Genomic DNA, 902,500 nt, shown 5'->3' on the forward strand with positions numbered 1-902,500 from the left:
GCTGGGATTTGCGCTGCCCTCCGCCGCGCATCCGATTGCAGGCCATCATGGCAGTGCCGCAGTTTCGCCTTCCGGGGAAAGCCATGCCGGTGCAGCCATGCCAGCCGCATCGCATCATGTTTCCTGGACCGGCGCGCACACTGGCCATGACGCCCCCCAGAATGCCGACACCGGCAATTGCTGCTCAGGCGCTTGCATGGCGGTTGCGGTTCTTTCCTTGCACACAGAAGAAATCTCCCTGACGCAGCCTGTGCGCTGGAAGCAAGTGAATTCGCAGCTGCCGTCACAGGAGCAGATCGCTCTGCTGCGTCCTCCAAGAGCCTGAGACATCTGAACCGTTTTTAACGGCCCGTTACTAACTCCTGCATCCGTAGGCAGGAGCCGTTCAGATATTTCTCAGGAAAATCACATGAAATCTCTCTTTCTGGCCGGGGCGGGCGCCCTGCTGCTGGGGGCGTGCGCCAAATCGCCAGCGGCGCTGCCCGATACCGCCGCCCTGCAGCATGCTGCGGCGCCTTCCGGCCCCTACCGGTCCCTGAATTACCAGTCTCCCTTCCGGGGATTTGAAAACCACACGCCCAGCGGCCCGGCGTCCTGGCGCGGTGTTAACAAGCCGCAGGAGACCCACTGATGACAGTGAAAACCCGGCGCGTCCTCTTGGCGTCTCCCCTGGTGCTGGCCGCCTGTTCGGCTGCGGTGCCGGAAAAATACACCAGCCCGCAGGCCGGGTTTCAGGAGGTCGCCAGCCAGACCTCGGCCGCGATAGGCAAACGCACGGCCTTTACCCAGACACAAGCCCAGAACGCAGCGCTGGCCAAGGAAGTCCGGCAGATGGTGCATGGCCAGACGATCTCTGCCGACACCGCGGTGCAGGCGGCGCTTCTGAACAACAAGGGATTGCAAGCATCTTACGCCGCGGTCGGCCTGTCGGCGGCGGAGGCCTGGCAGCAGATGACGCCGGAAAACCCGGTGGTCTCGATTGGCCTCTTGGGGATCGGGGCACCGGAACTGGGCCTGTACCGGGCGCTGGAATCCACTATCGCCGTGAACCTGCTGGACGTGAAGACCCGCAAGCAGCGCGTTGCCGTGGCTGAGACGCAGTTCCAGCAGGCGCAGCTGAACGCGGTGAACGATACGCTGGCGCTGGCTGGGCAGACCCGGCTGGCCTGGATCAATGCCGTAGCGGCGTTTGAGCGGCTGAGCTACCTGCGCCAGGCTAGCGGGACGGCTGCGGCGGGGGCCGAGCTGGCCAGCCAGCTGGGCAGGACCGGCGCGCTGAACAAGGCGGGCCAGGCGCGGGAGTTTGCGTTCAATGCGGAGCTTGCAGGCCAGGTCGCCCGCGCCCGGCTGGAGGCGCAGCTTGCGAAAGAAGAGCTGACACGGCTGATGGGCCTGTGGGGCAGCGACGCCAATTACTATGTGCCCGACGCGCTGCCGCCCCTGCCCAAGTCGCTGAGCAAAGTGCCGGCCATTGAAAAGGCGGCGCTGCAGAATTGGGTGGACCTGCAAGTGGCCAAGCTGGGGCTGGAAGCGCAGGCTCGGGCCTTTGGCCTGACCGACCGGACCCGGCTTGTCACCGATCTGGAGCTGATAGCCGGGGTCGAGTCCGAGCGTGAGCGGGAGGACGGGGAAACGGAAACCGAGACCCTGCCGCAGCTTGAGCTGGAATTCGTCATCCCGGTGTTCGACACCGGCAAGGCGCGGATGCGCAAGGCGGAGCTGTCTTACATGCAGGCCGCCAATGCGCTGGCGGAACGGGCGGTGAATGTCCGCTCCGAGGCCCGCAGCGCAGAGCTGGCCTACTACTCCTCATACGAAATCGCCCGCCACTACCGCGACGTGCTGGTGCCGCTGCGCCGGACGATCGAGGAGGAAGGGCTTCTCAGCTATAATGGCATGATCACCAGCACCTTCGAACTGCTGACCGATGTGCGCGAAAAACTGGCGGGCTCGCTGGAAGCGGCCAACGCCAAGCGCGACTTCTGGCTGGCTCAGGCAAATGTCAGCGCCGCGATTTACGGCGGCGGTTCCGGCTCAGCCCCGCAGGGCGGCAGCGCGGAAATCGCTGCTGGCGGCGGCGCAGGCCATTGAAAGGATCAAATGACATGATGAACAGACGTCAAATGCTTGGGGCCGGCGCCGCAGGTGCTGCACTGGTGTCCAGCCAGGCCTGGGGCAAGACCGCCAACATGGGCCTGCCCGAGGCCGCCAGCATGGATACCGCGGCAACCCAGCCGCCGCTGGCCCCCTCCACCGGCCCGGACTACAACCCGGTGGTCACCCTGAACGGCTGGACCCTGCCGTTCCGGATGAACAACGGCGTGAAGGAGTTCCACCTGGTCGCCGAACCGGTCGAGCGGGAGCTGGCCGACGGCATGATCGCCCACCTGTGGGGCTACAACGGCCAGTCCACCGGCCCCACCATCGAGGCGGTGGAGGGCGACCGGGTCCGCATCTTCGTGACCAACAAGCTGCCGGAGCATACTTCGGTGCATTGGCACGGGATGATCCTGCCTTCGGGCATGGACGGGGTCGGAGGGCTCAGCCATCCGGGCATCCCGCCGGGCAAGACCTTTGTCTATGAGTTCGACCTGATCAAATCCGGCACCTTCATGTACCACCCGCACGCGGATGAGATGGTGCAGATGGCGATGGGCATGATGGGCATGTTCATCGTGCATCCCAAGGATCCGGCCTTCATGCGCGTCGACCGGGACTTCCTGATCATGCTCAACGCCTTCGATATCGACCCCGGCTCCTATGTGCCGCGGGTGATGGAGATGACGGACTTCAACCTGTGGTGCTGGAACAGCCGGATCTTTCCGGACATCGACCCGCTGGTGGTGAACCAGGGCGACCGGGTGCGGGTCAGGACCGGCAACCTGACCATGACAAATCACCCGATCCACATGCACGGCTATGACTTCGAGGTCACATGCACCGATGGCGGCTGGGTGCCAGAGAGCGCCCGCTGGCCGGAGGTGTCGATCGACATTCCGGTTGGTGCCATGCGTGCCTACGAATTTGATGCGGTGCATCCGGGCGACTGGGCGATCCACTGCCACAAGTCGCACCACACGATGAATGCGATGGGCCACGACGTGCCGACGTTCATCGGCACCGACAAGCGCAAGCTGACCGGCCAGATCCGCAATCTGCAGCCGGAATACATGCCGATGGGCACCGCAGGCATGGCCGACATGGGCGAGATGTCGATGCCGCTGCCAGACAACACCGTGCCGATGATGGCCGGCTGGGGCCCGCACGGGCCGCTGGAAATGGGCGGCATGTTCTCGGTCGTGAAGGTGCGCGAAGGCATTGATGCAAACGACTACAGCGATCCCGGCTGGTACGAAAACCCGCCCGGCACCCAGGCCTATGAGTGGACCGGCGAACTGCCGGACTTGGCCCGCGCAGAAGACGCGCAAACCCGCATTACCCCGAAACCAACTGCCAAGGGCTGACCGGCCCCTGGCACCCAACCAAACCTGATGAGGAGACACACATGAACAAGATCCTATCGGCAGCCCTGATTGGAGCTCTATCCGCGTCGCCGGCTTTTGCAGGCGGCACCCACGGCGGCGGCCACCATGATGAAATGGAGGTCGGCAAACCGGGCGAGGCGGCCCACGCGGACCGGGAAATCGCCGTCACCATGAAGGAGACCGACGACGGCGGCATGATCTTCGAGCCGTCCAGCTTTTCTTTTGCCAAAGGCGAGACGGTCAAATTCATGATCACCAACGAAGGCGAACTGGAGCATGAGTTCGTGCTGGACACGCCTGAGCGCAATGTCCACCACAAGGAGCTGATGGCCAAGATGGACATGGAGCATGACGACCCCAATTCGGTGCGCCTGGATCCGGGTGCCAGCGGGGAAATCGTCTGGACCTTTACCAATCCCGGCACTTTTGAGTTCGCCTGCCTGATCCCCGGCCACTACGAATCCGGCATGTCCGGGCCGGTTGCGGTGCTCGAAGGCGGCGGCACCTTCACTGCGGGCACGGTCAAGAAGGTCGACGCCAAGTCCGGCAAAGTCACTATCAAGCACGAGGAGCTGGTCGATCTGGAAATGCCTGCGATGACCATGGTGTTCCGGGTTGCGGATGCAACAATGCTTGACCAGCTGGAGGCAGGCAAGAGCATCGAGTTCGTCGCCGAGCGGGTCAACGGCAAGCTGACCGTGACGGCGCTGAAATAACCGGCGGCGGAGGCCGGAATGCCGGCCTCCGCCTTTGTCAAACCCCAGCGGTTCCTGCCAGACCCTAGAAGCAGAAGAACACTAACGTTCCGGCGCCGCTGGTGAACATCAGACAACAGGCAATCATTCCCGCGATGCTGGATCTGCATACTCTCACACACGACGCCGCGGGCGCTTTCGGGTTCTGGTATGATGATACCGCACCCGGATGGCTGCATCCGGTGATGCATCTGGTTCTGGTGCTGGCGCCCGCGCTGCTTGTGCTGACCTTGGCAGGCCAGGCCGCCTGGCTGCTGCGCCAGCGGTTTCTGCGGCGGGCGGCACCGTTTGTGCCGCCCCAGTTCCCGGCAGGCGGTCTGGAGCCGGGGCTGCCACGCCATATCCTGCGCACGACCGGGCGGCAGCAAACGGTCCTGGTTCTGCTCAGCCTGACCGCGATGCCGATCCTTTACCTGACCCTTGAGCTGCCCAAGCAGATCGTGAACCGGGTCTTCGAAGGCGCAGAAGCCGCGGTCCCGGTCCTGGGCTTCGAGGTTTCGCAGGTCTCGCTGCTGTTTCTGCTCTGCGGCGCCTATCTGGCGGCCATCACGCTCAACGGTCTCAACAAATACTGGCTGAACATCCGCAAGGGCCGGGTTGCCGAAAGTTTCGTGCGCCGGCTGCGGCTGGCCATCTACCGCCAGTGGCGGCGGGATCAGCCCGCGGAGCGCCAGCCGGCCATCATGCCGGTTCTTGGCCCCGAGGTTGAACCAGTCGGCGGCTTTGCCTCGGAACTGCTGACTGTCCCGCTGCTGCAGGGCGGGACGCTGGCGACGATCCTTCTGTTCATGTTTGTGCAGGACCCGATCCTGGCCGCCGCAGCCCTGACGGTGCTTCCGCTGCAGCTGATCATCGTGCCGCGGCTGCAGCGGCGTGTGAATGCAGTGTCCCGCAAACGGATCCGCGAGATGCGACTGCTTGGTGAGAACCTGGACAGGGACATGCGGGCTTCGGGGCGGGGCGCGCTGCCGGTTGCGCGCAGTTTCCGGCAACTGCAGGACCTGCGCCTGCAAATCCACCGGCTGAAGTTCCTGGCCAAGGCGATCAACAACTTCCTGACTGCCCTCACCCCGTTCCTTTTCTATTCCTTGGGCGGCTATTTCGTGCTGCAGGAACGGGTCTCGCTGGGCGCGCTGGTGGCGATGCTGTCAGCGCACAAGGAGTTCTCCTCTCCGCTGAAGGATCTGTTCCGCTTCTACCAGCAAAGCGAGGACGTGCGGATCCGCTACCAGGAAATACGCGCTTTCGCGTTCCGGTCAGGCGGGGCATCCGGTCCGGCAAACGGAGAAAGGCAGCAGAGTCCAGGCAGATTTTCGGCCGAAATCGGTATTTCATTCCCCCAGTAGGAGAAAAGAACCTCATGAGGAAAACCATTGCCATCGCAGTTGCAGCAGCCGTGTTAGCGGCAGCAGCCTTCTTTGTGTACAACAGCACCGGCAGAAACGATGCGACCGCGCAACGCTCTGTTCTGGAGCCCGGTGCGCCGCTCACCGCGGTTCAGTTGCCACCGGAGTTGAGCGAGGCCGCGACAATCGGCAAGCGCGCCTTTGACGCGGTCTGCGCCGATTGCCATGGAGAGAATGCTGCGGGGCGCAACGGCATGGGACCGCCGCTGGTCCACAAGATCTATGAGCCCTCGCACCATGGTGATGCCGCCTTTTTGCTCGCCGTCCGCAACGGCGTGCGCGCGCATCATTGGGATTTCGGAAGCATGCCCGCTCAGCAAGGGCTGACCGATGGCGACGTCAAAGGCATCACCCGCTACGTGCGGGAGCTGCAGCGGGCAAATGACATAGATTAACCCGGGCGCACAACAGTCTCGCGCAGGCAGAGCTTCGTGGGTGGACTTCTCCGGCTTTTGCGGAGGGTGTCTTTCCCTGCCGTGAGGAAAACAGCGTTCGGGCGGCTGACATGCGTGGCTGGCGGCAGGATACTTCGCGAACGCGTGCCGGGCATTCCCCAAGGAAGGCTGCCCGACAGCAGCTCCCGGAACGGCCCTCCGGGAACCAGCCTCCGCCACCCTCTTGAAGCAGCCACAAGCAGCAGTGCCGCAGAGATATTCCTAAGCGGTGAGTTCAGCCGAAGGGTCAGGAAGGGGGCATACCGCCCCCTCCCCTTGCCCCGGTCAGGCCGCCGGCATCCGCTGCTCAACAATCTCCGCCCACCAGCTGCAGCCCGCGGGAATGGCGTCGTCGTTGAAGTTATACTCCGGGTGATGGACCATCGCGGTATCGCCGTTGCCCATCAGGATATAGGCGCCGGGGCGCTCTTCCAGCATGAAGGCGAAATCCTCTCCACCCATCACCAGCGGCGCGTCCTCGCAAGAGCCGGAGACGCTGGCCGCCACCTTGGCGGCAAATTCGGTCTGCTCCTCATGGTTCACCATCACCGGATAGCCGCGGTGATAGGTGACATCGGCAGTGCCGCCAAAGGTCGCCGCGATCCCGGTGCAGACCTCGTTGATCCGCTTCTCGGCCAGGTCGCGCATCTCCTTGGACATGGTACGCACGGTGCCCTTGATCTGCACTTTCTGCGGGATCACGTTGAACGCCTTCGAGGATGTCTCGAAGGACGTGACGGAGACCACGATCTGATGCACCGGATCGGCGTTGCGCGAGGCGATGGTCTGCAGCGCCAGCACGGCTTGCGCGGCCAGAACGGTGGTGTCGACGGTCTCATGCGGCTTGGCAGCATGGCCGCCGCGGCCCTCAAAGGTGATGTCGAACTGGTCGGTTGCAGCAAAGAACGATCCCGGGCGGATGGCAAAGGAACCCAGCGGCTGGCCCGGCCAGTTGTGCAGGCCATAAACCTCCTGCACACCCCAGCGGTCCATCAGACCGTCGTCGCACATCACCTTGGCGCCGCCGCCGCCTTCCTCGGCGGGCTGGAAGATCACCACCACGGTGCCGTCGAAATTGCGGGTCTCCGACAGGTACTTGGCCGCGCCCAGCAGCATCGCGGTGTGGCCGTCATGGCCGCAGGCGTGCATCGCGCCGGGGGTCTTGGATGCATACTCCAGCCCGGTCTGCTCATGGATCGGCAGCGCGTCCATGTCGGCGCGCAGGCCGATCACCTTGCCGGAAGTGTCCGCCTTGCCCTTGATCACACCAACAACGCCGGTGCGGCCGATGCCGGTCACCACCTCGTCGCAGCCAAACTCCTGCAGCTTCTCCGCCACCAGCGCGCTGGTGCGATGGGTTTCGAACAGGATTTCAGGGTTTTCGTGGATGTCACGGCGCCAGGCGGTGATTTCATCCTGCAGTTCGGCAAAGCGGTTCTTGACCGGCATTTCTCACTCCTTTGGTTGTCTTTCCCCGCAGCCTCAGGCCGCGGGCATTCTTCGTTCCACCAGCTCGGCAAACCAGCTGCATCCCAGCGGGATCGCTTCGTCGTCAAAGATATAGGCCGGGTGGTGGCACATCTGGGTGTCGCCGTTGCCGAGGAAGATATAGGCGCCGGGGCGCTGCTCCAGCATGTAGGAGAAATCCTCGGACGGCATGATCGGCGGGGTTTCGGCATTAACCTTGGCAGAGACCGCCTGCGCCGCCTCCACCGCATGGGCGGTGCCGTTTTCATCATTGATTGTAACGGGATAACCCGGATCCCATTCGACCTCGGCCGTGGCGCCAAAGGCGGCTGCGGTGCTTTCGGCGACCCGGCGCACCCAGTCCTCGGCCTGGGCACGGTATTCCGGGTCCAGCGTGCGCACGGTGCCCTGCAGCTTGGCGGTGTGGGCAATCACGTTGGAGGCTGTGCTGTCGGTCTCAAAGGTGCCGACGGTCAGCACCACGCGTTTGACCGGGTCCACGTTACGCGACACGATCGAGTGCAGCGAGACCACGATCTGCGAGGCAACCAGCGTCGTATCGATCGCCTCATGCGGGGCGGCGGCGTGGCCGCCCTTGCCGGTAACGGTGATGGTGAATTCATCGGATGAGGCCATCAGCGGACCGGGGCGGATGGCGAACTCGCCTACCGGCAGGCCCGGCATATTGTGCAGCCCATAAACCTCCTGGATGCTCCAGCGGTCCATCAGGCCGTCGTCGCACATCGCCTTGCCGCCGGCGCCGCCTTCTTCGGCCGGCTGGAAGATCAGCACCGCCTTGCCGTCGAAATTCCGTGTCTCCGCAAGGTACTTGGCCGCCCCCAGCAGGATCGAGGTGTGGCCGTCATGGCCGCAAGCGTGCATTACGCCGGGCGTCTTGGAGGCATAGTCCACACCCGAGGCCTCGGGGATCGGCAGCGCGTCCATGTCGGCGCGCAAACCGATGGCACGGCCCGAGGTGTTGGTCTTGCCCTCGATCACCGCCACCACGCCGGTCTGGCCGACGCCGGTGGTGATGTCGGTGATGCCGAACTCCTTGAGCCGTTCCACCACAAAGGCGGCGGTCTGGTGCACCTCGTACATCAGTTCGGGGTTCTCGTGCAGGTGATGGCGCCAGGCCGTGATCTCCTGGTGCATCTCGGCAAAGCGGTTCTTGGCCGGCATTTTCCCCTCCCCTTTACTGTTACAGGTCACGTTGCGGCAGACTGTCCGCGAAAAAACTTAGCTTCGCAAGTATCCGGTCCTTCAGAACGCGGCGGAAGCCGTCGGAACGGGGGTGACGTGCGTGCACCCCCTGTGCACCTCCTGTACACCCCCTTGGCATCAATCTGCGCATCATGCGTCCGGTTTCAAGGTGTCGCAGCCTAGGCCCGCAGCTTCCCGACCAGCGCGCGCATGAACGCGTGGCCCGCGTTGAACTGGGCCACGGTGATGTACTCGTTGGGCTGATGCGCCTGGGCGATGTCACCGGGACCGCAGATCACCGCGGAGTAGCCGGCCTGCTGAAACTGACCCGCCTCGGTGCCGTAGCTGACCACATGGGAGCCGTTGTCGCCGGTCAGGGCGCGCACCAGCGCTTCGGCCTCGCCATCCTGTTCCGGCACCAGACCGGGGACGTCGAAATGCTTGGACACGTCAATCCGGGCGTCCGGGTGGACCGCCTGCATCTCTGCCTCGACCTCGCGCACCTTCTGCAGATAGGCGGCTTCCCAATCGGAGGCATTCTCTCCGGGGACCACCCGGAAATCCATCATAAAGCGGCAGTCCTTGGCGGTGATGTTATGAGCGGTTCCGCCCTCGATCATGCCGACGTGGCAAGTGGTCCAGGGCGGGGTGAACATTGCCTGCACCTCGCCCGGCTCCTTGACCATGTTCCGAGCGTTCTGCTGGTTGGCCCAGTCGATCAGTTTTGCGCCCTGCATGATGGCGCTGACGCCGGTGTGCATGAGCGAGGAATGCACCTCGAACCCGACCAGATGGGTGGCATAGCCGGTGCCACCCTTGTGGCCGGTCACCGCCTTCATCATCGAAGGTTCCCCGACAATCACGGCGGAGCCTTTGGGCAGCACGGGCTGCATGGCTTCGATCATCGGCGGCGCGCCGGTGCAGCCGATCTCCTCGTCAAAACTCAGCGCCAGCTGCAGCGGGCGTTTGACACCTTGCTCATGCGCCTCGACCAGCGCCCAGATGGCGAGCGCATCAAAGCCCTTCATGTCGCAGGTGCCGCGGCCGAAGTATTTGCCGTCCTTCTCCACCACCGTGAAGGGATCGGTGTCCCAAGGCTGTCCGTCCACTGGCACCACGTCGGTATGGCCCGACAGCACCACGGCGCCTTCTTCCACCGGTCCCACGTGGGCAAAGACGGCGGCTTTGTGCGGCTGCTCCGGGTCCACCCAGCGGTGGCTTTCGATGCCGTGTAAGGCCAGATATTCCTGCACCCAGTCCACCAGCGGCAAGTTGGTGTCCCGGCTCACCGTCGGGAAGGAGACCAGCTTTTGCATGATCTCCAGCGGCGTCAGCTTGGCATCCATGTATCAGTATCCGCTGTCAGTGGTCAGCACGAAATGGCCGGGCTCCAGCTCCAGGTATTCCGACGGTTCCGGCTCATAGCCCACTTCGTGGATCGGCGACGGGATCGGCTTGAAGTTCAGCTCCTTCTCCGACTTCCGCTGACGCGGGTCGGCGATCGGAACCGCCTTCATCAGCGCCTGGGTATAGGCGTGCAGCGGGTTCTCGAACACGCGGTCGCGCGGGCCGAGTTCGACGATGCGGCCCAGGTACATGACGCCGACCTGATGGCTGACGCGCTCGACCACCGCCATGTCGTGGCTGATGAACAGGAACGAGAGGCCCAGTTCCGCCTGCAGCTCCATCATCAGGTTCAGGACTTGCGCCTGCACCGACACGTCGAGCGCCGAGACGGCCTCGTCCGCGACAATCAGCTTGGGGTTCAGGGCGAGCGCGCGGGCAATGGCGATCCGCTGGCGCTGGCCGCCGGACATTTCGTGCGGGTAGCGGCGCATGAAGCTGCGCGGCAGGTGGACCCGGTCAAACAGGCTGGCGACGCGGTCGTGCAGTTCGGATCCGGAGGCCAGGCCGTAGTTGCGGAGCGGTTCTGCCACCTGGTCCATCAGCTGCATCTGCGGGTTCAGGGAGGCAAAAGGATCCTGGAAGATCATCTGCATGTCCTGGCGCGCCTTGTGCATTTCGGACGAGCTGAACTTAAGAACGTCGCGTCCCTCAAAATTCACCTTGCCTGACTGCGGCTCGACCAGCCGCAGGATCGAGCGGCCGGCCGAGGACTTGCCGCAGCCGGATTCGCCCACCAGCGACAGGGTCTGGCCCTTGAAGACCTTGAAGGAAACGTCTTCGACGGCGTGCACGTTGGAGATGGTGCGGCGCAGGAGGCCGCCCTTGACCGGGAAGCGGGTGGTCAGGTTCTGCACGTCCAGCAGCACCTCGTCGGTGCCCTTGATCGGCTCGATCTTCTGGTCCTCGACACCCATCAGCTTCATCGGCTCGGGGTACTGCTTGCCGCGCATCTCGCCCAGTTTCGGAACTGCCGCCAGCAATGCCTTGGTATAGTCGTGCTTGGGGTTCTCGAAGATCTCCTCGACCGGGCCTTCCTCAACCTTGTTGCCGCGGAACATGACCACGACGCGGTCGGCCATCTGGGCGACCACCGCCATGTCGTGGGTGATGAACATCACCGCAGTGCCGGTCTCGCGCTTCAAGCGGTCCATCAGCGCCAGGATCTCCGCCTGGATGGTGACGTCGAGCGCGGTTGTGGGTTCGTCAGCGATCAAGAGCCGCGGCTCGCAGGCCATCGCCATGGCGATCACCACCCGCTGGCGCATGCCGCCCGACAGTTCATGGGGGTACTGTTTCAGGCGGCGCTCTGGCTCGGGGATGCGGACCTGGCGCAGCAACTCCAGCGCGCGCCCCTCAGCCTGGGACTGGGACATGTTCTTGTGGATGCGCAGACCTTCGGTCAGCTGGCGGCCAACGGTGAACACCGGGTTCAGCGCCGTCATCGGTTCCTGGAAGATCATGCCGATCTCATTGCCGCGAATTTGCTTCATCATCTCCTGCTCGGAGGTGGCGAGGTTGGTCTCGCCGCCCTCGCGGCGGTTGAACAGCAACTCGCCGCCCGCGATTTCGCCGCCGCCGAACTCCACCAGACGCATCAGCGACAGCGAGGAGACCGATTTACCGGAACCGGATTCACCAACGATACAAACGGTTTCGCCCGGGCTTACATCAAAGGAGACATTCTCGACACCGACAACCGGACCGTCCTTGGTCTGGAACTCCACGCGCAGATTTCGAATGGACGCAATTGCGTTGTCGAGCATGACGGCTTCCCTATCTTTCATTCCCCGGGCCAGCCACAGATGGCGGCCTCAGCACCCGGAGTAAACTCCACTTTGCACAAAAATGCTCATGCAAATAATGCATAGGCTTTTCGAAATTGGAATTTGCAATTTCCCGGGAAGTGGTTTTCGATACCCCCGTGGTTGCCTGCAGGACGGTATGCACCGGCCTTTCCGGAAACTTGTTAAGAGTGCTTAATGTCTGCGCTTTTGGCCTGTGTGCAGGCGCGATTGCGACCCTTCCGCAGCGATGCGGCAAATCTCCGGGCCCGATGCGGTCCGGCCAACAAAAAGACACGAAACGTGTCCGACAAGGAGTGTGTGATGAAACTCAAATCCCTTTTGATGGGGGCCGTTGCCACGGCCGCGCTGGCGCCAGCGGCCTTTGCTGAGCGCGGGTCCGATGGCCAGGTCAACATCATCTACTGGCAGGCGCCGTCGATCCTGAACCCGTTCCTGTCCGGCGGCACCAAGGACATTCAGGCCGCTTCGCTGGTGATCGAGCCGCTGGCCCGCTATGACCCCGAAGGCAACATGATCCCCTATCTGGCCTCGGAAATCCCGACGGTTGAAAACGGCGGCGTCAGCGAGGATCTGACCTCGATCACCTGGAAGATCGCGCCGGGCATCAAATGGTCCGACGGCACCGACTTTACCGCCCACGACGTGAAATTCACCGCCGATTACTGCATGCATCCCGAAGGCGGCTGCGCCCAGCTGACCAAGTTCGAGGGCGTGAGCTCGGTCGAGCTGCTGGACGACATGACCGTCAAGGTTAACTTCGACAAACCGACCCCCTTCCCCTATGGCCCGTTCTCCGGCGGTGAAAGCCCGATCCTGCAGAAGGCGCAGTTCGAAAACTGCATGGGCGCCCGCGCACCGGAATGCACCGAGGCCAACTTTGGCCCGATCGGCACCGGCCCGTTTGTGGTGGATGAGTTCAAGCCGAACGACGTGATCACCATGTCGGCCAACCCCAACTACCGCGACCCGGCCAAGCCGGCGTTTGCCAAGGTGCTGTTCAAGGGCGGCGGTGACGCCACCGCTGCGGGCCGCGCGGTGATGGAAACCGGCGAGTTCGACTATGCCTGGAACCTGCAGCTGGCGCCGGAAGTGATCGCGCAGATGGAAGCAGGCGGCAAAGGCAAGCCGGTTGCGGGCTTTGGTTCGCTGGTGGAACGCATCATGCTGAACCAGACCGACCCGTCGCCGGACCTGCCGGAGGGCGAGCGCTCCACCGCCAAGCATCCGCATCCGTTCCTGAAGGACCCGGCCGTCTACAAGGCGATGTCGATGGCCATCGACCGTCCGCTGCTGGTCGAAATCGGCTATGGCAAGGCCGGCAAGGTCGGCTGCAACTGGGTGCCTGCACCTGCAGCCTTTGCCTCCGACACCTTTGACTGCTCCACCCAGGACATCGAAGGCGCCAAGGCGATGCTGGAGGAAGCCGGCTATAAGGACACCAATGGCGACGGCGTGCGGGAGACCCCGGACGGCAAGCCGATGAAGATCCTGTACCAGACCTCGACCAACGCCGTGCGCCAGGACTTCCAGGCGCTGATCAAGGAGTGGTGGGGCCAGATCGGCATCGAGTCCGAGCTGCGCAACATCAACGCCTCGGTGTTCTTCGGCGGTGACCCGGGTTCGCCCGACACCTTCCAGAAGTTCTATGCGGACGTGGAAATGTACGCCAACAACTTCGACGGCACCGACCCGCAGGCCTATCTGGCCAACGGCCTGTGCGACAAGGCGCCCAAGCCCGAGTCGCAGTGGCAGGGTGAGAACATCTCGCGCTTCTGCAACGAGGAGTTCGACCAGCTGCACGCCGAGCTGACCAAGACTGCCGGCCTTGAGGCCCGCGCCGAAATCGGCCGCCGCCTCAACGACATCATGGTCGAAAACGGCGGCATGATCCCGCTGGTGCACCGCGGCCGCCTGTCGGCGCATTCCAACACGCTGGGCGGCGTTGACCTGAACGTGTGGGACAGCGAGCTGTGGAACGCAGCAGACTGGTACCGCATCAAGTAAGCAGCGCTTGCCTCACTTGGGGCCCTGACGTTACATCGGGGCCCCTTGCCATTCTGCATTGGTTACGTTTAACCGCCTGCGCGTGACATGGATGTGAGGCCTTCCCCGCCTGCTCCGACCTTAATACAAGTTGCAAAGGCGCCTACCTGATGCTGACCTTTACAATCCGGCGGCTGATCCTGGCAGTTCCGACACTGCTGTTCATCAGCCTCGTGATCTTCCTGCTCCTGGAGCTCGCCCCCGGCGACCCGATGGCGCAGGTTCCCCTGACCGTCCCCCCCGAAGTCAAAGAAAAGATGCGCGAGGCGCTTGGCCTCGGCCAGCCGATGCATATCCGCTTCTGGAAGTGGCTGGTGCAGTTCTTCTGGATCGAGCCGCAGGTTCTGATCGACCATTACCTGGGCACGTCCTTTTCCGCAGGCGACCTGCGGGTGATCTCCTGGCAGACCCGTTCGCCGGTGATGGACATCGTGATCCAGCGCATCCCGCAGACCCTGTGGGTCGTCGGCACCGCCTATGTGGTCGCCATCCTGATCGCGCTGCCGATCGGTATCTATTCCGCCTACCGCCAGTACAGTTGGTTCGACCAGCTGGGCACTTTCGTGTCGATGGTGGGCTTCTCGGTGCCGCCGTTCTTCTCGGGCGTTCTGGTGATCGTGATCTTCTCGGTGCAGCTGGGCTGGTTCCCGTCGATCTATGACACCACCCATGTGGTCGACAGCTGGGACGCCTTTGTTTACCAGCTGAAGCAGATGATCATGCCGGTGATGGTGCTGGCGCTGCAGATCACCGCGCAGCTGAGCCGCTTCATGCGCGCCTCGATGCTGGACAACCTGAACCAGGATTACGTGCGTACCGCCCGCGCCAAGGGCCTGAGCGAGTATGTCGTGGTGATGGTCCACGTCCTGCGCAACTCGATGATCCCGGTGGTGACCGTGATCGCGCTGGGGATCCCGTCGATCTTTGGCGGCGCCATCATCACCGAGCAGGTGTTCAAGGTGAACGGCATCGGCCAGCTCTTGATCGGCGCCATCCAGGCCAACGACCTGCCGATGGTGCAGACGCTGACCTTCATCTTTGCGGTGCTGATCGTGCTGTTCAACCTGATCGCCGACGTTCTGTACGGCATTCTTGACCCGAGGATCCGCTATGACTGACAAGGAACGCTTTGTGCCCGACGAAGGCATGGCGCCCGCCTCGACCGCGGTCCCCGGTGCAGGCGCGCTGGAGGAGCTGCACAACCCGCCGCGCAGCCAGTGGCTGGATGTGTGGGACCAGTTCAAATCCCACCGCGGCGCGCTGATGGGCGGGGCCCTGTTCCTGTTCATCATCCTGGCGGTCTATGCCGGCCCCTACGTGTGGGACATCGACGCCACCAAGATCGATATCCGCGCCCGCAACCAAGGCCCCAGCTGGGCGCATCCCTTTGGCACTGACCAGCTGGGCCGCGACATGCTGGCCCGGATGATGGCGGGCGGCGCGACCTCGGTTTCCGTGGGTCTGACCGCGATGCTGCTGGCGCTGTTCCTGGGCTCCTTCATCGGGGTGCTGGCCGGCTTCTTCAAGAAGCTGGACGGCCCGCTGATGCGGATGACCGACCTGTTCCTGGCGCTGCCGCTGCTGCCGCTTCTGCTGGTGATGATGCTGTTGTTCCGCGAGCCGCTGAACGCGGCCTTCGGCCCGGAACAGGGGATTTTCATCCTGATCGTGGCCTCGATCGGGGTGACCAGCTGGATGCCCACCGCGCGGATCGTGCGCGGCGACGTGCTGGCGCTGAAGGAGCGCGAGTTCGTGATGGCGGCGCGCTCCATCGGCACCACCAACCAGAAGCTGATCACCCGGCACATCCTGCCCAACGTGCTGTCGCCGATCATGGTCTCGGCAACGCTGGGGATTGCCACCGCGATCATCACCGAGTCGTCCTTGTCCTTCCTCGGCCTCGGCTTCCCGCCGGATTTCCCGACCTGGGGGCGGCTGCTGTTTGATGCCACCGACTATCTGCAGCAGTACCCGGAGCGGGTGTTCTGGCCCGGCATGGCGATCTCACTGACGGTGCTGAGCGTGAACTACCTGGGCGACGGGCTGCGCGATGCGCTGGACCCGCGGATCCGGGGCCGCTGAGGCGGGACGCCTGCACACATTCAAATAAAAACATACCTTCTGGCCGCTTTCCTCAAAGCGGCCAGTTTGTTTTGCAGCACCCGTTTCCGGCAAAATCACTATTTCTGCCGGGCCGCCCAGGCCGGAACTTTGTTCCGCCTTTACCCAGCTCCGCAAACCGCCCGGCACTTGCGGCGGTGCTGCAAACCCGTCATTGCGGGAAAACGTTCCGAATCCGCAGCTGGAGAGTGCAATGTTCGAAACATTCGGTTTTGAGGATACCACGGCACGGGAGGTTTCCGTCCTCTTCGCCCTTGCCATCGGTGTCCTGTTCGGCGTGCTGGCGCAGCTGACCCGCTTCTGCTTCCGCCGCGCGCTGGCAGGCGAGGACCGCCGCCAGGCTGCCGGTGTCTGGGCGATGGCATTGGCGGTGGCGGTCGCTGGCACCCAGGCGGCGGTGGCGCAGGGCTGGATCGGTTTTGCGGAGCACCGGCTGATGGCGCAGGATCTGCCGCTGCTGGCCATCGCCGCCGGCGGGCTGATGTTCGGTGCCGGTATGATCCTGACCCGAGGCTGCGCCTCGCGCCTTCTGGTGCTGGCGGGCAGCGGCAACTTGCGGGCGCTCATGGTGATTGCCGTTTTTGCCGTCACCGCCCATGCCACGCTGAAGGGCCTGCTGGCGCCGGTGCGCACCGCGCTTGGATCGGTCACGGTCCTTGCGGGCGAGCAGATCTCCCTTGCAGCCCTGCCCGGCGGCGCACTGCTGTGGAGCGGCCTGATTGTCGCCGCAGCCCTGTTTACCGCGCTGCGCTCCGGCAACCGTGTACTAACGCTTGCGGGCGCAGCGGCGCTCGGCGTGCTGGTGCCCGCGGCCTGGGTTGGCACCGGCTTTGTGCTGTTCGACGAATTCGACCCCATCGCGATGGAAAGCCTTTCCTTCACCGCACCTGCTGCCGACACGCTGTTCTTCGTGATCGCCTCCAGCTCCATCCCTGCAGGGTTCGGTGCCGGGCTGGTCGGCGGGGTACTGGCCGGTGCGCTGGCCGCAGCTGTGCTCAGCGGCAGCTTCCAGTGGCAAAGCTTCGAAAGCCCGCGCCAAACCGGCCGTTACCTGGCTGGTGCGGTGCTGATGGGCATTGGCGGCGTGCTGGCGGGCGGCTGCACCGTGGGCGCCGGGCTGGCGGGCATTCCAACCCTCAGCCTCGCCGCCCTGCTGGCGCTGGCCTTTATCGCGCTTGGCGGCCTTGGCATGAACGCCGCGCTTAGTGCAGCTTCTTCCGGATCCGCTGGATCCCCAGCCACACCAAGGCAACAACCGGCAGGGTAACCGCTGCGATCAGGAGTTTCTTGCTGACCCCGTACCTCTCTGCAAACGGCAGGAAGAAGTCTGAGACCAGAGACACCGCGTAGTAACTGACGGCCACCACCGACAGCCCCTCCACCGTGTGCTGCAAGCGCAGGGCAATGTCCGAGCGGCGGTCCATGCTGGCCAGCAGCGCCTGGTTCTGGGCAGAGCGCTCCACATCAACCCGGGTCCGGAGCAGCTCGCCTGCCCGGCGCGCCCGGTTCGCCAGGGTCTCCAGCCGCTTTTCGGTGGATTTCACCGTGCGCATGGCAGGTTCGAACCGGCGCAGCATGAATTCCGCAAGCGTCTGGAATCCCTCGTGCCGGTCCTCGCGCAGCAGGCTGACCCGCTGATTGACCAGGGCGTCATAAGCCCCTGTTGCGCTGAAGCGAAAGGCAGAGCGTGCGGCCATCGCCTCCAGCTCAGCCGAGACGGTCAGCAGCTGCGACAGGGTCTGCTCGGCCGGAGTGGACCCGCCGGTCATCTCCACCATCATCTCGCTCAGATGAGTGTCCATCGCGCTGATCGAAGGAGTCAGGCCGCGGGCGCGGGAGAACCCCAGCATCGCCATCGCCCGGTAGGTCTCGATCTCGCACAGGCGCTGGACGATCCGCCCGATGCGCTGGCTGCCGGTCTCGGCATTCGGCAGCACCGCAAACCGCATATGACCAGCCGGATCGATGCGGAAATCCCCGGCCACCACGGCGCTGTCGTCCAGCACCCGGGAGACCGCAAGGCTTTCCGGCACAAACCAGTCATGCAGGGTTTCCTTCATCTCCGCCGCTTTGCTGCGCGGCACAACCCGGATCAGCGCGGAAGTGATCCGCTGGCCGGGGGCCTCTGCCAGCCAGTCCGCGGGAAAGACGTCAAAATCCGCCGGGTCGAAGGCCCGCGCGCTGACGCCGTCGCGGTAGACGGTGTAGCTGACAAATTCCGTGTGCTGCTCCCATTTGATCATGTGGCGGCCGATTTGCGCCGCGTGATGCGTCGCCCCCGGCTTGGGGTGCGGCGCCCCGTGGCGGTCCAGCAGGTCGGTCAGATGCTTCAGATCCTGCATCCGGTCGCGGTGTTCCGCCTCGTTCGGCTGCTTGACCGCCAGATACACAACCGTGCTGGGGCAAGACATGGCGGGGAACGGGCGGGCGTGCAGCTCATTGGTGAGCGTGTAGCGCAAGGGGTGATCCTGGATCGGGGGCATTCTGGTCTCCGGGGCAATGCCGCCGACCATAGAGAGCCCTTGCAAACATGTACAGAAATGTTTTATTTCAATGTGTTAGCAGGATGCAATGGTATACAATGCAGGTGTTGCAGGGGCTCTGCCCCCGGCCCGCGCGGGCCTTCCCCGGGATATTTTCAGCCAGATGAAGGATCCGGAAAGAAAAAGGCGCCCCGGTTGGAGCGCCTTTCGTTGTCATATGACCGTTGGCTTACTGGATCATGCCCAGCAGCGTATCGAGGCTCTGCTTTGCATCGCCGTAGAACATGCGCGTGTTTTCCTTGAAGAACAGCGGGTTCTCGATGCCGGAATAGCCGGTGCCCTGGCCGCGTTTGGAGACGAAGACCTGTTTCGCCTTCCAGCACTCCAGAACCGGCATGCCGGCGATCGGCGAGTTTGGGTCCTCCTGCGCCGCAGGGTTCACGATGTCGTTGGAGCCGATCACGATGGCCACGTCGGTGGACGGGAAATCGTCGTTGATCTCGTCCATCTCCAGCACGATGTCATAAGGCACCTTGGCCTCCGCCAAGAGCACGTTCATGTGGCCCGGCAGGCGGCCTGCGACCGGGTGGATGGCGAAGCGCACCTCCTTGCCCTTGGCCCGCAGGCGGCGGGTCAGTTCGGCGACGTTCTGCTGCGCCTGCGCCACCGCCATGCCGTAGCCGGGGATGATCACCACGCTGTCGGCCTCCTCCAGCGCCGCTGCCACGCCGTCGGCGTCGATGGCGATCTGCTCGCCGTCGATCTCCATCGCAGGACCCGCGGTGCCGCCGAAGCCGCCCAGGATCACCGAGATGAAGGAGCGGTTCATCGCCTTGCACATGATGTAGGAGAGGATCGCACCGGAAGAGCCGACCAGCGCGCCGACCACGATCAGCAGGTCATTGCCAAGCGAGAAGCCGATCGCCGCCGCGGCCCAGCCGGAGTAGCTGTTCAGCATCGAGACCACCACCGGCATGTCGGCGCCGCCGATGCCCATGATCAGGTGGTAGCCGATGAACAGCGCCGCCAGCGTCATCAGCAGCAGAGGCAGGAAGCCGCCGGAATTGAAGTACCAGATCAGGCAGATAAAGGAGAGGCCCGCGGCGCTGGCGTTCAGCATGTGGCCGCCCGGCAGCTTGGTGGCGGCCGAGGTGACCTTGCCCGCCAGCTTGCCGAAGGCAATCACCGAGCCGGTGAAGGTGATCGCGCCGATGAAGATGCCGAGGAAGAGTTCCACGCGCAGGAAAGCGATCTCTGCCGGGGTTTTCTTGGCGATCAGCTTGGCGAAGGTACCGAGCTCATCGGTGCTGGCAGCGGATGCCACATTGCCGATCTCGAAATGGGCGATGAAGCCCACGAAGACCGCGGCCAGACCGACCAGCGAGTGCATCGCGGCGACCAGCTGCGGCATCTCGGTCATCTGCACCCGCTTGGCGACATAGGTGCCGATGATGCCGCCGCCCGCGATCAGCAGGATCGACAAGAGCCACAGGCCCGAGCCGGGGCCGATGAGGGTGGCAAACACCGCCAGCCCCATGCCGGCAATGCCGTACCAGACCGCGCGCTTGGCGCTTTCCTGGTTGGAAAGCCCGCCCAGCGACAGGATGAAGAGAACAGCCGCAACGACATAGGCGGCGGTGGTGAAACCGTAATCCATGTGCCCGGCCTCCTTAAGATTTCTGGAACATGGCGAGCATGCGCCGGGTGACGAGGAAGCCGCCGAAGATGTTGATCCCGGCCATGAAAACGCTGAGCGCGGCGAGCAGGATCACCAGGAAGCTGCCCGATCCGATCTGCATCAAGGCGCCCAGGATGATGATCGAGGAGATCGCGTTGGTGACCGCCATCAGCGGCGTGTGCAAGCTGTGCGCGACGCCCCAGATCACCTGGAAGCCCACGAAACAGGCCAGCGCAAAGACGATGAAATGCTGCATGAAGCTGACCGGCGCGAACAGCCCGACCAGCAGCAAGAGCGCGCCGCCGCCCGCCAGCATCGTGACCTGGCTCTTGGTCTGCGCCTTGAAGGCCTCGATTTCCTTGGCGCGTTTTTCCTCCGGCGTCAGTTCCGGCACGGTTTCCTTGGGCTTGGCCGCAATTGCCTGAACCTTGGGCGGCGGCGGCGGGAAGGTGATCTCGCCCTGATACGCCACGGTGGCGCCGCGGATCACGTCGTCCTCCATGTTGTGGTTGACCTGGCCGTCTTTCTCCGGCGTCAGGTCAGCCATCATGTGGCGGATATTGGTGGCGTAAAGCGACGAGGACTGCGCCGCCATCCGGCTGGGGAAATCGGTGTAGCCGATGATGGTGACGCCGTTGTCGGTGACGACCTTCTCGTCCTTCACAGTGCCCTCGACGTTGCCGCCGCGCTCTGCCGCCAGGTCGACGATCACCGAGCCCGGCTTCATCGCCGCCACCATGTCGGCCAGCCACAGCTTGGGCGCGTCGCGGTTGGGGATCAGCGCGGTGGTGATGACGATGTCCACCTCCGGCGCCAGCTCGCGGAACTTGGCGAGCTGCGCTTCGCGGAATTCCGGAGAAGAAACAGCCGCATAGCCGCCGGTGGCGGCACCGTCCTGCTGCTCCTCCTCGAAGTCGAGATAGACGAACTCGGCGCCCATCAATTCAACCTGCTCGGCCACTTCCGGGCGCACGTCGAAGGCATAGGTGACGGCACCCAGCGAGGTCGAGGTGCCGATGGCGGCAAGCCCCGCAACACCGGCGCCGACCACCAGCACCTTGGCCGGGGGCACCTTGCCCGCGGCGGTGATCTGGCCGGTGAAGAAGCGGCCGAAGTTGTTGCCCGCCTCAATGACGGCGCGGTAGCCCGCGATATTGGCCATGGAGCTGAGCGCATCCATCTTCTGCGCGCGGGAGATCCGCGGCACCATTTCCATGGCGATCACATTGGCGCCCTTGGCCTTGGCGAGCTCCATGCCCTCTTCGTTTCCGGCCGGATTGAAGAAGGAAATCAGCGTCTTGCCCTTGGTCAGCCGCTTCAGCTCGGTGGCATCCGGCTGGCGCACCTTGGCGACGATATCGGCCGCTTTCCACAGCGCCGCCGGTGTCTTGATGATCTCGACGCCCGCGGCTTCATAGGCGGCATCGGAAAACCCCGCCGCCGCCCCGGCCCCGGCCTCGATCGCGCAATCATACCCCAGCTTCTGCAGCTGACGCGCAGAGTCCGGCGTCATCGCTACGCGGTTTTCACCCGCAAATGTTTCTTTTGGTGTTCCTATTTTCACCTTGTCGGTCCCCCTCGTCCTGCCCGTGCCAGCATCCTCTGGGTACGGATCACAATAATTTTCTCTACAATGCGCAAGATTGTTGCGCAAGGATTTTGCTGCGTTGCCGCAAAGTCATGCCGCAATGCCGCGTTCCGGTCAGATCCAGCGGCGCACTTTCCGTTCATAACGGGCCCAGTCGGCGCGGAACGTCCGGCGCATCCTATCTTCCTCGGGAATGACGAAACGCTTCTCCAGCACCCAGAGGAAAACCGGGATCAACGGCAGCGACAGCACCGCATCGAACCACAGGATAAGGCCCGCCAGGATCAGCACATCGCCCAGGTAGATCGGGTTGCGGCTGCGGCTGAAGATGCCCGACTGCACCAGGTGGCTGGGTGTCTGATGCGGCAGGACCGTGGTCTTCTGCCGTCGCATCTCGGTGATGGCGAGCAGCGCCAGCAGCAGTCCGCCGCCCAGGAGGATACCGCCCAGGAACTCCGCCCAGGCGCCTCCGAAGGAGAGCCCGACCGGAAAATGCCGCGATTGCAGCCATGCGGCCAGGACAAAGCCCGCGAGCCAGACCGGCGGCACATCGAACCACTTCATCAGGCCCTGCCCCCTTGCAGAATATGTCCTGAAATCATGCACATCGCGGGCAGTTTTCCCTTATCCGTCCTGGCCGTCCAGACCGGTTCGGCCGGGACTGAAAGAAAAGGACAAAATGCCCTTCGTGCCGCAGAAACGACGAATCTGTTCCGGCTTGCGGCATGATCCTGCACAAATTCACCGGTTTGCCTAAGTATATTTTTGTGTACCGCAGCGTGGCCGGCTCACTCCCACTCCATTTCCTCGAAAACCCGGCCCGCGTTCTTGGTCGCAAGCTCCTCGAAGGTATCGAGGGTCTTCCAGCGCTCCTGGTCAACATAGTAGGCGCTGGCGAGGTCTCCGCCCGCCTCGATATGGGCGCCGACCTTGGTCCGCAGATCGGTCAGGTAGTCGAGCGTGTAGCGGCGCACCTGCGGCAAATTGGTCGGGTGGCCGTGGCCGGGGATTACATAGGCGGGGTCAAGCGGTTCCAGCTTGTCCTGCCAGGTCTCAACCCAGCATTTGGTGCAGGTGTGCGGGAACACCGGCAGCATGCGTTCGTGAAATGCGATGTCGCCGGCAATCAGCAGGTCCCACTCCGGGATCCAGACCTGGATGTCACCCGGATCATGCGCCGGGCCGAGGTGCAGCACCTGCATTTCCACCCCGCCCAGGGAGAGATCGTAGCGGTCCTCGAAAGACAGGTTGGCGTGTTCGACGCGGGTCTGCCCCGCCCGGTCCTTGTTGTAGCCGCGCATCCGCTGCAGGATCAGGTCGCTGTTTTCCTGCGTCTCGGCAATCGCCTCGGCATGGGCCAGCACGTCCACGCCCTGGTCCCGCCAGTAGCCGTTGCCCAGCATCGCATGGCCCTGGCCGTTTTCGTTGACCACCAGCACTACCGGCTGGTCCGTCACCTGCTTGATTTCGTCGTGCAGCGCCTTGGCGAGGGCATCGGAGGCGCCGGAGTTCACCACCACCACGCCTTCGGAGGTCACGATGAAGGAGAGGTTGTTGTTGTGGCCCGCGTTTTCGTACGTGGGCGGCGCGGTGGCACCGATGGCGGAAAAGACATGTGGGATCACCTCCACCGGCTTGGAATACAGCTCAGACTGGGGGTACTGGTCAGCGATGTCTTCGCTGGCTTGGGCGGCTGAAGCGATACACAAGGCGGCGCAGGCGGCGGCAATAGCTTTCATCGGAAATCTCCCTGAAGGTTTGCAGCGACATTCACACATGCGAATGTGACTGTAAACGCCTGACCCATGCGGCGTGACGGCACGGCGGGGTTGCCAGATGCCGCGGCCCGGTTAGGTTGGCCCGCAAAACAGGGAGGTCCGGAGTATCATGACATTGCAAGGCAAACACGCGCTGGTCACCGGCGGCGGCACCGGGATCGGGCTGGCGATTGCCCAGGCTCTGACCGCTGAGGGCGCGCAGGTCACCATCACCGGGCGCAGGCAGGAGGTTTTGGAGCAGGTTGCCACGGACGGCCTGCATCCGCTGGCGATGGATGTGCGCAGCGAGGCGGACGTGGCCGCCAAGGTAGAGGCTGCGGTGGCGGCGCGCGGAGCGGTTCAGATCTGTGTTGCCAATGCCGGCGTTGCCGAGGGCGCGGCGCTGCACAAGACCTCGATGGAATTCTGGCGCAACATGATGGCAACCAACCTCGACGGGGCCTTTCTGACCATCCGGGAGTGTTTCAAGTCGATGCGGGAGACCGATTGGGGGCGGGTGATCACCGTGTCCTCCATCGCCGGGCTGCGGGGGCTGAAGGGGGCGGCCTGCTATTCTGCCACCAAACACGGGATGATCGGCCTGACCCGGGCGCTGAGCGAGGACTATCTTGGCACGCCGTTTACTTTCAACGCGCTGTGCCCGGGTTATGTCGACACGCCGATTGTGGAACGCAATGTCACAGCGATCTCGCAGCGGGCAGGCATGAGCGCGGTGGAGGCAATGGACGTGATGGTGAACGCCAACCGCCACAAGAGGCTGATCGAGCCCAGCGAGGTCGCCGCCGCGGCCCTGTGGCTGTGCGGGCCGGGATCCGGGTCGGTGAACGGCCAGTGCATTGAGATCGCGGGCGGGCAGACCTGATGGACCGGGACGGGTTCAACACGTTCTGCGGGACCTTTCCTGCGGCGGAGCATGTGGTGCAATGGGGCAACTCTGACGTCTGGAAGGCGGGCGGCAAGCTGTTTGCGGTCTGCGGCTGGGCTGACGGCAGAGATGCCTTCACCTTCAAGGCCGGCGACATTGCCTTTGAAGTGCTGCAGGAGCGCCCCGGCGTCCGCCCGGCGCCCTATCTGGCATCGCGCGGGATGAAGTGGCTGCAGCAATTTGACGACGACGGTCTTACGGACACGGAGCTGAAGGAACAGATCACCCTGTCCTATCAGATGGTCACTGCGAAGCTGTCCAAGAAGAAGCGTGCCGAGCTGGGCATCCCGGACCCGCAGCCCGCCGCGCGCTAGGCACTGGACAGAATGACGCGGATGCGGTAGCAACTCCGAAAAGCTTTAAGCTTGAAATACCTCAAGGCACGCGAGGCCCCTATGACCGATTTTGCTGCAACCAAGGCGATGTTCGACCTGCCGGAAGGCGTGATCTATCTGGATGGCAACTCGCTTGGCCCCCTGCCCCGGGCCGCCAAGGAGCGGGTCGGGTCAATGATGCAGGACGAATGGGGCCAGATGCTGATCACCGGCTGGAACAAGGCCGGTTGGATGGACAAGCCCAAGGCGCTGGGGGACCGGATCGGACGGCTGATCGGGGCGGAGCCCGGCCATGTGGTCATGGGCGACACGCTGTCGATCAAGGTCTATCAGGCGGTTGCCTCGGCGCTGGAGCTGAACCCGGGCCGCAAGGTGGTGCTGTCGGACAACGGCAACTTCCCCACCGACCTGTATATGGCAGACGGGCTGCTGAAGTCGCTGGGGCCGGACTATGAGCTGCGGGTGGTCGATCCGGAGGCGGTCGAGGACGCGATCACCGATGAGATCGCGGTGCTGATGATCACCGAGGTGGATTACCGCACCGGCCGCAAGCACGACATGAAGGCGCTGACCGAAAAGGCCCACGCGCTGGGTGTGCTGACGGTCTGGGATCTGGCCCACTCGGCCGGTGCCATTCCGGTGGATCTGGCCGGGAGCCATGCGGATTTCGCGGTGGGCTGCACCTACAAATACCTGAACGGCGGCCCCGGCGCGCCGGCCTTCATCTATGTCTCCCCCCGCCACGCAGAGACCGCCCGCCCCGCCCTGTCCGGCTGGCTGGGGCATGAGGCGCCCTTTGCCTTTGATCTCGACTACCGGCCCGGCAGCGGCATCGACCGGATGCGCGTCGGCACCCCGCCGATCCTGCAGCTGACCGCGCTGGAGTCGGCAATGGATATCTGGGACATGGCGGACATGAACTCCGTGCGCGCCAAGTCGATCGCGCTGTGCGACCTGTTCATCGCCGAGGTGGAAAAGACCTGCCCGCAGCTGGAGCTGGCCTCGCCGCGCGACCCTGCGTTCCGCGGCAGCCAGGTGTCATTCAAGTTCGACGAGGGCTATGCCGCGATGCAGGCGCTGATTGCCCGCGGCGTGATCGGCGACTTCCGGGCGCCGGATATCATGCGGTTCGGTTTCACCCCGCTGTACATCGACGAGGGCGACGTGCGCGCCGCGGCGGAGATCATCGCTGACGTCATGACAAACGCCCTGTGGGACCGGCCGGAATACATGGTCCGCCACGCGGTCACCTGATGCGGCAGCGCCGCGCATACCATCTGCCGCTCTGCCGCCCGGCGGGCTGGGTTGCGCTTTGGCGCCGCCTGGCCCAATGCGGCACCCTGAACCGGAGGACGCATTCCTTTCCTTGACATATACTGCACTTAGGAAAAGGAACGACTCCGATGACCCAACCCTACGATCCCGCTGACGACGGCGCCCAGATGTCCTTTGACGGGCGCATGTCCTATGGCGATTACCTGTCGCTCGACATGCTGCTGAACGCGCAGAAGACATGGACCAATACCCATGACGAGATGCTGTTCATCATCCAGCACCAGACCTCTGAGCTGTGGATGCGGCTGGCCATTCACGAGCTGAGCGCTGCCCGCGAACGGCTGCTGGGCGGCCAGGCACGGCAGGCGTTCAAGATGCTGGCGCGGGTGGCGCGCATCTTTGAGCAGCTCAATTCCGCCTGGGACGTGCTGCGCACCATGACGCCGTCGGACTACACCGCATTCCGCGATGAGCTGGGCCAAAGCTCAGGCTTTCAGTCGCACCAGTACCGGCAGATCGAATTCATGCTGGGCAACCGCAACAAGGCGATGCTGCGGCCGCACTCGCACCGGCCGGACATTCTGGCGCTGCTGGAGGCGGAACTGAAGCAGCCGTCGCTCTATGATGTGGCGCTGAAGGCGCTGGCGCAGCGCTTTGATCTGCCGGATGAAGTGCTGAACCGCGATGTGTCGGAGGCCTATCAGCCGCATGAGGCGGTGCAGGCCGCCTGGACAGAGGTCTACCGCGATACCGAGGCCCACTGGGAGCTGTACGAGCTGGCCGAGAAGCTGGTGGATTTCGAGGACTACTTCCGCCGCTGGCGCTTCAACCACGTGACCACGGTGGAGCGCGTGATCGGTTTCAAGCGCGGCACCGGCGGCACCGGCGGTGTCAGCTATCTGAAACGGATGCTGGAGGTGGAGCTGTTCCCCGAGCTCTGGCACCTGCGCACCGAGCTGTAAGACACGCGCGGGCCGGTGCGTCCGGCCCGCCGCTCAGCGCGGCGTCAGCCCGGCCCCGAACAGGGCTGCCAGCTGGCGCACCCCGCCCTGATAGGCGGAAAAATCCGCGGCGGTTTGCTTGATGCCCTTAAGGGACGCGCAAATCGTCTGCGCGATCACCACGGGATCCCCGATCAGCGCCGCCTGCCCGGCCTTTGCCTGCTGCTGCAGCCAGGTGGCGTAAAGCCCGCGCAGGGCCGCCTCGCCCGCCTCGATCTCCTCACCCGCCACATTCCTGGTGACCTCAAACAGCTCCATCCCGTGGGGCGAGGCCATCATAGACTCGATCGCTTCGCCGCCCTGCCCCCTGAACGCGGCCAGCAGGCGGTCTGACAAGGTGCCCTCAGAGGCCAGCCCGGCGCGGACTTTCTCTGCCGCATTGCCGTAATACGCGGCCACAAGCGCCCGGAAGATCGCCTCCTTGTTCTTGAAATGCAGATACAGCGCCGGGCGCGACATGCCTGCACCCTTGGCGATGTCGTCCATCGAGGTTTTGCGGAACCCATAAGTGGAGAACGCCGCCCAGGCGGCCTCAAGGATTGCCTGCTGCTTTGGGTCTATGCCTGCCATGTTCATGATTTTGCTTCTGACATTGTTTGTAAAAAATGTCAATTGACACACTGACACTTTCGGTTACATTTGTCAGCAACCCAGCAAAGGAAGACACGCCATGTCCACCACGCTTCGCATCAATGGAAAATCCCATCAGGTGGACCTGCCTGATGATGTGCCCCTGCTGTGGGTGCTGCGCGATGAGGTTGGCCTCACCGGCACCAAGTTCGGCTGCGGCGTGGCCGCCTGCGGCGCCTGCACCGTGCAGATTGACGGCGAGGCCGTGCGCTCCTGCCAGGTGGCGCTGTCGGATGTCTGGGGCGAGGTGACCACGATTGAGGGCCTCGGCACGCCGGAGGCGATGGCTGCGATCCAGCAGGCCTGGGTGGAGCATCAGGTGGCGCAGTGCGGCTATTGCCAGTCCGGCCAGATCATGCAGGCGGCGAGCCTGCTGGCAGAAAACCCGGCGCCCTCGGACGCGGAGATTGACGAGGCGATGCAGGGCAACCTGTGCCGCTGCGGCACCTACCCGCGGATCCGCGCCGCCATTCACACCGCCGCCCAAAAGATGCAGGAGGCGTAAATCATGGCCAGCTTCAAGAAAATCGCCCGCCGCTCCTTCCTGATCGGGTCCGCCGCCATCGTCGGCGGCGTGGCCTTTGGCGCCTATTACGTCAGCCGCCCTGCCCCGAACCCGCTGAAACCCGGCGACGGGGAAGTGGCGTTCAACCCCTTTGTGATGATCTCGGACCGGAAGATCACCCTGATCGCCCCGCGCGCCGAGATGGGCCAGGGCGTGCACACCACCTGGGCCGCGCTGATCGCCGAGGAACTGGACGTGACGCTGGAGCAGGTGGAGGTTTTGCACGGGCCCGCCGCCAAGGCCTATTACAACTCCGCCCTGATGAGCGAGGCGCTGCCCAGCACCGGCTATGACAAGTCCAGGTTCATGCACTCGCTGGGCGAACTGCTGGGCCAGGCGGGCAAGCTGCTGGATCTGCAGGTGACCGGCGGTTCGACCTCGATGAAGGACGGGTATGAGCGGATGCGGCTGGCCGGGGCCTCTGCCCGGGAGACACTCAAGGAAGCCGCGGCCCAGCGCCTTGGCATCAGCCGCGGCCAGCTCAGCACCAAGGACGGCAAGGTGATTGCGCCGGACGGCGCGGAGATCGCCTATACCGAGCTGGCAGCAGATGCGGCCCGGCTGGAGCCGGTCGACGGCCACTTGCGCCCGCGCAGCGAATGGCGGCTGCTGGGTAAGTCCCAGCCGCGGGTGGACATGGCGGACAAGGCCACAGGCACCGCGCAGTTCGGCATTGATGTGCGCCTTCCTGGCATGAAGTTCGCGGCACTGAAGGCAAACCCGCATCTGGGCGGCGCGATGAAGGGCTTTGACGCCGCGGCGGCGCTGCAGATGCCCGGCATCGAAACGGTTGCGGATCTTGGCGATGCGGTTGCCGCTGTCGGCAGCAACACCTGGCTGACGCTTCAGGCGCTGGAAGCCATCGAGTTCGACTGGGGCGCGGCCCCGGTCCCGGCCACGCAAGCAGAGATCTCCGGCGCGATCCGCGCGGCGTTTGACGCCGAGCCGAACTCCACCCTGCGCGATGACGGCGACGCCGCAACCCTTCCGGAGGGCGCGCAGGAGGTGACGGCGGAATACGAGGTGCCGTACTTGGCTCACGCCACGATGGAACCGCTCAACGCAACTGCGCTGTTTGATGGCGGCCGCCTGCAGATCTGGTGCGGCAACCAGGGGCCGATGCTGGTCCGCGACCACTGCGCCAAGGCGCTGGGGATCGAGCCGGAGCAGGTCGAAGTGAACACCACTCTGATGGGCGGCGGCTTCGGCCGGAGGGGCGAGGTCGACTTTGCCGTCTATGCCGCCCGCTTAGCCGGGCAGATGCCGGGCACTCCAGTGCAGCTCACCTGGAGCCGGGAGGAGGACATGACCCATGACTTCTACCGCCCGGCCTCGGCGGCACGGTTCCGCGGTGCGGTGAAGGATGGCAAGGCGCTGCTGCTGGACGGGCAGATTGCCGGCCAGTCCCCCACCGCGCAGGCGATGAACCGCTGGATTGGCTTGTCGCCCAGCGGCCCGGACACTGCCTTGACCGACGGTGCCTTTAACCAGCCCTATGGCATCCCCAACTACCGCATCCGCGGCTATGCCGCCGATCTGCAGATCCCTGTGGGCTTCTGGCGCTCTGTCGGCGCCTCGATCAACGGCTTTTTCATGGAGAGCTTTGTGGATGAGCTGGCCCACGCCGCGGGTGCCGACCCGATGGAGTTCCGTCTGGAGCTGGCGCGCGACGAATGGGGCCCTGCCGCCAAGGTGCTGGAGGCGGTCAAGGAGATGTCCGGCTGGACCGGCAAGACGCCCGAAGGCGTGGGCCGCGGTGTTGCCATGACCTACAGCTTTGGCACCCCGGTGGCGCAGGTTATTGAAGTTGCCGAGGAAGAGGGCGGCATCCGCCTTCGAAAGGCGTGGATCGCCGCTGACCTGGGCGTTGCGCTGGACCCGCGAAACCTGGAGGCGCAGATGTCCGGCGGCATGGCCTATGGGCTGTCGGCGGCGATGTTCGGCGAGATCACCTTTGCCGAAGGCGCCGCGGAGCAGATGAACTTCCCCGATTACGACGCCATCCGCATGCACACGATGCCGCAGGTGGAGGTGCGCATTCTGCAAGAACAAGCCCATATCGGCGGCGCGGGCGAACCCGGCACGCCGCCCGCGGCCCCGGCGCTGGCAAACGCGCTGTTCGACCTGACAGGAAAACGGGCGCGGCAGCTGCCGCTGATGCATGACTTCGATCTGCTGACTTGAGCGTAAAGCGGTCTGCCCCGCTGCGGGCTGGCCGCCACACCGGATCAGTCGAGGATCTTGACCATCCGGTAGTTGTGGATCTTCACGCCGCGGCGCTCAAAAACGCGCCGCCGGTCCACGGCAAAGCCCTGCCGCTCAAAGAAGCCGCGCGCTGCTTCGCTGGCCTCAACATACAGCAGCCCAAGCCCCTGGCGCAGTGCGGCTGTTTCCAGCCTGACGTACAACGCCGCCGCAACACCCTGCCCCGCGGCGCCGGGGTGGCAGAACAGCATGTCGATATGGCCGTCGGATTCAAGGTCGATAAAGGCCACCGGCGCATCGTCCTCTCCGATTGCAACCCAAACCGCCCGCCCGTCGGACAGCTTCTGCCCGATGGTTTCGGCGGGCGGCGCCACGGGGCACCAGGCGTTGATCTGCTCCGGCGAATAGTACCGGCTTGCGATGCCATGCACCGCCGACCGGAACACCTCCGCCAAGTCCGCCGCATCGCCTGCCTTGAATTGCCGGATCCTGTACGTGCCCGTCTGCCGGGGCGCGCCGTCTTCGAAATCACCTTTCATACCAAAACCTTTTAACCAAATACACCTACGCGGATTTCTGAAAACCAGACTGCGCGCTGCCATCCGCCCAGCCCCGCACCGCAGAGCCAAACGCCTCAAACAAGGGGCGCGACACCGGATCGCTGGCTGCATCCCATTCCGGATGCCACTGCACCGACAGCGTAAAGCCCGGCGCGTCCTTGATGAAGATCGCCTCCGGTGTGCCATCGGGCGCGTGCCCGTCCACCACCACCCGGGCGCCCGGACGCTTGATGCCCTGGCCGTGCAGGGTATTGGTCATCACTTCCTCAGCGCCGAACAGCCGGTGGAACACACCGCCGGCGCTGAAACGGACGCTGTGGCGCAGGGCAAACTTTTCTTCCAGCGTGCCGTCCGGCGGCATCCGGTGGTTCATCCGCCCCGGCAGATCGCGGATTTCGGGATAGAGCGTGCCGCCCATTGCCACGTTGACCTCCTGAAAGCCGCGGCAGATGCCCAGGAAAGGCTGGCCGCGCTCCACGCAGGCGCGGACCAGCGGCAGGGTGATGGCATCGCGCGCCCGGTCAAAGGCCCCATGCGCCTCGGTCTCCGCCTCGCCGTATTCATGCGGGTGCACGTTCGGCCGCCCGCCCGTCAGCAGGAAGCCGTCGAACGTCTGAAGCAGCTCTTCGACGGTGACAAAGCGCGGGTCGGAGGGGATCATCAGCGGCATACAGCCCGCGACCTCGGCAATTGCTTCGGAATTCATCGTGCCGCCCGCATGCACGGGGTACTGATCGTTAAGCAGATAGGAGTTGCCGATAATGCCAACCTTGGGTCGCGTCATGATCCACTCGTAATTTCATTTCCTGAAGAAAAACCTAGCCCTGACACTGCACAGGTTCAACAGGCGGCGCAGAGCAACACAGTGTTCACACCTGCACACCCCTGCGTCAGCAGGCGGCTTGCCGTCCCGGCTCAGCCCGACGGGCTGTCCGGGACACTGTCCCGCGAGACCACCACGAGCGCACGGCACCGCTGCCCCGGCACCGCCCGGTAGCTGTGGGCGAACCCAGCATCAAAATAGACCGAGTCGCCCCTGTCCAGAACCTCGGTCCGGCCGTGGATGCCCAGTTCCAGACCGCCCTCAATCACATAGATCATCTCCGCGCCCGGATGCGCGTGCGGCGCGCTTTCAGCGCCGTTGCCGGAAAACTCCGCCAGATAGGACTGGAACCGCCCCTTGGTCACGGGGAAATCCAGGCTCTCGAACAGATAAGACAGCGGCCCGTCGGTCTTGTCGCCCAGCTTCAGCCGGTCCCGCTCCCGCACCACCTCCAGCACCGGCGCATCCTCGCCCGGGCCGAAAAAATGATCAAGGCCGACGCCGAACACCATCGCGATGCGCAGCAGGGTCGCCAAAGTCGGGAACACCTGCCCCCGTTCGATGCGCGACAGCATCGCTGCTGACAGGCCGGTATGTTCACCCAGCTGCGCCAGCCCCATGTCCTTCCCTTGCCGCAGACTGCGCAGCTTGGGGCCGATTCTATAGGCCTCCAGGCCTTCCTGAAGCGTCTCGGACAGCATGGGCTTGCTCATGGTTTTTAACCTCCGGGGCAATCCTTTTTGGAAAATTTTACCTGAATGCAAAAAATATGCACCTCACACAAACGTGTATCTCATGCAAAATTTTTGCATGTCAAGCTAACTGTGCCAGACCTCTCTGCCCTCCTCCCGCTGGCGCCTGACAGAAAGGATGTCTCATGTTTTTCAACCGCCTCTCCGTGACTGCGTTTGCCATTGCCCTCGGCCTCTCAGTACCGTCGGCCGTGCCGGCCGGGTCCAAGGACATTGTCGAGACGGCCGCCGCAGCCGGCCAGTTCGAAACCCTGGCAGCCGCGCTGACCGCTGCTGATCTGGTGGGAACGCTGCAGGGCGATGGCCCGTTCACGGTGTTTGCGCCGACCGATGAAGCCTTTGCGGCCCTGCCGGAAGGCACGGTCGAAACCCTGCTGAAGCCTGAAAACCGCGCGCAGCTGACCGAAATCCTCACCTATCACGTGGTGCCGGGCAAGGTGATGTCGTCGGATCTGAGCGATGGCATGACCGCGGAAACCGTCATGGGAAAAGAGATCACCGTGTCGATGGGCGACGGGGTAAAAATCAATGATGCTGCGGTGACCGCTGCGGACATCGAAGCGTCAAACGGCGTCATCCACGTGATTGACGCCGTCATCCTGCCCTAAGCGCGCCCGCCGTCTGCTCTGAAGCAGAACCCCCCTTCCGCTTTATGAGCAGGGCCCTCTCCCGTCTTATTGAGCGGGCTTCCCTCAAGCCCCGGCGGGAGGGGGTTGTCGTCAGATTTCGCCGTGCAGGCCAGCAGCTTCTATTCCGGCCACCGCGGCGGCGGCGTCATTGTCCGAGGTGTCGCCGGTCACGCCTACGGCCCCGACCACATCACCAGAGCCGTTCCTGACCAGCACTCCGCCCGGCACAGGTACCACCTGGCCGCCGTAAACCCCGTTCACCGCAGCCATGAAATAGGCCTGGTTTTCTGCGCGGGCCATTTGCGCCGTGCCTGCCATGCCCAGCATAACCGCGCCATAGGCCTTGCCATGGGCGATGGCAAACCGGCCCGGCGCCGCGCCGTCCTCGCGCTCGAACGCCTGCACGTGACCGCCGGCATCCAGCACCACCACCGACAGCGGTTTCAAATCCATCCCGCGCCCGCATTCCAGCGCCGCCCGGATGATGGTGCGCGCCTGATCCAATGAAATCCCTGCCATGAGTGGCCTTCCTCCCGCTGACGTTACGTTACGAAAGGAAAAAGGAGGCCAAAAGGCCCCCTTTGACTACCCGTCAATTCCGGGAAACTGTTTTCCAGGGTCAGTTTGACGCAATCAGGCTGACGCTTCCTGGGCCTTCAGCTCCAGACGGCGGGCGTGCAGTACCGGCTCGGTATAGCCGGAGGGCTGCACCCGGCCCTTGAACACCAGATCGCAAGCCGCCTGGAAGGCAATGGTGTCAAAGCCCGGCGCCATCGGACGGTAGCTGTTGTCGCCGCGGTTCTGCTCGTCCACCACCTTGGCCATCTTGCGCAAGCTGCCCATCACTTCCTGCTCGGAAACAACGCCGTGATGCAGCCAGTTGGCGATGTGCTGAGCAGAGATCCGGCAGGTGGCGCGGTCCTCCATCAGGCCGACGTCGTTGATATCCGGCACCTTGGAGCAGCCGACACCCTGGTCAATCCAGCGTACCACGTAGCCCAGGATGCCTTGCGCGTTGTTGTCGACCTCGCGGGCTATCTGCTGCGGCGTCCATTTGCGGTAGGTCGCCAGCGGGATTTCGAGGATGCCATCGACATGGGCGCGGCGGCCGCCGGCCTTGAGCCGCTCCTGCACCGCAAACACATCGACCTTGTGGTAATGCAGCGCGTGCAGCGTCGCGGCGGTCGGGCTCGGCACCCAGGCGCAGTTGGCGCCGGATTTCGGATGCTCGATCTTCTGCTCCAGCATCGCCGCCATCATGTCGGGCATCGCCCACATGCCCTTGCCGATCTGCGCCTTGCCAGACAGGCCGCATTCCAGGCCGATGTCGACGTTCAGGTTCTCATAAGCGCCGATCCAGGCCTTGCGCTTGATGAAGTCCTTGCGCGAGAACGGCCCGGCCTCCATCGAGGTGTGGATTTCATCGCCGGTGCGGTCCAGGAAGCCGGTGTTGATGAAGGCCACCCGGTGCTTGGCGGCGCGGATGCATTCCTTGAGGTTGACCGAGGTGCGGCGTTCCTCATCCATGATGCCGATCTTCACGGTGTGTCGCGGCAGGCCCAGGATATCCTCGACCTTGTCGAAGATACGGTCGGTAAAGGCGACCTCTTCCGGCCCGTGCATCTTGGGCTTCACCACATAGACCGAGCCCAGGGCGGAGTTGCCGCCGTCGCGTTTTAGGTCGTGCTTGGCGATCAGCACGGTGATCAGCGCGTCCAGCAGCCCTTCGTAAGCCTCATTGCCGTCCTTATCCAGAACCGCCGGGTTGGTCATCAAGTGGCCCACGTTGCGCACCCACAAGAGGGCGCGGCCCTTCACGGTCTTGGCGGTGCCATCCGGCGCGGTGAAACCGAAATCGGGGTTCAGGCGGCGGGTGAGGGTCTTGCCGCCCTTCTCCAGGTTGGTCTCCAGATCGCCCTTCATCAGGCCCAGCCAGTTGGAATAGGCCAGAACCTTGTCCTCGGCATCGACGCAGGCGACCGAGTCCTCGCAATCCATGATCGCGGACATCGCGCTTTCCAGCCGCACATCTGCAAGGCCCGCCTGGTCGCGGGCGCCGATCGCGTGGGCGCGGTCAAAGACCAGCTCCACATGCAACCCGTTGTTGCGCAGCAGCACGGATTCCGGCGCCTTGGGGTTGCCGCGGTAGCCTGCAAATTTCTCCGGCTGCGCCAGCGGCAGGTCGTCGATCAGCAGCTGGCCGTCCTGCACATGGTAGCGGCGCGCATCCGCGTGGCTGGTGCCGTTGACCGGGAAGGCCTCGTCCAGGAACACCCGCGCCCGCGCCACAACCCGTGCGCCGCGGCCCTTGTCGTAACCGCCCGCGGGCGCTGGCGTGCCCATCGCGTCGGTGCCGTAGAAAGCGTCATACAGGCTGCCCCAGCGGGCGTTGGCCGCGTTCAGCGCATAGCGGGCGTTGGTGATCGGCACCACCAGCTGCGGGCCGGGCACCGATGCGATCTCGGGGTCAACTTTCTGAGTTTCGATTCCGAAATCGCCGCCCTCGGGCAGCAGGTAGCCGATATCGGCAAGGAACGCCTTGTAGGCTTCGTGGTCATGCGGTTTGTCGCGGTTGGCGATATGCCAGGCGTCGATCTTGGCCTGGATGTCCTCGCGCTTGGCCAGCAGCGCCCGGTTCTCCGGGCCGAACCCGTTCACCAATTCCGCCAGGCCCTTCCAGAACGCGTCGGCCTCGACACCGGTGCCGGGCAGCGCCTGCTTCTCAATAAAATCCGCCAGTTCCGGCGCCACCTGAATTCCCTGTTTCTCGACCCGGCTCATGTCTTGCTCCTTCCGGCGGTACACCACTGTATGCTGATACCTAGTTAGGGCAGAAGTTTCCGATCAGCAACAAAACAGCCCATCGGTGAAACCAAACGCAATTTCTTGTTTTTCAAGAAAGTGCCGAAAAGATTTCCGAATATGCTTCAGCTGCGGGCACCTGAAACGCATCAAGGGTGCACAGGCCGCCCTGCACACCCCGGAAAATCACACAGTCAGGCAGCCTGTCAGTCCGCAGTCCCGTCAATCACCGCCTGCACCTCGGCGGCGGTGGCAGGTGTTTCCACCTTGTCCTGTTCGCCGCCCCGGTCGAACACCATCAGCAGAAACAGCCCCAGCGCAATCACCGCAAAGACGACAACCGCGCCGATCCCCAGCAGCGAGGGTTTGTGCTTCTCCGTCTGACGGTCGACGTTGGTATCCGGCGCGGACATGGCTGAACTCCTTTTCCAAAACAAATTGAGGCGCAGGACGGCTTGCCGCTCCGCCCGGTGTTGCCTACGACTATGGTAACTACGTGCCGGACCCCGCTCCGGTTCCAAAAAAACGAGGTTCCGCCGTGAACGATGCAAGCCCCGCCACCGCCCCCAAGACCTTTTACCTGAAGGATTACACGCCCTTCGGATATGACGTCGAAAGCGTCCATCTGACGTTCCGCCTGGCACCGGAAACCACACGCGTTCTCAGCAAGATCCGCTTTGCGCCCAAGCCGGATGCAGCGGACAAGACCTTCTTTTTGCATGGCGAGGAGCTGCAGCTGATCTCTGCCAAGATCGACGGCCAAGAGGTGACACCGGAATTGGTGGAAGGCGGCCTCAAATGCGAGGTGCCCAGCGCCCCATTCACCTGGGAAGCCGAAGTGGAGATTAACCCGGCCGGCAATACCGCGCTGGAGGGGCTTTACATGTCCAACCGCATGTATTGCACCCAGTGCGAAGCCGAGGGCTTCCGCAAGATCACCTATTACCCCGACCGCCCTGACGTGATGTCCACCTTCACCGTGCGGATCGAAGGCGACGAGCCGGTGATGCTCTCCAATGGCAACCCGATCGGCCAGGGTGAGGGCTGGGCCGAGTGGCATGACCCTTGGCCGAAGCCGGCCTATCTGTTTGCGCTGGTGGCGGGCGATCTGGTGAACCATCCGGGCAGCTTCACCACCAAATCCGGCAAGGAGGTGGAACTGAACATCTGGGTCCGCCCCGGCGACGAGGGCAAATGCGCCTTTGGCATGGAGGCGCTGAAGAAGTCGATGAAGTGGGACGAGGACGTCTACGGGCTTGAGTACGACCTGGAGCTGTTCAACATCGTCGCCGTTGATGACTTCAACATGGGCGCGATGGAGAACAAGGGGTTGAACATTTTCAACTCTTCCTGCGTTCTGGCGTCGCCTGAGACATCCACAGATGCCAATTTCGAACGTATTGAGGCGATTATCGCCCATGAGTACTTTCACAACTGGACCGGCAACCGCATCACCTGCCGCGACTGGTTCCAGCTGTGTCTCAAGGAAGGGCTGACCGTTTTCCGCGACGCTCAGTTCACCGCCGACATGCGTTCTGAGCCGGTCAAGCGGATCGACGACGTGATCACCCTGCGCGCCCGTCAGTTCCCGGAGGACAACGGCCCCCTCGCCCATCCGCCGCGCCCCGAGCAGTTCCAGGAGATCAACAACTTTTACACCGCCACGGTCTATGAGAAAGGTGCCGAGGTGATCGGGATGCTGAAGCGCCTGGTCGGGGATAAGAACTACTACAAGGCGCTGAAGCTCTATTTCGAGCGCCACGACGGCCAGGCCTGCACCATCGAGGACTGGCTGAAAGTGTTCGAGGACGCGACCGGCCGCGACCTCAGCCAATTCAAGCTGTGGTACAGCCAGGCGGGCACCCCGCGGGTGAAGGTCTCCGAGGACTATGCAGACGGCTCCTATACCCTGACGTTCGAGCAATCGACGCCACCGACCCCCGGCCAGCCGGAGAAGGATCCGCGGGTGATCCCGGTGGCCGTGGGCCTGCTGTCGCCCAACGGCGACGAAGTAAGCGGCACGCAGGTGCTGGAGCTGACGGAAGCGAAGCAAAGCTTCACCTTCGAAGGCCTCGCCTCCAAACCGGTGCCCTCGATCCTGCGGGAGTTCTCTGCCCCGGTGATCCTGGAGCGCGAGACCACCAACGCCGAGCGGGCCTTTTTGCTGGCCCATGACACCGACCCGTTCAACCGCTGGGAGGCGGGCAACGCGCTGGCCAAGGAAAGCCGCGTGGCGATGGTGCTGGACGGGGCCGCACCCGATGCGGCCTATCTGGACGCGTTGGAGAAACTGGTGCGCGACGACGATCAGGACCCGGCCTTCCGCGCCCTGGTGCTGACGCCGCCCAGCCAGTCCGACATCGCCCAGACCCTGCATGAGCGCGGTTTCACCCCCGATCCGCAAAAGATCTATGATGCGGCAGAGACCTTTGCTCAGACCCTGGCGCAGCAGCTGGAAACCAGCCTGCCCCGGCTCTATGCCGCGACTACGGTTGATGGCCCCTATGTCCCGGACGCCGAGGGCGCCGGAAAACGTGCCCTCAACGGCCGCATCCTGTCGCTGCTGACCCGTCTCGACGGCGGCGAGCAGGCCGCGCGCCAGTATCAGGCAGCGGACAATATGACCCAGCAATACGCCGCACTTGGCGCGCTGATGAAGGCGGAAAAGGGCGAGTCGCAAAGCCAAGCGTTCTTTAATCAGTGGCAGGACGACCGGCTGGTGATGGACAAATGGTTTGCCCTGCAGATCGCCTGTGCCGCACCGGAGAAGACCGCCGCCACCGCCGCTGAGCTTACCCGCCATCCGCTGTTTGACATGAAGAACCCGAACCGCTTCCGCGCGGTAATGGGGGCGCTGGCGGGCAACCATGCGGGCTTCCACCATGCCAGTGGCGAAGGCTATCAGCTGCTCGCCGAAAACCTGATCGCGCTGGACAAGCTGAACCCGCAGACCACCGCCCGCATGTGCGCCGCCTTCCAGACCTGGAAGCGGTATAACGCCGGCCGCCAGTCGCTGATCCGCGCCCAGCTGACCCGCATTGCGCGTACAGAAGGCCTGAGCCGCGACACCACCGAAATGGTGACCCGGATCCTGGATGACTGACGCACCTGGAACACCTGCCCCGGCGGAGGACTACAGCTTCTCCCGCCGGGGCCGCTCCCCGGCTGCCATGCTGGCAGCGGGCGGCTGGCTGGCGGCGCTGCTGGTGCTGCGGCTGGTGCTGGATGCAGCCCTGTGGCTGGTGGTCCTGCTGGCCCTGCCGGTGCTGCCCGCCCTTTGGGACCTGATCCGCAACCCATTGGCAGGGCTTAAAATATCGCAAAGTCGGATCGAATGGTTCAGCGGCGGGCTGAGCGGTGAAGCCCATCTCAGCGAGATTGACCGGGTGCGCTTTGACACCCGCTGGGATTTCTCGGTGCGCGCCACGCTGATCCTGCGCAGCGGCAAGCGCATCCGCCTGCCGCAGGAGGCAACCCCGCCCCACGCCGAAGCGGACGCAGAATTCCAGAAGCGCGGGCTGCGCACGGAGCGGCACCATTTCACCGCGTTTTGAACGCCTTCCGTCAAAGCCCCGCCAAAACAACTTCGGATTGTTCAGATTGATGGGCATTTAACCGCCTGTGCGCGGGAACTTCCCTACTGCCGCCATCTTTGCGCCCCATTACCTGAGGAAACTGAGATCAACGATAAGCTGCCACTCTTCAGGAAGCAAAAATGCTCACACAGTCTCGACAGGCAAAAGAACTTCTTTCCCGGATTTCAGGTCTGGTGTCCCGCACCTCTTTGCCTGCCAGCCGCCCCGAACTAACGCCCTCTTCCGGCCCCGCCGGCACGCTTTTGAACCGGCCCCTTGAGGACAGCCTGTCGATCCCGGTCTGCAGCGCCCAAGGTGATCCCGATTGCCTGAAAGCCCAGGACCGCGGCCAGTTCCTGGCCCGCCAGGAACGCTGGGAAGACCTTTCCCGCGAGATCCGCGAGGCCGACCTGAGCCGCGCCACGGCCCGCTGCGGCCTGCCGCTGGCCGATCTCATCGCCTATGGCGCCCGCGCCGACGTGGTGAATGCCACCGAAAATGCTCTGGCCGAGCAGAAGGACGCGAGCAACCGCAGCCTGATCCGCGGCCTGATGGCGTTCGAGGCGCTGCGGGCAGAGCACCGCAACGACCCCTATCTGACCGCATTGGTGGCCTTGGCCCATATCGACATCGGCTGGGCCTGGCGCGGCCCCGGCAATGCGCCTGCGGCCCCAGCCTCCAGCCAGCGCCGCTGTGCCGCGCATTTCGACCGCGCCGCCGCCCTGCTGGAGCCGATCGCCCAGGACAGCGAGGACAGCCCCTTCCTCAAGGCGGCGCAATGCGCCCTCTTTGCCCGCAACAGCGGCGGCACCCTGCCGGTGGCGGATGCCTTTGCTGCCCTGATCGACCTGGCCCCCGCCAACCACCGCCACATGCGCACCCTTGGCACCCATATGCTGCCGCGCTGGTCCGGCTCCTATGCGGCGCTGGAGCTTGAGGCCCGCCGCACCGCCGCGCGCACCGCACAGACCTGGGGCGCTGGCGGCTACACCTGGGTCTATTTCGACGCCATCGCCATCGACGACCAGGCCTGCGCCCGGGTCGATACCCGGTTCTTCCTCGACGGCCTGAGGGACATCGTTCAGGCCAACCCGTCACAGGAGATGATCAACCTCTTGGCGGCCTATTGCAGCGTCGCCCTGCGCAGGGACCAGGGCCAGAACATTCAGGCCGACCTGCCGCGGCTCAAGATCGCCGCGGCCGCCGGCTGGCTGATCCGCGACCACCTGAAGGAGCTGCATCCGCTGGTCTGGGCCCATGCCGCTGAGGGGTTCGACAACAGCGCCCGCATCACTTCGCTCAGCCGGTTTGCCGCCCGCGGCCATGCCGGCGCGCTGCAGGCCATCGCCACACAGTTCCGCGAGGAGATCGAAGGCGGCCAGAAGGTTGCCTTTACTGAAGAAGGGCTGGAGTTCAGCCCCGCGTAACCGCCCTGCAAAAGACGGGGCCGAAGCCCCGTGTCGTCATTTCTTCTTGAAGGCGTCCATCAGCGCCGCGCCCAGCGCGCCTGTACTTTGGCTTGAGCCCTGATCCCTGCCCTGGCCGCCCTTGGGTCCAGCAGACATCCTGCCCTTACCGCCCTGAGGGCCGCCGGGCTTGCCGCCGCGGCGCGGGCCTGCTGCCTTGGCCGGGCCGCGCGCATTTCGCTCTTCCTTGGCGGACGCACCGCCGTCTTTCTTCATGGTCAGACCGATCCGCTTGCGCGGCACGTCCACCTCGGTGACGGTCACTTTCACCACCTGGCCGGTCTTCACCACCTCATGCGGGTCCTTCACGAAGCGGTCGGCCAGCTGGCTCACATGCACCAGCCCGTCCTGATGCACCCCGATGTCCACAAAAGCGCCAAAGGCCGCGACGTTGGTCACCGTGCCCTCCAGCACCATGCCGGGCTTCAGGTCGGTGATCTCCTCCACCCCGTCCTTGAAGGAGGCAGTCACAAAAGACGGGCGCGGGTCGCGGCCCGGCTTTTCCAGTTCCTGGAAAATGTCACGCACAGTCGGCAGGCCGACATCGCCGCCTACAAACTCCTCTGCCCGCAGGCCTTCCAGCGCCGCGGCGTCACCCATGATCTGGCGGATGTCGCGCCCGCAAGCGGCCACGATCTTGCGCGCCACATCATAGCTTTCGGGGTGCACCGAGGACGCATCCAGCGGCTCCTTCCCGTCGCGGATGCGCAGGAAGCCCGCGCATTGCTCAAACGCCTTGGGGCCAAGACGCGCGACCTTCAACAGCTCCTTGCGCGAGGCGAACGCGCCGTTCATGTCGCGGTGCGCCACAATCAACTCCGCCAGCCCGGGGCCAAGGCCGGAGACATGAGCAAGGAGCGGTGCTGAGGCCATGTTGAGGTCCACGCCCACCGCGTTCACCACATCCTCGATCACCGCCTCCAGCGATTTCGACAGTTTGTGCTGGTCTACGTCATGCTGGTACTGGCCGACACCGATGCTCTTGGGCTCGATCTTCACCAGCTCCGCCAGCGGGTCCTGCAGGCGGCGGGCAATCGACACTGCCCCGCGCAAGCTCACGTCCAGATCTGGAAACTCCCGCGCCGCCAGCTCGGAGGCGGAGTAGACCGAGGCGCCCGCCTCCGACACCACCACCTTGGTCGGCGCCTTGATCTTGGCAGGCAGGTGTTTCAGCACCTCCGTCACCATCCGCTCGGTCTCACGGCTGGCGGTGCCGTTGCCGATGGCAATCAGCTCGACGCCGTGTTCTGCGATCAGCTTGACGACAGAAACCTGCGCCCCGCGCAGATCGTTCTTCGGCTGGAACGGGTATAACGTTTCAGTCGCCACCAGTTTCCCGGTTGCATCCACCACTGCCGCCTTGACGCCGGTGCGAATGCCCGGGTCCAGCCCGAGGGTCGGCCGCGCACCGGCCGGAGCTGCGAACAGCAGGTCCTTGAGGTTGCGGGCAAAAACCTGAATGGCGTCTTCCTGTGCCCGCCCGCGCAGATCGCCCATCAGCTCCAGCATCATCGACAGGCTCAGCTTCACCCGCCAGGTCCAGCCCGCGACCTTGCGCAGCCATTTGTCGCCCGGGCCATTGCCGCCCGCGCCCAGTTCCGCCGCAACCATGGCCTCGGCCCGTGCCACGCCCTCTTCCGGCTCCGGCCCCACGTCCAGCGTCAGCACGCCCTCGTTGGAGCCGCGCAGCATCGCCAGCGCCCGGTGCGAGGGCACATCCGCCCAGCGCTCGGTGTGGGCGAAATAGTCGGAGAACTTGGCGCCCTCCTGCTCCTTGCCCTCGACCACCTTGGCAGTCAGCACAGCCTCCTTCTGCAGAAAGTCCCGCAGCCGGCCCAGCAGGGCGGCGTTTTCGGTCAGCCGCTCGGTCAGGATATCCCGCGCGCCATTCAAAGCGTCCTTCACCGTGGCCACCGCCTCGGTAATGTACCCTTCCGCCAGCTTCTCCGGGTCGGCGCTGCGGTCGGCCAGGATGGCATCGGCCAGCGGCTCCAGCCCGTTCTCCCGGGCGATCATCGCCTTGGTGCGCCGCTTGGGCTTGTAGGGCAGATAAATGTCCTCCAGCTGCGCCTTGGTCTCCGCCTTGGCGATGGAGGCGGCCAGATCGTCGGTCAGCTTGTCCTGCCCCTTGATCAACTCAAGGATTGCCGCCCGCCGCTTTTCCAGCTCGCGCAGATACTCCAGCCGCTCCGCCAGGGTGCGCAGCTGAGTGTCGTCCAACCCCCCGGTCGCCTCCTTGCGGTAGCGCGCGACAAACGGCACCGTGGCGCCTTCATCCAGCAGCGCGACGGCAGCGCTCACCTGCTTGGCGGCGGCGCCGATTTCCGTGGCAATGGTCTGGCTGATGCGGGCGGATGTGTCCAAGGCGGCCTCCTTAAATTCTGCTCGGGCTGCCAGTTCTAGCCCTCCTGATGCACCCCGCCAAGAGGCTGAATCGGGCTCAGGCGAACCATCGCGAAGGGCCGCGCCCGTCCGCGGGCGGAAGCGAAGCGCCCGCCCATGGGGGCGGACGGGCGCTGCCCGGGCTTACAGCCCGTGCAAATTAAGGAGGATCCGCACTGCGAAGAGTTTTCTCCGCCACCTGCCCCCTTGCCCCTGCCCGCCAGCGGGCCTAGAACGCTTGCCAACCAAGGACATTCGGATACGGCGGAAAACCATGCTCGACCTGACATATGAACTCCCCAAGCCCAAGGTGATCGCGGGCGCCAAGCATGACTGGGAACTGGTCATCGGCATGGAGGTGCATGCCCAGGTCAGCTCCAATGCCAAGCTGTTCTCCGGCGCCTCCACCAAGTTCGGCGCCGAGCCGAACTCCAACGTGGCCTTCGTGGACGCGGCGATGCCCGGCATGCTGCCGGTGATCAACGAATACTGCGTCGAACAGGCGGTGCGCACCGGCCTGGGCCTGAAGGCGGACATCAACCTGTGGTCGGCCTTTGACCGCAAGAACTATTTCTATCCTGACCTGCCGCAGGGCTACCAGATTTCCCAGCTTTATCATCCCATTGTGGGCGAAGGCGAAGTGCTGGTGGAGCTCGGCGACGGCACCGCGCGCACGGTGCGGATCGAGCGTATCCACATGGAGCAGGACGCGGGCAAGTCGATCCACGACATGGACCCGCATATGTCCTTTGTCGACCTCAACCGCACCGGCGTCTGCCTGATGGAAATTGTTTCCCGCCCCGACATCCGCGGGCCGGAGGAAGCCGCCGCTTATATCGCCAAGCTGCGCCAGATCATGCAGTATCTGGGCACCTGCGACGGCAACATGCAGAACGGCAACCTGCGCGCTGACGTCAACGTCTCTGTCTGCCTGCCGGGCGCCTATGAGAAGTACCAGGAGACCCAGGACTTCTCCCATCTCGGCACCCGCTGCGAGATCAAGAACATGAACTCGATGCGCTTCATCCAGCAGGCCATCGAGGTCGAGGCGCGCCGCCAGATCGCCATCCTCGAGAGCGGCGGCGAGATCGTGCAGGAAACCCGGCTCTATGACCCGGACAAGGGTGAAACCCGCTCCATGCGTTCCAAGGAAGAAGCGCATGACTACCGCTATTTCCCCGACCCCGACCTGCTGCCGCTGGAGATCGAACAGGAGTGGGTGGACGGGATCGCCGCCAATCTGCCGGAGCTGCCGGACGAAAAAAAGGCGCGTTTCATCAACGACTTCGGCCTCAGCGACTATGACGCCTCGGTGCTGACCGCAGATGTGGAATCGGCGGCCTTCTTTGAGGAAACCGCCAAGGGCCGCAGCGGCAAGCTGGCCGCAAACTGGGTGATCAACGAGCTGTTCGGCCGCCTCAAGAAAGAGGACCACGCGATCACCAAATCCCCGGTCTCCCCCGCGCAGCTGGGCGGGATCATCGACCTGATCTCCTCGGACGCGATTTCCGGCAAGATCGCCAAGGACCTGTTCGAGATCGTGTACACCGAAGGCGGCGACCCGGCGCAGATCGTCGAGGAGCGCGGCATGAAGCAGGTGACCGACACCGGCGCCATCGAGACCGCCCTGGACGAGATCATCGCCGCCAATCCGGCGCAGGTGGAGAAGGCCAAGGTGAACCCGAAGCTGGCGGGCTGGTTCGTCGGCCAGGTGATGAAAGCCACCGGCGGCAAGGCCAACCCCAAGGCGGTGAACGAGCTGGTTGCCAAGAAACTGGGCGGCTGATCCCAGCCGGAAAACGAAATTCAAAAGGGCGTCGTTCGCGGCGCCCTTTTTCGTGCCGGAACGGGGGTGACATGCGTGCACCCCCTGTACACCCCCTGTGCACCGGGTGGTGTCATTTCCAATCTTCCGTCCGGCGGCACGCCGGACAGCCCCCGACCGCCCCCATGGGCGGGGGCTTTGCCCCCACCCGCGGTCAGACGCTGCCCTTCGCGCTTACAAAAAACCCGCTCACTACCCCGTCATATTCGCCGCCGCTTGACCTTCCCCGCGCCAGCGGCTTTGCTCCGCCCAAAACCCCGGAGGCCTCATGACCCGCATTTTCGACCAGGAACTCGAGGACCGTCTGGTCCGCTACGCCGCCATCGACAGCCAGAGCGACGAGACCTCAGCGACGACACCCAGCACCGAAATCCAGTTCGATATGCTGAACCTGCTGGTGGCTGAGCTGAAGGAAATCGGCGCGCAGGATGTGGAACTGACGGATTATGGCGTGGTGCTGGCCACGGTTCCCGCCACCGCGCCGGGGCCGGCGATTGGCTTCCTCGCCCATGTCGACACTGCACCGCAGTTCAACGCAACCGGCGTCAAGCCGCGGGTGATCAAGGGATACGATGGCAGCGATATCCGCTTTCCCGACAACCCGGATCTGGTGCTGTCGCCGCAGAAATCCCCCTACCTCGCCTCCAAACAGGGCGATGACCTGATTACCGCCTCCGGCCTCACCCTATTGGGGGCTGACGACAAGGCGGGCGTTGCCATCGTGATGACCCTGGCGCGGCACTTGCTGGCAACCCCCGGGATCAAACACCCGAAGATCCGCCTCGCCTTCACCCCGGACGAGGAAATCGGCCGCGGCGTGGGCGCGCAGCTGCCCAAGGATCTGGGCGTGGACTTCGCCTATACGCTGGACGGCGGCGACGCGGGCGAGATCGTTTATGAGAGCTTCTCTGCCGACCGGGCGGTGGTGACCGTCAAGGGCGTGTCGATCCATCCCGGCTGGGCCAAGGAAAAGATGGTGAACGCCGCGCATCTGGCGGCCAAGATCGTGCAGACGCTGCCGCAGGCCACGATGACGCCGGAAACCACTGACGGCCGTGAGGGGTTCATTCATATCACCGATTTGAACGGAGGCTCGTCGGAGATGGAGATCAAGCTGATCCTACGCGACTTTGAACTGGACGGGCTGGCCGCCAAGGGCGACCTGCTGCGCAAGGTCTGCGGCGCGGTGCAGGCCTCGGAGCCGCGGGCGGAGATCACCTGCGAAATCTACCCGCAATACCGCAACATGCGCTACTGGCTGGAAAACGACATGACCCCGGTGGAGCTGGCGCTGGAAGCCTGCCGCGCGCATGGGATCGAGCCGGTATCGGCCCCGATCCGCGGCGGCACCGACGGCTCGCGGCTGACCGAGCTGGGGGTTCCTACGCCCAATATCTTCACCGGCATGCAGAATGTGCACGGGCCGCTGGAATGGATTTCGGTGCAGGACATGACCAAGGCCACGGAAGTCTGTCTGACGCTGGTGCAGATGGCCGCGGCGGAGGGCTGAACCGTTTGCGGGTCCCGGAATTTTGCGAAAATTCCGGCTCGTAAAGCACGTGTTTTCCGGGCCGTTTTCCGCGCCGGAAAACGGCGGGCCGCCGCACACCGGCTGCCCCTCCGGCCCCTTGACCGCTCCCCCCTTTCCGCTAAAGCTGCGGGCCGAAACAGGAGACGTTCATGCAAGCATTTGAGTACAAGGTTGTCCCCGCCCCCGCCAAGGGCACCAAGGCGAAGGGCGTGAAGACACCCGAGGCGCGCTTTGCCAATTCGATCGAAATCCTGCTGAACGAGATGGCCGCCGACGGCTGGGAGTTCCAGCGCGCGGAGCTGCTGCCGAGCGAGGAGCGCTCCGGGCTGACCGGCTCCAGCACGAACTGGCGCAACGTCATGGTGTTCCGCCGCGCCCTTGCCGCGGAAGCGGCGGACCGGGCGCCCGCTGCTGACGTGCTCTCCCGTCCCGGCGAGCCGCCGCTGACCGCCACTGCGGGCGATCCCGAGGCGCCTGCCGGCGCCACTCCTGTTCCCGGGCCCGGCGCCGCGAAGATGCAGGCGGACGACGGCGTGGAAGAACTCAGCCCAGTGTCCGGGATGACCGCCGCGCTGAAAAAGCGGGCCGGGCTGCAAGACGACGAGAAGTAGCGCGGGGAAACGGCGGGCGGATTGCCCGCCCTGCCGGTCCGCTGTTTGCTGGGCGGACGGTTCCGCCCGCCACCGCGCGGCCTTAGGCCCCGGTATCCAGCGCCAGCGCGTGGATCCGCGGCACGATATTCCCCAGCGCCTTGTGCACGGCGCGGTGCTGCGCCACCCGGCTCATGCCCTCGAAGGCCCCGGTGCGGATCCGTACCGCGAAATGGCTCTCGCCCGAGCCATCGTCGCCTGCGTGGCCCGCGTGTTTGTGGCTTTCGTTCACCACCTCCAGCGCGCTCGGCGCAAAGGCCGCCTGCAGCGCCGCTTCCATTTCCTGCTTCACGCTCATTTTCCGCTCATCCCCGTAAATTTTTCCGCGCGCCCCCTTCAATCTGGCGCCCCTTAGACTAAACTGCTGCCTCCGAGTCGAACAGATGCGTCTAGAAGGTGCGCCCATGACCAAATCCGATCCCTTTGGCTTCGATATGTCCGTCCGCTCCGCCAAGAAGAAGAACCCGCGCGGGCGGCGCGCAGCCACGGGTGCTTCCGAAACCTCTACCCGCGTCTGCGACAAGGAGGGCTGCGAGGAAGCAGGCAAGTTCCGCGCCCCCAAGGCGCCGGACGTGCTGGATGATTTTTACTGGTTCTGCCAGGAGCACGTGCGCGAGTACAACAACAAGTGGAACTTCTTCGAAGGCACCACCGAGGCGGAACTGAACGCACAGCGCTCCAAGGACAAGGTCTGGGAGCGCGAGACCAAGCCGATGGGCGACCCCGAGGCCCGTGCCTGGGCGCGGCTGGGCATCGAGGACCCGCATCAGGTGCTGGGCGCCAATGCCACCCAGAACCCGGGCCGCGCCGCCAAGACCGGCCGCCGCCTGCCCCCCACCGAGCGCCGGGCGATCGAGATCCTGGAAGCCAAGGACGACTGGTCCAAGGCCGACATCCGCAAGGCCTACAAGAAGCTGATCAAGGTGCTTCACCCCGACATGAACGGCGGCGACCGCAGCCAGGAAGAACAGCTGCAGGAGGTCATGTGGGCCTGGGATCAGATCAAGGACAGCCGCAGCTTCAAGTGAGCGCGGCAGATCACCGAATTGCGGAGGGCGGCCTGGGGCCGCTCTTTTTCTTTCCTGCGGGCCCGTGCCTGGAGCTGATTTCCCTGGCCTGGCTGCTGACCGGTTTGAACCGGCCTCATCAGCCGCTCACCGCCCGATCCCGTAATTATTGCTGCCGGCCGCGCTGTGCTGCGCTTTGAAGCTGGCGATGGGCGGTCTTTCGCCGAAAATTATAGATAGACTTTTTATTTCTTTGACCCGCCCTGCCGTGACCGGTTAGGCAAAGATGTGCCGGCCGCAGCCTACCCCCCCCAAAGCTTCGCGGGCGCCGGCAACAAAACGCGCCCCCTGCTGCCCGGCCGGGGGCGCAGTGCGTATCGCCTCCTCTGCCATCTGTCCGCAGTCCGCTCAGCGCCGTCTGTCCAGTTCCGGAACAATCGCGGCGTCAGCTGGTTTCCTGCCACACTTCCCCTTGCCCTCGCGCGCCAGATCGGGCACCAATCCCGCGGATTGGACCCTGATGGCAGGGAAGCGGTATAAGGATCGACTGGGATGACCGACGGCTTTGTGGATATGAATGCGAAACCGACCGAAGCAATTTCGGTGCGCGATGTGTTCGGGATCGACACGGATATGACGGTCAAGGGCTTTGCCGACGGCTCCGACCGGGTGCCGGCGCTGGACCCGACCTACAAGTTCGACCCGGAAACCACGCTGGCGATCCTGGCGGGCTTCAGCCACAACCGCCGTGTGATGATCCAGGGCTACCACGGTACCGGCAAGTCGACCCATATCGAACAGGTCGCCGCCCGCCTGAACTGGCCTTCCGTGCGTGTGAACCTTGACAGCCACATCTCCCGGATCGACCTGATCGGCAAGGACGCGATCAAGCTGCGCGACGGCAAGCAGGTGACTGAGTTCCACGAGGGCATCCTGCCCTGGGCGCTGCGCAACCCGGTTGCGATCGTGTTCGACGAATATGACGCGGGCCGCGCCGACGTGATGTTCGTGATCCAGCGGGTGCTGGAGCATGACGGCAAGCTGACGCTCTTGGACCAGAACGAGATCATCACCCCGAACCCGTTCTTCCGCCTGTTTGCCACCGCCAACACCGTTGGCCTCGGCGACACCACCGGTCTGTATCATGGCACCCAGCAGATCAACCAGGCGCAGATGGACCGCTGGTCGCTGGTCTCGACGCTCAACTACCTGAGCCACGACGCCGAAAGCGCCATCGTGCTGTCCAAGGCGCCGCATTACAACACCGAGAAGGGCCGCAAGACCATCAGCCAGATGGTGACCGTTGCCGACCTGACCCGGACCGCCTTTATGAACGGCGACCTGTCCACAGTGATGTCGCCGCGGACGGTGATCAACTGGGCCCAGAACGCCGAGATCTTCCGCGACGTGGGCTATGCCTTCCGCCTGTCGTTCCTGAACAAATGCGACGAGCTGGAGCGCCAGACCGTGGCCGAATTCTACCAGCGCTGCTTCGACGAAGAGCTGCCGGAAAGCGCCGCCAGCGTGAGCCTGGGCTAACAGCAAGGTGCCGCCCGGCGGCAACGCCGGGCAGTGCCCGACCGCCCCGTCGAACCCAAGGTTCGCCTTCGGCAAAACGGAGCGGGCACTTCGTTTCCTGCCCGCGGCCGGGCAATGCCCTTTGATACAATCAAAGAAGGCTGGACAACGGCTGCACTTGGCGGAATGCTTCGATCAAGGACACCTTGCGACCATGAAAAAGCCGAACGACAACCCCGCCGATCCGTTCAAGAAAGCCCTGGCCGAAGCCACAAAGGTGATGGCCGACGACCCGGAACTGTCGGTGAGCTATACCGTCGACCCCTCCGGGCTGTCGGGCGACTCGATGCGCCTGCCGCAGGTCTCCCGCCGGATGAGCCGCGAGGAGGTGCTGCTGGCCCGCGGCACCGCGGATGCGCTGGCGCTGCGCCACAAGTTCCACGACGACGCCACCCACGCGAAATACGTGCCGCAGGGCGAGATGGCCCGCGATCTTTATGAAGCGATGGAAACCGCCCGCTGCGAGGCGATGGGCGCGCGCCACATGCCCGGCACCGCGTCAAACATCGACGTGAAGATCCGCAACGAGTCGATCCGGCGCGGCTATGACCAGATGAAATCCTCCTCCGAGGCACCGCTGGCTGCCTCTGCGGGCTATCTGATCCGCCACCTCGCCACCGGCCGCGAGCTGCCGGAAGGCGCTGCCAACATCATGGAGCTGTGGCGCGGGTTCATCGAATCCCAGGCCGGCGGCACGCTGGAAAACCTGGACGAAACCATTGCCGACCAGGCCGCCTTCGCCAAACTGGCGCGGCAGGTGATCTCGGACCTCGGCTATGGCGACCAGCTGGGCGATGACCCGGATGATCTGGACGACGAGGCCAATGACGAGGCCGAGGACAACGCCGAGGAGCAGCAGGATCCGGACAGCACCGGCCAGGACGATTCCGACGAGGAACAGGCCGATGCGTCTCCCGAGCAGAGCCAGGAGCAGCAGCAGGACGAAAGCCAGGCCCAGGTCTCGATGGACGAGATGGCCGACGACGAGCTGGCCGAGGACACCGAGATGCCCGACGGCGAGGCGCCGCTGGAGCCGCCTGCCCCGCCGCCGGTCTCTGATGCGGACCCGGACTACAAGGTGTTCCTGGACAGCCATGACGAGGAAATCAACGCAGAAGAGCTGGCCGAGCCTGCCGAGCTGGAGCGTCTGCGCGCCTATCTCGACCAGCAGCTGGAGCCGCTGAAAGGCGCGGTGAGCCGCTTGGCGAACAAGCTGCAGCGCCGCCTGCAGGCGCAGCAGAACCGCAGCTGGGAGTTCGACCGCGAGGAAGGCATTCTGGATGCCGGCCGCCTGGCGCGGGTGGTTGCCAACCCGACCACGCCGCTCAGCTTCAAGGTCGAAAAGGACACTGAGTTCCGCGACACCGTGGTGACTCTCCTGCTGGACAACTCCGGCTCCATGCGCGGCCGCCCGATCTCCATCGCGGCGATATGCGCTGACGTGCTTGCCCGCACCCTGGAGCGCTGCAACGTGAAGGTCGAGATCCTCGGCTTCACCACCCGCGCCTGGAAGGGCGGCCTGGCGCGCGAGGCCTGGCTGAACGACGGCCGCCCGCAGCAGCCGGGGCGTCTGAACGACTTGCGCCACATCATCTACAAGGGCGCCGACGCCCCAATGCGCCGCACCCGCGCCAACCTGGGCCTGATGATGAAAGAGGGCCTCTTGAAGGAAAACATCGACGGCGAGGCGCTGGAATGGGCGCACCGCCGCATGGTGGCGCGGCGTGAGGCCCGCAAAATCCTGATGGTGATCTCCGACGGCGCGCCGGTGGATGACTCGACGCTGTCGGTGAACCCGGCGAACTACCTGGAGAAACACCTGCGCGACGTGATCGCCATGGTCGAAAAGCGCAAGCAGGTGGAACTGCTGGCAATCGGCATCGGCCACGACGTGACCCGCTATTACGAACGCGCGGTGACGATCACCGACGTGGAGCAGCTGGCCGGCGCAATGACCGAGCAGCTGGCCGCCCTGTTCGACAGCGACCCGCGCGCCCGCGCACGGGTGATGGGCATCAAACGCGCCAGCTGACGCCAGCTACCTCAGACGGCCAAGGGAGCCCTCCCGCGCCTTTGGCCTGCATCAAAGATGCCGCCCTCAGCCTTGGGCATGGCCGCGCGCTGACGCGCGCGGCGGCGCCGGGTGCCGAAGGCACCCGGCGCTTGGCCCAACGGGCCGGAGGGCATCTGTGATGCTCTCGCGGCCGGGCGGGAGCACTCCCGTTTGATTACCCCTTGCGTTGTGCCGTCAGGTCCCGGGAAATCTCTCTGCCGCCGCCCTTGCCAGCAGCAGGGCGATTTGGGACAAGAAGGGGCGCGCGCCCCGGCCCGCGCGTTTTCTTTACCGCGGCCCCGGAGTGCGCAAGCTTCCTGCCGCCCCGCCCCTTCAGCAGGAGACATGCCGATGTATCAGTCTTTCGACGTGACCGCCCGCCCGGAACAGGGCCCGCCCCGGCTGGCCGCTCTGCGCAAGGAGCTGGCGGCGGAAGGCCTGGACGGTTTCCTGGTGCCCCGCGCCGACGCGCATCAGGGCGAATATGTGGCCCCTCATGACGAGCGTCTCAGCTGGCTCACCGGTTTCACCGGCTCGGCGGGCTTCTGCGCGGTACTGCAGGGCATCGCCGGTGTGTTCATCGATGGCCGCTACCGCACCCAGGTGAAACGCCAGGTTGCCGAGGAGTTCACGCCCGTGCCCTGGCCCGAGGTACAGCTGGCGGACTGGCTGAAGGAGCAGCTGCCGCATGGGGGCAAGGTGGGGTTTGATCCCTGGCTGCACCCCGCAGGACAGATCACGTCGCTCACCAAGGAGCTGGCGGGCAGCGGCATCACCCTGGCGCAATCCGAGAACCTGGTGGACCGGATCTGGCAGGACCAGCCCGCACCGCCAATGAACCCCGTGGCCGCCCATCCGCTGGACTATGCGGGCGAAAGCGCCGCGGACAAATGCACGCGGCTGGCCAAGGGCCTCCAGGACGCAGGCCAGACGGCAGCCGTCATCACCCTGCCCGACAGCATCATGTGGCTGCTCAATATCCGCGGCAGCGACGTGGCGCGCAACCCGGTGGCGCATGGCTTTGCCATCCTGCACAGCGACGCGCGGGTGGACCTGTTCATGGCGGCAGAGAAACTCACGGGCCTGGAGGCGCATTTCGGCAGCACCGTCACCGTGCATCCGCCCCAAGACTTCCTCAAGGCCGCGGCAGCTCTCAACGGCTCTGTCGCAGCGGACTCCGGCACGGTCCCGCAGATCGTCGCTGACAAGCTGGGCGAGCGGCTGGTGCCCGCAAGCGACCCCTGCGCCCTGCCCAAGGCCCGCAAGAACGCCGCCGAGATCGCAGGCAGCGCAGCGGCCCACCTGCGCGACGCGGCGGCGATTGCGGAGATGCTGGCCTGGCTTGACGCGCAGGCGCCCGGCACCATCACCGAGATTGATGCGGTCAAAAAGCTGGAAAGCCTGCGCAGCGAAGACCCCAGCTTGCGCGACATCAGCTTTGAAACCATCGCAGGCACCGGCGAGAACGGTGCTGTCATGCATTACCGCGTGACCGAGGAAACCGACACGCGGCTGGAGGACGGCCACCTGCTGGTGCTGGACAGCGGCGGCCAGTATCTGGACGGCACCACCGACATCACCCGCACTATCGCCATCGGCACCCCCGGAGACGAGGAGCGCGCCGCCTATACCCGCGTGCTGCAGGGCATGATCGCCATGTCCCGTCTGCGCTGGCCCAAGGGGCTGGCGGGCCGCGATATCGAGGCCATCGGCAGGATGCCGCTGTGGCTGGCAGGGCAGGATTTCAATCACGGCCTTGGCCACGGCGTCGGCGCCTATCTCAGCGTGCACGAGGGCCCGCAGCGGCTGGCACGCACCAGCCATGTGCCGCTGGAGCCCGGCATGATCCTGTCGAATGAACCCGGATACTACCGCGAAGGCGCCTTTGGCATCCGGATCGAGAACCTTCTGGTTGTTGAAGAGGCCCCGGCCCTTGACACCAGCGACCCGGAGCGCGAAATGCTGTGCTGGCGCACGCTCACCTTTGCCCCGGCAGACCGGCGGCTGGTGGATGCCTCCATGCTGACAGCAGACGAGAAAGACTGGCTCGACAGCTACCACCGGGAGGTTGCAGCAAAGATCGGACCGCAGCTCAGCCCCGCCGCGCAGGCGTGGCTTGATGCCGCAACCGCGCCGTTGTGACCCGGGTCTGACACCCGGCTGTTACATGGACTGAACAAAAGATGACACGAACGAAGAAAATGGGAAATCACGCATGACAAATATCCGTATCCGCAAGGCCGAAGGCACCTGGGTCGTCCGTTCCGGCGGCGCCGTATTGGGCGAAACTTCCAATGCGCTGGAGCTGACGGAGGGCGATATGGATCCGGTCATCTATTTCCCGCGCGAAGACATTGCCATGGCGTTCCTGGACCGCACCAGCAAGACCACCCAGTGCGAGCACAAGGGCGAGGCCAGCTATTTCTCGATCGCCAACAAATCCTCGGTCACCGAAAACGCGGCCTGGAGCTATGAGGATCCGAAAGAGGCGGCGGCAGAGATCAAGGGCTGCCTGGCATTTGTGCTGAGCAACTCTGTCAAGGTTGAGCAGGTCTGAGCCCCACCTGTCTGCGGCGGCACCCCGCCGCCGCCCCGCGCGGGGGCAGCTATGAATTTCCGGAAGCCTAATCCGGACCGCACCGGTGCCAAGGCGCCGGTGTTTTTTTGGGGGTGCGCGGCAACAGGTACCGCACATCCGGCCTTGCGGGCCGGAAGCTGCAATTCCTTGTTCCGGAAGAAGGGGGCTAGGTCAGAATGGCCCGGCTGAGGTTCAGCCTGGCTTCCTCCAGCGCGTCGCCTGCGCCAAGGATATCCGTTTCCCGGGCGCATTGGATCGCGTAGTTGATCACTGCCTCCAGTGCCGCCCGTTCATTTTCCCGCTCGTCCGCCGTATTTTTCGCACCAGCCTCTTGCGGGCCGATTTCGAGGTTACGCATGAGTTTCCTACCGAAGTGAGTAAGTCTTGCTATGTCCTGGTTGTAGTGTTGTCGGAGGCTCAGCCGCAGGGCAACGCAAATCTTAACTTTCCATTTACCTGTAGCGGATTTCTCACAGATGCGGGGAAGATCCGGCCCGGTTTCCCCCTTGCGAAGCGCCTAAAGCCGGGCGGCAGCCGCAGAACCCGCACCTGTCCTGCCCGGGCAGCTGGTTTCTGGGGCTATCTGTGCTCCTCGGCGGCGGTGGCGGCCAGGGCGCGGTTATAGGCCTTCAGCGCATCCACATGGTAGAGGGCGCCGATGATCTCCTCCGTGCCGGCCTCCTCCATCATCACCGGGAGAAAGGCCGCGTCGGCGCGGTCGAACACCGGCATCGCCGCCTCCAGCGAGGCGGAGGCGCGGATGCAGAGCCCCTCCTCCACCAGCGCCTGGCATTCTTCCAGCGTGGCGCAGCGGCTGTCACCCATCGGCCGCATCACGGCGCCCGCGCGGATCAGCGCCAGCAAATAGGCCTGCGGCCCGGCTGCGCAGTGAATGTCGCGCTTTTCCAGCTGGGTGAGGAAGAAGGAGCGGTCCACCAGCCGTGACGCCAGCGCAGTGGACATGGAGACCGAAACCATCACCGCCAGGCCGATCTGCCAGTCGCCGGTCAGCTCGAACACGATGAGCGTGGTGGAGATCGGCGCCCCCAGCACGGCGGCAGCAACAGCTCCCATGCCGGCAAAGGCATAAAGCGTGTGGGTGCCCGACACGTCCGGCAGCACCGAGGTCGCGATCAGGCCAAAGGCCAGCCCGGTGAGCGCGCCGATCATCAGCGAGGGGGAGAACACCCCGCCGCCCATGCGCCCGCCCATGGTAATGGCAACGGCGGCGGTCTTGACCACGGTGAAAATCACCGCCTCCGCCAGCAGCAGCCCGCCGGTCAGCGCCAGCACGGTGGTTTCATAGCCGACGCCGATTATGTGCGGGTACCAGACCGCGATCACCCCCAGCATGGCGCCGGATACCGCCGGGCGCAGCCAGCGCGGCAGGCACAGCCGTTCCTGGACCTTGTTTCCGACCTTGTCGGCAAAAAAGATCGCCCGCATTTGGACCACCGCCACCAGGCCGCAGATCAGCCCCAGGATCAGGAACGCGGGCAGCTCCACATAGAATTGCAGCGCACCGGGCGTGACCAGGGTGAATTCGGTGACATCGCCGTATTCCAGCCGGTTGATGACGGTGCCCGCGACCGAGGCAATCACGATAGGCGCAAAGGCATTGACCGCGAAGTGGCGCAGCACCACCTCCAGCGCGAACAGGGCGCCGGCAATCGGCGCGTTGAAGCTGGCAGACACCGCCGCCGCCACCGCGCAGCCCAACAGGTCGCGCCCAGTGATGCCGTCGGCATTGATCCGGTTGCTGACCCAGGTGGAGATCACCCCGGCCATATGCACCACCGGCCCTTCACGCCCGGTTGAGCCGCCGGTGGACAGCGTGATGAAGGACGCCAGCGCCGAGGCAAGCCCCTCCCGCTGCTCGACGCGGCCGTCGTGCAGCGCCGCGCCCTCGATCACGTCGGCAACCGAGCGCACCCGCCCGTCCGGGGTGAACCGGTCGAGGATCAGGCCGACCACCAGACCGCCGCCCGCAGCAATGGAAACCAGAACGTACCACGGCAGCCCCTGCGCAAAGCTGTGCAGGTAATCCACATCCGGCGCACCATAGACCCAGGCCTGCAACGCCGCGATCCCCTTGCGGAAAAACAGCGCCGCAAAGCCCGCGGCGATGCCGATCAGCAGCGCGATCAGCCAGAACTGGAACTGGCTGGGGCCGCGGTGGCGCAGCACCCGCCAGATATCCTTAAGGCCGGCCAGCCATTGCAGGGAAATTGCGGAAAGGGACGAACGGATTTCTTGCACCATAACCTGTCAGCGGGTCTTTTTTGTTTTCAATGGCCTACAACTGCCATGAAGCCGGTTAAAGAACCCTCACCCCGCCAGGTGTTCCGGCAGGTTATCCGGCCAGCAACGCGCGGGCCGCGGCACGGGCCTCGTTGGTGATGGTATCACCGGACACCATACGGGCAAGCTCATCCACCCGTTCCGTTCCATCCAGCGGCACCACCTGTGACAATGTCATGCCGTCGATCACCTGCTTGCGCACCTGCCAATGATGGCCGCCAAGCGCCGCCACCTGCGGCGAGTGGGTCACCACCAGCACTTGGCCGCCGCTTGCAAGGTTGCGCAGCCTGCGGCCCACAGCATCCGCCGTTGCACCGCCGACCCCGCGGTCGATCTCGTCGAAAATCAGCGTCTTGCTGGCATCCTCGCCGCGCAGGCAGACCTTGAGCGCCAGCAGGAAGCGGCTGAGCTCCCCGCCCGAAGCGATCTTGTTCAGCGGCCCGGCAGGCGCGCCCGGATTGGTGGCGACGGTAAAGGCCACCGCGTCGGTTCCGTCCGGTCCCGGCTCTGCCGTGGTAATGCGGGTCTCAAATACCGCCCGCTCCATCTTGAGAGGCGCCAGCTCCGCCATCACCGCCTTGTCCAGCGATGCGGCGCCCTGGCGGCGCACAGCACCCAACTGCTTGGCGGCTTGCGTGTAAAAGTCTTCTGCCGCCTTCAGCGCGGCCTCCTGATCGGCCAGGTTCTGATCGCCCGCATCCAGCGCGGCAAGCTTCGCCCGCAAGGTTTCGGCATAGTCGCCCAGTTCATCCGCCTGCACGCCGTGCTTGCGCGCCAGCGCGCGGATCGCAAACAGACGCTCCTCGCAGTCTTCCAGCTCACCCGGGTTGAAGTCCAGGCTGCCAAGCACACGCTCCACACCGTCCTGAGCATCGCCCAGCTCTATCATCGCGCGGCTCAGCGCCGCCAGCGGCTCATCCAGGCCTGTTTCGTCCTCTTGGCCCGCAACGCCCTCCAGCCAGCGCTGCGCCTCTCCCATCGCGGACTCGGCGCCCTCGCTGAGCAGCGCATGGGCGCGGGCGATGTCGCCCCGGATGCGCTCGGCCGCCTGCATCTGGCGGCGGCGGGTGTCCAGCGCCTCATCCTCGCCCGGCTGCGGATCCAGCTTGTCCAGCTCAGCAACCGCATGGCGCAGGAACTCTTCCTCGGCCCGCACGGCCTCCAGCGCGGCACGGGTGGCCGCCACCGTCTTGCGCGCCTTGGCCGCTCCGGCCCAGGCCGCCCGGACTTTGGCCAGCAGCGGCTGGGTGCCGGCATACTGGTCCAGCAGCGCCATGTGGCCGCGCGGATTGAGCAGCCCGCGGTCGTCATGCTGGCCGTGCAGTTCCACCAGGGTTTCCGACAGCGCCCGCAGCACTTCGCCCGAGCAGCGCCGGTCATTGACCCAGGCTGTCTTGCGACCGTCGGCGGTGTTCACCCGGCGCAGGATCAGGCTGTCGCCGCCGGGCAGCCCGGCCTCTTCCAGGATCGCATGAGCCGGGTGATCTGCTGGCAGGTCGAATTCCGCCAGCACCTCGCCCTGCTTGGCGCCCTGGCGCACCAGTTCGGCGCGGCCGCGCCAGCCCAGCACAAAACCGAGACTGTCGAGGAGAATGGATTTGCCCGCCCCGGTCTCGCCGGTCAGCACATTCAGCCCGGGCTGAAAATTCAGCTCCAGGTGGTCAATGATCAGGATATCCCGGATATCAAGCGCGCGCAGCATTGCCCCGCCCCATTGCCGCAGCGGCCCTTACAGCCACTGCCCTTTCACCGTCTGCCGGTAGATCTGGCTCAGCCAGTTGTTGCCGCGGTCCTTGGGCTTGAGCCCTTGCGCGGTCAACAGCCTGTAGCTGTCCTCATACCAATCGGTGGACTGGAAGTTGTGGCCCAGAATGGCCGCCGCAGTCTGTGCTTCGGCAGTCAGGCCCAGCGACAGATAGCCCTCGACCAGGCGGTGCAGCGCCTCTGGCGTGTGGCTGGTGGTCTGGAAATCCTCCACCACCACCCGGAAGCGGTTGATTGCAGAGGTGTAATGGCCGCGGCGCAGGTAGTAGCGGCCGATCTCCATCTCCTTGCCCGCCAGGTGGTCAAAGGCCAGGTCGAATTTCAGGATAGCCGAGGTGGCATACTGGCTGTCCGGGTAAACCTCGATCACCGTGCGCAGCGCCTGCAGCGCCTGGAAGGTCAGCCCCTGGTCGCGGCCCACCTCGTCGATCTGGTCGTAATAGCTGAGTGCCAGCAGATACTGGGCATAAGCCGCATCCTCATCTGCCGGGTAAAAGTCGATGAACCGCTGCGCGGCGGCGCGGCTGTTCTCGTAATCCTTGGTCGAGTGATAGGCAAAGGCCTGCATGATCACCGCCTGTTTCGCCCATTCGGAATAAGGGTACAGGCGCTCGATCTCGGCAAAATAATAAACGGCATCCTTGGGACGCCGGTTGGCCAGCTCGAACTCGCCGCGCTCATAGATCTGATCGGGGGAATAGGCCTCGACCAACTCGCCGCGCTTGACTGCGCCGCCGTCACCGCCGCAGCCCGCAAGCACCGCCATCAGAACGACCGCGCCCAAGGTTCTGGCTCCTGCCCTGATGCCGTTCATAATGCCTAACCTCACCGTCATTGACTTACGGGTGTCCGCCCCGGTTATGCCGTCTCTAGCATATTCGAATGGCGCGCAAAATGCCTTTCGCCACTTCCGGGTTCACATGGCAGAGAAAGCCGCCCGCGGTCAAGGCTGCGCGGGAATTCCCTGCCGCAAGGGCTGCCATTGCGGCCACATGAAAAGACCCGGGACAAGGGGGTCCCGGGCCAGTTGTCCGCTCGTTCCTGGTTTTCTGCCTTATGCCACGCGGCGCTGTTCAGCCGGGATTTCCGACCAGATCAGCCCCTGCCCCGGAAGCCGTGCGGTCATCGCTGCATCGCAGACGACGGCCCGGACTGCACCCGGCTCCGCAAACAAGGCTCGCAGCAAGGTGTTGGTCAGCGCGTGCCCCGCGCGCTCGCCAACGTAGCGCCCCAAGATCGGCCCCCCGGCCAGTGCCAGATCGCCCAGGGCATCCAGCATCTTGTGGCGTACAGGCTCGTCCGAGTGGCGCAGGCCCGCGCCGCTCTCGACCCGGTCCCCGTCAAACACAACCGCGTTCTCGCCCGGCACACCGCCCAGGGCGAGGCCGTTGGCCTGCATGGATTCGACATCCGCCTGACGGCAGAAAGTGCGGCTGTCGCACAGCTCACGCGCAAAGCTGCCGTTGCGCATGTCCAGCACTTTGCTCTGGCGGCCGATCGCGGCTTCGGCAAAGTCGATGTGGAATTCGATGGTCAGGCGGTCCGATGGCAGCAGGGTGGCGCGGGCGCCGTCCTTTTCAACCGTCACCGGCTTCAGCACTTCATAGGCAGTCGCGGGCACGCCCTGGCGCTGCACGCCGTATTTCATGATGCCGCGCACAAACGGTGCCGAGGACCCATCCACAATCGGCACTTCCGGGCCGTCGATTTCGATCAGCGCATTGTGCACGCCGCAGCCAGCCAGCGCCGCCATGATGTGCTCGACTGTGGAAACACTCACACCGGAGGTGTTGACCAGCCGGGTGCACAGCGGGCTGCGCTCAACCAGGTCCCAGCGGGCCGGAACCATAGTGTTGCCCAATGCGATGTCGGTGCGCTTGAACACGATCCCATGCCCCGCCGGAGCCGGGATCAGGATCATGCGGGCGGGTTTGCCGGAATGCAGGCCGACCCCTTCAAATGCCACCGATGCCTTGAGCGTATTTTGCACGTTGTGCCTCATTTCACTATGTCCGGCCTCCCGGGCCGTGTTGCGAAAGAGAGTTAAGGTTTTGGAAAAAAACCTACAACTCAATCTTTGTAACGGTTTGAAACATGGCTGTAACAGATAGGCAAAACACCGCTTAGATCCACGCAAAGCACTGATCCAAAAAGAGAAAGCCGCCCAAAAGGCGGCTTTCGTCAGCGTCAGATGTGATGCGTCAGTTGGCCTGGCGGCGCAGAAACGCGGGGATTTCGATGCGTTCCTGGTCGGGATCAGGCTGCTGCGCCTGGGCCTGCTGCGGCTGTGCCGAGGGTGCCGGCGCCTGCATTGCGGGCTGCTGGCGCACCGCCTGCGGCTGCTGTTTGGCCGCCGGGGTCTCAGTTGTGCCGGTCATCCGGTGGATCAGCGAATTCAGGCCGAACCGGCGCTGGCCCTCGGGCTGCTGCTGTTGTTGCTGTTGCTGCTGCGGAGCCGGTGCAACCGGCGCCACCGGACGCGGCTGCTGCGCCTGCGGCTGCTGGACCCGCTGGGCCGCGGCCTGCAGACGCTCCAGCGCCTGCGGCGACGGGGTGCCCGGCGCGGGCGCCTTGGGTGCGACAAAGGCGTCTGCCTGCTGCCCGGCAGCATCCGCCTGCGGGCGGAACTCAGGCACCTGCGGCTGATAGGCCGGCGGCGGCAGGCCGTCATCGCCCATCTGCTCCGGCTCTTCAAAGACGTCGCCGGACTGGTCCTGCTCAGCGGCCTGCTGCACGTTCATCTCTTCGAACAGCGACGGCTCTTCCAGCGCGGCGGGGGCTTGAGCAGCTTCCGCAGCCGGGGCCGGGGCCGGGGCAGCTTCCACAGGCCGCGGCTGTTCAACCGGGGTTTCCAGTTCCAGCGGTGCGGCGCGGGTTTCCTCGACGGTGACAGTCTGGCGCAGCGGTGCCGACATCGGGCGGCGCGGCACCGGCATATCGGTGTTCACGTCGGTGGCGTCGATGCCGGTGGCCACGACGGAGACCCGCATCTTGCCTTCCATGCCGGTGTCCAGGGTGGAACCCACGATGATGTTGGCATCCGGGTCCACTTCCTCGCGGATGCGGTTGGCCGCCTCGTCCAGTTCGAACAGGGTCAGGTCGTGGCTGCCGGTGATGTTGATCAGCACGCCCTTGGCGCCCTTGAGGCTGATTTCGTCCAGAAGCGGGTTGGCAATCGCCTTCTCGGCGGCCTGCACGGCGCGGTCTTCGCCCTCGCCCTCGCCGGTGCCCATCATCGCCTTGCCCATCTCGTCCATCACCGCGCGGACGTCGGCAAAGTCGAGGTTGATCAGGCCCGGGCGCACCATCAGGTCGGTCACACCCTTGACGCCCTGATACAGCACGTCATCCGCCATCGAGAACGCCTCGGTGAAGGTGGTCTTCTCGTTGGCGAGGCGGAACAGGTTCTGGTTCGGGATGATGATCAGCGTGTCCACAACCTTTTGCAGGCTTTCGACACCGCTTTCGGCCTGGCGCATCCGCTTGAGGCCCTCGAACTGGAACGGCTTGGTCACGACACCAACGGTCAGCACGCCGAGTTCCCGCGCCGCCTGCGCGATGATCGGTGCCGCGCCGGTGCCAGTGCCGCCGCCCATGCCGGCAGTGATAAAGCACATATGCGCGCCCGCCAGATGGTCGACGATCTGCTCGATGCTTTCCTCAGCCGCGGCGGAGCCCACCTGCGGGCGGGCGCCTGCGCCCAGGCCCTCGGTCACTTTCACACCCAGCTGGATGCGGGCCTTGGCCGCGCTTTGCTGCAGGGCCTGCGCGTCGGTATTGGCCACGACGAATTCAACGCCGTCCAATTCCTTCTCGATCATGTTGTTGACGGCGTTGCCGCCGGCCCCGCCGACACCAAATACCGTGATCTTCGGCTTCAACTCTTCCTGCCCGGGCATCGAAAAATTCAACGTCATGCTCTTACCGCCTGTGTTACCCGCCCTCCCGCAAAGGGCTTGTTCCTGTCCTATTCACCATAATCTTACCGTGGAGGGGATGTTTCGTCATCCCAAAAAGCACAAAGTGCCACAAAATAAGGTCTCAATTCTAAGACCAAACCGCGGTATTTCGCCGTCCCTAGCAGATATTGCGGTTTACGCACAAGCCCAACACAACACAGAGGATCCATCCGCAAAATCCTTAGTGCGGAGGACGTTTCCCTGATCTGTGGCTGGCCACTGCCCGGCCTGCTGAATCGCCGCTTTTGCGCGGACGTTAAGAACAACCTAACGGGTCCTGCCGGCGCTGTCACGCCCTCTTTGCCCATCCAGGTTGAATTGATTTGCCGGTTACCAGTTGTCGCGGAACCAGCGCACGGCGCGGCCCAGGGTGCCCGCCGGATGGCGGCTGGCGGGCATGTCGAAATCCCACCACTCATCCTGCGGGTGCGCCGCAAACAGGCACAGCCCCACGGCAGAGGCAAAGCCCGGCCCGGTCGCCGATTGCGGCAGGCCATGCACCCGCAGCGGGCGGCCCAAGCGCACCTGCTGACCGAGGATCCGGCTCGCCAGCCCGTCCAGACCCATGATCTGGCTGGAGCCGCCGGTCAGCACGATCTGCTGGCTGGACAGGTATTCGAACCCGGCCGCATCGAGCCGTGCGCGCACTTCCTCAAGTATCTCCTCGACGCGCGGCCGCATGATGCCGATCAGCTCCGCCCGGCTGACGGTCCGGCGGTCATGCTCCCAGTCGCCGGTATCGCCGCCGATGTCGATCATGTCGCGGTCGTCGGCCCCGGTGGCATGGACGCCGCCGCAGAAGGTCTTGATCCGCTCCGCATTGGCCAGCGGCACCCCCAGCCCCATCGAGATGTCGCTGGTGATGTGATCGCCGCCCAGACGCACCGCGTCGGCATAGATCATGTGCTTCTTCATGAAGATCGAGATCGAGGTGGAGCCGCCGCCCATGTCGATGCAGGCCGCGCCCAGCTCCTGCTCATCCTCGACCAGCGCCGAGAAGCCGGAGACATAGGCCGACGACGCGATCCCCGCCAGCTCAAGGTCGCAGCGCTGGATGCAGCGCACCAGGTTCTGCACGGCGATGGCATCGACCGTCAGCATGTGCATGTCGACCGCCAGGGTCTGCCCCATCTGGCCGCGCGGATCGGCGAGGCCCGAGCGGTTGTCGAGCGCAAAGTTCACCGGCTGCGCGTGCAGCACCTCGCGCCCGGCGCCGTATTCCGGCACTTCGCAGGAGGCCAGCACCTGGGCGACCTCATTCTCCGAAACCACCTGGCCTTCCAGATCCAGCTTGGCGTCCAGCCCGTAGGAGCGCGGATTGGCGCCGGAGAAACAGGCGATCACGTGATCGACGCGCACCTCTGCCATCTTCTGCGCCGCCTGCACCGCGGTACGGATGGCGCGCTCGGTCTCCTGCATCGCGGTGATCTCACCGAACTGCACACCGCGCGAGCGGGTGGTGGCCGCACCAATCACCCTAAAGCCCGACTGCCCGGCCAGCGCACCGATGGAGCCATCCTCGCTCAGCTTGCCAGTGCCGTCAAAACGCAGCACCAGGCAGGCGATCTTGGAGCTGCCCACGTCCAAAATAGCCACCACGCCGCGCTGCATCGCCTGGCGCCGCATCTGCCGCATTGCCCGCTGCGACTGATAGAGATCTGTCATGTTACTGCCCGCCCCCATTCAACTGCCGGATGCGCCACCAGTTTTCCACTGCGTTTTCGGTCATGCGGATGGTCGGGCGCCCGGCCAGGCGCATATCCACCGCCGCCACATCGCGTTCCAGCAAATCCTGCACTTCGCTTACCGCCAGCACCCGCTCCAGGGCGCGCACCGGGTTTTCCGCCGGCAGCATGATGCGCTGCTTGCGGTCCAGCACCACGTCCCAGCGCCGCTCGCCCACCCGCACCAGGCCGCGCAGCCGCGGCCCCAGCGGTTTCGCTGCTGCAAACAGCCGCAGCGCCTGGCCTGCGTGCCTGGCCGCACCCTTGCCCGCAATCAGCGGCAGATCGGGATGCAGGCTGCGGCGGCCCAGCTCGGCCACGTGAATGCCGTTTTCGTCCAGCAGCGCCAGCCCTTCGCGGCTGCGCCAGATCAGCGCCGGCGCGCGTTCCTCGACATCCACTTGCAGAATGCCGCCCGCACGGATCCTGACGCTTGCGGATTTCACCGGGTCCAGCCCGGTGATCACATCGCGGATCTGCTCCAGATCCAGATCGAAGGAGCTGACCGGGAAATCCAGCGGCACCACTTCGCGAATGTCCTGCGCCACGCTGGTGCCGGCCCCGTCCACCGCCATCACCTTGACCATGAACTCAGGCCGTTCCTCGATCGCAGCGCGGGCATCGTTGATCAGCCCCTGCAGCGCATCGCGGCGGCCCTCATCCGCCAGGTAGGCGCTGCCGGCCGCCAGGACCAGGCACAAGGGTACCCCGAACCGCAAGCCGAACCGGATGCCCGGAGTCAGCATCCAGCGCTGCAGCCGGTATTTCAGCCGCGACGGCGCCGGATCCGCCCGCCCTTCGGCGCTGCGCCGGAAACGCCCCTTCAGCGGTTGCATGAAGCATCCTCCACCATCCAGGCGCACAGCTGGCCAAAGGTCATGCCGCAATGGGCCGCCTGCTCCGGCACCAGCGACGTCGGTGTCATGCCGGGCTGGGTGTTGGTCTCCAAGAGCACCAGCCCGCTGGCGCCGCGGGCCTCATCCCAGCGGAAATCGGTGCGGCTGACACCGCGGCAGCCCAAAGCCTCATGCGCCTTCAGCGCGTATTCCAGGCACAGGTCATGGATTTCCCGCGGCAGATCCGCAGGCAGCACATGGCGCGAGCCGCCGGGCTTGTACTTGGCGTCATAATCATACCAGCCGTCGGTCAGAATGTCGGTCACCGTCAGCGCCCGGTCCCCGATCACCGTGGTGGTCAGCTCGCGCCCCGGCGCGTAGGTCTCGACCATCACCTCTGCCGGCATCTCCTCAGACAGCTGCGGCGGGCCGTTGGCGGCCTCATGCACGATATAGATGCCGACGCTGGAGCCCTCGTTGTTGGGCTTCACCACATAGGGCGGCGCCATCACATGGCCGGCCGTGACGTCATCCTTGGCAAACAGGCCGCTGTCGACCACCGGCAGCCCGGCGGAGCGGTAGACCTCCTTGGAGCGCTGCTTGTCCATCGCCAGCGCCGAGGCCAGCACGCCGGAATGGGTATAGGGAATGCCCAGCCACTCCAGCAGGCCCTGGACGCAGCCGTCCTCGCCCCAGCGCCCATGCAGCGCGTTGAACACCACGTCCGGTTTGATCTCTGCCAGGCGCGCGTGCAGGTCCCGGCCTGCATCCACCTCTACAACCTCGAACCCCTCACCGCGCAAAGCGGCCGCGCATTCGCGGCCGCTGGACAGCGATACCTCGCGTTCGGCCGACGGTCCGCCCATCAGCACCGCGACTTTCGGGAGTGCCCTGCTCGACTTACTCACCACAAGCGCCTCAATATGCGGGGCTTTTCTGCCCCTGGTTCTTGGGACCCCGTCAGGGCCCGCCTCATGCCTTAGCGCCGGAATGCCTCCGGCTGTTTTTTGCGGGGCTCTTCGCCCCGGATCCTGCGGGGGCCGCGCCCCTGAAAACCGGCAAGCCATTGCCGCCTCTTCGGCACCCTAACGCCCAAATACTTACCGGGGTGTTAACACTGCCTTTACCACGTTTAACAATTGCCGCTGCCCGGGTCCCGCCGGGACCATATGGTGCCTCAAGCTGCGGCTGCAGAAGCCTTTGTCAGCGTTCAGGTTTTCCAGTTATTCGGGAAGCGGATCACCAATCCGCATGATTTCCCACTCTAACGTGATGCCGGAATTCTCGTAAACCTTTTTCCGCACGTCCTCGCCCAAGCCTTCCAGATCTGCGGCGGTTGCGCCACCGGTGTTGATCAGAAAGTTGGAATGCTTCTCGCTCATCTGGGCACCGCCGCGCCGGGCGCCGCGCATGCCGGCGTTGTCGATCACCTTCCAGGCCTTAAGGTCATGGACATCGTCCGCCCGCCCGGTCGAGGAGAAACCCGCCGGGTTGCGGAAGGTCGATCCGGCCGAGCGGTCCTTGACCGGCTGCGTCTCATCCCGCTTTTGCAGCTGAGCCTCCATCCTAGCGTGCAGCTCCGCCGGATCGCCCTTGGGGCCGCGCAGCGTGGCGGAAACCAGCACCGCGCCCTCGGGGAACGCGGTCTGGCGGTACTGGAAGCCCAGTTCGTCGGCGGTGATCTCGCGGATCTCTCCCTGACGGGTCACGATGGTGGCCGAAACAAACACATCGGCGGTGTAGCTGCCATAGCAGCCCGCATTCATCCGCACCGCTCCGCCGATCGAGCCGGGGATGGTGCGCAGGAAGGTGAGGTCGATACCCGCATCCGCCGCTTTCTTTGCCACATGCGCATCCAGCGCTGCCGCCCCTGCGGTGACGGTATCGCCATCCGTGTCAATGCTGTTGAAACCGCGGCCCAGCCGGATCACCACCGCGCGCAAGCCCCCGTCGCGCACGATCAGGTTGGATCCGACTCCCATCGGAAACACCTGCACCGCCGGGTCCAGCTGGCGCAGGAACGCGGCCAGATCCTCGGTATCCGCAGGCTGAAACAGGTGGTCCGCCGGACCGCCCACCCGCAGCCAGGTCAGCTCCGCCAGCAGCTTCTGCCGGGTCAGCCGCCCGCGAGCCGCCGGAAGTATGATTTCAGAACGCGCCGCCATCGTCTTTTCTGCCCCAGTTTCCAGCCTATGAACGCGCACAGTCCGTAAACAAGATGGCCATTGAAATAAAGGGACAACACGCTCTGGCGGAGATCGTGTTCATGATTTTGCTCAAACACGCTGACGGCCAGCCCCGCCAGAATACCAGCCCAGAGCACTGCCACCCCCTTGGCGAGCCGCAGCCTCCGGTAGCGGGCAAGACAATAGAAGCCAATCAGCCAAGCCGCGCCAAACGCGAGCCAGGCTGCAAACACAGCGGCCATGAGCAGCCTCCACCGGCGGCAAAAACATGCCGGAACGCAACAAGGAACAATCGCTCCTCGCGCATTGGTAGGCCACCACAGAAAATATTTCGTTAAGTCCGGCGCCTGGCTGCGGCGCGGCCGTCAGCGTCCCAGGGAGCGCCTGATATAGCGGCCCAGGTAAATCACCGGCCAGCGCAGCACCGACATCCCCGCCAGCAGCACGGCCAGCCCCCACCAGGGGCCGTTCTCCCAGGCGACATAGCCCAGCAGCGGAATGCCCAGCGCAATCAGCACATAGGCCCGGGTCCAATGGCCGTCGCGGCTGGGGATCATCCCCAGAATATTGGCGGCCAGCGCCCAGACAGCGGCAAGCGTCAAAGACAGCGTCATTTCCGCCTCCTCAATCCGGCAGCTTCATCTGGCCGGAAATATCCCGGGGGGAGCTGCCGCAGGCGGCGGGGGGCAGAGCCCCCTTTCTGCAATCGCGCCCTCAACGTTCCAGCCGGTCCGGCAGCCCGTTGGCCCAGGTGCTGATGGTGCCCGCGCCCAGGCAGACGACCATATCGCCGGGCCGCGCCTGCTCGCGCACCAGGCGCTCCAGGTCTTCCTCGTTCAGCAGTGCGCGGGCATGGCGGTGGCCGTGGCGGATCAGGCCCGCCACCAGGTCATCGCGGCTGGCGCCCTCGATCGGGTCTTCGCCGGCGGCAAACACCTCGGCAATTGCCACCACGTCCGCCTCGTTGAAGCAGGCGCAGAAGTCGTCAAACAGATTCGACAGGCGTGAATAGCGGTGCGGCTGATGCACAGCGATCACCCGGCCCTCGCAGGCCTGGCGCGCCGCCTTGAGCACCGCGGCAATCTCCACCGGGTGGTGGCCGTAATCGTCAATGATGGTGACGCCGTTCACTTCGCCCACCTTGGTGAAACGGCGGTTGACGCCGCCAAAGGCCGCAAGCGCGGTGCGGATTTCGGTGCTGTTCATGCCCAGGTGCCGCGCCACCGCGACGGCGGACAAGGCGTTGGAGACATTGTGGTCTCCCGGCATCGGCAGGGTGCAGCCCTCGATCACCCGGTCCTCGGCCTGCAGCACCACGTCGAAATGCGCCACGCCGCCCTTGTAGGTCAGGTTCACCGCCCGCACATCGGCCTGTGCGTTGAAGCCATAGGTCACCACCCGGCGGTCGGAGATCCGGCCCACCAGCGCCTGCACCTCGGCATGGTCGGTGCAGCAAACCGCGACGCCATAGAACGGAATGTTGGAAACAAACTCCAGAAACCCGTCGCGCAAGCGGTCGAAGTCGCCCCAATGCTCCATATGCTCGGGGTCGATGTTGGTCACCACGGCAATGGTCGCGGGCAGGCGGTTGAAAGAACCGTCGCTCTCATCCGCTTCGACCACCATCCATTCGCCCTGCCCCATCCGCGCGTTGGAGCCATAGGCGTGAATGATGCCGCCGTTGATGATCGTCGGGTCAAAGCCGCCGGCCACCATCAGCTCCGCCATCATCGTGGTGGTGGTGGTCTTGCCGTGAGTGCCGGCAATGGCGACGTTGGATTTCAGCCGCATCAGCTCCGCCAGCATATCGGCGCGGCGCACCACCGGCAGGCCGCGCAGGCGGGCCTCGTCCAGCTCCGGGTTGCCCGGCTTGATCGCCGAGGAGATCACCACAACCGCGGCCTCCTCCAGGTTCTCCGCCTTCTGGCCCACAAAGATGCGCGCCCCCAGCTCCTGCAGGCGGCTAGTGATCTTGGAGGATTTCAGGTCCGATCCCTGCACCATATAGCCGAGGTTCAACAGCACCTCGGCGATGCCCGACATGCCGATGCCTCCGATACCGACAAAGTGGATCGGGCCGACATCACCGGGCAGTTTGGTTGCTGGGTTCATACTCTCATCCTTCCTCGGCCAGTTGCTCCACCAATGCCGCCAACCGGTCGGTGGCATCAGGAACTCCGGCGCTCAAAGCGGCTGCCGCCATTTGCGTGGCAGCCTGCGGGTTACTCAGAATCGCGCCCATATGCTCTGCCAGCACCGGGATATCAAGGGCGCTTTCCGGGATCATAACAGCGGCATTGGCGTCAACCAGCCCGCGGGCGTTGGCGGTCTGGTGATCGCCTGCGGCGGCGGCAAAGGGGATCAGGATCGAGGGACGCCCGATGATCGAGATATCGGCCACCGAAGACGCGCCCGATCGCGAGACCACCAGCTGCGCCTCCGACATGCGCGCAGGCACGTCGGTAAAGAATGTCTGCACATCGGCATTGATGCCATTGCTGGCATAAAAGGCGCTGACCCGCTCCAGGTCTTCTTCGCGCGCCTGATGCGACACGCGCAGGTGCCGGCGGATATTGTCCGGCAGCGCCGCCACCGCGGCGGGCACCACGTCGGACAGGATGCGCGCGCCCTGGCTACCGCCCATCACCAATAGCGACATCGGGTAGTCGCCGGGCGGGATATAGCCGGCGCCCGCCCGCTCCATCACCGCGCTGCGCACCGGGTTGCCAACATGCTCATGCGGCACGCCGTCGGGCAGAGAGGTAGGCCAGGTGCCGCAGGCCACCCCGGCCACGCGGGTGGCAAAGATCTGGTTCACACGCCCCAGCACGCCGTTCTGCTCGTGGATCATCCGCGGCAGCTTCAACAGCGTTGCCGCGCCCAGCGCCGGGATCGACGGGTAACCGCCAAAGCCGATCACCGCATCGGGGCGGTCGCTTCGCATTTGCATCGCCATCGACAGAACACCGCCCGCAATCTTCGGCCCCACCAGCGCCTTGGCCAGCAGCCCGCCGCGGGCAAAGGTGGCCGAAGACACCTGCGATATCTCAACCGCGCTCGGAAACGCCGCGGTATAGCGTGCGCCGCGCGCGTCGGTCGACAGTTTCACGCGCCAGCCGCGCGCCAGCATTGCCTCGGCCAGCGCCTGTGCAGGAAACATATGGCCGCCGGTTCCGCCGGCAGCCATCAAAAGCAGTTTCTGTGCCATTCCCAGGTGGTCTCTTTTCCAAATCTCGTCAGCGGCCGCGGCCGTTCAGGTAGTCGGCAATCCCGCCTTGCGGGCGCGTCCGGGTAAAGGCCAGCAGCATACCCACTGCAATCCCGGTGGCAATCAGCGAGGATCCGCCGTAGCTGACAAACGGCAAAGTCATGCCTTTGGCGGGCAAGAGCCGCACCGCAACCCCCATGTTGATCATCGCCTGCACACCGAACATGCACACGAGGCCCGTGCCCGCGAGGCGGATAAAGGTATCGCGCTCGCGCATCAGCCGGAACAGCGACCGCACCACGATCAGCGCATAAAGCGCGATCAGCACCGCCACCAGCACCAGCCCGTATTCCTCGGCCGCAACCGCGACGATGAAATCGGTGTGCGCGTCCGGCAGCGACCATTTCACCTGGCCCTCGCCAACGCCGACGCCGAACAGTCCGCCCTCGCGGATCGCGTTGGTGGCATAGCCCAGCTGGGTGGTCGGATCGACATCGGGATTCAAAAAGCCGTCGATGCGGCGGGCAAAGTGTTCTGAGCTGTTATAGGCAAAGACACCGCCCAGCACGACAACGGCGGCCATGCAGACCAGAAGCAGCATCGGCGCGCCGGCGACGAAATACATCACTCCCCAGCCGAACAGGATCAGGCTGGCCTGGCCGAAATCCGGCTGCAAAACCAGCATCATCACCACCATCATGCACAGCGCAAAGGACATCAGCGTGCCCGGCGGGCCATTGATCTGCTGGCTGGCGGCAATCATCCAGGCGGCGACGACAATGAACCCGGGCTTCAGGAACTCAGACGGCTGCAGCGAGGCAAAGCCAAGCGAATACCAGCGCACCGCGCCCTTGCCGAAATCGGTGCCGAAGATGGGCAGGAACGCCAGCGCCACAAAGGCCACGGCAAAGCCGACCACCGCCAGCCGCCGCACCAGCGTCGGCGACATCACCGATGTGATCAGCATCGCGGCCAGCGCCGTCAGGCCAAAAACCGCCTGCCGCTGCACATAGTGGAAATTGCCGAACCCGTTCCGCTCCGCCAGCGGCACCGAGGCGGCAAGCCCCAGGAGCAGCCCGATCACGAACAGCATCAGGATGCAGGACATCGTCCATTTATCCAGCGTCCGCCACCATTTCGGAAGGATCGGCTCGCCTGCCCGCACAGGAACCGCGCCATAGACCATCTCAGTCATGGGAATACCGCCACTATTTGCCTCGCTCCGCCCCATTTTTCGGGGTCTCACCTAAACTGTAACAATTCGTGAGCCATGGCGCCAGAAAAAGAACACCCTTCGGCGGAATCCCACCACCCCGCCGCGGGCCCGTCTTGACAGGCAGGAAGTTGCCCGGCAGCCGGCAGCAATCCGCAAAAGCCCGCCGCCCGGCCTCCCCCTTGCGCCGGCGCCGGTTCCGTGGTCGATGCCCGCCATGCAGATGAACACTCTGATTCTCGGCGCCGGCGCGGCTGGCATGATGTGCGCGGCTCATGCCGGCGGCAGCAGCCTGGTGATCGACCACGCCAAAGCGCCGGGCGAGAAAATCCGCATTTCCGGCGGCGGCCGCTGCAACTTCACCAACATGTATGCAGAGGCGAAGAACTACCTTTCCGCCAATCCGCATTTCTGCAAATCCGCACTCGCCCGCTACACCCAGTGGGATTTCATCGAACTGGTCAGCCGCCACGGCATCGCCTGGCACGAGAAAACCCTGGGGCAGCTGTTCTGCGACGGCTCCTCCAAACAGATCATCACGATGCTGGTGGACGAGATGCGGCAGGCCGGCGCAGATCTTTGGCTGCACACGTCGGTAGAGAACGTGGAGCGGACCGCGGACGGCTACCGCGTCAAACTGCTGCGCGAGGGCAAGGCGCAGACCGTCACCTGCCGCAACCTGGTGCTGGCCACCGGCGGCAAGTCGATCCCCAAGATGGGCGCCACCGGGCTTGCCTACGACCTCGCCCGCCAGTTCGGGCTGGAGATCACAGACACCCGCCCCGCGCTGGTCCCCTTCACCTTCCCGGACGGGCGCTTCCAACCGCTGGCCGGCGTCTCCCTGCCCGCGCGGCTGTCGAACGAGCGCACGTCCTTCGACGAGGCGCTGCTGTTCACCCACCGCGGCCTCTCAGGACCCTCGGTGCTGCAGCTCTCCTCCTACTGGCGCGAAGGCGAGGAGATCACCGCGAACCTGATCCCGGAGACGCCGCTCTACGGCCTGTTGCGTGAACAGCGCCAGGCCGAGGGCCGCCGCGACCTGACCACCGAACTTTCCCGCCACCTGCCCGGCAAGCTGGTGGAATTCCTCGCGCCCCAGCTTGGCCTCAAGGGCCGCCTGGCGGATCAATCCGACGCTGCCCTGACCGCGCTGTGCGAGTCGCTGCAAAATTGGCGCCTGCTGCCTGCCGGCACCGAAGGCTACCGCACCGCCGAAGTCACCCTGGGCGGCATCTGCACCGAGGGCCTTTCCTCCAAAACCATGGAAGCCAAAGCCGCCCCCGGCCTCTATGCCATCGGCGAGGCGGTGGACGTGACCGGCTGGCTCGGCGGCTACAACTTCCAATGGGCCTGGTCGTCGGGCCACGCCGCAGGCACCGCCATCGCCGCCAAGAGCTGAGCCTTAAGGTTTTCCGCTTCGGAGCCGCCTTTGCTTGGGCCAAGGCGGCCAGGGATGACGGGCGGGGTCAAGGGAAATCGCGGAGGCTCCGCCGCAGGCGGATACCGCTATTTCGCTTGGCCGCGCGCGGCAGCTCTGGCAGTCACAGGACAAGTGAAGGCGGGTGCGAAGCGGATTTTCCGCTTAGGTGAGCCTGAAGCCCCTTCCCCCGCTCTCCTCACCCCAGCCGCGTCTTCACTTCCGCCGTGAAATCATCGCCGCGCTGCTCGAAGTTATCGTACTGATCGAAACTCGCCGCGGCCGGCGCCAGCAGCACGGTGTCGCCTTCCTGCGAGTTTTCCATGGCCCGCGCCACCGCCGCCGCCATGGTGGTGCAGACCTCCGCCTCCACATCCAGCTGCAGCGCAAAGCCCGCCGCCTCGCGCCCGATCACATAGGCCTTCACCACATTGCCGGTCTGCCCCTTCAGCGCGTCCAGCCCGCCGTCCTTCTCCAGCCCGCCGCAGATCCAGCGGATGTTCTTGAAGGCACTCAAGGCTTTGACCGCGCTGTCGAGGTTGGTGGCCTTGCTGTCATTCACATAGCGCACGCCTGCCGCTTCTGCGATGGTCTGGCTCCTGTGCGGCAGGCCCGGGAACGTTGCCATCGCATCGCCGATCAGCCGCGGCGCCAGCCCCAGGGTGCGCGCCGCCGCATAAGCCGCACAAGCGTTCTGATGGTTGTGCGCGCCCGGCAGGCCGGTCATTTCGCGCAAGTCGATGGAGGCCGCCTGCCGCCCCTTGCGGTACTCGCTCAGGAACCCTTTGCGGGCAAAGACCTGCCAGCCCGGCCCGGTCAGCTTGCGCGCCGCGGAAATGCGGATCACCCGGTCGTCGCTTGCCCCCTCGGACAGCTGACCGGCCAGAAACAGCCCCTCGTCCTCGTCGATGCCGACGACGGCCCGGTCCGGCCCGCCCTCGGCGAACAGGCGGCGCTTGGCGGCGAAATAGCCGCCCATGCCGCCGTGCCGGTCCAGGTGGTCGGGCGACAGGTTGGTGAAGACCGCCACATCCGGGGTCAGCGCGCGGGCAAGTTCGGTCTGATAGCTCGACAGCTCCAGCACCACCACGCCGCCCTCGCCCGGCGGGTCGATGTCCAGCACGCCGCGGCCGATGTTGCCCGCCAGCTGGCTCTCGCGGCCCGCCTCCTGCAGGATGTGGTGCAACAGCGCCACCGTGGTCGATTTGCCGTTGGAGCCGGTGACCGCCACCACCCGCGGCGGCTGGTCGTGCATCTGCCATTCCGCATCGGCAAAGGAGCGGAAGAATAACCCGATGTCATTGTCCACCGGCACCCCGGCCTCCATCGCCGCACGGGTCACCGGGTTCGGCTTGGGATACAGATGCGGAATGCCGGGTGAGGTGATCAGCGCCGCCACATCGTCAAAGGCGCCCGGTTTGTGCAGGTCGCGGCAGGTGAAGCCTTCCGCCTCCGCCGCCTCCCGCGCTGCCGGGTTGTCGTCCCAGCACAGGGCCTCTGCCCCGCCTGCCCGCAACGCCCGCGCAGTGGCCAGACCGGACCGGCCCAGCCCCAGAACCGCCAGTTTCGCGCCCTCATATCCTTTGACCGGGATCATCGCCTGCACTCCCTCGAAATTGGTGCTGAAACCGCTACCCGATCCATCCGGGCTTTGCCAGTGCTGTCAGATTGACAAGCCCCCGCCCATACCCGAAGTTCCCTCTCAGGACAGAGGAAGGAGTGACGCTTGGCACCGGAAATTCAAACCTTGCTCGACCGGATCAGCGCAGACATGCACGGCCGCGCCGACCGCGGCGAAGTCGCCAGCTACATCCCCGAACTCGGCCAGGTGGACCCGGACCAGTTCGCCATCGCGGTGGCCACCGCCGGCGGCAAGCTGTTTCACGCGGGCGATGCGCAAACCCGGTTTTCCGCGCAAAGCATCACCAAGGTGTTCACCCTCGCCATCGCGCTGGGGCGCGCAGGCGACCAGCTGTGGAACCGGGTCGGGCGCGAGCCCTCGGGCACCGCCTTCAACTCCATCGTCCAGCTGGAGCATGAGCGCGGCCGCCCCCGCAACCCATTCGTCAACGCCGGCGCCATCGTCACCACGGATGAGCTGCTGGCAGGCCGCGAGCCCCGGGAAGCGCTGGCGGAGATCCTCGGCTTCATCCGCGCTGCGGCAGGCGATGAGGACATCCACATCAACAAGGCGGTCGCCAGCTCGGAAACCCGCCACGGCCACCGCAACTTTGCCCATGCCAATTTCCTCGCCTCCTTCGGCAACCTCAAGAACACGCCGGAGAAGACGCTCGGCACCTATTTCCACCAATGCGCCACCGAGATGACGACGGTGCAGCTGGCCAAGGCCGGGCGCTTCCTGATCGGCGCCGACAAGGGGCCAAGCCTGGTGTCGCAGGGCCGGGTCCGGCGCCTGAATGCGCTGATGCTCACCTGCGGCCATTACGACGGGTCGGGCGAGTTTGCCTACCGCGTCGGCTTGCCCGCCAAAAGCGGTGTCGGCGGCGGCATCCTGGCGATTGTGCCGGGCAAGGCCAGCGTTGCGGTGTGGTCCCCGGGCCTGGACCACAACGGCAATTCCAAACTCGGCACCGAAGCGATGGAGCGGTTGGCGCGGGAGATGGACTGGTCGGTGTTCTGAACCGGTTGCACCGGGCACCCCGGCGCAGCCTGTACAGAGCGGCGGCGGGAATGCGCCAAAAACGCCCTTGACACCTTACATTTCAATCCGGCCTAAGGCCTCAATTGAACCGGGCGCAATCAAACCTCACAGAAATGAAAACCATGTGCTCGCCACCTAGGGCGGCGCCCGGGCCGAGGGGTGGGCGTGAAGCGCCCTCCCCGTGGGGTCGGTCCGGGCGCTGCCCGGCGTGCCGCCGGACGGGTGTCTTGCAGCAGGTGTTGCGCAGCCAGCGACCGGTGCCCTCACCGGACCTTCACTCGCCTGCGCTACGTTCGAACCGTTGCAACGAGAAGACCAGGAGACCGGCCCCCTCAGACCACCTCCTCATTGGGTGCAGGGCGGGTCCGCACAGGCCGATAGACGGACATGGCCCCGTGGCAAGGGCCATCCGATGCTCCGCCCCTCCGGCGGCGCCGCCTTCTTCTAAAAAGTTAAACCGCCCGCAGCCTCAGCCCTGAGCGGTTCCAGAGATCAGAGAGTTCAAACCGCCCCGCCAAAGAAACAGCGCGGCGGCCAAGAGCCGTAGGGTGGGCGATTCCGCCCACCACTGCGCGGCCTTAACGCACCTTCAGCGTCGCCAGCCCGATCATCGCCAGGATCAGCGAGATGATCCAGAAGCGGATCACGATGGTCGGCTCCGCCCAGCCCTTCTTCTCGTAGTGGTGATGGATCGGCGCCATCAGGAACACCCGCCGCCCGGTGCGCTTGAAGTAGAGCACCTGAATGATCACCGACAGCGCCTCAACCACGAACAGGCCCCCGACGATGGCCAGCACCAGCTCGTGCTTGGTGGCCACCGCGATGGCCCCCAGGGCACCGCCCAGGGCCAGCGATCCGGTGTCGCCCATGAACACCGCCGCAGGCGGCGCGTTGTACCACAGGAAGCCGAGGCCCGCGCCGAACAGCGCCGCGGTGAAGATCAGGATCTCACCGGTGCCCGGCACGTAATGCACGTCCAGATACTCGGTAAAGTCGACCCGCCCCACCGCATAGGCAATGACGCCCAGCGTGCCGGCCGCAATCATCGACGGCATGATCGCCAGCCCGTCCAGACCATCGGTCAGGTTCACCGCATTGGCGGCGCCGACAATGACGCAGATCGAAAACGGCACATAGAAGATCCCGAGATTGATCAGCGTGTCCTTGAACACCGGCAGCGCCAGCTGGTGCTGCAGCGGCTCCGGGTGATAGGCCGCAGCCCACAGCGAGGCTGTTACAGCGATCAGCACGCCCAGCAGCAGCCGCACCTTGCCCGGCACCCCCTTGGTGTTCTGCTTGGAGACCTTGGCGTAATCGTCGGCAAAGCCGATGAGGCCATAGGCCATGGTCACAAAAAGAACCAGCCAGACAAAGGGGTTATCCCACCGCGCCCACATCAGCGTCGCAGTCAGCAGCGCGCCAACGATCAACAGGCCGCCCATGGTCGGGGTGCCCGCCTTGGAGAAATGCCCCTCAGGCCCGTCGTCGCGGATCGGCTGGCCCTTGCCCTGGCGCTTGCGCAGCACGTTGATCAGCGGCTTGCCGAACAAGAAGCCGAAGATCAGCGCGGTCAGAAAGGCGCCGCCTGCGCGGAATGTGATATAGCGGAACAGGTTGTAGAAATCCCCCCCGTCCGACAAAGCGGTCAGCCAATAGAGCATCCTGGCCCTTCCCTCGTTCTTTTACGCGTTTTCTGAGTTGGGGCCGGAGTGACCCATTTCGCGGATGCCGTCAACGATCTTGGCCAATGCCATGCTCAAAGAGCCCTTGGCCAGCACGATATCGCCGCCTTGGATTTCGCCTGCCAGCCCGGGCACCGCCTCCGCACTGGTCCCATACCAGCCGCCGCGCTTGCCCTCTGGCAGTGCGCCGTGCAGAGCCTGCATCAGCGGGCCGATGCAGTGGATCTTGTCGATGCCCTGAACCGCGTCCAGATCCGCCAGCCCGGCGTGCAGTTCGGCCTCCTGCGGGCCAAGTTCCTTCATGTCGCCCACATAGGCGATCCTGCGCCCCTCGCCCGGTGTCGCCGCCAGCACCGCCAGCGCCGCCGCCATCGAGGTCGGGTTGGCGTTGTAGCTGTCGTCCAGGAGGGTGATGGTGCCGCTGTCCAGCCGGATCACCTCCCGCACGCCGCGGCCCTTGACCGGCGACCAAAGGGCGAGGCTTTCGACGGCTTTAACCGGGTCGGCCCCCAGCGCCTCAACACAAGCCAGCGCGCCCAGGGCGTTCATCGCGAAATGGGCGCCAAGCGATTGGATATGCAGCTCAACGTCGCGGCCATTGGCGGTGGCGCGGGCGACGGTCTCTTCGCCTTCGATCCCGGCGGAGTGAAGTTTGTAGTCTTCTGCGCGTTCCCCGAACCAGCGGGCAGTTGCTCCCAGCTCCGCCGCCACATCCCGCAGCACATGGGCCTCGGGAATATCGGCGTTCAGCACCGCCACGCCGCCGGGTTCCAGCCCCTCCATTATCGCGGCCTTCTCGCGGGCGATGCCTTCGACGTTTTCAAACGCCTCCAGATGCACAGCGGCCACGGTGGTCACCATCGCCACATGCGGGCGCGCCTGTTTCGCCAGGGGCGCAATTTCGCCGGGATGGTTCATGCCGATCTCGATCACCGCAAATTCGGTGTCGCGCGGCATCCGCGCCAGCGTCAGCGGCACGCCCCAATGGTTGTTGTAGCTGGCCACCGCGGCATGGGTGCGGCCCTGATCGGATAGCATCCGCGCCAGCATCTCCTTGGTCGAGGTCTTGCCGACCGAGCCGGTAACGGCAACGACCTTGGCCTGCGTCCGCGCGCGCGACGCCTTGCCCAAAGCCTCCAGCCCCGCCTGCACGTCGTCCACGATCAGCAGCGGCGCGTCTTCCGGCAGCCCGTCGGGCACGCGGGAGACCAGCGCCGCACCGGCGCCCTTCTCCAGCGCCTGCGCCACGAAGTCATGGCCGTCACGGGCGGCCTTCAGCGCCACGAACATATCGCCGGGTTGAATGGTGCGGGTATCGATCGACAGGCCGGAGACAGTCCAATCGCCCTGCGCCTGCCCGCCGGTGGCTGCGGCGGCCTCGGATGCGGTCCAAAGGGTCATGCGATCCTCCCGTCGAGGGCGGCCACGGCAATGCTGGCCTGCTCCACATCATCAAAGGGCAGCACCGTGTCGCCCACCGTCTGGCCGGTCTCATGCCCCTTGCCGCAGATGATCAGCGCGTCGCCCGCCTGCAGCATGTCCGCGCCGCGCAGGATCGCCTCGGCGCGGTCGCCGATCTCGATGCAATCGGGCGCGCCGCCCTTGACCGCAGCACGGATAACGGCCGGATCCTCGCTGCGCGGGTTGTCGTCGGTGACGATCACCACATCGGCGTTCTCATGCGCCGCCTGCCCCATAAGGGGCCGCTTGGTGGTGTCGCGGTCGCCGCCCGCGCCGACGATGGCAATCAGCCGGCCCAGCACATGCGGGCGCAGCGCCTTGATGGCGCTGGCCACCGCGTCCGGCGTATGGGCGTAATCGACAAACACCGCCGAGCCGTTGTCCCGCTCCGCCGCCAGCTGCATCCGGCCGCGCACGGTGGTGAGATGCGGCAGGGTCTCAAACACCCGCTCCGGATCCTCGCCGCCGGCGATCACCAGCCCGCAGGCCAGCAGCACGTTCTCCGCCTGGAAGCCGCCAATGAGGTTCAGCCGCACCTGATAGGGCTTGTCATGCCAGGCAAAGCGCATGTCCTGGCCGGTGCCGTCATAGCGCAGGCCCAACAGGCTGAGGTCGCCCAGGCCGCGCCCGACGCTGATCACCTCCTGCCCACGGGCGGCGGCGACCGCGCGCATCTCCGGCCCCCGGGGGTCGTTCATGTTGATGACGGCGACGCCCTCCTCCGGCAGGACCCGGCGGAACAGCCCGGCCTTGGCGGCAAAATAGGCCTCAAACGTCTCGTGATAGTCGAGGTGGTCCTGGGTGAAATTGGTGAAACCGGCGGCCGCCAGCTGCACACCGTCCAGGCGCCGCTGGTCGAGCCCGTGCGAGGAGGCCTCCATCGCCGCATGGGTGACGCCTGCCGCGGAAGCCTCAGCCAATGCACGGTGCAGGGTGATGGGTTCTGGCGTGGTATGGGCCAGCGGGTAGCTCCAGGCGCCCTCGATGCCAGTGGTGCCCATGTTGACGGCCTGATGGCCCAGTTCCATCCAGATCTGGCGCACGAAGGTCGCGACCGAGGTCTTGCCATTGGTGCCGGTCACCGCGACCACGGTCTGCGGCTGGCCGCCGAACCACAGCGCGGCGGCATAGGCCAGAGTTTGGCGCGGGTCCTCGACCACAACCAGCGCGGCGTGGCTTTCATCCAGCACCTTGGCGGCAATCTCTGCCCCGGCAGCATCGGTCAGGATGGCAGAGGCGCCCTTCTCCAGCGCGCCGGGGATGAATTTTGCGCCATGCACCTGGCTGCCCGGAAGTGCCGCGAAAAGATACCCCTCGCGCACCTCGCGGCTGTCCACCGCCAGGCCGCTGATCTGCGGGTCGGCGCCGCCGCGGGCGGTCAGCCCCAATTGGCTCAGGGGCTGGTCTGGTCTGCTGCTGCTCATGGCGGCCCTCACCTGGATTAGTTCGAGGTCAGGGTTATACCAGTCACCTCTGCGGGTTCAACTTGCGGACGCAGGCCCAAGAGCGGCGCGACACGGCCGATCATCTCAGCCGCCACCGGGGTGGCGGTCCAGCCTGCTGTGCGTCGCTCCTCGCCGTGGGCAATAATAGACGGTTCGTCCAGCGTCACGATCAGCACGTATTTCGGGTCATGTGCCGGGAAAATAGAGGCAAAAGTGGCAATCACCTTGTCATCATAATAGCCGCCGCGGGGCTTGGGCTTGTCGGCGGTGCCGGTCTTGCCGCCCACCTGATAGCCCTCGACCTCGGCAAAAGATGCGGTGCCTTCGCTGACCACCTTGCGCAGCATCTTGCGCGCGGCGGCGGCGGAGGCCTCGCTCATCACCCGTTCGCCCAGCTGCGGGCCGTTCTGCTTCAGAATCGTCGGCGCCACGTAGCGGCCGCCGTTGGCCACCGCGGCATAGCCCGCGGCCAGATGCATCGGCGTGGTGGAAATGCCGTGGCCGTAGGAAATGGTCATCGCCGACAGCTCCGACCAGTTGGCGGGCAAGAGCGGCTTGCCGCCAGCAGCCTCGGAGATTTCAAACGGCGTCGGCTCCAGCATCCCCAGCGTGTCGAGGAAGCTTTTCTGACGCTCCACCCCGATCTGCTGCGCCAGCCGTGCGGTGCCGATGTTGGAGGATTTGACGATGATCTTGGTCACCGACATCTCGTTGCCGTAGTTGCGGAAATCACGGATCGCAAAACGGCCCCAGCGCAGCGGCCCGCGGGTGTCGATCACGGTGTCGGCGCCGACCAGACCCAGATCCATCGCCTGCGCGGCGGTGAAAATCTTGAAGGTGGAGCCAAGCTCATACACGCCCTGGACCGCGCGGTTGAACAGCGGGCTGACCGAGGGGTCAAAGCCGGAGGCAGGCGGGCGCGGCCGGTCGTTCGGATCGAAGTCCGGGAAGGAAACCACAGAGATCACCTCGCCCGTTTGGGCGTCCATCAGGATCGAAGTGGCCCCCTTGGCGTTCATCAGCTTCATGCCGCCATAAAGCACCTGCTCAGCCGCCGCCTGCACCGTCAGGTCCAGCGACAGCTGCAGCGGCTTGCCGCCGTTGGCCGGGTCGCGCAGGTAGTCGTCGAACTGGCGCTCGACACCGGCCACGCCGATCACCTCAGCCGCGTTCACGCCTTCCTTGCCGAAACCTGCGCCGCCCAGCACGTGGGCGGCCAGGCTGCCGTTGGGATACAGCCGCATTTCGCGCGGGCCGAACATCAGGCCGGGATCGCCGATATCATGCACCGCCTGAAGCTGCTCAGGGCTGATTTTCTTCTTTACCCACAGGAACTTGCGCTTACCGGTGAAATCCTTGATCAGCCGCTCGCGGTCAAGGTCGGGGAAAATCTCCACCAGCTTTTCCGCCGCACCGATGGGGTCGATCATCTGCGGCGGCTGGGCATAAAGCGAATGGGTTTCAAAGTTGGTAGCCAGCAGGCGGCCCTTGCGGTCGACAATGTCGGCGCGCTGCATGGCGATGGCGCTGCCGGGAACGCTGGCGACGGGCTCTGCCGGTTCGGAGACCGCTGTCGTGGCCATGCGGGCAATGATCGCCCCGAAGGCGCAGACAAAGAACAGCCCAAGAACCAAAAGCCGCCCCTCGGCGCGCTGCCGGGACTGCACCTGCATTTCCTGATGGCGCAGGCTGAGGTTTTCGCGTTCGATCGCATCCGGGTTTTCACCGGTCGCGCGGGCATGAAGGATGCGGGCCAGCGGGCGGAGCGGTGTGCGGATCATGGCTGCGTCCTCAGGTTCAGGCCGGAGACTTCAACCTCGTTGGTGATCTCCAGCTCCGGCGGTGCCGGGTAGGAGACCTCATCCACCCGCCCGAACTGATCAGGGCGCAGCGGCAGAAGGCCGAGGCGGTCGAAGTTGATATCCGCCAGATCGCGCAGCCGCTGCGGGCGGTTGAGATAGGCCCATTCGGCGCGCAGCACGCTGAGCCGGACCTGCGCCGCGCCGATCTGCTGCTGCAGCGCCCGGGTTTCCTTCAGCACCTGCTGGGTGGCGTAGTTTTCGCGGTAGGCCCAAAAGGCAAGGCCAAAGACAGCCAGACAAGTTGCGGCATACAGCAGGGTCTTCATTTACGCGTCTCTTTCAGCTGCGGCATTCCAAGCTCCTTGGCCGAGATCGGCCCCGGCGCGGCCTCCGTCCGGCGCCCCACCCGCAGGCGGGCGGAACGGGCGCGCGGGTTTTCGGCCAGTTCCTGATCGTCCGGGCCCACGGCCTTGCGGGTGACCAGTTCGAACTGGGCGGGGGTTTCCTCCTGCTCCGGCGCATAGCGGTTGGCGCGGCCGGTCTTGCCGGCGCGGTGCTGGAAGAAACGTTTGACCATCCGGTCCTCGACCGAGTGGAAGGTGACGACCGCCAGCAGCCCGCCGGGTTTCAGCGCCCGCTCGGCGGCCAGGAGGCCCTCGAACAGCTCGTCATATTCGGCGTTCACCGCGATGCGCAGGCCCTGGAAGCTGCGGGTCGCAGGGTGCGACTGGCCGGGCTTGGGGCGCGGCAGGCAGCTCTCGATGATGCCCGCAAGGCGCAGGGTGGTGGTGATCGGTTCGATCTCCCGCTCGCGGACGATCGCCTTGGCGATGCGGCGGCTGGCGCGTTCCTCGCCGTAGTGGAACAGGATGTCGGCGATCTGCGCCTCGGTCAGTTCCGCGATCAGGTCGGCGGCGGAGGGGCCGGACTGCGACATCCGCATGTCCAGCGGGCCGTCCTTCATGAAGGAGAAGCCGCGTTCGGCCAGGTCCAGCTGCATGGAGGAGACGCCGAGGTCCAGCACAACGCCGTCGAGGTCCTGGGCATATTCATCCATGCGGGAAAACACGCCCTGCTGCAGGATGAGGCGGTCGCCGTACTCCCCGGCCCAGGGTTTTGCGAGCTCAAAGGCCAGCGGGTCGCGGTCAACGCCGATCACCTGCTCCGCCCCGGCTTCCAGCAGGCCCCGGGTATAGCCGCCGGCACCGAAGGTGCCATCCAGCCAGCGGCCGGTGACAGGGGCAACCGCCTGCAGGAGCGGCCGCAGAAGAACGGGGATGTGGGGACCATTGGCAGCGTTCTGGTCCTGGGTCATGTCTTAAGCGCTCCCGGCGCCATCTAGGAATTCCATCGGATCGAAGCCCTCGGGCAGGTCATCCATCCACTCTTCGGCCTGGGCCAGTTCCTCGGCCTCGTAGGTTTCCGGCTTCCAGATCTGGAAGGTGTCGCCCGCGGCGATGAAAAAGGCCTCGGCCTCCAGATCAATCTTCTGGCGCAGCTTGGCGGGCAGCACCAGGCGGCCGGTCTCGTCCACGTTGGTCGGGAAGGACTGGCCGTGGAACATCCGCTGCAGCATCTTGCGCTGCATCGAGCCGCGCGGCAGCTGGTCGATCTTGGCGTCGACCTCTTCGATCGCCTCGATAGTATAGCATTCCAGGAAATTGCGGCGATGGTCGCCGTAGACGATCACCAGTTCGGGGTTCTGGCCCGGCTGCCAGTTCGGATCGGCGGCCTCCAGAACACGGCGAAAGGAGGCGGGAATTGACACCCGCCCCTTGCTGTCCACCTTATGGTGGCTTTCGCCTCTGAACCTGCGGCCCAATTTACCGTCCTTTTCGCGCGTCCCTCGCGTTAATCCGTTCCCCAGAATGAAAAGGGGCGGGTTGATCTGCTGCCACTGATCAACCCGCCGCCTTGGCCCGCTTTGCGGGATGTCCGACTGCGCGCGCCACCTGGGGGGATGTCTGCTCGCTCGCGCGCCGGATCTCTTGGTTCGATGAAAGCGAAGGCCTGTATGAAACCTGCTTGTTTTGTTTTTTGGTCTGGGGTCGTTTGGCGCCCCGTCCCTCGTCTCATCTGATGAAACAGGGATACTATGGGAATTGATGGCCCTGCAACTGTTTTTTGCGGGAAATCGCTCAGGGGTTGGCGGCGAACGCAGAGATTCGCAAGAGATTCGTGACCATCTCAGGCCAAAATTACGAACTTGTTGTGAGCAAAGCGACCGCAAACACTAGATATAGGTGCGAGTTGCGGAGGTGATTTTTTTCCCATAGTTTCCCGCGATTCCGTCAGACGACTCGCTGAAACCGCGTATGTTCGCGCTACGTTCTCAAGCCGCCTGTCCTCAACAAGCCGGAAAGTTCCATTGCCTGCGTTTGAGCACGCGGTGATTCGCGCTGGCAAGAGGGAATAAGCGGAAATCCGGGCCATGATTTCCCATGCCGCCCATGATTTCCCGCCTGTCCCGCAAATTCCCAGCCGTCCCATGGTTTCCCAGCCGCCCCATGCGGTCCCATTCCGGGCGGCCCGTCCCATCCGGTCCCGGACCGGGCAGGCGTTCCCGTCTGCGCCCATTCGGCGACGCCGAACGGCAGAAGGCCCGCCAAAAGGGCGGGCCATCAGATGCAGGGTGCCAATACCTATATAGAGAGAGTTCGGCCCGCGGCGCGTCAGGCCATGCCGCCCCTGACCAGCCCTTCGGCGATCCGGGCATAGGCCTGGGCCATTGCGCCCTCGCCCGCAGCCACCGGCGTGCCGCTGTCGCCCGCGAGCCGGGTTTCCAGGTCGATCGGCAAAGCCCCCAGCAGCGGCAGCCCCAGCGTTTCAGCTTCGGCCGCGACACCGCCATTGCCGAAGATGTGATGCTCGCTGCCGCAATCCGGGCAGGCGAAGAAGGACATATTCTCGATCAGCCCCAGCACCGGGGTTTTCAGCGTGCCGAACATGTCCAGCGCCTTGCGTGCGTCCAGCAGCGCCACGTCCTGCGGGGTGGAGACGACGATGGCGCCCGTCAGCTCTGCCTTGGTGCAGAGCGTCAGCTGCACATCGCCGGTGCCGGGCGGCAGGTCGACGATCAGCACGTCCAGCTCGCCCCAGTTCACCTGCCCCAGCATCTGCTGCAGCGCGCCCATCAGCATGGGGCCGCGCCAGACCACTGCCTTGCCCTCCTCCAGCATGAAACCGATCGACATCAGGGTGACGCCATGAGCGTGCAGCGGCTCGATGGTCTTGCCGTCGGGGCTGGCGGGGCGGCCTTTGGCGCCCATCATCCGGGGCTGGGAGGGGCCGTATATATCGGCGTCCAGCAGCCCCACCTTGCGGCCCTGCCTGGCCAGTGCCACGGCGAGGTTGGAGGAAACGGTGGACTTCCCCACCCCGCCCTTGCCGGAGGCCACGGCCAGGATCCGCTTGACGCCCGCGGGTTTCAGCGGCTCCGCCTGCGGTTTCGGGTGGCCGCCCACCTTGAGACTGGGAGCGGGCTGCTGCGGCGCGTGGGCGGTCAGCGCCGCGGCCACGGCCTCCACCCCGTCCAGCGACAGCACGGCCGCCTCGGCCGCCTGGCGCAAAGGCTCCATCAGCTTGGCGATTTCCAGGCTGGGCGCTTCGATCACGAAGCTGACCTTGCCGCCCTCAATGCGCAGCGCCCGCAGCATGTCGCGCGACACCAGAGTGCCGCCATCCGGCAGGGCGAGCCGCTCCAATACTGCGTGAATCTGTTCCTGGGTGACCGGCATGTCTGCGCTCCTGCGTGTTTTCCGGCACATATATATGCCGCGGCAGCGGCGCTTGGAACCCGTCCGGCCCGAATGCCGCAGACGCGGCCTGGAACGGCAGCCTGCCCGCCTGTCAACAGCGGCAGCACCAGCCATGCACAGGCTGCCGCGCGGTGCCGGGAAATTATACAGTTGCGTAAGCGGCTGCTGAAAATATCGCCATATTCCAGCTACATACCCATACGTCACCCATGCAAATGCTGCATAGCAGCAATGACGAAGCACGGGATTGCGACTTCTGGCGAGATCCCTAAATTGTGGCTCAAGCGGCGCCGCTGAGGCGCAAGACGCAGATGACGAAACGGTTGGACGAAGGAACAGACCCATGGCTGCAGCACATCAAATCTCCGCGGTGAGCGTGGCATCCCCGGTTGGCGTTCTGAACACGCTTCTGGTCAAGTTCGTCCGCTACCGGCTGTACCGCCAGACCGTCAATGAGCTGTCGGCGCTGTCGGGCCGCGAGCTGGCGGACCTGGGCCTGAGCCGCAGCGAAATCAAGCGCGTCGCCTATCAGGCCGCATACGAGAACAACTAATAGAGATCAGGCTCTTCCTCCTCCTCCCTTTGAAGAGCCTGTGCTACGCGGCGGCATCCTCCTCCTCCCTGATGCCGCCGCACCCTATACCGGCCCAAGAGGCCGGGTTTGGATCACCGGGGTCTCCTCCTCCCTTTTCCCCGGTGTATGACAGAACGGCGGTGCCCCTCCTCCTCCCTGGGCGCCGCCGTTTCTTGTTTTTCCGGGACATCAGAACTTGGCCCTCCCGCTGACGCGCAGCTGCAGCCAGGCACACACCTGGCCAAAGCCGCGCTTGTTTCAGAGGAAAGGGGTGGCGCGGGCGCGGCGGGCAGCCATGCTGCCCGCCGCGCCCGCGCCCGGATCGGATCGCTGCGCGATCCGATCCGCCTGCCCTGCCGGCATAAATACTTCGTTTAAAACGGAACGTCGTCCGTGGCAGAAACAAAGCGGGCGACCACTTTCTTGGTGCCTGCCTTCTCAAAGTCCACTTCAAGCTTGTCGCCCTCGATGCCGGTGATGGCGCCGTAGCCGAACTTCTGGTGGAACACCCGCTCCCCCAAGGTGAAGCTGGAGGTCGCGGTCAGGTCGATCACCTGGTGCTTGCTCTCTTTTGGCTGCGACAGGCCGCGCTGGCCCGCACGGGCCTGCATCCGCTTCCAGCCGGGCGAGTTGTAGCCATCGGCCTGCGCCATTTTCTCTTCGATCGTTGAGCGCACCTGCCCGCCCGCCATCGCGCCGCCGGGTGCCGCAGCGCCGTAGCCGCCGCCATAAAGGCCCGGGGGCGTCAGCACCTCGACATGCTCCTCCGGCAGCTCGTCGATGAAGCGCGAGGGCAGCTGCGATTGCCATTGCCCGAACACCCGCCGGTTGCCGGCGAAAGATATGGTGCAAATCTGTTCGGCGCGGGTGATGCCGACATAGGCAAGGCGGCGCTCTTCCTCCAAGCCCTTCAGGCCGCTTTCGTCCATTGAGCGCTGCGAGGGGAACAGCCCGTCCTCCCAGCCTGGCAGGAAGACCGCAGGGAACTCCAGGCCCTTGGCGGCGTGCAGGGTCATGATCGAGACTTTCTCGTCCGCGTCCTGCTTGTCGTTGTCCATCACCAGGCTGACGTGCTCTAGGAAGCCCTGCAGGTTCTCGAAGAACTCCAGCGCCTTCACCAGTTCCTTGAGGTTTTCCAGGCGGCCCGGCGAGTCCGGGTTCTTGTCGTTCTGCCACATGGTTGTGTAGCCCGACTCATCCAGGATGATCTCTGCCAGCTCCATATGGGTCATGTCAGCGTCGCCCGCCATGCGGCCCCAGCGGGCGATGCCTTCGACCAGCTGGCGCAGGGCGCCGCCGCCCTTGCCCTTGATCTGGCCGCTCTCGACTGCAAGCCGCGCACCTTCCACCAGTGAAACGCCATTTTCGCGGGCGATGCTTTGGATGGTCTGCTGCGCCTTGTCGCCAAGGCCGCGTTTCGGGGTGTTGACGATGCGCTCAAATGCCAGGTCGTCGTCGGGGGAGACCACCACGCGGAAATAGGCCATCGCATCGCGGATCTCCATCCGCTCATAAAAGCGCGGGCCGCCGATCACGCGGTACGGCAGGCCGATGGTCAGGAAGCGGTCCTCGAACGCGCGCATCTGGTGGGAGGCGCGGACCAGAATGGCCATCTGGTCCAGCCCCAGCGGTGCCTGGCCGCGGGTGCCGCGCTGCATCGATTCAATCTCTTCGCCGATCCAGCGGGCCTCTTCCTCGCCGTCCCAATGGCCGATCAGGCGGACCTTTTCGCCGTCGCCGGCCTCGGTCCACAATTCTTTGCCGAGGCGGCCCTGGTTGCCGCGGATGACGCCCGCGGCGGCGGCGAGGATATGGCCGGTGGAGCGGTAGTTCTGCTCCAGCCGGACCACCATTGCGCCGGGAAAATCCTTCTCAAACCGCAGGATGTTGCCAACCTCGGCGCCGCGCCAGCCATAGATCGACTGATCGTCGTCGCCGACACAGCAGACGTTTTTATGCTTGCCCGCCAGCAGCCGCAGCCAGAGGTACTGGGCGACGTTGGTATCCTGGTATTCGTCCACCATGATGTAGCGGAACCAGCGCTGGTACTGCTCCAGCACGTCGGGGTGGTTCTGGAAAATCGTGACCATGTGCAAGAGCAGGTCGCCGAAATCCACCGCATTCAGCTCGCGCAGGCGGGTTTGGTACTGGGCGTAGAATTCGGTGCCGCGGCTGTTATAGGCGCTGGCGTCGCCTGCGGGCACCTTGTCCGGCGTCAGTGCGCGGTTTTTCCAGTCGTCGATGATGCCCGCCAGCATCCGCGCGGGCCAGCGCTTGTCGTCGATGCCCGCGGCCTGGATCAATTGCTTGAGCAGGCGGATCTGGTCGTCGGTGTCGAGAATGGTGAAGTTCGATTTCAGCCCCGCCAGTTCAGCGTGGCGGCGCAGCAGCTTGACGCAGATCGAATGGAAGGTGCCGAGCCACGGCATCCCTTCAACAGCCTGGCCCAGCATCGCCCCGACCCGCTCCTTCATCTCGCGGGCGGCCTTGTTGGTGAAGGTCACCGACAGGATCTCATTCGGGCGCGCGCGGCCGGTGCTGAGGAGATGCACGATGCGGGTGGTCAGCGCCTTGGTCTTGCCGGTGCCCGCGCCCGCCAGCATCAGCACCGGGCCGTCGAGGCATTCAACGGCCTCCCGCTGGGCGGGGTTGAGGCTGTCCAGATACGGCATCGGCCGCGCCTGCATGGCGCGGGCCGACAGCGAAGCGCCCTCAAAGGCGTCCATTTCGTCAAAACTGCTCATGGGCGCGATCTTAGCCTGATTCAAGCCTGGCGGAAAGAGGACGTTCACACTCTGTTCACCTGCCTTCCGCCACATCTTCGGGACCCATGGGCGGCGGCTGTAAAGTGCTCAGCGGAAAGAAAGATTTCAGGAATCTTACGGGAGATTAACGGGACCGAAAGCAATCCCGGCTAGGGTCGCGGTTGCATACCGTCCCTTAACTTTACAGCACTTCAGGCGCAGAAAAATGAAGAAAAACTTGAGATCCAGCCTTGCTGAAAAGATCCGCAGCTTATCGCTGATCCTGGTCCTTGTCGCAGCCGCGGGCGCTTCGGCCTGGGCTGTGTTTGCGGTCCCCACGCCCATCGTGGACCGGATGATCGAAAACGATCTGCGCAAGCAGTCGCAGCATTGGCAGCGCAGGGTGGTGCTGCACATGACAGACGTCGGGGACTCCTTTGAAGAGGGGCGGATCCGGCCCGCGGACGCCCAGGATCTGCTGCTGCTGCCAGAGGAGACGGACGTATTCCGGTTCCGCCTGCTGACCAGCGACGGGGAAATTTTCTGGTCCACCCGCAGCGAAGAGATCGGCGAGTATGAGACCAACGCCTTTTTCAGCACACAGGTCGCGCGCGGTGAGGTCTATTACATGCACGAGCCGCTGCCAGCCTATGAGGTGGATGGGTTCCCGCTGCAGTCCAACGGCTTTGACAGCAGCATCACGCGGGAGGTTGCGCAGGTCTATGTGCCGCTGATTTACAATGGTCAATTCGACGGTGCGATTGATTTCTACACCGATATCACCGACCTGAGGACGACGTTTATCCGCCGCGCCCAGCTGTCGCTGATTGTGCTGACTTCCATTGCGCTCTTGGCCATGACCATCGCGGTCTATGTGGTGTTCAGGACCAACCGGTTCAGCATGAACCAGATGCAGCAGCAGAACAAGAAAGAGCGCGGCATCCTGGATGAACAGCTGCGGCTGGCGCGCGAGGTGCAGCTGCTGGGGGAGCTGAACGAATGGCTTCAGTCAAGCCGCTCCCTGGATGAGCTGTTCGACATGGTTGCCCGTTTCACGACCCACATCCTGCCCACCGCCGAGGGCAGCATCTATGTCTACTCCAACTCCCGCGATGTGCTGGACGGCTGTGCGAGCTGGAACGGCGGCAGCCACAAGGATCACATCCACCCTGAGGAATGCTGGGGCCTGCGCCGGGGCCGCACCTATGAGTTCGGCACCTCTGAGATTGATTTCGTCTGCGAGCATGCGGAGCCGCATGACGGCCGGAGCTATTACTGCTTTCCGATCCTGGCGCATGGTGAAACCGTTGGCCTGATGCATCTGCGGGCGATCAAGGACGAATGCCCGGAGTTTGTCGGCACCAAGAAACTGGCGCAGATGTGCGCGGAACAGATTTCAATGGCAATCGCAAACGTGCGGATGCGCGACCAGCTGCACGACCAGTCGGTGCGCGATCCGCTGACCGGACTGTTCAACCGCCGTCACATGACGGAAAGCCTGCGCAAGCTCATCGGCGCCAGCCAGAACAGCGGACGGCGGCTCAGCGTGGTGTCGATCGACGTCGACCACTTCAAGAAATTCAACGACAACCACGGCCATGATGCGGGCGATATGGTGCTGCGTGCGGTCGGCTCGGTGCTGGAACAGGCCTGCGACGGCGACGAGATCGCCTGCCGTCCCGGCGGCGAGGAGTTCACCCTGATTCTGCCTGGCCTGAGCCAGGAGGACGTGATGACCAAGGCTGAACTGCTGCGCCAAGGGGTTGAGGATGTGGTCGTCCGCTATGGTGAAAAGGCACTGCCGCGGATCACCATTTCGCTGGGCGTGGCGCATTACCCGGCGCATGGCACCATGCCGCAGGATCTGCTGCGCGCCTCTGACGATGCGCTTTATGATGCCAAGGCCAAGGGCCGCAATCAGGTCTGCGTTGCGGATGGCGCAATCCCCGCCCCGCGCAATCCGGCGGTGCAGGCCGCCGGCGCCCCGGAACCGCAGGACAAGGATGCCGCGGCCTAAGCCGCAGCCGGGCGCCCGGAAGCTGTGACAGGCGCCGGGCGCTTTTTCTTGCACTCTGCCGCCCGCCGCGTACCAATGCGTGCATGGATTTGCATCAAAGATACCCGGGCCTTAGCGATCTGAGAGACCGCGCCCGGGCCCGGCTGCCGCGCTTCGTCTGGGACTATCTGGACAGCGGCACCGGCGGCGAGGCCGCCAAGGCGCGCAACCGCACCGGGCTGGACCGGGTGCGGTTTCTCCCGTCCATCCTGCACGGACCGATGGAGCCGGACCTGAGGACTGAGTTCCTGGGCAAGCCGCAGGCCCTGCCGTTTGGCATCGCGCCCGTCGGCATGTCAGGACTGATCTGGCCGGATGCCGAGGCCATCCTGGCCCGCAGCGCCGCTGTGGCGGGCATTCCCTTTTGCCTGTCAACCGTGGCCAGCCGCTCGCCCGAGGATCTGGCGCCGCACCTGGGGGAGGACGCCTGGTTTCAGCTTTATCCGCCAAAGGATGAGGGCATCCGCACCGACCTGCTGGCGCGGGCCCGGGATGCGGGGTTCCGGACGCTGGTGCTGACGGTGGATGTGCCCGCCGCCTCACGCCGGGAGCGGCAGACGCGCTCCGGCCTGACCCAGCCGCCGCGGCTGACCCCGCGGCTTTTGGCGCAGATCGCGATGCGGCCCGCCTGGGCGCTGGGGATGGCACGGCATGGGATGCCGCATATGCGGACGCTGGACAAATACATCTCCGGCGCACAGGCAAACCTGCCGCCAACCGCCCATATCGGTTACCTGCTGCGCACCTCGCCCGATTGGAACTATGTGCAGTGGCTGCGGCGCAACTGGGACGGCCCGTTCATCATCAAGGGCGTGCAGCGGGCGCAGGATGCCAGACGGCTGGAAGAGGCCGGTGCCGATGCGGTCTGGGTCTCCAACCACGGCGGCCGCCAGTTCGACGGCTGCCCCGCCGCAATAGACCTGCTGCCGGAGATCCGCGAGGCAGTGCGGATTCCGCTGATCTTCGACAGCGGTATCGAGGGCGGGCTGGACATCATCAGGGCACTGGCGCTGGGGGCGGATTTTGTCATGCTGGGCCGCGCCTACCATTATGCGCTGGCAGCGCTTGGCGCTGACGGCCCGGCGCATCTGACCGATGTTCTGGCCAAGGACATGCAGGCCAATATGAGCCAGCTGGGAACGCCGGATCTGGCGGCCCTTCGATCCCTGGAACCGCGTCTTTTGACGGCGGGGTGAACCGCCGCCCGCGTCAGGCTGTCTTCTCCAGCCGCTCAAAGGCGGCGAGAAAGTCGCGCACGACCTGCCGCACGGCGGTTTCGCTGCCGCGGTCGGGGCTGTTGATCGGGATCAGGTTCTGCAGCGCAAAAACGTGCTTTTGCACGGCCCCCGGCAGCACGTGCGGTTCCGAGAAGGCCATCCGCCATTCGGGGAAGGCCCGGTATTCCGCCGGCTCGCTGACCAGAACCCGGATATTGCCGTGCCGCGGGTCGGAACTGATGCGGTGAAACAGCGCAGCCAGCGCTTGTGCCGGGCCTTCGATCACCTGCAGGAACCACCCCTTGTGGCCGACCAGCATGCCGGTCACTTCGGCGGCAGCGTTGGTTTTCTGCGCTTTCTCGACGATTACGGCCAGATCTGTGCTGGTCATGCCGCCCGCTGCCTGGCTGACGTAGATAATACGGTGCATGTTTACTCTCCTTTGCAGCAGCCGGCACCGGGCGCGGCTGGTTTGATGAGGGCAAGCAATTGAACCCAAGTCTGTTTTCAGTCTAACCGCGCAATCGCCCGCTGCCTCTGCACCGGAAGGTCAGGTCCTGGCTCTTTGGTTGCGCAAATCCCTGCATTTCTGACCCAAAGTTGAGCACGCCATCCTAAAGCGGTGCACCCCCGGCTGCCGCTTTCCGGCCCTGCCGCGCTCATCAGCCGGCGCGGGGCCCGTTACAAAGCGGAAAAAACCGGCATCCGGTATGTAACAAAAATCCAAAAACAGGCCGCTTGAGAGCGCAATCATGCCGGAAATACCCAGAACTACGGTTGTGCGGATCGCTAATATCCGCCTAACACTGCACCAACTTGCACGGACCCCGAGGGTGAAATGACCGACTTCAAAAAGATCCTGATTGCCAACCGTGGCGAGATCGCGATCCGCGTAATGCGCGCCGCCAACGAGATGGGCAAGCGCACCGTCGCCGTCTATGCCGAGGAAGACAAACTCGGCCTGCACCGGTTCAAGGCGGACGAAGCCTACCGGATCGGCGAAGGCATGGGGCCGGTTGCGGCCTATCTGTCGATCGACGAGATCATCCGCGTCGCCAAGGAAAGCGGCGCTGATGCGATCCACCCCGGCTACGGCCTGTTGTCCGAGAACCCAGAGTTCGTTGACGCCTGCGCCCGCAACGGCATCACCTTCATCGGCCCCAAGGCGGAAACCATGCGCGCGCTTGGCGACAAGGCATCGGCCCGCAAGGTGGCGATTGCAGCCGGCGTGCCGGTCATTCCGGCGACCGAAGTTCTGGGCGACGACATGGACGCGATCCGCAAGGAAGCGGCTGAGATCGGCTACCCCTTGATGCTGAAGGCCTCCTGGGGCGGCGGCGGCCGCGGCATGCGTCCGATCCACGCCGAAAAGGAGCTGGAAGAGAAGGTGCTGGAAGGCCGCCGCGAAGCGGAAGCCGCCTTTGGCAACGGCGAGGGCTATCTGGAAAAGATGATCACCCGCGCCCGCCACGTCGAGGTGCAGATCCTGGGCGACAAGGACGGCAACATCTATCACCTTTATGAGCGGGACTGTTCGGTCCAGCGCCGCAACCAGAAAGTGGTTGAGCGTGCCCCTGCCCCGTACCTGAGCGACACGCAGCGCGCCGAGCTGTGCGACCTGGGCCGCAAGATCTGCCAGCATGTGAACTATGAGTGCGCGGGCACCGTCGAATTCCTGATGGATATGGAATCCGGCAACTTCTACTTCATCGAAGTGAACCCGCGGGTGCAGGTGGAGCATACCGTGACCGAAGAGGTCACCGGCATCGACATCGTGCAGGCGCAGATCCTGATCGCCGAGGGCAAGACCATTGCCGAGGCCACCGGCAAGGCGAGCCAGGACGACATCCGCCTGAACGGCCACGCGCTGCAGACGCGCGTCACCACCGAGGATCCGCTGAACAACTTCATCCCGGATTATGGCCGCATCACCGCCTACCGTTCGGCCACCGGCATGGGCATCCGCCTGGACGGCGGCACCGCATATGCGGGCGGCGTGATCACCCGGTATTACGACTCGCTGCTGACCAAGGTCACCGCCTGGGCGCCGACGCCCGAGAAGGCGATTGCCCGCATGGACCGCGCGCTGCGCGAATTCCGGGTCCGCGGTGTCAGCACCAACATCGCGTTTGTCGAGAACCTGCTGAAGCACCCGACCTTCCTGTCGAATGAATACACTACCAAGTTCATCGACGAGACCCCGGACCTGTTCCAGTTCAAGAAGCGCCGCGACCGCGGCACCAAGGTGCTGACCTATATCGCGGACATCACCGTGAACGGCCACCCGGAGACCGAAGGCCGCCCGGCCCCCGCTGCCGACCTGAAAGAGCCGCGCGCGCCCAAGGCGGAGCCGGGCAACCTGCCCTATGGCACCCGCAACCTGCTGGAGCAGAAAGGCGCGCAAGCCGTTGCCGACTGGATGAAGGCGCAGCGCCAGCTTTTGCTGACCGACACCACCATGCGCGACGGCCACCAGTCGCTGCTGGCGACCCGGATGCGCTCGATCGACATGATCAAGGTGGCGCCGGCCTATGCGCAGAACCTCAGCCAGCTGTTCTCGGTCGAGTGCTGGGGCGGTGCGACCTTTGACGTGGCCTACCGCTTCTTGCAGGAATGCCCGTGGCAGCGCCTGCGCGACCTGCGTGAGCGGATGCCAAACCTGATGACCCAGATGCTGCTGCGCGCGTCCAACGGCGTCGGCTATACCAACTATCCGGACAATGTGGTGCGGGAGTTCGTGCGTCAGGCGGCGGAGACCGGTGTCGACGTGTTCCGCGTCTTCGACTCGCTGAACTGGGTCGAGAACATGCGCGTCGCGATGGACGCGGTGGTCGAGAGCGGCAAGGTCTGCGAAGGCACCATCTGCTATACCGGCGACATCCTGGACCCGAACCGCGCCAAGTACGACCTCAAGTACTATGTCGGCATGGCCAAGGAGCTGGAAGCCGCCGGTGCCCACATCCTGGGCCTGAAGGACATGGCAGGCCTCTTGAAGCCCGCCGCCGCGCGCCAACTGGTCAAGGCGCTGAAAGAAGAAGTCGGCCTGCCGGTCCACTTCCACACCCACGACACCTCCGGCGTGGCGGGTGCCACCATCCTGGCGGCGGCTGATGCCGGCGTCGATGCGGTGGATGCGGCGATGGACGCCTTCTCCGGCGGCACCTCGCAGCCCTGCCTGGGCTCCATCGTCGAGGCGCTGCGCAACACCGACCGCGACACCGGCATCGACATCGCCAAGGTGCGCGAGATCTCCGGCTACTGGGAACAGGTGCGGGCGCAGTACGTGGCGTTCGAAAGCGGCCTGCAGGCCCCGGCCTCCGAGGTCTACCTGCACGAGATGCCGGGCGGCCAGTTCACCAACCTGAAGGCGCAGGCGCGCTCTCTGGGGCTGGAAGAGAAATGGGCCGATGTGGCGCAGACCTATGCTGACGTGAACCAGATGTTCGGCGACATCGTCAAGGTGACCCCGTCCTCCAAGGTGGTTGGCGACATGGCGCTGATGATGGTCAGCCAGGGCCTGACCCGTGCGCAGGTCGAGGATCCCGCCACCGACGTGGCCTTCCCCGACTCGGTGGTCGACATGATGCGCGGCAACCTGGGCCAGCCCCCGGGCGGCTTCCCCGAGGGCATCGTAAGCAAGGTTCTGAAAGGCGAGGCACCGAACACCGAACGCCCCGGCGCGCATCTGGAGCCGGTCGACCTGGAAGCTGTTCGTGCCGATCTGTCCAAGCAGCTGGAAGGCTTCAAGGTCGATGACGAGGACCTGAACGGCTACCTGATGTATCCCAAGGTGTTCCTGGACTACATGGGCCGCCACCGCCAGTACGGCCCGGTGCGCACCCTGCCGACCCGGACCTTCTTCTACGGCATGGAGCCGGGCGAGGAGATCACTGCCGAGATCGACCCGGGCAAGACCCTGGAGATCCGCTTGCAGGCCATCTCCGAGACCGACGAGAAGGGCGAGGTGAAGGTCTTCTTTGAACTCAACGGCCAGCCCCGCGTGATCCGGGTGCCGAACCGTCTGGTCAAGGCTTCAACCCAGGCCAACCCCAAGGCGGAAGCGGGCAACCCCAACCACGTCGGCGCGCCGATGCCGGGTGTTGTCGCATCGGTTGCGGTGCAGGCAGGCCAGCAGGTGCATGAAGGCGACATGCTGCTGACCATCGAAGCGATGAAGATGGAAACCGGCATCCACGCCGAGCGCGACGCGGTTGTGAAAGCAGTGCATGTTCAGGCCGGCGGCCAGATCGACGCCAAGGACCTGCTGGTCGAGCTGGAATAAGCTGCTAGGCGGATCTGACACAAGGGCGTCCTGCCAGTGGCAGGGCGCCCTTTTCATTGCGCGGCGGAACCGGAATTCTGCGAGAATTCCGGCCAGTTTTCCGGCGCGGAAAACTGGGGGCTTCGCCCGCCTGCGAAGCCAGAAAATCCTCGCAGGATTTTTGGCCGTTTCCCGTGCCGGGAAACGGTCTGCCGCAAGGTTTCAGACACGCAGCGCCGCAGGCTCCGGCAGGGTCACGGTTTCGACCTGCACAGGCTTGATCACATTAATCCTTCCCGCCCAGCTGTCCGCCTGCGGTGGTTTGCTGTGCGCCAGCAGCCCAAGGCCAATCGCGGCACAGAGGCTGCCAATCCGCAGGAAATCCTTGCAAAGCATCCTATCAATCTCCCCTGACAATCCGGTCTTTGAGGATGAAACGCGCGTCTTGCGCCGTTCCGTCGCTGCCTGTGCAGATTTTTTTCTCCTGCTGCCGATTTTCCTCTTGCAGCCCAGCCCCCAAAACCCTATTTCACCGCTCACCGGATGGCAGCGCGGGCGTAGCTCAGGGGTAGAGCATTACCTTGCCAAGGTAAGGGTCGTGAGTTCGAATCTCATCGCCCGCTCCATCGGGAAACGGACAGGCCGCCCTTCGGGGCGGCCTTTCGCTTTTGCCGGTTTGCCCCTACTCTGGCCCGGTGCGGAATCCCTTGTGCGGAATCACCTTTCCGCCTAGGAACAGAGCAAGAACGCGAAAAAACACGGGCGGAGCAGAATGCTGACATCGGTAGAACTATGCGCAGGTGCGGGCGGCCAGGCCCTTGGGCTGGAAAAGGCAGGCTTTGACCACACGGCGCTGGTTGAGATCGACAAGCACTGCTGTGCCACCCTGCGCCACAACCGGCCGCAGTGGAACGTGCTGGAAGAGGACGTGCGCAAGTTCAAGGAGGTTGCGGGCGACTACAAGGGCATCGACCTTTTGGCCGGCGGTCTGCCCTGCCCGCCGTTTTCCGTCGCCGGCAAGCAGCTGGGCGAGAAGGACGAGCGCAACCTGTTCGATGACGCGATCGAGATTGTCGACGCCACCCGCCCCCGTGCGGTGATGATCGAGAATGTGCGCGGCTTTCTGGATGCGGTGTTCCATGACTACCGTGAGAAGCTGAAGAAGCAGCTGTCGAAACTGGGCTATGAGACCGATTGGCGGTTGCTGAATGCCTCGGACTTCGGGGTGCCACAGCTGCGGCCGCGGGTGGCGATTGTCGCCCTGCGCAAGGAATTCGCAGGTCAGTTCAACTGGCCCGAGCCGCTGCCGCACAACCCGCCGACCGTCGGTGCCACCCTGATCGACCTGATGAAGGAACGCGGCTGGCGCGGGGCCGATGACTGGGCCGCCAAAGCGGATGAGATCGCGCCAACCATCGTTGGCGGCTCCAAGAAACATGGCGGCCCCGACCTGGGCCCGACCCGCGCACGGCGCGCTTGGGCGGCTTTGGGCGTTGAGGGGCGCACGATTGCGAACGAGGCGCCGGATCCGTTCCACAACGACATGCCGCGGCTGACGGTGCGGATGGTCGCGCGCATTCAGGGCTTCCCGGATGCCTGGCATTTCACAGGTGCCAAGACCAATGCCTACCGCCAGGTCGGCAACGCCTTCCCGCCGCCGGTGGCCGAAGCCGTGGCGCGGGAACTGAAGGCGGCGATTGCCAAGCCGAAGCTGCATGCTGTGCGGGCGTAGCAACAGAGCGTTGAGGGCCGTGCCCGGCCGCGGGCGGAAACGAAGTGCCCGCCCATGGGGGCGGTCGGGCACTGCCCGGCGTGCCGCCGGGCGGGAGATCCTCATTTGAAACAGAAGCTCCCAGACAGCCTTGTCCTTCCCGGCCATCCGGATTTCGGCATCCTTTTCCCGCTGGCAGAAGAAATCACCACCCGTGCGGGCGGTGCCTTGGCGCTTGAATACGATGTGCCGCAAATGCTGCGCCAGTGCATTGATGATGTGATCATGACACCCAAGACCGGGCGGCGCGCCTATGAAGAGCTGGAGAAGACCGAAAAGACCTATATCGGCACCCGGGTCGAGATCGAGCTGCGGGCGCTGCTGCGCTTGCGCAAGGGGCGGCTGGATACCGAGATCCTGGGCCAGGATGTCGACATTAAGCACACCATGGGCGGCAACTGGATGATCCCGACCGAGGCGATTGATTGCGCCTGCCTGCTGGTCGCCGCGGATGAGGTGCGGGCGCGCTGCTATCTCGGGCTGATTGTGGCCCGGCCTGAGTATTTGACCGCGGGGCAAAACAAGGACGCCAAGCGCAGCATCTCAGCCGAGGGGTTCCGCCATATCCTGTGGCTGCTGAAGGACCAGCCCTACCCTGCCAATTTCTGGCGCACTGCGGATGAGGCGGCGGTGGAGCAGATCTTTGCAGGTGAGACTGGCAACGAGCGGATGGCGCGGCTGTTCCGGCTGATTCAGGGCCGCCCGGTGCCGCGCGACGTGGTGGAGGCGGTGGCGCAGCAGAAGGACTTCATGCGCCGCATCCGGGCCGATGGCGGCCACGGCACCCGCGATATGCTGGCGCGCGAGCAGATCGTGCTGCTGGAAGGCCAGAAGGATGCCCAGCTGATCAAGGCGCTGGGTCTGCCGCCCTGCCCGGCCAGCGCGTTTATTTCCTGCCGGATTGAAACAAGCTACCATGCCCGCATGGTGGAACAATCCAGGCACAAGGTGGAATGGCCGACAAGCTGACCCCGGAACGGCGCAGCGCCAATATGGCCAAGATCCGCGCCAAGCACACCAAGCCGGAAATGCTGGTGCGGCGGATGGTGCACGGGATGGGCTTCCGCTACCGGCTGCACCGCAAAGACCTGCCCGGCAAGCCGGACCTGGTGTTCGGGCCGCGCCGCAAGGTGATTTTTGTGCATGGCTGTTTCTGGCATCTGCATGAGTGCCGCGACGGGCGCATTCCGTCCAGCCGCCGCGATTACTGGGAGCCCAAGCTACGGCGCAATGCCGAACGCGACGCAGAGCAGCTGGCCGCGCTGCAGGGCGCGGGCTGGCAGGTGCTGACGGTCTGGGAATGCGAGACAAAGGACCTTGATGCCTTGGAAAACCGCCTCGCGGACTTTCTGAAATCCACAGAATAACGCTTATCCACAGATACTTGCGCGGTTCTGAAAATTTCCTCTTGCGGCGCGTTTGGGAAAACCCTAAACACCGCCTCACCGAATGGCAGCGCGGGCGTAGCTCAGGGGTAGAGCATTACCTTGCCAAGGTAAGGGTCGTGAGTTCGAATCTCATCGCCCGCTCCATTCGAAAGCCGAAAAGGCCGTCCCTCGGGGCGGCCTTTCGCTTTTCCGCCCCGCGGCACCAGCGGCATTTTCTTCATCAGACTGTCACTTTCCGCTTGCAGCCTCCTGCCGGATTTCCTATTCACCGCCTCACCGGATGGCAGCGCGGGCGTAGCTCAGGGGTAGAGCATTACCTTGCCAAGGTAAGGGTCGTGAGTTCGAATCTCATCGCCCGCTCCATCGGGAAACGAACAGGCCGCCCTTCGGGGCGGCCTTTCGCTTTTTCCGGCACCGGGTTTGGACGCACCCTGAAATTTGATCAAATTCCCTTTGACGCGCGCCGCAAAACACGCCAAAGCTACTGCAAAACAGCCCCTGCGGCAGGTCATTGTAGGAGTTTGGACATGGCCCCTGTCATCTATCCCACCACCAATTTCACCGCAACCGAGCAGCTGTGCCTGGACCGCGGCGAAGGCATCTATGTCTATGACACGGACGGCAACAAATACATCGAAGGCCTGGCGGGCCTGTGGTGCACCTCGCTGGGCTACAGCAACACCGAGGTGATGGATGCAATCACCGAGCAGCTTCACAAGCTGCCGTTCTCGCACACCTTCGGCGGCAAGACGCATGAGCCGATCATGAAGCTGGCGGAGAAGCTCAAGGCGATGGTGCCGGTGGAGGACGCCTATATCTTTTTCGGCAACTCCGGCTCGGACGCCAACGACACCCACTACAAGATGCTGCGCTATTACTTCAATGCCATCGGCAAGCCGGAGAAGCGCAAGATCATCACCCGCGAGCGCGGCTATCACGGGGTGACCGTGGCGGCCGGTTCGCTGACCTCCCTGCCCGCGAACCTGGCGCATTTCGACGCACCGCTGGAGGCGCTGCATATCCTGCGCTCCGACGCGCCGCATTATTACACCGGCCGCCAGGGCAACGAGACCGAAGAGCAGTTCGTCGACCGGATCATCAGCAATCTGGAAGAGCAGATTCTGGCCGAAGACCCCGACACCATCGCCGCGATGATCGTCGAGCCGATCACCGGCGCGTCGGGCGTGATCGTGCCGCCGGAAGGGTACTATGAGAAGCTGCAGGCGCTCTTGCGCAAGCATGGCATCCTGGTCTGGGCCGATGAGGTGATCTGCGGCTTCGGGCGCACCGGTGCTGACTTTGGCTGCACCACCATGGGCATCAAGCCGGACCTGATGACCTTTGCCAAGCAGCTGAGCTCGGCCTATTTCCCGATCTCGGCCTCTGTGATCCCCGGCTGGATGTATGAGGCGATGATCGCGCAGACCAATGAAGTCGGCGTGTTCGGCCACGGCTACACCTACTCCGGCCACCCGGCGGCCTGCGCCGCAGCGCTGAAGACGCTGGAGATCTACGAGCGCGACAACCTGTTCGAGCACGCCGCCGAAGTGGGGGCCTACATGCAGGCGCAGCTTCGTGAGGTGTTCAGCAGCCATCCGCTGGTGGGCGAGGTCCGCGGCAAGGGTCTTATCGCGGCGCTGGAGCTGGTGTCGAACAAGACCACCGGCGCGAGCTTTGACAAGGGGGCCGCAGGTGCTGCCGCGCAGAAGGCCTGCCAGGACAACGGCCTGATCCTGCGGGCAGTCGCCGGCAATGCGCTGGCGCTGTGCCCGCCGCTGATCATCACCAAGGCAGAAGTGGACGACATGCTGGCCCGGATGAAGACCGCGGTAGATACGGCTTATGCAGAATTGCAGGACAAGGGTCTGATTGCTGCCTGACCAGCCTGTACTGGGAAGGAAAAACGCCCCGCACTGCGGGGCGTTTTGCTGTCTGCCTCTTGGCTGCCAGTGGCCTCAGAACACCTTGTAGGTCATCGTGGTCAGCGACCGCTCAATCCCTTCGATCTGCAGCAGCTGGTCGTTGATGTATTTGCCCACATCCTCGCCGCTGGGGATGTAGAGCTTCATCAGCAGGTCGAAATTGCCGCTGGTGGAGTAGAGTTCGGAGTGGATTTCCCGCAGCGCAATCTCTTCGGCCACCTTGTAGGTGGTGCCGGGCTTGCAGCGGATCTGGACAAAGACGCAGGTAGACATGGGAGGCCCTCATGGCTGATCAGGAATTTGCGCCCAAGCTCGCACGCGCCGCATCCGGGCGCAAGAGACCGGGATGGGACCGGGACTGCTGCAACAGATTGCCCTGCTTGCACAATGCCGCACTTGAGCCAGCCCCCCTGCCCGCCCTATAAGCGCCGGGGCAGAACCAAAGTTCTTGCAGCATGACGAAGGAAAAGCCGCTGATGCGTACCGCCAAAGTGACCCGCAAGACCGCGGAAACCGATATCTCGGTCGAAATCAATCTCGACGGCACCGGGGTTTACGACAACCAGACCGGCGTCGGCTTTTTCGACCACATGCTGGACCAGCTGGCGCGCCATTCGCTGATCGACATGACCATCCGGGCCAAGGGCGATTACCACATCGACGACCACCACACGGTGGAGGACACCGGCATCGCGCTGGGTCAGGCGCTGGTGCAGGCGCTGGGGGACAAGAAGGGCATCCGCCGCTATGGCGAGTGCCACCTGCCGATGGATGACGCACAGGTGCGCTGCGCGCTGGACCTGTCGGCGCGCCCGTTCCTGATCTGGAACGTTGAGCTGCCCACCCAGAAGATCGGCGCGTTCGACACCGAGCTGGTGCGCGAGTTCTTCCAAGCCCTGAGCACCCACGGCGGCATCACCCTGCACATCGACCAGCTGCACGGGTTCAACAGCCACCACATTGCCGAGGCGGCGTTCAAGGCTGTCGCCCGCGCGCTGCGTCTGGCGGTGGAGACCGACCCGCGCAAGGCCGATGCAATTCCCTCCACCAAGGGTGCACTCTGACATGCTGACCGCGATCATCGATTACGAATCCGGAAACCTGCACTCCGCCGAGAAAGCCTTTCAGCGCATGGCGCGGGAGATGGATGCGGGCGAGGTCGTGGTGACCTCCGACGCCGATGTGGTTGCGCGGGCCGACCGGCTGGTGCTGCCCGGCGACGGCGCCTTCCCCGCCTGTGCGGCGGAACTGCGCGGCCACAAGGGCATCTATGACGCGATGGTTGAGGCGGTGGAGCAGAAAGGCCGTCCGTTCCTGGGCATCTGCGTCGGCATGCAGCTGATGGCGACCACCGGGCACGAGTATCAGGACACTCCGGGTTTGGGGTGGGTCGGCGGCGATGTCGTGAAGATCACGCCGGCAGACCCGGCGCTGAAGGTGCCGCACATGGGCTGGAACGATCTGGTGATCGACCACGCGCACCCGGTATTTGACGGCATTCAGAGCGGCGATCACGTGTATTTCGTGCACTCCTACCACTTCCGCGTGGCCAATCCGGCGGAACGGCTGGCGCATGTGGATTATGCCGGCGACGTGACCGCAGTCATTGGCCGGGACACGATGGTGGGCATGCAGTTTCATCCGGAGAAAAGCCAGGCCACCGGGCTGCGGATGATCGGAAACTTCCTGACCTGGAAACCATAAGGGGACGGCGCTGACGCGCCGTTGCCTCCGGCGGGAGTATTTGGGGAAAGATGAAAGCCGCGGCGCTCAGGCGGCAGCCGTCCTCAGCGAAACCGGCGCCACGCCGTAGGCCTTGCGGAAAGCACGCGTGAAGCCTTCGGGGCTGGTGTAGGCATAGCGGCGGGCCACCGCCTCCACCCTGTCGCCGCGCGCGAGATCCTGATGCGCCAGGATCAGCCGCCAGCGGCGCAGGTAGCCCATCGGGGTTTCGCCCACTTCTGCAGCGAACAGCTCGGCAAAGCGTGACAGCGACAATCCCGCCTCCTGCGCCAGATCGGCATTGGTCCAGAGCCTGCCGGGGTGATCATGCATCGCGACGATGGCCCGGCTGAGGCGCGGATCGGCGAGGCCCGCCAGAAGACCCGGCTCTGTCGCCCCCTTCTGGATCTGATTACGCAACAGGCGCACCATTAGCACCTCGCCCAGCCGGTTGATCACCGACTGCGCGCCGCAGTGCTGGCCCTCGGCTTCCTCCTGCATGAGCCGCACCAGCCCCTGGGCTTCGGCATTGCCGGCGATGCCGTAGTCCACCAGCTGCGGCAAGGCGGCCAGAAACGGGTTGCTCTGCCCCGACCACTCCACCCGCGCGGACCACATGACCGTGGCCGGATCCAGCCCCTGCATCGCCCCTTTGGTGCAGTAGAGAATGCGCACCGGCGCGCCGGTGCTGTCCGCCAGCGCTGCCAGATTGGCCTCCCCCGGTCCGGCCGCCTGCACGGCCAGCTGAAAGCGGTCCATCAATGTGGTCAGGCGATCCATAATTCCGGGGTTCCCGTCAGGTTTTTCGGATTTATGCGACAGTAAACTGCGCGATACCTTTGGGCAAGCACCACCACCACTCACATCACACAAATGGAGCGTCACTATGCTGATCCCCCGCCAGAAGACCCCGGACCTGACCCTGCCGACGCTGGACCACGGCCAGTTTGACCTTTCGGCGGAAAACGCCGAGCGCGGCACCGTGATTTGCTTTTACCGCGGCCTGCACTGCCCGATCTGCGCGACCTACCTGAAGGAATTCGAGAAAAAGGTTGCGGCCTTTGCAGAGCGCGGCGTCGAGTGCATCGCGATCAGCTCCGACGGCGAGGAGCGCACCCGCGCGATGGCGGACAAGATCGAGGCGAAGGAACTGCGGTTCGGCTATGATCTGCCGCTGTCCGTGGCCAAGGAGTGGGGGCTTTATATCTCCACCTCGCGCGGCAAGACCTCGATCGGGATCGAGGAGCCGGAGCTGTTCTCCGAGCCCGGCCTGTTCATGGTGACGCCGGAGCAGACGCTGTACTATGGCTCGGTCCAGACCATGCCGTTTGTGCGCCCGCATTTCGCGGAGCTGGTGGCGGCGCTGGATTTTGCGATCCCCAACAACTACCCGGCGCGCGGCGAATACACTGGTGAGGTCTAAGCGTCACAGCTGCCGCAGGGGCCGGTGCAATTCGCCGGATTGAACAATAGACAAGGGGTCCGCTTCGATGCATACGGGGCGGACCTTTTGTCACTGCGGCAGCCCCCATTGCACATCCGTTTCGAGAAATACGACCACGCCGACGGCAAGCACCGCTATTGCTTGCTGAGCCTGACGCCGACGCTGTTCGGCGACTGGTGTGTTGAGCGTGTCTCGGGGCCGCTGAACGCTCCGGGCGGTGCGCAGAAGCGGACCTATTTTGCAGGCCATGCCGAGGCGCTAGCGATTTTCGAAGGCTTCCGGGACCGGCAGCTGAAACGCGGTTATGCGCCGATCCCGGTGCAGCTGGGGCTGCTGTAAAGCCCCGCCGGACTTACTTGATCCGGGTCCAGGTCTGTTTCGAGCAGATCAGCCCGCCCGCCACGCAGCCGCGCAAGGCCAAGGAGCTGCCTGCCAGATCCATCTTGCCGATGTAGACCTTGTTGTTGGACGGCCGCCAGACCTTTCCCTCGTAGGAGCCGTCGCCGTTGGGCATCATGTCGATCACCAGCGTCTTGCCGAGGTTCGGGGACTTATACTCCCCCTCGCTGTTGAAGGTGCGGGCGATCTTGCCGCAGACGGCAGCACCGCATTTGGCCATCTGGACATGGGCATAGGAGCCGTCGTCGGGCTGGGTCTTCCAGACGCCCAGAACCGGATCCGCCGATGCGGCGCCTGCCAGCCCCAAGGCCAAAGCCATGCCTGCCAGTAGATGTTTCATTCCATTTCCTCCCTGTTTTCAGGCAGCCTGTCCCTGATGCGCCGCTTCTGGCAAGGTTGACTTCGGGTCGCGTTGCAATCTGCCCTCGCGTTGTGCAAAACACCGCCAGCTTGATTTCACGAAGGACCGCCCGGATGATCCTCTACCCCGCGATTGACCTCAAAGACGGCCAGGCCGTGCGCCTGCTGCATGGCGAGATGGACAAGACCACCGTGTTCAACGACAACCCCGCCGCCCAGGCGCTGGAGTTTGTCGAGGCGGGCTGCGAGTGGCTGCATCTGGTGGACCTCAATGGCGCCTTTGCCGGCGAGCCGGTGAACGCGGCTCCGGTCGAGGAAATTCTGAAGCAGACAAAGGTGCCCGCGCAGCTGGGCGGCGGCATCCGCGACATGGCGACAATCGAGCGCTGGATTGATAAGGGACTGGCGCGGGTCATCCTGGGCACCGTGGCGGTGGAAAACCCGGACCTTGTGCGCGAAGCGGCACGGGAATTCCCCGGCAAGGTGGCCGTCGGCATCGACGCCCGCAACGGCAAGGTTGCCACCAAGGGCTGGGCCGAGGAGACCGATGTCATGGTCACCGACCTCGCCAAGTCGTTTGAGGACGCGGGCGTTGCCGCGATCATCTATACCGACATCCTGCGCGACGGCGCAATGAAAGGCCCGAATGTCGAGGCGACTGCCGATCTGGCCAATGCGGTCAGCATCCCGGTGATCGCGTCCGGCGGCGTGTCCTCGCTGGAGGACCTGCGGGCGCTGAAATCCTGCGGTGCGCCGCTCAATGGTGCGATTTCGGGCCGGGCGCTCTATGATGGCGCCATCGACCTGAAAGAGGCGCTGGCGGTTCTGAAGGCCTGACGCCCCGCCCCGGTCTGATCCGGCGAAGGGAAACCTCATGCGCCTTGTCCGCCGAATCCTAGCGACGCTGACCATAGGGCCGATTGCCCTGTGGCTGCTGTGCATTGCCTTCGTGATGCTGCTGGGGTTCGGCTTTGATTGCGAAATCCACGAAGGCTTCGCCAACCCCTGCGTGGTGCTGGGCCATGACCTGAGCGAGACCGCCTATACTGCGGGTGTCCTGGCCGCCTGGGGGCCGCTGATCTTTGGCCCGGTCACGATGGGCGCAGGGCTGTTGTGGGCCATTGCGATCGTGATTGACCGCCACCGGTCCCGCCCGCGCCGCTAAGGCACGGGCAGCCCGCGGGCGGTTTCCGCGGTTATTGCGCTGCCTTGGACGTCAGCTTGTCCAAGGCTCCCTGCATCTTGCCAATGAACGCTGCATCTGCCGGGATTTCGAGGCCCGACAGCATCTCTGCCGGGTCCTCATAGGTAAGCCAGACCTGGCCGTCCGCGTCCTCAAAAGCCAGCACCTTGAGCGGCAGATAGAGCCCTGCCCGCATGTCGGCCTGCATCGCCGGAGTGCCCAGCTTGGGGTTGCCGAATATCAGGAGCTGGGACGGGCTCAGCTCCAGCGCTGCGTTCTGCGCGCCTGCCGCATGGTCCACCCGGGCAAAGACGGTGGCGCCCGCGCCCTCAACCGCGGCCTGCAGCGCGTCCATGGTTTCACCAACGGATTTCTGGCTCTGCACGGTCACCAGTTCCGCGGCCGCAGGCAGTGCGGCGGCGAGGGCGATGGCTCCGGCTAGGAAAAAGGTCTTGGTCATAACATCAGCTCCAAACTGTCAGACTATATGGCGATCTCAACCTAGCAGAGCACCACGATCAATTCACGTTTCCGGCACACATTTACTCTTTATCCGCCTGCTCCATAATAGGCCCAGGCACACAGTTGAGGTTTCAGTTCGACACTTGTTGGATTTCCTTTTCACATCACTTCCCTTTTCTGCGGCCGCTGCAGTCTTTTTTGCAGCACCAAGAAAAGCCAAAACCATCGCCCTTGCTCCGCTACTGATGGGGCTTCTGGTGCTGGTCAACAAGGCAGTTATCAATGGGTGCGGCGGCAACCACATAAAGGTTGGCTGGTCGAACTGCAGCCCTGAAGTTTTGGAACCCGTCGGCAATTTTCTGGCCTGGCCCTTTATCATGAACATGCTTCTACTGCCATTCGTCACGCCGGGCTTCCTGGGGCTGGCTTTGTTCCTGGCCATTCGTAAACACAGGGGATCGCAGCAACCGGATTAACGGCGGTTGCGAGCATGTCTTCGTGCAAGGGATAAAGTACTGTACGCCTGGACCAAAACGCGCAGCAGCCGCCATATCTGTTGCGCTTGCCGCGGGCATTGCGTACCCACGGGGCCAAGCAGTTTGAAAGGCACGGCAACATGCTGAAGACCCGCATCATTCCCTGTCTCGACGTCGCCGACGGGCGCGTGGTCAAGGGTGTCAACTTTGTCGGCCTGCGCGATGCGGGCGATCCGGTGGAATCGGCCAAGGCCTACGATGCGGCCGGCGCGGATGAGATCTGTTTCCTCGACATCCACGCGACCCATGAAAACCGCGGCACCATGTTCGACGTGGTGCAGCGCACAGCCGAGCAGTGCTTTGTGCCGCTGACCGTGGGCGGCGGGGTGCGGACCAAGGAAGATGTGCGGGCTCTGCTGCTGGCGGGTGCCGACAAGGTCTCCTTCAACTCGGCCGCGGTGGCCAACCCGGATGTGATCGCCGAGGCCGCGGATCAGTTCGGCAGCCAGTGCATCGTCTGCGCCATCGACGCCAAGACGGTGGAGCCGGGCCGCTGGGAGATCTTCACCCACGGCGGCCGCAAACCGACCGGCATCGACGCGGTGGAGTTTGCCAAGCTGGTGACAGCCAAGGGCGCGGGGGAAATCCTGCTCACCTCGATGGACCGCGACGGCACTAAATCGGGTTTCAACCTGCCGCTGACCAAGGCCATTTCGGACGCGGTGGACGTGCCGGTGATTGCCTCCGGCGGCGTCGGCAACCTCGATCACCTGGTGGAGGGCGTGACCAAGGGCGGCGCCAGCGCGGTGCTCGCGGCCTCGATCTTCCACTTCGGCGAATACACCATCCAGGAAGCCAAGGAACACATGGCCGCCGCCGGCATCCCGATGCGGCTGAACTAGTGGATTGGCAAAGTCTGGATATCTTAGAGCGTGATACAACACACACTCCTTGCGCTTGCTGTGGCGAGACGACAATCCAGATCAGCGGCGAAATCGAGGTGCAGGGCGAATATCTGTCCTGGTACTCCGCCCGCTGGTCCGAAGCACATTCAGATCAGCCGCTGCTTGTGACAATTTATGCTGGAGACTGGCGGGAAGGAGCCGCGCAAGAGACACGCTGGGCAACCCGTGTATCGGTTGTATATGAGCCCGAACCCGGGTGCTCTCTCCTCGATTGGGATCCAGAACACCGCGAGACGATTGATCGCTTTGTTCCCCTGGATCGTAACGACGTCCTGAACTCCTCATATGCGCCTGAACTCTGGGCCTGCGTCGACGCTGTGCTCATGAAAGACAAACGACTGGAGAAAGTTGTCAGATGAGCCTGCTGCACGATCTCGAAGCCACCATCCTGTCCCGCAAGGGCGCAGACCCGGACTCCAGCTGGACCGCCAAGCTGCTGGCCAAGGGGCCGGAGAAATGCGCCGAGAAATTCGGCGAGGAAGCCATTGAGGCCATCATCGAGGCGGTGAAGGACGACAAGGCCGGGCTCGCGTCCGAAGGGGCCGACGTGCTCTATCATTTCCTGGTGATGCTGGCCGCCCGCGATGTGGCGCTGGACGATGTGCTGCAGGTGCTGGCGGAACGCCAGGGCCTCAGCGGCATTGCCGAGAAGGCCAGCCGCCCCAAGGGCTGACACCCGGGCCGGGCGGCGGGTCAAGGGAGGCGCAGCCTCCGCGCGCCAGCGCGGCTCGCCCTTGACGCGCACTCTCAAACACACTCGGTAAGGCCCTTGAGGGCACTCCTGCCCCTCAAGGGCTTCTCAGCATAAAATCAGCGCCGCGCAGCGGCGCCGGGCCCAACCGTGGAGGCCGTCCGGCAGGACGGCGGGAACGGGCGGGAGCGCCCTGCCCGGCCGCAGACGTCACAGCTTCGAGGAAATGATCCCGGTGGCAAAGCCACCCATACGCAACTCGCCGAACAGCCGCTGGTATTCGATCTTGGGACAGCGGTTCTGGATTACGGTGACGCCGCGCGCCTCGGCCTTGGCAGCGGCCTCTGCGTGCTCGACCCCGATTTGCATCCACACGGTCTTCAGCCCGGGAAACGCCTCCAGCGCCTCGTCCACAATCGGCGGCACCGCCTCAGACCGGCGGAAGATGTCGACCATATCCACCGGCGCCTCAATATCCGAAAGGCTCGCCCGCACCGTTTCGCCAAACAGCGGCTTGCCGGCATGGCCCGGGTTCACCGGGATCACCCGGTAGCCCTTCAGGCCCAGGTAGCGTGCCACATAGTAACTCGGCCGCACCGGGTTCATCGAGACGCCGACCACCGCAACCACCTTGGTGCGCTGCAGAACCTTTTTCAGATGCTCATCACTGTAATCAGTCATGCCGCGCACCCTAGCCTTGCCGCACAGCGCCGCAAAGCCGGATTCGCCGTACGCGAACAAAAATGCGCCCGGACGAACCGGGCGCAAGGTATGGAACGAGGGACAGTGAAAAAGATCTGCGGTGGTTCCACTCCGCAGTCTGTATTGAATATGGGTCACAGTCTGTAAAATAAAAGCCCTCCTCGCGAAATCGTGAGGTGACGAGCTATTTGCGGAAAATCACCGGCCAGTGCAGCCGCGCCTGGGTGATCAGCTCGCCGCGGCGGGTAACCCAGACACCCTGTGCCTCCGGGTTGTTGAGCAGAAACAGCTCGCCATCCACGATCGCCCAAAGCTGCGGGTTGCCATCCGCAAGCACCCCCTGCGACATCGCAAAGGCGCAATAGCCGCCAAAGGCGGGCGCATAGGCGCGCGGGTTTGCCTCGAACCGGGCCTGGTTGCTGGCCGAGGCAAACCGCCAAACGACCCCCTTCCAGATCACCGCATGGCCGCGCCGTCCGCGTTCAGCGGCCCCATGCACAAAGAACGCCACCGGGTCATAGCCGCCGATAGCGACCCCCGAACGGGAGGAGAACATGGCCGCATCCGCCCGGGCCGGACCGGGCAGCGCCAGCAACAGAACCGCAACAGCCATCGAAATCAGGCGCAGGGCCACGTTATTCTCCATTCACGTTTTTGCAGCAGTTCACTGACTCTGCCGCAGCGCCCTGCCCTTGCAAAGGGAGCATACGCAGATGTGATTACCCCGTTACGGGTCGCCTCCGCCTAGCGTGCGATAGAGGCATATAGCGCAATTGCAGCCGCGTTGGAGACATTGAGAGAGCCGAAGCCGCCAGCAGCATCAATCCTGACCAGCTGGTCGACAGTCTCCTTGGTCTTTTGCCGCAGCCCGGGGCCTTCCGCCCCCAGCACCAGCGCCACCGGCTGATCCTTTTTCCCCTCCAGCGCGGCTTCTACGGTCTGCTCTGCCTCGCCGTCCAGGCCCAGCACGGTAAAGCCCATCTGCTGCAGCTCGGTGATGGTGTCGGCCAGGTTGCGCATCCGCAGGTACGGCTGGCGCTCAAGCGCGCCGCTCGCGGTCTTGGCCAGCGCCCCGGTTTCCGGGGCCGAATGGTGGCGGGTGCCGATCACCGCACTGGCGCCCAGCACCTCCGCCGAGCGCAGGATCGCGCCGACGTTATGCGGATCGGTGACCCGGTCCAGCAGCAGTACCCGCGGCGCCTCGCGGCCGATGCAGTTTTCGGCGAGCCCGCCCCAGTTCAGCGGCTTCACTTCCAGCGCCGCGCCCTGATGCACCGACTGCGGATCAATTGGCGGGTTGAACTTGCGCGGGTCAATGACCTCGGCCTCGACACCGGATTCTTCGATGGCATCCGCCAGCTTCGCCTGCGCATTCATCGTCACCATCAGGCGCAGTTTTTCGCGCTTGGGATTGAGCAGCGCATCGCGCACCGCATGCAGCCCGAACAGCCACACGGTTTCCGCTGCGGCCGCCCGCTTGGCCTGCTCTTTTTCGACGACCCACTTGGGTTTCTTGGACATTTTGCTCTCCGGCAGAAAGAATTTGCGGGGCGCGCGAAAAACTTGCGATTTTCCTGTTGACGCCCCTTTGGCCTGCTTGTAATCACGCCTCCACATCAGGTGCAACAAGCAACTGACAGTGGGCGACAGGCCGCAAGGTGTGGCAGGGGACTGTAACTCCCTCGCGGAGACGCACGCCTGGTTCAATTCCAGGGTCGCCCACCATTTTCCCTCTTAACAGGACGGACGATGGTGGTTCAGCAACAAGGCTGAACGGGCCGCACGCTGCCCTACGCAGCAAAAGCCCGCGTGAAGTTCGCGGGCCTTTCGATTGATTTCAAAAGAAAATCGCCGGGGTCAGGCAGTTTCGGCCACGGCCTGCTCCGCCCATTCGACCAACGCGTCCAGATCCGGGCCCGCCTCGACTGCCATGCCGCCGGCGAAGGCCTGGAACGGCTCTACGTTCATCTTGTTGACGCCGGAAATCACCGGGATGCCCAGCGCCAGCGCCTCGCCTATGATGGGGCGCATGCCGCGGCCGTCGGCCTCGTGCTTGCCGAATTTGTTGACGATCATCAGCTGCGGCGCCTCGCCGGATTGCAGCGATGCAGAGACCTGCCCCACCGCCTGTTCCAGCGCCTCGGGGTTCAGGCGGCAGCCGCGGGCGCCCGCGCCCAGGGACTGCGAAATGCGGATGGTTTCACCCGCGGGCAGCACCCGCACATCCATGTCGCAGAGCTCTTTGTCGTAGCATTCCACATTGGTCTGCACGATCCCCGCCAGGCGGAGGCCCTTGGCCTGCAGCCGTTCGGCCAGTTCGCTCAGCAGGCGGTCGGTGGCGCCGCGCTCTTCGGTCATCACATAGGCCAGGTGCATGTGTCGGTCTCTCCAGTGTCGTCTGATTTCATAGGTGGTCATGCGGCGTCCGAGGTCAACCCCTACCAGGGCAGCGGGCTGTAGCCGATGACCGGCGCGTGCAGGATCAAGAGCGCCAGGAACACCGCCGCCGCCAGCCCGGCCTCACTAGCAGTGGGGCGCAGACGGGCAAGGTTCAGCCGCGCGGTATTGCGGCTGAGGCGGCGCCATTCGCCCTGCCCCATCTGGCGCTGCTTACGCTTGTCGATCAGCGCCATGCCCATCCAGGCGAAGCCTGCGAACAGGCCGAACAGGATCACATGCGCCAGGTCGCCATTGGCCAGCAGATGCGCCCCAGCCCAGAGCGCCATCGCCGCCAGCAGCGGGTGGCGGCTGACGGCCAGAATGCCGGGGTCTGCCGGGTCAAAGGGCTTGATGCCAAGCCCGCCAAAGCTGAACGGATTCTCCCGCATCATCCCCGCAACCGCCAGTAGGCAGGCCAGCGGCATCACCAGAAGCGGCACCCAGCGGAAACCCTCCCAGTAGGGCAGCACGCCCACGTAGGGCGCGCGGGCGGAAGCCACCACCAGCCACGCCAGGATTGCCAGCGACAGCACACTGTAGGCAATGATGTATCCGCGCAGACCCAAACGGCTGACCAGCCATGGCCGCACCGGCGGGCGCACGGGGATCGCGTGGCTGGCCAGAAACAAGAGCAGCGCGGCGGTGAATTCAAGCCAGCCCATCGGGGTCTCTCCGGATATAGATCAGTCTTGTGTGCAGCTATAGGCGGGCTGGCAGTCTATAACGTTGCCCCAGATCAAAAAAGGGCGCCGCTAGGGCGCCCTTTCTCTTTGTTGTTGCGGCGGTCAAAGCCCCAAGGCTTTGCGCCGCTCCTCGGCAAAGCCCTGCACCATGCGGTCGGCGATCAGGGCGAGGATCGCCATCGCCGCACCGGCGGAAATGCCCAGCCCCACATCCGCCTGCCCCAGCGCCAGGTAGATCGACTGGCCGAGGCCGGTGGTGCCGATCAGCGCCGCAATGACCAGCATCGCAAAGGCATAGAGAATGGTCTGGTTTAGCCCCAACAGGATCGACGGTGCCGCATAGGGCGCGCGGATGTCCTTGAGCATCTGCCATTTTGTGGCACCGGACGCTGTGGCCGCTTCGATCATCTCGTCAGGCGTGGAGACCAGCCCGTGCCTTGTGTAACGGATCATCGGCACGATGGCATAGGCGATGATCGCCAGGAAGGCGGAGAACTCGCCGATCTGGAACACCATCAGCACCGGGATCAGGAACACGAACAGCGGAATCGTCTGCAGCATGTCGCAGACCGGTCGCACCACCCGCCAGACACCGGGCGACACCGCCGACGCCAGACCGATAGCGCCGCCCACCACTGCGCAGGCAAAGACCGCAGCCCCGGAGAGGTAGAGGGACAGCAGCGCGCGCTCCCACAGTCCGGAGACCAGGATAGTACACAGCAGCACCACCGTCAGGATTGCCAGCCCGCGCCCGCCGGCAACCCATGCCAGCGCGCCTGCCCCCGCCAGAACAAACGGCCAGGGCAGCTGCGAGATGCCGGTCTCCAGCATCCCGGCCGCGATCAGCAGCATCACGCCCAGCGCCAGCTGGCCGCGCAGGGCAAACACGACGGCAGCGGCGGCACCGGCTGCAAACAGCGCCAGGCTCATCGCCGGGGTCCAGGCAAAGCCCCAGGTGAAGGGCAGCACCGCCTGGTCCAATCCGATCCGCAATGGCAAAAGCACGTAAAACAGCACATTGTTCTTGAGCGCCGTAAGGAATTCCGCATTGGCGCTGGTAAAGGCCGACAGCCCGCGGTCGACGCTGTCCGCCACCGGATTGAACAGCGCATAGGTGCCGGGCTGCTGAACGCTGCCCCAGAACGCCGCGCTCACCACCACGCCCAGCGCCAGGATGCCCCAGGCAACGCGCGGATCGTGTTGCGCACGCCGGTCCTGGGTCAGGGTGCCGCTCATCCGGTCGATCAGGATCGCAAAGATCACGATCACCAGGCCCGCCAAGAGGCTCTGGCCGAACTGCGCCTTGCGCATGGTCAGCAGCACCTCCCAGCCGATGTCGTCAAAGCCGCCGATCACGGCCGCGATGATCACCATCGACAGCGCCGCCATCAGGCATTGGTTGACACCCACCATGATTTGCTGCCCGGCAGAGGGGATCTCGCACTGGAACAGCTGCTGTAGGCGGGTGCCGCCGGACATGATGGCGGCTTCCTTGATCTCCGGCTCCACACGTTCGAGGCCCAGCAGCATGTTGCGCGCCATCGGCGGCGCTGCGTAGATGGCAGAGGCGATGAGGCCCACCACGGGGCCAAAGCCGAACAGCACGAGCAAGGGGGTCAGATAGGCAAAAGTCGGCACCGTCTGCATGATGTCCAGCACCGCCTGCACCGGCTGGCGGATCTTGGGGTATTCATTGGCAAGGATACCGATTCCGCCGCCGATGATCAGCGCCAAAGGCACCGAGACAGCGACCAGCGCCAGAGTGTTCATGCTTTCGGGCCAGTAGCCTGAGGCCAGCACAAAGCCGAGGCCCACAACTGCCATCAGCGCCATCCGCACCCCGCCCAGAATCCAGGCCAGCGCCGTGGTGGCACAGATGACCAGCGGCCAGGGCGTGTGGCTCAGCACGTAGTTGGCGGCTTCCATAGGATAGAACATCAGCGCCGAGAAGCTGCGGGCCGCGGGTTTGATCAGCGCCAGGAACCACTCCATGGCGGCCCCCACCCAGTCGGTTGCGGGCAGCACCCAGCCGGCGGGGAATTTCACCAGCCACGGCAGGCTGCTTTCCAGCAGCAGGCACAGCGCCCCCACCGCCGCCGCAATCAGCGCCGCAATAGAGCCTTTCGAAAGACCAGCCATCACCCCTGCTCCACCTGCAGCGCTGCGGCCAGATCCGCCGGGTTCACCACGCCGACCAGCTTGCCCTCGGGCGTGCGCACCGGCACGGGCTCGTACAGCTCCATGCAGCGCGCCAGCGCCGCGTCCAGCGTCATGTCCTGGCGCAGGCCGGGATCGTCGGCACCATAGACGTGATGCTCGCCCGGCTGCATGACCGAGGCGACACGGGCATGGCGGCCCTTGGCGACGTCTTTGGAAAACTCGCGCACGTAATCATCGGCCGGGCGCAGCACGATATCGGCAGGCGTGCCGATCTGCACAACCTTGCCGTCGCGCATGATGGCGATGCGGTCGGCGAGCTTGAGCGCCTCGTTGATGTCGTGGGTGATGAAAACAATGGTGGTCTTCAGCTTGGCCTGAATCTCCAGAAACTCATCCTGCAGCTGCCGCCGGATCAGCGGGTCCAGCGCCGAGAACGGCTCATCCAGGAACCAGACCGAGCAATCGGCCACCAGCGAGCGGGCAATGCCGACGCGCTGGCGCTGGCCGCCGGACAACTCGCGCGGATAGTTCTTTTCCCGCCCGCCGAGGCCGACGAGTTCGATCACTTCCTGCGCCTTGGCCAGCCGCTTTTTCTTCTTCACCCCCTGCACCCGCAGCGGGTAGGCGACGTTCTCCGCCACGGTCATATGCGGGAACAGGCCGAAGTGCTGGAACACCATGCCCAGCTTCTTGCGCCGCAGCTCGATCAGCCGCTTGGGGCTGGCTTCGACGATGTTCTCGCCGTCGATGCGGATCTCGCCGCCGGTGGCGTGCAAAAGGTGCGAGATGCAGCGGATCAGGGTGGACTTGCCGGACCCCGACAGCCCCATGATCACAAAAAGCTCCCCCTCCTTCACGTCAAAGGAGGCGTCCTGCACCGCCGGGATCAGTCCCTTGCCGCGCAGTTCCTGTGCCGCCGCTTCGGGTGTTTCGTTCCGCGACAGCGCCTCCTTCAAGGCGCTGTCTGCGTTGTTGCCAAACACCTGCCAGACATTCCGGCAGGTGATGGCGGGCGTTTCAGAGCCGCTCACTGGGTTTGGCTCAATTGATGGCAGCGTCGACAACCGGGCGCCACTTGTCCTCATTGGCGGCCATCCATTCGGCGACCACCTCTTCGACCTTGCCGCCGTCCACATCGACCGCGCCCATCATCGGCTGCTGGTCTTCCACGGCCAGGGTGTAGTTCGACAGGATTTCAAAGGCCGCGGGCCAGGTTTCTTCGGTGCCGGACCAGGCGGCCTTGAAGATCCGCGAGGGTGAGAAGTCGCAGTCGTTCACCGCATCCGGGTTCGGACCCCAGGCCGGATCGCTGAAGCAGGCGTCCTCACCCGGCGGCAGGTCGACGAATTTCACGTCATAGGCCGACATCGCCCAATGCGGCTGCCAGAAGGTGATAAGCAGTGGTGTCTTGCGCTCGGTCGCGGCGCGCAGCTCGACGATCAGTGCGGCCTCGGAGCCTGCGGGCACCGCCTTGAACGGCAGCCCCAGACCGGTCATCCGGTCCGCACCCGGCGTGCCCCAGTCGGCGGGGTAGTCGACCAGACGGCCTTCGGGCAGGGTTTCGGCGGTGGCAAACTGCATTGCGCAGTCCTTCAGCGCTTCCCATGCGGGCAGACCGGGGCAGATATCTGCCACATGCGCCGGGTAGGCGATGCCTTCGCGGGCGTTCAGCTCCAGGTCGCCCAGTTCGACGACGGTGCCCTCTTCGATCTTCTTGGCGTATTCGTCGGAGACGTTGGAGGACCAGATTTCCAGCGTTGCGTGGATGTCGCCGTCGGCAATCGCCTGGAACTGGTTCATCATGCCGGCCGAGACATACTCCACATCATAGCCCGCCGCCTTGAGCATCTCACCGGCGATATGGGTGGTCACATGCTGGCCGGTCCATTCATTCACCGCCAGCTTGATCGGCTTGCTGGTGTCGCCCAGCTCCGCCGCCGAGGCGATACCGGCAGCCACGGTCATCGAGGCTGCGCCCAGTGCCAGCGCATATCCTTTGAAATTCATCTCAATACTCCCTGTCATTATCCTTTTGCGCCGCCGTTTTCCGGCTGTGGCGCATCTTTTGGAACCCGGCGGTTCGCGGCACCTGCCTGGCCTTACGGCCGGTCTTGTTGCTGTCAGCGTGTGCCCATGACCCAAGTGTGGCCGGGGATAATGCAAGTATTGGAACATATTGCGGCACTTTGTCGAGCAAATGCGGCGCAAAACGTAAAAAATTCTGATTGACGGTTCAAGTTTTTGTGCAAACGGACAAGATCCGGAATCACCCCGGGCCGCCGCCTCCGCTGTGCCAAAGCTGCTTACCGCAGGCCCGGCTCCGCCATCAAGCCGTCTGCAGACAGCAAAAAGCGCCCCCGCACCGGCGGGAGCGCTGAAAACGATCCTAAAAGCGCAAAGCTCAGGAGCGGCCCTTGCCGGTGGCCTCCTCAACAACCGGCATCCACTTGGCGCGGTTCACCGCCAGCCAGCCCCGGGCGGCCCCCGCCACGGTTTCACCGCGCACGTCCACCAGCCCGATCAGCGGCTGCTGGTCCCAGATGCTCAGCTCATAGTTCTTGAGGATCTCATGGGCTGCGGGCCAGCGTTCCTTGAAGCCGGACCAGCTCGCCTTGACCACGCCGCCGCGGTAGAAATCGCAATCACCGGTGGCCTTGGGGTTCGGCCCCCAGGACGGATCAGTGTAGCAGGCCGGTTCAGGCTTGGGCAGGCGCACGAATTGCAGCGCGTAAGAAGACATCGCCCAATGCGGCGCCCAGAAAGTAGCGATCACCGGACGCTTTTCTTTGTAGGCCTGCTGGAATTCCTCGATCATCGCGGCCTCGGACTCGGCCGCGACCACATCAAACGGCAGGTCCAGCGCCCGGATCCGGTCCGCCCCGGGGGAGCCCCAGGATTCCGGATAGGCCAGATAGATACCGCGGTTGCCCTTGCCATCCTTGGAGAAGATCCCCGCACAGTCGCGCAGCGCCTCCCAGTTGGGCAAGCCCGGGCACATCTGCGCCACATAGGGCGGGAAGACCACGCCATTGCGCGCATCCAGCCCCAGATCGCCCAATTCTTCCAACCGGCCCGCGTCCCGCGCGGCGGTGTATTCGTCAGGGTCGCTGCTGGTCCAGATCTCCACCATGGCATGAAGTTCGCCAGTGGCAATCTGCTCGTACAAGGCGCTCTGATCCGCCTCGACATACTCGACGGTATAACCCGCCTCTTGCAGCATGCCGCCCGCAACATAGGTCGACAGGCGCTGGCCGGTCCAGTTGTTCAGCGACAGGCGGATCGGCGTCTCCGCATCCCCCATATCGGCTGCTTCGACGGCCCCCGAAACCGCCAGCGCCGCCAGCGCTGCCGCAAACGCTTTGACTTTCATTGGCATCACTCCCGTACTGCCGGTCTACCCACGTGCCGCGCTCTCAGGCGCAGCTCCGGAACCGGCATAGCAGCGGGACATTGACAAAGATTAACGCCACGCGGAAACGGCGGCGCCAAAGAATAGAAAAAAGCCTAAAACTTGCTTCAAGCGCGCGTTGCACCGCCGCAACAACGCAACCGGATCAGGCCGTGCGCCGGGCCACCAGCAGCACCGGATCATAGGTCAGAGGAAGCTTGCCGCCCTGGCCGAACTGCGCCCGGTAGGCGTCCTCGAAATCCCGCAGACGCCGGCGGCTCCAGCTTTGCTGGGCGTGACCGTTGACGCCGGTCTGGCGCAGATGCCTTAGCAGCGCCAGCGCGCTATCGAACTCCAGCACCACAGGTGCTTGGGCGGCCGCCACGAGGTCCAGGCTGCCGGGCAATACCGCCCGCCACTCCCCGGCATCCAGGTAGCTGGGCGCGGCGGCGGCTGAGCCCAGAGCGGCCAGCTCGCGGAACTGGCTGCGGCCAAAGCCCGACAGCGCCAGCCAGCCCCCGGGTTTCAGACGCGCTGCCAGCCGCGCTGTCAGCGCAGGCAGGTCCGGGATCCACTGCACGGTGGAGGCTGAGGCGATCAGATCCAGCTCCTGCGGCAGCGGCAGGCTTTCCACCGGCCCGGCCTCGAACCGGGTTTGCGCAGGCGCAGCGTCACCCAGTTCCTGCAATACAGAAGCCGCCTCCGGCACCAAGTCGTTCAGCAACAGGCTGCCGATTTCGAAACGCTGCACCAGCTGCCGGGTCAGATGACCGGTACCGCAGCCAAATTCCAGCGCCGCCCCGAATTGCCCTGGCGCACCCTCAGCCTGCAGCATCTGTGCCAGCTGAGCAGCGATATCCGCCTGCACCGAGGCGTTGCGGTGATAGCTCTCCAGCCCGCGGCGGAAGCTTTGCCGCACCCGCGACCGGTCAACCTGAGGAGGCATCATGTCTTTCATTGCAAAAGCGCCTCCCAGGTCTCGAACTGGCTAAAAGGCGCGTGTGGCGCGTCGATCTGGCTGACCGCCTGCCCCGCCCAGGCCCGCGCCAGGTTGGCGGGCGGAAAGATCTTGTCGCCGGAGCTGATCCAGATCCGGTCAAACCGCGTTTGCGGTGCATCGCCGCGGCGCTCCACTGCCAGCAGCTCCGCCCGGAGCGCGTCCACATCCACCGGCTCGGGCGGCTGCGGCTGCCCGAAAACGCGGGTCAGAAAGCCCTGAAAGCTTTCCAGGCTCAGCGTCTCGGCTGTCTTTCGGAAGACCGCGGGCGGAATACCTGCACTGCGGTTCACCGGTTTCAGGCTGCCGTTCACCGCCACCTTGCGCTGGAACGGATCGGACCGCCCCTGCTGCCAATGGCCATAGGCCGCGACGCCAAAGGACCAGGCCAGCAGGCTTACATGGTCATAGGCAGACAGATCCGGCAGCTCCGCGTTCAGATCGCTGTAGCCGCTGGCAAACAGAATATCCTGCGGGCCGTCGAGGTGCCAGAACACCTCCGGCCCGACAGCCCAGCCGCCAAAGACCACGATGGCCTCGGCTGCCTGGTTCTGTTTGATCCAGCGGAACTCCATTCCCTACAGCTCCCGCGCCAGCCGAAGCATGCCGGCGGTGATTTCGCTCAGCTGATCCGGCGTCGTGATGAACGGGGGCATGGTATAGATGTTGGTGCCAAAGGGGCGCAGGAACACACCCATCTCATGCGCGCGGGCGTGGGCCTCATCCGCCGAGACGCGGTGCTTCATCTCGATCACGCCAATGGCCCCCAGCACCCGCACGTCCGCCACGTTGGGAAGATCGCGCGCCGGGGCCAGTTCCGCCTCCATCTGCTCGCCGAGTGCGGCCACGGTGCCGCGCCAGTCCTGGCCCGTGAGCAGGTCAAGCGACGCCTTGGCCGCAGCACAGGCCAGCGGGTTGCCCATATAGGTCGGCCCGTGCATGAACAGGCCGGGATTGCCGCCGCCGATACCCTCCGCCACGCGGTCATTGGTCATGGTGCAGGCGAAAGAGATATGCCCGCCCGTCAGCCCCTTGCCAAGGCAGATGATATCCGGCTCGACGGTGCAGAAATTGGTGGCAAACAGCTCCCCCGTGCGGCCAAAACCGGTGGCGATCTCGTCAAAGATCAAGAGGATACCCAGTTCATCACACAAGGCACGCGCCTGGTTCAGGTATTCCGGATGATAGAAATACATGCCGCCTGTGCCCTGAACGACGGGCTCCAGGATAAACGCTGCGATCTTCTGCGCATTGGCCTCTAAGACGGCGCGCAGTTCTCCCAAACCGTTCCGTGCCGGATCGTCGACCCACTCCTCATGGATGCGGACCGGCGGGCGGGAGACGAAGTGCTGCACGCTCAGCGCGCCCTGGAACAGGTGGTGCATACCGGTGTCCGGGTCGCAGACGCTCATCGCCTTCCAGGTGTCGCCGTGATAGCCGGAGCGGATGGTGGCAAACTCCTTGCGATCCGCCTGGCCGATGGCGTGCTGGTACTGCACTGCCATTTTCATCGCCACCTCGACCGAGACCGAGCCAGAGTCGCAGTAGAAGATACGGGTGAGGCTTTCGGGCGTGATCTCCAGCAGCTTGCGGCCAAGGTCGATGGCCGGGTCATGGGTCAGCCCGCCGAACATCACATGCGGCAGGGTGTCGAGCTGGTCGTGAATCGCCTTGGTGATCGCCGGGTTCTTGTGGCCGTGCATCATGCACCACCAGGACGACATGGCGTCGATCAGCCGGGTGCCGTCATCCAGTGTGATATGCACACCCTCGCTTTCCTTCACCACGAAGGTCGGTCCGGGTTTGGCAACATTGGTGTAAGGATGCCAGAGGTGCTGCTGGTCGAATTCCAGCTGGCTGAGGTCAGCGGCGCTCATGCCAGGGCCTCCTTGATCAGGTCCATGCGGATGCTGGCCTGAAAGGCCACGGCCAGCGCGTCGGAGGTCAGCTCGCCCAGGACAGGCAGCCGCCCCAGATGTGCCACCTGGCCGAACTGGCAGATGGTTTCCTCCACCGCCGGCTCCGCGTCGCCGATGAAAGCAACGCCCACAACGGTACAGCCCGCATCCCGAAGCGCTTTCAGCGACAGCAGCGTGTGGTTGATCGTTCCCAGCTGCGTCCGTGCGCACAGGATTACCGGGGCTCGCCAGCGCGCGAAGAGGTCAAGATACAGGACCTCCCGGTTCAGCGGCACCATCAGCCCGCCCGCGCCTTCGGCGACCAGCACGCCCTCGGTCTCTGGCAAGGGCAACGCGTCCGGGTCGATCTCAACACCCTCGGCCTCCGCCGACAGGTGCGGCGAGGCGGGCAGTTGCAGCAGGTAGCCCTCGGGCAGCGCCGGGCGGCCCGACAGGCGGGAGACGATCTGGCTGTCGGTCTCTTCCTCCAGCCCCGATTGCACCGGCTTCCAATAAGTGGCGCCCAGTGCCTGCACCAGGCCGGCCGAGAAAATAGTCTTGCCGATGCCGGTGTCGGTTCCAGTCACGATCAGCGCGCTCATGCTGCACTCTCCATTTCCCGGGCGAGGTCCTCGAACATCCGGGTGATGACCTCTGCCCCCGTGTTCAACGTGATCGACAGCCGCAGCCGAGAGGTGCCGCGCGGCACTGTCGGCGGGCGGATGCCGCGAATGTCATAGCCGCGGCCCTGCAGGGCGGAGGCCAGCGCCATGGTGCGTTTGTCATCGCCAATCACCACCGGCAGGATCTGGCTCTGGAACCCGTCCAGCCCGCACAGGCGCTTGGCTTCGCCTTGCGCATGGGTGATCCCCTGCCACGCCTGTTCGCGGCGGCCCGGGTTCTGTTGCAGCTCCTGCAACGCCGCCCGCACCAGTGCCGCGTTCAGCGGCGACGGGGCCGTGGCAAAGATGAACCCGCGCGCCTTGTTGATCAGCGTCTCGATCAGCACCCGCTGGCCGCAAATCAGAGCGCCAGAGGCACCCAAAGCCTTGCCGCAGGTGTGCAGGGACAGGACATTCGGAAGGTGGGCAACTTCATGCGCCAGCCCGCGGCCCAGATCGCCAAACACGCCGGAGGAATGCGCTTCATCCACCACCAGCACGGCGCCTTCGGCATCGGCCAGGGCCATCAGCGCCTCCAGCGGAGCGAGGTCTCCGTCCATGGAATAGACCGCCTCAACCGCGATCCAGACCTGGCCTCCGCCGCCTTCCGCGCGCCAGGCTTTCAGTACCCGCGCAGCGTCCTCCGCGTCGCTGTGGGCAAAGTTGCGCGTCTCGGCCCGGCCCAGCCGCATCCCGTCATGGGTGCTGGCATGGATCAGCGCGTCATACAGCACCAGATCGCCCTGCTGCGGCAGGGTGGAGAAAATCGCCTGATTGGCGTTGAACCCGCCGCCCATGAACAACGCGGCCTCGGTGCCGAAAAACTCCGCAGCCTCGGCTTCCAGAAGCTGATGTTCTGCATCATTGCCGCGCAGCAGGCGCGAGCCGCCTGCCCCCACCGGCACCCCGCGCGCCAGCGCATCTGCGGCAGCGGCGCGCAGCACTTCACTGCCCGCCAGCCCAAGGTAGTCGTTGGAGGCAAAGTCATGCCCGTCCCGCGGCATCAATTGCCGGTAGCGCCCGCGCGTGCGCAGCGCTTCCAGCGATTTCTCATGCCTCGGGAAGGCGCCCGCCATCAGCGGCTGCCGTCGCAGCCCGCGGCCATGGCGGTGATGCCCAGACGGTCAAACAGCTGCTGGTCCTTGTCCTCTTCGGGGTTGTCCGCGGTCAGCAGCGTGTCGCCCACAAAGATCGAGTTGGCACCGGCAAAGAAACACATTGCCTGCATCTCGTCCGACATATCGGTGCGGCCTGCGGACAGGCGCACGTGGGATTTCGGCATCAGGATGCGGGCCAGCGCCACGGAGCGGACGAATTCGATCGGGTCCAGCTTCTCGACATTGGCCAGCGGCGTGTCGGCGATCGGGATCAGCATGTTGACCGGCACCGAATCCGGGTGCACCTCCAGCGTTGCCAGTGCCAGCATCATGTCGATGCGGTCCAGCTGCTGCTCGCCCATGCCGACAATGCCGCCGGAGCAGACCTTGATGCCCGCCTCGCGCACCCGGTTCAGGGTGTCGATCCGGTCGGCGAAGGTGCGAGTTGTGATGATCTCGGAGTAGTAGCGCTCGGAGGTGTCGATGTTGTGGTTGTAGTAGTCCAGACCAGCATCGCGCAGGCGGAACACCTGTTCCTCGTCCAGCATGCCCAGGGTCATGCAGGTTTCCATGCCCAGGTCCTTGACGCCCTGCACCATCGCTTCCAGCGCCGCCATGTCGCGGTCCTTGGGCGAGCGCCAGGCGGCCCCCATGCAATAGCGCGTCGCGCCGCCTTCCTTGGCTTTCTTGGCCTCGGCAATCACCCGCTGCACCTCGATCAGCTTGGACGCCGACAGCTGCGCGCCGTTGCGCGCCGACTGGGAGCAATAGGCGCAATCCTCGGCGCAGCCGCCGGTCTTGATGCTGAGAAGCTTGGATTTCTGCACCTGGTTGGGGTCGAAATACTGCCGGTGCACGGTGTGCGCCTGAAACAGCAAGTCCATAAAAGGCTTGTTGTAAATCGCTTCCGCTTCCTCGCGGGTCCAGTCGGTGCGGATGGGTGCAGCGTCCAGCATGCTGTCTCCTGTTCTCTATACCTGTTGGCCATGCGCGGATGGCGTTTCCGGTTTTTATAGATAATTTTGAGGGCGCCGATCAAGCACCAAAGCTGCGCTGCAGCGATTTGCCTCGTAGATGCCTCCTTAAGACCAGTATCGCACTGAAGATAATGCCAAAAAATAATCTATGAAAATAGCGGTTGACGCGAACCCCGCCCCTCCCCTAGCCCTATAGGCACGCAGGGGAGTCCCGCCCAAGGGACTGAGAGGCGTCATGGTGCGGGGCAGCCCGGACCGGCGGCGCGACCCTTTGAACCTGACCCAGTTGACACTGGCGTAGGAAGCTAGGACGCGCCTTTTGGCCCCTTGTCCCCGCGGGGACAGCCGTTTGAAACGGGCGCATTCCGGTCAAGCAGGCCCCATGCCTGCCGGTTTCCCGAGCCAAAACTCACCTGGTGTCTTTTCTGAGTTTAGGCTTCGAGGAGCACCAAAAATGAACGTCCCCAACCCCAAGATTACGACGGGCGCATTGCCCGCGTCGCGCAAGATCTACGTCAGCGGCGAGGTCCATCAGGACATCCGCGTGCCGATGCGCGAAATCTCCACCCACCCCACCGCGGGCGAAGCGCCGCTGCCGGTCTATGACAGCTCCGGGCCCTACACCGACCCGGATGTGCTGACCGACATCCGCGAAGGCCTTCCAGCGCTGCGCCGCCAGTGGATTGAGGCACGCGGCGACGTCGAAAGCTACCAGGGCCGCGATGTTAAGCCGGAGGACAACGGCTTTGTCGAGGGCGACCGGCTGACGCCGGAGTTCCCGGTGAAACCCGCCCCCCTGCGCGGCAAGGATGGCAAAGCGCCGACCCAGCTGGCCTATGCCCGTGCAGGGCTAATCACGCCGGAAATGGAATTCGTGGCGATCCGCGAAAATCAGCTGCGCGAGCTGTCCCCCTGCCACGCCAAACGCGACGGCAATGATTTCGGCGCCAACATCCCCGACTACGTGACACCGGAATTCGTGCGCCAGGAAATTGCCGCCGGCCGCGCCATCATCCCCGCCAACATCAACCACCCGGAAATCGAGCCGATGATCATCGGCCGCAATTTCAAGGTGAAGATCAACGCCAATATGGGCACCTCGGCCGTCACCTCCTCGATGGAGGAAGAGGTGGACAAGCTGGTCTGGGCGATCCGCTGGGGTGCCGACACGGTGATGGACCTGTCGACGGGCCGCAACATTCACAACACCCGCGAATGGATCGTGCGCAACTCGCCGGTCCCGATCGGCACCGTGCCGATCTACCAGGCGCTGGAGAAGGTCAATGGCATCGCCGAGGACCTGACCTGGGAAGTTTTCCGCGACACGCTGATCGAGCAGGCGGAACAGGGCGTCGACTACTTCACCATCCACGCGGGCGTGCGGCTGCACATGGTGCCGATGACGGTGAACCGGGTGACGGGCATCGTCTCGCGCGGCGGCTCGATCATGGCCAAGTGGTGCCTGCATCACCACAAGGAGAGCTTCCTGTACGAGCATTTCGAGGAAATCTGCGACATCTGCCGCCAGTATGACGTGAGCTTCAGCTTGGGTGATGGCTTGCGCCCGGGCTCCATCGCGGACGCCAATGACGAGGCGCAGTTTGCCGAGCTGGAGACCCTCGGTGAACTGACCAAGATTGCCTGGGCCAAGGACTGCCAGGTGATGATCGAGGGGCCGGGCCATGTCGCCATGCACAAGATCAAGGAGAACATGGACAAGCAGCTGGAGTGCTGCCACGAGGCGCCCTTCTATACGCTTGGGCCGCTGACCACCGACATCGCGCCGGGCTATGACCATATCACCTCTGGCATCGGAGCCGCCATGATCGGCTGGTTCGGCTGCGCCATGCTGTGCTACGTGACACCCAAGGAGCACCTGGGCCTGCCCGACCGTGACGACGTCAAGACAGGCGTGATCACCTATAAGATCGCCGCCCATGCCGCCGATCTGGCCAAGGGCCTGCCGGGCGCCCAGCGCCGCGACGATGCACTGAGCCGGGCGCGGTTCGAGTTCCGCTGGGAGGATCAGTTCAACCTGTCGCTGGACCCGGATACCGCGCGTGAGTTCCACGACCAGACCCTGCCGAAACAGGCCCATAAGGTGGCGCATTTCTGCTCCATGTGCGGGCCGAAATTCTGCTCGATGCGGATCAGCCACGACATCCGCTCGGAAGCGCAGAAAGAGGGCATGGAGGCGATGGCCGCCAAGTTCCGCGAGGGCGGTGAGCTGTACGTGCCTGCCGCTGAAGCAGCGGAACCGGCGGAATGATCACCATCGCAGGCGCAGGCCTTGCCGGCCTCGCCTGCGCCTATGAGCTGGCGCAGCGCGGGGCGGCAGTCACCCTCTATGAGCGGGGCGAGACGCCCGGGGCCAGCAGCGTCGCGCGCTTTGCGGGCGGCATGCTGGCCCCCTGGTGCGAACGCGAAAGCGCCGAGGATGACGTCATAACCCTCGGCAGCCGCGCCTTCGATTGGTGGGCCAAGGTCACGACCGTCCACAGGCGCGGCACGCTGGTGGTGGCGCCTGCCCGCGACCGGGCGGAGCTTACCCGCTTTGCCCGCCGCACCACCGGTCACCGGGGTGTGGACGGGGCGGAGATTGGCGAGCTGGAGCCGGCACTGGCGGGGCGGTTTGCGCAAGGGCTGTTCTTTGAGAAGGAAGCCCATCTAGACCCGCGGCGGGCTTTGCGGGACCTGACTGCGACGGTGCAGGAAATAGGGGTAGAGATCCGTTATGGCTCCCCTGCCCCGGCCCGCGTCACGCTGGACTGCACCGGCATGGCGGCGCCGTTGCCTTCCTTGCGCCCGGTGCGCGGCGAGATGGCCATCCTGCACTGCCCGGAGGTGGAGATCAGCCGCACCCTGCGCCTGCTGCATCCGCGGATGCCGCTGTATCTCGTTCCCCGCGGGGACGGGTATTTCATGATCGGCGGCACCATGATCGAGAGCAGCTCGGACCGTGCCATCACCCTGCGCTCGCTCAGCGAGCTGCTGAGTGCCGCCTTTGCCCTGCACCCGGCCTTTGCGGAGGCCAGCGTCGTGGAGACCGGCGCGGGGCTGCGCCCGGCCTTCCCGGACAACCTGCCGCGGCTGACCGCACAGGACGGGACGCTTTACCTCAATGGCCTGTACCGGCACGGCTTCCTGCTTGCCCCCGCAATGGCACGGCAGGCCGCTGACCGCTTGATACCGGAGATATCAGATGAAGATCATCGTGAACGCCGAACCGCGTGACGTGTCCGCAACCGACCTTCAGACGGTCCTGGATGAGCTGGGCTTTGCCTGCTCCGCCGTTGCGACCGCGCTGAACGGCACATTCATTGCCCGCGGCAAGCGGGAGGGGGTGCTTCTGGCCGAAGGCGACCGGCTGGAGGTTCTGGCCCCGATGCAGGGAGGCTGAGATGAAAGTTTACGGAACAGAGATTGCCTCGCGGCTGCTGTTGGGCACTGCACAATATCCCTCGCCTGCGGTGCTGGCTGAGGCGGTGGCATCCAGTGGCACGGAGATCATTACTGTCTCCTTGCGCCGCGAGACCGCCGACGGCTCCGGCGCCGGGTTCTGGGAGGGGCTGAGGGAGACTGGCTGCCGCATCCTTCCCAACACCGCCGGCTGCCATTCGGTGCAGGAGGCGGTGACCACCGCCCGTATGGCGCGGGAGCTGTTTGAAACAGATTGGATCAAGCTGGAGGTGATCGGCCATTCCGACACGCTGCAGCCGGATGTGTTCGGGCTGGTGGAAGCGGCGCGGATGCTGAGCAGCGAGGGGTTCCAAGTCTTTCCCTATACCACCGACGATCTGGTGGTTGGGGAGAAGCTGCTGGACGCAGGCTGCGAAGTCCTGATGCCCTGGGGGGCGCCGATCGGCTCCGGCCAGGGGTTGCGCAACCCGGATGGCTTGCGGGCGATGCGGGCGCATTTCCCGGATGTGCCGCTGATCGTGGATGCCGGCATCGGGCGGCCCTCGGACGCGGCACAGGCGATGGAGCTGGGCATGGACGCGGTGCTGCTGAACACCGCCGTGGCCAAGGCCGGTAATCCGGCAGGGATGGCCCGCGCGATGGCTCTGGCGGTTGAAGCAGGGCGTCTGGGGTATCAGGCCGACCCGATGGAGCGGCGCGATATGGCGGTGCCCTCCACCCCGGTTCTGGGCTTGGCGGAGTTTGCATGATGGACCGTTTCTATTTGATCGTGAGCCATGTCGGCAGGCTGGAGCTGCTGGTGCCGCAGGGGGCCAGGCTGGTGCAGCTGCGCATCAAAGATGAGCCGGATGCCGAAGTACGCCGCCAGATTGCCCGCGCGCGGGATTTCTGCGCGGTGCATGGCGCGCAGCTGGTGGTGAATGATTACTGGCAGGCGGCGTTGGACCTGAACTGCAACTTCGTGCATCTGGGGCAGGAGGACATGGACACCGCGGATTTCGCCGCGCTGCGCCGCAAGGGGGTGCGCTTTGGACTGTCGACCCATGATAAAGACGAACTGGAGCGGGCGTTGTCCTTTGATCCCGCTTACGTGGCACTGGGGCCGGTCTATCCGACGCTCTTGAAGAAGATGAAATGGGGGCCGCAGGGGCTGGAGCGGGTCACCCGCTGGAAGCAGATGGCGGGCAAGACGCCTCTGGTCGCGATTGGCGGGCTGACGCCGGAGCGGCTGCCCGGGGTCTTTGCCGCCGGGGCCGACAGCGCCGCGGTGGTAACTGATATCCAGCTGGCGGAGGACCCCGAGGCGCGCACCCGCGAATGGGTGGAGGCCTGCCGCGTCAAGGAGCCCGCATGAGCCGTTACGCGCGCCAGATGATCCTGTCGGAAGTCGGTGCGGAGGGTCAGGATCGGCTGGCCCGCGCCCATGTGCTGGTGGTCGGCGCCGGGGGATTGGGCTGCCCGGTGCTGCAGTATCTGGGCGGGGCCGGCGTGGGCCGGATCACGGTGATGGATGGCGACGTGGTGGAGGAGAGCAACCTGCACCGGCAGGTGCTGTACTCGATGGCCGACCTCGGCCGCCCCAAGGCTGAGGCGGCCCGGCTGCATCTGCTGGCGGCCAATCCGGAGCTGGAGGTGACGGCCCTTGTGGAACCGCTGGACGCCGCCAATGCCTCGAAAATGGTAGCCGGGGCTGATCTGGTGGTGGATGCAGCGGACAGTTTTGCGGTGTCCTATACCCTCTCGGATGAATGCCTGCGGCAAGGCAAGACACTGATCTCCGCCTCCGCGCTGGGGCAGTCGGGCTATGCCGGCGGGTTCTGCGGCGGTGCACCGTCCTTGCGCGCGGTGTTTCCGGACCTGCCCGCGCAGGCCGCGACCTGCGCGACCGCAGGCGTGATGGGGCCAGCCGTGGGCATGATCGGAGCATTGCAGGCACAGCTGGCGCTGAAAGCTCTGCTGGATCATCAGCCGTCCCCGCGGGGACAGCTGTTTATTTTCCGCATGCAGGACCTGCAGGTCAGCACATTCCGCTTTGACGGCGCCGAGGAGCCGGAGGACACCCTGCCCTTTATCGCCGCACCTCATATCACCCCGCAGGATACGGTGGTTGAACTGCGCGATGCCGCAGAAGCCCCGCGCCTGCCTGCACCGCAGACGCGCCGGATGGCCCGTGCCGATCTGCTGGCGGCGGACCTCCCGCGCGGGGGGCGGATCGTGCTGTGCTGCCGCACCGGGCTCCGGGCCTGGGGCGCGGCGCAGGATCTGCGGCAGGCCGGTTTCAACGATCTTGCGCTGCTGGCGGCGGGAGATGGTGCGTGACAATGATCCTGGCCATTGGCGGCACCGACAGCAGCGGCGGCGCGGGGCTCACCCGCGATACGGCTATGGCCGCCGAGCTGGGCGTCTCTGTCCGGCCGGTCGTGGCAGCCGTGACCGTGCAGACCAACGAGGCGGTTCTGGCCGTTCATCCCTGCCCTGTCCAAGGTGTTGCGGACCAGGCGCGCGCCGCCTTGGCAACACCGCCGCGGCCCGGGGCGGTGAAGATCGGCATGCTTGGCTCGGCTGCGGTGGCGGAAGCGGTAGAGGCCGCTTTGCCCGCGGGCCTGCCCATCGTGCTGGACCCGGTATTGAAGGCAAGTTCCGGCGGCACGCTGATGGCGGCGGATGGCTTTGGCGCGCTGCTGCGGCGGGCGGCGCTGGTAACGCCGAACCTGGCGGAGCTGGAGCTGCTGTCCGGCGTGCAGGGCAGCCTTGAGGCGCAAGCGGCCGCGCTGCTGGCGCAAGGAGTGCAAGCGGTGCTGGTCAAGGGCGGCCATGGCACCGGGGCGGAGAGCATTGACCTGCTGTTCACCGCAGATCACGCGCCCGTCCCCTTTGCCGCGCCGCGGCTGGCGGTATCGAGGCGCGGCACCGGGTGCAGCCTGGCAACGGCCATCGCTTGCCATCTGGCACAGGGGGAAAGCCTGGAGGCAGCCTGCCGCCACGGCAAGGACGCGGTGCACCGCTGGCTGCGCCGCTGAGGCGGGCAAGGTCGCTGGCAGACGGTTTTGAGGCCGGTTTCAGGACGGAGCCTGCGGGCACGTCTCCCTAGTGTCCCGGCAGCTTTTCACGCCAAGGCCCGGGAGACCTGCTGCATGACCGATATCACCGCGCTCAGCGCCGAACAGATGGCGGCCAAGCTGCGCGCCCGCGAGCTGAGCGCCCGCGAGGTGCTGGCGGCGCATAAGGCGCAGACAGAGGCGCGGGAGGGCGCGGTCAATGCCTTTGTCACCCTGGACTGGGACGCGGCAGAGGCGCGGGCGGCGGAACTGGATGCGATGGCCGCCGGCGGACGTTTTGCCGGGCCGTTGCACGGGCTTCCGCTGGCGGTCAAGGATTGCTTTGAAACCACGGGGTTGCGCACCACCTGGGGGTCGCGGAGCTTTGAAACCCATGTGCCGGACTATGACGCGCTGCACGTGGCGCGGCTGCGGGCGGCGGGCGCAGTGATCACCGGCAAAAGCAACACGCCGGAATTCACCTTTTCCGGCCAGACCAGCAACCTGGTGAGCGGCACCACCCGCAACCCGCTGAACCCGGAAAAGACTGTGGCCGGCAGTTCCGGCGGCGCGGCGGCGGCGCTGGCGGCGAACATGGTGGCATTGGCCGATGGCTCCGATCTGGGCGGCAGCACCCGCACGCCTGCGGCCTGGTGCGGAGTTGTGGGGATGCGCCCGACCTCCGGCCTGATCCCCTATGCGCCGAACCCCGCGCCCTTTGACGGGCTGTCGGTGCCGGGGCCGATGGCGCGGACGGTGCGGGATCTGGTGCTGATGCTGGAGGTGATGCAGGGCAATGCCGCCAGCCAGCCGCTGGGCTTCTGGCAGGACCTGCCGCGGCTGGCGGACTTGGATGAGCCCCCTGCCCGGCGCCCTGGCCGGGTTGCGCTGTCGCTGTCGCCCTTCGGGGCCACTGTGGAGCCGTCGGTGCAGGTGGCGATTGCGCCGGTGGAGGCTTTGTGCCGGGAGCTGGGATGGCAGGTGGCAGAAGACGCCCCCGAACTTGAGCCGCTGATGGCGCATGGCGGTATCACCCGCGGCCAATGCGCCCTGCAGGTCCGCGCCGCGCTGGAGCCGGACATGGCGCTGGCAGGAGAAAGCTTCCGTACTGCCTGTGCCCAGGCAGAGGGGCGCAGCCTGGCGGAGCTGGTGGCCTATCAGACCACCCGCGCCCGGGTCTGGGCGGATGTGGCTGCCTTCTTTGAGCGCTACGACTTTGCCTTGTGGCCCACGGCGACGGGGATGCCGTTCTCTGCGGATCTGCGCGACAGCGAGCTGCCCGAGGACTGGCGCACGGTGACGCTGACACCGCCGATGGAACTGCCCTCAGTCTCGATCCCCTTCGGTGCTTCTGCAGACGAAATGCCCGTGGGGCTGCATATCACCGGGCCGAAAGGGTCGGATAAACGGCTGCTGCAATTTGCCCGCAGCATCGAGCGGGCGCTGCGTTAGCACGGAAGCACCGCCCCACTGCCGCCCTCAGCGCATCCAGAAGCCTTCTTTCTTGATCCGGTTGCGGATCGCCTGCTCGCGCCGCGGCAGGTTTTCGCGGTCAAAAAGCGCCCGCACCTTTTCTCCGCGGCCCTGATAGACCATGCGCTTGATCGGCTCATAGGTCTTCAGCACCTTCTTGATCCGGTTCGGCGCGGCGATTTCGTGCAGCAGCTCCACCACCCGGTCGCTTTCGCGCGCATAGAGCAGCGGAAACAGCCGGTAGTGGCAGCTGGTCTCCCCGTCCAGATAGCCGGCAGGCAGCGCATCGCGGCCGCCGCCGAAGGAATGGATCACCAGCGGCAGCACGATCTGATCCAGCCATGGGTCCAATGACTGGCCCGTCAGCTCCGGCGGCGGATCATTCCTGACCGATTGCGCATAGACCAGGAAGCGCTTACCAAAGGCCCGCGGGCAGGCGCCGTAGAAAAAGCCCGCATTGAAATAGAGGTAGCGCTTCCAGAACCCGTCCGGCTGGCCGAGGTCGAGGCTGGACTGAAAATCGAGGCCGAAGCGGGCATAAAGCGACTGCCAGATGCCGGCATATCCCGGCCCGTAAAGAGTGGGCTTGGGCCAGGTCCCCTCCACCCGCAGCGACGCCGAGGGGCGGGAGAAGTCAAAGGGCACCTCCGCCAGCTCGCCGGTGATCAGCGTGTCGGTGTCGAAGAACACGAACGGCTCCCCTTCCGGCAGCACCTGCAGCGCCTCGATCTTGTTGCCATAGGGGTATACGGCGCCGAACACCTTGCTTTCGAACGGCAGGATCTCCGCGCCCAGATCCGCGAGCAACTGCAGCACCTCCCGGTTGCGGATGCTGGGGTCCTTGTCCCACAACGGCCCCGGCTGCGGCACCGCCACAAACAGGCGGCCGGAAAACCCGGGGGAACAGTGGCGCAGCGAGGCGGCAAACAGGACCGCCTCATACTGCAGCCGGCCCGCCTGGCCGATGATCATCACGTTGAAGGGGGCATTTGCCATTGTTTTCCCCGTTTTTTCGTCTCTGCCGGGCGGTTAGGACTGCCTGTTAAGGCCGCAGGCAGACCTGCCTGCTATGGTAGCTACTAGCCGGCAGGATGCCGTGCAACAGGCCGCCGGGAATTTCGGGCGGCCCTGTGACTCGAAAGGGCGTCCCAAGTGGAGAGAGAACATGATTGATGTGATCCTGGCGATAATCGCGGCCGCGGCGCAGCCGGGCTCGGAGGACGACACACAGGAGGCTGCGGCGGTCGCCGCGCCTGCTCCGGCTGGCAGCGCGCTGGCGGCGGAGCCGCAGGAGGCCACCGGCCGCTTTACCACCGCAACCGAGGTGAAGCCGATCCTGGCCGCGACTCTGGCCAATTGGATACATGTGCGCGAATTCAACGGCCAGGACCTGCTCTATGTCACCCACCTGTGGTCCTGGCGCTGCGGCCTGGCGCAGGTGAAACTGGGGGTGAACGGCAGCCCGCTGGAAGTCTGGCCGCTGCCAAAGTGCCATCTGGACGAGGGCTTTCCCAACATGATCAAGGAAGAAGACGGCATGCCCTACCGCAGCTACCCGCTGGGCTCGATCCAGCAGGTCGCGGTTGAAGTGACCTATGATGACCTCAGCACCGAGAGCTTTTCCTTCGGCCGCAACGGCCGCCCCCTGCGGTAAGCCTGACCCGCCGGCCGGATCTGGCCGGTTTTGGCTGAGCGGCCGCGTACCGGCCTTCCCGGCAAGGCATTGGCAGCAACCCCCGCGGCAGTCTCCCGCAGCGCCAGCAATGCGCGCGGCGGTCTGCAATTCTGCAAGCTTGTTCATTTGCTGAAAAGACCTCTTGCGAGGAACCTGCGAAGGATGCTAAGCGCGGTTTCACAGCTCGGCGCCCCTATAGCTCAGCTGGTAGAGCAACTGATTTGTAATCAGTAGGTCCGCGGTTCGAGTCCGTGTGGGGGCACCACTTCACCAAAAAATGTCCTTTAATATCAACGTCCTGACTGAAACGTCACCGCTTGAGCCCCACTAAGCGCCCCACTTTCGCATTTCGATACACCTGTACTTCGCAGCGGTTCGAAATGGCCTTGCATGGTGTGCCTTCGCCCCCGCATATAGGACCCACCACCCACTTTCAGCATCGCGACGAATTGAGTTATTCCCGGAAGGGTTGCGAGGTTCCACAGTTGACTTCTATGGTAAGCTAACCACGAACTGGAAGCCGGACCGAAAATTGGAATGTGAAGCAGTATCATTTGTTCGCCGCTCAACAAGTGGTCGCTCGAAGCCGCCTCTGGTTTTCGCCGAAATGCCGGATGGTGACCCACTTGAAGTCTGGCTCAAAGCGCCGCGTCTCCACCCAGGCATATCGGATGCTGCCCCTTCGCGAGAATGGATGGCTGCGCGTTTAGCCGACAACTTGGGCCTGCCTTGCCCTCAACCTGTCTTGGTCAGGCTAACAGATGATTTCATCGACAGTCTCGCCGATTCAGATCTAGCCACATCTCTGCGAGCGGGACCAAGCGTGGTTTTTGGCGCCATGCACTTAGGGCCGGGCTGGCGTAGGTGGTCAGAGGCCAGCAGCTTGCCCAGAACTCAACATCAAGTCCAAGGGGAAGCATATCTTTTCGACTCCATCATCCAGAACTGGGATAGGCGCGTCGCCAACCCCAACATTCTGAAAAAAGGTGATGATTTTCGGCTATTGGACCATGAGGAGTGCTTTGGGTCAGCAACGGCACCTGATGATGAGAAGCCTTACATTCACCTCCCGTGGAGCACAGGAGGTCTAACGAACTATATCGCCGGGGACTATCAACACCCATTCTGGCGGAAACTGAAGGCAAGCAACCACATCGATTTTCGCTCGGCGGCCAAGGCTTGGAAAAGTCTACCTGAGGACACATTTTCAATGTATGCCAACGATGCGCCCGCCGAATGGGGGGATGCATGTAAAGATATCGCATCTTACCTCGACCAAGCTGTGGAGCATATCGATGAGGTTGTTGCGGCAATCGAAGGAGCCCGGGAGCTATGAAGCGTAGCGCCTATACTTACACTGTTTTGCAGTATCGCCATGACGTTTGGTCTGGCGAATGCATGAACGTGGGCCTCCTTTTCTTCTGCCCCAAGGCACAATTCGTGGATTTCAAGTTTCGCAGCGGCGGTTCACGACTGAGTAGTGCGTACCCGGGGCTGAACAGAACTGCCTTGTCGCATGACTTGAAAGAAATAGACCGATGGTTTGATCGGAATGCGTCTCAACCATCCGATATGTGGATCTGGAAGTCGGCCATCGATTTGGGGCACTCGCTGCTTGGAAACGATGACAGCAGTTTTCGCTGGAAGCTGAACGGAAGTGGAACAACCAGCGATCCTGAGAAGACCTCGGAGCAACTATTCCAACGCTTCGTGATGCAGCATGACGCCAAACCAGGACGGACACAACGCTCTGATGAACAGGTCTTTGATACAGTCAAAGGCAAGCTCAAACGGGCCGAGTTATTGAGCCGAATGAAACCACACACCTTCAGAACCGAGTACACTGAAGTCACATTCGACCACTCGCTCAAAAATGGAAAGTGGCACTGCGTCCAAGCTATCTCCTTCGATTCCGCCGATGAGGAGCATATGCAGCGGAAAGCTGACCGTTGGGCTGGTAAGCTGGTTGGGCTGCTCGAAGCGAACGAAAGACCACAGGTCTACATGGTCACAGGAAGGCCAACCGACCAGCAACTGCAAAACAAATACTCGAAAATGTTAGAGTTCCTGCGCCACAACCCAGCTGCACCAGTTGTTGTTGACGAAGAGCAAAGTGAAACCGTTGTCCAACGCCTCTCAGCATTGAAAAACGAGTACTGACGCTGCAAATTTTGCATTGGGAACGTGCGACAACCTGTCAACGCTCTGCGTGCGCAATGCCCGCTCAGCATTTGAGGGAAGGCACTTCGGAATAATGCTACGGGTGGTAATTTCCGCAAATGACGCCCTGCCCAGCGCGGAGCTTTGCCGCTTCTATGAGGCCGTGTTTTCGCTTCGCGGAACCGGCAGAAATGCGAATTCGAGCGTGCTTTCTTTATTTTGGCTTTGGAGGCCGGCAAGACAGAATAGTTCGAGTTTGCCGCTGCATGTGGGATAGCTGGAAACTCACTCCCGCGGCGGTGAATTGCCGGAGCGATGGAGAGCCCAGCGCCTCCGTTGCGCATCCGCGATCTTGTCCCGGCCCGCTTGCGTTTTCGGGCCGGTCGAAAGCCCCCCATGAAGCCGACAACGCCTTTTACCAAGGCAAGGCTTTGAACGGCAGGCTGTGCCTCTGCGGGTGCGTGCGCCGCAATGCTTAGAAAAAGTTTGAGCGGCAGCGGAGCCTAAGACCCCATCCCGCGCGCGCGTAGATGGTGAAAAATTGTCCCATCCCTCTAGCGGTTTCTGGAAAGGCTTGGAGCACCATGGCGCCTCAAGCCCCATTGCCAAGAGCAACCGCGAAGGAGCATAGCCGCGAGTAAGCGGCTTTCCTTTCCGTTCCCAGTATTTGACTGATGACAGGTGCAACCCAGCCAAAGCCGCCAAGGTTGGTCGCGAAAGCCCCAGGCGCAGGCGGTGCTGTTTCAGTTCTTCACCAGTCATCTGCTTAGCTCCTGCCCCATGGCTAGATGTAGATATGTCCTGATTTCTGTGACACAGCATTTCGCAAACTCGCTCAGCCCGACACAATTTTCAGGACGGGAGAGCCTGCGGGCGCTCCAGTTTCGGCTTTCGCGTCAGTCATTCTGTGACGCCGATGCACTGTTTTTGTGCGGGGCTTCTGCGCCTCCTGCCAGCGCATGAATGCCTTTCGGGCCGGTTTCCCGTCTTGCGTCGGCAATTCATCAAGCGCCTGTCAATGAGCGTTCAAAACTGACCCGGTTTCAGCGTTTGAATTTGACCCACCCCTTGTGGCGCAAAGGCCCCAGGCGGGCCGCCCTCATATAGCGAGTCCGACTGGGGGCTTTGCTTGCGCGACGTTTATGTTTTTCTGCGTCGCTTGCTCTGTGCGAACCGGTATGACGTGTTGCCTGTCTCGATGATTGCGCAGTGATGGGTTACGCGATCCAGAAGCGCGGTTGTCATCTTGGCGTCACCGAAGACCGAGACCCATTCGCCGAACTCCAGGTTCGTCGTGATGATGACACTGGTCTTCTCATAGAGCTTGCTGATCAGATGGAACAGCAACGCGCCGCCGGACTTGGGGAACGGGATGTAGCCCAGCTCGTCGATGATGACGCAGTCCAGGGCCGAGAGCTGCCGGATGATCTTCCCGGCATTGCCCTCGGCCTGTTCCTTGATCAGGGCGTTGATCAGGTCGACGGCGTTGAAGAAGCGCGCCTTCTTGCCGTTGCTGATCAGGGTGGTTCCAAGCGCGATGGCGATGTGGGTTTTGCCGGTGCCGGTTCCGCCCACCAGGATGAGATTATGTGCCTCTTCTGTGAATTGGCCTGAGCAGAACGGCTCGATTTGGGGCTGGGTGACGGCGGCCGCGCTGTAATCGAAGGTGGCGAAGTCCTTGTGGTGGGGGAACTTCGCAATCCTCATTTGATACTGGATGGAGCGCACCCGCCGCTCTACAGTCTCAGCGTCGATCAGTTGCTTTATCGCTGTGGTCAGACTTGGTGGCTTGCGCGCGGACAGCAAATCATGGGCGCAAGCTGCCATCCCGTGCAGCCTCAGGGCGGTCAGTTGGTCGATGAGGGCGTTCATGCGGCAGCCTCCTCAGCCGAGCACAGCGTCTCATAGCGCTTGCAATCGGCCTCGGGCCGCAAGGTCAGCTGCGGATAGGTATAGGCGTCGCTGAGCGGCGTGATGACCGGCTCCACCAACTGGTTAATCAGGTTGATGATGGCGGGCAGGCGCAGGGTGTTTTGTTCCACCGCCAGTTCGCAAGCCGTCTCGACCACCTCGACCCCGTGATCCTGGGCCAGCAGAAGCAGATCGACGAACTCCCGATCCCCGCCTTTGCCGGCCATGTAGTGCTCCCTGATCTGATGCATGGCCTCAGGCAGTTGCCAGTCCACAAAGGGGGCGCCGTCGCGCAGGGCGCCGGGCTTGCGATCCAGCAGCGGCACGTAGTGCCAAGGTTCAAAATAGCTGACATTGCGGGTGAAGCGACGCTTGTGCTCGGCGATGACATCCTGGCCCGACACCAGCACGATCCGGCCTGCATAGGCGCGCAGCGACACATGTTGCCCCGCGAACCGGGACGGCACGCTGTAGCGATTGCTGGCATATTGAACCAGGCAGGTGGAGCGAACACGAACGGTCTTTTCCACGTATCCGTCAAATGCTCGCCCCAGAGGGCGCAGTTCGGCGCGTTCGTCTTCGAACAGCTCTGCAATCGTGCGATCCGATTGCTCGGGATGGGGCCGGTTTGCCAGCTCTTCACAGCGCAGGCGCAGCCAATCGTTCAGCGCATCGAGATCATCAAAGGCAGGTTTGGGCACAAACAACCGGCCGCGCAAAAACTGGACCTGGTTCTCGACCTGTCCCTTCTCCCAGCCCGCAGCCGGGGTGCAGGCCACCGGCTCCATAACGTAATGGTTCATCAAGGCAAGGAACCGGGGATGGAATATCCGGTCCTTGGAGCGGGAGACATAGGTCACCATGGTCTTGGGGTTGTCGATGATCACCCGGCGTGGAACCCCGCCATAGAAAGACAGCGCCTGCGCAAAGGCATCCAGCACCATCTCCTGGGCTTCGCCGGGATAGGCGACGACAAAGGGCTTGCGGCTGTGGCACAGGCGGAAATGGGCAACCTTCACCTTCTGCTCGATACCGCCCAGGACAACCCGTTCTTCGCTCCAGTCAAATTGCAGCGCATCGCCTGCCGCAAAATGCAGCGGGATAAAGGCCTCGCCCGAACCGGCACCGGCCCGCCTCAGATCGCGGACAAATCGCTGAACTGGCGAATAGGAACCGGTGTAGCCTTCCACCACGAGCTGCTCATAGAGCTTCTGGGCCGTCCGCCGCTCCCGGCGTGGTCGCTTCTGGTCCTGATCGAACAGCTCCTGAAGCCGAAGATCAAACCCGTTGCACAGTTTGTGCCGAACCGGCGGGGCCTGGCGCTGGTAGCTCGGCGGGCTCTCATCCTTCAGATACTTCTTGATCGTGTTCCGCGATAATCCCGTCGCCCGCGCAACAGACCGGATGCTGCGTCCCTCAACCAATACCCATCGTCGGATCTTCGACACGCTTTCCATCAGTAACACCTGCTCTTTCCTCCGCACTTTTTGTGCGGATGTTAACGAAAACAGGTGGGTCAATTTTACTCGCTCATAACCCACCCAAGTGGGTCAATTTTGCACGCCGATTCACAAGCGCCCAATGCGCAGCCTCTCCGATACCGGATGGACCAAGGCAATGACCGCGCGTGGCGTGGATGAATCCGCTTTCCGCGAGTGCGTCGAACCAGCCGCCAACGGTGTTGCGGTGCGCGTTCAGCGCTTTGGCCGCGTCCCGGTGGCTGAGAATGATTGAGCCGTTGTTGCTGCCGTTGTAGCGCCGCTTCAGTTCGATGTAGAGCGCGCGGGGCCCGGGTTTGAGGCTCCCCCACGCGGGGGAAGCCTGAAGCCATTCAGGGAGCTGCACATGACGCCCGGTGCCGCGCTTGTGCCTCTTGTAGGGTTTGCGGCTCATAGGGTCGTCTCCTGCCGTGCCAGGGCCTCTGCCACCCGGCCTGCAATCCGCAGGCTCTTGCAGGTTCCCAGGTGCAGCCACGCGTGCTGGGCGTCGGATGCCTGCTGCTGCACCCAGACGCTCCACAGGCCGCCGCAGGGGGTGAGTTTAGCCTTTGGCATGGGCTCCCTCTCCGAAATGAAGTTCAGCGTAGAGGGCAGCGCGTGCGCGGCTCAGGCCGAAGCGGGTTTGCAGGTGCCGGATCTGCGTTTCGCGCGGGGCGGGGCGATTGATGCGAGCGCCCTTCATGCCGCGTCCCCATCAAGAAGGTGCACTGCGCTGGGCGGGTAACGCAATTTTTTCGGGTCTGTGCCGGGGCGCAGCCAGTAGTGCTTGATGTTGTCCTTGCCGCGGTACTGGTCTTCGATGGGCCATGCATACTCGCTGCGCAGCTTGTGAATAACGGCGGCGAGCCGCCAGCCATTCACTTCGCGGATTTCGGTTTTATGGGTCAGGGTGCGCCCTGCCACGAGGTTCTTGCAGACCCAAAAGGTTTGGGTAGGGCTGCTGTAGAAACGGTTTCTGCTCATTCAGTTTCCTTTGCGCTGGCGGGGCAAAGGGCGTATGCTGACCGGGCCGCCAAGCCTTAATTTCAAGTCACATACAGCCCGCGCCCCGATGCCTTCGGGGGCGGGTTTCGTTATGCTGCCTCGCGGCTATTCAGCCATTCAGTGATTGCGCTTTCCGGCCAGGCCACGGCCTTGCGAGTAAGGCGTACTGGGCGGGGAAACTCTCCCCGGCCCATCATCGCGTAAATCGTGGTGCGGCTCAGACCGGTGAGTGCTTCTACTTCGGGGCGGCGGTAATGCTTTTCTGCCATTGCGGCATTCTCCTGCATCTGGTGGTCGATGCAGGAATGATGGAAGAACAGGCCGTGAGCGAATAGCTGGGCAAGTGGGCATAGGGTGGGCGTGCTTTCTGCCCTAGCTTTGCCCACCCCCATTGTTCCACTCAATCCAATGTCCGTTACTTTTCAGGACGCGAACTATGCTACGTCGCGAGTAACCCACCTCGCGCTCAACAGTCCCCCAGGTCGCTGTCCCCTTTCCTTGCGGAAATGCAGACAGCACGCATTCAAGAACATTGTTGCTAGGCTGCTTGCTGCCGGTGCCATTGGAGGCTTTGTGCTCGAACTGTTTCCAATCAATGTCCGAAAATCCGAGCGCCTGAAAGATTTCACCTAGAGAGCTTGGTATGTTTTGGGGGTTCCAGCAAACTGACCATCCAATAAAAGGGCGAACTTGTTCGTCAATGAATTTCTTTATTTCTTCGTCGCTAGGTCCATGCCCGTAAGAACTTGTCGAAAATAGCCGGACAGAGTTTGGTTTGAGCTTTATCAGACCGGTCAAGAAGTCGATTGCGCAAAACCGCGCTTGTGCGTCAGAAAGTCGGAAATTTCCATTACGAAAGTAGTCGAGGTAGCTACAAGATTTACTCGTGCCGAATTTTTCGAATGAAGTGGGGAAACGCCACCAATCGAAGGCGTCTCCATGGGCCGCAATCGGAGGCGGACAACGCATCGTCTTGCCGTTGGGGGAACACAACACTGCGTCAAATGTATCAAGAAAATTCGCCATAACCCAAAGTTCGGAAACACCTAGTGCGAATCCAAGTTCCTCGGAATTTTCAGCGTACCCGTCTTCAAGGAGGCGTTGCTGTAAAAATCGCTCTACTTGATAAGTGTTAAACCCAACTATTTGGTCAGCTGACGAAGGATACCTTGTTGCTATAATTAGATCCCGCGTCCAACCGCTTACTGTTTCAACGACCTCTGTCCAAGACCAATAGCCTTCAGGCGTAAACACTATCCAATCCTCACAATCTCTGCCTGTTTCTTGGTCACGAAATCCGCCCAGCGCGCCATGAGAACGCGGCGCTGTTCCAAGTGGTCCGTGCGGCGGTAGGCACGTTCAACGCTGCCGCCGACAGTGTGGCCCAGCGCGGTTTCCGAAACCTCAAAGGGCGTGTTGGTGGTCTCTGCCACCCAATCGCGGAAGCTGGACCGGAACCCGTGCGGTCGGGCCTCCATCTCTCTGCGCTCCATCAGCCGCGCCATCGTCGCATCGCTGATGACGCCTTTGCGCACGCTGGGGAAAAGAAACCCCTCGCGCTGGTGCTCTTTTGCGGCCTCAATGACCGCCAGCGCCTCCGGGCTGAGGGGCACGCGGAAATCCGATGTGGCATCCTTGCGGCCCTTCACGGTCTCCGCCGGGATGGTCCAAACATCGCCGTCAATCTGGTCAATGTGCAGGTGCCGCAGCGGGCCAGACCGCACCGCAGTCAAGATAAGCAGGCGCAGGGCAAGGTGGGTTACGGTGCCTTCGTCCAGGCTGGCATAGAAGGCCGGCACATCGGCCCAGGGCAGCGCCGGAATATGCTGTGCCTTGTGGCGCTGTTTGCCCAGCAGGGCGCGCGCTTTCTCTACCGCTTGCAAGTCCACATCCAAGCCCAGCGCGGCAGCGTGTTTCAGGCAGATACCCAGCCGGTTCATCGCCTTGCGGGCGGTTTCGGCCTTGTCGTGCCAGATGGGGGCCAGCGTGTCGCGAATGTCGATCTGGTCAATATCTGCCACAGGGACAGCGCCCAGGCGCGGCAGGACGTGGATTTCCAGGGGAGAGAACCAGCGGCCCGCCTTGCCGTCGCCTTTCAATTCCGCCTTGCGCGCTTCAAAGGCATCATGGGCAATGTCCCGCAGCAGATGCATGTTGCGCTCTGCTTGCCTGCGCTCCCGCTGGCGTTCCTTGATCGGGTCCAGCCCTTGCCGGGCCACGGCGCGCCATTTCGCGGCTTCCTCGCGGGCTTCTTTCAGCGATACTTCAGGATAAGGGCCAAGCCCCATTTCCCGGCGGCGGCCATGCACGGTGACAAACAGCAGCCACTTGCCGCGCTCCGGACTGCGCTTGTGAAGCCACAGATTTCCGCCATCGCCATGCTTCCCGGTGGCGGCAGCCTTGACCCTTGCGGCACTGAGTTTGTTCGTTTCCCTCATTGGGGCTGAACTGCTCCCGATTCCTGGCCCCACTTTTGGCCCCATCTCTATATGTTGTAGGTGGGGGAACTGGGCGGAACAAGCGGGAATGATGGAAAATCGTTAAGCTATTGAAAAAACGTGCATCGGCTGCGGTGCGGGAATGTCCGGGAATTGCTCAGAATGACTGTTAGATGCCGTGTGGGGGCACCACTTATTCAGCTAACATAGTGGTTTCTCTCCAGCTTTTTGCACTTGCAAGGAGCCGTGGATCCTGCCGGAGACCGTTTCGCCTACCGCTGCCTTTGCAGTTCCGGCGCTTTTGGTTCCGGCAGCTGATACGCGGGAAACTGGAAAACAATATCCTCTGGCCGTTCTGCGTGCTGCAGTCGGTGGGGCGCGGGTGATTTGCCCGCTTGCTTCCCTTGCCGGTGCTGCCGCATGCCGCCAGCGGAACGAACCTCCGCGCGGCCTGCTTGCGCTGCGGCATTGGCGCGATTGCCTTCTGCATCCAGCCATGCTGTTGTGCGCGCGAAAGAGTTTTCAGGGAGACCCACTCATGACCGATGCCCCGTCTTATGGCTTTGACACCTTGCAAATCCATGCCGGCGCCAAGCCGGATCCGGCGACCGGCGCGCGGCAGACGCCGATCTATCAGAGCACCGCTTATGTCTTCCGCGATGCCGAGCACGCGGCGGCCCTGTTCAACCTGCAGGAAGTCGGATTTATCTATTCCCGCCTGACCAACCCCACCGTTGCAGTGCTGCAAGAGCGGCTGGCGACGCTGGAGGGCGGCGTCGGCGCGGTCTGCTGCTCGTCCGGCCATGCGGCGCAGATCATGGCGCTGTTCCCGCTGATGGGACCGGGCTGCAATGTGGTCGCCTCGACCCGGCTGTATGGCGGCACCGTCACCCAGTTCAGCCAGACCATCAAGCGCTTCGGCTGGTCGGCGAAATTTGTCGACACCGACGATCTGGACGCAGTGAAGGATGCAATCGACGAAAACACCCGCGCGGTGTTCTGCGAGTCGATCGCCAACCCGGGCGGTTACGTGACCGACATCCGCGCGCTGGCGGACATTACCGATGGCGCCGGCATCCCGCTGATCGTCGACAATACCTCTGCCACCCCCTATCTGTGCCGCCCGATCGAGCAGGGCGCGACGCTGGTTGTGCACTCGACAACCAAGTACCTGACCGGCAACGGCACTGTGACCGGCGGCTGCGTGATCGACAGCGGCAAGTTCGACTGGTCGGGCAACGACAAGTTCCCCTCCCTGTCGGAGCCGGAACCCGCCTATCACGGCCTCAAGTTCCATGAAACATTCGGCCCCCTGGCCTATACCTTCCACGGGATCGCCATCGGCCTGCGCGATCTGGGGATGACGATGAACCCGCAGGCGGCGCATTACACGCTGATGGGTGTCGAGACCCTGTCCCTGCGGATGCAGCGCCATTGCGAGAACGCCCGCAAGGTGGCCGAATGGCTCGAGAACGATGACCGGATCGACTATGTGACCTATGCGGGCCTGCCGTCTTCCCCCTATTACGAGCGTGCCCAGCAGCACTACCCCAAGGGCACCGGCGGGCTGTTCACCTTTGCGGTCAAGGGCGGCTACGAGGCCTGCATCAAGCTGGTGGATTCGCTGGAGATCTTCAGCCACGTCGCCAACCTCGGCGACACCCGCTCGCTGATCATCCACTCGGCCTCCACCACCCACCGGCAGCTGACGCCGGAGCAGCAGGAAGCCGCGGGCGCCAGCCCGAATGTGGTGCGCGTGTCCATCGGCATCGAGGATGCGGACGACCTGATCCGCGACCTGGACCAGGCGCTGGCCAAAGCCTGCGGCTGAGGCACGGCTTATCCGAATGAGAAAGGCCGGGCGCCCTGCCCGGCCTTTCTTGTTATTCGCTGCCCTCGCCGCCCGGCACCGCCATGTCGAACACCACCGAGACGTTGTGCGTGAACGTCAGCTCCCCGGCTTCGACCGGCATCGACTCGCTGCGGGCCATGTCCATCGCCATCATCGGCCGGGGCCCGCCGCCGCTGCCGTGCTCGGTGATTGTGCGCACCGGGCCCAGCTCCATGCCGGCCGCCTCCGCCAGCTGCTGCGCCTTGCGCATCGCATCCTTGACCGCTTCGCCGCGGATCCGGTCGGTGACCGCGGCAGGGTCCTCCACGCCAAAGGTCAGGCCCTGGAACTGGTTGGCGCCGGCGGTCAGAACCGTGTCCAGCACCGGTCCCAAACGGTCCAGATCCCGCACCCGCACCATCAGCGTGTTCGAGGCCTGGAAGCCAGTGATCTCGCGCCGGCCGCCGCTGTCGTAGGACCGGTCCTGCGACCAGACCGGATGCATCGCGATCTGCCGGGTCTGCATGTCCGCGCCGGCGATGCCGCTTTCCTTGAGCCGTGCGATCACCCCGCCCATCGCCTCAGACACGGCCGCCATCGCAGCTGCGGCTTCTTCGGCCTCCTCCGTCACGCCCAGGGTGATGGTCGCCAGTTCCGGCGCCACCTGCAGCGTGCTTTCGCCATTGACCGTGATCTGCCGCGGCGCCGCGGCCTCGCTTGCGGCAGCAGCGCCTGCGCTCATCGACAGCATCAGGGCGGCGGCCAGAAGTTTCCTTGCTTTCATTCTCAAAAGCTCCTTTTTCGAATACCCCTTAGATGGGGACGGCAAACTGCCGCCCGCAAGCCCCGGCAGAAGTCTTTTCCTTTAACTCGGCAATCTCCTGCTTTAAGGTCCGCGGCAAAACACCGGGCGCGTCGGGCGGCCCCGGGCAGTATGGATTTGGATGGTTTGACCCAAGGCATGAAACCGGCTTTTGCTCTTTCGCTTTCCGCTGATGGTATTGCGCTTCTCTATCGCGCCGAAGACGGCTGGCGGCACGTGGGCAGCACTCCGTTTGACGCCGAGGATCTGCCCGCCGCACTGGCTAAGATGCGTGCTGACGCGCTGCGGCTGGCGCCGGAGGACGTGTTCAGCAAGCTGATCCTGCCCAATGACCAGATCCGGTATCTGACGGTTGAGACAGGTGAGCAGTCCGCGGAGGAGCGGATTGCAGCCGCCAGGGCTGCGCTGGAAGGGGCGACGCCTTATCCGGTGGACGAGCTGGCGTTTGACATCAGCGCTGACGGCAGCCTGACCCATGTTGCCGCCGTGGCGCTGGAAACGCTGGATGAGGCGGAAACCTTTGCGGTGGAGCATGGTTTTGGCCCGGTGAGCTTTGTCGCGGCACCCGAAGACAGCGGTTTTCAGGGCGAGCCCTTCTTTGGCACCACACGCGCGATCCGCGGCACCGAGGTGGAACCCGACGCCGAAGCGGTAAAGGTTGCCGGCCCGGCCAAACTGCCGGACCCGGTGACCGAGGACGGCAGCGACGACGGCAGCTCCGCGGCAGCGGCTGACGACCCGGCACCCGTCCAGGACCCTGCCGGCGATCAGAAGCGGCCCGCACCGCAGGCAGACAACTCTGAGCCGGCGAGCGGTGGAGACGCCGCCCTGCCCTCCGAAGAAACTGCGCAGAAACCGGAAGCGGACCCGGCGCAGGAGGATACGCCGGAAACCCCTCCGGTGAAAGCTACAAAGGCTGAGACGCCGGCCAGCCTCCCGCCTGCCCCGCCGCCTGCCGCGTCCGCGGCTGACGCGCAGGTGCAGAACGCCAGCGGGTTCTCGACCACCCGCAACAAAGCTGCCGCAGCCGCAAACTCTGCTGCTCCGCCAATCCCGGCTGCGGTCCCGGCGCCGCAGCCCCAAGAAAACACAGCACCGCTTGCGGCCGCACGGCAGCCGGGCCCCGTGCCGGAAGCGGCGAAACCGCTGGGAGCCGCAGTTGCGGCCAAGGGCGCAGACCAGGCTGACACCGCCGCGCCCGGCCCGAAAATTCCGCCCGCGCCCGCGGCGCTGCGCGAGTTTGCCCCGGCCCCTGCCGCACCGTCCAAACCCGCACCGCCCAAACCCTCCGCGGACAAGCCCGCCACCAAAGGCAAGCCTCGCTTTCTTGGCCTGATCCTGACCGCCATCCTGCTGCTGTTCATGGCCACTGTCGCGGTCTGGGCCGTGTTTGGCGGCGGCGGCATCCTGTCTGACGCAGCAGACGGCGGCCGCAGCCTCTCCCCCGCTTCCGGCGGCAGCCAGGCGGAGGAGACAGATGGCCAAACCGAACCGCCCGCCCTGGTGCCTCAGCCCGAAGCAGACCAGGACAGCTCCCCCATCGCTCCGCAGGTCAGCGTGCTGGCTGATCAGCCCGATCCCGGCATTCAGGAAACCGGGGCGGCAGCGGAGGAGGCTGCCGGCGACGCAGCGCTGGCGGACACTGGGCCGGACCCCACCGCCGAGGACGAAGCCGCCGCAGACGGTGCGGAGCTGCCTGAGGATGGCACGGACACCGCCCTTGTGGACACGGACGCGGCCGCGGAGGCCGTCCAGGATGAGCCGCTGGACGAACTGGCCCTGGCCGCGCGGTACGCTGCAACCGGGATCTGGCCAGTGGCGCCGGATCTGGGGACGTTCCCCGCTGCGCCGCGCCTCGATGAGCTGTATACCGCCTCTATCGACCGCACCGGCAGCGCGCCGGACGCTGTGGCGCTGCCGCAGCCGGAGACCTTTGCCCTGGATGAGGAACCGGGCGCCGTCGCCTCGCCCGCCGCGGCAGGCGCAGATTTCGACCTCGATGAGCGCGGCCTGGTCAAAGCGACGCCTGGCGGCACGCTGAACCCCGATGGGATTACGGTCTACCTGGGCCGCCCCAAGAAGGTGCCGCCGCCGGCACCCGAACGCAACGACCCGGCCGCTGAGGCCCTGGCCGAGGAAGTGGCCCGGAATCAAGTGCTGTCGCGCAAGCGGCCAAAGGCCCGGCCCGCGGATCTGCAGGAACAGACCGAGCGCGCCCAGCTGGGCGGTCTCAGCCGCGCTGAGCTCGCCTCGCTGCGCCCGCGTCAGCGGCCGGCCAGCCTGAAGCCGGCGGAGGAAGAGCAGCTGCCCGCAACAGCCTTGGCAATCGCCGCCTCGGCAGTTCCCCGCGAGCGGCCCGCGAATTTCGCAAATCTGGTCGACCGCGCCCGCCGCAACGCCCAGAACCAGGTGAAGACCGCCGCCGCAGTGCCGGCAGCCGCCGCCGCCGTCGCGCCGCGCATCCCGACCACGGCTTCGGTCGCCCGCCGGGCCACCGTCAGCAACGCTATCAACCTGCGCAAGCTGAACCTCATCGGCGTCTACGGCACCGCGTCCGACCGCCGCGCGCTGGTCCGGCTGCCTTCGGGCCGCTACAAGAAGGTGCAGGTCGGCGACCGCATCGACGGCGGCCGGGTGATCGCCATCGGCGAAAACCAGTTGCAGTATCAGAAAGGCGGCCGCAACCGCACTCTGAAGATGCCGAACGGCTAAGCGCCCGCTCCAAAGAGATTTCCCTTTCCTGCCCTCTCCCCTGGCCAGCAGACAGCTGCCGCCGCTGCAACGCAGGCGGCGGCTCCTCTTTTGCGCGGGCCGGGACAGGAAGGGTGCAGGCACAGAAAAGGCCGGGCCCGCGATGCGGACCCGGCCTGGGGCAATAGCCTGCTCGCGGTTATTCCGCGGCCTGAATCTCGCCGTTTTCGATCTGCTCGCGCTCGATCGATTCAAACAGCGCCTTGAAGTTGCCTTCGCCAAAGCCGTCGTCGCCCTTGCGCTGGATGAATTCAAAGAAGATCGGCCCGATCACGGTCTTGGAGAAGATCTGCAGCAGGATCTTGGTTTCGCCGCCATCGACCACGCCTTCGCCGTCGATCAGGATGCCGTGCTTCTTCATCCGGTCCAGCGGCTCTTCATGGCGCTGCACCCGGTCGTGGCTCAGGTCGTAATAGGTCTCCGGGGGCGCCGGCATGAACTTGATGCCGCGCTCCGAGATCTCATCGGTCGAGTCATAGATGTTCTCGGTGCCGACGGCGATGTGCTGGATGCCCTCACCCTTGTACTTCTTCAGGTAGGAGACGATCTGCCCGGTCTCGCCGCGGTCCTCGTTGATCGGGATCCGGATACGGCCGCAGGGCGAGGTCAGCGCACGGCTCAGCAAGCCGGTGTACTTGCCTTCAATGTCAAAGAAACGGATCTCCTTGAAGTTGAACAGCTCGCCGTAGAACTTGAACCACTTGTCCATGTTGCCCTTGTAGACATTGTGGGTCAGGTGATCGAGGTAGTAGAAGCCGACGCCGCGCGGCTTGGACTGCTTCAGCCACTCGAATTCCTCGTTGTAGGGCGAGGTGTCGTAATACTGGTCGATGAAGTAGATCAGCGAACCGCCGATGCCCTTGATCGCGGGCACATCCATGGTCTTGTCATCGCCGTCGTAGGCTTCGGCGCCCTTGGCGACGGCATGTTCGAACGCCTTCTGCGCGTCGGCCACGCGCCAGCCCATCGACGGGGCGCAGGGGCCGTGCTCTGCCACGAACTTTTCGGCAAAGCTGCCGGCCTCGGCGTTCAGGATGTAGGTGATGTCGCCCTGCTGCCACAGCTCGACGCCGGGCTTCTGCTTGTGGCGGCCGACCAGCTCATAGCCCATCTGAGTGAACAGGTCGCGCAGTTCCTGCGGCTCGGGGCTGGCAAATTCAACAAATTCAAAGCCATCGGTGCCAGCGGGGTTCTCCGGCGTGATCTCGGATTTCGGGGCGTTATGCGGGAACGGGCCCATTGCGCGTCTCCTTCATCTGGTGTGGGGCAGGATCAAATCTTGCCCTAAGAATACCGCTTTTCGGATACAGGTTTTCCGCATAGTTTCGCGCGCGCAGGTTGATATGCGCGGCATTTTCACGGAAAGTGCCGAAAACGCGGAGATTTTGCGCATGCTGGACCCAACGGATACGAAACTCCTCGCAGCGTTGCAGAAAGACGCGCATCTGACGGCGCAGCAACTGGGAGACCTGCTCAACCTGTCGCCCAGCCAGGCCGGGCGGCGGCGCCAGCGGCTGGAGGCGGAAGGGTATATCGAGGGCTATTCGGCGCGGCTCAATCCGGCCAAGCTGGGGCTGGCCGTTCAGGGATTTGTGCAGGTGCATCTGGGCAGCCACGGCCCTGAACAGTCCAAGGGGTTCGCCCGGCTGGTGGCCAGCCAGCCGCAGATCACCTCAGCCTGGACGATGACCGGAGAGGCCGATTACCTGCTGCGTGTCTACTGTGCCGACTTGCAGGCGCTGAACACGCTGATCCACGAGATTCTGCTGCCGCATCCCGGGGTGTCACGGGTCCAGAGCCAGATCGTAATGGCACAATTAAAACGCGATGCGCCGCTGCCGACTTAACCAACAAACAAGAATTTCTATGTAATCAGGCTGCAACAAATATCTCAATCTGAAGTGGAAACTGACGTGTCCTTTGTCGACCGGCGTGTTGAAACGCGGCCAAGCAGCGGCGAGGCTCCCTTTGGCCTCAATGAAGTGTTCTTTTCGAGGACTGACAGCCGCGGTGTTATCCAGGCGGGTAACTATGTGTTCCGGCGGGTGGGCGGCTACCCTTGGGAGGAACTGATTGGCGCTCCGCACAAGGTGATCCGCCACCCTGACATGCCAAAGGGCGTGTTTTCGCTGTTCTGGGACACCATCCAGCGCGGCGAGTTCATGGGCGCCTATGTCAAAAACAAAGCCAAGGACGGGTTGTATTACTGGGTCTTCGCCGTGGTGGTGCCGTGCCAGGACGGCTATCTGTCCGCGCGCATCAAGCCCAGCAGCAAGCTGTTCGAGGAGGTGCGCGGCCTGTATGCGCAGATGCTCAAGCGCGAAAAAGAGCATGGTGTAAAGCCAGAGGAAAGCGCCCGGCACCTGCTCGACTGGCTGGAAAGCCACGGCTACGAGAACTACCACCAGTTTGCCGCCCACGCGCTGAGCCAGGAGCTGATCGCGCGCGACACCGGCCTGGGCAACCAGCCGCATGCCCGCATCCAGGAGCTGACCGGCATGCTGCGCAATGCCGAAACCCTGGTGGAAGAGACCGAGGGGCTGATCGCCGATTTCGACGCCATGCACACGATCCCGCATAACCTGCGGGTGCTGGCCTCCCGGATTGAGCCTTCGGGCGGCCCGGTCACCGTGCTGTCGCAGAACTACGGATCCATGTCGCGTGAGATGTCGGATTGGTTCGCCGCGCATGTGATGGGCAAGAACAGCAACTTCGCCAAGATAAAATCCTCAGTGAATGACAGCCTGTTTGTCGAGGGCATGGCGCGAATCCTGATCGAGTGCGACCATCAGCTGCAAAGGGAGCGCCGCGAACTGGGCGAACTCGACATGGAGTTGGAGCGCAATATCCTCGGCGATCTGGTTCAGGAGCAGGTCAAGCGCGCGCAAGACGGGATGAAGGAGGTCCATCAGGAAGCCGATCGCATCACCAGCGCCTGCCAGATCATGCACCGGCACTTCCTTGGCCTCAGCTCGACCAGAGTGCTGCTCAAGATCGAAAGCGCCAGGCTGACCGATTCCGGCGAAACCCTGGCCGATATCATCGACCAGCTCGGCGGTTTCCAGGAGCGGATCTCGCGGCGGCTGGACCGGATCGGCAAGCTTAGTGAAGAAATCCGTCTCCTCGAACAATAATTCCGCAGCGCCTGCCCCCGGCAGGCGCTGAATTGCCTTATCAGCGCGCCACAGCTGCCAAAGCCATTGCCAAGGCACCGGCGCACTTGCGATACCTTCTGTATGGAAGAGTTTTTTTATCAGGCAACCGTTTATCTGGCAGCCGCCGTCATCGCGGTGCCGCTGGCCGCCCGTCTCGGCCTCGGCTCTGTGCTCGGCTACCTGGCGGCGGGCATCGCCATCGGCCCGGTGCTCGGCCTGACCGGCACCGAAACCGAGGATCTGCGCCATTTTGCCGAGTTCGGCGTGGTCATGATGCTGTTCCTGATCGGGCTGGAGCTGGAGCCGCGCGCGCTATGGGCGATGCGGCACAAGCTGCTGGGGCTTGGCGGCATGCAGGTGTCCCTGTCCACGCTCGCGCTGATGGGCGCGGCAATGGCGATGGGCCAGCCCTGGCACGTCAGCCTGGCCATCGGCCTCGCTTTGTCGCTCTCCTCCACCGCGATCGTTTTGCAGACCCTTTCGGAAAAGGGGCTGATGCGGACCGGCGGCGGCCGTTCGGCCTTTTCGGTGCTGCTGACCCAGGACATTGCGGTGATCCCGATCCTGGCCTTCCTGCCGCTGCTTGGCTCATACGCCATTCCGCAGTTTTCCAGCGATGGCTCCATCCGCCTCGAAGGCGATGACCACGGCGCGGGCCACGGTTCCCTGTCGCTGGTGGAAGGGCTGCCGGGCTGGGCGGTAACACTTGTCACCCTGGCAGCCATCGCCTTCATCATCCTGGCGGGCATCTACCTGACCCGGCCGCTGTTCCGCTTTATCCACGCCTCCAACCTGCGCGAGATGTATACCGCCTTGGCGCTGATGATCGTGGTCGGGATTTCCTTCCTGATGACGCTGGTCGGCTTGTCGCCGGCGCTTGGCGCGTTTTTGGCGGGGGTGGTTCTGGCCAACTCCGAATTCCGGCATGAGCTGGAAAGCGACCTCAACCCCTTCAAAGGCTTGCTGCTGGGGCTGTTCTTCATCACCGTCGGCGCGGGCATCGACTACCGCCAGTTCCTGGCGGATCCCGGCGACCTGATCGGCCTGGCCGCGCTGGTGATCCTGGCCAAGGGCATAGTGCTGTTTGCGGTCGGCCGCGCCTTTGGCCTTCGCCGCCGCGGGCTGTGGCTGTTTACCCTCAGCCTGGCGCAGGCCGGGGAATTCGGCTTTGTCCTGCTCGCCTTTTCGCGCCAGCTCAACGTCATTCCGGCGGCGCTGTCGGAAAAGCTGCTCTTGGTGATTGCGCTGTCGATGCTGATCACGCCGCTGCTGTTCATCCTCTATGACTTCCTGTCCAAGCGCATGGGGGACGCCCGCCAGGAGCACGAGCCGGACGAGATTGACGAGGAAGGCCCGGTCATCATCGCGGGCATCGGCCGCTTCGGGCAGATCGTTAACCGGCTGGTGCAGGCCAGCGGCTTCAAGACCGTGGTGCTGGACCACGATATGGAAGCGGTGCAGCTGATGCGCCGTTTCGGGGTCAAGAGCTTCCTGGGCGATCCGACCCGGCCGGAGCTGCTGAAGGCGGCCGGCATCGCCAAGGCCAAGGTTTTTGTGGTGGCGCTGGACGATCCCGAAGGGGTGGTCAAGATGGTGGCCTATGTGCGCCGCGCCTATCCGGACCTGCACATCATTGCCCGCGCCAAGGACCGCAACCACGTCTATGAGCTGTATCAGGCCGGTGCCGACGACATCGTGCGCGAACTGTTCGACAGCTCGGTGCGGGCGGGCCGCTATGTGCTGGAGAACGTCGGCCTCAGCGAATACGAGGCGGCGCAGGCAGCGCAGACCTTCTATGCCCACGACCGTCAGAACCTGCGCGATCTGGCTGAGCATTGGATCCCCGGCACCCCGGCCAGCCAGAACCCCGCCTATATTGAACGCGCGCGCGAGCTGGAAAAGGCACTGGAAAGCGCGATTTTCGAGATGGCGGAGCGCAAGCGCAAGAAATCCTCGGAAGCCGCAGAATGAAAAAGCCCCGGCACAGGCCGGGGCTTTTTGATGTTGGCATTCGGCCGGTCAGCCGTCTGAAACCCCCGCCTCGGCAAAGGTCGCCATGCCGCTGTGGCAGGCAATTGCGCCTTTCAGCACCTGGATCGCCAGCGCAGCGCCGGAGGCCTCGCCCAGCCGCAGGCCCAGTGACAGCAGCGGCTGCTTGCCCAGTTTCTCCAGCAGCACCGGATGCGCGCCCTCGGCGCTTTGATGGCCTGCCAGCGTGTGGTCCAGCGCCCCGTCCGCGGTCTGCAGCAGGCAGGCGGCAGCGGCGCAGCAGATGAAGCCGTCCAGGATCACCGGGATGCGCAGCACCCGGGCCGCGGCGATGGCCCCGGCCATGGCGGCAATCTCGCGCCCGCCAAGGCAGGCCAGCGCATCCAGCCCGTCGCGGATAGCGTCCTTGTGCAGTGCCACGCCTTCCGCCACCACCCGGGTTTTGTTAGCAAGGCCCGCGTCATCCACACCGGTGCCGCGCCCGGTCCAATCCGCCGCGTCCCCGCCGAACAGCGCGCAGGCCAGGGCTGCCGCCGGTGTGGTGTTGCCGATGCCCATTTCGCCAACCACCAGCAGGTCAGCGCTCGGGTCGACCGCCTCCCATCCCGCCTGCAGCGCTGCCAGCAGCTCGTCACCGCTCATCGCTGCGCCTTGGGTGAAATCGGCGGTCGGGTGGTCCAGCTCCAGTGCGAGCACATCCATGCGCGCGCCTGCCAGTTTGGCCAGCTGGTTGATCGCGGCGCCGCCGTGCTCGAAGTTGATCACCATCTGCGCGGTAACCTCCGGCGGAAAGGCCGAAACGCCTTGCGCCGTCACCCCGTGATTGCCGGCAAAGACGATCACCTGCGGCGCGGCGATTTCGGGCCGGTCGCTGCCGCGCCAGCCGCCGTACCAGATGGCCAGGTCCTCCAGCCGCCCCAGCGCGCCCGGCGGTTTGGTCAGCTGGGTATTGCGCGCGGCTGCCCCCTGCAGGGCGGCCTGATCCTGGGCCGGTGCGGCAGCCAGTGCGGCGCGGAAATCATCAAGGGAGGAAAGCTGTGGCAGCATGTGAAAGCCTCGTTGCATCTTAGCGGGTGACGCGGATAAAGCGGTTAGCAATCTGTTTAACCGCTGGCGGCAGTGCCGCAAGCCCCGCAATAGGCCCGTAAATGCGAAAAAACGACATCCAGGCAAAAGACGTGGCTTTGGCGCTGGTGCTGCTGACCCGGCTGCCGCTGCCGCATCTGCCGGCGGAGGCGTTCCAGCGCCAGGCCAAGGCTGTCTGGGCGTTTCCGCTGGCGGGTCTTGCTGTGGCCCTGCCCGCAGCACTGCTTGCCGCGCTGGCGCTGGCGGCGGGCTTGCCTGCCACGGTGGCCGCGGGGCTGGCGCTGGCGGTTCAGGTCATGCTGACCGGCGCCATGCATGAAGACGGGCTGGCCGACACCGCCGACGGGTTGTGGGGCGGCTTCGACCGCGCGCGGCGGCTGGAGATCATGAAAGACAGCCGCATCGGTGCCTATGGGGTGATCGCGCTGATCCTCGGGTTCGGCCTGCGCTGGAGCGCTTTGACGGCCTTGCTGCAAGTTGCGGGCCCCTGGCCGCTGCTCGCGCTGGCGATGATGAGCCGGGCGGTGATGCCCGCGCTGATGGCGGCGCTTCCCAATGCGCGTTCCGCCGGGCTGTCGCAGACTGTGGGCCGCCCCCGTGCCCTGCCCTGCGGGCTGGCAGCGTTTCTGGCGGTTCTCCTGTCCTTGCCGCTGATTGGTTCGGCAGCAATTGGTGTCGCGCTTGCAATGGGCGCAGCCGCCCTGGGCCTGGGCGCGCTGGCCAAGGCCAAGATCGGCGGCCAGACCGGCGACATCCTCGGCGCTTCGCAGCAAGTGGCGGAGATCGCTGGGCTTCTCGCCCTCCTCGCCATCTGCAGCTGAGCCGGTCCGGGCATGAAAAAGGGCCGCGCCCTCGCAGGCACGGCCCCTGATTTCCGTGATCCGCCGGATCAGGCAGCGCGGGAGGTCAGAACCTCATCCACCTGCTTGGCGGCGGCAATCTCATCATTGCCGGAGACGGCGGCCACTTCGCGGGTCAGGCGCTCCAGCGCAGCTTCGTACAGCTGGCGCTCGGAGTAGCTCTGCTCGCGCTGGTCGTCGGTGCGGTGCAGGTCGCGGACCACTTCAGCGATCGAGATCAGATCGCCGGAATTGATCTTCTGCTCATACTCCTGGGCGCGGCGCGACCACATGGCGCGCTTCACCTTGGCCTTGCCCTTGAGCGTCTTCATCGCCTGCTCAATCACATCCGGCGAGCTCAGCGAGCGCATGCCCACTTCGGTCGCCTTGTTGGTCGGGACCCGCAGGGTCATCTTGTCCTTTTCAAAGGTGATCACGAAAAGCTCCAGCGCAAAGCCGGCCACTTCCTGCTCCTCGATCGAGATGATCTGGCCAACGCCATGCGCCGGGTAGACCACGTAATCATTGGGGCGGAATTCGAGCTTCTTCGACTTGGTCATACAGGTTTTTCCTCACTCACAGCCGGGCGGCACCGGCATTAACGCGAAAAAGCACCCGGCTCCGGCCAGTTCATCTGGACCAGTCCCCGGGACATTTTCTCCGCAGAAATACCGCCCAAAGTGCGCACCGCTTGAGGCGTGCGCCGGGGGCGGACTCCGATTGTTTATGTCTATTGTGCTTGGAGTATATCATAAAAAAGGGCCGCCCGGAAGGCGGCCTGCTGGCAAGGAGCCGTAAAATCCCAATGCAATACGGCGAATTTCCGCACAAATGCGGCACCTCTGCGTGTGGCGGAGAATCAGCCGCCTTCGCCGGGTGCCTCGGAGAAATACTTCTCCATCTTGCCCTCTTCGCCGTCGCGTTCTTCGGCGTCGGGCAGCGGGTCCTTCTTGGACACGATCACCGGCCACATTTCGGAGTATTTGCGGTTGAATTCAACCCATTTGTCCATGTCCGGCTCAGTGTCCGGGCGGATGGCATCCGCCGGGCATTCCGGTTCGCAGACGCCGCAATCGATGCATTCGTCGGGGTGGATCACCAGGGTGTTCTCGCCCTCATAGAAGCAGTCCACCGGGCATACCTCGACACAGTCGGTGTATTTGCAGGCGATGCAGTTTTCCGTCACGACATAGGTCATAGTACCGAGTCCCGTTATCCGTTTGCGCCTAGCTAATCCAGACCGGCCAAGGCTTCAAGCCGTCAAAGGGTATCCTGCTTGCGAGTAAGATCAAGCGCCCTGCGGGCTTTTTTGTCCGGGCGGCCTTTTCCTTCGAACTTGGGGTTGGCCGGAACTTTTTCCTGCTTTTCCGTCATGTCGAAATACAGCGCCTGCGCTTCCGGTGCCGGGCCGCGGCGCTCGCCAATGGCCTCAATGCGGACCACGCGGATCATCTTGCCCTGGGCAAAGGTCAGAACGTCCCCGGGGGAGACGTTCTGAGCCGGTTTCAATGCCTTGGCGCCATTGACGCGCACATGGCCCGCACCGACCTGTTTGGCGGCGAGGCTGCGGGTTTTGAAGAACCGCGCATACCACAGCCACTTGTCGATGCGGATCTTGGGCGCGCCTTCGGCCATGGCCGGGTCAGTCGCCCTGTTTCAGCCCCATCAGCGCAGCGGCAAAGGGGTTGTCCGGGTCGATCTGCTTTTCCTTCTTGGCGGGACGCGAGGAATAAGTCTTGGCGCCCTTGTCCTGGCGCGGACCGCCCTTGCGGCCCGGCTTGCCGCGGCTTCCGCCTTCGCCGCCGCGCGGCTTGCCCTTGCCGCCAGGCTTGCCTTCGCCCTGCGGACGGCGGTTCCGCTGGCGCTGGCCGCCTTGTCGGCCGCCACGGTTGCCGCCCCAGGTGAAGGTATAGAAGACCTCCATTTCGGGTTCGTCCACCACTGCATCGGCAGCCTCGCCAACCGGGGTTTCATCCGCTGCGGTTTCCGCAACCGGCGTCTCTGCCACTGGCTCGGCAGGTTCCTCGGCGATCGGAGCAACGCCTGCATCCTCAATCGCTTCAGTGCCTGCGGGCACATCTGCGGGTGCGGTTTCACCTTCCTCGGCCGGTGCGGCGGCGGGCGTGTTCTCCACCTCAGCGGCGGCGTCCATCACCGGCTTGTCTTCGGACGGGGTTCCGGTTTCGGTTACCACGGCGTCCACCGGCTTCACCTTCTGGCGCTCGCCCTTCTCGGCCTTGTAGCCCAGGCCCTGCATCAGGTCGGCAAACTGCTCCAGCGTCATGCCGGTGATCGACAGCATGTCGGCTTTGGCTTCAAAGCCGCCGCGGCTGTCTTCGGCGCGCAGCATGTCGGCCAGGCGCTCCAGCATGTCGATGCGGATCATCCGCTCGCCTGCGGCACGGTAGCCGCACATGGTGTCGTAACCTTCCGGCGCGTCCTTGATCGACGGCACGGTGACCAGGCCCGGGGGCGGTGCTTCGGGGAAGTCCTGCAGGCCATTGGCCAGCGACCACAGCACCAGGCGCAGACGGGTCGGTGCGGGCTTCAGCAGCAGCGGCATGAAGATGGTGAACTGGCCGAAGCGGATGCCATGCTTGCGCAGCGCGCCGCGGGCGTCCTGATCCAGGTCCTTGACCTCTTGCGCAACGCCTGCACGCGGCAGCACGCCGAGGTTTTCGACCATCCGGAAGGCAAAACCGCGGGCCAGGCCCGACAGCTCTCCGTCCTTCTGCAGGTTCAAGAGCGGTTCGAACAGCGCGTTGATCTTGCGGGTGATGAAATGCAGCAGGCGGCGCTCCACCTTCTGGGCAACATCCGGCCCGGCGGCGTCATCGACGAACACCTCGATCTGCGGGCTCAGCGCGTCCGCGCCGGCCACCAGCTTGCCCACCGCATCGCCGCCCCACATCAGGCCGCCTTGCTCGGTAAAATCGATCTCGGTATCGGGCGCGTTGTAGAACCGGTCCGCACGCAGATGGAATTGCGGCGCCAAAGCCTGCAGCGAGGCCGCTTTCAAGGCTTTTGCCTCAGCACCCTGCGCACCTTTGTCCGGGCTGAACCGGAACCCTTCCAGACGGCCGACGAATTCGCCTTCGACCGTCACTTCACCCTTGTCATTCACTTCGGCCAAAAGGGCCTCCTTCTGTTTGAGCCGCCGCAGAAGCACGGATGTGCGCCGGTCCACAAATCGCTGAGTCAAGCGCTCGTGCAGCGCGTCTGACAACCTGTCTTCTACAGCGCGCGTCTCCCCGCGCCAATGGCTTTCGTCACGCAGCCAGCCATTCCGCTGCGCGACATATGTCCACGTCCGGATAAATGCCAGACGTTTGGACAGGGTATCGATGTTGCCGTCGGTCCGGTCAATCCGCTTGATCTGACGAGCCATCCAGTCGTCCGGCACCACGCCGCCGCCGTGCAGATGCTCAAATATAACGCCCAGAAGCGAGGAATGTTCCGCATGGCTGATGCCGCGGAAGTCGGGAATACGGCAAACATCCCACAACAGCTTCACCGATTGCGCATTGGTGGTGCGGGCGATGATGGCGGATTCCCGCGACAGCATTTTCAGCGCGCCCAGGTCGTCGGCCTCGCGCGCCTTGATCAGGTGCTCGTTCGAGGGGCTTGATTCGAGCGAGTTGATCAGCGCCTCGACGGTGCCGAACTGCAGGTCCGCAGAGCGCCAGTTGAGCTTTTTCAGCGGCGTGAACTGGTGGTTCATGATGGCCGAGGCGGTGCCCTCGTCCAGCGGCCGGGCATCGCCGGTGACGCCGAAGGTGCCGTGGCTCATCCCGCGGCCCGCGCGGCCCGCGATCTGCGCCAGCTCATTGGGGGCCAGCTCGCGCATCCGGCGGCCGTCGAACTTTGTGGTGGAGGAAAACGCCACGTGGTCGATGTCGAGGTTGAGCCCCATGCCGATGGCATCGGTGGCAACCAGATAGTCAACCTCGCCATTCTGGTAGAGTGCCACCTGCGCATTGCGCGTCCGCGGGGACAGCGCGCCCATCACCACTGCCGCGCCGCCCTTCTGGCGGCGGATCAGCTCGGCAATCGCATAGACATTATCAACCGAGAACCCGACGATGGCGGTGCGCGGCGGCATCCGGCTTATCTTTTTCGAACCTGCGTAGACCAGATCGGACATCCGCTCGCGGCGGTGGAATTCCACGCCCGGCACCAGGGCCGAAATCGGTCCGCGCATGGTATCGGCGCCCAGGAACAGCGTCTCGAGCGTGCCGCGGGCGCGCAGCAGCCGGTCGGTGAAGACATGGCCGCGCTCGGGGTCGGCGCAGAGCTGAATCTCGTCGATCGCCAGGAAGTCGCAGCCCATGCCCTCCGGCATCGCCTCCACCGTGCAGATCCAGTACTGCGCCCGCGGCGGCACGATCCGCTCCTCGCCTGTGACCAGCGCCACAACGGACGGCCCGCGGGCGGCGACCACCTTGTCGTAAACCTCGCGCGCCAGCAGACGCAGCGGGAATCCCATGATCCCGGTGCGGTAGCCGAGCATGCGTTCGATGGCGTAATGTGTTTTGCCGGTATTGGTCGGGCCCAGGACGGCCACGATCCGCGATGCGCTTGCCATTGCTTCAGCCCCCGCCCCCGAAAGGGCTTAGAGTTCCCTGCCCTCGACAGAGGGCTTCAGACGTTCGAGGGCGCTGCTTACTTCCTCGTGATGCGGATGTATAGCCTTGGCGCGCCGGTAGGCCTGATAGGCGCGCTCAGGCTCGCGGAACTGTTCAAAAAGCGCGCCCAGCGCATAGATGGCGTTGTAATCCTTGGGGTTCAAGGCCAGCGCCCGTTCCAGGTCGGCCACCGATGGCCCGTAGAGACCAAGCGCGAAATAGACCCGTGCACGCTCGTACCAGCCGCGGGCGAACCCCGGCGCGTGGTCGGTCAGCGCCGTCAGATGCCCTGCCGCCTGCTGCAAGTCTCCGCGCTCCATCGCATCGGTGCCGCGCCGCAGCAGCAGGTCCATCGACGGCGAGCCGCTCTTGGCCCACAGCGCTTGCAGCTCGCGGTCTATTGCCGCAGCCTCCGCTGCTTCGGCCATCGCGAGGTCCTGCAGCAGCACATCGGCCGACAGGCCCTGCGCAAGCCCCTGGCCAGGCAGGGACAGCGCGGCTGCGGCGGCCGTTGCCGCCACGATAGCTTTGAGCTTTGGGAAATTTCTCCGCATGATGCCTCCAGTGTAATCCCGCGCGCTGCATTTTCCAGTATTGGATGCACATGCTTCACAGGTTTGTGCTATAAGCGCGCCAAACAGATTGAGGACCGATATGAGCGTTACCCTTGAACAGGCGGCAGAAGCCCTGAACGGCAAGCTGGACGCAGGCGAATTCGATTCCACCGCCAAGTTCCAGATCGAAGACCTGGGCGCCATCATGCTGGACGGCGCAGGCGCGCGTGTCGGCGACGAGGAGGCGGATGTGACCATGACCGCAGATGCCGACACCTTCCAGTCGATCCTGGACGGCGAGCTGAACCCGACTGCCGCCTTCATGTCCGGCAAGCTGACCATCGACGGCGACATGGGCGCTGCGATGAAGCTGGCCTCGGCCCTCGCCTGATGGACGGCGCCCCGGTGGAGCTGCAGCCGGCGCCCTTGTACGCGGAGATCGCGCAGGGGCCTGCGGACGGCGCAGCCCATTGGGTCCAGACCTCAGATGGCCTGCGCATCCGTGCAGGCCACTGGCGTCCTGAAGGAGCGGCCAAGGGCACGGTACTGCTGTTCCCCGGGCGCACCGAGTATATCGAGAAATACGGGCTGGCCGCGGCGGAGTTTGCCGCTTGCGGCTATGCCACCCTCACCGTTGACTGGCGCGGCCAGGGGCTGGCCGGGCGGATGCTGGCGGAACGGCGGCTGGGTCATGTGGGCCATTTCACCGATTTCCAGAAAGACGTGCATGCGCTCGCAGCGCTGGCGGAGCAGCTGGACCTGCCCCGGCCGTGGTTCCTGGTTGGCCATTCCATGGGCGGCGCCATCGGCCTGCGGGCGCTGATCGAGGGCTTGGACGTCAATGCCTGCTGCTTCACCGGCCCGATGTGGGGCATCCAGATCCCGCCGCTGATGCGCCCGCTGGTTCGTGTGATAAGCGGCATCGCCCCCTATCTGCGCCTGCAGGAGCGGCTGCTGCCGACCACCGCGCTGGAGCAATACGTCCAGATCACCCCGTTTGAGGGCAACACGCTGACCACCGATCCAGAGATGTACCGGATGATGCACGCCCAGCTGGCGGCGCAGCCGGACCTGGCGCTTGGCGGCCCCACCATCCAATGGCTGCGCGTCAGCCTTGAGGAATGCGCCGAGCTGGCAGCAATGCCCTCCCCCGCGCTGCCCTGCATCACCTTCCTTGGCACCGACGAGCAGATCGTTAACGTGCAAGCCATCCATGACCGCATGGACCGCTGGCCCGGCGGCAAGCTGGACCTGATCAAGGGCGGCCAGCACGAGGTGATGATGGAGACCCCGGAAATCCGCACCCATGTCTTTACCAGCATGTGCCGCCTGTTTGAGCAGCACGACGGCTGACGGCGTGCCTTTGTCCGTTGCCTGTGCAGCGCACCCCTCTTTTACCCGGCCGTTACCCGCCTCTGCCATTCTCCTGTGCTGATCCGCCCCCGGCTGCTTGTGATCCCGCAAGCCGCCGCTTAGATGTTGGGGCAAAGCATTTCACATGACAGGAGCCCCCATGTTCCAGCTTCCCTTCCCCGTCCGCGACGCAAACGCCACAGCCGGTTCCGGCGGCCTTGGCAACCTGCCGGAATGGGACCTCAGCGACCTCTACACCTCCGAGGACGCCCCCGAACTGGCCCGCGATCTGGACTGGCTCCAGCAGGAATGCGCCGCCTTCGCCGCCGATTACGAGGGCAAGCTGGCGGATCTTGACGCGGATGGCCTGCTGGAGTGCGTGCAGCGCAACGAGAAGATCAACAACATCGCCGGCCGCATCATGTCCTTTGCGGGCCTGCGCTATTACCAGCTGACCACCGACGCGGACCGCGCGGCCTTCCTGTCGGACTGCCAGGAGAAGGTGACCATCGCCACCACCCCGCTGGTGTTCTTCACGCTGGAACTGAACCGGATCGAAGACAGCGTGATGGACGCGCATCTGGCCGCCAACGCGGAACTGGGGCGTTATGAGAGCGTCTTCCGCCGCATCCGCGCGATGAAGCCCTACCAGTTGTCCGATGAGCTGGAGAAATTCATGCACGACCTCGGCATCGTTGGCGACGCCTGGGAAAAGCTGTTTGACGAGACCATCGCCGGCCTCACCTTCACCGTGAACGGCGAAGAGCTGAACATCGAAGGCACCCTGAACCTGCTGACCGAGCAGGACCGCTCCAAACGCGAGGCTGCGGCCCGCGAACTGGCCCGCGTGTTCGGCGAGAACATCAAGACCTTTGCCCGCGTCCACAACACGCAAGCCAAGGAAAAGGAAATCATCGACCGCTGGCGCGGCATGCCCAGCGCCCAGATGGGGCGCCACCTCTCCAACGACGTGGAGCCTGAGGTGGTCGAGGCGCTGCGCGAGGCGGTGGTTGCCGCCTACCCTAAGCTGAGCCACCGCTATTACGAGCTGAAGCGCAAATGGCTCGGCCTCGACGTCATGCAGGTCTGGGACCGCAACGCGCCGCTGCCGCTGGAAGACACCCGCACCATCAGCTGGGACGAGGCTGAAAAGACGGTGATGGAGGCTTATAACGCCTTTGACCCCCGCATGGGCGAAATCGCCGCGCCGTTCTTCTCCGACGGCTGGATCGACGCCGGCGTGAAGCCCGGCAAGGCGCCCGGCGCCTTTGCCCATCCGACTGTCACCAACGTGCACCCCTATGTGATGCTCAACTACCTGGGCAAACCTCGCGATGTGATGACCCTGGCGCATGAGCTGGGCCACGGCGTGCACCAGGTGCTGGCGGCGGAACAAGGCGAGATGCTCTCCTCCACCCCGCTGACCCTGGCGGAGACCGCGTCCGTGTTCGGCGAGATGCTCACCTTCCGCAAGATGCTCGACAAGGCCGAAACCAAGGAGCAGCGCAAGGTGCTGCTGGCCGGCAAGGTCGAGGACATGATCAACACGGTTGTGCGCCAGATCGCCTTTTATGATTTTGAATGCAAACTGCACGCCGCCCGTACCGAGGGCGAGCTGACCCCGGACGACATCAACGCCATCTGGATGTCGGTGCAGGCCGAAAGCCTGGGCGAAGCGTTCGAGTACATGGACGGTTATGAGACCTTCTGGGCCTACATCCCGCACTTTGTGCATTCGCCCTTCTACGTTTACGCCTATGCCTTTGGCGACGGGCTGGTGAACGCGCTCTACTCGGTCTACGCCGAAGGCGGCGAAGGGTTCGAGGACAAGTATTTCGAGATGCTCAAGGCAGGCGGCTCCAAGCACCACAAGGAGCTGCTGGCGCCCTTCGGCCTCGATGCCACCGACCCCAAGTTCTGGGACAAGGGCCTCTCCATGATCTCCGGCTTCATTGATGAGCTGGAAGCGATGGAAGACTGATGCCGGTCGCCTTGCGCCCGGTGGCCCGAAGCGAATTTGATCTGGTTTCCCGCATCCAGGTGGAACCGGATCAGATCCGTTTTTCCGGCACTGTGGCGCAGGCGTTTGAAGAGAATGAGGAGGGTGTGGATTTTCACGCCATCCTCGACGATGCCCGCGCGGTCGGCTTCTTCAAGATCGACCGGCTGTATCATGAGACCTATGAGTTTGCCCAAGCGGATGAGCTGGGCCTGCGCGCCTTTATGATCGGCCGGGAGGATCAGGGCAACGGCTATGCCACCGCGGCCGTGGCAGCCCTGAAGCGCTATCTCCCCGCCCATTACCCGGACCGCCGCGCGGTGGTGCTGACGGTGAACCTGCAGAACCCTGGCGCCGTCCGCTGCTACCTGAAGGGCGGCTTTGCCGATACCGGCGGCATATACCCCCACGGCCTTGCCGGCCCGCAGCACATCCTTCGGATGGACCTGGCGGCAGGGCGCTGAGTGTCCGGGACAGGAAATCTCAGGGACCGCTTCCGCCCTTTCTTTGCCTGGGTCCGCGCGCATGTACCGCGCGGGCTGAGGCTGCTGCTGGGGCTTCTGCTTATTTTGGGCGGGATATTCGGGTTCCTGCCGGTGCTGGGTTTCTGGATGATCCCGCTTGGCGTGCTGGTGGCCGCCATGGACATAAAGCTGATCCGCCGCTGGCTGCGGCGCAGAAGGCGGTAACCCCCAAGACGGAACGCCGGGCCGCACCGGCTTTGCCGTATCAGGCGGAACTCTGCCAGCACGCACTTCACCTGGCTGCCCTGCGGCGCGCTATGGCAGGTTGTCCGCAGTAAAAAGGTGAAACCGCGCAGGCTTGGGCTAGCATCATGTGGCGAAGGCATGAGCATCCGGTTCGAGCAGAATGAGTGAACGCCCCAGATCAGACCCGCCAGCCTCAGCGACCAGTCAGGTCACCATGCTGCTTGGGCTTGCTGGCTACTTTACCGCCTTGTTGCTGTTGCGGGGCACTGGCACCGGGCGGGTTGAGGCCGGGATTATTGCGATGCTCGCCACCGCGCTGCCGATGATGGCGCATGAAATCCTGGTGCTGCGGGTGTACCGCCACAAGGCAGCCGGGTTTGGTCCGGTGACTGCGCTGCGCTGGCAGCACATCCACTGGCCGCGTGTGCTGGTGAAGCTGGTTGGCCTGTGCGGCACCCTCGCCGTGATCGCCGCGGCCTATTGGATGTTTCCGGAGTACCACCGTTCTTTCTACGCGCCGTTCTGGGAGGCTTGCCGCATCTGCATGCCGGTGCTTCTGGTCCTGGCGGTTCCCTACTTCATCCTCACCGATCTCCGGATGCGCAGACCAGAAGACGGCTATTTTCACGCGGGCAACCTGCTCCTTGGCCGCCTCGCCCCAGCGAACAGGGCAGCTTTGCTGGACTACGGCCTCGGCTGGCTGATCAAGGGGTTCTTCCTGCCGCTGATGTTTGTCTATTTCAGCGGCAATGCCGCCTATCTGCTGAAGACGCCGCTGACCGCGGCAGTGGAGAGCTTTCCCGCCTTTGTCAGCTACACCGGCAGGCTGGCGGTGGGGGTCGACCTGGCCTTTGTCAGCATCGGCTATGTGCTGACCCTGCGGCTCACCAATTCGCACATCCGCTCTTGCAATCCGCTGTTCTGGGGCTGGGTGGTGACGCTGGCGATGTATGTGCCGTTCTTCTCGGTCATCGGCCGCAAGTATCTGGAGTACAATGACGGTCTCGGCTGGCTGGACATGTTCGGGACCGGCTGGGGGCTTTGGGTGGCCCTTTGGGGCGCCGCCATCGTCACGGCCAAGGTGCTGTGGGCCTGGGCCAACGCCTCCTTTGGCATCCGGTTTTCCAACCTCACCCACCGCGGCATCATCACCAACGGCCCCTACCGCTGGACCCGCCATCCGTCGTATCTGTTCAAGAACATATCCTGGTGGCTGCTGTCAGTGCCCTTTTTCACCACCGAAGGCACCGCCGAGGCACTGCGCCACTGCTTGCTGCTGCTAGGCATCAACGGGGTCTATTTCCTGCGCGCCAAGGCGGAGGAAAAGCACCTGTCCGAGGACCCGACCTATGTCGCCTATGCGCTGTGGGTCGAACAGCACGGCAGGCTGCGCTGGCTGGGGCGTATGCTGCCGCTTCTGCGGTATCAGCCGCCTGCGGGCGAACCAAACGATATTGCTGACCGCCCGGCGCCCGAGCCGCAATCCCGGCTCTGATTACTTCAGCTGACTGTCCTTGGAGCCGCGCCGGTTGATGCCGCCGCGCGCCTGTTGCGCGCCATCGCGCTCCTGCTGGCAGTCGATGCAGAGCTTGACGCCGGGAATGGCCACGCGGCGCTTCTCCGGGATCGGCTCCTCGCATTCGGCGCAATGGGTGAGGCTTTCGCCCACCGGGCGTTTCTGCGCCTTCATCCGCGCAAGCTCGTCATTGATCGAGGCTTCGATCTGCTCATTCACCGCGCCGTCCTGCGCCCAGCCGCCTGCCATGGCTCCTCCTCCTGTGCCAGAGGATGTGAATGTAGGTGCGCACAGGCAGCCTGACCAGTGCCGTGCGCCGGCAATATCCGAGCAATTCTGTCAACTATTTGATTTTATTGCATTTTCCATTGACCGGCCGGCGGGCAGCCGGTACACAGAACACAGAGATTGCAAGCAAGCCAGAATCACCAGGCCGCAAGCAGCCAGCGCACCAGCCATCCTCCGGGACAGCCAGACCGCCAGCGATGCCCGCCACCAGAGTGATTTCAGCCAGCCACGCGCCAGACATGCAGCCAGCACTTCCGCCAGTCAGCCCCATCCAGCCTAAGCGCACCCAGCTCCGCAGCAGCCAGGCACGCGCCAGACAGGTTTCCTGCCAGCATCCGCCAGCCATTCAGGTCAGCCTGACTGACCCAATGTTTCGCGCGCGAAACATTGGGGAAACACTGCTGCCGTAAAGCCAGTGCAACCGCCAGCAGCCCGGGGCAAGAAAAAAGGCGGTGCCGGAGCACCGCCTTTATACGTTTCTTCGGGACACAGCGGTCAGACGCTGGACAGCATGCCCTTTTCGCTTGCCAGCTCGCGCATCTTCTTTTGCAGCTTCTCGAAAGCCCGCACCTCGATCTGGCGGATCCGTTCGCGGCTGACGTTATACTGCGAGCTCAAATCCTCAAGCGTCACCGCCTGATCCATCAGGCGGCGCTGGGTCAGGATGTCCTTCTCGCGGTCGTTGAGCACATCCAGCGCTTCGGCCAGCAGCTCGCGCCGCGCCTCAAGCTCATCACGAGCCTCGTAATCGCCGGCCTGGTCGGCATCTTCATCCTCCAGCCAGTCCTGCCACTGCATGGTGCCCTCGCCCTCGCTGCCGACAGTGGCATTCAGCGAGGCATCGCCGCCGGACATGCGGCGGTTCATCGAGATCACCTCGTCCTCGGTCACGCCGAGATCCGTGGCGATTTTCTTGACATTCTCGGGGCGCAGATCGCCGTCTTCCAGCGCGCCGATGCGGGCCTTGGCCTTGCGCAGGTTGAAGAACAGTTTCTTTTGCGCCGACGTGGTGCCCAGCTTCACCAGCGACCAGGAGCGCAGGATGTATTCCTGGATCGAGGCGCGGATCCACCACATGGCATAGGTCGCCAGGCGGAAGCCCTTTTCCGGGTCAAAGCGTTTCACCGCCTGCATCAGGCCGACATTCGCCTCGGAGATCACTTCGGCCTGCGGCAGGCCATAGCCGCGGTAGCCCATGGCGATCTTGGCCGCGAGCCGCAGATGGGAAGTTACCATCTTGTGGGCCGAGGCCGCATCCTGTTCCTCGACCCAGCGCTTCGCCAGCATGTATTCCTCTTCCGGTTCCAGCAGCGGAAATTTGCGGATTTCCTGGAGATACCGGTTCAGGCCGCCTTCGGGCGTCGGGGCAGGCAGGTTTGCATAATTCGCCATCTAAAGTGTCCCTCCCAAAATGTATAAGGACTTAACATTAGCGCATATGTGTTAGCGCTAAGCCCTTTTCAAGGACCGCTTGTGGAATTCTTCTATGTTAGCTCCGGCGTGGCGGTCTGTGAATTGCATCACAGGGAAGAACACAACTATTTGCTGGTAATTTACTGCCGCAAAGCCGCCAGCAAATCCGCCATATCCTGCGGCAGCGGCGCTTCGAACCTGAGCGGTTCGCCGGTGAGCGGATGCGCAAATCCCAGCACCGCAGCATGCAATGCCTGGCGCGGGAAAGCCTGCACCGCGGCCTGCGCAGCCTCGTTCAGAGCCTTGGCAGCCAGCTTGCGGCGGCCGCCATAGGTAGGGTCGCCCACCAGCCCGTGGCCGGCATGTGCCATATGCACCCGGATCTGGTGAGTACGGCCGGTTTCCAGCCAGCATTCGATCAGCGCGGCACAGGACGGATTGCCGAAACTCTCAACAATGCGGGCACGGGTCACCGCGTGGCGGCCGCCCTGGAACAGCACCGCCTGGCGCTGGCGGTCGGTCTTGTGGCGGGCCAGCTGGGTGGTGAGCTTGAGGATATTGCCGGGCTCAAAGCTCGCCCCCTTGACGCCGCGCAGACGCGGGTCGTTGCCGTCCGGAACCCCGTAGCAGACCGCCTGATAGTAGCGTTCCACCGTGTGTTTCTCAAATTGCGCGGCCAGCCCCTGATGCGCGGCATCGGATTTGGCCACCACCAGGAGGCCGCTGGTTTCCTTGTCAATGCGGTGGACGATACCAGGACGCTTGACCCCGCCGACACCCGACAGGTTGCCGCCAAAGTGATGCAGCAGCGCGTTCACCAGCGTGCCCGAGGGCGAACCCGGCGCCGGATGCACCACCATGCCCGCAGGCTTGTTGATGACGATCAGGTCGTCGTCCTCAAACATGATCTCCAGCGGGATATCCTCGGGGCCGATATGGCTGTCTTCGGCCTCTTCCACCTCGATCGCGATCTGCGCACCCTCGGCAATCTTGGCCTTGGGGTCCTGCACGACTGCGCCATCCACCGTCAGCGCGCCGTCCTCGATCAGCCGGGCCAGCCGGGTGCGCGACAGGGTCGCCTCCTCTGGCACATCGCGCGAAACCGCTTTATCAAGCCGCTTAGGCGGGTTTTCCGCGATGACAAACTCAATCCGGCGGCTGCCCATGACTGATCCTTCCGAGACCGAAATCCAAACGGAGCCGCCGCAGATCCGGTTCCTGCGGCGGCTGGTGACCACGCTGACCGTGGTGATGATTGGCGGGCTTGTAGTGATAATCTCGCTGCTTGTCATCCGCCTGCAGGCAAGTGACGCGCCGCTGCCTGCGGAAATTGCCCTGCCCGATGGCGCGGAGGCCGAGGCAGTGACCCTGGGCCGGGACTGGATTGCCGTTGTGAGCCACGACAACCGCATCCTTATTTACGACCGGGAAACCGGTGAACTGCGCCAAGAGGTGCAGATCACCGACTAAGCCGGCCCGATCAGGACCGGAGCAGTACCTTGTTCGAGTCGATTGCCGCGGCGATTTGGGCGTATTGCGTCTGCCGCTCCCGCGCGGTTTCCGCACTGCGCAGAAGGACTGTGGCAGCTTCCTCCAATATCCGGGTGGCCTCCAGGTTCACAGCGGCCTGTACAGAGGCGCGCACCGGCGTGAGCGGCCGGGCGGTGCGTTCTGCCGGGTCGGCGGCGCTGGACACGGTCACCCGGTTCCGTTCCGGATCGCGGTTCTGGCGGGCCAGTCGCTTGAGCCTGCCGGAGGTGTCCTTGAGCACGCTGCGCACTTCGTCGTAGTCGGTGTCTTCCGGGATGCCGTCTGCGGCGGCTTCAAGCCTTTCGGACAGACAATCGACCTGCAGAGCCGAATTGCCGGTGGCGCCGCAGAAGGCTTTGGCCGCAGCCAGGGTTGCCAGCAGTTCCGCCAGAAACGCCGCCGAGCCGAACTCTCCGCCCGGCACAACCACCGTGTAGACAAGCGGACCCGGGCTTTGCGCCAGGACAGGCGAGGCGGACAAGCCCAGGCAGGAAACCCCTGCTGTCAAACACTTGCAGATTGAATTGAACATCTCGTAACCCCAACTGTTGCATGAAACTGCCCGCCGGCGGCGGGCAGTCCGCGCAGCAGCGCTGCGCGGCTTCTTGCCGGAACGAATGGGCCGCGGCGCAGCAATGTTGCCCGGTGAACGGCCGTTAACTAATCTGAATTTGTCCCAATCATAAGGTTGTTTATACATGTATACCAGTATCTTGCGGGCGGCTTCGCTCATTATTCCGCTGGCCTTTGCCGGACAGGCGGCATTGGCCCAAGCGTCGGGCCCGGCCTTGGATGAGGCCAAGCGCCGCCTAGCCTGCGGTGCCGGTGTGCCCGTCTCCGCCAGCTATCTTCCGGACGGCTCGCTGCAGGTGACCTGCCAGGCCACAGGCGCCGAAACCGTGACCCAAGCTGATACCGGCCGCATGCCGGAGACCGGCCTGTCAGCCGGTGCCACCGCCGGGGTGGTCGCAGGAGCCCTGTTCCTGGTTGTGATCGCCGATGACGATGATGGCACCACCACTACGACGACAACAACCACCACAAGCACCGCCGATTAAGGCCGGGGCCGGCCGCTGGTTCAGGCAGCGGCCGGTCTGCATCCCCACGAGAGAAACAGCCCAGCCCCGGCCTTGCTTCCGCACAGGCTCAGCAAGGCCCGCCCTGCGCTGCCGCAAACGTCACAGGCAAATGCGCAAACTATAGAACCGCCAAGCAAATGCGCCCGGCACTTGCTGATTTCATATTTTACCAAGGGGAGATGGTACCGCCTCCCCGGCTTGAACGGGGGACCTCTGGATCCACAATCCAGCGCTCTAACCAACTGAGCTAAGGCGGCACTGAGGGGGCATTTATAGCACGTCCCAGAGGCACGCAAGAGGTTTTTTTGCCTTTCCGCCGCAGAAATCCCAGGCATCGCGGTTACAGGTTCAGCGGGCCGGACCAGCGGCAGGCGCGGCCGCGGAGTTATCCACAAGCGCTTGCTATTACAGGCGAATCCAATTCTGCCTGGAACCGCATTGGTTAAGCGCCCGAGGTCTCAAAAGTCAGCTTCCAAGTCTGTTCCACCAGATCTTGGCCATAGCTGTGGACCGGGCGGCTGCCGCGCAGCTGCCAGCCGAACGCGCGGTACAAGGCGCATGCGGTTCGGTGGCTTTCATGGGTTTTCAGCATCATGCCGCGGTAGCCTGCGGCGCGGGCAAACGCCATGCATTCCCGCAACAGCCGCTTGCCCAGCCCCTTGCCGCGCGCTTTGGGCGTCAGCAGGAACAGCCGCAGCTGCGCGGTCTGCTCGTCCTTCCTCATGCAAAAGACTGTGCCCAGCCGCTCGCCGCGGCTTTCCGCCATCCAGCCCCGTTCGCAGCCCGGGTCATGGCCCGCGCAGAAACTGTGCAGAATGTCGGCAACCAGCGGCCCGAAAGTTTCATCAAAGCCCGCCTCGCGGGCGTAGAGATCCTGATGGCGGGCTACCAGCCATTGCATGTCGGTCGGGGCGAATTGGCGCAGGGTCACATCCGTCATGGACCGAGTGTAGCGCAAACCCGGCTTGCCTTTCAGCGTGCGGCGGGCTAGCACCGGCTGCAATCCGCTGACCGGCTTAGGAGCGCAAGATGAGTATCAATACCGAACGCGACATCGAGGCAAACCTGCAAATCGGCCCCACCGATCAGGGCATGGTGCGGATCTTCATCGAGGCGGGCGGCACCGAGATCCCGATGGACTTTGATCCGGAAGAGGCCGAGGAAATTGCCGACGAGATCCGCGCGGCTGCCCAGGCGGCGCGCAGCATCAAGTGATCCTGGCTGCCTGACCCATTGCGCGCCCCTGCTGGCTGGCGCGCAAACTCTTGTCCCGGCCCTTTAATCGGGACGGTTGACCCGTCCCGCATCCCGGCGCGCTTGGGATTGCCGGACCGGGTGCTTCCCGACACTATCCGCAGCGCGCTTGCAAAGCGTGCTGCCGGGCCCAAGGCCGCCAAGGGGTTCCGGCGCAGCCGGGGCACCTGCAGGCGCGGGAGCGCCCCCTTTCGCAGTCACACGCCCGGCTCTTCGCCCCCTGCCCCGCCCAGCAGCAGCCCGTCCTTGCAAGGGTCCGGATCGCGCAGGATTTGCAGGCGGCGGGCGGCGTCCATGGCGAATTTCTGCACCAGCTTCTTGCGGCGCGCCGGCGCCACCTTATCCTCCGGCGCCATTCGGATGATCTCCGCATCATAGGGATCGGCTATGATCAGCCCGGAGCCATCCGGCAGCAGATCGGTTGGGAACTCCATGTCCACCGCCCAGAAATAGCGGTCGCACCACTCCAGATAGCCTTCCCACTTGCCATCCGCCTGGAAATCGGCACGGCTGGATTTGCACTCAACAACCCAAAGCTCCCCCTTGGGCCCCAGCGCCATCACGTCCACCCGCAAGCCGCGGGCGGGGACGAATTCCTCCAGCGGGGCGAAGCCAAGCGAGCGCAAATAGCGCGACACCCCGCGGGCCAGTCTTTGTCCGGGCTGCAGATCTTCAATCATGGACGCGAATGTGAACAATTAGAGAACAAATTGCAATCCCGCGGTTTTGCCCGGAAATGGCGAAGCCGCGCCGCGCTCCCCCTTGTAACGAAGGACCGGGCAGCTTACTTACGCCCTTGGCGGGTTCTGCCCTTCTCGTGACAGGCAGCATTCCGGTGGCCTTAAGCAATTCCGAGGGAGCTGGCTCTGTTCGGATCCTGGTCCGTTTACCTGGCGCCCACCTGTATATACAGGTCCTCGGGAATCAAAGCCGCACGGTTGATTGGTGGTCCCGCCGCTTCCACCACCCTGTCTGCAAAAGAAAACCGCGCCTTCCGGAGGGGAAAGCGCGGGCCGAACGCCTGTGCGCCGGTTTGCTTAGCGGCGCGTGCGCAGCTGTTGCTGGCGCTGGGACGGCTTTTCAGCGGTCACTTTCACCGGCTGGAAGTCATGCGCCACCGGAGTGCCGCGGCGGGGGCCGCTGTCTTTCTCAGCCATCGCCATCACTGCCCAGGCAAACTGCACGCCGGCAAAGACGATGCCATGCATGAACCAGAGCAGGAACACCGCCAGAACTCCTGCATCCGAGGCGGTGACCAGCGACCAGAGATTTATCACATTGAACCACAGAAGCACCGCCACAAAGGCCGCGGCGATTGCAAAGCCGATCACAACATTGCGGATATACATCTTCACCAGTTCAGGCATCTGAATCCTCCAGAATTGCAAAGCGAGGTTATCAGCCTTTGCGGCGCCGTCCAGCGGTTCCGGAGGAGATGAGCGGAATTTGTCGCACCCCTTGCACGGCGCCTGCCCCAAACGCAAAAAAGCGCGCCCATCGGCGCGCTTCATTTCTTTTCAGCTCCCTGACCGGCAGCCTCAGAACGCTTCGGGTTTGGCCTCACGCGCCATGTGGTCGAGCACGGCATTGACGAACTTCGGCTCCTTGCCTTCGGGAAAGAAGGCGCGGGCGATGTCGACAAACTCGTTGATCACGACCTTGGGCGGAGTATCGGACTGGGTCAGCTCGGCGCCTGCGGCGCGGAACAGCGCCCGCAGGGTCGGGTCGATGCGGGCAATCGGCCATTTCGCCACCAGGGCGCGGTCGGTCATCTGGTCGATCCGCGCCTGATGGTTCACCGCTTCGCGCACCAGATTGCGGAAGACTTTGGTATCGCCCTCCGCCATTTCGTCACCTTCATAGACAGCACCAAACCGGTGATCCTCGAACTCGACGATCACCTTGTCGAAGGTGAGGCCGCTGTGTTCCATCTGGAACAGCGCCTGCACGGCGTAAAGCCGCGCTGCCGATCTCATCTGATTCTTGCCGTTGCCCTTGGGGCGGCTGTCCTGGGTGCTCATGCGCTGGTGGATCCGTTGTCTGTACCGGCGACCTGATACGCCCCTGCGGGTGCCTTGAAGCCGATGCCTTTGGTCTGGGCGCCCCACTTACGCGTGAGCGCGATCAGATGCAAGGCCGCAGCCGCAGCGCCGCCGCCTTTGTTCTGATCGGCGGTATCGGCGCGCACCTCGGCTTGCTTGCGGTTTTCCACGGTCAGGATGCCGTTGCCAATGCACAGGCCCTGCAAGCCCATCAGCTGGATTGCGCGGGAGCTGTCGTTACAGACCGTCTCGTAATGGGTGGTCTCGCCGCGGATCACGCAGCCCAGCGCCACATAGCCGTCGAAGTTCGAGCTGCGGTCGGCAATCGCAATCGCAGTCGGCACTTCCAGCGCGCCGGGCACTTCCACGATTTCAAAGGTGCCGCCCGCGGCTTCGATTTCGGCCGCGGCGCCGGCGACCAGATTGTCGGCAATATCCTTGTAGTAAGGCGCGACAACAATCAGCAGCTTCACCGGCTTGTCGAACTCGGCGCGCGGCAGGGTGTAGTGGGTTTCATGTCCAGCCATATCAAGCGTCCTTCAGAATGGGGCGGCTGCCGGTGATGGACAGGCCATAGGCGTCCAGCCCGACGTATTTGGTCGAGGGCGAGTTGGTCAGCAGGACCAGCTCATGCAGGCCCAGGCTCGACAGGATCTGGGCGCCGATGCCGGTCTGCTTGATGGTCACCGTGCGCGGGCCCTCGTCCTCATTGGCGTAGAGCGCGTTGCGCGGCTGGCGGAACAGGGTCACCACACCGCGGCCCTCTTCGGCGATGATCTCCATCGCACGCGGCAGCTGGCGGGCAGACTTGGGGCCCAAGCCCAGAATGTCGGTCGCCTCATGCAGCGCATGGGTGCGCACCAGCACCGGCTCCGGCGTAGTGATGTCGCCCTTGATCATCACCACATGCTCGATCCCGTGGGTCTGATCGGTGAACAGCCGCATTTCCCACTCGCCGCCGATTTCGGAGGTCACGGTCTCGCGCGAGGTTTCCACCACCAGGTTGTCGTTGCGGGCGCGGTAGGTGATCAGGTCGGAGATGGTGCCGATTTTCAGCCCGTGCTTTTGCGCATACTCCACCAGGTCGGGCAGACGCGCCATGGTGCCGTCTTCCTTCATGATCTCGCAGATCACGGAGGACGGGTAGTGGCCTGCCAGGCGGGCGACGTCGCAGCCGGCCTCGGTGTGGCCTGCGCGGACCAAAACTCCGCCCCGGCGTGCGCGCAGCGGAAAGACATGGCCAGGCGTGGCGATATCGGCTGCGGTCTTGTCCGGGTCGATGGCGGTGGCCACGGTCAGGGCGCGGTCCGCGGCGGAGATGCCGGTGGACACGCCCTCGCGCGCCTCGATGGAGACCGTAAAGGCGGTTTCGTGGCGCGAGGAGTTGTGCAGCGCCATCATCGGCAGGCCCAGTTCCTCGATCCGCTCGGCCGGCATCGTCAGGCAGATCAGCCCGCGGCCGTGGGTGGCCATGAAGTTGATCGCGGCGGCATCGGCGTGCTGGGCCGGGATCACCAGGTCGCCTTCGTTCTCGCGGTCCTCGTGGTCGACCAGGATGAACATACGGCCCTGGCGGGCCTCTTCGATGATCTCTTCAATCGGGCTGATGGCATCGCGCAGTTGCGCCTCAACCGGCCCCGGTGTTTCAAAGCTCATATGGCAGCCTTTCGATGTGCGTGGGCAGCACGCCTGGCACTGCGGGTTCTTTCCCAGCCAGATAGCCCAGGCCGGCAGCAAATGCCAGTCCCGCAAACGGCAACAAGAGGTCTGGACGCGCCCTGTGCATCTGTGCACAAGTGGTTTTGGATCCAATCTCTGGATCAAGCATCAATGGGTTGGGAGGACCAGACATGCGCGCATCCCGCATATTGCAGGCGGTCGAGGCTCATGCAGAGGGCGAGCCAGGCCGGGTGATCACCGGCGGCATGCCCCTGCTGCGGGGCAATTCGGTGTTTGAGAAGATGCAGGACATGGCCGCGAACCATGACGGGATCCGCCTCTCGATGCTGCGCGAGCCGCGCGGCAATCCCGGCCTGTGCGGCAATGCCATCGTGCCGCCCTGCCACCCGGAGGCTGATGCGGGTTTCATCATCTTCGAGCAGACCGAATACCCGCCGATGTCCGGCTCCAACACCATTTGCGTGGTGACGGTTCTGCTGGAGACCGGCATCGTGCCGATGGTAGAGCCGGTGACGGAGCTGGTGCTGGAGGCGCCGGCCGGGCTGATCCGGGTGCGGGCCGAATGCCGGGACGGCAAGGTGACACGGGTGGCGTTCCGGAACGTGCCCGCCTTTGCAGTGCATCTGGATGCGCAGGTGGAGGTGGCGGGGCTCGGCACTGTCACCGTGGATGTGGCCTGGGGCGGCATGTTCTTTGTGCTGGCCGAGGCTGATCGGCTGGGCGTTTCGCTGGATGCGGACCACGGCGCGGAGATCGTGCGCGTATCCGAGGCGATCCGCCACGCTGCCGCCGAGCAGTTGCCGGTGGTGCATCCGGACAATCCTGAGATCACCGGCCCGACCATCACAAACCTCTGGGGCGCGCCGGTTGCCGAAGGAACCCACGGCCGCGGTGCGATCACCATTTCGACCGGCCCCTTCAACCCTGAACGCCCGCAGGACGCCAGCGGCATCCTCGACCGCTCGCCCTGCGGCACCGGCACCTGCGCCAAAATGGCGGTGCTGCACGCGCGCGGGCTGCTGGGCGTCGGTCAGGACTATGTGAATGCCGGTCCGCTGGGCACCACTTTCACCGGGCGGATTGCCGAAGAGACACAGGTGGGGCGATACAAGGCAATTGTCCCGACCCTGTCCGGCCAGGGATGGATCTATGGCCTCTCCAGCTACACGCTGGATCCCAGCGACCCGTTCCCTGCGGGATACACCGTCGGCGACATGTGGTGATGCGCGGCGCCTTGGCGGCGCGCCCGGCCCAACTCTTTTGACGGCATCTGTGATGCAGGCAGAAGGGGCGGGAGCGCTTCTTCGAGAGGGGGTTGAGGGGCGCTGCCCCTCGGCCTGGCGGCCTCACCCCGGAGTATTTCGGGAAAGATGAAAGGGCCGGCGCGCTTATCCGGCTTCCTGCAGGCGCGCGACGTAGCGGGCCAGGGTGTCGATTTCCAGGTTGATGCGGTCACCGGTCTTCACATCGCCCCAAGTAGTGACGTCCTTGGTGTGCGGGATGAAGTTGATGCCGAAGTCGCAGCCGTCCACATCGTTCACCGTCAGCGAGGTGCCGTTCAGCGCTACCGAGCCCTTGGGGGCGATGAAGCGCGCCAGCGCCTCCGGTGCCCGCAGGGTGACGCGGGTGCTGTCGCCCTCATCCGTCATGGCCACCACTTCGGCAACGCCGTCCACATGGCCGGACACAATATGGCCGCCCAGCTCGTCTCCGACTTTCAAGGCGCGTTCCAGGTTTACCCGCTTGCCCACGGTCCAGGCGCCGAGATTGGTCTTGGAGACGGTTTCGGCCGAGACCTGCACGTCGTACCAGTCATCGCCCAGCGCGATGACGGTCAGGCAGACACCATCGGACGCGATTGAAGCGCCGATGTCGATGGTGGCCGTGTCATAGGCTGTGCGGATCCGCGCGCGCAGGTCGCCCTGCTGCTCCAGTTCGGCGATGGTGCCGACGTCAGTGATGATGCCTGTGAACATGGGTGCGCTCCCCGCCGGTGCAATGTTTATCCTGCGGCAGAGGTAGCCAAGCCGCTCGGTCTTCACAAGCCCCGGCTTGCGTTCTCCCCTGCTGAGGCCATAGTTTCGCCGCACTCAAATGTTAGCCGGTCCTCATTCTTGTATTTCGAGTTCTGCACCCCGTGATGCCAAACCATCCTGCGACACACCGAAGCTTCCTGTTCCTGCAGGGCCCGCACGGGCCGTTTTTTGCCGCGCTTGGCAAGATGCTGCGGGCTGCAGGCTGCGAGGTGGCGCGGGTGGGATTTAATGCCGGCGACCAGGCCTTCTGGCGCGGCAGGGACAGCTACATTCCTTTCACCGGCAGCCAGCAGGAATGGCCGGAGGTGCTGGCCGGGCTGCTGGACAGCCGGTCCGTCACCGACATTGTGCTCTATGGCGACACCCGCCCCATTCACGCAGCAGCAGTGGCGGCGGCGCAGCAGCGCGGCCTTACGGTGCATGTGTTCGAAGAAGGCTATCTGCGCCCCTATTGGGTGACCTACGAGCGCGGCGGCGCCAATGGCCATTCGCGGCTGATGGATATGACGGTTCCCGGCATGCAGGAGGCACTGGCGCTGTCTGACATGGAAGCGCCGCTGCCGCCGGCGCATTGGGGCGATATGCGCCAGCATGTCTTTTACGGCGCGCTGTACCACTGGTTCGTGATGTTCTGGAACCGCAAGTACCGCAACTTCCGCCCGCACCGGGCGCTGCCGGTGACCAAAGAATTCCAGCTTTACCTCAAGCGCTTGCTGCTGATGCCCGCGCAGGCGCTGGAACGGCGGCTGGCGGAGCTGCGCATCCGCAACGGCGGCTTTCCCTACCATCTGGCGCTGCTGCAGCTGGAGCATGACAGCTCCTTCCAGATGCACTCCCCGTTCAGCAGCATGCGCGATTTCCTGGAGGAAGTGATCAGCGGCTTTGCCGAAGGCGCGCCGCGCCATCATCACCTGGTGATCAAGGCGCACCCGTTGGAGGATGGCCGCGCCCAGGTGCGCCGCACGCTGCGGCGGCTGGCGCGGGAGCATGGCATCGCCGGCCGGGTCCATTATGTGCGCGGCGGCAAGCTGGCGCAGCTGCTGAACGAGGCGCGCACCGCGGTGACCGTCAACTCTACCGCCGGCCAGCAGGTGCTGTGGCGCGGCATTCCGCTGCGGGTGTTCGGACGCGCGGTTTATGGCAAGCCGGAGTTTGTCTCGCAGCAGCCGCTGGCAGAATTCTTTGCCGCCGCCTGCCGCCCCGACAGCCGCGCCTACAAGGATTACCGCCGCTTTTTGCTGGAAACGTCGCAGGTGCCCGGCGGGTTTTATTCCCGCGAGGGGCGCCGCCAGCTGCTGCGCCAGGTGGCCGATATGATGCTGGCAGACGAAGATCCCTATGACGCGCTGCGCTTGGGCACAGCGGCACCGCGGCAACAGTTGCGCCTGGTGACCTGACGCAAAATTGCCCAAAGACTGGATTTTTCCCTGCTGCCCGGTTAGGTTGCCGGTAAAACTTGAGGCAAACAATAATTGGTCGAGGAGACCGAGCAGTGAAATCCGTTCCCCTTCGCTGGGCGCGTCCGGTGGCCATGCTGGCGGCCTTGACGCTGGCGGCCTCTTGCGGCCTGCCCAAAGTCGGCCCCAACAAGCGCCAGATCTTCGCCGGGTCCGTGCAGCGGGAAGGCGATGCCTTTATCGTGTCCGTCAACGACCGGGTTGCCCGTGCAACAGCCGTGGTGCCCGCCCTTGGCTTCTCTTCCGGCTTTACATCCGCGGGCAGGCTTACCTCCGACACCATCCGCCCCGGCGATGTGCTGGGTCTCACCGTCTGGGAAAACGTCGATGACGGGCTGCTGGCGGCAGAAGCCACCAACTCCACCGTGCTCGAAGAGGTGCAGGTGGACAGCGCGGGCTATATCTTTGTGCCGTACGCAGGCCGCCTGCGCGCCTCCGGCAACACGCCGGAGCAGCTGCGTGAGACCATCACCCGGAAGCTGGAAGACCAGACCCCTGACCCGCAGGTGCAGGTGCGCCGCCTGGCCGGTGATGGCGCCACCGTCAGCCTGACCGGCTCTGTCGGTGCTCAGGGCGTCTACCCGATCGAACGCCCGACCCGGACCCTGTCCGCCATGCTGGCCCAGGCCGGCGGCGTGACGATCCAGCCGGAGATCGCCCAGGTCACCGTGATCCGCGGCCAGGAGAAGGGCAAGATCTGGTTCCAGGACCTGTTCGACAATCCGCAACTGGATGTCGCCCTGCGCGGCGGCGACCGCATTCTGGTGGAGGAAGACACCCGCTCCTTCACCGCCCTTGGCGCAACCTCCGCCCAGGCGCGGGTGCCGTTTGAAAGCCAGGACTTGTCAGCGCTGGAAGCGATTGCTCAGGTCGGCGGGCTGATATCCAACGCCTCGGACCCCACCGGCGTGTTCGTGCTGCGCAATGAGCCGTCCGAGATTGCCAACCAGGTGCTGGGACGCGACGATCTGATCGGTGCTCAGCGCATGGTTTATGTGCTGGACCTGACCCAGCCGAACGGGCTGTTTGTCGCCCGCGACTTCGTGATCCGCGACGATGACACGCTTTATGTCACCGAAGCGCCCTACACGCAGTGGACCAAGACCATTTCGGTCCTGCTGACCCCGGTGGGCTCGCTGTCGAGCGTCTCCACTGCGCTGGATGGCTAAACCTCCATGCGCCTGAACACAGGCCAGCAAAAAGCCGGGAGCGATGCGTCCCGGCTTTTTGTTTTCAACGGCGGTTTTCTGACCCAGCGCCGGGTGCGGCGGATTTTGCAGCTGTCCGGGTATGATATCCGGCTGGGCCTGCCGCGGCCGGAGGATCTAATCGGCATCTGGGGCGCCTCCCCCACGGCGCACCGGGGCCTTGCAGTGGCCGAGCGCCGCGGCTGCGGGCTGCTGCGGGTGGAGGACGCCTTTCTGCGCTCGATCCACCCCGGCCGCGCGGGGGAGCCGCCGGCGGGGCTGCTGCTGGACCGGGCAGGAGTGCATTTCGATGCCGGCGTGCCATCGGATCTGGAGCAGCTCCTGGCCAGCCACCCCCTGGATGACGCCCATCTGATGCGCCGGGCGCGTGATGCGATTGCCCGTCTCAAGGCCGCCCACCTCAGCAAGTACAACGCCTTTGACCCCGAAGACCCGGTGCCGGAGCCCGGCTATGTGCTGGTGGCGGATCAGGCGCGGGATGATGCCTCGGTCAAAGCCTCGCGTGCGGACCGGGCCCGGTTCCTTGAAATGCTGGCCTTTGCCCAGGAGGAGCACCCCGGCGCGCGGGTGCTGATCAAGACCCACCCGGAGACGCTGCGCGGCTACCGGGCGGGCTATTACGATGCCGGGGATGCGCAGGGCCGGGTCGAGTTGTTTACCGGCAGCGTCTCTCCCTGGGCGCTGCTGGAAGGGGCTGTAGGGGTTTATACGGTCTCCTCCCAGATGGGGTTCGAGGCAATCCTGGCAGGCCACAAGCCGCGGGTCTTTGGCCAGCCGTTTTATGCGGGATGGGGGCTGAGCATAGACGACGCGCCGCCCGCACGGAGGCAGCGGCAGCTGACACGGGCGCAGCTGTTTGCTGCTGCAATGATCCTTTATCCGAAATGGTACGACCCGTTCCGGGATGAGCTGTGCCCGCTGGAGACGGTGCTGGACAATCTGGAGGCGCGTGTCCGCGCCTGGCGGCAGGACCGTAAGGGCTGGGCCGCCTGCGGTATGAGGATGTGGAAACGCAAACCGCTGCAAAAGTTCTTTGGCGCTGAAAAGAAAGTGCTGTTCACCGGGGACGCGGCCAAGGCGCAGGCCAGCGGCCGGAACTGGATGGTCTGGGCCGGAAAGGCCACAGACGCGCACAGCGGCGCGGTGCGCGTCGAGGACGGCTTCTTGCGCTCGCGCGGGCTAGGCGCCGAATTGGTGCCGCCCCTGTCACTGGTGACCGACCGGGGCGGGATATTCTACGATCCGCGCACCCCCTCCGATCTGGACGCGCTGATCGCCCGCCGGGTGGAAATGACCCAGGCGGAGGAGCTGCGGGCTGAGCGACTGGTGCAGTCGCTGATCCGCGACGGCGTGTCCAAGTACAACCTTGGCGGCGCCGCCCCTGCCCTGCCGGAGGGCCGCCGGATCCTGGTGCCGGGCCAGGTGGAGGATGACGCCTCGATCCTGTGCGGCGGCGGGCAGGTGCGGACCAACCTTGAGCTGCTGCGCGCCGCGCGCGAGGCCAACCCCGAAGCCGTCATCATCTACAAGCCGCACCCGGATGTGGAGGCCGGGCTGCGCAAAGGCGAGGTGGACGCAAAAGGCCTGGCGGACGTTGTTGCTGCGCAGGCCGACCCCATGGCCCTGCTAGGCCAAGTGCAGGAGGTATGGACAATGACTTCCCTCCTGGGTTTCGAGGCGCTGCTGCGCGGGGTGAAGGTCACGACGCTGGGGACACCTTTTTATGCTGGCTGGGGGCTAACCACGGACCTGGCCCCGGTGCCGTCCTGGCGCCAGGCGCAGGTGCCGCTCTTGGGTCTCGCCCATGCGGCGCTGATCGACTATCCGCGCTATTTCGACCCGGTGACAGGCCAGCCTTGCCCGCCGGAAGTTGCGGTAATGCGCCTGCGCGAAGGCCATCTGCCGCACCCGGGCCTCGGCAACCGGCTGCTGTCCAAGCTGCAAGGGCTTTTTGCGACTTACGCCCACCTCTGGCGCTGACCGCAGCAAAACTCCGCACAGGTGGAGCTCCCGCGCCCGCAGGACGCCCTGGCTGGCGCCAGCGCACCCTTGGCGGCCTTGGGCGTGGCCCGGCGCTATGCGCCGGGCCACGCCCAACGGGAGCGGAGCATGACCATGCTCCGGCGACGGGCGGGAGAACCCGGGTGCCAGGAGAGACAGCAGGAGGTCAGCGCAGCGCGCGGGTCCAACGGTGCAGGATGTCACGTCCGACCGGGCGGGTTTCCACCAGCTCGAACCGGGGGGCCTCGTCCAGGCGGCCGATACCCAAGGCGCCGATCGAGGGCAGCCCTTCGGCACCGATCCCCAGACCGGCAGTGAAACCGATCAGCTCGTCCACCAGGTCAAATGCCAAGAGCGAGGCTGCCAAAGCGCTGCCGCCCTCGCAGAACACGCGGGTCAGCCCCGCCTGCCCCAGCTGCTGCAGCACATCGCCCGCATCCAGCTGCACCCCGTGCGAGGCGCAGGGGATCAGCTTGGCGCCCAGTCCTTCCCAGGCCTGGATACGCTCATGGTCGGCGCCATGGCCGTGGCAAAGCCAAACCGGCACCTGTTTCGCGGTGCGTGCCAACTGGCCCATCAGCGGCAGGTCCAGGTGGCGCGAGATCACAACCCGCACAGGCTGCTGCTCGACCCCCAGATCACGCACCGTCAGCGAGGGATCATCCGCGCGCGCCGTACCGCCGCCGACCATCACCGCATCGTGGCGGGCGCGCATCGCATGCACAACGCGGCGTGCCTCCGGCCCGGTGATCCACTTGCTTTGCCCCGATCCGGTGGCAATGCGGCCGTCAAAGCTGCTGGCCAGTTTCAGCGTCACCAGCGGACGGCCCTGTTCGGTCTTCAAAAAGAACCCTGCATGGTCGCGCGCCGCCTGCGCGCCCCAAACGCCTGTATCCACTCTGATACCGGCATCCCGCAGCATCCGGATGCCCTGGCCGGAGACCCGCGGATCACTGTCCCCGATCGCAGCCACAACCCGTGCAACCCCGGCATTGATCAGCGCCTGGGCGCAAGGCGGGGTTTCGCCCTGATGGGCGCAAGGTTCAAGAGTGACATAGGCGGTGGCGCCGCGGGCGGCTTCACCAGCCTGCGCCAGCGCTTCGGTTTCCGCATGCGGGCGGCCGCCCGGCTTGGTCCAGCCGCGCCCGACCACGCGGTCGCCCTGCACGATGACACAGCCGACAGCCGGGTTTGGCCAGCAGTTGCCCTGGCCGCGCCGGCCCAGAGACAGCGCCAGCGCCATGAAACGGTGATCGGTGTCCATTATTCTTCCGGCGCCACCGGCGGGCGCAGCTCGTGGACAAAATCCTCGAAATCATCCGCTGCCTGGAAGTTCTTGTAAACACTGGCAAATCGCACGTAAGCCACGGTGTCGATCCGGGCCAGCGCCTCCATCACGATCTCGCCGATCTTCTTGGAGGGAATGTCGGTCTCCCCCATGCTTTCCAGCCGCCGCACAATGCCTGAGATCATCTGGTCGATACGTTCAGGCTCAATCGGGCGTTTCTGCATTGAGATGCGGATAGAGCGCTCCAGCTTGTCGCGGTCGAAATCCTCACGCTTGCCATTGGACTTGATCACCACCAGGTCGCGCAGCTGCACCCGCTCATAGGTCGTGAACCGGCCGCCGCAGGCCGGGCAGAACCGGCGCCTCCGGATCGAAACATGATCTTCGGCGGGGCGTGAATCCTTGACCTGAGTGTCGATATTTCCGCAAAATGGGCAGCGCATCCGCCTGCTTCCTCAATCCTGTCAGCCTGATTATTAGTGCCGGGATCGGCCCGGTTATCCACAACTATAGGCTACCCTCCAGAATTTGGGTAGAGCTGATTTCCCGCCGCTAGATAAAGAGGTTTACGCCAGGTGCGCCGACACCCTGCGCTGATGCGAAGCATCGCGGTGTTCAAACAGATAAATACCCTGCCAGGTGCCCAGCACAGGCGCTCCGTCCGCCACCGGGACCGACAGGCTTACCGGCATCATAGCCGCCTTGATATGGGCTGGCATATCGTCCGGGCCCTCATAGGTGTGGCGCAGATAGGACATCGAGGGATGGTTCGACGGCGGCACCAGCCTGGCGAAAAAGGCGCGCAGATCGGTCTGCACCTCCGGGTCGGCATTTTCCTGGATCAGCAGCGAGCAGGAGGTGTGGCGGACGAACAGGGTCAGCAGCCCGTCCCGCAGGCCGCTGGCGGCCACCCAGGACCGCACCCCATCGGTGAATTCATAAAGGCCCTGCCCGCGCGTCGGTATGGTGAATTCGTGATGCATGGGGCATTTTTGGCGGAAACCGGCCCGGCAGGCAACTGATGCGCCGCGCAAATTCCCCGGTCAGCGCAGCCAGGGCTCGCGGCCGGGCAGCCGGTCATAGCAGTAGTTCTGCGCAGAGGTCACCCGCAGGCTGTCGCCCGCTTCGCGCACATTCAGCGTCAGGCTGCCCGACCGGTCCGGCACACCCGGCGGCAGGCCAAAGGCGAATTGCACCGCCTTGCGTCCCGGGCGGTTGACCGAAGGCCCCTCCCCGCGCCAGACGTAAATCCGCTGGTTCGTCGGCGCCCGCAGCTGGCGGATGGCAAAGTCGGCGATGCTGCACCAGTAATCCTGTGCGCCCGACCGGCTGCGGGCCACCACCTCCCAAACCCCTTGGGAGACGGGCAAAACCTCATTGCGGTTGATTGCCCGCCAGGCGGATGCCGGCACCGGAATAGCAAGAACCAATGCCAGCAGCCCGGGCAACCACAGTTTTTTGCAGGTCATTTCAATCCCCTTCCCCGCCGCCGGAAAGGCCGCGGATCAATCTGGTTTCAGGGCCGGCCAAACGGAACGAAGCAATACTCGTGGGCCCTCTCCACGCTCATTGTATCACCAGGTTGCAGGCTGTTGACAGATTTGTAGCCGTCAGCCGGTGCAGCAGCCGCCAGATTGGCGTCCAGCGTGAACTGCACGGCGGAGCGGCGCCCGGTTGTTTCGCTGGGGCCCAGGCCGCGATAAACATGCAGCTTGCTGCTCCAAGGCCGCCCCAGCACACGCTGGACATGGTCCGCGGCACCGCACCAGAACAGGTAGCCGTTGCCGGTCCGGGCGATGACTTCGAACACGCCGTCGGACACCGGATTGACCCGGATGCTGTGGCGGCTGGCGTTGGCGGCGGAAACATCGGGGAGCGCCAGCACCAAGGACGCGGCAAGGGCTGTGGCGGCGGTTACTGGTTTCATGCTGTCTTCCCTTCGGTCTGAAAGTTGCCCGCCTGGCCGTGCGGCCGGGCGGTTCCCTCTCAAGGGTAAGAATATTCAGAACACAAGCCAGTCACACTGCCGTGCGGTGGCAGGCCTGCAGCCTGCGTTACAGGCCCGACGCCTGCACGCAATAGCCATAGCCCTGCTGCACGGACATGCTCTCACCCGGGCGGAAGCCAAGCGACAGCCAGCCGATCTTAGGAATGACGCCCGCACGCTCCGGGTACAGGGTGAACTGCACCGACGAGCGGCGGCCGGTGGTGACGCTCATGTCCCGTCCGCGCACAACGTAAAAACGGTCGGTCCAGTTTGCACCCAGTTCCCGGCGGGCGTATTGGGCGGCGGCGCACCAGTAATCCCAAGTGCCGCCGGATCTGCCCGGCACCACTTCGTAGACGATGCTGTCGACCGGCAGCACCCGCACGCCCCGGTTAGCAATGAAAGGTTCTGCAACAGCAGGAACTGCGCCGAGACAGGCCAGGCCAAGCGCGCAAATGAAGTTGTTCATCCGGAATTATCCCTTTGCTGCGGCCAACATAGGGACTGGCGGCTGGCACTCCAAGTGCCGGTTGCGGGCAACGCCGCCTGCTCTCGCAGATGTGTGAAGGCTGGCGTCAGGCCCGCACCGGGAACGGGATGATCTCTGCGCTTTGCGGCTGGCGGCCCAGCACCTCCTCCAGGATGGCCAGCACCGCCGCGTTGGGCGCAGTTCCGGTTTCCGGGTGGAACCTGGCCCGTGCCTGGCGGCGCAGCATGTCCTTGGAACCGCTGGCGTCCAAGTGCTGCAGCGTTTCCCCCTGCTGCGCCAGCGCCTCGACCATGAAATGATTGGCCGCCACCAGATCGTTGAGCGAGCTCAGCTTGTCCGTCAGCGCCGCAAGCGCCTCGTTCATATCGGTATGTGCAGACATCCCCTTCCCCCGGAAGACCATAGGCGACAGCTGCGATTTTAGGCGCCTGCCCTTGGCGGGACAATGCCAGGGTTAGCAAATGGTTAACGGCGCACGTCCAGCTCCGGCAACTCGAGATGGCCGCGGTAGCGCACCAGCAGGCCGATCCGCGGCAGGCTGGCGGAGATGTCGAAGCCCAGATGCCCCTCAGGCGTTTCAAACTCCATCGACGCACTTTGCGGGCACAGGGCCCGGGGCAGCGGCAGGCCAAATAGCCGTGCCTTCTCGACCGTTACCACCAGCGCGCCTTGCTGCACCGAGGCCACCAGCTCCAGCTCCACTGGCCCGAAGCGCTCCACGGCGCGCCCCTTTCGCGGATCATACCGCAGGCGCGAGCGGGTCTGGTGCTTGCCGAAGCTGCGCTGCCACACATGGCTCCTGCCCTGCGGCGCGACGTCCAGCCGGAATCGGGTCCGGGGCATCGGCGGCGGGAAGCCGGCCAGCCCGGCCAGCAGCCGCGCCCAGCGGTTGCCGCCCTCGACCGTGACAAGGCCCTGGCTGCGCTCCGGCGGCTGCGCATGGAACCGCAGCAGGGCTGGCGGCACCTCAAGCTTGTGCGCCGCGATGATCTCGCCGAAGGCGTCCCTCATGCCCCGAAGCCCCCGGCGGCAAAGCGGGCGCGGATCTTCGGGCTGGGGATCATGCAGCGGTCATAGCGGCCGAACAGCCGGTAGCGGTTGCGCGCGATGCTGAAATAGACGGGATCCTTCAGCCATCCAGGCAGGAACCGGCACAGCGACAGCACCGGCCACGGCCAGGGCAGCGCCCGCATCGCCGCGGCAAAGGCATCCAGGCGCTGATGAGTGCGGCCATCGACGATCACCAGGTTGGTTTCGAACTCATCCACGGGCAGCCCGTGTTCGCGGTACAGCTGCTGCCCCAGCGGCGATTGTGCTGTGGCAAAGGCGAACCGCCCTGCCCGGTCATGGCGCAGCATGAATCGGAAGAAGCCGGAACACAGCACGCATTCGCCGTCGAAGACGATGAGGTTTTGGCGCGGATCACCGGCGGGCATCAAACAGCCTTTCCAATTTTACTCCAGCTTTGATCAGCGCTCAGGATAGATGTCCGTATCTGGCCCAAACACCACTTCGCTACCGGAAGCGTACAAGAAGCACCGCCTCCTGTTACCATCATTTTCTTCACATTTTCTAAGCGCGGCCTGTTCTGCCTCACGCATTGTCAGCCGCCCGGACGCATACGCCCAAGCACCGTTCCGGCTCAATGCCAGAGCCTTGTTTCTCCGGGCTGCGGTGTAGCGGGCAACCACATCCCGGCTTCGCAGGTCTGCCACAAATGGGATGGTTTCAGGACTGACCGTGTCTGCATAAACCACGGAGGGCACGGCCCGCCATTCAGGCAGATTCCGCCCCTTTGCTATCGCCAGCCCGCAAGGCTGGCCGGCACTGTGCTCGCATTTTTGCAGCACGGCGCTGGTAATTGTGGAGGACAGCTTATTGCCGCTGCAACGGGACGCCCAATGGCCGTTTGGAGACACCGCGACCAAATAGGTCTGCTTGCAGCGAACCCGCTCATAGTCTCTTTGAATAGCAGCACTGGCGGGTTCCGAGAGAAATGGAATCTGCTGGAAATCGGGGGCTTCTGCCCGCGCGGAAACTGTGCTGGCCGCCAATACGGCACATACGAATCTGAACAACATGATCTGAAATTCCCAGGCTGAAATGCCACGCAGAATACAGGTCAATCCGGCAAGAAAAAGGCGCCCACTAGGGCGCCTCTCAACTTACTGATCCAGGAAGCTGCGCAGCTTGCGGCTGCGGCTGGGGTGCTTCAGTTTCCTGAGCGCCTTCGCCTCAATCTGGCGGATCCGTTCGCGGGTCACGCTGAACTGCTGGCCGACTTCCTCCAGCGTGTGGTCGGTGTTCATACCGATGCCGAAGCGCATCCGCAGGACCCGCTCCTCGCGCGGGGTGAGCGAGGCCAGCACCCGGGTGGTGGTTTCCTTGAGGTTTTCCTGAATGGCGCTGTCGAGCGGCAGCACGGCATTCTTGTCCTCGATGAAATCGCCCAGCTGCGAATCTTCCTCGTCCCCGATCGGGGTTTCGAGCGAGATCGGCTCCTTGGCGATCTTCATCACCTTGCGGACCTTCTCCAGCGGCATCTGCAGCTTGTCTGCCAGCTCCTCCGGAGTCGGCTCGCGGCCGATCTCGTGCAGCATCTGGCGGCCGGTGCGGACCAGCTTGTTGATGGTCTCGATCATGTGGACCGGGATCCGGATGGTGCGTGCCTGGTCCGCGATGCTCCGCGTGATGGCCTGGCGGATCCACCAGGTCGCATAGGTCGAGAACTTGTAGCCGCGGCGGTATTCGAACTTGTCGACCGCCTTCATCAGACCGATGTTGCCCTCCTGGATCAGGTCCAGGAACTGCAGGCCGCGGTTGGTGTATTTCTTGGCGATCGAGATCACCAGGCGGAGGTTGGCCTCGACCATTTCCTTCTTGGCCTGGCGGGCTTCTTTCTCACCCTTCTGCACCTGCTGCACGATGCGGCGGAATTCGGAGATGTCCAGACCGACATACTGGCCAACCTGAGCCATGTCAGCGCGCAGCTCTTCCACCTTGTCAGTGGAGCGTTCAATGAACATCTGCCAGCCGCGGCCGGGCTTTTCGCCCATTTCCGCCAGCCAGTTCGGATCCAGCTCGCGGCCCCGGTAGGCGTCGATGAACTCGCGGCGGTTGATGCGGGCCTGGTCGGCCAGTTTCACCATCGAGCTGTCGATCTGCATGACGCGGCGGTTGATGCCATAAAGCTGGTCGATCAGCGCCTCGATCCGGTTGTTGTGAAGGTGCAGCCCGTTCACCAGCTCGACGATCTCGGAGCGCAGCGACTGGTAGCGCGCCTCGTCTTCCGAGCTGAAGGAGCCGTCTTCGTTGAGGGTTGCGGAAATCCGGCTGTCCTGCATTTCGCTGAGTTCGGCGAAGTCGGTGGAAATCCGCTCCAGTGTGGTCAGCACCCGGTCCTTTAGCGCGGCCTCCATCGCGGCGAGCGACATGTTGGCCTGTTCGTCCTCGTCGTCGTCGTCGTCACTGGAAATCGGGTTGCCGTCGGCATCCAGCTCCGGGCCTTCCTCCTTGGCCGGCTTGGCGGCGGCCTGCACCGCGGAAGGATCGACCACCGGTGTCTCCTCCTCGCCGTCCTCGTCCAGCTGGTTGCCAAAGGTGGCCTCCAGGTCGATGACGTCGCGCAGGAGAATGTCCTCGGACAGAAGTTCGTCGTGCCAGATGGTGATCGCCTGGAAGGTCAACGGGCTTTCGCACAGGCCCGCGATCATCGTGTTGCGGCCAGCCTCGATGCGCTTGGCAATCGCGATCTCGCCTTCGCGGCTCAGCAGCTCGACCGAGCCCATCTCGCGCAGGTACATGCGCACCGGGTCGTCGGTGCGGTCCAGCTTTTCGGTCTGGGCGCCTGCCAGCGCAACCTCACGCGGGCCTTCGGTGGTCACAAGGTCGGTGGTGCCCTTGTTTTCTTCTTCCTCGGCCTCTTCGTCCTCGATGATGTTGATGCCCATCTCGCTGAGCATCGACATCACGTCTTCGATCTGTTCCGAGCTGACCTGATCCGGCGGCAGAACCTGATTGAGCTGATCGTAGGTGATGTAGCCTTTCTCGCGGGCTTCCGCGATCATCTTCTTGACCTGAGCCTGGCTCATATCAAGGGAGATTTCGGCGTCCTGATCGTCAGGTTTGCGGTCGTCGGTGTCTTTGGCGGCCATTCATTGCTCCTACTCAGGGGCTGCGGGGCGTTTCGAATCACGCGAATCATTAGCGCGATCATCCGATTCGTCACCCCGTTTACCCAATTTTCCTGTGCTCTTCCTTAGCAAAACGCAGAATCAGTCCGTCTGTTACTTCTCAGAAAAGCCGATCCGGTCCAAAAGGGCACCGAAGGCGTCGCGCTCATCCCGGTTGAGCCGCGCGCCATTCTTGCCCACGTCATATGTCGCCTTGTCCTCATTTTCGCTGCGCACGGCCTTGTTCCTGGCCTCTGCCGCCTGGCGCAACCGCCAGGTCAAAGCCTCATCCGCCAGACCGTCCAAATCCTCTTCGGCTTCTGCCAGTTCCGCATCCAATCCGCGCCGCGCTTCGAGTTTTGCGAGCTCCTCGGCCAGGGTCATGCCGGCCAGTTCGGTGTCGCCGGGTTTGCGCAGGCAGGGGATGATTGCAACGTGGCGAAGGCCAAACAGGTTTTCAAGGGCATGAGGCCCCAAAGCCCAGTCGATTTCCTCGCGCAGGCGGTCAGGCGCGTCGATGCCGTGGCGCAGCACCATATCGCGCAGCGCCGCCAAGTCCGGATCGGCGCATTGCAAACGCTCCAGACTGGTCTCAAATTCCGGGATCACCGCAGGCGTTGTGATGGCCGTGGCCAGGATCACTGCCTCCCGCATCGCCGCAAAGGATTCATCATCGGCGCCTGCCACCAGCGAGGCCCGGGTGGTTGCACGCGGCTGCGGGATCGGGCCAAAGCCCTTGCCGGGCTTCCAGGGCGCCCGGGAACCATCCCGGAAACCGCCGCCCTTGCCGCTGCGCTGCTGGAAACCTCCGCTGTCGCGTCCCCCGCGGAACAGCTGCCAGCGCATTTCCTTGACGTCTTCGCCGTAATGCTTGCGGATCGACGGGTCGCGGATCAGCTTGATCTTCTCGCGCAGGCTTTTGTCGAGCGCCGCCTTGCGCTCCGGGCTGTCGAAAACCTTGCCCTCGGTCTCGCGCTGCCACAGCAGCTTGACCATCGGCATGGCTTGATCCAGCACCGCCTGCACCGCCTCTGGTCCCTCACTGCGGATCATGTCGTCGGGGTCCTTACCCTCGGGCATGATAGCAAAGCGCAAGGACTTGCCGGCTTCCAAGAGCGGCAGCGCCAGGTCGATCAGCCGCATGGCGGCGCGGAGGCCCGCTGTATCGCCGTCCAGCGCGATGACCGGCTCATCCGACATCCGCCACAGCATCTGCAGCTGATTTTCGGTGATCGCAGTGCCCAGCGGCGCCACGGAGGATTGGAAGCCCCCCTCCGCCAGCGCGATCACATCCATATAGCCTTCGGCCACAACCAGTGTGGAGCCCCGTCCGGAAGCCGCCCGTGCGGGGCCGTGGTTGTAAAGGCTGCGGCCCTTGTCGAACAGTTCGGTCTCGGGCGAGTTCAGGTACTTGGCGTTGTCGTTCGGGTCCATCGCCCGGCCGCCAAAGGCAATCGCCCGGCCCCGCGCATCGCGGATCGGGAACATGATCCGGTTGCGGAAGGTGTCATACGGCTTGCCGCCCTTAGTCGAAGGCTTGGCCAGGCCTGCGCCGATGATCAGGTCTTCGGGAACGTTCTTGCCGCGCAGCGCGTCCCACAGGTTCTGCCAGCCATCGGGGGCAAAGCCGATTTCCCAGCGGTCCAGCGCCTGCGCTGTGAGTCCGCGGCGCTGCAGATAGGCGCGGGCATCCCGGGCGGTATTGGTTTTCAACTGCAAGCGGAAGAACTGCACCGCCTGCTCCATCACATCTGCGAGCAGAGCCCGGCGGTCCTGTTTTTCCTGAGCGCGCGGGTCGCGCTTGGGCATCTCCATACCCGCTTCGCCCGCCAGGATCTCCACCGCCTCCATGAAACCGACGTTCTCGGTTTCCTGAACAAACTTCAGCGCGTCGCCCTTGGCGTGGCAGCCGAAGCAGTAATAGAACCCTTTGCGGTCCTCCACGTGGAACGACGCAGTCTTCTCGTGGTGGAAGGGGCACGGCCCCCAATAGTCGCCTTTGCCAGGCTGCGACTTGCGCTGGTCCCACATGACTTTGCGCCCGACAACATCAGAAATACTGATGCGGGTACGCAGTTCATCCAGAAAGCCGGGCGGCAGGGACATATCAGTTCGACTTCAGCTGTTTCTGCATCGCCTGAATCTGATCCCAGTTCTGCAGGCACTGCTGTTCGAACAGCGCGCCGAGGTCGGTGCCTTTCAGGTCGCGCCGCTTCATCGCGTAGACATGGCTTGTCAGCTGCGGGATCGCTTTGGAATAGGCCTCAGGCCATTCCGGATTGCTGCCCAGAATCACCTGTTCCACTTCTTGCTGCTTCACCCGGTCCAGCCGCGCCTGCTGCACTGCGGCCATAACCTGGCCCTGGTATTTGCAGCTTTGTTCTTTGCTTTCAGAAGCATAGGCCGGAGCCGCCAGCAAGGCGGCTGCAAGGGCGATGCGGATCATAGATGCGCTCCGGGAATCAGTTGGTGATCCCCGAAGATTACCCCCGAGCCGCGACGGCTTCCATGGCTGTTTTCAAATCATGCACAAGCGTCTTCGCCATCGAGCGGAACACCATAATCTGAAACGCCTGCGGGCCGGTACGGGTCACCGAGGCCATCATGTGCTTGAGTTCCGTCCGAACGGTATGGCCGCGCTTGAAGACTGACCCGCGCAAGTCCACCGGAACCAGCCGCGCCAGCACATCCTCTGCGCCCGCGCCGTCCAGCTTGACCACGGCCCAGGCATCGCTTTGGTCCGTCAGGGCGGCGTGCTTTGCCAGCCCGGCGTCGGGCGCAAGCCCCATCAGCAGCGCCACGTCCCGGCCGAACCAGACAGCCCGCCTGCCTGCCTTGCCGGTGGCGCGGTTTGCTGCCGGAAACGCCATTCCATGGGCCGCCTCCAGCGCTTGGCTCAGCGCCTGCTTCTGGCCGTCGAAGGGCGCCACGGCCCACATCGCACCAGGCTGTTCCTCAGTCAGGCTCATACCGCCGATGGTTGCAGGCAGCAGCCCCTCACAGGGGCTTTTTGCAATCAAGTCAGCCACGGGCACGTTCTCCTTCCGGGTCAATGAACACAGGGGAAACGACCTCGCACAGGGTATCAACGCCGCGCATATGGTCGACCAGGCGCACGGTCTCGCCAATGCGGTCTGGCCCTTCCTTGAGGAAGGCCAGGCCTACCGGATGTCCCAGCGCCGGCGAATAACCGGCGGAAGTGACATAGCCCTGGTCGTAAATCCGCTCGACCGGATCGCCCGGCGTGAACAGATGCGCACCTGCGGTGATTTCCTTGGCCGCACCCACAGGCTTGAGGCCCACCAGACGCATCCGGTCCTCGGCCACCAGGCCTTCGCGGGCGGACATCGCTTTGCCCAGGAAATCCTTCTTCTTGGACATCATCCCCTGCAAGCCCAGGTCAAAGGCGGTCACGGTGCCGTTGATCTCGGCGTGGGTAATCAGGCCCTTCTCGATCCGCAAAACATTCAGCGCCTCCATGCCATAGGCGCCGCCGCCCAGCGCCTCGGCCCGCTTCAAGAGCTCACGGTACAGGCTCTCGCCATAGCGCGCAGGCACCGCCAACTCATAGGCATGCTCGCCCGAGAAAGAGATCCGGAACAGGCGCCCCTTGACGCCCAGAACGGTGGCCTCGCCGCAGCCCATGAAGGGCCAGGTTTCGCTGCTGACGTCCTCATCCACGAGGCCATTCAGCAGTTCCTGAGACTTCGGCCCGGCGACAGCAAACTGCGCCCACTGCTCGGTCACCGAGGTAAAGCGCACGTCCCATTCCGGGTGGAGAACCTGGGAAACGAACTCCATATGCGCCATCACCTGCCCTGCGGCAGCGGTGGTGGTGGTCATCACGAAATGGGTCTCGCCCAGCCGCGCGGTGGTGCCGTCGTCCATGACAAAGCCATCCTCGCGCAGCATCAGCCCATAGCGGACCTTGCCCACCTTCAGCGTGCTGAAGGTGTTGGTGTAGAGGAAATCCAGGAACTTGCCCGCATCCGCACCCTGAATGTCGATCTTGCCCAGGGTGGAGACATCGCAGATCCCCACCGCCTTGCGCACCAGGGTGACCTCGCGGTCGCAGGACTGGCGCCAATTGGTCTCGCCCTGCTTCGGGTAATAGGCCGCGCGGTACCACAGTCCGACCTCCAGCTGATGCGCGCCGCGCGCCTCGCTCTCGGCGTGCGAGGTCAGAAAGCGCTGCGGCTTGAACCCCTCGTCCGTGGCCCCTGCGCCCATCGCGCCGATGGACACCGGCACAAACGGCGGACGGAAGGTGGTGGTGCCGGTTTCCGGAATTGTCCGCCCGGTGGCATCCGCCAGCACCGCCAGCGCCGCTACGTTGGAGTTCTTGCCCTGATCAGTCGCCATGCCTTGGGTGGTGTAACGCTTCATGTGCTCGACAGAGCGGAAGTTCTCCACCGCCGCCTGCTTCACATCCTTCACGGTCACGTCGTTCTGGAAGTCGAGCCAGGCGCGGCCCCTGCCCGGCACCGCCCACAGCGCGGCGATACGATAGGGACCGTCCTCCGCCTGCGGCAGATCGGCGGCGGCGGACTTCAGGCCGAGCGCTTCCAGCACCTTGCCAGCAGCCTCCGCGCCTTCGCGCAATGCGCCTGCTGTGGAGAAGGTGCCGTTACAGGCCCCTGCGGCGACCATGCCCGGCACTGCGCCCTCGGCGGGCACAAAGGCCAGCGCCTCGCGGTTCCACGCAGGACGGCTGTTCAGATGGCAGGTCAGATGCACCGAAGGGTTCCAGCCGCCGGACATCGCCAGGCAGTCGGTCTGGATCTTCTCCTCGCCCTTAACCGAGCGTACGGTGATGCTTTCGATCCGCTGACGGCCTGCGCTGTCGCAAACCTGCGCGCCGCGGATCACCTGATAGGGACCGCTGTCGGGCGCGTCATGGCGGCTGTCGATCACCGCCGCGATGTGCACGCCCGCGTCATGCAGGTCGCGCGCGGTGCGGTGGGCCTGATCGTTGTTTGCAAAGACCGTCACCCGCTCCCCAGGCGCAACACCCCAGCGGTTCAGATAGGCGCGCACAGCGCCCGCCATCATGATGCCGGGCCGGTCGTTGTTGCGGAAGGCCACCGGACGTTCGATAGCGCCCGCCGCCAGCACCGCGTGCTTGGCCGCGATCCGCCAGAAACATTCGCGCGGCAGATGGCTGCCCTTCAGCGAATGGCGGCGCGGCAAGTGGTGCGAGACCCGCTCCAGCGCGCCGTAAGTGCCCTGGTCATAAGCGCCGGTGACGGCGGTGCGGATCATCAGCCGCACATTGTCCATCGACTCTAGCTCTGCCAGCACCTCTGCCGCCCACTCGTGGCCCGGTTTGCCGCCAATCTCCTCGCGCTCCGCCAGCAGGCGGCCGCCCATGCGGCTGTCTTCTTCGGCCAGGATCACATCCGCTCCGGCCCTGCCTGCCGTCAGCGCCGCCATCAGACCCGCAGGTCCGGATCCGATCACCAGCACGTCGCAGAAGGCAAAGGCCTTCTCATACCGGTCCTGATCCGCCTCGCCGGACAAGGCGCCCAGCCCCGCCGCATTGCGGATCAGCGGCTCATAGACCTTCTCCCAGAAAGCCGCGGGCCACATGAAGGTCTTGTAATAAAAGCCCGCGCCAAAGAACGGCGCCGCCAGATCGTTCAACGCCATCACGTCGCGCTCGACCGAGGGCCAGCAATTCTGGCTGCGCGCCTCCAGCCCCTCGAATACCTCCTGCTGGGTCGCGCGCACATTCGGGTCCTGCTGGCCGCCGGTGCCGATTGTTACCAGCGCGTTCGGCTCCTCGCTGCCCGCGGTCAGCACCCCGCGCGGGCGGTGGTACTTGAACGACCGCCCCACCAGGTGCACATCATTGGCCAGCAGCGCTGAGGCCAGCGTATCACCCTCCAGCCCCATCATGTGGCGCCCGTTGAAGGCAAAGGTGATCGGCTTCGCCCCTTGGTTCAGCCCTTTTCCGGGAAGTCTCATTTCTCACCTCCCAGCCCGGCCCCGGAGGCCAGTTCAACAGCCAAAATCTCGTGGGTCGCGGTATCGCGGGTCACCTTCAGCCAGGAATTGCAGCCCATCTCGTGATACCAAAGCTCGTCCAGCGGCCCGGCCGGGTTCTCCCGCAGGTTCACATATTCATGCCAGGCGTCCAGATCCGCGCCTTCGGCCGGGCGCACCAGCGCGGCACCTTTGTAATAGAATTCGCGGCGGTCCCTCTCACCGCAGAGCGGACAGGTAATTCTCATGACCGGCGCCCTTTCATCTTTCTGAAAATACTCCCGCCGGAGGCAAACCCGGCGCGCTCCAAACGCTTAGTGCAGGTTATGCTGCGCACCGGTCCCCTCCTCGTCCATCAGGCCAATGCCGCTGCGGAAGCGGTCGAGCTTGAATTTCGTGGCCGCCCCATGCGGGCGGTCCGTGGCGATCAGATGGGCGTAAACGCTGCCCGAGCCCGGCGTCGCCTTGAACCCGCCGTAACACCAGCCGCAGTTCAGATAGAGGCCGTCGATCGGCGAATGGTCGATGATCGGGGAGCCGTCCGGGGTCATGTCCATGATGCCGCCCCAGCTGCGCAGCAGCCGCGCCTTGCTGACCGCCGGCACCATCGCCACGAAGGTTTCCATCGTGTGCTCCACCATCGGCAGGTTCCCCCGTGCCGCATAGGAGCTGTAGAAATCCAGGTAGCTGCCGAACACCAGCCCGCCCTTGTCCGACTGGCTGATGTACAGATGCCCCTCGGCAAAGGTGATCACGTGGTCGACGATGGGCTTCAGCCCTTCGGAGACAAAGGCCTGCAGCACATGGCTTTCGATAGGCAGAGTAAGCCCCGCCATCGCCGCCACTTGGCCGGAACGGCCCGCCGCAGCCAGCGCCACTTTCTTGGCACGGATCGGGCCGCGCGCGGTCTGCACACCCACGACCTTGCCGTTTTCGACGTCAATGCCGGTCACTTCGCAGTTCTGGATCAGATCAACGCCGCGCATGTCAGCCCCGCGGGCATAACCCCAGGCCACCGCGTCATGCCGCGCGGTCCCGGCCCGGCGCTGCATCAGCCCGCCCATGATCGGAAAGCGGTTGTTGTCGAAGTTGAGGAAAGGCGCCAGATCGCGCACCTGCTCACGGCTCAGCAGTTCCGCATCATCGCCCTGGTTGACGATGGAATTGCCCCGGCGCACCGCCGCATCGCGCTGGCCGTCATTGTGGAACAGGTTGATGATGCCGCGCTGGGACATCATCGCGTTGTAGTTCAGATCCTGCTCCATGGTTTCCCACAGCTTCAGCGAATGGGAATAGAACTCGGAGTTGCCCGGCAGGTAATAATTGGCCCGCACGATGGTGGTGTTGCGGCCCACGTTGCCGCCGCCGAGGTAGCCCTTTTCCAGCACCGCGACATTGGTGATGCCGTGTTCCCTGGCCAGGTAATAGGCCGTTGCCAGCCCGTGGCCGCCGCCGCCAATGATTACCACGTCATATTCGGATTTGGGCTCAGGGTCCCGCCAATGGGGTGCCCACCCCTTGTTTCCGGTGAGCCCCTCCCGGAGCACACGCCAGCCCGAAAACCGCATGTCGTCTCTCCCCCCGTCAAATCACTTGTCCGCACCGGGAAAATTACCAGCCCGGGCCTTGCGGCATTGCTACCTGCTTTCGCTTGCTGCTCCTAGCCCAAACGCTCGATTTGCGGCACATCAGCACGGCTCTGCTGGAAATCACACGAACTGATCACTTGTGTCTAGTATTAATTGCGACCGTTGATGACGTATATGGTGCCGACGGCAAAAAGAACGGGGCGGAGAGTTTCCCCTCCGCCCCGGTGCTGTTTGTTGGCTCTGCGGTCCGCTCGTGCGGCCCGTCAAAGCCCCTTAGCGTGATAGCTCTTGGCGACTTTGTCGATCGACACCAGATAGGCGGCGGTGCGCAGGTCCGTCACATCATCGCGGCTGTGCCAGACTTCCCGCATCGACTGATAAGCCACCCGCATGGTGTCATCGAGGCCGGAACGCACCAGCTCCAGTTCGTCCGCGCCGCGCAGGTACTTGTCTTTGAAGTTCGGCGACATTGACCAGGTATCTCCCATCACGTCATCCAGCCGCTGCAGCTCGTCGATGACCAGCTGGTGGCGCGCTTCTTCCTGACGGCGCTGCATCCGCCCAAAGCGGATATGGCTGAGGTTCTTGACCCACTCGAAATAGGAAACCGTCACACCGCCTGCGTTGGCATACATATCCGGGATGATCACCGTGCCCTTCTTGCGCAGGACCTCATCCGCGCCGGCGGTCACCGGGCCATTCGCGGCCTCGATGATCAGCGGTGCCTTGACGCGCTCGGCGTTTTCCAGATTGATCACCCCTTCCAGCGCGGCCGGGATCAGAACGTCGCATTCTTCCTCCAGCAGCAGCGAGCCGTTTTCGACAAACTGGGCGTCGGGATAACCGGCCACACCATCATGCTTGACGATCCAGTTGCGCACCGCCTCCACGTCCAGGCCGTCGGCACTATAGAGCCCGCCATCGCGCTCGATGATGCCGGTGATCAGCGAGCCGTCTTCCTCGGCCAGGAACTTGGCCGCGTGAAAGCCCACGTTGCCGAGGCCCTGAACGATGATGCGCTTGCCTTCCAGCTTGCCGGACAGGCCGGCGGCAGCCTTGTCCTCTTCGTAGCGGAAGAACTCGCGCAGGGCATATTGCACCCCGCGCCCCGTGGCCTCGACCCGGCCGGAAATGCCGCCGGCATTCAGCGGCTTGCCGGTGACGCAGGCCTTGGCGTTGATGTCGGTGGTGTTCATCCGCGCGTACTGGTCTGCAATCCAGGCCATCTCGCGCTCGCCGGTGCCCATGTCGGGCGCAGGCACGTTCTGGGACGGGTTGATCAGGTCGCGCTTTGCCAGTTCATAGGCAAAACGGCGGGTGATCAGCTCCAGCTCATGCTCGTCATACTCGCGCGGGTCGATGCACAAGCCCCCCTTGGAGCCGCCGAACGGCGCCTCAACCAGGGCGCATTTGTAGGTCATCAGCGCCGCCAGCGCTTCGACCTCATCCTGGTTCACACCGGTGGCATAGCGGATGCCGCCCTTCACGGGTTCCATATGTTCTGAATGGACCGAACGGTAGCCGGTAAAGGTATGCATGGCGCCGCGCAGGCGCACCCCGAACCGCACCGTATAGGTCGCGTTGCAAACTCGTATCTTCTCCTCCAGCCCCGGCGGCAGATCCATCAGGGATACGGCCCGGTTAAACATCAGGTCCACGCTTTCGCGGAAGCTCGGCTCTGTGCGGCTGCTCATCTAAAAACTTCTCCGTGCTCAAACATCGACTCGCTGCCGATGGTGCCCTCACTCTATGCAGAGAAGATTAAGGAGTGCGACCTTTTTGACCATTCCCTGCCCAAAAGAATCGCATTTTAGCCAAAGGTTAACGATTCGCAGCTTGAAGCAGGGCCATTGTCCGCACCGCCGCGACAACGCGCCGAAACCGCGCAAGATTGAACCTCCAATCCATTACAATCTTTGCTATTTCGGCAAAATGGCGCCCCAATTCCGCCACCTTTACCAAGCATTAATAAGTGTAAATTCCGCTGCCAAAGCCGTGCTGACCTGTTCCAAAGCCGGCCGGGGTATCCTGGGGGTGTTTAGATGAGTATGCGTCACAAGAACTCAACAGCGCTGAGCAGTCCGCTCATGGTGCGCTGCCTGTCCAAGGTTCAAAGCTTCCTGCAAGAAGAGGACGGGGTGCTGGCAAAGCCAATGATCGGCACCTTCCTTGCCATGCTTGCGGTTGGCGGTATCGGGGTTGACCTGATGCGGATGGAGCGCGACCGCACCATTCTGCAATACACGCTGGACCGCGCCTCCCTCGCGGCCGCGGACCTGGACCAGACCAAGACGCCCGACGCGGTGGTCCTGGACTACCTCTCGAAATCCGGTCTGGAAGACTATTATCAGGCGCCCTGGTGGGAAGCCGGGATTGGCTTCAAGAAGGTGCAGGCAACGATCGACACCTCCTTCCCCACACATCTGCTGGGGTTTGCCGGAATCGATGAAATGCCGCTTTACGCGACCTCCCGCGCGGAGGAGAGCATTGACGGGGTTGAAATCTCGCTGGTGCTGGATGTTTCCGGTTCGATGAGATCCAACAGCCGCCTGACCAACCTCAAGATCGCCGCCAAGGATTTTGTCGACACCATGGTGGCCAATACCACTGACGGTAAAATGTCGATGTCGATCGTGCCTTACGCCACTCAGGTCTCGCTGCCTGAGGAGCTGTACGAGCAGTATAACATCTCGACTCCCGGCGACACGATCTACTCGCGCTGCGCCAATTTCTCGGCTTCGGACTTCCTAACGACCTCCCTGTCACCAGCGGCGGCTCTGGAAGGCACTATGCATTTCACCCCTTGGGACAGCAGGAGCAGGGACAACCGCACCTACTACAGCACGCCGCGGCTGGTCAGCACCCCGGTTTGCGAGGACGATCCGAGCCGGGAGATTCTTCCGTTTCAAAAAGACGCAACGGTCTTGAAGGGTTTCATCGACAACCTTTGGGGCGGCGGGAATACCTCCATTGATATCGGGATGAAATGGGGCACTACCCTGCTTGACCCCTCCGCACGCCCGGTGATCAATGCACTCACAACCGGCGCTGGCGCAACCGTCCCCAACGATTTCTCAGCGCGTCCGTCAGAGTATACCGATGCGGATACCGTCAAGGTCATCGTGCTGATGACTGACGGGCAGAATACCTCGCAGTATTATGTCGAGAACGATCACCGCGAAGGTTACTCGGGCACTTGGATTACCACCTTGCAAGGGAAAGGCGGCCGTGAGCTGGAAATCTACTCGACCCATGATGCGGCCAATGACCGCTACTACTGGCACTTGCCGCATGGAGCGAAATGGGCAAGCCATCCGTTGGGTGCGGGCGAAGGCGACAGCGCTGAATGGTTTTACGACTGTTACGGCGGCTGCGACTGGGTTGAAGAAAATGGAGTTCCCCAGCAACTCAGCTACAGCGATCTGTTTGCCTATACGTCGCTAAAGTACCTCTACTACAGCCTCTATGGCGATTGGATGGGCACCAGCTCCGCCAAGTCAGCTTGGTACTACGGTGTCTACGACTACTACGGCAACTCCACCAAGAATGCCCGCACGCGCAGCATTTGCCAGGCGGCCAAGGACCAGGGCATCATCGTCTATACCATCGGCTTTGAGGCGCCCTCCAACGGCGTGGCGGTGCTGCAGGACTGCGCCAGCTCCGACTCCCACTACTTCGACGTGGACGGGCTGGAAATCTCCGACGCCTTCGCCTCGATTGCAACCTCCATTCGCCAGCTGAGGCTGACCCAATGATCCGACGCACCGCACAAAGCCTGCGCCGCTTCCGGGCGCGCGAAGATGGCAACGCCACCGTGGAATTCGCCATCGTCATCCCGGCCTTCATCATGATCCTGATGTCAACGGTTGAGCTGGGCCTCATCAACCTGCGCCATTCGCAGCTGGAACGCGCGCTGGACCAGACGGTCCGCGACATCCGCCTGAACACCGGCGCCAACAAAAGCCACGCGCAGGTTCGCGACGAGATCTGCGATCTTTCGGGGTTCATCGAAAACTGCGCCACATCGCTCCGGCTGGAGATGGTGCAAGTGGACCCATTCAACTGGTCACCGGTCGACCCGGACCCGGACTGTGTGAACAGCATCGAAGATCCCAAACCTGTGCGCACATTTGAACACGGCAAATCGAACGAGCTGATGCTGGTCCGCGCCTGCATGAAATTCAACCCGGTCTTCCCGACCTGGGGTTTGGGCGAAAGCCTGTACAAGGACGGCGACGGCCGGATCAGCCTGATTGCAACCTCCGCATTTGTTCAGGAACCGAGGTAAGACGCTATGCTGACAGCCCTGACACGGAAAATACCCGGAACCGCCCTGCCCCGCCGCCTGCGCACTTTCCTGCGCAGCACGGAAGGCAATGTCTCGGTCGAATTTGTCTTTTACGCGCCCCTGCTTCTGGGCCTGTTCGCCGCCATCTACACTTTCTTTGACGCCTTCCGCCGCGACGGTGTCAACCTCAAGGCGGCCTACACCGTTTCCGACCTGATCTCGCGCGAGACCACCGCGATCAACGACGCCTACCTCGACAGCATGTACGAGATGACCAAGCTGCTGATCCGGCAGGATTCTCAGCTGGGCCTGCGTGTTTCCGTGGTGCGCTGGGACGATGGCGATGACAAGTATTATGTGGACTGGTCAGAGGTGCGCGGCACCGCCAACACCACCTGGACAGACGCCACCATCAACACGGTTTCTGCCAAGCTGCCGGACATGCCGGATCAGGAGCGGGTCATTCTGGTCGAGACTTTCAACGAGATGGACCCCGCTTTCAATATCGGCCTGCCGACGCTGAACCTGGACAACTTCATCTTTACCCGGCCGCGCTTCGCGCCCCTGGTTGCCTTCGAAGGCAGCGCAACAGGCACCGGCAGCCATGATGATGGCGGCGAAGGCACCGACTGAGCCAGCCTGCGTTTACTCGCCGCGCTGAACCAGCATCGCGGCCAGGATTTCCGACATCGCCTTGCCCTGCGATCCGGGCGTCACACCGCCAATGCCGATCCGGCGGCCGGACCGCCACCACAGCCCTGGCATCCAGGTTCTGTCTCCGGGCGTGCCGGTGCGGATCAGAAAGCCGTTTGACGGCTTGAAGGCAAAAAAACCGCGGTCGATGGCTTCGATATCCTCCACCCTGGCGATCACCTGCCCGTCAGAGCAGCGCAGCTCCTCGGCGGTCAGCTCGATCCGGTGCACCGTGGCCTGCCACATCCGCACCGCCAGCCACAGCGCCGCAGCCCCCACCGCAAGCAGGAACACCAGCCAGGCCGGCGACGGCGGCGCGTAAAAAGCCACATAGACCAGCAGAGCGCCGGTCAGGCCCAGCATCGCTGTTCCCATCACCCGGCGCGCTCCAGAAGCCTCGATTGTGGCCAGGATCTCGTTGCTCATCAGCTGCTCCCCTTACTGCTCCGCCGGGCATAAACCGGATTCGCAAAAGAAAACAGCCCCCGCCAAAACAGGGGCTGAATGCGTCGCGGCTGTTTGCCCTATTCCGCCGCGGCGCGGCGCACGGACACCTCATAGCCGGGCTCTTCCGGCTCGTCGTCGATCAGCTCCTGCGGAAAGCCCGGCGCAGTGACCGACAGGCCGGTGGCCTCTTCCAGCCGCTCGATCATCCGGTCGGACTGCGCCCGCTCGCCATAGCGGCGCTGGCCGTCCTTCATCATCTCGATCATCAGCGGCGACAGCTCCAACGGCACATTGTGGCGGTCGGCCAGGGTCTGGAACAACCCGATGTCCTTCATCACCAGATCCATGGTGAAGTTCACATCGCGAGAGCCGGACAGGATCAGCTGGCTTTCGGTCTCATGCGCAAAGGACGTGCCCGAGGACATCGAGATTGCCTCGAACGTCATGCCCAGGTCCATGCCGCAGGCCTTCATCACCGTCAGCGCTTCCATGACCGCGAGCAGGTTCAAGTTGGCCAGGTAGTTGGTCATCACCTTCAGGGTCGAGGAATTCCCGATCTCACCCACATGCAGGATGCGGCGGCCCATGGTGGTCAGGATCGGCAGGATCCGGTCGAAGGTCTCACGCTCGCAGCCCGCATAGATCGAGATGTTGCCGGTGTCGGCACGGTGGCAGCCGCCGGAGACCGGGCAGTCGACCGGCTCACCGCCGCGCTCAACGATCAGGGCGCCCAAGCGTTTCACCTCCTCCACGTCGGTGGTGGACATCTCCATCCAGATCTTGCCGGGCTGCACATGCGGCAGCATTTCGGTGACAACCGCATCCGAGGCCGCCGGGCTTGGAAGGCAGGTGATCACCGCATCGCAGTCCTGCATCATCTGCGCCGGGCTCCCGCCCGCCTTGGCGCCCCGCGCCACGAACGTCTCAACCAGCGCCGCATCCAGATCATGCACGGCCACGTCCAGTCCGTTGCGCACCAGGCTGCCGGCCAGCTTGCCGCCGACGTTGCCGAGGCCGATAAAGCCGATCTTCATTTCCGTTTTCATGTCCTGCTTCTCCTCCCCGGGGTATCACATGCGATATGGCTAGCTTGACCCCGACCAAAACAAAAACGAATAATAACGCGGCCTGACCCCAGGAATTTTTGCAACGCAAATGTCCGATCTGCCCAATCTCGTCTGGCTGCGCGCCTTTGAGGCCGCCGCCCGCCTGCAAAGCTTCACCGCCGCCGCCGAGGAGCTGGGCCTGACCCAGGCCGCGGTCAGCCACCAGGTGCGCAGCCTTGAGAAGAGCTTTGGCATCACCCTGTTCCTGCGCCGGTCGCGGCATCTGGAGCTGACACAGTTGGGCCACGCCTACTACCCCTCCGTCGCGCAGGCGCTGACCGATATCGCCTATTCCACCCGTGGTCTGCTGGGCCATGCCCAGACCCGGACCGTGACCCTGCGGGCGCCGGTTTCAACCGCGGTGCTGTGGGTGGCGCCGCGGCTGGGTGCGTTTCACAGCGCCCACCCGCATATCCGCATCCGGCTGATTTCCGCGGTCTGGGCTGACAGCACCCAGGACGAGGATGTGGATATTGACCTGCGGCTCGGCCCTTCCGGCTGGTTCGACCGGCGCGCGCATCTGCTCTCCACCGAAAGCGTGATTCCGGTCGCGCAGCCGCAGCTGGCAGAGCAGCTGCAGTCGGTGGATCAGCTTTTTGACCAGACCTTGATCCACATCCATGGCTACCAGGACCACTGGCTGCGGCTGTCGGAGCAGGACGGCGTGCCGCTCAAGGACCGCAGCGCGCCGCTCTATGTCGACACTTCGCTGGCGGCGATCGAACTGGCGGCATCCGGCGCCGGCGTCGCCATGCTGATGCGCCGCTACGCGGAGCTGCCGCTGTCGCAAGGCCGGCTGGCGCAGGTACTGGACGCCGAGATTCCAATGGGCCAGGGCCACTATCTGATGCCCGCCGCCGGGGAGGCCCCGAACAGCGCCGAGACCGCCTTGGTGCGCGACTGGATCGTGTCCCTGTTCGCCTGACGCACCAGGCGGCCCTTGCCGGGTCCGGGATTGGCGGCTAGCGTCCGTCCATGCCCTGGCCCCAGAACACCCCGCCCCAGCGCGACGGCGATGCCGCCGCAGGCATCGACGTCACCGATGAATTCGAGCGGTTCTCGCAGCGCAATGACATCTTCACGCGCGCCTTTTGGGATGAGCGGGTGAAATCCAAACACACCGCCAATTTCTTCGCCTCCTACCGGATGGAGGCTGCCCCGCGCCGCGGCGACGGCTTCACCCAGCGCGACTTTGCCCTGCGAAATGCAGCCTGGCTGATATCCGACGTGGTCTCCGGCCGCCGGGCAGATGAAGGCATCCGCGAGGGGTTCCAGGCCGCCATCCGCCCCGACACGCCAGTCGCCAAGGAGGCGCTGGAGATAAGCGACCCGGCCAAGATGTCCGCCGAGGTGAAACGCATCGCCAGGTTCTTTGGCGCCAATCTCTGCGGCATCACCGATCTGGACGAACGCTGGCTCTATACCGCGCGCGTCGATGCCCGCGACATGTCCGAGGCGCCGCACGATCTGCCCGAGGGGCTGACCAGCGTGATCGTGCTGGGCCACGAGATGGACAAGGACCTGGTGGCCACCTACCCCTCCGCGCTGGCAGGCGCCGCGACGGGGCGGGAATACAGCCACGAGGCCTCCATCGTGATGCAGCTGGCCGCCTATATCCGCAACCTGGGCTATGAGGCGGTGCCGTCGATGAACGACACCGGCCTGGTGATCCCCTATGCGGTCAAGGCGGGCTTGGGCGAATACGCCCGCAACCAGATGGTCATCACCCCGGAATTCGGGCCGCGCCTGAGGTTCTCCAAGATCTTCACCAATCTGCCGCTGGCCCATGACGTGCCGCAGCCGCTGGGGGTGAAGGCTTTTTGCGATATCTGCACCAAATGCGCCGATGCCTGCCCGGTGAAGGCGCTGCCCTACGGGCCGCCCTCAACCGAAACCGCCAATGTCTCGGCAATCAAGGGGGTCCGAAAATGGACCTCGGATGCCGAGAAATGCTTCTCCTTCTGGGCCAAGATGGCCTCTGACTGCGCCATTTGCATGCGGGTCTGCCCGTTCAACCGCGACTATTCCAAACGGCGCAACCGGCTGTGGCTGAAGCTGGCACTTGGCCCGCTGCGCAAACTGGCGCTGCGGCTGTCCGCCAAACATGGCGCGCGGCGCAAACCCGCTGATTGGTGGGCCGCGTCTTCTCCCGGTCAGCACTGACAAGCGCGAGGGCTCCCGCCCGTCCTTGCTGCCTGCGGCACCGCATCCCGTTGGGCCGGGCAGCCCTGCGGGCTGCGGGGAAGGCGATTGTTCACCTGCGCACAACCTCCGTGTCCGGCAACAGGTTTCAGGACGGCAGCGCACAGCCTATCTTAGCCTCAGTCAACGTTTACAGGAGGCATTGAGATGTCCCTCAGACCCATTCTCGAAACCCGCGCCGCCCAGCCCCACACCGAGGGCGCCGGCGTCAAGCTGCACCGCGCCTTCGGCTTTCAGGACCCGTCGGAGCTGGACCCGTTCCTGCTGTTCGACGACTTCCGCAACGAAAACCCGGAGGACTACCTGCGCGGCTTCCCCTGGCACCCGCACCGCGGCATCGAGACCATCACCTACGTGCTGGCAGGCACGGTCGAGCACGGCGACTCGCTGGGCAACGAGGGCACCCTTGGCGCGGGCGACGTGCAATGGATGACCGCAGGCTCGGGCATCCTGCACCAGGAGATGCCTTCGGGCAACGCCAGGGGCCAGATGCACGGGTTCCAGCTGTGGGGCAACCTGCCCGCCAGCCAGAAGATGACCGCGCCGCGCTATCAGGACGTGAAGGGGGCCGACATTCCCGAGATCATCGACGATGACGGCACCCGCGTGAAGGTGATCGCCGGCGATTTCTGGGGCAAGCGCGGCCTGGTGGACGGCATTGCCGCCGACCCGCAGTACCTGGATGTTTACGTCCCGGCGGGCGTCAAAAAGACCCTGCCAATCGACACCTACCGCCGGGCCTTTGCCTATGTGTTCGAAGGCGAGGCCGCCTTTGCCGATGCCTCAGCCCCGCAAGGGGTGCTGCTGGAGAAGGAGGTCGCAGGCCAGGAGGTCAACATCCGCGACCTGTCCGGCGACCGCACCCTGATCCGCTTTGGCACCGGCGACGAAATCACCGTGCAGGCAGGCCCCGAAGGCGTGCGCTTCCTGCTGATCTCCGGCGCGCCGATCAATGAGCCGGTCGCCTGGCACGGGCCGATCGTGATGAACACCCAGGCCGAACTGCACCAGGCCTTCCGCGACCTGCGCAACGGGACTTTCATAAAGCCCGCGCACTGACCGGCTGCGGCCCGCCAATGGGACCCCTGATGTGATATACTCCCCCCGTCCAACGACCAGATGGGGGGAGAGATGATTATCCGGGTGTTCCGTGCCACCGTCCGCGACGACAAGATCCTCGACTTCAAGGATTTCCTTACCAACACCGCCGTGCCGCACGTGCGCCGCCAGCCGGGGCTGGTTTCGGTCACGGCCGGCCTGCCGCGTCCGGATTCGCCATCCACATTCTGCGTGGTGATGGTGTGGGAGAGCATCGACGCGCTGCAGGCCTTTGCCGGCGAGGACTGGGAGCAGCCGCATGTGCTGCCGGAGGAGGACCCGATGGTGCTGAGCCGCCAGATCGATCATTACGACATGATCGGCCTGCTGAGCTGACAGGCTGCCCCCGCGGGCCTCAGCCGTCCGCGCACCAGCTGAAGACGGTCTCCCCGCCCGCAGGCTGGGGCGTGAAACCCGCCTTCTCCAGCACCCGGGCCGAGGCCGCGTTCTCCTGCATGACACCGCCGCTCAGGCAAATGCCGCTGCCGCTGAAATGCGCCTGCAAGCCGCTGATCAGCTCGCTCGCCAGCCCCTGGCCCCAGGCGGCTTCGGCCAACAGATAGCCAAGGTTGCGGGTTTTGCTGCCGTCCTCCGGATAAGACAGGATCAGCAGCCCGATGCCCTGACCCTCCGCCTTGCGCAAGCCAGCAACTTCAGCCTGCTGTGCGACCGCCGCCAGGAATTCCCGCCGGGCCTGATCGCTGTTCTGCGCCTGGAAGCCCTCCGGCAGCCATTGCACTACCTTCGGCGCAAACAGTTCAGCCAGTTCCGCCGCTGTCAGATCCTGCCAGCGCACCGCACGCAGGCGGCTGGTTTGCAGCTCCAGCAGGCTCATGCGCTGACCGCCTTTTGCACCATGTCCCAATAGACCCGCTCCACCTCATCCAGCGAGAGCCGCCCTTCGGACCGGTACCAGGTGTTGACGCCGTTCAGCATCGCAATCACCGCCAGCGTTGCGATCTTGGTGTCGGCGATGGAGAACACCCTCTGCTCCACACCTTCCTTCAGGATCCCCTCCACCCCGTTCTCATAGTCGCGGCGCAGCGATTCGATGACGGTGAAGTTTTCCTCTGTCAGGTTGCGCAGCTCCATGTAGGCGATGAACACCGCATCCGGGCGCTCCAGGTGAAAGCGGATGTGGAACCCGGTGAAAGCCCGGAGCCGGTCCATCGCCCCCGCCGCCCGCGGCACCGCGTCCCAGGCGGCCTGCAGCTCTTCCATGTGGCGGGACATCAGGCTGAACAGCAAGCTCTGCTTGTCCGGCGTGTAATTGTACAGCGCCCCGGCCTGTACCCCGACCTCCTTGGCGATCTGGCGCATCGACACGGCGGCATAGCCGTGCTGGGCAAACAGCCGCAAAGCCGCCTCGCGGATGCGGGGGCCGGTGATATCGGAATGGGAACCTTGGGTGCGTGCCATGCCGGAAACTGTAACTGAACAAGTGTTCATATAAAAGAGAGAATGCAGACGCCGCCCTCTGTAGCCTCACCCTCCGGCAAAGCCAACGCCCCCAGCGGCGGGAATTCAATTGTGCCGGCGCGCAGGAGCCCCTAGAACCGGCAGAGCGGAACAAGGGGTTTAGGCAATGCAGACTTGGGCGCGGATCACTTTCCTCCTGGCTTTGACGGGCGCTGCCGCCTGCACCCGGGTGCCCGAGCTGGAAGACCGGCTGACCCCGGACCTGCGCGGCGCCGGCTACCCCAAGCTTCTGCCGCTGGATAACGCGCTGGAGCCGCTGGACCCGCCGCAGCAGGCCGGCGAAGAACTGCAGCAGGAGCTCGACGCCCGCAGCGCCCGGCTGCAGCGCCGGGCTGAGGCCGTAAAAAACGCCGAATTCTGACCGCTTCCCGGCATTCCCCGCTGCTTCTGCCCGCCCCAAGCGGCAGCGGCGTTGCACGCTCGCGCCGAACCCGATAAGGCGGGGCTGAGCATTTCGGAATAAAGGACCTCCAGCTATGACAGAACCGCTTCGTCTTGGGATTGCAGGTTTGGGCACGGTTGGCATCGGCGTGGTGAAGATCATCCGCCGCCATGCTGCGCTGCTGGAGGCACGGACCGGGCGCCCGGTGGTGATTTCCGCGGTATCGGCCCGCGACGCCAGCAAAGACCGCGGTGTGTCGCTGAGCGACTACGCCTGGGAAACCGACCCGGTGGCGCTGGCGGTGCGCGACGACGTGGATGTGTTTGTCGAGCTGATGGGCGGCCACGAAGGCGCCGCCAAGGCTGCGACCGAGGCTGCACTGGCCGCGGGCAAGGATGTGGTCACCGCCAACAAAGCGCTGCTGGCGATTCACGGACAGGCGCTGGCCGAGCAGGCCGAAGCCGCAGGCCGGGTGATCCGTTTCGAGGCCGCCGTTGCCGGCGGCATCCCGGTGATCAAATCGCTGACCGAAGGCCTGGCCGGCAATGAGATCACCCGCATCATGGGTGTGATGAACGGCACCTGCAACTACATCCTGACCCAGATGCAGGCCACCGAACAGGGCTATAACGCGCTGTTCGAGGAATGCGGCCGCCTGGGATACCTGGAAGCCGACCCGAACCTTGACGTGGGCGGCATCGACGCAGGCCACAAGCTGGCGCTGCTGGCCTCCATCGCCTTTGGCACCAAACCCGACTTTGACAGCGTGCAGCTGGAAGGCATTCAGCGCATCCAGCTGGAAGACATCCACGCCGCCGCCGACATGGGCTACCGCATCAAGCTGCTGGGCGTTGCGCAGCGCTCCGCCCGCGGGCTGGAACAGCGCATGTCGCCCTGCCTGGTGCCTGCCGACTCGCCGCTGGGCCAGCTGGAAGGCGGCACCAACATGGTGGTGATCGAAGGCGACTCGATCGAGCAGGTGGTGCTGCGCGGCCCTGGCGCCGGCGAAGGCCCGACCGCCAGCGCGGTGATGGGCGATGTGCTGGACCTGGCCCGCGGCCTGCGGATTGCCACCTTCGGCCAGCCGGCAGAAACCCTGCAGGAGGCGCCTGCCGCCCAGACCGGCCTGCCCGCGCCCTTCTATCTGCGCATGGGGCTTCTGGATAAACCCGGCGCGCTGGCCAAGGTGGCGGCAATCCTGGGAGAGGCCGGCGTCTCCATCGACCGGATGCGCCAGTACGGCCACTCTGCGCCGGTTGCTCCCGTGCTGATCGTCACCCACAAATGCACCCGCGCTACCCTGGACGCGGCGCTGGACGGCCTCACCGCCACCGATGTGGTTGACGGCACCCCCGTCGCCCTGCGCATCGAAGAGGTCTGAACCGCGAAGCCCCGCAAAAAACGGCCGGTTTGCACGTCTCGGCGGGGTATTCCTGCCGGGGCGAACGCTATCGGCCCTTGCGACCCGGCCCCGCCCCGCGCTATTCGGCTTGAAACGCCCATTTACATCTGACCCGTTGAGACAGGATTTCCGGTATGACTTCGAACACCTCTGACGCGCCCTTTTATGACCGCATGCTGTCGCTGGGCCTCGCCCGCGTTGCTGAGCAGGCGGCCCTCGCCTCTGCCTCGCTGATCGGCCGCGGCGACGAAAAGGCTGCCGACCAGGCCGCCGTCAACGCCATGCGCGAGCAGCTGAACCTGCTGGACATCGCCGGCGTGGTGGTGATCGGCGAAGGCGAGCGCGACGAGGCGCCGATGCTGTACATCGGCGAGGAAGTCGGCACCGGCAACGGCCCCGGCGTCGACATCGCGCTGGACCCGCTGGAAGGCACCACCCTGACCGCCAAGGACATGCCCAACGCACTGACCGTGATCGCCATGGGCCCGCGCGGCTCGATGCTGCACGCGCCGGACACCTACATGGACAAGCTGGCCATCGGCCCGGGCTTTGCCGAAGGCGTGGTGTCGCTGGAAATGTCCCCGCGCGAGCGTGTCGAGGCGCTGGCCAAGGCCAAGGGCTGCGCGCCGTCCGACATCACCGTCTGCATCCTGGAGCGCCCCCGTCACGAGACGATGATCGCCGAAGTGCGCGAGACCGGCGCCTCGATCCGGCTGATCACCGACGGCGACGTGGCCGGCGTGATGCACTGCGCCGAAAGCGGCACCACTGGCATCGACATGTACATGGGCCAGGGCGGCGCCCCGGAAGGCGTGCTGGCAGCCGCAGCGCTGAAATGCATGGGCGGCCAGATCTTCGGCCGTCTGCTGTTCCGCAACGACGATGAAAAGGGCCGCGCTGCCAAGGCGGGCATCACCGATCTGGACCGCATCTATACCCGCGACGAAATGGTTACCCAGGACGTGATCTTTGCCGCCACCGGCGTGACCGGCGGCTCGCTGCTGCCGCGCATCAAGCGCCAGCCGGGCTGGGTCGAAACCACCACCCTGCTGATGCGCTCCAAGACCGGCTCGGTGCGCCGCATGTCCTACCGCACACCGCTGGCACCGCATCAGATGTAAGCCGGTCCTGCGCGGGCAGGAAGCGGCTTGCGCCGCTGCCTCCGGCGGGAGTATTTGAAGAAAGATGAAAGGGCCGGATCCGCATTGGGTCCGGCCTTTGCGCATGGGGGAGACGCATGAGCTTTTTGGGTGTTGAGCAGTCCTTGAGCGGGCGCCGCTGGGTCGGACCCGGCGTGGAGGTGGACCGGGCGTCGGAAATGATGGCGCAGCAGACCGGCCTGCCCCGTTCGGTGTGCCAGGTGCTGGCCCGCCGCGGCGTTCCGGCGATGGAAGCCAAGGGTTTCCTGGAGCCTCGGCTGAAGGAACTGCTGCCCGACCCGCGCGAGATGAAGGACATGGAGGCCGCCGCCGCCCGGTTCCTGGAGGCAGTGCGGCGCAAGCAGCGGATTGCGGTCTTTGCCGACTATGACGTCGACGGCGGCAGCTCCGCCGCGCTGCTGCTGGTCTGGCTGCGCCAGATGGGGCTGCAGGCGACCCTCTACATCCCCGACCGCATCGACGAGGGCTATGGCCCCAATGTGCCCGCCATGCAGGAACTGGCCGCCGCCCATGACCTGATCATCTGCGTCGACTGCGGCACCCTCAGCCATGAGCCGATCGCGGCTGCCAAGGGCGCCGATGTGATCGTCCTGGACCACCACCTGGGCGGCGAGACACTGCCGGAGTGCGTGGCGGTGGTGAACCCTAACCGGCAGGACGAAAGCGGCGACCTGGGCTATTTCTGTGCCGCTGGTGTGGTGTTCCTGATGCTGGTGGAGGCCGGGCGGCAGATGCGCGAGGCGGGTGCCAAGGGACCGGATCTGATGGCGCTGCTGGATCTTGTGGCGCTGGCGACCGTCGCCGACGTGGCGCCGCTGATCGGCGCCAACCGGGCGCTGGTGCGCCAGGGATTGAAAGTTATGGCGGCGCGCAAGCGCCCCGGGCTGGTGGCGCTGTCCGATGTCAGCCGCATGGATTCGGCGCCCTCCACCTATCACCTCGGCTTCCTGCTGGGGCCGCGGGTCAATGCCGGCGGCCGGATCGGCAAGGCCGATCTGGGCGCGCGGCTGCTGTCCACCGACAACCCGCATGAGGCCGCCGCCCTGGCCGAACGGCTGGACCAGCTGAACACCGAACGCCGCGATATTGAAAACGCGGTGCGTGCTGCCGCGCTTGATCAGGCCGAAGCACGCGGGCTGGAGGCGCCGCTGGTCTGGGCCGCTGGCGAAGGCTGGCATCCGGGCGTGGTGGGCATCGTCGCCTCGCGCCTCAAGGAGGCCGCCAACCGGCCCGCCATCGTCATCGGTTTCGACGGGGAAGAAGGGAAAGGCTCAGGGCGTTCGGTGTCCGGTGTCGATCTTGGCGCCTCGATCCAGCGGCTGGCCGCCGAAGGGCTGCTGGTCAAGGGCGGCGGCCACAAGATGGCCGCGGGCCTCACGGTGATGCGGGACAAGCTGGAATCGGCGATGGAGCGCCTCACTGAACTGCTGGCCAAACAGGGCGCAGGCCAGGGCGGCCCTGCCGACCTGAAGCTGGACGGCGCGCTGATGCCCGGCGCCGCCACGGTGGACCTGATCGGGCAGATCGAACAGGCCGGCCCCTTTGGTGCCGGCGCCCCTGCCCCGCGCTACGCCCTGCCGGACCTGCAGGTGCGCTTTGCCAAGAAGATCGGCGAAAGCCACCTGAAACTGTCGCTCAGCGACGGGATGGGCGGCGGCGTGGATGCGATCTGCTTTGGCGCTTTTGACACGGCCCTGGGTCCTCGGCTGCTGGAGCACGGCGGCGCCCGCTTCCATTTCGCCGGACGGCTGGAGATCAACACCTGGGGTGGCCGCCAAAGCCCGCAATTGCGCCTGGAAGACGCTGCCGAAGCGTGAGATTTCAAGGGCTTGCAGCCTGTGGATAAGAAAATGCGCGAATGCGTATTTTTTCTCTTGCGGGTTCCGGCGCTAATAACTAAATACCCGCTCACGCACTGAGTGGCCCGTTCGTCTATCGGTTAGGACGCCAGGTTTTCAACCTGGAAAGAGGGGTTCGATTCCCCTACGGGCTGCCACTTTTCCCACCCCGCACAGATCATTCAAACGCGCCTATGGTGCGGTTTTTTGCGTGTATTTTCAGCGAATTAAGCCAACAGAGCGGCGCGCAAAAAATCTTCGCATTTCTGCAAAAATCCTCTTGCGCCCGGCAGACGCAATCAGTAAACACCGCCTCACAGACAGAGTGGCCCGTTCGTCTATCGGTTAGGACGCCAGGTTTTCAACCTGGAAAGAGGGGTTCGATTCCCCTACGGGCTGCCACTTTATCCGGAAAACAGATACAACGGTTCGCTTGAGCAAAAGCGGTGTCTATCACTTGGCTTTCCGCTGTGAGCGGAATCCGCCGCCCAAGCCGCTTTCCGGTATCACCCTGAACCGCGGCCGGAATTCCGCCCACGGTTCAGTTCAGAGTGCTGAAGATATGCCGGTCAGGAAGCAGGACCGCCCGCCGCTTGCTGCGGGTCAGCCGCGCCGCTGTCACACGCGCCTGCGACCGTGTCGTCCTTCTCCATGCCTTCACGGTAGAAGCAGTGCTGCGCCCGCCCCGCCCGCTTGGCCGCATAGAGCGCCAGGTCCGCCTGGTTCAACAGCTGCTGCGCATCCGGGACTTTCTGCCAGGTCGACAAGGTGGTGCCGGCGCTGGCGGAGATCCGGCAGGTCTGGGCGCCAAAGGGAATCGGCTCCTCCAGCTGCTGGATCAGCCGCTTGGCAATCGCCGCCAGCCGCGCCGTGTCCAGCACGCCCTCGAGGATCATCACGAACTCATCCCCGCCGACCCGGACCACCGTGTCCGACTGACGGGTGCATTCCACCATAATCCGCGCCGCCTGCTGCAGCACCGCATCGCCGGCTGCATGGCCCAGCGTGTCATTCACCTGCTTAAAGAAGTCCAGGTCGAGGTGCATCAGCGCAAACTCGCGGCCGCTGGAAATCAGCCGTGCAAGCACGTGATCCATCGCGCGGCGGTTCTTGAGCCCGGTCAGCGTATCGGTAAAGGCCTGCTCCTCGGCAGCGATCTTGGCCCCCTGCAGACGCAGGTTGAGCTGGCGCGACGCCTCCATCGCGGCGGATTTCGCCTCCACCAGATAGAGCATCTCGATCGTCAGATCAGTGGGCGAGAAATCGGCGCTTGTCAGGTCGTAGTCGCGCACCGCTTCCAGAACGGAAATCCCGAAGGACAGGTTGATGAACGCGCCCTGCCCGTCCGGCAGCGGTGTGCAAACCCCCTTGAGCCCGGTCTGCGGCGCGTCGCGGAACTGCAGGTGCAATTTGCTGCCGGAGGTGCGCAGCAGGTCCTCCACCGATCGCACCGACCTCGGCCGGGACAGATCGAAGACGCGAAAAAACCGCCGCCCTTCCCAGCTCAGCTGCGGACGCAGCTTTCTCAAGGTCGGACCGGCAGAGACAATCCGCCCCTTGGCATCGACAATCGCGTACATCGGACAGACAACGCCCGCCATCTGCGTCAGCTGCTGCAGTGTCATCATAGCGAATGCGCCCCCAAATCGAATTCGCGCCCGGCGGCGAACTTTGTTTCCACCAGGGTGATGGAAATCACTTCGGCACCGCCCTGGGTACCGCTGTGATCAAGGAACACCAGATCGCCATAGTCGTCGGCCATTGCCCGCAAAACGCCCATCAGAACATAGGCATAGCCCGGCAGCCCCGGCTGGCAGACCAGCTCGAACTGCTGCGGCGCCTGCTCCACCAGTTCCAGACCGGGAAGATGCAGGTCCGACACGGCCAGCCGTGCCCGGTCGGGCAAGTCGTCCAGCGAATGCAGGAATTCCACGTAATTCACGCCGCCAAAACGCAAGAGCCGCCGCAGCGCTTCCACCTGCGGGTTGGACACCAGAAATGTGCCCATGTCCTCCAGCATTTCGGGCAGGGGGCGCGCCAGAACCTTTTCCATCGCCGCCAGCATCCGGCCCGATTGCTCATCGGTGTAAAACAGCATCGCCTCGAACTCGGTAAACCCGAGTCCGGCCTCCTCCATAACCTCTTCCCAGCGGTCCGCCCCGTAGGTACTGGTCACAAAAGCCTGAATCGCCCTGTTGATCAGACCGTGCATGCAATGGCCCCTCTTTTCCCATGCCATAGTCTTGACGCCTGCGGGTTAAGAAAGGCCCAACAAAGCAAATTTGGGTGATGGATCGCGCTCATTTCCACGTTTTTTTGTTCTGCACCAGCCCTGCCCGTCCCGCAAAGAACCCTGACCAGCGCGTAATGCGATCATAATCCGGCTGCCGGACCCTGGCCATTCGAATCCGGCAATGGACCCTGCTTGCCGCATCGGCCCCCGCGCGTCACTACTGGACCGGCTGACGCACCGAGGCAAGACCGCGGCGCGCCGGGCACGCCGGACCGGCGGGATCTGACCTGCCGACAGTTCTCCAAACAAAAAAGCGGAGGGTCACCCCTCCGCTTCTTGCCAGCCGCACACCGGTTTCAGAAGTCGGTGGGCGCCCCGCCCTCGGACTTGCGGCGGGCGACGAAGTCCGCCAGCTCGTCACGGATCGCGGGATCCATCGGCGGCTCCTCGAAATCGGCAATGATTTCCTTGAACAGCTTATGGGCGCGCTGCGCGGTCCAGGTGGCACCCGCCGCCTCCCAGGCCTCATAGTTGCGCCAATCGCTCAGGAACGGCTGGTAAAAGGCGTTGGCATAACGGTCCTGGGTGTGCTGGATGCCAAAGAAGTGGCCGTCGTTGCCAACCTCCTTGATTGCATCCAGCGCGATCTCCTCCGGGCCGGTGGCCGAGATCTGCGGCTGCATGTAGCGTTCGATCTGCTGCAGGATTTCGCAATCCATGATGAACTTCTCCGGGCTGGCAATCAGCCCGCCCTCCAGCCAGCCGGCCGCGTGGTAAACCATGTTGGTGCCCGACTGCACCGCTGCCCACAGCGAATTGGACGTCTCCCAGACCGCCTGCCCGTCCGGCACGTTCGCCGCGCAGACACCCGAGGAGCGCATCGGCAGGCCGTAGAACCGGGCCATCTGCCCGGTCATCTGGGTCGAGCGCATGTACTCCGGCGTACCGAACGCAGGCGCGCCCGATTTCATATCGACGTTCGACGTAAACGTGCCGATCACGCAGGGCGTGCCGGGGCGCACATACTGGAACAGGGCAATCGCACACAGGCTTTCGGCAATCGACTGCGCCACCGCGCCCGCCATCGTCACCGGCGCCATCGCGCCCGCCAGGGTAAAGGGCGAGACCACAATGGCCTGCCCGCGCCGCGCCAGCCGCAGGCAGCCGTCGATCATCGGAAAATCGTGTTTCAGCGGCGAGGTGGAGTTGATGTTGGTGTACATATGCGGCTTGGCGTCGAACTCCTCATGGCTGAGCCCGCCCGCAATCCTCACCATTTCCATCACATCCTCGACCCGCTCCTTGCCCAAGCTGTAGGCATGCATCGCCTTGTCGGTCAGGGTCAGCTTGTCATAAAGCACATCCAGGTGGCGGACCGAGGCATGGATGTCCACCGGCTCCACCGGGTAGCCGCCGGCAAAGTGGATACAGTTGAAATACTGGGTCAGCTTCAGCAGGTTGCGGCACTGCTCGCGGTTGCCCGCCACCTTCCTGTTCAGCTCCATATCCCAGTAGTTCGGCGGCGAGGACACGTTGCCGAACAGGATGTGGTTACCGCCCAGCGGGATCGTCCGGTCCGGGTTGCGCGGAGTGATCGAGAATTCGCGGGGTGCCTTGCCCACCATCTCCATCACGAAATCCCGGTCCATTTTGACCAGCTCGCCCTCGACCTTGACGCCGGCCTGTTTGAAGATCTCCAGCGCTTCCGGGTTCAGGAACACCACGCCGATTTCTTCCAGAATGCGCATCGCGCCCTCGTGGATTGCCTGAACGCCTTCCTCCGTCAAAGGTTCGGTCGGCCGGTCGATGTTGACTGGGACCTGCCAGGGCATCTGCTCCAATGCCGCGCTGCCGCGCCGGGCGGCTGCGCCTGCCCTGCCCCCGCCCCGCCTCTTGCGTGCGCCTGTGTCTGCCATGCCGGTCTCCCCTAGATCCGATTTTCGCAAATGCTGATAGCCATCCACTGTGCCAATCCCGGCTGCCATAGACTGTCCATTCCCGACCATGGCTGTCGTTTTTGTTTCGGAAACCGGCGGTATGGGATATTTATGTACACTTGTGCCCAGTAATGCGCGGTAAAAAACCGGCGCTCTACACTAAAGCGCCGGCGAGACCGCCGCTGCCCGTCTCAGGGCACCGGAGTCAGTGCGGGTTCAGCGGTCGATCCAGGCCGGGATATGGCCGATGTCGGGCAGCACGATATCGGCATGCGGCGCCAAGTCCTCGCGCAGCGCCATGCCGGTCAGCACGCCGATCCGCCGCATTCCCGCAGCGGCGCCCGCCTCCAGGTCGTGCAAGCTGTCGCCGACCATGGCGGTGCGCTCCGGCGGCACCCCCGCCGCCCTGCAAAACGCCAGCAGCGGATCCGGGTCCGGCTTGGCGCCATGGCCGCTGTCGCAGCCCGCGACAAAGGCGAAGCGGTCCAGCACGCCCGCCCGCTGCAGCTGGCTCCTGGCAGAAATCTCGGCGTCGTTGGTCATCACCCCCAGCACCTTGCCGCGCGCCAGCAGCCCGTCGAGGAACTCCGCCAGCGGCACCGCCGGCGCCAGCTCCGCCTCCGCAGCGCTGCGGGCCAGGAACACCGCCAGCTGCTCAACCTCCATCTCCGCCACAAACGGCGCCAGCACCTCCGCCACTTCATCGTTGGAGCCGGCGATCACCAGGCTGTCGGGGTTGAACGCCTGCCGCTCCAGATCATAGCTGATCACCTCAGCCATCGCCTCCAGCACCGCCCGGTCGCCTTTGGCCAGCGTCTCAAGCACCTGAGCCGCCCAGCCGTTCCAGGTGGCGGCAAAGTCGAACAGGGTTCCGTCCTTGTCGAACAGGAAGGCATCAACGGGCATGGCGGGTCCTCTCTCCGCGGGAATTTAGCGGAACCCTAGGCACAGCCCCCGCCGATCTCAAGTCCAGTTCACCTGCGCCCCGCCCGGAAGCGACATCCGCGCCTGCATCGGCATCTCATAAGCCAGGCCATGGGCATCACAGAACTGCATCACCCAATTGTCGTCCATCGTTAAGAAATCGAGCACTGAGCCCAGGAATTCCGGCTCTGCCGCCCGCGCGCGCAAATCCGCCTCGCTGGCGCCGGTTGCGCCCAGAAACACCGGCATAAGCTCATCATTCCCGGCCAGCCAGGCCAAGGCTTTCAACGCCAGAGTCTCTGCGCCATCGGCGGAAATCTGCATCTTCTCCACACTCCTGCCGCATTGCGGCCAATTTAGTAAAAATCCGAAAGAGTTTCTTAACCAGTCTCAGCAAAGCTGCAAGGCATAGGATTTGCAAGGGGCGAAAGGATACCGCGTGCAAGGCACTATCCTGGTCATCGACGGCGTCTCCACCAACCGCATCATGCTGAAGGTGCAACTGGCGGCTGCCTATTATGATGTGGTTCAGGCCAGCGGCGTGGCCGGGGTCCTGAAGACCGCCCGCGCCCACCGCCCTGATCTGGTTCTCACCGCCATGTCGCTGCCCGACGGCACCGCTGCCGATGTGAAACACGCGCTGGCGGCGGATGAGGCCCTGGCCGATCTGCCGGTAATCGCCGTCTCCGACTGGGAAGGTTCCAAGGCCCGCCTGCAGGCGCTGGCCGCAGGCATCGACGATGTGCTGCAGCAGCCGGTGGACGACGTGATCCTGCAGGCCCGTATCCGCAGCCTGCTGCGCGCCCGCAGCGCCGACGAGGAGCTGAACCTGCAGCGCGATGCCTCGCACGGGTTCATCCTGCCGCTCAGCGACCGCTGCTGCGCCGAGGATCTGCGCGATGCTTCCGTTGCTCTGGTGGCGCAGGATCCCCGAACCGCTATGGCCTGGCGCGACCACCTCTCTGCAAGCCTGCCGTACAGCTTGCGCACTCATACGATCAGCGACATCCAGGGGCTGATGCAGGCGCCGGTGGCCGATGCCATCATCATCGAGCTGAACGAGACCTCCGCCGGCTCCGGCCTGCGGCTGCTTGCGGATCTGCGCGCCCGCGCCGCCACCCGCCAGACGGTGGTAATCGCGGTGCCCAATCCAGCTGATCCGCAGATCGCTGCCGAGGCGCTGGACCGCGGCGCCCATGACGTGCTGCAATCCGGCTTCGATGTCGAGGAGCTGGAGCTGCGCCTCACCGCCCAGCTGCAGCACAAGGCCCGCAAGGACCGGCTGCGCGACAGCGTCCGCAACGGGTTGCGCGCCGCGGTGCTGGACCCGATGACCGGGCTCTACAACCGGCGCTACGCCAAGCCGTTCCTGGACCGTGCGGCGCATTCTGCCGCCGCCAACGGCGAGAAATTCGCCGTCATGCTGGCCGACCTCGACCACTTCAAGCGGATCAACGATGTCTATGGCCACCCGGCCGGCGACGCAGTGCTGATAGAGGCCGCCCGCCGGATGCAGCAGGTGCTGGGCCCGGCGGATCTGCTGGCCCGCGTCGGCGGCGAGGAGTTCATGGCTGTCCTGCCCGGCACCAGCGAGGCCGAGGCCAGCATCGCCGCCGTTGCCCTGTGCAACGCGATCAATGGCACCCCCTTCGAGGTCCCCGGCGCCGCCGAGCCGGTCAAGGTCACGATCAGCATCGGCGCGGCGATGGGCGGCGGCCAGGACGGCAGCACCGCGGCACTGGTCGAGAAGGCGGATCAGGCGCTCTACAACGCCAAGCACGCCGGCCGCAATCAGGTGACCTTGTCCAAGGCATGCACCGAAGCCGCGTGAGCACTGCGCACCCTTCCGGTTATTAAAAAGGCAGCCGCAACTGGCTGCCTTTTCTGGTGAAAGGAGTTCTCAAGTAATCGCCGCAGGCGGATCAGTCCCGCCTGTGCCCAGCTCCTTGCCAATGCGTGCCGCGCCATTGCATCCGTTCTTCCATACGGTCCGCAAATGCGGCGCGTTCTTCCGGTGTCATCGCCTCCATCTTACTCACCCAGGCGTCCTGCACTTTGGTGTGGAAGGCGTGACGCGCGTCCGACTGGCTGCGCAGCATGTCCCGCAGCGCGGCGGCGTCGAAACTGCCGCTCCGCAGCGCCGCGATCACCGCTTCGCCCTCGGCGTGGCGGCGCTTGAAATAGCTGCCGTGATCCCCGCCCGCCTGCTGCCGCAGCGCTTTGCGGGTGTCACGGTCCAGCTCGCGGAAGATCATTGCCCCCACCGACGGCGGCCGCTGCCAGTGCCTGTCCTTGCCGGAGAACCGCCAGGCCGCCCCGGCCGCGATGCCGATCACTGCAAGGTTCAGCGCCAGCGAGGCCGCCAGCAGCAGTTTCAGCCACAGCTTCATTCCGGGTTTGCCCTCCGCAGTCATTGCAGGTCCTCGCTCAGCATTACCGCCATGTCATAACTTTCATCAGCAAATACGGTGCTGCTGTCTTCATAACCGGCCAGCGCCACCGGATCCGGCACAAAGGAAGGCGGTGCCACCCCGATCCAAAGGCCCGCCGCGCTGGCCGCCGCCAGCCCGCCCAAAGCAGGCCAGCCGCCGATCGCTTCGATCAGTTGCCGCCACTTCGGAAGCCGGGCCGCCCGCGCTGACCGCGCAGGCTGAAAGCCCGCTTGCTCCCGTGCTGCGTCCGCCAGGATGGCGGCGCTCAGATGCTCCGGCACCGCGGGCCGGACACTGCGTGCCGCGGCAAACAGATCCTCCAGCTCCTGCTGTGCTTTATCCGTGTCAGCCATCGCTATACCCCAATTCTTCGCGCCGCCCGGCCAAAGCCGCGGCCAGCGCCCGCTTGCCCCGGGCGGTCAGACTTTCCACCGCCTCGACGCTGATGTCCATGATCCCGGCTATCTCCGGGTTCGAAAGCTCTTCCAGGTGCCGCAGCACGACCGCCTGCCGCTGCCGTTCCGGCAGTTGCATCAGCGCCGCCTGCAGCGCATCCTGCCGCGCGCCCTCTTGCATCTGCTCCGCCGCCGAGCGGCCCGGATCGGGCGGCTCCGGCACCGCGTCCAGATCCACATGGCCGCCGCGGGCGCGCCGCTTGCGGTCGATGCACAGGTTCATCGCCACCCGGTACAGCCAGGTCGACACCTGCGCCTCCCCCGGCCGCCACTCCGGCGCCATCTTCCACAGGCGCAGCATCGCCTCCTGGGTCACATCCTCGGCCTCCGCGCGGTTGCCCATCACCCGCATCGCGACGCCAAAGACCCGCGGGCTCAAGCGTGCAGTCAGCTCCGCCGCCGCACGCCCATCGCCATTCGCATAGAGCACCAGCAAGGCATCGTCGGAGACCTCCCCCGCCGCTGCGCTCATCGCAGCCGGACCCGCAGCAGGGGTCCGGCGCCGTGATATTTCCGCGTTATGCAGCACGCTTCAGAGATCAGTTCTGCTCCGTTCCGTTCTCTTGCCAATACCCGCGGCGGTGCATGCCGCCGTGCTTCATGCGGGCATCTTCGAACTCTTCTTTCGAAATCCCGCCGCTGCCATCAGCATCCATCCGGTCGAACATCTTGCCCGCCCGGCGCGGCTGCGGCAGCTCGTCCTTACTCAACGCGCCATCGGCGTCCTTGTCAAAGCGTTCCAGCATCCAGGCAGCCCGCTCATTCGCGTGCTCCCGCGCCCGCGCCTGCATTTCCTCCAGCGTCAGCTTGCCATCGCCATCAGCGTCCGCCTTGGTGAAATGCGCGTCCTTCATGGCTTCGATCTCGGCCTTGGTGACCTCGCCGTTGCCATCCGCGTCGATCTCCTCAAAGGACATCCGCGGCCCGTGGTGCCCGAAGCCCTGTGCCAGGGCAGCGCCGCCTGCAGTCACGGCAGCGGCAGCAACAATCGCAGTGATGAACTTGACGTGTTTCATATCGTCTTTCCTTTGTCATGCGGCAGCCTCTTGCTGCCCGATGCATAGGAAAAACGCACGCGCCCCGCAGATCCGTCGCGGTTTTCCGAACTTTTTTGCCTTCCCCCGCACGTTGCGGCAAACCGGCGCAGAAATCGGGCTTTCCCCTTTCGCGCGCCCGCCGTTGCGCGCAAATATAAGTGCAGCACACAGGATATTTTCATGACCGAGTCCCCCGCCGTTACGGCCCCCGAGGCAGAAAACGACCGCCCCACCATGCCCGCCCTGGCCAAGGGCTGGCGCTGCAAATGCCCCAATTGCGGGCAGGGCAGGCTCCTGCATTCCTATCTGAAGGTGAACGAAAGCTGCAGCCACTGCGGCCTCGACCTGACCCACGCGCGCGCCGATGACGGGCCCGCCTACCTCACGATCCTGATCGTCGGCCACATCATGGCGCCGCTGATGCATGTGGTCTATTTCTCCTGGCGGCCGGAGCCCTTGGTGATGTTCACCGTGTTCACGACTGGCTGCCTCGCGTCTTCCCTCTATCTTCTGCCTCGGATGAAGGGGATCGTCATCGCCTACCAATGGGCGCGGCGGATGCACGGCTTCGGCAAGGGTACCCCGGCAGCGAAAGGGCAATAAGGGCATGAGCGACACATTTCTGAGCGGCGAAACCACCACCGACAAGACCGCGATCCGCAATGCGGCCACGGTCATTGCCATGCGCGGCCGGATGTCGGAGGACCCGCAGGTGCTGATGGGCCAGCGCGGCGCCAAGGCTGCCTTCATGCCGAACAAATTCGTTTTCCCGGGCGGCGCGGTAGACCTCGCCGATGCCCAGGTTCCGCTTGCCTCCCCGATCTCCCCCGTCTGCCAGGAACGCCTGGCCGACAAGGCACCTGCTGACGTGCACCATGCCCTCAGCGTCGCAGCCGTGCGCGAACTGTGGGAGGAAACCGGCCTGATCCTGGGCGAGCCCGGCAGCTGGAGCGGCGAGGTGCCCGAAGACTGGCAGAGCTTTGCCGCCACCGGTCATGTGCCCTCTGCCCGCGCCATGCAGTTCGTGTTCCGCGCCCTGACCCCGCCGGGCCGCCCGCGCCGGTTTGATGCGCGCTTCTTCCTGGTCGATGCCGATCAGATCACCGGCGATCTGGATGACTTCTCCCGCGCCGCGGATGAGCTGTCGCATCTGCAATGGATCCCGCTCAGCCAGGTGCGCAGCTTCGACCTGCCCTTCATCACCGAAGTGGTGCTGGCCGAGGTCACCGCCCGCGTCCGCGACGCCGAACCGCCGCAAAGCGTTCCCTATTTCCACAACAACGACGAGGCCAGCCTGTTCCTGCACCTCAAGGGCTATCCGATGCCCGCCGACGGGTAACGTTTTCCGGCGCGGAAAACGTCCCGGAAAACACGTGTTTTCCGAGCCGGAATTATCGCATAATTCCGGCTGCCCTGCCGCAGCCGGTGCCGCTCAGATCGCCAGAACCAGCACCAGGATCGACACGATCAGCAACGCCATGCCTGCCAGCTCGCGCGCCGTGACTTTTTCTTTGAAGAACAGCACCGAGGCCAGCAGCGACAGCAGCAGCTCCACCTGCCCCACCGCCTTCACATAGGCGGCGTTTTGCAGCGTGAAGGCCCAGAACCAGCAGAATGAGCCGCCCATGCTGGTCAGCCCCACCCAGACCGCCACTTTCCGCGCCGCCCAGACCCGGGCAATCTCGCCCTTGTCGCGCAGGCCCAGCCAAACCGCCATAAACAACGTCTGCAAGCTGACCACCGCCGCCAGCGTCACCGCCGCGCGGAACGCAGGCTCAAGCTCTGCCAGCTGCAGCGACGCGCCTCGGTAGCTGACGGCGGAAAAGGCAAACAGCACCCCGGATCCCAGCCCCAGCTGCGCCGCGCGGTTGGTCAGATGCCGCCACCAGGCGCCCGTGGCATCCGGTGCCCGGGACAGCACCAGCACCGCCGCCAGCCCGATCAGGATCGCTACCCAGCCGCCAAAGCTGACCGGATCGCCCAGAACCGCCAGCCCGACGATGGCGGTCTGGATCACTTCGGTCTTCTTAAAGGTGATCCCCACCGCAAAGTTGCGCTGTTTAAACAGCGCAACCACACAGACCGTCGCCAGGATCTGCGCGGTGCCGCCGATGGCCGCATAGATCCAGAACGCAGGCGGCAGCGGCGGCAGAGACCGCCCGGAGACCGCCAGATACAGCGCCAGCCCCGTCAGGATGAACGGTGCGGAATAGAAAAACCGGGCGAAGGTGGCTCCGCCCGGCGTCAGCGTTACGCTACTGAGGACCTTCTGCAGCATGAAGCGCACGGTCTGAAAGGAGGCAGCGGCAATGGAAACGGGGATCCAGGCAAACATGCCCCCGCTTATGCGCCCTTATTCCCCTTGCTGCCAGAGCGGATGGGGCACCGGGTCCTTGGCGCGCAGCAGGTAGTTGCGGAAAATCTGCAGGTAGTTGCGGTAGAAATAGCCGTCATTGGCCGCCAGGAATTCCGCCCTGCGCGCCCTGTACAGCCGCGGCAGCGCATACCAGGGCACGCCGGGATGCATGTGATGCACGATGTGCAGGTTGTTGTTCAGAAACAGGAAGGCAAGCGGGCCCTTGTCCTCGATCACCACGGTGCGGCCCTGGGCGGTCTCATGCGCCCGGTGCTCCAGAAAGGTGCGGATCTTCAAAAGGCCAAGCCCCAGATAGGCCCCGGCAACCGCCGCCCACAGCGGCGCTGGCGCCTGCCACACCACCCAGATCACCACTGCGAGACCAGCAGCGTGCAGGATCCAGTCGCGGACAATCCCCGGCTCCCCCTGGCGCGCCAGCCGCCAGTCGCCGGCCATGAAGCAGACCTGCCCGACCAGCGGCCCCAGCACCACCCGCCCCAGCAGGGTGTTGTTCACCCGCAAGAGCGCCTTGCGCCAGCCGGGCAACCGCGCCCAAACCGCCGGGTCCTGGAAATTGCTCTCCGGATCGTCATAGGGGTCGGTCAGCGCCTCGTCCTCATGATGCGCCAGATGGGTGTCGCGGAACCGGCCATAGGGGACCGCCATGCTCAATGGAAAAAACATCAGCGCCTCATTGAGCCGGCGGCTGCGGAACGGGTGCCCGTGCAGCGCCTCATGGGTCAGCGAGGAATGCAGCGCCGCCATCACGCCCAGCGCCAGCACCGTCAGCCCAAGGCTGAAACCGGGCAGCAGCCACAGCGCCGCCAGCCAGCCGCCGTAGCAGGCCAGGATCAGCGCCAGGGTGCCCCATTCAACGCTGCGGGGCATATATCCGCGGCAGCGCTCAGACATGGCGCCGCCCCCAGCCGATCTGCGCCCAGACCCGCTCATAGACCAGGTAGACGGTAAAGCCGATGCCGGTATTGACCAGCGCCATCATCCCGCCTGCCTTTACTGAGCCGGTGGCCGCCAGCCCCACCAGCGTCATCGAGACCAGCCCGAGAACGTTCCAAATCACCGCCTTCACAATGGAGCGCTTGCGCGTTTCCATAATGCCTCCTGCTATTCTTGGGTAAGTGCTTGTTTTCAAAGTACCGCAGCAGGAGGATGTGCAGAATTCCGAATGCAGTTAACAAAATCCATCAGATGTGATAATTGGAAACGAATGATAGAAAATATCGACAAACGGGTACGGGCAGAGCAGTTCCGGCAAAGGCTGAACAGGGCGCTGCGCGACAGCGGCCTCAGCCAAAGCGCCCTGGCCCGTGCCGTGGGGGTTGATCGCTCCACCATCTCCCAGCTCCTGACGGATGAGGGCGCGCGGCTTCCCAATGCCCATGTGGTCGGCGCCTGCGCCGGTGCGCTGGGGGTGTCTGCCGACTGGCTGCTCAGCCTATCCGACCGCCCCGAAAGCGCGGCAGAGCTGCTGGCCTCCAGCCTCTCCCTGACCGAGGCCCCCCGCGCCCTGGTCGATGAGCGGATCTTTGAGTGGCATCAGGAGGCAGAGGGCTACAAGATTTGCCATGTGCCCGCTGCGCTCCCCGACATGCTGAAAACCCGGGCACTGCTGGAGTGGGAATATTCCCCCCACCTCGGCCGCACCGCCGGCCAGGCCATTGGCGCGTCTGAGGACCGTCTCACATGGATGCGCCAGTCGCCGTCTGATTATGAAATCGCCATGCCGCTCTATGAACTCGACAGCTTTGCGCACGCAGCGGGCTACTACGAGGGCCTGCCGCTGGAGGTCCGGCTGGAGCAGCTCATCCAGTTCGAACGCCTGTGCGAGCAGCTCTACCCGCGCCTGCGCATCTACCTGTTCGATGCCAAGCGGCTCTACTCCTCCCCGATCACCATCTTCGGCCCGCTTCTGTGCGTCTTCTACGCCGGCACCCACTACCTCGCCTTCCGCGACAAGGAGCGGATTGCCACTTTCACAAACCATTTCGACAATCTGGTGCGCGAGGCCGATATCACCGCGCGGCAACTTCCGGGGCGGTTGAGGGCACTGCGGGCCGCAATTTCCTGACCGCCCCGGCAGGAGCGCCGGAATTATGCGATAATTCCGGCTCGGAAAACACGTGTTTTCCGGGACGTTTCCCGCGCCGGGAAACGTTGCCCGTCCGGTCAGCCTGCCTTACACCTTCGGGTCCGGGTTCTCGGTATGACCGTCGACGGCAATCACCTGCCCCGACACCAGCCGTGCTGCGTCCGAGCCGAGGAAGACCGCCATATTGGCAATGTCGCTGGCTTCCACGAACCGCCCCATCGAGGTGCCCCCGGCATAGCCCGCATAGACCTCATCCCGGGTCATGCCCTTGGCCGCGGCCTCGCGTTCCAGCACGCCTTCCATCCGCGGGCCTTCCACCGCGCCGGGGCAAATCGCATTGGCGCGGATGCCAAAGGGGCCCAGCTCCATCGCCAGCGTCTTCATCAGCCCGATGACCGCCCATTTCGCCGAGGCATAGGGCGCCCGGTTCGGATAGCCATACTGCCCCGCCGTCGAAGACGTCACGATGATCGAGCCGCCCCTAGCCGCCTTCATCACCGGCGCCGCGTATTTGGCCGCCAGAAAGCAGCCCTCCAGATTGACGCTCACGCATTTGCGCCAGTCCTCCAGCGCAATGTCCTCGACCCGCGCGGTCGGCCCGGCAATGCCTGCATTGGCACAGAGCACATCCAACCCGCCCCAGACCTCCGCGATCTCGGCAAACAGCGCCTTGACCCCGGCCTCATCGGTGGCATCCACCGCCGTTGTCCGCCAGCCCTCCGGCGCGTCTGCCAGCGCCACCGCGCTGACATCCGTTACCCAGACCTGATGCCCGGCGGCGGCAAAGCCCTCCGCCATCGCCCGGCCGATGCCTGAGCCGCCGGCGGTGATCAGAACCCGGCTCAACGCGGAGCCCCGATTGCGCGGCCCAGCCCCTCAGGGGCAGGCAGCGCCGCATGGGCTTCGGCCAGCTTCACCAGGTTGGCCTCGATATGCGGCGCAGGCGGCGCCGAGCGGCGGGTCTTCAGGTCCACATGCAGCAGCATATGCTCACCCGTCGCCAGCAGACGCTCGCCCGAATACATCTCATGCCACAGATGCATCTTCTTGCCCGCGCCCATGATCACCCGGGTCCGCACCTGGATCGGGTCGCCCGCATGAACCTCGTCGATGTGGCGGATGTGGGTCTCGGCGGTGAAGTAGCTGCCGCCGTTGGCGATATACTCCGCATCGCAGCCGATGATCATCATCAGCCGGTCGGTGGACTGGGCAAAGGCATCCAGATAGCGGCTCTCGGTCATGTGGCCGTTGTAGTCGGTCCAATCCAGCGGCACCACGCGGCTCTGGGTCAGCACCGGCTGGCTCAGATCTTCCAGGTCATCCACCGAGCGCATCAGCCCGGCCTCGTCCTCGCGCCCCTTGTCATGGGCATTCTGAAGCGCACCCGCGCCCCAGTCGTTGCTGCCCAGCGCCCGCATCATGCCGACCAGATTGTCGTCGCGGATCCGCTCCATCTCGCGGATATCCAGATGGCCCGACTGCGCGTCGGACTGGCCCGCGATCAGATCGACCAGCTCGTCGGTGAATTCCGGCACATCCATCAGCTTGGTCCAGGGCCACGACAGGCACGGCCCGAACTGCGCCATGAAGTGGCGCATCCCCGCCTCGCCCCCCGCCACGCGGTAGGTGTCGAACAGCCCCATCTGCGCCCAGCGGATGCCAAAGCCATAGCGGATTGCGTTGTCGATCTCCTCGGTGGTGGCGATGCCGTCCTTGACCAGCCACAGCGCCTCGCGCCAGACCGCCTCCAGAAAACGGTCGGCCACATGGGCGTCGATCTCTTTCTTCAGGTGCAGGGGATACATGCCGATGGCACTGATGATTTCCTTGGCGCGGTCGATGACACCCGCCGGGTTGGCCTCCGTCGTGACCAGCTCCACCAGCGGCAGCAGATAGACCGGGTTGAATGGATGCGTCACCACGATCTGCCCGGGGTTCTCGCGCCCGTCCTGCAACTGCGACGGCTTGAAGCCCGAAGTGGACGAGCCGATCACCGCATCCGGCGCACAATGCGCCTGCAGCTCGGCATAAACCCTTTGCTTGAGGTCGAGCCGCTCCGGCACGCTTTCCTGAACCCACTCAGCGCCGTCCACGGCCTCCGCGATAGTCTCATGGAACGTGAGCTGCCCCTCCGCCGGCAGCGCCACGTTGCCCAGTCCCGGCAGCGAGCGGCGCGCATTGCCCAGCACCTCGCCGATCTTGCGCTCCGCGTCCGGGTCCGGGTCGAACACCCGCACGTTCCAGCCATTGAGCAGGAACCGCGCGGCCCAGCCGCCGCCGATAACCCCGCCGCCGATGATTGCTGCCGATTGCTTCACCATTGTCGTCCATCCTCCGAGGGACCCGGCCGCCGGGCCCGTGTGTTATTCCTTGGTCTGAGGCACCATCTCCAATGCCTCAGGATCATAGCCGTTGCGGCGCAGCACGGCCTTGGCCGCTTCCAGCTCCGCCGCGCCAAGTTCCGGGCTGCGCGCCAGGATCCAGCCCTGCTCGCCGCCCGGGGTGCCGACCACAGCGACCGAGTAATCCTCAGTCACGTCCAGCACCCAGTAATCGCCCCAGGTCAGGGGCAGCCAGCTCAGCCAGGAGACAAAGTTCACCTCCAGCTTGCCGGGCGCGCGGACACGGGCCACCCCTTCCGCCGAGTCGACCGGTCCATCAAGGCCCTCCCGGCGGCAGCGGTTGATGACATTGATCCGTGCATCCTCCCGTGCGCTATAGGTTGCCGTCACGCCTTCGCAGCCCTCTTCAAAGCTGTTGGGAAAGCGGGCGATCTCGTACCAGGTCCCCAGATAGCGGGTGAGATCCAGATCTTCCTGCACCGTCATCGGCACATTCGTGTCCCGGTAGCCCTCAGCCCGGGCAGTGGCCGCCGCGGCGGCGATGATAAGGGCTGAGGCAGCAACTGCCGGGATGAATTTGCGGAAGGTCATGGCCAGAATCTCCTGAGTCGGGGCGTTGGTTTTTCATCACACCCCAACGTCCCGCATCCTGGGCGGTTCCCTCAGCCGCCCGCCGGCGCGCGTTTGGTCAGACCCAGCTTCTCGCGCACCTCCTGCGGCCCGATCACCCGCGCGCCCATATTCGACACGATGGTGTTTGCCCGCTCGACCAGCTGCCAGTTCTCGGCCAAGACCCCCTTGTCGAGCCACAGGTTGTCCTCCAGGCCCACCCGCACATTGCCGCCCGCCAGAACCGACTGCGCCGCATAGGCCATCTGGTTGCGGCCCAGCGCAAAGGCAGAGAAGGTCCAGTCGCTGGGCACATTGTTGACCATCGCCATGAAGGTGTTCAGATCATCCGGCGCCCCCCACGGCACACCCATGCACAGCTGCACCAGCGCGTTCGGCTCCAGCACGCCTTCCTTCACCAGCTGTTTGGCAAACCACAGGTGGCCGGTGTCAAACGCCTCAATCTCCGGCTTCACACCCAGATCGGTCATCATCTGCCCCATCGCCCGCAGCATGCCGGGGGTGTTGGTCATGACGTAATCGGCCTCCGCAAAGTTCATGGTGCCGCAGTCCAGCGTGCAGATCTCCGGCAGGCATTCCGCCACATGGGCGACGCGCTCGGTGGCGCCGACCATATCGGTGCCGGCCTCTTTCAGCGGCAGCGGGTTCTCGGTGTCGCCAAATACCATGTCGCCGCCCATGCCTGCGGTCAGGTTCAGAACCACATCCACATCCGCATCGCGAATCCGGTCAGTCACCTCACGGTACAGATCCAGCCGGCGCGACGGCACCCCGGTCTCCGGATCGCGCACATGGCAGTGCACGACAGCCGCCCCGGCCTTGGCGGCGGCAATGGCCGACTCGGCGATCTGCTTGGGCGAGCGCGGCACATGCGGGCTGCGGTCCTGGGTGCCGCCAGAGCCGGTCACGGCACAGGTGATGAAGACCTCGCGGTTCATTTCCAGAGGCATTTTGCTTTTCCCTTCGATGTACAGGGTTTTGCCACGGGTTATCCCCAGGCTCCTCCCCAGATTCTGATTTGCGCTGCCTGCAACTCTGCCGCAGCCTTTTGCAGCACAGTTTACACCAGGCGAATCGAAGTTGATGAAATCCGCAAAAAACATCCTGCAGCCCGAGAACCGGCCGCTGAAAACCGCGCTGCTGGTGCTGGACGAATGCAACACGCTGTCCTTTGCGGCCGCGGTGGACCCTATGCGCGCGGCCAACCGGCTTGCGGGCCGCGCCGCCTTTGACTGGGACTACATCAGCGCCACCGCTGAGCCGCCGATGCTGACCAGCGGCCTCACCGTGCCCAGCATCCCCCTGGCCCGGCTTGAGGGCTGCGAGCTGCTGATCGTCGTGGCCGGCTTCCAGCTCGCCCGTCACGCCACCCCCAGCCTGCTGGCAGGCCTGCGCCGCATCGCCGCCACCGGCGCCACCATTGCGGGCATCGACGGCGGCCCCTGGCTGATGGCCGAGGCCGGGCTGCTGGACGGCCACCCTGCCACCACCCACTGGGAAGACCTGGAGAATTTCGCCGCCCGTTTCCCGGAGGTGGACGCCCGCAGCGACCGCTTCACGGTATCTGATGCCCGCCTGACCTCTGGCGGCGCTACCCCTGCGATCGAGATGATGCTGCACATCATCGGCGCCCGCCACGGCGCAGGCTTCGCCGCCCGGGTGGCCGGGCTGTTCCTCTATGATGGTCCTGCCGCCGCGTCCCGCCCGCAAAGCCGTTTGGGCGGCCACAAGCACAATGCGCTGACCGCCAAGGCCAACGCGCTGATGGAAGCCGCGCTGGACGAGCCGCTGCCGCTCAGTGCCATTGCCGAGACGCTTGGCACCAGCCCGCGCAGCCTTCAGCAGCAGTTCCGCCTGCGCCTGAACACCACGCCGCAGGACCATTACCTGCAGCTGCGCCTGGCCGAGGCCCGCCGCCTGGTCACCGACACCAGCATGCCGCTGATGGAGGTGGCGATGGCCACCGGCTTCACCTCGCAATCAAGCTTCGCCCGCGCCTTCCGCACCGCCCACGGCACCTCCGCCCGCGACCTGCGCCAGGAACAGGCGCGCCCGACCGCGCATTGATGCCGGCAGGATCCCTTTCATCTGGCTGTAAATATCCCGGGGGTGAATTGCGCCAGAAGCGCAAGAGGGGGCAGCGCCCCCTCCTCCGCCGGCGTCAATAGGGCATCGGATGCGCCCGGTGCGCTGCGTTGATCTCGTCCAGAACCTCCTGGCTCAGCTCCACTTCCACCGACTTCAGCAGATGCTCCAGCTGCGGCAGGCGGGTGGCGCCAAAGATCGCCGACGCCATGAACGGCCGCGTCCGGCACCAGGCCAGCGCCATATGCACCGGATCCAGCCCGTGCCGCTTGGCAATCTCCAGGTAGGCCGCCACCGCATCATAGACCCGCGGCGAGTGGCGCCCGCCCAGCTCAGGGTTGATCGACTTGCGCGACCCTTCCGGCACCGCCCCGTCCTGATACTTGCCGGTCAAGAGCCCGGTGCCCAGCGGCGAAAACGCCATCAGGCCCACGTCCTCATTGACGCTCAGCTCCGCCAGGTCGGTGTCGTACATCCGGCACAGCAGCGAATATTCGTTTTGGATCGAGGCCACCCGCGGCCCGCCGCGCGCCTCTGCAATCCTCAGCCATTGCGCAGTGCCCCAGGCGCTCTCGTTCGACAGGCCAAAGGCCCGGATGGTGCCGCGCTCCACTTCACGCTGCAAAGCCTCCAGGCAGTCCTCCATGTTGGCCAGCACCTCCTCGCGGTTCTGCCCGGAGGGATCATAGGTCCAGTTCTGCCGGAACATGTAGCTGCCCCGGTTCGGCCAGTGGAACTGGTAGAGGTCGATATAGTCGGTCTTGAGCCGCTTCAGCGACGCCTCCACCGCGGACGCGATGGTCTTCGAAGAGATCGGCGCCCCGTCCCGCGCATGCTTCATACCCTCGCCGGAATGCTTGGTCGCCAGGATATAATCGCCGCGCCGTCCGGTCTTTTCGTTCCAGTTGCCGATGATGCGCTCACTGTCGCCCAGGGTCTCTGCGCTGACCGGATTGACCGGGTACATTTCGGCCGTGTCGACAAAGTTCACCCCTGCCGCAAGCGCCATATCAATCTGCGCATGGGCCTCATCCTCAGGTGTCTGGGTGCCAAAGGTCATCGTGCCCAGGCACAGTTCGGAGACCTCGATGCCGGTGCGTCCCAACGGGTTCATTTTCATATCACGCGCTCCCCTGTTCCGGATTTGCCCGCGACCCTAACCGGCAGGGCGGCAAGTGCAAGCCGCTTGCACCCGCGCGGCAAACCCGCCAGCCTGCGCGCAAGCCGAGCAAAGGAGATCCCATGCCGCAAACCATCACCAAAGGCGTCAAGGCGCTGCTGACCGAGGCCAACAGCCTTGTCGAAACCATGAGCGTGGAGGAGGCCAAGCAGAAGGTCCTCGACGAGAATTATGTTTTTATCGACCTGCGCGACATCCGCGAGCTGCAGCGCAGCGGCATGATCCCCGGCGCATTTTCCTGCCCCCGCGGGATGCTGGAGTTCTGGATCGACCCGGACAGCCCCTATCACAAGCCGGTGTTCAACCAGGACAAAACCTATGTGTTCTACTGCGCCAGCGCCTGGCGCTCGGCGCTCAGCGCCAAGGCGGCGATGGAGATGGGCCTGAAACCGGTGGTGCATCTGGAGGGCGGCTTCACCGAATGGGCCAAGCAGGGCGGCCCGGTGGTGCCGCGCGAGGGCTGAACCCTCTGCATGATGCAGCCCGCAGCCCCATTCACCCGGCGGCACGGCACCCCGCCCTTCACAGCAGCCGTGCTGCACGGCGGCCCGGGCGCCGCCGGCGAAGCGGCCCCGGTGGCACAGGAACTGGCCGCGCGCGGGTTTGGGGTGCTGGAGCCCTGGCAGTCCGAGGCCTCCGTGGCCGGCCAGGTCCGCGAACTTCGGGCGCAGCTGGAGGCAGGCTGCGACGGGCCCGCGGTCCTGATCGGCTTTTCCTGGGGCGCCTGGCTGGCCTGCCTGCTGGCGGCCCGGCACCCGGATCTGGTCTCCAGGCTGGTGCTGGCAGGCTGCCCGCCGTTCGAGCCCCGGTTTGCCGCGCAGATCAATGCCGCCCGGCAGGCCCGCCTGCCGCCTGCGGAGTGGCAGGAGCTGACAGCCCTGCTTGACGGTGCCGGGATGGAGACAACAGCCGGGCTGGCCCGCGCAGTGCAGCTGCTCGACAAGGCGGAGGCCTATGCGCCGCTGCCGGATCTTCCGCCTCCGTCCCTGTCCTTTGACCGCAGGGTGTTCGCAAGCGTCTGGGCCGAGGCCGAGGCGTTGCGCCGCTCCGGCGCGCTGCTGCGGGAAGCGGCCGGGATCCGCTGCCCGGTGATTGCCCTCCACGGCGACCACGACCCGCACCCGGCCGTCGGTGTTGAACAGCCTCTGAGGACGGTGCTGCCGGAATTCCGCTTCCAACTGCTGCGGCGCTGCGGCCACAAACCCTGGATCGAGACCCATGCCAGGGCGGCGTTCTTCCAGGCGCTGGAGGGCGCGCTCAGCCCGGCCTGAAGTGTTTCGAACCGGCCTGCCGCATGCGCCGCCGCGCCGCGCCTTGCGCGGCGCCCGGCCCAACCGGAATGGCGCCTCCCGCAGGGGCGCGGGCCCGGGCGGGAGAGCCTCTTTCCGGCAGGCTCGCCAATTGAGAACAAAAAGCGAACATGCTACAGTTCCCCCATGCCGACTCACCTGCTCAACCGCCGCCGCCACAGCCCCCGCCCGGCGCTGTCCCTGATGGAGGGGATCGCGTTGGAACACGGCCGCACGCATGAGGCCTGCGGCCCCGCCCGCCACCGCTTTGCGCTCTGGCTCGCCGCCGCCGCCCCGGGGCCGGTCCTGTGGCTGTCCCCGCCGCGGGGCGGCCGCCAGCTGAACCCGGACGGGCTGGCCGCCTGCGCCAGCCCCGCCCGTTTCCTGTTCGTGCAGGCGGCCCGGGCAGAGGATCAGCTCTGGACCATGGAGGAAGCCCTGCGCAGCGGCGCGGCAGCGCTGGTGGTGGCCGAACTGCCCGAGCCGCCCGCCATGACCCCGGTGCGGCGGCTGCACCTGGCGGCGGAGGCCGGCGGGCGCTTCGGCCCGGCGCCGCTGGGCCTGCTGCTGACCCCCGGCCAGGGCGGCGCCCAGGGCATCGAAAGCCGCTGGCACCTGGCCCCCGCCCACCACCGCGCGACCCGCAACCGCTCGCGCCATGACATGCCCGCGTGCGGCTTGCCCCCCGGCCAGGACGCCCCCGCCCCGCAAAGCTGCTGGAGCCTGCAGCGCCTGCGCGCCCGCACCCTGCCGCCCTGCAGCTGGCAGGTCCTCCAAGCCGCCCGCGGCGGCGCGCTGCGGGCTGTTCCGGCGCCCCCGGTAGCCACAGATCCCGCCCCGGCCGCCCGCGGCCTGCCGCACGCGCTGCCCCAATGCCTCCCCCATGGCCAAACCGGGGCTCTCCCGCACCCGCAGGAGGCCCTGGCTGCGCCAGCGCCGCCTTAGCGGCTTTGGGCCCGGCACCGGGCAAAGCCCGGTGCCGGGCCCAACAGGCAATGGCTTTTGACAAAAAGCCGGCGCCTGGCGGGAGCCCGCCGCGGCTTCACGGGGCCGCGCGGGAAAGTGACCAGCCCCGCCGGAAAACCCGGATAAGGTCAGACGGCAGCCCGCGAAAACGGATTGGGAGACCCAATGCACAGACCCCGGATACCGCCTGCGCGGATACAGCGCCGCCGCCTGCTGGCCATCCTCAGCGCCGCGCTGCTGGCGCCGCAGGCGCTGATGGCGGCGCCGCTGCCGTACCGCCTGGTCCCGGAGGCCACGGACGTCCGCTTTACCTTCCTGCTCAACGGCCAGCCCCAGCAGGGCCGCCTTCCGGTCCGCGCCGCCCGTATCCGCATCGACCCGCAGAACCTGGCCCGCAGCCAGGCCGACATCACCCTAGACGCGCGGCGCGCCCGGACCGGGCTGATCTTTGCCACCGAAGCGCTGAAAAGCCCGGGCGTTCTGGACACCAATCGGTTTCCGGAGATCCGCTTCCGCTCCACCCGCATCCGCCTCGGGCCGGACGGGCGGCTGTCCGGCGGCGCGCAGATCACCGGCGACCTCACCCTGCGGGGCACCACACGGCCGATCACGCTGCAAGCCGCGCTCTACCGCCGCCCCGGCACCGCGCCCGGCGACCTGCGGGAACTGGACGTGCATCTGACCGGTGCGCTCAGCCGCGCGGCCTTTGGCGCCACCGGATACACCAATCTGGTCGCCGACCGGGTGAGCCTGGCCATTCGGGCCCGCATCCGGCAGGCCCGCTGACCCCGCCGCCGCTGTGCCGAAAAGCACCGGCGCGCAAAAATACGACACGGGTTTGGCGGAAACCGGCTGGCAATGCCGTCCCAGCCTGTCATGGTCGCACCGTTATGCGCCTGATCGTCTCATTTGCCGCCCTGTTCCTTTCCGTCATCCTGCTGCAGCTTTCAACCGGAGGCGTCGGCCCGCTCGATGCCATCTCGGGCCTGACGCTGAATTTCACCAAGGAGCAGATCGGCCTCCTCGGTTCCGGCCACTTCTTCGGCTTCTTCATCGGCTGCTGGTGGGCACCGCGGCTGATGGGCAGCGTCGGCCACTCCCGCGCCTTCGCAGCCTTTACCGCGCTTGGCGCAATCGGGCTGCTGGGCCACACGCTGACCGAAAACCCCTATGCCTGGGCGGCGATGCGGATGGCCTCCGGCCTGTGCGTCGCCGGCTGCTACACGGTGATCGAAGCCTGGCTCAACGCCAAGGTCACCAACGAGAACCGCGGCCGCGCCATGGGAACCTACCGGCTCGCCGACCTCAGCGCCTCGCTGGCAGCGCAGCTGATCATCGCTGTGCTGCCGCCCGCCGCCTATATCTCTTACAACCTGCTGGCGGTGCTGTGCTGCGCGGCGCTGCTGCCGCTGACCCTGACCCGGGCCAGCCAGCCGGAAACCCCCGACGCCCCGCGCCTGCGCCCCAAACTGGCTTGGCGCTGCTCGCCGCTGGCCGTGGCGGGCGTGATTGTCGCCGCGCTCAGCTCCGCCTCCTTCAGGATGGTCGGCCCGGTTTACGGCCAGGAAGTCGGCCTGGAGATCGGCCAAATCGCCTTTTTCCTTGCCTCCTTCGTGCTGGGAGGCGCGCTGGCGCAATACCCGATGGGCTGGCTGGCCGACAAATACGACCGCCGCTGGGTGCTGATCTGGCTGTCCGGCGCCGCCATTCTCAGCTGCGGCGTCACCATGGCGGCCAGCGGCACCGGCACCCTGGGCGTTTTGCTGACAGCAGGCTTTTTCGGTTTCACGACCTTCCCGATTTTCTCGGTTTCTGCTGCACACGCCAACGACTTCGCCACCTCCGCGGAACGGGTCGAGCTGTCGGCGGCGCTGATGTTCTGGTACGCGCTTGGCGCCATCGCCTCGCCCTATGTCTCCTCGGCGCTGATTGATGCCTACGGGCCGCCGGCGCTGTTTGCCTATGTCGCCGCCGGGCATCTGCTGCTGATCGTCTTCGGCCTCAGCCGGATGCGCGCGCGCCCGGTGCCGGAGGAACGCACCAGCTATGTCTATGCGCCGCGCACCTCCTTCACCATCGGCCGCCTGCTGAAGCGGGCGCGCGAGCGGCGGGAATAAAGGTCAGCAATGCTGTCCGAATGTTTCGCGCGCGAAACATTCGGACAGGACCTTTGACCCTTTAAGGCTTTGTTTACACTTGCGGATTGCGCCCATGCAAAGCCGGCTCAGGGGCGGCGGGAAAATTGCCCGCCCTCCAAAGAGCGGGCAATTCCACCCGCCACCTCCCGTGCGGCGCACACCAGGGGTTTCCGCCGCGCGTGGCATGCGTTAGACGGGCCTCTGACGCATTACCTGGATGGATGGCATGGCACGCATTCTGATCACTTCGGCGATCCCTTACATCAACGGGATCAAGCATCTGGGCAACCTGGTGGGCTCGCAGCTGCCTGCCGACCTGTACGCCCGGTTCCAGCGCGGACGCGGCAATGAGGTGATGTTCCTCTGCGCCACCGACGAGCACGGCACACCGGCTGAGCTGGCCGCCGCCAAGGCGGACAAGCCGGTCGCGGAATACTGCGCCGAGATGCACGCCATCCAGTCGGAAATCGCCAAGGGCTTTGCCCTGTCGTTCGACCATTTCGGCCGCTCCTCCAGCCCGCAGAACCACGCGCTGACCCAGCATTTCGCAGGCAAGCTGGCCGAGGCCGGGCTGATCCGCGAAGTGACCGAGAAACAGGTCTATTCCAACGCCGACGGCCGCTTCCTGCCCGACCGCTATATCGAGGGCACCTGCCCCAACTGCGGCTATGAGCGCGCCCGCGGCGACCAGTGCGAGGAATGCACCAAGCAGCTGGACCCGACCGACCTGATCAACCCGCGCTCTGCCGTGTCCGGCTCGACCGACCTGGAAGTGCGCGAGACCAAGCACCTCTATTTGTGCCAGTCGCAGCTGAAGGACCAGCTGGACGCCTGGATCGACTCCAAGAAGGACTGGCCGGTCCTGACCACCTCGATTGCCAAGAAGTGGCTGCATGACGGCGACGGGCTGCAGGACCGCGGCATCACCCGAGACCTGGACTGGGGCGTTCCGGTCAAGAAAGGCGACGAGGACTGGCCGGGCATGGAAGGCAAGGTCTTCTACGTGTGGTTCGACGCGCCGATCGAATACATCGCCTGCGCCGCCGAATGGGCCGAGGCCAACGGCAAAACGGATGCTGATTGGCAGCGCTGGTGGCGCACCGACAAGGGTGCGGAGGATGTCAAATACGTCCAGTTCATGGGCAAGGACAACGTCCCCTTCCACACCCTGTCGTTCCCGGCCACCATCCTGGGCTCGGGCGAGCCGTGGAAGATGGTCGACCACCTGAAATCCTTCAACTACCTGAACTATGACGGCGGCCAGTTCTCCACCTCGCAGGGGCGCGGCGTGTTCATGGACCAGGCACTGGAGATCCTGCCGGCCGACTACTGGCGCTGGTGGCTGCTGAGCCACGCGCCGGAAAGCTCTGACTCCGAATTCACCTGGGAGAACTTCCAGCAGTCGGTGAACAAGGACCTGGCGGACGTGCTGGGCAACTTCGTCAGCCGCATCACCAAGTTCTGCCGCTCCAAGTTCGGTGAGGAAGTTCCGGCAGGCGGCGAATACGGCGAGCAGGAGCAGGCGCTGATCGGCGAGCTGACCACCCGCATCCGCGCCTATGAGGGCCACATGGAGGCGATGGAGGTCCGCAAGTCGGCGCAGGAGCTGCGGGCGATCTGGGTTGCCGGCAATGAATACCTGCAGTCCGCCGCGCCTTGGTCGGTGTTCAAGGAAGACCCCGAGCGTGCCGCTGCGCAGGTGCGCCTGGGCCTGAACCTGATCCGCCTTTACGCGGTGCTGTCTGCCCCCTTCATCCCGCGCGCCACCGACACGCTGATGGCGGCGCTGAATTCGGACGACCGCAGCTGGCCCGAGGATGTGGCGGCAGCGCTCTCTGCCCTGCCCGCAGGCCACGGCTTCACCGTGCCGGAGGTGCTGTTCGCCAAGATCACCGACGAGCAGCGCGAAGAGTGGCAGGGGCGCTTCTCCGGCACCCGCGACTGAGGATTGCAGCACAAACTTTGCCAAAGGCCGCCCATCGGGCGGCCTTTTCTGTTGGGTCATCCCTTTGTGCCTGCACAAAAATTAATTCTTACTAAAAAACTCGGATTGACATACCTGAGCAATTAATTCAGGAATACAGGCATTCCAGCCAGCCTGACTCGGATCGGGCGAGCCCGAGTGACGTGTAATCAACCGAGATCGCCCCCATGCCGAACGGAGACAGCCGCCCCCGCGGCCCTCAAGTCAAGGAGCTGGAACCGGAAGAAATGCGCCTGTTGTGGCCGCAGGTCTTTGCGTCGTCCGGCGCTCTGTCCGGCTTTTGTCTGGAATGGCTTCTGGACAGGGCGGAATTCAGCAATGGGCGAAAGACATGAACCAGATTGCCTCCAAGCCGGTGCCGACCACCGCAACCACCGAAGTTTTCCCCACCTACCACGCCGAGGACCTGACCCGCGGCGGCGTGCAGGCCCGTATCCTGCTGAACGGCCAGATCTATTCGCTGCGCATCACCCGCGCGGGCAAGCTGATCCTGACCAAGTGAGCGGACGGCGATGAGCCCTGAGCACGCAACGCCCCGCGGCGGCGTCACCGTCGGCACCCTGTCCGATCTTCCGCCGCTGGAAGCCGGCGCGGTGATTTACCTGCGCCATTGGTTTTCCGGCGCTGAGACCCGCGAGCAGATGCGCCGCGACTTCGAGGTGAACTTTGGCCCGGAAATGGCCGAAACCGCATTTGAGGCCTTTGGCTATCTCTGCAATTTCTGCGCCGCCCATGGCCGCCGCCCGCTGGTGCGCCACGGCATGACCTGCAAATGCCTGGGCGCGGACGAGAACTGCTTTGCCAACCTGCTGGCCTCCGCCGCCGAGGGCCAGCAGGACGACGCGCATATCCTCGCCTCGCTGATCGTCACCCCGCGCAAGGCGCAGGAGCTGACCCGGCTTGCCTCTGACTGCGGCCTGCTGATGCAGCAGATCATGGGCGTTCAGCCGCCGCCGCAACCGGCCCGGCCGGCCGCCGCGACCCTTCATTGAATTCACAAAACCCAAGGACGCATATCATGAAATCCCTGTTTCTCGCAGGCACGGCTCTGGCCGGTCTGACCCTTGGCGCCTCCGCCGCGCTGGCCGCTGACAAGTCCGCGGTGCTGACCAACTACGCCAACATCGCCGAGGCCAAATACCAGGACAGCCTCGCCACCGCGCAGGCGCTGAAGGCCGCCGTGGACGCGCTGGTCGCACACCCGTCCGCCGAACACCTGGAGGCCGCCCGCGCCGCCTGGATCGCCGCCCGCGTCCCCTACCAGCAGTCCGAGGTGTTCCGCTTTGGCAATGCCATCGTCGACGACTGGGAAGGCAAGGTGAACGCCTGGCCGCTGGACGAGGGCCTGATCGACTATGTGGACGCCTCCTATGGCGGGCCGACCGAGGAAAACACCCTGGCGGCGCTAAACGTGATCGCCAACCCCAGCTTTGAGCTGTCTGGCAGGTCCATCGACGCCGCCAAGATCACCCCGGAGCTGCTGGAAGGCGCCCTGCACGAGGCCGACGGGATCGAGGCCAATGTGGCCACCGGCTATCACGCCATCGAGTTCCTGCTCTGGGGCCAGGATCTGAAGGGCACCGAAAATGGCGCGGGCGACCGTCCCTGGACAGACTACGCGCAAGGCGACGCCTGCACCGGCGGCAACTGCGGCCGCCGCGGCGAATACCTGCAGGCCGCCACCGACCTGCTGATCTCCGACCTGGAATGGATGGCGGCCCAATGGGGCGCTGAAGGCGAGGCCCGCACCGCCCTTCTGGCCGATGAAAATGCCGGCATCACCGCGATGCTGACCGGCATGGGCTCGCTGTCTTATGGCGAGCAGGCCGGCGAACGGATGCGCCTGGGCCTGATGCTGAACGATCCGGAGGAAGAGCACGACTGCTTCTCCGACAACACCCACAACAGCCACTACTATGACGGGCTGGGCGTGCAGAATGTCTATCTGGGCGAATACGTGCGGGTGAACGGCGAGCTGGTCTCCGGCCCCTCGCTGTCGGATCTGGTCACCGCCAAGGACGCCGGTCTGGACGCCGAGATGCGCGGCAAGCTGTCTGACACCATGCTGGCGCTTGGCCGCATCAAGACCGCGGCTGAGGCTGGTTTCTCCTATGACCAGATGCTCGCCCAGGGCAACGAAGCCGGCGTAGCGCTGGTGATGGGCGGTGTGAACGGGCTGATCGGCCAGACCCGCTCGATCGAGCGCATCGTGACCACTCTGGATCTGGGCGGCGTTGCCATCGAAGGCTCCGACAGCCTCGACAACCCCTCTGCGGTCTTCAACTAAGCCCCCAGCCGAACAATCAGACGATCTGAAAACCGGGGGAGCCAGCCAGCAGACTGCAGCGAGGCTCCCCCCTGCAAAAAAGAAAACCCCATGAAAATCAAATCCTCCGCGGCGCTGGCCCTCAGCGCCCCCGCTCTGCTGTGCGCAAACGCGGCCCTGGCCCAGGGCTTCAGCTGGGAAGGTGAAATCGAGATCGCCAATGAAAGCGTCCTGTCTTCCGATGATACCGCCAGCGAGATCCGCGACACCTTTGCCGTGATCACAGCCTCCGGCGCCTATGCCTATGGCAACGGCGTGGAAATCTTTGCAACCGTGACCGCCGAGTTGCTGACGGATGCAACTGATGACCGCACCTTTGACGATATGGGCGTCTACATCGAAGAGCTCGGCGTCTCCTTCGGCATCGGCGAAGCGACCACTGTGTCTGCGGGTAAGCTGCACCCGGTGTTCGGCACCGCCTGGGACGACGCAGCGGGCTATTTCGGCAGCTCAATTGCCGAGGATTACGAGCTGGTTGAGCAGATCGGCATCCTGGCGGACGTTGAGCTGAACAGTGCGGGCACCCTGTCCTTTGGCGTGTTCTACGCGGATGACTCCGGCCTCAGCCGTTCTGTCGGCTATGACCGCGGCCGCACCACCACCGCCGACGGCGGCGCGGGCAACACCGGGGAGCTCGACAACTTTGCCATCCAATGGGCGCAAGAGACCGGCAGCACCCGCTACCACATCGGCGCCCGCCACCTGAGCGCAGGCACCGGCGACGTCGATGACGAGCAGGGCGTGGTCGCAGGCCTTGCGCATTCCTTTGACGGCGGTTTCGACCTGTACGGCGAGGTGGCTTCCTTCTCCAACGCGGGCGGCTCTGCGGATGACGCGCTTTATGCAACCCTGACCGGCGCCTACACCATCGGCAGCGTGACCCTGTCCGGCGGCCTGGTGCACCGCGATCTCGACACCTCCGGCGAAACCGACCTGATCACCATCGGCGCCGATTATGAGTTCAGCAGCGGCGCCACTGTCAGCGGCGGACTTGCCCGGGTTGACGAGGCCGGCACCAAAAGCACCGTTCTGGGCGTGAACCTGGTCATCCCGCTGGGCGCCTGACGTTTCCCTCGGTGAGCTCGGGCATCCCCTGAACAGCACCACACTCGGGGCCGCAGCTTGCGGCCCCCTTTTTTCGGCGGGCCGCCGCCGCAGGCTGAAATCCCAAGCGTTTTACTCTGGATAAGCCTTGAATCCCCAGCAAATCTGTCGGATATATTTTCCAACGGAATCACTTGGCCTTTTGCGCCACCGGGCAAGGACGCAAGCAGCATGATCGTTTGCCACTGCACGAACATATCGGACCACGACATCCGCGCCGCCATCGACTGGATGCGAAATGCCGACCCCGAAACGATAATCACCCCTGGCAAGATTTATCACGCCCTGGGGAAAACCGCTGATTGCGGCGGCTGCATGCCGCTTTTCCTCGACACGATGCGTTCCAGCAGTAAGCTGGAAGTACCTGCGCAGCTTACGAATTTACGCGCAGCATCAATTCGGGAGAAAAGTAATGAAGGGCGACGCCAAGGTCATCGACTATCTCAACAAAGCGCTGCGCCATGAGCTGACGGCGGTCAGCCAGTATTGGCTGCACTACCGGATGCAGGAAGATTGGGGCCTGGGCAGCATGGCCAAGAAAAGCCGCGAGGAATCCATCGAAGAGATGGAGCACGCGGATAAATTGATTGAAAGGATTTTGTTCCTCGGCGGCCACCCGAACCTGCAGAAACTGGACCCGCTGCGGATCGGCCAGACCCCGAAAGAAACCCTCGAATGCGACCTTGCCGCCGAAGTGGACGCCCGCGCGCTCTACAAGGAAGCCCGCGACGCCTGCAACAAGGCGGGCGACTACGTCACTCAGAAACTGTTTGAAGACCTGATGGCGGATGAAGAAGGCCATATCGATTTCCTCGAAACGCAGCTTGAACTGCACGACCGGATCGGTGCCGAAAACTATGCCCAGCTCAACGCCACCAAAATGGCAGATGTTGAAGACTAACATTGCTTTGGCTGCCGCGCTTGCGGCGGCCACTCCCCTTGCGGCACTGAACCTGGCAAGCCGCTACCAGGCAGACCCGCACCTCTCCCCCCTTCCCCGCACCGACGCCGAACGCGCCCGGATCGAGGCCGTCACATCTCCCGCCACGGATTTCTCCGCGCCAGAACCTTACGAGGATCTGCCCGCAGGCGCCGCCACCGTGCGCGCCCGGACGGATGACGAGGCGTTTTCCCAGCACTCCGCCAACCTCTCCTTTGAGCAGGAGCTGGAATTCAAGCTCGGCAACGGGCTGTTCAAGAAGATCTGGGTGTTTTCCCCCGCCTCCACCAAGGCCTCCGATGGCTTGGGCCCGCTCTACAACGCGCGCTCCTGCCAGCGCTGCCACTTGAAGGACGGCCGCGGCCATGTGCCGGAGCAGCCCGATTACAGTTCAACAACCATGTTCCTGCGCGTCTCTGTGCCGGGCCCGGTGCCGCCAGGGCTGGAAGCGGTCAGCGACTATATCGGCACCGCGCCCGATCCGAACTACGGCAGCCAGCTGCAGGATTTCTCCGCCCCCGGCATCGCCCCGGAATACAAGCTGCAGGTCGAATACGAGGAATTTGAGATCGCCCTTAACGGCGGCGAAACCGCCACCCTGCGCCGCCCCGGCTACACCGCCGCAAACCTCGGCTACGGCCCGCTGGCCGATGGTGCCATGCTCAGCCCGCGGGTTGCCCCGCCAATGATCGGGCTCGGCCTTTTGGAAGCGATCCCCGCCGCTGACATCCTCGCCCATGCCGATGAGGACGACGCCGACGGCGATGGCATCTCCGGCCGCGCCAATCTGGTCTGGTCGCAGGAGTTCAACCGGATCCTGCTGGGCCGCTTCGGTCTCAAGGCCGGCGCCCCGACGGTCCACCACCAGTCTGCCGCCGCATTCTCGGGCGATATCGGCATTTCCACCCCCCTGTTCCCGGCCCATGCCGGCGAATGCACGGATCTGCAAACCGCATGCCACAGCGCGCCGCATGGCGGAGATGATTCCCGTGAAACCGAGATCGACCAGCCCAACATGGATCTGGTCACCTTCTACAGCCGCAACCTGGGCGTGCCCGCCCGCCGCAATGCGGATAATCCGAAGGTGCTGCGCGGCAAGCAGGTGTTCTACGACAGCGGCTGCGCCTCCTGCCACGTGCCGAAATTCGTAACCCACCGGCTGCAGGACCGCCCGGAACAGAGCTTCCAGCTGATCTGGCCCTACTCCGACTTGTTGCTGCACGACATGGGCGAGGGCCTGGCCGACAACCGGCCCGAGGGCCGCGCGACGGGCCGCGAATGGCGCACCGCGCCGCTCTGGGGCATTGGCCTGACCCAGCAGGTTTCGCCGCGCGCCACCTTCCTGCACGACGGCCGCGCCCGCACCCTGCTGGAGGCCATCCTGTGGCACGGCGGCGAGGCGGAAGCCGCCAAAACCCGCGTCGTGGAGCTGCCGCCCCAGGACCGCGCCGCCCTGATTGCCTTCCTGGAGAGCCTCTGATGCGCGCCCTTGCCCTGACACTCGCCCTGGCCGCCGCCCCCGCCGCGGCGTCCGAGCTGTCCAGCAGCATCACCGATCAGCTGATCCTCCCCGCGTTTGAGGAGCTGGCAACAGATGCAGCCATGCTGGCCGATGCGGCCCAAGCTGATTGCGCCCCGCAGTCCCCGGCGCTGCGGGCGGCCTATAGCGACGCCTTCGATGCCTGGATTGCCGCCAGCCACTACCGCTTCGGCCCGACTGAAACGGACAGCCGCGCCTTCGCACTGGCCTTCTGGCCCGACAGCCGCGGCAAAATCCCCAAGGCACTCGGCAATCTGATCCGCAGCGAAGACGCAGGCATAAAGGAACCCGCCGGTTTCGCCAGCTACTCCATCGCCGCCCGCGGCTTCTACGCGCTGGAATACCTGCTCTATGACCCGCAGCTGTCCACCGCCGGCAGCGCAGAATACCGCTGCGCCCTGACCCGCGCGATCAGCACGGACATCGCGGCCACCACGCAGGCCATCAGCGCCGACTGGAACCAAGGCTATGCCGCCGAGCTGCGCGCGCCGGGAACCCGCTACCAGACCGAAGACGAGATCACCCAGGAACTGCTCAAGGCTCTCAATACCGGCCTGCAAGTGCTGGACGACATGCGCCTGGGCCGCCCGCTGGGCACGTTTGACAAGCCCCGCCCCAACCGCGCCGAGGCCCGCCGTTCCGGGCGCAGCCTGCGTCACGTGCTGCTGTCGCTGAACGCGCTGGAGCCGCTGGCATTGGCACTGGCGGAGGGTCACGGCGGTTTGCAGGCAGAAATCACCGGACACTTCTCTACAGCCCGCAAAAAGGCAGAGGCGCTGGACGACCCGGTCTTTGCCGGTGCCGCAGACCCCGCCAGCCGTATCCGCATCGAGGCACTGCAACAGGAGATCAAGGACCTGCGCACGCTGATGAGCGAAGAGCTTGGCCCCGCCCTTGGCGTCGCGGCCGGCTTCAATGCGCTGGACGGCGACTAAGGAAAAGGGAAAACGGCATGACCTCCCGCCGCGGATTTCTGGCCGGGCTGCTGGCCGCAGGCCTCGCCCCCCGGGCCACCTGGGCTAGCGCAGGCAGCCCCGCCTTCCTGTCGGCCGGCAGGGACGCCAGCGGCGCCTTCCTGCTGGCGGGCCTCACCCGCGACGGTGAAATCCTGTTCCGCCATCCCCTGCCCGGCCGCGGTCATGCTGCCGCCGCACACCCGGTCCGGCCTGAGGCCGTCGCCTTTGCCCGCCGCCCGGGCCGCTTCGCCGACGTGATCGATTGCCGCTCAGGCGCCGCCATCGCCCGGCTGCAGCCGCCCGCAAGCCATCACTTCTATGGCCACGGCGCGTTCTCCCCGGACGGCAGCCGCCTGTTCACCACCGAAAACGATTATGAGAACGCCCGCGGCGTGATTGGCGTCTGGGACACTACCAGCGGCTACCGCCGCATCGCCGCCTTCCCCTCCGGCGGCATCGGGCCGCACGATATGCTGCTGCGCCGGGACGCGCCGGGGCTGGCTGTGGCCAACGGCGGGATTGAGACCCACCCCGACAGCGGCCGCGCCAAGCTGAACCTGCCGGACATGCGTCCGAACCTCAGCTACCTGAGCCTGGACGGCGCCCTGCAGGACCGGATGGAACTGCCGCAGGAGCTGCATCTGAACTCGATCCGCCACCTCGCCATGCGGGCGGACGGCACGGTGGGGTTTGCCATGCAGTGGCAGGGGGACGCGGGGGAGCTGGTTCCAATCGTTGGCCTCCACACGCCAGGAAGCCCCCCAAGGCTGATGGCAGACGGCGACCCGCGGGTTCTGAACCTCAACGGCTACGGCGGATCCATCGCGTTTTCGCCGGACGGTGCCTTGGTCGGCGTCACCTCCCCGCGCGGCGGCGTGCTGCAGCTGATGGACACCGCCAGCGGGGACCTCGTTCAGGAACACAGGATGGCGGATGTCTGCGGCCTCGCCCCGGCGCCCGGCGGCTTTGCTGCCAGCACCGGCACCGGCCAGTTATTTGCGGTCGCAGCCTCCGGCAAACAGCCGATGCACCGTGCCGGCCTTGCTTGGGACAACCACCTGATCCCGCTCGCCTGAACCTGTCCCTTCCCGGCTGCGAAGGCGCGTCCGCAACGGCGCGCCCTTTTCGTGTTGGCGCTCAGCGAAATCAAAACGAAAACACATCGTGACTCTCCGCGCGCAATACGCTAGAGAATCGCAACGAAAGGAAAGCAAATGGATGCCTCCGGCCGTCAGAACGAAATCATCGCCCTGCTGAACCAGCAGGACCGGGTCGAGGTCGAGGACCTCTCCCAGCGCTTTGGCGTCTCGTTGCAGACGGTGCGGGCAGACCTGCGCGACCTTTCGGCCCGGGGCGCGCTGTCGCGCGTGCATGGCGGTGCGGTGCGGCTCAGCTCCGCTGCAAGCCAGGATTACGCCGACCGGCGCAAGCTGAACGCAAGCGGCAAGCAATTGATGGCTGCCGCCGCGGCCGAACTGATCCCCGACAATTGCTCTCTCACCCTCAACATCGGCACCTCCACCGAACAGGTGGCCCGCGCTCTGTCGGGCCATCGCGGGCTGACGGTGATATCCAACAATATCAACATTATCAGCATGATGATGGGCGGACAGGCCAAGGAGCTGATCCTGGCCGGCGGCACCGTCCGGCAAAGCGACGGCGCCATCGTCGGCGAGGACGCGGTCGAATTCATCTCCCGCTACAAGGTGGATTTTGCCGTCATCGGCGCCTCGGCGCTGGATGCCGACGGTGCGGTGATGGACCACGACGCCCGCGAAGTCTCTGTCGCCCGCGCCATCCTCAAGAACGCACGGCAAAAGGTGCTGGTCTGCGACGGCAGCAAGTTCGACCGCTCCGCCCCGGTGCGGATCTGCGACGTGGCCGATCTGGATGTGGTGATCACCGACCGGCCCGTGCCCGTAGAATTTGCCGAGGCCGCCCGCGCCGCCGGAACCCGCATCCTGACCGCAGGACAAAACGAAAGCAGCGAAAATGACTGACACCCCTGTAACGGACCTTTTCATCATCGGCGGCGGCATCAATGGCTGCGGCATCGCCCGCGATGCGGCAGGCCGCGGCCTGTCGGTGACGCTGGCAGAGATGAACGATCTTGCCTCCGCCACCTCCTCCGCCTCGACCAAATTGTTCCACGGCGGCCTGCGTTATCTGGAATACTTTGAGTTCCGGCTGGTCCGCGAGGCGCTGATCGAACGCGAGGTGCTGCTGAAAGCCATGCCGCACATTTCCTGGCCGATGCGCTTTGTGCTGCCCTTTCACAAGGACATGCGGTTTGACAGCGAGACACCCACATCCAAGCTGCTGACCACCTTCATGCCGTGGATGAAGGGCCGCCGCCCGGCCTGGCTGATCCGGCTGGGCCTCTTCATGTACGACAGCCTTGGCAAACGCGGCATCCTGCCCGGCACCGCCAAGCTGGACCTGACAAGCGACCCGGCGGGCCGCCCCCTGAAAGGCAAATTCAAAACCGCGTTCGAGTACTCCGACTGCTGGATTGAGGACGCCCGCCTGGTGATGCTGAACGCGCGCGACGCCATGGCCCGCGGCGCCAGCATCCTGACCCGGACCGAAGTGCTGTCCGCGGACCGCAAGGCCGATCACTGGCTGATCCGCACCAAGGACCACGCCACCGGCGCGGAGCAGGAGCACCGCGCCAGGATGCTGGTCAACGCAGGCGGCCCTTGGGTCGCTGACGTGCTGCACCAGAAGCTGGGCCAGAACAGCCGCGAGAACATCCGCCTGGTGCGCGGCAGCCATATCGTGGTGCCGAAACTGTTCGACCACGGCCGCTGCTATTTCTTCCAGGGCACCGACGGGCGGATCATCTTTGCCATTCCTTACGAGCAGGATTTCACCCTGATCGGCACCACCGACGCCGACCACCCGGACCCGGACACCGCACCGGTCTGCACCGAAGCCGAGCAGGATTATCTGGCGGCCTTTGCCTCCGAATACTTCGAGAAGCCGGTGACGCGCGACGATATCGTCTGGACCTACTCCGGCGTGCGCCCGCTTTATGACGACGGCGCCAGCTCAGCCACCGCGGCCACCCGCGAATACGTGCTGACGCTGGACCAGGCGCAGGCGCCGCTGCTCAACGTCTTCGGCGGCAAGATCACCACCTACCGCAAACTGGCCGAGGCGGCTCTGGCCAAGATCGGCGAGGTGTTCCCGCAGCTGCCCGCCGACTGGACCGCAGGCGTGGCCCTGCCCGGCGGCGATTTCCCGGTGGCGGATGTGGCAAAGCTGACATCCAAACTGGCCGCGGACTATCCGTTCCTGACACCCTACTGGGCGGGCCGGATGATCCGCGCCTATGGCACCGAGGCCTGGGAGGTGCTGGGCGACGCCAAAACTGCCGGTGATCTGGGCCAGGACTTTGGCGCCACCATCACCGCGCGGGAGCTCGACTGGGCGATTGCCCGCGAATGGGTGCGCGCGGGCGACGATTACCTGTGGCGGCGCACCAAGCTGGGCCTGCGGCTGGATGAAACCCAGCGCGCGGCGGTGGATACCTACATCCAAGGCAAGGCTGCACAGCTCGCCGCATAAAAGTGTTTTGCCCGGCGGCACCGCCGGGCTGCGCCTGCCTGCCCCCCGGCAGGCGCATTCGCGCCTACCCAGGCAGGCTACGCCCTCAGCTTAAAACTCGACGCCCTTTTGCGCCTTCACCCCGGCGCGGAACGGGTGCTTGATCTGGCCCATCTCGGTCACCAGATCGGCGATCTCGATCAGCTCTTCCTTGGCGTTGCGCCCCGTCAGCACCACATGCGTCATCGGCGGCTTGTGCTCCACCAGGAACTCCAGCACCTCCTCCAGGTCCAGATACTCATAGCGCAGCGCGATGTTGATCTCGTCGAGCAGCACCATGGTGTTGCGCTCATCCAGGATCATCTCCTTGGCCTTCTCCCAGCCCTTCTGCGCGGCGGCGATGTCGCGCGCCTTGTCCTGGGTCTCCCAGGTGAACCCCTCGCCCATCGCATAGAACTGGCACAGGTCGCTGAAGTTCTCCTCGATCAGCGTCCGCTCGCCGGTCTGCCAGGCGCCCTTGATGAACTGCACCACGGCGCAGGGCATCTTATGGGCGATGCAGCGCATGATCATGCCGAACCCCGACGAGGATTTTCCCTTGCCCGGCCCGGTGTGAACGATGATCAGGCCCTTCTCGCCGTCCTTGGTCTTCATCATCCGGTCGCGCGCGGCCTTCTTCTTGGCCATTTTCGACGCGTGACGGGCGGCTTCTTCCTCTGAGATGCCGGTTTCAGACTTTTCGCTCATGGGGGCTCTCCAGCTGTTTGACCCCATGTCTTGACAAAGAAGGGCGCGATAGCGCAAGGGGGTTTCGCTGGTTCCTGCGAAAGCAGGCGAAGAGGGAATGTGAAGGCCGCCAAATTTCTTTGGATTGCCGAAGCACAGCCGCCCCCGCGACCGTGACCGGATGAGGCCGCCATGCCACTGGGAGAGACCCCCGGGAAGGCAGGATGGCCGGCAAGGCAAAACGCCTTGGCATCCGCAAGCCGGGAGACCTGCCAGCGAGAGAGATAACAACGGGCGGGCGGGGTGTTCCGCGACCGGTTGAGGGGCTGGCACGCTGCAGCCCCCTTTCGGCCTTCCCGCACGCCTGCCGCGACAGGAGACGCGCCGATGGCTGACGATATGGCAGGCAAGACTGCCAGCACCCCAAAACCGGTCACGCTGACCGTTTGCCTCACCTGCCGCCGCGAGGGCGCCGACCCCGAGGCCGCCCGCCCCGGCGCCATCCTGCACGCCGCATTGGAAGAGGCCGGAATGCCCGAAGGCGTCCGCCTGCGCGGTGTTGAATGCCTGTCCTCCTGCAAGCGCGGCTGCGCCGTTGCACTGGTCGGCGGCACAGAGCGCTGGACCTATGTCTACGGCGACCTCGACCCGGACCAGCACGTCCCCGAAATCCTGGAAGGCGCTGCAGCCTACGCCGCAACAGCCGACGGCGTCGTGCCCTGGCGCGAACGCCCGCAGACCTTCCGCAAGCAATCCGTTGCCCGCATCCCGCCGGCCAAGTTCTTCTCCGAGGAGTAATCATGAGCGACCTCAACAAGATCCCCGTCACCGTCATCACCGGCTTCCTGGGCGCGGGGAAAACCACCCTGATCCGCCACCTGATGCAGAACCCGCAGGGCAAGCGCCTGGCCGTGGTGGTGAACGAGTTCGGCACCGCCGGCGTGGACGGCGACATCCTGAAGTCCTGCGCCGATGAGAACTGCCCGGCGGAAAACATCATGGAGCTGGCCAATGGCTGCATCTGCTGCACCGTCGCGGATGACTTCATTCCCACCATCGAACAGCTGATGGACCTGCCGGAAAAGCCGGATCACATCGTGATCGAAACCTCCGGCCTGGCCCTGCCGAAACCGCTCCTGAAGGCTTTCGACTGGCCCGCGATCCGCTCCCGCATCACCGTTGACGGCGTGATTGCGCTGGCCGATGCCGAGGCGGTTGCCAAGGGCCAGTTCGCCCCCGACCTGGACGCGGTTCAGGCCCAGCGCGAGGCCGATGACAGCATCGACCACGAAACCCCGCTGTCCGAGGTGTTCGAGGACCAGATTTCCTGCGCCGACATCGTTCTCTTGTCCAAGGCTGACCTGGCCGGCGACGAGGGTGTCGAGAAGGCCCGCGCCGTGATCGAGGCCGAAGCGCCCCGCAAGCTGCCGATCCTGCCGATGAGCGAAGGCGTCATCGACCCGCGCATCATCCTGGGCCTGGGCGCCGCTGCCGAGGACGATCTGGAGGCCCGCCCCAGCCACCACGACGGCCACCACGACCACGAGCATGACGATTTTGAAAGCATCGTTGTCGAAATGGGCGAAGTCTCCGACCCGGAAGCGCTGCAGAATGCCATCGTGAAACTCGCCCGCGAGCGCAACATCCTGCGCGTCAAAGGCTATGTCGCGGTGGAGGGGAAACCGATGCGGATGCTGGTTCAGGCCGTGGGCGAGCGCCTGCGTGCGCAGTACGACCAACCCTGGGGCGCGCAGCCGCGCAAGACCGCCCTGGTGGTCATTGCCGAGCACGACGACATCGACGAACAGGCCATCCGCGCCGAGCTGGGAGCGTAAGCAATGCCGGTCTGGCGCTTCATTTCAAATGACATTGCCCGGCCGCAGGCCGGGCTGCGCCCGACCCTCCCGTCAAACCAAAGGTTTGCCTCCGGCAAAATGGGAGGGCGCATTCGCACCCTCCCAGGCTCGGGCGCAGCCCTCAGAGCGCCCATTGCTTACCAGAATACAAAGGCCTGACCCATGCACGTCGTCTTCCGCGAAAGCCACGGCCTTGACGAGACCGATACCCCGCAGGACCTCGGGCAGACGCCTGCGGACCTTGTGGTGCTGTCCTTCTCCGACAGCGACCTCGGCGCCTTTGCGGCAGGCTGGCACCGGGCGGACGGCAAACTGCCCAGCTTGCGCCTCGCCAACCTGGTGGCGCTCAAGCACCCGCTGTCGGTCGACGTCTACGCGGAACAGACGCTGGAGGGCGCCAAAGGTGTCCTCGTCCGCCTTATCGGCGGCGAAAGCTACTGGTCCTATGGCCTTGCCACCCTGCAGGACCTCGCCCGCCGCAAGGGCATTGCGCTGGCAATCCTGCCTGCCGACGGGCGCGAGGATGCGCGGCTCGACGAGCTGTCCACCCTGCCCGTCTCCACCCTGCGCCGCCTGCAATCCCTGTGCGACGCCGGCGGTGCGGTCGCGGCTCAGGCCGCGCTGGCCCAGCTGTCGCTGGCGGCAGGCCTTTACGCCGGGCCGGTGATCGGCCTCAAAACCACCCCCGAGCATGGCTTCTATGACCCGGCCAAGGGCGTGCTGGCCGACCTGCCGCCGCAGGACAAACCGCTGGTGCTGGTGAGCTTCTACCGCTCCTACCTCACCGCCGCCGACACCGCCCCGGTGGATGCGCTGATCGAAGAGCTGCGCGCGCGCGGCTACGCCGCTTATGGCGCCTTTGCCGCCAGCCTCAAGGCCCCCACCGCCGCCGATTGGCTGCGCGAAAAGCTGCCCGGGCTGAACCCGGCTGCCGTCATCAACGCCACCGCCTTTTCCGCTCAAGGCACCGACGGCAGCGCCTCACCGCTCAGCACGACCGGCTGCCCGGTATTCCAGGTCGCCCTCTCCACCGCCCGCAAGAAAGACTGGGCCGAGGCCGACCGCGGCCTGTCGCCCGCCGACCTCGCCATGCATGTGGTGCTGCCGGAGGTGGACGGCCGCATCTTCGCAGGCGTCGTCAGCTTCAAATCGCCGGGCAAGAAAGACCCGGACCTGCAGTACTCCCGCTTCGCCCACCGCGCCGACGCAGACCGGATCAAGGCCGCCATCGACCGCGTGGAGGGCTGGCTGCGCCTCGCCAAGCTGCCGAACACTGACAAGCGCCTCGCCCTGATCCTCTCCACCTACCCCGGGAGAGACCACAACCTCGCCCATGCCGTCGGCCTCGACGCGCTGGCCTCCTGCGACGAGATCCTGCGTGAGCTGGCCGCCCAGGGCTACGCCGCCGAAACGCTGGAAAACACCGGCCTGCGGCTGATGGAAGAGACCCTGAGCGTCCCGCTCGCAGAGTACAAGACCGCCCTCGCCACCCTGCCGCAGGAGTTGCAAGAGCGGCTGACGGAGGCCTGGGGCAACCCGGAAGAAGACGCTGACTGCCGCGACGGCGCCTTTCATTTCAAGGCTTTGCGTGCTGGCAACGCCCTGGTCGCGCTGCAGCCCGAACGCGGCGAGGTGAAAACCCGCGTCGACGACTACCACGACCTCGACCGCACCCCGCGCCACGCCTATGTGGCCTTCTACCTGTGGCTGCGCACCCAGACCGACGCCCTCATCCACATTGGCGCCCACGGCACCCTGGAGTGGCTGCCGGGCAAGGCGGTTGCGCTCTCCGGCGCCTGCTGGCCCGAGGTGCTGACCGGCCCGCTGCCCGTCGCCTACCCGTTCATCGTGAATGACCCCGGCGAGGCCGCCCAGGCCAAGCGCCGCATCGGTGCTGTCACCATCGGCCACCTGCCGCCGCCTCTGGCGCAGACCACCCTGCCGGAGGGCATGTCCCGCCTTGAAAGCCTCTTGGACGAATATTCCACCGCCGACGGTCTGGACCCGGCCCGCCGCGACCGGCTGATCGGCGACATCCGGGCAGAGGCGCAGGGCACCGGCGTCGAGGCTGATCTGGGCCTCACTGCGGACACCTCGCCTGCCGAGGCGATCACCCGCATCGACGCCTTCGTCTGCGACATCAAGGAAAGCCAGTACGGCGAGGGCCTGCATATCTTCGGCACCGGCCAATGCGGGCCTGAGGAACGCGCCGGCCTCATCGCCGCGCTGGACGGGAAAATCGTCACCCCCGGCCCCTCCGGCTCGCCGTTCCGGGGCCGCGCCGATGTGATCCCCACCGGGCGCAACCTCTTTACCACCGACCCGCGGGCGGTGCCGTCGCGGGCGGCGCATGCGCAAGGGGTCAAGCTGGCGGAAGAGCTGCTGCGCCGCCACCTTCAGGACCACGGCGACTGGCCCAAGGGGCTGGTGATCGACCTCTGGGGCTCCGCCACCATGCGCACCGCGGGCGAAGAATTCGCGATGGCCCTGCACCTCGCAGGCCTCGCGCCCAAGTGGGACGAAGGCTCCGAGCGCGTCTCCGGGTTTGAGGTGCTGCCGCTCTCAATGCTGAACCGCCCCCGGATCGATGTCACCCTGCGCGTCTCCGGCCTGTTCCGCGATGTGTTCCCCGGCCTTGCCCAGATGTTTGAAACCGCCGCCGCCGCGCTGGCCGCACGCGAGGAAACCCAGGCCGACAACCCCTATCTCGCCGAGACCCCGCGCGTCTTCGGCCCCAAGCCGGGCCAATACGGCCTCTCGATGAATCCGCATCTGGACGACTACAGCGACGAGGCCCGCGCCGCGGCGGGCGAGGCCTGGCTCAACGCTTCCTCCCACGCCATCGACGCCAAGGGCACGATTACCGACGCCCGCGAGGCGCTGGAAACCCGGCTGCAGGGCGCCGACAGTTTTGTGCACCTGCAGGACCTGCCGGAAACCGACTTGCTGGTCGCCTCCGACTACGCCGCGCATGAGGCGGGATTTGCCGCTGCCATGGCGCGCATCGGCCAGGCGGCACCGGCGCTCTACCACATGGACGCCACCCGCCCCGACAAGCCGCAGGCGCGCAGCTTGGGCGAGGAAATCGCCCGCGTCACCCGCGCCCGTGCCGCCAACCCGGACTGGGCCACCTCGATGATGAACCACGGCTTCCGCGGCGCGGCGGAGATCGCTGCTACCCTCGACCACATGGCAGCCTTTGCGCATCTGGCGCAGGTGGTGCAACCGCATCTGTTCGACCTCTATTTTGAGGCCACCTTGGGCCGCGATGACCTGGTGGAGTTCATGGAGCGCGAAAACCCCGAGGCGCTCGCCGCCATGCGCGACCGCTTCCGGGCGCTGTTCGACGCCGGTCTCTGGAGCACCCGGCGCAACTCGATCATGGCAGAGCTGGAGGGCGCCGCATGAGTGCCGCCGCTGAGCCCAAGGTCTACGGCTGGTGCCCCGGCGCGCTGAGGCCGATGATGTCCGGCGACGGGCTGGTGGTGCGCGTGCGCGCACCGCTGGGTAAACTGTCCGTTAACCAGGCGCGCGGTGTCGCAAGACTTTCCCAGGAGTTCGGCAACGGCCTCCTCGACATCTCCGCCCGCGCCAACCTGCAAATGCGCGGCATCCGCGAAGACGCGCATGCAGAGCTGATCGAATCCTTGCGCGACCTACGGCTGATCGACATAGACGCCGGCGCCGAAGCACGCCGCAATGTTTTGCTCGCTCCGTTTTGGGCCGGTGGCGACGACACGCATGCCGTCGCCACCGGCCTCAGCGCTGCACTGACTGCCGCAACAGACCTGTCCCTGCCGGGCAAATTCGGCTTTGCCGTCGACTGCGGCGCGGACCCCGTGCTGCAAGACATTGCCGCCGATATCCGCGTCGAGCGCACAAAAGATGGTCTGATCCTGCGCGCAGACGGTGCAGAAACCGGCCTGCCCGTCACACGTGAATCCGCCGTTCCCGAAGCCCTCACCCTGGCCCGCTGGTTCCTCGACCAGGGCGGCGCGCCGGAAGGGCGCGGCAGGATGCACCGCCTCATCGCGCGCCGCGGGCCGCCGGCGGCGCACACGGCACCGATGGCAAAGGCCAGCTTCAGCGCAAAACCGGGCGCTGTCCCCGCGGGGACACTCGCTGCTTTGGAGTTCGGCCAGATGCCCGCCGCAACGCTGGCGCAGCTTGCTGACCACGGCGAAATCCGCCTCACCCCCTGGCGCGCGTTGCTGGTGGAGGGTGCCGCCAGCCTGCCGCCCCTGCCCGGCCTGATCCTGGATGCAACCGATCCGCGCCTGCAAGTGGTCGCGTGCACCGGCGCGCCCGGCTGCCTGCAGGCGCTTTCGGCCACACGCGATCTGGCGCGGGACTTGGCGGCCCATGTCCCCGCAGGGACAAAGCTGCATGTTTCCGGCTGCGCCAAGGGCTGCGCCTGCCCCGGCCCCGCGCCGCTCACCCTGACCGCCACCGGCCAGGACGAATTCTCCCTGATCCGCAATGGCACTGCCGCGGATCAGCCGTTAAAGACCCGCCTGAGCGCCGACGCATTGCGCGCCGCTCCCGAACTTCTGAAAGAGGGCAGCTGACATGCTCCACACCTATGAGACCAACGGCGCCGCGATCTACGCCGAAAGCTTTGCCACCATCCGCCGCGAAGCCGATCTGGCGCGCTTCAACAAGGACGAGGAGAGCGTCGTCGTGCGCATGATCCACGCCGCCGGCATGGTGGGTTTGGAAGAGCATGTGCGCTTTTCCGAAGGCATGGCCGAGACCGCCCGCGCCGCGCTGGCCAAGGGCGCGCCGATCCTGTGCGACGCCTATATGGTCTCCGAAGGCATCACCCGCCCGCGCCTGCCTGCCGACAACGAGGTGATCTGCACCCTGCGCGATCCCAAAGTGCCAGAGCTGGCCAAGGAAATGTCCAACACCCGCTCCGCCGCCGCGCTGGAGCTGTGGCGCCCGAAACTGGAAGGCGCCGTGGTCGCCATCGGCAATGCTCCCACCGCGCTGTTCCACCTGCTGAACATGCTGAAGGACCCGTCCTGCCCCCGCCCTGCCGCCATCATCGGCTGCCCGGTGGGTTTTGTCGGCGCGATGGAATCCAAGGACGCACTGATGGAAGACCTGCCGGTTCCGTCGATGATCGTGAAGGGCCGTCTGGGCGGTTCCGCCATCACTGTCGCTGCGGTGAACGCGCTGGCGAGCTGGAAAGAGTAACCGATGGGCAAAGTCATCTGCGCAGGGCTTGGCCCCGGTGATCCCGACCTGATGAGCGTCCGCTCGCACCGGCTGATTTCCTCCGCGCGCCACATCGCCTATTTCCGCAAGGCAGGCCGCCAGGGCCAGGCCCGTGCGATTGTCGAGGGGATGCTGGGTGAGGGCGTCACCGAGCACGCGATGGAATACCCGGTGACGACCGAGATCCATTTCTCGGATCCCGAATACAATCGGGTGCTGGCGGAATTCTACGACCAGTGGGCCGACACGCTTGCCGAGATTGCCAAGGGTGAGGACGTGGTCGTGCTCTGCGAGGGTGACCCGTTCCTTTATGGCTCCTACATGCACCTCTACACCCGCCTGCAGGGCCGCGCCGAGCAGGAGATCGTGCCCGGCATCACCGGCATGTCCGGCTGCTGGACCGCCTCCGGCCAGCCGATTACCTGGGGGGACGATGTGCTGACTGTGGCGATGGCCACCCTCAGCGAGGATGAGCTGGCCAAACGTGCCGCCGAGACCGACGCGCTGGTGGTCATGAAGATCGGCCGCAACCTGCCCAAGCTGCGCCGCGCGCTGGAACGTGCGGGCCGCGCGGAGGACGCTTGGCTGGTCGAGCGCGGCACCATGCCGGGGCAGACCGTGCAGAAGCTCTCGGAGATTGACGGCGAGGTGCCTTACTTCTCCATCGTACTGGTTCACGGACAGGGGCGCCGGCCATGAAACTATCGCAAAACGGTTGGGTGGTGATTGCCGGGCTTGGCCCGGGCAATGAGGCGCTGGTGACGCAGGAAGTGCGTGACGCCATCGGGGAAGCCACTGATATTGTTGGCTACATCCCCTACGTAAAACGCATCGAGCCGCGCGAGGGGCTGACCCTGCACGCCACCGACAACCGCGTCGAGGTCGACCGCGCCACCCATGCGCTGGAGATGGCCGCCGAGGGGAAACGCGTGGTCGTGGTTTCCTCCGGCGATCCGGGTGTGTTCGCCATGGCCTCCGCCGTGTTCGAGGCGCTGGAGAATAACACCGAAGCCCACCCGGAATGGCTGGATCTGGACATCAAAGTGCTGCCCGGCATAACCGCCATGCTGGCCGCTGCCGCCGCCATCGGCGCGCCGCTGGGGCATGACTTTGCCGCCATCAACCTCAGCGACAACCTGAAGCCATGGAGCCTGATCGAAAAGCGCCTGCAGCTGGTCGGTGAGGCCGGGCTGGCGATGGCGTTCTACAACCCGCGCTCCAAATCGCGGCCGCATCAGTTTGCCCGTGCGCTGGAGATCCTGCGGGAGGCTTGCGGTCAGGACACGCTGATCACCTTTGCCCGCGACGTGACCAAGCCTGGGCAGGAACTGCTGACGGTGCCGCTGAAAGACGCGACGCCCGAGATGGCCGACATGCGCACCGTGGTGATTGTCGGCAACCGCGATACCCGCCGGGTCGGCAACTACGTCTATACCCCCCGCTACGCGGCTGAGGGTTAATCTGCGGGATGCGACAGCCAGGCCAAAACCTCTGCCACGCTGCCCAGGACAGGGCGCTCGGGCACTTGCGGTCTGCCGATCATGATGACCGGCAGGTTCAGGCTGCGCGCGGCGGTGAGTTTGGCCGCGGCGCCCGCGCCGCCTGCGTTCTTGGCGATCACATGGGTGATGCCATGGCGCTGCATCAGTTCGGTATCCCCCGCGACGTCAAACGGCCCGCGGGCGATCTCGACCGTGGTTTGCGGCAGCGGCAAATCCGCTTCCGGCGCGTCCACCAGACGCAGCAGGTAGTGGTGCTGGGGTTTGGCGGCGAATTGGCTGAGGTTCTGTTTGCCGATCGCCAGGAACACTCGCGCCGGGGTGTCGGGCAGCGCAGTGACGGCCGCCTCTATGGTGTCCGCGTGAACCCAGTGGTCGCCTTCTCCCGCCTGCCAGGCGGGGCGCTCAAAGGCGCAGAGCGGCACGCCCGCCGCTTCGCAGGCAAGGACCGCGTTGGTGCTCATCTGCGCGGCAAACGGGTGGGTTGCGTCGATCACATGGGTGATGCTTTCCGTGCGCAGGTATTCTGCCAGCCCCTCGACGCCGCCAAAGCCGCCGACGCGTGTAGGCAGCGGCTGGCTGACGGGTTTGGCGGTGCGGCCCGCGTAGGAGAACACCGCGTCCGCGCCGGTTTCGGCAAGCGTCTTGGCGAGCGCCGAGGCTTCGGTGGTGCCGCCCAGCAGGAGGATGCGTGTCATGTCTGATCCGTGGCTCACAATCATTGGTCTGGGCGAAAATGGACTGGAAGGCTTGGGCGATGCAAGCCGGAAGGCACTGGCGGAGGCCGAAGTAATCTTTGGCGGTCCGCGCCACCTGGAACTGGCAGCGGCAGGCAGCAAAAGCCAGCCCTGGCCGGTGCCGTTTTCCATTGCGCCGGTGCTGGAGATGCGCGGGCGAAAGGTGGCTGTTTTGGCTTCGGGCGATCCGTTCTGGCATGGCGCAGGCGGCTCGCTGGCGCGGCATCTGGAGGCGGGTGAGTGGGTCTCTTACCCGGTGCCGTCGACCTTTGCGCTGGCGGCCAACCATCTGGCGTGGAAGCTGGAAGAGGTTCTGTGCCTCGGCCTGCACGCGGCCCCTTACGCGCGGTTGCGCCCTTTGCTTGGAAACGGGACGCGGGTTATCTGCACCATGCGGGATGGGGCTGCGCCCGTGGAGTTGGCGGAATGGCTGACTACTGCGGGCTTTGGTGCCTCCAAGCTAACCATGATGGAATTTTTGGGCGGGCCGCGGCAGCGGGTGCGTTCTGCTACTGCCGAAGCGTTTGATCTGCAAGACATTCAGGCCCCTGTTGCCGTGGCCGTTGAGGCCGCGGGCCATAAGGGTCTGCCGCAGGCGTCCGGGCTCGCCGATGGTTTCTTTGCCAGCGACGGGCAGATCACCAAACGCCCGATCCGGGCGCTGACGCTGTCGGCGCTGGCGCCGCGGGCGGGGGAACTGCTGTGGGATATCGGCGGCGGCTCCGGCTCAGTCTCGGTGGAGTGGTGCCTGGCGGCTTCCGGCGCGCGGGCCATCACCTTTGAGCCGCGCGAGAGCAGGCTGGAGAACATCCGCGCCAATGCGGCCGCCTTCGGGCTGGATTACCGGATGACACCGGTTCTGGGCAAGGCCCCGCACGTGCTGGAGGGCCAGCCCCTGCCCGATTGCGTGTTCATTGGCGGCGGCGGCTCGCAGGAACTGCTGGACCATCTGTGGGACATCCTGCCGGAAGGCACCCGGCTGGTCGCCAATGGCGTCACGCTGGAAACCGAGACGCTCTTGATGCGCGCCCATGCCGCGCGCGGCGGGCATCTTTTGAAGGCGGAAATCGCCGAAGCAGGCCCCTTGGGCACCATGCGCGGCTGGGAGCGGGCGCGGCCGGTCATTCAATGGAGCGTCACGCGATGAAGGTGGCGGGCATCGGATTTCGCAGTTCTGCCACGGCGGCGGATTTACAGGCGGCGCTGGCGCTGACCGGCGAACATGTGGATGCCGTCGCCTCCATCGCAGAGAAAGCCGAAGCGCCAGCGATGCAGGCGTTCGCCCGCGCCGCCGGCCTGCCGGTGATTGCGCTGCAGGAACAGGATATTGCCGGGGAGCGGACCTTCACCTGCTCGCCCCGGATCAAGGCGCGGTTTGGCACCGGGTCGCTGGCGGAAGCCGCGGCGCTGGCCGGGGCGCGCAAAGGGGCACCGGGCGCCAGCGCGCGCCTGCTGGCCCCCAGAGTTGTCACCGCGGATGGGCTTGCCACCGCGGCCATAGCAGAAAGACTTGAGCCATGACCGTTCACTTCATTGGCGCCGGACCGGGCGCTGCCGATCTTCTAACACTGCGCGGGCGCGACATCATCGCATCCTGCCCGGTGTGCCTGTACGCCGGTTCGCTGGTGCCGGAGGAAATCCTGAGCCACTGCCCGGCGGACGCGAAGATCGTGAACACCGCGGCGATGGATCTGGATGCCATCGTGGGTGAGATCAAGGCCGCGCATGCGGCAGGCCAGGACGTGGCGCGGCTGCATTCGGGCGACCTGTCGGTGTGGTCGGCGATGGGCGAGCAGATCCGCCGCCTGAAGGCCGAGGGAATCCCGGTGAGCGTCACCCCCGGCGTGCCGTCCTTTGCCGCCGCGGCTGCGGCGCTGGGGACTGAGCTGACCCTGCCGGGCCTCGGCCAGTCGGTGGTGCTGACCCGCACCCCGGGCCGCGCGTCCTCGATGCCCGCGGGCGAGTCGCTGGAGAACTTTGCCAAAACCGGTACCACGCTGGCGATCCACCTGTCGATTGGCAACCTGGACCATGTGGTCGACAGCCTGACGCCGCACTATGGCGCGGATTGCCCGGTCGCGGTGGTCTACCGTGCCAGCTGGCCGGACCAGCAGATCATCCGCGCCACGCTGGACACCCTGAAGGAGTTGCTGGACGAGAAGATCTCCCGCACCGCGCTGATCCTGGTGGGGCCGGTGCTGAAGGGAGAAGGCTTTGACGAGAGCTGCCTTTATTCCACCGATTACGACCGCCGCTACCGGCCGCAAAGCGCCGACAGCCCGTGGTCGAGCTGGAGCCATGGGGATGACTGAATTCCATCCAACACGAGGGCAGCGCCTGACCCGGGGTGGGCGTGAAGCGCCCGCCCATGGGGCGGGTCGGGCGCTGCCCGTGCCGCAAGCGGCACAGGCGGAACTTGAGGAGAACGCACAATGACACCTCCTGGCCTGATGATTTCGGCCCCTTCCTCGGGCACCGGCAAGACAACTGTGATGCTGGGCCTCTTGCGAGCACTGGCCGAGGACGGGCTGACCGTGCAGCCCTACAAGAGCGGCCCCGATTATATCGACCCCGCCTTCCATCTGGCAGCCGCCAAGCGGCCCAGTTTCAACCTGGACACATGGGCGATGGATGGCGGGCTGCTGGATGCGGTCGCCGGCCAGTCGGCGGGCGCGGAAATCTGCGTCGGCGAGGGCTCGATGGGGCTTTACGACGGCGTGGCAACGCGCGGGCAGTCGGGCTTCGGCTCCTCTGCCGAGACCGCCAAGCGGATGGGCTGGCCGGTGGTGCTGGTCGTCGATGTAGGCGGTCAGGCGCAGTCGGCCGCGGCTACCGCGCTGGGGTTCAAGAACTACGACCCGGAACTGCCCTTTGCGGGCGTCATCCTGAACCGCGTCGCCAGCCCGCGCCATGAGCGGCTGACGCGCCTCGGCATGGAGAAGGCAGGCATCAAGGTGCTGGGCTCCCTGCCGCGGCGCGGCGATCTGACCTTGCCCGAACGCCACCTGGGCCTCATTCAGGCGGTGGAGCACCCGGATCTGGAAGCCGCCATCGCAGGTTACGCCGCGTTCCTGCGCGAGCATGTGGATCTGGAGGCGATCAAGGCCGCCGCTCTGGCGGGCCAGACTCCTGCCCCGGCAAACCTGCCCGGGCCGCCCGCGCAGCGGATTGCACTGGCCCGCGATGCGGCGTTCTCCTTCACCTATCCGCATCTGCTGGAAGGCTGGCGCGCGGCGGGGGCTGAGATCCTGCCGTTCTCGCCGCTGGCCGATGAGGCCCCGGTGGCGGATGCCGATCTGGTCTGGCTGCCCGGCGGCTATCCTGAACTGCATGGCGGCACGCTGGCCACGGCGGAGACCTTCCGCGCGGGCGTGCGCAAGCACGCCGAAACCAAGCCGGTTCATGGCGAATGCGGCGGCTACATGGCCCTGGGCGAGGCGCTGATCGACAAGGAAGGCAACCGGCATGCGATGCTGGGGCTGCTGGGACTTGTGACCTCCTACGAAAAGCGCAAGTTCCACCTCGGGTACCGCCGCGCCATCCTGCAGGCGGGAATGCCTGGATTTGGCGCAGGCAACGCCCTGCGCGGGCATGAATTCCACTATTCCACCATCCTGGAAGAGCCCGACGCGCCGCTGGCCAATGTCATGGACGCCGACGGCAACCCGGTGCCTGAGACCGGCTCCATCAAGGGCAACGTCACGGGCACCTTCTTCCACCTCATCACGGGAGAGCAGGCATGAGCGGTTTTGTGAGCTTTGTCTCCTCCGGACCGGGCGATCCGGAACTGCTGACCGTCAAAGCGGTCAAGCGGCTGGAGACGGCGGATGCGATCCTGTTCGATGACCTCTCGTCCGGGCCGATCCTGAGCCATGCGCGTGCGGACGCTGACCTGGTGGGTGTCGGCAAACGGGCTGGCCGCCCCTCGCCCAAGCAGGACCATGTAAGCCAGCTGCTGGTCGACTACGCGTCCTCCGGCCTCAATGTGGTGCGGTTGAAGTCCGGCGATTCCGGCGTCTTCGGGCGGCTGGAGGAAGAGATGACTGCGCTGCGCGAGGCGGGCATCGGATTCGAGATCGTGCCCGGCGTCACCGCAGCCTCGGCGGCGGCGGCGGCAGCGAACATTCCGCTGACCCGGCGGCTGACCGCCCGGCGGCTGCAGTTCATCACCGGCCATGACGTGACCGGCGGGCTGCCGGACGATTTGAACATGGCGGCGCTGGCCGACCCGCATGCCACCACCGTGGTCTATATGGGCAAGAGCACCTTTGCCGCGCTGGCAGAGAAGCTGATGGAGGCCGGACTGCCCGAAGAAACTCACGCGCTGGTGGCGCTGGGGGTCTCCACCCCGCAGCAGCAACTCTTCTGCCACACAGTGGGCGAGCTGCCGGCGGTGCTGCGCGCGATGGAAACCAAGGCGCCGGTGCTGATCCTGTACGGGCCGCTGGCGGATCAGGACCTGCCGGGCGCATAAGCCTGCAATTCAGAAAGACCCCCTTATGATTGAGCTTTCCCTGATCGGCATCGGCACCGGTAACCCGCAGCACATGACGCTGCAGGCGATTGAGGCGCTGAACGCGCAGGACCTGATCCTGATCCCCAACAAGGGTGCAGGCAAGGACGATCTGGCGGGCCTGCGGCGCGAGATCTGCAACCGGGCGATCAGGGGCAATGGCCCCAAGATCGTCGAGTTTTCCCTGCCGGTGCGGGACGAGGCCACCAGGAACTACCGCAAGCGGGTGGATGACTGGCACGACGCGATCGCGGACATCTGGTGGCAGACTATCTCCGCCAACCTGCCCGCGGGCGGCAAAGCCGGGTTCCTGGTCTGGGGCGACCCGTCGCTTTATGACAGCACCATGCGGATTGCCGACCGGCTGCAGAAGCTGGCCGAAATCAAGCTGACGGTCATTCCCGGCATCACCTCGATCCAGGCGCTGACTGCGGCCCACGCCATCCCGGTCAACGAAATCGGCGCGCCGTTCACCATCACCACCGGCCGCCAGCTGCGTGAAAACGGCTGGCCGGACAGTGCGGATACGCTGGTGATCATGCTGGACGGGGAATGCTCCTTTCAGTCCATCGACCCGCAGGGGGTGGAGATCTTCTGGACCGCCTATGCCGGGATGGAGAACCAGATTTCCGTCGCAGGCCCTCTGGGAGAGGTGTCGGAAAAGATCATCGCAACCCGCGCCGGGGCCCGGGCTGAACATGGGTGGATTATGGATATCTACCTGCTGCGGCGGAAATAAGCCGCAGCCTCAGCCGCGGAACAAGGCCCGGAACCGTCTTTGCGTCCCTGGGCTGTTGAAGGCTTGGAATTTCTGCTCGACCTGAGCGCGCGCGTCCAGCTGGTTCTGGTGCAGCACCGCAATCAGCGCGCCGGCGCTCAGCGCGATGTCCCGTGTGGCCGCGGGGCTGCCTGCGAATGCCAGAAGCGCCGCCTGCTGGACGGAGCAATCGTTGAAATCCCCGAGCGTATTCTGAAGTTTTTTCAGCGGCTTCAACAGCACCTTCAGGTCTTCGCTCTCAAACAGCGGCTCAAACAGCTCCATAAGGTAGCGCAGCTTCTTGCAGTTGATGCGCAGTTCATGCACTTCGCTGTCCGGCGTCTCTGCGGTGATGCGCTCCGCAATGGCGCAGACCTTGACGTAGCGCTTCCAGATCAGCCTTTGCGCCAGCTTCAGGGCCGGGCGCCCGGCCTTGGGGCCTGGCACAATCACAGCTTCATCAGCGAATTCTGATTGCAGCGCGGCGATTTGCCGGTTGTACCGGGCTCCGGTCAGGCGGCGGGCAAGCTGCTTGCGGCAATGCTGCCGCTCCGCTTCGAAGGCTGCAAACATCGCATCCAGCCCCGGATGCAGCGGCTCCGGGACCTGCGCGTAATACTGTTCGCGCTGCAGCAGGCAAACATCCAGATCCCGCAGCCGCCCGGTGGTGTCCATCAGGCCGGAGAACACCTGTTTCAACCGCGCGGTGTCCCGGGCGGTGAATACGCCCTTGAACAGGCTCAGCACCGACCGGATCCGGCGCAGAGAGATCCGGTAGTCGTGCAGGAATTCGGTGTCGAGGTCCGAGATGATGCCCGGCTCGTTCTGCCGCGCAACGCTAAGGCACGAACGGATGATAGCGGCTGCCGCGTCCAGGGACCGCTGACCCGGGGCCAGCGGCACCGGCGGTTTCAGGCTGTAAGCAGGCCGGTCCGGCGCCAGCAGCGCGTAGAGATCAGCCGGAGCGGCAGGCACGGCCCCTTGGCTGGTCAGGAATTGCAATGCTGCATCCCGCGGCTTCCCCGGGCCGGCCTGCACGCTGAACAGCGAAACGGAGCCGAAGGCGCCAGTGAATTGCCAGCGGACCAAGGCACCGCTGGCCGCCCGTTTCCAGGTGATCCCGTACCGCTTGCGCGCCAGCCGGCCCGAGGCCACAGGCAGCAGCCGGCGCAGCGGGAACAGACCGCGCAGGGCCTCCTTCACCGGCCCGGCGGGCAGGTCGTGCAGGAAATCCCCTGAACGCTTGGCAGATTGGGTCAGCACATCGCCGTGCCCCAGCAGGTGCAGTTTCCTGCCGCGCTCAACCAGCAGGCAGCCGCTGGACCGGATGGAGCCGTCAAAGCAATCCAAGACGGTGAAATCTGCAGGTTTCGCCGTCTTCTTCTTGCGGAACTGCAGTTTGCCCCGGCGCCCGCCCAGCTTGGGCGTGCCTTTCACAGAAGGCTTCAGCAGGTAAAGCTGTCCGGCTTTGGCCATGTGATCAGGGTCCGGTTGGGCTTCTGAAAGCGGATCGGGCGCACATGCTGCGCCCACCATCAACCTAGGCCGAAGACGTGCCGTTTGCAGGGGAAACCGGAGCGGCCAAAGCGGTGGCAGTCTGCGGAGTGGCGGGGAGACAGGGATTCGAACCCTGGGAACGCTCTCACGTTCAACGGTTTTCAAGACCGCCGCATTCGACCACTCTGCCACCTCCCCGGTCCGTCAGCGGTTTAGGATGCAACGCAGGGCGAGGCAAGGGGAAATCCTGGCCCGGCGGACAGCGCGCAAGGGAAATTTCCGCAGCACGCCCGGACGCGCGGATTCATGCCGCCGCCCCGGCTTTCCCCTGTGCCGCGCCCCGTCAGGGTTTTCATGGCTGAAAGTGCAGGCTATCATGCCGCCAAACCAAGAAGACCGGCAATTCCGGCGGGGGCGCAGAAGCGCCGCGGGCACAGGCAAGGATGAAAGCATGAAAGACACCATGTCGAAAGCAAGGACGGCCCCGCGTGCCGCCGCGGCGGCCTTGGGCCTGCTGGTTCTGGCAGGCTGCGAGGACGGGCCGAAACTGGGCTTTCTGCAACCCAAACCCAAGGCGGAGGGGGCCGTTGAGGCCTCCAGCAGCACCAAGCTGGTGGAGCGCGACGTGGAAGCGCCGGATGTGTTCCAGGTGACCGAGGCGGGCCTGTGGGACGGCCGTCCGTCGATCGGCGGCGTCTGGGTGGCGCATCCCGACACCAAGGACCCGGAACGGGTGATCATCCGCAACAATGCCAATGGCCAGTTCGTGATCGGCGCGCTGTTCCGCCGCGAGCGGGAGATCCCGGGACCGCGGCTGCAGGTCTCGTCTGATGCGGCGGCGGCCCTGGGCATGCTGGCCGGTGCGCCGTCGGAACTGAACGTGACCGCCCTGCGGCGCGAGGAAGCCGGGCCGGAACCGCAGCCGGAAGACCAGCCTGGCGCTGATGCTGCCCTGCCGGAAGCCGCAGACGTGAGCGAGGCCGCGCTGGCGGGCAGCGGCGAGATTACCGAAACCGCGCTGGACCCGATTGCCGGTGCGGCTGCTGCAATTGACGCTTCCGCCCCGGCACAGGCCGTGCCTGCCAAGGCAGAGCCCGCCGCGGCCCCTGCCCCCGCACCGCAGAAATCCGCGCTGAGCAAGCCCTTCATCCAGATCGGCATCTTCAGCGTCGAGGCGAACGCCAAGCGGACCGCCAACATGATGCGCAGCGCGGGCATGGTGCCGGTGGTGCGGGAACAGTCCTCCAGCGGCAAGACGTTCTGGCGGGTGCTGGTCGGCCCGGCACAGAACAAGACCGAACGCAGCCAGCTGTTGAAAAGCGTGAAGGAAACCGGATTTGCGGATGCCTATGCTGTCACCAATTAAGCGAAACACCATGCACCTGGGCCAAGCCCTGAAATCCTCCCTGCGGCTGGCGCTGGCGGCGGGCCTGGCGGTCAGCCTGCCGGCGCTGCCGGCTGCGGCCTTTGATACCAGCGCGCGCGCGGCCTATGTGCTGGATGCGGGCACCGACACGGTGCTTTTGTCCAAGAACTCGGATGTGCCGCTGCCGCCGGCCTCCATGTCCAAGCTGATGACGCTGTATGTGGCGTTTGAAGCCCTGCGCGACGGGCGGCTGACGCTGGATGAGCGGCTGCCGGTGAGCGAGCACGCGATGAGCTATGGCGGCTCCACCATGTTCCTGGACACCACCGACCGGGTGCGGGTCGAGGACCTGCTGCGCGGCATCATCGTGCTGTCGGGCAATGACGCCTGCGTGGTGATTGCCGAAGCACTGAGCCCCGATGGCACCGAGGCCGGCTTTGCCCGCTACATGACCAAGCGGGCCGAGGATCTGGGCATGACCGCCTCGACCTTCGCCAACTCGAACGGCTGGCCTGCCGCCGGTCACCGGATGTCGGTGCATGACCTGGCGGTCCTGGCCGAGCGGCTGATCGAGGACTTCCCGGAATACTACCCGCTGTTTGCCGAGACCACGTTCGAATTCGATGGCCGCGCGCCCTCCAACATCCGCAACCGCAACCCGCTGCTGAAGCTGGGGATCGGTGCCGACGGGCTGAAGACGGGCCACACCGAGGAAGCGGGCTATGGCCTGGTCGGCTCTGCCAAGCAGGGCGACCGGCGGGTGATCTTTGTGGTTTCCGGGCTCGACACCGAGCGCGGTCGCGCAGAGGAGGCGGAAGCCATTGTTAACTGGTCGTTTCGCCAATTTGCCAAGAAAACCGTCGCCAAAGAGGGTATCGCCATCGCCGAAGCCGAGATTTGGCGGGGGGCCGAGCAATCGGTAGGGCTGGTGCCGGCCAAGGACCTGGAAATCCTGCTGCCGTCGCTGGCAGCCAACACCATCCAGGGCGAAGTCGTCTATAACGGTCCGATTGAGGCGCCGGTGGCGAAAGGCCAGCGGCTGGCGGAGCTGGTGCTGCAGCCCGAGGAGCTGCCGGAGGTGCGGCTGCCGCTGGTGGCGGAAAGCGACGTGCCCGCGGGCGGCTTTGTGGTGCGGGTCAAGACCGCCGCACAGGTGCTGATCAAGCAATTCCTGACCGGTCCCGAGGGGGCACTGTGACGGCGGGCGGCAAGCGCGGGTTGTTCATCACCTTTGAAGGCATCGACGGCTCCGGGAAATCGACGCAGTGCCAGCTGCTGGCAGAAGCCCTGCGCGCGGCGGGCCGCGATGTGGTGCTGACGCGGGAGCCCGGCGGCTCCCCCGGGGCCGAGGAGATCCGCCGGCTGGTGCTGGAGGGCGACCCCGACCGCTGGTCGGCGGAGACCGAGCTTTTACTGTTCATGGCGGCGCGGCGCGATCACTTGGAGCGCACCATCGAGCCCGCTCTGGCCGCGGGCAAGGTGGTGATCTGCGACCGCTTTGCAGACAGCACGCGGATGTATCAGGGCCTGTCGCGCGGCGATCTGCGCGCGGCTGTCGACCAGATGCACAAGCTGATGATCGGGCGCGAGCCGGACCTGACCCTGCTGATTGACATGGACCCGGCCGAGGGCCTGGCCCGCGCTAAGGGGCGGCAGGGCAAGGAGGAACGCTTCGAGGATTTCGGGGTCGGGCTGCAGGAGAAGATGCGCGCCGGGTTTCTGGCGCTGGCGCAGGAATTCGCGGACCGCTTCCGGGTGGTCGATGGCGCCCGCCCTGTCGAAGAGGTGGCCGCTGATGTGCGCAGGCTGGCGGAAGATGCGCTGGAAGGAAGCGGGGCATGAGCGCTGACGACGACCTGCCGCGCGCCGACCAGGCCGAGGGCGCGCCGCATCCGCGCGAAACCCTGCGGCTGATCGGCCAGGAGGCAGCGGAGCAGGACTTCCTGACCGCCTACAATTCCGACCGGCTGCACCACGGCTGGCTGCTGACCGGCCCGCAAGGGGTGGGCAAGGCCACTCTGGCATGGCGGATCGCGCGGTTTCTGCTGGCCACGCCGCCGGCGGAAGAGGGCCTGTTCGGCGCCCCGCCCCCGCCGCAGACCTTGGACGTTGACCCGGACCATCCGGTCTCGCACCGCATTCTGGCGCTGGCGGAACCGGGGCTGGCACCAATCACCCGCTCTTATGACGACAAGGGCAAGCTGCGCAGCCAGATCGTCGTGGACGATATCCGCAAGCTCAACCGCTTCTTTGGCCTGTCCGCCACCGACGGCGGGCGGCGGGTTGTGATTGTGGACGCCGCTGACGACATGAACGTGAGCGCCGCCAACGCACTGTTGAAGATGCTGGAGGAGCCGCCTGCACGGACCACGATCCTGCTGATCTCTCATCAGCCCTCGCGCCTCTTGCCGACGATCCGCTCCCGCTGCCGCACCCTGCGGCTGGGGCCGCTGTCTGCACCGGACATGGAAGCCGCGCTGGCGCAATCAGGAGTCGAGCTGCCCCAGAACATGGACAATCTCGCGGCCCTGGCAGGTGGCTCCGTCGGCGCCGCTTTGCGGCTGATCAACCTGGGCGGGCTCAAGATCTATGCCGAGCTGGTGCAGATCCTCGATTCTATGCCGCGGCTGGACCGGCAGCGCGCGATGGCGCTGGCTGAGGCCGCCGCACAGCGGGGCGCGGCGGAACGTTTCGAGCTGCTGCTGTCACTGACGGAGATGGCGCTGGCCCGGCTGGCGCGCACCGGCGCGACGGGGACTCCGCCAGCGCCGGAAGCGGCACCGCAGGAAGCAGCGATGCTGTCGCGGCTGTCGCCTGATCCCCGCAAAGCGCGCGCCTGGGCCGACCTTGCAGCAGAAGTGACCGCCCGTGCCCGCCACGGCCAGGCGGTGAACCTTGACCCCGCGGCGCTTGTCCTAGATACGGTTTTCAAGATGCAGGAAACCGCGTCGCGCTAGGCTTCCGGCCCGGCGCAAGCGGCACCAGAGGATCCATGACCGAGACGCCCCCCCAGATTACCGACAGCCACTGCCATCTGGACTTCCCGGACTTTGAGGGCCGCCTGGATGAGGTGATTGCCAGCGCCGCTGAGGCTGGCGTGACCCGGATGGTGACGATCTGCACCAAGATGAAAAACGAGCCGGCTGTGCGCGCGATTGCCGAAGCGCATGCGCCGGTCTTCTACGCCGCGGGCACCCACCCGATGAGCGCGGCGGATGAGCCGCTGGTCTCGGTGGATGAGCTGGTGGCGCTGGCCAAACACCCGAAGTTCGTCGGCATCGGCGAGACCGGGCTGGACTACCACTACACCGCCGACAGCGCTGCCGTGCAGCAGGAGTCGCTGCGCATCCATATCGCCGCCGCACGCGAGACCGGCCTGCCGCTGATCATCCACGCCCGGGCGGCCGATGACGACATGGCGCGTATCCTGAGCGAAGAGATGAACAACGGCGCATACTCCTGCGTGATGCACTGTTTCTCCTCCTCCGCAGAGCTGGCCAAGGCGGCGCTGGACCTCGGGTTCTACCTGTCGATGTCCGGCATCGCCGCCTTCCCCAAGAGCCAGGAGCTGCGCGACATCTTTGCCGCCGCGCCGGTGGAGCGCATCCTGGTGGAGACCGACGCCCCCTACCTGGCGCCGCCGCCCTACCGCGGCAAGCGCAACGAGCCTGCCTATACCGCCTTTACCGCCAAGGTGGGCGCAGAAGTGTTCGGCATGGACTACGCCGGTTTTGCCGCGCAGACGCAGGCGAATTTCGACCGGCTGTTCTGGAAAGCCGCCCAGTATGAGGCCGCCGCCTGATGGCAGAGATGCGTTTTACCATCCTCGGCTCGGGCTCGTCGGGCGGGGTGCCGCGGATTGGCGGCCACTGGGGCGATTGCGACCCCAAGAACCCGAAGAACCGGCGCCGCCGCTGCTCGATGCTGGTGGAGCGCGACGGGCCTGACGGCACCACGTCGGTGCTGATCGACACCACGCCGGACATGCGCAGCCAGCTGCTGGATGCAGAGGTGAGCCGCCTGGACGCGGTGGTCTACACCCATTCCCATGCCGACCATCTGCACGGGATCGACGATCTGCGCATGGTCTATTTCAACATGCGCCAGCGCATCCCGGTCTATGCCGACGGGGCGACCCAGAACGACCTTCTGAACCGCTTTGGCTACGCCTTTGCGCAGCCCGACAACTCCCCCTATCCGCCGATCCTGGACCTGCAGACCATCGGCGGCCCGTTCACCATCAGCGGGCCCGGCGGCGGGATCACCTTCCGGCCGTTCGAGGTCAGCCACGGTTCCATTGACTCGCTGGGCTTCCGCATCGGCGGGCTGGCCTATCTGCCGGATGTGTCGACGATCCCCGACAGCGCGCTGCCGGAACTGGAAGGGCTGGATGTGTGGATCCTGGACGGGCTGCGCCGCACCCCGCACCCGACCCATTTCAGCTACCAGGAGGCGCTGGAGTGGTTCGAAAAGATGGCCCCCAAACGCGGCGTCATCACCAACATGCATATCGACATGGATTACGACACGGTCGAGGCTGAGACCCCTGACCATATCACCCCCGCCTTTGATGGGATGGTGATCCGGATGGAGGTCTGAAGGGGCGCAACGCAGCGCCCCTTTTCTTTTGAGGAATTTGAGGAAGCACCGTGTTTCAGAGCCTGATTGACGTCATTCTGCCGGTGTTTCTGGTTGTCGGCGCAGGCTACGCCGCCACCGCCAGGCGCGTGCTGAGCCAGGATCACATCGAAGGGGTGATGAAGTTCGCCCAGGGCTTTGCCATTCCATGCCTGCTGTTCAAGGCGATGGCAGAGCTGGATCTTTCCGCCAGTTTCGATCCGCGGCTGCTGGCGAGCTTCTATACCGGCGCATTCACCTGCTTTCTGATTGGCGTCTTCGGTGCCCGGACCTTGTTCAAGCGGGACTGGGAGGACTGTATCGCCATCGGGTTCTGCTGCCTGTTCTCGAACTCTGTCCTGCTGGGGCTGCCGATCACCGAGCGCGCGTTCGGACCTGAGAACCTGACCGGCAACTACGCGATCATCGCGTTTCATTCGCCGTTCTGCTACGGCGTGGGCATTACCGCGATGGAGTTTGTGCGCAACCGCGGGGCGGGCGGCATCAAGACTGTCACATCCGTGCTGAACGCGATGTTCCGCAACGTGCTGATCCTCGGCATCGCGCTGGGGTTTGCTGTGAACCTCTCCGGGTTTGCCATTCCGCTGGTATTGGATGAGGCGCTGTCGCTGATTATCCGCGCCGCCCTGCCCTGCGCGCTGTTTGCCTTGGGCGGGGTGCTGGTCAAATACCGGCCAGAGGGCGACATGCGGGCGATCCTGTTTGTCTGTTTCACCTCGCTGATGATCCACCCGGCGATTGTCTGGACGCTGGGCTCGGCCTTGGCGCTGCCGCTGGACTTGTTCCGCTCCGCCGTGCTGAATGCGGCGATGGCGACCGGGTTCAATGGCTATATCTTTGCCAATATGTACGGGCGGGCCAAGCGGGTGGCGGCGTCCTCGGTGCTGATTGCCACCGGCGCCAGCATCCTGACAGTGTGGTTCTGGCTGCTGGTTTTGAGCTGATAGTTGGCGGCGGGCGGTGGGCGGAATCGCCCACCCTACGGGCCATTCAGCGTAGGGTGGGCGATTCCGCCCACCGTCCAGCCTCACCAGCGAGGATCGTCCAGTTCCAGAGGAAAACCTTTGGGCAGCAGACCGGCCTGAAACCAGCTGATGAAGGAATGGATCGAAAACACCGGCAGCCCGGTCGCTTTGCGCACATCACGGGCGTAGGGCACCATATTTGTGCATTCCAGCACGATAGCGCCCAGGTCCGGTATCTCCGCCACCATTCCACGGGCAGCGTCGATCATGTCCAGGCGGCAGGCCTCGAAGTCGATTGAGGCCTCGTCGCCCAGGATGTCGCGGGTAAAGGCGCGGAGGCCGTCTGTGCCGGCAATGGGCGTATCCGGCGCAACACCTGCGGCAACAAGGTGGGCAGGTGTCAGCGTGGCCTTGGAGATCGTCAGGATGCCGCAGCGCTTGCCCGCAGGCAGCAGATTCTGTACCATCGGCACCTGCATCAGCGAGGATGTCGCCACCGGCACGCCCAGCGCCTGTTTCACCTCGTCCTGGATCAGTGCCAGGAAACCGCAGTTGGTGGTGATGCCATCGGCCCCCATTGCCACCAGGTCGCGCCCGGCCTCGACAAACAGGTCCGCCAGCTCTTTGGGATTGCCGCGCACGACGTTCTCAGGGTTGGCACCGCGCACCACCTTGTAGTGCACCGGGAAGTCCCAGGTCATCGCGTTGCCCATGTCGCCATGGATGCGGGGAAAGCGGGTTTCCAGCATCAGGATGCCAACCGCCGCGCCGTAAACTGTCTTGCCGCCGTGTTCCATGTGGCTCCCCTACTCGTCCGGCACGTAAAGCTGGGAGAAGGCGATGCGGACAGCCTCCGTCGCCTCCTCCCGGCGTTTCTCGATATGGCTGCGCATGGCTGCTGTCGCGGCCTGCGCATCGCGGGCGGCGATCCCCTCGACAATCTGGCGGTGGGCCGAGATGTCGCCCGGAGCCTTGCCCCCGGCCCGGTCGCGAAGGCGTTTGAGGTCGATCAGCCGGATATAGCGGATGCGGCCATTCAGGTTGTTCAGGATGCGCTGCAGCTCGCTGTTGCCGGAGAGCTGCGCCAAGCGGGCGTGGAAGCTTTCGTCCATTGCCAGCAGCGCCTCCGGATCGGTGGCGCTTTCGTATTCCGGCTCCATCCGGTTCAGGTAGTCCGCCAGCGCCGCGATATCCTCATCCGAGGCACGGGTGCAGGCCAGCCGCACAGCTTCGCATTCCACTGCCACCCTAGCCTCGTACAAATCCATGATGTAGCTGGGCGTCAGCGGGCGGCAAAAGAAGCCGCGGTTGTTCTGGAAGGTCAGGAAGCCCTCGGCCACCAGCCGGTTCAGCGCCTCGCGCAGCGGCGTGCGGCTGGCGCCCAGCACCTCGGACAGCGCGCTTTCGTTGATCCGCTGGTCGGGCTTGAAGGCAAAATCCGCCGCCATCCGGCGCAGCGCCTCATAGACCCGGTCCACATTGCTTTCGCGTTTGGCCATGTTCCCGCCGTTCGTTCAATCCGAGGTGCAGATTAGGGAAGCGCCCGGCCCTGCGCAAGATTGAATTCTGCACTGCATACAATTCCGGGAGAAGGTCAGGTTTCTGCCACGCAGTACGTCGCCAGCTCCTGCTTCAACAGCGCCAGGAACTCCTGCCCTACCACTGACAGCGGGCGCGACTTGGAGGTGATCACCGCCATTTCCATCATGATCCTGGGCCGGAACGGACGGGAGACGAACCCGCCGCCGGTCTCGAAGCTCAGCACAAAGGGGTCGAGGATCGAGACCCCCATTCCCTCCTGCACAAAACTCAGGAGGTTCTTGAACATATGCGAATGCACGCGGGTTTTCAGCGGGATTCCAGCCTGCTGAAAGACTTCCCGGGTGCGGCGGTGGGTCATGTGCTCCGGCCCCATGACAATGAAGGGCACACCCTCCAGCAGCTCCGGTGTCAGCACCTCATGATCTGCCAGCGGACTGTCCGCAGGCATCGCCAGCCGGGTTTCGACGCTCACCGGATGCACTTCCAGCCCGTCGTGGATCAGCGGCATCTCGCAGACGCCGATCTCAAACAGGCCTGCGATCACCCATTCCTGGATCTTCAGCGAATACTGTGCCTGAAACGATATCGACATGTCCGGGCGTGTGCGGGCGAAGCGGGCGATCAGCGCGGGCATGAAGCCGAAGGACAGCGAGTGCTGAGAAGCAACCTGCAACTGGCCTGCCTGCTTGTTTTGAAGGTCGGTGACCGCCTGCGCCACGTGGTCCAGCCCGCGCACCACGGTATCGACCTCCTGAAACAGCACGCCTGCCTCCGGCGTCGGGATCAGCCGGCCCTTGCTGCGCTCGAACAGCTTGAGGCGGGTCTGGCGTTCCAGCTGGTAGAGCAGATTGGAGATGCCAGGCTGGGAAATGCCCAGCTGCTCGGCCGCGCCGGTAACGGTGCCGGTTTCGACAATGGCGTGGAAAGCCTGCAGCTGGCGGAAGCGGAGAGACATCGGCAGGTTATCACTTTTCATGATACTCTTTCGAATTATTTGTATTGGTAATGATAATCAAGTCAAGGCAGGCTTCCGCTCGCACCTGGGAGGAAGATCGAAGTGCTGGAACAAAAGATTGCCGGGATGGACCTTTGGCATCTCGCGCTGCCCGTCTTGTCGCGCCGCGACCACGGGATCGGGTCTGTTGAGGGCTCCTGCGAAGTTGTGATTGTCCGGCTGCGCAGCGAAGGCGGCGCCGAGGGGTTTGGCGAGGCCTCGACCTGGTCAGTGTTCACCGGCACGCCGGAGGCCAGTCTGGCGGCACTGGACCGCTACATCCGGCCGCTGGTGGAGGGCCGCCGGGTGGCGGATCGCGCGGCGATCATGGAGGATGCAGCCAAGGCGGTGGCCCATTGCACAGAGGCCAAGGCGGCGCTGGAAAGCGCTTTGCTGGACCTGACCGGGCGGATCACCGGCGCGCCGGTCTGGGCGCTGATCGGCGGCAAGTGCCGCGATACCATCCCGCTCAGCTGTTCGATTGCTGACCCGGATTTTGGCAAGGATATCGACCTGCTGCATAGGCTGCGCGCCAACAAGGTGGGGCTGATCAAACTGAAGACCGGCTTCAAGGATCACGCATTTGACATCATGCGGCTGGAACGGATTGCCAAAGACTTCCCCGAGTTCCGGGTGCGGGTGGACTACAACCAGGGGCTCAGTATCGAGGATGCGCCCGCGCAGGTGCGCGATGCGGCGGAATTCAAGCCGGATTTCATCGAGCAGCCGGTGCGGTTCCATCACTTCGGCATGATGGCCAGGCTGCGGGAGATGATTGATGTGCCGCTGCTGGCGGACGAAAGCGTCTTTGGCCCGGAGGACATGGTGCGCGCCGCGCGCGAGGGCATCTGCGATGGTGTCTCGGTCAAGATCATGAAATCGGGCGGGCTGACCCGCGGGCAGACGGTGGCGCGGATTGCGGCGGCCAACGGACTGTCTGCCTATGGGGGCGACATGTTCGAGGCTGGGCTGGCGCATCTGGCGGGCACCCACATGATTGCGGCCACACCCGAGATCCGGCTGGGCTGCGAGTTCTACCAGGCGAGCTATTTCCTGAAAGAGGACATTCTGGAGACGCCTTTCCAGGTCAAGGACGGCCAAGTAGTGGTGCCGGATGGGCCCGGGCTGGGCATCAGGCCGGATGTTGAAAAGCTGAGCCGTTTCGCGGTCGCCAAGAAGGTTGCGGCATGAGCCAGCCAAAGAAAACCGTTGCCATCATCGGCGCCGGCATTGTCGGCGTCTCCGCCGCGATTGAGCTGCAGCGCGACGGGCATCAGGTGATCCTGATCGACGGCAAGGGGCCGGGTGAAGGCACCAGCCACGGCAACGGCGGCATTCTGGCCTCCTGCTCTATCGTGCCGGTGACAGGTCCGGGGTTGTGGAAGAAGGCACCGAAGATGCTGCTGGACCCCAGCCAGCCGCTGTTCATGCGCTGGGGGTACCTGCCGAAACTGGCGCCCTGGCTGATGAAGTACATGAGCCATGCAAATGCAGAGGACACCGCTCGCATCGCGGCTGCACTGGCGCCCATTGTCGGGGACTCGCTGGCGGATCATCAGGCGCTTGCGGCGGGCACCGGGGCGGAGCGGCACCTGAAACCATCGGACTACCTGTTCCTCTACAATGACCGGGCGCATTTCGGCGAGGACGCATTCGGCTGGGGCCTGCGCAAGACGCATGGGTTCCGCTGGGATGAGCTGGAGGGCGCGGATGTCCGGGCCTATGACGGTATCTATGCCGAGGAGTTCGGCTTTGCCGCGCGGCTGAAGGATCACGGGCTTATCCTGGACCCGGGCCGCTATGTGAAGGACCTGGCCGCCCATGTGACGGCCAATGGCGGCCGGCTGATCCAGGCCTTTGCCGAGGATGTGGCCCGCGAAAACGGCAAGGTAACCGGCGTGCGTGCCGGCGGCGAGACCATCCCCTGCGATGCCGTGGTTGTGGCCACGGGTGTCTGGTCCAAACCGCTGGCAGAGAAGCTGGGAATTTCCGTACCACTGGAGGCAGAACGCGGCTATCATCTTGAATTATGGGAGCCTTCGGCGATGCCGAAAGCGCCAGTCATGGTGGCAGCGGCCAAATGCGTGGTGACCCCGATGGAGGGACGGATCCGGATTGCGGGCATTGTGGAGTTCGGCGGGCTGGAGGCCGGGCCGTCGAAAGGCCCGCTTGAGCTGTTGCGCAAGAACGCCCGGCGCATTCTGCCCGGTGTCACCTGGAAACACGAAGAGGAATGGCTGGGCTACCGCCCGGCACCGGCGGATTCGATCCCGGTCATCGGCGAGCTGCCGGGCCTGTCCGGTGCCTTTGCCGGCTTTGGCCACCATCACGTCGGCCTGACCGGCGGGCCGAAGACCGGGCGTCTCTTGGCGCAGATGATTTCGGGGCGCGCCCCGAACATCGACATGAGCGCCTATGATCCGGCACGTTACGCGATTTGAAACCAACCAGTGCCCCTCAAGGGGCCGCAAGCAAACAGGGAGAACACAATGAAGAAACTGACCAAATTGCTGGCCGCCACCGCGCTGACCGCGGCTGCCGCCCTGCCCGCCGCCGCGGAAGTCTGGGATATGCCGATGGCCTATTCGGCCTCCAACTTCCACTCCGCCACCGGTGCTGAGTTCGCCGAATGCGTGACCACCGGCACCGGCGGCGAGATAGAGATCAAAACCCACCCGTCCGGCTCGCTGTTCAAGGGAGCCGATATCAAGCGCGCGGTGCAGACCGGCCAGGCGCCGATTGGAGAGCGCTTGCTCTCCGGCCACCAGAACGAAAACGCGCTGTTCGGCTTTGACTCGATCCCGTTCCTGGCGACGTCCTTTGATGACAGCGACAAGCTGTGGAAGGCCGCCAAGCCCACCATCGAAAACCTGCTGGCCGAGCAGAACCTGACCCTGCTTTACGCTGTGCCGTGGCCGCCGCAGGGGCTTTATTTCAAGAACGAGGTGAACTCGGTCGCCGACATGAAGGGCATCAAGTTCCGTTCCTACAACAATGCCACCTCGCGCCTGGCAGAGCTGACCGGCATGCTGCCGGTGACCATTGAGGCGGCCGAGATCAGCCAGGCCTTTGCCACCGGCGTAGCGGACTCGATGGTCTCCTCCGGCTCCACCGGCTATGACCGCAAGGTCTGGGAGAGCCTGAATTATTTCTACGAAGTGGATGCCTGGCTGCCGCGCAACTACGTGTTCGTGAACTCCGATATCTGGAGCGGCACCTCCGAAGCCAATCAGAACGTGATCAAGGGCTGCGCCAAGCTGGCCGAATACGCGGGCAACTGGCGCGCCAAGGAGTACACCGGCTTTACCCTGCAAGGTCTGCGCGACGGCGGCATGACCGTGGGTCCGGCCTCTGACCAGATGGTGGGTGAGCTGAAGGAAATCGGCGTCACCATGACCAACGAATGGCTGGAAGCGGCCGGTGAAGAAGGCAAGGCCATCGTCGACGCCTTCAACGCCGAGTAATCACTCAGCATGATACGGGCGGCGCTCAAGTGCCGCCCGTTCTTTCATAAAATAAAGCCGATGGGGATGCTATGACTGTGCTCAGGGGGCTGCGCTCCGGTCTCGATTTTCTGTATCTGGCGGCGGGGGTGCTGGCCGCCCTCTGCCTGATTGCCATCCTGGGGCTGATCGTTGTCCAGATGCTGGCCCGCTGGACCGGTGAAGTCTTCCCCGGCGCGCCGGATTACGCTGGCTATGCAATGGCGGCGGCGTCCTTCCTGGCCTTTGCCAATGCGCTGAACCGCGGCAGCCATATCCGGGTGTCAATCCTGCTCAACGCCGTGCCCGAAGGCTTCCGCCGGGTGCTTGAAATCTGGTGCTTTGGCATCGGCACCGCGGTGATGTGGTACTTCTGCTTCTACGCCTACCGGTTCGTCTACTGGAGCTGGAAGTTCAACGATGTGAGCCAGGGCCAGGACCGCACGCCGCTGTGGATGCCGCAAAGCGCCATGCTGATCGGCGCGGTCATTCTGGCCATCGCCCTCACCGACCATTTGTTCCACGTGATTTTCCGCGGCGATCACCGCATCACCCGGGATCTCGAAGATCAGAGCCACGCGGAGTAAGGGAACATGGAAAATATCTCAGTCATCATTCTGTTCCTCTTCGTGCTGTTCACCCTCTTGGGCACCGGCGTCTGGGTTGGTTTGGCGCTGATGGGCGTGGCCTGGGTCGGCATGGAGCTGTTCACCACGAGACCCGTCGGCGACGTGATGCTGACCACGGTCTGGTCGGCCTCCTCCAGCTGGACCCTGACGGCGCTGCCGATGTTCATCTGGATGGGGGAGATCCTTTATCGGACCCGGTTATCGGAGGACATGTTCAAGGGCCTGTCGCCCTGGATGGCGCCCCTGCCCGGCGGGCTGGTGCACACCAACATTGTCGGCTGCACGGTGTTTGCCGCGGTCTCCGGCTCCTCCGCTGCGACACTGACCACGGTGGGCAAGATGTCGATCCCTGAGCTGCGCAAGCGCAACTATCCGGAGCGCATGGTGATCGGCACCCTGACCGGCGCGGCCACCCTGGGCCTGATGATCCCGCCGTCGCTGACGCTGATCGTCTATGGCGTCACCATCAATAAATCGATCACCAAGCTGTTTTTTGCGGGCATCCTGCCGGGTCTGGTGCTGGCGGCGATGTTCATGGGGTACGTGGCGATATACTCCAAGGTCGGCAAGGACTGGAACCCGGACCAGGAAAGCAAGCTGAGCTTTGCTGAGAAGGTGAAGAACTCCCGTTTCCTGGCGCCGGTGATTGCGCTGATCGTCGTGGTGATCGGCTCGATGTACCTGGGCTTTGCCACCGCAACCGAGGCGGCGGCGTTCGGGGTCATCGGTTCGCTGCTGCTGGCACTGGGTCAGGGCTCGCTGAATTGGAAGACCTTCTCTGAGAGCCTGATGGGTGCTACCCGCACCAGCGCGATGATTGCGCTGATCCTGGCCGGCGCGGCGTTTCTGTCCTTGTCGATGGGCTTTACCGGGCTGCCGCGCGGGCTGGCGGATCTGATCGCTGGCTGGGAGCTGACGCGGTTTGAGCTCTTGATGGTGCTGCTGGTGTTCTACATCGTGCTCGGCTGTTTCCTTGACGGTATCTCCTCGGTGGTGCTGACGATGGCGGTGGTGGAGCCGATGATCCGGCAGGCGGGCATTGACCTGATTTGGTTCGGCATCTTCATCGTGGTGGTGGTCGAGATGGCGCAGATCACCCCGCCGATCGGCTTCAACCTGTTTGTGATGCAGGGCATGACCCACCACGAGATGAGCTATATCGCCCGGGCCGCGATCCCGATGTTCCTGATCATGGTGCTGATGGTGTTTGTGCTGATCGCCTTCCCGGAGCTGGCGACCTACCTGCCCAACAACCTCAGGCCGGGACCGGTCTAGGCACATGCTGCGCGCGCTCGCCTTTGCCGCCCGGCACGGGCGGGCCGCCTTGGTCCTGGGGCTCATGGCCGGGCTGCTGCTGCCCGGCCTGGCCGCAGCCCTCCAGCCCTGGCTGCCGGAAATGGTGGCCGGGCTGTTGTTTTTGAACGCCTACCGCATCGGGTTGCGCAAGGCAGCAGGCGGTCTGGCGGACGGCATTGGCACGCTCAAGGCGATTGCCCTGCTGCAGATGGGCCTGCCGCTCCTGGCGCTGGGAGCAGCGTCACTGTTCGGCGTCGCGCACACCCCTGCCGCGGTGGCGCTGATCCTGATGCTGAGCGCACCATCCGTAACTGGCAGCCCCAACATCACCGCGCTGATGGGTCACGCGCCGGAACCTGCCTTCCGCCTGCTGATCACCGGCACTGCGCTGATGCCCCTGACGGTGATCCCGGTGTTTCTGCTGGCCCCCAGCCTGGGCGGTCTGAGTGAGGTGCTGCGTGCCGCCGGGAGGCTGATCGGGGCCATTGGCCTCACCGTGACCGCAGCCTTCCTGCTGCGCCGCATGACACTGCCGGACCTGCGCCCGGATCAGGCAAGGGCAATCGACGGCCTGACCATGATAGCGCTGGCAGTGATAGTGGTCGGGCTGATGGCCGCGCTGGGGCCGGCACTGCGCACGAACCCGCTGCTGGTTCTGCAATGGCTGGGTTTTGCCCTGGCGGCCAACCTGGGCCTGCAAATGCTTGTGTTTGCCGTATTGCGCCGCCGCGCGGGCAGTGGCGCGGTGCCAGTCTCCGTTGTCGCCGGCAACCGGAACTTCGCCCTCTTCCTGATCGCCCTGCCCGCAGCCACGACAGACCCGCTGCTGATCTTCCTCGGCTGCTATCAGATTCCGATGTATCTGACCGCAATCCTGATGAAGCCGCTTTACGGCCGCCAGGATCTCAGGACAGAAACGTGACCCCGGGCATCCGGCGGATCAGCTCGGTATCGGCCAGGTAGGTTTCACCCATCGCATCCACCAGCGGCTGCGACCAGCCCGGCAGGTCGATTTCCTCCTCCACCGCCGCCTCGGAATGGAAATAGGTCAGGAACAGTTCATGCACCCGTTCGCGCTGGTCCTCCGACAAGCCGGGGCGGCTGGACAGATAGGCCTCCAGCCGCTCATATCCCTGCTCGGAGATGATGCCGCGGGTGATGTCAAACTCACCGCTGAAGCGGAAGCTGCTGCCCAGACCGGTCACATGCCCCAGGATACCGGGCCAGATGACCGGCGTCTCCTCATTGCACCAGACGGTCAGGCGGCAGCCCGGGTTGTGCTCCTGAATGTCCGCAACAACATCGGACCAGCGCAGGTTCAAAAAATCCGTGCGTCCGGCGAATTGCTCCCATGTTCTGCCTGACTGCGACCGGAACACCGGTCCGATCAGGGCTGCCGGATCGCGCAGGCCGAGGAAAAATTCGCAAGGATTGCCTGGAAACACACGCCGCAGAGCCGCGGCGTTGCTGCCTGCGTTGCGGAACAGCCGTCCGCCGCTGAGCATCCACCCGGGCACCCCCAGAAAGCCCGAATTGGTCAGAATGAGACGCGACACGTCTTGGTCTTTGACGATGGAAGCCAGAAGCGCTTCGCGTTCCTGATCCGTCAACAGTCCCTTGTGCTGCTTGCGCATCAGGCTGGTAACCGCGGGCATATAGGTCCCGGGACGGCGGATCATGACACCGCGCTCCAGCAGCGGCTGCGCATCCTTGCGCAGCGACCAGGTCAGCTGGCCGTTGTCGGTATTGGGGGCCCCGATGTGAAAGGCGAGGGTTATGTCCCGCATGGTGCTGTCTGCCTGGTTCATTGTCGTGTCCGGCCGCTGCCCGGTATTCTGTCCGCGGTGCCGCTGCCAGCGCGGGCTACAGCCGCGCCTTCATCCGGCGGAAGAACCGGTCGTCCCGCTGACGCAGAATATAGTCGCAGACCCGCTGCGCAAGCCGGGGATGACCGCGGTCCAAGGCCAGACTGGCCAGCTCCCGCTGAAAGCGCGGGAAGCCATGCCGCTTACGCAACAGGCGGTGGAACTGGTGCGGGGTCAGCTCGCCGGAAATGGCACCGCGCGCAACGTCCTGCAAAACACCCATCTGCTGCAGCGAGGATCCGAGCCGGTGCCCCAGCAGCGGGCAGCGCCAGAAGGTGACATTTGCGCCGGTGAACCGGGCGGCATGGGCGGCATCCGGCGCCACATAAGGGTCGAACATGATATGCACATCCCCCGCAGCCCGGCTGGCCAGCGCGGCATCGCCGAAGGGACCGGAAAAGTCCCTGTCCCAGACCTTCTTGTAGCGCATTTCCCAGGGCACAATTTTCTTGTCGAGGGTGGATTGCGGGCTGATCGCAAACACCGTGGACCCCGGCGCCGCTGCGGCATAGGCCGCCGCCGCATACCCGCCCATCGAGGCGCCATAGAACACCACCCGGGAAAACTGCTTGAAAAAACCGCTGTCGCGCAGCGCCTCAAACTTCCGGCTGACTTCCTGGTGGCGGAACCAGGTCCAGCCATTGGCCATCACCCCCAGCATCGACCAGCCCTGCGCCTCTATGAAGCCGAAGCCCCACGGCCGCCGGTCCGCCCGCTTGGTCATTGCGATATCGAGGTTGTCGAAGGTGACCACCAGCGTCTTGCCGCGGGGAACGAACAGAAACGAATGCTCCTCCAGCTCGTCAAAGAAACCTTCCTTGCCGGCCAGCGCCTGCGCGGTCTGCGCCCAGCCTTCGACCGGCTCTGCATCGTCCTGCGGCTCAACAGAGAGCACCGCAAGCCCGTTGGAACCGTCCTGCGGCAGCTTCAGCGTATTACAGCCGCCATAGGAGTTTAAGAACGGGTAGCTGCCCGAGCCCTTGCGGATTTCAAAGACTGCGCGGCTGAGCGGATGCAGCGCCCGGTCCAGCACGTATTTCAGCCTCCGGGGCGCGTGCACAGCGCCAAAGCCATTCAGCGAAATCAGGACATCGTACTGCTTCAGGCTGTGCGGCTGATCGGCCACCCGGACGGCCTCGCGGTCGACCCCGCCCTGTTCCAGCCGGGAGAGATAGTCAGCCAGCTGCTCCTTAGGAAGGGGAACAAAGGTGCCGCTGCTGTCGAGGCTGACAAGATCAATACTGCAGCCATAGCGCTGGTGCAGCAAGACGGCCAAACCGGGGGCCTGGCCATTCACATCCGCAATGCTTTCGACGTCATCCGCATCCAGTGCGGGCAGAACCGTTTGGAAGTCGAAACCGTTATCCAGCATATTTTTTCAGCTGCCATCTTGGGATGCGCCGGAACAGGACCGATCCGCCACGGCTGACCTGCTGATCGTAGCAAAAGCCGCTCTGCGACAGCGCGTCAAAGCAATGCTTTATCCCAATTCTCTTAATTTTTCGCGTATGGATCTCCAGGAATATCTTGTCGATCCCGCTCAGATCCGCCGGCGCGAACAAATCCCGCTCGCCGCCTTCGATATCCACAATCAGCGTGTTGGCCTTGAAGTCCCGGATCAGTTTCGACAGGCGGATGCCCGGAACTTCGATTGCCTTCTGGTAAGGCTCCTCCCCGTCCAGCGAAGACGACCAGAATTGTTCGCGGACATAGAAGGGAACCGGGGCTTCGGCTGCCGCATCGTTCAGGGCAACGCAGTTACGCACCTGCGCTGCCTGCAGGCCGTTCAGTTCGTGGACGCTGCGGATGAAGGCGCAAAGCGTCGGATCAGCCTCGACGCAGAGCACGTTTTCGACGCCGAGACGGACGCCCAGGAAAGAAGAAATAAATCCGATCCCGGCTCCCAGCTCAATCACCCGATCGTCCTTCTCCAGAAACTTCGGGGTGCCGGAGACCTCGTCGAGCTCATAGCGGTCCTTGCGGATTGCGCGTTCGATCTTTGAGGTGATGACGTTCGGGTCCAGCGGGATTTTCACCCCGTGTGTTTCAAGAATTTCCGTCATTTCTGCTGGGCCTCGCGGGTCAGAACGGTGGAGTATTTGCCGTGCTTGGCCAGCACATCGACAGCGCCGAAGCTTTTCATCGCGCCGATACCGCCGGACCCCTTGCGGATGTCCAGCACGATACCGCCGCCCTTGTTGATCTGATTACGGAACAGATCCTCGTAAGTGCCCACAGGATAATGAAACCCGCAGGAAGCCAGGCTGATGACCAGGTCAAAGCCGCCTAGCGCCGCGGTGTCTTCGGCATTGGGGTTGATGGTTGTGATCTTCTCAGCCGGAACGCCGTTCTTCTCAAGGAACGCGCGGGCAGTCTGCAGACTGGTGTAGCCTGCCCCTTCGCCCTGGAAGCCGAAATGGCGGCCATTGCCCTCTTCGATGTCGATCAGCACAATGCCGCATCCATAGCGGCGGTACAGCAACAGGCTGGCAAAGGCATAGCCGCAGCCGATGTCGGCGGCCCGCTTGGGCGCGATGGCATCGGTGGAGCCAAAGAAGAAATTGCATTCCCGTTCCGCAATCCGGATCAACTCCTGCAGGATATGGTCCCGCTGCGCCCGGGCTTCCGCCAGCAGGAGCGCCTCGTCGCCCGCCATCCAATCCCTGATGGTCTGACCGGAGCGAGCCAGCTCTGAGCGCTGCAAAAGAATATTGGCCACGTCCCGGTCGCTGAACATCGAAAAATCCAACGCGGACGGGTCCATCATTTCCGAAGCGGCCTCTTCCGGTCCGGGAGCGGGCTGCAGCAGATGGCGGGTTTTCTCCGCGTTGATCCCGTGCTTGGCCAGCAGTTCGTGCACATAACATCCTTCGGCCGGCACGCCGCCGTATTTGGCCGCGATATTTCGGAAGCGGCGGCCCCAGAAGTGAATCGACAGGGTATCGCTGCGGATATGGCCGCGCGCCTGGCTCGGGCGGTTCGGGTTCAGCACCACCCCTGCCCGCTTGAACGGCACGGGATAGATCACATGGCCCGGACGGGAGTGCGAAACCTCACCGGTTTCCTGCAAAAACCAGGTCAGCGCATCAGGCCCCCAGACGCCCCAGGGCAGCAACGAGACGTGAACCCCCTGCCCGGCCTCCTTGAGCGCCCGCAGCTCCGCCTGTTTCTGCGCGCTGTACCAGGGCGGGATGGGATATTCATCGCTGGTGAACCGCAGCATCGCCTTGAGCGTCTTGGAGGTCTTGGGCAGCCGCAGCACGCCGTTGTTGACCATCGGCTTGTCGTCCGAAATCCACCCGTGGAAGTGCTTGCCCCTGATGTCCCATGGCTGGCAGCAGTAGGCATCGGTATCGGCCCAGATATAGTCAGTCTGGCGCAGCATATGCAGCCGGAAGATATCGGCGTGATACGCCGGGCTGCCGGTTTTCGCGTGGCGGATGATGCGCTCAGCAGGCAGGATTTCATTGGCATCGGCCACGTGCACGCCATCGGGCACGCCCTTGACCTCGTCATAGGTGAACAGGATCACTTCATGGCCATTGTCCAAAAAGGACTGCAGGCAAAGCTGCTCCAGCCAGCTGAGCTCAGCGCCCACCCATAGCGACGCAATCGCCGGAAGTGCCATGATACCTGCCCCTTATCAAACCCAACGCACTGGCCGTCTAACCGCGCCTTATTGTTACCGAAAATTACTCCGGCGCCGGAAGCCCTGTCAATCTGGCGGGCTTTGGAAGGTTCAATGTGTGGTTTCCCCGCGCGCCACCGTGAACCAGAAGTCGCTGTCCGGGTCCTTTTCGGCAATCCCGTCCGGGATCACACCGGGGCCGCTGAGGAAGACATTGGCACCGAAATGCGCGTGCATCCGCGACAGCTTGCGCAGCTTGTCCCCGGTGAGTTCGCGGAACAGTTCCAGCATATCGTCGCGGGTCTTCAGCTCCTTGATCTTCTCGCGGTGCTTGCGGCAGGAGTATTCATGCGCAGCGGCGATATCCGGATCCGCCAGCAGCCGCACCATCTCCGCCTCCAGCGCCGGGATCATCCGCTGGATCGACCGTTCCTCCTCGGCGTTGTTGTTCATGCGGAACCAGTAGGACAGACCCTGGTCCCGGTCCACGTGGTTCACCCGGCCGCGGTCGCGCTTGACCAGGAAGCTTTCGGCGCTGCGCACCGCATAGTGGTTCAGCTGCACCAGGTCATAGCCATAGGTGCTCATCGACGAGCGCCAGCCGTTGCGGAACATCTCCCGCGGCATATCCCGGCCTGAGCCGTTGACCCAGCGGATGTCCTGCCACAGCTGCGGCTTCAGCCCCTTGGGGCGGTGGACCCCGAGTTTCTTGAAAATGCCCGTGTTGCGGAACAGCGTTTTGAAGCCCCAGGCCTGATGCGGCTTGCGGGTCACCTCAAAGGCACAGCGGGTGAATTCCCGGGTGATCAGACCGCCAGTGAAATCGCGCACGTCGTTGTTGCCGAACAGCCGCCAGGTCATCGAGATCATGTTGGCTTCGCCCACCGCCTCAAACAGGTCCGACAGCCGCCCTTCCCCGCATTTGATGTTGATGAACTCATCCACATCCATGCAGACCAGCCACTCAGCATCCCGGATGACCGGCTCTTCCTCCGCCGCCTGCAGGGCTGCGTGCTGCGGTTTCAAATCAGTTCCCCGGAACGGGTTTTCGCGGTGCTGCACAAGGCCCTTTTCCTGCAGCATTTGCAGCATGGTGTCGGTTCCATCGGTGCAATCATTGGTGTAGACGAGGAAATCGTCGACCCCAATGACCCGGTGATAGGCCAGCCATTCCAGGATGAACGGCCCTTCGTTCTTCATCGTCGTGACAATGGCGGTTCTGGGCGTGCCTCCACTGCGCCGGATGGTCTGTTCCCCGGGAATGCGCACGGGGTTGGCGCCGAAATACCCGGTGGCCAGGTCCAGCAGCGCCGGGGTCTCCACGAGGCTGGTTTTCGGCACGATTTTTGAAACGGTGTCAGTTGGATGGCGCAGGGCCATGCAACGGTAAAAACGCAGATCATCCGCCGGATCAGGTTCTGCCCCCACCACGCGGATCAGGCGCCAGATACAGTTCTCTCCGGCCCTGGCCGGTGCAAGGCACCAGCGCGGACGCAAACCGGTGGCGTCGAACTGGGTGCAGATGTGATCGGCAAAGGAAGCCTCGTTCTCCTTGCGCACCCGCCAGGGGTAGGCCTGCACCCCGCCCAGCCGCACACAGCCCGAGGCCGCCGCCGCAGCCCGGTCAAAGGCACCCGGGCCATCGCCGGGCGCCAGCAGATCGAACAGGTCGATGTTGGCAACCGCCCTCGCCCGCGCAAGGAAGCGCGCGCGCAGAATCTCGTAGATCAGAAACTCGCCCAGCGGCGCGCGCCACGGGTCGGCAGGCGGGATCTCCATACGGTCCTTGCCCGGAGCGCCCGGCACGTTGAAGGGATGCGCCTCCTCCGGCAGGCCATCCTTGCCCAGAGGCAGTTTGGAATGCACCACCACAACCTGCCGCAGCCCCTCGATGCTTTCCGCCTGCTCTTGCAGCTCTTTGATGAAGCGGCGGCTTTCCTGCGGCGGAGCCCGGTCCAGGATAACTGCCCCTTGCAGTCCATGCTGTTCGGCATGAAACCGCAGCCATTCGGCTGCGGTCTGGGCTGTTTCGCCATTGCGCACCGCCGCCAGAACATTGAGGCCTGCGAACAGTTCCGTCTCGTCCGGGTGGAGGCTGATGTCGAACTGCGAGCCATCAACGCGGACCGCAACCGTGCGGTGCCCGCCGTCGATTTCTGCGTCCAGGACAGGCGCGCCGCCATAGTTGTGCAATACCGTCTTGCCGGACTGCGAAACTGTATCAAGCCCCTCCCGCCGGGTGCCGGATTTGAAGAACAGGCGGACCAAGCGGCCCGTGCCGCTTGGTATTTCCACCGCGTCCAGCAGGACGGACTGCCCCAAGGACAGTGCAGAAAGCTCGCGTTCAAGGATCTTGCTGTCGCGTTTCCCGTTTGTTGGGCTGGGCATACTGCTGCTTTACGTTATGGCGCTCTTGGCCCCGGCAGACGCGCCTGGAGCATCTGCGCTTATAACCGCCCCGCCGACCTGCCGGAACCGGGAAACACCGCACCCCGCCCGCAATACAGCTCGCAGCTGATATTCCCGCAACACGCCGCCAAGGCCCGCTGCAGCAAGCGGCTGCTTGTTCAGGCTTAATTTTCGGGAAAGTTGGTGCGGTCGAGAAGACTCGAACTTCCACTCCGGTTAAGGAACAGCGACCTCAACGCTGCGCGTCTACCAATTCCGCCACGACCGCACTGTCTTAGGCTTGGTGTAGGGGCGTATAGACCAGCGCGGAAGCGATGTGAAGACGAAAATCGCCTTTTTTAGGCAGAATGTTCCCTACCACCGCCGCCACCGTCTAAGCCGCTGAGAACAGGCGGATAAACCGGTTGCCGCCTTGGCACACAGAGGTTTTGCCTTGCGCCCGGCTGATGCGGTTTCTGAGCGTTTCTTACGCAGAAAGCGCCCGGGCCACTTCCCCGGAATAATCAGATTCCTTCACCAGCCTCTGCAAGCCCCGCCGGGGCAGCCGCACCCCGTCAGAGCTTTCTATAGTCATCAGGCACGATCACATGGCCGGCAGCGATGCCGGCCATGCCTTTGCAAAGCTCCCCTCAATCAGATGAGAAGGACGGCAGCGCCGATGCGCCGCCGGAGGCCTGCACCGGCTGCACCCGGCCGCCCGCCAGCTTGGCCGAGGCTGCGCTGATCAGCTCAGGACGTCCCGGCTGTCCGGGGGCAAACACCGGCGCGGTGCCGCTCTCCAGTGAGATCACCGCCATGCTGTACCACTCCTGCGCTTTTTCGGCCGCGTTCGGGGCACCGAAGCCCAGCGCCAGGTGGTGGCCGATCAGCTCCGCATAGGGCCGTTTGCCGATGCCGGTCAGGATCAGCGCAGCGCCCAGCGCCACATCCATGTCATCGCGGCGGTAGCCGGAGAACAGGCAGATCCCGGCGGTGTTGGCCAGCTGCTCAAGCGACATGCCGGATTGCAGCACGAATTTCTGCACATCGCCCATCACCTCGCCGCTGCCAGCAGTGCCGAGCTTGGCCAGGAAGGGCTGCACCGCAGGGCCGAAGGCATCGCACTGGCTGTCGATCTGCGCCTGGGTGGCCCCTTTGACCTTGCCGGCCTGGGTCTCGCCTGCGTTGATGGCATATGTCCGGGCCAGGCAGAACTGCTCGCCCAGCGCCAGTTCCGGGTCGGTCATGCTGTCGGCCGTCATGAAGCCGCCGTTGGAGCTGGTCAGCAGGCTCACCTTGCTGCAATAGCTGGTCAGCGACGCGCTTTCCTTGGGCTGGTCAAACAGGGTGATGCCGCCCAGCGAAGCGCTTGGCTGTGCGGCAGCGGCGGTCACTGTGCTTCGGGTCTCCTGCGCAGCCTGCACCGGGGCTTCGGCGCCGGCATCCGTCATCCGGCAAGTGCCCTGATGACAGGCAAAGCTGGCGGGCGTCACGCCGCGCGCCAGAAAGTCGTTGCGCTGGTAGCCCTGCGGGGTGGAGGCAAAAACCATCACCGAACAGTTGGAGGCCCCACACCAGAACGAGCTGCCGGAAACCGAGGTGTCCAGCACATAGTCATTGCGGCCGTCGCCATTGAGGTCGGCCAGCTGCATGAAGCCGGTGCGCTGCAAAAGCTGTTCACCGGAAGGCTCGGAGCTGGCGGCGACCTCATCCACCGCGTGGCTGACTTCGGGCGGCAGCCCGCCATAGGTATTGCCGCCATAGCTGCTGCCGGCAGTGCGCAGGCCCGCGGCCTCATCGCGCCAGCTGTGCAGCAGGCCGCGCACGCCCTGCGGGCCCTGCATGGCCTTGATGACCTGCGGGCCGCCGATCTGCGCGCGGTTATAGGAGCTGACAAGGAAGTTGCGCTCATACGGAGCCAGATGGCCGGTCGCCGGATAGCCCATGTGGATCTGATACTGGGTGATGGCCGCGCGTGAGCGCCGGCCCAGAACCCCGTCGGCGGAGCCTGCATTGAAGCCGAAATAGTTTAGCGCGGTCTGGGTTTCTCGGTTTTCAGCCCGGGCCGCGGAATATGCCGGCGCCCGGCGGTAGGTCCGGGTGGTGCTGCGCTGGCGCTGCTTGTTTTTATGAATTTCATTGACGATCACGCCGCCAATGACGCCCCCGACAATTGCAGCGCCCAGATCGTCCGCGGCTGCAGGGCCCGCGGCCGAGGTTGCCAGAAACGCGGCAGCCAAGGCCGGCTTGAGCGGCTTGGTAAACATGATACTTGCCCCCTATGGATACTCGTTACGGAATCAGGATACTCCACAGGCAGCGCTTGCACCTAGGGGTTTTACGGCCGTTTAACCGGCTCACCCCTTGCGCAAGGATGGAAAAGGACAGCTTCGGCCATGGTTGAGTGGATCACATCGGACAGTCTTGTCGAGTACGATCAAGCAGTTGCCTTTATGGAAGAGCGCGCCGCGGCAATCGCTGCGGGCTCTGCGGAAGAGTGCATCTGGCTGGTCGAACATCCGCCGCTTTATACTGCCGGCACCTCGGCCAAGCGCGAGGACCTGACCGACCCGGACCGTTTCCCGGTCTATGAGAGCAAGCGCGGCGGCCAGTACACTTATCACGGGCCGGGCCAGCGGGTGGTCTATGTGATGCTGAACGTCGGCCAGCGCGGCCACGATGTGCGCCGGTTCGTGGAGCAGCTGGAAAGCTGGGTGATCGCCGCACTCGACGAATTCAACATCAAGGGCCACATCCGCGAGGGCCGGGTTGGCGTCTGGGTGGAACGCCCTGACAAGCCGCGCACCGTCTCGGGCGGTATGGCAGAAGACAAGATCGCGGCCATCGGCATCCGCCTGCGCAAATGGGTGAGCTTTCACGGCATCTCGATCAACGTTGAGCCGGAACTGGAGCATTTCACCGGCATCGTGCCCTGCGGCATTACCGAACACGGGGTCACCAGCCTGGTGGACCTCGGGCTGCCAGTCACCATGGCGGATGTGGATGTCGCCCTCAAACGCAGCTTCGGGCAGGTGTTCGGCAGCTAGGCCACTTCCCGCGCTGCGGCAGCGCAATCCTGCAACGCGGTCAGGACCAGTTCCGGGAAGGTGTAAAACAGCAAGGCCCCCGCCTCCTGGCTGACGCACAGCCGGGCGCTTCCCAGGCCGGTCAAAGTTTCCCGCACCGCCTGCAGCGGCGCGACATGATCCTCGCCGCCGTGCAGGAATACCGCACGCGAATTGCGGGCCAACGGCGGTTTGGGCGCACCCTGCCGCATCATCCGCACATCCGTCAGGAACCCGGCCCCGCCCTGCTGCAGGAACAGCGACTGGCTCTGCTGCAGCAACGGCAAAAGCTCCATCTGTGCCAGCATGTCCCTCTCCCGGCTGCCGCGGGCGGTCTGGATCCGCAGCAGGGCCTTGTGGCCGTACCAATGCAGGGCGCCGGGCCAGCCCTTCATCAGCAGCGGCAGCAGCCAGCCGGCCCGCGCGGCGCAGAAAGCTACCAGCCAGGCAAAGCCGCCGAGGCCGGAGAACTGCCGCGGGGACGTGAGCACGCAATTCGAGGCCACCGCCACCAAGCCGCTGATCCGGCTGTGAAGGCGGCTGGCAGCGCTGCAGCCGTAGAGCGCGCCGGCGCGGTGGCTGAGCAGCACGGGGCGCTGCAGCTTCTCGCGGCTGATCAGCGCCTCAAGCTGGCGCACAAAGGCGTCCGCCGGATCCTGCCCGCGCGGCAGCGGGGCTGAGCCGCCATAGCCGGCCCGCATCGGCGCGTAGACCCGGAATCCCAGCGTCCGCAGCTGCGGCTGCAACCGCTGCAGCGGCGCAATGCCGTCCAGCACCCCATGCACATAGATCACCGGCTGGCCGGTCTCTGCACCCAGGCGAAAATACTGAACGCGCTGCCCGCTGCTGTCCTGGAATTCGTCCGCAGGCGGCAGCAGCTCTCCACGGGCGATTTTCAGGTCGCGGGCATGCTCGTTCATCAGGAAGGCCGTCAGCCGGATCAGTTCCGCCGTGCCTGGCGCCCCGGTCCTCACGGCCAGTTGACCCAGCCCATCTGCCACCCTGCCGCCCGGCCCGCCCGCTGCCGCCTTCAGCGGCGCAAGATCGGAGCCGCGCAGGCCGAAAGCGGCGGCGACCGGCCCCGCCGCCTCGCCGGCCCACTCCCAGTCCAGAAGTTCTGCCATCACTGCCGCAGGCCCGCTGCCGTCGCTGTCCGGCCGGACCGGGCGGCACAGGAACCGCTCACCGGGCCGGCGGGCGCCCAGCACCAGCACGTCCTGCCATGAGAATGCCCCCTGACGCACCTGTTCCAAAAAGCTGTACCACCGGTCCGCTGCCGCCGGGGTCAGCCCCATCGCCGCCGGAAGGTCGCTGCATCCCATCATTTGCCGGGCCGCGCGCTGCGAGGCATTGAGCAGCCTGCCGCCGGACCCGGTCCCGGCCAGCAGCCAGAACCGGCTGCAGGGGCCTGAATACCTGCTGGGGTGCGGGCGTCCGGCCTGCGCCCACTGCTGTTCCTGGATATCCGCCGCGCGGGCGAAATGCGCTTGCAGCACGGGCGCCCTGCGCAGACGCTGCAGCGCCCCCTCCGCCGCAGGCAGCCCTTCCGCCCCCTGCGTTACAGAGAAAAACCGGTCAAATTGTTCCGGCCGGAGCATCGTTTCGTAAATTGCGGCCACAACCTGATCCTGCGACAAGGCCTGCGCGCGGTACAAGAGCGTCACTGCGCCCCTCCAATACTACTATTCAGGCCAAAGAGGCAGCGCGCCCCGCAAGCATACGCCCAGAGGCCGGCGTAAAGGCCAGCCTCAATCAGGCAGTCAGCCTGTCAAATGAAAAAAACCCGGCGTTTGCCGCCCCATCCGTTCGGGCAATTGGTGCCGGACCACCCCAATTCTTGGGACCCTATACGCTTGGGCGCGTGCGCCCTCTTTGACATTCAACCAATTTGAGAAACAGCTATGATCAAATCGGACCAAAATTCAATATTTAATTCAAATGTACACGATCCACTGAAAAAACCGGTGTGACGCCGCCGCTGCAACCGGCGGCGTCCCTGGCTCAGGCGCTACCCGCGCGCTCAGGCTTCGGACAATGCCGCGCGGATCTTTTCCGCCTGGTCCTGGATCTGATCCATGTCGCCCATCTGCCCCGGCGGCCGCAGACGGTCGCCCTCCTTGCGCGGCAGCACATGCATGTGCAGGTGAAAGACCTCCTGACCGCCGGCCGCCTCATTGAATTGCTGCACCGTGACGCCATCCGCGCCAAAGGCCTTGATCACCGCATGGGACAGTTTCTGCACCGTCTGCATCACCGCCGCCATCTGCGCCGGGCTGGCATCCAGCAGGTTGCGGCAGGGCGTTTTCGGAATCACTAGCAGATGCCCGTCCGCACGCGGCATGATATCCATGAAGGCCAGCGTATCATTGTCCTCGTAAACGCGGGTCGAGGGGATCTCGCCGCGCAGGAGCTTGGCAAAAATGTTGTCGGGATCATATGCGGGCATGCGCCTGTCCTCCAATATAGCTTTTCCCGGTTGTGCGCGCGCCCGGACGCGAGGTCAAGCGCTGCCGGCACCGGGCACAGCCTGCGGTTTCAAGGCCCTGCGGCAATAAATCTTGATCCAGATCAAACTCCGCCATTGAAGGCCCCGTCGGGCCACACTAAAACTCGCAAGGAATCCAGGCCGCCCGGAGTCCGTCTCCGGGGGCCTTTCGTTATGCAACAGGAGGCACCTTAAATGGCAGACGCAGCCATTCATGGTCACGGCCACGAGGACGAGCGGAGCTTTTTCACCCGCTGGTTCATGAGCACGAACCATAAGGATATCGGCATTCTCTACCTGATCGTCTCGGCGATCGCAGGTCTCATCTCCGTCATCTTCACCGTCTACATGCGGCTTGAGCTGATGGATCCCGGCGTTCAGTACATGTGCCTGGAGGGTGCGCGCATGTTCGCAGACGCCTCCGCGGAATGTACTCCGAACGGCCACCTCTGGAACGTGATGATCACCGCTCACGGCATCCTGATGATGTTCTTCGTGGTGATCCCGGCGCTGTTCGGCGGTTTCGGCAACTATTTCATGCCGCTGCAGATCGGCGCGCCGGACATGGCCTTCCCGCGCATGAACAACCTGTCGTTCTGGATGTATGTCGCAGGCACCTCGCTGGCGGTCCTCTCGGTTGTCTCCCCGGGCGGCAATGACCAGCTGGGCTCCGGCGTGGGCTGGGTTCTGTACCCGCCGCTGTCCGTGAACGAAGGCGGCTACTCGATGGACCTGGCAATCTTTGCCGTGCACGTCTCCGGCGCGTCGTCCATTCTGGGTGCGATCAACATGATCACCACCTTCCTGAACATGCGCGCCCCGGGCATGACCCTGTTCAAGGTGCCGCTGTTCTCCTGGTCGATCTTCGTCACCTCCTGGCTGATCCTGCTGTCGCTGCCGGTTCTGGCTGGCGCCATCACCATGCTGCTGATGGACCGCAACTTCGGCTTCACCTTCTTTGACGCGGCAGGCGGCGGCGACCCAATCCTGTATCAGCACATCCTGTGGTTCTTCGGCCACCCGGAAGTGTACATCGTGATCCTGCCGGGCTTCGGCATCATCTCCCACGTCATCGCCACCTTCGCGCGCAAGCCCGTGTTCGGCTACCTGCCGATGGTCTGGGCGATCATCGCGATCGGCGTGCTGGGCTTTGTCGTGTGGGCGCACCACATGTACACCGTCGGCATGTCGCTGAACCAGCAGGCCTACTTCATGCTGGCCACCATGGTGATTGCGGTTCCGACCGGGGTTAAGGTGTTCTCCTGGATCGCCACCATGTGGGGCGGCTCCATCGAGTTCAAGGCACCGATGATGTTCGCCTTCGGCTTCCTGTTCCTGTTCACCGTCGGCGGTGTGACCGGCGTGGTGCTGTCGCAGGCTTCCGTCGACCGCGCCTATCACGACACCTACTACGTGGTTGCGCACTTCCACTACGTGATGTCGCTGGGCGCCGTGTTTGCGATCTTCGCAGGCGTCTACTTCTACTTTGGCAAGATGACCGGCCGCCAGTACAACGAACTGGGCGCCCAGATCCACTTCTGGATGTTCTTCATCGGCGCCAACCTGACCTTCTTCCCCCAGCACTTCCTGGGCCGTCAGGGCATGCCGCGCCGTTACATCGACTACCCGGAAGGTTTCGCCTACTGGAACAAGATCTCCTCCTACGGCGCGTTCCTGTCCTTTGCCTCGTTCCTGCTGTTCTTCGGCGTGGTGATCTATTCGCTGCTGCGCGGCGCCCGCGTCACCCAGAACAACTACTGGAACGAATACGCGGACACCCTGGAGTGGACCCTGCCCTCCCCGCCGCCGGAGCACACCTTCGAAATCCTGCCCAAGCAGGAAGAGTGGGACCGCTCGCATTCGCACTAAGCGGCTGAGACCCTGATTTTCAAAAGGCCCCGGAGCAGACTGCTTCGGGGCCTTTTTCATGACGCCCGCCTGGGGTATCAACACGGTGGAAATCCGGACTTTCCGCTACATCATTAAGAGAGACACGCAGTTTTCAGCAGGCGCAATCCGATGCCCTACAACTGGACCCGACCGCAAACCGGTGCCGAGCGCGAGCTGCACCTTTGGCCGCATCAGTCGCTGCCGCCGCGCGGCTATGCGCGCTTCCTTGGCCTCACAGCGGTGCTGATCTGCGTGCCGCTGATCCCGGTGCTGGGCTCCGTCCTGCTGTGGGGGCTGCTGCCGTTCCTGCTGCTTGCATTGTTCGGCATGAAATGGGCGCTGGACCGCAGCCGCCGCGACCATCAGATCCTCGAAGTGCTGACCATCGGCCCCCAGGACGCCCGCCTGGAGCGTATCAACCCGGACGGCAAACGGCAAAGCTGGCACTGCAACCGCTACTGGGCCCGGGTCGAGATGCACGACCACGACGGCCCGGTGCCGCATTACGTCACCCTGCACGGCTGCGGCCGCGAGGTGGAGATCGGCGCCTTCCTGTCAGAGGAGGAGCGGGTCGCGCTTTACGGCGACCTCAAGTCCGCCTTCACCCGCTGAGCCGCACAAGAAAAGGCCCGCTGAAACGGGCCTGCTCTTTTCATCTTTCCCGGAAATACTCCCGCCGGAGGCAGCGCGCGCAAGCGCGCACGGCTGATCAGCAGCCGCCTTTGCTGCAGAGCTGGTCCTTGACCAGGGGCCCGGCTTTGCCGAAATCCATCTGGCCGGTGTATTTCGCCTTCAGCGCAGCCATCACCTTGCCCATGTCGCGAATCAATTCGGCACCGGTCTCAGCCACTGCGGCGGTGATTGCGTCGGCGGCCTCCTCGTCGCTCAGCTGCTGCGGCAGGAATTCCTCGATGATGGCGATTTCGCCCAGCTCCCGCTCCGCCAGGTCCAGCCGCCCGCCTTCCTCATAGGCGCGGGCGCTTTCCTTGCGCTGCTTGGTCATCTTGCCCAGAATGCCCAGGATTTCCTCTTCTCCGATGCCACCCTCCTCGCCATCGGCGCGGGCGGCGATTTCCCGGTCCTTGATCGCAGCATTGATCAGCCGCAGCGTACACAGCCGCTCCGCCGCCTTGTCTTTCATCGCTTGCTTCAGGGCCTGATTGACCCGGGTGTGCGTATCCATACTCAAAAGCATCCCCATGGTTGCCGGACACTGATGGTTATCCATTCTGTCTCTGCTGTGCAAGTTTACAGTAAATTTTCAGAGCCGGACCCCGCGTCAGCCTGCCCGGCCCTTGCAGGCTTGACCCGCTGCCGCGCCCCCCTTACAAGCCCATGAATTTCACCCGCATGGAGACTCGCGCAATGGCCGCTTCCGCCCCGACCAAGCCCACCGCATGCCTGGCGCTCGCTGATGGCACCGTCTTTTACGGCACCGGTTTCGGCGCCACCGGCGAAACCGTGGCCGAGCTCTGCTTCAACACCGCGATGACCGGCTATCAGGAGATCATGACCGATCCCTCCTATGCCGGCCAGATCGTCACCTTCACCTTCCCCCATATCGGCAACACCGGCGTCACGCCGGAAGATGACGAGACCGCCGATCCGGTGGCCGCCGGCATGGTGGTGAAATGGGACCCGACGCTGGCGTCCAACTGGCGCGCCACCGAAGAGCTGAAGGAGTGGCTCACCCGCACCGGCCGCATTGCCATCGGCGGCGTCGACACCCGCCGCCTGACCCGCGCAATCCGCCAGCAGGGCGCGCCGCATGTGGCGCTGGCGCATGACCCCGAGGGCAACTTCGACATTGAGGCGCTTGTCGCCAAGGCGCGCGGCTGGTCCGGCCTGGTCGGTCTCGACCTGGCCAAGGACGTGACCTGCGCGCAAAGCTACCGCTGGGACGAAATGCGCTGGGCCTGGCCCGACGGCTATGCCCGTCAGGAAGCCCCCAAGCACAAGGTTGTCGCCATCGACTATGGCGCCAAGCGCAACATCCTGCGCTGCCTGGCCAGCGCGGGCTGTGACGTGACCGTTCTGCCCGCCACTGCGACCGCGGAAGAGGTGCTGGCCCACAGCCCCGACGGCGTGTTCCTGTCCAACGGACCGGGCGACCCGGCGGCCACCGGTGAATACGCCGTGCCGATGATCCAGGAAGTGCTGAAGGCGGATCTGCCGGTCTTCGGCATCTGCCTGGGCCACCAGATGCTGGCGCTGGCACTGGGCGCCAAGACCGTCAAGATGAACCACGGCCACCACGGCGCCAACCACCCGGTCAAGGAGCATGCCACCGGCAAGGTGGAGATCACCTCGATGAACCACGGCTTTGCAGTGGATGCGCAGACCCTGCCCGAGGGCGTCGAAGAATCGCATGTCTCGCTGTTCGACGGCTCCAACTGCGGCATCCGTATTGCCGGCAAGCCGGTCTTCTCGGTGCAGCATCACCCCGAAGCCAGCCCCGGCCCGCAGGACAGCTTCTACCTGTTCGAGCGCTTTGCCGAGGCGATGGCCGAGCGCAAATCTGCATAAAAAAGCTGTTAACCATGCCGCCCGGCAGCATGGTTAACGCCGCATTTACCAATTCTTAAATCCCCGCCGCCAGCCTGACAGCCTCGGGTATCAGTGTTGCGGGCAGGCGATGAGGTTCTTGTCAAAGCCGCTGCCGCCGCCCCGGCCGCCGCAGCCCGTTGGGGAGCCCTCCCCGCAGCCGCGGCCCCCGGAGGACAGCGGCAGCATGATGAAGGCGCTGGTTCTGCGCCGGCACCAAAAGGCGGCGCTGGGGCGGGCGCTGGTGGCGGAGGAGCGCGCCAGCGAAGACCAGGTGCAGGACGCGCTGGCCAGCCAGTACGGAATGCCGCGCGCCGATCTGACCGGCCAGGTCGCCAGCCCTCGGCTGCTGGCCCGCAAGCCCGCCGGCTTCTGGCTGCGCAATTGCCTCCTGCCCTGGCTGCAGCTCGGCCAGACCCTCACCGTCGCTGTCGCCCATCCGGACCTGTTCGAGGCGGTCCGGCAGGACCTGGAAGACAGTTTCGGATCTGTCACCCCGGTGCTGGCAGGCGAAGCGCAAATCACAGCGCTGCTCGCCAGCCATTTCAGCCCCGCCCTGGTGCGCGAAGCCAGCAGCAGTGTTGCGCTCCGGCTCAGCTGCCGCAGCCTCAATCCCGCCAGGGGCCGCGCCCTCGCCGCTGGCTGCGCCCTGCCCGCTTTGTACTTCTGCTGCATAGCTCCCGCAGCAGTATTTACCGCTCTCAGCCTGCTGGCCCTCTTCTCGGTCCTGCTGTTCTCGAGCCTGAGGCTCTGCGGGCTGGCGGCTCATTGGTCCGCGCGCGCTCGCTGCCGCCTCACTCCGCTCCCGACGCCTGCCGCCCGCCGGGCGGGCAGTGCGGAGCGGCCTGTCATTTCGGTCATGGTTCCCCTCTACAAGGAGGCCGAGATCAGCCGCGCCCTGCTGTCGCGCCTCAGCAAACTCAGCTACCCCCGGGCCTTGACCGACGTGATCCTGGTGCTGGAGGCGCATGACAGCGTCACCCGGACAGCGCTGGAAAACACCCGCCTGCCGCCCTGGATCCGGGTGGTTGAGGTTCCGGCCTTCGGCGGGCTTACCACCAAGCCGCGGGCAATGAACTATGCACTGAACTTCTGCCGCGGCCAGATCATCGGTGTCTGGGACGCCGAAGACGCGCCCGAGGCGGACCAGCTTGATAAAGTGGCAGAGGCCTTTGCCCGGGCGGACAGCAAGACCGCCTGCGTTCAGGGCGTGCTCGACTATTACAACCCGCATGCCAACTGGATCTCGCGCTGCTTCACGCTGGAATACGGCAGCTGGTTCCGCATCGTTTTGCAGGGCATCGCCCGGCTGGGCCTGGTGGTGCCGCTGGGCGGCACCACGATGTTCGTGCGCCGCCAGGTGCTGGAGAAGCTGGGCGGCTGGGACGCCCACAACGTGACTGAGGATGCCGACCTGGGTGTCCGCCTGTACCGTGCGGGCTACCGCACCGAGATGCTGCCCAGCACCACCTACGAGGAGGCCAACTGCCGCCCCTGGCCCTGGGTCAAGCAGCGTTCGCGCTGGCTGAAGGGGTTCATGGTCACGTATCTGGTGCATATGCGCCAGCCGCTGCGGCTGCTGGCCGACCTTGGCTGGAAACGTTTCCTGGGATTTCAGGCGTTCTTCCTGGGCACGCTTGGGCAGTTCCTGTTTGCGCCGCTCCTGTGGTCGTTCTGGCTGATCGCACTGGGGCTGCCGCACCCCAGCGAAGGCGCCGCACCGCCGCTGCTGCTGAGCCTGGCGGCGGCGGCGCTGGTGCTTTTCGAACTCCTGGGCTTACTCATCTGCGTCACCGCCGCCCGGGCGATGGGCCGCCCCTGGCTGGCCATCTGGGCACCTGCAATGATCTTCTACTTCCCGATGGGCGCCCTCGCCGCCGCCAAGGCGGCTTATGAGCTGCTGGCCCGGCCCTTTTTCTGGGACAAGACGGCGCATGGGGTCAAACGGGCCGCCAAACCCCGCCACGGACGCCGGTTCAACAGGCTTATCCCCGCCCGCTGGCGTCCTGCTTCAGCCGGGTCATGAAGGCAATCGAGATGTGATCCTTCAGCGCCTGCCCCGCAGCTTCCTCGTCTCGGCGGCTGATCGCCTCGACAATGCCCTTGTGTTCGGACTGGGCAATTTCGCTGCGCCCCTCGGCTGCCAGCGATGTGGTCGCCATCAGCGCCATGGTCCGGTGCACCAGATCCAGCTGCTGCACCAGATAGCGGTTGTGCGAGGCCAGATGGATCTGCTCATGGAAACGGCGGTTGGCCTTGGACAGTTCCGCCGGATTGCCGATCAGCGCGTCGTCCGCCTCGACCATCTCCTTCAGCACCTTGATCTCTTCCTCGGTGGCATGGCGCGCCGCCAGCCGCGCCGCGAGCCCCTCCAGCTCGCGCCGCACCACATAAAGCTCCGCCATCTGGTTGTGATCCAGCGAGGCCACGATCAGCGACCGCCCGTCACGCTCCAGCAGCGATTGCGTCTCCAGCCGCTGCAGCGCCTCGCGGATCGGGGTACGCGACACGCCAAACCGCTCGGCCAGGTCGCTTTCCACCAGCCGGTCGCCCGGTTTGTAGATCCCCGAGTCGATCGCCTCGAGGATCAGCGCATAGGCATCTTTCTGGTTGCTGCGGCTCTGGCTCATTGTCTTTCCCGTCTGTTCCGATCCGCCAATCTCTACAGCCCAAGGGGCAGCAATCAACCCTGATGGCGCTAATGTGCTGAAAACCCGCAGGCAAAATGCGCTTTTGATTGCAATCCCGGCGTTGCAGCCCTAACTCCCGCGGTATGCCAAAGCACGCTTTATCCCATGTCACTCAATGGGTGTTCGACCTGGACAACACCCTGTACCATCCGTCCGCACGGCTGTTCGACCAGATCGAGGTCAAGATGACCGCCTATGTGATGGACGCCCTCAAGGTGGACAGGGCCGAGGCCGACCGCCTGCGCAGCCACTACTGGCGCGAGCACGGCACCACACTGGCAGGCCTGATGCGTGAGCACGATCTGGACCCGGAGCCCTATCTGGTCGCGGTCCACGACATCTCGATGGACCATCTGGAAGAGGACGCAGCCCTGGCGGCAGGCATCCGTAATCTGCCGGGCAAGAAGATCGTCTACACCAACGGCTCCGCCCCCTATGCCGAGCGGGTTCTGGCCGCGCGGGGGCTGTCGGGGCTGTTCGACGGGATCTTTGGCGTCGAGCACGCCGATTACCACCCGAAGCCGGAACGGCGCGCCTTTGACAAGGTTTTTGCCCGCGCAGGCGTGGCCCCGCAGAATGCCGCGATGTTCGAGGATGACGAACGCAATCTGGCTGCCCCGCATGAGATGGGCATGCGCACGGTGCATGTGGCGCCAGAGCCCGTGGCCGCCGCGCATATCCATCATCATTCGGACGATCTGGCCGGTTTCCTGGCAAAGCTGATCTGATTTTCCGGCTTAGCGGGCGGCGGGTTCCGGAGCCAATTGCCGCATTTCTGCAAGTGCACAATCGCATACCGGCAAATCTTCGCACCTGCGGCAAAATATACCTGTTTGCCGCATGTTTTCCTCCCTATATGCGCCGCGTAACGAAACGTAGGAGCCCGACCGATGAGCGCATATGCCCTTCCCGCACAACTGACCCTGTGGCAGCGAATTCTGTTTGCCGTGCCGCTGTTGGGCCGGATGATCAAGGAGGTCGCCTATGGCCCGGAAGAGAACCTCTATTACGCCATCGCCACCTTCGTCAGCCTGTGGGGCTGCTCGATCCTTCTGTTCGGCATTCCCGGGCTGTACCTCCCGGCGCTGGCGATGGTGCCGGTGATGTTCACCCTGCTGATCACCATCACCCGCGGCTAAGCGCCCTATCTGCCGGTATCGGCTTGTCATTCCCCTTTGTCCGGGCCTATTTCTGGCCCCAGAACGGAGGGCTGACGAGATGGCCGATACCTGCGACATCCTGATTTCCGGCGGCGGCATTGCGGGACTGACCGCAGCCGCCGCTTTTGCTTCCCAAGGCTTCAGCGTGATCTGCGCCGACCCGGCACCGCCGGTGACAGAACGCGACGCCGAAGGCTCCGACCTGCGCACCACCGCGTTTCTGCAGCCTGCCCAAGCGCTGCTGGACCGCTGCGGGATCTGGGCGCGGCTGGAAGAGCACGCCGCACCGCTGCAGATCATGCGCATCGTGGATGCCGGCGGCGCCCGGCCCGAGCCGAGGGTGGTCAAGGATTTCAATGCCGCCGATATCTCCGACCAGCCGTTCGGGTGGAACCTGCCGAACTGGCTCCTGCGGCGCGAAATGATTGCCCGGCTGGCGGAGCTGCCCAACGCGGACCTGCGCTTTGGCACCGGCACCACGGCCCTATTCACCCGCACCGATGAAGCGCGCGTCAGCCTCAGCGATGGCAGCCAGGTGACGGCCAAGCTGGTAGTCGCCTGCGACAGCCGAAACTCCCCGATGCGCGAGGCGGCGGGCATTGCGGTGAAAACCACCCGCTACGGGCAAAAGGCGCTGGCCTTTGCCGTCACCCACCCGGTGCCGCACGAGAATGTCTCAACCGAGATCCACCGCTCCGGCGGCCCTTTCACCCTGGTGCCGCTGCCCGACTACCAGGGCCAGCCGTCCTCCGCCATTGTCTGGATGGAACGCGGCCCGCGCGCGCAGGAGCTCTTGAAACTGGAGCCGGCCGCCTTTGAGGCCGCCATGACGGAGCGCAGCTGCGGCCTGTTCGGCGATCTGAAACTGGCGTCGCGCCGCACCATCTGGCCGATCATCAGCCAATCGGCGGAGCGGCTGAACGGCGAACGGCTGGCACTGATGGCCGAGGCCGCCCATGTGGTGCCTCCGATCGGCGCGCAGGGCCTCAACATGTCCTTGGGCGACCTGCGCAGCCTTTTGGAACTGGCTCAGGCCCGCCCCGAAGGCCTGGGCGACGCGCAGATGCTGGCGGCCTACCACAAGGCGCGGCACAACGAGATCCTGCTGCGGGTGAAGGGCATCGACCTGTTGAACCGCACCTCGATGCTGGCCCCGCGTCCCTTGCGCGACCTGCGCGCCTTTGGCCTCAATGCGCTCTATTCTCTGGCGCCGGTGCGCAAGACGCTGATGCAAATGGGGCTGGGTGTGAAGTAAAGAAAAGCGGCTTTCCTGATGGAAAGCCGCTGCCTCCGGCGGGAGTATTTCCGGAAAGATGAAGCGCCGGTGCGTTTACAGCACCTGATCCACCACGGTCTTCAGCCGCGCCAGGGTGGCGTCCACATCATAAAGCTTATCGAGGCCGAACAGGCCGAGGCGGAAGGTGCGGAAATCGGCGGGCTCGTCGCACTGCAGCGGCACGCCCGCGGCAATCTGGGTGCCCAGCGCCAGGAACTTCTTGCCGTTCTGAACATCCGGATCGCTGGTGTAGCTCACCACCACGCCCGGCGCGCCAAAGCCATCCGCGGCAACCGAGGTGATGCCCTTTTCCTTCAGCATCGCGCGCACGCCGTTGCCCAGCTTCCACTGCGCCTCGCGCAGGCGCTCAAAGCCGTATTTCTTGGTCTCCAGCATGGTGTCGCGGAAGGCGCGCAGCGCATCCGTCGGCATGGTGGCGTGATAGGCGTGGCCGCCGTCCTCATAGGCCTTCATGATGGTGCGCCACTGTTTCAGGTTGATGGCAAAGCTGTCCGACGTGGTTTCCTCCAGACGCGCCAGCGCCTTCTCCGAGAACATCACCAGACCGGCCGAAGGCGAGGCGCTCCAGCCCTTCTGCGGCGCGGAGATCAGCACATCAACGCCGGTCGCCTTCATATCGACCCAGGCGCAGCCCGACGCGATGCAGTCCAGCACCATCAGCGCGCCCACCTCATGCGCGGCTGCGGCCATGGCGGTCACATAGTCATCGGGCAGGATCACACCGGCAGCGGTTTCCACATGCGGGGCAAAGACGATGTCCGGCTTCTGTTCCTTGATCGCGGCAACCACATCGGCAATCGGCGCGGGCTCAAAGGGAGAGGCGCTTTCATTGCCGGTGCGGCGCGCCTTCATCACGGTCGAGGACGCGGTGAACCCGCCGGCCTCAAAGATCTGGCTCCAGCGGTAGGAGAACCAGCCGTTGCGCACCACCAGCGCATTGGCGCCGCGGGCGAACTGGCGGGCCACCGCCTCCATCGCATAGGTGCCGCCGCCCGGCACCAGCGCCACGGCCTCAGCGTTATAGACCTCTTTGAGCATTGCGTTGATGTCCAGCATCACGGCTTGGAAAGCCTTGGACATGTGATTGAGCGAACGGTCGGTGAAAACCACCGAGAATTCATCCAGACCCTGCGGGTCGACGGTATCGAGCAATGCCATTGCGGCCTCCCTGAAATGTCTCATGAAACGGCTAGCGGGTGCTGCGGGCTTTGGCAAACCCTGACTTGGCATACATCGGAACTGCCGTTCTCCGAAGGCCGATATTGACGCCGGCCCGGCAAAAAGACAGCCCAGTCCCGACAGGAATCCCCCGCATTTGCGCCAAGCGGGTTTCTGATCGGCAACAAAAGGGGCGGTGTCAGCCCAGCGGCCCCGGCCGCCGCTCCTCACTCAAGAGCACATTAGCCTCCACATTGCCGACGCCCGGCAGGGTCATCACCCGGCGGCGCAGCACGCGTTCAAAGTCGGAGATGTCCCGCGCCGTCACCCGCAGGCGGTAGTCATACATGCCCAGCACATGCTCCACCGTCTGCACCTCGGGAATGGCGGAGACCGCGCGTTCGAAATCCTCCAAGGAAACCCTCCCCTTGGTCGCGAGCTTCACCCCCAGAAAGACAGTCACGCCAAACCCAAGCTTCTCCTTGTCGAGTTCCAGCTTGCGCCCAGCGATGATCCCCGCCTCCTGCAACCGCTTGATCCGCCGCCAGGTGGCAGGCTGGCTAAGGCCCAGCTGCCGCCCCAGCGCGCCCGCCGATTGCGTCGCATCCTCCGACAAGGCCCGCAGAAGGGCAAAATCGAGATCGTCCAGCGCTGTCATACCGGCAGCACCTCATCCGACTTGATCCGCGCTACATGCATCAGCGCCTCGATATCGGCGATATGCGGCAGCGTGAGAATGCGCGTTCGGTAGATCTGCTGGTAATGCGGCATGTCGCGCGCAATCACCGAAAGCCGCACGTCGACCTGGCCCAGGAAGGTCTGGATCTCCAGCACCTCCGGGATCTCGCGGGCAGCGGCAATGAACTCGTCAAAGGCACGCGGATTGGTCTTGTCCAGCGTCACCCGCAAGGAGACCTCGACCGCGTAGCCCAGGCTGCGCCAGTTGATCACCGCCCGCTGGCCCAGGATCACGCCGCCGTCGCGCAGCTTCTCCAGCCGCCGCGACAGCCGCGAGGCCGTCATACCCAGCCGGTCGGCCAGATCCGGAATCGATTGCTCCGGGTCGATTTGCATGTGGCGGAGAATGCGCCGGTCGAGATCATCAAGCATGATTTCGTCATTATCAGGCAAAATGACGAATGACTAGCGTAAAGAAACTGCGAAATTCATACGCAACAGCAATCGCCTTCACCGCCCACATGCCTATGATGCCTTCAAACACCAAACGAAAGGACGTGGATCATGCGCGTTTATTACGACCGCGATTGCGATGTGAACCTGATCAAGGACAAGAAAGTGGCCATCCTGGGCTATGGCTCCCAGGGCCACGCCCACGCGCTGAACCTGCGCGACTCCGGCGCCAAGAACCTTGTCGTTGCCCTGCGCGAAGGCTCCCCCTCGGCCAAGAAAGCCGAAGGCGAAGGCCTGCAGGTCATGGGCATCGCAGAAGCGGCCGCCTGGTGCGACGTGATCATGTTCACCATGCCCGACGAACTGCAGGCAGAGACCTACAAGAAATACGTCCACGACAACATCAAGCCGGGCGCAGCCATCGCGTTTGCCCACGGCCTGAACGTTCACTTCGGCTTGATTGAGCCGAAAGAAGGCGTCGACGTCATCATGATGGCGCCCAAGGGTCCGGGCCACACCGTGCGCGGCGAATACACCAAAGGCGGCGGCGTGCCCTGCCTGGTTGCGGTTCACACCGACGCCACCGGCAAAGCGCTGGAAACCGGCCTGTCCTACTGCTCCGCCATCGGCGGCGGCCGCTCCGGCATCATCGAAACCAACTTCCGCGAAGAATGCGAAACCGACCTGTTCGGCGAGCAGGCAGTTCTCTGCGGCGGCCTGGTTGAGCTGATCCGCTGCGGTTTCGAGACCCTGGTCGAAGCCGGCTACGCACCGGAAATGGCCTACTTCGAATGCCTGCACGAAGTGAAGCTGATCGTTGACCTGATCTATGAAGGCGGCATCGCCAACATGGACTACTCGATCTCCAACACCGCCGAGTACGGCCAGTACGTCACCGGCCCGCGCATCCTGAAGTACGACGAAACCAAAGCCCGCATGAAGGCGGTTCTGGAAGACATCCAGCAGGGCAAGTTTGTCCGCGACTTCATGCTGGAGAACCAGGTTGGCCAGCCGACCCTGAAGGCCTCGCGCCGTGCCAACGACGAACACCTGATCGAGGAAACCGGCGCCAAGCTGCGCGGCATGATGCCCTGGATCTCGGCCGGCAAGATGGTCGACAAAGAGAAGAACTAAGGCGCCCGCGGAAACCTCCGCTGACCTTACCTCTGCAGGGCGCTCCCACTTGGGGCGCCCTTTTTCTTCAGAAAGCCACTTTCCAAACCTGTCGCCCGGCCGATAGGCCGGGCAACGCCCGACCCTCCCCACGGGAGGGCGCTTCGCACCCTCCCAGGGTCAGGCGCCGCCCTCCCCGATTTGTCAGCAGCAGCGCAGTTTTCCGGCAAACCGGCAAGCTGCCAGTGATTGAGGTATTGTAATGAGCGACTCCCCCGGTGCCGCCAATTGGGCCAAGCTTCTGTTCCTCGGCGTGATCTGGGGCGCCTCTTTCATGGCGGTGTCGCTGGCGCTGCGGGGCTTCCCGCCGATGACAATCGCTGCGCTGCGGATCTCAATCGGCGCAATTTGCCTCTTGGCCGTCGTCTATGCGATGGGCATCGGCCTGCCCTCCCTCCGCGAGCGTCAGGGCCGGATCATCTGGACCTGCGCCATTGGCATGGGGTTCTTCACCAACGCCCTGCCCTTTACCCTGCTCAGCTGGGGGCAGACTTACGTGGCCAGCGGCTTTGCCGGGGTCTGCATGGCGGTGGTGCCGCTGTTTGTGCTGCCGCTGGCGCATGTGCTGGTGCCGGGCGAGCATATGACCCTGCGCCGCACCATAAGCTTCCTGATCGGCTTTGCCGGCGTTGTCGTGCTGATCGGGCTCGACGCCTTCCGCTCCGCCGGGACCGACTTCGAATCGCTCGCCCGCCTCGCCTGCCTCGGCGCCTCGCTCTGCTATGCCATCGGCTCGATCATCACCCGGCTCTGCCCGCAGGTGAACATGCTGTCGCTCTCCGCCGCGGCGCTGCTTTGCGGAGCCTGCATGATGACCCCCGCCGCGCTCTGGGCCGAGGGCGTGCCGGAACTGCCCGCCGCCCTGCCGCTCGGCGCCGTGATCTACCTCGGACTGCTGCCCACGGCGCTGGCTCAGGTACTGCTGGTCCAAGTCGCCCGCAGCGCCGGGCCTGCCTTCCTGTCCACCGTGAACTACCAAGTGCCGGTCTGGTCGGTGATCTTTGGCGCAGCGCTTCTTGGAGAAACCCTGCCGCCGCAACTGTTTGCCGCGCTGGCGCTGATCCTCGGAGGCCTCCTCCTCAGCCGCAGCCGCCGCCCGCGCGCGGCGTGAAGCGCAAACCGTTCGATAGATAACAAAGCAATTGCCATTGACCCCGCCCGCCCGGCGGGGTCTTGTCGCGCGGTGAACGGCAAGAGGACCCCATGCCCGATATCGCACCGCGCTACTGGCTGATGATCGCCACCCTGGGCTTTGTCTGGGGCGGGACCTTTCTGCTGATCAAGCTGGCGCTAGACGGTATCACCCCCTTCTGGCTGGCCGCCGGACGGATCGGCTTTGCCGCGCTGCTGCTCTGTGCGGTGTGGGGCTGGCGCGGGTTCAAGCTGTTCCGGGGCGAGGCCAACTGGCCCTCGCTGGTGATCATCGGGATCCTCAGCACCGCCCTGCCCTTCATGCTGATCTCCTGGGGGCAGCAGCATGTGTCCTCCGGCTTTACCGGAGTCAGCATGGCGGCCATCCCGCTGATGGTGCTGCCGCTGGCGCATTTCTTTGTGCCGGGCGAGCAGATGACCCTGCGCCGCCTGATCGGCTTTGCCATCGGCTTTGCAGGTGTCGCGGTGCTCATTGGCGGCAAGGCGTTTGAGACCAGCGGGGCCGAGCTGGAGGCCTATGGCCGCGCCGCCTGCCTGTCAGCGGCGGCCTGTTATTCGGTCAGCTCAATCCTGACCCGCCGCCTGCCGCCGGTGGATCCCGCGGGGCTGGCGGCCGTCCTGCTGGTGATCGGCTGCTTCATCATCTTTCCAGCCGCCTGGGCCGCCGAAGGGCCGCCGGTGATGCCGGACGGGCGCACCCTGCTAATCGCCGCCGTCCTGGGCCTGATCCCCACCGCCGCCGCCAACCTCCTGCGTGTCATCGTGGTGCGGGAGGCTGGGCCGACCTTCATGACCCTCACCAACTACCAGGTGCCGGTCTGGGCCGTGGTGCTTGGGGCGGTATTCCTAGGCGAGGAGCTGCCGCCCTCGATGCTGCTGGCAATGGTGATGATCCTGGGCGGCCTCGGCCTCAGCCAGTTCGGCAGGCTAAGCCGCCTGTTCGGCAAAGGGGACTGAGCGCCCCGTCCGCTTTACTCCGCGACGGCAGCCTCGACCGCGGCGACAACGCTGTCGACCGCCAGCGTCATCAGCTCGGCGTCCTCGCTTTCCGCCATCACCCGCACCAGCGGCTCTGTGCCGGACTTGCGGATCAGCAGCCGCCCCTGCCCGTCCAGCATTTTCTCAGCGGCGGCAATCGCATCCTGCACGTGCTCATCTTCCAGCGGAGCCTGACCGGCCTCGAACCGCACATTGCGCAGCCGCTGCGGAACGGTTTCGAACTGGTGCGCCAGGGCGGACGCCTTCTTGCCCGTTTGCACCATCTCTGCCAGGAAATGCAGCCCCGCCATCAGCCCGTCGCCGGTGGTGGCATAATCGCTCATCACGATGTGGCCGGACTGCTCGCCCCCCAGGTTGAAACCGCCCTCGCGCATCCGCTCCACCACATAACGGTCGCCCACGGCGGTGCGCTCCAGCCCCAGCCCCTTACTCTCCAAATGCCGCTCCAGGCCGAGGTTCGACATCACCGTCGCCACCAGCGCGCCGCCCGCCAGCTGGTCCTGCTCGGCCCAGCGGGTCGCCAGCAGCGCCATCAGCTGGTCACCGTCGGCCACGGTGCCGGTCTCGTCGATCACGATCACCCGGTCCGCGTCGCCGTCCAGGCAGATACCTGCATGGGCACCATGCGCCACAACCGCCTCAGCTGCCGTTTGCGGCTGGGTCGAGCCGCAGCCGCGGTTGATGTTCAAGCCATCCGGCGCCACCCCAACCGGGATCACCTCGGCGCCCAGCTCCCACAGCACCTCAGGTGCTGTCCGGTGCGCCGCGCCATTGGCGCAGTCGATCACCACCTTCAGCCCGTTAAGGCCCAGGTTGCGCGGCAAGGAGCTCTTGACCCGCTCGCCATAGCGGAAACGGGCATCGTCGATCCGCTTGGCGCGGCCGATGTTGGCGGCCTGAGCAGGCTCGACACCGGCGTCGATCAGCGCTTCGATCTCCAGCTCCGCACTGTCCGACAATTTGAAACCGTCGGGGCCGAAGAACTTGATGCCGTTGTCCTCGGACGGGTTGTGGCTGGCAGAGATCATCACCCCCAGGTCCGCCCGCATCGAGCGCGTCATCAGCCCCACCGCGGGCGTCGGCACCGGCCCCAGCAGCAGAACGTTCATACCGGTGGAGGTCAGCCCCGCCGTCAGTGCATTCTCGAACATGTAGCCGGACAGCCGCGTGTCCTTACCGATCACCACCCGGTGCACCCCGGTACCATCGCGCCGGAAATAGCGCCCCACGGCGGCGCCGATACGCAGCGCCATCTCGGCGGTCATAGGGTGGATATTGGCAGTGCCGCGCACGCCATCAGTGCCAAAGAGCTTTCGCATTATTTTTTCCTGCCCAAAAAGGCCTTAGCGGACGGCCTGCCAGAGGCGCAGGGCCTGAACCGTCTCAGCCACATCATGCACCCGCAGAAATTGCACGCCTTGCGCCAAGGCCGCAAGCCCCACTGCTATCGACCCCGCCGCCCGGGCCTCAGCGCGCGGCTCCTCGCCGATCTTGCCGATGAACCCCTTGCGGGACACCCCCAGCAGGATCGGGCAGCCGAGCCCGTGAAACAGGCTGAGATTACGTAGAAGCGTCAGATTGTGCTCCTGCGTCTTGCCGAAGCCGATGCCCGGGTCGATCACGATTTGCTCGCGGATCACCCCGGTGGCTTCCAGCCGGTCAATCTGCTGCTCCAGAAAATCATAGACGTCCAGCAGCACATTCGCATACTGCGGATCGTCCTGCATGGTGGCCGGATCGCCCTGGGCATGCATGATGCAGACCGGCACGCTGGCCTGCGCCGCCAGCGGCGCCAGCGCGGGATCAAAAGTGAAACCGGACACGTCATTCAGCAGGTCCGCCCCCGCCTCCAGCGCCTCCAGCCCGACAGTGGCCTTGCGGGTGTCGATGGAGACCGGCACGGAGCTATCAGCCCGGATTGCCGCGATCACCGGCGCGGTGCGGGCGATCTCGTCGGCTTCGGTCACTTCTGCGGCGCCAGGACGGGTGGACTCACCGCCCACATCAATGATTGTCGCGCCGTCGGCCACCATCTTCAGCGCCGCGGCCTTCCCGGCCTCGACGTCCGCATGTTTACCGCCGTCGGAAAAACTGTCGGGGGTCACATTGAGGATGCCCATGATCTGCGGCTGGGTCATGTCCAGCCCGGCGATCGAAGCCCGCCGCGCGCTCAGACGGCGGCGCTCCAGTTCCGGCACAAGACCGGCCGGCACGATCCGCGGCGGCGCATCGCGGCTCAGGATCTCAACCTCGGTGAACCACAGGGCACTGCCCGCCAGCGGAACCGCGCCCTCTGGGCGCGCCTCGCCATGTCGAACCAACGGCCGGTAATATGTCACAGTTGTGCTTGCTCCACGCTGACGGCCCGCAAGGGGACGCCGGGATTATCAGGCAAATCCCCGCCAAGCACAATCATTTCACCTGCCTCGAATGTGGCGGCGAACCAGGCCGCCAGCGCCACCGAGTTCGAGGGCGGTGCCGAGGGCCCGTCCACCGCGTCCAGCACGATCTTGGAAGGCGCCCAGACGCAGATCTGGCCGTTCTTCATCGCCCAGTCCAGCTCAGTCCGGGTGGAGACGACCACACAGCGGTCGTCCTTGGCCGCCAGCCGCCAGGCATTCTGTTCGATCGCCAATAGGTCAATGCGCCGCTGGGTCCACTTGTGCCCTGTTGCGGGCACCTGCAGCGGATGGGTGCCCACGCACAGGATCAGGGGCCGCTTGCGGCATTCCATCTGGTCAATCCAGCCCGTCAGGTTTTCGCTGTCGATGGCCGCGTTGGAAAGATACATCAGCCGCGGATGCGGACGTTCTTCCTCATCCACCAGATGACTGATCTGATCCTTGGAGCGCACGACCTCGACACCCAGCGCACCTGGGCCGCGGTCCAGCTTCTCAATCCGCACAAAGGCGCGCACCGCCTGATGCTCCAGCAGGATCCGCTCAGCCACGCGTTCGGCCAGGGTTTCCAGCAGGTTCAGCCGCTCTGCCGCCAGCTCATGCGCAATCGCCTCTGTCACCTTGTCATAGGACAGGATGCGGTCGACATCGTCATCCAGATCCTTGGGCAGCGGCGCCACTTCGACCACCACGTTGAAGCAGATCCGCTGGGTGGTGCCCCGCTCGGCCTGAAACGCACCGATCTCAACCTCGACAGTGTGATCGCGCAGCGAAATGCGGTCCAGCGGACCCGGCGCGGCCGTTGCCACGGAACGCTCGGACGGATGCGCAAAGGCGAGGCGGATTTCAGAGGGCATGGGAAAACGGGCCTTTGGCTGGCTGTGTCGGGTGTGGGTCCCAACAATAGACTTTCGGCGCCTTCATAACAGTCCCGCAAACGCCATGCCAGTAGCTGAAAGCGGCACGGATATGCCGCCTTCAGGCACTCAGTTGCTCAGCGCGGTCCGGTAGCGATCGTCGCGGTAGAAGACATGCACACCGATGCGCGTGGTGTTTGTGAACACCCGGCTCCAGCGCGGCCGCACCGCAGTGGTGTGATAGTAGGTCGCGCCTTCCGTCAGCTCGGACTTCAGCCCGTCCATTGCCGCACGCGCCACCTTGGCCACCCGCTGATAGGCCCGCTTTTCGTTGATCACTTCCTTGTAGCCGTCGCAGGTGTAGGTGAACTGGCACTGGTACTTGCGCCCGGTCCCCTGGTTGATCACCCCGCACAGCGTATTCGGAAACTGGGCGCTCTTGACCCGGTTCAGGATCACCTCCGCCACAGCGAACTGGCCCTTAACGGTCTCGCCCCGGGCCTCGAAGTACAGCGCCTCAGCGAGACAGGCAAACTGCTCGCCGCCTGTCGCTTTCGGACGCGAATCCAGCCACGCCTTGCTGTATTCGATTTTTGCCTGAGGTTTGCGGGCCTTCAGCGTACTCGAGCGGAATCCAAACAATCCGCTGAACTTTCGCGCTGGTACTGCGTTGAGACTGGCCTGTTCGCGTTCGATCAGCGTATCCAGGCCGGTTTCGGCAGCAACACTTTTACCCATCGTGATGGTGGCAGCCATCACGGCAATCATAGTCAACAATTTCATTCAGGGTTCCCCCGTCCTAACAGCCTGCACCCGTGTTTCCCCGGCACATGCGGTCGCATCCCTTAATGGAAATGGGCCGCAACGTCCAGCTTGCGGCCCAAAGCCACGGCGGCATGGTTAACGCCTGCGTTGCGCACCGCCCGCCGCCGCCGGCTGAATGCCCTGAATTTTCCTAATATTTAGTGTAAGTTGGCGCCATCTGCCCGGTTTTGCTTCCTATCGCCAGCTGGGCGGCGGCTAACCGCGCAACCGGCACACGGAATGGCGAGCAGGATACATAGTCAAAACCCGCGTCACGGCAAAATGCAATCGATTCGGGGTTGCCGCCATGCTCTCCGCAGATCGACAAGGTGATGTCCGCGTTCTCCGCACGGCCGCGCTGGACCCCCAGTTTCAGCAGCTCTCCCACCCCGTCCGTGTCCAGAACATGGAACGGATCTTCCGGAAAAACGCCCTGATTGACGTAGTCCGACATGAACCGCCCCGCGTCGTCGCGCGACAGCCCATAGGTCATCTGGGTCAGGTCGTTGGTGCCGAAGCTCAGGAAGGCTGTATGCGGTGAAATCTCGCCCGCACGCAGGGCTGCACGCGGTGTTTCCACCATCACGCCCAGGCGGTAGGTGAAATCCTCGCCGCGCTCTGATTTGACCGCCGCGGCCACCGCGTCGATGCGGGTCTTGACCAGCTCCACCTCGCGTTTGGCCGACACCAGCGGGATCATGATCTCCGGCACCACCGGATCCCCCCACTTGGAGGCCTCCAGCGTGGCTTCAAAGATCGCGCGCGCCTGCATGTCGTAGATTTCAGGCACCGTGACCCCCAGCCGCACGCCGCGCAGGCCCAGCATCGGGTTGTATTCGCCCATCTCCTCAACCCGGCGCGTCACATCGCTGACCGGGATGCCCAGCGCCTCGGACAGCTCACGCTGGCCGGTCTTGGTGGCGGGCAGGAACTCATGCAGCGGCGGGTCGAACAGGCGGATGCAGACCGGCATCCCCTCCATGATCCGGAACAGCTCGCGGAAGTCGTCGCGCTGCATAGGCAGCAGCCGCTCCAGCACCGCAGCCCGGCCGGAAGGAGTCTCGGCAAAGATCATCTCCCGCATCACCGTCAGGCGGCCCGGGTCAAAGAACATATGCTCCGTGCGGCACAGCCCGATGCCCTGCGCGTTGAATCTCCGTGCAGTTTCAGCATCTTCCGGCGTATCTGCATTGGCCCGTATGCCGATGTCGCGGGCATCGTCCGCCCAGGCCAGCAGGGTCAGCAGCGCACCATCCTGGGCCGCTTCCAGCATCTCCGGCTGGCCCGCCAGAACCTGGCCGCTGCTGCCGTCGATGGTGATAATGTCTCCAGCTTTGAACACCCGGCCGTCCGCCGCCTCCAGTGTCTTGCGCTTGGTGTGAAACTTCATGTTTGCCGCCCCGACGATACAGGGCAGCCCCAGCCCGCGGCCAATCACCGCGGCGTGGCTGGTCATGCCGCCCTTCTCGGTCAGTACCCCGGCGGCGGCGTGCATGCCGCGCACATCCTCCGGCGAGGTTTCCCGGCGCACCAGGATGCAAGGCTCGCCGCGGGCGGCACTTGCCTGTGCCCCGGCGGCGGTAAAGACCAGCTTGCCGGTGGCCGCGCCGGGGCTCGCGGCAATCCCGCGGCCGATCACGTCGCGCTTGGCATAAGGTGCCACCTGCCGGTGCAAGAGCTCGTTCAGGATATGCGCATCAACCCGCATCAGCGCCTCTTCCTGCGGGATGATGCCGTCCTCCGCCAGAGCCACCGCAATCCGCACCGCCGCCTGCGCCGAGCGCACCACCCGAACCCCGTCCAGGATATGCACCCGGCCGTTGTCGACGACAAACTCCAGCTGCATCTCCTCGCGCAGCTTGCGGCGCATCAGCGCGGCATGGGCCTGCAGATCCTTAAAGGCCTCCGGCGCCAGTTCTTCCAGCGACAGCCCGCGGGCGTCCTTAGCCAGGTACAGCGCGCCCGCTCCGGCCCCCAGCGCATCACGGCCCTGGCTCTGGCTCAGGTAGCGCCCGGTCAGCTGCGGTTTGCCGGTGGTGGAATTCACCAGCTGCAGCACGCCGGAGCCGCATTCGCCCTGCCCCACACCGGGGATCATTTCCTGCACCACCAGCCCGAGACCGGCATCGGCCGGCGCGCCCTTGGCCTGGCGCAGGATCCGCGCCGAGGTGCCCTCCCACGCCCGCGCCATCGAGCGCAGCACCGCCGCCAGCTGCTCGCCCGGGTCCTGCGGGAACGGCTCATCGGTTTCCGCCTCATAGGCGTGCAGGATCTCGCTCAGCGCATCCGGGCCGCCGTCCTCGACATCGTCGAACACATCCGGGTCCAGCCGCGCCACATGCACCGCGTAGGACTGCACGAACCGCAAATACAGCGCCGCTGCCGCTTCCCGGCCCAGGGTGTCGCACAGGTCGACGTAGCGCGCATCATTCATGCCGATGTTCAGGATCGCGCCGGGACCGCCCCAGTCCGGGTCCTCGGACGAGGGGCGCACGCACAGCAGCGCCTCCGGGTCGAATTCGCTCAGAACAGCCGACAGGTCGGGCATCTGGCCCTCGGCAATCGCATGCACCGCATCAAAGGACAGCGCCACCGTGCGCGGCACCGGCAGGTCCAGACGCACCAGCCGCTGCAGGCATTTCGCCCGCCCGCCATGGGTGGCGGTGGCAATCGGTGCGGTGGCGGTTATGAGGCTGGCCGGCGGGGTCTGTTCGAAATCTTTCTGCACTGCAGCACGTCTCCTTTGCCTGTCACCATAAGGGGATGCAGCGATGGCGCAAGAGCCTTGTAACGGCCTGCGGAGGCGGAAAGCGGTCTGGAAACGAAAATCCGGCCTTGCCTTGCGGAATGAGGCCCGTCCAGGAAACCGTCCGGGGGACGGTTTCAGAGCTGAACGGGCGGAGCCCGAAACCGGAGCCTCCGGCGGGAGTATTTTTGGAAAGATGAAAGCGCGGCCGCGCCCTCTCAGCCCTCGACCTTGGTAAGGTCAGCCACTTGGCCGCAGACCTGGCGGATCTGGCTCAGGAGGTTGAGGCGGTTGCGGCGCAGCACCTCGTTCTCCGCGTTCACCTGCACCGCTTCAAAGAACGCATCGACCGGCGCGCGCAGGGCGGCCATGCCCCGCATGGCTGCCGCGAAATCTTCGGCCTCGATGGCCGGAGAGATCGCCGCCCCGCCTGCCTCAAGCGCGTCAAACAGCGCTTTCTCCGCCGGGTCCTCGGCAAACTTGCGGTCGGCACCGAAGGAGTATTCGACCCCGTCCTTCTCCTCTGCCTGGCTGAGGATGTTGTTGGCGCGCTTGAAGCCCTGCAAGAGGTTCTCGCCGTCCTCGGTCTTCAGGAAATCCTCCAGCGCCCGGGCGCGTTTCACCAGCAGGGTCAGGTCGTCATTGCCGTCCATCGCGATGCAGGCGTCGATCACGTCGTGGCGGATGCCCTGATCGCGCAGGAAGACCTTGAGGCGGTCATGGAAGAAGGAGAGCAGATTGTCCGAGGCATCCGGCACCTTGCGCCCCAGCGTCAGAAAGGCCTCTGCCGCGGTGTCGCCGATGCTGGCTTTCACGGCCTCGAAAGCCGAACCGAACACTCCGTGCTCGGCAATCTCTTTCAGCAAGTCATTCACGTTCTCTTCCGGAAGCGCATCGTTGGCCGCGCTTTCAGCCCGCAGAAGCTGGCTGTCGAAGAACCGGTCCAGCCGGATCCGCACATCATTCTCCAGCACCAGCCGGATCACCCCCAGCGCGGCACGGCGCAGAGCAAAGGGGTCTTTTGAGCCGGTAGGCTTTTCGTCAATTGCCCAAAAGCCGGTCAGCGTGTCCAGCTTGTCGGCCAGCGCCACGGCGACAGAGACCGGCTCCGAGGGCACATCGTCACCCGGACCCAGCGGCGAGTAATGCAGTTCGCAGGCGTTTGCCACTTCTTGCGGCAGCCCTGCAGCCTCGGCGTAGTAGCGGCCCATCAGGCCCTGAAGCTCGGGGAACTCATAGACCATCTCAGACGATAGGTCCGCCTTGGCCACACGTGCCGCCTGCTCTGCCAGATCCGCATCCGCGCCGACAACCGGCGCAATCTCCCGCGCCAGCGCGGCGATGCGGTCAATGCGCGCCGCCTGGGTGCCCAGCTTGTTGTGGAAAGTCACATTGCCGAGGTTCTCCACCCAGGCGCTCATGCCTGCCTCGGACTTTGCCGTGCGCAAGTCATTCTCCCAGAAGAACTTGGCATCGGCCAGACGCGCGCTCAGCACCTTCTGGTTGCCCGCCAGAATGGTGGCGCCGTTGTCGGCGGTCTCGCGGTTGGCCACGGTGATGAACTTCTCGATCCGCCCGGTCTTGGGGTTCTTCACCGAGAAGAACTTCTGGTGCTCCTTCATCGAGGTCTGCAGCACCTCCGGCGGCAGCTCCAGGAACTCCGCGTCAATCGCCCCCATCAGCACCACCGGCCATTCAACCAGACCGGCGACCTCAGCCAGCAGGCTCTTGTCCTCGACCACGTCCAGGCCGTTGGCAAAGGCCTGATTGGTGGCCTCCTGCCAGATCGCCTTCGCCCGCTCGCGGGCGTCCAGCACAACATAGGCGCGCTTCAGCTTGGCAGCGTAGTCGTCAAAGCCGCTTACAGTGATCTCCTCCGGCGCCATGAAGCGGTGGCCGCGGGTGGTGTTGCCTGACTTGATGCCGTCGATATCCAGATCGACCACGGAGGTGCCGTTTTCGTCCGACAAGATGCACAGGATCGAATGCAGCGGGCGTACCCAGCGCAACGAGCCTGCGCCCCAGCGCATCGACTTGGGCCAGGGGAAGTTGCGGATGGTGTCTTCCAGCACTTCGGCGATGATCTCCGCCGCCGGGCGGCCCGGCTTTTCGATCATCGCGAAATAGACCGCGCCCTTGGGCGTCTCACGCTCCTCTAGCTGGTCGCGGGTCAGGCCCGCGCCGCGCAGGAAGCCCTCGATTGCCTTGTCCGGTGCGCCAACCTTGGGGCCCTTGCGCTCTTCGCGGACGGTGGGGCTATCGGCCAGCAGGCCGTCCACCGCCAGGGTCAGGCGGCGCGGCGTCGACAGCGCCGCGGCACCAGCATAGGTGAGACCCGCCTCGACCAGGCCATCGGTCACGCGCTTTTTCAGGTCCTCGGCGGCACGCGCCTGCATGCGGGCCGGGATTTCCTCGGAAAAGAGTTCAATGAGCAGGTCGGGCATCTGGATGTCCTCAGAAGTTCACAATCGCCTGGATGACGATCGCATTGGCGATATCAACAAAGAAGGCGGATACAAGGGGGAGCACGACAAAGGCAATAGGCGACGGCCCATACCGTTTCGTGACAGCGGTCATATTGGCAATGGCGGTCGGGGTGGCGCCCAGCGCAAAGCCGCCAAATCCGGCAGCCAGCACCGCGGCGCGGTAGTTGCGTCCCATGACCGGGAACAGGACCCAGATCACAAAGGCTACCGTCAGCAGGGTTTGCGCGGCCATGATCACGGCAATCACAAGCCCCAGTTCGGCAATCGTCCAAAGCTGCAGGCTCATGAGGGACATTGCCAGGAAGGCGCCCAGGGCGAATTCCGAAATCAGCGCCAGCGTCGGCGTGCGCGAGACCGGAGCGGCGGCGGGCACCAAAGCGCTGCGCAGGTTCGAAATCACGATGCCCATGATCAGGCAAGGCACGAACAAGGGCAGTTTCAACCCCGCAGCGGCAATTGCGCCATGCAGGATAAAGCCCGAGATGATTGCCAGGTTCAGATACAGCAGCACCCGCATCACAGTCAGGTGGTCGATCCTGGACACCGCCGGGCGGGCCTCATCCGGCAGCCCGACCGTGTGCTGCTCATACGGGCGGTCCGGGGCCAGGCTGCGGCCTTCGACCAGCAGCCGCGCGATGGGCCCGCCGACCAGGGCAGCCAGCACCAGCCCCAGGGTGGCAACGGCCACGCCCAGCTCGGCAGCCCCTTCAATTCCGGCAGCTTGCGCGACTTCCGGGGCCCAGGCGATGGCGGTTCCATGCCCGCCGATCAGCGCCGCTGAGCCGAACAGCACACCGGTCTGCAACGGGTAGCCGAACAGCATTGCCCCGGCAACACCAACCACATTCTGCAAAACGATGGCCAGCAAAGTCAGCACGAGCAGCAGCAGCAGCGGCCGCCCGCCTGCAATCAGATCCGAAAGCCGTGCATTGAGGCCGATACAGGCGAAAAACAGAACCAGCAGAAAGTCCCGCGGCGCCAGGTCAAAGGACAGCTCTAAATCAAGCAGCGCGTACATGCCCAGCACTGCCAGCGACCCCAGCAGCCCGCCCGTCACCGGCTCAGGAATATTGAAACGCCGCAGAGCGTCCACGCGCGCGTTGATCTCCGCCCCCAGAAGATAGATGGCAAATCCCAGCGTCAGCGTCAGAAAACCGGGTATCTGGTAGGCTTCACCCACAGAACGGCCTGTCAGTTCCCGGGCCGGGGCGGGCATTCCTCGCCCACCACGGTGCCGTCATAGGCTTTCTGGCCGCAGTCATTCAGCTCATGCCAGACATAGCCGCGGCCCTCATTGGTGACGGCGACGATGCGGTCAACGCCATAGGAGATGTTCTTGACCGACAGGAACGACTTGGCCGAGCCATCGGCCAGCTTGGCGCCGATGGCCGCAGCTTCGAAGCACTCAAACCACTCCGGCGCATTGCGCGGCTCAGTCTTGTCCGACAGGGTAAAGACCTGCGCCAGCTCGTCCGGAGAAACCTTGGTGGTGAAACAGGCCCGGTAGCGGATCGGAGAGCTGTCAGCATCAATTGCCTCAAAGTCCGAATAGGCAATCGGCTGCCCCTCGCCGCCGTCCAGCGGCACCAATACCACGTCGCGGCCCGGCTGCAGCGCAACCTCGTCATAGAAGCCATAGACCTGCAGGTAGTACATCGCCCCCCCGGCCGCGAGGCCGGAAACGATCAGGGTCAGGGCAAGGAATTTCCCCATAACGTGCTGTCCCCTGCTTAGGCCGCGGTTTCAGCCGGATGGCCGCCGGCCTCGGTCTGCACAAAGGCGTCGGCGCATTGCTTGGCCAGCGCACGGACGCGGCCGATATAGGCCTGGCGCTCGGTGACCGAGATCACCCCGCGGGCATCCAGCAGGTTGAAGATATGCGAGGCCTTGATGCACTGGTCATACGCCGGATGCGCCATCACGATCCGCTTGCCGGTCTTGGGGTCCTGATGCTCCTGCGCCAGGATCGTGGCGCATTCGGCCTCGGCCTCCTCGAACTGGCGCAGCAGCACCTCGGTGTTGGCCACGTCAAAATTCCAGCGCGCGTATTCTTCCTCGGTCTGCTTGAACACATCGCCATAGGTCAGCGGGATCGGCGCGTCCGGATCGTTGAAGGGCATGTCCATCACGTGATCGACGCCCAGAACATACATCGCCAGACGCTCCAGACCATAGGTCAGCTCGCCCGAGACCGGATGGCAGTCATGGCCGCCGACCTGCTGGAAATAGGTGAACTGGCTGACTTCCATGCCGTCGCACCAGACTTCCCAGCCCAGCCCCCAGGCACCCAGCGTGGGGCTTTCCCAGTCATCCTCGACAAAGCGGATGTCATGCAGCGACATGTCGATGCCGATCGCCTCCAGCGAACCCAGGTACAGCGCCTGCAGATCCGGCGGGCTCGGTTTGATCAGCACCTGGTACTGGTAATAGTGCTGCAGACGGTTCGGGTTCTCGCCATAGCGCCCGTCGGTCGGGCGGCGCGAGGGTTGCACATATGCCGCGGCCCAGGCCTTGGACCCCAGCGAGCGCAGCGTGGTCGCCGGGTGGAAGGTCCCGGCGCCGACTTCCATGTCATAGGGCTGCATCACCGCGCAGCCTTTGGCGGCCCAGTAGCTCTGAAGCCTCAGGATAATCTCTTGGAAGGAGCGCGGCGCGCCGTTGGTCTGGGTCATCTCTCATCCCTTTTGGGGCAGCGGGCCTTCAGGGCCGGCCGGGGCAGCAATTGCGGGGATCTTCCTATGCAAGCCTATGGTCAGGGTCAACGCCCTGCGGGCGCTGGCACCGCCGCTGCGGCGCGCCGCACGCAGCGGATCGGCAACAAAAGTGCGGGAATGCGGCAACGGGCCGGGAATTCCCCCTGCCAAGAGGAGTTCCCTTCGGCCGCTCAAAATGCTTTACCTCCGCGCTAAAGAATAAGAGTTCTTCCGGGATACGAGGCCCACACATGAAAAAACTGTTTGCCGCTCTGGCCCTGCCGCTGATCGCGCTGGCCATTGCGTTCTCTGCGCCGGTATCGGCGCAAAGCAGCCGGGATGCGGTCTGGATCCAGATCGCCGCCCGCTCCTCTCTGCGCGAGGCCGAAACCGAGGCCCGCCGCTATGCCGCGCGCCTGCCGGATGTCTCCGGCTATGCGCTTGGCGGCGGCTGGTACGGCGTTGTCCTGGGCCCCTATGCGCGCGATGACGCCGAACGGGTGCTGCAGGTCTACCGCGCCGAGGGCCAGATCCCGCGCGACAGCTTCATCGCCTTCCGCCGCAACCTGGGCAGCCAGTTCTACCCGGTGGCCGCGGATGCCACCCAGCCCGCAGAACCGGCCCCTGCCCCGGAAGCCCCGGCGACGGCAGAGCCGGAACCGCAGCAGCAGGCGGCCATCCAGACCACTTTGCCCGATGAGTCTCCCGCCGAGGCCCGGCGCAGCGAGCGCGCGCTGAGCCGCGAGCAGCGGATGGAGCTGCAGGTGGCGCTGAAGGCCGCAGGCTATTACGACGCCGGCATCGACGGCGCCTTCGGCCGCGGCACCCGCGCTTCGATGAGCAACTGGCAGGCCGCCCGCGGCTTTGAGCCGACCGGCGTGCTGACCACTGCGCAGCGCCAGGTGCTGATGGACGAATACAACGCGCCGCTGCTCTCCGTCGGCATGGCCCGAGTTGAGGACGCCAAGGCCGGCATCGCTCTGCAGATGCCCGCGGATGAGGTAGCTTTCGACCGCTATAAATCGCCCTTCGCTCATTACACCAGCAAGGGGGATCTCGGCGCGCAGGTGCTGCTGATCAGCCAGCCCGGCGACAAGCGCACCCTGTTCGGCCTGTACGACATCCTGCAAACGCTGGAAATCGTGCCGCTGGAAGGCCCGCGCCAGCGCGGCAGCGACAGCTTCACCATCGAAGGCCGCAACGACCGGATCGTCTCCTTCACCCAGGCCAGCCTGAAGAACGGCGAAGTGAAGGGGTTCACCCTGATCTGGCCCGCCGGTGACGAAGACCGCCGCGCCCGGGTTCTGGCCGCGATGCAGGCCAGCTTTACCCGCCTCGGCGGCGTGCTGGACCCGGCCGCAGGCGGCGACGCGGTACAGGACATCGACCTGGTCGCCGGCCTGGAGATCCGCAAACCGAAACTGTCTCGCTCGGGCTTCTTCGTGGACGGCAACGGCAGCGTCCTGACCACCTCGGACGTGGTGGCGGGCTGCTCCCGGATCACCCTGGACCACGGCTATCAGGCCGAGGTTGCGGCCAATGACGCCGCCGGCGGCATCGCAATCCTGCGCCCGGCAGAACCGCTGGCCCCGGCCGCAGTGGCCGAGCTCAGCACCTCCTCGCCACGGCTGCAGTCCGAAGTCGCGGTCTCCGGCTTCTCCTACGAGGGCGTTTTGGGCGCACCGAGCCTCACCTGGGGCAAGATCGCCGACGTCAAAAGCCTCGATGGCAACACCGCCGTGGCGCGCCTCGACCTGGCCGCCCAGCCCGGCGACGCCGGCGGCCCGGTGCTCGACAGCACCGGCGCGGTGCACGGCATGCTGCTGCCGCGGCAGCCCGACGGCAAGCAGCTGCCCGAGGGTGTGAGCTTTGCGGTCAACGCCGAAGCCCTCCGCGGCGCGCTGAGCGCGGCCGGGGTGACCGCGGCCAGCAAGTCCCCCGCTGCAGGCAGCCTGCCCAGCGCAGCAATCGCCCGGCTCGCCTCCGGCATGACCGTCCTGGTCAGCTGCTGGGAGTAAGCACCCGGCCCGGATACGGGCGCTGAGGTTCAGAAAACATCAGTCGGCGCGCACACCGCGCCGGCTTTTTTTGCGGCGGGTGCCGCACCTGATTGAGAACTTTGCGCTTGTGGCGCAAGGGACAGCTCCCGCCCGGCTTCGGGCCTTTTCAGGCCCTCAGCCCGTTGGGCATGGCACCGCACCTGCGTGCGGTGCCGCGCCGCGCGCAGGCGCGGCGCCCGGCCCAAGTCCGCCAAGGGGGCATCAGCACGGCTGATGGCACCTGAGGGCGCGGGAGCCCGCTGCTGCCTGCCGGGCGCGTCTTTCGATTAGTACGGGTGGATGCGGCCGTCCCAGGTGTGGAAGCAGCCGGTGGTTTCCAGCGACAGCACCTCGAACTCGTTGATCAGCCCGGCGACCAATTCCGCCACCGTGATGTCGCCCTCATCGCCGCCCATGTCGGTGCGCACCCAGCCCGGGTGATAGATGCCGACGGCAATGCCCTCGGGCTGCAGGTCGGTGGCCAGGTTGCGGCCGATGTTGAGCGCCGCCGCCTTGGACGCGCGGTAGGCATAGCTGCCGCCCGGCGCCCGCGCCTGGCTTGCCATCTGCGACGACATAATGGCGATCTTCGGCTCTTCCGCCAGCCGCAGATTGGGCAGCATCGCCTGCACCGTCAGGAACACTCCGGTCACATTGGCTGCCAGCGTCTTGGCCCAGACCTCGGCGGAGTAATCCTCCAGCCCCATCGCCTTGTCGATATAAACACCTGCATTGCAGATCAGCAGATCCACTGGCCGGTTCCGGATCTGGGCCGCAAAACGCGCCTGCTGGCCGGGGTCGGAGACATCCAGCTTCACTCCCGAGGAATGATCCCGCGAGGTGCCGGTCACCTCGTGGCCCGCTTCCCGCAGCTGCTTCACCAGCTCCTTGCCGATGCCGCGGCTGGTTCCCGTCACAACTGCATGCATATTGCCCTGTCCCTCAATTCGATTTTCGCCCGGGGCGGAACGGCAGCGGCATCACCGGCACGCCTTCCTCGATCAGCGCCCGCGCGTCTTCCAGATTGGCCTCGCCATGAATGGCCCGTTCCGGCGCTTCGCCCAAATGCATCGCCCGCGCCTCCCGGACGAAACTGCTGCCGACGTAGTCGGAATTTTCCTCAACCTTGCGGCGCAGTTCGGCGATTGCCTTTTCAACCTCGCCCGACGGGCGGCTCAACAGCCCCGGCCCGGACTGCGCTGCTTCGGACGCCGCTGCCGGCACCTGTGCGGCAGATGCAGGCGGAGCTGCGGGTTCGGCAGACTTCGGTTCAGGCTCGCCAACACCGGACACTGCCTTGCGCCCCGGGCGCACCCGCGGCGCCATGATCGCCTTTGTCACCCCGGTGCGGCCGCAAACCGCACAGGACACCATGCCGGCCGCCGCCAGCTTGTCAAACGCCGCCGCAGACTGGAACCAGCTGTCAAAGCTGTGGCCCTCTGCGCATTTGAGGCTGTATTGAATCATGTTTTCCCTCATAGCAGGAAGGGGCGATTAAATCTCCCTTTCCAGCAAGTGCAAGAGCGCAGTGCGCCTAAACCGCCGCACCGGGGCGTTGCAGCCGCTGCCGCAGCCGCGCCGCCAGCTCCTCCTGCGGTGTTCCGGCCTCCACCGCCAGCCGCCGCAGGCCGAAATGCACATGCGCCATCTCCCGGTAATAGCCCGAAAAGACATAGTTCACCGCAGCCCCTGCAACCGCCCCGGCAACCGGCACCGCCTGCGCCGCCAGCTTCTGCCCCAGCACGGCCCCCAGTTTGGGCGCCACCTGGGCAATCAGCTTGTGCACCCCGCCGGGAAGCCCCAGCCGCAATGAGACAAAGCCCAGGTCCGCGCCGTCATCCTCTGCCAGCGGGCCCGCCGCCGCAAACACCTGGATGCAGTCGAAGGTCACGCTCTCGGCCTCCGGGTCAAAGCCCTCGGCGGCGGCAGCGCTTTGAATGGTGCGCAGCAGAAAGGCAGTGGTTGCAGGCAGCTCCACCAGCGCCCCGGGCAGACCCGCCGCGCCGCCCGCCGCGCCCATGGCGGCGCTCACCACCCGGTCGACGCCAGGCTTCTGGTCAGGCACCAGGCGGCGCGAGGTGGTGGCGCTTTTCATCGCCAGCCGCAACGCGGTTTCCGTGGCGCCGGTCAGCCCGGCCCGTACCGGCGCGGGCAGGCGCTCCAGCAGGCTCTCGCCGCTGCCGCCCAGCCGGGTCATCAGCTCCACGCCGAACCCGCCCGCCGCGTGATAGCGTTCGGCCAGCGCATCCAGCTCCAACTCGATCTCCTGCGGGCTAAGCTCCCGCGCTTTGCTCAAAATATCCGCCACATCCGCCTCCTGTACCTGCCTAAGAGATCGGCGGAACCGGCGGTGATTTCAACCCTGCCAGCGGGTGACCTGGCCCCGGATGCCGTCCCAGGCGCCATCTTGCAAGGCAAGCCCCAGAACCCGGTCCGGGTTGGTTGGGGGCGGCATTTCCACCCCCTCCAAGCGGGTGAACCCAAAGCGCAGGTAATAGGGCGCATCGCCCACCAGCATCACCCGCGCCCAGCCGGTTTCCTCCGCCTTGGCCAGGCTGTCACGAATCAGCGACCCGCCCAACCCCTCGCCCTGGCGCGTCGGGTGCACCGCCACCGGCCCCAGCAGCAGCGCTGGCGCCTCCCCGATCAGCACCGGCCAGAACCGGATCGCCGCGGCCAGGATACCGTCGCTGTCGCGCGCCACTTGGCTGAGGCCAGCCACCGGCGGCACCCCGTCGCGCAGCCGGTACGAGGACAGCGCCTCGCGGCCCGGCGCAAAGCACAGGTCATACAGCGCCTCGACTTCCCACCGGTCGTCCGCCTGTTCCGCTTGCAATTCGATCACGCTGCCCTGCCTCCGCCAATATCCCCTGCGGGCTGGCATTTGGCCTAACACGGGCGTAAGGCTTGGGCAAACACCTAAGCCACAGAACAGGAAGCCAGAATGTTCTACCGCCCCGAGGATGGCCACGGCCTGCCCCACAACCCGTTCAACGCCATTGTCACGCCCCGCCCGATCGGCTGGATCTCCTCCCGCTCTGCGGACGGGATCAACAACCTGGCGCCCTATTCCTTTTTCAACGCGGTGGCCTATACGCCGCCGCAGGTGATGTTTGCCTCCACCAGCGCCAAGCCGGACCAGGACGGTACCAAGGACAGTGTCGCCAATATCGAGGCCACCGGCGTCTTTTGCGTCAACGTGGTGTCCTACGCGCTGCGCGACGCGATGAACGCCAGCTCCGGCGCGCTGCCCAAGGACGAGGACGAGTTCGCCCATGCCGGCCTGACCGCCGTGGAGTGCGAAACCATCGCCTGCGCCCGCGTCGCCGAAGCCCCGGCAGCGCTGGAATGCAAGCTCACCCGGATCGTGACCCTGCCGGGCGAGGCCAACAAGGTGGTGTTCGGCGAGGTGACCGGCGTGCACATGCGCGACGAATGCCTCAAGGACGGCGCCTTCGACGTCACCACCTTCCAGCCGCTGGCCCGCCTCGGCTACCGCGACTATTCGGTGGTGCGTGACCTGTTCCCGCTTACCCGCCCCGATGATTGAGGCCCGCGATGCCGCTGCCTGACCCCCGCAAGCGCAACCCGATCATCCTGCCCGACGGCACGCCGCACGCGGGCACCGTAATGCTCGCCCGGGTGCTGGACCATCCCAATATCCAGGCAGGGGACTACAGCTACGCCTCCGATTTCGACCCGCCGGAGAACTGGGGGCAGCACCTTGCCCCCTACCTGTTCCCCGGCGCCCGCGAACGGCTGGTGATCGGCCGTTTCTGCCAGATCGCCCACGGCGCCCGCTTCATCACCGCCTCAGCCAACCACGCGCAGGAAGGCCTCAGCTGCTACCCCTTCCCGGTGTTCGACCCCAGCCAGATGGCGGGTTTCCAGCCCGATACCCGCGACACGGTGATCGGCAACGATGTCTGGATCGGCTACGGCGCCCTGATCCTGCCCGGCGCCCGCGTCAGTGACGGCGCCATCATCGGCGCAGGCGCCGTGGTGCGCGGCACGGTGCCGCCTTATGCCATCGTCACCGGCAACCCCGGCACTGTGCAGGCGCACCGCTTCCCCAAACCGCAGATTGCCCGGCTGCTGGCGCTGAAATGGTGGGACTGGCCCGCAGAGCTGATCACCCGCGCCGAACCCGCGCTCTTGTCCGGCGACCTCGACATGCTCGAAACCCTCGCCCCCGACTAAGCCTCTGCTGGTATGGTGAGCCAGAAGCACCATTTCAAACAAAAAACCCGCGGTTCGCCAGACCCGCGGGTTTCTCTTTCACTCCACCCGGCCTCAGTGGCCGCCCAGGATCCCGGTCCTGACCGAATAATCCACCGCGACCTCGTATTCCGGGTCATCGTCGCTATCGACCATCAGGTGGCCCGCCTTGGTCAGCAGCTGGTGGCAATCGCGGCTCAGATGCCGCAGCACCAGCTTCTTGCCCTCAGCCTCATACTTCCCGGCCACCGCCTCGATCGCCTGCAGCGCCGACTGGTCCACCACCCGGCTGCGGGCAAAGTCCACGATCACCCGCTCCGGATCGCCCGCCACATCAAACAGCTCGATGAACCCGTCGGTGGAGCCAAAGAACAGCGGTCCCTCGATTTCATAGACCTTGGCGCCCTTGTCGCTTGCGGACTCGCGGGTATAGGCGTGGATGCGGCGCGCGTTGTTCCAGGCATAGGCCAGCGCCGAGACGATGACGCCAACAACAACCGCAATCGCCAGGTCGGTCATCACCGTCACCACGGTCACCAGAACGATCACAAAGGCGTCCATCGGCGGCACCTTGGTCATGATCTTGAGGCTGTTCCAGGCAAAGGTGCCGATCACCACCATGAACATCACGCCCACCAGCGCGGCCAGCGGGATCTGCTCGATCAACGGCGAGGCCACCACGATAAAGGCCAGCAGGAACAGCGCCGCGGCAATGCCCGCGATCCGCGTGCGCCCGCCCGATTTCACGTTGATCATCGACTGGCCGATCATCGCACACCCGCCCATGCCGCCAAAGAAGCCGGTCACCACATTGGACGCCCCCTGCGCGATGCACTCCTGCGAGGCACCGCCGCGTTTGCCGGTGATCTCGCCCACCAGGTTCAAGGTCAGCAGGCTCTCGATCAGGCCGATGGCGGCCAGGATCACCGCATAGGGCAGGATGATCTCAAAGGTTTCCCAGTTCAGCGGCACCATCGGAATGTGGAAGGCCGGCAGGCCGCCCTCGATCGAGGCCATGTCGCCCACCCGCGGCACATCCAGCCCCATGGCGATCACCAGCACCGCCACAATGCCGATCCCCGCCAGCGGCGCCGGGATCACCGATGTAATCTTGGGCATCCCCCAGATGATCACCATGGTCAGCGCCACCAGCCCCAGCATCAAGAGCAGTGAGCCGCCCTGCAGCCACTCCGCGCCGCCGGTTGCCGGATCCTTGAACTGGGTCAGCTGCGCCAGGAAGATCACGATCGCCAGACCGTTCACAAAGCCCAGCATCACCGGATGCGGCACCAGGCGGATGAACTTGCCCCAATGCATGACGCCCGCAAAGATCTGCAAAATCCCCATCAGCACCACGGTGGCAAACAGGTATTCCACCCCGTGCTCGGCCACCAGCGCCACCATCACCACCGCCAGCGCGCCGGTCGCGCCGGAGATCATTCCTGGCCGGCCGCCAAACACCGCGGTGATCAGCCCCACCATAAAGGCCGCGTAAAGCCCGACCAGCGGATGCACTCCGGCAACAAAGGCAAAGGCCACCGCCTCCGGCACCAGCGCCAGCGCCACGGTGAGGCCGGACAGCAGTTCGGTGCGCACTCGGGCCACGGTAAAGCCCTCGTCCTGCATGATGGAGAGGTTGGGCGGTGATATCTGCTTGGCCAGCAAAGCCATGGCTGCGCGTCTCATGTCTGGTACCTGTGCTCGGGAGGGGAGTGTTCGCTGCCCGCCCCTAGCGGAAATACGCCAACGGGGCAAGGGTGCGGGGTGTGTGCGGCCCGTCGCGCGAACGTGAATTGCAACAACAGCCTGCCATACACAGGTTCAACCGCAGTGAGTTCCTTTGGGGAATATTGATGCGGATCCTGCTTGCCTGCCTTGCCCTCGCCGCCGCCCCTGCCGTTGCGCAGGACCGGGCCGGAAATGACACCGCCAGCGACTGGCGGGTCAAACACTATGAGAGCTTTGGCATCTGGACCTCCGTCTGTGATGAGCGCGAGGAAGCTGGCGCGCTGATGCAGCGCTGTTACATCCGCTGGGTGGATGTGTTTTCACCGCGCCCCAAGTTCGCCGGCCAGTTCCTGTTTCTCACCCCAGACGAGGACGGCTGGAAAGTGGAGTTCGGCATCGAACCCGGAACCCTGTTCAGCCCCGGCGGGTTCCGTATCGAACAGGAGGGAGAGGTCACTTGGCGCAGCCTGCACCCCGGCTGCCTGACCGGCCTCAGCTGCAGCTTCACCGGCGCGGGCGCGGACAGGCTGATCGCGCAGATGAAGGGCGGTGGCGCCTTCCGCTTCACCTTCCGCGACCGGCACGGTCAAGCGCAGGATCTCACCTGGCCGCTCGAAGGGTTCAATTCAGCCTTTGCCGATTTTCAGGCTGCTGCCAAGGCCCGCAGTCTTGTGGAATAACCGCCGGGAAAGGTCAGCAATGCTGCCATGCCAAGCTTTTGGCCGCATGGCAGCAAACCCGCCCGCCCGGCACTCGCCTGCCTAACGGCAGGTGGCCCCCGCCTTTTCCTCTTGCCAAAAGTATCCCGCCGGAGGCATCCCAGCCTCTGCGGCAGCCGCCCGGTGTACAGGGGGTGCACAGGGGGTGCACGCATGTCACCCCCTGTTTATCTCCACGGGCTTGCCAAATCCCGCCCCGCTTGCGCATAACCCGAACAACAGCATCAGGAGGGCAGCACGTGACCGCTACAGACACCCGTGAAACCATGATTGCCGTGATCGGCGGCTCGGGCATTTATGAGATCGACGGGCTAGAAGGCGCCGAGTGGGTCTCGGTCGACACCCCTTGGGGGGCGCCGTCGGATCACATTCTGACCGGCTCTCTGGGCGGCGTGAAGATGGCCTTCCTGCCCCGCCACGGCCGCGGCCATGTGCATTCCCCGACCGAGGTCCCCTACCGCGCCAATATCGACGCGCTGAAGCGGCTGGGCGTGACTGACGTGTTCTCTGTCTCCGCCTGCGGCTCGTTCCGCGAGGAAATGGCGCCGGGCGATTTTGTTGTTGTCGATCAATTCATTGACCGGACCTTTGCGCGCGAGAAGAGCTTCTTCGGCACCGGTTGCGTCGCCCATGTGAGCGTCGCGCACCCAACCTGCGAGCGGCTGTCGGACGCGGCAGAGGCGGCAGGCAGGGATGCCGGCATCAACATCCATCGCGGCGGCACCTACCTGTGCATGGAAGGGCCGCAGTTCTCCTCGATGGCGGAAAGCAAGATGTACCGCGAGCAATGGGGTTGCGACGTGATCGGCATGACCAACATGCCCGAAGCCAAGCTCGCCCGCGAGGCTGAGCTGTGTTACGCCTCCATCGCTATGGTCACCGATTACGACAGCTGGCACCCGGAGCATGGCGCGGTGGAAATAACTGATATCATTGCGACTTTGCAGGGCAACTCCGCCAACGCCCGCGAACTGGTGCGCCGCCTGCCCGACCTTCTGGGACAGCAGCGCGCGGACTGCCCGCACGGCTGCGACAAGGCGCTAGAGTACGCCATCATGACCGCGCCGGAGCGGCGGGATCCGGCGCTGCAGGCCAAACTCGACGCGGTGGCGGGCCGGGTGCTGGGCTGATCCCCAGCGGCAACAGGTTGAAAGTTCCGGGGCGGGCCGCAAGGTGCCGCCCCTTTTCTTTTGCCAACCGGGTACCTTTATCGGACGGTAGGATTTGCCTCAGGATTTCAGGACCATTTCATGCGCCTCCACGGATTGGACATCGCCCGTTTCCTCGCCTTCTGCGGCATGGTATTGGTCAACTTCCGGATCGCGGCGCAGGTAACCCCGGGCACGGATGCCATCTCGCTGTTCACCAACAGTCTGGAGGGAAGGGCTGCGGCGCTGTTCGTCGTCCTCGCGGGGGTTGGCCTGTCGCTCGGCAGGCCGGACCGCGCAACCCTGTTCCGCCGCGCGGTATTCCTGTTCCTGATCGGCCTGTTGAACCTGACCATCTTCGACGCCGACATCCTGCATTTCTACGCGCTCTACTTCCTGGTGGCGCTGCCCTTCCTGACAGCCTCCGGCCGGGTGCTGATATGGGCTGCCGGCGGCACGGTGCTGATCGGCCTGATCAGCCTTCTGGCACTGGACTACGAGGCGCATTGGAACTGGGAGACGCTGACCTACGCGGAGTTCTGGACGCTGGAAGGCTTCCTGCGGCATTCCTTCTTCAACGGCTGGCACCCCGTGTTTCCCTGGGCGGCCTTCCTCTTCCTGGGCATGTGGATCGGTCGCCTGAACCTGGCGAGCCGGGCCGTGCAGGCGCGCCTGGTGCTGTTGGGCGCAGCGGCCGCTTTGCTGGCGGCCCTGCCCGGGCTTCTGTTGCAGGATCCGGAGCTGGCCGAGCTTCTGGGCACTAGCGCCATTCCTCCCGGACCGCTCTACATCCTTGCGGCCTCCGGCAGCGCGCTGGCGGTCATCGGGCTGACGATCGCCATCACCCCGGCGCTGGACAAGGCAGGACTTGCCGAATGGCTGGCCGCCCCGGGTCAGCAGGCACTCAGCCTCTATGCAGCGCACATCCTGCTCGGCATGGGGACCTTGGAGGCGATGGGGCAGCTTGACGGCTCACTGACGGCTGAGCAGATCTTTGGCTACTCGCTGGGCTTCTGCGCCCTGTGCATGGTGGCGGCCTGGGTCTGGAAACTCTTTGCCAAACGCGGGCCGCTGGAGGCGCTGATGCGCTGGAGCACCAGCTTTCCCCGATGACGTCCGCTGGCAAGCTTGCCGCTGCTCCACTAGCGTTTGCTGTTTTCCTTCAGGAACTTGCGGATGAAGTGCCGGATCTCCCGCGCCGCCGAGGTGTCCAGGTCCTTGCACAACTCGACAAAAGCGTCCCGGTCCTCCTTGTTCAGGCGCAGGATCAGCTGGCTGTCTTTCTTGCCGGCCTTCTTATCCTTCTTGGCCACCCGTCTGCTCCCCTCTGTGCCGCGACGTTGATTTGCGGCGCATTTGTATATACATTTAATATACCCCCGCAGCCGCCTGAAGCTGCGCAAAACCAGTGTAATGTTAAACAGTCGAGGCAGATCTACCATGAACATCAATGCCGCCCAAAGTCTTCTTGTCCTGCGCCGCCGCGACTGGCGCCGCGCGCATCTGGCCTGGATTCCGGAAAGCCTCTACCGCAGCTACCTCTCGCGGCGGAAAATCCGGCACGCAAAGTAACGTCACCGGCTTGGCGGCCGGTTCCCCCTTGCATGATGGCGCGGCTTCGGCCAAACCCCCTGTGCCCGGCAGCGCTGCCGGGCCGCCGGAACCGATGCGCCAAGGGGAGCCAAGCCGATGCCCAAGAAGACCGCCGTCAAGGATTACATCCGCACCATCGTCGACTTCCCGCATGAAGGGATCATGTTCCGCGATGTGACCACCCTTTTTGCCGACCCGCGTGGGTTCCGCATGGCGATCGACCAGATGCTGCACCCCTACGCAGGCGAGCAGATCGACAAGGTTGTGGGGCTTGAGGCGCGCGGCTTTATCCTGGGCGGCGCAATTGCGCATCAGCTGAGCGTCGGTTTCGTGCCGATCCGCAAGAAGGGCAAGCTGCCCGGCACCACCATCAGCCAAGAATACAAGCTGGAATACGGCGAGGCGATCGTGGAAATCCACGATGACGCGATCAAGCCGGGCGAGAAGATTCTGGTGGTTGACGACCTGCTGGCCACCGGCGGCACCGCAGGCGCAGGCATCAAGCTGATCGAGCGGCTGGGCGGCGAGATCGTGTCCTGCTCCTTCATCGTCGACCTGCCGGAGCTGGGCGGCCGCAAACTGCTGGAGAGCATGGGCATGGACGTGCACGTCCTCTGCGAGTTCGAAGGCCTCTGAGCCGGACCTGTCAAACGGCCCCGTGCGTTAAGCGCTGACGGCGCGGCTCTCCCGCCCGCCCTGCGCCATTTTCTTTGAAAACGGCTTTGCCGGTTAGGCATGGCCTTTCAGGAGCCCCGGAAGGGCACCTGAAAGGCGCGCCGCGCATCTGCGCGGCGCCGGGCCCAAATCCGCCAGGCGGTCCGGCGCAGCCGGGCAGCCGAGGGTGCGGGAGCCTTTCCTGCTACAGAGAAATCAGACGGCCCGCAGCACCGCGCCCGGGTTCATGATCCCGTTCGGGTCAAGCGCCTGCTTGATGGCCCGCATGGCCGCCAGCTTGACCGGATCGCCGTAACGCTCCAAATCGCCGGTCTTCATTCGCCCTACGCCGTGCTCAGCGCTGAACGAACCGCCAAAGCTGTGGACCAGATCATGCACAGCCTCCTTAACGGCGCCGCGCAGGTGGTCGTAGTCGTCCCGCTTGCGGCCTTTGGGCGGGAACACATTGTAGTGCAAGTTGCCGTCGCCCAAGTGGCCGAAACAATTGATGCGGAATGCGCCCAAGGCCGCCACAGCTTCACGGCCGCGCTCGATGAACGCCGGGATTTCCGAGATCGGTACGGAGATGTCATGGCTGGAAACCGCACCGATCGCCTTGTTGGCGACCGGGATATGCTCGCGCAGCGACCACAGCGCCTGCCGCTGCGCTTCGGACTGGGCAATGACGCCATCCTCGGCGAGTCCGGCCTGTTCCGCCGCCGCGAACAGCTCTGCCAGGGCAGTTTCCGGGTCCAGACCGCGCGGCAGGCCGAGTTCGATCAGCACCGACCACTCCGGCGCCCGGGCAAACGGCTGGCGCACCTGCGGCTGGGTTTCGGCAAGAAACTCCAGCCCTTGCCGGTGGATCAGTTCAAAGGCACTGACGGCCTCCCCTGCCTGATCCCGGGCCAGTGCCAGCAGCGCGATGGCCGCTTCCGGGTCTGTCACGGTGAAAATCGCCGTGCCCTGCCCCGCCGGGACCGGCGACAGTTTCAGGGCCGCAGCGGTGATCACCCCCAAGGTGCCTTCCGCGCCGATCAGCAGGTTCTTGAGGTCGTAGCCGGTGTTGTCCTTCCTCAGCCGCGACAGCCCGTGCCAGATCTCACCCGTCGGCAGCACCGCTTCCAGCCCCAGGCAGAGGTCCCGGGCATTGCCGTAGCGCAGCACGTTGACGCCGCCCGCATTGGTCGAGAGGTTGCCGCCGATCCGGGCCGAGCCTTCCGCTGCCAGCGACAGGGGGAACAGCCGTCCGGCATCCCGCGCCGCGGCCTGAACGTCCGCCAGTATGGCGCCGGCCTCGGCGATGATCACGTTTTCCTGCGGGTGGACTGCGCGGATCGCGGTCATCCGCTCTAGCGACAGCAGCAGCGGCGCGGGGCCCTCCGGCATCACCTGGCCGCCGACCAGCCCGGTGCCGCCGCCGTAGGGGACCACCGGCACCCGGGCGGCATTGGCCTCGCGAACCAAAACTGAGACCTGCTCCACGTTTTGCGGCAGCGCCAGCATGCCGGCCTGCCCCTGATAGCGCCCGCGCGGCTCCTCCAGGTGGCGCGGCTCCGGCTGGCGCAGCATGCCTTCGGGCAGCAGGGCGGAGAGACGGGCGGCAAAGGCGGGGTCGGCGGGGGTCAGGCTCATGCCTTATCCATGCCGCAAGGCCCGGCGGCTGGCAAGCAGGCTCATTCCCCGTCCTGCAGGTACCTGGGACGCAGCACATAAATGGTCGGGCGGCTGGGCAGGCTGCGCAGCGAGACGGTGAGCGTGCTGCTGCCGTCATCGACCACATCGAACTCCGGTCCAATGCGGGCCAGAAAGCGGTCCAGAGAATAGTCGCTGAACCAATGCATCGGGATGATGACAGAGGACCGCAGCCGCCCGAGCACCTCCAGCATCTGATCCAGCGGCAGGGTGATGCCGCCGTCCACCGCCGCCATCACCACATCCAGCCGCCCCAGCGCGGCGTATTGTTCCGGCGTCGGCACATGGTGCAGGTGGCCCAGGTGGCCGATGCAAAGGCCCGCGGCCTCGAACACAAAGATCGAGTTGCCCCGCAGCTCCACCCCGCCGAACATGTTGCGGATATCGGTCGGGACATTGCGGATCAGCATCTCGCCCAGGTCGAGGTGATGGTCGATTCCCGCGCCGAACGGCCCCCAGCCCTCCAGCACATGCGGGATCGCCGGGTCGGGGTGCGCGGTCCAATGGGTTTCATGCGCGTGGTTCATGGTGACCACATCGGGGATCAGCGGTGCAGACCCGGTGAAACCGGTGAAATCGGTGACCACGTTCAGCCCGCCTTCTGTGCGCAGCAGAAAGGAGGCATGGGCGATATACCGGATCAGCACGCTGTCCTTGGTCACTGGGTCCTGCCAGCTGGCCCTGTGCAGGTAGCTCAGGCCGGGCGTTTCCTGTGCCAGCGCGATGCAGTGGCTGGGCCGCCGCTCCTGAGCGTGGAGGGCACTGGCACAGAGGATCAGCCAAAGGAGACAGCAGAGCGCGCGCATGAAGCAGGTTCTAGGGCGCAATCCACCGCTGTCAGCCCCCAAGCTCGAAAAACCTGCCAGGGCACTCCCGCCCGCTCCGGCTGAATTGGAAATTCCGCCTTGCTGTTGGGCGTGGCGCCGGGCCTGCGGCCCGGCGAGGCCGCAGCCGGCGGAAAACCAAGACGCCCGGTCGCGAGGCCGGAAGGCCGGGAGGCGCCGCACCGCAGGTGCGGCGCCAGGCCCAACGGGAGCGGTGAACGTTCAATGCACCAGCGACGGGCGAGAGCCTTTGCGCTTTACGGGGCGACCCCTGCTTAAGCCTGGCCGGCCAAAGTCTTGCCACGGCGGTCGTGGCGCAGCGCGGCGTAAAGCACATGGGTGCGCCAACGGCCGTTGATCTGCAGGTAAGACTGGGCAACGCCCTCATACTTGAAGCCGGATTTCTCCAGCAGCCCGCGGGAGGCCTGGTTTTCCGGCAGGCAAGCGGCCTCGATCCGGGACAGGTCCAGCTTGGTGAACGCGTGATGCACCACTGCGCCGATCGCCTCTCGCATGTAGCCCTGGCGGGCAAACGGCTGGCCCGTCCAATAACCCAGCGTGCCAGGCCTGGGCCGGGCCGCGGCGGATGTTGTCGAGCGTGATCGCCCCCACCAGAACCTGGTCCGACCGGCGGATCAGGAACAGCGGCATGGCTGAGCCGGAGGATACCGAGCGGCGCGCCCAATAGACCCGGTTAGTAAAGCTCTTGCGGCTGAGGTGATCCGCCGCCCAGCTCGGCTCCCACGGGGTGAGATAGGCCTGGCTTTGCAGCCTGAGCGCCGCCCAGCCGTGAAAATCCGCATGCACCGGCGGCCTGAGGGTCAGGCGCTCGGTTTCGATGCGGACCTTGCGGCGGGTGAGCAGCATCAGGCGGCGCGCCTCTCCTGCAGCCTCTCCAGCGCAGGCGCACCGTCCACTGGGCCATAAAGCGCCAGCGCCGCAGGCGCCGTCACCGCCATGGTTTCGGCCAGTTCGCGCACGTCCTTGGTCGTTACCGCGTCAATCCGCTCCACCGTGCGTTCCAGCGACGGCACCTTGCCCCAGATCTGCACCAGCCGCGCCAGCCGCTCGGCGCGGTTGGAGGGGCTTTCCAGCCCCATCAGCATCCCGGCCTTCATCTGGGCGCGGGCGCGCTCGACCTCAGCGTCGCTCATATCATCCGCGGCGCGCTTCATCTCGTCGATGGTGATGCCCGCCAGCTCTGCCAGCTGCTCACCGGAGGTGCCCGCATAGACGGTCATCGAGCCAGTATCGGCATAAGAGCCGGCCTGAGAGAAAATCGTATAGCAGAGGCCGCGCTTCTCGCGCACCTCCTGGAACAGCCGCGAGGACATGCCGCCGCCAAGCGCACTGGCATAGATCTGCGCGGTGTACATCGACTGATCGCGGTAGCCGGGGCCCTCAAAAGCCAGCGCGAAATGCGCCTGCTCCAGATCCTTTACCTGCCGCGCCTCGCCGCCGGTGAACTGTGCGCCTTCTGCGGTGAAATCCGGCTTGGCCTCCATATGGCCGAACATCTGCTCCGCCAGCTTGACCAGCGTGTCATGGTCCACACCACCAGCAGCGGCTAGTATCATATGCCCAGGGCCGTAATGCTCCGAAACGAACCCCTGCAGGTCTTCGCGGGAGAAGCTGCGGACCCGCTCCGCCGGACCGAGGATGGTCCGGCCCAGCGGCTGGCCGCGGTAGCTTTCCTCCTGCAGCCAGTCAAAGATCACGTCGTCGGGCGTGTCCAGCGATTGGCCGATCTCCTGCAGGATCACCCCGCGCTCAACCTCGATCTCACGCTGGTCGAACACCGGATTCAGCAGGATGTCCCCGATCACATCCACGGCCAGCGGCACGTCATCCTTGAGCACACGGGCGTAATACGCTGTCACTTCGCGCGAGGTGTATGCGTTGATGTAGCCGCCCACATCCTCGATTTCCTCGGCGATCTGCAGGGCCGAGCGCCGCTTGGTGCCCTTAAAGGCCATGTGCTCCAGGAAATGGGCAATGCCGTTCTGTTCCAGCCGCTCGTGGCGGCCGCCGGCAGTGACCCAGATCCCGACCGCCGCGGATTCCAGTCCCGGCATATGCTCGGAGACGATGCGGAACCCGTTGGCGAGTGTGTGCTGCTGAACTGTCAATTCGCGATGTTCTTTCTGATGTGATCCTCAAGGGCAGCCAGATCATTGGCGATCCGGGTGACCCGTTCCGGCCTGTCATACAGGTCCGCCATGCGCGGGGGAAGAGGCGGATGAATGCCGCTGGCGTCTTCGACCGCTGCCGGGAATTTCGCCGGGTGCGCGGTGGCCAGCGTGATCATCGGAACGTCGGCCTTGCGGTGCTCATTCGCCACTTTCACGGCAACGGCGCCATGCGGGCAGATCAGCTCACCCGAAGACGCCAGCTCGGATTTGATGGTGGCCAGGGTTTCCTCTTCGGAGGTACGGCCGGATTCGTAATTCTCCGCAAGCGCCTGCATCGCCCCCTGCGACACGTCAAAGCCGCCGTTCTTCAGCTCGTCCATCAGCAGTGCCACTGCCTTGCTGTCCTCGCCGTAGGCGTAGAACAGGGCGCGCTCGAAGTTCGAGGAGACCTGAATATCCATCGACGGCGAGATCGAGGGCTGGGTGTCGCCTTTGTAATACCCCTGCCCCGACAGGCAGCGGTGCAGGATGTCGTTCTGGTTGGTGGCGACCACCAACTGGTCGATCGGCAGGCCCATCTGCTTGGCGATGAAGCCTGCGAAGATGTCGCCAAAGTTGCCGGTGGGCACGGTGAAGCTCACCTTGCGGTGCGGTGCCCCCAGCGAAACGGCGGAGGAGAAGTAATAGACCACCTGCGCTAGTACGCGCGCGATGTTGATCGAATTGACGCCCGCCAGTTTCACCCCATCGCGGAAGTCGAAATCGTTGAACATGTCCTTCACACGGGCCTGGCAGTCGTCGAAGTCGCCATCGACGGCCAGCGCGTGTACGTTCTTGTCCTGCGGCGTGGTCATCTGGCGGCGCTGCACTTCCGACACACGGCCATGCGGGTAGAGGATGAAGACATCCACGTTGCTCAGGCCCCGAAAGGCTTCCATGGCGGCAGAGCCAGTATCGCCGGAGGTGGCACCGGCGATGGTCACCCGGTCGCCGCGGCGTTCCAGGGCGGTCTGGAACAGCTGGCCGATCAGCTGCATCGCAAAGTCCTTGAACGCCAGCGTCGGGCCGTGGAACAGCTCCAGCAGGAAGTGGTTGGGCGCCAGCTGCTTCAGCGGCGCGCGGGCGGCATGGCCGAAGCCCTCATAGGCGCGGGCGATGATGCCGCGGAACTCGTCATCAGTGAAGCAGTCGCCGAGGAAGGGGCGCATGACGCGGAAGGCGGTTTCCTCATAGGACAGGCCAGCCAGCGCCGCGATCTCGTCCTGGGACATCTGCGGAATTTCCGCCGGCACATACAGGCCGCCATCGCGGGCGAGGCCCGTCAGCATCGCGTCTTCAAAGGTCAGCTCGGGCGCTTGGCCCCGGGTCGAGATATATTTCATCGCCTTAGCTCTTTGGTTCAGGGGCGGCTGCGCCGCAGGAAATAGATGGTCATCGCCGCCCAGATAAAGGCCAGCGAAAACCAGGTGATCGCATATTGCAAGTGGTTGTTCGGGATGCCCGCAGTTGTCACGGCTTGCGGAGTGACCGCGGCCTCAGGCGTTGCGCTGCGGGCGACAATCAATACGGGTTCGGTGTTCAGGCGCTCTGCCATGTAGGCAACGTCCCGGGCATAGAGGATATTAGTGTCCACTTCCGGCGCGGGGGTGGTCCAGTCGCCCTCATCCGGCCAGAGAAGATTGCCGGTGACTGTAGCCTGCCCGATGGTGAGAGATGTGCCCTTTTCAGCGGCAGGGATGAAGCCCCGATCCAACAGGACACGCCGACCATCGGTGGTCACGAAAGGGGCAATGATCCGGTACCCCGTCTCGGCGTCTTTGGTGACCCAGAACACATGCAGCGCATTGCCTTCAATCTCACCTTCAACAGTGACGGCCCGGTAACGGTCTCGTTCCTTCGCCGGGACCTGCGGCAAAGCCGCCGGTGCAGCCGCGATGTTGGCCTCAATCGTCTGAAGCAGGTCTTCCTTCCAGGCCTTGCGCTGCAACTGCCAGGTGCCGAGGCCGATCAGAATAGCCAGGCCCGCGCCGCTGATGATCAACAGGAAGATGACACGCCGCATCGACGCTGCTCCGCTTCAAAACTTAGGGCGCGCAAGGTAACTCCTTGCGCGCCCCGTGTGTGACTTCAAGCTTGCGGATAATCAACCGCAAACATGTAACCGTTACAAACCGCCTATTACAGGCCGGAAGTGCCCCAGATGTAGACGGCCACGAACAGGAACAGCCAGACGACGTCCACGAAGTGCCAGTACCAGGCGGCGGCCTCGAAGCCGACGTGCTGCTCCGGGGTGAAGTCGCCCTTCATCGCGCGGATCAGGCAGACGGTCAGGAAGATGGTGCCGATGACCACGTGGAAGCCGTGGAAACCGGTGGCCATGAAGAAGTTCGAGTAGAACTCGTCTTCGCCGAACTTCCAGCCCTCGTGCAGCAGGTGCGCGTATTCATAGCCCTGAAGGAAGGTGAAGGCGATGCCGAACGCGATACCGATGGCCAGGCCCTGGATCAGCGCCTTGCGGTCGTTGTTGTGAACCAGCGCGTGGTGCGCCCAGGTCACTGCACAGCCGGACAGCAGCAGGATCAGGGTGTTGATCAGCGGCAGGTGGAAGGGGTCGACCGCGTAGATTTCCGGCGCCACGTATTCGGTGCCGACGTAGGTCTCCATCGGGTACATGGCGTGTTTGAAGAACGACCAGAACCAGGCGAAGAAGAACATCACCTCGGACATCACAAACAGGATGAAGCCGTAGCGCAGGCCGATGCGCACCACCGGCGTGTGGTCGCCCTGGCGGCTTTCGGCCACCACTTCGGACCACCAGGCAAAGGCGGAGTACAGAACCGCAACAAAGCCGATCCAGAACGGCCAGGCGGTGATGCCCTTCATCCAGAACACTGCGCCAACCAGCATGACGAAAGTGCCCACCGAAGCGGCCAGCGGCCAGATCGACGGCGGCAGAATGTGATAATCGTGATTTTTAGCGTGCGCCATTTAAGTGTCCCTCACCTAGCGGCCTAGTTCGTTGTTGTGCCTGCCCCGGTGCCATCCCCGGTGTCGAGGGCGGCATAGCCCTCGGGCAGATCGATTTCATGGAACGTGTACGACAGCGTGATCGTATGCACGTATTTTGCGTCCCGGTCGTCAATGATTTCGGGATCCACATAGAAGGTCACGGGCATCTGAACCCGCTCCCCCGGCTGAAGCACCTGCTCGGTAAAGCAGAAGCAGTCGATTTTCGAAAAGAACCCGCCGGCCTGATAAGGCGCCACGTTATACGACGCCTGCCCCGCCACCGGGCGGTCGGTCGGGTTGTAGGCCTCGTAAAAGGCCAGGCCGGTTTCGCCCAGCCGGACTTCCATCTCGCGCTGGACCGGCTTGAACTCCCACGGCATGCCGCGCTGCTTGGAGCCGTCGAAGCGCACCGTGATGGTTTCGTCCAGAATGGTGTCGGAGCCGGTGCTGGCCACGCCGGTCACGCCGCCAAAACCGGTGACCCGGCAGAACCAGTCGTAAAACGGCACCGAGGCCCAGGACAGGCCGCCCATCAGGACGACAACGCCGACCAGCTGGAGAACGGTTTTCTGGGGACCTTTCATCGCCATCAGTTCTGCTCCGCCTGAGTGTCGGGGAAAGAGAAGCCGTTGGAGGTGACCTTGACCATGGTCAGGGCCAGGATCAGCACCACGAAGGCGGCCAGCAGGACGCCCACGCCGATGTTGCGGCCCGACCGGCGCTTGTGGATTTCATGTTCCTTGCGCAGTGCCATGTTACCAGCCTCCCAGCCCGTAGGGCTTCAGCAGCGCTTCGGCCAGGATCGCGCCGAAGTGCAGGAACAGATAGAGCAGCGACAGTTTGAAGAAGCTGCGCTCGACCTTGAAGTTATCGGCCTCGGAATCGTCCTCGTCGCGGCGGGTGATCTTCCAGGCGCCGTGCAGGAACAGCGCGTTCATCACCAGCGCCGCGGCCAGGTAAAGCGGGCCGCCAATGCCGGAAAACGCGGTGCCGACGGCCAGCAGCGCCAGCAGCACGGTGTAGACCAGGATATGGACACGGGTGGCGCGGCGGCCATGGGTCACGGTCAGCATCGGCACGCCCGCGTCGTCATAGTCAGACCGCATGAACAGCGCCAGCGCCCAGAAATGCGGCGGCGTCCACATAAAGGTCAGCAGGAACATCAGCCAGGGCTCAACCGACATGGTGCCGGTGGCGGCAATCCAGCCGATCACCGGCGGGAAGGCCCCCGCGGCACCGCCGATGACGATATTCTGCGGCGTCGCCCGCTTGAGCCACATGGTGTAGACCACCACGTAGAAAAAGATGGTGAAGGCCAGGAACGCGCCGGCAAAGACATTAGCGGCCAGCGCCAGCATGATCACCGACAGGCCTGACAGCGCCAAGCCCAGTGCAAGCGCCTCGCCCGGCTCCACCTTGCCGGCGGGGATCGGGCGGCCCTTGGTGCGCTTCATCACCTTGTCGATATCGGCGTCCCACCACATGTTCAGCGCACCGGAGGCGCCGCCGCCGATGGCGATGAAAAGGATGGCGCAGAAACCGACGACGGGATGCACGGAGACGGGTGCGGCCAGCAGCCCGACCAAAGCGGTGAACACCACCAGCGACATGACACGGGGTTTCAGCAGGGCGAAGTAATCGCCAAAGCTGGCCTCGTCCTCATATGCCCGGCTTGCGTTGATGCTTGCGTCGCTCATCTTGGGTCCTTTGGCGGCAACAGGTGCGCATCGCTGCGCACCCTGGTCTTGTCATTGCGGCAGATGGGGCGGCTCGCGCCCCGCTTGCCAGCTATCAGTTGGAAGCGACCTGGTAGGCCTGCGGAATGCCCGCGTACTCTTCCTTGGCGCCTTCCAGCCAGGCGTCATACTCTTCCTGGGTCACGACCTTGACGGTGATCGGCATGTAGGCGTGGTCCTTGCCGCACAGCTCGGAGCACTGACCGAAGTAGATGCCTTCTTTGCCTTCATCGACCTTGAACCACAGCTGAGCCAGACGGCCCGGAACGCCGTCCTGCTTCACGCCGAAGGCCGGGATGGTCCAGGAGTGGATCACGTCCGCCGCGGTCACGTTCATCACGATGGTCTTGCCCGACGGCACGACAACGGCGGTATCGGTGGCCAGCAGGTACTCGTCTTCGGCATAGCCGTTTGCGGCCAGCTGGTCCTTGGGCAGCAGGAAGCTTTCGAACCCGAACTCGTGGTCGGTGTACTCATAGCCCCAGTACCACTGATAGCCGGTCACCTTGATGTTGATGTCGCCTTCGGGAATCTCCTGCTGGGCAAACAGCTGCGGCAGCGAGAAGGAGCCGATGAAGACCAGGATCAGGATCGGGATCACGGTCCAGGCAATCTCGATCGGGGTGTGGTGGGTGAACTTGGCCGGGGTCGGGTTGGCGCGGCGGTTGAACCGCAGGATCGCCCACAGCAGCAGGCCCGCAACAAACACGCAGATCACGGTGATGATCACCAGGATCATGTAGTCCAGGCGCTGCAGGCCTTCCGCCAGCGAGGTCGCCGCCGGCTGGAAGTTCAGTCCGCCGTCAACCGGCTTACCAATGGTTTCCAGACCTTCTTGCGCCATTGCTGGAAGGCTCGAAAGGCCGGCAAAAAGGCCCGAAAGCATCAAAGCGTTTTTCATGTTCTGTCCTGATCGGTTGATCGCATTTTTCTGCGGCAGCACGAATGGGGGGAATCAATGATTCCACAAAACGCACCAGCCCCGTTGTCTTTGACGCCGCTTAAAATCATATTCGGGCGTACAGATAAAGAGGCAGCCAAGCGTCAAACCGTCGCTTTCTTGATTTAGATCAAAAAAATCTGAGGACCGTGCCATGGAAAACCCAGCCTTCCGACCCTTTGAAACCGCGCTTCCGGAGGATGAGGCGCTGGCCGCCCTGCGGGACGCGCTGAATGGTGCGGAGGATGGCGAGATCTTTGCCGAGCGCCGCAAGTCGGAGGCCCTGTCCTTTGATGACGGGCGGCTGCGCAGCGCCAGTTATGATGCGTCCGAGGGCTTTGGTTTGCGGGCGGTTAACGGCGATGTGGCCGGATATGCGCATTCCACCGATGTCTCGATCGCGTCGCTGAAGCGGGCGGCGGAGACGGCCAAGCTGGCCGTTGGCGAGGGCGGCGGCACCTACTCGGACGCGCCGCAGGCGACCAACAAGAAGCTCTATACCGATGCCGATCCGATCAGCGCCATGCCGTTTCCGGTGAAGGTGGAGACATTGCGCGAAATTGATGCCTATGCTCGTGATCTGGATCAACGCGTGGTTCAGGTTTCCGCGTCACTGGCCGCCTCACTGCAAGAAGTGGAGATCCTGCGCGCTGACGGGGTGCGGGTGCGCGACACCCGCCCGATGGCGCGGCTCAACGTGTCGGTGATCGTCGAAAAGGACGGCCGCCGCGAGAGCGGCTCGGCGGGCGGCGGAGGGCGGCTGGGCCTGGATGGGCTGGTCGACCCCAAGCATTGGCAGGCCCAGGTGAAGGAGGCGCTGCGCATTGCGCTGGTCAACCTGGACGCGGTCCCCGCCCCGGCGGGCGAAATGGACGTGGTGCTTGGACCGGGCTGGCCCGGCATCCTGCTGCACGAGGCGATCGGCCACGGTTTGGAGGGCGATTTCAACCGCAAGGGTTCGTCGGCCTTTGCCGGGCTAATGGGCCAGCAGATCGCGGCCAAGGGCGTGACCGTGCTGGATGACGGCACAATCCCGGACCGGCGCGGCTCGATCACCGTCGATGACGAGGGCACGCCGAGCCAGAAAACCACCCTGATCGAGGACGGCATTCTGGTCGGCTTCATGCAGGACCGCCAGAACGCGCGGCTGATGGGGGTTTCCCCCACCGGCAACGGGCGGCGCCAAAGCTATGCCCATGCGCCGATGCCGCGGATGACCAACACCTACATGCTGGGCGGCAGCGCCGACCCCGGTGATCTGGTGGCCGGGATCAAGGACGGCATCTGGGCGGTGGGCTTTGGCGGCGGCCAGGTGGATATCACCAATGGCAAGTTCGTGTTCTCCTGCACCGAGGCCTACCGGGTGAAGGACGGCAAAGTCGGCGCACCGGTTAAGGGAGCCACGCTGATCGGCGACGGGGCCACTGCGCTCAAGCAGATTCGCGGCCTTGGCAATGACATGGCGCTGGACCCCGGCATGGGCAATTGCGGCAAGGCCGGGCAATGGGTTCCAGTGGGTGTCGGCCAGCCCTCGGTGCTGATGGGCGGGCTGACCGTGGGCGGATCGGCCGCCTGAATCAGTCCGCAAAAACTCGGCAAAATCATGATTTTGCCGCAAATTTCCGGGCCGGAAGCCAGTGTTTCCGGCCTTTTCTACCGGAACAAGAAGTCTTCGAACTCAGGCCGGATTGCAATTCTCCATTTGTTTTCGACACTTAGGAAAATTTTCAGGGTATTGGCCGAAAACTCTCTGCCGTTCACCAACTGTTAACCGGCAAAGGGTTAATTCTAATCCTGCAAACAGGCGGAGCTGCGGATGACTGAAGAAGCACATTCTTCCACTCACCCCCCACTCCCACCCACCACGGAAGACACTCAGTTTTCATGGCTTCGCCTGTTGCGCTCCAAGCGGGTCGGCCCGGTGACGTTTCACCGGCTGCTCGCTGAATACGGTTCAGCGCAGAACGCGCTGGATGCGCTGCCCGAAGTGGCACGCTCCGCAGGCATAAAAGGGTATGAAACATGCCCTGCCAAAGCGGTGGACGCCGAAATTAAGGCCGCAAAAGCCGCCAAAGCGCGGCTTTTGTGCTTTTCGGACCCTGACTATCCCAAACTCCTGGCCGGGCTGAAGAATGCCCCGCCCCTGCTGTGGGCCATCGGCGACCTGTCTGTGCTGAGGCGCCCGATGGTTGCCATGGTCGGGGCGCGCAACGCGTCTTCCCTGGGGCTGCGGATGGCCCGGTCGCTGGCGCAGAACCTGGGGGAGGCAGGCTGCACCGTGGTTTCCGGCATGGCCCGCGGTGTCGATACCGCGGCGCATCAGGCGGCGCTGAAAACCGGCACCATTGCAGTGCTGGCAGGTGGCGTTGACGTCATCTACCCCGCAGAAAACGCCAAGCTGGCCGAAGATATCTGCGAAACCGGCCTCCGGCTGTCGGAACAGCCCATGGGCCTGACACCGCAGGCGCGCGATTTTCCGAAACGCAACCGCATCATCGCCGGCATGTCCCGCGCCGTCGTGGTGGTGGAGGCAGCGGCGAAGTCCGGCAGCCTGATCACCGCCCAGGATGCGCTGGATTACGGGCGCGAGGTGCTGGCGGTGCCCGGCCATCCATTCGATGCCCGCAGCTCCGGCTGCAACCGGCTGATCCGGGACGGTGCCATGCTTGTGCGCGACGCCGCCGACGTTCTGGAGGCGCTGCCGCAGCAGGATCCGCTGCCGGCGCCTGCTGCGGCGGACAGCCTGCAAGAAGCCTTGGCGAGTTTGCCCCCGCCACCGCCCCAGCGGCGCAGCCTGGCGCAGACCAACGCCCTGCATCAGCAGATCCTGGGCCGGCTGGGCCCCTCCCCCACCTCCGAGACCGAGCTGCTGCGCGACCTGTCCCTGCCGCCGCATGAGCTGGCGCCGGCGCTGACGGATCTGGAGCTGGAAGGCACAATCCACCGCCACCCTGGGGGGCTGCTTTCCAAGGCTTTTCCGGACGGCGAAGAATGACCACACGCAGCCTTTCCTGCCCAGGCCCATCCGCTGGAACGGGCGGCAGAAGGCTGGCGCAGACGGCCGTTCTGCAGCCGCGTCCAATGCACCCGGATTGACAATCGCCTCTTGCGCCCCACATGTTGCCCCGCCATAGAACCCGCAGAAGTGGTCCGAAGAGGTATCAGAATTTATGCCAGTAGTTGTTGTCGAATCCCCGGCCAAAGCAAAAACAATCAATAAATATCTTGGCTCCGACTATACGGTTCTGGCGTCTTACGGACACGTGCGCGACCTGCCGGCAAAAGATGGCTCGGTCGATCCGGACGCGGATTTCGGTATGACCTGGGAAGTCGCCAACGATTCCCGCAAGCACGTGAAAGCGATCGCCGATGCGCTGAAAGACGATAATGCGCTGATTCTCGCGACCGACCCCGACCGCGAGGGCGAGGCGATCAGCTGGCATTTGCAGGAAGCGCTCACCAAGCGGCGTTCGATCAAGAAGGACACCGCCGTGAGCCGGGTGACCTTCAACGCGATCACCAAGGAAGCGGTGACCGAGGCGATGCGCAACCCGCGCCAGGTCGACATGCCGCTGGTCGAGGCGTATCTGGCACGCCGGGCGCTGGATTATCTGGTGGGCTTCAACCTGTCGCCGGTGCTGTGGCGCAAACTGCCTGGCGCGCGTTCAGCGGGCCGGGTGCAATCGGTCTGCCTGCGCCTGATCGTCGAACGCGAGATGGAGATCGAGGCCTTCAACCCGCAGGAATACTGGTCCGTGCGCGCTCAGCTGGCGACCCCGCGCGGCCAGGAGTTCGAGGCGCGCTTGACCGTGCTGGGCGGCGAAAAGCTCGACAAATACAGCCTCAAGAATTCTACCGCAGCCGAGCTGGCGGTTCAGGCCGTAGCCTCGCGCAGCCTCAAGGTACTGTCGGTCGAGGCCAAGCCTGCGGCCCGCAACCCCTCCGCCCCCTTCATGACCTCCACCCTGCAGCAGGAGGCCAGCCGCAAATTCGGCATGGGCGCGCGCCAGACCATGAACGCAGCGCAGCGGCTCTATGAGGCGGGCTACATCACCTATATGCGGACCGACGGCATCGACATGGCGCCGGAAGCCGTACAGGAGGCCCGCGCCGAGATCGAGAAGCGCTACGGCGCCGAATATGTCCCCTCCTCGCCGCGGATCTATAAGAACAAGGCCAAGAACGCCCAGGAAGCGCACGAATGTATCCGCCCGACGGACATGAGCCGCGATGCCAAGGCGCTGAAGGTCACGGATGACGATCAGCGCAAGCTTTATGACCTGATCTGGAAGCGGACGCTCTCGTGCCAGATGGAAGGCGCGCGGCTGGAGCGCACCACCGTCGATATCGGCTCGGACGACCAGCAGGTCGTGCTGCGCGCAACCGGCCAGGTGGTGCTGTTTGACGGCTTCATGCGGGTCTATGAGGAAGGCCGCGATGACGTCGCGGATGAGGACGACAAGCGCCTGCCGCAGATCATGGAAGGCGAGGCGATGAAGTTCGCCTCCTCGCTGGCGGCGCAGGCCGAAAAGGCCGGCAAGGACGCCTCTGTCCTGTCTGATGACGGCGCGGTGCTGGCGCTGCAGCACCACACCCAGCCGCCGCCGCGCTATACCGAGGCGACGCTGGTCAAACGCATGGAAGAGTTGGGCATCGGCCGCCCCTCGACCTATGCGTCCGTGATCACCACAATCCAGGACCGCGAATACGTCCGCAAGGAAAAGAACCGCCTGTTCCCCGAGGACAAGGGCCGGATCGTCACGATCTTCCTCCTGAATTTCTTCCGCAAATACGTGGGCTACGAGTTCACCGCAAACCTGGAAGAAGAGTTGGACGACGTGAGTGCCGGCGACCGGGATTACAAGGATCTCCTGGGCAAGTTCTGGCGCGATTTCTCCGCCGCTATTGCCGAGACATCCGAGCTGCGCATCACCGAAGTGCTGGATGTTCTGGATGACGCGCTGGCGCCCCAGCTGTACCCGCCGCGCGAGGATGGAACCGATCCGCGCATCTGCCCGAAATGCGGCCAGGGCCAGTTGCACCTGAAGACCTCGCGCACCGGCGGCTTTGTCGGTTGCGGCAACTACCCTGAGTGCAACTACACCCGCCCGATTTCCGGCGAAGGCGCCGAAGGCTATGAGCGCGTCCTGGGAGAGGATGACGGCGATGAAATTCATCTGAAATCCGGCCGCTTCGGGCCTTATGTCCAGCGCGGCGAAGCAACGCCCGAGAACAAGAAGCCGCCGCGCTCCTCTCTGCCAAAGCAGGGCAAGGATTTCCTGCCGGGCTGGGGCCCGAATGAGATCACTCTGGAGCAGGCCCTGACCCTTCTGACTCTGCCGCGCGAAATCGGGCAGCATCCGGACGGCGGTGCAATTCAGTCCAACCTGGGACGGTTCGGCCCCTACATCGCGCACCAGCTGCCCGATGAGGAAAAGCCGGTTTATGTGAACCTCAAGGAGACGCTGGACGTTTTTGAGATCGGCATGAACCGGGCGGTTGAGATGCTGGCGGAGAAGCGCGCCAACCCCGGCCGCCGCGGCAGCCGCGCGGCTGCCAAGCCGCTGAAGGAGCTGGGCGAGCACCCCGAAAGCGGCGGCGCGGTGAACATCATGGACGGCCGCTATGGGCCCTACGTCAAATGGGAGAAGGTGAACGCCACCCTGCCCAAGGACGTGGAGCCAAAGGACGTGACCATGGAAATGGCGGTTGAGCTGATTTCCGAGAAAGCGTCCAAGGGCGGCAAGAAGAAAGCCGCCGCCAAAAAAACCGCGGCCAAGAAGAAAGCCGCCCCGAAGAAGGCCGCCGCCAAGGAGTGACCGGACCGGCGCGCTCCCGCCGGCTCCGGGCGCATCGGCATGCGCCCTCCCCGTTGGGCCCAGCGCCGCTAACGCGGCGCGGGCTGCCCTTCAATCCCCTTTTGTTCTGCACTGGCAGATGCCGTTTAAGGGCAAACCTGTCCTGAAACGGCATCTCAGCCAATCCCCCTTGCGCCGCGCAGCGGCGCCACGCCCAAGGCTGACGGCGTCTCGCCGCAGGCAGAGGTGCTGGGAAGGCGCGGGAGCGCACCCCTCCGTAGAAATACGCACACTTCTCCGTATCGTTGACTTGTGCCCGCCCCGGCGTCAGAACCACTGTCAAACGGTAGTTGTTGGGAGAACTCCATGAAAAAGGTTTACGCCAACGCCGCCGAAGCGCTCGACGGGCTGCTTCACGACGGCATGCTTATCGCCGCGGGGGGCTTTGGCCTCTGCGGCATCCCCGAACTTCTTTTGCAAGCGATCAAGGACGCAGGCACCAAGGACCTGACCTTTGCCTCCAACAATGCCGGCGTTGACGATTTCGGCATCGGCATCCTGCTGCAGACCAAGCAGGTGAAGAAGATGATCTCTTCCTATGTGGGCGAGAACGCGGAATTCATGCGCCAGTACCTGTCGGGTGAGCTGGAGCTGGAATTCAACCCCCAAGGCACCCTGGCCGAGCGTATGCGCGCCGGCGGCTGCGGCATTCCGGGCTTCTACACCAAAACCGGTGTCGGCACCGTGATCGCCGAGGGCAAGGAGCACAAGGACTTCAACGGCGAGACTTACATCCTGGAGGAAGGCATCTTTGCCGATCTCTCCATCGTCAAGGCCTGGAAGGCGGATGACACCGGCAACCTGATCTTCCGCAAGACCGCCCGCAACTTCAATCCGCCTGCTGCCATGTGCGGCAAGATCTGCGTGGCAGAAGTGGAAGAAATCGTGCCGCGCGGCGAGCTTGACCCCGACCAGATCCACCTGCCGGGCATCTACGTGCACCGCATCATCCAGGGCGCGCACGAGAAGCGCATTGAGCAGCGCACCACCCGCAAGCGTGAGGAGGCTTAAACCATGGCTTGGGACCGCAACCAAATGGCCGAGCGCGCCGCGCAGGAACTGGACGACGGCATGTATGTGAACCTCGGCATCGGCATTCCGACGCTGGTGGCGAACTATGTGGGCGACAAGGACATCACCCTGCAGTCGGAGAACGGCATGCTGGGCATGGGCCCCTTCCCCTATGAGGGCGAGGAGGATCCGGACCTGATCAACGCGGGCAAGCAGACCATCACCGAGCTGGCGCGCACCTCCTATTTCGACAGCGCCACGTCCTTCGGTATGATCCGCGGCGGCAAGATCGCGGCCGCGATCCTGGGCGCAATGGAAGTCGATGAGAAAGGCGACCTGGCGAACTGGATGATCCCGGGCAAGCTGGTCAAGGGCATGGGCGGCGCCATGGATCTGGTCGCAGGCGTCGGCCGCGTGATCGTGGTGATGGACCACACCAACAAGCATGGCGACAGCAAGGTGCTGAAGGAATGCACCCTGCCGCTCACCGGCAAGGGCGTGGTCGACCAAATCATCACCAACCTGGGCGTTCTGGATGTCGTTGATGGCGGGCTGAAGATCGTCGAACTGGCCGAGGGTGTCAGCGAAGAGGAACTGCGCAGCTCCACTGAGGCCACAATCGTCGGCTGATCTTGGAATAGAGCTGACTGGCAAAAAAGGCCCGCCGGATACCGGCGGGTCTTTTCTTGTCGCGGGTCGTCATAGCTGTCACGCCCCGGCGGCTGCTCCTGGACGCGGACGCGGCCGCAGCGTGTGCCAGACGGCGCCTTCCTGCGGGTTCACGATCTCCCACATGTAGACGCGCTTATCGTGCCAATTGACAATCTTTTCCTGCCCGTCTTCGAACACTACCACGCAATAGCTGCCATCGGCCGGGTCGCAACTGTCACGTCCCAGCAAGGTGACGATGACCGGGTCCACCAGATTGCTCTTGAACAGAACCATTGCCTTGGTCTGCTTGCCGGAGACGTAGAGGGCCCCTGCAAACAGCGCCGCCGCCAGCAGGATGAACCCCACACCAGAGAAGTTCCGGAACGGATTGAACTCCGCCAACTGCGGCCCGAAGGCGGTAAAGACCATGCGCCCGAAAAAACCGATGAAAGCCAGCAGGGCGAATAACAGAAGCTTCCCATTAAGACTTTGCGCGCCCACGGCAATTTCCGATGGGTTAAATCCCAAATCCAAATCATTTTCTCCAAAAATTTGAGCTAAAAAATATGCTTCAGGCCACCATACCGGCGGCCCGGGGCAGATGGCAGGCTTTTTGCAAAAAAACTCCGTTAATCGGGCCGCTGCGAACCTCTGTACGGCAGATTATCCACTGCACCGGTTCGCTTCAGAGGCTCCGTTAGCTTGAGCAACTGCTCAGCTTCAGCCGCCGCTCGGGACTTGGATAGCGTCCGCCCCAGCGGGCGCGCGCGGCAGTGTCACCGGCAGCAGAACGCCGCCGGCAAGAACAGCGGCCAGTGCCGCCATGAGAATATCCCGTTTCATGGGTGAGCCCCCGCGCAACGGCGCGCGCAATTCATCGCCGGCTGTCTGATCATGCCTTGGTCCCTCCTGCACTGAATTGCACGCCGGTGCCGGAGGCCTCATTCGGTCGTGTCCCCGCGTCCGGTGCCGTCAGCGCAGCAGCAATGCAGGCAGCCAGTATCACCGGCCCGAACGGTGAAGCCATCGGTTTGAAAAGACGTCTCATTCCAGTTCCCCTAACAAAGTGTACCGATCTGTAAACTCACCTCAGTAAAGTGTACCGATCGGTACTTATAATCAAGGGAATTTTCACCCGCCCAAGGCTGAAGAGCGGCGTCTGGCCCTAACGCCCTTGTGTTACGGCAAAAATTATTTTGATTTGCCGCGCAATCCCGACGTCAATATGTACCGAACGGTACACCTGAGGACGAATTATGCGCCCCAACAAGCGAGACGAACTGGTCAGCAATGCCCTGGAGGTCTTTTACCGAAACGGGTTCCACGCAACGGGCATGGACATGCTGGTCGAGGAAACCGGCATCTCCAAGACCTCGATCTACAAGCACTTCCGCACCAAGGACGACCTGATTATTGCCGTGCTGCGCCTGCGGGACGATAATTTCCGCAGTTGGCTGTTCAGCCGGATGGAGGCTTTATCTAACACTCCGGCCGGGCAGCTGCTTGCGGTTTTCACCGCTCTTGGCGAATGGTTCGGGAAGCCGGAATTTGCAGGCTGCATGTTCATAAAAGCCAGCGCCGAGTTCCAGAGCCGGACTCATCCGGTGTATCTGCAGTCTACGGAGCACAAGCAACTGCTGCTGGAGCATTTAACCGGCTTGGCCAAAGCAGCCGGTGCGCCCGCCCCCGCAGGACTGGCCCGTCAGCTTTTAACATTGAAGGAAGGCGCAATCGTTCTGGCGGCCATGTCGGTGACCCCGGATCCGGCTGGGGACGCGCGGGACACCGCCCGGATGCTGCTGCAGCCCTATCTGGCGGAGGGCTGAACCGGGCTGGCTTAGTTCATCACCCGGAACACGCAGCCGTCCGAAATCAGCTGCGGCGGGGTCAGGCAAAGGCCGCGGGCCACCTGATAGGCGGCCAGGACCTTTGGCACGTAATCACGGGTTTCGGCAAAGGGAGGCACGCCCTGGTGGCTGCGCACCGCGCCCTCGCCTGCATTGTATCCGGCCAGCACCAGTATCGGGTCGCCGCCGAACTCCCCCATCAGCCAGTCGAGATAGCGGATGCCGCCCGAAATGTTCTGATGCGCTTCCAGAGCGTCCGTCACGCCAAATCGCGCCGCGGTGTCCGGCATCAGCTGCATCAGCCCCTGGGCGCCGGCGGAGCTGACGGCATCTGCCTTGCCCGCGGATTCGACAGCGATCACTGCCAGCACCAAAGCAGGCGAGACCTGGGTGCTGGCGCTTTCGGTCAGGATCTGGATTCCGCGGGTCTGGGCGATTTCCTGCATCAGCTGCAGCCGCGGCGCCGCAAGCCCCTTGGCCCCTGCCAGCGCCTGCAGGGCATCGTCCAGACGGCCCGGCCCGCTCTGCTCCAAACCGGGGGAAATCTTGTTCCAGAACCATCCGTAGCGTCCGGCGGGCTGCGCGGCATCGTCTACCAGGTCCGGCAACGGAGCGGCGGCTTCCGTTTGCGGTTCCGGCTCGATTTGCACTGTAATACGCTTGCTGGCGCCGGGTGCGGGCGGTTTGACCCGCTTTGCCTCAAACTGGGGGAACGGTTCTTGCGGCGCGTCCTGCCCCCAGGCCGCCATGGGCACGGCATAGGCTGCCAGTGCCAATATCGCGTTACGGAATGCCAATGTTCTGCCTGCCAGAGGTTTTTTTGTCCGCTCAGACTCGGAAAATTACTGCTGAAAACCAGGCTTGGCCCCCAGAATCTGGCGCAATCGCCATATTTCCCTGCGCCTGGCGCGGAAATGCCACGCGGCCCAACGCGGTAACAAAAAATTAATCCAGCAAAATCAAGCAGGTGCCGAAATTCTTGCTGAAAAGTAAAATTGGGGCGGCAATTTCCGGCTTTCAGCCCAAATCCTGCCACGCTGGGCTGGCTATATAAGCTCATCCAAGCCGGACAGAGGTCAAGCAGGTGAGAGAGCGGACCCTGGCGAGAAGGCGGGATAAAGCAAATTCTGAGATCCTTTGGAGGGACCAAGCCATGATCAAATTCTTCAAAAACTTCCGCAAAGACGAATCCGGCGCCGTGACCGTTGACTGGGTTGTGCTGACCGCAGCCGTTGCTGCTCTGGGCGGCGTTGTCTACACGGCCATCCAGGACGGTGCATCCGACCTGGCCAGCAACACCAACACCTTCATGGACGGCAAAAACCCGAACGGCAGCGGCACCTAAGCTACGCTGCACAGCATTTGCCTGAGCATTGGCCGCCCTGTTCGCAGGGCGGCCGTTTTGCTGTTTGCGGGTATTCGCCGCCCCCGCCAGAACGGACAGCCGCAACGCAGGACTGGCTTGGAAAACTCTTTTCCCGGTTTCCGCACTATTGGGCGAAAAGCACAGTATTACGCCCAATTAACGCCCCATTCATAAAGCTTAATGGACTCATCAACCGGCGGGCAGGCCAGAAGGAGAGAGCTGGCCAGACTGCCCGGCGGACCAGATACAGTATTTAAGTTTCCTTGGAGGGACCAAGCCATGATCAAATTCTTCAAAAACTTCCGCAAAGACGAATCCGGTGCCGTGACCGTTGACTGGGTTGTGCTGACCGCAGCCGTTGCTGCTTTGGGCGGCGTTGTCTACACCGCCATCCAGGACGGTGCATCCGACCTGGCCAGCAACACCAACACCTTCATGGACGGCAAAAACCCGAACGGCAGCGGCACCTAACAGGCTGGCCTGAGAATGCTGTGCCTTGGTCCTGCCAGGGCACAGCTGCATCCCAAGTTTCCGTTTCTTAGTGAGGCGCAGGTCATGAAAAAACTAAGCTCCTACCTTACAGACGAAGACGGTGCGATAACTGTCGATTGGGTGATTTTGAGCGCAGCGGCTGTTGCTATGGCAGCGCTGATTGCAGGCTCCGTCGGGGACGGCGGATTGAGCCTGGCAAACGGGATCGCTTCGTTCATGCGAAACTGGTCGTTCAGCTGAGGCGCGTGATTGGCGGGCCCTGTCAGGCCGCGCCAAGGCGCCGTCACAGAACCGGCAGAAGTCGGCAGTTTTCAGGCAAATTGAGATATCCAGCAGCCGGTTCCGATCACGGAACACCGGCTCAAGTTGATGAGAGGTAACACAATGCGGGCAGTTTTCGGACTTGTGCTGATTGTCGGTGTAGCCCTCGCCGGCGGTGCCGTGATGATGGCCAAGAACTACATCTCGGCCTATCAAAATGAACTTGCGCGCGAGCGCGCAGCCCGCGCTGAGGCGGTGCCGACGGTGGATGTGTTTGTCGCCACCAAACCGCTGAAATACGGCGAGCGCCTGTCCAAGGACGCAGTGCGCGCCGTGCGCTGGCCGCAGAACGCTATCCCCGAGGGCGCCTTTACCACCCTCGACGCATTGTTCCCGCCCCAGAACGGCGAGAAGCTGCGGGTGGTGCTGCGCGCCATGGAGAAGGATGAGGCGGTGATGGCCATCAAGGTCACCGCCCCCGGCGAAGATGCCGGCATCACCTCGCGGCTGCAGCGCGGCATGCGGGCCTTTGCGATCAAGGTGGACGTGTCCTCCGGCGTCTCGGGCTTTCTGCGTCCCGGTGACAAGGTGGACGTCTATTGGACCGGCATGATGCCCGGCGCCAGCGGCTCACGCGGGGAAGTCACACGGCTGATCCAGACCAATGTGGAACTGGTGGCAGTCGACCAAAGCGCTGGCGGCGACATAAACGAGGCTATCATTGCCCGCACCGTCACCGTTGCTGTCCGGCCTGAACAGGTGGCGGCCCTGGCTCAAGCCCAGACCACCGGACGGCTGTCCCTGGCCCTGGTGGGTGCAGGCGATGACACCATCGCTTCGGTGGTGGAAGTTGACCAGCGAACGCTGCTGGGTTTGGGGGCTTTGGAAGCTCCGCAAGAGGTGGAAAAGGAAAAGGTTTGCACCATCCGGACCCGCCGCGGTGCTGAGGTTGTGGAAATTCCGATCCCTTGCACCAACTGAAAAACACCTGTTCGCACAGACCCTTAACAGGTTCAGCCGCCTCTTCCATGCGAAGGGCGGCTGTTCTGTCTGTTGCGCAAGCTCCACATCGGCGCCCCCTCAGGAAAGGCCCCGAAGCCTTTGATTCTTGCAATATTTCGGGATCTGCACCACAGTGCCCGAAAGAGCGGGCGAAAAGACCCGGATTTTGAGGCGTGATCGGAAAGGCAGGTCACATGGCAATTCGACGGTTCGTGGCGGCGGCCCTGATGGGGCTATCGCTTATTGGCATGCCGCAGGCAGATGGGGCCTGGGCGCAGTCCTTGCGCGTGGTGAAAAAGGGCACGGCGGCGACGCTCGACGTGCCGATGAACCGTGCAGTGGTTGTGGAAAGCGAAATCCCCTTTGCCGAGCTGAGCATCGCCAATCCCAGCATTGCCGACATCTCGTCTTTGTCCGATCGCACCATTTACGTTCTGGGCAAGTCCCCGGGCCTGACGACGCTGACGCTGCTCGACGGCTCCGGCCGACTGATCACCAACGTTGACGTGCGGGTGGCCGCCGATGTCACCGAATTCAAGCAGCGCCTGCGCCAGATTCTGCCGAATGAAAAGATCGAAGTGCGGACCGCCAATGATGGCATCGTCCTTTCCGGCACCGTGTCCAGTTCGGCACGGCTGCAGCGGGCGCTGGATCTGGCTGAGCGCTATGCCCCGGAGCGGGTCAGCAACCTGATGTCGGTGGGCGGCGTGCAGCAAGTGATGCTCAAAGTCCGCTTTGCCGAAATGCAGCGCTCAGTGTCTAAATCGCTGAGCGCCTCGCTGGGCTTCAACGGCGGCACCGGCAACGGCCGCACCGGCGGCGTCAACACGCTGAACACCTCTGGCGCCCTGGCCAACTCTCTGGCCGGCAACATCCCTGCGGCCAACGAAAACACCGGCGCCTTCCTGTTCGGCTTCAACGCAGGTTCCGTCCAGGTCAGCCTGCTGCTGGAAGCGCTGGAACAAAAGGGCGTTGTCCGCACCTTGGCCGAACCCAACCTCTCCGCCCTCTCGGGGCAGGAAGCGAAATTCCTGGCCGGCGGCGAATACCCGGTCCCGGTCGCCCAGGAAGGCGGCGTGATCACCATCGAATTCAAACCCTTCGGGATCGAGCTGAACTTCATCCCGCGTGTGGTTGACGGCGATCTGATCAATCTGGAACTGAACGCCGCAGTCTCTGCGATCGACCCGACCAATTCGCTGGAACTCAGCGGTCTGACCATCGACGCTTTCTCCCGCCGCGAGACCTCCACCACGGTGGAAATGCGCGACGGCGAAAGCTTTGCCATTGCCGGGCTGATCCGCGACGAATTCCTCGACAACTCCTCGCAGCTGCCTTGGCTGGGTGACGTGCCGGTGCTGGGCGCGCTGTTCCGAAGCGCCGACTACCAGCGCGAGCAGACCGAACTGGTGATCATCGTCAGCGCCCATCTGGTGACCCCCACCCGCGGCGAGGCGCTGACCCTGCCGACCGACCGTGTGGCCCCGCCCAGCGAGAAGGATCTGTTCCTGTTCGGGCGCACGTCACGTAACCGGGCCGGGCCTGCCGCCGAGGTCGCCAAGCAGGATTTCAACGGCTCTTACGGCTACGTGCTGGACTGATAGGGAGTGGCACAGATGATCAGAACCGCTGCAATTCTCGGCCTCCTCCTGACCACCGCCGCCTGCGAGCGGGAAGCCGGGCGCGAGTTGAACCGCAAGGGAACCTTTGGCGAAGCCACCCTCAACAACGCGGCGGTGATGAGCGGCGAGCGCAGCTTTGCCATCCAGCTGGCCGGCCGGTTCGCCCAGGAAGTGCCCACCACCATCACCTTTGACTTTGACAGCGCCCGGCTTGACCAGACCGCACGAACGGTGCTGGACCAGCAGGCGCATTGGATCCGGCAGTTCCCCGAGGTGCGGTTCCGCGTCTTCGGCCACACCGATGCGGTGGGCAGCAACGCCTACAACCGCGCGCTTGGCTTGCGCCGGGCCCGGGCGGCAGTGAATTACCTGGTCTCCCGCGGCATCAGCCGCAGCCGTCTGGAAGCGGTGATCTCGCACGGGGAAACCCAGCCGCTGATCCCGACGCCTGAACGCGAACGCCGCAACCGCCGCACCGTGACTGAGGTCAGCGGCTTCCTCAAGCGCCACCCGTCGGTGCTGGACGGCAAATATGCCCAGATCATCTACCGCGAGTATCTGGAAAGCGCGATTCCTGGCACCACCCTGACCCAGCAGAAGTCGCTGGAGCGCACTCTGCAATAAGCCCGCCACGCTGGCGGGCGGTTACGAAGTAGTAACAATTCCCCATATTTGGGGATTTTTGGCCCCAATATCGCCTAGATTGCCACCGACATTGTTTCCAAGAGGCGGACTGTGCCCATGGCCCGGTTCCGCCCATGTGAACAAGGATGATGGCGATGAGCAGCGGTATGCCGCAAACAGAGACACCTGCAATTGTTGCCTGCACGATCAGCCGCGATGTGCAGAACTTCGACCTCCTGATCGAAGACATGGAAGCCGCATTGGGAGAAGCCTGGGGCGATCTGGGCTTTACCGAGGCGCTGGCTTTCTTCGGCCAGACCGAGGCGGAGCCGCTGCAGTTCGTCGCTCTGGCCATCGACAGCGCCGACGAGGGCGACCTCCCGCTGATGGGCGAGATCATCACTCAGGCCAAGTCCCGCGGTATCAAGGTGATCCTGATTGCCGAGGATGTGACCCCGGCCGCGCTGCACACGCTGCTGCGCCAGGGCGCAGATGAGTTTGTCCCCTACCCTCTGCCCGAGCAGGAATTGCAAGCGGCCATCGAACGGCTGCAGGCGCCGCCCCCGGCAGTGGAGCAGAACCCGCACCAGCTGCAATCCGGCAGCCAGCGCGAAGGCGCGGTGATCGTTTGCCACGGGCTCGCAGGCGGCACCGGTTCAACCACCATGGCCGTCAACCTGGCCTGGGAGCTTGCCGCGCTCAGCGAGCGGGAGGAGCCCAGCGTCTGCCTGCTGGATCTGGACCTCCAGCATGGCTCGGTCTCGACCTACCTGGACCTGCCCCGCCGCGAGGTGGTGATGGAAATGCTCAGCGAGTCCGAAAGCATGGACGAGGATCTGTTCGGCCAGGCGCTGCTGCCGTTCCAGGAGAAGCTGCAGGTTCTGACCGCACCCTCGGAAATGGTGCCGCTTGACCTGTTGTCGCCCGAAGACATCGCCCGGGTTATCGAAATGGCGCGCAGCCATTTCGACTTTGTCGTCATCGACATGCCGCACACGCTGGTGCAGTGGACCGAAACAGTGCTCAATACGGCGCACGTATATTTCGCCTTGATCGAACTGGATATGCGGTCAGCCCAGAACGCTCTGCGGATGAAACGGGCCCTGCAGTCGGAGGACCTGCCCTTCGAAAAGCTGCGCTTTGCCCTGAACCGGGCGCCGAAATTCACAGATCTTGCCGGCAAAAGCCGGGTCAAACGGATGGCAGAATCCCTCAGCATCTCCATCGACCTGCAGCTGCCCGACGGCGGCAAGCAGGTTCTGCAGAGCTGCGACCACGGGCTGCCGCTGGCCGTTTCGGCAGCGAAAAATCCCTTGCGCAAGGAAATCGCCAAGCTCGCGGCCTCGCTTCATGCGCTGGGCCGAAGCGAAGCAGAAGCCGCCTGAGCGGCCTGAACTGGGGGTGAGTTGATGTTTTCCAAGTACAAGAAGCAAGCGGCGAAGCCTGCCGCTCCGGCACCTGAACCGGTTGCCGCTCAGGCAGCCGCTGCAGCGCCTGCTGCCTCGCTGCGCCGGCCGGTCCAGCGCAAGGCGGCTGAAGCGCAGCCGATGGACAAGGAGCGCAAGCGCAAGGAGCGTTTGGGCGAGATCAAGATCCAGCTGCACCGGGAGCTGCTGGAAAACCTTAACCTGGCCGCCTTGGAGCGCGCGGGCGAAGCGGAGCTGCGTTCTGAGATCGCCACCATCGCCACCGAGATCCTGGCCGAGAAAAGCATTGTCCTGAACCGCGAGGACCGGCAGCAACTGAACAAGGAGCTGTATGACGAAGTCACCGGCCTTGGCCCCCTGGAGGCGCTGCTGCAGGACGACACGGTCAGCGATATCCTGGTGAACGGCCCGCAGCAGATCTTCGTTGAGCGCAACGGCAAGCTGCAGCTGTCCGACATCACCTTCAAGGATGAAAAGCACCTGATGCGGATCATCGACAAGATCGTCTCTGCCGTGGGACGCCGGGTCGATGAATCCAACCCTTATGTGGACGCCCGCCTGGCCGACGGCTCGCGCTTCAACGCGATGGTGCCGCCGATCGCGGTGGACGGCTCTCTGGTGTCGATCCGGAAATTCAAAAAAGACAAGCTCGGGATCGACGACCTGGTTCAGTTCGGCGCCTTCACCGAGGAAATGGCGGCCTATCTGCAAGCCGCGGTATCCACCCGCCTGAACGTGATCGTCTCGGGCGGTACCGGTTCCGGTAAAACCACCACGCTGAACGCGCTGTCGTCTTTCATCGACAACGCCGAGCGCATCCTGACCATCGAGGACACCGCGGAACTGCAGCTGCAGCAGACCCACGTGGGCCGGATGGAAAGCCGCCCGCCGAACGTCGAAGGCAAGGGCGAGGTCTCCCCCCGCGACTGTCTGAAAAACGCGCTGCGGATGCGCCCAGACCGCATCATCGTCGGCGAAACCCGCGGCGAGGAAGTGATCGACATGCTGCAGGCGATGAACACCGGCCACGACGGCTCGATGACGACGATCCACGCCAACTCCGCCCGCGACGGCATCTCCCGCTTGGAAAACATGATCGCCATGGCCGGGATTGAGATGCCGATCAAGGCAGTGCGCAGCCAGATCGCGTCAGCTGTGAACCTGATCGTGCAAGCCTCGCGCCTGCAGGATGGTTCACGCCGGATGACCTCAATCACCGAAATCACCGGCATGGAGGGCGACGTGATCTCGATGCAGGAAATCTTCCGCTTCCAGCGCGTCGGCCTGACCCCGGACAACAAGATCATCGGCCACTTCACCGCCACCGGCGTGCGCAGCCACTATTCTGAGCGCTTCCGCCTGTGGGGCTTCGATCTGCCGCCCTCGATCTATGAACCCACCGTGATGGAGAAGCGCTGATGCAACTGAGTGCGGAACCGCTTATCTACGGCCTGATCTTCTTTGGGGTGCTTGCCCTGGTCGAAGGCCTGTATCTGTTCACCTTCGGCAAATCCATCAGTCTCAACAGCCGGGTCAACCGCCGCCTGGAGATGATGGAGAAGGGCAGCAACCGCGAGCAGGTGCTGGAGCAGCTGCGCAAGGAGCTGGGCCAGCACGCAAGATCGCAGTCGATCCCGCTGTATTCCCTGCTGTCGGAACGGGCGCAAAAGGCCGCCATTGCCTTTTCCCCCAAGCAGCTGATCCTGATCATGGCCGGCTTGGCGGCCGTCGCCTTTGTCGGCCTCAGCATCGGCACCTCCGCCCCCCTGCCCGTCCGGGTTCTGGGCTCTGTCGTCATCGGCGTCGGCGCGGTGTTCTTCTGGGTCAACAAGAAAGCCGCCAAGCGGATGGCAATGATCGAAGAGCAGCTGCCGGACGCGGTGGAACTGATGGTGCGCTCCTTGCGCGTCGGCCACCCCTTTACCTCTGCGGTGCAGATCGTCGCCAATGAGGTCGAAGACCCGCTGGCCACTGAATTCGGCATCATTTCCGACGAATGCGCCTATGGCCGCGATGTGGGCGAAGCGCTCAAGGAAATGGCGGAGCGGCTGGATATGCAGGACATGCGCTTCCTGGCCGTCGCCGTGACAATCCAGCAGCAGTCAGGCGGCAACCTGGCCGAAGTTCTGGCAGGCCTTGCCAAGGTGATCCGGGCCCGCTTCCGCCTGTTCCGCCGGGTAAAGGCAATCACTGCCGAGGCGCAATGGTCGGGCAAGTTCCTGTCGGGTTTCCCGCTGTTCTGCCTGGTCGGCATCCTCGTTAAAGATCCCAACTATTACGACAACGTGCTGGACCATCCCTGGTTCATCCCCGCCTGTTTCGCCGTAGGCGTGATGCTGACAGCCAACCTGTTTGTCATGCGCATGCTGACCAACATCAAAGTCTGAGGAGGCGGCCGTGGATTTTCTGACCGGAATTAACGACTACCTGACATCGCAGTTCGGCGAGTTCGGCCCGCTCCTGGCGCTTGGCATTGCCGGTTTGTTCATGATCCTTCTGGCGGTTCCGCTGCTGCTGAACCAGCCGGAGGATCCGCTGAAGAAGCTGCAGAAAAACATCAAGCCGGAAACCCGGACCGACTCGAAGAAGGAGCGTCTGCGCCAGGCCAACCGCAACGAGCAGCTGCAAAAGTTCGCGGGCTTCCTGGAGCCGCAGAACGCCGATGAGCTGTCGGCGATGGAGCTGAAGCTTCGCCAGGCAGGCTATCATTCCAAGGACTCGGTCCGTCTGTTCCACTTTGCCCAGTTTGCCCTCGGGCTGCTGGGGCTGATGGGAGGCCTGTTCTTTGTCTATGTGCTGAAAGCTGACATCGACTATGACAGCCAGCAGATGGCAATCCGCATCATCGGCCCGGGCGCGGCCGGCTACATGCTGCCGAAATACTGGATCACCCGCCGCATCGAAGAGCGCAAGCAGAAGATCACCGAAGGGTTCCCCGATGCACTGGACATGATGCTGGTCTGCGTCGAGGCCGGCCAGTCGCTGGACCAGGCGATTGTCCGCGTTGCCAAGGAGCTGCACGCCTCCTACCCGGACCTGGCCGAAGAATTCGAGGTCGTCGCCTATGAGATGAAGGCGGGCAAGGAAAAGGACAAGGTCCTGCGCGACATGGGCACCCGCTGCGGGGTGCTGGACGTCTCCTCCTTTGTGACGGTGATGATCCAGTCCGCCAGCTTCGGCACCTCGATCGCTGATGCGCTGCGGGTTTATGCCGGGGAAATGCGTGACAAACGCGTCATGCGCGCAGAAGAGGCCGCAAACAAGTTGCCCGTGAAGATGACCCTTGCCACAATGGGCCTGACGGTGCCCCCGCTGCTGATCATTCTGGTCGGCCCGTCGATACAGGGCATCATGAATATGGGCAACGCAGGCAACTGAACATGACATCAAAAGGACGGGCTGCGCCTGTCCGCCTCAGCCGTGCTCTTGCCGCCGCCAGCGTTCTTGCGCTGGCGGCGGCCTGTGCGCCGGGCGGTCTGAAACAGGACAAGGGCAGCCCCTGGGCGCCGGGCGCCGATCACCGCAAGTCCGCTGAGGACGGCTTGCAGGTCGGCCACCGGCTGATGGCCGCAGGCGAGCACGAGCTGGCACTGGAGGCCTTTACCCGCGCCGCGCTCGACCAGGGTCTGACCGCTGAGGTGCTGTCCGGCATGGGCTCGGCCAAGCTGGGCCTCAGGCGGCTGGGCCAGGCAGAGGAGCTGCTGCGCCAGGCGGTCGACGCCGACCCGGCCTGGCCGGAGCCGATGAACAACCTGGGCGTCGTGCTGATGGAACAGGGCAAAACCGCCGAAGCCGTGCAGGTGTTCCAGCGCGCTTATGCGCTGGACAATGGCGAAAGTGACGCAATCCGCGATAATTTGCGCCTGGCCCTCGCAAAACTTGATAATCCCACGCATACTGAGCCGCAAAACCAAGATTATAAATTGGTGCGGCAGGGCGGCGGCAGCTACCTGATTCGCCAAGCACCATGACCGAGGCAGAGCAGTAAAAAGGACGCACAAATGCGCCAGCAGTTTTTCCTATCCGCTTCTCTGGCAGGGGCGCTGGTCTTATCGGCCTGCGCTGAGAAAGCCGATGAAACCGTCGAACGGGCCTTTCAGGAAGTGAATGTCATCGACGAGAGCAATCTCAACGATGTCATGCTGACCGTGGCCGACCCGAATGAGGCGGTGGTGCATTTCCAGCGCACCCTCAAGAACAACCCGGACCGGATTGAGCTGCAGCGCGGCCTGGCCTACTCGCTGATCCGCGCCAAGCGCACCACCGAGGGCACCACCGCCTGGAAAAAGGTTGTGTCGATGAAGGGCGCCACCAGCGAGGACAACGTGCAACTCGCAGGCGCGCTGGTGCGCAGCGGCGAATGGGACGCAGCCAAGGCCATTCTGGACAAAGTGCCGCCGACCCATGAAACCTATGAGCGCTACCGGCTTGAGGCCGTCGTGGCGGATGCAAGTAAGGACTGGAAGCGCGCCGACAGCTTTTATGAGATTGCCACCGGTCTGACCACCAAGCCGGCCAAGGTGATGAACAACTGGGGTTACTCCAAGCTGACCCGCGGTGACTTCGCCGGTGCCGAGCGTCTGTTCGGCGAAGCGATCCGCCAGGACCAGGCCCTGTTCACCGCCAAGAATAACCTGGTGCTCGCCCGTGGCGCTCAGCGCAACTACACCCTGCCGGTGATCCCGCTGGACCAGACCGAACGGGCGCTGCTGCTGCACACGCTGGCGCTGTCGGCGGTCAAGCAAGGCGACGTCAAGGTCGGGGAGAACCTGCTGCGCGAGGCGATCGACACCCACCCGCAGCACTTCGAGGAAGCCTCACGCTCGCTGGCGGCGCTGGAAAACGGCTGACCCATGCAATTCCCGGCCCATGCCGCCCTGTGGTTCCTGCCTTTCGTGCTGCCGCTGTGCTACACGGTGGCGCTGACCGACCTGCGCGGCATGCGCATTCCCAATTGGGCGGTTGATGTGCTGGCGGTGATCTATGTGGCCGTGGGGGCATTTGCGATGCCCTCCTGGGCGGATTACGGCTGGCACCTGCTGCATCTGCCGGTCGGGGTCGGCCTGGGTTTCCTGTTCTATTCCGCTGGCGCCGTTGGCGCCGGCGATGCCAAGTTTGCCGGTGTTGCCGCGCCTTTCTTTGCGCTTGGCGACCTCCGGCTGTTGATGATCACTTTCGCAGCCACCCTGCTGGCAGGCTTCACCGCCCACCGGATCGCCAAATACACGCCCCTGCGCCAGCTGGCACCGCATTGGCAAAGCTGGGAAACCGGCAAGAGCTTTCCCATGGGGCTCTGCCTCGGCGGCACCCTCGCAATCTACCTGACCCTGGCCGCCCTGTTCGGCAGCTGAGCCGGGCTAGTCCCTCAAATTCATCCGGATTTACTGCCGCCTCCGCGGAATTGCTGCACCCCCGCCCCGCTGTTGCCACAGTCCTGAATAGTCTGTTTCCAAGACCGCCTCCTGCTGGGGGCAGATTTCCGGATTTCAGGGACAGGCACCGCCATGAACATGCAGAACCTCGCCGTGATGGCCCCTCCCGCCCCCAAGGGCCTGGAGCAGATGCAGCTGCCGCTGGTGATGATGCGGGACATCCTGCTCAAGACCATCTTCCGCAAGAACGTGGAAACGGTGACCGAGATTGCCGAGGCGATCTGCCTGCCCGGCGCCGTCACCCAGGAGCTGGTGGACCTCGCCCGCGAACAGAAACTGCTGGAGGCCACCGGCACGCTCAACGCCAACAGCGGCAACGAGATGGGCTACCAGCTGACCGATGCGGGAAAGGCCCGTGCGCTGGATGCGCTCAGCCAGTCCGAATACTTCGGTGCCATGCCGGTGCCGCTGGCGGTCTACCGCGAGCAGGTCAAGCGGCAGTCGATCCGCAACATCCAGGTAACACGCGACCAGCTGACCAATGCGATGGGCCACCTGATCCTGCCGAACAGCCTGCTGGACCACCTGGGCCCGGCCGTCAGCGCAGGCCGCTCGATCCTGATGTACGGCCCTCCGGGCAACGGTAAATCCTCAATCTCCAACGGCATCCGCGACGCCCTTGGCGATCATGTCTACGTGCCGCGCGCCATCGAATACGCGGGCCAGGTGATCACCGTTTACGACCCGATCGTGCACACCATGGTCGAGCAGGAGCCGGATGATCCCAATGCCCTGCGCCGCCGCCGCCGCTTCGACGAGCGCTACGTTATGTGCGAGCGACCCACAGTGATCACCGGCGGCGAGCTGTCGCTGGACATGCTGGACCTGGTCTACAACCCCACTGCCCGCACCTATCAGGCGCCGCTGCAGCTGAAGTCCACCGGCGGCATCTTCATCGTCGACGACCTCGGCCGCCAGGCAGAGCCGCCGCAGGCGCTGGTCAACCGCTGGATCGTGCCGCTGGAGGAAAGCAAGGACATCCTGGCGCTGCAGTCGGGCGAGAAGTTCGAGGTGCCCTTCGACACCCTGGTGATCTTCTCCACCAACTTCCACCCGAACGAGATCTTCGACCAGGCCGCCCTGCGCCGGATCTTCTTCAAGATCAAGATCGACGGTCCGGACCAGGAAAACTACCTCAAGATTTTTGCCATGGTCGCCCGCAAGAAGGGTATGCCCTTGGACGAAAGCACCCTAGTGCACCTTCTCCGGAACAAATACCCGACGATCCGCAACATCTATGCCAACTATCAGCCAGGATTCCTGGTCGACCAGATGATCGCGATCTGCGAGTTCGAAGGCATCCCCTATCAAATGTCGCCGGAATTGATCGACCGCGCCTGGGCCAACATGTTCGTCAAGGATGAGACCATCGTGAAATGACCCGGCCCCAAAGTTTTTTGAAAACTTTGGGCAGAACTCTTTAGAAAAGTTTTGCGGCAGCCCCTACATGGGACGGATGAGCAATCTGCCACCCGTCATTGAAAACTGGTTTGCCTCCAAAGGCTGGTCGATCCACCCGCACCAGCACGCCATGCTGGAGCGGGCGTCCCAGCCCTGCACACTGCTGATCGCCCCCACCGGCGGCGGCAAAACCATGGCCGGTTTCCTGCCGACCCTGGCAGAGCTGGCAGACGGCAGCCATGAAGGGCTGCACACGCTCTACATCTCCCCGCTCAAGGCGCTGGCGGCCGATATCAAGCGTAACCTGCGCACGCCGGTAGAGGAGATGGGCCTGCCCATCCGCATCGACGACCGCACCGGCGACACCCCCTCCAGCCGCAAGAAACGCCAGCGAGCCGATCCGCCGCATATCCTGCTGACCACGCCCGAGAGCCTCGCCCTGCTCACATCCTACGAGGACGCTGCCCGCACCTTCAAAGGGCTTAAGCGGGTGGTGGTTGACGAAATCCACGCTCTGGCAGAAAGCAAGCGCGGCGATCAGCTGATGCTGGCGCTGGCCCGGCTCCAAACCCTCTGCCCGGACCTGCGCCGGGTGGGGCTGTCGGCCACTGTGGACGATCCGCAGGCGATTGCCAGCTACCTGGCCCGCCATCCGGACCCCTGCGAGATCGTGCTGGCCGACCCTGGCCCGGCACCGGATATCCGGATGCTGGAAACCACTGAACCGCCCCCTTGGGCGGGCGGCGGCGCGGCCTATACGATCCCGGCAGTGATGGAGCAGATCAAGGCGCATAACACCACGCTGATCTTCCACAACACCCGCGCCCAGGCAGAGATTTTCTTTCACAACCTCTGGCTCGCCAACGACGACGCCCTGCCGATCGGCATCCACCACGGCTCGCTCGACCGGGTGCAGCGCGAGCGGGTCGAGGCGGCAATGGTCCGGGGCGACCTTCGCGCCATCGTCTGCACCGGCTCCCTGGATCTCGGCATCGACTGGGGCGACGTGGACCTGGTGATCCAGATCGGCGCCCCCAAGAACGTGAAACGTCTGGTGCAGCGCATCGGCCGGGCCAACCACCGTTACAATGCTCCCTCCAAAGCGCTGCTGGTTCCCGCCAACCGGTTTGAGGTGGTGGAATGCCGCGCCGCGCTGGAAGCCGTGCGCGAAGGCGACCTGGACGGCGAGCCGCGCGGCGCAGGCCCCCGCGACGTCCTGTGCCAGCACATCCTGATCGCCGCCTGCGCAGGCCCTTTCAACGCTGACAGCCTGTATGCCGAGATGACCCAGGCCGGTGCCTATGCCGGCCTCACGCGCGCGGAATTCGAAGCCTGTCTCGATTTCTGCGCCACCGGCGGCTACGCGCTGAAAGCTTACGACCAGTGGCAGCGCCTGCTGCAACGCCCGGACGGCAGATGGCAGCTGCGCGACCCCCGCGCAGCGGCCCGTATCCGTATGAACCTCGGCACAATCCAGGACACGGACCTGGTGAAGGTCCGCCTGAAACGCAGCCGCGGCGGCAAGCCGCTGGGCGAGATCGAGGAGGCCTTTGCCGCCACCCTCACCCCTGGCGACACCTTCCTGATCGGCGGCCAGACGGTGCGCTACGAAGGCCTGCGGGAGATGACGGTGGAGGTCAGCCGCAACCCCGGCAAGAAACCCAAGATCGCCGTGTTCTCCGGCACCAAATTCGCCACCTCCACCCAGCTCAGCGCCCGTATCCTGGAGATGTTTAAGCAGGACAGCTGGCCCAGCCTGCCGCGCCACACCGCCGATTGGCTGGCGCTTCAGCGCGAGGTGTCCGAGCTGCCCCGCGCAGGCTCCCTCCTGATCGAAAGCTTCCCGCATGACGGACGCGAACACGCTTGCGTCTATGGCTTCGCGGGCCGCAATGCCCAGCAGACGCTGGGACTTCTCCTGACCAAGCGGATGGAGGAACTGGGCCTTGATCCCCTCGGCTTCGTGTCCACCGATTACGCGACGCTGATCTGGGGGCTGGAGGAACTCACCGATCCGGCGCCGCTGTTCGACATTCACGCCCTGCGCGATGGACTGGAGGGCTGGCTGGCCGGCAATGCGGTGATGAAACGCGCCTTCCGCGGGGCCGCCACCATCGCCGGGCTGATCGAGCGCAACACGCCAGGCCAGCGCAAGAACGGGCGGCAGGCGACGTTTTCCTCCGACATCCTCTATGACACGCTGCGCAAATACGACCCGGGCCACTTGCTGCTGGACATCACCCGCGAGGAAGCGCTGCGCGGGCTCGTCGACTTCGGCCGCATCGAGGAGATGCTGGCCCGGATCGACGGCCGCACTACTCTGAAACGGCTGGAGCGCATCTCCCCGCTGGCCGCCCCGCTGCTGCTGGAGGCCGGCAAAGTCCCGGTCAAAGGCGCCGCAGAGGAGAAACTGCTGCTGCGGGAAACCGAAGCGCTGATGCAGCAGTCTGGTCTCAGCGCCCTGCCGCAATAACCCTTGCCAGTGCCGCTGGCACCATTAAGAACGCATCATGAACGGCTTTGACTTCACTCTGGCGGGCGTCCGCCTAACCGCCCTCGGCAGCGGCGCTCTCTGGTGGGCGCAGCAGCGCACCCTCTGCGTCTCCGACCTGCATCTGGGCAAATCCGAACGCCACGCGCGGCTCGGCGGCAGCGCTCTGCCCCCCTATGAAACCCGCGAGACGCTTGACCGGCTCGAAGCTGTTCTCAATGAAACCCGCGCGGAAACGCTCATCTGCCTCGGCGACAGTTTCGACGATGACGCAGCCGGGCGCGCGCTGCCGCAGGAAGACCTGAAGAGCATCACCCGCCTGATGCAGGACCGCCGCTGGATCTGGATCGAGGGCAACCACGACCCTGCCCCCCCGGGACTGGGCGGAGAGCACGCCGCCGCCCTGACGCTGGGCCCGCTCACCTTCCGCCACATTGCCGACCCGCAAGCGAGCGCGGAAATCTCCGGCCATTACCACCCCAAGGCACGGTTGCGCAGCACTTCGCGGCCCGCCTTTCTGGTGGATGCCGCCCGCGTTATCCTGCCTGCCTTCGGCACCTATACCGGGGGCCTGCGCAGCAGCGATCCTGCGTTTACACCGCTGATGGCGCCCGATGCTCTCGCCATCCTGACCGGCCCGCGGCCGCTGCCGGTGCCAATGCCGCGCTGACCGGGCAAATGGCGCAGCGTCACCTGCGCAAGGCGCCGGCGCTCCTCTATGCTGCAGGCAAACCAGCAGAAGGACACCGAAATGGAAGACCGCATCCGCAGCAGCTTCGCCAAGCAGAGCATGATGCAAACTCTGGGTGCAGAGGTTGAAAGCGTCACAGCAGGTGAAGTGGTGATCACCGCCCCCATCCTGCCTGGCAGCCGCCAGCAGCATGACGTGGCCCATGCCGCGCTCAGCTTTGCGATCGGCGACACGGCCGCAGGCTATGCGGCGCTGACAATGATGCCCGAGGACAGCGAAGTCATGACGGCGGAGATGAAGATCAACCTGCTGGCTCCCGGCGCCGGAGAACACCTGCGCGCGACCGGCAAAGTCATCAAACCAGGCCGCCGCCTGGTCATCGTCACCGCGGAGGTTCACGCAGTAACAGGACATGAGCAAAAGCCGGTCGCAATCCTGCAAGGCACCATGGTGCCGGTCACTGCCTGACCCCCGCCTTTCACCTTTCAAAAAATACTCCCGCCGGAGGCGTCCGGCGGGAGCATCACTTTCAGTGCTGTTCTGCGCTTCAGGCGGTCAGGCCTTCCGGCTCGGCCAGGTTGTTGGCGCGGCAGGCGGCGGTCACGGTGTTCGCCAGCAAACACGCGATGGTCATCGGGCCGACGCCGCCCGGCACCGGCGTGATCGCGCCTGCGCGCTCAGCCGCCGAGGCGTAGTCCACATCGCCCACCAGACGGGTCTTACCCTCGCCCTTCTCCGGCGCGTCGATGCGGTTGATGCCGACGTCGATCACCGTGGCGCCTTCCTTGATCCAGTCGCCCGGCACCATCTCCGGACGGCCCACCGCCGCCACCACGATGTCGGCGCGGCGCACCACGTCAGGCAGATCCTTGGTGCGCGAATGCGCGATGGTCACGGTGCAGCTGTCGCCCAGCAGCAATTGCGCCATCGGCTTGCCGACGATGTTGGAGCGGCCGATCACCACCGCGTCCAGGCCCGAGAGGCTCCCATGGTGCTCGCGCAGCATCATCAGGCAGCCCAGCGGCGTGCAGGGCACCATCGACTTCTGGCCGGTGCCCAGCAGGCCGACGTTGGAGATGTGGAAGCCGTCCACGTCCTTCTCCGGCGCGATCGAGTTGATCACCAGATCCTCGTCCAGATGCCCCGGCAGCGGCAGCTGCACCAGGATGCCATGCACGGACGCGTCGTTGTTCAGCTGATCGATCAGCGCCAGCAGATCAGCCTCGGAGGTGCCCGCGTCCAGCTTGTGCTCGAACGAGTTCATGCCCACCTCGACGGTGCTCTTGCCCTTGGAGCGGACATAGACCTGGGAGGCCGGGTCCTCGCCCACCAGCACCACCGCCAGGCCGGGGGTGATGCCATGCTCCTCTTTCAGCCGCGCCACGTGCTCCGCCACCTGGCCGCGCACCTTGGCCGCAAAGGCCTTGCCGTCAATCACTGTTGCTGCCATTGCTCTCTTCCTTTCCGCCGGGGGCGCCGCCCCGGATCCGGTCCCGTCATCTCAAAGCTTCAGCGGCCCGGGGACACCCGGGCCGCTGCATTCCGTTTGCGGTGCCTTAGAACAGGCCTTCGATCTGGCCGTCCGCATTCAGGCAGATGGTTTCCGCCGCCGGTTTGCGCGGCAGGCCCGGCATCGTCATGATCTCGCCGCAGACCACCACGATGAAGCCGGCACCGGCGCTGAGGCGCACTTCGCGCACCGGCACCGAGTGGCCCACCGGCGCCCCGCGCAGGGACGGGTCGGTGGAGAAGGAGTACTGGGTCTTGGCCATGCAGACCGGCAGGTTGCCGTAGCCCGCGTCTTCCCATTCCTTCAGCTGGTTGCGGATCTTGTTGTCCGCCAGCACCTCGTCGGCGCGGTAGATGCGCTTGGCGATGGTCTCGATCTTCTCGAACAGCGGCATCTCGTCCGGGTAGATCGGCGAGAAGTTGGCGGAGCCTGCGTCGACGATCTCGACAACCTTCTCGGCCAGCGGCGCGGAGCCTTCCGAGCCCAGCTCCCAGTGGCGCGACAGCACCGCTTCGACGCCGTGGGAGGCGCAGTAGGCTTTGACGGCGTCCACTTCCGCATCGGTGTCGGTCACGAAGTGGTTGATCGCAACCACAACCGGCACGCCGAAGGATTTGACGTTCTCGATGTGGCGGCCGAGGTTGGCGCAGCCGGAGTTCACCGCCTCGACGTTCTCGGCGCCCAGATCCGCCTTGGCAACGCCGCCGTTCATCTTCATCGCGCGCACGGTGGCGACCAGCACAACCGCGGACGGCGCGATGCCTGCCTTGCGGCACTTGATGTTCATGAACTTCTCGGCGCCCAGGTCCGCGCCAAAGCCCGCCTCGGTCACCACGTAGTCAGCGACTTTCAGCGCGGTCTTGGTGGCAATGACCGAGTTGCAGCCGTGCGCGATGTTGGCGAAGGGGCCGCCGTGCACGAAGGCCGGGTTGTTTTCCAGGGTCTGCACCAGGTTGGGCTGCATCGCGTCCTTCAGCAGAACGGTCATCGCGCCTTCGGCCTTGATGTCGCGGCAGTAGACCGGGGTCTTGTCGCGGCGGTAGGCCACGATGATGTCGCCCAGGCGCTTTTCCAGGTCCTTGAGGTCGGTCGCAAGGCACAGGATCGCCATCACTTCCGAGGCCACGGTGATGTCAAAGCCGGTTTCGCGCGGGAAGCCGTTGGACACGCCGCCCAGGGACGCGGTGATCTGGCGCAGGGCGCGGTCGTTCATGTCGACCACACGGCGCCAGGCGACGCGGCGCACGTCGATCTCGCACTCGTTGCCCCAGTAGATGTGGTTGTCGATCATCGCGCTGAGCAGCGAGTGGGCCGAGGTGATGGCGTGGAAGTCGCCGGTGAAATGGAGGTTCATCTCCTCCATCGGCACCACTTGCGCGTAACCGCCGCCTGCAGCGCCGCCCTTCATGCCGAAGTTCGGGCCGAGCGAGGCTTCACGGATACAGATCATCGCGTTTTTGCCGATCCGGTTCAGCCCGTCGCCCAGGCCCACGGTGGTGGTGGTCTTGCCTTCGCCCGCCGGGGTCGGGTTGATCGCGGTCACCAGGATCAGCTTGCCGTCTTCCTTGGACTGCACCGAGTTGATGAACGCCTGGCTCACCTTCGCCTTGTCGTGGCCGTAGGGGAGCAGATCATCGCTGGAAATCCCGATCTTAGCACCAATCTCCTGGATCGGCTTCTTCTGCGCCTCACGCGCGATCTCAATGTCACTCTTGTAGCTCATGGCAAGGTTCCTGCTGAGTTTGCATACGATCGCCGGCACAAGGATGCCGGTTTCGCGATAGACTTAGCCAATATGCGGCAAAACGCGCGCGTGATTTCCGACATTATCCTGCCTTGAAGCGGCGTGGGCTCTTTCCCTGCGCCGCTCCGGGTTCCTTAAAGGAAACGCATTCCCCTAAAAGAAGGAACTCACGGGGCCCAGGCGCGCTGGTCCGGCACAAAGAGGGTGAGACTGGCGCCCAGGGACAGGGTTCCGGGGCGCTCCACCCAGGCGGTGATTCCCCGGCGATTCTGTGCTGCGGGTTTGAACCGGGCGCCAAAGCCCGCATGGTCCTTTTCGATCTCCCGGCCCGGCAGCACGCAGGGGCGGTTTTCCATGTCCACGGTCAAGGTCATCCCGTCCGGCCCCTGCAGGCGCGAGGACGGCGGCACAAAAGTGAAATCCGGGATCCCGCGCAGCACCACGGTCGCGCCCAGATGTGCAGGGTCGATCCGGTCCATTTCCATATCCGCTGCGATCAGCGCCAGTTCTTCCTCCGACAGAATGGTCAGCTGGCGCACGTTGCGGATTTCGGTGCCTTCCGGGTAAAGATTGCGGACCCGCACGCAGGAGGCGCGGTTTTCGCCCTCGTGGCGCTCGCCAGTAATTCCGCCGAACCCCAGCGCCAGCCTGTCCGAGGGAACCGCTTGCAGCCCCGCACCTGCCGGGACGCTGCCCAGCCAAGTGATTTCGCCGCTGAACCCGCTGTCGCGCAATACCGGCATTCCGGTTCTCCTCAAATGAATTTTGCCTGTGCAGCGGACCTTACAAGCTTTTCCCGCAGCCGCCACCCGGTAACGGCACAGCAGGCGACTTTCCCGGGCCCGGACGGGACGCAGCACTTTGGGTTCAATGCAGGCGCAGAGCGACTGTGGATCGGATCGCATAGGCGATCCGATCCGGGCGGGGGCCGCGGCGGGCAGCACAGCTGCCCGCCGCGGCCCCCGCCACCCCTCAAAAGCAAACGTCCCGGAAACCGCTGCAGGTCTCCGGGACGATATTTCATTTTCCGGCTAAGTGATTAGGCAGTCGGCTCAGGCTCCATACCGCCTTCAGGCGGGGTTTTCTTGGGCTTGGCCTTGGGGATCGCGGTCACGGACGCATTGCCCTCATCCTCACCGCCATCCTCATCATCGCCGGCCTGCGGCGGCTCGCCGTTCATGACCCGCTTGATTTCGTCGCCCGTGAGGGTTTCGTATTCCAGCAGGCCCTGCGCCAGGCGTTCCCACTCTTCCTTATGCTCGGTGAGGATCTGGAACGCGCGGTCATAGCCTTCCTGGATGAAGGTTTTGACCTCTTCCTCGATCAGCTCCTTGGTGTGGGCCGAAACCGAGAAGCCGGCGGTGTTGCCCGAATAACCCTCATGCGCCTCGGCATAGTCGATGTTGCCGACCTTGTCGGACATGCCCCAGCGCATCACCATGGCACGCGCCAGCTGGCTCGCCTGCTGGATATCGCCGGCAGGACCGTTGGAGACATGGCCTTCGCCGTATTTGATGATCTCGGCTGCCTTGCCGGCCATGGTCATCGCCAGCTTCTGCTCGCACTCGTCCTTGTGCCAGTTCAGCCGGTCCATTTCCGGCAGGCTGACCACCATCCCCAGCGCGCCCCCGCGCGGGATGATCGTCGCCTTGTAGACCGGGTCGCATTCCGGCAGCACCAGACCGACAACCGCGTGGCCTGCCTCGTGATAGGCGGTCTTTTCCTTCTGGTCCTGAGTCAGCACCATCGAGCGGCGCTCAGCCCCCATCATCACCTTGTCCTTGGCGGATTCGAAATCCTCCATGGTGACGAACCGGCGCCCGACACGGGCGGCCATCAGCGCGGCCTCGTTCACCAGGTTGGCCAGGTCCGCGCCCGAGAATCCGGGGGTGCCGCGGGCGATGATGCGCAGGTCCACATCCGGGCCCAGCGGGGTCTTGCGGGCATGGACACCCAGAATCTTCTCGCGGCCCTTGATGTCGGGGTTGCCGACGGTGACCTGGCGGTCGAAGCGGCCAGGGCGCAGCAGCGCCGGGTCCAGCACGTCCTTGCGGTTGGTGGCGGCCAGGATGATGACACCCTCATTGGCCTCAAAGCCGTCCATTTCCACCAGCAGCTGGTTCAGGGTCTGCTCGCGCTCGTCATTGCCGCCGCCATAACCGGCGCCACGGTGGCGGCCGACGGCGTCGATTTCGTCGATGAAGACGATGCAGGGCGCGTTCTTCTTGGCCTGTTCGAACATGTCGCGCACGCGGCTTGCACCAACACCCACGAACATCTCAACGAAATCGGAGCCGGAGATGGTGAAGAAGGGCACGCCCGCTTCCCCCGCGATGGCGCGGGCCAGCAGCGTCTTACCGGTGCCCGGAGGGCCGACCAGCAGCGCGCCCTTGGGGATCTTGCCGCCAAGGCGCGAGAATTTCTGCGGATTGCGCAGGAATTCAACGATCTCTTCCAGCTCTTCCTTGGCCTCGTCGATGCCCGCCACGTCGTCAAAGGTCACGCGGCCATGCTTTTCGGTCAGCATCTTGGCCTTGGATTTGCCGAATCCCATGGCACCGCCTTTGCCGCCGCCCTGCATGCGGTTCATGAAGTAGATCCAGACACCGATCAGCAGCAGGAACGGAAGCAGGGTGATCAGGAACGACTGAAAGCCCGACTGCTGCTGCTTTTCAGCGCGCACCGGGATGTCATTTGCGATCAGCAGCGAGGTGACCTCGGCATCGCCCGGTTTGATGGTGACGTAGTTCTGCCCGTCGGTGGTGGTATAGCGCACCTGTTCCCCGTCCAGAGTGACGGTGCTGACCTTGCCGGTTTCAACCGAGCTGACAAAGTCAGAGAAAGTGCGTTCACGGCTCTGCATCGTGCTGCCGGAACCACTGAACAAATTGAACAGCGCCAGAATCAGCAGAAACAGAACAACCCAAAAGGCGATATTGCGAGCGTTGCCCAAGGAAAGTTCTCCCAATCAGATAGGCGCACCGCACGGGCCGCCTGCGTTGTGCTTAAAATAAGGATCATTCAGGCAGGTTCAATGAGATAAAAGGGATGCAAAGAACTCTTCTTCGCTTCCTGCCGTTTCAGCCGACCAGCCATTGGCCAGTCCGGCCGCGGGCGCAGCGGCCAGCCGGGCACCGTGCCACACCGCCGGTGTGGCCTCCAGCACCGCGCCCGGCACGCCCGCGGCGCGCCAGTCGGGGCATTGCGCCAGCCCCTGCCGCCCCAGGGCCCGCACTTCGCAACCCTTTGCATCACCGCCGAAAATCTTCCACCTGCCATCCCATCGCTGCCCCGGCAGGGCAGTTTCCCCTTTCACGGCATTGTATTCCCGGCAGATCCAGACCTGCTTGGCCGTGCTGACCAGGCGGCAGCCTGCCAGGGTGACGGAACTGCCGTTGCGCGCAGCCAGGACCGCCTTTTCCATCGGCACCCGGCGCGGCGGATAGGCGGCGCCCGAAATCCATTGAAAGGCGCGCACCAGCAGCCGGTGGCTAATTTCGCCGGGCAAAGTGCGGAACTTGCGCTGGCACAGAACAACGGCGCCGGTCTGGACATGGACCAGATCGCGGGCGGCCAGAAAGACATACCAGTCAAGCGCTTCGCGGGCCTTGCCCATATTCCGGGCGACCTTGGCAATCACGCCGGGCGTCAGCCCCAGCGGTGCCAGCTGCTCCAGCGCCTGGCGCACCCGCACCCGTTCGAACCGGGTATCCTCGTTGCTAGGATCCTCTGCCCAATCAATGCCACGGGCCTCCAGATAGCGGCGCAGCTCGCTGCGGGTCACATCCAGGAGCGGCCGCAGCAAGGTCACCCCATCGCGGGTGCGCCGCTCTGCCATGCCCGACAGCCCGGTCACCCCAGAGGCCCGGGCCATGCGCATCAGTACCGTCTCCGCCTGATCATCCGCTGTATGTCCAAGCGCCAGCACCGGAATGCCGTGCCGCCGCGCCCAGCTGCACAGGAGATCATACCGTGCCGCGCGGGCCTGCGCCTGCAGGTTGCCTTCCTGCGGCCTGTTCTCCCAGTGCAACACCTCATGGGGGATGCCAAGGCGGCCTGCCGCCGCCCCGGCTGCCGCCGCCTCATCCGCCGAGTCCGGGCGCAGCCCGTGATCGACAGTCGCCGCGAACAGCTCAACTTCTCCGCCGCCGAAACAGTCATGCAGCAGATGCATCAGGGCCATCGAATCACCGCCGCCGGACAGCGCGATTCCCAGCCTGGCAGGCAGAGCAGAACGGAACTGACTGCGCACCAGAGCAGGGATATCCCGCCCGGCCGGGGTCAAGAACAGCCCAGCTTGGCCATTTCGGCCTTGGCTTCTTCTTCGGGCCCCGTCCCCGGGAACCGCACACCGACCTCGGACAGTGTCACGCAGGCCTGATCGGTCTGGCCAAGGCGCCCCAATGCGGCGCCGAGCTCAAACAGCGCCTTGGGCGCCACCGGGCCGGAGGAATTGCCGGTAAAGGCCGCCAGATAGGCCCGGGCCGCCTCGCGGGTGTCGCCCAGCCCGTCCAGCGCCTTGCCGCGGCTGAACTCTGCCGCCGCCGCCAGCGGGCTGCCCGGATAGGCCTGGTTGAATGCCGCAAGCTTCTCTGCCGCTTCCTGATACTGCCCCTCGGCCAGAAGCTTCTCGGCGGCATCGAAATCCGCCTGCTCACCGATCGCCAGCTCGCCGCCCGTTGTGCCGCTATCCTCTGCCTGCGGGGCGGCAACCACCGCCGCTGGCAGCTCGCCGCCGCCCAGTGTCGTGGTCTCGCCCAAAGCGCCGACATCGCCGCCTTCCAGCTCAACCAGGCGGAATTCCAGGTCGCCGATCCGGTTGGTGCCATCAGCCACAATCCGGTCGATCCGGTGGCCCAGCTCTTCGGTTTGCAGGGTCAGCCGCTGCAGCTCGCTTTCAATCGCAGCGACGCGGTCCAGCACCGTATTGCCCGAAACATCCGCGGAAGGAGACCCGGTGGTCGACAGCTCGCGCTTCAGCCGCTGGATCTCCACGTGCAATACGGTCAGCTCCTGGCGGATATCCGCCAGGGTCTGCGAATCCTGCGCCGCCAGCGGCAGCGGCAGCAGCATCACAGTGGCCAGAAGCGCGGTGCGCAGAGATTTCATGCCGTTACCCCGTCAGGCCGCCAGCCAGCACGGTGACAGCGCGGCGGTTCTTAGAATAGCAGGTTTCGTCCGAACAGATTTCCAGCGGGCGTTCCTTGCCGTAGCTCACCACCTTGATGCGGCTGCCGGCAATACCCTGCGAAATCAGGTATTCGCGGGCGGCGTTGGCGCGCTTGGCACCCAGGCCGAGGTTGTATTCGCGGGTGCCCTGCTCATCCGCGTGGCCCTCGATGGTGACCGCATAGTCGGCGTTCTGCGCCAGCCAGCGCGCCTGCCCCTGCAAAGTGGCCTGCGCGGCGGGCGACAGCGTGTGCTGGTCGATCGCGAACAGAACCCGGTCGCCAACAGTCTGCTGGAAATAGGCCGGGCTGGCCGGATCCAATGCACCGGCGCCCGCGCCCGCTCCTGCGCCGCCAGGGCCGCCGGCGCCGTTCAGATCGTCGTTCCAGGGGTTATTGCTGCAGGCTGCCAGCCCCAGCACGGCCACTGCCGCCATTGCCAATTTCAAGCCGCTCATGATGTCTGCCTATTCCTTTGCGTTTCTTGCCCCGACGTTATCATAAGCCCGGGTCTGGTTCTATGCGGGTATCCCCGCCTAAACGGCCCTGTTTCCGCAGCGTTTACTTCTGCAGCGGCGACCACGAGGGGTCCGACGCCCCGTCCGGTGTCCTGACCGGCTTGAGGTTGCGGCCGGTGATATCCACCGAATACAGCAGCGCCCGCCCGGTGCTGCCCTGGCTTTCGCGGGTGAACATGATCACCCGGCCATTGGGCGCCCAGGTCGGCCCCTCGTCCAGGAAGGACGCGGTCAGCAGCCGTTCCTCGCTGCCGTCGGTGCGCATCACGCCGATATGGAACCGGCCCTTGTTCTGTTTGGTAAAGGCGATCATGTCGCCGCGCGGCGACCAGACCGGGGTGCCATAGCGGCCCTGCCCGAAGCTGATCCGCCGCGCCTCGCCGCCGCCTGCGGGCATGACGTACAGCTGCTGGCTGCCGGAGCGGTCGCTTTCGAACACGATCTGCGAACCGTCGGGCGAGAACGACGGCGCGGTCTCGATCGAGGGCGCCGAGGTCAGCCGCGTCTTGGCGCCGGTCTCGATATCCATTGAGTAGAGGTCGGTATTGCCGCCCTGCGTCTGGGAATAGACGATGGTGCGCCCGTCAGGTGCAAACCGCGGCGCAAAGCTCATGGTGCCGTCGCCGCTGGACAGCACCTTGCGCTGCACCTGGCCCACATCCAGCACGTGGATCTGCGGAAAGCCGCTTTCGTAGCTGGTATAAAGCACCCGGTCGCCGGTGGGAGAGAACCGCGGCGCCAGCACGATGGAGGCGCTGTTGGTCAGATACTGAACATTGGCACCATCGTAATCCATCACCGCCAGCCGCTTGCGGCGGTCGTTCTTGGGCCCGCTTTCAGAGACATAGACCACCCGGCTGTCGAAATAACCGCTCTCGCCGGTAATCTCGCTATAGATCGCATCCGCCACCTTATGCGCCATCCGCCGCCAGCCGTCGGTGGTGCCGGTGAACTGCAACGCGGTTTCCAGCTCCTTTTCCGCGAACACGTCATAGCCGCGGAACCGCACCGTCAGCCGGTTGCCGGTGACGCTGACCGCGCCGGTGATCAGCGCTTGCGCATTCACTGCTTTCCAGTCGGCAAATTTGACCGGGCCGTCGAACGCCGCCACCTTGGAGATGTGGGCGCTGGCGGGCACTTCCCGGAACAGCCCGGTGCCGCTGAGGTCGGACGCGATGACGCGCGCGATTTCGGTGGCATATTCCGCTGCCGCCGGGGTTTCCGGCACGAAATCCGGCACCGCATAGGGTAACGGCTCGATCACGCCCTGGTCGATTTCGATGCGGAGCGGGCCGGTTTGAGCCGCGGCTGCACCTGCCCCGGCCAGTACCGAGGCGCCAATCAGGAGTGCCGCCAGAATATTCCTCATTTGATCCGCATCCTTTCAGGATTGAATGTCATCTCAATATCGCGCCATTGCGCGTACTTTTCAGCCGGAAGCTGAAATCCCCTGGCGCCGCAGCGGATAATCGCCCGCCGCGCTGCGTCAAAGGCCTGCTGCGCCGCCGATGATGCGCCGCCGGTGCTGGACAGCATCCGGATCGAGCCCGTGTCGGGCCGGCCGTCCTGCGCCAGCGACACCGCAACAACCACTGTGGTTTTCAGCGCATCGGTCGACAGGGAGCCCACGTTCCAGCACTGCGATACCGCCACCCGCAGCGCATCCTTTTCCCCCAGCGTCAGCGGCGGGCCAGAGGGTTCCGGCGCTTCCACATCGGCGCCGCCCGCCAGCGCTTCGGCCAGGGCATCCGCCACGGCTGACGACGTGCTGGACTGCTCCGGCTCTGCCGGCTGCGCCGCTTCGGTCACCTGCGGTTCAGGTTCCGGCTGCGGCCTTGCCGGCCGGGTTACCGGGCGTTTGGAGACGGCAGGCGCGGCAGAGGCGGCGACGTCTTCGCCCTCGTTCTCCTCGGTGACGATCCGGTCGCTGGCAGCCTCGCGCGCAGTGGCTTCCTGCACCTCCTGCTCGGTCTCGGCGCCCTGTTCCGGCGCGACCTCGGGCTGCACGATATCGTCGATCCGCGTGTCCGGCTCCGGCGGCGCCACAGGCTCCGGCGCCACCCGGTCCACCGGGCGCGGAGCGGCCTCCGGCCTGACCTGCGGCACCAGCGCAGCGATTTCAGGCTCCTCCGACGCCGCCGGAGGCGTGTCCGGCACATCTGGTTCGGGCTGCGCATCGGGCAGCTCCGCCACCTGCGGGTCGGGCTCCACCGGTGTGACCGGCTCCGGCTGAGTGATTTCCGGCTCCGGATCCGGCTGCGGCGCAGGCTCCGGCGCGGGCTGCACCTCGGCAGGCTCATTCAGCGGCGCGGGCTCCGGCGCGACCTGCGGCGCCTGGCGCTGCTGGCTCAGTTTCTCAAACTCCTCAGAGGAGATCAGCGCCACCTGCTGCACGTTGGACGGCAAGGGTTCGGACGGGAACCAGGCGCCAAAGACAACCCATCCCATCAGCAATCCGTGCCCGGCAAGAGAGATCTTGGTTCCGGTCTGCACCGTCCGCGTCCCCGCTTACTGTCCCGCGCCCTGTGCCCGCTGCCCGTCCAAAGCCGGGCCGCCGGTATCGGTGACCAGCCCCACGTTGGAAAAGCCGCCCGCATTGAGCGCGCCCATCACCTGCATCACATCGGCATAGGCAATCTTGCCGTCCGCGCGCAGGAACACCCGGTCCGAGGACCGCTCTGCCGCAATTGCCCGCAGCTTGGGCACCAGTTCATCACGCGCTACCGGGGTGGTCTGGATTTCCACCCCGCCCTCGGCTGTCATGGTCACCGTCAGCGGTTCTTCCTCATCGCCCGGCAGCGCGCCTGCTGCGGTCTTGGGCAGTTCCACCGGCACGCCGACGGTCATCAAAGGCGCGGCCACCATGAAAATGATCAGCAGCACCAGCATCACGTCGACAAACGGCGTGACGTTGATTTCCGACATCGGCTGGCCGCGGCGGCGGCGGCGGCCCCGGCGGCGGTCGCCGCCTCCCTGCGGCTGCTGGACTGCGGCACCCATGGCCTTAGGAGTCCAGCTGGCGGCTGAGGATGGTGGCAAACTCATCGGCAAAGGCCTCATAGCCGCCGATGATGCGATCGCTGTCTGCGCTCAGCTTGTTGTAGAATACCACTGCCGGGATTGCGGCCAGCAGGCCCAGGCCGGTCGCCATCAGCGCCTCGGCAATACCCGGCGCCACAACAGCCAGGTTGGTGTTCTGCTGCTCTGCAATCTCGATAAAGGCGGTCATAATGCCCCAAACAGTGCCGAACAGGCCCACAAAAGGCGCGGTGGAGCCGACGGTCGCCAGCACCGACAGGCCGCTTTGCAGCCCCTCGGTCTCCTTGGCGATGGCCACATCCATCGACCGGTCGATGCGCGCCTGCGCGCCGGGGATCATCCCGCCGTCGCTGCGATGGCTGCGGCGCCATTCGCTCATGCCGGCAGAGAAGATCCGCGCTGCCTGGCCAGCAGGGTCCGCGCCCAGCCTGTCAAACAGCTCGTCCAGCGGGTGACCCGACCAGAATGCCCGGTCAAACGCGTCCGCTTCGCTGCGGGCCTTGCGGTAATTGATCATCTTCTGAATGATGATGCCCCAGGACCAGATCGAGGCCCCCACCAGCATCAGCATCACCAGTTTCACGGTCACGGTGGCCCGCGCGAAAAGGCCCCACATGGAGAAATCAATCTCCTGCGCCAGCGCCAGAGTTTCTGCTTCCATTAGCCTGCTCTATAGATGTTCCGGCCGTTTATCCGGCCTTATTTGGCAAGACGCTAGCGCAGTTCAATGGCAAAGGCCATTAAAACAGGCGGGCGGGCGCCAATTGTTACCGCAATGCGCGAATCTCTGCCGGCAGCCGGGCCGGTTTGCCGCCGGTGGTTATACAGACGATTGTCACCTGGGCCCTGAACAGCGGCTGTCCGTCCCGCGTGACCTCCTGAGCCAGCACCATCCGGGCGGGGGTCACATTCTGCATGGAGGTCATGACCAGCAGCTCCTCATCGAACTTCGCGGGCGCCAGGTAATCCGCCTCGATCCGGCGCACCACATAGATCAGCCCGGCCTCGCGCATGGCGTTCTGATCCACCCCGATACCGCGCACCCAGTCGCTGCGGGCGCGCTCGATAAAGCGCAGGTAGTTGGCGTGATATACAATCCCGCCCATATCGGTGTCCTCGTAATAGACCCGGACGGGGAATTGGTGGTTCATTGCCTGCTCTCCTGCGTTTGCCAGCGCACCCTATGGGTGGCGCCAGACCGCTGCAAGCGGCTCAACCCTCCAGCGGATACTCCGCCAGCATGTCATACCGCGCGCCTTCCGGTGCCAGGGTCGACTGAAACAGCGCGCAACTGTCCGCCTCGCAGTCCAGCCGGAACCCCGCCGCTCCCGCAAGAAATTGCGCGATTTTTTCAACCTGTCCCGTCTCCAGATGCCGGGGGAAACGCGCCAGCGTCACATGCGGGCGGAAGCGTTCGCGCGGCAGGTCTATGCCCGCTTCCCGGCAGGCGCTGCGGACACGGCCGCGCAGCCCGGTCAGTTCCGGCGTTTTCAGCACCTCCGCCGCCAGCACCCGCGGCAGCTTGCCGCCAAAGGTATCCAGTCCGTTGAACGTGAGCGTCAACGGCGGGGCGCTGATCTCCGCCAGCATCTGGTGCAGGGCCTGCAGCGATGCTTCGGTCTGGTCATCCAGGAAAGCCAGCGTCAGGTGCATGTTTTCTGACGGGACATGCCGCCCGACGGTCAGCCCCTCCTGCACCCGCTCCAGCGCATCCAGGGCTGCATCCGGCAGCGGCAAGCCCACGAAAGCGCGCATCAGGGCTGCGGCGGTTCCGCCGGCGCCTGAAGGCGTGCGAACAGGCGCAGTGCGTGGGATTTGTCCTCTGCCGCCACCGGCATCATCCGGTCATAAGCCGCGGCAATCACGCCGGCGATCTCGGGGCGAAGGATTGTGGCGCCGGTCTCCGGCAGCACAGCCAGCGGCGAGGTACCGGCAAAAGCCGCGTCGCCCCACATCAGCGCCACCTGCACCGCCTGGGTCAGCGCCAGGGTCTCGGCCGGCATCTGCGCCATCGCGCCCTTCATCCGCAGGAACACAAACGCCGCCTTGATGCCGCCCTGATCGTCAAACCGGAAGGCGCGGTACTGGCTGGCGTCCGCCTCCTTCAGCCGGGCCACCAGCGGCTGCAGGCCCGGGATCAGCCGGTCCAGATCCGGAACCGCCAGCAGCTCTTCCCAATCGCGGAAGAAGAAGAACATGAGGTTCGAGCCCAGCTCCGGGTCGGTCTCTGCCATCTGGTGGCCCGCCAGCGTCATCACCGCCTCAAGCGCACCCTTGACGGTCTTGAGGGTCTCGTCCTGGACTCCGAACACGATCGGCGCCACGGGCCGGCCCCAGCGGGCAAAGGCATAAGAGCCGTCATTGCGTGTGAACAGGGCTTCGATCTGCTCCGGCGTCAGGTCTGGCAGCTGGGCGGTCATGGGCGTCTCCTTGGTCCTGCCCCGTCTATGCCGTCTGCGCCGCGCGGCGGCAAGAGGAAGGGGGGCTGCTCCCGCGCCTGCCCGGCCTCCTGGCTGCGCCAGACCTCCGGCAGCAGCCTTGGGCCCGGCGCCGCTGACGCGGCGCGGGCCTGGATTGAGCGCAGCTGCGCCGCGCGTCAGCGCGGCGCCACGCCCAACGGGCGCAGGCCCATCTTTTATGGGCCGGCGGCGGACGGGAACACCTGCCTGAAAGAGAAATCGGAACCTCGCAAATAGGTCAGCCATGCTGCCGCAATGTTTCGCGCGCGAAACATTTGGACAGCATCGCTGACACAACTTATGGTAGCGCAGCTTGCTTTTACCCGAACAGGTCGTTCTGGCTGCGCGGCGGCGGCATTCCCAGGTGGGTCCAAGCCTTTTGCGCCAGCATCCGCCCGCGCGGCGTGCGCTGGATCAGCCCCTGCTGCAAGAGGTACGGCTCGATCACCTCCTCCAGCGCGTCGCGGCTCTCGCTGAGGGCGGCCGAAATCGTCTCGATCCCCACCGGCCCGCCGCCGTAGTTTTCAGCGATCAGCTTCAGATAGCGCCGGTCCGCCCCGTCGAGCCCCAGCTGGTCCACCCCCAGCCGCGTCAATGCGCCATCGGCCAGCTCCCGGGTGATGGTGCCATCGCCCTCGACCACCGCGAAGTCCACCACGCGGCGCAGGAGCCGCCCGGCGATCCTGGGGGTGCCCCTGGCGCGCCGCGCGATCTCGCGGGCGCCGGCGTCATCGGCCGGCGCGCCCAGCTTGCGGGCGTTGCGGCTGACGATCTCGAACAGCTCGTCGATGGTGTAGAACTGCAGCCGGGTCGGGATGCCGAAGCGGTCGCGCAAGGGCGTGGTCAAAAGGCCCATTCGGGTGGTGGCCCCCACTAGGGTAAAGGGCTGCAGCTCAATCCGCACGGTGCGCGCTGCCGGCCCCTCGCCGATCACCAAGTCGAGCTCGAAATCCTCCATCGCCGGGTAGAGCACCTCCTCCACCGCCGGGTTCAGCCTGTGGATCTCGTCGATGAACAGCACGTCGCGGGCCTCAAGGTTGGTGAGGATCGCCGCCAGATCGCCGGCTTTGGCCAGGACGGGTCCGGAGGTCATGCGGAAGTTCACCCCCAGCTCGCGCGCGACGATCTGGGCCAGCGTGGTCTTGCCGAGGCCCGGGGGACCGTGGAACAGCGTGTGGTCCATCGCTTCGCCGCGGCGGCGGGCGGATTCGATAAAGACGCGCAGGTTGGCGCGGGCTTCGGCCTGACCGATGAATTCACCAAGGCCCTGCGGGCGCAGGGCGCGGTCATTGTCCTCAGGCAGAGGTTCGGGGCGCAGGGCGGGGTCGGCGTCAATCATCAGCGTCACTCCGCCTCAAGCTATCATTCAGATGAACCGCCTGGCCGATAGGCCGGGCAGCGCCCGTCCGCCCCCCCGGGCGGGCGCTTCGCTTTCCGCCCGCGGCCGGGCACTGCCCTTTGTGCTTCAATGCCATTGTCTGATCACCCCTTCGGCGCCAGCAGACGCAGCGCGGCACGGATCAGCTCCGGCTCATCCGCATCCGGATAGGTGGCCGCCGCCTCTGCAACCGCTGCAGCGGCATCCGAGGGACCATAGCCCAGATTGCCCAAGGCCGACAGCGCACCGGCAGAGGCCGCCGCCGCACCGCTGGGTTTCTTGGGCGGCGCCTTGCGAGCGGGTTTGGCGGCCGGTGCAGGGTCTGCGTCCTCGATCACCTCCAGCCCCGGGCCGTCCATCGCGTCTACCACAGTGCCGCCCATCGCCATCACGCCGGGCGCCTTGTCCTTGAGGTCCAGCACGATGCGCTGCGCCGTCTTGGGGCCGACGCCCTTGGCGGCCTTGACCGACGCCCAGTCGCCCAGCGCAATTGCCCGGCTCACGCCGTCCGGCCCCAAGGCGCCTAGGATGGCCAGAGAGACCTTGGCCCCAACCCCCTGCACTGAGGTGAGCAGCCGGTGCCATTCTTTCTCCACCAGCGAGGTGAAGCCATAGAGCTGCATCAGGTCCTCACGCACCACCATGTCGGTATATAGCGCGATGGCCTCCCCCACGCCCGGAAGTGCCGCCATGGTGCGGTCGGAGCAATAGACGATGTAGCCGACGCCGCGCACGTCGATCAGCACGTGATCCTGCGCCCGGTAGTCAAGACGGCCTGTCAGCTTGCCGATCATGCGCGTTTCTCCCTCAGCTGCCGCTGCTGTGTGCGCCCGTAATAGGCGTGACAGATGGCAATCGCCAGCGCATCCGCGGCATCGGCGTTTTTCGGCAGGCAGCCCGGCAGCTGCAGCTTGACCATATGCATGACCTGCTCCTTCTCGGCATGGCCGACGCCGACCACCGTCTTCTTGACCCGGTTGGGCGCGTATTCCCCCACCGGCAGGCCTGCCTTGGCTAGCGTCAGCAGCGCCACTCCCCGGGCCTGGCCCAGTTTCAGCGTGCCCGCGCCGTCCTTGTTCACGAAGGTCTGCTCGATCGCCGCCTGATCCGGGGCAAAGGCCTCGATGATCTCGGAAACCTGATTGTGCAGCGATAGAAGACGCTCGCCCAGATCATCCCCGTCAGAGGTGCAGACACCGTTGGCTACATGGCTGAGCCGGGTGCCGCGCGATTCGATCACGCCCCATCCGAGGTTCCGCAACCCCGGATCAATTCCCAAAATCCGCATGATGTGACCGGTCCCTGCCCGCTTGCCCGAGAATTATTTTTCCAACGGTTAGCACAAAACGCGAACATGTCCAATTGCTTTCCCGCACCCGAAAGCTGCAAAGCAGCGCCGCCGAGGTCTGAAACCGACCCTCTGCAGAGGCGGAAACGACATTTTTCGCCGGTTTCCTCAACCGGGAGGAAAGCCCTTGTTTATAAGGCTTTAAGCTATGCACAAACTGCATATGACACATGCAAATTCGGCCCTTGCCGCCCTGATTGTTCCCCACTAGATGCCCGCCATCGCAACAACGCGACGACAGCCAACACCAGATCAGAGGACAAGGATATGGCCGCTTTTGACACCACCCGCACCACCTATGGTTCCACCGGCCTGTTTGGCCGCATCGGCGATCTGGTCGCCAGCGCTGCCGGCGCATTCGCCGCCTGGAACGACGCCCGCGCAACCCGCAACGCGCTGTCCGGCCTGTCCGACCGCGAACTGGCCGACATCGGCATGTGCCGCGGTGACATCGAAAACGTCGCCACCGGCAAAACCGTCTTCTAAGACCCCCTTTTTCCGCCCTGCCTCCTCCCTCGGGGCGAATAGGGAAACGCCGCGGACCTGAACAGGCCGCGGCGTTTTTTGTTGCCAGCAAAGCTCAGCGCGGTCCCGGCACGGAAAAGGCCGCCAGCTCCCCCGGGCCGGCGGCCTTTCTGCACCCTTTCCGCGGACATAGCCGTCAGCGCAGAACGGGTCCGATCTTCTGGGCAACAAGGACGGAGAGCGGATCGGCCTGCATGATGAAGGCCCCGGCACGCTCAATGCCGCTGCCCCCGGCAAGGGCCTGCACCCGCTCGTCGTAGCTGCCAAAACCAAGGGCCGCCATTAGGAACCCCTTGAACAGCAGAAAGGCCGCCACGAAGAAAACCGCCGTGCGCGCCGATATCCGGGACTGCACCCGGCGCGGCTTCACCACCAGCAGCCCGTCCGGCCGCAGGTTTGCCGAGTAGCCTCCAGACATGGCTTCGTGTTTGCGGTTGATCTGCTTCAAACGCGCCTGGAACTGATCACGATGTTCGCCCATTACGAGCCTCCGAACTGGCCCCCACCAGCGGATGGCCAATCTTTGGCTCGAAATGCGGCGAAAATGCGGCGAACCCCTAAAATTCGCCGCAAATTTAAATCAATCAGTCCGCTTTACGCAGAAGTAACGTTGTCCATTCACCAATTTCGTCGCGGCGCTCAAGATTGATGCCCTGCTGTGCATAAACACCGGCCACATCATCGGCCTGTTCGTTCAGGATTCCAGAGAGAATCGCATAGCCGCCGGGGCGCAGATTCGCGGCCAGATCGGGGGCCAGGGCGACCAGCGGCCCCTTCAGAATATTGGCAAAGATGAGGTCATAGGGCGCCTGCGCCTGCAGATCCGGGTGATCGAAACCCGCCGCTTCCAGACAGGTGACCTGGCCTTCCATACCGTTGGCCTTGAGGTTGGCCTCAGCGACTTCGACCGCGACCTCGTCAATGTCGCTGGCCAGGATGGCGCCGTCCCAGACCCGCGCGGCGGCCATCGCCAGCACCGCGGTTCCGCAGCCGATATCGGCCACTTTCTCGCCACAAAAACCCTGAGTCAGCAGGTGATCCAGCGCCTTGAGGCAACCGAGCGTGGTGCCGTGGTGGCCGGTGCCGAAGGCCATCGCCGCCTCGATCAGCAGCGGAATGCGGTCTGCGGGCAGTTTATCCGCGTCGTGGCTGCCGTAGACAAAAAAGCGGCCTGCCTCCACCGGTGCCAGCTCGCGGCGCACATGGGCGACCCAATCGGTTTCGGGCACCTCGGAGACAACAAATGGCTTGGCCTCGTGCATGGCGGCCAGCAGGGCAAGTCCCGCCTCGTCCGGGCTTTCGGTGAAATAGCCGCCGACCTCCCACAGGCCGGAGCCGTCTTCCATCTCAAAGACGCCCACACCGGTGGGTTCCGGGTTCAGCCGCTCCATGGCGTCGCCCAGCGCTTCGGCCTGGGCTTTTCCGGGGAGCGTGGTGAGGGCGGTGAAGGTGGTCATGGCGTCTCTCCTGAAACTGTTGGCAAGCGCCTAGGCTGCCGCGCGCCCCGCGTCAAGCGTCCCCCGCCTGGCTGAAAGCCAGGCAGCGCCCGCGCTCACCCTGTGCGCGGGCGCTCGCCCTGCGGCTGGCGCCACGGGGCTGATGCGTCACTCGGCCGGCGCCGGGCGGGCGTATTTGCTGAAGATCGTCTCGTTGCCGGGCTCAGGATGGCGCGGGATCAAGAGCGACAGCGACAGCGACACCAGCGCCATGCCCGCCGCCAGCGCAAACACCATGCCCGGCGAATAGACCCACAAAAGCCCCAGCAGCACCGGCAGGAACACTGCCGCGATGTGGTTGATGGTAAAGGCCACGGCGGCGGTCGGTGCGATATCCCCCGGGTCGGCGATCTTCTGGAAATAGGTCTTGAGCGCCAGCGCCAGCGCGAACAGCACATGGTCCACCACATAGAGCACCGCAGCCACCACCACGCCCCAGCCGAACCAGTAGATCCCGCCGTAGGCCGCAAAGACAGTGGCCAGCCCGGCGTATTCAAAGATCAGCGTGCGCCGCTCGCCAAACACGGCCACAGCCTTGCCCAGCATCGGCGCCGCAGTCATGTTGATCACCAGGTTGATCAGGTAGAGCCCGGTCAGCTCATGCACCTCGAACCCGAATTTCTCCACCATCATGAAACCGGCAAAGACCACAAAGATCTGCCGCCGGGCGCCGGCCATGAACTGCAGCGCGTAATAGAGCCAATAGCGCTTGCGCAGGATCAGCTTCTTGGTCTGCGGGTGCGGTGCGTCGAACTGCGGATAGGCAAACAGCGCAATCAGCGCAATCAGCGCGGTTGCCCCGCCCGCCGCCAGGAACACGGTGTTATAGGCCAGATCGAACCGGTCCCAGGTCAGCACGATCAGCCCGTAGACCACCAGCGTCGCCGCTGATCCGGCAGCCACCAGCCAGCCCAGCGTCTGCGGCGCTTTCTCCTTGGGCAGCCATTGCAGCTGCAGCGACTGGTTCACCGTCTCGTAATAATGAAAGCCGATCGAGCTCAGCAGCGTCACCATCAAAAGGCCGCCCAGCGACGGGAACCAGGCGGTAACAGCCGTCGCCACGCCGAGCAGCACTAGGGAAATCAGCCCCAGCACCTGCTCGCGGACGAACAGGATCACTGCAATCACCCCCACCGCCAGAAAGCCGGGAATTTCCCGCACCGTGTGCAACAGGCCAATGTCGGCACCGTCGAAGTTCGCCGCCTCGATCACAAAGTTGTTGAGCAGCGCGCTCCAGGCGTTGAAGGCAATCGGCATCGCCAGCGCCATCAGGAACAGAAGCGTCACGGGGCGGCGCCAGAACGGGAGGCCTTGCGCCTCATGCAGGGGCATCGGTTTGAACATGCTCCGGGTGTACGCCTCTGCGCCCGCTTTGGCGAGAGCCAACAAGCGGTTGCACATCCACCTTCGCATCAGCGCGCAGAAGCGCCTTGAGGTGCCTCATCTGATCTGTATCAAGGCATGCTCTCACCGCCCCTCATATGCACACATGTGAATTTGGAGGTGTGTGATGGATCTGGTTCCCCTGGTTGAGCGTATCGGCGAAGCGCCCGCGGCGGCGCTGCTGGGCCTGTTGACGGGCATTGTCTTTGGCGTCGCGGCCCAACGGTCGCGGTTCTGCCTGCGCGCGGCCACGGTGGAGTTTGCCGGCGGGCGGCTTGGTGACAAGGTCTCGGTCTGGCTGCTGACCTTTTCCACTGCCGTGGTCTGGGTCCAGGCGGCGCAGCTCTTGGGGCTGATGGAAAGCGCCGACGCCCGGATGATGGCGGTGCCGGGCAGCTGGTCCGGCGCCATCCTTGGCGGGCTGATGTTCGGCTGCGGCATGGTGCTGGCGCGGGGCTGCTCGGGACGGCTCCTGGTGCTGGCAGCGACCGGCAACCTGCGGTCGGTGGTGTCCGGCCTGATCTTTGCGGTGGTGGCGCAGATGAGCCTGTCCGGCCTGCTGTCGCCTGCGCGCGACTGGCTCGCCCGGCTGTGGATCACCGACGGCGGGCGCAATCTGGACCTGCTGGCCGCTCTTGGCCTGCCGCAAGCTGGCGGGCTGCTGCTTGGTCTGGCCACGGCAGCGCTGGCCCTGGTGCTGGCGCGCCGCAACCGGATTGGCGCCGCGCGGCTGGTCTTTGCCTCCGGGGTGGGATTTGCCGTCGCGCTTGGATGGGTGCTGACCTATGCGCTGAGCCAGGTGGCGTTTGACCCGGTGCAGATCGAAAGCGCGACCTTCACGGGACCATCCGCCCACACCCTGATGTTCTTCCTGGACCGGGAGGCGGTGCTGGAGTTCGACATCGGCCTGGTGCCCGGCGTATTCATCGGCGCCATGCTGGCCGCGGCGCTGGCGGGCGAGATGAAATTGCAGGCCTTTGATGACGCCGCCACCATGCGCAAGGCAATGACCGGTGCCGCGCTGATGGGGTTCGGCGGCATGCTGGCCGGCGGCTGCGCCATCGGTGCCGGGGTCACCGGCGGGTCAATCTTCGTCGGCACGGCCTGGACGGCACTGTTTTTCATGTGGATTGGCGCTATCGCCACCAGCATCCTGACCCGCGCCCCGGCCGAAGCCGCCGCGGCTTGAAATGCATTTCATGCGAGGCTCTGCCTCGCGCTCCGGGATATTTCCAGCCAGAAGAATAAAGGATCCGCACTTCATCTGGCCCCAAATATCCCGGGGGAGGCCCGCGAGGGCCGGGGGCAGAGCCCCTTGCCTGCTGGCCTCAGAAGAAGCTTTGCGGGTCGATGTCGACGCTCAGCCGCAAATCCCCTTTGAGCCGGAGTGGTGCAATCCAGCGGGCGATAGCCTCTTGCAGCGGTGCGCCCTTGGCGGCCTTGACCAGCAGCCGCACCCGGTGGCGGCCGCGGACGCGGGCGATTGGGGCCGGGGCGGGTCCAAACAGCTGCGCACCGATCTGGCGCAGCGCGCCGTCGTTGCGGGCCATCGCATTGCCAAGGTCGAAGACCGCCGCCAGATCCGGACCCGATAGGATAATCCCGGCCATCCGGCCATAAGGCGGCACGCCTGCCGCCTGGCGTTCGGCGGCTTCCGCCTTCCAGAAGCTTTCCTCATCGCCCGACAGGATCGCGCGGATCACCGGATGCTCCGGCTGGAAGGTCTGCATCAAGGCTTCGCCCGGGCGTTCGGCACGCCCCGCGCGGCCCGCGACCTGGCGCATCAGCTGAAACGTTCGCTCCGCCGCGCGCAGGTCGGAGCCCTGCAGGCCAAGGTCAGCGTCGATCACCCCGACCAGAGTCAGCAGCGGAAAATTGTGGCCCTTGGCCACCAGCTGGGTGCCCAGGATGATGTCGGCCTCGCCCGCGGCAATCTCCTCGATCCGCTGTTTCAAGGCCCGGGCGGAGCCGAACAGGTCGGAGCTCAGCACCGCAATACGGGCCTCCGGGAACAGCCCCGTGGCTTCCTCGGCCAGGCGTTCGATGCCGGGGCCGACCGGGGCCATCTTGCCCTCCACCTCGCAGGAGGGGCAGGCCTCCGGCACCGGTTTGGTTTCGCCGCACTGGTGACACATCAGCCGCTTCATAAACCGGTGCTCCACCATCCGCGCGTCGCAATGGTCGCAGGCCACCTGCGCCCCGCAAGCGCGGCAGATGGTGACCGGGGCAAAGCCGCGGCGGTTCAGGAACAGGAGCGACTGCTCGCCGCGTTCCATGCGCAAATTCATCGCCTGCTTCAGGGTCGGAGAAATCCAGGTGGAGGGCAGCAGGTCCTCGGACCGCATATCCACGGCGCGCATGTCCGGCAGCACCGAGGCGCCGAAGCGGGAGGTGAGGTTCAGGCGCTTGTACTTTCCCGCCTCCGCATTGGCCCAGGTCTCCAAGCTGGGGGTGGCCGACGCCAGCACCACCTGCGCAGAGCACATCGCCGCGCGCAGCACCGCCATGTCGCGGGCGTTGTACAGCACCCCGTCCTCCTGCTTGTAGGAGGTGTCGTGCTCCTCATCGACGATGATCAGGCCGAGATCGCGGAACGGCAAGAACAGCGCGGAACGCGCGCCGATCACCAGCTGCGCCGCCCCCTGCCCGACCATTTTCCAGACCCGGCGGCGTTCGGTCATTGTCGCGCCGGAGTGCCACTCAGCCGGTTTGGCGCCAAACCGCGCCTCGACGCGGGTCAGGAACTCGGCCGTCAGCGCAATCTCCGGCAGCAGCACCAGTGCCTGCCGTCCGGCACGCAGGGCGGCAGCGACAGCTTCCAAGTAGACCTCAGTCTTGCCGGAGCCGGTGACGCCCTTGAGGAGCGTGGTGCCATAGCGCCCGCTATGGACGCCTCCCGCCAGCGCGGCGGCAGCCTTAGCCTGATCCTCAGTCAGCTGCTTGGAGGGCAGCTCCGGGTCCAGATGCGGATAAGGCGTGTCGCGGGGGGCTTCCTCCTCGCGCAGGGCACCCTGCTTCACCAGCCCCTTGACCACGGAAGGCGTCACATCGGCCATGTCCGCCAGCTCGCGCGGGGTGAAGGCAAGGCCGCCGAAATCCTCCAGCACCTCCAGCACCCGGGTGCGGGCCTCGGTCATCCGGTCCGGCACGCCCTCGCCCCGGCGCAGGATCTTGCGCATCGAGGGCGGATCGGAAAGCCCCGGCGCGCGGGTCGCCAGCCGCAGCATCGCTGGCATCGGGGTCAGGGTATAATCGGCCGCCTTGCCCAGAAACTGGCGCATCTCTGTCCGCATCGGCGCCACGTCCAGCACCCGGATCACCGAGCGCAACTTGGCCGAATCGAAATCCCCGGCCCCCGGCCCCCAAACCACACCCAGCACCTTGCGCGGCCCCAAGGGCACCTCGACATAGGCGCCAAGGAAACAGCCGCCTTCAGGAGCGCGGTAATCCAGAAGCCGGTCAAGGGGTTGCGTGGTCAGAACCCCAACCCGTTCACCTGCCTGAAAGAACTCCTGCCCGCTCATGCTGCTGCCCATGTTGCCGCCCGTAATCCCATGAGGTAAAGGCAGAAGCGACCGAGGCCAACCCATCCAAAGGACTGCCCCATGAAATTCTTCGTAGATACTGCCGAGATCGACGCCATTGCCGAGCTGAACGATCTGGGCATGGTGGACGGTGTCACCACCAACCCGTCGCTGATCAAGAAATCCGGCCGCGACATCATCGAAGTGACCAAGGAAATCTGCAACCTGGTCGACGGCCCGGTGTCGGCGGAAGTGACCGCAACCGATGCGGAAACCATGATCGCCGAAGGCCGCAAGCTGGTGGAGATCGCCGAGAACATCGCGGTGAAGGTGCCGCTGACCTGGGACGGCCTGAAGGCGTGCAAAACCCTGACCGACGACGGCCACATGGTGAACGTGACCCTGTGCTTCTCCGCCAACCAGGCGCTGCTGGCGGCCAAGGCGGGCGCGACCTTCATCTCTCCGTTCATCGGGCGTCTGGACGATATCAACCTGGACGGCATGGAGCTGATCGAGGACATCCGCACCATCTATGACAACTACGGCTTCGAGACCCAGATCCTGGCGGCCTCGATCCGCTCGGTGAACCACGTGCTGGACTCGGCCCGCATCGGCGCCGATGTGATCACCGCGCCGCCGGCCGTGATCAAGGCGATGGTGAACCACCCGCTGACCGACAAGGGCCTGGATGCCTTCCTGGCCGACATCAAGGCGGCTGAGATCAAGATCCTCTGATCGGTCCGGCACACGGTAAACCAGGAAAGGCGCCCGCTCCGGGCGCCTTTTCTTTTGCGGGGGTGCATTAATGGTCCGTGCTCTCCCGCGCCGCCATGCCCCCCGGCTGCCGCCGGGCCGCACCGAGCGGCTTGGGCCCGGCAGCGCGCCTGCCGGCGCGCTGCGGCGGCGCATCAGCGCCGCGGCGCCGGGCCTCTGCCCGGCGCCCGGCCCAACGGGAGCGGAGCATTTCAATGCACCGGCGACGGGCGGGAGCCCGCCTGCGCGCGGCAATTTCTGCCAGTCCGGAAATTTTCCGCAGCATTGCGCAAATCCCGTGTTATACACGGAACCAAACCCGTCAGAGGTCCGGAGCCGTAAGAGTTTCACGCATGAGCAGTACAAGCCCTTCAATCAGCCTGGAAGACCAGCTGCGCGAGGCTATCCTCGCCAAACCCGATGCCGTGCTGGAGGACCAGCACCTGATGAACGCCCTCGTCGCCGCCAATGAGCGCGCCATGGGCTCCAACGTTGTCGACTTGCGCGGCATCGCGATGGAGCGGATGGCGGCCCGGCTCGACCGGCTGGAGGACACTCACCGATCGGTGATTGCCGCGGCCTATGACAATCTGGCCGGCACCAACCTCATTCACCGCGCCGTTCTGCGCCTGCTGGAGCCGCAGGATTTCACCGCCTTCCTCGCCTGCCTGGAACAGGACATGCCGGAAATCCTGCGCGTCGATGCCCTGGCACTGGTGCTGGAAACCGCCCAGCCCGGCGGCGCCGCGGTGGAGCGCAAGTCCGATGCGCTGAAACTGGCAGGCCCGGGATTCGCCGAAAGCTATGCAGGCCAGCCCGGCAGCCAGCGCACTGTGACCCTGCGCCAGACCCAAAGCGGCAGCCCGAGGGTTTATGGGCTGAAGGCGGAATGGATCCGCTCCGAGGCCTGCCTTATGCTTGATCTTGGTGAGGGCCGCCTGCCAGGGATGCTGGTGATGGGCTCGGAAGATCCGCATCAGTTCTCGCCGATGCAAGGCACCGATCTGCTGGCCTTCTTCGGCGGCGTCTTTGAACGCGCGATGCGCAGCTGGCTGTCATGACGATGATCTCCCCGGCCTGCCGTGATGCGCTGCAGCTTTGGCTGGAGCGTCTGGGCGGGCTGGAGGATGCGTCTGCCAACACGCTGACCGCCTACCGCGGCGATGTTTCGGCCTTCCTCACCTTCATGACCGCACATTCCGGCGGCCCGCAGGGGCTGGGTGCGCTGGCGCGGATCACTACCTCCGACATGCGCGCCTGGATGGCGTCAGAGCGCAACACCGGAACCGGTGCGCGCTCGCTGGCGCGCAAGCTGTCGGCGGTCAAGAATTTCTACCGCTGGCTGGCGGAACGCGAAGGGTTCGAACCCGCCGCGGTGCTCCTGGCCCGTGCCCCGAAGTTCCAGAAGAAACTGCCGCGCCCGCTGGCGCCGGACGCCGCCAAGGCGGTACTGGAGACGGTGGAGCTGCAATCGCAGCAGGACTGGGTGGCGGCCCGCGATGCGGCGGTGGTCACGCTGCTTTACGGCTGCGGCCTGCGGATTTCCGAGGCGCTGGGGCTGAAGGGCTCCGACGCGCCGCTGCCGCCGGTGCTGCGCATCCTTGGCAAGGGCAAAAAGGAGCGGGTGGTGCCGGTGCTGCCCGCCGCCTGCGACGCGGTGAACCGTTACCTGGAGCTGTGCCCGCATCCGCAGGAGGCCGCAGCGCCGCTGTTCCGCGGCGTGCGCGGCGGCGCGCTGAACCCGCGCCAGATCCAAGGCGTAATGGCCCGGACCCGCGCCCAGCTGGGCCTGCCCGCCACCGCGACCCCGCACGCGCTGCGCCACAGCTTCGCCACCCACCTGCTGGAAGCCGGCGGCGATCTGCGCGCCATTCAGGAACTGCTGGGCCATGCGTCGCTGTCGACCACCCAGGCCTATACGGCGGTGGACACCACTCATCTGATGGATGTCTACATGCGCGCCCACCCCAAGGCATGACTTGACGCGGCGCGCTATCCGGCCTCTGCTCAAGGAGGGGAGGCCTGCCCATGACTGACAAAATACCTGTTCTGACCAGTGTTCTGACCTGCCCCGCATGCGGGCACGAGGCTGCGCAGGAAATGCCGCAGGATGCCTGCCAATGGTTTCACGAATGCCCGGGCTGCCGCACCCTGTTGCGGCCCAAGCCCGGAGACTGCTGCGTGTTCTGCTCCTACGGCACTGTCCCCTGCCCGCCGGTGCAGATGGGAAGCCGCTGCTGCGGCTGATACCGCCTGCGCGGACCGGGGCCGCGGACCCGGTTAGTTAAAATGCGCGCTATTTTTCCGGGCTGACTCCGCCTCCTGGCAAGCCCGTGTTAAGGCTGCCCCGGCTTGATGGCGGAAACCGATCCAGAAAGGATTCTGCTATGACAATTCCCGGTTCTGCCGCCCTCTATGCTGATGGCGCCCCTGCTGCCCCTGCCCCGCCGCCCGGCGGCCAGCCGTGGGAGCGGATGGGCGATCTGCCGTCCAGGGCGCCGTTCTCCTCCCCCGGCATCACCGACCCCGCTCCCCTGGGCCGCCGCATGGCGCGCATTCAGTTTACTGCGGGCACGGAATTCCGCTCAAAGCTGCATTGAACGCTTGCGGCCTGTGGGCAAAACCGCCATCAGGGACCAATGACACCTCAACTGCGCGCCCTTTCCGTTCACCTGCTCACCGCAACCGGCGCCGTGTTCGCCATGCTGGCGATGCTGGCGGCGGCGGACGGCAAGTGGAGCCTGATGTTCGTCTGGCTGGTGGTGGCTTTTGCCGTGGACGGCATCGACGGCCCGCTGGCCCGTCATTATCACGTCAAGCGCTATTCGCCTGAGTTCGACGGCGTGCTGCTGGACCTGATCATCGACTATCTGACCTATGTGTTCATCCCGGCCTTTGCCCTGTTCCAATCGGGGCTGATGGCCGGCTGGACCGGCTGGTTCGCGATCATCGTGATCACCTTCGGCAGCGCAATGTATTACGCCGACACGCGGATGAAGACGAAGGACAATTCCTTCTCCGGCTATCCCGGCGTGTGGAACATGCCGGTTCTGGTGATCTTTGCGCTGGAGCCCAGCCATTGGACTATTCTTGTGCTGGTGACGCTGTTGTCCATTGCCATGTTCCTGCCGCTGAAATTCATTCATCCGGTGCGCACGGCCCGCTGGCGCAAGGTCTCGCTGCCGGTGGCGCTGGCCTGGACGTTCTTTGCCGGCTGGGCCGCCTGGGTCGATTTCCACCCGGCCAGCTGGGCCCATTGGGGACTGGTGGTCACCTCGGTCTACCTGCTGTTCGTCGGCATCGCCCAGCAGATCATTCCCGAACGCCGCCGCGCGCCTTCGCACCCCTGAGGCAGCGGCGATCCGCGGGTGCCGCCCTGCTCCGGCCGCGTTTTTTGTATGCCCTGGCAAGCTTTAACAAATGGCCGATAGTTTGAACGGAGTTTGCGTTAGAAAGAAGTCCGGCCACTAAGCCGGATTTAACGGGCCAATGCGGACACTGATGCGGAACCTGCCGTCGCGGCAGCGTCCACAGGAGAACGCCATGCATTCCGTATCCGCCCCCTCCCTCCGGCCTAACGGGCTGAGCCACGCGTTGAACGCAGTGACCGGGAGCAAGCAGCCCGGGCCGCCCGAGCATGCCAAGGCCTGGGGCTGGCGCGCCCAGCAGGCCGAAGCTGCCGAAACCGCGCAGCCGCCTGCCGGCAGCACTTTGGGCACGGCCGAAACCAGCGGCTCAGTGCCGGCGGGCAGCCCGGACACAACCGCAGAAACCGCCGCGGCACCCGCCCAGGAACAACCGTCCGAAGCAGATATGGAATCGGTGATCCTGGCGCTGATCAGCGACTTCTCCGAAACCTCCGGCGCGGATACCGCACCGCTTTATGAGCAGGTGAAGGCCCTGTTTGCCTGATCCCTTCCGGGCCGCCCCGCAGCGCGGCCTGTTACCCGGGGGACGGCGCACCCGCCTCCCCCCGGGGCGCACTCACCCTGTGCGCCTTCCGCCAGAAAGAAGCAAATGCGGACCCTGGCGCCTGCCGCCAGGTTTAGATCAGAAGGCTGGCGGCGCCCTCGTGTTTTAGCAGCGCGACCTTTGTCTCTACCCCGCCCTGGCCGGAAAAGCCCCCCAGACCCGTTGCGCTCAGCACCCGGTGGCAGGGGATGATCACAGGGATCGGGTTGCCGCCGCACGCATTGCCCACCGGCTGGGGCGGGGCGCCAAGGTCCCTGGCAATATCGCCATAGGTGCGCGTCTCGCCAAAAGGGATCGCCAGCATCGCTGCGCAAACCGCTTTCTGAAACTCCGATCCCTCCACCTGCAACGGCAGATCGAATTCCGTCATCTCACCGGCGAAATACGCACGCAATTGCTCCAGCGCCCGGTCCAGCAAGGCTGATTGACCTGTAGCCTCTGCAGACCAGGCCAGCCGCACGACAGCACCGTCCCGTTCTGACACGCTGAGCACGCCGACAGGCGTATCAAGGCTGGCTGCAATCATCACGTTTCCCCGGCTGTGCCATTGGCTGCATCATCCTCGGGAAAGGCATGGCTGGCAAGGCGGCCCGCGCCCGGCACCGGCCGTACACTTAACACGCCGTTAACCAGTCCTAAGGATTCCTCACCGGTTTACTTCAAATTATCATAAAGTGAGTTTCAAGAGCGTAGTGAAAGGTATTCAAATGCTGTCTGCAGTTTCCAGCCCCACCAGCCTGTACAACGGTATGAAGCAGATGCAGGCCGCGTACCGCAAGCAGCCCGCAATCGGAGAAGCAGGCGGCCAGCCGGTGGATGCTCCGCTGATCAACGGCACCAGCCAGGGCATGGCCCGCAGCCTGCAGCGTGAACAGGCGCTGAGCGGCGAACGCCCCGACGCTCTGACCCCTCAGTATGTCGGCCCGGCCCGGGCCGCAGCCCGCGCCGAAGCGCTGAACCTGAAGCAGGTGAACGGCGTGGACATGGACGCGTACTATCAGGACCTGATGAACGGCTGCCAGGCAGGCCCCAAACCGGTCAGCGCCCTCCAGGCGGAAGCCAACTATGCCAAGGCCCGGCTCATCACCGGCTGATCGGGCTGGTTTTCAGCCCGGTTTTCGCGCGGGCAATCCGCGGCGGCGGCCCGCCAACGGCCAGGGAACATGCATTAACCTGCTGTTAAGCGTCTTATGTTAACCTTCGCTTAAGACCGGTTCAAAGCCACCGCGAAGGACCCGCTCTATGTTTTTGCCAGTTACAGGAAGTGTCGATCCAGCCAAACCGAACCGCGGCCATCTGACCGCCCGTCCGGTTGTCCGCTCTGATGATCCGGACCGCAGCGAGTCCGCAAACACCAGCCCGCGCGAGCAGGAGCCGGACAGTCATCCGCAGAACCCGTCCGATCCGGATGACCGCTATAGGCAGCCGGCCCGTACTGGCCATAACGCTGCCGAAGCCGCAACCGGCCTGCTTCCTGAAAACCCAGTGCTGGCAGAGCACCTGCTGCTGCAGCGTGCAGAACATCAGGATCCGGACAGCGAGACGGAATGCGAAGCTGCCTGCCACGGATATGAGGCGGCAAAAACCCTGTCAGCCTGACCCGGTTCCGCCTTACTGCAGCTGCGCCCAGAACAGCTCCAGGTGGCGCGACATGATCTCCTCGAACCGTCCGCTGCCGCGCAGTTTCTGCAGGCCCGCATTGATCCGGTAAAGGTGAGTGGTGCCGCGCCAGTGGCGCTTGGAAATCACCACATGCAGGCCTTCTTCCGACAGCGGCTTCTCCAGCGGCACAACAGTGTCGCGCAGACCTTCCTTGACGATTGTGCTGGCGCCCAGGAACAGGTTGACCGCCGCCGCATCCACCTTGCCCTCTGCCACCATGCGGAAACAATCGGCGGGCGTCTGCGGCTGCACCAGCGTGATCTTGTCTTCGTCCAGCCAGCGGCGTCCGGCGCGGTTCAGGTCATGGGTGAAATAACCGGCCGGGCGGCACAGGGTCTTGCCCTCGGCGTCCGCGTCCTCCCGGAACTCAAAGCCGCTGTCCGCGCGCGCAAACAGCATGATCGGCATGGTCATCACCGGTTCGGAGAAGTGGAAATTGGCGCAGCGCTCGTTGTCCGGCTCAGCCGCGCAGTCGGGCTTGAGCCAGGGAAAGCCCATGTCGAACTCCTTTTTGTCCAGCATCGGGAACAGGTGCTTGGACCAGTCGTCCTCCCAGCTGACCGAATAGCTGACCGGCGCGGGCGCCAGCTCCAGCGCCGCATTGACCAGCTCGGTTACCATCCCCTGCCCCGGCAGGCTGCGGTCGGTGAAGGGCGCATAGCCGCCACCGGTGAGCAGCGTCAGGTCCGCCTCCTGCTGGCGCAACGGCGTGGCGTCCGGGGCGGTGGCCTCCTTGATGCAGGGGATGTGCAGCTTGCGCCCCGGAACCACCGAGGAGCCGACCAGCACCTCCTGGTTGCGGTAATAGATCATGGTCCAGCGCTCGCGGTCGCCGTAATGCGTCTCCGCGATCGAAAACAGGTTGTCGCCCGGCTGCGCAACGTAGTCCACATTGCAAATTGCGTGTGCGGCCTGGGGCAGCCCAAGAAGCAAACCCAGGCCCAGCAGATGGCGGCAGAAGCGGTTCAGCATGCCTTTCCCCCTCAATATCCGGCCCAGACCCTGGCCATGTGGTCTTCGATGATCGTCTGATAGGTTCCGTTCTCACGGATGCCGCGCAGCGCAGAATTGACCATTTCCATCAGCTGGTCCGCCTCCGGGTGGGTCTTGTGCACGATCACGTGCAGCGCCTGGATCGAGATCGGCTCCGGCACCACGTCGAAACGGTTGGAAAGGCCCAGCTCCTTGATCTGCGCGCGGCCGGTGAATTCGTTCATCACCACGGCGTCGGCCTTGCCTGCCAGAACCATCTCATAGCATTCGGCGGTGGTCAGCGGCTGCACCACCTTGACCTTGCCATCACGCAGCCAGTGGCGCCCCTGCTGCTCAAAGAGATAGGTCTCATAGCCCTGCGGGCGGCAGAAGGTCTTGCCAAACAGGTCCTCGTCCTTGGTGAACGTCAGCGGCCGCGCCTTATCGGTGAACATCAGAACCAGCACCTCGAACATCGGCTCGGAAAACAGGAAGTTCGCGCAGCGCGGTTCGGCCGGGTTGTTCTCGCAGTCGGGCTTGTACCAAGGGAAGCCCGCATCCAGCAGCGCGTTCGACAGCAGCGGTTCCTCATGCGAGGTCCACAGGTCGACCCAGTGAACGGCATAGCCTTGCGCAGGGCTGGCATGACGCATCGCAGCGTTCAGCACGTCGGTCATCATGCCGCCGTTGTGCAGTTCCTTGCCCGTGAAGGGCGCAAAGTCGTCGGCGGTCAGCAGGTTGATCTTCTTGCGCACAGCGGCATTGCCGGGCGCAACATTGACCGGCACGGCGGCGGCGGGAACGGCGGCAGCGATTTCCTTGCCGCCCGGCAGCCCCAGCGGCAGCCCTTCCAGGCAGGCCAGCGACAGTTTCATGCCGACCCGGATCGCATTCGGCTTGGGGCCGATCTTGTCGATGTTGCGGTTGTGGATGGCGCTCCACTTGCCGGCGTCTTTGTACATCTTATCTGCGATCACCGACAGGCTGTCGCCGGACTGTACCGTATACACCCCGCCGCAAGTCTCGGCAGCTGCGGAATTGGCAGCAAGGGCAAACAGCCCCATGGCTGCGGCAGCAAAAAACGTCTTCATGGTCCCCCCGGAAGGATAATTCACCGCGGCCCGTTGCGGCCTGCGGCGCGTCTTGGTTTTGTTTTGTTGTGTAATCCTCTGCCCGGCAGCGCAGATAGCTGCGCCTGCTTGCCTAAGGGCAGCTCCGGCGCAGCCGCCGGAGCAAAGATCAATTGCCGACGAACAGCGCCATAAGCGTCGCCGTGTCGACCCGCCCGTCTGCGCCAATCAGACTGGCCGGAACGGTGATCTCCTGGCGCGCATATGCGCCGTTCACCATCTGGTCGATATAGGCCTCTGATTGGCCCTGAGCGGCGGCAGTCATTACCATCTTGAACAAAGCGGTGCCTTCGGCCGGCGCGGCTACGGCGGCGGCAGGCGCCGTCGTGCCAGACTCAGCCTGCTTGCTGCGCAGCGCCGCCAGCGTGCCTGCGGTGATGCGGGCAACCAGGGCGTCTTCGCCGCTGCCTGCCCCCTCTGCCAGGCCCGCAGCCGAGGCCGCGCCGGCAGGCAGAACGACCTCCGTCTGCAGGCTGGCCTGCTCTGCGGTTGCAGCCTCAGGCCCGGCGCCGAACTGGAAATAGAGCAGCATGGCGGAAGCCACCGCCAGCCCTGCCGCAGCCAAGCCCAGTTTCGGCAAGGTGCTGCCGGTTTCCGCCGCCGCCAAGGGCTGCTGCGCCGCGAGGGTTTTGAGGGCGGCCGGGGCCGTCTTGATTGCCTTTGCCGCCTTTGCCGCACTCTTTACAGCGGGTTCAGGTGCCTTTGCCGGTTCCGCAGCACTGCTTGCCTTCTGGCCTGTGCCGCCAGCCACCAGCCCGATTTTCATATTTTTCGGCGCAGACACCCCGTCGATCCGGACTGCCATTCTGCGCGGCTTGCCAAGCTCGTCCGCCGGTTGCGCGTCCGCTTTCAGCTTCAGCATCGAAAACTGCCCCCCTGCCCATGCCATGTTTTGAATATACGGCTGAAATTCTTCATGGAATTAACGAATTCTTAACCAGTTGTGGAAAACCGGTCAACATCTAGCGGAATCCAATTTCCAGGGACACAAGGCAGCACACGCAAAAAGTGCAGGGAAAACCGTGACTGTATCGTAAAAAAGACAACGCCCGGCCATAGGCCGGGCGCTGAACACATCTAATGGGTGAAATTCGGGTCAGCCGAGCGCGCTGTCGCAGCGGCCGCAGACGCCCGCATGGCTGTGGTCGCCCACATCCGGCAGGATCTTCCAGCAGCGCTGGCACTTGCCGCCTTCAGCCTTCTCGAACACCACCGAGACACCATCGACTTCCGGCATCCGGAAGGCTTCGGCCGGGGCCGGATCATTGGTCAGCGCGATGTCCGAGGTGATGCAGATATCGGCGAAGTTGACCGACTTCAGCGCCTCCAGCGCCTCCGTGTCGCGCACATGAACCACCGGAGCGGCCTCCAGCGAGGCCCCGATCACCTTGTCGGTGCGCTGCACCTCCAGCGCCGCGGTCACAACCCGGCGGGCCTGGCGGATCTTGGACCATTTGGCGGCCAGATCGGGGTTCAGCCACTCGGCGGGCGTCTCCGGGATGTCCTGCAGATGCACGGAGCTGCCCTCGCCCGGGTATTTCTCCAGCCAGACCTCTTCCATGGTGAACACCAGGATCGGCGCCAGCCAGGTGGTCAGGCGATGGAACAGGATGTCCAGCACGGTGCGCGCGGCACGGGCGTTCAGGGTCTCGCCGTCGCAGTACAGCGCATCCTTGCGGATGTCGAAGTAGAAGGCCGACAGATCCACGGTGGCAAAGTTGAACACCGCCGAGAACACGCCCTGGAAGTCGAAGGTCTGGTAGCCGCTGCGTACCTTCTGGTCGAGTTCTGCCAGACGGTGCAGCACCCAGCGCTCCAGCTCCGGCATGTCTTCCGGCGCCACGCGCTGATCCTCGCGGAAGTCGCCCAGGCTGCCCAGCAGGAAGCGCATGGTGTTGCGCAGACGGCGGTAGCTGTCGGCGGTGCCTTTCAGGATTTCCGGCCCGATCCGCTGGTCAGCGGTGTAATCGGTCTGGGCCACCCACAGGCGCAGGATGTCGGCGCCGTACTGCTTGACGACCTCCTCCGGCACGATGGTGTTGCCCAGCGACTTGGACATCTTCATGCCCTTCTCGTCCAGCGTGAAGCCATGGGTCACCACGTTGCGATAAGGCGCGCGGCCCTTGGTGCCGCAGGCCTGCAGCAGCGAAGAATGGAACCAGCCTCGGTGCTGGTCGGTGCCTTCCATGTAGACGTCGGCGATGCCGTCCTCAGTGCCGTCCTCGCGGTCGCGCAGCACAAAGGCATGGGTCGAGCCGGAGTCGAACCACACGTCCAGAACGTCGAACACCTGGTCGTAGTCGTCCGGGTCCACGCTGTTGCCCAAAACCCGCGCCTTGAAGCCGTCCTCGTACCAGACATCGGCGCCGTGTTCCTCGAACTCGGCCACGATGCGCTTGTTCACGTCTTCATTGCGCAGCAGGAAATCCGCGTCGGTCGGCAGCGCACCTTTCTTGGTGAAGCAAGTCAGCGGCACGCCCCAGGCGCGCTGGCGGCTCAGCACCCAGTCGGGGCGGCTCTCGATCATCGAATGCAGGCGGTTGCGCCCGGTCTGCGGCCACCATTTCACCAGCTCGTCGATGGAGCGCAGCGCGCGTTCGCGGATGCTGTCGCCCATCTCGCCCATGCCGTCGTCCAGCTTGCGGTCGACGGAGGCGAACCATTGCGGCGTGTTGCGGTAGATGATCGGCGCCTTGGAGCGCCAGGAATGCGGGTAGCTGTGCTTGATCTTGCCGCGCGCCAGCAGGCCGCCGACTTCCACCAGCTTGTCGATGATCTTTTTGTTGGCATCGCCTTCGCCGCCCTTGCGGTTGAGGATATAGGTGCCGCCAAAGAAGGGCAGATCGGCGCGGAAGCCGCCGTCGTCCATCACGTTATAAGTGATCATCTGCTCCAGCATGTTCAGATCACGGTAGAGCTCGAACTCCTCCATCCCGTGGCTCGGCGCGCAATGGACAAAGCCGGTGCCTTCGGTGTCGGTCACGAAAGGCGCCGCGCGGAAGTCGCGGATACCGTCCCATTCACCGTTTGCGCCCTCGGCGCCCGCGAGGGGGTGCTTCAGCGACAGGCTGGACAGTTCCTCGGCGGAGACACCGCGCAAGCGCTTGAACTGATCTTCACCCAGGCGGGCGCGCTTGAACACATCCGCGGCCAGGTTATCGGCCAGCAGGAAACGGTCGCCAACAGCGGCCCAGCATTCCTCGGGCGTGCCGGTCACTTCATAGAGGCCATAGGCAATCTCTGCCCCGTAAACCACTGCCTTGTTCGACGGGATGGTCCAGGGGGTGGTGGTCCAGATCACCACATGGGCGCCTTCCAGATCCTGCGCCACGATCGCAGAGTCAGCGCCTGCGAAATCCGCGTCCTCGCCGTCCGCGGCCACAAAGCCGCCCGCCTCGGCCACCTTGAACTTCACCCAGATGGTGAAGCTTTCCTTGTCGTGGTATTCGACCTCGGCCTCGGCCAGCGCGGTCTTTTCGACCGGCGACCACATCACCGGCTTGGAGCCCTGATAGAGGGTGCCGTTCATCAGGAATTTCATGAACTCATCCGCGATCACCGCCTCGGCGTGATAGTTCATGGTCAGATACGGATCATCCCAGTTGCCGGTGATGCCCAGACGCTTGAACTCCTCGCGCTGGATATCGACCCAGCTGTCGGCAAAGGCGCGGCATTCCTGGCGGAACTCAACGACCGGCACCGCGTCCTTGTTCTTGCCCTTCTTGCGGTACTGCTCTTCGATCTTCCATTCGATCGGCAGGCCGTGGCAGTCCCAGCCCGGCACATAACGCGCATCAAAGCCCATCATCTGGTGCGAGCGCACAATCATGTCTTTGATGGTCTTGTTCAGCGCGTGGCCGATGTGCAGGTGGCCGTTGGCATAGGGGGGGCCGTCGTGCAGGGTGAAGGGCTTGCGTTCCGCGTCGCCGCCCTTGGCCGCGGCGGCCTTCTCGCGAAGTTTGTCATAGACGCCGATCTGCGCCCAGCGCTCCAGCCAGGCAGGCTCGCGCTTGGGCAGGCCCGCGCGCATCGGAAAACCGGTTTTCGGCAGGTTCAGGGTGTCTTTATAGTCAGGCGTCTGGGGCGTGTCGGCGCACATCGGGGGCGTCCTTTGGATGATCAAGGTCGGAAATTGGGATATTCGGTTCGGCGCGATGGCTCAAGCGCCTTTGCCCGGCGGCTCAATGGTTTCAGAGCGCCGGGGATATAATTCGAATAATGATGGCCGCGAATAGGGACATGAACCGCCTTATAGGCCGGTGCAGCGGAGGCGTAAAGCGGCAGATGCGCCGCATCCTGTTGAGTGCTGCGCCTGCCGGGGGGCGGGCAGACGCAGCCATGCGGTGCCGCCGGGCGAAAACTCCGTTTTAGCGTATCAGCCACACCCCAAGATCAGGCCGCACCAGCATCAGCCAGAGGATCATCAGCACGGCGGCGAAGGCTGGAAAGCCGCAGGCAAACCAGATCGCAAACAGGCGGTGGTAGCGGGCAGGCAGCGCGCCTCCTGCCTCAGCCGCCGCCCGCGCCAGATTGCGCAGCCGCAGCTGGATCCAGACCACCGGCAGCCAGAAAGCCCCGGTCAGCAGATACAGTCCCAGCGACAGCGCCAGCCACCCCTCGCTCAGCGGCCAGCCCAGCCGCCAGGCCAGCAGCCCGCCGGTGACAGGCTGCACAATCACTGCCGTCGTGGTGAACAGCAGATCTGCCAGCACCACCACGCCCGCGGTATGGGCGATCAGACGGGCGTCGCGCGTGCGGTGCGCCATCAGCATGAAAAAGGCGATGCCCGCCCCGGTGCCCAGCAGCACGCAGGCGCCGATCACATGCAGCCAGCGCAGGATCAGGTCCAGATCCATCTCAGCGCTCCTGCAGCAACTGATGCGTGATCAGCGCCAGCAGCGCGCCAGGCAGAACCTTGACCAGCGGCCCCAGCGGGTCTGCCCACACCTGCGGCGTCACCACCGAGGCTGCCAGCAGATAGATCAGCGACACCGCCGCCATCCCCAGACAGGCCCGCGCCGCCCAAGGCCGCCAAACGACCGCCGCCCCCAGGGAGATATCAACCAGAGACCAGAACACAACGCTGGATTTGGCCAGGACCATGCTCCAGCCTGCTTCCAGCAGCACCGTCGCCGCCGCTTCCAGCTGCCACAGGCCGATCAGCCCGGAGGCCAGCCAGAACAGGCTCAGCACCACAACCGCGGCAGGCATCAGCAGCGCCATCCGGGCATCCAGCCGCTGCGCGCGGCCCGCAGGCAGCGATTGATAGATCGCTTTCAGCGGCGCAATCCCCTGCCCCATCGCCGCGCGGTGCGGTTCCGGATCTCCGCGCACTCCACCGCGGATTTCGGCAATTGCGGTGCTGCGCAAGGGGGAACGCCAGCCAAGACGGCTCAGCGCGTCTGCGCTGGCCGCGACCGGAGGCAGCAGCCAGTCCGGGAACCGCAGCACCCGCCGCGCAGGTGCGAACCCCAGCCAGGAGCGGGTCTCTGACAGCACATCCTCCAGCCTGTGCGGATGGTCTTCCACCAGATCATAGGTTCCCTGCGGCAGCTCCCCCCTCAGCGCGGCAACCGCCGCCGCTGCCAGATCCGCCATCCCGGCGCACTGCACCGGCGCATCTGCCAGTGCCACCGGCTGCACCAGCGGCACCGCTGCCAGCATCCGCAGCAGCCTTGTGCCGCCATAGGCCCCCTGCCCGATCACCAGCCCGGGCCTCAGGATCCAGGCCGCGGCACCGGAGGCGCGCAAAGCGTCATCCCCCCGACCCTTGCTGCGCATGAACTCTGTCCCGGCCTGCGGCCCGGCCCCGGCGGCAGAGACCTGCACCACTTTGATGCCGCGCTCCGCACAGGCTGCCGCCAGGGCCGCTATGGCGGTGTGATGCACCGCCTCCAGCTCTCCCGGCGCCATGTCCTGCAGCACACCCGCACAGTTCACCACCGCATCCACGCCCCGCAGCAGTTCGGCCCAGTCTTCGGGCTCCAATAGCTGGCGCAGATCCCCCTCGGCAAAGGGCACCCCCGGCAGCGCCCGCGCCGCCTGCTCAGCGCTGCGGCCGAAGCCGGTCACGGAGTATCCTTCGGCCCGCAGGGCCCGGACAACCTCAGCGCCGATAAACCCGTAAGCGCCCGGAACCAGTATCCGCTTTGTGGTCTCCGCCATAAATCAATACCTTTGACCAATTCCCCGCCCACCATAGCGGCAGGGACGCCGGGCGCCAGTGATGCCGCACCACCACGCCGCGGCAGATGCGCCTGCCCCCTTCCGCCGGACCCGCGTTCGCCTTATCTAGCGGTCGAAAGCAGACCGGAGCGTCCGATGAGCGATACAGATACCGCAAACCCGCTGGCGCGGTTCGAGATCACAGCAGAGGAGATTTCCCGCGTGATCTCCGTATTCTATGCCCGCGTGCGCGCGCATCACGTCTTGGGGCCGGTGTTTGCCGCCCATGTCACCGACTGGCCGGAGCATGAAGAGAAGATCGCGGGCTTCTGGCGCAATGCGATCCTGCGGGAGCGCAGCTACAGCGGCAATCCGATGCGCGTGCATGTCTCGCGGCCTGATGTGAAGGCAGAGCATTTCCCCCAGTGGCTGGGCTTGTTCCACGAGGTGCTGCGGGCTGAGCTGCCGGAGCGCACCGCGCTGCAATGGGGCGCGCTGGCCGACCGGATCGGTGAAGGCTTCCGCACCGGCATTGTGGCGATGCGCCAGCCCAAGGACCAGCCGCCGAAACTGTTCTGAAACCCGTCCGCCGGGGGCTCCCGCGCCTGCCGGCGGCCTGTCTGCGCCAGTCCGCCTCAGCAGACTTGGGCCCGGCTCATGCTGCGCATGAGCCTGGGCGCGCGCTTTATTTTTCCTTGGAGAACAGGCCCGTCAGCGCCCGCTGCACCACTTTGCGGGTGCTGGGCCGGTGCCGCGGGGAAAACGGCATCGGGCGGCAGACTTCCATGGCGGCGATACCGACGCGGGCGGACAGAGCGCCGTTGACCAGGCCTTCGCCAAACCGTCGGGAGAGCTTGGAGAGGACCGAGCCGCCCAGCACCGGCTCCAGCAGGTCATCGCCTGCGGCCACCGCGCCGGTGGCGGCGAGATGCGCCAGCACCGCGCGGGTCAGCCGCCAGGAGCTGAAGAAGCCGGGCCGCCCGCCATAGATCCCGGCCACCCGGCGGATCATCCGCAAGGACGAGATCAGCGCTGTCAGAATATCCGCCAGCGCCATCGGCACGATCGCCGTCACAGTGGCCACCTGCCGGGCGGCGGCCTCCACCTCCCGCAGCGCCAGCGCATCGAGCGGCACCAGCAGCTCTTCCTCCGCCAGCAGCAAGAGCGCATCGCCGTCCAGGACCTCCGCCTGGCGCTCCGCCAGCCGGGCCTGGTGCCAGGTGAGATCCTCGCGCCCCTTGTAGAAGCCCTCAAGCCGGCTGGTGAAGGCGCGGGCGGCGGCCAAGTCCGCGGCCTCCGCCGCCTGGTGCCGCAGGGTATCGACACGCCGCAGCCGCGACAGCGCCGCCAGCTCGCGTAAGCCCATCGCCAGCGCCAGCAGCAGCAGCAAGGCCAGCCCGGCACTGACGGCCCAGCCCAGCACCGGCACCCGGGCAATCAGCCCGGTGGCAAAGTCCCAGGCCGCGACCGAGGCCATGGCCCCAACGACCGCGACCAGCAGCGCCCAGAACCAGCGCGCCAGGCGCGACGGCCTGCGGGCCGCAATCCGGGCCGCCTGCTCCATTGCGGAGGGCGGCAAGGCCTCCGGCACCGCCGGTTCGGGCACCGGCGGTGCCTCCGCGACCGGGGGCGCTTCGGCCTCTTCCTCGAGGTCAAACAGGACCGGCTTTTTGCTCATGCCGCAGCCTCCCGCTTGGCCTGCCATTCATAGGCGATGTCGGGCAGGCCTTCCTCGTTGCCCGAACCATCGCCGCGGCCAGTCTCGGCAAAGCCCTCGCGCAGGTAGAACTTCTGCGCCCGGGTGTTGGCGGCAAAGGTGCGCAAGGTGAGACGCGGTGCGGACGATTTGGCAGCGTCCAGCAGCGCCTTGCCAGCCCCCTGCCCGCAGGCGCCGGGGGCGAGGTAGAGGGAGCAGACCTCATGGCCGTCCTGGGCCAGGAACCCCGCGACGCAGCCCTCCAGCTCCGCCACGGTGACCCAGCCGCGGTCGATCATCATGCCGCAGAAGGAGATCACCTCCGCCCAAGTGTAGAGCTTGGGCATCCACTCCGTGTCCTGCTGGAAGCGGTAGAGGATATCCCCAACGGCACCGGCATCCAGGGGGGCGGCGGGGCGCAGGGCGAGGGTCACAGGGCATCTCCTATCAGGAATTCGGCGGCGCGGTCGAGGCGGATATGCGGCGGGCCGCTGCCGTGTTTGAGGGTCAGCGGCGCCGGCGCAAAGGCCATCGCCTGATAGTCTCCCTCCAGCCAGCGCTCCGCGCCCTGGCGGGCGGGTGTGAGCAGCTGGGACGGGTCCTCAGGCAGCGCGCCGGGGTAAAAGGCCGCCTGCTTGCCGGTCTCCAGCAGGGTACCGCGGACGCAGGGCAGTTCGGCGCCGTTGTGCGGGCGCATCTCCTCGGTTGTGGTGCGCAGGGAGGCCATCGCCAGCGCCGCGGTCTCGGCCCCGGCAAAACGGGCGCGGTCCTGCGCCTCGCGGGTCAGCGCCTCGATGATGGCGGTCATCCGGCCGTGCTGGGCGTGGTGCAGATGGTCGGCCTTGGTGGCGGCGAACAGGATCTTCTCCACCCGCTTGCCGCCCAGGAGCCGGGTCAGGAAGCGGTTGCGGCCCGGTTTGAAGGCACCGAGGATATCGGCCATGGCGTGGCGCAGATCCTCCACCGCCTGCGGGCCGGAGTGGATCGCCGACAGCGCATCCACCAGCACCACCTGGCGGTCAATGCGGGCGAAGTGATCACGGAAGAAGGGTTTGACGACCTTGGATTTATAAGCCTCGTAACGTCGCTCCATCTCGCGCCACAGGCTGCCGCGGGGCGGGCTGGCCTCCGGCGGCAGCGGCGCAAAGGTCAGCACCGGCGAGCCCTCCAGGTCGCCCGGCAGCAGGAAGCGGCCCGGGGTGCAGTCATAGAAACCGGCGGCGCGGGCGGCCTTGAGGTAGCCTGTGAAGGCGGCGGCGAGCGCCTGGGCCTGCGGCTCGTCATGTGTCCCCGCGGGGACAGCCTTGGATTTCTCTGCCAGGAAGTGTTCCGCCTGCGGGCGTGCGGCGATGCGGGAGAGGACGTCCGAGGACCATTCGGCATAGCTCTTGTCCAGCAGCGCCAGGTCCAGCAGCCACTCGCCCGGGTAGTCGACGATATCCAGATGCAGCGTGCGCAGCCCCTGCAGCCCGGACAGAAGGCCGGCGGGCCGCACCTTCAGGCTGAGTCGCAGCTCTGAGACCGCCCGGGTGCTGTCCGGCCAATGGGGGGACGGCCCGGTCAGCGCCGCGAGGTGGCTCTCATAGTCAAACCGCGGCACGGTGTCGTCGGGCTGGGGCTGCAGGAAGGCGGCCTCGATCCGCCCTTCGCGGGCGGCATTCAGCTGAAGCATCCGGCCCCGGTCCATCAGGTTCGCGACCAGCGAGGTGATGAACACCGTCTTGCCGGATCGCGCTAGCCCGGTGACGCCCAGCCGCAAGGGCCGGTCGAAAAGCGCCGAGGAGAGGCCGCTGGTGACGCTCTCCACCCCGCTCATTACCCCGTCTGCTAGGGACGTTATCACCAAGGCCCTGATCCTGCTCTGTTCTTGCCCGCATCAAGATAGGCAGCCGGCTGGCGGCTTACCAGAGTGCAGACGGGACTTGCCCCGGCCCTGTTGCATTGCTACTTGCCCGCCCATGCCGCGTTTTGCTTTGAAAGTCGAATATCACGGGAAGCCTTTTGCCGGCTGGCAAAGGCAGAAGGAATTGCCGTCCGTTCAGGGGGCGATCGAGGCTGCGCTGGCGCGGCTGGAGCCGGGGGAGCACACCATCGCCGCCGCCGGGCGGACCGACACAGGCGTGCATGCGCTGGGACAGGTGGCGCATTGCGATCTGGCCAAGGAGTGGGACCCGTTCCGTCTGTCGGAGGCGCTGAACTACCACCTGAAACCCGATCCGGTTGCCATCGTCGACTGCGCCCGGGTCGAGGGCGACTGGCACGCGCGGTTCTCAGCCGTGGAGCGGCAGTATCTGTTCCGTATCCTGATCCGCCGCGCGCCGGCCACTCATGACGCAGGCCAGGTCTGGCAGCTGAGCCACGACCTCGACGCGGATGCGATGCAGGAAGCGGCCAGCTATCTGATCGGAAACCATGATTTCACCACCTTCCGCTCCTCGATCTGCCAGGCGCAAAGCCCGGTCAAGACGCTGGATGAGCTGACGGTGGAGCGGGTGCAGGGCTTTTCCGGGCCGGAAATCCATTTCCATGTGCGCGCCCGCAGCTTCCTGCACAACCAGGTCCGCAGCTTTGTCGGCACCCTGGAGCGCGTCGGCGCCTGCGCCTGGGACCCGGCGGATGTGAAGGCCGCGCTGGAGGCCCGCGACCGGGCTGCCTGCGGTCCGGTCTGCCCTGGCCATGGGCTTTATCTGGCGCGGGTGGGTTATCCGGAGGACCCCTTCGCCTGAGGCGCTGCCGGCCCGGAAAACCGGCCGCACCTCCTGTGCACCCCCCGTACACCCCCTGTGCACCGCCCGGCGGCCGCTGCCGGGGTCCGGCGTCCCGCCCCTTGCATCCTGGCGGGCGCCCCCCATACTCAGCCCGGACAGTCCGGCAGCAGGCAATGGCAGGCAAGCACGCCGCTGCCCTGCCCCAACAGATTTGCAAAAGGTATAATCCGCAATGGCCGACACCACCAAACCGCCGCTCCTGGCCGTCCTGATCGACGCCGACAACATCTCTGCCAAATTCGCGGAGGCGATGTTCGAGGAGATCGCCTCCTTCGGCGAGGCCAGCATCCGGCGCATCTATGGCGACTTCGCGGGCGGCGGGCCGCAGGGCTGGAACAAGGACAAGCTGGCCTCGCTCGCCATCGTGCCGCACCAGCAGTTTGCCCATACCACCGGCAAGAATGCCTCTGACATCGCGCTGGTGATCGATGCGATGGACATCCTGCACTCGGGCCGGTTTGACGGCTTCGTGCTGATTTCATCGGACAGCGATTTCACCCGGCTGGCCAGCCGCATCCGCGAACAGGGGCTGGACGTCTATGGCATGGGGATGCGCAAGACCCCTGCCGCCTTTGTCAAAGCCTGCAAGCGGTTCATCTATGTCGAGAACCTGCTGGAGGACACGGGCAAGGCCAAGCCCAAACCCAAAAAACCGGAGGAGGGCAACGGCAACGCGCCTGCGGAACTCGCGGACCCGACCAAGCTGGTGATCCGGGCGATGGATGCGATCGACCAGGACGACGAGTGGTTCACGCTGGGCCAGATCGGCCAGTACATCACCGCCGCCTCGCCGGATTTTGACACCCGCAGCTATGGCAAGCGCAAGCTGAGCGACCTGATTGCCTCGCTCAAGCTGTTCGAGACCAAGCGCGGCGAGGGCAACCAGATCCTGGTGCGGCGGCTGGACTGACGCGGCGGCCCGCGCGGGCGCTGCAAAAAAGCGGCTTCCGCTTTGCCCCGGGCCGTGGCTTAGTCCGGCATGAGGACACAGGCAGCGGGGAGGAGGAGACCCATGGCAGTGCTGATCAGCATCGGCCACGACGGCTGGTACACGGAGGAACAGCTGGCGGAAGAGCTGCGGGCAGCAGACCCTGGCGCCGATATCCGCCCCATCTCAGCCCCCGGCAATCTGGAGGAGATCACGATGCTGGCGGTCTCGTCGCTGAAGGGCGACCTGCCGGAGCGGCTGCCGAACCTGCAGCTGGTGCAGAAGCTGGGGGCCGGAGTGGATAGCATCGTCGCGCATCCCTGCCTGGCGCCGCATGTGCGGGTCACCCGGCTGAAGCCGCAGGAGCCCGCGCATGAGATTGCCGAATATTGCCTGGCCTATGTGCTGCGCGGCCAGCGCAACATGGCGGCGCATGCGGCCTCGCAATCCCGCAGCGCCTGGGAGCCGCGGGCGCCGGGGCGGCCGCAGGAAACCACCGTGGGTGTTCTGGGCCTGGGCCATATCGGCGGCATGACGGCACGGCTGATGCGGGACATGCGGTTCCGGGTGCTGGGCTGGAGCCGCTCGCCCAAGGAGATCGAAGGCGTCGGCTGCCGCCACGGCGAGGCCGCGCTGCCGCAGATGCTGGGCGAATGCGATTACGTCTGCGCGATCCTGCCCTCCACCCCCGCCACCCGCGGGCTGATGAACGCAGAGACGCTGGCGGCGATGAAGCCCGGCGCCACGCTGATCAATGCGGGCCGCGGCGATCTGGTGGATGAGCCCGCGCTGCTGGCGGCGCTGGACAAAGGCACGCCCGGCCATGCGGTGCTGGATGTGGTGAGCCGGGAGCCGCTGCCCGCGGACAGCCCGCTGTGGACGCACCCGCAGGTGACCATCACCCCGCATGTGTCGGGCTGGCACCTGGGTGATGCGCTCAAGGACGTAGTGGAGAATTACCGGCGGCTGGAGGCCGGGGAAGACCTGCTGCACGAGGTGGACCGGCAGCGCGGTTATTGAGCTGGAAAAGCCCCCTGCTTCCTCTTGCCTGGGGCTCCGCCCGTTCTGCGCTGAAACCGTCCCCCCGGACGGTTTCCGGGACGCGCATCACTCCCCGCCGGAGGCAGCGCCTTGTTTCCCCAGGAAACAAGGCGGTTTCCCGAGCCAGCGCCTGACACACTCCTAGACCTAGGAGCGATAATCCGGGTTTTCATAGTCGAACCGGCAGCCCGCGGACCACGCGTTGCGGTCGTTGCCCTCGTTCGGGTAGCCGCCGGCATCGCGCAGCATGGCGGCCAGATGCATCAGGTTCCACGTCATGATGGTGGTGTTGCGCTGGGTGAATTCGTTGTCGAAACCCGCAGGCTTGCCCTGCACCTCATCGCCATAGGACGGCCCCGGCCCGGCCTCGCCGATCCAGCCGCAGTCGGCCTGCGGCGGGATGGTGAAGCCCAGGTGGCTGAGCGCGTAGCAGATTGTCATCGCGGTGTGTTTGATGCCGTCCTCGTTGCCGGTGATGACGGTGCCGCCGGCCTTGCCGTAAAAGATCGACTGGCCCTTGTCGTTAAGTTCGCCGCTCATGCCATAGAGCCGCTCGATCAGGATGCGGCAGACGGAGCTTTCCTCGCCCAGCCAGAGCGGGGTGCCGATCACCAGGATCTGTGCCGCCTTCACCTTCTCCCAGATCTTTGGCCAGTCGTCGCGGTCCCAGCCCTGTTCGGTCATATCCGGGTAGACGCCGGGCGGCACCTGGTGGTCGAGCATGTGCAGGTGTTCCACCGCGACACCGTTCTTTTCCATGATGGCAGAGGATGCCTCCATCAGCAGGCGGGTGTGGCTTTTGCTGCCGTCCTTTTTCAGGGATGTGTTGATGAAAAGGGCCTTGAGCCCTGCAAATCTGGTCATAGGCACCTCCTGCTGATCGCGGGTGTTCTGGCGATGACCGGATAGTAGCCCGCAACCGGCGGGTGCATAGGGCGCTGGCGGGATCGTGATCGCCGCCGCGCCGGGCCTGCCGCAAGGGGCGCGGCAGGCGGGATTTATCAGGAGATGAAGTCCTTGTAGCCGGCTTCATCCATATAGTCGTCCATCGGCGACAGGTCCGAAGGCTTGATCTTGAAGAACCAGGCGCCGCCTTCCGGGTCCTCGTTCACCTTGCCGGGGTCATCGGCCAGCGCCTCGTTCACCTCGACGATCTCGCCATCGAGCGGGGCGAGAATGTCGGAGGCGGCCTTGACCAATTCAATCACCACGATCTCGTCATCCTTGGAGACCTCGGTGCCCGGCTCCGGCAGTTCGACATAGACCACTTCGCCCAGCTGTTCGGCGGCGTGGGCGGTGATGCCGACGGTGATCAGGTCGTCCTCGGGCAGCAGCCACTCGTGTTCCTCGGTGTATTTCATGGGGGTTTTGTCCTTCGAAGAGGCGTGGGTTTTGAATGGGTTGAGGCCGCCGGAAAGGGCGCCGCATATGGCGGGAGGGCGGCCCCCGCATACGCGGGTATACGGTATCAACGGGCGGGGCCAGCGATCAAGACGGCAATCCCGGAATGGATAGATTTTTTGCGCATCCCCAAGCAGCGGTGCGGGCGCTTAAAACAGGTTGAAATATTCCGCCTGCTCCCATTCGCTGACGGTATCCAGATAGCGCTCCCATTCGAATTGCTTGAGCTGCAGGAGGTAATCTGCGGTGTCCGCGCCCAGCGCCTCGCGGCACAGGGTCGAGCCTGCGAACCCCTCCAGCGCCTGCCCCAGCGAGCGCGGCAGGCGCTCGGCGTCTTCGCTGTAGGGGGACAGGGTGGGTTTCGGCGGCTCCAGCCCCTCGGTGATCCCGGCGGCGCCTGCGATGATCTGGGCGGCGAGCGCGTAATAGGGGTTGGCGGAGCTGTCGGGGGCGCGGTTTTCGATCCGGCTGGCGGGGTCATGGGGCTGCATCAGCGCGCGCAGCATGGCGCCGCGGTTGTCCTCGCCCCAGCCGATCCGGTTGGGGGCCAGCTGGAACGGCAGGTAGCGTTTGTAGCTGTTCACCGTGGGCGCGGTCAGCAGCGAGGTCTCAGCGGCGTACTTCAAGAGGCCGGCCATCCAGGCGCTGGCGGGCGGGGTCAGCATCCCGGCGGTTTCCGGCATGAACAGGTTGCGGCCCGTCGCCAGGTCCTGCAGCGACTGGTGCACGTGCCAGCCGTTGGCCATGGCGTTGTCCAGCCGCGGCTTGGCCATGAAACTGGCGTGCAGGCCGTTCCTGGCGCAGACCTCCTTGACCATGGTGCGGAACATCACCATCGCGTCGGCCTGGGCCATGGCGCTGTCGGGGGCAAAGGTGAACTCCACCTGGCTGGGGCCCATTTCGATCTCGACCGAGCGCACCGGCAGGCCCAGTTTCTGGGCATTGCGGCGCAACAGGTCCAGCACGCCCTCCACCTCGCCATAGCGGGTTTCGGTGAGGTACTGATAGCCCTGCGTCAGGTTGCGGGTCTGGACCGGTGCGCCGGGGCGGCCTGCCTGGTCATGGGCGCCGGATTTGTCCGTCAGCTCGAAGATGTGGAATTCCACCTCCAGCCCGAAGGTGGCGGCCATCCCCTGCCCCGCCAGCTGGTCCACCGCCCGCTGCAGCACACCGCTGGAGGCAAAGGGGATCCGCTGGCCGTCGGGGTAGACCGGCTCGCAGAAGATCCAGGCGGAATGGCCGGACCATGGCAGCGCGCGCCAGGTGTCCGGGCGCGGCACCAGCAGAACGTCGCCCGCCCCCTGCATCGGCCCGGCCAGGCCGGTGCCGCCCTCCCACACCGGAAAAGCGTTGCGGTGGGAGGTGTCCTTGAGCAGCAGGGTTGCGGGCACGTTGAGGCCGCGCTCGAAAACGGCGGCAAAACCCTCCGCCATCACCGTCTTGCCGCGCAAGAGGCCGTGCTGGTCCGGGAACAGCACCCGCACCGTCTCGATCCCGTCGAACTGCGCGCGGGAGGTGATCTCTGCCGCCTTGCGGCAGTCCTCTGCGCTGAGCAGCCCCAGGCGGGCCAGTTTGCCGGATGTGAAATCTTGTGCCATGGGCGGCCTCTTGGCGAGTGAGCTGATTGAAATTGCACCGGATTTGCCCCCAGCGTCCAGTCTGCCGCCGGGTTTCCCGGTAACCCGTTGCGTAATCCGGATATTACGGAGGTTTTGCGGCTTGACAGAGTTCATCAGGCGAACATTGTGTGCAGCATTCGCACAGACCCGCCGGAACCGGCGGCAGCATTTCAAGAACAGGTTAGGCGGCGCAGATGACAGCGGTGGAACAGGACAGGAATATTTCGTCGAGCTTTGCCAAGGGGCTGGCGGTTCTGGCGGTGTTTGATGCGGCCTCCCCCAGCATGACCCTGGCTGAGATCGCGCGGCGCACCGGTCAGGACCGGGCCACCGCCCGGCGCGGGGCGCTGACGCTGGTGCAGGCGGGTTATCTGCGCCAGGACGGGCGGATGCTGTCGCTGACCCCGCGGGTGCTGGCGCTGGCGGGCGGCTTCCTGCAGGCCAACCAATTCGGCCGCCGGGTGCAGCCGGTGCTGAACCGGCACGCTCGCCAGATGGAGATCGAAGTGACGCTGGCGATGCTGGACCAGGGCCGGGTGCTGCTGCTGGCGCAATCGACGGTGGATCATGGCCATATCACATATGGCTTCACGGCCGGCTCGCACATTCCGCTGGCCCATACCAGCCTGGGGCGGATGCTGCTGGCCGGGCTGCCGGAGGACGAGGCCGCGGCGGTGCTGGCAGAAACAGAGATCCCGCACCACACCAGCCAGTCGCTGACCGATCCCGCCGCCATTCTGGAGCGTATCGCCCAGGCGCGCGAGCAGGGCTATTGCCTGACCGACAGCGAGTTCGAGGCCGGGATCACCGGCTATGCGGTGCCGGTGTCGCGGCCCGGCCAGACGCCGATCGTGGCAGGCTGCTCCGCCCCGCGCGGGCGGCAGCCGCAGGCCGATGCCGAGCGGCTCTTGCGCGGGCTGCAGCTGTGCGCGGCGGAATTGCGCCAGGCTGAGGCGGTGGACCACCTGTAAGGCGCGTCTTGCTTTGTGCCGGGGCTGCGCTAGGCTGAGCGCAGGCACTTCCCGCAGGAGCATTTCGATGATGAAACAGACTGCATTGGCCGCCGCCCTGTGCGCGGCGCTTGCGCCCGCCGCATCCGCAAAAGGCGTGGAAGGCACCAAGGTTTCCGTTCTGGGCCGCGACTGGCTGGTAGTGCCGGTCGAGGGCTCCGCAGGCCGTTACAGCGCCACGCGGATGAACCTGGAGCACCTGGGCTTCCGCCCGCCCGCGGTGCTGACCGCCCGCCAGGCGGTGCGGGCCATGCGGGCGGCCACCGGCTGCAGCGTGAACCTCGACACGATGGTGCGCAGCATCACCGGCACCTATTACGCTCAGGTCATTTGCCGCAAATAGCGGCGCGCCTGACGGTTGCGGGGTTTTGCCGTCTTTTTCTGAAACATCCTCTTGGGAAATGTGATCATTTTCCCGGGGCATACGGATTGAGCGGTCCCAGCGCGCCTGCCATAGATTGCGCATGAAACTTGCTATCAACGGATTCGGCCGCATCGGCCGCGCCATCCTGCGCCAGATTCTGACCACGCCGCGCGGCGACGGCATCGAGGTGGTGCGGATCAATGATATCGCGCCCTTGGACATGTGCGCCTATCTGTTCCAGTACGACAGCACCTTCGGCCCCTTTGCCCATCCGGTGGAGCACGGCGGCGGCGCGCTGCAGGTGATGGGCCGCAGCATCCCGGTCAGCCATGAGCCCGATCTGACCAAGGTCGATCTGAGCGGCGTCGATCTGGTGCTGGAATGCACCGGCATCGCCCGGACTTCCGACGTGGCGGAGCGCGGGCTGAAGGCAGGGGCTGGCAAGGTGCTGATCTCCGGCCCCTCCCCGGCGGCTGAGCTGACCATGGTGCTGGGCGCCAACGAGGAGGCATTGGGGGATACCCGCATCGTCTCCAACGCCTCCTGCACCACCAATGCGCTGACGCCGCTGGTCAAGCTGCTGGACCAGATCGCAGGCATCGACACCGCGCATATGACCACGATCCATTGCTACACCAACTCGCAGCCGATGGTGGACGCGCCGCGCGGCGATTTTGCCCGCTCGCGCGGCGGCGCGCAGTCGATGGTGCCGACGACGACTTCAGCCATGCATCTGATCGACGAGGTGCTGCCGCATCTGAAGGGCCGGGTCAGCGGCGCCGCGGTGCGGGTGCCGACCGCCAGCGTGTCGGCGGTGGATCTGGTGGCGCAGCTCAAAACCCCGATGAGCGAGGCGGATTTCACCGCCGCCCTGCGTGAAGGGATCGCCGCCTCCAAGGTGATGGGCTGGACGGATATGCCGCTGGTCTCCTCGGACTTGCGCGCACGGACGGAATCGCTGGTGATTGCCAGGCCGGAAACCCGCATGGCGGGGCATTCCCAGGCGCGGGTGTTTGGCTGGTATGATAACGAATGGGGATTTTCCGCCCGGATGCTGGATGTGGCCCGGCTGATGGCGGGCTGAGAACCGCCCGGGCCGCAAGTGCCCGCCGCAGGCCCGCCTGTGGCGGGCCCGGCTGTTACTGCGGGCTGTGCCGCTGCCCAGCCAGCCGGAACCAGCGGAAGATCAGCATCAGTACAAACATGCAGGCCGCGAGCCCGATCAGGTCGCCGGCGGCATAAACCGCCATCACCGGAAGCTGGTCGTCCGCGAATATCAGGCCTGAGAACACCACCGTCTGCCCCAGCGAGTTGATGACCGACGCCAGTGCGCCGATGGCCAGCAGACCGGTCCAGGCGATCCGGCGCGACTCCCCGGCATAAAGGCTCCAGCCGAACAGCCAGGCGATTTCAAAGGCCGCAAAGGCGGAGAAGGCTCCGACGCCGATGGATTGGAGCAGCACCGGCTCCATCAGCGTCCGCACGCTGGCCTCGGTGAACAGCACTTCCGACAAAAGCGCGCCTGCCGCGAGGGGTGGGATGGCTTTCCAGCCGAACAGCCAGACGCACAGCACGCGCACACCGTGCGGCAGGTAGGCCAGGCTGGCAAAGACAGTGATGTCCGGCAGGAACAGATTCTGCACCGGAGTGACCACCCATGCGGTCAATCCGTGGCAGACGACGTAGACGGCGGCGATCACCGCAAAACCCTGAAACCGGGATAGCAACTTGTAATATCAACTCATGCCGCCCGTTTAGACACAGGCCGCGGAAGCTGCAATCCGATGTTTTACCGCAAGCGGCCTGCCGTCATTGGAGAGCAGGATCGAAGCGGACCACGTAATGCTTGGCCCGGCTGCCGCCCGCCCGCTCCAGCAGGCCCATGCCCAGCAGCGATTTCAATGTGCGGTGGTAGGTTGCCTGGGCAATTCCCTGCACCAGCCGGTGGCTGCGGATCTGGTCCGACTGTACCGGCGCCCCCGGCGCGCTGGTCAAAGCGTGGGCCGCCAGCAGCACATCCCGCTCCGCCGGGCTAAGCCGGTCGAGCCCCATATCGCGTTCCATCTGGTACAGCATGTCCCGCAGCTCGAAAATTGATCTTAGACTATTCAAAACTCTTACCCCTTGAAATCTCTACCTTCTGTTTCAGGCGAAGCCGTGCAAAGTGATACCACGTGAAATTATCAAACTGACAATTATATGGACAGCAATAATCCACGTGGTATCATTCTGCCAGGCCTAGCTGCATGTGAGTGGTGGCTGCGCCTGACGTTACCTGATGTAGTGTTTGTTAATCAGTGACAGCTCCGGCAGTTCTACCTGCCGGAGCTGAACTGAATAGTACAGTTTAATAATCACATTCCAATCACCTTTACGGTCAATTATTCGGCGCACGCGCCAAAGTGGCAAAATAGCGCCGCCGCATCCGGCGTAATCCGTGCTTGCCGCAGCCGTTGCCCATAAGGCGAAGCCGATGCGCGGCAATCCGCCGCCGCCGGGGACAGGCGGAATGCCGCCGCTTTGCTGGTTCCATCCCGCAATTTCCCCGTGCTAGGCTCAGCCCTGACGCCTGCTGCCCTGCCGGGCCGCAAGGCTGATTTTTTTACGCCCGCCGCCGGGAGCAGACATGAATTTTCCATTCCGCCCGCGTTTGACCGCGCGTGCCCTTGCCTTCAGCTTTCTGATCCTTGTGCCGCCTGCCGCCTTTGGCGCGGACGCCACGCTGCAAGCCCCCGGAGCCGATGCCGCGCTGGCGGACCGGCTGCGCGGTGCCTCGGCCTCGGTTGCGGCCAGCGGCGAGACCAATGTGCAGGAGATCCTGGCGGCAGCACTGTCCGATTACCGGACGCTGGTGCAGGTTCTGTACGACGCAGGCCATTTCGCGCCGGTGGTGAATATCCGCCTGGACGGGCGCGAGGCTGCGCTGATCGAGCCGCTGAACCCGCCGCAGAGCGTCGGCAAGGTAGAGATTTCCGTCCAGCCCGGCCCCCGGTTTGCCTTTGGCAAGGCGGAGCTGTCGCCGCTGCCCCGGCAAAGCGATGTTGAGTTCCCCGACGAATTCGCCCCCGGCCAGCCCGCCAGCACCGGCGCAATCCGCGATGCGGCAGCGGCCGGCGTGCGGGCCTGGCGGCGCAGCGGCTATGCCAAGGCCACGGTGTCGGACCAGAAGATCACCGCCAATCACCTGCAGGCCCGCCTGGATGCCCAGCTGCGGCTGGCCCCTGGCCCGCGCCTGCGCTTTGGCCGGATGGCCGTGACCGGCGACACCCGGGTCCGCGAGGAGGCCATCCGCCGGATCGCGGGCTTCCCGGCGGGGGAGGAATTCCACCCCGATCTGATCGCCAAATCCGCCACCCGCCTGCGCCGCACAGGCACCTTCTCCAGTGTGGTGCTGCGCGAGGCGGAGCAGCCGAACCCGGACGGCACCCTGGATTACACCGCGGTGGTCGAGGACCTGCCGCCGCGCCGCCTGACCTTCGGCGCCGAGATCAGCTCTTCGGACGGGGTGGAGCTGTCGGGCAGCTGGATGCACCGCAACCTGTTCGGGGCTGCCGAGAAGCTGCGGATCGAGGCGCGGCTCAGCGGCATCGGCAGCAGCAATGACATCGACGGGCGCGTGGCCGTGCGGCTGGACCGGCCCGCTGCGCTGGGGCCGGATGACCTGATCTTCTACCTGGCCGAGGCCGAAAAGCTGGACGAGGAGCACTATAAGGCCACCCAAGTGTTTGGTGCAGCGGGCGTGCGGCGGACCTTCTCCGACACATTCTTTGCCGAAGCCGCGCTGGGGGTGTCCTCGATCCTGGCAGAGGACGTGTTCGGCCAGCGCCGGTTCAAATACATCGCAGGCCGCCTGCGCGCCGAATACGACGGGCGCGACAGCCGGGTGAACCCTGCCAGCGGCTATTACCTGCAGGGCGATGCCACACCCTTTATCGGTGTCGGCGGCAGCAAATCCGGATTGCAGATCCAGGCGGACGGGCGCGCTTATTGGGGCTTGGGTGCGGACGACCGGATCGTGCTGGCCGGGCGGCTGCAGCTGGGCTCGGTCGTCGGGCCGTCGCTGCGTGAAATCTCCCCCACCCTGCTGTTCTTCTCCGGCGGCGCCGGAACGGTGCGCGGGCATGAATTCCAGTCGCTGGGCGTCCCGGTTGCGGGCGGCATCGCAGGCGGGCGCAGCTTTGCGGCGCTGTCGGGCGAGGTGCGGGGCAAGGTCACCGATACGATTTCACTGGTCGGTTTTTACGACATTGGATTTGTAGACGCAGACAGCTTTGTTTCGGGATCATCCGCCCGCCATGCAGGCGCCGGCATCGGGCTGCGCTATGATGTGGCGGGGATCGGGCCGATCCGGCTCGACCTCGCCTATCCGGTCGACGGGGGAACTGAGGACGGGCTGCAATTCTACATCGGGATAGGACAGGCGTTTTGAGACAGTTTCTTGCCTATAGCCTGGCCCTGGGCCTGGCGGCCGCGCCGCTGGCGGCGCAGGACACCACCAAGGAGGACGCCGGCGGGCTGCTGGTCGATTTCCTGGAAGACACGCTGTCCGGCGACAGCCGTTATATCAGCGTCAGCGGGCTGGAGGGCGCGTTTTCCTCTGAGGCCAAGATCCAGAAGATCACGGTGGCCGACGAGGACGGCATCTGGCTGACCATCGAGGGCGCGGCGCTGGACTGGAACCGGCTGGAGCTGTTGCGCGGGCGGTTCTCTGTCAATGAGCTGTCGGCGGAGCGCATCGCCGTGGACCGCGCGCCCAAGCCGCTGCCGCCCGATCCGGAACTGCCGGAGGCGGCGGCGACGCCCTTCGCCTTGCCGGAGCTGCCGGTGGCGATCGAGCTGGGCCTGATCAAGGCAGCGCGGATCGAATTGGGCGAGGCACTGGCGGGAACCGCCGCCAGCCTCAGGGTCGAGGGCTCGCTGCGGCTGGCGGACGGCGCGCTTGACACCAAGCTGGAGGCGGTGCGGCTGGACAAGCCCGGCGACCACCTGCGGCTGGAGGCGGGCTATGCCAATGAAACCCAGCAAATCACTCTGGACCTGACCGCGGATGAGGCCGCAGGCGGGCTGATCTCGCGCAGCCTGGATCTGCCGGGCAACCCCGACCTGCAGCTGACCGCCAAGGGCAGCGGGCCGGTCACGGACTTCACCGCCGATATCAGCTTCAGCTCCAACGGGACGGAGCGGCTGGCGGGCCAGGTGGTGCTGGCGGCCCAGCCTTTGCCCGCAGACGCGGCGCCGGAGAGCCCGCGCGATATCCGCTTTTCCGCCAATTTGGGCGGCAATATCGACGTGCTGCTGCCGCCGGTGCACCGGCCCTTCTTCGGTCCCGGCCTGCGGCTGAACGTCAAGGGCACGCGCGAAGGCAGCGGCGCTGTGGCACTGGACACGCTGGCTCTGCGCACCCGGGCGCTGCAGGTGAGCGGCGCCGCGGCGCTGGCGGCGGGCGGCAGGCTGGACACCGCCAACCTCAAGGCCGCCATCACTCCGCCCCCGGGCCAGGCCGCGGTGGCCCTGCCGGTGGGCGGCGGCCAGACCACGCTGGCAGCAGCGGATTTGCAGCTGCGCAAGCGGACGGACGGCAACTGGAGCCTGGACGGGGTGTTGAACCAGCTGAGCCACCCGGGCGCGCTGGTCGATCAGGCAGAGGTCACCGGCCGCGGCACGCTCGACCAAACCAGCGGCTTTGCGCTGGAGGGGCGGCTGTCGGCGGCGCTCAGCGGCTTCCAGCCGCGCGACCCGGCGCTGGCCAAGGCCACCGGCAACGACATCCGCTTTGACGGCACCCTCAGCACTGACGGGCCCGGCGCGCTGCGGATCACGGATATGGAACTGCGCGGAACCGATTACCAGGCAGCGGGCGATGTCACCCTGGACGGTCTGGAGGAGGGTCTGAAGATCACCGCGGATCTGACCGCGGAGGCGTCGGAGCTGGCGCGCTTCTCGGACCTCGCCGGGCGACCCCTGGGCGGCGCCGTGCGGGCGGACGTGCAAGGCTCCTTCACACCGCTGTCCGGTGCGTTTGACACCGATCTGGACCTCATCGCCGAAAACCTCTCTGCCGGGATTGCCAAGGCGGATGAGTTGCTGGCGGGCACCACCACGCTGGCTCTCAAGGCGTCGCGGGACGAGATCGGCATTACCGTCGACACTTTCGAGCTGGCGGGCAGCGCGCTGGAGGCCTCTGCCGCGGGCACGCTGAACGACCAATCCGGCCAGATGGAGATCACAGCCCGTCTGACCAAGGTGGAGGTGCTGCTGCCGCAGGCCCCCGGCACGCTGGAGCTGGCCACCACCCTCACCCGCACCGGCAGGCGGTTTGATGGCGTGGCCGAGCTGACCGGGCCGCATTCCTCCAGCGCCAAGCTGGACGGGTCGGTGACGCTGGAAGGGGATGCCGATTTCGACTTTGCCGCCGCCTTCAACGAGCTGGAGCGGTTCGTGCCGGAACTGGCAGGCCGGCTGACCGCCGAAGGCACCGCGGAGCGGCGCAACGGCGAATGGCAGATCGCCGCCAAGGCCGACGGCCCGGCGGACCTTGGCGTCAAAGCCGAGGGCCGCTTTGCCGAGAGCAACGGCGACACCGATCTGAAGTTTGAGGGCGCCATCGGCCGGCTGCAGCAGCTGGTGCCTGACCTGGCCGGGCGGCTGGCCGCCAAAGGCACCGCCACACGCCGCGATGGCACCTGGACGGTGGACAGCACCGCCAGCGGCCCTGCAGGCATCGACAGCCGTATCGCGGGCAGCTGGAACGAGGCCGAAGGCACCGCTGATGTGAACGCCAGGGGCACCCTCCGGCTGGAGGGGATGAACCCGTTCATCTCTCCCAACCTGTTGCAGGGGCCTGCGAATTTCGATTTGGCCTTGCGCGGGGAGCCGGCGCTGGACTCCTTGAGCGGCACTGTGTCGGTTCCCGGCGCCTCGCTGGTGATCCCGGCGGCGGCGCAGCGGCTGGACGATATCAATGCCACCGTCTCCTTTGCCCGCTCCAGCGCCCAGGTTCAGGTCTCAGCCCGCGGCCGCGACGGCGGCACCCTGCGGATCAACGGCCCGGTGGCGATGCGCCCGCCCTTCAGCAGCAATCTTCAGATTGCCATCGGCGATCTGGTGGTGACCGACAACCTGTCTTACGAGACGCTGTTGAACGGCAGCCTGACCCTGTCCGGAGCGATGGCGGGCGACAAGCGGATCGACGGGCAGATCAATGTGGGTGAGACCAATATCAACCTCAATACCGCAGGCGGCTCGGTCTCGTCGGCACCGATCCCGCCGATCCGCCATGTGAACGCGCCGCGCGATGTGCGCCAGACCCTGGCGCGAGCCGGGCTGACCGGCAACAACGGCGGCGGCGGGGGCGGCTCGGCCAGAACCGAACTGGATATCCTGATCAGCGCGCCATCGCGGATCTTTGCGCGCGGCCGCGGCCTGCGCGCGGAACTGGGGGGCGACATCCGCCTGCGCGGCACCACCGCGCGGCTGTCGCCCTCGGGCCAGATCAGCCTGATCCGCGGCACCTTTGACATCCTGGGCCGGCGGCTGGAGCTGGACGAGGGGCGGATCACCCTGCTGGGCGATCTGAAACCCTATCTGGAGTTCAGATCCTCCGCCGCCACCGAGGAGGGCACCGCCACGCTGGAAATCTCCGGCCGGGTCGATGCGCCGGAGATCAAGGTGACGGCCGACCCGCCGCGCCCCTCCGAGGAGGCGCTGGCGCTGTTGCTGTTCGGCGACAATATCGAGGACATCTCGCCGCTGGCGCTGGCCCGGCTGGCGGGCTCGGCGCTGACCCTCAGCGGGCGCGGCGGCGGCGCCCAGAGCAGGGTGCGCGAGGCCACCGGCGCGGATTCGGTCGATATTGGCGCCGACAACCTGGGGGCAGGCCAGCTGGGGCTGGGCGGTTACGTGGCGGAGAACGTCTATACCGATTTCAACGTCAACACCCGCGGCGACAGCGAGCTGAGCATCAACCTGGATGTGACCAAGAGCCTGACGGTGCAGGGCACGGTCGACAGCGAGGGTGAAACCGGCTTCGGGCTGTTCTTCAAGCGCGACTACTGACGGCCTGCGGCGGCTCTTGGGCGGCCAGCCGCGGGCCGCCGTTTTCCGGCGCGGAAAACGGCCCGGAAATCAGGTGATTTCCGGACCGGAATCCGTGCCGGATTCCGCCTCCCCCGCAGCAGCCAGCGCCACCTCGGCGGCGCCGCTGACACCAGCAGCGTCATCGGTGATCAGCCATAGCGGTATGTCCGCGCAGATCCCGCCCAGCCGCCCGCCGGGGGCGGTATAGCTTTCCAGGAAATGCCCCCGCGCGGGCGTGCTCAGGATGCCGCGGGCCACGCTGCCCGCAAAGAACAGCCCCTGCCGCGGCAGATAGGCCGCCGTCAGTTCCCGCGCCAGCAGGCCCAGAAGATACGCCCATTCGCAGACAGTCCGGGCCTCGGGCGCGGCTGGATCCGCCAGATAGGCCGCCTCGATCCCTTCCGCGCTGCCAGCCGCGGCGCCGGTCAGCGCCTGATGAAAGCGCACCAGTCCTGGCCCGGAAAACAGTGCCCCGATGCAATCGAACGCCTCAGGCGCATGGCCCAGCAGGCCATCAAGCCGGCGGCACAGCGCCTGCGGCAGGCCGGTATGGCCAAGTTCGGCCTCCAGCGCCTCCCTTTCCACCATAGCGGCGGCATTGAACCCCGTGCCGATCCCCGCGACCAGCGTCTGGCTCCCAGTCTGCCGTCCGGGGCGCAGGCAAGACAGCTGCCCCGGGATCAGCACCGGCAGCGCATGGCCCAGCGCCGCCAGATCGTTGATGACCGTCACATGCGCGCTGCCGGGCAGGCCCAGTGCCGCGGCAATCTCAGCTGCCGAGCCGCTCCAGTTGCGGTTGCTGAGCTGGAAGCGCCCGTCCCTGACCGGACCGGCCACCGCCAGGCAGGCGCCCCGCAGCGGCGGCAAGCCGGGCTGCGCGCAATAGGCCTGCAGCACATCCTGCAGGCTGGCGAAACTGTCGTTGGAAAAACTCTGCAGCGCGGTTACCCCGATCCCGGACGCCGCCAGGGCCAGCCGGGTCCTGCTGCTGCCGGCAACTCCTGCCAGAACGGTCAGCTCAGCCGCCATCTGCCGCGGTCCTTTCCGATCGTTTCCCCGGTCTAGAGCCTGCAGCAATCCCGCCGCAATTGCAATTGAGCGGGCAGGCAGCGCTTGCAGCCGCCGGCGGAACCTTGCAGGCTGGCAGCGACAATCCCGGCAGGCGTAAGACGGAGCCCCGCGTGCACAGATCAATCGGCCACAGACTGGCGGCCCGCGCCGGGCGGATGGCGCAAGACGCCCTGCACCGCGCACGGCTGCACAGGTCGCTGCGCCATCTGCACGGGCCCGCCCGGCGCTTTGCCGCGCCGCAGGAGGTGGTGCTGATCGCGCTGGTGCGGGACGGGACCTATTACCTCGACGTGTTTTTCGAACACTACCGGAGGCTTGGGGTCTCATGCTTTGTGTTCATCGACAATGGCTCGACCGACGGAACGGTGGACCGCATCCGGCGCGAGCCGGGCACCGCGGTGCTGCGCTCCGCCCTGCCCTGGCTGGAGTTCGAGAACAGCTTCCGCGCCTATGCCGCCAGCCGCTATGGCCGCGGCCGCTGGTGCCTGTTTGCCGACATGGATGAGCTGTTGGATTTCGAGGGCAGCGGCACCACCGGGCTGCCCGGGCTGACCGGCTATCTGGCGCAGCAGGGCTATTCGGCGCTGCAGGCGCAAATGCTGGAGATGTTCCCCAAGGGCCCGCTGGCAGCGGCCCGCGGACTGTCCTATGCCGAAGCGGTCAAGGCGTTCCGCTATTGCGACGTCAGCACGGTGCAGGCGCTGGATTATGGCCACGACGACACCGGGCTTGCCTATTACCTGCGCCAGAACAGCCTGCCGCCGGGCGGCGCGCAGATGCTGTACGGCGGGGTGCGCGGCAAGGTCTTCGGCGAGCGCTGCTGCCTCAGCAAGCACCCGCTGGTTTTCAACGGTGCCGGCGTGCAGGCAGCGGTGCATCCGCATGTCTCTGCCGGGGTGGCGGTGGCGGACGTTGAGGGGTTGATCCGCCATTACAAATTCGCTGGCGACAGCCTGGCCCGCGATCTCCAGACCCGGGCCGAGGCGGTCTCAGAACATGGCGAGGACAGGCTGCGCAGCGATGCGATGCAGGCGCAGCCGGAGCTGAGCCTGTGGTCCGATGCGGCGCTGGAAGACGCAAGTATCGCCGGCCTCCAGCACCTGGGCTTCCTGCGCCGCGCGCCCGGTTACAGCAGCTATCTGGCAAGGGGCGGCGCATGAGCGCCCCGGCGATCGGCGCCGTGGTGATCGGGCGCAACGAAGGCGAACGGCTGATCCGCTGCCTGCGCTCCCTGCAGGGACAGGTGCAGCAGCTGATTTATGTGGACAGCGGCTCCACCGACGGCTCGGCCGAAGCGGCGCGGCGCTTGGGGGCCGAAGTGGTGGACCTGGACCTGAGCCGCCCCTTCACCGCGGCGCGTGCCCGCAATGCCGGGCTGGCAGCGCTCAGCACCGGAATTGAGCTGGTGCAATTTGTAGATGGCGATTGTGAAGTGGACCCCGGCTGGCTCGCCGCCGCGGCGGAATTTCTGCAGGCGCATCCCCGGGTGGCCGTGGTTTGCGGACGGCGGCGGGAGCGGTTTCCGGAGGCGTCGGTCTATAACCGGCTGTGCGACGCGGAATGGGACACGCCGGTGGGAGAGGCCAGCGCCTGCGGCGGTGATGCGCTGATGCGGGTGGCGGCAGTTTATACCGCGGGCGGCTACCGCGAGAGCCTGATCGCGGGCGAGGAGCCGGAACTGTGCCTGCGGCTGCGGCGGGCGGGCTGGCAGGTCTGGCGGCTGGATGCGGAGATGACGCTGCACGACGCGCAAATGACCCGGTTCGGCCAATGGTGGAACCGCAGCCGCAGGGCGGGCCATGCCTTTGCCGAGGGCGCAGCGCTTCATGGCGCAGGACCTGAGCGCCACTGGGTGGCCGAGACCCGCCGCGCGCTTGCCTGGGGTGCGGTGCTGCCCGCAGCCATCGCGGCCGCCGGGCTGATCAGTCCTGTCCTGCTGCTGGCGGCGCTGATCTATCCGGCGCAGGTTCTGCGCCTGTCCCGCCGCATGGGGATTGAGCAGGCGCTGTTTTCGGTGCTGGGGAAGTTCGCCGAGGCCTCCGGCGCGCTGGAGTACCGCTGGCGCCGCTGGCGCGGCACGGCGCGCGGCATTCTGGAATACAAGTAGCGCCTGCAGGGGCTTTGCCCCTCTTGGCCTTCCGGCCAATTCACCCCAGGATATTTGCAGCCAGATGAAGACCGGATCCTTTATTCATCTGGCCGGAAATATCCCGGAGCGCGAGGCAGAGGCTCGCATCAGGCTGCTCAGCGGGTGCGGAGCCGCCAGGCCCTGAGCATCTGGGCAGGCAGGATGGCCAGGCATTTGGCATAGCGCGGCAGCATTCGGGACGGGCTGGAGAACGCCCGCCACAGCCACTCCATCGCCAGCGCCCGCACCCAGGCCGGGGCCCGTTTCTGATGGCCGCCGAGGAAATCCAGCCCGGCCCCGACAGAGGCAAACCCGGTGCGCGGCGCCAGGCGGCGGCCGCGCTGCGCCAGGCGCTCCTGCTTGGGGGCGCCCAGCGCCAGGAAACACAGGCAGGGGCCGGTTTCATCCAGCCGGTGCAGGATCCGGTCCGCCTCTTCGCCGTCCGGATCGAACCGGCCCGAAGGGGCGTGGCACCAGGCGATTTCCAGTCCCGGCACCTGGTCGGTCAGCGCTGCTGCGGCGTCCGCCAGCGCCTCCTCCGAGCTGCCTGCCAGCGCCACCGGCACCCCGGCCGCTGCCGCCAGCCGGCACAGCGGCAGCACCAGGTCCGACCCCGGCATCAGCTCCACCGGGCGGCCCGCAAGCCGTGACAGCCAAACAATCGGGCGCCCGTCCGCCACCACCAGATCCTGCGCCTGATAGGCGGCCAGGAACCCCGGCGACTGCGCCAGTTTCACCAGGTGATCCAGATTGACCGTGGCCAGCGCAAAGCCCTGGCCCGCCTTGAACCGGGCGCGGATCTCCGCTTCCAGCAGCGCCCGGCGAGGCATGTTCACCGCCACCCTGCGCCCGTTGAAATCAAAATGCACTCCATCCCCCGGTCTTAGACGGCTCCCTGATACATCCCGCGCCCGTGCCAGGCCAGCGCGGGAAGCCGATCCCCGCCGCCAGCGTGGCATAGCTGCACACCGTTTACCGGTTGTTGCAAATCCGCGCGACAGCGCCTGCGGCAATCGTTAAACTTTGAACCAACAACCGGGGAACTGAGGGAGCACGGGGCTTTGCCCAACGCTTTGGCCTATCTGATGCTGCTGGCCTGGCCGCTGGCCAGCCTGGTGCTGTTCCGGCGCCTGCCGCTGGAACGGGCGGTGCTGTGGTGCATCATCGCGGGCTATCTGCTGCTGCCGCCGCTGGCCGAGTTCGACCTGCCGCTGGTGCCGGATATGGACAAATTCGCCATCCCCTCAGTGATGGCGTTACTGCTGTGCGTCTTTCTGCTGCGCAAGCCGGTTCCGCTTTTGCCGCGGCACCCGGCGGTGCGGCTGCTCGTGCTGCTGTTCGTGTTCGGGGTCATCCCCACCGTGCTGACCAATGGCGAGCCGATCCTGTTCCGAAGGATCGCCAACTCGGATCCGATCATCTTCCTGACCGATCAGCTGCCCGGGCTGCGCTGGCGCGACCTGGGGTCCGTCATCATCAACCAGATGATCGTTCTGATCCCCTTCCTGCTGGCGCGCCGTTACCTCTCCACTCCGGAAGCCCAGCGCGAGCTGCTGCTGGCGCTGATGATCGGCGCGCTGGCCTATACCATCCCGTCACTGATCGAGATCCGGTTCAGCCCGCAGATCAACGTCTGGATCTACGGTTTCTTCCAGCATGACTTCAGCCAGATGATGCGCCAGGGCGGCTTCCGGCCCATCGTGTTTCTGCCCCATGCGCTGTGGCTGGCGTTCTTTATGCTGTCGGCGCTGCTGGCCGCCACCGCGCTGGCGCGCGCGGCATCCGGAGGGCAGCGGCTGCGCCTGGCGCTGGCGGCGGCCTATCTGTTCGTCGTGCTGGTGCTGTGCAAGAGCCTGGCTTCGCTGGCCTATGCGCTGGCCTTCACCCCGGTGGTGGCGCTGGCGCCCTTGCGCTGGCAGCTGCGGGCCGCGCTGGTGCTGGCGCTGATCGCGGTGGTCTACCCGATGCTGCGCAACACCGGGCTGGTGCCGACCGAGGCGCTGGTGGCCCAGGCCGAGATGATCAGCGCCGAGCGGGCGCATTCGCTGAACTACCGGTTCGAGAACGAGGCGCAGCTGCTGGCGCGCGCAGCTGAGAAACCCTGGTTCGGCTGGGGCGGCTGGGGCCGCAACCTGTTGCGGCACGAGGAGACCGGCCAGATCCTGTCGATCCCGGACGGGCGCTGGATCATCGTTTTCGGCACCTTCGGCTGGCTGGGCTACATCGCCGAGATGGGTCTGCTGGCCGCGCCGCTGCTGCTGCTGGCCCATGCCGCGCGGCGGGCGCCTGCCGGCAGCGTCTCGCCCTATGCCGCGCCGATTGCGCTGATCCTCGCCGCGACCATGGTCGACATGCTGCTGAACGCGACGCTGATCCCGATCACATGGATGTGCGCGGGGTCGGTTCTGGGCTACGCGGAGCGGCTGCTCTACCCGGATTTGTTCCGCCCGAAAACCGCCCTGTTCGGCGGGGCGCAGGCGATGCTGCCGGACGCCGCCGGGCCCGAGCGGCGCAGCATCCTGTGATGCCGCAATCTTTCCGCGTTTGCGGCCGAAATTGACACAATGCGTCCACAGGACAGCCGCATGGATTGACGAAGGTAAAAATGAGATCAGCCGGCCCTGCGGACCAGATGGGGATCTATGCCGCAAGGCCGGCGCATTCGCCGGGGAAACCCCGGCACCAGACAATGAACCCGTCCGGCGGGCCCTGCCAGTTTCGCGAAGCGGACTGGCTGCGGCGTGCCGGGCTGTTTGCGAAGGGCCAGTGGGGTCAGGTATTGACGATGCAGGATGGAACATCCGCAGCGGCGGGCGCTGCCAAGAAAAATTCTTCCGGCGATATTGCCATTGTCGGGTTGTCGGTGACGGTGCCGGGCGCTGGCTCTGCCGAGGTGTTCTGGCGGAACCTGCGTGACGGCATTGAATCGATTGAGGTGCTGGACCGCGGCACCCTGCTGGCAAATGGCGAGCGGGCATCCGTGCTGGCCGACCCCAACTATGTGCCCGCCTCGGCCCGGCTGCAGGGGTTTGATGAATTCGATGCGGAGTTCTTTGGTTTCAGCCCCAAGGAGGCCGCGATCCTCGACCCGCAGCACCGCAAGTTCCTGGAAGTGGCCTGGGGCGCGATGGAGAACGCGGGCCACCCGCCGGAAAGCATCAACGGCCCCATCGGCGTTTATGCAGGCTGCGGCATGGGCAGCTATTTCTATTTCAATATCTGCTCCAACCCCGCCCTGGTCGACGATGTGGGCATGTTCCTGCTGCGCCACACCGGCAACGACAAGGATTTCCTGTCGACCCGGGTGAGCCATGTGTTCGACCTGCACGGGCCTTCTGTCAACGTGCAGACCGCCTGCTCCACTTCGCTGGTGGCAGTGCATTACGCCTGCAAAGCCCTGCGCGAGGGCGAATGCGACATGGCGCTGGCCGGCGGCGTCACCATCGAGCTGCCGCAGGGGCGCGGTTATCTTTACAAGGAAAACGAGATCCTCAGCCCGGACGGACACTGCCATGCCTTCGACCACCGGGCGCAAGGCACCGTCTTCGGCTCCGGCGCAGGCGCTGTGGCGCTCCGGCGGCTGGAGGATGCGATTGCCGACGGCGACCACATCTGGGCGGTGATCAAGGGCTCGGCCATCAACAACGACGGCGCGGACAAGGCGGGTTACCTGGCGCCCTCGGTCGGCGGCCAGTCGGCGGCGGTGCAAGCCGCGCTGGAGGCCGCAGGAACCCCGGCAGAGACCATTGATTACGTCGAATGCCACGGCACCGGCACCTATCTGGGCGACCCGATCGAAGTGTCGGCGCTGACCGACGCCTACCGCGCCACCACGCAGGACACCGGCTATTGCCGCATCGGCTCGGTCAAGACCAACATCGGCCATCTGGACACCGCGGCCGGTGTTGCCAGCCTGACCAAGACCGCGCTGGCGCTGCATCACAGGGAAATCCCGCCCTCGCTGGGCTATGAGGCACCGAACCCGGCGATTGATTTCGAGACCTCGCCGTTTCGCGTGAACGCCGCCCTCACCCCTTGGGCCTCGCACAAGGGGCCGCGCCGGGCAGCCGTCAACTCGCTCGGCGTCGGCGGCACCAACGCCCACGTGATCCTGGAGGAAGCGCCAGAGCGTGCGCCCTCGGAGGAGAGCGACTTCCCGTTCCAGATCCTCTGTGTTTCCGGCCAGTCCAAGGCGGCGCTGGATGCCAATACCCAGGCGCTGGCGGAGTATTTGCAGGCCAATCCCCAGGCCGATCTGGCCGACGTGGCCTTCACCCTCAAGGAAGGCCGCCGCGGTTTTGCCAAGCGGCGGGTGCTGGTGGCGGAGACCGTTGCCGAAGCTGCCCAACTGATCGAGGAAAACGATCCGCGCAAGGTCTTCACCCACGACCGGCTGGGCGACGTGCCGGAGGTGGTTTTCATGTTCCCCGGCGGCGGCGCGCAATATGTCGGCATGGCGCGGGATCTTTATGAGACCGAGCCGGTCTTTGCCGAGTGGATGGACCGCGGACTGGAGCATCTGCAAAAGAGCCTCGACTACGATATCCGCGCCCTCTGGCTGCCGGAAGAGGGCGAGGAAGACGCGGCCAATGCCAAGCTCCAGAAGCCCTCGGTGCAGCTGCCGCTGATCATGATCGTGGAATACGCGCTGGCGCAGCTGTGGATCAGCTGGGGCGTGAAACCCGCCGCGCTTGTCGGCCATTCCATGGGTGAGAACACCGCCGCCTGCCTGGCCGGCGTCATGGCTTTCGAGGACTGTATCGACCTGGTCCTGCTGCGCGGGCGGCTGTTTGACACCGTCCCTGCGGGCGGAATGCTGTCCATCGCCCTGCCGCTGGCAGATGTAGAGGCCATCATCGGTGACGACCTGGATATTGCCAGCGTCAACGCCCCTGCCCTCACCGCCGTCTCCGGCCCGCAGGACGCACTGGACCGTCTGGCGGCGGAGCTGACTGACCGCGAGGTGGAGCACCAGCGCATCCAGATCGACATTGCCGCCCATTCGCGGATGCTGGACGGCATCCTGCAGCAGTATGGCGATTTCATCCGTACGTCGGAGCTGAAAGCACCCAAGCTGCCGGTGATCTCCAACCGCACCGGCACTGCCCTGACTGCGGAACAGGCCACCAGCGCCGATTACTGGGTCGGCCAGCTGCGCAACACCGTGCGCTATGCCGATTGCATCGAAACCCTCGCCAAAACCCCGGGCCGGGTGTTCCTGGAGGTCGGCCCCGGCAAGGCCCTCAGCGCCCTGGCGCAGATGTCACCCGCGGTAAAACAGGGCCAGGTGCTCAGCTCGCTGCGCCACCCCGATCAGGAGGTGATGGACGACAGCTATTTCTTCGGCGTCATCGGGCGCCTTTGGGCCTGCGGGGTCGAGGCAGACTGGGACCAGATCTGGGGCGAGGCGCGGCGCAACCGGCTGCCACTGCCCGGCTATGCCTTCCAGCGCAGCCGCTATTTCATCGAACCGGGTAAACCGGCGGTAGAGGAAGACCCCGCACCGGAACGCCACGACGACCTCAAAGACTGGGGCTACCGCCCCGCCTGGCGCCCGCGGCTGGCCGATTGCGTCCTGGATGTGCAGCAGGAGCTGGATCAGGATCCCCATACCTGGCTGATCTTCGAGGATGAGACCGGCCACGCCGCCCGCGCCGCAGACCGGCTGGAGGCCGCAGGCCATACCGTTGCGCGGGTGCGCGCAGGCGACACCTATGTGCAGCTTTCGCCCAACACCTATATCCTGCCGCCGGAGCAGGGCCGCGCCGCCTATGGCGCGCTGCTGGCAGATCTGGCCGGCGCCGGGAAACTGCCGGACCGCATCGCCCACTTCTGGCTCGTGACCGAGGGGGAAACCTTCCGCCCTGGCTCCTCTTTCTTTGACCGCAACCTGGAGATGGGCTTCCACGCTCTGACCGCCCTGGCGCAGGAACTGGGCAACGCCGACCTGCCCGGCCCGGTGCATATGACCGTCTTCACCACCGGCGCCGCACAGGTGCGGGACGAGGCCCTGCCCTATCCTGAGAAAGCTATGATCGCAGGCCCGCTGGGTGTGATCCCGCGCGAGCTGCCGGGGCTGACCTGTACCGCCGTGGACATCGAACTGCCAGAGGCGCCGCGGGGCCTGTTTGCCCGCAAACCGGCGGACACGGACCTTACCCCGCGCCTGCTGGAAGAGCTGATGGCAGAGCCCGCAAACACCTCCGCCGCCTGGCGCGGGGACAAGCGGTTCGAACTCAGCTGGCGCCCGCAGCCCCTGCCCGAACCGGAAACACCACCCTTCAAACCGGGCGGCCATTACCTGATCACCGGCGGTTATGGCGGCATCGGCCTGGCCGTTGCGCGCCACCTGATGCAGGACTATGGGGCCAGGATCTCGCTGATCTCGCGCGAGGGCCTGCCGCCGCGCGACAGCTGGGACCGGTATCTCAGCAGCCACAGCCCGGCCAACCGCACCGCCCGGCGCATCCGCGCGGTCAAGGCGCTGGAGGAAACCGGCAGCGGCACCGTGCTGCCGCTGGCCGCAGACGTCTGCCACGCCGGCGAGCTGCGCACCGCACGGGAGCAGGCCGAGACCGCCAACGGTCCGCTCACCGGTGTGATCCACGGTGCCGGCGTCATCAACGACGGTCCGCTGCTGGCCAAGGACGAAGACCAGATCGCTCAGGTTCTGGCCCCCAAGGTGAGCGGGCTGCGCGCGCTGGACACGGTGTTCCCGGACGGCAGCCTGGAGCTGCTGGTGCTGTTCTCCTCTTCCTCCACCGTGACCCGGCCCGCGGGCCAGGTGGATTACATCGCCGCCAACGAATACCTCAACGCCTGGGCCAAGCACCGCGCAGGCGGGCAGACCCGTGTCGTCGCGGTGGACTGGGGCGTCTGGGCCGATACCGGCATGGCCGCCGACGCCATGAGCGCCCGCAACAGCGCCGCGGGCGCCAGCACGCCGGAGCCCTGCCCGCAGCCGCTGCTGCAGCAGCAAAGCTTCGACGCCGCCGGCAACCGCATTTTCACCCCCCGGTTCAGCACCGGCGACTGGCTGCTGGACGAGCACCGCACCGCGGATGGCACCGCCCTGGTGCCCGGCACCGGCTACATCGAGATGGCAGCGGAGGCGCTGGCGGCGGCGGGCGTCCAAGCGCCGTTCGAAATCCGCGACCTCTACTTCCTGCGCCCCTTGATCGTGGACGACGGTGCGCCCAAGACGGTTCTGGTTAAGCTAGAAGCTAAAGAAAATGGTTATGAACTGTTTATTTACTCGGCGTATACAAATGGTTACTCTTTGAATTGTCAGGCTTTGCTGGCCTTCGCAGCGGCGGCAGAACGCCCCGCTGCACTCAACCTCCAGAAGATTTTCACCCAATGCCCGGAGGTGCAGGCGCCTGTCGGCGGGCGCCTGCAATCCCCGCAGGAGGCGCATCTGCGCTTTGGCCCGCGCTGGCATGTGCTGGAGCGCGCCGCCCTGGGCGAGGGTGAAGGCATTGCCTGCCTGTCCCTGCCGCAGGCTGCGGCGCAGGACGGCACTTTACTGCATCCCGGCCTGATGGACTTGGCGACCGGCTGGGCAATGGGGCTGATCCCGGGATACCAGGCAACTGCCCTGTGGGTGCCGGTGTCTTACAGTGCGATCCGCATCTTTGCCCCGCTGACCCCGGAAATCTGCAGCCACGTGCGGCTGGCCAGCGCGCCGGACAGCACCTCTGCGGTCTTTGACGTCACCCTGACAGATACTGACGGCAAAGTGCTGGCCGACATCGAAGGCTTCCGTATGCAGCGCCTCGCCTCCGGCATTGACGCCGCGACCTCGGCGGCTGATCCCGACGCCAGTGCCGCTGAGCTGGGACTGGAGCCCGCCCGCAGCGCGCAGCCGCTCTCGCCCGAAGAACGCCGCCTGCAGCTGAACATCTCCAATGGCATCAAGGCGGAAGAAGGCGGCGGGGCCCTGGCCCGCGCCATTGCCGCCGGCCTGCCGCAAGTGGTGGTGTCATCGCTGGACCTGCCGGCGCTGATCGCCCAGGCCAACCAAAGCGCACCAGCGACGGCTGAGGCCCAGACCTTCGACCGCCCGCAGCTCGACACCGACTACATCGCGCCGCGCAACCCGGTGGAAGAGGAGCTGGCCAAGCTGTTTGCCGCGCTCCTCGGCATGTCGCAGGTCGGGATCGAGGACAGCTTCTTTGACCTTGGCGGCCACTCGCTGATTGCGGTGCGGCTGTTCGCGCAGGTCAAACGCAGCTTTGGCGTGGAATTCCCGCTGTCGGTGCTGTTCGAGGCGCCCAGCGTCGCGGCACTGGCCGAGCGTATCATCGAGCGCACCGGCGGCGGCGTGGCGGCGGAACCGGGGGACGCGCCCGAAACCGCGCAGGAACAGCCGCAATACACCCATCTGGTGCAGCTGCATCCCGGCGACGGCACCGGGCGGCGGCCCTTCTTTCTGGTGGCGGGCATGTTCGGCAATGTGCTGAACCTGCGTCATCTGGCGCTGCAGGTCGGCAAGGACCGCCCGGTCTATGGATTGCAGGCCAAAGGGCTGGTGGGCGACGATGCCCCGCACAGCCGGATCGAAGACGCCGCCCTCAGCTGCCTGTCCGAAATCCGCCAGATCCAGCCCGAGGGCCCCTATCTGCTGGGCGGCTTCTCCGGCGGAGGCATCACCGCCTATGAGATGGCACAGCAGCTGAAGGACCAGGGCCAGGACACCGCCGCACTGATCCTGCTGGACACGCCACTGCCGGTGCGCCCGGCCCTCAGCCGCCGCGACAAGGCCCTGATCAAACTTGCGGAACTGCGCAGCAAGGGCTTGGGCTACCTTGGCGAATGGGCCCGGAACCGCATCGCTTGGGAATTTGAGAAACGCCGCGCCAGCCCGGCGGAGACCGGCGCCCGGCCGGAGTTCAACAACCGCAAGATCGAACAGGCCTTCCGCGCCGCGGTGGAGGCCTATGCCCTCAAACCCTGGCACGGCCCGCTCACCCTGTTCCGGCCGCCGCTGGACCGCAAATGGCAGGTCTCAAACGGCAATTGGGTCAGCGGCGAGCGCGAGTATGTGTTTGACGACAACGACTGGACCAAATGGGCCCCGGACACCCAAGTGGCCGAGGTGCCGGGCGATCACGACAGCATGGTGCTGGTGCCCAACGTCAGCGTTCTGGCCGCAGGCGTGAAGGCCCGCCTGGACGCCGCCGATGCCGCCGCCGGGCGGTCCCGTTATGCCCAGGCCGCGGAGTGACCGGCATGAGCCAGCAGCGCATCCTCACCATTCTATTGAACTACCAAACGCCGGAGATGACCCTGCAGGCGGCCGAGGTGGCGCTGCCCGAGATGGAGGACCTGCCGGGCGAGCTGCTGATCATCGACAACGGCTCCGGCGACGGATCCTTTGACCATATCCGCAAAGAGGCAGAGGCCCGCGGCTGGCTGGACAGCGGGCGGCTGCGGCTGCTGGCCTCACCGGTCAACGGCGGCTTCGGCGCAGGCATGAACATCGGCATCCAGGCGGGCCTCGCGGACGGCAGCGCGCCAGAGTTCTATTACCTCTTGAACTCCGACGCCTTTGTGCAAGGCAGCACCATCCGCACACTGCGCGACTTCCTGCTGGAACGCCCCGGCGCAGGGCTTGCCGGCTCCTATGTGCATGGAACCGATGGGGAGCCGCACCGCACCGCCTTCCGCTTCCCCTCCATCGCGGGGGAGTTCGAGGCCAGCGTGCGCACCGGCATCTTTACCCGCCTCCTAAGACCCTGGGTAGTGGCGATGGAGATGCCGCGGGGCGAGGTGCAAGTCGACTGGACCGCCGGCGCCAGCCTGATGATCCGCCGCGAGGTGATCGAAGCCGTGGGCGGTTTCGACGAGACCTTCTTCCTCTATTTCGAGGAGACCGACCTCTGCCGCCGTGCCGCCCGCGCGGGCTGGCGCACCCACTATGTGCCCGCCAGCGAGGTTGCGCACATCGGCTCCGCCTCCACCGGGATGAGGGGCTGGCAGCGCACGCCCGGCTACTGGTTCGACTCGCGCCTGCACTACTTTGTCAAAAACCACGGCCGCGCCTATGCCGCCGCAGCCACCCTGGCCCGCATCAGCGGCAGCCTGATCTACGGCCTGCGCCGCCTCATCCAGAACAAGCCGCAAGCGGATCCGCCGCATTTCCTGCGCGATCTCTGCCTGCACAGCCTGCGCGCGCTGATTGCGCCGCGCCGCACACCGCCTTCGGAAACGCGCCTCCCTTCTCCGCTTGCAAAGGAGCAGAAATGACCGCATTCACCTGTGCCCTGATCGGCAATGAATCCCTTCTGATCGGCTGCGCCGATGCGCTGCTGGCCCGCGGCCACCAGATCCGGGCGGTGGTTTCGCAGGACGCGGACATCCGCGCCTGGGCCGTGGATAAGGGGCTGGAACTGCTGGATAAACCCGCCGGCCTGACCGGCGGTTTCGACTGGCTGCTGTCGATAGCCAACCTCACCGTGATCCCGGATGATGTGCTGGCCCTAGCCGCCAAGGGCGCGGTCAACTTCCACGACGGACCCCTGCCCCGTTATGCGGGTCTCAACACCCCCAACTGGGCGCTGATCAACGGCGAGCCGCAGCACGGCATCACCTGGCACATGATCGAGGGCGGCGTCGACGAGGGCGATATCCTGGCCCAGCGGCTGTTCGACGTGGCGGCGGATGAGACCGCCTTCAGCCTCAACTCCAAATGTTACGCCGCGGCGATGGACAGCTTTGGCGAGGTCGTCACCCAGCTGGAAACCGGCGATCTGAGCCGCCGGAAACAAGACCTGAGCCAGCGCCGCCTGTTCAAAAAATCCGACCGCCCGGCCGCGGGCGCTATGCTGGACTTCACCCGCCCGGCAGCGGAGCTGGCCCGGCTGGTGCGGGCGCTCGATACCGGCGGCTACTGGAACCCGATGTGCGCCGCCAAGCTGCGCGTCGGCGGGACCAGTGTGCTGGCCGGCGGCGCGGAAATTGCGGAGGGCAATGGCGCCCCGGGCACCGTGCTTGAGACCGGTAAAGCCAGCATAAAAATCGCAACCGGTGACGGCGCCCTGACCCTGTCCCGCCTGACCACACCCGCAGGTCAGCCACTGGACATCTCCAAACTGGTCAAAGCCGGAGACATGGTTCCCTCCCTGACCGCAGCAGAGGCCGAGGCTCTCACCGCCCGTCTTGCTGCGGTCCAAACCGGCGAAAGCCATTGGCGCCAGCGGCTTGCGGCGATGCAGCCGGTGCAGGTGCCGCTGGCCTTGGATGCGGGTGGAAGCGGCTCCATCCGCCGTGAAATTTCAATGCCTGCGGGTCTCAGCGAAGAGCAGGCCGCCGCGACCGCGCTTGCCTTTGCCCTGCTCAGCAGCGGCGGCGAAACCGGTGATGCGGCGCTGTCGGTGGAGGGGATGGAGGGCCTGCCCGGCCTGATCTCAGCCTGGGTGCCCTTGCAGGCCCGGCGGCAGGACAGCGTTGCGGCCCTCGTGGAGCATACCGCGCAAGAGATTGGCAAGGCACGGAAATTCGGCGGCTTTGCCGAGGACCTGGTGGCACGCGATCCGGAGATTCCGGCGCAATCCATGCCCGGCATCGGCCTGATGCTGGGGTGCGATGCGGCGGTTGACGGTTGCACCGCCACGGTGTCGCTGAACGATGGCGCCATGGCTCTGCACTGCGACGCGGCCGCTCTGACCCCCGATGCCGCAGCCTTGCTGGCCGCCCGGCTGGAACTGGTTCTGAGCGCCATCGCCGGGGACGGAAACCGCCCGGTTGCGGAACTGCCGATCCTGCCCGAGGCTGAGCGCAAACTGCTGCTGGAGGACTGGAACCAGACCGCAACGGACTTCCCCGCCGGTTTGACCATCCACGCCGCGTTCGAGGCACAGGCCGCAAAGACCCCGGACACCACCGCGCTGGTCTTCGAGGACCAGAGTTTCACCTATGCCGAGGTGAATGCCCGCGCCAATGCGGTGGCCAGAACTCTTGCGTGAAATGAACGTAAAACCGGGTGTGCATGTGGGCATCCACATCCGCCGCGCGCCGGAGCTGGTGTTTGCCGCGCTTGGTGTGATGAAGGCCGGCGGCGCCTACGTGCCGCTGGACCCCGCCTACCCTGCCGACCGCATCGCGCATTACATCGCCGACAGCCAGGCGCAGGTGATCGTGACGCAAGCCGCGCTGGCCGCCAGCCTGCCTGCCTCAGACGCGCAGGTGCTGGAGATTGAATTTGCCCCCGCAGGGACGGGCGGGAATTTCGACGGCGGCGCCACCGGCAGCGATCTGGCCTACCTGATCTATACCTCCGGCTCTACCGGCCGGCCCAAGGGGGTGATGGTCACCCACGCCAATGTCTCGAACTTCTTTGCCGGCATGGATCAGCGCATCCCGCACCAGCCCGGTGACGCCTGGCTGGCGGTGACCAGCCTCAGCTTCGACATCTCGGTGCTGGAGCTGTTCTGGACCCTCACCCGCGGCTTCAAGCTGGTGCTGTCGAGCGACGAAAGCCGGCTGGAGCTGTCCAAGGGGCCGGTGGCCCTCAGCGACCGCAAGATGGATTTCAACCTGTTTTACTGGGGCAATGACGACGGGCCGGGGCCGCAGAAATACCATCTGCTTCTGGAGGGCGCCAAGTTTGCCGACCGGCACGGCTTCAACGCGGTCTGGACGCCGGAGCGCCACTTCCACGCCTTTGGCGGGCCATATCCGAACCCGTCGGTAACGGGGGCTGCGGTTGCCGCGGTGACGCAGAACATCGGCGTGCGTTCCGGCTCCTGCGTGGCGCCCTTGCACCATCCGGCGCGGATTGCCGAGGAATGGGCGGTGATCGACAACCTGACCGCCGGGCGTGCGGGCATCGGCTTTGCCTCCGGCTGGCAGCCGGATGATTTCATCCTGCGCCCAGAGAACACACCACCCGCCAACAAACCCGCGATGTTCGAAACCATTGAAACCGTGCGCAAGCTGTGGCGCGGCGAGGAAGTGGCCTTCCCCCGCAAGGACGGCGGCGAGCATAGCGTGATCACCCAGCCCCGCCCGGTCTCCACGGAGCTGCCGGTCTGGGTCACCACCGCGGGCAACCCGGAAACCTGGCGTGAGGCCGGGGCGATCGGGGCAAATGTGCTGACCCACCTGCTGGGCCAGAGCATTGATGAGGTCGCGGGCAAGATCCGCATCTACCACGAGGCCCTGCGCGAGGCAGGCCACGACCCCGCGGATTTCAAGGTCACGCTGATGCTGCACAGCTATCTGGCGGAGACCCGCGAGGAGGCCCGCCGGGTCGCGCGGGAGCCGATGAAGGACTACCTGCGCTCCGCCGCCGGGCTGATCAAGCAATACGCCTGGGCCTTCCCCGCCTTCAAGAAACCCGAAGGGGTTAAGAACCCGTTCGAGATGGATCTGGGGATGCTGTCGGAGGAGGAGCTGGAAGCGATCCTCGATTTCGCGTTCGAGCGCTATTTCGAGGACTCCGGCCTGTTCGGCACCATCCAGGACGCCTGCCAGCGGGTGGAGCAGCTGAAACGCATCGGTGTGGATGAGGTGGCCTGCCTGATCGACTATGGCATCGCGCCGGAGGTGGTGCTGGAGGGGCTGAAGCCCTTGGCCGAGGTGCTGCGCCTGTCGAACGCGCCGCAGGAGCTGGCGGCGGATGATTTCTCGCTGGCGGCGCAGATCGTGCGGCATGGGGTCAGCCACATGCAGTGCACGCCGTCGATGGCGCGGATGATTGCCGCCGATGGCGACGCCAGCGCCTGTCTGGTCCAGTTGCAGCATCTGCTGGTGGGCGGTGAGGCGCTGCCTGGTGATCTGGTGCAGGCGCTGCGCGAGGCGACCCGGGCGGAGATCCACAACATGTACGGGCCGACCGAAACGACGATCTGGTCCACGGTGGAGAAAATCTCTGCTGTACCCGCGGGGACGGCCGGGATTGGAACGCCGATTGCCAACACGCAGGTCTATGTGCTGGACGAAAAACAATCGCCTGTCCCCGCGGGGACTCCCGGGGAATTGTATATCGGCGGCGCGGGTGTCACCGCGGGGTATTGGCAGCGGGAGGAGCTGACCTCTGAACGGTTCGTAAACGCACCGTTCGCTGAGGGCCGGCTTTACCGCACCGGTGATCTGGTGCGCTGGACGGCGGATGGCCGGCTCGCGTTCCTGGGCCGCACCGACCATCAAGTGAAGATCCGCGGCCAGCGGATTGAGCTGGGTGAGATCGAGGCGGCACTGGCGGCGCAGCCGGGTGTGACCGGTGCCGTGGTGGTGCCGCGCGGTGACGCAGGAGCCGAGCAGCTGATCGGGTATGTCACCGCCTCTGCGTCGGTGTCCGGGGACACGCTGAAACAGGCGCTGGCGGCCCGGCTGGCGGAAGTGATGGTGCCTGCGCATATTGTCATGCTGGAGGCTTTCCCTCTGACGCCGAACAAGAAAATCGACCGCAAGGCGCTGCCGGAGCCGCAGCCGACGCGGGCTGAGACCGCCCCGGCGATGCCGCTGGATGCGGGCGCGCAGGCCAGGATCGCCACGGTCTGGGGACGCATTCTGGGCGTCAGCGGCATCGGGGCGCAAGATAACTTCTTTGCGCTCGGCGGCCATTCGCTGCTGGCGGTGCAGGCGCACCGGGAGCTGCGCGCGGAACTGGGCACGGCGGCGCTGTCGATCACCGATATCTTCCGCTTCCCGACACTGGCGGGGCTGGCGGCGCATATCGAAGGGCTTGCAGGCACCCCGGCAAATACGGAAGAAAAGCCCCAGGAGACCGCAGGGCCGGACCGCGCCGACACCATGTCGAAACGGCGGGCGATGCGGGCAAACCGCAGGGCAAGGGCCGGATGACAGAAACCAACAGCAGACTTGCAGAGCGGCTGGCCCTGGTCCGGCCGCTTTTTGCCGCCGATGTGGCGCTGGCCGGGGCCGACCCGCTGGGCGCGCCGCCAGCACCCCTGGCCGCGGAGGCCGCGGGGCTGTCGCCCAATGCGGTGGAAAAGCGGCGCAACGAGTTTGCTGCCGGGCGGGCCGCGGTGCATCACGCGATGCGGAAATTGGGGTTTCCCCCTGCCCCGGTGCAGGTGGGCAGCGACCGGGCGCCGGTCTGGCCTGCGGGCGTGGTCGGCTCGATCACCCACACCAAGAGCTGCGCCATGGCGGTGCTGGCGCGCGAAGGCGCGGTGCAGGCCTTGGGTATCGACGTGGAGGAAGACACGCCGCTGAAGGATGAGCTGCTGCCCGCGATCTGCTCGGAGCGCGAGCAGGCCTGGCTGAAGCGGCAGGACAACCCGGGGCAGATGGCCAAGGTGATCTTTTCCGCCAAGGAAGCGGCTTACAAGGCCCAGTACACGCTAAGCCGGGCGTTTTACGGCTTTGACGGGATGGAGCTGGAATTCGATCTGGCGGCGGGGGCCTATCAGGCCTTTTTCACCGCCGACCGGCCGCCGTTTGCGCGCGGCGAGGCGGTTGGCGGCCGGTTTGCGGTTGGCGCGGGCCTCATTATGACCACGGCGGAAATCCGGGGGCGCGGATGATGGGGCGGCGCGGGTTTCTGGCATTGGGGGCTGCCGCCGCCACGCTGGGGCTGATGGTGTTTGCGACCCGCAGCCGGTCCGTGCCGGTGCCGCCGCCGCTGACCCCGCCGGAAGGGCCGCTCAAGGTGTTCCACCTGGGCCATTCGCTGGTCGGGCCGGACATGCCGCATATGCTGGCGCAACTGGCGCCGGAGGGGCACGGGTTTAACAGCCAGCTGGGGTCCGGCACCTCTCTCCGGGCGCATTGGGAGCCGGGGGAGGATATCCTCGATTTTGAGACGGCCAACCGCGCGCCTGCCTTCCGGGAGGCAAGGGAGGCCATCGGTTCGGGGGAATACGGCGCGGTGGTGCTGACCGAGATGGTCGAGCTGCGCGATGCGGTCAAGTATTTCGATGCGGCCAAGTATTTGGGGAAATGGGCCGATCTGGCGCGCAAGGCTTCGCCGCAGACCCGCCTGTATCTCTATGAGACCTGGCACCGGCTGGATGATCCCGACGGCTGGCTGGAGCGGATAGATGGCGATCTGGAGGCCCTGTGGGTGGGCAAGCTGCTGGGACCGGACAGCCGCCAGAACCCGCAGCATCCGGTGTATCTGATCCCCGGCGGCCAGGTGCTGGCGGCGGTGGTGCGGGCGGCGGAGGCTGGCGAGATCCCGGGCCTGGCTTCACGTGAATCGCTGTTTGCGCGCACGCCCGACGGGGACTTGGACACGATCCATATCAATGACTTGGGCGCCTATTCGGTGGCGCTGGCGCATTACGCGGTGCTGTATCAGCGCTCTCCCGTCGGCTTGCCGCATGAACTGAGCCGCGCCGATGGCACCCCGGCAGAGGCCTTCAGCGCTGAGGCGGCGGCCAAGGTGCAGCAGATCGTCTGGCAGGTTGTGCGCCGCCTGCCCCGCACCGGTCTGGCCGCGGCGGGGGCACCGGCATGAACCTGGATGCGCTGATCACTTCGGTTGTGATGATCGGCCATTCGCTGTTCGGGCCGGACAATCCGCAGATGCTGGAGCAGCTGCTGGACGCGCGCGCGGAGGCGGCGGTGGAGGCGCAGATCATCAATGGCGCGCCGCTCAGCTACAACTGGCAGCACAGCAGCACGGCGGAGGGCGTTGATTCACGTGAAAGGCTGCGCCGGCCAGCGGATGCGGTGATCGTGACCGAGGCGATCCCCTTGGCCAATCACCTGAAGTGGAGCGATACCGGAGGCGCCGTTACCCGGTATTATGAGCTGGCGCGGGCGGCGAACCCGGAGGTGGACTTCTATCTGCAGGAAACCTGGCACAGCCTGAACAGCGGCACCGGCGCCGATGTGCCCTTTGACGATGGCGCGGATGTGCCCTGGCGGCAGCGGCTGGAGCAGGATCTGCCGCGCTGGCAGGCGGTGGTGGACGAGGTCAATGCGGCAACCGGCGGTGATGTGAAGCTGCTGCCCGCGGGCCAGGCTATGGCGCGGCTCGACGATGCGATCCGCGCGGGCACGATGCCGGGGCTCAGCAGCATCCGCGATGTCTTTGCCGATGATATCCACCCCAATGCCACGGGGTTCTACTTTCTCGCGCTGCTGCAATTTGCGGTGCTGACCGGCGACAATCCCGCGGGCCTGCCGCACCGGCTGACGGATCGCTGGGGCAAACCCTACCCGGCGCCCCCGCCTGGTTTGGCGGAGCGGTTGCAGGACATTGCCTGGGCCGCGGCACAAGGCGACAGCGTGCGCACGGCAGCCCTGCCCGCGGAACCGGCGGCGCTGCCGCAGGATCCGGTGCTGCCCGTGCTGAACGCTGCGGTTCTGGTAGACGTGCCGGAGCTGACAGGAAAACCCGCCCGCCAGCCCATCGCCATCAACCTGGCGGGCATTGCGGACTGGAGCACCCAGGCGCCGTTCCTCGACCATTTCAAGACGGCGCGGCCCTGGGTCGGCCACCTGCCCGGGCGCTGGGGCGGCGCGGATCATAGCGACTTGCTGGCCGCCGGCTATCTGGATCCGGATGGCTGGCCCACCGCGATTCCGCCGGAGCTGGGCTCAATCGGGACGGTGATCCTGACCGACCTGCCGGACGACGCGGTGTCGTTGAAGGGCCGCTATGTGCTGCGGTTTGACGGCTCAGGTATCGTTGAGGTCTCGGGCCGTGCGGAGAACGTCCGCTATGGCAAGGGCGAGGTGCGGTTTGATTTCACGCCCGGCCCCGGCCCGGTGGAGATCCGCATCCAGCGCATGGGCCGGGATGGCGATTACATCCGCAATATCACCGTGGTGAAGGAAGAGCATCTGGAGGCGTTCGGCAGCGGCGCCCTGTTCAATCCGCTGTGGCTGGACCGGCTGGACGGCTTTGCCGCGCTGCGGTTCATGGACTGGATGGCCACCAATGACTCGGCCCAGACCGGCTGGGAGGACCGCCCCCTGCCCCGGGACTACACCTGGGCACTGAAGGGCGTGCCGGTTGAGGTGATGGTGGCGCTGGCCAACACGCTGGGCGCCGATCCCTGGTTCACCATGCCGCATATGGCGGACGACAGCTATGTCCGCCAGTTCGCCCGGCTGGTCGAGCGCAGGCTGGACGAAGATTTGCGCGCCTATGCGGAATATTCCAACGAGGTCTGGAACTGGCAATTCCAGCAGGCCGCCTGGGCCGATGCGCAGGCACAGGCGCGCTGGGGCAGTGACGGCCTGTGGATGCAGTTCTATGGCGGCCGCGCGGCGGAGGTTGCGCAGATCTGGACAGAGGTTTTCGGGGCGGACAGCGAACGGCTGGTGCGGGTGATCTCCTCGCAGACCGGCTGGCTGGGGCTGGAGGAACAGGTGCTGACGGCGCCGCTGTGGAAGGCGGAACGGGCAGACCGGATGGCGCCTGCGGCCTATTTCGACGCCTATGCGGTAACCGGCTATTTCGGCGGTATCCTGGGGCTGAAGGACCGCGCCGGGCAGGTCCGCGCCTGGATCGCCGCCAGCCGGGATCAGGCCCGGGCGGTTGCCGCCGAGCGCGGGCTGACAGGTGCGGCGGCGGCGGAATTTATCGAGCGGCACCAGTATGATGCGGCCTCAGCCCAGGCAGGGGCCGAGCTGCGCGACGGGCTGATCTCGGGCGACAGCGCCGACACGCTGGCCGATCTTCTGGGCCGGGTGCTGCCGTATCATGCGGGCGTCGCGCAAAAGCACGGGCTGGAACTGATCATGTATGAGGGCGGCAGCCATGTGGTCGGCATCGGCCCGATGGTGGAGGACAGCACGCTGACCGGCTTTTTCACTCACTTCAACTATACGCCCGAAATGGGCGCGCTCTACCGCGAGCTGCTGACGGGCTGGCGCGCGCTTGGCGGGTCGCTGTTCACCGCCTACGCCGATGTGGGCGTGCCCGGCAAATGGGGCAGCTGGGGGGCCTTGCGCACCCTGAGCGACGCCAACCCGCGCTGGGACGCTTTGGAGGCGGTGAAATGACCCCCCGGGTGTCGGTGCTGATCCCGGCCCATAACGAGGCGGGCTATATCGTGGCCTGCCTGGAGGCGGTGTTCGCCTCCGACCCGCTGCCGGGGGGCATGACGGGCGAGTTGCTGGTGCTGGCCAATGGCTGCACCGACGCGACCGCGGCGCTGGCCCGGGGGGCTGAGCCACCGTCCGGTTGGGCGCTCAGTGTGCTGGAGCAGCCGGAGGGCGGAAAACTGCGGGCGCTGACGGCGGGCGATGCCGCGGCGCGCGGGGATATCCTGATCTATCTGGATGCCGATGTGCGGGTCTCGCCCGAGCTGATCCCGCAACTGGCTGAGGCCTTGGCGGATGGCGCGCCGCGCTATGCCAGCGGCCGCCCGCAGGTGGCCCCTGCCCGCAGTGCGATGACCCGGGCCTATGCGCGGCTGTGGACACGGCTGCCGTTCTTTTCCCGCGGCGTGCCGGGTTTTGGCATCTTTGCCATGAACCGCGCCGGGCGGGAGCGCTGGGGGGACTGGCCCGATATCATCGCCGACGACATCTTCGCCCGGCTGAGTTTTGCTCCGGCGGAGCGGGTGCAGGTGGAGGCAAGCTACAGCTGGCCGATGGTGGAAGGGTTCCGAAACCTGGTGCGGGTGCGGCGGCGGCAGAATGCCGGGGTGGCGGAAGTGGCAGCCAGGTTTCCGCAGCTGATGCGGAACGATGGCAAGCGGCCGCCGGACGGTGGGGCGGTTCTGAAGCTGCTGGTGACGGATCCAGCCGGGTTTCTGATTTACAGCGCGGTTGCTCTGGCGGTCAGAACGCCTCTCTTTGCCTCCCGGTCCCGCTGGGCCCGCGGCCGCTGACTGCGCCTGCACAAGCGAGACCCTCCCGCGCCGGCAGGATGCCCTGGCTGCGCCAGCGCACCCTTGGCGGCCTTGGGCCAGGCTCAGCGCCAAGGGCGCTGAGCCTGGCCCAACGGGAGCGGTGCATCTCGCAGATGCGCCGGCGACCGGCGGGAGAGCTCCCGCGGCTAATGCTGGATGACCTCGTGGAAATGCGCGGCGAGTTTGGCTGCCTCGCTTTCGCTGTCGTGGCGCTCAAGCACCCGGGCGCGGCCGGCCTGTCCCATGGCGGCAAGCCTGTCCGGCGGTGTTTGCGCCAGCGCCAGAACGGCTTCTGCCAATGCGGCCTCATCCCCGGCCGCCACCAGCCAGCCGGTTTGCTCCGGCACGACCAGTTCAGGCGTGCCGGCAATATATGTCGCGACCACCGGACGGGCGGCGGCCATCGCCTCCATCACCACCATCGGCAGGCCTTCGGCGAAGGAGGGCATCACCAGCGCGTGGGACCGGGCCAGCTCTGTCCGCACGCCGTCTTCCGGCAGCCAGCCGGTCAGGGTGATGTTGCCGCCTAGTCCCTGCCGGGCGATCTCCGCCTCCAGATCCGCGCGCATCTCACCGTCGCCGATCAGTGCCAGATGCAGGTCCGGGATCTCCCGCACCAGACGTGCCATGGCGCGGACCAGCACCATCTGGCCCTTCTGCTCGACAAACCGCCCGATCGCGGCCAGCCGCAGCGGCCCCTGCGGCAGCGGTGCGGGATCCGCAAAGCGGTCCGGCTCGATGCCGCAGTGCACCACCTTGAGGCTGTCCCATTTGCCGAACGCGGCCCAGCGGCTGAGCTGGCTTTTGCCGAAGCTGCTGACGGCCACGGTGAAGCTGGCCCGGTTGATCTTCTCACCTAGCGACAGGGCGTGCGGTGCATCGAATTCCTCCGGCCCGTGCACCGTGAAGCTGTAGCTTGGGCCGCCCAGCACATGCGCCAGCATCGCCACCGCTGCAGAGTTGGTGCCGAAATGCGCGTGCATGTGCTGCACGCCTTCCGCCGCGCAGCGCTGTTTCACATGGGCCGCCTCGGCCAGGTAGACCAGGTGCCGCAGGACGCCCTTGTCCGAGGCCCGGGCCAGTTTCAGTGCCAGCCTGAGTGCTTGCCCGAAACGGGCCGGCGCCGCCGCTTCCCGCGCCAGAGCCGCCAGCAGACGCCCAGCCCCGGCCTGCAGCACATACTCCGTGCGCGCGGCCTCTGCCTGGTCGCCGGGATCAGCCAAAGCTGCGCCGGCGGGGCGCATTGCCAGGCGCAGGATGTCCACGCCCTGACGCTCCAGCGCCTGCAGCTCGCGGCGGATGAAGCTGTGCGATGGCTGCGGGTAGGTGTTCAGGACATAGGCAATCTTCACCGCTGGGAGATCCGTCTGAAAAGGCAAGTTCCACGGCAGGTTAGCGGCGGTTTGGCGGCTTGCCCAGCACCCCGTGGCGCTTGTCGCGCAGGCGTGGAGAATGCGGCACAGGTGGCGGGATTGTGCGGGAATTTCACACCGCAGCGGCTGACCTCAATCGCCTAAGCGCCCGCGCGATTGACGGCCCTGCCCCGCCTCCCTAGCCTGCGGTGGCGGACGTTGGGGAGCCACGGAAAAGATGCAGCGGGTTGCAGCGCATTTTGCAGGCCAGGGAATGGTGGCGCGGGTGCTGCGCTCGGCCTCCTGGCTGATGATCGGCTATGGCGGCAGCCAGGCTTTGCGGCTGGCCTCCAACCTGATCCTGACCCGCATCCTGTTCCCGGAGGCTTTTGGCCTGATGGCGCTGGTCACGGTGGTAACGGTGGGGTTGTCGCTGTTCTCGGACGTGGGCATCGGGCCTTCGATTGCCCAGAACAAGCGGGGGGATGATCCTGAGTTCCTGAACACCGCCTGGACCATTCAGGTGATCCGAGGCTTTGGCCTGTGGGCGCTGACGGCGCTCTTGGCCTGGCCCGCGGCGGCGTTCTATGGCGCGCCGGAGCTGCTGGTCTATCTGCCCATTGCCGGCGCCGGGCTGGCGGTTGCGGGCTTCAACCCGACGCGGATCGAGACCGCGCACCGGCATTTGCTGGCGGGACGGGTCACGGTTCTGGATCTGGGCGGCCAGGTGATCGGGCTGGCGGCGATGATTGCGCTGGCGCTGGCCACCCAGTCGGTGATTGCGCTGGTGCTGGGCGGGGTGATCCAGGCGGCGGCCAAGCTGGCCTTGTGCCACTACGGCCTGCCGGGCGCGGCCAACCGGTTCCGCTGGGAGAAGGCCGCCGCGCGGGAGCTGATCCATTTCGGCAAGTGGATTTTCCTGTCGACCGCCTTCTGGTTCCTGACCTCGCAAGGGGACCGGGCGATCCTGGGGAAGTTTGTGCCGCTTGAAGTGCTGGGGGTCTACAACATCGGTTATTTCCTGGCGAGCTTTCCGATGCTGCTGGGCCATGCGGTGAACCAGCGGCTGATGATCCCGGTCTACCGCGACAAGCCCGCGCGGGAAGCGCCTGAAAACCTGCGGCGGCAGCGGCAGCTGCGCGGCGGTCTGACCGCAGCGATCCTGGGACTGCTGCTGGTGATGGCCTGGGCCGGGCCGTGGCTGGTGCAGCTGCTGTATGATGACAGGTATCTGCAGGCCGGGCCGATGATCGTGCTGATTGCCCTGGCGCTGGCGCCGGCGGTGATCACCATGACCTACGACCAGGCGGCGCTGGCCGCAGGCGACAGCCGCGGGTTCTTTGTGTTCTCCGCCGCGCGGGCCTGCTTGCAGACGGTTTTGTTCCTCGCCGGAGTAGTCTGGTTCGGGCTGGCGGGCGGCATCGCGGCGCTGGGGCTGGCGATGCTGGCGGCCTACCCGGTGCTGGCGCGGCTGGCGCGCCGGCATCACGTTTGGGACCCGCTGCATGATGCGGGTTTTGCGCTGTTCGCCGTTGCGGCAGGCGGAGCGGCGTTGAGCTGGCATTGGGAAGAGGTCACGGCCATGGCAGCGGCGCTCAGTGCACCTTAGGCACGTGCATAAATGGCAGGGTCGAAGTTGTCCGCTGAGGGCAGCGCCCGACTGCGGGCGGAAGCAAAGCGCCCGCCCATGGGGGCGGCCGGGCGAAGGTGCCTGATTTCTAGCTCTTTCGCCTGAACAGTCCGCGGCGCGGCGGGCGGGTGTCCATCACCGGGATGGAGACCACCGGAGACAAGCCGGTTTCCCGCTCCATCTGAGCGGCGGTGCGCAGCACCGGGTGGCGCAGTTCCTGCAGGAAAGCGGCGAGCAGCGCAGCGAACAGGCTGGCCGCAGCCCCCATCAGAGCCTTGGTCTTGCGGGCGCCGGTTACCGGGTAATCGGGCAGCGGCGCCGGTTCGATCACCGTCAGACGCTCTGCCTGGCGGCCGGTTTCAAGACGGAAACCCACCTCAGCCTCGTTACGGCGGGCGGTCATCTGCGCAAGTTCCGTCTGCAATTGCTCCAGCCGCCGGTCGTAGGCACCCAGCTGGCGCTCCACCTCCGGGGTGGTTTGCAGGGAAGCCTCGAGACCGGACTTGCGCTGGGTCAGCAGCTGCTCCTGTGCCGCCAGCGTGGCCAGCTGCTGCTCCGCTTCCTCCTGCATCCGGCGGGCGGTGGCAGGGCGTTCAGTGGCCTGGGCCTGATCTGCCGCGCGGCGGATTTCGATCCGCTCGCGGGCAATCTCCAGGAGGCCCTCGTTCAAAGCGGCAATCTCGGCCCGGCGGAATTCGATGGTCCCCGGCAGGGTCACATCGTTTTCGTTGCGGTATTCGGCGATCTCATCCTCCAGCGCGGCAACCTGATCGGCCAGCGCGGCCTCCTTACTGGCAAAGAAGCTGAGGGTTTCACGGGCCTGGTCGATGCGGGTGGCGACGCTGAGTTCAATCGTGCGGCGGCCGAATTCGCTGGCGACCTGCTGCGCCTGCCCGGCGGTGGGCATCCGGGCGGTGATGGTCAGCACGGAAATGGTGCCATCGTCGGCAAAGCCCTCGCGGGCGGCGGCAACTCCGGTGATCCGCACCAACTCGCGCAGCAGCGCCACCTTCTGCAACTGGGTCAGTGCCTCCATATCCGCATAGAGGCCGAATTTCTCGATCACCTCCAGCACCGTGCCGCGGGCCATCAGGCGCTGCTCAATCAGCTGCATACGGCGGGCAGAAGACCCTTCGACGGTGGACTTGGCCAGCTCGCCTGCGATCTGCGGCTGGGTGACCTGCAGCACCTCTGCGGTTTCATACTCATGCTGCTGCTTGGCCGCGAACCACAGCGACAGCAGACAGCCCAGGACAAAGACGCAGCCGATGGTGAACAGCCTGCGCCGCACCATGTCCAGAAAATCGCCAAGCGAGTAAATCGGCCCCATCTGTCTGCTCTCTTGCCCCCAGTCCGTGCCTATGCCTTTGCCTTTGCCTGTGCCTGGGTCTGTATCGGTTCAGCCTGCCCGGCGGCGGCCCATGCCGGGATTTTGACCACAGCAACCGGGCAAAACTATGACGCCGCGGCGGTCAGTTCAGCGGGCTGTCCGACTTGCGGGCGCGGTTCAGGACGACGCCCAGAAGCTCAGTGTGGCCGGCCAGCATCCTTTCGCAGGCGGCCAGCTGGGCGGCGGTGGTGCCAGTTCCGTCCGAGATCAGCAAAACCGCGTCCACCTGCGGCAGGAAGGCGGCAGTGTCGTCATGCTCCAGCACCGGCGGCAGATCGAAGAGCACGGTATCGGCGCCCGAGCGCAGCATCATCTCGTCCAGAGCCTCGCCACAGCAGCCGCTGTGCAGCAGTTCCGCCGCGTCCTGGTCCGCAGTCTGGTTGAGGCCAACGGCCAGCGAGGGCAGCGGGCGCAGCAGCTGGTCCTCCATCCGGATACTGCCGGACAGGAAAGCGGCCTGATCGCCATGCGCCGCCATCCCCAGCGCCTGCGCCACGCCGGGGCGGCGGAAGTTCATGTCCATCAGGATGGTGCGGCTGCCCGGCACCCGCGCCATGCTGAGCGCCAGGTTGACCGCCGAGAAGGTGGTGCCGCTTCCTGCTGCGGGCGCTGTCACGGCGACCCGCTTCCAACCGCGCTCCTTCAGAGTGTGCAGCAGCCGGGTGCGCAGGAGGTCAAAGGATTTGGCCGCAGGCGAGGTGCGGAACCGGCTGACCAGAGGCAGGCGCGCTGCCCGCTGCACCACCGGGTCGAACGGCCCCTGGCGGATCAGGTCCCAAGGCTCCGGCAGGGTTGCCGGCAGCTGCGCCGGAGGCAGTGTGCCCGGTGCCGCCATCGGCGGGGAGGATGCTGCGCCGGAACCGCCAGCGGACGGCGGCGCTGCAGCCGCTGCCGAGCGGCGGCGGCGGAACCGCTTGAAGCCCTGCTCGCTCATCCCGTCCTCATCGCTGTCCAGTCCCTGTTGCGGGCCGGGCGCCGGGGTGGCAGCACAAGCCCCTGATACTGCAAAATGCTTCACAAACACGCCCTCCGCAATGGCTGGCTGTTCCGCTGCCGCGCCCGGTGCGCAGATCTGCAGCGGAGCAGACAGAAGTTAATATCCCGTCCCCTTCATCACCGCACCGACGGTGCGCCAAAGCAGCCGCAGGTCCCGGCTAAGGGACACTTCCTCCCAGTATTCAAAATCGGCCTGCACACGGCTGTCAAAGCTGCCTTCGTTGCGGACCGAAACCTGCCAGATGCCGGTAATACCCGGGCGCAGCGCAAAGTAAGCGCGGGTATCGCCGTAAAGCGGCAGCTGCTCCGGCATCATCGGGCGCGGGCCGATCAGGCTCATGTCGCCCTTGATCACGTTCCACAGCTGCGGCAGCTCATCCAGCGACGTCATCCGCAGCACACGCCCCACGCGGGTGATGCGCGGGTCGTTCTTGAGTTTTTGCGTCTGCTGCCATTCCCAGCGCATGGCCGGATCGGTGGCCAGGTAATGCTGCAGCAAGGCGTCGGCATCGCGCACCATGGTACGCAGCTTTAGAATACGGAACACTTTACCGCCGCGGCCCAGCCGCGGCTGGGTGTAGAAAGGCCGCCCGCCCTCCAGCCAGAGTGCCGCGGCGCAGAGCGCGATCAGCGGCAGCGTCAACGGCAGGCTGACGGCCACCAGCAGCAAATCCAAGCCCCGCTTGCCTGCCTTCCAGTATCCGCTGCCGCCTGCGCTGCGTGCGGGCCGGACAGCGGGCAGGCGGGGCACCGCGAGACCTGTCAGGCCTGTGTTCATATTGGCCGGCTGCAAGCGCAACTGCTGCAAGGACCGGCGGGCTATTGCACCCTGCCTGACCTTCTGCTCGAACTGCGCAAAAGACAGACCCGCCCCATCGGGAACCATGTCTTTCATTTCAAACCCCCGTTTTCCAGCCCGAACTTGGCTGGACCGCCCCCTTGAAAAGGGCGGCTGGTTATAAACTCAAACCGGTATCCCGCGCGCCGTGGGCCGCAGAACGCCTCTACTGATTTTCAGATTCCAAACGGGGCGCGCCCCCACGCGCCCGCGTCCATATTGTGCTCCGCCTAAATCCTTGGCGGCCCTGCATTCCGGCAGTCACCCCTAGTTAAACTAAATTTTAGAAAATTCGCGCAAATTGTGGAAAGGCGCCCGGAAACCCCCAAAAAAGCCGCCAGCAAGGGGTGCGGGCGGAAACAATTTCCTGGAGATTCCCGGAATTGTTCCTAATCCAGTTAAATCAGGTGCAGAATTGAAGCAAGCCCAGCGCGATTTGCACCGGTCAGCCGCCCCGGAACTGCCCCGGACTTTGCCCTGTCCAGCGCCGGAAGGCCTCGCTGAAGCTGTTGAGGCCGGAATAGCCGAGAAGGAAAGCAATTTCGGACAGCGAAAGCCTGCTCTCCCGCAGATAGCGGATCGCCAGAGCCTTGCGCAACTCCTCAAGAATGGTGAAGTAGCTGGTGCCTGCCCGTGCCAGCTTGCGCGATAGGGTGCGCGGGCTCATGCCCAGATCCCCCGCCACATTTGCCAGCGACGCCGAACCGCCGGAAAGCCGGGCGGACACCGCTTCTTCGACCTGCGCTGTCAGATCAGTGCTGCCGCGTCCAAGCCCCCGCCCGTGCAGCATCTGGTCGCCATAGGCGCGCAGGACCCGCAAGAGCAGACGGTCGGCACTCAGCAGCGGCAAGTCCAGATCCTCCGGTTTGAAGACAACGCAGCTGGCCGCGGCGCCGAACCGCACCGGGCAGCCGTAGTAGGCCGCCATCTCATCGACACCGCGGCGGTGCCGATGGGCAAAGGCCGCCTGCTGCGGCTCGATCCGGGTCCCGGCGGCCTCGCGCAGGGCGGTGAAGAACAGCGCCGCCAGGAATTCGATGTACTGATCCGCCTTTTGGCCGGAGGCCGCTTTGCAGGACCAAGCGAACTCTCCATGAGACGCGAGACGGGACGTATCCACTTCCCAGCCGCTGCTCATCACCCCGGCATACCGCGCGATATTGCGCAGGAAGCACCCCGCGGTTGGCGAAGTGCGGGCGATGTAGCCCAGCAGGCCCGCCGCGCGCAGGTCGCTGCGGCAGCCGAGGTGAAAGCCGAACAGGGGATCTTTCGACAGCTCTGCGGCCCGGCTGAAAAGACCGGCGATCGCGGCAAAGGGCGCGGCAGGCTCTTCCTGGTTCAACAAGCCCTGGCCGAACCCCGTTCCAGCGAACACTGCGGCAGGGGTAAAGCCCTTTGCCAGCAGATGACGCGCGGCCAGCTGGGCAAATATTGCATTGTGCGGTGCCGGTGCGGCGGGCATGTCTGCGGTCTCTCCTGTTGCTGTCACGGCCGGTTGCGGTGATTGCGGCCAAAGCCGCGGTCCGGACTTGATGGATCCGGCGCAGACAGACGTTCAGAGCAGGCGTGCTGCCATCAGTCAGTCCGCAGTGCCGGCGCGGTGCAGCCTTTCTGCTGCGCTGCGGCCGCTCCGCCGGGCAGGTGCTGTCCCGGACTGGCCACAGAAAGATGATACTGGATTTTCCATCCGTGACGCAGAGCTTCAAAGCTTGTCATTTGAACAATTCCCGGACGATATAGCCTATGACGGGCATACCAACGGACAGGACCCTCTCCAAACGGGTATCCGGGCCTGTCCAAGAGCGCTCAGTGCCCTTGCCGGGCAAGGGAATCGCCGCCATAAGCGCGTGCAATGCCATGGCAGAGAAACGAGGACATCATGCACCCTCCGCAAAACGCGGCCGGCTGGCTGGCCGCCAACCTGGACGGTCTGACGCTTACCGCCTGGAATGTGACGGATGGCACCCCGGCCCCTGCGCAGGTGCTGCAGCTGCCGGACAGCAGCCCTGCCGCGCTGGCCCAAGCGCTGCGTCAGGCGATGGGCGGCACTGCCTGTCCGGTGGTGCTGGGCGGCAGTTCGCTGGTGCCGCCGCGCCCGGTTCCGGTTGCGCCGGCGGATCTGCCGCTGCACGAAACCCGGCTGGAGGGGCTGGAGGTCCATGCCCTGCCTGGACTCAGCCAGGCGGCCCCCTGCGGCGCGATGCACGGCGCGCTGGCCCGGCTCAGCGGGTTCCTGCAGCTGAACCCGGATTGGGACGGGGTGGTGTGCCTGCCGGGAGCGGTGACACACTGGGTGCAGGTGAGCGCCCGCGAGGCGGTCAGTTTCCAAAGCGCCCTGACCGGGCAGCTGGCGCAGGCCACGGCACAGGCGATGGGGCTGGAGACGGCAGGCGATTGGGACAAGGCGGTGCTGACGGATGCGGCAGCCGACGGGATTGCCAAGCCGGAGCTGCTGGCGGCCCGCCTGGCCTCGGTGCAGGCCGCGGCGGTTCTGGGGCAGATGCCGGCCGCCACCGCACGCGCCCGGATCTGGGGGCTGCTGCTGGGCGCCGAGCTGGCCGCAGCGCGGCCCTACTGGCTGGGCCAGAACCTGGCCCTGATCGCAGAGCCGCCGGTGCAGGCGCTTTATTCGGCCGCGCTGGAGGCGCAGGCGGTGCCGGTCAGCCTCGCGGATCCTGACCGTATGGCGCTGGAAGGCCTGACCCGCGCCTGGAACGGAAGCTGAGCGGCTGCGGCTGAAGTCCGGCCGGACCGCATGCACCAGAGGCCGCCGCTCAAAGCGTCCGGCAACCACCCGCGCCTGAGAAAACAAAGCGCTCCCGCGCCCGCAGGTGCCCCGGCTGCGCCGGGACCCCTTGGCGGCCTTGGGCGTAGCGCCGCGCTCTGCGCGGCGCTACGCCCAACGGGCACAAGCCGTCCGCCAGGACGGCTGAAGCCGGGCGGGAGCTCCTCCTCCTGCACCTTACCGGGGCTCCTGCACTTTAGTTGCCCCGGATGAACAGAGTGGCGGATCAGGACTTTGCGGTGAAGCGGCTGCCCTTGGCGGGGGGCGTTTCCGGCGGGCCGGCAAAACATTGGGCGGTGCGCATCCACTCCTGCGCGGCGGTGCCTTCCGCCTGCAAGCTGGTGTCGCCGGCATTCCGGACCTGCGTGACCACTTGCGCGAACTCCACTGCGCTGCCCTTGACGAAATTTCCGTCCTGCGGCGTGTTCCACTCCCAGACTGCGCCCGACGGGCCGGTCAATTGCACGAAAGGCGCAGGCTCCGGCACCTCCAGCCCGCGGTTGCGGAAGCTCCAGCCAAAGGTGGCCACACCCAGATGCGCGATGTTGCGGATGCGGTCCTGTTCCTGCCGCTGCAGTCCCAGGTGGTCGAACACCTCCTGGCCATGCGCCCAGGTCTCCATCTGCCGGGCGGTGATGGCGCTGAGCGCGCTCATGTCCGGCCCGATCCACCTGAGCCGCGTCTTGGGGTCCGCAGCGGTATAAGCATCAGCACAGCGTTCCGCCCCCTGCTGCCAAGCCTGATACAGAGCGCGGCCCGTGAGGCCGTCCAGCCAGGGAAACTGGCACTCGAGGATGGACTTGCCCGCCTGCATGTCCCGCAGCACCGGCGCGATGAAGGCGGCGAACTCCGCCTCGCCCTGCAGCGACGCCTCCGCCGCGGCGTTGAACAGGTGCAGGTGCCCAAGCACGTGATCAAGGGTCCAGTCCTTGAACTGGGTTGCCCGGTGAAACTCCGCCTCCGGCAGGTCCTCCAGAATGGCCGCCAGGGCGCGGCTTTCGGCGCGGAAATCTTCGGCCTGCTGCATGTCTTCTCCCCCGTGTGTGTCTGGCGGCAGGATAACCCCGCGGATTTCATCACCGAAACCCGGACGGCACGTCACAGGAGAGACAAACCTTCAACCCTCGGACATGGCCTTGAAGGCGCGGCCCGCGGCCTCGAAATTGCGGCTGAGCGGTGCGGTCAGCCGGGACTGCGCTGCGTAATAAGCGCCGGTGCGGCACAGCTGCGCGGCAAATTCCGGATGCACGCCGGCATCGTCCAACTTGCGCACTCGCTCCTTGCTGAGCCAGCCGCGGCTCTTCACTTCCTTCTGGATCAGCTCCAGCCGCTGAATGCAGTGCAAGGCCGTATAGGCCGAGAGATACTCCAGATATGCGCCGATCTCATGGCCGCAGGCTGGATCGAAGGTCTCGATCATCACATCGGCCATCTTGTCAGGCGCAATCGGCCAGGTCTCGTCGCCGATGAGCCAGGCAAAGTCCTCTGCCCCGTGGCGCAGGCCCGCATACTCAAAGTCGAACCAGCGGACATAACCGTCCTCGCCGATCGCCGCATTGCCAGCGCGGCAGTCCCACTTCAGGAACTGAACCCCCGGCTGCTCCATGTATTCGGCCACCGCCGGGTAGTCGAACGCATCTGGGACGCCCATGGAATAGGATTCCAGCGCCTCCACGGAACTGATGAAGTTGCGGATCCAGCTGCGGTTGGCGCCCAAATGCGGCAGCACAGTGTGCAGCTCAGTCTTGCGGGCCGCCGCCTGGATGCGGAAGATCGCGGCGCAGGCCTCGGCCGCCAGGTCGAGCTGGTCTGTTTCGCCGTGCTCGATGATCTCCTCGCTCAGCCGCGTCTCGCCGGTATCGGATTGAAACAGCACGTCATTATGCACCCCCAGCACCCGCGGTATGTCATCGCAATGCGGTGCCAGCTGCTCCAGCACAAAGGCTTCCAGGTGGGTGCGGCGGAAATTGGCGCGCAGGGTGGCAATCGCCGTGCGGTCCTTGAAATGCAGCCGCAGCGAGGAGCGCGACTTGCCGCCCGGGGCGGTAATTTCCACCGGTTCCTCGCCAAGCACCTCCCAGGCCGCCGCCGCGATATACGCGGTGCGGTCGTCGAATTTCCCGTCAGCCATTGCCTGCCCCCTTTCCAACATGCTGGTCCGGATCCGGGCCAGCTCACCCCTCTGCGGTTAACGCCTTAGCGGGCGAAGGCGGCATTTTTCGGGACAGATTTGGGCAATCGCTGCGGGCCGCAGGCTGATTCGCGCCGCCTGGAAACACGTGTGACGTTGCATTGACCGGAGAGATCGGCACAATCGGGGCAAGCGACGGAGTATTGTTTCCCTATTCTCTCCGGAATTCTTGGAATTTGCCTAAAACGTGCCGAAAATTTGGCCCTTCCCGCCGGCTTCCTTACCTTTGCCAATTGCGTGTTTGCGTCCTGTGCACAGGCCAATCCGCAATTGGGTTTCGAGGTTTTGCCTGGGGGTAGATAATGGGCCGGGGACATTTCTCATGGGGCTGGGGCGGCAAGCAGGCCTGCGGCGGCAACAGCTATTACAACGGCGGCGTGCAAGGCGGGCATTTCGGCCGCTGGTACGACAGCCACTTGTCTGACCGTTATGGCTGGAAAGGCAAGGGCTATAAGGCTTGGCGCGAAGACAGGAAGGATGAGGAGGACGGCTCCGGCAGCACCAGAGGTTCTGGCGGAACTAAGGGTTCCGGAGGCACCAAAGGTTCCGGCGGCACCAAGGGGTCCGGCGGCACCAAGGGGTCCGGCGGCACCAAGGGGTCCGGTGGCACCAAGGGGTCCGGAGGCACCAAAGGTTCCGGCGGCACCAAAGGATCCGGCGGCACCAAAGGTTCCGGCGGCACCAAAGGATCCGGCGGCACCAAAGGATCCGGCGGCACCAAAGGTTCCGGCGGCACCAAAGGATCCGGCGGCACCAAAGGATCCGGCGGCAGCAGAGGGTCCGGCGGCACCAAGGGCTGCGGCGGCAAGGGCCATCACGGCAAAAAGCACTGGTGGTACCGCGAGGAAGATGACTGGAACGGGTCCGGAGGGACTGGTGGCTCAGGCGGGTCAGGCGGGACCAAGGGTTCGGGTGGAACGCATGGCTGCGGGTCCGGCACCAAGGGGTCCGGCGGTACCGGGGGCTCGGGCAGCGGCGGGACCAAAGGAAGCGGCACCAGTGGGTCCGGCGGAACTGGCGGCACCAAGGGGACCGGTGGTGACACAGGTGGCGGCGGAGACAGCGGCAAGACGTCCGTATTCTTCGAGATCGGCGGCAATGGCGAACCGAGTGTCACCGTCGAGGTGCTGCAGACGCCGGAAAACCAGCTGTTCATCAAGATGGAGCCGACCTCTTGGGACGGTGAAGTGGCCGACATCGACGGGCTGTTTTTCAACATGGCGGATGACGCCAGCGTAAGCGGGCTGAATTTCTTCCCGGACGAAAACGCGCTGCCGGTGACCGGCCATGAGGCCAATGCCAATTCCGTCAATGCGCTGGACACCGGCACCACCGTGCCCGGCAATTTCGACGCGATGGTGCAATTCGGCCAGGTGCCGGACAGCACCGACGGCACCGTCACCAATGCCAACTTCACCCTGTGGTCAGACACCGGGCTGACGCTGGAGGATATCGACCTCAGCAGCATGTCTCTGGTGGTGAGCAACCCGGACGGGTCGCAACAGGTTCTGGAAGGCGGCTATGATCCGGCGGTGGCGGCCAGCAGCGGCAGCTCTTATGCCAATGGCGGTGTCACCGGCGAGGGCTTAAGCAACTGGTATGACGCCAACCTGGCAGGCCAGTTTCAGGGCAGCAGCGGCGAGCCCGGTGCCGAGGACTTTATGGCGCTGATGACCCAGCCAGCGGGTGGCACTGTGCCCGGTGGCGGCACCGAGGGCGGGACGGGCGATATCTACGACATCGGCTGAACCAGCCTCATCAATGCAAACCTTGTCGAGGGCGCCGCGGGGCGCCCTCTTGCGTACCCGGACCTGTTCAGGGCAGCGGATCAGTCTTGAAAAGGTGGATCTTCAGGCCGCCGTGGGCAACCGGCGGGCCAAACGGCAGGAAGGGCAGATTGGTCGCCTTGGCCAGGCTGGTTTCGGAGGTGACGATACCAACACGCCAGCCGGAGAACCGCTCCTTCAGCACCTGTCCCAAGGCGCCGTAGAGGGCAAAGAGCAGCTTCTTGTTGCCGATGCGGGCACCGTAAGGCGGGTTAACGATGACCAGGCCCGGCGGGCCTTCGGGGCGCTGCAAATCGCTGACGGCGGCCTGTATGAACCGGGTGCAGTCCGCAACGCTGGCGCGCTCGGCATTGGCGGTGGACATCTCAACGGCACCGGCGTTGCGGTCGGAGCCGTGGAACAGCACGTCCGTTGCGCGTGCCTCGCCCTGCTGCTTCAGCTTTGCCCAGGCGTTCGCATCAAAAGTCGCAAGCTTTTCAAAGGCAAAGCTGCGGCTGCGGCCCGGCAGCAGGCCCTTGGCGATCTCGGCTGCCTCGATCACAAAGGTGCCGGAGCCGCACATCGGATCGACCACCGGCTCATTGCCGTTATAGCCGCATTCGCGCAGGAACAGGGCGGCGAGATTTTCCCGCATCGGCGCCTTGCCGACGGCGGATTTGTGGCCGCGCTTGTGCAGCCCCTCACCCGAGGTGTCGACGCTGAAGACGCAGAGGTTGTCCTCAATGCGCAGCTTCACCGTCAGCTCGGCATCCTTGGTGACGGGGGCGCCTAGGGTCTCGGCAATGGCTTTTTCCACCCGCTGGGCGGCGGCGCCGGCGTGGTAGATTTTGGATTTCTTGTTGGTGGCGACCTCCACCTTCAACGGCACGTCCGGGCGCAGCACATCGCCCCAGGGGAACTTGCGCGCGCGCTTGTCGAGCTGGGCCAGGTGGAAAGCGCGGAACTCGCCGATGCGCGCCAAAACCCGCGCGGCACCGCGTACCGACAGGTTGGCCCGCCAGACCTCCCGCCAATCCCCCTGCACCGTGACCCCGCCCGGCACTGCCTTGGGCGCGGCAAAACCCAGCTCCTTGGCCTCGGCCAGCAGCGCCTGCTCCAGCCCAGGCGGTGCGGTCAGGAAGATCTCGAATGTGGTTTCTTGCGTCATGGCGTCTCTGTAACGGGAATGCCTTGGCGCGGCGACTGCTTTTTTCACGGCAATGAGGGCGAGAAGTGGCGTTGCGTCACAACTGGAGATGCTGCGATGCGGCATGGTATGCACCTGCGGAATGCGCCTGATGACGGGCTCATTATACCAATTAAAACAATCACATAACACTTACTAAAAAATTAGTTTGACAACATAATCCAACCTATGAAAGCTCTATGGCAGTCAGGTGCAGCCAATGCATAGCTGGCTTTAAACGACTTTCAGGGAGGAAAAAGATGCGGAAGTATCTTTTGTCCGCAGCCGCCGTTTGCGCGATGGTTGCGGGATCGATTGGCTATGCCGATGAAATGGCGGCCAAGAAATGGATTGATGAAGAATTTCAGCCTTCGGTGCTGACCAAGGATGAGCAGCTGTCGGAATTGCAGTGGTTCATCCAGGCGGCTGAGCCGTTCAAAGGCATGGAGATCAACGTGCTGTCGGAAGGCATCCCGACGCACTCCTACGAATCCGAGGTTCTGACCAAGGCGTTCGAGGAGATCACCGGCATCAAGGTGAACCACCAGATTCTGGGTGAAGGCGAGGTCGTTCAGGCCGTGCAGACCCAGATGCAGACCAAGCGGAACCTCTATGACGCCTACGTCAATGACTCCGACCTGATCGGCACCCACTCGCGCCTGCAGCTGGCCTATAACCTGACCGACATGATGGCAGGCGAGTTCAAGGACGTGACCAACCCCGGTCTCGACCTGGATGACTTCATGGGCACCCAGTTCACCACCGGCCCGGACGGCGACCTGTACCAGCTGCCCGACCAGCAGTTCGCGAACCTGTACTGGTTCCGCAAGGACTGGTTCGACCGCGAAGACCTGCAGGCCGCATTCAAGGAAAAGTACGGCTATGACCTGGGCGTTCCGGTCAACTGGTCCGCTTATGAGGACATCGCCGAGTTCTTCAGCGAGCACGTCAAGGAAATCGACGGCACCGCAATCTATGGCCACATGGATTACGGCAAGCGCGCGCCGGACCTTGGCTGGCGGATGACCGATGCCTGGCTGTCGATGGCCGGTGCCGGTTCGAAGGGTGAGCCGAACGGCGTGCCGATCGACGAATGGGGCATCCGCATGGAAGAAGGCTCCTGCAACCCGCAGGGCGCCAGCGTGACCCGCGGCGGTGCTGCAAACGGCCCGGCAGCGGTCTATGCGATCCGCAAGTGGGACGAATGGCTGCGCAAGTATGCTCCTCCGGGCGCTGCATCCTATGACTTCTACCAGTCGCTGCCGGCACTGGCACAGGGCAACGTGGCACAGCAAATCTTCTGGTACACCGCCTTTACCGCCGACATGGTGAAGCCGCAGTCCGAAGGCAACAATACCGTTGATGCCGAGGGCAACCCGCTGTGGCGGATGGCGCCCAGCCCGCACGGCCCCTACTGGGAAGAAGGCCAGAAGGTCGGTTATCAGGACGTGGGTTCCTGGACCTTCCTCAAGTCCACCCCGCTGGACCGTGCCCAGGCTGCCTGGCTCTATGCCCAGTTCGTTGTGTCCAAGACCGTGGACGTGAAGAAATCGCACGTTGGCCTGACCTTCATCCGCGACTTTTCCGTGAACCACGAAAGCTTCACCGAGCGCGCACCCAAGCTGGGCGGCCTGGTCGAGTTCTACCGCTCGCCTGACCGTGTGGCATGGTCGCCGACCGGCATCAACGTTCCGGACTATCCGAAGCTGGCCCAGATCTGGTGGCAGCAAATCGGTGACGTGAACTCCGGCGCCTTCACGCCGCAGGAAGCGATGGACCGTCTGGCCGAGGAAATGGACATCACCATGGGCCGTATGCAGCGTGCAGACGAGCAGGCGAATGTCTATGGCGGCTGCGGCCCGCGCCTGAACGAAGAGAAGGACGCGGAGTGGTGGTTCGCCAATGGCGGTGCCAAGCCGAAGCTGGAAAACGAGAAGCCGGAAGGCCAGACCGTCAACTATGACGAGCTGGTGGCCCGCTGGGCAACCAACTAAGGCCTCCTCCCGGCCCGGCCAGCGATCCCCATCATCTGGCCGGGCTGCATCAGGCCCCGGAGACCCTTTCCCGTCTTCCGGGGCCTTTTTCCCCAAGACCCCAGCGCGCCCCTGCCCCGCGCGCAAACAGGCCGCCTGCCAGAAAGTCAAAGCAAGATGGCACTCGAACTCAAGGGTGTGACCAAGCGCGTCGGCGCTATTCAGCACATCAAGGAAACCTCCCTGCTGCTGGAGCCCGGTCACTTTAACGTCCTCCTCGGCGCCACCGGCTCCGGAAAGACCTCACTCATTAAACTGATGGCGGGCCTTGACCCGATGGCCAGCGGCCAGGTGCTGATGGATGGCGAGGATGTCAGCCGTCTCAGCACCCAGAAGCGCAACATCAGCCTGGTGCATCAGTTCTTCATCAACTACCCGCACATGACGGTGTATGAAAACATCGCCTCGCCCCTCAAGGTGGCAGGCATGGCCAAGTCGGAGATTGCCGGCCGCGTCGAGGAAGCTGCTGAGATCCTGCAGCTGAAGCCGATGCTGCACCGCCGCCCGCATGAGCTGTCCGGCGGCCAGCAGCAGCGCTGTGCGCTGGCCCGCGCGATCGCCAAGGAAAGCCGCGCGGTGTTTCTGGATGAGCCGCTGGCCAACCTCGACTACAAACTGCGCGAAGAGCTGCGCGACCAGCTGCCCGAGCTGTTTGCAGGCCGCGGCGCTGTGGTGGTCTATGCGACCTCCGAACCGGAAGAGGCGCTGCTCCTGGGCGGCAAGACCGCGCTGATGCGCGATGGCCGGGTGACCCAGTTCGGCCCCACCGCCGAGATCTACCGCAACCCCGGCAATGTCGATGCGGCGCGGGTGTTCTCCGACCCGCCGATCAACACCGCCGAGATCACCAAGCAGGGCAGCACGGCCCTGCTGGGCGCTGGCGTCACCTGGGAGCTGAGCGGTGCTGCCGCCGGGCTGGCCGATGGCACCTACACCATCGCCATCCGCCCGCACCACGTGCTGCCTGTGGCGAAAAACGGCGCCCATGTGCAGCTGTCGGGCCAGGTGCAGGTGACCGAACTCTCCGGCTCTGAAAGCTCCGCTCATTTCGACATGGGCACCGGCAGCTGGGTCTCGCTGGCCCACGGCGTCCACCCCTATCAGGTGGGCGAGCTGCACGATTTCTACATGGACCCCGCGCAGGCCTATTTCTTTGCCCCTGACGGCAGCCGCGCGGCGTGAGGCATCAATGGCTAAAATAACTCTTTCAAAACTGCGCCACAGCTATCTTTCGGCACCGAAATCCGACTCGGATTACGCGCTGAAGGAAATCGACCTCGACTGGACCGACGGCGGCGCCTATGCGCTGCTTGGCCCCTCGGGCTGCGGCAAATCCACCCTTCTGAACATCATCTCGGGCTTGCTGGTTCCATCCGAAGGCCAGATCCTGTTCGACGGCAAGGACGTGACCGCCCTGCCCCCGGACCAGCGCAACATCGCCCAGGTGTTCCAGTTCCCGGTGATCTACGACACCATGACGGTCTACGACAACCTGGCCTTCCCGCTGCGCAACCGCGGCCGGGACGAGGCCACCGTGCACCGGCGGGTGATGGCGATTGCCGAAATGCTCGAAGTGACCGGGATGCTGGATCAGAAGGCGGCAGGATTGTCACCCGACAACAAGCAGAAGATCTCCATGGGGCGCGGGCTGGTGCGCGAGGATGTGAACGTGGTGATGTTCGACGAGCCGCTCACCGTGATCGATCCGCACCTGAAGTGGAAGCTGCGCTCCAAGCTCAAGGAGCTGCACCAGCGCGTCCAGGCAACGATGATCTACGTCACCCACGACCAGACCGAGGCGCTGACCTTTGCCGATCAGGTGGTGGTGATGCAACTGGGCGAGGTGGTGCAGATCGGCACGCCGGTCGAGCTGTTCGAACGCCCCGCGCATACCTTTGTCGGCCATTTCATCGGTTCGCCGGGGATGAACATCCTGCCTTGCGAGCTGCAGCACGGTGCCGCCGTGTTCGCGGGCCAGCAGATCGCGCTGGAAGGCCCCATTCAGGGTGCAGCTAACGGCCAGACCGAAATCGGCGTCCGCCCGGAGTTTGTGTCCCTGTCGAACACCGGCCTGCCCGCAACCGTCACCAAGGTCTCTGACATCGGCCGCCACACGGTGGTGGAATGCGAGGCCGGCGGTCAGCGCATCAACGCGATCACCGATGGCGCCGCCCCCGAAAAAGGCAGCGCCGTGCACCTCGCCTTCCGCCAGGACATGACCCGGCTTTACGTGGATGGCTGGCTTGCCACCTCCCCCGCTGCAGACGAACAAGGAGCGGCCTGATGAAAACCGAAAACCAGAAAGCCTGGTTCTTTGTGCTGCCGGTGCTGGCGCTGGTCGCATTCAACGCGCTGATCCCGATGATGACGGTGGTCAACTACTCGGTGCAGGAAACCTTTGGCGACAACGTGTTTTTCTGGCAGGGACTGGACTGGTTCCAGCAGATCCTGCGCTCTGACCGCTTCCACGCGGCGCTTGGCCGCCAATTCCTGTTCACCTTCCTGATCCTGATCATCGAGGTGCCGCTGGGCATCGCGATTGCGCTGTCGATGCCGCGCAAGGGCTTCTGGGTGCCGGTCTGCCTGGTGCTGATGGCGCTGCCGATGCTGATCCCGTGGAACGTGGTCGGCGCGATGTGGAACATCTTCACCCTGCCTGACATCGGCCTCTTGGGTTACACGCTGAACCACGTGCTGGGCATCAACTACGACATGACGCAGGACCCCGTCGCGGCCTGGGTGACTATTGTCACCATGGATGTCTGGCACTGGACTTCGCTGGTGGTGCTGCTGAGCTACGCGGGCCTTGTCTCGATCCCCGACGCCTATTACCAAGCGGCCAAGATCGACGGTGCCTCCAACTGGGCGGTGTTCCGGTTCATCCAGCTGCCCAAGATGAAGACGGTGCTGACCATCGCCATCCTGCTGCGCTTCATGGACAGCTTCAATATCTACACCGAGCCGTTCGTTCTGACCGGCGGCGGTCCCGGCAACTCGACCACGCTGTTGTCGATCGACCTGGTGAAAATCGCGCTCGGCCAGTTCGACCTCGGCCCCGCAGCTGCCATGTCGCTCATCTATTTCGCAATCACTCTGTTGGTCAGCTGGCTGTTCTACACGCTGATGACCAAAGACGACCTGAACTAAGGGAGGGATCACAATGCAGAAACGATCCATCGTCCCCATCGTCTATATCCTGTTCCTCATGCTGCCGATCTACTGGCTGGTGGCGATGAGCTTCAAGACGACCAATGAAATTCTCGCGGGCTTCTCGCTGTTCCCGCAGACTTTCACGCTGGACAACTACAAGACCATCTTCACCGATCCCAGCTGGTACTGGGGCTACATCAACTCGATCGCCTATGTGTCGATCAACACCGTGATCTCCATTGCGGTGGCGCTGCCGGCAGCCTACGCCTTCAGCCGCTACCGGTTCCTGGGCGACAAGCAGCTGTTCTTCTGGCTGCTGACCAACCGGATGGCACCGGCTGCGGTGTTCGCGCTGCCGTTCTTCCAGCTCTACTCCGCGGTGGAGCTGTTCGACACCCACCTGGCCGTCGCCCTGGCGCACTGCCTGTTCAACATCCCGCTGGCAGTGTGGATCCTGGAGGGCTTCATGGGCGGCGTGCCCAAGGAGCTGGATGAGACCGCATTTGTCGACGGCTATTCCTTCCCGCGCTTCTTCGCGACGATCTTTGTGCCGTCGATCAAGGCAGGCGTGGGTGTGGCGGCTTTCTTCTGCTTCATGTTCTCCTGGGTGGAACTGCTGCTGGCAAAAACACTGACCGCCGTCGCCGCCAAGCCGATTGCCGCCACAATGACCAAGACCGCGTCCTCCGCGGGCTATGAACTGGGGCTCTTGGCGGCAGCGGGAACTCTGACAATCATTCCGGGCGCCATCGTGATCTGGTTTGTCCGCAACTACATCGCGAAGGGTTTCGCGATGGGGAGGGTGTAATGCTTTCATGGATGGCCTGGACCTGGCCCACTGCCCTGTTGTTCATCGGCATTTTCACCGCCATCGGCGTGCTGATCATCGCTGAGATCCGCCACCCCGGCGGCGCGGCCCGCAAGGGCGTGCTGGGCCTCACCACCACCCGCGGCGACCGGCTGTTCATCAGCCTCTTGGGCACCTCCTACATCTTCCTGGCCTGGCTGGGACTGGTAGGGATGCCGCTGTGGTGGCCGCTCGGCCTGTCGATTGCCTGGGGCATCTTCTGCTTCTGGAAGGTCTGATAACCTGCGGGTCAGTTTCAATGCTGTCCCTGCGGGTCAAGGGGGCCAAAGGCCCCGCCGCAGGCGGCTTGCCCTTGACGCGCAAACCTAAAACACACTGGAGACCGGCCTTGAAGGCAAACCTGCCCTTCAAGGCCTTCTCAGCCCCCCGAACCGATGCGTCAGGCACCGTCCCAAAGACTGGCCCATCACCCCGCAATCCTGCTGAACAAACTCGCGCGGCAGCGCACAATTTGACAACAGAAACCCCGCCGCCGCACGTCTTCTAAAAAAATAGTTTTCACGGGAGCCCCCTTCCCCTAGCATGACTGGAACCACCAAATGAGCCGGACTGCCGAGGCGATGCGCAAGAAACACGACACTTCCCTGCTGACCGAGGTTGAGCTGGAATTCATGACCGTCGTCTGGGACATGGGCGGCGGCACCGTGCGTGATATCCTGGCCGAGCTGAACAAGGTGCAGGAACGCGCCTATACCTCGGTGGCCACGGTTCTCAAGATCATGGAGCAAAAGGGCTTCCTTACCAGCGAGCGCAAGGACCGCTCTTTGGTTTACCGCCCGGCCGTTCCCAAGGCAGAGTATCAGAAAACATCTCTGAAGAACCTTTCGAGCAAGCTCTTCAACGGCGCGCCCGCCGCACTGGTGGCGCGGCTGGTCGATGATGAGGATGTGACCGACGAGATGCTCGAGGAGATGCGGGCGCTCTTGGAGGAAAGGCTGGGGGACAATGCCAACTGAGGTTCTGCTTAACGCCTATATCGACCTGAACATCCTGCTGCTGGCGGGTGCTGCACTGTGGCTGGCCGCGCGCAAGATCCTGGCCCGCAGCAGGCTGGGCCGCGCCTACCAGCCGCAACTGCGGCTGCTGAACGGGATGACAGTCCTGCTGGCGGCCTCGCCGGTTCTGATCCTTGCTTTCACCCATTTTGTCATCGCGCACCCGCCGAACTTTTCGGACATGCTGGTGTCGCAGTACCTGCAGGGCAATGTCAGCATGAGCGCGGGCAAGTTTGAAACCTTGCTCGGCCTGCGGGAGGACGCCGTGCGCGATCTCAGCAGCCTGCAACCGCTTTGGGCACAGGTGACAGCCGCTGCCTTTGCCGCCGGGGCGCTGATCTGCCTGGCGCATGTGGCTGTTTCTGTCTTCCGGCTGCGTCAGAATCTGGCAGGCGCCTTTACCTGGAAACGGATCGGCCGGGTACAGCTGATGGTTTCCGACACCATCAGCGTGGCCTATTCGACCCGCGGGCTGTTTTGCCGATATGTGGTGCTGCCCTCTGCCCTGCTGAACGACCCGCGCGATCTGCGCCTGACTGTCGCGCATGAGCTGCAGCACTTCCGCCAGCGCGATATCGAATGCGAATTCCTGCTGGAGATGCTGCGCCCCGCCCTGTTCTGGAACCCGGCCTTTTATCTTTGGCGGCGCGAAGTGCGGCTGCTGCGTGAGTTTGCTTGCGACCAGGCACTGATGGCCCGACCCCGGTTCGATGTGCGCGCCTATTGCGAATGCCTGATCCGCGCCTGCGCCCATGCCGCCCGCGGGCCTGCCCTGTTCACCCGCCGCAGCCCGGCGGTAGCACTGGTGGACCGCCGCGAAACCCGCCGCGGCGCGTCGTTGCAGCGGCGCATTATCGCGGTGACAGCGGCTCAGCCGCAGGGGCCGAACTCGCTGGGCTGGGGGCTGGTATCCCTGGCCATGGCCGGGGTGGTGCTGGCAACGGCGATGCTGCTGCAGCGGCCGAGTGACTGGAGCCATGACCGCATCATGCTGTCGACCATCGTCAATCTGGAACGGATGGCCAGCCGCACCAGCACTCCGGAGCTTGCCGTCAGCGCCCTGAACGGCGGCTTCGCCGTTGCGTCTCAGTAGGCGCGCCGGCGCAGTGCAGCCGCGCTGTTCCCAACCCTAAGCACAGCTTCAGCTTCTAGTGCCGCCTGACACTGCCCGCCCGATCTGGTGCCGGCCGCAAATTCTGGAGGCGGGACAGCTCATCTTTGTGAACTACCCCCGATTGCACTGCTGGTTCCCGGTGCAAGCTTTCAAGGAGCGCGGGAAGGGCGGAAACCGTGCAGGCAGAATTCTGCAGAACGGCCCCCCGGCCTTGAGCGGAGAAAGGACCAGCCTGCGGCAGGGGCAGCAAAGCGCCGAACGGACAGCCGCGTTCAGGCAGTCCGGCGCCGGAAATTGCCAATTCACCTCAAGGGGATAGCACCAGCGAACGGGACGCCATAGCTCTATGCCACGGCCCACGAAACAGCGTGGCCGCAAGCAGAAAACCAAACAAACGAATGGAGTGTCTCACATGAAAAAATTCGCGCTGACCGCCGCCGCCTTTGCTGCTCTGGCCGCTTCGCCGCTGGCCGCGATGGAGTCCATCACCGAGGCCGACACCGATGGCAACGGCACCTATTCGCTGGAGGAACTGCAGGCGGCCTTCCCGGATCTGACGGCCGAAACCTTTGCCACCATTGACGCCAATGCCGATGGCGAGGCCGATCTGGCCGAAGTGCAGGCAGCGGAGGAAGCTGGCCTGCTGGCAGCAGACAGCTGATCCTGCGGCAAGGCGGCTCCCCCATCCCCCCGAGCCGCCTTGCCACCCGGTTTCACGCCGGTCTTAAACGGTACCGGGGCCCTGCAGTGCAGGGCCCTTTTTGCATCCCGGCGCGGGGTCAGCCGCCGTCGGCCTGCCGTTTCAGCCGCTCGATATGGCGTGCAAAGGCATAAGTGACAGGCAGGCCCAACAGCAGACCCCAGGCCACCGATTCATAGGGGGTCAGCACCCGCCAGCCGATCCAGCTGGCAATCAGCGAGGCAAAGAAGATGTTGACGGCTGCCGCACCCGCCCCGAACGGGTAGAGCGCTGCCAGAAGCCGCCAGGAGGGCTGCGGTGTCATCGTCGGCTAACCAGGTATTGGACGAACCCCAGACTGACGATCAGGGCGATGGAGCCCATCAGGAACCAGAACTCGGCGGTTTCGGTCTGGGGCTGCGGGATGGGGCGTTCGAAGGTCGCGGCAAAGGCGCTGGAGGGGGCCAGCAGGGCGAAGGAGAGAATGCGTTTCATCTCAGTGCTCCATTGTCAGGGATTGATAGATTTCCGGCAGCGCGCGCGGCAGCCGGTCCGGGTCGGGCAGCAGGGTGAACCCCGCGCGGCCGAAGATGCGGGCAAACCAGTCCTGCCCGTCGGCGTCGATCACCACGCCGTGCACCGATTGGCCCAGGGCGCGCGCCTCGCGCACCGCCATACGGCTGTCCTCGATGCCGTGCACGCCTTCGTAGTGGTCCAGGTCATTGGGCTTGCCATCGGTCAGCACCAAGAGCAGGCGGCGTTCGGATCCTTCCTCAGCCAACTGGGCAGAGGCATGGCGGATTGCAGCGCCGAGCCGGGTGTAGTGGCCGGGTTTGAAGCCGCCGATGCGGGCAGTGACCGCCTCTGACATCGGGTCCTCGAACCCTTTGGCGCGGGTCACGAACACCCGGTCGCGGCGCAGCGAGGAGAAGCCCCAGATGCCCAGACGGTCGCCCGCCGTGGCGATACCGCCGGCAAGTGCTGCCAGGGACTCGCGGGCGGTCTCGATCACCGGGCGGTCGCCGACCGTGGCCTCGGTCGAGCGGGAGCAGTCCATCAGCACCGCCACGCTCAGGTCGCGGGCCATGGGGCGGCTGGCCTGCCAGACCCGGTCGCTGCCCTGCTGGCCGCAGGCCAGATCGACATGGGATTTCACCACTGCTTCCAGATCCAGCTCGTCGCCGTCCAACTGCCGCGGCAGCATCACCCGGCGCGGGTGCAGTGGCGCAAACTGGCGGCGCACGCGGGCGACCAGCCGCGGGTCGGGCTGGAAGCTGTCGGCGGGTTTGCCTTCGGCCTCCAGCACACAAGTATGGGCGGGCATGTGTTTGCCCAGCTTGTGGTTCCACTCGGGATAAGTGAACTGGCCCGCCAGCCGTTCATGTTCGGCATCCTGCGGCGACAGGTCCAGCGAAATCCGCAGCCGCGACGCCGCGCGTTTCATGTGCTGCGAGAGGGTCAGGTTGTCTTGGTCCTCCGCCGCCTTCTGGGCGTTCTCGTTGTCGTCGTCATCGACCATGCGGTTGATGTTCAGGCTTTCGGCCCAGGACAGGATGGATTCGAACCGGTGGACGATGAAGCTGTCTTTGCGGGTGGTCTGGTCCTGGTCCTGCCGCTTGGCGGTCTTGCGGGTGGATACGGCGAGGCCCGGCGTTTTCATCTCCTCCGCTTCGGGGGCTGCCCCCCTGCCCGCTTGCGGAACGGCCAAACGCAGCCAGAACGGCACCGGCTGATAGGTGCGGTAGCCGCGCGGCGCGGTGCAGGTGCAGGGCTCGGCAACCCGGCAGTCAGTGCCGATCTGATCCAGCACCATCCGTTCGATCCGCGCTTCGGAACGCGGCAGGCCGTTGCGTTTGCGGGTCCCGGCGGTATGGGCACAGAACGCGCCATAGGCAGACCGCAGCCCAGGACAGGCGGCAAACACCTTGTCCGCGGCGCGGGCATTGGCGGCGATTTCCAGCTGATCGGCCTGATAGCGGTCCTCGTTGCGATCCGGCAATTCGATCATGGCGGCCATTGCGGCCAGCCACAGGTAGGCCTTGCGGTTCAGCCCGGGGCTCGGGAAGGCGGCCATTTCCGGCGGCAGGCGCAGGCGCTCGCCGTCGAAACTGGCCACATGCACCATCTCGCGCGGCGTGCCAATGCGGCGCAGCGGGTCCGGCCGGTGGTCCGATAGCACCGCGGGCGCCACCTGGATTTCCACGCCCCCGGCCCCGCCCAGCGCCCGGAACAAGGCCGCCACGCTGGCGCGCATGTCCTCGAACCGGACGGTGTGTTCGGTTCTGTCCTCAGCGGCGCCGATCCGTGTGGCCATGCCATGCCACAGGTTGCCGACCGTTTCTTCGGGTTCCAGAAGGTCGAGAGCGTGGATCATGGCATCACCCGTAGACACTGGCGGCAAGGTCGCGCAGCGCCTGCTGCACGTCGGCCTCGTCGCTGAGGGGTTCGATGATGGCGGCCTCCACCGCGCGCTCGACGCTCATGCCCTTGGCGATCAGCGTGGCGGCGTAGATCAGGAGGCGGGTGGAGACACCTTCCTCCAGGTCCATGCCGGAGAGCTTGCGGATATGGCCCGCCAGCCGCACCAGCGCAGCGGAGCGGTCCTCATCCAGCCCGCTTTCAGCGGCAACGACCGCGGTCTCGGCAGAGGCTTCCGGGAAGTCGAAACCGATCGACAGAAAGCGCTGCCGGGTCGAGGGCTTCAGCTTCTTCAGGATGTTCTGGTAGCCGGGGTTGTAGCTGGCCACCAGCATGAAGGGCTTGGGCGCGGACAGTTCCTCACCCGTGCGGTCGATCACCAGGCGGCGGCGGTCGTCGGTCAAGGGGTGCAGCACCACAGCCACGTCCTTCCTGGCCTCGACCACCTCATCCAGGTAGCAGATGCCGCCCTCGCGCACCGCGCGGGTCAACGGGCCGTCGACCCAGACCGTCTCGCCGCCCTTCAGCAGGTAGCGCCCGATCAGGTCGGCGGCGGACAGGTCGTCGTGGCAGGCGACGGTGTGGAGGGGCAGCCCGAGCCGGGCTGCCATATGTTCCACGAACCGCGTCTTGCCGCAGCCGGTGGGCCCCTTCAGAAGAAGGGGCAGACCGTTGGCTTGGGCCATCTCGAAGACGGTGCATTCATCGCCTGCGGGACGGTAGAAGGGCACGGAAGGCATGTTCATCGCGTTCATGGCTTACTCTCCCGGTACGGCCGCGGGGCCGGGTTTGATAATTTCGCGGCGGACCACGACGGTTGCGTAGATGAAGAGCAGCGCACCCAGGACCACCGCCACGCCAGAGCCGAGGCGCATCAGGTAGAAGATGCCAAGCTGGTCCTGCACGTCCATGTAGTAGTCGCCGATGATGCGCTGCATGTGGGTCTGGATGGTGCCGGCAAAAGTCAGCACGAAGGTCATGAAGGCCATGCCGCCGGTCATCAGCCAGAAGGACGCCATGTTCAGCACTTGGTTATAGGGATCGCGGTTGCGCAGTTGAGGCATCGCATAGGTGAACATGGCCAGGTTCATCGCCACATAGGCGCCGTAGAACGCGAGGTGCCCGTGGGCAGCGGTGATCTGGGTGCCGTGGGTGTAGTAGTTCACCCCGTGCAGCGTGTGCAGGAACCCCCAAACGCCGGCGCCGAAGAACGCCACGGTGGAAGCACCCAGCGACCACAGCAGCGCGGCCTTGTTCGGGTGGTTCTTGCGGCCCTTCCAGACCATGATGAAGGCAAAGCTCATCATCGCGAAGAACGGGATCACCTCTAGGGTCGAGAAGATCGAGCCGATCCACTGCCAGTAGCCCGGGGTGCCGATCCAGAAGAAGTGGTGGCCGGTGCCGAGGATACCGGAGAACAGTGCCAGAGCAACGATGACATAGAGCCATTTCTCCACTACCTCGCGGTCAACACCGGTCAGCTTCAGCATCAGGTAGCCAAGGATCGCGGCCATCACCAGCTCCCAGGTGGCTTCCACCCACAGGTGGACAACGAACCACCAGTACATCTTGTCGAGCGACAGGTTGTCCGGGTTGATGAAGGCAAAGATCCACAAGAGCGACAGCAGCCACAGGCCCATCAGCAGGATGTTGGTGATCGCTGTCTTGCGGCCAGCCAGCACAGTCAGGGAGATGTTCACAAGGAAGATCACCGCCGCGACCAGAATGCCGAACTTGACCCACAGGGGCTGTTCCAGGAACTCCCGCCCGCCGTGGATGCCCACGAGGTAGGAGCCGACTGCGCCCAAGGTGCCGACGACAAGAATGGCCAGCTGGATATAGGCGAGTTTTACCGAGAACAGCTCACGCTCGGATTCCTCCGGGATCAGGTAATAGGCGGCGCCGAAGAAACCCAAAAGCAGCCAGACAATCAGTGCGTTGGTGTGAAGCATCCGTACGATGTTGAACGGCAGGAGCTCGCTCAGCGTGTTGGGCCAGACATAGATCCACCCCGCTAAAAGCCCGCCCAGGACCTGAATGGCAAACAGGGCCATCGCCACCATGAAATAGGCGTAGGCCACTTTTTGAGATTGATATTTCATTGTTTTTCTCCCCTCAGCCCGCGTCGTTCGGCGGCCAGTTCTGGGTGTCGGTCTGATCCGCCCAGCGCAGGAATTCGGACAAGGCCTTGGTCTCTTCCTCGGTCAGCTCGAAGAACGGCATTTGGCGGCGGCCCTCGATGCCGGAAGGCTGCGACTTCATCCAGCCGTCGAGCATCTCATAGGCGCCTTCGGGGTCGTCCAGAACGCCCCAACGGGTCATGACGTTGCCGACTTCAGGCGCGAAATAGGCGCCCTCGCCGTGCAGCGTGTGGCAGTTGATGCAGGAATGGCGCTCCCACACGTGCTTGCCCTGGCGCACCTCGTCGGTCAGCTCCATGCCAGCGGTGGATGTGTTCACGATGAAGCGGTGGCTGTGCGCGGTCATGGCCACGAACACGACGACGAAGAACAAGGAGCCCCCGTAGAACACGTTCCTGGCCCGCGACTTGGTAAGTATCTCTGACATATCGCGGTCCTGAGTACAGTTGCGGATAGGCCCTGCCTAAACCCGCGCACCGCCGCATATGTTGTTGAAGCGCAAAGACCGGGCGCATTGCTGCACGCAAGATGCAGGAAAAGGAGGATGCCACATGCGCCGCCCCGATTTCGACGACCCCGACCTGCCACTGTCCGAGCTGTTCCACCACTGGCCCGCCTGCGCGGGCGAGTTCATGAACCGCCAGATGCTGTGCCCCGGCTGCCCGATCGCACCGTTCCACACGCTGATTGATGCGTGCGAGGAATACGGACTGGAGGAGATGGCGTTCAGGGAGAGCTTAAGGGATGCTGCGATGGCCTGACCTGCATTGGCCGGGTCCTTTTCAGAAGGGGTTCAGGGCTTCCGGCCAGCGCCGTGGATGTTCCGTGATGATCAAGAGCACATCGGCACCATTCAGCGCTGACCGCGCGTCCCGGATCATGCGCAGGTTCAGGCTGTCTGCCTCCGCCGCGGTCACGCTTCGTCCGGGATCGTAGTAGACGGTCACCAGAAGCGTGCGGCCCAGCTTGGTGACGGACATGTCCTGCAAAGTCCCGCCGTCTTCAGCAATAGCGTCACGCAAAGCCCGCCGTGCGCTGGCGAGATGCCCGGGGCTGGCACTTACTCCGGCAAGCTCTTTCAGCCCGCCACGGAATTCCCGAACATAGGATCCGATGGCCAGAAGGCACAGCAGCAGGACGATGGCGGAATCGCCGACAGGTGCAACCGGTGCCAGCGGGCCATCCTGGAACAAATAAATAGCCCCCAGGCCCACGCCAGCCGCGGCCGTGATCAGCCCGTCGAACAGTGCCGCCTTCGCTTCCAGCCGCAGGATTGCGCTGGTCTTGCCCGTGCGGCGCCAGGTGAAGTGATGAAACGCCCACAGGATTGTGCAAGTCAGCCCGATCACCGCGAAATAGATGATCATCGGTGCGAAATTCAGCGGCTCGGGCACCAGACCGTTGAGATAATTGTAGATGCTCTTGAGCGCATTGGTGATGGCAAACAGCACCAGCCCAAGAAGCGACAGCGACCGGAAGGTGGAAAAGATCGCCTCGTCCGCAGCGTATCCGAACGGTCGCGTCTTGTCGGGGCCTGCATCGACCCGCAGGCTGATGCGCCGCCCAAGCAGCGCCGAGCCGAACCCGATCAGGGAGAACAAGCCGTCCATCATGATAGCGTTGGAGTTCGACAGAACGCCGGCGGCCAGGCCCGCCGCTGCCATGAAAAGGTTGCCCCACATCGCCACTGCAAGCGACCGGCTTTCCAGGAGTTTCTTGCTGCCGGGTTCGGGAGATGACATGCCGCGCAATCCTGATCTGACAAAATCAGACCCACAGATAGTCTTGTGTCAGGGCAACGCCAACTCCCGCGCAGCGCAAAGTCTCGTCTAACGGCGGTGTGCTACCCCTGAGCCCCGCTCAGAACCACCAGTCTATGCGGGGCGGTCACCACGATGTGCTTGCGGGTGGATTTCACCACGCCGGCCTTCTCCCAGGCCGACAACAGCCGGCTGACGGTATGCAGCGTGGTGCCGGTCATCTCGGAGATGTTGCGGCGGGTCACCGGGAAGGCGATCTCGATCCCCTCCTCCACTTTGCGGCCCGACTGGGTCACCATCCGCAGAAGCGCCGCCGCCACCCGCTGCTCAACGGCTTGCGTCGCCAGCTCGGTGATCCGGGTCTGCATCTCGCCCAGCCGCTGGCCCAGGGTGTTGTAGCTCTCGGTGGCAAAGCCCTGGTAGTTGGCGGTGAAATCCCCCCACAGACGCACCGGCCAGGACAGCGCCAGCGATTCCGAGGCGGCGATGGCGGTGGCCGGATAGGTGTCGCGGTTCAGCGCCGGAGCAATCCCGAACAGCTGGCCGGGCGAGATATGCAGCGCGATGATCTGCTCGCCGCCCTCGGTGGTCTTCACCACCCGGATGTAGCCGTCCAGCAGCAGGTGGAACCGCTCGGCATCATGGCCTTCGTGAAAGATCTCCGCCCCCTCGTCATAACGCTTGGGCGACGCCTGATCGAGGATTTCGCGGATCTGGCTGCGCTCCAGGAGGCTGAAGGGCGGCAGCCCGGTCAGGAGGCTTTCGTCGAGCTTGGACAAGAATGCACCGCAAGTTTGCTGAAGGACAAAGAGGTCACCCCGCCGTTATCGCATAGTGGCGGCAGAGGAAACAACCGTGCGGGAAAAACGGGAACCCGGATCCGGGGGAGCCTCCCTCCTCCCTGCCCGCCGGAGCTGATCCACGGGGTTCGGCGAAAGATTGCGTCCCTTGCGCCGGACCGGCGGGCGGCACCTGACCAGTGCCGCCCGCCTGACTTTGACCGGACGCAAGGAGGCCGTGATGGCTGCGCGAACTGAATACACCGGACCTGTTTTGTTTTCATTCGGCTTCAGGCCGTTCTTTCTGGGCGCCTGCCTGTTTGCCCTGCTGGCAATCCCTGCCTGGTTGCTGATCTGGCGCGGCGATCTGGAGTATTCAGGTCCGTTCCTGCCCACCGACTGGCACATCCACGAGATGATTTTCGGCTATGGCGCCGCCGTGGTTGCGGGCTTCCTGTTCACTGCGGTGCCGAATTGGACCGGGCGGATGCCTGCCCGCGGCTGGCCGCTGGCGCTGCTGTCGGGATTGTGGCTGTCAGGACGGCTGGCGGCGGCAGGCTGGCTGGGCCTGCCCGCACTTGGGGTCATGGCGGTGGATTGCGCCTTTCTGGCCGCCGTCATTGCCATGATCGCGCGGGAGATCATCGCCGGTGAAAACTGGCGCAACCTCAAAGTCCTGGTGCCGGTAACGCTGCTGGGCACTGCCAACGCCTGCTATCACATCGAGGCGATAACCGAAGGCACGGCGGATGTCTCGCGCCGTCTGGGAATTGCAGTGCTGATCTTCCTGATCATGCTGATCGGCGGGCGGATCATCCCCAGCTTCACCCGCAACTGGCTGGCCAAACAGGGGGCTGAGAAAATGCCGGTGCCGTTCGGGAAATTCGACGCGGTGGCGCTGGTGTTTGGCGCCGCGGCGCTGCTGGCTTGGACCGCAGCGCCCTGGGCCCCTGCCAGCGGCGCGCTGCTGCTGGCAGCCGGCCTGCTGCATGCGGTGCGGCTGGCGCGCTGGCGCGCCCTTGCGACCCTGCCGGAGCCGCTGCTGCTGATGCTGCACCTGGCCTATGCGCTGGTGCCCGCGGGGCTGATCGCAGCGGGCGGCGTGCCGTTTGGCCTGCTGGACCCGGCGGCCGCCGCACACATTTTGGGCATCGGTGCCATTGGCGGCATGACGCTGGCGGTAATGATGCGCGCCACCATGGGCCACAGCGGCCGCCCGCTGGTTGCAGGCCCGGTCCTGACCGCCGCCTTCATGCTGCTGCTGGGTGCTGCTGCCCTGCGCCTTGCCGGCGCTGCAGAGCTCGCTGCAGGCTGGGACGGGATCGCCGCCTCTGCGGTGCTCTGGACCGCAGGATTTGCGCTGATGCTCTTGAAAGCCGGGCCCTGGCTGGTCGCCCGGCGCATTGGACCGAAAAAAGTCTCTGGAAGACCGCAGGCCGGACCTGAGGGAACCTCCCCTGACGCAACGAAACCTGCATAGGTCATGTATTATTAACGGCCTTCTCAGAGGCTGCCATTCCGGGTAGGTAGATTGGGATTGAAAGAGGAGGTCCTGAATGCAGTGGAAAGCTGCTGCCGCCGCTGCGGTGCCGCTGCTGTTTTGGGCCGTCCAGAGCCTGGCGCAACCCGCCGGGCTCGATGCATTCCGGCGTCCGGATACCGTGCCGTTTCCCGAGAACGCGCCTTATGACCGCGGGATCGCCACCCTCGGCAAGATGCTGTTCTTCGACCCGCGCCTGTCCGGCGCACAGAACATCAGCTGCTCCAGCTGCCACAACCCCTCTTTCGGCTGGGAATCCCCTGTTCCCAAGGCGATTGGCGCCTCCGACAATCCCGTGCACCGCCATGCGCCCACGATCCTGAATGCCGCGTGGATCACACCGCTGTTCTGGGACGGGCGCGCGGCCAGTCTGGAGGAACAGGCTGTCGGACCGATCACCGCCCCTGATGAAATGAACGCGAATTTCGAGGATATTATTGCCCGTCTGACGGCGGTGACCGAATACAAGACCGGGTTCGAGCGGCTGTTTCCCGGCCGGGGTATCCGCAAGGAAACCATCCTCACCGCCTTGGCCACCTATCAGCGCACTATCGTCAGCGGTGTTGCCGGATTTGATCGCTGGGTCAGCGGCAATGCCGCCGCGGTACCGGAGGCCGCCAAGCGCGGCTTTGCGCTGTTCACAGGCCGCGCGAATTGCGTGTCCTGCCATTCCGGCTGGATGTTCACCGACAACAAGATGCATGATATCGGACTGCTCAACTCGGACCTGGGCAGCGGCAGTGCGGCAGAGTTAGACCCCGACAAGCACTTTCGCTTCAAAACCCCGGGGCTGCGGAACATCGTCCTTCGCGCGCCCTATATGCATGACGGGTCACTGCCGTCGCTGCCTGCGGTCATCCGCCATTATGCCGATGGCGGCGCGGCCGGCACCACGCGGCAGACCGGTATCGAAGGCTTTGCCGCCAGCGAAGGCGACATTGCCGACCTCATCGCCTTTCTTGAGACATTGACGGACAATGAAACCAATGTGCCAACCCCGATCCTGCCGGCCAATTGATGCGCGCGGCTGAAGGCATTCGTTCATGATCATCAAAAGATCCATTGTCCTGCCGGTTCTCGTCATCACGGTGGCCGCGTTGTTCGCGGTGCTGCTGGTCGGCGGCATGGCGGTCTATGCCTCAGGCCGCAAGGACGCCGTGATGGAGGCCTCGCTGGAAGTCACCCGCCGCACCAGCAGCGTCAGCACCGGGATCACGGCCGCCCAGACCTATGCGCAGGACGTTCTGGCGATGACCCGGCTGATCCCGCAGGAGGAGGTGGCGGGCAATTTTCAACAGCATCTTCAAGAAATCAACGACGACCTTGGCGCCTTGCTGCAACTGCCCTTGCCCGCGCCGCTCAGGGCCGAGGCCGAAGCGCTGAACCAAGCGCTGGCCGAATGGTGCCTGATGGCAGTTGTTCTTCTCAGCATCAAACCAGCCCAGGATATCCCGACCCTCAGCGCGCTGATGATGAGCAGCGAGGCCGTCACCCGGCAGGCTGCAATGGTCACAAACCTTGCCGCAGCACATGCGGAGCTGACCGTCGCCGCGGCCAACCAGGCGCTCTCCCGGATCTTTGCGCTTGGGCTCATAGGAACCGCGCTGATCATGGCCGCGGCGCTGATCTTTTCGATGCGCAAGGCGCATGCCATTTCAGCAGCGATCCAATCCGCTGCCGCCAAGCTGCAGCGGCTGGCCAGCGGTGAAAAATCCGGTCTGCCGAAAGCCGGTGACGAGATTGGCGCCGTTTTTGCCGCGCTCGACACACTGGACACGAGCCTGCAGGAGAAAAAGCGGATTGCCGAGCATCTGCAGCAGGAAAAGGCCCGCGCGGAAGCCGCTACTGAGACCAAGTCCCGTTTCCTGGCAACTATGAGCCACGAAATCCGGACACCGATCAACGGCGTGCTGGGGATGGCGGAAGTGCTGAATGAGACCCATCTCACCCCCGAGCAGAAATCCTGCACCGGCACCATCCTGGCCTCCTCCGAAGCGCTGCTGCGCATCGTCAATGACATTTTGGACTTTTCAAAGCTGGAAGCCGGCAAGGCGCAGATGCTGCAGCAGCCGTTCAACCTGCGCGACGTGATTTATGATGTGGCCACGCTGATGTCGCCCAGCGCCACCGCCAAGGGAGTGGAGATCTGCATCGACATACCCGAGCACACGCCCGCCCTATTCACTGGCGACAGCGGCCGGGTGCGGCAGATCCTGATGAATTTGGTGGGCAACGCCGTCAAATTCACCCTGAAAGGCCATATCAGCATCACCCTGAATCACGACCTCAGTCACGCCATTCCGTTGTGCATCGACGTCCGCGACACGGGCGTCGGCATTCCCGAAGACAGCATCGGCCAGATCTTCCACGCCTTTGAACAAGTGGAAAGCACCACCGCACGGCGGTTTGAGGGCACCGGCCTAGGCTTGGCGATCTCATCCCGTCTGGCCCAGGCTATGGGCGGGCGCATCGACGTGGTCTCTGAGGCCGGTAAAGGTTCCTGCTTTACGGTCTGTCTGAGCCTGCCGGTTGCTGCCCCGGCCCCGGCGCCGGCCAGGCCGCTGGCTGGCAAGCGGGTGGCGGTGGTTGCCGATCTGGCGTTTTCCCGCGATGTGCGGCTCCGGCAACTGGCGTATTGGGGCGCGGACACCATGGTCCCGGCCGGCCCGGCGGAGTTGCTGGAGCAGGTGGAAGCGCTGGCCGCCCGCCAGCAGCAGCCGGATCTGGTGCTGGTGGAGAACAGCGTGCCGCTGGAGCAAGCCAGAAACTTGTGCCAGCGGCTTCACAGCTTACCCGGCTGCCGGGAGCTGCCGGTTGTCTTCTGCGTGGGCAGCCGGCTTATCTCAGGCTACCAGGCGCTCAAGAAGTGCAAGACCTTGCACGTGCTGATGAAACCTGCCCGGAACCGCGTTCTGCTGCAGACCCTGCAAAGGGCGTTGCAGACCGAAGCGGCGCACGCTGTACCGGAGGTGCGGTCTGAAACTGGCGGGACGGCCGCGGGGCTCAGCAGCCTGCGGCTGCTGGTGGCGGAAGACAACCGCACCAATCAGCTGGTTCTGAAAAAGATGCTTGGCCCGTCCGGCATACAGATGACAATTTGCAGCAACGGCCAGGAAGCAGTCGAGACTTTTGCCGCGCAGCCGTTCGATCTGGTGCTGATGGATATGTCGATGCCGGTGATGGACGGGCTTGAGGCGACCCGCCGGCTGCGGGCGTGGGAACGGGATAACGACCGCGCGCCCTGCCCTATTCTGGCACTGACCGCTAATGTCCTAAGCACTGATGAGGCCGCGTGCCGTGCGGCTGGCATGGTTGGGTTCCTGTCCAAACCCATCCGAAAGGCGCAACTGCTGGATGAGATTGCCAAGTGGACCGGAACCAGTGAGGCCGGCAGCGTCGCGCCGCAGGCCAGGCAGGCTTGAAGAAAGCGCGCTGAACCGGCAGACGCCCCCGATCTCCGCTGCCCTCCGCAAATTTCACGAAAAGCACACGGTTTGACACGAATTCGTGAAGCACTACCTGAGAACTGCAGCCCGGGTTCAGCTGCATCTGCGGGGGATTTCGGCATTCGGCGGCAAGGGGCGCACAGGCGTTTTCAGGCCGCACGATGGCATTTCCGGTGACAGTGTTTTTTACGAGTGATTGGGGGATCACATGTCCAGTTTACAGATTGGGGCCGCTCGGCCCTCCGATGGCACGTCCGCAAATCCAGACCATCCTGACTGGGGTGCAACCGGCACCGAACTGCTAAGGCTGGCCGCCAGCGCGCTGGGGCCGAATGGCGAGATGGCCGGCGCCGGCCGGCCGAACGCACGCGAGATTTCCAACATTCTGTCGGCACAGGGCGGCGAGACGGCCAATGCCGCCGGAGCATCAGATTTTCTGTGGATCTGGGGCCAGTTCCTGGACCACGACCTTTCTTTAACCGGAAACGAAAGCGGCATTCACGCGAACATAGAAGTTCCGGCGGGCGATCCTTTTTTCGACCCGTCCGGCACCGGGGAAGCGATCATTCCATTCACCCGGGTGGAACAGCACGACGGCGAATTCGTCAATGAAATCACCGCGTGTATCGACGCTTCGATGATCTATGGCTCGACCGAAGACATGGTCGCGGCCATGCGGGGTGGCGGCGGCAAGCTGAAGATGACCGCAAATGACCATCTGCACCTGGAAGGCGACGGGTTCCTGACCGGCGACGTGCGCGCTGCAGAGAATGTTGCCTTGACCTCGATGCACACGCTGTTCACGCGCGAGCACAACCGCCTGGTGGAGGAGCTGGCGGAAAGGGACCCGTCGCTGACGGGTGAGCAGCTGTTTGAGGCTGCCCGCGCCCGGGTCGAAGCGCTGGTGCAAGCCATCACCTACAAGGAATTTCTGCCGGTCTTGCTGGGCGAAGATGCCTTTGGCGCTTATCAGGGCTATGACCCCAGTGTGAACCCGGGGATTGCAGTCGAGTTTTCGGGCGCAGTCTACCGGCTGGGCCATACCCTGCTGTCGGCCAACCTGCAGCGGGTCACTGAAACCGGAACTCAACTGGACCCGCTGGCCTTGCGCGACGCATTCTTCCAGCCTGATCTGGTCAGCCAATCGGGCATGATCGGGGATGTCCTGCGCGGCGCCGCTACCCAAACCTCCGAGGCCATAGACACCAAGGTGGTTGAAGACGTGCGCTCTTTCCTGTTCGGGCCGCCTGGTGCAGGCGGGCTGGATCTGGCCGCGATGAACATCCAGCGCGGCCGCGACCTGGGAGTGGCCGGCTACAATGATCTGCGCGAGGCCCTGGGCCTTTCCCGCGCTGAAAGCTTCTCCGACATTACCTCCGATCCGGCGCTGGCCGCCAAGCTGAAAGACGCCTATGGCGACACGGATCTGGTGGACGCCTGGATCGGCGGCCTTGCCGAAGACGCTTTCGGCAAGGGGCTGCTGGGCGAAACCTTTACGGTTGTCATGGTTGATCAATTCACCCGCTTGCGCGACGGCGACCCGTTTTGGAGCGAGGGCCGCGCAGGCATCCCGGCAGAGGAGCTGACGGCGCTTTGGGACACCACGCTGTCAGACGTCATCCTGCGCAACACAGATGTTCAGAACCTGCAAAAGGACGCCTTTGCCGCGATGGACAGGATTGCAGGCACTGCCAGCGATGACATTCTGAGCGGCGGGTCCGGGCAGGATTTCATCTTTGGCCGCAAAGGGGCGGATGTCCTGTCAGGCAAATCCGGTGACGACGACCTGCAAGGAGGCGGCGGCCGAGACAGCCTGAGCGGCAACCGGGGAAGCGATTGCCTTGACGGGGGCGGCGGTGCCGACACACTGAAAGGCGGCAGCGCGAGCGATTTTCTGTCCGGTGGCGGCCATAACGATCGTCTCAAAGGCGGTTCCGGCCGCGACACCCTGGAAGGCGGCACGGGAAACGATACTTTGGCTGGCGGCAAAGGGGATGACGTCCTGACTGGCGGTGCAGGCGCCGATTGCTTTGTCTTCAACACCCGGAAAACAGGTGCGGATACAATTTCGGACTTCGAACTTGGCATAGACAGGACCAAAGTCGTTGGCCCGCACACGTGGACCGCGCAGGCGATGGACACAGCTGACGGGCTGAATTTTGCATTCGGCGACGGCTGCTCCGTTACCTTTGAAGGCATCACCTTGCGCGACTGGCTGGAGGCCGGGGCAAGCCTTTTCTAGGCCCAACGGCCGGCGGCAGTATGCAAAATGAATGTGCCGCGGAAATTGCAGGAGCCGATCGGAAACTTCCGGCAAGCCATGACTGGGCGATGTCGTAAGTCCTCGATCCGCTGACGCAATCGAAGGACAGGCCCGTCGGCGCACGCGCCTAACATTCCCGATCATCCCGCCGTTAGGAGGCAGTTCCTGGACGGACGGCAACCGGCATCGGGGAGGACGCGCCGCCATGAAAGACAAGACAACCACCACCGAACAGGCAATGGCGCTGATCCGCGACGGGGATGTCGTGACCACCACCGGCTTTGTGCAAAGCTGCATCCCGGAAATGCTGCATGCCGCTCTGGAAAAGCGGTTCGTGGAACAGGGTTCCCCCCGCGACCTCACCCTGATCATGTGTGCGGGCGCCGGCGACAGCAAGGGTCTGGGAACCGGGCGGCTGCACCACGACGGGCTGTTGCGGCGGGTGATTGCCGGCAACTTCGGCCGGATGCCCAAGGTGGCCCAGGCGGCGCAGGAGAATAAAATCTGCGGCTACAACCTGCCTCAGGGCGTGATCTCGCAGCTCTACCGCGCCTGCGCGGCAGGCCAGCCGGGACTGTTTTCCAAGGTCGGCCTGCACACCTACGTCGACCCGCGCCACGGCGGCGGCAAGGTCAACAAGGTGACAGAGGAGGACATCGTCAAGCACGTCGAGGTCGATGGCGAGGACTGGCTGTTCTACAAGGCCACCAAAATCGACGTCGCCTTCATCCGCGGCACCAGCGCCGACCGCTCCGGCAACATCAGCATGGAACGCGAGGCGCTGACGCTGGACTGCCTGGCCCAGGCGATGGCGGCCCATAACAACGGCGGGATAGTCATCGCGCAGGTGGAGCGCATCGTCGAGGATGGCTCGATCAAGCCCAAGGACGTAAAAATTCCGGGCCTCTTGGTGGACTGCGTCTGCGTCGCAGATGACCCGGAAATGCACCGGATGAACTATGGCGTGCAGCACAATCCGGCATTGTCGGGTGAAATCCGCGTGCCCGTCGAAGGCATCCCGAAAATGCCGCTGGACCAGCGCAAGATCATCGCCCGCCGCGCCGCCTTTGAGCTGCCGCCCAACGGTGCCGTGAATCTCGGTGTCGGGGCGCCCGATGGTGTGGCCGCGGTGGCCAACGAGGAGAAAGCCACCCAGTATATCACCCTCACCACCGAGGCCGGTGCGGTGGGCGGCGTGCTGGCGGGCGGCTCCAGCTTCGGCTCCTCGGCCAATGCCGATGCGGTGATCGACCAGAACCAGATGTTCGATTTCTACGACGGCGGCGGCCTCGACCTCACTTGCCTTGGCATGGCTGAATGCGATGCTGAGGGCAGCGTCAACGCCTCCCGTTTCGGCGGCCGCCTGAATGGCTGCGGGGGCTTCATCAATATCTCCCAGAACTCCCGCGCCGTGGTCTTTGCCGGAACCTTCACCGCAGGCGGCTTGAAAGTTGCGGTCGAGGACGGCGAGCTGCGTATCGTTCAGGAGGGCCGCAACAAGAAGTTCGTCCGCCTAATCGAGCAGATCACCTTCTCCGGCCCGTACGCATCTCAGCGCTCGCAGCCGGTGCTTTATGTGACCGAACGCTGCGTGCTGCAGCTGACACCCAAGGGGCTGGAGCTGATCGAGATCGCCCCCGGTATCGACCTGCAGCGCGACATCCTCGACCAGATGGAGTTTAGGCCCATCATCGAAAACGTCGCCCAGATGGACGCGCGCATTTTCCGGGATGAGCCGATGGGGCTGCTGGATGACCTGCTCAACCTCAACCTCTCCGAGCGGGTCACCTATGACGCCGCGCGCCACACAATGTTCCTGAACCTCGAAGGATGGAGCGTGAAGAAGAAGCGCGACATCGAGGATCTGGACCGCGTTCTGCAGGAGGCCTTCGCCAAGAGCGGCCGCGATGTGAAGATGGTGATGAACCAGAACGGCTTCCGCATCGCCGAAGACCTGCAGGACGACTACGCTGTCTCGGTCGGCCAGACGCTGGAGGCGCACTCAGCCTCGATCGCCCATTACACCACCAGCGCCTTCATGCGCCTCAAGATGCAAGGCGAGCTCGCCAGCCGTGGCGTGCAGCCGCATATCTTTGAAAGCGGCGAGGAAGCGCACCAGGCGATCTGGGGTTCCTGAGACGGTTTCACTTGCGGCCAGCCTTCACTGGGCTGGCCGCCGTTTTTTGCGTGCTGCGAACGATTTAAACCAGCCGCAGCAAGGCCTTTGGATCCACCCGGGAACGGCTCGCGAGCGTACGGAGGGAATAGGTCAACTATTTAAATTCATTACTCTTTTCCTTTCGCATCCCTCCAGCCGGGCAGGCACTCCGCCACCTGCTCGCAGATTTTTTCGGGGGTACGGAGAAGGAACTGCATTTTTTTTCAAAAACCCTCTTGCACCCCCCCGCAACAAACTTTAGACAGCGCCTCACCGATGGGGTGTAGCCAAGTGGTAAGGCAGCGGTTTTTGGTACCGTGTACCGTAGGTTCGAATCCTACCACCCCAGCCAACTTTCTCTGAAAGCTCAGGAAAACAAGGGAAAATCGCTCCCTTGCACTCGCCGTGTATCCCAGTCCGCTGACGATGGGATACAGGGTGGGATACACCCCTCCAGTTCCAAAATTGGATACCGCGCCCGGGGACGCACCCGCGCCGGCCCTTATCTCATGCGCCGCGGCCGTACGTTTTATTTCATGAAGCGCCTGCCTCGAAAAATTTCTGGCGGCGTATCAAACCGGTTTTTACGTCTATCTTTACGAACCGAGTTCCCGCTCGACGCCGTGGTGCGGGCCGGAAGCCTGCTCGCGGTCTACGAGCAGAAGGAACCGGAAATCGTGGACGCCCTGAAACAAAATGAGATTTCGCCGAGTGAAGCAGAGGCTCTGCTGAAAGCAATACTGCGAAAGGATCTAAATCGCATCCTGCAGGAGCAGAATTCAGAGACAGCCCTGTCCGATCAGGAAATCGATGAAAGAATTGCGGCCCTCAAGGCCGAGAACCAGGCATTGCGTGACGCAATGAAGTTCAAGGACTGGTCTCTCGTGCAGCCTGCCCTGTGCGCGGCCGGGGAAAAAACCTCGCTGCCCCTCCCGCTGCCGGTTTCACCGGATCTCGGGCGCCGGGCCGCCTCCCTGCAACGGCAGATCAATAAAGCCGAAATCAAGACCCTCAATGGCGAAGATGTACGGGTAGCTGCAGCAAAACTGCTCTCGAAAGAAGACAATGCGGATTTTGACCAGTTTATCAAAGGTGAGATCATGTTGTCCGGCGCGATCGAAAGCGCCGTTGATAATGCCACCTCCAGGGACATGGCGCGCAAAATTGCAGCCACGGGCGAGATCGCTCTCGAATTCTTCGGGGACATTCCCTTGAGCACGATAACGACGGACAAGGTCAAGGACCTCATGTTTTTCATTCAGCGCATACCCTCACTTCACGGGAAGAAACACGGCAATAACCGCTTCGTTCATGACCGGGAGAAGCCCACAAAGCGGGAAGAGGTTGAACGCGCCGACCTGCATGACACCAGCGTCCGCGCCGAAATCGAGGCAGACGAAACGCTGTCCCTGCCTGAGATGCGGGCCCGCCTTGCCGAACGCCTCATTCCCCGGCTCACGATGACAACAGTCGGCCATCACCTCGACCGCCTGCACGGCATCTTCAGAAATGCCCAGAAAAATCTCGACTATACCGGCCAGACCCGGTTCCTGACGCACTCGGATATGAAGGAGCACATCAAGGGAAAGAGCAATGAAAAGTCGGATCCGCTTTTTGTCCGTAAGGACAGACCAAAAGACCGGGAAGCCTGGTCGCAGGAGCGGCTCAAAACCTTGCTCATGTCACCGATCTATACCGGATGCGCGTCAATCGGGCGCCGCTGGCAGCCCGGCTCTATGATCATCCGGGATGCGAAATACTGGGTTCCACTGCTGGTTATGACGCTGGGATCCCGGATCCTGGAAATTCTGCAGCTGAAAAAGACAGATCTGATCTTACACAATGGCGTTTTGTGCCTGACAATCGGAATCACGTCAGAACACCGGGTTAAGAACAGCGACTCGATGAGAACGCTGCCACTTCCTCAGCTCCTGATCGATCTGGGCTTCGTGGAGTGGGTCCATTCGCTGCCGGTGGACCAGCGCCTGCTGTTTCCCTCTCCGGCTGGAGGCGCTGACATCGCCGCCATTGCCGGGAATTTCGGGAAACAGCTGAAAACACTGTACCGCCGCCTCGGCATTGCGGATTGGAGTGAAGATTTCTATGCGCTACGCAAAACACTGAGCAGCGCGCTTGACGATGCCGGCGTTCCCGAAAACCGCCGTCAGGCAATCGCCGGTCATGCCGGAGGAACCACCCTCAATAAGTTTTACACCAAGCGCAATGTTTCCACCCTGAAATCGGAGCTGGAAAAATTCGACCTCAAAGTAACCGTGGCTTTCTCGGACGCACACGATCACCCGGTCATCGAGGACTGCAATCTTATCGCCAAACCGGTTGCCCGGGTCGAGGTTGAACTTGGGAAAGATGAAACGGCGAGCCTTGTTCGGGTGAAATCGATGCAAACAGGTGAAATCCTGGTGAACGCCAAAATTGCGCAAAATGAACCGCACTCCAATCCCGCCGGGAAGGTTAGGTTCTGGACACCGCAGGATGTGGCCGTTCAACTTCGCAGTATCGGTACGGCGTATGAGCTCTCCATGCCGCAAACCCTGCAACGCCGGCAAGCCGTTGAGAACCTGATGACATATGGGTACAAAACGTGATCGCCTCAGACGGGCAGCGCTCTGGGCTGCAGTAGTCTACTGGTGTGAAAACAGAGGGATCAGTGGGACGGCGTGATGCGGGCATTATGACCGGCACAACAAACTGGGACACTATCCCTATGTCGGGAATTTCCGGCCCGGAATACGTCAGTGGCACCCTCATGGAATGGGTCGAGAACCGGGGCATTGCCTTAGCATATATCCAGCCCGGTAAACCGCAGCAGAACGTCTATGTCGAGCGCTACAACCGGACAATCCGGCACGAATGGCTGGACTTATACATTTTCGAAAGCATCGAAGAGGTCCGACAGATTGCCACCGAGTGGCTCTGGTCCTACAACCATGAACGCCCGAATATGGGCAACAGCGGAATGACACCTGCACAGAAACTGAAGATGGCCTCGTAAATTCTACGACCAAGCCCCCGAAATAAAGGGGGTATTACCCCCCTGCCACCTTTCAAAATCATTTGCTTCAGTCAAACAAGGACTATGCGTCGTAAATATCAAGAAGCAGATTGGGGTTGCCGCTTTCACCCTCAAGATACTCCAGCAAGCCTTTAAGTATAGGAACGTATTTCTCACGCTTTTTCTTGAATGCAATGTCCGCGTGTCTCCTTGTTGATAAATCCTCATGTGCCTTGGCTATGGCAGCGACCAGGCTGTCTGCGAGCGGGTCGCGCCCTGCCAGAAGTGCGCGAGGTTCCTTCAACCTCCAACGAATTAGGCCGCCGACAAGAAACGGTGCATAGTTGAATCGGGTGTATGGTGAGCCGAGAGCTTCTTTGAATTCCAAAATGGCACGCCGACCTATTATCTCGACATCCTCTCGCGTGAGAAGAAGGGGGGCAGTTACGGATCGGGATAACAGGAGAGAAACACATGCGCTCTCCGCGCGATAGTTCCACGACCCTGCATCCCGACGCAGGATCGCGCGCAGCACGCGCTCCTCAATCTCTGTATCCTGCGCGGTTCTGGCGACCCCCTGATAGATCAGAACCCAATTGTTCTGATGCCAGGTGAATGGGTGCGTTCCGACCATGCCGGCATGGTCTTCAATACACACAGTCAGCCACTCGCTCACTTCGGCAGGACAGCGACGGAATTGCCAGGTAAGGAACTGTAGCGCCGAGTTGTCACGTGACTTTGGTCCAGCCTCCCTCAGCCGGGCACTGGTGGCCTCGAAGGCCGCGCGCGTGGTGACATCCAGCTGGCTAACGGCACTAACTGGTACACCAGAGGGAACATCCCCGTCGCTCGAAACGCAATACTCTTGAAACGGGCGGGCCGCTGCTTTCTGCGCCAAAACTTTCCAGTCAAAGATTCCAGCTTCCTGAACCTCATCAAGCAAGGAAAACAGTCCTGGAGCACGCGGAGAGTCGTGCCAAGGGTGCATCCCGCACTTCAGCACGAGCCGATCGGGAATTGCCAGTGGCGGCGTATCGAAGGATGCAATTATCTTAGTCCATTCGCGCTGGTCTTCTTCCGCTTTTTCCCAGTCGATAGTGAAATTGCGTGAAAGCGTGGGAGCCTCCATCACGATCCGGGCGCGGCCAGACGCTGGCTTTTGCTCGACCCAAACTGAAACCGGTGTGTCTTGTGCCAGCGCGGTATCGAGGCTGACGAACGCTTTACGGGGATGGGGTGCAGCGTCCTTGCGAAGGTAAATGGATATCTCGTCGAAACCTTTCGGAATCGCGAGTTTCGCTGGCCGTGGGCTTCGATAAACCCTCCCGGCTTCGAGTGTTTCACTTTCGTCAATCAGGTCAAAGTTTTGAGCAATCCCCTCCCCAACAACGATTGTAGAAATTCGGGGAAGGAAATCGAAATACACAGGGTCTCCATTGGCCATTCTCTGCGCAGCCACGAGCGCGCCGCGAGCAACAGCATCCGGCGGCAGAGTATGCACGCCTTCAAAACCGAGCCCCACAAGAAGACGTTCTATGCGAGAGCGGGTATGTCCTTCTGTAATGGTTTCAAGAAATATCTGGTCACAATCTTCGAGCCCACTGGCCGGAGAGTTTTGCACCTCAACCGGCGGTGCTACCCCCTCATTGAAGGTTACCGCCTGCCAGTCTCCGTTCCGAAGCCGGACGATTTCGGGTTCGCAAGGCAGCCCGAGAGCGAAACGCCCGACGGATTTTGCCAAGGCAAGATGAGCAGTGCGTGCATTGTAGCCCTCGTCCCCGATCGCGCGACGCCTGGCGCTCGCCACCAGTTCCCGCAGGCCGAGCGGTTCCGCAAACACCGACGCGGTGCTTCTTCGTTCAGGTGCGAGCACGCCGCGAAGCGCTCCAGCCCGACGCACCCGAAGGCGCTGGATCGACAAACCGGATGAAGCGTGTGACACGATTCCCACCCTGCATTCGTCACGGATCAGATCGCAGTCAATTGCGTACAGCACCGCAAGGACCGTCCGCCAGACCAACGACGGGTTTTTCGTCCTCGCCTCGGCCAGTCTGTCAATGAGCGTTCAAAACTGACCCGGTTTCAGCGTTTGAATTTGACCCACCCCTTGTGGCGCAAAGGCCCCAGGCGGGCCGCCCTCATATAGCGAGTCCGACTGGGGGCTTTGCTTGCGCGACGTTTATGTTTTTCTGCGTCGCTTGCTCTGTGCGAACCGGTATGACGTGTTGCCTGTCTCGATGATTGCGCAGTGATGGGTTACGCGATCCAGAAGCGCGGTTGTCATCTTGGCGTCACCGAAGACCGAGACCCATTCGCCGAACTCCAGGTTCGTCGTGATGATGACACTGGTCTTCTCATAGAGCTTGCTGATCAGATGGAACAGCAACGCGCCGCCGGACTTGGGGAACGGGATGTAGCCCAGCTCGTCGATGATGACGCAGTCCAGGGCCGAGAGCTGCCGGATGATCTTCCCGGCATTGCCCTCGGCCTGTTCCTTGATCAGGGCGTTGATCAGGTCGACGGCGTTGAAGAAGCGCGCCTTCTTGCCGTTGCTGATCAGGGTGGTTCCAAGCGCGATGGCGATGTGGGTTTTGCCGGTGCCGGTTCCGCCCACCAGGATGAGATTATGTGCCTCTTCTGTGAATTGGCCTGAGCAGAACGGCTCGATTTGGGGCTGGGTGACGGCGGCCGCGCTGTAATCGAAGGTGGCGAAGTCCTTGTGGTGGGGGAACTTCGCAATCCTCATTTGATACTGGATGGAGCGCACCCGCCGCTCTACAGTCTCAGCGTCGATCAGTTGCTTTATCGCTGTGGTCAGACTTGGTGGCTTGCGCGCGGACAGCAAATCATGGGCGCAAGCTGCCATCCCGTGCAGCCTCAGGGCGGTCAGTTGGTCGATGAGGGCGTTCATGCGGCAGCCTCCTCAGCCGAGCACAGCGTCTCATAGCGCTTGCAATCGGCCTCGGGCCGCAAGGTCAGCTGCGGATAGGTATAGGCGTCGCTGAGCGGCGTGATGACCGGCTCCACCAACTGGTTAATCAGGTTGATGATGGCGGGCAGGCGCAGGGTGTTTTGTTCCACCGCCAGTTCGCAAGCCGTCTCGACCACCTCGACCCCGTGATCCTGGGCCAGCAGAAGCAGATCGACGAACTCCCGATCCCCGCCTTTGCCGGCCATGTAGTGCTCCCTGATCTGATGCATGGCCTCAGGCAGTTGCCAGTCCACAAAGGGGGCGCCGTCGCGCAGGGCGCCGGGCTTGCGATCCAGCAGCGGCACGTAGTGCCAAGGTTCAAAATAGCTGACATTGCGGGTGAAGCGACGCTTGTGCTCGGCGATGACATCCTGGCCCGACACCAGCACGATCCGGCCTGCATAGGCGCGCAGCGACACATGTTGCCCCGCGAACCGGGACGGCACGCTGTAGCGATTGCTGGCATATTGAACCAGGCAGGTGGAGCGAACACGAACGGTCTTTTCCACGTATCCGTCAAATGCTCGCCCCAGAGGGCGCAGTTCGGCGCGTTCGTCTTCGAACAGCTCTGCAATCGTGCGATCCGATTGCTCGGGATGGGGCCGGTTTGCCAGCTCTTCACAGCGCAGGCGCAGCCAATCGTTCAGCGCATCGAGATCATCAAAGGCAGGTTTGGGCACAAACAACCGGCCGCGCAAAAACTGGACCTGGTTCTCGACCTGTCCCTTCTCCCAGCCCGCAGCCGGGGTGCAGGCCACCGGCTCCATAACGTAATGGTTCATCAAGGCAAGGAACCGGGGATGGAATATCCGGTCCTTGGAGCGGGAGACATAGGTCACCATGGTCTTGGGGTTGTCGATGATCACCCGGCGTGGAACCCCGCCATAGAAAGACAGCGCCTGCGCAAAGGCATCCAGCACCATCTCCTGGGCTTCGCCGGGATAGGCGACGACAAAGGGCTTGCGGCTGTGGCACAGGCGGAAATGGGCAACCTTCACCTTCTGCTCGATACCGCCCAGGACAACCCGTTCTTCGCTCCAGTCAAATTGCAGCGCATCGCCTGCCGCAAAATGCAGCGGGATAAAGGCCTCGCCCGAACCGGCACCGGCCCGCCTCAGATCGCGGACAAATCGCTGAACTGGCGAATAGGAACCGGTGTAGCCTTCCACCACGAGCTGCTCATAGAGCTTCTGGGCCGTCCGCCGCTCCCGGCGTGGTCGCTTCTGGTCCTGATCGAACAGCTCCTGAAGCCGAAGATCAAACCCGTTGCACAGTTTGTGCCGAACCGGCGGGGCCTGGCGCTGGTAGCTCGGCGGGCTCTCATCCTTCAGATACTTCTTGATCGTGTTCCGCGATAATCCCGTCGCCCGCGCAACAGACCGGATGCTGCGTCCCTCAACCAATACCCATCGTCGGATCTTCGACACGCTTTCCATCAGTAACACCTGCTCTTTCCTCCGCACTTTTTGTGCGGATGTTAACGAAAACAGGTGGGTCAATTTTACTCGCTCATAACCCACCCAAGTGGGTCAATTTTGCACGCCGATTCACAAGCAAAGAAAGCTCATAGTCTGCTCAGATACTGAGTGTGGCGCGTCCTCAGAGAAGGAGGCGGCTTATCGATCTGCCATAGTCGCAGGTGTAACGGAGCAGCGCCGCTACGATAGGATGCCGTTCTTCGATGTGAGCTATTCTTTGCTGAGTATTTGCCTGATCAATGAGCAGTATTGCTAGGTTTGAGTTGATCTCGTTGATATTCACACCCAGAAGCTTAGTGCCCTTCCCTCGAAGTGTTTTTCTTCGGATCATGCTGATGTGGCTTCTACTCCGCATTGTGCAGAGTTCCACCTGTTTCCGCCCTCCTCGCTGAAGCTGCACTGAATGAGGCCAGCCTGGCACGGAAGGCAGCCTGGTGGAGAAGGCATGTGGTGCGCGATGACCCAAGTCCGTAAGGCGTCCGTTGCGATTGCATTCATCACTGTCGTTGCGCTTCCGATCTGGCGAAGAGGGCTTGCCGCCCCGCAAACCGCCAAGAAGCCATCTGTCAGAAAGCGTTTACACGCATTCCGTGCGTATCCGCAGTTGCATCCTGTCAGCGCGAACAGCAGTGCGGGACGGCGCCTGAGCGGTTCGGGCCGCTGCGCAGCAGAACGGTTGAAAGTTAACGCAAGGTAAACTATGCTAGGTTGAGCGCACTCAAGTTCCGGGTGCAGGCAGAGGCATCAAGCCGAATTTTCCGCATTTTACAATCTTTAATTGCAAAACAGTTTCGAGCAATGCAATATGATGGTGATTTAATCCAGTATGTAGCAACCGTATAGTGGGGTTGGCGGATGACTGTCTTTCTCAAGATTTGCCGGTTTGGCGCTTTTGGCGTTTTTGACACAGATGGAACCAGCGTACAGCTAGGGGCCAAGCACCAGGCTCTGATGTCGTTGCTGTCCACCGCCGACGGAGGGATCCGGACGCGGGCTTTTCTGGAAAAGACACTTTGGTGCCTGGCGCAGCCGGAGCAGGCCAAGGCCAGCCTGCGCACGGCGCTGTCGACCCTGCGGCGGCATTTGGGGCCGGAGGCGGCCAAGCTGCTGTTTGCCAACCGCGAACGGGTCATCCTGGACCTGTCCCGGGTGGAGCTGGACAGCTGCAATGGCAATGCAGAATTCATGGAGGGCTTTGAGCTGCCTCATGAATCCGTCTTTAAGGCTTGGCTGACGGAAGCCCGGGCGGAGTTTGCCCGCAGTTCCGCGCAGCCCTCGTCTCATTCAGGAGCAACTCCGGGGCGCGTAATCCTGGACAGGCTGCTGCCGTCGATTGCAGTGCTGCCCTTTGCCCACCGGTCGCCAGGCGAGGCGGACGCACCGCTTGGGTCATTGATGTCCGAAGAGCTGTCGCGGCACCTTTCCCGCAGCTGGGCGTTTTCGGTGACCTCCTATCTGGCCTCGCGCCAGTTCGACCCGGAAACGGTGCGGCCTGCTGAAGTTTCTTCCGTTGCGGGGGTCGATTTCCTGGTGTCGGGGACGGTCACCAGCGAAGGCAACCGGTTCCGCGCCGAAATAGACCTGCATGATGCGGTCCGCGAAAAGGTGATCTGGTCGCGCAGCTTCGAAGGCAGCAAGAACAGCCTGACGGAGGGGCGCAGCTCTATGCTGCGCAACGCCACACTTCAGATCGGCCAAAGCGCCGCGGGCGAGGCGGTTCGGCTGGCCGGGTTCAAGCCGCTGAAAGCGCTGGAAAGCCATGTTCTGCTGATGGCCGCAATTTCCCTGATGCAGGAAATGGATGTGAAAAAGTTCCAGCGGGCGCATGAAATCCTGTCCCACCTGCTGGAGCGGGAGCCAAAACATGCGCTGCCGCTGACCTGGATGGGGTTCTGGCATGTGATGCGGGTTGAAAAGGGGCTGTCGCCAAACCGCGAAGAGGACAGCCGCCTCGCCAGCAGAATGGCGGAAGCGGCAATCGAAGGGGCTCCGGGATTTTCGCTTGCCCACACCCTCAAGGGGCTCATCTCCAGCCACCTGACCTTCCGCTTCGATCTGGCGCAGGACGCCTATGACCTGGCATTGCGCGACAATCCGAACGAAGCCCTGGCGCTGCTGCTGAAAGGGGCAACGCTGGCCTATCAGGATATGCCGGACGAAGCGGTTGAGATGACCGACGCGGCCCGGAGGCTGACACCTCTGGGTCCGCAGCGCTACTACTTCGACGCGATTTCGGCGCTGGCGCATCTTTCGGCCCGCAACTATGGCCGCGCGATCGAACTGGCTGACCGCTCGTTGGCGGCCAAGGGCGCGTTCCCGGTACCGCTGCGTTCCAAGGCAATTGCGCTGCAAATGTCTGGCCGGGACGACGAGGCGCGGACCACGGTGCATAAACTGCTTGAGGCGGCGCCGAAATTCTGTCTGTCGCAATTCCAGCGGGATAACCCGGCCGCAATGAGCCCGGCCGGGCCGGAGTGGGCCTCAGCCTTACGGCAAGCCGGTGTGCCGGACTGACGCTGGCCCAGCGGTCCATGCGGGCAATGTCCGCCGCCGGGTGACGCTTAGTAATACACATTTAAATAGCATCTTTTACCGATAAGCCGGACCACGCGTGTTAGCATCTGCCGGAAACTGCCCGCTGACGAGGGCAGCTATGACCTGCTGAGGGCAGCATAGGGAGTGCGTGTGAGCGAAAACCTGGAATTTGAACGCAGTTTCTCTGACTTCGGACCTGCTGTGCGGCCTGAGGAGCGAACGCAGGACATCCTGGATGTTGTGGAAGATTTTATGCACCGCTGGGGCTACTCGGTGCGTAATCTGATCGGGGCCGAGATAACGGTCGAACATCTTGGCAGCAGTCCAGAAGGTGTTCCGGATCTGATTTTCCGCATGGCAGCGCTGGACTATTTCGAGATCGTCATCCGCGGCCGCAACGGTTCGGTCAGCTATGGCGGATGGTTAACCGGAACATTGCCGGTCTCGGTTTCCGGCGAACACGTCAATGGCCGCCCGGTTCTGCTCACTAGCCGCCGCGAGGGCGGCAAGATCCGCCATGCGTTCGACCCATTGGCCGGTTACCGTCCTGTGGGCGAAACCATGAACCTGCCTTTGCACGCCGTATGGCGGCTCTCGGACGCTAACTAGCCTCAGAACAACAAGAAACCAGCGGCACTCCGATTGCGGAACCGATGAGCTGGCTGCCGGCCGGTAAAATGCGACCGATTTTCTCCGTGCCGCTCATGCTTTCTTTAGAGTCTTGCTGCCCTGCTAACGGAAAGAAGCAGGCAGCCGCATCGCGGTATCCCTGCATCGTTAAGTGCCTGGCCCAACCATCACGGCAGTGGGGGCGTGCCCCCCCTGGCTGGCCCGGGCGCAGATGAAAACAGGCGGCTGCCTAGGGTGAGACGATGACGAATATAAATGATGTGCCGGCGCGGCGGCGCTTCCGGCTGTTTTCAAGCATAGGCGCCAAGGTCACGCTTATTCTGATGGCAATGGGCGCCGCCTCCGCCGTTGGCGGTGTTCTGGTCACCCTGGTGTTTACACAGACAGGCCGCCAGATGGAGGTCCTGACCCAGGAAAAAGTTCCGCAGCTGGAACTCAGCAGCCGGCTGGTCAATGCCGCAGGCAGTACCAAGAACTCGATGATCGGCGTCTTACAGGCCGGATCGGTCGAGGAGCTGGCCCAGGCCGAGGAAAGGGCCGCTGCCGCCGTCGCAAATCTTGATGGCACCGTTGCCGGGCTGCCCGCTGCGGAGCAGGCCCTGTTCGCACCGGAGGCGTCTGCAGCCGCCGGAACGCTCAGGAATCTGATCGCTGCGCGCCAGGGGGCCTTTCGCAATCAGGCCTGGATCGACACACAGACGGCCAGCCTGCAAACCCTTAGCCAGACAGTGCAGGACAAGCTTGTCGCGGTGGCCGCAGAGGCCCGCGACAGCCTGATGGACGGCGGCGAAGAAACTATCATCCAGGTCGATGAGGTCCTGAACAACCTGGTGGAGAAGCAATTCGGCGGCCTGCAGACGCTGCTGGAAGCAAGGGCTGACATCAGCGTTCTCTCAGGCGCGGCGCTGGCGTTGGGCCACGTGCGCGATGTGCCAACAAAACGGGCGCTCAAGAAGATGGCGAAGGACGCATTGAAACGTCTGGAGCCGGTGCTGGGCAGTTTGGAAGAGCTTGGCCTGGAAGCTTCTCGCGTGAAAAAGGTCCGTGAGGCCGTTGAGCTGTTCAGCTATACGCTGACGGCCAGCCGCAAGGAGCTGAAGGACAGCCGCAAAGACGTGCTGGCCGCCCGCAATGCCAGCGTGCGCCCGCTGACCCAGGCGATGGAGCGGATGGTGTTCACCCTGTCGGTTGCGGCGACCCAGGCCAGCGCCGACAACCGCACTGCGATCCAAGGTCTGCTGGACAACCAGGTCGGAGTTCTGCAGCAATTGCTGGAAATTAACGGCTGGATCAGTGCCTTTCAGGTGGCAGCGCTGGACATGGCCGCTGCGCATGACATTGCCGCGGCCCAAGATGCCGCCGGGCCGCTGCAGGAGGCCGCCCGGATGCTGGCGGGCTATAGCGGTTTCAACGGTGGCGTATTTGAACAGGAATTGAAGGGGATGGTAGCGCTGGCGGATCCCTCGCAGGGCCTGCCGGTTTTCAAGGTTGCGGCTTTGGAGGCCGCGGCCGAAGCCGCGGCAGCGTCCCGGGCCACGGTGGAGGCGGTGCTGGAGTTTTCCCACAAGGCGACCAGCCTGGGAGCCGAAAGCCAGCAGCAGATTGCCTCTATTGCAGATGGGCTTGCCGCCGATGTGACTGCAGCGCAGCGGCAGCTTCAGATTCTGGCGGCAGTCGCGGCGGCAGTGTTTCTGGGTTCGCTGGTGCTGACCCGGTTCCTCATCCTGCGGCCGCTGGCAGACATCAGCGGCACCACTGAGCGTTTGGCGGCAGGCAACCTGCGCCCGGTGACCGGCTACGAGCGTTCAAGCGACGAAATCTTCCGCATCGCCACGGCACTCTCCGTCTTCCGCGACGGGCTGGTGGAAAAGGCAGAAGTGGAGCAGGCAGCCGAGGCCGAGCGCAGTGCGCGCCTGGCTGAGCAGACTGCCGCGGTGGCGGCCATCGGCAACGGGCTGGAACGCCTGTCCCAGGGCGATCTGACCTATCGCATCCAGGGTGAGATGGGCGAAGGCTACGCCAAGCTGCGCGATGATTTCAATGCAGCGCTGGAGAAACTGGAGGCCTCCGTGCGCAGCCTCAGCACCAGCGGCCAGTCGATTGCAGGCGGCAGTACTGAAATCTCCTCGGCGTCCCATGACCTGTCCGAGCGCTCAGAGCACACCGCGCAGACCCTGGCCGGAACCGCGGCTGCGGTGAACCAGCTGTCCGTCTCCATTGCCGGTACCGCCCAGGCTTCGGGTGAAGCGTCGGCTTCGGTCGAGGCCGCGCGGCAGAACGCCAGCGATAGCATCGAGGTGGTGAAACGGACCTATGGCGCGATGGAGGCGATCAAGGACAGCTCCGAGAAGATTTCCCGGATCATTGGCATGATCGAGGCTATTGCCCAGCAGACCAACCTGCTGGCGCTGAATGCCGGTGTTGAGGCAGCCCGTGCAGGCACTGTTGGCAAAGGTTTTGCCGTCGTCGCCTCGGAAGTGCGGACCCTGGCGCACCGGTCCAAGGAGGCCGCGACGGAAATCGCTGCATTGGTGGATGAAGCTGGCCGGAACGTCGAGCTCGGTGCAGATCTGGTTGAGCAGACCCGAACGGCGATCGGCGAAATCTCTGCCTCCGTCGCCAGCGCAGCCGACCTGATGAAGTCCATCTCGCAAGCGTCTGCGGAGCAATCCGGAAGTCTTCAGGAGATCAATACGGCGATGGCCAACCTGGACGACGCGACCACCCGAAACGCGGCATTGTTCGAGGAGGTCACCTCCTCCAGCCTGGGCCTGTCCAGGGAAGCTCAGGCCATGGCAGGCGCCATCGGCGCCTTCCGCACCCAAGCTGCAGACACTGGACAAAGCAGCAGCCCGGAACCAGAGGAGACCTGGCGGATGCGAGCCTGAGGCGCCTCCGCACACCTGCTGTAGTTTGGCCGGGCTGCGTTTGCCCGGATCAACCGGACAGCGGCTTGGGCGCACCTGCCCCGTTCTGCGGATGCATTTGGTGCACCCGCCTAAGCAGGCAGGGAGGACAAAGGCGGCGCTGGAACAGCCCTGCCCTACTCCTCAGGCACAAAGCGGTAGCCGCTGCCGGAACGTTCGGCCCGCCCGATGCCGCCGCCCGGCAAGTGATAGCCAATCAGCCGCATCTGTTCCGCGGCCAGCTGATCCATCAGGCGCAGGCGCGTCGCAGCCGCTGTTTGCGGATCCTGGTCGGAGCCGACCGGCCAGGAGGGTTCGGCAAAGCTAACATGGTGATTGCCAACAGCATCGCCCAGGATCAGGACGCTTTCACTGCCGCTGCGGACTTCAAAGGCCATATGCCCCGGCGTGTGGCCCGGTGTGGCCCGGGCGGCAACACCGGGCAGGATTTCCGCACCATCGGCGAACAGCTGCACCCTGTCCTCCAGCACCTCCATCCTGCGACGGGCCCCGGCGGCCATGGCAGCGCGGCTGCTGCCGATGCTGGCGGCCGTCTCCGGATCGTACCAGTAATCCCACTCGCCCTGCCCCATCAAGAAGGCAGCTTCGGGAAACAGTAGCTCATCGAAATCGTCGAGCACCCCCCAGAGGTGATCCGGATGGCAATGGGTAAAAACCACATGGGTTACCTCCTCCGGGCCAACCCCAATGGCTTCAAGCGCCTCAGGCAGCCTTCCCGCGCTGTCCTGGAACCCGGGTCCGGAGCCCGCGTCGAACAGCACCACCCGGCCTTCGTCCCTGAGCAGGGTTACGTTGACCTCCGGCGTCAGCGGCCCGTCCCCGATCCCGTACTGGTCTAGCAGCGGTTGCAGCGCCTCCGGGTCCAGCCCGCCATAGATAAACTCCGGCGGCAGGGTCAGGTGGCCGTCCGACAGCGTTTCGAGCCGCATAGTACCCAGTTCGATCCGGGATAGGGCCCATCGAGGTGCTGCCGCCGCTGCCAGCCCCGCCGCAGCCGCCAGGCCGAAATTCCGTCTGCTCAAGGTCATGACCTCTCCTCTCGTGTGACTCAGCCTGCATCAAATGCAAATATTCCATTTGATGAATTATAAGACATGGCAGCCGAGAGGGAAACGCCTGCTTTGCCGCAGGCCGGCCAGCGGTGGCATCACCTGAGCCCTAAAGCGGAGCAATGGCGGCGCAGGGCAGCGCAAAACCGCTGTGCGGCAGCGCTAAGCTGGTGTTCACGGCGGGTGCACAGTCCCACGGGCCCCAACGTGCTGTCCGTGTTCAGCGGCAGTGCGGTCATGGTGCCAGCCTCCAGATCCGGCCGCACCACACCATGGCTGATGATCCAGACCGCCTGATGCGCCAGCACGAAGCGCCGCCCGAAGGAGGCGGACACCGTTTCGACCGGGAAACGCGGCAGCGCCAGCCCCTGCTCCAGGAACATCCGCTCGACAAAGGGGCGGATGATCGAGCCTTCCGACGGCATCAGCACCGGAAAGACCTCGAATACGCCCGGCGGCAAGTGGGAAACGCCGGCCAGCGGGTGGTCTTTCGCGACCACCGCTGTGACGCGCTCGCGATACAGCGGGTCGAATTCCACTCCGGCCATGGTTTCGGGCGCGGGCAACCGGCCGACCACTACATCCAGACTGCCGCGGCGCAGCTGATCGATCAGATACTGATTGCCGCCGGACATCACCGTAAATCGCCCCGGAGCACTGCCTGCGCGCAGCTGCGCCAGCGTGTCCGGCACCAGATCCGCGGCCACGGTCGGCAGCGCCCCGATGGCGACCTGCGGCCCCTCCGCCTCCCCTAACCCCTGCAACAGCGCCACCCCGTCACGCGCCAGCGCCAGGCTGCGCCCCGCGTGATCCCGGAACAGCTCTCCATAGCTGCTGAGCCGGATGCCGCGGCCATGTTTTTCCACCAGCGGCTTGCCGCAAACCGCTTCCAGCTCGCGCAGCGCCCGGGTGACTGCAGGCTGGGTCATGCCCAGCGCCTCAGCCGCCTGGGTGACGCTCATCTTGCGGGCGACTTCGACGAAGACCTCAAGATGGCGCAGCTTCAAAGAAGACGAAAGACGCATATCACCACGGGTATCATTTTATGCCTGTTTGGGGATTATACAGATCACCTGCGGTATGCGATACTCCCAAGCAAAGGGAGATCGCAATGACGCAAGACCGATACGACCGCGGTATGCAAGTCCGGCGCAGGGTGCTGGGCGATGCCCATGTGAACCGCGCCGAGGCCGCCAAGACCGCGCTGGACCAGCCGTTTCAGGCGCTGATTACCGAGGGCGCTTGGGGCACGGTCTGGGCCTCGGACCGGATCTCCTTGCGGGAACGGTCGATGCTGACACTGGCGCTGCTGGCGGCGACCGGCAACTTTGCCGAGATCCCGATGCACATCCGCGCCACCGCCCGCACCGGCGCCACGCAGGAAGATGTGATGGAAGCGTTCCAGCATGTCGCCATCTATGCCGGCGTGCCACGCGCCAATCAGGCGCTGAAACTGGCCAAAGAGACCTATGCCGAAATGGCAGCCGAAGGAGGGGAGCCCGCATGAGCACGCCGCCGAAACCTGGGGAGTTCTATCAGCGCGACCGGCGCTGGCATCCGCCCGCCCTGTCGCAGGACTACAAGACCTCGGTCACCCGCTCGCCGCAGTTTCCGCTGATCAGCCTGGAAAATACCGCCAGCGAGATCACCGGCCCGGTGTTCGGGCACAACGACATCAATGCCACGGACAACGACCTGCTGAGCAACTTCGCCCAGCCCGGCGAAAGCCCGGTTGGCGAACGCATCATCGTGCATGGCCGGGTTCTGGATGAAAACGCGCGTCCGGTGCCGAACACGCTGGTGGAGATCTGGCAGGCCAATGCCTCCGGCCGCTACCGGCACAAGAAGGACACCTACCTCAGTGCGCTGGACCCGAATTTCGGCGGCTGCGGCCGGACCCTGACGGATGAGGACGGCTGCTACCATTTCCGCACCGTCAAACCCGGCGCCTACCCATGGCGCAACTGGGTCAACGACTGGCGGCCCGCGCATATCCATGTCTCGGTCTTTGGCAGCGGCTTTGCCCAGCGGCTGATCACCCAGCTCTATTTCGAGGGCGACCCGCTGATTGCCCGCTGCCCGATCGTGAACACCATCCCGGACCCGGAGGCGGTAGAAATGCTGGTGGCCCGGCTCGATATGAACGCCACCATCCCGCTCGACACCATCGCCTATCGCTTTGACATCGTGTTGCGCGGGCGGCGGTCCACCCTGTTTGAAAACCGGCTGGAGGGGAACTGATGCGGCAGAAGCTGGACTACCTGAAGGAAACCCCCTCGCAAACCGCCGGGCCGTATGTCCATATCGGCTTGGCCCCCGGTGCGGCAGGGTTCGAAATCTACGATCAGGAGCTTGGCTGGGCCATTGCCGGCCCCAATGCCAAGGGCGAGCGCATCCGGGTCGAGGGCGTCGTCATCGACGGCACCAGCTCGCCGGTCAAGGACGTGCTGCTGGAGGCCTGGCAGGCCAATGCAGACGGCCTCTATGCCCACCCGGAGCATTCAGGCGGGGTGGAGGAGGGTTTTCGCGGCTGGGGCCGGGTGATCACCGACTTTGAGACCGGCGAATGGGGCTTTGACACCGTGAAACCCGGGCCGGTCATGGGCCGTAGCGGGCAGATGATGGCACCGCATATCAGCCTGTGGATCGTCGCCCGCGGCATCAACGTGGGGCTGAACACGCGGATCTACTTCGAGGACGAAGGTGAGGCCAACGCTGCCGACCCGGTGCTGAATGTGATAGAGTGGGAGCGCCGCCGCGCCACCCTGATCGCCAAGCGTGAGCTGCGCGGCGGCACGCCTGTCTACCGTTTCGACATCCGCCTGCAGGGCGAAAACGAGACCGTGTTTTTCGATATCTGAAGGGGAATTCCATGAGCAAACCCTGCATCATCTGCGTCGCCATCACCGGCTCGGTGCCGACCAAGGAAAACAACCCGGCGGTGCCGGTCACCATCGAAGAACAGATCGAAAGCACGCATGAGGCGTTTGAGGCCGGTGCCTCGATTGCCCATTGCCACGTGCGCAACGACGACCAGACGCCGACCTCGGACCCGGAGAAATTCGCGCGTCTGATGGAGGGACTGCAGAAACACTGCCCCGGCATGATCATCCAGCTGTCGACCGGCGGCCGCTCCGGCGCTGGCCGGGAGCGCGGCGGGATGCTGCCCCTGCGGCCTGACATGGCGTCGCTGTCGGTGGGCTCCAACAACTTCCCCACCCGGGTCTATGAGAATTCCCCTGATCTGGTGGACTGGCTGGCCTCGGAAATGCGCGCTCACGAGGTGAAACCGGAGATCGAGGCCTTCGATCTGTCGCATATCCACCAGGCGGTGAAGATGAACCGCGAGGGACGCATTCCCGGCACGCTTTACGTGCAGTTCGTGATGGGGGTGAAGAACGCGATGCCGGTCGACAAGGACGTGTTCGATTACTACGTCAAAACCATGCAGCGGCTGGCGCCGGAGGCCCAGTGGTGCGGCGCCGGCGTCGGGCCGGGGCAAATCCTGGTCAACGAATGGTCCATCGCCGCGGGCGGCCATACCCGCACCGGGCTGGAGGATAACATGCGGCTGGACCGGGACACCCTGGCGCCCTCCAACGCTGCGCTGGTGAAACGCGCAGCAGAGCTGTGTGAAAAATACGAGCGCCCCGTCGCCACCTGGCAGCAGGCCCGCGAGATCCTTGAGCTGCGACCCGCCTAAGGACGCCCGCTTCGGGCCGTAAGGCCCGAAGCCATGCCCAAGGCCGCCAGGCGGCCCGCCGGGGCAGCCGAGGGCGCGGGAGCACACCCCGCCTCCCCCGCCGGGAGGATCACCCCTCGCCGGACAGATCCTTGAGGATCGGGCAGTCCGGGCGGCTGTCGCCCGCGCAGCTGTTGACCAGCTCGCCAAGCGTGTCGTGCATCGCCTGAAGATCCGCGATCTTCTCCTCGATCTTGGCCAAATGCTCCTGCGCCAGCTGTTTCACATCGGCGCTCGCGCGGCTTTCGTCCTCGTACAACGCCATCAGGGTGCGGCAGTCCTCGATGGTGAAGCCCAGCGCCCGGGCCCGGCCCAGAAAGGCCAGCTTGTGCAGATCGGTCTCGGCAAAGCAGCGGTACCCGTTGGCGCTGCGGTGCGGCTTGATCAGGCCGATGTCCTCGTAATAGCGGATGGTCTTGGCGGGCAGGCCTGAGCGGCTGGATACGTCCCCGATGTTCATGCGCGCGCCTCCTGCTTGCCGGCTTCCTTGGCCGCGAATGCGGCCTGTTCCTCATCTATGGCAGGTTTCAGGCGGCGCAAGCGCAGGGCATTGGACAGCACAAACACGCTCGACAACGCCATCGCACCCGCAGCCAATGCCGGCGACAGCAACGGCCCGCCAAAGGGATAGAGCACCCCGGCGGCCACCGGGATCAGCAGCACATTATAGCCGAAGGCCCAGCCCAGGTTCTGGCGGATGTTGCGCATGGTGGCGCGGCTGACGGTCAGCGCATTGACCACCCCGCGGAGATCGCCGGAAACCAGCACCACATCTGCCGCCTCGATGGCGACGTCGGTGCCGGTGCCGATGGCGATGCCGGCATCCGCCGCTGCCAGCGCCGGCGCGTCATTGATGCCATCGCCGACAAAGGCCAGCGCGCCATGCTCCGCCTGCAGCTCCTGCAGCGTCTTGACCTTGTCCGCAGGCAGGCATTCGGCTTTCACCGCGTCAATGCCCAGCCGCCTGGCAATCGCTTGCGCCGTCGCGGCTGCATCGCCGGTGATCATCGCCACCTTCAGCCCCTGATCGTGAAACGCCTTGATCGCCGCAGGGGTGCCCGGCTTGATCGGGTCGGCCACCGCAATCACCGCCGCCGCCTGCCCGTCAATGGCTGCATACAGCGGAGTTTCACCGCGTTCCGCGAGCCTTTCACCTTCCGCCGCCAGCGCGCCAAGCGCAATGCCTTCGCGCACCATCAGCCGGGCAGCGCCCACCAGAACCTCGCGCCCCTCTGCCTCTGCCCGCAGGCCGTAGCCCGGGATCGCCTCAAAGGCGTCCGCCTTGGGCAGCCCCTTGCCGGCCGCTGCCGTGATGGCGCGGGCAATGGGGTGTTCGGACTGCGCCTCAGCCGCGCCGGCCAGGCGCAGGACCTCCTCGCGGGTGAAACCCTCGGCGCAGATCAGCTCAGTCAGCGCCGGACGCCCCTCGGTCAGGGTACCGGTCTTGTCGAGCGCCACCACCTGGATCTCCTGCAGCCGCTGCAGCGCGTCGCCCTTGCGGAACAGCACCCCCATCTGGGCGGCGCGGCCGATGCCCACCATGATCGAGGTCGGCGTGGCCAGCCCCATCGCGCAGGGGCAGGCGATAATCAGAACAGAGACGCCGGCCACCAGCGCCAGTGGCAGCGACGGCGCCGGACCGAACAACGACCACGCCAGCACCGTCAGCGCCGCCACCACGATGACCGCGGGCACAAACCAAAGGGTGATCCGGTCGACCAGCCCCTGCACCGGCAGCTTTGCGCCTTGCGCCTGCTCTACCATGCGGATGATCTGCGCCAGCACAGTGTCGCGCCCCACACGGGTGGCGCGGAATTCCAGCGCGGAGTTGCCGTTGATGGTGCCCGCAGTCACCTCATCGCCGCGGGATTTGGCCACCGGCACCGGCTCACCGCTGATCATGCTTTCGTCGATGTAGGAGCTGCCCGACACGATCTCGCCGTCCACAGCGATACGCTCGCCCGGGCGGACCCGGATCAGGTCCCCTGCCCCGATCTCCTCGACCGGCGTTTCCACAGCGTCGCCGCCGGCAACCACCATGGCGGTCTTCGGCTGCAGCCCGGCCAGCTTGCGGATCGCGGCGCCGGTGCGCCCCTTGGCGCGCGCCTCCAGAAAGCGGCCGGTCAGGATCAGCACCACGATCACCGCCGCCGCCTCGTAATAGACATTGGCAGTGCCTGCGGGCAGCAGCCCGGGGGCGAAGGTGGAGATCACCGAGAACCCGTAAGCGGCCGAGGTGCCCAGCGCCACCAGCGCGTTCATATCCGGCGCCCCCCGGAACAGTGCCGGGAACCCCTTGGTATAGAACTGCCGTCCCGGCCCCGCCAGCACCAGGGTAGTCAGGGCGAATTGCAGCAGGTAGCTGTTCTGCATGCCGATATTGGCCGCAACCCAGTGATGCAGCGCCGGAATAATATGGCCGCCCATCTCGACCAGGAAGACCGGCAGCGTCAGCACTGCGGCGATCAGCACCTGCCGCCCCAGTGCGGAAATCTCATCCGCCTTGCGCTGGCTCGCCTGCTCTGCCTCATCCGGTTCGCCGCTGCTCAGACGCGCCGGATAGCCCGCATCTGTCACCGTGCGGGCCAGATCGGCGGCGCGGACCGCGCCGGTCAGGAACCGGACCTGCGCGCTTTCGCTGGCCAGGTTAACGCGCGCCTCCAGCACGCCTGGCACTGCCAGCAGCGCCCGCTCCACCCGTCCCACGCACGACGCGCAGCTCATGCCGCTGAGCGCCAGTGTCACTTCCAACTCCGCCGCCGGGTAGCCCGCGGACTTGAGCGCATCCGTCAGCTGAACCAGTTGCACCTGCGGCGCGGCCTCGATCTGGCCGGTTGCGTTTGCAAGGTTCACCGAGGCCGTCTCAACCCCTTCGACCGCAGCCAGGGCACGTTCGGCGCGCCCGGCGCAGCCTGCGCAGCTCAGATTGGTGATTTGCAGTGAAATACGGGTGTTTTCTGACATGGGAGACCTGCGGGTTTTATCCTATGTTAGGCCATATGAGGGTTCCAGTCAGGGGAAGGTCAAGGCCCCGCGGCAAGATTCCTTCCCAAAACTGGAAGCCTGCGGGCAAGCTGCTGGAATACGCAGTTTTTTCTTCCTTAACAGATGGCGCGGACCGCCGCTCAGCTGTCGCATTCGGGGCAAAGCCCGGCACACCGGGACTGCTAGGGTGCCGAGGCAATGCTTGCGTGCGCCGGCCGGCAAATGTAACGCTGGGTCATTCCGGCCCGCGGCCCTGCCGCTGGCAACGCATTCACCCCGGACCCGCCCTGCGGCGGCCCGGCCCCGGAGAATATGGACGAAGGACCAGTCACATGATCAAAACCCGCGCCGCCGTTGCGGTTGCCCCCGGCAAACCGCTGGAAATCATGGAGGTGAACCTCGAAGGCCCCAAGGCGGGCGAGGTTCTGGTGGAAATCAAGGCAACCGGCCTGTGCCACACCGATGAATTCACCCGCTCGGGTGATGACCCCGAAGGCATCTTCCCGGCAATCCTGGGCCACGAGGGCGCCGGTGTTGTGGTCGAGGTCGGCGAAGGCGTTACCTCGCTGAAGCCCGGCGACCACGTGATCCCGCTCTACACGCCCGAATGCCGTGAGTGCGAGTACTGCCTCAACCCCAAGACCAACCTGTGCCAGGCGATCCGCTCCACCCAAGGCCAAGGCCTGCTGCCGGACGGCACCACCCGCTTCTCGATGCAGGACGGCACACCGATCCACCACTACATGGGCTGCTCGACCTTCGCGAACCACACCGTGGTGCCGGAAATCGCGCTGGCGAAAATCCGCGAGGACGCGCCTTTTGACAAGGTCTGCTACATCGGCTGCGGCGTCACCACCGGCATCGGCGCGGTGATCAACACCGCCAAGGTGGAAATCGGCTCGCGCGCGGTGGTCTTCGGTCTCGGCGGCATCGGCCTCAACGTGATCCAGGGCCTGCGTCTGGCCGGTGCCGACCAGATCGTCGGCGTCGACCTGAACCCGGGCAAGGTCGAAATGGCCGAGAAATTCGGCATGACCGACTTCGTCAACCCCGCTGAGGTCGAGGGCGATCTGGTGGCGCATCTGGTCGAGCTGACCGGCGGCGGCGCCGATTACACCTTTGACGCCACCGGCAATGTGCAAGTGATGCGCACCGCGCTGGAATGCGCCCACAAGGGCTGGGGCGAAAGCATCATCATCGGAGTGGCGCCAGCCGGGGCCGAGATTTCGACCCGTCCGTTCCAGCTGGTCACCGGCCGCAGCTGGCGCGGCACCGCCTTTGGCGGCGCATCAGGCCGCACCGACGTTCCGAAGATCGTCGACTGGTACATGGACGGCAAGATCGAGATCGACCCGATGATCACCCACAAGCTGACCCTGGACCAGATCAACGAAGGCTTTGACCTGATGCACGAGGGCAAATCCATCCGCGCCGTGGTGGAATTTTAATCCCCGGCAGACTGCCAAACCGCAATACGCAGGCCCCAGGGCCTGCGTTTTCATTTTGACGAGGGGCTAGTCTTGCAGCGCCCGGTATGCCCCAGCACCAGGGCTAGGCCCGAATATTATGGTCAGTGTTCGCCGGCCGCCTCCGCAGCATCCAGCCTGACGCCGTAGCCCCACAGGCGGCGCAGGTGCTTGAGGACCTCTTCCTGATCCTCTTCATCCAGATGGATGCCGTCGCGCACGGTATGTGTCAGCTTCAGCTCCCGGTCGCCCCGCAAGTCCGCGTCCGTCACCTGGATATCCGGTTCCAGATAGGCAAGGTCATACTGCTTGGCCAGGTCGCGCCGGATCGCCTTGTAGCCCGCGCGGTTGTGGATCTGGCTGACAACCAGATTGGGCAGATCCGCGTCATTGGTCAGCGTGAACAGCTTGAACTTGCGGATCAGGTTCGGCGACAGGAACTGCTGGATGAAGCTTTCATCGCGGTAGTTCGCCCAGGCATCGCGCAGCACACCGCGCCAATCCGGGTTGCCCGCAAAGTCCGGGAACCACTCCCGGTCCTCATCGGTCGGATCCTGGCAGATGCGCCGGATGTCCTGCATCATCGCAAAGCCCAGCGCATAGGGGTTGATGCCTGAATACCGCGGGTCGTCAAACTCAGGCTGCATCACCACATTGGTATGGCTGTGCAGCATCTCCATGTAGGCGCCTTCGGTGATCTGGCCTTCCTCATAGAGCTTGTTGATGATGTAGTAATGCACGAAGGTCGCGCAGCCCTCGTTCATCACCTTGGTCTGTTTCTGCGGATAGAGGTATTGCGCCAGCATCCGCACGATACGCAGGATCTCGCACTGCCAGGGCTCCAGCACCGGGCTGTGTTTCTCCAGGAAATACAGCAGGTTTTCCTGCGGCAGGTTCATCTGCTTGCGGCGCGCGCTGTAGGACGCGTCCTCGGCCTCTTCCAGCTTGTCGCGCCCCAGGGTGCTATCGGTCCAGATGTCCAGCACGCTCTGGCCGCTTTCGTAGCCCTCGCGCACCTTCTGCATCGCGACCAGTTCCTCGCTGGTTGGCTTGGGCGGGCGGCCATAGCGGAACACGCCTTGGGATTGCAAGGCATGGGCGGCGTCCAGCACTTCCTCCACCGCGCTGAGGCCATAACGCTCCTCGCAAGCGGCGATGTAATTTTTGGCAAATGCCAAATAGTCGTGGATGCCCGCCGCGTCAGTCCATTGCTGGAACAGGTAGTTGTTCTTGAAGAAATGATTGTGCCCAAAGGCCGCATGCGCCATTACCAGCGTCTGCATCGCCATGGTGTTTTCTTCCATGTTGTAGCTGATGCAGGGGTTGGAGTTGATGACGATCTCATAGGCCAACCCCTGGCGGCCGGTGCGGTACAGCGCCTCGTCGCGGGCGAAATGCTTGCCGAAGGACCAGTGCTGATACATCAGCGGCAGGCCGACACAGGAATAGGCATCCAGCATTTGCTCGGCAGAGATGATCTCGATCTGGTTGGGATAGACATCCAGCCCAAGATCTTCGAGCGCGATCTGCTCGATCGCGTCGCGCGCCTTTTCCATCAGCTCAAAGGTCCATTCCGGCCCGTCGAACAGCGGCGCGCGCGCCTTTTCAGCTGCCTGCATTCTGCACCCCTTTCACCTTGGGAAGGAAGAACTCCCGGAAAATCGGATAGATATGGCCCGGCTGCGAAACCCGCTGCATCTCGAAATGCGGGGCCTGTGCTTTCACCTCACGGTAGTTCTGCCACAGGTCTTCGCCTGCTTCCGGGTTGTTCAGCAGCATTTCCGCCGCTTCATCTACAATCTCCACATACGCATAGAACTGGCTGACCGGCAGCAGGTCGTTCAGCAAAAGGTTTTTGCAGCGCGCCGAGTCATTACCGAAGTTCTCTCCGTCGGAGGCCTGAGCGCCGTAGATGTTCCACTCATCCGGCGGATAGCGTTCCTCGATGATCTCCTTCATCTTCTCCAGCGCGGTCGACACGATGGTGCCGCCGGTTTCACGGGCGTAGAAGAAGGTTTCCTCATCCACTTCCTGCGCGTGGTGGGTGTGGCGCACGAACACCAGCTCAGTGTGCTCATAGCAGCGTTCCAGGAACAGGTGCAGCAGCAGGAAGAACCTTTTTGCCAGGTCCTTCTCGCGCTCTTGCATTGAGCCGGACACATCCATCAGGCAGAACACAACTGCACGGGAGTTGCGGATCTTTTCCGGCACAAAGGTGTCGTAGCGCAGATCCAGCGGGTCGATATAGCCGACCACCTTGCGTTTGCGGATGATGCCGTCCAGCTTTTTCCGCAGCGCCTCCAGGAATTCCTCCTGCGGAGGGGTGCGGTCGTCCAGCGCTTCCAGTTCAGCGATCTGCTCTTCCAGGTCGCGCTGGGATTTGGTGGTGGGACGCTGCAGGGCGATCCGGCGGCCCAGCGAGTTGCGCATGGTGCGCACCAGATTGAGGTTGTTGGGCGTCCCGGCAGTTGTCAGGCCGGCGCGGCGGGTGCCAATGGTTTCAGTCTCCACCGTGGCTTTTTCCACCAGATCCGGCAGTTCCAGCCCTTCGAACAGGATTTCCAGATACTCCTCCTGGGTGAGGGTAAAGGAAAACTCGTCCTCGCCGTCGCCTTCCTCAGACGCCTTGCGGCCGCCCTGCCCCGCGCCCCCCTGGGGACGCTTGATGGTGTCGCCGACAACAAAATCCTTGTTGCCGGGCAGCACGTGGCGGCGCAGCCCGCCCTTGGAGGAATGAAAGAACCGCGGCTCCTTCAGACCCCGCGACGGGATTGTGACCTTTTCGCCTCCGTCAGGTACGCCGCTTCCGTTCTGGATCGACTTCCCCCGGACCGACTGGTCGACGCGCTCCTTAATGTTCTCCCGGGCCCGCCGCAGGAACCGCTGGCGGTTCCCGAGGCTCTTGCCCTTCGGATTGGCGCGCCTGTCGATGAAATGATGCATGTTGCACAGCGCTCCTCTTTAGCCCGCCTTGTTGACGCGCATGTACCATTCGACCAGGCGCCGGACCTGCCGGTCGGTATAGCCGTGGCCGCGCATCCGCTCGACGAACTCCTGGTGCTTGCTCTCGGTTTTGCTGTCCTTCTTGGACCCGAAGGAGATCACCGGCAGCAGTTCCTCGACCTGCGAGAACATGTGCTTCTCGATCACGTCGCGCAGCTTCTCGTAGGAGTTCCAGGCCGGGTTGGACCCGGTGTTGGCACGGTGGCGCAGGGCGAATTTCACGACCTCGTTGCGGAAGTCCTTGGGATTGGCGATGCCGACCGGCTTCTCAATCTTGCTCAGCTCCGCATCCAAAACCTCGCGGTTATAAAGCTGGCCGGTGTCCGGATCCTTATAATCCTGCTCCTCGATCCAGGCATCGGCATAGGCGATGTAGCGGTCAAAGACATTCTGGCCGTATTCGGTATAACTTTCGAGGTACGCCTTCTGGATCTCGTTGCCGATGAACTCCTCATAACGGGGCGCCAGTTCAGTCTTGATGAACTCAAGATACTTCTGCTCCATCTCCTGCGGGAACTGCTCGCGCTTGATCATCTGCTCCAGCACATACATCAGATGCACCGGGTCCGCCGCGACTTCGTTGGTGTCGAAGTTGAATGTGGTCGACAGCACCTTGAAGGCAAAGCGGGTCGAGATGCCGTTCATGCCCTCATCCACGCCAGCCCGGTCCTGGTATTCCTGCACCGTTTTGGCCTTGGGATCGGTGTCCTTCAGGCTTTCGCCATCATAGACCCGCATCTTCGAGTAGAGGTTGGAGTTCTCATGCGGCTTCAGGCGGGTCAGCACTGAGAAGCGGCTAAGGATCTTCAGCGTCTCCGGCGCGCAGGGCGCATTGCGCAGCTCGCTGTTCTCGATCAGTTTTTCGTAGATCGACGTCTCATCCGAGACCCGCAGGCAGTACGGCACCTTGACGATCGACACCCGGTCGATGAAGGCCTCGTTGTTCTTATTGTTCTTGAACGACTGCCATTCGCTCTCGTTCGAGTGCGCCAGGATCAGGCCGCTGAAGGGAATGGCGCCGAAGCTTTCGGTGCCCATGTAGTTGCCTTCCTGGGTCGCCGTCAGCAGCGGGTGCAGCATCTTGATCGGCGCCTTGAACATCTCCACGAATTCCAGAATGCCCTGGGTCGCACGGTTCAGGCCGCCGGAGAAGCTGTAGGCGTCCGGGTTATCCTGGCTGAAATGCTCCAGCTGGCGGATGTCGACCTTGCCGACCAGGGTCGAGATGTCCTGGTTGTTCTCGTCGCCCGGCTCCACCTTGGCGACACAGATCCGGCGCAGCCGCGACGGATGCAGGCGCACAACCGAGAACTTGTTGATATCGCCATCAAATTCATCCAGACGCTGCACCGCCCAGGGCGACATCAGTCCCGGCAGCCGGTGCTGCGCGATGCCGTATTCTTCCTCCAGCACCTTGCCCATTCGAACCGGGTCAAACAGGCCCAGCGGGCTTTCGAAAATCGGCGAGATCTGGTTGCCTGCCTTCAGCACATAAATCGGCTGATCCTCCATCAGGCGCTTCAGGCGTTCCGCCAGCGAGGATTTGCCGCCGCCGACCGGCCCCAGCAGGTAGAGGATCTGCTTGCGCTCCTCCAGCCCTTGCGCGGCGTGGCGGAAGTATCCGACGATCCGCTCAATGGTGTCTTCCATGCCATAGAAATCATGGAATGCGCTGTAGCGCTTGATCGTTCGGTTCTGAAAGATCGGCCCGAGCCGCGCGTCCTTGGACGTGTCTACCAGCTCCTCTTCGCCAATTGCCCTCAGCATCCTCTCGGCGACGTTCGCGTACAGGCTTGGATCGTCGCGGCAGGCATTCAAATAGTCCTGCAGCGGCATTTCCTGCTCGCGCGTTTCGCCGTACTGCTCTGCAAAAAGTTCGGCAATGTCTTTCATCGTGGATCAAGCCTCCTGGTTAACTGGCGCCGTTCCTCCTGGCGTTTCTTCGCGCACGGACAGACGGGTGCCCAGCACGTGGGCATAAGTGTCCGCGTCAGTGTTGAGTTCTGATTTCTGCTCGGCGCCGCTGCTGGCGTTATACGTCCGGCTGGCCGCTCTTGGCGGCGGCCTGCGCCCGGTTACCAGGGCTGTCGGCGTCGTCTTTACTTACTCTCGAGCTTACACCAATTACGAACTTCTTCCTATCTGAAAGTGGTGTACTTTTAATTAATTGCCAGAATCTTTTGCGGGAAATTTTCATCACATCAAAGCGAACACCCCCTTCAACCACCCCTTCTGCAACGCGGCATTTCAGCGGCTTGCGGGCGCGCTTCCGCCATGAGGTGATTGTCGCATCTCGAACTCGCCCCTGGGTAATATCCCGTAGCAGGAATGCTTGCTTTCATGGACCAGCCGCAGCGGGGTCCACCCCGGCACTAAGGCTGGTCCGCAGCTGCTTTCCCGTGAAAAAGCTTAAAATTTCTGCGGCAGCCAGGACACGGTTGCCGCTAAATTTACTGTAACAGCGGCGCCCATCCACTGGACAGGCCTCGAAAAATCATCACAGTATGGCCTCAGAATGGCCGCAAAAGACGGCCGGTGGGCGAAACTACAGGCAACGGAACCACGCAGCGCGCGCCAATTGATTTCGGCGCAGCCGCGTACAGATTGAGCGGTAAAAAAATGAGCACGGTAGCATTTATTACCCGCGACATGGCGGGCACTACACAGCATGGCAATTTCTCCGAAGGCACGCCGGCGCGCATTAATGCGGGCCCGGCCAAGGACATTTCGCTGAATCTCAACCCAGCCGACGTCGAGAGCTATGCCCGCCGCGGCGGCGACCTGCACATCACCCTGGCCAACGGACAGGAGCTGGTGCTGGAGAACTATTACTCCTTCAGCTCCACCGGTGGTAAGAACCTCTTCCTCAGCTCCGAAGGCGAGTTCATCGAGGTCGTTCTGGAGGACAAGTCCAGCGGTATGCTCTTTGCTACCTACGAACCGCTCGACCTGAGCGGCAAGTGGAGCGCATACGACGAGATGGTGTTCCTGGACGTCGACCGGATCGAGCCGGTGGTTGCACCGCTCGCCGCACCGCTGTTCGGCGGCCTGGGGGCCGCAGGGGCCGCAGCAGGTGTGGTTGGCGCAGCCGCCATCGCCGGCAGCGGCGGAGGCGGCGATGACGGCACCGCCGCAATCGTGCCTACGGTGAATGATCCGGACGCCACCTACCCGGTGTCAGGCTCCACCACCTCTCCGGTTGAAATCACCGGCACCGGAGCGCCGGGATCCGAGGTGACAGTCACCGTCGGAACCGCGACCCAGACAACCACAATCGATGACAACGGCAACTGGAGCGTGACCTTCCCGGTTGATGATCTGCCGCCGGACGGAAACTACGATTCAACCGTTCATGTTGTTGACCCGGATGGCACCGAATTCGACCTGGATGGCCCCACAGTGGTGATCGACACCGTTGCCGATGTAACCCTTGATGAGGGCCAGGCTGGCGGCGATGATATGATCAACGCAGCGGAAGCCGCGGATGGCGTCACCCTGACAGGGACTGCTGAAGCAGGTGCGACTGTCGAAGTCACTTTCCAGGGTGTCACCCGCACGGTCACCGCCACAGAAGACGGCACCTGGAGCGCGGACTTTGCGGCGTCTGAAATCGCCGCTGGCGAGTACGACTCAGAAGTTACCGTCAAGGCGACAGACAGCTTTGGCAATACTGGCAACGTGACCGGAACCATCCGTGTTGACACAACAACAGCGGTGGAGATTGATCCCGGCCAGGCAGGCGGCGACGATCTGGTCAGCGGCTCCGAGGCCGCGGCAGGCCTGACCCTGACCGGCACCGGCGAGGCAGGGGCGACGGTCAGCGTCACTGTAGAAGGCGTGACCCGCACCGCCACGGTGGACGCGGACGGCAACTGGGCCGCCGTGTTCGAAGCAGGCTCGCTGCCTGCCGGCGAATATGACACCACCGTCAGCGTGACATCGACCGACACGGCCGGAAATACTGCGACGGCCACCGCCGACCTGCGCGTGGACACGCTGGTCGACCCGCTGACCCTGGAATCCGGCAGCATCGAGGGCGACAACGTTGTCAACGGCTCCGAACGCAGCGACGGGGTGACGCTGACCGGCACAGTGGAGCCGGGCTCGACCGTTGTCGTGCAACTGGGCAACGCCACCGAAACCGCAACTGTCGATGCCGCCGGCAACTGGAGCGTGGATTTCGCCGCCTCCGACATTGCCCAGGGCAGCTACGACGCAGATATCACTGTCACGGCCACGGACGCCGCCGGCAACACCTCGGAAATCAGTGACACGCTGACCATCGACACCGAGGTAACGCCGTTCACTGCAGACAGCAGCCAGACCGATGACGATGTGCTGAACGTCGCAGAGCGCGCCGCAGGCTTGACCATGACCGGCACAGTCGAGGCTGGATCAAGCGTTGAGGTGACCATCGGCGGCGTCACCCGGGCTGCGACCGTGGATGCGGACGGCAACTGGAGCGCCGCCTTTGACGCGGATGACCTGCCCGAGGGCGACACCACCGCCACAGCAGAGATCACCGCGACCGACGCGGCGGGCAACACCCAAACCCTGACCGAAACCTTCGGCATCGACACCGAGTATGACGCTCCGAACGTCGGGGATGTGATCAGCACCGGCGCCGGTGTCAGCGGTTTCTTCAGCGATGATTTCGAGACCGGCGACACCGCGCATGAGCTGACCAGCGGCGGCAGCGTCTCGGATGTCACCGGCACCGAAACCGACCTTGGCGGCGGCCGGACATTGTTCAGCTTCGACGCGGACGTTCCGGACGGCTCGCATCTGGTGGTCAACCGCGTCGACGACGCGGGCAACAGCTCCGGCACGATGGTTGTGCTTGAGGACGGCGCCGGCGCAACGGTGCTGGACCACGCAGGCCTGTCGCAATTCAACATCGATGAGCTGAACCTTGTTCATGCTGATGGCGTCGACCTGACCCTGACCGAGGCGGACATCAACGCGCTGTCCGGCAACTCTGACTCGGTGACTGTGCATGGCGGGGCGGATGACACGCTCACGATTACCGGCGCGACCGCAACGGGCACAGAGACCATCGATGGCGAGGCCTACAACGTCTACACCATCGGCGACGACGGCACCACGCTGATCGTCGACGAAGACGTCAATACCGTAATCTGAGCGGCTGGCCTGGCGGGCAATTCCGCCGGGCCCAACACAACAAAAGCCTTAAACACAAGGGCAAAGGGCAGGATGCAACCGGGACGCTTTCTTTGCGCCATCGCAGTGATGTGCAGCCTGTCGGCCTGCGCCCAGTCACCGCTGTCCGGCGGGTCCGAAGGCGCCGGTGCATCAGCACCGCGCAGCAATTTTTCCCAATCGGGCGATGCCTCCTCCGAAGTGATCCGGAAGCTGATGGAGCGGCGCTCCCTGCTGACTGATGACAGCGCTTACGGCGAGGTGGCGCAGGCCGCGATTGCCGCCTCGTCCCGCGCGGCCGAGGCCGAGCTGATCAGCGCCAAATTGCGGGCCGAAGCGGCCTCTAAGAACTGGCTGCCGACGCTGGGCCCTTCGGTCAGCCTGACCGATCTGGGCGATCTTGTAGCGGGACTGCTGATTGAGCAGGTGCTGTTCGACAACGGCCGCCGCAAGGCAGAGCGGGCCTTTGCCGCCGCTGATGTCGAAGTCGCCGCGGTCAACCTGTCAGAAGACATGAACAGCAGGGTGGAAACGGCGGTTGGGCTGTATGCCACTGCCCTGCGCGGCGACGAGAAAGCTGCCTATGGCAACCGCGCCCTGCGCCGGATGCAGGACTTCCGCCGGATCGTTCAGGGGCGTGTTGACGGCGGTGTGTCAGACCGTGCCGACCTCAATGTCGTGGACAGCAAGATCAGCGGCATACGCACCGCCACCGCTACCGCCCAGGACGCCGCCGCCACAGCGCGCGCCGAGCTGCAGGCTATGACCGGGCAGTCTTTCCCCCGGAAGCCCGCGCATCTGGAGATAGGCACCCCGCCCGAGCAGGTTCAGTTCCTGTCCGTGCTCAAGGCCGGCGCTGAGGCAGAGCGCACAATTGCCCAGGCCAAGTCGGGGCGCGCAGGCCTGCTGCCGCAGATCTCGGCTGCGGGCAATGTAACCACCGACGGGTCCGGCGCCGGGATCACCCTCGGTACCGGCCAGCCGCTGGGTCTTGGCACCCCTGCAGCCATCCAGGCGCTGGAAGCCTCCAAGGAGGCCGCAACCCGCCAGGTGGGCGAAGCAGAGGAAACCGCCCGCCGCACCTACAGCAGACAGATCCAGCAGATAGCTTCCTACCGCCGCCAGGAGGCCGAGACGGCAGCCCTGGTGCGCCGCAGCCGCGAAACCTATGAGCTGTTTCAGAAACAATTCGAGGCTGGCCAGCGCCCGGTGATGGAGGTGATCCAGGTCTACGAGGAGCTGGTGCGCCGCGAGCAGGCCTTTATCGACGCGAAATACGAGGTGGTGCTGATCCAGCTGCAGCTGGCGCGCGACCTGGGCCTTTTGGCCGATGGGGACAAGATTTGACGGACACGACACAAAAGTCCCCGCGCCCCCTGCCCGCCTCCGGCAAAAAACCGGTGCTGCGGGCTGTACCTGCTTCACGCCCGCAAGCCGCACCGCAAGCCGGGATGCAGCCTGGCAATACCCCTGCCCCGGCGCCCTGTCCCAATGCGCCGCTCAAGCCGCGCACGGACAATCAGACCAAACCCCAGCCGCAAGAAGCGCAGCCAGAGGTCGGCTCCCTGCTGGAGGGCGCTGCGGCCCGTATTCAGCACCGCGCCAGCCTGATTGCCACACTGGCCGCGCTGAAGGGCAGCGAAGTGCCGATCAGCGATGTCGCCGCCTTCCTGTGGAAGGAAACACCGGGAGATTTGTCCCTGCACACGCTGGCCAAGGCGGTGCAATCCGCCGGGTTGCAGCCCAAAATTCTGGAGAAGCAGAGCCTCGCCCCCGCGCTGTGGCCTGCGCTTGCGGTGATGTCCGGCGGCCAGTGCGTACTGGTGCTGAGCCAGGCAGATGAAGCCCTGACCATCTACGACACCTCCTGCCCGGACAACCGCACCGAGGTGCCCCTGGCGGAGTTCTCTCCCTATTTCACCGGCACAGTGCTGTCGGCCCGCCCTTCGCTCAGCCAGATGGCGGCCAAGCACACGCCGCAGATCGATCCCGGCCATTGGTTCTGGAGCGAGTTCCCCAAGTACCGCCGCCAGGTGGGTGAGATCATGCTGGGCTCGCTGGTGGCTAACATCCTGGCGGTGTCGGTCGCGCTGTTCTCCCTCCAGGTCTATGACCGGGTGGTGCCGCATCAGTCGCACGCGACCTTGTGGGTGCTGGCTGTCGGCGCCTTTTTGGCGATTGCACTGGAGGCGATGCTGAAGCTGGCGCGCGCGCGGCTGACCGACGCGGCCGGCCGCCAGATCGAGCTGTCAGTGCAGCACAACCTGATGCGCCGCCTGATCGGCATGCGCTCCGACAAGAAACCGCTGCCGCCCTCCGGCCTGTTTGCCGCGATGCGCGATTTCGGCTCGGTGCGTGAGTTCTTCACATCCTCCACTATTTCCACCTTGGCGGACATCCCCTTTATCGCGGTGTTCCTGCTGCTGGTCGCCTCGATTGCCGGACCGGTGGTCTGGGTGATTGTCGCGGGCGGCATCCTGATGCTTCTGCCTGCCTATTTCATGCAGAAAAAGATGATCGCTTATACCCGCCAGACGCAGGGCGCCAATGCCAAGGCGGGGCGGCTGCTGCATGAGGTGGTGACCGAGCTGGACACCGTGAAGACCCAGCGCGGCGAGGACCGGGTGCTGCGGCTGTGGGATGAACTGAACACTCTGTCGTCGCATTCCGCGACCGAGCAGCGCAAGCTGTCCAGCGCCCTTACTTATTGGTCGCAGGGCGTGCAGCAGGCGACCTATATCACTGCGGTGGTGCTGGGAACGCTGCTGGTCTTTGCGGGCGAGTTCACCGTCGGCACCATCATCGCCACAGGTATTCTGACCAGCCGCACGCTGGCGCCGCTCACGCAGTTTGCCGCCACCCTGGCGCGCTGGAGCAACGTCAAGGCGGCGCTGGAAGGGCTGGATGCGATTGCCCAGGCGCCGCAGGAAAAGGAACAGGAACGCACTTATCTGCGCCGCCAGAAAATCGAAGGCCGGTTTGAGCTGCGCGAGATCATGTTCCGCTACGATGACGACGCGGCGCCGACGCTGGACGTGCAAGCTGTGGCGGTCACGCCGGGCCAGCGGGTTGCGGTGCTGGGCGTCAACGGATCGGGTAAGTCCACACTCCTGAAACTGCTGTCCGGCCTTTACGCCCCCGACCGGGGCCGCATCCTGCTCGACGGCACCGACATGGCACAGATCGACCCGCGCGACCTGCGCGCCAACATCGGCTACCTCAGCCAGGATGTGCGGCTGTTTGCCGGCTCCCTGCGCGACAACCTGAATCTCAACCAGCTGGAGCGCGATGACGACCGCCTGATGGAGGCGCTGGAGTTCGCAGGCCTCGGCGCCCACGTGCGAAACCACCACAAGGGGCTGGATCTGGAGATCAGCGACGGCGGCCATGGCCTCTCGATCGGCCAGCGCCAGTCGATCGGCTGGGCCCGGCTGTGGCTGCAGGACCCGTCGGTCGTGCTGCTGGACGAACCCACCGCGGCGCTGGACCAGACGCTGGAACGCACCCTGGTCAGCCGCCTGGAAGGCTGGCTGGAGGGCCGCACCGCGGTGATCGCCACCCACCGGATGCCGATCCTGTCGCTCACCAACCGGACCCTGATCCTGCAGTCCGGCCGGATGGTGGTGGACGGACCGCGTGATCAGGTTCTGGCCCATCTGGCCGCCGGAGAAGGCAAATGAGCATGGCCCTGCACGATCCCTACGGAAATGCCGAGACGCCCCGCAGCGCCAGCCGGATCATCTATCTGGCGCTGGCCGCCGTTGTGACCTTTCTGATCTGGGCCGCCTTTGCCTCCATCGACGAGATCGTCCGCGGCGAGGGACAGGTGGTTTCCTCCTCCCGCGCGCAGATCGTGCAGAACCTCGAAGGCGGCATTCTGGCGGAGCTGCATGTTCGTCAGGGCGATATCGTCTCCGCCGGCCAGGTGCTGGCCAAGCTGCAGGACACCAAGTTCCGCGCCGCCGCCGACGAGCTGCAGAACCAGATCGACGCGCTGGAGATCAAGCGCCACAGGCTGGAAGCGCAGATGAAGGGTGCCTTTGAATTCACCGTGCCGGAAATGCTGGCGCAGCGCTCCCCCGGCATCCTGGCCTCGGAACGCGGCCTGCTGACTGCGCGTCAGACTGACTTCACCAGCCGCCGCGACAGCGCCCGGCAGATCATGGATCAGCTGAACGCCGAGCTGGCCAATATGGAGCAACTCTACAAGCAGAAGATCGTCGCGCTGATCGAGGTGAACAAGGCCCGCAAAGCCGCAACCGACGCCCGCGCCAAATACAGCGAGATCGGCACCCAGGCAGAGCTGGAACAGGCGGAGGAGTATTCGCAAACCCTGCGCGACCTCACGACCCTGCGCCAGGAACAGCGGCTGGCGGTGGACCAGCTGAACCGCACCATCATCACCTCCCCCATGGCTGGGATCGTCAACAGCCTGGCCGTGACCACCATCGGCGGCGTGATCCGTCCCGGCGAGGAAATTCTGGAGATCATCCCGCTGGGCGAAGAGCTGTTTGTCGAGGCGCGGGTGAAACCCGAAGACATCGCCAGCGTGCAGCCCGGCCAGGACGCCACCATCAAGCTGTCGGCCTATGACTACACCATCTATGGCTCGCTGCGCGGCAAGGTGGATTTCGTCTCCGCCGATACTTTTGAAGATGAACGCAACCCGCGCGCCGAACCCTATTACCGGGTGACGGTGCGGGTCGACAAATCCGGCTTCACCGAACGCCAGCAATCCATTGAGATCCGCCCGGGCATGCGGGCCACGGCGGAGCTGCAGACCGGCGCCAAGACGGTTCTGCAATACCTGCTGAAGCCGTTGTACAAATCCCGCGAAGCTCTGCGCGAGCCGTGATGGCGCTGCCAGACCTAGGCCGTTGCAGCCGCACAATTACTTTGGTTTCCGGCTGTTCCTAGCCCGCGAGGCGCATGAGTTCGCGAAGCGAAGCATCCAGCGCTGTGCCGATTGAAACCCGCCGTTTGCCCATCGCCGCCTTGGCTGAGATCACCGAAACCAGCCGCGGCGGCAGGCCCGGGCGCATCTCCAGCACCGGCGACCCGGACGCGCCAAAGTCCACCAGGCAAGACAGCACCAGGGTCCGGCTTTGCCGTGCCAATACGCTGCACGACGGTTCCAGCCCCGGCCGGGTAGCATGCCTGCGGGTATAGGACAGAACCCCCAGAGTATCACCGCGCGCCGCGTCCGGCGACATTGTCAGAGGCTGGATGCGGCTGCGGCTGATCGGGCGGTCCAGCTTGAGTACCGCCAGATCGCTGCCGATCTGATGCTTCCCCGCGGGCCGGTAACGGTATTGCGGATGCATCACCGCCTTAACCACCTGCCGCAGGGCCACTGCCTGCCGTCCCGACAGACCAGCCTCGAACCAGATCGCCGCCGGCGCAACCTGCGCCCCTGTGCGCGGATCAAACAGGCAGTGCGCGGCCGTCAGCACAAGATCCGGCGCAACCAGCGCGCCGGTGCAGATGTTGCCGTTTGCAATGTTCAGCCGTCCGACGGCCTCCCACCCCTCAATGGATGCGGCGGCTGACTGCGTATCACTCGCAGCCGCGCCGATGGGCATGCCCAGGGACAGGCATGCCGCCATCGCAGCAATTAGTCGTCTCATTACCCACTCCAGCTTCCCGCAAACCTATCGTCATTCAGGCGTGCGGCTGGAATGAGGCCCGAAATTGCCGTGAAGAGGCAAATTCATGGACAGATTGCGGCAGCGTTAACAATTCCCTAACCCCCCCGGTTATTGATGATTAACCATGGCAAATAAGACCCATCCTTTGCCAGAAAAACCCGAACAGCGCCGAAGGAAACCAGAGAACTCCCCGGAAACGCGGGAAAATATTCTGCCGCTCAACCGGGTTTCGAGCGCAGTACAGCCACCATACCAGCGATTCGCACTCTCAGTTTTGTTAACTATTTGCTGCCGCGTGGCTCATCTGAGCCGGGGGCGATGGCTCCGTACTGCCGTCGCCCGCACCGCCGCAAACGTTAATGTTCGGGCAGTCCCGGATGAGCGCTTGCCCGCAAAACCACAGCAACAGACTGCTCTGCGCATTGCCCTGCTCAACCTTATAGCGAAGCAAAAAAATCGAAACCCTATCGTAAAAGTGCAGGCGCATTAACCGATAAAAAATCTATCTATCGTTGAAAATGAAGACAATCGCATCACTCGCATCTGACGCGGCACCACCCGCGGGATGCCTCTCCGCTGGAGGTCAAATTGAAAATTCTGAAATCCATGAAGCTCGCTTACAAGCTGCCGCTGCTGATCGTCAGCACTGCACTGGTGCTGACAGCCGTTCTGATTGCCGTCAGCACCAGCAACTTCCGCCGCGGCGTGCTCGAGAAGAGCGAAGTGTTCATGCAGTCCCTGGTGCAGGACCGCGAATTGGCCCTGCAATCCTATTTCGAGGGAATAGAGGCCGCCATTCTGACGATCGCCTCGGTGCCCTCGACGGCCGATGCCATGAAAGACTTGACCGCGACCTGGTCCACCCGGGCCGGCGAAGGCCAGGCCGAGGTGCAGAACCTTTCACTGTTTGCCTCTGCAGCATCTCCCTACGAAATTCACTTCGAGCGCAATCATCCCGCCTTCAAGAGGGTTATGGAGAGGATGGGCTTCTATGACATCTTCCTGATCAGTCCGGCAGGGGACGTGGTCTTTTCGGTCACCAAGGAAAGCGACTACGCCAGCAACATGATCACCGGCCAATACCGCGGCACAGGTCTGGCCAAAGCGTTCCGGATGGCGGAGGACGGAGAAGCCGGCCGGGTTTATTTCTCCGACATCGAATCCTATGCGCCCAGTGCGGATGCCCCGGCGGGCTTTGCGGCAACCCGGATCGTGGATGAGGCAGGCCGGTTCGCAGGGGTTTTCGCCCTGCAGGTTGCCATAGACGAAATCGCAACGATCACCACCAATTTCGGCGGCGAGCTGGAAACGCTGGATGTTTACCTGATCGGCGGCGACTTCAAAGCCCGCACCCAATCGCGCCTCGAGGGGCGGCACCGCGTACTGGAAGAGCTCCCCAGCCTGCCTTACATTGAATCTGCCTTTTCCGGCATCTCCTCCGAAAGCGGCTCTGCTGGCGCGGGCGGTGACCACGCCGGAATATTCCACCCTGCCGTCCAAAAGCCGGATGGGCGTACCGTGGCAGCCGTCACCGCACCCTTCGCTTACCGCGACCTCAATTGGGCAATCGTGGCTGAGCTCGACCGGGAGGAAATACTGGCGCCCGCTGTCCGGCAGCGCCAGATCATGCTGCTGATCTCCCTGTCCCTGGCTGCCGTTGTCTCCTGTCTCGGCTGGCTGTTCGCGCGGTCGATCACCCGCCCGATCGACAAAATCTGCGCGCACATGGAGGCCGTTGCTTCAGGCGATCTGGACACCAGAATCGAAGCCGCCGGGCGGAACGATGAAATCGGCAAGATCGGCAAAACTCTGGTTTCTATGCAGGCCGACTTGAAACAGGCCCGCCTCGCCGAAGAGCGCCGCAATGAGCAGCAGCAGCAGCAGCAATTCGTGGTTGAAAGCCTGAGCGCCGGCTTGGTGCGGCTGTCTGCCGGGGATTTCTCGCAGCCTATCACAGAAGCCTTTCCGGAGGACCACGAACAGCTGCGCCGTGATTACAACCTGACCTTGGAAACGCTGAAGGACACTGTGCAGCAAGTGATCGTGGCAGCGGGCAGTATCCGCAACGGTGCCGCCGAAATCAGCCAGGCCTCCGACGACCTCTCGCACCGCACCGAGAGCCAGGCCGCCACGCTGGAGGAGACCGCCGCGGCGCTGGATGAGCTGACCGCATCGGTGAAGTCCGCGGCAGAAGGCGCCCGCAGTGTTGAGGCCACCATGGCCGAAGCGCGGGCCGACGCAGTGTCCAGCGGTTCTGTGGTAGGAAACGCCGTTTCTGCAATGAACGAGATCGAACAGAGTTCGAACCACATCAGCCAGATTATCTCGGTGATCGACGACATTGCCTTCCAGACCAACCTGCTGGCTCTGAACGCGGGCGTCGAGGCTGCGCGCGCGGGCGAGGCCGGCAAGGGCTTTGCCGTGGTCGCAAGCGAAGTGCGGGCGCTGGCGCAGCGTTCCTCGGATGCGGCAATGGAGATCAAGACCCTGATCGGCGACAGCTCCAAACAGGTGGAGCGCGGGGTGGATCTGGTCGGCAAGGCCGGCGAGGCGCTGCAAAGCATCGTCGAACGGGTCACCCATATCTCGCAGCTGGTCTCCGGCATTGCCGAGGGTGCGGCAGAGCAGTCCACAGGGCTGGCCGAAATCAACACAGGCGTGACCCAGCTCGACCAGGTGACACAGCAGAACGCTGCCATGGTGGAGGAGGCCACCGCGGCAGGCCACATGCTGAACACGGATGCTGCCAAGCTGGCAGAGCTTGTGTCGCATTTCACGATTGAAGGGCAGACTGCATCCCGCCCAGACCAGCACGGTGTGCCCAAGTCAAGTGCGGTTGTGCATGAGGTGGCGGATGAACTCTGGAACGAAGAGCGCCTTCGCCCTGCAGCAACAGGTACCGGCGGGGCAGGCAAATGGCAGGACTTCTGAGCCAAGCCAGTGCAGGCGGCGCGGAGCAGGCCGCCGCCTCCTGGCGAGGCTGAAGCGGCGGTTCTCGACCTGACGGCTTTCCGGCATCCTGACTGACTGGAAACCCAAGCAGCAAGGGGCGGCCGCATGTTCGCCGCGGATCAATTACCGCAGCGCATCATCCGCCCCCTGCTCGAGCCGCCAGACTGCGGTTCCGGGCCGTAAAACACTGTCTCTGACGGCGCATGACGCGGATAACTTTCCCAGGGTCCGCTTGCTCTCAGCAGCAGGGTTTTACGCCGCTTCCTTTCCGTAATGACGCCCCGGACTAAGCCATGACAATGGAGCGCGTGGAAGCCACGGCTCTGCCGCAGCGCCTTCGCAGCTAAACTGTGCTGCGTCCAGCCTCTCTGCCACGGAAAGTTGATGGGACCCGGCCCGCTCAGCGCTTTCCGGGCGCGCGATCCGGCAAAGGCCATTCAGAATATGCGCCAAACCAAGCGCTCCAGGCTGCCCGCCCGGCACCATGAAGCGCAAGGGTTCCGCAAATAGTATTTGCCCAACGTCTCCTTAACGTAAAATCCCGGCTGCCGTATCCAGCGCTCAGTTTTCCTTAATCAAATACCTCAAGATAATGACCCCATGCGTGAAATCGACTGATAGCAACTCCACCTAAAGTGAGCGCCGGGACAGCCGCTCCCGGTGCAGCGTAGTTTAAAAGGTAACAGAATGAGCAATACTCAGTTCTCCAATAGGGGTGCCCCGCCGGTTCTGCAGCCGGTCAATTTGAACATCCTCTCCGTCGACGACGATGAGATCGATAGGCTGCGTCTGAATAAGCTGTGCCGTAAGGCCGGGATGACGGCCGAATTCCACGAGGCCGCGACCTTGGAAGAAATGCGTCAGCGTCTGGACGACGAACAGTTTGATCTGGTGTTCCTCGATCATAACCTGGGCATGGAAACAGGGCTGGATGCTTTGAGACTGCTGGTGTCTCACGAAGATCAGGTTCAGGCTGTTCCGATAATGCTCACAAGCGCAACCAACTATCATATCGCTGTCGAGGCCATGCGCCGGGGCTGCGCGGACTATATTGTCAAGGATGAGCTGACAACGGATTCCCTGATGAAATCCATCGCCTCTGCGCTTGAGCGCCGGGCGCTATACGGGCAATTATCGAGCGCACGCGCTTCAGAAAAGGAGCTGAGGCGGATTTTCCAGCGTTTCATCGTCGGCTGCGGGCCCGATCTCCGGCTGCTTTTGAGCAGAACGCTCGCCGGGGTGCGCGTGATCAAGTCGCAGGCGCGTCAGGATGGCAGCCTGCCGCCCCCCATTTTGTCAGATGTCTCAATGCTGGAACGCAGCTGCAAGGATCTGGTTGTGTTCATGGATGACCTGGACAGCGTGATCGACGACACCCGGGAGTTTACCGCCAAAGTATCCCCTAATTTGCTGCAGTAACGGCCAGCCGAATATGCCGGCGGGACCGGAGCTCCAGAGCAGATCCTTCCCGCGAAACTCCAAGCCTTCCGGCCCCCATGGCCAAGGGCCTTCTCTGCAGGCTGCGCCACAGGACTGCCATCGCGGGAAAACGCGGAAGCTTGCTTGTGGTGTGGCTGCATTGCAGTCCGCCGGTCCAGTGGAACCCGGTTTCGCCTCCCCCGGCCGCTGGCCTTTCCGGAACAAGGAAAAAGCAGCATGACACCCGACACGCGAGCCGCCAGCCGCCCTGCCCTGAACATCGTTCTTGTCGAGGATGATGACGGCGACGCCAAGGCCCTTCGCCGCGCTTTCAGCCGGGCGAGGATCGCCAATCCGATTCAGCGTTTTACCGACGGCGTCGAGGCCTTGGCCTTTCTGCGGGGCGAGATGAGTCAGGTGCCGCCGCCCAGCTTTGTCGTGCTGAGCGACATCAATATGCCCCGGAAAAGCGGCATAGAACTGCTGGAGGAAATCCGCGCTGATCCTGTTCTGCGCAAGATCCTGTTTATCGTGCTGACAACATCGGAAGACCAAAGGGATATCTCTGCAGCCTACGCAAACAACGTGGCCGGCTACATTCTCAAGTCCAATGCCGGCGACATGTTTGTCGATCTCATGGCCACGCTCGATCACTATTGGCGCATCGTTGAATTGCCCGAAATACACATCAGAAAGGTATCCGATGACGGCTCTCAGCATCCTGATCATTGATGATGACGCAGGCGACCGGAAACTGGTGCGCAGGCTTTTGCTGCAGTTGCACCCCGACGCCAAGGTGGCCGAGGCGGACAGCGGGAAAAGCGCCTTATCTCAAGCCGGCCTGCCAGTTGACGTGATCATTCTGGACTATCTCCTGCCGGACGGAACCGGGCTTGACCTTATCGCGCAGCTAACCGGCAGCTGGCCGCGGGCGGTTCTGTTCATGACCACCGGCCAAGGCGACGAAGAGATCGCCAAGAGCGTCATTCTGGCCGGGGCCAGCGACTATATTCCCAAATCCGCCATCACCGCCGAAGCCTTGCAACGGATGATTGCAAACGGGCTGAAGGTTGCTGAAATGCGCTGGCGGATCCAGGAACAGCAAAATGAACTGCGCTTGTTTTCCGATGTGCTGGTGCATGACATGCGGGCGCCGCTCAGGGCGATCAAATTTCTCAGCGACCAGATTGAGGAGGATTACCAGGATGGCGAATTCGATGAAGTGACCCGTCAGCTGGAGCTGATGAAGAAATCCGTCCGCAAGACCTCCGAACTGATTGAACGGCTGGCAAGCCACATCAACCCGCACAGCACTGGGACCGCCGAGCAAGTTACTGTCGAGAGCCTGTTCGACAGCTTGCGTGCCGTTTTGGCGCAGGACCTTGCGGAGTCCGGCGCCCGTATCGAATGGCAGTCCGGCGGCCTGAGCGTCTTTTGCTTTCCTCCCGATATCGTTCAGCTGCTGCAGAACCTGATTGGCAACGCGATCAAGTATAGTGGCGGGCGAACACCCGAGATTTCGGTGTCCGCCGAGCCCGCGGGCTCAGGCGTGATGATCTCTGTAGCGGACAACGGCATTGGGGTTCCGCCAGAGTACAGGGAAAAGATTTTTGAGCCCTTCAAGCGGCTGCAGCGCGGCAGCACGCAGCCTGGCACCGGGCTTGGACTGGCGACCTGCGCCAAAATCGCCAAACGCCACAATGGGACAATCTGGTGCGACCCGCATGCGGATTCCGGCACGACAATCCGGTTTGTCGTCAGCCTTGAAAACAGCCAGACGCAAAAATCAGCCTGACGATGTTTCCCGTCTTGCGGCAGCAGGCGTGCAGGGAGACCAGCCCCGGTCCGTCCTCCCCCCGCGTCAGGGCTGAGCAGGCCCGGTGCCCCGCGGTTGTCAGGCGCCCGTCAGCACCGGAAAATGCGCCAGTAATGAGGCTTTGGCTTCCAGGATATGCGCTCTGGTCAGGTCGGAGGCCAGGCGGGCATCACCCGCCTCGCAGGCCTCCAGGATGGCAAGATGCTCGCGGCCGGCACGCTCCATGCCGTTGCTCATCACCAGCTGCGCCCGGATATAACGGTCGATCCGGTCCATCGCGCCATTGGCCGCTTCGCGAAAAAAGGCCAGCCTGCTGGCACTGTACAATCCGTCATGGAACGCCCGGTTCAGCACCCCCCATTCCATCGGGTTTTTTGAGGCATCAAAAGCGGCAAAATCGGCGCGCGCCTGTGCCAGCAGCCCCTGCGACATCCGCGGCACTGCATCGCGGATGATCTCCGGTTCCAGCAGCGCACGGAAGTCAAATATCTCGGCGGCCTCATCTGCCGACAGGCCGGCGACCACAGCCCCCTTGAACCGCTGCGTCCGGACCAGGCCGTGCTCCTCCAGCCGGTTGATCGCTTCACGCACGGGCAGCCTGCTGGTTTTGAAATGGCGCGCGATCTCGTCCTGGCGGAGCGGTTCGCCTTCCGCCAGCCGCCCCTCGACAATGGCCTTGCGCAGCGCTTCGAACACAACTGCCGAGGCCGAGGCCGTTTTCGAGATATCAACCGGGTCCAGTTTCATTGCAGCGCGCCTCCTCTACAGCAGGTGTATGCCAAGCGGCCTGCACGGAAAAGCAGGTTAGGCGGCCGCCCGAATCTGCAGCGCGGCGGGCGGCATCCCCGTCACACTTCCAGCGACACCCACAGCACCTTGGCGTCGTCCTTGCTGACCGACACGCAGCCATGGCCCATGCCGCTGTCATAATAGACCGAGTCGCCGGGCCCCATGCGCAGCGGCCGGTAATGCTCGGTATAAAGGATCACCTCGCCGCTCAGCACAAACATGAACTCCTCGCCCTGGTGGCGCACCCAATTGTCGAACTCAGTAACATCGCGAGCCTTGATGGTGCTGATGTAGGGCACCATGCGTTTGCTGGTCAGCTCGCTGCACAGCAGCTCATGGTCATAGGTGGTGGTTTCCTTGTGCTCGCCCTGGCCGGTGCGGGTAAAATCCCGCCGTCCGGTCACGCCGCTCTGCCCGGACTGCAGGAACAGCTGCGGGGTTTCCAGCTCCAGCGTTTGCATCAGGCGGCGGATAATCTCGAAACTGGGCCGGGTCTGGTTGTTCTCGATCTTCGACAAAGTCGACCGCCCGATTGCCGCAGCCTTGGCCGCCTCCTCCAGCGTCAGCCCCTTCTCCTTACGGGCGTCGCGAATTATTTTCCCCAGGACTTCCCCGTCCGGAGCCTCCATGGCCTCGGGGCCCAGTCCTGTTTCTTCTAAGGGAATTGGTTCCATTTCTGCGAATTCTCCTGATCCGAAAACAGCTTAGCTTTGATGCATTCCCGGGTCAAAATTTCCGTGACTGCACTTTTTGTTTGCAAGAGGGAAAAAGTTTCCTATAGGAGACGCAACGTCGTATACGGCAGCATACGTGCCGGTCCTGGACCGCTTTTCGGAGGAGAAACCACATGAGCGCATATGATCTGATCGTGATCGGGGCTGGGCCGGGCGGTTATGTCGCAGCAATCCGCGCGGCGCAGCTGGGCATGAAGGTGGCCTGCGTCGAAGGCCGCAACTCGCTGGGCGGCACCTGTCTCAACGTCGGCTGCATCCCCTCCAAGGCGCTGCTGACCTCCTCTGCCAAATATGCTGAGCTCTCCCATCTGGCTGCACATGGCATTGCCGTCGGGGGCGCCAGTCTGGATATGGGCGCGCTGATGGCTCGCAAGGACAAGATTGTCGGCGACCTCACCAAGGGCATCGCCTTTCTGTTCAAGAAGAACGGTGTTGACCACATTGAAGGCTGGGCCAGCATTAAGGCGCCCGGCCAAGTGCAGGTGGGTGAAGACGCTTACACCACAAAGAAAATCCTCATTGCCACCGGTTCGGAACCCGCCGCCCTCCCCGGCGTGGAAATCGACGAGGTGGACGTGCTGAGCAGCACCGGTGCGCTGGCCCTCGAAGCCGCGCCAGAGCATCTGGTGGTGATCGGCGCCGGCGTGATCGGGCTTGAACTCGGGCAGGTCTGGTCACGCCTCGGCTCCAAGGTGACGGTTGTGGAATACCTCGACCGCATCCTGCCAGGCATTGACGGCGAGATCGCCAGGCTGTCCCAGCGGGCGCTGAGCAAGCGCGGACTGAAATTTCAGCTGGGCCGGGCGCTGAAGACCGTCGAAAAGGGTGAAAACGGCCTGACCCTGACTCTGGACCGCGTGGGCAAGGACAAGGAAGAGCAGATTGAGGCGGACAAGGTGCTGGTCGCCATCGGCCGCCGCCCGGTGACCCACGGTCTGGGCCTGGAAAGCTTGGGGGTGTCCATCAACACCCGAGGCTTCATCGAGGTGGACGAGCGCTTCTCCACCTCCGTCCCGGGGATCTATGCCATCGGCGATTGCGTGCCCGGCCCGATGCTGGCCCACAAGGCAGAAGAAGACGGCGTTGCCTGTGTGGAAATCATGGCGGGCGAGCACGGCCACGTGGATTACAACACCGTGCCGGGCGTGGTTTATACCGACCCGGAAGTTGCCTCCGTCGGCCAGACCGAGGAAGCGCTGAAAGAGGCCGGCACCGAGTACATCACCGGCAAGTTTGCCTTCATGGCCAACTCCCGCGCCCGCTCCACCGGCGAAACCGACGGCGCGGTGAAGGTGCTGGCAATGCCGGAGGGCAAGATCCTTGGCGCCCATATCTGCGGGGCGCATGGAGGCGATTTGATTGCCGAGCTGGTGCTGGCAATGACCAAGGGTGCCACCGTCGAAGAGGTTGCCCGCACCTGCCACGCCCACCCGGCGATGGGTGAGGCGGTGAAGGAAGCCTGCCTCGACGCGCTTGGCCGCGCCATTCACGCCTGAACGGGAGAAAATTGTCAGATGACAATCCAGCTGCGCCCCCGCCACCCGGAAAAGGCCCACAAGGCCGACAGCACCATCCCGCGCAAGCCGAAATGGATCCGCAAAAAGAAGATCGAAAGCGCGGAGTATTACGACACCCGCAAGCTGATGCGGGAGCACAATCTGGCCACCGTCTGCGAGGAGGCCGCCTGCCCCAACATCGGCGAGTGCTGGTCCAAGCGCCACGCCACCATGATGATCATGGGCGAGGTTTGCACCCGCGGCTGCTCCTTTTGCAACGTAACCACCGGCAAGCCGGATACGCTGGATGCGTTTGAGCCGGGCCGGGTCGCCTCTGCAGTCAAGAAACTGGGCCTGCGCCATGTGGTGATCACCTCCGTCGACCGGGACGACCTGGCAGACGGCGGGGCGGAGCATATCGCCCAGACCATCCGTGCCACCCGCCACCAGAACCCCGGCACCACCATCGAGGTTCTAACCCCGGACTTCCTGGGCAAGGGTGAAGCGGCACAAGTGGTGTTTGAGGCTGCGCCGGATGTATTCAATCACAATCTGGAAACTGTGCCGCGGCTGTACACACGTGTACGCCCCGGCGCGCGCTACTACACTTCGCTGCGGCTCTTGGATGATGCCAAGCGCGCCAACCCGCAGCTGTTCACCAAGTCCGGCATCATGGTCGGCCTGGGCGAAACGCTCGACGACGTGCGCCAGGTGATGGATGACTTGCGCGCTGCTCAGGTCGATTTCCTGACCGTGGGCCAGTACTTGCAGCCCACCCCCAAACACCACCCAATCGACCGTTTCTGGTCGCCGGAGGAGTTTGCGCAGCTGGAACAGATCGCGCGCTCCAAGGGATTTTTGCATGTGTCAGCGACACCGCTGACCCGCTCTTCGTTCCACGCGGATGAAGATTTTGCCGCCCTGAAAGAGGCCCGTCAGATGGCCTTGGCAAAGGGCAACTAACCTTAACGCAAGCGGGAGGAGACCCATGGAAGCGTTAAATTCAATTGTAGGAGCCGTAAACGGCGTGGTTTGGGGGCCGATGATGCTGGTCCTCATTCTCGGCGTCGGCTTCTTCCTTCAGGTCGGCCTGAAATTCATGCCGATCCGGAAACTGGGCATGGGCTTTGGCCTGATGTTCAAGGGCCGTGAAGGCACCGGCGAAGGCCAGATCACCCCGTTCAACGCGCTGATGACCGCCCTTTCGGCGACCATCGGCACCGGCAACATCGCAGGCGTCGCCACCGCCGTGTTCCTCGGCGGGCCCGGCGCGCTGTTCTGGATGTGGATGACCGCGCTGGTCGGCATGGCCACCAAGTATTCCGAAGCCGTTTGCGCCGTGAAATTCCGCGAGCGCGATGAAGAAGGCAACTATGTCGGCGGCCCGATGTATTACATCAAGAACGGCCTCGGCGCAAAATGGGCCTGGCTGGGCGTGGCCTTTGCCGTGTTCGGCTCCATCGCCGCCTTCGGGATCGGCAACGGCGTGCAGGCCAACGGCGTGGCGCAGGTTCTGGAAACCAACTTCGGCTTCAACACCTCCATCACCGGCATCGTGCTGATGGTGCTGACCGGCGCCGTGATCCTGGGCGGCATCACCCGCATCGGCGCGGTGGCAGGCAAGCTGGTTCCGTTCATGGCGGTCAGCTACATCATCGCAGGCCTCATCGTTCTGGCTGTCAACGCGGACGCCATCGGCACCGCCTTCAGCCTGGTCTTCACCCATGCCTTCACCCCCTCGGCAGCCGAAGGCGGCTTTGCCGGTGCGGCGGTCTGGGCGGCGATCCGCTTTGGTGTGGCCCGCGGCGTGTTCTCCAACGAAGCAGGCCTCGGCTCCGCCCCGATCGCCCACGCGGCGGCTGAGACCAAAGGTCCGGTCAACCAGGGCCTGATCGCGATGCTGGGCACCTTCATCGACACCATCATCGTATGTTCGATCACCGGCCTGGCGATCATCGCTTCCGGCGCCTGGACCTCTGGTGAATCCGGTGCGGCGCTGACCTCACTGGCATTCGAGACCTCGCTGCCCGGCTTCGGCGGCTACCTGATCGCCATCGCACTGTCGATCTTTGCCTTCACCACAATCCTCGGTTGGTCCTATTATGGCGAGAAGTGCATGGAGTTCCTGTTCGGTGTGAAGGTAATGCTGCCCTACCGCATCCTGTGGATCGTCGCGATCTACTTTGGCGCCACCGCTGACCTGGGCTTTATCTGGCTGCTGGCTGACACGCTGAACGCGATGATGGCCATCCCGAACCTGATTGCACTGGCCCTGCTGAGCCCGATCGTCTTCAAGGTGACGAAAGAGTTCTTTGCCACCGGCGGCAAATCGGAAGAAGCCCGCCACCCTGCGGAATAAGCTCTCCGGGAGGGCGCGCCCTGTGCCCTCCCCCACCCCGAAACCCTAGTAATTCAAAGGCTGCACAGGATGACCGACGCACCCAAACGCACCCCGCTTTATGACCTGCACGTCGAGCTTGGCGGCAAGATGGTCGACTTCGCCGGCTGGGAAATGCCGGTCCAGTACCCCATGGGCATCATGGGCGAGCACAAGCAGTGCCGCAAGAAGGCAGCGCTGTTTGACGTCTCCCACATGGGCCAAGTGATCCTGCGCGGCGAGAACGTGGGCGAGAAGCTGGAAACGCTCTGCCCGCAGGCCTATGCCACCCTGAAGGAAGGAAAGGCGCGCTACGGCTTCTTCACCAACGAAGAGGGCGGCATCATGGATGACCTGATCGTCTCCAACGCCGGCGACCACTACTTTGTCGTGGTGAACGCCGCGCTGCGCCACCAGGACATCCCGCATATGCAGGCCAATCTGGACGGCGTCGAAGTGACCGAGATCTTCGACCGCGCGCTGGTTGCCGTGCAAGGCCCAAAGGCTGAGGACGTTGTGGGCGAGCTGTGCCCCGCCGCCCGTGACCTGAAGTTCATGGAAACCACCGTGGCGGACATCGACGGCGTCGAATGCCGCATCTCGCGCCTCGGCTACACCGGCGAAGACGGCTACGAAATCTCGATCCCGGAAGCCGATGCCATCCGCATTTCCAAACTGTTCCTGGCCCATGACGACTGCGAGCCCGCAGGCCTCGGCGCCCGCGACTCCCTGCGCCTCGAAGCCGGCCTTTGCCTCTATGGCAACGACATCGACCAGTCGACCTCGCCGATCGAGGCGTCGCTCTCCTGGGCGATCCAGAAGCGCCGCAAGGAAGAGGGCGGCTTCCCCGGTGCCGCCCGCATCCAGAAGGAACTGGCCGAGGGCCCGTCGAAGAAACTGGTCGGCATCAAGCCCGAAGGCCGTGCCCCCGCCCGCCAGGGTGTGGAAGTCCAAAGCGAAGGCGGCGATACTCTCGGCACCATCACCTCGGGCAGCTTCGGCCCCACCGTCGGCGGCCCGGTCGCCATGGGCTATGTTGCGGCAGAGCATGCCGCGCCCGGCACCAAGGTGAACCTCATCATCCGCGGCAAGGCGCAGCCGGCTGAAATCGTTGCCCTGCCCTTCGTCACTCAGAACTACAAACGCTAAGACATCATCAGGAGAGTCAACATGGCCACCTATTACTCTGAAGACCACGAGTGGATCACCGTTGAAGGCGACACTGCAACTCTGGGCATTACCAAGCACGCCGCAGACCAGCTGGGCGAAGTTGTCTTCGTCGAGCAGCGCGAAGCCGGTGAAGAATTCGAAAAAGGCGGCGAAATCGGCGTCATCGAGTTGGTGAAGGCCGCTTCCGAAATCTACGCGCCGCTGGACGGCGAAGTGGTCGAGGTGAACGAGACCCTGGCCGACAACCCCGGCGCCCTGAACGAAAGCCCGGAAGGCGACGCCTGGATTTACAAGATCAAGATCTCCGACGCCTCCCAGCTGGACGATCTGATGGATCTGGACGGCTACAAGGCCCTGATCGGCTGAATGCCCTGGCGGATCCGCCGCAACCCGCCCGGATCCGCTCTTCATCTGGCTAAAAATATCCCCGCCGGAGGCTCCCGCAGTTCCGGCCGGGCGTGACCTTCATACAGGAGCGCTTTAAATGGCCTTCAAACTTACCGATTACGAAGCCTACGACTTCGCCAACCGGCGCCACATCGGCCCCTCGCCGCGCGAAATGGCCGACATGCTGCAGGTGATCGGCTTCAAAACCCTGGACGAGCTGATCGACGCCACCGTGCCGCCAGCCATCCGCCAGAAAGAGGCGCTGGACTGGGGCCCGGCGATGACCGAGCGCGATGCGCTTTTCCACATGAAGCAGGTGGCAAGCAAGAACAAGGTGCTGACCTCGCTGATCGGCCAGGGCTACTATGGCACCACCACGCCGGCGCCGATCCTGCGCAACATCCTGGAAAACCCGGCCTGGTACACCGCCTATACCCCCTACCAGCCGGAAATCTCCCAGGGCCGTCTTGAGGCGCTCCTGAACTTCCAGACCATGGTCAGCGACCTGACCGGCCTGGACATCGCAAACGCGTCACTCCTGGACGAAGCAACCGCCGCTGCCGAAGCCATGGCAATGGCGCACCGCGGCTCGCGCTCCAAGGCGAACAATGCCGCCTTCTTCGTCGACAAGAACTGCCACCCGCAGACCGTTGCCGTGATCCAGACCCGCGCCGAGCCCCTGGGCATCGACGTGGTGGTTGCCGATCCGGACGAGCTGGAGCCGGGCGCGGTCTTTGGCGCGATCTTCCAGTATCCTGGCACCTACGGCCATGTGCGGGATTTCACCAAGGAAATCGAAGCTATCCACGAGCACAAGGGCATTGCCGTTGTCGCCGCCGACATCCTGGCGCTGGCGCTGCTGAAGTCGCCCGGCGAGATGGGTGCGGACATTGCCATCGGCTCCACCCAGCGCTTCGGCGTGCCTATGGGTTATGGCGGCCCGCACGCTGCTTATATGGCGACTACCGACAAGCTGAAGCGCGCCATGCCCGGCCGTATCATCGGCGTGTCGGTCGACGCCCGCGGCAACAAGGCCTACCGCCTGGCGCTGCAGACCCGCGAACAGCACATCCGCCGCGAGAAAGCCAACTCCAACGTCTGCACCGCACAGGCGCTGCTGGCGGTCATCGCGTCGATGTACGCGGTCTACCACGGCCCCGACGGCATCAAGGCGATCGCCCAGTCGGTGCACCGCAAGACCTCGCGCCTGGCTGCAGGTCTGGAGGAGCACGGCTTCAAGGTGGAGCCGGAAGTGTTCTTCGACACCATCACCGTCGAGGTCGGCCCGCTGCAGAAAACCGTGATGGAAGCGGCTGTTGCCCGCGGCGTCAACCTGCGCAAGGTGGGCGAAGACCGTATCGGCATTTCGCTGGACGAGCAGACCCGCGCCGAGACCATCGAAGCCGTCTGGGGTGCCTTCGGCATCGGAAAGAAAGACGACAGCGTCAAGAACCGCGCCTACCGTCTCCCCGACTATGCGCTGCGCGAGAGCGAGTATCTGACCCACCCGATCTTCCACAAGAACCGGGCCGAGGCAGAGATCACCCGCTACATGCGCCGGCTGGCCGACCGCGATCTGGCGCTGGACCGCGCGATGATCCCGCTGGGGTCCTGCACCATGAAGCTGAACGCGACCATCGAGATGATCCCGGTCACCTGGCCGGAATTCGGCAACCTGCACCCCTTCTGCCCGGAAGATCAGGCGCAGGGCTACCACCAGATGATCGCCGATCTGAACGACAAGCTGTGCCAGATCACCGGCTATGACGCGATTTCCCCGCAGCCGAACTCCGGCGCGCAGGGCGAATACGCGGGCCTTCTGACCATCCGCAACTACCACACCGCCCGCGGCGAAGGTCACCGCAACGTCTGCTTGATCCCGACCTCCGCGCACGGCACCAACCCGGCATCGGCGCAGATGGTGGGCTGGAAAGTGGTTCCGATCAAAGCGGACGACAAAGGCAACATCGACCTGGCCGACTTCCGCGAGAAGGCAGAGAAACACTCTGACAAACTCGCAGGCTGCATGATCACCTACCCGTCCACCCACGGCGTGTTCGAAACCACCGTCCAGGAGGTTTGCGGCATCACTCATGAGCACGGCGGCCAGGTGTACATCGACGGCGCCAACATGAACGCCATGGTGGGCCTGTCGCGTCCGGGTGACATCGGCGGCGACGTCAGCCACCTGAACCTGCACAAGACCTTCTGCATTCCGCACGGCGGCGGCGGCCCCGGCATGGGTCCGATCGGCGTCAAGGCGCATCTGGCAGAGCACCTGCCGGGCCACCCGGAATACGGCACCGCCGTGGGTCCGGTCTCGGCTGCTCCGTTCGGCTCGCCCTCGATCCTGCCGGTCAGCTGGGCCTACTGCCTGCTGATGGGCGGCGAGGGCCTGACCCAGGCGACCCGCGTGGCGATCCTGAACGCCAACTACATCGCGGCGCGCCTGAAAGAGGCCTACAAGATCCTCTACACCTCGGAAACGGGCCGGGTTGCGCATGAGTGCATCCTGGACACCCGTCCGCTGGCGGAAGAAGGCAACGTCACCGTGGACGACATCGCCAAGCGTCTGGTCGACTCGGGCTTCCACGCCCCGACCATGTCCTGGCCGGTGGCGGGCACGCTGATGGTGGAGCCGACGGAATCCGAACCCAAGGATGAGCTGGACCGCTTCTGCGACGCCATGCTGTCGATCCGTTCGGAGGCGCAGGACATCATCGACGGCAAGATCGATCCCGAGAACAACCCGCTCAAGCACGCGCCGCACACGGTGCGCGACCTGGTGGGCGAATGGGACCGCCCCTACAGCCGCGAACAGGCCTGCTTCCCGCCGGGCAACCTCGGCGTCGACAAGTACTGGCCGGTGGTGAACCGGGTCGACAACGCCTATGGCGACCGTCACCTGGTCTGCACCTGCCCGCCGATGTCGGACTACGAAGAAAGCGAAGCCTGATCCCTCAGGCCTACCGCCCCGCCGGCCTGCCCGGCGGGGCACCCCCGCAGCCCCCATGGCGCTGCATCCCCGCATGACCCGCTCAGAGGAGAGAATGATGTCCCGTCTCGAACCGCTGACCGTGCCAGCGTCCCGGCGATCCGCTGACAGCGCGGCACAGGCCCGCCTCCACGACGTCGAAATCATTCTGCCGCAGTCGGAGCCCCCCGCCGCGGCTCAGATGATCTGCGAAGTGTTCCGCGCCGCCAACGACCTGTTCCCCGACAGCGGCTACCGCACCGCCGTGCGCAACCTCAGCTCGCAAATGCGCGCCGTTCCCGCAGGCTGGAAGCCGCAGACGGTGGTTTTCCTCGGCGGTATTTCCAACCGGTGGCCATTGAATTCCGGAGAAAAGGCAAGCCTGCAGCGGATCTGCCGACAGGCGCAGCGCTGCCTGTTTGCCGGCAGCGCCATCTTCCTGCTGCCCCAAACCGGGATCAATGCACCGGTTGAAAGTGCCGTGCACGCGAACTTTGCCGCCGCCGCAGCGGAGGAACAGCTGGCCTGCGCCCCGGCGGGCACCCTGACCACAACGTCGGGCAGGATCAGCACCGCCGTCAGCAGCTTTGCCGCGCTGCGCGTGCTGGCCGGCTTCCTGCGCGCCGACCGCGGCCCCTTCATTGCCGACGCGGTCTGCGACTACCTGGGCCTCGCCTTCGGCCCGGTATCGGAACAGTCCAAGGTGTCCCTGCAACTGCGCCAGACGGCAGGCGGTGATGCGCTGATCGTCAAAATCCTCGACCTTATGCAGCAGAACCTGGAAGAGCCGCTTTTGATCCGCGACATTGCTCAGCAAGCCGGGGTTTCGCCGCGCAAGCTGGAGCGCCGCTTCCAGCAGAAAGCCCGCACCAGCCCGCTGGCGGCCTACCGCAAGCTGCGCATTGAAAAGGCGCGCCAGCTGTTGCTGCACACCACCCTGCCGCTGGCCGAGATCGTCGCCGCCACCGGTTTTGGCTCGCGCAGCAGCCTGACCGAATGGTTCAAGCGCGAGTACAAGACCAGCCCGCAGGCCTTCCGCAAACAATATTACGCAGACCGCCACCCGGCTGGCTCAGCTGCCTGAGACCAGCTGGTACCGGTAAAGAAGAAGGCGGCCCTTAGGCCGCCTTTTCTAGTTTCCTTGCCAGGTCAGTTGCCTGAGTTGTCCTCGCCGCCGCCGGACAGGGCGTTTGGATCGAAGACGTTGCCGAAGCCGGAGGAATTGCCCTGCGGGTCCTGCTCCGTCTCTGCGCCGTCTTCGCTGGTGCCCGACAGGTTGCCCGGAGCAAAGACGCCACCGAAGCCGGAGCTGCCGCCGGTCGAGGGCGCAGTTGGCGCAGGCGCTTCGCCCTGCTGTTCCAGCTGCTCCTGGCGGCGCAGCTCGCGCTGGCGGCGCAGCTCCTGGATGCGCTGTTCAGTCTCCAGGCGCTTCTGCTCCTGCACATCGGCGATGCATTGGGCCGGGCTGTAGACCGATGCCGTGCTCACCACCGCCACCGTGGCGCAGGCGACCACCACCAGCGCCACCGCCGCGGCGTTGGAGCTCAAGAAACCGGGCAGCCGCAGCCTGCCGCTTTCCAGCTCTTCCACCGTGGCCTTTTTGCGCGCCGCCGCGACCAGCTCCTTGCGGCGGATCGAGGCCTCGTTGGCGAGCGCCGCAATCACCGTCAGCACCACGATTATGAAGGCCAAGGCCGAGATCGCCGGGGTGATGCCATAGCGGACCTTCTGGGCCAGCTCGATGGTCAGCGTCGGGTATTCGCCGAAGGTGAAGGTGGTGGTGTTGTAGTTCTCGAAGCTTGCGAGAAACGCCAGCACCGCCGCCGAGGCGATGGCGGGCCGCATGAACGGCAAGAGCACCTTGCGGAAGGCCTGGGCATGGCTGGCGCCGAGGTCCAGCGCCGCCTCCGTGAGGGCCACGTCATAGCGCTGCAGACGGGCCACCAGCACCAGCATGCAGTAGCTGGCGATGAAGGTGGACTGGCCGATGATGGTCAGAAACAGACCGTTCGAGAGCCAGCTGTCGGCGCCAAGCCCCAGCATCCGGTTGATCCGGTCCCAGAACACCAGGGTCGAGATCCCCAGCACCACGCCGGGAATTAGGATCGGCGCGATGATGACGGTGTAATAGGTGGCGCGCAGCTTGGGCCAGATCTGGGTCAGCATCAGCGCCCCCGCCAGACCCATGGCCACGGACAAGACCACCGTGCCCGCCCCCACCAGGATCGAGTTCCAGATGCCGTTCAGGATCCGCTCGTCCTGGAACAGGGCCGAGAACCACTCGAACGTCAGGCATTCCCAGGGGGTCATACGCGGGAAGGAGGGCGAGTTGAAGGCGGTCGCCGACATGATCACCAGCGGGCCCAAGAGATAGGCAAAGAAGATGGCCAGATAGACCCAGAGGCTCAGGCGCATAAAGGAGAAGCTCTTCATTTGCCGATATCCCCCATGTTGACCTTGAACAGGCGCATCACCGCCAGCACCAAGAGGATACAGGTGACCAGCAGCACCACTGCATAGGCCGCGCCCTGCGGCCAGTCTGAGTTGTCATTGAACTGCTGATAGATCAGCTGGGTGAACCACAAGGATGACGGCCCGCCCAGGATCTGGGGTGCGGCCAGCGCGCCCGCCGACAGCATGAACACCATGGTGCAGCCGGAGGAGATGCCCGGCTTGGCATAAGGGATCACCACCCGCTGGTGGATCTTGGCCCAGCTGGCGCCCATGTCGCGCGCCGCCTCGATCTGGTTGCGGTCGAGGCTCTCGATCACATTGTAGATCGGGAAGATCATCAACAGGATGTAGGCGTACCCCAGACCCGCATAAAGCGCGATGTCATTGCGAATGAAGTCGAAGGGTGTGTCGAAGATCCCCAAGCCGACCAGGGCGTTGTTCAGAACCCCGGTCTCGCCGAAGATGATGCGCAGCGCAAAGGCCCGCAGGATCTCGTTGATCCAGTAGGGGATGATCAGCATCAGCGCGAAGATACGGATGTGGTTGCCCTTGGTCTGGGCCAGGTAATAGGCGATCGGGTAGCACAGGATCAGGTTGAAGACGGTGACGCAGATGGCCGCCACCAGGGTGCGGAAGAACACCTTGAGGTCGACCGCGTTATAGTCCTGGCTGCCGCCTTCCGGCCCGTAGACCAGGTATTTGTAATTCTCCAGCGTGTAGACGTCCTTGGGCCCGCCGATTTCCGGCGGCGGCAGGTTGGGACGGAAGGAAAAGTCGAGCATCGACAGCTGCGGCAGGATGATCAGGCCAATGGTCCAGAACAGGACAAGACCCAGCATCAGGCTGCCCATGCCGGTGCCGTTGCGTTTGAAGAACTCCCTTAGGAAGCTTGGCATGGCTAGAGGCCTCCCTTATTCCGCCGCCAGCTCACCCGCGGGCACGATGACGGCATTGTTCGTCTCGTATTCCAGGGTGATGTTCTGGCCGGTGTGGTCCTCGAACGACTGGCCGAGGTTGGGGATCGAGACTTTCAGCTCCTTGCCGCCCTCGCCCTCCATGAAGATGTTGAAGACATTGCCCTCGAACTCCTCGTGGTTGACGCGGGCCGTTACAAAGTGGTCGCCCGCGGCGCCCTGCGGCGCCAGCGCAAAGGCCTCGGGGCGGATGAACATCATCGCCTCATCACCCTCTTTCATCTTGCCTTGGTTCGCAGTGGAGATCCGCGCCACCAGGTCGCCCGAGCGGTTGGTGGCGATCAGCGCCTCATTGCCCATGACGCGCTTGATCTTGCCGCGGAAGACGTTGTTTTCACCCACGAAAGATGCGGCGAATGCGGTTGAGGGGTCGTTGTAGATGGTCTTGCCATCGGCAATCTGGTCAATGACGCCCGCCTTCATCACTGCGATATTGTCGGACATGGTCAGCGCCTCGCCCTGGTCGTGGGTGATGTAGATGAAGGTAATGCCGACCCGCTGCTGGATTTCCCGCAGCTCGGTGCGCATGTGCTGGCGCAGCTTCAGGTCCAAGGCCGACAACGGCTCGTCCAACAGCAGCACATCGGGTTCTGCACAGAGGGCGCGCGCAATCGCCACCCGCTGGCGCTGGCCGCCCGACAGTTCCGATGGCAGCTTGTCGCCCTGGCCGGGCAGCGCGATCATGTCCAGCAGCTCATCCGCACGTTTGCGGCGCTCGCGGGCAGAGGCGCCCTTGATTTCCATCGAGAAGGTGATGTTCTCCCAGACCTTCATCAGCGGAAACAGCGCCAGATTCTGGAAGATCAGCGCTGTCGGGCGTTTGTTCGGCCCGATCCCTTTCATGTTATTGCCGCCGATCAGCACGCGCCCATCGCTTGGCTCCAGGAACCCGGAGACCGCCCGCAGGATCGTCGTCTTGCCGCAGCCCGACGGCCCCAGGAAGGAAAAGAAATCCCCTCCATTGATGTTCACATTGGCATCCCGCACGGCGACGAAGTCGCCAAAGCGGATCCACAGGTTTTCGAGATCAACGCCGACCCCAGCACTCATTTGGCTTCTCCCCAGGGTACAGGCAGCCATCCGGCGGCATGCCACCGGCCCCGCAAGACCTGCTTCCCGTATCTGTTCTTTTGTGAATGCGCCGCTAGATGCGCGGATGGCCCCCGGATGTGCCCCGGAGGCCAGATTTTCTCAAGCGCAGCGCTTAGGCGCTCTTGAACTTGTTGACGAACTCGGTGCGCACGTCGGCGTACCAGGGCGCTTCGGCCGGCCAGGGGTTCAGGTTGGCCAGGCTATCGCCCGGATAGGCCTCGGCGAAGTTCTTCTTGTAGACGTCGCCGGAGTGGCTGTCGGCGCCCAGCACCGGCGAGTTGTAGCCGTGGCTGTCGATCGCCTTGCCTGCGGGCTCCTGCTGGTAGGCATAGTCGATGAAGGCATAGACCTGCTCCTCGTTCTGGGCGCCGACCGGCATCGACATGCCGTCAACCCAAGCCATCGCGCCTTCGACCGGCGCCTGGTAATGCACCGGCTCGCCTGCGGATTTCAGCGCCAGCGGCGGGCCGTCCCAGGTCTGGCCGACCACCACGCCCTCGTTCAGCAGGCCGTTCTTCTGGGTGTCGGCATCGTTCCAGATCAGCTTGATCCGGTCCTTGCGCGCGACGCACCAGTCGGTGACCTGGCCCCAGACCTTGCGCATGGTCTCCTCGTCGTCATAGGCGGCCCAGATCGAGCCCGGCTCCATCTCGCCCGAGGCCTCCATGTAAAGCCCTGCGCCCAGCATCATCGAATGCGCCCGGCCCATGGTCTTGCCGGCGTTTTCCTCGCTCCAGACATCGCCGTAAGACGGCGCATCGCCCGCGGGCAGCCATTTGTCGGTGCGGTAGGCGATGCCCTCGGTGCCCCAGATATGCGGCAGCCAGTGCACGCCTTCGCCGCCGAAGTTCCAGGCATCGGTGCCGATTTTCGCCATCGCCGGGTTCACCGCATCGATATTGACCTTGCTCATGTCGAAGGGTTTCAGCAGCTCCAAGGGCCCCCACTGCAGCGACCGGTTGTTGGTGGGGCTGACGATGTCGAAGCCCTGGCCCTTGGTGGCCTTCATCTTGTTGATGATTTCCTCGTTGGAGCCGATGCCGGTGTAGTTCACCTTGATGCCGGTCTTGGCCTCGAAGCCCTGGATGAACTCCGGCGGCAGGTAGTCCGACCACATCAGGATGTTGATTTCCCCCGAAGACGCCAGCGCGCTTTTCGAATAAAGCGGCGCCGCCAAAGCCGCAGCGCCTGCACCCTTCAGCAGCGCACGGCGTGAAACATTCGCCTTTACAGTCATTTGAAAAATTCTCCCTTTGGACTGATGTTCATTTTTCTTTTTTGTATGAACGGTGAAACCTTGCGAAGGCTAGCAAGTCTCCAACAGTGACAGTTTAAAAAACTGATAAGGCCAGATTGACAGTCAAATTACCTTTCATGGTGCCAGTTTCGGAACAATGAGCAGCATTTTGCGGCATATTCAAAGGCCTCAAGTCCACCGTTCTCCCGGCAGTCTGCGCTTGCCGGGGCGACCCGTCAACGGAGTTCCCTCTTCAAATGGGAAGGCAGCGGAACCCAGAAACTGGTCAGATGGCCAACGCCACAGCTGCACGGCTGCCACCCGACGGCCCCCAAGGGGTGCCCGTGGAGTAAAACAATTGCAGCGCCCAGCTTTTACTTCCATTGTTCCCAGTTTCTGCGAAACCTCATGAGGCAGCCGCTAACCGAGAAGGAGCCCCATGCCGAGCCAAACCGCCCGCAAGGACCTGAGCCTCAAGGCGCTGGAACTGTTTCAGATCACCGCCCGCAAAGGGTCGCTGCAGGAGGTGTCTGATGAGACGGGACTATCGGTCAGCACCATCTCTCATCACCTGCGCAATCTCGAAGAACACTTAGGGGTGGAGCTGTTCGACCACAGCCGCCGCCCCATGGTGCTGTCCCCCAAGGGCCAGGTGTTTCTTCGAAAAATCGACAATGCGCTGCACGCGATCCGTAAGGCCAAGGCGGAGGCCTCAGCCGGCACCATATCCGATGCCAGCTACCTGCGGCTGGGCACCATAGAGGATTTTGAGAACGATATTGTGCCGGAGCTTGCCGTGTTCCTGTCTGGTACCATGCCTCGTTGCGAATTTTCCTATCACACCGCCTCCAGCCACGCGATACACGCCATGCTGCGCGACCGGCAGCTGGATCTGGGCATCATCTCCACTCCAGCCGAGCGCCACCGCGACCTGAAAGATACGCCGCTGTTGCGGGATCCCTTTGTCGTGGTGGTGCCCAAGGGCAACGAGTACGGGCTGGAGAGGGTAATCGAGGGGAAAAGCGGATTGCCCTTCCTGCGGTTCACCAGCAACCAGATCATCGCCCGGCAGATCGAGACCCAGCTGCGCCGCATGGGGCTGCCGTTGCCGCACCGCTTTGAGTGCGCCAGCAATCAGACGCTGATGGCCATGGTCGCCGCGGGTGCTGGCTGGACCATCACCACACCGTTGCTTTTCTCCCGCGCGAAGCGGTTCCAATCCAAGCTCAGGATGGTTGCGTTTCCCGGCAAGAGCTTCTCCCGCACACTTGCCATCGTCTCGACACCGGATTGCTCCCGCTCGGTACTGGATCTGGTCGACAACCGGACGCGCATGCTGATCACGGAGCACGCAATAAAACCGCTGCACCAAACCGCCCCCTGGCTGTCAGATCGCTTTAAGCTGATTTCCTGAGCTTAGGACGCATCCCGGTCCAGAAGATTTGGACTGCACTTTGCCGAAGCGGCGTTTGCGGCCTTTGCCCGCTTTTCACGGCCTCTTGCATTGGACACCGTCTGGAAACTGAAAGGCTGTGTCTCCCAAACTATTAAAGTAAATTTTCGAATTTTTGAAAAACGCGGCCAGCCGCATTGCCGCAGCTGGCCCTTGAGCGCTTAGTCGCCTCAGATCTTTCTGGAGGCTCAGTGTCATGAAATCGCGCACCAAGGTTGTGGTGATCGGCGGCGGCATCGCCGGCTGTTCCACCCTCTACCATCTTACTCAGGAAGGCTGGAGCGACGTCGTCCTGGTCGAACGCAACGAACTGACAAGCGGCACGACCTGGCATTCCGCGGCACAGGTGACGAATTTCGGCATGAACCAGACGATGGTCGGTCTCAAAACCCATTCGATCAAGCTGTACAAGGAACTGGCCGAAAATCCGGAATACCCGATCAACTACCACCACGGCGACGGCGGCATCAGGCTCGCAAATTCCGAGGCGCAGATGCAGGGCTACCGGCACTTTGCCTCAATGGCGCGCGGAATGGACGTGCATTTCGAGGTGATCGACGCGGCAGAATGCGCCCGCCGCCACCCGCTGATTTCCACGGACAACCTGATCGGCGGCCTGTGGGACCCGCTCGACGGCGATATCGACCCGGCCCAGCTGTGCCAGGCCTTGGCCTATCACGCCCGTAAAGCCGGTGCCGAGGTTTATCGTAACACGCCTGTCATGGCCCTAAGCCAGCACAAGGACGACACCTGGACCGTGCACACGGAACATGGCGACATCGACTGCGACATCGTCGTGAATGCCTGCGGCTACCGGGTGAACGAGGTGGGGGCGATGATGGGTGTGCACCACCCGGTCGCCTCGATGGAACACCAGTATTTTCTGACCGAGGACATTCCCGGCATCATCGAGGCAGGCCACAGGATGCCGCTTATCCGCTGCCCGATCTCGGACTACTATTGCCGCCAGGAAAAGAACGGTCTGCTGATCGGCTTCTATGAGCAGGACTGCAAGACCTGGGGCATGGACGGGATCGACCCGAACTTTGTGAACGCCCTTTGCCCCGACGACCTGGAACGGGTGATGGACGTGCTGGAGGGCGCGTTCGAAAGGATGCCCGCGCTGCGCGCGACCGGCATCCGCTCCATCGTCAACGGCCCCATTACCTATACCATCGACGGCGCGCCGCTGATTGGTCCGATCCCGGGCAAGCGCAACGCCTTCTGCGCCATCGGCTTGCGCGCAGGGCTAGGCGAAGGCGGCGGCCACGGCTGGCTCTTGGCGCAGATGATTGTGCATGGCGAGGCCTGCTATGACACTTGGTGCCTCGACCCGCGCCGCTTCACCACCCACGCCAACGTGGAACTGACCGCACTGAAAGCCATTGAAGACTACCAGAATGAATTCCGCTTCCATTTCCCGCATGAACACCGCCCGGCGGGCCGTCCGGCCAAGACAACGCCGCTGACACCGGTGCTAGCCACCGAGGGCGCCGAATTCACCGTGGTGAATGGCTGGGAGCGGGTGGACTACATCAAACCCTCGGCAGGTTTCCACCCCTCGCTTACCTTCAACTTCGACGAGGCCTTCGGCACTGTCGCCATGGAAGTGAAGAACGTTCAAGACAACGTCGGCCTTTGTGAGGTCAACGGATTCAACCGGATCGAGATCACCGGCACGGACCGGCACAGCTTCCTCGACCGCATGTTTTGCGGCAGCGTCACCAAACGCGCGGGCCGCGTGGGGCTGGGGTATCTGCTGAACCATCACGGCATGATCAAGGGCGAAGCCACGGTGGCCAACCTCCCGGCCTCGGACCGTGGGCCGGAGCGGGTCTGGTACGGCTCCGCCGCCGCCAGCGAGTTCCACGACATGGATTGGCTCAGCCAGCACATCCGGCCTGGAGAAGACGTGCAGATCCGCTCTCTCACCAATGAGCAGACCATTCTGGTTCTGGCCGGGCCTCGCTCGCGGGACGTGCTCTCCGCCTGCGCCCGGGGCGACTGGTCGCCCGATGCCTTCCCCTGGCTGTCGGTGCGCGAATGCTTCGTAGGCTTTGCGCCTGCCACGGTGATGGGCGTCAGCTTCTCCGGCGAGCTGGCGTATGAGATCCATGTCCCCAACGCTTCGCTTTATGCTGCCTATCTGGCGCTGCGGAAGGCGGGGGATAAATATGGCCTGAGGCTTTTCGGTGCCCGCGCGGTCGAGTCCATGCGAATGGAAAAAGGCTTCCTGCACTGGAAAGCCGACCTGATTACCGAGTTCGATCCCTTCGAGACCGGGCTGGAGCGGTTTGTGAAGCTGGAGAAAGGTCAATTCATTGGCAAGGAAGCACTGCGGAAGCGCCATGCCGAGGGTCCGCGCAGGAAGCTGGTCACACTGCAAGTCGACGCCACCCATGCGCCTGCCCACTGCGGGGGCTCGCTGATGCAGGGAGATAGAGTCGTGGGCACCGTGACCTCCGGCGACTGGGGCCACCGGGTCGGGATGAACCTGGCCTATGCCTTTGTCGAGCCAGCACTGGCCGCGGAAGGCAGCACCATGCAGCTCGACCTCTGCGGAGATCTGGTCGGTGCGACAGTTATCGCGCCCTCGCCCTATGACCCGGAATTTGCCCGGATCCGAGGATAACTCTTTGCCCGGCCGACAGGCTGGGCAGCGCCCGCCCCTTCCCACGGGAAGGCGCTGCCCGCAGTTACTTCCTTCACTTTCAGACACCTGAAAACCAAAACGCCCGGGAAATTCCCCGGGCGCTTTCTTTGCCTGACAGCCCTCGGATCAGCTGCGGCCCTTCCACGGCACCAGCCAGTTCTCGGCCTTACGCATCAGGATGTCGATGCCGTAGCCGATGATCCCGATCAGCACGATGCCCATGATCACGATGTCGGTTAGCTGGAACTTGGAGGCGGCGATGATCATCATGCCGGCGCCCTTTTGCGCAGCAACCAGTTCGGCGGCCACAACCGTGCCCCAGCAGACCCCCATCGCCACCCGCGCGCCGGTGAAGATTTCCGGCAGCGAGTTCGGCACGATCACATGGCGCATGATCTGCCACTTGGAGGCGCCCAGCGAATAGGCCGCGTGGATCTTGGAGATGTTTACTCCGGACACCCCGGCCCGCGCCGCAATGGTCATGATCCAGAGTGCGGCCAGGAACAGCAGGACGATCTTGCCTGTCTCCCAAATACCGAACCAGATGATCACTAGCGGGATCAGCGCCAGCGGCGGCACGGGGCGCATGAATTCCACAATCGGATCAAACCAGCCGCGGAACCAGCCAGACAGGCCCATCGCATAGCCGAGCGGAATACCGACCAGCGCACCGGTCACGAACCCGGCGATCACCCGCGCCAGCGACCAGCCCAGATGCTGCCACAGCGAGAAGTTCTGATAGCCTTCGGAAGCGATTTCAAAGAACCGCGCCACCACAGTTTCCGGGGCCGGCAGCCAGATCGGGTTCATCTGCATGCCCGCACTTGGGGTGAAGCTGATGGCACCCTTACCGGTCAGCGTCACCGTGCCATCGCCGGTGTCGACAGCCGTGCCAGGACCAATCGGCTCGCCGTTGATGGCGACGATCTTGGCGCCCTCCTTGCGTTTCGCCTCGTCGTTACGGTCAAAGATCAGAGTTGTAGACCGCCCGGCCTGCGCCGCCATTGCATCGTTCTTGGCGAAACCGTTGCCCGGGTCCACCTCGAACTTGGGGCTTTCCTCGCCGAATCCGGCCACGCGCACCGCGACCTCCGCATCGTCGGTGCTGCCTTCGGCGTTTTCCAGCGTGTACGTAAAGCTTGTTTCACCGCTGAACGGCCCCGGCACATGGAGGGGAAACAGCTTGGAGCCAGTGAACGCCGCCCAGATCACAAAGATCACCAGCACCGAAATGATTGACGCCGCCCGGTCCGGGCTCACGGCGCTTTCGTCGCCGAAAGTCACGGTCTTCAGGCTGGTGAAATCATGGCGCGACTGCATTCCGCGGCGGATCAGATGCACCAGAAAAAAGGCGCCTGCAAACAGCGCGATATAGAAAATCAGGACTGTCATGCCACCTGCTCCGTCCGGCCCATGATCTCCTCTTCCATCTCCCAGATCATCGAGAGGATCTCATCCCGGGTCTCGGCAAAGCCTTCGGATTTCTTGACGTCGCGCAGATCGGCATTCACCCCGCGCTCGGCGAAGGGGAGCTGGTATTCGCGGTGGATGCGGCCCGGCCGCGGCGCCATCACGATCAGCCGCTCGCCCAGCAAAAGCGCTTCCTCCACCGAGTGGGTAATCAGGATGATGGTTTTGCCGGTCTCTTTCCACAGCTTCAGAACCAGGCCTTGCATCTTCTCCCGCGTCAGCGCGTCCAGCGCGCCCAGCGGCTCGTCCATCAGGATCACGTCCGGCTCATTCGCAAGGCAACGGGCCAGCGCCACACGCTGCTGCATACCGCCCGACAGCTCGTATACCGCTTTTTCCTTGAAGTCCTGCAGGCCGACGATTTCCAGCAGATGGTCAGAGATTTTCTCCCGCTCCCCCTTGCCCATGCCTTTCATGCGGGGGCCGAATTCCACGTTGTCGCGCACGTTCATCCACTCAAACAGCGCGCCCTTCTGGAACACCATACCGCGTTCCGCATCCGGGCCGGTCACCACGTGGCCGTTCAACTCTACCGTCCCTTCGGTAGGGGCCAGGAAACCTGCCAGAATGTTCAGCAGCGTGGTCTTGCCGCAGCCCGACGGCCCTAGCACCGACAACAGCTCTCCCGCCTGCAAATTCAATGAAACGTCCTTCAGCGCCTGGACCGAGCTGCCATTGGGCAGGTCAAAACGCATGGAGACACTCTTGATGTCCAGTCCCGACATCTTTTCCCCTTCCTGTTCGGGCCTTGCGGCGTTCGCCCTGCGACCCTGGATGCAAACGGCCCGGGACCCGGGCCGTTCGACATGCTCAAGCTGCTACGGCTCAGTTCTGCGCGGCTGCCAGCGGGCCGCTGTTTACGGCCCCGTCGTAGGAATCCAGGGCCGCTTCGATGCTGCCCGCATTCACAAAGATATCGGCCACGCCCTTCATGAAGGTCTGCGCGCCGCCGCCCAGCCACTTCTCTGACAGCTGTTCTTCGGCAGAGGGGAAGCTGAAGGTGGCGATGGTGGCTTCTGCATCAGCCAGATCCATGCCCGCGTCCTTGGCGATGACCGGCAGCATCTCGTCTTTCTTGTCACCGGCGTTCCACATGGCGTTGGCATCTGCGGTCACCTTCAGGAACTTGCTGAGCAACTCGCCTTCCGACTCGACGAATCCGGCTGGCGCGCTGGTCACGTCGAAAACCAGGATGCCCAGCTCTTCTTTTTCCGCACCGGTCAGCAGCACGTTGCCATGCTCAACCATCCGCCGCAGCGCGCCGCCCCAGCCGCAAACCATGTCCAGATTGCCTTGGGCAAAGGCCGCTGCGCCATCGGCGGGGGCCATGTCGACGATTTCCATCGAGCTGACGTCAACGCCGAAATGCGCCATCTGCGACAGGAAGCCGTAATGCGCCGCGGTGCCGATCGGGACACCGACCTTCTTGCCGTTCAGCTCACCGGCGCTGTCCTTGTCGATCTCCAGCGCTTCGGCCACCACGCAGTTGTCGTTGTCGGAATAGCTCACCGCGACGTCCACTGCCTGCAGATCCTGCCCGGCGGAGGTGGCGACCACAAACGGCGGCACGCCTTGACTGACTGCGATCTGTACATCGCCAGAGGCCATGGCAGCCGACATCGCAGTGCCAGTGTCAAAGGAAACCCAATTGATCTTGACGCCCATCTCTTCTTCATAGGTGCCGTTGGCTTTGGCGAACTGGAACGGCATCGGCCATTCAAGGAAATAGGCCACAGTGATTTCGTCCTGCGCCGACGCGGCAGTCGCGGAAATCGCGGCAGCAACCGCACAGGCTGTTGAAAGCAGATACTTTTTGATCATATTAATGGTTCTCCCAGTTGTCACGCCGGGCCCGTTCTTTGCAGGCCTTAAGGCTTTGATTTTTGCACGGCAAACCATATCCGGGAAGAGATTTCGCTGTAGAATAAATTTACTCTTGCAGCGAAAGTAAAACCTAGTTTCGATTTTTTCGGATGTAATGGTGCAATTCTGTGGATAGCATAAGCAGAGCGCAAGGGAGGGCTGCCTATGCAAAAGACGCTGAGTTTGCGCTGGCTGGAAGTATTCCAGCTGATCTCAAAATCCGGGTCGATACAGAAGGTCGCTGCGGAAACCGGGCTGTCGATCAGCACCGTCTCCAATCACTTGCGCAGCCTGGAAAGCGCGCTGGGGGTTGATTTGGTGGACCACACCCGCCGCCCGATGGGGCTGACACCGGCCGGGGTGGTTTTTGCGCGTTACGTTTACGAAGGGCTGATGACCCTGAAGCGCGGCGAGGCGGAAATCCGCTCCGGCAGTTGGCAGCACGCCACCGATTTGCGGATGGCACTGCTGGATGACTTCGACAACGAGGTCGGGCCGGAGCTTTTTCAGTTCCTGTCCACCGCCCTGCCCCGCTGTAACTTCCGCCACTATACGCGGCCCAGCCATGAGATCATCGGAAAGCTGCAGGAACAGAAACTGGATGCGGGCGTTGCCACCCGCCCGGCCGGGCTGCTGCCGGATCTGATCGAGTATCCCTTGATGCGCGATCCGTTCATTCTGGTGGTGCCTTCGGGATACACCGGCAGTGTCGAGGAGCTGACAAAACCGGAAGCACCGCTGCCATTCCTGCGCTATTCCCGCGACCACACCATCGGCAAGCAGATTGAGACCCAGCTGACCCGGCTCAAGATATCCTTGCCCAACCGGTTCGAGCTGGAGTGCAACCAGTCGATCATCGGCCTGGTGGCCGAAAGCAGCGGCTGGACGGTCACCACCGCCGCCAGCTACCACCGCGCCCAGCGCTTCCATGACAAGGTCAAGGTGGTTCGGTTTCCTGGCAAAAGCTTTGCCCGGACGGTGTCGCTGTTCACCTCAAGCGTTTACCCGGCAGCCACCTCGCAGCTGATCCACGAGGCGCTGCAGAAGTCCTTGCGCCATCACTTTACAGATCCGATCAGCCAGCGTTTTCCCTGGCTGGCAGAGGAGTTCCGGACGCTGCCGGCAAAAGGCGCCTAGGCGCGCAGGGCAATTCGAAACAAACATCCGTGTTTTTCGAAACCAATGGGGCACGGCTTGACCGTTTGCCATAGGGAACGCTGTCTTAAGCGCAACCCGCGCCGGGCCTTCCCTTGCACATCCGGCGGCCCTTAAACGGAAAATGAGCTGACCCAATGGCAATTACCTACCTCAAACAGGCCCAGCCGCGCCCCGCCGCCGAAAACAGCGATATCCGCGACACCGTCGCCGTCATGCTCGCCAATATCCAGCGCGAGGGTGAGGACGCCGTGCGCCGCTATGCGGAAAAACTCGATGGCTGGACCGGGCCCATCGCGGTAACCGCCGCCCAGCGCCGCGCCGCTTGCAACCGGGTTTCCGATCAGCTCAAGGAGGACATCCAGTTCGCTCACGCCAACATCCGCCGTTTTGCTGAGGCGCAGAAAGCCACGATGGGGGAATGCGAGGTAGAGGTGATCCCCGGCCTGATCGCGGGTCAGAAGCAGATCCCGGTGTCCAGCGCCGGCTGCTACGTACCGGGCGGGCGCTACAGCCATATCGCCAGTGCGCTGATGACCATCACCACCGCCAAGGTGGCTGGCGTGCCCCATATTACTGCGGTATCCCCGCCGCGGCCCGGCAGCGGCATTCCCGATGCGATCATCTATGCCATGGACTTGTGCGGTGCCGACCTGATCCTGAACCTGGGCGGGGTGCAGGGCATTGCCGCCATGGCCCAAGGCCTGTTCGGGTCGCAGCCCGCCGACATCCTGGTTGGCCCCGGCAATTCCTATGTGGCTGAGGCCAAGCGAATGCTGTTCGGCGAGGTCGGCATCGACATGTTTGCAGGCCCCACGGATTCTCTGGTCATCGCGGATAACTCCGCAGATGTGGAGACCGTCGCCTGGGACCTGGTCAGCCAGGCCGAACACGGAGCCGACAGCCCGGTCTGGCTGGTCACCACCAGCGAGTGCCTGGCCAAGGGCGTTATGGCTCGCGCGCAGGCGCTGATCGACAGGCTTCCAGAACCCAACCTCTCTGCCGCCCACCGCGCCTGGCACGAACGCGCCGAGGTTGTCCTGTGCGATAGCCGTGAAGAAGCCGCCCTAGTCGCAGACCGCTATGCCCCCGAGCACTTGCAGGTGCAGGCTGAGGACTTGGACTGGTGGCTGGACCGCCTCACCGCCTATGGCTCGCTGTTCCTCGGCAAGGAGACCACGGTATCCTTCGGCGACAAGACCTCAGGCCCCAACCACGTGCTGCCGACCAGCAGCGCGGCGCGTTATACCGGCGGGCTGTCGGTGCACAAGTTCACCAAGACCGTCACCTGGCAGCGCTGCAACGCCGCCGCCTCGCATGAGCTGGCCCAGCGCACCGCCCGGATCAGCCGGATGGAAGGGATGGAGGGCCACGCCATCGCCGCTGAATTGCGGCTGCTGCGTGAAGCGGTCTGAAGCTGCTTCGCGCTCATGACGGCGTCTCCAGCTGCTGGTCCAAGTCAACTGGCCCCAGCACGGCGTCATCCGGGATGCCGTCGAAGCCGACAACCGTTCCGCCATAGCGTTGTGTGAAACGCGCGGCCGCCTCGGGGGAGGCGAAGGGCACAACCTCCGGCGCACCCATGCCACCCGCGACATTTGAACCGACCACGAAATGAGCCTCGCTGGCATCTATCCAGTTGTCGGTGCCGGGCTGTTCCCAGCTTGCCGCCGCGCCCATGTCGCTGACATAGATGGCGGTGATCTCCGCATCCCGCTCCGGGCTTTTCGCGTAGGCCGCCAGATCGCGCACCTGGGCAAAGAACAAGGGCGCGGGGAAGCCGTCCAGATGGATCTGACCCTTCGGCCCTCCATGCTCCGCCACATTCATCTGGCAGAAATAGCTGAGCGCCGTTTCCGTCAGCTGCACCGGCGCGGGCGGGGCCTTGGCCTCTTCCTCCTGGCAGGCGGACAGGACCAACGCGGCAGCAAGGATCAGGTGTTTCATGGCTCCACCCTCCGGAAGGCTGCACAGGCGAGCAGGAACCCGAGCGCAGGCCACAGTAGAAGCGACAGCGGTGCAGCCCAACCTGGCAGCGCATTGGCGGCGCCCGCCATCCCGCTGGACAAGGCCACGCTTTCAGAGGCCGCCACGTTCCACAGCCGGAACGCATCCGCCGGGTTGGCGACCATCACCCAGGGAAAGATCTTCTGTGTGAAGACCCCGCCGCTGTCCATCACCACGGCCCCCAGCAGGCCAAGGTCGTAAAGCACTACAAACACCAGCCACACGCCCGCAGAGAGACCCGCCGCAGCTGTTGCCCCGCTGCTGAGCGCCGACAAAGCGTATCCCAGCACCAGGAACACTGCGCCCAGCAGGATTGAGGTCAGCACCAGCCGCCCCAGCGCCATCAGGCTCTCAGTGCCGGCACCGCCGAACCAAGCGGCAACAGCACCAGCCGCGCCAAAGCCGATGCACATGGCAACCGCCAGCGCTGCCAGATGCGCCATCAGCTTGCCCAAGAGAATCTCTGCCCGCCCCGCAGGATAGGCCAAGAGCAGGGCAAGGCTGCCCCGGTCGCGGTCGCCCGCCACCGCATCAAACCCCATCATCAGCGCCAGCAAAGGCGCCAGGTAGACCGAAAGCGTGGTCATCGAGGCGACGGAAACCGTCAGCATGTCCACCCCCAGCGTCCCCGTGGGCGCTGATCCGGCAAAGGACAGAGCCAGCGCAAAGGCCAGCATGATCAGCGTGGCCATGACCAGCCAGCGGTTGCGGCGCAGGATCAGCATCTCGGCACGGGCAATGGCAAAGGCACGTCTCATTTGCGGTCCTCCCCGGAGTAATGGCGGTAAAGGTCTTCGAGCCGCGGCGGCACCATGTCGATATCGGCCACTGCATCGCCCATGGCGGCGATCTTGCGCAGCTCGGCCATCTTGTCCTGCGGCGAGCACAGGATCTCGACCGAAGCGCCGTTGATACGCCGCCCGCCGGTTTCCGTCGCGATCCGGTCGGCGTGTGTGCCGCTGGCTTGCACCCGCAGCTTGACCGGCAGCCCGGCCTGCGCCGACAGGCCCGCCAGCGTGTCATCCGCCACCTTCACGCCCTTGCGCAGGATGGCGATACGGTCGGTGCGGGCCTCCACCTCTGTGAGCGCATGAGAGGCGATCAGCACCGCCGCGCCCTGTTCGGCCAGTTCGTTGATGATGGCATAAAGGTCCTGGCGCGAGATCGGGTCCAGCCCGCTGGTGGGTTCGTCCAGCAGTGCCAGCTTCGGGCGCCCCAGCAGCACCTGCGCCAAGCCCAGCCGCTGCCGCATCCCCTTGGAATAAGCGCCAATGCGGCGGTGCATCGCCTCACCCAGCCCGACCCGTTCCAAGAGGCCCCCAATATCCGCGCGTTCGCCAGCAAGGCGGGCAAACAGCGACAGCTGCTCATGCCCGGTCAGCGCCGGGTGAAAACTGACGGCCTCCGGCAGAAAGGCAGTGGCCGCCCGTGCCGCGGCACTGCCGGGGGCCGCGCCGCAGATGCGGATGCTGCCGCCCTCATGCCGGATCAGGCCCAGCACCGCCTTGATCATCGTCGACTTGCCTGCGCCGTTATGGCCGAGGAGCGCCAGCCGCTCGCCCGGCGCGATTTCCAGGTCGATGCCATGCAGCACCTGTGTCTTACCGCGGAACTTGTCCAGCGCGCGGATCTGCAGCGGAGTTTTATCCATCTTGTTCAACCTTTCTGGCGGCACCGGGCCGCTCTGGCCGCATCAGCGGGTGGCTGTCGATCACCCCGCCGGGCAGCAGCGCCGGGAACGCCGATTGCGACCAGCGCACCAGCTGCACCGCAGGCGAGCCCATCAAGAGTTTCGCCGCCGGCTGGGTCCACAGCACATGGTCCATGCTGTCGTTCGGACGGTAAGGCGCATCGGCGATGCCGTCTCCGTCGACATCAAAACCTGCGAAGTCGGACCAGTAGTTGCCCCGGCCCTCCTCGCTCCATTCCACCCATTTGGTGGAGACGAATTTCACTTGGTGCCGGTTGCCGACAAAGGCGTTCCCAACCATCCGGTTGCCGTCGCTGCCGGCGGTGAAGTGGATGCCGATACCGCAACCCTCGAACCAGTTGCCGGAGAAGTCATTCTTGTGGGCGTTATAAAGGAAGGTGCATTTGTCCTTGGCCCCCTTCACATAGTTGCCGCGCACCTCGCCCTGGTTGGCGTAGTTGAGCATCACCCCGTGGTCGCGGTCATTCAGAGAGACGTTCCCGGACACCTTGACCCGCTTGGAGAACATCACCGCGTAGCCCAGGTGATTGCCGATCGAGACGTTGCCCGACACCTCGGAATTGTTGGCGTACATGTAATGCACGGCGAACCGCAGATCGCGGAACACGTTATTTGTGAAGGCATTCTTCTTGGAGCTGTTCACAAAGATCCCGTCGCGGCCATAGCGGATGTCGTTGCCGTCCACCACCGCACCCGGCGCGTTCCAGACATAGACCCCGTTGCCGCGGGCGTTCATGTGGCGGTCCAGGCGCCCTTCGATCCGGTTGCCCTGCACGAGGCTGTCCTTCGCACCGTGTATGTCCACGCCATACAGGTTGCCCAGCAGCACGTTGTTCAGAATTTGCGGCGCCTTGGCCGTCTTGGTCAGCTTGATACCGCTGTCGATCTCCTGATGCGAGGAGCCGGAGCCAACAACCGTAAGATTCTGTACGGTTACGCCGGGGCCGGTCACCGTGATGACCGACCCCAGCCCCCGGCCGTCCAATGTGGCGTGGCCCTGCCCGTCCAGGGTGACAGGCCGGTCCAGCACCAGGGTTTCGGCATATTCGCCGGCGGAGAGGCGGAGGGTGTCGCCATCCGCCGCCTGCGCCAGTGTTTCAGCGATGGCCCCTGCCCGGTTGGGCACATCCCAATCCGCCGCCCAGGCGGGCGTCAGGCTGGCAAGAACCGCAACAAACGATATGGGCAGGAGCCGTTTCATCCTTACGCGCTCCGCGGCTCGACCAGCATCCGGCCGCGCATTTCCATGTGCAGCGCATGGCAGAACCACTGGCAATAGTACCAATGCACGCCCGGACGTTCGGCAATGAAAGTAACCGAGGCAGTTGCCAGCGGACCGACTTCCATCGCGATGCCGAAATTCGACAGGCAGAAGCCGTGGGTCAGGTCGTCGATATCATCCAGGTTGGTGACATAGACGGTGACCTCGTCGCCCTGTTTGACGGTGAACTTCTCAAGGCTGAAGTTCGGCGCTTGGCTGGACATGTAGACCCGCACCTTGTCGCCGTCGCGGATGATGGTGTCCTGATAGTCGTCCAAATCGACGCCATCCGCCTCAGCCTGCTTGCGCGCGTCTTCCCACATCGGGTCGTTGCGGTCCCAGATGCTGGCCGGGTTCACCTTGGAGCGGTGAACGATGATCGAGTCATGCGGCTCTGCAAAGGTCGGGCCATCGTGCACCACCTTCATCTTGTCGCCGGAGATGTCGATCAGCTGCTCGTTCTCGGGCTTCAGCGGGCCCACGTTCAGGAACCGGTCCTTGGAGAACTTGTTCATCGAGATCAGCCACTTGCCGTCCGCCTCGGCGGTTTCGCCCATGGAGGTGGAGTTGTGGCCCGGCTGATACTGCACATCGACCTTGTCCAGGATCGGGTCCACATCGGCGCCGGCATAGGCCTCGATCGCCTTGGCGATGTCCCACTTCACCACCTGGCTGTCCAGGAACAGGGTGGTGTAGGCATAGCCGCGGTTGTCAAAGGCGGTGTGGAGCGGGCCAAGGCCCAGCTGCGGTTCCGCCACGATGGCTGAGCGCGGATCGGCATCTGCGTCAAACAGCGCGTCCAGCTTCTCGACATCGATCACCGACACGGTTGGCGACAGCTTGCCGTTGACGCAGACGTGCTTCTTGTCCGGCGCGGTGTTGATGCCGTGAGGCGAATTCGGGATCGGAATATAGCGGGTCAGCTTGCCGGGCGCGCCCTTGCGGCCGTCGACAACTTTCGCGCCGTTCAGCTCTTCATATTCACCGGCTTCGATGGCGGCTTCGATCGCTGCGATGTTGAAGACGACAACGTGGTCCAGTTCGTTCTCGGTCATCTCGGCCAGGGTCATGCCCATTTCCGAGTTGTAGGAAGTCGAATAGGCGTATTTGCCCTGATAGTCGCAGTCGGTGTTGTCCAGGTTGCCCGAGACGATCACCTGCCATGCGACTTCCATGGTGTCGCCGTCGATTGCGGAGAAGATGTTCACGTATTGCGACGGATCATCCAGGATCTGGCCGTCGTTGACCAGCGGCGCCTCGTGCTCGCCGTTGGCAAAGACATAGCCGGTGCGCGGGAATTTCTGCGGGCGCAGGCCGTGAATGTCCTTGGCGTTCGGGATCTCGATGATCTTGTCGCACTTCATCACGTCGCAGCGCACCCGGGCAACGCGGGTGTTGGCCTTGTCGTTCATGAACAGGTAACGGCCGTCATAGGTGCCGTCGGTGAACGACATATGCGGGTGGTGCAGGTCGCCGTTGTCATAGGTTTCCTTGCCGTTGGCGGCGAGGAATTCCTTGGTGTCCGGCAGCAGGCCCTCGGTCAGGATCTTCTTGGACTCGTTGGTCTGGCCCCAGCCGGTGGCGGAGCAGCGGTTGAACACCGGGATCCGCATCAGCTCGCGCATGGACGGCACGCCCAGGATGCGCAGCTCGCCGGTCTGGCCCGACGACCAGAAGCCGTAGTACTCATCCAGTTCGCCCGGCGCCAGGTTGACGTCGGCCGCCTGTGCAGGCTTGGCGCCAAGCAGGGCGGAGCCGGCGCCGGTGGCCGCCAGCACGGCGCCAGAGGCAGTGGCCCCCAGAAGGCCGCGGCGGGTGACGGGCAGTTTGTTTTTCAGGTCTTCAGACATGATGTTCTCCTTCAGGAAACTTTGATCCTGTTCGCGTTGGGGTGATTGGCCGAGCAGCAGGCCCAGAGTGACGTCTGGTGCAGGGCTTCCGGTCTTGGCCCGGCGTTTCAGCTGTTTGATGACAACCGGGCATTTGGCTTCGGATTGATAGAGAACCTGGCAATGCAGGCAGTTCACGCATTCGTTCGGGTTAATCTCACCGGTGGGGTGGATGGCCTGAACCGGGCACTCGTTGGCGCAGGTCTGACAGGGGTGGCCGCACTCATGATAGCGCTTCAGCCAGTCGAACATCCGCACCCGCGCCGGGATCGCCAGCGCCGCGCCCAGCGGGCACATGTAGCGGCAGTAGAAACGCTCGATGAACAAGCCTGCCAGCAGCAGCGCCACGGCAAAGACCACGAACGGCCAGTCGCGCACGAACTTCAGGATGATCGCGGTCTTGAACGGCTCCACCTCGGCGTAGGTTTCGGCCAGCGGGATCGACACCATCGAGACGCCGAACAGGCCGAGGAAAATCATGTATTTCGCAGGCCAAAGGCGTTCATGCAGGCCCCACGGCAGGGTGATCTGCGGCACCTTAAATGCGCGGGCGATTTTGTTGGTCAGTTCCTGCAGCGCGCCGAACGGGCAAAGCCAGCCGCAATAGGCACCGCGGCCCCAAAACAAGAGCGCGGCGGCAACGGCAAACCATTGGATGAACACCAGCGGGTCCAGCAGGAACGCATCCCAGGAAAAGCCGCTGCGCAAGCTGCCTGCCAACGCCATCAGATTCACCACGCTCAGCTGCGCATTGGCGTACCAGCCAAGGAAGACCAAAGTGACAGTCAGGTATCCAATGCGGAACCAGTAGAAGGTCCGCGCATTCACAGTCGCCTGGAACTGGAAGAAGAACACCCCCGTCAGCACCAGCAGCATCACGGCCAGCACGCCGATCTCGACAGTGCGGTCTTTCCAGATCCGCTGCCACAGGGCGGCCTTGGCGGCGGCCTCGCTCGTATCATCCTCCACCACCTTGGGCGCAGGCGCGGCGGGCAGCAGGTACTGCTCCGGCAGCTTGTAGCCCAGATCAAAGGTCAGGAACGCCCGCTCCAGCGCGCCCACGGAGCGCTGAACCAGCAGCTGCAGGCGGAAGGGTTCAGCCGGATCAAACTCCGCATCTGCCGGGATTTTGAACAGGTCCAGCTCTGCAAAGCTGGGGCTGTCTGTTGTCGCCAGCCCTCCCAGCCGTTTGTGCTGGCGGTCAAAGAACCGCACTGAGGCATCGCCCTGGATCATCTGAATCCGGTCGAAAATGCCGCCACGCACATAGCCCGAACCCTTGAAGCTGTAGCTGCCGCGCCCCAGCACCAGGATGGCGTGCTCGCCCTCCTTCAGCCAGGACTTCAGGTTCCGGTACTCCGCCTCGCCCAGCAGCGACTTGCCGATGGACGGCACCGAAACCAGCGCCATATGCATGTCGATGAAGGTGTCGTCCGGCGCGCCGCGCTGACGCCGGCGGATCGCGCGCTGGTCGCCGGTGGCCTCAAAGGCCGCGTTGATCTGGCCCACGTCCAATGTCATCCGCCGGACCGAGCCGTCGCCCGCCAGCGTGGTCCAGTCCGCAGACTCCTCGCGGGCCATATCGACCTCGCGCTTCGGCCCGTCCGGCTGCACCGGCGACAGACCGCCTAAGCCCAGCGCGCGCGCCACCTTGATGCCAGCGCGCACCAGGCTGTCGTCGATCACCATGATGGTCACCGTCGCGCCCGAGATGATGTCGAGGTCATGGGCATCGCCGCCTGCCGCCGCCTCGGCCTTCAGATCCAGCCCGGCATAGCTTTCGGTCAGCTTGACCATCTTGGAGTTCGGGATGCCGATCAGCACGATCGGCTCGGAGTGCTTGACCAGCTTCACGCCCGTCAGCACTGCATCGGTGTCAATGGCTGCCACCACATGGATCGGCTTGCCGCTGTAGCCGGTGGTGCCGACGAAATCAGAGGTCAGAAAGGCGTAGGCGACAGTTTCGCCCGCCTTCAGCACCGGCGCCACCGGCACATCGGCGCGCACAGGGCCAAACGCGTCAGCGCCGGGCACCAGATCACTAGGTGTCAGTTCTGTCAGGAAGGAGTCGAGGCTGTCTGCCTCAGCGGTCACCGCGGCAAATACGGCGGTAATTGTCATCAAAAGGGCTGTCAGCCAGCCCCGGAAGGCGCGTATCAGGACCATGGCGCCTCTCCTTTATCTTGAGTGGCTGCCACGGACGCGCGCAAGGCGCGTACGGATTCTATCTTGGTCACCAGTGGAGGCCCGCGGCCTTCGTGCCAGTATTGCGCCGGGTTCGGCTGCACCGCGGTTCCCGCGGGCAGCAGCACGGCACAGTCCGCCGCACGGGTGATGCCGGATGGCTGCAGCCCTACCGGCCCGGCCCCCTTCTCAGCCGCGCACAGGACGCAGGTGCTGCACTTGCGGCAGTCCTGCTTGTCTTCGCTGTCGCCGCCGGCAACCTGAATTTCCACCGCGCCGAACTCGCCGCAGATCTCGATCCATTCGCCGCCAGCCGCGGCCTGCCCCGCACCGGGAAAAGCCACCTGCAACACCAGCATGAAAACCGCGCAAATCCCCGCCAGACGCCGGGCAAACCCGGCGCGGAAGGCGGAAGATATGAAAAGTGTGCGCGGCATCTGTTACAAGATTCTCTTGCTGCATTTGCCGCTGACACTAGAGGGAACTTCAGTGCCGTTATTTGATGTATGTCAGATAAACCTGAAATTCCGGAACATTCGTAAACTTGCCGTAGAACACCCTAAGTCTTTGCGGCCTCAGCCTTTCTCAAGCTTCCGGAATACCATGGCAATCACCCCGGCAATGGCCATATAGACAACGGCCAGCAGCAGGAGCGGCTCATAGACGATAAATGTGTCGGACCGTACGCGGGAGGACACCGCGTAAATTTCCACCACCGTGATGGTCGCCACCAGCGGCGTTGCCTTCAGCTGCAGGATGGTTTCCCCGCCCAAAGTCGGCAGCACATTGCGCACTGCTTGCGGCAGCCAGATGCGGCGGAACATTGTGAAGCGCGGCATGCCGAAGGACTTTGCCGCCTCCAGCTGCCCCTTGGCCACACCGGAGAACGCACCTCGCATCACCTCGCCCTCATAGCCCGCATAGGACAGGGTCAGCGCCAGCACCGCATAGGGCCAGGCCTGGCGCAGGTAGGGCCACAGCTCTGACGAGCGGATCCAGGGAAACTGCGGAAACAGAGATCCCAGCCCATAATAGAGCAGCCAGATTTGCAGCAGCAGCGGCGTGCCGCGGATGATAGTGCAGAAGGTGCGCGCCGGGATCGACAGATACCAGGGGCCGACGGCCTGCGCCAAACCCAGCGGCACTGCCAAGAAAAAGCCGAAGAAGGTCGAGACCGCGAGAATCCAGATTGTGGTCCAAAGCCCCTCCAGCGCAAGGGGCGCGTATTTCGGGATCCAGTCCCAGCGCAGCGCGAAGGCGCACCAGATCACGATCGCCGCAAACACCAGCATCATCACAATGCGATGCGGCTGCATCAGGTCCTTCAGGCCGATCATCGCGTGCCCCCCTTCAGCGAGGGCTGGCCGCGCCGCGCCCATTTCTCAACCCGGGCAAAGACCGCACCGGAGCACAGGGTCACCATCAGGTACAGAAACCCGGCGGCCAGGAAAAAGGTGAAATAGGCCCGCGTGCTGCTTGCCGCTTGGCGGGTTTCCAGCGTCAGCTCATTGAACCCGACCACCGCCAGCAGCGCCGTATCCTTGGTTGCGATCAGCCACAGGTTCGCCAGCCCTGGCACCGCAAAGCTCATCATTGCCGGGATCGTCACCCGCCGCATGATCATGAAGGCCGGCATGCCATAGGATTTCGCGGCCTCGATCTGCCCCACCGGAACCGCCTTGATGGCGCCGCGCAGCACTTCGGTGGCATAAGCGCCCTGCACCACGCCCAAGACCCAGATGCCGGCCGCAACGCCGTTGATCTCGACCCGGCCGCCGCCCATCGCCTCGGAGATCTTGTTGATGATATCGCTGCCCACGTAATAGAGGATCAGGATCAGCACCAGTTCCGGCACCGCCCGGATCACCGTGGTATAAATGGCGAGAAGGTCACGCGTGACCTTCCCGCCGTAGAGTTTGCCATAGGCCCCGAACAGCCCGATCACCAGTCCCAGCCCAAAGGCGCCAAAGGCGATCTGCAGGGAGTTGGCAAGCCCGCGCAGCAGGTTGCCTCCCCAGCCCGACAGCGACAGCAGCTCAGCGCTGGCGCCGAGGCCCAGTAGTTCAAGCAGTCCGGTCACGTCAGCGCCTTAGTAGATGCTGGTGGTGAAGTATTTGGCGGTGATCTTTTCGTGGGTGCCGTCGGCCAGGATCGCCGCGATACCCTTGTTCAGCGCCTCGCGCAGGTCATCGTCGCCCTTGCGCACGCCTGCGCCAACGCCACGGCCCAGGATCGCCGGGTCATCTGCCACTGCGCCCTTGATCTCACAGCAGCCGCCAGTGTCGGAGCCTACGAAATCCGCCATCGCGATGCTGTCTGCCTGGGTCGCGTCGATGCGGCCCGCAAACAGGTCCTGGTTGGCCTCATCCTGGGTCTGATAGACTTTCAGCTCCGCATCCTTGAAGTATTCCTGTGCATAGGCTTGGTGGATCGTCGAGGCCTGAATGCCGACGATCTTGCCCGCCAGCGATTCCGGTGTGGGTTCGATATCCATCGACTTGTCCGCCACGATCACCGCCGGCGTGTTGTAATACGGATCGGAGAAATCAATGGTTTTCTGCCGCTCCTCGGTTATCGACATGGAGGCCATGATGGCGTCGATCTGCTGGCCTGTCAGCGACGGGATGATACCGTCCCAGGCCACCGGAGTGATCACGCAGTCCAGTTCCGCCGCCGCGCAGACCGCGCCGATCACCTCGACTTCCCAGCCGACCCAGTTGCCGGAGCTGTCAAGCGAGGCAAACGGCGGATAGGGCTCTGCGGCGATGCCGATCTTGACCTGCTCCGCGGCGGCGGCACCGGCGGAGAGGGCAGCAGCGGCGGTGGCTGCGGCAAGCAGTGCTTTCAGTTTCATCTTCTTCTCCCAGTTGGTTTTTTATTGTGGTGGTAGTGGATCAGGCGACCGAGCTCAGGAATTGCTTCAGACGCTCTGATTGCGGATTGCCAAAGACCTCGGCAGGCGGCCCCTGCTCTTCGATGCGGCCCTGGTAAAGATAGACAACGTGCTTCGCGACCTCGCGCGCGAATTTCATCTCGTGGGTGACCAGAAGCATTGTGCGGCCCTCGGCGGCGAGATCGCGTATCACCGTAAGCACCTCGCCCACCAGTTCCGGGTCCAGCGCCGATGTCGGCTCGTCGAACAGCATCGCCGACGGGTCCACCGCCAGCGCCCGGGCAATCGCCGCCCGCTGCTGCTGGCCGCCGGACAGATAAGCGGGGAAAGTGTCCTCCTTGCCGCCGAGCCCCACCCGCGCCAGCAGTGCGCGGGCGCGCTCAATCGCCTGCGCCTTGGGCACCTTCAGCACATGCACCGGAACCTCGATCACGTTCTCCAAGAGGGTGCGGTGGGTCCACAGGTTGAACTGCTGGAACACCATCGCCAGCTTGGTGCGGATGCGCTCGATCTGTTTCTGGTTGGCCGGGCTGCCATCGCCGCGCATCGTCACTTCTTCTCCGCCGATCACGATCTTGCCGGAGCTTGGTGTCTCAAGGAAATTGATGCAGCGCAGCATGGTGGATTTGCCGGACCCGGAGCCGCCGATGATCGCCACCACATCCCCCTGCCGCGCCGTCAGATCCACACCCTTGAGCACTTCAAGATTGCCAAAGGACTTGTGCAGATTCTCCACCCGTATCGCCTCGCGGCGCGTATCGGTCTCCCTGGCGGAAGCGGCAGCAGTGGCTGTGTCCATTGTTGTGTCACCCTGAAATTTCCGATTGCAGTAAGCCGCGACTCGCGTAATTATGCAAGTGTATAATTTCTCCGCCAGGTAAAAAACAGGAGCTGAGGTGACCGACGAGCGCCGCAAATTCAAACGCGAATCCGCCGAGGCCCGGAAAGAGGCGCTGATTCTCGCCACGCTGGAGCTAGTGGCCGAGAACGGCGTGCGCGGGGCCACGGTGCGGGGCATTGCCGAGCGCGCCAACGTCACCCAGGGTCTGATCCGGCACTATTTCAGCTCCAAGGAAGAGCTGATCACCGCCGCCTACGAACACCATATGACCGCCATGACCGATCAGACCTTTGCCCCCGCGGCAGGAGTGGATGGCACGGCGCTGGACCGGCTCACCGCCTTCGTGAACGCCTCCCTGACGCCGCCGGTGGTGGACCCGCGATCAATCGCGCTTTGGGCAAGCTTCCTGAACAAGGTGCAGCAGGATGAGCAAATGAAGGCAACTCACGAACGCACCTATGGCTACTTCCGCGACTTTCTGGAGGGGCTGATCGCCGACGCGCTGGAAGAAGGCAACCGCCCCGCCGCGCCTGCCCGGCTGCGGCAGCTGGCTATCGCCTGCAACGCGGTGATCGACGGGCTGTGGCTGGAGGGCGGCGCCCTTCCGGACGCCTTTGCGCCAGGTGAGCTGGCAGAAATCGGACGGCAGTCGGTTGCCGCAATCACAGGTTTGAATTTGGAGCAGGAGGCTGAAACGGCATGAGGCTGACAGCAATCACCGAACGGCTGGCCGGACTTGGCGGCGGCAAATGGGAAGTGCACGCAAAAGCACGGCAAATGGCCGCAGCCGGCGCGGACTTGGTGGAAATGACCATCGGCGAGCCGGACGTGCCCACCCCGCCGGAGCTGATCGAGGCCGCCGCGCAAGCGATGCATGCCGGCCGCACCGGCTATTCCGACGGCCGCGGCGAGGCGCGCCTGCGCGCCGCCCTGGCCGAGGCCTATACCACCAGCCGCGGGCGGCATTTCGGACCGGAGAACATCCTCTGCTTCCCCGGCACCCAGACCGCGCTTTATGCGGTGTTGCAGGGCGTGGCCGAACCCGGCACCGAAGTGCTGGTTGGCGACCCGATGTATGCCACCTACGAAGGCGTGATACGCGCCTCGGGCGCTGAAATGGTACCGGTGCAGCTGCGGCCCGAGGCCGGGTTCCGGATGCAGGCCAGCGATATCGCCGCCCGCATTACCCCGCGCAGCCGCGCCATCCTCCTGACCACGCCGCACAACCCCACCGGCGCCATCCTCACCCCGCAAGACCTTCGCGAGATCGGCGAACTGGCAGTGCAGCATGATCTCTGGATCATCTCCGACGAGGTCTACGAGCAGCTGGTATTCGAGGGCGCGGAATTCGTCTCTCCGCTCTCCGATCCGGCACTGGCGGACCGGGTGATCGCAGTCTCCTCGGTCTCCAAATCCCACGCCGCGCCAGGCTTCCGCAGCGGCTGGTGCGCCGGGCCAGAAGACTTCTGCACAGCCCTTCTGCCGGTCTCGGAAACGATGCTGTTTGGCAATCAGCCCTTCATCGCCGACATGACCGAAAAGGCGGTGCGCGAGGGCTCCTCGGTGGCCGCGGGCATGGCGTCCCGCTTCGCCGCCCGCGCTGCCCTGCTGGAACAGCGCTTGCATGGCGAGACCCGCCTGCACGTCCACCGCCCCGAGGCAGGCATGTTTGCCCTGATTGAGGTATCCGCAACCGGAATGGACGGCGACGCATATGCCTGGGACCTGCTGAACAGCGGGGTTGCCGTGATGCCCGGCTCAGCCTTCGGCGAGGGCCTCACGGACTGGGTGCGCGTCGCCCTGACGATAGATGATACCAGCTTTGCCACCGCCCTCGACCAGATTGTGGCGCACGCAAACTCCAAGGCAAGAGGCGCAGCATGACCCGCAAGACAGTTGGCGAGGCCCTGGTCGCAGGGCTGAAGGCGCGCGGCGTCACCTGCGTATTTGGCATTCCCGGCGTGCACACGGTGGAGCTCTACCGCGGCCTCGCAGACTCCGGCATCCGCCATGTTACACCCCGCCACGAACAGGGCGCGGGCTTCATGGCAGATGGCTACGCAAGGGTGTCCGGCGAGCCTGGCGTTGCCTTTGTCATCACCGGCCCCGGCCTCACCAACACGCTGACCCCGATGGCCCAGGCCCGCGCGGATTCGGTGCCGGTGCTGGTGGTGTCCGGAGTGAACGAAAGCGCCACGCTCGGCAAAGGCCACGGCCACCTGCACGAACTTCCGGACCAGCACGCGCTGGCCAAGACTGTTGCGCTCACTTCGGAACACGTCACCCGGCCCAGCGAACTTGAAGCCGCGCTGGATAATGCCTTCGCACCCTTCTCTGCCGGCCGCCCCGGCCCCACCCACATCCAAATCCCGCTGGATGTGGCGGGCACCGCTTCACAGGACGGCCCGTCAGCGCCTGCTGCCGAACAGCCGCCAGTTGACTCAGACCAAATCTCCCAGGCTGCGAGCCGCCTTACCAAAGCAGACAAGGTGGTGATCCTGGCCGGCGGGGGCGCCAAGACTGCCGGCCCGGACCTCCGGACGCTCGCAGAACGCCTTGACGCCCCGGTGGTGCAAACCGTCAATGCCCGCGGTTTGATGCACGGCCACCCGCTGACCGTTCCGGCCAGCCCAAGCCTGCAAGCCATCCGGGCACTGATCGAGGAAGCCGATTGCGTTCTCGCACTTGGGACGGAGCTGGGGCCGACGGACTACGACATGTACGCCACCGGCAGCATGGCAGCCATGACCGGGCTGATCAGGGTGGACATCTGCCAGGACCAACTGGCCCGCCACGAGACGCAGCTCGCCATTCACGCCCGCGCCGCTGATGCCATCGCCGCCTTGCTCACGGCCCTGCCCGCAAACCCGAAGCATAGCCAAGGCGCGGCCCGCGCAGACCGCACCCGCGCTGCTGCCTTTGAAGAGATCGGCGCGGACTACCGCGGCCAGGTCGAGGTGCTGAACGCCATGCGCGACGCTGTGCCGGATGCGCTGATGGTCGGGGATTCCACCCAGCCGATCTATGCCGGCAACCTCTACTACGACCACGACCGCCCCGGCGGCTGGTTCAATGCCGCCACCGGCTACGGCGCTCTCGGCTATGGCATCCCCGCCGCTATCGGTGCCGCCATTGCGGCCCCGGACACTCCGGTGATCTGCATCGCCGGCGACGGCGGCGCGCAATTCTCCCTGCCCGAGATCATGGCCGCGGCGGATGAAAAGCTGCCCATCACCTTCGTGATCTGGAACAACCGCGGTTACGGTGAAATCGCCACCTCAATGGAAGCTGTCAATGTCCCCGTCGTTGGCTGCGACCCTACCCCGCCGGAGTTCGGTCCCGCCGCCGCGTCCTTCGGCATTCCCTACACCCGCATTCCGATGGACCCGCAAGCGGTTGCCGCTGCCCTTAGCGAGGCCAGCCGCAGCGGCATCCCATCCATCGTCGAAATCGAAATCACCGGACCCGCTCAGGGACAGGAGTAACCCAATGCGAAACCCCACCTTTGAATTCACCCGCGCCATCACCCGACGTCCTGCGTCCAGCATCGCGCAGGGCTTGCGCGCCGAGGACATCGGCAATCCGAGTCTCGAGGGAATGCTGAAGGCGCACGCAGCCTATGTTTCCGCCTTGCGCAGCACTGGCGCGGAGGTGATTGAGCTGGAACCGTTGGTGGCCTTCCCTGACGCTCAGTTCGTAGAGGACACTGCCCTCTGCCTGCCCGAGGGTGCAATCCTGATGCGCCCCGGCGCGCCGTCCCGTTTAGGCGAAGTGGCGGAAATGGCCCCCACCCTGCGGGCCTGCTATGGCGATGTGCGCGAAATCACCGGCCCCGGCCACATTGAAGGCGGCGACATTCTGGTGACTGGAAAGGAGATCCTTGTTGGCCGCTCTGACCGAACCGATGCCGCAGGTGTCGCGGAGCTGGCCGAGATCGCTGCTGAATGGGGCCACTCCCTGCGCGAGGTCTTCACTCCCGAGGGCGTTCTCCACTTCAAGACCGACTGCTCTCTGATGGATGCGGAGACTATCCTGTCCACGACACGCCTGGACGCCTCCGGCTGCTTTGAGGGTTACAACGTCCTGCACGTGCCCGAAGGCGAGGAAGCCGCGGCCAACGCCATCCGCTTCAACAATTTGGTGCTGATGGCCGCAGGCTTCCCGCGCACGGCAGAAATGCTGGATAAGGCAGGTTTTGAGATCGTGGAGATCGACAACTCCGACTGCGCCAAACTGGACGGAGGCATGTCCTGCCTGTCCCTGCGCTTCTGAACCCAGAGGGTGACTACCGCCAGGCAGGCAGCCGCCTGCGGGTGCGAAGCCAAGGCCTGCCGCCGACCGCGGCCGGCCGCCACCAAGTGGAGCCCTTGTGATTCAGGCCAAGCGCAAACCCTTGCGGGGCCAGGACTAAACTATTCAGCCATCGTAATTTTCGAGGTAATGGCGGAGACGATGGGAAGCTCCACCAACGACCCCTAAGCCATTTTAATCGTTGAATATCATATGCTTCCAGACTAGCAATTGGTCAATGACGTTGGTCAATGAGGTGCTGATATGGCAGTAAAATCCAACCGGTCGGAGCGCTTACTCTCCCTCAGGGGAAACGTCTGGTGGTACCGTCAGGGCATCCCTCAGGCTGTCCATAAGGTGACCGGCGGGCCAAAGTTTATCCTCATCAATCTGCGTACCTCTGACATTGCAGAGGCCAAGCGGAGGCGCGATGAAATCGAGCGCGCCACAAGCGCCCAGTTCGATGAAATCAAGACAGGCCGCAGGCTCTCCCTCGCTCTTGGTGGCTGGGGGGATAGCAGTGGCGTAAGGAGTGCAGCCCTTCCCCCAGCCGATAGGGGCACCGTCACACGCGCCGCTCTGGACGCTTCAGAGGATGCCGATGAGCGCCACCTCATCATCACCGCAGCAGAAGCCGAAGCAGAAGCCATGCGGCCCGCCCAGCGCAAAGCCTTCGAGGATGCAATGGCGGGTAAAGTAGAGATCGAGCACCACCTTGAGACCTATCTGACCCTCGCAGAGCTGGCCCCTAAGACCACCAATGAGCGGCGTGGGATTATCATGATGTTTGCCCGTTGGTGCCGCGAGAAGGGGAAAACGCTGGACAGGGTAGATAGGCGTTTGGCGGGGCAATACGCTGCTGAGTTTCTGGATGGAAAACACCACGTCACACAAGGCAAGCACCTGTCCGCATTGCGCCAATATTGGATTTACCTTGCCCGCAGGGGGCACGTCACACCACCCGCAGGGGAAGCTGTAAACTCCGGCTGGCCTTGGAACGATCAAGCCATAGAGAAGAAGGGAAAGCGTGTCGAAAGAGGCGCGCAGAGCGCCGAGGAAAGGCCGTTCACTGACGATGAGGTCAAAACCCTCATCACCGCAGAATACCCCTTCAAGGCCGCTGACGCACAGGTAATGAAGGACGTTCTGTTGACCTCATTGCTATCGGGTATGCGCCAAGCTGAGATTGTCACCTTGTGGGTGCAAGAGGTTGTGGAGGAAGGCGGAGAGCTATTCTTCGACATCCAGCACGGCAAGACCGCAGCCGCTGCGCGTAAGGTTCCCGTTCACAGTGCCCTTGCGGCTATGGTTCGGAAGCGTCTAGCGGGCAAAGGACCGCAGGATATGCTGTTCGATGAGCTGGCAAGTGCAAGCAATCCCTCTGACACATTTGGCAAGAGGTTCAAAAGGTGGCGTGAGGCGGTTGGAGTTGCTGATAGCCGAGAGGGCGTGAGGCGCTCACTTGTCAATTTCCATTCTGCGCGGCGTTGGTTCACCACCAAGGCGCGCCATGCGGGACAGTCTAAGGAAACCATCGCTGACGTTATCGGCCACCGCCCAGACAAACAGGATGTGACCTTTGGCGTCTATGCGCGGGAGGCGTCTCAGGACCAAAAGAGGGCCTGTGTGGAGGCTGTTACGCTGCCCTAACGGCCTCCGGCAGGTTTACCACCGGGGAAGCCATTCATGCCGCCCAGCACCCCCGCAGTGGTCACCTGCACTAATCTACATGGTGGTAGCTATTCGCGGGAAGACCCATGTTCTGAGCATGGGACAAGGGGAGCACCCTTACTCAGTGTAAAGGTGCACCTATAGCTCAGAACTGGCGGTGCCCGCCAACAACCCCTCCGTGGCCACCTACAGTTTTAACGGAATGGACCTGAGGGTTGTCGAGATCGGCGGCGAGCCGTGGTTCGTGGCGGTGGATGCCTATATAGTTCTCTACGGCAAGAAGACGGGCATTCGGGCGCGGGATTTCCTCTCACCTTCCGATATGCAGATCATCTGGAAAAAGGGGCTGAGTGAGTCCAACTCACTAAGCTCGCTGTTCAGCGGCTCTCAATACCGGATTGCTCTCATCTCCGAGAGCGGGCTCTACAAGCTGGTGATGCGCAGCGACAAGAAGGAAGCCAAGCAGTTCCAAGAATGGGTGACCCGCGAGGTGCTCCCTTCCATCCGCAAGACGGGCACCTACACCATGCCCGGTGCGAAAAACGTCCCCCCGTATACGTAGTAAGGAACCGTAACGGGCATGCGAGGCTGAAAGACCACATCATCTTCAAACTCAACCTCTCAGGGCGAAGCCCTCAATAACGCTGCATGTTCTGGTTCTGGGTCTCGACCACATCAGAATGGACTGAGCTAGAACAGACCCCATGCAGAAAAGCCTTGGCACGGCTTCGCCGGTGGATGAGATGTAGGTGAGATGATGATCTGACCTACCTCAGTGGTCTCACCGCGCGAAGCGCCAGTGGTCTTCGACCTGAACGCGACCAAAAAGTTCAAGCTAGGCCATTTCTAGCAGGCAGCTTTTCCTGCACGTTCAGAACACCTCGCCCCCGGCTTGCGCCGAGGTTGGAATTGAAGGTGTGATGATATTCATCATCCCCCCAGCACAACCCGTTCATCCCCTGAAGTTGCTCCTATTACATATACGGGGGGACGTTTTAGCGGGTCAGTGCTCAAACGTTCTGGGTGCAGGGCCGCTAAATCGAATAACCCGCCCCTTAGGACAGAGAGGTGGCCTTCTTTGCCGCTGCCCCGCGATGCTCACCGTTTGTGACCGCTGGTCCATTTTGTCCTTGTCAAGAGAAAAATCAATTAACCCACACACAAGGGAGAGGAGGCAAAAAATTCCTCTCCGTCCCCCCTCGATGATCGCGATGGGCAGCTCTCGCATGCCCGATAGCGCCTTTGGTCGGGCCCCTTGGTGGGCCTGCTGACGGGCTGTCCTTCCCGATCATCCATCAAACCCAAGGAACCAGACCATGACCGAACAAATTCAATGCCCCACCTGCGACGCCGAGTTCACGCCACGCCGCAAAAACCAGATGTATTGCAGCGACAACTGTCGCAAGCGCAAGTCCCGCCACGCTGCCCGTGGCTCGCGCAGCTCCGAGAATGCCCGCCTATCCTATGAGCACTATGAGCACGCGCAGCGACTGGAAGAAATGGTCTATACCACCGCGCCCCAGGCAAGGCTGGGAATGATGAAATCAATCCTGGGCCACATACTGCACGATGCTGGACTACGGCGCATCCTCACTGACCCCGTGCTCCTCCGAGAGCCTCCTCGCGCAGATGACCGCAAGAACATCGCTAAGGCCGCGTCCGCATACACCAAGAAATTCTTTGGCGTCTCGATCAGGACGTACATTGAGCAGGCGAAGGCTGGGACCATCAATGAAGACTTTCCGGTCATCCGCACGGTTTCTCACCAGAGGCCATTTGCAGGTCCGAGGTCGCTATATGTTCAACGTGATGCGGCAGAGTTCCTACGCAATGTTCGCCATGCGCGTGGAGTAGCACCCGTGGCACAGGAGGCGATTGCAGCATGACCACGAACGCTGACAGCCATCCCTGTTGCAAGACCATCAACGTCCCCAAGCATTGGCTCCACAGCAAACGCTGGCGTGACCCGTCTTACAGCAACCGCAGCTTCAATGCTGGCAGGCGTGAGGCGAGGGAGGAATACACCCCGCTATTCCCTAATCGCACCCCGGCCAAATGGAACGGGACGCTGACCCTAAAATGACCCAGCAGGGGCCGTCACTGGCCCCGCCCACGCTGCCTTGCGTTCAGCCGACATCTTGAACTCTCTAATGACACAGTTGATAGCTCCGCTAATGAAGTGATGTCCTGCACATAATCCGCTACAAGCGCTTCTCTCGAAGCTGATTTGAGTGAGAGTGTCGGCCCGAAGCGGTCGTTCGCTCAAGACGCGCGAATGACAGGTTGCGCCCGTGAAAATGACATACCTTCCCAATCACGCATCCCTGGGCTTTTCGATGGGAGTTAGCGTGGGGCAACGAGGCTTTGCACCCGAAAGATGAAAAATCAGTTGATTAGTCCATCTGGTAGTCGATCGTCGCATAGCCCATAGTATTCGTGTCACAGGTCCAAGGTGAGCGAATGGCAAGTTACGGTCCATCAGATTTAGGCGCAGTTCTGCAAGGTGTCGGCGCATTGGCGCAGGCGGCAGCGATTGGCTTTGCTGCGTGGATGGCCTCGAACACTTATCAAAGCTGGCGACGACAGAAGCTTTCCGAGCGGCGCATCGAACAAGCCGAACGCATTCTGACTGCCGCGTACAAGGCACGCCGTGCTCTTGGCTATGTTAGAAGCCCCTTGATGGAAGCTCATGAATTGAGTGCGGCCGAGGAGCAGCTTGAGAAACAAGATTTCTGGGCCACCGTGGAGGTGGGGCGGAAGCAACGGTTGGTGTCAGCGCAAGGTTATTACAACCGGCTGAATACTGTAATTGATGAACGGCGCGCGGTGGAAGAGTGCCTACCTATGGCGCGGGCGCTGTTCGGTGAGCAAGTAGAGAAGGCGTTGGAATTGCTGAACCGCCAATTCCATCTGGTCCAAATCTCTGTCGGCGCAAGTAGTGAGACTTGCAACGATAGAGAGTTCTCACGCTCAATCCGGGAGGACATCAGCAGCTCCAGCGGCACCGACCGCCCCAATAAAATGAACGAGCTAATTGAAGAGCAGGTCAAGCTGATTGAGGATGTGCTGCTGCCAGTACTCCGGCTTGAAGCAACGCAGCGCTGATGTGGGCGGTTATGCGGCGGGAACCTTCGTGCCAAGCCCAACGGATGCCCGGTCCCAGCCCGAAGCGGACATGATGCCCAATACCCCTTTGGGTAAAAGCGGACCTTTGCGAAGACACCCGGCATGGGAAAAGTTGACGGGACCGAGCAGACATTCGCTGCGGCTGCGAAAACCGGCGCTGCGCAAGCTTCGCCCCCCTAGCGAGGGGCGGGAAACGGACATTCGCTGCGGGTGAGCTTCCCAGCCGCTCAGCACGTCCCTCGCCCAAACATAGGCTAGTGCAAGATCACTACGGTTCGACGAACTCCTCTCCTAGAACTTCCAGCCGTCGAATTGGAAACCTCGTTCCCTCCAGACGCTGCTGGCACGATTTCAGGGCCGCCAACTATCCATCGGGCAAAAATATTACCCGTTTGGCTAGGTTGTCTTGACGTGGAGTTAGCGACAAGAAGGCTTGAACTTACTACTCGCATTAAAAGGCCTCGAGCAACTGATGTCAGTCAGCCCATCAAAAAAACGCCATATAAAGCGGACCATTCTGATTGCGGATGATCATCTCCTACTTCTGGAAACCTTAAAGTTGGCTATCGACTCCGGAGACTTTGAAGCAACAATCTGTCAGAGCCGAAATGATGCTTTAAAAAAACTTGAAAGCGACAAAGATTCGTTTGAATTGGTGTTATTGGATGTCCACATGCCTGACATGAATGGCATGAAAAGCGTTGTTGAGGTTGTAAAAACTGCAGCACCCATTCCAGTTGTCCTTCTATCAGGTGGAATTTCGAACACCTTTGCAGTTGAAGGTCTCAAAAACGGGGTGAGAGGTTACATTCCGAAATCCACGAAGCTCAGTGATCTCAACAACATCATCAAGGTCATCGTTAGCGGTGGCACCTTTTTCCCGGCCAGCACGTTTGTGCAAAAATCCGATGAAAGCATATCTTTTGGTCTTTCACCCAGAGAAAAGATGATTTGTCCACTCCTCTCAAAAGGTCTCAGCAACAAGGAGATTTCTCATAAGTTGAATATTTCCGAGTCTTCAGTGAAAATGCACATCCGCGCGATCTTTCGCAAGGTCGGGGCTTCAAACCGAACGCAGGTCGCCACCTTACTGAATGAGACCGCTCTGGAGTAGTGGCTTACTTAAGCTGACACAGACACAGCTCAGCTTTCCTTACCATCTAGACATGCACTTAGACGCCTCGCGAAAACAGTACTTCAGAAGAGATGCAGAGAATGCGACCTAACCGTCAGTGGCAAGAGCCAGTAAACCACATCACAGAAGGCAACATTCTCTTTTGTGGGGAAGTGGGCCGAAAATACATGAACATCTCTGCACATTTCTTGAGACAAGATATCACAGTGCAAAGGGTTTCAAGCATTTCGTCGCTTTGGGCAAAAGATGTTTGCCATGAAAACATATCAGTACTGGTGTTCGTCGACGTCGATAGCCTCGGTGGGCCAACGCAAGTGGTCGACCGCCTATTGTTGTTCCGTCAAGACTTGCCGCACGTTACAATAGTTTTGTTGTCCAGCGAGTTCTCGTCCAATGATTTTAGTGTTGATCGACTGGCGATATGCGATTGTTCTATTAGATGCGACCAATCGTTATCCAATTTAGAAAATGCGCTTGAACAGGCCTTTTTAAACAACTCAGTCTGGCTTGCTCGTCAAAGCAAACGATCGCGACACGACGACGTTTTTCAGGTACGCTTGACTGTGGCGCTGGTGCTTTCAGTGATATCTGGACTAGCAGCCGGCTTATTCACGCTTTTAGAGCTGAAAAGTTGGTGGTATGCGGTATTGGCTTACATTGGCACAGCACAAGCAACGCTTATCACACTGCTTATACTTCCATTTGCGCGCACGTCTGCATCTCGTCTGTTAGCTTGGGCGCTTAGGCGCAAACGCACTTCGTTTTTTTCCCGAAAGCCAAATTCATCACGCAACGGTTCAAGCGCCTGATCTGATCGGCCAAGTTTGATTGCTGGCACACGCGTCTCGCCATTACACTATGCTTTGATTCCGCATGGTCACCGGTTGACCAATCGCCGAGCGTTCTCCGGTCAGCCTCATTTTTGTCCGATAGGCCGACCTCATAAACAGGCACTTGGCGGGCCGGAGGAACTGCTCACCGTTACGCCGTAAGGCCGCTTTGGGTGCCGACTGGCAAAGGGCACTTCAACGCCTACCTGCATGACAGCTTTGCAAGTATCAGCTTTTCTGGCAACGAGCTACGGAGCTAGCTTTCCGGCGGCCGGTCGAGGCACTATGGGTATCACACCGACACAATTTCGCGACGCTTGAAGCTTAGTGAATGTAACTTGACGCAAACGTTAGCAGCATCGCACACGAACATGGACCGGGCCGCAAAAACCGTGGCACCAAGGACTGCGCGTTGGCAGCAAAAGGCAGGATTGTCCCGCGGCTGTGAGTTCGATCATCTCCAGATTTTGCATGCGCGGCGAATGGCCGGTAAGCGAGCTGCGACTGCGGCATCTTTCGTCCGTAGTGGGCGGCGGCTTTGGGCTCAAAGCTACCAACCTCAATGTCTATCCGGATGTCCGCTTCGGTGACTGCGCCAGGCTTTGCAAAGTCAGCTACCTGCGCATCGCTGCCGTTCGTTCAGGACGCAGCGAAGGTCGGCTCGCCGCCCTCTTTATGTTAGCAAGTGAAATCAGTCGGTAGGAAACCCGACCGACAGGATACCTCCAAATATTTCTGTGCAAAAATTCATGCAGCAGAGATCATATAGTAGGCCGCGCAAATTCCCCCGGTGGGGAGGGGGTCTTTTTACACACGCGCGCTCGCAGGCACCTTCACATACCCGCTGGCAGGCCCGTTGTCCTATCCTCTGAGTTGGGGCTGTGACTTCCCCTTTTGTAACGCCCACAACGACCGTTGACATTTGCAACACCCCTCCTTATCTCATCTCACAAGCAGAAGGAGCTGGGCAGAATGAAGCGCTATGTGATCTATCGCCGTGTATCGACCGATGAGCAGGGCAAGTCTGGGCTGGGCATTGAGGCGCAGGACAGGGACATTCGCCTGTTTCTCGAAGGTTACAGCGATCAGCCCTTCGCAGTGGTTGCTGAGTTCACTGAGGTGGCATCAGGCGCTGATGACCGCAGGCCAGAGCTGACCAAAGCCCTCGATATGGCCCGCAAGCATGGCGCTGAGTTGCTTGTTGCCAAGCTCGACCGCCTGTCCCGCAAGGTGTCCTTTATCGCTTCCCTTCTGGATGACCGGAAGGTGCAGCTTCGCGTGGCTGCTATGCCGCAGGCGGACAAGTTCCAGCTTCATATCTATGCAGCACTGGCTGAGCAGGAGCGGGAGTTCATCTCGATCAGGACCAAGGCAGCACTCAAGGAAGCCAAGGCCCGTGGCGTGAAGCTCGGCGGTGCCCGTGACAAGACCCTGAAGCGGAACCAAGAGGTTCAGCGTAAGGCCACCGAGCGCGCCCAGAACGTGGCTGGCCTAATTCAGCCGCTGCGGGAAGCCGGGAAGAGCCTCAGGGAGATTGCTGCGGAGTTGAACCGGGCGGGGGTGCGAACGGCCCGTGGCGGTGAATGGCAGGCATCACAGGTTAAGCGGACCATAGAGCGACTTGAGCGGGCGTGATGGAAAAGGGTCAGTAGTGCTGACATATATTCCATGCGAACTGGTTCGTTGGGGTGTATCAGTGTTTTTCGAGCACCCTCACGGACACTTCAAGGCACTTCTCAGGGCGCACTCTTGGGGTCAACAGCCCCAATAGACTTATTGAGCAACCTAGTAATCTCCTCAAAGCTCGCCGCCCGCTCCGCTTCGCACTCACGCTGTGCTTCACCTGCTGAAAGTCCCCCGCCTATCTTTTCAAATATGCAGAGCTTGTCGCCTATCGAGCTCATTGCGAGCCCGCTTTCGATTGCGGAAAAGGTGCGAGGCAGTCCCTGTGTTCGCAAGGCGTCAGCAGCGGCATCATCCAGTGGAATAGTGTCCCCCGGCTGCTGGAGGACAGCCACTGCCCAATTTCTCAAAGGGTCAGGCTGGGTGTCTCCGGGCGAGTACTCAGGTTTCTCAGAAAGTATGCCAACTGCGATCTGCGTCATGCGAGCAGCTTGCTCTCGCTGGCTCGTCTGGCTGTTAAAGATCAATGCGGCCACACCTATCACGATGGGTGTCAGGACCTTGCCTGCCACCTCGCCAATAATCAGCCCTTTATCCCACCAATCCTTTGCCAACTTCTCAATCCTTGCTGCAATGCTTTGAAGTGAATGTCTGGCAAACACCAACGGCAGTCAAATACGCCAACCTTACGGTGCCCCAATTGGTCAATGTTGTTGGTCAATGTTGGTCAATGCCAACACCTAAGTCTTTGAAAATGCTAGAAAAAGGTGTGATGGCGGAGACGATGGGATTCGAACCCACGAGACGGTTTCCCGCCTACTCCCTTAGCAGGGGAGCGCCTTCGACCACTCGGCCACGTCTCCGCTGACCCGTATATTTGCCGCAACCCAGAGAAACAAGGCGTTTTTTCATTTTTTTTCCAGCCCCTGCAAAACTGTGGGTTTCCCCTGTTTTCCGTGAACTTTCGCGGAGCTGCACGTGATTCACGTGCAAAATCCGTGCAGCCGTGTTCGCGCATTGTTCACGTCAACCGACCTAAACTTGAGACCCGCCCCTTCTCCTGCCGCAATGAGAGTCGCCAAATCTACTTGCCGCATTCTATCAGCAGCACCAGAAGGCAAAAGACTATCCCCAGCCGATAGTGAAATTCGCATGCAATCACTGCGAGCGCTTCGGCAGATACCGCGCTTCGCTGACGCCATTGCTACCCCCTCCATCCAAGTGTGCCGCATCGCGCCACAGGGCTTCCGCTTTCGGGAAAGCGACCCCGGAATATCGCGTCTGCGGCTGAGTGCGCGCTGCGCTTGGCACGGATGTCAGAAGGGCTGCTTTCTGTCCTTTTGGGGACCATCCGCAGTCCCATCTGTGCATGAAGGGCGGTGATCTGGTCGCCACGGTACAGCGGGAAGCTACCCCCGCGTTACATATCGGGGGTTACGTTCATGTTTATCGAGCTGGAGCGTTACGGACCGCCTCAATAATTTCAATGGCTTAGACGAAGTGTAACGCCGTAACGCCTGTAACGGCGGGGGAGAGTGTATACCTCTTACTCACTCCGGCAGGATATCTCTTTCTCTCCTTATATATATAACTATTTATGTGTTACATACATAGACATACATACAAACCTCCAGTATTTTCAATAACTTAACCCCGTAACAGGCGTGTAACGCTCAGCGTAACACCGTTACATCATTGATTTTAAATGACTTTTTTCAGAGCCACTGCCCCCGCCTGCGGTAGGAACATCGCATTTTCAAGCTCCTCGGTGTATGGCGGCCAATGAAATAAAGACAATCACCAAATGTTTTCAAAGTTGTAACGGAACCTGCATGCTAATCGAGCCCTGATGCCCGTGTTGAACAGAAGGGAAAGCGCCAACTGGGGGCAAAGGTCGGCTTGAAAGGCAGCCTGCCCTGGTCTTGCCGCAACAGCGGCAAGTCGCGGCAAAGGAACCCTCGAAGGCTGAGGAGGGCTGCGGTTCATGTCTCTCCGGAATTGTGGAGAACTGAAAATTGCCGCTTTTGGTTTTCAACCTCATGCCCCACTTTACCCCAAGATTAAATTCAGTTTGAAAGGTGAACCACCAGATGAACGAAAACTTTGTCCGTATCATGCGCGCGGAACATCTGCTCCACCAGGTATGCGAGGACGCACTTTCCGAATATGTAGCGGAGTGCGGTAGCCGTGACGCTGCCATCACCAAGCTGTCCACCCAGTTCCTGTTCGTAGACAAGATCGCAGAAGCAGGCAGCGATGGTGATATCGAGGTGAACTGGGGTGTCCTGATTTCTTCAGAAATTGCCGGAAATGACCAGCATTATATGACCCGTTACAATGTTTCTGACAGCCCAGAGGCCTTTGAGACTCTTTTGGAGGCGGTGCGGGATCCCGGCAACCTTAGCAAGCTGGTGAAATGTGTTGCAGATGGCTGGGACGACGAAGAGCACTATCGGGTTATCTGCGAAATCCAGGCCGAAGAGGAACTCTGAACAGACGAATGGGAAGAAGACAGTGCCATGTAGTGAACGGTAACTGAACAAGCGCAACGCTTGGAGCGGCATCAACGCGCAAAAGGTCATGGTGGAGTAAGCAGCGGTACGAAAGCCTGCCAGGGTAGCGAAGCCATGGCCTCGCTGCGGGCGGCGTACAAACTGGCCAGTTTTGGCCCGATCTGGTTCGAAAGAGAGCGGGAATATGATTGCCGCAGCCGCGAGGTGTTTGCGCAGCTTCAGCATGCACCGAGAGTGTCCACAGAGCGAACTCAAACTCGAAACACCTGTACCGCGAGTGGATAGATCCATACGCGGAGATTCCACCCCGTTCTACCCACCCATCGTTAAGGCCACGTAGTCTCAGCACAAATCGACGGCAAACCCAAAGGGCATAGAAAATCACGGATAGCGCAAACCGAAATCCTAAAAGCGGGCACCCGATGCTTTGTTCATAAATTGAAAGGACTCTTGCCTCGACACCCAGCTTCCAAAATCTGACCGTGCTTCCCGGTACGTTCCTTGCGCGGCCTCTTCTTACTCTAACTCACGCCAGGTTCCCCAACAGCTCCAACTCAGGAAACACATCCCATTGGAAGAGCGCGAAGTGAACCGCCGCTTGGTTTGTGACAGCGGTCGGCACTCTGGGAGATAGGATCCTTGGCAGGACAGCTTGGCAACCAGACAAAGCGCAGCTATATGCAGATCGTGGGCAGAAGATTCTTGATATGTCTGGCACGGCGCGTGACCATCATTCTCGTCGCACTGGCTTTTTCCTTTGCGGCAAATTTCACGTCAGCGTTGGCCATGCACGTGTCACATCAGGGAAGCCTCGCGGAAGAAGCCGGTCACTCGTCAAATTCCGGGTCCGATCATTCGCTGCGGCAGGTATCTCCATCGCAAAATCAAAATGATGATCGCGGCGGGTGTGCATACGATCCGGTTTCTGCCCGTTGCATCGGCGGCTCATGCTTCAGCACCGACTTGCCCTCCGCGGCTATCCCACCTGCCGTTATGACAGGTTCCTCGCTCCACCTGAAAGCCGGTGCGAGCAAATTCGGTGTTCATCTGGAAACACCGCCTCCGGTCCGTCCTCCCAAGCACGTTTGACAATTTTCGCTTCCGGCGGCGGTCTTGAGACGCGCCGGTAACTTGTCAACAACGTAGGCTGCTTCGGGAAGATCAGCCTGGAGGTTATCATGCGCGGACGTTACACAGCGCTCAGCATCCTTGCCCTTGCCGCAGGAACGGCGGGCGGGGTTTTTCTGGAACGGACATACCTTAACTTCACAGAAAGCCCGGCTTCGGACAGCTCCGAGATCCTGTACTGGGTTGCTCCGATGGATCCGAACTACCGGCGCGACGAGCCCGGGAAATCGCCGATGGGCATGGACCTGATCCCTGTCTATGCCGGCCAGGAGCCTGCAGGTGATCCCGCTGAAGTGTCGCTCTCACCGGCCGAGGTCAACGCGATCGGTGTACGCACCGCTGTTTCACGGATGTCGGACATATCGTCAAAGATAGAGACCGTCGGTTTCGTGCGATACGACGAGCATCAGACAAGCCACGTCCACACCCGCGCCGACGGGTGGATTGAGAAACTAAAAACCCGAGCCATCGGCGATCGCGTGCTCAAAGGCGACGTCCTGTTCGAGATGTTCTCACCAGTGATCAGTGCGGCGACCGGAGATTTGGTCCGCGCCGTCAAGGCCGGAGACGCCAGGATCCTCGACGCCGCCCGGAACAAGCTTCTTAGCCACGGCATGTCCGAGGCTCAGATTGCGGAGATCGAAGCTAGCGGCGAGCTTGCACGGACTATCAGGATCGAAGCCCCGCAAGACGGTGTCGTGATCTCGCTTTCGGCTGCCGATGGCATGTACCTTCAGCCGGGAACGCTTGCAGTTTCACTTAGCGACTTGAAAACTGTCTGGCTGATCGTTGACGTATTCGAGCGGGACATCGCGCGGCTCAGCGAAGACATGCGCGCGGTCGCCCGCTTCGAGCATCTGGCCGGGCGCACGTTCGAGGGCGAAATCGATTATATCTATCCCGAACTCGACCCCAAAACCCGCACGCTGCCGGTGCGGCTAAAGTTCGACAACTCTGCGGGGCTTTTGCGGCCCAACATGTTTGGAACCGTCAGTCTTGTTCCGTCCCGGACGCGAACAGCGCTGACCGTGCCGTCGGAGGCGGTTATCCGGACCGGTTCGGCCGAGCGCGTGATTCTGAAGACCGGTGAAGGAACCTTCAAACCGCGGCTGGTTACATCCGGCCTGCGCGACAGTTTCGGTGAGGGCGGCCGGACTGAAATCGTACAAGGGCTCGCGCCGGGTGAGGAAGTCGTCGCGTCGGCGCAGTTCCTGATTGACAGCGAAAGCGCGCTCAGCGCCGGTCTGATGCGCATGGCGCCAACAGACGAAGAGCCCGCGCACGGCGCTGGAAGGCTTGTCACGCTGGACCACGAAACCCGGCTGGCGACGATCAAGCACGGCCCCCTCGACAGCCTCGACTGGCCGGCAATGACCTCCGTTTTCCCAGTGCGGGCAGATGTGCCGCTTGATCATCTCGCCGAAGATTCCGGGATCGCTTTCACCGTTGCCCGGGGCGCGGATAACCTTCTTGCACTGATAGAGATCGGTGCCGATGACGGGATTGCCGCCACGGGGACTGGCACGATCCACGAGGTGAACCCGGACGGCACACTGACCGTGTCGCACGATCCGATTCCGGCGCTTGGCTGGCCCGAAATGGAAATGGAGTTCGAGGTGGCTGGGCTGGATCCCGAGGCGGTCGTTCTGGACAGACCAGTCGAGTTCGATCTGGCCAAGAACGACGCGGGCATGTTCAGCATTATCGCGGTCCGGGAAAAAGCTGCCACTGCGGCGCCGGCGTCCGGGAAAACCGAGATGGCGGCAGCGGCACCAATCGTCGTCAGCGGCACCATCGACGCCGTCGACCCCGCTGAACGCACGGCGACGATAAGCCATGCCCCGATGACGGAACTCGGGATGCCCGGCATGACGATGGACTTTCCCATCTCCGAGGAGCTGGAACCGGCGGCACTGGCCACTGGGACCGCGATGACCCTAACCTTTGCCCGACCCGACGGGATGACGCTGGTGCTGGCGAATGCCGAACCTGTCATCGCCCCGATGAAAGTCGCTGGCACCATCAACTCGGCGGATCCGGAGCGGCGCATGGTGAACATCACCCATGACGCCATGACCGAGATCGGGATGCCGGGAATGACCATGGATTTCGCGGTGGATGAGACCCTGGATCAGGCAACCCTGCCGATCGGCGAGAAAGTGGGGCTCCTGTTCCGCCGCAACCCCGACTTCTCGCTAACGCTGGTCGGCACCACCTCCGTGACGGAGGTCAGCTCATGATACCTGCTATCATCCGTCTTTCCCTGGCCAACCGGTTCATGATCCTCGCGCTTGCCGTGATGATCGGAATTGCCGGGGTATGGGCAATCCGCGAAACCCCGGTGGATGCCATCCCCGACCTTTCGGACGTCCAAGTGATCATCCGCACCCCATACCCTGGGCAAGCGCCGCAGGTTGTCGAGGACCAGATCACCTACCCGCTAGCCACCGCGATGCTTGCCGTCCCTGGCGCTAGCGATGTGCGCGGCTTCTCGTTCTTCGGCGACAGCTATGTCTATATTGTCTTCGAGGACGGCACCGACCTTTACTGGGCGCGGACCCGCGTCCTGGAATACCTCGGGCAGATCGCATCCCGCCTGCCTGAAGAAGTGTCTCCGCAGCTGGGCCCCGACGCGACCGGCGTTGGCTGGATCTACCAGTACGCACTGATCGACCGGAGCGGAAACCACGATCTGGCACAGCTCCGGACCTTGCAGGATTGGTTTTTGAAGTACGAACTGCAGACCGTCGATGGCGTGTCAGAAGTCGCCACCATCGGCGGTATGGTCCGTCAGTACCAAGTCGTGGTCGACCCGGACAAGCTGCGTGCCTACGACATCACACTTCCGCAACTGCGGGGCGCCATTCAGGCGGCGAACCGGGAAACCGGCGGCAGTGTCATTGAAATGGGCGAAGCCGAGTTCATGGTCCGCTCAACCGGTTATGTCGATGAACTGGCCGATCTCGCTCGCGCACCTCTAATGGTGAACGAGCGAGGCGCGGCAGTCACACTTGGAGATGTCGCCGATATCCGCTTTGGCCCAGAGCTTCGCCGCGGCGTTGGCGAATTCGGCGGAGAAGGCGACGCTGTGGGGGGCGTCGTGATCCTGCGCTGGGGCGGCAACGCGCTGGCCACGATCAAAAACGTCGAGGAGCGGATTGAGCAGATCCGCCCAAACCTGCCTGAAGGCGTCGAGCTGGTGACTACCTACAGCCGCGCTGGCGTCATCGAGCGCGCCATTGACAACCTGCAGGACAAGCTGACCGAGGAATTCATCGTCGTCGTGCTCGTTTGTGCGGCGTTCCTGCTGCACATGCGCTCGGCGCTGGTGATCCTGCTGTCTCTGCCTCTCGGGATCTTCGCGGCCTTCATTATCATGAAACTGCAGGGCGTTAATGCCAACATCATGTCACTGGGCGGCATAGCCATTGCCATCGGCGCTATGGTTGACGCAGCAATCGTGATGATCGAGGCAATGCACCGCAGGCTGGAACAGGAAAAGCTGACGGACCAGAACCGATGGCGAATTGTCGGTGAATGCGCATCCGAAGTGGGGCCCGCCTTGTTCTATTCTCTGGCGATCATCACTGTAAGCTTCCTCCCGGTCTTCGTGCTGGAAAGTCAGGAGGGCAGGCTTTTCAAACCGCTGGCCTTTACCAAGACCTACGCTATGGCCGCGGCGGCGATCCTGTCGATTACCCTAGTTCCAGTCCTGATGGGGTACTTCGTGCGCGGGCGGATTATGCCGGAACACAAAAACCCGCTTAACCGCATGGTGATCTGGGCCTATCGCCCGTTTCTCGACGCCGCGGTTGCCTGGCCTTGGGCAACGACGCTGCTGTCAGTGGCGCTGGTCGCCTCGATGTGGTGGCCGCTTCAGCGCATAGGCAGCGAGTTCATGCCGGAACTCAACGAAGGCGACTTCCTCTATATGCCCTCGCTGTATCCGGGCGTATCCATCGGCAAGGCGCGCGAGATCCTGCAGCAGACGGACCGGCTGATCGCAACGGTGCCCGAAGTAAAGACGGTCCACGGCAAGCTCGGCCGCGCGGAGTCTGCGACCGACCCGGCGCCCCTGACAATGATCGAGACGACAATCCAGTTGAAGCCCGAGTCCGAATGGCGGCCGGGCATGACAATGGAACGTATCCGCGAAGAGCTCGACCGTACGGTTCAGGTGCCGGGGGTGACGAACGTCTGGATCCAGCCGATCAAGAACCGGATCGACATGCTGGCGACCGGTATCAAGACGCCTGTTGGTGTGAAGATCTCGGGTGCGGATCTCTCTGTCATCGAAGGGATCGGGGTTGAAATCGAACGTGCTGTGGCCGGTATCGAGGGCACGGCATCGGCCTATGCCGAACGGCCCGTGGGCGGGCGTTTCATCGAAATCGATGTCAACCGCGAAGCCGCCGCGCGTTACCTGATGAGCGTGCGTGACGTTCAGGATGTCGTGCAGACAGCGATCGGGGGCATGCAGGTCTCGGAAACGGTCGAGGGCCTCGAACGCTTCCCGATCAACCTGCGCTATCCGCAGGAGTGGCGAAACAGCCCTGAACGCCTTCAGGGTCTGCCGGTTGTGACCCCCTCGGGGGCACACATCCCGCTTGGTGCCCTCGCCGAGGTCCGCATCGTCGACGGCCCGGGCATGATCCGGTCCGAAAACGCCCGGCGCACCGGCTTCGTCTTCATCGACATCGCTGGCCGAGACCTTGGCAGCTACGTGACCGAGGCACGCGCCCGCGTCGCGGATGAGGTAGCGCTTCCACCAGGCTACTCCATCACCTGGTCGGGCCAGTACGAATACATTCAGCGGATGCAGCAGCGGCTGACACTGGTGGCACCTGCCACACTTCTTCTCATTACGCTGATGCTGTTCTTGGCGTTCAACCGCGTGATCGAGGTGGGCATCATCCTTGCCGCGCTGCCAGTGGCTCTGGCAGGCGGGGTCTGGTTCCTGTGGTACCTCAGCTTCGACATTTCGGTCGCCGTGCTGGTGGGTTTCATTGCGCTGGCCGGTGTCGCCGTCGAAACTGCGATCGTGATGCTTCTGTACCTCAATCTGGCTTGGGAGAAGCGTAAGAAACTTGCCATTTCGGAAAACCGAACCCTGGTGCCACTCGACATCGAGGAGTCCGTTTTCGAGGGCGCACTGCTGCGTGTCCGTCCTAAAGTGATGACGGTTGCGACGATTTTCGCCGGTCTAATCCCGATCATGTATGGCCACGGCACCGGATCAGAAATCATGCAGCGCATAGCCGCGCCGATGGTCGGAGGCATGGTCACGGCGACGCTGCTGACACTCTTCGTCATCCCTGCAGTCTTTGTCATCTGGAAGCGTCTGGCTTTGCGGCGCGTTAATCGCGAGATCGGCAGCCCTCCACCAGCGGGCGAAACGGCCGTTCCGGCCGAATGAAACCCACGAAACTCTGACCCTTGAGAGGATATCCAATGAAAAGCTTCACCTTCTCCAGTATTGTCCTTGCCTTTTGCGCCAGCGGCGCATTCGCTCAAACAACCCACAGTATAGATCACTCCGGCATGCACATGAGTGATAGCCAAATGGAGGGCGCAGTACACGCCTCCGCCGTCGTCAACTTAATCAGCGATGGCTCCGCAAATGTCAGCCACGACCCCATTCCCGAAATCGGCTGGCCCGGCATGACGATGGACTTGCCACTCCTGACCGGCGCGCAAATCATGGGAGACGTTGCACCCGGCGACAAGGTTACCCTCATGCTGCTCAAGGGCTCTGACGGAATGTACGCAATCGGTGCCATGATGCCGAATTGACCGGCGCGGCATCGAAACCGCACCTGAAGCGCCGAAGCCCGCCCTCGAGGCGTTGAACGCCGCGCTGCTGATCCGGTGCCACCGGTACAACCGGTATGGATCACCCGTCATGCGCGGCGTTCACATTTGCAGCGGCGCTGCCAGCCGTTGCAGTATTGCCCGCCACCGCCCAAACCCGCTCTGCACTTCATGTGCTGAAGGATCCGTGCGCCTCAAATCCAAACCGATTGCAGATTTATGATCACCGCTGCGGCACCCGTCAAAGCCAGTGTGAATATTGCGAAGAAAACCAGCGCAAGCAGGATCGGCCCGAGCTTGCCCGGCAGCTTGCATACCAAGCCGCGCAGCCATTCCCATCGCTTGGAGCACCTTTCAAGACTGCTGTCGATCACTGTTGCGTATAGTGGCAAGGCGCTGACCAGCGTCGCGTAAAGGTAAACACCGGAAATGTTCTCAAAAAAGGCGGACCGGACAAGTGTCGGCCCAACCACCTGCAACGCCTGCCAGTGATCCCCTCCGAACGAGCCGAACCAGTCAGCCGAAATGAAATATATTACTCCATGCAACAGGACGAAAATGAGGACCCTTGCAGGCAGGTCGATCAGAAGGATACGGTAACCGCCCGATTTGAACCGCCTGCTCGTGTGTCCTGGAGATTGGTAAGAAACGTCCATAAAGACGTCTTTAATGACGTCTCCTACAGGGAGGGAGGCAGCTGTGCGGGGCGAAATTCTTGGCTTGGAGCGTCGGCGCCGCTGGAGTGACGACGAGAAGTTGGCGATTGTGCTTTCGGTCGGGGTGAACGGCGCGACCGTGTCGCAGGTCGCACAGCGCCACGAGATCAGGCGGCAGCAGATCTATGCCTGGCGATACGAGCTGAGGAGGAAGGGGCTTCTGACGCCAGACGACGCGACGCTATTCCTGCCCGTCGATATTACGTCGCCGCCGGAACCGCAGGAAGCGTGCGCCCCTGAAGCGAGCTTGGCGTTGATTGAGGTGGTTCTACGCAATGGTCGCAGCTTGCGGGTCGATGCCCATGTGGATGCGGCGGTGCTGACCCGTTTGATCCAGGCGGTGGAGGCGGCATGATCGGCCCGGGAACCGGCATTCGCGTTTACCTGGCCTGCGGTCACACTGATATGCGCAAAGGTATCGCGGGGCTTTCAGCGATCGCGCAGGATGTCTTGAGGCAGCGGCCATCGAACGGTGCCGTGTTCGCGTTTCGAGGGCGCCGCGGCGACAGGGTGAAGCTTCTGTATTGGGATGGCCAGGGCTTTTGCCTGTATTACAAAGTCCTGGAGAAGGGTCGTTTCCCATGGCCTGCGGCGACGGATGGCAGCGTGCGTCTGACCGCCGCTCAATTGGCCATGCTCTGGGAGGGGATCGACTGGCGCAGGCCGGATTGGGGCGCGCCACCAGCCCGGACGGGCTGATTTATCTCCCTGGAATCGTTTGTTTTTATGGCGTCCGACCTTGGAGAATGGTATCCACCACCATGTCCGTAGAAGCCACGCCTCTCCCCAATGATCCCGCCGTTCTGAAGGCGATGATCGCCGCGTTGCAGGCGGAAAACCAGAAGATGTCCGCCAGTTTGCGGGCGCATGATCTGCTGGTTCAGGCGCTGCGCGTCCGGATTGCCAGATTGCAGAAGCAGAAATTCGGCTCCAGTTCGGAAAAGATCGAGCGGGAGATCGAGCAACTGGAACTGGCGCTGGAGGACCTGCAGGTTGCGCTCGCCGAGGCGGATGAACTGCCGCCGGAGGGCGACGATGAGCCGGAGACGGACAACCAGACCCCGGAACCAGCCGAACCGCGGGAGTCGAGGCGCCGCCGTCCGAAGGTGTCGCAGGACACGCCGCGCGAACGCCGCGAGCTTGACCCCGGCGACAGTTGCCCGGATTGCGGGGGCGATCTGCGTGTGGTCGGGGAGGATGTCAGCGAGCTGATCGACATGATTGCAGCCCAGCTGAAGGTCATCGAGATCGCGCGTATCAAGAAATCCTGCCGGCGCTGCGAGCGTATGGTTCAAAGCCCGGCACCCAGCCGTCCGATCCCACGGAGCATGGCGGGCCCGAACCTTCTGGCTTATGTGCTGACCTCGAAGTTCGACGACCACGTGCCGTTGTATCGTCAGAACGAGATCTTCGCCCGCATGGGGGCAGACATCCCGGACACGACCCTGGTCGACTGGTGCGGCGGGGCAATGAAGGCGCTGGCGCCGCTGATCGAGAAGATCGAGGCCGAGATCATGGCCAGCAATCTTCTGCACGCAGATGACACGCCCATCCGGGTTCTCGATCGCGGCCGCCGCGACAAGGGGCTCGGAAAGGGCGTCAAGAAAGGCCGGATCTGGGCCTATGTCCGGGATCAGCGCCCATGGGCGGGCACGGCCCCGCCCGGTGCGGTCTATCACTTTGCCCCGGACTGGAAGGAAGAGCATGTCCTCGCCCATCTTGGCGAGACCAGCGGCATTCTCCAGGCTGATGGCTACAAGGGGTATGCCAAGCTCTATGCCGCGGACCTGGACGGCAAGAGCCAGTTCCGGGAGGCCGCGTGCTGGGCGCATCTTCGCCGCGACTTTCACGATGTCTGGACCGCGACGAAATCCGCAATCGCGCGCGAGGCGCTCGACCGTATCGGCAAGCTCTACGACATCGAACGAGAAATCAGCGGCAAGCCTGCCGAACTGCGGCTGGCCGTGCGCCAAAAGGAAAGCAAGCCCAAGGTTGATGCGTTCCGGGACTGGGCCGAAAGGCAGCTCACCCGTATTCCCGGTAAGAGTGATCTGGCCAAGGCGTTCCGCTACGGGCTGAGCCGTTGGGCTTCATTCACGCTGTTTCTGGAGGACGGGCGCGTGGCCATCGACAACAATCCCGCCGAGCGCGCGCTGCGGCCCATTGGCGTTGGCAGGCGGAACTGGCTATTCGCGGGTTCGGATACCGGCGGTGAAACGCTCGCCCGCGCCATGACCGTCATCGAGACGGCAAAGATGAACGGCCTCGATCCGCAGGCCTACCTCGCAGATGTCTTGGACCGTATCCACGATCACATGGTCAACCGGCTGGCCGAATTGCTCCCTTGGAACTGGAAGCCGGCAGATCAGAGCCGCAGCGAGGCTGCGTGATGGCAGCGACGACCTACGTCTGCTCCATCGCCCATGTCGCCAGCCTGCTGGGCGAGGATCCTGGACTTCTCGAGGCCATCGTCAGCAACGACGACAACCTCTCCTACGGCAACATCGTCAGCGTCCACATCGGACGGGACGACTACATTACGGCGCTGACCGACGAGGGCATCGACGAATTGCGCGACATGCTGGCATCAGCACGAGTGTCCGTTGAGGCTTGGCACAGCTTCCTCGAAGACTTCGTCGCTGAGCCCGGCATCATCGCCCGCGTCAACAATCAACCGCTGCGGTAAAAATCGGGCGCTTACAGGATACGGGCCGGCACGGCTGCTTCACGCTGCTTGGCGGTACTTACGGCAAAAAGAAAGAAGCTCACGTAGTTGACGGCAAATACAACAGGTAAACCATTTGTCACGACCTGCCGCAGAAACCGGCTGAACGCGGGCCCGCTTCCCAATAGCAATGCCCCGAAGCCCGGCGTGAGGGCGATATAGAGCAGCAGCAGCGGAAACAGGCCTGCACAACTGACAACCAATGTGTTGCGGACAAATTTCCAGGCAGGCATGTTGATGCTGAAGTATGTATTCATTGCACAGCGCATTGCCCCCCATTCCGGAACGAAGCCGATGGGCGGCGCTCAAAGTTCTCAGAACTTTTGTTCTACCAGTTAGATTATCCGCCATTATATTCAGTAAGCGGCGGGCAGAGAACGGCATTGACGAAAGCACTCATCCGCTGCGGCAGCGAAGCTGCTTCCGTCCCTGACAACCAGTTATCATACCATCGTCATCAACTAGTATTCTTGTCAGGAAGTGCCTCCTGAGTTCTAAGCACTCTCAATTGCCTCGAGGATCGCACAGTCCGCAAGACTTCCCTTTCCAGGGCAAGCGCCAAGGAGGCGGTCAAGCGAATCCCGGATGCGGATCAAACCTTCGATCTTGGCCTGAACTTCACCGCGCTTGGCTTTAGCCTGTGCCTGCACGTCCTTGCAGCTCGCGCCGGGCGCTTCCAGAAGCGCGAGCAGGCCGGCGGTCTCTGCCAGCGAAAAGCCGAGCCGCTTGGCCCCGGCAATGAACCTAAGCCGCTGCAATGTTCCGCCGCCATAGTCCCGCGGGCCGCCGGCGGTTGGCCGCGGCGGCTGGCGGATCAGCCCCTTGCGCTCATAGAAACGGATAGTCTCCACCCCGATCCCCACCGATCGAGCGGCTTTTCCAATCGTCAGAGCTGCCATGGCAGCCTCCTCTCAGGATCAACCATTGACTCCGTACCATGATACAGAGGGTAGCATATCCGGCAAGCGGGATATGCATGGGACCTTTCATCAAACGCTGGCTTTTTCCTGTCTTGGGTGCAGCACTGGCGCTCTGGCTGATCTTCCGGCTGTACGGGAGCCTTGACTTCGCACGCTTCCTTGACGGGCTGCGCCAGGCCAATCCGGTTTGGCTATCTGTGCTGGCGGCCACGATCCTGCTTGAACAGCTATTGAGCGGCTGGAAGTGGCGGCAAATCCTCTTTGATGTGAAACCGGTCGGCTCGTTGCCACTGACAGGTGCGCTGCTCGCTGGATACGGCGTGAACGTGCTTTTACCGCTGGGCGTCAGCCCGCTGGTGCGGGCCTGGCTGGTCGCGCGCCTGCACGGGTTAAAATTGGCCACGGTGCTTTCGACAGCAGTCATCGCCAGGTTTCTCGACGGAGTCGTGTTCGCGCTTTTTGCCGGAGCGGTGGCTGCCGCAGGGCGCATTCCGCAGATTGAGGGGGATCTGCGCCTCGGCCTTAGCGTTGCGGGTGCCTTGAATCTGCTGCTCTTCGGCGGGCTGCTCTGGGTGCTCTTTCGTTTCCGTGACCTCTTCAACCGCGAGGAACCGCTGATCTGCCGTCTCTTCGACTGGATCACCGAACGCATGGGCGCGAGCGGTCCGGGGCTGCGGGCATCGCTAGGCGCGGGCATCGTCTGGCCAAGGGCGCGCGCGCGGCGCATCGCGGCTATCATCGCGGCCGTCGCGGGCAAGCTGGTGGCGGCGACGCATTTCCTTTGGGCGGGACTTGCGGTGGGAGTGCTCCTGAGGCCCTGGGACTACCTCTTTCTGATGGTATTCGCAGGCTTTGCCATGGTCCTCGGGCGGTTCGTGCGGATCCCGGCGGGCTTTGTGTTCGGAGCGGGCTTCGCGCTCAAGGCGCTTGGGGTTTCTAACGAGCCTGCGCTTCTGATGATCCTCTTCAGCTATATCCTCACGATTATCCTTGTGGTCGGCATCGGGCTTGTTGTGCTTTGGCAATCAGGTCTCGACATCCGCCATGCGCGTGTAAAAGCGGAGACAGGCAATGCCGGGCCATGAAGCGCAAGAAGCCGCAGGCCGGCGGCGGTTCTGGCGGATTGCCGGTGCGGGCGCGGCTTTTCAGGGCGGCTCCGCGGCAGTGGACAGCGCAACGGTTGTCGCCAGCCTGACCCACATGCTGACAGGCAGCGCGCTGGCCGTCGGCTATGCCAGCGCCGTGCTGCGGCTGGGATGGCTACTGCCGCAGCTGCCGGTGGGATACCTCGCCGAACGCGCCGAGCGCAGGATGCCGTTCTATGTTTTTGGTGCTTTTGGCCGGGCTGCAGCAGCCGGAGCCATCGCGCTTCTGCTCTGGCGGGGAGCGGACTGGCCGCAAGTTGATTGGCCGCCGGTGCCGCTCGCCGCTGGCTTTCTTGCGCTCTGGACGGTCTATGCTTTTGTCAGCGGCGTCGTTGCGGTTCCATACAACGACATCGTAGGGCGTGCGATCCCCTCCAACCGCCGCAGCCGGATGTTGGCGTGGCGGTTTTTCGGTGGCGGGCTGCTCGCCATCGCCGCCGCGGGGGGGCTGCGCCTCGCCCTCGAAGTGATGCCCCCGTTGCAGGCCTATGCGTTCATTTTTGCTCTGGCTTCGGCGCTGATGTTCCTCTCCTCCGGACTGTTTTTCGCAGCAGGAGAGCCGCCTTCATCGTCCAGCAGGCGTCCCGCCGTCCGGAGCGCGGGAGCGGCTGACTTTCTGCGCGAGGGGCTGGTCACCTTCCGGCAGAACCGCGCGTTCCGCCTGTTTCTGATCTTTCACTGGCTTGGCTCCGCCACGCTGATGGCGCTGCCCTTTTACATCGTAGCTGCACGTGAAAGCGGAATCGGGCTGGCCGGGGTTGGCACGCTCCTGGCCGCGCAAACCGTAGGAGCACTGGTCTCGAACCCGTTTTGGGGCCGCATCGGCGACGGCCTGGGCAAGCTGCCATTATTATGGTGCGTGACGCTCCTCCGCCTCCTGGCGCCTACCCTCATGCTTGCCCTGCTCGCCGCCGGAGCGGGGATTTTCGGGTTTGCGGCGCTTTATCTTGTCATCGGCGCAATGATGAATGGCGTGACCATCAGCTACCTGAGTTTTCTCATGGAAATCTCGCCGGATGACCGGCGTCCTGCCTATTCAGCGTGGTTCAACACCTTCGCTACACCTGCCGCCCTGTCCCCCCTGCTGGGTGCCATCCTCGCCAGCCTGATCGCCACTCCCGCGGTTTTTGCCGCGGCAATCACCGCCACTCTTGCCCAGTTTGCAGTGCTGAAACAACTGGACCGGCTGGCCAGGGAGGCCAAACCCTGATCCCCAAGCCCTATTGCCTCTGGCCCGGCGACCCGGCGGATTAATTTATGCCGTTGGCACGCTGCAGCTCCCGCACGTAGCGGGTGATGCCTTTGACGTCGCCATCGGTCAGCCCTTGCTGAGCGGGCATGCTTCCGAAATCCCAGTGATGCGCGCGCACGCCGTTGCGGACGGCGAGCAAAAAGGCGGCATCACCATGGTGCGAGGGCTCATAGATCTTGTGGACCAGCGGCGGTCCCATGCCGTTGCGCCCCGCAGCATTCTCTCCATGGCAATCGGCGCAGACCGCGTCAAAGGCGCGCTTGCCGATTGTCGCGGCCTCGCTCAACTCCGGTGGCAACTGAACCGCGGTGAGCGGCGCACCGGGCTCCAGAACAGAGCGTTGCGCGGTCGCATCGTTTCTGCCGGTGCTGTTGTACACAAAGAAGGCTGCTGCCGCTAACACGGCTGCTGCAACTGCGATGGCAATGGTTTTCCTCATGAGGTTCTTTTCTCCTACTGGGGGAATGAAATACCGATTTCGGCCGAAAATCTGCCTGGACTCTGCTGCCTTTCTCCGTTTGCCGGACCGGATGCCCCGCCTGACCGGAACGCGAAAGCGCGTATTTCCTGGTAGCGGATCCGCACGTCCTCGCTTTGCTGGTAGAAGCGGAACAGATCCTTCAGCGGAGAGGAGAACTCCTTGTGCGCTGACAGCATCGCCACCAGCGCGCCCAGCGAGACCCGTTCCTGCAGCACGAAATAGCCGCCCAAGGAATAGAAAAGGAACGGGGTGAGGGCAGTCAGGAAGTTGTTGATCGCCTTGGCCAGGAACTTCAGCCGGTGGATTTGCAGGCGCAGGTCCTGCAGTTGCCGGAAACTGCGCGCAACCGGCAGCGCGCCCCGCCCCGAAGCCCGCATGTCCCTGTCCAGGTTCTCACCAAGCAGTCGCATCTCGCGGATCCGTTTGCGGGACACTGCATTCACACGCCGCTGCAGCCGCGGCACGATGATCAGCTGCAGCGGAAGCACCGTCAGGGCTGCGGCGGCCAGGATCGGGTCCTGCACAAACATGAACAGAAGGATCGTCGCCAGCGTCCCGCCCTGCAGCAGCGGGACAGTCAGCAGTTCCGAGGCAAAGCCGCCGACTGGTTCAACCTCGGGGCCAAGAACCGGCATGATGGCCGGCTGGCGCTCCGCGGGCTGATCCCGCCGCCACTGGCGGTAGATGGCCAGCCGCAGCCGGCGCACGAAACTTTCGGCAACCCGGCCCTTGCGGATGTTCAGCCAGTATTTGTTGAGACCGTTGAGCGTGATGGCCGCCAGATAGGCGCCGCAGAGCAGAAACAGCAGCGAGACCTGCGAAACCTCGAAGCCCAGGACCGGGACCGCGGCTTCTGCGCCTTCGAAGACCCGGTTCACGATCTGCTTGGGCAGCTCAAGGGTCAGGTAAAGGATCGGCATCGCGGTCAGGCTGAGCAGAACCAGGACCGTTTGCTGCCGCCCGGTCGTGCGCAGGATATGGCGTGGCAGCCCCGGCTCCAGACCGCCTGCCGGGAACTGGGGCGGCACAAACGGTGCCGCCCGCCGCAGAAACCGCTGGCGCAGCAGCCAGGCGGCCTGGCCTGCCAAGGTCAGCACAAGCAGCGCGGGCGCCAGCACCAGAACCAGATGCATCACCGGATGCAGCCATCCGGGTGCGGTATCATCATACCAGAACCCGAAAGCGCCCGCGGCGTCGTGTGTGAGAGTATGCAGATCCAGCATCGCGGGAATGATTGCCTGTTGTCTGATGTTCACCAGCGGCGCCGGAACGTTAGTGTTCTTCTGCTTCTAGGGTCTGGCAGGAACCGCTGGGGTTTGACAAAGGCGGAGGCCGGCATTCCGGCCTCCGCCGCCGGTTATTTCAGCGCCGTCACGGTCAGCTTGCCGTTGACCCGCTCGGCGACGAACTCGATGCTCTTGCCTGCCTCCAGCTGGTCAAGCATTGTTGCATCCGCAACCCGGAACACCATGGTCATCGCAGGCATTTCCAGATCGACCAGCTCCTCGTGCTTGATAGTGACTTTGCCGGACTTGGCGTCGACCTTCTTGACCGTGCCCGCAGTGAAGGTGCCGCCGCCTTCGAGCACCGCAACCGGCCCGGACATGCCGGATTCGTAGTGGCCGGGGATCAGGCAGGCGAACTCAAAAGTGCCGGGATTGGTAAAGGTCCAGACGATTTCCCCGCTGGCACCCGGATCCAGGCGCACCGAATTGGGGTCGTCATGCTCCATGTCCATCTTGGCCATCAGCTCCTTGTGGTGGACATTGCGCTCAGGCGTGTCCAGCACGAACTCATGCTCCAGTTCGCCTTCGTTGGTGATCATGAATTTGACCGTCTCGCCTTTGGCAAAAGAAAAGCTGGACGGCTCGAAGATCATGCCGCCGTCGTCGGTCTCCTTCATGGTGACGGCGATTTCCCGGTCCGCGTGGGCCGCCTCGCCCGGTTTGCCGACCTCCATTTCATCATGGTGGCCGCCGCCGTGGGTGCCGCCTGCAAAAGCCGGCGACGCGGATAGAGCTCCAATCAGGGCTGCCGATAGGATCTTGTTCATGTGTGTCTCCTCATCAGGTTTGGTTGGGTGCCAGGGGCCGGTCAGCCCTTGGCAGTTGGTTTCGGGGTAATGCGGGTTTGCGCGTCTTCTGCGCGGGCCAAGTCCGGCAGTTCGCCGGTCCACTCATAGGCCTGGGTGCCGGGCGGGTTTTCGTACCAGCCGGGATCGCTGTAGTCGTTTGCATCAATGCCTTCGCGCACCTTCACGACCGAGAACATGCCGCCCATTTCCAGCGGCCCGTGCGGGCCCCAGCCGGCCATCATCGGCACAGTGTTGTCTGGCAGCGGCATCGACATCTCGCCCATGTCGGCCATGCCTGCGGTGCCCATCGGCATGTATTCCGGCTGCAGATTGCGGATCTGGCCGGTCAGCTTGCGCTTGTCGGTGCCGATGAACGTCGGCACGTCGTGGCCCATCGCATTCATCGTGTGGTGCGACTTGTGGCAGTGGATCGCCCAGTCGCCCGGATGCACCGCATCAAATTCGTAGGCACGCATGGCACCAACCGGAATGTCGATCGACACCTCCGGCCAGCGGGCGCTCTCTGGCACCCAGCCGCCATCGGTGCATGTGACCTCGAAGTCATAGCCGTGCATGTGGATCGGGTGATTTGTCATGGTCAGGTTGCCGGTCCTGACCCGCACCCGGTCGCCCTGGTTCACCACCAGCGGGTCGATGTCCGGAAAGATCCGGCTGTTCCAGCACCACAGGTTGAAGTCCGTCATCTCCATCACCCGCGGCACATAGGAGCCGGGGTCGATATCGAAGGCGTTGAGCATGATCAGGAAGTCCCGGTCGACGCGCATGAAGGCCGGATCCTTGGGATGCACGATGAACATGCCCATCATGCCCATCGCCATCTGCACCATCTCATCCGCGTGCGGGTGGTACATGAAGGTGCCGGATTTGATCAGGTCGAACTCATAGACAAAGGTCTTGCCCGGCGGGATGCCCGGATGGCTGAGCCCTCCGACCCCGTCCATGCCCGAAGGCAGGATCATCCCGTGCCAATGCACCGAAGTATGCTCCGGCAGCTTGTTGGTCACGAAGATGCGGACCCGGTCGCCCTCCACCGCCTCGATGGTGGGGCCGGTGGACTGGCCGTTGTAGCCCCACAGGTGGGCGATCATGCCGTCGGCCAGCTCCCGCTCGACCGGTTCGGCGACCAGGTGGAACTCCTTCACGCCGTTGTTCATCCGGAACGGCAGGGTCCAGCCGTTCAGGGTGACCACCGGGTTGTAGTCCGGGCCGGTGGAGGGGGCCAGCGGCGGCTGGGTTGCCGCGGTATCCATGCTGGCGGCCTCGGGCAGGCCCATGTTGGCGGTCTTGCCCCAGGCCTGGCTGGACACCAGTGCAGCACCTGCGGCGCCGGCCCCAAGCATTTGACGTCTGTTCATCATGTCATTTGATCCTTTCAATGGCCTGCGCCGCCGCCAGCAGCGATTTCCGCGCTGCCGCCCTGCGGGGCTGAGCCGGAACCGCCGCCGTAAATCGCGGCGCTGACATTTGCCTGAGCCAGCCAGAAGTCGCGCTTGGCGTTGGCCGCTTCCAGCGAGCCCGCCAGTTTTTCGCGCACATCGGTCAGCAGTTCGAAGGTGCTGGTGATCATGCCATTATAGCTGAGAAGCCCTTCCTCCTCGATCGTCCGGCGCAGCGGCACCAGCACGTCGCGGTAGTGGCGGGCGATTTCGTATGAGGAGTAGTAGGCCAGCTCTGCGCTGCGGGCCTCGGAGCGGACATTCACCGCCCGTTCCGCCAGCGCATTGGCGGCCTGCATGTAAGACAGCTCCGCCTTGCGCATCCGCGCCTTGCCGGTGTCGAACACCGGGATGACGAATTCCAGCTCAAGCTGCGGCAGGGTCTCGGTTTCCGTTTCCCCGTCCTCCCGCTCACGCTCGGACTCGACCCCGGCTATCAGCTCCAGATCGGTGACAAGCCGGGTCCGGTCGGTCAGGCCAAAGGCCCGAGCCTGCGCTTCCAGCCCCAGCTTGGCCACTTGCAGGTCCACCCGATTCTGCAGCGCCGCCTTTTCAATGGCCGGCACTTTGCTCAGCGACTTGGGCAGGGGCGGCAGCGCGTCGGGCACATAGTAATTGGCGTCGCTGCCCCACAGGCCCATCAGCCGTGTCAGCTCTTCTTTCGCAAGCTGCGCCTCCAGCCGGGCGCGGGCGACCTGGCCTGCAAGCTCCGCATTGAACGCAAACTCCCGCGCCTGGCCCGCCTTGTTCAGCGCGCCGGTCCTGCCCAGCTGGCTGGCCAGCTCGGCCCCCGCCGCAGCCGTCCCGCTAGCCTGGCGCAGGTAGCTCAGCCGCTCAAACGCCGCTACGGCATTGATCCAGGCCAGCCGGGTCTGCCCAGCCAGCGCCAGCGTATCGTTCACCGCGTTCAGCTGCGCCTGCTGGAACTGCGTCTCAGCCACGGCAACGCGCTGCTTGCGGGTCTTCACGTCCAGCAGGTTCACGGCGATAGTGGATTCCAGCGCCCGGTACAGGCCCAGTTCCGGTGCCCCGATCCCCAAGAGGCCAATCGAGACCACCGGGTTTTCCGGCGTCATCTGCTGCCAGGCCTCCGCCGCCGACAGGCCGACCGCGGCGTAAGATGCTTGCAATCCCTTGTTGTTCAGAAGCGCCGCCTGCACCGCGGTGTCGGCAGAGATCGTCTGGCCATGCACCATCTGCCGGACTTCCTTGGCCAGCGCTGCGTTCTGGGCTTGTGTCTGGGTAAAGGCCGTGCGTTTGCCTATCGCGGCCGAGGTCTGGCTGGCGACCTCCTGAAACCCGGCCTGCGGGCTGGTGTATTTTTCCGGCACCGCAGCCGAACAGGCGGCCAGCACCAGGGGAGACGCCAAGAGGACGCGCCGGGTTTTCACTGTCATCAGTGGGTCTCCTGCGGCTTGTTAACACCGCGCCAGGACGCCGGGCCGCTGGGCGTGTGGTTTTCAAATCCCCGGAAGGGAGACTGGTAATTCAGGGACCGGTAGGGGCCGGAAGGCGCCGCAGCATGCTGCAGGGCGGCGGTATCGGGCAGCGCCGCTGGCGATTTGGCGCACGCCCCCAGCAGCAGGGCGCCCGCCCCGGCCAGAAAGAGAGATTTCATGTGATTTTCCTGAGAAATATCTGTAGAAATTCTGTGCTAGAGCACAGAACAGATTTAATGACCGCTATGGCGGTTCAGGATCTCAGGTTCTTGGAGGACGCAGGACCTTGACCTGGTCCTGTGAGGGAAGCTGGGCGGAAGCCATTACCCAGCGGATAGGCTGCTGAACAAAGGTTGAATCCGGCTGCAGTGAAATCACCGCAACGGCCATACAGGCGCCTGCGCAGCAGTTTCCGGTATCAGCAGCGTTCCAGGGAGCGACCGGTCCATCGTGTGCGCTGATATGGGAAGCGTCGTATGCCGCGCCTGAGATGGCCGCATCGGCGTGGCTGCCCCCACTATGAGAAACTACCGCATTACCGTGATGGCCAGCGAGGGAATGCGCGGCGGACGGCAGCGCAAATCCCAGCGAAAGGATCACTGCAAATGCAGCAACCACCCTGATGAGCCGGAAGATACGTGCCAATAGCGCCATGGTGACATTTCTCACAAGGGGAGTAGCCCGCGTCAAGGCGGGAATGATGCATCAATTGCACAAGTTTCCGTGCCCCTCAGGAAATTCTGGATTTTGCGCAACATTCCGCCAATGTATGCATTGCTTCCAGCAAACCTTCCCGCGCGGGAGGGGTGACCGAAACCGGAAACACTTGAGAACCAACAGTTGAGTGAAAGGCGCGAATTATACCGCAGAAATCTGTCAGCTTTCGGAGACTGTGCATGCCTCGACCACTCACACATAAGATCGTGCAAAATGTGGCCTAACCGGCTTGCTTTCAAGCTAGCTTCAAGGTGGTAAGCCCTGTCGGCCAGCGGCTGGAGACAAGGCCGGCTTCGATCACTACTCTACAGAAAACTTGGCTGGAGTGAGCTGCGCAGCAAATTTGACATGCATTTCGAGGACTAATGCCGGGTGTACCCTAAGTTGGCTTGATTGCTGCTGCATGACCGAAGTAATTTCCGCACTGATCACAGGCCTAAGACCGGTAGGCAGTAGTCTGGCGCATGACAGGCTTTATAACCCTTGCGGCCCAGTGGGCCCATCACTAGTGCCCGCGTTTTAGCGCGGGACGTCATTTGATTTTGTTCATAAGTTGTGAGCGGGGCCGTTGCTGAGCGTTTTCAGGATCGGGCAATCGGGCCGATGGTCGCCAGAGCATTGCTCAACAAGGTACCTGAGCGTGTCTCGCATGGCTTTCAGGCCTGATATTTTTGCGTCGATCTCTTGCAGATTTTGTTCCGCAACGCGCTTTACTTCGGCGCTGGTGCGGGACTCGTCATCATAAAGCGCCAGTAGGTCACGGCAGTCCTCAATCGTGAACCCAAGTGACCGGGCCCGACCGATAAATTCAAGACGGTGCAGTTCTCTCTCTTCGAATTCGCGATATCCATTGCGACCGCGCGTGGGTTTGACTAATCCGATATCCTCATAATATCGGATGGTTTTGGCCGACACACCTGACCGTTCTGCAACATCCCCGATATTCATGCTATTTCTCCCTTCGGTCGGCCTTATTCAGCTGGCGCGGACTGCAATGCGGCTTTCGGTCCTCTGATTTCCACATGGTGCTTTCCTGCCGCTGGCTTAATCCAGCGCAGGCGCAACGCATTGGTCAGAACAAATACGCTGGACAGCGCCATAGCGCCTGCTGCTAGCACCGGTGACAACAACGGCCCGCCGAAAGGGTATAGCACCCCCGCCGCGACCGGGATCAGCAGCGTATTGTAGCCGAACGCCCAGAACAGGTTTTCCCGGATGTTGCGCATGGTGCGCTGGCTTACTGCAAAGGCGTTAACAACTCCGTTGAGGTCACCAGACATCAGCACCACATCCGCAGTCTCAATGGCCACATCGGTTCCTGTGCCGATAGCGATACCTACATCCGCAGCGGCAAGGGCCGGTGCATCATTGATACCGTCCCCGACAAAAGCCAGCTTGCTGCCGTCCGCCCGCAGGTTGTCAAGCGCCGCAACCTTGCCTTCGGGCAGCACTTCGGCAACCACATGATCAATCCCCAGATCGCTTGCGATTGCTTGAGCCGTTACGGCGTTATCGCCGGTGATCATGGCAACTTTGAGGCCCAGCCTGTGCAGCGCGTCAATGGCACCAGGCGTTGTCGGCTTGACCGGGTCGGCCACGGCAATCACGGCGGCAATCCGTCCGTCAATAGCAGCGTAAAGCGGTGTCTTGCCCTTGCTGGCCAGCGCATCGCTTTGTCCGGCCAGCGCATCAAGTGCCACGCCTTCGCGTTCCATAAACCGGTCCGCGCCGATCAGCACCTGACGGCCTCCGACCGATGCCTGGACGCCAAAGCCGGTGATTGAGTCAAAGCTGTCGGCGTCCGGAAGCTTGATCCCTCGCGCTTCCGCTGCCGCAACGATAGCCTTGGCAATTGGATGCTCCGAACTTTTTTCTACGGCGGCGACCAGCCGCAGCACCTCTTCTTCGACCTGGCCGCCGGCCAGGATCAGGTCGGTCAGCTCCGGCCGGCCAGCGGTAAGCGTGCCGGTCTTGTCGAGCGCAACCACAGTGCTTTCCTGCAGCAGCTGCAGCGCGTCCCCCTTGCGGAACAGAACGCCCATTTCGGCAGCACGGCCGGTCCCGACCATGATCGAGGTCGGTGTTGCAAGACCCATGGCACAGGGGCAGGCAATGATCAGTACAGCTACCCCTGCGACCAGAGCGAGGCTGAGCGCGGGATCCGGGCCGAACAGAAACCAGACAGCAACCGTCAGCACTGCAACCGCCATCACGGCGGGCACGAACCAGGCGGTAATCCGGTCCACCAGCCCCTGGATCGGGAGCTTTGCGCCTTGCGCCTGCTCGACCATCCGGATGATCTGCGCCAGCATGGTGTCGCTGCCCACTTTCGCCGCCTGGAAGGTCAAGGCGCCGGTGCCGTTCACAGTGGCACCCACGACCTCGGAGCCTGCGGATTTCTGCACTGGGACGGGCTCACCTGTGATCATGCTTTCATCGACATAAGAGGAGCCGCTCAGAACCACCCCATCGACCGCGATTTTTTCGCCCGGCCGCACGTGGATGATATCGCCCACCACGATGTCCTCGACCGCGCGCTCCGCAATTTCGCCGCCACGCTCAACCCGCGCGGTTTTCGCCTGCAGCCCGACAAGTTTGCGGACCGCCTCGCCCGTGCGGCCCTTGGCCCGGGCTTCCAGCAGACGGCCCAGCAGAATCAGAACGACGATCACCGCGGCGGCCTCGTAATAGACATTGGCCGTCCCCGCAGGCAGCAAAGAGGGCGCGAAGGTCGACACCAGCGAGAACCCGTAGGCCGCCGATGTGCCCAGTGCCACCAGCGAATTCATGTCAGGCGCGCCTTTGAGGAGAGCCGGAAAGCCCTTGGTGTAGAATTGCAGGCCCGGCCCGAACAGGACGATCGTGGTCAGCAGGAATTGCAGGAAATAGCTGGTCTGCATCCCGACCGCGCCCGCTACGAATTCATGCATGCCTGGAATCACATGGCTGCCCATCTCGATCAGGAACACCGGCAGGGCAAGAACGGCTGCAAAGAGCGTCCGCCGAGCCAGCTGCCGGGCTTCCTCCACTTTGCGCTCTTCTGCGTTGTTCTGCACACTGGATTTCGGCTGCGCGGGATACCCAGCTGCCGTAGCCAGCGCTGCAAGTTCGACAGGTGTTGTGGCGCCTGCTGCAAACCGCACCGTCGCGGTTTCTGTAGCCAGGTTGACGGCGGCGTCCAAAACCCCCGCTCCCGCCTTGAGAGCCCGTTCCACGCGGCCGACACAGGAGGCGCAGGTCATGTTTTGGACTTCCAGTGTGGCTTCATCGGTCACAGCGGGATATCCGGCCTCCTTCAGCACTGCAGCCAGGCCAGCGGCAGAGAGCGACCCGTCGTGGCTGACCTGCGCAGTCTCGTTCGCGAGATTGACCGTGGCACCGGTGACTTCGGGCAAGGCCTGCAGCGCGCGTTCCACGCGTCCCACGCAGGATGCGCAGCTCATGCCTTCAACTTGGAACCGGACTGTTTCGTTCTGTGTCATTTCATCACCAAAGCTGGTTGTTTGCAGCTATATGGGGCTTCCAGTGACTGGAAGGTCAATGATAATTCCCCTGCCTGCTTGCAAAAATTTCATCCGGTGATTGACAGTGCATTGCCCGCTTGACCTTCCCGTGCGGTAATCCGGTAGCGGCTGGCATGGAACCAAGGAGAACCAAGCATGATCACATTCAAGATCAACGACATGAGCTGCGGCCATTGCAAAGCGGCAATTGAGAAAGCAGTCACCAACCTGGACAGCAGCGCGACACTGGAGTTTGATATGGGTGCGCGGAAAGTCCGGATCGAAAGCAAAGCTGCTCGTGAGAGCATCCAGGCGGCGCTCAAGGAGGAAGGCTACGCTTCCGAAGTTTGCTGACACTGTTCAAGGGTGCCGCTAACTGCGGCACCCTTGATTTTGGCTAGGGACACATTTTTCCCGCGTTCCCGCTGCCGGACAAGCCACGGTTTCGCCAGCGGCTTCCGGGCAACCATCAGTCCTTCGACAGTTCCGTTGCCCTGCGCGCAACAGGCAAAAGCACCACAGCAGAATTCCGCGGCATCAGCCGATCTTCACCAGCGTGTCGGTAACAAATTCGTAGGTCGGCACATCCAGGTTGCGCGGAGCCGGGCCCTTGCGGATACGGCCGGAAGTATCATAGTGCGAGCCGTGACAGGGGCAAAACCATCCCCCGTATCCGCCAGTCGGATCGCCACCTCCCTGGCCTAACGGGATACAGCCCAAGTGGGTACACACGCCAACCACTATCAGCCACTCGGGCTTCTGTACCCGCGCTGCGTCCAGTTCCGGATCTATCAGCGTTTCTGCATCATCCGCGCGTGCCTGAGCAATCCGGGCTTCGGTCCTGTGATCGATGAAAACGGGTTTGCCTTTCCATTTCAACGTGATCCGACTGCCAGGCTCGACACCCTCAAGATCGACCTGCACAACCGAAAGCGCCGAGACATCTGCGCTCGGGTTCATGCTGTCAATCAGTGGCCAAATGGCGGCTCCAGCGGCCACGGCTGCGGTACCTCCTGTAACATGGTAGAGGATGTCGCGCCGGGTGCCGGGGCCGGAATGTTCCGGATGGTCATTGTCCTGTGCCATTGTCAATCTCCCTTCCCTTTGAGTGACAGCCGGGCGAGCCTCAGCGGCCGTGTCCAACTGCCATAGTTCCCCCCTCTCCAGTCCCTTTTGTGCTTCGATTGGCTTCGCCTTGGTGACGCATCGTGCTCATCCCAGGTTTGTGTATGGCAATTTTCGAAAGAACTTCCGCTTACCTACAAGCTGCCGTGTGACGGCACCCATCCAGCCGCCCTTTCATCCCAGGCGGAAGCTCAAGACGGTCCGGCACACCGGCCCCGTTGGCCTGGAAGCAAAGGACCGCTTCAAAAATTGCCCCGATACAGCGCCCCGAGATGGCCGTTATGATGGATCGCCGGGCCCATCTGTGCCATCTCCTTCCTGTTCGCGCCTTCCGGAGCTATGTGTCCCAGCGTGGCCACGGTGCCCCCGGTGTAAAAAGAAATGCATTGCCAGGCAGGCAACCAAAAGTGAGGCCGGCGACCAGAAAAGCGGCAATACGAACTCACGGTATTCCCATCCCAGTACAAGTGCGCCAAGGGCAAGTGACCCAGCCAATGGCCCCCATTTGCGCCAGATGGATGGCTTCCGGGTGTTTCGAACGATGCTGTCCTGTCCGGTTTCGCTACTCATTGCAGGTTCCTTCCTCCTTTATGTTCAGATGGCTGGGGGTGCTGGCTGTGTACGCCGGGTGTATTGTCGCGCTGCCCGTTGCGGGCAAGAAACAACCGCTCAGCCAGCAGCACCAAGGCGATGGCCGCCAGGGCTATTCCCACAATCATTGGATCCGACTGCCACTTGCTCGCTGAAAATGCCGCCAGAACCGCCGCGTCGAGAGCCAATGCTGTCAAAAGGACCCAGCCGCGCACTTCGATCTTATACCGCAAGTTTCGCCAGACGCCCCAATGCACCGCCATATCCATGACCAGATAGAAGTACGCCCCCAGCGAGGCGATGCGCCCAAGGTCAAACAGCACAGTCAATGCACCGGCAACAAACACGGTATAAATCAGCATGTGCGAACGGATGGAGCCGGACATGCCGAAATGGCTGTGCGGGATCATCTTCATGTCGGTCAGCATGGTGAGCATGCGGGAAACAGCGAAGATGCTGGCGATCAGCCCCGACGCAGTTGCCACCATCGCCAGTGCCACGGTCAGGTAGAAGCCAACCTGCCCGAGCACCGGGCCCGCGGCCTCAGCAAGGGCGTAATCCTGCGCTGCGCGGATCTCCTCTGTGCTGAGGCTGGCGCCGACAGCCAAGGCCACCAGCAGGTACACTGCGGTACAAATGGCGATTGAGATCAGGATAGTCCTGCCGACATTGCGGTGCGGATCGGTGATTTCAGCACCGCTGTTGGTTATCGTGGTGAAACCCTTGAACGCCAGGATGGACAGGGCCACCGAGGCTGCGAAGCCCAGTCCGCTGGTTTCTGCACCGCCGTTCCCTGATTGCCATTCACCGCCGCTGGCCCAGAGTGCCGCAATGCCGAACAACGCGATCCCTGCGATCTTTATGGCGGACATCACGATTGACCAGCGCCCCACAGAACGGTTTCCGGAAACATTGACCATATACGCGAAGATGATCAGCGCCACGCCGATCAACGGCACCAACGGTCCGCCATCGATACCGAAAGGCCGAAGCGCGTAAGTCGCAAAGGTGCGCGCCACCAGGCTTTCGTTGATCACCATCGACAGCGCCATGAGAACCGAGGCCGCAGCCGCCACCGTACCCGGACCATATGCCTTGGTCAGGATCATCGCGATTCCGCCGGCGGAGGGCCAGGCGTTGGACATCGCAATATAGCTGTAGGCGCTGAACATAGTGACCAGCGCACCTGCGGCGAACGACAGAGGGAACCAGGACCCGGCCAACCCCGCAATCTGTCCCGTCAGCGCAAAGATACCGGCACCGATCATCACGCCGGTGCCCATGGCGACAGCCCCGGTCAGAGAAATCGAGCCGGACCTGTAGTCCGCAGCCTGGGCATGCCCTTCACTTTCCTCGCTCATCGCGGGCTCCTATGAACTAATTGCCTAGTTTCTTTGCTGTTTGCTGTTGCGTCTGCGATCCGGCGCGGGCATCCCCAACCTCCTGCACCACCACGCTCTCCGCTCACGGCCCGGCCCCGGCTGTTCACTCGCCTAGTGTCGAAACAGCTGCCTGCGGCCGTCTGGCTCTGAACGCGGCGACCACGCCTGGCTGCGCTTGCAACAACGGACAGAGAAGCGAGGAAAAAGAGAGTATGCCCGGTCATATCTTTACCCCGCGTAGGCGCAGGGAATTGAGCACCACGGAAACTGATGACGCGCTCATTGCAAAAGCGGCAAACATCGGACTGATCAGAATGCCGAAGAACGGAAACAGTACCCCCGCCGCGACCGGCACCCCGGAGGCATTGTAGATCAACGCAAAGAACAGGTTCTGGCGGATGTTGCGCATGGTCGCGCGCGCCAAGCGCCGGGCCCGCACAATGCCGTCCAGGTTGCCCTTGACCAGAGTGAAACCCGCACTTTCGATGGCCACGTCGGCGCCGGTGCCCATGGCGATACCGACATCCGCCTGTGCCAGCGCGGGCGCGTCATTCACGCCGTCCCCGGCCATGGCGACGCTGCGCCCCTGTTCCTGCAACTCGCGGATAATTCGGGCTTTGTCCTGCGGCAGCACATCCGCGCGGATCTCGTCGATACCCAGCTTCCCGGCCACAGCGCGGGCCGTGCGCTCATTGTCGCCGGTGGCCATGATGATGCGGAAGCCCAGATCATGTAGCGCCTTCAGCGCGGAGGGGGTCGCTTCCTTCACCGGATCGGCAACGGCCACCAGGCCGGCCACGGCGCCATTCAGTACCACGAACATTACGGTTTCACCCTGATCCCGACGGGCATCGGCCGTAGAAGCAAGACTGGCAGCCTCCAGCCCCAGGTCCGCTACCAGGCGGAGGTTGCCAAGCGCCACCGCATGGCCGTCCACACGCCCCTTCACCCCCTTCCCGGTGACTGCATCAAATTCCGTGGCCTCACCGAGTTTGATGCCCCGTTCCAGCGCTCCGGTCACGATGGCCTCGGCCAAAGGGTGCTCCGAGCCTTTCTCCAACGTCGCCGCCAGCCGCAGCACTTCTGCTTCGTCATGGCCCGGCTCGGGCACAACCGCGATCAGCCGCGGCCTGCCCTCGGTCAGGGTGCCTGTCTTGTCGACAATTAGCGTGTCCACCTTTTCGAACCGCTCAAGCGCCTCGGCGTTCTTGATGAGCACACCGGCCTGCGCACCCCGGCCGGTCGCGGTCATGATCGACATCGGCGTCGCCAAGCCAAGCGCGCAGGGACAGGCGATGATCAATACGGCGACCGCCGCGACCAGGCCATAGCTCAGCGCAGGAGCCGGACCCCAGATCGCCCATCCGGCAAAAGCCAGAACCGCAACAGCAATCACGGCCGGAACAAACCAGCCTGCCACCTTGTCGGCATACTTCTGGATTGGTGCGCGGCTTTTCTGCGCCTTAGCCACCATATCGACGATCTGGGACAACATCGTGTCGGCCCCGACTCTCGTGGCTTCAATCACCAATGACCCGGTGCCATTGATCGTCGCACCTGTAACACTGGAACCCTCGACCTTCTCGACCGGGACAGGCTCTCCGGAAATCATGCTTTCGTCTACCGAGGAGCGTCCCTCCAACACCGTGCCGTCCACCGGCACCTTGTCTCCCGGCCTTACCCTCAGCCGGTCTCCCACCTGCACCTCATCCAGGGGGATCTCTTCTTCCTGTCCACCGATGCGGATCACCCGTGCGGTCTTGGGCGCCATATCCAGCAGGGCACGGATCGCCCGCCCGGTCCCTTCCCGGGCCCGCAATTCCATCACCTGCCCCAACAGCACAAGCGTGACAATCACTGCAGCAGCCTCAAAATAGACGCCGACATGCCCTTCGGCGTCACGGAAGCCGTCAGGGAATATGCCCGGTGCAAGTACTGCCGCAACGCTGAATAGCCAGGCCGCCGCCACTCCCATGCTGATCAAGCTGAACATATTGAGGTTCATGGTGCGGAACGAGTTCCAGCCGCGAACAAGAAACGGCCAGCCGCTCCACCAGACAACCGGCGAGCCAAGAAGCAGTTCAATCCAGAGTGTGTTACGTTCCCCGAAAATATCCCGGACACCTGCCAGGCCGGCATAGGGCCCCATGGTAAGAACCAACAATGGAACTGTTAGTATCGCACCGGCCCAGAGCCGCCGGGTGAAATCGGTGAGTTCTGGGTTTGGCCCCTCCTCCGCAACAGAACCTGCTTCTCGCTCCAGCCCCATCCCGCAAAGAGGGCACGCGCCCGGTTCGGTTTGCCGAACTTCCGGGTGCATTGGGCAAGTATACACAGGGCCTTCCCAACCAATGGGAACCTTGTCATAACCTCCACTCAGAGCAGTTTTTCCATGCCCGAAAGCTGCGTGCCCATGGTGGTGATCATGACTGGCCCTTTCCTTGCCAGTTTCTGGGACAAGGTGCATGCCGCAAATCGGGCAGCCTTTAGTTTCAGAGCTCCGAATGTGCGGATGCATCGGGCAAACAAATTTGTCTTCGTCTGCTAAACTGGAGCTTTTCTTGTTGGGAAGTTCGTTCATGTTAATGCCCTTCCGGTTGGGGAATGCTGCCATCGTGAGTTTTCAGGTCACTGTAAGGTCAACGCAGTCATCGTATGAATTGCCGCCTCGGCTAGAAGCGGGGCGATGCCGATAGCATTGCTTTCATGAGAAATCGTATCGGTGGTAACGACTTGGCTTGCCCCGGCGGCCAGAATCTCGGCGTGAGCTTGCCCGGCAAAGACTGCATGGATTACCGCACACAGGGGCGGCTTGGCCCCGGCTTCCACCAGCCTTTCGATTGCTCCGACCAGTGTTCTCCCCGAGGACGCAATATCATCGACCAGAACTGGTGTGCCGGAACATCTCCACTGGCGGCCGGATTTGCTAACCTCAACTCTGCGGTCGCCGGAACGCACCTTGCGCAAAACCTCGTATGGACAGCCGACGAGCGAAGCGACCTCCGCAACCCATTGCCGGCTTTCGCTATCGGGGCCAACCAGCACCGGATTTTCAACGGTCTCCGCGATCCACTGTGCCAGCAGTGGCGCAGCAGAAACCCGGCCAGCGGGAATGGCAAACAACTCATCAAGGGCCTGGATCCGATGCAAGTGCGGATCCACCGTCACAAGCCAATCAAAGCTTTCCTCGAGGAAACGGGCGAACAATCTGGCGCTAACCGCCTCTCCAGAGTGGAACCTCCGGTCCTGGCGCATGTACCCCAGATAGGGCGCAATTAGACCGGCGTGTACAGCGCCCATCTCGCGCGCCGTATCAGCGGCAAAGCGCAGCGGCATCGCATGCCGGTCCGGGTCACACAAAGAACACAGGATCACCGCCTCGCGGCCTTCGAGATCACCATGCAAGGTTATCAAACTCTCGCCATCCGGGAACCGGTGCCAGTCCATAGGCGCCACTTCAGCCCCCATCAGTGCCGCCAGTTGATCCGCCAGTGGACGCATACTGTGAAAAGGGATCAGAACGGGTCTCATTTTGGCACCTCAATGCGGAAAATCTCTTTCTGCGCGCTGGTAAAATCGCGGGCATAGGCCAATTCGCCTGGCGTCTCGGCCCAGATTTCGAACAGGGGCTGTCCGCGCTGGACCAGTGTCCCGGGCCGCGCCATAAGCAACACCCCTGCGCGGGCCTGCTGCGGGGCGCCGGCCAGTTTTGCCGCCCGGGCAATAAGGCGGTTGTCGATAGCTGTGATCACTCCATCGCGCGGGGCTTCAACAGGTATCCGATAGGGGGCCTCAGCCGGCTCGGCAAACCCGCCCTGAGCCTCGCATATCGCCATGAACCGATGCTCCGCTGCGCCGCTTTCGAGCAAAACCCTCGCCCGCTCAGCGCCTGCGGTTTCTCCACTCACTTCCAGCAGCAGCCCAGCCAGCACCAGAGCCCGTTCTCTCAGATCGCCCGGCGCATCCGGTGTACGGCGCAGCACCTTCAGCACATCCATTGCCTCGAGTGCTGGACCGATCCCGCACCCTACTGGCTGGCTGCCGTCGCTGACATGAATCGCCAGGTCCAATCCGATTGCCCGGGCTGTGGCGCGCAGCCGCTCCGATAGGGCTTCAGCCGCATTTTCCGAACGCACTTTCGCGGTGGGACCAACAGGGATGTCGATCACGACACGGTCCGATCCGGCCGCCGCCTTTTTGGACAGAATGCTGGCAACCAATTGCCCGTCGCTGTCAAAGTCGAGAGGCCGCTCAATGCGGATCAGTATGTCGTCGGCCGGGCTAAGCCCCAAAGCACCGCCCCAAACGATGCAGCCACCCTGCGCTTCGACGACCTTGCGCATGGCAGCAGTATCGAGCGCCACTGGAGCCATTACCTCCATGGTGTCAGCGGTCCCTGAAGGCGAGGTAATGGCACGGCTGGATGTCTTAGGGATCACAAGACCTGCTGCCGCGACGATGGCCACTACGATCGGTGTGGTGCGGTTCCCAGGCAAACCGCCAACGCAATGCTTGTCCAGCACAGGCCCTTCGCCCCATTCCAGTGATCTGCCGGCCTCCTGCATGGCACGGGTCAAAGAAATGGTTTCACAGGTACTCAGATGCTCTCCTGCACAAGCCGTTACGAAGGCAGCCAGATCCAAATCCGACAGCCGGTGTGCCATCGCATCTTTTATGATCGTGGCAAATTGCGCTTGGTGCAGCCGCTCACCATAGACCTTGGCGCGGATTAGCGAAGCCGCCTCTGGCAGTTCGGGGTGAGAGAACTGACCCATATCACCCAGCCTCGGCCGCAATGCAGCCCAAGCTGCGTCGGATAGCGCTGCCGCTTCCGGACCCAGCCATCCTGCCCCGGTGACAACGTTCAGAGATGCAATCACGGACCGTCCGCCGCAGTCGATCCGCACCCGGGTCAGCGCACGAAATCCTTCGGCGCGGCAAACATGGCAGTCCAGATGCATGAAGACGACAGGCTGGCTGTAAGTGTCTATTTCCGCCCGTACTAGCGGAAGGCAATGTCTATCACGCGTCATCGCGGCGTCTCCAAACGGATTGTTTCCAGGTGCTCTGGCACCCTCGCTTTCCAGCCCAGTTCATGGTTGATGCGAAAACGCAGCGCGTCGGCCGCTTCTGGCTCACCGTGAGTCACATAGGTCATCCGGGGAGGGACCGACGCAGCGCCCAGCCATTCAAGTAGCTCGTTGGCATCGGCATGGCCGGACAAGCTGCCCGGAGAGATCACCTCGGCCTCGATCGGGATGTCACGCCCAAAGATGCGCAAGTGATCTGCTCCGGCGGCAAGCGCAGCACCGCGCGTTCCGCTGGCTTGAAACCCCGACAGCAGGATCGCGTTACGGCGGTCCCCTCCATATGAAAGAACGTGATGCAGAATACGTCCTCCAGTCAGCATGCCGCTGGCTGAAATGATGATTTTGGGGAAAGGCATGGTGTTGAGCTGCTTGGATTCTTCAACAGAACGCACACGCTTGGCGAGTTCAAACATATCCAAGCATTCGGCCCAGCTGACCTTATGCTCACTGTGATGACGGTGATAAATTTCGGTGGCATTTGTCGCCATCGGGCTGTTTAGAAAGACCGGCACTTCGGGAATATCACCGCGTCTGCGAAGCCGCGCGATGTGATACATCAGCCCCTGTGCCCGCCCTACCGCAAAGGCCGGGATGAGGATTGTACCGCCCCGCCCGATAACCCGGCGGATAACACGGGAGAGCTGCGCTTCGGCATCGACAAGCTCATGCAGGCGGTTGCCATAGGTGGATTCACACACGAGGACGTCTGCCCCCGCAAACGGGGTTGGAGAGCGCATCAGAGGGTCGCTTTGACGGCCGAGGTCACCGCTGAAATGCAATGCCGTGCTACCAAGGCATAATCGTATTTGCGCAGCTCCAAGCAAATGCCCTGCCGGGATGAAGTTGGCCGAGATCCCGTCGCCTAAATCGACTGGCATGTCGAATGGCACAGTTTCCAGCTTGCCCAGCGCCTTCTGCGCATCCTTTTGCGTGTAAAGGGGGGTCGGGCGGGCATGGACCGAAAACTTCTTACGGCGGGCAAAGGACGCCTCTTCCTCCTGCAGATGTCCACTGTCGGGCAGGATCAAGCCGCACAATTCCTTAGTCGATTGTGTGCAAATGACCTTGCCCGCGAACCCTGCCTTAACCAGCGCAGGGATATAGCCGGAATGATCGAGATGTGCATGTGTCAGGAGAACAGTATCGATAGATCGAGGCCGGACCGGAAAAGGCTTCCGATTGCGTAAGCGGAGCTGCTTGAACCCTTGAAACAGTCCGCAATCGATCAGGATCCTGCGACTACGCCATTCAACGAGGTAGCGGGATCCAGTGACGGTCCCTGTGGCCCCGAGGAAGCGCAGGGTCGGTTGCTGCGACTTGCTCATTGCACGTCTCCTCTTCTATTGCTCCGAACGCTTTAGGGTAGCAAGGTGACTTGTTGCGCCTCATCCACGCGCGGCGATCACGTTGAAAATAGGCCCAAAAACGAGTGCCACGAACCAACCGTAGGCAAAGGCTTCTGCTAGACCGATCAGGAAGGAAGTTGCTGTGAGCCACGTCATGCCAGGCATCAGCGAGATCCAAGCGCGGTACATCGCATACTGCGGAAAGATCAGATCGAAGCCGACACACAGCGTATAAGTCACGGCCAGGAAAATGCTCAGCGCCCAGCCCAGCTTGACGACAGGGATACGCGGGGGCGCCATCACGTTTTCGGGGTCGACCTCAGAAACTTGACCCGTTGCGCAAGGGCCGCATCCAAGCCGCAGCACAGCAAAGACTAGCAGAGCTGCAGTCGCAAAATAGAGCATGGCAAACACTTCTCGACCTCCTGAACACACCACACAGCATGTGAACCGGGCCGCTTGGCTGGGCGCTCAACTGGACCGGGTGGTTGGTTCAGGAAAAATTCGGAGGGTGTGGAGACGGTGAAAGGGCTATTCCGTCCGCAAGCAGCCGGATATTGAGTACGGCAACCGACATTTCCGGCTTCCATTCAGGCATCAGGACAATTGGGAGTAGAGCCAAAGCGTGACACATTGCATGCAGTCCACAGTCACCCAAAGACGCAGGCACGCTATAGAGGTTCTGATCGTGCTGAATAGACCCTTGCTGCCCATAATCCGCAGCAAAGGCCTGAACATGGCTATAGCCAGGCATTGAATGCTCTGCACCTACCGTTCGGTCCGCCCCAGCAGACGCCATCAGAATTGCAGACAACAGCAGGACCAGAGTCAGGTGAAGCGCCGAGCGAAGCCGCCGCAGTCCAATTCTCCTGTACGTTAATCCTGTAACTCCCACGATCCGCTTCTCCAAATGACTACTCAAGTCTACATGTTATTTGCCCGGAGGCCTTGATTTGCCTCAACCGCCTTGCTCTCGCTTCCAGGCTGCCCAAAGGAGAGGTGCTCCGGTCAGCAGCCCTAGCCCCAGCACTGCCCAGATGGCACCAGGTCCATCAGGCCCGGCCAGCTCACTGCCAAGATGCGCCAGGATGAAGCTCGCTGGCAAAATGCCAGCCGCGGTTGCGAGTGCGAAGCGCCAGAACCGCAATGCAGTCAGCCCTGCTGCATAGCTGACCAAGTCAAATGAGACGAAGGGCAAAAGGCGGCTGCCAAACACCGTCAGCATCAGTGCATTCTGCGATCCCATGAGACCTGTCTCAAGCTTAGCGCCCAGATAGCGCTGGATAGCCGAGCGCCCCAATCGCCGGGCAATCAGAAAGGCGATGATCGCTCCCGACTCGGCCCCCAGTGCAACGAGACCGGTGCCCAGCAAATGCCCGTAGGCCGCCCCGGCTGCCACCGCTACAGGAGCTGAAGGCAAAGGGCTGGCAACGATCGCCATAGTCATGAGGCCTACGATCACCAGCGGTCCCAAGATGCCAGCCGCATCGACCCAGGCTGTTATGTCTGCACGCGTCATTGCAGGTGGCAAAGCATCAGCCGCCCAAAGAACAAGCGCCAGCAACAAAGCGACGGCCATAACCGCTAGCACCACCCTGTGGCGGCGACGGAAATCCGATAATTGTTCTATGCGCAGCATCTGCCTTCCTAGTCGAAATCGTTGGCGCGTTTATTGATGTATCGCCATCTTCCACAGACTAGGACATTCAGGATTGGCCGATCCACCCTGCCCGGATGGGCAAATGTATCGCTCAGTCGTAGCGAAGCGCTTTGCGACAGTCGGATACAAAACATGCGAGTTTTCCAAGCAATATTGCACCGGCCCTGAGTGCTGTTGACCGCAATAGAGCAATCGTCGTCACTCCGCAGCTTCGCGTGCCTGTTTTACCAATTCTTGCAGTTGCGGTTGCTCAACAAAACCGGGAATTAAGTTTTCGCCAATCACGAACGATGGCGTGCCGTTAAAACCAAGTCTGCGTGACAGCGCCATGGAAGTCGCAATGTGCTCCTCTACCTCCGGCGTCTCCATGTCCCGGCGCAGCTGTTCCACGTCCAACCCGGTTTCACGTGCAATACGGATGACCGAAGCTTCCGTGGCCCTGCCCTGCATTCCCATCAGAGCCCAATGGAATTTTTCGTACTTTCCTTGTTTTCGCGACGCTAGAGCGGCGCGGGCGGCAAAGACAGACCCGTCACCCAGGATGGGCCACTCGCGGTAGACCAGCCGGATATTGGCATCATCTTTCAGCAGCCCCTGCACTGAAGCCATCGCACGGCGGCAATAGGGGCAGTTGTAGTCGAAGAATTCGACAACCGTTACATCCCCTTCAGGATTGCCCAGAACCGGGGCGTTGGGATCGCGTTCCAGCGTGGCACGGTTATTGTCAAGAACCACCCGAGCAGCTTCAGCTTTGGCGGCGTCCTGGTCACGCTGCAGCATTTCGACCGCCTGCATGATGATTTCGGGCCGCTCCAGGATTGCCTCATAGACCAGTTGCTTGATCTCCTCCTCTGTCAATTCTTTGGTCAGGCCGGGCAAAGGCAAAAAGGTAAGACAAAGTACCGGCAATATACGTTTAGGACGGATCATTGGTTTCTTCCTTCTTGCTGGGCTTCTACTTCTGTTCTTTCTGCTTGGTACCGCTGCTCGCGCTCGGGCCAAGCTGATTTTATGAAATTCAGGATACCGCGAATTTGCGCATCACTCAGTTGGCTGCCAAAGCCTGGCATGCCGCTCTCCAAGGCGACTCCGCTGTTTGCTAGCGCAGCCTGCCCCCCCAATTTGGTATATTCGAACAGCATTCGGTCAGAATGGTGCCAAGTGTGGCCCGTCTCATCATGCGGAGGCGCCGGCAGGCGGCCATCCTCCCCTGGGCTGCGCCAATTCGGCTGGCCCTCCAGATTAGCCCCGTGGCAAGACGCACAGTACTCCGCATAGAGCACCTTTCCCTGTGCAACTGACACCGCATCAGCCGTTGGCACGAACGGGAAAGAAGGCCGGAAAACCCACGCCGCTGCAACTCCGGCGACAGCCAGCACCGCCGCCGCACTGATGGCCGCCCGCGTCATGCCTGCACCCGGATCCAGGTCATCATGCCAGAGGCCGCATGCGAGAGCATGTGGCAGTGGAAAGCCCAATCGCCAGGGTTATCGGCAACAAAAGCAATTTCGTGGCTTTCCCCGGCAAAGCTGAGAAGCGTGTCGCGCAGATGGCCCATCGAGCCATCAGCATTTACGATGCGGAAATGCATCCCGTGCAGATGCATAGCGTGCGGGAATGCTGTGTCGTTGGACACTGTAACCCGGACAGTCTCGCCCCGCGCCACCGTGGCCAGCGGAGTCTGCGTCATGCCGACTGTTCCATTGAAGGCCCAGAACTGGTTCGCCTCCACCAATTGCCGGAACCCGGTGCTCTGCCCGTTAAGAACAGCACTGCGCAGCGAACCCATTGCTCCGCCAGCCATGTCGAGCCGCAGCTCCTTCGCGGCATCCAACCCCGTCACCTCCATCGCCGGGTTCGGCGAAAGCGGCGCCGGGGAGCCGCGCCGGGCGCTACTGGACACGCCGCGCACCGGGAAGGCAGCCTGGGCATAGCCCCGATTGTCCTCGATCCGCGCGAGAAACGCCTCTTCGCCGTCTCCGGCTGTGACATCTACAAGGAGATCAGCACGCTGGCCGGGACCGAGCAGCAAATCTCCTGAAACAGTCTTGGGTGCTGGCAGCGGCATCCCGTCCAGCGCCATCACCCAGCCCTCGAAGTTGACCAGCGCCAGCAGGAAAATCCTGGCGTTGGAGGCATTGATCAGCCGGAGCCGAAGCCGCTCGTGCCGCTTCACTGTCCGGGCCCAAGCTGACTGTCCGTTGGTCGAAATGAAATTACCCAACCGGCCAGAATGTGACCGGTCATGGCGCGTCTCGAAGTCTGGATAAAGCTGCCCGCCATCAGGCTCCAGCAGCCAGTCATCGAGTAGCAGTGTAACATCCCGGTCAATATCCGGAGGTGCCTTTTCAACAACAATGAGCGGGCCGTGCAGTCCGCGCGCCACCTGTTCGACGGACCGGTTGTGCGCGTGATACCAAAAGGTGCCTGCATCCCGAACGGTGAAATTATATTCGAAGCTGCCCCCTGGCGGAACCGGTGCCTGGGTAAGCCCAGCAACCCCATCCATCGAATTCGCCGCGCGGATGCCGTGCCAATGGACCGTGCTTGCCTGCGGCAGATCGTTGACAAATCGCCGCTGCACCCGGCCGCCTTGGGGCACCCGGATTTCAGGCCCCGGCGTGCCGCCCGCATAACCCCAAATCTCTGTTTTCGGGTAGTCTGGCGGCAGTAGCTGCACCGACTTGATGGTGGCGTGCAACTCCATCATGTCCGGCTCCAGGGCATCCCCCCGGACCGGCAGTTCCGCCAGCACTCCAGCGGCACCCGCCGCTTTCAGAAACCCCCGTCTTGAAAACATTTCTCTTTCCTCTCAGGCAAGCGAACCGCGAGGGACGGTTCACTGATGTTCTGATTATCGCAATAATCAGAAAATTCGCTCAGTTTGGCGGTGGGCGGTATGCCACTACGGCTTCCAAATCGCTTCTCCATTGGCATTGCACTGCCGCCTTCCAGCACAGGAAAGTCAATGCCGCCTCATCACCATTTTCGTATCCGAAAGTATCCTAGACACATTCGCCCAAGTTCTTAGGACGGACCCGCGCGCCTGCTTGTCCATGACAGGCTTCTAGAGCTCCCACACCGCGCCTCTGCCAAGGCCGTGGTGCGGTTAGTGAACTTTTGGGGACGCATCACTCTGCATCTCGGACCGAACTCTGCCTATCCGGAAACCGGCAAGTCCTATGCGCAACCTCAGGCAGGTAAGTTCACCACCGGGTGAAGCACAACCCGGGTGTCCAACGGCACCCTGTCGTAGAGGTCGATCATCTGATCGTTTACCAGCCTTGCACAACCATTCGACACGCGTCGTCCGATAGTATCCGGTTCGTTAGTGCCGTGAATACGCAGAAACGTATCCCCGCGGCCGGGCTGAAACAGATAAAGCGCACGTGCGCCAAGAGGGTTCCCGAGACCGCCGGGCATGCCATCGGCAAACCTGGCATAGCGGTGCGGTTCGCGCCGTATCATATCCGGTGTCGGCTTCCAGCTGGGCCACACCTTTTTCGCGCCGATATAGAATTCGCCCGCCTCGTACAGGCCAGGTCGGCCAATCCCGACCGCATAACGGATCGCGCGGCCCTCAGGCAGCGTCCAGTACAGCGCGAACTGCTCTGGGTCCACATGCACCTCATATGGCGTAAGGTCGTTCTGGATGCGCACCTCGCGCGGCAAAAGCTCTTCGGGCATATCGTAGACCGGAAGCGTTGGCGTATGCGCGCTGCCCTTTGAACCCAGCACCGTCAACGCCCCTGCCCCGGCAATGAAATCCCGTCTCAGCATAATTCCTCCTTCTGACTGTTTCACCGGTACCGTATAGTCTTCTGAGCCCCTGCCAAAGATTAACACCCGCTGCGCCCTCGATAATCAGCACGTCTGCTTGCCTGCCATTTCTTTCACAAGCCCCTGCCTCCGGCTCAGCCTCTGACACGCGCCGCAATACGCGGAGCATGAGATGTCATTCGTCGAGTGCGGCCTTGCGGCGCCTGAATTCTTCTTCGTCAATTTCACCTTGCGCAAACCTGCTGCGCAGCACCTTCAGCGCGTCACTAGAGGTGTCCGGGCCTGCGCTACGCTTGTCAGTTAGCCATCGCACCGCCACTACGATGAGAGCAATAAACGCTCCCCAGAACAGCAGCATCATCAGGGCGCCGAGCATACCGAAGCCGCCAGCCCACATCATGTGACCATATCCCCGGTCCCAGTCACCCGAAGTATCCGCCCAAGCCACAGAAGAAGCCAAGGGCAGAAGCACAATCGCCAGAGTTGCAACCTGTCGTTTCATCATTGTCTCCGCTTCACGTTTCAATTTCGGTTTGATCCTTCGCAAGAGGGATTGCGAGCGTCGCCAGCAGCCCGCCATCAGGACGGTTAGCCAGGGTAATATCGCCGCCATGAGCCCGCGCAATCGTACGGGCGATGGACAAGCCAAGCCCGTAGCCGCCGGTTTCCAGCGACCGCGACGCCTCCAGCCGCAGAAACGGGTCAAACACCCGCTCCAAATCTTCCTCGGGAATACCTGGGCCGGAGTTTGCCACAGTGATCAAAGCGTTTTTCCCATCGATCCCGTATCCAACCCGCGCCCAGCCACCATAGCGCAGCGCGTTCTCGATCACGTTGCGCAAAGCCCGCCGCATCGCGTTTGGCCGCAGGCCAACTTCTGTCGTCACCCCTGGATGTAAATCGAAGCGATCAAGCATATCAGCGCGCAGCTGTTCCAGGAACTTGCCCAGTTCACACACCTCTAGCGGCTCGGACACCGCTAGCCCCCGGGCGAAAGCCAATACCGAGTTTACCATGCTCTGCATTTCCTCGATCGAAGATATGAGGCTGTCCCGGGTTTCCTCCTCGTCGACAAATTCTGCCCTGACCCGCATAGCTGTCAAAGGCGATCGAAGGTCATGGCCCAACGCCGCCAGCAGCCGGGTGCGATCTGCAACAAAACGTTTCAGGCGTTCTTGCATCCGGTTAAACGCATCGGTCAGATCTTGCACTTCGCATGGCCCTACCGCAGGCAGTGCGTCCACGTCTTCTCCCCTCCCCAACCGGTCAGCAGCAACGGAAAGCCTGCGCAGCGGCCCCGTTACCCTGCTCATCAGGAACCAGAACACAACAATTAGAATGAAGCCCGCTGTAAGCGCAAAAGTCAGTGTCGAATAAAGCGGCCATTGCAAAGGCGGCCGTTCAAACCGGGTATCAACATTCAGCCATTGGCTGCCAGACAACGCAATGGACAGCTTCAATTCAATCGCCGACATGTGTCCGCGCATCATTTCCCGATGCATAGCGGCCATTTCCTGATCGAGGTGAGGCAGCGGCAGATCCGCGCCATCAACCTCATGCAGCTCAACCCGGATCTCGCGGCTGAAGTTACCATCCAGCAGTGCCCGCACTCGCTCTTCGACGACCCCATTGCCGTTATGCGTCATATGTTCGACTTCGGGCTCCGGTGCGATACCGAACCGTACCAGCGGCGAATTCGCAGCCCGTAGAATTGAGGCGTGTAGACTTGCAGGCGCTTCTTCGATCAGCCGGGCCACATTGGCGGCACGTCCAGCAGTTTCCGCTCCGAGAGCCGCGCGTACCGCCAAACTGCGCTCGTCGACAAATAGCCAAAGGCTGACCGCCTGAGCGGCGGCCAGCGCCAGGATCACCAATAGCACCAGTTGGCCGCGCAGACTGTTGAGGACACGCCTCATCCGTCCATCACCTCTACATCTGCCGCCAAGCTATAGCCGCCGTTGCGCACGGTGATGATCAGGCGCGGCTGCATGGGGTCCTGCTCAATCTTGCGGCGCAAACGGCTGATCTGGTTGTCTATTGTCCGATCCAGTGGCGGCGCCCGCCGTCCCGCAGTTAAATCCATAAGCTGATCCCGGCTCAGGACCAAACGCGCCCGCTCTAGCAAAACCGTCAACAGCTTGAAGTCGGCACCGGTCAGGGCGATTTCCTGCCCAGTGCCGTCAATAAGGACGCGACGGTCGCTGTCCAGCACCCACTGGGCAAACCGAACGTTTTTACCAGCCAAGCGGCCTGCCAATGGTTCGGAATGATCGGTGCGGCGCAAGATCGCTTTGATGCGTGCCAATAGCTCGCGCGGATTGAAAGGCTTGGGCAAATAATCGTCGGCACCGATCTCCAGACCGACTATCCGGTCTGTATCCTGCCCAAGGGCCGTCAGCATAAGGATTGGGATACCGCCTTCCCCAGACAGTCTCCGGCAGACCGACAGCCCGTCTTCACCCGGCATCATCACGTCCAGAACAATGAGATCGAAATGCCCGGTTGCCAGTTTCGCATCCATCTCTGCCGCGTCTTGCGCTGCAGTTGCGCGCATGCCGTTCTTTTCCAGGTATCGTGTTACCGCAGCCCGGATTTCACGGTGATCGTCAACGACGAGAATATGAGGCATTTCATTCATTTGCATCGACTATAGGTTATTGCTGCAAGTGGTCCTGCAGAGTTTTGTCGCAGAGTGTATCAACCGCTTCGGCTGTGACAGAGCGATACAATTCCCCGACCCGGCGATCTGGCAAGCTCACGCCTGAAATCCCAGATTGGCTGTATCCAAACACCCTGGGAAAGGTCTGGACATGACGAATTTGAAACTTCTTGCGCTTACTCTTGCGGTATCCGGCACAATGGCGGGTGCAGCACTGGCAGAGGCAAGCCACGGCCACGGCGGCAAGCCCGGCGCCGATACATCAGGCATGATGCAACAAAATGCAGATTTGCAAATGATGGGCCGAGGCATGATGTCTGACATGAAGCGAATGCATGACATGATGATGCAGATGCACGGGCCGCACGCCATGGGCAGCGCCATGATGGACCGCCAGATGTTGGGCATGGGCAAACCCGGCATGTTGGCGAAAAAACTTCAATCCGCTCTGAAGGAGTACGACGCGGACAGCAATGGCACGCTTTCGATCGATGAGTTCGAATCCTTCCACAGCGCTATTATCCGCGAACAAATGGTAGACCGTTTTCAACATCTCGATGCAGACGGCAACGGCTCGGTGACTGAGGAAGAGATCTCAGCCCAGACGGCACGTATGAAGCAGATGATGGCAGGATCCGGCATGGCCCATAGCGGTCAGCAACCCAAAAGCAATCAGCCCGGCAATGGTATGATGGACCAGCCAAAGGATAACTGATCCTCAAGACTCTTTACAGGATGCCACCTGGCACAGCCTGATGGCATCCTTTCTAGGGGCAAGTATCTCAACGTATCCCCAAAAGCTGGGCATCTGTGCTGTACTTCTAAGCAGCGGCAAGTTTGGGGCAAGTGATCGAACAATTACTCGCTTGCCCACTGCTAATGCAAAGTAGATCCCTTTTCTCGCCCCATAGCCGTACCCGTGTCATTTCCGCAAATGATGCACTCGCACCGTTTCCGAGACACGGAAACACGCAGCTGCTGGACGCGTTCCCGGTGGACCGTGGAGCAGATTACCGGCCGTCACGTCATTCCCGACGGCTCAGCCGATCTGCCGGCGCGAAAGCTCTAAAGTTCTATATTTGTGAAACATTTTGGCACCGGCCTGCGGCATCTGGGTCCAGCGCAGGGCGCACCGAAGATTGGAACAGCTCATTACGTTTCAAATTTTCGAGTCGTGCGCAGCGGCAATTTGTGCTATTTTTGTCACGAGGCGAGCGCTGCGGGAGTTGGGATATGTATATCCTTCCAATAGTGTTTGGTCTTCTTCTTGTTGCCACGCCTAGCGCGGGTCAACAGACAGTCTTTCACACAGCCAGTTTCCCGGACGCCACCACGGTTCAATTGAGCGTGACCCAATACCAGGTCACCAGCGAGGAAGACTTTGACTTTGAAGTCGCCATCAAACTGGTTCAAACAGATGCGAACGGCACAGTTCTCTACGACGACACTAGGAAACACCCGGTTCGGGTCAAATGCGGAGAACCGGCATATGTCGACACTGGTCTCAAAAAATTCATGATCAACACAGCCACCCCCAGCGGCGATTGGCAGCACGACCTTTGGGCTATGCTCTGCACAACAGCAATATCCTGAATGCAAGCAAAGCGTCATACCAACCCTGAAGTTGGCTCAGAAACCCTTTGTCCAGCTATACTGAGAACAGCGGCAAGGGTTAGTCCGGCCGAAGGCGCTCACCGAGACCATTTCGAGCTTCGGCGTCAGACACCAATTCGACAACCAGGCGACCGTATCACTTTCGTAACCCTCGTCCACAGCTCTGACAGCTTTTTCGATGATATCTAGCACGACCTGAACGTCGCTTGGCACTTCTGAAACCACCAGGGGACCGTATCCAAAAAATGGACAACACTTGATAGTGCCTTCTGAGCCGGTTGGACTTCTGAATACCCTCGCGTTTTTTGTTCCTGACGAGGCACTTAAATAAGTCTCTGGATCCGCATGTTGAGCGGATCGTCTCAGAGGTCATTTTGGCATGTATTTCGCACTGTTGCTTACACCGGCCCATTCCCCGGCTCCCCACGCGTGATCCTCGACAGCCTCGCTGCATCTTCCGGTTCCCATTTCTGACGCAGGCCGCGGACATAATCCGCGTCCTGCTTCAGCTTTTGCCGCTCCTTGGCGAGGACGCGTTTCACGGTCCGCGCCACCAGTTGAGCAATGCGCGTAACCATCCGCATTGCTGGGCGGATTTCTTTCAGCTTTTCATCCCGCTCGCCCTTGGTATCCGGGGCGGCCGCGCCCCAAGTCAAGCCTGCCTGCTGATCCGCAGACGCCTCCCGCCAGAAGACCGCCCCATCAGCAACCAAATCCAACCCGGTCTCGATGGCATCCGTGATGACCTCTGCCTCCGCAGCCTTCAACCGGACCTTTTCTTCTGCCTCCTGCAGCCTCTTCTCCTCAGCCAGCCGGGCAGCCCGGGCCTCAGCAACTGCTTTCTCTTCCTGGCCGCGGTGCTGAACCATCTGCCGCAGTTGAGCGGCCAGATCAGATTTCTCTGCCTTCGTGGCGTTCAGCACCTGCTCGGCCTGTTGCCTTTCTTGGATAATCCGCGCGCGTTTTTCCTCTTCGGCCTTTCGCGCTGCCGTTTCGTCCCGGTACTTTTCTGCAGCTTCTTCCGCCCTTGCCTCATACCCCTTAACCCTCGGCTCCAATGCCCCGACCTCAGCCACAATTTTCTTTTTCAGAGCATTCGCGGCGTCAGCCGCTTTTTCCTTCTGCACAGCTTCTGCCTCCGCCGCATCGCGGCGGCGGATCATCTTTGCAGTTTCCCGCGCGGTCCGCTGTTTGCGGGCCCGCGCCTCTTTCACCGCGCGCTTGCGCGACTTTTTGACCGTGGCCTTGGCCAGGTCCCGGCCGTTTTCAACGGCCGCCTTTGCCTCATCCAGAGCATCGCCCAGGATGCGCTTCTTCTCCGCTTGCGCCTTGAGGCGCTCCTCGGCACGCCACTTTGATGGCGGCACATGCTGCCGCCGCTCGGGCAGAGGTTTTCCCTCTGCCCGCGCCTGGCGCCGGGCCTCGGCTCGGCGCTCCCCCCTGATGATCCCGATTGTCTCGAAGGCCTCTCCGGCAAGATCCTGGGCATGCTCATAGCTCTTGATGAGCGGGTTCTCAGATGGCTGCAGCAGGATCTGATGCCCGCGGTTGGCGGATGGCTTCTCGGTCCAAACGGCCACGACAAAGTGGATATGGTAAGCCTCCTCATCGACGTGGGCGCTTGCATAGCGCAGCTGACCATGTGGAAAGTTTTGACCGAGGAACGACATGGCGGTTTTGCGGAAAGCAGAGACACGTTCCGGATCCCATTCAGAGAGCCCTGCCCCGCCCAGCCAATCTTTGTTGACTGTGATGATGCCTTCCCGAAGCGGACCTCTGCTGCAGGACCGCCAGGGGTCTGCAGGCCCTTCCGCCTCCAGCTTCCTGGCGTCCTTCATGCGTGATTTGGCTCTGAGGGCACGCAAATGCTCCTCGTGATTGTGACGGCGCATCTCAGCAATTTCGCCGCGTATCTGCTGCTGCCAGCCCGGCTCGCCGGCCAGCACCTGGTTCAGCCGCGACAGCTCCTGGTCGACATGATCCAGGTCGCCGCCGCCGCGCTTGTCATGCATCTTGAACTTGCCAAGGTCCCGCGGAAACAAGCCTGCAAATCGCAGCACAACCGGTGCTTCATTTAGAATTACGGGCTGGGCTTGGGTGAACTTGGGCTGTAGGGTCATCTTGCTGCTCGGATCTGCTTCTCTGATCCGAGTCTCCGCGAAGACGAAGAAAATCCCGATAGGCTTATTTTTTTTTGTGAGGCTTGTACTCACTAGGCAAGTTGCAATCTTGGGCTGGGCCCCAGGATTGCAACTTGCCGTTCGCGAGGGGGATACCCCCTTCGATCCCCTCCTCGTCAGCTTTTGTCAGGCCTTCGCCTTCAAAAGCTTCCTGCGGCCAGCAGCCTGCTGGACCCGCCCTGCCGGGGGCCTGGGATGACTTATTGTTTTTCGATAATCTGGAAGGGGTGAAGGGTGTTTCGCTTCCGTAGCCTGTTGCCGATCAGCTTGTTTTCTCCAGCCAGTCAATCAATGCGCGCCTAATCATTTCCGGACGGGTTGGGAGATCAGGTTCGAGACGACGTCGGTCATCGATTGCATTTATGAGTTCTCGCGGCAATCTGAGCGTTAGCGCTTCTGTGTCTTTCTTGGGAGGGGCCATTCCGATATTACCATTTTGATGTTGACATCATGATGGCATTATCGCACATTGTTCAGGCGAGGCAAGAGCTGGAACCTCTTACCTCGCCCTAATCACACTGACCTCGACTAGGAGACCAGCATGACTACCATCCCCGTTATCACGCGCGAGTGCGCGCTGAAAGACCCGTGGCCCGCATCTGTCCCAGATGACAGCCCCACCTTCATCGCCCGCACCTTCGACACGCTGACCAAAGCAGTGGACGAAGCCCTCGAATTGGAGCGTGATCTGTTGCACGCGCTGTCCTGGGATCCCGCGTCCACCGATATCCAAGAGGCCGCCGAAGCCAAGTGGCAGGATTGTCTTCAACTCAGCGGCGACATCCTGACGGCACAAGTGGTCAGTGCCGAAAATTTGCCAATGCAGCGCATGAGCATGCTGCTGCACTTTCTGATCGAATCTGAGAGCCTGGACGAGGCACTTCGATTCCAGCAGCTGATGCATGAGCACCGGGACCTTTTCACTACCGATGATCCCGGTGTCCGCGAAGCGCTGAACCGCGCGGCGCGGCAAGTCGACACCGTGGTGGAGATGGCAGTGACAGCTCCGGAATTCGCGCCGGTCTGATCCCCCCAATCCCCCGTGACATAACCTGACCCGGCCCGCGGCGGTTCTCCCCGCCTGCGCCCGGCCGCTTCATGCCCAATTCCAGATTTTCCCGGCAGGTGTGTGAATCGGCGTGCAAAATTGACCCACTTGGGTGGGTTATGAGCGAGTAAAATTGACCCACCTGTTTTCGTTAACATCCGCACAAAAAGTGCGGAGGAAAGAGCAGGTGTTACTGATGGAAAGCGTGTCGAAGATCCGACGATGGGTATTGGTTGAGGGACGCAGCATCCGGTCTGTTGCGCGGGCGACGGGATTATCGCGGAACACGATCAAGAAGTATCTGAAGGATGAGAGCCCGCCGAGCTACCAGCGCCAGGCCCCGCCGGTTCGGCACAAACTGTGCAACGGGTTTGATCTTCGGCTTCAGGAGCTGTTCGATCAGGACCAGAAGCGACCACGCCGGGAGCGGCGGACGGCCCAGAAGCTCTATGAGCAGCTCGTGGTGGAAGGCTACACCGGTTCCTATTCGCCAGTTCAGCGATTTGTCCGCGATCTGAGGCGGGCCGGTGCCGGTTCGGGCGAGGCCTTTATCCCGCTGCATTTTGCGGCAGGCGATGCGCTGCAATTTGACTGGAGCGAAGAACGGGTTGTCCTGGGCGGTATCGAGCAGAAGGTGAAGGTTGCCCATTTCCGCCTGTGCCACAGCCGCAAGCCCTTTGTCGTCGCCTATCCCGGCGAAGCCCAGGAGATGGTGCTGGATGCCTTTGCGCAGGCGCTGTCTTTCTATGGCGGGGTTCCACGCCGGGTGATCATCGACAACCCCAAGACCATGGTGACCTATGTCTCCCGCTCCAAGGACCGGATATTCCATCCCCGGTTCCTTGCCTTGATGAACCATTACGTTATGGAGCCGGTGGCCTGCACCCCGGCTGCGGGCTGGGAGAAGGGACAGGTCGAGAACCAGGTCCAGTTTTTGCGCGGCCGGTTGTTTGTGCCCAAACCTGCCTTTGATGATCTCGATGCGCTGAACGATTGGCTGCGCCTGCGCTGTGAAGAGCTGGCAAACCGGCCCCATCCCGAGCAATCGGATCGCACGATTGCAGAGCTGTTCGAAGACGAACGCGCCGAACTGCGCCCTCTGGGGCGAGCATTTGACGGATACGTGGAAAAGACCGTTCGTGTTCGCTCCACCTGCCTGGTTCAATATGCCAGCAATCGCTACAGCGTGCCGTCCCGGTTCGCGGGGCAACATGTGTCGCTGCGCGCCTATGCAGGCCGGATCGTGCTGGTGTCGGGCCAGGATGTCATCGCCGAGCACAAGCGTCGCTTCACCCGCAATGTCAGCTATTTTGAACCTTGGCACTACGTGCCGCTGCTGGATCGCAAGCCCGGCGCCCTGCGCGACGGCGCCCCCTTTGTGGACTGGCAACTGCCTGAGGCCATGCATCAGATCAGGGAGCACTACATGGCCGGCAAAGGCGGGGATCGGGAGTTCGTCGATCTGCTTCTGCTGGCCCAGGATCACGGGGTCGAGGTGGTCGAGACGGCTTGCGAACTGGCGGTGGAACAAAACACCCTGCGCCTGCCCGCCATCATCAACCTGATTAACCAGTTGGTGGAGCCGGTCATCACGCCGCTCAGCGACGCCTATACCTATCCGCAGCTGACCTTGCGGCCCGAGGCCGATTGCAAGCGCTATGAGACGCTGTGCTCGGCTGAGGAGGCTGCCGCATGAACGCCCTCATCGACCAACTGACCGCCCTGAGGCTGCACGGGATGGCAGCTTGCGCCCATGATTTGCTGTCCGCGCGCAAGCCACCAAGTCTGACCACAGCGATAAAGCAACTGATCGACGCTGAGACTGTAGAGCGGCGGGTGCGCTCCATCCAGTATCAAATGAGGATTGCGAAGTTCCCCCACCACAAGGACTTCGCCACCTTCGATTACAGCGCGGCCGCCGTCACCCAGCCCCAAATCGAGCCGTTCTGCTCAGGCCAATTCACAGAAGAGGCACATAATCTCATCCTGGTGGGCGGAACCGGCACCGGCAAAACCCACATCGCCATCGCGCTTGGAACCACCCTGATCAGCAACGGCAAGAAGGCGCGCTTCTTCAACGCCGTCGACCTGATCAACGCCCTGATCAAGGAACAGGCCGAGGGCAATGCCGGGAAGATCATCCGGCAGCTCTCGGCCCTGGACTGCGTCATCATCGACGAGCTGGGCTACATCCCGTTCCCCAAGTCCGGCGGCGCGTTGCTGTTCCATCTGATCAGCAAGCTCTATGAGAAGACCAGTGTCATCATCACGACGAACCTGGAGTTCGGCGAATGGGTCTCGGTCTTCGGTGACGCCAAGATGACAACCGCGCTTCTGGATCGCGTAACCCATCACTGCGCAATCATCGAGACAGGCAACACGTCATACCGGTTCGCACAGAGCAAGCGACGCAGAAAAACATAAACGTCGCGCAAGCAAAGCCCCCAGTCGGACTCGCTATATGAGGGCGGCCCGCCTGGGGCCTTTGCGCCACAAGGGGTGGGTCAAATTCAAACGCTGAAACCGGGTCAGTTTTGAACGCTCATTGACAACTTCGGGGAAAAGACACGGCTGGCCGACGTCGACAATGACGCGGCGAACAAAGCGGCACGGGCGATCCTGATGCCCGACGCTGCACCCGCCACCATCAACCGGCAGATCATCACCCCCATCAGCGCCATCTACAATCTAGCCGCTGACGATGGCCATGTGATTCCGCGCCGGTTCCGCCGTCGAAAGGAGCCGCAGTCCAAAATCCGCTGGCTGACACCTGGCGAGGCCGAGGACCTACTGGAAGCAAGCGAGCCACACCTGCTCCCGATCGTGACATTCCTGCTTGGAACCGGCTGTCGCACCAGCGAGGCGCTGGGGCTGCAATGTGAAAACCTTCACCTAGAAACCCGTCAAGCGCTCATTCCGACATCCAAGAATGGCGAACTGAAAATGGCCGAATTTCCGGCGCGTGTGATGCGTCTGCTTGCTGCTTCAGGACTGCCGGAAGCCGGGACCGTTTTCCGCACGCCGAAGGGACAGGCGTACAAACTCAGCACCGGCAGCGGCGGTCAGATTGAAGCTGCCTTCACTAAGGCGCGTGTTGCGGCCAAACTAGGAGGCGATGTGACCCCGCACACGCTGCGGCATACCTTTGCCACATGGCACTATGCGATGAACAAGGACTTGCTTCTGCTGATGACGCGTGGCGGCTGGAAGAAACCAGATATGGCGCTCAAGTATTCCAAGCTGGCCCCCGCCGATCTGCCAGAGAAGCTTTTGGCGCACGGTTGGGACTTCCGTACACAGTTGCAGGCAGATCAAGGGCAGAAAGCTATTTTCGGGGAAAAGATCAGGGTTATTAAGTAGGTAGATTGCCGGGGTGAATGAGTTGATTTGGTTAGCCTAGGCTCCGCATACACGCCATTTTTTAGCCATGAGCGCATTCACTTTCGCAGGCGGGGTGCGGCGAGCTGGCCCCGCGCTCACCCGTCAGATTGCGGCAATTGGTGAAGGGTGACACATAGTCTTTTTCACCAAGGCGCCACTAACCTCTAAACTTTTTTATCAGCAAACTCCCCACTCTCGCACCAGTCTTCATTATTAACTCATTGGTTTGCCATCGGAGCAAGCAGACGTTCATGCTGCGTGCGGCGAAATCGAGTTTCGAGCCCTTTTTACCGAGCGAGCAGATGCAGCATTTTGCGCGCGTAGCAACAATTCACGGGAAGGGGCGTCCCGAATTGGACACTCGACACGGCTCTGATTTGCTATAGCCGCAGCCTGCTTTCCCGACATTCGCTGCCTGCGCCAAATTTTGAGGTCTTCGGACTCTCATATTGCCGGGCAAAGCGTCCTTTCGCCGCGAGCAGAATATCTTTTAACAAGTTCTCTTTCAGTCAGTGATATTGTTGTAAGGCCGCGCTGAGATTCCTACGAGCGAACGCTGCAGTCAGGAGCCATCACCGCCCGCTGGGACGCTGGTCTTCGCTTCCAACGGCTCCCCCACCACCTGCAGCGTCTTGTGGCTGTTGGTGTTGAGCGAGACCTTCACTTCTGCCCCTTCGGGCAGGGCTGGGATATGCATCCAGTTTGCATAGAGCCGAGCGAGTTTCTCGCCGTTCACATAGACATGCGCGTGGCCTTCGCCGTCCACGTCCGCGGAGGAGGCGTTTTGAGGTGCAAAGCGGAAGTTCTGCGGCGTGACCTGCAAATTCCAGCCGGCCATCGGGTCCTTGTGCAGCTGGATGGCGACGCTGGGTGCATCCGGGCCTGCCACTAGGCTGACAGCTTGGGAATGGTCATGGGCGGTCATTTCACCATGGCCGCCGCCGTGATGGTCAGCGCTGCCATGGTCATGGCCATCGAAGGTGACGCCATTGCCGGCTGCGATCACGAAGCCGGCACCGCCGCCGAACACCAGGCCGATGGCAAATAGAGCGAGTGAGCGGGACACATCGGTTTCCTCAAAAATGAATGTCCCCGCCAGGCGAACCTGGTGGGGATCTGGCTGAGGCGGAATCAGGCGGCTGCTTCTGCGCGCTTGCCTTCGGCTTGCCAGAAGTATCCGGCGAAGCTGCCCAGAAGCACCCAAGCGGCCATACCGACGCCAAAGGCACGGGCGGCAAAAAGCGCGCCGATCTCGGTCGGAACCGGGCCGGTGAAACTCTCGGGCTCAGGCGCGCCGACTACATGCGGCGCCAGCAGCAGCAGGGCCGCGACGGCATAGCCCGCCAGGCTGCCGCCATAGGCGATCAACCACATGGCAACGCCGGCGGTAGCCACAGTTGCCCCCCACCAGATCTGGCGCGCGTCAACATCGGCGGCGGCCACACCCGGAACCTCCGGCGCCAACGTTAGACCAGGCGCGAAGTGGAAGGTGATGAAACCCGCCAAGCCCCATAGAATGCCGGTGCGCGCGTTGATTTCATGGCCCTGACGTTCGGCCACCGACATCAGTGCTGCCATCACCAGCGCATAGCCGGTGTAGGTCAGCATGGTGAAGATGATGCTCAGGCCATCGCGCATCGGCTCGGCGAACATGCCGGGCAGGTCGGGGTGCGCGGTTACGGGATCAGCGCCGAAATGCACCAGCTCGCCGCCCTCGTAGAGTTCGGCGTGGAGCAGCACGGGCTGCACGAAATACAGCTGCAGCAGGGCGGTAATCAGCCCTGCTGCAGCACCAGCGAACAGGCCGCTGGTCAGAATGCGACTGAACATGGCCTTAGTGGCAGGGGAAGCCAGTTGCGTGGCGCACGTCATGCGCGGCGTCGTGCAGGGCAGATGCCTGAACATGGCCGGTCAGCGTGATGATCCCCAGCCCCAGAACCACTGCAAACAGTGCCGGAAGTACACTCGTGCCAGCGGCGGAAGCCTTAAGCGTCTTGGTCGTCATTTGTCGTCCTCCTTACCGTCACACCCGACGGCATAAGTTGCGTTCCCATACGGCCGGTCTCCTGACTCGCGGGTCGCAGCTGCCTTCCTCCTTCCCGGCTTGCGCCAGTGGCTAGTGGAAGGCCGCTCGCCGCTCACAGTCGCGGGGGCGGTTGAGGCTTCGGTGCCGCGATTTGGTCCACCGTCCTCATTCCCGTTTCAGTCCCGATGCTTAGGCACCATCAGACACCGTATCATGTGGTAATGCCCCGTGCGGAGGAGTCCGGTCAAGGATGATTCCGCCAATTTACAACACGTCAGCGTCATGCACGGGCGGAAACCGGAAGGCAGGAACCCCTGATAATTTCCGATTTCTCGGCAAAAAAACTGCTGGATCTCTTTGTCCTGCCCGCAGCAGGCGGTTCAGTCCAGATCCGCAGGGATGCGGGCGATCACCTTAAACCGCAGTCGGCCCAGCGGCCTGGCATCGGCAAAATTGCCATCCGGGCTAACCTCATACATCCGCAGGAAGGTCAGGATGTCCGGCAGGTCACCCGCGGTGATTTCCCCGAACAGATAGGCGGTCTTCCCGCTTTGCCGCATAGCTAGGGTTTGCGGCCGCTTGCAACCGGACATACATTCCACCTGCTGCAACCTTACCTTTCCTCCCGAAGCCTCCAACGCCGCGGCGACCTGCCCCAAAAAGGCTGGATCCGCGTCGCGGCAGGTCCGGCATAAGGTGAGTGTGGGCAGGCTCATGCGCCGAACAGGTCCTAAATCGAGCGATCTTTTGGAAGCCTACGTCGCTTGGTCTCTTGCAAGCTTGGCTTCAATGCCAGTTTTGAAGCCAAATTTCCAAAAGAGTCCATAGTCAGTTTTGAGGCAAATGTGCTTGGGGGCAGCTTGCTGACGCAAGTCGCTCGAATGCTTTCTGTCCAGAACTTCGCCACGCGGAGCACAGAGGCGGACAAACCGTAGAATCCAGGTATTGCGAAGTATCGCGAGCGGCCCTGCGGGTTAGAACTGTTGCCCTCTAGCAGCCTTAGGGGTGGCAAACACTGCCTTCCCATTCCCTCGCAACCGAAGCAAGGATTGAGCAGCCGCGGCGAAGGACGGATTCATCCCGTTCACTGCCAGTCCATGACCGACCAGGTGAACGGCACTGGTCTCGGGGATCGGCCATTCACCCCAGGCGCGGCGAAAGAGTAGGAAGACCCCAAACTTCCAATGTCTTTTAGGTGCCGCGAAGGTCTCCTTTAACTTCCTGAGCTTCGCCAGACCGCGATTCAGACCGGCGACGAGATAGAAATGGTCGTTCACACCGGACCTGCCACCGGCTTCGTCAGTCTCGCGATTGTTGGCGCACACGCGTCATTGCGGATACTTTCCGGGGTTCTGCCGTGGCATGGACGTGCCGCTGGTAATTGCTTTGGTAGTGATGCTCTGGCTGTGTAGTGCGCTCGACTGATCGGACTATTTTGACGCTTTCTGCAACAGCCCGATCAACTCATCGAACTTGCCCCGCTGCTCTTGGGGGCCGCCGCTCTAAATGGCTGCCTCGATGCAATGCTCTACATGGTTTTCAAGGATCAGCTTCTCTACGCCTAGGATGGCAGATCGGGTCGCTACCGTCTGCGCCAGAATATCCATGCAGTAGCAGTCGGTCTCGACCACGCCCGCCACGCCGCGCACCTGTCCTTCCAGTCTCTAAAACCGATGCAGTGTTGTTTCCCTTCTCCCCTTCACGCAGCCATTTCTCATTCGTTTGGAACCTTCGGCGGACATTCTGGTTAAATTTCCAATATGGATACATTTGAGAGATAGAAAATGGCACGTCACGGCGACACTACAATGGATTCAGGCAATACGCATCACGCTAGTCATGCCGGACAATCCGGAGGATATGGCCGGTTCTTCGCCATGATCGGCACCTCGACGGCTGTGATGTATGGACTGATGTACCTCAACACCTATGCGCTCGATCACGTTTTCTTCAGCCAGACGCGGATGTGGATGGCGATTTATATGGGCGGAGTGATGGCGGTGATCATGCTGGCATTCATGCTGGGCATGTATGCCAACCGGAACGCCAACATCGCGATTTTCGCAGGGGCCGCGATCGCCTTTACGGCGGGTCTTTACCTCGTGCGCTCGCAAGACGCCGTGGGCGACATCGCTTGGATGAAGGCGATGATCCCGCACCATTCCATTGCGATTTTAACCAGCGAACGCGCGAACATTTCCGACCCGCGCGTCCGCGAATTGGCCGATGCGATTATCGAGGCGCAACGAGGCGAGATAGCAGAAATGAAGCGATACATCGCAGACATTGAAGCGAACGGCGATGCGGCCCCCGGCACGCCACGAACTGAACCCTGAGACCAAGGAAAGCCATCATGTCCAAAGACGCTCGCGACTGTGCCGATGTGACGGCAGACCCCGTGACTGCCGCGAATGGAAAGACAGCCGTTCTTTACCGCATGGCCCTCCCAAACCACCTGTGTCCAGCGGGACAAAAGGCACGGTGGCTCCTGGAACGCCACGGCTATGAGGTCGATGACCGTCTGTTCCGTGAGCGGTCAGAAGTTGATGCGTTCAAGAAGTCGCATGATGTCCCCACCACGCCTCAGGCCTGGATCGAAGGCGAGAGGGTTGGCGGCTACGACGATTTGCGTCAGAAACTCACCAATTATGACCCGGATGCGACGACCTATAAGCCGGTAATCTATCTGTTCGCTGTGGCCGCCGCGACGGCCCTTATCCTGTCGATCGGCTTTCTCGGCGCAATTACATGGCAAACGCTTGGGTGGTTCATATCGGTTTCGATGATCCTCTTGGGAATGCAAAAACTCCGCGACATTGAGAGCTTCACCACGACGTTTCTCAACTACGACCTTCTGGCACGAAAATGGGTGCCTTATGCTTATGTCTACCCGTGGGTCGAAACCGGGGCAGGCATTTTGATGACGGGCATGTTGTTGACATGGCTTGCTGCCCCTGCGGCGCTCTTTATCGCCACTGTAGGTGCGATCAGCGTTTATAAGGCCGTGTATATCGACAAACGAGAGTTGAAATGTGCTTGCGTAGGTGGCAACTCAAATGTGCCCCTTGGATTTGTGAGTTTGTCTGAAAACCTCATGATGATGGGTATGGCAATTGTAATGCTTGTCATGATCATGGTTTAAGCTGGTTGACTGCAAAAACCGTCGTCACAGTTGGACGCAAGGCACGTTAGCAGTCCTTGATCCGGCTCTAGCGGACATTGATGGTGTGAAACTTAACGGCCGCATTGTCCCGCCTCACTGCCAGTCCAAGCCTGACTAGGCGAACGGCCTCTGCCTCGGAGATCGGCAACTCACGCCGGGCGCGGTGAACCTGCGGCATGAGCCCATTACCGAAGTGCTGAAGTTTTTCTACAAGCACGCAGCGTGCTGGCCCATTGCATTGCCGAAAACCTTACGCTGCATGGCAGCAGGAGATTCGGCCATTCATGCAAAGCGGAGCAATGTTCAAATGGCCAATGACACTTTCGACGCCAAACTTGAAGATGTCCTGAGTATCACCAAGAAGATCGGCATTTGAGGGGTGGGCGAACGGCGTATGCCGTTCGCCTTCCGATGACGGCACAGAACCCTTCTGCATTAGTGCTGGGCCTGAAATAATTGGCGGCCTTGCAGAAATGGAGGCAGTGCCGACAAAGCCCAATGCTTCAAAAAATAAAAATACGAAGTTACCGCTCTCGGCGCCTCCCGCGTAACGTTTGTGGGGTCTTTCCTGGCAGTACGTCAAAGGTGGCGCTAGGCGGGCGTTCAAGTGCCGTTCTAGCCCAAAACAGCGCACAAAGCTTACTGCACGAACTTGAGCGAGCTAAGAAAATTGATACTATTTGCTACCGATTGAAGCAGCTTAAGGAGTTGTCATGCACGCAGACCTTAAGGTTCGGCGCCGTGTCCTTAAATTGACCTTCCAGCGCTACCTTGATGCCGACCGAGCACTGACGTTGGCAGTAAGGGAAGCCCGGCTATGGTTTCCTTCCCAGAGGCGGCCAACTGTTACTTCCCTTGGCAACCCGGGATCTCGCGTTCGCAGACTGCACGAACAGCGGGACAAGGCTTTGTGCCAATTGGAGGTGGCGCGACTGAAGCTCGATTTCGCTAAGGAACGCCTAAAGCAACGGCGACGCGATGGGAAAACGGCTAGAATTGCTTTGATTTCATACAGCAACGGGTAGGTTCAATATACCTGCATTTACTACCGCCGCAGAATGGAGATAAAAGGCTGCGAGAACTCCCCGAAACCGGTGAGGCTGTCGTTCGCCCTGTTCCTTGGACAAAATATGTCGAAGCTTCTCCCGGGCTTTCTAGAGCGGGGTTGCACCTCTTGGTCTGGCGCCCGGTCATCTCATCATGGTTTCCCAGCCCTAGCCGGTTCCCTCAACGCCTTGCTCATCTCAAGCCGGGTTTCCGGCGGCAGGCGGCCAACGGCGTTGGCAATCGTGCGCAACTCACCGCGCTGGCCGTGGATCTGATCGATCAGCGTCAGGATCATCGGCAGTGACTTGGACGGAAGTGCTAGGTCCTTGCGCAGATCGCAGATCAGCCGGATGCGGGCAATGTCGAGTTCGTCAAATAGCGGACCGTTGACGCTGGGGGAGGGTTTAACCCAGCCCTTGCGCACCCAGAGGCGCAGATCCCGCAACTGCAAGCGGCGCACGGTCTTTACTACTTCTCGTTCATTCAAACTCATGATGTGTTTCCCAATCCTTCGCGCGGGTTGTGCCGGACCGTATCGCGCCATTGCTGTGCGAGCTCTTCCATGCTCCCCGTGATCTGGCGCGGCAACACAATCCGCAACCGCACATACTGATCGCCGGGCGGGGTTTTGGCAGGGGCGATCCCCTTGCCCTTGAGGCGCAGGCGCTGTCCGGAGGAGGAGCCCTTGGGCACTGCCAGAGTCACCGGGCCGGACACGGTTGGCACCTCAACTCGTGCGCCAAGAACCGCCTCGTCAAAGGTGACCGGAAGCTCAACTTCGATATCGTTTCCGACCCGGGTGAACAGCGGGTGCGGGCGCACGCCGATTTCCACATAGGCATCGCCGGCCGGGCCGTTGCCTCCTCCGGGCTGGCCCTTGCCGCGCAAACGCAGGGTCTGGCCGTCCCGTACCCCCGCCGGGATCGTCAACTCGATGGTCTGGCCATCGGGCAGCGGCACCGTGCGTTTGGCCCCGCGCGCGGCATCCAGAAAATCGACCTCGAGGTGATAGAGCACGTCCGCCCCGCGGGTTGCAAAGCCGCGGGCTCCGCCGCCGCCGGCGTGCTTGCGCCCGAAGATACCTCCGAAGAGGTCAGAGATGTCCTCGAAATCACCAATGCCCCCTGCCGAGTGATAGCGGCCTTCGCGGTCCGCATCTGCGTACCTGCGATAGAACTGGCGTTGCGGCCGTTCCTGCCCGCTGGCATCGATCCCACCGGCATCAAACCGGCGCCGCATTTCGGGGTCGCCGAGAATGTCATAGGCTGCCCCCACCCGCTGGAACTCGGCTGCCTTGGCCTTGTCGCCAGGCGACAAGTCGGGGTGCAGCGACTTTGCAAGCTTGCGGTAGGCTTTCTTGATTTCGGCCTGCGTCGCGTCCCGGGAAACCCCAAGCACCTTGTATGGATCGTCTGTCATATTCAGGTTCATCTACAAGGGGGCTGGCGGCCCGGCGCCCCTCTACGGTCTCTAAGGTAAGATGCCGCACAGTTTTTTATCCCCGCGACGGTGCGTCGGCAGTGCTGGCGGCGGCTTTCAGCGCCCTAATCCGGTGATCAAGCGGCGGATGGCTGGAGAACAGAGCCTGCACCCGGCCGGCATCGAAAGCAAGCGCGCGCATCTCATCAGGCAGCGGTTGAGTGTCTCGCAGCGCGCGCAGCCGTTCCAGCGCCGCAATCATTCTGCCCCGCCCAGCCAGTGCCGCCCCGCCCGCGTCTGCGCGGAATTCACGCCAGCGTGAGAACCACATGAAAATTGCCATTGCGGCCACACCCAGCACCAGCTCCGCCACCAGCGAGATGATCCAGAACGCCGGGCCGTGGCCGCGCTTAACACGCAGAACAAGCCGGTCAACCAGAAAGCCCGCGAGGCGCGATAGGAAGACCACAAAGGTATTCACCACGCCCTGGATTAGCGCCAGCGTGACCATGTCACCGTTTGCGGCATGGCTGACCTCATGGCCTAGTACGGCCTCGATCTCGCCCGGCCGCATGTGCTGCAGCAGCCCGGTACTGACCGCGATCAGCGCTGCATCACGGTTCCAACCGGTGGCAAAGGCGTTGGGCGAGGGGTGGTCGAATATGCCGACTTCCGGCTGCCCGATCCCCGCTCTCCGGGCCTGGTCCTGGACGGTTTGCAGCAGCCAACGCTCGGTCTGGCTGCGCGGCCGGGTGATCACCCGGACCCCCATCGTAGACTTGGCCATGGGTTTCGACAGGAACAGCGAGATCAGTGAGCCGGAAAAGCCGATCAGAGCTGAGAACACCAGCAGAGCCTGCAGGTCCAGATCAACACCATTGGCCTGAAGCAGCCCTTCAAATCCCAGCAGCCGGAATGTCACCGACAGCACGGCAAGAATGGCTAGGTTTGTTCCCAGAAAAAGCGCAAGCCGCAGCATCGCTCAATCCTCCTCGCGGCCGTCTGCGCTGACCGTGACCTGGGCCGGGCGGATCAGCCGCTGTTTCAGGGCAAATCCGGGGCGGTGCAATTCAATCACCTGTCCTGCAGGGGTGCCGGGACGGGCCGCCGTTGCCAGCGCCTCGTGGCGGGCAGGGTCGAAGCTGCCGTCCGTCGGCGCAACCACATCGATGCCAAGCACGTTCAGCGCCGCCTCGAAAGTGGAGCGGATATTCCGCAGCCCCTCCAGATGGTGGCGCACCCGCGGGTCTTCCGCATCCGGCAAATCCTGAGCAGCTGCGATTCCCAGTGCAAGCGCATCCAGCGCAGGGGCAAAAGCGCGGACGGCTTGCACCACGCCCTGGTCGAAACCTTCGCGGCGGGCGGCATCGGCCCTCTTGCGGGCATTTTCGGCATCCGCGAGCGCCCGTTTGACGGTCGGTCAGCCGTGCGATTTCATCGGCATGCGGTCCGGCCAGCGGCCCCTCAGCAGCAGGGGTGGTGTCTTGCACCTCCTGACCCGGCACTGCATCAGGCAATGACGTCTCATTGTCCGGCGTTGGCTTGTTCGGCATACGCGTCACCTCCTCAGAAGTCTCAGCGCATCACCAGGAAAATACGTGCGCCTCCCCTTTGCACGGTCAACGCAAGCGCACCTTCGGCCCGGGACAGCTCGCGGCGCAATTCGGTGACCGAACTGACCGGGCTGCGGTTCACGGCCAGGATGATGTCGCCGGCCTCCAGCCCGGAGCGTTCGGCGCGGCTGCCGGGATCCATGCGGGTGACCAGCACGCCTTCCAGTTCGCCATAGTCCGGGTCGCCAGGCTGAAGGTTGCGCAGTTCGGCACCGGCCAGCCGGTCAAACCGGCGGTCGCCTGCCGCGGCAAGGGTCCCGCCCTCGCGCAACGTGGTGTTGATCGTCATCGTGCTGCCGTCGCGGATGATCTCCAGCCTGACTTCTGTGCCGACCCGCTTCAGCCCGATCTGGCTGCGCAGGTCCGCCGAGCCGGCAACAGCCCGTCCATCAACAGATACGATCAGGTCGCCCGGCTGCAACCCGGCTTCATCGGCGGCGCTCCCCGGTTCCACCTGGGTGACAACCGCTCCCGTGCCAGTGTCAATGTCCAGCGCCTCGGCAAGATCGGGGGTGAAATCCTGGATCACCACGCCAAGGCGGCCGCGCCGCACCTCGCCGTACTCTATAAGCTGCTCCATCACTGCGCGCACCATATTCGCCGGCACGGCAAAACCGATCCCCACGTTGCCGCCTGATGGCGCGATGATGGCGGTGTTGATACCCACCAGGCGCCCGTCGAAGGCTGTCAGCGCACCGCCAGAGTTGCCGGGGTTGATTGAGGCGTCGGTCTGGATGAAATCCTCGTATCCATCGACACTAAGACCGCTGCGGCCCAGGGCGCTGACAATGCCCGAGGTGACAGTCTGGCCCAGGCCGAACGGGTTGCCGATGGCCAGCACATAATCCCCGACTCTGAGCCGATCGCTGTCACCCAGTTCAAGCGCAGTCAGGTTTTCGGCGTCAATCTGCAACAACGCGATGTCGGTGCCGGGGTCGCTGCCAACCAGCTCGGCGTCAAAGCGCCGCCGGTCCTTGAGGGTGATGATGATCCGGTCGCCGGTGTCGATGACGTGATGATTGGTCAGCACATATCCCTTCTCTGCATCTACTATCACCCCAGAGCCTGCGCTCATCTGACGGCGAGGGGCCGGTGCCTGAGGTGCCGGCGGCATATCGAAGAATTGCCGGAAGAACGGATCGCTGAACAGCGGGTTCATCTCGGCTGTCTGGCGGCTTTCGACCGAAATATTGACAACTGCCGGGGTGATTTGGTCCAACAGCGGCGCAAGCGTTGGCAAACCGTTTTCATTCATGAACAAGGGCCGATCCGGTGATTGCGCAGCTGCAGGGCCGTTGCCGATCGCGAGGACAACGCAAAACAGAGCAACGGTCCGGCTGATTTGAAAAATGATCGAACGCATCTGGTCTCTCCTTTCCGCTGAAAAAAGGCGGCCGGCGGGCTGGCCGCCAGGGACGGCTTGCGTGGGGTCAGGACGCCTTAACCGGGATACGCTTTACCTTGGCTTGGGCATCCGCGGTCTTGGGTAGTGCGACGGTCAGAACACCGTTTTTGAAGTTCGCCTCGGCCTTGTCGGTATCGACCCCCGGCGGCAGCGGGATGGTCCTGTAAAAGGCGCCATAGGAACGTTCCGACATATAGACGCCATGGCGTTGCTCCTCGTGTTCGATTTTTTTCTCGCCGCGGATCGTGATGGCGTCGCCCGACATCGAAATATCGATATCCTTGTCCGTCATGCCTGGCAGTTCCACCGATACCTCGATGCCGTCATCCGCTTCCGAGACATCGGTGCTGGGGCCGAACATGCCGATTGGGCTGGTGCCGCCGTTCCAGCCGCTTTCGACCTTGTGCCAAAAGTCCTCGAACACGTTGTTGATGTCTCGCTGCAGCACGGCCAGCGGGTTGGTTGAGCGGCTGCTATCGGATTTGGGGGTCTTTTCCTTGTCACGACCCCACGGGATGAGATCGCTGATCTGCATGATGTTTTCCTCCTTTTCTCTGAGGGTGAGGCCGCCTTACGCGGCCTTTACCGAGATTTTCTTGGGCTTGGCCTCGGCTGCACGCGGCAGTTCCAGCCGCAGCACGCCATGCTTGAAATCGGCCTTGATCTTTTCCTGATCGACCTCGTCGGACAGGGAGAAGGCGCGTTCGTAGTCGCCTTCGCGGTATTCCGACGTGATCCGCCGGTATCCGTCTGGGGCATGCGGCCGGACGTGGCCGCGCAGCGTTAGCACCTGCCGCTCCAGTGTCACGTCCATATCGCCAGGTGCGACACCCGGCATATCGGCCAGGATCACCGTCACATCGCCCTGTTCGAAGATGTCCACCGCAGGCATGAAGGTCATCGCCGTGCCGCTGCTGTCTGTATCGCCGCGGGTGACTTCGCGGCCGCCTTGGGCAGTCATTTCCTGTGCCATGTTGTCCTCCTTTCACTTTGCACTGTTTAAGACGCTTTGATCCGGATGCGTTTGGGCTTGTCATCCTCCGGACGCTGCATTTCGACGGTCAGCACCCCGTTCTTGAACCGCGCGTCCGCCCTCTCCGGATCGACACGGAAGGGCAGTTCGACGGTGCGCGAGAAGGCCCCCGACGGGCGTTCGCGGCGGCGCCAGATCACATCCTCGCCTGAGGCGTGCTCTGGATAGGTGCCGCGCAGCACAGCCGTGGTGTCCTTCACCGTCAGTTCGATGTCGTCCTCGGAGAGGCCCGGCAGTTCTGCGGTCAGAACGATGCTGTCCTGGCCGGCCCAGAAATTTATCGCAGGATAGACCTGAGGCCGCTGAGCCAGACCAAAGCCGTTGAACAGCTGGTTCATATCGCTTTGCATCCGGCGCATGTCGGCGAAGTGGTCGAAAGCCCTGAAGGGGGCAATGGTTGATTGAAGCATATCGGTTCCTCCTTTCCCAATCCGGGTCTCTGGGCCCGATCCAGGTTTCCGGCAAAGCAACAGGGCCGGCGGGACCGGGCAAGCAGTCGATTTTTCGGGGAGAAGAGGCGGGAGGCCGCAGGAAGGAACTCTGCACGAGAGACCAGCCCGGCAAGCTGTAGGGCCGGCAACTGGCTTGGCAGTAATACGGAGGGCCGCTCAGCAGCCAGCCGTCCGATGTCCACTACCTGGGGATCCGCCTTCGGCATCCCCGATCTTCAAATGGGAGGGAAAAAGTAGATGTCAACCCCTCGAGGCGGTAAATTATACCATGCGTTTTCAAGGCAATAGCTAAACTTCGTGCAGTGATACGGTAAACTGAACTGTACGCAAGACCTTTTGAAATTAGGCCCATTTGTTCAAAGATGGCGCATTGATTTATCTTGGCAGACCCTGTGGCAAACATCAGTTACATCCTGTGAGTCCTGCCTGCCCCTGCTTCGGCAAAGTTTTAGCGAATGGATGTTCTGCAATACTCTGCAAGCATAGTTATGAATGATCGGATCGGCGAAACTCTCTGCACCGTGGACAAGCCGCGTTTGCGCGTGCGAAGTAGGTATGTAGTTTACTGCAGATGCAATCGCCGTGGCGGCACAAGTCCGGTTAGTCCCGCACTGTGTGATTTTGTGGCAGGGATGGTGAAAGTCAGTTTCTGATCTCCCCGGCAGCTTCCATCCGACCGGTCGGCAAGTTGCTCCAGCCTGCCCGCATCAAAGAATGCCAGATCCCGGTTCAGCATTGAGCACCGCCCCGCCAATGGTTCAGAAGGTCACCCGCTTCAGAAAAACACACCCCTTTACTAATTTTAGGCTCCTCCACGTCCTTCAAAAGAAGCTCCGTCGCACGCCTATCCGGCGTCCCCCGTCCCAATGCCCGTGCAAGTCAAGCCAGCCATTTTGGGCACGGCCGCCTTCAGCACGGTCATTGGGTTGAGTAAGAGAAGTCAACAAGCACCGCCCTTTCTCCTTCATGGAGTGAATGACGTACTGCCAACGTTATGATAGATCAGATCAACCGGTGCAGCTCCGCATGCTCATATGAGAAGATCAGGACAGACTGATGCAAGCAAGCGGGGCTTTCCAGCAGGGAACATCCGCGGACCGGCTGCGGCTGGTCTACTGCGAGCAAACCTGTGCAAAATCCGTGCAACGGGGTACGTGCAGTCGGTTTTTTCCGATTGTTTTATAGGTGTTATCCGTGGGGCGCATGCACCTTAGCAGGGGAGCGCCTTCGACCACTCGGCCACGTCTCCTCTGACCCGTATATCTTCGCAACCATACGGAATGCAAGGCGAAATTTCCCTTTTTCTCACTAATCGCTTCAAGAACCCCAACCCCTTGAAAAAGCGCTGAAAGGTCAGGGCATCCGATGGTTTCCGGCCGGGTTCGACCTCCGTCCCAAGCGTTTTTTCTACCCACCTTTGGACTACTCCGAGGTGCGTGCTCTGAACTCAAGCTCCGAAGGCGCCAGAAACTCCAAGCCGGATTTCCGCGTATCTTTGTATCCAGGGGCCGCAGACCATACCCCTTCGCAGATCTGAGCCTGAACAGCGGAAGTGGTCTTCGGAGGCAAAAAATCACCTTACAATGTTCGATACTAATTAGCTCCAGGCAGCAAACTGCCTAAAGGGTACAACAATTTGATCCAGCCAGTTCAGATTGGAGTCTCCTCAACAACTCTGGCTCGAAAAGGCTCCCGGAACGTCTTTGGCTTTGACCAGACTGCGGCCTTCGCAAATGATTGCGCCATTTGGTGCGGTGCAGCTTGCCCAGAGATCCACGAGATGTTTCTCAGGCCGCAGCTTGACGATCTCCACCCTGGCCTCCAGAGCAGTATTCAGCGGTGCGGGCGCTTTGAAGTTCAGATCCTGTTTCAGATAATTGGTGCCTGATCCCGGCAGCTCCACACCCAGAAGATAAGAGAACAAGGCAGCGATCAGCGGCTCAGGCACGCTGTCAGCTCTGGCACCGCTCATCGCCGCATAAGCCTCAAGATCTTTCCGGGTGTAGCTGCGAGTAATCCGCGCCGATTGCCCTACTGTCAGCATGCGATCTCTGCCTCCCCAACCAGGCACTCCGCGCCATCCTCCACCCGCGTGACCAGCATCATCACCCGCCCCGGCGCCTCTTGTGCAATCCGCAGGCTGAGTTCTTCGCCCGCATAAGCCGGGTTCGGAAACATCAGGCTTTGACTGACCTGAGACAGCCCGTCGTCATAGCGCTTGAGCATTCCCCAAAGCTTGGAATAGATCAGCATTCCGTGGCTCACTGTGCGCCCAAAGGCAGTTTCAGCGCAAAACCGGGGATCCACATGGATCGCATTGTCATCGCCGGAAACTTCCGCAAAGGCATCAAACTCTGCTTGCGTCGGGGTCCAGCGTTCCTGCAGATCAATCATGTTTTGAAGTCCTCGCGCAGCTTGGGTTTGCATACTTTACCTGCAGCCGTGCGCGGGAAATCTTCAACGATCCTCAAATGTGCAGGCACCTTGTATCCGGCAAGCCGTTCCCGGCACCACGGGCGCAGTGTTTCAGGATCTGCAATCTGGCCTGGGCGCAACATTATGAATGCAGCACCTGCTTCGCCCCATTTCGCGTCGGAAACGCCTACAACCGCGGATTCCAGAATGGCAGGGTGATCATTCAGCACCCGCTCGACCTCGGCGGGGTAAACGTTTTCGCCGCCCGAGATGTACATGTCCTTGATGCGGTCAACAATGTAGTAGTAGCCATCCGCGTCACGCCGCGCGACATCGCCGGTGGCCAGCCAGCCATCCGCGGTAAAGGTCTTCCCTGTCGCCTCCGGGTTGCCGAAGTACCCGGGTGTGACCCCTGGTCCGCGCACCTGCAGTTCACCCGCCCCTTCGGCACATTCCGCCACCCCGGCCAGACGGACTTCCACAAGGCTCTGAGGTCTCCCGACGGATCCGATTTTCTCTGCCGCATGGGCCGGATCCATCAGAAAAACGGTCGGGCCGGTTTCGGTCATCCCCATGCCGTTCAGCACATTGGCCCCCATTGAGCCGAAGAAGCGGATCAGCGGTTCCGGCAGCGGCGCCCCGCCGCAGCCGCAGCGAATCGATGGCCAATCCAGATTTTCAATGCCCGGCATCAGAGACAAGGCCTGGTAGACTGCCGGCACACCGAAAAACTGGTTTATTCGCCCGAAAGCCAAATGGCCGTGGACCAGTTCTGCCTCAAACTTCGGCAGAATGGCAGAGCTGCCGCCGGTCAGGAAAACCGGCAAAGTGTAGAGATTTATTCCAGCAGTGTGGAACAGGGGCAGAAAGCACACCGCGCGGTCGGTTGATGCAATGTCGATCGCCTGGCCGATGTTCACGGTATTTGCCCAAGCCATACGCGCGGTCTGGATGACCGATTTTGGCAGACCCGTGGTTCCAGAAGTGAACAGCAGGTACCATGGCCGTTCGGCTGGCACAGGCTCTTTGAACACAGGGCCGCCTGCCCTGATCCAACCGGCGAGGTCTTTCTCGATGGAAAGGACAGGCGCACCAGCGCCCGCTGCAGCCTCGCGCGCCGTGGCCTCGAACTCCGCGTCCGTCAGCATCAGTGAGATACCAGCGTGTTTAAGAGTTTGCACAAGTTCCGCCGCAGGCTGGCGCCAGTTCAGAGGGCACAGAATGATCCCGGTCTTCTGGCAAGCGAACAGGGTGATGAAAAACTCCACCCGGTTTTGGCAAATGATGGCGACGCGGTCGCCTTCCGGCAATTGCTGTGCCTGCAACCCTGCGGCCACTGCGTTTGCCGCATCGTTGATCTGGGCAAAGCTCCAGTCGCATCCAGTGGAGGTGTCGTGAAAAGCCAAGGCATCGGGGGTCAGCTCCGCGCGCTTTGCGGCCATATCCGGGATTACATCGAACATCGCATTATCCGGTTGGTGTAAGAAACTGTTTCATCCGCGACAGGGTTTCCTGGCGCCCGATCAGCCTTCGGAAGGCGGCAGCTTCCGCGTCCAGCCCCGCTCGGACCCGGGCCAGCCGGTCGCCATTCCAGACCATCGACTTGGCTGCCAAGGCAGAGCCCGTGTCGATATCAGCCATCAGCGCTGCTGCCCGGACCTCCGGATCAGCGTCAACCGCCTGGACCAGCCCCAGGCGCTGCAATTGGGCTGCGCCGTGGCGATGGTTGGCCATCAGCCAGCCCTGTGCCAGCCCGGCACCGATCAATTCCGGCAGGAGCGCGGTCCACCCGCCATCCGGGGCAAAGCCCATGACGCCGTAGTAGGGTTGCACAAAGGCGCCCGGGTCAGCCGCAACAATACCCGATGCAAAAACAAGCCCCGCCGACCCGCCGGTTGCAGCACCGCGAACCGCCGAGGCGATCACAACGGGCATCTCTATCATCCGCATGATCAGATCTTGCAGAACCGGGACCACGTCTTCGGCGTAACTCTCCGCGCGGCCGTTCTGTGCCGCCTCGAAAAAGCGGCCGACATCACCGCCGGTGGAGAAGTGTAGCCCGCCGCGGACCAGCGCCTTTCGGGCATCTGATTGTTCCAAAGCATCGAACGCCCGGTGCAGGTCCCGCAACAAACCAGGCTCCAGCGCATTGGCGCGCGGTGCCTTCATCGTGATCCGGAAACAGGGCTCCCCGTTCGGCAGATCCGCTTCGTCCCAAGAGACCAACCCGCTCATGGCGCCAATCCGTTGCAGATGAACTTGTGAGCCTCGGCAACCACCCGGCCGATGTTGGCCTCGTCTTCCCAAAGCACGAACCGTTCGCCCAGCGTTTTCGCAACCCCCATCAGGGCCCAGGCGCGCACTTCGGCGTCGCCAGGAGAAATCTCTCCCTTCTCAGCGGCTTGATTTAGCTGATCAGCGTATGCCTTGCCAAACTCGGTGTAATACTCGCGGTAGGCTTCGGGATCGACAAAGCGGGCCTCCTCGACAATCCGGTATTGCAAGGGGCGGTCGCGCACCACGGTCAGATAGGCTTCCAGACCTGCACGCTCGGCCTCAAGCCGGTTTACAGCACCGGCAATCCGTTCCGCGGCCTGGGAGCGGGTTGCATGGCCCATGTCCTGCACCAGCTCCCGAAAGACTTCGTCCTTGCCCGAAAAATAGATGTAGAAGGTGCCCAGGGCAGTTTCGGCAGCGCGGGTAATGTCAGCGATGGAGGCCGCAGCAAAGCCCTTTTCACCGATCACCTGTTCGGCGGCGGCAAGGATCTTGGCCCGGCGCTCCATTCCGCGTTTGGTTTTAGGTTTGGCAGTTGTCGGCTTGGTCATCGGCTCTCGTCTTGATCTTGATTGGGTGTTGCGAGCCCTTCTGCCGTAACAAATCGCCGGATGGCATCGCAAAAGGCCCCGGGCTCTTCCAGGTGGGGCGAGTGTCCGGCGTTTTCGAAGCTCTCCACCCGCGCACGTTTTGCCTGCGACGCAATCCATCGCGCTGCATCCTGGCTGTAGAGCCTGCTTTGCGCGCCGGAGCAGACGAGGTAGGGGATATCGATTTTCCGGATCGTCTCCCGCTCATCCATAGCCACCAGATCATCCCAAATCGGGCGCAGGCGTGCGGGGTCTTGCGCCAGCAGCAGGGCTGTTACGTCCTCGCGGCTTGGGGCGGGATCGCTGGTGCGGGCATACATGTTGCGCGCAATGCTTTTGGCCATGCGGGGCCACTCCGGTACGATTTTGCCGGAGGTTGCCAGAATGGCTTCCGCGCTTTGGCCAAGCAGGCCCAGGTCCCAGCCCTCATCCGGCAGCATCCGGGGGCTCATGTCGATGGTGATCAGCCCGCGCAGGCCGGAGGTTCCATGCCGCGACAGGTGCCGCCACGCGGCCCCGGCACCCATGGACCAGCCAGCCAGAATGGGATTGTCCAGATCCTCAATCCACCGCTTTGCAAGGGCTGCACAGGCGTCGAGGCTCGCCATGTCCGCTACCCGGTCGCCATGCCCCGGCAGATCAGGCGCGTAGCAGTCAAACCCCGGCCCCAGACGTTCCGCCGTGTCATCGAACATCGCCCCGTTCATGGCCCAGCCGTGCAGAAATAGAACAGGAATGGTCATGACGCACGCCGTTCCCGCAGCCGCCCGACAATACCCGTCGGAAAGAAGTAGACGCTGAGGATGAACAGAATGCCCAGCCACATCAGCCAGCGGTCCGGATCCAGCAGGTGAGGGATCAGCGGCAGGGCCGAGGTTGCCTCGGATGCGCTGCCCATCAGATTCTGCAGATAGGTCTGGGCCAGGATGAACAGGGTCGCCCCGATCACCGCGCCATACATTGTGCCCATGCCGCCGATCACGACCATCAGCAGGATGTCGAGCATGATCTCAAAGCTGAGCGTGGTGTCCGGTCCGACATAGCGCAGCCAGATGGCAAACAAGCTCCCCGCCAGCGCAGCCGCAGCCGCCGAAAGGCAGGTCGCAACAGTCCGGTACCAAACCACGCGGTAGCCGATCGCCTCGGCGCGGAAATCATTCTCGCGGATGGCCTGCAGCACACGGCCAAAGGGCGAATTCACGATACGCAGCAGAACCAGGAACAGGATGAGCGACGCGGCAAACACCAGGTAGTAGTTCAGGATCTTGCCGCTGACCCTTGTGCCCATGAATTCGCCCATACGGTTGGCCGAAGTCAGAACCCGCGGGATCTTGTAGGTCAGCCCGTCCTCGCCGCCGGTGATGCCCGAAAATTGCGACACGAGGACCGCGACAGCAGACGCCACAGCCAGCGTGATCATGGCAAAGAAAATCGCCCGCACCCGCAAGCTGAACAGACCGATCAGCAGCGCCAGAACAACCGCAGCCAAGGCGCCGGACAGCGACCCTGCCAAAAGCGCGTCAAAGCCGCGCCCCATGTGTGTGGATGCAAGCGCAACACCATAGGCGCCCAGGCCAAAGAACATCGTATGGGCAAAGCTAACGATCCCGCCGTAGCCCAACAGCAGATCATAGCTCGCCACCAGCAGGATGAAGATACAGATCCGCGCGGCGGTATCCAGCGGGCGCACACCGTCAAAGAGGAACGGCGCACCCGCCAGGCAGATCAGGATCACAACCAGCAGCGCCGTCAGAACAGTTGAGCGCGGCTGATCCCCGGAGAGTAGTTTGACGATCATCTTACTTCGCCTTCACAACTGGCATCATGCCTTGCGGCCGCCACATCAGGATTGCGGTCATTAGCGCGATGTTCGACACCAGCGCCAGCTTCGGTTCCAGAAAGGCCACGTAGTTCTGCATCAGCCCGACCAGAAGAGCGCCGATAAACGCTCCTTCGACCGACCCCAGCCCCCCGATAATGGCGACGATAAAGACCAGCACCATCATCTTTTCTCCCATCCCGGCGGTGATGACCTCCTGATAGAGGCCCCACATCACACCGCCCAGCCCGGCAAGGGCAGAGCCGGCGATGAACACGCCGACAAAGACCAGGCGCAGACGGTAGCCGAGTGCTTCGACCATCGGGCCGTTTTCCACCCCGGCGCGCACGATCAAGCCGATCTTGGTGCGGCGCAGAACCATGCGCATAGCGATGAACAGGACCAGCCCGACCCCCACGGCCAGAAGGCGGTACTTCTCCATCGCAGCCCCGGCAAAGGTGACTGCGCCCTTGAGCGTTTCGGGACGGTTGATGAAGATCTCATCCGGCCCCCAGACCACATGGATGAGCTGCTCAATGACGATGAGGCCGCCCACGGTGACAAGGATCTGCTTCAAATGCGCGCCGTAAACCGGCTTCACGATGATCCGCTCAAACCCCCAGCCTAAAACTCCAGTCACAGCCATCGCGGCGACCACGGCCAGAAGCACGGCAGACATGTTGAGGAGCAGCGATGCGGTGCCGGTCCACTCGCCAAGCGCAATGAGCACCGATACCCCGACAAAGGCGCCCACGGAGACAAAGGCGCCGTGGCCGAAGTTGATCACATCCATCAGGCCGAAGACCAGGGTCAAGCCTGACGCCATGATGAAGATCATCATCCCCATCGCCAGGCCTGAGACAGTCAGCGTCAGCCAGGACGATGGCACGCCAATTGCCAAAAACCCAAGGAGAACAAGCAAGGGGATCAGCAGAAACGGCATTGCCTCAGCCAGCCGCTCAGTCAGGGTGATACTGGCGAAAGTCGGTCTATGATCGGGGGCTGCGGTCATCTCAATGCGCCTCCATGCTAAGACCCATCAGACGTTCCTGAAGGTCCTTGTTTCCGGCCAGTTCGGCCATCTCTCCGCTCCAAATCAACCGCCCGTCATCCATGACGGCAGCGCTGTCGCCCAGCGCTTTGGCAACCGAGAAGTTCTGTTCCACCAGCAGAATGGACGCACCCTGCGCTTTCAGCTCACGCAGCGCCTGAGCCATCGTCGACACGATTGCCGGGGCGAGCCCCTTGGTCGGCTCGTCGATCAGGTAAAGCTTGCGGTCCTCGGCCATTGCACGGGCGATCGACAGCATCTGTTTCTGGCCGCCGGAAAGGTTCCCCGCCTCGCTGTTCCAAAAGGTTCCCAGCGCCGGGAAAGCCCCCAGCAGCCACTCCTTGCGTCTGGGATCCAGCGGGCCGGAGGTGCAGCCCAGCACCATGTTCTCTTCTACCGTCAGATCGCGGAAAATCCCCATATCCTCGGGCACGAAGCCGATGCCCGCCCTTGCGCGCGCCGGAACCGGGAGGCGAGTAATATCTTGACCGTCAAAGACAATTTCCCCTGACTTTGCTGTCCATTGCCCCATTATGGTTTTCAGCGTCGTGGTCTTGCCCACACCATTGCGGCCCAGCAGCATGGTCACCTGACCCCGCGGCACTACAAGATCAACGCCTTGAAGAATGTGGTACTGCGCGATGTCGGTATGCACCGCATTCAGCGACAGGATCGGGTCAGACATGCTCCAGCTCCTTGCCCATGTAGGCCTCCTGCACCACCGCAGATGCCATGACCTCGGCGGGCGGCCCATCGGCGGCCAGCGCTCCATTGTGCAAAACGATGATGCGGTCGGCGAGGCTGCGGATCACATCCAGCTTATGCTCTACCAGCAGAACCGTGCGTTCCCGGTCCGCCTTGATCTCGGCGATCAGATCCAGGATCACCGGCGCCTCATCAACACTCATCCCGGCGGTGGGCTCGTCGAACATGTAAACCATCGGATCCAGCCCAATCAGCAGCGCCACTTCCAGCTTGCGCTGGTCGCCGTGCGACAACTCTGACACGAGCTGGTCTTTCTGGTTGTCCAGCCGCACCCGTTCCAGAATGGCCATCGCCGCGACTGTCAGCTCGGTGTGGCTGTCCGCCATCGAGAACAGTCCGAACCCTTTGTGCTGGCGCGATTGAATCACCAAACGCACATTTTCCAGAACAGTTAGGCTGGGAAACAGATTTGTGAGCTGAAACGCCCGCCCCAGTCCGCGGCGGCAACGGGCAGCCACGCCAAGACGGGTAATGTCCTCCCCCATCAGCTTCACCGTGCCGGCGCTGGCCGGGATCTGGCCCGAGATCAGGTTGAAATAAGTGGTCTTGCCTGCGCCATTCGGCCCGACGATGGCTGTCAGCTCGCCAGCGCGGAAACCGCAGGACACCGCATCAACTGCCACATGCCCGCCGAACCGCACCGTCAGCGCATCCGTTTCAAGAAGTATCTGGGTCATTGATCTCTCCCCTGCCCCCGGGGCGGCCTCGGCGGCCGCGCCGGGGTTAGGCGGGGAACATCCCGCCGGTTACTGGTTGCGGATCGGGATGTTCATTTCATCCACGCCGATTTCACGCACAAGCACCGGCACGCCATAGTCCTTCCCGTCCTGGATTTCAGTGCGGAAGTGATACATGGGCTGCATTGCCTGATGGTCTTCGGCACGGAACTGCATGGTGCCCTTAGGGGTTTCCCAGGACATGCCTTCCATTGCCTCGATCAATGCTTCGGTGTCCTCTGCGCCGCCTGCCTTCTTGATCGCTTCGACAATCGCAAGCCCGGACGCCATGCCGCCAGCGGTGAAGAAGTCCGGGGGGCTGTCAAACCGCTCGAAATGGGTTTTCACCAGCCACTCGTTCACCGGGTTTTGCGGAATTTCATAGTAGTAATAAGTCGCGCCTTCCATACCCGGCAGCTCTTTGTACGCCTTCAGCGCCGCAAGGATGTTTCCTCCGGTTGCAATTTCAATGCCGAAACGCTCAGGCTCCATTGCGTTGATCTTGCCCATCGGGTTGCCGCCGCCGGCCCAGATGATGAAAAGCTTCTTCTCGCCCTCGACCTCTCCCATCTTGGTAAAGATCCGCTCGGCTGCCGCCGTGAAGTCAGTGGTGTCGGTCGGGACGTATTCTTCATGGGCAATGGTTGCGCCCGTTGCTTCCAGCGCTTCCTTGAAGGCCGCGACGCCATCGCGCCCGAAGGCATAATCCTGCGCCAGGGTCGCGATGGTGACGCCCTCACCGCCCAATGCCACCGCATTGGCAATCGCGTCCTGCGACGAGTTGCGGCCGGTGCGGAAGATATAGGGGTTCCAATTGGCGCCGGTTATCGAGTCCGCGACCGCGGGTTCGACGATTAGAACGCGTTCATACTCTTCGGCAACCGGCAGCATGGCCAATGCCACGCCGGAACTGACTGGGCCGACAGCGATATGCGCGTCATCATCTCCGAAAGCTTCCTCCAGCTGCGCGCGGCCGATGTCCGGCTTCAACTGTGTGTCCTTCTCGATCAGCACGATCTTCTCGCCGTTGATCTCCATGGTGCCGCCTGTGGCGTACTCCAGACCCAGCTTCAGACCGTTGTGCGACTGGGCCGCATAGGCCTCAAACGGACCGGTTTTTCCATAGACATGGGCAATGCGGATTTCGGCAGAGGCTGCAGACGACATCAATGCACCGGCAACCGTCAACGCAAATAAGCGCAGCATGAGGGCTCCTCCCTATTTTCTCCCTGCAAAACATGAAACATGAATCAACATTCATGTCAATGGAATGGTGACTCACGGTCGCTGACAGGCCTGCCCCATGACCAGGTTTCGGACACATTGGATGCCAAGAGAGGGGGCGCTGGCGGTTCATTGCCTGGCCGCCTGCGAGCTCCTCCGGCGCTCCCTGACCTGCGTATTGCCGCAGTGTTTCCACCTGCGGCCTGCCGCCCTGCACCGCACGAAATGCCAAGACTTCGAAGGCCCGCGCCCAGACTTTAGCGAACGCGGGTTCCGCAGGCCCCGGAACCACCGGACAAGCCCGCTCCGGTCCTCTTGCACAGGCCAGGCTTCCATTTTCGGGCCGTTTTTCGCCGCTCTGGAAATTCCGCCACGGGCGGAATCCGCAAACCCGCGTTGCTTATCCGGCAATCAATCACCGTTTCAAAAACTTGTGCAAACAATCCCTGCACCCGAGCCCGCCCAAATTCTGGCTGGTCCGCATCAAAGCGCCACGGGGCAGTGCAACGCGGTTATCAAGCCCTCTTACGTGACGCTAGAACTCCGGACTCTTGAATTATTTCAGAGACTTGATGTTCCTTCCGGTAGGCCATGACATGCACCCCGGATACACCGGCAATCTCACGCATCTGCTGTATGAGCTCCACGCAGATTTTCTTGCCTTCTTGCCCGGGTTTTTCAGCTTTCTCCATACGCTCAATAACCGCATCCGGAATATGGATCCCCGGCACGTTCGAGCGCATCCACCGGGCCGCCCGTGCAGAAGCCAACGGACCGACGCCGGCCAGGATAAAGACTTTCTTGTCCAATCCCAGATCCCGCACCCGCGCCATGAACTTCTCGAACAGCGGAACGTCGTAAATGTAGTTGGTCTGGATGTACTCCGCCCCGGCCTCCACTTTCTTGGCCAGTCGTTCCGGGCGCCACTCGTAGGGTGGTATACAAGGATTCTCAGCCGCCCCCAGAAACAGCAGCGGCGGGTTGGTAATGGTGCGCCCGGACAAAAACTTCCGCTCATCCCGCATGGTTCTGATGGTACGCAGCAGCGACAATGAGTCAAAATCGAAAACCGGCTTGGCGCCCGGCTGGTCCCCAACGCCGACACCATCGCCCGTCAGACACAGAACATTGCTGACCCCCATGGCGGCGGCACCCAGCACGTCCCCTTGAATGGCGATCCGATTCCGGTCGCGGCAGGAGATCTGGTAGACAGGGGAATACCCGGCTCGGGTCAGCAGCGCGCTGATCCCGATTGAGGACATATGGCAGTTCGCGCCCGAGGCATCCGTCGCGTTGATGGCGTCGGCAACTTCCCCAAGCGGGCGGGCAGCATCATAGACATCCGCAGGGTCAGCGCTGTCGGGCGGGTTCAATTCCGCCGTGATGGCAAAGCGGCCTGAGCGCAGCACCCGTTCCAGCCGGCTGTGCGAAACATGGCCTTCGGGAGGCGCTGAATAAGGCTGCGGCAATGTGTGGTCCATCATTTTGCCCCCTTCTGAGCCTGAGCGGGCTCTTCCGCCAGCGGCGCGGCAGAGGGCTCGTTTTTGCGCGCATCAGGGAAAGCGTCCGCAATGGCGGTGCGGCGTTTTTCCCGGGCCTCACGCAGATGAGCTGCTTTTTCGCGGCTCACCCGCAGCCAGGACGACGACCCTTCGAGGTTGCGTTCGACCGGTGGCAGCACAGTTGCGATCTGCGCGCCGCCCTTCATCCGCGACGCACCGTCCCAGGCCAGCGCCCAAACACACTTCATTTCCGGTTTTACCTCGCAAAACCCTCCTGGCCTTACTCCGCCGCAAGGGCCATTGCGCAGCTGTTTGGGGCAGTTCATCGGGCAGGACATGCCGGTCGAGGATAGCACGCACTGCCCGCACATCTTGCAATCGAACAGCACAGTCTTGACGCATTTCTCGACAAAGGCGATGGGACGTTCGACCCGGTGATACCCGATTTTGCTCAAGACTGGGTCCAGAGCAATCATGACCTGCTCTACCCGCTTGTATATCCACTCAAAGCTACGCGCATGACGAATGGCGAACAGGCGAATCCGGTACATTGAGCTACCCTTTCTCCAGACCTTAACAACGTTTATCTTTATCTTGAGGCAGCATTGACCTAAAAAATCATCCGAATGCGCCACGTCTCCACGTTCTGTCCCGACTGCCGATCCGCCGTACCCGCCGGACGTCTCACCTGCGGCCTGACCACAACCCTAGGTCCAACCGGCCCATGTGAGAAGGCACGGGCCACTCAGCCGAAACCGCCAATGCCCGCGGCATTTCCAAGGCCTGGCGGAAGAGCTGCTTTGTAATGGCTCGTCTAATTTTTAGTGTATGACTGTCTTTGGGTCCATCGGCACAACGGACCGAACCAGCCAGGTTCGCTTGGAGAGCAAATGCCCGGTATAAAACTCTGCATGAAATGGCAGAAGAACAATCTGTGTCCGCAGCCGGCCGGGTCCCGCGAGCGGACGGTTGGGGCGGACGGTGACGCCTGCCCGCTCCCGCGATAAGAATTCACTTTTTCTGAAAGGTGCTGTACGGTTTCCCCGTCCATTGGCAGCCAATACACCACCGTTTCGCGCCTTCAGCGGCTCTTCTCAGCCAGCAGCGCTCCGGTAAACAAAAGCAGCGTCTGAACTGTTTCCGGCTTGTTCAAGAAGATCGAGCACGGCCTGATGCCGGGGCGACTTCCGGCACACGGGATCTGTTGCGCCTGCGTCACCTGCCAAGGCTAGCGCCTGACAGCGGCAACCACCGAAATCAGCTTCCTTGCGGTCACAGCTGCGGCAGGGCTGCGGCAGCCAATCAGTGCCCCTGTAGGCATTGAACGCGGCGCCGTCGTACCAGATCGCGGCCAGTGGCTTGCTGCGGACGGTGTCAAAGTCCAGATGCGGGATAGTCTGGGCCGCATGGCAAGGCAGCACAGTTCCATCCGGCGCGATGTTCAGCCCGGCCGTCCCCCAGCCCCCCATACAGGCCTTGGGATAGTCCGCGTAGTAGTCGGGCGGAACGAAATCGAACGCCAGCACACCACGCAGACGCTGCTCCGCCTCAGTAACGACGCGTTTGGCAGCCTCTGTCTGCGCGCGGGTGGGCAGCAGCTGTGCCCGGTTCCGGGACGCCCAGCCATGGAACTGTACACAAGCGACCTCAAGCCGCCGGGCGCCCATTTCGACAGCCATTTCAATGGTGCGTTCCAGATTGTCCAGATTGTGCCGGTGCATGACAGCGTTCAGCGTCAGGGGAATTCCCCGCGCCTTGATCTCCGCGGCGATCTTCATCTTACGGTCAAACCCGCCCTTGTAGCCGCCGATCCAATCGGCAAGCCCGGCGCTGGTGCCCTGCAAGGACAGCTGGATATGGTCCAGCCCTGCTGCCTCCAGCGCATTCAGCCGTTTGGGGGTCAGGCCGATGCCGCTGGTGATCAGGTTGGTATAAAGCCCGCAGCCTTGTGCCGCGGCAGTGAGTTCCGCCAGATCGGGGCGCGCGGCGGGCTCGCCGCCGGACAGGTGCAATTGCAGGACCCCCAGTTCCGCAGCCTGGCGGAAGGCATCCGCCCACTCGCCGGTTGTCATCTCCGCGTCCCGGCCCAGCAGGTCCTGCGGGTTGGAGCAATAGGGGCAGGCCAGCGGGCAGCGGTGCGTCAGCTCAGCCAGCATCGCGATGGGCGGAGGCACCGTCATGGCCGCACCGCCAGATACATCCGGGACCGAAGCCCGGCCAGGAAGCGCTGCACGTCGCCGGCGATCTGCTCCGCCGGGGCATCATAGGCTGCCGCCAGACCGGCAACGATTTCCTCGAACGAAGCGCTGCCATCGACCCGTGACAGGATCGCCACTCCGATGGCATCCAAGGCAATGGCTTTTTCCGGGCAAAGCAGCACCTTGCCGCCCCGCACCTTGTCGGTAATCATGCGCACCCCGCGCGGCAGAAAGGGGCGGTCGGAGGGGGCCAGCGCCAGCTTCATGCCAGCCCCTCGTCCGGCTGCCATGCGCCCGGCGGGATCCGACCCGGCTCCACATAAGCGCCCCAAAGCGCATCAAGCTGCGCCCACAGGACATTGGTCTTGAAGATCAGCGCCTCGCAGGCAGCGTCTTCCTTCTCTGGCGTGTCAGCGTTCTCCAGCACCCAGGCCAGGCCGAATTCCACGTCCTTTGGCGCCTCAGTCAGCCGCTTGCGGAAATAGGACAGGCTGGCGGCACTGGCGAAATCGTAATGCTGCAGCAGGCCTTCGATCCGCTGCTCGTGGATGGACGGCGCGAATAGTTCCGTCAGCGACGAGGCCACTGCCGACAGCAGCGGCATGTCGCGCACATAGCGGATATAGGCGTCGACGGCGAATTGGGTGGCCGGCAGCACGCCACGGCCGGAGGCCACGTAGTCCGGGTCAAGCCCGACCGCTTCGGCCAGCCGCAGCCAGCGGCGTATGCCGCCGCCTTCGCTGATGCCGCCGTCATGATCTTCGATCCGGCTGCGCCAGGCCCTGCGCATGGCGGGATCAGTGCAGCGGGACAGAAAGGCCGCGTCCTTCATCGGGATCGCCGCCTGATAGGCCCAACGGTTGATCACCCAGGCGCGGACCTGGTCGGGAGAGCATTCCCCGCCGTGCAGCCTGTGATGGAACGGATGCTTGTCGTGGTACCGCGCCGCGCCGATGGCGCGCAGGCGGGCTTCCAGCGGTTCTCTTGCCGGAATTTCCCGGGTTTGCACATTCATAAGGCAATCTCCATTCCATCCGCTGCAATTGTCCATCCGGCGGCCAGCACCTGCGCGCGCTCGGCGCTGCCGGGCTGCCAGATCGGGTTGGTGTTGTTGATGTGAATAAACGTCTTCGCCGCATCCACTGTCTGCAGACAGGCAATCGAGCCTTCCGCGCCGCTGATCGAGATATGCCCCATCCGCTGGCCGGTCTTGGTGCCTGTCCCGCTTTGGATCATCTCCTGATCGTGCCAGAGCGTTCCGTCAAAGAATACCTGGTCAGCATCCGCCAGAATCTCCAGCAGCTCAGCGGACACGCCGGAACAGCCGGGGATGTAATAGGCGGTTTTGCTGCCGTCGGTCAGCCGGACGCCGACGGTTTGCTCCCCGATCAGATCCGTCTGCACCTCCCCGCCTTCCATGAACAGCGGCACCTTGCCCGGTACCGGAAAAACCGTTGCACGCAGTCCCGGAAGCAGCTCGAAACCTTCGCTCAGCCGCACAGGATGGCGGCCAACAGCCGCCGGAAGGGCGTTGAACACCGGGTTGGCCGCCAGCACATCCAGCAGGCCGGCAGTGGCGAACAGAGAAAAAGGCGACTGTTCCCGCAGGGACAGGAGACCTGCAATGTGATCAATATCCCCGTTGGTCAGCAGCACCGCGCGCAGCGGGCTGTGGCGCAACGACTGCGGATGCATGGACGGGCAGTGCTGCAGCTGAACCCGTATGTCGGGAGAGGCGTTCAGAACCGCCCAGCTCTGCCCGTCCAGTGTGACGGCCAGCGAGGACTGGGTGGCGGATGCGATCCTGCCGAGACGCGCGTCCCGGCAATTCCGGCAGCCGCAATTCCACTGCGGCAGGCCGCCGCCCGCCGCCGCGCCAAGAACCAGAAACCGCATGGCCGTTTTCCTTTTTGGCGATCAGAACAGATCGGGTTCGTATTCGCGGCCGTCGTCCTCGGACGGGGAGTACATGTTGATTTCCATGCCGCAGTTGATTTCTTTCAGTTTCGGGGCAGACCAGGCCATTTCGTCCTCCTTTGCTGGCTTTAATCCCATCAGCCTAGCTGCCAGCCCCCGGCCCCGGTATTGGCCTTTGGTCGTAAGGACGGCCTCAGACTTTGGTCCAATGGCACGGGGCGTCCGGGCCCGGCAGACTGCTGTCTATGCGCGTATCCCGGTTCATAATCTGGTTTAACGCCTGGTTCTTTGCGGCCAGTGTGCTGGCGGCGTCGCCATTGCCGCGCGAGGAAATCAGCGCCCTGATCATGCCGCCATTCTCATTGGGAGAGCCGGTGAACGGCAAGGGTGTCTATACACTGCTCAACTCGGGCGGGGCGGAGGCAGGCTATGCCTTTGAAACCGAGCCGCTAGCCCCCCTGCCCGGGTTTTCCGGCGCGCCGGTTAACGTGCTGGTGCTCCTGGACCTGGACGGCACCTTTCTGGATGTCCGGCTGATCAGCCATAACGAGCCGGTCTTTGTCTCCGGGCTTGGCCCGGCCCCGTTTCACCGCTTTTTCGAGCAGTACCCGGGCCTGTCAGTTTTCTCCTCGATCACCATCGGCACCCCCTACGGCGAAACGGGTTCCGGCTCCTCTCTGGTCTATCTCGACGGGGTCACCAAGGCGACCGCCTCAGTTCGGATCGCCCATGACTCCATCATGGCCGCAGCCCTGGCAGTCGCACGCGAGAAGATGCACGGCGTCATCACCGCCCCGCCCGCCCGGCCGGACCCGGACCACAGCGAGCCGCTGGACTGGGCGGCGCTGGTCGATCAGGGGCTGGCCGCCCGCGCCACAGTCTCCAATGCGGAGGTTGACGCGGCCTTTGCCGGCACCCTTTGGGCAGATGACGACCCAGAGGCACGGCAGCATCCCGAGGCGCCCTATCTGGATCTCTGGATCATCGACCTTGGCCCGCCGTCAATCGCACAGGCTGTTCTGTCGACGGACGGCTATGACGAGCTGCAGGATTTCCTGGCGATCTCTCCCGATGATGAGCCTCTCTTGCTGATCGAGACCGGCCGCCACGGGCTGGTCAGCCCGGAATTCATCCGGAACACCGCCCCGGACCGGGTGTTCGCAACCCAAAACGGTCTGCCGGTGGCGCTGCGGGATAGCGATCTGCTGGTCGAGCTGTCGCCGGCTCTGCCAGCGCCTCTGCACGACGGCACGGCGATGATCCTGCGGGCCGACCGCCGCCTCGGCTTTGACCCGGCGCAGGAATGGACGCTGCACGTCCAGGCGGTGCGGGCGCACGGCATGTTCCAGCCCGAGACCGGTACTGTGAGTTTCCCGGTCACGCACCGGACCCCCGACCGGTTTTTTCTGCGGGACGAAGCGCCCGTGTCCGTGCCGCCCTGGCTGGAGGCGCTGCGCAGCCGACAGACCGACGTGGTCCTGCTGGCGCTTTTCCTGACAGCGCTGACCTCCGCGCTGTTGCTGGCGCAAAGCCGGATTGCCGCGCGCAAGGTGCTTACCCCGTTACGGCTGACGGTGCTGTCGGTTGTCACGGTTTTCATCGGCTGGTGGGGTCAGGGCCAGCTGTCCATCGTCACCGTGCTGGGCGTGCTGCGCACCGCGGCCGAGGGCGGCAGCTTTGCCTTCCTCGCCTACGACCCGTTTTCGCTGTTGCTGTGGGGCTTCGCCATCCTCGGATTTTTTCTATGGGGGCGGGCCCTGTTCTGCGGCTGGCTGTGCCCGTTCGGCGCGCTTCAGGAATTCGCGCACCACTTGGGCCGCAAGCTGGGACTGCCTCAGGCGGGCCTTACTCCAGCCTGGGACGGGCGGCTCAAACTCCTCAAATACGGGGTGCTGGGCGCGCTGATCTCGCTGGTCTTCCTGGCACCTGAACACGTGGACACCGCAGCCGAGGTCGAACCTTTCAAGACCGCGATCACCACCTCTTTCCAGCGTGAGTGGTATTTCACTGCCTATGCGGTGTTCTGGCTGGCTGCGGGGCTGGTGCTGTTCAAGCCGTTCTGCCGCTACCTGTGCCCGCTGGGCGCGGCCATGGCGGCGGGCGGGCTGCTGCGGCAGCGTAACTGGATCGCCCGGCGCGCCGCCTGCGGCAGCCCCTGCCAGCTGTGCCGGGTGAAGTGCGCCTATGGCGCGATCGAGCCATCCGGTTCGGTCCGCTATGACGAATGCTTTGGCTGCCTCGATTGCGTGTCGATCCACGACGAACCGGCCCGCTGCGTTCCGCTGATCCTGGCGGCGCGCAAGAAACAACAGCTGGAGGCCGCGGAATGAGCGCCAGACTGACCCGCCGCCGGTTCCTGGCAATCTCTGCCGCCGCCCTGGGCGCCGCGGCCCCAGCAGCGCCAGCTGCACCCGTCACTTGGCGGGGATTTGCCCTTGGCGCCGAGGCGCGTCTAACCATCCACGCGCCGCCGCCGCTGGCAGATCAGGCGATTGCAGCCGCGCTGTCGCAGCTGCGGCGGGCCGAACAGCTGTTCAGCCTCTATGATCCGGCCTCTGCCCTGTCCCGGCTGAACCGGACCGGAGTTCTGAGAAACCCGCCACCGCCGTTTCTGCAATTAGCCCGGCTCTGCACCCAAGTGCATGCGGCAACTGCAGGGATCTTCGACCCTTCAGTCCAGCCGCTCTGGCAGGCCGTCGCGCGTGGTGAAGGCAGCCGCGAGGCCGCCCGCCTCACGGGCTGGCACAAGGTGTCCGTAGCGGAGCAGGAAATCCGGCTGATGCCGGGCCAGGCGCTGACCTTCAACGGCATTGCCCAAGGCTATGCCACAGACACGGTCCGCGCCGCGCTCGCCCGCCTGGGGCTGGAGCAGGTTCTGATCAACGCCGGCGAGTTTGCCGCGCTCGGCGGCCCGTTCCGCATCGGGCTGGCTGATCCGGAGCGCGGTTTATTTGCAGCCCGCAGCCTGACCAGCCGGGCCATTGCGACCTCCAGTCCCAGCGCCCTGCGGCTGCAAAGCACCGCGCATATCCTGCACCCCGCCCTCGGCCGCCAGCCGCATTGGGCCACCGTCTGCACCGAAGGGGACAGCGCCGCGGTGGCTGATGCATCCTCCACCGCCTTTTGCCTCATGAGCGAAGCTGAAATCGCCACCGCACTGGACCGTCTGCCCGGCCGCCCCCGCGCCACTCTTCTCGCGCAGGATGGCCGATTGAGGACAGTGGGTTAGTGGCAGTATTCTAGCGAAGTTCCGGCGGCCGGTGGCTTAGGCCATGAGCTGCGAAAATGGCGGCAATCCGGCCGTCCTGCAGTCCAGCGGCGATGGCATCTTCCACCGCATAGGCCAGTGGACGGTAGGAAAAGTGCACAGCTACGCCGGACGTCCAAGTCCCCGCGGAAAAGCCAGGCAGCGGCGGTGTATGGACCGCGGTCCGCGCGGTCAGCCCGGCCTCCAATTGCGCCAGAGGCCCCATCGCGGCTTTGACCTCCGCCTGATCCAGGCCCGCCATAGCCGCTGCCGCCGTCGGGTAGCGGCGGATATTGCCGCTCAGCTGGCCGCCGGGAAAGGCCGATAAATAGAAGTCGGCGATTAAGTCGTTCTCGACCGCGACGCTGTCGAAGCGGAAATAGGCGGGCACCGGCGGGTCTTCGGGATATGCGTCCCGGCGGTAGGCGATAGCCACTTCCTCCACATGATACTGGCCAGTGAACACCACTTGTTCGACCCGGCAGGCGAATTCGCTGTCATAGGGGACATGCAGCATAACGTTGGCCACGCTGCCGCCCACGATCGGCCCCTTCCAGACCCAGTTTCGCAGATCCGCATCCAGATTCTCGCCCGCCGCGACCAGAGTAAACCGCGCTTCCACCCCCAGCTCCGCGGCAATCATCCGGCCCAAATCGATGTCTGCCCCCTTGATTTTGCCCGCCTCCTCGTAAGACCAGGGCGCGAAATCCTCGTAGGCGGCAAAGGTGATGAAACCGCGCTCGATGATTGTCTCAAGGTCCTGCCCGACGATATCGCGCGAAGCATTCTGCGGTTTTGGCTGCGGCACATGGCTGGCGCAGCGGGCCAGTCCCGCCTGCGCCCAGCCGCAGAAAAGCGCTGCAAACACGAGGAAACCGGCCAGCTTCTGTTTCATCTGTCTCAGCCCTTCGGGTCAATGCGCTGCTGACAAGCCCACGGTCAAGGCCTCCGCGGCACCCGCAAAGTCCGGCTTTGCGCCATCGATCAGGCTGGCAGCCCGGTAAGCCACGCTGTCAGCCACCGGTGCGCCGGAGCCGGTTTCGACACTCTCTGCAATCTTGGCAAGCTCCGCCTGCAGCGCAGCCGCATCTCCGCCCCCGCCGCCGGCCATCGTTGTCAGCTCATCGCGGATTTCCAGCAGCCGGCCGGTAGCCTCGTCCAGGGCACCGTCATCGGGCCGGGTTTCCAAGTAAGTCCGGATCGCCCAGGCGGCCTTCTGGCCCAGCAGCTCCCCAAAGGCGGGCATCTTGGTGATGCCGTTCTGGGTATATCCGCTGCGGAACCGCTCAACGAACCATTCGTCGCCGAATTCTTCTGCTTCAAGGTAGCGCAGGTCAGGTGCCAGCCCGCCGGAAACGCCGCCCAGCCCGTGGCAGCGGGCGCAATTCTGGTTGTAGCCGCTGCTGCCGATGTCGACCGCTGTTTGCCAGACTTCCGCATCCTTGCCGCGATATGGGTTTTCGGTCAGCCATTCCTCTCCGACGTCTGGCAGGGCATCGGTATTCATCGGCTGCGGCGCGACATCTCCGTGGGCGTGCGCCGCTGTGGCAAGTGCTGCTAGGCCAAGGGCCGCAAGAGGCAGTTTGAACATGAGTTCCTCCCGTAAGTTTGTGCTTGCCGCAAGAATAGCCAGCCTGCGCCCTGCCCCGATACGCGACTTAAGTTGGAGAACCGCGCAGGCAGCCTACGACCTTGGTCCAATGGCAGCGAACCTCCGGGCGGCAGTACGCTCGGCCCATCCAGACAAAACCGGGTGTTCCGATGCGCTTTCTGATCACATTCGTGATAGCCCTGTTGCCCGCTGCATTTGCCGCGGCGAACGGGGTTGAGGTGCCGGTCATCTACCTGAAACAGCAGGAGGTGCAGCCCCCGACCCTCTCCAATCTTGATCCGCCGCCCGCGGATCTTGGCGAGACAGGCGCGCAACTGGGGCTGGCCGACAACCGGACCACCGGCGGCTTTCTAGGGCACAGCTACAGCCTGGAGGCCATTTCCGTCCCTGAGGACGGCGATTTTGCCGCGGCGGTGCGGACGGCGCTGAGCCGCAGCAAGCTGCTGATCCTGGATGCGCCCAAACCGGCGCTGCTGGCCGCCGCCGACCTGCCGGAGGCGCAGAATGCCCTGCTGTTCAACGCCGCCAGCCCGGACACCGGCCTGCGCAGCGGCGACTGCCGCCGCAACCTCCTGCACAGCCTGCCCTCGGACTTGATGCGCAGCGACGCACTAATGCAGTTTGCGCTGTCTAAGCGCTGGACCGGGCTGGCCCTGATCTCCGGCAGCCACCGGCAGGATCTGGCGTTTGCCGCTGCGCTGCGCCAAAGCGCCGCCAAGTTCGGGCTGGACATCACCGCGGAACGGACCTGGGACTATGGGGCCGACATGCGCCGCAACGCCGCTCAGGAAGTGCCGTTCATGTCGCAGGAATTGGGCCGCCATGACCTGCTGCTTGTCGCCGACGAACTGCAGGATTTCGCCCGCTACCTGCCCTACAACACTTGGCTGCCGCGGCCGGTTGCCGGTTCCGAAGGGCTGGTGCCAACGGCTTGGGCGCCGGTGGTCGAGCAATGGGGCGCGGCGCAATTGCAGTCGCGGTTTCAGGAGCTCGCCGGCCGCAAGATGCTTGCCCGGGACTATGCCGCCTGGGCCGCGATGCGAACCATCGGCGAGGCGGTGACGCGCACGAATTCCGCCGGCGCGGCAGTTCTGCGCAGCTTCATCCTGTCGAACAGTTTCGAGCTGGCCGGTTTCAAGGGCCGACCGCTCAGCTACCGCGGCTGGAACGGCCAGTTGCGCCAGCCGATCCCGCTCGCCACCCCCCGCGCGCTGGCGGCGCAGGCGCCCTTGCCCGGCTTCCTCCACCAGCACAGCGAACTCGACACCCTCGGCCTTGATGAACCCGAAAGCCTCTGCGGAGCCTTCCAATGACATCTATTGCAAAACCCCTTGCCGCGCTCGCCTTCTCAGCGCTGCTGGCCCCGGCCGCAACGCTTGATGCCGCGGAAATCTGGGTCACAAACGAAAAGGACGATACCATCAGCGTGATCGACATCGCCACGCTGGAAGTGGTCCGCACCATCGAAACCGGGGAGCGGCCGCGCGGCATCACCTTCTCCAAGGACTTCTCAAAAGCCTATGTCTGCGCCTCTGACAGCGACACGGTTCAGGTTCTGGATGCCGCCACCGGCGAGATCCTGCACGAGCTGCCCTCCGGCGAGGATCCCGAGCAATTCGTGCTGCACCCGAACGACCGGCATCTCTACATCGCCAACGAGGACGACGCCGTGACCACGGTAGTCGACACCGAAACCCGCAAGGTGGTCGCACAGATCAATGTCGGGATCGAACCCGAAGGCATGGCGGTCTCCCCCGATGGCAAAATCGCCATCACCACCTCAGAGACCACCAATATGGCGCATTGGATCGACACGGAAACGCAACAGCTGTTTGCCAATACGCTGGTCGACTCCCGGCCCCGCCACGCCGAATTCACCGCAGGCGGCAGCGCGCTGTGGGTCTCCTCCGAGATCGGCGGCACCATCACCGTTTTCGACACCGTCACTCAGACTGAGACTGGAAAGATAAGCTTCGATGTCAAAGGTGTGCATCCCGACCGGGTGCAGCCAGTGGGATTTGCCTTCACGGTCGATGAAAAAACCGCCTTCGTTGCGCTAGGACCGTCCAACCATGTTGCGGTGGTCAATGCCGGGACGCTTGAGGTGGAAGACTACATCCTGGTTGGCCGCCGGGTCTGGCACATGGCGTTTTCCCCGGACAAGTCGCTGCTGTTCACCACCAACGGCGTGTCCGGCGATGTCACCGTGATCGACACCGCCAAGCGCCAGGCACTGAAATCCATCAAGGTCGGCCGCTTTCCCTGGGGAGCGGCGCTGCGGCCCTGACACCTGCCGCCCCGCGGCAAACCGCATCCCGACAGGAGGACACCCGATGCTGAAATCCCGTATTCTTTCCACGGTTCTGTGCTTGGCCCTGCCCGCAGCCGGCTTCGCCGATAGCGATGATGACGATCAGGGCAAGGCGGGCCTCGGCCTCGCCGGGCTGTTGTCCGCCTCCAACAAGGAAGACCTGCCGCCGGTTTCTTTGTCCGCAGGGATGCCACTGGCCGACGCCCCCTGGGCGCTGAAATCCGGCACCTATTACGAGTTCGAGATTCAAGGCGACGGCAGCCAGGAGCTGGCACTGACGGGCGCGGATTTCTTCCGCGCGGTCTGGATCGACGAGATTGTCGTGGAAGGCCTTGAGATCCGCCCGCTGGGTCTCGACAGCATCGAGTTTGACGAGGCCGGCGAGATGGAAATTGGTTTTATTGCTTTGAAACCCGGGAATTACCACCTCAAGGTGCCCGGTTCGACCGGCGATACTCAGCGGCTGGAGATCACCATCCAATGACCGGGCTTCGGGTGGAAAACCTGAGCTATGCCTACGGCACCCGGCAGGCGCTGGACAGGGTTAGCTTCCGGGTTGAGCCTGGCACCTTCTGCGCCTTGCTGGGCCCCAACGGGGCGGGCAAGTCGACACTGTTTGCACTGCTTACCCGCCTGTTCACCGCGCCGCGGGGCAGAATTGAAGTTGGCGGCCACGACATGGCCCGCGCCCCGCGCAAGGCTCTGCGGCAGATGGGAGTGGTGTTCCAGCAGCCGACACTGGATCTGGATCTGACGGTGCAGCGCAATCTGAGCTATTTCGCCGCCCTGCACGGCCTGCGCGGTGCCAGGGCGCAGGCCCGGATCGAGGCCGCGCTGGAACGGCTGGAGATGCGCGGCCGGCTGGATGAGCGGGTGCGCAACCTCAATGGCGGGCACCGCCGCCGGCTGGAGATTGCCCGCAGCCTTATCCACCATCCCAAGGTGCTGCTGCTGGACGAGCCTACGGTGGGGCTGGACGCGGCAACCCGGCGCGCGATCACCGACCATGTGCACGACCTGTCGCGGCGCAAGGGGCTGACGGTGCTCTGGGCCACCCACCTGACTGATGAGGTGGAGGACGCCGATCAGCTGCTGATCCTGCACCGCGGCAGGCTGGCGCAAGACGGAACCGCCCGCCAGCTGCGCGGCGGTCTGGGGCTGGCCGATCACTTCCTCAGGCTGACGGAACAGGCGGCATGACCGCCTGGCTGGCAGCCCTGACAGCAATCACCCAGCGCGAGGCGCTGCGGTTCATCGGCCAGCGCGGACGCTTTGTCGCGGCACTGGTGCGGCCAATGCTGTGGCTAGTGGTTTTCGCCGCGGGCTTCCGCGCCGCGCTTGGCCTGTCAATCACCCCGCCCTATGCCACCTACACCACTTACGAGGTCTATATCGTGCCCGGATTGTGCGGCATGATCCTGCTGTTCAACGGCATGCAAAGCTCGCTGTCGATGGTCTATGACAGGGAAATGGGCTCAATGCGGCTGCTGCTGACGAGCCCGCTGCCGCGCTGGTGGCTGCTGGTCTGCCGCCTGCTTGCCAGCACCGCGATCTCGATACTGCAGGTCTATGTTTTCCTGGCGCTGGCCGCGCTGTTCGGCATCCGCTTCAATTGGGCTGGTTATGCCTCCCTGCTGCCCGCACTGGTCCCGGCCGGGCTGATGCTGGGGGCGCTGGGGCTGGCGCTGTCTTCGGTGATCCGCCAGCTGGAGAATTTCGCCGGGGTGATGAATTTCGTGATCTTTCCGATGTTCTTCCTGTCCACCGCGCTTTACCCGCTGTGGAAGATGGCCGAAAGCTCCGCGCTGCTGCGAGATATCTGCGCCGTGAACCCCTTCAGCCAGGCGGTCGAGCTGATCCGCTTTGCGCTGTATCAGCAGTTGAACGCCGCCGCGCTGGCATGGGTGCTGCTGTCCGGACTGGTCTGGCTGGGGCTGGCGGTCTGGGGCTACGACCCGGCGCGCGGGCTGATCCGCAAGGCCGCGAAACCGGGCTGAGGCGGCCGCGGACACCGCTGGCTAACGCAGCGCAATCCCGGGCCGCAAGGCGCCGGGCCTTGCCGTGTTGCGCCCCGCCCTGCCCCTGCCGCTTTCCGCATACGACCATTGTGCAATACCGCCAACCCGGCACGCCTTAGATACTGTGGCAGGCCGGCAGCCCGCGCAGGGCGGTGGCTGAGGAATATCCAATGATAGGGAGGAGCCCAATGAACCGCTTCATCACGGCGGTCGCCGCGGGGACCATGATGGCGGGCGTCAGCCACGCCGGAGTCACCGAAGACGACCTCAGGAACGACCAGACGACCACAACGCAGGTGGTCACAAACGGGATGGGGCGGCACCTGCAGCGCTACAGCCCGCTGGAAACACTGAACAAGGATAACGTCGCAAACCTGGTGCCCGCCTGGGCTTTCAGCCTTGGCGGTGAAAAGCAGCGCGGCCAGGAAACCCAACCGCTGATCTACGACGGCATCATGTACATCACCGGCTCCTACAGCCGCGTCTATGCCATCGACGTCGAGACCGGCAAGGAGATCTGGCAGTATGACGCCCGTCTGCCCGAAGGCATCCTGCCCTGCTGCGATGTGGTGAACCGCGGCGGCGCGATCTATGGCGACACCTTCTATTTCGGCACGCTGGACGCCCGCATTGTGGCACTGGACCTCAAGACCGGCGACGTGAAATGGCGCAAGAAGGTGGCCGACTACAAGGCCGGTTACTCGATGACCGCAGCACCGCTGATCGTCAACGGGCTGGTGATCACCGGCAACTCCGGCGGCGAGTTCGGAATTGTCGGCGAGGTGCAGGCACGCGACGCCGAAACCGGCGAGCTGGTCTGGACCCGGCCGGTGATCGAGGGCCACATGGGCACCTTCAAGGGTGAGGAAAGCACCATGACCGGCACCCTTAACGCCACCTGGCCGGGCGACATGTGGAAGACCGGCGGCGGCGCCACCTGGCTCGGCGGCTCTTACGATGCGGAAACCGATACCCTGGTCTTCGGTGCCGGCAACCCGGCGCCCTGGAACAGCCACCTGCGCAACGCAGGCACCCCGGTGGAGGGCAACGCGGGCGATAACCTCTATGCCGCGAGCCGGATCGGCATCGACCCCGCCAATGGCGAGATCAAGTGGCACTTCCAGACCACCCCGCGCGAAGGCTGGGACTATGACGGCGTCAACGAGGTGGTCGCCTATACCGACCGCAGCGGCAACAAGCGCTTTGCCACCGCCGACCGTAACGGCTTCTTCTATGTCCTGAACCGGGAAGATGGAAAATTCGTCAGTGCGTCGCCCTTCGTCAAGGACATCACCTGGGCTGAGCGTATCGACGAGACCGGGCGCCCGGTGTTTAATGAGGACAACCGCCCCGGAAACCCGGCGGATGCGGCCGACGGCAACAAGGGAGAGGTCATCTTTGCCTCGCCGTCGTTCTTGGGCGGCAAGAACTGGATGCCGATGGCGTTTTCGCAGAACACCGGCAATTTCTATGTGCCTTCGAACGAATGGGGCATGGACATCTGGAACGAGCCGATCAGCTACAAGAAGGGCGCCGCCTACCTCGGCGCGGGCTTCACCATCAAGCCGAACTACGAGGACCACATCGGCAGCCTCAAGGCGATCGACCCGGACACCGGCGACATCAAGTGGGAGTACAAGAACGACGCGCCCCTCTGGGCCGGGGTGATGACCACAGCAGGCGGGCTCGTGTTCACCGGCACCCCCGAGGGCCGTTTCATCGCCTTTGATGACGAAACCGGCGAGGAACTGTGGTCGTTCCAGACCGGCTCCGGCATCGTCGGCCAGCCGATCACCTGGGAACAGGACGGCGAGCAGTATGTCTCGGTCATTTCCGGCTGGGGCGGCGCGGTGCCGCTGTGGGGCGGCGAGGTGGCCAAAAAGGTCAACTACCTGAACCAGGGCGGCATGCTCTGGACGTTCCGCCTGCCGCGGCAGCTGGCACAAGCAGACTGATCCGCCCGGCAGAGGGCCGCAAGCAAGGAACACAGGCGCGCTTCCGGAGGGAGCGCGCCTGCCATATGCGACTTTAGGCGTATACCGCTGCTGCTGTCAGCTTGCTAAGCTGGCAGGAAAACAACAGCTCTGGTGCAAATATGCCGACACACACCGACACGCCGAACACTCCAGAGTTCCATGCGGCGCTGCTGGTGGATGACCACCCGCTTTTCTGTGACGCCTTGGCGATGACACTGCAGGCCGTTTCCGCGATCAGCAGCATGCACACCGCGCCGGCGCTGCAGGCTGCGCTCGACATGCTCGCCGGCGGCGTCCGCGTTGACCTGGTGGTGCTGGATCTGAACCTGCCCGACGTCAACGGGCTGGACGGGCTGCTGCGCCTGCGCAAGGTGACCGGCTGCCCGATCCTCGTGGTGTCCTCAATGGCAGACAACCGCATCGTCAGCTCAGTCATCCATGCCGGTGCCAATGGCTTCATCCCAAAACACAGCCAGCGCGATGTGTTCCAAAAAGCGCTGGAGACAATCAGCCAAGGCGATGTCTTCCTGCCCGACGGCTATGTGCTTCTGGATGGGGACTCGGAAAACAACGACGATGTGCTTCAGCGGCTGTCACTGCTTACCAACCAGCAGGCACGCATCCTGCAGCTGATCTGCGAGGGCAAGCTCAACAAGCAGATCGCCTATGAGTTGTCTATTGCCGAAACTACCGTTAAGGCCCACATCACCGCCATTATGCGGAAACTCGGGGTGCAAAGCCGCACCCAGGCGGTTCTAGCCGCCAAGCAGGCAAGCTTTGCTAACGTCTTGCAAGGCACGCCGCCGCCCGCCTAATCTGGCGGGCAAAAACGGGGAGGAGAGATAGGATGGACCCTGTCCATGGTCCGTCACGCACGTCCGTGGCGGAACCTCAGGTCGTCCGGTCCGGCTCGGTTGACTGCCGGGCAACGGACGCTGTGGAACAGCTCGCACAGGCGCTGAACCCCAACGGGTTGTCGCTGGTGGTTCTGTTTCTGTCACCAGACACCGACGTTGCTCGTCTGATCGATGAGGCACAGCGCCGTTTTGCCCCGGCGCAGGTTGTCGGCTGCACCTCTGCCGGAGAGATTTCAGCGGCCGGCTATGTCGAGGGCGAGATCGTCGCCATCGGGTTTTCCCAGTCGCATTTCCAGACCCGCACCATTCTGATCGAGGATCTCGGCAGCTTTGATCCGCACAGCGTGATCGAACGGATGATCCGCAACCGCAATCACATGGCGCAGGACACCGGTGACTGGGTGTCGGACTTCACCTTCCTGCTGGTCGATGGGCTCTCTACCAAGGAGGACACGCTGACCTCGCAACTGTCGGTCGGATTGGGGCCGGTGGCCTTTTTCGGAGGTTCCGCGGGCGACGGCACCAACTTCGGCAAGACATATGTGCTGCATGGCGGCCAAGCCCATTCCAACGCCGCCATCCTGATCCAGGTCCGCAGCCGCTGCCCGATCGAAGTGTTCAAGACCGACCACCTGATCCCGTCGCAGAAGCGCATGGTGGTGACCGGGGCCGATCCGGCCCGCCGGGTGGTGCATGAGATCAATGCCGAACCCGCTGCCCGCGAATACGCCCGGGTTCTGGGCAAGGATCCGGAACAGCTCACCCCCTTCACCTTTGCCGCCCACCCGGTCGCGGTGCAGTTCGGCGACCAGCACCATGTGCGCGCCATCCAGCGGGTTGCCGACAACGACGAGCTGGTGTTCTTCTCCGCCATCGACGAAGGCGTGGTGCTGACCCTGGCTGAGCCAGAGGATATGGTCACTCACTTGGAGCGCGAAATGGCCGCCCTCAGCGCCGAGCGCCGCCCAGAGATTATTCTGGCCTGCGATTGCATCCTGCGGCGGCTGGAGGCGCAGCAGAAACAGGTCTCGCAGGACATTTCCCGCATTCTGCGCGACAACCGGGTGGTCGGTTTTTCGACTTACGGCGAGCAGATCAACTCAATGCATGTCAACCAGACTTTGACCGGGGTAGCAATCTATCCGCCGGACGAGGGCTAAGCCATGGTGCATGAGCTGATCGACCCCAGCGACCCGCCGGAGCGGCAGAACCAGAAGCTGCTGAAGATCGTGGAAACCCTGATGCGCCGCGCTGAGCAGAGCTCGGATGCCTCCGGCGAGGCCTACGCCCAGTTCCAGCGCGCTGTGATGCTGGAGGAAGAAGTGCGCCTGCGCACCCGCGAGCTGGAGCATGCGCTGGACCTGCTCAACGAGTTGAACGCCAGGCTGGCGCTGGCCAATGCCGAAACCGAGGCTGCCCGCGCCAATCTGGCCAATGCGATTGAGACGGTGCAGGAAGGTTTTGCGCTGTTTGACGCGCAGGATGTGCTGGTCATGTGCAACACACGGTTCGGCAAGCACATGGCCGATATCTACCATGCGCTGAGGCCCGGACTGAAATTTGCCGACTACGTGAATCTGGTGGCAAACAGCGCCCATCTAGCGCTGCCGGAGGGAGAAACCGCCGCCGGCTGGGAGGCTTACCGGATCGCCCGCCACAAGGACGACCATGCGGTGTTCAACGTGATGATGGCCGGCAACAGCTGGCTGCAAGTCAGCGAGCACCGCACCCCGGACGGCGGCACCGTGATCCTGCAAACCGACATCACCGACATGATGCGGCTGGAGCGGCAGGAGCGCGAGCGGCTGCTCGACGACCAGTCGCGGGTGATCAAGGCAACGCTGGAGCATCTCGACCAGGGTGTCTGCATCTTTGACGCCCAGAACCGCCTGGTCGGCTGGAACCGCCGAGCCGGGGAGCTTTTGTCGATGCCCGCGGGCAAGTTCCAGCTGGGCATGTTCTTTGCAACCCTGTACCGCCAGGCCGCGGACAGCATCCGGATCCTCGGCGGCACCCGGCCGGAAGAAGTCGAGGCTTGGGTTGCCAGCACCGCCAAGCGGGCGCCGCTTTCCTTCGAGATCGGTCTGGGCCGCGACCGCATCCTGACAGTCTTTGCACAGCAGATGCCGGACAAAGGCTTTGTCATCAGCTTTACAGATGTCACCGCCGAACGCGCCGCCGTCCGCACCATTTCCCAAGTCAACGAAACGCTGGAGCAGCGGGTGGCTGAACGGACGCTGGAGCTGGAGGACGCGCTGTCAGAGGCTGAACGCGCCAATGCCTCCAAATCCCGGTTTGTCGCCGCCGCCAGCCACGACCTGCTGCAACCTTTGTCCGCTGCCAAGCTTTATGTCGGCTCGCTGGAGGATGATCTGCGCGACGCGGGCCTCAGAGACCGGGCGGCCAAGGCGGGCAACGCCCTGGTGGCGGTTGAACGCATCCTCGGTGCCCTGCTGGACATCTCCAAGCTCAACTCCGGCCTCGCTGCCATTGACCGCACGGCCATCAGCCTTGACGCAATGCTGGACCAGCTGAAAGACGAGCTGGAGCCCGTTGCCCGGCTCAAGGGGCTGGACTTCCGGGTCGTGCGGAGCAGCGCCGTGGTCGATAGCGACGCTGCCTATCTGCGCCGCATCCTTCAAAACCTGGCCTCCAATGCGGTGCGCTACACCGATCGCGGAAAGGTTCTTATCGGAGTGCGGCAGCGGCACGGACATGTGCTGCTTGAGGTCCGCGACACCGGCCCCGGCATCCCCCCGGAGCATCAGGACAGAGTGTTTCAGGAATTTCAGAGGCTCAACGCCAAGGCCAGCCCTTCGGACGGCATGGGGCTCGGGCTTGCCATTGTAGAGCGGGCTTGCCGGCTGTTGAAGCATCCGCTGAACCTCAGTTCCGAAGTCGGGCTCGGCACTTGCCTCTCGGTGGAGCTGCCGCTTAGCACGGCGGCGCGAGCGCCTTCGCCGCTGGCCGGCCCCAGCCCCCTTGCGGCGGTCCCGTTCGAAAACCGGATTGTCACGCTGATCGAAAACGACGCCGGGCTCAGGGCGGCGCTGGAGATCACGCTGGAGAGCTGGGGTCTCAATGTGCTCCCCTGCGCCAGCTGCGCCGAGGCCAGCGCACTGCTGCAGGAAATCGACATCTGCCCCGATGCTATTATTGCCGACTATCAGCTGGACAACGGCGCACTGGGAACGGACGCAATTGCCTCCCTCAGGGCGCAGCACGGGCCGGTCCCGGCTTGCTTGGTCACCGCAAACCGCTCACCAGATCTGGCGGCGGCCTGCGCCGGACTGAACGCAGCGCTTTTGCACAAGCCGATAGACACAAGCGAACTGCGCGCATTCCTGGAGCGTGCTCTGATCTGACCAGCCCGCAAGCGGCTTTAGCGGAGACACACGTCCGAGCGCGTCAGGAACCGCTTCCCGCTGCCGTTTTCCAGCGAAAACATCCCGCCAATACCGTCGATGGCGTCGATCACCAGATCGGTATGCTTCCAGCGGTCATATTGATCAGCGTTCATGTAAAACGGCACAGCACCAATCTCTCCAACCAGGACATCGCTGTCTCCGACGATATAATCCCCCTGCTGAAAGCACATTGGCGCGGACCCGTCGCAGCAGCCGCCGGACTGATGAAACAAGAGATCCGGCCCGAACCGCGCCCTCAGCTCCCCGATCAATTGCAGCGCCGCCTCTGTTGCCGTTACAGTCATGCCAGTTGGCCCTGTCATTGCAGACTCCCCCGCCAAAAGAAAGAAAACGGCCCCGGAAATCCCGGGGCCGCCCGTCGTTCGGCTGCTCAGAAGAACCCCAGCGCATTGGGGCTGTAGCTCACCAGCAAATTCTTGGTCTGACGGTAGTGGTCCAGCATCATCTTGTGGTTCTCCCGCCCGATGCCCGACTGCTTATAGCCGCCAAAGGCCGCATGCGCCGGATAGGCGTGATAACAGTTGGTCCACACACGTCCGGCCTGGATGCCCCTGCCAAAACGGAAAGCGCGGTTGGTGTCGCGGGTCCACACCCCGGCCCCCAGGCCGTAAAGCGTGTCATTGGCAATCTCCAGCGCCTCGGCGTCATCCTTGAAGGTGGTGACGGACAGCACCGGGCCAAAGATCTCCTCCTGGAAGATCCGCATTTTGTTGTGGCCCTTGAACACCGTGGGCTCAATGTAGTTGCCGCCTTCCAGCCCTTCCAGGGTAGAGACATTGCCGCCGGTCAGCAGCTCGGCGCCCTCATCCTTGCCCAGTTGCAGATAGGAGGCGATTTTCTCTTTCTGCTCGGTTGACGCCTGCGCCCCGATCATCGTGTCCATGGACAGCGGATTGCCCTGCTTCACCGCCTTCACACGCTCGATCGCGCGCGCCATGAAGTCGTCATAGATCGACTCCTGGATCAGCGCCCGGCTGGGACAGGTGCAGACCTCGCCCTGGTTCAGGGCAAACATGGTGAAACCTTCCAGGCATTTGTCGAAATATGCGTCATCAGCGCTCATCACATCCTCAAAGAAGATGTTCGGGGACTTGCCGCCCAGTTCCAGCGTCACCGGGATCAGGTTCTGGCTGGCATACTGCATGATCAGCCGCCCGGTTGTAGTCTCGCCGGTAAAGGCGATCTTGGCTATCCGGTTCGACGAGGCCAGCGGCTTGCCCGCCTCCAGCCCAAAGCCGTTGACGATGTTCAGGACGCCGGCTGGCAGCACACCGGCAATCAGCTCCGCCAGAACCATGATCGAAGCCGGCGTCTGCTCTGCCGGTTTAAGCACCACGCAGTTGCCCGCCGCCAGCGCCGGCGCCAGCTTCCACACCGCCATCAGCAGCGGGAAATTCCATGGGATGATCTGCCCGACCACGCCCAGCGGCTCCGGAATGTGATAGGCATAGGTGTCGGCGTCGATTTCCGAGATATGGCCCTCCTCGGCGCGGATGCAGCCCGCGAAATAGCGCCAGTGGTCGACACAGAGGGCAAGGTCGGCGTGGATCGACTCGCGGATCGGCTTGCCGTTGTCCAGCGTTTCAGCCGCGGCCAGCAGCTGGGTGTTTGCCTCCATGATATCGGCGATCTTCAGCAGCATGTTGGCGCGCTCGGTGGTCGAGGTCTTGCCCCAGGCCGGAAACGCTGCATGGGCCGCATCCAGCGCCGCCTCGACATCATCGGCGTTCGAGCGGGCAATCTCGCAGATCACATCACCGTTGATCGGGGTGGTGTTTTCAAAATACTGGCCCGAGCGGGGCGCGGTGAATTCGCCGTTGATAAAGTTGCCATAGCGCGGCTTGAACGGAAACTCGACGCCCAGATGCGCCGTGTCCAGCGCAGAATTGGCCAGCCCGTTTGTGTGGATGTTCATGCCATTCCTCCCAACAATTGATCCAAGAAATGCAGCGGAACTGGCGGCCATGCACCTTCAATTGCAGGCACTCGGTCCGGTGCTGCTCAAAGGCTTAGACCATCGGCGGAAGCCGCGGTATTCGACCAAAGTCCCTGGTTGGGGCTGAGCGGGGAAACCCGAACGGCAACCGGGCCATCTCCGGCGCCGGCCCGATGCGCCGCACGTCCTGCAAAGCACTACCGAGATTTTCGGCAACCAAGCCAGCTGGTTCCCGCCCGCAGTGCCCGCCAGCTGTCTTTACCCCGCTGAACCTGGGCCACAACTCTTGCCGATAAAGGGGAACAGAAGATGGCTCGGAAGCAGTATTGGACAGGGACAACCTGAAACTCTAGCTTGAGATCGAACTGAAGCTGGCGGATGGCAGCGGCATGCACACCAATTGCCGCGGTGCTGGTATCTGCGATGCGGCCAGCTACACTTTGCGGCACCAGTTCGGTGGCATGAGCAGGTCTCAATTGCTGGAGCTGCACAGCCTTGAGAACGAGAATACGAGGAGGAGGCCCCTATACCACAAAGACCGTTCAATCATCCTGATCCGGCCGAAGTATCCTAATCACGTCTGGAACGTGGATTTTGCTCAAGTCAAGCTCGGCAATGGCCAGGCCTGCAATCGCAAAAAGCCCCGCTGCTGCGGGGCATAAGACTTTGTTATTACTTGAGGATTTTGGTTGCGGGAGCAGGATTTGAACCTGCGACCTTCAGGTTATGAGCCTGACGAGCTACCTGGCTGCTCCATCCCGCGACAGGTGTTATTGATCGTTTAGAGAGTATATTGGATTTTACTAGGTTTGGCGGTGACCTACTCTCCCAGGGCTTGAGCCCAAGTACCATCGGCGCGACAGTGCTTAACTTCCGGGTTCGGGATGGGACCGGGTGTTTCACTTGTGCTGTGGCCACCAAACCGAGGAAAATCCAAGCGCCGGAGGCGGTTGGCTTTTCTCGGTTGGCGGTCGGCAGCGTGTTTGCGAAGCAAATGCGCGAGAGACCGCAGCTGAGTTATGTCACGATGACATTTCCAAATGCGTCCGGCGTACAATCAACATGTCCAGTCAAAGGGATGGTTTGCTTGTTTGGTTTTGTAACACTGTCTGTTACTGGATCAAATCAAGCCTGTCGGGCGATTAGTACCGGTCAGCTGAACGCATTGCTGCGCTTACACCTCCGGCCTATCGGCGTGGTGGTCTTCCACGGCCCTCAGGGATACCTTGTTTTGAGGGGGGCTTCCCGCTTAGATGCCTTCAGCGGTTATCCTGTCCGATCATAGCTACCCAGCACTGCAATTGGCATTACAACTGGTCCACCAGTGGATCGTTCACCCCGGTCCTCTCGTACTAGGGGCAACTCCTCTCAAGTATCCTGCACCCACGGCAGATAGGGACCGAACTGTCTCACGACGTTCTAAACCCAGCTCACGTACCTCTTTAAACGGCGAACAGCCGTACCCTTGGGACCTGCTCCAGCCCCAGGATGAGATGAGCCGACATCGAGGTGCCAAACACTGCCGTCGATATGGACTCTTGGGCAGTATCAGCCTGTTATCCCCGGCGTACCTTTTATCCGTTGAGCGATGGCCCTTCCACGCGGGACCACCGGATCACTATGGCCGACTTTCGTCTCTGCTCGACTTGTCAGTCTTGCAGTCAGGCTGGCTTCTGCCATTGCACTCAACGAGCGATTTCCGACCGCTCTGAGCCAACCTTCGCGCGCCTCCGTTACTCTTTAGGAGGCGACCGCCCCAGTCAAACTACCCGCCACGCAGGGTCCCGGATCCGGATAACGGACCGCGGTTAGACATCAAGAGTGCGAAGGGTGGTATCTCAAGGGAGGCTCCACAGGAACTTGCGTTCCTGCTTCGATGCCTACCACCTATCCTGCACATCACAATCCTGATGCCAGTGCGAAGCTGTAGTAAAGGTGCACGGGGTCTTTCCGTCTAACCGCGGGAAGCCTGCATCTTGACAGGCAATTCAATTTCGCTGAGTTGATGTTGGAGACAGCGGGGAAGTCGTTACGCCATTCGTGCAGGTCGGAACTTACCCGACAAGGAATTTCGCTACCTTAGGACCGTTATAGTTACGGCCGCCGTTTACCTGGGCTTCAATTCGGAGCTCTCACCCCTCCTTTTAACCTTCAGGCACCGGGCAGGCGTCAGACCCTATACGTCGCCTTGCGGCTTCGCAGAGCCCTGTGTTTTTAATAAACAGTCGCCACCCCCTGGTTTGTGCCCCCGGATCCAAGTTGCCTTGAACCCGGGCCTCCTTCTCGCGAACTTACGGAGGTATTTTGCCGAGTTCCTTCAACATCGTTCTCTCAAGCGCCTTGGTATGCTCTACCAGTCCACCTGTGTCGGTTTAGGGTACGGTCTGATGGAGGGCTATTTCCAGGGACCAATCAGCGGCCCGCCCAATCCGATAAGGGCGAACAACCTTCATGATCCGTCACATCCTCCTGGCTCAGGAATATTAACCTGATTCCCATCGCCTACGCCTTTCGGCCTCGGCTTAGGGGCCGGCTTACCCTGCTCAGATTAGCTTTAAGCAGGAACCCTTGGACTTTCGGCGAGAGTGTCTCTCACACTCTTTGTCGCTACTCATGTCATCATTCTCGCTAGTGATCTCTCCACCGGATGGCTCACGCCCCGGCTTCATCGAAAGCCTCTCTCCTCCAATGTATCCGAAGATACTAAGGAGGAATGAGACTATGTCACACTACGCTCTGCTACCATGCACTATGTGCATCCTCGGCTTCGGCTCATGGCTTGAGCCCCGTTACATCTTCGCCGCAAGACATCTTGATTAGACCAGTGAGCTGTTACGCTATCTTTAAAGGATGGCTGCTTCTAAGCCAACCTCCTGGTTGTTTTGGACGTCTCACCTGCTTTCCCACTTAGCCATGAATTGGGGGCCTTAGCCGGAGGTCAGGGTTGTTTCCCTCTCCACGACGGACGTTAGCATCCGCCGTGTGTCTGCCATCCAGTACTCCCGGGTATTCGGAGTTTGGTTAGGATCAGTAAGCCTGTGGGGCCCCATTACCCATCCAGTGCTCTACCCCCCGGGGTATTCGGATGACGCTCTACCTAAATAGATTTCGCAGAGAACCAGCTATCTCCGAGTTTGATTGGCCTTTCACCCCTAGGCACAGCTCATCCCGATCCTTTTCAACGGATGTGGGTTCGGTCCTCCAGTGCGTGTTACCGCACCTTCAACCTGGCCATGCCTAGATCACTCGGTTTCGGGTCTGATCCCACGAACTCATGCGCCCTATTAAGACTCGCTTTCGCTGCGCCTCCGCCTAACGGCTTAAGCTTGCTCGTGAGACCAAGTCGATGACCCATTATACAAAAGGTACGCTGTCAGCCCTCAAGGGGCCTCCAACTGATTGTAGGCGTTCGGTTTCAGGTACTGTTTCACTCCCCTCGCCGGGGTGCTTTTCACCTTTCCCTCACGGTACTGGTTCGCTATCGGTCAGTAAGGAGTACTTAGCCTTCGGAGGTGGTCCTCCGGTCTTCGAACAGGATTTCACGTGTCCCGCCCTACTTAATACGTCCCTCAAAGCTTCCCATACGGGGCTGTCACCCGCTCTGGCTGCGTTTCCCAACGCATTCTGGTCACTTATCAGGCTCGGCTGGTCCGCGTTCGCTCGCCGCTACTAACGGAGTCTCTATTGATGTCCTTTCCTCCGGGTACTTAGATGTTTCAGTTCCCCGGGTTTGCTCTTAAAGACCTATGTATTCAGTCCTTAAGTACCTGGTTCAAACCATTATTGATTACCGAAGGTAACAATAACGATCTGTCAGGTGGGTTCCCCCATTCAGAGATCTTGGGATCAAAGCCTATTCCCGGCTCCCCCAAGCTTATCGCAGGGTATCACGTCTTTCATCGCCTCTTACTGCCAAGGCATCCGCCAAACGCCCTTCTCGCGCTTGATTTGATCCAGAAAAAGACAGTGTATCTGCCACGATGCGGAAGCTGGTAAGAAACCGCATCCTTATTCCGGACCAAAAAGCAAACTATCCCGCTCCCGGTCATGTCGGTGACCAGGAACTTGTTGCGCAGTCTTGCGACCGCGCGGGTTAGTGTACTTGACTTGGACAACACTGCCGTTTCAGCCGGGCACACCCTGGGACGTCTGAGGAAAGCTGACGTATTCCAAGGCTCGCCTCACTTCCGAAGAAGATCGGCACCTGACTGAGGCCAATCCCTCACGCGGGCGGCCAGCAGTATTGTTGATTGTATCTCTCTTAACGATGTCAATGTGTTCGTCCGGTTGGACGTTCAAACCGTTCCGCAGAACCGCTTGAAGATCAAACCGATACGGCCACTCCCGCGGGGAGTGGTGGGTCGAGGAGGACTTGAACCTCCGACCTCACGCTTATCAGGCGTGCGCTCTAACCACCTGAGCTACCGACCCGTATCCGTTCGGGCCGTTTGCATGAGTGGTGGAGCCTAGGAGGATCGAACTCCTGACCTCCTGAATGCAAATCAGGCGCTCTCCCAGCTGAGCTAAGGCCCCTTGCTTTGTACCCTGCCGGGGCAGGATCCGATGTTTTCTGAAGAGATATGAGGACGGTCCGGTCCGTGATGTGGACAGCTTTGTTTGCTGTCCGTTGCTAAGTGACCTACGAAGCCTGGTGACCCTAAAGTCAAGCCAGCCTTGCTAAGGCCATCCTTAGAAAGGAGGTGATCCAGCCGCAGGTTCCCCTACGGCTACCTTGTTACGACTTCACCCCAGTCGCTGAGCTCACCGTGGTCCGCTGCCTCCAAAAGGTTGGCGCACGGCCTTCGGGTAAACCCAACTCCCATGGTGTGACGGGCGGTGTGTACAAGGCCCGGGAACGTATTCACCGCGTCATGCTGTTACGCGATTACTAGCGATTCCGACTTCATGCCGCCGAGTTGCAGACGACAATCCGAACTGAGACAGTTTTTTGGGATTAACCCATTGTCACTGCCATTGTAGCACGTGTGTAGCCCAACCCGTAAGGGCCATGAGGACTTGACGTCATCCACACCTTCCTCCCGCTTATCACGGGCAGTTTCCTTAGAGTGCCCAGCCGAACTGCTGGCAACTAAGGATGTGGGTTGCGCTCGTTGCCGGACTTAACCGAACATCTCACGACACGAGCTGACGACAGCCATGCAGCACCTGTCACCAGGCCACCGAAGTGGAAGACCCATCTCTGGGCCGGTCCTGGGATGTCAAGGGTTGGTAAGGTTCTGCGCGTTGCTTCGAATTAAACCACATGCTCCACCGCTTGTGCGGGCCCCCGTCAATTCCTTTGAGTTTTAACCTTGCGGCCGTACTCCCCAGGCGGAATGCTTAATCCGTTAGGTGTGACACCGACTAGCATGCTAGCCGACGTCTGGCATTCATCGTTTACGGTGTGGACTACCAGGGTATCTAATCCTGTTTGCTCCCCACACTTTCGCACCTCAGCGTCAGTATCGAGCCAGTGAGCCGCCTTCGCCACTGGTGTTCCTCCGAATATCTACGAATTTCACCTCTACACTCGGAATTCCACTCACCTCTCTCGAACTCAAGACCAGGAGTTTTGGAGGCAGTTCCGGGGTTGAGCCCCGGGATTTCACCCCCAACTTTCTGGTCCGCCTACGCGCGCTTTACGCCCAGTAATTCCGAACAACGCTAACCCCCTCCGTATTACCGCGGCTGCTGGCACGGAGTTAGCCGGGGTTTCTTTACCTGCTACTGTCATTATCATCACAGGCGAAAGAGCTTTACGACCCTAAGGCCTTCATCACTCACGCGGCATGGCTGGATCAGGGTTGCCCCCATTGTCCAAGATTCCCCACTGCTGCCTCCCGTAGGAGTTTGGGCCGTGTCTCAGTCCCAGTGTTGCTGATCATCCTCTAAAACCAGCTATAGATCGTAGACTTGGTAGGCCGTTACCCCACCAACTATCTAATCTAACGCGGGCCGATCCTTCTCCGATAAATCTTTCCCCCGAAGGGCGTATAAGGTATTACTCACCGTTTCCAGTGGCTATTCCTTAGAGAAGGGCACGTTCCCACGCGTTACTAACCCGTCCGCCGCTCACCCCGAAGGGCGCGCTCGACTTGCATGTGTTAGGCCTGCCGCCAGCGTTCGTTCTGAGCCAGGATCAAACTCTCAAGTTGAAAAGCTGTTGCCAGCTTATCCTTGACGTTCGAACCTCTGCACATCACTGCCGATCCGGCTAGGATCGGCAATAGTCTCTGTCTGTATGTGCTTCAGCTTCAAAAGAAACCAAAGTACCGTACAAGACAGTGAAGCTGACACTCCATCATCGGCCCGAAAGCCTAAGAGCGCGATATGCATCGGTCTGATCCATCGAAATGAACCGTGACCGCCCGCATATCTCTTCAGTCATCCATCAATGTCAAAGAGCATCACCTCTGAGAGACAACAATCCCGGCTGCGCTCCAATCTCTTGCTGCGCCGCCGTTCCAGCTAACCCTCGGTGGTGACCGTCAGCGCCTCAGCGCCGCCGGTGAGGGGTGTTCTATGGTGAGCGCCGAAGAGTCGCAACCCCTTTTTTGAAGTTTTGGTGACTTTTCACGCACCGGCCCGAAAGATGGATAAAAATCAATTACTTGCGCCTGTTCGATTTGTGCATTCCGGCAAAAATCGCAGCGTCTCCCCAGCGCTGCCGCCAAGCCTAAATAGAGCGATGTGACCCTGTGTCCCGCCGTACCACTATATATTGGGGGCACATGTATTCAGGGCACAATTCTGGGATGTTACGCGAGTCGGGGCCCAATCCCGCAAACGGCCCGGCACCCGACCGATTCCGCAAAGGCACCTGCACGGGTCTCAAGTGCGCCAGAAACCGCCGCCTATTTCGTTGCCTGCTGCCATAATACGGCAAGCACGCCACCGCATGATACGCACGGACCCGGAATGCGTTTCTGGCGCGACGCACCGCGATCAAAAGCCAGACGCCCGGTGATAGAGGCCGATGATATCGCGTCTGACGGTGTACGGAGCGGCGGGCCATTTCAACTCTCCGCACCGAAGGCGCTCAATAGCACAGGACCGTGCGGAACGGCCCCGCGAAGGCCTGGCAAGCAGCCGCCGCGGAACGTTGCCCATATATAACCGGCGCCAGCCGGCTTTTGCCCAAAAACTCAGAAGTCGTCCCAGCCCTGCGCGGCCGGCAGCATCTCTACCGCTGCGATCGGGCCCGCAGGCGCGGCCAGCTTCTGATGCCCTCCAGCATACACCTCCGGGGCGGGCGCAACGGCAAGGCTGGCGCCGCCGCGGAACTTGGAGACCTCCCGTGTCAGCTGGCTGGCGTCGGAGGACAACAGGCGGCTGGCAGCAGAGGCTTCCTCCACCATCGCTGCATTTTGCTGGGTCACCTGATCCAGCTGCGAAACACCCAGGTTGATTTCACTCAGCGATGTCGCCTGCTCCTTGGCCCCTGCTGCAATGCCGCTGATATGGGACGAGATGGTGCCCACGCTCTCGATGATCTGCTGCAGTTCCTCGCCGGTTCTTCCGACCAGGTCCACCCCGGTGGCCACTTGCTGCTTGCTCTGGCCGATCAGCTGCTTGATCTCTCCGGCCGCCCCCGCAGAGCGCTGCGCCAGTGCCCGCACCTCCGACGCGACAACCGCAAACCCGCGGCCCGCCTCGCCTGCCCTCGCCGCCTCAACCCCGGCATTGAGCGCCAGCAGGTTGGTCTGAAAGGCGATATCGTCGATCATTCCGATGATCTTGGCGATTTCCTCCGACGACGCCTCAATCTGCGACATTGCCGCCACCGCGTCCGTAACCACCCGGCCGCTGCGCTCAGCTGCGGTCTTGGCGTCGCTGACGATGACCTCCACCTTCTCTGCGCCTTCTGCGGAGGAGTGCACCGTGCCGGTCAGCTCCTCAATGGCAGCCGCAGTCTGCTCCAGGGTTGCTGCCTGGCTCTCGGTGCGCTGGGACAATTCACCGGCCGATTTGGTCATCTCACCGGCGGTGCGCTCCACGGCCTCGGACACCTGTGTCACCGCTCCCATGGCGGTTTCCAGCTGCCCTGCTGACTGGTTGAACGCCTCGCCCAGCGCCGCGATATCGGCCTGATCCGACAATTTGACCCGAACCGTCAGATCCCCCTGGCTCATCGCCTCAAGACCGCGGGCGATTTCCTGCAGGCCAAGACGCCGCTCCGTCACATCCGAGGCAACGAGAACCACACGCTCAACAGCGCCCCCGGCTCCGGCAACCGGTGCGTAGCTGGCTTGGAACCAAACGGTGGAGCCATCCTTTGCTATCCGCGGAAACTGCCCCGTGAACACCTCACCAGAGGCCAGTTTTTCCCAGAAGCTTTTGTATTCCGCTCCGGCAGCAATCTCCGGCGCTACGAACATCGAGTGCTGCTGCCCCGCGATCTCTTCCATCCTGTAGCCCATGGCGGCAAGAAAATTGCCGTTTGCTGTCAGAAGGTCACCATCCGGGTTGAACTGAGCAACGGCTTGGGTGGCATCAACAGCGTCTGCAATGATCCTGGCGCCGCTGTCCTGTTCTGCGGGCCGTGCTGCCTTGAATTTGAAAAACAAAAGTCTTCTCCGCGCATTCCTGATTCTCTGTGCTCCCGAAGGGAGTAGACCGATTCCAAAAGAAATCTCTTAACACCGGCCCGCACGTACGGGCGCGGGTTTACGATGATTTCACCCTGCCCGGCCCTGTCCTGACACACCGGCGGGACACCTGGATCTGCATAGCCCTGTGCACAATGGCGCCGCGTAGTCACACGCACCGCCCATCTTTACCAGTTAACAACCAAAGGTTGTGATGATAGTGGAAATGACGCCATAAGATGTTCTGTGCGCCGTGAGCTATTCACGCGGCAGTCTGGCTGCACTCCGCGCCAGGCACAGCATCAACCCGCGGATCGGTGATGAACCGCGCGGGCGGCGACAACTGAAAGCGACAGACATGACAATTGCCAAGCAAGCAGCCTCCCGTCAGTCCCGCTTCTCCGAAGCCTGGCTGCGCTTTCACGAGAAACGGATTGCAGCCGGGCTGGCGGCCGGGGGATTTCTGTTTGATTACCTGACACCGCTGGGCGTCGCTGCCGGACTTATCTATGCCTCTTTCATTATACTTGCCGTCTGGGCAGCCAAACCGGAGGCTGCCTTCACTTACGCCAAGATTGCGACTGTGCTGACGGTGACCGGCTACTTCCTGTTCCAGCGGATCGGCATAGACGAAAGCGTTGTCCTGATGAACAGGACGCTAACGCTGTTTGCGATCTGGATTATCGCCTCCGTTGTGCACGAACTGAAGACCAACCAGCTGTTTTTGGAGCAGAAACAGAAGGAGCTGACTGCAATACAGGACAACACCGCCGAGGGCATGATCACAATTGACTGCAAGGGTATTATTCAAAGCTACAACCGTGCCTGCGAAAAGATTTTCGGTTATTCCGCCAGCGAAGCGGTTGGCCGCAATGTTAAGTTCCTGATGCCTGAACCCTATCGCTCCAGGCACGATGGCTACATCGCCGCTCACCTGCGGACCGGTCAAAACAGGAATATCGGCACACGACGGGAATTTCAGGGGCGGCACAAGGACGGCGGCACGTTTCCCCTTGAACTGTCGATGAGCGAGGTCAGGGTGGGCGGCCATCATCTGTTCAGCGGCATTGTCCGCGATATTTCCGACCGCAAACACGCCGAGGCGGAACGTGAAGAGATCATGAGCGAACTGGCCCGCTCGAACCGGGACCTGGACGATTTCGCCTATGTCGCCTCCCACGATTTGCGCGCGCCTCTGCGCGTGATCGGGAACGCCTCCCAGTGGCTGGAGGAAGATCTGGCGGACGGATTGGATGATGACAGCCGGGAAAATCTGGAATTGCTCCGTGCCCGGGTATCACGGATGGACCGGCTGCTCGATGATCTTCTCGAATACTCCCGGGCAGGCCGCCAGCAAGACAGCAGGTATCAGCAGACCATGCCTGGCGGCGAGCTGATGCGTGAGGTCCTGATGCTGGTCGAAAGGCCGGAGGGGTTCACCATCAGTATCGCACCCGGCTTTGACGGTATCCAGCTGCCGAACATGCCGCTCAAGCAGATTTTCACCAATCTTGTTTCCAACGCGATCAAGCATAATGACCGCGCCACCGGCACGGTCTGGGTAAACGTAGAGGACGCAGGTGAAAACTACCTGTTTTCAGTCGCCGATGACGGTCCCGGCATCGCTCCCGAGTACCACAATCAGGTATTCAAAATGTTCCAGACCCTGAAATCGCGCGACGAGGTCGAGGGCAGCGGCATCGGCCTGTCAATCGTCAAGAAGCATCTGGAGCGCGCAGGCGGCACGATCTCTGTCCGTTCCGCCCACGGGGAAGGCTGCGCATTCAGCTTCACCTGGCCAAAGCAGCAGGAGCTTCAGCAGAAAAGCGGATAAAGTGGAAACCCGCCGCAGCGGATTCCGCCCTGGAGGAAACGTGAGGATCCTCTGGGCCAAAGCCGCCACAGACGTCTCCCGTACCGCTCAAGCAGACCTTCCAGATTGCTGGATCGCCCCTGGGGACAGCCGGGCTGCCGACGAAGTCAGGAACCTGATCGCCCGGAAACGGACCTTGCGCCGACGCAGTGCCTGCGCAGACAAAGCGCAAGGCTCCGAAGAGAAATAACGAGAAATGGCGATCCCTGAAGGACTCGAACCCTCAACCTGCTGATTAGAAGTCAGCTGCTCTATCCAGTTGAGCTAAGGGACCGCGTGGCGCCAGTTATGACAGGCTCCGGCCGGGGGTCAAGCCGCGGCGCGCAGGTCCAGGTGCATAAAGACCGACCAAGGGTCCTCGCCGTAGTCCGCAAACGGCCCGCATTGCACAAACCCCAGGGATTCATAAAGACGGCGCGACGGCAGGAAATCATCCGTCGACCCGGTTTCCAGATAAATGCCAGAGGCGTTATCGCGCCGGGCCAGCGCCAGCAGGAAATCCAGCATCGCCCGCCCTGCCCCGCTGCCGCGGGCCTCTGCCAGTGTATGCATCGACTTCAGCTCGCGCGCGCCATCGTCCAAGGTTTTCAGCGCCCCCATGGCAATAGCCTTGCCGCTCTGGCGCAACAGGAAGAACCGCACATCCGGACCTTCCAGCCCGCTGCCGTCCAAGGCATGGCAGCTTTCCTCAGGCGACTGCGCAGCCATTTGCGACAGATGCCGCCGGATCATCGCGGCGGCCTCCGGTTCCGCCGGGCTTGCCGGGCTTATTTCGAACCCGGAAACAGGTGTGCCGGCGCCACCCGGGCTGCTGCGGTGCTCTACGTTCGCCATATTGCCTCACGATCTTATCAGCGGTCACCGGTGCGGTCCGGCACATAACGCACCGGCCTGGCACGATCCCTACTCTGTGTTTACTGTCAGGGAAAGATAATTCCTTATCACTCAGCGGCCCGGAAAAGGACCGTTGCCAGGGGCAGCGGTCCGGGGAAACGAACACATCAGAAACAGGACCGCCGCCGTCAGGTGCCCTGGCACCGTTCCGGTAAACAGATCTCCATTTCCTTCATCACGGCGCCGAAACCGCCCGCCATCAGGCCAGTGATCCGGCCCGCCTCCAGATCCAGCTCGACCGTGATTTCGCTGGGCGACGCCGGCACCATGTAGTGGCCTTGCTCGATCAGAAGCTTGGGCTTGCGGATGCCAAGATGGTCATAAAGCGCGCAGGCCAGCGGCCCGGCGGCCATGCCGGTTGCCGACTCCTCAGCTATGCCATAGCGCGGCGCGAACATGCGTGCCGTGGCATCGGCGGAGGTTGCAGCGGGATCCGTTGTGAAGACATAGAACCCGATCAGGTCCAGCGCCTCGCTGATGGCTTCGATCTGCGGCTGCCGGGGCTGGATAGCCGCCAGCGCAGCGGCGTCCTTGACTGCAACCAGCACAAAACTGTTGCCGGTATTGGCAAGCACCGGCGCAAACCGCGGATCCAGGCTGTCGTCGGCAAGGCCGAGCGCGGCCAGAACATCCTGCAGCTGGACACCGCGGTCCGCCCAATCATCGGCCGTCTCGTAGCGCGGCGCCAGCTGCTCCATATAGGCCGCGCCTTCCCGGACGATAATTTTCCGAGGCCCATCAACGGTTTCTTTGGAGGTCTCACCCTCCTTAACCCGCCCGAGTTCGGCCAGATAGCTGAAGGTCGCGATGGTCGCGTGGCCGCAATGGGCAATGCGCCGGGCCGGGGTAAAGAAGTCCAGCTTGAAACCCTCGGTGGCGGAACGCGAAACGAACGCGGTCTCCGACAGCCCAACCTTTTGCGCGATTTCCAGCATCTGTGCCTCGCTAAGCTCATCGGCATCCAGCACAACTCCCGCGGGGTTGCCGCCGGCTGCCTGCACGTGCCCGCCGCTGCCGCGGCTGATCCGCTTGAGGTCCGCATCGCTCATCCCGTCGCGGCCGGCCTCAAGCAATTCCGCGTCGCCGGTGTCGCGAAGGGTGACAAATCCATTGACGATGCGGGCGGTGACAGATGTGGTGCTCCGGGTCATGCTGCGAACTCCTTTTCATGAACTGCTGTCAGCATGACCAAACTCTTGCGCCTGTAATACTGATATAACTATGATCAGGATTCATGAATTACGACAGCCTTCTCCCTAAACTTCTGCAGAGCGCCCCCCTGCTGGCGGCCATTGCCGAGGAACAAAACTTTACCCGCGCTGCGGAACGGCTGGGGATTGAGCAATCCGCGGTCAGCCACCGGATCAAGGCGCTGGAGGAGGCCCTCGGCGTGCCGCTGTTTGACCGCACCACCCGCCGGATCACTCCGACGGACGTCGGCCGCATCGTCTGCGAGGCCGCGCAGCAAAGCGGCGGAGTCTGGCAAGCCGCGCTCACCCGGCTGCAGGACCTGAAAACCAGCCGCAGCCTGCGGCTTTCGGTATCGTCTTCGGTGGCGATGAAGTGGATCGTGCCCGCCCTGCAGCGCGCGCAGGCCAGCGGCCTGGATCTGCTGGTGGACGTCGATGACCGGCTGGCCGACCTGCACGCAGGCGAGGCCAAGGCCGCGATCCGCTATGGCATGGGGCCATATCCAGGCCTGCATTCGGAGCCCTTGCTGCAGGCCGTGCTGCTGCCGGTCTGCCGCCCGGGTTACCTGGGGCCGCAATCCTTTCAGGACTATTGCCAGCAGCCCGGCGCCCGCCTGCTGGTCGACCGCTTCGGCGAAACCGACGGCACCGGGTTCAGCTGGGACGCCTATTTTTCGGGCCGCGGCTGGGACATCGGGTTTGAGCGCTCCATCAGTGCCTTTGCCCGCGCCGACCTGGCGATCCAGGCCGCAATCAGCGGCATGGGCATTGCGCTGGGGCGCAGCCTGCTGGTCGAACATGATCTGGAGGCCGGCTTTCTGGAGGCTGCCGGCCCGCCGGTGAAATCACGGGCCCGCTATTGGCTGGTCACCACGCCGGCCAATGCGGCGACGGAGGGGTACCAGGTCTTGCGGACCTGGCTTCAGGCAGAGGTCTCGGAGATCCGCAAACAGCAGGCCGCGCTGTTCGGCAAACCGTAGAAGCGGTCATCTCAGCAGCCGGGGCTCAGCCCGCCGCCCTGATCCAGCGGGCGATCTCCTCGGCAGCTGACTGCAAATGCTGCTCCTGCGTCAGCCCGGTCACTCTCTTACGCGGCTTCAGGTCATGATCGCCGTCTTCCAGCCAGCAAAACGCCGCCGCACCGGAAAGGTCATAGCCTGCAACCTCCCCCTGCGTGCCGAACGGGTCACGGGTGCCCTGGCAAATCAGCGCTGGCGTTCTCAGTCCGGCCAGATGCCCGGTCCTGAGCTTTTCGGGTTTGCCAGGCGGATGGAACGGATAGCCAAGACAGACCAATCCTCGGATGCGTTCCTGAGCCCAAAGATCATCGGCAATCAGGCTGGCGACCCGGCCGCCCATGGACTTGCCGCCGATAAACAGCGGGCCGCTGCAGACAAGCGTCTCGATGGCTTCGCGGTACTCTTCCTGCAACACCTCAACCTTCGGCGGCGGCCGTTTCGGCCCGCCGCTGCGGCGCCCTGCCATGTATGCGAATTCAAACCGGGCAACGCGCATCCCGCGGGCGGCAAGGGCCTCTGCCATCGTGGTCATGAAGGGCGTATCCATTGCCGCCCCTGCACCGTGGGCGAGGAGAATGGTGGCGCGCCCCGGTTCGTCGCCGTTCAAGAGAAACCTGAATTCAGACATAAAAGCTTACCCGCAGAACCGCCCCTTAGAATTTGGCATGAGCTGCCGCCGTTACCGGCGAGAGCTGCATCCGGAACCACCATGCGCTCAAACGAAAAGGGGCCGCAAGACCGCTCCGCCCTCTGGAAACTGAAGCGCTTGCAGCGGAGGTGCTCAGGAGCAGAGCAATTTGATCCTGCCGTTCCCAGCGAGACACCGAGCCATATCGCTCAATTGTGGCGGCGGCAAAAGGCGTCTGCACTTGCAAATTGCTATCGGTCCGCCCCCGGTGCCCCACAGGCACGCAAACCAAGGCACGCTAAATCGGCACACCGGTGATGCGCGCGATCAATTCCAATGAGTTCCGCGCACCGAATTTCTCCAATAGCCGGGCGCGATGGACCTCGACCGTCCGCGGTGAGATGCCAAGCCCGCGCGCGATCTCCTTGCTGGTAAGCCCTTCGGCCATCATCTTGGCCACCTGCCGCTCCCGCGCTGTCATCTCTGTGATCGGGCGGTGCTCGGAAATATCGGCGAACGTCCAAACCGACCGGGCAAAAGGCGTATCCGCATCAAGCGACTGCCCCCGCACCCGGCACCAGAAATGCGAACCGTCCCGGCGGCGCATGATGCGCTCATCTTCGTACTGGCCGGTGCCCTGCATCTTGTGCAGGCCGAGGTCCCCGATACGCCGGTATTCCTCCATCGACGGGTAAAGCACCGAAAGGGAACGCCCTTCGAGATCCTCCGCCCGGTATCCGAACATGCGTGCAAACCGCGGATTGCAGCGGCGGATCAGACGGTTTTCCGCATAGATCAGCCCGATCGGGGCATGATCAAAGGCAAGGGATTCAAGGTCAGCATTCATGGATAATTACGTAGTTACACGGATCGCGCCGCCATCGTTACACAATTAGCCTGTCTTCACGTCAAGGGAGGCAGATATGGACGCAAAAATCGTTGGCTGGGGCCACACACCATTCGGTGCGCTGGACCAGAGTTTTGAGGAGCTGATCCAGGCCGCCGCCGCGGAGGCGATCGAAATGGCCGGTGTCGGCCCGGAAGAGATCGATGCAATCTGGCTGGGGCATTTCAACAGCGGCATGGTGCCGGACGCCTTTGCGTCGTCGCTTGTGCTGGGCCTGAATGACCGGCTGCGTTTCACGCCTGCAACCCGGGTGGAAAACGCCTGCGCTTCGGGCTCGGCGGCGGTCTATGCGGCGCGCGATGCCATCCGGGCCGGATCGGCCCGGACCGTCCTGGTGATTGGCGCGGAGAAGATGACCTCGCTTGACACCAAAGGGGTGACTGCGGCGCTGGCAGGCGCCTCCTATCAGACCGAAGAGGCGGGGGTCAGCTTTCCGCAGATCTTCGCCCGGATCGCCAGCGGTTATTTCCAGGCCTACGGCGACCAGTCCGGGACGCTGGCCCGTATCGCTGTCAAGAACCATGCCAACGCGCAGGCCAACCCCCTGGCGCAGATGCGCCGGGACGTGAGCTTTGAGTTTTGCAACACGCCCAGCGAAAAGAACCCGGTGATCGCCCCGCCGCTGCGGCTGACGGATTGCTCGCTGATTTCGGACGGTGCCGCCGCGCTGGTGATGGTGGCCGAAGACCGCGCCGGCTTTGAATGCGCGGCAGGGTTCCGCGCCTCCTGCCAGGTCAATGATTACCTGCCCATGTCGCGCCGGGACATGACCCGCCTCGCAGGTGCGGCGCGCGCGTTCGAAATGGCCTTTGAAGAGGCCGGCATCGGCGTGAATGACCTCGACCTGGCGGAAGTGCATGACTGTTTCACCATCGCCGAGCTGATGATCTACGAGGCGATGGGCCTGGCGCCGCAGGGCCAGGGGGCCCGGGCGGTGGCAGAGGGCACCGTCATGGCCGGCGGCGCCCTGCCCGTGAACCTGTCGGGCGGGTTGAAGGCCAAGGGCCACCCGGTCGGCGCCACCGGTGTTTCCATGCATGTTTTGGCTGCGCAGCAGGTCACCGGACAGGCCGGGCCGCTGCAGAAACCCGGGGCAGAGCTGGCGGGTGTTTTCAACATGGGCGGTTCCGGCGTTGCCAATTACTGCTCCATTCTGGAGGCCCGTTCATGAACCCCGCCGAGTGGCTGCACCGGACTGCATTGCGCGCCGGTGCACGTCCTGCCCTGCTCATAGGGGACCGGACCATCTTGGACTATGCGGGCTTTCGCGACGCGGCAGCGCGCCTTGGCACGGGGCTGGCTGCGCGCGGCGTTTCCAAGGGCGACCGGGTCGCGGTCTTCATGGGCAACCGCATTGAGTACCTGATCGCGCTGTACGGTATCTGGTTCACCGGTGCCGCGGCCGTACCGGTTAACGCCAAGCTGCACCCGAAGGAGGCCGGCTGGATCATCGAAAACGCCGGCGCTGCCCTCACGCTGAGCGATGGCAAGCACGCGCCCGGCCTGAGCGGACCGGTGGTTTCGGCGGACGGGGCAGAGTGGGATACGCTCCTGCGGTCATCGCCGATGGCGCGGCCGGAGATGCTGGACCCCGACGATATGGTTTGGCTGTTTTACACCTCAGGCACCACCGGCAAGCCCAAAGGCGTGATGATGACGTGCGGCAATATCGCGGCCATGACCTATGCCTATTTCACCGATGTCGATGATGTGCTGCCCCAAGACGCCATCCTTTACGCGGCGCCGATGTCGCACGGGGCCGGCATCTACAACTTCATGCACGTGATCCGCGGCGCCCGCCATGTGGTGCCGGAAAGCGGCGGGTTCGATCCGCAAGAAATTCTCGCACTGGGGCGGTCGGTTGGCAGCATCTCCATGTTCGCAGCCCCCACCATGGTGCGCCGCCTGGCAAGTCACGCCAAGGCAACGGGCCAGGATGGCGAAGGTTTGCGCACGATCACCTATGCCGGCGGGCCGATGTATGAGGCAGATATTCTGGACGCGGTTGAGACCATGGGCGCGCGTTTCATTCAGGTCTATGGCCAGGGTGAATGCCCCATGGGCATCACGGTACTGCCGCGCAATGACGTGGCCGGCCGCAGCCACCCGCGGTGGCGCGCGCGGCTGAACTCCGTGGGCACAGCCCAGAGCGCTGTCATGGTCCGGATCGCCGATGAAACCGGCGCTGAGCTGCCGCCCGGCGAAACCGGCGAAATCACCGTTCGCGGGGCGACGGTGATGAAGGGATACTGGCGCAACCCCGCGGCCACCGCCAAGACAATCCGCGACGGCTGGCTCTGGACCGGCGACATGGGCTCAATGGATCTGGACGGCTATGTCACGATGATGGACCGCTCGAAGGACATGATTATCTCGGGCGGATCCAACATCTATCCCCGCGAAGTGGAGGACGTTCTCCTGTCTCACCCGCAGGTCTCCGAAGCGGCCGTGGTGGGCCGGCCCCACCCGGAGTGGGGCGAAGAGGTGGTGGCCTTTGTCGTGGGAACGGCCGCACAGGAGGCGCTTGACGCCCGCTGCCTGGAACAGATCGCGCGGTTCAAGCGGCCAAAGCAGTACATCTTTGTGCCGGAACTGCCCAAGAACAATTATGGCAAGGTGCTGAAAACCGATCTGCGCGCCATGCTGCAACAGGAGCAACTGCATGACTGATCTGACCGGAAAGACCGCCCTCGTAACAGGTTCTGTTCAGGGCATCGGGCTGGCAATGGCCAAGGCTTTTGCCGGGGCGGGCGCCCGCGTGGCCGTGCATGGGCTGGCCGATCAGGAGCAAGCCCGGGCCGCTATGGCCGAAGTCACCGCTGCCGGCGCTCCGGAAACCCGGTTTTTCGATGCTGACATGCGGGACGCAAGCGCGGTCGAAGCCATGATGGCCGGAATGGAAGAATGGGGGGGCACCGACATCCTCGCCAACAACGCCGGCATCCAGAAAACCGTCTCCCTCGCGGAGGCAGACACCGCCACATGGGATGCTGTGCTGGGTGTCAACCTGACGGGGGCCTTTCACACGATGCGCCTGGCCATGCCCAAAATGGCCGAACGCGGATACGGGCGGGTGGTCAATATCGCCTCGGTTCACGGGCTGGTCGCTTCGGTGAACAAGGCGCCCTATGTGGCATCGAAGTTCGGGCTGGTGGGGCTGTCCCGGGTCGCAGCGCTGGAATACGCGAGCCAGGGCAGCCGCGACACGGGCGGCATTACTGTCAACTGCATCTGCCCCGGCTGGACGGAAACCGCGATCATCGAGCCGCAAGTCCAGGCCCGCGCCGCCCTGCACGGCGGCGACAGAGCAGCGGGGATTGCCGACCTTCTCGCCGAAAAACAACCCTCCCGCCGCACCTCCGACCCCTCTGAGATCGGTGCGCTGGCGCTCTGGCTCTGCGCCCGCGAGGCACATAACGTCACGGGGGCATCCATTCCCGTCGATGGCGGCTGGACGGCGCAATAGTTAGCGGGGCAAGCACCGGCGCCGCGATGCCGCTTGGCCCCTTTCTTCGCGTCTTTCAGGTGCCCGTCAGTGCTTTGGATTTCCGTCCTCTTTGAGAGCTTGACGGCCCGGGGAGGGGGAACGGCTGCGCCCATTTGCCCCCCGGAGCCGGTCACGAGTTCAAAAACTCACCTGAAACCGCGGCCGGCAACCGCTCTCAGCAGATCAATCTGGACAATGTCAAAAGTGGTCCGGAAACAAGCTCTTTGCAACATAAAGACAGGTCCGCTCAGCCTTGCCGCGGTCGAAATCATCTGCGTGCAAGTGAAAGTCGGTCCACGTTCCCTCAAGGAGAGCGATCAGTCCGTCGGCTGCAAGCTCTGCATCGGCGCCGGCGTAGGACCCCTCGTCGATGAGGGTCTGACAAATCTCAATCAGCACATTGCGCAGATTTGCATCCCTGGAATCGATGTATTGCCGGTACTCTGGGTTCGAATAGACTTCAGATCGGAAGGCGAACCAAACCGCAACATCGCGACGGTTGAGCAGGTCCGGCGAAACATCCAGCTTGACGATCCCCTTCAATTTTTCCGCCGCCGGAAGGGCCGGGTCCAGGGCCACCCTCTTCCATCGTTCGGAGTAGCTGTTCGCCAAATCTTCGGCGACTGCCAGCAGGAGGTTCTCCTTGGTCTTGAAATGCAGATTTATCATGCCCCGCGACAGGCCGGAAATGTCCTGAATTGCGGCAATGGTCGCCCCCCGGAAGCCGTGTCTGAATATGGCTTCCGCTGCGGACTCCAAGAGATGACGCCAATTCTTGGACTTGCTGAACTCCCTGGCGTTCAGCCCTTCCCCATGCTGGCCGGTGCTGCTCACGTCCTTTGCGACCCTCTTTGCTTCAGGGGAATGCCCCAAGTTTCCAATGGCTTCACACAAACCGAACTTAAAAGCAAAGGCCGTTCTTGACAATGAATGTACGTTTGTTCAGTTTGTGATAAGTGTTACAATGCAGGTGAGATCATGACGCTGCTGAATACCGGCTTCGACACAGTCCGCGATTGGGACAACGGGCATTTCGTGCATCCGTGGGAGGGGATGGCCCACATCGGCCAGAACAACAGGACGTTTACCGAGGGCGGTGAAGGCATCTATGTCACCACGGAAACGGGTGAGCGCCTGATCGACGGACCGGCCGGCATGTGGTGCGTGCAGATCGGTTACGGCAACACCGAGATAGCCGAAGCGATGGCACAGCAGGCGCGGGAATTGGCTTATTTCTCGCCGTTCAACAACGCGAACTCCACCTCCGCACGCCTGGCCCATGAAATAGCCGGACGCACGCCGGGGGATCTGAACCATGTTTTCTTCACCACCGGCGGCTCTACGGCCGTGGACAGTGCGCTGCGCTTCGTCCAGTTCCGCAACAATGTCCTGGGACGGCCGGACAAAAAAGTCGTGATATCGCGCCAAAAGGCCTATCACGGCTCAACCTATCTGGCGGCCTCGATGAGCGGCAAGGAACGCGACAAGGGCTGGCTGGACCAGGCAGAGCATCTGACCCATTTCCTGCCCAACGTGAACCCTTATGTCCGCGCCAAAGGCCAGAGCGTCGAGGCGTTTCTGAATGAAAAGGTTGCGGACCTGGAAAACGCGATCCTGCGGATCGGTGCTGACAAGGTAGCGGCTTTCATTGCCGAACCGATCCTGTGTTCGGGCGGGGTGATCATTCCGCCAGCGGGTTATCACAGACGCTGTCTCGAAGTCTGCCGCCGGCATGACGTGCTCTACATCTCTGACGAAGTGGTCACCGGTTTCGGCCGCATGGGCCACTGGTTTGCCTCCGAAGAGGTGTTCGATATCGTTCCCGACATCATCACCTGCGCCAAGGGCATGACCTCAGGCTATGTGCCGATGGGGGCCTGCATCATCTCCGACCGGCTGATTGCCGACGTGTCCGGCGGTAATTCCCAGGACGCGACCTTCTCGAACGGGTTCACCTACTCCGGCCATCCGGTCAGCGCTGCCGCAGCGCTCAAGAATATCGAGATCATCGAACGCGAGGGCATCCTTGAGCATGTGCGAAAGGTCACGCCCCATTTCGAAGCACGGCTCGCAGCCCTCGCCAGCCTCCCGCTGGTCGGCGATGCGCGCGGTCAGGGGCTGCTTGGCTGTGTCGAATGCGTAGCCGATGCAACGGCCGGCGACGTGCTCGCACTCGACAAGTCCGTGGGCGCCATGATCGACGCGCATTGCCAGGACAACGGCCTCATCCTGCGCCCGATCATCAACATGTGCGTGTTCTCACCGCCGCTGATCATCTCCGAAAGCCAGATCGACCAGATGTTCGACATTCTGGAGGACGGCATCCGCAAGACAACAAGCGATCTCATTAAGCAGGGGATCAAGCTCGCATGAAACAAGAGAACGTGCGGCGCTTGCGGCCCCGGGTGGCGGCCCCGCACCAAGGGCACCTGCGGCAGCACCTTGCCGCCGGCGCCCGTGCCTCAACGTCAAATTGACCCTTAAAGATTGGGCCGAACAGCTCGCTTCGGAGCACCGCTCCGCCTGCTAAGACCCGGATATGGAAAAGGCGCCCATTAGGCGCCTATTTGCAAATCCCGATGAGAACCCGTGCCGAAACGGTGGGAACTCGTGGAAGATTTACAACCTCAGTGGGTCCAGGGCCCGCGGCGGTTGGTGGCGAAATTGTCGCCATAGCCGCCCGGACGGATGTTGGCCTTGCGCTCCTTGGGCTCGACCACCAGCGCTTCAATGCCATGATCCTTGGCATATTCCAGCGCCGCCTCCTTGGTATCAAAGCGCAGACGCACCTGGCTTTGGGTGTCGCTGGAGGAGGTCCAGCCCATCAGCGGATCCACCTCGCGGGCGCTTGCCGGCGCGAATTCCAGGACCCATCTCCGCGTCTTCGCCATGCCCGAGGTCATGGCATTGCGTGCTGGCCGGTAAATCCGCGCTTGCATGGGCTGTCTCCTGGTGTCTCAACCTGTGAATCTCAAAGTTGCGCATTTATGCGCCGGATATGCGGCTGCAGCAAGGTGGCAAATGCGCCGTATTTCAACGGTTTTGCCCCGCCGCCACAGGCGTTTGACCGCAACAAGCCCTGATGCCCCCTTGAACAAGAACATAAACAGACCAAAATCAGCGCGGTCCCCAACGGAGTCGCCCGATGCCCTATGCCCATTCCGACAAGTCCATGCCGATGATGACTCAGCGGGCGCCGCAGCAGCGGCCCAAGCTGGAGGGCGGCAAGCGGTTTGTCATGAACACGACCTTCGACCCGGCAGGCGACCAGCCCACCGCGATCAAGGAACTGTCCGAGGGCGTGCTGGAGGGCGAGCGCAATCAAGTGCTTCTGGGCGCCACCGGCACCGGCAAGACCTTCACCATGGCCAAGGTGATCGAGGAAACCCAGCGCCCGGCGATCATCCTCGCCCCGAACAAAACGCTGGCGGCGCAATTGTACGGCGAATTCAAGGGTTTCTTCCCGGAGAACTCGGTCGAATATTTCGTCTCCTTCTACGACTACTACCAGCCGGAGGCCTATGTGCCGCGCTCCGACACGTATATCGAGAAGGAAAGCCAGATCAACGAGCAGATTGACCGGATGCGCCACTCCGCCACCCGCGCCCTGCTCGAACGCGACGACGTCATCATCATCGCGTCTGTCAGCTGCATCTATGGCATCGGCTCGGTCGAGACCTACTCCGCCATGACCCAGGACCTGAAGGCCGGCGAGATGTACGACCAGCGCCAGATCATGGCCGATCTGGTCGCCCAGCAGTACAAGCGCAACGACCAGGCCTTCCAGCGCGGCTCCTTCCGGGTCCGCGGCGACACGCTGGAAATCTTCCCCGCCCACCTGGAGGACCGCGCCTGGAAACTCTCCTTCTTCGGCGAGGAGCTGGAGGCGATCACCGAATTCGACCCGCTGACCGGCGAGAAGACCGGCACCTTCGAGCAGATCCGCGTCTATGCGAACTCCCACTATGTGACGCCCAAGCCGACGCTGAACCAGGCCATCGTCTCCATCAAGCAGGAGCTGAAACAGCGCCTCGACCAGCTGGTGAACGAAGGCAAGCTGCTGGAAGCCCAGCGGCTGGAGCAGCGCACAAACTTCGACCTCGAGATGCTGGAGGCGACCGGCCACTGCAACGGCATCGAAAACTACTCCCGCTACCTGACGGGCCGCGCCCCGGGCGAGCCGCCCCCGACCCTCTTTGAATTCATTCCCGACAACGCCATTGTTTTCGCCGATGAATCCCACGTCTCCGTCCCGCAGATCGGCGGCATGTACCGCGGCGACCACCGGCGCAAGTTCACCCTGGCCGAACACGGCTTCCGCCTGCCGTCCTGCATGGACAACCGCCCCCTCAAGTTCGAGGAATGGGACGCCATGCGCCCGCAGTCGGTCTTTGTCTCCGCCACCCCCGCCGCGTGGGAGCTGGAACAGGCGGGCGGCGTCTTCACCGAACAGGTGATCCGCCCCACCGGCCTTCTGGACCCGGAGGTCGAAATCCGCCCCGTCGGCATGCAGGTCGACGACCTCCTCGACGAGATCCGCAAAGTCACCGCAAACGGCTTCCGCACCCTGGTCACCACGCTGACCAAACGCATGGCAGAGGATCTGACCGAATACCTGCACGAACAGGGTATCAAGGTCCGCTACATGCACTCCGACATCGACACGCTGGAGCGGATCGAGATCCTGCGCGACCTGCGCCTCGGCGCCTTCGACGTGCTGATCGGCATCAACCTGCTGCGCGAAGGCCTCGACATCCCGGAGTGCGGCCTCGTCGCTATTCTGGACGCCGACAAGGAGGGCTTCCTGCGCTCCGAGACCTCGCTGATCCAGACCATCGGCCGCGCCGCGCGGAACGCCGACGGCCGCGTCATCATGTATGCCGACAAGATCACCGGCTCGATGGAGCGCGCCCTGGGTGAGACCAACCGCCGCCGCGAAAAGCAGATCGCCTACAATCTGGAACACGGCATCACGCCTGAAACCGTCAAGAAAAACGTCGAGGACGTGCTGGCCGGCCTTTACGAGGGCGATGTGGACATGAACCGCGTCACCGCCACGGTCGGCAAGCCGATGCACGGCGCCAACCTGGAGGCGCATCTGAACGGCCTGCGCGACGACATGCGCAAGGCGGCGGAGAACCTGGAGTTCGAAGAAGCCGCCCGCCTGCGCGACGAGATCAAGCGGCTGGAGGCCGTGGACCTCGCCATCTCCGACGACCCCCTGGCCCGGCAATCGGCGGTGGAGGCGGCGTCGGAGGCGGCGGTTAAGTCGCGGGGGCGGTCAACGGCGGGGAAAGCGGGGACGCGGGCGTACCGGGGGAAATCGCAGAAGAAGTTTTCGTAGGGTGGGCAATTTGCCCACCATTCCACGGCGTCCACAAGAAATGGTGGGCGGAATCGCCCACCCTACTCGCCGAACTCTCCCTCCGGGCTTGGCTCTGTCCACTCTGCCGGGACTCTGCACGCCCGAATATCCCGATGGATCGAGGAAAATTTCCAATCTGCCGGCCGGGCGGCCAGCCCATGCTTCACCGGATTGGTCCAGCAGTAAGTGACATGCCGCCGGTAGTCTTTTTCATTCCGGATAAAATGCTCCCAAAACCGGCGCTGCCAGATCCCCTTTTCCCGCTTGGCATGCTTGCTGGCGGAACGACCAAAGCTTCCGCCCACGGCATGTGAAAACCGGGACTTGATCAGCCGCCAGCGCCCGGAGAAATCGCAGTCTCCCTCTGGCAAGGTCCAGACCGCATGCAAATGGTCCGGCAGAATAACCATTGCCTCACAGCGGAACGGCAGCTGCCGCTGAGTATCCGCATAAGCCTGCCGCAATGCAGCAATCTCCTCGACGAGCAAGGATGTCCCCCGCTGCGCCAGGTTGACGGTGAAGAAATAGCAGCCGCCATCGCTTTTGAACCGGCGGTAGTTTGGCATGGGGTATTTGAACCTGACGCAGGTTAACACCCTATTAACCACCCGATCCGAGGTGGCAAATTGCCCACCCTACGCAGAGCGGGCGTTCTTGCCCCTGTCGCCAAATAAATCAATTAACCGCCTGTCAACAAACAAAGTTTCGCAGCGGAAACCCTTTTCATTTACACCCCGAGTCCAAACCCGGCCAACCGCACAGCCCCTGGCCCTCACAGCTTCCACTTCTTCTTCACGCTGTCCGGCACCGGGTAGATCAGTTTGCGGTTGTCGAAATGGTGGCATTTGATGCCTTCGCTGTTGCGCTCCGCCAAATAGCGCAGGCAGGTGCCCAGGGCGTCGATGATCTTCTGGTCCGTCCGCGTGGTCACATCCACCGCCTGTCCCGATAAATGGCGCGAGATGTATTTCCACTCGGCCTTCTTAAACATGCAGGCAATGAACCCCTTCTTGTCCTTAGCCTGAACAAACCCGTCCAGTTCGACCCGGAAATCCTCGTGGCTGCGCAGGTAGGAATAGATCTTGCCGCGCTTGAGGTGGCTGTTCCAGCCGTTGTACATGGCGCTGGCCTGCCCCTTCTTGTCGCGCAGGCCCGAGACCACATGGATGGTCTCGCCATAGTAAGACGAGACCTCGAACAGCACATCCAGGATCTTCTTCTGCACCCCTTGCGTCTTACCGGTCAGCCGCCCGGGCTTGCACAATCCGCCGGTGTCGATGGTCTTGATGACATTCTCCGCCGCCTTCTTCTTGGCGTCCTTGGCCGCCTTCTCCGCAGCCTGCTTGGCGGCTTTCTGCGGGTCCTCGCCCTTCTTCTCGCCCTTGGCGAAATAGCTGTCGTAAAGCGAGGTGGCATAATCCTCGATCTCGCTCAGCAGCGCGGCCCAGCCGCTCTGGTCGAGCGACTTGGACTTGGCCTCCTTCATCACCGCATCCTTGGCAGCCTTCACCGCCTGGGCCTTGGCCTCCTGCTTGGCCTTCTCGTCCTGCTTTTCCTTGGCCTTCTGCTCCGCCTTGGCCTTGGCCGGCCCCGCGTTCAGCTTCTTGATCGTGTTCTTGCCCGGATCGATGCGGAAATCGGGCTTGAAACCGCAGACGTCCTGCTGGAACTGCCCGATGGTCTTTTCCAGCACCGGGGTCGGGGTGCCATCGACCTTGAGCTTCTTGAAACCGGCATTGGCCGCAAAGGCATTCAGCAGCTGCTGCACGGCTTTGACATCTTCGGGCAGGTTCTTGCCCTTGCGCCCGACTGAGGCGGAAAGCTTGGTAACCATGGTAAACTCGCAATCAAATACAGCGCGCCGGCCAAACCGCCCGCGCAAGAAAATTTTACTACGCCGGGCGGATTCAGGCAATCAGCCCCTCAGCACCGGGCCGGGCGGGTCCGACAAGCGATTGAACTCCCCTTAAAACTGTGCGCATCAAGCGTTTCATGGTTTGCAAGCTGCCGCATATCCGCCCGGGCCAGAGCGTCGGGCTTTTGGGAGGGTCCTTTGACCCTCCGCACCGCGGCCACGCGGCGATTTCCCATGCCGCGCTGAAACGCTTCGGGCTGGATCATCTGTTCTGGCTGGTCTCCCCCGGCAACCCGCTGAAGGCGCGCCAGCCTGCTGCGCTGGAGCGGCGGATCAGCGCCAGCCGCGAGCTGATCCAGCACCCGCGCATCCATGTCAGCGGCATCGAGGCCGATCTCGGCACCCGCTACACCGCCCAGACCCTGCGCCACCTGCGCCGCCGCCATCCGGGCGTGCGCTTTGTCTGGCTGATGGGGGCGGACAACCTCACCCATTTCCACCGCTGGAAGGACTGGCAGCAAATCCTGGATACCGTGCCGGTGGGGGTGCTGGCACGGCCGGGGGACCGGATCTCGGCGCGGTTTTCGCCAGCGGCGCGGATCTACCGGCATGCGATGCTGAAGGGCTGCGAAAGCCACCTGCTGGCGCAGGCCGCGGCGCCCGCCTGGTGCTTTGTCAACGTGCCGATGGTGGATGTCAGCTCCACCGAAATCCGCGCCCGCGGCGAATGGTCAGCGGCGGAGCATGGCTGAGACCAGACCGGCGCTGAGCACCACCGCAAGCCCGGCCCAGGTCCAGGCATCCGGCAGCTGGCTGAACACCGCCCAGCCCAGGCCCACAGCCGCCACCAGCTGGAAATAGACCATCGGCGCCAGCTTGACCGCCTGCACCCGGCCATAGGCGAACAGCAGCAAGAGATTGCCCGTCATCGAAAACGCGGCACTCCCCACCGTCAGTGCCGCGGTTGAGGGGGAGAACTCCGGCAGGCTGGCAAGGCCCAGCGGCAGCATCAGCAGGGCCGAAAGCAGCAGCTGTGTCAGGCTCAGCTCCAGCGGCGAACCCACCCCAGCCAGCCAGCGCGAACTGGTGAGGAACCCGCCATAGAAACAGCCCGCCAGCACCGCCCACAGCAGGTTGACCGAGCCGCCAAAGCCAGGCCGTACCACCATCAGCACGCCCAGAAAACCCACGGCCATCAGCAGGCTGCGCGCCAGCGTCGCCTGCTCCCGCAGCAGCAGCACCGACAGCACGTAGCTGATCACCGGCCCGATAAAGAAAGCGGCAAAGACATTGGCCAGCGGCTCCGTCATCAGCGCCAGCTGGATCGAGAAGATGCCGCCGGTCAGCAGCCCGGCCCTGAGCCACAGCCGCCAGTCGCCCAGCAGCGTGAACGCCCGGCGCGGCACAAAGGGCAGGATCAGCGCGGCACCGATCGAAAACCGCGACCAGGCGACAAAGGCAGGCGTCGCCAGCCCGCCGCCGGTCAGCAGCTTCCCGCACAGATCACCCGCCGGGATCATTGACATGGCCGCAAACATGAGGATGACTGCCTGAAACATGGCTGCCAGCGGTAGCAGGACTTTCCATCAGGCAAAACCCCGGACACTGCGGCGGATCAGCCGGCAACGGGGATTGAAGAAGAGCAGGTCCTCGCCTTAAAAATGAATACGATGACTTCACGCCGGACATTCCTTCTTTCCGGGCTTGCCGCATTGGCGGGCTCTTCTGCGCTGGCCAATGCGCCTGCGGTTTCCCTGCGCCCTGTGGCGCGCAAGGTCAGCTCTCTGGCGGCTGGGGCCGACGGGCTCAAGGCACTGCTGTCGCGGGCCAAGCTGCCGGGCGATGCGGTCTGCGCGGTGGCGGATGTGAAAACCGGAAAGCTGCTGGAAGCGTCCGGCAGCGGCGAGGCGCTGCCGCCTGCAAGCGTTGCCAAGGCGCTGACCGCGCTTTACGCGCTGGACGTGCTGGGCGCGGATCACCGGTTCGAAACCCGCATTCTGGCCACCGGCGGCGTTGCGGGCGGCGTGGTCAATGGCGACCTGATCCTGGCCGGCGGCGGCGACCCGATGCTGAACACCGACCATCTGGCGCTGCTGGCCAAGGCGATGAAATCCGCCGGCGTGCGCGAAGTGCGGGGCAAGTTCCTGGTCTGGGACGGCGCCCTGCCGTCGGTGCGCAGCATCGACCCGGAGCAGCCTGATCATGTCGGCTATTCGCCCGCAGTCTCCGGCATTGCGCTGAACTTCAACCGGGTGCATTTCGAGTGGAAGCGTGCCTCCAGCGGCTGGGCCGTCACCATGGACGCCCGCACCGAGAAATACCGCCCCGAGGTCGCCACCTCCCGGATGGCAATCGCCTCCCGCGCCGTGCCGGTTTACACCTATGCGGAGAAGGCCGGAATCGACCAGTGGACCGTGGCCAGCAAGGCTCTTGGCAAGGGCGGCGCCCGCTGGCTGCCGGTACGCAATCCGGGCGCCTATGCGGGCGATGTGTTCCGCACCCTGGCGCGGTCCCATGGTATCGCACTGCCTAAGGCAAAGGCCGCCAAATCGCTGCCCCAGGCCCGGCTGCTGGCACAGCATCACAGCCCGCCGATGGACGTGATGCTGAAGGCGACGCTGAAGTACTCCAACAACCTGATGGCCGAGATGATCGGCATGGCCGCCACCGCCGCGCGCGCCGGGCGGCCCGGCTCGCTCAAGGCCTCAGCCGCCGAAATGAACCGCTGGGCGGCTGAGAAATACGGCATGTCCGGCACCCGGCTGGTGGACCATTCCGGCCTGGGCGAAGACTCCCGGATGACCCCGGCGGACCTCACCGGCGCGCTGGTGGCGGCCTACCGCTCCGGCCAGTTGAAACCGCTCCTGAAACCCTTCCGGCTGCGCGACGCCAAGGGCCGCGTGGTCAAGGGCCACCCGATCAAGGTCGCTGCCAAGACCGGCACGCTGAACTTTGTCTCGGGCCTTGGCGGTTTCATGACCGCGGCTGACGGGACCGAACTGGCATTCACCATCTTCACCGCTGATCTGAAGACGCGCGCCCGCATTCCCCGCGCCCAGCGCGAACGGCCCAAGGGCGCCCGCGGCTGGAACCGGCGGGCCAAGCAGCTTCAGCAGCAGCTGATTGAGCGCTGGGGCGCGGTTTACGGCAGCTGACAGCCGGGATTGGTCTGGGAATATTATCCGTTACTGGACGTTTCTCCCAGACCAGCGGCGTGGCAGATCCGGGCAAGGCGGCGGTGCAGGGACACCGCGGCTAGGCTTTACGAAGGATGCCCTTATGACGGATCTCATCAACGACCTCGGCCAGCCCATCGGCGCGCCGCTGCCGGACTGGACTGGCGCCCGCCACCCCGGGCACAGCGGCATGGTGGGGCAGTACTGCCGGGTTGAGCCGCTGGATGCGGAGCGCCACACCACGGACCTGTTTGCGGCGTTCCGGCAGGACCGCACAGACGCGATCTGGACCTATGTGCCCTACGGCCCTTTCGCTGCCCAAGAAGAGCTGCACGATTGGGTAAAGGCCGCCAGCGGCGTCGATGCGCAGCCCTATTTTGCGGTGATCAACGGCACCAGCGGCAAGGCCGAGGGCATTGCCAGCTACATGCGCATCCAGCCTGCTCATGGCGTGATCGAGGTGGGCGGCATCACCTTCGCCCCGGCACTGCAGCGGACGCGGGCGGCGACCGAGGCGATGTATCTGATGATGGCGCGGGTGTTCAATGATCTGGGCTACCGCCGCTATGAGTGGAAATGCGACGCGCTGAATGCCCCCTCCCGCCGCGCGGCAGAGCGGTTCGGCTTCAGCTATGAGGGGCTGTTCCGGCAGGCCATCGTCTATAAGGGCCGCAACCGCGACACCGCCTGGTATTCCATTCTGGACGGCGAGTGGCCGCAGCTGAAAGCGGCGTTCACGGCTTGGCTCGATCCCGCAAATTTCAATGCGGACGGGCAGCAGCAGCGGAGCCTGGCGCAGCTCAGAGCACAGCCGTCCGTAGGCTGACCAGCCCAGGCACCGCTACGCCAGCTCCGCCGCCACCTGTTGCGCCAGATGCTGAATGCGCCGCAGCCGCGCGCTCAGCGGGCGCCCCTTGCGAAAGGTGAGCCACAATCCGTGGCGCCGCGGCTTGGGCAGCGGGATCACCGCCAGCAGGTCCCGCTGCGCATAGGCTTCAACCCCGCTGCGCGGCAGCAGCGTATAGCCGATGCCGCGGGCGACCGGGTCCAGGATCTGGCCGATCTGGTTGACATAGGTCCGCACGCGCAGCCGGTCGGCCCCCTGATAGGCCTCCGGAAAATTCAGCGGCAGCAGCTCATCCGCATGGGCAAAGCCATCGGGGTGGGCCACAAAACCGCGGGTTTCCAGCGCCTCGAACGTCACCTCTGCGCCCGCATCACGGCTTGGCAGCACAAGGCAGAGCTCCTCCTCCCCCAGATGCTCCGCCTCCAGCCGGGGGTGGCCGGGGTCGTGATCCAGAATGCCCAGATCGAACACACCGTCCAATAGACCGCGCTCAATGGTGGCTTGCGGGGCTGCTTCCAGATGGGCCGCAAGGTCCGGCGCGGCTTCAAGCAGGTCCAGAATGCGGGGATAGAGCAGCGTTGCAAAGCTGCCGGAGCAGGCGATCCGCACTTCTCCGGCATCGGGGCTGTCGGTGGCGATGGCCTCTCTCAGGCGCCGTTCCTCGTCCCGCCGCGCCTGCCCCAGCGCCCGCACCGCCTCCCCCGCCGGGGTCAGCGAAAAGCTTTTGCCGTCCTGTGCGATCAGCGCCTGCCCCAGCTGCGCCTCCAGCTTGCGCAGGTGCTGCGAGACGCCCGGCTGGGTCATGTTCAGCCGCTGCGCCGCACGGGTGAAATGGCCGGTTTCAGCCAGCGTTGTGAAGGTTTCGAGCCAGGTGGCGTTCAGCATCAATCATGCCACATTATTATCATTTACATGCGAAATGATAATTTCACAGAGCTCGGGGGAGTGTCTACCTTTCTGTCATCCCAAGCATGAGGAGACCAAAGATGACCACCACACCCAGAACTTTCTCCCACATCGGCCTGTCGGTGCCGGACCTTGACGCGGCCGTGAAGTTCTATTCGGACGTCATGGGGTTCTACGTGCTGATGCAGCCCAGCGAGGTTGTCGAGGACGACAGCGCCATCGGGCAGATGTGCACCGACGTGTTCGGCCCCGGGTGGAACAGCCTGCGCATTGCGCATCTGTCCACCGCGGATGGCATCGGCATCGAGCTGTTCGAATTTGACGGCAACGAGGCCCCGGAGGACAACTTCCAGTACCGCAAGCACGGCACGTTCCACTTTGCCGTACAGGACCCGGACGTCGAAGGGCTGCTGGAAAAAATCGTCGCCGCCGGCGGCAAGCAGCGGATGCCGGTGCGGGAGTATTTCCCCGGCGAAAAGCCCTACCGCATGGTCTATGTGGAGGATCCGTTCGGGATCATCTTCGAGCTTTACAGCCACAGCTATGAGCTGACGTATTCAGCCGGCGCCTACAGCTGAGCTATGGCATTGTCCGGGCCCCTGCCCCGGGCAATGCCCTTCCTGTTCAAGCCTCCGCCAGCGGTCAGACCATGTGCCGGGCACGCGCGCCGCGTTCGATCGCGGCGGCGTGCAGCCGGTCGATGTTCAGCTCATACCGGACCTCTGCCAGGAACTCGAGCTCGGTCTCGCCCAGGATGCCATCGGCGGCGGCCACATCGCAGGCCAGCGCATAGCCGGTCTCGAACAGCCGCTCTGGCAAGTCGCCGCGGATCAGGCCGAACAGCGCCTCCAGCCCGTCCTCCTGCTCAAACAGGTCCAGCACGGTGCGGGACACCCGGCTCACCCGGTCGATGTCATAGTCGGCAAAGACCGGCAGCATGTTCACCGCCGACTGGATCTTGACCAGTTCTGCGGTGCGGATGTTTTCGTCCGAGGCCGAGACCGCCACCATCAGGGCCACAAGGCAGTCCTGCGGGGTCATCGGATGCGGGGTTTGCTCACTCATGGACGAAATCCTTATTTGCGCAATATTCACCCGCACAGGATAGGTACGCCCGCGGAGAGGTTCAATAACAGGCTGAGCCCGGCCGCCGATTTTTGCGCGGCGCAAGGCCGCAAATCCCGGCCCCGGCGGGGCTGGCATTATTGACTCATGCTGCACAGGCACAATAGAGGGAATGGCCGGATGCATGGGGCATCCGGACAGATCACGCGGCACCCCGAATACTGACGCAACCGCCGCCGATGGAGAACATGATGTCTGATGTGCGCGAAGAAGCTCTGAAGAGCAAAGCCTGGCCGTTTGAAGAAGCCCGCCGGGTTCTCAAACGTTATGCCAAGGGCGCGCCGGAAAAGGGCTATGTCCTCTTTGAAACCGGCTATGGCCCCTCCGGCCTGCCGCACATCGGCACCTTCGGCGAGGTCGCCCGCACCACCATGATCAAGAAGGCGTTCGAGACCATCTCGGACATCCCGACCCGGCTGATCTGCTTCTCCGACGACCTGGACGGCATGCGCAAGGTGCCGGGCAACGTCCCCAACCAGGAGGCGCTGGCGGAACACCTGCAAAAGCCGCTCACCTCGGTGCCGGACCCGTTCGGCACCCATGAAAGCTTTGGCCACCACAACAACGCCATGCTGCGCCGGTTCCTGGACACCTTCGGGTTCGAGTATGAATTCTACTCAGCCACAGAATTCTACCAGTCCGGCCAGTTCGACGAGATCCTCAAGCGCGCCGTCGACAAATACGACGACATCATGGCGATCATGCTGAAGTCCCTGCGCGAGGAACGCCGCCAGACCTATTCGATCTTCCTGCCGATCCACCCGGAAACCGGCCGCGTTCTGTACGTGCCGATGAAGAAGGTGGACGCGGAGAACTACACCATCACCTTCGACGACGAGGACGGCAAGGAATGGACCCTGCCGGTGACCGGCGGCAACGTGAAGCTGCAGTGGAAGCCCGACTTCGGCGCCCGCTGGGCGGCGCTGGAGGTCGATTTCGAGATGTACGGCAAGGACCACTCCACCAACACGCCGATCTATGACGGCATCTGCCGGGTGCTGGGCCAGCGCGCGCCGGAGCATTTCACCTATGAGCTGTTCCTGGACGAAAACGGCCAGAAGATCTCCAAATCCTCCGGCAACGGCGTGTCGATCGACGAATGGCTGACCTACGCCTCGACCGAGTCGCTGGCCTACTTCATGTACCAGAAGCCCAAGACCGCCAAGCGGATGCATTTCGACGTGATCCCCAAGGCGGTGGATGAGTACCACCAGCAGCTGCGCGCCTACCATGGCCAGGACCTGAAGGCGCAGCTCAACAACCCGGTGTGGCACATCCACGGCGGCGACGTTCCGCAATCGGACATGGTGGTGCCGTTCTCGATGCTGTTGAACCTCGCCTCCGCCTCCAGCGCCGAGGACAAGGAGACCATGTGGGGCTTCATCAACAAATACGCCCCCAACGCCACCCCCGACACCCACCCGGGCATGGACCAGGCGGCGGGCTTTGCGGTGCGCTACTTCAACGACTTCGTGAAACCGGCCAAGGAATTCCGCCTGCCCACCGATCAGGAGCGCGCGGCGCTGCAGGATCTGGCGGACGCGCTGAAATCGGCAGATGCGGCACTGGCCGCAATTGCGAAGAAGAACGAGATCGCAGGCAACGACGACCCCCTGCCCGAGGCGGACTTTGCGGATGAGGAGTTCCTGCAATCCGTGGTCTTCGCCATCGGCAAGATCCACGGCTTCGAGCCGCTGCGTGCCTGGTTCTCGGCGATTTACGAGGTGCTGCTGGGCGCGTCGCAAGGCCCGCGTTTCGGCGGCTTCATCGCGCTTTACGGTGTCGAGGATACCATCGCGCTGATCGAAAAGGCGCTGGCGGGCGAGCTGGCCTGAGCCTGCACGCATCGGATTCAGTCAGGGCGCGGTCTTCCGCGCCCTTTTTCGTTTTAAGCCCAGCTGCGCACAGCGGACCGCCGCCTCGCACCGCGCATCAAAATTACCAATTCGCAAAAAAGTTTTGACGCAGCGTCACTTTGTCCTAAACTTAAAAAACGGACCGGGAGGGACAGATGCGCAGTGTTCTGTTTGCGGGGGTAAGTGTTTTTCTTCTGACCTTTCCGGCCTTTGCTCAGAGAGAGCCGGTCACAGCCGTGATCGGCTCTCAGTTTGAAGCCTTCCTGAACAACGATACGGAAACCGCGTTCTCCTTTGCATCGCCGTCGATCCGCCGCCTGTTCGGCACGCCGGAACGGTTCGGCCAGATGGTGCAGCAGGGCTATCCGATGGTCTGGAGGCCCGCGGAGGTACGCTATCTGGACCTGCGCGAAGTGGCGGGCGGCCTGTGGCAGCGGGTGATGATCACCGACGCGCAAGGCCGCGTGCACCTGTTGGATTACCAAATAGTTAAGCTGGAAAGCGGTTGGAAAATCAACGCAGTACACTTGCTGAGAGGGTCATCTGACAGCGTCTGAACCCAGGGCAGCGTACGCCCCGCTGGGCGGAATTTAACGCCAATTCAGTACTTCCTTTTCCCCGAACGCGACATGCGCAGCAGGAAAGGGTAATCCCATGAACAAGGCAATCACCGACGGTCTGCAGCTGATGCCCCCCGCCTTTGCGGAGGGACTGAATGTATGGTCCAGCGGCAACGGCACCCCCGGATCAGACACCTATGACGGCGCCGCCAACGCGGTCTTTGTGGCGGCGGATGCGGACTTCGGCGGTTGTCTGGAGTTGCAGAAGACCGGGAACACCCAGAAGCTGCGCTTCATGGGCCAGACGCCGCTGGAACCGGGCTGCTATCTGCAGATCAAGGTTCGAATCAAGGCCGTCAGCGGCGCGCTGCCTGCGGTCCGCGTGGCGGGCTGGGCGGCCACCAGCGGCGGCAGCCACATCGGCGGCGTGTCCGAAACCGGAATGCAATATGCGCTTACCGAATACGGCAAGGTGCTCGAAGTCACCGGCATCGTTGGCAGCGGCGACCGCCCCGGGGTGGATATGCCTTGGGGCCGCAGCGCGGCCTATGGCCATTTCGGGCTGGACCTGACCGGTGCCAATGGCGGCGTCGTGCGGATCGACGACATCGAGATCACCGATATCACCAGTGCCTTCCTGCGCAAGATACTGAGCGTGGTGGACGTGACCGACTATGGCGCGGTGGGTGATGGCAGCACCGACTGCACCGCTGCGTTCGAGGCCGCCGATGCCGCCGCCGCCGGGCGCCGCATTCTGGTGCCCGCGGGGGACTTTCACCTCGCCAGCACCGTGTCGCTGAACAACGAGGCGGTGTTTGAAGGCACCGTGTCAATGCCCGCCAATCAGATGCTGCTGCTGACCAAGAATTTCGATTTCCCCTCATATGCCGCTGCCTTTGGCGATGAGGAGCTGGGTTTCAAAAAGGCGTTTCAGGCCCTGCTCAACAACGTGGATCATGAATCGCTGGACCTGATGGGCCGCAAGATCACCGTGACCGCCCCCCTCGACATGCAGGCGGCGGTGCCGAACAGGTCCTCCTATTCGACCCGCCGGATCATCCGCAACGGCCAGCTGGAAGCCGCCAGCAGCGCGGTCTGGGACACCGGTGTGGTAACCTCGCAGGCCAGGTACAGAACCTCGGATTCCAGGAAGCTGACCAATGTCGTCAATATCGCGAACATCAAAGTAGGCTCATTGGTGGAGGGTGCCGGGGTCGGCCGCGAGATCTATGTGAAATCCAAGAACACCGGCGCCGGCGAGCTGACACTGACCGCGCCGCTGTACGATGCGGCGGGCACCCAGACTTTCACCTTCCGGGATTTCAAGTATCTGGTGGATTTCAGCGGTTTCAGCGCCCTCAGCAAGTTTGGCATGGAAAGTATCGAGTTCCAGTGCAATTCCCGCTGCAGCGCCCTGCGGCTGGCCCCGTCGGGTTCCGTTTTTTCGCTGGATGGCTGCTTTATCTCGCGCCCCAAGGATCGCGGCATCACCTCGATCGGCACCGGCTGCCAGGGGCTTCTGGTCGACAATTGCCAGTTCCTGTCTGCCGAGGACCCGCTGGATGTGGAGGACCGCACCAGCATCGGCCTCAACGTGAATGCCAACGACGCCAAGCTGCGCAGCAACCGCGCCACCAAGTTCCGCCATTTCGCTTTGCTGGCGGGCGCCAACAACACGGTGACCGGCAATCATTTCTTTCAGGGCGACAGCGTGGCCAACGGTGTTCGCTCCGCCGGGCTGGTGCTGGCCGCAAACAACTGCACCACAACAGTGTCGGACAATTACGTCGACAATTGCTTTATCGAATGGACCAACGAGCGTGATCCGGCACCTGACTTCACCACCGGCTTTTCCTTCAGCGCGCTGTCGGTAACCGCCAATGTGTTCCTGTCCGGCGATGTGGCGCCCTGGTTCAGCTATATCGTGATCAAACCCTACGGCAGCGGCCACTACCTGAACGGGCTGTCCGTGACCGGCAACAAGTTCCGCTCGCTCAATGGCAGCATCGACCGGGCGGAGCGGGTCGATACCAGTTTTTCGGATCTGGATTTCAACCGGGCCTTCAACGTGGTCTATGAGGGCAACATGTACCACAACGTCACGACCCATTCCGCCAACCCCTTGCGGATACGTCACAACCAGTCCTCGGCGTCGTCTTCCTGGGCGGTCAGGGCGAATGGCAAGCTGCCGTTTCAAGGCTACGCGCGCTATGTCGACAGCGTGGTGCCGCAAGGGCCGCTGCGGACCGGCGGCAACAGCACCCGCTACAGCACACCCTATTGCGATACCCAGCTGGGCGCGAACGACGACGAAATCCGCCTGCGCTGGCAGGAAGCGCTCAAGGGCGAGGTGCAGGTGCTGCTGAGGATGGACGGCTAGGCCCGGCCCGGCGGCCGCAGATCGGCGGCGCTAAGGTGGAAAGCCTTGCCGAAACCGCCATTCAGATGCGCAGCCGCCACCCGGAACCGGACAAAGGCAAAGTCGGCAAATTGCAGGTACAGCTTGGCCTTGGGCTGGCTGCGCAGATAATGCGCGGCCAGCGGCTCATGCTCCGCGCTTTGCCGGCTGATAATCTCCGCCCTGCAGATCAGGCTGAGCCGGGGGTGGGTGAGCGGGTCGCCCTTGTCCCCCTGCTCCCCTACCAGCAGCGAGCAGGCCGGATTGCGGTGCAGCGCCCGGGTGTGCTGGGCCAGCTCAGAGATCAGGCTGACCGGACCGCCCTGCGGGTCCAGGGCAAAGGCGACACGGGTGACCAGCGGGGTGCCCTCCTCCAGCAGCACGCCCAGCGCGGCAAAGCGTGCCTGCGCCATCAGGCCCTGCGCGAGCTGGCGGGCGTCGTCATCGGTGGGGCGGATCGGGCTCGCCATGGACTCCTCCAGGGTTTGGCGCGGGGTTTAGAACTTCTGCCACAGGCCCAGTTTCAGGCCAAGGCTGCGCTGGCCCGCCTGGCGGTATTCCAGCCCCACGACCAGCTCCCGCTTTTCCTTCAGCGGGTAGCGCAGGGAGGGGGTGAGTGCGTAGGAAAACGATCCGCCTTCCGGCTTGGAAAACTCCGCCTGCAGCATCGGTGCGGGCCTGCCGGGGCGGTTCAGACCGATGGTGGCGTCCAGCTTCCAGATCGCCTCCTGGCCGCTGCCGCGCAGCTCATAGGCGGCATCTACCGCCAGCCAGCCATCGCCGCGGCGGGTCGTGAGACTGCGGCCATACGACAGGGTGGTTTTGTGCATCAAAAGCCAGAGGCCCCGGACATGATTGCCGCCCGCCCCTGTCTCTACCGCGAGCCGGTAGCGGGCACCTGTGTGCAGCGGCAGCCGGGCAAAAACCAGCGCGTGGCCGGACACATCCGCGTTCTGGTTCAGGTCGATACCGACGGTGAGCCCGGGGCTGATCCCATAGGCGCCGTAATAGCCAAGCTCATGCGCGGCGGCGCTGCCTGTGTGCCGGTAGGCTGCGCTGGCCGCTGCAAAGCCCTGGCCCGGCTGCTCCAGCCAAGCCCCGCCTGCCGCCGGCTGGGCCAGCGCCAGGGCAAGAGCAGCGGCAAAGGCAGGTTTCATCCCGTGGCCTCAGGTTGGCGTGTGCAAACGGTTTCGCCTTATGGTTAAGGTTGTATTAACAGGTTCGAAAGCCCTCTATGGGTGCACGCACCAAAAAACCCGTGCGCTTTCAGCGCGAACAGGCGTAGGCTGGGGAGAGTCAACGGAGGAGCCAATGCCAAAAATAGCAAAAACCGCTGATATCCAGACCGTTATCACCACCTTCGAGATGACGCCCGGGACCTGCCAGGACCTACTGGAGGCGCTGGAGGATGCCTATTCCGAGTTTATTTCCAAGCAGCCCGGCTTCATTTCGGCCGGCTTGCATGTGAATGACGCGCAGACCCGTATCGCCAATTATTCGCAATGGCGCCGCCGCGAGGATTTCATGGCGATGCTGCGCAGCCCGGAAATGCGTGAGCGCAACCGCAAGATCAATGAACTGTGCCGCAGCTTTGAGCCGGTCATGTACGACGTGGCGGAGGTCTTTGGCGCGTGACCCCTGCCCTGCAGGCCGGCCGCTGCCTTGACGCCGGTCAAGGCGGAGCACTGCGGGCGCGGATAATCTGGAGCAGGTTTCAAGCTATGGAGGCGACCCATGTATCATAACGTTCTGGTGCCGATTTCCTTTGATCCCGAGCGGGATGTCACCGGACCGCTGAAAGTGGCGCGGCTGCTTTCGGCGCCGGGGGCCAAGGTGACGCTGCTGCATGTGATCGAACAGGTCCCGGCCTATGCGATCTCTTATGTGCCGGCGGATTTCATGGAAGACACCCGCCAGGCGCTGCAGGCAGAGCTGGACGGGCTGGCGCAGACCCTGCCCAACGCCGAGGGCGTGCTGATCGAGGGCCATTCCGGCCGCACCATCCTGGACTGGGCCGAGCAGAACAAGCCGGACCTGATCATCCTCGCCTCGCACCGCCCGTCGATGCAGGATATGCTGTGGGGATCGACCTCGGGCCATGTTGTGCGCCACGCGGCCTGCGCGGTGCACGTGGTCCGCTGAGGCGCGGCCTGAAGATCAGGCCGCAACCGCCTTTTTCAGCAATTGCCAAGCCAGCCGCATCGCGGCACCTGGCAGCATCGCGGACCGCAGCAGCACCTTGTTGGAGTTCACCGCTTCGGCGATGCGGGCGTAATGCACCTTCTTCTCCGCGGGCGAGCGCAGCAGGATGGTTTCCGCCTGGCGCATCGCCCGTTCCGTCTGCCGCTTGACCTGCGGCACCGCGGCAGGCTTTACCGCACGGTAGAAATTCAGCCCCTTGCGCACAGGTTTCTGCGCCGGGTCGAGGTTCTTTTTCACGGCCTGCGTCAGGGTTTCCTCCACCAGCACCAGCGCCTTGGCGGCTTCCGCATAGGCCTGGTTGCTGTCCAGCTTCTGCGCCGCCAGCTTGTAGGTGTGGCGGTAGCAGTCGAACTTGTAGACTTGCGGCAGCGTGCCGCAACGGTCGAAGCCGCGGGTCAGGGTGGTGACAACCGCCCGCGTGGAACGCGAGCTCAGCCCGCTGCTCTGGCCGCCGCCGCTATCAGTGCCGCCGCCTCCGCCACCGCCTTCACCGGCCCATGCATAGGCCGGAGCCGACGCAAGGATCAGGGTCAGGAGCCCCGCCTGGATGGTCTTGCTGCTCATTGTTGCCTCCTTGATTTGGGGGCAGCTTACCATGCGTCAGCGGGCCTGAAATGGGCGAAAACCTGCAAAACCCGCGTTTTTGCGCAGGCTTTGTCTTGCGCAGCACAGGTGCACTGCCCACGTGGAGTGCAGGAGTTGAGCAAGGAGAAGCAGATGCAGTGCCCGATTGACGGAACCACATTGGTCATGGCCGACCGCGCCGGGGTGGAGATCGACTATTGCCCCCAGTGCCGCGGTGTCTGGCTGGACCGGGGCGAATTGGACAAGATCATCGAACGCTCAGCCCAGCCCGCGCAGGCCGCGCCGCAGCCGCCGCGCCATGAGGACCGCAGCGACCGGTATGACCCGCGCTACAGCAAGCCGTACAAGAAGAAGAGCAAGAAGAACTTCCTGGAAGATCTGTTCGATTTCTGACGCGCCCGCAGGGGCCGCCCCGGGGGTCGGGGCAGCTGGCCGGTTGTTCAGAATCCCGGTCTCCTGACCCGCGTCAGTGGACCGTGCAGAAGGAGCCGTGCTTGGCGTCCTTCATCAGGGTGTCAAAATCGTCACCCTTCATTTCGATCAGCGTCTTGTGATCGCCGGCCTCGAACCAGACCTTGTCCAGTCCGGTCAGGCTGTCGTCGATCACGGTGGGCACATGATAGGCCGCGCCGACACAGGGTGCCGCGCCCGGATCGCAGTCGTCAAAGACCTGGTTCAGCTCATGTTCCGGCGCCAGGCCGAGGCGGCGGTCCATCATCGTTTGCAGCGCGTGCAGGTCAACCGTCTGGTTGGACGGCACGACGGCCAGAACCGGGCCTTCCTCCATATGGATGAGCACGGACTTGGCCAGGTGATCCCCCGGCACATGCGCCGATTCCGCGCATTCTGCCGAAGTTGAGGTATAGGGGTGGCGGACAGTGCCGAACGGCAGGCCCTGTGCCTCGAGATGATGTTTCAGGCGTGAGGCGATCATCGTGGGGTCCTCCTGTGCTGTGAAGGGCCCCGGGCCGCTCTGGCTCAGGTCTGTGCCGCCATCGGGCCGGAACGGCCCAGTGTTTCACCGGGGACTGTGCGGTCCGCATTCCGGCGGCTTCTTCAGGTCTGGGCGCGGCAAACGGCAATCCGGGGCGCCCTCGTGTTTCTGGTGCCCTACAGTCTGCGCCCGAAGGGGTGAGTCGGGCAAGGGCAGGCTGCGGGCGCCCTTTGTGCGGTCCGGGCACATTGCCCGGCGCGCTGTATCCCTCATTGCCCCGCCTGCGCCCTTCGGCTATCACTCCCGCCAGCAAATTTCCCCCTTAACGGAGCAATCAGATGGCCTCCTACCAGTACGTCTACCACATGCAGGGTGTCTCCAAGACCTACCCGGGTGGCAAGAAATGCTTTGAAAACATCCACCTCTCCTTCCTGCCCGGCGTGAAGATCGGTGTGGTCGGCGTCAACGGCGCCGGTAAGTCCACCCTCATGAAGATCATGGCCGGCCTCGACAAGGATTACACCGGCGAGGCCTGGGCGGCCGAGGGCGCCAAGGTCGGCTATCTGCCGCAGGAGCCGCAGCTGGACGAGAACCTCACCGTTCGCGAGAACGTCATGCTGGGCGTTCAGGCCAAGAAGGACATCCTGGACCGCTACAACGAGCTGGCGATGAACTACTCGGACGAGACCGCCGAGGAGATGGCCAAGCTGCAGGACGAGATCGACGCTCAGAACCTGTGGGATCTGGACAGCCAAGTCGACGTCTCGATGGAGGCGCTGCGCTGCCCGCCGGATGACGCGATGCCCGCCAACCTGTCGGGCGGTGAGCGCCGCCGCGTGGCGCTGTGCAAGCTGTTGCTGGAAGCGCCCGACATGCTGCTCCTCGACGAACCGACCAACCACCTGGATGCCGAAACCATCGCCTGGCTGCAGCAGCACCTGATCGACTACAAGGGCACCATCCTGTGCGTCACCCACGACCGTTACTTCCTGGATGACATCACCGGCTGGATTCTGGAGCTCGACCGCGGCCGCGGCATTCCCTACGAGGGCAACTATTCCGCTTGGCTGGAGCAGAAGGCCAAGCGGCTGGAGCAGGAAGCCCGCGAGGACAAGGCCAAGCAGAAGACGCTGGAGCGCGAGCTGGAATGGATGCGCCAGGGCCAGAAAGCCCGCCAGGCGAAGTCCAAGGCGCGTATCCAGGCCTATAACGAGATGGCCAGCCAGTCCGAACGCGAAAAGGTCGGCCGCGCCCAGATCGTCATTCCGAACGGCCCGCGCCTGGGTTCCAAGGTGATCGAAGTCAATGGCCTGGCCAAGCACTATGGCGACAAGCAGCTGATCGAAGGCCTCGACTTCTCGCTGCCGCCGGGCGGCATCGTCGGCGTGATCGGCCCCAACGGCGCCGGTAAATCGACCCTGTTCAAGATGCTGACCGGCCAGGAGCAGCCCGATGAGGGCTCGGTCGAGTACGGCGACACCGTGAAGCTGTCCTATGTCGACCAGTCGCGCGATGACCTGAACGACAATGACACCGTGTGGGAGGCGATCTCCGGCGGTGCCGAGATCATCGAGCTGGGCGACGCGCAGGTCAATTCCCGCGCCTATTGCTCCTCCTTCAACTTCAAGGGCGGCGACCAGCAGAAGAAACTGTCGCTGCTGTCGGGCGGTGAACGCAACCGGGTCCACATGGCGCGGCTGCTGAAAGAGGGCGGCAACGTGCTGCTGCTCGACGAACCGACCAACGACCTGGACGTGGAAACCCTGCGGGCGCTGGAAGACGCGCTGGTCGATTTCGCCGGCTGCGCCGTGGTGATCTCGCACGACCGTTTCTTCCTCGACCGGATCTGCACCCACATCCTGGCCTTCGAGGGCGATGCGCATGTGGAATGGTTCGAGGGCAACTTCGAGGACTACGAAGAGGACAAGAAGCGCCGCCTGGGTCCCGACGCGCTGGAGCCCAAGCGCCTGAAGCACAAGAAATTTGTGCGGTAACCGTGCGATAACGGTGACTTCTTGGGAGGGCGGTTTTGTCGGCCGCCCTTCCTGTTTATGCTGAAGAAGCCGGCAGCAGCGCTGAATTTTCGAATTACGGCGTCCGCCTTGAAATCTATTCTGCCACACAAAGCGCAGGCCAGGCCGATGCGCGCCACGCTCCATAAGGGCAGATCGCTAAAATTGCTTTGATCCTCTGTTTCGTGTTCTCGGAACTCTTCGCTACCATCGCGTCAGGCGGCCAGGATCAGCCGGTTCATTCTGAGCAGGCGCAGTGGAAGCTTATTTTGTTAACCCCTTTTGAACACTTTCTCCTGCAGGGTGGTGTGCAAGCAAGCGGTTGCAACCGGACCATCAAGGTCCGGCCCGCGCAGCAGAACAGGAGGCATTATGGCTTGGGCAGGCATTTTCCTTGGAATGATCGCGGGGCTGTTCGCATCGGTTCTTGGGTACTCGGCACTCGGCCTGCCGCTTTGGCTCAGCCTGCTGGTGTATACGGGGGCCGGGACGGCTGTGGCGCTTTTGACGACGGCCTTGCTGGCCTGGCGCGGTCCCACAGACGGTCCTGAGGGCCGGTTGGATGCCGGAATGGCGGATACAGCCACCGCCTGAAACGGCGGGAACGGCCAGGCGGCGGAGCGCCGCACTACCACCAAAGGCGTAGCCGGCCGCTAAAATTCTACTTATATGACAGCCGCTTCAGTCTTTTGCGCAGTTGTTTCGCGCCTCGCCGGTTTCTACCTTTAGTAGGCGTTGAGCGAGCATAGGAGCGATGGCATGGCTTGGGTAAGTTCAGTTTTCGGAGCAATCAGCGGTTTGGGCTTGATGCTTTCGGCTGTGCTGCTTGCAGGCTGGCCTGCCTGGGTCGCGGTCTTGCTCTACCCCTTTACCGCTGCGCTCTTGTGTCTGATCCTGGTCGCCTATTTGTTCATGAGCAGCGCCCGCCGGGAAGACCAGCAGCAATCAGCACAGTCTGGAGACCTGCTGTACGCCGAATAACCCGCAACCGCGGGGGGTGCGCCTGCTATCTCCGCAAGAGGGCCGTGCCGGAAGCAAGCGGCCCGCTGCTTAACTGCGCAGCCAGCCAGTGATCTGGCTCTGCCGCATCACGCCCGACTGGCGCTTTTTCTCCTTGCCGCGCTCGAAGGCGATCAAAGTGGGAATGCCTCGGATCCGGTAGCGGGCGCCGGCGGACGCATGATCCTGGGTATTGAGCTTGACCAGCCTGGCCCGGCCGTCCAGCGCCTTGGCCGCCTTGGCGAACTCCGGCGCCATGGAGCGGCAGGGCCCGCACCAAGGTGCCCAGAAATCTGCCACCAGCGGCAAATCATCGTTCCGGACAGCCTTTTGCAGGATGGCAGGATCCACATCTACCGGCCTGCCCGGCAGCAGCGCCGCGCCGCAGGTGGCGCATTTCGGGCCGCGGCCCAGCTTGTCCTCCGGCACCCGGTTCAGCTGGGCACAGGACAGGCAGGTCAGGGTCTTGGCTCCCATTCCATCGCCTCCTCGATCAGTCGCACAGATCCGGATATAGACGCCCTGCGCCCCTGTGCAAGGCGCCGCATGCAACACTTGCGGCCCGGGCTGCGGAAACCCGTTGACCGGTCGCGGTTCGCGCCGGAAGATAAGGAGAGATGCAACAGACGTTCAGGGGTATGGCCATGATTTCACGCCGGAAGATTCTGAGCACGGGCACTGCGGCTGCCGCGGCCTCTTTGCTGCCGCTGCCTGCGCTCGCACGCAAGAAAGACCCAGTGGTGTTTGACCCGGTGCCGCAGGAAGTGAGGATCAAGAAGGATTTCGCCCCGGGCCAGATCCTGGTGCTGCCGCGGTCCTATTACCTGTATCTGGTGACCGATAAGCGCAAGGCGATCCGCTATGGCGTGGGCGTCGGCAAGGCCGGGCTGGAGTTCACCGGCCAAGCGGTCATCGAACGCAAGAAGGTCTGGCCGACCTGGCGCCCCACCGACGAGATGATCGAGCGCGATCCCAGGGCCTATGCGAAATTCATCGACAACGAGTACATCCAGCCGGGCGGGCCGGACAATCCGCTGGGCGCGCGGGCGCTGTACCTGTTTCAGAACGGCATCGACACCTATTTCCGCATCCACGGCACCAACCAGCCGCAAACCATCGGCCATTCGGTGTCAAACGGCTGTATCCGGATGATGAACGAACATGTGGTCGACCTGTACGAACGGGTGCCGCTGGGCACGGTTGTGACGGTGCTCTAGCCGCCGCTCTGCGGGATTTTGCCGCAAAACCCCGGATCACACAGCATTTTTCTTGCACCAGAGGGGATTCGCACCCAATTCTGTCACGGCGATGTTACGCGAATGCCATCACTGTACCTCACCCGGCGCGGTCATGATCATCCGCAAAACTTGCCGGGCTGCCGCATAAGCGGGCAGAGAACTGAAGACGACTTAGGAGTACACGACGATGGCCACTGGCACCGTCAAATGGTTCAACACCACCAAAGGCTATGGCTTTATTGCACCCGAAGACGGCGGCAAGGACATTTTTGTCCATATTTCCGCTGTTGAACGTTCCGGGCTGACCGGCCTGGCGGATAATCAGAAAGTGACCTATGAGCTGCGCGCGGGCCGGGATGGCCGTGAATCCGCAGTGGATATCGCGCTGGTTTCCTGATCCTCTGATCTGAAATGAGATTTCGAAGCAGCCCTGACTGAAAGGGCTGTTTTCACTCGCCGATCGCCTCGATCAGCTGCAGGGCCGCCGGCCCGATGGCTGCCGCATTCAGCGCAACGCCTTCGGCGTTGGGGTGGATGCCGTCGTCCTGCATCAGCCCCTGCGCCGCCGCCGGATCTTCGCCCGCTTCCGCGGCCATGCCCGCGAAGGCGTCCGGATGCAGCACCGCGCCAAACTCTGCCGCCAGCTCCGGGTAGATCGCGTCAAATGCCTGCTTGTAATCCGGCCCGTAGTTGCGCGGCGCCTTCATGCCGACCAGCAGGACCTCGATGTCCTGGTCCCTGGCAGTCTGCAGAATGCGGCTCAGGTTGGCGCGCGCCTCCTCCGGCGCCAGCCCGCGCAACAGGTCGTTGCCGCCCAATAGCACGATCAGCCCGTCGGGATTGTCCGACAGCGTCCACTCTGCCCGCTCGGCCCCGCCCGCGGTTGTGTCACCGGAGACCCCGGCATTTTGCAGGACAACTTCGGCGCCGTTTTCGTTCAGCCAGCGCTCAAGCTGCGGCACCAGCCCCTGGCCCTGCGGCAGCCCGTAGCCCTGCACCAGACTGTCGCCAAGCGCGGTGATCCGCAGCGGTTCGGCCCATGCGGTGCCCGAAAAAAGCAGCAAACTCAACAGTGCCAGTATCTTGCGCATCGCGGCAAACACTCCATATCCGAAAGGTGGATCCAACAGGCAGGCCCGATGACCCAGAAAAACAGCCCCGTTCTTCATCTTTTAGATGCGAGTTTGACCCTGAATAGCAATACCGGCCCGGTAGAGATTTTGCACGGTATCTCGCTGGACGTGCGGCAGGGGGAGACTTTGGGACTGGTGGGGCCGTCCGGGTCCGGCAAGTCGTCGCTGTTGATGCTGATGGGCGGGCTGGAGCAGGCGACCGGCGGCCGGGTGACGGCCCTGGGTGCGGATCTGACCGCAATGGATGAGGACGCGCTGGCGCGGTTCCGCCGCAATAACATGGGTGTGGTGTTTCAAAGCTTTCACCTAATCCCGACCATGACCGCGCTGGAGAATGTGGCGACGCCGCTGGAGCTGGCGGGGGTGAAGGACGCCTTTGACCGCGCCCAGGCGGAGCTGGAGGCTGTGGGCCTGGGCCACCGGGCCGGTCACTTCCCGGCGCAGATGTCCGGCGGCGAGCAGCAGCGGGTGGCGCTGGCGCGTGCCCTGGCGCCGCGGCCTGCGATCCTGCTGGCGGATGAGCCGACCGGCAACCTGGATGAGGCCAATGGCGAGGCGGTGATGGACCTGCTGTTCGGCCTGCGGGACCGCTATGGCGCGACGCTGGTGATGGTCACCCACGCGCCGGAGCTGGCGGCACGCTGCGACCGGGTGGTCCGGCTGCGCGACGGCCGCGTTGACGGAGACGCCGCGCGCGAGGCGGCGGAATGAGCGGTTCCGCCCTCCGCCTGGCCTGGCGCTTTGCCCTGCGGGAGCTGCGCGGCGGTTTGAAAGGGTTTCGCATTTTCCTGGCCTGCCTGGCGCTGGGGGTTGGGGTGATCGCTGCCATCGGCTCGATCCGCGCCTCCATCGAAACCGGGTTGGAGCGCGAGGGCGCGACAATTCTGGGCGGCGATGCGGAGCTGAATTTCACCTACCGGTTTGCCAATGAGGATGAGCTTGCCTGGGTGGAGCGGACGGCGGTCCGCTATTCCGGGATTGCCGAATTCCGCTCCATGGCCACGGTGGGAGAGGAACGCGGCCTGACCCAGGTGAAGGCTGTGGACGGTCTCTACCCGTTGAAGGGGCAGATGAAGCTGACCCCTGACATGCCGCTGGAGACGGCGCTGGCGGGCGCAGAAGGCTTGCCGGGAGCGGTGATGGACCGGGTGCTGGCCGACCGTCTGGGCCTGCAGCCAGGCGACATCTTCCGGCTGGGCACCCAGGACTTCACCCTGATGGCGATGATCGCGCTGGAACCCGATGCCGCGGCCTCCGGTTTTGAGCTCGGGCCGCGCACCATGGTCCGGACTGAGGATCTGGCCGGGTCCGGCCTGCTGGAGCCGGGCACGCTGTTTGACACCAAATACCGGATGGAACTGCCGCCGGGCAGCGATCTGGCCGCCCTGCAGGCGGAGGCCGAGGGGCTGTTTGAAACAACCGGCATGCGCTGGCGCGATGCCAGGAACGGCGCGCCGGGGATCACCACCTTTGTCGAGCGGCTGGGCGGGTTCCTGGTGCTTGTGGGCCTGTCGGGGCTGGCAGTGGGCGGGGTCGGTGTTTCTGCCGCCGTGCGGGCCTATCTGGCCACCAAGACCGCGACCATCGCCACCCTGCGCACGCTGGGGGCGGAGCGGCAGACGATCTTCCTCACCTACTTTCTGCAGATCGGTGCGCTGACGCTGATCGGAGTCGGCTTCGGGCTGGTGCTAGGGGGCGTGGGGCCGATGCTGCTGGGGCCGCTGATTGCGGCGCAGCTGCCGTTTCCGGCGGTGTTTTCGCTTTATCCGTCTGCCCTGGCAGAGGCCGCCGTCTATGGTGTGCTGACCGCCTTCATCTTTGCGCTTTGGCCCTTGGCCCGGGCGGAGCGGATCCGCGCGGCCTCCTTGTTCCGGGATGCCTTTGCCAGTCGTACCCGGCTGCCCGCACCGCGCTATTTGCTGGCAACCGCGCTGGCGCTGGCGGCGCTGGTGGGGCTGGCGGCGTGGTTCAGCGGCTCGGCGCAGCTGACGCTGTGGACCGCAGGCGGGCTGATGGGGGCGCTCCTGGTGCTGCTGGTTGCCGCGCTGGGGATCGGCTTTGCGGCGCGCCGCGGCACCGGGGCGTCGCGCGGGCGCCCTGCCCTGCGGTGGGCGCTGTCGTCCATCGGCAGCGCGCGCGACGGCGCGGTGCCCGCGGTGCTGGCGCTGGGGCTGGGGCTGACGGTGCTGGCGGCCATCGGCCAGATCGACGGCAACATGCGCCGGGCGATTGCCGGCAACCTGCCGGATGTGGCGCCCTCCTATTTCTTTGTCGATATTCAGCGCAGCCAGATGCCCAGCTTCCTGGAACGGGTGGAGAATGACCCCGCCGTGACCCGGGTGGAAAACGCGCCGATGCTGCGCGGCGTGCTGACCCGGATCAACGGCCAGCCTGCCACCGAGGTTGCGGGCGACCATTGGGTGGTGCGCGGCGACCGGGGCATTACCTATGCCGCGGCCCGGCCGGAGAGCACCGAGGTCACCGCCGGCACGTGGTGGGCTGAGGATTTTTCGGGTGATCCGCAAATCAGTTTTGCCGCCGAGGAGGCCGAGGAACTGGGACTCAAGCTGGGCGACACGCTGACGCTGAACATTCTGGGCCGCGATATCACCGGCACCATCACCAGCTTCCGCAACGTGGATTTCTCCACCGCGGGCATGGGCTTTGTGATGGTGCTGAACGAGGCCGCGCTGGCCGGTGCGCCGCACAGTTTCATCGCCACCGTCTATGCCGAGGAGCAGGCAGAGGCGGCGATCCTGCGCGATCTGGCGCGGGAGATGCCGAATATCACCGCAATCCGGATGCGCGATGCCATCGACAGGGTGTCGGATATCCTGCGCCAGCTGGCTGCCGCCACCGCCTATGGCGCCGCAGCGACGCTGCTGACCGGGTTTCTGGTGCTTTTGGGAACCGCGGCTGCCGGGGAGCCTGCGCGGCGGTATGAAGCCGCGCTGCTGAAAACGCTGGGCGCCCCGCGCAAGCAGATCCTGCTGAGCTTTGCGCTGCGCTCGGCCCTGCTGGGCGCAGCAGCCGGGCTGGTGGCGCTGGCGGCCGGCATCGCCGGAGCCTGGGCCATCAACGCCTATGTGTTCGAGACGGGATACACGGTGATCTGGCCGAATGCGCTGATGGTCATTTCGGGCGGGGTGCTGACCACGCTGCTGGCCGGGCTGGCCTTTGCGCTGCGGCCGCTGGCCGCCAAACCGGCCCGCATCCTGCGGGCCCGCGAATGATCAGGGCTGCGGCGGCCTCAGCGGGCGCCGCAGGACACCGGCTGCAGAATCCGCAGCAGGTCGTGGTTGTCGCAGACCAGCAACTCCAGGGAAATGTCATCGAGCGAGGCGTAGAAGGCCTGTGCTGCGTCCGCCAGCGCCACCTTGAGGCGGCAGGCATCCGACAGCGGGCAGGTGTTGTCGGCATCGGCAAAGCATTCGACCATCGGCAGGTTGCCTTCGACATCCCGGAACACGTCGCCGATCCGGATCTCTGCCGCGGGTTTGCCGAGGTTCATGCCGCCGTTGCGGCCGCGCTGGGTGGACAGATAGCCAAGCTGGCTCAGCTGGTTGATAACCTGCGCCAAGTGGTTTTCCGAGATGTTGCAGCATTCGGCAATCTCGGCCTTGGTCACCAGGCGGTCTTCATGCGCGGCGCAATACATCAGCAGCCGCACGGCAATGTTGGTCCTTTTGGTAATGCGCATGGGTCGCTCCCGCAGCTATGGTGCATCGCTTATTGCACAACAGCCGAAAAAGCGGTTTGACATACATCAATAACCGGAATTGCGGCAGAAAGGCGCGGCGAATGACGGCTCCATACTTCTTTGGCTACGGCAGCCTGGTGAACGCTGCGACGCATGGCTACGGCGGTGCACAGCCTGCCCGGCTGCGCGGCTGGCGGCGCGCCTGGGTGCATACGGACCTGCGCGAGGTGGCGTTTCTGTCGGCAGTGCCCTGCGCCGCCAGCACAATCGGCGGGCTGATTGCAGAGGTGCCGGGCGCCGACTGGGCGGCGCTGGATGAACGCGAGTTCGCCTATGAGCGGCTGCCCGCCTCGGACAAGGTGCAGCACGGGCTGGATGTCTCACCCGAAGTTTCCGTTTATGCCGTTGCCGCGGACAAGCGGAATGGCGTCACCGAGCAGCATCCGATCCTGCTGAGCTATCTGGATGTGGTGCTGCAGGGTTACCTGCAGGTGTTCGGCGAGGAAGGCGTGCATGATTTTATCGCGACGACCGATGGCTGGGACGCCCCGGTTCTGGACGACCGGGCAGCGCCCCGCTATCCGCGCCATCAGCGCCTGAGCCGTGCAGAGCTGGCCTTGTTCGATGATTTGATCGACAAAACCGGAGCGCGCCGGATAAGCTCAGCCCATGATTGAGCAGAGTCTCCTGTACCTCAGGCGGATTGCCCGCAAGCTTTGGTTCCGGGTGGTTCTGATTTCCATACTCTCGCTGCTGGCGCTGCTGCTGGCACCGCTGGCCAAGCCGCTGCTGCCCGACAGTCTGAGTGAAGACTTCGGACGCGAAGCGGTGCTGCCGGTGCTGACCATCCTCGCTTCGGGCATGCTGGCGGTCACCACCTTTTCGCTCAACGTCATGGTCAGCGCCTACCGCACCGCCGCGTCGATGGCGACGCCGCGGGTCTACCGGCTGCTGCTGGAGGATACCGTGACGCAGCGGGTGCTGGCGACCTTCGTGGGCGGCTTCATCTTTTCGCTGAGCGGCGTGATCCTGTTCCGGGCGCGGTATTACACGCCCGAAGGCGCGCTGGTGGTTTTTGCCATTACCATCCTTGTGGTGTTCCTGATCATCGGCGCGATCCTGCGGTGGATCGATCATTTGTCGGGGCTGGGCAGCATGGACCACACGCTGCGGCTGATCGAATCTCGCACCCGCGACAGCATGCGCGCGCGGCTGAACACCCCCTGCCTGGGCGGCCAATGCTCCGGCGGCGGAGGCATTCCGGGCGATGCAGTGGAAATCCCGGCCGCCCGCAGCGGCTTCGTCCGCTTTGCCGGACTGGCCCAGCTGGATGAGCTTGCTGACGAAGCCGGCACTGAAATCACCCTGACACGTGCCCCGGGAGAATACATCCTGCGCGGCCAGCCGGTAGCCTGGGCCACGGCCGGGGACAATGACTTCTGCAAGGCAGCGTCCAAGGCGATCGACATTGGCGATGTGCGCAGTTTCGATCAGGATCCGTCCTTTGGCATCACCCTGCTTGCGGAGACGGCCCAGCGGGCGCTGTCGCCCGGCATCAACGATCCGGGCACCGCGGTGGAGGTGATGGGCCGTCTCGGGCGCCTGTTGTGGGAGAACATGCCCGCCGATGAGACCAGCAGCACCCGGGAGCCGCAGTTCCCGAATGTGAAGGTTCCGCCGGTGACCGCGCGCCATCTTCTGCGCTGCGCCTATCCTCCGATTGCCCGCTGCGGCAGCAACTCGCCTTCTGTCATGGGATGGGTCCAACAATCGCTGCGGGAGCTGGAGAGCCACCCCAACCCGGAAATGGCCAAGGCCGCGGCGGAGATGCGGGAAAATATCGGGCAGGAGCACCCCGGCGGATCAGCAGGCTGAGGCCGGACCTGCATTCTGCCGCAATCCCGCGCCCTCCCGCCTGTTCAGGCGCAGGCGAGCTGCACCTTGCTCAGTTGGGCATGGCACCGCGCCGGGGCGCGGTGCTGCGCCGCGCATCTGCGCGGCGCGCGGCCCAACGGCAGGGAATGCATCTTTGATGCAGTTCCGGCGGGCGGGAGAACCACGCCAACTCCTTGGCGAGACTGCACGAAAAAGGGCGGAACCCGCGGCTCCGCCCTTCTGGAACGTCTTGCCGGGAACGGATCAACCGCGGGCCCGGACCTTTTCCATCAGCGCCAGCAGCGCCGACATGTCGGGGCCGCGCTCCATGCCGGTCACGGCTTTGCGCAGCGGCATGAACAGGCCCTTGCCCTTGCGACCGGTGGCTTCCTTGACCGCAGCGGTCCACTTACCCCAGCTTTCGCTGTCATAGGGGCCTTCGGGCAGCAGCGCCATCGCCTCGGCGATGAAGTCCTTGTCCTCATCAGCCACCAGCGGTTCGGCACCGTCGCGGCACAGCTCCCACCAGCCGGCCAGGTCTTTGAGCGTGGTGATGTTTTCCTTGGCCATGTCCCAGAAGGCCGCCTGTTTCTCTGCCGGAACACCCAGCGCGTCCACGTGGGTTTGCACGGTCTCCAGTGGCAGCGACTGCAGGTAGCGGGCGGTCAGCGGGTAAAGATCCTCGACGTCAAATTTAGTCGGCGCTGCGCCAAAGCGGTTGATGTCGAAGCCGTCGATCAGCTCCGCCATCTCCGAGCGCAGCTCGACCGGATCGGAAGAACCGAGGCGCGCCATCAGGCTCAGCAGCGCCATCGGCTGCACTCCAGCTTCGCGCAGGTCGCGCAAGGCAAGCGTGCCCAGGCGCTTGGACAGCGCCTCGCCCTGCGGGCCGGTCAGCAGCGAGTGATGCGCGAAGGACGGGACAGAACCGCCCAGCGCCTCAATGATTTGGATCTGGGTGGCGGTGTTGGTCACGTGGTCGGAGCCGCGCACCACATGAGTTACGCCCATCTCGGTGTCGTCGACAACCGAGGCCAGGGTGTAGAGGAATTGGCCGTCGCCGCGGATCAGCACCGGGTCGGAGACCGAGGCCGCGTCGATGGAGATGTCGCCCAGGATACCGTCGGTCCACTCGATGCGCTGGTGATCCAGCTTGAAGCGCCAGACGCCGTCGCCGCGCTCGGCGCGCAGCTTGGCCTTTTCCTCGTCCGACAGTGCCAGCGCGGCGCGGTCATAGACCGGCGGCTTACCCATGTTCAGTTGTTTCTTGCGCTTCAGGTCCAGCTCAGTCGGGGTCTCAAACGCCTCGTAGAACCGGCCGATCTCGCGCAGCTTGTCGGCGGCGGCGACATAGCGGTCGAGGCGCTCGGACTGGCGCTCCACCTTGTCCCAGGTCAGGCCCAGCCATTCCAGGTCCTGCTTGATGGCATCGACGTATTCTTCCTTGGACCGCTCCGGGTCGGTGTCGTCGATGCGCAGGATGAAGGTGCCGCCGGCCTTGCGGGCGATCAGATAGTTCATCAGCGCGGTGCGCAGGTTGCCGACGTGGATATAGCCGGTCGGCGACGGGGCAAAACGGGTGGTGGTCATCACGAGTTTCCTGTTGCCTTGCCCCTTGTCACATGGGCGGCGGATTGTCCAGTTTCGGCAGTGTTAACGCGCCTCCGCGCGTGCCTGCGGCGCGAGTATTTGGGGAGAGATGAAAGCCCGGCAGTCATTCAGGCTGTACCGGCCAGAGTGCGTTCAGGTCCTTCAGGCCTGCGCGGATCAGTTCGGCCAGGACGTCCAGGTCGATATCGGCGAGCTTGTTTACATAGAGGCAGCTTTTGCCCAGCTTGTGCTTGCCCAGGCGGGAGAGGATGGCGCCGTAGTCCTGATAGCCCGGCATGATGTAAATCGAATGGCGTGCTTTTCGAGGCGAGAAGCCGGTGGCGAGAAAGTCACCCTCGCGGCCGGAAGCATAGCGGTAGTGGTAGCGGCCGTAGCCGATGATCGAAGGCCCCCACATCTGCGGCTCATAGCCGGTTACCCGGCGGAACAGCGCATCCAGCTGATGCGCTTCCGCCGCCTTGCGGGCCGCTTCAACACCAGCAAGGAACGCTTCGACGCTTGCCCCGGTCGGGACGGTTTTGTTCTGGCTCATGGCGCGGCCTCCTGCCGCTATCCTAACCCGCATCACGGGATTGTTTACAGCCCTCTGCCGCCAGAGCGCTAGGGTAAGGCCAGTCCAACTCCACTGGAGGTTATGCCATGACTGTTTCCCTCTCCCGCCGCGCGGCCCTGGCCGGCGCCGCCGCACTGCCCCTTGCTGGTGCTGCCACGCCGCTGCTGGCGGGCGCCCACGGCGGCCAAGCCGAAGCGCCGGTTGCCCATTCGTTCAAACTGGCAGAAATGCCGGTTACCACTCTGCTGGATGCCTCGGCGCAGCGGGAGGGGCCGAAACCGATGTTCGGGGCCGCAGCCAGCGATGAGGAATTTGCCCAGGTCTCGGCAGAGAATTTCATTTCAGACGAGACCCTGCAGTTTTACTTCACGCCGACGCTGGTGGATACCGGGTCGGAGCTGGTGCTGTTTGACACCGGTCTGGGCAATGGCGGCATTGCCAAGGCGCTGGCCGCGGCCGGGGTGACGCCGGATCAGATCAATGTTGTGGTCATCACCCATATGCACCCGGACCACATCGGCGGCTTGATGACAGATGGCGCGCCAACCTTTCCCAATGCCCGCTATGTGACGGGGGCTGAGGAGTATAATTTCTGGTCCAAAAGGGAACCCGGCGACCGGGTTGGCGATCTGGTGTCCAAGAATGTGACCCCTCTGGCAGAAAAGACCACCTTCATCGACGATGGCGCCAGCGTGGCGCCGGGGATCACCGCCATGGCCAGCTTTGGCCACACGCCGGGGCATATGTGCTACATGCTGGAGAGCGGCAACCGCCAGCTGGTGCTGACGGCGGACCTGGCCAACCATTACGTCTGGAGCTTTGCCCGGCCTGATTGGGCGTTCAGCTTTGATGTCGATCCGGAGGCCGCCAGTGCCTCGCGCCGCCGGGTGCTGGGGATGCTCGCAGCGGACAAGCTGCCGATGATCGGTTACCACATGCCGTTCCCGGCGGCGGGTTTTGTCGAAACCCGCGGCGAGGGTTTCCGCTATGTGCCGGTGAGCTATCAGCTGATGGGCTGACGGCGGCTGTTCAATAGCCGCTGAGCGGGCCGTATCTGCTGCCGTCGGTGAAGCGGGACAGGCGGAAGTCGTGCGGGTCCACCACGGGTTTGTCGCCGGTCACCAGATCGGCGGCCAGCTTGCCCGCTGCCGGGCCGATGCCAAACCCGTGGCCGGAAAAGCCGGTGGCGATGAACAGGCCCGGCAGGCGGTCGGCCTGCGAGATCACCGGGATTGCATCCGGGGTCACGTCGATCAGCCCGCCCCAGCTTTGCACCACATCGGCGCCCTGCAGCACAGGGAAGGCCTTTTGCGCTGCCGCCCAGCCGCTTTTCAGCGCCTTTTGCGAAGGAGCCGGATCCAGCACCCGGCACAGCTCGAACGGGGTGGTCTGCTGCGGCTGCCAGCGGCGGGCCTGGGCCGCCTCCTCGCGCCAGCGGCTGGTCAGGCGGAACTGCAGCGCGCGCCATTCGTGCCGCAGGCTGGGCAGGAATTTCCAGCCCAAACGGAGGCTGTCGGGCACGATATCGACCATGTTCTCCAACGCGTCCGAGACGGTATAGCCGCCATCGGCCCGCTTGCGCAGGCCCAGGTTGCCGGTGCGCACAGCGGTTTCCGGCCCGCCCTGCAGCGGTGAGGTGCGCAGGACCGAGTTCAGCACCTTGAGCTGCGGCAGGCCAATGCCCGCATTGCCCAGAAACAGCCGCGACCAGGCGCCGCCCGCCACCACCACCGCCGAACAGGCGACGCGGCCGCGTTCCGTCATCACCCCGCTGATGCGCCCGGCCGAGGTTTCGACGCTGCGCACCGCGCATTCGGTCATGATCTTGGCGCCCGCGGCCTGGGCAGCGGTGGCGATTGCGTGGGTGGCCAGCTGCGGCTCGGCCCGCCCGTCCATCGGTGTCAGCAGGGCGCTGCGGGTTTTGGTCTGATGGCCGGGCATCAGCTGCGCCAGATACTGCCCGCGCACCATACGGGCGCCTTGCCCCCAGCCATCAAGGTTGCGCAGCCAGCGTTCCAGCTGCGCCTCGCGCTTGGCGGTTTCCGCAGTGTAGAGAATGCCGGAGCGGGTGAACCCGGTTTCCTGCCCGGTGCGCGCCGCCAGTCCCTCCCAGAGACGCAGCGATTCCGCCATCAGCGGGATTTCCCGGGGGTCTCGGCAGGACATCCGCACCCACCCCCAGTTGCGCGAGCTCTGCTCGCCCGCGATCTGTCCCTTTTCGCACAAGAGCACCGAGTGGCCGCGTTCGGCCAGCTCCAGCGCGGTGGCGGCGCCAATGATGCCGCCGCCGATCACCACGGCGTCGACGGCCTTGGGCAAGGCAAGATTGGATTGGAAATGAGGCAGTCTCGGTCCAGGCATGCGGCCTCTATGCCCGCTGCGGAATCGGCGGTCCAGCGTCCAAGCGACGCCCATTGCGCCGCTTTCCGCCATTGTGTTTTTTTCGCCGCATATCAGGGCGTTACCGCCACCGGGACGGGCTTTACCGAATTCAGAAAAGCGCGGAAAAGATCCGCGCCTTCAATGGGTTAACGCTTGCCTCAGGTCGGGTCGCGCCAGCGGTTCACAATCGGGTAGCGGCGGTCCAGCCAGAACGCGCGCGGCGTCAGCCGGGCGCCGGGTGCGGACTGGAAGCGTTTGTATTCGCTGATATAAAGCAGATGCTCGACCCGCTTGGAAACGTCGCGGTCAAATCCGGCGGCGACGCAATCTGCGATTGAACCTTCCTGGTCGACCAGGATTTCCAGGATCGCATCCAGCTCCGGGTAGTCCGGCAGGCTGTCGCTGTCCTTCTGGTCTTCGCGCAGTTCAGCCGAAGGCGGTTTGTCGATCACGTTGGGGCGGATCACCTCGGCTTCCGGGCCCTTCATCCAGGGGCGGTGGTTGGCGTTGCGCCAGCGGCAGGTCTCGAACACCCGGGTCTTGTAAAGATCCTTGATCGGGTTGTAGCCCCCGTTCATGTCGCCGTAGATGGTGGCATAGCCCACCGCGACCTCGGACTTGTTGCCGGTGGTCAGGAGCATCTCGCCGAACTTGTTGGACATTGCCATCAGCAACAGGCCGCGCAGGCGGGACTGGATGTTTTCCTCGGTGATGTCCGCATCACGTCCGGCAAACAGCGGTGCCAGCGTATTGGTGATCGCAGCGCGGCCTTCCGAGATCGGCACATAGTCGTAATGGACACCCAGCGCCTTGGCGACGGCCTCGGCATCGTCGAGAAATTCCCGGCTGGTATACTCCGAGGGCAGCATCACGCAGCGGACGTTCTCCGCCCCCAGCGCGTCCACCGCAATCGCCGCCACGATTGCTGAGTTGACGCCGCCGGACAGGCCCAGCAGCACCTTCTTGAAACCGGTTTTGCCCATGTAGTCGCGCAAGGACTCTACCATCACCCGGTAGTCCTGCTCCCATTCGTCGGGCAGATGCGCCTTCTCGCCTTCCTCCACGCGCCAGCCTTCGTCGGTGCGGATGAGGTCGATCTGTGCGATGCATTCGTCAAACACTGGCATTTGAACCGCCAATGCGCCGCCCGGATTCAGGACAAAGGAACCGCCGTCAAAGACCTGGTCATCCTGGCCGCCCACCATGTTCAGGTAGATCACCGGCAGATGGGTTTCGACCGCGCGCGCAACCATGTGGTTGAAGCGCACCTCCATCTTGTTGCGGAAATAGGGCGAGCCGTTGGGGATCAGCAGGAACTCGGCACCGGTCTCAGCCAGGGTCTCCGCCACGTCCTCGTGCCAGCCGTCCTCGCAGATGGGGGAGCCGATGCGGGTGTTGCTGACGGAATACGGGCCGCCCAAAGGACCGGCTTCGAAGATGCGGACTTCGTCAAACACGGTCTCGTTCGGCAGATGATGCTTGAGGCTGCGCGAGGCGATCTTGCCGCCCTTCAGGATCAGATAGGCGTTGTAAAGCCTGCCGCCCTCAACCCACGGCCCGCCGATCGCCAGGGCCGGACCATCGGCACAATCCGCCGCCAGCTTTTCGACCTCGGCAATGGCGGCCTGATGGAAGACCGGCTTCATCACCAGGTCCTGGGTGTTGTAGCCGGTGATGAACATTTCCGGCAGCGCCACCAGATCGGCGCCGGCCTTGCGGCCTTCCTCCCAGGCGGCACGGGCCTTGGCGGCGTTGCCTGCCAGATCGCCCACCGTGGGGTTCAGCTGCGCCAAAGTCACGCGGAAACGGTCTGCCATGCTGCATCAGCCCTTTGCAAAATTCCTCCATCAGCCATTTACCAGATTGGCGGCCAAGGGAAAGAGCAAGGGCCCGCCGGAGGGGAAAAGACATTGCGGCCCCGCCTGCGGTAGCTTAGTTTCCGGGCGAGCAACCCAATATGGCAGCAGCACCGTAATTTCTGGGCAGGCAGAGGTTTTCAATGACCCGTTTCGGCACCGTACTCGCGTTTTCCACGATCCTGGCACTGGCCGCTCCGGCCTGGGCCCAGGAGGGGGAGATCATCACCACGCAGGATGAGATCGGCGGCGTCTACGAGGGCACCTTCCGCAACGGGCTGCAGCATGGCACCGGCACCTACAAGCTGCCGAACGGCTATGAATACACCGGCGAGTGGGTCGATGGAGAGGTGCGCGGCCAGGGTGTGGCGCGGTTCCCGGACGGTTCGGTCTATGAGGGTGAGTTTGCGCAGGGCAAACCGCACGGCCTGGGCATGCTGACCCGCGCCGATGGCAGCACCTATGAGGGTGAATGGCAGGACGGCCAGATCCATGGCGACGGAGTATCGGCCTATGCCAGCGGCGTGCGCTATCAGGGCAGCTTTGCCAACGGCAAGCGGCACGGCAAGGGGGTGATGAAATCACCTGACGGCTACACCTATGACGGCGACTGGGTGGACGGGCGCCAGCAGGGCCAGGCCAAGATCACCTATGCCGAAGGCACCGTCTATGAAGGCAGTGTCGCTGATGGCCAGCTGCAGGGGCAAGGCCGGCTGGAGACCTCCGACGGACTGGTCTACGAAGGCGAATGGATGGCGAGCCAGATGCACGGCACCGGCCGCCTGGTGCAGCCCAATGGCGACATTTACGAAGGCGAGCTGCAAAAGGGCCGCCGCCACGGCACCGGCACGCAGACATATGCCAATGGCGATGTCTACACGGGCGACTTCCTGAACGATCAGCGCCACGGCACCGGCACCTTCACCGAAAAGGACGGCTACAGCTACACCGGCGAATGGGTAAAAGGCCAGATTGAGGGCAAGGGCAAGGCGGTCTATCCCGACGGTTCGGTCTATGAGGGCGATTTCCGCGACGATCTGGCAGAAGGCAAGGGCAAGATCACCTATCCCGACGGGTCCACCTATGAGGGCGACTGGGTTGCCGGGGTGATCGAGGGCGAAGGCACTGCCACTTATCCCAATGGCATCACCTACACCGGCGGCTTCAAGAACGCCAAGAACCACGGCCAGGGGGTAATGACCTACGCCGATGGCTACCGCTATGACGGCGGCTGGCAGAACGGGCAGCGCCATGGCGAGGCCACGGTCACCTATGCCGACGGGTCGGTTTACACGGGCCAGTTTGCAAACAGCCAGCGGCAGGGCACGGGCAAAATCGTGATGCCCGATGGCTTCAGCTACGAAGGCGAATGGCGTGAGGGCAAAATTTTCGGCGAGGGCGTGGCAACCTATGCCAACGGCGACGTTTATGAGGGCAGCTTTGTCAACGGCAAGCGCCAAGGGCCCGGCACGATGAAGTACGCCAGCGGCCAGCAGGCGGACGGCACTTGGGAAAACGGGGCGCTGGTCAGCAGCGGGGCCGGGAACGCCAGCCAGACAGAGTAAGCCGGACAGGATCGGGGCGCCTTTTTCGTTTCAGCCGATGCGGATGCGGCTCAGGTGATCCGGCATCGCGACGCCCTCAATGTTGGCAGGATCCGGCTGCGGCGGCTTGAGCTCCATCGCCATCGGCACCACGCCCGCCCAGATGGGCAACGCGTAATCCTTCTCGTCATCCTTGGGCGCACCGGAGCGGATCTTGGCAGCGCCCTCCTCGATTGGCATCCGCATGAGGGCCGTGGCCTTCAGCTCCTGCCGGGTCATGGGCCGCAGCGCGTCCCAACGGCCCGGAAAGATGTGGTCGACCATCGCCTTGAGGCTGGCAGCCTTGGCATCCTCATCCGTGACCTTTTCGGCCACCCCGAACAGCATCGCGGAGCGGAAGTTGACCGAGTGGTGAAACGCCGAACGGGCCAGCACGTAGCCGTCCATGCAGGTGACGGTCAGGCAGACCTCTGCCCCCTCCATCGCCCGGATCGCCCGGCTGGCGGAGGAGCCGTGCCAGTAGACATGATCCCCCTCGCGCCATTGCAGCGTCGGCAGGACGGAAGTGGCGCCATTGATCTGATAGCCGATATGGGCCAGCGGCATGGCGTCGAGCACCTGGTACACGGTCTCGCGGTCATAGAGCCCGCGTTCATGGGCGCGGCGCAGGCGGCTGCGCTCTGTTTTCAGGGCGGTTTCGGTTTCGGGCTGGCGCATTGGCGGACCTCGTGAATTCTTGTTGTGTCACGGTGAGTGCTATGCGCAAACTGGACTGTAATTAACCTCCAGTTTCCGACAAAAAGAGCAGTCCAGTATGATTGACCTTTCCGGCCTGCTGTCGAAAGGCAGCGCCGAGCCCATCTATCTGCAAATCGTCAGCGCGCTGCGCCGCCAGGTCAGCGATGGCAGCCTGGCCATCGGCACCCGGCTGCCCTCATCCCGGGCGCTGGCGCAGGATCTGGGGGTGGCGCGCTCCACCGTGGTGACGGCCTATGAGCAGCTGGTGGCCGAAGGCTTTGCCGAGGCGCGGCGGGGTGCCGGGATCTTTGTCTGCGATGTGGCACCGATCCGGCCGCCCGAAGCCCCGCCGCGCCCCCAGCCTGCCGCTGTCCCGCCCGCGCCGGGGATGCTGCAGCCCGGCGCGCCGGACCCTGAGGTGTTTCCGGCCCGGTCCTGGGCGCGCTGTGTTTCACGTGTGGCACGGATGGACCCGCTCAGCCTGAGCCATCAGGAGGATTCCTTTGGCGACCCGGAGCTGCGGCGCGAGATTGCCGCCTATGCCGCGCGCTGGCGCGGGATCGAGTGCAGCGCGGATCAGGTGCTGGTAACGAGCGGCGCGCGCGAGGCGCTGGAGCTCACGATGGATTTTCTGGTGGAGGACGAGGATATCGCGCTGGAAGCCCCCGGATTTATCCCGACGCAGCGCTTTGCCAAGGCGCGCGGCTGGCCGGTGCGCTGGCTGCGGGCCGGGGAACGCGGCGCGGAGGTGCCGCGGCAGATGGCCAAGGTCACGCTGCTGACGCCGTCGCACCAGTTTCCGCTGGGCGGCACCCTGCCAGTGCCGCAACGGCAGGCCTTCCTGCAGGCGGCCGGGGAGCGGGACGGCTGGATCATCGAGGATGATTTCGACAGCGAGTTCCGCTATGCCGGCCAGCCGGTGCCGGCGATGGCAGCGCTGGACCGGGAGGGGCGCTGTATCTACGTCGGCACCTTCTCCAAGACGTTTTCTCATGCGCTGCGGCTGGGTTATGCGATCCTGCCGCCGGCGCTGGTGCCGCGGTTCCGGGCCGGGTTCATCCAGCCCAGCGCCGGCGCCGCAATCACCGCGCAGCGGCCGCTGGCCGAGTTCATGGCCTCCGGCCAGTACGACCGGCACATCCGCCGCGCCCGCAGGCATTATGCGGAGCGCTATGCCGCTGCGGCAGATGCGCTGGCAGAGTGGCCCGGCACGCTCGGGTATTTCAGGCGGCACAACGCCGGGATGCAGGTTGCCTTCCATCTGGCGGACGGGCTGGCGGACGTCCAAATCTGCCGCCGCGCCGCACAAGCGGGTTATGGGGTCCAGCCCCTGTCGCCGCACGATCCTGAAGGCCGCTCACAGGGGCTGCTGACCGGTTTCTGCCAGTCAAGCGCCGGGGACCTGCCCGACCAGATTGCCAGGCTGCGGCGGATCGTGGAACACGGCGGTTAAAGCCCCCTGCCCCGCCCGCAAAAAAGCCTCCCCGGGGACCCGGAGAGGCTTGGTTTTCAAGTCATCTGTAAAGATGGCCGGAGCCGGTCAGACGTACTTCTTGATCTCGCCCGCTTTCAGGCGCGACATGTAGCTGTTCAGCTCACGCTTGACGATCGGCATCAGGAAGTAGAGCGCGATGATGTTGACCACCGCCATGGCGAAGATCGCCGCATCGGAGAAGTCGATCACCGGGCCGAGGTTGGCGGCCGCGCCGATCACCACGAAGATGCAGAAGATCACCTTGAACACCAGTTCCTTGGTCTCGCCTTCGCCGAACAGGAAGGTCCAGGCCTTGAGACCGTAGTAGGACCAGCTGATCATGGTGGAGAAGGCAAACAGGATCACCGCGATCGCCAGCACGTACTGGAACCAGCCGAAGGCGGAGGAGAAGGCGGCCGAGGTCAGCGCCACGCCCTTGTTGCCGTCGACGGTCTGAATGGTGGCTGCGCCCTCATCCAGCAGGTAGAGGCCGGTGTTCGGATCCACGACCAGCTGGCCGGTAATGATGATCACCAGCGCGGTCATGGTGCAGATCACCACGGTGTCGATGAACGGCTCCAGCAGCGACACGAAGCCTTCGGTGATCGGCTCCTTGGTGCGCACGGCGGAGTGGGCGATGGCTGCCGAGCCGACGCCGGCCTCGTTCGAGAAGGCCGCGCGCTTGAAGCCCTGGATCAGGGCGCCAACCATGCCGCCGGCAACACCGAGACCGGTGAAGGCGCCTTCGAAGATCTGGCCGAAGGCCCAGCCGATCTGGTCGGCGTTCATCGCCAGGATGACCAGTGCGGTTGCGACGTACATGACCCCCATGAACGGAACGACCTTCTCGGTCACCCGTGCGATGGATTTCAGGCCGCCAACGATAACGGCGAAAACAACGCCAGCAAACACCACGCCGGTGATCCAGCCCGGATACTCGCCGACAACGCCGGAAATCTGCGCATGCGCCTGGTTGGCCTGGAACATGTTGCCGCCGCCCAGGGCGCCCAGGATGCAGAAGACCGAGAACAAGACCGCCAGGAACTTGCCCATCGGCAGGCCGCGTTCGGCAAAGCCCTTGGTCATGTAATACATCGGGCCGCCCGAGACGTGGCCGTCCGGGAACTCATTGCGGTATTTGACGCCCAGCGTGCACTCGGTGAACTTGGAGGCCATGCCCATCAGGCCGGCCAGGATCATCCAGAAGGTCGCGCCGGGGCCGCCAATGCCCACGGCCACCGCAACGCCGGCGATGTTGCCGAGGCCAACGGTGCCCGACAGCGCGGTTGCCAGCGCCTGGAAGTGGCTGACTTCGCCCGCGTCGTTAGGGTCGGAATAGTCGCCCTTAACCAGCGAGATCGAGTGCGGGAAGGCGCGGAACTGGATCAGGCCGAAGTAGATGGTGAACACGGTGGCCGCGACCACCAGCCACGCGACGATCCAAGGGAAGCTGGTGCCGGGGAACGGGCTGAAGATCAGGTTGACGAACCAGCCGGTCGAATTGGCAAACAGCTCATTGACCCGCTCGTCGACAGATTGTGCCATCGCTGGCGCGGATGCGGCCAGCAGCAGCGGTGCAGACAGAGCTGCTGCCTTGACTGAAATACTCATGACTGTCCTCTGAAATAGTTGTTATGGAACGATGGTGACCGGAACCGGCGCGGCCTGCGCCAGGCTGCCCGCAACAGAGCCGAAAAGCCGCGATGACAGCGCGGAATGGCCGGTGCGCCCGATGATCAGGTGGCTGGCTCCGGACTCCTTGATCACATCAATCAGGGTTTCCGCGATATGCCCGTATTTCAGTTCAGTCGTGACGGTGACACCGCTGCCCTCCAGGCTTTTGCGCACCGGCGCCAGCAGCGCATCCTCGGCCCGCTTCAGCTCATCCTCCCGGCGTTTGTGGCGCTGCTCGATCTCCTCCGGTGTGAGGAAGGAATAGGGCGACCATTCCAGCACATGCGCAATCACCAGTTCTGCCCCTTGCGCTTTGGCAAGGCTGACGGCAAAAGCAAGCGCTGACTTGGCTGCCTCGCTGTCGTCATACCCAAGAACAATTTTATTCGACACTGTTTCCTCCTATCGATGGCGCCTCTTTTGGCCAAGGCGCCGGATCCCGGCTTAAGGCGCCAGGAAACCCGCCAATGCGAGCTGCTTGCGCTTCCGCACCAAAGCCTGGCGCAGCACTGACAAACTGTCGCATTGAAACTGGCTACGCCCCATAATTATGTTACACGTCTTTTTCAACAGTGTCGCGAAATTACCTGTGGCGGGTATTTACCGCCTTTTGCTGCAGCAAAAGTGCCAGCGTGCCCCCAGGTCAAAATCCCCCTTCCCATTCGGCTGCACGTCTGTATAAATCCGTCCCATGAGCATTTGCGCAGATATCCCCTTTGCCGCCGCCGCGACCCGCGGTGCAGCTCTGCGCGCCCTACTGATCCTAGCCCGCCTCTGAGCGTGCCCTTCCGGCGCGCCCGCTCAGAGGATTGCCGCACGCGCGCCATCGAAGGCTATGAATGCCCTGGAAGGGCCTAGGACAGAGACAAGAGATACCAAAATGACAAACGCATCCCCGATTTCCGGCGACAAATCCCGTGTATTGATTTTCGATACCACCCTGCGCGACGGCGAGCAGAGCCCCGGCGCCACCATGACCCATGACGAGAAGCTGGAGATTGCCGAGCTTCTGGATGAAATGGGCGTGGACATCATCGAGGCCGGTTTCCCGATTGCCTCCGAAGGCGACTTTGCTGCGGTGTCCGAGATTGCGGAACGGTCGAAGAATTCGATGATCTGCGGCCTGGCGCGCGCCAATTTCAAGGACATCGACCGCTGCGCCGAAGCGGTGCGCAAGGCCGCGCAGCCGCGGATCCACACCTTCATCGGCACCTCGCCACTGCACCGCGCCATCCCGAACCTCACCATGGATGAGATGGCGGACAAGATCCATGAGACCGTCACCCACGCCCGCAACCTGGTGGACAACGTGCAATGGTCGCCGATGGATGCGACCCGGACCGAATGGGATTACCTGTGCCGGGTGATCGAGATCGCTATCAAGGCCGGCGCCACCACCATCAACATCCCCGACACCGTGGGCTACACCGCTCCTGCGGAGAGCGCCGACCTGATCAAGCGCCTGATCGAGACCGTGCCGGGCGCGGATGAGGTGGTTTTTGCCACCCATTGCCATAACGACCTCGGTATGGCGACCGCCAACGCGCTGGCTGCCGTGGCGGGCGGTGCGCGTCAGATCGAATGCACCATCAACGGCCTGGGCGAGCGCGCGGGCAACACCGCACTGGAAGAAGTGGTGATGGCGCTGAAGACGCGCAACGACATCATGCCCTGGTCGACCGGCATCGACACCACCAAGATCATGCATATCTCGCGCCGGGTCTCGACCGTGTCCGGTTTCGTGGTGCAGCCCAACAAGGCCATCGTCGGCAAGAACGCCTTTGCGCATGAGTCCGGCATCCACCAGGACGGGATGCTGAAGAACCGCGAGAACTTCGAGATCATGCGGCCCGAGGACATCGGCCTCTCCGGCACCTCGCTGCCGCTTGGCAAGCATTCCGGCCGCGCGGCGCTGCGCGACAAGCTGGAGCATCTTGGCTATGAAGTGGGCGACAACCAGCTGAAGGACGTTTTTGTCCGCTTCAAGGAGCTGGCCGACCGCAAGAAAGAGGTGTTTGACGACGACCTTATTGCGCTGATGCGCATCGGCACGGACGCGGAGAACGATCACCTCAAGATCGTGTCGATGAAAGTGGTCTGCGGCACCGGCGGCCCGGCGGAGTCCACTGTCGAGATGGAGATCGACGGCAAGGATGTGACGGAAACGGCTGAGGGCGACGGCCCGGTGGATGCCACCTTCAAGGCAATCCGCAAGATCTACCCGAACACCGCCCGTCTGCAGCTTTACCAGGTGCATGCCGTGACCGAAGGCACCGACGCGCAGGCGACCGTCTCTGTCCGGCTGGAGGAGGATGGCAACATCGCCACCGGCGAGAGCGCCAACACCGACACGGTGGTGGCTTCTGCCAAAGCCTATGTGAACGCGCTGAACCGCCTGATCGTGCGCCGCGGCCGGGTTGGCGAAGGCGCCGACACCAAGGAGATTTCCTATAAAGACCTGGCCTGAGCCGGTCTGCCCCCTATGAACTGCAAAGGGCACCCGCGCGGGTGCCCTTTTCCATTTCCGTCCGGCCTTTGCGCGGCTATTTCGGGGAGATGGCCTTGAACAGCGCTGAAATCCGGGCGGCCTCCTCCGCAGCGCCATAAGGCGCATTGACCACAAACATTCCTGAGCCGGTCATACGGTGCCCTTCACGGACCGGCGGAAAGGAGACCTCGTGGCGCAGCGCCCCGGGCAGGTCCTGCGCCTCCAGTGCTTTGAGCATCTGTTTGTGGGAGCCGTCCCTGAGGATCGGATACCACAGCGCCAGAACACCCACGTTCCACTTCTTGTGCAGCTGGCCGATGATGCCGGGGATGCGGGCATAGTCGGACTTGATCTCGTAACTGGGGTCGATGAGCAGCAGGCCCCGGCGGGGCGCAGGCGGCGCCAGCGACAGCGCCAGCTCGAACCCGTCCTGCTGATGCACCTTGGCTTTCCAAGGTTTCAGAGCGGCGCGCAGGGCGGCGTTTTCCTGCGGATGCAGCTCCGCAAAATGCAGCGAGTCGCCCTGGCGCAGCAGAGAGGCCGCAATCAGCGGCGATCCGGGATAGGCCGCCTGACCGTGCTGCCTGCGGGTCTCCGACAGCGCGCGGTGCAGCGGGTGATCCGCCGCCAGGCCCTGATCTGCCAGAACCCGGGTGATGCCCTGTTCCGCTTCGCCCGTTTTGACTGCTTCCGGCGCATCCAGCTGATAGAGGCCCCGGCCCGCGTGGGTCTCGATATAGCTGAGCGGCTTGTCCTTGCGCGTGAGGTAGGCCAGCATCCAGGCCAGCAGCGCGTGCTTTTGAACGTCGGCCAGGTTCCCGGCGTGATAGATGTGCTGATAAGAGAGCATGCGCGCCCTCTAGCCGCTATTTCAAAAGGGCGGAAGGGGCGGCGTGCGGCGGATAAACGGAATCTCAACCCCGAAGCGGCAGACTGCCCCTATTGCTTTTGCCGCAGAACGCAGGTTCCGATGCCCTTTAGAATGAGCGCGCTTGCCCTTTTCCTGACTATTCTGGCCCTGCTGCTGTGCGCCGCGGCGGCTGTCAGCGCGCAAGGCTACTCGCTGGTGGGCAATCAGTTTTTCCTGCACCAGGCCTCTGCCCCGCAGCCCGGCCCGGCGCCAGCCCGGGCCACGGCGCCGCAGGCGGCGGCCAGCCTTTTGCCCGACACCCTGCCCGGTGCAAACCCGGGCCGCGGGGCGGTGTCGCTCAACCCCGGCGCCGCCAGCCTGTTCCGCGGCCGCAGCGGCGGCGGCCTGTTTGCCCCGATCCTGAAAGCGCCGCCCAGCGTCAAACAGCTGCTGGACCTGATCGCCAGCGCCGAGGCAGGCAAGGCGCAATACGATGCGGTGCAGTATGGCGCCACCCGCAAGCCGCCAAAGAAGCCGACCCAGATGACGATCGCCGAAATCAACGCCTGGATCGATGCCACACCGGGCCAGCCCCATGCCATCGGGCGGTATCAGATGATCCCGGCGACCCTGCGGCGGCTGGTCCGCCACCAGGGGGTCAAACCGCAGGCCCGCTTCTCGCCCGAGCTGCAAGACCAGCTGGCGCATCAGCTGATCGAGGAAGCGGGTTACAGCGCTTTCCTGGCGTCAGAAATGCCGCGGAAGACCTTCATGCTGAACCTTGCCAAAATCTGGGCCGGGCTGCCCATCTCAACCGGGAAATCGTATTACGAGGGCTATGCCGGCAACAGCGCCAGCCTGACCTGGGGCCATTTCAAGTCGGAGATGCAACGGATTTTCCCAAGCTGATCCGAAGGATGACTAGGCATCGGCACCCAGCGCGCGTGCAGCACTCCGGCGCTGGCAGGAAACCCGGCGCGGCGGGTCTTGCTGCCTGACTGACATTGCCTTTGCCCGCCGGTCCGGCGCACAGCCACGGCAACTTGGCGGAAACGCGCTGTTTCACCATAATACGCCCTTTCGCGGCACTCCCGTGCCGCTTATAAGGTGGAAGCAGGCGGCTCCTCCGGAGTCGCCCAAGGTACAATGGCAGCACTTACAGGATCCCTTCTATATGGCGCTTTTCGGAAACTTGGGCGGTCTGTTCTCCTCGGACATGGCCATTGACCTCGGCACGGCGAACACCCTGGTCTACGTCAAAGGCCGCGGTGTGATCCTGTCCGAGCCTTCAGTGGTGGCCTACCACGTCAAGGACGGCGTCAAGAAAGTGCTGGCCGTGGGCGAGGACGCCAAGCTGATGCTGGGCCGCACCCCCGGCTCGATCGAGGCGATCCGGCCGATGCGCGAAGGCGTGATTGCCGATTTCGACACCGCGGAGGAGATGATCAAGCACTTCATCCGCAAGGTTCACAAGCGCTCGACCTTCTCCAAGCCCAAGATCATTGTCTGCGTGCCGCATGGCGCCACCCCGGTTGAAAAGCGCGCGATCCGCCAGTCGGTGCTGTCCGCAGGCGCCCGCCGTGCCGGCCTGATTGCCGAGCCGATTGCTGCTGCCATCGGGGCAGGCATGCCGATCACCGATCCGACCGGCAACATGGTTGTCGACATCGGCGGCGGCACCACCGAGGTGGCAGTCCTGTCGCTGGGTGACATCGTTTACGCCCGCTCTGTCCGCGTCGGCGGCGACCGCATGGATGAGGCGATCATCAGCTACCTGCGCCGCCAGCAGAACCTCCTCGTGGGGGAATCCACCGCCGAGCGCATCAAGACCTCCATCGGCACTGCCCGGATGCCCGACGACGGCCGCGGCCAGTCGATGCAGATCCGCGGCCGCGACCTGCTGAACGGCGTCCCGAAGGAGATCGAGATTTCCCAAGCCCAGGTGGCCGAGGCGCTGGCCGAACCGGTGCAGCAGATCTGCGAAGCGGTGATGACCGCGCTGGAGACCACACCGCCGGATCTGGCCGCCGATATCGTCGACCGCGGCGTAATGCTGACCGGCGGCGGCGCGCTCTTGGGCGATCTCGATCTGGCCCTGCGCGAGCAGACCGGCCTGGCCGTGTCGATTGCGGACGAGAGCCTCAACTGCGTGGCCCTGGGCACCGGCAAAGCGCTGGAATACGAAAAACAGCTTGCCCACGCGATCGACTACGACAGCTAACAGACCCTGACCGCCGGAACGGCGCCAGCTGACAAGCTGGAAGGGCGGCTGGAAGGAGAACCGTGGCGAAGGACAAGTCACAGCGCGACGATTACGCAACCCCGCTGCGGCGTCTGCTGACAGCGGTGCTTTGCCTGTGCCTGGCCGCGATCTTCATCGTCTGGCGGATCGACAGCCCGCGGGTGGAACGCTTCCGCGCCCAGGTTGTCGACAAGGTGGTGCCCAGCATGGACTGGGCGATGGTGCCGGTCACCGCCACAATCAATCTGCTCCGCGACTTCCAAAGCTACCAGCGCTTGTCCGAGCAGAACCGCGAGCTGCGCAGCGAGCTGCGGCAGATGCGGGCCTGGAAAGAGGCAGCCCTGCAGCTGGAGCAGGAAAACGCCCGGCTGCTGGATCTCAACAACGTGCGGCTCGACCCGCAGCTCACCTATATCACCGGGGTGGTGATGGCCGACAGCGGCTCCCCCTTCCGCCAGTCGGTTCTGCTGAACGTGGGCAGCCGCGACGGTGTGCATGACGGCTGGGCGGCGATGGACGGGATCGGGCTGGTGGGCCGGATCTCCGGAACCGGCCACAACACTGCGCGGGTGGTCCTGCTGACCGACGCCGCCAGCGCGGTGCCAGCCACCATCCAGCCCTCGGGCCAGACCGCACTGGTGACCGGCGACAACAGCGCCGCCCCGGTGCTGAGTTTTCTGGAAAACCCGGACATGGTGCGCCCCGGCGACCGGGTGATCTCCTCCGGCGATGGCGCGGTGTTTCCGGCCGGGCTGCTGATCGGCCAGGTCGCCAAGGACCGTTCAGGCCGGATGCGGGTGCGGCTGGCCGCGGATTACAGCCGGCTGGAGTTCCTGCGGGTGCTGCGCCACCATGGCACCGAAGTGATCCAGGACCCGGGCGGGCTGGTCGGGGCACCTCCCGGTGATCCGGTTCCGCAACCGCGGCCCGAGGGACTAGGGGCCGAGAGCGCCGGCAGCACGGCCGAGGCGGGCAATGGCTAACACTTCCCCTGCCCGGATCTGGACCATGCGTGCGGCTTTCCCGGCGATGGCGCTCATGATCATGTTCTTTCACCTGCTGCCGCTGGAGACCGAGCCGCGCTTCTGGGCGCCGCCGGACCTGCTGATTCTGCTGGCCATGGCCTGGTCGCTGCGGCGGCCTGATTTTGTGCCGGCGCTGTCGATCGGCCTGGTGATGCTGCTGGCCGATCTGCTGTTTCAGCGCCCGCCGGGCCTGCTGGCGCTGCTCACCGTGCTGGGCTGCGGCTTTCTTAAGGCCCGCGCCGCCCCGCACCGCGAGAGCACCTTTGCCAGCGAGTGGCTGGCGGTGGCCGTCGCGGTGACCGGGATCGCCACCGTGAACCGGCTGGTTCTGGTCCTGTTCGGCGTACAGCAGGCGCCGCTCGGCCTGACGGTGATCGAGGCGGTTATGACCATCGCCGCCTACCCGCTGGCGGTTTGGGCCAGCCAGTCTATTCTGGGTGTGCGCAAACTGTCCCCTGCTGAAGCCGAAACCCTGGTGAGCCGCCGATGAAACGCAATTCCAAGGACGTGGATGCCTCACACGGCAGGATGACCCGGCGGGCGCTGTTCCTGGGCGGGCTGCAGCTGGCCTTTGCCGGCGGGCTGGCGGCCCGGATGCGCTATCTGCAGGTGGATCAGGCTGATGAATTCCGACTGCTGGCCGAGGAAAACCGGATCAACATCCGCCTGCTGCCGCCCGCGCGCGGCCAGATCTTTGACCGCAACGGGCTGATCATCGCGCAGAATTCGCCCTCTTACCGGATCACAGTGGTGCCTGAGGACGCGGGCGACGTGGAAGAGGTGATCGGCAAGCTTTCCAGCCTGGTGCTGCTGGATCCGGAGGATCTGGAGCGCGCCCGCACCGAAATGCGCCGCTCGCCACCCTTCCTGCCGATTACCCTGGCCGACCGGATCGGCTGGGAGGACATCTCCAAGGTGGCGGTGAACGCCCCCGCCCTGCCCGGCGTCACACCGGAGGTCGGCCTGACGCGGGTCTATCCGCAACTGGGCGATTTCGCCCATGTGGTGGGCTACGTGGGGCCGGTATCCGACTATGATCTGAGCAAGATGGAAGACCCGGAGCCGGTGCTGCTGATCCCGCGTTTCCAGATCGGCAAGGTGGGGTTCGAGGCCAAGCGCGAGGATGTGCTGCGCGGCAAGGCCGGTGCCAAGCGGGTGGAGGTCAACGCCACGGGCCGGGTGATGCGCGAGCTGGACCGGCGGGAGGGGATCTCCGGTGCCGACATGCAGCTGACCATCGACGCCATGCTGCAGAACTATGTGCAGGCGCGGCTGGGCCGGGAAAGCGCCGCCGCGGTGGTGATCGACTGCGAGGACGGGGACATCCGCGCAATCTGCTCCTCGCCCAGCTTTGACCCCAACCTGTTCGTGCGCGGCATTTCGGTGGCCGACTACCGGATGCTGACCGAGGACAAATACCGCCCGCTGTCCAACAAGACCGTGCAGGGCACCTACCCGCCAGGATCGACATTCAAGATGATCACCGCGCTGGCAGCGCTGGAGGAAGGGGTGGTCGGCCCGGAGGAAACCGTCTGGTGCCCCGGATACCTCAAGGTTGCGGGCCGCCGGTTCCACTGCTGGAAGCGTGCAGGCCACGGGCATGTTGACCTGAACACCTCGCTGAAGCGTTCCTGCGACGTCTATTACTATGACGTGGCCATCAAGACCGGCATCGACAAGATTTCTGCCATGGCGAACAAATTCGGCCTGGGCATCAAGCACGACCTGCCGATGTCCGCGGTGGCACAGGGGATCACCCCGACCAAGGATTGGAAGGCTAGTTCCTATGGCAAGGACTGGCTGATCGGCGACACTGCAAACGCGTCGATCGGCCAGGGCTACATGCTGGCGTCGCCTCTGCAGCTGGCGGTGATGTCGGCGCGCATTGCCACCGGGCGCAGCGTGACCCCGCGGCTCTTGAAATCGCTGGACGGCGTGGAGCAGCCAAGCGGTGCCGGCGAGCCTTTGGGGGTCAGCGAAAGCAGCCTGCGGATGGTGCGTAAAGGCATGTATTCGGTCAGCAATGACCGCCGCGGCACCGCCTACCGGTCGCGCATCATCGGCGAAGGCATGCGGATGGCGGGCAAGACCGGCACCAGCCAGGTGCGCAACATCACTGCCGCCGAGCGTGCCGCAGGTGTGATCCGCAACGAGGACCTGCCCTGGGAGCGCCGCGACCACGCGCTGTTCGTGAGCTTCGCGCCCTATGACAACCCGAAATACGCGGTGGCCGTAGTGGTTGAACACGGCGGCGGCGGTTCCAAGGCGGCGGCACCGATTGCCCGCGACGTGATGCTGCAGGCGCTTTACGACGGCACCCCGCCGCTGGAGGCCTACCCCAAGGCCGATCGCAGCCGCATCAAGGCCCAGCAGGAACGGCTGGAACGCGAGCGTGTCAAACGGCCCCTGGGCAGCAGGAGCAGCCGGGCATGAGCTATCTTGAGTACCACGCCAAATCGACCCCCACGGGTCTGCGCAAGATCCTCTATCTGAACTGGGGATTGACGCTGCTGCTGGTCACGGTCGCCTGTGTCGGCTTTCTGATGCTCTACTCCGTGGCGGGCGGTTCCTTCAGCCCCTGGGTGGAGCCGCAGGTCAAGCGGTTTGCCCTGGGCCTCGCCGCCATGTTCGTGGTTGCGATGATCCCGATCTGGTTCTGGCGCAATGTCTCGGTGGTGGCTTACCTGGGGTCGCTGGCGTTGCTGGTCGCGGTGGAGCTGTTCGGCACCGTCGGCATGGGCGCGCAGCGCTGGATCGACATTGGGTTTATGCGGCTGCAACCCTCGGAAGTCACCAAGATCGCCCTGGTGATGCTGCTGGCGGCTTATTACGACTGGCTGCCGCCCGAGAAAACTTCCAGGCCCCTGTGGGTGCTGCTGCCGGTGGCCCTGATCCTGCTGCCCACGGCTCTGGTGCTGAAACAGCCGGACCTTGGCACCTCGATCCTCTTAATGGCGGCAGGCGGCGGGGTGATGTTCCTCGCGGGCGTGCATTGGGCCTATTTCGCCGCGGTAATTGCAGCCGCTGTGGGACTGGTCAGCGCCGTGTTCCAAAGCCGCGGCACCGAGTGGCAGCTCTTGAAGGACTATCAGTTCCGCCGTATCGACACCTTCCTGGATCCCTCGCAGGACCCCTTGGGCGCAGGCTATCACATCACCCAGTCCAAGATCGCGCTCGGCTCCGGCGGCTGGTCGGGACGCGGCTTCATGCAAGGCACCCAATCGCGGCTGAACTTCCTGCCGGAGAAACACACCGACTTCATTTTCACCACCCTGGCGGAGGAATTCGGCTTTATCGGCGGCGTGACCCTCCTGTTCATCTACATGCTGATCATCCTGTTCTGCATCGCCGCGGCGATTGCGACCAAGGACCGGTTCTCCTCTCTAGTGATCATGGGCATCGCCATCACCTTCTTCCTGTTCTTTGCTGTGAATATGTCGATGGTGATGGGGCTGGCGCCGGTCGTTGGCGTGCCGCTGCCGATGGTGTCTTATGGCGGCTCGGCGATGCTGGTGCTCTTGGGCGCCTTCGGCATCGTGCAAAGCGCCCATATCCACCGTCCAAGGCAAGCCTCACGCTAGAAATTCAGGGAGTTCTCATGACCGCCAATGTCCTGTTTGCAGGCCGCGCCGATAGCTGGCCAACCTATGAGCCGCTGCTGGAAGCGGAGCTGGCCCGGCTTGGCGTTGAGGCAGACCTGCGCAATGATTTTGCGCCGGAAGAGGTGGACTACATCGTTTACGCACCCAGCGGTCCGGTCAGTGATTTTACCCCGTTCACCCGGCTGAAGGCCGTGCTGAGCATGTGGGCCGGCGTTGAGAAAATTGTGCCTGTTGTTCCTGCCGCGGTTCCGCTCACCCGGATGGTGGACAGCGGGCTGGAACAGGGCATGACCGAATGGGTGGTTGGCCACACGCTGCGCTATCACCTGGGCATGGACATGCATATCCAAGGGCTGAACGGGCGCTGGCACCGGCATATCCCGCCGTTGGCCAAGAACCGGCACGTCACGGTGCTGGGCCTCGGCGCGCTGGGTACCGCATCGGCCAGGGCGCTGGCGGCGCTGGGGTTTGATGTCTCCGGCTGGAGCCGCACCCCGAAGGAGATCGAAGGCATCACCTGCCACGCCGGGCCCGAGGGGTTGAAGGCGGCGCTTAAGCTCGCGGAAATCGTTATCCTGCTGCTGCCCGACACCCCGGCGACCGAAAACACGCTGAATGCAGAGACCCTGGCCCTGCTGCCCAAAGGGGCAAAGATCATAAACCCCGGCCGCGGGCCGCTGATTGACGACGGCGCGCTGCTGGCCGCGCTCGGCAGCGGCCAGGTGGGCCATGCGACACTGGATGTCTTCCGCATCGAGCCGCTGCCGCCGGAACACCCCTATTGGGCGCATCCCAATGTAACGGTGACCCCGCATATCGCCTCGGAGACCCGTGAAAGCACCGCGGCCGAAGTCATTGCCGAAAACATCCGCCGCGGCGAGGCGGGCGAGCCGCTCTTGCACCTCGTCGACCGCAGCCTCGGCTACTGAACGCAAAAGAGCGGACTCGCGCCCGCTCTTTCATCTTTCCCCAAATACTCAAGCCGGAGGCAGCGCCCGTCAGGGCGCTTTACTTACTCCGCAGCCAGCCCGCGGCCTTTCAGCAGCGCATCAACACCGGGCAGCCGCCCGCGGAAGGCTACATACAGATCCGCCGGATCCGCGGAGCCGCCGGTGGAGAGGATATGCTCCTCCAGCGCCTTAGCACGCCCGGCATCAAATGCGCCGCCTGCCTCCTCAAAGGCAGCAAAGGCATCGGCGTCCATCACCTCCGACCACATGTAGCTGTAGTAGCCCGAGGAGTAGCCGTCGCCGGAAAACACATGCGCAAAATGCGGCGTGGCGTGGCGCATGATGATCGCGTGCGGCATACCGATTTCCGCCAGCACCTCGGCCTGCTTGGCCATCGGGTCGGAAGGTGCCGGGCCGTCATGGAAGGCCAGATCCACCAGCGCAGAGGCCACATACTCCACGGTCTGGAAGCCCATGTCGAAATTGGCCGCGCCCAGCACTTTCTCCAGCATCTCCTGCGGCATCGGCGCGCCGGTTTCCGCGTGGGTGGCAAACTCCTGCAGCACCTCCGGCACCTCCAGCCAATGTTCATACAACTGGCTGGGCAGTTCGACAAAATCGCGCGCCACCGACGTGCCGGAGATGCTCTCATAGGTCACATCCGACAGCATCTGGTGCAGCGCGTGGCCGAATTCATGGAACAGGGTGCGGGCATCATCCCAGGACAACAGCGCAGGGTCGCCCTTGGCAAAGTTGCAGACGTTGATCACCACCGGCGCCTGCACCTCGGGGAACTTGGCCTGCTGCCGCATCGCCGAGCACCAGGCGCCGGAACGTTTCGAGCTGCGGGCGAAGTAGTCGCCGATGAAAACCGCCACATGCCGGCCGTCCCGGGTCACCTCCCAGGCGCGGCAATCGGGGTGGTAGAGCGGCACGTCCAAGGGGGTGAACTCCAGCCCGAACAGCCGGTTTGCGCAGGCAAAAGACGCCTCAATCATCCGGTCCAGCTGCAGATAGGGTTTCAGCTCCGCATCATCCAGATCGTGTTCGGCCTTGCGGCGTTTCTCGGCGTAGTAGCGCCAGTCCCAAGGCTCCAGATCGCCGTTGATGCCATCGGCCTGCATCATCCCGGTCAGCACGTCCGCATCCGTTTCCGCCTGCGCCTTGGCCGCCTCCCAGACCTCCATCAGCAGCCCGCGTACCGCTTCCGGCGTCATGGCCATTTCGGTTTCCAGCTTGTATGCGGCAAAGTTTTCATAACCCAGAAGCTGCGCCCGCTCCTCGCGCAATTGCAGGATCTCAGCCGCAATCGCACGGTTGTCGGTCTCACCGCCATTGGCGCCGCGGGCGGCCCAGGCGTTGAACGCTTTCTCTCGCAGGTCGCGTCGCGGGGAGAACTGCAGAAACGGTGTGATCAGCGAGCGCGACAGGGTCACAACCGGGCCGCCCGCGCCCTTGTCCTCCCCCGCTGCGCGCGCGGCCTTTACGACAAACTCCGGCAGGCCTTCCAGATCGTTCTCGGACAGCTCCATGAACCAGTCGCGTTCATCCGCCAGCAGGTTCTGAGTGAACTCGGTCCCCAAGGTTGCCAGCCGCCCCTTGATCTCCTGCATCCGCGTGTCGGCCGCGCCCTCCAGCGCCGCACCGCCACGGACAAAGCCGCGATGAGTCAGCATCAGGACGCGCTGCTGTTCTTCTGTCAGATCCAGCTCGTCGCGCTGGTCCCACACTGCCTTGACCCGCGCATAAAGCGCCTTGTTGGCGGTGATTGCCGAGAAATGCGCGGCAAGTTTCGGCGAAAACTCCCGCTGCAGTTCCTGCCGCTTGGGGTTGCTGTCGGCGCCGGCCACGGTGAAAAACACGCCCAGCACCTGTTCCAGCTCGCGGCATGGGGTTTCCAGCGCCTCGATCACATTGGCAAAGCCTGGCGGCGCGCTGTTGTTTGCGATGGCGTCTATCTGCGCCTTGTGCGCCGTCAGCGCCTGGTCCAGCGCGGGGGCGAAATCGTCATCGGAAATGCTGTGGAACGGCGCGATTTCAAACGGCGTGTCCCAGCGGGACAAAAGCGGGTTGGACATGTGCTGATCTCCTTTGCTGGCGACGCTAGCGGGAAAGCCAGGGGGCTGCAATCAGGCTGAGAAACGCGCGTTGGCCTGCCTGGACATTCCAGCGCTGAAGATATGGGCTGATCAGCCGCCAGCCCCCAGGCCGTCCGCCAGCGCCGCTGGAATGATCCGGATCGGAACCCCTGCCACATTTGCCGCGCGGGCGATCCTCCACTCGAAGCGGCCCATCGCGCCATCGGTGTCAATCAGCACAACCACAGGCTCCTTCCCGGTGATTTCCGCCGCAAACATCGACTGCTGGAGACTGTCGAGACTGGTGCGCTTGTCTAGGCCGAACTCGATGACCCGGTTGCCGTTTTCACAGTCAGTCCGGATCGAAGCCGCCCCGCCAGGATAGGTGAACTCATGCACCGTTTCCGGCTGGCCGCCGAACAGGGCGCCGCACAGCAGCGCAATGTAGTAGGCCTCATTCACGGGAAAGGATCAGCTTGCTGGCGTGCCGCCGCAGGCCGGGCAACTGTCCCGCCGGGACAGCCGGATCTTGCGGGTTTCACCATAGAGCCCGTCATAGATCAGCATCTCGCCTCGCAAGACGGCTCCGGCCCCGGTGATCTGCTTGACCGCCTCCACCGCCATCATCGACCCGACCACACCCGGCAGCGGGCCGATCACCCCGGCCTCGGAGCAACTGGGCGCTAGGCCGGCAGCGGGAGCCTCGGGGAAGATGCACTGATAGCAAGGCCCGCTTTCGGCCGGGTGAAACACGCTCAGCTGCCCCTCCCACTGCGACAGCGCGCCGGAGATCAGCGGCTTGCCCAGCGCCACGGCGGTGCGGTTGGTCAGATAGCGGGTGTCAAAGTTATCGGTGCCGTCCAGGATCAGATCATACTCCGCAAACAGCTCCGCCGCGATCTCCTCCGTCAGGCGGCGGTTGTATGGGCGCACCTCCACATAGGGGTTCTGCGCCTCCATCGCCGCCTGGGCGGAGAACACCTTGGGCGTGCCGATATCCTTGTCCCGGTGGATCACTTGGCGCTGGAGATTGGCGTTGTCGACCACGTCGTCGTCGATCACCCCGATGGTGCCAACCCCGGCAGCGGCCAGATACTGCAGCGCGGGTGCGCCGAGACCGCCCGCGCCGATCACCAGCACCTTGGCATGCTTCAGTCTCTTCTGCCCCGGCCCGCCCAGTTCCCGCAGGACAATATGGCGGGCATAGCGGTCAAGCTCGCTTTCGGTGAACGTCCCTGCGGGCTGAGTCACCGGTGTATCCTGAGGCTGGGCGCGGGTCTTCAAAGCCGTCACGATACGCGCATAGAAACCGGCCACAAGGGCAAAGCCGCCCAGCATCAGCCAGGGTGCCACCGAACCGCCGGTGCCTTCCCGCAAGGGATGCCCGTCCGGCAGCGTAAGCTGAACCGCCAGCACGGCGATGAACAGCACCGCCAGCAGGCCAAGGCGCAGGTTGCGCGGCAGGCCAAGGAAGCGCCCGCCCCACCAGATCAGCGCTGCCAGAATCAGGATCCGCAGCATCAGGCCTGCCCGGTGGAGCCAAAGCCGCCAGCACCGCGGCTGGTTTCTGACAGCGTATCCGCCAGCTCGAAACGCGCTTGCAGCACCGGGGCCACCACCATTTGCGCAATGCGGTCGCCATGCGCGATCCGGAAGGCCTCCTGCCCCGCATTCAGCAGGATCACCCCCAAGGGACCGCGGTAGTCGCTATCGATGGTGCCCGGAGTGTTGGGCAAGGTGATGCCGTGTTTCAGCGCCAGCCCGGAGCGGGGGCGGATCTGCACCTCAAACCCTTCCGGAATCTCGATGCGCAGCCCGGTCGGCACCAGCGCCCGCTCTCCCGGCTGCAGCACCAGGCAGCCTCGGTCCGGTAGGTTGGCGCGCACATCGGCGCCGGCAGCGCCAGCAGTCTCGTAAGACGGCAGCGGCACATCCCGGTCCGCAGCTTCCTCATGGCTCACACGGATCGTGACCATACCCGCTCCCTCTTCATCTTTCCCAAAATACTCAAAATCACCCGGCCAGCGCCGCAGCAATCCGTTCTGCCAGCTTGCGCGCGACCTCATCCTTGCCCATCCGCGGCCATTCCTCAGCACCGTCGTCAGAGATCAGGATCACCGCGTTTTCACTGCCGCCCATGATGCCGGTTGCAGGCGAGACGTCATTGGCGACGATCCAGTCGCAACCCTTGCGCTTGCGCTTGGCAGTGGCGTTTTCCACCACGTCGTTGGTTTCCGCGGCAAAACCAACCACCAGCGGCGGGCGGCCGTCCTTCATCTGCGAGACGGATTTCAGAATGTCAGGGTTCTCGGCGAACTCCAGAACCGGCAGCCCGTCCTTGGATTTCTTCAGTTTGCGGTCCGAGGCGCTGGCGACCCGCCAGTCCGCCACCGCGGCGGCAAAGACCCCGGCATCGGCGGGCAGCGCCGCCTGCACCGCTGCCTCCATCTCGCGGGCGCTTTCCACCGGCACCACCTGCACGCCCTCCGGCGGGCGGACCGCTGCCGGGCCGGTGATGAACACCACGTCCGCCCCCTGGTCCCGCAGAGCACGGGCGACCGCCGCCCCCTGCGCCCCGGAGGAGCGGTTGGCGATATAGCGCACCGGGTCGATCGGCTCGTGCGTGGGACCGGAGGTCACCAGAATGCGCTTGCCCTTCAAGGGCCCGTCCGCGAGTTTGGCGGCGATGGCGGCCAGGATCTCCTCCGGCTCCGCCATCCGCCCGGGGCCGAATTCGCCGCAGGCCATGCTGCCCTCATTTGGGCCCACGAAAGAGACACCGTCCCATTGCAGGGTTTCAAGATTGCGCCGGGTGGCGGGGTGGTCCCACATGCGCACGTTCATGGCGGGTGCCAGCAAAACCGGCGTGTCGGTGGCCAGCAGCAGCGTCGAGGCGAGGTCATTTGCGTGGCCCTGAGCCATCTTCGCCATCAGGTCAGCCGTTGCAGGCGCCACCACCAGCAGATCGGCGCTGCGCGACAGCTGGATATGGCCCATCTCAGCCTCCGCCGTCAGGTCGAACAGCTCCTGATGCACGGGCGTTCCGGCCAGCGCCGAGACTGACAGGGGGGTCACAAACTCGGCACCGGACTTGGTCAGCACCGGGGTCACCCGGGCGCCCTGGTCCTGCAGGCGGCGGATCAGCTCCAGTGACTTATAGGCCGCGATGCCGCCGCCGATGATCAGAAGAATATGTTTGCCAGCCAGCATTTGCGCGTCCTCGCCCGGTTTGCCGCGACTGTACTGCGCCGCAGCGCAAGTGTGAAACGGTTTTCCCGGTCCCGCCCCGCAGCACGAGGGCGCAAGCAGAAGCTCCCGCCCCCGCGCGGCACGGACCTTCGGCCCCTGTCCCTGGCGGCGTTGGGCCGGGCGCCGCGCTGCGCACGGCGCGGTCAGGTACAAATGCACCGTCAGCTGCGTGCGCAAAGTTCCTCAATTGCTTTTCTGAAACACCAGACAGGGATCGGGACGTTCTGCCGCCGGGGCATCCAGCACCACATCGAAAGTGCCGCTGATCTGCCCGTCCTCCGACTGCCCCACGCTGCGGATCCGGGCCTCAGGTCGTGCCTTGGCCAGGTACACCGCCAGCCCGCGGTCGGTGCGGGCGTGGCCATTGCCTGTAATGACAGCCACCGGACCGCCGGTTTCCGCCAGGGCCATGTCCCCGGCAGCGGCCAAAGCCGCGTCGCGCAAGCGCTGGAAGTCCACCAGAACCGGCAGCATCTCTGCCGGCATCGCGTTGCAGTGATTGACCAGCTGATCTGCTTCGCGCGCCGCCTGCTCAGCAGCCGGCAGCGGCTGATCAAGACCAAAACGTGCGGCGTCCTCCGCGCCGAAATAGGCGGCCACGCCCTGATCCAGCGCCCTGGAGGCTTCCCCCCGCGGCACCAGCGCGCCGTACTGGCGGGCGCCCATGGCTGCCGCAAAGACGGGCGCATAAAGGACGAACTCCGGCCAGCCGGACTGCGCCCAGTCCAAGGCCTGCGCGACCTGCTCCGCATCCGCCAGCATGTCCGGATCAAGCCCGGCCGCCTGCTCTGCCGTGATCATCTCCCAGACTACGGCCTTGGGCTGCAACGCTGCCAGCAGCGCTGCCTGCCGCTGGTGGTGAACCGCATTGTCATGCACCTCGCCAAGTATCGCCACATCCGCGCCGCGCAGCACTTCGATCGCCTCGGACAGTTCACCAGCGCGGGCGGCAGACAGGCTAAGCGCCGCCAGAACGGCGGCGCTTGCCAGTGTTTTCAGGATTTGAAACCGCTTTCTCATGAAAGCAGTCTGTGCACCTCGCGCGATTGGCTTTCAAGGCTCTTGCGCATCTTCTGGAAGGCTCCAGCCTCCAGCTGGCGCACCCGCTCCTTGGAGAGACCCAGCTCGGTGCCGAGGCTTTCCAGCGTACGCGGCCGTTCACGCAGCTTGCGCTCGGTGATGATGAAGCGCTCGCGGTCGTTGAGCGCCTGCAGCGCCGTGACCAGCCATTTGCGCAGCTGGCGGCGGTCGTGCCGCTCCTGCACCAGCTCTTCGGCTTGGGAAGCGTCATCCTCCAGCGCGTCGATCCACTCGCGCCCCTCCTCTTCGGTGGACTGCACCGCGTTGAGCGAGAAGTCGGCACCGGACAGGCGCCCCTCCATCATCTCCACATCGCGCAGCGGCACGCCGATCTCGGTGGCGATCTTCTGGTGCAGCTGATGCTGGTCAAGACGCACGCCCGAGGACCGCGCCTCCCGCTCCAGCTGCGCCTGCACCCGGCGCATGTTGAAGAACAGAGACTTCTGCGACGAGGTCGAGCCGGTACGCACCATCGACCAGTTGCGCATCACGTAGTCCTGGATCGATGCCTTGATCCACCAGACCGCATAGGTCGAGAACCGAACACCGCGGTCCGGATCGAACTTGTCGGCCGCTTTCATCAGGCCGAGGCCCGCCTCCTGGATCAGATCGTTCATCGGCGCCCCGTACCGCTTGAACTTGGCTGCCATGGAAATGGCGAGGCGCATATACGCGTTAATGAGCCGGTGCAGCGATTCGACATCGCGGTCGTCGCGCCAGGCATAGGCCAGCCGCCGCTCTGTTTCGGCGTCCAAAAGCTCCGCCTTCATCGCCTGTCTCGGCAATGGGTTTTCGACTGTTTGATCAAGTGCCATGTGATTTCCCCCCGGAAACTAATTAACAAACTGCCGCCTGGGGACGCGCATGGAACAAACGGGGGCCCGGTTTAAATAGGCCGACAGCAACCGCGCACTGGATGCGACTCTTGGCTCATCCAAAGGCCAAAATGGGAAGGTAAAATTTTATTTTGGCCCCTTGCACAGACTTTCCCGGCCTTAATAAGTGGAACCCCGGGATGCTGCGGTCTCTTGTCTTCACCGGGCCCTGCGGTTACCCACAGGAACGGCTTCGTACTTACAGGTTAGCAAAGAATGCCTGCAAATGTAACTTTTATTCTTGGCGGCGCCGCCTCGGGGAAGTCAGCCTTTGCCGAACAGCTTTGCATAAACTCCGGGAAAGACAGAGTTTACTGGGCTACTGCGCAAATTTTCGACAGTGAAATGCGCGCGAAAGTGTCCCGGCACCTCAAACAAAGGGGCTCGGGCTGGCACACTGTTGAGGAGCCGGAAACGGCGGGCAAGGTTCTAGCCGCACTGGAGCCGGGCCAGATCTGCCTGATGGACTGCGCCACTATGTGGCTGACCAATCATTTACTGGCAGATCATGACCTGCAAGCCGCCCAGGACGGGCTGCTGGCGGCTGTGGAAAGTTGCCAGGCGGACCTGGTGATCGTGTCCAATGAAACCGGCCTTGGCATCGTGCCTGAAAACGCGCTGGCCCGCCGGTTCCGCGAGGCGCAGGGGCGGCTCAACATCGCGCTGGCGGCGCGGGCGGACACCGTTGTGCAAGTGACCGCGGGGCTGCCGCTGGTGCTGAAGGGGGCCATATGATTACCCGGCTGTTCCTGATCCGGCATGGGCCAACTCACGCCAAATCAATGGTCGGCTGGTCGGACCTGCCCGCCGACCTGTCTGATTCGGCAGCGTTGGCGCGCCTGTCGGACTACCTTCCCGTCGACGCGCTGGTCGTGTCGTCGGACTTGTCCCGCGCGGCAGAGACCGCCACCGCCATCCAGGGACGCCGCCAGCGCCTGCCGCACGTGCAGGCCCTGCGCGAAATCCACTTTGGCGCCTGGGAGCTGCGGACCTGGGCCGAGGTGGACGCCGAGGACCCGGAGCGCATCCGCGCCTATTGGGAGACCCCAGGCGATGTGACCCCGCCGGGCGGCGAGAGCTGGCACCAGGTCTGCAACCGGGTGAATGCGGCGGTTGACGGGCTGATTGACGCGCATCGGGGCCGCGATCTGATCGTGGTGGGCCACTTCGGCCAGATCCTGACGCAAATTCAGCGGGCGGAACTGCTGACCGCGGAAGAGGCCTTTGCACACCGCATCGACAACCTGTCGGTCAGCGAAGTGCTGCATGGGCCCGAGGGCTGGCAAACAGGTGTGATCAATCACTTGCCGTGACGGGCGCCATCACAAACATTCCATTTCGCGATACTCCGCCAGACGCTAGCCTGTTGGCATGGCTTACGAACTTTACATTGGCGACCGCATGTTCTCCAGCTGGTCCTTGCGCGGCTGGCTCATGCTCGAAAAATTTTCCCTGGCCCACTCTGTGCATATGGTGGGGCTTTATTCAGGAACCATGGCGGATGACATGGCGCATCTTGCACCTGCCCGGCTGGTGCCCGCCTTGCGCACGCCCGAAGGCACGGTGATCGGCGAAAGCCTTGCCATTGCCGAGACCTTGGCCGAGCGGCACCCGGAGGCAGCCCTGTGGCCTTCCAGCCCGGCGCAGCGGGCCACAGCGCGCTGGCTCTGCGCGGAAATGGCCGCGGGCTTTGGCGCGCTGCGCGGCGAATGCCCGATGCAGCTGGCCCATGTGTATGAGGGGTTTGAGGCGTCTGACGCAGTGAAGGCGGATCTGAACCGGATCGAAACCTTGTTTTCCCATGCCCGTAAGGTCTCGGGGCATGGCAGCGGCTATCTGTTCGGGGACTATTCGCTGGCGGATGTGTTCTACACCCCGGTTGCGGCGCGGATCGTCGGTTACGGCCTGCCGGTGTCCGCTGAGACCCGGGCCTACTGCAAACTGCTGCTCTCCGACCCCGCGGTCCTGCGCTGGCAGGAGCAGGCGCATGAAGTCAGCTATGACCCTGAGCCTTACGCAATGGATCTGCCGCGGCGCCCCTGGCCGCTGGACTGAACCTGCAGCGAGCGCGAATTCTGCGTGAATTCGCATTCGCCCGCCCCTCGCGTTAACGACTCGGAAACCACGATTGCCAAGCATTTCTCCCTGAACCAGGAGGGTTGGGAGAGATGACCGCACGGTCCTACACAGTTGCCTTTCAGGGGGTCGAGGCTCGGCTGGTCGAGGTGCAATGCGCCGTTGCCCCGGGCCTGCCCGCCTTCTCCGTGGTCGGTTTGCCGGACAAGGCGGTTTCCGAGGCGCGCGAGCGGGTCCGGGCGGCTTTTGCGGCGATGTCCATCGCCCTGCCCTCGCGCCGGATCACCATAAACCTGTCACCTGCCGACCTGCCCAAGGAGGGCAGCCACTTCGATCTGCCGATTGCCCTGGCCCTGCTCGCTGCCATCGGCATCCTGCCGGCCGAAAAGGCCGAGGAGACCATCGCGCTGGGGGAGCTATCGCTGGACGGCCAGCTGATGCCGGTGGTCGGCGCCCTGCCTGCCGCTGTGACCGCTGCGGAGGAAGGCCGGATGCTGCTTTGCCCGAAACCATCGGGGCCGGAGGCGGCTTGGGTCGATGCCGCGCAGGTGATCGGCGCCGCCACGCTAACGGAGGTGGTGCAGCATTTCACCGGCCAGCGGCGCATCGAACCTTCGGCACCCGGTGAGGCCGTCAGCGGGCTGGGCGGCAAGGACCTGCGTGACGTGAAAGGCCAGGAAACGGCCAAGCGGGCGCTGGAAATCGCTGCCGCCGGGCGCCATCACATGCTTATGATCGGCCCGCCCGGCTCAGGCAAGTCGATGCTGGCGGCGCGGCTGCCCTCGATCCTGCCGCCGCTGTCGCCCGCGGAAGCGCTGGAAACCTCGATGATTCATTCCTTGTGCGGGCTGATCGACGAGGGCGGCATCAGCCGCGCCCGCCCGTTCCGGGAACCGCACCACACCGCCTCAATGGCGGCGATTGCGGGCGGCGGGCGGCGCGCCCAGCCCGGCGAGATCAGCCTGGCCCACAACGGCGTTTTGTTCCTGGACGAGCTGCCGGAGTTCGGCCGCCCTGTTCTGGAAACCCTGCGCCAGCCGCTGGAAACCGGCGAGGTGATGGTGGCACGTGCCAATGCGCACGTGAAATACCCCAGCCGCTTCATGCTGGTGGCCGCCGCCAATCCCTGCAAATGCGGCTATCTGGCCGATGCCAACCGCGCCTGCTCTCAGGCGCCTATTTGCGGGGCGAATTACCTGGGCCGTATCTCCGGCCCGCTGCTGGACCGCTTCGACCTGCACCTGGACGTGCCGCCGGTGGATGTTGCCGACCTGGAGCTGCCGCCCAGCGCCGAAGGCTCTGCTGAGGTGGCGCAGCGGGTGGCCATCGCCCGCGAGATGCAGGCAGCGCGGTTTCATGACCATGCCGGCCTGCGCCAGAACGCCGATGCCGAGGGCCGCCTGCTGGAGGAGATCGCCGCCCCGGATGCCGAAAGCCGCACCCTGCTGGTCCGCGCCGCCGAACGGTTCGGCCTCAGCGCGCGCGGCTATCACCGGGTGCTGCGGGTGGCCCGCACGATTGCGGATCTCGCGTGCGAAGAAAGGGTCCAGCGCCCCCATTTCGCCGAGGCGCTGAGCTTCCGGCTGCCTTCAACCCGCTGAGCTGCTGTCCAGCGCCGTGACCGCAAAGGCGGCCGCCTCTTCCAGCGCCGCCTGCCCTTCCGGCAAGTGCCCGGCCATGAACTGCCAGACGTGCGGCACATCGCGCCACAGGGTGAGGCGAACGCTGCCGCCCGCGGCCTGCAGCCGTTCCGCCATCCGCTCCGCATCCGACAGCAGCACTTCGACGTCGCCTGCCTGGATCAGCACCGGCGGAGGATCGGTAAACTCGGCGAAGAGAGGCGACGCACGGGCATCAGCAGGGTCCGCGCCCGCCAGATACTGCTCCACAACCTCTTTCATCCGCCCCGTCGGGATCAGCACATCCTTGGCCTGGTTGGCGCTGATGCTTGCGCCGCTCAGCGTCAGATCGCACCAAGGGGAAAACGCAACCACACCCGCCGGGCGCTCGCCCTTGGCCAGAAGCCCGCCCAGCAGTGCCAGTGCAAGCCCGCCGCCAGCACTGTCGCCCGCAAGCAGAATGTCACCCGGCCCGTACCCCATTTGGCGCAGGGATTGCCACGCCGTCATCGCATCATCATACGCCGCCGGGAACGGAGCCTCCTGCAACAGCCTGTAATCCGGTACCGCAATTTCCAACCCGGAAGCATAAGACAGACGGGACAGCATCCCCTGATAGGCCCGGGCGCTGCCAGCCAGAAAGGCGCCGCCATGCAGGAACAGGATGACCTGCCTGCTACGGGTCCGTCCCGCAGACACCAGATACAGCGGCACCGGTGCAGGCCGCCGCAACACCCGGGTGTATGGCAGCGCCGGGCAGAACAGCGGCGCGGTCAGCTCAAAGACCCTGCGCGCCAGGTCCGGGCTGCTGGTCACCTGCAGCACCGGTTTCATGCCATAGCGCATCCACGCATTGATGGCCCGGCGCTGCCAGCTCATCAGCGGATCTTGGCTTCGATCGCCTGCCAGACCTTCTCGGCGATGTTCACCCCATCAAACCGCTCCAGCTCCTGAATGCCGGTGGGCGAGGTCACGTTGATCTCGGTCAGGTAGTCGCCGATCACGTCGATGCCGACAAAGATCTGGCCCTTTTCGCGCAGCAGCGGGCCGATGGCGGCGCAGATCTCCAGATCGCGTTCGCTGAGACCAATCTTCTCGGGCCGGCCGCCTACATGCATGTTGGACCGGGTCTCGCCCGCCGCAGGAACGCGGTTGATCGCCCCAACCGGCTCGCCGTCAACCAGGATCACGCGTTTATCGCCGTTACTGACGTCGGGCAGGAATTTCTGCACGATCAGCGGCTCGCGGCTGAAGCCGGTGAACAGCTCGTGCAGCGAGGTGAGGTTGCGGTCGTTCGCATCCAGCCGGAACACGCCGGCGCCGCCATTGCCGTAAAGCGGCTTGAGGATCACGTCGCCATGCTTCTCCTTGAAAGTCTTGATGGTCTGCAAATCACGGGCGATGGTGGTCGGCGGCGTCAGATCCGGAAAGTTCAGAACCAGCAGCTTTTCAGGGTAATTGCGGACCCAGAACGGGTCATTCACCACCAGCGTCTGCCCCTTCAGCATGTCCAGCAGATGGGTCGAGGTGATGTAGTGCATGTCAAACGGCGGATCCTGGCGCAGCCAGACCACGTCGAAATCCGCCAGATCCACCTCGCGTTCCGGACCCAGGACCGCCGGTGTGCCTGCCACCCTCTGCACGGTCATGTCATGGCCGCGGGCGGTGATGCGGCCCTCCTGATAGGCCAGATGGTCGGGGCCGTAGAAGAACAGCTCATGCCCGCGCGCCTGTGCCTCTTCGGCCAGGCGGAAGCTGCTGTCCGCGTTGATGTCCACGCCCATGACCGGGTCCATCTGAAAGGCGATCTTCATGGCTGTATCCCTTGTAAACTGGCCAAATACATGGCGCACCCCGCCCCGGGGTTCAATGGGTCAGACGCGGTTCAATCCATCCCGAAAGCGTTTTCGATGATTTCCACGGCGCCTGTTCCATCAACCAGCGCCGCGTCAAAGCGGACCGGCGTCAGCTGCCCCTGCGGCGTGTTCTCCAGATACTGCCCGGCGCTGGCATAGATGCGTTCCGCCTGCCGCGGGGTGATGCGCAGGGCCGCCGCGGCGCTGGTTGCGCTGTGCTTCACCTCGACAAAAACCAGCCCGTCCGGCCCGCGCAGGATCAGGTCGATCTCGCCGCCCTGCCCGCGCCACCGGCGCTCTGCCACGGTATAACCGCGGTTTTCATAGTGGCGGGCCACGATCTCCTCTGCCGCTTCGCCCGCCAGGTGGGCGCGGGCACCGCGGTGCTGGCGGGCGCGGGTCATGCCTCAGCTGCCCTTCGCCAGCTGCAGTGCAAGCTGATAGACCTTGCGCCGGGGCAGCCCGTGCATCTCGGCGACGATCCCGGCGGCGTCCTTGACCGAGTTACCCTTCAAGGCCGCCTGCAAATCGCTTTCCAGATCGCCTTCGCTCACCTCCGCTTCCTGCGCGCGGTCGACCAGCAGCACGATCTCCCCCTTGACCGGGCTGACCTCCAGACCCCCGGCCAGATCCGCCAGCGGCGCCCGGCGCACTTCCTCGAACTTCTTGGTCAGCTCGCGGCACAACGCCGCCGGGCGGTTGCCCAGCACCGCGGCCATGTCCGCCACCGAGGCGGCAACGCGCTTGGGCGATTCATAGAAGATCAGCGTGCCGGGGATTTCCCGCAGCTCCTCCAGCCGCTTGCGGCGGGCGCCGGAGGCATTGGGCAGGAAGCCCGCAAAGAAAAACGCATCCGTCGGCAGCCCGGCCAATGTCAGCGCAGTCGCCGCCGCCGAGGCGCCGGGCGCGCAGGTGACCGTGTGACCCGCCTCCGCCGCGGCGCGGCTGAGGTCAAATCCCGGATCGGCGATCAGCGGCATCCCGGCCTCGGAGGCATAGGCAACCGATTTCCCCTCCGCCAGCGCCTCCAGCAGTTTCGACCGCGCGCCGGTGCCGCTGTGGTCGTGGTAGGCGATGATCCGCCGCCCGCCCAGCGGCACGCCATGTATCTCCATCAGCTTGCGCAGCGAGCGTGTATCCTCAGCCGCAAGCACATCGGCCGAGGCCAGCACATCCAGCGCACGCAGGGTAATGTCGCGGGCAGTGCCTATCGGAGTGGCAACAAAGTACAGCCCGGGGGACAATATGACATTCTGGTGATTCAACGCTGGACCCGCCTTTTTGGTCGTTTATGATCCGTCTTTAAACCCACACGGCGCAACCGCGCCGGGAGAACGGAGTTTCAAGCCATTATGTTTGCTGTTTTCAAACGGGCCCGCAAGGCGGCATTGACAGCCGCCGCGGCACTTTCCGCCATTGCCCTGACTGCCTGTGATCCGGTTGCCATCGGCACCGGCCCGACAATTAACACGTCCAAGCCCGTGCCGGTAGCGCTGCTGGTGCCGCGCGGTTCCGCCCAGCAGGGCGACCGGGTGCTGGCCCAGAGCCTGGAAAATGCCGCCCGGATGGCAATCGGCGACCTGCAGGGGGCGCAGATCGACCTGCGGGTCTATGACACCGCAGGCAACCCGGCAACCGCCTCCACCGCCGCGCAGCAAGCACTGGACGACGGCGCCCGGGTGATCCTGGGTCCGGTCTATGCCGAGGCCGCCAATGCGGCGGGTATCGCCGCCCGCCAGCGCGGCGTGAACGTGCTGGCCTTCTCCAACAACCCGGCGATTGCCGGCGGCAATGTCTTTATCCTGGGGCCGACATTCGACAACACCGCCCGCAGGCTGACCAGCTTTGCGGCCCGCAACGGCAAGCGCAACATCCTGATTGTCGGCGGCAATGATGCAGCCGGCTCTGCAGGCCGTGCTGCCATCCAGCGCGCAGCCAGCGAGAGCGGTGTCAGTATTGCAGGCAGCGTGGGCTATGAGCTGTCGCAGCAGGGCGTGATCAATGCCATCCCCACCATCCGCACCGAAGCGGCGGGTGCGGATGCTGTGTTCCTGACCTCGACTACCGCAGGCGCGCTGCCGCTGCTGGCGCAGCTGATGCCCGAAGCCGGCGTCGATCCGTCGGTGACGCAATACATCGGCCTGACCCGCTGGGACATCCCGCCGCAAACCCTCACCCTGCCCGGCGTGCAAGGCGGCTGGTTTGCCCTGCCGGACCAGAGCAAGGTGCAGCAGTTCAGCGCCCGCTACCAGGCCAGCTATGGTGCAGCACCGCATTCCATCGGCAGCCTCGCCTATGACGGCATTGCCGCCATCGGCGCCTTGGTCGCGGCCGGTAAATCCGACGCCCTGACCGGCGGCGCACTGACCCAAGGGGCAGGTTTCCGAGGGGCCGGCGGCATCTTCCGTCTGCGGCCCGACGGCACCAATGAGCGCGGCCTGGCAGTTGCCACCATCCAAGAACAGAAGGTCGTAGTCATTGACCCAGCCCCAAGCAGCTTCGCCGGCGCAGGTTTCTGAAGCCTCCGCCGGCTCCCCGCGGCACACTGCCAACGGGTATCCCGAACCGCTGGGGCCGCTCATCTGCGACCCCGCGGACATCTTTGACGCCACGGCCGTCCGTGCGCAGATCGAAGCAACGGCAGCGGATACCAGCCCGGCAGAACTGCGCGGCGAAACCGTGAAGATCCTGCGCGCCGCGAACAAGGCCGGGCGCGCAGTCATTGCCGAGGCCTTTGCCGCCAAACCCTTTGCCGCGCGCGAGCTGACCCGCTCCTACACCTTCCTCACCGACGGGCTGGTCACCACCGCGCTGCATGTGGCCAGCGGCCTGCTGCATCCGCTTGCCAACCCGACCCGCGGCGAGCGTATCGCCGTGCTGGCGGTCGGCGGTTACGGCCGGGGCGAGATGGCGCCGGCCTCGGATGTCGATCTGCTGTTCCTGACCCCCTACAAGATCACCGCCTGGGCCGAGAGCGTCATCGAATCCATGCTCTATATCCTGTGGGACCTGCGGCTGAAGGTCGGCCACGCCAGCCGCACCATCAAGGATTGCATCCGGCTGGGCGGCGAGGACTACACCATCCGCACCGCGATGCTGGAGCACCGGTTCCTGGCCGGCCACGCGCCGCTGGCCAAGGAGCTGGACAAGCGGCTGCGGGCAGAGCTGTTCTCGAAGGATGCCGAGCAGTTCATCGAAGCCAAGCTGGCCGAACGCGACGCCCGCCACCTGAAACAGGGCCAGCGCTATGTGGTTGAGCCCAACGTGAAAGAGGGCAAAGGCGGCCTGCGCGACCTGCAGTCACTGTTCTGGATCGCCAAGTACCTCTACCAGGTCAAGGACGCCGAAGACCTGGTGCCCCTGGGCCTGTTCCACCCCGAGGAAATGGAGCTGTTCGCCAAGGCGGCGTCCTTCTTGTGGGCAGTGCGCTCGCATCTGCATCTGGCCACCGGCCGCGCCACCGAGCAGCTGACCTTTGACATGCAGGTCGAAGTGGCTTCGCGCATGGGGTACGAGGACCGGGCCGGCCGTCGCGGTGTCGAACTGTTCATGCAGGACTATTTCCGCCATGCCACTCGCGTCGGCGACCTTACCCGGATTTTCCTGACCAAGCTGGAGGCCAGCCACCAGAAAGGCGCGCCGCTGCTGGAACGGATCTTCCGCCGCCGCCCGCGGATCAAGCCGGGCTACCGGGTGGTGCACAACCGGCTGGATGTTGTCGACCCGGAGGCGTTTCTGCAGGACAAGGTCAACCTTCTGCGGCTGTTCGAGGAAGCGCTGCGCACCGGGATGCTGATCCATCCGGACGCGATGCGGCTGGTGACAGCGAACCTGCACCTGATCGACGAAAACATGCGCAACGACAAGGAAGCGCGGAAGCTCTTCCTCGATCTACTGCTCAAGCACGGCAACCCGGAACGCGCGCTGCGGCGGATGAACGAACTGGGGGTGCTGTCCGCCTTCCTGCCCGAATTCGAGCCGATCGTGGCGATGATGCAGTTCAACATGTACCACTCCTATACGGTGGACGAACACACCATCCAGGTGATCGCCAATTTCGCCGCCATCGAGCGCGGCGAGCTGGAAGATGAGCTGCCGCTGTCGTCGGAGGTGCTGCGCAAGGGGCTGAACCGCAAGGTGCTGATGGTGGCGATGCTCTTACATGACATCGGCAAGGGCCGCGCGCAGGACCATTCGATCCTCGGCGCCCAGATTGCCCGCAAGGTGGCGCCGCGGCTGGGGCTGAAACCCTCGGAATGCGAAACTGTGGAATGGCTTGTCCGCTATCACCTGCTGATGTCGGATATGGCCCAGAAACGCGACATCGCCGACCCGCGTACGGTGCGCGACTTCGCCAAGGCAGTGCAGACCGTCAAGCGGCTGGACCTTCTCTTGCTGCTGACCGTTTGCGATATCCGCGGCGTCGGACCGGACACTTGGAACAACTGGAAAGCGGCGCTGCTCAGGGCGCTCTACGGCCAGACCCGCGCCGCGCTTGAGGGCGGCATGGAAGCGCTGAACCGCGAGCACCGCGGCGCGTCCGCCAAGAAAGCCCTGCGCAAGGCGCTGCCGGACTGGTCCAAGGCAGACCTAAAGACAGAAACCGCCCGCCACTACCCGCCCTACTGGCACGGGCTGCATGTCACCGCGCATGTGGACTTTGCCGAGATGCTGCGCGAATTCACCGCCAAGGGAGACCCTGGCGAGGTGATGATCCGGCTCTACCCTGACGTCGACCGCGACGCCACCCGCGCCTGTTTCGTGATGGAAGACCACCCCGGCATCTTTGCCCGCATCGTCGGCGCGCTGGCGCTGGTCGGGGCCAATGTGGTGGACGCACGCTCCTACACCACCAAGGACGGGTATGTCACGGACGCCTTCTGGATCCAGGACAGCGAAGGCCACCCCTTCGACCCGATGCGCCTGCACCGGCTCAAGCAGATGATCGAGAAGACGCTCAAGGGCGAGGTAATTGCCCGCGATGCGCTGAAATCCCGCGACAAGATCAAGAAGCGCGAGCGCGCCTTCAAGGTGCCGACCCACATCACCTTCGACAACGAAGGCTCGGAGATCTACACCATCATCGAGGTCGACACCCGCGACCGGCCGGGCCTGCTCTATGACCTGGCACGCGCCCTGGCCGCGGCCAACGTCTATATTGCCAATGCGGTGATTGCGACCTATGGCGAGCAGGTGGTGGATGCCTTCTATGTCAAGGACATGTTCGGCTTGAAGTACTATTCCGAGTCCAAACAGCGGACGCTGGAGAAGAAGCTGCGCGAGGCGATTGCCGAGGGCGCAAAGCGGGCAGATATATGAAGCCAATCAGATTGCTTTCGGGGTTCCTGACCGTCGGGTTCTGGACGCTGGCCAGCCGCGTGCTGGGCTTTGCGCGCGAGATCCTGATCGCCGCCTTCATCGGCCCGGGGCCGGTGCTGGATGCCTTTATCGTGGCCTTCCGCCTGCCCAACATGTTCCGCCGCTTCTTTGCCGAAGGCGCCTTCAACGCGGCCTTTGTCCCGGCCTTTGCCAAACGCTACGAGGCTGGCGACGACGCCACCGCCTATGCGCAGCAGGCCTTCAACCTGCTGGCTGCTGCGGTGCTGACGCTGGTCGGCCTGGGCATGGTGTTCATGCCCGGACTGGTTTGGCTCACGGCGGGCGGCTTTGTCGGCGATGCGCGGTTCGATATGGCGGTGGGATACGGCCATATCGTCTTTCCCTACATTCTGTTCATGTCGCTGGCGGCGCTGTTTTCCGGAGTGCTAAACGCCACCGGACGCTTTGCCGCCGCGGCCGCCGCGCCGGTGCTGCTCAATATATTCGCCTGCACAGCGATGACGGCCGGGGCGATCCTGGGAGGCGACGTGGTAATTTGGCTGGTCTGGACGATCCCGGTGGCCGGCGTAGCACAATTGGCGCTGGTCTGGGTTGCCGCAGCCCGGGCAGGCATCTCTCTGCGCCCCGGCCTGCCGCGCTGGAACAGCGAAATGCGCAATCTGGTTCGGGTTGCCGTGCCTGCGGCGCTGGCCATGGGTGTCACCCAGATCAACCTTGTGGTCGGGCAATACGTAGCCTCGGACATCGAGAAGGCCGCCAGCTGGCTGTTCATCGCCGACCGCCTCTATCAGCTGCCGCTGGGCGTCGTGGGCATTGCCGTCGGCATCGTGCTGCTGCCCGCCCTGTCGCGCCGCCTGCGGGCCGGTGACGGCGCGGGCTCGCAAGACGCCCTGTCGCGCGCCGGGGAGTTTTCGCTGCTGCTGGCCGTCCCCTCCGCCGTTGCCTTCATCACCGTGCCGCTGCCGCTGGTCTCTGTCCTCTATGAGCGCGGCGCCACCGGCCCCGAAGACGTCGCCGCGATCGCCATCGCGGTCGCCATCTACGGCGCGGGCCTCCCGGCCTTCATGCTGCAAAAGGTGCTGCAGCCGCTCTATTTCGCGCGCGAAGACACCCGGACCCCGTTCCACTATGCGCTGGTGGCGATGGCGGTGAACGCCGGGCTGGCCTTTGGCCTCAAACCGGTTCTGGGCTGGATCGCCCCCGCCATTGCCGCCTCTGCCGCAGGCTGGGCCATGGTGGCGCTCTTGGCGCTCGGCGCCCGCGGCATGGGGGAGGAAGCGCGGTTCGATGCCCGCTTCCGCCGCCGCGCCTGGCGTATCCTGACCGCCTCTGCGGTGATGGGCGCGGTGCTCTACACGGTGGCGCAAACGGCGGGCTGGCTGTTCACCCTGGACTACTGGCGCTACCTGTCCCTGCTGGGTCTGGTGGTCCTGGGCGGCGTGGTCTACTTCGCCGTCGGCCAGGCGCTTGGAGCCTTCCGCCTGTCGGAATTCCGCAGTGCGCTCAGCCGCCGGAGACAGGCATGAACCGCCTCGCCTGCCCCGCTGGTACAGTGCTATTCCGCCCGGGCCAGGACTGCCCCGGCTTTGTCCGCCTCACCTCCGGCCGCATCAAGGTCAAGCTGACCGCAGCCAACGGCCGCGAGGTGGTGCTCTACCGCGTCGGCCCGGGCGATGTCTGCCTGCAGACCTTCGCCTGCCTCACCGACGGGCGCACCTATGCGGCGGAGGGCGTCGCGGAAACCCCGCTGGAAGGCGAGATCATCCCGCACGCCGCATTCCGTCAGGCGATGTCGGAGGACGGGGCGTTCCGCAGCGAAGTCCTGACCGCCGTCGCCCGCCGCTTTGCCGACTACGAGCAGCTGGTCGAGGACGTCGCCCTCACCGGCTTTGACGCCCGCCTCGCCCGGGTGCTGCTGCGGCTGGCACAGAACAGCGATGAGATCCGCACCACCCATGACGCGCTGGCCGCCGAAACCGCCTCCGGCCGCGCATTCGTCACCCGCCGCCTGCGCGAATTCGCCCGCCTCGGGCTGGTCGAAACACAGCGCGGGCAGCTGCGCATCCTCGACCGCGCCGGGCTGGAGCGGGTGGCTCAGGATGAAACCTGAGCTTTGGTGACACTGTCACCGACAGCCCCCCTGCTGCGGTCTAAAATAGGCTCAGAAATTGCAACCTGAGTTCGAAAGGACCGCACAATGCCCCGTAACGAAGGCACCCTCGACCGCGCCCTGCGCGTAATCCTCGGCCTGATCCTGCTGTCGCTGGTGTTCATCGGCCCGCAAACCCTGTGGGGCCTCATTGGCCTGGTGCCGCTGGCGACCGGCCTCATGGGCTACTGCCCGCTTTATCAGATCATCGGCCTGAACACCTGCCCGCTGAAAAAACAGGGCTGAGCCTTCCGGCCAATGCCGGGTCAAGGGCGGCAAAGCCGCCGCGCGTCAGCGCGGCCCGGCCCAACGGCTGGCGATGCCCCGCCAGGGGCGTCACCAGCGGGCGGGAGCGCCCCGGATCAATCGTGGCGGATGCGGTTGCGGATCCGCGCCCAGCCGCCCGGCGCCAGGAAAAACGACAGCCCGAACCCGGTGGCAAAACCCGCCAGGTCAGCGACCCAGTCCTTTTGCCCGCCAAACAGCAGCCCGAACACCAGCTGCGCCCCCATAAGGAAGGCAATCAGCGTGAACGCCCGGCTCTGCTGCGCCCCGACCGAGGCCAGCGAGCGCCACAGCAAAAAGGTGAACGCCCCGATCAGCCCATAAACCGCCGGGAAGCCGCCGATCAGGGGCTGTCCGCCGCTGACCAGCAGCGCATAACCCAGCGCGCCGCCGGCGCCGGACAGGATAAAGATGATGACCATCGCCAGATCGCCCATCACCTCGCCGACCATCTTGCCCATCGCCAGCACAAAGACGCAGACAAACAACGCATGGGTAAATGCGCCATGCACGAAGATGTAGGAAACAAACCGCTTCAGATGCTCCGGCAGCCAGCGGCTGCTCTCCTGCATCCACCAGAAGATCTCGCTGGAAAACGCATAGGATTGGATCGCCTCCAGCCGCCAGCCGATTGCCTCCGGACCGCCCAGGATGCCGCGCGCGCCGAGTGAAAACACGGCCTCGATCCCGATGATGATCAGGACCAGCGCCACCACCGCGGCGGGCAAAGGGTTGACCGGGGCATTGTGGGGCTGGCTGCTCATCCAAACTCCTTGCGGCACGGAATCTCCCGCGCCTGTTGACCTATCCTGGCCCCATGGGTAAGCGACGATGGTGCATAATTCCAGACGGGAGTTTCCGGCCATGAGCGAAACCAGCTTCACCCCGCGCGTCTTTTCGGGGATCCAGCCTTCGGGCAACCTGCACTTGGGGAATTACCTCGGTGCGCTGAAGCGCTTCGTCGACTGGCAGGCCAAAGACATTGAGACCATCTATTGCATGGTCGATCTGCATGCGATCACCGTCTGGCAGGATCCCGCGGATCTGCAGAAATCCACCCGCGAGCTCTGCGCCGGCTTCATCGCCGCCGGGATCGACCCTGAAGACTCGATTCTGATCAACCAGTCCCAGGTGCCCGAACACGCACAGCTGGCCTGGATCTTCAACTGCGTCGCCCGCATGGGCTGGATGCAGCGGATGACCCAGTGGAAGGACAAGGCGGGCAAGAACCAGCAAAACGCCTCGCTGGGCCTGTTTGCCTATCCGGCGCTGATGGCGGCGGACATCCTGGTCTACCACGCCACCCATGTTCCGGTGGGTGAGGACCAGAAACAGCACCTGGAGCTGACCCGCGACATCGCCATCAAGTTCAACCATGACTACGGCGTCAACTTCTTCCCGGAAACCGAGCCGGTGATTGAAGGCGCCGCCACCCGCGTCATGAGCCTGCGCGACGGGTCCAAGAAGATGTCGAAATCGGACCCTTCCGACGCCTCCCGCATCAACCTGACCGATGACGCCGATGCCATCGCCAAGAAGATCCGCAAGGCCAAGACCGACCCCGAGGCGCTGCCCTCCGAAACCGAAGGCCTGGAAGACCGCCCCGAGGCCCGCAACCTGATCAACATCTTCGCCGCGCTGAATGAGCAGAGCGTGGAACAGGTGCTGGCGGATGTCGGCGGCAAGCAGTTCTCGGAGTTCAAGCCGATGCTGGCGGATCTGGCGGTGTCGAAACTGGCTCCGATCTCGACCGAGATGGCGCGGCTGATGCAGCACCAGGACGAAATCGACAAGATCCTGTCCCGCGGATCGGAGCGCGCACGCGAAATCACCGCACCGATCCTGCGCAAGACCTATGACATCGTCGGCATGGTTCCGCCCGTAAGCTTCTGAAACGGGACGCCGCTGGCGGAAACCGGCCGCATTTCAGCCGCCCCTCCGGGGGCGGCTTCTTTTTTGCCGGGACGCGCGGAAACTTTTCCGCCACTCAGCGGTTACCCCCGTACGGCCCCGTGCCGGAACAAGGAAGGAACCGCAATGAAACCGGGAATTTTCAAATCGACCACGGCGCTGGCAGTGATGGTCTCGCTGGCAGCCCCGCTGCCCGCTCTGTCGCAGGACAAGGGCAACAAGCGCATTGACCTCACCCAGATGACCACCGCCGAGATCGGCGATCTCGTCGACCGCTGCCGGAAACGCGCCGAGAAGCGGCAGAAGAAACTGGCCGCTGGCGCGGAGATCGAAGAAAAAACCGGCCGGATCGCCAAGTTCTGCCAGGCCTACGGCACTGGCGCCTTTGACGCGGAGCTGCCGGGTGAACTGCAATCCGCCAGCGTGCTGGCCAGCGTGGCGGAGATGACCGCCGGGGCTGAGGCTGAGGCGGAAGCCGAAGTCATCGCCGAAGCACAGGCCGCTGCCGAAGCAGAAGTGCAAGCCCAGGCCGCTGCGGAAGGCCAGGCGGCCGACGGTGAAGACACCCAGCAGCCGGAAGAGGCCGCCGGGACTGAGACCGGGGCCGAGGCCAATGCAGAGGCCGGCGCAGAGGCCAACGCTGAGACAGAGGCCGCCGCTGATTCCGCAGCCGCTCAGGAAGCTGCAGAAGCCGCGGCTCTGGCAGAGGCACTGGAACAGCAAGCCGAAGCTCAGGCCGAGACTCAGGCCGGCGCTCAGGAAGAACAAACCGAAGCACAAGCTGACCAGCAGGCAGAGGCCCAGGCCGAGCCGCAGCCCGAAGCTGAGGCCGCACAGCAGAACGAAACCCAGGCCGGGCAGCAGACCGAAGTGCAAGCTGACCAGACCATGGAACAGCCTGCAGAGGACACAGCGGCTGAAAGCAGCGGCGCAACTGCAGAAGCCATTGCCGCCGATCTGGCCCAGTCGCAGGGTGAGACCAGCGAGGATACCGACAACCCCGAGCTGGTCGAACTGGACAGCCAGGCCCAGGCCGACGCACAGGCCGAAGCCGAGACTGAGACCGCAGCAGCTGCCGCAGCCGCCGCGGAAAGCAGCGAAGGCGAAGCCGAGGTGATCGAGGAAACGGTGACCGAAGACACCGTACGCAGCTCTGACGAGGAATTTGAAACCCAAGTCGGTGAAAACACTCAATCGGCAGAAGCCCCTGCCCCGCAGGCCAATGCCGCTGCGGAAGAGGATGACGGCGGCCTGTCCGACCAGCAGCGTGACGCCCTGCTCGGCCTTGGCGCCCTGGCTATCGGCACGCTCCTCAACAACGGCGGCAAGGTGGTCTCCAACACGGGCGACCGCGCCATCGTCGAGCAGGACGGCCAGTACCGCGTGCTGAAAGACGACGACGCGCTGCTGCGCCAGCCGGGCTCGAACGTGACCACCTACCGGTTCCAGGACGGTTCCACCCGCACCGTGGTGACCCGCGAGAACGGGGTTGAGGTGGAAACCATCCGCTCCGCCGAGGGCCGGGTTCTGCGCCGAACCCGCATTCTGCCGGACGGCCGCAGCGTGGTTCTGTTCGATGACACCCAAAAGGCGGAAAAGGTGGTCGTCAATGAACTGCCGCAGGTTCAGGACAACCGCCGCGCCTTCTCCAGCACCGGCGCGGTCTCGGCCGAGGACCTGGCCGCAGCATTGGCTGCACAGGACGCTTCCCAGGTTGACCGCCGCTTCTCGCTGGCGCAGGTCCGCAACATCGACGCCGTGCGCCGCTTGGTGCCGGTGATCAACGTGGACTCGGTGAACTTCGACACCGGCTCTGCAGTGATCCGCCCGCAGGAAGCCGAAGAGCTGGCGGCCCTGGGCAACGCCCTGCGCGATCTGATCGACCGCAACCCGGGCGAGGTCTTCCTCATCGAAGGCCACACCGATGCGGTGGGCGCAGCCACCTATAACCTGGCGCTGTCGGACCGGCGCGCCGAAACCGTGGCGCTGGCGCTGACCGAATACTTCGACGTGCCGCCGGAAAACATGGTGGTGCAGGGCTATGGCGAAAGCGATCTGGCCGTGAAGACACTGGACGCCGAACGCGTCAACCGCCGCGTCGCCGTGCGCCGGATCACGCCGCTGCTGGGCAGCGAAGGCTGATCTTAAAGCTTGAACAACTGCACCCGGCGGGACTTCCCCGCCGGGTGTATTTCCGTCCCTATTCCGCCGGTGTCCTGCGGCGGGACAAAAGCCCGTACTTTAGGGCAAATGACTTCAGGGAAAACCGGCGCCTGCCGGTTCTTGCACCTTTCCGCCCGCCCGCGGTCCGGTCGAACTCATACATGTCGATGGCCCGTTCGGCGCAGCCGCAGGCTTCGCCCAGGCCGACTTTCTTGTAGTAGAAATTCTCGAAGCTCTCAGGTTTCTGCATCGCATCCTCCCTTGGCGGAGAAAGCTAGCGCAGAAAGGCGGAAACGCAACACGGGCGCGCTATTACAGCCCCCTTACCCCGTGCAACGTCAGATCCGAAACAAGACGGGCATAGTCCTCACGCGCCTTAGAGCCGGCGCCGCTGTTCCACATGTAATACCAGTTCAGCATCCCGAAGACTGACATTGTGGCGCCGCGCAGCTTGGTGCCGTCGCCGTCAAAGATCTCGGGCGCCACGGCCTGCAGGGCATCGCTCATGAACTGGACCATCTCGCGCTGATAGCTGCGAAGATGTTTCTGCTGCTCCTCGGGCAGCGCGCCCATCGCCCCCAGCTGCACCTGGTGCTCGTGATCCGCGCCCTGATAGGCCAGCAGGATTTCCGAGACGATGCGGCGCAGCCGTTCCTGCGGGCCGTACCCGTCCAGCTCCACCTCGCAGACCCGGTCGCGCAGGTCCTTGAGGTACGTATCAAGGACGCCGAAGAGCACGGCATCCTTGCTGTCGTAATAGTGGTAGATGTTCGCCTTGGAGATCCCGCATTCCCGCGCCAGCTGGGTCATCGACGCGCGATCGTAACCGGAGTCGGCGAACACCTTGGCCGCCGACTTCAGGATCTGCGCGCGTTTCTCATCATGGTCTTTTGCGATCGTGCGGGCCAAGGCTCACTTCCCCGGTTCAGGACTTGTTGCGGTTGTCGACGACGCGCTTGGCCTTGCCCTGGCTGCGCTCGACGGAACCGGGGTCGCCTACAATGATCTCGGTGGAAACGCCAACCATATCCTTGATCCGCTTGGTCAGCATCCGCGCCGCGGCGGTCTTGCTCAGCTCGTCCGTAGCATCCGGATTGGCCTCCACAAACACCCGCATCGCGTCCATCCGGCCGGATTTGTAGAGCTCGATCTGGTAATGCGGCGCCAGGCCGCCGGTCGCCATCAGCTGTTCCTCCACCTGGCTGGGGAAGACATTGACCCCGCGCAGGATGATCATGTCGTCGCTGCGGCCCGTAATCTTCTCCATCCGCCGCATCGACCGCGCGGTGCCCGGCAGCAGCCGGGTCAGGTCGCGTGTGCGGTAACGGACCATCGGCAGGCCTTCCTTGGTCAGCGTGGTGAATACCAGCTCGCCCAGCTCGCCGTCCGGCAGCACTTCACCGGTCTGCGGATCAATGATCTCGGGCAGGAAGTGGTCCTCCCAGATCACCGGGCCGTCCTTGGTCTCGACGCATTCATTGGCCACGCCCGGACCCATGATCTCGCTCAGGCCGTAGATATCGACCGCATGCATGTCAAAGGCGTCCTCGACCTCCTTGCGCATCGCGTCGGTCCAGGGTTCAGCCCCGAAAACACCCACCTTCAGCGAGCATTCGCGCGGGTCCATGCCGACCTTGTGGTACTGCTCCAGGATGTTGAGCATGTAGGACGGCGTCACCATGATGCCATCAGGCTTGAAATCGGTGATCAGGCCAACCTGCTTTTCGGTTTGGCCGCCCGACATCGGCACCACGGTCGCGCCCAAGCGCTCAATGCCGTAATGCGCGCCCAAGCCGCCGGTGAACAACCCGTAGCCATAGGCATTATGCACCATATCGCCCTTGCGCAGGCCCGAGGCACGCAAGCTGCGCGCCACCAGATCCGCCCAGTTGCTGATGTCATTGGCGGTATAGCCCACCACTGTCGGCTTGCCGGTGGTGCCGGAGGAAGCATGCAGGCGGATGATTTCACCGCGCGGCACCGCGAAAAGGCCGAACGGATAGTTGTCCCGCAGGTCGTTCTTGTAGGTGAAGGGGAACTTGGCCAGATCGGACAGCTGCTGCAAGTCGTCCGGATGCACACCCGCCTCGTCGAACCGCTGCCTGTACATCGTCACGTTGTCATATGCATGGCGCACCGACCACTTCAGCCGCTCCAGCTGCAATGCTCGGATTTCGTCGATCGAGGCGATCTCGATCGGCTCCAGTTCACCCTTCTTGGGGCTCAGGTCTTCCATGGCGTCCTCCACACCTTATTCGTCAAACAACTGGCCTTTGACCGCCCGGGAGAAGCCCCGGAACTCGGCGATCTGCTGGCCGTCCTGATTGGTCACTGTCACGTCATAAATGCCGCTGCGCCCGGTCAGGGAAATCTCGCGGGCCTTTGCGATCAGCGTGTCACCCAGTCGTCCCGGCGCGGTGAAGCTGATCACGTTGTGCTGCGCCACGGTCGACTGGTTGCGGCTGTTGCAGGCAAAGGCAAAGGCGCTGTCGGCCAGCATGAAGGTCACCCCGCCGTGGCAGATGCCATGGCCGTTGCAGTGGTGCTGGGCGATGGTCAGCTCCAGCGTGGCCTCACCCTCGTCCACATGGGTGATCTCCATCCCCGCCCACTTCGACGCGTGGTCCTCGGCCCACATGGCGGCGGCGGATTTTTCGGCGCGTTCTTTCGGGGTCATGGTCATTTGCCCTTGAACTCAGGCGCGCGCTTTTCCAGGAAGCTGGCAACACCTTCGGCGTAATCCGCGCTTTCGCCGCAGGTCTTCATCGCGTCCGCCTCGATCTCCAGCTGGTCAGAGAGCGTGTTGACCGCAGCCGCCTGAATGCACTGTTTGGTCAGTCCCAGCCCCAGTGTCGGCCCGTTGGCGAATTTCTCTGCCATCGCGCGGGCCTCTGTCATCAGTTCGTCATCCGGCAGCGCCTTCCAGATCAGCCCCCAATCCTCGGCCTTCCTGGCTGGCAGCGGCTCAGCGGTCAGCGCCAGCCCCTTGGCGCGCGCCTCGCCCAGCAGCCGCGGCAGATGCCAGCTGCCGCCCGTGTCCGGGATCAGGCCAACCTTTGAAAATGACTGGATGAACTTGGCGCTCTCGCCCGCCAGCACGACGTCGCAGGCCAGCGCCAGATTGGCGCCTGCCCCGGCGGCCACGCCGTTCACCGCGCAGATAACCGGGAAGTTCAGCTCGCGGATCAGCCGCACCAGCGGCGCGTAGAACTTGCGCACGGTCTGGCTCAGGTCCGGCGGCCCGTCCATCTTGCGCGGATCACGGTCGCCCAGATCCTGCCCGGCGCAGAAGCCGCGTCCGGCGCCCGTCAGCAGCACCGCGCGGGCGCCGCCATCACGCGCGCCTTCCAGCGCTGCGCGCAATGCGTTGTGCATCTCCTCGTTGAAACTGTTCAGCCGGTCCGGACGGTTCAGGGTGATCTCCACCCAGGCCCCGTGGTCCTCCACCAGAATCGTATCGCTCATCGCTCCCTCACCCTGTCAGCGGTGCATTTGACAAATTCCTTGCATAAACCGACCGGACGGTCAATATATCTCAGCATCGGATTCCAGCCAGCCGGCCCCTGCCCGCCTGACGAAAAGGACAGCATCATGAGCCTTCTAGAGATTTCCAGCTTTGCAGCGGGTCAATGGGTCGCACCGGGCGCGGGTGCCCGCAACATCGCCAGCGCCATCACCGGCGAGGTGATTGCGTCAGCGGGCAATGACGCGCTCGACGTGCAGGGAATGCTCGATTACGCCCGCACCGTGGGCGGCGCCAACCTGCGCAAGCTGACCTTCCACGACCGCGCCCGGATGCTGAAGGCGCTGGCGGGCCACCTGAACCAGCACAAGCAGGCGCTTTACGATCTGTCGTTCAACACCGGCGCCACGCAGTCCGACCACATGATCGACATTGACGGCGGCATCGGCACCATGTTCGTCTTTGCCTCCAAGGGCCGCCGCGAGATGCCGGACGCGCATGTCTACCTCGATGGCGATGTGGAGCAGCTCTCCCGCAACGGCACCTTCCTGGGCCAGCACATCTGCACCCCGTTGCGCGGCGTCGCGGTGCACATCAACGCCTTCAACTTCCCGGTCTGGGGCATGCTTGAAAAGCTCGCCCCGACCCTGCTGGCCGGCGTCCCCGCCATCGTCAAACCCGCCACCAACAGCTGCTATGTGACGGAGCTGGCAGTGAAACTGATGGTGGACTCGGGCATCCTGCCCGAAGGCGCGCTGCAGCTGGTTTCCGGCGGCCTCAGCGACATGCTGGACCACCTGACCATGCAGGACGTGGTCAGCTTCACCGGCTCTGCCAGCACCGCGCTGAAACTGCGCGCCAACCCGGTGATCCTGGAGAACTCGGTCCGTTTCGTCGCCGAACAGGATAGCCTTAACGCGTCTATCCTTGGCCCCGACGCGCAGCCCGGCACGCCGGAGTTTGACCTCTTCGTCAAGGAAGTCAGCCGCGAAATGACCACCAAGGCGGGCCAGAAATGCACCGCCATCCGCCGTATCATCGCACCGCAAGCGCAAGTGGATGCAGTGATCGAAGCGCTGTCAGGCCGACTGGCAAAAACCCAAATCGGCGACCCGCGCCTGGAAACCACCCGGATGGGCGCGCTGGTCTCAAACAGCCAGAAACGCGACGTGCTGGAAAAGGCTGAAATCATCGGCCAGGAAGCAGAGCGCGTCTTTGGCGACCCGGCGAACTTCTCCGTCGATGGCGCCGACGCCGAAAAAGGCGCCTTTGTGCCGCCGATGCTTTTCCACTGCGCCGCCCCCGACAACGCCAGCCGCGTGCACAACACTGAGGCATTTGGCCCCGTCTCCACCATCATGGGCTACCGAGACCTGAACCACGCCATTGATCTGGCCAACCGCGGCCAGGGCTCGCTGGTGGCATCGGTCATCACCCACGACTCCGCCGTCGCGCGCGAGGTCGCCATCGGCGCCGGCGCCTACCACGGCCGCCTCTACTTCAACAACCGCGACTCGATGAAGGAATCGACCGGCCACGGCTCCCCCCTGCCCCACATGGTGCACGGCGGCCCGGGCCGGGCCGGCGGCGGCGAGGAGATGGGCGGCGTGCGCGGCGTCAAACACTACATGCAGCGCACCGCCATCCAGGGCTCGCCCGACATCCTGTCCGCGATTGGCGAGAAATGGGTCCCCGGCGGAACCGAAATCGAAGGCCCGGCACACCCCTTCACCCGCAAGTTCGGCGAGCTGGCGATTGGCGAAACCCTGCACACCGCGCCGCGCACTGTCACGCTGGAAGATATCGAGACCTTCGCCCATTTCACCGGCGACACCTTCTATGCCCACATGGACGACGAGGCCGCCAAGCGGAACCCGTTCTTCCCGGGCCGCGTGGCGCATGGCTACCTGCTCTTGTCCTTCGCCGCCGGCATGTTCGTGCAGCCGGACGAAGGCCCGGTCCTGGCCAATACCGGCCTCGACAATCTGCGCTTCATGAAACCCATTTCGGCAGGCGAAAGCATCAAGGTGCGCCTCACGGTCAAGAAGAAGACCCCCCGCAACGAGGAATACGGCGAGGTCCGCTGGCACGTGACCCTGACCAACCAGGACGGCGAGATTGCGGCAGAGTATGAACTGCTGACGATGAACGCCTTCTAAGACAGCGCAAATGCGGCAGGCAGCGGTAAAGCTGCCGTGCGCCCGGACTGGCCTTACCGGTCCGGGCGAACTATATTTATCCCTATGAACGAACAGCATAACCCTTGGTTTGACACCACCGTCCAGCAGCTGAACGATCCGCAAAACCAGCGGGTCTGGTCGGTGATCGTTTCGCTGTTCGGCGATCTGGCGCAGCACAAGGGCGCCCAGATCAGCGGCGGCGCCCTGACCCGCATCATCACCCCGATGGGTATCAAGCCCGAGGCAATCCGGGTGGCCCTGCACCGGCTGCGCAAGGACGGCTGGATCGAAAGCGAGCGCGCGGGCCGTGCCTCTGTCCATTACCTGACCGAATACGGGCGCAGCCAATCGGCCGCGGTGACGCCCCGCATCTACGAACGCCGCGCCGCAGCCCCAACCGACTGGCACCTGCTGATCGCCGAGGACGGCTCCGGCCAGGCAACCCTGGACGAGGTGCTGCTGCTGTCCAATTACGTCGCTGTGAACCGCACCACCGCGCTTGGCCACGGTCCGGTACCGCGCAGCCTGGACGATCTGATGGCGGCCCGTGTCAGCAGCATGAGCGTGCCCGGCTGGCTCAAGGCCCGGCTGTTTCCCGAACCGCTGCGGGCCGCCTGTTCCGCGCTGCAGTGCGACCTTGAAAACATCGCCCCGCCGCCTTCGGGCCTGACGCCGGCGCAGACCGGAACTTTAAGGACGCTGATCGTGCACCGCTGGCGCCGCGTGGTGCTGCGCCACCCGGATCTGCCGCCCAGCTTCCACCCCGAGGACTGGGCCGGGGAGACCTGCCGCGCCCTGGTGTTCCAGCTGCTGGACCGCCTGCCGCGGCCGGAGCTCGCCGCCCTGGACACCCCAACCGAATAGCCTCAAAACTCGGCAGCAGTTAGAGCACTCCACCGAGCGCCCCGGCGCGCGGAGCCCAATCCCGACTGCAAGACTTTGTTTTTATGATGCTTTTCATCTATGCCGGAAAAAACTCGGAAGAATCTGCATTTCCCCTTCTTTTCCGCTTGACCCCACCGCCGGCATTCCTTAAATCGCGTCCACACACCGAGCGGCGGAGTAGCTCAGTTGGTTAGAGCAGCGGAATCATAATCCGCGTGTCGGGGGTTCAAGTCCCTCCTCCGCTACCACCCTTCCCCATAAAAACCGGAAGAACCAGGCACGGCCCGCAAGGCCTTTGCCCTGCGTTTGCCATCCGTGCGGCACTGGCCACAGCCGGAACAGGGCCAAGGACTGCCAGGCCACACCACGGGCGCGGGCGGGGGTTGACGCCACCTCCGGCGCGAAAACGGGCCCGGAGCGGGCCCGCCTGCCAATGCCATTGCAGCTTCTACTCTGCGGCCTTGGTGCCGCTGATACTTTGAGCCGAGGCAAGGCCCGGCGCGTCCGACGCCCCGCCGAGCTTTTCGCGCACCCCGGCTTCGATCCTGTCGCCCGTCTCGCCGTCGATGTTGCGCCAGTAATCGAAGGCCCGTTGCAGCACCGTCTCGCTGACACCGTCGCACAGGTGGCCAACCACGTTCGACACCAGCCGGTCACGCGCGGCGTCATCCATCACCTCGCGCACCAGCTGGCCGGCCTGGCTCCAGTCATCGTCGTCTTCCCGCAGCGTATAGGCCTGGCGGACCATATCGCCGTCCGCATGCCACAGGCCCGCCTCGGGACCAGCGGCGGGCTGCGCTGCCGGTCCGCCGTACGAATTGGGCGCATAGACCGGGTCGGCCACCTTCTCCGTGCGCCCCGCCCCGTCCTTCGAATAGCTGTAGACCGGGCATTTCGCCTTGTTCACCGGGATTTCCTTGTAGTTCACACCCAGCCGGGCCCGGTGCGCATCCGCGTAGGAAAAGCCCCGCGCCAGCAGCATCTTGTCCGGCGACAGTCCAACCCCGGGCACCATGTTGTTCGGCTCAAACGCCGCCTGTTCGATCTCCGTGTGAAAGTCGGTAGGGTTCCGGTCCAACACCAGCTTGCCCACTTCAATCAGCGGATAATCCGCGTGCGGCCACACTTTGGTCAGGTCAAAGGGGTTGAGGCGGTAGGTCTTGGCCTCCTCATAGGGCATGACCTGCCATTTCAGGGTCCAGCTGGGGGGATTGCCGTCGCGGATCGCATTGAACAGATCGCGCCGGTGGTAGTCGCCGTCGCTGCCGGCCAGCTTGTCGGCCTCGTCCTGGCTCAGGTACGCATTTCCGTCACCCTGATCGGTGTGGAAGTGGAACTTGACCCAGAACTTCTCTCCATCGGCATTCACCAGCGAGTAGGTGTGGCTGGAATAGCCGTTCATCTCCCGCCAGGTCTTCGGGATCCCCCGGTCGCCCATCAGATAGGCCACCTGATGCGCGCTTTCGGGCGACAGCGTCCAGAAATCCCACTGCATGTCATGGTCGCGCAGGTCATTGTCGGCCCGGCGTTTCTGGCTGCGGATAAAATGCTGGAACTTCATCGGATCGCGGATGAAAAAGACGGGCGTGTTGTTGCCCACCATGTCAAAGTTGCCGTCCTCGGTGTACATCTTCACCGAAAAGCCGCGCGGGTCGCGCCAGGTGTCGGGGCTGCCCCGCTCACCGGCCACCGTCGAGAAGCGGACAACCGCATCGCATTTCGCCCCGGGCTGAAAGATCTTGGCCTTGGTGTACTTGGACACGTCCTGCGTGGTCTCGAAATAGCCGAACGCTCCGCCGCCCTTGGCATGGGGCTGGCGCTCCGGGATGCGCTCCCGGTTGAAGTTGGCCATCTGTTCAATCAGGTAATGGTCGTTCAGGACAATCGGTCCATCCGGCCCCACAGTCAGCGAGTGCTCGTCGCTATGAACGCGCTGTCCCGCATCCGTGGTGGTCGGGGGTGTGGATTTGTTATCATTGGAGTTTGTCATTCCGGGCCTCTCTTCAATCACTATGGAAAAACTTCAGTCTGCAGCGATAAACGCCTTGGCCGCCGCGTGGCCGCTTTCACCCGCTGCGTATCCGTAAGGCGCGGGGCGGGTCCCGCCGCCTCAGCTGCTCTGCCGCGCGCCCAGCTTGTCGGCTTTCACCGCGCCGCGCTCGCCCATCGGCTCCTCCGGGCCAACGGTCGTGTCATAGGCGGTCTGCGCCTCGACCTCGGCGTTGATCTCCGCACCCAGCAGCACGATGAAGGCGGAGATCCACAGCCACATCAGCAGCACGACAACGCCCGCCAGCGCGCCAAAACTTTCGTTGTAGGATCCGAAGTTGCCAACGTAGAAGGCAAACCCCGCCGACCCCGCCAGCCACAGCACACAGGCGGCAATCGCACCGGGCGATGCCCACAGCAGCTCCGGCTTGTCCCGCGACGGGCCATAGCGGTAGAGCACCGCAAGCCCGGCCATGGTCATCACCAGCAGCACACCCCAGGCCAGCAGCGAGCCCAGGACTTCTGTCACGGGCCCGGCGTCCACCAGCGCGATGACCGAAGGCACCGCCAGCGTCGCCAGCAGCCCCATCAGTAAACCGGTAATCAGGAACAATGTCAGGGTGAGGGTGACAAAGGTCTTCATGAAGAAGCCGCGCTTCTCCACCTCGTCATAGGCAACGTTCATGCCTTCGATCAGGCTGTTCATGCCCTTGGACGCCGAATAAAGCGCAATCAGGATGCCCGCCACCGCCGCAAGGCCCAGCCCGCCTTCCCGCGAGCCGGCGACTTGGGTGGCCTGGCCGATGATGATCTCCATCACCTCGTCCGGCACCACGCCTTCAAGCTGCGAAATCTGATCCACGATCTGGCTGGGCTCAACCATCAGGCCGCCAATGGCCAGCAGCGCCGTAATCGCTGGGAACAGCGCCATCAGCCCGTAAAAGGCAACACCGGCGGCGATCAGCCCGACATGATCGGCGGCAATCTCATCCTTAACCCGCAGGGCGATATCCTTCCAGCCCTTGGGCGGGATCCTTTGCGGCGCTTCCGCGTGCCTGCCGCGAGTCATCGTTTCTCCTCCAAAGCCTTATGCGTGCAAAAGGCGGAGGCCGCAGCAGCAGCCTCCGCACACGTCTTACGATGAGGGTTTGCCAAGATCCTTTTCCTTGGCTTTATCGGCAGCCGCACCGGCGATCCGCTTACCCGCAGACTTCACCTCATCGGCTGCAGCCTGGGCCGCCGACTTGCCTTGCGGGGCGGCGCTGTCCATAGCTTCGCGTTTTTCCTTAGCGATGGTTTCGGCCTCTTCGCGGGCGGCCTGCATTACAGCCAGGGCCTTCTCCTGCTCTTCGCGGAAGATCGCCTCGGCGCGCTCCATCATCTTGTCGCTGTACTGCCCCAGCGCATCATCCTCGGTGCGCGTGCGCGGCAGCGCGCCGCCAATCGCTGCGCCCAGCGCCAGTGCCAGCGCCCCTGCAACCAGCGGCTGGCGGTTATAGAAATCCGCCGACTGGCGCGACCCTGATGCCAGCGCCTCGCCGGCCTTGCGGCGGGCGTCGACCGCTGCCTCACGCGCGGCGATCACACGGGCCCTGGCCTCTTCCGAAAGGTTCTCGGTGCCTTCCGACAGGCGGGCACGCAAACGGGCAGCGCGAAGCCGGGCAGCTTCTGCGGCATCCGACACAGACGAAGCCGCAGAGGCAGCGCCATCGCGCACAGCCTGCCCGGCGGCAGCGGCTTTGCCCTTGGCGGCTGCACCAGCGTCCTTGACGGCAGAGCCCGCCGCCGATGCCTTGTCATGCATGGCCGATCCCGCGGCCGACGCCTTGGCCTGCGCCGATGCAGCAGCGCCAGAGGCACGGTCCGCCAGGCTGCGGCCATCGTCATCGTCGTCATCCTCGCGCGCCCAGGACGGGACACCTTCAGAGCCGCCCTTCATGCGCGGATCGGGCCGTGTCACCAGCGTGCCGCTGGAAGCGTGGCTGCCATAGCTGCCGCCTGCGGCGCGGTCTTCCCAGCCGCTGTCCCGGTAGGCGCCGCTGCTGCCGTAGCGGCGGCTGGAGTAGTCCAGGTCGCTAGTCTCAGCCGTATAACTGCGGCTGCCGGAGCGGCCCTTGCCAAAGATCATCCAGGCCAGTCCGACGCCAGTCAGAACCACGGCTGCCGGGTTTTCCTTCACCGTCCGGGTGATGGCATTGCCGATCTCGCCGCCATGCTCTCGCAGCTGTTCGCCCAGCTGCTGCATCACACCGTCAACGGAAAGCTTGTTCTGCAGATGCTCCAGGTTGCTGGTCAGCTGCGCGCGATCCCGTTCAATCTCGCGCTCAATCTCGTGAACAGAACGGTCATCATTTGTCATTGTACGTCTCCTTGATGGATTGCGCGTCGCGCTTCACGTTCTCAGCGGTGCGGGTGGGCGCCAGGCTCGACAGCTTCAGGTCGCTGGTCCCCTTGGCGATCATGCCAAAGGCCGCAGCAGCAAAGGCCACACCCACCAGCAGAGCCGCCCAGCCCGGGTCCATTCCGGCCTCGGTCAGCCCGGCGGACAGCGCCGCCGCCAGAACATTCAGCGCCGTCAGCGCCACGACGACACCGCCAACAATCAGGCCGAGGGCCACGGCTGCGCGGTTGATGTTTTCGCCGATCTCTGCCCGCGCCAGAGCGAGCTCGTTGCGGATCAGCGAGCTGATGTTGCTAAGCGCCTCAGCGACGATGCTGGCCGCATTCGGCGTTGTGCCAGGTTCAGGATTCGTGTGTGTCATTGCATGTTCCCCTTCGCCTGCGGGACCGTATACGCGCCTGGCCGGCTGCGCAGGGCTGGTGGAGGGTGCGGCCGCAGGCGCGCGCGGGCCATCAGGCTGGCTGTTGTCCGATGCCTTGGCAAAACGCGCGGCGGCAAAGCCCAGCAGCGCAGCGCTGCTCAGGAACACGACCGGGTTCTTGCGGGCGAAGTCCGAAACCGAGTGGACCATTTCGCCCAGGTCCTGGTTGCGGATCGTATCGGACACGTCTGCCAGGGTGCCGGCCATCTGGCCGATTGCACGCTCGTGCGGCGAGCCGCTGCGCATTTCATCCGAAGCGGTGCGCAGAGCAGAGGCTACGGATTTGACCTCATCAGCAACGCCTTCCTTGGCCGCCTCGGCGCGGGCATGCGCCTCTTTCTTTGCAGTTTCAGCAGCGGTGGCCGCAGCGGACTTAGCGCTTTCGGCGACGTTTTGAGCGGCGGTTTTCACTTTGTCTGTACCGGACATCTGGTGTCTCCCTCTGATCAGGCGATAAAGTTGAGCAACGCGAGAACGACGACAACGACGCCAATGATGTAGAAAATACTGTGCATGGCTTCCTCCGCGGGGCTGTATCGGTCGGTTCGATACTTGGACAACTCACGGCACACCCGATCAGTTCCAATTTTCCCGAAACGTGCAGCCTTTCGCCGTGCGGTCAGGTCCGTTGCCAGCATTTGGTCAGGCCAGCGCGCTCAACCGATCAGGCAGCCGGAATAACCCGGCCTGCCCTGGCGCAGCGCTCAGTCGAAACGGGAAGAGGTGGTTATGCCTAGAACCCCGGCACTTGCACAGCCAGCGTCCGCTCGTCGAAGGCCATCAGCGGCATATGCCAGACGCTGCCCGGCCAGCGTAGCTCCATCTCAAGCTTCCGGGGCCGGTAAACCGCCGTGTACAGCGTGCCGAACCCCTCGCTGAAGGCTGAGGAATACAAGGGCGGCTTCAGGAAAGCGCCGATGAATTTCTCCTCGGGCTCCACATGCAGCGTCAGCCGCTGCAGCAGGAAACGCTCCCGCTCCACCGTCGCCGTGAACCGGGCATGGCTGTCCCACTCCACCTTCTCCTGGTGGTTGGTGGCGACTGACACATGCTTGAGCACGGCTTTGCGGTCCGGCGCCATAAAGGCGGTCAGGAACTTGCGGGAGCGGTCGACCACGGTGACGTTGTAGCTCATATGCGTCGGCAACCTCGACAGCGCCGCGCCCGCCTCCTCCGCGGTCTCGCAGGTCTGCAGCACGTAACGCAGGATCAGCGGCACGCCAAAGCCTTCGCCGACAACCCGGCGGCCGCCGAAAGTCAGCGACATCGCCAGCCCGGCATCGTTGATCCCGTCCACCAGCCCCCATAGGCTGTCGCTGGTGCCCAGCACCGTGCGCCCCAGCCATTCGGTCCGCATCACCACCCCGTCAAAGGCATGCGGGCTGTAATCGTAATTGCGCACCAGCACCGGATCCGGGCCGGGCCACAGCGCCTGAGAACACGCCGACAGATACGGCGGCGGGCAGTAGAAGCTCAAAAACCGCGCCGCATGATCTGCGCCGCCCGCCAGAGCGCACAGCTCCTCATAAAGCGGCAGCAGCTCCGGCATATGGGTCTTCAGCGCGTTGACGCTGTCCAGGTAGCCCGGACGCGCCTCCGGGCCTTCGCGGATCCACCACTTGTGGTAGTCCGGCCAGAACTCCTGGAACAGCCCGGCCCACTTGGGGCCGGGCTGGGGTTCGTCGATGGCGCGCCAGCGGATGATCATGCCCTCACGGGGTCTACATGATCTTGAAGGCAGGATCGGACACCACCGGCCCCGCCTCCTGCATCGGCAGCGGCCGCGCTTTGACATTGCTCTTGATGGCGTCGATCCAGCGCTTGCCGCGGTCGTTCAATTGGAACCCCGGAGTCATCGACCGGCCGCGGGTCACCAGGATGCCGATGTCAGCCCCCTCGTACCGGTAGTCGCCCGGCTGCAGGATGCGCAGGAAAAACGCCTCCTGCTCGCTCTCGACCGCGCGGCGGTGATAGTCGAACCGGTCGAAGTGCACGGTGCCGTCCTCGGCCATGCGGTAAATGCCGGTCTCCGGCACCTCCGTGGCGATATCGACGGAATCATCGGTGTGCTTGATCACCATCTGCGACCAGCTGTCGATCATCTTGGGATCGGCCCAGCGGTTGTTCAGCTCCGCCACGTCCAGCTTGAATTTTTTCTTCGAGAACTCCAGCAGATGGAACAGGAACAACGGCGCATCCGCATGGGCAAAGGCCGCGTGGTTGGTCATCGACGACGCGCCGGTGATGCGCGGGTTCAATTCCCCCAGCCAGATATCCCCGGTCTTCTTGTCAATCAGGAAATCCAGCTCAAAATAGCCGCGATAGCCTTCCTTGCGCAGCTGCTCGCCGAACTTGAAGGTCAGCTCGCGCGCCCGCTCGCGGGTCTTGGGCGGGAACGCGGTCGAGAAGATCTCGTTGCCGCACCAGCCGCCGCGGTAGGGGGTCAGCTCCTTGAACCCGACCAGCTCCGTCATCAGCGGGCCGACGATGGTGCCCTCCTTGGTGGCGCAGGCCTCGATCGCGGAGCCGCGGCAGTCGATCCGCTTCATGATCTTGATTTCGCCCTCGCCGACGATCTCATGCTCATGGCGGCGGAAGTCGGCTTCGGAATTGATGAAGAAGGTGGTGTGCCCGCTGTCGCCAAAGGCCGACTGCAGCACCACGTCATGGCCGATCCCCGCCTTCTCGCAGGTCTTCTTCAGATCCTCGTAATCCTTGACCTCCGCCAGCACGTTCGGCACCGAAGGCACGCCGGCCTTGTTGCCGATCCGGACCGTTTCGATCTTGTTGTCCATGTTCTGGCGCAGCTTGGCGCTGGGGAACCAGACCTCGCCGCCCAGTTCCTTGGCCAGCCGCTCGGTCTCCTCGTCGAACATCAGAAACACGAACTTGGGCTTGCCGCCGCGCCCTTTGATCCATTCAACCACCTCCTTGTGCTGCAGCAGGTAGTTGTTGATATCCTCAATCGACTGGAATTCCGCATGCGGCTGCTCAGACGGGCAGAACACATTCGGGTGCTTGCCGCCGTAGCAGTCTATGTAACATATATATTTGAAATTCTTACACCATTCATCCAGGCCCAGCAGGTTGAAATTGGTTGCCGAGACAAAATACACCGGGTCCTCGTTACGGTGGAAGTGACGGCGGATCTCAGAGATATTGTTCAGTACTGCAGATGGCATACCATTTTTCTCCCTTTAGAATATCTTGTGCCGGGCCGCGTTCAGCTTCAGCCGCGCCTGATTGGCCTTGGCCTGCTGTTTCAGGGCCTCCTCAGTGAACACGCGCAGCCCCAGATCGGCCCGGTAGCCGTGGATCTCGCTGACGTCCAAGGCCCGCATGAAGGACAGGATCTCCTGGCTCACCACCTGCCCCGGCACCAGGATCGGAAATCCCGGCGGATACGGAATGATGAAGGAGGCTGACACCACCTCCTGGCCGCTTTCCATCGCCGCCTTGATCGATCCGTCCAGCTCCAGATAGTCGCAGTTGTTTTCCTCATAGCTCAGGAAAAACGCCGAGCGGATATCGCCCTCAGGCGTTTCCGGGGCAGAGCGGAAAGCGTCATGGAAGCGGCTGAAGTCGGGCAGCGGCGGCAGGTCGTGCATCAGGTTGGACACCCGCTTCTCGAACCCGCGTTTCTCCATCATAGAGGCATCGTCCAGCAATTCGTCCAGATCCGTGGCGATCTCCACCAGAACCTCTATCAGATAGGCCACCGAAGACCGCGTGGTGCCGATGTTGGTCATGAACAGCACTGTATTGCGCGAGGTCTTGTTGATCTGGATCCCGTATTTGTCCATCAGGATCTGGGTCTTGAACGTATCGCCGTCCCAGCCGGTGCCGCCCACCGCCAGCGTCACCCGGGTCGGGTCGAGCACGAACTCGTCATGCACGATGCTGTCCCAGACGTCCGACCAGCCGCGCTCGGGATCGTAATAGCTTTCCAGCCCGCTTTCTCGGTGCTCGCTCGGGATCATGTCCGCGGCGGTCAGGATCCTAAAATATTTGCTCAGCCGCGGATGCGTCATGATCGCCCGCCGCATTGCCATGCCCGCTTCCACCTGACGATGCACGAATTCGAACCCTTCCAGCTCGACCTGCCGCCGCCCCACATCAAGCGAGGCAATGATCTGGTAGTTCGGCGAGGTCGACGTATGCGTCATGTAGGCCTCGTGGAAACTCACCTCCACTTCGCCTTTGAAGTCCTGGTCGTTCACATGGATCATCGACCCCTGCCGCAGCGAGGTCAGCGTCTTGTGGGTGGATTGGGTGGCATAGACCCGCACCCGCGCATCCGGCGGCGGCAGCAGCCGGGTGTTCAGCCACTCCTCCTCGCTGGCATCCTTCAGCTGCTTCTGCTGCTCCTCCCAGGCCTTGGCATGGGCATCGCTGCGCAGCCGCTCGCGCAGCACGTTGGCGGCGTTCATCGCGGTCCGCTGCCGGTACAGCGGGCTGAACCGGGCAAAGGCGAACCAGGCCTCGTCCCACAGGAAGATCAGGTCCGGCTTGATCGCCAGGCATTCCTCCATCATCCGCTCGACGTTGTAGACGATGCCGTCAAAGGTGCAGTTGGTCAGCAGCAGCATCCGCACCCGGTCCAGCTTGCCCTGCGCCTTGAGGTGCAGCAGCATGTGCTTGATCTCCCGCAGCGGCACCGCGCCGTACATCGAGTATTCATGCAGCGGGTAGCTGTCGAGATAGACCACCTGCGCCCCCGCCAGCACCAGCCCGTAGTGGTGCGACTTGTGGCAGTCACGGTCCACCAGCACGATATCGCCGGGCCGCACCAGCGCCTGCACCACGATCTTGTTGCAGGTCGATGTGCCATTGGTGGCAAAGAACGTCTGTTTCGACCCGAACGCCCGGCTGGCCTGTTCCTGCGCCTGCTTGATGGGCCCGTGCGGCTCCAGCAGGCTGTCCAGCCCGCCGGAGGTGGCAGAGGTCTCGGCCAGGAAAATGTTGGAGCCATAAAACGCCCCCATGTCCTGAATCCAATGGCTGCGCGAGACCGACTTGCCGCGGCTGATCGGCATCGCGTGGAAGACGCCGGTAGGCTGTTTGGAGTATTCCACCAGCGCCGTGAAAAACGGCGTCTTATAGCGCGCCTGCACCCCCCTCAGGATATTGAGGTGCAGCTCCATGAAATCTTCCTGGTTGTAGAAGACCCGGCGGCAGATGCCGAGATCATGGCCCGCGATCTCCTCGACCGACCGGTCGGTGACCAGATAGGCGTCCAGTTCCGGCCGGACATTTGCCACCAGCCGGCACAGCGCCGGGCCGTGATCATGGGCGCGCATTGCCTCGATCCCGTCGGTGCCGCCGGCCCAATCCAGGTAGCGGGTCAGCAGCGACATCTCCATCTTCGAATCGAACTTCAGGCCCGGCCGCACCACAATCGCCTGAATGTTGTAGTTGAACAGGATCCCGATCAGCGCATCCTGCAGGCTGGGCACCACCACGGTTTCATAATGAAACGGATCCTCCGGCCGGCGCATCTTCTTAAAGTTGCTGTGCAGCCAGCGCTCCTGGTGCTCGTTGACATTGTCTACCACCAGCACCTCGAAATAGGGCTTGGCCAGCGCCCGCGCCTCAGGCGGCTGGATCACCTCATCCTCATGCTCGTCCGCATCCGCCGAGTCGCGATCCAGCGGCACATGCCGCCGCCGGTAGGCACCGGTGGACAGGGCGCGGCAAATCCGCTGCACGGAAAACGCAACATCGGCGTAATTGCCGTGCTCGAACTGGCGCCGCAGCTGGTCAAACGCCTGCACGCCGGGAAAGGCCCAGTAGGCTTCGATCGGGCCCAGTAAATCAAACAGCGCCCGGACATTCGTCACGAGCGCTGCTTCACGTTTGGGTTTTCGGGCACTGGCCAGGGCTTCAGTTACTTCTCTCAGCGTTGTCCATTGGTCATGACGCAGCTGGATCGCGGAGTAATAGTCGCCCATTACTTGCATATGCACCTCCCATCCTGGTTATCGGCGGGAGATCAAAAGGCTCTGGCTACTAGTAAATGAGACTGATCAACCGCCTGCTTTTCTTTCAGGGTAGTGTATTGAATGCAATTCGGCAAATCCGTTGGTTTCCTCACCCGGCGCGCGGGCGTTCAGACCCGCTTGCGAGCCCTGCACCGGGATCTCCAGCGGCCCCAGCGTATGCAGGTACGCATCCGCGCCGCTGCTGCGGTCGTACACCGGGAAATCCACCTCGCGGTCGCGGAAGCTTTTCAGCACCTGGCCCAGCCCTTTCAGGCCGATTTCACGCTGGCGGCGCACCTGATCAAGGTCCAGCTCCAGCGGGAACATGTCCTCGTGGCGGCCCGACTGGTGCAGCACCGTGGCGGAAGGATCAATAATGCAGGACTGGCCCACCCCGCCGGCGCCCAGCCCGTTCACGTCGACGACATAGCATTGGAACTGCGCCGCAGTGGCGCGGGCGATGGACAGTTCGGCATCCCGGTCGGCGGTCCCGGTCAGCACCGGATGCAGCAGCACCTCAACCCCCTGGCTGGTCAGCTGCCGGGTGGTTTCCGGGAACCAGATGTCATAGCAGATCGACAGGCCGAACCGGCCCACATCGGGAATGTCGAACACACAGAATTCGGTTCCGGCCTCCACGCCCTGCTCATACGGGCGGAACGGGAACATCTTGCGGTAGACCGCAACCACCTCGCCCTGCGGATTGATGACCGAGGAGGTGTTGTAGATCTTGCCGGACTCCGTGACTTCGAACATCGAGCCCGGCACCACCCAGATCCCGTGTTTCACAGCAGCCGCGCAAAACCGCTCTATCGCCTCATTGTGCAGCGGCTGCGCGAATTTGGTCAGCGGCCCATAGGGCGCCAGTTCGCTGAACACGGCCATCTGTGTCCAGGGGAAGCGCGCCATCAGCACGTCGATCCGGTGAATCATTGCGTCGACATTCGAATGCAGTGCGTCCACGTGCATTTGGATGCCGGCGATGGAAAAGGGCGTCATTCAGCCTGTACTCCGTTGGCGTATGTTGCCTCCAGAATACAGGATTGCCGCAGCCGCCGCCATCCCGGGCAGCACACCCTGACGCCCAGACAAGGCAAGTGTTGCGCCCAGGCCGGCAAACCGCCCGGACGTCAGGCGATTGCCTGATCAATCAGCACCGCCGCTGCGGCGCGGGCATCCCGGGCCGGGGCGCAGCTGTGGGTCAGGGCAGCCAGTACAATCGCCCCCTCTTTCAGCACCATCAGCTGCCGCGCCAGCGCGTCCGGGTCCCTTGCCCCGGCCCCGGCCGCCAGACCCGTAAAATGCTCCTGCAACAGCCGCTTGTGCTCCGCCGCCTGCCTGTTGATCGGATCCTCCGGCGACTGATACTCGGCACTGGCCTTGATGAACATGCAACCCTGAAACCCGGGCTGTTCGAACCATTCCTCCAGCACATCAAACAGCGCCTCCAGCCGGCCGCGCGGGGTATCCGCCCGCGCCTCAAGCCGGCCGTACAGCCAAGTGCGGAAATCCTCGTCCCGCAGTTTCAGCACCGCCAGGATCAGCTCCTCCTTGGAGCGGAAATGCTTGTAGATCGAGGTTTTCGACACCCCCGTTTCCGCCGCCACCAAGTCCATCCCGGTAGCGTGAAAGCCGTTTCCATAAAACAGATCCAGCGACTTGCGAATCAGCTCGGCACGTTTGTTAGGCCGCATTGCACCTCCAGCGGAACGGTTTATGCACCGATCAGTTAACATTATCTGCACTGCGGACGTCAAGCTAACCAGTTGCATAAATTGATTTTTCTCATTTTAAACCGGCAGATCACGCATCTGTGCGGACAGACAGCGGGCATTAGCCTTGAATGAGTTAACTGATCAGTTCACCTTTGCATTCACAACTTGACAGATCGGTAAACAAACATGACAGAAGCTCCCCGCCCCCCGCTGCCGCCGTTCACCTGCGGCACCGCCATTGCTAAGGTCCGCGCCGCCGAAGACGCCTGGAACGGCCGCAAACCCGAGGCCGTGGCCCAGGCCTATACTCTGGATACCAAATGGCGCAACCGCACCGATTTCCCCCAGGGCCGCGATGCGGTGCAAGGGTTTCTGGCCGGCAAATGGGACCGTGAATTGGAATACCGGCTGATCAAGGAGCTCTGGGCCTTTGCCGGCAACCGTATCGCCGTGCGCTACGCCTACGAGTGGCACGATGAGTCCGGCCAGTGGTACCGTTCCTACGGCAACGAAAACTGGGAATTTGCGGAGGATGGCCGTATGGCGCACCGCTTCGCCTCGATCAATGATCTGAAGATCACCGAGGCAGACCGCCTGTTCCATTGGCCGCAGGGCCCGCGCCCGGCAGACCATCCCGGCCTCAGCGATCTTGGCCTCTGACACCCCTGCGCGCCCCACTTGGCCGGGCTTGGCAGTCAGGCCGGCCCCTCTTGCGGACCCGTCTAAAACGGCCGCTCCTGATGCGGCGACTTGCCTGTATAGCGGCGGTAGACCTTGGCGAAATGGGTCTGGCTGTTGAACCCCGATGCCAGCGCAATGTCGATGATCCGCATATTGGTCTGCAGCAGCAGGCTGCGCGCATAGTCCAGCCGCAGCCGGGTGTAATAGACCTTGGGCGTGGTCTGCAGATACTTGGCGAACAGCCGCTCCAGCTGCCGCACCGACAGCCCGACCAGATCGGCAATCCCGCCCGGCGTCAGCGGCTCCTCCAGATTGCTGCGCATCAGGCTCAGCGCCTCCGCCAGTTTTTCGTGCCGCACGCCGGTCCGGCCGTATTCGGAGACCGTCTGGTCCTGGCTCCCCTTGCGGGCTGAGGAACAGACCATCAGGTCCGCCGCCCCGGTTGCCACGGCGGCCCCGTGATGCTCCGAAATCAGGTTCAGCATCATGTCCACCGTTGCCGTGCCGCCGGCACAGGTGATCAGCTTGCCCTCCATGGTGAACAGCGAGCTCCTGACCTCCACATCCGGATGCGCCTCCGCGAGGATCGCCCGCAGCGCCCAATGGGCCGAAACCTCGCGCCCCGCCAGCAGGCCCGAGCGCGCCAGCGCCAGCACACCGCCGCCCAGCGCGCCCAGGGTCACTCCCATCCGCTGCGCCTTCCTCAGCCAGCCCAGCACCTTCAGCGAGAGGCCCGGCTCCTGCCCCTGGCCGCCGCAGACAAAGATCATGTCGCCGCGCGCCAGCTCCGGCAGGCCGCCGTCCACCGCCACGCTCAGCCCGTTGGGCGCGGTCACCGACAGGCCGTCCTCACTGACCACGCGCCAGTCATAGCGCTTGGTCCCGTCATATGTGTTCGCCGCTTCCAGCGCTGCCACCGCGCTGGACAGGTCCAGCGGCGAAAAGGCCGGCAGCAGCAGGAAGATGCAGCGGCAGGCCGGCACGGCCTGTACCGCTTCGGGGAGCGTCCGCATGGGTTGGGTCATGATGTCAGCTCCCCCGGCTCGGATCAGGCGCGCATGTTGGCGCCGTTGGCGTCGTAGACCGGCGCGCCCAGCACTTCGGCGTCATACATCTCGCCCAGGATCTCGACCTGCAGCCTGGTGCCCGCTTCGGCGTGCTCGGCAGAGACATAGCCCATCGCCATCGACGTCTTCGCGTGATGCGCATAGCCGCCGGAGGAGATGTAGCCCACCGCCGCGCCATCCTTCAGGATCGCCTCGTCGTTCGACACGTCGATGCCGTCCACGTCGATGGTCATGGTGACCAGCTTGCGGCTTGCACCGGCCTCCCTGGCCTGCAGTGCGGCCTCCTTGCCCACGAAATCCTTCTTCCAGTTGATGAAGACATCCATGCCGCTCTCCGCCGCGTCGAAATCGGGACGGAAGTCCAGTGTCCACACGCCCCAGCCCTTTTCCAGCCGCATCGACATAAGCGCCCGTGCCCCGTACCAGCAGTAGCCCAGATCGCTGCCCGCCTCCTCGACCGCTTCTGCCAGGCGCAGCAGGTACTGCGGCTTGCAGTAGATCTCATAGCCCAGCTCACCGGAGAAGCTGATCCGGTTCAGGATCACCGGCACGCCGCCGACAAAGGTCTGGCGCAGATCGCGGAACTTGAACGCCTCACCCGACACATCCTCGCGCGTAATCCGCTGCAACAGCTCCCGCGACTTCGGCCCCGACAGCGCGATCCCGTGCCAGTCGTCCGAAACATTCTGATAACTCACATCCTCCGGCAGGTCCTTCTCGAACCAGCGGCGGTGCGCCTCCTGCATGGCGCCGGAGCCGAACAGCATGAAATGCTCCTCCCCCAGGCAGGCCACGGTCAGATCGCCGTACAGCTTGCCCTTGGGGGTCAGCATCGGCGTCAGCGTCAGGCGGCCCGGCTTCGGCACATAGCCCGCCAGCACCCGGTCCAGATAGGCCCGCGCGCCTGCGCCCTTGAACTCATGCTTGGCAAAGTTGGCAATCTCGATGCCGCCCACCGCCTCACGCACCGCCTTCACCTCGCGCGCAACGTAATCATGCGAGCGGTTGCGCTCAAATGTCGGCTCCTCATGCGCGTCCTCCGGCCCGTCGGCAAACCACAGCGCGTTCTCCAGGCCAAAGCCCTGCCCCATCCGCGCGCCCTTGGCGACCAGCCGGTCGTACAGAGCGGTGGTCTTCTGCATCCTCCCCTTCGGCAGCGTCTCGTTCGGGAAGGTCATCACAAACCGGCGCTCGTAGTTCTCGGTCGATTTCACGGTGCCCCAGTCGGGGGTCGCGAACTCGCCGAACCGCGCCACATCCATCGCCCAGACGTCGATGGACGGCTCGCCGTCGATCATCCACTCCGCCATGGTCAGGCCCACGCCGCCGCCCTGGCAGAAGCCCGCCATCACGCCCACGGCGCACCAGTAGTTCTTCATGCCCGGCACCGGGCCGATCATCGGGTTGCCGTCGGGGCCGAAGGTGAAGGGCCCGTTGATCATGTCCTTGATGCCCGCCTCACCAATTGCCGGGATGCGTTCAAACGACATCTCCAGACGGTCGGCAATCCGGTCCAGATCCGGCTGCAGCAGCTCATGCCCGAAATCCCAGGGCGTGCCGCCCACCTTCCAGGGCGTCCCCTTCGGCTCATAGGTGCCCAGCAGCATCCCCTGCCGCTCCTGCCGGAAGTAAATGTTCGCCTCATAGTCGATACCGGCCGGCAGGCGGGTCGGGTGGTTGGCCACCGCGTCGATCTTGTCGGTGATCAGATAGTGGTGCTCCATCGGCTGCACCGGCAAGTTGATGCCCTGCATATGGCCGACTTCCCGCGCCCACAGGCCGCCGCAGTTGACGATATGCTCCGCGTTGATCACGCCGCGCGGGGTAGTCACATCCCAGCTGCCGTCCGGGCGCTGGGTGGTCGCGGTTACTGGCGTGTGGGTGAAATACTGCGCCCCATGCACCCGCGCCGACTTGGCAAAGGCATAGGTCGCGCCCGACGGGTCCAGATCGCCGTCCTGATCATCCCACAGCGCCGCGTGGTAATGTTTCGGGTCAATCAGCGGATGGCGCTCTGCCACTTCCTTGGGGCTGATGAATTCCTGGTTCAGACCCATGTAACGCGCCTTGGAGCGTTCCCGCTTCAGGTAGTCATACCAGGTCTTGTTCGACGCCAGATAAAACCCGCCGGTGATGTGCAGGCCGACGGAATGGCCGGAGGTCTCCTCGATCTCCTTGTACAGATCAATGGTATAGCTCTGCAGGCGCGAGATGTTCGGGTCCGACGAGATCGTATGGATCTGACCCGCCGCGTGCCAGGAAGAGCCGGAGGTCAGCTCGTCACGTTCCAAGAGCACCACATCCTTCCAGCCGAACTTGGCCAGGTGGAACAGGATTGAGCAGCCAACCACACCGCCGCCGATGATCACCGCCTTGGCGTGGCTCGGCAGCTTCTTGTCGCCGGTGCTCTCCTCCTTGTGGATGTTGAGCGTCGATTGGGCAAAATTGTCTGACATGGGTTTGTCCTCAGGTCCGGGGCAAAGCGCGGGATTTGCGGCAAATGGCACCCAAGGGGTGCACAGGGGGTGTACGGGGGGTGCACAGGGGGTGCCGGGGCAATCCGGCACATCCTGCATCAGCTGAACTTATGCGTGAGGAAAGGGTTAACTCAGTACCACGCATCCGGGATCTCCTCCTTGCGGCGGGCGACATAGGCGGCCAGTTCCTCTTTCACCGCCTCATCCATCGGCGGCGCCTGATACTCGTTCAGCATCTGGTTCCAGCGCTCATAGGCGCGCTGGCGCATGTCCTTGGAGCCGCCTTCTTCCCAGCTCTCGACATTCTCGCTGTCGCTCAGCTTCGGCTCATAAAACGCGGTCTGATAGTTGCGCATGGTGTGGGCGGAGCCGAGGAAATGCCCGCCCGGCGCCACTTCGGCGTAAGCATCACGGGCCATCGCCTCGTCGCTGGTATCCAGCCCCTGGCTCAGCACCTTCTGATAGGACCCCAGCCGGTCCGCATCCATGATCAGCTTCTCAAACCCGGTGCACAGGCCCCCTTCCAGCCAGCCCGCCGAATGCAGCACATAGTTGGCACCGGCCAGCATGGTGGAATGCATGGAGTCAGCGCTTTCATAGGCCGCCTGCGCATCCTCGATCTTGGACGCGGTCAGCGACCCGCCGCAGCGCAACGGCAGCCCGGCGCGGCGCGCCAGCTGGCCGATGGCGTAGTTCGAGATCACCGGCTCCGGCATCCCAAATGTCGGCGCACCGGACTTCAGCGACATGGACGACAGGAAGTTGCCCAGCACAAACGGCGCGCCGGGACGGACGATCTGGCTGAAGGCGCAGACCATCATCGCCTCCGCCATCGCCTGCGCCACCGACGCGGCGGTGGAGACCGGCCCCATCGCGCCCGTAAGGATAAACGGCACAACGATAATTCCCTGCCCGCGGGCGCAATAGGTGCGCACCGCCTCCGTCACCACTTTGTCGACCAGCAGCGGCGAATTGGTGTTCACATTGCCCATGATCACACAGTTTTTGTCCATGACGTCCTTGCCAAAGACGATCTCGGCCATATCCACGCTGTCCTGCGCGCGGGACATCTCGGTGATGGCACCCAGATGCGGCTTGTCGCTCAGCGTCATATGGGCAAACAGCATGTCGAAATGGCGCTTGGAGACCGGCACGTCGCAGGGCTCGCAGATCACGAACCCGCCGTGATGCAGGTTCGGATGCATGTAGGTGAGCTTCACCAGTTTCTCGAACGCGGCCATGTCGCCATAACGCCGCCCGCCCTCCAGATCGCGCACAAACGGCGCGCCATAGATCGGCGCGAAGACCTGGTTGTTGCCGCCAATGGTAACCGACCGCGCCGGGTTGCGGGCCAGCTGGGTGAACTCCCGCGGCGCCTTGGCGCACAGAGCGCGGATCCACTGCGCATCAGCCCGCACGGTGTCGCCGTCGATCTTCGCGCCTGCTGCCTTCCAGATCCGCAAGGCTTCGGGATCGTCGCGGAAGGCGATGCCGACCTCCTCGAAAATCCAGTCGACCTGGGCTTCCAGCCGGACCAGTTTTTCTTCGTCCAGCACGTCAAAGAACGGCAGCGTGCGCTGGATCCAGGGCGAGGCCGGGGCGCCGGCGGTGGCTGTGTTTCTATCGCGGGATGCGCGGGCGCGTCGGGCCATGGGGCTCTCCATCTTCAGGCGTTGCGGCACCATAAGACCCGGAGCCTGCGTTGTGACGGTTGAAAAATCTGATGGTTTGGATAACACACAATTATGCAAGACCTCTGGAAGCTCCTCACCAGCCCCCGCCACCTCATCGTTTTCGAGGCCGCCGCCCGGCACGGCTCCTTCACCCGTGCGTCGGAGGAATTGAACGTGCAGCAGCCTGCCGTCAGCGCGGCGATCAAACAGATGGAAGCGTCTTTGGGCGTTATTTTGTTCCGCCGCGGCCACCGCAAGGTGGAGCTGACGGGGGCCGGTATGCGGCTTTACACGGATGTGTCCAAAGCGCTGGACGACATACTTTCCTCAGCCAAGGCCGTGCGGCAGTTCGGGCGCAATGACCATGTCACGCTCAATTGCTCCTCCGCTTTTGCATACTACTGGGTGATGCCAAGACTGACCCAGCTGCACGACGCGCACCCCGATATCGATCTGCGCCTGCAAAGCTCCGACCGGGAGCCGGATATCAATACAGAAGGGATTTCCTTGGCGGTGCGGCGCGGGGACGGCGACTGGCCGGACTGCCATTCCGCCCTGATCGCGCCGGAGGTGATCTTTCCCGTCGCCAGCCCGCGGGTAATGGCCTCCGCCGTTAATCTGGCGACGGTGCCGAACCTGCTGCACGAACGGCTGATTCACCTGGAGGAGCCGATCCGCGAGCGGCCCAGCTGGCAGCAGTGGTTTGCCCACTTCGGGGTCACTGGCCGCCTGCCGGCCGCCGGCCTTCGCCTCAATGACTATGCATTGGTGCTGCAGGCGGCGATTGCGGGCGAAGGCTTTGCATTCGGCTGGCAGCATGTGACCGAGCCGCTGATCAAGCAGGGCCTGCTGGCCGCGCGCAAGGAATGGTCCTGGACCACCGGCGCAGGGTTCTATCTGGTGTGGTCCAAGACCCAGGATCTGGTTCCCAGCGCGGAACTGGTGCGGCAATGGCTGCTAGAGATGGCGCGGCCCGAAACTGCGTGATTCACACGGTACCGGTGGTTTCCTTGGCCCGCTGCATCGACGAGCGACGGGTTCGGTACAGCCGCCGCACAAAGGCGAGGATGAACAGCGCGGTCAGGATCAGCACGATGGTTGGCGCCGGCGCGCTGTCGAGGAAGAAGCTGGCATAGATGCCCGCCAGCATCGAGAACATGCAGACCAGCACGGCCACCCACAGCATGGTGCTGAACTTGCGCACCACCAGGAACGCGATGGCACCGGGAGCGATCAGCAGCCCGATCGCCAGGATCAGACCCGCCGCCTTGAGCGTTGCCACGATCGTCAGCGACAGCGCCGCAAGCAGCCCGTAGTGCAGCACCGTGACCGGCAGGCCCGACGCCTGTGCCTGCGCCGGATCAAAGCTGTGCAGCAGCAGGTCCTTCCACTTCAAGACAAGCGCCGCGCCGACCGCCAGCGAGATGATGCCCGCTGTCCACAGCTCATCCGGCTCCACGCCCAGCATGTTGCCGAACAGGATGTGGTCCAGATGCGCATTGGTCTCGAGCCCCACGTACATCACGATGCCGAGCCCGAACATGCCGGAAAACACCACCCCCATCACAGTGTCCTGCTTGACGCGGCTGTTGCCCGCCAGAAAGCCGGTCGCCACCGCGCACAGCATACCGGCAGCAAAGGCGCCGATGATCAGCGGGAAGCCCAGCACATAGGCCAGCACAATCCCCGGCAGCACCGCGTGGCTGACCGCGTCACCCATCAGCGCCCAGCCCTTCATCACCAGGAAGCAGGAAAGCAGCGCCGTGGGCACCGAGACGATCAGGGAAATCAGAAAGGCGTTCTGCATGAACGCGAACTGGAACGGCATCAGCAGCGTATCGAGATCCATCACACGGCCTCCTGCTGTGCGGCGGGGCCGCGCTTCAGCGCTTCGCGCGCCTTGCGCTTGGCAGCCAGCAGCCCGTGTTTCGGAGCGAAGACGAACACCACCAGGAAAATCAGCGTTTGCAGCGTCACGATGATGCCGCCGGTGGCGCCGTCCAGAAAGTAGCTGGCATAGGCCCCAAGGAAGCTGGTGGCCGCGCCGATCAGCACCGACACCATGATCAGCCGCGGGAAGCGGTCGCATAGCAGATAGGCCGTCGCCCCGGGCGTCACCACCATGGCGATCACCAGAAACGCCCCCACGGTCTGCATCGCCGCCACGACCGAGGCCGACAGCAGCACGAAGAACACCGCCTTGAGCAGGCCGGGCCTGAGCCCGATGGTGCGGGCGTGGTTTTCGTCAAAGAAGGTGACCATCAGGTCCTTCCACTTGGCCAGCAGCACCGCCAGCGAGACAAAGCCGATGATCGCCAGCTGCAGCGTGTCCTCCGGCGTGATCGCCAGGATATTGCCCATGGTGATGGTCTGCACCGAGACCGACATCGGGCTTATCGAGACGATGAACAGGCCAAGCCCGAAGAAGGAGGTGAAGATCAACCCGATGATCACATCGACCTTCAATCCCGAACGTTCCGACAGGAACAGCATCGCCCCGGCCGCCAGCCCGCCGGCGATGAAGGCGCCCAGCGCAAACGGCAGCCCAAGGATATAGGCCCCCGCCACCCCCGGCACCACCGAGTGCGAGAGCGCGTCGCCGATCAGCGACCAGCCCTTGAGCATCAGATAGGCGGAAAGAAAGGCGCAAACGCCGCCGACCAGCGCCGAGACCCACATCGCATTAGTCATGTAGCCGTAGGTGAACGGCTCCAGCAGGTATTCCATCACTGCTGCCCTCCGCCCTCGCCGCTGCCCTCGCTGGTCTGGGTCTTTTCGCCGTACTGGACAAAGGGGCGCTCGTCGTCGGTCAGGATGGTGACCTCGCGGGTGTCGCCATCATCATGCAGCGCTTGGCCGCCCAGGGTGAAGTGGCGCAAAACGCCGCCAAAGGCATGTTCCAAGTTTTCGCGTGTAAAGGTGGTCTCGGTCGGGCCGTAGCCCAGCACCGTGCCCTTGACCAGAACCGTGCGGTCGCAGAATTCCGGCACGCTGCCCAGGTTGTGGGTGGAAACCAGCATCACCCGGCCCTCCGCGCGCAGCTCGCGCAGCAGGGCGATGATCTGCTCCTCGGTCTTCACATCGACGCCGGTAAACGGCTCGTCCAGCAGGATCACCTGCCCGTCCTGCGCCAGCGCCCGGGCCAGGAACACCCGCTTGCGCTGGCCGCCGGACAGCTCGCCGATCTGGCGGTGGCGGAAGTCCTGCATGTTCACCCGGCGCAGCGCCTGATCGACCGCCTCGTGATCGGCGGCCTTGGGGCGGCGCAGGAAACCCATGTGGCCGTAGCGGCCCATCATAACAACGTCCTCGACCAGCACCGGGAACGCCCAATCGACCTCCTCCGACTGCGGCACATAGGCGACCAGGTTCTTGCGCAGCGCCTCCTTGACGGTCATCCCGAGAATTCGGATTTCGCCCTGCGCGGCCGGGACAAATCCCATGATCGCCTTGAACAGGGTCGACTTGCCCGCGCCGTTCACCCCAACCAGCGCCGTGACGGTGCCGCGGGGAATGCCAAAGCTGGCATTCCACAGCGCGGTATGGCCGTTGCGGTAGGTCACCGTGACATTTTTTGCGGCAATCCCGCCGTCCGCGGGCGCGGCGCTGGTGTTCATGATGTGGGTCTCGCTGGCATCAAGCATGGGCTGTCCTGCAGAGTTACACACAGAAATTGTGCTTTGTGAAATGAAACGCCCCGCAACTTGCGCTGCGGGGCTGTTCGGATATGCAAAAAAGCGTTCTTAGTTGGTCACTTCGGTCAAACCGCGGGCAACGGTCTGAGAGGTGACCTTGAGCAGGTCCAGGTAGGTCGGCACCGGGCCGTCCGCTTCGCTGAGGGAGTCGACGTAAAGTTCACCGCCATAGGCCACGCCGGTTTCGCGGGCCACCTGCTGTGCCGGGGCGGTGTTCACGGTGCTTTCGCAGAACACCACCTGAATGTCATTGGCGCGCACGCCGTCGATCACACCGCGCACCTGCTGCGGGGTGCCGACCTGATCGGCGTTCATCGGCCACAGGTACAGTTCTTTCATGCCAAAATCGCGCGCCAGATAGCTGAAGGCGCCCTCGCAAGTCACCAGCCAGCGCTTGTCCTCGGGGATCTCTGCGATGGCACGGCGCAGCGGCTCAATGGTGGCGCGCAGCTTTTCCTTGTATTCGCCTGCGTTCTTCACATAGACCGCGGCGTTTTCCGGGTCGTGCTCAGCAAAGGCTTCGACGATATTGTCGATATAGATCAGCGCGTTATCCAGACCCATCCAGGCATGCGGGTTGGGCTTGCCCTCGTAGGAGCCGGCCGCGATCGGGATCGGGTCGATGCCGTCAGTCAGGGTGACGGAGGGCACGTCGTTCAGGTTCGACAGGAACTGTTCGAACCACAGCTCCAGGTTCATGCCGTTCCACAGGATCAGATCGGCATCGGATGCGCGCACGATATCGCGCGGGGTCGGCTCATAACCGTGGATCTCCGCCCCCGGTTTGGTGACCGAGACGACCTCAGCGGCATCACCTGCCACATTGGCAGCCATGTCGGCCAGCACGGTGAAGGTGGTAACCACCTTCATCTTGTCCTCAGCCATGGCAGCGCTGGCAGCAACGGCCGCGACCGCGGCGGCGGAAACTGTCTTGAGCAGGTTCGAAAACATCCGATTCTCCGTTTTGAAGATGCCTTTGATGTATCGTTATTGCAAATCATTCGCAACTGTCAATGAAATTGAGAATGATTTGCAACAGCGGACTCAGCCTGATCCGAAACGCGTCCTCGCGCAAGCCGCGTTAGAATAGGGTTAACCCCGGTTAACGACGTCTAAATATTGCCCGGATCGCGACCGCCATTTCGCCCAAATCCACTCCCATTACTGAGTGTGCAGCCAGAACGGCGCAGGACTGAACCTGATCCCAAAACCGTCTGAGCGAGCACCTTTCCCATGATTTCACCTGGAAAACTCTCCAGCTGCTCCGCCGCAATCTGGCTGCTTGTCACCGGGTCCGCAGCGCTTGGCCGCCCGGTGCAGACCATTGAACTGCAATGCGGCGACGCCATGCGGCAGCCCCTGTGCGATGCATTGGCCGGAAGTCTGCGCCAGAGGTTTCCCGGAGCAGCGGTTTCAACGGCAGACGGTCAGAAAGCCGGGTCCGATCTGACCTTGCGATACGTCGGGCAGGCCCAGGCCGCGGACTGGATCTCCGGTTACCTGGCCTGGCAGCACAGCGACGGCCGGACCGGTCAGGGCCCGGTCCTGGAGCAGTCGGTCATGGACGGGCAGCTCACGGCCGACAGCCTTGCGGACTTTGCCGGCAAGCTGGTCAGGCACACGGAATTCCCCCTGTAATTCAGCGATTTAGGATGGAAAACGGATATGTGTGAATATTGCGGTCAAGCCAATCACAGAATTCCCGAAGTCACCGACAGCAGCGGCTCCGGCACCGGTGGCGGCGATGCCGGCGGCAAGCCAACGTACACGGTCGACCAGATCGCGCAGTATCTTTACCAGGGTTTCTGGGAGGACACCGGCCGGACCCAGCGTTCCTTTGACGTGGAAACCGGGGGGCAGCTGACCGTCAACCTCAGCGGGCTGAATGCAAACGGCAAGGCAACCGCCCGCAAGGCGCTGGAAAGCTGGACCGCGCTGACCGGGATCGACTTTGCCGAAACCACCGGCAGCGCCCAGATCACCTTTGATGACAACAGATCCGGTGCCTATGCCACATCCACTGTCAGCAATGGAACCATCCTCAGCTCGCACATCAACGTTGACGACGGCTGGTCGGCTTACGGCAACTATTACCTGCAGACCTTTATCCACGAAATCGGCCACGCCCTGGGCCTGGGCCACACCGGCAATTACAACGGCAGCGCCAGCTATGGCTCGGATGCGCATTTCGCCAATGACAGCTGGCAAATGTCGATCATGTCCTACTTCAGCCAGGCTGAAAACACCGCTGTCGATGCCTCCTTTGCCTATCTTGCGACGGCACAGCTGGCCGACATCGCTGCGGTGCACCATCTGTATGGCGCGCCTGTAAACGTGGAAACCGGCAACACCACCTATGGCGACGGTCAGACCACCGGGCGTTTCGGCATGGACCTTAACGGCGGCTGGGCGGTGGCGATTGTCGACAGCGGCGGCACCGATGTCATTGACCTGGGCTCGCGCAGCTACAATCAGACGCTGAACCTGAACGCGGGCACCTTCTCCAGCATCAATGGCAAGACCGGCAACTTTTCCATTGCCAGCGGCACCCTGATCGAAAATGCCGTGACCGGCTCGGGCATTGACCACATCACCGGCAACGCAGCGGACAATGTGCTGGAAAGCGGTGCCGGCAACGACCGGATCGAGGCGGGCGCCGGCGACGACACGGTGATCGGCGGAACGGGTGCAGATTACTTGACGGGCGGAACGGGTGCCGACCGGTTTGTCTACCGGTCGCTAGGTGAATCCGGCGATTCAATCGCCGACTTCAACCTGGCCGCCGGAGACCGGGTCGACGTTTCCGCCCTGCTGCAGGAGATCGGTTATGCGGGCAGCGATCCCACGGGCGACGGCGTTGTATCACTTCAGGCAGGCAGCGGCGGCTCCTGGCTGAAAATTTCCCACAATGGCAGCAGCACGCTGCTGGTGTTCCTGGCTGGTGTCGATGCGAACGCCGATCCGGCAGAAATCATCAACACTTCCGCGACCCCGGAGCCCGGCCCGGAGCCTGAGCCCACGCCAGATCCGGACCCGACCCCGGATCCGGACCCCACACCGGAAACCATTGATAACACCTACATCTTCACCAACAGCTTCGTGCCGCAGTGGACCAGCCTTCTGGGCACCGTCACCGACACCAATGGCGGTATCGACACGCTGGATCTCAGCACCGTGACACTGGCTGCCACGATCAACCTGGAAAGCGGTGTGTCCGGGAAAATCGGCTCTAAGACCCTAACGATCAGCGAAGGCTCAGTGATCGAGAACATCCTTTTGGGCAGCGGCAGCGACAAAGGCTACGGCAACAGCGCCGCCAACCTGATCGAAGGGCGGGAAGGCCACGACCGGCTGTACGGACTGGACGGCAATGACACGTTGTCCGGCGGCAGCGGCAACGACATCCTGGAGGGCGGCTTGGGCGGCGACAGCCTGGACGGCGGCGACGGCAACGACAAAATCTATGGCGGCGACGGCAACGACACCCTCCAGGGCGGCGACGGCAGAAACCAGCTCTTCGGGGACGGTGGCGATGACTCCGTTCTGGCAGGCGCAGGTAACGATAAAATCTACGGCGGCGAGGGCGATGACACCCTTGCTGCCGGCGACGGCAACAACAAGACCGATGGCGGCCTGGGCGATGACTCGATCACCGCCGGCAGCGGCAAGGACCGGATCAAGGGCGGCGAAGGAAACGACACGCTTTCCGCCGGCGACGGCGACAATAAGGCTGACGGCGGCCTGGGCGATGACTCGATCACCGGCGGCAGCGGCAAGGACCAGTTCAAGGGCGGCGACGGAAACGACACCCTTGCTGCCGGCGACGGCGACAACAAGACCGACGGCGGCCTCGGCGATGACTCGATCACCGGCGGCAGCGGCAGGGACCGGATCAAGGGCGGCGACGGAAACGATACGATAGCCGCCGGCGACGGCAACAACAGAGTCACAGGCGATGCTGGCCACGACGCGATCACCGGCGGGATTGCCGATGACCAGATCAAGGGCGGCGAGGGCAATGACACGATCGCAGCCGGGGGCGGTGACAACAAGCTGTCCGGTGATGACGGAAATGATGTGATCAGCAGCGGCAGCGGCAAGGATCAGGTGAAGGGCGGCGATGGGGATGACACCCTGTCTGCCGGAGACGGCGAAAACAAAGTGAGCGGCGGCGGCGGTAATGACGTGATCACCAGCGGCAGCGGCAGGGATAAGGTCAATGGCGGCGACGGCAATGACACGATCCAGACTGGCGCGGGTGCTGACAAGGTCAACGGCGCCGACGGGGACGACAGTCTGGACGCGGGCAGCGGTGACGATCTGATCAATGCGGGCAAAGGCGACGACACGGTTGACGGCGGTGCCGGCACGGACAAGGTCAAGGGCGGCGAGGGCAATGACGATATCCGCGGCGGCAGCGGCAGCGACTCGCTTGATGGTGGCTCCGGCAGCGACAGGCTGGAAGGCGGCGCAGGCGCGGATCTCCTGAAGGGCGGGGCAGATGCCGACGTGTTTGTCTTTGCCTCCGCTGACGACGCCGGCGACACCCTGCGCGACTTCAAGATCAGCCAAGGCGATGCGCTCGATATCGACGGGCTGCTTCTTGAACTGAACACGACGCTTGAAGATGCCTTGTCCAGCGGCAGCCTCAGCCTGAACGGGACCAAGGATGTCTGGCTTCAATACGATGCGGACGGTGAGGGCGGCAACGACCCGCTGCAGATCGCCTGGCTGAAAGGCGTCAAGTCAACCGACCAGCTGACCGAAGACTGGTTCGTCTGACCCGTAAAAACCGCCACAGGCCCGGCTCCTTACTGGACCGGGCCTTTCCCTGTTCACGCGGCACCGTCCGGGCTTGGGCCTAGCCCCGCTGCGGCGCGAAACGGGACACGTCCTGCGCCCCGTCAGCGGTGATCGACATCAGCGACAGCGTGTGGTCCATGTTCTTCATCCGGTGCCGCAGCATCAGCCGGGTCAGCCGGTTGAGATCGGCGGCATACTCCGGCTGCCCGGCCACGTTCTCCAGCTCCCCCTGCCCTTCCGCATCAAACAGCATCGGCGGCAGGTCGGCGGCGAATTCCACCAGGGTAAAGCGCCCGTCCCGCAGGATGCCCAGACTGCTGTCGCTAGGCGAGGTGCCCAGCGCCTGCTGCCACAGCGTCGGCTCCAGTGGTTCGGAAAAATCCAGTTCCGAGAAGGAGTATTGCCGCCAGTCCCGCGGCTGCTCCCCGCGCAAAAGCGGCAGCAGCGACCGCCCGTCCATCGAGTTCGGGACCTCCTGCCCGACCCACTCCAGAATGGTCGGCGTCACGTCGATGGACTCGGTGGTCTGAGTGAGGCAGGCGCCGGCATTGTCCTCATTGCCAGGCATCCGGATGATCAGCGGCGTGTGATAGGCGGCGTCATAGACCGACATCTTGCCCCAGGCGTGCCGGTCGCCCAGCATCTCGCCGTGGTCGGCGGTGATGACGACCATGGTATTTTCATACTGGCCCGTGTCCTTGAGGAATTTGATCACGCGCCCGACATGGTGATCCACCTCGGTAGCCAGCCCCAGGTAAACCGCGCGCAGGGTGCGGATGTTGTCGTCCGTCGGCTCCAGATCCGGGAACCCCTCGACAAAGCCGGCCGCTGTACTGCTGCGCAACGCCGGATCAAAGAACGGATGCAGCGCGCCTTCCTGCTCCGGCGTGTCCAGCCGCGTTGGCAGCGGCAGCGAGGCCGGGTCGTACATGGTGTTGTAAGGGGCCGGCGCCACCAGAGGCGGATGCGGGCGGATATAGGTCAGATGGGCAAACCAGCTTTGCTTGTGGTACGCGGCCATCTTGCCCAGGAAAGAATCCGTTAGAAACGCGGTATCGCTGTCCTCTGCCGCGTAAAGCGCCGGATCGTTCAGCCGGGGCGCGCCGCCATCGGGCGAACGGGGCTTATAAACGTCCCAGTAATTCTCGAATTCATAGCCCCGGTTCATCAGATGCGATTGCCACGGGAAGGACGTCTCCAACCGCATCTCGGTCATCTCATGGAAACCGTTCATCGGGAATTCATAGGTGCGCAGCGCCGGATCGTTGGCGTCAAAGGCGCGCGGGTCCTGCGAGGTATCGGTATAGCCGAACAGCATCGGCAAATAGCCCGCCTTGCGCATCTCGGTGGCAATGTTCGGCGTGTCGTGGCGCAGCGGCGTGCCATTGCGCACGGAACGGTGGTTCATCGCATACTGTCCGGTCAGGATCGACGCCCGCGACGGCCCGCAAGGGTTGGTGACGGAGAAATGCCGCTTGAACGACACCGCCTCCTGCATAAAGGCGCGGATGCTGGGCAGCTCCACATGCTCTGCCATGGCGCCGAAAACGCAGTCCGCACGCAGCTGGTCGATGATGATGAACAGGACGTTGCGGGTTGCGGGGCGGTTCTCGCGGCGTGTGGCAGGCATCCGGGGTCCTCGCGCGGCTCGGGTCAGGTTTCGGCTGTCAAACTGTGATGATCCGCCCGTGGATTTCAAGCTTAGACTGCCCCGTCCGGCGGGACAGCTTGCCAAAAATTGTCAGGCGGCAATTCCCGTAAAATTCTACCTATCCGTCCGCCAAACCCCGGGCGAACAGCCTGCCGAACTGCGGCTGGGGGTCCGTGATCCCGGCCAGCCGCAGCATGTGCCAGGCCAGCGCCTGGTTGCTGGAGACCACCGGCACACCGGTCGCCTCCTCAATCTCCGGAATCACCCGCAGGCAGCGCAGGTTGGTGCAGGAGATCACGATCGCATCGCAGTCCGCGGCGCTGGCCACCTGTTTGGCCGCCGCCGCAATAGCCGCCTCGGTGATGCGTGCCACCACCCGGTCGTCCATTTCCTCAAACGAGCCGAAGCCGGCGATTTCGAACCCCGCCGCCTCCAGCTTCTGCCGCATCTGCGCCGAGACTTCAGGCAGGTAAGGCGTGACGAACCCCAGCCTTGCGGCCCCCAGCGCCCTGCCCGCGGCGATGATCGCCGCCAGCGGGTCGGTGACCTTGGCCCTAGGCAGGACCGTCTGCACCGCCTCGGCCACCTTGGCCGAGCCGATCACCGTCGACGCCGACGTGCAGCCATAGCCGATCACGTCAAAATCCAGCGAGGACGGCAGCAGCCGGGCCGAGGCCGGCAGGTCCGCCTGCATCCGCGCCAGCGTCTCCGGGCGGATCTCCGGCACCATCGGGATGCGGCTGTGATAAAGCGCCACCCCCTCCTGCGCCATCATCCTGGCGAACTCCGGCTCCAGCGTCTCGTCGGTTTCCAGCACGATCACGCCCAGGGTGGCGCGGGTGCCGATGCCTGCGTCGGTATCATAGGAGAGTTTCATGGCCCAAAGCCTCCTTCAGATCACCGGCAGTTCGGGGGCGGCGCGGGTTGTCAGCAGCTCAGCGCCGTCTGCCCGCACCACGATGTTTTCCTCATGCACCATGATACGGCCTTCGCCGTAGCTCAGCGAGGGTTCCAGCGTCAGCACCATGTTCTCCGCGATCACCGTCCCGTCAAAGGCGGCGTGCGAGGGCCATTCGGTCAGCTGCATCCCCAGCCCGTGGCCCAGCCGCCCCACGTCGCCGCCCTGATCGTCCATTTCGGCAATCACGGACTGCATCGCCTGGAACAGCTCGCGGCAGGTCGCGCCCGGGCGCGCGGCGGCGATCCCCGCCTCGGTCGCCCGCCACAGCACGTCATAAGCACGGCGGGACAGGTCATCGGCCCGGCCAATGGCAAAGTTGCGGTCGAAATCGCAGAAGTAGCCATCCCAGGTGGCACCGGTGTCCAGCATCATGATGTCACCCGCCTGCAAGGGCCGGCCCGTGGGCGGCGAGATCACGTCGCTGTAGCCGCCCTGATCGGCCCCGCCCACCAGGTAAGGCACGTCATCCGCGCCCTGCGCCAGCGCCTCGCGCCGGAAGGCCCGGAACAGATCCTCAAACGGCTGGCCTTCATGAGCGATTTCAGGAACCCGCGCAAATGTGCGGGAGCCGATGGCGCAGATGTGCGCCAGCTTCTCAATCTCGGCGGCGGATTTCACCATCCGCAGTCTGCGCACCAGCGGGGTGGCATCCGCCACCTTCAGCCCCGGCAGCCCCGCCATCAGCCGCTCGTAGTCGCGCAGCGGCATCCTAAGCGAGGTCTCATGCCCTTTCATCAGGCCGATGGAACCGCCACGGGAGGCAATGGGCGACAGCAGTTCCGTCAGCAGGCTGATGCCGTCATCCTCGGGCGCCGGGGCGCTCCAGGTGCGGATGTCCTCGATCCAGGTGCGGCGCATCAGGTCGGCGCCGATCTCCGGGATGATCGCAACCGGCTTGCCCGCGGACGGCACAAACAGGAACCAGGGGCGCGTCGGGCTTTGCCAGAACAGCGTGTGAAAACCGCTGAAATAGCGCACATCCGGCTCGGTCAGCAGAAGAAGCCCATCAAGCCCCTGCTGTGCCATCAGCGCCTGCGCCTTTTCAGTGCGGGCTGCAAATTCCGCTTCCGGGAACCCGCGGGCGGGCGCGTCAGACATGGTCTTTCCCTTCCATGATCGCGGCATAAATCGCCGGATCGGTGACCCCTTCGGAACCGATCAGCAGCACGCGGGAGTTCGCGTCCAGGCCCAGCGTCGCTTTCATGTCCGGCGACTTGCAGGCGGCGATCAGGGCGGACAGCCCCGCCACCGCGCTTTCGCCTGCCTCCACCACCGGATCGCCGGTTTCGCCATTGGCCAGCAGCCGCACCGCGGGGGCAACGATGCTGTCAGGAATGGTCACAAAGTCCGCGGCTTCCTCGGTCAGGATCTCCCATGCCATTTCCGACGGCTCACCGCAGGAGAGGCCCGCCATGATGGTTTCTTCCTGGATGGCGAAATTCGTCGCCTTGCCCGCCTTGGCGCTGTCGAACAGGCAGGCCGCCAGTTCCGGCTCGACAATCACCACCCGCGGAGACGCTGCCCCGTAAAACTGCCGCAGCGCCGCTGCGACCGAGGCCGCCAGCCCGCCGACGCCGCCCTGCAGGAACACATGGGTGGGGGGCTGCTCCAGCGCCTCGCAGGCCTCGCGGGTCATCACGCTGTAGCCGGCCATCACATCGCGCGGCGGCTCGGTGTAGCCTTCCCAGGAGGTGTCGGAGACCACGAACCAGCCGTTTTCCTCCGCCTCCTTCTTGGCCAGCAGCACCGAGTCGTCATAGTCGCCGTCGATCCGGATCACCTCGGCGCCCAGCTCGCGCATCGCCACGGCGCGGCCCTCGCTGACCTCGGCATGGATATAGATCCGGCAGGGCGCGCCAAAGCGCTGGCAGCCCCAGGCCAGCGAGCGGCCATGGTTGCCGTCGGTGGCCGAGACCAGGGTGATCCCGGCGCAAGCCTCCTTGTGGGCGCCCTTGCGGATTTCCTCCAGACTGACGTCCTGGCCCAGCTGCTTGCTCAGCTCCCGCTGCAGCACCCGCATCGCCGCATAGGACCCGCCCAGCGCCTTGAAGCTGCCGAGGCCGAACCGCGGGCCTTCGTGCTTGTAGTCGATCCGGCCCACGCCGATCTGCGACGCCAGCCCGGCCAAGGAGACCAGCGGCGTTTCCTCATACCCCTCCCAAGCGGCGATCTCCGCTTGCGCGTTGGCAAAGTCCTGTTCCGACAGAACGCTATAGGCCGCCTCGCCGGATTTCGGGTTCCCTGCCGTGTGGCGCAGGGCAACAGCAAATTGTTCAAGCATCGTCAGTCCTTTCCCGCTGGCAGCCGGTCACGCACCAGCTGCACCCAGACCTCCGCTCCGATGGGCAGCAGAGCGTCGTTGAAATCATAGTCCGCCGCGTGCAGCGGCTGGCCGTGCGGCCCCTCTTCGCCATTGCCCAGCAGCAGAAAGCAGCCGGGCACGGCGTTGGCGAAATGGGCGAAATCCTCGGAGAAGCTCATCGGCGGGCGGTTGCGGATCACCTCGCAGCCCGCGGCTTCGCCTGCGCGATAGACCGCTTCAACCGGGCCTTCCGCGTTGATGGTCTCGACAAACTCGGTGTTGAAACGCACTTCCGCCTCCACCCCGTGGGTGGCGGCCACACCGGCAGCGATCTGGCGCATGAAGCGTTCCACCGCGGCACGGTCCTCCGGCACCCGGGCGCGCACATCGCCCTTCAGCACCGCATGGCCCGGCAGCACGTTGCGCTGGCCGTCTGTCAGGAACTCGGTCACCGAAACCACCGCCCCCGCCCCCGGCGCCAGCTTGCGCGAGACGATGGTCTGCAGCGCCAGGACCATTTCGGCCCCGACGGTGATGGCATCCACCCCCGCCTGCGGCATCGAGGCATGGCCGCCCTGCCCCTTGATCACAATCTCGAACAGGCTCTCGCTGCTGCAGATCTGCCCCGGCCGGGTCGAGACCTGCCCCACCGGCGCGCCCGGCAGATTGTGGATGGCATAGACTTCCTCGATCGGGAACCGTTCCAGCACGCCCTCGGCGATCATCGCCTGCGCGCCCAGTCCGTGTTCCTCGTTGGGCTGAAACAGAAACACCACGGTGCCGTCAAACCCCCGCTCTTGCGCCAGCCTTTCGGCGGCGCCCAAGAGCATCGTCATGTGGCCGTCATGGCCGCAGGCGTGCATCACCCCCGGTGTTTCGGACACGTATCCATGCGTGGAGGTTTCGCTGATGGGCAGCGCGTCCATATCGGCCCGCAGCCCGATGGCCCGGTTGCCGGTGCCGGCCCGCAGCAGCCCCACCACGCCTGCGCCCTCATGCACCTCCAGTCCCAGCCCGCGCAGATGCGCCGCGACCTTGGCCTTGGTGCGGTCTTCCTTGAAGCCGAGCTCCGGGTGCCGGTGAAAGTTCCGGCGCAGAGCGGTCAGGCGGCCCTGAAAGCTGGTCATGTGCGCTCTCCAAGCTGTTTGAGGCGACTTTAGGCCGCCGCTTGCGACTTGGTGCGTATTAATCCTGCGCTCAGATGACGAAATTCATTCTTGTTGCAGCGATCCGGGCTGATTTTCGTACCCGGCAGGGTGAGGCCGCTGCGGGATCCGCCGCCAGGCCAGCCCGCTAGATTTCCTCGCCTTTTTCCAGCAGCTCCTCGATCAGCTGCCGGTGGATTCCCGGGCTGTCGCCGCCGCGGAACTGCAACGCCCCGCCGGTGTAGAGCGTCCCGTAGGTGCGGGCGATATTCACCGTCTGCCCCAGGCCCGAGATCAGCTGATCCTTCTGCAGCGCTGACAGCGGGTGGATGAACACCGCCCAAAGCTGGCCGCGCGCCACCGCATAGCGCGCATCCAGCGCGCTGTCGAAATTGGCCTGCATCATCCGCATCAGCTCTTCCGCGGTCAGACCCTCTGCAGGGCGCAGCGGCACCATGGCCCGCATCCGGTCCGCTGCCGGGTCGGTGACCACCAGCACCGGCACCCCGGCGATGGTCAGCTGGAAGCCCGGCCCCACCGGCTGCGCCGCGCTGTCCAGGGCAAAAAGGATGCGGCCCAGCCGTTCATAGGTCATCGGCGGCTCCGGCTCTGGTGCTGCTTCCTGCGCCAGCCCGGGCACAGCCAATACGCAAGCAATCACAAATGTCCGCAGCCAGGCCATGACGGCACCCCCCCTTTTGACGCGCCCTTTCAGGCTACTGCGGTGCCGCGCGCGGCTCCATGCACAGTTGGGTGAGCCGTCAGCAAAACAACGCCCCGGAAATTCGGGACGATCTGCAAGATCACCGGGACGGACGGAGATTAAACGTCCAGCGCTGCGGACTTAGCTTCAGATCACCGGGCCGCACACCCTGCCCCGGCACCCCTGAACCCGCCCTGAAACCCAATGAGGACCAACATGAAAACGCTTCTGACAACCGCCCTGATTTCACTGACTGCCGCACTGGCCGCGCCCGCCTATGCCGCGGACGAGGTCAACGTCTCCAACGGCATCTCCGCCGGCGGCGCACCGCTGGGCGCGCATGGCGTCGACCTAGTGGCGCTGCTGGACAGCCGCAACCCGGTGGAGGGCATGGCCACCTACTCCGCCACCGTGGACGGCGCTTCGTATTATTTTGTCTCGGAAGAGAACAAGACCGCGTTTGAGGCCAACCCGGCGAAATACCTGCCGCAGCATGGCGGCTTCTGCTCTTACGGCGTGTCAGTCGGCAAGAAGTTCGACGGCGACCCGGACCAGTACCTGGTGCATGATGGCAAGCTGTTCCTGTTCCTGAACGCCGCCACCCGCGCTGCCTTCCTGGAGGACGTGGCCGGTTCTGCCAAGACCGCGGACAGCCAGTGGGGCCAGATCAAGCACGTGGCCGTCGGCGCGCTCTGATCCCGCGCTGGCCGTGTCCCGCCGGGCGGGCCTTCCTGCCTGCCCTTGCGCCCGCAGCTAATGCCCCGGCTGCGGGCGTCTGCGCGTCAGCCGACGGTTTCCATGCGGCTTTCGATCACGCCCAAAGCCTTGGCCAGCGCCTCTTCGATGCTCAGCTCGCTGGTGTCGATCAACACCGCATCATCAGCCGGTTTCAGCGGCGCCTCGGCACGGTTCATGTCGCGGTCGTCGCGGGCCTTCACGTCGGCCAGCACTTCGGCAAGGGTGATCACCTTGCCTGCTGCCGTCAGCTCCAGGAACCGCCGCCGGGCGCGCACCTCGGCGCTGGCGGTGACAAACAGCTTCACCTGCGCATAGGGGCAGATCACCGTCCCGATATCGCGCCCGTCCAGCACCGCACCGCCCGCCCGGCGGGCAAAAGCGCGCTGGAAGTCGACCAGTGCCGCACGGACCTCGGCAATAACTGCCACCTTGGACGCCGCCTGCGCCACCTCCGGCCCGCGCAGATCCTCGCGCGCCAGATCCTCCGGAGTGAGGGTCCGGGCCGCCGTGACCGGCGTCACGCCCTCCATCATCTTGGCCCCGACGGCCCGGTACAGGAGACCGGTGTCAAGATGGCCAAAGCCGTAATGGGCAGCAACCGCCTTGGAGAGGGTGCCCTTGCCGGCCGCGGCCGGCCCGTCGACCGCTATGGTGAAGCTCTTGCTCATGTGCGCTCCAGCTTGGCCCCCAGGTTGCCCATGAGGGTCTCGAAGATCGGGAAGGAGGTGGCGATCGGGCTGCCGTCGTTAACCGAGACAGCGTTCTGCGCGCCCATGCCCATCACCATGAAGGACATGGCGATACGGTGGTCCAAGAAGCTCTCGCAGGTGCCGCCGCCCGGCACGCCATCAATGCCCAGCCCGGTGACCTCCCACCAGTCCTCGCCTTCCTCGACAGTCACACCATTGGCGCGCAGGCCCTTGGCCATCGCGTCGATCCGGTCGCTTTCCTTAACCCGCAGCTCCTTGACACCCGCCATCATGGTCTTGCCTTCGGCAAAGGCCGCCACCACCGACAGCACCGGGTATTCGTCGATCATCGAGGCGGCGCGCTCCGGCGGCACTTCGATGCCCTTCATATTGGGCGAGTACTTGGCGCGCAGATCGGCAACCGGCTCGCCGCCCTCCTCGCGCATGTTCTCGAAGGTCAGGTCGGCGCCCATGTCCTGCAGGGTGTAGTAGAGGCCCGCGCGGGTCGGGTTGAGGCCGATGTTCGGCACCAGCACGTCAGAACCAGGGGTGATCAGCGCCGCACAGACCGGGAAGGCGGCGGAGGACGGGTCGCGCGGCACCGCGATCACCTGCGGTTTCAGCTCGGGCCGGCCGGTCAGGGTGATGACGCGGCCCTCTCCGGTCTCCTCAGTGGTGATCTCGGCGCCAAAGCCCGCCAGCATCCGCTCGGTATGGTCGCGGGTGGCTTCCTTCTCAATTACCACGGTCTTGCCGGGCGCGTTGAGGCCAGCAAACAGCACCGCCGATTTCACCTGCGCCGACGGCACCGGCACCTCATAGCGCACCGGCACCGGATCAGCGGCGCCGACGATAGTCATCGGCAGCCGCCCGCCGGAACGTCCCACGGATTGGGTGCCGAACAGCGCCAGAGGATCCGTCACCCGCGCCATTGGGCGCTTGTTCAGCGAGGCATCGCCGGTGAAGGTCGCGGTGATCGGCGAAGTTGCCATCACCCCCATGATCAGCCGCACCCCGGTGCCGGAGTTGCCGCAGTCGATCACATTGCCCGGCTCAGCAAAGCCGCCGACGCCAACGCCGAACACCGACCAGTTGCCGCCGCCGTGGTTCACCACCTCGGCGCCAAAGGCCTGCATCGCCTTGGCGGTGTCCAGCACATCCTCGCCTTCCAGCAGGCCGGAGATCTTGGTTTCCCCCACCGACAGCGCGCCCAGGATCAGCGACCGGTGCGAAATCGACTTGTCGCCGGGCACTTCAGCCACGCCGGTCAGCGGGCCAGAGCGGTGCGAGGTCATCGGGATGGGCGTGCCGTGTCCGGACATGTGGCTTCCTTCGTCTGTCGGTCGTTCGTCTGTTCGTTTGCGCTATCGGTAACGGATTGGATCTGGCCGGTCCAGCGCTATTGGCCTCAGCCCAAGCGGCGGAAGGTAAGGTAATGCGGCGTGCGGCCTTCGCGCAGGGCTTTCTGCTCATACCGGGTGGAGATCCAGTCATCCCAGGACCGGCGCCAGTCTTCGGGGCCTTCTGCCAGCCATTCGAAACCGGCCTTCGGCACCTCCTCCAGGGTCTGGCGCACATAGTCGGGAATATCAGTCGCAACACGGAAAATCGCACCGGGCTTCAGGCAGCGGGCCAGCGGCTCCAGATGCTCCTGCGTCACAAAGCGGCGGCGGTGGTGGCGCTTCTTCGGCCAGGGGTCCGGGTACAGCAGGAAGGCGCGCGAGATAGAGGCGGCGGGCAGCACATCCATCAGGTCGCGGGCATCGCCCGGGTGGATGGCGATATTGTCCGCTCCTGCGTTGCGGATCTTGCCCAGCAGCATCGCCACACCGTTGATGAAGGGTTCGGCGCCGATGATGCCCGTGTCCGGATTGCTGACAGCCTGATGCACCAGATGCTCGCCGCCGCCAAAGCCGACCTCCAGCCAGACATCCTTGCCGCCAAACAGCGCGTCCAGGTCCAGCGGCGTGCGCTCCGGGTTTTCCTCCCAGCCGACGGCGCCGGGGCTGAGCTTGGCCAGATCCTCGTCGAGATAACGCTTTTGGCTGTCCTTCAGCGTCTTGCCCTTGAAGCGGCCATAGAAATTGCGCCAGGGGGCGCCGCTGGCGTGTTTTTCAGCCGCGTTGGAGGCGGCAGGCTGGGCATCCTTGGACTGGTCGTCGCGTGGCTTCTGGTCGCCGGACATGCGTCGGGGCTCCTGTTCGAGGCGGTATTTGAAAGGCTGGCCGCTCCTCTGCCGCAAGCAGGCCCCGGGGTCAAGCCGGTGCCGGCCCGGCTAGGGGCGCTGTTGCGGCAGAACGTCCCGCAGAACCCCGGCTGCGGTCAGGCGCAAGCGGCTGGGATACCATTCCCCGTCGGGATCGGTGCGCAGCGTTTCGATGGCAAAGCCGGGATCGACCCCGCGCGCCACCATATAGCTGAGATGGTCATAAATCTCGCGCTGGGTGTCCTCATAGATCCAGGAGCCGAACTCAAACGGTGTCGACCATCGCTGCGTCCGCCGCTCGCTGCGGTAGTATTTGTGCACGGCCTGTGCCGGCCAGTTCCGCTGATGGAAACCGATGCGCGACCCAAACGTCATACGGCGGCGGTTACCCGCCAGGAAAACATCCACGCAAGCGCTGATGCACTCCCCGTCGATTAATGTGTCGAGCCCGTATTCCAGCACCAGCGCGGCAATTTCCTCGCCGGCATAGACACTGCCGCCAATGCTGTTGAGCTGCAATTCGGTGATCTCCGGGGACTGGAGCAGAATCCCCTGCAGCTTCTCAACGTCCTCATCGGTGATCTCGGCCGGTTCGCCTCTCACATCTGTCCCGGTGTCATAAACAAGCGTTCGGCCCAGAAGACTGAATTTTTGCGGCAACCCGTCCTTTGCGGCCGCAGCTAGCGGCAGCGCCAAGCAAAGAATAGAAGCCGTCAAACGCAGCATCGCGACTCCGGAAGGTGAGGATTTTCACCCGGTCAGTATGGCGCAGCCCGGCGTTTTGCTCCAGCCTCAACGGGTCAGCGCTTCTGCCCCAATGCGCCAGACGCGGCGCCGGACCTTAGGGAAGAAGCGCATTCCGTAGATGTTTGAACGCGGGCGGCCGCACTCCACGACAAAAAAAGAGCGGACCCTGCGGCCCGCTCCCCTGTCGTTAATCCTCTGGTCTCAGACCGCTTTCTTAAGCGCCTCGGCCAGGTCGGTGCGCTCCCAGCTGAAGCCGCCGTCGGCCTCCGGCTCGCGGCCGAAGTGGCCATAAGCCGCGGTGCGCTGGTAGATCGGCTTGTTCAGCCCCAGGTGCGATCGGATGCCGCGCGGGGTCAGGTCCATCACCTGATCAATCGCTTTTTCGATGGCAGCGGGCTCGACTTCGCCGGTGCCGTGGGTGTCGGCATAGATCGACAGCGGCTTGGACACGCCGATGGCGTAGGACAGCTGGATGGTGCATTTATCAGCCATGCCCGCAGCCACCACGTTTTTGGCCAGGTAGCGCGCGGCATAGGCAGCCGAGCGGTCCACCTTGGTCGGATCCTTGCCGGAGAAGGCGCCGCCGCCGTGCGGGGCTGCGCCGCCGTAGGTGTCGACGATGATCTTGCGGCCGGTGAGGCCCGCGTCGCCGTCCGGGCCGCCGATCACGAACTTGCCGGTCGGGTTCACGTGCCAGACGGTTGCCTCCGTCAGCCAGCCCTCGGGCAGGGTTTCGCGGATGTAGGGCTCGACAATGGCGCGGATGTCATTCGAGGTCAGCGATTCATCGAGGTGCTGGGTCGACAGCACCAGCGAGCTGACACCCACCGGCTTGCCGCCTTCATAGACCACCGACAGCTGCGATTTCGCGTCCGGGCCCAGGGCCGGCTCGGTGCCGTTCTTGCGGACCTCGGCCAGGCGGCGCAGGATCGCGTGGGAGAACTGGATCGGCGCCGGCATCAGCGCGTCGGTTTCATTGGTGGCAAACCCGAACATGATGCCCTGGTCGCCAGCGCCCTCGTCCTTGTCGGCAGCGGCATCAACGCCCTGCGCGATATGGGCCGACTGCTCGTGCAGCAGGTTGGTCACTTCCACGGTCTCATGGTGGAACTTGTCCTGCTCGTAGCCGATGTCCTTGATGCAGGCACGGGCGATCTCGTCGATCTTGCCCATGTAGTCATGCAGCTTGTCCTGATCGGACAGGCCGACTTCGCCCCCGATGACAACACGGTTCGTGGTGGCGAAAGTCTCAGCTGCCACACGTGCTTCGGGCTCCTCCGCCAGAAAAGCGTCCAGCACCGCATCGGAAATGCGGTCGCAGACCTTGTCCGGGTGGCCTTCGGAAACCGATTCCGAAGTGAAGGTGTAGTTCATACGGGTCATGAAAAAGTGCTCCATTGAGGTTCAGCCCGCCACGCCAGGAAGCCGTTGTGGCAGGTATCGGGCCGCATTACGCGGCAAGACCGCGCGGGTCAATCTATATTCGGATAGAGTTAAACAGCTATGACCGCAGCGCAAGGGGCCGGTGGCGGAAGAACACCGCAAACGCACCAAAAAGACACAGCAGCAGGACAGGCCAGTCGCCGGTGCGGCTGTAGAGCGTTGGCGCCAGCGGTGCAGGCAGGGCCGCGTCCATATACCCGGCCTCCCCCAGCGGCAGGCTGTCCAGCATCGCCCCATCCGGCGCGATCATGGCAGAGACGCCGGTATTGGCGGCGCGGATCATCGGCAGACCCTGCTCCAGCGCCCGCATCCGGGCCTGCACCAGGTGCTGATAGGGGCCTGACCGGGTGCCGAACCAGGCGTCATTGGTGATCTGCACCAGCATCTGCGGCCGGGTTTCGGCGGCGTTCACATCCTGAGGAAAAACAGCCTCGTAGCAGATCAGCGGCAAGGCGCTGCCGATGGGCAGATCCATCACCTGCGCGCCAGGACCGGCGGCATAGCCCGCGCCCGCCTGGGAGGCAAACCCGTGGATACCAAAGCGCGCCATGAAGTCGCCGAACGGCACGTATTCCCCGAACGGCACCAGATGCGCCTTGTCATAGGTGGCGGCAGCCATACCGTCGGCGTCCAGCAGCACCGCGGAGTTGTAGTAGGCGCCCGCCTCCTCCCGCTGGATACCCAGCAGGACCGGCACGCCGCCCGCGCTGTCCGCGATAATCCGGAGCGTGTCTTCAGCGTAGTTCAGCAGCTGCGGCACCGCGGTCTCCGGCCAGACAATCAGGTCGGGCCGCGGCTCCCCCGCGGACAAGGCAACGGACCTGCGGACAAATTCCCAGCGGTGGTCCGGGTGCCATTTCAGGTTCTGCGGCGCGTTGGGCTGAACGATTTGCACCGTCTTGCCCGTTTGCGCGCCCTGTAGCGGAGCGGGCACGGCGAGAACGGCAGCCGCGGATATGGCGAGCGGTGCGGCAGCGGCAAGCGGGTTTTGGCGGATCAGGGCCAGCGGTAGAAACGCCGCAAGGGTAAGCAGCCCCAGCCCCTGCGGCCCGATCCAGGGCAGCAGGTTCGCGGCAGGCGTATCGATCCAGAACTGCCCGAACCCCGCCCAGGGAAACCCGGTCAGCAGGTAGGCGCGGGCAAACTCCGCCAGCGTCCACATGGCCGCCAGCACCGGCACCCGCCAGGCACCGCGGCTGAACCGGGCGGTCAGGCCAAAGGCCGCCCCCCAGAACAGGGCAAGGCCTGCGGCCAGGAACACCAGCGCAAACGGCGCCATCCAGGCGTGGCGCTCCGGGTCGATTTGGAAGGGTTCGATGATCCACGACAGGCCAAAGGCGAAATACCCCAGCCCGAACAGCCAGCCCGCCAGCGCCGCCGTGCGGGCCGAGGCAGCTTGCAGGATCAGCCAGCCCGCAGCAGCCAGCGCGACGGGAAGCCCAATCAGGACATGCCAGGGCGCAAGCGCCAGAGACAGCAGCGCACCGCCGCCAAAGGCCAGCGCGGCCGGCGCAAGCCTGAGCTGCCGGGCAGCCCGGCGCAGCCCGAGTGAAATCATGCGGCGGCGTCCGGCAGCCTGACGCGCAGCCGTTTGATGCGGCGCGGGTCGGCGTCGATCACCTCGAACTCAGCCCCTTCGGGATGCTCAATCACCTCGCCGCGGGCAGGCACCCTGCCCGACAGCATGAAGACCAGACCGCCCAGGGTGTCGATTTCTTCTTCATCCACCGCATCGTGGCTGGTCAGCGACTGGCCGATCTCGGTCTCGAATTCCGGCAGGGGCGTGCGTGCCAGAGCGATGTAGCTGCCCGGCTTTTCCTGGTACCAGGTCTGCAGCTCGTCGGCGTCGTGTTCATCCTCGATCTCGCCGACAACCTGTTCGATCAGATCCTCGATGGTCACCAGCCCGTCAACACCGCCGTATTCGTCGATCACCAGCGCCATGTGGCGGCGTTCGGCCTGCATCTTGGTCAATAGCACCCCGATCGGCATCGACGGCGGCACGAAGAGCAGCGGACGCAGCATCCGCTGCAGGTCGAAGTCCGAGCTGCCGCCATTGAAACCGTGGGTGAGCGAAAAATCCTTGAGGTGGACAAAACCCAGGGGCGTGTCCAGCGTGCCCTCGTACACGGGGATCCGGGTAAAGCCGCTTTGGCGGAAGATGCCGACCAGGTCGTCCTTGTCTATGGTTACCGGCACTGCGGCAATCTCGGCAGAGGGGATGGCAACATCTTCCACCCGCAGCCGGCGCAGATTGATCATGCCGTGCGGAACTACACCCGCCGCAGGCTGATCGCTGCCGGGTTCCTCTTCGGCTTGCGCTTCAGTGCTGAACACGCTGAAAAGCCGTGCCCAGAAACCTGTTTTTTCGGTGGCAGGCGCTTCTGCCGCCGTGCCGTTCACGTTCTGCAGCGCGCCCTGCGCCGCGTTAGAACTGCCTTCTATGTCGCCCATCGGTCCTATCCAAAAACCCCGCTCAGGGGGCATCCTCAGTCATATATGGGTTCGCGATACCCATTTTGCCAAGTATCAGAACCTCAATCCCTTCCATTAATGCGGCATCGCGGTCACGGATGTGATCGTAGCCCAGAAGATGCAACATTCCGTGAACGGTCAAATGGCGGGTGTGATCTGCCAGCGGTTTGCCCGCCTCCTGCGCCTCGCGGACGCAGGTTTCATAGGAAATAGCGATGTCGCCGAGCGGGATCTCCCCGGTGAAATCCGCCTCCGGAAGCTGCGGCGCGCCGCCATCCTGTTCCGCTGCCAGATCCTCTGCAGGCCAGCTTAGCACGTTGGTGGGCTTGGTTTTTTCGCGAAACTCGGCGTTCAGCTCCGTAATGCGGGCATCGTCGCAGCCCAGCAGGGAAATCTCGCAGTCTTCCGGATCCAGCCCGAAATGGTCCAGCACCGCAGTGACGGCCTCGGCGGCCAGCGGCTCAAGCCCGGCGTCCTGCCAGCGGCTGTCTTCGATGGAGATGTCGAGTGTCATGAATCAGGTCCGGAAGCGGGGGCCGGCCCCCGCGCCCCCGGGATATTTAAGGCAAGAGGAAAACGGGATCAGGCCGGCATGGCATCTGCGTCATAGGCCTCGATGATGGCCGCCACAAGGGGGTGGCGCACCACGTCGCGGGCGGTGAAGTAGTTGAAACTGATCTTGGGGATCGTTTTCAGCAGCCGTTCGGCATCGGCAAGGCCAGATTGCACACCACGCGGCAGGTCAACCTGGCTGCGGTCGCCGGTGATCACCATGCGCGAGCCCTCGCCCAGGCGGGTGAGGAACATTTTCATCTGCATGGTGGTGGCATTCTGCGCCTCGTCCAGCACCACAAAGGCGTTGGAGAGGGTGCGGCCACGCATGAAGGCCAGGGGCGCGATCTCGATGCGCTTTTCCTCAATCAGCTTGGCGAGCTGCTTGCCCGGCAGGAAATCGTTGAGCGCGTCATACAACGGCTGCATGTAGGGGTCGACCTTGTCCTTCATGTCGCCGGGCAAATAGCCAAGCTTCTCGCCGGCTTCCACCGCCGGGCGGGACAGGATGATGCGGTCGACATGGCCGGTGATGAACATGGACACGCCGACAGCTACCGCAAGATAAGTCTTGCCGGTGCCGGCCGGGCCGATGCCGAAGGCCAGCTCATTCTCGAACAGCGAATGCACATAGGCCTTCTGTGCCTCGGTGCGCGGTTCCACCAGTTTCTTGCGGGTCTTGATCTCCACCCGGCCGCCGCGGAACATCTGCAGCTGGCCGTCGGGTTCGGCCTCGTCCGCCTCCTGGCCCATACGCAATTCGCGGTCGATATCGCCGCTTTCGACGCTGCGGCCGGTTTCCAGCCGGTCGTAGAGCGCCGTCAGCACGCCAGCCGCCTGCTCGCGCGCCGAATCCTCGCCCATTACAGACAGCTGATTGCCGCGGCGGACGATCTGCACGCCCAGTTTCTGTTCGATGTCAGCCAGGTTGCGGTCGTATTCGCCGCACAGGTCGATCAGCAAGCGGTTGTCGGGAAATTCCAGAAGCACTTCATGGGTTGCGGTCTGGTCTTGCGCGTCATTCAGGGCACCGATGGCCAAGCTGATCTCCTCAATCCGGGGTTGCCCTTTCAGTTTGCCGCCCCTGCTCCGTTTGCGCAAGCATGAGCAGCGGAAATTCACTCAATTGAAACAAAACAGCCGCCCGGAGGGGCGGCTGCAGTCTGAAAAACAGGCTGGATTTACAGCGGGTCCGCGAAGGTCGAACCGTCCTTGAACGGGCCGGTCGCCAGCGTCGGCGGCAGGTCGCTGTTGCAAACCGGCTTGCCATCAGGCGTGCGGCGCAGATCCGCGTAGCCCTCAAGACCATCGTCGATGATCCAATGCTCGCAGCCATTCGGGTCAACCCAGATGCCTGCAGTCAGGTTGGACAGGTCCAGCGATTTGCCGTCCCCGATATGCTGGTCGGTGGTTTTGTTGACCGCCGGCGTGCAGGCCGAAACGGCGGCGGCTGCGGCCAGAACGGCGGCGGCGTGCAGATTGCGTTTCATAGGATCCCCCTCAGCGCAGGCAGTAGATTTCGACACGGCGGTTTTGCGCCATATTCGCGGCACTGGTGTTGGGCACCCTTGGATCGCGTTCGCCATAGGCGCGGACACCGGCGATGCGCGCGCCGACCGAGCGGGCAACCTTGGCCACCGCATTTGCGCGGCGTTCGGACAGGCGTATGTTGTATTCATCCGACGCCCGGCTATCGGTGTGGCCTGCGACGATGAAAGAGCGCGCGCCGTTGCCCTGCGCTTTCTGGAAGAATTCGCGCAGGCGCTGCTTGCCAGCTGCGTTGATCACATGCCTGTCGGTGGCGAAAAACTGGTCGGTCGGCATCACCCCGCAGATATTGCCCCGCCGGCAGACCGGCTTGCCGTCGGGTTTGACATGCGGAGTCATGAAGCCCTCGGCCCCGTCATCCATCACCCAATGCTCGCAGCCGTCCGGATCGACCCAAATGGTCGGCACGTACCGTTCGCCCTTAATTGTCCGCTGCTGGGATTGCGCGCTGGCAGGCGCGGCGGCGATGCTGAGCGCGGCCGTGGCAGCGGCAGCCAGCGCAATCACCTTGTTCAATTTGAATTTCGACACAACCAGATTTCCTTCACCTAAGTTCCCCAGGGTGAGAGCCGCACAGGGGCCCACCGCTCAGGCCTGAAGGCAAATCTAGCTGAAATTGATGCAGTATACCTGTTAAATTCCTCCTTTTCCGGCGCGCATTGGACGCCAGTTCCGGACACTCCGCGTGCCGGGAACCCATTGTCTCTGAATAGGATGCAATCGGAGAATGCCCGGCCATTGCCGGGCGCCGGAAGCGAGCTGCGTCCAGACCGCTGCCCAGGAGATTCGCTTGGCGGCCGCGGCTTTAGCCGATCAGCTCGCCTGCCAGCGAGTTTGCCCCCGAAGAGACAATGCGGACGCGCGCCAGATCCCCGGCGTTACGGCTGCAATCGGCCACGTGCACGGCATGGAGATAGTCGGATTTGCCGACCATCTGGCCCGGCAGGCGCCCGGCTCTTTCAAACAGCACGCCAACCTCGCGGCCGACCATGCTGTCCTGCACCTCGCGCTGCTGCCTGGTCAGCAGGGCCTGCAGCCGCTGCAGCCGCTCGTCGGCCGCGGCGGGGTCAACCTGAGCACGCTCGGCTGCCGGAGTGCCGGGGCGGGTGGAGTATTTGAAGGAATAGGCGGTGCCGTATTTCACCTCTTCCACCAGGTCCATGGTGGCCTGGAAATCCTCCTCGGTCTCTTCCGGGAAGCCGACGATGAAATCTCCGGAAATCAGGATGTCCGGACGCGCGGCGCGGATGCGCTCGATCAGGCGGATATAGCTTTCCGCCGTATGCGAGCGGTTCATCCGCTTTAGGATCTTGTCGGAGCCCGCCTGCACCGGCAGGTGCAGATAGGGCATCAGCTTGGCACAGGTGCCATGCGCTTCGATCAGGTCGTCCTGCATGTCGTTGGGGTGCGAGGTGGTGAAGCGGATGCGCTCCAGCCCGTCGATCTTGTCCAGCTCCCAGATCAGCTGCGCCAGGGTCATGTCGCCATTGGGGCCGGCCCCGTGGTAGGCGTTCACGTTCTGGCCCAACAGGGTGATTTCACGCACGCCGCGCTCAACCAGGTCCTGCGCCTCGCGCAGGATGCGGTCTGCCGGACGAGACACCTCTGCACCGCGGGTATAGGGAACCACGCAGAAAGCGCAGAACTTGTCGCAGCCCTCCTGAACGGTCAGAAACGCGGTCGGGCCGCGTTTGGCCTTGGGGCGGTTTTTCAGTTTTTCGAATTTGTCTTCTTCGGGGAAGTCGGTATCGAGCACCTTCTCCCCTTCGCGCGCCTTGGCTTCCATCTCCGGCAGGCGGTGATAGCTTTGCGGGCCAACCACCAGATCGACCAGCGGCTGGCGGCGCATGATCTCTTCACCCTCGGCCTGGGCCACGCAGCCCGCCACGCCGATCTTGAGATCCGGCTTTTCGGCCTTCAGCCCCTTGAAGCGGCCCAGTTCGGAGTAGACCTTCTCCGCTGCCTTCTCCCGGATGTGGCAGGTATTCAGCAGGATCATGTCGGCGTCATCGGCCGATTTGGTCTCCACATAGCCCTCGCCGCCCAGCGCTTCGGCCATGCGTTCGCTGTCATAGACATTCATCTGACAGCCATAGGTCTTGATAAACAGCTTTTTCGGGGCGCTCATGAGTCTCAGCCTTTTAGCCTGATCCGGGGTCAGCGGCCTGCATTACAGGCAAATGCCGCCGCTTGCAATGACGCGGGAATTACCCGATTTTGACCGCAAAGGCCAGAAAGGCAGGGGCAGACGGGCATGATGTACTCTTCGCTGGAGGATTTCCTGAAGCAGGGCAAGGCGCTGCTGGCCAAGGGGCCGGTTGCGCTGGTCTTCATCGAAGATGAAGTGGAGATTGCCACCACCCTGCGCCACCATCTGCAAAGCGGCTTCAAGGCGGTTGCGGCGCTGATGCCGGATGCCTTCGACCTGCCGCAGGACGTGCGTGCCAAGGTGCACCGGGTGCCGTTCGACTGCGGGCCGGAGGGTGCGGTGACAGGCGCCGTCAACGCAGTCATTGCTGCGGCCCAGCCAGGCTGCTGGCTCTATTACTGCTACAACGCGGAATACCTCTTCTACCCGTTCTGCGAGACCCGCACAGTTGGCGAGATGCTGGCCTTTCACACCGAGGAGCGGCGGGAGGCAATGCTCAGCTACGTGGTTGACCTCTATGCTGGCGATCTTGATGCCTGCCCCGCCGCGGTCTCCCTGCAAAATGCCTATCTGGACAAGTCCGGCTATTACGCTCAGGCCCGTCAGGACCCCGCAACCGGCCACCCGCGCGAGCGGCAGCTGGACTTCTTCGGCGGCGTGCGCTGGCGGTTCGAGGAACACATTCCCCCAGCCAGCCGCAAGATTGACCGGATCTCCTTGTTCCGGGCCAAGCCGGGGCTGAAGCTGCAGGCCGACCACACGTTCAACGACCAGGAATACAACACCTATGCCTGCCCCTGGCATCACAACCTGACCGCCGCCGTCTGCTCCTTCCGCACAGCCAAGGCACTGAAACGCAATCCCGGCTCCACCTTCGATATCGAAACCTTCCGCTGGCACAATTCCGCGCCGTTCGAGTGGCACTCGCGCCAGCTGCTGGATCTGGGGCTGATGGAACCCGGGCAATGGTTCTGAGCGGCTGACGCCCTGCCCGCGCGCGCAGGCCGCCAGGATCCGATGCCGCTTTCCTGCCCGCAGATTATGTGTATTCTTAAGGGTGTTAAATTTTCTTATGACCCTGAGAGGCACAATGGCAGCACCGCGCCGGAACATGAGCTACCGGGATATCAAGCAGGTCGTTCTCGACCGCATCCAGAACCGGATCTGGGCGCCGGACAGCCTGCTGCCGAGCGAGACCGAACTGGCTGAGGAGTTTTCCAGCACCCGCACCACAGTGAACCGGGCGCTGCGGGAGCTGGCCGAGGAAGGCTTCCTGGAGCGCAAGCGAAAGGCAGGCACACGGGTGTTGAATTCCCCGGTGCGCAAGGCCCAGTTCTCGATCCCGCTGGTCCGGGACGAGATCGCCGGAACCGGCGCGGAGTACCGGTATTCCCTGGTGGAGCGCAGCGTCCAGGCTGCGCCGGCCTGGCTGTCAGCCCGGCTCGACCTGCCCCAAGGCCAGGAGGTGCTGCACGTCAGATGCATGCACTATGCGGACAATGCGCCCTTTCAGTACGAAGTGCGCTGGGTGATCCCCGACAGCATCCCTGAGGTGCTGGAGGCGGATTTCTCCCAGTCGGGACCCAATGACTGGCTGGTGCAGAAAGTGCCGTTCACCAATCTGGAGCTGAGCTTCATGGCGACCAAGGCGGATCAGGCGGTGGCCGAGTTCCTGGACGCGCCCGCCGGAGACCCGGTATTCACGGCGGAACGGATCACCTGGCTGCGCGGCCGCCCGGTCACGCTGGCCAAGCTGTACTTTGCGCCGGGATACAAGCTGACCACGCATCTGTGACGCCTGCCGCAACCTGACCCGGCCGTGAAAAAGGCCCCGGCAAATGCCGGGGCCTTTGCAGTTGCAGGCGGGATCAGGCTTTTTGCGCGCTGTCCGCGTGGGTGACCACGTCGGGCTCCAGATCCCAGATCTTGCCGTCCAGACCCTCGATCTGGTCGTCCTCAGTCACCCGCAGCCCCACGGTCCGCTCCAGGATGAAGGCCAGGATCATTGCCGTGACCACGCCAGTGCCGATGCAGACAGCCGTGCCAGCCAGCTGCATCACCAGCGAGATTTCCCCGTGCTGGAACGCATAGGCGCCTTCCTCGATCCCGAAGTAGCCGCCGCGCGGGGTGCCGGCCTTGAACAGACCCAGCATGATCATCCCAAAGACACCGGAGCCCAGGAACAGCGGGAACAGCTTGTGTTCGTCGATGCCGCGCTTCAGCGTGAACTCGTAGACAACATAGGCCACGAACGGCGCCGCGAGGCCGACGATGAAGGCCTGCCACGGCAGGTAGACATCAAAACCCGACGCCCCGGCGACATAGCCGGCCAGCGGGCCAAGCAGGGTATAGGCGTACTTGCCCGTCGAGTAGGCGATCAGCAGGCCGGTGATCGCGCCGCCGGCCCAGACCATGGCGTAGTTGTTGATCGCGATGCCGACACTGGTATCAGCCATGGTGACACTGACCGCCAGCGCTTCGGGGTCAAAGAAGAACAGGCAGGACAGGATCACCATCGGCAGACCGGCAAAGATCAGCAGCAGGCCCGGTGCGCACAGGCCGATGCTGGGCGCAAGATAGGCCGAGATCCGCGGATGCGGTGCCATCATTCCCGGGCGCGCGCCCAGTTTCGGCGTGAACACCAGTGCCATGCCCGCAGGGAACAGATACACGAAGCCAACGCCAAAGAAGTCGTGGAAGCCCGCGTTGGTCAGCGGCCCGACCGAGCCCCAGGTCGCCCAGCTGAGTGCAGAGGACACCACCGCGGCGACGATGCAGGTGATGAAATAGGCCGGGGCCTTCATCCGCTCAGACACGGCGAAATGCAGCAGGATGTTGATGATCCCTGCAAACACCGCAAGGAAGAAGATGAAGATCTGGAAGGTGTTCAGCCCCGGGAAGATCCCCGGGTCGGTATGATGCGCCATGGCGTTGGTCATCGCGCCGCCCAGCCACCAGTCGTTGATGGAATCCATCATGGTCGCGCCTTCCATGATGTAATACTGCCCGGCCCACAGGCCGAAACCGATAACGTAGTAGGTTGCAAACCCCAGGAAGAAGCCCAGCGTCTTTTCGATGGTTGAATTAAACAGGTTCCTGCGGCGCGCGGTTCCCGCGTCGATCAGCAGCAGTCCCACAACCACCAGGATTGCACCGACGATACCCGATGCGTACAGAATGTTCTGCACCAGCGAGTTCAGAGTGACTTGCTGAGCAAATATTGTGCTCACGTCCAATGACATTTGAATTTTCCTCCCGGTTCATTGCCATCTAGCCGGGTGTGTTTCCCCGGTCTTGTTTGCCGGCACGCACAACCGCTTCAGGCGGGCCGTGCCAGATTGAGGCGCACCAGATCAGGCCGGCTTGCGGACTTATCTGGCCTCAGGTGAATGATGCTGGGAAGAAGGCGCATCACAAAGACATTTTTTATTTTCCGGAAATGTTTTTTACCCTGAGTGCGCAAACGGGAAGATGCCTGCCGCATATGGCCAAGTCTAAAGAGCTGATGTGCAAGAATTTTAGGCTCCGCTCGGGCGAAAGGAAGCTATCGGGCAGCCTACGCACCGCCTGCGCCCAGCGAAAACGGCTTCGCACGCGCCCTGCCCCACCAGCCTTCAGAAACGTCTCAGGGGTCGATGAGGCTGCCATCCCAGGCAAAGCAGTATCCGCTTTGGGCAGGTGTCAGGCTGTCGATCACAGCCAGCATCCGGGACACCGAATACTGTGGCGAAAAGCGTTTCTCTTCCGCGACGTTTCGCAAAAACGGTTGCGACAGGCCGCTCTCCACTGTTCCGGGATGCAGCCCGACGGCAATGGCCTCCGGGTGGCGGCGGCGTATTTCTATCGCGGCGTTGCGGATGAACATGTTCAGCGCGGCCTTGGACATCCGGTATGAATACCAGCCGCCGAGATAGTTGTCGGAGATGCTGCCGACACGCGCAGATAATGCTGCAAACACCCCCCGCTTGTCACGCGGCAGCAACGGCAGAAAGTGCTTGGCGGTCAGGGCCGGGGCGACAGTGTTGGCCGTAAAGAGCGCCAGCAGCTTTTCGGCGCTCAGGTCTCTCAGGGATTTCTCGGGCATGATCTCGCCCTGATGCAGGATCCCGCCCGCCAGAATCACAAGATCAACCGCGCCCTTGCCGGCAACCTGCTCCGCTGCGGCTTGCAAGCTGTCTTCATCCAGATAATCCACTTGCAGGAATTGAACACCGGCCAGGGCTTGGGCTGACGGGGTGCGGGTCAGGCTATGGATGCTGGCGCGCGGGTATTTCTGCGCCAGCTCACCCAGGAAAGCTGAGCCGATCGCCCCGGACCCGCCGCTGACAACAATGTTTCGCATGACCAGTCACCTTCTAGCAGGGGATTTGCGTTTGTTACGCCCCGGCATTGGAAGCGGATCAATTCTTGATGCCTGACCATCTATCCGGGCTGGCGGGCCGCGTAAAAAATCACGCCCGTCTATGATCCAACTTCCACACCGGTCCGTATCGGGACTATGCTGACACTAAACTTGGACAGGCCGCCCGTTAAAAACGCTGTGCTTCGGGCATCCCCTGAGGGCAAAGCAGTAGTGTCAAAAGAAAAAACCTATTCTCAGCTGACCGTGTGGCTGCTGGCCGTGCGCGACGACCGCGACCGTGCGGCGTTCGGTGACATGTTTGATTTCCTGGCCCCGCGCCTCAAGGGATTTGTGATCCGCTGCGGCGCCCGTCCCGCCCTGGCCGAAGAAATTGTTCAGGACGTCATGCTGACGATCTGGCGCAAGGCGGCGATGTTTGACCCGCACAAGGCGCAGGCGTCGGCCTGGATTTACCAGATCGCCCGCAACCGCCATATTGATATTGTCCGCAAGGAGAACCGGCCCGTGCCCGACGAATTGGGTGAGGATCCCGGTTCCGAGCCCGATGCCAGCCAGATCCTGGCCTTGGAGCAGGAAGCCCGGCACCTGAAGCAAGCCATCGCGCAATTGCACCCCGATCAGAAAGAGATGATCGAAAAGGCCTATATCGGGGATTTAACCCATCAGGAAATCAGCACCCAGACGGGCTTGCCGCTGGGAACAGTAAAGTCGCGTATCCGCCTTGGCCTTGGGCGGCTGCGCAAGGAACTAAAAGGATTGCGTTGAATGCCTGCAATCACCCATCACATCCCCGATCCGATGATCGCGGCCTATGCCTCGGGCAGCCTGCCGCACGCGTTTTCGATGGTTGTCGCCAGCCATCTGTCTTATTGCCGCGACTGCCAGGCAGCGCTTGGTGCGCACCAGGCGGTTGGCGGCGCGCTGCTGGAGGGGGCCGACTGCGTGGCGATGGCGCAGGGCGCGAAATCCGACCTCATGGCCCTGCTGGATGAGCCAGCCGCGCCGGCACCGGTCTATGACGCCAAAGGGGTCTACCCGGGTCCGGTTATTCAGTCCTTGAAAGGCCGGCCGCCGCGCTGGCGCACGCTGGGCATGGGGGTAAAGCAGGACATCCTATTCGAAGATGACTTCGGCTCCGCGCGCCTGCTGTATATTCCCGCAGGCCAGGCAGTGCCGGACCACAGCCACAACGGGCTGGAGCTCACCCTGGTGCTTCAGGGAAGCTTCAGCGACGAAACCGGGCGGTTTGGTGTCGGGGACGTCGAGATCGGTGATGAGACCTTGGATCACACCCCGGTTGCAGATGCTGGCGACCCCTGCATCTGTCTGGCGGCCACCGATGCGCCGCTGCGGTTCAAGGCGCTGATCCCGCGCTTGCTGCAACCGCTGTTCCGGATTTGAAGAAGGCTGTTTGAGGCTGGGCACGCTCTTGGGGCCCCAGCCTCACTTCCCGCGGTAAACCAGCCAGTCGGGCAGCAGATCAAATGCCTTGATCGCATAGGCGAATGGACGGGGAAAGTCCGTCCGGAACCGGCGCGATTGCATGGCAGCAACCACATGTTCGGCGGCGTCTTCCGGCTCCATCAGCTGCGGCATCTTAAAGCTGTTCTTGTCCGTCAGCCGGGTTTTGATAAAGCCCGGGTTGACCACGCGCACAGTGACGCCGCTGTCCTTCAGGTCGTGGCGCATGGTTTCTGCAAGGCTGATCAGCGCAGCCTTGCTGGCACCGTAACCGATGGACGCGGGCAGCCCCCGGTATCCGGCAAGCGAGCCGACCAGCGTGATATCCCCGCGGCCCGCCTTTACGAAACCGGGGACCACTTGCCCCAGAACCCGCAGCGCACCGGTGAAATTCACATCGCTCATCCCCAGAACCGCCTCGCTATCCCAATCCTGGGTACGCATCGGCTCATAGGCGCCTGCGTTGTACAGCAGTGCATCGACCGGCCCGGCCTGCTGCGCGGCATTCGCAACCAATTCCGCATCTGTGACATCCAACGGCACCGGCTCTGCCTGGCGCAGCTCTCCCGCCAGCGCGTTCAGTGCATCCTCTGACCGCGCCGACAGGATCAGCCGGGCGCCGGCCCGGTCCAGCCGCCGCGCTACCTCGCGCCCCAGACCGTGGCTCGCCCCGACCATCCAAATGGTTTTGCCTGCAAACTGAGTCACGCTTTGCCCCCCGAAAATGTCGAGCTGTCAGAGATCAGCGGCTCCGGCGGTTCCGGCTTGCGCAAGAATGGCGCGCGCTTGACCCAAAGCTTGAGCGCCTGCCAATAGATCAGCGCCACCACGCGGGCTGCGCCCAGCGGCCTGCGCAGGGCAGCCCGCAGCAGGCCGCCGGCGGTTACCGGACGGCGCAGGCCATTCAGCGTCGCCAGCACACCCTCGCGCCCGTTGGCATAGGAAATCCGGATGTTGAACGCCCGCTTTGTCATTTCGAAATTGAACCTGTAGCGCCCCGCGACCTGCTGAAACGGGGACACATGCATCAGCTTCTCCGCTTCGATCACATCGCTGCGCTGGATCGGGCGGAAATCGGGATGCGCCGCGAAATAGCAGTGGCGGTGGCCGAAGGTGTTGTTCACCTCCGCAATAAAGGCCCGCGGGCTGCCATCCTTCACCGCGATCCAGAAGCTGACCGGGTTGAAATGAAACCACAGGAAGCTCGGCTGGGTCAGCAGCATCAGCTGGGCCCCCTCCAAGGGAAACCCGCGCCGCTCCAGCTCCTCGCGGAACCAGGCGGCGCCGCGCCCGTTGCCGCGGGGGCCGCCGTGGCGGCGGTCGTGAATCGAGAACAGGTTGAAGCGGTTGCGCGACAGCAGCGGCGGCGCGCCATGGGTCATGTCAGTCAGAATATAGTCCACGCCGTAGCGGAAGGCATTCCTCACGCTGCCCCGGCGCGCGTGAAAAGTCCGTGCTGCAATATGTTCGATCATGCACCGGTTACGCAGTCGCCGCTGCCCCGGATCACCCGCAAACACAGTTTTATCGGGAACGAAGTGATCCGCATTCTTGCCGGCGGCGTATCCGGTCGAAACAACAGCAAGGGAAAACCGACACATGCTGGATCAAACTCAGGGGCCGCGGCGCAAGATTGCCATCGCGGGAGCCGGTATTTCAGGGCTGTCCGCGGCGTATTACCTGTCTGAACGGCATGATGTCACCTTGTTTGAATCCGCTCCGCGGCTGGGCGGCCATGCGCGCACCGTGATGGCGGGCAAGAACGGCGATCAGCCGGTGGATACCGGTTTCATCGTATTCAACTACGCCACCTACCCCTACCTGACCCGGCTGTTCCGCGAATTGGACGTGCCTGTAATCAAAAGCGAGATGAGCTTTTGCGCCAGCATCGACGACGGCCGCCTGGAATACGGGCTGAACAATCTCCGCATGCTGGCCGCGCAGAAACGCAATCTGGTGCGCCCGCAGTTCCACAAGATGGTCGCCGATATCGTGCGCTTCGGCAAACGGGCCGAGGCCGCCGCAACCGATGACGACAAGACCATCGGCGAACTGGTGGAGGAGCTGGGCCTCGGGAGCTGGTTCCGCAACCACTACCTGATGCCGATGTGCGGCGCGATCTGGTCGACCCCTGTCACCGACGTCGATGCCTTTCCGGCCAAATCGCTGGTCCGCTTCTTCCGCAACCACGCGCTGCTGGCGGGCACCGGCAAACACCAGTGGTGGACCGTCAAGGGCGGCAGCATCGAATATGTCCGCCGCCTGGAAGCCGCGCTGATTGCCCGCGGCTGTGAGATCCGCACCGGCTCCCCGGTTCAAAACGTCACCCGCCGCGCTGGCCGTGTGTCAGTTCAGGCCCAGGGAGCGGACCCGCGCGTCTTTGATGACATCATCCTTGCCTGCCATTCCGATCAGGCGCTGACCATCCTTGGCGCTGATGCCACTCAGCTGGAGGCCGCCGCGCTCGGGGCAATCCGCTATCAGCCGAACACGGCAGTGCTGCACTGCGACGAAGGGCAGATGCCCAAGCGGCGCAGCTGCTGGTCCAGCTGGGCCTACCGCAGCCAGGACGGCGGCGTTGGCGTCTCCTACTGGATGAACCGGCTGCAGAGCATCCCGGAAAGCGATCCGCTGTTCGTGACGCTGAACCCCACCCGGCCCATTCCTGCGGACAAGGTTTATGACACGGTGGAGTTCTCCCACCCCGTTTTCGACAAGGCAGCCCTGCGCGCCCAGCGCCAGATCCGGGCGATGCAGGGGCAGAACAACACCTGGTTCGCGGGCGCCTACAATCGCCACGGCTTTCACGAAGACGGCATCGCCAGCGCCATGCGGATCGTCCGCATGATGAATTCTCTCACCTACTCACCGGTCAAAGGAACAGATCATGGCATTCACGGACAAAGCTCTTCAGTCGGAATTCCTGGACACCTGCGCGCGACTGCGTGAGGGGCGGCTGACGCTGCGCACGCCGGATGGCGCACGCTATGAATTCGGCGACCACGGCCCCGAGGCCGAAATGCAGATCAACGACTGGGCCGCGGTTTCTGCGATGGCGGCGCACGGCCAGGTCGGGCTGGGCGAAGCCTATGTGCAGGGCCTGTGGGACACACCGTCCGTCGAGGGGCTGATGCAGCTGGCGATGCGCAATCGGGACCACCTGGGCAGCTATGATCAGGCCAGCCCGCTGAACCGGGCCAAGTTCCGCATCGTCGACACCCTGCTGCGGGCCAACTCCAAACGCGGCGCCCGCAAAAACATCCGCGCGCATTATGATGTGGGCAATGAGTTCTACCAGCTGTGGCTGGACGACGGCATGACCTATTCCTCCGGCCTGTTCGGTGCCGGCGGCGACGACCTCGCCCAGGCGCAAACCCGCAAGAACGCCCGTATTCTGTCGCGGCTTGGCGATGGCGAGCAGGTGCTGGAGATCGGTTGCGGCTGGGGCGGCTTCGCCGAGCAGGCCAGCGCCGAGGGCCGCGACGTGACCGGCGTCACCATCTCGCGCAACCAGCACAGCTATGCCGAAAGCCGCCTGGACGGGCGCGCCGACATCCAGCTGCGCGACTACCGAGATATCGAAGGGAAGTTTTCAAGCATCGTCTCCATCGAGATGATCGAAGCCGTCGGCGAACGCTACTGGCCCAGCTATTTCGCCAAGCTAAAAAGCAGCCTGGCCGAAGGCGGCCGGGTGCTGCTGCAGGCGATCACGGTGCGCGATGACTTCTTCCCGACCTACCGGACCTCCTCTGACTACATCCGCCAGTATGTCTTCCCCGGCGGCATGCTGCTGTCCGATGAAGTGATCGCGCAGCAGGCAAAGACCGCCGGGCTGCAAGTCGCGGACAATTTCGCCTTTGGCCAGGACTACGCCAAGACCTGCCGGATCTGGGCCGAGCGTCTGGCGGCGCAGAAGCGCCGCATCATGGATCTGGGCTATGGCGAGGCGTTCTTCCGCAACTGGCAATACTATCTTGAGATCTGCGCCGCCTCCTTTGCGATCGGCCACACCAACGTGGTGCAGGTGGAGCTGGCCCATGCGTAATCTGCTCCTGACCCTCTGCCTGCTTGCGGTGCCGGCGGGCGGCTTTGCCTCTCCGGTTCAATCGCTGCTGCCGGGGGCCGAACAGCGCGGCGCGGCGACGTTCCGGTTTCTTGGTCTGCCGGTCTATCAGGCCCGGCTGTTCACCAGAGGCGCAGCGCCGCTCGACTGGTCCCAGGATTTCGGCATCGAGCTCACCTATCAGCGCCGGCTGAGCCAGGATGATCTGGTCGAGGCAACGCTTCGCGAAATGCGGCGCCTGGGATATTCTGCGCCCGGCCGCACCCAGTTTGAGGCCTGTTTCAAGGGCGTCTCTCCCGGCGACCGGTATCTTGCGGTCAGCCAGGGTCCGGACCGGGTCAGGTTTCTGCGCAATGGACGCACCGCCTGCACCCTGAACCAGGCAGGTATCAAACGCAGCTTCATGTCGATCTTTGTCGGGGAAAACACCCGCTCTGACCGCTTCACCCGCGCGCTCCTGGGCTGATGATGCTGTATCCCCGGGTCAGCCTCTATGCGATGATGCTCGCCTCCGCGGGGATCCCGCTTTATATCCACCTGCCGCAGTTTGCGTCAGTCAACCTGGGGATCGGATTAGGGGCGCTTGGCGGCATCCTGCTGGGGATCCGACTGTTTGATCTGGTACAGGACCCGTTGATCGGCTGGGCCATTGACCGCTGGCCGCAGTCGCAGCTTTGGTTCGCGCTGGCGGCGGCGGGCGGCCTGGCCGTCGGATTTCCGCTGCTGTTCGGCCTTTCGGCAGGTCCCCTGGTGGTGCCAAATCTTGTCCTTGTTCTGCTGCTGCTGTTCTCGGCCTACAGCCTGGGCATGATCCTTCTCTATGGCCGCAGCGCCACGCTGGCCAAACAGTCCACCCCGCGTGAGCTGATGACGCTGGCCGCCTTCCGCGAAGCCGGAATGCTGAGCGGCGTGATCTTCGCCGCCATCGCACCAGCGGTTCTGGTGGCACTCGGGGCTGCGGGCCAGGGTTATGCGGCCTTTGGCCTTGTCCTCGGGGGCTTTGCCCTGTTCACCGCGGCGGCAACCCGGCCGGTCTGGATGCGCCCGGCGGTCACTGGTCAGCCATTGTCAGCCATGGCCCTGACACAAGCCGGCGCGCTGCGCCTTTTGACCTTGGCGGTGCTCAACAGCCTGCCGGTGGCGCTGACCTCCACCCTGTTTCTGTTTTTTGTCGAAGACCGGCTGCAGCTTGCAGGCTATGCCGGGCCGTTGCTGGTCCTGTTCTTCCTCTGCGCCGGGCTCAGCGTGCCGCTGTGGGCACGCCTCAGCCAGCGGGTTGGACCGAAACAGACGCTTCTGATCGCCATGCCGCTGGCCATTGCCAGCTTTGCGGGTGCCGCAGCCCTAGGCCCGGGCAGCCTGCTGGGCTTTGCGGTGATCTGCGCGGTGTCGGGCGCCACTCTGGGTGCTGACATGGTGCTGCTGCCCGCCATGTTCAGCATCGCGCTGACCAAGGCGGGTCTCAACGCATCCGCCGCTTTCGGCATCTGGTCCTTTGCCGGCAAACTGGCGCTGGCATTGGCCGCCGCCCTGGCGCTGCCGCTGCTGGAGCAGCAGGGCTTCCGGCCTGGAACGGACAACAGCCAGCAAGCGCTCACCGCCCTTGCGCTGGCCTATGCCGTCCTCCCCTGCATTCTGAAAACCGCCGCCTTCGCCTTTGCCCTGACCCTGCCATCAGAAAGAGCAACAGCATGAAACTCCTCACCATACTCCTCGCGATCGTTCTTCTTCTGATGATCGCGAAAACCTACCTGTTCAGCTTCCGCTTCCAATCGCCGGATGATTATGCGGACACCGGCCCGCAATTCATCCTGACCAAGCACCTGTCCGGTGAGATCCTGTCCGAAGGCGTGATTTTCGGCCCCACCGGCAAGATGGCAAACAGCTTTACCGCCAGGATGGTGGGCGAATGGGATGGCGACACCGGCACGCTGAGCGAGGAATTCACTTATTCCAACGGCGTCACCCAAAGCCGCAAATGGTTCTTGACCCTTGGCCCTGGAAACACATTCACCGCAACGGCCGACGATCTGGTTGGAGAAGCGCAGGGCATCGTGTCCGGCTCCACCGTTCAGCTGACCTATGAGATCATCCTGCCCGAAAGCGCCGGCGGGCACACCCTGAAAGCCACCGATTGGCTGTATCTGACTGCTGACGGCGTGATCATGAACAAGTCGGAAATGCGCAAATTCGGGCTCAAGGTTGCGGAGCTGGTCGCCACCATGCGGCCTGCCGGCTGACCGGTGACGGTGACACCCAATGACCTCCTCTGACGATCAGTCCGGCGAGCGCAGCCTCTTCCTCATTCTGGGTGATCAGCTCAGCCGCAACATCGCCGCGCTCCAGGGCGCAGAACCCGACCGCGACATCATCCTGATGGCGGAAGTTGCGGAGGAAGCCGGGTATGTCCAGCACCACAAGAAGAAGATCGCGTTTCTGTTCTCAGCTATGCGCCACTTCGCGCAGGAGCTGGAGGATGACGGTTGGCAGGTGCGTTATGTGCGCCTCGATGACCCGGATAACTCCGGCAGCCTGACCGGCGAAATCGACCGGCTGCTTGCAGAGCATCCGGTCGACCGCGTCGTTGTGACCGAACCCGGCGAATACCGTCTGAAAACTGCCTTTCAGGACTGGGCAGACGCGGCGGACATTCCCTTGGAGATGCCGCAGGACAGCCGGTTTCTCTGCTCCCATAACCGGTTTCGCGAATGGGCCGAAGGGCGCAAGCAGCTCCGTATGGAGTATTTTTACCGCGAGAAGCGCCGGGAAACCGGGCTGCTGATGGACGGCGATGAGCCGGAAGGCGGCAAATGGAATTTCGACCACGAAAACCGCAAACCGGCCGATGGCGGATTGTTCCTGCCGCGTCCGCCGGAAACCAGCCCGGACGCCATCACAGAGGAGGTTCTGGATTTGGTCGAGGCCCGGTTTGGAAACCATTTCGGCACCCTGCGCCCGTTCTGGTTTGCAGTCACCCGGGACGGTGCGCTGGATGCACTGGAAAGCTTCGCCGACAAGGCGCTTCCCGGCTTTGGCGATTATCAGGACGCAATGCTGGAGGGGGAGCGGTTCCTCTACCACTCCGTCCTGTCACACTACATCAACGCGGGCCTCCTGGAGCCGCTGGAGGTCTGCCGCCGGGTGGAGCGGGCATATTACGAGGGGGATGCCCCCCTCAATGCCGCCGAGGGATTCATCCGCCAGATCATCGGCTGGCGCGAATATGTGCGCGGGATCTACTGGCTCAACATGCCCGGCTATACCGAACAGAACTTTCTGGAGGCCACCCGCCCCCTGCCCGGCTTTTACTGGACGGCTGAGACGGACATGGCATGCGTGGCGGCTGCGGTCCGCCAAACCCGCGACGAGGCCTATGCGCATCACATCCAGCGGCTGATGGTGACAGGAAACTTCGCCATGCTGGCGGGCGTCGATCCGCATCAGGTGCATGAATGGTACCTGGCAGTTTACGCCGACGCCTATGAATGGGTGGAGGCCCCCAATGTGATCGGCATGAGCCAGTACGCCGATGGCGGCCTGCTGGGGTCGAAACCCTATGCCGCCAGCGGCAATTACATCAATAAGATGTCCGACCATTGCGCAGGCTGCCGCTACAGCGTGACACAGAAGACCGGCGAGGACGCCTGCCCGTTCAATCCGCTCTATTGGGACTTCCTGGTGCGCAATCAGGACAAGCTGCGGGACAACCCGCGCCTGAAGCGGGCCTACAGCACCTGGGACAGGATGTCCGGGGCGCGGCAGGAGGAATACCTGGACAGCGCCCGCAAGGTGCTGGACCAGCTTTGACCGCAAACGCCGGGACAGCAGGACGGGACGGCCGTCTTGGCCGCGCGCACCGCAGCAGCGTCATTCCTTCCGGACCGCGCTGAACCATTCCGCCATGAAGCGGCGGCGTTTCTCGGCGTCCAGATAAACCAGCAGACCAGGCCCCAGCTGGATCGGCCGTTTCGGGCTGGCGCTGTCCACAAAGGCGACCGGCGGCTGAGAGAAGGGATAGTTTGCCGCCGGCGGCTGCGACCAGGCTGCGGCCGCCAGGTGATCGACAAAGCTCCGGGCAAGACCGGGCCGCCGCCCGCCTTTCAGCAGAACGGCAGAGCGCATCATCAGGTGGGTGTAATCCTCGGGGTCGATCACGATGATCTTGTCCGCCAGATCCCGCCGGGCCCGCGCATAGCTGCCCAGGACGTTATAGGCCACCAGGATTTCTCCGGAGGCGACGCTTTCGATCATGCTGGACGAACAGCAGAACAGCTGCGGATCCAGGCTGCCCATGACCTCCATCAGCCGCCAGTAGGTTTCCGCTGTGCGCGCGTCCTGGGTCGCAAAGAGATAGCCCAGCCCGCTGAGCGAGACATCATAGGTACCCACCTTGCCGCGGAACCGCTCCGGCTGGGCGCGCAGCAGCGAAATCAGGTCCTGCCGCGTGCGCAAGGTTTCGCCGCCGGAAAACGCTGCGGCTGACACGACAATGGACGCAGGCTCCAGGGAAAAAGCAAACACATGGCCGCGCCATTCGCCCCATTCCGGGATCAGAGCGGTCGATGCGGACTGATGAGGCCGGGTAAACCCGTCATTCGCCAGTTTGGTTTGTAAATCCATGGCCGAAGAAAGGGCAACGTCGAACGGCTCCTGCCCCTCCAGCACCGCTTTCATCACCTCGCTGCTGTTGGCCACGGTGTACTCTATCGCCACCCCCGGATGATCCTCCAGAAAGCTGCCGATCAGCGGTTCCAGAATGGCCGTGTCCGTGGTTGAAATCACCCGCAGCGGGGTACCGTCCTCAGGCCCGATCCAGTGCCGTTCCTCCACCTCGAACCCGGCTGCCGCTGCCGCCGCAAGGGTCAGGAACGTCAGGAGAGCGGAAAACAAAGCGTTACGCATGCGCCAGCTCCTGTTTGACTGTCCTCGATAATCAGGCGGCCGCTGTGGGCTTCGGCCACCTCGCGGGCAATGGTCAGCCCCAGGCCTGAGCCGATGGTGTCCCCGGCATTGCCCCCGCGGACGAAACGGCGGGTCAGCGCCTCGGTATCCTCACCGGCAAAGCCGCCAGCCTCATCTTCCACTTGGATGCATACCTCGCTGCCGGAGTTGGCCGAGCGGACCCATATGTCCCTCTCCCGGCCGGAATACTTGATGGCATTGTCCAGAATATTGCGGACCGCGTTCTGCAGCAGGATGGCATCGCCTTTGACGCGGGCATCGTCATCACTTTGGAAATGCAGAACAATATCCTTGAGCTCCGCCACCGGCTGCAGCCGCTCTGCCAGATCGCGGGACAGCGCGGTCAGGTTGACCTCCTCCTGCTCCAGGCTGTCTGTGCGGAACGACACCATGGCGTGATCCAGCAGCTGCCCGGCCGCGCGGGAGCTTTCGTCGATGGCGCGGATCATCTCGCGCAGGCTGGCCCGGTTTTCCTCCCGATCGACCCGCATCAGGGTAACCTCAGCCTGGGTGCGCACCGTTGCCAAGGGCGTGCGCACCCGGTGCGCGGCTTCGGCAATGAAATCCTCGGACCGGGTCAGCGAGGCCTGCAAGCGGCTGATGAAGCTGTTGAGCGAAGACACCAGCGGCGACATCTCGGCAGGCACCGGGCGGGTCACCGGGCGCAGATCCTTGGGCCCCCGCCGCGAGATCGCCTCAGTGAGCGACCGCAGCGGAGTGATGCTGGACTGCGCTGTCCACACCGCCAGGCCCGAGGCCAGCACAAAGAAGCCCACCCCCAGGTACAGCGCGGACCGGAACAGCTGCTCCAGCAAGGCGGCCTGGCCGGTGCGCGTCTGAGCCACTGAAACCTGCACCGCCACCGGCGCGCCCTGCGCCGACAGGCGGCGGGACACCGTCACCGCCCGGATCGTCTCATCTTTGTACTCAGCGGTTTCGAACCGCGGCTGCCCCGGCTGCACCGGCTGGCTACCGGCGGGCAAATCGGTGTATCCGGTCAGCACCCCGGCAGGGCTGGCGATCCGGTAAAACACCCGGTCGTCGCTGACATTGCCCAGCATCGACAGGGCGGCATAGGGAATATCGGCGGTGATCTCCCCCGCTTGCACCGACACGGAATCCAGTATCGACGTTGCCGAGGCCAGCAGGATCCTGTCGTGGCTTTCCTCGGCGACGTTGCGGACAAACCCCAGCACCGCAAAGAACAGGATCGCCGCCAGCAGCGCTGCGCTGCCCACCAGCTGCAGCAGCAGGCGGCGGCGCAGGGAGCCGCTCACATTGACCGCAGCGCTCATCCCAGGCTCAACCGGTAGCCAAGGCCGCGCACCGTGGTGATCTGCACCCCGGACCCGGCCAGATGCTTGCGCAGCCGCGCGACATAGACCTCGATGGCATTCTCCGAAACTTCCTCGTCATAGGAAAACAGCCTGTCGACCAGTTTCGCCTTAGAAAAAATCCGGTCCGGCGCGTTCAGAAACACCTCCAGCAAGCGCAGCTCCCGGTTGCGCAATGTGGTGGTCGTACCGCCGGTGGACAGTGTTCCCGCCATCGGGTCGAACTGCAGGTTTCCGAATCGCCGCAGGTTGGAACTGCCGCCGCCGCGCCGCCGCAGCACCGCCCGGCAGCGGGCTTCCAGCTCGGAAAAATCGAACGGCTTGGTGATGTAATCATCGGCGCCAAGGTCCAGCATCCCGACCCGGTCAGAGACCTCCGAGCGGGCCGTCAGAACGATGACAGGGGTTTCCTTCGCATTCTCCCGGTGGGCCTTCAGGAAGCTGCGCCCATCCCCGTCCGGCAGCATAATATCCAGTAAAATCAAATCGTAATCAGTGGTGACGGAAAACGCGGAGGCAGTGCTCACATCCGGCGCATGATCCACAACATGCCCGTCCAGCCGCAGCCGGTCCAGAATGGCCTTTGCCAGGCTTTCGTTATCCTCAACCAGCAGGAAGCGCATCGGCGCGGCTCCTTTCCAAACTGTTCTTGGCGGCCCCGTGACAGGTTTGTGTCAGCTTGCTGTGCTCACTTTCAGTCATGAGCGGCTTGACCGCATTTTGTCAAATGGGAGGACAACATGAACAAATGGACCCTGACCCGCCGCGCCGCGCTGGCGGCCACCGCGGCAGCGCTGGCTTTTGCCGCCCCGTCCTGGGCCGAGGAGCAGGTGGTCGACAGCATCCACTTCCTGATCCCCGGCGGCGCAGGCGGCGGCTGGGACGGCACCGCCCGCGGCACCGGCGAAGCGCTGACCGAAGCCGGGCTGGTGGGCAAGGCGTCTTATGAAAACATGTCCGGCGGCGGCGGCGGCAAGGCGATCGGCTACCTGATCGAGAACGCCGCCAGCCAGCACGGCACGCTGATGGTGAACTCCACCCCGATCGTGATCCGCTCGCTCACCGGCGTGTTCCCGCAGAACTTCCGCGATCTGACGCTGGTGGCAGGCACCATCGGCGACTATGCGGCCATCGTGGTGGGCAAGGACAGCCCGATCAATTCGATGGAGGACCTGCTGGCCGCCTACAAGGCCGACCCGCGCGGCACCGCGGTTGGCGGCGGCTCGGTTCCGGGCGGCATGGACCACCTGGTTGCGGCGATGGTGATGGAGGCCGCGGGCGAAGACCCGACGGCGGTGAAATACATCCCCTATGACGCGGGCGGCAAGGCCATGGCAGCGCTGCTGTCGGGTGAAATCGCGGCGCTCAGCACCGGGTTTTCCGAAGCCATCGACCTGGCCAATGCCGGAGAGGTGAAGATCATTGGCGTCACCGCCGATGAGCGCGTGGACAGCTACCCGGACGCGCCGACGATGAAGGAACAGGGGCTCGACACCACCTTCGTCAACTGGCGCGGCTTCTTCGCGGCCCCCGGCCTGCCCGAGGACAAGCTGGCCGCCTACCAGGATGCGCTCGCCAAAATGTACGATACCCCGGAATGGGAAGAGGTCCGCGCCCGCAATGGCTGGGTCAACATCCACAATTCGGGCGATGATTTCCGCGCCTTCCTGGAGGACCAGGAACAGGCCATCGGCGATCTGATGAAGAAGCTCGGCTTCCTCTGAGCCCGGCGCAACCGCGGGGGCTTTGCCCCCGCACCCCCAGGATATTTTCAGCCAGAAGAAGCCCGCCCCCAAACTGCCGTTAACTGATTGGCTTTCGCGCCCGGCGGCGCAGAAAACTGTTTTCAGATCGCGGGCACAGTCCTTCTTCTGGCCTCAAATATCCCGGGGGAGCCGCGCAGCGCGCGGCGGGGGCAGCGCCCCCTCCCTTCCTTCAATTCCTTCTCAATACCGGAGGAGAACATGGCACTCGACCGCTGGATTGCCCTGGTCATTCTGATGATCTGCCTCGCCTACGGCTATGCGGCCTTCTTCACCATGGATGCCGCCCTGCCGCCCTTCATGAAACGCAACCCGATCTGGCCCAGCACCTTCCCCAAGATCCTGTCGGTGATGGCCATCCTGGTGGCCCTCTACGTGCTGCTGGGCTTTGAAAAGGGCGCTGACGACCCGAAACCGATGGACATCAACTACCGCCGCCTGACGGAGTACAAGCTGGGCCAGGCGCTGGCGCTCTTGGGGCTGATGGCGGCCTATGCGCTGCTGCTGCGGCCTGCGGGCTTCCTGCCCGCAACCGTGGGCTTTCTGGTGGCAGGCGCCTGGGTGCTGGGCGAGCGCAAGCTGCACATCCTGCTGCCTGTCACCGCCGGGGCGGCCGGCGTGGTCTGGTATCTGGTGCAGGAGGTGCTTGGCATCTTCCTGAGCCCCTGGCCCGCATTTCTGACAAACGGAGGCTGACATGCTCGAAGGCATCATGGTCGGGCTGGGAACGGCCTTTTCCCTCACCAATCTTCTGATGGTCATCGGCGGCTGCCTGATCGGCACCTTTATCGGCATGCTGCCGGGGCTGGGGCCGATGTCGATCATCGCTATCATGATCCCGGTGGCGATCTCCATCGGCGACCCCTCCGCCGCGCTGATCCTGCTGGCAGGTGTCTACTACGGCGCGATCTTCGGCGGCTCCACCTCCTCGATCCTGATCAACGCACCCGGCGTTGCCTCCACCGTGGCGACCAGTTTTGACGGCTACCCGCTGGCCCGCCAGGGCAAGGCCGGCAAGGCGCTGACGGTCGCGGCCATCGCGTCGTTCTCCGGCGGCACCATCGGTGCGATCCTCTTGATGATCTTCGCCCCGGCGCTGGCGACCGTGGCGCTGCTGTTTCATTCGGCCGAATACTTCGCGCTGATGGTGGTGGGGCTCTCGGCGATTGCCGCCTTCGCGGGCTCTGGCCAGGTCGGCAAGGCGCTTCTGATGACGCTCCTTGGGCTGATCATGGCTACGGTGGGCGAAGGTGCTTTGTTCAACATGCCGCGCTTCACCATGGGGATTATGGATCTGCAGTCGGGCTTCGGCTTCATCACCCTGGCAATGGCGATGTTCGCCCTGCCAGAGGCGATGTACCTGGTGCTGGACCCCTCCCGCTCTAATTCCGGCAGCGGCAGCAACGAGATCAAGGACCTGCGCATCACCAGGGACGAGGCCAAGGCCATCGCCCCGGTGATCGGGCGCCAGTCGATCCAGGGCTTCCTGATCGGCGTGCTGCCCGGCGCGGGCGCCACAATTGCCTCTTTCCTCGGCTACGCGGTGGAGCGCAACATTGCCCCGAAGGAGGAGCAGGAGCAGTTCGGCAAGGGCTCTGTCAAAGGCCTCGCCGCGCCGGAAAGCGCCAACAACGCCGCCTGCACCGGATCCTTTGTGCCGCTGCTGACGCTGGGCATCCCCGGCTCCGGCACCACTGCGATCCTGCTGGGGGCGCTGATTGCGCTCAACGTCTCTCCCGGGCCGCGGCTGATGGTGGATGAGCCGCAGATTTTCTGGGCGGTGATCATCTCGATGTATCTGGGCAACCTGATCCTCTTGATCCTGAACCTGCCGCTGATTCCCTATATCGCCAAGGTGCTGGCGGTGCCGCGCAATTACCTGATCCCCTTCATCCTGTTCTTCACCCTGATGGGGGCCTACATCGGTCAGAACAATGCCACCGAACTGCTGATCCTGGTGGGTTTGGGGATCTGCGCGACAGTGCTGCGGTTTGCCGACTATCCGCTGGCGCCGCTGCTGATCGGCTTCATCCTCGGGCGGATGCTGGAGGATAATTTTGCCCGCTCGATGCAGCTGTATGACGGGCTGGGGTTCATCCTGGAACGGCCGATGACCCTTGGCCTGCTGGGCCTCGCCATCATCCTTGTGGTTCTGCCCAGCTACCGGGCCCGGCGCGCCCGGCTGCGGGCTGAAGGGTCTGCCGACGCTGACTGATCCGCATCGGGGGCACGGCGTGCCCCGCATCCCGGCCATCTCCGCAGGGGGCGGCCGGAACAAATTGCAGCTGCCGGACAAGCATTTGCCCGGCAGCAGCGGGTTCAACCGGCGGGGCAGTCACCAGCCCCGCGTGATAGCGGCCTGATCACGCTACCGCCGTTACGCAGCCCCTTGCAGCTCAGGCACCAGGCCGAATTGCGAAGCAGGCGAAACATAATACGCTGCCAGGTCCAGGTTCACCTCCGGGTCGCAGGCCATCAGAAACGACCGGTATTCGCGTCCGTCATCATCGCAGATATAGCGGGCCGGCTCCCTGCGCACAGAGTACCCGAACCGTCTCAGCAACAACCCCAGGCTGCGCGGCGATAGCGACATCATCTCTGTGGCGCCAAAGCTGTAAGCCGCCTGGCACAGCCCGGCAACAACCAGCTTGGTCTCAATGGACGGCTGCGCAGCGTCCGCCAGGGTTTCGTCCATCACGAAACGGGTGCACTCCCATGTCCGGCCTGTCTCCGGGTACTCGCTCAGCAATCCGCCCGGTATGCCCTGGATTTTACCGTCCCTGGCATCCTTCAGCATATAAGTCCAATAGCCGTCACTACCGCCGCAGGACGCAGCACGCGCCCCGGCAACGATCCGGCGGCCCTGCGTGACAACCGAGTACACGGCTCCCGGCCGGTCGTACTGATCCTGTTCAAAAGTTCCATCGTGATTCAACCCCCAGCCGAGTTCATCCACCAGCTTCTGTTTGCGCAGGGCAAGAAATCCCTGATACGCCGCTTGGAAGCTGGACCGCTGTTCGTAAGAAAAAATATGTAGCTGCATGGCGCTCTCCTTTTTGCAGCGCCATGATCGAAGGGTCTTAGCCGTTTGAAATCCTGAAGTGTCAGATCAGTCCGAATTTTATTACTTGTGATATCAGCTGTGCGCTTGTCTTGGCTTCAAGCGCTTGCATAGCGGTCCGCCGCCGGGCTCTGACCGTTTCCAGCTTGACCCCTAAATTATCAGCGATTTCCTGATCTTTGCAGCCGTTGCACATCATCCTGAGAACATCTTTCACCGGAGCCGTAAGTGTGATTGCGTTGGACGGCTCAAATTCCAGCGCGTGCAGCGCATAGAGAGCCGCGCGGGCGATCCGCAGGTCTTCGCCCCTCCACTCAGGACCAGAGCAGCTCAGCACAGAGACGCGCCCGTCAGCGCTGATCGCCAGCGTATTGCCGTGGTTCAGCCCAAAGGCCGCGGCGTCTTCAAAAAACGTCTTTGACGCAGGAAAAAGCCGCTCAAGCTCTTTCCAGGTTGCCCAGCCGGTGCTGCTCAACCCGTACTGAATGGTCGGGTCAACAAGCAGGTAGGACTGGTCGACATAGCGATCCACCCAGTCCTTGGCATAAGTGCTGTGGACGAACACCGGTTCTACCCCGTTGAAGCCCACACCAATAGAATATCCGTTCTCAGATATTTCATCCAAGGACCTCAAAAGAATGCCGCGTATATCACTTCTCATATTGTAATCCACACGCATAGTATGCAACCAAATCATATGATACCGCAAAAAGCGATTATCATAAATGATAAATACCTTACCCAGGCAAGACTATGCAAAGAGAAAAGATTACCGCGGCGACCTTAGAAGCGCTCTTACGCACGGTCGCCGAGGCCAACCAGGAAAGGCCCCGCCAGGGAACCCGCCTGTTTAAACGAATTATCGAAAGGATAGAATCAGCGCGCTCGGGCGCTGCTGATGAGCCGGCTAACTAGTATTGCGTCATCTTCTGTAAGATCCGCTGCTTTATCCAGAACGCTACGGTCATCTGCGTTCGGCTCATCTGAAAACAGATAAGCCATGTCTATATTTGCAACTTCACAAATCCGGATGATCCGCGCCACGGTCGGATTGAACCGGCCATTCAGCACCTTGCTGACGTACTCCGGATTATTGCCTGCCGCTTCGGAGACCTCATCATAGTCCAGGCCGCGGATGTCCAGCGCCTGACGAAGGCGCTGCCTCCAAAGCTCAATCCCCTCACCAGCAGAGAGTTGTGTTTTAGTGTCGTGTTCTTTCATAGCAGCAGCATACACAGAACTATAGTTCCCGCAAATAGAATTATAATTCGATCTGCGATATCACTTAGTGCAGATATTCGCGGATCAGCCCCCAGAAACCGATTTACACCCGCACGCAGCTAGAACTATATTTCTATCGCGGCAAATTGCGGGAGGACGCGATGACATTCAGGACTTCAAGACCCCGGCGGATCGGGCCGAAGGGTACAGATTTCCTGAACAGGCCCGCAAGCACGGGCAGCTGCAGTTCCGGACAGCTGTTCTGCTTTTTTTGATGACGCTTGGAGTTTTTGAGATGAACGCCAGTAATGCCGCCCTCCCTGAAACGCAGGCAGAACGCATTCGGGCCGTGATTGCCGCAGCCCAAGACTACGCCCACGCACGCGAAGCCTTCGATGCTGCCTCCAAGGGGCTGGAGCACTCGCACCATCAGAACAGCAGCACATCCGGCCAGCTTCTGGATGAACTCGACGCCGCCGCCGATGACATGGGCATGCGGCAAGCACGGGTTGCAGACCTGATCGCCTCGCTGGTCAGTGACGGCTCACTGGAAACACTGAGCCAGCTTCTGGCAAGCGAGGCAGCCGTTCCCCGCAGCAGCGGCACCTAAGACCGCCTGCCAAGCGCCTCGCGCCGCAACGGCGCTGCCCGGCCCGGCAAGCCGGCAAACAAACTCCAAACCGCACGGCCGCTGATCCGCTCCCGCCCGCCTGGCAGCGCGCGGGGCTATGATCGTTTTCCGAGGCTTAGGGCAGCAGCGTCAAACGGTTGAGGAACTGAGATTTCACCGTTTCCGCGTCCACTGTCATGCAGACGTTGACCGGCTCCCGCCCGCTGTCCGGCGCCGCCAGCGTAGCGCCGGAGGTTTCGCCCTCGCAGGAGACCTCAAGCGGCACCTCACGCATCCCGAACAGCTCCGGATGAGTGCAGGCAATCACCGCCGCCGGGTCATGCAGCGAGCAGCCATTTTTGCCCGCAACCTCCTGATAGAACTTGAGGTAGAAATACGACATTTCCTGAAGCATCCCGCCCAGATCCGGCGACTTGGCCGCAATCGCCTCGAAATCCTCCGCCAGGCAAAGGATCCGGTGGGTGACGTCCAGCCCGACAAAGACCACCTTACCGCCGCCCTGGCAGACCACGTCCGCAGCGTGAGGGTCGTGATAGATATTGGCCTCGGCGTGGGGCGTGATGTTGCCGCCCTCTTCCAGCGAGCCGCCCATCACCACGATGGACTTCACATTCCGGATGAACTCCGGATCGCGCTGCATGGCGAGGGCAATATTGGTCAGCGGGCCGATCGGGCAGACCACCAGCTCGCCCTCATGCTCGCGCGCCATCCGGCAGAGGAAATCCGCGGCATCCTCCGCCAGCGGTTTGCCCTTAGGCTCCGCCGCCGGGATGTCGCCAAAGCCCTCCTCCCCATGCACATGGGACGAGGGTTTGAACGGCGGCAGCACCAGCGGCGCGGTGGCACCTGCGGCCACCGGCACGTCCAGCTCCGCCGCTTCCAGCAGGCGCAGCGCGTTGCGGGTGGCGGTAGCGGTGGTCACATTGCCGAAGATCGTGGTCAGCCCCAGCAGGTCGATGTCCGGCGCCGCGGCGGCATAGAAGATCGCCATGGCATCGTCGATGCCCGGATCGGTGTCGATAATCAGTTTCACCATCTCTCGTGCCTCCCGGCTCACTTGAACTTGTCCATCAGCTTTTCCAGCGCCGACCGGGTGTCCGGCGCCGGTTCAGCCTTGGCCGCCTTCTCCGCCTTCGCTTCCGGCTTGGGTTTGGTGGTGGAGCTGCGCGGCGGCGCCACGCGCAGGGCCACCGCATTCATGAACTTGCCGCCATCGCCCTTCGCCAGCTCAGCCGCGCCGTCGGAAATCCCGCGCATCAGATCGTCCAGCCAGCCCTCGTCCGCCTTCGGGAAGTCGCGCAGCACATAGCCCCCGACCGCGTCCTTGTGGCCCGGATGGCCGATCCCCAGCCGCACCCGGGCATAATCCGCGCCGATATGCGAATGGATCGAGCGCAGCCCGTTGTGGCCCGCATGGCCGCCGCCCTGTTTCATCCGCGCCTTGCCCGGCGCCAGGTCCAGCTCGTCATGCAGCACCACCACATCGGCGGGCGTCAGCTTGTAGAACCGCATCGCCTCGCCCACCGACTGGCCGGAGAGGTTCATGAAGGTCTGCGGCTTCAAGAGCAGCACCTTCTCGCCACCCAGATTGCCCTCGCAGATCAGCGCCTGGAACTTGGACTTCCAGGGGGAAAACCCATGGTCCGACGCGATCTGGTCCAGCGCCATGAAGCCGATGTTATGGCGGTTGCGCTCATATTTCGGGCCGGGATTGCCCAGCCCCACAAAGAGTTTCATGGCCTCTGCCCGCTTGCGTTTCAGTAGCCCTGAGTGATGCCCTATTTGGCCCCGGGAATCCAGAGGCCGGCAGGCTCAGGCAAAGGCCCGGTCCGCGGCAAACGGCGCCAGATCGATGTTGGGCTGGCGGCCTTCCGCCAGATCCGCGATCAACCGCCCGGTGATGCCTCCCAGGGTCAGCCCGATGTGCTGATGGCCAAAGGCAAAAAGCACCCGGTCCGTGTGCGGGCTGGGCCCAATGACCGGCAGCGAATCCGGCATCGTCGGGCGGTAGCCCAGCCATTCACTGTCCGGCTCCGGCAGCGGCCCCAGCATCTCAGCCCCCTTGCGGGCGATGTAGGCCAGCCGCCGCTGGTTCGCGGGCGCTTCCAGCGCGGCAATCTCCACCGTGCCTGTCAGCCGCAAGCCTTTGGCGTGGGGCACCGCGTAAAACCCCGCCTCGCCCCAGCCGACAGGCCGCGTCACCCGGTGCGCCTCGCCCGCATACATCAGGTGATAACCCCGCTCGGTCCCCAGCGGCAGCTTGTCCGTGCCCGCCCCTTTGATGCGTTTCGAGAAAGCCCCGCTGGCGATCACCGCCCGCCCCGCCGTCAGGCTTTGCCCGTCCAGCCGCAGCTCCACCCCGCTGCCCCCGGGTCTCACCGCCTCCACCGGGGCCTGCAGCGTTGTGCCCCCCAGTTCGGTAAAGGCCCGGTGCATCCGGGTGATCAGCTCCAGCGGGTCGCGCAAGTGCCGCGCGGCGTGGAAATGCACCGCGCGCTTGACGGGCAGCTTCAGGCCCGGCTCCATCTCCAGCGCTTCATCCGCACCGACCTCGCGCCAGGGCACCCCCAGCGCGCGGCGCTGCTCCAGGTCCGCCGTGGCCGCCTCCGCCGCCGGTGCCGTCGACCAGACCGACAACTGGCCGCGTTCCACTACCAGATCCCGGGCGCCGGCCGCCTCGATCAGCGGGTTGATCCCGGCATCGGCGTGGGCCAGCAGATCCGCCAGATGCCCGGCAATCCGGCGCGAGGGCGCGGCGCGGCAATTGGCCAGAAAGGACAGCATCCAGCGCGGGTTGCGCAGCGCATGGGCATAAGACAGCGACAGCGGGCTGTCCTTGGAGAACATCAGGCTGGGCAGGCTCGTCAGCACTGCAGGGCTGTTCACCGGCAAGCAGGCATAGGTCGCAAGCGTGCAGGCATTGCCATAGCTGGTGCCGGACCCTGGCGGATTGGGATCCGCCAGCAGCACCCGGTGCCCGCGCATCTGCGCCCACAGCGCGCAGCTCATGCCTACCGCGCCCGCGCCCGCAACGGCTATATCGTAATCGGCCATGCCCCGCTCCCCTCTGCCCAGACGGAACTGGGGCAGCGGCGCCGGGGAAAGTCAATCACCTGCGGACCGCGCGCCGCACAAAAGAAAACGGGCCCCCGGATGGGAGCCCGTAAAAACCGTTGCCCGGATGGGCGCGGGTCTTATTGTTCGACTTCGGTCGCTTCGACTTCTGCGCCTTCTTCGCCTTCTTCCTCATCGGAGGAGGCCAGGCCGGCCGGAGCCGCGATGTTGGCAATCACGAAGTCGCGGTCGATGGTCGGCTTGGAGCCTGCGGGCAGATCGACCGAAGAGATGGTGACCACGTCGCCGATGTTCAGGCCTTCCAGGTCCACCACGATCTTCTCGGGGATCTCGCCGGCGGTTACTTTCAGTTCGACTTCCGGACGCACGACGGTCAGAACGCCGCCCTTCTTGATGCCGGGTGCCTTGTCCTCGTTGATGAACTCAACGTGGATGAACAGGTTGATCTTCGAGGTGCGGCGCAGGCGCATCAGGTCGAAGTGGGTCGGCAGGTCCTTGACCACGTCGCGCTGAACGTCGCGGCAGATCACGCGCACGTCGTCCTGGCCTTCCACTTTCAGGTTCCACAGGGTGGACTTGAACTGGCCGGCTTTCAGCTTTTTCAGCAGCTCGTTGAACGGGATCTGGACTGCCAGCGGCTCTGCGTCGCCACCGTATACCACACCCGGAACCATGCCTGCGCGGCGCGCAGCGCGAGCGGCGCCCTTGCCTGTCCCCGCACGTTCCTGGGCTACGAGATCAGGAATCTCTTTTGCCATCTTAATTCTCCATATGTCTAACCGGGGTGCCTCCAAGGCTGTCACCCCGCGTGAAGCCGTGCCTATAGACCGGTTGCAGCGGTTTGGGAAGGGGCAAAGCCCCCTACCCGGTGCCTCCGGCGCACTATTCCTGCCAGCGGCCGCCGAAATCCTCGGGGATCAGCAGATTATGGCGCCCCAGCCCCTCGACGGAGCGTTCGCCGCACAGCGCCATGGTGGTGTCCAGCTCCTTGCGAATCACCTCCAGCGCCGCCGTCACACCCTTTTGCCCCATCGCGCCCAGGCCATAAACAAAGGCCCGCCCGATCATGGTGCCCTTGGCGCCCAGCGCCAGCGCCTTCAGCACGTCCTGACCGGAGCGGATGCCGCTGTCCAGATGCACCTCGACGTCACTGCCCACCGCATCCATGATCTCCGGCAGCATCCGGATCGAGCTCAGCGCCCCGTCCAGCTGCCGCCCGCCGTGATTGGAAACCACGATGGCATCGGCGCCCAGCTTGGCCGCCATGCGCGCATCCTCGGCGTCCAGGATCCCCTTAAGGATCACCTTGCCGCCCCACATCTCCATCAGCTTTTCGACCTTGCCCCAGTCCAGCGCCGGGTCGAACTGCTCCGCCGTCCAGACGCCCAGCTGCGAGGTGTCGGAAACCCCCTGCACGTGGCCTACGATATTGCCGAAGTTGCGCCGCTTGGCGCCCAGCATCTCGATACCCCAGGCCCATTTGGTCATCAGGTTGGCAATGGTTTTGGGCGTCAGCTTCGGCGGCGCCGACAGTCCGTTCTTCAGGTCCTTGTGGCGCTGGCCCAGGATCTGCAGATCCAGCGTGATCACCAGCGCCGAGCATTTGGCATCCTTGGCGCGCTGGATCAGGCGGCGGATATAGTCTTCGTCCTTCATCGTATAAAGCTGGAACCAGAACGGTTTGGAGGTCGCCTCCGCCACTTCCTCGATCGAGTTGATCGACATGGTGGACAGCGTGAACGGCACCCCGAATTCCTCAGCCGCCTTCGCCGCCTTGATCTCGCCGTCGGCGTGCTGCATCCCCGTCAGCCCCACCGGCGCCAGCGCCACCGGCATGGCCACGTCCTGACCGATCATCCGGCTGGCGGTGGTCCGCCCGGTCATGTCCACGGCCACCCGCTGGCGCAGGCGGATCTTCTCGAAATCGGAAGTGTTCTCGCGGAAGGTCTGCTCGGTCCAGCTGCCGCTTTCGGCATAGTCAAAGAACATCCGCGGCACACGGCGTTCATAGATGCGCTTGAGGTCGTTGATATTGGTAATCACCGGCACCGGACAGTCTCCCGCTTTCGTTTGGTAAAGTTTTCTTACCAATCCAGCCAGACAAAAGCAACGCTGCCTTTGCCGCACCCCTTGAGACGCAAAAACCGCACCCGAAGGCGCGGTTTTTGAAGTTCGTTTTGGTCTATTCAAAATGGTTCCGCCCGGCGTGCGTTCCAGGTCCGGATGCTTAGCCCTTGTGGGCGCCGTCCGCGAGGGACTTCACAAACGCCAGCACCTCATCCGGCGACTTGCCCGAACCGATCTGGCTGACAATGGCGCTGCCCACCACCGCGCCGTCGGCGACCGAGGCGATGTTCTGTGCCTTCTCCGGCGTGTTGATACCGAAGCCCACGATGACCGGCAGATCGGTGGCCGCCTTGATACGCGCGACCTCGGGGCCGACGTCGCCTGCCTCGGCCTCAGCGGCGCCGGTGATGCCGGTGATCGACACGTAATAGACAAAACCGGAGGTGTTCTGCAGCACCTTGGGCAGGCGCTTGTCATCGGTTGTCGGAGTCGCCAGACGGATGAAGTTCAGCCCCGCCTTCTGCGCCGGGATGCACAGCTCTTCGTCCTCTTCCGGCGGCAGGTCCACCACGATCAGACCGTCGATGCCCGCGGCCTTGGCGTCTTCCAGGAACTTGCCGACGCCGCGTTTGTAGATCGGGTTGTAGTAACCCATCAGCACGATCGGGGTGGTGTCGTCACCCTTGCGGAAGTCGGCGGCCAGCTGCAGCGTCTTTTCCAGTGTCATGCCGCCGTCCAGCGCCCGCTGCCCGGCCAGCTGAATGGTCGGCCCGTCGGCCATCGGATCAGTGAACGGCAGGCCCAGCTCAATGATGTCCACACCTGCGCCCGGCAGCCCCTTCACCACCTCCAGCGAGGTCTCGTAGTCCGGGTCGCCCGCCATCACATAGGTGACAAAGGCTTTCTTTCCGGCGGCGTTCAATTCGGCGAATTTGGCATCAATGCGGGTCATGGGCGGGCCTTGCTTTCAGGTTTCCGCCCCGGTGTGCCGAATGTTGCGCGGGAAATCAATCCCGCGCCGCACCGGCCCGGCTCAGCCGCCCAGCGGAATGTGCCAGCGCAGCGTCAGCGTGTTCACGCCCGGGTTCTCATCCGCGGTTGAGGCGTTGGACTTGTGGCTGAACGCCAGGGACACCGCCCTGCCGCTGTGGAACCTCTTGCCCACCGCCAGAAGGGTGCGGATTTCAAAGGCGGAGCCCAAGTCGTTTGCATCGGAGCTTTCGTGATAGGCGCCAGGCATTACGCTGGTCTCGATGAACCAGTCGTTGTTCAGACCGATAACTCCGCTGATGCCGACGCCGGCAAACACATCGCCCGCCTCCTGCACCTCCAGCCCGGCGCCGAAGCGGGCCGACAGCCGCCCGCGTTCATAGAACGGCGCGTGCAGGTAATCCACTGCGAACACTGGGCTGTCTTCCGCCGCATCCCGGTGATAGTCGGAATACCCCAGCCCCAGCGTTACCTCCTGAGCAGCCGCAGGCAAGGCCATGGCAGCCGACAATGCTGCCGCCAGCAAAGCTGTCTGTTTCATTTCAAGCCCCTCGCAGAATTATTTATTTGGCATAAAGATATTTTATTGCAGAGGTTTTCCAAGCCACCTCACGAAAAAGCAATAAGAGGCCCCCCTGTGCAACGCCGCACAGAAAGCAATTGTGGCGCTTTTGCCAGCCATACTTGCCTTGCGCGCACGCCCAATGCTGCCTAGAAGCAGCTCCCAAGTGGCATCAGGAGGCCGAAATGGGCTTTAAAATGGGAATCGTCGGCCTGCCCAACGTGGGCAAGTCGACGCTGTTCAACGCGCTGACCAAAACCGCCTCGGCGCAGGCGGCCAACTTTCCGTTCTGCACCATCGAACCCAACGTGGGTGAGGTTGCGGTGCCGGACGCGCGGCTGGACAAGCTGGCGGAGATCGCCAAGTCGAAACAGATCATCCCGACCCGGATGACCTTTGTCGACATCGCGGGCCTGGTAAAGGGCGCCTCCAAGGGCGAGGGCCTGGGCAACCAGTTCCTGGCCAACATCCGTGAAACCGACGCAATTGCCCATGTGCTGCGCTGCTTTGAAGACGGCGACGTGACCCATGTGGACGGCCGCGTCGATCCGGTGGCCGACGCCGATGTGATCGAGACCGAGCTGATGCTCGCGGATCTCGAAAGCATCGAGAAGCGCCGCGCCAACCTGGTGCGCAAGCTGAAGGGCAACGACAAGGAAGCCCAGCAGCAGGACCGCCTGCTGGCGGCCGCGCAGGCAGTGCTGGAAGACGGCAAGCCCGCCCGCCTGGTCGAGGTCGATACCGAGGACGCCAAGGCCTGGAAGATGCTGCAACTGCTGACCACCAAGCCGGTGCTTTATGTCTGCAACGTGGGTGAGTCGGAATCGGTCGAGGGCAACGCGCACTCCGCCAAGGTCGCTGAAATGGCCGCGGCGCAGGGCAATGCCCACGTCATCATCTCCGCCCAGATCGAGGAAGAGATCAGCCAGCTGGACCCGGAAGAGGCCCAGATGTTCCTGGAGGAAATGGGGCTGGAAGAGGCCGGTCTGGACCGCCTGATCCGCGCGGGCTACGACCTGCTGCACCTTGAGACCTATTTCACCGTCGGCCCCAAGGAAGCACGCGCCTGGACCATCCGCACCGGCACCGCAGCGCCGCAGGCGGCGGGTGTCATCCACGGCGATTTCGAAAAGGGTTTCATCCGGGCCGAAACCATCGCCTATGACGACTTTATCGCCTGCAACGGCGAACAGGGCGCCAAGGAAGCCGGCAAGATGCGGGCCGAAGGCAAGAGCTACATCGTCAAGGACGGCGATGTGCTGCACTTCCTGTTCAACACCTGATCCCTGAACCGTTTTCAGGAGACTGCGGCCCGCCATACCCTTGGCGGGCCGCAGTTTTTTGCGGCACAGGGATCGACCTGGGCACACGCTTGTCCATCCTGTCCGCGGCCCGCGCCGGAAATCCCGGGACGGGCGGCGCAATTGCTCTACTATTATGCCGGAACGCCGCCCCGGAATGCGGCCCCGACTTGCTGCGAGGACAGGCCTCCCATGGAAAAAGACGACGCCATCAATGTTCTGGGCGGCCCGCTGGCACCTTGTTCCACTGCGCCCGTGACCGGCTTTTTCCGCGACGGCCATTGCAACACCTGTGCCGAGGATCATGGCAGCCACACCGTCTGCGTGGTGACCACGGCTGAGTTCCTGGCCTTCAGCAAATACGTGGGCAACGACCTGTCCACCCCGCGGCCCGAGTTCGGCTTTGCGGGCCTCCAGCCCGGCGACCGCTGGTGCCTTTGCGCGGCACGCTTCCTGCAGGCCGCGGATGAGGGCTGCGCCCCCAGAGTGCACCTGGAAGCGACCCACATGCGGGCGCTGGAAATCGTGCCGCTGAGCATCCTGCAAAGCTACGCCGCCGACCCGGCCTGAGCACAGAAGCCTATGTTCTGCAAAGAAAAAGGCGCCCCTCTGGGCGCCTTATCTTTTTGCTTTGGCCGGATGGCTCACTCCTCGAAGGTGCGGCCTTCCTCGGTGTCGGACATGTCAAAGCCCAAGTGCTTGGCGACGGTGAACACGTCCTTGTCGCCGCGGCCGCACATGTTCATCACGATGATATGGTCCTTGGGCAGACCAGGGGCGATCTTCATCACATGGGCCAGCGCGTGGGAGGGCTCCAGCGCCGGGATGATGCCCTCGGTTCGGCAGCTGACCTGGAAGGCCTCCAGCGCTTCCTTGTCGGTGATCGAGACATATTCGGCGCGGCCAGTGTCATGCAGCCACGAATGCTCGGGGCCGATGCCCGGGTAATCGAGACCGGCGGAGATCGAAAAGCCCTCCTGGATCTGGCCGTCATCGTCCTGCAGCAGATAGGTGCGGTTGCCATGCAGCACGCCTGGGCGGCCGCCGGTCAGCGACGCGCAGTGCTCCATCCGGTCGTCCACGCCCTTGCCGCCGGCCTCGACGCCGATGATCTTCACCGAGGGATCATCCAGGAACGGGTAGAACAGCCCCATCGCGTTGGAGCCGCCGCCGATCGCGGCAATAACGGTGTCCGGCAGGCGGCCTTCGCCTTCCTGCTCCTCCAGCTGCCAGCGGACTTCCTTGCCGATCACCGACTGGAAGTCGCGCACCATCGCCGGGTAGGGGTGCGGGCCCGCGACGGTGCCGATGCAGTAGAAGGTGTCGCGCACGTTGGTCACCCAGTCGCGCAGCGCGTCATTCATCGCGTCCTTGAGGGTGCCGCGGCCCGAGGTGACCGGGATCACTTCGGCGCCCAGCAGGCGCATCCGGAACACGTTAGGCGCCTGGCGTTTGACGTCATGCGCGCCCATGTAGACCACGCATTTCAGGCCGAACTTGGCGCAGACGGTGGCGGTGGCCACGCCGTGCTGGCCGGCGCCGGTCTCAGCGATGATCCGGGTCTTGCCCATGCGCCGCGCCAGCAGGATCTGGCCCAGCACGTTGTTTACCTTATGCGCGCCGGTGTGGTTCAGCTCGTCACGCTTCATGTAGACCTTGGCGCCGCCCAGTTCTTCGGTCAGGCGCTCTGCAAAATAGAGCGGGCTGGGGCGGCCGACATAGTGCTTCCACAGGCTGTCCATCTCGGCCCAGAAGGAGGGGTCGTCCTTGGCTTTGTTGTATTCTTCTTCCAGGCTCAGGATCAGCGGCATCAGGGTTTCGGATACGAAACGCCCGCCAAAGATACCGAAACGGCCATTTTCATCCGGACCGTTCATGAAGCTGTTGAAAAGATCGTCGGCCATAGGTGTTCCCTCACTTTCGCAGCGCCCGCAATGACTATAGCGCGGCAGCGCCTTGGTAAAGAGGACTCTGCTCAAGCAGGTCTGCCCGGCTGGGGCTGCCGCCCTGCCGGTTCGTTTGCTCATTCTGTCATGCTGCCGGCCCTAAAGGTCAGGCGGAGAAGGATGGCGGCGCCGCCACGAAGGCGGAGGCGGGCGGGCGTATCCGCCCGCGTGCTAAACGTTGTCTCTGCACGTCCCCTGCAAAGGGGCCCTGTTCCAAGGTGCCAGGGGTGTCAGGCCCGGCTGTGACCGCGATCAGGGGCCACTATGGCAGACCCGGCTTAATACAGGATGAGAGCAGCGTTCGGCGGAGCCGCAACACTCAAGCCGAGCGGTTGAGGACTACTGTTGCGCAATGAGTATTTTTGGAAAGATGAAGCCGCTGGCCAAAGCCCCTTCATCTTTCTTCAAATACTCAAAATCCGCCGCTTGCCCCGCGGATCAGCGGGGCGGCGGCGCGAGGAAGTCAGCCGCGGGCGGCGTGTGCGGCCCGGGTGAAGCTTTCGATCAGCGCGGCGTCCTTCTGGCCCGGCGCGCTTTCAACGCCGGAGGAGACATCCACCTGCCGGGCGCCGGTCATGCGGATCGCCTCGGCCACGTTTTCCGGGGTCAGGCCGCCGGCCAGCATCCAGGGTTTCTGCCAGTATTTGCGCCCCGCCAGCAGGCGCCAGTCAAAGGCGAGGCCATTGCCGCCGGGCAGCTCTGCCTCCTTGGGCGGTTTGGCGTCGATCAGCAGCTGGTCCGCCACCTGCTCATACTCAGCAATCTGCGGCAGATCCGCGGCATCGGCGATGCCAACGGCCTTCATCACCGGCAGGCCGTAGCGGCTGCGCACCTCGGCCACGCGTTGCGGGCTTTCCTTGCCGTGCAGCTGAAGCATGTCGAGCGGTACGGCGCTGGTGATAGCATCCAGCTCCGCGTCGGTGGCATTCACCGTCAGCGCCACCTTGCACAGGCCCACGGGCGCTTCGACGGCCAGCGCGGCGGCTTGTTCGATGCTGACGTTGCGGGGCGACTTCGGGAAGAAGACGAACCCCGCGTAGGCTGCGCCTGCCGCCGCAACGGCGGCCACATCCTGCGGGGTGCTGAGCCCGCAGATCTTGACCCGGATGTCCGTCATGACCGGCTCAGCTTGCGTCTTCGAGAAGCGCCAGGACTTCGTCCTTGCCTTCGTGTTTCTGCTTTTTCAGCCGCTTCACTTCGCGGTTCAGCTTGCGCGCCTCGCGGGCCTTTTCGGCCGCTTCGCGGCGGTGCTTGTGCTCGCGGATCCATTCCCACAGGAAGCCCAGCACCAGACCGGCGCCGACCCCGCCCAGAACCACCGCAAACAGCGGCAGCGAGACGCCCGGATTAAAACCGAACAGCTCACCCAGTGCCTCCGGCATCAGTTTGAGCTCAACAAAACTGCGGTTTGCAAGGCTCACGGACACCAGCACGATGGCCAGCGCCCCCAGAACCGCGTAGCGAATGTAACGCATCAGGCTTTCCCGTTCAGGCGGTCCCTCAAGAGCTTACCCGTCTTGAAGAACGGCACATGTTTTTCCTCGACATGGACGGTTTCACCGGTGCGGGGATTGCGGCCGACCCGCGAGTCCCGCTTCTTGACCGAAAAAGCGCCAAAGCCGCGCAGTTCGACCCGGTCGCCCCGGGCCATCGCGTTGGTCACTTCCTCAAACACCGTGTTCACGATCCTCTCCACATCCCGCTGATACAGGTGCGGGTTTTCGTCTGCAATCTTCTGAATCAACTCAGAGCGGATCATGATCTGTCTTCCTCCCAGGCTGCCATAATGTTTTGGCTATTATTCTGAGAGTATAGGAAAAATTCCCGCGTGGGGGAACAAAATGCCGCATGCAGGGCGGGAAATCCGGCAAGAGTTCACCCGCTTTGCAGGCTGCCGGGGCCGGATCAGGCGCCGCCGCGCGGCGCTGCGCCGCGGCATCCGTGGTCCGGATGCCGCAGCAGCTCCAGTTGATTCGGGTCCCGCAGCCTTAGTGGCAGGGATGGACTTGGGTTCCGGCCGCCTTGGCGTTCGCCGGGGTCCAGGCCGGATTTGCTGAGCGGGCAACGCCGCTGACATCCCGCTGAGAAAGGCTGACATTCCAAGCCGGGTTCAACCACACGGTGGCGGAATTGGCGTCATCGGCCCGGGAGAGTGTGCCGTGCACGGAGACGCTCAGGTTTGCTGCGTCATGCTGTGCCGTGATTGTCAGCCGGTCCCCTGCTGCTGCGGTTTCGGGACGGTCCAGCAGGTAAGCCGTGCGTCCCCAGTGCCCGCCAGCGTCCAATCCGTTTGCCACCAGAATGCCCGGCGCCAACTGCATCTCGAAACTGACAAAAACCGCGTGAATAGTGCCGTCGTTGGTACAGGTCAGATCCCTGGCGATGCGCCCCGGGTTGATGGTCGGCCTGGTGAAATCGAAGTGAAACAGGTCTGCCGCCGGCCCCAGGGCGCGCAGCCCGCAGGCCGCAAAATCGTTAGGGGTCAATTGCGCGACCCGCGCAAAACGGTGAAAGGCGCTCAGGTCGAAGCCTTCCGCCTTTTGCGGGCGCCACAGGTCCAGCAGGCCGCCGCTTTCGACGGGCCGCGCCAGCAGCGTTCCCCGTTCCGGAATTGCGCGCGCGCCCGGCTTGGCCAGTTCGGACATGGCGTGGGTCAGTGTCGCAAGCGCGCCCTCGCCGAGGAGAACGGTATCGACGATTTCCGAGATCACGACATCGGCCGGTTCCGGCATGTCCTCGCCCATGGTGATGTCGTGCGACCATTTCGGGATCACGGTGATCCGGTCGCTCAGACCGTTGTCTGCGATGACTTGGGTCGCGGCCTGCGCAATCAGCGGCTGCTGTTCGCAGGTGTAGACATGTTTCGCACCGGCGCGGGCCGCCAGCATCGCGGTCAGACCAGCTCCGCAGCCGATGTCCAGAACCACGTCCCCCGGCCTTACCTTGGCCGCGATGGCCTTGGCATAGGCTTGGTTGCGGGCGGTGTCCGCCAGCATCGGAAAATGCCAGCGGGGCACAAACGTCTGATGCAGCCGCTCCTGCAGAACCTGGGCTTCGTGGTGGTGAGGATCTGCTGCCAAAGCTTCCGTGAGGATCTGAGAGGTCCGCAGACCGCCGTCCTTCAGAGGTTCAGATTTTGCGCGCCAGACGAGTTTTTCTGCCACTTCGGCGCCATGATGAGAGTTTGCGTGCGCCGGATTGGCCGAGTGTCCTTTGGTCAACTTTTAGTCTTCCTGATTTGAAGAAAATGCGATTGTTTCGACTATCCATCAGGCGCCTCTAATAAATGGTGAAGGCGAAGCAGGGACTGCAGGTCAAATGCAGCAAAAGAAAAAGCCCCGCAGTTGCCTGCGGGGCTTTGTGTTGTCTGCCGTGAGGCCGGGGAGATTAGTCGCCCGACTTCAGTGCGGCACCCAGGATGTCGCCCAGCGATGCGCCGGAGTCCGAGGAGCCATACTGTTCCACTGCTTCTTTCTCTTCCGCGATCTCGCGCGCCTTGATGGACAGGCCCAGGCGGCGGGTCTTGGAGTTGACGTTGGTGACGCGCACGTCGACCTTGTCGCCAACCGAGAAACGCTCGGGGCGCTGGTCGGCACGGTCGCGGGCCAGGTCGGAGCGGCGGATGAAGGACTTCATGCCTTCGTATTCCACTTCGATGCCGCCGTCTTCGATCGCGGTCACTTCGACGGTGATCACGGAGCCGCGCTTCACGCCGCCCACGGCTTCGGCGAACTTGTCGCCGCCCAGAGCTTTGATCGAGAGCGAGATACGCTCTTTGTCGACGTCCACTTCGGAGACAACGGCCTGAACCACGTCGCCTTTGCGGTAGTTCTGGATCGCGTCTTCACCGCGCTCGTCCCAGGACAGGTCGGACAGGTGAACCATGCCGTCGATGTCGCCGTCGAGGCCAATGAACAGACCGAATTCGGTGATGTTCTTGACTTCGCCTTCGACCTGGGTGCCTTCCGGGTAAGTCTCGGCAAAGACTTCCCACGGGTTGCGCATGGTCTGCTTGAGGCCCAGGGACACGCGGCGCTTGGCACCGTCGATTTCCAGAACCATGACGTCGACTTCCTGGGAAGTGGAGACGATTTTGCCCGGGTGGACGTTTTTCTTGGTCCAGGACATCTCGGAGACGTGGACCAGACCTTCGACGCCCGGCTCCAGCTCAACAAACGCACCGTAATCGGTGATGTTGGTGACGCGGCCCTTGTGAACGGAGTTCAGCGGGTACTTGGCGCCAACCAGATCCCACGGATCTTCCTGCAGCTGCTTCATGCCCAGGGAGATGCGGTGGGTCTCTTTGTTGATCTTGATGACCTGAACCTTGACGGTTTCGCCGATCGACAGGATCTCGGAGGGGTGGTTCACACGGCGCCATGCCATGTCGGTGACGTGCAGCAGGCCGTCAACGCCGCCCAGGTCAACAAACGCACCGTATTCGGTGATGTTCTTGACGACACCGTCCACTGCCTGGCCTTCGGACAGGTTGCCGATGACTTCGGCGCGCTGCTCGGCGCGGGACTCTTCGAGGATCGCGCGGCGGGAGACAACGATGTTGCCGCGGCGGCGGTCCATCTTCAGGATCTGGAACGGCTGCTTCAGACCCATCAGCGGGCCAGCGTCGCGCACGGGGCGCACGTCAACCTGCGAGCCGGGCAGGAACGCAACAGCGCCGCCCAGGTCGACGGTGAAGCCGCCCTTGACGCGGCCGAAGATCGCGCCTTCGACGCGCTGATCGTCTGCGTATGCTTTTTCCAGGCGGTCCCAGGCTTCTTCACGGCGGGCCATCTCGCGGGAGATGACGGCTTCGCCACGGGCGTTTTCTGCCGAGCGCAGGAAGACTTCCACTTCGTCGCCGACTGCGATTTCAGCGGCTTCGCCGGGGTTTGCGAATTCTTTCAGATCAACGCGGCCTTCCATCTTGTAGCCGACGTCGATGATGGCCTGGCCGGCTTCGATTGCCAGCACTTTGCCTTTGACAACCGAACCTTCGTCCGGGGTGTCCATTTCGAAGCTTTCGTTCAGGAGGGCTTCGAATTCCTCCATCGATGCGTTTTGAGCCATGAGGTCTCAGGTTTCCTTTACTAACGGTTTTCTGGCCGGGCGGTTGTCTCCGCCGGTCTTGGTTAGCCCTACAGAACGTGGCCCGGAGCACATCTGATCAAACAAACACAAAGGGCCGAGGTATTCCCCAGCCCTGCTCAGATATGCCACCCGGACGTTGACCGCCCTTGTATTGACAGCGCGCGTATAGGCGGATTCCCGGGGTTGCGCAAGGGAAAAGCCCTGCTGGGCAAGGCGGAGACGGCTTTTGGCAGCCCCCTGCCCCGCCTTTCGCCTGCCGGGGCCGCTTCAGGCCTGATCCCGGCGCTGGTATTCCTGCTCCAGCAGAACTACGCCCGTCATCAAATAGTCAACCGTCGAGCCCTCTCCCCGCAGGGGGAGCAGGATCTCGGTGGAGCTGCGGTATTCCGGCAGCGGGCCGACATAGGGCAGTGAGACCAGCAGCGGCCGGGGATTGGCGGCCGCTTCGGCAAAGCAGGTCCAGATCATGGACCCGGGCCCGAAGCCCGGACGTTCAGACAGGCGGGTGCCGGCGACCTTGGCGCTCAGCGTGTTGATGATCTTACTCCGCACATAGAGCGCCTTGAAATCAGACAGCTCCCCGGTCCCTGTCCGCTCGATTTCGAAGACCGCCAGGATATTGGTCGCCGTGCTGATATACGGCAGGCTCAGCTCGGCGAGCCGCGGGAAAGCGCCCGCCTCCGAGGCGTTCTGCCAAAGCTGAAGAACCGGTTTCAAAGCGGGATCCAGGTCACTCGCAGAAAAATCAGCGGTAAACATGGATACTGGCACCCCTCGCAAAGTCTTAACTGACAGCACCAGACCCGACGGACCTGCGCCGAGGCCGAAAAGGGTGCCTGCCGGCCAGTATAATGCAGATGAAATGCATGAATAGTCTCCGCAGGCAAATTTTACCTGCGGAGAAACCGGCGGCAGGCGCGGCAAAAACCGCCTGCCGCCGGGGATCAGCCCTCTCAGGCGATTTCGGTCACGATGGTGTCGCGCGACTTGCGGACCTTTTTCATCGGCAGCAGCCAGTCGCCCTCCTCCTGGCGGTAGCCCAGCGGCAGCAGCACCACCGAGCGCAGGCCCTTGTCCCGCAGGCCCAGGATTTCATCGACCTTCGCGGGGTCGAAACCTTCCATCGGGGTGCTGTCCACTTCCAGCTCGGCGGCGGCGGCCAGCGCAAAGCCCAGCGCGATATAGGCCTGGCGGGCGGCGTGGTCGTGGTTGGTGCGTTCCTCGCGCGGCAAATAGGTCGCCTTGAGGTTCTCGTAGTACTGGTTCAGCATCGGGATCTCACCGCGCTCCTCGGTCATCTGGCGGGTCACCGAGTCGATGCGGTCTTCGGAGTAGTTGTCCCAGGCGGCAAAGACCAGCAGGTGCGAGCCATCGGTGATCTGGGCCTGATCCCAGGCGTGCGGTTGGATCTGTGCGCGGATTTCCGGATTGGTGATGACGAAGACCTCAAACGGCTGGGTGCCCGAGGAGGTCGGCGCCATGCGGATCGCCTCGATGATCTGGTCAATCTTTTCCTGCGGAACCGCCTTGGCGGGGTCCATCTTCTTGGTAGCATAACGCCAGTTCAGCTTCTCGATCAGGGTGCTCTTGCTCATCTCATTGGTCCTTTCACGGCCGGTTGCCAGGGGTGGTATAGATTTGTGACTGGCTATATAAGCGGTACCGGATTGGGCACAAGAAGGCACATTTCTGAGCCCCGGTTACACGGAGGGAACCACCATGGCAGAAGGGCAATGCCCGGAATGCGGCCGTATCAACGAGGTGCTGTCGCGGGTCGGCGACCGCTGGAGCGTGCTGATCGTGATCTCGCTGGCGCAATACGGGGTGCTGCGGTTCAATGAGCTGAAGCGGCATCTGGGGATTTCCCAGCGGATGCTGAGCCTGACGCTGCGAGAGCTGGAGCGGGACGGGCTGGTGAGCCGCACCTATTACCCGACGATCCCGCCCAAGGTGGAGTATGCACTGACGCCGCTGGGCGAGTCGTTCCGCGAACCGGTTTGGGCCATGGGGCTGTGGGCGCTGGAGCATCTGCCCGCGATTGATGCGGCGCGGGCGGACTATGATGCCGCGGCGGAGGCGGAGAAAAAGACTGCCTGATGCAGAGGGCCGGAGCGGCTAGCCCCGGAATGCCCAGATGCGGGCGTCCCGCTTCAGCATTGCTTGTTCAGCGGCGTCCAGCCGGGCGGCTGCCGCAGCAGGATCGCGGCTGCCGCCTGCCTTGGTCCAGAGCCTGAGCGCAGACGCCGGGCTCCAGGGCAGGCAAGCGGAGGCCAGCCACTGCCGCAAGGGCGGCGGCAGCGCGTCGAAGGCCTGCATCGGGTCCCCTGCCCTGCGCCGCCGTTTCAGGCGCGAGTTGAGATTGCGGCGGGGCCTGCGGTCAGCCATTGCGGTGCCAGTTTGGGAAGGGATCGTCCAGCGCAGCCCAGGCCGGATCGAGACCGTCTGCGGCTTCCGGCACCAGGCAAGCATTTAGGCGGGCCGTGATCGCGGCCTTGTCCAGCCCTGCGCCGATGAACACCAGCTCCTGGCGGCGGTCGCCCCAGGTTTCATCCCAGTTCTGCAGGAATTCACGCCGGGCTTCGGGGTGGCTGGGCCAGCGCTCGGACGGCACCGCGGCCCACCACAGGCCCAAAGGGCGGACCGAGGAGATGGCGCCGGCCAGAGAGAACTCCGCGGCCCAGTCCGGGCGGGTCGCCAGCCAGAAATGACCCTTGGCACGGATCACGCCGGGCAGGTCGCCATTCAGCAACGCGTGGATTTTGGCAGGGTCAAAGGGGCGTTTGGCCCGGTAGACAAAGGAGGAGATGCCGTATTCCTCGGTCTCGGGCACGTGGTGCTCGAAGCCATATAGCTCCTTGGCCCAGAGCGGATGTTCATGAGCCTTGTCAAAATCGAAGCGGCCGGTGTCGAAGATGCGGTCTCCGTCAACTTCGGAAAAGTCGGTCTGGATCACCTCGGCATCCGGGTTTAGCGCCTTGATCACAAGCATCGCTGCTTCGGTCTGGGCCGGGCCGGCCTCGGTCACCTTGTTCAGAATGATGACGTTGGAAAATTCGATCTGATCGGTCAGCAGATTGACCAGCGTGCGGTCGTCCTCCTCACCCAGGCTTTCGCCGCGGTCGCTGAGGAAGTCGTGGCTTGCGAAATCTCGCAGCAGGTTCACCGCATCGACCACGGTCACCATAGTGTCGAGGCGGGCCACGTCCGAGAGGCTCCGGCCCTCCGCATCGCGGAAATCGAAGGTCGCGGCCACGGGCAGCGGCTCGGCAATGCCGGTGCTTTCGATCAGGAGGTAATCAAAGCGCCCTTCGTCCGCGAGGCGGCGCACCTCTTGCAGCAGGTCGTCGCGCAGCGTGCAGCAGATGCAGCCGTTGGTCATTTCCACCAGCTTTTCGTCCTGTCGCGACAGTTCTGTTCCACCGCGCACAAGGTCCGCGTCGATGTTCACCTCGCTCATGTCATTCACGATCACTGCAACCCGGCGTCCCGCGCGGTTGTTCAGAACGTGGTTCAGCAGCGTAGTTTTCCCGGCTCCAAGAAACCCCGAAAGCACCGTGACCGGCAGCCTGTTATCCGTCATGCCCGAATCTCATTATGTTATATCGTAACTTTCACCGGGAGCACGCTTAGCAGCTTCCGGTGCGGCCTGCAATTCCCGGAAAGCTCCGACGGCCGCCAGAACGCGGACAGCCGCGTTTTCACACGCCGCTGCCACCTGCGGGGACAAAAGTTTTCAGTAAAACTTTTGGCAATTTTCTTGAGTAAGAAAATGCACCGATGGCTGTTTAGAGGTCGATCTCCAGCACCCCGCCCGGCGCCAGTGCGCGGGACTGGCAGAGGATGATCGCCCCTTGGCGCTGCTTGTTCGACAGAACGAAGTCGCGGTGCTCGGCGTCGCCTGCGATCAGCCCGCATTTGCAAACGCCGCAGATACCGTCAGAGCATTTCACATTCACATGGATACCGCTTTCAGCAAGAGCCTCAGCCGCAGTTTTTTCTGCCGGGACCTGTATCTCGCGCCCCGACTTCGCCAGCTTCAGGGTGAAGGGGTGGTTTTCATATTCCGGCTGTTCGGGGACCGAGAAGTATTCCATGTGGCGGGCCTCTTCGGGGAAGCCGTTTGCCCGTGCGGTGTCTAGCACCGCTTGCATGTAGGCCTCCGGCCCGCAGGTATAGACGTGGCTGCCGGGTGTGTACTGCAGCACCTGCCTGAGGTCGGCGCGGGTGCCCTGATCCGAGAAATGCAAATGCACTTTTTCCGCCCAAGGCACATGTTTCAAGTCATCCAGAAACCCGGCATTTGCACGTTTAGAGCAGGAATAGCGGAATTCAAAATCCTGGCCCAGCGCGTGCAGCCGGTGGGCCATGGCGATCATCGGTGTCGCCCCGATGCCGCCGCCCATCAGGTAGGACTTGGCGGCGTCCTCATGCAGCGGGAAATGGTTGATAGGCTTGGAAATGAACACCATCCGGCCTTCTTCGAAGATCCGGTGCATCAGCTTCGAGCCGCCGCGGCCCGCGTCCTCGCGCAGCACCGCGATCTGGTATTTGGTGCGGTCCGCCGGGTCGCCCGACAGCGAGTACTGGCGGAAGAACTCCGGGGCGACCACCACGTCAATGTGAGCACCGGCAGTTGCGGCAGGCAGCGGCGCATCATCCGGCAGGGTGAACTCGTATTTGGTGACAGCGTCCGTCATATGCTCTGCCTTTGAGAGCCGCACCCGCATCACCGGCGCATCGCCCTGACCGGCGGTATAAACATGCTCCGGCAGCAGGCCTGCTGCGCGGCGGCGCTTGTGCTCGGCGGCGGGGATCATCGCCTGATAGGCGGCAATCCCGGCCTCCCGGTCCATCGGCGACGGCCAGGCATAGGGCGGCGGCGCCAGCGGCGCGGGGTAGACGGCCAGGGTCTGGTCCTCGAATTTCAGGTCCAGATCCTTGGAAAGCTGGCGGGCGTTCACCGGGTGCCGGGAGGGGGCGTAAGGCCCCTCCTCCACCATCTCCAGATCCCACCACCATTTCTTGGCGGTGTTGACCTCGCCATTGCCCAGCGCGTCGTCGAGCTTCGCCAGAAGCGGCGCGCTGCCGGGCAGGTTCATCGCGGCCCAGCGGAACGGCGCCTCGGCAAACAGGCCTTCGAGGTTCCAGGGGCAGGTCTTCATACAGCGGCCGCACATCGCACCGCCGGGGACCGTGACCCGGTAAGTGGTGCATTTCTGGCTGTCGGATTTCCAGATCTCATAGCCGTTGAACATCAGCTTGGGCCCGGCGGTGATCGCGCCGGAGGGACATTCGCGGGCGCATTTGTTGCAAGCCTCGCAAAACCGCTGCAGGCCGAAGTCGACCGGCTTGTCATGGGTCATCGGCAGGTTGGTGGTGACGGCGCCGGATTTCAGGCGGGGTCCGAGGAAGGGATTGAGGATCACCTCGCCAATGCGGGAGACCTCGCCCAGGCCGGAGAGCAGCAGCAGCGGCGGTTGCAGCACCTCGCCGTCCATCACCGAATGCACCCGGGCGGTATAGCCGAGGTTGCGGATCTGCTGCGCGATCACCCCGCCAAGCAGAGAAAACCGCAGATAGGCGCGCATCGATTGGGCGCAGGCGATCCAGTCGTCGCCAGAGGCGCCCTCCATCGTTTCATGGCCCTGGTCGATGATGATGCTGATGGCGTTCTCGTGGTAGGGGGCCAGCGGCTCGCCTGCCGCGTCGTGGGAGTAATAGGCCCAATCCGGGCAGCGCGAGATCCCCACTGCATCACAGCCAAGGAAATAGGCCGCGGCCTTGATATTCGCGGCGTTGCGGGCGGCATCCGTGGCGCTGGGGTCGATCTGCGGCGCGGGCTTGCCGTCCTGCAGCAGCACAAAGGCCGCAAGCGACGAGCGGAAAGCAAAAGCGGAGGAGGACTTGCGGACGTAGTTGCCGTTCTTCGCCGCCTCCTGCGGGCCTTTGCCGAGGTCGCCGAACAGCGCCCGGGCAAACATGTCGGCGCGTTTCGGAACCCGCGCGACATTAACCTCGTCGATATAGGTTGTCGGATCGTCCACCCGTTTCAGGGTCTCGAACGGGTGCGGTCCGTCCATGAAGCGGCGCTTGGCGTAGGGGTCGCGGGTGGCGGCGCTCTTGGCGTGGGCGCCGAGACCGAGCCGGTATTTGACCCCCGGCGTCTGGCCCGGTTCCAGCGGCTGATCGGGGGCTAGTTCCAGCGTTGTGGTGACGGCGGCGATCCCGAAGCGGCGGCCGAGGAAAGGGTTGGTGAGGCCGCCGTCCTCGAGGGTGGCAAGACCCGCCTGCACTGCGAGCCTGGCCAGATGCACATCCGTAGCAGCGCCGGTATGGGCGCGGGCTTCCCAGCCCAGAAGGCGGATGTAATTGGCGAGTGTCACCGCGGTTTCCGCCGCCCTCAGGCAGGCGCGCTGGTTTTGCGCGTCTGCGAGCCATTCGGTGCCGTCTTCCTCTGCTTTGGGGTCTCGGGGGAATTCATAGGCATAGACCAGCGCGTGGGTGTGGTGGCGGCAGTCCGCGGGCGGGGCCTGCATCGACTCGCGCAAAGACGCCATCACCACGTCGATGCCGGAGGCGAAGGTCTTGGTCTGCTTGGTGCGCAGCGTTTCCGCCAGCGCCGCCACATCCGGGTTCACCTGCGGTGTGTCCAGCCAGGCCGCGGACGGAACCGCGCAGGCGCCCGCCAGGGAGGCGTCGCAGAAGTAGCCGAATGCCTTCAGGTGCTCCGTGCGCTCCTGCGGGCTGGCGGGGATATCTGCACGCTCCCTTTTCACCAGCCCTTCGCGTGTGGCATCCAGCATCGCCTGGTAGTCGCGCATTGCGTTGACGATGGAGAGCGGCGCATCGGGGCGGCGGAAGCTGATCTGCGGCAGGGGTGGAATGTTTTCCAGCTCCTCTAGGCCCTTGCGGTGGCGCCGCGACTCTTGCGGATAGGGTCCCAGATGCACCGGCCGGTTGCGGTAGGAGAACAGTTTACCCATGGTCACCCCCTGAATGCTAAAGCTTGGCGACGATGCGCGGCTCGTCCTGCAGCAGCTTGGCGGCAGCCGACCGCAACTGGGCGAGTTCCTGCCCGGTGAGCTTGGCCTCGAAATGCGCCGCGTTTTCCTGTGCGATGGGCAGTACTTGTGTCAGCGCGGACTGCCCCTGCGCGGTCAGCCGGACCTGGATGGAGCGGCCATCCCGCGCGCTGCTGCTGCGGGTGATGAAACCGCGCTCTTCCATATGCCGCAGCGTGCGTGAAGCGGCCGTGCGGTCGATGCCGATGAAGCCTGCGATTTCTGATGGGGCGGTCAGCCCTTCCCCGCCAGCGGCCAGCAGCACGCACCACATCACGCGGGTCAAGCCGAACTCTGCGATCCGCTGCTCAAAGCGGCGCTCGATCACCCTGGCCAGCATGGTCACCTGATAGCCGAGTGAGCGGTGGAGATGGAAACGGTCTTCAGTCATAATAATTGACAGTGTCAATCATTTAATTGACAGCGTCAACTATACTGCCGGATGGGTCTAACCGCTTGCCTTACATGAGGCAGCCGCCCTGCTCCGCGCCCATAGGTTGCGCAAAATCAGCACAAAAATGTGTTTTCCGTGCATCCTCTGTAGCGTGTCCCGCCGCCAGGTGTGAGATCATGCATTACCACACCCCCAATTCAAACATCTGAAAAATAACAATGACGGTGGTTCAGGAGACAGAAGACATGCTCAGGAATGGGACCGGAGCTTGTGCACGCGGCAAGAGCTTGTTAACCCTCTCACCCTAGAGTCAAGAAACACCCAAAGGTTGAATTTCAGGACCCTAGTGAATGAGTATTTTGCTTCGGCTGTCATGTTTGATGTCTGCCGGATTGCTTTGCCTTCTGGGCTTCAGCTGGCACGTTTCGGCACAGGCGCAGGAAGGCCGAAGCGGACTGACGGTGGCATTTCTGCCGGTACCGCCGTTTGCGCAGCGCTCTGCGGACGGCGGCCGCAGCGGATTCTTTGTCGAGCTGGCAGAAGAGATCGGCGCGGATACCGGTGCTCCTATCGGCTATCTGGACGTGCAAACCTCCCACGAGTTCATCCGCCGGCAAGCTGATGGCGGCACCCAGCTCATCGCCGGTGTGGCGCGGCTTCCGCTGCTGGAGGAAACCAATGTGTTTTCCGCCCCGGTGGCATCGGAAACGCTGCGCCTGACCGTGTTGCGGCACCGGGCCGCGGAACTTGCGGGCAGCCCCCGCCGCGGTCTGCGCATCGGCATTGTGCCGCCGGCGGTCGGGTCGGCGGCTCAGGACCTTCTGGCCGCGAACCAGCCGGTGGAGTTCGTGACCCCGGAAGCGGCGCTGATGAACCTGCTGACTGGCGGCGTTGACGCGGTGCTTATCCCTGAACCCGTTGCCTTCTCGATTGCCAGGAACGCGCAGGTTGATGCCAAGATCAGCTTTCTCGATCCGCCGGTCCTTGCGTTCAGCCGCTTTGTCGCCCTGCACCGGAGCCGCGCGGACCTGCTGCCGGAAATCAACGCCGCGCTTGCGCGAATGGAGGCGGATGGCCGCCTGCCCGCGCTGCGGCAGAAATACTTTCTTGATATCCCCAAACCGGTCCCCGAGGTGCTGACCGTGGGCGTCCGCCACAACCCGCCATACCAGACCGTCGAGCCGGGCGGCATGTTTTCCGGTTTCGGTGTGGAGGTCCTGCGCGGGCTGGCGAAACGGGCGGGCCTCGCGCTGGAGTTCAAGCGGATTTCCCTGACGGAGTGGCGTGCAGGCCCCGGGCCCGGGCGCTATGACCTGTTACCCGACATGCGGATCACCGGCGAGCGGCGCGAGATGATGGATTTCTCCCTGCCGTTGGAACAAGTGCCGTATTCCGTGTTCACCCGCGCTGAGGATAAGGGCAAAATCACCGGGCTTGATGACTTGGCCGGACGCAGAGTGGCAGCGCTGCGGGGCAGCCCCCCGCTTGAGATTGCCGCGACGTATGAAGATGTCACGGTGCTGGCAGAAGAGACTGCGGATGCAGTGCTGGAGAGTTTTTTAGATGGGCGCGCGGACGCTATTCTGGCACCCGCCGCAACGACACTGGCGCGGACCCGGGAGTGGGCGGTGGCAGACCAGGTTGCCGCGGCCGGCCCGCCGGTCTTTGCCAGCGCGCGTGCCCCCGCGCTGCGGTTCGGCCTGGGTTCTGTCCGGGACCGGCTGAACGCGGTTATCCCGGGCTATCTGGCGTCCCAGGAGTTTGCCTGGCTGCGGGAGAAGTATTTTGGCACGCCGGAGTTCTGGACCCGCCCCCGCCAGTTTGCGGCCGCGGGCACAGCGGGGGGGATTATCGTGGCATTGCTCGGTTTTCTCCTGTGGCAGCATCAGCGTCAGCGCCAGCAGGCATACGAACGCCAGGCGCGGGACCTGGAGCTGGAACAGACCCACCGCCGACAGCTGTCAGCCATGGTGGAGCGGCTTGAGACCGCGAACCGGCAGCTTGCGGAATTCACCTATGCGATGTCGCATGATCTCAAGGCGCCGGCCCAGACGATGCGCGCGCTGCTGGCGGAACTGCGCGGCACCTCCAGTGCCTGCCTGGATGTTGAAGGGCGCGAGATTCTGGATGACTTGGAGATTACCAATGCGCGCATGGCCCGGCTGGTTGAGGACCTTAAGGTTTTTGCCCGCTCCGTCGATGACGAACGGCCTGTTGAAGCCGTCGATCTGACCCGCGAGGCCGTGGCCGCGGCCGCTGACATTGCCGCCGACATCGCGGCCGCGGGCAGCGTCATTGAGACGGGTATGCTGCCGGCGGTGGAAGGCAACCCCGACCAGCTGAGGACGCTGATCAGGCAGCTGATCTCCAACGCGGTCGCCTACCGTGACCCAGAGCGCGGCAGCAGGATCGAGATCGCAACAGGCCCGGAGGCTCCTGCAGGCTGGATCACCTTCAGCGTGCGCGACAACGGTATCGGAATTGAGCCGGAATATCATGACCGGATCTTCGGGCTGTTTAAACGTTTGCACAGGCATAGCGACCGCCAAGGCTCCGGGATCGGCCTGACCTTGTGCCAGCGCATAGCGGCAAATCACGGCGGCCGGATCGGCGTTTCCTCGCAAAAAGGGTCTGGCAGCACTTTCACCGTCACGCTTCCGGAGAAGGCAAGTGGCAGAAGTCATTGAAAACCTGATGCTGATCGATGACGATCACGCTGATCTGAAACAGTTCAAGCGGGTGCTTGCGCGCACCGGGCTGGCGGGCCGCGTCACCGCGTTTGATGATGCGTCGGAGGCTTTTGACTACTTGGCTCAGAACGCCGATGCCACGGACGATGCCATCTTCCTGGATATCAACATGCCGCGGATGAACGGGTTCGATTTTCTGGAGAAAGCCACCGCGGAGCTAGCCCAGCGGCTGGCCGGCACCATAGTCCTTATGCTGACCACCTCGGCCGACCCGGGCGACCAGCAGCGAGCGCAGCAATTCAACATCGTCCGCGGCTATCTGACGAAACCTCTGCAAGAGGAGGATATTCGCCACGCTGTCAGGCTGCTGGCAAAGGCCCGCAGCTGAGACGGGACAGCGCAGTACAGGAGACTTTCCAATCAGCGCGACGGCGCCGGACGACCAGATCCGGCTATGCAGCCCGGCCGCATAGGGCCGATTGAAATCCCGTGCTTTGCAGTTTTGCATTCGGCAAGCCTGCAGACTGCCGCCTTCCGGAAGTGCCGGCTGTGCCCCTTGATGCCCTGATCTCCAATTTGGATCAGGTACTCCCGGCAGCGGCCAGGCGCGGACGCCTGACCCGGACATAGGGTGTTCAGCAGCACGTGCGGCCGGCCAGCGGCGCAGGCTCTGACGGCGCGACCCCCCGGCGCGCCCACCCTATGTCCGGCAGGAGGCCCCCTCCCGGCCAGCAACAGCAGGAGAAAGGGCTCTGAGCATGCGGGCATGCCGCATCGCCACGTTTAAACCGGCGGTTTGCCCTTCAATGCGCGCGCAATCATCGCAATGACGAAGAGAACCAGGAAAATGAAGAACAGAATCTTGGCAATACCGGCAGAGGCGCCGGCGATCCCGCCGAACCCGAGCAAGGCGGCGATCAAAGCGATAACCAGAAATGTAAGTGCCCAACCAAGCATTATTTCACTCCTTCTCAGCGAGGCTACCGAACATCGCAGCCGCTAGATAAACCCGGCTAGGCCGCGATTGTTCCCTGCCCCGGCCCGCAACGGCGCCAGCTGGGCCCGTATCATCTGGTTGGACACTGGCCGGGCCAGCACAGGCCACCGCAGGCACGGTGAGTGCGCATCCAGCTCGTTTTCCGCGGCACTCCCCAAAAGGACCAGACGGCCGCCCCGGACTTGGACATCCCGGTCTATATGAAGCCGGGTCACCAGTTCGGAGCCCGCCTCAAAAAAGGCCACGGCAATCCGCTGGTAGCGGGAAAGCGCCATCAGCGCCGTATCATGCGCCTGCTGCACGCTGAGTTCAGCGGCAGGGTCGAAATCCAGAATGGCATCGCAGATATCGCAGGTAACCAAGTAGTTCCTGGACATGACCAGATAGACATGCGAGCAGCCTGGAGTAGGCATTTTCATTGCACCAGCCCCCCTATAGGCCTAGAGTGTGTATCCATTTCCCACCGGGCGCATTTAACTGCGACATAGCCGCCAGGGGAGCGCAATGTCTTCTACCGCCTGCCGCGAATGCCCGCTCCGCAAACGGGCCATTTTCACGCCGATGACGCGTGAGGAGGTGCTTTCAACGCAGCAGTTCAAAACCGGAGAACTGGTGGTGGATGCGGGTACGACAATTCTGCTGGAAGGCTCGAACAGCCCGCAGCTGTACACGGTGCTCAATGGAATGGGCACGCGTTACACAACGCTGGAAAACGGCCGCCGGCAGGTTATCAACTTCCTGTTTCCAGGTGATTTTGCCGGGCTGCAGGCCGGCCTGATGGGCGAAATGAAGCATTCGGTTGAGGCGACCACCGCCATGACGCTGTGTGTGTTCCGGCGTGCGGCGCTGTTTGAGCTGTTTGAGCAGGAGCCTCAGCGGGCCTATGATCTGACGTGGATCGCCGCGGTCGAAGAGCATTTTCTGGGCGAAACCATCGCCTCGCTGGGCCAGCGCGACGCGGCGCAGCGGATTGCCTGGGCGCTGGTGAGGATCTTTGAGCGCCTGAAGGCAGTTGGCATGGAGGAAAAGGGCACGGTACCGCTGCCCTTCAAGCAGCAGGATCTGGCAGATGCGCTTGGCCTGTCGCTGGTCCATACCAACAAAAAACTGAAAATGCTGCGGGACAGAAAACTGGCGCAATGGCACAACGGGAGGCTGAAGGTCAGCGATCTGCCTGCTTTGGCAAGCGTGGCGATGATCGATCTGGATGCGCCCGAACCCCGGCCGCTGATCTGACTGAAAGCACCGGATGCAGCCGGCCGGGACTGGCCGGTAGCCCCGCTTCTTCTTCCAGCACAATCCAGGCGTTCTGGCGCAGAGGAGCCGCAGGCGGGTCCTTGGGCAAGCCCTGGGTACTGGTAATACGGCGCCCGCGGGCGGCCAACGCCTTCGATGCGGGGCCTGGCACCGCGCCCAGGCAGTGGTGCACTTGCAGTCTAAAACTCTAGGAAACTGGCTGGAACCTTTCGCCGGGCTTGCGGGTTGGGACGGTACAATCCGCAACTGAAAGGACACGGCATGCTGTACTGGGCGCTCGTCTTCCTGGCCGTTGCCATCATTGCCGGAATCTTCGGATTTGGCGGCATCGCTTCGGCCTCCGCCGGGATCGCACAGATCCTGTTTTTTATATTCCTGGTGCTGTTTGCAGTGGCGCTGATCGTACGCTTGCTGCGCGGCTCCTCCCGTTGACGGCCGGGGCTGGCGGCAGCCGTTGAAGGCTGCCGCCCGCATTCAAGCCGCAGGCCGGACTGAACGTTTTCTGCCGTCCGGTTGTCCATCCACCGCTTTGACCTTCAAGAAGTAAAGGAGTACTCCATGACTGGCGCGCTTTCCGCCACCCCAAGCCCTGACAAAGTCGAAACCGGTGTCCGCGATACCGGCCCCATCGCCAGCGGCTTGGCGGATGTGCTGGCCGACACCTACCGGCTCGTCTTCAAAACCCACGCCTATCACTGGAATGTGGAAGGGCCGGCTTTCTATTCGATGCACAAGCTGACCGAAGAGCAGTACGAGAACATGTTTGCCGCCGCCGACACGCTGGCTGAGCGCATCCGCGCGCTGGGGCATCTGGCGCCGTCGCGGATGGATGAGATCCTGAACCGCTCGAAGATCGAGGACGCCGACGGCGAGCTGACCGCCGGCGGTATGGCCAAGGACCTTGCCGCCAGCCATGAACGCATTGCCCACCGGCTGCACGCGCTTGCCGAGCTGGCCAGCAGCCGCCGCGATATCGTGACCGAGGACCTGGCCACAGGGCGCTCCGCGTTCCATGAGCAGGCTGCCTGGATGCTGCGGGCGCTGGCCAAATCCTGATCTGTAATTTCTCCCGCCTTCCTGCCGCCTCCTCCCGTTTTGCAGGAAGGCACCGGTCCCCGCCCCGCTTCCTCCCCGGGGCGGGGACTTTTAAAGCGGCTGTCACGCGGGAAAAAAGCCCCGGGCCGCAAGTGCGGCCCGGGGTCCTGCCACCCAGCCCTGGCGGGCGGTGTCAGCTTTTAAGGGTTTCGGTTGACGAGAAGAACATCGCTTGGCTCACCGCGGAGCGCACCTGCTCTTCGGTGTACGGTTTTGAGATCAGGAACGCCGGTTCGGGTCCCTCGCCTGTCAGCAGGCGTTCGGGGAAGGCGGTGATAAAGATAACCGGACGTTCACCGTACTTGGCCAGAATGCCATTCACCGCGTCGATCCCGCTCGAATTGTCCGCAAGCTGGATGTCCGACAGGATCAGATCGGCGGAGTCCTTTGAAGCAAGGTCCATCGCATTTGTTTCCGTGCGGGCGATACCGGTCACTGTATGGCCCATGCCGGTGACGATCGCCTCAAGGTCCATCGCGATGACCGCTTCGTCCTCGATGATCATGATCTTACCGGCGGTCGCCCGCGACATTTCCTCGTAAGCGATAGAAATCAGCTCTGAGGCTTCGCTTTCGCTCACCCCCATGATGGTGCCGGTTTCGGCCGCGCTGAACTCCTCGATGGTGTGCAGCAGCAAGGCTTCGCGGGTATTCGGCGTCAGGCGCCGCAGGTGTTTTTGCGCTTTAGCGGCCAGGCCCGCATCGTTTTCCTCCTCTCCCGCCGGGGCGCCGGAGGAGGACCAGATCGCATGGAAGACACGGAACAGCGCAACTTTGGGAGACAAAACGCTGTCATATTCGGCGTCGCCGGCCAGGATGGCTTCGAGCGAAGCCAGGGCATATTGATCGCCGCTGTTCTGGCTGCCGGTCAGCGCGCGGGCGTAGCGGCGCAGATAGGGCAAGTTTGCACCAATCTGACTGGCGATCAGTTCTCCCGATTGAGCGGTCATTTTGTGATGTCCTTTTTTGCAATATACATGGAACTATACGCGCTAATGTGCGTTTGGTTCCAGAAAACCGCGCAAAAAACCGATGGATGGCATGACACAGCTAAACACCCCCCGGCCGCGCAATGAAACGGCCGACCGCGACATAGACGAAAACCTCAAGCGGGCTTTCGACGAGATCGCGAATGAGCCGGTCCCGGACCGGTTCACCGATCTGTTAAAGCAACTGAAGGACAAGGGGGCTGCGACGCCTCCCTCACCTGATCGGTCCGAGGAGGAGCGCTCCGATGACTGAAGCCGCACAGGACCCGAGAGACGACCTGGTCAACCACTTGGGCGCCCTGCGCGCCTTTGCTATCAGCCTGACCCGCAACAGCGCCACCGCCGACGATCTGGTGCAGGACACGCTGGTCAAGGCCTGGACGAATATCGAGAAATTCGAGCATGGGTCGAACATGCGGGCCTGGCTGTTCACTATCCTGCGCAACACATTTTACTCGCTGCGCCGCAAACGCAAGCGCGAGGTGGAAGACGGCGACGGGGCGCTGTCCGCAACACTGGCGCAGAAACCCGACCACGACGGGCGGCTGCACATGCGCGATTTCCAAGTAGCCTTTGCCCAGCTGAACGACGAGCAGCGCGAAGCGCTGACGCTGGTCGGTGCGGGCGGCTTCTCTTACGAGGAAGCCGCGGAGATGTGCGGTGTGAAGACCGGCACGATCAAAAGCCGGGTGAACCGCGCACGGGCGCGGCTGGCCGAACTGATGGAACTGGGCGACGACAGCCAGATGGAGCTGACAGATACCGTCACCGCTGGGATCGTTGCCCAGCAGGGCGCCGCGTGATCAGAATGCCCCGGCTGCAAGCGGGCAGCCTTTTGGTCCGACTGGCGGCGGTGATGACGCTTGCGCTGCTGCCGCTCGGACTGATTGCGCTGTACCAAACCAACGCTGTGGTGGAGGAAGCCACCCGGCTGTCCCGCGCCTCGCTGCTGGACCGCACCGAGAGGGCTGCGTCCAGGGAGCGGGAACTGCTGCAACGGGCCGGCGGCGCCACCGAGGGGCTGGCCGCTTCGATCCTGCCCGTGGTCGCTGACCGCGACGCCTGCATCCGGATGCTTAAAGCCTTTAACGAAGGCGCGAACCCCTTTACCTTTGCCGCCTTCATGTCGCCCGAAGGTAAGATGGAGTGCGCGTCCGACGGGAAGGTGCGGGACGTTTCCAAGAGGTGGATGTATCTGAAGGCCCGGCAATCCCCACGGCTGTCCTTTGCTTTGAGCCGCGACCTTTTGGGGGCCGACAGAAGCTACCTGCTGGCGACCAGCCCGGTGCTGCGCAATGGCATCCTGATGGGATACGTGTCGATTGGAATTCCCCATAAGGTGAGCGCTGAGCCGAATGGCGACGAAGTGTCTTTTAAAGGCATCCAGTATGTCACCGTGGATTCGCAGGGCGAAATTCTGTCCGCAAGCGTTCCCGAACAGCGCGCGTCACTGGCTTTGCCGGTCTCAATCCCCCGGCGGGAACTGGCGGCTCGTATCGGCGACACGTTTTTTGAGGATGCCCGCTCCGGCCAGGAACGGTTTTTTGCAGTGAGCGAGATCCTTCCCGGCCAGGTCTTTGTGGTTGGCAGCTGGCCAGTGGAACACGCCGTGTCGGCGGCGACAAACCCTGCATCGCTGATGACGCTGGCGTTCCCGGTACTAATGTGGCTTGCGGGGATTGCCGTTGCCATCTTCGGACTGCAGCGGATGGTGATCCGTCACCTGAGCGCGCTGCGCACGGCGATGCGCCGCTATGCGCTGGGGGAGCGCGAGGATGCCAGTTTGGAGCTTATCTCTCCTCCGCGCGAATTCGCCGAAGCCCAGCAATCCTTCAACCGGATGGTGGCCATCCTCAGCGAAGCGGAGCGGCGGCGCGAGCTGGACCTGGAAGAGAAGACCGTCCTGCTGCGCGAGATTCACCACCGGGTGAAGAACAACCTGCAGCTTGTTGCCTCGATCATGAATATGCAAAGCCGCAATGCGCAGACGCCGGAGGCCCGGCGGATGCTGGCGCAATTGCAGCGGCGGGTGCGCGGCCTGGCAACCATTCACCGGAGCCTGAACACCAATCCCGATGTCACCACCGTCGACAGCCGTGACCTGATTGATACGCTGATCTCGGAAATCGGCGCGATGCTCCCCGGCGCGGGCCAGAAACTTTCGATCAGGACAGATCTCGCGCAGGTGCCGCTGAGTCAGGACCAGGGGGTGACTCTGTCGATGCTGGTGTCGGAGGCGATGACCAATGCGCTCAAATATGCCGGTGTGCCTGACGGCGGAAAACCGGAAATCCTGGTCAGCCTGCGCGAAACGGCAAAAGACTGGCTGGAGCTTGAGATAACCAACACCAAGGGGCGGCCCGTGATGCCTCCTGAGGAGGCCGCGGACGGAACGGGCGTCGGTGCCCGGCTGATGATGGCCTTTGCCACCCAGCTTGAGGGCGAGGCCACCATTTACGAAACTGACAACAGCCATACCTACAAGCTGAACTTCCCTGCTGTAGCCGGGGCCGTGCCGCCGGCAGCAGCGTCACAAGATCAGGAGAAACATGCCGCAGGAGCCGCAACCTGAACAGCACCACGGTGATTTCGAGGTGTTGATTACTGCCGAGGAGGCCTGGCCTGCGTTTGAGCGCGCGGTGCTGGGCGCAAAGCGCGAGCTCATTGCCAGTTTCCGCCTGTTCGATTTTGCCACCCTGCTGCTCAGCCCGGAGGCACGTGAGACCGGCGAAACTTGGGCGGACCTGATCGCAGATGCATTGCGGCGCGGCGTGCGGGTGCAGCTGGTGGTCAGTGATTTCGACCCGGTGATGGCCGCACCGCTGCATGCCGCGGCGCAAAAGACGCTGACGCAGGCACAGGAGATCATGGCCGGCCTGCCCGCGGAGCAGGCAGCACTGCTGTCAGTCGCAGCGTCACTGCATCCGACGCGCGCGGGTTTGCTGCCACGGCTCGCCTTTTCGCCCTTTGTGCTGCGCAAACTGCGCAAGCTGCCTCCGCGGCTGCGGCCGGCGGCGGCCAGCCGCCCGGGACTTCCGCAGCTCTACCCGGTGTCGCATCACCAGAAAATTGCGGTAATCGACCGGGAGGTTCTGTATATCGGCGGGCTGGATCTGAACCGGCGCCGCTATGACACGCTGGAGCACGACCTGCCGGCCCATGAAACCTGGGCGGACGTGCAGCTGATGCTGCGCGGCCCCGAAGCCGAAGAGGCGGCCCGCCACCTGGAGCGGTTCCGGGATGAAATCGCCCTGCGCAAGCAGCCGCCCGCGGGCAAGCTTGTTCGCCGCACGATGTCGGCCCCCCGCCGTGCCGGCTTTTGGGCCCTGTCGCCGCGCACGATGCTGAAGGAGATAGAAGAGGACCACCTGGCCGCCTTTGACCGGGCGCAAAACCTGATTTACCTGGAGTCCCAGTTCCTGCGGTCCAGCCTGATTGCACGCGGGCTGGCGAACGCCGCGCGCCGCAATTCTGAATTGTCGCTGATCCTGATCCTGCCTGCGCTGCCCGACGACGTCGCCTTTGAAGGCAACCGCGATCTGGACGCGAGTTATGGCATGGCATTGCAGGCGGAAGCCCTTCAAGAAGTCACTGAGGCCTTTGGTACCCGCGCCTGTATCGCCAGCCCGGTCCAGCGGCGCATGGCCGCCCGCGACACGCCTGCGGTGCTGTCGGGGTCGCCAATTATCTATCTGCACAGCAAGGTACTGGTCACCGACCGGGATTTCGCCATGGTCGGATCTGCCAATCTGAACGGGCGGTCGATGCGCTGGGACACCGAGGCCGCCTTGCGGATCAGCCAGCGCCCACGGATCGAAAAGCTGTGGCGGGAGCTGGCGCAGCATTGGTGGCAGGAGGATTTGCCAGCCGAGGCGCTGGACCCGGCCCACGCTGCCGCCTGGTGGCTTAAGGAGGTCCGCCGCAATCAGGTGCGCCGCCCGGAAGCCCGCCGCGGGCTGCTTGTGCCGCATGATCCAAGCAATATGGCCGAACTTCAGCAGCCGCTGCCGGGCGCCACAGAGGACATCGTCTGACCCCGCAACCCCGGGGTCGCCTGCGGCGGTAAAAAAAGGCACCCGGCGTGTTCCCGGGTGCCTTGGAGGGGGCCCAAATCTTCCGGATCAAACCGGACTAGGGGGGAGGACTTTGGGCCGTTTTATTGCAGTAGTAACGCAGCGGTCCCGCAAAGGTTCCGCGCTTTGCAAAAAAAATATTCCCGGCAGCTTGCAAAGCTGCCGGGTTGGTTCAGTTGCCCAGAAAGCGCCTAAGCGGCTTATTGCGCTTCCTGAGATTCTTCGGTGATTTCATCGCCGAGGTTCGACACGTCCCGTCCGAAACCTTCGGCGGTTTCGCAGGCGGCCAGTCCCGCCAGTGCCAGAAGCGCGATCATGATACGCATATCTGCCTCCTTACTTCAGTTTCGACGCGACGTTGCTGGCAAAGGCGTCGATGATGGCATTGTAGAACACTTCGCTGTCAACGCTCACCGAGGCAGGGTCGGTGCCTTCGGGGTAGTAAGCGTTGACCTGATCTGCCGAGACGGTGAGGTCATAGCGCATGTCCTTGGAGGCGTCCGGCATGTCGATATCCACATCGCCTTTCAGCATCCACTCGCCAACGCCCAGCGCCTGCTGGAAGTTGCTGGCCAGGGCAACGGAGTCAATCTCAATATGGATTTCCGCGGCCTCTCCGGCATCTTCACCCGCGATCTGGCCCACGAGGTTTTTGGCAAGGGCAGTTTCCAGGTCGGTCTCCAGGCTGGTCCAGACCTTGGCGGCCTGATAATTCTCGATCGCGCTCAGGTCGGCGGTCACGTCGATCTCGGAAACCTGGGAGCCCGCAGCAGCTGCGGTGGCCATGGCGGCAACAAGTGCGGTGGTGCGGATCAGGTGAGTCATCTTATGTGCTCCTTTCCATATTTGTCCCTCTTGGGGATGCAACACAGAAACGCACAGGCCATCTGAAAGGTTCCTGATTTCTAAATGAAAATCTCGCCCGGACCTGTTCCGCACGGATTTTTTAATGCTCTGGGTCATTTGCACGCGGAACCCGCCGCCCGGCGCGTGCGTTTGTGTTGCGCACAAGAGCAGCCAGAGGCAGAAACCAATGAATTCTCCGAAACAGCCCGTTGCCGAGGTCCTGAAGGAAACAAGCCGCATAGTCCGCCAGACCAACGGACCGGTCACCGTCGCCCAACTGACCGAGGAACTTGGGCACAGCTCACTTTCGGCGGTTCTGGCGGCTCCGGCGTTGGCCGTGGTTTCGCCGCTTAGCGGAGTGCCGCTGTTTTCGTCCGCATGCGGCATCCTGATCTGCCTGGTGTCGGGACAGATGCTGCTGGGCCGGTCGCATCTGTGGCTGCCGCAATGGCTGGGCCGCCGCAGGATCGAGGGCCGCTCCGTGCGCAAAATGACCGCCGCCATGCGCCGCACCGCACAGTGGCTGGACCGGCATTCGGGCAAACGCCTGCCTGCACTGCTGCGTCAGCCGTTTCTGACTGTCATCCGGCTGGTCTGCCTGATCTGCGGCGCGCTGATGCCGCTGCTGGAGATCGTGCCCTTCTCCTCTTCGGTACTGGGCGCGGCTGTCAGCCTGCTGGCGGTGGCGATGCTGACCAGGGACGGGCTGATTGCACTGCTGACCCTGACCGGACTGGGCACTGCTGCGACAGCGCTGGCCGCCGGGCTGGTCTGATACCAGATAGCCGCCCCCTATAGAAACCCAAAAGGCCGGGTTCCGTTTTGGAACCCGGCCTTGAAGGGCCGCCTGGCAGTGCTGTTTGCCCGAAACGCCGGTACGAGGCAGGAAACCGGCAGAGGGACGGGGGGCAAACGGGGCGGCTGTCAAAGGGGCCAGGAGGCCCCTTTGAGAAAGGGAGTGTTATTCAGACTGATACTCCGGCAGAGCTTCCAGTTCCTCGCGGGTCAGATGAGTGTTCACGCGGATGTCACCATCTACCTTGCCGATATCGAGATCACCCATGGTCAGTTCAACCGGCTTCTCGCCGATACCCAGGAAACCGCCAACGTCGATGATAACCGCTTCAACGCTGCCGCTGGTGTTCACGATCACCTGCGAGACTTCGCCGATGTGCTCATCATTGGAGTCATAGGTCCAAGCACCGGTCAGAGCCTCGGTGGTCATCTCACCGTCGGCCAGCGGTTCCATGGCCGGGCCGTCCGCGTCAGGGTTGACGGCGTCCGACATTTGCTCAGCAGTATTTTCGGTCTCGGTCGCCAGCTCTTCAGCTTCATTCGCCACTGCTTCAGCACCGGCTTCAGCTTCGTTTGCCACTTCGGCGGCGCCGGCTTCAGCTTCATTCGCCAGCTCGGATGCCTCAGCTTCAGCCTCATTTGCCAGCTCTTCGGCCTCCTGCTCCAGCGGAGCAGTGTCAGCCTGAGCTTCACCCGAGACGCTGGTCTCGCCGGAGGCGTCAACGGCCGGGGTTTCCAGCTGGACTTCGGCCTCGGCGCTGCCGGAAGCTTCGGTTTCGGTGCCTGCAAAGGCGGGCACGGCGGTTGCGACGATCAGCGAAGTCGAAAGCATAAGACGTTTCATCGTTTTGATCTCCTTAGCATTTTCACTCATCTGCGCGCTTGAGTTACAGCCACATAACCCCCGGCAGGACCGCTTGGTTCCCGCGTCCGGCAATTTTTTTAAAAAATGGCCTTATGCGGGGACGCTGCTGGCAAATCATTGCTGACGACAGCCTCAAAGCGGCAGGCCCCGGCCGAAACCGCGGCAGCACAAGCGCTGGAAGCAAATGGTTGCGGGGGTGAAAAACGGATGTGCCGGGCAGTCCGCCGCCCGGCACATCAGAAAGCAGAAAGGCAGGTGCAGCCAAGGGAGCCTGCCCAGGCCCGGCTACCGCTGCTTCGGAGCTTCCGCCTCCGCCGTGCCAGGCGGGGGCGCCAGCATGCGGCCGCACCACAGCAGAACCGGCAGCGCCACGATGGCACCGACCGGCCCCCAGATCCACAACCCGAATACAATGGCCCAGAAGACAATCAGCGGATTGAGGTCCAGCTGGCGGCCGACAAAAGCCGGGGTGATGAACTGCGCCTCAGTCAAGTTGATCGCGAGATACAAAAGAGGCGGCAGCACGGCGCCTGCGCCGCCGATTTGCGTCAGGCCTGCCACTGCGAGCCCGGCCATCATGATCAGCGGACCAAGGTACAGAATGAAATTCAGGATGGCCGCCGCCAGACCCCAGATCCAGGCGCCCGGCAGGCCGATTACCGCAAGCCCCGCCGCCGTGAGCAGGCCCAGCCCGCCATTGACGATCGTAACCGCCGCAAAGTAGCGCGCCACTGCACGCTCTGCCCGGAAGAACCGCGCCGTAAAACTGCCCGCTTTTTTATAAAGCTCATTCCGGGTCAGCACGAAGAAGAACAGCGTGCCGGCAAAAATGAACATCTGCGCGCCAAAGTTCGGCGCCAGCCAGAGCGCGTCCGTCAGTGTCGGCAGGCCGCCGCCCTCTTCCTCGGTCTCCGCGTCCGCTGCGCCGATTGTCTCCTCGATCTCGGTGCTGATGCTTTCGATACCGCGCAGCAGCCCGGACACCATGTCGAGCCAGCCGCGGATTTCATACTTGATCTTGGGGATCTGGCTGGCCAGCGATGTCAGCAGCGGGTCCAGCGACAGGATCAGCAATGCCAGCAGCGCGATGGACAGGATCAGGAGGCTGCTGGCCACCGCAACCCGGCTGACCCCGATCCGTTCCAGCCGGTCTGCCAGCGGCGCGACCACGACCCCGACCACCATGGCGAAGACGCCTGGCGCCAGAACCGGCTTGGCGAAATACAACGCAGCGCCCAGAAGTATCAGGGTGATAATCAGCAGCATCACCCGGACCGAGCGTTTGGCGATCACTGTCTCCCACATGTCTAGCGTCCCGTGCCGCGGCACTGCTTGCGTTTCCAAGCCTCAAGCGGCTGCGGCGCGGCTGCGGTGTGATCATTTGGCATGGAAGACCTCCCTGATGACATTGGCCTTTTGGCCTTATTCGCGCAAGCTGACGCGCAATTCACGGCGCTCCGGGTCACGCTGGTGCGGGCATCTGCGGACTAATAATGCGAAAAGGCTGGCGGGCACGCGCTGAACGGGCTGTGCAACCTTCGTCTTCCTTATCTATGTGTCCGGCATTGGTTCCAAGCCCGTCTGTTTCAGGTGCCCGCCCGCTCTGGGACAAACGCCTGCAGTCCCGGTTCGGTTCCCTGGCGCCCCGTGCAGTCAGCCCTGAGTGAACAGCTGGTAGCCCGGGTGCGCCACCGCGCGCAAACTGGTGATCGGATCTTCTCCGATCCACGTGGTGCGCTCCATCACGAACAATGCATCGCCGATCTTGCTCTGAAGCACCTCGCAGTCGCTTTCGGTTCCGGGCCGTGCATAGAGGCGCAAATCGCACCGCGAGTAGGGACGGTTGCGGACCAGCCATTCATTTGCACTTTCGCGGGTCAGGTCCACGGCTTGGATCTCCGGCACGGTTTCCAGGCAGATCCAGCGGTCCTCGAAGATGTAGGGACGGCTGTCGGAGAGGTGCAGCGCCTCGACGCGCAGCATTGGACGGGCCTCGGGCAGACCGAAATTGGCCATGATGGCCGCAGTTGACGGCTGCACGGACTGGCGGATCAGCTGGTACTGGTAGACGCTGCCCTTCTGTTCGACCTCCAACCGGGTGATCGGGATATTCAGCGTTGCGCGGGTCACGGGATCGCGCCGCACCATCGTGCCGCCCTTGCGCCGGCGTTCCACCACTCCGCTTTCGGCCAGGTCCCGCATGGCGCGGTGCACGGTAGAGCGGGCACAGCCGAATTGGGCCGCGAACTCTTCATCTCGCGGCAGCTTGTCACCGGGCCCGTAGGTCGAATCCAGGATCATCTGCCGGATGCTGTCCCGGATCTGCGTCCAGGAATGACGCCGCTTGTCCGTCAAAATTCATCTCCCAGGCCGCGCGGGACAATGTGCGCTGCTGCTCCATATTTCATCTTGCGCCGAAAGGCGAACGCGAACCGCGCAACCGTGATTGACAAGAATATGTAGCTACATATTAATGTAAAGCACTTACAAAACAATAAGGAGTCTGCGCCACCGGCCCGCGGCCACCGCAGATCCACCGACAGACGGAGGAATGGAGACATGCAAAGACGGAGTTTTCTGAAGGCCGGCGCTATGGGCGCAGCGGCCACCGCGCTGGCCAGCCCGGCCATTGCCCAGGGTAAGATGCAATGGAAGATGGTCACCGCCTGGCCGAAGAACCTGCCCGGACCCGGCGTGGCGGCGCAGATGCTGGCCGACCGGATCACCACGCTGTCGGGCGGCCGGATCGAGGTGAAGCTTTTTGCTGCCGGTGAGCTGGTTCCGGGACGCGGCGTGTTCGATGCCGTGTCCGAAGGCACCGCGGAGCTGTACCATGCAGTGCCGGCTTACTGGGGCTCCAAGTCCAAGGGCATCCTGTTGTTTGGCTCGCAGCCCTTTGGCCTGCGCGCGGATGAACAGTTCGGCTGGCTGTACCACGGCGGCGGCCAGGCGCTCTATGACGAGATGTACGGCCGTTTCGGCATCAAGCCGTTCCTGTGCGGCAACTCCGGCCCGCAGTGGGGCGGCTGGTTCAAGACCGAGATCAACTCGGCCGAGGATCTGAAGGGTCTGAAGTTCCGCACCACCGGCCTGGCTTCCGAGATGGCCTCGAAACTGGGGATGGCGGCAGAGGCCACCAGCGGCCCGGCAATGTTCCAAGGCCTGCAGACCGGCGCGCTGGATGCCGGCGAATTCATCGGCCCCTGGACCGACAGCGCGCTGGGGTATTTCCAGGTGGCCAAGAACTACTACTGGCCCGGTGTGGGCGAGCCCTCCTCGGCCGAGGAATGCGGCGTCAACGCCAATGTCTTTGCCGAGCTGCCCGATGACCTCAAGCAGGTTGTGTCGCTGGCCTGCGAGAGCCTCTACAATCCGGTCTGGACCGAATACACCACTAAACACGCTCAGGCGCTGAAGAAGATGGTGGATGAGGATGGCGTGCAGGTAAAGATGTTCCCCGAGGACGTGATTGCCGCGATGGGCGCTGCCGCCAAAGAAGTGATTGCCGAGCTGCAGGAGGACGAGGACGAACTGGTGCGCCGGATCACCGAAAGCTTCCTCACCTACCGCGACAGTGTCGGCGGCTACATGACGTATGCCGACAACGGCCAGATGAACGCCCGCGCGTCGGTGATGGGCTACTGATCTGTACAACGGCCGCCGGCGCCCTGGGAGACCGGGCGCCGGCTTTTTGATGGGGAGAGACGCAGGATGCTACGGGTTGCGGATGCGCTGGACGGCATCAACCGGGGTCTGGCGATGGTGATACGCTGGCTGGCACTGCTGATGGTGCTGGCGCAATTTGCCATCGTGGTCGGACGCTATGTGTTCGGGGTGAACTCCATCGCCGCGCAGGAAAGCGTCCTGTACATGCACGCTACCCTGTTCATGCTGGCTGCCGGTTACACGCTGCTGGTCGATAAGCATGTGCGTGTCGATGTGTTCTATGCGGGCCTCAGCCCCCACGCCCGGCGCCGCATCGACATTTTCGGCCACTTGGTACTGCTGCTACCGTCAATGGCGGCGCTGCTCTACTGGTCCTGGCCCTCGGTCCGCAATTCCTGGGCCATCCTCGAAGGCCCGATTGCCGTCGGCGGCTTGGAGGCCGTGTTCCTGCTGAAATCGCTGATCCCCGCCTTCTGCGTGCTGGTCATGCTGCAATCCATCGCCCTGCTGATCCGGCTGTTTTCGGAAAGATCCCCCCAATGACGGAATATCTCGACCTGGTCATGTTCGCGGCCCTGATGGCAGCGATCCTTATGGGTTTTCCGGTAGCCTTCTCGATCGCGGGTGTTGCAGTCCTGTTTGCCTATCTCGGCTGGATGCTGGGGGTGATGGACATCTCGCTGCTGGGGGCGCTTGGCCAGCGCGCGTTCGGGCTGCTGAGCAACCAGGTGCTAATCGCCATCCCGCTGTTTGTGCTGATGGGCGCGATCCTGGAAAAGAGCCGCATCGCCGAAGAGCTGCTGGACACCATGGGGCGGCTGTTCGGGCAGCTGAAGGGCGGCTTGGGCATCTCGGTGGTGCTGGTGGGGGCGCTCTTGGCGGCCTCGACCGGCATTGTCGGCGCCACGGTGGTGGCGATGGGCATGATCGCCCTGCCTGCCATGCTACGCGCGGGTTATGATCCGCGGGTCGCCTCCGGCATCGTCTGCACGGCCGGCACGCTGGGGCAGATCATCCCGCCCTCAACGCTTCTGATCATCCTCGCCGACGTGATGTCGAACGCCTACCAGCAGGCCCAGTACGAGCAGGGCAAGTTTTCGGTCGAGGCCTTGTCGGTGGGCCAGTTCTTTGCGGCGGCGCTGGTGCCGGGGCTGGTGCTGGTTGTGCTGTACCTTCTTTATGTCCTGGTCCGGGGCTTCTTGCGCCCGCAGGACATGCCCTCTGCCCCGGCTGATCTGGCCCGTCCCAGCCGCGGCGAGGTCGTGCGCGCTGTGGTGCCGCCGATCCTGCTGATCTTTGCCGTGCTGGGCGCCATCCTTGGCGGCGTCGCCACCCCGACGGAGGCGGCATCGGTCGGTGCCATCGGCGCGCTGCTGATGGCGGGCCTGCGGGCGGGCGGTCCGGTCCGGCTGATCCTGCTGGGCGCTGCCGCGCTGATCCTGCTGGGTATCCTGTCTGGCGTGCACCCCATTCGCCTGCAGCGCAGCGACCTCAGCAGCGGCGACTTGGCGGCAGGGCTGTTTTACGCGCTGCTGACGGCTGTGGGCGCCATCGCCGTGATTGCCGCCCTGCGCAGCGGGCTGAAGAAGCGCATCCTGCATGAGGCCGTGACCTCAACCGCGACGATGACCGCGATGATCTTTGCCACCATCCTGGCGGCGGGCATGTTCTCGCTGGTATTCATCGGGCTGGGCGGCGAGGAGCGGGTAGCCCATATCCTGGGCAACATGCCGGGCGGCCCATCCGGGGCGCTGCTGTTCTGCATGCTGTTCATCTTTGTGCTGGGCTTCTTCCTCGATTTCGTCGAGATCTCGGTGATCGTGCTGCCGCTGGTCACGCCGACGCTGATCCTGATGGGGCATGATCCGGTCTGGCTCGGCATCCTGATCGCGATCAATCTGCAGACCAGTTTTCTGACCCCGCCGTTCGGCTTTTCGCTGTTCTACCTGCGCGGCGCGGCACCGGAGGAGGTCACCACCCGCCACATATATCAGGGAGTTGTGCCGTTCATCGGCTTGCAGGCGCTTGGGGTTTTGCTGGTCTGGCTGCTCCCCGGGCTGGCGACCTGGCTGCCTGCGGCGATTTTCTGACGCGGCGCGCCCTGGCAGCATGTTTTGCGGTGCAAGGGCGCACATTAGCCCCTTTTATTGGCGCTTCTTGAAGGCCGCGAGCCGCTAAGCCTGCGCTCTTCGCCAGTTGCCTGTCCGCCACACTTGGACTTGGCTACATTTGTTTCCAGAGTAAGCGCTTCTCGTCCCAAACCAGGAACTTGATGCGGTCGGCCCGCTTTGCGCGGAACACGAAAGCAGCGCCGCTGAACGGGTCGGGCCCCATCGTCTCCTGAACCAGCAGCGCCAGGCCATCTATGCCCTTGCGGAAAACCGTCGGGCACGTGGCTGCGTAAATGCGCAAGTCACCAGAACCGTACCGCGAACGGATATCACGGCTGATCAGGACCCTTGGCTCCACCGAAGGCATGGAAGAGGCGAAGGAGGCGCTGCGGTCTCTGGTGGGGCGGATTGTGCTGACGCCTGCGGCGGAGGGCACTGGCCTGGACCTGACCCTGGAGGGGGATCTGGCGGGGCTGCTGCGGCTTGCGGCGGGTGCGGAAGGCCCGGACACGAAGAAGGCTTCGGGCGTGTTGCCTGAAGCCGTTGATATGTCTTGTGAATTAGTGTTGGTTGCGGGAGCAGGATTTGAACCTGCGACCTTCAGGTTATGAGCCTGACGAGCTACCTGGCTGCTCCATCCCGCGACAGGTGTTATTGATCGTTTAGAGAGTATATTGGATTTTACTAGGTTTGGCGGTGACCTACTCTCCCAGGGCTTGAGCCCAAGTACCATCGGCGCGACAGTGCTTAACTTCCGGGTTCGGGATGGGACCGGGTGTTTCACTTGTGCTGTGGCCACCAAACCGAGGAAAATCCAAGCGCCGGAGGCGGTTGGCTTTTCTCGGTTGGCGGTCGGCAGCGTGTTTGCGAAGCAAATGCGCGAGAGACCGCAGCTGAGTTATGTCACGATGACATTTCCAAATGCGTCCGGCGTACAATCAACATGTCCAGTCAAAGGGATGGTTTGCTTGTTTGGTTTTGTAACACTGTCTGTTACTGGATCAAATCAAGCCTGTCGGGCGATTAGTACCGGTCAGCTGAACGCATTGCTGCGCTTACACCTCCGGCCTATCGGCGTGGTGGTCTTCCACGGCCCTCAGGGATACCTTGTTTTGAGGGGGGCTTCCCGCTTAGATGCCTTCAGCGGTTATCCTGTCCGATCATAGCTACCCAGCACTGCAATTGGCATTACAACTGGTCCACCAGTGGATCGTTCACCCCGGTCCTCTCGTACTAGGGGCAACTCCTCTCAAGTATCCTGCACCCACGGCAGATAGGGACCGAACTGTCTCACGACGTTCTAAACCCAGCTCACGTACCTCTTTAAACGGCGAACAGCCGTACCCTTGGGACCTGCTCCAGCCCCAGGATGAGATGAGCCGACATCGAGGTGCCAAACACTGCCGTCGATATGGACTCTTGGGCAGTATCAGCCTGTTATCCCCGGCGTACCTTTTATCCGTTGAGCGATGGCCCTTCCACGCGGGACCACCGGATCACTATGGCCGACTTTCGTCTCTGCTCGACTTGTCAGTCTTGCAGTCAGGCTGGCTTCTGCCATTGCACTCAACGAGCGATTTCCGACCGCTCTGAGCCAACCTTCGCGCGCCTCCGTTACTCTTTAGGAGGCGACCGCCCCAGTCAAACTACCCGCCACGCAGGGTCCCGGATCCGGATAACGGACCGCGGTTAGACATCAAGAGTGCGAAGGGTGGTATCTCAAGGGAGGCTCCACAGGAACTTGCGTTCCTGCTTCGATGCCTACCACCTATCCTGCACATCACAATCCTGATGCCAGTGCGAAGCTGTAGTAAAGGTGCACGGGGTCTTTCCGTCTAACCGCGGGAAGCCTGCATCTTGACAGGCAATTCAATTTCGCTGAGTCGATGTTGGAGACAGCGGGGAAGTCGTTACGCCATTCGTGCAGGTCGGAACTTACCCGACAAGGAATTTCGCTACCTTAGGACCGTTATAGTTACGGCCGCCGTTTACCTGGGCTTCAATTCGGAGCTCTCACCCCTCCTTTTAACCTTCAGGCACCGGGCAGGCGTCAGACCCTATACGTCGCCTTGCGGCTTCGCAGAGCCCTGTGTTTTTAATAAACAGTCGCCACCCCCTGGTTTGTGCCCCCGGATCCAAGTTGCCTTGAACCCGGGCCTCCTTCTCGCGAACTTACGGAGGTATTTTGCCGAGTTCCTTCAACATCGTTCTCTCAAGCGCCTTGGTATGCTCTACCAGTCCACCTGTGTCGGTTTAGGGTACGGTCTGATGGAGGGCTATTTCCAGGGACCAATCAGCGGCCCGCCCAATCCGATAAGGGCGAACAACCTTCATGATCCGTCACATCCTCCTGGCTCAGGAATATTAACCTGATTCCCATCGCCTACGCCTTTCGGCCTCGGCTTAGGGGCCGGCTTACCCTGCTCAGATTAGCTTTAAGCAGGAACCCTTGGACTTTCGGCGAGAGTGTCTCTCACACTCTTTGTCGCTACTCATGTCATCATTCTCGCTAGTGATCTCTCCACCGGATGGCTCACGCCCCGGCTTCATCGAAAGCCTCTCTCCTCCAATGTATCCGAAGATACTAAGGAGGAATGAGACTATGTCACACTACGCTCTGCTACCATGCACTATGTGCATCCTCGGCTTCGGCTCATGGCTTGAGCCCCGTTACATCTTCGCCGCAAGACATCTTGATTAGACCAGTGAGCTGTTACGCTATCTTTAAAGGATGGCTGCTTCTAAGCCAACCTCCTGGTTGTTTTGGACGTCTCACCTGCTTTCCCACTTAGCCATGAATTGGGGGCCTTAGCCGGAGGTCAGGGTTGTTTCCCTCTCCACGACGGACGTTAGCATCCGCCGTGTGTCTGCCATCCAGTACTCCCGGGTATTCGGAGTTTGGTTAGGATCAGTAAGCCTGTGGGGCCCCATTACCCATCCAGTGCTCTACCCCCCGGGGTATTCGGATGACGCTCTACCTAAATAGATTTCGCAGAGAACCAGCTATCTCCGAGTTTGATTGGCCTTTCACCCCTAGGCACAGCTCATCCCGATCCTTTTCAACGGATGTGGGTTCGGTCCTCCAGTGCGTGTTACCGCACCTTCAACCTGGCCATGCCTAGATCACTCGGTTTCGGGTCTGATCCCACGAACTCATGCGCCCTATTAAGACTCGCTTTCGCTGCGCCTCCGCCTAACGGCTTAAGCTTGCTCGTGAGACCAAGTCGATGACCCATTATACAAAAGGTACGCTGTCAGCCCTCAAGGGGCCTCCAACTGATTGTAGGCGTTCGGTTTCAGGTACTGTTTCACTCCCCTCGCCGGGGTGCTTTTCACCTTTCCCTCACGGTACTGGTTCGCTATCGGTCAGTAAGGAGTACTTAGCCTTCGGAGGTGGTCCTCCGGTCTTCGAACAGGATTTCACGTGTCCCGCCCTACTTAATACGTCCCTCAAAGCTTCCCATACGGGGCTGTCACCCGCTCTGGCTGCGTTTCCCAACGCATTCTGGTCACTTATCAGGCTCGGCTGGTCCGCGTTCGCTCGCCGCTACTAACGGAGTCTCTATTGATGTCCTTTCCTCCGGGTACTTAGATGTTTCAGTTCCCCGGGTTTGCTCTTAAAGACCTATGTATTCAGTCCTTAAGTACCTGGTTCAAACCATTATTGATTACCGAAGGTAACAATAACGATCTGTCAGGTGGGTTCCCCCATTCAGAGATCTTGGGATCAAAGCCTATTCCCGGCTCCCCCAAGCTTATCGCAGGGTATCACGTCTTTCATCGCCTCTTACTGCCAAGGCATCCGCCAAACGCCCTTCTCGCGCTTGATTTGATCCAGAAAAAGACAGTGTATCTGCCACGATGCGGAAGCTGGTAAGAAACCGCATC

At 63.8% G+C, this 902,500-nt stretch carries 824 protein-coding genes, 18 tRNA genes, 5 rRNA genes, 6 pseudogenes and 4 riboswitches; of the genes and pseudogenes, 392 read left to right on the plus strand and 461 right to left on the minus strand.

Annotation, left to right across the window (positions count from 1 at the left end):
- Positions 1-409 precede the first annotated feature (409 nt).
- The 6 genes from ACXAED_RS01675 to ACXAED_RS01700 all read left to right on the plus strand — a co-directional run bounded on the left by ACXAED_RS01675 (position 410) and on the right by ACXAED_RS01700 (position 6,041).
- Positions 410-631: a hypothetical protein gene (locus tag ACXAED_RS01675; RefSeq protein WP_475046399.1), complete on the plus strand. Its 222-nt coding sequence runs from the start codon at positions 410-412 to the stop codon at positions 629-631.
- Positions 631-2,091, plus strand: a complete 1,461-nt coding sequence (locus tag ACXAED_RS01680) for a TolC family protein (RefSeq protein ID WP_475046401.1) — start codon at positions 631-633, stop codon at positions 2,089-2,091. The genes ACXAED_RS01675 and ACXAED_RS01680 overlap by 1 nt, the downstream gene beginning before the upstream one ends.
- Positions 2,092-2,105: 14 nt before the next feature.
- Positions 2,106-3,464 (plus strand): multicopper oxidase family protein, encoded by a 1,359-nt coding sequence (locus tag ACXAED_RS01685; protein ID WP_475046402.1) that lies wholly within the window; start codon positions 2,106-2,108, stop codon positions 3,462-3,464.
- A 41-nt stretch (positions 3,465-3,505) separates the two neighbouring features.
- Entirely contained in the window at positions 3,506-4,201 is a 696-nt protein-coding gene (locus tag ACXAED_RS01690; protein WP_475046403.1) for a copper-binding protein, read from the plus strand.
- A 101-nt stretch (positions 4,202-4,302) separates the two neighbouring features.
- Positions 4,303-5,586, plus strand: a complete 1,284-nt coding sequence (locus ACXAED_RS01695) for a 6TM ABC transporter family protein (protein ID WP_475046405.1) — start codon at positions 4,303-4,305, stop codon at positions 5,584-5,586.
- Positions 5,587-5,600: 14 nt separating this feature from the next.
- Positions 5,601-6,041: a c-type cytochrome gene (locus ACXAED_RS01700; RefSeq protein WP_475046407.1), complete on the plus strand. Its 441-nt coding sequence runs from the start codon at positions 5,601-5,603 to the stop codon at positions 6,039-6,041.
- A 324-nt stretch (positions 6,042-6,365) separates the two neighbouring features.
- Here ACXAED_RS01700 and ACXAED_RS01705 read toward each other — a convergent pair whose 3' ends face one another.
- The 4 genes from ACXAED_RS01705 to ACXAED_RS01720 all read right to left on the minus strand — a co-directional run bounded on the left by ACXAED_RS01705 (position 6,366) and on the right by ACXAED_RS01720 (position 11,920).
- A complete protein-coding gene (locus ACXAED_RS01705; RefSeq protein ID WP_475046409.1) occupies positions 6,366-7,529 on the minus strand; it encodes a M20 aminoacylase family protein in 1,164 nt (387 codons plus the stop codon).
- Between the two features lie 33 nt (positions 7,530-7,562).
- Positions 7,563-8,729: a M20 aminoacylase family protein gene (locus ACXAED_RS01710; RefSeq protein ID WP_475046411.1), complete on the minus strand. Its 1,167-nt coding sequence runs from the start codon at positions 8,727-8,729 to the stop codon at positions 7,563-7,565.
- A gap of 200 nt (positions 8,730-8,929) precedes the next feature.
- Positions 8,930-10,096 carry an acetylornithine deacetylase gene (argE, locus tag ACXAED_RS01715; protein WP_475046413.1) on the minus strand — a complete coding sequence of 389 codons (1,167 nt, stop codon included), beginning with the start codon at positions 10,094-10,096 and terminating at the stop codon, positions 8,930-8,932.
- 3 nt (positions 10,097-10,099) lie between these two features.
- A complete protein-coding gene (locus tag ACXAED_RS01720) occupies positions 10,100-11,920 on the minus strand; it encodes an ABC transporter ATP-binding protein (RefSeq protein ID WP_475046415.1) in 1,821 nt (606 codons plus the stop codon).
- Positions 11,921-12,262: 342 nt separating this feature from the next.
- On the opposite strand from ACXAED_RS01720, the gene ACXAED_RS01725 reads away from it, so the two are divergent.
- The 4 genes from ACXAED_RS01725 (at position 12,263) to ACXAED_RS01740 (ending at position 17,393) form a co-directional block, all read left to right on the plus strand.
- Positions 12,263-13,966 (plus strand): peptide ABC transporter substrate-binding protein, encoded by a 1,704-nt coding sequence (locus ACXAED_RS01725; protein ID WP_475046417.1) that lies wholly within the window; start codon positions 12,263-12,265, stop codon positions 13,964-13,966.
- Positions 13,967-14,115: 149 nt separating this feature from the next.
- Positions 14,116-15,123, plus strand: coding sequence for an ABC transporter permease (locus ACXAED_RS01730; protein ID WP_008556597.1), 1,008 nt, complete (start codon positions 14,116-14,118; stop codon positions 15,121-15,123).
- Entirely contained in the window at positions 15,116-16,087 is a 972-nt protein-coding gene (locus tag ACXAED_RS01735; RefSeq protein WP_475046419.1) for an ABC transporter permease, read from the plus strand. Before ACXAED_RS01730 ends, ACXAED_RS01735 begins: the two co-directional genes overlap by 8 nt.
- Before the next feature lie 232 nt (positions 16,088-16,319).
- A complete protein-coding gene (locus tag ACXAED_RS01740) occupies positions 16,320-17,393 on the plus strand; it encodes a YeeE/YedE family protein (RefSeq protein ID WP_475046421.1) in 1,074 nt (357 codons plus the stop codon).
- Here the strand turns inward: ACXAED_RS01740 and ACXAED_RS01745 are convergent.
- From ACXAED_RS01745 to ACXAED_RS01765, 5 genes are all read right to left on the minus strand, one after another.
- A complete protein-coding gene (locus ACXAED_RS01745) occupies positions 17,329-18,609 on the minus strand; it encodes a DUF3422 family protein (protein WP_475046422.1) in 1,281 nt (426 codons plus the stop codon). The genes ACXAED_RS01740 and ACXAED_RS01745 overlap by 65 nt on opposite strands.
- A gap of 229 nt (positions 18,610-18,838) precedes the next feature.
- Positions 18,839-20,266, minus strand: a complete 1,428-nt coding sequence (locus ACXAED_RS01750; RefSeq protein WP_475046423.1) for an NAD(P)(+) transhydrogenase (Re/Si-specific) subunit beta — start codon at positions 20,264-20,266, stop codon at positions 18,839-18,841.
- A 13-nt stretch (positions 20,267-20,279) separates the two neighbouring features.
- The gene (locus tag ACXAED_RS01755; protein ID WP_475046425.1) at positions 20,280-21,851 is read right to left on the minus strand and encodes a Re/Si-specific NAD(P)(+) transhydrogenase subunit alpha; all 1,572 of its coding nucleotides are present in this window, start codon (positions 21,849-21,851) and stop codon (positions 20,280-20,282) included.
- Positions 21,852-21,989: 138 nt separating this feature from the next.
- Positions 21,990-22,439 (minus strand): methyltransferase family protein, encoded by a 450-nt coding sequence (locus ACXAED_RS01760; protein ID WP_475046426.1) that lies wholly within the window; start codon positions 22,437-22,439, stop codon positions 21,990-21,992.
- A 224-nt stretch (positions 22,440-22,663) separates the two neighbouring features.
- On the minus strand, positions 22,664-23,614 hold the full coding sequence (locus ACXAED_RS01765; RefSeq protein ID WP_475046427.1) for an MBL fold metallo-hydrolase: 951 nt from the start codon (positions 23,612-23,614) through the stop codon (positions 22,664-22,666).
- 148 nt (positions 23,615-23,762) lie between these two features.
- On the opposite strand from ACXAED_RS01765, the gene ACXAED_RS01770 reads away from it, so the two are divergent.
- The 4 genes from ACXAED_RS01770 (at position 23,763) to kynA (ending at position 27,150) form a co-directional block, all read left to right on the plus strand.
- The gene (locus ACXAED_RS01770) at positions 23,763-24,515 is read left to right on the plus strand and encodes an SDR family NAD(P)-dependent oxidoreductase (RefSeq protein WP_475046429.1); all 753 of its coding nucleotides are present in this window, start codon (positions 23,763-23,765) and stop codon (positions 24,513-24,515) included.
- Complete coding sequence (locus ACXAED_RS01775; protein ID WP_475046430.1) at positions 24,515-24,892, plus strand: MmcQ/YjbR family DNA-binding protein; 378 nt, start codon at positions 24,515-24,517, stop codon at positions 24,890-24,892. The genes ACXAED_RS01770 and ACXAED_RS01775 overlap by 1 nt, the downstream gene beginning before the upstream one ends.
- An 81-nt stretch (positions 24,893-24,973) precedes the next feature.
- Positions 24,974-26,167, plus strand: coding sequence for a kynureninase (gene kynU / locus ACXAED_RS01780; RefSeq protein ID WP_475046432.1), 1,194 nt, complete (start codon positions 24,974-24,976; stop codon positions 26,165-26,167).
- Between the two features lie 149 nt (positions 26,168-26,316).
- Positions 26,317-27,150, plus strand: coding sequence for a tryptophan 2,3-dioxygenase (kynA, locus tag ACXAED_RS01785; RefSeq protein ID WP_475046434.1), 834 nt, complete (start codon positions 26,317-26,319; stop codon positions 27,148-27,150).
- Positions 27,151-27,183: 33 nt separating this feature from the next.
- Here kynA and ACXAED_RS01790 read toward each other — a convergent pair whose 3' ends face one another.
- Positions 27,184-27,765 (minus strand): TetR/AcrR family transcriptional regulator, encoded by a 582-nt coding sequence (locus ACXAED_RS01790; RefSeq protein ID WP_475046436.1) that lies wholly within the window; start codon positions 27,763-27,765, stop codon positions 27,184-27,186.
- Between the two features lie 94 nt (positions 27,766-27,859).
- Between ACXAED_RS01790 and ACXAED_RS01795 the strand changes: the two genes are divergently transcribed.
- Both ACXAED_RS01795 and ACXAED_RS01800 read left to right on the plus strand, forming a co-directional pair.
- Positions 27,860-28,324: a (2Fe-2S)-binding protein gene (locus tag ACXAED_RS01795; RefSeq protein WP_475046438.1), complete on the plus strand. Its 465-nt coding sequence runs from the start codon at positions 27,860-27,862 to the stop codon at positions 28,322-28,324.
- 3 nt (positions 28,325-28,327) lie between these two features.
- Positions 28,328-30,568 carry a xanthine dehydrogenase family protein molybdopterin-binding subunit gene (locus tag ACXAED_RS01800; protein WP_475046440.1) on the plus strand — a complete coding sequence of 747 codons (2,241 nt, stop codon included), beginning with the start codon at positions 28,328-28,330 and terminating at the stop codon, positions 30,566-30,568.
- A gap of 44 nt (positions 30,569-30,612) precedes the next feature.
- Here the strand turns inward: ACXAED_RS01800 and ACXAED_RS01805 are convergent, their stop codons facing one another.
- The 3 genes from ACXAED_RS01805 to ACXAED_RS01815 all read right to left on the minus strand — a co-directional run bounded on the left by ACXAED_RS01805 (position 30,613) and on the right by ACXAED_RS01815 (position 32,685).
- Positions 30,613-31,128, minus strand: coding sequence for a GNAT family N-acetyltransferase (locus tag ACXAED_RS01805; RefSeq protein ID WP_475046442.1), 516 nt, complete (start codon positions 31,126-31,128; stop codon positions 30,613-30,615).
- A gap of 25 nt (positions 31,129-31,153) precedes the next feature.
- Positions 31,154-31,933: a gamma-glutamyl-gamma-aminobutyrate hydrolase family protein gene (locus ACXAED_RS01810; protein ID WP_475046443.1), complete on the minus strand. Its 780-nt coding sequence runs from the start codon at positions 31,931-31,933 to the stop codon at positions 31,154-31,156.
- Positions 31,934-32,064: 131 nt separating this feature from the next.
- Positions 32,065-32,685, minus strand: a complete 621-nt coding sequence (locus tag ACXAED_RS01815; RefSeq protein ID WP_475046445.1) for a helix-turn-helix domain-containing protein — start codon at positions 32,683-32,685, stop codon at positions 32,065-32,067.
- Between the two features lie 164 nt (positions 32,686-32,849).
- On the opposite strand from ACXAED_RS01815, the gene ACXAED_RS01820 reads away from it, so the two are divergent.
- The gene (locus tag ACXAED_RS01820; protein ID WP_475046447.1) at positions 32,850-33,332 is read left to right on the plus strand and encodes a fasciclin domain-containing protein; all 483 of its coding nucleotides are present in this window, start codon (positions 32,850-32,852) and stop codon (positions 33,330-33,332) included.
- A gap of 111 nt (positions 33,333-33,443) precedes the next feature.
- On the opposite strand, the gene ACXAED_RS01825 is transcribed toward ACXAED_RS01820, so the two are convergent.
- From ACXAED_RS01825 to ACXAED_RS01835, 3 genes are all read right to left on the minus strand, one after another.
- Positions 33,444-33,872, minus strand: coding sequence for a GlcG/HbpS family heme-binding protein (locus ACXAED_RS01825; protein ID WP_475046449.1), 429 nt, complete (start codon positions 33,870-33,872; stop codon positions 33,444-33,446).
- A gap of 114 nt (positions 33,873-33,986) precedes the next feature.
- Complete coding sequence (locus ACXAED_RS01830; RefSeq protein ID WP_475046451.1) at positions 33,987-36,134, minus strand: malate synthase G; 2,148 nt, start codon at positions 36,132-36,134, stop codon at positions 33,987-33,989.
- 227 nt (positions 36,135-36,361) lie between these two features.
- Positions 36,362-36,568 carry a hypothetical protein gene (locus ACXAED_RS01835; protein WP_475046453.1) on the minus strand — a complete coding sequence of 69 codons (207 nt, stop codon included), beginning with the start codon at positions 36,566-36,568 and terminating at the stop codon, positions 36,362-36,364.
- A 125-nt stretch (positions 36,569-36,693) separates the two neighbouring features.
- Between ACXAED_RS01835 and pepN the strand changes: the two genes are divergently transcribed.
- From pepN to ACXAED_RS01850, 3 genes are all read left to right on the plus strand, one after another.
- Positions 36,694-39,258 carry an aminopeptidase N gene (gene pepN, locus ACXAED_RS01840; RefSeq protein ID WP_475046454.1) on the plus strand — a complete coding sequence of 855 codons (2,565 nt, stop codon included), beginning with the start codon at positions 36,694-36,696 and terminating at the stop codon, positions 39,256-39,258.
- Complete coding sequence (locus ACXAED_RS01845; RefSeq protein ID WP_475046456.1) at positions 39,251-39,709, plus strand: hypothetical protein; 459 nt, start codon at positions 39,251-39,253, stop codon at positions 39,707-39,709. Before pepN ends, ACXAED_RS01845 begins: the two co-directional genes overlap by 8 nt.
- Before the next feature lie 161 nt (positions 39,710-39,870).
- Entirely contained in the window at positions 39,871-41,157 is a 1,287-nt protein-coding gene (locus ACXAED_RS01850; protein ID WP_475046458.1) for a hypothetical protein, read from the plus strand.
- A 36-nt stretch (positions 41,158-41,193) separates the two neighbouring features.
- On the opposite strand, the gene ACXAED_RS01855 is transcribed toward ACXAED_RS01850, so the two are convergent.
- On the minus strand, positions 41,194-43,560 hold the full coding sequence (locus ACXAED_RS01855; protein ID WP_475046460.1) for a Tex family protein: 2,367 nt from the start codon (positions 43,558-43,560) through the stop codon (positions 41,194-41,196).
- 292 nt (positions 43,561-43,852) lie between these two features.
- On the opposite strand from ACXAED_RS01855, the gene gatB reads away from it, so the two are divergent.
- From gatB to ACXAED_RS01870, 3 genes are all read left to right on the plus strand, one after another.
- Positions 43,853-45,364, plus strand: coding sequence for an Asp-tRNA(Asn)/Glu-tRNA(Gln) amidotransferase subunit GatB (gene gatB / locus ACXAED_RS01860; RefSeq protein WP_475046462.1), 1,512 nt, complete (start codon positions 43,853-43,855; stop codon positions 45,362-45,364).
- 307 nt (positions 45,365-45,671) lie between these two features.
- Positions 45,672-46,913, plus strand: coding sequence for a peptidase T (gene pepT, locus ACXAED_RS01865; RefSeq protein WP_475046463.1), 1,242 nt, complete (start codon positions 45,672-45,674; stop codon positions 46,911-46,913).
- A gap of 170 nt (positions 46,914-47,083) precedes the next feature.
- Positions 47,084-47,545: a DUF4177 domain-containing protein gene (locus tag ACXAED_RS01870; protein ID WP_475046464.1), complete on the plus strand. Its 462-nt coding sequence runs from the start codon at positions 47,084-47,086 to the stop codon at positions 47,543-47,545.
- An 82-nt stretch (positions 47,546-47,627) separates the two neighbouring features.
- On the opposite strand, the gene ACXAED_RS01875 is transcribed toward ACXAED_RS01870, so the two are convergent.
- A complete protein-coding gene (locus ACXAED_RS01875) occupies positions 47,628-47,882 on the minus strand; it encodes a BolA family protein (RefSeq protein ID WP_475046465.1) in 255 nt (84 codons plus the stop codon).
- Positions 47,883-47,988: 106 nt separating this feature from the next.
- Between ACXAED_RS01875 and ACXAED_RS01880 the strand changes: the two genes are divergently transcribed.
- From ACXAED_RS01880 to ACXAED_RS01900, 5 genes are all read left to right on the plus strand, one after another.
- Positions 47,989-48,612 (plus strand): DnaJ domain-containing protein, encoded by a 624-nt coding sequence (locus ACXAED_RS01880; protein WP_421054641.1) that lies wholly within the window; start codon positions 47,989-47,991, stop codon positions 48,610-48,612.
- Positions 48,613-49,143: 531 nt separating this feature from the next.
- Positions 49,144-50,130: a cobaltochelatase subunit CobS gene (gene cobS, locus ACXAED_RS01885; RefSeq protein ID WP_058284445.1), complete on the plus strand. Its 987-nt coding sequence runs from the start codon at positions 49,144-49,146 to the stop codon at positions 50,128-50,130.
- Positions 50,131-50,323: 193 nt separating this feature from the next.
- Positions 50,324-52,201, plus strand: a complete 1,878-nt coding sequence (gene cobT / locus ACXAED_RS01890) for a cobaltochelatase subunit CobT (RefSeq protein ID WP_475046468.1) — start codon at positions 50,324-50,326, stop codon at positions 52,199-52,201.
- Between the two features lie 372 nt (positions 52,202-52,573).
- Entirely contained in the window at positions 52,574-54,364 is a 1,791-nt protein-coding gene (locus ACXAED_RS01895; protein ID WP_475046470.1) for an aminopeptidase P family protein, read from the plus strand.
- A gap of 73 nt (positions 54,365-54,437) precedes the next feature.
- Entirely contained in the window at positions 54,438-54,779 is a 342-nt protein-coding gene (locus tag ACXAED_RS01900) for a DUF427 domain-containing protein (RefSeq protein ID WP_475046471.1), read from the plus strand.
- A gap of 187 nt (positions 54,780-54,966) precedes the next feature.
- Here ACXAED_RS01900 and ACXAED_RS01905 read toward each other — a convergent pair whose 3' ends face one another.
- The 15 genes from ACXAED_RS01905 to ftsW form a co-directional block, all read right to left on the minus strand.
- Positions 54,967-55,158, minus strand: a complete 192-nt coding sequence (locus ACXAED_RS01905; protein WP_475046473.1) for a hypothetical protein — start codon at positions 55,156-55,158, stop codon at positions 54,967-54,969.
- Between the two features lie 221 nt (positions 55,159-55,379).
- Positions 55,380-57,062, minus strand: a complete 1,683-nt coding sequence (locus ACXAED_RS01910; protein ID WP_475046474.1) for a chloride channel protein — start codon at positions 57,060-57,062, stop codon at positions 55,380-55,382.
- A 91-nt stretch (positions 57,063-57,153) separates the two neighbouring features.
- Positions 57,154-58,803 (minus strand): DNA repair protein RecN, encoded by a 1,650-nt coding sequence (gene recN, locus ACXAED_RS01915; protein WP_475046475.1) that lies wholly within the window; start codon positions 58,801-58,803, stop codon positions 57,154-57,156.
- A gap of 27 nt (positions 58,804-58,830) precedes the next feature.
- Positions 58,831-59,679 (minus strand): outer membrane protein assembly factor BamD, encoded by an 849-nt coding sequence (locus ACXAED_RS01920; RefSeq protein WP_475046477.1) that lies wholly within the window; start codon positions 59,677-59,679, stop codon positions 58,831-58,833.
- A gap of 240 nt (positions 59,680-59,919) precedes the next feature.
- Complete coding sequence (gene lpxC / locus ACXAED_RS01925; RefSeq protein WP_475046479.1) at positions 59,920-60,867, minus strand: UDP-3-O-acyl-N-acetylglucosamine deacetylase; 948 nt, start codon at positions 60,865-60,867, stop codon at positions 59,920-59,922.
- A 199-nt stretch (positions 60,868-61,066) separates the two neighbouring features.
- Entirely contained in the window at positions 61,067-62,782 is a 1,716-nt protein-coding gene (ftsZ, locus tag ACXAED_RS01930; RefSeq protein ID WP_475046480.1) for a cell division protein FtsZ, read from the minus strand.
- 372 nt (positions 62,783-63,154) lie between these two features.
- Positions 63,155-64,489 (minus strand): cell division protein FtsA, encoded by a 1,335-nt coding sequence (gene ftsA, locus ACXAED_RS01935; RefSeq protein WP_475046481.1) that lies wholly within the window; start codon positions 64,487-64,489, stop codon positions 63,155-63,157.
- 1 nt (position 64,490) lies between these two features.
- Positions 64,491-65,384 (minus strand): cell division protein FtsQ/DivIB, encoded by an 894-nt coding sequence (locus ACXAED_RS01940; protein WP_475046483.1) that lies wholly within the window; start codon positions 65,382-65,384, stop codon positions 64,491-64,493.
- Positions 65,372-66,250, minus strand: coding sequence for a D-alanine--D-alanine ligase (locus tag ACXAED_RS01945; RefSeq protein WP_475052981.1), 879 nt, complete (start codon positions 66,248-66,250; stop codon positions 65,372-65,374). Before ACXAED_RS01945 ends, ACXAED_RS01940 begins: the two co-directional genes overlap by 13 nt.
- A 357-nt stretch (positions 66,251-66,607) precedes the next feature.
- Positions 66,608-67,549: a UDP-N-acetylmuramate dehydrogenase gene (gene murB, locus ACXAED_RS01950; RefSeq protein WP_475046485.1), complete on the minus strand. Its 942-nt coding sequence runs from the start codon at positions 67,547-67,549 to the stop codon at positions 66,608-66,610.
- Complete coding sequence (locus ACXAED_RS01955) at positions 67,501-67,812, minus strand: hypothetical protein (RefSeq protein ID WP_475046487.1); 312 nt, start codon at positions 67,810-67,812, stop codon at positions 67,501-67,503. The genes murB and ACXAED_RS01955 overlap by 49 nt, the downstream gene beginning before the upstream one ends.
- 123 nt (positions 67,813-67,935) lie before the next feature.
- Entirely contained in the window at positions 67,936-68,184 is a 249-nt protein-coding gene (locus tag ACXAED_RS01960; RefSeq protein ID WP_475046489.1) for a DUF2484 family protein, read from the minus strand.
- 100 nt (positions 68,185-68,284) lie between these two features.
- On the minus strand, positions 68,285-69,682 hold the full coding sequence (murC, locus tag ACXAED_RS01965) for a UDP-N-acetylmuramate--L-alanine ligase (RefSeq protein WP_475046490.1): 1,398 nt from the start codon (positions 69,680-69,682) through the stop codon (positions 68,285-68,287).
- Between the two features lie 4 nt (positions 69,683-69,686).
- Positions 69,687-70,778, minus strand: a complete 1,092-nt coding sequence (locus tag ACXAED_RS01970; protein WP_475046492.1) for a UDP-N-acetylglucosamine--N-acetylmuramyl-(pentapeptide) pyrophosphoryl-undecaprenol N-acetylglucosamine transferase — start codon at positions 70,776-70,778, stop codon at positions 69,687-69,689.
- A gap of 28 nt (positions 70,779-70,806) precedes the next feature.
- Positions 70,807-71,973, minus strand: coding sequence for a putative lipid II flippase FtsW (gene ftsW, locus ACXAED_RS01975; RefSeq protein ID WP_475046494.1), 1,167 nt, complete (start codon positions 71,971-71,973; stop codon positions 70,807-70,809).
- 235 nt (positions 71,974-72,208) lie between these two features.
- Here ftsW and ACXAED_RS01980 point away from each other — a divergent pair, with 235 nt between their 5' ends.
- Positions 72,209-73,390, plus strand: a complete 1,182-nt coding sequence (locus ACXAED_RS01980; protein ID WP_475046496.1) for a BaiN/RdsA family NAD(P)/FAD-dependent oxidoreductase — start codon at positions 72,209-72,211, stop codon at positions 73,388-73,390.
- Positions 73,391-73,607: 217 nt separating this feature from the next.
- Here the strand turns inward: ACXAED_RS01980 and murD are convergent, their stop codons facing one another.
- Complete coding sequence (murD, locus tag ACXAED_RS01985; RefSeq protein ID WP_475046498.1) at positions 73,608-75,005, minus strand: UDP-N-acetylmuramoyl-L-alanine--D-glutamate ligase; 1,398 nt, start codon at positions 75,003-75,005, stop codon at positions 73,608-73,610.
- Between the two features lie 129 nt (positions 75,006-75,134).
- Here murD and ACXAED_RS01990 point away from each other — a divergent pair, with 129 nt between their 5' ends.
- Complete coding sequence (locus ACXAED_RS01990; protein WP_475046500.1) at positions 75,135-76,049, plus strand: glutaminase; 915 nt, start codon at positions 75,135-75,137, stop codon at positions 76,047-76,049.
- 599 nt (positions 76,050-76,648) lie between these two features.
- Here ACXAED_RS01990 and mraY read toward each other — a convergent pair.
- The 8 genes from mraY to ACXAED_RS02030 form a co-directional block, all read right to left on the minus strand.
- Positions 76,649-77,731, minus strand: a complete 1,083-nt coding sequence (gene mraY / locus ACXAED_RS01995) for a phospho-N-acetylmuramoyl-pentapeptide-transferase (protein WP_475046501.1) — start codon at positions 77,729-77,731, stop codon at positions 76,649-76,651.
- A 21-nt stretch (positions 77,732-77,752) separates the two neighbouring features.
- Entirely contained in the window at positions 77,753-79,153 is a 1,401-nt protein-coding gene (locus ACXAED_RS02000; RefSeq protein WP_475046503.1) for a UDP-N-acetylmuramoyl-tripeptide--D-alanyl-D-alanine ligase, read from the minus strand.
- Positions 79,150-80,637, minus strand: a complete 1,488-nt coding sequence (locus tag ACXAED_RS02005) for a UDP-N-acetylmuramoyl-L-alanyl-D-glutamate--2,6-diaminopimelate ligase (protein ID WP_475046505.1) — start codon at positions 80,635-80,637, stop codon at positions 79,150-79,152. The genes ACXAED_RS02000 and ACXAED_RS02005 overlap by 4 nt, the downstream gene beginning before the upstream one ends.
- Before the next feature lie 17 nt (positions 80,638-80,654).
- Positions 80,655-82,439 carry a peptidoglycan D,D-transpeptidase FtsI family protein gene (locus tag ACXAED_RS02010; RefSeq protein WP_475046507.1) on the minus strand — a complete coding sequence of 595 codons (1,785 nt, stop codon included), beginning with the start codon at positions 82,437-82,439 and terminating at the stop codon, positions 80,655-80,657.
- A complete protein-coding gene (gene ftsL / locus ACXAED_RS02015; RefSeq protein WP_475046509.1) occupies positions 82,436-82,786 on the minus strand; it encodes a cell division protein FtsL in 351 nt (116 codons plus the stop codon). The genes ACXAED_RS02010 and ftsL overlap by 4 nt, the downstream gene beginning before the upstream one ends.
- Positions 82,783-83,775 (minus strand): 16S rRNA (cytosine(1402)-N(4))-methyltransferase RsmH, encoded by a 993-nt coding sequence (rsmH, locus tag ACXAED_RS02020; RefSeq protein ID WP_475046511.1) that lies wholly within the window; start codon positions 83,773-83,775, stop codon positions 82,783-82,785. The genes ftsL and rsmH overlap by 4 nt, the downstream gene beginning before the upstream one ends.
- Positions 83,776-83,778: 3 nt before the next feature.
- A complete protein-coding gene (mraZ, locus tag ACXAED_RS02025) occupies positions 83,779-84,282 on the minus strand; it encodes a division/cell wall cluster transcriptional repressor MraZ (RefSeq protein WP_475046513.1) in 504 nt (167 codons plus the stop codon).
- An 850-nt stretch (positions 84,283-85,132) separates the two neighbouring features.
- Positions 85,133-86,197, minus strand: coding sequence for an Mrp/NBP35 family ATP-binding protein (locus ACXAED_RS02030; RefSeq protein ID WP_475046515.1), 1,065 nt, complete (start codon positions 86,195-86,197; stop codon positions 85,133-85,135).
- A 364-nt stretch (positions 86,198-86,561) separates the two neighbouring features.
- On the opposite strand from ACXAED_RS02030, the gene ACXAED_RS02035 reads away from it, so the two are divergent.
- The gene (locus tag ACXAED_RS02035; RefSeq protein ID WP_475046517.1) at positions 86,562-86,771 is read left to right on the plus strand and encodes a DUF1127 domain-containing protein; all 210 of its coding nucleotides are present in this window, start codon (positions 86,562-86,564) and stop codon (positions 86,769-86,771) included.
- A gap of 395 nt (positions 86,772-87,166) precedes the next feature.
- Here the strand turns inward: ACXAED_RS02035 and ACXAED_RS02040 are convergent, their stop codons facing one another.
- Positions 87,167-89,536 carry an ATP-dependent helicase gene (locus ACXAED_RS02040; protein ID WP_475046518.1) on the minus strand — a complete coding sequence of 790 codons (2,370 nt, stop codon included), beginning with the start codon at positions 89,534-89,536 and terminating at the stop codon, positions 87,167-87,169.
- A gap of 226 nt (positions 89,537-89,762) precedes the next feature.
- On the opposite strand from ACXAED_RS02040, the gene ACXAED_RS02045 reads away from it, so the two are divergent.
- Both ACXAED_RS02045 and ACXAED_RS02050 read left to right on the plus strand, forming a co-directional pair.
- On the plus strand, positions 89,763-91,553 hold the full coding sequence (locus tag ACXAED_RS02045; protein WP_475046520.1) for a sensor domain-containing diguanylate cyclase: 1,791 nt from the start codon (positions 89,763-89,765) through the stop codon (positions 91,551-91,553).
- 83 nt (positions 91,554-91,636) lie between these two features.
- Positions 91,637-92,788: an alpha-hydroxy acid oxidase gene (locus ACXAED_RS02050; protein ID WP_475046522.1), complete on the plus strand. Its 1,152-nt coding sequence runs from the start codon at positions 91,637-91,639 to the stop codon at positions 92,786-92,788.
- 13 nt (positions 92,789-92,801) lie between these two features.
- Here ACXAED_RS02050 and ACXAED_RS02055 read toward each other — a convergent pair whose 3' ends face one another.
- Positions 92,802-93,239, minus strand: a complete 438-nt coding sequence (locus tag ACXAED_RS02055; RefSeq protein ID WP_475046523.1) for a BLUF domain-containing protein — start codon at positions 93,237-93,239, stop codon at positions 92,802-92,804.
- Positions 93,240-93,647: 408 nt separating this feature from the next.
- Here ACXAED_RS02055 and ACXAED_RS02060 point away from each other — a divergent pair, with 408 nt between their 5' ends.
- Complete coding sequence (locus tag ACXAED_RS02060; RefSeq protein WP_475046525.1) at positions 93,648-97,091, plus strand: pyruvate carboxylase; 3,444 nt, start codon at positions 93,648-93,650, stop codon at positions 97,089-97,091.
- Between the two features lie 201 nt (positions 97,092-97,292).
- On the opposite strand, the gene ACXAED_RS02065 is transcribed toward ACXAED_RS02060, so the two are convergent.
- Positions 97,293-97,466 (minus strand): hypothetical protein, encoded by a 174-nt coding sequence (locus ACXAED_RS02065; RefSeq protein WP_475046526.1) that lies wholly within the window; start codon positions 97,464-97,466, stop codon positions 97,293-97,295.
- Between the two features lie 155 nt (positions 97,467-97,621).
- On the opposite strand from ACXAED_RS02065, the gene ACXAED_RS02070 reads away from it, so the two are divergent.
- The 7 genes from ACXAED_RS02070 (at position 97,622) to ACXAED_RS02100 (ending at position 102,109) form a co-directional block, all read left to right on the plus strand.
- Positions 97,622-97,696, plus strand: a tRNA-Gly gene (locus ACXAED_RS02070).
- Positions 97,697-97,842: 146 nt separating this feature from the next.
- Positions 97,843-98,802, plus strand: coding sequence for a DNA cytosine methyltransferase (locus tag ACXAED_RS02075; protein WP_366661516.1), 960 nt, complete (start codon positions 97,843-97,845; stop codon positions 98,800-98,802).
- Between the two features lie 105 nt (positions 98,803-98,907).
- Positions 98,908-99,810: a NaeI family type II restriction endonuclease gene (locus tag ACXAED_RS02080; RefSeq protein ID WP_475046527.1), complete on the plus strand. Its 903-nt coding sequence runs from the start codon at positions 98,908-98,910 to the stop codon at positions 99,808-99,810.
- Positions 99,795-100,208 carry a very short patch repair endonuclease gene (locus ACXAED_RS02085; protein WP_475046529.1) on the plus strand — a complete coding sequence of 138 codons (414 nt, stop codon included), beginning with the start codon at positions 99,795-99,797 and terminating at the stop codon, positions 100,206-100,208. Before ACXAED_RS02080 ends, ACXAED_RS02085 begins: the two co-directional genes overlap by 16 nt.
- Before the next feature lie 90 nt (positions 100,209-100,298).
- A tRNA-Gly gene (locus ACXAED_RS02090) sits at positions 100,299-100,373 on the plus strand.
- Between the two features lie 144 nt (positions 100,374-100,517).
- Positions 100,518-100,592: transfer RNA gene (locus ACXAED_RS02095), tRNA-Gly, on the plus strand.
- A 164-nt stretch (positions 100,593-100,756) separates the two neighbouring features.
- The gene (locus ACXAED_RS02100) at positions 100,757-102,109 is read left to right on the plus strand and encodes an aminotransferase (RefSeq protein WP_475046530.1); all 1,353 of its coding nucleotides are present in this window, start codon (positions 100,757-100,759) and stop codon (positions 102,107-102,109) included.
- Positions 102,110-102,184: 75 nt separating this feature from the next.
- On the opposite strand, the gene ACXAED_RS02105 is transcribed toward ACXAED_RS02100, so the two are convergent.
- Positions 102,185-102,424 carry an Lrp/AsnC family transcriptional regulator gene (locus ACXAED_RS02105; RefSeq protein WP_027236986.1) on the minus strand — a complete coding sequence of 80 codons (240 nt, stop codon included), beginning with the start codon at positions 102,422-102,424 and terminating at the stop codon, positions 102,185-102,187.
- A gap of 203 nt (positions 102,425-102,627) precedes the next feature.
- On the opposite strand from ACXAED_RS02105, the gene hisB reads away from it, so the two are divergent.
- Positions 102,628-103,215: an imidazoleglycerol-phosphate dehydratase HisB gene (gene hisB / locus ACXAED_RS02110; RefSeq protein WP_027236985.1), complete on the plus strand. Its 588-nt coding sequence runs from the start codon at positions 102,628-102,630 to the stop codon at positions 103,213-103,215.
- A 1-nt stretch (position 103,216) separates the two neighbouring features.
- Entirely contained in the window at positions 103,217-103,855 is a 639-nt protein-coding gene (gene hisH, locus ACXAED_RS02115; RefSeq protein WP_475046532.1) for an imidazole glycerol phosphate synthase subunit HisH, read from the plus strand.
- Positions 103,856-103,921: 66 nt separating this feature from the next.
- Here the strand turns inward: hisH and ACXAED_RS02120 are convergent, their stop codons facing one another.
- Positions 103,922-104,653 (minus strand): AraC family transcriptional regulator, encoded by a 732-nt coding sequence (locus ACXAED_RS02120; RefSeq protein ID WP_475046534.1) that lies wholly within the window; start codon positions 104,651-104,653, stop codon positions 103,922-103,924.
- Positions 104,654-104,759: 106 nt separating this feature from the next.
- Between ACXAED_RS02120 and ACXAED_RS02125 the strand changes: the two genes are divergently transcribed.
- Both ACXAED_RS02125 and ACXAED_RS02130 read left to right on the plus strand, forming a co-directional pair.
- Entirely contained in the window at positions 104,760-105,296 is a 537-nt protein-coding gene (locus ACXAED_RS02125) for a peroxiredoxin-like family protein (protein ID WP_475046535.1), read from the plus strand.
- A gap of 108 nt (positions 105,297-105,404) precedes the next feature.
- Positions 105,405-105,656, plus strand: coding sequence for a WGR domain-containing protein (locus ACXAED_RS02130; RefSeq protein WP_058284404.1), 252 nt, complete (start codon positions 105,405-105,407; stop codon positions 105,654-105,656).
- Positions 105,657-105,669: 13 nt separating this feature from the next.
- On the opposite strand, the gene ACXAED_RS02135 is transcribed toward ACXAED_RS02130, so the two are convergent.
- The gene (locus ACXAED_RS02135; RefSeq protein ID WP_475046536.1) at positions 105,670-106,056 is read right to left on the minus strand and encodes a DUF2147 domain-containing protein; all 387 of its coding nucleotides are present in this window, start codon (positions 106,054-106,056) and stop codon (positions 105,670-105,672) included.
- A gap of 134 nt (positions 106,057-106,190) precedes the next feature.
- Between ACXAED_RS02135 and hisA the strand changes: the two genes are divergently transcribed.
- On the plus strand, positions 106,191-106,913 hold the full coding sequence (gene hisA / locus ACXAED_RS02140; protein WP_421054590.1) for a 1-(5-phosphoribosyl)-5-[(5-phosphoribosylamino)methylideneamino]imidazole-4-carboxamide isomerase: 723 nt from the start codon (positions 106,191-106,193) through the stop codon (positions 106,911-106,913).
- Between the two features lie 37 nt (positions 106,914-106,950).
- On the plus strand, positions 106,951-107,241 hold the full coding sequence (locus tag ACXAED_RS02145; protein WP_475046538.1) for a hypothetical protein: 291 nt from the start codon (positions 106,951-106,953) through the stop codon (positions 107,239-107,241).
- Between the two features lie 31 nt (positions 107,242-107,272).
- On the opposite strand, the gene ACXAED_RS02150 is transcribed toward ACXAED_RS02145, so the two are convergent.
- Positions 107,273-107,719, minus strand: a complete 447-nt coding sequence (locus ACXAED_RS02150) for a DUF302 domain-containing protein (RefSeq protein WP_421054588.1) — start codon at positions 107,717-107,719, stop codon at positions 107,273-107,275.
- Positions 107,720-107,867: 148 nt separating this feature from the next.
- Here ACXAED_RS02150 and ACXAED_RS02155 point away from each other — a divergent pair, with 148 nt between their 5' ends.
- From ACXAED_RS02155 to ACXAED_RS02165, 3 genes are all read left to right on the plus strand, one after another.
- Positions 107,868-108,197, plus strand: a complete 330-nt coding sequence (locus tag ACXAED_RS02155) for a hypothetical protein (protein ID WP_475046539.1) — start codon at positions 107,868-107,870, stop codon at positions 108,195-108,197.
- A gap of 140 nt (positions 108,198-108,337) precedes the next feature.
- Positions 108,338-109,099: an imidazole glycerol phosphate synthase subunit HisF gene (gene hisF / locus ACXAED_RS02160; RefSeq protein WP_421054587.1), complete on the plus strand. Its 762-nt coding sequence runs from the start codon at positions 108,338-108,340 to the stop codon at positions 109,097-109,099.
- Between the two features lie 418 nt (positions 109,100-109,517).
- Positions 109,518-109,835, plus strand: coding sequence for a phosphoribosyl-ATP diphosphatase (locus ACXAED_RS02165; RefSeq protein ID WP_475046541.1), 318 nt, complete (start codon positions 109,518-109,520; stop codon positions 109,833-109,835).
- A gap of 228 nt (positions 109,836-110,063) precedes the next feature.
- On the opposite strand, the gene ACXAED_RS02170 is transcribed toward ACXAED_RS02165, so the two are convergent.
- From ACXAED_RS02170 to rlmB, 3 genes are all read right to left on the minus strand, one after another.
- Positions 110,064-110,534, minus strand: coding sequence for a CoA-binding protein (locus ACXAED_RS02170; RefSeq protein ID WP_475046542.1), 471 nt, complete (start codon positions 110,532-110,534; stop codon positions 110,064-110,066).
- A gap of 205 nt (positions 110,535-110,739) precedes the next feature.
- Complete coding sequence (locus ACXAED_RS02175) at positions 110,740-111,201, minus strand: YHS domain-containing (seleno)protein (protein WP_475046544.1); 462 nt, start codon at positions 111,199-111,201, stop codon at positions 110,740-110,742.
- A gap of 98 nt (positions 111,202-111,299) precedes the next feature.
- A complete protein-coding gene (gene rlmB / locus ACXAED_RS02180) occupies positions 111,300-112,076 on the minus strand; it encodes a 23S rRNA (guanosine(2251)-2'-O)-methyltransferase RlmB (protein WP_475046545.1) in 777 nt (258 codons plus the stop codon).
- A 120-nt stretch (positions 112,077-112,196) separates the two neighbouring features.
- Here rlmB and ACXAED_RS02185 point away from each other — a divergent pair.
- Positions 112,197-112,280: transfer RNA gene (locus tag ACXAED_RS02185), tRNA-Tyr, on the plus strand.
- A gap of 132 nt (positions 112,281-112,412) precedes the next feature.
- On the opposite strand, the gene ACXAED_RS02190 is transcribed toward ACXAED_RS02185, so the two are convergent.
- From ACXAED_RS02190 to bioB, 12 genes are all read right to left on the minus strand, one after another.
- The gene (locus ACXAED_RS02190; protein ID WP_475052983.1) at positions 112,413-112,931 is read right to left on the minus strand and encodes a DUF2478 domain-containing protein; all 519 of its coding nucleotides are present in this window, start codon (positions 112,929-112,931) and stop codon (positions 112,413-112,415) included.
- A gap of 62 nt (positions 112,932-112,993) precedes the next feature.
- Complete coding sequence (locus ACXAED_RS02195; protein ID WP_475046547.1) at positions 112,994-113,656, minus strand: NnrU family protein; 663 nt, start codon at positions 113,654-113,656, stop codon at positions 112,994-112,996.
- A gap of 123 nt (positions 113,657-113,779) precedes the next feature.
- Entirely contained in the window at positions 113,780-115,816 is a 2,037-nt protein-coding gene (locus ACXAED_RS02200; RefSeq protein ID WP_475046548.1) for an ABC transporter permease, read from the minus strand.
- Positions 115,816-116,868 (minus strand): quaternary amine ABC transporter ATP-binding protein, encoded by a 1,053-nt coding sequence (locus ACXAED_RS02205; RefSeq protein WP_475046549.1) that lies wholly within the window; start codon positions 116,866-116,868, stop codon positions 115,816-115,818. Before ACXAED_RS02205 ends, ACXAED_RS02200 begins: the two co-directional genes overlap by 1 nt.
- A 10-nt stretch (positions 116,869-116,878) precedes the next feature.
- Positions 116,879-117,844 (minus strand): ABC transporter substrate-binding protein, encoded by a 966-nt coding sequence (locus ACXAED_RS02210; protein ID WP_475046551.1) that lies wholly within the window; start codon positions 117,842-117,844, stop codon positions 116,879-116,881.
- 394 nt (positions 117,845-118,238) lie between these two features.
- On the minus strand, positions 118,239-119,207 hold the full coding sequence (locus ACXAED_RS02215; RefSeq protein WP_475046553.1) for an ABC transporter substrate-binding protein: 969 nt from the start codon (positions 119,205-119,207) through the stop codon (positions 118,239-118,241).
- Between the two features lie 184 nt (positions 119,208-119,391).
- On the minus strand, positions 119,392-120,183 hold the full coding sequence (locus tag ACXAED_RS02220) for a methyltransferase domain-containing protein (protein ID WP_475046554.1): 792 nt from the start codon (positions 120,181-120,183) through the stop codon (positions 119,392-119,394).
- Complete coding sequence (locus ACXAED_RS02225; RefSeq protein ID WP_475046556.1) at positions 120,180-120,797, minus strand: pimeloyl-ACP methyl esterase BioG family protein; 618 nt, start codon at positions 120,795-120,797, stop codon at positions 120,180-120,182. The genes ACXAED_RS02220 and ACXAED_RS02225 overlap by 4 nt, the downstream gene beginning before the upstream one ends.
- Before the next feature lie 3 nt (positions 120,798-120,800).
- Entirely contained in the window at positions 120,801-122,099 is a 1,299-nt protein-coding gene (gene bioA / locus ACXAED_RS02230; RefSeq protein ID WP_475046558.1) for an adenosylmethionine--8-amino-7-oxononanoate transaminase, read from the minus strand.
- On the minus strand, positions 122,096-122,722 hold the full coding sequence (bioD, locus tag ACXAED_RS02235; protein WP_475046559.1) for a dethiobiotin synthase: 627 nt from the start codon (positions 122,720-122,722) through the stop codon (positions 122,096-122,098). Before bioD ends, bioA begins: the two co-directional genes overlap by 4 nt.
- Positions 122,719-123,858 carry an 8-amino-7-oxononanoate synthase gene (locus ACXAED_RS02240; protein WP_475046561.1) on the minus strand — a complete coding sequence of 380 codons (1,140 nt, stop codon included), beginning with the start codon at positions 123,856-123,858 and terminating at the stop codon, positions 122,719-122,721. The genes bioD and ACXAED_RS02240 overlap by 4 nt, the downstream gene beginning before the upstream one ends.
- Positions 123,858-124,835, minus strand: coding sequence for a biotin synthase BioB (gene bioB / locus ACXAED_RS02245; protein ID WP_008556688.1), 978 nt, complete (start codon positions 124,833-124,835; stop codon positions 123,858-123,860). Before bioB ends, ACXAED_RS02240 begins: the two co-directional genes overlap by 1 nt.
- 213 nt (positions 124,836-125,048) lie before the next feature.
- Positions 125,049-125,177, plus strand: a riboswitch (TPP riboswitch).
- Between the two features lie 133 nt (positions 125,178-125,310).
- Here bioB and thiC point away from each other — a divergent pair.
- The 8 genes from thiC to ACXAED_RS02285 all read left to right on the plus strand — a co-directional run bounded on the left by thiC (position 125,311) and on the right by ACXAED_RS02285 (position 132,766).
- Entirely contained in the window at positions 125,311-127,125 is a 1,815-nt protein-coding gene (thiC, locus tag ACXAED_RS02250) for a phosphomethylpyrimidine synthase ThiC (protein ID WP_475046562.1), read from the plus strand.
- On the plus strand, positions 127,122-128,090 hold the full coding sequence (locus ACXAED_RS02255) for an FAD-dependent oxidoreductase (RefSeq protein WP_475046564.1): 969 nt from the start codon (positions 127,122-127,124) through the stop codon (positions 128,088-128,090). The genes thiC and ACXAED_RS02255 overlap by 4 nt, the downstream gene beginning before the upstream one ends.
- A complete protein-coding gene (thiS, locus tag ACXAED_RS02260) occupies positions 128,059-128,256 on the plus strand; it encodes a sulfur carrier protein ThiS (RefSeq protein WP_475046565.1) in 198 nt (65 codons plus the stop codon). The genes ACXAED_RS02255 and thiS overlap by 32 nt, the downstream gene beginning before the upstream one ends.
- Before the next feature lies 1 nt (position 128,257).
- Positions 128,258-129,025, plus strand: coding sequence for a thiazole synthase (locus ACXAED_RS02265; protein WP_475046567.1), 768 nt, complete (start codon positions 128,258-128,260; stop codon positions 129,023-129,025).
- Positions 129,025-129,630, plus strand: a complete 606-nt coding sequence (locus tag ACXAED_RS02270; protein WP_475052984.1) for a thiamine phosphate synthase — start codon at positions 129,025-129,027, stop codon at positions 129,628-129,630. Before ACXAED_RS02265 ends, ACXAED_RS02270 begins: the two co-directional genes overlap by 1 nt.
- Positions 129,627-130,595, plus strand: coding sequence for a ThiF family adenylyltransferase (locus ACXAED_RS02275; protein WP_475046569.1), 969 nt, complete (start codon positions 129,627-129,629; stop codon positions 130,593-130,595). Before ACXAED_RS02270 ends, ACXAED_RS02275 begins: the two co-directional genes overlap by 4 nt.
- Positions 130,596-130,597: 2 nt before the next feature.
- Entirely contained in the window at positions 130,598-131,296 is a 699-nt protein-coding gene (gene thiD / locus ACXAED_RS02280; protein WP_475052986.1) for a bifunctional hydroxymethylpyrimidine kinase/phosphomethylpyrimidine kinase, read from the plus strand.
- 114 nt (positions 131,297-131,410) lie between these two features.
- Complete coding sequence (locus tag ACXAED_RS02285) at positions 131,411-132,766, plus strand: amidase (protein WP_475046571.1); 1,356 nt, start codon at positions 131,411-131,413, stop codon at positions 132,764-132,766.
- A 27-nt stretch (positions 132,767-132,793) separates the two neighbouring features.
- On the opposite strand, the gene ACXAED_RS02290 is transcribed toward ACXAED_RS02285, so the two are convergent.
- A complete protein-coding gene (locus tag ACXAED_RS02290) occupies positions 132,794-133,783 on the minus strand; it encodes a hypothetical protein (RefSeq protein ID WP_475046572.1) in 990 nt (329 codons plus the stop codon).
- Between the two features lie 169 nt (positions 133,784-133,952).
- Here ACXAED_RS02290 and ACXAED_RS02295 point away from each other — a divergent pair, with 169 nt between their 5' ends.
- The 4 genes from ACXAED_RS02295 to ACXAED_RS02310 all read left to right on the plus strand — a co-directional run bounded on the left by ACXAED_RS02295 (position 133,953) and on the right by ACXAED_RS02310 (position 136,622).
- Positions 133,953-134,441, plus strand: coding sequence for a hypothetical protein (locus ACXAED_RS02295; protein ID WP_475046574.1), 489 nt, complete (start codon positions 133,953-133,955; stop codon positions 134,439-134,441).
- A 210-nt stretch (positions 134,442-134,651) separates the two neighbouring features.
- Positions 134,652-134,727: transfer RNA gene (locus ACXAED_RS02300), tRNA-Thr, on the plus strand.
- 267 nt (positions 134,728-134,994) lie between these two features.
- Positions 134,995-135,798: a HipA family kinase gene (locus ACXAED_RS02305; protein WP_475046575.1), complete on the plus strand. Its 804-nt coding sequence runs from the start codon at positions 134,995-134,997 to the stop codon at positions 135,796-135,798.
- Positions 135,795-136,622 carry a DUF3037 domain-containing protein gene (locus ACXAED_RS02310; protein ID WP_475046577.1) on the plus strand — a complete coding sequence of 276 codons (828 nt, stop codon included), beginning with the start codon at positions 135,795-135,797 and terminating at the stop codon, positions 136,620-136,622. Before ACXAED_RS02305 ends, ACXAED_RS02310 begins: the two co-directional genes overlap by 4 nt.
- 285 nt (positions 136,623-136,907) lie before the next feature.
- On the opposite strand, the gene ACXAED_RS02315 is transcribed toward ACXAED_RS02310, so the two are convergent.
- The 9 genes from ACXAED_RS02315 to ACXAED_RS02355 all read right to left on the minus strand — a co-directional run bounded on the left by ACXAED_RS02315 (position 136,908) and on the right by ACXAED_RS02355 (position 143,454).
- The gene (locus ACXAED_RS02315; protein WP_475046578.1) at positions 136,908-137,444 is read right to left on the minus strand and encodes an HGGxSTG domain-containing protein; all 537 of its coding nucleotides are present in this window, start codon (positions 137,442-137,444) and stop codon (positions 136,908-136,910) included.
- A gap of 318 nt (positions 137,445-137,762) precedes the next feature.
- On the minus strand, positions 137,763-138,494 hold the full coding sequence (gene istB, locus ACXAED_RS02320; protein WP_027234437.1) for an IS21-like element helper ATPase IstB: 732 nt from the start codon (positions 138,492-138,494) through the stop codon (positions 137,763-137,765).
- The gene (istA, locus tag ACXAED_RS02325) at positions 138,491-139,990 is read right to left on the minus strand and encodes an IS21 family transposase (RefSeq protein WP_475046390.1); all 1,500 of its coding nucleotides are present in this window, start codon (positions 139,988-139,990) and stop codon (positions 138,491-138,493) included. The genes istB (ACXAED_RS02320) and istA (ACXAED_RS02325) overlap by 4 nt, the downstream gene beginning before the upstream one ends.
- A gap of 73 nt (positions 139,991-140,063) precedes the next feature.
- Entirely contained in the window at positions 140,064-140,426 is a 363-nt protein-coding gene (locus ACXAED_RS02330; protein ID WP_475046580.1) for a helix-turn-helix domain-containing protein, read from the minus strand.
- Positions 140,423-140,587, minus strand: a complete 165-nt coding sequence (locus ACXAED_RS02335; RefSeq protein ID WP_475046581.1) for a hypothetical protein — start codon at positions 140,585-140,587, stop codon at positions 140,423-140,425. Before ACXAED_RS02335 ends, ACXAED_RS02330 begins: the two co-directional genes overlap by 4 nt.
- Positions 140,588-140,710: 123 nt before the next feature.
- Complete coding sequence (locus tag ACXAED_RS02340) at positions 140,711-140,995, minus strand: hypothetical protein (RefSeq protein ID WP_475046583.1); 285 nt, start codon at positions 140,993-140,995, stop codon at positions 140,711-140,713.
- Between the two features lie 110 nt (positions 140,996-141,105).
- Positions 141,106-141,285 (minus strand): helix-turn-helix transcriptional regulator, encoded by a 180-nt coding sequence (locus ACXAED_RS02345; protein ID WP_475046584.1) that lies wholly within the window; start codon positions 141,283-141,285, stop codon positions 141,106-141,108.
- 103 nt (positions 141,286-141,388) lie between these two features.
- A complete protein-coding gene (locus tag ACXAED_RS02350) occupies positions 141,389-142,270 on the minus strand; it encodes a hypothetical protein (RefSeq protein WP_475046585.1) in 882 nt (293 codons plus the stop codon).
- Positions 142,270-143,454, minus strand: coding sequence for a tyrosine-type recombinase/integrase (locus ACXAED_RS02355; RefSeq protein WP_475046587.1), 1,185 nt, complete (start codon positions 143,452-143,454; stop codon positions 142,270-142,272). The genes ACXAED_RS02350 and ACXAED_RS02355 overlap by 1 nt, the downstream gene beginning before the upstream one ends.
- A gap of 538 nt (positions 143,455-143,992) precedes the next feature.
- Here ACXAED_RS02355 and ACXAED_RS02360 point away from each other — a divergent pair.
- Entirely contained in the window at positions 143,993-145,285 is a 1,293-nt protein-coding gene (locus tag ACXAED_RS02360; RefSeq protein WP_475046589.1) for an O-acetylhomoserine aminocarboxypropyltransferase/cysteine synthase family protein, read from the plus strand.
- A gap of 52 nt (positions 145,286-145,337) precedes the next feature.
- Here ACXAED_RS02360 and ACXAED_RS02365 read toward each other — a convergent pair whose 3' ends face one another.
- Positions 145,338-146,069: an SIMPL domain-containing protein gene (locus tag ACXAED_RS02365; protein ID WP_475046591.1), complete on the minus strand. Its 732-nt coding sequence runs from the start codon at positions 146,067-146,069 to the stop codon at positions 145,338-145,340.
- A gap of 177 nt (positions 146,070-146,246) precedes the next feature.
- On the opposite strand from ACXAED_RS02365, the gene ACXAED_RS02370 reads away from it, so the two are divergent.
- Positions 146,247-148,820, plus strand: coding sequence for a hypothetical protein (locus tag ACXAED_RS02370; RefSeq protein ID WP_475046593.1), 2,574 nt, complete (start codon positions 146,247-146,249; stop codon positions 148,818-148,820).
- Positions 148,821-148,998: 178 nt separating this feature from the next.
- Here ACXAED_RS02370 and hppD read toward each other — a convergent pair whose 3' ends face one another.
- Positions 148,999-150,099, minus strand: coding sequence for a 4-hydroxyphenylpyruvate dioxygenase (hppD, locus tag ACXAED_RS02375; RefSeq protein WP_475046594.1), 1,101 nt, complete (start codon positions 150,097-150,099; stop codon positions 148,999-149,001).
- 151 nt (positions 150,100-150,250) lie between these two features.
- On the opposite strand from hppD, the gene ACXAED_RS02380 reads away from it, so the two are divergent.
- The 3 genes from ACXAED_RS02380 to ACXAED_RS02390 all read left to right on the plus strand — a co-directional run bounded on the left by ACXAED_RS02380 (position 150,251) and on the right by ACXAED_RS02390 (position 153,985).
- Entirely contained in the window at positions 150,251-150,706 is a 456-nt protein-coding gene (locus ACXAED_RS02380) for an Lrp/AsnC family transcriptional regulator (protein WP_475046596.1), read from the plus strand.
- Positions 150,707-150,772: 66 nt separating this feature from the next.
- Positions 150,773-151,993 (plus strand): PAS domain-containing protein, encoded by a 1,221-nt coding sequence (locus ACXAED_RS02385; protein ID WP_475046597.1) that lies wholly within the window; start codon positions 150,773-150,775, stop codon positions 151,991-151,993.
- A 102-nt stretch (positions 151,994-152,095) separates the two neighbouring features.
- Positions 152,096-153,985: a monovalent cation:proton antiporter-2 (CPA2) family protein gene (locus ACXAED_RS02390; protein ID WP_475046599.1), complete on the plus strand. Its 1,890-nt coding sequence runs from the start codon at positions 152,096-152,098 to the stop codon at positions 153,983-153,985.
- Between the two features lie 48 nt (positions 153,986-154,033).
- On the opposite strand, the gene cobT (ACXAED_RS02395) is transcribed toward ACXAED_RS02390, so the two are convergent.
- The gene (gene cobT, locus ACXAED_RS02395; protein ID WP_475046601.1) at positions 154,034-155,050 is read right to left on the minus strand and encodes a nicotinate-nucleotide--dimethylbenzimidazole phosphoribosyltransferase; all 1,017 of its coding nucleotides are present in this window, start codon (positions 155,048-155,050) and stop codon (positions 154,034-154,036) included.
- Between the two features lie 101 nt (positions 155,051-155,151).
- On the opposite strand from cobT (ACXAED_RS02395), the gene cobS (ACXAED_RS02400) reads away from it, so the two are divergent.
- Positions 155,152-155,910 carry an adenosylcobinamide-GDP ribazoletransferase gene (gene cobS, locus ACXAED_RS02400; RefSeq protein WP_475046602.1) on the plus strand — a complete coding sequence of 253 codons (759 nt, stop codon included), beginning with the start codon at positions 155,152-155,154 and terminating at the stop codon, positions 155,908-155,910.
- A gap of 68 nt (positions 155,911-155,978) precedes the next feature.
- Here cobS (ACXAED_RS02400) and ACXAED_RS02405 read toward each other — a convergent pair whose 3' ends face one another.
- From ACXAED_RS02405 to ACXAED_RS02425, 5 genes are all read right to left on the minus strand, one after another.
- Positions 155,979-156,488: a CarD family transcriptional regulator gene (locus ACXAED_RS02405; RefSeq protein WP_027236940.1), complete on the minus strand. Its 510-nt coding sequence runs from the start codon at positions 156,486-156,488 to the stop codon at positions 155,979-155,981.
- 299 nt (positions 156,489-156,787) lie between these two features.
- Positions 156,788-157,126, minus strand: coding sequence for a ferredoxin FdxA (fdxA, locus tag ACXAED_RS02410; RefSeq protein ID WP_027236939.1), 339 nt, complete (start codon positions 157,124-157,126; stop codon positions 156,788-156,790).
- A 62-nt stretch (positions 157,127-157,188) separates the two neighbouring features.
- Positions 157,189-157,563, minus strand: a complete 375-nt coding sequence (locus ACXAED_RS02415) for an RNA-binding S4 domain-containing protein (RefSeq protein ID WP_475046604.1) — start codon at positions 157,561-157,563, stop codon at positions 157,189-157,191.
- 7 nt (positions 157,564-157,570) lie between these two features.
- A complete protein-coding gene (locus ACXAED_RS02420) occupies positions 157,571-160,513 on the minus strand; it encodes a helicase-related protein (RefSeq protein ID WP_475046605.1) in 2,943 nt (980 codons plus the stop codon).
- A gap of 27 nt (positions 160,514-160,540) precedes the next feature.
- Entirely contained in the window at positions 160,541-161,107 is a 567-nt protein-coding gene (locus tag ACXAED_RS02425; RefSeq protein WP_475046606.1) for a tetratricopeptide repeat protein, read from the minus strand.
- 100 nt (positions 161,108-161,207) lie between these two features.
- Between ACXAED_RS02425 and ACXAED_RS02430 the strand changes: the two genes are divergently transcribed.
- From ACXAED_RS02430 to ACXAED_RS02455, 6 genes are all read left to right on the plus strand, one after another.
- Positions 161,208-161,498, plus strand: coding sequence for an SCP2 sterol-binding domain-containing protein (locus tag ACXAED_RS02430; protein WP_475046608.1), 291 nt, complete (start codon positions 161,208-161,210; stop codon positions 161,496-161,498).
- The gene (locus ACXAED_RS02435) at positions 161,498-162,460 is read left to right on the plus strand and encodes an alpha/beta fold hydrolase (protein ID WP_475046609.1); all 963 of its coding nucleotides are present in this window, start codon (positions 161,498-161,500) and stop codon (positions 162,458-162,460) included. Before ACXAED_RS02430 ends, ACXAED_RS02435 begins: the two co-directional genes overlap by 1 nt.
- 160 nt (positions 162,461-162,620) lie before the next feature.
- A complete protein-coding gene (locus ACXAED_RS02440; RefSeq protein ID WP_475046611.1) occupies positions 162,621-164,441 on the plus strand; it encodes a M3 family oligoendopeptidase in 1,821 nt (606 codons plus the stop codon).
- Positions 164,441-164,923: a GNAT family N-acetyltransferase gene (locus tag ACXAED_RS02445; RefSeq protein WP_475046613.1), complete on the plus strand. Its 483-nt coding sequence runs from the start codon at positions 164,441-164,443 to the stop codon at positions 164,921-164,923. Before ACXAED_RS02440 ends, ACXAED_RS02445 begins: the two co-directional genes overlap by 1 nt.
- The gene (locus ACXAED_RS02450; protein WP_475046615.1) at positions 164,924-165,148 is read left to right on the plus strand and encodes a hypothetical protein; all 225 of its coding nucleotides are present in this window, start codon (positions 164,924-164,926) and stop codon (positions 165,146-165,148) included. It abuts the gene before it with no gap.
- Positions 165,149-165,329: 181 nt separating this feature from the next.
- A complete protein-coding gene (locus ACXAED_RS02455; RefSeq protein WP_475046616.1) occupies positions 165,330-166,664 on the plus strand; it encodes a methyltransferase family protein in 1,335 nt (444 codons plus the stop codon).
- Here the strand turns inward: ACXAED_RS02455 and ACXAED_RS02460 are convergent, their stop codons facing one another.
- From ACXAED_RS02460 to ACXAED_RS02470, 3 genes are all read right to left on the minus strand, one after another.
- On the minus strand, positions 166,665-166,934 hold the full coding sequence (locus ACXAED_RS02460) for a DksA/TraR family C4-type zinc finger protein (protein ID WP_475046618.1): 270 nt from the start codon (positions 166,932-166,934) through the stop codon (positions 166,665-166,667).
- Positions 166,935-167,468: 534 nt separating this feature from the next.
- Positions 167,469-168,365, minus strand: a complete 897-nt coding sequence (rpoH, locus tag ACXAED_RS02465; protein ID WP_475046619.1) for an RNA polymerase sigma factor RpoH — start codon at positions 168,363-168,365, stop codon at positions 167,469-167,471.
- Positions 168,366-168,526: 161 nt separating this feature from the next.
- Complete coding sequence (locus ACXAED_RS02470; RefSeq protein WP_475046621.1) at positions 168,527-169,552, minus strand: RluA family pseudouridine synthase; 1,026 nt, start codon at positions 169,550-169,552, stop codon at positions 168,527-168,529.
- Here ACXAED_RS02470 and ACXAED_RS02475 point away from each other — a divergent pair.
- A complete protein-coding gene (locus tag ACXAED_RS02475) occupies positions 169,551-169,856 on the plus strand; it encodes a DUF6476 family protein (protein ID WP_475046623.1) in 306 nt (101 codons plus the stop codon). The genes ACXAED_RS02470 and ACXAED_RS02475 overlap by 2 nt on opposite strands.
- Before the next feature lie 10 nt (positions 169,857-169,866).
- Here ACXAED_RS02475 and ACXAED_RS02480 read toward each other — a convergent pair whose 3' ends face one another.
- Positions 169,867-170,448 (minus strand): hypothetical protein, encoded by a 582-nt coding sequence (locus ACXAED_RS02480; RefSeq protein ID WP_475046624.1) that lies wholly within the window; start codon positions 170,446-170,448, stop codon positions 169,867-169,869.
- Between the two features lie 166 nt (positions 170,449-170,614).
- Here ACXAED_RS02480 and ACXAED_RS02485 point away from each other — a divergent pair, with 166 nt between their 5' ends.
- Positions 170,615-170,974, plus strand: coding sequence for a hypothetical protein (locus ACXAED_RS02485; protein ID WP_475046626.1), 360 nt, complete (start codon positions 170,615-170,617; stop codon positions 170,972-170,974).
- A gap of 201 nt (positions 170,975-171,175) precedes the next feature.
- On the opposite strand, the gene ACXAED_RS02490 is transcribed toward ACXAED_RS02485, so the two are convergent.
- Positions 171,176-171,252: transfer RNA gene (locus ACXAED_RS02490), tRNA-His, on the minus strand.
- A gap of 185 nt (positions 171,253-171,437) precedes the next feature.
- Positions 171,438-171,953: an N-acetyltransferase family protein gene (locus tag ACXAED_RS02495; RefSeq protein WP_475046627.1), complete on the minus strand. Its 516-nt coding sequence runs from the start codon at positions 171,951-171,953 to the stop codon at positions 171,438-171,440.
- Positions 171,954-172,024: 71 nt separating this feature from the next.
- On the opposite strand from ACXAED_RS02495, the gene ACXAED_RS02500 reads away from it, so the two are divergent.
- Positions 172,025-172,210, plus strand: a complete 186-nt coding sequence (locus tag ACXAED_RS02500) for a DUF6324 family protein (protein WP_421054530.1) — start codon at positions 172,025-172,027, stop codon at positions 172,208-172,210.
- 236 nt (positions 172,211-172,446) lie between these two features.
- On the opposite strand, the gene ACXAED_RS02505 is transcribed toward ACXAED_RS02500, so the two are convergent.
- The 5 genes from ACXAED_RS02505 to ribB form a co-directional block, all read right to left on the minus strand.
- Positions 172,447-172,929, minus strand: a complete 483-nt coding sequence (locus ACXAED_RS02505; protein WP_475046628.1) for an MmcB family DNA repair protein — start codon at positions 172,927-172,929, stop codon at positions 172,447-172,449.
- A gap of 357 nt (positions 172,930-173,286) precedes the next feature.
- Positions 173,287-173,616 carry a hypothetical protein gene (locus ACXAED_RS02510; RefSeq protein WP_475046630.1) on the minus strand — a complete coding sequence of 110 codons (330 nt, stop codon included), beginning with the start codon at positions 173,614-173,616 and terminating at the stop codon, positions 173,287-173,289.
- A 171-nt stretch (positions 173,617-173,787) separates the two neighbouring features.
- Entirely contained in the window at positions 173,788-174,270 is a 483-nt protein-coding gene (nusB, locus tag ACXAED_RS02515) for a transcription antitermination factor NusB (RefSeq protein WP_475046631.1), read from the minus strand.
- Positions 174,267-174,818: a 6,7-dimethyl-8-ribityllumazine synthase gene (locus ACXAED_RS02520; RefSeq protein ID WP_475046633.1), complete on the minus strand. Its 552-nt coding sequence runs from the start codon at positions 174,816-174,818 to the stop codon at positions 174,267-174,269. Before ACXAED_RS02520 ends, nusB begins: the two co-directional genes overlap by 4 nt.
- A gap of 1 nt (position 174,819) precedes the next feature.
- On the minus strand, positions 174,820-175,947 hold the full coding sequence (ribB, locus tag ACXAED_RS02525; protein ID WP_475046634.1) for a 3,4-dihydroxy-2-butanone-4-phosphate synthase: 1,128 nt from the start codon (positions 175,945-175,947) through the stop codon (positions 174,820-174,822).
- A gap of 194 nt (positions 175,948-176,141) precedes the next feature.
- On the opposite strand from ribB, the gene ACXAED_RS02530 reads away from it, so the two are divergent.
- Positions 176,142-177,194: a proline racemase family protein gene (locus tag ACXAED_RS02530; protein WP_475046636.1), complete on the plus strand. Its 1,053-nt coding sequence runs from the start codon at positions 176,142-176,144 to the stop codon at positions 177,192-177,194.
- Positions 177,195-177,359: 165 nt separating this feature from the next.
- On the opposite strand, the gene ACXAED_RS02535 is transcribed toward ACXAED_RS02530, so the two are convergent.
- Positions 177,360-177,947, minus strand: a complete 588-nt coding sequence (locus ACXAED_RS02535) for a riboflavin synthase (RefSeq protein ID WP_475046638.1) — start codon at positions 177,945-177,947, stop codon at positions 177,360-177,362.
- A 164-nt stretch (positions 177,948-178,111) separates the two neighbouring features.
- Between ACXAED_RS02535 and ACXAED_RS02540 the strand changes: the two genes are divergently transcribed.
- The 3 genes from ACXAED_RS02540 (at position 178,112) to ACXAED_RS02550 (ending at position 182,652) form a co-directional block, all read left to right on the plus strand.
- Positions 178,112-179,404, plus strand: coding sequence for a capsule biosynthesis protein (locus ACXAED_RS02540; protein ID WP_475046640.1), 1,293 nt, complete (start codon positions 178,112-178,114; stop codon positions 179,402-179,404).
- A 95-nt stretch (positions 179,405-179,499) separates the two neighbouring features.
- Positions 179,500-180,633, plus strand: a complete 1,134-nt coding sequence (locus ACXAED_RS02545; protein ID WP_475046642.1) for a polysaccharide biosynthesis/export family protein — start codon at positions 179,500-179,502, stop codon at positions 180,631-180,633.
- A 6-nt stretch (positions 180,634-180,639) separates the two neighbouring features.
- Positions 180,640-182,652, plus strand: a complete 2,013-nt coding sequence (locus tag ACXAED_RS02550; RefSeq protein ID WP_475046644.1) for a capsular polysaccharide biosynthesis protein — start codon at positions 180,640-180,642, stop codon at positions 182,650-182,652.
- Positions 182,653-182,839: 187 nt separating this feature from the next.
- Here the strand turns inward: ACXAED_RS02550 and ribD are convergent, their stop codons facing one another.
- The 18 genes from ribD to ACXAED_RS02640 all read right to left on the minus strand — a co-directional run bounded on the left by ribD (position 182,840) and on the right by ACXAED_RS02640 (position 199,878).
- Positions 182,840-183,937, minus strand: coding sequence for a bifunctional diaminohydroxyphosphoribosylaminopyrimidine deaminase/5-amino-6-(5-phosphoribosylamino)uracil reductase RibD (gene ribD / locus ACXAED_RS02555; RefSeq protein WP_475046646.1), 1,098 nt, complete (start codon positions 183,935-183,937; stop codon positions 182,840-182,842).
- Positions 183,937-184,404, minus strand: a complete 468-nt coding sequence (gene nrdR / locus ACXAED_RS02560) for a transcriptional regulator NrdR (RefSeq protein ID WP_027236911.1) — start codon at positions 184,402-184,404, stop codon at positions 183,937-183,939. The genes ribD and nrdR overlap by 1 nt, the downstream gene beginning before the upstream one ends.
- 123 nt (positions 184,405-184,527) lie before the next feature.
- Positions 184,528-184,944: a secondary thiamine-phosphate synthase enzyme YjbQ gene (locus tag ACXAED_RS02565; protein ID WP_475046648.1), complete on the minus strand. Its 417-nt coding sequence runs from the start codon at positions 184,942-184,944 to the stop codon at positions 184,528-184,530.
- A gap of 60 nt (positions 184,945-185,004) precedes the next feature.
- Positions 185,005-185,430 carry a hypothetical protein gene (locus ACXAED_RS02570; protein ID WP_475046650.1) on the minus strand — a complete coding sequence of 142 codons (426 nt, stop codon included), beginning with the start codon at positions 185,428-185,430 and terminating at the stop codon, positions 185,005-185,007.
- A 47-nt stretch (positions 185,431-185,477) separates the two neighbouring features.
- Complete coding sequence (locus tag ACXAED_RS02575; RefSeq protein ID WP_475046652.1) at positions 185,478-185,888, minus strand: hypothetical protein; 411 nt, start codon at positions 185,886-185,888, stop codon at positions 185,478-185,480.
- Positions 185,889-186,015: 127 nt separating this feature from the next.
- Positions 186,016-186,417, minus strand: a complete 402-nt coding sequence (locus ACXAED_RS02580; RefSeq protein ID WP_475046654.1) for a hypothetical protein — start codon at positions 186,415-186,417, stop codon at positions 186,016-186,018.
- 106 nt (positions 186,418-186,523) lie between these two features.
- Complete coding sequence (locus tag ACXAED_RS02585; RefSeq protein WP_475046656.1) at positions 186,524-186,820, minus strand: hypothetical protein; 297 nt, start codon at positions 186,818-186,820, stop codon at positions 186,524-186,526.
- Between the two features lie 83 nt (positions 186,821-186,903).
- On the minus strand, positions 186,904-187,449 hold the full coding sequence (locus ACXAED_RS02590; RefSeq protein WP_475046657.1) for a DUF4166 domain-containing protein: 546 nt from the start codon (positions 187,447-187,449) through the stop codon (positions 186,904-186,906).
- On the minus strand, positions 187,446-187,874 hold the full coding sequence (locus ACXAED_RS02595; RefSeq protein ID WP_475046659.1) for a thiol-disulfide oxidoreductase DCC family protein: 429 nt from the start codon (positions 187,872-187,874) through the stop codon (positions 187,446-187,448). Before ACXAED_RS02595 ends, ACXAED_RS02590 begins: the two co-directional genes overlap by 4 nt.
- A 33-nt stretch (positions 187,875-187,907) precedes the next feature.
- Positions 187,908-188,519 carry a hypothetical protein gene (locus ACXAED_RS02600; protein ID WP_475046661.1) on the minus strand — a complete coding sequence of 204 codons (612 nt, stop codon included), beginning with the start codon at positions 188,517-188,519 and terminating at the stop codon, positions 187,908-187,910.
- 84 nt (positions 188,520-188,603) lie between these two features.
- Positions 188,604-190,592, minus strand: coding sequence for an RNA polymerase sigma factor RpoD (rpoD, locus tag ACXAED_RS02605; protein WP_475046663.1), 1,989 nt, complete (start codon positions 190,590-190,592; stop codon positions 188,604-188,606).
- 132 nt (positions 190,593-190,724) lie between these two features.
- Positions 190,725-192,716 carry a DNA primase gene (dnaG, locus tag ACXAED_RS02610; protein ID WP_475046664.1) on the minus strand — a complete coding sequence of 664 codons (1,992 nt, stop codon included), beginning with the start codon at positions 192,714-192,716 and terminating at the stop codon, positions 190,725-190,727.
- A 1-nt stretch (position 192,717) separates the two neighbouring features.
- Positions 192,718-193,056 carry a hypothetical protein gene (locus ACXAED_RS02615; protein ID WP_475046666.1) on the minus strand — a complete coding sequence of 113 codons (339 nt, stop codon included), beginning with the start codon at positions 193,054-193,056 and terminating at the stop codon, positions 192,718-192,720.
- Between the two features lie 37 nt (positions 193,057-193,093).
- Positions 193,094-193,639, minus strand: coding sequence for a sarcosine oxidase subunit gamma (locus ACXAED_RS02620; protein WP_475046667.1), 546 nt, complete (start codon positions 193,637-193,639; stop codon positions 193,094-193,096).
- Positions 193,632-196,577, minus strand: a complete 2,946-nt coding sequence (locus ACXAED_RS02625) for a sarcosine oxidase subunit alpha family protein (protein ID WP_475046669.1) — start codon at positions 196,575-196,577, stop codon at positions 193,632-193,634. The genes ACXAED_RS02620 and ACXAED_RS02625 overlap by 8 nt, the downstream gene beginning before the upstream one ends.
- Positions 196,574-196,843 carry a sarcosine oxidase subunit delta gene (locus ACXAED_RS02630; RefSeq protein ID WP_475046671.1) on the minus strand — a complete coding sequence of 90 codons (270 nt, stop codon included), beginning with the start codon at positions 196,841-196,843 and terminating at the stop codon, positions 196,574-196,576. The genes ACXAED_RS02625 and ACXAED_RS02630 overlap by 4 nt, the downstream gene beginning before the upstream one ends.
- Positions 196,844-196,909: 66 nt before the next feature.
- Complete coding sequence (locus ACXAED_RS02635; RefSeq protein WP_475046673.1) at positions 196,910-198,163, minus strand: sarcosine oxidase subunit beta family protein; 1,254 nt, start codon at positions 198,161-198,163, stop codon at positions 196,910-196,912.
- Between the two features lie 284 nt (positions 198,164-198,447).
- Positions 198,448-199,878: a Glu/Leu/Phe/Val family dehydrogenase gene (locus ACXAED_RS02640; protein WP_475046675.1), complete on the minus strand. Its 1,431-nt coding sequence runs from the start codon at positions 199,876-199,878 to the stop codon at positions 198,448-198,450.
- Between the two features lie 348 nt (positions 199,879-200,226).
- Here ACXAED_RS02640 and ACXAED_RS02645 point away from each other — a divergent pair, with 348 nt between their 5' ends.
- Genes ACXAED_RS02645 through ACXAED_RS02655 form a run of 3 tightly spaced genes read left to right on the plus strand, consistent with a single transcriptional unit; the run spans position 200,227 to position 203,105 of the window.
- The gene (locus ACXAED_RS02645) at positions 200,227-201,939 is read left to right on the plus strand and encodes a pilus assembly protein TadG-related protein (protein ID WP_475046676.1); all 1,713 of its coding nucleotides are present in this window, start codon (positions 200,227-200,229) and stop codon (positions 201,937-201,939) included.
- Positions 201,936-202,472 (plus strand): TadE/TadG family type IV pilus assembly protein, encoded by a 537-nt coding sequence (locus ACXAED_RS02650; RefSeq protein WP_475046678.1) that lies wholly within the window; start codon positions 201,936-201,938, stop codon positions 202,470-202,472. The genes ACXAED_RS02645 and ACXAED_RS02650 overlap by 4 nt, the downstream gene beginning before the upstream one ends.
- Before the next feature lie 6 nt (positions 202,473-202,478).
- A complete protein-coding gene (locus ACXAED_RS02655; RefSeq protein ID WP_475046680.1) occupies positions 202,479-203,105 on the plus strand; it encodes a TadE/TadG family type IV pilus assembly protein in 627 nt (208 codons plus the stop codon).
- Between the two features lie 12 nt (positions 203,106-203,117).
- Here ACXAED_RS02655 and ACXAED_RS02660 read toward each other — a convergent pair whose 3' ends face one another.
- The gene (locus ACXAED_RS02660) at positions 203,118-203,591 is read right to left on the minus strand and encodes a hypothetical protein (RefSeq protein WP_475046681.1); all 474 of its coding nucleotides are present in this window, start codon (positions 203,589-203,591) and stop codon (positions 203,118-203,120) included.
- 98 nt (positions 203,592-203,689) lie between these two features.
- The gene (locus ACXAED_RS02665) at positions 203,690-204,646 is read right to left on the minus strand and encodes an NAD(P)-dependent oxidoreductase (RefSeq protein WP_475052988.1); all 957 of its coding nucleotides are present in this window, start codon (positions 204,644-204,646) and stop codon (positions 203,690-203,692) included.
- Positions 204,647-204,767: 121 nt separating this feature from the next.
- Between ACXAED_RS02665 and ACXAED_RS02670 the strand changes: the two genes are divergently transcribed.
- The 4 genes from ACXAED_RS02670 (at position 204,768) to ACXAED_RS02685 (ending at position 208,354) form a co-directional block, all read left to right on the plus strand.
- Positions 204,768-205,643 (plus strand): LysR substrate-binding domain-containing protein, encoded by an 876-nt coding sequence (locus ACXAED_RS02670; protein ID WP_475046682.1) that lies wholly within the window; start codon positions 204,768-204,770, stop codon positions 205,641-205,643.
- A 50-nt stretch (positions 205,644-205,693) separates the two neighbouring features.
- Positions 205,694-206,881 (plus strand): 4Fe-4S double cluster binding domain-containing protein, encoded by a 1,188-nt coding sequence (locus ACXAED_RS02675; RefSeq protein WP_475046684.1) that lies wholly within the window; start codon positions 205,694-205,696, stop codon positions 206,879-206,881.
- A 186-nt stretch (positions 206,882-207,067) separates the two neighbouring features.
- Positions 207,068-207,979 carry a pirin family protein gene (locus ACXAED_RS02680; protein WP_475046685.1) on the plus strand — a complete coding sequence of 304 codons (912 nt, stop codon included), beginning with the start codon at positions 207,068-207,070 and terminating at the stop codon, positions 207,977-207,979.
- Between the two features lie 72 nt (positions 207,980-208,051).
- Positions 208,052-208,354, plus strand: coding sequence for an antibiotic biosynthesis monooxygenase family protein (locus tag ACXAED_RS02685; RefSeq protein WP_475046687.1), 303 nt, complete (start codon positions 208,052-208,054; stop codon positions 208,352-208,354).
- A gap of 19 nt (positions 208,355-208,373) precedes the next feature.
- Here ACXAED_RS02685 and ACXAED_RS02690 read toward each other — a convergent pair whose 3' ends face one another.
- Together ACXAED_RS02690 and ACXAED_RS02695 are read right to left on the minus strand one after the other, a co-directional pair.
- Positions 208,374-208,853, minus strand: a complete 480-nt coding sequence (locus ACXAED_RS02690) for a GNAT family N-acetyltransferase (RefSeq protein ID WP_475046689.1) — start codon at positions 208,851-208,853, stop codon at positions 208,374-208,376.
- Positions 208,850-209,437 (minus strand): TetR/AcrR family transcriptional regulator, encoded by a 588-nt coding sequence (locus ACXAED_RS02695; protein ID WP_475046691.1) that lies wholly within the window; start codon positions 209,435-209,437, stop codon positions 208,850-208,852. Before ACXAED_RS02695 ends, ACXAED_RS02690 begins: the two co-directional genes overlap by 4 nt.
- A 166-nt stretch (positions 209,438-209,603) precedes the next feature.
- Here ACXAED_RS02695 and ACXAED_RS02700 point away from each other — a divergent pair, with 166 nt between their 5' ends.
- The 6 genes from ACXAED_RS02700 (at position 209,604) to ACXAED_RS02725 (ending at position 214,681) form a co-directional block, all read left to right on the plus strand.
- A complete protein-coding gene (locus ACXAED_RS02700) occupies positions 209,604-209,858 on the plus strand; it encodes a hypothetical protein (RefSeq protein ID WP_475046693.1) in 255 nt (84 codons plus the stop codon).
- A 115-nt stretch (positions 209,859-209,973) separates the two neighbouring features.
- Positions 209,974-211,260, plus strand: coding sequence for a homoserine dehydrogenase (locus ACXAED_RS02705; RefSeq protein ID WP_475046694.1), 1,287 nt, complete (start codon positions 209,974-209,976; stop codon positions 211,258-211,260).
- A gap of 155 nt (positions 211,261-211,415) precedes the next feature.
- Positions 211,416-212,402: a class II fructose-bisphosphatase gene (gene glpX, locus ACXAED_RS02710; RefSeq protein ID WP_475046696.1), complete on the plus strand. Its 987-nt coding sequence runs from the start codon at positions 211,416-211,418 to the stop codon at positions 212,400-212,402.
- 116 nt (positions 212,403-212,518) lie between these two features.
- Positions 212,519-214,258, plus strand: coding sequence for a single-stranded-DNA-specific exonuclease RecJ (gene recJ, locus ACXAED_RS02715; RefSeq protein WP_475046697.1), 1,740 nt, complete (start codon positions 212,519-212,521; stop codon positions 214,256-214,258).
- Between the two features lie 104 nt (positions 214,259-214,362).
- A tRNA-Glu gene (locus ACXAED_RS02720) sits at positions 214,363-214,437 on the plus strand.
- A gap of 169 nt (positions 214,438-214,606) precedes the next feature.
- Positions 214,607-214,681: transfer RNA gene (locus ACXAED_RS02725), tRNA-Glu, on the plus strand.
- A 167-nt stretch (positions 214,682-214,848) separates the two neighbouring features.
- On the opposite strand, the gene ACXAED_RS02730 is transcribed toward ACXAED_RS02725, so the two are convergent.
- The 5 genes from ACXAED_RS02730 to ACXAED_RS02750 form a co-directional block, all read right to left on the minus strand.
- The gene (locus tag ACXAED_RS02730; RefSeq protein ID WP_475046699.1) at positions 214,849-215,907 is read right to left on the minus strand and encodes a diguanylate cyclase domain-containing protein; all 1,059 of its coding nucleotides are present in this window, start codon (positions 215,905-215,907) and stop codon (positions 214,849-214,851) included.
- Positions 215,904-216,491, minus strand: a complete 588-nt coding sequence (locus ACXAED_RS02735) for a heme NO-binding domain-containing protein (RefSeq protein ID WP_475046701.1) — start codon at positions 216,489-216,491, stop codon at positions 215,904-215,906. The genes ACXAED_RS02730 and ACXAED_RS02735 overlap by 4 nt, the downstream gene beginning before the upstream one ends.
- Before the next feature lie 377 nt (positions 216,492-216,868).
- Positions 216,869-218,428, minus strand: a complete 1,560-nt coding sequence (locus ACXAED_RS02740) for a trimethylamine methyltransferase family protein (RefSeq protein ID WP_475046702.1) — start codon at positions 218,426-218,428, stop codon at positions 216,869-216,871.
- A gap of 237 nt (positions 218,429-218,665) precedes the next feature.
- Positions 218,666-219,355 carry an HAD family hydrolase gene (locus tag ACXAED_RS02745; RefSeq protein ID WP_475046704.1) on the minus strand — a complete coding sequence of 230 codons (690 nt, stop codon included), beginning with the start codon at positions 219,353-219,355 and terminating at the stop codon, positions 218,666-218,668.
- A gap of 57 nt (positions 219,356-219,412) precedes the next feature.
- On the minus strand, positions 219,413-219,697 hold the full coding sequence (locus ACXAED_RS02750) for a DUF3572 domain-containing protein (protein WP_475046705.1): 285 nt from the start codon (positions 219,695-219,697) through the stop codon (positions 219,413-219,415).
- A 115-nt stretch (positions 219,698-219,812) separates the two neighbouring features.
- On the opposite strand from ACXAED_RS02750, the gene ACXAED_RS02755 reads away from it, so the two are divergent.
- The gene (locus ACXAED_RS02755; protein WP_475046706.1) at positions 219,813-221,204 is read left to right on the plus strand and encodes a diguanylate cyclase domain-containing protein; all 1,392 of its coding nucleotides are present in this window, start codon (positions 219,813-219,815) and stop codon (positions 221,202-221,204) included.
- A gap of 91 nt (positions 221,205-221,295) precedes the next feature.
- On the opposite strand, the gene ACXAED_RS02760 is transcribed toward ACXAED_RS02755, so the two are convergent.
- From ACXAED_RS02760 to ACXAED_RS02775, 4 genes are all read right to left on the minus strand, one after another.
- A complete protein-coding gene (locus ACXAED_RS02760; RefSeq protein ID WP_475046708.1) occupies positions 221,296-221,787 on the minus strand; it encodes a periplasmic heavy metal sensor in 492 nt (163 codons plus the stop codon).
- Entirely contained in the window at positions 221,784-222,158 is a 375-nt protein-coding gene (locus ACXAED_RS02765; RefSeq protein WP_475046710.1) for a hypothetical protein, read from the minus strand. The genes ACXAED_RS02760 and ACXAED_RS02765 overlap by 4 nt, the downstream gene beginning before the upstream one ends.
- Complete coding sequence (locus ACXAED_RS02770) at positions 222,151-222,732, minus strand: RNA polymerase sigma factor (protein ID WP_475046711.1); 582 nt, start codon at positions 222,730-222,732, stop codon at positions 222,151-222,153. Before ACXAED_RS02770 ends, ACXAED_RS02765 begins: the two co-directional genes overlap by 8 nt.
- Before the next feature lie 67 nt (positions 222,733-222,799).
- The gene (locus ACXAED_RS02775; protein WP_475046713.1) at positions 222,800-223,276 is read right to left on the minus strand and encodes an EF-hand domain-containing protein; all 477 of its coding nucleotides are present in this window, start codon (positions 223,274-223,276) and stop codon (positions 222,800-222,802) included.
- Between the two features lie 201 nt (positions 223,277-223,477).
- On the opposite strand from ACXAED_RS02775, the gene ACXAED_RS02780 reads away from it, so the two are divergent.
- Together ACXAED_RS02780 and ACXAED_RS02785 are read left to right on the plus strand one after the other, a co-directional pair.
- Positions 223,478-223,900 carry a DUF983 domain-containing protein gene (locus tag ACXAED_RS02780; RefSeq protein WP_475046714.1) on the plus strand — a complete coding sequence of 141 codons (423 nt, stop codon included), beginning with the start codon at positions 223,478-223,480 and terminating at the stop codon, positions 223,898-223,900.
- A gap of 4 nt (positions 223,901-223,904) precedes the next feature.
- Positions 223,905-224,636, plus strand: a complete 732-nt coding sequence (locus tag ACXAED_RS02785) for an NUDIX hydrolase (RefSeq protein WP_475046716.1) — start codon at positions 223,905-223,907, stop codon at positions 224,634-224,636.
- Positions 224,637-224,729: 93 nt separating this feature from the next.
- Here ACXAED_RS02785 and ACXAED_RS02790 read toward each other — a convergent pair whose 3' ends face one another.
- From ACXAED_RS02790 to ACXAED_RS02800, 3 genes are read right to left on the minus strand one after another with little or no spacing between them, the layout of a single operon-like run.
- Positions 224,730-225,632 carry an EamA family transporter gene (locus tag ACXAED_RS02790; RefSeq protein ID WP_475046718.1) on the minus strand — a complete coding sequence of 301 codons (903 nt, stop codon included), beginning with the start codon at positions 225,630-225,632 and terminating at the stop codon, positions 224,730-224,732.
- Between the two features lie 18 nt (positions 225,633-225,650).
- A complete protein-coding gene (locus tag ACXAED_RS02795) occupies positions 225,651-226,541 on the minus strand; it encodes a fatty acid desaturase (protein WP_475046720.1) in 891 nt (296 codons plus the stop codon).
- A gap of 16 nt (positions 226,542-226,557) precedes the next feature.
- A complete protein-coding gene (locus ACXAED_RS02800) occupies positions 226,558-226,764 on the minus strand; it encodes a DUF2061 domain-containing protein (protein WP_475046722.1) in 207 nt (68 codons plus the stop codon).
- A 114-nt stretch (positions 226,765-226,878) separates the two neighbouring features.
- On the opposite strand from ACXAED_RS02800, the gene ACXAED_RS02805 reads away from it, so the two are divergent.
- Positions 226,879-227,739, plus strand: a complete 861-nt coding sequence (locus ACXAED_RS02805; protein WP_475046723.1) for a helix-turn-helix domain-containing protein — start codon at positions 226,879-226,881, stop codon at positions 227,737-227,739.
- 108 nt (positions 227,740-227,847) lie between these two features.
- On the opposite strand, the gene ACXAED_RS02810 is transcribed toward ACXAED_RS02805, so the two are convergent.
- The 4 genes from ACXAED_RS02810 to bcoG form a co-directional block, all read right to left on the minus strand.
- The gene (locus ACXAED_RS02810) at positions 227,848-228,606 is read right to left on the minus strand and encodes an SDR family oxidoreductase (protein WP_475046725.1); all 759 of its coding nucleotides are present in this window, start codon (positions 228,604-228,606) and stop codon (positions 227,848-227,850) included.
- Entirely contained in the window at positions 228,603-230,078 is a 1,476-nt protein-coding gene (locus ACXAED_RS02815) for a carnitine 3-dehydrogenase (RefSeq protein WP_475052990.1), read from the minus strand. Before ACXAED_RS02815 ends, ACXAED_RS02810 begins: the two co-directional genes overlap by 4 nt.
- A 45-nt stretch (positions 230,079-230,123) precedes the next feature.
- The gene (locus ACXAED_RS02820) at positions 230,124-230,693 is read right to left on the minus strand and encodes a lipocalin family protein (protein WP_475046727.1); all 570 of its coding nucleotides are present in this window, start codon (positions 230,691-230,693) and stop codon (positions 230,124-230,126) included.
- A 71-nt stretch (positions 230,694-230,764) separates the two neighbouring features.
- Positions 230,765-231,682, minus strand: a complete 918-nt coding sequence (gene bcoG / locus ACXAED_RS02825; protein WP_475046729.1) for a 3-dehydrocarnitine:acetyl-CoA trimethylamine transferase BcoG — start codon at positions 231,680-231,682, stop codon at positions 230,765-230,767.
- A gap of 133 nt (positions 231,683-231,815) precedes the next feature.
- On the opposite strand from bcoG, the gene ACXAED_RS02830 reads away from it, so the two are divergent.
- Positions 231,816-232,799: a GlxA family transcriptional regulator gene (locus ACXAED_RS02830; protein WP_475046731.1), complete on the plus strand. Its 984-nt coding sequence runs from the start codon at positions 231,816-231,818 to the stop codon at positions 232,797-232,799.
- A 94-nt stretch (positions 232,800-232,893) separates the two neighbouring features.
- Here ACXAED_RS02830 and ACXAED_RS02835 read toward each other — a convergent pair whose 3' ends face one another.
- Entirely contained in the window at positions 232,894-233,937 is a 1,044-nt protein-coding gene (locus ACXAED_RS02835; RefSeq protein WP_475046732.1) for an aldo/keto reductase, read from the minus strand.
- A gap of 122 nt (positions 233,938-234,059) precedes the next feature.
- On the opposite strand from ACXAED_RS02835, the gene ACXAED_RS02840 reads away from it, so the two are divergent.
- From ACXAED_RS02840 to glpD, 17 genes are all read left to right on the plus strand, one after another.
- Entirely contained in the window at positions 234,060-234,461 is a 402-nt protein-coding gene (locus tag ACXAED_RS02840; RefSeq protein ID WP_475046734.1) for a rhodanese-like domain-containing protein, read from the plus strand.
- Positions 234,462-234,470: 9 nt separating this feature from the next.
- Entirely contained in the window at positions 234,471-235,268 is a 798-nt protein-coding gene (locus ACXAED_RS02845) for an alpha/beta fold hydrolase (protein WP_475046735.1), read from the plus strand.
- Positions 235,269-235,433: 165 nt separating this feature from the next.
- On the plus strand, positions 235,434-236,231 hold the full coding sequence (locus tag ACXAED_RS02850) for an ImuA family protein (protein WP_475046736.1): 798 nt from the start codon (positions 235,434-235,436) through the stop codon (positions 236,229-236,231).
- Positions 236,232-236,417: 186 nt separating this feature from the next.
- Positions 236,418-237,038, plus strand: a complete 621-nt coding sequence (locus ACXAED_RS02855) for a YceI family protein (RefSeq protein WP_475046738.1) — start codon at positions 236,418-236,420, stop codon at positions 237,036-237,038.
- Between the two features lie 104 nt (positions 237,039-237,142).
- A complete protein-coding gene (locus ACXAED_RS02860) occupies positions 237,143-238,369 on the plus strand; it encodes an MFS transporter (RefSeq protein ID WP_475046740.1) in 1,227 nt (408 codons plus the stop codon).
- Positions 238,370-238,616: 247 nt separating this feature from the next.
- A complete protein-coding gene (gene metG, locus ACXAED_RS02865) occupies positions 238,617-240,335 on the plus strand; it encodes a methionine--tRNA ligase (protein WP_475046742.1) in 1,719 nt (572 codons plus the stop codon).
- Positions 240,336-240,705: 370 nt separating this feature from the next.
- Positions 240,706-240,876 carry a hemin uptake protein HemP gene (hemP, locus tag ACXAED_RS02870; protein ID WP_008554566.1) on the plus strand — a complete coding sequence of 57 codons (171 nt, stop codon included), beginning with the start codon at positions 240,706-240,708 and terminating at the stop codon, positions 240,874-240,876.
- A 10-nt stretch (positions 240,877-240,886) separates the two neighbouring features.
- Complete coding sequence (locus ACXAED_RS02875) at positions 240,887-241,366, plus strand: hypothetical protein (protein ID WP_475046743.1); 480 nt, start codon at positions 240,887-240,889, stop codon at positions 241,364-241,366.
- A 26-nt stretch (positions 241,367-241,392) separates the two neighbouring features.
- Positions 241,393-242,661: an imelysin family protein gene (locus ACXAED_RS02880; RefSeq protein ID WP_475046744.1), complete on the plus strand. Its 1,269-nt coding sequence runs from the start codon at positions 241,393-241,395 to the stop codon at positions 242,659-242,661.
- Between the two features lie 90 nt (positions 242,662-242,751).
- A complete protein-coding gene (locus tag ACXAED_RS02885) occupies positions 242,752-243,765 on the plus strand; it encodes a porin (RefSeq protein ID WP_475046746.1) in 1,014 nt (337 codons plus the stop codon).
- A gap of 210 nt (positions 243,766-243,975) precedes the next feature.
- Positions 243,976-244,269, plus strand: coding sequence for a (2Fe-2S)-binding protein (locus ACXAED_RS02890; RefSeq protein ID WP_475046748.1), 294 nt, complete (start codon positions 243,976-243,978; stop codon positions 244,267-244,269).
- The gene (bfr, locus tag ACXAED_RS02895) at positions 244,217-244,705 is read left to right on the plus strand and encodes a bacterioferritin (protein ID WP_475046749.1); all 489 of its coding nucleotides are present in this window, start codon (positions 244,217-244,219) and stop codon (positions 244,703-244,705) included. Before ACXAED_RS02890 ends, bfr begins: the two co-directional genes overlap by 53 nt.
- Complete coding sequence (locus ACXAED_RS02900) at positions 244,692-246,224, plus strand: di-heme oxidoreductase family protein (protein ID WP_475046750.1); 1,533 nt, start codon at positions 244,692-244,694, stop codon at positions 246,222-246,224. The genes bfr and ACXAED_RS02900 overlap by 14 nt, the downstream gene beginning before the upstream one ends.
- Positions 246,224-247,219 carry an imelysin family protein gene (locus ACXAED_RS02905; protein WP_475046752.1) on the plus strand — a complete coding sequence of 332 codons (996 nt, stop codon included), beginning with the start codon at positions 246,224-246,226 and terminating at the stop codon, positions 247,217-247,219. The genes ACXAED_RS02900 and ACXAED_RS02905 overlap by 1 nt, the downstream gene beginning before the upstream one ends.
- 17 nt (positions 247,220-247,236) lie before the next feature.
- Positions 247,237-248,316 (plus strand): DUF1513 domain-containing protein, encoded by a 1,080-nt coding sequence (locus tag ACXAED_RS02910; RefSeq protein WP_475046754.1) that lies wholly within the window; start codon positions 247,237-247,239, stop codon positions 248,314-248,316.
- A gap of 138 nt (positions 248,317-248,454) precedes the next feature.
- Entirely contained in the window at positions 248,455-249,240 is a 786-nt protein-coding gene (locus ACXAED_RS02915) for a DeoR/GlpR family DNA-binding transcription regulator (protein ID WP_475046756.1), read from the plus strand.
- A complete protein-coding gene (glpD, locus tag ACXAED_RS02920) occupies positions 249,233-250,810 on the plus strand; it encodes a glycerol-3-phosphate dehydrogenase (RefSeq protein WP_475046757.1) in 1,578 nt (525 codons plus the stop codon). The genes ACXAED_RS02915 and glpD overlap by 8 nt, the downstream gene beginning before the upstream one ends.
- Before the next feature lie 90 nt (positions 250,811-250,900).
- Here glpD and cobO read toward each other — a convergent pair whose 3' ends face one another.
- Positions 250,901-251,536, minus strand: a complete 636-nt coding sequence (cobO, locus tag ACXAED_RS02925) for a cob(I)yrinic acid a,c-diamide adenosyltransferase (protein ID WP_475046758.1) — start codon at positions 251,534-251,536, stop codon at positions 250,901-250,903.
- Positions 251,537-251,587: 51 nt separating this feature from the next.
- Positions 251,588-251,806, plus strand: a riboswitch (cobalamin riboswitch).
- A gap of 96 nt (positions 251,807-251,902) precedes the next feature.
- Between cobO and ACXAED_RS02930 the strand changes: the two genes are divergently transcribed.
- The 7 genes from ACXAED_RS02930 (at position 251,903) to cobJ (ending at position 260,051) form a co-directional block, all read left to right on the plus strand.
- On the plus strand, positions 251,903-252,313 hold the full coding sequence (locus tag ACXAED_RS02930) for a DUF1636 family protein (RefSeq protein ID WP_475046759.1): 411 nt from the start codon (positions 251,903-251,905) through the stop codon (positions 252,311-252,313).
- A 2-nt stretch (positions 252,314-252,315) separates the two neighbouring features.
- Positions 252,316-253,350, plus strand: coding sequence for a cobalamin biosynthesis protein CobW (gene cobW / locus ACXAED_RS02935; protein WP_475046761.1), 1,035 nt, complete (start codon positions 252,316-252,318; stop codon positions 253,348-253,350).
- Positions 253,351-253,533: 183 nt separating this feature from the next.
- Positions 253,534-256,779 carry a cobaltochelatase subunit CobN gene (gene cobN / locus ACXAED_RS02940; RefSeq protein ID WP_475046762.1) on the plus strand — a complete coding sequence of 1,082 codons (3,246 nt, stop codon included), beginning with the start codon at positions 253,534-253,536 and terminating at the stop codon, positions 256,777-256,779.
- Positions 256,776-257,939, plus strand: a complete 1,164-nt coding sequence (cobG, locus tag ACXAED_RS02945; protein WP_475046764.1) for a precorrin-3B synthase — start codon at positions 256,776-256,778, stop codon at positions 257,937-257,939. Before cobN ends, cobG begins: the two co-directional genes overlap by 4 nt.
- Before the next feature lies 1 nt (position 257,940).
- Positions 257,941-258,570, plus strand: coding sequence for a precorrin-8X methylmutase (locus ACXAED_RS02950; protein WP_475046765.1), 630 nt, complete (start codon positions 257,941-257,943; stop codon positions 258,568-258,570).
- 3 nt (positions 258,571-258,573) lie between these two features.
- On the plus strand, positions 258,574-259,290 hold the full coding sequence (locus ACXAED_RS02955) for a precorrin-2 C(20)-methyltransferase (RefSeq protein WP_475046767.1): 717 nt from the start codon (positions 258,574-258,576) through the stop codon (positions 259,288-259,290).
- A complete protein-coding gene (cobJ, locus tag ACXAED_RS02960) occupies positions 259,287-260,051 on the plus strand; it encodes a precorrin-3B C(17)-methyltransferase (RefSeq protein WP_475046768.1) in 765 nt (254 codons plus the stop codon). The genes ACXAED_RS02955 and cobJ overlap by 4 nt, the downstream gene beginning before the upstream one ends.
- Here cobJ and ACXAED_RS02965 read toward each other — a convergent pair.
- Positions 260,048-260,788 (minus strand): cobalt-precorrin-6A reductase, encoded by a 741-nt coding sequence (locus tag ACXAED_RS02965; protein WP_475046770.1) that lies wholly within the window; start codon positions 260,786-260,788, stop codon positions 260,048-260,050. The two genes, cobJ and ACXAED_RS02965, sit on opposite strands and share 4 nt — an antisense overlap.
- Between ACXAED_RS02965 and cbiE the strand changes: the two genes are divergently transcribed.
- The 6 genes from cbiE (at position 260,787) to cobF (ending at position 266,079) form a co-directional block, all read left to right on the plus strand.
- Positions 260,787-261,974 carry a precorrin-6y C5,15-methyltransferase (decarboxylating) subunit CbiE gene (gene cbiE / locus ACXAED_RS02970; RefSeq protein ID WP_475046771.1) on the plus strand — a complete coding sequence of 396 codons (1,188 nt, stop codon included), beginning with the start codon at positions 260,787-260,789 and terminating at the stop codon, positions 261,972-261,974. The two genes, ACXAED_RS02965 and cbiE, sit on opposite strands and share 2 nt — an antisense overlap.
- Entirely contained in the window at positions 261,971-262,348 is a 378-nt protein-coding gene (locus ACXAED_RS02975) for a cobalamin biosynthesis protein (protein WP_475052993.1), read from the plus strand. The genes cbiE and ACXAED_RS02975 overlap by 4 nt, the downstream gene beginning before the upstream one ends.
- Complete coding sequence (gene cobM / locus ACXAED_RS02980) at positions 262,345-263,139, plus strand: precorrin-4 C(11)-methyltransferase (RefSeq protein WP_475046773.1); 795 nt, start codon at positions 262,345-262,347, stop codon at positions 263,137-263,139. Before ACXAED_RS02975 ends, cobM begins: the two co-directional genes overlap by 4 nt.
- Before the next feature lie 120 nt (positions 263,140-263,259).
- On the plus strand, positions 263,260-264,570 hold the full coding sequence (locus ACXAED_RS02985) for a cobyrinate a,c-diamide synthase (protein WP_475046775.1): 1,311 nt from the start codon (positions 263,260-263,262) through the stop codon (positions 264,568-264,570).
- Positions 264,567-265,301, plus strand: a complete 735-nt coding sequence (cobA, locus tag ACXAED_RS02990) for a uroporphyrinogen-III C-methyltransferase (RefSeq protein WP_475046776.1) — start codon at positions 264,567-264,569, stop codon at positions 265,299-265,301. Before ACXAED_RS02985 ends, cobA begins: the two co-directional genes overlap by 4 nt.
- A gap of 25 nt (positions 265,302-265,326) precedes the next feature.
- On the plus strand, positions 265,327-266,079 hold the full coding sequence (gene cobF, locus ACXAED_RS02995; protein ID WP_475046777.1) for a precorrin-6A synthase (deacetylating): 753 nt from the start codon (positions 265,327-265,329) through the stop codon (positions 266,077-266,079).
- Between the two features lie 9 nt (positions 266,080-266,088).
- Here cobF and ACXAED_RS03000 read toward each other — a convergent pair whose 3' ends face one another.
- Both ACXAED_RS03000 and ACXAED_RS03005 read right to left on the minus strand, forming a co-directional pair.
- Positions 266,089-267,573, minus strand: a complete 1,485-nt coding sequence (locus tag ACXAED_RS03000) for a CHAD domain-containing protein (protein ID WP_475046779.1) — start codon at positions 267,571-267,573, stop codon at positions 266,089-266,091.
- Positions 267,574-267,702: 129 nt separating this feature from the next.
- Positions 267,703-267,792, minus strand: a tRNA-Ser gene (locus tag ACXAED_RS03005).
- Positions 267,793-268,045: 253 nt separating this feature from the next.
- Here ACXAED_RS03005 and ACXAED_RS03010 point away from each other — a divergent pair.
- The 7 genes from ACXAED_RS03010 to ACXAED_RS03040 are packed head-to-tail and all read left to right on the plus strand — an operon-like array spanning position 268,046 to position 274,542.
- A complete protein-coding gene (locus ACXAED_RS03010; protein ID WP_475046780.1) occupies positions 268,046-268,960 on the plus strand; it encodes an SPOR domain-containing protein in 915 nt (304 codons plus the stop codon).
- A 10-nt stretch (positions 268,961-268,970) separates the two neighbouring features.
- Positions 268,971-270,158, plus strand: coding sequence for a D-alanyl-D-alanine carboxypeptidase family protein (locus ACXAED_RS03015; protein WP_475052994.1), 1,188 nt, complete (start codon positions 268,971-268,973; stop codon positions 270,156-270,158).
- Positions 270,155-270,802, plus strand: a complete 648-nt coding sequence (gene tmk / locus ACXAED_RS03020) for a dTMP kinase (protein WP_475046781.1) — start codon at positions 270,155-270,157, stop codon at positions 270,800-270,802. The genes ACXAED_RS03015 and tmk overlap by 4 nt, the downstream gene beginning before the upstream one ends.
- Entirely contained in the window at positions 270,799-271,917 is a 1,119-nt protein-coding gene (locus ACXAED_RS03025) for a DNA polymerase III subunit delta' (RefSeq protein ID WP_475046782.1), read from the plus strand. The genes tmk and ACXAED_RS03025 overlap by 4 nt, the downstream gene beginning before the upstream one ends.
- Positions 271,918-271,952: 35 nt before the next feature.
- Entirely contained in the window at positions 271,953-272,762 is an 810-nt protein-coding gene (locus ACXAED_RS03030; RefSeq protein WP_475046784.1) for a TatD family hydrolase, read from the plus strand.
- On the plus strand, positions 272,762-273,559 hold the full coding sequence (locus tag ACXAED_RS03035) for an MBL fold metallo-hydrolase (protein WP_475046785.1): 798 nt from the start codon (positions 272,762-272,764) through the stop codon (positions 273,557-273,559). Before ACXAED_RS03030 ends, ACXAED_RS03035 begins: the two co-directional genes overlap by 1 nt.
- Positions 273,560-273,609: 50 nt before the next feature.
- Positions 273,610-274,542, plus strand: coding sequence for an AEC family transporter (locus ACXAED_RS03040; protein WP_475046787.1), 933 nt, complete (start codon positions 273,610-273,612; stop codon positions 274,540-274,542).
- 83 nt (positions 274,543-274,625) lie between these two features.
- Here ACXAED_RS03040 and ACXAED_RS03045 read toward each other — a convergent pair whose 3' ends face one another.
- The 3 genes from ACXAED_RS03045 to ACXAED_RS03055 form a co-directional block, all read right to left on the minus strand.
- Positions 274,626-275,360 (minus strand): aspartate/glutamate racemase family protein, encoded by a 735-nt coding sequence (locus ACXAED_RS03045; RefSeq protein WP_475046789.1) that lies wholly within the window; start codon positions 275,358-275,360, stop codon positions 274,626-274,628.
- 9 nt (positions 275,361-275,369) lie between these two features.
- Complete coding sequence (locus tag ACXAED_RS03050; RefSeq protein WP_475046790.1) at positions 275,370-276,062, minus strand: GntR family transcriptional regulator; 693 nt, start codon at positions 276,060-276,062, stop codon at positions 275,370-275,372.
- 95 nt (positions 276,063-276,157) lie between these two features.
- Entirely contained in the window at positions 276,158-277,060 is a 903-nt protein-coding gene (locus tag ACXAED_RS03055) for a LysR family transcriptional regulator (RefSeq protein WP_475052996.1), read from the minus strand.
- Between the two features lie 102 nt (positions 277,061-277,162).
- On the opposite strand from ACXAED_RS03055, the gene ACXAED_RS03060 reads away from it, so the two are divergent.
- From ACXAED_RS03060 to ACXAED_RS03085, 6 genes are all read left to right on the plus strand, one after another.
- Positions 277,163-278,290, plus strand: a complete 1,128-nt coding sequence (locus ACXAED_RS03060; RefSeq protein ID WP_475046791.1) for an enolase C-terminal domain-like protein — start codon at positions 277,163-277,165, stop codon at positions 278,288-278,290.
- On the plus strand, positions 278,287-279,540 hold the full coding sequence (locus ACXAED_RS03065; protein WP_475046792.1) for an NAD(P)/FAD-dependent oxidoreductase: 1,254 nt from the start codon (positions 278,287-278,289) through the stop codon (positions 279,538-279,540). Before ACXAED_RS03060 ends, ACXAED_RS03065 begins: the two co-directional genes overlap by 4 nt.
- Positions 279,541-279,588: 48 nt before the next feature.
- Positions 279,589-280,563 (plus strand): TRAP transporter substrate-binding protein, encoded by a 975-nt coding sequence (locus ACXAED_RS03070; protein ID WP_475046793.1) that lies wholly within the window; start codon positions 279,589-279,591, stop codon positions 280,561-280,563.
- Positions 280,564-280,634: 71 nt separating this feature from the next.
- Positions 280,635-281,168: a TRAP transporter small permease gene (locus ACXAED_RS03075; protein ID WP_475046794.1), complete on the plus strand. Its 534-nt coding sequence runs from the start codon at positions 280,635-280,637 to the stop codon at positions 281,166-281,168.
- A 6-nt stretch (positions 281,169-281,174) separates the two neighbouring features.
- Positions 281,175-282,485: a TRAP transporter large permease gene (locus ACXAED_RS03080; protein WP_475046795.1), complete on the plus strand. Its 1,311-nt coding sequence runs from the start codon at positions 281,175-281,177 to the stop codon at positions 282,483-282,485.
- 4 nt (positions 282,486-282,489) lie between these two features.
- A complete protein-coding gene (locus ACXAED_RS03085) occupies positions 282,490-283,428 on the plus strand; it encodes a hypothetical protein (RefSeq protein ID WP_475046797.1) in 939 nt (312 codons plus the stop codon).
- Here ACXAED_RS03085 and ACXAED_RS03090 read toward each other — a convergent pair.
- The 7 genes from ACXAED_RS03090 to ACXAED_RS03120 form a co-directional block, all read right to left on the minus strand.
- On the minus strand, positions 283,412-284,314 hold the full coding sequence (locus ACXAED_RS03090) for a hypothetical protein (protein WP_475046799.1): 903 nt from the start codon (positions 284,312-284,314) through the stop codon (positions 283,412-283,414). The genes ACXAED_RS03085 and ACXAED_RS03090 overlap by 17 nt on opposite strands.
- 55 nt (positions 284,315-284,369) lie before the next feature.
- Positions 284,370-285,743, minus strand: a complete 1,374-nt coding sequence (locus ACXAED_RS03095; RefSeq protein ID WP_475046800.1) for a hypothetical protein — start codon at positions 285,741-285,743, stop codon at positions 284,370-284,372.
- Positions 285,733-286,434 (minus strand): FkbM family methyltransferase, encoded by a 702-nt coding sequence (locus ACXAED_RS03100; RefSeq protein WP_475046802.1) that lies wholly within the window; start codon positions 286,432-286,434, stop codon positions 285,733-285,735. Before ACXAED_RS03100 ends, ACXAED_RS03095 begins: the two co-directional genes overlap by 11 nt.
- Entirely contained in the window at positions 286,431-287,999 is a 1,569-nt protein-coding gene (locus tag ACXAED_RS03105) for a class I SAM-dependent methyltransferase (protein WP_475046804.1), read from the minus strand. The genes ACXAED_RS03100 and ACXAED_RS03105 overlap by 4 nt, the downstream gene beginning before the upstream one ends.
- 111 nt (positions 288,000-288,110) lie before the next feature.
- Positions 288,111-290,387 carry a glycosyltransferase family 2 protein gene (locus tag ACXAED_RS03110; RefSeq protein WP_475046806.1) on the minus strand — a complete coding sequence of 759 codons (2,277 nt, stop codon included), beginning with the start codon at positions 290,385-290,387 and terminating at the stop codon, positions 288,111-288,113.
- 202 nt (positions 290,388-290,589) lie between these two features.
- A tRNA-Leu gene (locus ACXAED_RS03115) sits at positions 290,590-290,676 on the minus strand.
- Between the two features lie 361 nt (positions 290,677-291,037).
- Complete coding sequence (locus tag ACXAED_RS03120) at positions 291,038-292,654, minus strand: peptidoglycan-binding domain-containing protein (protein WP_475046808.1); 1,617 nt, start codon at positions 292,652-292,654, stop codon at positions 291,038-291,040.
- 72 nt (positions 292,655-292,726) lie between these two features.
- On the opposite strand from ACXAED_RS03120, the pseudogene lipB reads away from it, so the two are divergent.
- Positions 292,727-293,434 (plus strand): annotated as a pseudogene (gene lipB / locus ACXAED_RS03125) (lipoyl(octanoyl) transferase LipB); the annotation flags it as partial.
- On the opposite strand, the gene ACXAED_RS03130 reads toward lipB, so the two are convergent.
- Both ACXAED_RS03130 and ACXAED_RS03135 read right to left on the minus strand, forming a co-directional pair.
- On the minus strand, positions 293,431-295,116 hold the full coding sequence (locus ACXAED_RS03130; RefSeq protein WP_475046810.1) for an alpha/beta hydrolase: 1,686 nt from the start codon (positions 295,114-295,116) through the stop codon (positions 293,431-293,433). The pseudogene lipB and the gene ACXAED_RS03130 sit on opposite strands and share 4 nt — an antisense overlap.
- Before the next feature lie 356 nt (positions 295,117-295,472).
- On the minus strand, positions 295,473-295,898 hold the full coding sequence (locus tag ACXAED_RS03135; RefSeq protein WP_475046811.1) for an HIT family protein: 426 nt from the start codon (positions 295,896-295,898) through the stop codon (positions 295,473-295,475).
- A 234-nt stretch (positions 295,899-296,132) separates the two neighbouring features.
- On the opposite strand from ACXAED_RS03135, the gene ctaD reads away from it, so the two are divergent.
- Both ctaD and ACXAED_RS03145 read left to right on the plus strand, forming a co-directional pair.
- Entirely contained in the window at positions 296,133-297,806 is a 1,674-nt protein-coding gene (gene ctaD, locus ACXAED_RS03140) for a cytochrome c oxidase subunit I (RefSeq protein WP_222504053.1), read from the plus strand.
- Positions 297,807-297,956: 150 nt separating this feature from the next.
- A complete protein-coding gene (locus tag ACXAED_RS03145) occupies positions 297,957-298,439 on the plus strand; it encodes a DUF2244 domain-containing protein (protein ID WP_475046813.1) in 483 nt (160 codons plus the stop codon).
- A 97-nt stretch (positions 298,440-298,536) separates the two neighbouring features.
- Here the strand turns inward: ACXAED_RS03145 and ACXAED_RS03150 are convergent, their stop codons facing one another.
- Positions 298,537-299,010 carry a GatB/YqeY domain-containing protein gene (locus ACXAED_RS03150; RefSeq protein ID WP_475046815.1) on the minus strand — a complete coding sequence of 158 codons (474 nt, stop codon included), beginning with the start codon at positions 299,008-299,010 and terminating at the stop codon, positions 298,537-298,539.
- Positions 299,011-299,192: 182 nt separating this feature from the next.
- Between ACXAED_RS03150 and carA the strand changes: the two genes are divergently transcribed.
- Positions 299,193-300,353, plus strand: a complete 1,161-nt coding sequence (carA, locus tag ACXAED_RS03155) for a glutamine-hydrolyzing carbamoyl-phosphate synthase small subunit (protein ID WP_475046817.1) — start codon at positions 299,193-299,195, stop codon at positions 300,351-300,353.
- A gap of 205 nt (positions 300,354-300,558) precedes the next feature.
- Positions 300,559-302,397: a glycosyltransferase gene (locus ACXAED_RS03160; protein WP_475046819.1), complete on the plus strand. Its 1,839-nt coding sequence runs from the start codon at positions 300,559-300,561 to the stop codon at positions 302,395-302,397.
- On the opposite strand, the gene ACXAED_RS03165 is transcribed toward ACXAED_RS03160, so the two are convergent.
- Positions 302,357-303,001 carry a GntR family transcriptional regulator gene (locus ACXAED_RS03165; RefSeq protein WP_475046820.1) on the minus strand — a complete coding sequence of 215 codons (645 nt, stop codon included), beginning with the start codon at positions 302,999-303,001 and terminating at the stop codon, positions 302,357-302,359. The two genes, ACXAED_RS03160 and ACXAED_RS03165, sit on opposite strands and share 41 nt — an antisense overlap.
- A gap of 143 nt (positions 303,002-303,144) precedes the next feature.
- Between ACXAED_RS03165 and ACXAED_RS03170 the strand changes: the two genes are divergently transcribed.
- The 3 genes from ACXAED_RS03170 (at position 303,145) to ACXAED_RS03180 (ending at position 305,476) form a co-directional block, all read left to right on the plus strand.
- Positions 303,145-303,789 carry a pyrimidine 5'-nucleotidase gene (locus tag ACXAED_RS03170; RefSeq protein WP_475046822.1) on the plus strand — a complete coding sequence of 215 codons (645 nt, stop codon included), beginning with the start codon at positions 303,145-303,147 and terminating at the stop codon, positions 303,787-303,789.
- Between the two features lie 162 nt (positions 303,790-303,951).
- Positions 303,952-304,200, plus strand: coding sequence for a hypothetical protein (locus tag ACXAED_RS03175; RefSeq protein WP_475046824.1), 249 nt, complete (start codon positions 303,952-303,954; stop codon positions 304,198-304,200).
- A 79-nt stretch (positions 304,201-304,279) separates the two neighbouring features.
- Positions 304,280-305,476: a UbiH/UbiF family hydroxylase gene (locus ACXAED_RS03180; RefSeq protein WP_475046825.1), complete on the plus strand. Its 1,197-nt coding sequence runs from the start codon at positions 304,280-304,282 to the stop codon at positions 305,474-305,476.
- Positions 305,477-305,551: 75 nt separating this feature from the next.
- Here ACXAED_RS03180 and ACXAED_RS03185 read toward each other — a convergent pair whose 3' ends face one another.
- The 3 genes from ACXAED_RS03185 to ACXAED_RS03195 form a co-directional block, all read right to left on the minus strand.
- Positions 305,552-306,676, minus strand: a complete 1,125-nt coding sequence (locus ACXAED_RS03185) for an aminotransferase class V-fold PLP-dependent enzyme (RefSeq protein WP_475046827.1) — start codon at positions 306,674-306,676, stop codon at positions 305,552-305,554.
- Positions 306,677-306,875: 199 nt separating this feature from the next.
- Positions 306,876-307,334, minus strand: a complete 459-nt coding sequence (locus tag ACXAED_RS03190; protein ID WP_421055924.1) for an Lrp/AsnC family transcriptional regulator — start codon at positions 307,332-307,334, stop codon at positions 306,876-306,878.
- Entirely contained in the window at positions 307,331-307,786 is a 456-nt protein-coding gene (locus ACXAED_RS03195) for an Lrp/AsnC family transcriptional regulator (protein ID WP_475046829.1), read from the minus strand. The genes ACXAED_RS03190 and ACXAED_RS03195 overlap by 4 nt, the downstream gene beginning before the upstream one ends.
- A 132-nt stretch (positions 307,787-307,918) precedes the next feature.
- Between ACXAED_RS03195 and ilvC the strand changes: the two genes are divergently transcribed.
- The 3 genes from ilvC to ACXAED_RS03210 all read left to right on the plus strand — a co-directional run bounded on the left by ilvC (position 307,919) and on the right by ACXAED_RS03210 (position 311,089).
- Positions 307,919-308,941: a ketol-acid reductoisomerase gene (gene ilvC, locus ACXAED_RS03200; RefSeq protein WP_027236799.1), complete on the plus strand. Its 1,023-nt coding sequence runs from the start codon at positions 307,919-307,921 to the stop codon at positions 308,939-308,941.
- A 241-nt stretch (positions 308,942-309,182) separates the two neighbouring features.
- Positions 309,183-310,091, plus strand: coding sequence for a DMT family transporter (locus ACXAED_RS03205; protein WP_475046831.1), 909 nt, complete (start codon positions 309,183-309,185; stop codon positions 310,089-310,091).
- Between the two features lie 92 nt (positions 310,092-310,183).
- Positions 310,184-311,089 (plus strand): DMT family transporter, encoded by a 906-nt coding sequence (locus tag ACXAED_RS03210; RefSeq protein ID WP_475046833.1) that lies wholly within the window; start codon positions 310,184-310,186, stop codon positions 311,087-311,089.
- A 14-nt stretch (positions 311,090-311,103) separates the two neighbouring features.
- On the opposite strand, the gene glmM is transcribed toward ACXAED_RS03210, so the two are convergent.
- The 9 genes from glmM to ACXAED_RS03255 form a co-directional block, all read right to left on the minus strand.
- Positions 311,104-312,450, minus strand: coding sequence for a phosphoglucosamine mutase (glmM, locus tag ACXAED_RS03215; protein ID WP_475046835.1), 1,347 nt, complete (start codon positions 312,448-312,450; stop codon positions 311,104-311,106).
- Between the two features lie 24 nt (positions 312,451-312,474).
- Positions 312,475-313,470, minus strand: coding sequence for a dihydropteroate synthase (folP, locus tag ACXAED_RS03220; protein ID WP_475046837.1), 996 nt, complete (start codon positions 313,468-313,470; stop codon positions 312,475-312,477).
- On the minus strand, positions 313,467-314,387 hold the full coding sequence (locus tag ACXAED_RS03225) for a dihydroneopterin aldolase (protein WP_475046839.1): 921 nt from the start codon (positions 314,385-314,387) through the stop codon (positions 313,467-313,469). The genes folP and ACXAED_RS03225 overlap by 4 nt, the downstream gene beginning before the upstream one ends.
- Before the next feature lie 129 nt (positions 314,388-314,516).
- Positions 314,517-315,170, minus strand: coding sequence for a cell wall hydrolase (locus ACXAED_RS03230; protein ID WP_475046841.1), 654 nt, complete (start codon positions 315,168-315,170; stop codon positions 314,517-314,519).
- A gap of 172 nt (positions 315,171-315,342) precedes the next feature.
- The gene (locus tag ACXAED_RS03235; protein WP_475046843.1) at positions 315,343-317,919 is read right to left on the minus strand and encodes a putative PEP-binding protein; all 2,577 of its coding nucleotides are present in this window, start codon (positions 317,917-317,919) and stop codon (positions 315,343-315,345) included.
- Positions 317,920-318,155: 236 nt separating this feature from the next.
- Positions 318,156-320,381, minus strand: coding sequence for a glycine--tRNA ligase subunit beta (gene glyS, locus ACXAED_RS03240; RefSeq protein WP_475046844.1), 2,226 nt, complete (start codon positions 320,379-320,381; stop codon positions 318,156-318,158).
- 10 nt (positions 320,382-320,391) lie between these two features.
- Positions 320,392-321,639 (minus strand): sodium/glutamate symporter, encoded by a 1,248-nt coding sequence (gltS, locus tag ACXAED_RS03245; RefSeq protein WP_475046846.1) that lies wholly within the window; start codon positions 321,637-321,639, stop codon positions 320,392-320,394.
- Entirely contained in the window at positions 321,615-322,136 is a 522-nt protein-coding gene (locus ACXAED_RS03250) for a DUF6446 family protein (RefSeq protein ID WP_475046848.1), read from the minus strand. The genes gltS and ACXAED_RS03250 overlap by 25 nt, the downstream gene beginning before the upstream one ends.
- A 17-nt stretch (positions 322,137-322,153) precedes the next feature.
- On the minus strand, positions 322,154-323,095 hold the full coding sequence (locus ACXAED_RS03255; protein ID WP_475046850.1) for a glycine--tRNA ligase subunit alpha: 942 nt from the start codon (positions 323,093-323,095) through the stop codon (positions 322,154-322,156).
- A 272-nt stretch (positions 323,096-323,367) separates the two neighbouring features.
- Here ACXAED_RS03255 and ACXAED_RS03260 point away from each other — a divergent pair, with 272 nt between their 5' ends.
- Positions 323,368-325,134, plus strand: a complete 1,767-nt coding sequence (locus tag ACXAED_RS03260) for a trypsin-like peptidase domain-containing protein (protein ID WP_475046851.1) — start codon at positions 323,368-323,370, stop codon at positions 325,132-325,134.
- Between the two features lie 308 nt (positions 325,135-325,442).
- Here the strand turns inward: ACXAED_RS03260 and ACXAED_RS03265 are convergent, their stop codons facing one another.
- The 4 genes from ACXAED_RS03265 to ACXAED_RS03280 form a co-directional block, all read right to left on the minus strand.
- Positions 325,443-326,084, minus strand: a complete 642-nt coding sequence (locus ACXAED_RS03265; RefSeq protein ID WP_475046853.1) for an SDR family oxidoreductase — start codon at positions 326,082-326,084, stop codon at positions 325,443-325,445.
- Positions 326,085-326,097: 13 nt separating this feature from the next.
- Positions 326,098-326,622, minus strand: a complete 525-nt coding sequence (locus tag ACXAED_RS03270) for a DUF1178 family protein (protein WP_475046854.1) — start codon at positions 326,620-326,622, stop codon at positions 326,098-326,100.
- 67 nt (positions 326,623-326,689) lie between these two features.
- Complete coding sequence (locus tag ACXAED_RS03275; protein WP_475046856.1) at positions 326,690-327,463, minus strand: EcsC family protein; 774 nt, start codon at positions 327,461-327,463, stop codon at positions 326,690-326,692.
- A 48-nt stretch (positions 327,464-327,511) separates the two neighbouring features.
- Positions 327,512-328,000 carry a GNAT family N-acetyltransferase gene (locus ACXAED_RS03280; RefSeq protein WP_475046857.1) on the minus strand — a complete coding sequence of 163 codons (489 nt, stop codon included), beginning with the start codon at positions 327,998-328,000 and terminating at the stop codon, positions 327,512-327,514.
- Positions 328,001-328,099: 99 nt separating this feature from the next.
- On the opposite strand from ACXAED_RS03280, the gene ACXAED_RS03285 reads away from it, so the two are divergent.
- Together ACXAED_RS03285 and ACXAED_RS03290 are read left to right on the plus strand one after the other, a co-directional pair.
- On the plus strand, positions 328,100-328,705 hold the full coding sequence (locus tag ACXAED_RS03285) for a flavin reductase family protein (protein WP_475046859.1): 606 nt from the start codon (positions 328,100-328,102) through the stop codon (positions 328,703-328,705).
- An 8-nt stretch (positions 328,706-328,713) separates the two neighbouring features.
- Positions 328,714-329,355, plus strand: a complete 642-nt coding sequence (locus tag ACXAED_RS03290; protein ID WP_475046860.1) for a CatB-related O-acetyltransferase — start codon at positions 328,714-328,716, stop codon at positions 329,353-329,355.
- 93 nt (positions 329,356-329,448) lie between these two features.
- On the opposite strand, the gene ACXAED_RS03295 is transcribed toward ACXAED_RS03290, so the two are convergent.
- Positions 329,449-331,059, minus strand: a complete 1,611-nt coding sequence (locus tag ACXAED_RS03295; protein ID WP_475046862.1) for a SulP family inorganic anion transporter — start codon at positions 331,057-331,059, stop codon at positions 329,449-329,451.
- 167 nt (positions 331,060-331,226) lie between these two features.
- Between ACXAED_RS03295 and ACXAED_RS03300 the strand changes: the two genes are divergently transcribed.
- The 3 genes from ACXAED_RS03300 to ACXAED_RS03310 all read left to right on the plus strand — a co-directional run bounded on the left by ACXAED_RS03300 (position 331,227) and on the right by ACXAED_RS03310 (position 334,081).
- Positions 331,227-331,781: an invasion associated locus B family protein gene (locus ACXAED_RS03300; protein WP_475046863.1), complete on the plus strand. Its 555-nt coding sequence runs from the start codon at positions 331,227-331,229 to the stop codon at positions 331,779-331,781.
- A gap of 305 nt (positions 331,782-332,086) precedes the next feature.
- Positions 332,087-332,950 carry an S-methyl-5'-thioadenosine phosphorylase gene (locus ACXAED_RS03305; RefSeq protein WP_475052999.1) on the plus strand — a complete coding sequence of 288 codons (864 nt, stop codon included), beginning with the start codon at positions 332,087-332,089 and terminating at the stop codon, positions 332,948-332,950.
- A 120-nt stretch (positions 332,951-333,070) separates the two neighbouring features.
- Positions 333,071-334,081 carry a DUF418 domain-containing protein gene (locus tag ACXAED_RS03310; RefSeq protein ID WP_475046865.1) on the plus strand — a complete coding sequence of 337 codons (1,011 nt, stop codon included), beginning with the start codon at positions 333,071-333,073 and terminating at the stop codon, positions 334,079-334,081.
- Between the two features lie 29 nt (positions 334,082-334,110).
- Here the strand turns inward: ACXAED_RS03310 and ACXAED_RS03315 are convergent, their stop codons facing one another.
- Positions 334,111-334,281: a hypothetical protein gene (locus ACXAED_RS03315; RefSeq protein WP_475046867.1), complete on the minus strand. Its 171-nt coding sequence runs from the start codon at positions 334,279-334,281 to the stop codon at positions 334,111-334,113.
- A gap of 127 nt (positions 334,282-334,408) precedes the next feature.
- On the opposite strand from ACXAED_RS03315, the gene ACXAED_RS03320 reads away from it, so the two are divergent.
- Complete coding sequence (locus ACXAED_RS03320; RefSeq protein WP_475046869.1) at positions 334,409-334,540, plus strand: hypothetical protein; 132 nt, start codon at positions 334,409-334,411, stop codon at positions 334,538-334,540.
- Positions 334,541-334,657: 117 nt separating this feature from the next.
- Positions 334,658-335,197: an adenine phosphoribosyltransferase gene (locus tag ACXAED_RS03325; protein WP_008556837.1), complete on the plus strand. Its 540-nt coding sequence runs from the start codon at positions 334,658-334,660 to the stop codon at positions 335,195-335,197.
- A 234-nt stretch (positions 335,198-335,431) separates the two neighbouring features.
- On the opposite strand, the gene ACXAED_RS03330 is transcribed toward ACXAED_RS03325, so the two are convergent.
- The 11 genes and pseudogenes from ACXAED_RS03330 to coxB form a co-directional block, all read right to left on the minus strand.
- Positions 335,432-336,850: an FAD-binding oxidoreductase gene (locus ACXAED_RS03330; RefSeq protein ID WP_475046871.1), complete on the minus strand. Its 1,419-nt coding sequence runs from the start codon at positions 336,848-336,850 to the stop codon at positions 335,432-335,434.
- Between the two features lie 41 nt (positions 336,851-336,891).
- Positions 336,892-337,716, minus strand: a complete 825-nt coding sequence (locus ACXAED_RS03335) for an MBL fold metallo-hydrolase (RefSeq protein ID WP_475046873.1) — start codon at positions 337,714-337,716, stop codon at positions 336,892-336,894.
- A gap of 293 nt (positions 337,717-338,009) precedes the next feature.
- Positions 338,010-338,601, minus strand: a pseudogene (locus tag ACXAED_RS03340) (GNAT family N-acetyltransferase).
- The gene (locus ACXAED_RS03345) at positions 338,601-339,863 is read right to left on the minus strand and encodes a M16 family metallopeptidase (protein WP_475046875.1); all 1,263 of its coding nucleotides are present in this window, start codon (positions 339,861-339,863) and stop codon (positions 338,601-338,603) included. The pseudogene ACXAED_RS03340 and the gene ACXAED_RS03345 overlap by 1 nt, the downstream one beginning before the upstream one ends.
- A complete protein-coding gene (thrC, locus tag ACXAED_RS03350; protein WP_475046877.1) occupies positions 339,860-341,248 on the minus strand; it encodes a threonine synthase in 1,389 nt (462 codons plus the stop codon). Before thrC ends, ACXAED_RS03345 begins: the two co-directional genes overlap by 4 nt.
- A gap of 17 nt (positions 341,249-341,265) precedes the next feature.
- Positions 341,266-341,928 (minus strand): SURF1 family protein, encoded by a 663-nt coding sequence (locus ACXAED_RS03355; protein WP_475046878.1) that lies wholly within the window; start codon positions 341,926-341,928, stop codon positions 341,266-341,268.
- A 116-nt stretch (positions 341,929-342,044) separates the two neighbouring features.
- A complete protein-coding gene (locus ACXAED_RS03360) occupies positions 342,045-342,854 on the minus strand; it encodes a cytochrome c oxidase subunit 3 (RefSeq protein ID WP_475046880.1) in 810 nt (269 codons plus the stop codon).
- 23 nt (positions 342,855-342,877) lie between these two features.
- On the minus strand, positions 342,878-343,465 hold the full coding sequence (locus ACXAED_RS03365; protein ID WP_475046882.1) for a cytochrome c oxidase assembly protein: 588 nt from the start codon (positions 343,463-343,465) through the stop codon (positions 342,878-342,880).
- Positions 343,465-343,629 (minus strand): cytochrome C oxidase assembly protein, encoded by a 165-nt coding sequence (locus ACXAED_RS03370; protein ID WP_475046883.1) that lies wholly within the window; start codon positions 343,627-343,629, stop codon positions 343,465-343,467. The genes ACXAED_RS03365 and ACXAED_RS03370 overlap by 1 nt, the downstream gene beginning before the upstream one ends.
- Position 343,630: 1 nt before the next feature.
- Positions 343,631-344,572 carry a heme o synthase gene (gene cyoE, locus ACXAED_RS03375; protein ID WP_475046885.1) on the minus strand — a complete coding sequence of 314 codons (942 nt, stop codon included), beginning with the start codon at positions 344,570-344,572 and terminating at the stop codon, positions 343,631-343,633.
- A gap of 94 nt (positions 344,573-344,666) precedes the next feature.
- A complete protein-coding gene (coxB, locus tag ACXAED_RS03380) occupies positions 344,667-345,512 on the minus strand; it encodes a cytochrome c oxidase subunit II (RefSeq protein ID WP_475046887.1) in 846 nt (281 codons plus the stop codon).
- 193 nt (positions 345,513-345,705) lie between these two features.
- On the opposite strand from coxB, the gene tldD reads away from it, so the two are divergent.
- The 5 genes from tldD to ACXAED_RS03405 all read left to right on the plus strand — a co-directional run bounded on the left by tldD (position 345,706) and on the right by ACXAED_RS03405 (position 353,050).
- The gene (gene tldD, locus ACXAED_RS03385) at positions 345,706-347,127 is read left to right on the plus strand and encodes a metalloprotease TldD (RefSeq protein ID WP_475046888.1); all 1,422 of its coding nucleotides are present in this window, start codon (positions 345,706-345,708) and stop codon (positions 347,125-347,127) included.
- Positions 347,128-347,367: 240 nt separating this feature from the next.
- Positions 347,368-348,546, plus strand: a complete 1,179-nt coding sequence (dprA, locus tag ACXAED_RS03390; RefSeq protein ID WP_475046890.1) for a DNA-processing protein DprA — start codon at positions 347,368-347,370, stop codon at positions 348,544-348,546.
- A gap of 175 nt (positions 348,547-348,721) precedes the next feature.
- Positions 348,722-351,370, plus strand: coding sequence for a type I DNA topoisomerase (gene topA, locus ACXAED_RS03395; protein ID WP_475046891.1), 2,649 nt, complete (start codon positions 348,722-348,724; stop codon positions 351,368-351,370).
- A 345-nt stretch (positions 351,371-351,715) separates the two neighbouring features.
- Positions 351,716-352,420, plus strand: coding sequence for a CoA transferase subunit A (locus ACXAED_RS03400; protein WP_475046893.1), 705 nt, complete (start codon positions 351,716-351,718; stop codon positions 352,418-352,420).
- 3 nt (positions 352,421-352,423) lie between these two features.
- Positions 352,424-353,050, plus strand: coding sequence for a CoA transferase subunit B (locus ACXAED_RS03405; RefSeq protein ID WP_475046895.1), 627 nt, complete (start codon positions 352,424-352,426; stop codon positions 353,048-353,050).
- Positions 353,051-353,128: 78 nt separating this feature from the next.
- Here ACXAED_RS03405 and ACXAED_RS03410 read toward each other — a convergent pair whose 3' ends face one another.
- On the minus strand, positions 353,129-353,605 hold the full coding sequence (locus ACXAED_RS03410) for a hypothetical protein (RefSeq protein ID WP_475046897.1): 477 nt from the start codon (positions 353,603-353,605) through the stop codon (positions 353,129-353,131).
- 186 nt (positions 353,606-353,791) lie between these two features.
- Positions 353,792-353,914, minus strand: a complete 123-nt coding sequence (locus tag ACXAED_RS03415; protein WP_475046899.1) for a hypothetical protein — start codon at positions 353,912-353,914, stop codon at positions 353,792-353,794.
- Between the two features lie 413 nt (positions 353,915-354,327).
- On the opposite strand from ACXAED_RS03415, the gene ACXAED_RS03420 reads away from it, so the two are divergent.
- Positions 354,328-354,897 carry a TetR/AcrR family transcriptional regulator gene (locus tag ACXAED_RS03420; RefSeq protein WP_475046901.1) on the plus strand — a complete coding sequence of 190 codons (570 nt, stop codon included), beginning with the start codon at positions 354,328-354,330 and terminating at the stop codon, positions 354,895-354,897.
- An 11-nt stretch (positions 354,898-354,908) separates the two neighbouring features.
- Here ACXAED_RS03420 and ACXAED_RS03425 read toward each other — a convergent pair whose 3' ends face one another.
- Positions 354,909-355,667, minus strand: coding sequence for a lytic transglycosylase domain-containing protein (locus ACXAED_RS03425; RefSeq protein ID WP_475053000.1), 759 nt, complete (start codon positions 355,665-355,667; stop codon positions 354,909-354,911).
- 404 nt (positions 355,668-356,071) lie between these two features.
- On the opposite strand from ACXAED_RS03425, the gene ACXAED_RS03430 reads away from it, so the two are divergent.
- From ACXAED_RS03430 to ACXAED_RS03510, 17 genes are all read left to right on the plus strand, one after another.
- Positions 356,072-356,263 carry a Flp family type IVb pilin gene (locus ACXAED_RS03430; RefSeq protein WP_475046903.1) on the plus strand — a complete coding sequence of 64 codons (192 nt, stop codon included), beginning with the start codon at positions 356,072-356,074 and terminating at the stop codon, positions 356,261-356,263.
- A 300-nt stretch (positions 356,264-356,563) separates the two neighbouring features.
- Entirely contained in the window at positions 356,564-356,755 is a 192-nt protein-coding gene (locus ACXAED_RS03435) for a Flp family type IVb pilin (protein WP_475046903.1), read from the plus strand.
- A gap of 84 nt (positions 356,756-356,839) precedes the next feature.
- Positions 356,840-357,016: a hypothetical protein gene (locus ACXAED_RS03440; RefSeq protein ID WP_475046905.1), complete on the plus strand. Its 177-nt coding sequence runs from the start codon at positions 356,840-356,842 to the stop codon at positions 357,014-357,016.
- A gap of 144 nt (positions 357,017-357,160) precedes the next feature.
- On the plus strand, positions 357,161-358,018 hold the full coding sequence (gene cpaB, locus ACXAED_RS03445; protein ID WP_475046907.1) for a Flp pilus assembly protein CpaB: 858 nt from the start codon (positions 357,161-357,163) through the stop codon (positions 358,016-358,018).
- 215 nt (positions 358,019-358,233) lie between these two features.
- Positions 358,234-359,640: a type II and III secretion system protein family protein gene (locus ACXAED_RS03450; RefSeq protein ID WP_475046909.1), complete on the plus strand. Its 1,407-nt coding sequence runs from the start codon at positions 358,234-358,236 to the stop codon at positions 359,638-359,640.
- A 15-nt stretch (positions 359,641-359,655) separates the two neighbouring features.
- Positions 359,656-360,285 carry an OmpA family protein gene (locus ACXAED_RS03455; RefSeq protein WP_475046910.1) on the plus strand — a complete coding sequence of 210 codons (630 nt, stop codon included), beginning with the start codon at positions 359,656-359,658 and terminating at the stop codon, positions 360,283-360,285.
- A 155-nt stretch (positions 360,286-360,440) separates the two neighbouring features.
- On the plus strand, positions 360,441-361,670 hold the full coding sequence (locus ACXAED_RS03460) for a CpaE/TadZ family protein (protein ID WP_475046911.1): 1,230 nt from the start codon (positions 360,441-360,443) through the stop codon (positions 361,668-361,670).
- Positions 361,671-361,694: 24 nt separating this feature from the next.
- A complete protein-coding gene (locus tag ACXAED_RS03465) occupies positions 361,695-363,131 on the plus strand; it encodes a CpaF family protein (RefSeq protein WP_475046913.1) in 1,437 nt (478 codons plus the stop codon).
- Positions 363,131-364,099 (plus strand): type II secretion system F family protein, encoded by a 969-nt coding sequence (locus tag ACXAED_RS03470; protein ID WP_475046915.1) that lies wholly within the window; start codon positions 363,131-363,133, stop codon positions 364,097-364,099. Before ACXAED_RS03465 ends, ACXAED_RS03470 begins: the two co-directional genes overlap by 1 nt.
- A gap of 10 nt (positions 364,100-364,109) precedes the next feature.
- Positions 364,110-365,090 (plus strand): type II secretion system F family protein, encoded by a 981-nt coding sequence (locus ACXAED_RS03475; RefSeq protein WP_475046917.1) that lies wholly within the window; start codon positions 364,110-364,112, stop codon positions 365,088-365,090.
- Positions 365,091-365,092: 2 nt separating this feature from the next.
- Positions 365,093-365,683, plus strand: a complete 591-nt coding sequence (locus tag ACXAED_RS03480; RefSeq protein WP_475046918.1) for a tetratricopeptide repeat protein — start codon at positions 365,093-365,095, stop codon at positions 365,681-365,683.
- 30 nt (positions 365,684-365,713) lie between these two features.
- Complete coding sequence (locus tag ACXAED_RS03485; RefSeq protein ID WP_475046919.1) at positions 365,714-366,562, plus strand: tetratricopeptide repeat protein; 849 nt, start codon at positions 365,714-365,716, stop codon at positions 366,560-366,562.
- A gap of 3 nt (positions 366,563-366,565) precedes the next feature.
- On the plus strand, positions 366,566-367,063 hold the full coding sequence (locus ACXAED_RS03490; protein WP_475046921.1) for a prepilin peptidase: 498 nt from the start codon (positions 366,566-366,568) through the stop codon (positions 367,061-367,063).
- A gap of 153 nt (positions 367,064-367,216) precedes the next feature.
- Positions 367,217-368,524, plus strand: a complete 1,308-nt coding sequence (locus tag ACXAED_RS03495; RefSeq protein WP_475046922.1) for an ATPase — start codon at positions 367,217-367,219, stop codon at positions 368,522-368,524.
- A gap of 76 nt (positions 368,525-368,600) precedes the next feature.
- Positions 368,601-371,018 (plus strand): ligase-associated DNA damage response DEXH box helicase, encoded by a 2,418-nt coding sequence (locus tag ACXAED_RS03500; RefSeq protein ID WP_475053002.1) that lies wholly within the window; start codon positions 368,601-368,603, stop codon positions 371,016-371,018.
- 37 nt (positions 371,019-371,055) lie between these two features.
- Entirely contained in the window at positions 371,056-371,706 is a 651-nt protein-coding gene (pdeM, locus tag ACXAED_RS03505; protein WP_475046923.1) for a ligase-associated DNA damage response endonuclease PdeM, read from the plus strand.
- Positions 371,707-371,787: 81 nt separating this feature from the next.
- Positions 371,788-372,195: a PaaI family thioesterase gene (locus ACXAED_RS03510; RefSeq protein ID WP_475053004.1), complete on the plus strand. Its 408-nt coding sequence runs from the start codon at positions 371,788-371,790 to the stop codon at positions 372,193-372,195.
- A 79-nt stretch (positions 372,196-372,274) separates the two neighbouring features.
- Here ACXAED_RS03510 and folD read toward each other — a convergent pair whose 3' ends face one another.
- The 17 genes from folD to ruvC all read right to left on the minus strand — a co-directional run bounded on the left by folD (position 372,275) and on the right by ruvC (position 388,831).
- Entirely contained in the window at positions 372,275-373,177 is a 903-nt protein-coding gene (folD, locus tag ACXAED_RS03515; RefSeq protein ID WP_475046925.1) for a bifunctional methylenetetrahydrofolate dehydrogenase/methenyltetrahydrofolate cyclohydrolase FolD, read from the minus strand.
- Positions 373,178-373,283: 106 nt separating this feature from the next.
- Positions 373,284-374,960, minus strand: coding sequence for a formate--tetrahydrofolate ligase (locus ACXAED_RS03520; protein WP_475046926.1), 1,677 nt, complete (start codon positions 374,958-374,960; stop codon positions 373,284-373,286).
- A 188-nt stretch (positions 374,961-375,148) separates the two neighbouring features.
- Positions 375,149-375,724, minus strand: coding sequence for an MOSC domain-containing protein (locus ACXAED_RS03525; RefSeq protein ID WP_475046928.1), 576 nt, complete (start codon positions 375,722-375,724; stop codon positions 375,149-375,151).
- A gap of 296 nt (positions 375,725-376,020) precedes the next feature.
- Positions 376,021-377,934 carry an ATP-dependent zinc metalloprotease FtsH gene (ftsH, locus tag ACXAED_RS03530; RefSeq protein ID WP_475046930.1) on the minus strand — a complete coding sequence of 638 codons (1,914 nt, stop codon included), beginning with the start codon at positions 377,932-377,934 and terminating at the stop codon, positions 376,021-376,023.
- Between the two features lie 78 nt (positions 377,935-378,012).
- Positions 378,013-379,266 carry a tRNA lysidine(34) synthetase TilS gene (tilS, locus tag ACXAED_RS03535; protein WP_475046931.1) on the minus strand — a complete coding sequence of 418 codons (1,254 nt, stop codon included), beginning with the start codon at positions 379,264-379,266 and terminating at the stop codon, positions 378,013-378,015.
- Entirely contained in the window at positions 379,263-380,090 is an 828-nt protein-coding gene (ybgF, locus tag ACXAED_RS03540; RefSeq protein WP_475046933.1) for a tol-pal system protein YbgF, read from the minus strand. Before ybgF ends, tilS begins: the two co-directional genes overlap by 4 nt.
- Before the next feature lie 4 nt (positions 380,091-380,094).
- Positions 380,095-380,607, minus strand: a complete 513-nt coding sequence (gene pal / locus ACXAED_RS03545) for a peptidoglycan-associated lipoprotein Pal (RefSeq protein ID WP_475046935.1) — start codon at positions 380,605-380,607, stop codon at positions 380,095-380,097.
- Between the two features lie 103 nt (positions 380,608-380,710).
- Complete coding sequence (gene tolB, locus ACXAED_RS03550; RefSeq protein WP_475046937.1) at positions 380,711-382,036, minus strand: Tol-Pal system beta propeller repeat protein TolB; 1,326 nt, start codon at positions 382,034-382,036, stop codon at positions 380,711-380,713.
- Complete coding sequence (locus ACXAED_RS03555; RefSeq protein ID WP_475046938.1) at positions 382,033-383,160, minus strand: energy transducer TonB; 1,128 nt, start codon at positions 383,158-383,160, stop codon at positions 382,033-382,035. The genes tolB and ACXAED_RS03555 overlap by 4 nt, the downstream gene beginning before the upstream one ends.
- Before the next feature lie 15 nt (positions 383,161-383,175).
- The gene (gene tolR, locus ACXAED_RS03560) at positions 383,176-383,667 is read right to left on the minus strand and encodes a protein TolR (RefSeq protein ID WP_475046940.1); all 492 of its coding nucleotides are present in this window, start codon (positions 383,665-383,667) and stop codon (positions 383,176-383,178) included.
- Positions 383,668-383,671: 4 nt separating this feature from the next.
- Positions 383,672-384,367 (minus strand): protein TolQ, encoded by a 696-nt coding sequence (gene tolQ / locus ACXAED_RS03565; RefSeq protein ID WP_475046941.1) that lies wholly within the window; start codon positions 384,365-384,367, stop codon positions 383,672-383,674.
- A 106-nt stretch (positions 384,368-384,473) separates the two neighbouring features.
- Positions 384,474-384,857 carry a tol-pal system-associated acyl-CoA thioesterase gene (ybgC, locus tag ACXAED_RS03570; protein WP_475046943.1) on the minus strand — a complete coding sequence of 128 codons (384 nt, stop codon included), beginning with the start codon at positions 384,855-384,857 and terminating at the stop codon, positions 384,474-384,476.
- 61 nt (positions 384,858-384,918) lie between these two features.
- Positions 384,919-385,461, minus strand: coding sequence for an RNA 2',3'-cyclic phosphodiesterase (gene thpR / locus ACXAED_RS03575; protein ID WP_475046944.1), 543 nt, complete (start codon positions 385,459-385,461; stop codon positions 384,919-384,921).
- Positions 385,461-386,126, minus strand: coding sequence for a hypothetical protein (locus ACXAED_RS03580; protein WP_475046945.1), 666 nt, complete (start codon positions 386,124-386,126; stop codon positions 385,461-385,463). The genes thpR and ACXAED_RS03580 overlap by 1 nt, the downstream gene beginning before the upstream one ends.
- A 358-nt stretch (positions 386,127-386,484) precedes the next feature.
- Complete coding sequence (gene ruvB, locus ACXAED_RS03585) at positions 386,485-387,504, minus strand: Holliday junction branch migration DNA helicase RuvB (protein WP_019298099.1); 1,020 nt, start codon at positions 387,502-387,504, stop codon at positions 386,485-386,487.
- A 143-nt stretch (positions 387,505-387,647) separates the two neighbouring features.
- Entirely contained in the window at positions 387,648-388,337 is a 690-nt protein-coding gene (gene ruvA, locus ACXAED_RS03590; protein ID WP_475046947.1) for a Holliday junction branch migration protein RuvA, read from the minus strand.
- Complete coding sequence (ruvC, locus tag ACXAED_RS03595) at positions 388,334-388,831, minus strand: crossover junction endodeoxyribonuclease RuvC (RefSeq protein ID WP_475046949.1); 498 nt, start codon at positions 388,829-388,831, stop codon at positions 388,334-388,336. The genes ruvA and ruvC overlap by 4 nt, the downstream gene beginning before the upstream one ends.
- Before the next feature lie 327 nt (positions 388,832-389,158).
- Between ruvC and ACXAED_RS03600 the strand changes: the two genes are divergently transcribed.
- A complete protein-coding gene (locus tag ACXAED_RS03600; protein ID WP_475046951.1) occupies positions 389,159-389,377 on the plus strand; it encodes a DUF1127 domain-containing protein in 219 nt (72 codons plus the stop codon).
- Between the two features lie 175 nt (positions 389,378-389,552).
- Here the strand turns inward: ACXAED_RS03600 and ACXAED_RS03605 are convergent, their stop codons facing one another.
- The 3 genes from ACXAED_RS03605 to ACXAED_RS03615 form a co-directional block, all read right to left on the minus strand.
- Positions 389,553-389,897: a hypothetical protein gene (locus ACXAED_RS03605; protein WP_475046952.1), complete on the minus strand. Its 345-nt coding sequence runs from the start codon at positions 389,895-389,897 to the stop codon at positions 389,553-389,555.
- A 103-nt stretch (positions 389,898-390,000) separates the two neighbouring features.
- The gene (locus ACXAED_RS03610) at positions 390,001-390,873 is read right to left on the minus strand and encodes a 50S ribosomal protein L11 methyltransferase (RefSeq protein ID WP_475046954.1); all 873 of its coding nucleotides are present in this window, start codon (positions 390,871-390,873) and stop codon (positions 390,001-390,003) included.
- Positions 390,874-391,020: 147 nt separating this feature from the next.
- A complete protein-coding gene (locus ACXAED_RS03615) occupies positions 391,021-392,256 on the minus strand; it encodes an MFS transporter (protein ID WP_475046955.1) in 1,236 nt (411 codons plus the stop codon).
- Positions 392,257-392,422: 166 nt separating this feature from the next.
- On the opposite strand from ACXAED_RS03615, the gene ACXAED_RS03620 reads away from it, so the two are divergent.
- Entirely contained in the window at positions 392,423-393,484 is a 1,062-nt protein-coding gene (locus ACXAED_RS03620; RefSeq protein ID WP_475046956.1) for a YeeE/YedE family protein, read from the plus strand.
- A gap of 139 nt (positions 393,485-393,623) precedes the next feature.
- On the opposite strand, the gene ACXAED_RS03625 is transcribed toward ACXAED_RS03620, so the two are convergent.
- Positions 393,624-395,819 carry a primosomal protein N' gene (locus ACXAED_RS03625; protein ID WP_475046958.1) on the minus strand — a complete coding sequence of 732 codons (2,196 nt, stop codon included), beginning with the start codon at positions 395,817-395,819 and terminating at the stop codon, positions 393,624-393,626.
- Between the two features lie 81 nt (positions 395,820-395,900).
- Here ACXAED_RS03625 and fsa point away from each other — a divergent pair, with 81 nt between their 5' ends.
- The 7 genes from fsa (at position 395,901) to ACXAED_RS03660 (ending at position 400,484) form a co-directional block, all read left to right on the plus strand.
- A complete protein-coding gene (gene fsa, locus ACXAED_RS03630; protein ID WP_027236718.1) occupies positions 395,901-396,554 on the plus strand; it encodes a fructose-6-phosphate aldolase in 654 nt (217 codons plus the stop codon).
- 371 nt (positions 396,555-396,925) lie between these two features.
- The gene (locus tag ACXAED_RS03635) at positions 396,926-397,633 is read left to right on the plus strand and encodes a DUF484 family protein (protein ID WP_475046959.1); all 708 of its coding nucleotides are present in this window, start codon (positions 396,926-396,928) and stop codon (positions 397,631-397,633) included.
- A complete protein-coding gene (locus ACXAED_RS03640) occupies positions 397,630-398,550 on the plus strand; it encodes a tyrosine recombinase XerC (RefSeq protein WP_475046961.1) in 921 nt (306 codons plus the stop codon). The genes ACXAED_RS03635 and ACXAED_RS03640 overlap by 4 nt, the downstream gene beginning before the upstream one ends.
- A gap of 50 nt (positions 398,551-398,600) precedes the next feature.
- Positions 398,601-398,819 (plus strand): GDCCVxC domain-containing (seleno)protein, encoded by a 219-nt coding sequence (locus tag ACXAED_RS03645; protein WP_475046962.1) that lies wholly within the window; start codon positions 398,601-398,603, stop codon positions 398,817-398,819.
- A gap of 140 nt (positions 398,820-398,959) precedes the next feature.
- Entirely contained in the window at positions 398,960-399,172 is a 213-nt protein-coding gene (locus tag ACXAED_RS03650) for a hypothetical protein (RefSeq protein WP_475046964.1), read from the plus strand.
- Positions 399,173-399,211: 39 nt separating this feature from the next.
- Positions 399,212-399,922 (plus strand): CDP-alcohol phosphatidyltransferase family protein, encoded by a 711-nt coding sequence (locus ACXAED_RS03655; RefSeq protein WP_421055511.1) that lies wholly within the window; start codon positions 399,212-399,214, stop codon positions 399,920-399,922.
- A gap of 193 nt (positions 399,923-400,115) precedes the next feature.
- On the plus strand, positions 400,116-400,484 hold the full coding sequence (locus ACXAED_RS03660; RefSeq protein ID WP_475046966.1) for a hypothetical protein: 369 nt from the start codon (positions 400,116-400,118) through the stop codon (positions 400,482-400,484).
- Between the two features lie 133 nt (positions 400,485-400,617).
- On the opposite strand, the gene ACXAED_RS03665 is transcribed toward ACXAED_RS03660, so the two are convergent.
- Positions 400,618-401,070 carry a methylated-DNA--[protein]-cysteine S-methyltransferase gene (locus tag ACXAED_RS03665; RefSeq protein WP_475046968.1) on the minus strand — a complete coding sequence of 151 codons (453 nt, stop codon included), beginning with the start codon at positions 401,068-401,070 and terminating at the stop codon, positions 400,618-400,620.
- A 181-nt stretch (positions 401,071-401,251) separates the two neighbouring features.
- Between ACXAED_RS03665 and ACXAED_RS03670 the strand changes: the two genes are divergently transcribed.
- A complete protein-coding gene (locus tag ACXAED_RS03670; protein ID WP_475046969.1) occupies positions 401,252-401,638 on the plus strand; it encodes a hypothetical protein in 387 nt (128 codons plus the stop codon).
- 148 nt (positions 401,639-401,786) lie between these two features.
- Complete coding sequence (locus ACXAED_RS03675) at positions 401,787-402,143, plus strand: hypothetical protein (RefSeq protein WP_475046971.1); 357 nt, start codon at positions 401,787-401,789, stop codon at positions 402,141-402,143.
- Between the two features lie 12 nt (positions 402,144-402,155).
- Here ACXAED_RS03675 and ACXAED_RS03680 read toward each other — a convergent pair whose 3' ends face one another.
- The 6 genes from ACXAED_RS03680 to ACXAED_RS03705 form a co-directional block, all read right to left on the minus strand.
- Entirely contained in the window at positions 402,156-403,178 is a 1,023-nt protein-coding gene (locus tag ACXAED_RS03680; RefSeq protein WP_475046972.1) for an ABC transporter substrate-binding protein, read from the minus strand.
- Positions 403,179-403,189: 11 nt separating this feature from the next.
- On the minus strand, positions 403,190-404,269 hold the full coding sequence (locus ACXAED_RS03685; protein ID WP_475046974.1) for a LysM peptidoglycan-binding domain-containing protein: 1,080 nt from the start codon (positions 404,267-404,269) through the stop codon (positions 403,190-403,192).
- A gap of 148 nt (positions 404,270-404,417) precedes the next feature.
- Positions 404,418-405,170 (minus strand): hypothetical protein, encoded by a 753-nt coding sequence (locus tag ACXAED_RS03690; RefSeq protein WP_475046976.1) that lies wholly within the window; start codon positions 405,168-405,170, stop codon positions 404,418-404,420.
- Between the two features lie 234 nt (positions 405,171-405,404).
- Positions 405,405-408,407: an isoleucine--tRNA ligase gene (ileS, locus tag ACXAED_RS03695; protein WP_475046977.1), complete on the minus strand. Its 3,003-nt coding sequence runs from the start codon at positions 408,405-408,407 to the stop codon at positions 405,405-405,407.
- A 268-nt stretch (positions 408,408-408,675) separates the two neighbouring features.
- Positions 408,676-409,164, minus strand: a complete 489-nt coding sequence (locus ACXAED_RS03700; RefSeq protein ID WP_475046979.1) for a DUF2269 family protein — start codon at positions 409,162-409,164, stop codon at positions 408,676-408,678.
- Between the two features lies 1 nt (position 409,165).
- Positions 409,166-410,473 carry an SDR family oxidoreductase gene (locus ACXAED_RS03705; protein ID WP_475046981.1) on the minus strand — a complete coding sequence of 436 codons (1,308 nt, stop codon included), beginning with the start codon at positions 410,471-410,473 and terminating at the stop codon, positions 409,166-409,168.
- 156 nt (positions 410,474-410,629) lie between these two features.
- Between ACXAED_RS03705 and ACXAED_RS03710 the strand changes: the two genes are divergently transcribed.
- Positions 410,630-411,052, plus strand: a complete 423-nt coding sequence (locus ACXAED_RS03710) for a group III truncated hemoglobin (RefSeq protein ID WP_475046983.1) — start codon at positions 410,630-410,632, stop codon at positions 411,050-411,052.
- Positions 411,053-411,158: 106 nt separating this feature from the next.
- Here ACXAED_RS03710 and ACXAED_RS03715 read toward each other — a convergent pair whose 3' ends face one another.
- From ACXAED_RS03715 to ACXAED_RS03725, 3 genes are read right to left on the minus strand one after another with little or no spacing between them, the layout of a single operon-like run.
- Complete coding sequence (locus ACXAED_RS03715) at positions 411,159-412,151, minus strand: YcjF family protein (protein WP_475046985.1); 993 nt, start codon at positions 412,149-412,151, stop codon at positions 411,159-411,161.
- Positions 412,148-412,603, minus strand: coding sequence for an N-acetyltransferase family protein (locus tag ACXAED_RS03720; protein WP_475046987.1), 456 nt, complete (start codon positions 412,601-412,603; stop codon positions 412,148-412,150). The genes ACXAED_RS03715 and ACXAED_RS03720 overlap by 4 nt, the downstream gene beginning before the upstream one ends.
- The gene (locus ACXAED_RS03725; protein WP_475046989.1) at positions 412,600-414,015 is read right to left on the minus strand and encodes a YcjX family GTP-binding protein; all 1,416 of its coding nucleotides are present in this window, start codon (positions 414,013-414,015) and stop codon (positions 412,600-412,602) included. Before ACXAED_RS03725 ends, ACXAED_RS03720 begins: the two co-directional genes overlap by 4 nt.
- Positions 414,016-414,127: 112 nt before the next feature.
- Between ACXAED_RS03725 and truA the strand changes: the two genes are divergently transcribed.
- The 3 genes from truA to ACXAED_RS03740 all read left to right on the plus strand — a co-directional run bounded on the left by truA (position 414,128) and on the right by ACXAED_RS03740 (position 416,885).
- Entirely contained in the window at positions 414,128-414,895 is a 768-nt protein-coding gene (gene truA / locus ACXAED_RS03730) for a tRNA pseudouridine(38-40) synthase TruA (RefSeq protein ID WP_475046990.1), read from the plus strand.
- A gap of 214 nt (positions 414,896-415,109) precedes the next feature.
- Positions 415,110-415,847, plus strand: a complete 738-nt coding sequence (locus tag ACXAED_RS03735; protein ID WP_475046992.1) for an NYN domain-containing protein — start codon at positions 415,110-415,112, stop codon at positions 415,845-415,847.
- Between the two features lie 102 nt (positions 415,848-415,949).
- On the plus strand, positions 415,950-416,885 hold the full coding sequence (locus ACXAED_RS03740) for a 2-hydroxyacid dehydrogenase (RefSeq protein ID WP_475046993.1): 936 nt from the start codon (positions 415,950-415,952) through the stop codon (positions 416,883-416,885).
- Between the two features lie 168 nt (positions 416,886-417,053).
- On the opposite strand, the gene ACXAED_RS03745 is transcribed toward ACXAED_RS03740, so the two are convergent.
- The 3 genes from ACXAED_RS03745 to ACXAED_RS03755 form a co-directional block, all read right to left on the minus strand.
- A complete protein-coding gene (locus ACXAED_RS03745) occupies positions 417,054-417,770 on the minus strand; it encodes a flavodoxin family protein (protein ID WP_475046994.1) in 717 nt (238 codons plus the stop codon).
- Between the two features lie 137 nt (positions 417,771-417,907).
- Positions 417,908-418,267, minus strand: a complete 360-nt coding sequence (gene gcvH / locus ACXAED_RS03750; RefSeq protein ID WP_475046995.1) for a glycine cleavage system protein GcvH — start codon at positions 418,265-418,267, stop codon at positions 417,908-417,910.
- A 189-nt stretch (positions 418,268-418,456) separates the two neighbouring features.
- Positions 418,457-419,905, minus strand: a complete 1,449-nt coding sequence (locus ACXAED_RS03755; RefSeq protein ID WP_475046997.1) for a glutamine synthetase family protein — start codon at positions 419,903-419,905, stop codon at positions 418,457-418,459.
- Between the two features lie 215 nt (positions 419,906-420,120).
- On the opposite strand from ACXAED_RS03755, the gene ACXAED_RS03760 reads away from it, so the two are divergent.
- The 3 genes from ACXAED_RS03760 (at position 420,121) to ACXAED_RS03770 (ending at position 422,384) form a co-directional block, all read left to right on the plus strand.
- A complete protein-coding gene (locus ACXAED_RS03760; protein WP_475046998.1) occupies positions 420,121-420,897 on the plus strand; it encodes an IclR family transcriptional regulator domain-containing protein in 777 nt (258 codons plus the stop codon).
- Positions 420,898-420,964: 67 nt separating this feature from the next.
- Positions 420,965-421,279: a hypothetical protein gene (locus tag ACXAED_RS03765; RefSeq protein ID WP_475046999.1), complete on the plus strand. Its 315-nt coding sequence runs from the start codon at positions 420,965-420,967 to the stop codon at positions 421,277-421,279.
- A 121-nt stretch (positions 421,280-421,400) separates the two neighbouring features.
- Positions 421,401-422,384 carry a type I glyceraldehyde-3-phosphate dehydrogenase gene (locus tag ACXAED_RS03770; RefSeq protein ID WP_475047001.1) on the plus strand — a complete coding sequence of 328 codons (984 nt, stop codon included), beginning with the start codon at positions 421,401-421,403 and terminating at the stop codon, positions 422,382-422,384.
- Between the two features lie 55 nt (positions 422,385-422,439).
- On the opposite strand, the gene ACXAED_RS03775 is transcribed toward ACXAED_RS03770, so the two are convergent.
- Both ACXAED_RS03775 and ACXAED_RS03780 read right to left on the minus strand, forming a co-directional pair.
- Positions 422,440-423,000, minus strand: coding sequence for a hypothetical protein (locus ACXAED_RS03775; protein ID WP_475047002.1), 561 nt, complete (start codon positions 422,998-423,000; stop codon positions 422,440-422,442).
- A gap of 109 nt (positions 423,001-423,109) precedes the next feature.
- The gene (locus ACXAED_RS03780; RefSeq protein WP_475047003.1) at positions 423,110-423,412 is read right to left on the minus strand and encodes a hypothetical protein; all 303 of its coding nucleotides are present in this window, start codon (positions 423,410-423,412) and stop codon (positions 423,110-423,112) included.
- Between the two features lie 514 nt (positions 423,413-423,926).
- On the opposite strand from ACXAED_RS03780, the gene ACXAED_RS03785 reads away from it, so the two are divergent.
- The gene (locus ACXAED_RS03785; RefSeq protein WP_475047005.1) at positions 423,927-425,729 is read left to right on the plus strand and encodes an autotransporter assembly complex protein TamA; all 1,803 of its coding nucleotides are present in this window, start codon (positions 423,927-423,929) and stop codon (positions 425,727-425,729) included.
- A complete protein-coding gene (locus ACXAED_RS03790) occupies positions 425,726-429,355 on the plus strand; it encodes a translocation/assembly module TamB domain-containing protein (RefSeq protein ID WP_475047006.1) in 3,630 nt (1,209 codons plus the stop codon). Before ACXAED_RS03785 ends, ACXAED_RS03790 begins: the two co-directional genes overlap by 4 nt.
- Positions 429,356-429,424: 69 nt before the next feature.
- Here ACXAED_RS03790 and ACXAED_RS03795 read toward each other — a convergent pair whose 3' ends face one another.
- Positions 429,425-430,405, minus strand: coding sequence for a glucokinase (locus ACXAED_RS03795; protein WP_475047007.1), 981 nt, complete (start codon positions 430,403-430,405; stop codon positions 429,425-429,427).
- A 152-nt stretch (positions 430,406-430,557) separates the two neighbouring features.
- On the opposite strand from ACXAED_RS03795, the gene ACXAED_RS03800 reads away from it, so the two are divergent.
- Both ACXAED_RS03800 and ACXAED_RS03805 read left to right on the plus strand, forming a co-directional pair.
- On the plus strand, positions 430,558-431,607 hold the full coding sequence (locus ACXAED_RS03800) for a glycosyltransferase family 2 protein (protein ID WP_475047009.1): 1,050 nt from the start codon (positions 430,558-430,560) through the stop codon (positions 431,605-431,607).
- Positions 431,604-432,554 carry a glycosyltransferase family 2 protein gene (locus tag ACXAED_RS03805; RefSeq protein WP_475047011.1) on the plus strand — a complete coding sequence of 317 codons (951 nt, stop codon included), beginning with the start codon at positions 431,604-431,606 and terminating at the stop codon, positions 432,552-432,554. Before ACXAED_RS03800 ends, ACXAED_RS03805 begins: the two co-directional genes overlap by 4 nt.
- Before the next feature lie 137 nt (positions 432,555-432,691).
- On the opposite strand, the gene ACXAED_RS03810 is transcribed toward ACXAED_RS03805, so the two are convergent.
- Positions 432,692-433,444, minus strand: coding sequence for a WecB/TagA/CpsF family glycosyltransferase (locus tag ACXAED_RS03810; protein WP_475047012.1), 753 nt, complete (start codon positions 433,442-433,444; stop codon positions 432,692-432,694).
- 192 nt (positions 433,445-433,636) lie between these two features.
- Here ACXAED_RS03810 and ACXAED_RS03815 point away from each other — a divergent pair, with 192 nt between their 5' ends.
- The 8 genes and pseudogenes from ACXAED_RS03815 (at position 433,637) to ACXAED_RS03850 (ending at position 452,338) form a co-directional block, all read left to right on the plus strand.
- Entirely contained in the window at positions 433,637-435,100 is a 1,464-nt protein-coding gene (locus ACXAED_RS03815; protein WP_475047014.1) for a hypothetical protein, read from the plus strand.
- A gap of 260 nt (positions 435,101-435,360) precedes the next feature.
- Complete coding sequence (locus ACXAED_RS03820) at positions 435,361-441,801, plus strand: type I polyketide synthase (protein WP_475053006.1); 6,441 nt, start codon at positions 435,361-435,363, stop codon at positions 441,799-441,801.
- Positions 441,802-441,806: 5 nt separating this feature from the next.
- Positions 441,807-442,823, plus strand: a complete 1,017-nt coding sequence (locus ACXAED_RS03825) for a glycosyltransferase family 2 protein (RefSeq protein WP_475047016.1) — start codon at positions 441,807-441,809, stop codon at positions 442,821-442,823.
- Positions 442,820-447,383, plus strand: a pseudogene (locus tag ACXAED_RS03830) (MupA/Atu3671 family FMN-dependent luciferase-like monooxygenase). The gene ACXAED_RS03825 and the pseudogene ACXAED_RS03830 overlap by 4 nt, the downstream one beginning before the upstream one ends.
- A complete protein-coding gene (locus ACXAED_RS03835) occupies positions 447,380-448,069 on the plus strand; it encodes a 4'-phosphopantetheinyl transferase family protein (RefSeq protein WP_475047018.1) in 690 nt (229 codons plus the stop codon). The pseudogene ACXAED_RS03830 and the gene ACXAED_RS03835 overlap by 4 nt, the downstream one beginning before the upstream one ends.
- Positions 448,069-449,004, plus strand: a complete 936-nt coding sequence (locus tag ACXAED_RS03840) for a hypothetical protein (RefSeq protein ID WP_475053007.1) — start codon at positions 448,069-448,071, stop codon at positions 449,002-449,004. The genes ACXAED_RS03835 and ACXAED_RS03840 overlap by 1 nt, the downstream gene beginning before the upstream one ends.
- The gene (locus ACXAED_RS03845) at positions 449,001-451,505 is read left to right on the plus strand and encodes a hypothetical protein (protein ID WP_475047019.1); all 2,505 of its coding nucleotides are present in this window, start codon (positions 449,001-449,003) and stop codon (positions 451,503-451,505) included. Before ACXAED_RS03840 ends, ACXAED_RS03845 begins: the two co-directional genes overlap by 4 nt.
- Positions 451,502-452,338 carry a glycosyltransferase family 2 protein gene (locus tag ACXAED_RS03850; RefSeq protein ID WP_475047021.1) on the plus strand — a complete coding sequence of 279 codons (837 nt, stop codon included), beginning with the start codon at positions 451,502-451,504 and terminating at the stop codon, positions 452,336-452,338. The genes ACXAED_RS03845 and ACXAED_RS03850 overlap by 4 nt, the downstream gene beginning before the upstream one ends.
- Positions 452,339-452,505: 167 nt before the next feature.
- Here ACXAED_RS03850 and ACXAED_RS03855 read toward each other — a convergent pair whose 3' ends face one another.
- Positions 452,506-453,711 (minus strand): glycosyltransferase, encoded by a 1,206-nt coding sequence (locus tag ACXAED_RS03855; protein WP_475047022.1) that lies wholly within the window; start codon positions 453,709-453,711, stop codon positions 452,506-452,508.
- 238 nt (positions 453,712-453,949) lie between these two features.
- Here ACXAED_RS03855 and ACXAED_RS03860 point away from each other — a divergent pair, with 238 nt between their 5' ends.
- Positions 453,950-455,320: an oligosaccharide flippase family protein gene (locus tag ACXAED_RS03860; RefSeq protein WP_475047024.1), complete on the plus strand. Its 1,371-nt coding sequence runs from the start codon at positions 453,950-453,952 to the stop codon at positions 455,318-455,320.
- Between the two features lie 109 nt (positions 455,321-455,429).
- Here ACXAED_RS03860 and ACXAED_RS03865 read toward each other — a convergent pair whose 3' ends face one another.
- The 4 genes from ACXAED_RS03865 to ACXAED_RS03880 form a co-directional block, all read right to left on the minus strand.
- Positions 455,430-456,671, minus strand: coding sequence for a GumC domain-containing protein (locus tag ACXAED_RS03865; protein WP_475047025.1), 1,242 nt, complete (start codon positions 456,669-456,671; stop codon positions 455,430-455,432).
- 142 nt (positions 456,672-456,813) lie between these two features.
- Positions 456,814-457,665, minus strand: a complete 852-nt coding sequence (locus ACXAED_RS03870) for a CpsD/CapB family tyrosine-protein kinase (protein ID WP_475047026.1) — start codon at positions 457,663-457,665, stop codon at positions 456,814-456,816.
- Positions 457,666-457,824: 159 nt separating this feature from the next.
- Positions 457,825-458,622 (minus strand): sugar transferase, encoded by a 798-nt coding sequence (locus tag ACXAED_RS03875; RefSeq protein ID WP_475047028.1) that lies wholly within the window; start codon positions 458,620-458,622, stop codon positions 457,825-457,827.
- Positions 458,623-459,010: 388 nt separating this feature from the next.
- Positions 459,011-460,027: an AraC family transcriptional regulator gene (locus ACXAED_RS03880; protein WP_475047030.1), complete on the minus strand. Its 1,017-nt coding sequence runs from the start codon at positions 460,025-460,027 to the stop codon at positions 459,011-459,013.
- Positions 460,028-460,444: 417 nt separating this feature from the next.
- Between ACXAED_RS03880 and ACXAED_RS03885 the strand changes: the two genes are divergently transcribed.
- Positions 460,445-461,290: a 2-dehydro-3-deoxygalactonokinase gene (locus tag ACXAED_RS03885; RefSeq protein WP_475047032.1), complete on the plus strand. Its 846-nt coding sequence runs from the start codon at positions 460,445-460,447 to the stop codon at positions 461,288-461,290.
- A gap of 286 nt (positions 461,291-461,576) precedes the next feature.
- Here the strand turns inward: ACXAED_RS03885 and ACXAED_RS03890 are convergent, their stop codons facing one another.
- Both ACXAED_RS03890 and ACXAED_RS03895 read right to left on the minus strand, forming a co-directional pair.
- Positions 461,577-462,377 (minus strand): TIGR03084 family metal-binding protein, encoded by an 801-nt coding sequence (locus ACXAED_RS03890; protein ID WP_475047034.1) that lies wholly within the window; start codon positions 462,375-462,377, stop codon positions 461,577-461,579.
- A gap of 90 nt (positions 462,378-462,467) precedes the next feature.
- Positions 462,468-463,481 (minus strand): hypothetical protein, encoded by a 1,014-nt coding sequence (locus tag ACXAED_RS03895; protein WP_475047036.1) that lies wholly within the window; start codon positions 463,479-463,481, stop codon positions 462,468-462,470.
- Between the two features lie 362 nt (positions 463,482-463,843).
- Here ACXAED_RS03895 and ACXAED_RS03900 point away from each other — a divergent pair, with 362 nt between their 5' ends.
- The gene (locus ACXAED_RS03900) at positions 463,844-465,289 is read left to right on the plus strand and encodes a hypothetical protein (protein ID WP_475047039.1); all 1,446 of its coding nucleotides are present in this window, start codon (positions 463,844-463,846) and stop codon (positions 465,287-465,289) included.
- Positions 465,290-465,356: 67 nt separating this feature from the next.
- Here ACXAED_RS03900 and ACXAED_RS03905 read toward each other — a convergent pair whose 3' ends face one another.
- Complete coding sequence (locus ACXAED_RS03905; RefSeq protein ID WP_475047041.1) at positions 465,357-466,475, minus strand: THUMP domain-containing class I SAM-dependent RNA methyltransferase; 1,119 nt, start codon at positions 466,473-466,475, stop codon at positions 465,357-465,359.
- A gap of 278 nt (positions 466,476-466,753) precedes the next feature.
- Between ACXAED_RS03905 and ACXAED_RS03910 the strand changes: the two genes are divergently transcribed.
- The 9 genes from ACXAED_RS03910 (at position 466,754) to ACXAED_RS03950 (ending at position 475,314) form a co-directional block, all read left to right on the plus strand.
- Positions 466,754-468,487, plus strand: coding sequence for an ABC transporter substrate-binding protein (locus ACXAED_RS03910; protein WP_475047042.1), 1,734 nt, complete (start codon positions 466,754-466,756; stop codon positions 468,485-468,487).
- 156 nt (positions 468,488-468,643) lie between these two features.
- Positions 468,644-469,708 carry an ABC transporter ATP-binding protein gene (locus tag ACXAED_RS03915; RefSeq protein WP_475047044.1) on the plus strand — a complete coding sequence of 355 codons (1,065 nt, stop codon included), beginning with the start codon at positions 468,644-468,646 and terminating at the stop codon, positions 469,706-469,708.
- Positions 469,709-469,715: 7 nt separating this feature from the next.
- Positions 469,716-470,810, plus strand: coding sequence for an ABC transporter ATP-binding protein (locus ACXAED_RS03920; RefSeq protein WP_475047046.1), 1,095 nt, complete (start codon positions 469,716-469,718; stop codon positions 470,808-470,810).
- Positions 470,810-471,673 carry a carbohydrate ABC transporter permease gene (locus ACXAED_RS03925; RefSeq protein WP_475047047.1) on the plus strand — a complete coding sequence of 288 codons (864 nt, stop codon included), beginning with the start codon at positions 470,810-470,812 and terminating at the stop codon, positions 471,671-471,673. Before ACXAED_RS03920 ends, ACXAED_RS03925 begins: the two co-directional genes overlap by 1 nt.
- Before the next feature lie 13 nt (positions 471,674-471,686).
- A complete protein-coding gene (locus tag ACXAED_RS03930; protein WP_421055566.1) occupies positions 471,687-472,484 on the plus strand; it encodes a carbohydrate ABC transporter permease in 798 nt (265 codons plus the stop codon).
- The gene (locus ACXAED_RS03935; RefSeq protein ID WP_027236659.1) at positions 472,484-472,762 is read left to right on the plus strand and encodes a DUF2160 domain-containing protein; all 279 of its coding nucleotides are present in this window, start codon (positions 472,484-472,486) and stop codon (positions 472,760-472,762) included. Before ACXAED_RS03930 ends, ACXAED_RS03935 begins: the two co-directional genes overlap by 1 nt.
- Before the next feature lie 321 nt (positions 472,763-473,083).
- Entirely contained in the window at positions 473,084-473,500 is a 417-nt protein-coding gene (locus ACXAED_RS03940) for a BlaI/MecI/CopY family transcriptional regulator (RefSeq protein WP_475047049.1), read from the plus strand.
- Positions 473,490-474,632: a M56 family metallopeptidase gene (locus ACXAED_RS03945; RefSeq protein ID WP_475047050.1), complete on the plus strand. Its 1,143-nt coding sequence runs from the start codon at positions 473,490-473,492 to the stop codon at positions 474,630-474,632. Before ACXAED_RS03940 ends, ACXAED_RS03945 begins: the two co-directional genes overlap by 11 nt.
- Before the next feature lie 433 nt (positions 474,633-475,065).
- Positions 475,066-475,314, plus strand: coding sequence for an EF-hand domain-containing protein (locus ACXAED_RS03950; RefSeq protein WP_475047052.1), 249 nt, complete (start codon positions 475,066-475,068; stop codon positions 475,312-475,314).
- 118 nt (positions 475,315-475,432) lie between these two features.
- Here the strand turns inward: ACXAED_RS03950 and ACXAED_RS03955 are convergent, their stop codons facing one another.
- The 6 genes from ACXAED_RS03955 to ACXAED_RS03980 are packed head-to-tail and all read right to left on the minus strand — an operon-like array spanning position 475,433 to position 480,318.
- The gene (locus ACXAED_RS03955) at positions 475,433-475,657 is read right to left on the minus strand and encodes an NnrT protein (protein WP_475047054.1); all 225 of its coding nucleotides are present in this window, start codon (positions 475,655-475,657) and stop codon (positions 475,433-475,435) included.
- A complete protein-coding gene (locus ACXAED_RS03960) occupies positions 475,654-475,827 on the minus strand; it encodes a hypothetical protein (protein WP_475047055.1) in 174 nt (57 codons plus the stop codon). The genes ACXAED_RS03955 and ACXAED_RS03960 overlap by 4 nt, the downstream gene beginning before the upstream one ends.
- Before the next feature lies 1 nt (position 475,828).
- A complete protein-coding gene (locus ACXAED_RS03965) occupies positions 475,829-477,706 on the minus strand; it encodes a nitric oxide reductase activation protein NorD (protein ID WP_475047057.1) in 1,878 nt (625 codons plus the stop codon).
- Positions 477,707-477,710: 4 nt separating this feature from the next.
- Positions 477,711-478,505: an AAA family ATPase gene (locus ACXAED_RS03970; protein ID WP_475047058.1), complete on the minus strand. Its 795-nt coding sequence runs from the start codon at positions 478,503-478,505 to the stop codon at positions 477,711-477,713.
- A gap of 3 nt (positions 478,506-478,508) precedes the next feature.
- On the minus strand, positions 478,509-479,852 hold the full coding sequence (locus tag ACXAED_RS03975; RefSeq protein ID WP_475047059.1) for a cbb3-type cytochrome c oxidase subunit I: 1,344 nt from the start codon (positions 479,850-479,852) through the stop codon (positions 478,509-478,511).
- Positions 479,853-479,865: 13 nt separating this feature from the next.
- Positions 479,866-480,318: a c-type cytochrome gene (locus ACXAED_RS03980; RefSeq protein WP_475047061.1), complete on the minus strand. Its 453-nt coding sequence runs from the start codon at positions 480,316-480,318 to the stop codon at positions 479,866-479,868.
- Positions 480,319-480,442: 124 nt separating this feature from the next.
- Here ACXAED_RS03980 and ACXAED_RS03985 point away from each other — a divergent pair, with 124 nt between their 5' ends.
- The gene (locus ACXAED_RS03985; RefSeq protein ID WP_475047063.1) at positions 480,443-480,652 is read left to right on the plus strand and encodes a hypothetical protein; all 210 of its coding nucleotides are present in this window, start codon (positions 480,443-480,445) and stop codon (positions 480,650-480,652) included.
- Positions 480,653-480,673: 21 nt separating this feature from the next.
- Here ACXAED_RS03985 and ACXAED_RS03990 read toward each other — a convergent pair whose 3' ends face one another.
- Both ACXAED_RS03990 and ACXAED_RS03995 read right to left on the minus strand, forming a co-directional pair.
- A complete protein-coding gene (locus tag ACXAED_RS03990) occupies positions 480,674-481,633 on the minus strand; it encodes a cation efflux transmembrane domain-containing protein (protein WP_475047065.1) in 960 nt (319 codons plus the stop codon).
- Positions 481,634-481,734: 101 nt separating this feature from the next.
- A complete protein-coding gene (locus tag ACXAED_RS03995; RefSeq protein WP_475047066.1) occupies positions 481,735-482,430 on the minus strand; it encodes a Crp/Fnr family transcriptional regulator in 696 nt (231 codons plus the stop codon).
- Positions 482,431-482,671: 241 nt separating this feature from the next.
- Here ACXAED_RS03995 and ACXAED_RS04000 point away from each other — a divergent pair, with 241 nt between their 5' ends.
- From ACXAED_RS04000 to ACXAED_RS04035, 8 genes and pseudogenes are all read left to right on the plus strand, one after another.
- Entirely contained in the window at positions 482,672-483,910 is a 1,239-nt protein-coding gene (locus ACXAED_RS04000; protein ID WP_475047068.1) for an NnrS family protein, read from the plus strand.
- Positions 483,911-483,986: 76 nt separating this feature from the next.
- On the plus strand, positions 483,987-484,988 hold the full coding sequence (locus ACXAED_RS04005) for a cytochrome-c peroxidase (RefSeq protein WP_475047070.1): 1,002 nt from the start codon (positions 483,987-483,989) through the stop codon (positions 484,986-484,988).
- Between the two features lie 25 nt (positions 484,989-485,013).
- The gene (locus tag ACXAED_RS04010) at positions 485,014-487,392 is read left to right on the plus strand and encodes a hybrid sensor histidine kinase/response regulator (RefSeq protein ID WP_475047072.1); all 2,379 of its coding nucleotides are present in this window, start codon (positions 485,014-485,016) and stop codon (positions 487,390-487,392) included.
- A 232-nt stretch (positions 487,393-487,624) separates the two neighbouring features.
- Positions 487,625-489,658, plus strand: a complete 2,034-nt coding sequence (locus ACXAED_RS04015; RefSeq protein WP_475047074.1) for a peroxidase family protein — start codon at positions 487,625-487,627, stop codon at positions 489,656-489,658.
- Between the two features lie 226 nt (positions 489,659-489,884).
- Positions 489,885-491,816: an acyl CoA:acetate/3-ketoacid CoA transferase gene (locus tag ACXAED_RS04020; RefSeq protein WP_475047076.1), complete on the plus strand. Its 1,932-nt coding sequence runs from the start codon at positions 489,885-489,887 to the stop codon at positions 491,814-491,816.
- Positions 491,817-492,114: 298 nt separating this feature from the next.
- Positions 492,115-492,189, plus strand: a tRNA-Gln gene (locus tag ACXAED_RS04025).
- Between the two features lie 157 nt (positions 492,190-492,346).
- Entirely contained in the window at positions 492,347-494,443 is a 2,097-nt protein-coding gene (locus ACXAED_RS04030) for a site-specific integrase (RefSeq protein ID WP_475047078.1), read from the plus strand.
- A gap of 131 nt (positions 494,444-494,574) precedes the next feature.
- Positions 494,575-494,850, plus strand: a pseudogene (locus ACXAED_RS04035) (integrase core domain-containing protein); the annotation flags it as partial.
- Positions 494,851-494,932: 82 nt separating this feature from the next.
- On the opposite strand, the gene ACXAED_RS04040 reads toward ACXAED_RS04035, so the two are convergent.
- The 3 genes from ACXAED_RS04040 to istA (ACXAED_RS04050) form a co-directional block, all read right to left on the minus strand.
- Positions 494,933-496,723 (minus strand): hypothetical protein, encoded by a 1,791-nt coding sequence (locus ACXAED_RS04040; RefSeq protein WP_475047080.1) that lies wholly within the window; start codon positions 496,721-496,723, stop codon positions 494,933-494,935.
- Between the two features lie 306 nt (positions 496,724-497,029).
- A complete protein-coding gene (gene istB, locus ACXAED_RS04045) occupies positions 497,030-497,761 on the minus strand; it encodes an IS21-like element helper ATPase IstB (RefSeq protein ID WP_027234437.1) in 732 nt (243 codons plus the stop codon).
- Positions 497,758-499,257, minus strand: a complete 1,500-nt coding sequence (istA, locus tag ACXAED_RS04050) for an IS21 family transposase (protein ID WP_475046390.1) — start codon at positions 499,255-499,257, stop codon at positions 497,758-497,760. Before istA (ACXAED_RS04050) ends, istB (ACXAED_RS04045) begins: the two co-directional genes overlap by 4 nt.
- 897 nt (positions 499,258-500,154) lie before the next feature.
- On the opposite strand from istA (ACXAED_RS04050), the gene ACXAED_RS04055 reads away from it, so the two are divergent.
- The 3 genes from ACXAED_RS04055 to ACXAED_RS04065 all read left to right on the plus strand — a co-directional run bounded on the left by ACXAED_RS04055 (position 500,155) and on the right by ACXAED_RS04065 (position 505,352).
- Positions 500,155-501,813 carry a transcriptional regulator gene (locus ACXAED_RS04055; protein WP_475047082.1) on the plus strand — a complete coding sequence of 553 codons (1,659 nt, stop codon included), beginning with the start codon at positions 500,155-500,157 and terminating at the stop codon, positions 501,811-501,813.
- Positions 501,814-501,984: 171 nt separating this feature from the next.
- A complete protein-coding gene (locus tag ACXAED_RS04060) occupies positions 501,985-502,443 on the plus strand; it encodes a hypothetical protein (RefSeq protein WP_475047084.1) in 459 nt (152 codons plus the stop codon).
- Between the two features lie 263 nt (positions 502,444-502,706).
- Positions 502,707-505,352 (plus strand): methyl-accepting chemotaxis protein, encoded by a 2,646-nt coding sequence (locus ACXAED_RS04065; protein WP_475047085.1) that lies wholly within the window; start codon positions 502,707-502,709, stop codon positions 505,350-505,352.
- Between the two features lie 155 nt (positions 505,353-505,507).
- On the opposite strand, the gene ACXAED_RS04070 is transcribed toward ACXAED_RS04065, so the two are convergent.
- The gene (locus tag ACXAED_RS04070) at positions 505,508-506,419 is read right to left on the minus strand and encodes an MBL fold metallo-hydrolase (RefSeq protein WP_475047087.1); all 912 of its coding nucleotides are present in this window, start codon (positions 506,417-506,419) and stop codon (positions 505,508-505,510) included.
- A gap of 119 nt (positions 506,420-506,538) precedes the next feature.
- Positions 506,539-507,465: a pca operon transcription factor PcaQ gene (pcaQ, locus tag ACXAED_RS04075; RefSeq protein WP_475047088.1), complete on the minus strand. Its 927-nt coding sequence runs from the start codon at positions 507,463-507,465 to the stop codon at positions 506,539-506,541.
- An 86-nt stretch (positions 507,466-507,551) separates the two neighbouring features.
- On the opposite strand from pcaQ, the gene pcaC reads away from it, so the two are divergent.
- The 4 genes from pcaC to ACXAED_RS04095 are packed head-to-tail and all read left to right on the plus strand — an operon-like array spanning position 507,552 to position 510,143.
- Positions 507,552-507,947, plus strand: coding sequence for a 4-carboxymuconolactone decarboxylase (gene pcaC, locus ACXAED_RS04080; RefSeq protein WP_475047090.1), 396 nt, complete (start codon positions 507,552-507,554; stop codon positions 507,945-507,947).
- On the plus strand, positions 507,944-508,681 hold the full coding sequence (gene pcaH / locus ACXAED_RS04085; RefSeq protein WP_475047091.1) for a protocatechuate 3,4-dioxygenase subunit beta: 738 nt from the start codon (positions 507,944-507,946) through the stop codon (positions 508,679-508,681). Before pcaC ends, pcaH begins: the two co-directional genes overlap by 4 nt.
- Positions 508,681-509,301 carry a protocatechuate 3,4-dioxygenase subunit alpha gene (gene pcaG, locus ACXAED_RS04090; RefSeq protein ID WP_475047092.1) on the plus strand — a complete coding sequence of 207 codons (621 nt, stop codon included), beginning with the start codon at positions 508,681-508,683 and terminating at the stop codon, positions 509,299-509,301. The genes pcaH and pcaG overlap by 1 nt, the downstream gene beginning before the upstream one ends.
- Before the next feature lie 11 nt (positions 509,302-509,312).
- Positions 509,313-510,143, plus strand: a complete 831-nt coding sequence (locus tag ACXAED_RS04095; RefSeq protein ID WP_475047094.1) for a 3-oxoadipate:acetyl-CoA acetyltransferase — start codon at positions 509,313-509,315, stop codon at positions 510,141-510,143.
- A 109-nt stretch (positions 510,144-510,252) separates the two neighbouring features.
- Here the strand turns inward: ACXAED_RS04095 and cueR (ACXAED_RS04100) are convergent, their stop codons facing one another.
- Together cueR (ACXAED_RS04100) and ACXAED_RS04105 are read right to left on the minus strand one after the other, a co-directional pair.
- Complete coding sequence (cueR, locus tag ACXAED_RS04100; protein ID WP_039181103.1) at positions 510,253-510,642, minus strand: Cu(I)-responsive transcriptional regulator; 390 nt, start codon at positions 510,640-510,642, stop codon at positions 510,253-510,255.
- Positions 510,639-513,146, minus strand: coding sequence for a heavy metal translocating P-type ATPase (locus ACXAED_RS04105; protein ID WP_475047096.1), 2,508 nt, complete (start codon positions 513,144-513,146; stop codon positions 510,639-510,641). Before ACXAED_RS04105 ends, cueR (ACXAED_RS04100) begins: the two co-directional genes overlap by 4 nt.
- Before the next feature lie 356 nt (positions 513,147-513,502).
- On the opposite strand from ACXAED_RS04105, the gene ACXAED_RS04110 reads away from it, so the two are divergent.
- The gene (locus ACXAED_RS04110) at positions 513,503-514,615 is read left to right on the plus strand and encodes an S-(hydroxymethyl)glutathione dehydrogenase/class III alcohol dehydrogenase (RefSeq protein WP_475053008.1); all 1,113 of its coding nucleotides are present in this window, start codon (positions 513,503-513,505) and stop codon (positions 514,613-514,615) included.
- A 122-nt stretch (positions 514,616-514,737) separates the two neighbouring features.
- Here the strand turns inward: ACXAED_RS04110 and ACXAED_RS04115 are convergent, their stop codons facing one another.
- The 3 genes from ACXAED_RS04115 to ACXAED_RS04125 are packed head-to-tail and all read right to left on the minus strand — an operon-like array spanning position 514,738 to position 519,529.
- A complete protein-coding gene (locus ACXAED_RS04115; protein ID WP_475047098.1) occupies positions 514,738-516,252 on the minus strand; it encodes a SpoVR family protein in 1,515 nt (504 codons plus the stop codon).
- Complete coding sequence (locus tag ACXAED_RS04120; protein ID WP_475047100.1) at positions 516,239-517,576, minus strand: YeaH/YhbH family protein; 1,338 nt, start codon at positions 517,574-517,576, stop codon at positions 516,239-516,241. Before ACXAED_RS04120 ends, ACXAED_RS04115 begins: the two co-directional genes overlap by 14 nt.
- A gap of 18 nt (positions 517,577-517,594) precedes the next feature.
- Positions 517,595-519,529, minus strand: a complete 1,935-nt coding sequence (locus ACXAED_RS04125; protein ID WP_475047102.1) for a PrkA family serine protein kinase — start codon at positions 519,527-519,529, stop codon at positions 517,595-517,597.
- A 726-nt stretch (positions 519,530-520,255) separates the two neighbouring features.
- Here ACXAED_RS04125 and ACXAED_RS04130 point away from each other — a divergent pair.
- From ACXAED_RS04130 to ACXAED_RS04145, 4 genes are all read left to right on the plus strand, one after another.
- Positions 520,256-522,778: an Ig-like domain-containing protein gene (locus ACXAED_RS04130; protein WP_475047103.1), complete on the plus strand. Its 2,523-nt coding sequence runs from the start codon at positions 520,256-520,258 to the stop codon at positions 522,776-522,778.
- A 72-nt stretch (positions 522,779-522,850) separates the two neighbouring features.
- Positions 522,851-524,143 carry a TolC family protein gene (locus tag ACXAED_RS04135; RefSeq protein ID WP_475047105.1) on the plus strand — a complete coding sequence of 431 codons (1,293 nt, stop codon included), beginning with the start codon at positions 522,851-522,853 and terminating at the stop codon, positions 524,141-524,143.
- Positions 524,144-524,247: 104 nt separating this feature from the next.
- Complete coding sequence (locus ACXAED_RS04140) at positions 524,248-526,476, plus strand: type I secretion system permease/ATPase (RefSeq protein ID WP_475047107.1); 2,229 nt, start codon at positions 524,248-524,250, stop codon at positions 526,474-526,476.
- Entirely contained in the window at positions 526,473-527,651 is a 1,179-nt protein-coding gene (locus tag ACXAED_RS04145; RefSeq protein ID WP_475047108.1) for an HlyD family type I secretion periplasmic adaptor subunit, read from the plus strand. Before ACXAED_RS04140 ends, ACXAED_RS04145 begins: the two co-directional genes overlap by 4 nt.
- Positions 527,652-527,709: 58 nt before the next feature.
- Here the strand turns inward: ACXAED_RS04145 and ACXAED_RS04150 are convergent, their stop codons facing one another.
- Positions 527,710-528,423 (minus strand): trypsin-like serine peptidase, encoded by a 714-nt coding sequence (locus ACXAED_RS04150; protein WP_475047110.1) that lies wholly within the window; start codon positions 528,421-528,423, stop codon positions 527,710-527,712.
- A 609-nt stretch (positions 528,424-529,032) separates the two neighbouring features.
- Between ACXAED_RS04150 and ACXAED_RS04155 the strand changes: the two genes are divergently transcribed.
- The 4 genes from ACXAED_RS04155 to ACXAED_RS04170 all read left to right on the plus strand — a co-directional run bounded on the left by ACXAED_RS04155 (position 529,033) and on the right by ACXAED_RS04170 (position 534,610).
- On the plus strand, positions 529,033-531,375 hold the full coding sequence (locus ACXAED_RS04155) for a methyl-accepting chemotaxis protein (protein ID WP_475047112.1): 2,343 nt from the start codon (positions 529,033-529,035) through the stop codon (positions 531,373-531,375).
- Between the two features lie 708 nt (positions 531,376-532,083).
- Positions 532,084-532,815, plus strand: coding sequence for a response regulator (locus ACXAED_RS04160; protein ID WP_475047114.1), 732 nt, complete (start codon positions 532,084-532,086; stop codon positions 532,813-532,815).
- Positions 532,816-533,052: 237 nt separating this feature from the next.
- Entirely contained in the window at positions 533,053-533,547 is a 495-nt protein-coding gene (locus ACXAED_RS04165; protein ID WP_475047115.1) for a response regulator, read from the plus strand.
- Positions 533,519-534,610 carry a sensor histidine kinase gene (locus tag ACXAED_RS04170; protein WP_475047117.1) on the plus strand — a complete coding sequence of 364 codons (1,092 nt, stop codon included), beginning with the start codon at positions 533,519-533,521 and terminating at the stop codon, positions 534,608-534,610. Before ACXAED_RS04165 ends, ACXAED_RS04170 begins: the two co-directional genes overlap by 29 nt.
- Positions 534,611-534,709: 99 nt before the next feature.
- On the opposite strand, the gene ACXAED_RS04175 is transcribed toward ACXAED_RS04170, so the two are convergent.
- Together ACXAED_RS04175 and ACXAED_RS04180 are read right to left on the minus strand one after the other, a co-directional pair.
- Positions 534,710-535,378 carry a GntR family transcriptional regulator gene (locus ACXAED_RS04175; protein ID WP_475047119.1) on the minus strand — a complete coding sequence of 223 codons (669 nt, stop codon included), beginning with the start codon at positions 535,376-535,378 and terminating at the stop codon, positions 534,710-534,712.
- A gap of 101 nt (positions 535,379-535,479) precedes the next feature.
- On the minus strand, positions 535,480-536,094 hold the full coding sequence (locus tag ACXAED_RS04180) for a helix-turn-helix domain-containing protein (protein WP_475047121.1): 615 nt from the start codon (positions 536,092-536,094) through the stop codon (positions 535,480-535,482).
- Positions 536,095-536,267: 173 nt separating this feature from the next.
- On the opposite strand from ACXAED_RS04180, the gene lpdA reads away from it, so the two are divergent.
- The 7 genes from lpdA to ACXAED_RS04215 all read left to right on the plus strand — a co-directional run bounded on the left by lpdA (position 536,268) and on the right by ACXAED_RS04215 (position 545,642).
- Entirely contained in the window at positions 536,268-537,650 is a 1,383-nt protein-coding gene (lpdA, locus tag ACXAED_RS04185; RefSeq protein ID WP_475047123.1) for a dihydrolipoyl dehydrogenase, read from the plus strand.
- Between the two features lie 18 nt (positions 537,651-537,668).
- The gene (lipA, locus tag ACXAED_RS04190) at positions 537,669-538,613 is read left to right on the plus strand and encodes a lipoyl synthase (protein ID WP_475047125.1); all 945 of its coding nucleotides are present in this window, start codon (positions 537,669-537,671) and stop codon (positions 538,611-538,613) included.
- Between the two features lie 25 nt (positions 538,614-538,638).
- Positions 538,639-540,009 carry an alanine/glycine:cation symporter family protein gene (locus tag ACXAED_RS04195; RefSeq protein WP_475047127.1) on the plus strand — a complete coding sequence of 457 codons (1,371 nt, stop codon included), beginning with the start codon at positions 538,639-538,641 and terminating at the stop codon, positions 540,007-540,009.
- A 69-nt stretch (positions 540,010-540,078) separates the two neighbouring features.
- Positions 540,079-541,176 carry a glycine cleavage system aminomethyltransferase GcvT gene (gene gcvT, locus ACXAED_RS04200; RefSeq protein ID WP_475047129.1) on the plus strand — a complete coding sequence of 366 codons (1,098 nt, stop codon included), beginning with the start codon at positions 540,079-540,081 and terminating at the stop codon, positions 541,174-541,176.
- 21 nt (positions 541,177-541,197) lie between these two features.
- Positions 541,198-541,563 carry a glycine cleavage system protein GcvH gene (gene gcvH / locus ACXAED_RS04205; RefSeq protein WP_475047131.1) on the plus strand — a complete coding sequence of 122 codons (366 nt, stop codon included), beginning with the start codon at positions 541,198-541,200 and terminating at the stop codon, positions 541,561-541,563.
- A gap of 118 nt (positions 541,564-541,681) precedes the next feature.
- Complete coding sequence (gene gcvP, locus ACXAED_RS04210; RefSeq protein ID WP_475047133.1) at positions 541,682-544,540, plus strand: aminomethyl-transferring glycine dehydrogenase; 2,859 nt, start codon at positions 541,682-541,684, stop codon at positions 544,538-544,540.
- A 97-nt stretch (positions 544,541-544,637) separates the two neighbouring features.
- A complete protein-coding gene (locus ACXAED_RS04215) occupies positions 544,638-545,642 on the plus strand; it encodes a helix-turn-helix domain-containing protein (protein WP_475047135.1) in 1,005 nt (334 codons plus the stop codon).
- Positions 545,643-545,707: 65 nt separating this feature from the next.
- Here the strand turns inward: ACXAED_RS04215 and ACXAED_RS04220 are convergent, their stop codons facing one another.
- From ACXAED_RS04220 to ACXAED_RS04235, 4 genes are all read right to left on the minus strand, one after another.
- Entirely contained in the window at positions 545,708-546,991 is a 1,284-nt protein-coding gene (locus ACXAED_RS04220) for an ABC transporter permease (protein ID WP_475047136.1), read from the minus strand.
- On the minus strand, positions 546,988-547,908 hold the full coding sequence (locus ACXAED_RS04225; protein WP_475047138.1) for an ABC transporter permease: 921 nt from the start codon (positions 547,906-547,908) through the stop codon (positions 546,988-546,990). The genes ACXAED_RS04220 and ACXAED_RS04225 overlap by 4 nt, the downstream gene beginning before the upstream one ends.
- Positions 547,909-547,923: 15 nt before the next feature.
- Positions 547,924-549,036, minus strand: a complete 1,113-nt coding sequence (locus tag ACXAED_RS04230; protein WP_475047140.1) for an ABC transporter ATP-binding protein — start codon at positions 549,034-549,036, stop codon at positions 547,924-547,926.
- 154 nt (positions 549,037-549,190) lie between these two features.
- The gene (locus tag ACXAED_RS04235) at positions 549,191-550,315 is read right to left on the minus strand and encodes an extracellular solute-binding protein (protein ID WP_475047142.1); all 1,125 of its coding nucleotides are present in this window, start codon (positions 550,313-550,315) and stop codon (positions 549,191-549,193) included.
- A 439-nt stretch (positions 550,316-550,754) separates the two neighbouring features.
- Between ACXAED_RS04235 and ACXAED_RS04240 the strand changes: the two genes are divergently transcribed.
- Both ACXAED_RS04240 and ACXAED_RS04245 read left to right on the plus strand, forming a co-directional pair.
- Positions 550,755-551,729, plus strand: a complete 975-nt coding sequence (locus ACXAED_RS04240; protein WP_475047143.1) for a LysR family transcriptional regulator — start codon at positions 550,755-550,757, stop codon at positions 551,727-551,729.
- A gap of 235 nt (positions 551,730-551,964) precedes the next feature.
- A complete protein-coding gene (locus ACXAED_RS04245) occupies positions 551,965-554,400 on the plus strand; it encodes a GcvT family protein (protein WP_475047145.1) in 2,436 nt (811 codons plus the stop codon).
- A 147-nt stretch (positions 554,401-554,547) separates the two neighbouring features.
- On the opposite strand, the gene ACXAED_RS04250 is transcribed toward ACXAED_RS04245, so the two are convergent.
- The 3 genes from ACXAED_RS04250 to ACXAED_RS04260 all read right to left on the minus strand — a co-directional run bounded on the left by ACXAED_RS04250 (position 554,548) and on the right by ACXAED_RS04260 (position 557,712).
- A complete protein-coding gene (locus ACXAED_RS04250; protein WP_475047146.1) occupies positions 554,548-555,813 on the minus strand; it encodes an ABC transporter permease in 1,266 nt (421 codons plus the stop codon).
- Complete coding sequence (locus tag ACXAED_RS04255; protein ID WP_475047148.1) at positions 555,810-556,616, minus strand: taurine ABC transporter ATP-binding protein; 807 nt, start codon at positions 556,614-556,616, stop codon at positions 555,810-555,812. The genes ACXAED_RS04250 and ACXAED_RS04255 overlap by 4 nt, the downstream gene beginning before the upstream one ends.
- Before the next feature lie 100 nt (positions 556,617-556,716).
- Positions 556,717-557,712 (minus strand): taurine ABC transporter substrate-binding protein, encoded by a 996-nt coding sequence (locus ACXAED_RS04260; protein WP_475047149.1) that lies wholly within the window; start codon positions 557,710-557,712, stop codon positions 556,717-556,719.
- A gap of 207 nt (positions 557,713-557,919) precedes the next feature.
- Between ACXAED_RS04260 and ACXAED_RS04265 the strand changes: the two genes are divergently transcribed.
- On the plus strand, positions 557,920-558,891 hold the full coding sequence (locus ACXAED_RS04265) for a LysR family transcriptional regulator (protein WP_475047151.1): 972 nt from the start codon (positions 557,920-557,922) through the stop codon (positions 558,889-558,891).
- A 155-nt stretch (positions 558,892-559,046) separates the two neighbouring features.
- Positions 559,047-560,324 carry a histidinol dehydrogenase gene (gene hisD / locus ACXAED_RS04270; protein WP_475047153.1) on the plus strand — a complete coding sequence of 426 codons (1,278 nt, stop codon included), beginning with the start codon at positions 559,047-559,049 and terminating at the stop codon, positions 560,322-560,324.
- 13 nt (positions 560,325-560,337) lie between these two features.
- Here hisD and ACXAED_RS04275 read toward each other — a convergent pair whose 3' ends face one another.
- The 11 genes and pseudogenes from ACXAED_RS04275 to ACXAED_RS04325 all read right to left on the minus strand — a co-directional run bounded on the left by ACXAED_RS04275 (position 560,338) and on the right by ACXAED_RS04325 (position 571,653).
- Positions 560,338-560,856 (minus strand): nitrous oxide reductase accessory protein NosL, encoded by a 519-nt coding sequence (locus tag ACXAED_RS04275; protein WP_475047155.1) that lies wholly within the window; start codon positions 560,854-560,856, stop codon positions 560,338-560,340.
- Positions 560,853-561,674, minus strand: a complete 822-nt coding sequence (locus ACXAED_RS04280) for an ABC transporter permease (protein ID WP_475047157.1) — start codon at positions 561,672-561,674, stop codon at positions 560,853-560,855. The genes ACXAED_RS04275 and ACXAED_RS04280 overlap by 4 nt, the downstream gene beginning before the upstream one ends.
- Positions 561,671-562,567 (minus strand): ABC transporter ATP-binding protein, encoded by an 897-nt coding sequence (locus ACXAED_RS04285; protein WP_475047158.1) that lies wholly within the window; start codon positions 562,565-562,567, stop codon positions 561,671-561,673. Before ACXAED_RS04285 ends, ACXAED_RS04280 begins: the two co-directional genes overlap by 4 nt.
- Positions 562,560-563,828: a nitrous oxide reductase family maturation protein NosD gene (locus ACXAED_RS04290; protein WP_475047160.1), complete on the minus strand. Its 1,269-nt coding sequence runs from the start codon at positions 563,826-563,828 to the stop codon at positions 562,560-562,562. Before ACXAED_RS04290 ends, ACXAED_RS04285 begins: the two co-directional genes overlap by 8 nt.
- Positions 563,829-563,830: 2 nt before the next feature.
- On the minus strand, positions 563,831-565,738 hold the full coding sequence (gene nosZ / locus ACXAED_RS04295; RefSeq protein WP_475047162.1) for a TAT-dependent nitrous-oxide reductase: 1,908 nt from the start codon (positions 565,736-565,738) through the stop codon (positions 563,831-563,833).
- An 11-nt stretch (positions 565,739-565,749) separates the two neighbouring features.
- Positions 565,750-567,943 (minus strand): annotated as a pseudogene (locus ACXAED_RS04300) (4Fe-4S binding protein).
- Positions 567,934-568,398: a hypothetical protein gene (locus tag ACXAED_RS04305; RefSeq protein WP_475047164.1), complete on the minus strand. Its 465-nt coding sequence runs from the start codon at positions 568,396-568,398 to the stop codon at positions 567,934-567,936. Before ACXAED_RS04305 ends, ACXAED_RS04300 begins: the two are co-directional and overlap by 10 nt.
- 138 nt (positions 568,399-568,536) lie before the next feature.
- Positions 568,537-569,298 carry an ABC transporter permease gene (locus ACXAED_RS04310; protein ID WP_475047165.1) on the minus strand — a complete coding sequence of 254 codons (762 nt, stop codon included), beginning with the start codon at positions 569,296-569,298 and terminating at the stop codon, positions 568,537-568,539.
- The gene (locus ACXAED_RS04315) at positions 569,295-570,041 is read right to left on the minus strand and encodes an ABC transporter permease (protein ID WP_475047167.1); all 747 of its coding nucleotides are present in this window, start codon (positions 570,039-570,041) and stop codon (positions 569,295-569,297) included. The genes ACXAED_RS04310 and ACXAED_RS04315 overlap by 4 nt, the downstream gene beginning before the upstream one ends.
- A 9-nt stretch (positions 570,042-570,050) precedes the next feature.
- Positions 570,051-570,815, minus strand: coding sequence for a transporter substrate-binding domain-containing protein (locus ACXAED_RS04320; protein ID WP_475047168.1), 765 nt, complete (start codon positions 570,813-570,815; stop codon positions 570,051-570,053).
- Positions 570,816-570,855: 40 nt separating this feature from the next.
- Positions 570,856-571,653, minus strand: a complete 798-nt coding sequence (locus ACXAED_RS04325; protein ID WP_475047169.1) for an ABC transporter ATP-binding protein — start codon at positions 571,651-571,653, stop codon at positions 570,856-570,858.
- A gap of 97 nt (positions 571,654-571,750) precedes the next feature.
- Between ACXAED_RS04325 and ACXAED_RS04330 the strand changes: the two genes are divergently transcribed.
- The 12 genes from ACXAED_RS04330 to ACXAED_RS04385 all read left to right on the plus strand — a co-directional run bounded on the left by ACXAED_RS04330 (position 571,751) and on the right by ACXAED_RS04385 (position 584,382).
- Entirely contained in the window at positions 571,751-572,398 is a 648-nt protein-coding gene (locus ACXAED_RS04330) for a TetR/AcrR family transcriptional regulator (protein ID WP_475047171.1), read from the plus strand.
- Positions 572,395-573,579 (plus strand): pyridoxal phosphate-dependent aminotransferase, encoded by a 1,185-nt coding sequence (locus tag ACXAED_RS04335; RefSeq protein ID WP_475047173.1) that lies wholly within the window; start codon positions 572,395-572,397, stop codon positions 573,577-573,579. Before ACXAED_RS04330 ends, ACXAED_RS04335 begins: the two co-directional genes overlap by 4 nt.
- Positions 573,576-575,180, plus strand: coding sequence for a 5-guanidino-2-oxopentanoate decarboxylase (locus ACXAED_RS04340; protein ID WP_475047175.1), 1,605 nt, complete (start codon positions 573,576-573,578; stop codon positions 575,178-575,180). The genes ACXAED_RS04335 and ACXAED_RS04340 overlap by 4 nt, the downstream gene beginning before the upstream one ends.
- A gap of 4 nt (positions 575,181-575,184) precedes the next feature.
- The gene (locus ACXAED_RS04345; protein WP_475047177.1) at positions 575,185-575,967 is read left to right on the plus strand and encodes a dimethylarginine dimethylaminohydrolase family protein; all 783 of its coding nucleotides are present in this window, start codon (positions 575,185-575,187) and stop codon (positions 575,965-575,967) included.
- A 282-nt stretch (positions 575,968-576,249) separates the two neighbouring features.
- A complete protein-coding gene (locus tag ACXAED_RS04350) occupies positions 576,250-577,635 on the plus strand; it encodes a tyrosine-type recombinase/integrase (RefSeq protein ID WP_475047179.1) in 1,386 nt (461 codons plus the stop codon).
- 199 nt (positions 577,636-577,834) lie between these two features.
- Positions 577,835-578,218, plus strand: a complete 384-nt coding sequence (locus ACXAED_RS04355; protein ID WP_475047180.1) for a BRO-N domain-containing protein — start codon at positions 577,835-577,837, stop codon at positions 578,216-578,218.
- A gap of 754 nt (positions 578,219-578,972) precedes the next feature.
- On the plus strand, positions 578,973-579,542 hold the full coding sequence (locus ACXAED_RS04360) for a hypothetical protein (protein ID WP_475047181.1): 570 nt from the start codon (positions 578,973-578,975) through the stop codon (positions 579,540-579,542).
- Positions 579,543-580,116: 574 nt separating this feature from the next.
- Positions 580,117-580,761 carry a hypothetical protein gene (locus ACXAED_RS04365; RefSeq protein ID WP_475047183.1) on the plus strand — a complete coding sequence of 215 codons (645 nt, stop codon included), beginning with the start codon at positions 580,117-580,119 and terminating at the stop codon, positions 580,759-580,761.
- Between the two features lie 493 nt (positions 580,762-581,254).
- Positions 581,255-581,896, plus strand: coding sequence for a response regulator transcription factor (locus ACXAED_RS04370; protein ID WP_475053011.1), 642 nt, complete (start codon positions 581,255-581,257; stop codon positions 581,894-581,896).
- A gap of 101 nt (positions 581,897-581,997) precedes the next feature.
- The gene (locus tag ACXAED_RS04375; protein ID WP_475047185.1) at positions 581,998-582,726 is read left to right on the plus strand and encodes a hypothetical protein; all 729 of its coding nucleotides are present in this window, start codon (positions 581,998-582,000) and stop codon (positions 582,724-582,726) included.
- 465 nt (positions 582,727-583,191) lie between these two features.
- Positions 583,192-583,449 (plus strand): hypothetical protein, encoded by a 258-nt coding sequence (locus tag ACXAED_RS04380; RefSeq protein WP_475047187.1) that lies wholly within the window; start codon positions 583,192-583,194, stop codon positions 583,447-583,449.
- 270 nt (positions 583,450-583,719) lie between these two features.
- Entirely contained in the window at positions 583,720-584,382 is a 663-nt protein-coding gene (locus ACXAED_RS04385; protein ID WP_475047189.1) for a recombinase family protein, read from the plus strand.
- A gap of 101 nt (positions 584,383-584,483) precedes the next feature.
- Here ACXAED_RS04385 and ACXAED_RS04390 read toward each other — a convergent pair whose 3' ends face one another.
- Both ACXAED_RS04390 and ACXAED_RS04395 read right to left on the minus strand, forming a co-directional pair.
- Positions 584,484-584,984, minus strand: coding sequence for a hypothetical protein (locus tag ACXAED_RS04390; protein WP_475047191.1), 501 nt, complete (start codon positions 584,982-584,984; stop codon positions 584,484-584,486).
- A 159-nt stretch (positions 584,985-585,143) separates the two neighbouring features.
- Positions 585,144-585,233, minus strand: a tRNA-Ser gene (locus ACXAED_RS04395).
- Positions 585,234-586,460: 1,227 nt separating this feature from the next.
- Between ACXAED_RS04395 and ACXAED_RS04400 the strand changes: the two genes are divergently transcribed.
- From ACXAED_RS04400 to ACXAED_RS04420, 5 genes are all read left to right on the plus strand, one after another.
- Entirely contained in the window at positions 586,461-586,862 is a 402-nt protein-coding gene (locus tag ACXAED_RS04400) for a hypothetical protein (protein ID WP_475047193.1), read from the plus strand.
- A gap of 660 nt (positions 586,863-587,522) precedes the next feature.
- On the plus strand, positions 587,523-587,972 hold the full coding sequence (locus ACXAED_RS04405; RefSeq protein WP_475047195.1) for a hypothetical protein: 450 nt from the start codon (positions 587,523-587,525) through the stop codon (positions 587,970-587,972).
- Positions 587,973-588,061: 89 nt separating this feature from the next.
- Positions 588,062-590,251 (plus strand): efflux RND transporter periplasmic adaptor subunit, encoded by a 2,190-nt coding sequence (locus ACXAED_RS04410; RefSeq protein ID WP_475047197.1) that lies wholly within the window; start codon positions 588,062-588,064, stop codon positions 590,249-590,251.
- A complete protein-coding gene (locus ACXAED_RS04415) occupies positions 590,248-593,427 on the plus strand; it encodes an efflux RND transporter permease subunit (RefSeq protein ID WP_475047198.1) in 3,180 nt (1,059 codons plus the stop codon). The genes ACXAED_RS04410 and ACXAED_RS04415 overlap by 4 nt, the downstream gene beginning before the upstream one ends.
- Before the next feature lie 35 nt (positions 593,428-593,462).
- The gene (locus ACXAED_RS04420; protein ID WP_475047200.1) at positions 593,463-593,804 is read left to right on the plus strand and encodes a copper-binding protein; all 342 of its coding nucleotides are present in this window, start codon (positions 593,463-593,465) and stop codon (positions 593,802-593,804) included.
- A 212-nt stretch (positions 593,805-594,016) separates the two neighbouring features.
- Here ACXAED_RS04420 and ACXAED_RS04425 read toward each other — a convergent pair whose 3' ends face one another.
- Positions 594,017-594,478 (minus strand): hypothetical protein, encoded by a 462-nt coding sequence (locus ACXAED_RS04425; protein ID WP_475047201.1) that lies wholly within the window; start codon positions 594,476-594,478, stop codon positions 594,017-594,019.
- A gap of 13 nt (positions 594,479-594,491) precedes the next feature.
- On the opposite strand from ACXAED_RS04425, the gene tnpA reads away from it, so the two are divergent.
- From tnpA to ACXAED_RS04445, 4 genes are all read left to right on the plus strand, one after another.
- The gene (gene tnpA / locus ACXAED_RS04430) at positions 594,492-594,893 is read left to right on the plus strand and encodes an IS66-like element accessory protein TnpA (RefSeq protein ID WP_167510219.1); all 402 of its coding nucleotides are present in this window, start codon (positions 594,492-594,494) and stop codon (positions 594,891-594,893) included.
- Positions 594,890-595,237 (plus strand): IS66 family insertion sequence element accessory protein TnpB, encoded by a 348-nt coding sequence (gene tnpB / locus ACXAED_RS04435; RefSeq protein WP_141889229.1) that lies wholly within the window; start codon positions 594,890-594,892, stop codon positions 595,235-595,237. Before tnpA ends, tnpB (ACXAED_RS04435) begins: the two co-directional genes overlap by 4 nt.
- 62 nt (positions 595,238-595,299) lie before the next feature.
- A complete protein-coding gene (gene tnpC / locus ACXAED_RS04440) occupies positions 595,300-596,928 on the plus strand; it encodes an IS66 family transposase (RefSeq protein WP_141889295.1) in 1,629 nt (542 codons plus the stop codon).
- Positions 596,928-597,224: a hypothetical protein gene (locus ACXAED_RS04445; protein ID WP_141889230.1), complete on the plus strand. Its 297-nt coding sequence runs from the start codon at positions 596,928-596,930 to the stop codon at positions 597,222-597,224. The genes tnpC and ACXAED_RS04445 overlap by 1 nt, the downstream gene beginning before the upstream one ends.
- 11 nt (positions 597,225-597,235) lie before the next feature.
- Here ACXAED_RS04445 and ACXAED_RS04450 read toward each other — a convergent pair whose 3' ends face one another.
- Both ACXAED_RS04450 and ACXAED_RS04455 read right to left on the minus strand, forming a co-directional pair.
- Positions 597,236-597,520 carry a hypothetical protein gene (locus ACXAED_RS04450; RefSeq protein ID WP_475047203.1) on the minus strand — a complete coding sequence of 95 codons (285 nt, stop codon included), beginning with the start codon at positions 597,518-597,520 and terminating at the stop codon, positions 597,236-597,238.
- 237 nt (positions 597,521-597,757) lie between these two features.
- Positions 597,758-598,162, minus strand: coding sequence for a MerR family DNA-binding protein (locus ACXAED_RS04455; RefSeq protein WP_475047204.1), 405 nt, complete (start codon positions 598,160-598,162; stop codon positions 597,758-597,760).
- 77 nt (positions 598,163-598,239) lie between these two features.
- Between ACXAED_RS04455 and ACXAED_RS04460 the strand changes: the two genes are divergently transcribed.
- Both ACXAED_RS04460 and ACXAED_RS04465 read left to right on the plus strand, forming a co-directional pair.
- Entirely contained in the window at positions 598,240-599,268 is a 1,029-nt protein-coding gene (locus ACXAED_RS04460; RefSeq protein WP_475047206.1) for a lysylphosphatidylglycerol synthase transmembrane domain-containing protein, read from the plus strand.
- A 79-nt stretch (positions 599,269-599,347) separates the two neighbouring features.
- Positions 599,348-600,538: an MFS transporter gene (locus ACXAED_RS04465; RefSeq protein WP_475047207.1), complete on the plus strand. Its 1,191-nt coding sequence runs from the start codon at positions 599,348-599,350 to the stop codon at positions 600,536-600,538.
- 40 nt (positions 600,539-600,578) lie between these two features.
- Here the strand turns inward: ACXAED_RS04465 and ACXAED_RS04470 are convergent, their stop codons facing one another.
- The 9 genes from ACXAED_RS04470 to ACXAED_RS04510 all read right to left on the minus strand — a co-directional run bounded on the left by ACXAED_RS04470 (position 600,579) and on the right by ACXAED_RS04510 (position 610,230).
- Entirely contained in the window at positions 600,579-601,019 is a 441-nt protein-coding gene (locus ACXAED_RS04470) for a c-type cytochrome (protein WP_475047208.1), read from the minus strand.
- Positions 601,020-601,033: 14 nt separating this feature from the next.
- Positions 601,034-602,317 carry a 6TM ABC transporter family protein gene (locus tag ACXAED_RS04475; RefSeq protein ID WP_475046405.1) on the minus strand — a complete coding sequence of 428 codons (1,284 nt, stop codon included), beginning with the start codon at positions 602,315-602,317 and terminating at the stop codon, positions 601,034-601,036.
- Positions 602,318-602,418: 101 nt separating this feature from the next.
- Positions 602,419-603,114, minus strand: coding sequence for a copper-binding protein (locus ACXAED_RS04480; protein WP_475046403.1), 696 nt, complete (start codon positions 603,112-603,114; stop codon positions 602,419-602,421).
- 41 nt (positions 603,115-603,155) lie between these two features.
- Positions 603,156-604,514, minus strand: coding sequence for a multicopper oxidase family protein (locus ACXAED_RS04485; protein ID WP_475046402.1), 1,359 nt, complete (start codon positions 604,512-604,514; stop codon positions 603,156-603,158).
- A 14-nt stretch (positions 604,515-604,528) separates the two neighbouring features.
- Positions 604,529-605,989, minus strand: coding sequence for a TolC family protein (locus ACXAED_RS04490; protein WP_475047209.1), 1,461 nt, complete (start codon positions 605,987-605,989; stop codon positions 604,529-604,531).
- The gene (locus ACXAED_RS04495) at positions 605,989-606,210 is read right to left on the minus strand and encodes a hypothetical protein (RefSeq protein ID WP_475046399.1); all 222 of its coding nucleotides are present in this window, start codon (positions 606,208-606,210) and stop codon (positions 605,989-605,991) included. The genes ACXAED_RS04490 and ACXAED_RS04495 overlap by 1 nt, the downstream gene beginning before the upstream one ends.
- Before the next feature lie 82 nt (positions 606,211-606,292).
- A complete protein-coding gene (locus ACXAED_RS04500; protein ID WP_475047211.1) occupies positions 606,293-606,685 on the minus strand; it encodes a hypothetical protein in 393 nt (130 codons plus the stop codon).
- A 609-nt stretch (positions 606,686-607,294) separates the two neighbouring features.
- Positions 607,295-607,696, minus strand: a complete 402-nt coding sequence (gene cueR, locus ACXAED_RS04505; protein WP_475047212.1) for a Cu(I)-responsive transcriptional regulator — start codon at positions 607,694-607,696, stop codon at positions 607,295-607,297.
- 23 nt (positions 607,697-607,719) lie between these two features.
- Positions 607,720-610,230: a heavy metal translocating P-type ATPase gene (locus ACXAED_RS04510; RefSeq protein WP_475047214.1), complete on the minus strand. Its 2,511-nt coding sequence runs from the start codon at positions 610,228-610,230 to the stop codon at positions 607,720-607,722.
- 177 nt (positions 610,231-610,407) lie between these two features.
- On the opposite strand from ACXAED_RS04510, the gene ACXAED_RS04515 reads away from it, so the two are divergent.
- Positions 610,408-610,605 (plus strand): heavy-metal-associated domain-containing protein, encoded by a 198-nt coding sequence (locus tag ACXAED_RS04515; RefSeq protein WP_027258020.1) that lies wholly within the window; start codon positions 610,408-610,410, stop codon positions 610,603-610,605.
- 183 nt (positions 610,606-610,788) lie between these two features.
- Here ACXAED_RS04515 and petA read toward each other — a convergent pair whose 3' ends face one another.
- The 16 genes from petA to ACXAED_RS04595 form a co-directional block, all read right to left on the minus strand.
- Entirely contained in the window at positions 610,789-611,337 is a 549-nt protein-coding gene (gene petA, locus ACXAED_RS04520; protein WP_475047216.1) for a ubiquinol-cytochrome c reductase iron-sulfur subunit, read from the minus strand.
- A gap of 318 nt (positions 611,338-611,655) precedes the next feature.
- Positions 611,656-611,946: a DUF2933 domain-containing protein gene (locus tag ACXAED_RS04525; RefSeq protein WP_475047217.1), complete on the minus strand. Its 291-nt coding sequence runs from the start codon at positions 611,944-611,946 to the stop codon at positions 611,656-611,658.
- Positions 611,943-613,328, minus strand: coding sequence for an APC family permease (locus ACXAED_RS04530; RefSeq protein WP_475047218.1), 1,386 nt, complete (start codon positions 613,326-613,328; stop codon positions 611,943-611,945). Before ACXAED_RS04530 ends, ACXAED_RS04525 begins: the two co-directional genes overlap by 4 nt.
- 241 nt (positions 613,329-613,569) lie before the next feature.
- The gene (locus tag ACXAED_RS04535) at positions 613,570-615,930 is read right to left on the minus strand and encodes a copper-transporting P-type ATPase (protein WP_475053013.1); all 2,361 of its coding nucleotides are present in this window, start codon (positions 615,928-615,930) and stop codon (positions 613,570-613,572) included.
- A 47-nt stretch (positions 615,931-615,977) separates the two neighbouring features.
- Positions 615,978-616,880: a ribose-phosphate diphosphokinase gene (locus ACXAED_RS04540; RefSeq protein WP_475047219.1), complete on the minus strand. Its 903-nt coding sequence runs from the start codon at positions 616,878-616,880 to the stop codon at positions 615,978-615,980.
- Positions 616,877-618,382 (minus strand): thymidine phosphorylase family protein, encoded by a 1,506-nt coding sequence (locus tag ACXAED_RS04545; RefSeq protein ID WP_475047221.1) that lies wholly within the window; start codon positions 618,380-618,382, stop codon positions 616,877-616,879. Before ACXAED_RS04545 ends, ACXAED_RS04540 begins: the two co-directional genes overlap by 4 nt.
- A complete protein-coding gene (locus tag ACXAED_RS04550) occupies positions 618,379-619,764 on the minus strand; it encodes an MBL fold metallo-hydrolase RNA specificity domain-containing protein (protein ID WP_475047222.1) in 1,386 nt (461 codons plus the stop codon). The genes ACXAED_RS04545 and ACXAED_RS04550 overlap by 4 nt, the downstream gene beginning before the upstream one ends.
- A 60-nt stretch (positions 619,765-619,824) precedes the next feature.
- Complete coding sequence (locus ACXAED_RS04555) at positions 619,825-620,190, minus strand: DUF5676 family membrane protein (protein WP_475053014.1); 366 nt, start codon at positions 620,188-620,190, stop codon at positions 619,825-619,827.
- A 553-nt stretch (positions 620,191-620,743) separates the two neighbouring features.
- Positions 620,744-621,424: a TVP38/TMEM64 family protein gene (locus tag ACXAED_RS04560; RefSeq protein WP_475047223.1), complete on the minus strand. Its 681-nt coding sequence runs from the start codon at positions 621,422-621,424 to the stop codon at positions 620,744-620,746.
- Between the two features lie 219 nt (positions 621,425-621,643).
- Positions 621,644-622,375 (minus strand): DsbA family protein, encoded by a 732-nt coding sequence (locus ACXAED_RS04565; protein WP_475047224.1) that lies wholly within the window; start codon positions 622,373-622,375, stop codon positions 621,644-621,646.
- Positions 622,372-622,854 carry a c-type cytochrome gene (locus tag ACXAED_RS04570; RefSeq protein ID WP_475047226.1) on the minus strand — a complete coding sequence of 161 codons (483 nt, stop codon included), beginning with the start codon at positions 622,852-622,854 and terminating at the stop codon, positions 622,372-622,374. Before ACXAED_RS04570 ends, ACXAED_RS04565 begins: the two co-directional genes overlap by 4 nt.
- On the minus strand, positions 622,851-624,245 hold the full coding sequence (locus ACXAED_RS04575; protein ID WP_475047227.1) for a multicopper oxidase family protein: 1,395 nt from the start codon (positions 624,243-624,245) through the stop codon (positions 622,851-622,853). Before ACXAED_RS04575 ends, ACXAED_RS04570 begins: the two co-directional genes overlap by 4 nt.
- Before the next feature lie 392 nt (positions 624,246-624,637).
- Positions 624,638-625,225 carry a L,D-transpeptidase gene (locus ACXAED_RS04580; protein WP_475047229.1) on the minus strand — a complete coding sequence of 196 codons (588 nt, stop codon included), beginning with the start codon at positions 625,223-625,225 and terminating at the stop codon, positions 624,638-624,640.
- Between the two features lie 175 nt (positions 625,226-625,400).
- Positions 625,401-625,727, minus strand: a complete 327-nt coding sequence (locus tag ACXAED_RS04585) for an SHOCT domain-containing protein (RefSeq protein WP_261398751.1) — start codon at positions 625,725-625,727, stop codon at positions 625,401-625,403.
- 13 nt (positions 625,728-625,740) lie between these two features.
- Positions 625,741-627,141 carry an ATP-binding protein gene (locus ACXAED_RS04590; RefSeq protein WP_475047231.1) on the minus strand — a complete coding sequence of 467 codons (1,401 nt, stop codon included), beginning with the start codon at positions 627,139-627,141 and terminating at the stop codon, positions 625,741-625,743.
- Positions 627,138-627,863 (minus strand): response regulator, encoded by a 726-nt coding sequence (locus ACXAED_RS04595; RefSeq protein WP_475053016.1) that lies wholly within the window; start codon positions 627,861-627,863, stop codon positions 627,138-627,140. Before ACXAED_RS04595 ends, ACXAED_RS04590 begins: the two co-directional genes overlap by 4 nt.
- Positions 627,864-628,035: 172 nt before the next feature.
- On the opposite strand from ACXAED_RS04595, the gene ACXAED_RS04600 reads away from it, so the two are divergent.
- Both ACXAED_RS04600 and ACXAED_RS04605 read left to right on the plus strand, forming a co-directional pair.
- Positions 628,036-628,599 (plus strand): EF-hand domain-containing protein, encoded by a 564-nt coding sequence (locus ACXAED_RS04600; RefSeq protein WP_475047233.1) that lies wholly within the window; start codon positions 628,036-628,038, stop codon positions 628,597-628,599.
- 518 nt (positions 628,600-629,117) lie between these two features.
- Entirely contained in the window at positions 629,118-629,477 is a 360-nt protein-coding gene (locus ACXAED_RS04605) for a hypothetical protein (RefSeq protein ID WP_259966350.1), read from the plus strand.
- A 419-nt stretch (positions 629,478-629,896) separates the two neighbouring features.
- On the opposite strand, the gene ACXAED_RS04610 is transcribed toward ACXAED_RS04605, so the two are convergent.
- Complete coding sequence (locus tag ACXAED_RS04610; protein ID WP_475047234.1) at positions 629,897-631,618, minus strand: plasmid recombination protein; 1,722 nt, start codon at positions 631,616-631,618, stop codon at positions 629,897-629,899.
- Between the two features lie 322 nt (positions 631,619-631,940).
- Entirely contained in the window at positions 631,941-632,099 is a 159-nt protein-coding gene (locus tag ACXAED_RS04615; protein WP_154667786.1) for a ribbon-helix-helix protein, CopG family, read from the minus strand.
- Between the two features lie 120 nt (positions 632,100-632,219).
- Here ACXAED_RS04615 and ACXAED_RS04620 point away from each other — a divergent pair, with 120 nt between their 5' ends.
- The 4 genes from ACXAED_RS04620 (at position 632,220) to ACXAED_RS04635 (ending at position 636,086) form a co-directional block, all read left to right on the plus strand.
- Entirely contained in the window at positions 632,220-632,705 is a 486-nt protein-coding gene (locus ACXAED_RS04620) for a hypothetical protein (protein WP_475047236.1), read from the plus strand.
- Between the two features lie 217 nt (positions 632,706-632,922).
- Positions 632,923-634,422 carry an IS21 family transposase gene (gene istA, locus ACXAED_RS04625; RefSeq protein WP_475046390.1) on the plus strand — a complete coding sequence of 500 codons (1,500 nt, stop codon included), beginning with the start codon at positions 632,923-632,925 and terminating at the stop codon, positions 634,420-634,422.
- The gene (istB, locus tag ACXAED_RS04630) at positions 634,419-635,150 is read left to right on the plus strand and encodes an IS21-like element helper ATPase IstB (RefSeq protein ID WP_027234437.1); all 732 of its coding nucleotides are present in this window, start codon (positions 634,419-634,421) and stop codon (positions 635,148-635,150) included. Before istA (ACXAED_RS04625) ends, istB (ACXAED_RS04630) begins: the two co-directional genes overlap by 4 nt.
- A 198-nt stretch (positions 635,151-635,348) precedes the next feature.
- On the plus strand, positions 635,349-636,086 hold the full coding sequence (locus tag ACXAED_RS04635) for a tyrosine-type recombinase/integrase (RefSeq protein WP_475047238.1): 738 nt from the start codon (positions 635,349-635,351) through the stop codon (positions 636,084-636,086).
- Positions 636,087-636,669: 583 nt separating this feature from the next.
- On the opposite strand, the gene ACXAED_RS04640 is transcribed toward ACXAED_RS04635, so the two are convergent.
- The 5 genes from ACXAED_RS04640 to ACXAED_RS04660 all read right to left on the minus strand — a co-directional run bounded on the left by ACXAED_RS04640 (position 636,670) and on the right by ACXAED_RS04660 (position 639,794).
- Positions 636,670-637,173: a hypothetical protein gene (locus ACXAED_RS04640; protein ID WP_475047239.1), complete on the minus strand. Its 504-nt coding sequence runs from the start codon at positions 637,171-637,173 to the stop codon at positions 636,670-636,672.
- 65 nt (positions 637,174-637,238) lie between these two features.
- On the minus strand, positions 637,239-637,937 hold the full coding sequence (locus ACXAED_RS04645) for a CbtA family protein (protein WP_475047240.1): 699 nt from the start codon (positions 637,935-637,937) through the stop codon (positions 637,239-637,241).
- 4 nt (positions 637,938-637,941) lie between these two features.
- Positions 637,942-638,112, minus strand: a complete 171-nt coding sequence (locus ACXAED_RS04650) for a CbtB domain-containing protein (RefSeq protein ID WP_222480730.1) — start codon at positions 638,110-638,112, stop codon at positions 637,942-637,944.
- 34 nt (positions 638,113-638,146) lie between these two features.
- A riboswitch (cobalamin riboswitch) is annotated at positions 638,147-638,349 on the minus strand.
- 164 nt (positions 638,350-638,513) lie between these two features.
- The gene (locus tag ACXAED_RS04655) at positions 638,514-638,849 is read right to left on the minus strand and encodes a DUF1636 domain-containing protein (protein ID WP_222504322.1); all 336 of its coding nucleotides are present in this window, start codon (positions 638,847-638,849) and stop codon (positions 638,514-638,516) included.
- Between the two features lie 786 nt (positions 638,850-639,635).
- Positions 639,636-639,794 carry a metal-sensitive transcriptional regulator gene (locus tag ACXAED_RS04660; protein ID WP_475053017.1) on the minus strand — a complete coding sequence of 53 codons (159 nt, stop codon included), beginning with the start codon at positions 639,792-639,794 and terminating at the stop codon, positions 639,636-639,638.
- 123 nt (positions 639,795-639,917) lie between these two features.
- On the opposite strand from ACXAED_RS04660, the gene ACXAED_RS04665 reads away from it, so the two are divergent.
- Together ACXAED_RS04665 and ACXAED_RS04670 are read left to right on the plus strand one after the other, a co-directional pair.
- Complete coding sequence (locus ACXAED_RS04665; RefSeq protein ID WP_475047242.1) at positions 639,918-640,469, plus strand: DUF305 domain-containing protein; 552 nt, start codon at positions 639,918-639,920, stop codon at positions 640,467-640,469.
- 17 nt (positions 640,470-640,486) lie between these two features.
- Complete coding sequence (locus ACXAED_RS04670; RefSeq protein ID WP_475047244.1) at positions 640,487-641,275, plus strand: MauE/DoxX family redox-associated membrane protein; 789 nt, start codon at positions 640,487-640,489, stop codon at positions 641,273-641,275.
- Positions 641,276-642,494: 1,219 nt separating this feature from the next.
- Here the strand turns inward: ACXAED_RS04670 and ACXAED_RS04675 are convergent.
- The 26 genes and pseudogenes from ACXAED_RS04675 to pqqA form a co-directional block, all read right to left on the minus strand.
- Positions 642,495-642,836, minus strand: a complete 342-nt coding sequence (locus ACXAED_RS04675) for a chaperone modulator CbpM (RefSeq protein ID WP_475047245.1) — start codon at positions 642,834-642,836, stop codon at positions 642,495-642,497.
- Entirely contained in the window at positions 642,833-643,762 is a 930-nt protein-coding gene (locus tag ACXAED_RS04680) for a DnaJ C-terminal domain-containing protein (protein WP_475047247.1), read from the minus strand. Before ACXAED_RS04680 ends, ACXAED_RS04675 begins: the two co-directional genes overlap by 4 nt.
- A gap of 76 nt (positions 643,763-643,838) precedes the next feature.
- Complete coding sequence (gene htpX / locus ACXAED_RS04685) at positions 643,839-644,741, minus strand: protease HtpX (RefSeq protein WP_475047248.1); 903 nt, start codon at positions 644,739-644,741, stop codon at positions 643,839-643,841.
- A gap of 3 nt (positions 644,742-644,744) precedes the next feature.
- A pseudogene (locus ACXAED_RS04690) lies at positions 644,745-645,164 on the minus strand (nucleotide exchange factor GrpE); the annotation flags it as partial.
- A gap of 173 nt (positions 645,165-645,337) precedes the next feature.
- Positions 645,338-646,738: a DegQ family serine endoprotease gene (locus ACXAED_RS04695; RefSeq protein ID WP_475047250.1), complete on the minus strand. Its 1,401-nt coding sequence runs from the start codon at positions 646,736-646,738 to the stop codon at positions 645,338-645,340.
- A gap of 67 nt (positions 646,739-646,805) precedes the next feature.
- Positions 646,806-647,315, minus strand: a complete 510-nt coding sequence (locus ACXAED_RS04700; RefSeq protein WP_475047252.1) for an Hsp20/alpha crystallin family protein — start codon at positions 647,313-647,315, stop codon at positions 646,806-646,808.
- 36 nt (positions 647,316-647,351) lie between these two features.
- A complete protein-coding gene (locus ACXAED_RS04705; protein ID WP_475047254.1) occupies positions 647,352-647,753 on the minus strand; it encodes an Hsp20/alpha crystallin family protein in 402 nt (133 codons plus the stop codon).
- Positions 647,754-647,779: 26 nt separating this feature from the next.
- Entirely contained in the window at positions 647,780-648,223 is a 444-nt protein-coding gene (locus ACXAED_RS04710) for an Hsp20/alpha crystallin family protein (RefSeq protein WP_475047256.1), read from the minus strand.
- A 1,708-nt stretch (positions 648,224-649,931) separates the two neighbouring features.
- A complete protein-coding gene (locus ACXAED_RS04715) occupies positions 649,932-650,336 on the minus strand; it encodes a hotdog family protein (protein ID WP_475047258.1) in 405 nt (134 codons plus the stop codon).
- Positions 650,303-650,659, minus strand: a complete 357-nt coding sequence (locus ACXAED_RS04720; protein ID WP_475047260.1) for a MaoC family dehydratase — start codon at positions 650,657-650,659, stop codon at positions 650,303-650,305. The genes ACXAED_RS04715 and ACXAED_RS04720 overlap by 34 nt, the downstream gene beginning before the upstream one ends.
- Complete coding sequence (locus ACXAED_RS04725; protein WP_475047262.1) at positions 650,656-652,143, minus strand: class I adenylate-forming enzyme family protein; 1,488 nt, start codon at positions 652,141-652,143, stop codon at positions 650,656-650,658. Before ACXAED_RS04725 ends, ACXAED_RS04720 begins: the two co-directional genes overlap by 4 nt.
- A gap of 4 nt (positions 652,144-652,147) precedes the next feature.
- Complete coding sequence (locus ACXAED_RS04730) at positions 652,148-652,915, minus strand: enoyl-CoA hydratase/isomerase family protein (protein WP_475047264.1); 768 nt, start codon at positions 652,913-652,915, stop codon at positions 652,148-652,150.
- Positions 652,912-653,508, minus strand: a complete 597-nt coding sequence (locus ACXAED_RS04735; protein WP_475047266.1) for a TetR/AcrR family transcriptional regulator — start codon at positions 653,506-653,508, stop codon at positions 652,912-652,914. Before ACXAED_RS04735 ends, ACXAED_RS04730 begins: the two co-directional genes overlap by 4 nt.
- A complete protein-coding gene (locus ACXAED_RS04740; protein WP_475047267.1) occupies positions 653,505-654,290 on the minus strand; it encodes an alpha/beta fold hydrolase in 786 nt (261 codons plus the stop codon). Before ACXAED_RS04740 ends, ACXAED_RS04735 begins: the two co-directional genes overlap by 4 nt.
- Complete coding sequence (locus ACXAED_RS04745; protein WP_475047268.1) at positions 654,287-655,345, minus strand: branched-chain amino acid ABC transporter permease; 1,059 nt, start codon at positions 655,343-655,345, stop codon at positions 654,287-654,289. The genes ACXAED_RS04740 and ACXAED_RS04745 overlap by 4 nt, the downstream gene beginning before the upstream one ends.
- A 1-nt stretch (position 655,346) precedes the next feature.
- Positions 655,347-656,378, minus strand: a complete 1,032-nt coding sequence (locus tag ACXAED_RS04750) for a branched-chain amino acid ABC transporter permease (protein WP_475047270.1) — start codon at positions 656,376-656,378, stop codon at positions 655,347-655,349.
- Between the two features lies 1 nt (position 656,379).
- Positions 656,380-657,102, minus strand: a complete 723-nt coding sequence (locus ACXAED_RS04755; protein WP_475047272.1) for an ABC transporter ATP-binding protein — start codon at positions 657,100-657,102, stop codon at positions 656,380-656,382.
- Positions 657,095-657,859 (minus strand): ABC transporter ATP-binding protein, encoded by a 765-nt coding sequence (locus ACXAED_RS04760; protein ID WP_475047273.1) that lies wholly within the window; start codon positions 657,857-657,859, stop codon positions 657,095-657,097. The genes ACXAED_RS04755 and ACXAED_RS04760 overlap by 8 nt, the downstream gene beginning before the upstream one ends.
- 69 nt (positions 657,860-657,928) lie before the next feature.
- On the minus strand, positions 657,929-659,104 hold the full coding sequence (locus ACXAED_RS04765; protein ID WP_475047275.1) for a substrate-binding domain-containing protein: 1,176 nt from the start codon (positions 659,102-659,104) through the stop codon (positions 657,929-657,931).
- A 533-nt stretch (positions 659,105-659,637) separates the two neighbouring features.
- Positions 659,638-660,606 (minus strand): methylenetetrahydrofolate reductase, encoded by a 969-nt coding sequence (locus ACXAED_RS04770; RefSeq protein ID WP_475047277.1) that lies wholly within the window; start codon positions 660,604-660,606, stop codon positions 659,638-659,640.
- Positions 660,603-661,259, minus strand: a complete 657-nt coding sequence (locus ACXAED_RS04775) for a methylenetetrahydrofolate reductase C-terminal domain-containing protein (RefSeq protein WP_475047278.1) — start codon at positions 661,257-661,259, stop codon at positions 660,603-660,605. The genes ACXAED_RS04770 and ACXAED_RS04775 overlap by 4 nt, the downstream gene beginning before the upstream one ends.
- A 459-nt stretch (positions 661,260-661,718) precedes the next feature.
- Entirely contained in the window at positions 661,719-662,804 is a 1,086-nt protein-coding gene (gene pqqE, locus ACXAED_RS04780) for a pyrroloquinoline quinone biosynthesis protein PqqE (protein ID WP_475047279.1), read from the minus strand.
- A complete protein-coding gene (pqqD, locus tag ACXAED_RS04785; RefSeq protein ID WP_475047281.1) occupies positions 662,801-663,088 on the minus strand; it encodes a pyrroloquinoline quinone biosynthesis peptide chaperone PqqD in 288 nt (95 codons plus the stop codon). The genes pqqE and pqqD overlap by 4 nt, the downstream gene beginning before the upstream one ends.
- Positions 663,085-663,837 carry a pyrroloquinoline-quinone synthase PqqC gene (gene pqqC, locus ACXAED_RS04790; protein WP_475047283.1) on the minus strand — a complete coding sequence of 251 codons (753 nt, stop codon included), beginning with the start codon at positions 663,835-663,837 and terminating at the stop codon, positions 663,085-663,087. The genes pqqD and pqqC overlap by 4 nt, the downstream gene beginning before the upstream one ends.
- Entirely contained in the window at positions 663,834-664,718 is an 885-nt protein-coding gene (pqqB, locus tag ACXAED_RS04795) for a pyrroloquinoline quinone biosynthesis protein PqqB (RefSeq protein ID WP_475047285.1), read from the minus strand. The genes pqqC and pqqB overlap by 4 nt, the downstream gene beginning before the upstream one ends.
- Positions 664,719-664,739: 21 nt before the next feature.
- Complete coding sequence (pqqA, locus tag ACXAED_RS04800; protein WP_027245494.1) at positions 664,740-664,847, minus strand: pyrroloquinoline quinone precursor peptide PqqA; 108 nt, start codon at positions 664,845-664,847, stop codon at positions 664,740-664,742.
- 137 nt (positions 664,848-664,984) lie between these two features.
- Here pqqA and ACXAED_RS04805 point away from each other — a divergent pair, with 137 nt between their 5' ends.
- Entirely contained in the window at positions 664,985-667,069 is a 2,085-nt protein-coding gene (locus ACXAED_RS04805; RefSeq protein WP_475047286.1) for a 4Fe-4S binding protein, read from the plus strand.
- Positions 667,066-667,968 (plus strand): FAD:protein FMN transferase, encoded by a 903-nt coding sequence (locus ACXAED_RS04810; RefSeq protein WP_475047287.1) that lies wholly within the window; start codon positions 667,066-667,068, stop codon positions 667,966-667,968. Before ACXAED_RS04805 ends, ACXAED_RS04810 begins: the two co-directional genes overlap by 4 nt.
- A gap of 10 nt (positions 667,969-667,978) precedes the next feature.
- On the opposite strand, the gene ACXAED_RS04815 is transcribed toward ACXAED_RS04810, so the two are convergent.
- Both ACXAED_RS04815 and pedF read right to left on the minus strand, forming a co-directional pair.
- A complete protein-coding gene (locus ACXAED_RS04815; protein WP_475047288.1) occupies positions 667,979-668,881 on the minus strand; it encodes a substrate-binding periplasmic protein in 903 nt (300 codons plus the stop codon).
- Positions 668,882-668,899: 18 nt separating this feature from the next.
- Positions 668,900-669,577: a cytochrome c-550 PedF gene (pedF, locus tag ACXAED_RS04820; protein WP_475047289.1), complete on the minus strand. Its 678-nt coding sequence runs from the start codon at positions 669,575-669,577 to the stop codon at positions 668,900-668,902.
- A 170-nt stretch (positions 669,578-669,747) separates the two neighbouring features.
- Between pedF and ACXAED_RS04825 the strand changes: the two genes are divergently transcribed.
- The 9 genes from ACXAED_RS04825 (at position 669,748) to ACXAED_RS04865 (ending at position 680,125) form a co-directional block, all read left to right on the plus strand.
- Entirely contained in the window at positions 669,748-670,911 is a 1,164-nt protein-coding gene (locus tag ACXAED_RS04825) for an ABC transporter substrate-binding protein (protein WP_475047291.1), read from the plus strand.
- Positions 670,908-671,885 carry a YVTN family beta-propeller repeat protein gene (locus ACXAED_RS04830; RefSeq protein WP_475047292.1) on the plus strand — a complete coding sequence of 326 codons (978 nt, stop codon included), beginning with the start codon at positions 670,908-670,910 and terminating at the stop codon, positions 671,883-671,885. Before ACXAED_RS04825 ends, ACXAED_RS04830 begins: the two co-directional genes overlap by 4 nt.
- Positions 671,886-671,931: 46 nt before the next feature.
- Positions 671,932-672,393: a cupredoxin domain-containing protein gene (locus tag ACXAED_RS04835; RefSeq protein ID WP_475047294.1), complete on the plus strand. Its 462-nt coding sequence runs from the start codon at positions 671,932-671,934 to the stop codon at positions 672,391-672,393.
- Positions 672,390-673,109, plus strand: coding sequence for an ABC transporter ATP-binding protein (locus ACXAED_RS04840; RefSeq protein WP_475047296.1), 720 nt, complete (start codon positions 672,390-672,392; stop codon positions 673,107-673,109). Before ACXAED_RS04835 ends, ACXAED_RS04840 begins: the two co-directional genes overlap by 4 nt.
- On the plus strand, positions 673,106-673,906 hold the full coding sequence (locus ACXAED_RS04845) for an ABC transporter permease (RefSeq protein ID WP_475047298.1): 801 nt from the start codon (positions 673,106-673,108) through the stop codon (positions 673,904-673,906). Before ACXAED_RS04840 ends, ACXAED_RS04845 begins: the two co-directional genes overlap by 4 nt.
- Positions 673,907-674,115: 209 nt before the next feature.
- Positions 674,116-675,882 (plus strand): PQQ-dependent methanol/ethanol family dehydrogenase, encoded by a 1,767-nt coding sequence (locus tag ACXAED_RS04850; protein WP_475047299.1) that lies wholly within the window; start codon positions 674,116-674,118, stop codon positions 675,880-675,882.
- A gap of 140 nt (positions 675,883-676,022) precedes the next feature.
- Positions 676,023-676,718, plus strand: a complete 696-nt coding sequence (locus tag ACXAED_RS04855; RefSeq protein ID WP_475047300.1) for a LuxR C-terminal-related transcriptional regulator — start codon at positions 676,023-676,025, stop codon at positions 676,716-676,718.
- A gap of 32 nt (positions 676,719-676,750) precedes the next feature.
- Positions 676,751-677,920, plus strand: coding sequence for an FIST N-terminal domain-containing protein (locus ACXAED_RS04860; protein ID WP_475047302.1), 1,170 nt, complete (start codon positions 676,751-676,753; stop codon positions 677,918-677,920).
- A 3-nt stretch (positions 677,921-677,923) separates the two neighbouring features.
- Complete coding sequence (locus ACXAED_RS04865; RefSeq protein WP_475047304.1) at positions 677,924-680,125, plus strand: sensor histidine kinase; 2,202 nt, start codon at positions 677,924-677,926, stop codon at positions 680,123-680,125.
- Positions 680,126-680,142: 17 nt separating this feature from the next.
- Here the strand turns inward: ACXAED_RS04865 and ACXAED_RS04870 are convergent, their stop codons facing one another.
- The 9 genes from ACXAED_RS04870 to ACXAED_RS04910 all read right to left on the minus strand — a co-directional run bounded on the left by ACXAED_RS04870 (position 680,143) and on the right by ACXAED_RS04910 (position 690,691).
- Positions 680,143-680,490, minus strand: coding sequence for a DUF779 domain-containing protein (locus tag ACXAED_RS04870; RefSeq protein ID WP_475047305.1), 348 nt, complete (start codon positions 680,488-680,490; stop codon positions 680,143-680,145).
- Between the two features lie 68 nt (positions 680,491-680,558).
- Positions 680,559-682,103, minus strand: a complete 1,545-nt coding sequence (gene adh, locus ACXAED_RS04875; protein ID WP_475047306.1) for an aldehyde dehydrogenase — start codon at positions 682,101-682,103, stop codon at positions 680,559-680,561.
- Between the two features lie 707 nt (positions 682,104-682,810).
- Positions 682,811-682,887: transfer RNA gene (locus ACXAED_RS04880), tRNA-Met, on the minus strand.
- Between the two features lie 44 nt (positions 682,888-682,931).
- Positions 682,932-683,046, minus strand: a 5S ribosomal RNA gene (gene rrf / locus ACXAED_RS04885).
- A 199-nt stretch (positions 683,047-683,245) separates the two neighbouring features.
- Positions 683,246-686,073, minus strand: a 23S ribosomal RNA gene (locus ACXAED_RS04890).
- A 405-nt stretch (positions 686,074-686,478) separates the two neighbouring features.
- Positions 686,479-686,555: transfer RNA gene (locus tag ACXAED_RS04895), tRNA-Ile, on the minus strand.
- A 26-nt stretch (positions 686,556-686,581) separates the two neighbouring features.
- Positions 686,582-686,657: transfer RNA gene (locus tag ACXAED_RS04900), tRNA-Ala, on the minus strand.
- Between the two features lie 160 nt (positions 686,658-686,817).
- Positions 686,818-688,279: ribosomal RNA gene (locus ACXAED_RS04905) — 16S ribosomal RNA — on the minus strand.
- The 16S, 23S and 5S rRNA genes sit together here with 3 tRNA genes alongside, the layout of an rRNA operon.
- Positions 688,280-689,269: 990 nt before the next feature.
- Positions 689,270-690,691 carry a methyl-accepting chemotaxis protein gene (locus tag ACXAED_RS04910; protein WP_475047307.1) on the minus strand — a complete coding sequence of 474 codons (1,422 nt, stop codon included), beginning with the start codon at positions 690,689-690,691 and terminating at the stop codon, positions 689,270-689,272.
- A gap of 379 nt (positions 690,692-691,070) precedes the next feature.
- Here ACXAED_RS04910 and ACXAED_RS04915 point away from each other — a divergent pair, with 379 nt between their 5' ends.
- A complete protein-coding gene (locus ACXAED_RS04915) occupies positions 691,071-692,546 on the plus strand; it encodes a sensor histidine kinase (RefSeq protein WP_475047309.1) in 1,476 nt (491 codons plus the stop codon).
- Between the two features lie 236 nt (positions 692,547-692,782).
- On the opposite strand, the gene ACXAED_RS04920 is transcribed toward ACXAED_RS04915, so the two are convergent.
- The 3 genes from ACXAED_RS04920 to ACXAED_RS04930 all read right to left on the minus strand — a co-directional run bounded on the left by ACXAED_RS04920 (position 692,783) and on the right by ACXAED_RS04930 (position 694,630).
- Positions 692,783-692,859, minus strand: a tRNA-Arg gene (locus ACXAED_RS04920).
- A gap of 35 nt (positions 692,860-692,894) precedes the next feature.
- Positions 692,895-693,419 carry a GNAT family N-acetyltransferase gene (locus ACXAED_RS04925; protein ID WP_475047310.1) on the minus strand — a complete coding sequence of 175 codons (525 nt, stop codon included), beginning with the start codon at positions 693,417-693,419 and terminating at the stop codon, positions 692,895-692,897.
- A gap of 188 nt (positions 693,420-693,607) precedes the next feature.
- A complete protein-coding gene (locus ACXAED_RS04930; protein ID WP_475047311.1) occupies positions 693,608-694,630 on the minus strand; it encodes a PhzF family phenazine biosynthesis protein in 1,023 nt (340 codons plus the stop codon).
- Positions 694,631-694,713: 83 nt separating this feature from the next.
- Here ACXAED_RS04930 and ACXAED_RS04935 point away from each other — a divergent pair, with 83 nt between their 5' ends.
- Positions 694,714-695,649 (plus strand): LysR family transcriptional regulator, encoded by a 936-nt coding sequence (locus ACXAED_RS04935; protein WP_475047313.1) that lies wholly within the window; start codon positions 694,714-694,716, stop codon positions 695,647-695,649.
- Positions 695,650-695,674: 25 nt separating this feature from the next.
- Here the strand turns inward: ACXAED_RS04935 and ACXAED_RS04940 are convergent, their stop codons facing one another.
- On the minus strand, positions 695,675-696,316 hold the full coding sequence (locus tag ACXAED_RS04940; protein WP_475047314.1) for an alpha/beta family hydrolase: 642 nt from the start codon (positions 696,314-696,316) through the stop codon (positions 695,675-695,677).
- A 298-nt stretch (positions 696,317-696,614) separates the two neighbouring features.
- A complete protein-coding gene (locus ACXAED_RS04945; RefSeq protein ID WP_475047315.1) occupies positions 696,615-697,163 on the minus strand; it encodes a LuxR C-terminal-related transcriptional regulator in 549 nt (182 codons plus the stop codon).
- Positions 697,164-697,239: 76 nt separating this feature from the next.
- Between ACXAED_RS04945 and ACXAED_RS04950 the strand changes: the two genes are divergently transcribed.
- The 3 genes from ACXAED_RS04950 to ACXAED_RS04960 are packed head-to-tail and all read left to right on the plus strand — an operon-like array spanning position 697,240 to position 700,689.
- Positions 697,240-698,394, plus strand: coding sequence for an acetyl-CoA acetyltransferase (locus ACXAED_RS04950; protein WP_475047317.1), 1,155 nt, complete (start codon positions 697,240-697,242; stop codon positions 698,392-698,394).
- Entirely contained in the window at positions 698,391-699,893 is a 1,503-nt protein-coding gene (locus ACXAED_RS04955; protein ID WP_475047318.1) for a class I adenylate-forming enzyme family protein, read from the plus strand. The genes ACXAED_RS04950 and ACXAED_RS04955 overlap by 4 nt, the downstream gene beginning before the upstream one ends.
- Entirely contained in the window at positions 699,886-700,689 is an 804-nt protein-coding gene (locus ACXAED_RS04960) for a 3-hydroxybutyrate dehydrogenase (protein WP_475047320.1), read from the plus strand. Before ACXAED_RS04955 ends, ACXAED_RS04960 begins: the two co-directional genes overlap by 8 nt.
- 219 nt (positions 700,690-700,908) lie before the next feature.
- On the opposite strand, the gene ACXAED_RS04965 is transcribed toward ACXAED_RS04960, so the two are convergent.
- Positions 700,909-701,544 carry a TetR/AcrR family transcriptional regulator gene (locus ACXAED_RS04965; protein WP_475047322.1) on the minus strand — a complete coding sequence of 212 codons (636 nt, stop codon included), beginning with the start codon at positions 701,542-701,544 and terminating at the stop codon, positions 700,909-700,911.
- Between the two features lie 144 nt (positions 701,545-701,688).
- Here ACXAED_RS04965 and ACXAED_RS04970 point away from each other — a divergent pair, with 144 nt between their 5' ends.
- Positions 701,689-703,083, plus strand: a complete 1,395-nt coding sequence (locus ACXAED_RS04970) for an aminotransferase (protein ID WP_475047323.1) — start codon at positions 701,689-701,691, stop codon at positions 703,081-703,083.
- 254 nt (positions 703,084-703,337) lie between these two features.
- Here the strand turns inward: ACXAED_RS04970 and ACXAED_RS04975 are convergent, their stop codons facing one another.
- Positions 703,338-703,649 carry an ETC complex I subunit gene (locus ACXAED_RS04975; protein WP_475047325.1) on the minus strand — a complete coding sequence of 104 codons (312 nt, stop codon included), beginning with the start codon at positions 703,647-703,649 and terminating at the stop codon, positions 703,338-703,340.
- Between the two features lie 206 nt (positions 703,650-703,855).
- On the opposite strand from ACXAED_RS04975, the gene uvrB reads away from it, so the two are divergent.
- Positions 703,856-706,054: an excinuclease ABC subunit UvrB gene (gene uvrB / locus ACXAED_RS04980; RefSeq protein WP_475047326.1), complete on the plus strand. Its 2,199-nt coding sequence runs from the start codon at positions 703,856-703,858 to the stop codon at positions 706,052-706,054.
- A gap of 62 nt (positions 706,055-706,116) precedes the next feature.
- On the opposite strand, the gene ACXAED_RS04985 is transcribed toward uvrB, so the two are convergent.
- Together ACXAED_RS04985 and ACXAED_RS04990 are read right to left on the minus strand one after the other, a co-directional pair.
- Positions 706,117-706,641: an REP-associated tyrosine transposase gene (locus tag ACXAED_RS04985; RefSeq protein WP_475047328.1), complete on the minus strand. Its 525-nt coding sequence runs from the start codon at positions 706,639-706,641 to the stop codon at positions 706,117-706,119.
- 206 nt (positions 706,642-706,847) lie between these two features.
- Positions 706,848-707,909: a peptidoglycan-binding domain-containing protein gene (locus ACXAED_RS04990; protein ID WP_475047330.1), complete on the minus strand. Its 1,062-nt coding sequence runs from the start codon at positions 707,907-707,909 to the stop codon at positions 706,848-706,850.
- Positions 707,910-708,067: 158 nt separating this feature from the next.
- Here ACXAED_RS04990 and ACXAED_RS04995 point away from each other — a divergent pair, with 158 nt between their 5' ends.
- Positions 708,068-708,682, plus strand: coding sequence for a nicotinate-nucleotide adenylyltransferase (locus ACXAED_RS04995; protein WP_475047331.1), 615 nt, complete (start codon positions 708,068-708,070; stop codon positions 708,680-708,682).
- Here ACXAED_RS04995 and ACXAED_RS05000 read toward each other — a convergent pair.
- Positions 708,662-709,468: a DMT family transporter gene (locus ACXAED_RS05000; RefSeq protein ID WP_475047332.1), complete on the minus strand. Its 807-nt coding sequence runs from the start codon at positions 709,466-709,468 to the stop codon at positions 708,662-708,664. The two genes, ACXAED_RS04995 and ACXAED_RS05000, sit on opposite strands and share 21 nt — an antisense overlap.
- Before the next feature lie 132 nt (positions 709,469-709,600).
- Here ACXAED_RS05000 and dacB point away from each other — a divergent pair, with 132 nt between their 5' ends.
- Positions 709,601-711,085 (plus strand): D-alanyl-D-alanine carboxypeptidase/D-alanyl-D-alanine endopeptidase, encoded by a 1,485-nt coding sequence (dacB, locus tag ACXAED_RS05005; RefSeq protein ID WP_475047334.1) that lies wholly within the window; start codon positions 709,601-709,603, stop codon positions 711,083-711,085.
- Between the two features lie 124 nt (positions 711,086-711,209).
- Positions 711,210-711,932: a GNAT family N-acetyltransferase gene (locus ACXAED_RS05010; protein WP_475047335.1), complete on the plus strand. Its 723-nt coding sequence runs from the start codon at positions 711,210-711,212 to the stop codon at positions 711,930-711,932.
- A 15-nt stretch (positions 711,933-711,947) separates the two neighbouring features.
- Here ACXAED_RS05010 and ACXAED_RS05015 read toward each other — a convergent pair whose 3' ends face one another.
- Positions 711,948-712,838, minus strand: coding sequence for a LysR family transcriptional regulator (locus tag ACXAED_RS05015; protein WP_475047336.1), 891 nt, complete (start codon positions 712,836-712,838; stop codon positions 711,948-711,950).
- A 101-nt stretch (positions 712,839-712,939) separates the two neighbouring features.
- Here ACXAED_RS05015 and ACXAED_RS05020 point away from each other — a divergent pair, with 101 nt between their 5' ends.
- On the plus strand, positions 712,940-713,437 hold the full coding sequence (locus ACXAED_RS05020) for a lactoylglutathione lyase family protein (RefSeq protein ID WP_475047337.1): 498 nt from the start codon (positions 712,940-712,942) through the stop codon (positions 713,435-713,437).
- Between the two features lie 64 nt (positions 713,438-713,501).
- On the opposite strand, the gene ACXAED_RS05025 is transcribed toward ACXAED_RS05020, so the two are convergent.
- Positions 713,502-713,924, minus strand: a complete 423-nt coding sequence (locus ACXAED_RS05025) for a tellurite resistance TerB family protein (RefSeq protein ID WP_475047339.1) — start codon at positions 713,922-713,924, stop codon at positions 713,502-713,504.
- Positions 713,925-714,175: 251 nt separating this feature from the next.
- Between ACXAED_RS05025 and ACXAED_RS05030 the strand changes: the two genes are divergently transcribed.
- The 3 genes from ACXAED_RS05030 (at position 714,176) to ACXAED_RS05040 (ending at position 718,780) form a co-directional block, all read left to right on the plus strand.
- Positions 714,176-715,819, plus strand: a complete 1,644-nt coding sequence (locus ACXAED_RS05030; protein WP_475047340.1) for a lysine--tRNA ligase — start codon at positions 714,176-714,178, stop codon at positions 715,817-715,819.
- A 176-nt stretch (positions 715,820-715,995) separates the two neighbouring features.
- Positions 715,996-716,397 carry a DUF4864 domain-containing protein gene (locus tag ACXAED_RS05035; protein ID WP_475047342.1) on the plus strand — a complete coding sequence of 134 codons (402 nt, stop codon included), beginning with the start codon at positions 715,996-715,998 and terminating at the stop codon, positions 716,395-716,397.
- Positions 716,398-716,494: 97 nt separating this feature from the next.
- The gene (locus tag ACXAED_RS05040; protein ID WP_475047343.1) at positions 716,495-718,780 is read left to right on the plus strand and encodes a glycosyl hydrolase family 28-related protein; all 2,286 of its coding nucleotides are present in this window, start codon (positions 716,495-716,497) and stop codon (positions 718,778-718,780) included.
- Here the strand turns inward: ACXAED_RS05040 and ACXAED_RS05045 are convergent.
- Together ACXAED_RS05045 and ACXAED_RS05050 are read right to left on the minus strand one after the other, a co-directional pair.
- Positions 718,777-719,268 carry a HugZ family pyridoxamine 5'-phosphate oxidase gene (locus ACXAED_RS05045; RefSeq protein WP_475047344.1) on the minus strand — a complete coding sequence of 164 codons (492 nt, stop codon included), beginning with the start codon at positions 719,266-719,268 and terminating at the stop codon, positions 718,777-718,779. The genes ACXAED_RS05040 and ACXAED_RS05045 overlap by 4 nt on opposite strands.
- A gap of 27 nt (positions 719,269-719,295) precedes the next feature.
- Positions 719,296-719,955, minus strand: coding sequence for a hypothetical protein (locus ACXAED_RS05050; RefSeq protein WP_475047346.1), 660 nt, complete (start codon positions 719,953-719,955; stop codon positions 719,296-719,298).
- 154 nt (positions 719,956-720,109) lie between these two features.
- Between ACXAED_RS05050 and ACXAED_RS05055 the strand changes: the two genes are divergently transcribed.
- Positions 720,110-720,433, plus strand: a complete 324-nt coding sequence (locus tag ACXAED_RS05055) for an antibiotic biosynthesis monooxygenase family protein (RefSeq protein WP_174147275.1) — start codon at positions 720,110-720,112, stop codon at positions 720,431-720,433.
- Between the two features lie 99 nt (positions 720,434-720,532).
- On the plus strand, positions 720,533-720,940 hold the full coding sequence (locus tag ACXAED_RS05060) for a universal stress protein (protein ID WP_475047348.1): 408 nt from the start codon (positions 720,533-720,535) through the stop codon (positions 720,938-720,940).
- A gap of 15 nt (positions 720,941-720,955) precedes the next feature.
- On the opposite strand, the gene ACXAED_RS05065 is transcribed toward ACXAED_RS05060, so the two are convergent.
- A complete protein-coding gene (locus ACXAED_RS05065) occupies positions 720,956-721,564 on the minus strand; it encodes a hypothetical protein (protein ID WP_475047349.1) in 609 nt (202 codons plus the stop codon).
- Positions 721,565-721,717: 153 nt separating this feature from the next.
- Here ACXAED_RS05065 and ACXAED_RS05070 point away from each other — a divergent pair, with 153 nt between their 5' ends.
- Positions 721,718-721,978 (plus strand): TFIIB-type zinc ribbon-containing protein, encoded by a 261-nt coding sequence (locus ACXAED_RS05070; RefSeq protein ID WP_475047350.1) that lies wholly within the window; start codon positions 721,718-721,720, stop codon positions 721,976-721,978.
- 73 nt (positions 721,979-722,051) lie between these two features.
- Here the strand turns inward: ACXAED_RS05070 and ACXAED_RS05075 are convergent, their stop codons facing one another.
- Complete coding sequence (locus ACXAED_RS05075; RefSeq protein WP_475047352.1) at positions 722,052-722,519, minus strand: aminoacyl-tRNA deacylase; 468 nt, start codon at positions 722,517-722,519, stop codon at positions 722,052-722,054.
- A gap of 338 nt (positions 722,520-722,857) precedes the next feature.
- Between ACXAED_RS05075 and ettA the strand changes: the two genes are divergently transcribed.
- From ettA to ACXAED_RS05090, 3 genes are all read left to right on the plus strand, one after another.
- Complete coding sequence (ettA, locus tag ACXAED_RS05080; RefSeq protein WP_475047354.1) at positions 722,858-724,513, plus strand: energy-dependent translational throttle protein EttA; 1,656 nt, start codon at positions 722,858-722,860, stop codon at positions 724,511-724,513.
- A gap of 390 nt (positions 724,514-724,903) precedes the next feature.
- On the plus strand, positions 724,904-725,125 hold the full coding sequence (locus tag ACXAED_RS05085) for a hypothetical protein (RefSeq protein ID WP_475047356.1): 222 nt from the start codon (positions 724,904-724,906) through the stop codon (positions 725,123-725,125).
- Between the two features lie 165 nt (positions 725,126-725,290).
- Complete coding sequence (locus ACXAED_RS05090; protein ID WP_475047357.1) at positions 725,291-725,512, plus strand: hypothetical protein; 222 nt, start codon at positions 725,291-725,293, stop codon at positions 725,510-725,512.
- 69 nt (positions 725,513-725,581) lie between these two features.
- On the opposite strand, the gene trxC is transcribed toward ACXAED_RS05090, so the two are convergent.
- A complete protein-coding gene (gene trxC, locus ACXAED_RS05095; protein ID WP_475047359.1) occupies positions 725,582-726,007 on the minus strand; it encodes a thioredoxin TrxC in 426 nt (141 codons plus the stop codon).
- Positions 726,008-726,174: 167 nt separating this feature from the next.
- Here trxC and ACXAED_RS05100 point away from each other — a divergent pair, with 167 nt between their 5' ends.
- Positions 726,175-726,747 (plus strand): L,D-transpeptidase, encoded by a 573-nt coding sequence (locus tag ACXAED_RS05100; RefSeq protein ID WP_475047361.1) that lies wholly within the window; start codon positions 726,175-726,177, stop codon positions 726,745-726,747.
- A 208-nt stretch (positions 726,748-726,955) separates the two neighbouring features.
- Positions 726,956-727,165 (plus strand): cold-shock protein, encoded by a 210-nt coding sequence (locus ACXAED_RS05105; protein ID WP_008557431.1) that lies wholly within the window; start codon positions 726,956-726,958, stop codon positions 727,163-727,165.
- A 52-nt stretch (positions 727,166-727,217) separates the two neighbouring features.
- Here the strand turns inward: ACXAED_RS05105 and ACXAED_RS05110 are convergent, their stop codons facing one another.
- Complete coding sequence (locus ACXAED_RS05110; protein ID WP_475047363.1) at positions 727,218-727,859, minus strand: arylesterase; 642 nt, start codon at positions 727,857-727,859, stop codon at positions 727,218-727,220.
- A gap of 48 nt (positions 727,860-727,907) precedes the next feature.
- On the opposite strand from ACXAED_RS05110, the gene ACXAED_RS05115 reads away from it, so the two are divergent.
- Positions 727,908-728,612 (plus strand): ABC transporter ATP-binding protein, encoded by a 705-nt coding sequence (locus tag ACXAED_RS05115; protein WP_475047364.1) that lies wholly within the window; start codon positions 727,908-727,910, stop codon positions 728,610-728,612.
- Complete coding sequence (locus ACXAED_RS05120; RefSeq protein ID WP_475047366.1) at positions 728,609-731,134, plus strand: ABC transporter permease; 2,526 nt, start codon at positions 728,609-728,611, stop codon at positions 731,132-731,134. Before ACXAED_RS05115 ends, ACXAED_RS05120 begins: the two co-directional genes overlap by 4 nt.
- Positions 731,135-731,151: 17 nt before the next feature.
- On the opposite strand, the gene ACXAED_RS05125 is transcribed toward ACXAED_RS05120, so the two are convergent.
- Positions 731,152-731,601, minus strand: a complete 450-nt coding sequence (locus tag ACXAED_RS05125) for an RrF2 family transcriptional regulator (RefSeq protein ID WP_475047368.1) — start codon at positions 731,599-731,601, stop codon at positions 731,152-731,154.
- A 101-nt stretch (positions 731,602-731,702) separates the two neighbouring features.
- Here ACXAED_RS05125 and ACXAED_RS05130 point away from each other — a divergent pair, with 101 nt between their 5' ends.
- Together ACXAED_RS05130 and ACXAED_RS05135 are read left to right on the plus strand one after the other, a co-directional pair.
- The gene (locus ACXAED_RS05130) at positions 731,703-732,278 is read left to right on the plus strand and encodes a gamma-glutamylcyclotransferase family protein (RefSeq protein ID WP_475047369.1); all 576 of its coding nucleotides are present in this window, start codon (positions 731,703-731,705) and stop codon (positions 732,276-732,278) included.
- Complete coding sequence (locus ACXAED_RS05135) at positions 732,271-733,476, plus strand: DUF2254 domain-containing protein (protein WP_475047370.1); 1,206 nt, start codon at positions 732,271-732,273, stop codon at positions 733,474-733,476. Before ACXAED_RS05130 ends, ACXAED_RS05135 begins: the two co-directional genes overlap by 8 nt.
- 264 nt (positions 733,477-733,740) lie before the next feature.
- Here the strand turns inward: ACXAED_RS05135 and gltX are convergent, their stop codons facing one another.
- Positions 733,741-735,066 carry a glutamate--tRNA ligase gene (gltX, locus tag ACXAED_RS05140; RefSeq protein WP_475047372.1) on the minus strand — a complete coding sequence of 442 codons (1,326 nt, stop codon included), beginning with the start codon at positions 735,064-735,066 and terminating at the stop codon, positions 733,741-733,743.
- 124 nt (positions 735,067-735,190) lie between these two features.
- On the minus strand, positions 735,191-735,619 hold the full coding sequence (locus ACXAED_RS05145) for a DUF1801 domain-containing protein (protein WP_475047373.1): 429 nt from the start codon (positions 735,617-735,619) through the stop codon (positions 735,191-735,193).
- Between the two features lie 107 nt (positions 735,620-735,726).
- Here ACXAED_RS05145 and ACXAED_RS05150 point away from each other — a divergent pair, with 107 nt between their 5' ends.
- Positions 735,727-736,659, plus strand: a complete 933-nt coding sequence (locus ACXAED_RS05150) for an MBL fold metallo-hydrolase (RefSeq protein ID WP_475047375.1) — start codon at positions 735,727-735,729, stop codon at positions 736,657-736,659.
- Between the two features lie 10 nt (positions 736,660-736,669).
- Here ACXAED_RS05150 and ACXAED_RS05155 read toward each other — a convergent pair whose 3' ends face one another.
- Positions 736,670-738,001: an NAD(P)/FAD-dependent oxidoreductase gene (locus tag ACXAED_RS05155; RefSeq protein ID WP_475047377.1), complete on the minus strand. Its 1,332-nt coding sequence runs from the start codon at positions 737,999-738,001 to the stop codon at positions 736,670-736,672.
- 179 nt (positions 738,002-738,180) lie between these two features.
- Positions 738,181-739,839, minus strand: coding sequence for an NAD+ synthase (locus ACXAED_RS05160; protein WP_475047379.1), 1,659 nt, complete (start codon positions 739,837-739,839; stop codon positions 738,181-738,183).
- Between the two features lie 182 nt (positions 739,840-740,021).
- Between ACXAED_RS05160 and ACXAED_RS05165 the strand changes: the two genes are divergently transcribed.
- Positions 740,022-741,443, plus strand: coding sequence for an MORN repeat-containing protein (locus tag ACXAED_RS05165; protein WP_475047381.1), 1,422 nt, complete (start codon positions 740,022-740,024; stop codon positions 741,441-741,443).
- Between the two features lie 30 nt (positions 741,444-741,473).
- Here the strand turns inward: ACXAED_RS05165 and ACXAED_RS05170 are convergent, their stop codons facing one another.
- Entirely contained in the window at positions 741,474-742,139 is a 666-nt protein-coding gene (locus tag ACXAED_RS05170) for a pyridoxamine 5'-phosphate oxidase family protein (protein WP_475047383.1), read from the minus strand.
- Positions 742,140-742,236: 97 nt separating this feature from the next.
- Between ACXAED_RS05170 and pdxR the strand changes: the two genes are divergently transcribed.
- Positions 742,237-743,613, plus strand: coding sequence for a MocR-like pyridoxine biosynthesis transcription factor PdxR (gene pdxR / locus ACXAED_RS05175; RefSeq protein WP_475047385.1), 1,377 nt, complete (start codon positions 742,237-742,239; stop codon positions 743,611-743,613).
- Between the two features lie 87 nt (positions 743,614-743,700).
- Here the strand turns inward: pdxR and ACXAED_RS05180 are convergent, their stop codons facing one another.
- Entirely contained in the window at positions 743,701-745,245 is a 1,545-nt protein-coding gene (locus ACXAED_RS05180) for an alanine/glycine:cation symporter family protein (RefSeq protein WP_475047387.1), read from the minus strand.
- 21 nt (positions 745,246-745,266) lie between these two features.
- Positions 745,267-745,701, minus strand: a complete 435-nt coding sequence (locus tag ACXAED_RS05185; RefSeq protein ID WP_475047389.1) for a universal stress protein — start codon at positions 745,699-745,701, stop codon at positions 745,267-745,269.
- Positions 745,702-746,188: 487 nt separating this feature from the next.
- Between ACXAED_RS05185 and ACXAED_RS05190 the strand changes: the two genes are divergently transcribed.
- Entirely contained in the window at positions 746,189-747,775 is a 1,587-nt protein-coding gene (locus ACXAED_RS05190) for a 2-isopropylmalate synthase (protein WP_475047391.1), read from the plus strand.
- Positions 747,776-747,851: 76 nt separating this feature from the next.
- Here the strand turns inward: ACXAED_RS05190 and ACXAED_RS05195 are convergent, their stop codons facing one another.
- The gene (locus ACXAED_RS05195) at positions 747,852-748,646 is read right to left on the minus strand and encodes a 23S rRNA (adenine(2030)-N(6))-methyltransferase RlmJ (protein ID WP_475047393.1); all 795 of its coding nucleotides are present in this window, start codon (positions 748,644-748,646) and stop codon (positions 747,852-747,854) included.
- Between the two features lie 132 nt (positions 748,647-748,778).
- Here ACXAED_RS05195 and ACXAED_RS05200 point away from each other — a divergent pair, with 132 nt between their 5' ends.
- The 7 genes from ACXAED_RS05200 (at position 748,779) to ACXAED_RS05230 (ending at position 756,444) form a co-directional block, all read left to right on the plus strand.
- The gene (locus ACXAED_RS05200) at positions 748,779-749,555 is read left to right on the plus strand and encodes a lysozyme family protein (RefSeq protein WP_475047394.1); all 777 of its coding nucleotides are present in this window, start codon (positions 748,779-748,781) and stop codon (positions 749,553-749,555) included.
- Positions 749,556-749,820: 265 nt separating this feature from the next.
- Entirely contained in the window at positions 749,821-750,867 is a 1,047-nt protein-coding gene (locus tag ACXAED_RS05205) for a rod shape-determining protein (RefSeq protein ID WP_008554722.1), read from the plus strand.
- A gap of 62 nt (positions 750,868-750,929) precedes the next feature.
- Positions 750,930-751,871 (plus strand): rod shape-determining protein MreC, encoded by a 942-nt coding sequence (gene mreC / locus ACXAED_RS05210; RefSeq protein ID WP_475047396.1) that lies wholly within the window; start codon positions 750,930-750,932, stop codon positions 751,869-751,871.
- A complete protein-coding gene (locus tag ACXAED_RS05215; protein ID WP_475047397.1) occupies positions 751,864-752,403 on the plus strand; it encodes a rod shape-determining protein MreD in 540 nt (179 codons plus the stop codon). The genes mreC and ACXAED_RS05215 overlap by 8 nt, the downstream gene beginning before the upstream one ends.
- A complete protein-coding gene (mrdA, locus tag ACXAED_RS05220) occupies positions 752,400-754,346 on the plus strand; it encodes a penicillin-binding protein 2 (protein WP_475047399.1) in 1,947 nt (648 codons plus the stop codon). The genes ACXAED_RS05215 and mrdA overlap by 4 nt, the downstream gene beginning before the upstream one ends.
- Entirely contained in the window at positions 754,343-755,494 is a 1,152-nt protein-coding gene (rodA, locus tag ACXAED_RS05225) for a rod shape-determining protein RodA (protein WP_475047401.1), read from the plus strand. Before mrdA ends, rodA begins: the two co-directional genes overlap by 4 nt.
- A gap of 17 nt (positions 755,495-755,511) precedes the next feature.
- The gene (locus tag ACXAED_RS05230; protein ID WP_475047403.1) at positions 755,512-756,444 is read left to right on the plus strand and encodes a 2-hydroxyacid dehydrogenase; all 933 of its coding nucleotides are present in this window, start codon (positions 755,512-755,514) and stop codon (positions 756,442-756,444) included.
- A gap of 83 nt (positions 756,445-756,527) precedes the next feature.
- Here the strand turns inward: ACXAED_RS05230 and ACXAED_RS05235 are convergent, their stop codons facing one another.
- The 7 genes from ACXAED_RS05235 to ACXAED_RS05265 form a co-directional block, all read right to left on the minus strand.
- Entirely contained in the window at positions 756,528-758,543 is a 2,016-nt protein-coding gene (locus ACXAED_RS05235) for a M3 family metallopeptidase (protein WP_475047405.1), read from the minus strand.
- A 111-nt stretch (positions 758,544-758,654) separates the two neighbouring features.
- The gene (locus ACXAED_RS05240; protein WP_475047407.1) at positions 758,655-759,005 is read right to left on the minus strand and encodes a hypothetical protein; all 351 of its coding nucleotides are present in this window, start codon (positions 759,003-759,005) and stop codon (positions 758,655-758,657) included.
- A gap of 9 nt (positions 759,006-759,014) precedes the next feature.
- Positions 759,015-760,064, minus strand: coding sequence for a HesA/MoeB/ThiF family protein (locus ACXAED_RS05245; RefSeq protein WP_475047409.1), 1,050 nt, complete (start codon positions 760,062-760,064; stop codon positions 759,015-759,017).
- Positions 760,064-760,519, minus strand: a complete 456-nt coding sequence (gene dut, locus ACXAED_RS05250; RefSeq protein ID WP_475047411.1) for a dUTP diphosphatase — start codon at positions 760,517-760,519, stop codon at positions 760,064-760,066. Before dut ends, ACXAED_RS05245 begins: the two co-directional genes overlap by 1 nt.
- Before the next feature lie 37 nt (positions 760,520-760,556).
- Positions 760,557-761,753: a bifunctional phosphopantothenoylcysteine decarboxylase/phosphopantothenate--cysteine ligase CoaBC gene (coaBC, locus tag ACXAED_RS05255; protein WP_475047413.1), complete on the minus strand. Its 1,197-nt coding sequence runs from the start codon at positions 761,751-761,753 to the stop codon at positions 760,557-760,559.
- 222 nt (positions 761,754-761,975) lie between these two features.
- A complete protein-coding gene (locus ACXAED_RS05260) occupies positions 761,976-762,812 on the minus strand; it encodes a ChaN family lipoprotein (RefSeq protein WP_475047415.1) in 837 nt (278 codons plus the stop codon).
- Positions 762,809-763,687 (minus strand): RNA polymerase factor sigma-32, encoded by an 879-nt coding sequence (locus ACXAED_RS05265; RefSeq protein WP_475047416.1) that lies wholly within the window; start codon positions 763,685-763,687, stop codon positions 762,809-762,811. The genes ACXAED_RS05260 and ACXAED_RS05265 overlap by 4 nt, the downstream gene beginning before the upstream one ends.
- A gap of 276 nt (positions 763,688-763,963) precedes the next feature.
- Here ACXAED_RS05265 and cobU point away from each other — a divergent pair, with 276 nt between their 5' ends.
- The 4 genes from cobU to ACXAED_RS05285 all read left to right on the plus strand — a co-directional run bounded on the left by cobU (position 763,964) and on the right by ACXAED_RS05285 (position 767,424).
- Complete coding sequence (cobU, locus tag ACXAED_RS05270) at positions 763,964-764,482, plus strand: bifunctional adenosylcobinamide kinase/adenosylcobinamide-phosphate guanylyltransferase (RefSeq protein ID WP_475047418.1); 519 nt, start codon at positions 763,964-763,966, stop codon at positions 764,480-764,482.
- Positions 764,479-765,060 carry a histidine phosphatase family protein gene (locus tag ACXAED_RS05275; protein WP_475047420.1) on the plus strand — a complete coding sequence of 194 codons (582 nt, stop codon included), beginning with the start codon at positions 764,479-764,481 and terminating at the stop codon, positions 765,058-765,060. The genes cobU and ACXAED_RS05275 overlap by 4 nt, the downstream gene beginning before the upstream one ends.
- Before the next feature lie 58 nt (positions 765,061-765,118).
- Positions 765,119-765,802 carry a glutathione S-transferase gene (locus tag ACXAED_RS05280; protein ID WP_475047421.1) on the plus strand — a complete coding sequence of 228 codons (684 nt, stop codon included), beginning with the start codon at positions 765,119-765,121 and terminating at the stop codon, positions 765,800-765,802.
- 113 nt (positions 765,803-765,915) lie between these two features.
- On the plus strand, positions 765,916-767,424 hold the full coding sequence (locus ACXAED_RS05285) for a YifB family Mg chelatase-like AAA ATPase (RefSeq protein ID WP_475047423.1): 1,509 nt from the start codon (positions 765,916-765,918) through the stop codon (positions 767,422-767,424).
- Here ACXAED_RS05285 and ACXAED_RS05290 read toward each other — a convergent pair.
- The 4 genes from ACXAED_RS05290 to rsmI all read right to left on the minus strand — a co-directional run bounded on the left by ACXAED_RS05290 (position 767,413) and on the right by rsmI (position 770,563).
- Positions 767,413-768,321, minus strand: a complete 909-nt coding sequence (locus ACXAED_RS05290) for an alpha/beta hydrolase fold domain-containing protein (RefSeq protein ID WP_475047425.1) — start codon at positions 768,319-768,321, stop codon at positions 767,413-767,415. The genes ACXAED_RS05285 and ACXAED_RS05290 overlap by 12 nt on opposite strands.
- A complete protein-coding gene (gene gshB / locus ACXAED_RS05295; RefSeq protein WP_475047427.1) occupies positions 768,321-769,256 on the minus strand; it encodes a glutathione synthase in 936 nt (311 codons plus the stop codon). Before gshB ends, ACXAED_RS05290 begins: the two co-directional genes overlap by 1 nt.
- A gap of 71 nt (positions 769,257-769,327) precedes the next feature.
- The gene (locus tag ACXAED_RS05300) at positions 769,328-769,702 is read right to left on the minus strand and encodes a YraN family protein (protein ID WP_475047428.1); all 375 of its coding nucleotides are present in this window, start codon (positions 769,700-769,702) and stop codon (positions 769,328-769,330) included.
- A gap of 3 nt (positions 769,703-769,705) precedes the next feature.
- Entirely contained in the window at positions 769,706-770,563 is an 858-nt protein-coding gene (gene rsmI / locus ACXAED_RS05305; protein ID WP_475047429.1) for a 16S rRNA (cytidine(1402)-2'-O)-methyltransferase, read from the minus strand.
- 87 nt (positions 770,564-770,650) lie between these two features.
- Between rsmI and ACXAED_RS05310 the strand changes: the two genes are divergently transcribed.
- The 5 genes from ACXAED_RS05310 to ACXAED_RS05330 all read left to right on the plus strand — a co-directional run bounded on the left by ACXAED_RS05310 (position 770,651) and on the right by ACXAED_RS05330 (position 777,033).
- On the plus strand, positions 770,651-771,817 hold the full coding sequence (locus ACXAED_RS05310; RefSeq protein WP_475047431.1) for a penicillin-binding protein activator: 1,167 nt from the start codon (positions 770,651-770,653) through the stop codon (positions 771,815-771,817).
- Positions 771,777-774,617 (plus strand): [protein-PII] uridylyltransferase, encoded by a 2,841-nt coding sequence (locus ACXAED_RS05315; protein WP_475047433.1) that lies wholly within the window; start codon positions 771,777-771,779, stop codon positions 774,615-774,617. Before ACXAED_RS05310 ends, ACXAED_RS05315 begins: the two co-directional genes overlap by 41 nt.
- Complete coding sequence (gene murJ, locus ACXAED_RS05320) at positions 774,614-776,164, plus strand: murein biosynthesis integral membrane protein MurJ (protein ID WP_475047435.1); 1,551 nt, start codon at positions 774,614-774,616, stop codon at positions 776,162-776,164. The genes ACXAED_RS05315 and murJ overlap by 4 nt, the downstream gene beginning before the upstream one ends.
- Positions 776,161-776,748 (plus strand): Crp/Fnr family transcriptional regulator, encoded by a 588-nt coding sequence (locus ACXAED_RS05325; RefSeq protein ID WP_475047436.1) that lies wholly within the window; start codon positions 776,161-776,163, stop codon positions 776,746-776,748. Before murJ ends, ACXAED_RS05325 begins: the two co-directional genes overlap by 4 nt.
- An 87-nt stretch (positions 776,749-776,835) precedes the next feature.
- Positions 776,836-777,033, plus strand: a complete 198-nt coding sequence (locus tag ACXAED_RS05330; protein WP_475047438.1) for a YgaP family membrane protein — start codon at positions 776,836-776,838, stop codon at positions 777,031-777,033.
- 116 nt (positions 777,034-777,149) lie between these two features.
- On the opposite strand, the gene ACXAED_RS05335 is transcribed toward ACXAED_RS05330, so the two are convergent.
- Positions 777,150-777,836: a rhomboid family intramembrane serine protease gene (locus ACXAED_RS05335; protein WP_475047440.1), complete on the minus strand. Its 687-nt coding sequence runs from the start codon at positions 777,834-777,836 to the stop codon at positions 777,150-777,152.
- Positions 777,837-777,936: 100 nt separating this feature from the next.
- Here ACXAED_RS05335 and trpS point away from each other — a divergent pair, with 100 nt between their 5' ends.
- Entirely contained in the window at positions 777,937-778,965 is a 1,029-nt protein-coding gene (gene trpS, locus ACXAED_RS05340) for a tryptophan--tRNA ligase (RefSeq protein ID WP_475047442.1), read from the plus strand.
- Between the two features lie 144 nt (positions 778,966-779,109).
- Positions 779,110-781,125, plus strand: coding sequence for an OmpA family protein (locus ACXAED_RS05345; protein ID WP_475047445.1), 2,016 nt, complete (start codon positions 779,110-779,112; stop codon positions 781,123-781,125).
- Positions 781,126-781,183: 58 nt separating this feature from the next.
- Here the strand turns inward: ACXAED_RS05345 and ACXAED_RS05350 are convergent, their stop codons facing one another.
- The 5 genes from ACXAED_RS05350 to paaG form a co-directional block, all read right to left on the minus strand.
- The gene (locus ACXAED_RS05350; protein ID WP_475047448.1) at positions 781,184-781,396 is read right to left on the minus strand and encodes a hypothetical protein; all 213 of its coding nucleotides are present in this window, start codon (positions 781,394-781,396) and stop codon (positions 781,184-781,186) included.
- A 62-nt stretch (positions 781,397-781,458) separates the two neighbouring features.
- On the minus strand, positions 781,459-782,055 hold the full coding sequence (locus tag ACXAED_RS05355; protein WP_475047450.1) for a TetR/AcrR family transcriptional regulator: 597 nt from the start codon (positions 782,053-782,055) through the stop codon (positions 781,459-781,461).
- Positions 782,056-782,071: 16 nt separating this feature from the next.
- Positions 782,072-783,382 (minus strand): phenylacetate--CoA ligase PaaK, encoded by a 1,311-nt coding sequence (gene paaK / locus ACXAED_RS05360; RefSeq protein WP_475047451.1) that lies wholly within the window; start codon positions 783,380-783,382, stop codon positions 782,072-782,074.
- 15 nt (positions 783,383-783,397) lie between these two features.
- Positions 783,398-783,823 (minus strand): hydroxyphenylacetyl-CoA thioesterase PaaI, encoded by a 426-nt coding sequence (gene paaI, locus ACXAED_RS05365; RefSeq protein WP_027236384.1) that lies wholly within the window; start codon positions 783,821-783,823, stop codon positions 783,398-783,400.
- Between the two features lie 2 nt (positions 783,824-783,825).
- Positions 783,826-784,611: a 2-(1,2-epoxy-1,2-dihydrophenyl)acetyl-CoA isomerase PaaG gene (paaG, locus tag ACXAED_RS05370; RefSeq protein ID WP_475047452.1), complete on the minus strand. Its 786-nt coding sequence runs from the start codon at positions 784,609-784,611 to the stop codon at positions 783,826-783,828.
- Positions 784,612-784,737: 126 nt separating this feature from the next.
- Between paaG and paaZ the strand changes: the two genes are divergently transcribed.
- The 3 genes from paaZ (at position 784,738) to ACXAED_RS05385 (ending at position 787,922) form a co-directional block, all read left to right on the plus strand.
- Positions 784,738-786,768, plus strand: coding sequence for a phenylacetic acid degradation bifunctional protein PaaZ (gene paaZ / locus ACXAED_RS05375; RefSeq protein ID WP_475047454.1), 2,031 nt, complete (start codon positions 784,738-784,740; stop codon positions 786,766-786,768).
- An 84-nt stretch (positions 786,769-786,852) separates the two neighbouring features.
- On the plus strand, positions 786,853-787,653 hold the full coding sequence (locus ACXAED_RS05380; protein ID WP_475047457.1) for a PaaX family transcriptional regulator C-terminal domain-containing protein: 801 nt from the start codon (positions 786,853-786,855) through the stop codon (positions 787,651-787,653).
- Positions 787,654-787,845: 192 nt separating this feature from the next.
- Positions 787,846-787,922 (plus strand) — tRNA-Met (locus ACXAED_RS05385).
- A 200-nt stretch (positions 787,923-788,122) separates the two neighbouring features.
- On the opposite strand, the gene ACXAED_RS05390 is transcribed toward ACXAED_RS05385, so the two are convergent.
- The 9 genes from ACXAED_RS05390 to ACXAED_RS05430 all read right to left on the minus strand — a co-directional run bounded on the left by ACXAED_RS05390 (position 788,123) and on the right by ACXAED_RS05430 (position 800,160).
- On the minus strand, positions 788,123-789,664 hold the full coding sequence (locus tag ACXAED_RS05390) for a catalase (protein ID WP_475047459.1): 1,542 nt from the start codon (positions 789,662-789,664) through the stop codon (positions 788,123-788,125).
- A 120-nt stretch (positions 789,665-789,784) separates the two neighbouring features.
- Positions 789,785-790,732: a YihY/virulence factor BrkB family protein gene (locus tag ACXAED_RS05395; protein ID WP_475047462.1), complete on the minus strand. Its 948-nt coding sequence runs from the start codon at positions 790,730-790,732 to the stop codon at positions 789,785-789,787.
- Between the two features lie 66 nt (positions 790,733-790,798).
- Positions 790,799-792,022 carry a DUF3618 domain-containing protein gene (locus ACXAED_RS05400; RefSeq protein ID WP_475047464.1) on the minus strand — a complete coding sequence of 408 codons (1,224 nt, stop codon included), beginning with the start codon at positions 792,020-792,022 and terminating at the stop codon, positions 790,799-790,801.
- Positions 792,012-792,914: a phage holin family protein gene (locus ACXAED_RS05405; RefSeq protein WP_475047467.1), complete on the minus strand. Its 903-nt coding sequence runs from the start codon at positions 792,912-792,914 to the stop codon at positions 792,012-792,014. The genes ACXAED_RS05400 and ACXAED_RS05405 overlap by 11 nt, the downstream gene beginning before the upstream one ends.
- A 304-nt stretch (positions 792,915-793,218) precedes the next feature.
- The gene (locus tag ACXAED_RS05410) at positions 793,219-794,193 is read right to left on the minus strand and encodes a C45 family autoproteolytic acyltransferase/hydolase (protein ID WP_475047469.1); all 975 of its coding nucleotides are present in this window, start codon (positions 794,191-794,193) and stop codon (positions 793,219-793,221) included.
- A gap of 13 nt (positions 794,194-794,206) precedes the next feature.
- Positions 794,207-795,667: a biotin carboxylase gene (locus ACXAED_RS05415; protein ID WP_475047472.1), complete on the minus strand. Its 1,461-nt coding sequence runs from the start codon at positions 795,665-795,667 to the stop codon at positions 794,207-794,209.
- Between the two features lie 15 nt (positions 795,668-795,682).
- Entirely contained in the window at positions 795,683-798,445 is a 2,763-nt protein-coding gene (locus ACXAED_RS05420) for an aminotransferase class I/II-fold pyridoxal phosphate-dependent enzyme (RefSeq protein ID WP_475053019.1), read from the minus strand.
- A gap of 66 nt (positions 798,446-798,511) precedes the next feature.
- The gene (locus ACXAED_RS05425; protein ID WP_475047474.1) at positions 798,512-799,465 is read right to left on the minus strand and encodes a carbon-nitrogen hydrolase family protein; all 954 of its coding nucleotides are present in this window, start codon (positions 799,463-799,465) and stop codon (positions 798,512-798,514) included.
- Between the two features lie 131 nt (positions 799,466-799,596).
- Positions 799,597-800,160 (minus strand): TetR/AcrR family transcriptional regulator, encoded by a 564-nt coding sequence (locus ACXAED_RS05430; RefSeq protein WP_475047477.1) that lies wholly within the window; start codon positions 800,158-800,160, stop codon positions 799,597-799,599.
- Positions 800,161-800,367: 207 nt separating this feature from the next.
- Between ACXAED_RS05430 and ACXAED_RS05435 the strand changes: the two genes are divergently transcribed.
- Positions 800,368-800,841, plus strand: a complete 474-nt coding sequence (locus ACXAED_RS05435) for a nuclear transport factor 2 family protein (RefSeq protein ID WP_475047480.1) — start codon at positions 800,368-800,370, stop codon at positions 800,839-800,841.
- A gap of 62 nt (positions 800,842-800,903) precedes the next feature.
- On the opposite strand, the gene ACXAED_RS05440 is transcribed toward ACXAED_RS05435, so the two are convergent.
- From ACXAED_RS05440 to ACXAED_RS05450, 3 genes are all read right to left on the minus strand, one after another.
- Positions 800,904-801,887 carry a GlxA family transcriptional regulator gene (locus ACXAED_RS05440; protein ID WP_475047483.1) on the minus strand — a complete coding sequence of 328 codons (984 nt, stop codon included), beginning with the start codon at positions 801,885-801,887 and terminating at the stop codon, positions 800,904-800,906.
- Positions 801,888-801,910: 23 nt separating this feature from the next.
- Positions 801,911-804,385 carry a GcvT family protein gene (locus ACXAED_RS05445; RefSeq protein WP_475047485.1) on the minus strand — a complete coding sequence of 825 codons (2,475 nt, stop codon included), beginning with the start codon at positions 804,383-804,385 and terminating at the stop codon, positions 801,911-801,913.
- Positions 804,386-804,537: 152 nt separating this feature from the next.
- Positions 804,538-806,058 (minus strand): trimethylamine methyltransferase family protein, encoded by a 1,521-nt coding sequence (locus tag ACXAED_RS05450; protein ID WP_475047487.1) that lies wholly within the window; start codon positions 806,056-806,058, stop codon positions 804,538-804,540.
- Positions 806,059-806,151: 93 nt separating this feature from the next.
- On the opposite strand from ACXAED_RS05450, the gene ACXAED_RS05455 reads away from it, so the two are divergent.
- Complete coding sequence (locus tag ACXAED_RS05455; RefSeq protein ID WP_475047489.1) at positions 806,152-807,066, plus strand: LysR substrate-binding domain-containing protein; 915 nt, start codon at positions 806,152-806,154, stop codon at positions 807,064-807,066.
- 1 nt (position 807,067) lies between these two features.
- Here ACXAED_RS05455 and ACXAED_RS05460 read toward each other — a convergent pair whose 3' ends face one another.
- From ACXAED_RS05460 to ACXAED_RS05475, 4 genes are all read right to left on the minus strand, one after another.
- Positions 807,068-807,928 carry a metal ABC transporter permease gene (locus ACXAED_RS05460; protein ID WP_475047492.1) on the minus strand — a complete coding sequence of 287 codons (861 nt, stop codon included), beginning with the start codon at positions 807,926-807,928 and terminating at the stop codon, positions 807,068-807,070.
- Positions 807,928-808,806: a metal ABC transporter permease gene (locus ACXAED_RS05465; RefSeq protein WP_475047495.1), complete on the minus strand. Its 879-nt coding sequence runs from the start codon at positions 808,804-808,806 to the stop codon at positions 807,928-807,930. Before ACXAED_RS05465 ends, ACXAED_RS05460 begins: the two co-directional genes overlap by 1 nt.
- Positions 808,806-809,723 carry a manganese/iron ABC transporter ATP-binding protein gene (locus ACXAED_RS05470; RefSeq protein WP_475047497.1) on the minus strand — a complete coding sequence of 306 codons (918 nt, stop codon included), beginning with the start codon at positions 809,721-809,723 and terminating at the stop codon, positions 808,806-808,808. Before ACXAED_RS05470 ends, ACXAED_RS05465 begins: the two co-directional genes overlap by 1 nt.
- A 99-nt stretch (positions 809,724-809,822) precedes the next feature.
- Positions 809,823-810,725 (minus strand): metal ABC transporter substrate-binding protein, encoded by a 903-nt coding sequence (locus ACXAED_RS05475; protein WP_475047499.1) that lies wholly within the window; start codon positions 810,723-810,725, stop codon positions 809,823-809,825.
- Positions 810,726-811,007: 282 nt separating this feature from the next.
- On the opposite strand from ACXAED_RS05475, the gene ACXAED_RS05480 reads away from it, so the two are divergent.
- Positions 811,008-811,412, plus strand: a complete 405-nt coding sequence (locus ACXAED_RS05480) for a hypothetical protein (protein WP_475047500.1) — start codon at positions 811,008-811,010, stop codon at positions 811,410-811,412.
- Positions 811,413-811,439: 27 nt separating this feature from the next.
- Positions 811,440-814,556, plus strand: a complete 3,117-nt coding sequence (locus ACXAED_RS05485) for a M10 family metallopeptidase (RefSeq protein WP_475047501.1) — start codon at positions 811,440-811,442, stop codon at positions 814,554-814,556.
- Between the two features lie 79 nt (positions 814,557-814,635).
- Here ACXAED_RS05485 and ACXAED_RS05490 read toward each other — a convergent pair whose 3' ends face one another.
- From ACXAED_RS05490 to ACXAED_RS05515, 6 genes are all read right to left on the minus strand, one after another.
- On the minus strand, positions 814,636-816,207 hold the full coding sequence (locus tag ACXAED_RS05490; protein ID WP_475047502.1) for an alkaline phosphatase family protein: 1,572 nt from the start codon (positions 816,205-816,207) through the stop codon (positions 814,636-814,638).
- 139 nt (positions 816,208-816,346) lie between these two features.
- Entirely contained in the window at positions 816,347-817,105 is a 759-nt protein-coding gene (locus tag ACXAED_RS05495; protein WP_475047504.1) for a maleate cis-trans isomerase family protein, read from the minus strand.
- Between the two features lie 15 nt (positions 817,106-817,120).
- Positions 817,121-818,287, minus strand: coding sequence for a M24 family metallopeptidase (locus tag ACXAED_RS05500; RefSeq protein ID WP_475047506.1), 1,167 nt, complete (start codon positions 818,285-818,287; stop codon positions 817,121-817,123).
- Positions 818,280-819,470, minus strand: a complete 1,191-nt coding sequence (locus ACXAED_RS05505) for a diaminopropionate ammonia-lyase (RefSeq protein WP_475047507.1) — start codon at positions 819,468-819,470, stop codon at positions 818,280-818,282. Before ACXAED_RS05505 ends, ACXAED_RS05500 begins: the two co-directional genes overlap by 8 nt.
- 2 nt (positions 819,471-819,472) lie before the next feature.
- Positions 819,473-820,618, minus strand: a complete 1,146-nt coding sequence (locus ACXAED_RS05510; RefSeq protein ID WP_475047510.1) for an amidohydrolase — start codon at positions 820,616-820,618, stop codon at positions 819,473-819,475.
- Between the two features lie 166 nt (positions 820,619-820,784).
- Positions 820,785-821,318, minus strand: coding sequence for a hypothetical protein (locus ACXAED_RS05515; protein ID WP_475047513.1), 534 nt, complete (start codon positions 821,316-821,318; stop codon positions 820,785-820,787).
- A gap of 237 nt (positions 821,319-821,555) precedes the next feature.
- On the opposite strand from ACXAED_RS05515, the gene ACXAED_RS05520 reads away from it, so the two are divergent.
- Positions 821,556-822,035, plus strand: a complete 480-nt coding sequence (locus tag ACXAED_RS05520) for a YHS domain-containing (seleno)protein (RefSeq protein ID WP_475047516.1) — start codon at positions 821,556-821,558, stop codon at positions 822,033-822,035.
- A gap of 86 nt (positions 822,036-822,121) precedes the next feature.
- On the opposite strand, the gene ACXAED_RS05525 is transcribed toward ACXAED_RS05520, so the two are convergent.
- From ACXAED_RS05525 to miaB, 12 genes are all read right to left on the minus strand, one after another.
- On the minus strand, positions 822,122-822,745 hold the full coding sequence (locus ACXAED_RS05525; protein WP_475047519.1) for a (d)CMP kinase: 624 nt from the start codon (positions 822,743-822,745) through the stop codon (positions 822,122-822,124).
- Positions 822,742-824,088 carry a 3-phosphoshikimate 1-carboxyvinyltransferase gene (gene aroA, locus ACXAED_RS05530; RefSeq protein WP_475047520.1) on the minus strand — a complete coding sequence of 449 codons (1,347 nt, stop codon included), beginning with the start codon at positions 824,086-824,088 and terminating at the stop codon, positions 822,742-822,744. The genes ACXAED_RS05525 and aroA overlap by 4 nt, the downstream gene beginning before the upstream one ends.
- 86 nt (positions 824,089-824,174) lie before the next feature.
- Entirely contained in the window at positions 824,175-824,951 is a 777-nt protein-coding gene (trmB, locus tag ACXAED_RS05535) for a tRNA (guanine(46)-N(7))-methyltransferase TrmB (protein ID WP_475047522.1), read from the minus strand.
- A gap of 90 nt (positions 824,952-825,041) precedes the next feature.
- The gene (locus ACXAED_RS05540; protein ID WP_475047525.1) at positions 825,042-825,575 is read right to left on the minus strand and encodes a COG3904 family protein; all 534 of its coding nucleotides are present in this window, start codon (positions 825,573-825,575) and stop codon (positions 825,042-825,044) included.
- Between the two features lie 345 nt (positions 825,576-825,920).
- The gene (gene metK, locus ACXAED_RS05545) at positions 825,921-827,102 is read right to left on the minus strand and encodes a methionine adenosyltransferase (RefSeq protein WP_475047527.1); all 1,182 of its coding nucleotides are present in this window, start codon (positions 827,100-827,102) and stop codon (positions 825,921-825,923) included.
- A gap of 7 nt (positions 827,103-827,109) precedes the next feature.
- A riboswitch (SAM-SAH riboswitch) is annotated at positions 827,110-827,159 on the minus strand.
- A gap of 61 nt (positions 827,160-827,220) precedes the next feature.
- Positions 827,221-828,720, minus strand: coding sequence for an apolipoprotein N-acyltransferase (lnt, locus tag ACXAED_RS05550; protein WP_475047528.1), 1,500 nt, complete (start codon positions 828,718-828,720; stop codon positions 827,221-827,223).
- The gene (locus ACXAED_RS05555) at positions 828,717-829,616 is read right to left on the minus strand and encodes a hemolysin family protein (RefSeq protein ID WP_475047531.1); all 900 of its coding nucleotides are present in this window, start codon (positions 829,614-829,616) and stop codon (positions 828,717-828,719) included. Before ACXAED_RS05555 ends, lnt begins: the two co-directional genes overlap by 4 nt.
- A 22-nt stretch (positions 829,617-829,638) precedes the next feature.
- The gene (ybeY, locus tag ACXAED_RS05560; RefSeq protein WP_475047534.1) at positions 829,639-830,151 is read right to left on the minus strand and encodes an rRNA maturation RNase YbeY; all 513 of its coding nucleotides are present in this window, start codon (positions 830,149-830,151) and stop codon (positions 829,639-829,641) included.
- A gap of 68 nt (positions 830,152-830,219) precedes the next feature.
- Positions 830,220-831,230 carry a PhoH family protein gene (locus ACXAED_RS05565; RefSeq protein WP_475047535.1) on the minus strand — a complete coding sequence of 337 codons (1,011 nt, stop codon included), beginning with the start codon at positions 831,228-831,230 and terminating at the stop codon, positions 830,220-830,222.
- A gap of 140 nt (positions 831,231-831,370) precedes the next feature.
- Positions 831,371-831,679: a hypothetical protein gene (locus ACXAED_RS05570; RefSeq protein ID WP_475047537.1), complete on the minus strand. Its 309-nt coding sequence runs from the start codon at positions 831,677-831,679 to the stop codon at positions 831,371-831,373.
- 10 nt (positions 831,680-831,689) lie between these two features.
- Entirely contained in the window at positions 831,690-832,268 is a 579-nt protein-coding gene (locus tag ACXAED_RS05575; protein ID WP_475047540.1) for an OmpA family protein, read from the minus strand.
- Positions 832,269-832,542: 274 nt separating this feature from the next.
- Positions 832,543-833,865, minus strand: coding sequence for a tRNA (N6-isopentenyl adenosine(37)-C2)-methylthiotransferase MiaB (gene miaB, locus ACXAED_RS05580; RefSeq protein ID WP_475047543.1), 1,323 nt, complete (start codon positions 833,863-833,865; stop codon positions 832,543-832,545).
- A 126-nt stretch (positions 833,866-833,991) separates the two neighbouring features.
- Between miaB and ACXAED_RS05585 the strand changes: the two genes are divergently transcribed.
- Positions 833,992-834,861: a glycosyltransferase family protein gene (locus tag ACXAED_RS05585; RefSeq protein ID WP_475047546.1), complete on the plus strand. Its 870-nt coding sequence runs from the start codon at positions 833,992-833,994 to the stop codon at positions 834,859-834,861.
- A gap of 115 nt (positions 834,862-834,976) precedes the next feature.
- On the plus strand, positions 834,977-835,681 hold the full coding sequence (locus tag ACXAED_RS05590; protein ID WP_475047549.1) for a GntR family transcriptional regulator: 705 nt from the start codon (positions 834,977-834,979) through the stop codon (positions 835,679-835,681).
- Positions 835,682-835,754: 73 nt separating this feature from the next.
- Here the strand turns inward: ACXAED_RS05590 and ACXAED_RS05595 are convergent, their stop codons facing one another.
- On the minus strand, positions 835,755-837,128 hold the full coding sequence (locus ACXAED_RS05595) for an ammonium transporter family protein (protein WP_475047552.1): 1,374 nt from the start codon (positions 837,126-837,128) through the stop codon (positions 835,755-835,757).
- Positions 837,129-837,511: 383 nt separating this feature from the next.
- The gene (locus tag ACXAED_RS05600) at positions 837,512-838,228 is read right to left on the minus strand and encodes an SDR family NAD(P)-dependent oxidoreductase (RefSeq protein WP_475047553.1); all 717 of its coding nucleotides are present in this window, start codon (positions 838,226-838,228) and stop codon (positions 837,512-837,514) included.
- A 231-nt stretch (positions 838,229-838,459) separates the two neighbouring features.
- On the opposite strand from ACXAED_RS05600, the gene ACXAED_RS05605 reads away from it, so the two are divergent.
- Together ACXAED_RS05605 and ACXAED_RS05610 are read left to right on the plus strand one after the other, a co-directional pair.
- On the plus strand, positions 838,460-839,014 hold the full coding sequence (locus tag ACXAED_RS05605; protein WP_475053021.1) for a sigma-70 family RNA polymerase sigma factor: 555 nt from the start codon (positions 838,460-838,462) through the stop codon (positions 839,012-839,014).
- Positions 839,015-839,650, plus strand: a complete 636-nt coding sequence (locus ACXAED_RS05610; protein WP_475047554.1) for a ChrR family anti-sigma-E factor — start codon at positions 839,015-839,017, stop codon at positions 839,648-839,650.
- A 42-nt stretch (positions 839,651-839,692) separates the two neighbouring features.
- On the opposite strand, the gene ACXAED_RS05615 is transcribed toward ACXAED_RS05610, so the two are convergent.
- Both ACXAED_RS05615 and ACXAED_RS05620 read right to left on the minus strand, forming a co-directional pair.
- Positions 839,693-840,418 carry an SDR family NAD(P)-dependent oxidoreductase gene (locus ACXAED_RS05615; RefSeq protein ID WP_475047555.1) on the minus strand — a complete coding sequence of 242 codons (726 nt, stop codon included), beginning with the start codon at positions 840,416-840,418 and terminating at the stop codon, positions 839,693-839,695.
- Positions 840,415-841,185, minus strand: coding sequence for a DUF1365 domain-containing protein (locus ACXAED_RS05620; RefSeq protein WP_475047557.1), 771 nt, complete (start codon positions 841,183-841,185; stop codon positions 840,415-840,417). The genes ACXAED_RS05615 and ACXAED_RS05620 overlap by 4 nt, the downstream gene beginning before the upstream one ends.
- A gap of 124 nt (positions 841,186-841,309) precedes the next feature.
- On the opposite strand from ACXAED_RS05620, the gene ACXAED_RS05625 reads away from it, so the two are divergent.
- Genes ACXAED_RS05625 through ACXAED_RS05650 form a run of 6 tightly spaced genes read left to right on the plus strand, consistent with a single transcriptional unit; the run spans position 841,310 to position 847,580 of the window.
- Complete coding sequence (locus tag ACXAED_RS05625; protein ID WP_475047559.1) at positions 841,310-842,659, plus strand: NAD(P)/FAD-dependent oxidoreductase; 1,350 nt, start codon at positions 841,310-841,312, stop codon at positions 842,657-842,659.
- A complete protein-coding gene (locus ACXAED_RS05630) occupies positions 842,598-843,755 on the plus strand; it encodes a class I SAM-dependent methyltransferase (RefSeq protein ID WP_475047561.1) in 1,158 nt (385 codons plus the stop codon). Before ACXAED_RS05625 ends, ACXAED_RS05630 begins: the two co-directional genes overlap by 62 nt.
- The gene (locus ACXAED_RS05635; RefSeq protein WP_475047563.1) at positions 843,748-844,239 is read left to right on the plus strand and encodes a hypothetical protein; all 492 of its coding nucleotides are present in this window, start codon (positions 843,748-843,750) and stop codon (positions 844,237-844,239) included. Before ACXAED_RS05630 ends, ACXAED_RS05635 begins: the two co-directional genes overlap by 8 nt.
- Positions 844,240-844,241: 2 nt before the next feature.
- Entirely contained in the window at positions 844,242-845,468 is a 1,227-nt protein-coding gene (locus ACXAED_RS05640; protein WP_475053023.1) for an MFS transporter, read from the plus strand.
- Positions 845,465-846,013: a DUF3833 family protein gene (locus ACXAED_RS05645; protein ID WP_475047565.1), complete on the plus strand. Its 549-nt coding sequence runs from the start codon at positions 845,465-845,467 to the stop codon at positions 846,011-846,013. The genes ACXAED_RS05640 and ACXAED_RS05645 overlap by 4 nt, the downstream gene beginning before the upstream one ends.
- 19 nt (positions 846,014-846,032) lie before the next feature.
- Positions 846,033-847,580, plus strand: coding sequence for a cryptochrome/photolyase family protein (locus ACXAED_RS05650; RefSeq protein ID WP_475047566.1), 1,548 nt, complete (start codon positions 846,033-846,035; stop codon positions 847,578-847,580).
- A gap of 60 nt (positions 847,581-847,640) precedes the next feature.
- Here ACXAED_RS05650 and ACXAED_RS05655 read toward each other — a convergent pair whose 3' ends face one another.
- Genes ACXAED_RS05655 through ACXAED_RS05665 form a run of 3 tightly spaced genes read right to left on the minus strand, consistent with a single transcriptional unit; the run spans position 847,641 to position 850,692 of the window.
- On the minus strand, positions 847,641-848,675 hold the full coding sequence (locus ACXAED_RS05655) for an ABC transporter substrate-binding protein (RefSeq protein WP_475047567.1): 1,035 nt from the start codon (positions 848,673-848,675) through the stop codon (positions 847,641-847,643).
- Complete coding sequence (locus tag ACXAED_RS05660; protein WP_475047570.1) at positions 848,645-850,030, minus strand: sensor histidine kinase; 1,386 nt, start codon at positions 850,028-850,030, stop codon at positions 848,645-848,647. Before ACXAED_RS05660 ends, ACXAED_RS05655 begins: the two co-directional genes overlap by 31 nt.
- Positions 850,027-850,692, minus strand: a complete 666-nt coding sequence (locus ACXAED_RS05665; RefSeq protein ID WP_475047571.1) for a response regulator transcription factor — start codon at positions 850,690-850,692, stop codon at positions 850,027-850,029. The genes ACXAED_RS05660 and ACXAED_RS05665 overlap by 4 nt, the downstream gene beginning before the upstream one ends.
- Positions 850,693-850,809: 117 nt before the next feature.
- Between ACXAED_RS05665 and ACXAED_RS05670 the strand changes: the two genes are divergently transcribed.
- The 3 genes from ACXAED_RS05670 (at position 850,810) to ACXAED_RS05680 (ending at position 854,047) form a co-directional block, all read left to right on the plus strand.
- The gene (locus ACXAED_RS05670; protein WP_475047574.1) at positions 850,810-851,793 is read left to right on the plus strand and encodes a tripartite tricarboxylate transporter substrate binding protein; all 984 of its coding nucleotides are present in this window, start codon (positions 850,810-850,812) and stop codon (positions 851,791-851,793) included.
- A 240-nt stretch (positions 851,794-852,033) separates the two neighbouring features.
- Positions 852,034-852,528, plus strand: a complete 495-nt coding sequence (locus ACXAED_RS05675) for a tripartite tricarboxylate transporter TctB family protein (RefSeq protein WP_421054398.1) — start codon at positions 852,034-852,036, stop codon at positions 852,526-852,528.
- A 1-nt stretch (position 852,529) separates the two neighbouring features.
- Positions 852,530-854,047 carry a tripartite tricarboxylate transporter permease gene (locus ACXAED_RS05680; RefSeq protein WP_475047576.1) on the plus strand — a complete coding sequence of 506 codons (1,518 nt, stop codon included), beginning with the start codon at positions 852,530-852,532 and terminating at the stop codon, positions 854,045-854,047.
- Between the two features lie 162 nt (positions 854,048-854,209).
- Here ACXAED_RS05680 and ACXAED_RS05685 read toward each other — a convergent pair whose 3' ends face one another.
- The 3 genes from ACXAED_RS05685 to ACXAED_RS05695 form a co-directional block, all read right to left on the minus strand.
- A complete protein-coding gene (locus ACXAED_RS05685; protein ID WP_475047578.1) occupies positions 854,210-854,875 on the minus strand; it encodes an acyl-homoserine-lactone synthase in 666 nt (221 codons plus the stop codon).
- A gap of 61 nt (positions 854,876-854,936) precedes the next feature.
- Positions 854,937-855,572 (minus strand): helix-turn-helix transcriptional regulator, encoded by a 636-nt coding sequence (locus ACXAED_RS05690; protein WP_475047579.1) that lies wholly within the window; start codon positions 855,570-855,572, stop codon positions 854,937-854,939.
- Between the two features lie 197 nt (positions 855,573-855,769).
- Complete coding sequence (locus tag ACXAED_RS05695; RefSeq protein ID WP_475047581.1) at positions 855,770-856,114, minus strand: helix-turn-helix domain-containing protein; 345 nt, start codon at positions 856,112-856,114, stop codon at positions 855,770-855,772.
- A 295-nt stretch (positions 856,115-856,409) separates the two neighbouring features.
- Between ACXAED_RS05695 and ACXAED_RS05700 the strand changes: the two genes are divergently transcribed.
- Positions 856,410-856,724 carry a hypothetical protein gene (locus ACXAED_RS05700; RefSeq protein WP_475047583.1) on the plus strand — a complete coding sequence of 105 codons (315 nt, stop codon included), beginning with the start codon at positions 856,410-856,412 and terminating at the stop codon, positions 856,722-856,724.
- A 136-nt stretch (positions 856,725-856,860) separates the two neighbouring features.
- Here ACXAED_RS05700 and ACXAED_RS05705 read toward each other — a convergent pair whose 3' ends face one another.
- From ACXAED_RS05705 to ACXAED_RS05735, 7 genes are all read right to left on the minus strand, one after another.
- Positions 856,861-857,781, minus strand: a complete 921-nt coding sequence (locus tag ACXAED_RS05705; RefSeq protein WP_475047586.1) for a nucleoside hydrolase — start codon at positions 857,779-857,781, stop codon at positions 856,861-856,863.
- Positions 857,782-857,798: 17 nt separating this feature from the next.
- Entirely contained in the window at positions 857,799-858,482 is a 684-nt protein-coding gene (gene pth / locus ACXAED_RS05710; RefSeq protein ID WP_475047589.1) for an aminoacyl-tRNA hydrolase, read from the minus strand.
- A 75-nt stretch (positions 858,483-858,557) separates the two neighbouring features.
- Positions 858,558-859,799: an NAD(P)/FAD-dependent oxidoreductase gene (locus tag ACXAED_RS05715; protein WP_475047592.1), complete on the minus strand. Its 1,242-nt coding sequence runs from the start codon at positions 859,797-859,799 to the stop codon at positions 858,558-858,560.
- A 140-nt stretch (positions 859,800-859,939) separates the two neighbouring features.
- Positions 859,940-860,578 (minus strand): 50S ribosomal protein L25/general stress protein Ctc, encoded by a 639-nt coding sequence (locus ACXAED_RS05720; protein WP_475047595.1) that lies wholly within the window; start codon positions 860,576-860,578, stop codon positions 859,940-859,942.
- Positions 860,579-860,702: 124 nt separating this feature from the next.
- Positions 860,703-861,869, minus strand: a complete 1,167-nt coding sequence (locus tag ACXAED_RS05725; protein WP_475047598.1) for an alpha-hydroxy acid oxidase — start codon at positions 861,867-861,869, stop codon at positions 860,703-860,705.
- Positions 861,870-862,047: 178 nt separating this feature from the next.
- Complete coding sequence (gene trpA, locus ACXAED_RS05730) at positions 862,048-862,839, minus strand: tryptophan synthase subunit alpha (RefSeq protein WP_475047600.1); 792 nt, start codon at positions 862,837-862,839, stop codon at positions 862,048-862,050.
- 81 nt (positions 862,840-862,920) lie between these two features.
- Positions 862,921-863,418, minus strand: a complete 498-nt coding sequence (locus tag ACXAED_RS05735) for an acyloxyacyl hydrolase (protein ID WP_475047603.1) — start codon at positions 863,416-863,418, stop codon at positions 862,921-862,923.
- A 206-nt stretch (positions 863,419-863,624) separates the two neighbouring features.
- On the opposite strand from ACXAED_RS05735, the gene ychF reads away from it, so the two are divergent.
- Positions 863,625-864,722 (plus strand): redox-regulated ATPase YchF, encoded by a 1,098-nt coding sequence (ychF, locus tag ACXAED_RS05740; protein ID WP_475047605.1) that lies wholly within the window; start codon positions 863,625-863,627, stop codon positions 864,720-864,722.
- Positions 864,723-864,932: 210 nt separating this feature from the next.
- Positions 864,933-865,310 carry a DUF2237 family protein gene (locus ACXAED_RS05745; protein ID WP_475047608.1) on the plus strand — a complete coding sequence of 126 codons (378 nt, stop codon included), beginning with the start codon at positions 864,933-864,935 and terminating at the stop codon, positions 865,308-865,310.
- 74 nt (positions 865,311-865,384) lie between these two features.
- On the opposite strand, the gene trpB is transcribed toward ACXAED_RS05745, so the two are convergent.
- The 8 genes from trpB to ACXAED_RS05785 form a co-directional block, all read right to left on the minus strand.
- Positions 865,385-866,644 (minus strand): tryptophan synthase subunit beta, encoded by a 1,260-nt coding sequence (gene trpB, locus ACXAED_RS05750; protein ID WP_475047610.1) that lies wholly within the window; start codon positions 866,642-866,644, stop codon positions 865,385-865,387.
- Positions 866,645-867,149: 505 nt separating this feature from the next.
- The gene (locus ACXAED_RS05755) at positions 867,150-867,803 is read right to left on the minus strand and encodes a phosphoribosylanthranilate isomerase (protein ID WP_475047613.1); all 654 of its coding nucleotides are present in this window, start codon (positions 867,801-867,803) and stop codon (positions 867,150-867,152) included.
- A 7-nt stretch (positions 867,804-867,810) separates the two neighbouring features.
- Entirely contained in the window at positions 867,811-868,161 is a 351-nt protein-coding gene (locus ACXAED_RS05760) for a lipopolysaccharide assembly protein LapA domain-containing protein (RefSeq protein WP_475047615.1), read from the minus strand.
- Positions 868,161-868,445 (minus strand): integration host factor subunit beta, encoded by a 285-nt coding sequence (ihfB, locus tag ACXAED_RS05765; RefSeq protein WP_008557618.1) that lies wholly within the window; start codon positions 868,443-868,445, stop codon positions 868,161-868,163. Before ihfB ends, ACXAED_RS05760 begins: the two co-directional genes overlap by 1 nt.
- A gap of 229 nt (positions 868,446-868,674) precedes the next feature.
- The gene (locus ACXAED_RS05770) at positions 868,675-869,907 is read right to left on the minus strand and encodes a class I SAM-dependent methyltransferase (RefSeq protein WP_475047619.1); all 1,233 of its coding nucleotides are present in this window, start codon (positions 869,905-869,907) and stop codon (positions 868,675-868,677) included.
- A gap of 166 nt (positions 869,908-870,073) precedes the next feature.
- Positions 870,074-871,753, minus strand: coding sequence for a 30S ribosomal protein S1 (gene rpsA, locus ACXAED_RS05775; RefSeq protein ID WP_475047621.1), 1,680 nt, complete (start codon positions 871,751-871,753; stop codon positions 870,074-870,076).
- 288 nt (positions 871,754-872,041) lie between these two features.
- Complete coding sequence (locus tag ACXAED_RS05780) at positions 872,042-872,491, minus strand: hypothetical protein (RefSeq protein ID WP_475047623.1); 450 nt, start codon at positions 872,489-872,491, stop codon at positions 872,042-872,044.
- A gap of 236 nt (positions 872,492-872,727) precedes the next feature.
- A complete protein-coding gene (locus tag ACXAED_RS05785; protein ID WP_475047626.1) occupies positions 872,728-873,369 on the minus strand; it encodes an NAD(P)H-dependent oxidoreductase in 642 nt (213 codons plus the stop codon).
- Positions 873,370-873,493: 124 nt separating this feature from the next.
- Here ACXAED_RS05785 and ACXAED_RS05790 point away from each other — a divergent pair, with 124 nt between their 5' ends.
- The gene (locus ACXAED_RS05790; protein WP_475047629.1) at positions 873,494-873,871 is read left to right on the plus strand and encodes a winged helix-turn-helix transcriptional regulator; all 378 of its coding nucleotides are present in this window, start codon (positions 873,494-873,496) and stop codon (positions 873,869-873,871) included.
- An 18-nt stretch (positions 873,872-873,889) separates the two neighbouring features.
- Here the strand turns inward: ACXAED_RS05790 and ACXAED_RS05795 are convergent, their stop codons facing one another.
- From ACXAED_RS05795 to ACXAED_RS05810, 4 genes are all read right to left on the minus strand, one after another.
- Positions 873,890-874,243 (minus strand): DUF6525 family protein, encoded by a 354-nt coding sequence (locus tag ACXAED_RS05795; protein ID WP_475047631.1) that lies wholly within the window; start codon positions 874,241-874,243, stop codon positions 873,890-873,892.
- Positions 874,152-875,354, minus strand: coding sequence for a GTP-binding protein (locus ACXAED_RS05800; RefSeq protein WP_475047634.1), 1,203 nt, complete (start codon positions 875,352-875,354; stop codon positions 874,152-874,154). The genes ACXAED_RS05795 and ACXAED_RS05800 overlap by 92 nt, the downstream gene beginning before the upstream one ends.
- 205 nt (positions 875,355-875,559) lie before the next feature.
- Positions 875,560-878,757 carry a 2Fe-2S iron-sulfur cluster-binding protein gene (locus ACXAED_RS05805; protein ID WP_475047636.1) on the minus strand — a complete coding sequence of 1,066 codons (3,198 nt, stop codon included), beginning with the start codon at positions 878,755-878,757 and terminating at the stop codon, positions 875,560-875,562.
- Positions 878,758-878,773: 16 nt separating this feature from the next.
- Positions 878,774-879,226 (minus strand): MarR family winged helix-turn-helix transcriptional regulator, encoded by a 453-nt coding sequence (locus ACXAED_RS05810; RefSeq protein WP_475047638.1) that lies wholly within the window; start codon positions 879,224-879,226, stop codon positions 878,774-878,776.
- A gap of 353 nt (positions 879,227-879,579) precedes the next feature.
- Between ACXAED_RS05810 and ACXAED_RS05815 the strand changes: the two genes are divergently transcribed.
- Positions 879,580-881,916, plus strand: a complete 2,337-nt coding sequence (locus tag ACXAED_RS05815; RefSeq protein WP_475047640.1) for a transporter substrate-binding domain-containing protein — start codon at positions 879,580-879,582, stop codon at positions 881,914-881,916.
- The gene (locus tag ACXAED_RS05820) at positions 881,900-882,307 is read left to right on the plus strand and encodes a response regulator (protein ID WP_475047643.1); all 408 of its coding nucleotides are present in this window, start codon (positions 881,900-881,902) and stop codon (positions 882,305-882,307) included. The genes ACXAED_RS05815 and ACXAED_RS05820 overlap by 17 nt, the downstream gene beginning before the upstream one ends.
- A 395-nt stretch (positions 882,308-882,702) precedes the next feature.
- Here the strand turns inward: ACXAED_RS05820 and ACXAED_RS05825 are convergent, their stop codons facing one another.
- Positions 882,703-882,876 carry a DUF1328 domain-containing protein gene (locus ACXAED_RS05825; protein ID WP_475047645.1) on the minus strand — a complete coding sequence of 58 codons (174 nt, stop codon included), beginning with the start codon at positions 882,874-882,876 and terminating at the stop codon, positions 882,703-882,705.
- A gap of 42 nt (positions 882,877-882,918) precedes the next feature.
- The gene (locus ACXAED_RS05830; protein WP_475047647.1) at positions 882,919-883,335 is read right to left on the minus strand and encodes a hypothetical protein; all 417 of its coding nucleotides are present in this window, start codon (positions 883,333-883,335) and stop codon (positions 882,919-882,921) included.
- Between the two features lie 85 nt (positions 883,336-883,420).
- On the opposite strand from ACXAED_RS05830, the gene ACXAED_RS05835 reads away from it, so the two are divergent.
- The 3 genes from ACXAED_RS05835 (at position 883,421) to ACXAED_RS05845 (ending at position 885,229) form a co-directional block, all read left to right on the plus strand.
- Positions 883,421-884,152 carry a Crp/Fnr family transcriptional regulator gene (locus ACXAED_RS05835; RefSeq protein ID WP_475047649.1) on the plus strand — a complete coding sequence of 244 codons (732 nt, stop codon included), beginning with the start codon at positions 883,421-883,423 and terminating at the stop codon, positions 884,150-884,152.
- A gap of 282 nt (positions 884,153-884,434) precedes the next feature.
- Complete coding sequence (locus ACXAED_RS05840; protein WP_475047652.1) at positions 884,435-884,605, plus strand: DUF1328 domain-containing protein; 171 nt, start codon at positions 884,435-884,437, stop codon at positions 884,603-884,605.
- Between the two features lie 126 nt (positions 884,606-884,731).
- Entirely contained in the window at positions 884,732-885,229 is a 498-nt protein-coding gene (locus ACXAED_RS05845; protein WP_475047654.1) for a Dps family protein, read from the plus strand.
- A 172-nt stretch (positions 885,230-885,401) separates the two neighbouring features.
- Here the strand turns inward: ACXAED_RS05845 and ACXAED_RS05850 are convergent, their stop codons facing one another.
- Positions 885,402-886,217 (minus strand): response regulator, encoded by an 816-nt coding sequence (locus ACXAED_RS05850; RefSeq protein ID WP_475047656.1) that lies wholly within the window; start codon positions 886,215-886,217, stop codon positions 885,402-885,404.
- Between the two features lie 82 nt (positions 886,218-886,299).
- Between ACXAED_RS05850 and ACXAED_RS05855 the strand changes: the two genes are divergently transcribed.
- From ACXAED_RS05855 to ACXAED_RS05870, 4 genes are read left to right on the plus strand one after another with little or no spacing between them, the layout of a single operon-like run.
- Positions 886,300-886,509, plus strand: coding sequence for a NepR family anti-sigma factor (locus ACXAED_RS05855; protein ID WP_475047658.1), 210 nt, complete (start codon positions 886,300-886,302; stop codon positions 886,507-886,509).
- A complete protein-coding gene (locus ACXAED_RS05860; protein WP_475047661.1) occupies positions 886,502-887,059 on the plus strand; it encodes an RNA polymerase sigma factor in 558 nt (185 codons plus the stop codon). Before ACXAED_RS05855 ends, ACXAED_RS05860 begins: the two co-directional genes overlap by 8 nt.
- 5 nt (positions 887,060-887,064) lie before the next feature.
- On the plus strand, positions 887,065-888,828 hold the full coding sequence (locus ACXAED_RS05865; RefSeq protein ID WP_475053025.1) for a sensor histidine kinase: 1,764 nt from the start codon (positions 887,065-887,067) through the stop codon (positions 888,826-888,828).
- Positions 888,806-890,290, plus strand: a complete 1,485-nt coding sequence (locus ACXAED_RS05870) for a phospholipase D family protein (protein ID WP_475047663.1) — start codon at positions 888,806-888,808, stop codon at positions 890,288-890,290. Before ACXAED_RS05865 ends, ACXAED_RS05870 begins: the two co-directional genes overlap by 23 nt.
- A gap of 239 nt (positions 890,291-890,529) precedes the next feature.
- On the opposite strand, the gene ACXAED_RS05875 is transcribed toward ACXAED_RS05870, so the two are convergent.
- A complete protein-coding gene (locus ACXAED_RS05875; RefSeq protein WP_475047665.1) occupies positions 890,530-890,655 on the minus strand; it encodes an entericidin A/B family lipoprotein in 126 nt (41 codons plus the stop codon).
- 10 nt (positions 890,656-890,665) lie between these two features.
- The gene (locus tag ACXAED_RS05880) at positions 890,666-891,154 is read right to left on the minus strand and encodes a hypothetical protein (RefSeq protein ID WP_475047668.1); all 489 of its coding nucleotides are present in this window, start codon (positions 891,152-891,154) and stop codon (positions 890,666-890,668) included.
- 208 nt (positions 891,155-891,362) lie between these two features.
- Between ACXAED_RS05880 and ACXAED_RS05885 the strand changes: the two genes are divergently transcribed.
- Positions 891,363-891,950 carry an exopolysaccharide biosynthesis protein gene (locus ACXAED_RS05885; RefSeq protein ID WP_475047671.1) on the plus strand — a complete coding sequence of 196 codons (588 nt, stop codon included), beginning with the start codon at positions 891,363-891,365 and terminating at the stop codon, positions 891,948-891,950.
- 186 nt (positions 891,951-892,136) lie between these two features.
- On the opposite strand, the gene ACXAED_RS05890 is transcribed toward ACXAED_RS05885, so the two are convergent.
- The 3 genes from ACXAED_RS05890 to ACXAED_RS05900 form a co-directional block, all read right to left on the minus strand.
- A complete protein-coding gene (locus tag ACXAED_RS05890) occupies positions 892,137-892,814 on the minus strand; it encodes a PRC-barrel domain-containing protein (protein WP_475047673.1) in 678 nt (225 codons plus the stop codon).
- A 306-nt stretch (positions 892,815-893,120) separates the two neighbouring features.
- Complete coding sequence (locus ACXAED_RS05895) at positions 893,121-894,140, minus strand: AI-2E family transporter (RefSeq protein ID WP_475047675.1); 1,020 nt, start codon at positions 894,138-894,140, stop codon at positions 893,121-893,123.
- 348 nt (positions 894,141-894,488) lie between these two features.
- Entirely contained in the window at positions 894,489-895,190 is a 702-nt protein-coding gene (locus ACXAED_RS05900; RefSeq protein ID WP_475047677.1) for a GntR family transcriptional regulator, read from the minus strand.
- Positions 895,191-895,394: 204 nt separating this feature from the next.
- Here ACXAED_RS05900 and ACXAED_RS05905 point away from each other — a divergent pair, with 204 nt between their 5' ends.
- The 3 genes from ACXAED_RS05905 to ACXAED_RS05915 all read left to right on the plus strand — a co-directional run bounded on the left by ACXAED_RS05905 (position 895,395) and on the right by ACXAED_RS05915 (position 898,591).
- Entirely contained in the window at positions 895,395-896,480 is a 1,086-nt protein-coding gene (locus ACXAED_RS05905) for a TRAP transporter substrate-binding protein (protein ID WP_475047680.1), read from the plus strand.
- Positions 896,481-896,546: 66 nt separating this feature from the next.
- Positions 896,547-897,044 carry a TRAP transporter small permease subunit gene (locus ACXAED_RS05910; protein WP_475047682.1) on the plus strand — a complete coding sequence of 166 codons (498 nt, stop codon included), beginning with the start codon at positions 896,547-896,549 and terminating at the stop codon, positions 897,042-897,044.
- A complete protein-coding gene (locus tag ACXAED_RS05915) occupies positions 897,041-898,591 on the plus strand; it encodes a TRAP transporter large permease (RefSeq protein WP_475047684.1) in 1,551 nt (516 codons plus the stop codon). The genes ACXAED_RS05910 and ACXAED_RS05915 overlap by 4 nt, the downstream gene beginning before the upstream one ends.
- Positions 898,592-898,724: 133 nt before the next feature.
- On the opposite strand, the gene tnpB (ACXAED_RS05920) is transcribed toward ACXAED_RS05915, so the two are convergent.
- The 4 genes from tnpB (ACXAED_RS05920) to ACXAED_RS05935 form a co-directional block, all read right to left on the minus strand.
- Positions 898,725-898,979, minus strand: coding sequence for an IS66 family insertion sequence element accessory protein TnpB (gene tnpB / locus ACXAED_RS05920; RefSeq protein ID WP_475053027.1), 255 nt, complete (start codon positions 898,977-898,979; stop codon positions 898,725-898,727).
- Between the two features lie 200 nt (positions 898,980-899,179).
- Positions 899,180-899,256: transfer RNA gene (locus ACXAED_RS05925), tRNA-Met, on the minus strand.
- A 44-nt stretch (positions 899,257-899,300) separates the two neighbouring features.
- A 5S ribosomal RNA gene (gene rrf, locus ACXAED_RS05930) occupies positions 899,301-899,415 on the minus strand.
- Positions 899,416-899,614: 199 nt separating this feature from the next.
- Positions 899,615-902,442, minus strand: a 23S ribosomal RNA gene (locus tag ACXAED_RS05935).
- Between the last annotated feature and the right edge of the window lie 58 nt (positions 902,443-902,500).

It is taken from the genome of Leisingera sp. ABM4_103, assembly GCF_056158685.1.

Coding starts and splice junctions, on each gene's coding strand:
- ACXAED_RS04605 (WP_259966350.1), top strand. CDS start 629,118: ATGTATATCCTTCCAATAGTGTTTGGTCTTCTTCTTGTTGCCACGCCT.
- ACXAED_RS05115 (WP_475047364.1), top strand. CDS start 727,908: ATGACCCAGAAAAACAGCCCCGTTCTTCATCTTTTAGATGCGAGTTTG.
- ilvC (WP_027236799.1), top strand. CDS start 307,919: ATGCGCGTTTATTACGACCGCGATTGCGATGTGAACCTGATCAAGGAC.
- ACXAED_RS04540 (WP_475047219.1), bottom strand. CDS start 616,880: ATGAGACCCGTTCTGATCCCTTTTCACAGTATGCGTCCACTGGCGGAT.
- ACXAED_RS01815 (WP_475046445.1), bottom strand. CDS start 32,685: ATGAGCAAGCCCATGCTGTCCGAGACGCTTCAGGAAGGCCTGGAGGCC.
- ACXAED_RS02695 (WP_475046691.1), bottom strand. CDS start 209,437: ATGGCACGCACCCAAGGTTCCCATTCCGATATCACCGGCCCCCGCATC.
- cobF (WP_475046777.1), top strand. CDS start 265,327: ATGATTGAGCTTTCCCTGATCGGCATCGGCACCGGTAACCCGCAGCAC.
- ACXAED_RS05415 (WP_475047472.1), bottom strand. CDS start 795,667: ATGCCATCTGCAGTACTGAACAATATCTCTGAGATCCGCCGTCACTTC.
- ACXAED_RS05040 (WP_475047343.1), top strand. CDS start 716,495: ATGAACAAGGCAATCACCGACGGTCTGCAGCTGATGCCCCCCGCCTTT.
- ACXAED_RS03925 (WP_475047047.1), top strand. CDS start 470,810: ATGAAAACCGAAAACCAGAAAGCCTGGTTCTTTGTGCTGCCGGTGCTG.
- ACXAED_RS05905 (WP_475047680.1), top strand. CDS start 895,395: ATGCAAAGACGGAGTTTTCTGAAGGCCGGCGCTATGGGCGCAGCGGCC.
- ACXAED_RS04375 (WP_475047185.1), top strand. CDS start 581,998: ATGCGACCTAACCGTCAGTGGCAAGAGCCAGTAAACCACATCACAGAA.
- ACXAED_RS03265 (WP_475046853.1), bottom strand. CDS start 326,084: ATGCATGCAGTTGTGACGGGAACCAGCCGCGGCATCGGCAAGGAGCTG.
- ACXAED_RS05200 (WP_475047394.1), top strand. CDS start 748,779: ATGAGCGCGCTTGCCCTTTTCCTGACTATTCTGGCCCTGCTGCTGTGC.
- ACXAED_RS04285 (WP_475047158.1), bottom strand. CDS start 562,567: ATGGATAAAACTCCGCTGCAGATCCGCGCGCTGGACAAGTTCCGCGGT.
- ACXAED_RS05890 (WP_475047673.1), bottom strand. CDS start 892,814: ATGAAACGTCTTATGCTTTCGACTTCGCTGATCGTCGCAACCGCCGTG.
- ACXAED_RS02085 (WP_475046529.1), top strand. CDS start 99,795: ATGGCCGACAAGCTGACCCCGGAACGGCGCAGCGCCAATATGGCCAAG.
- ACXAED_RS03080 (WP_475046795.1), top strand. CDS start 281,175: ATGGAAAATATCTCAGTCATCATTCTGTTCCTCTTCGTGCTGTTCACC.
- ACXAED_RS04320 (WP_475047168.1), bottom strand. CDS start 570,815: ATGAAACTGAAAGCACTGCTTGCCGCAGCCACCGCCGCTGCTGCCCTC.
- ACXAED_RS02795 (WP_475046720.1), bottom strand. CDS start 226,541: ATGCCCCGCAGCGTTGAATGGGGCACCCTGGCGCTGATCCTGGCCTGC.
- pcaH (WP_475047091.1), top strand. CDS start 507,944: ATGAGCACGCCGCCGAAACCTGGGGAGTTCTATCAGCGCGACCGGCGC.
- ACXAED_RS02310 (WP_475046577.1), top strand. CDS start 135,795: ATGAAGCGTAGCGCCTATACTTACACTGTTTTGCAGTATCGCCATGAC.
- ACXAED_RS05060 (WP_475047348.1), top strand. CDS start 720,533: ATGTATCATAACGTTCTGGTGCCGATTTCCTTTGATCCCGAGCGGGAT.
- ACXAED_RS02550 (WP_475046644.1), top strand. CDS start 180,640: ATGCGCCTGAACACAGGCCAGCAAAAAGCCGGGAGCGATGCGTCCCGG.
- ACXAED_RS04720 (WP_475047260.1), bottom strand. CDS start 650,659: ATGATTGATCTGCAGGAACGCTGGACCCCGACGCAAGCAGAGTTTGAT.
- ACXAED_RS04960 (WP_475047320.1), top strand. CDS start 699,886: ATGACTGATCTGACCGGAAAGACCGCCCTCGTAACAGGTTCTGTTCAG.
- ACXAED_RS03335 (WP_475046873.1), bottom strand. CDS start 337,716: ATGCGCGCGCTCTGCTGTCTCCTTTGGCTGATCCTCTGTGCCAGTGCC.
- ACXAED_RS05695 (WP_475047581.1), bottom strand. CDS start 856,114: ATGAAAGAACACGACACTAAAACACAACTCTCTGCTGGTGAGGGGATT.
- ACXAED_RS05745 (WP_475047608.1), top strand. CDS start 864,933: ATGGAAAAAGACGACGCCATCAATGTTCTGGGCGGCCCGCTGGCACCT.
- ACXAED_RS04070 (WP_475047087.1), bottom strand. CDS start 506,419: ATGACCTTGAGCAGACGGAATTTCGGCCTGGCGGCTGCGGCGGGGCTG.
- rpsA (WP_475047621.1), bottom strand. CDS start 871,753: ATGGCTCAAAACGCATCGATGGAGGAATTCGAAGCCCTCCTGAACGAA.
- ACXAED_RS02730 (WP_475046699.1), bottom strand. CDS start 215,907: ATGATGACACTGCAGCAGCTGACGCAGATGGCGGGCGTTGTCTGTCCG.
- ACXAED_RS04500 (WP_475047211.1), bottom strand. CDS start 606,685: ATGGCGCTATTGGCACGTATCTTCCGGCTCATCAGGGTGGTTGCTGCA.
- ACXAED_RS03270 (WP_475046854.1), bottom strand. CDS start 326,622: ATGATTCAATACAGCCTCAAATGCGCAGAGGGCCACAGCTTTGACAGC.
- hemP (WP_008554566.1), top strand. CDS start 240,706: ATGAACCAGATTGCCTCCAAGCCGGTGCCGACCACCGCAACCACCGAA.
- ACXAED_RS05035 (WP_475047342.1), top strand. CDS start 715,996: ATGCGCAGTGTTCTGTTTGCGGGGGTAAGTGTTTTTCTTCTGACCTTT.
- ACXAED_RS02030 (WP_475046515.1), bottom strand. CDS start 86,197: ATGCCGGTCACCCAGGAACAGATTCACGCAGTATTGGAGCGGCTCGCC.
- ACXAED_RS01725 (WP_475046417.1), top strand. CDS start 12,263: ATGAAACTCAAATCCCTTTTGATGGGGGCCGTTGCCACGGCCGCGCTG.
- ACXAED_RS02265 (WP_475046567.1), top strand. CDS start 128,258: ATGAAAGTTTACGGAACAGAGATTGCCTCGCGGCTGCTGTTGGGCACT.
- ACXAED_RS05300 (WP_475047428.1), bottom strand. CDS start 769,702: ATGACCCGCGCCCGCCAGCACCGCGGTGCCCGCGCCCACCTGGCGGGC.
- ACXAED_RS04470 (WP_475047208.1), bottom strand. CDS start 601,019: ATGAGGAAAACCATTGCCATCGCAGTTGCAGCAGCCGTGTTAGCGGCA.
- ACXAED_RS01690 (WP_475046403.1), top strand. CDS start 3,506: ATGAACAAGATCCTATCGGCAGCCCTGATTGGAGCTCTATCCGCGTCG.
- gcvH (WP_475046995.1), bottom strand. CDS start 418,267: ATGAAATACACCGAGGAACACGAGTGGCTGCTGCCCGAGGACGACCTG.
- ACXAED_RS04945 (WP_475047315.1), bottom strand. CDS start 697,163: ATGAATGCTGACCTTGAATCCCTTGCCTTTGATCATGCCCCGATCGGG.
- ACXAED_RS04765 (WP_475047275.1), bottom strand. CDS start 659,104: ATGCTGCGCTTATTTGCGTTGACGGTTGCCGGTGCATTGATGTCGTCT.
- ACXAED_RS03700 (WP_475046979.1), bottom strand. CDS start 409,164: ATGGATCTGGACCTGATCCTGCGCTGGCTGCATGTGATCGGCGCCTGC.
- ACXAED_RS02585 (WP_475046656.1), bottom strand. CDS start 186,820: ATGTCTGCACATACCGATATGAACGAGGCGCTTGCGGCGCTGACGGAC.
- ACXAED_RS02570 (WP_475046650.1), bottom strand. CDS start 185,430: ATGACCTGCAAAAAACTGTGGTTGCCCGGGCTGCTGGCATTGGTTCTT.
- ACXAED_RS04130 (WP_475047103.1), top strand. CDS start 520,256: ATGAGCACGGTAGCATTTATTACCCGCGACATGGCGGGCACTACACAG.
- ACXAED_RS01880 (WP_421054641.1), top strand. CDS start 47,989: ATGACCAAATCCGATCCCTTTGGCTTCGATATGTCCGTCCGCTCCGCC.
- ACXAED_RS02210 (WP_475046551.1), bottom strand. CDS start 117,844: ATGAATTTCAAAGGATATGCGCTGGCACTGGGCGCAGCCTCGATGACC.
- ACXAED_RS03455 (WP_475046910.1), top strand. CDS start 359,656: ATGATCAGAACCGCTGCAATTCTCGGCCTCCTCCTGACCACCGCCGCC.
- ACXAED_RS02370 (WP_475046593.1), top strand. CDS start 146,247: ATGAAACCGGCTTTTGCTCTTTCGCTTTCCGCTGATGGTATTGCGCTT.
- ACXAED_RS03705 (WP_475046981.1), bottom strand. CDS start 410,473: ATGGCGGAGACCACAAAGCGGATACTGGTTCCGGGCGCTTACGGGTTT.
- trpB (WP_475047610.1), bottom strand. CDS start 866,644: ATGGCCGACGATCTTTTCAACAGCTTCATGAACGGTCCGGATGAAAAT.
- ACXAED_RS03370 (WP_475046883.1), bottom strand. CDS start 343,629: ATGGCACTGCGCAAGGAACATGAAATCCACAAGCGCCGGTCGGGCCGC.
- ACXAED_RS03640 (WP_475046961.1), top strand. CDS start 397,630: ATGACGATGATCTCCCCGGCCTGCCGTGATGCGCTGCAGCTTTGGCTG.
- ACXAED_RS05865 (WP_475053025.1), top strand. CDS start 887,065: ATGCCCCGGCTGCAAGCGGGCAGCCTTTTGGTCCGACTGGCGGCGGTG.
- recN (WP_475046475.1), bottom strand. CDS start 58,803: ATGCTGCGCGCGCTTGATATCCGGGATATCCTGATCATTGACCACCTG.
- ACXAED_RS04460 (WP_475047206.1), top strand. CDS start 598,240: ATGGGACCTTTCATCAAACGCTGGCTTTTTCCTGTCTTGGGTGCAGCA.
- ACXAED_RS04005 (WP_475047070.1), top strand. CDS start 483,987: ATGCAGTGGAAAGCTGCTGCCGCCGCTGCGGTGCCGCTGCTGTTTTGG.
- petA (WP_475047216.1), bottom strand. CDS start 611,337: ATGGCACAGGACAATGACCATCCGGAACATTCCGGCCCCGGCACCCGG.
- hisF (WP_421054587.1), top strand. CDS start 108,338: ATGCTGAAGACCCGCATCATTCCCTGTCTCGACGTCGCCGACGGGCGC.
- ACXAED_RS02425 (WP_475046606.1), bottom strand. CDS start 161,107: ATGCGGAGAAATTTCCCAAAGCTCAAAGCTATCGTGGCGGCAACGGCC.
- ACXAED_RS04125 (WP_475047102.1), bottom strand. CDS start 519,529: ATGAAAGACATTGCCGAACTTTTTGCAGAGCAGTACGGCGAAACGCGC.
- istA (WP_475046390.1), bottom strand. CDS start 139,990: ATGGAAAGCGTGTCGAAGATCCGACGATGGGTATTGGTTGAGGGACGC.
- ACXAED_RS04490 (WP_475047209.1), bottom strand. CDS start 605,989: ATGACAGTGAAAACCCGGCGCGTCCTCTTGGCGTCTCCCCTGGTGCTG.
- folD (WP_475046925.1), bottom strand. CDS start 373,177: ATGGCAGCAACAGTGATTGACGGCAAGGCCTTTGCGGCCAAGGTGCGC.
- ACXAED_RS01710 (WP_475046411.1), bottom strand. CDS start 8,729: ATGCCGGCCAAGAACCGCTTTGCCGAGATGCACCAGGAGATCACGGCC.
- ACXAED_RS02930 (WP_475046759.1), top strand. CDS start 251,903: ATGGCTGACGATATGGCAGGCAAGACTGCCAGCACCCCAAAACCGGTC.
- ACXAED_RS02595 (WP_475046659.1), bottom strand. CDS start 187,874: ATGCCCGCCGGTGATCCGCGCCAAAACCTCATCGTCTTCGACGGCGAA.
- ACXAED_RS01750 (WP_475046423.1), bottom strand. CDS start 20,266: ATGGATTACGGTTTCACCACCGCCGCCTATGTCGTTGCGGCTGTTCTC.
- ACXAED_RS03435 (WP_475046903.1), top strand. CDS start 356,564: ATGATCAAATTCTTCAAAAACTTCCGCAAAGACGAATCCGGTGCCGTG.
- ACXAED_RS02845 (WP_475046735.1), top strand. CDS start 234,471: ATGATGCAGCCCGCAGCCCCATTCACCCGGCGGCACGGCACCCCGCCC.
- ACXAED_RS05715 (WP_475047592.1), bottom strand. CDS start 859,799: ATGGCCGATTACGATATAGCCGTTGCGGGCGCGGGCGCGGTAGGCATG.
- ACXAED_RS03485 (WP_475046919.1), top strand. CDS start 365,714: ATGCGCCAGCAGTTTTTCCTATCCGCTTCTCTGGCAGGGGCGCTGGTC.
- ACXAED_RS02405 (WP_027236940.1), bottom strand. CDS start 156,488: ATGACCAAGTCGAAGAAGCTCGAATTCCGCCCCAATGATTACGTGGTC.
- mrdA (WP_475047399.1), top strand. CDS start 752,400: ATGAAACGCAATTCCAAGGACGTGGATGCCTCACACGGCAGGATGACC.
- ACXAED_RS04370 (WP_475053011.1), top strand. CDS start 581,255: ATGTCAGTCAGCCCATCAAAAAAACGCCATATAAAGCGGACCATTCTG.
- ACXAED_RS05600 (WP_475047553.1), bottom strand. CDS start 838,228: ATGCGAAACATTGTTGTCAGCGGCGGGTCCGGGGCGATCGGCTCAGCT.
- ACXAED_RS04240 (WP_475047143.1), top strand. CDS start 550,755: ATGCCGAGCCAAACCGCCCGCAAGGACCTGAGCCTCAAGGCGCTGGAA.
- ACXAED_RS04760 (WP_475047273.1), bottom strand. CDS start 657,859: ATGACCCAGATACTTCTTGAAACGGATGCGCTGACGGTGCGGTTCGGC.
- ACXAED_RS02580 (WP_475046654.1), bottom strand. CDS start 186,417: ATGAACAACTTCATTTGCGCGCTTGGCCTGGCCTGTCTCGGCGCAGTT.
- ACXAED_RS04495 (WP_475046399.1), bottom strand. CDS start 606,210: ATGAAATCTCTCTTTCTGGCCGGGGCGGGCGCCCTGCTGCTGGGGGCG.
- ACXAED_RS05335 (WP_475047440.1), bottom strand. CDS start 777,836: ATGAGCAGCCAGCCCCACAATGCCCCGGTCAACCCTTTGCCCGCCGCG.
- ACXAED_RS04360 (WP_475047181.1), top strand. CDS start 578,973: ATGACCGAACAAATTCAATGCCCCACCTGCGACGCCGAGTTCACGCCA.
- ribB (WP_475046634.1), bottom strand. CDS start 175,947: ATGAGCTTTGAAACACCGGGGCCGGTTGAGGCGCAACTGCGCGATGCC.
- ACXAED_RS03255 (WP_475046850.1), bottom strand. CDS start 323,095: ATGACCCAGACCAACGGCGCGCCGCGCTCCTTCCAAGAGATTATCCTG.
- paaI (WP_027236384.1), bottom strand. CDS start 783,823: ATGACCCCGAAAGAACGCGCCGAAAAATCCGCCGCCGCCATGTGGGCC.
- istB (WP_027234437.1), top strand. CDS start 634,419: ATGAACGCCCTCATCGACCAACTGACCGCCCTGAGGCTGCACGGGATG.
- ACXAED_RS02255 (WP_475046564.1), top strand. CDS start 127,122: ATGATCACCATCGCAGGCGCAGGCCTTGCCGGCCTCGCCTGCGCCTAT.
- thiC (WP_475046562.1), top strand. CDS start 125,311: ATGAACGTCCCCAACCCCAAGATTACGACGGGCGCATTGCCCGCGTCG.
- ACXAED_RS03305 (WP_475052999.1), top strand. CDS start 332,087: ATGATTGCCGTGATCGGCGGCTCGGGCATTTATGAGATCGACGGGCTA.
- ACXAED_RS03835 (WP_475047018.1), top strand. CDS start 447,380: ATGACAGAAACCAACAGCAGACTTGCAGAGCGGCTGGCCCTGGTCCGG.
- ACXAED_RS01740 (WP_475046421.1), top strand. CDS start 16,320: ATGTTCGAAACATTCGGTTTTGAGGATACCACGGCACGGGAGGTTTCC.
- ACXAED_RS02390 (WP_475046599.1), top strand. CDS start 152,096: ATGGAAGAGTTTTTTTATCAGGCAACCGTTTATCTGGCAGCCGCCGTC.
- ACXAED_RS04730 (WP_475047264.1), bottom strand. CDS start 652,915: ATGAGCGGGTTGGTCTCTTGGGACGAAGCGGATCTGCCGAACGGGGAG.
- ACXAED_RS02345 (WP_475046584.1), bottom strand. CDS start 141,285: ATGGCAGAAAAGCATTACCGCCGCCCCGAAGTAGAAGCACTCACCGGT.
- ACXAED_RS03660 (WP_475046966.1), top strand. CDS start 400,116: ATGCATTCCGTATCCGCCCCCTCCCTCCGGCCTAACGGGCTGAGCCAC.
- ACXAED_RS02055 (WP_475046523.1), bottom strand. CDS start 93,239: ATGCACCGTATTATCTACGTCAGCCAGGCAGCGGGCGGCATGACCAGC.
- ACXAED_RS03095 (WP_475046800.1), bottom strand. CDS start 285,743: ATGCTGGATAACGGTTTCGACTTCCAAACGGTTCTGCCCGCACTGGAT.
- ACXAED_RS02820 (WP_475046727.1), bottom strand. CDS start 230,693: ATGACCTTCCGCAAATTCATCCCGGCAGTTGCTGCCTCAGCCCTTATC.
- ACXAED_RS04985 (WP_475047328.1), bottom strand. CDS start 706,641: ATGCCAAACTACCGCCGGTTCAAAAGCGATGGCGGCTGCTATTTCTTC.
- ACXAED_RS02415 (WP_475046604.1), bottom strand. CDS start 157,563: ATGGCCGAAGGCGCGCCCAAGATCCGCATCGACAAGTGGCTGTGGTAT.
- ACXAED_RS05685 (WP_475047578.1), bottom strand. CDS start 854,875: ATGCAGCTACATATTTTTTCTTACGAACAGCGGTCCAGCTTCCAAGCG.
- ACXAED_RS05645 (WP_475047565.1), top strand. CDS start 845,465: ATGAAACTCCTCACCATACTCCTCGCGATCGTTCTTCTTCTGATGATC.
- ACXAED_RS02240 (WP_475046561.1), bottom strand. CDS start 123,858: ATGGCGGGCGCCTTCCCGAGGCATGAGAAATCGCTGGAAGCGCTGCGC.
- gcvT (WP_475047129.1), top strand. CDS start 540,079: ATGACCGACGCACCCAAACGCACCCCGCTTTATGACCTGCACGTCGAG.
- ACXAED_RS05510 (WP_475047510.1), bottom strand. CDS start 820,618: ATGACCAGCTTTCAGGGCCGCCTGACCGCTCTGCGCCGGAACTTTCAC.
- glpX (WP_475046696.1), top strand. CDS start 211,416: ATGACTTCGAACACCTCTGACGCGCCCTTTTATGACCGCATGCTGTCG.
- ACXAED_RS05165 (WP_475047381.1), top strand. CDS start 740,022: ATGACCCGTTTCGGCACCGTACTCGCGTTTTCCACGATCCTGGCACTG.
- ACXAED_RS05435 (WP_475047480.1), top strand. CDS start 800,368: ATGACAGAAGCTCCCCGCCCCCCGCTGCCGCCGTTCACCTGCGGCACC.
- ACXAED_RS02680 (WP_475046685.1), top strand. CDS start 207,068: ATGTCCCTCAGACCCATTCTCGAAACCCGCGCCGCCCAGCCCCACACC.
- cobO (WP_475046758.1), bottom strand. CDS start 251,536: ATGAGCGAAAAGTCTGAAACCGGCATCTCAGAGGAAGAAGCCGCCCGT.
- tnpC (WP_141889295.1), top strand. CDS start 595,300: ATGTCCGTAGAAGCCACGCCTCTCCCCAATGATCCCGCCGTTCTGAAG.
- ACXAED_RS05555 (WP_475047531.1), bottom strand. CDS start 829,616: ATGGGCGACATAGAAGGCAGTTCTAACGCGGCGCAGGGCGCGCTGCAG.
- ybgC (WP_475046943.1), bottom strand. CDS start 384,857: ATGAACCACCAATTCCCCGTCCGGGTCTATTACGAGGACACCGATATG.
- ACXAED_RS04455 (WP_475047204.1), bottom strand. CDS start 598,162: ATGGCAGCTCTGACGATTGGAAAAGCCGCTCGATCGGTGGGGATCGGG.
- pdxR (WP_475047385.1), top strand. CDS start 742,237: ATGATTGACCTTTCCGGCCTGCTGTCGAAAGGCAGCGCCGAGCCCATC.
- ACXAED_RS04705 (WP_475047254.1), bottom strand. CDS start 647,753: ATGGCACAGGAAATGACTGCCCAAGGCGGCCGCGAAGTCACCCGCGGC.
- ACXAED_RS03985 (WP_475047063.1), top strand. CDS start 480,443: ATGCGCCGCCCCGATTTCGACGACCCCGACCTGCCACTGTCCGAGCTG.
- ACXAED_RS02295 (WP_475046574.1), top strand. CDS start 133,953: ATGATTGATGTGATCCTGGCGATAATCGCGGCCGCGGCGCAGCCGGGC.
- ACXAED_RS03225 (WP_475046839.1), bottom strand. CDS start 314,387: ATGCCCTCTGAAATCCGCCTCGCCTTTGCGCATCCGTCCGAGCGTTCC.
- ACXAED_RS04745 (WP_475047268.1), bottom strand. CDS start 655,345: ATGATCGTCAAACTACTCTCCGGGGATCAGCCGCGCTCAACTGTTCTG.
- cobG (WP_475046764.1), top strand. CDS start 256,776: ATGAGTGCCGCCGCTGAGCCCAAGGTCTACGGCTGGTGCCCCGGCGCG.
- ACXAED_RS01820 (WP_475046447.1), top strand. CDS start 32,850: ATGTTTTTCAACCGCCTCTCCGTGACTGCGTTTGCCATTGCCCTCGGC.
- ACXAED_RS02690 (WP_475046689.1), bottom strand. CDS start 208,853: ATGAGCCTGCTGGAGCTGCAAACCAGCCGCCTGCGTGCGGTGCGCTGG.
- ACXAED_RS01825 (WP_475046449.1), bottom strand. CDS start 33,872: ATGGCAGGGATTTCATTGGATCAGGCGCGCACCATCATCCGGGCGGCG.
- miaB (WP_475047543.1), bottom strand. CDS start 833,865: ATGAGCGCCCCGAAAAAGCTGTTTATCAAGACCTATGGCTGTCAGATG.
- ACXAED_RS02600 (WP_475046661.1), bottom strand. CDS start 188,519: ATGTTGTTCAGATTCGTATGTGCCGTATTGGCGGCCAGCACAGTTTCC.
- ACXAED_RS02060 (WP_475046525.1), top strand. CDS start 93,648: ATGACCGACTTCAAAAAGATCCTGATTGCCAACCGTGGCGAGATCGCG.
- ACXAED_RS04145 (WP_475047108.1), top strand. CDS start 526,473: ATGAGCATGGCCCTGCACGATCCCTACGGAAATGCCGAGACGCCCCGC.
- ACXAED_RS04265 (WP_475047151.1), top strand. CDS start 557,920: ATGCAAAAGACGCTGAGTTTGCGCTGGCTGGAAGTATTCCAGCTGATC.
- ileS (WP_475046977.1), bottom strand. CDS start 408,407: ATGTGCGCCGACACGCCCCAGACGCCTGACTATAAAGACACCCTGAAC.
- ACXAED_RS04030 (WP_475047078.1), top strand. CDS start 492,347: ATGCGCCGCGGCCGTACGTTTTATTTCATGAAGCGCCTGCCTCGAAAA.
- ACXAED_RS02195 (WP_475046547.1), bottom strand. CDS start 113,656: ATGGGCTGGCTTGAATTCACCGCCGCGCTGCTCTTGTTTCTGGCCAGC.
- cobS (WP_058284445.1), top strand. CDS start 49,144: ATGACCGACGGCTTTGTGGATATGAATGCGAAACCGACCGAAGCAATT.
- ACXAED_RS03715 (WP_475046985.1), bottom strand. CDS start 412,151: ATGAGCAAAAAGCCGGTCCTGTTTGACCTCGAGGAAGAGGCCGAAGCG.
- ACXAED_RS02905 (WP_475046752.1), top strand. CDS start 246,224: ATGCGCGCCCTTGCCCTGACACTCGCCCTGGCCGCCGCCCCCGCCGCG.
- ACXAED_RS05910 (WP_475047682.1), top strand. CDS start 896,547: ATGCTACGGGTTGCGGATGCGCTGGACGGCATCAACCGGGGTCTGGCG.
- ACXAED_RS02520 (WP_475046633.1), bottom strand. CDS start 174,818: ATGGCTGGACATGAAACCCACTACACCCTGCCGCGCGCCGAGTTCGAC.
- ACXAED_RS04235 (WP_475047142.1), bottom strand. CDS start 550,315: ATGACTGTAAAGGCGAATGTTTCACGCCGTGCGCTGCTGAAGGGTGCA.
- cobN (WP_475046762.1), top strand. CDS start 253,534: ATGCACGTCGTCTTCCGCGAAAGCCACGGCCTTGACGAGACCGATACC.
- ACXAED_RS05290 (WP_475047425.1), bottom strand. CDS start 768,321: ATGAGCTGGCAGCGCCGGGCCATCAATGCGTGGATGCGCTATGGCATG.
- ACXAED_RS03940 (WP_475047049.1), top strand. CDS start 473,084: ATGAGCCGGACTGCCGAGGCGATGCGCAAGAAACACGACACTTCCCTG.
- ACXAED_RS03625 (WP_475046958.1), bottom strand. CDS start 395,819: ATGAGCGGGCAGGAGTTCTTTCAGGCAGGTGAACGGGTTGGGGTTCTG.
- cyoE (WP_475046885.1), bottom strand. CDS start 344,572: ATGAGCGACGCAAGCATCAACGCAAGCCGGGCATATGAGGACGAGGCC.
- pal (WP_475046935.1), bottom strand. CDS start 380,607: ATGAGCGGCTTGAAATTGGCAATGGCGGCAGTGGCCGTGCTGGGGCTG.
- ACXAED_RS01795 (WP_475046438.1), top strand. CDS start 27,860: ATGTCCACCACGCTTCGCATCAATGGAAAATCCCATCAGGTGGACCTG.
- ACXAED_RS04650 (WP_222480730.1), bottom strand. CDS start 638,112: ATGACGACCAAGACGCTTAAGGCTTCCGCCGCTGGCACGAGTGTACTT.
- ACXAED_RS05655 (WP_475047567.1), bottom strand. CDS start 848,675: ATGCGTAACGCTTTGTTTTCCGCTCTCCTGACGTTCCTGACCCTTGCG.
- cpaB (WP_475046907.1), top strand. CDS start 357,161: ATGCGGGCAGTTTTCGGACTTGTGCTGATTGTCGGTGTAGCCCTCGCC.
- ACXAED_RS04415 (WP_475047198.1), top strand. CDS start 590,248: ATGATACCTGCTATCATCCGTCTTTCCCTGGCCAACCGGTTCATGATC.
- istB (WP_027234437.1), bottom strand. CDS start 497,761: ATGAACGCCCTCATCGACCAACTGACCGCCCTGAGGCTGCACGGGATG.
- thiS (WP_475046565.1), top strand. CDS start 128,059: ATGAAGATCATCGTGAACGCCGAACCGCGTGACGTGTCCGCAACCGAC.
- ACXAED_RS01910 (WP_475046474.1), bottom strand. CDS start 57,062: ATGGTGCAAGAAATCCGTTCGTCCCTTTCCGCAATTTCCCTGCAATGG.
- ACXAED_RS05880 (WP_475047668.1), bottom strand. CDS start 891,154: ATGACTCACCTGATCCGCACCACCGCACTTGTTGCCGCCATGGCCACC.
- ACXAED_RS02880 (WP_475046744.1), top strand. CDS start 241,393: ATGAAATCCCTGTTTCTCGCAGGCACGGCTCTGGCCGGTCTGACCCTT.
- ACXAED_RS03890 (WP_475047034.1), bottom strand. CDS start 462,377: ATGCAGCAGGCCGAAGATTTCCGCGCCGAAAGCCGCGCCCTGGCGGCC.
- ACXAED_RS05260 (WP_475047415.1), bottom strand. CDS start 762,812: ATGAGAAAGCGGTTTCAAATCCTGAAAACACTGGCAAGCGCCGCCGTT.
- ACXAED_RS04260 (WP_475047149.1), bottom strand. CDS start 557,712: ATGATCAAAAAGTATCTGCTTTCAACAGCCTGTGCGGTTGCTGCCGCG.
- ACXAED_RS04105 (WP_475047096.1), bottom strand. CDS start 513,146: ATGTCAGAAAACACCCGTATTTCACTGCAAATCACCAATCTGAGCTGC.
- ACXAED_RS02850 (WP_475046736.1), top strand. CDS start 235,434: ATGCCGACTCACCTGCTCAACCGCCGCCGCCACAGCCCCCGCCCGGCG.
- ACXAED_RS02510 (WP_475046630.1), bottom strand. CDS start 173,616: ATGCCTGAACTGGTGAAGATGTATATCCGCAATGTTGTGATCGGCTTT.
- ACXAED_RS01745 (WP_475046422.1), bottom strand. CDS start 18,609: ATGCCCCCGATCCAGGATCACCCCTTGCGCTACACGCTCACCAATGAG.
- ACXAED_RS04975 (WP_475047325.1), bottom strand. CDS start 703,649: ATGCAAGCGCGGATTTACCGGCCAGCACGCAATGCCATGACCTCGGGC.
- ACXAED_RS03605 (WP_475046952.1), bottom strand. CDS start 389,897: ATGGGCGAACATCGTGATCAGTTCCAGGCGCGTTTGAAGCAGATCAAC.
- ACXAED_RS03120 (WP_475046808.1), bottom strand. CDS start 292,654: ATGTTTACCAAGCCGCTCAAGCCGGCCTTGGCTGCCGCGTTTCTGGCA.
- ACXAED_RS04725 (WP_475047262.1), bottom strand. CDS start 652,143: ATGTTCGATGTAATCCCGGATATGGCCGCAAAGCGCGCGGAGCTGACC.
- pcaQ (WP_475047088.1), bottom strand. CDS start 507,465: ATGCGTCTTTCGTCTTCTTTGAAGCTGCGCCATCTTGAGGTCTTCGTC.
- ACXAED_RS02480 (WP_475046624.1), bottom strand. CDS start 170,448: ATGTTCAATTCAATCTGCAAGTGTTTGACAGCAGGGGTTTCCTGCCTG.
- ACXAED_RS05610 (WP_475047554.1), top strand. CDS start 839,015: ATGCCTGCAATCACCCATCACATCCCCGATCCGATGATCGCGGCCTAT.
- ACXAED_RS02380 (WP_475046596.1), top strand. CDS start 150,251: ATGCTGGACCCAACGGATACGAAACTCCTCGCAGCGTTGCAGAAAGAC.
- ACXAED_RS04245 (WP_475047145.1), top strand. CDS start 551,965: ATGAAATCGCGCACCAAGGTTGTGGTGATCGGCGGCGGCATCGCCGGC.
- ACXAED_RS05455 (WP_475047489.1), top strand. CDS start 806,152: ATGCAAGACCTCTGGAAGCTCCTCACCAGCCCCCGCCACCTCATCGTT.
- ACXAED_RS05330 (WP_475047438.1), top strand. CDS start 776,836: ATGCCCCGTAACGAAGGCACCCTCGACCGCGCCCTGCGCGTAATCCTC.
- ACXAED_RS05045 (WP_475047344.1), bottom strand. CDS start 719,268: ATGGCGAGCCCGATCCGCCCCACCGATGACGACGCCCGCCAGCTCGCG.
- ACXAED_RS02455 (WP_475046616.1), top strand. CDS start 165,330: ATGAGTGAACGCCCCAGATCAGACCCGCCAGCCTCAGCGACCAGTCAG.
- ACXAED_RS05430 (WP_475047477.1), bottom strand. CDS start 800,160: ATGCGGCCTAACAAACGTGCCGAGCTGATTCGCAAGTCGCTGGATCTG.
- coxB (WP_475046887.1), bottom strand. CDS start 345,512: ATGAAAAACGCTTTGATGCTTTCGGGCCTTTTTGCCGGCCTTTCGAGC.
- pqqC (WP_475047283.1), bottom strand. CDS start 663,837: ATGAATGTGCAAACCCGGGAAATTCCGGCAAGAGAACCGCTGGAAGCC.
- truA (WP_475046990.1), top strand. CDS start 414,128: ATGCCGCGTTTTGCTTTGAAAGTCGAATATCACGGGAAGCCTTTTGCC.
- ACXAED_RS04635 (WP_475047238.1), top strand. CDS start 635,349: ATGCCCGACGCTGCACCCGCCACCATCAACCGGCAGATCATCACCCCC.
- ACXAED_RS05825 (WP_475047645.1), bottom strand. CDS start 882,876: ATGCTTGGTTGGGCACTTACATTTCTGGTTATCGCTTTGATCGCCGCC.
- ACXAED_RS04615 (WP_154667786.1), bottom strand. CDS start 632,099: ATGGCCCCTCCCAAGAAAGACACAGAAGCGCTAACGCTCAGATTGCCG.
- ACXAED_RS05310 (WP_475047431.1), top strand. CDS start 770,651: ATGTTTGCTGTTTTCAAACGGGCCCGCAAGGCGGCATTGACAGCCGCC.
- ACXAED_RS03210 (WP_475046833.1), top strand. CDS start 310,184: ATGCCCGATATCGCACCGCGCTACTGGCTGATGATCGCCACCCTGGGC.
- ACXAED_RS03655 (WP_421055511.1), top strand. CDS start 399,212: ATGACACCTCAACTGCGCGCCCTTTCCGTTCACCTGCTCACCGCAACC.
- ACXAED_RS03000 (WP_475046779.1), bottom strand. CDS start 267,573: ATGGCCAAAGCCGGACAGCTTTACCTGCTGAAGCCTTCTGTGAAAGGC.
- ACXAED_RS03870 (WP_475047026.1), bottom strand. CDS start 457,665: ATGAGCGAGCAGGGCTTCAAGCGGTTCCGCCGCCGCCGCTCGGCAGCG.
- tolR (WP_475046940.1), bottom strand. CDS start 383,667: ATGGGTGCCGCAGTCCAGCAGCCGCAGGGAGGCGGCGACCGCCGCCGG.
- ACXAED_RS04915 (WP_475047309.1), top strand. CDS start 691,071: ATGACAATTGCCAAGCAAGCAGCCTCCCGTCAGTCCCGCTTCTCCGAA.
- ACXAED_RS05800 (WP_475047634.1), bottom strand. CDS start 875,354: ATGACGGATAACAGGCTGCCGGTCACGGTGCTTTCGGGGTTTCTTGGA.
- ACXAED_RS03085 (WP_475046797.1), top strand. CDS start 282,490: ATGCTGCGCGCGCTCGCCTTTGCCGCCCGGCACGGGCGGGCCGCCTTG.
- ACXAED_RS03980 (WP_475047061.1), bottom strand. CDS start 480,318: ATGTCAGAGATACTTACCAAGTCGCGGGCCAGGAACGTGTTCTACGGG.
- ACXAED_RS03230 (WP_475046841.1), bottom strand. CDS start 315,170: ATGAAATTGTTGACTATGATTGCCGTGATGGCTGCCACCATCACGATG.
- adh (WP_475047306.1), bottom strand. CDS start 682,103: ATGAACATCCACACAAACGGGCTGGCCAATTCTGCGCTGGACACGGCG.
- ACXAED_RS05075 (WP_475047352.1), bottom strand. CDS start 722,519: ATGATCGCCTCACGCCTGAAACATCATCTCGAGGCACAGGGCCTGCCG.
- ACXAED_RS05070 (WP_475047350.1), top strand. CDS start 721,718: ATGCAGTGCCCGATTGACGGAACCACATTGGTCATGGCCGACCGCGCC.
- ACXAED_RS05280 (WP_475047421.1), top strand. CDS start 765,119: ATGGCTTACGAACTTTACATTGGCGACCGCATGTTCTCCAGCTGGTCC.
- ACXAED_RS03175 (WP_475046824.1), top strand. CDS start 303,952: ATGAGCGCATATGCCCTTCCCGCACAACTGACCCTGTGGCAGCGAATT.
- ACXAED_RS05145 (WP_475047373.1), bottom strand. CDS start 735,619: ATGAGCCAGAACAAAACCGTCCCGACCGGGGCAAGCGTCGAAGCGTTC.
- ACXAED_RS05065 (WP_475047349.1), bottom strand. CDS start 721,564: ATGAGCAGCAAGACCATCCAGGCGGGGCTCCTGACCCTGATCCTTGCG.
- ACXAED_RS02430 (WP_475046608.1), top strand. CDS start 161,208: ATGAGCGTTACCCTTGAACAGGCGGCAGAAGCCCTGAACGGCAAGCTG.
- ACXAED_RS02965 (WP_475046770.1), bottom strand. CDS start 260,788: ATGACACGCATCCTCCTGCTGGGCGGCACCACCGAAGCCTCGGCGCTC.
- ACXAED_RS02135 (WP_475046536.1), bottom strand. CDS start 106,056: ATGAAACATCTACTGGCAGGCATGGCTTTGGCCTTGGGGCTGGCAGGC.
- ACXAED_RS02640 (WP_475046675.1), bottom strand. CDS start 199,878: ATGAGCAGCCGCACAGAGCCGAGCTTCCGCGAAAGCGTGGACCTGATG.
- ACXAED_RS02770 (WP_475046711.1), bottom strand. CDS start 222,732: ATGAGCGCAGCGGCGGGGGAGGTCTCCGACGATGCCTTGCTGGTGCTC.
- ACXAED_RS05700 (WP_475047583.1), top strand. CDS start 856,410: ATGAACGCCAGTAATGCCGCCCTCCCTGAAACGCAGGCAGAACGCATT.
- ACXAED_RS05440 (WP_475047483.1), bottom strand. CDS start 801,887: ATGACCCAACCCATGCGGACGCTCCCCGAAGCGGTACAGGCCGTGCCG.
- cobJ (WP_475046768.1), top strand. CDS start 259,287: ATGAAACTATCGCAAAACGGTTGGGTGGTGATTGCCGGGCTTGGCCCG.
- bioA (WP_475046558.1), bottom strand. CDS start 122,099: ATGAGCGCCGCTGACCTCAGCCAGCTGGAATTCGACCAGCAGCACCTC.
- ACXAED_RS03955 (WP_475047054.1), bottom strand. CDS start 475,657: ATGACACCGCAGCCCTCCTGGCGGCTTCTGGCAGCGCTCTACCCGTTC.
- ACXAED_RS03760 (WP_475046998.1), top strand. CDS start 420,121: ATGACAGCGGTGGAACAGGACAGGAATATTTCGTCGAGCTTTGCCAAG.
- glmM (WP_475046835.1), bottom strand. CDS start 312,450: ATGCGAAAGCTCTTTGGCACTGATGGCGTGCGCGGCACTGCCAATATC.
- ACXAED_RS03875 (WP_475047028.1), bottom strand. CDS start 458,622: ATGAAAGACATGGTTCCCGATGGGGCGGGTCTGTCTTTTGCGCAGTTC.
- ACXAED_RS04385 (WP_475047189.1), top strand. CDS start 583,720: ATGAAGCGCTATGTGATCTATCGCCGTGTATCGACCGATGAGCAGGGC.
- ACXAED_RS04010 (WP_475047072.1), top strand. CDS start 485,014: ATGATCATCAAAAGATCCATTGTCCTGCCGGTTCTCGTCATCACGGTG.
- ACXAED_RS05845 (WP_475047654.1), top strand. CDS start 884,732: ATGACTGGCGCGCTTTCCGCCACCCCAAGCCCTGACAAAGTCGAAACC.
- ACXAED_RS03885 (WP_475047032.1), top strand. CDS start 460,445: ATGCACCCTCCGCAAAACGCGGCCGGCTGGCTGGCCGCCAACCTGGAC.
- ACXAED_RS02575 (WP_475046652.1), bottom strand. CDS start 185,888: ATGAAACCAGTAACCGCCGCCACAGCCCTTGCCGCGTCCTTGGTGCTG.
- ACXAED_RS05590 (WP_475047549.1), top strand. CDS start 834,977: ATGGCAGCACCGCGCCGGAACATGAGCTACCGGGATATCAAGCAGGTC.
- cobA (WP_475046776.1), top strand. CDS start 264,567: ATGAGCGGTTTTGTGAGCTTTGTCTCCTCCGGACCGGGCGATCCGGAA.
- ACXAED_RS04755 (WP_475047272.1), bottom strand. CDS start 657,102: ATGTCTGACCCGATCCTGTCGCTGAATGCGGTGCATACCGACATCGCG.
- ACXAED_RS02765 (WP_475046710.1), bottom strand. CDS start 222,158: ATGGCTGACACGGATAAAGCACAGCAGGAGCTGGAGGATCTGTTTGCC.
- ACXAED_RS01775 (WP_475046430.1), top strand. CDS start 24,515: ATGGACCGGGACGGGTTCAACACGTTCTGCGGGACCTTTCCTGCGGCG.
- ACXAED_RS03755 (WP_475046997.1), bottom strand. CDS start 419,905: ATGGCACAAGATTTCACATCCGGCAAACTGGCCCGCCTGGGGCTGCTC.
- ACXAED_RS02665 (WP_475052988.1), bottom strand. CDS start 204,646: ATGAAGATCGGCTTTATCGGCCTCGGCAACGTCGGCGGCAAGCTGGCC.
- ACXAED_RS03865 (WP_475047025.1), bottom strand. CDS start 456,671: ATGGGGCCGATTTACTCGCTTGGCGATTTTCTGGACATGGTGCGGCGC.
- murB (WP_475046485.1), bottom strand. CDS start 67,549: ATGGCGGCGCGTTCTGAAATCATACTTCCGGCGGCTCGCGGGCGGCTG.
- ACXAED_RS02330 (WP_475046580.1), bottom strand. CDS start 140,426: ATGAGCCGCAAACCCTACAAGAGGCACAAGCGCGGCACCGGGCGTCAT.
- ACXAED_RS03300 (WP_475046863.1), top strand. CDS start 331,227: ATGCGGATCCTGCTTGCCTGCCTTGCCCTCGCCGCCGCCCCTGCCGTT.
- tnpB (WP_141889229.1), top strand. CDS start 594,890: ATGATCGGCCCGGGAACCGGCATTCGCGTTTACCTGGCCTGCGGTCAC.
- ACXAED_RS02290 (WP_475046572.1), bottom strand. CDS start 133,783: ATGGCAAATGCCCCCTTCAACGTGATGATCATCGGCCAGGCGGGCCGG.
- ACXAED_RS02955 (WP_475046767.1), top strand. CDS start 258,574: ATGGGCAAAGTCATCTGCGCAGGGCTTGGCCCCGGTGATCCCGACCTG.
- ACXAED_RS03105 (WP_475046804.1), bottom strand. CDS start 287,999: ATGGCACTTCCGGCGATTGCGTCGCTATGGGTGGGCGCTGAGCTCAGC.
- ACXAED_RS02315 (WP_475046578.1), bottom strand. CDS start 137,444: ATGCTGTGTCACAGAAATCAGGACATATCTACATCTAGCCATGGGGCA.
- ACXAED_RS04805 (WP_475047286.1), top strand. CDS start 664,985: ATGCGCGTATCCCGGTTCATAATCTGGTTTAACGCCTGGTTCTTTGCG.
- ACXAED_RS02285 (WP_475046571.1), top strand. CDS start 131,411: ATGACCGATATCACCGCGCTCAGCGCCGAACAGATGGCGGCCAAGCTG.
- ACXAED_RS05195 (WP_475047393.1), bottom strand. CDS start 748,646: ATGCTCTCTTATCAGCACATCTATCACGCCGGGAACCTGGCCGACGTT.
- cobS (WP_475046602.1), top strand. CDS start 155,152: ATGCGAAAAAACGACATCCAGGCAAAAGACGTGGCTTTGGCGCTGGTG.
- pcaG (WP_475047092.1), top strand. CDS start 508,681: ATGCGGCAGAAGCTGGACTACCTGAAGGAAACCCCCTCGCAAACCGCC.
- ACXAED_RS02910 (WP_475046754.1), top strand. CDS start 247,237: ATGACCTCCCGCCGCGGATTTCTGGCCGGGCTGCTGGCCGCAGGCCTC.
- ACXAED_RS05230 (WP_475047403.1), top strand. CDS start 755,512: ATGACCGCCAATGTCCTGTTTGCAGGCCGCGCCGATAGCTGGCCAACC.
- ACXAED_RS03650 (WP_475046964.1), top strand. CDS start 398,960: ATGACAATTCCCGGTTCTGCCGCCCTCTATGCTGATGGCGCCCCTGCT.
- rodA (WP_475047401.1), top strand. CDS start 754,343: ATGAGCTATCTTGAGTACCACGCCAAATCGACCCCCACGGGTCTGCGC.
- ACXAED_RS03185 (WP_475046827.1), bottom strand. CDS start 306,676: ATGGCATTGCTCGATACCGTCGACCCGCAGGGTCTGGATGAATTCTCG.
- cueR (WP_475047212.1), bottom strand. CDS start 607,696: ATGAATATCGGGGATGTTGCAGAACGGTCAGGTGTGTCGGCCAAAACC.
- gltS (WP_475046846.1), bottom strand. CDS start 321,639: ATGCCCGCCCCGGCCCGGGAACTGACAGGCCGTTCTGTGGGTGAAGCC.
- mraY (WP_475046501.1), bottom strand. CDS start 77,731: ATGCTCTATTGGCTGACCGCTTTGTCGGACGGGGGGGATTTCTACAAC.
- ACXAED_RS05015 (WP_475047336.1), bottom strand. CDS start 712,838: ATGCTGAACGCCACCTGGCTCGAAACCTTCACAACGCTGGCTGAAACC.
- ACXAED_RS02625 (WP_475046669.1), bottom strand. CDS start 196,577: ATGAGACTTCCCGGAAAAGGGCTGAACCAAGGGGCGAAGCCGATCACC.
- ACXAED_RS05760 (WP_475047615.1), bottom strand. CDS start 868,161: ATGCGTTACATTCGCTACGCGGTTCTGGGGGCGCTGGCCATCGTGCTG.
- dprA (WP_475046890.1), top strand. CDS start 347,368: ATGACTGAAGAAGCACATTCTTCCACTCACCCCCCACTCCCACCCACC.
- ACXAED_RS03470 (WP_475046915.1), top strand. CDS start 363,131: ATGCAACTGAGTGCGGAACCGCTTATCTACGGCCTGATCTTCTTTGGG.
- ACXAED_RS03440 (WP_475046905.1), top strand. CDS start 356,840: ATGAAAAAACTAAGCTCCTACCTTACAGACGAAGACGGTGCGATAACT.
- bcoG (WP_475046729.1), bottom strand. CDS start 231,682: ATGCCTCTGGAAATGAACCGCGAGGTCTTCATCACCTGTGCCGTGACC.
- ACXAED_RS04570 (WP_475047226.1), bottom strand. CDS start 622,854: ATGACGCGGGCGGCCATCAGTGCGGCGGCGGTGCTGGCTGTCGCCGGA.
- ACXAED_RS03950 (WP_475047052.1), top strand. CDS start 475,066: ATGAAAAAATTCGCGCTGACCGCCGCCGCCTTTGCTGCTCTGGCCGCT.
- ACXAED_RS01940 (WP_475046483.1), bottom strand. CDS start 65,384: ATGCAACCGCTGAAGGGGCGTTTCCGGCGCAGCGCCGAAGGGCGGGCG.
- ACXAED_RS04250 (WP_475047146.1), bottom strand. CDS start 555,813: ATGACAGTCCTGATTTTCTATATCGCGCTGTTTGCAGGCGCCTTTTTT.
- tldD (WP_475046888.1), top strand. CDS start 345,706: ATGGAAAACCCAGCCTTCCGACCCTTTGAAACCGCGCTTCCGGAGGAT.
- ACXAED_RS02670 (WP_475046682.1), top strand. CDS start 204,768: ATGTCCGATCTGCCCAATCTCGTCTGGCTGCGCGCCTTTGAGGCCGCC.
- ACXAED_RS04115 (WP_475047098.1), bottom strand. CDS start 516,252: ATGCAGGCAGCTGAAAAGGCGCGCGCGCCGCTGTTCGACGGGCCGGAA.
- ACXAED_RS04450 (WP_475047203.1), bottom strand. CDS start 597,520: ATGAATACATACTTCAGCATCAACATGCCTGCCTGGAAATTTGTCCGC.
- ACXAED_RS03065 (WP_475046792.1), top strand. CDS start 278,287: ATGAGCCAGCCAAAGAAAACCGTTGCCATCATCGGCGCCGGCATTGTC.
- ACXAED_RS04170 (WP_475047117.1), top strand. CDS start 533,519: ATGACGGCTCTCAGCATCCTGATCATTGATGATGACGCAGGCGACCGG.
- ACXAED_RS02105 (WP_027236986.1), bottom strand. CDS start 102,424: ATGTCTACCTGCGTCTTTGTCCAGATCCGCTGCAAGCCCGGCACCACC.
- ACXAED_RS03465 (WP_475046913.1), top strand. CDS start 361,695: ATGTTTTCCAAGTACAAGAAGCAAGCGGCGAAGCCTGCCGCTCCGGCA.
- ACXAED_RS05215 (WP_475047397.1), top strand. CDS start 751,864: ATGGCTAACACTTCCCCTGCCCGGATCTGGACCATGCGTGCGGCTTTC.
- thpR (WP_475046944.1), bottom strand. CDS start 385,461: ATGCGCGCTTTCGTGGGCTTGCCGCTGCCGGATGCAGCCCTGGATGCG.
- ACXAED_RS05050 (WP_475047346.1), bottom strand. CDS start 719,955: ATGAAACCTGCCTTTGCCGCTGCTCTTGCCCTGGCGCTGGCCCAGCCG.
- ACXAED_RS03915 (WP_475047044.1), top strand. CDS start 468,644: ATGGCACTCGAACTCAAGGGTGTGACCAAGCGCGTCGGCGCTATTCAG.
- istA (WP_475046390.1), top strand. CDS start 632,923: ATGGAAAGCGTGTCGAAGATCCGACGATGGGTATTGGTTGAGGGACGC.
- ACXAED_RS03075 (WP_475046794.1), top strand. CDS start 280,635: ATGACTGTGCTCAGGGGGCTGCGCTCCGGTCTCGATTTTCTGTATCTG.
- ACXAED_RS04600 (WP_475047233.1), top strand. CDS start 628,036: ATGACGAATTTGAAACTTCTTGCGCTTACTCTTGCGGTATCCGGCACA.
- ACXAED_RS02740 (WP_475046702.1), bottom strand. CDS start 218,428: ATGGCAGACACAGGCGCACGCAAGAGGCGGGGCGGGGGCAGGGCAGGC.
- ACXAED_RS04770 (WP_475047277.1), bottom strand. CDS start 660,606: ATGATGGACCACACATTGCCGCAGCCTTATTCAGCGCCTCCCGAAGGC.
- rpoH (WP_475046619.1), bottom strand. CDS start 168,365: ATGGCGAATTATGCAAACCTGCCTGCCCCGACGCCCGAAGGCGGCCTG.
- ACXAED_RS05785 (WP_475047626.1), bottom strand. CDS start 873,369: ATGAGCAAGAGCACCCTGATCGAGAAGCTGAACTGGCGTTATGCTACC.
- ACXAED_RS03620 (WP_475046956.1), top strand. CDS start 392,423: ATGGATCTGGTTCCCCTGGTTGAGCGTATCGGCGAAGCGCCCGCGGCG.
- rpoD (WP_475046663.1), bottom strand. CDS start 190,592: ATGGCCGCCAAAGACACCGACGACCGCAAACCTGACGATCAGGACGCC.
- ACXAED_RS05505 (WP_475047507.1), bottom strand. CDS start 819,470: ATGCTTGAACAATTTGCTGTTGCCCTGCGCCACACGGCAGGGAACCCG.
- ACXAED_RS04735 (WP_475047266.1), bottom strand. CDS start 653,508: ATGACCAAGCCGACAACTGCCAAACCTAAAACCAAACGCGGAATGGAG.
- ACXAED_RS03195 (WP_475046829.1), bottom strand. CDS start 307,786: ATGCTTGATGATCTCGACCGGCGCATTCTCCGCCACATGCAAATCGAC.
- ACXAED_RS03935 (WP_027236659.1), top strand. CDS start 472,484: ATGCTTTCATGGATGGCCTGGACCTGGCCCACTGCCCTGTTGTTCATC.
- ACXAED_RS02885 (WP_475046746.1), top strand. CDS start 242,752: ATGAAAATCAAATCCTCCGCGGCGCTGGCCCTCAGCGCCCCCGCTCTG.
- ettA (WP_475047354.1), top strand. CDS start 722,858: ATGGCCTCCTACCAGTACGTCTACCACATGCAGGGTGTCTCCAAGACC.
- ACXAED_RS05525 (WP_475047519.1), bottom strand. CDS start 822,745: ATGAGCAAGAGCTTCACCATAGCGGTCGACGGGCCGGCCGCGGCCGGC.
- gshB (WP_475047427.1), bottom strand. CDS start 769,256: ATGAAGATCGCCTTTCAGATGGACCCGGTCATGGGCGTGGACATCAAC.
- ACXAED_RS04680 (WP_475047247.1), bottom strand. CDS start 643,762: ATGACAGACGATCCATACAAGGTGCTTGGGGTTTCCCGGGACGCGACG.
- hisH (WP_475046532.1), top strand. CDS start 103,217: ATGCTGACCGCGATCATCGATTACGAATCCGGAAACCTGCACTCCGCC.
- ACXAED_RS03615 (WP_475046955.1), bottom strand. CDS start 392,256: ATGTTCAAACCGATGCCCCTGCATGAGGCGCAAGGCCTCCCGTTCTGG.
- ACXAED_RS04670 (WP_475047244.1), top strand. CDS start 640,487: ATGTCCAAAGACGCTCGCGACTGTGCCGATGTGACGGCAGACCCCGTG.
- fsa (WP_027236718.1), top strand. CDS start 395,901: ATGAAATTCTTCGTAGATACTGCCGAGATCGACGCCATTGCCGAGCTG.
- ACXAED_RS02750 (WP_475046705.1), bottom strand. CDS start 219,697: ATGCAGATTTCCGCCGATGGCGCAGAGACTCTGGCGTTGAAAGCCTTG.
- ACXAED_RS04580 (WP_475047229.1), bottom strand. CDS start 625,225: ATGCTGAGACGGGATTTCATTGCCGGGGCAGGGGCGTTGACGGTGCTG.
- ACXAED_RS05030 (WP_475047340.1), top strand. CDS start 714,176: ATGTCTGATGTGCGCGAAGAAGCTCTGAAGAGCAAAGCCTGGCCGTTT.
- ACXAED_RS05665 (WP_475047571.1), bottom strand. CDS start 850,692: ATGCGCTTCCTGCTGGTTGAGGATAACGAAAGCCTGGCAAAGGCCATT.
- ACXAED_RS03295 (WP_475046862.1), bottom strand. CDS start 331,059: ATGAGACGCGCAGCCATGGCTTTGCTGGCCAAGCAGATATCACCGCCC.
- dacB (WP_475047334.1), top strand. CDS start 709,601: ATGACTTCACGCCGGACATTCCTTCTTTCCGGGCTTGCCGCATTGGCG.
- ACXAED_RS02890 (WP_475046748.1), top strand. CDS start 243,976: ATGATCGTTTGCCACTGCACGAACATATCGGACCACGACATCCGCGCC.
- ACXAED_RS03975 (WP_475047059.1), bottom strand. CDS start 479,852: ATGAAATATCAATCTCAAAAAGTGGCCTACGCCTATTTCATGGTGGCG.
- lpxC (WP_475046479.1), bottom strand. CDS start 60,867: ATGAGGCACAACGTGCAAAATACGCTCAAGGCATCGGTGGCATTTGAA.
- ACXAED_RS05400 (WP_475047464.1), bottom strand. CDS start 792,022: ATGACAAATGATGACCGTTCTGTTCACGAGATTGAGCGCGAGATTGAA.
- ACXAED_RS03480 (WP_475046918.1), top strand. CDS start 365,093: ATGACATCAAAAGGACGGGCTGCGCCTGTCCGCCTCAGCCGTGCTCTT.
- ACXAED_RS04815 (WP_475047288.1), bottom strand. CDS start 668,881: ATGAAACAGAAGCTGGCCGGTTTCCTCGTGTTTGCAGCGCTTTTCTGC.
- ACXAED_RS03010 (WP_475046780.1), top strand. CDS start 268,046: ATGAAAGACACCATGTCGAAAGCAAGGACGGCCCCGCGTGCCGCCGCG.
- ACXAED_RS04865 (WP_475047304.1), top strand. CDS start 677,924: ATGGTGCATGAGCTGATCGACCCCAGCGACCCGCCGGAGCGGCAGAAC.
- gltX (WP_475047372.1), bottom strand. CDS start 735,066: ATGACCACCACCCGTTTTGCCCCGTCGCCGACCGGCTATATCCACGTC.
- ACXAED_RS04150 (WP_475047110.1), bottom strand. CDS start 528,423: ATGAGACGACTAATTGCTGCGATGGCGGCATGCCTGTCCCTGGGCATG.
- ACXAED_RS02985 (WP_475046775.1), top strand. CDS start 263,260: ATGACACCTCCTGGCCTGATGATTTCGGCCCCTTCCTCGGGCACCGGC.
- ACXAED_RS02855 (WP_475046738.1), top strand. CDS start 236,418: ATGCACAGACCCCGGATACCGCCTGCGCGGATACAGCGCCGCCGCCTG.
- ACXAED_RS02875 (WP_475046743.1), top strand. CDS start 240,887: ATGAGCCCTGAGCACGCAACGCCCCGCGGCGGCGTCACCGTCGGCACC.
- ACXAED_RS02075 (WP_366661516.1), top strand. CDS start 97,843: ATGCTGACATCGGTAGAACTATGCGCAGGTGCGGGCGGCCAGGCCCTT.
- ACXAED_RS04510 (WP_475047214.1), bottom strand. CDS start 610,230: ATGACACAGAACGAAACAGTCCGGTTCCAAGTTGAAGGCATGAGCTGC.
- ACXAED_RS03190 (WP_421055924.1), bottom strand. CDS start 307,334: ATGACAGCGCTGGACGATCTCGATTTTGCCCTTCTGCGGGCCTTGTCG.
- nrdR (WP_027236911.1), bottom strand. CDS start 184,404: ATGCGCTGCCCATTTTGCGGAAATATCGACACTCAGGTCAAGGATTCA.
- ACXAED_RS05465 (WP_475047495.1), bottom strand. CDS start 808,806: ATGGAATACCTGCTGGAGCCGTTCACCTACGGCTACATGACTAATGCG.
- ACXAED_RS02220 (WP_475046554.1), bottom strand. CDS start 120,183: ATGAAAGACATGATGCCTCCTCAGGTTGACCGGTCGCGGGTGCGGCAA.
- ACXAED_RS02835 (WP_475046732.1), bottom strand. CDS start 233,937: ATGAAAATGAACCCGTTGGGACGCACCGGCATCGAGGTCTCCGAACTG.
- ACXAED_RS05520 (WP_475047516.1), top strand. CDS start 821,556: ATGAAAACGCTTCTGACAACCGCCCTGATTTCACTGACTGCCGCACTG.
- ruvC (WP_475046949.1), bottom strand. CDS start 388,831: ATGCGGATTTTGGGAATTGATCCGGGGTTGCGGAACCTCGGATGGGGC.
- ACXAED_RS01735 (WP_475046419.1), top strand. CDS start 15,116: ATGACTGACAAGGAACGCTTTGTGCCCGACGAAGGCATGGCGCCCGCC.
- cobW (WP_475046761.1), top strand. CDS start 252,316: ATGAGCGACCTCAACAAGATCCCCGTCACCGTCATCACCGGCTTCCTG.
- ACXAED_RS04940 (WP_475047314.1), bottom strand. CDS start 696,316: ATGTCTGAATTCAGGTTTCTCTTGAACGGCGACGAACCGGGGCGCGCC.
- istB (WP_027234437.1), bottom strand. CDS start 138,494: ATGAACGCCCTCATCGACCAACTGACCGCCCTGAGGCTGCACGGGATG.
- ACXAED_RS01675 (WP_475046399.1), top strand. CDS start 410: ATGAAATCTCTCTTTCTGGCCGGGGCGGGCGCCCTGCTGCTGGGGGCG.
- ACXAED_RS03490 (WP_475046921.1), top strand. CDS start 366,566: ATGCAATTCCCGGCCCATGCCGCCCTGTGGTTCCTGCCTTTCGTGCTG.
- ruvB (WP_019298099.1), bottom strand. CDS start 387,504: ATGATTGACGCCGACCCCGCCCTGCGCCCCGAACCTCTGCCTGAGGAC.
- ACXAED_RS05815 (WP_475047640.1), top strand. CDS start 879,580: ATGAGTATTTTGCTTCGGCTGTCATGTTTGATGTCTGCCGGATTGCTT.
- ACXAED_RS04665 (WP_475047242.1), top strand. CDS start 639,918: ATGGCACGTCACGGCGACACTACAATGGATTCAGGCAATACGCATCAC.
- ACXAED_RS02035 (WP_475046517.1), top strand. CDS start 86,562: ATGGCTGCAGCACATCAAATCTCCGCGGTGAGCGTGGCATCCCCGGTT.
- ACXAED_RS02475 (WP_475046623.1), top strand. CDS start 169,551: ATGACTGATCCTTCCGAGACCGAAATCCAAACGGAGCCGCCGCAGATC.
- ACXAED_RS02635 (WP_475046673.1), bottom strand. CDS start 198,163: ATGCGGTTTTCGGGCTGGCGTGTGCTCCGGGAGGGGCTCACCGGAAAC.
- glyS (WP_475046844.1), bottom strand. CDS start 320,381: ATGCCCGACCTGCTCATTGAACTCTTTTCCGAGGAAATCCCGGCCCGC.
- lpdA (WP_475047123.1), top strand. CDS start 536,268: ATGAGCGCATATGATCTGATCGTGATCGGGGCTGGGCCGGGCGGTTAT.
- ACXAED_RS02645 (WP_475046676.1), top strand. CDS start 200,227: ATGAGTATGCGTCACAAGAACTCAACAGCGCTGAGCAGTCCGCTCATG.
- ACXAED_RS05515 (WP_475047513.1), bottom strand. CDS start 821,318: ATGGCCTGGCTGCGGACATTTGTGATTGCTTGCGTATTGGCTGTGCCC.
- cobT (WP_475046468.1), top strand. CDS start 50,324: ATGAAAAAGCCGAACGACAACCCCGCCGATCCGTTCAAGAAAGCCCTG.
- ACXAED_RS02590 (WP_475046657.1), bottom strand. CDS start 187,449: ATGAGGGACGCCTTCGGCGAGATCATCGCGGCGCACAAGCTTGAGGTG.
- ACXAED_RS02005 (WP_475046505.1), bottom strand. CDS start 80,637: ATGAGCAGCAGCAGACCAGACCAGCCCCTGAGCCAATTGGGGCTGACC.
- ACXAED_RS04700 (WP_475047252.1), bottom strand. CDS start 647,315: ATGCAGATCAGCGATCTCATCCCGTGGGGTCGTGACAAGGAAAAGACC.
- ACXAED_RS03850 (WP_475047021.1), top strand. CDS start 451,502: ATGACCCCCCGGGTGTCGGTGCTGATCCCGGCCCATAACGAGGCGGGC.
- tolQ (WP_475046941.1), bottom strand. CDS start 384,367: ATGGAAGCAGAAACTCTGGCGCTGGCGCAGGAGATTGATTTCTCCATG.
- rsmH (WP_475046511.1), bottom strand. CDS start 83,775: ATGACCCAGGACCAGAACGCTGCCAATGGTCCCCACATCCCCGTTCTT.
- ACXAED_RS05460 (WP_475047492.1), bottom strand. CDS start 807,928: ATGGATCTCGATACGCTGCTGATGCCGTTCCAGTTCGCGTTCATGCAG.
- ACXAED_RS03520 (WP_475046926.1), bottom strand. CDS start 374,960: ATGAGCTACAAGAGTGACATTGAGATCGCGCGTGAGGCGCAGAAGAAG.
- ACXAED_RS04135 (WP_475047105.1), top strand. CDS start 522,851: ATGCAACCGGGACGCTTTCTTTGCGCCATCGCAGTGATGTGCAGCCTG.
- ACXAED_RS03260 (WP_475046851.1), top strand. CDS start 323,368: ATGAAAAAACTGTTTGCCGCTCTGGCCCTGCCGCTGATCGCGCTGGCC.
- ACXAED_RS05205 (WP_008554722.1), top strand. CDS start 749,821: ATGGCGCTTTTCGGAAACTTGGGCGGTCTGTTCTCCTCGGACATGGCC.
- dnaG (WP_475046664.1), bottom strand. CDS start 192,716: ATGTCCCTGCCGCCCGGCTTTCTGGATGAACTGCGTACCCGCATCAGT.
- glpD (WP_475046757.1), top strand. CDS start 249,233: ATGACTGACACCCCTGTAACGGACCTTTTCATCATCGGCGGCGGCATC.
- ACXAED_RS05190 (WP_475047391.1), top strand. CDS start 746,189: ATGACAAACGCATCCCCGATTTCCGGCGACAAATCCCGTGTATTGATT.
- ACXAED_RS04840 (WP_475047296.1), top strand. CDS start 672,390: ATGACCGGGCTTCGGGTGGAAAACCTGAGCTATGCCTACGGCACCCGG.
- ACXAED_RS02760 (WP_475046708.1), bottom strand. CDS start 221,787: ATGACTGCGGAGGGCAAACCCGGAATGAAGCTGTGGCTGAAACTGCTG.
- ACXAED_RS05150 (WP_475047375.1), top strand. CDS start 735,727: ATGACTGTTTCCCTCTCCCGCCGCGCGGCCCTGGCCGGCGCCGCCGCA.
- ACXAED_RS05120 (WP_475047366.1), top strand. CDS start 728,609: ATGAGCGGTTCCGCCCTCCGCCTGGCCTGGCGCTTTGCCCTGCGGGAG.
- ACXAED_RS03495 (WP_475046922.1), top strand. CDS start 367,217: ATGAACATGCAGAACCTCGCCGTGATGGCCCCTCCCGCCCCCAAGGGC.
- ACXAED_RS02860 (WP_475046740.1), top strand. CDS start 237,143: ATGCGCCTGATCGTCTCATTTGCCGCCCTGTTCCTTTCCGTCATCCTG.
- ACXAED_RS04740 (WP_475047267.1), bottom strand. CDS start 654,290: ATGACCATTCCTGTTCTATTTCTGCACGGCTGGGCCATGAACGGGGCG.
- ACXAED_RS04425 (WP_475047201.1), bottom strand. CDS start 594,478: ATGGACGTTTCTTACCAATCTCCAGGACACACGAGCAGGCGGTTCAAA.
- ACXAED_RS02745 (WP_475046704.1), bottom strand. CDS start 219,355: ATGCCCGTTGATGCCTTCCTGTTCGACAAGGACGGAACCCTGTTCGAC.
- ACXAED_RS03960 (WP_475047055.1), bottom strand. CDS start 475,827: ATGAAACGCATTCTCTCCTTCGCCCTGCTGGCCCCCTCCAGCGCCTTT.
- paaK (WP_475047451.1), bottom strand. CDS start 783,382: ATGGAAGACCTGAGCCCCAAGAAGGGTGAACTGGAGCCGATCGAGATC.
- ACXAED_RS05325 (WP_475047436.1), top strand. CDS start 776,161: ATGAACCGCCTCGCCTGCCCCGCTGGTACAGTGCTATTCCGCCCGGGC.
- ACXAED_RS02530 (WP_475046636.1), top strand. CDS start 176,142: ATGCGCGCATCCCGCATATTGCAGGCGGTCGAGGCTCATGCAGAGGGC.
- murD (WP_475046498.1), bottom strand. CDS start 75,005: ATGATCCCGGTCAAAGGATATGAGGGCGCGAAACTGGCGGTTCTGGGG.
- ACXAED_RS05660 (WP_475047570.1), bottom strand. CDS start 850,030: ATGAGCGCTGCGGTCAATGTGAGCGGCTCCCTGCGCCGCCGCCTGCTG.
- tnpA (WP_167510219.1), top strand. CDS start 594,492: ATGACGTCTCCTACAGGGAGGGAGGCAGCTGTGCGGGGCGAAATTCTT.
- thiD (WP_475052986.1), top strand. CDS start 130,598: ATGATCCTGGCCATTGGCGGCACCGACAGCAGCGGCGGCGCGGGGCTC.
- ACXAED_RS03770 (WP_475047001.1), top strand. CDS start 421,401: ATGAAACTTGCTATCAACGGATTCGGCCGCATCGGCCGCGCCATCCTG.
- paaZ (WP_475047454.1), top strand. CDS start 784,738: ATGAGCCTTCTAGAGATTTCCAGCTTTGCAGCGGGTCAATGGGTCGCA.
- dut (WP_475047411.1), bottom strand. CDS start 760,519: ATGGTCACGATCCGTGTGAGCCATGAGGAAGCTGCGGACCGGGATGTG.
- ACXAED_RS02615 (WP_475046666.1), bottom strand. CDS start 193,056: ATGATCCGCATCGCCCTTGCAGCCGCCTTGCTGGCGGCTCCGGCCTAT.
- ACXAED_RS03330 (WP_475046871.1), bottom strand. CDS start 336,850: ATGAGCCTGACCCCCGCCGACCCCGCCTTTGCCGCCCGTCTCTCCGCC.
- ACXAED_RS02800 (WP_475046722.1), bottom strand. CDS start 226,764: ATGGAAACGCGCAAGCGCTCCATTGTGAAGGCGGTGATTTGGAACGTT.
- ACXAED_RS03735 (WP_475046992.1), top strand. CDS start 415,110: ATGGCCGACACCACCAAACCGCCGCTCCTGGCCGTCCTGATCGACGCC.
- ACXAED_RS02335 (WP_475046581.1), bottom strand. CDS start 140,587: ATGCCAAAGGCTAAACTCACCCCCTGCGGCGGCCTGTGGAGCGTCTGG.
- ACXAED_RS03675 (WP_475046971.1), top strand. CDS start 401,787: ATGTTTTTGCCAGTTACAGGAAGTGTCGATCCAGCCAAACCGAACCGC.
- ACXAED_RS04280 (WP_475047157.1), bottom strand. CDS start 561,674: ATGAGACGTGCCTTTGCCATTGCCCGTGCCGAGATGCTGATCCTGCGC.
- ACXAED_RS05410 (WP_475047469.1), bottom strand. CDS start 794,193: ATGATCATCCGCTGGCGCGCCATCGACGAACCCCAGCCCGGCCCCAAG.
- ACXAED_RS02485 (WP_475046626.1), top strand. CDS start 170,615: ATGTATACCAGTATCTTGCGGGCGGCTTCGCTCATTATTCCGCTGGCC.
- bfr (WP_475046749.1), top strand. CDS start 244,217: ATGAAGGGCGACGCCAAGGTCATCGACTATCTCAACAAAGCGCTGCGC.
- aroA (WP_475047520.1), bottom strand. CDS start 824,088: ATGTCCGGACACGGCACGCCCATCCCGATGACCTCGCACCGCTCTGGC.
- trmB (WP_475047522.1), bottom strand. CDS start 824,951: ATGTCCGGCGACCAGAAGCCACGCGACGACCAGTCCAAGGATGCCCAG.
- ACXAED_RS02975 (WP_475052993.1), top strand. CDS start 261,971: ATGAAGGTGGCGGGCATCGGATTTCGCAGTTCTGCCACGGCGGCGGAT.
- ACXAED_RS04485 (WP_475046402.1), bottom strand. CDS start 604,514: ATGATGAACAGACGTCAAATGCTTGGGGCCGGCGCCGCAGGTGCTGCA.
- ACXAED_RS04305 (WP_475047164.1), bottom strand. CDS start 568,398: ATGCCGCGCACACTTTTCATATCTTCCGCCTTCCGCGCCGGGTTTGCC.
- ACXAED_RS02435 (WP_475046609.1), top strand. CDS start 161,498: ATGGACGGCGCCCCGGTGGAGCTGCAGCCGGCGCCCTTGTACGCGGAG.
- ACXAED_RS02355 (WP_475046587.1), bottom strand. CDS start 143,454: ATGAGGGAAACGAACAAACTCAGTGCCGCAAGGGTCAAGGCTGCCGCC.
- ACXAED_RS05010 (WP_475047335.1), top strand. CDS start 711,210: ATGACGGATCTCATCAACGACCTCGGCCAGCCCATCGGCGCGCCGCTG.
- ACXAED_RS04515 (WP_027258020.1), top strand. CDS start 610,408: ATGATCACATTCAAGATCAACGACATGAGCTGCGGCCATTGCAAAGCG.
- ACXAED_RS04195 (WP_475047127.1), top strand. CDS start 538,639: ATGGAAGCGTTAAATTCAATTGTAGGAGCCGTAAACGGCGTGGTTTGG.
- ACXAED_RS02340 (WP_475046583.1), bottom strand. CDS start 140,995: ATGAGCAGAAACCGTTTCTACAGCAGCCCTACCCAAACCTTTTGGGTC.
- kynU (WP_475046432.1), top strand. CDS start 24,974: ATGACCGATTTTGCTGCAACCAAGGCGATGTTCGACCTGCCGGAAGGC.
- ACXAED_RS03670 (WP_475046969.1), top strand. CDS start 401,252: ATGCTGTCTGCAGTTTCCAGCCCCACCAGCCTGTACAACGGTATGAAG.
- ACXAED_RS02000 (WP_475046503.1), bottom strand. CDS start 79,153: ATGACCCTTTGGACCGCATCCGAGGCCGCCGCAGCCACCGGCGGGCAG.
- ACXAED_RS04255 (WP_475047148.1), bottom strand. CDS start 556,616: ATGTCGGGACTGGACATCAAGAGTGTCTCCATGCGTTTTGACCTGCCC.
- ACXAED_RS03430 (WP_475046903.1), top strand. CDS start 356,072: ATGATCAAATTCTTCAAAAACTTCCGCAAAGACGAATCCGGCGCCGTG.
- tolB (WP_475046937.1), bottom strand. CDS start 382,036: ATGAGGAATATTCTGGCGGCACTCCTGATTGGCGCCTCGGTACTGGCC.
- ACXAED_RS05480 (WP_475047500.1), top strand. CDS start 811,008: ATGATTTCACCTGGAAAACTCTCCAGCTGCTCCGCCGCAATCTGGCTG.
- ACXAED_RS02540 (WP_475046640.1), top strand. CDS start 178,112: ATGCCAAACCATCCTGCGACACACCGAAGCTTCCTGTTCCTGCAGGGC.
- ACXAED_RS04180 (WP_475047121.1), bottom strand. CDS start 536,094: ATGGAACCAATTCCCTTAGAAGAAACAGGACTGGGCCCCGAGGCCATG.
- ACXAED_RS05235 (WP_475047405.1), bottom strand. CDS start 758,543: ATGTCCAACCCGCTTTTGTCCCGCTGGGACACGCCGTTTGAAATCGCG.
- ACXAED_RS05895 (WP_475047675.1), bottom strand. CDS start 894,140: ATGTGGGAGACAGTGATCGCCAAACGCTCGGTCCGGGTGATGCTGCTG.
- ACXAED_RS04480 (WP_475046403.1), bottom strand. CDS start 603,114: ATGAACAAGATCCTATCGGCAGCCCTGATTGGAGCTCTATCCGCGTCG.
- ACXAED_RS05390 (WP_475047459.1), bottom strand. CDS start 789,664: ATGACAAACTCCAATGATAACAAATCCACACCCCCGACCACCACGGAT.
- ACXAED_RS04825 (WP_475047291.1), top strand. CDS start 669,748: ATGCGCTTTCTGATCACATTCGTGATAGCCCTGTTGCCCGCTGCATTT.
- ACXAED_RS03840 (WP_475053007.1), top strand. CDS start 448,069: ATGGGGCGGCGCGGGTTTCTGGCATTGGGGGCTGCCGCCGCCACGCTG.
- ACXAED_RS04845 (WP_475047298.1), top strand. CDS start 673,106: ATGACCGCCTGGCTGGCAGCCCTGACAGCAATCACCCAGCGCGAGGCG.
- ACXAED_RS03325 (WP_008556837.1), top strand. CDS start 334,658: ATGCCCAAGAAGACCGCCGTCAAGGATTACATCCGCACCATCGTCGAC.
- ACXAED_RS04585 (WP_261398751.1), bottom strand. CDS start 625,727: ATGAAACGACAGGTTGCAACTCTGGCGATTGTGCTTCTGCCCTTGGCT.
- ACXAED_RS05110 (WP_475047363.1), bottom strand. CDS start 727,859: ATGCGCAAGATACTGGCACTGTTGAGTTTGCTGCTTTTTTCGGGCACC.
- ACXAED_RS03310 (WP_475046865.1), top strand. CDS start 333,071: ATGCGCCTCCACGGATTGGACATCGCCCGTTTCCTCGCCTTCTGCGGC.
- ACXAED_RS02705 (WP_475046694.1), top strand. CDS start 209,974: ATGACAGAACCGCTTCGTCTTGGGATTGCAGGTTTGGGCACGGTTGGC.
- rlmB (WP_475046545.1), bottom strand. CDS start 112,076: ATGTCCAAGAAACCCAAGTGGGTCGTCGAAAAAGAGCAGGCCAAGCGG.
- cobT (WP_475046601.1), bottom strand. CDS start 155,050: ATGCTGCCACAGCTTTCCTCCCTTGATGATTTCCGCGCCGCACTGGCT.
- ACXAED_RS01810 (WP_475046443.1), bottom strand. CDS start 31,933: ATGACGCGACCCAAGGTTGGCATTATCGGCAACTCCTATCTGCTTAAC.
- ACXAED_RS04000 (WP_475047068.1), top strand. CDS start 482,672: ATGGCTGCGCGAACTGAATACACCGGACCTGTTTTGTTTTCATTCGGC.
- paaG (WP_475047452.1), bottom strand. CDS start 784,611: ATGAGCGATACGATTCTGGTGGAGGACCACGGGGCCTGGGTGGAGATC.
- uvrB (WP_475047326.1), top strand. CDS start 703,856: ATGCCCTATGCCCATTCCGACAAGTCCATGCCGATGATGACTCAGCGG.
- ACXAED_RS03510 (WP_475053004.1), top strand. CDS start 371,788: ATGGAAGACCGCATCCGCAGCAGCTTCGCCAAGCAGAGCATGATGCAA.
- ACXAED_RS04810 (WP_475047287.1), top strand. CDS start 667,066: ATGAGCGCCAGACTGACCCGCCGCCGGTTCCTGGCAATCTCTGCCGCC.
- ACXAED_RS03290 (WP_475046860.1), top strand. CDS start 328,714: ATGCCGCTGCCTGACCCCCGCAAGCGCAACCCGATCATCCTGCCCGAC.
- ftsW (WP_475046494.1), bottom strand. CDS start 71,973: ATGACTGAGATGGTCTATGGCGCGGTTCCTGTGCGGGCAGGCGAGCCG.
- ACXAED_RS05285 (WP_475047423.1), top strand. CDS start 765,916: ATGACCGCACGGTCCTACACAGTTGCCTTTCAGGGGGTCGAGGCTCGG.
- ACXAED_RS02065 (WP_475046526.1), bottom strand. CDS start 97,466: ATGCTTTGCAAGGATTTCCTGCGGATTGGCAGCCTCTGTGCCGCGATT.
- ACXAED_RS01680 (WP_475046401.1), top strand. CDS start 631: ATGACAGTGAAAACCCGGCGCGTCCTCTTGGCGTCTCCCCTGGTGCTG.
- ACXAED_RS05720 (WP_475047595.1), bottom strand. CDS start 860,578: ATGGCAAAAGAGATTCCTGATCTCGTAGCCCAGGAACGTGCGGGGACA.
- ACXAED_RS03355 (WP_475046878.1), bottom strand. CDS start 341,928: ATGCGGCGTGTCATCTTCCTGTTGATCATCAGCGGCGCGGGCCTGGCT.
- pqqB (WP_475047285.1), bottom strand. CDS start 664,718: ATGCGGTTTCTGGTTCTTGGCGCGGCGGCGGGCGGCGGCCTGCCGCAG.
- ACXAED_RS05125 (WP_475047368.1), bottom strand. CDS start 731,601: ATGCGCATTACCAAAAGGACCAACATTGCCGTGCGGCTGCTGATGTAT.
- ACXAED_RS04560 (WP_475047223.1), bottom strand. CDS start 621,424: ATGCTGCGCATAGAACAATTATCGGATTTCCGTCGCCGCCACAGGGTG.
- ACXAED_RS01945 (WP_475052981.1), bottom strand. CDS start 66,250: ATGGGCGGACCGTCGGCCGAACGCGAGGTATCGCTGTCCAGCGGCCGC.
- ACXAED_RS03205 (WP_475046831.1), top strand. CDS start 309,183: ATGAGCGACTCCCCCGGTGCCGCCAATTGGGCCAAGCTTCTGTTCCTC.
- ACXAED_RS01730 (WP_008556597.1), top strand. CDS start 14,116: ATGCTGACCTTTACAATCCGGCGGCTGATCCTGGCAGTTCCGACACTG.
- ACXAED_RS03050 (WP_475046790.1), bottom strand. CDS start 276,062: ATGGCCAAACGCGAAAGCAATGTGGACCGGGTCTATGAGGCGCTGCGC.
- ACXAED_RS02840 (WP_475046734.1), top strand. CDS start 234,060: ATGCCGCAAACCATCACCAAAGGCGTCAAGGCGCTGCTGACCGAGGCC.
- htpX (WP_475047248.1), bottom strand. CDS start 644,741: ATGCTGCGGCTTGCGCTTTTTCTGGGAACAAACCTAGCCATTCTTGCC.
- ACXAED_RS02830 (WP_475046731.1), top strand. CDS start 231,816: ATGAAATCCGCAAAAAACATCCTGCAGCCCGAGAACCGGCCGCTGAAA.
- trpS (WP_475047442.1), top strand. CDS start 777,937: ATGAGCGAAACCAGCTTCACCCCGCGCGTCTTTTCGGGGATCCAGCCT.
- ACXAED_RS05860 (WP_475047661.1), top strand. CDS start 886,502: ATGACTGAAGCCGCACAGGACCCGAGAGACGACCTGGTCAACCACTTG.
- ACXAED_RS03045 (WP_475046789.1), bottom strand. CDS start 275,360: ATGGAACACGGCGGCAAGACAGTTTACGGCGCGGCGGTTGGCATCCTG.
- ACXAED_RS02445 (WP_475046613.1), top strand. CDS start 164,441: ATGCCGGTCGCCTTGCGCCCGGTGGCCCGAAGCGAATTTGATCTGGTT.
- ACXAED_RS03745 (WP_475046994.1), bottom strand. CDS start 417,770: ATGACCAGATTTGCAGGGCTCAAGGCCCTTTTCATCAACACATCCCTG.
- ruvA (WP_475046947.1), bottom strand. CDS start 388,337: ATGATCGGCAAGCTGACAGGCCGTCTTGACTACCGGGCGCAGGATCAC.
- ftsA (WP_475046481.1), bottom strand. CDS start 64,489: ATGACAGATCTCTATCAGTCGCAGCGGGCAATGCGGCAGATGCGGCGC.
- ACXAED_RS04995 (WP_475047331.1), top strand. CDS start 708,068: ATGGTTTGCAAGCTGCCGCATATCCGCCCGGGCCAGAGCGTCGGGCTT.
- ACXAED_RS03795 (WP_475047007.1), bottom strand. CDS start 430,405: ATGGCGGCTGAGCTGACCGTTCTGGCAGGAGTTGCCGGCAGCAGCAGG.
- ACXAED_RS03425 (WP_475053000.1), bottom strand. CDS start 355,667: ATGGCGGCCTGGGGGCAGGACGCGCCGCAAGAACCGTTCCCCCAGTTT.
- ACXAED_RS04935 (WP_475047313.1), top strand. CDS start 694,714: ATGAATTACGACAGCCTTCTCCCTAAACTTCTGCAGAGCGCCCCCCTG.
- ACXAED_RS02215 (WP_475046553.1), bottom strand. CDS start 119,207: ATGAAAGTCAAAGCGTTTGCGGCAGCGCTGGCGGCGCTGGCGGTTTCG.
- ACXAED_RS01955 (WP_475046487.1), bottom strand. CDS start 67,812: ATGGCCGCTGTGTTTGCAGCCTGGCTCGCGTTTGGCGCGGCTTGGCTG.
- ACXAED_RS03685 (WP_475046974.1), bottom strand. CDS start 404,269: ATGAAGACGTTTTTTGCTGCCGCAGCCATGGGGCTGTTTGCCCTTGCT.
- ACXAED_RS05420 (WP_475053019.1), bottom strand. CDS start 798,445: ATGCAAGTAATGGGCGACTATTACTCCGCGATCCAGCTGCGTCATGAC.
- ACXAED_RS04545 (WP_475047221.1), bottom strand. CDS start 618,382: ATGACGCGTGATAGACATTGCCTTCCGCTAGTACGGGCGGAAATAGAC.
- ACXAED_RS03930 (WP_421055566.1), top strand. CDS start 471,687: ATGCAGAAACGATCCATCGTCCCCATCGTCTATATCCTGTTCCTCATG.
- murJ (WP_475047435.1), top strand. CDS start 774,614: ATGAAGCCAATCAGATTGCTTTCGGGGTTCCTGACCGTCGGGTTCTGG.
- ACXAED_RS05595 (WP_475047552.1), bottom strand. CDS start 837,128: ATGTCATTGGACGTGAGCACAATATTTGCTCAGCAAGTCACTCTGAAC.
- ACXAED_RS04590 (WP_475047231.1), bottom strand. CDS start 627,141: ATGAGGCGTGTCCTCAACAGTCTGCGCGGCCAACTGGTGCTATTGGTG.
- ACXAED_RS01830 (WP_475046451.1), bottom strand. CDS start 36,134: ATGAGCCGGGTCGAGAAACAGGGAATTCAGGTGGCGCCGGAACTGGCG.
- ACXAED_RS02045 (WP_475046520.1), top strand. CDS start 89,763: ATGAAGAAAAACTTGAGATCCAGCCTTGCTGAAAAGATCCGCAGCTTA.
- ACXAED_RS03580 (WP_475046945.1), bottom strand. CDS start 386,126: ATGACCGCCCAGCTGCCAGACCTGACGCCGGAGCAGATCGAAGCCCTG.
- ACXAED_RS03635 (WP_475046959.1), top strand. CDS start 396,926: ATGAGCAGTACAAGCCCTTCAATCAGCCTGGAAGACCAGCTGCGCGAG.
- ACXAED_RS01835 (WP_475046453.1), bottom strand. CDS start 36,568: ATGTCCGCGCCGGATACCAACGTCGACCGTCAGACGGAGAAGCACAAA.
- ACXAED_RS01850 (WP_475046458.1), top strand. CDS start 39,871: ATGCTCACACAGTCTCGACAGGCAAAAGAACTTCTTTCCCGGATTTCA.
- ACXAED_RS01870 (WP_475046464.1), top strand. CDS start 47,084: ATGCAAGCATTTGAGTACAAGGTTGTCCCCGCCCCCGCCAAGGGCACC.
- ACXAED_RS02780 (WP_475046714.1), top strand. CDS start 223,478: ATGACCGAGTCCCCCGCCGTTACGGCCCCCGAGGCAGAAAACGACCGC.
- metK (WP_475047527.1), bottom strand. CDS start 827,102: ATGACCCGTATGAACTACACCTTCACTTCGGAATCGGTTTCCGAAGGC.
- ACXAED_RS03910 (WP_475047042.1), top strand. CDS start 466,754: ATGCGGAAGTATCTTTTGTCCGCAGCCGCCGTTTGCGCGATGGTTGCG.
- ACXAED_RS03970 (WP_475047058.1), bottom strand. CDS start 478,505: ATGAACGCGATGAACATGCCTTCCGTGCCCTTCTACCGTCCCGCAGGC.
- hisA (WP_421054590.1), top strand. CDS start 106,191: ATGATCCTCTACCCCGCGATTGACCTCAAAGACGGCCAGGCCGTGCGC.
- ACXAED_RS02275 (WP_475046569.1), top strand. CDS start 129,627: ATGAGCCGTTACGCGCGCCAGATGATCCTGTCGGAAGTCGGTGCGGAG.
- nosZ (WP_475047162.1), bottom strand. CDS start 565,738: ATGTCTGAAGACCTGAAAAACAAACTGCCCGTCACCCGCCGCGGCCTT.
- ACXAED_RS02270 (WP_475052984.1), top strand. CDS start 129,025: ATGGACCGTTTCTATTTGATCGTGAGCCATGTCGGCAGGCTGGAGCTG.
- ACXAED_RS01760 (WP_475046426.1), bottom strand. CDS start 22,439: ATGAAGTGGTTCGATGTGCCGCCGGTCTGGCTCGCGGGCTTTGTCCTG.
- ACXAED_RS04015 (WP_475047074.1), top strand. CDS start 487,625: ATGTCCAGTTTACAGATTGGGGCCGCTCGGCCCTCCGATGGCACGTCC.
- ACXAED_RS04345 (WP_475047177.1), top strand. CDS start 575,185: ATGCGAAACCCCACCTTTGAATTCACCCGCGCCATCACCCGACGTCCT.
- ACXAED_RS03900 (WP_475047039.1), top strand. CDS start 463,844: ATGGGCCGGGGACATTTCTCATGGGGCTGGGGCGGCAAGCAGGCCTGC.
- ACXAED_RS04020 (WP_475047076.1), top strand. CDS start 489,885: ATGAAAGACAAGACAACCACCACCGAACAGGCAATGGCGCTGATCCGC.
- ACXAED_RS01800 (WP_475046440.1), top strand. CDS start 28,328: ATGGCCAGCTTCAAGAAAATCGCCCGCCGCTCCTTCCTGATCGGGTCC.
- ACXAED_RS04620 (WP_475047236.1), top strand. CDS start 632,220: ATGACTACCATCCCCGTTATCACGCGCGAGTGCGCGCTGAAAGACCCG.
- pepT (WP_475046463.1), top strand. CDS start 45,672: ATGACCCGCATTTTCGACCAGGAACTCGAGGACCGTCTGGTCCGCTAC.
- ACXAED_RS02165 (WP_475046541.1), top strand. CDS start 109,518: ATGAGCCTGCTGCACGATCTCGAAGCCACCATCCTGTCCCGCAAGGGC.
- ihfB (WP_008557618.1), bottom strand. CDS start 868,445: ATGATCCGCTCTGAGTTGATTCAGAAGATTGCAGACGAAAACCCGCAC.
- ACXAED_RS05025 (WP_475047339.1), bottom strand. CDS start 713,924: ATGAGTGAGCAAACCCCGCATCCGATGACCCCGCAGGACTGCCTTGTG.
- ACXAED_RS05395 (WP_475047462.1), bottom strand. CDS start 790,732: ATGACTCGCGGCAGGCACGCGGAAGCGCCGCAAAGGATCCCGCCCAAG.
- ACXAED_RS02150 (WP_421054588.1), bottom strand. CDS start 107,719: ATGACCAAGACCTTTTTCCTAGCCGGAGCCATCGCCCTCGCCGCCGCA.
- ACXAED_RS04870 (WP_475047305.1), bottom strand. CDS start 680,490: ATGACAGGGCCAACTGGCATGACTGTAACGGCAACAGAGGCGGCGCTG.
- ACXAED_RS05680 (WP_475047576.1), top strand. CDS start 852,530: ATGCTCGAAGGCATCATGGTCGGGCTGGGAACGGCCTTTTCCCTCACC.
- ACXAED_RS03420 (WP_475046901.1), top strand. CDS start 354,328: ATGCGCCCCAACAAGCGAGACGAACTGGTCAGCAATGCCCTGGAGGTC.
- argE (WP_475046413.1), bottom strand. CDS start 10,096: ATGGATGCCAAGCTGACGCCGCTGGAGATCATGCAAAAGCTGGTCTCC.
- ACXAED_RS01875 (WP_475046465.1), bottom strand. CDS start 47,882: ATGAGCGTGAAGCAGGAAATGGAAGCGGCGCTGCAGGCGGCCTTTGCG.
- ACXAED_RS05635 (WP_475047563.1), top strand. CDS start 843,748: ATGCGTAATCTGCTCCTGACCCTCTGCCTGCTTGCGGTGCCGGCGGGC.
- ACXAED_RS03905 (WP_475047041.1), bottom strand. CDS start 466,475: ATGACGCAAGAAACCACATTCGAGATCTTCCTGACCGCACCGCCTGGG.
- ACXAED_RS04550 (WP_475047222.1), bottom strand. CDS start 619,764: ATGAGCAAGTCGCAGCAACCGACCCTGCGCTTCCTCGGGGCCACAGGG.
- carA (WP_475046817.1), top strand. CDS start 299,193: ATGGCCGCTTCCGCCCCGACCAAGCCCACCGCATGCCTGGCGCTCGCT.
- istA (WP_475046390.1), bottom strand. CDS start 499,257: ATGGAAAGCGTGTCGAAGATCCGACGATGGGTATTGGTTGAGGGACGC.
- ACXAED_RS04955 (WP_475047318.1), top strand. CDS start 698,391: ATGAACCCCGCCGAGTGGCTGCACCGGACTGCATTGCGCGCCGGTGCA.
- ACXAED_RS04290 (WP_475047160.1), bottom strand. CDS start 563,828: ATGAAACGGCTCCTGCCCATATCGTTTGTTGCGGTTCTTGCCAGCCTG.
- ACXAED_RS05670 (WP_475047574.1), top strand. CDS start 850,810: ATGAACAAATGGACCCTGACCCGCCGCGCCGCGCTGGCGGCCACCGCG.
- ACXAED_RS04525 (WP_475047217.1), bottom strand. CDS start 611,946: ATGAGTAGCGAAACCGGACAGGACAGCATCGTTCGAAACACCCGGAAG.
- ACXAED_RS04695 (WP_475047250.1), bottom strand. CDS start 646,738: ATGCGTTCGATCATTTTTCAAATCAGCCGGACCGTTGCTCTGTTTTGC.
- ACXAED_RS04400 (WP_475047193.1), top strand. CDS start 586,461: ATGAACGAAAACTTTGTCCGTATCATGCGCGCGGAACATCTGCTCCAC.
- coaBC (WP_475047413.1), bottom strand. CDS start 761,753: ATGCTGGCTGGCAAACATATTCTTCTGATCATCGGCGGCGGCATCGCG.
- ACXAED_RS04970 (WP_475047323.1), top strand. CDS start 701,689: ATGACGCTGCTGAATACCGGCTTCGACACAGTCCGCGATTGGGACAAC.
- ACXAED_RS04140 (WP_475047107.1), top strand. CDS start 524,248: ATGCAGCCTGGCAATACCCCTGCCCCGGCGCCCTGTCCCAATGCGCCG.
- ACXAED_RS02535 (WP_475046638.1), bottom strand. CDS start 177,947: ATGTTCACAGGCATCATCACTGACGTCGGCACCATCGCCGAACTGGAG.
- ACXAED_RS04165 (WP_475047115.1), top strand. CDS start 533,053: ATGACACCCGACACGCGAGCCGCCAGCCGCCCTGCCCTGAACATCGTT.
- pth (WP_475047589.1), bottom strand. CDS start 858,482: ATGAAACTCTTTGTGGGGCTGGGCAATCCCGGCCCGAAATATGAGCGC.
- gcvP (WP_475047133.1), top strand. CDS start 541,682: ATGGCCTTCAAACTTACCGATTACGAAGCCTACGACTTCGCCAACCGG.
- ACXAED_RS03090 (WP_475046799.1), bottom strand. CDS start 284,314: ATGAACCAGGCAGACAGCACCATGCGGGACATAACCCTCGCCTTTCAC.
- ACXAED_RS04535 (WP_475053013.1), bottom strand. CDS start 615,930: ATGAACGAACTTCCCAACAAGAAAAGCTCCAGTTTAGCAGACGAAGAC.
- ACXAED_RS01770 (WP_475046429.1), top strand. CDS start 23,763: ATGACATTGCAAGGCAAACACGCGCTGGTCACCGGCGGCGGCACCGGG.
- ACXAED_RS05180 (WP_475047387.1), bottom strand. CDS start 745,245: ATGAGTATTTCAGTCAAGGCAGCAGCTCTGTCTGCACCGCTGCTGCTG.
- ACXAED_RS03525 (WP_475046928.1), bottom strand. CDS start 375,724: ATGCCGGTATTGCGCGACAGCGGGTTCAGCGGCGAAATCACTTGGCTG.
- ACXAED_RS05445 (WP_475047485.1), bottom strand. CDS start 804,385: ATGTCAGACAATTTTGCCCAATCGACGCTCAACATCCACAAGGAGGAG.
- ACXAED_RS02805 (WP_475046723.1), top strand. CDS start 226,879: ATGATAGAAAATATCGACAAACGGGTACGGGCAGAGCAGTTCCGGCAA.
- ACXAED_RS01805 (WP_475046442.1), bottom strand. CDS start 31,128: ATGAAAGGTGATTTCGAAGACGGCGCGCCCCGGCAGACGGGCACGTAC.
- ACXAED_RS04335 (WP_475047173.1), top strand. CDS start 572,395: ATGAGGCTGACAGCAATCACCGAACGGCTGGCCGGACTTGGCGGCGGC.
- ACXAED_RS02170 (WP_475046542.1), bottom strand. CDS start 110,534: ATGACTGATTACAGTGATGAGCATCTGAAAAAGGTTCTGCAGCGCACC.
- ACXAED_RS05855 (WP_475047658.1), top strand. CDS start 886,300: ATGGATGGCATGACACAGCTAAACACCCCCCGGCCGCGCAATGAAACG.
- ACXAED_RS03710 (WP_475046983.1), top strand. CDS start 410,630: ATGAGCGATACAGATACCGCAAACCCGCTGGCGCGGTTCGAGATCACA.
- ACXAED_RS03365 (WP_475046882.1), bottom strand. CDS start 343,465: ATGGCGATGAAAGGTCCCCAGAAAACCGTTCTCCAGCTGGTCGGCGTT.
- ACXAED_RS05425 (WP_475047474.1), bottom strand. CDS start 799,465: ATGACGCCCTTTTCCATCGCCGGCATCCAAATGCACGTGGACGCACTG.
- ACXAED_RS03165 (WP_475046820.1), bottom strand. CDS start 303,001: ATGAGCCAGAGCCGCAGCAACCAGAAAGATGCCTATGCGCTGATCCTC.
- ACXAED_RS05585 (WP_475047546.1), top strand. CDS start 833,992: ATGATGTACTCTTCGCTGGAGGATTTCCTGAAGCAGGGCAAGGCGCTG.
- ACXAED_RS02470 (WP_475046621.1), bottom strand. CDS start 169,552: ATGGGCAGCCGCCGGATTGAGTTTGTCATCGCGGAAAACCCGCCTAAG.
- ACXAED_RS05090 (WP_475047357.1), top strand. CDS start 725,291: ATGGCTTGGGTAAGTTCAGTTTTCGGAGCAATCAGCGGTTTGGGCTTG.
- pqqA (WP_027245494.1), bottom strand. CDS start 664,847: ATGGCCTGGTCTGCCCCGAAACTGAAAGAAATCAACTGCGGCATGGAA.
- ACXAED_RS02200 (WP_475046548.1), bottom strand. CDS start 115,816: ATGGCTGGTCTTTCGAAAGGCTCTATTGCGGCGCTGATTGCGGCGGCG.
- pqqD (WP_475047281.1), bottom strand. CDS start 663,088: ATGAAGCTGGCGCTGGCCCCCTCCGACCGCCCCTTTCTGCCGCGCGGG.
- ACXAED_RS04655 (WP_222504322.1), bottom strand. CDS start 638,849: ATGAGCCTGCCCACACTCACCTTATGCCGGACCTGCCGCGACGCGGAT.
- ACXAED_RS02175 (WP_475046544.1), bottom strand. CDS start 111,201: ATGGAGAATAACGTGGCCCTGCGCCTGATTTCGATGGCTGTTGCGGTT.
- ACXAED_RS03055 (WP_475052996.1), bottom strand. CDS start 277,060: ATGTCTCTCCGCTTCCGCCAGCTGCAGGCTTTCCACGCCATTGTCGAA.
- ACXAED_RS02565 (WP_475046648.1), bottom strand. CDS start 184,944: ATGCATCACGAATTCACCATACCGACGCGCGGGCAGGGCCTTTATGAA.
- ACXAED_RS04175 (WP_475047119.1), bottom strand. CDS start 535,378: ATGAAACTGGACCCGGTTGATATCTCGAAAACGGCCTCGGCCTCGGCA.
- ACXAED_RS04215 (WP_475047135.1), top strand. CDS start 544,638: ATGTCCCGTCTCGAACCGCTGACCGTGCCAGCGTCCCGGCGATCCGCT.
- ACXAED_RS02190 (WP_475052983.1), bottom strand. CDS start 112,931: ATGCACCTGGCCTATGTGATGACCGAAGAGCGCGGCGCCACCGACCGC.
- ACXAED_RS05735 (WP_475047603.1), bottom strand. CDS start 863,418: ATGAAACAGACAGCTTTGCTGGCGGCAGCATTGTCGGCTGCCATGGCC.
- ACXAED_RS03805 (WP_475047011.1), top strand. CDS start 431,604: ATGAGCGCCCCGGCGATCGGCGCCGTGGTGATCGGGCGCAACGAAGGC.
- ACXAED_RS03250 (WP_475046848.1), bottom strand. CDS start 322,136: ATGGGGAAATTCCTTGCCCTGACCCTGATCGTTTCCGGCCTCGCGGCC.
- hisD (WP_475047153.1), top strand. CDS start 559,047: ATGGCAATTACCTACCTCAAACAGGCCCAGCCGCGCCCCGCCGCCGAA.
- ACXAED_RS05485 (WP_475047501.1), top strand. CDS start 811,440: ATGTGTGAATATTGCGGTCAAGCCAATCACAGAATTCCCGAAGTCACC.
- ACXAED_RS03690 (WP_475046976.1), bottom strand. CDS start 405,170: ATGCTGAAGCTGAAAGCGGACGCGCAACCGGCGGACGAGCTTGGCAAG.
- ACXAED_RS02650 (WP_475046678.1), top strand. CDS start 201,936: ATGATCCGACGCACCGCACAAAGCCTGCGCCGCTTCCGGGCGCGCGAA.
- ACXAED_RS04410 (WP_475047197.1), top strand. CDS start 588,062: ATGCGCGGACGTTACACAGCGCTCAGCATCCTTGCCCTTGCCGCAGGA.
- ACXAED_RS05620 (WP_475047557.1), bottom strand. CDS start 841,185: ATGATCGAACATATTGCAGCACGGACTTTTCACGCGCGCCGGGGCAGC.
- ACXAED_RS02440 (WP_475046611.1), top strand. CDS start 162,621: ATGTTCCAGCTTCCCTTCCCCGTCCGCGACGCAAACGCCACAGCCGGT.
- ACXAED_RS05275 (WP_475047420.1), top strand. CDS start 764,479: ATGATTACCCGGCTGTTCCTGATCCGGCATGGGCCAACTCACGCCAAA.
- ACXAED_RS04830 (WP_475047292.1), top strand. CDS start 670,908: ATGACATCTATTGCAAAACCCCTTGCCGCGCTCGCCTTCTCAGCGCTG.
- ACXAED_RS01900 (WP_475046471.1), top strand. CDS start 54,438: ATGACAAATATCCGTATCCGCAAGGCCGAAGGCACCTGGGTCGTCCGT.
- ACXAED_RS03680 (WP_475046972.1), bottom strand. CDS start 403,178: ATGCTGAACCGCTTCTGCCGCCATCTGCTGGGCCTGGGTTTGCTTCTT.
- ACXAED_RS03450 (WP_475046909.1), top strand. CDS start 358,234: ATGGCAATTCGACGGTTCGTGGCGGCGGCCCTGATGGGGCTATCGCTT.
- ACXAED_RS01685 (WP_475046402.1), top strand. CDS start 2,106: ATGATGAACAGACGTCAAATGCTTGGGGCCGGCGCCGCAGGTGCTGCA.
- ACXAED_RS03170 (WP_475046822.1), top strand. CDS start 303,145: ATGCCAAAGCACGCTTTATCCCATGTCACTCAATGGGTGTTCGACCTG.
- ACXAED_RS04160 (WP_475047114.1), top strand. CDS start 532,084: ATGAGCAATACTCAGTTCTCCAATAGGGGTGCCCCGCCGGTTCTGCAG.
- bioD (WP_475046559.1), bottom strand. CDS start 122,722: ATGAGCGCGCTGATCGTGACTGGAACCGACACCGGCATCGGCAAGACT.
- topA (WP_475046891.1), top strand. CDS start 348,722: ATGCCAGTAGTTGTTGTCGAATCCCCGGCCAAAGCAAAAACAATCAAT.
- ftsZ (WP_475046480.1), bottom strand. CDS start 62,782: ATGACGTTGAATTTTTCGATGCCCGGGCAGGAAGAGTTGAAGCCGAAG.
- ACXAED_RS02775 (WP_475046713.1), bottom strand. CDS start 223,276: ATGAAACACGTCAAGTTCATCACTGCGATTGTTGCTGCCGCTGCCGTG.
- ACXAED_RS05055 (WP_174147275.1), top strand. CDS start 720,110: ATGCCAAAAATAGCAAAAACCGCTGATATCCAGACCGTTATCACCACC.
- ACXAED_RS04675 (WP_475047245.1), bottom strand. CDS start 642,836: ATGAGTTTGAATGAACGAGAAGTAGTAAAGACCGTGCGCCGCTTGCAG.
- ACXAED_RS05675 (WP_421054398.1), top strand. CDS start 852,034: ATGGCACTCGACCGCTGGATTGCCCTGGTCATTCTGATGATCTGCCTC.
- ACXAED_RS05850 (WP_475047656.1), bottom strand. CDS start 886,217: ATGACCGCTCAATCGGGAGAACTGATCGCCAGTCAGATTGGTGCAAAC.
- ACXAED_RS05570 (WP_475047537.1), bottom strand. CDS start 831,679: ATGAAACGCAATCTGCACGCCGCCGCCGTTCTGGCCGCAGCCGCCGCC.
- ACXAED_RS03500 (WP_475053002.1), top strand. CDS start 368,601: ATGAGCAATCTGCCACCCGTCATTGAAAACTGGTTTGCCTCCAAAGGC.
- ACXAED_RS01705 (WP_475046409.1), bottom strand. CDS start 7,529: ATGCCGGTCAAGAACCGCTTTGCCGAACTGCAGGATGAAATCACCGCC.
- gatB (WP_475046462.1), top strand. CDS start 43,853: ATGCTCGACCTGACATATGAACTCCCCAAGCCCAAGGTGATCGCGGGC.
- ACXAED_RS05490 (WP_475047502.1), bottom strand. CDS start 816,207: ATGCCTGCCACACGCCGCGAGAACCGCCCCGCAACCCGCAACGTCCTG.
- ACXAED_RS04610 (WP_475047234.1), bottom strand. CDS start 631,618: ATGACCCTACAGCCCAAGTTCACCCAAGCCCAGCCCGTAATTCTAAAT.
- ACXAED_RS02630 (WP_475046671.1), bottom strand. CDS start 196,843: ATGAGAATTACCTGTCCGCTCTGCGGTGAGAGGGACCGCCGCGAATTC.
- ACXAED_RS03965 (WP_475047057.1), bottom strand. CDS start 477,706: ATGATCCACGCTCTCGACCTTCTGGAACCCGAAGAAACGGTCGGCAAC.
- ACXAED_RS05245 (WP_475047409.1), bottom strand. CDS start 760,064: ATGCTGCGGATCCTGATTCTGGCAGCGCTGATCTGGTGGGGCGGGCGC.
- pdeM (WP_475046923.1), top strand. CDS start 371,056: ATGAACGGCTTTGACTTCACTCTGGCGGGCGTCCGCCTAACCGCCCTC.
- ACXAED_RS03360 (WP_475046880.1), bottom strand. CDS start 342,854: ATGGCGCACGCTAAAAATCACGATTATCACATTCTGCCGCCGTCGATC.
- ACXAED_RS05625 (WP_475047559.1), top strand. CDS start 841,310: ATGCTGGATCAAACTCAGGGGCCGCGGCGCAAGATTGCCATCGCGGGA.
- ACXAED_RS02660 (WP_475046681.1), bottom strand. CDS start 203,591: ATGAGCAACGAGATCCTGGCCACAATCGAGGCTTCTGGAGCGCGCCGG.
- ACXAED_RS04230 (WP_475047140.1), bottom strand. CDS start 549,036: ATGAGTGCTGGGGTCGGCGTTGATCTCGAAAACCTGTGGATCCGCTTT.
- ACXAED_RS04990 (WP_475047330.1), bottom strand. CDS start 707,909: ATGGTTACCAAGCTTTCCGCCTCAGTCGGGCGCAAGGGCAAGAACCTG.
- ACXAED_RS05495 (WP_475047504.1), bottom strand. CDS start 817,105: ATGAAACTCTCCTATGATACCGACGCAGGCATCGGCACCCGCGCCACC.
- ACXAED_RS03135 (WP_475046811.1), bottom strand. CDS start 295,898: ATGCCCGCATATGATCCCGACAACATTTTTGCCAAGCTCCTGCGCGGC.
- ACXAED_RS05640 (WP_475053023.1), top strand. CDS start 844,242: ATGCTGTATCCCCGGGTCAGCCTCTATGCGATGATGCTCGCCTCCGCG.
- thrC (WP_475046877.1), bottom strand. CDS start 341,248: ATGAAATATATCTCGACCCGGGGCCAAGCGCCCGAGCTGACCTTTGAA.
- ACXAED_RS03860 (WP_475047024.1), top strand. CDS start 453,950: ATGCAGCGGGTTGCAGCGCATTTTGCAGGCCAGGGAATGGTGGCGCGG.
- ACXAED_RS02735 (WP_475046701.1), bottom strand. CDS start 216,491: ATGCACGGTCTGATCAACAGGGCGATTCAGGCTTTTGTGACCAGTACC.
- ACXAED_RS04575 (WP_475047227.1), bottom strand. CDS start 624,245: ATGTTTTCAAGACGGGGGTTTCTGAAAGCGGCGGGTGCCGCTGGAGTG.
- ACXAED_RS05810 (WP_475047638.1), bottom strand. CDS start 879,226: ATGACTGAAGACCGTTTCCATCTCCACCGCTCACTCGGCTATCAGGTG.
- ACXAED_RS04860 (WP_475047302.1), top strand. CDS start 676,751: ATGGACCCTGTCCATGGTCCGTCACGCACGTCCGTGGCGGAACCTCAG.
- ACXAED_RS05805 (WP_475047636.1), bottom strand. CDS start 878,757: ATGGGTAAACTGTTCTCCTACCGCAACCGGCCGGTGCATCTGGGACCC.
- ACXAED_RS05885 (WP_475047671.1), top strand. CDS start 891,363: ATGAATTCTCCGAAACAGCCCGTTGCCGAGGTCCTGAAGGAAACAAGC.
- cobU (WP_475047418.1), top strand. CDS start 763,964: ATGCCTGCAAATGTAACTTTTATTCTTGGCGGCGCCGCCTCGGGGAAG.
- ACXAED_RS04365 (WP_475047183.1), top strand. CDS start 580,117: ATGGCAAGTTACGGTCCATCAGATTTAGGCGCAGTTCTGCAAGGTGTC.
- ACXAED_RS05405 (WP_475047467.1), bottom strand. CDS start 792,914: ATGTCCGGTACAGACAAAGTGAAAACCGCCGCTCAAAACGTCGCCGAA.
- ACXAED_RS02685 (WP_475046687.1), top strand. CDS start 208,052: ATGATTATCCGGGTGTTCCGTGCCACCGTCCGCGACGACAAGATCCTC.
- ACXAED_RS01790 (WP_475046436.1), bottom strand. CDS start 27,765: ATGAACATGGCAGGCATAGACCCAAAGCAGCAGGCAATCCTTGAGGCC.
- ACXAED_RS04340 (WP_475047175.1), top strand. CDS start 573,576: ATGACCCGCAAGACAGTTGGCGAGGCCCTGGTCGCAGGGCTGAAGGCG.
- ACXAED_RS01895 (WP_475046470.1), top strand. CDS start 52,574: ATGTATCAGTCTTTCGACGTGACCGCCCGCCCGGAACAGGGCCCGCCC.
- ACXAED_RS02010 (WP_475046507.1), bottom strand. CDS start 82,439: ATGATCCGCACACCGCTCCGCCCGCTGGCCCGCATCCTTCATGCCCGC.
- ACXAED_RS03415 (WP_475046899.1), bottom strand. CDS start 353,914: ATGAAACGGGATATTCTCATGGCGGCACTGGCCGCTGTTCTTGCCGGC.
- ACXAED_RS03880 (WP_475047030.1), bottom strand. CDS start 460,027: ATGCCCGCCGCACCGGCACCGCACAATGCAATATTTGCCCAGCTGGCC.
- ACXAED_RS03110 (WP_475046806.1), bottom strand. CDS start 290,387: ATGCCCAGCCCAACAAACGGGAAACGCGACAGCAAGATCCTTGAACGC.
- ACXAED_RS03600 (WP_475046951.1), top strand. CDS start 389,159: ATGGCCGCTTTTGACACCACCCGCACCACCTATGGTTCCACCGGCCTG.
- ACXAED_RS05380 (WP_475047457.1), top strand. CDS start 786,853: ATGAACGAACAGCATAACCCTTGGTTTGACACCACCGTCCAGCAGCTG.
- ACXAED_RS02505 (WP_475046628.1), bottom strand. CDS start 172,929: ATGATTGAAGATCTGCAGCCCGGACAAAGACTGGCCCGCGGGGTGTCG.
- ACXAED_RS05500 (WP_475047506.1), bottom strand. CDS start 818,287: ATGTCTGACGCGCCCGCCCGCGGGTTCCCGGAAGCGGAATTTGCAGCC.
- ACXAED_RS04055 (WP_475047082.1), top strand. CDS start 500,155: ATGACTGTCTTTCTCAAGATTTGCCGGTTTGGCGCTTTTGGCGTTTTT.
- ychF (WP_475047605.1), top strand. CDS start 863,625: ATGGGCTTTAAAATGGGAATCGTCGGCCTGCCCAACGTGGGCAAGTCG.
- hisB (WP_027236985.1), top strand. CDS start 102,628: ATGCGTACCGCCAAAGTGACCCGCAAGACCGCGGAAACCGATATCTCG.
- ACXAED_RS03825 (WP_475047016.1), top strand. CDS start 441,807: ATGAGCCAGCAGCGCATCCTCACCATTCTATTGAACTACCAAACGCCG.
- ACXAED_RS04275 (WP_475047155.1), bottom strand. CDS start 560,856: ATGAAACACCTGATCCTTGCTGCCGCGTTGGTCCTGTCCGCCTGCCAG.
- ACXAED_RS04850 (WP_475047299.1), top strand. CDS start 674,116: ATGAACCGCTTCATCACGGCGGTCGCCGCGGGGACCATGATGGCGGGC.
- ACXAED_RS05840 (WP_475047652.1), top strand. CDS start 884,435: ATGCTGTACTGGGCGCTCGTCTTCCTGGCCGTTGCCATCATTGCCGGA.
- ACXAED_RS05135 (WP_475047370.1), top strand. CDS start 732,271: ATGATTGAGCAGAGTCTCCTGTACCTCAGGCGGATTGCCCGCAAGCTT.
- ACXAED_RS04065 (WP_475047085.1), top strand. CDS start 502,707: ATGACGAATATAAATGATGTGCCGGCGCGGCGGCGCTTCCGGCTGTTT.
- ACXAED_RS04445 (WP_141889230.1), top strand. CDS start 596,928: ATGGCAGCGACGACCTACGTCTGCTCCATCGCCCATGTCGCCAGCCTG.
- ACXAED_RS04855 (WP_475047300.1), top strand. CDS start 676,023: ATGCCGACACACACCGACACGCCGAACACTCCAGAGTTCCATGCGGCG.
- ACXAED_RS05650 (WP_475047566.1), top strand. CDS start 846,033: ATGACCTCCTCTGACGATCAGTCCGGCGAGCGCAGCCTCTTCCTCATT.
- ACXAED_RS01845 (WP_475046456.1), top strand. CDS start 39,251: ATGACTGACGCACCTGGAACACCTGCCCCGGCGGAGGACTACAGCTTC.
- ACXAED_RS05020 (WP_475047337.1), top strand. CDS start 712,940: ATGACCACCACACCCAGAACTTTCTCCCACATCGGCCTGTCGGTGCCG.
- metG (WP_475046742.1), top strand. CDS start 238,617: ATGGCACGCATTCTGATCACTTCGGCGATCCCTTACATCAACGGGATC.
- ACXAED_RS04950 (WP_475047317.1), top strand. CDS start 697,240: ATGGACGCAAAAATCGTTGGCTGGGGCCACACACCATTCGGTGCGCTG.
- ACXAED_RS04750 (WP_475047270.1), bottom strand. CDS start 656,378: ATGACCGCAGCCCCCGATCATAGACCGACTTTCGCCAGTATCACCCTG.
- ACXAED_RS02120 (WP_475046534.1), bottom strand. CDS start 104,653: ATGGATCGCCTGACCACATTGATGGACCGCTTTCAGCTGGCCGTGCAG.
- ACXAED_RS02100 (WP_475046530.1), top strand. CDS start 100,757: ATGGCCCCTGTCATCTATCCCACCACCAATTTCACCGCAACCGAGCAG.
- ACXAED_RS03405 (WP_475046895.1), top strand. CDS start 352,424: ATGGCTTGGGACCGCAACCAAATGGCCGAGCGCGCCGCGCAGGAACTG.
- ACXAED_RS01700 (WP_475046407.1), top strand. CDS start 5,601: ATGAGGAAAACCATTGCCATCGCAGTTGCAGCAGCCGTGTTAGCGGCA.
- ACXAED_RS01980 (WP_475046496.1), top strand. CDS start 72,209: ATGCAGATGAACACTCTGATTCTCGGCGCCGGCGCGGCTGGCATGATG.
- ACXAED_RS03740 (WP_475046993.1), top strand. CDS start 415,950: ATGGCAGTGCTGATCAGCATCGGCCACGACGGCTGGTACACGGAGGAA.
- ACXAED_RS02900 (WP_475046750.1), top strand. CDS start 244,692: ATGTTGAAGACTAACATTGCTTTGGCTGCCGCGCTTGCGGCGGCCACT.
- ACXAED_RS05345 (WP_475047445.1), top strand. CDS start 779,110: ATGAAACCGGGAATTTTCAAATCGACCACGGCGCTGGCAGTGATGGTC.
- trpA (WP_475047600.1), bottom strand. CDS start 862,839: ATGACCCGCATTGATGCCAAATTCGCCGAATTGAACGCCGCCGGAAAG.
- ACXAED_RS03765 (WP_475046999.1), top strand. CDS start 420,965: ATGATGAAACAGACTGCATTGGCCGCCGCCCTGTGCGCGGCGCTTGCG.
- ACXAED_RS03015 (WP_475052994.1), top strand. CDS start 268,971: ATGCACCTGGGCCAAGCCCTGAAATCCTCCCTGCGGCTGGCGCTGGCG.
- ACXAED_RS03145 (WP_475046813.1), top strand. CDS start 297,957: ATGCCCTACAACTGGACCCGACCGCAAACCGGTGCCGAGCGCGAGCTG.
- ACXAED_RS03460 (WP_475046911.1), top strand. CDS start 360,441: ATGAGCAGCGGTATGCCGCAAACAGAGACACCTGCAATTGTTGCCTGC.
- ACXAED_RS03665 (WP_475046968.1), bottom strand. CDS start 401,070: ATGATTGCAGCCAGCCTTGATACGCCTGTCGGCGTGCTCAGCGTGTCA.
- ACXAED_RS05790 (WP_475047629.1), top strand. CDS start 873,494: ATGGCAGAAGGGCAATGCCCGGAATGCGGCCGTATCAACGAGGTGCTG.
- ACXAED_RS04930 (WP_475047311.1), bottom strand. CDS start 694,630: ATGACCCGGAGCACCACATCTGTCACCGCCCGCATCGTCAATGGATTT.
- ACXAED_RS03945 (WP_475047050.1), top strand. CDS start 473,490: ATGCCAACTGAGGTTCTGCTTAACGCCTATATCGACCTGAACATCCTG.
- pqqE (WP_475047279.1), bottom strand. CDS start 662,804: ATGACGGTGCCTCCGCCCATCGCGATGCTGGCTGAGCTGACGCACCGC.
- ACXAED_RS03920 (WP_475047046.1), top strand. CDS start 469,716: ATGGCTAAAATAACTCTTTCAAAACTGCGCCACAGCTATCTTTCGGCA.
- cobM (WP_475046773.1), top strand. CDS start 262,345: ATGACCGTTCACTTCATTGGCGCCGGACCGGGCGCTGCCGATCTTCTA.
- ACXAED_RS02125 (WP_475046535.1), top strand. CDS start 104,760: ATGCTGATCCCCCGCCAGAAGACCCCGGACCTGACCCTGCCGACGCTG.
- ACXAED_RS04555 (WP_475053014.1), bottom strand. CDS start 620,190: ATGCTCTATTTTGCGACTGCAGCTCTGCTAGTCTTTGCTGTGCTGCGG.
- ACXAED_RS05795 (WP_475047631.1), bottom strand. CDS start 874,243: ATGCTTGCCTGGTGCCGGAAGCCGCAGACGGTCTCGATCCGGCCTGGG.
- ACXAED_RS02040 (WP_475046518.1), bottom strand. CDS start 89,536: ATGAGCAGTTTTGACGAAATGGACGCCTTTGAGGGCGCTTCGCTGTCG.
- ACXAED_RS02145 (WP_475046538.1), top strand. CDS start 106,951: ATGCGCCTTGTCCGCCGAATCCTAGCGACGCTGACCATAGGGCCGATT.
- ACXAED_RS03645 (WP_475046962.1), top strand. CDS start 398,601: ATGACTGACAAAATACCTGTTCTGACCAGTGTTCTGACCTGCCCCGCA.
- ACXAED_RS05690 (WP_475047579.1), bottom strand. CDS start 855,572: ATGCGTGTGGATTACAATATGAGAAGTGATATACGCGGCATTCTTTTG.
- ACXAED_RS05160 (WP_475047379.1), bottom strand. CDS start 739,839: ATGGCAGACCGTTTCCGCGTGACTTTGGCGCAGCTGAACCCCACGGTG.
- ACXAED_RS03070 (WP_475046793.1), top strand. CDS start 279,589: ATGAAGAAACTGACCAAATTGCTGGCCGCCACCGCGCTGACCGCGGCT.
- ACXAED_RS04835 (WP_475047294.1), top strand. CDS start 671,932: ATGCTGAAATCCCGTATTCTTTCCACGGTTCTGTGCTTGGCCCTGCCC.
- ACXAED_RS05265 (WP_475047416.1), bottom strand. CDS start 763,687: ATGGCACTTGATCAAACAGTCGAAAACCCATTGCCGAGACAGGCGATG.
- ACXAED_RS05170 (WP_475047383.1), bottom strand. CDS start 742,139: ATGCGCCAGCCCGAAACCGAAACCGCCCTGAAAACAGAGCGCAGCCGC.
- ACXAED_RS04595 (WP_475053016.1), bottom strand. CDS start 627,863: ATGAATGAAATGCCTCATATTCTCGTCGTTGACGATCACCGTGAAATC.
- ACXAED_RS05450 (WP_475047487.1), bottom strand. CDS start 806,058: ATGGCCCGACGCGCCCGCGCATCCCGCGATAGAAACACAGCCACCGCC.
- ACXAED_RS05475 (WP_475047499.1), bottom strand. CDS start 810,725: ATGTTTTCGAACCTGCTCAAGACAGTTTCCGCCGCCGCGGTCGCGGCC.
- ACXAED_RS05100 (WP_475047361.1), top strand. CDS start 726,175: ATGATTTCACGCCGGAAGATTCTGAGCACGGGCACTGCGGCTGCCGCG.
- recJ (WP_475046697.1), top strand. CDS start 212,519: ATGAGCTTTTTGGGTGTTGAGCAGTCCTTGAGCGGGCGCCGCTGGGTC.
- ACXAED_RS03990 (WP_475047065.1), bottom strand. CDS start 481,633: ATGTCATCTCCCGAACCCGGCAGCAAGAAACTCCTGGAAAGCCGGTCG.
- ACXAED_RS05835 (WP_475047649.1), top strand. CDS start 883,421: ATGTCTTCTACCGCCTGCCGCGAATGCCCGCTCCGCAAACGGGCCATT.
- ACXAED_RS04220 (WP_475047136.1), bottom strand. CDS start 546,991: ATGAAGAGCTTCTCCTTTATGCGCCTGAGCCTCTGGGTCTATCTGGCC.
- ACXAED_RS05105 (WP_008557431.1), top strand. CDS start 726,956: ATGGCCACTGGCACCGTCAAATGGTTCAACACCACCAAAGGCTATGGC.
- pedF (WP_475047289.1), bottom strand. CDS start 669,577: ATGTTCAAACTGCCTCTTGCGGCCCTTGGCCTAGCAGCACTTGCCACA.
- ACXAED_RS03320 (WP_475046869.1), top strand. CDS start 334,409: ATGAACATCAATGCCGCCCAAAGTCTTCTTGTCCTGCGCCGCCGCGAC.
- nusB (WP_475046631.1), bottom strand. CDS start 174,270: ATGAGCACCCAGGACAGCCGCCCCAAGGGCAACGGCAAGAATCAGATG.
- ACXAED_RS03285 (WP_475046859.1), top strand. CDS start 328,100: ATGTTCTACCGCCCCGAGGATGGCCACGGCCTGCCCCACAACCCGTTC.
- ACXAED_RS05755 (WP_475047613.1), bottom strand. CDS start 867,803: ATGACGGACATCCGGGTCAAGATCTGCGGGCTCAGCACCCCGCAGGAT.
- ACXAED_RS04565 (WP_475047224.1), bottom strand. CDS start 622,375: ATGATCCGTCCTAAACGTATATTGCCGGTACTTTGTCTTACCTTTTTG.
- ACXAED_RS04420 (WP_475047200.1), top strand. CDS start 593,463: ATGAAAAGCTTCACCTTCTCCAGTATTGTCCTTGCCTTTTGCGCCAGC.
- ACXAED_RS05705 (WP_475047586.1), bottom strand. CDS start 857,781: ATGGTGAAACTGATTATCGACACCGATCCGGGCATCGACGATGCCATG.
- ACXAED_RS02790 (WP_475046718.1), bottom strand. CDS start 225,632: ATGTTTGCCTGGATCCCCGTTTCCATTGCCGCTGCCTCCTTTCAGACC.
- ACXAED_RS03160 (WP_475046819.1), top strand. CDS start 300,559: ATGATGAAGGCGCTGGTTCTGCGCCGGCACCAAAAGGCGGCGCTGGGG.
- ACXAED_RS05085 (WP_475047356.1), top strand. CDS start 724,904: ATGGCTTGGGCAGGCATTTTCCTTGGAATGATCGCGGGGCTGTTCGCA.
- ACXAED_RS04325 (WP_475047169.1), bottom strand. CDS start 571,653: ATGGACACAGCCACTGCTGCCGCTTCCGCCAGGGAGACCGATACGCGC.
- ribD (WP_475046646.1), bottom strand. CDS start 183,937: ATGGACACCGATCACCGTTTCATGGCGCTGGCGCTGTCTCTGGGCCGG.
- ACXAED_RS01720 (WP_475046415.1), bottom strand. CDS start 11,920: ATGCTCGACAACGCAATTGCGTCCATTCGAAATCTGCGCGTGGAGTTC.
- ACXAED_RS02700 (WP_475046693.1), top strand. CDS start 209,604: ATGCAGACTTGGGCGCGGATCACTTTCCTCCTGGCTTTGACGGGCGCT.
- pcaC (WP_475047090.1), top strand. CDS start 507,552: ATGACGCAAGACCGATACGACCGCGGTATGCAAGTCCGGCGCAGGGTG.
- ACXAED_RS03610 (WP_475046954.1), bottom strand. CDS start 390,873: ATGACCACCTTCACCGCCCTCACCACGCTCCCCGGAAAAGCCCAGGCC.
- ACXAED_RS03150 (WP_475046815.1), bottom strand. CDS start 299,010: ATGGATACGCACACCCGGGTCAATCAGGCCCTGAAGCAAGCGATGAAA.
- ACXAED_RS05155 (WP_475047377.1), bottom strand. CDS start 738,001: ATGCCTGGACCGAGACTGCCTCATTTCCAATCCAATCTTGCCTTGCCC.
- hppD (WP_475046594.1), bottom strand. CDS start 150,099: ATGGGCCCGTTCCCGCATAACGCCCCGAAATCCGAGATCACGCCGGAG.
- lipA (WP_475047125.1), top strand. CDS start 537,669: ATGACAATCCAGCTGCGCCCCCGCCACCCGGAAAAGGCCCACAAGGCC.
- cbiE (WP_475046771.1), top strand. CDS start 260,787: ATGTCTGATCCGTGGCTCACAATCATTGGTCTGGGCGAAAATGGACTG.
- ybgF (WP_475046933.1), bottom strand. CDS start 380,090: ATGAAATCTCTGCGCACCGCGCTTCTGGCCACTGTGATGCTGCTGCCG.
- tnpB (WP_475053027.1), bottom strand. CDS start 898,979: ATGCCTTCGGTGGAGCCAAGGGTCCTGATCAGCCGTGATATCCGTTCG.
- kynA (WP_475046434.1), top strand. CDS start 26,317: ATGACCCAACCCTACGATCCCGCTGACGACGGCGCCCAGATGTCCTTT.
- ACXAED_RS03025 (WP_475046782.1), top strand. CDS start 270,799: ATGAGCGCTGACGACGACCTGCCGCGCGCCGACCAGGCCGAGGGCGCG.
- ACXAED_RS05630 (WP_475047561.1), top strand. CDS start 842,598: ATGGCATTCACGGACAAAGCTCTTCAGTCGGAATTCCTGGACACCTGC.
- ACXAED_RS03820 (WP_475053006.1), top strand. CDS start 435,361: ATGCAGGATGGAACATCCGCAGCGGCGGGCGCTGCCAAGAAAAATTCT.
- ACXAED_RS04310 (WP_475047165.1), bottom strand. CDS start 569,298: ATGATCGGCCTGAAGGACCTGATGCAGCCGCATCGCATTGTGATGATG.
- ACXAED_RS02675 (WP_475046684.1), top strand. CDS start 205,694: ATGCCCTGGCCCCAGAACACCCCGCCCCAGCGCGACGGCGATGCCGCC.
- lnt (WP_475047528.1), bottom strand. CDS start 828,720: ATGATTTCACTCGGGCTGCGCCGGGCTGCCCGGCAGCTCAGGCTTGCG.
- ACXAED_RS02360 (WP_475046589.1), top strand. CDS start 143,993: ATGACCGATGCCCCGTCTTATGGCTTTGACACCTTGCAAATCCATGCC.
- ACXAED_RS03180 (WP_475046825.1), top strand. CDS start 304,280: ATGGCCGATACCTGCGACATCCTGATTTCCGGCGGCGGCATTGCGGGA.
- ACXAED_RS04710 (WP_475047256.1), bottom strand. CDS start 648,223: ATGCTTCAATCAACCATTGCCCCCTTCAGGGCTTTCGACCACTTCGCC.
- ACXAED_RS05000 (WP_475047332.1), bottom strand. CDS start 709,468: ATGTTTGCGGCCATGTCAATGATCCCGGCGGGTGATCTGTGCGGGAAG.
- ACXAED_RS01960 (WP_475046489.1), bottom strand. CDS start 68,184: ATGACGCTGTCTTTGACGCTTGCCGCTGTCTGGGCGCTGGCCGCCAAT.
- ACXAED_RS03785 (WP_475047005.1), top strand. CDS start 423,927: ATGAATTTTCCATTCCGCCCGCGTTTGACCGCGCGTGCCCTTGCCTTC.
- ACXAED_RS05350 (WP_475047448.1), bottom strand. CDS start 781,396: ATGCAGAAACCTGAGAGCTTCGAGAATTTCTACTACAAGAAAGTCGGC.
- ACXAED_RS02655 (WP_475046680.1), top strand. CDS start 202,479: ATGCTGACAGCCCTGACACGGAAAATACCCGGAACCGCCCTGCCCCGC.
- ACXAED_RS02950 (WP_475046765.1), top strand. CDS start 257,941: ATGCTCCACACCTATGAGACCAACGGCGCCGCGATCTACGCCGAAAGC.
- fdxA (WP_027236939.1), bottom strand. CDS start 157,126: ATGACCTATGTCGTGACGGAAAACTGCATCGCCTGCAAATACACCGAC.
- ybeY (WP_475047534.1), bottom strand. CDS start 830,151: ATGACACTCGACATCTCCATCGAAGACAGCCGCTGGCAGGACGCCGGG.
- gcvH (WP_475047131.1), top strand. CDS start 541,198: ATGGCCACCTATTACTCTGAAGACCACGAGTGGATCACCGTTGAAGGC.
- ctaD (WP_222504053.1), top strand. CDS start 296,133: ATGGCAGACGCAGCCATTCATGGTCACGGCCACGAGGACGAGCGGAGC.
- ACXAED_RS04120 (WP_475047100.1), bottom strand. CDS start 517,576: ATGCATCATTTCATCGACAGGCGCGCCAATCCGAAGGGCAAGAGCCTC.
- ACXAED_RS05130 (WP_475047369.1), top strand. CDS start 731,703: ATGACGGCTCCATACTTCTTTGGCTACGGCAGCCTGGTGAACGCTGCG.
- ftsL (WP_475046509.1), bottom strand. CDS start 82,786: ATGAAGACCCTGCTGTATGCCGCAACTTGTCTGGCTGTCTTTGGCCTT.
- ACXAED_RS05870 (WP_475047663.1), top strand. CDS start 888,806: ATGCCGCAGGAGCCGCAACCTGAACAGCACCACGGTGATTTCGAGGTG.
- ACXAED_RS03895 (WP_475047036.1), bottom strand. CDS start 463,481: ATGGCTGACGGGAAATTCGACGACCGCACCGCGTATATCGCGGCGGCG.
- ACXAED_RS02365 (WP_475046591.1), bottom strand. CDS start 146,069: ATGAAAGCAAGGAAACTTCTGGCCGCCGCCCTGATGCTGTCGATGAGC.
- ACXAED_RS04530 (WP_475047218.1), bottom strand. CDS start 613,328: ATGAGCGAGGAAAGTGAAGGGCATGCCCAGGCTGCGGACTACAGGTCC.
- ACXAED_RS05875 (WP_475047665.1), bottom strand. CDS start 890,655: ATGCGTATCATGATCGCGCTTCTGGCACTGGCGGGACTGGCCGCCTGC.
- ACXAED_RS03100 (WP_475046802.1), bottom strand. CDS start 286,434: ATGACGGAAATTCTTGAAACACACGGGGTGAAAATCCCGCTGGACCCG.
- ACXAED_RS04225 (WP_475047138.1), bottom strand. CDS start 547,908: ATGCCAAGCTTCCTAAGGGAGTTCTTCAAACGCAACGGCACCGGCATG.
- ACXAED_RS02785 (WP_475046716.1), top strand. CDS start 223,905: ATGAGCGACACATTTCTGAGCGGCGAAACCACCACCGACAAGACCGCG.
- ACXAED_RS01920 (WP_475046477.1), bottom strand. CDS start 59,679: ATGAACGGCATCAGGGCAGGAGCCAGAACCTTGGGCGCGGTCGTTCTG.
- ACXAED_RS02420 (WP_475046605.1), bottom strand. CDS start 160,513: ATGGCAAGCGCATCGCGGATCGTGGCCGTCCTGGGCCCGACCAATACC.
- ACXAED_RS02050 (WP_475046522.1), top strand. CDS start 91,637: ATGGATTTGCATCAAAGATACCCGGGCCTTAGCGATCTGAGAGACCGC.
- trxC (WP_475047359.1), bottom strand. CDS start 726,007: ATGGGAGCCAAGACCCTGACCTGCCTGTCCTGTGCCCAGCTGAACCGG.
- ACXAED_RS02225 (WP_475046556.1), bottom strand. CDS start 120,797: ATGGAGTTCCGCTGGATCAAACAGAACCAGGCAGCCGAGGCCATCGTG.
- ACXAED_RS05915 (WP_475047684.1), top strand. CDS start 897,041: ATGACGGAATATCTCGACCTGGTCATGTTCGCGGCCCTGATGGCAGCG.
- murC (WP_475046490.1), bottom strand. CDS start 69,682: ATGAACCCAGCAACCAAACTGCCCGGTGATGTCGGCCCGATCCACTTT.
- ACXAED_RS04095 (WP_475047094.1), top strand. CDS start 509,313: ATGAGCAAACCCTGCATCATCTGCGTCGCCATCACCGGCTCGGTGCCG.
- ACXAED_RS04350 (WP_475047179.1), top strand. CDS start 576,250: ATGGCAGTAAAATCCAACCGGTCGGAGCGCTTACTCTCCCTCAGGGGA.
- ACXAED_RS03030 (WP_475046784.1), top strand. CDS start 271,953: ATGACCGAGACGCCCCCCCAGATTACCGACAGCCACTGCCATCTGGAC.
- ACXAED_RS02915 (WP_475046756.1), top strand. CDS start 248,455: ATGGATGCCTCCGGCCGTCAGAACGAAATCATCGCCCTGCTGAACCAG.
- ACXAED_RS02500 (WP_421054530.1), top strand. CDS start 172,025: ATGAGTATCAATACCGAACGCGACATCGAGGCAAACCTGCAAATCGGC.
- bioB (WP_008556688.1), bottom strand. CDS start 124,835: ATGCTGGACGCTGCACCCATCCGCACCGACTGGACCCGCGAGGAAGCG.
- ACXAED_RS04645 (WP_475047240.1), bottom strand. CDS start 637,937: ATGTTCAGTCGCATTCTGACCAGCGGCCTGTTCGCTGGTGCTGCAGCA.
- ACXAED_RS01905 (WP_475046473.1), bottom strand. CDS start 55,158: ATGCGTAACCTCGAAATCGGCCCGCAAGAGGCTGGTGCGAAAAATACG.
- ACXAED_RS01970 (WP_475046492.1), bottom strand. CDS start 70,778: ATGGCACAGAAACTGCTTTTGATGGCTGCCGGCGGAACCGGCGGCCAT.
- ACXAED_RS02460 (WP_475046618.1), bottom strand. CDS start 166,934: ATGGCAGGCGGCTGGGCGCAGGACGGCGCGGTGAATGAGCAGATCGAA.
- ACXAED_RS03845 (WP_475047019.1), top strand. CDS start 449,001: ATGAACCTGGATGCGCTGATCACTTCGGTTGTGATGATCGGCCATTCG.
- cueR (WP_039181103.1), bottom strand. CDS start 510,642: ATGAACATCGGGGACGTATCCAGCCGCTCAGGCCTGCCCGCCAAGACC.
- ACXAED_RS03035 (WP_475046785.1), top strand. CDS start 272,762: ATGGCAGAGATGCGTTTTACCATCCTCGGCTCGGGCTCGTCGGGCGGG.
- ACXAED_RS01765 (WP_475046427.1), bottom strand. CDS start 23,614: ATGAAAGCTATTGCCGCCGCCTGCGCCGCCTTGTGTATCGCTTCAGCC.
- ACXAED_RS05470 (WP_475047497.1), bottom strand. CDS start 809,723: ATGCTTGATGCCAGCGAGACCCACATCATGAACACCAGCGCCGCGCCC.
- ACXAED_RS04925 (WP_475047310.1), bottom strand. CDS start 693,419: ATGGCGAACGTAGAGCACCGCAGCAGCCCGGGTGGCGCCGGCACACCT.
- ACXAED_RS05830 (WP_475047647.1), bottom strand. CDS start 883,335: ATGAAAATGCCTACTCCAGGCTGCTCGCATGTCTATCTGGTCATGTCC.
- ACXAED_RS03400 (WP_475046893.1), top strand. CDS start 351,716: ATGAAAAAGGTTTACGCCAACGCCGCCGAAGCGCTCGACGGGCTGCTT.